This is a genomic window from Providencia sp. PROV200, assembly GCF_049901995.1.
Classification (GTDB): Bacteria; Pseudomonadota; Gammaproteobacteria; order Enterobacterales; family Enterobacteriaceae; genus Providencia; species Providencia rettgeri_E.
Map to the genome: position 1 here is coordinate 3,567,160 of NZ_CP096307.1, position 692,928 is coordinate 4,260,087.

Sequence of the window (692,928 nt, forward strand, 5' to 3'; positions counted from 1 at the left end):
GCAGAAAACAGCAGTTACCTACAAAGTTTAGGTGCCAAGAGAGTGTTACCTCGCAGTGATTTCACTCATCCCGCGAAACCACTAGACAAACAGCTGTGGGCGGGTGCAATTGATACGGTAGGCGGTGAGCTACTCGCCAATCTTCTTGCACAAACACATTATAATGGTGCGGTTGCTGCTTGCGGCTTAGCTGGTGGCTTCGATTTACCGACCAGTGTCATGCCATTTATTTTACGTAATGTCCGGTTACAAGGTGTCGATTCGGTTTACTACCCTGCTGCAAACCGTCCTAAAGTATGGCAACGGCTCGCGGAACTTCTCCCATCGTCTTTCTATGAGCAAGTCAGCAATGAAATCACGTTAGAAGATTCTATCGAATATGCAAAAAAAATCTTAAAAAATGAAGTCACTGGGCGTACGCTAGTCAACCTGCGCGCTTAACAATGAATATGTTGCGGTACCTTGCCAAAAATAGGGATTACCGCACAATTCCTAAAATAATTTCGGGTAATTTCTCTGATAAGACCAGTATTTTGCTGCTATATGTCACGAAATAATTATAATGGCGAACCTTGTCAGTAGAAAATCCATTTATTTTTATGATAAAAGATGACAAACGCTTAGCATCGCGTTATGTTGTCGGGCTATTGATAATATCGTCGGAGTTAGCAGCATAATGACAGAAGATATTCACATTTTACTCTTGAATGGGCCAAACCTAAACCTGCTAGGTACACGGGAACCCGATAAATACGGCAACCAAACTCTTGCTGATATCGTATCCAACCTTGAGGCAGAGGCGAGTCAACTAGGCGTAAAATTGAGTCATTTTCAGTCAAACGCAGAATTTGAACTCATCGATAAAATTCATGCTGCACGTCATGATGCTGATTTTATTCTCATCAATCCGGCTGCATTCACACATACCAGTGTTGCACTACGTGATGCATTACTCGCGGTGAGTATCCCGTTTATCGAGATCCACCTGTCTAATGTGCACGCTAGGGAGCCATTTCGCCAACATTCTTATTTCTCCGATAAAGCTATCGGTGTAATTTGTGGTCTAGGTGCTGGTGGTTATAGTTTTGCTTTACAGGCAGCGGTTAACCACCTGCGCCTAATTAATTCAATCCAAATATAAGAGTACGGAATCATATCCATGGATATTCGTAAAATTAAAAAGCTGATCGAGCTGGTCGAAGAGTCTGGCATTTCTGAACTGGAAATTTCTGAAGGTGAAGAGTCAGTACGTATCAGCCGCGTTTCACCTGCTTCTCAGGTTATGGCTGCACCACAACAATATTACTCAGCACCGGTTGCACAACAACCAGCTCTGGCTAATGCGGTTGCACCATCTGAAGCAATGGTAGCGCCAGCTGCACCAGCTGCAGTTGCAGGTCACCAGGTTCGCTCACCAATGGTCGGTACTTTCTACCGCGCGCCAAGCCCAGAAGCTAAGCCGTTCGTTGAAGTTGGTCAAACGGTCAGCGTAGGTGATCCTCTTTGCATCGTTGAAGCGATGAAAATGATGAACCAAATCGAAGCAGATAAAGCAGGCGTTGTTAAAGCCATTCTGTTGCAAAACGGTGATGCAGTAGAATTTGACGAGCCATTAGTTGTCATCGAATAACGAGGCGTTTCCATGCTGGAAAAAATTGTTATTGCTAACCGTGGAGAAATCGCATTACGTATTTTGCGTGCCTGTAAAGAACTTGGCATCAAAACAGTAGCGGTTCACTCTACGGCAGATAGCGATCTAAAACACGTGTTACTGGCTGATGAAACAATTTGTATCGGCCCAGCAGCATCAGCAAAAAGTTACTTAAATATCCCTGCGATTATCTCCGCAGCGGAAATTTCAGGTGCACAAGCGATTCACCCAGGATATGGTTTCTTGGCTGAAAACGCAGATTTTGCAGAACAAGTTGAAAACTCTGGTTTTGTTTTTATCGGTCCAAAAGCTGAAACCATCCGCCTAATGGGTGATAAAGTTTCTGCGATTAACGCGATGAAAAAAGCCGGTGTACCTTGTGTTCCGGGTTCTGATGGCCCATTAGGGAACGACACTGAAAAAAATAAAGCCATCGCGAAACGTATCGGTTTCCCTGTCATCATCAAAGCATCTGGTGGTGGTGGTGGTCGTGGTATGCGTGTAGTGCGTAATGAAAAAGATTTAGAATCTTCTATCAACCTAACGCGCGCTGAAGCGAAATCCGCTTTTAATAATGATATGGTTTACATGGAAAAATTCCTTGAAAACCCACGTCATATTGAAATTCAAGTCATGGCTGATGGCCAAGGTCACGCAGTTTACTTAGCTGAGCGTGACTGTTCAATGCAGCGTCGCCACCAAAAAGTGGTTGAAGAAGCACCAGCGCCAGGCATTACGCCAGAAATTCGCCGTAATATCGGTGAACGCTGTGCTAATGCATGTATTGAAATCGGTTATCGCGGCGCAGGTACCTTCGAATTTTTATTCGAAAACGGTGAGTTCTACTTCATTGAAATGAATACCCGTATTCAAGTTGAACACCCAGTCACTGAGATGATCACGGGTGTCGACTTGATTAAAGAACAGCTGCGTGTTGCATCTGGGCTACCATTATCAGTGAAACAAGAAGATATCGTGGTACATGGTCATGCTGTTGAGTGCCGTATCAATGCTGAAGACCCGAATACTTTCATCCCAAGCCCTGGGAAAATTACCCGCTTCCACTCACCAGGTGGTTTTGGTGTGCGTTGGGAATCTCATATTTACGCAGGTTACACAGTACCTCCGTACTATGACTCAATGATTGGCAAATTAATTACTTATGGTGAAACTCGTGAAATCGCTATTTCTCGTATGAAAAATGCGTTAAACGAATTAATCGTTGATGGTATTAAAACCAATCTTGAATTGCACCAAATGATTATGAACGATGAAAATTTCCAAAAAGGTGGTACTAACATCCACTATTTAGAGAAAAAACTGGGTATTGCTGAATAAGTCAGCGATAACTTGTTTTACCCATCGTCAATAAATACCGCATAGCTGAGCTTTGCGGTATTTTTTTGAGTGAAAATCAACGAATATGCTGAATTGGGATCGTATTTTCGATAGGTGCGGCGCGCTGGAATAAATGTAGATTATCCATCACAGAGGCTGGAGGACGATGTAAGCGTAGCTCATTCGCCATATATTGCATATAGGGGTCAATATGGCTAAAAATGGCTTTATAGCCTTCACACAAATGATTGTGCCATTTATTTTCAACTTTTGTTGTCCTATGTTTAGGACATCCCCCATGACAAGCAAACTTAAATTCACACTGTTGGCACAAAGAGGATAGGTTGAGTTTTTGCTGACCAAAACGTTGTTGCTGTTTGCTAGAAACCAGTTTATTCAGAGGCTTAGTTAATAGGTTACCCAACTTAAATTCAGGGTAAACAAAGTGGTCACAACTATAAATATCCCCATTTTGCTCTGCCACCAGCCCGTATCCACAAGAAGGTTGCATCACGCAAAAACTTGGCATGTCCCCAGACCATGCAGCAAGTGAGTTATCAAATAGCTGGATAAACACATTGCCAACATCTTTTCTTACCCAAAGGTCAAAGACTTTATTGATAAAATTGCCGTATTGCTTTCCTGTAATTGACCATGATGTTAAGTGCTTTTCGCCCTGTTCTTGCGGATAGCTCAAATGTTGAAATTCATTATTTGTTATCTCATATTCAACCACAGGGATAAATTGTAAATAACGCGCTTGCAGTTCTTCAGTAATAAAACGGTAAATTTCTTCAGGATATTTTGCCGTTTCATTATTAATCACTGTCAAAATATTAAAATCTATTTGATATTCTTTAAGTAAATTAACTGCATTGATGACTTTATCAAAGACGGAGTTACCTGAGTTAGATTTGCGGTAAATATCATGAAGCCATTGAGGGCCATCAAGAGATATTCCGACTAAGAAATTATGTGTTTTTAGAAAATTAGCCCAGTCAGAGTTTAACAAGACGCCGTTTGTTTGGATGCTATTGTAGATTTGCTTCCCTTTCCCATAGCGTTGTTGATACTGGATAACTTTTTTGAAAAAATCTAAGCCAGCCATTAGCGGCTCGCCGCCTTGCCAAGTAAAATCAATCTCATGGCTAGGTGATAATTCAATATACTGACGAATATACTCTCTCAATGTATTGTCATCCATACACTTGAGTTTTTTATCACTGAACCCTGTTTGATGTTCTTTTTCTAAATAAAAGCAATAATCACACTTTAAATTGCACTGGTAACTTGTTGGCTTTGCCATAATGTGAAATGCTTTTTTCATAAAAACCTCTTTTGTGATGGCTTAAACTAACTACCATTCACTTTATATTCGTAATAATCACTCAAATAGCTCCCTTCCATATACAAAATAGCCTCATTATTTTTGTTATAGTCCACACGGCGGCGAGATAACACCGGTATTTTCTCATCAATATTCAATAATGCCATTTCTTGTGGGGAGGGAATAACAGCAGACAATTTCTCTGTATAACGGTTAGAGTTTAGCCCTTGAGTCTCTAAAAATAGATAAATAGAATCTTCTAAATCGTTTTCACTGACACTTTCAATGCAAGGTGGAAAGTAGAAGCAGTTATATTGAATGGGTAACTTCCCCTTCGTAATCACACGCTCTACACGAGTCAACATAGTGCCTTTTGGCAGTTTCATGATCTCACAAATTTCATCTCTAGGAACCATTTTTGTAATTGAAATGATTTTCCTTTTTACGCGTTCTGTTGACGCCCCTAATACTTGAGTATGAATGGTCGCATAGGCTTTTTTAGAATTACGAATAACTAACGTACCCACACCACGAGAACGTTTCACGTACCCTTCTTTCTCTAATTCTGATAACGCACGTCTTGCTGTAATACGGCTAATACCAAACATTTCCTGAAACTCAGCCTCGGTCGGAAATGTGTCATTTTTCCGATATTCACCTTTGTTGAGCTTCTCCACTAATATGTCATAAACTTGCGCATATAGCGGTTTTGAATGCGTGCTGTAATCTAATTGTTTTTTCATATAACCATAATCACCATTACCCGGTTGTACTTCCTTCACCGGGTAATGGCTCTTGTTTATTTTAATCTCATTTCCAGAGCCACCCGGTACATAAGCTCATTATGGTTTTCAACAGGGAAATTATCAATAATGAAAGTCATCAGCTGTTCTGGCGTCATTCCATGAGATAATTGATTGATAAAACGTGTTTTTATCTCATCTAATTGACGTGTTTCAATATATTGTAATAATGACATCGCCCCATATTTAACATCCAGAGAAAGCGAGTATTGGCCAAATTGCGTTTTTGCCGCTCCCGCCTGCTGATGCTCATTTTCTATTTGTTCAATAGTAACGGATTGATCTTTAGATAAGCCATAACGTGCATACAGTTCAGCAGGTGCATCACTTTCAATCATCATTAAACGCAGATTTTCTAGCATCCGTAATTCCGTTGCCATATCGACAACCGGTGATGTTTGTGATGGATCTTGTTTTACATTGTATAAACGATGACCAAATCTATCTGAATCCGTAGTCATCACACTAGTAGCCGGTATTTTTAAAACCGCGCAGCCTTGAGTAAAATCAAACCCGTCATGCAATTGAGTACCTTGCAACTCTTTAGGCGTGAAACGACGATTAATACGAGTTGGCATTAATGTGTAGTCATACAACCCTTGGGTTCCCTGTACCACTGGAGAGCGCATATAGACATACTCACCATCCGTAATGTTAATTTGGCAACCATGATAACCAAATAAGGCATACTCACGGATAGGCTCATCTGTGGCTAACCCGGCTAATAAGCTCTTACCCTGCATATTTTTAGGGATTGGCGCATTAAAGTAATCAAGTAATGTCGCTGGTATATCTATGGTTTGAGCCAACATTTGGCGTGACTCATTTGCAGCATTAATTTGAGGATGGCAAATAAAGAATGGTGTGTTGGCTATCTCATTATACAACGGCATAATGTTTTTCCCCCACCAATCGTGTTCACCGAGTAAGAAGCCATGGTCTGTATTCACAATCAACAGAGTGTCTTCCCACAAGTTATATTTATCAAATATATCTAAAACTTGACCAACATAGGCATCGACCATTGTCACTAGTGCTTGATAAAATCCACGGATGACTTTTTGCTGAGCTTCACTTTCTGTCACCATATAATATGGAGGCCAGCCGTCAAAATCCGTATTTGATAACCCATACAGTTTTAAATATTTCTCAGGAACATAAAACGGCTCATGAGGATCGAAACACTCTAGCTGCAAAAACCAATTGTCATCTTTCTGATTGGTCTCTATAAACTCAATCCCATGATTTATGGTTTTGACCAAAGGATGATCTTTCTCATCTTGCATATACTGCTGATTGATCAAGTGCTGTGTACGACTGGCAATTTTGCGTTGTTTATTTTCTTCGGGCTCACCAGATTCATAGTGAACAACGGGCTTATTGACTACGCCTTTCCAATTATCCCCCTCTTGCCCACGAATAAATTCGTAGGTTGAAAAACGAGAGTGATAAGTTGCCCCGCCATCACGCCAATAATGCTTGTGATCCGTCACTAAATGGGTATGAATGCCTTGTTTTTTTAGTATTTCAGGCATCGACTCGTCAAAAGGTTCAACAGGCCCCCAGCTACGATGAAGAAAGTTGTATCTCCCTGTATGTAATTCTCTTCTCGCTGGCATGCAAGGCATACTACCAACATAAAAGTTATCAAACTTCAGTGAGCGTTTACGCAAACGCTCAAAGTTAGGTGTAATTGTTGTTTTACAGCCATAAGCCGACAACATATGTTTATTCAATGAATCAAACATTAACATTACAGCTTTCATCATTAATTCCTTTTTACTGGTATTTTCTAATTCGTCCAACAAAATAAGTCAGTATAAATGCGATACTTGCTCCCACTAACCAACTAAAAATGTATTGAAGATATTTTCCATCCGCAATCAGCGGTAATGCCGATAACCCTGCTGCACCGACACCATTTGCCGTGACATCTAATAAGACGATCATCATCCCCCCAAATCCTGCACCTATTGAACCGGTAATAAATGCAAAGCCTGCTGGGATGTTTACACCGAAGATAGTTGGCTCCCCTACCGCTAAAATACTCGTTGGAATAGCCCCTTTCGCAACCCGTTTCATCACCGGATCTTTGGTTAGCAATAAAACAGCAATTGCAGCTCCCACCATGCCAGAGTTACTCATTATTTGGATCGCAAATAATTGTGAGCTTCCTGTTGCTTGGATTAACTCAAGATGGATAGGTATGAGTCCTTGGTGTAAACCAAGTGAAATTAAGAACGGGAACAAAGACGATAGAATGAAGCCAGCCGCTAAACCGCCATGCTCTAAAATGCCCGATAAAGAGCCTAAAATACCATTAGAAACAACCCCTGCCACAGGCATAATGCCGAATAACAAAAATGCAGCCATAATGATGATAGTTAAAGTTGGTGTTGCAATCACATCGATCATACTTGGAATATAGCGACGTAATCTCTTTTCTAGCCAGCAACTTACCCAAACCGCAAAAATAACCCCGATTAACCCGCCCTGTCCCGGCGTTAATCCTAAAATAGCAACTTGAGGTGCAATCGTTATTGCCCCTAAAATCCCCCCAAGGATTTCGGTTCCTTTAAACTCTTTAGCGGCAAAAATCCCCGTAAACACTGCCAATAAGCTGAATAAACCGTTAGCGATAACCCCCATAATGGTACTAATTTCTAACAACCCTTTTTGTTGCAAAATAACTTGGGCTGCCGACATATTTGCAGTCGCTTGAATTCCCTGAGTCAGCGCCTCTGCATGTGCAGAGTTAACAATAATATTGTTGATCCCCATTAATGTACCTGCGGCAATTAAACCGGGTAATAACGGGACAAAAATATTCGCAATACTTCTTAGCACCGCTTTAACGGGTGTCTTTTTCTTCGCCTTATTTCTGGCGATTTCTGCTTTAGCGAGGACATCACTTTCTGGTTGTTTATCCGTTAAGCCTGAGCCTTCAATTTCGTGATTTGCGAGTAACTGATTAATCGCGTCAGCAATATTGTTACATTTTCCAGGGCCTACAATCACTTGTAATGTTTCATCACTCACAACGCCCAGTACACCAGGTAGTGCTTTTAAACTCGCAATATCAGCCTTTTCTTCATCTTTTAATGTCATTCTCACGCGTGTCATACAGTTTGTGACATGAATAAAATTTTCAGAACCGCCTGATAATTCTATAATTTTTTTTGATATTTTATCGAGATCCATAGAGCCTCTCTTAGGGCATAATTAGGTAAAATACTTTGTTATATTGTTATAACATTTAGATTAATATATCATCAAAAATAGAAAACCCACACTTACATTATTGTTTTGTGATTTTCTTCTCACTTTTTATTTTGTCGAAATATGAGTAAAGGTTGAAAACGCCGATGACTATACAAAAAGAAAACTGGAAAACACTTGGAAATACACCGGATTATCGATTTTCTCTTGCTAACGAGAGAACATTCTTAGCGTGGATTCGAACAGCTTTGGCATTTTTAGCGGGAGCAATTGCTATTGAGCAATTGTTTCAGTCTATTGAATTTCCATGGATCAAATTGACCTTAACACTTCTACTCGCTTCATCCAGTGGGGTTATTGCAATCATGGCATTGTATCGTTGGAAGCAAAATGAAATTGCTATGCGCCAAGATAAACCGCTTCAGTACACATCGTTTTTGATCTTAATATCCTTACTTGTCACAGCTGCTACTGCTATCGCACTTCTACATCTTTTACTGTAAAAACACCATGCGAGATCCCGGATTACAGCCAGAGAGAACACAACAAGCTTGGAGCCGAACACTACTCGTTTTAGCTCTAAATATATTGCTGTTCCTTCGTTCAGGTTTACTTAATCACTCATTGCCAATGTTGATAGGGACTTTGGCGGGAGCGTTATTATTTTTAATGATTTGCTATAAAAGGCATACGAGCCCTAATTACCCCCAAAAAGGGTTAAAAATAAACAATTATTTCTTTCTGATTTTTACCTCTCTAATACTCTTTTTCATGTCTCTTATGCTAATTTTTAAGATTTTATCAACTTAATTATGAATTTTAACGCCAAGTTATCTTTGTATAGGTTGCTCATATTTTCGAGTTTCCCTGAATTTTTTACACTACACACTCGGATTATCGTACAATCCCTGATTATTTTTATAGGAATGAAGGGGAATAACGGGTGGATAAACGTTTTCTTCAATCAAATAAAGAAGCACGCTGGTCATTTTATTTGACTATCGCCTATCTCATTGGCTGGGTTATTAGTGCCTACCTCCCAGACAATACACGTGGAATTACAGGGCTACCATTGTGGTTTGAATGGTCTTGTCTCGTCTTACCCATCATTTTTATTTTGCTCTGCATTATGATGGTTAAACTGATTTTTAAAGACATCTCTCTGGAGGAGAATGATGCAGATTGAAGTTCTCCTGCCACTCGTCGGCTACCTAGCTCTCGTCTTTTTGCTATCCATTTATGCATATAAAAAACGAACAAAAGGCGAATTCTTAAATGAATACTTTTTAGGTAATCGTTCAATGGGTGGCTTTGTCCTTGCGATGACCATCACGGCGACTTATATCAGTGCGAGTTCATTTATTGGTGGGCCAGGTGCTGCCTATAAATATGGCCTAGGTTGGGTGCTATTGGCGATGATCCAGCTACCTGCGATTTGGCTTTCCCTTGGCGTGCTCGGTAAAAAATTTGCTATTTTGGCACGTCGCTATAATGCCGTTACACTTAACGATATGCTGTATGCGCGCTACCAAAGCCGGTTTTTAGTGTGGTTCGCCAGTGTAAGCCTGCTCATTGCCTTTTTTGGCGCCATGACGGTGCAATTTATTGGTGGGGCGCGCCTATTAGAAACCGCAGCAGGTATTCCATATACTTATGGGTTAATAATTTTTGGGGTATCCATCGCACTCTACACCGCAATTGGCGGGTTTAGAGCCAGTGTCCTAAATGATGCGCTGCAAGGGCTTGTAATGCTTTTAGGTACGGTGATCCTATTAGTCGCGATAATTTATCATGCAGGTGGTTTACCTGCCGCGATAGAAAAAATGCATAGCATAGACCCCAAATTGGTATCGCCTGAAGGTGCAGATGACATTTTAAGCGGGCCATTTTTAGCTTCGTTTTGGGTTTTGGTCTGTTTTGGGGTGATTGGTTTACCTCACACCGCGGTACGTTGTATCTCATATAAAGACAGTAAAGCGGTTCACCGCGGAATTATCTTAGGAACGATTGTCATGGCCATGCTGATGTTTGGCATGCACTTTGCGGGGGCACTCGGTCGCGCAATTTTACCTGACCTGACGATCCCAGACCAAGTGATCCCAACGTTGATGGTTCAAGTGCTACCACCTTTCGCAGCAGGGATTTTCCTAGCAGCACCAATGGCTGCGATCATGTCGACGATCAACGCACAACTACTGCAATCTTCGGCAACCATCGTAAAAGATATCTATCTGAATACCGTGCCAACACAAATCAAAAATGAAAAGCGTCTTGCGCGGATCTCTAGCCTTTCCACTTTGGTCTTAGGTGCATTGCTTTTAGTTGCAGCATGGAACCCGCCTCAGATGATTATCTGGCTCAATTTACTGGCTTTTGGGGGGTTAGAAGCTGTTTTCTTGTGGCCATTAGTCCTCGGGCTATATTGGGAAAAAGCCAATGGAACAGGCGCTATCAGTGGGATGGTCGTCGGAGGCGTCAGTTATGCCATACTGGCTAGCTTTAAAATTGAGATCATGGGCTTCCATGCCATCGTCCCCTCACTATTTTTTAGCCTTGTGGCTTTCTTAGTGGGTAACCTTTTCGGTAAAAATCCCGTACAATCGACGCCAATTGAGCAGGTAACCAAAACGCACTAACGCCTATTATAGGCAAGTGATTTTGCTTTACCTGATATAAACGAATAAATAGAGAAAAAATAATGCCTTGGATCCAAATTAAAATTAACTCCACTGCTCAACAGGCAGAAGCGCTTGGCGATGAACTGATAGAAACAGGGGCGGTATCCGTCACTTTTCAAGACAGCCACGACACGCCCGTTTTTGAGCCGCTCCCGGGGGAAACCCGCCTTTGGGGTGATACCGACGTCATTGGCCTATATGACGCAGAAACCGACATGAAACTTGTCGTTGCTCAACTGGAAAATAGCCCTCTATTGAGTGCAGGTTTTATCCATAAAATCGAACAATTAGAAGACAAAGATTGGGAAAGAGAATGGATGGATAATTTTCATCCAATGCGCTTTGGGGAACGTTTGTGGATCTGCCCAAGTTGGCGCGATGTGCCTGACCCGACCGCAGTCAATGTCATGTTAGATCCTGGCCTCGCTTTTGGTACTGGTACGCATCCAACGACGTCATTATGTCTTCAATGGTTAGATGGTCTTGATCTCGAAGGTAAAACCGTGATCGACTTTGGCTGTGGATCTGGAATTTTAGCGATCGCAGCCTTAAAATTAGGTGCCGCTCACGCGATTGGCATTGACATCGACCCTCAAGCTATCACTGCAAGCCGCGATAATGCGCAGCGTAACGGTGTTTCAGAGCGCTTATCCCTATACCTACCGCAAGAGCAGCCTAATGACTTACAAGCTGATGTCGTGGTTGCTAACATCCTTGCTGGCCCATTGCGTGAACTCGCTCCTATGATTAGCGTGCTACCTCGCCCGGGTGGGCTATTAGGACTTTCTGGCGTACTCGCCACTCAAGCAGAAGGAGTCGCTGATGCTTATCGTTCCACTTTTGAAATCGACCCTGTTGCTGAAAAAGAAGAGTGGTGCCGGATTACGGGTGTCAAGCATTTTTAGTGAGATTTTTATTAAAATTAGAGAATAATTTCTTTGAAAACAACGCCAGAATAGATTATCTTATAGCTCAAATATTGCTCAATAGCTGGTGATAATCTGTTCTGCACGAGATTTGAACAGCACAACAGTTATTTTAATAAATCGTTATAAGACTTACTTAACCATTTGTTAAATATAGCTAATTTCATAATTGCAAAGATGCAAGATAAAAAAATTAGTGATAAATAACCGTTTGCTCAAAGTTTGTCCTTTCATATCTCGTAAAAAATGCGTAATATACGCGCCCTTGCAGTCACAGTATGGCCCCCATTTAGTTATGCGAATCGGACAATATCAGCTGAGAAACTGTCTTATTGCTGCCCCCATGGCAGGCATTACAGATAAGCCCTTTAGGTCGCTCTGTTATGACATGGGTGCTGGGATGACAGTATCAGAGATGCTTTCTTCTAATCCTCAAGTTTGGAAGACCGACAAATCTAGACTCAGAATGGTTCATCGCGATGAACTTGGGGTTCGTTCTGTGCAAATAGCTGGCAATGATCCCGATGAAATGGCTGCCGCGGCTCAAATTAACGTTGAGAGTGGCGCTCAAATCATCGATATCAACATGGGCTGTCCAGCTAAAAAAGTGAATCGTAAGCTTGCAGGCTCTGCACTGCTACGCTACCCAGAAATCGTGAAATCGATTCTTGAAGGTGTCGTCAAAGCAGTGGATGTGCCTGTTACCCTTAAGATCCGCACAGGTTGGTCACCCGAAGAGCGAAACTGCATAGAGATTGCCAAATTGGCCGAAGATTGCGGCATTCAAGCTCTCACCATTCACGGCAGAACTAGAGCCTGTCTATTTAATGGGGAAGCTGAATACGACAACATTCGGGCAGTTAAGCAGACTGTTACCATTCCGGTTATTGCCAATGGCGACATTACTGACCCGCGAAAAGCCAGAGCTGTTTTAGACTACACAGGGGCGGATGCCTTGATGGTAGGCAGAGCGGCTCAGGGAAGACCCTGGATCTTCCGGGAAATCCAGCATTATCTGGACACAGGTGAAATATTACCACCAATGCCAATGGCAGAGGTTCAACGTATTATGCTAGCGCATGTACAGGAATTGCATGACTTTTATGGTCAAGGCAAAGGAGCCCGTATAGCGCGCAAACATGTTTCTTGGTACTTAAAAGAACATGCACCTGATGACCAGTTTCGGCGCTCATTCAACACCATTGAGGATGCCAGCGAACAGCTGGAGGTGTTGGAGGCATTTTTTGAAAATTTTTGCGTAAATAAAGATAAGAGCTGACAGAACTATGTTCGAACAACGCGTAAATTCTGACGTACTAACCGTTGCTACTGTAAATTCACAAGATCAAGTAACTCAAAAACCGTTACGTGACTCAGTTAAGCAAGCACTGAAGAACTATTTTGCTCAATTAAATAACCAAGATGTTAATGATTTATATGAGCTGGTATTGGCTGAAGTAGAACAGCCTTTGTTGGACATGGTTATGCAATATACCCGTGGAAACCAGACCCGTGCAGCCCTGATGATGGGTATCAACCGCGGTACTCTGCGTAAGAAACTGAAAAAATACGGCATGAACTAATCCTAGTCGGTTAATGCAGTGTTTTTGTGGGCCCTCACTGTGATGCAGTGAGGGCTTTTTGTTTGTAAAAATAATGGTGGGTTGCCAAGATAATGTGTTAAACCGTTTGTGGCGATAAATTAAACTGCTGGACCGCTTGCTGTAATTCTTGCGTTTGCTCCGCTAATGAACTGGCCGCTGTAGCTACTTGCTCAACTAAAGCTGCATTTTGCTGCGTAACACCGTCCATTTGTGTAATTGCGACCCCAACTTGGGCTATCCCTTTGCTCTGCTCTTCTGATGCTACCGTGATTTGTGCCATAATTGCAGTCACTTCATTAACTCCCTGTAAAATATGCTCCATCGTTTTCCCCATCTCATTCACCAGACCCGTTCCTTTTTGTACGCAAGTCCCTGAATCTGCGATAAGCCGTTCAATTTCCATCGCCGCTTCCGCACTGTGACTTGCTAACTTACGAACTTCCGCAGCAACCACCATAAAGCCGCGTCCATGCACACCCGCACGAGCGGCTTCGATGGAAGCATTGAGCGCCAAGATATTAGTTTGAAAACTAATATCGTTAATCATGTTGATGATATCAGCGATTTTCTGTGAGCTTTGGGAGATTTCAGTCATCGTAACGACAACAGAATCAACAATACGATTCCCTTTATTAGCCGCCACAAACGCTTCGCTGACAAGCTGATTGGCTTGAAGTGTATTTTCCATATTCAACTGAACTGCAGCTGTAATTTCTTCCATACTCGCCGCAGTCTCTTCTAAAGCAGCCGCCTGTTCTTCTGTTCGTGATGAAAGATCGCTATTACCATTTGAAATCTCATTCGCGCCTAAATAAATGTTTTCACTTCCTTGCCGGATTGAATTGACCGATTCACTTAAGTCTTTTCTCATCCCTTCAAGTATTGGAAACAATTTTCCTACACAACTATTTCCAAATGGCTGTACAGGATGGCTTAAATCGCCTTTGGCGATATCGACAAAATGCTGCCTTAATAAGCCTAGTGGTTTTTGCATCATCTCTGCCATATAGCGATCCGTAAAAATGAGCATGAAGATCCCTAATATTGCCGTGATGATCATGACCACTCGTGTAATATCCATCACATCATCAACATGATTTCGAGCTTGGCTAATCAACCCTTCTGCAGTTTGGTTGAATTTTTGAATGGATGCACCAAACGTTCGGCTCAATACGGGAGTGACATTATGAGCGTGAGATAAATATTTATTGATATCACTTTCCATACTCAGGGCTAATTGCGGTTTTACCCCATCATCAAGTAGTGCTTGCCAGCTATTAATGACCTGCTCTGCTATTTCAGGCGTCATTGGCCCAGGGGAAATCAATTTCATCTGCTCTAAATATTTTTCCATATTGGACATCGCCTCATTGACTGGGCCATAGTCCACCGTTTTCCCTTCACTTTGGCTTTCCATTACTCGGGTTAACCGAGTGACAAAACGAAAATATTGATCATTTCCCTGACTGATCACCGTCATTTGCTGCACTAATTGTCTATCGATGTCATTTCCATCTGCGATACGTGATAGTGACCAACCACTGTATACATTCGTTCCCCCTAAGATCAGACACAAAATACTTAATAATATGAAGACCACAGTGCGGATTGAGTAATTTCGAAGTTTCTGCATAGAATTTCTCTTTCGGTGGGATAATATGAGGATATTTAACTTTATCGGCACTATAGAGAAATATTTTAACCACTGTATTTGCTTGGTTTCCACTCCAAATAAGTAAAACCACTTACATTTCAAAAGGGTTACTATTTGATCCTGGAAATCAGAGAATAGTAAAAATTTGAAATTAATATGAGGAATTTGAAGTAGATCGCTAAATGCAAACATCCAACCTGAATAAGTGAACTAATGAAAAACATTTTTCCCGTTGGAAACAGTATGGTTAATGTACAAATATGGTCAAAGTACAAACATGGTTAAAGTGCAAATTTGGCTATTCGTTGGATAGGAAAAAAGGTACAGCGGATCCTCACTGTACCTTTACAGTTACTTTACAGCCTATGTTTTGAAAAATTAACGGTATATCGGTAACAAATTAAACTGCGCTAACAATTGGCAAATAATGCCGACGACGCCAAAGGCGATAACGGCATAAATTAACCCTTTTCCGCCCCACACTTTAAATCTAGAATCAGGAAAGCGCTCTCTTACTTTTAATGCCATAACGGCAGGGCAAATAATCGCCCAGATACATGCAGCCATACCTGCATAAGCAATCGCAATAAGAAAACCATTTGGGAATAACATGCAAAGAATAAGAGGAGGTAAAAAACATAATAATGCCGATTTCATTCTTCCTGATGGGTTATCTTTAAAATTTAGTGAAGCAAGAATGTAATCAAATAACCCAATTGCGACACCTAAGAACGAACAAAATACAGCACTAATAGAGAACCACAGTAAGAATGTTGCGATATTTTTACTATTCAATACTGCATATAGTGATTCAATAAATGCATCTAAATTACCGCCTTTATTGATAATGGTTAAAAACTCTGCCCGCGGTAAATTTCCCATTGTTCCCATGATCCAAAGAAAATAAAGAACCAATGCCAATACACAACCGATAACACAGCTCTTAACAACCTTTCTTTCATTCTCATGATAAAGCTTATACAAGCTACAAACATTTCCATGATAACCAAAAGAAGTAATTGCATAAGGGATAATAATAAAGACAAAAGGTAGCAATGCTGTTTGTCCACCTTCAACGGGTGAAGTTAATAACAAATCTGTTTTTACAATAAAAAACAAACCGGAGAAAGCCAAAATAAATAACACTATTTTAATAAATAAAAATAATGATGTTAAACGACTGGCTCCAACACCGCTCCACCAGATACTTGCACCTAGAATTAATGTAAAGATAATAAAAATCAATCTTAAGTTAATATTGTATCCATAAATAGCAGCAGCTTCTTTAATAACTGAACCTGCTGCTGATATATAGGCATATATTAATATATAAAGGACAAATATTAATGCTATATTGGCAATGTAGCATGCCCATTTTGGTAATAATTCTTTAGAGATAAAAAAGTAATTCGTTCCTGCTCCATATTTTGATATACATTCTAAAATATAGATCCCCGAATGAAACATAAAAAAGCAAACAACTAACAAGATAACTACAGAGTTAATAAACCAAGCTCCAGCCATAATAGTAGGCAAGCTAAACATTCCCGCCCCGATCATGGCACCGCCTAGCACAAAACCCCCTACCATTATGGAGGGTTCTTTCTTGGCTGCCGAATTATTCATGGTGTTTACCCTAAGAATAAGGATGGGGTTCCCGCATTGCACGGGAACCATAAGAGCGACCTATTATTTAATTGGTTTTAATCTCGCAGTAAAGTGTCTTAATACTGGCGGCTCATATTCGAAATCCAGTCCTTTTAAGGTTGCAAATTTATCTTTTAAGCCAATCAGAGCATCTGCAATGTAATCCATATGGTCATTAGTATAAACCCGTCTCGCAATAGTTAACCGCATGAACTCCATATCTGCATGTTTTTGTTTACCCGTTTCAGGATCACGCCCTAATAAGAATGAACCAATTTCAACTGCACGAACACCTGATTCTAGATAAAGTGCGTTAATCACCGCTTGGGCAGGGAATTGATCTCCTGGGATATGTGGAACAAGTTTCTTACAGTCAACAAATACCGCATGCCCGCCTGTAGGATACTGAATTGAAATACCACCTTCACGTAAACGGTCACCTAAATATTTAACTTGGCCGATACGATAATGCAGATATTCTTCTCCAGCCCCTTCTTCAAGCCCCTGTACCATTGCTGCCATATCACGCCCCGCAAGACCACCATAAGTCACGAAACCTTCCATTGGCACGCAACGCTGTCTTGCTAAGGTAAAGATTTTTTCGTCATTTTTAATACTGACTAACCCGCCAATATTTAATAATGGGTCTTTCTTCGCTGACATGGTTAAAGCATCAGCATATTTATACATATCAAGAATAATTTCTTTGATAGTAGAATTTTTATATTTAGGATCACGTTCTTTAATAAAATACGCATTTTCACAAAAACGAGCCGAGTCCATGACAACAAAGATATTATGTTGTTTAGCAATTTCATAAACTTCTTTTAGATTAGCCATAGATACTGGCTGGCCGCCCGCACTATTACAAGTCACTGTAGAAACGATAGCCACAACGTTTTCTGCACCATACTTTGCAATATTATCTTTTAATTTTTGGATATCAAAATTGCCTTTCCAATCATCATAAGTATCCGAGTCATAGGCTTTTTCGGTAACAATATTAATTGCCTTACAACCGTTTAATTCAACGTGTGCTGCGGTTGTATCAAAGTGGAAATTAGAAATAAATACCGGTTTTTTAGCACCGCCTTGTTCCTGTTTAACTTTCAACAATACAGGGAACAACATATTTTCAGCACCGCGACCTTGGTGAGCTGGAATGATATAATCATAGTCAAACATCTCTTTCACTTTATCTTTTAAATCATAATAGTTACGAGATCCTGCATATGCTTCATCACCAGTGATCATTGCTGCCCACTGGTGGTCACTCATCGCATTGGTGCCTGAGTCCGTTAATAAATCAATATAAACCGCACTACTTGGTAGTAAAAATGGGTTATATCCCGCTTCTTTTAGCGCTGCTTCGCGTTCTTCTCTTGATGGAATACGGATATTTTCTACCATTTTAATACGGAATGGTTCTACAATTCTTTTAGCCATGATAATACCTTTAATTTTTCATTAAATAATAAACATTAGAGATTTAACCTATAATTAAATAAGTTAAAAAAACTTTAAGGAAAGAAAAAAGAAAGGTTATTTATTTGGAAAGAAGAAGGCTAAGGAAATATCAATATTGAACCATTTCTTCATATAGAAGAAACACCTTAATATAAGTGATTCGTTTAACAAGAACATACTATGACTCCTATCAACGAGGAATTAGTACAACCGACTGCTATTATATATATAACAGTTGTATTACCAAAGTAATCACCATTGTCATAATATTGTACCTATATCACACTATTCTTGACATAGGCCAGAACAACTTGACTCAAATCACAGTATTAATCTCCATATTAAATTAAAAACTTAATATGATGAATTTTCGTTTAATCACGTAAATCGAGATACGCATAAATAACGTAATAAGATAATTAGACAGGTTAATTTCACTTAAATTAATTATAACTTAAGTGAGATGGGTAAAATATTTTTTATTTTACCCATTATTCAAACAATTAATAATTACTGAGCATCTTTACCATATTTAGGTGATCTAGGCCCATATAAGATACCATTAGGCTTACCTGCAGATAATAACCTGACACTTGTTATACCCGCAATTGCATAGCTTTTGTCTGTCATTGTATCTACGATTTGGTTAACAACCGCTGAGACTAATGCGCCAATAATACCATTTGAGGAAGAATTATTTTCAGCACTCGATGCCGTCGCGGAGCCGCTCCATAATAATGTCCCTGTTCTGGCATCAACCAATTTCGCATCCGCAGTGACACGAGTGTCACTAGAAATGACCTGATAACTTGTACCATATTCAGTAATATTCAAATAAAGGATTGCATCATTACCAAAAATTTCGCGCAACTTTGCAGGTGGAACAGCCTGAATATCGCCCGCATTTGTTATCCCATTTTGTTTAAATGTTTCTTCAACAACGGCAACAGGGAAGACATAGTAACCCGCCTCAGCTAAAGGAAGCATTGTCTGTGATAATAAGCCATGGCTGGCCTGTACTTCTGGTGAGCTATTTTGTGGTAACAACACCAGAATACTTTTGGGCTTACTTTGATTAAATGCCGTGTAATCAACTTTCGTTGGCTGAGCACACCCCGTTAATAACCATGTCATTATCAATCCACAGACTATAAGTAAATGTTTCATTTTACTTTTCCTTTATTCTTCATGAGAAAATCCATGTAAGCCGCAGACTCTGGATACAATGCTTTTTCTGCAGTAAATTCTTGCATTGCAAGATCAACCGCTCCAGTTGTTGAGTACAATAACCCTAAATGCGCATGCAGCCCTGGTGGCGTTGCCAAACCATTTGCTTTACTCATTTCCAAATTCTTTTTCAAAGCTTGAATTTGTTCTTGAGGGCTAGTTTCTGTTTGTTGGTAATATTGGTAAACCGTTGTTTGATAACCGTCCCAGTGATATAGCGGTTTTGGTTCATTAGCACAGCCATTTAATAAAATGGTACCTGCTAAAATAGCCAATAATTTAATTTTCATCTTATTCCCTTATTTAGCTGGCTGCCATGCACCACTTTCAATGCCAGAAACTAAGTTATTTACAGCTTCCCTAATTGCTAAATCTAATACTTTGCCATTTAACGTCGAGTCATAACTGGCTGTGCCACCAAAACCAATCACTTCTCTATTTGATAATTCATATTCACCAGCACCTTGTGAAGAAAATACCACTTCAGATGTTTGAACATTAACAACGTTTAAATTAACTTTGGCATAAGCGACTTGTGATTTACCGCGACCTAAAATGCCAAATAACTGGCGATCTCCAACTTCTTTTCGCCCAAATTCAGTCACATCACCAGTAATCACATAAGTTGCACCTTTTAACTGTTGTGACTGACCTTTAATTCCAGCTTCTTCTTTAAGTTCTTGCATATTTGCACGGTCTAATACATTAAAACGCCCCGTTTGCTGCAAATGTGTCATCAAAATAGTTTTAGATTGATTACCTAAGCGATCAACACCATCAGAGAAAATGCCATTCATATAACTAGAACGATTATCAAATTTCCCTATTGATATTGGGCTTTTAGGACCTGAATATTGAGTGTTATATGTTGCAACTTTTTCTACGGCTAAGGAGCGAGAAGATTCTTTAGCACAACCAGTTAATAATGCACTTGCAATAAAGATTGATGCAATGCTGATTTTAGATATATTCATTTAGCTATCTCAATTAAAAGAAAATTAGAATTAGAATTAATTTTTGCATTGTTATTTTGCATTAAATGAAAAACCGAATCTAGTCAATATTACTTATTTTTTATCTTATATTTAGTTTTACTTTCAATTACTATAGTATTCATAAAGTAACTAAGGTTTACTAAAGTGGTTTTCCCAAAAAAAATCAACCGTTTGATTAATATTGATAGATTTAGAGTGAATAATTTAATTAGTAATCTTTAGTGATGATATCTAATATGGCCACGTATAATTAGTAATATATAATATTAACTGTATTTCTTGGATTCTAATTATAATTTCCTAATTAGCGGTTATATTTCCATATAATAAGTTAAAGTTGTCTATTTTTTAACTGTTTTTCAATGTGACATTAGAAATAGGCCTTTCTCACCTTACATATGCAGATTTACTGCAAACTATATCCATTTCCTGCATTAATTTAACCTTTACTTAACATTAAGCATTGTACTTTACCTTAGAAACGTTGAGTGTAACTAAATCACCTTGGACTCAAGAAATAGGCTTGTAATTAAAAAAAACAAACCCTCACCATAAGAGAGTTAGCCATGACAATGCAAACAATCGCAGTGAAATCATTTGGTTCTACAAAAACAACATCAAAAGTTTTACTCATTTGTTGGATGAGTATTTTATTTGAAGGTTATGATGTCGGTGTTATGGGGGCCGTTTTACCTACACTTGCTGAATATAAACAGTGGAATTTATCCCCTCTAGAGCTAGGTGCTTTAAGTAGCTATGCGCTTGTTGGGATGTTCTTCGGCGCGTTTATCATCGGCACTTTGAGTGAATTGTATGGTCGGCGCCGCATGTTACTCACTTGTGTTACCTTATTTTCATTGACCATGTTAGGCGCAGCATTCGCACCAACGCCTTGGCTTTTTGGTTTAATGCGTTTTATTGGCGGTATTGGTTTAGGAGGTGTTATTCCTGTTGCAGCGGCACTCACAATTGAATATTCCCCAACAGAAAAACGCTCTTTTAACTATGGGATTATGTATTCAGGATATTCATTAGGTATATTAAGTGCCGCGCTCGTCGCAATGTGGTTATTAGAACACTTTGGTTGGCGTAGTGTGATTGCATTTGGAGCATTACCTCTATTACTTATTTGGCCAATGGCGCGTATTCTGCCTGAGTCATTAGAATATTTGACACACAAGGGCTTACACTCTGAAGCTCAAGCTCTCGCTAAAAAACTCGACATTGATTACCAATCATCTTCAGAATATGTGCAACATAAATCACAAAGTATTAAAGAGATTGTAGCAGTCGTATTTGCTTGGCGTCATTTGCGTGCCACCGCTTGCTTCTGGGTTGCATTATTCTGTGGGATGCTATTAGTTTATGGTCTAAATACTTGGCTGCCATCTATTATGCGAAAAGAAGGTTATAACCTTGGTTCTAGCTTAACATTTTTAATTGTGTTCAGTTTGGCTTCCGCATTAGGCGGATTATTTCTCGGAAAAATTGCAGATAAATATGGTGTACGTAATTCTGTCGCATTTTTCTTTTTACTGGGCGCAATCGGTGTGGGTTGCTTGATATTCAAGCAAAATATCTATATGAATTACGTTCTCGTAGCTTTTGCAGGTGTTGGAAGTATTTCTGCCGCGCTCATATTAACGGGTTATATTGCCAATTATTATCCATCAAATGCACGTGCTTCCGCAACAGGTTGGGCCCTCAGTTTTTCTCGAATCGGCGCAATGACAGGCCCTATGTTTGGTGCTTATATTGCTAGCCTAGGGATTGCCACTAGCTGGAATTTTATTGCTTTTGCTATCGTTGCCGTCATCGCAGCTACGGCTGTTATTTTGTTACCTAAACAACGCGCACTATAATGACAAAAAAGGATAGGGTTTTCCCCTATCCTTCTTGAATGAGAATGTGCTAAATCACCATTGCCTATCAATGCAAAGATTGATAAGAAACTTGCGCTCCCTTAGTCAGTTTACTTTCATTCGAATATGTACTTTCTATTTCAATTAAGGATTGGTCCGCCATATTGTATATTTTGTTATACAAAGGAAACTGAGGACGATAACGGATCTCTTTCGTGGCAAAATCCATCATTAAATATTGTTGCGAACCTCTAACAATATTAGAAACAATTAAACCTTGATTGCCGACTTCTAAGCTGTTCATGTGGTTATAACCGCTTTCTGCCATCACCTCAAAATTACCATTAGTATGAAATTGCATCAAAGAAAATAAGCGACGTGAGGGCTCTTGAGCAACTACAAAAATATCACCATTACGATTTTGTGCTGATTCATTGATCCTGACAGGCAGCCATTTACTGCTAATAACCTGTTTTGTTGGGATATCCATAATAACTTCTAGAGATCCCATTTGGTTGCCATAGCTATACCACATCACTATTTTATCTCGATATGTTGCATACGAAAAATTTGAATTTCCTTCAATTTCTTCAGGATATAATGACTTGGCTAAATCTCGAACATTGATAAAATGTTCCCATGTCATTCCTTTATCAGCACTGATAAAAATATTTTCATTATCCGCAACAACATAGAAAGGAGAGCTTTTAGATAAGTAGATTTTTCCCATAATCAACGTTGAAAATAGCTTGCCAGTTTTTTTACTCCAAGGTGTAAATTCACTCACTGAAAAATCAGTTAAGTTAATTTTTTGATAGCCATCACTGAACATCATTAAACATTGTTTTCTTTCACAAACCGCATTATAGAAACTTTGATCGCTATGAGTAATAAAATGCACGCCATTATTATCTGCAAATAAAATCTGGTTATCATATTCGCTTGAAGGCATATAAGTATTATAAGAAGAGTAATAATAATTAGAACGGCCACTTTTTTTAGCTACAACTAACATCCCATTTTCTGCTGGAAATGTTGTTGCAAAATCATAACTACCAATCGGGAAGCTATTTTCATTGTGGTTTTTCCACTGCCAATCAACTGTACCAGTACGAATAAAAATAATAAAAGTGAAAGCGAGACTTAGTGCAAACACCAAAGCCAAAAAGAGAAAACGTTTACTCAAAAATGGGTTCATGAGCGCACCTCCGTCACATAATCCGTTTGGCCATTTTTACGGCGTAGATGCTTCAAAATATATTGCGCTTGATAATACCCATTGCCACGCTGAGATAGTTTAAAATATATCGCCACGCACAAAGCAATAAGAAAGCTGATACCGAATAAAATCGTGACTGCGAAACTGGTAAATAGCACACCTGTATCCACAATATTAACCCAGTCCCAATAATCCCAATATCCGCCTTTCTCCAGGGTTTCGGAAATTGATAACCCTCCGGCCATAAAGACAAAGAACATTAAAAGTAAGCAAGTGAACCCCCACAGCCCGAAATAAAAGCCTCTTTCTTGAGGAGCCCCCTTACCAATCAAGCTATAGGCAAGCCCGTCTTGATGATTGTAAATACCAAAAATTACCTGCTCTTTTGAATGCGCTTGGATATTTTTATGAAAAACCTCAAGTTCGTCACCTTGAGCAATAAAGAGATTATGGTTGTTAAATAACGGCTCATTGGCTGAAACCAGAACATCCATATGGCTTTTATTAATCTGCAAGCCAATATGATTGAGCTTTTGTTCTGTATCCCCTCTTGCAACGGTTAAGCTAAGGGTTGAGGTAATATTAACCGTCCCACGAGTGACGAATAAAGACGTTTTATCACGGTAATTATCAACTGATTGACGTAATTTATTGGCTTTAGCTTTCGAGTTTTTAATTCCTGGAATGTTAATTATCTGCTCTTGCTCGCTTTTTTGGTATTGCCCATCAATAACCAAATCCAATGCCTTTAAAATTTGCTTTCGTTTTGGACTTAAAATATGTTTGGTTTCGGCCAATGCAAGGCCAAACAGAACGATCCCGCCGAAAGCTGCTAAACCTAGAATTGCCACTAGGATGATCATTAAAAAACTATCTTCTGCATTAATAAAGCAATAGTACACCGCAGGAATTAGCATCATTAACAACAATGAAACTAAATATTGTATTCCTAATTTTCGAGTAAAACTGACTGTTCTGTCGGGCTCTAAACGACCATGTTTTTCATGACAAACCCATTGCACCCAATAGCTTCCATCATTCATCTCTTCTGCACAAATTACCAAGGGGTCACCTTGCTGTATGCGCTCTAAAAAAATTTGGCTATTTGAAAAATCATCCTGATTAAAGAAAAATACTTTTTCGGAGGCGATCAATCTTACCATTCCCATTGGGCTGACATTTTGATAATCACATTGAGTAAGACTGACATGGAAATATTGAACTCGCATGAGTAAATGCCTATTTCACTAAGAAAATTTAACATTATGATAATAAATAAAGGTATATAGCCCTAGTAAAACTTACCTTATAATAAAATAATTCAGATAATGATTAACACCATTGAACAGTTATCTAATGATAGTTTAATCATTAGAAATAGGTGTCTCCTACTAGCAAAGACAGTAATTACTGATAAACTTGCACCTAATACAAAAGTTTGTGAGTGAAACGTGGCAATAAAACAATTTTACCACTCCTTCCTTTAACAATAATTTTGAATAACAGCGATGACATCACAACCTGCATATAAGCAAATTCAGTCTTACATTTTACGCAGTATTGATTTAGGAATTTTTAAGCCTGGAACTCAGATACCCACAGAACTTGAGCTGTGCGCTCAGTTTAATGTAAGCCGTATGACGGTGAATAAGGCCATTTCCGAGTTAAGCCAAAAAGGGATCTTGAATCGTATTGCAGGAAAAGGCACATTTGTTGCCACGCTAAAACATGAACTCCCTGTTACAAAAGCATTTGATATTTTTGATGAAATTTCAACAAGCGGTAATAAATATAGCGGTCACCAATTACAACTGAAAATTATTTCGGCATCAGCAGAAATCGCACTACAGCTAGGAATTAGTGAAGGAAGTGATGTGGGTTACTGTAAAGTTCTACATTTTGAAAATGATATTCCTTTAATGTTAGAAGAACGCTATGTTAATCATGCCATTGTGCCTGATTTTGTTAAGCAAAAATATGGTGACACTGAAACGCCGAGCGGTTATCTACAACGCCATTTTCCTGTCAGTGAAATGGAACATACAATAGAAGCAGCGCTAGCCACAAAATCCATAGCTCAGTCCTTATCAATTAAAGAAAACTCACCTTGTCTACAACTTAGCCGCCGTACTTGGACAGGCAGTATTCTAATTAGCTACGTTAATATGATCACTGCTGGCTCTCGTTACAAATTAAAATTACATTCGCGAATTGAGAGTTAATGCAAAAATAAAAAAATGGGGCAAAATTGCCCCAAAGCGACTGATAAAACAAAAAAATATCAAGCACAACTACATCACAACAAATTCGTTTTACATTCCCTGATAAATAGGGCCTTCGCCTCCTTGAGGGGCTGTCCAAGTGATATTCTGTAACGGATCTTTAATATCACAAGCCTTACAGTGCAGGCAGTTTTGCGCATTAATTTGCAGTTTTTCTTCGCTTTTGTCCCCTACAATTTCATACACTCCTGCAGGGCAATAACGCGTTTCGGGCGCAGCATATTTAATTAAATTAACTTGGATAGGGACATTAATATCCGCCAGTTTTAAATGGCAGGGTTGTTCCTCTTCATGATTCGTATTCGATAAAAATACGGAAGAAGGCTTATCAAAAATTAATTTACCATCAGGTTTTGGGTAATTTATTGGCGAAAAATTTCGTGCTTCTTTTATTCCTTCATGGTCTGCGTGTTTTAACTTTAAAGTCCACGGACTACGGCCTTTTAATAACAATTGTTCCGCACCAAATAACATCGATCCAATCACTAACCCTTTTTTCATATAGGGTTTAAAATTCCGTGTTTGATAAAGTTCTTGATATAGCCAGCTCTCTTCAAATAGCTGGCGAAATTGCTTTTTAAATTGTAAATAATCAATCATTCCATTCTGGTTAGCATTGAACCAGGCTTCTGCTGCTAATAACCCACTTTTCACAGCACAGTGTGTACCTTTAATTCGAGCCGCATTAAGAAAACCGGCATCATCACCGATTAATGCGCCACCGGGAAAGCTCAATTCAGGTAATGCGGCCAGCCCACCAGCAACCATCGTTCTAGCGCCATAGCTAATACGCTCCCCCCCTGATAAAAAAGTACTAAACTCAGGGTGGGTCTTTAAACGCTGAAACTCATCAAATGGTGATAAATAAGGGTTTTCATAATTTAATCCGACCACCAAACCCACTGCGACTAAGTTATCTCCATAGTGATAAGCAAAACCGCCACCGTAGGTGTGATTATCTAGGGGCCAACCAACAGAATGTACAACAAGTCCAGCTTGATGCTGCTCTTTTGGAATTTGCCAAATCTCTTTGATGCCCAAACCATAGGTTTGTTTACCGCTCTCTGCGGCTAAATTAAAATGGTTTATTAATTGTTTACCGAGCTGACCACGGCACCCTTCCGCAAAAAAGGTCATTTTTGCCAGTAAATTCATACCCGGTTGGTACATCGCTGTTGGGTTGCCTGATTTATCCAGCCCCATGTCTCCAGTGGTGATACCTATTACTTGGTTTTTATCATCAAACAGCACGTCAGTGGCAGCAAATCCGGCAAAAACATCAACACCTAATCTTTCAGCCTCAAGGGCAAGTGCGGCACTTATCTGTCCTAAGCTGCCAATGAGATTGCCATTATTTTTCAAACAGCTTGGCAATAAGGATAGGGGTAAATGGCTCGCTTTATTTTCTTTTAACCATAAAAAACGATCCTGGTTTACAGGGGTTAAAGAAGCTGACACCTTTTGTTGCCAATCTGGCAGCAATTCATCAAGCGCCCGAGGGTCTATTACCGCGCCAGATAAAATGTGAGCACCTATCTGCGCACCTTTATCAATTAAACAAACTGATATCTCTGTGCCTTTTTCTGCGGCTAGCTGTTTTAAGCGTATTGCTGCAGATAACCCAGCAGGCCCGCCACCGACAATCAGGACATCGAACTCCATCGATTCCCGCTCGGGGGCCTCGTTTATCTTATCAATATTGTCGATAGCCATTTGTCCACCTCTTACGCTAATGCTTTGTCAAATTCAGGTAAGATCTCAAATAGATCACCAACAATGCCATAATCTGCGACTTGGAAAATCGGTGCCTCAGGATCACTATTAATAGCAACGATCACTTTACTTTCCTTCATACCAGCAACATGTTGAATTGCTCCGGAAATCCCTACTGCGATATATAAATCTGGGGCGACAATTTTCCCTGTTTGCCCTACTTGGTAGTCATTTGGAACAAAACCGGCATCTACCGCAGCACGAGAAGCCCCCACCGCAGCACCAAGTTTGTCAGCTATCGTTTCCAATAACGCAAAATTGTCACCTGAACTCAAACCTCTTCCCCCTGAAATAACCACTTTTGCAGAACTCAATTCCGCGCGGCTTACTTGAGTTAGAGATTGGCTTTTTAACTGCGTAGGTTGAGGTAAATCCGCTACCGTTAATGTGTCAATTTCAGCAGGAGCTTGCGTTTCATATCCCCCCGAAAATGCCGAACTACGCACTGTAATGACCACCTGCTGGCCATTATTTTGTACTGTTGCTAACGCATTTCCTGCATAAATAGGCCTAATAAAGGTTTGAGGATCAATAATTTGGGTAATATCTGAAATTTGGGCAACCCCTAACGTTGCAGCTACTCGTGGAGCAATGTTTTTACCAAATGTCGTCGCTGGAAACAGTAAATGGGTATACTCTTTTGCGATACTTGCCACTGCATGGCCCATCGGCTCTGCAAGTTGGTTTTTAAGGTTATCTGATTGTATTTCTAGGACTTTACTCACGCCCTGTATACTTGCAGCTGACTGAGCGACCTGTTCAGTCTCACTTCCTGCAACTAATAAGTGCAAATGACCACCAGCTGTGAGAAGTTGCTTTGCAGCGTTAATACTATGATAAGTAGATGTTTTTATTGTTTGATTATCATGCTCGACAACCACTAATACCGATATTTGGCTCATAGATATTTTCCTCGATTAGATCACTTCTTTCGCTTGTAATGCACTAACTAGCTCTGTCGCGCTGCTTAACAATGTGCATTGCCCCGCTCGTTTTTTAGGTTCTGAGACACTCAGCGTTTTAATTTGCCCTAATGGCGTAAAATCCATCTCAGCAATATCGATAATATCTAACGTTTTTTTCTTAGCTTTCATGATATTAGGCAAAGTAGCATAACGAGGTTCATTGAGTCGCAAGTCCGTTGTGATAACCGCAGGTAATGGCATCTCTAACGTTTCTAAGCCACCATCAATTTCCCTAGTCACTTGCAGTAATTGGCCTTCAAGCTTCACTTGTGAGGCAAATGTTGCCTGCGGATAATCCAATAATGCACTCAGCATTTGGCCGATTTGATTACAGTCATCATCAATCGCTTGTTTGCCTAATAAAATAAGATCCGGCTGTTCCTTTTCCACGATTTGTTGAAGTAAACGGGCAATATCCAGTGGTTCTAAAGTTAACTCTTCCGGCTTTTGGACTAAAACCCCGCGATCTGCCCCAATCGCCATCGCACTGCGTAATGTATCTTGATAACCAATATCACCAACGGAAACCGCAATAACTTCTGTCGCTTTTCCCGCCTCTTTTAAACGCACAGCTTCTTCGACGGCGATTTCATCAAAGGGGTTGATGGCCATTTTGACATTTGCCAGCTCAACGCCTGAGCCATCGGATTTCACTCTTATTTTGACGTTATGGTCTATCACTCGCTTCACTGCGACTATAATTTTCATAGCAACTCCTATCCCAATTCTTCCGCGATTGGTGGGTATGGTAATGTTCTAAAATCGTTTTTTAGGTTGAGAGAAACCGTAACAGTGATATTCACACTGCTACTGGTTATCTCAATTTTTACTATTTTGAATGCTAATTTTTATGAAATGGTTATTTACTCGTAGGTAATATCAATCTGTCTGCCACTGACATAGGCCATTGTTTTATCGCAACATAATAAATAACACTGGTTGCTACTAAGCCCACAATCCATGAGATATCAACCCCACCCAGTTTTTCAACTAGAGGCCCGGTATAGAAGTCCGTGGAAATAAATGGCAATTGAATCAATACCCCAACGATATAAGTGATAATCCCAACTTTATTCCAACGTCCATAACGGCCATTTGGATTGGCGAGCTCAGGTACATCGTAACGCCCTTTAGTGACCCAATAGTAATCAACAAGATTGATTGCGCTCCAAGGGGTGAAAAATGCTAGCAAAAACAGTAAGAAAGCAGAGAATAACTTTAAGAATGAGTGCTGCCCCGCTAACCCTAAAGCTGTCGAGAAGCTCACCATCAGAATGATGAAAAATAACCTTTGTCCGCGAGAAATTTGGCTTTTCCCACGGAAGCCACACCAAATAGCCGCCATAGACATAAAGCTACCGTAAGCATTCAGTGCAGTTATGGTCACTTTCCCATAAAAAATACTGATGTACAGCAACGCCGCAATTAAACCTGTGCTACCTAAGCCTACGATATAAGAGACTTCATTACCTGCAAATTGATTGCCAGCAAGCGCTGCGGCAAAAACGCCTAAAATCATCGAGGCTTGCGTACCGATCACAGTACCTGAACCGACGGCCAAGAAGGCTTTAATGGTTGGGGTTTTAGTCGGCAAATAGCGAGAGTAGTCAGCAACATAAGGCCCAAATGCAATTTGCCAAGAAGCTGACAATGACATCGCTAATAGAAAGTTCGTCCAGCTAAAATGACGGTTTTCGAGTAGTATTGAAACATCATTCATATAAAACAGACGGAAAAATAAATAGAAGAATGTAATCACACCCACTACACTCGCCACTTTTCCGAGAATATGGATAATCCGGTATCCACAAATAGTGATGCCGATAATCACCGCACCAAAAATTAAGATACCAACCCAGTCAGTCACATGCAGTAATTGGCCAACTGCCTGACCCGCTAATACCGTACCACTGGCAGAAAACCCAACATACATCATACAAACCAGTAAGATAGGGATAACTGCACCGTATACGCCAAACTGTACACGGCTCGAAATCATTTGTGGTAACCCCAATTTAGGTCCTTGCACCGCATGCAAGGCCATCACTGCACCACCTAACAGCTGGCCAATAAATAAACCAATTAGTGACCAGAATACATCTCCCCCCAGTACCACAGCTAAGGCACCGGTGACAATTGCGGTTATTTGCAAATTAGAACCAAACCAAAGTGTGAATTGGCTTGATAAGGTGCCGTGGCGCTCAGACTCGGGTATGTAGTCGATGGAACGCGCTTCGATTAAAGGTACATTCTCCTGCCGAGCTTTTTGCCCTGTTGCGATGTCGTTTGAAACTGTCATGGTAACTCCTCTTTAAGCAAGGCTGGCTTAAAGAATGAACCAATTAATCGTAATGAAACCGTAATAACTACAGTTGTAAGGTCCAGTTATTAAGCATTACGCTGGGTGATGTTTTATCTATTATTCACCCTAAATAACTAATTGAAATACATTCTTAAACCTGATTGTTGTTGTGTTTTTAATTCCATGATCCTGTTGTCAGGTAGTGCTTCCTATGGTGCTCCATAAACCAGTAAACGCCTGTCCCGCTTACTCGCTTAATATGTAAAATAAGTTAGTGGGCGTCTAAAACAGCACGTGAAATAATAATTTTCTGTATTTCAGACGTTCCTTCAAAAATTCGTAAAATTCGTGCGTCACGCACATAACGCTCAAGGGGAAGGTCACGAATATAACCGTAGCCTCCGTGAAGCTGTAATGCGGCATCCGTAACAAACCCCGCGCACTCCGCAGCAAATAATTTCGCCGTAGCGGATTGCAAACTAAAACGTTCCCCTGAATCACGTAATTCGGCAGCTTGCCATGTCAACATACGAGCAGCTTCCAATTGCGTATGCATATCCGCAATACGCCATTGGGTTCCTTGGTAAGCCGCTAATGGTTTTTTACCAATTTGGCGTTCTTTTACCCAACCTAAAGCACTCTCCATCGCGGCTCGAGCGATACCGAGTGAAGTTGCTGCAACTTCGACGCGCCCCTTATCTAAAACCTCCATAGCGGTATGGAACCCTTTATTTTCCTCTCCCAGTAATGCAGATTCAGGTAGCCAACAATTCAGTGCTAATTCATAAATCGTGCTACCCCGTAACCCCATAGTTTTTTCAGGTTGAGAAAATGCCACACCTTCAGTCCCTTTAGGGATCACAAATGCGCTGATCCCGCGAGCCCCTGCTTCTACATCCGTTTTCGCATATAACACGATGAAATCAGCTTCTTTGGCGTTAGTAATATAGTGTTTATTACCCCGAATACGCCAGCCACCATTTTCACGTGTTGCCACGGTGCGCATATCTGCAGGGTTAGAGCCAGCTGCTGGCTCAGTTAAGCCAAATGCACCTAATAATTCCCCAGCTGCGGCCTTGGGTAACCAATGCTGTTTTTGCGCTTCTGTACCACCAATTAAAATTGAATCTGTCGCCAAAAAATGTGCTGTTAGCGCCGATGACGTCGAAGCACAAGCCGCTGCAACCGCTTCCACGACCTTACTCATCGCGACACTGCCAATACCAAAGCCACCATATTGTTCAGGTAAATTAATTCCCCAACACCCCATTTCCCCTAATGCTTGTAAACTTTCAGCGCAAAAGGTTTCGGTTTCATCGTATCTTTGTGCATTCGGCTGTAAAATGTCATGACAGACTTTTTCTATCGCATCCACAACCGCTTGTTCTGTTTCATTAATTTTAAAACTCATTGCATCGTCTCCGCATTTTTAATTGTTGTTTTCGCTGGCTTATAAACTGCATTTGCCTCACCTAATTTCGGGGCCCGACGAGTCGAGTGAGGTTTATTTCCATTAAAAAAAACTGGTTGCGAAACCAATGGTGTTCCTCCGTCATTCAGGTGTGTGAGCACTTGCCTCACTTGGGCATGCTCACTTTGTGTGGCTTGCTGTAAATTATGGATCGGTGAGGCAGGCACACCCGCGTTTAATAATATGTCGCATACCTCTTCAACGGTTTTTTGGCACGTCCAACTTTCGATTTCTTTTCGAAGCTCAGCTTGGTGCTGTGTTCGACCCGGGTCATTAAGGTAGCGTGGATCGTGGCATAACTGCGGTTTTTCCATACATTCGCAAAAACGTTGAAATAGCTTTTCACTGGCAATCGCGATCACCACTAAACCATCTTTTGCCTGATAAGTATCAAAAGGTGTAGAGACTGGATGGCGGTTACCCACTAAGCTCGGGGCCTTGTCATGAGCAAATAGGTTTGAAAGCCCTGTTAATTGCATGCTGAGTAAGACATCCACCATCGCCACATCAATATACTGTGCCGCTTCACCATGACGCTCTCGCGCAAATAACGCACTGCTTATCGCCCAAGATGCAAACATCCCAGCACACACATCCCCAATTGACTCACCACTGCGTGTCGGCCCTGTTTCTGGAAAACCCGTGACACTCATTAGTCCCGACATCGCTTGTGCCACGATGTCATAAGCGGGATAACTGGCTAATGGGCTATTTTGTCCAAAACCAGAAATACTGGCGTAGATTAACTGGGGGTTGTGCTGCTTTAAGCTATCGAAATCGATGCCAAGCCGTTGAGTCACACCAGGGCGAAAGTTTTCAACCACCACATCACTATCTTTGACTAGTTGGAACAAAATAGCCCGGTCTTCATCTGCTTTGAGATCCAATTCAATACTGCGTTTACCTCGGTTAATCAAACCGTAATAAACACTTTCGCCATCAATGAATGGTCCTAAATGGCGGCTGTCATCACCGTGGTTGGGCACTTCGATTTTGATCACTTCAGCACCGAGATCGGCCATCATACCGGTGCAATACGGGCCGGCTAACACACGGCTTAAATCGATCACTTTGATCCCCGCCAGTGGCCCTTGTCTTTTCTGAGTTAACGCAGCATTCATACTGAATTCCTTCTATTCCAGAAAGATGCCAGCTCAACGTCAGCTGGCACACGACATTACTTCACCATAGGCAAATTAAGCCCTTGCTCTTTCGCACAGTTAATGGCGATGTCATAACCTGCATCCGCATGGCGCATAACGCCTGTTGCTGGGTCATTATGTAAAACGCGAGCTAAACGTTTATCAGCTGCATCCGTACCATCACACACAATGACGACCCCTGAGTGCTGTGAGAAGCCCATTCCAACACCACCGCCGTGGTGTAAACTAACCCACGTTGCACCACCTGCGGTATTTAACAATGCGTTCAATAACGGCCAGTCTGATACCGCATCAGAGCCATCTTTCATAGATTCCGTTTCGCGGTGTGGGCTAGCAACAGAGCCTGAATCTAAGTGGTCACGGCCGATCACAATTGGGCCTTTTAACTCGCCACTTTTCACCATTTCGTTGAAAGCACGACCCAATCTTTCTCTGTCTTTTAAGCCTACCCAACAAATTCGTGCAGGAAGCCCTTGGAATGCGATACGCTCACGAGCCATATCGAGCCAATTATGTAAGTGTTTGTCATCGGGTAATAATTCTTTTACTTTTTGGTCTGTTTTATAGATATCTTCTGGGTCGCCAGATAACGCAACCCAACGGAATGGGCCAATACCTTCACAAAACAGTGGTCGGATATAAGCAGGAACAAAGCCAGGGAAATCAAAGGCATTACTAATGCCTTCATCTTTTGCCATTTGGCGAATATTGTTGCCGTAATCAAAGGCTGCTGAGCCGCGTTTTTGCATCGTTAACATGGCATCAACTTGGACTGCCATACTTTTTTTCGCGGCTGTCGTCACTTCAGCTGGCGCTGTTTGTTGTTTTTCACGCCATTGGGTGAGAGTCCAACCCTGTGGTAAGTAACCGTGTACTGGGTCATGGGCACTCGTTTGGTCAGTGACTGAATCTGGGGTGATATTGCGTTTTACCAGTTCACTGTATACATCCGCCGCATTACCCAATAACCCAACAGAAACTGGCTGGCCATTGGCTTTGGCTTCTTCAATGTATTGCAATGCTTCATCAAGAGACGTGGCTTTTTTGTCCACATAACGCGTTCTTAGGCGAAAATCAATACGGCTCTCATCACATTCCACCGCTATCATGCTAAAACCCGCCATCGTTGCAGCTAATGGCTGTGCGCCCCCCATTCCACCGAGACCCCCCGTTAAGATCCAACGTCCCGCTGCGTTGCCATTAAAGTGCTGCTTCGCCAGCGAAACAAAGGTTTCATAGGTGCCTTGTACGATCCCTTGAGAACCTATGTAGATCCAAGAACCAGCCGTCATTTGGCCATACATCATTAAGCCTTTACGATCTAGCTCATTGAAGTGGTCCCAATTCGCCCAGTGAGGAACAATATTTGAGTTTGCAATCAATACACGCGGCGCATCTGGATGGGTAGGGAACACACCGACAGGTTTACCTGACTGCACTAGCAAAGTTTGGTCATCTTCCAACGTTGTTAGTACCTCTAAAATTTTGTCATAGCATTCCCAATCACGTGCCGCACGGCCGATGCCGCCATAGACCACTAAGCTTTGAGGGTGCTCAGCAACATCTGGGTCTAAGTTATTTTGCAGCATGCGGTATACCGCTTCTGTCAGCCAGCTTTTACAGGTTTTCTCACTGCCACGCGGTGCGCGGATCACTCGAGTTGAGTCAGTACGATTTAACATGGTTGTATCCCCTATCATCCATTTCTAATTAACGTTAAATTAACAATTTTATTTATAATAATCTGCGAGATACCTAGTTAGTGGCTTTGCACATGTATTTTCAAACCTATTAATTGATTAAAAATCAAATAATTAATCTTATGTTAACTCACTCGAGACTATTTATTCATTGACGATGTTTATCTATGACTCAAATATATATACATTTACTTCACAAAGTATATACATTTAAATTTGAATTTTTGCAGGAAGAGTGAAGATTGGAATACCTAGGGAGTTATACAACAACAAGTAGATCTCTGTTTATAGAGAAAAAGTTGTATATACATTTAATTTTTTACATAGAAACAAGCAAATAGCGAAATTGCGAGTCGCCTCACAGAACGTAGCAACGATGTATAGCGAGAAGACCCATGCCGTACCGCTCAAAATGGTATACGCCAGAAACAAAAATGGGCTACCTGCATCAACAGATAACCCAAGTGGATTATAACCATGACGAAAATTTAATTTTCTAAATCATTCGCGTTGTGGCTAGGCGGCAAAATGAGGATAGCTCGGGGAGCATACACAAGTATGTGACCCGAGTAGCTGAATGAAGCCAACAACGCCACAGCACATAATATAACCATGACGAAAATTTAATTTTCTAAATCATTCGCGTTGTGGCTAGGCGGCAAAATGAGGATATCTCGGGCAGCATACACAAGTATGTGACCCGAGTAGCTGAATGAAGCCAACAACGCCACAGCACATAATATAACCATGACGAAAATGTAATTTTCTAAATCATTCGCGTTGTGGCTAGGCGGCAAAATGAGGATATCTCGGGGAGCATACACAAGTATGTGACCCGAGTAGCCGAATGAAGCCAACAACGCCACAGCACATAATATAACCATGACGAAAATTTAATTTTCTAAATCATTCGCGTTGTGGCTAGGCGGCAAAATGAGGATATCTCGGGCAGCATACACAAGTATGTGACCCGAGTAGCTGAATGAAGCCAACAACGCCACAGCACATAATATAACCATGACGAAAATTTAATTTTCTAAATCATTCGCGTTGTGGCTAGGCGGCAAAATGAGGATATCTCGGGCAGCATACACAAGTATGTGACCCGAGTAGCTGAATGAAGCCAACAACACCACAGCACATAATATAACCATGACGAAAATGTAATTTTCTAAATCATTCGCGTTGTGGCTAGGCGGCAAAATGAGGATATCTCGGGGAGCATACACAAGTATGTGACCCGAGTAGCCGAATGAAGCCAACAACGCCACAGCACGAAGGATGACGAAAATTTTAGCCGCCGAGATACGCGCTTCTTACTGCTTCATTGGCTAAAAGCGCCTTTCCACTATCTTCCAACACAATATGCCCATTTTCCAACACATAACCACGGTCTGCGAGTTTCAGCGCTTGGTTGGCGTTTTGTTCGACAAGAAAAATTGTCATGCCTTCCTCGCGTAGCTGTTGGATCGTATCGAAAATTTGCATAATGATAATGGGGGCAAGGCCTAGGGACGGCTCATCAAGCAACAGCAGCTCTGGCTGGCTCATTAAAGCACGGCCTATCGCTAGCATTTGTTGCTCTCCACCTGACATCGTTCCTGAACGTTGGCTTCGGCGTTCATAAAGCCTTGGAAACAGCTTATAAACCCGCTCAATACGTTCTTGGTACTGTTGGCGATTTGCAAAAAAGCCCCCCATTGCGAGGTTCTCTTCCACGGTCATACGAGAAAAGACACGCCGCCCTTCTGGCACTATTGCAATGTCTTCACGCATAATTTTCGAAGTGGGCAATTGAGTGATATCCACCCCTCGGTAGATGACTTGACCTTCCGATGCACGCGGGTCTCCACAAAGGGTACTGAGCAACGTTGTTTTCCCTGCACCATTTGCTCCGATTAAGGTCACAATCTCACCTTTTTGGATATTCAAGCTAATTTCATGTAACGCTTGTATTTTTCCATAATGGGTAGACACTTTTTTAAATTCAAGCATCAGTAAGCTTCCCCCAAATAGGCTTTTATCACATCAGGATGTTGACGAATTTCACTTGGCGTCCCATTGGCCAATGGCGTTCCTTGATTCACCACATAAATGCGATCTGAAATTCCCATGACTAATTTCATATCATGTTCAATTAATAAAATGGAAACATTATGATGAGCACGTAGTTCGGCAATTAAATCATCCAAATCATTGGTTTCTTTAGGGTTAAGCCCCGCAGCAGGTTCATCTAGCATTAAAATTTCAGGGCGAGTTACCATACAGCGAGCAATTTCTAACCGGCGCTGCTGCCCATAAGCTAAATTTCCAGCTTGTCGGTTTGCAAATGGTAGTAAATCTATGCGCTCTAACCATTTTACTGCATTATCAAGCGCTTCTGATTCTGCACGACGAAATGCAGGCGTTTTCAATAACCCAGAAAAAATGCCACTTTTTAAATGTTGATGCTGTGCAACAAGGAGATTTTCAATCACCGTCATTTCTTTGAATAACCGCACATGTTGGAACGTTCTTATCACTCCAAGACGAGCAATCGCCTGCCCAGTCAGCCCTTCAAGGTGCTTTTCACGATATAAAATAGTGCCGCTGGTCGGTTTATAAAAACCCGTTAAACAGTTAAAAATGGTGGTTTTCCCCGCCCCATTCGGGCCAATCAGTGAGACAATTTCCCCTTGGTTAATGGTTAACTCAACATTATTGACAGCAAGTAACCCACCAAAACGCATCGTTAAACCATTCACCTGGAGCAAAGGCGTTGTGTTATGGCTCATACGCCCTCCCCTTCAGGGACTTTTTTCACCTGCATTTGACGACGTTTCATTGGTAATAAGCCTTGGGGCCGCCAGATCATCATCAATACCATTAATGCCCCTAATAGCAGCATGCTGTATTGGTTAAGGTCACGCATCATTTCCCTTGATACGACTAAGATAATCGCAGCTAAAATAACGGAAGTTTGTGAGCCCATTCCTCCTAAAACGACGATGGCTAACACAAATGCCGATTCCACAAAAGTAAAAGACTCTGGGCTAATAAACCCTTGCCGTGCAGCAAATAATGTACCTGCAAACCCAGCAAAGGCTGCGCTGATAGTAAATGCCGTTAATTTTATTCGAGTTGGGCTTAGCCCTAATGAACGACAAGCAATTTCATCTTCACGTAGTGCTTCCCACGCACGGCCTAATGGCATACGCAGTAATCGATTTATCACAAACAAAGTTAAAACTACTAATAGCAAAGCGACAAAATACAGGAAAATAATTCGGTCGCCAGGACTGTAATCTAAGCCGAAAAAGTTATGGAAGGTATCCCAACCATCTTTTGCTGTACGGCTAAATTCCAAACCAAAAAAAGTCGGTTTTGGTAATTGGCTGATCCCATTTGGCCCGCCAGTGATTTCGGTATTATTCAGTAATAAAATACGAACAATTTCCCCAAACCCAAGTGTCACTATTGCGAGATAGTCCCCACGTAGCCTTAGAACAGGGAACCCCAATAAAAAGCCCGCTAATGCAGCGGTTAATCCTGCAATCGGTAAACTTTCCCAGAACCCAAAACCATAGTAATGATTTAATAAACCAAAGGTATAAGCCCCTATCGCATAGAAGCCTGCGTAGCCTAAAACCAGTAAGCCAGATAACCCAACCACCACGTTTAAGCCTAGCCCTAACATCACGTAAATTAGCGTTAAGGTCGCGATATCCACACTTCCACGAGAAACAATAAACGGCCAAATAATTGCAGCAATAATAATTATAACCGCAAGGATTTTTTGCTTCGTTGTCGAACCATCAAAATCAGGAATAGCCCACGCTTTCTTAGGAACGCCTTGCCACACTTTTCTTAAGGTTGGACGAACCAATTGGTACACAAAGATCACAACAATACCTGCAATGATCCAGTTCCAACGCACTGAGTCTCCAACGGTCACAACCAGCTTCGTGCCATCCAGCGCGAGCTGCAGCCCCATCATAAACAATGCCAATACAAAAAAAGTCACTGAAGCTACAATGGCATTAATCCAATTTTCTTTTCTCATACTTTTTCGACCTCCGGGCGTCCCAGAATGCCGGTTGGCATGATCAATAACACACCAATCAATAAACCAAATGACACTACATCTTTATATTCCGTGCTTAAATATGCAGAAGTCATTGCTTCCGCAACGCCTAAGATCAACCCACCTAGCATCGCACCGGGAATACTTCCAATCCCCCCTAATACCGCCGCGGTAAATGCTTTCATTCCTGCCATAAAACCAATGTATGGGTTAATCACGCCATAAAATTGCCCTAATAGCACCCCCGCGACAGCAGCCATGGCTGCACCAATCACAAAGGTCAATGAAATAACGCGGTCAGTATTAATGCCCAATAAGCTGGCCATTTTAAGATCTTCTGCGCATGCTCGACAGGCTCTTCCCATTTTTGAATAGCGAATAAATAGCGTCAAAGCTAACATCGCAAGCACGGTAACCACCCAGATGGTCAATTGCATCTTAGTCACCGTGGCTTCAAAACCATCGCTTTCACCCAGAACCCATTGCCCGGTGATCAAGCTGGGTAGGGCTAAATCACGCGAACCTTGTGACAGGCTGACATAGTTTTGTAGGAAAATAGACATCCCGATCGCAGAGATCAGTGCAATCAAACGTTTAGAATGGCGAACTGGACGATAAGCAACCCGTTCAATACTCCAACCATAGGTGCTAGAGACCACAATCGCGGCAATAAAGGCCGCTGCAACAAGGATCCAGCCGATATCGATCCCGAGCATCATCAAGCCTGCGATCACAATAAAAGAGACATAGCTGCCTATCATGTACACTTCGCCATGGGCAAAGTTAATCATCCCAATGATGCCATATACCATCGTATATCCGATGGCTATCAGTGCATAGGTACTGCCAAGGGTTAAACCATTCAGAAGCTGCTGAATAAAATAGAGAATTTGATCTGACATAAGACTATCCTTTCTAACTACCTGTCCTATATAGAGAGCAGAAGCCGGAAGCAATTAACTCACTTCCGGTTCTTATTCACTATGCTGGAACACTGCTGAGTACTATTTTACAGAGGTGGAAGTCCCATCTTTGTGCCACTCAAATACACCGAACTCAAACCCTTTCAGGTCACCGTTTGGCTGCCAGCTTAATGTCCCCATAACCGTTTCGACTGGATTTGCTTTCAGGTCTTTCACCAAATCTTCAGGCTCGATGCTGCCAGTACGCTCCATTGCCGTCGTTAAACCTTGGATCGCAGCATAAGTAGTCCAAACAAATGGTCCTGTTGGGTCTTCTTTTTTCGCTTTAATGGCATCTACGATAGGTTGGTTCGTTGCGACTTGGTCATAACGTTTTGGTAAAGTTACCAACATGCCCTCAGAGGCATCACCTGCAATATTCGATAATGAAGAGTTACCGACGCCTTCAGGCCCCATAAAGCGAATATTCAAGCCAGCTTGCTTCGCTTGGCGTAAAATTTGCCCCATTTCTGGGTAGTAACCGCCGAAATAAACAAAATCGACATTCTCTTTTTTCAGTTTAGCGACTAATGCAGAGAAATCTTTATCCCCTGCAGTTACCCCTTCAAACATCACCTCTTTGACGCCCGCTTTATTTAAGCTTTCGCGTACCGAACGTGCTAGGCCTTCGCCGTACTGTTGTTTATCATGAACAACAGCAATACGAGATGGCTTAATATCTTCCATAATATATTTCGCCGCAGTTGGACCTTGGTCTGAGTCTAAACCTGTTGTACGCAGAACCATTTGGTAGCCACGGGTGGTTAAATCTGCATTAGTGGCCGCTGGGGTGATCATAATGACACCTTCATCTTCATAAATATCGGATGCAGGCTGTGTTGAAGAGGAACATAAATGCCCAATGACATGGCGAATACCATCATTAATGACCTTGTTTGCGACCGCAACCGCTTGTTTTGGGTCGCAAGCATCATCATACTCAACAGCAACTAATGTATTTCCATTAATGCCACCTTTAGCATTAATATCCGCAATCGCTTGTCGTGCGCCTGTAAATTCCATATCACCATATTGCGCTACAGGTCCTGACATTGCGCCAACAACCGCTATTTTAATTTCCTTTGCCCATCCTGCAGAACTGAATGCCATCGCAATGCAGCCCGCTAATAATGCTTTATTCATATTCTTCATTTTATCGTCCCCGTCTTCATGGTTCTGAGTGTTTGTGTTTGATTTGTAGTAGATTATTATGGTTGACAGGTACAATGCCTGATATTTCAAAATACAGCGAATAAGGCTATATATTTCATAACATTAAACAAGATAATTATGCTAAATAGCAAATGGATATGGCAGGTTTTTACATTAGATGCAGAATAAAAAACTGATGTGTTAAAGTGGTTTTTTTGTAAATACTAGTGTTATATTCGGGTTAAATTTAAATTAATCCGAGTGAAATTCGGAAAATTCAGTATCACCAAATTTTTCTCTCTAAAATCAAAAAATCGGTTGTAGATCACTCTGGCAGGATGAGTGACTGCAACTCTTACAGGGAAACAGACAAAATATCATGAGACTCACGATTATCCCTTTGGTCAATCCTACTGAGCAACAATCTCTGGACTTACATAAAATCTGGCCTGACCAGAGCCAAGCATTACTAGCAAAACAGCTTGCAACTGGGCAACAGATCTATGCTGCCCGCTTTAATGACCGCCTTCTTGGCGCCGCAAAAATTACCGTAGAACATAATACAGCCACTATGCAGGATTTTTATATTCGAGAAATCACTCGTCGACGAGGTGTCGGTTCATATTTATTAGCAGAAATTTGCCAAGCAATCCCGAATATTACACTATGGAAATTCGACACTAACGGAGTTGCACCGCAAGAAAAAAACGTGATGCGGCTATTTTTGACTGCTCATGGCTTCAATGCCACCACACTGCCTGATATCTGGGAGAAACAGCATGAAACTAAATAGAATTCATCATGTTGCAATAATTGCATCCAATTTTGAAGTCAGTAAGGATTTTTATTGCCGTATTTTGGGATTAAATTTGCTTGAAGAACACTACCGTCCAGCAAATGATTCGTGGAAAGCGGACTTAGCCATTGGTGAGCATTACCAAATTGAGTTATTCAGTTTTGTTAATCCACCAGCGAGACTAAGTTACCCCGAAGCCACAGGGCTACGTCATTTAGCCTTCAGTGTCGATGATTTAGATAAATGGGTCGCTTATTTAACTGAACAAGATGTGGCTTGTGAAGCAATACGGGTTGACCCCTACACGCAAAAGCGTTTTACATTTTTCACAGACCCAGATGGCTTACCGCTAGAGTTATACAGTGATTAATTGAACAATTAAAAATTGTAAAAGTAGAAATGATTATCTGCATTTATCCACCTCTTAACAGGCAATAAATGCAGATAATTTTAGTGAACAACGAATTGGCAAGTAATAAATCACATTTCGCTGTCTTCGTCTTCTTCCATCGCCAAACGTAACTTCTTCATGGCGTTCTTTTCAAGCTGACGAACGCGTTCTGCTGAAACACCATATTTATCAGCAAGTTCTTGCAACGTGGTTTTGTTGTCATCGTCTAGCCAGCGAGCTCGGATGATATCCTGACTGCGCTCATCTAAAGAGTCTAACGCCTCTGCTAGGCGGTCAGTCGCATGACTTTCCCAATTATCATCTTCAATTGAGCCAGCAAAATCTGATGCTTTGTCTTGTAAGTATAAGACTGGGGCCACTGGGCCACCAAAATCACTGCTGTCATCGTCGTCTGACATATCAAATGCCATATCTTGTGCAGCCATACGTGATTCCATTTCACGTACATCTTTAGGACTTACACCTAACTCTTGGGCAACCATATCGACCTCGTCTTGGTTAAACCAACCAAGACGTTTTTTATTCTTTCTTAAATTAAAGAACAGTTTACGCTGCGATTTTGTTGTTGCAACTTTGACAATTCGCCAGTTACGTAAAACATATTCATGAATTTCAGCTTTGATCCAGTGAACCGCAAAGGAAACAAGGCGAACACCAACCTCAGGATTGAAACGACGCACAGCTTTCATCAGGCCAATATTACCTTCCTGAATTAAATCAGCTTGCGGCAAACCATACCCTGCATAACTACGAGCAACATGAATAACAAAGCGCAAGTGCGATAAGATCAGTTGCTTTGCAGCATCCAGATCACCATGGTAATGCAGCCGTTCAGCAAGTTCCTTTTCTTCCTCAGCGGTAAGCATCGGGTAAGCATTAGCAGCCCGAACATAGGCTTCAATACTTCCTTGTGGAACAAGAGCTAATGATTGCATGTCTTTGGTCATTCAGATCCTCAATAAAATAATAGGAAATAGATTAGTTTGTATTAATAACCACTTTGGTTAACGCATGAAGTAAACACTTTTAGTCTACCAGCTTAACCGCGTTAAATAAATTATATACAAATTTGTTAGCAGTAGGTCAATGTAAGACAAAACAATTCAGACTGAGTTCACTTTTAACACAAATAGTTAATAAATTCAAAAGATAACAAAACAATCAAATCATTACCTTTTGATAAAAATGACGGAAAAACAACTCATTACTCAGGTGTAAAGTGTCGTAAATGTTGAAGTGTTGCCAACCATGCCGCTACCCAGCCAACCATAGCGGATAACAATAAGACCAATAAAGACTCTTCCCATAACAGCCCTTCAATCAGAAATTGTGTACCGAATACACTGGCCACTTTTGCCACACCGTCAGCTAATTGCCAAACAAGTAAGAAGGTCATAATTAGGGAAATAATCGCCCCTGATGCACCTAATACAAGACCACCATTTAAAAATGGCCTCATGATAAACCCATCGGTAGCACCGATTAATTTCATCACATTAATCGTATCGCGGCGAGCAAAAATATTAAGCCGAACGCTATTACCTATTACAAGGAACAGGGACACAATCATTAAAATCCCAATAACAGAAGCGACTTTCCCAACCAAGCCCGTAAGTGCGGCTAACCGAGCAAACCAGCTATCATCCATGCGAACTTCTTCAATTCCATCGACTTGGCTGACTCTATCACGCAAAGTTGTTAATACATCAGAACCTTCAAAATCAATTTTAGGCGTAATGATTGCGACTGCTGGCAGTGGGTTTTCCTCTAGCATATCGAGTGCGGTACTGAAGCCGGACCAACTGCGAAACTCGCTCATGGCTTGGTCACGAGAAAGGTAATTCACATGATCAATGCCATCCAGAGCCTGCAATTGTGTTACCACATTTTGCCCACCTTGTTCATCAAGAGATTTATCTAAATAAACAGTAAGTTGTGGCGTTGGGTACCATTGCTCCGCGGCTTGCGACACATTTTTCCACACAATATAGCAAAGGCTTGGTAACGTAAGTGAAATCGCAATAACCATAATAGTTAAAAAGGTCGCTAAAGGCTGTCTAAGCATGTCAGCGAGTGCATTCAGCCATGAATAGCGCCACTGCTCTTTCCAGCCCCCTTTTAATGCTTTGCTTTTCGATTGCTTGGCGCGTACTGGCTTGCTTTTACGGACATTCTTAGCCATGTTGACCTCCAAGCATACGACCTTCACTTAGTGTAAGAACACGGTAGTTACGACGCTCAATCAGAGCAATATCATGGGTCGCCATTAAAACAGTCACCCCCACACGATTGAACTCTTCGAATAAACGCATTATCCCTTCAGACAATTCGCCATCAAGGTTACCTGTTGGTTCATCCGCTAATAACATCGTTGGCTTATTCACCACGGCTCGGGCAATACCGACACGCTGTTGCTCCCCTCCAGATAACTGAATTGGAAAGTTTTTAGCTTTGTCCAATAACCCGACTTTATCCAAGGCCGCAGAAACCCGCCTACGAATATCTTCCGTGCTAGCGCCAGAAATAATTAATGGCATCGCCACATTGTCATAGACGGTTCTATCAAATAACAAGTGATGATCCTGAAAAATCATCCCGATCTGCCGGCGCAGAAATGGGATCTCTCGATTTTTCAAGCGGCTGATATCATGACCATTGAATAAAATATGGCCCGCACTTGGGCGCTCAATACCACAAATCAGTTTAAGTAATGTACTTTTACCTGCGCCTGAGTGGCCTGTTAGAAATGCCATTTCTCCAGGTTGAAGATGGAAATCAACCCCTTGGAGTGCTTGGCGGCCACCGCGATAAGCTTTACTAACGTGTTCAAAGCGAATCATCGAAAATTATTCCTCTCGGGCAAATAGAGCCTCGATAAAGTCATCTGCTTTAAATGGACGTAAATCTTCAATACCCTCACCAATACCAATATAACGAATTGGAATACCAAATTGGTCGGCAATAGAGAAAATTACGCCACCTTTTGCTGTGCCATCGAGCTTAGTCAATGTGATACCCGTCAAACCGACTGCATCATCAAAAAGTTTGGCCTGACTTACCGCATTTTGTCCAGTACTTGCATCTAGCGTTAACATAATTTCATGGGGAGCATTTTCATCGAGTTTTTTCATCACTCGGACAATTTTTTTCAGCTCTTCCATCAGATGCGATTTATTTTGTAAGCGCCCAGCGGTGTCTGCAATTAAAACATCCACCCCTTTCGCCTGCGCTGATTGAATCGCATCAAAAATAACCGATGCAGGATCTGCGCCTGTATGTTGGGCTACCACAGGAATTTTATTGCGTTCACCCCATACTTGAAGTTGCTCAACAGCAGCTGCACGGAAAGTATCCCCCGCAGCTAACATGACGCTTTTTCCTTCTGATTGATATTGACGTGCTAATTTACCAATTGTTGTCGTTTTTCCGACCCCATTAACACCAACCATAAGAATAACATAGGGTTTTTTGTCTTCGATCACGAGTGGTTTATCCACTTTCGCTAAAATATCAGACATTTCCTCACGCAATTTGCCATATAACGCTTCTGCATCCTTGAGTTCTTTACGGCTCGCATGCGCCGTTAAGTTATCAATGATTTTTCGCGTGGTATCAACCCCGACATCCGCTATTAATAATTGTTCTTCGAGCTCTTCAAATAAGTCATCATCAATTTTTTTACCTGAAAACAGCCCAAAGAAACCCGAACCTAAATTCTGTCGAGTTTTTAATAGCCCTTTCTTTAGCCTAGCAAAGAAACCTTCTTTTTTAGGTTTTTCTTGCTCTGTTGGTGAATTATTTTTTTCTTCTTCTAAACGTAAGCGTTCAGCTTCTTCCTCTGCAATTCTCGCTTCTTCGGCGGCCTGTTCTTCGGCTAGACGCGCGGCTTCTGCCGCTTGACGTTCACGCTCCGCTTGCTCTTCGGCTAAACGTGCGGCTTCTGCCGCTTGACGCTCACGCTCCGCTTGCTCTTCGGCTAAACGCGCAGCTTCTGCCGCTTGGCGTTCACGTTCCGCTTGTTCTTCCGCTAAACGTGCGGCTTCTGCCGCTTGGCGCTCACGTTCTGCTTGTTCTTCTGCTAGACGCGCGGCTTCTGCCGCTTGGCGTTCACGTTCTGCTTGTTCTTCCGCTAGACGCGCGGCTTCTGCCGCTTGACGCTCACGTTCTGCTTGTTCTTCTGCCGCTTGGATTGCAGCTAACTCTGCTTGACGACGCTGTTCTTCGGCTTCTTCTGCAGCCTGGATCGCTGCTAACTCAACTTGACGCTGACGTTCCATTTCTGCTTCGGCAATACGTATTGCTTCAGTTTCTTGGCGTTCACGCTCTGCTTTTTCTTCCGCGAGTATTTTCTCTTGGGCTTCCTGATGCGCTTGTTCCGCTTGATCTTGAGCTGCTTGGAGCGCCGCTAATTTAGCTTTTCGCTCACGTTCTGCTTGCTCGGTTGCTGCATCAATCGCAGCTTGCTGCGCTTCATACTGACGCTCTGCTTCATCTTCAGCGGCTTTAATAGCAGCTTGCTCTGCTTGAGCTTGACGTTCCGCTTCGGCGGTTGCGGCATCAACCGCAGTTTCATGGGGTGATTTGTTTTCAACATCCTTGACTACATCATTATCATACTGTTGAGCTTCTTGTTGCTGAGTTTCTTCTTCATTTTTACGCCCAAACCCCAACCATGAGAAAAAACCTTTTTTCTTGTCTTTAGCCATTTGCCACTACACTCCTCGCGGTAAAAATATGGCACTCGATAATCAAATCGCAATAAAATTATATGCAGTCTACCATTTCATCGCTCAGCAACACATATCTGAAAGAAAAATCCTGCCAATTTAATCTGAATTTCCGTGTTAAAACGGTGAAAATGAAGTTCTATAATTGAAAAAGACCAATCAGAGATAACAACACTGCAACTTATCGCCTGACAGGTATACAATAGTAACAATCAAATTTAAGTACATAAACCCGTTAAGTAACAATAAACATTATGGCAAAAAAACCACAATCCCCCTCTTTAGGGCAAATTCGTATTATTGGTGGAAAATGGCGCGGAAGAAAGCTGCCAGTTCGTGATAGTGAGGGCTTACGTCCAACCACAGACAGAATTAAAGAAACGTTATTTAACTGGTTAATGCCAATTATTCGAGATGCGCGTTGCTTAGATTGCTTCGCAGGAAGTGGCTCACTGGGCTTTGAAGCTCTTTCTCGTTTTGCAGAAACGGTCACTTTTATTGAGCTTGATAAACAAAACACACAACTGTTAACTGAAAACAAAGCTCGCTTACAAGCTGATAACGCAACTATTATTCAGAACAATAGCCTCGCTGTTTTAAGCCAAGCTGGAACCCCTTTTGATGTGGTTTTCATTGACCCACCTTTTCGCAAGGGGCTGCTCAATGAAACCATTCAATTGTTAGAAAAAAACCAATGGTTAGCTGAAGAAAGCTGGATATACGTTGAGTCAGAAGCGGAGTCACCACTTACTGACATTCCGGCAAATTGGCAGCTTCATCGCGAAAAAATAGCGGGGCAAGTCGCATATCGCCTTTTTATTCGGACTTCACTTTAGGAACAAAAAACATGTTTATCAATATTGGGCGCCTACTCATGATTTGCGTTTGGGGCTTTATGGTCTTTAACCTTGTCCATCCATTCCCTAAACCATTGAAATACTTTATGGATATTGCAATGGTTTTTATGGTTTTCATGCACGCATTACAAACTATTTTCCTAAAAGCAACGCTACCAAAAGGCGAGAAAATATCGGGTTTAGCTCAACTGCGCATTTTCTTTTTTGGCGTATTCGAAATGCTAGCGATGCAGAAAAAAAATAAAACTGATTTAGAAGAAGCGAAGAAAAAACAATCAGGTGAATGAGTTATGCTAAGCTGGCTCAAAACGAATAAAGCGGGTACCTTGCATAATCAGCTTACCCTCATGGCCAAGCTCAACGCCTTGATACTGTTCTTCCGTTACAATGGTTTTAATAATTTCGCCGCTTGATAGCGTCTTAAAGTGAATCTCATAGCGAAAAGTTTCAGGAGAAACAACATCCCGCTCTCGAGAGCGCATATTTGGGTATGGATAGTCTTTTTTGCTATCAACTTTGACTAAGTAACTCACAGGCAAGGCGTTATCGTTGATTTCATTTTGCTTGCGTTGATCAAAAAAACGCTTAGTTGCTAGGACAGCAATGACTGCTAAAACAATGATCAATAATATAGGCTTATTCATAATGTATGCTTTTCACTTAAAAAGTCAGTCGCTATAGTTTATCTTATTTAACTAAGCTGGACACATTTCTATACTCTAAATAGCTTGAAATAAACGAGTATAAGTTGCCGGATCACTGTCGTGTCATTCATTGAACATATAAGGATGTGTATATGATTAGTTGGCCATTCCTCGCTGTACTCTTTTCCGGTTGGTTATATGTCGATGCCGCCTATCGAGGACCCGGGTGGCAACGGTGGTTATTTCGCCCGATCACACTGCTACTTTTATTACTTTGGGGCTGGAGTTCCGACGATCTTAACCTGCAGAATTACCTCATTCTTGCGGGGTTGCTAGTCTCGCTCGTCGCAGATCTGTCTCGTATGCTTTCAAGTGAGCACTTACTAGCTTCCGTTGCGTTGATGTTCTTGAGTTACTTGATTTATACCATTAGTTTCGGAATGCAACTCAATTTTGGGCTCTATCTACCTTGGTTGACCGCCCCTCTGATTGTCGCTGCCATTACTTTAGTGTTTATTTGGGGTAAACTTGAAAATCTTCAAGCCATTGTTTTTGCATCATTAATAATGTGTATGATTATGGCATGGGTTGCTGGCGACCAATATTTTGGTCTCGGTCGTGAATACAATTTTTCAATCATGATTGGTGCGTCACTCCTCTTTCTTTCTAACTGCGTATGGCTAATTGCTCGATTCCGTATCCCATTTAAAGCTTCAAAAGCCGTTGTTGCTGCGCTCTATTTCATCGGGCAATTCTTTATTGTCCGGGCCATTTATTTGTAACTCTTCGGTTAGTAAATACCATGCCAATTGATAAAAAGTGCTATTTGAGAATTTTATCAGTTGGCAGCTCCTCTTTTAGTTTGACTCTGGAGTAGACTCCAGAGTGTAGACTTATCTGCAATGAATAATGAAACGAATTATTGTTAGATAAGGGGCGCTTATGCACTCACACTCTCATAAAGAAAATCATGTACATACCAGTTCTTGCTGCTCAAGTAGCGCGACCTGTTCTTCTGTAATAACAGAAAATAGCAAAGAAGTGAGTAATGACTCACATACTCACGAACATGGCTATACAAAGCAACACTCAGATGACGATGAAGAATCTCACCAGCATCAAGGATGCCATTCACCCCATAAGCATGATACAGACGATACGCACCATAGCCATGCAGGCCATGGCCACCAACACGGTGATAGTTGTGGATTAAGCTCGAATATCATCAATGACGTTGAGCCAACCCAAGCCGCAGGGCAACGATTCAGTTGGGTTATTCGCGGTATGGATTGCCCTAGTTGTGCCAATAAAATTGAAACCGCAGTCGGCCAAATTAGTGAAGTTAAACAAGCTAAGGTGTTGTTCGCTACTGAAAAATTAGTGGTTGATGCCAATACGGATATTAGTGCAGCGGTTCGTTCCACGGTTGAAGCTGCTGGCTATGAATTGCTCGAAGTGACTGGTAACAGTGCGGCGGCTATTGCGCCACCACAAAGCTTACTCAGTGAAGCTAAGCCTGTCATTATATTAGCGATTTTGATGGCAATTAGCTGGGGTATTGAATCATTCAGCCCAAAAATTGGTAACATCGCCTTTATTTTGACAACCCTGTTTGGATTGTATCCGATCGCACGTAAATCACTCCGCTTAATGCGTACAGGTTCACCTTTTGCTATCGAAACTTTGATGACCGTTGCCGCTGTGGGCGCTATCTTCATTCAAGCAACAGAAGAAGCCGCGATGGTTATCTTACTGTTTATGTTAGGCGAAATGTTGGAGTCTTATTCTGCTGGTAGAGCCCGACGAGGAGTTAGTGCCTTAATGGCATTGGTTCCAGAAGATGCTGTTTTAATCAAAGATGGGCAAAAATCGACGATCCCTGTTGCGCAATTACGCCCAGGAGACATTATTGAGATTGCTCCGGGTGGGCGTTTACCGACCGATGCCGTATTACTCTCAGGTTTTGCTAGCTTTGATGAAAGTGCGCTAACAGGTGAATCCGTTCCTGTAGAACGCAATGCGGGCGAAAAAGTGGCAGCAGGCTGCTTATCTGTCGATAGATCTGTTCAAATGCAGGTGGTATCAGAGCAAGGCCAAAATGCCATCGACCGTATTTTACAGCTCATTGAAGAAGCTGAAGAACGTCGCGCACCAATAGAACGTTTTATTGATCGCTTTAGCCGTGTATACACACCAATCATCATGCTGATTTCCGCATTAGTGATTGTTATTCCACCCATTTTCTTTGATGCATCATGGGAAACATGGATTTACCGCGGTTTAACACTGTTACTAATCGGTTGCCCTTGTGCTCTAGTGATTTCGACACCTGCAGCCATCACCTCTGCACTCGCAACGGCGACACGACGCGGTGCATTAATTAAAGGCGGTGCAGCACTTGAGCAACTGGGTACAATCACAACAATTGCTTTAGATAAAACAGGCACACTAACGGAAGGTAAACCTCATGTCACTGACCTTGTTCCTGTAAAAGGCATGACAGAAAGTGAATTAGTTCAAATCACGGCGTCTGTTGAGGTTGGCTCTCACCACCCACTCGCTAAAGCAGTGGTGAATAAAGCAGAGTCGTTATCACTGAGCATTACTGAAGCTCAAGACCGTAAAGCGTTAGCAGGAAAAGGCGTCGAAGGCATACTGGGTAGTAAACGTATACTGGTGAGTGCACCAAACCGCCTTGATACTCCACTCAATAGTGAATGGAAAAATAAGGTCGATGTTCTAGAAGCAGAAGGGAAAACGGTTGTTGTCACACTCGAAGATGACAGTGTAATTGGTTTAACTGCGCTGCAAGATACACTACGTGGTGACGCGTCGGATGCGATGAGCATGCTTAAAGCGCTTAACGTTAATGCGGTAATGTTAACGGGTGATAACCCTCGTGCTGCGAGTGCTATTGCAGGGCAACTAGGCATGGAGTTCCGTGCTGGCTTATTACCTGAAGATAAAGTGACTGCAGTAATGGAACTTAATCGTAACCACAGCACCATGATGGTCGGTGATGGCATTAACGACGCTCCGGCAATGAAAGCCTCCAGTATCGGGGTAGCCATGGGAAGTGGTACGGACGTTGCGTTAGAAACCGCCGATGCCGCATTAACCCATAACCGTTTAACGGGGCTAGCTGAAATCATCGCGCTTTCTCGTGCAACGCGAAAAATCATTCGTGAAAATATCGCGATTGCCTTGGGGTTAAAAGCGGTCTTCCTCGTGACCAGTTTATTAGGCATTACCGGGCTTTGGGTTGCTGTACTTGCTGACTCAGGTGCAACAGCACTCGTCACAGCAAATGCAGTGCGTCTACTACGCGTTAAATTACCCCAAGTGAAAAAATAGCTTTAATTAACAGGGCTTCAATCAATCTAGTTTCAATCAACTGATTTAAACGCCACGCTAAGTGGCGTTTTTCATTTACAACCCTTCCAATAAACGTCTGTATTACAATATGTTAAATACAAATTCAATTAAATAATTAGGACTAACTTTTTCTCCACGAACCTCAATTTTCGCTAAAATACGTTTTATTAATAGACTATTTTGGTATAACGTTTAGTGGGTTCTGAGTATGGTAAAAAATCACAGTTCAACACCGCATGATGCTGCATTTAAAGGGTTTATGTCCAAAATTGATAATGCACGTGATTTTTTTGATATTCACTTACCCAACCATATTAAGCAATTATGTGATTTCAAAACATTAGCAATAACAAATTCATCTTTCATTGATAATCAGCTACGTACTCGTCTTTCGGATGTTCTCTACACTGTCGAGACACAGCAAGGTGAGGGGTATATTTATATGTTAGTTGAACATCAATCAACACCCGATAAACTAATGGGTTGGAGGATGATGCATTATGCGTTCCTTGCCATGAATCAGCACTTACAACAAGGTCATCGCGATTTACCACTGGTTGTCCCAGTTTTATTTTATCATGGGAAAATAACCCCCTACCCATATGCTCAGCCGTGGACACACTGTTTTCCGTGGCCTGAAATTGCGTCAAACTTATACAGTCAGCCATTTCCTCTCGTCGATATTACTGTTATTGATGATAATGAGCTCGTAAACCATCGCAAAGTTGCCGTTATGGAACTTGCTATGAAACATAGAGACCTAAGAGATAACATAGAAAAAATTACGCAATTACTAGCTGAAGCGATGAATCGAAACTATCATCATAGTGATGATATAATTACTATTTTCAATTACTTATTTATTACTATGGATTCACCACATTTTGAAACAGTGGTCAATCAACTTATACACCAACTAGAAAATAACCAAGAGGATATCATGAACATCGCACAACGATTAAAAAACCAAGGGTTACAAGAAGGCATTGATATCGGTGTAAATAGAGGCATTGATATCGGTGTAAATAGAGGCATTGATATCGGTGTAAATAGGGGCATTGATATCGGAGCAAACAATAAACAATATGAAATTGCTCTTAAAGGCTTACAACTTGGTACAAGTATTGAACTTATCTGTCAACTTACAGGGCTAAGCTATCAGGAAGTATTAAACCTACGTTAATCCCTACTTCTTGGCAAGAATTAACGTACAAAATGAAATTAGCTAATGACTACTAGCTCGACTTTTTACGCAACAAATAACGATACGGGGTATCATCAACCTCTACGGCTAATAAATCATGCTCCATAAAACGGCAAAAGCCCGGAATGTCGCGTGTGGTTGCTGGGTCATCCGCAATAATTAACAACGTTTCCCCATCTGCCATATTACGAACCGTTTTACGCACTAACATCACAGGCTCAGGGCAACGCAACCCAAGTGTGTCAAGGGTTTTAGTGGCATTATCAAAAGAATCAGACATTAAAAAACACTTCCAAAAGGGAACAATAAATTGATTATATAATAAAATAACATTCAATGAATGAACTGTTTTGCTTTTGTTGCGCAACAGGCGTATTATGCGCAGTTCCCAACTGTTGGGATGAATTTCATGGGTTCCCTCACCCCATTGTCACTAAAAAGGTACAATATGTTTAATTTTACTGCGCAGCAAAAAGCCACTGCGTTAATTTGGCTTTCGTTGTTTCATATTTTAATTATTACTTCTAGTAACTACCTAGTGCAATTGCCGATTAATATTTTCGGTTTCCATACCACTTGGGGCGCATTTACTTTTCCATTTATTTTCTTAGCAACTGACTTAACCGTCCGTATTTATGGCGCACCGCTTGCACGTAAGATTATCACTGCAGTTATGCTACCCGCACTATTAATATCCTATGTAATTTCAGCGCTATTTTTCCAAGGGGAATGGCAAGGCTTTACCGCATTATCTGAGTTTAACTTATTTGTCGCACGTATTGCCGCAGCAAGCTTTATGGCTTATGTGTTGGGTCAAATATTAGATGTCAGTGTTTTTAATCGATTACGTCAAAATGCACGTTGGTATGTGGCTCCTGCTTGTGCCATGTTCTTTGGTAATTTAATTGATACTATCGCATTCTTCTTTATCGCATTTTTCCGTAGTAGCGACCCATTTATGGCCGCAAACTGGGTAGAGATTGCATTAGTTGACTATGTCTTCAAGCTACTTATTTGTATGCTGTTTTTCTTACCAGCTTACGGTGTACTTTTGAATTTTATTTTGAAATATTTCTTTGCAAACTCAGATAAAAAACAGTTAGTCAATCAACACTAAAAACAAAAAAAGGAGATAGCTAAATGCTATCTCCAAATAAGTTTAACTGAGCTAAAACAAAAAATAACAACCCTACAATTTGATAAGTAATAGATCACAAAGCTTTTGCTAGAAGTGAAATCGGGTGCTCACACTTCTTACTCGTCGACATCTCAATCTGCCACTTACAAGTCTCGCAGTCTGTGATCACCATATCCGCGCCACTTTCTTCAATTTGGCGAAATAACCCTGCACCAATACCTTGAGAGACTTCATAGTTTTCTTTTTTGAAACCATAGGTTCCTGCGATACCACAACATTGTGAATCCAACACAATCAGTTCAACGCCGGGTACACGCTTAATTAACTCTAATGTGTAGGAAGTCCACCCCATTTTTTCCATATGGCATGGTGTGTGATAAGCCACTTTTAAAGGCGTATGTTTCAGTTTGAGTTCACGCCCTTCTTCAAGTAAACGATAAATATAACGCGTTGCGAGCTCGATGTTATCCCTCATTGCAGAAGTATCAACATCAAGTACATGCGTATATTCATCACGGATGGTAAACGTACAGGTTGATGAAGTTGCAACAACAGGTACATGTTTTTCAAGGATAGTTTCTTGCAATGACTCTAAATTAACATTGGCTTGGCGCTTAGCCTGTTTCATAAAGCCATTGGCTATTAATGCCACACCACAACATTTTTCACGTTTAAGTAGCTGAACACCAATATTCATGCCGTTAAAGACTTTAATTAAGTCTTTACCTAATTGAGGGTGGTTATAATTCACATAACAGCCATGGAAGAACGCAACTTGCTCTTCAAATTTAGCTTGTTCAGCGGCTTGTTTTGCATACCAACGGCGGAAAGTCCCAAACGAATATTTAGGTAATTCACGGCGGTGGTCTATTTTCAATGCTTTATCAAGGATTTGACGTACAGGTTTTAACCCTGTAATAGTATTGACAACTGGTGCAAATGGCGTCGATAACGACCCCATTAAATCCGTATGGCTGAGAATAGCATCACGAATTTTAGGTTTCTGTTGGCTGTAAGTATTACGCGCACGAGCAATAATATCGCCAATCTTCACATCTGATGGACAAGCGACTTCGCAACGCTTGCAGTTAGTACAATATTTCAACGCTTCGTCATACAGCATCGGATCTTTTAAGCGTAAACGCTCACCGTCTGGCCCTGCTTGCTTAGGGCCAGGATACAGAGGATTAACCTTTGCAACAGGGCAATAAGTGGTACACACCGTGCATTTAATACAGCTTTCAAAGCTTGCATCTTGAATACTCATTGTGCCACCTCCACCTGCTGGGCTTTACTCTTAATCCGTTCATTAATGATTTCATTAGCGGCATATAATGCGCTAATTATTGATACCCCCGCCCCACAACCTTGGGTGAGAGGGTCAAAACCGCCTAATACAGCGCCGGCGACATAAAGGTTTGAAATAGCGTTGCCCTCTTTTTGAGCGCGCAATTTTTCATCGGTTTTCACACCAAAAGCCATATACGGTTGGGAAGCAAAAAACTCTTTGTTAGTCCATTTTGCACGTTCTGAAATTTCACACAGGTCCAATTGCATCAATGGTTCATACACACGATCGAACTCTGCCACCAATCCATTATTGAAAAAACTCCCCGTTGCCAGAACAAAATGCTTAGCTTTTAAAGAGATATCACCATGATTACGAGTCTGGACAGATTCAATTCGGCCATCCACACAGTTTACCGCGGTGACTTTATCACCTGGCATCACTATGCCACCTTGACGCCGAAACTGACGCAATAACATTTCGTGTAAACGGATCCCCAATAAAGAAGGTGGAAGAGTCGGCAATAAAAATATAGGCTTACCTAAGCTCCTTTGTAACTCCTGTAAAGGTTCATCACTGTCGAGTCCGATACACGCTGGCATGAAAATCGCTTCTGCATCTGCGACCAACGGAGAGATTTCAGCCACCATTTGAGTCATGTTTTCTGGACGATCTAACCAACGAGCAACATTAATAGCTCTAAATTCGCTCGGGTTTTCTCTTAGTCTGTCTAATAAGGGTAAATGCACATAGTGAGCTGTTGCTTGTAGCCCTTCACGTTGTAGCTCATCAGCCACCATCTGGGGTTGAAAATCCAAGAAACCTTCGATACCAACCACCGCGATTTTGTTAGCATCCATTTTATGGTGTAAGCCGACAGTTGGAACCGATTTAGGACTAAGCCAAGTCATGCGTTTATGGCCTAGAGGGGTAATCCGATAGTGATTTTCCTCGCACGAACCTTTTAAATGAACACCTGCTTGCTGTAATATCGACTGAGCCACATGCGCTAACTCAGTAACCTGCGTTTTTCCAATTAAACTATAAGGGTGTGCTGGCGACTGTTCCTTTAACGCATCAAGCATTTCTAATGGTTTTTCAGCCACTTCCCCATTAGGCAAATGAGTTAATAAATCTAAGGAGCCTGATGAAAAATGCAATGCATTTTGCCCTGCGCTAACTATTGCACAAGATAGCCCAGCCTGGGTTAAGCGTACGCCGCTCATTAATCCAGCTAAACCGCCGCCCATGACTACTACATCATATTTCATTGTCCGCCTCCTTCTGTGCATCCTTACCAAGTGTCGCTTCATTCATGCCACATAACCCGTGATATACCCAGCTGGTAAATTCACTTTCACGCAATGCATCACCCCAAGCAATTGGACGTACACCTTTCCAACGTTCATTCAGGAAGTGACTTAATTGCTGCTCCGTTTCATGGGGCGTTGTGACATTAAAACGATTGAGTAAGCCAGCTGCGCGGCATGCACATAGCTCACCTTGGCAAGTTCCCATCCCCACACGAGTACGGCGCCTTAAATCAAGTAAATTATTGACTGTTAATGAATTAACGGCATAGCGCACTTCACCCGCAGTAACGGCTTCACACTCACAAACTAAACTTTTATCGAGCCTATCCGCACTGAGAATTGCAGAAGCCCTGTCGCCATGGCGGTAAACCGCTGAACCACGAATAGGGGCTGGAATGGAAACAACATTGCGTAAGGCTTCTTCTGCACTATGTTGCGAACCCGGTAGTTGCGCTTCTGCTGTTGTACATTTGGCACTGTGGCCTAATTTTTCACAAACTTTATCAGTAGCCCATTCCGCCATCAGGCGATATGTCATTAACTTACCACCAGTGATAGTGATAAACCCTTCTAAGCCATCGCGTTTAGCATGGTCTAACAACACAATACCGCGGCTGACATTACGCCCTGATGGATCATCATCACTGGCAACTAATGGCCGAACACCGGCATATGCACGTAGAATGCGCGTTGTCGCGAGTGCAGGAGACAGCATCGAACCTTCACGAATCAGAATATCCACCTCTTCAGGGGTGACATACATATTATCAATTTGGTCATATTCAATATGAGTCGACGTGGTGCCAATCAGGGAAATCGTATCGCCGGGAACTAAAATATCGGCATCAGCAGGCTTACGGCAGCGGTTTATCACCATGTTGTTCAAACGGTGACCTAAAATTAATAATGCCCCTTTCGCAGGGAACATTTTAATTTTTAGTTCGCCATATTCTGCAATTTTTTGTCCCCAGATCCCGCCTGCATTGACGACAATTTCTGCGTAAATATCATATTGTTTTTTAGCATGGTGATCATAAACCGTCACGCCACGTACCGTATCGCCATCACGAATCAAGCCAATAACTTCATGATAAGTTAATACTTTAGCGCCATGCTCTCTGGCATCTAACATATTTGCAGCAGTCAAACGGAATGGGTCAACCGTACCATCAGGAACACGAACCGCACCGATTAAATGTGGGTTAACGGAAGGTTCAAGGCGAATAGCCTCTTTAGGGTCAATCGCAGTCGCATCAATACCCGCCGCTTGGCAGGCCGTAATGAATTGCTGCTGATATTCTAAGCTGTCTTCAGGGAGAGTAATAAACAAACCGTCCGTTCGTTCAATACAATGATGTGCGATACGCTTTAAAATTTTGTTCTCTTCGATACATTCTCTGGCAGATTCACCATCGGTGACGGCATAACGCGCGCCACTATGCAATAATCCATGGTTACGACCTGTTGCGCCAGTCGCAATATCATGCCTTTCGAGTAAAACGGTTCTTAGACCTCGGCGAGCGCAGTCACGAGCGACTCCTGCACCTGTTGCGCCACCACCGATAATGATGACATCCGTTTCAGTCACAGATGAGCCATTCATGTCGCATTCCTCACATTAATAAACGTTTCTATAATAAATAAGTATAGGTTCTATTTTTATAATCTATTATTAAATATAGTCCAGAAACGCGATCAATGTTTGATAAGGAACAAAAACGAAAGCATTTAATGCGTATTCAGTGTTCAAAAGAACAAAATCGTGATGAGAATCACAAAATAATTAACATTTCCAGTTCCATTCTATTCACAAATGTCATTTACTATGCAACTTCATAAACAAAATCAATAATTGTGCGTTGGATTACAGATAAATTGTTTTTTAACGACTACAATTTAGAGCAATTAAGAAAACAAAGACTCTTAAATTACTCGATTACTTTCGTTTTTGTTACTTCACCAATAATAAACACTCAATATTTCTCTGAGATAGAGAAATGGAAGTGTAAATAAAAATTAGCATGCCATCGGAGGCGTATATGTTAAGCATTTTTAAACCAGCACCTCATATAGAGAGGCTGCCAGCGGATAAGATAGATCCTGTCTATCGTAAGCTTCGTTGGCAGATCTTCATGGGTATTTTCTTTGGTTACGCAGCGTATTATCTAGTCCGAAAGAACTTTGCGTTAGCGATGCCATATCTTGTTGAACAAGGTTTCTCTAAAGGTGACCTTGGTTTTGCATTATCAGGGATCTCAATTGCTTACGGATTTTCTAAATTTATCATGGGGTCGTTTTCCGACCGTGCAAATCCGCGCTATTTCTTACCCGCAGGTTTGATTCTCGCCTCCGCAGTGATGTTAATCATGGGCTTCGTACCATGGGCAACATCAAGCATCATGGTCATGTTCGTATTACTGTTCCTTTGTGGTTGGTTCCAAGGTATGGGTTGGCCTCCTTGTGGACGTACCATGGTTCACTGGTGGTCACAAAAAGAACGTGGCGGTATCGTTTCGGTTTGGAACTGTGCGCACAACGTCGGTGGTGGTATCCCGCCATTACTGTTCATGTTAGGTATGGCATGGTTTAACGACTGGAAAGCTGCGCTGTATATGCCTGCATTGGCTGCTATTCTTGTTGCAATCATTGCATTTGCGTTAATGCGCGACACCCCACAATCTTGTGGTCTTCCTCCAATTGAAGAGTACAAAAACGACTATCCAACTGACTATAAAGCATCAGATGAGCAAGAGTTAACTGCAAAAGAAATCTTCATGAAGTATGTTTTCCCTAACAAACTATTATGGATGATTGCGATTGCGAACGTGTTCGTTTACTTACTGCGTTATGGTGTTTTGGACTGGTCTCCAACTTACCTGCGTGAAGTTAAACACTTCGCAATGGACAAATCTTCATGGGCTTACTTCTTATATGAATACGCAGGTATCCCAGGTACGTTACTGTGTGGTTGGATGTCGGATAAAGTCTTCCGTGGTAACCGTGGAGCCACTGGTGTGTTCTTCATGGTTCTGGTAACCATTGCAACTATCGTGTTCTGGATGAACCCAGCTGGTAACCCAAATGTTGATATGGCATGTATGTTGATCATCGGTTTCCTAATCTATGGTCCTGTTATGTTGATTGGTTTGCACGCCCTTGAACTTGCACCGAAAAAAGCAGCAGGTACAGCCGCAGGATTCACAGGCTTGTTCGGCTACCTCGGTGGTTCTGTAGCAGCAAGTGCTATCGTTGGTTATACCGTAGACTACTTCGGTTGGGACGGTGGCTTCGCTGTCATGATCGGTGGTTCAGCATTAGCGGTTGTTCTACTGTTTATCGTCATGTTGAGCGAAAGCAAACATAAACGTGAATTAGCAAACTCACAATAAACATTCATCAAATGTTCATTGTTAATCGCTAGACTCGTGGGCTATATCAAAAATGATGTAGCCCATTTTTTTACCCAAATAAAGTGCCAAGGAGATATAATCATGAGCTTTCCATTAAAAACATTGGTGGCTAGTATGGTTTTAGTGATGTCAGTGTCTGCTGTAGCTCAAGCTTCAAGTAAAGTTGTCATTGCACATCGTGGTGCAAGTGGTTACTTACCGGAACATACCCTACCTGCAAAAGCTATGGCTTACGCACAAGGTGCTGATTTTCTTGAGCAAGATTTAGTTATGACGAAAGATAACGAGCTTGTGGTCTTACATGACCATTATCTCGATCGCGTGACTGATGTTGCTGAACGTTTCCCTGACCGCGCTCGTAAAGATGGCCGTTACTATGCGATTGACTTTACCCTTGATGAGATCAAATCACTCAATTTTACAGAAGGATTTGATATTGTTGATGGTAAAAAAGTGCAAAGCTATCCGAACCGCTTCCCGATGGGGAAATCAGATTTCCGCGTTCATACTTTCCAAGAAGAGATTGAATTTGTTCAAGGATTAAACAAATCAACGGGTAAAAATATTGGCATCTACCCAGAAATTAAAGCCCCTTGGTTCCACTTACAAGAAGGCAAAGATATCACCAAGAAAACACTCGAAGTCCTTAAAGAGTATGGCTACACCACCAAGGATTCCAACGTTTATCTACAGTCATTTGACCCTAATGACCTAAAACGTATCAAAAATACCTTGATGCCAGAAATGGGAATGGATCTTAAATTAATTCAATTGATTGCTTACACCGATTGGAATGAGACTCAAGAGCAAAAACCTGACGGAACTTGGGTTAATTACAATTATGATTGGATGATGAAACCCGGTGCCATGAAAGAAATTGCGACCTATGCAGATGGTATTGGTCCTGATTATCATATGCTAATTAATGAAGAATCTACACCTACCAATATCAAAGTGAATGGTATGGTCAAAGAAGCCCATGACAACAAAATGGCGGTTCATCCGTTCACTATCCGTGTTGATAAGCTGCCAAAATACGCCAAAGATGGGCAACAGCTTTATGACATCATTTATAACCAAGCCGATGTCGATGGCGCCTTCACCGACTTCCCTGACTTAGGGGTTAAGTTCTTAGAACAACAGAAACAAAAATAGTTTCTGCACCAAATAAGAATGCAGCCATTTGGCTGCATTTTCTTCAAGTTGGACGCCTTAGTTAAGCGATAGTGACAGGGAATGCGATCACATCACTGATTTTGTCTGCATTTAAAGCAATCATAATCAGCCTATCCACCCCAACAGCGACCCCCGAACAATCGGGTAGACCATGTTCTAAAGCCGCAAGTAAATGCTCATCAATAGGTGCTGTCGGTAGCCCCATTGCCGCACGCTTACGGTTGTCTTGTTCAAATCGCTGACGTTGCTCACTGGCATCCGTTAGCTCGTGAAAGCCATTCGCCAGCTCCATCCCTTTGAAATACACCTCAAAACGCTCGGCGACTCGGTGATCTTCGGTACTGATTACAGCAAGAGAAGCTTGAGTCGCAGGGAAATGATACACGACTGCAGGCTTTTCTTTACCAATATGAGGCTCAACGCCCATGGTAAATAGCAACTGAAGTAAAGTGTCTTTATCTTCTTCGTTATCAGCGATATTGCTTAAATCTAAGCGCGCTGCAACTTCACGTAATTCACTTTTCTCAGCAGATAATGGGTCAATATCCAAATAGCGTAAAAACGCTTGCTGGTATGAAAGTAGCTCTGCGCTCTCACATTCTAAAACTTGTTGCAGTAAGTCATCCACTTCATTAATCAAACGATACATATCAAAATGCGGGCGATACCACTCTAACATGGTAAATTCAGGATTATGATGCCGCCCTGCTTCTTCATTTCTAAAGCTACGACCTAGCTGATAGATAGGACCACTACCTGCAGCTAATAAACGTTTCATGTGGTATTCAGGGCTAGTCATTAAATATAAATTAATGCCTTGTGCCGCACCTGGCCCCACAAAACGCGTTTCAAATGGAACAAGATGAATGTCAGTGACTGTTGCCTGACTCATTGCGGGGGTTTCGACTTCAAGTACACAGCGATCAGTAAAAAAACGTCTGATTTCCGCAACTATTTTTGCGCGCTGTAACAGGTTAGCGATGGGGGCGGTTGGCTGCCAATTCGCTATATCACTCATTAAGATGACTCCAAAATAAACTTAGTCGTGCAGTGTACCCACCTCACTTGCAACACACAATGCATTTACACTGATAAAGCGCATTTATCTGAGCGTCAGCGCTTGTGACTGTCGACATAATGAGTAAGTAGGGATAGCCTGATTATCCCTTGCTTTATACGATTAGGCAAAGCCTTTGCTTTTAGCTTTACATAGACTGATGGGGAGACGTAAATAAAACCGCCTAAAACATGATTATTTCTTATGTTATGTGACATAACTGTTACTAAAAAAACGAAACGATTCGCTTTCTCAATCTATTTTAAAATTTTCGCTTAGAAAATAAATTTATTCTAAAAATAAATAGTGAGACTCCTCGCAAATTAGCATTCAATATGAATTAAACTCTTCAGCTATAATAATAGTATTATTCACTTATTATTGATAAAACCCGACTAATCCACTTGGTTTTATACACTAAAACTCCCTGTGAATTTAATGATAATCATTTGAAATTCCTTTTTATTCGATGTTAACCACCTACAAAATCGAGTAATATAAAAACAATTTACAAAAAGAAGATCTACCTCACACTTTATTGCTAAATTTGGCCAAAACCCCCCTCTATATCAAATTTATCTTGAGTACTATTCGCTATAATTCACAGCATGATAAGTCATTATTAGCTATTATATTATTTACTATTAAAAAACAGATATTTCGTAGTTTAGCTTTAAGTTGAACTGAAAATGACATAGCTAATTATCAAAAGTATTTAAAAGAATTTATCAATTTTACACTTGAACAATGGAGAAGCGCAGTGCAAACCTTCAATACCGATTTAGCGATTATCGGGGCCGGGGGCGCAGGCTTACGTGCAGCAATTGCTGCCGCTGAAGCAAATCCCAATATCAAGATTGCTCTGGTCTCAAAAGTATACCCAATGCGTAGTCACACTGTGGCCGCAGAGGGGGGATCAGCAGCAGTTACTCAGGCTCATGACTCCTATGACTATCATTTTAATGATACTGTTGCTGGTGGAGACTGGCTGTGTGAGCAAGATGTCGTCGATTATTTCGTCGAACATTGCCCAACAGAAATGACCCAGCTAGAGCTATGGGGCTGCCCGTGGAGCCGTAAACCAGATGGTTCAGTTAACGTTCGCCGCTTTGGTGGGATGAAAATTGAGCGGACTTGGTTTGCAGCCGATAAAACAGGCTTCCACATGCTCCACACACTCTTCCAAACCTCATTAAAATATCCACAAATTCAACGCTTTGACGAACACTTCGTCCTCGATATCATTGTTGATGAAGGCCAAGTCCGTGGTCTTGTCGCGTTAAATATGATGGAAGGAACAAAAGTCCAGATCCGTGCTAATGCCATCGTGATGGCAACTGGCGGTGCTGGACGCGTTTATCGCTACAACACCAATGGCGGTATTGTGACTGGTGATGGTATGGGGATGGCATTCCGCCATGGTGTTCCTTTGCGTGACATGGAATTCGTTCAATATCACCCAACTGGTCTTCCAGGTTCTGGTATCTTAATGACTGAAGGTTGTCGTGGTGAAGGTGGGATCCTTGTCAATAAAGATGGCTATCGCTATCTGCAAGACTACGGAATGGGCCCTGAAACGCCACTGGGCAAACCTGAAAACAAATATATGGAACTGGGTCCGCGTGACAAAGTTTCCCAAGCGTTCTGGCACGAATGGCGTGCAGGCCGCACTATCAGTACCCACCGCGGTGATGTTGTTTACTTAGATCTTCGCCACCTTGGCGCAGAAAAACTGCATGAGCGTTTACCATTTATTTGTGAGTTGGCGAAAGCCTATGTGGGGGTTGACCCAGTAACAGACCCGATTCCTGTTCGCCCAACCGCTCACTACACCATGGGTGGTATCGAAACGGATCAACGCACAGAAACACGTATCAAAGGCCTATTTGCTGTCGGTGAATGTTCTTCTGTTGGCTTGCACGGTGCAAACCGTTTAGGTTCTAACTCATTAGCTGAATTAGTGGTATTTGGCCGCCTAGCAGGTGAAGAAGCCGCTCGCCATGCTGCTGAAGCAACACCAGCTAATGCAAATGCTATCGAAGCTCGTACCCGTGATATCGAAGCTGACCTGAGTAAGCTCATGAACCAAAAAGGGAAAGAGAGCTGGTCGAAAATCCGTGACGAGATGGGTATTTCAATGGAAGAAGGCTGCGGTATCTACCGTACTCCTGAATTAATGCAAAAAACCGTTGATAAAATTGCTGAACTGAAAGAACGCTTTAAACACGTCGAAATTACCGACCATAGCAGCGTCTTTAACACTGACCTACTGTACACCATTGAGTTAGGCTTTGGCCTTGATGTGGCGGAATGTATGGCTCACTCTGCAATCAACCGTAAAGAATCACGTGGTGCACACCAACGTCTCGATGAAGGCTGTACTGAGCGTGATGATGTTAATTTCCTTAAACATACTTTGGCATTCTATAACCCAGAGGGCTCCCCTCGTTTAGAATACAGTGACGTAAAAATCACGAAATCTCAGCCAGCTAAACGTGTTTACGGTGCCGAAGCTGAAGCTCAAGATAAGGCGAAGAAGGAGCAAGCTAATGGATGATATGAAACACCTAAAAATGGAGATCATGCGTTACAATCCAGAAACGGATAGTGAGCCCCATTTGGTGACGTATGATGTCCCTTACGACGAGCAAACTTCTTTGTTAGATGCGTTAGGCTATATCAAAGATAACCTCGCTCCAGACCTGTCTTACCGCTGGTCCTGTCGTATGGCGATTTGTGGTTCTTGTGGCATGATGGTGGATAAAGTGCCTAAACTGGCTTGTAAAACATTCCTGCGCGAATACCCGCAAGGCATGAAAGTTGAGCCATTAGGTAACTTCCCAATCGAGCGCGACCTTGTTGTTGATATGACTCACTTTATTGAGCGTTTAGAGGCGATCAAACCGTACATTATTGGTAATGACCGTAAACCTTCTGAAGGCCCAAATAAGCAAACGCCTGCCCAGATGGCGAAATACCATCAATTCTCAGGCTGTATCAACTGTGGTCTCTGCTATGCTGCTTGCCCTCAGTTTGGTTTAAATCCTGAGTTTGTTGGCCCAGCTGCTATTACCTTAGCTGAGCGTTACAACTTAGATAACCGTGACCACGGAGCAAAAGAACGCATGCCATTATTAAATGGTGACGATGGTGTCTGGAGCTGTACATTTGTAGGCTACTGCTCTGAAGTCTGTCCTAAGCATGTTGACCCGGCAGCTGCTATCCAGCAAGCAAAAGCAGCCAGCGCGCAAGACTTTATTATCGCCATGCTGAAGCCACGATAAGGAGAATTGAAGTCATGACAACAAAACGTAAACCCTATGTAAGGGAAATGAAGGGCGATTGGTGGCAGAAGTTGGGTTTTTACCGCTTTTACATCATGCGTGAAAGTACCTCCGTTCTGCAGCTATGGTTTAGCCTTTTAGTGTTATTCGGTGTATTTGCATTAAAAGGTGGTCCTGAATCTTGGGCAAGCTTTGTTGGGTTTTTAAGTAATCCAATCATTATTATCATCAATATTATTACATTAGCTGCAACGCTGCTTCATACCACAACGTGGTTTAATCTAGCACCAAAAGCCGTCAGTATTATTGTTGGCGATAAAAAAATGTCGCAAGAGCCTATCGTAAAAGGTTTTTGGGCATTAACGATACTCGTTACCGCAGCCATCTTAGCTATCGCGCTGCTATTTTAATCAACGGAGGATCTGATGAATCTAACGCCTAAACGTTCCGATGAACCAGTTTTCTGGGGATTATTTGGCGCAGGTGGTATGTGGAGCGCTATCGTTGGCCCTGCAGTTATCATTTTGTTAGGAATTTTAATTCCTCTCGGTGTCGCACCAGAAATGCTAAGCTATGAGCGCATTATGGCATTTTGCCAAAGCTTTATTGGCCGTATTTTTTTACTGTTAATGATAATTTTACCAGTTTGGTGTGCTATGCACCGTATCCACCACACGCTGCACGACTTTAAAATCCATGTCCCTGCCTCTAAATGGGTTTTCTATGGTGGCTCAGCAATCATTAGCGTAATTGCAATTATCGGCGTATTCACACTGTAAATAATTCAATCGCACATTATTTTAATACAAGGTATGGCAGCAATGGCCATACCTTTTCTTTTTTAAAGCTTAAAAACTACTGCTTAAAGCCTCGAATAAGTGATTCTAAACCGAATAAGAAAGCTACCGTTCCATCATCACTATCCATGATGTGTATCGCCTGCTTTAATAACAATGGCATTGAGCTATCTTGTTCTACATCCCGCTCACTGATTGCGGCAATATGTTCTTGCTGTTCTAGCACCGAACCTAACGTAAAATGCCCCACCGCGCTAATTGCATATAAACCGTTTTGTAATGAAAAACCGTTATCGACCATAAACTGTAATTGTTTTTCCACAGTAGCATATTGCTCTGAACTAGGGCGAGTCCCCAAATGTACCTTTGCCCCATCACGATAGCAAAGTAAGGCACGGCGAAAACTTAATGCGTTATGACGCAAAAATTCCTGCCACGTTTCCCCTTCGGCAGGTAATGGGTGGTCATGGTGCCGTTTTAGCATTTCAACCGATAATGCATCCAACAACGTGCGCTTATTCTTCACATGCCAATACAGTGTAGGCTGCTCAACGCCCAGTTTTTGAGCCAATTTTCGAGTTGTCAGCCCTTCCATCCCCACTTCATTCAGCAAGTCTAATGCAGCACTAATAATGGTTTCTCTATCTAACCTTGCCATCATGTTCCCCTATTTTTATTGACACTCTATCACTGATAGGGATATATTCCAACTCTATCACCGATAGAGAAATCAATTATGAATAAGTTTGCGATCACTGCTTTAACGATCACCGCCCTCGATGCCATGGGGATCGGCATGATCATGCCTGTTTTGCCAGCCTTACTTCGTGAGTATGTAACAATAGAAAATCTGGCAAACCACTACGGCATCTTACTAGCCCTGTATGCCGTCATGCAGGTGTTTTTTGCGCCAATACTGGGAAAATGGTCCGATAAATTCGGTCGCAGAGCTATCTTACTGCTTTCCCTTGCGGGAGCCGCTCTCGACTATACTTTACTGGCTTTATCTAGCTCACTTTGGATACTGTATTTAGGCCGTTTAGTTTCGGGGATCACTGGTGCAACAGGCGCTGTTGCCGCTTCTATTATTGCTGACAACACAGCCCCAAAAGAGCGTACAAAATGGTTTGGACGACTAGGTGCAGCATTTGGTGTTGGCCTAATCGCTGGCCCTGCGATTGGCGGCTTTGCAGGGCAATTCTCTCCACATTTACCTTTTGTTATTGCAGCCGTCTTGAACGCGTGCTCTTTTGTCGTGATCTTGCTTATTTTTAAAGATCAAAACAGACGTGCTATACAGAATGATCAAAATGAAACTGTAGAGCAGCCGGTTTCCTTCATACGGCTGATAAAACCTGTCATTTTGCTCCTTTTTGTCTTTTTTATGGCGCAGCTAATTGGCCAGATCCCTGCAACAACCTGGGTGTTATTTACCGAAAATCGCTTTCAATGGGACAGTATGCAAGTTGGGTTATCTCTGGCGGGTTTAGGCGTCATGCATGCCCTATTTCAAGCCTTTATTGCCGGGGCGATAGCCAAAAAATTCAATGAGAAAGTGACAATTATTGTCGGTTTTATCGCAGATGGCACCGCATTCATTATTTTGTCATTACTCACAGAGGGCTGGATGATTTTCCCTACATTAATTTTACTCGCCGGTGGCAGTATTGCGTTACCCGCACTACAAGGGCTAATGTCCGCTCAAGTCAATCAAGCTAACCAAGGTAAATTACAAGGGATTTTAGTCAGTTTAACCAATGCCACTGGGGTTATTGGTCCATTATTATTTAGTTTTATTTTTGGTCAAACACTCGCAACATGGGATGGCTGGGTATGGCTGATTGGTGCGATGATGTATGTTTTATTGATCGCATTTATTTTATCTTTTCATAGAAGTAGCAGCCAGATAGTTGAAACAGCAAAACTACCAAAGAGCTAAGTTTTAGCATGCCAACATTAAGTGCAATGATGGCCTTATCAGATTTGCTTTTGGAACATGACGTTAAGAGATATTTCAATGACAATACAACCTAAAAAGCCGAGAACGAAACCTGTAGAAGAAAGGCTAGACGACCTGATGAATCCATCATCTAAGCTTAAATCTTTGTGTAAAAATAGCGTCAAACTCTATGTCGAAAGGCAAAATATTTATATAGTTAATAAGGTAACAAGCTGATTTTTCGTTACTATAACCCTATCGTGTATTGTTATTTAATCCCCCTTGCGGGGGGACTAAATCATAGCTAACACTAAACAGGATTTGGTTTTGGCAACCAAGTAGATATAAAGTAAGAAAGCCCACAACCCGCAATAAATAGCCCAACATAGCCTAAGTTAAAGTGACTTAAATAACTAACAATCAGAGGGGTGATCCCACCGATAAATGCAGCCGCACTGTTATAACCCACTCCTAATATTGTTGCCTGCCCATTAGATTTATCCATCAGTACGGCCGATAAATTACACAATATCATCGCTGAATATGCGGACATAACGACTTGAGCGAAAAAGACGAGAAGTAAATTATCTAGCTGCAATGAAAAATAGAGTGGTACTGAAAACAATACCATTCCAATGACGCCCATATTAAAAACAGATTTAGCCGAACTATATTTATCGGTTAGCCAACCACATATCAGCATAAAAACTAACAATAGGCCGGACGAAAATATTTCATAAAAACTCTTTATCTCGTCTATCTTTAATTGTTGAATAATTAGTGAAGTTGACAAATTTTGAGAATAAAAAGTGACAGTCCCAGGGATGGTAAATAAAAACACCCAAAAAACATGGTACCAGCTGAACATTATTTTTTTGTTCAAATCACTTTTATAATCTGGTAATTTAGCTCTAAACCAAAAGCTAATTAAAATATTAATTAAACCAATTAATAATGGGATCCTCCACCCAATTGACTGCATAGCATCTTCAGATAACGTATTCTTTAGAATGAAAACGATAACTAATGATGCAATGACCCCACATAAAGAGCTACCAACAATAATTGACGAAACTCTAGACAGAATATTTCCATCTAAATCCTTAAATAAATACGTAATTAGAGAAGGAAACTCACCTGCAAAACTAAAAGAAAGGGCCAATTGTAAAATTAATATTGCTAATGGCGTATAGTCTCCTAATAATTCAATGGGTAACAGTGCCATCATTAATGTTGCCGTACCGGTTATCATACTTGTTAATACTAGAGCTGATTTTTCCCCTACCGTATCAGCATATCAGCCTATAACATACCCACCTAGTGGGCGGATTAAAAAACGTAATGCAAAAATCCCCCATACCATTTCCGTTGCTTGTGTATAACCTAAATTAGTTAATTCCGTACTTAAATAAGTGGATATAGCCGCAAACACAGCAATATCATAATACTTTAAAGCATTACCTGCGACGGCGCCAAACATGAATCTCCATTTCATTATTTATCCCTTTTCTATTAATCAATTTCCTTGTAGAAAAATATTCTCATATTTAAGGATAACTCACCAAAGATTCCAAACACGCAAGAGTAATGCCATTTTCTTTTAAAGCCTGAAATAAACCACTAGGTGAAGTATAAGAGCAACCTAGTTTTTCTTTAATGCGTAGAATACGTTTATTTTCTGTCGCTTCCGAACAACCTTGAATATAACTAATTTCCTTTACTCGGCAATGTGATAATAATAAACGAATAGTTATCATTTCTTTACGGGTAAAACGAATGTTACCAAAACGCATATAATGATGAACATCTAAAATATCTCGGTTATTATCTTCAATTTGTTGAGATAAGCTTATGTCCGCTCTAAGTGGTAAAATAATATTTTCATTATCTTTCCAGACATGCTGGGAGTAATCAGAAATAACAGCTCTTAATTTATAGAGCTCTAATAACTCATTAGATGAGAATTTCTTTCTTGAATTTATTGATGTAATTTCATATACACCGCCATATTGAGTACAAAAATCCACTTTCATTTCTTTCTTATCTGTTTTAGATAATGTTTTTTGAAATTCGGCAGAGTAATTATTCCAATATTGAATACCAGGGATTAATCTTTCCTTTACTTTTTTATCTAGATCATCATCCCAAAACATTAAAACCCACCCATAGTGGTTTGAAATAACTTTTACATCATTATTTATCACATCCACTCTACTATAAGTAACATCTATATCATTCCAATCGAAATACTTTAAAAACTTATTACCAAAACCAGAACAAGAAAGTTCTAGGTGTTTATTTTCTATATTCATATGTCACCCTTACATTTAAATAGTTAATAACCTTTGTTTTTTACTCAATAACAATGAAACAAATAGAGTTAACGAACTCAACGAAACAAAAACACCAACCAAGGAAACATCAATGAGGACTAAATAATTGATAATTAAAGGCGTTACCCCTCCTATAATCGTCGATGCAAGATTGTATCCCATACTTAAGGTTGTAACTTGTCCATTGGCGGGTTTTGCCACAGCATAATTCCAATTACATAAAACCATTGCTGAAATAATAATAATTGACGATTGAGAGATAAGTACTAATGATAAAACCTTAGTCGACATTAGGTAATAAATAGGAATTGATAGTATGGCAGCAAGCTTTACCCCTAAGTTAAAAACCCGTTCAGCGTAACTGTATTTATCGGTTAACCAGCCAACTATTGCCATTAAAATCAATAATAAAGTTGATGATATCATTGAATATATACTTTTAAATTCTTCGAGTTCTAACTCTTTAAGTAAAAACGAAGATGAAAAATTTAAGGTATAAAAAATAACCGACCCAGGAATAACAACCAGTAAAATATTAAATACCTTAAGCCAATCTATTTTTTGGCGCCCATCATACTCAATGGGTTGGTCTGGTAAGCGATAGCGAAACCAAAAACAGATCAGTATATTACCTAGACCTAATAGTAGTGGTATCCGCCACCCCACCCTTTGCATGGTTTCAGGGTCTAATATATTTTCGAGAATGAACACGACCCCTAGTGAGCCAATAACACCAACAACCGCACTTCCGGTTAACAACGCCGAAATTCTACCTCGTTCTTGGGGTTTAGAGTCTTTATATAAATAGGTAGACAGTGATGGGCTTTCACCCGCATAACTAAAAGATAACAACATTTGAAGAAATAAGATGGCTAAAGGCGTATATACCCCTAAGAGTTCAATAGGCAGAAATGCCATACATAATGTTGCACTACCGGTAAGAATACTGACCAAAATCATGGCCGGATTTTTACCGACTTTATCTGCATAACGGCCAATCACATACCCACCTAGTGGCCGTATAAGAAAGCGTAAAGCAAAAATACCCCACACCAGCTCCGTTGCTTGCTGATAACCTAAGCGAGTTAATTCTGCACTTAAATATGATGAAATCGCAGCAAAAATTGCAAAATCATAAAACTCAAGAGAATTCCCAACCACAGCGCCAAAACGTAATTTCCATTTCATAAAATGATCCCATATCCCTATAGAAAACCAATAGTTAAATTAATTAATAGGCATTAATTTTTCTAAGCTTGCTAATGTAATCCCATGATCTTTCATTACCGAAAAACATTCCTTTTGAGATGCCATTTCACAGTTTAATTTTTTTTTGATATTGTTAACCCTTATATATTCGTCCTCCTCCGAACAGCCTTGAATACGGCTAATTTCATTTATATTTCGGTGGGAAAGCAACAAACGGATGGTTAATACTTCTTTATTTGAAAATGACAACTGCCCAAAACGTATATAATTAGAGGTTTCATTACCCCTGAAAATAATAGGTGCGGTTTCGTCTAATTCAATTTTTTGGCGTAACGGTAATGCAACCGTTTTATTTTCAGACCATTTTTCATATGCATATTCAGAAACTATTGAACGCCATCGATATAATGAAAATAAATGATCATATGGGACTTTATGGTTCGCATTGAGTGAAAATATCTCAAATAAATTATTGTATCTATTGCAAAAATCAATTTTTTTATTTCCTTTATCTAATTTGGTTAAAATTTTCTGGTATGCATCTGAATAATTACTCCAATATTGAACACCCGCAAATAACCGTTCTTTTAATGATAAATCCATATCATGATGCCAATAAATTAATTGCCATTCATAGTCGCTTGACAATGCATATATCTTTTTTTCATCAATATCAATAATATTATAATTAACATCAATATCATTCCAATTAAAATAATTACATAGGTCTAATTTCACACTAGCACTTATTTTTTCCATCCTATTATTTTCTATATCCATAAAAATCACCTTTTAGTTATTTAAATAAAAATAAATATAATAAAAACGTTGAATCTATATCTTTAACACATAAAAATAAATATTCAAAGGCCAAAATTTAAAGGTATTCAAAATTAAGAATTATTTTTTTATCTTTATATCTCAATTGAATTACAGTTCATTAAAATAATTTAAATTATATTTATATATTAACTATTGGAGATCATATGAAACAAGATTGGCACTCGGCTGATATTATTGCAGCAATAAAGAAAAAAGGTTCTTCTCTTTCACAAATATCACGTTCAGCAGGGTTAAACTCATCAACATTAAATAACGCCCTATCAAGACGCTGGCCAAAAGGAGAGCGCATTATTGCCGAGTTTTTGGGTGTTGCACCATCTGAAATTTGGCCATCGCGTTATAACGAAAAATAACATAAGAATTGTTTTCTCTATGTCCCCCAAAATATCAAAAAAAGCGGGTAACTTTCTCTGTCACCCGCTTATTATTCATTTTTAATTAAAAAATGCTTAATTTGAAAGCTAACTTGATACTTTTAAACCAATTAGCCCTGTAATAATCAAGGCAAGGCTTAATAAGCGAAACATATTCGCTGATTCCCCAAGGAAAATAATCCCAACAATTGCCGTACCCACAGCACCAATACCGGTCCAAATCGCATAAGCCGTGCCGACAGGCAAATCACGCATGGCATAAGCCAATAGCCCCATACTCGCAATAATAGCGATAATAGTGATGATACTTGGTGTTAAACGGGTAAAACCGTGGGTATATTTTAAGCCAACAGCCCATACCACTTCTAATAAACCTGCAAATAAAAGGATAATCCAGGCCATTGCTGGTTACTCCCGTTAAATACTTGGGGCCGTCCCCATAATTAAATGACGTTTTTCAGGTCGTCCTGAATACGTGTGATGTGAGAACACATTATAAACATTCACAGACCCAGACTCAAACAACCAAAAATAACAAATAAGTGCAAATTAACAATAATATTTAACATTTTTATACTGTATTTTATAATTAAGCATCATAACCATCGCACTCAAAATTATACGCAGGTAAAGTAGGTCTCTTATCTGGCAAGTTCATCGAGAAAATAGCATGAGTCTCAGAGACATCTTACTCGCCCTTTGTGTCGTGGTTATTTGGGGTGTTAACTTCGTTATAATTAAACTCGGCGTGACCGCACTTCCGCCATTATTATTAGGCGCATTACGCTTCATGTTTGTAGCCTTTCCCGCTATTTTTATTTTTAGACGCCCTAAAATTCCATTCAAATTATTGCTTCTCTATGGGCTAACGATTAGCTTTGGTCAATTCGCCTTCTTATTTTGTGCTATTCGAGTTGGTATGCCTGCGGGTATAACCTCTGTCATATTGCAATCCCAAGCTTTCTTTACCCTATTACTTGGCGCAATGATTTTAAAGGAATCATTACAGCCAACCCACTTTATTGGTATGTTTATCGCGATTGCAGGGCTGACGGTGTTAGCCAATGGCGCCACTTCCGGTGGGCTAGATGATATCCCATTGCTCGGGTTAGCATTTACTTTAATTGCAGGATTATCATGGGCTTGTGGTAATATCACCAATAGAATTATTATGAAACAGGAAGGCTCAGAGAAATGCAGTGCCCTATCTTTAGTCAGTTGGAGTGCACTTATCCCAATCATCCCATTTTTAATTAGTTCATGGATATTAGAAGGTGAAGAAGCAATTATAGAAGGGCTATTCAGTTTTAACTGGTCAGTCTTTGGTGTCATTATCTATTTAGCTTACTTATCAACATTTGTCGGCTATGGGATCTGGGGAGTCTTACTTGGCCGCTATGAAGCGTGGCGAGTTGCTCCTTTTTCATTGTTAGTTCCCGTCTTTGGTTTAAGCAGTAGTGCATTATTTCTTGATGAGCACATTAATGGCGTACAAGTTACTGGCCTTGTTTTAATCATGTTTGGCCTAATTACTACACTTTTTGGTAAAAAAATAATTCAAAAATTAAGACATTCCTAGTTAACCCATTAATAATCGAAGGTTTTTTAACTTTCGATTATTTACCCTACCTTTATTTATCCCATCATAGAGAAAAATACATCAATAGTCATTAATTTCAAAATCAACAATAAATCAAGATAAAAAACCAATTCAATAGATAACTGCTAGTTCAAAACCAAATAAAATCCAATAAATAATCCTAAATTAGTGATACTGCCTACAATTATGAAATTTATCTCAAATCTCAATTGGGTGTATCGGTTTAGCTACTTTTTCTTTGACTTAAGTCTGGTTATATCTTTCTCAGTTTTACTTAAACAAATAACAAAAAGTAATCAACTGAACAGATGGGGATGGCTATGGGTAAACAATTAATATGGATTGTGCTCGCATTACTTGGTGCTTTTTCACTGGGTTACATCGCCTTAAATCGAGGTGAACAGATTAATGCCCTGTGGATCGTTGTTGCCGCCGTGTGTATTTATCTGATTGCATACCGATATTACGGGCTTTTTATTGCTAAAAAAGTGCTCCAAGTTGATGCAACTCGTATGACACCAGCAATTCGTCATAACGATGGCTTAGATTACGTACCAACAGATAAAAAAGTATTATTTGGCCACCACTTTGCTGCTATCGCAGGAGCTGGCCCACTTGTCGGCCCTGTACTTGCGGCGCAAATGGGATATTTACCCGGTATGCTTTGGCTACTTGCCGGGGTTGTCCTAGCGGGTGCCGTACAAGACTTTATGGTGCTGTTTGTTTCAACACGTCGAGACGGCCGCTCACTGGGTGAATTAGTTAAAGAAGAAATGGGCAATACCGCAGGGGTGTTGGCTTTAATCGCTTGTTTTATGATTATGGTGATCATCTTAGCCGTACTGGCCATGATTGTCGTAAAAGCGCTTACTCACAGTCCATGGGGGACTTATACCGTTGCGTTCACGATCCCACTGGCCATTTTTATGGGTATTTATACCCGTTATATACGCCCTGGACGCATTGGTGAAGTTTCTATTATTGGATTAGTTTTTCTCGTATTTGCCATTATCTCTGGAGGTTGGGTTGCTGAAAGCGAAACTTGGGCACCTTATTTTGACTATACCGGTGTTCAACTTACTTGGATGTTAGTGGGATACGGCTTTGTTGCTGCCGTTTTACCCGTTTGGTTGCTACTTGCTCCCCGTGACTACCTATCAACCTTCTTAAAAATCGGGACTATTATTGGTTTGGCAATTGGTATTTTAATTCTCAATCCAAATCTACAAATGCCATCTCTGACGAAATATATCGATGGTACAGGCCCTGTTTGGGCAGGGGATTTGTTCCCATTCCTATTTATCACCATTGCTTGTGGTGCGGTATCCGGTTTCCACGCACTGATTTCATCAGGCACCACACCAAAAATGTTGGCGAATGAAAACCAAGCTTGTTTTATTGGCTATGGTGGCATGTTAATGGAATCTTTCGTGGCAATTATGGCGTTGGTTGCCGCTTGTGTGATTGACCCGGGTGTTTATTTTGCGATGAACAGCCCGATGGCGATGCTAGCGCCTGCGGGTACACAAGATGTCGTCGCTTCTGCTGCCCAAGTCGTCAGTAGCTGGGGCTTCCAGATCACCCCTGAACAGCTCAACAGCATTGCTAATGATGTGGGTGAAACCAGTATTATTTCACGTGCCGGCGGTGCTCCAACACTGGCTGTTGGGATGGCGTATATTCTCCACGGTGCCCTTGGCGGCCTAATGAATGTTGCCTTCTGGTACCACTTCGCCATTTTATTTGAAGCATTATTTATTTTAACCGCAGTGGATGCAGGAACTCGAGCAGCACGCTTTATGCTGCAAGATTTACTGGGTGTGGTTTCTCCCTCCTTGAAACGCACCGATTCGTTACCCGCAAACTTGATAGCAACAGCCCTGTGTGTGCTGGCTTGGGGCTACTTCCTTCATCAAGGCGTTGTCGATCCACTTGGCGGTATTAACACCTTATGGCCGCTGTTTGGTATCGCGAACCAAATGTTGGCGGGTATGGCATTAATGCTGTGTGCTGTGGTACTGTTCAAAATGAAGCGCCAAAGATACGCTTGGGTCGCTTTAGTCCCAACTGCATGGTTGTTAATCTGTACCATGACTGCTGGCTGGGAGAAAACCTTCAGTGAAGATGCCCGTGTTGGTTTCTTAGCTGTCGCAAATAAATTCCAAGCAATGATTGATAGCGGTAATATTCCAGTTCAATATACGGAATCTCAATTAACTCAGTTAATTTTCAATAACCGCTTAGATGCAGGATTAACTATTTTCTTTATGATTGTTGTGGTATTACTGGCTCTATTCTCCATCCGCACTGCGTTGAAGGCATTAAAATCTGACCAACCCACTGCGAATGAAGTACCATACGAACCCATGCCAGCTAATTATGAAGAAATCGTGGCAAATACACGCCATCATTGATTTTCGCGGAAAAGCTTGTCACTGTTTAGGGCATATACTCTTTCTCCAAAATAATTCACGTTGGAGCAAGGCGGCAAAGAAGATAATCCCTAGGAGCATACTCCAGTATGTGACTAGGGTTAGCGAATGAAGCCAACGCAGCAACAGCGTGAAGTATAAAGGAGAAACGAGGAGCATACATAACAGTATGTTACTTGGGTAGCCGAGAGCAGCCAACACCGCTACAACACAAAGTATGACGAGGATTTATGTTTGGAGAACTGGGAAAAGCAGCCCGCTATTTAGGTCAAGCGGCAAAAATGATGGTTGGCGTTCCCGATTACGACAACTACGTCGCTCATATGCAAAAAACGCATCCTGACCAAACTCCCATGACCTATGAAGAGTTTTTTAAAGAGCGGCAAGATGCACGCTATGGTGGCAAAGGTGGTTTTAAGTGCTGTTAGCCACTTAAAATAGACAAAAAAAGCCGTGGCACTCGACCACGGCTTTTTATTTCTAACGATTCAGTATAGGATCAACCGTTATTTTACACGTGCAACATACTCACCAGAACGAGTATCAACACGGATCACTTCACCGATCTGAACAAACAGAGGAACCTTAACCACTGCGCCAGTGCTCAGTGTTGCAGGTTTACCACCTGTACCTGCGGTATCACCTTTCAGGCCAGGGTCAGTGTCGGTAATTTCTAATTCAACAAAGTTAGGTGGGGTAACCGCGATAGGACGACCGTCCCACAGGGTTAAAATACATTCTGCTTGGTCGACTAACCATTTCGCATTATCGCCAACGGTTTTTTCGTCCGCAGCTAATTGTTCGAAAGTTTCGTTGTTCATGAAATGCCAGAACTCACCATCGTTATACAGGTAAGTTAAGTTCATATCCATGACATCAGCAGCTTCAACAGAGTCAGTAGACTTAAATGTTTTTTCCAACAGTTTGTTAGAAATCAGTTTACGGATACGCACACGTGCGAAAGCTTGACCTTTACCCGGTTTGACGAATTCACTTTCTAAAACGACACAAGGCTCGCCATCTAACATGATTTTAAGACCTGAGCGGAATTCATTGGTACTATAAGTAGCCATGGTGATCCTCTAATTTATAAACTAAAAATGGCATAGCCAAAAAATGGTCGATATTGTAACTCAAAATACCTCATCCAGAGAAGTCTGGATACAACAACTTGCTGAAGCAATCACTAATCCAGATGAATTGCTGCAAATACTTAACCTAGAAAACCACCTTTCATCGAAAGAAGGCAGTGAGGCACGCAAATTATTTCCCTTACGCGTTCCAATGCCCTTTATTTCCCGCATGAAAAAAGGCGATCCACTAGACCCTCTGTTATTGCAAGTATTAACCGCAAAAGCAGAGTTTGATATACATCCAGGTTTTTCTACTGACCCACTAGAAGAGCAGGATAATGAAATTCCAAGTTTACTGCATAAATACCACAACCGCGCATTACTGCTGGTAAAAGGTGGCTGTGCAGTCAACTGTCGCTACTGTTTTCGCCGGCATTTTCCTTATGAAGACAACAAAGGAAATAAAAATAACTGGTTGATGGCTGTGGATTATATAAAAAACCACACCGAACTCAATGAAATCATCTTCTCGGGTGGCGATCCGTTGATGGCAAAAGACCATGAACTCGATTGGCTCATCAGCCAATTAGAAGCAATCCCTCATATAAAACGCCTTAGAATTCATACTCGTTTGCCTGTAGTGATACCAGAACGTATCACTGAAACGCTCTGCAAACGCCTTGCTAGCTCAAGGTTACAAGTCATTATGGTGACACATGTTAACCACGCTAACGAAATCGACGAGTCATTCACCAATGCTATGCAAAAACTAAAGTTATCAGGTGTGACATTATTAAACCAAAGCGTATTACTGCGCCAAGTTAATGACAACGTGACAGCCCTGATAAATTTAAGTAATGCTCTATTTGATGCAGGTATTTTACCTTATTACTTACATGTATTAGATAAAGTCCAAGGCGCTGCACACTTTTTAGTGAGTGATGCTGAAGCTAGACAATTAATACAGCAATTATTAAGTAAGGTCTCAGGGTACCTAGTGCCTAAGCTCGCTCGGGAAATTGGGGGAGAGCCGAGTAAAACACTGCTTGACCTGAACTTAAGGCAGAACTAGAAAGCAAAACGCCCAAATAACCATTTGGGCGCTATGAATTCATTTTAGGGGCACTTATAAACTTGGCCAACCATTTTGCTATCTAATGGAATGAAGCTAGATAACACGGTTTCACTTGGGCTTGATGCACCAAAAATCACGTTACCGCCCATTGCCGCGGCTTTATTACGTAAATCATTAGCTGCACTGCGCATTGAGCTAGATTCATTGTTCACACCGCTCAACCAGTTGCTTTGAGTCCCTGCAACCTGACCGAGAAGTTGGCAATCACTTCCAGGTTGATTCTCAACAAAACGAACTTGTGAGCCTGCCGCAGTTAAATTAGTTGTCGTTGAACAACCAGCTAAAAGCAATAATGCAGCAGCACCAAGCAAGACTTTAATTCGCATGTTTTCCCTCATTTTTCATTGTGTTTTTGCAGCTGGCTTGAAAATCGCTTTAGTTCCAATAGCCTATTGATTGAAATACCTAGGAGGTGATTAACATGCAGCACCATCATTGCCGCACACCACCAGCCGAATAGAGTCTATCACAAATTAACCAAAAACCTGCTCTATTCTTTGCGAATTCAAACCATTTACCTTACGTTAAATATAACCCGCGAAGCAACGTTGACGCAAAAATAAATCGCATAACGCATAAATTGTACATTGTTTCGAGATATTGCTTTCATCAATAATTAATAGTTATTTATTAATTAAAAATCAATAAAAAACCGGCACCGTTAGGAACACTAACGATACCGGTCTTATGGTGGGTAGTCCTAACTGAGCTAGTAACTACTTGAGTTTGATGTCGCCAAAGGCTTACATCATACCGCCCATTCCACCCATGCCGCCCATACCAGCTGCGCCTAAATCAGGTGCGTCTGATTTTGGCAGTTCAGTGATCATCGCTTCAGTGGTGATCATCAGACCCGCGATAGACGCTGCAAATTGCAGAGCAGAACGCGTGACTTTAGTTGGGTCTAAGATACCCATGTCGATCATATCGCCATAAGTATCAGTTGCAGCGTTGTAACCTTCGTTACCTTTAGATGCTTTCACGTTGTTAACAACAACTGAAGCTTCTTCACCTGCGTTGGTGACGATTTGGCGCATAGGCGATTCCATCGCACGCAGAGCAACACGAATACCTACTGTTTGCTCTTCGTTATCACCTTTCATGCCTTCCAGTTTCGCTGCAACACGAACCAGTGCAGTACCACCACCAGCAACAACGCCTTCTTCAACGGCTGCACGAGTTGCATGCAGAGCATCATCAACACGAGCACGTTTTTCTTTCATTTCAACTTCAGTTGCTGCGCCCACTTTGATTACCGCAACACCGCCAGCTAATTTAGCAACACGCTCTTGCAGTTTTTCACGGTCGTAGTCTGAAGAAGATTCTTCGATTTGTTGACGAATTTGTGCAACACGGCCTGCAATCGCAGATTCTTCACCCACACCATCAATGATAGTGGTTGTGTCTTTGTTGATAACAATACGTTTTGCTTGACCTAAATCTTCTAATGTCGCTTTTTCTAACTCCATACCGATCTCTTCAGAGATAACAGTACCGTTGGTCAGAATTGCGATATCTTGCAGCATTGCTTTACGACGGTCACCGAAGCCCGGCGCTTTAACCGCTGCAACTTTAACAATACCGCGCATGGTGTTAACAACCAGAGTTGCCAGCGCTTCACCTTCAACATCTTCAGCGATGATTAACAGTGGTTTGCTTGCTTTAGCAACGCCTTCTAATACCGGCAGTAACTCACGGATGTTAGATACTTTTTTGTCAACTAACAGGATGAATGGGTTTTCTAACTCAACAGCACCTGTTTCTGGTTTGTTGATGAAGTAAGGAGACAGGTAACCGCGGTCAAATTGCATACCTTCAACCACATCCAGCTCATCTTCCAGACCAGTACCTTCTTCAACCGTGATAACGCCTTCTTTACCGACTTTATCCATAGCTTCTGCAATTAATTTACCCACGGTTTCGTCGGAGTTTGCAGAAATAGTACCAACCTGTGCGATTGATTTAGTGTCTGAACAAGGAACAGACAGGGCTTTCAGCTCTTCAACTGCAGCAACAACTGCTTTGTCGATACCGCGTTTCAGGTCCATTGGGTTCATACCCGCAGCAACCGCTTTTAAGCCTTCAGTAATGATAGCTTGAGCCAATACAGTTGCAGTTGTTGTACCGTCACCCGCAGCGTCGTTAGCTTTAGAAGCAACTTCTTTCACCATTTGAGCGCCCATGTTTTCGAATTTGTCTTCTAATTCGATTTCACGTGCAACTGAAACACCATCTTTGGTGATAACTGGTGAACCAAAAGATTTATCTAAAACTACGTTACGGCCTTTAGGACCTAAAGTCACTTTTACTGCGTCTGCCAGAACATTCACACCACGAAGCATTTTCGTACGTGCATCACTACCAAATTTAACGTCTTTAGCTGCCATTATCTCTTTCCTTCAAATTCTTTTCGTTCGTTGAGAAGTTTTAAGTGAAAATTACGCTTCAACAATTGCCAGAATGTCACTTTCGGACATGATCAGGACTTCTTCATTGTCGATTTTTTCAGCTTTCACGCCATAACCATCGTTAAAGATTACGATATCGCCAACTTTCACATCCAGTGCTTTGATTTCACCATTTTCGAGGATGCGGCCGTTGCCAACAGCAAGAACTTCACCACGAGTTGATTTGCTTGCAGCAGTACCCGTTAGAACGATCCCGCCTGCAGATTTTGATTCAACTTCTTTACGTTTAACGATAACACGGTCATGCAATGGACGAATTTTCATTAATAGTTCTCCTATAAATAAAGTCCATACTAGGTAAAAGGACGATACCAGCATGTCTTAAATAAACTAGTACCATGTTTGAGCAGATTGGGGCGAAGAAGAGGGACTTCAAGGGGGGAGATAAAAAATTTTTCATTTTTATCTCCCCATAAATAGGGTGGTTTTATGATTTAGGGCGATCGTCTTTATCCGATGAATCTGTTTTATCTGAATTATCGATTGTAAAAGAAGGATCATCTTGCTTACGTTGGAATTCCCCCTCAAAAGTATCGCCACGTTGAAAGCCGCTATTTCCTGTTTGGTTAAAACCTGAACCCGGCTGGTAAAAACGAATATGAGGAATTAAACGCATTACAATAAGCTTTTGAATTGGTGGAAGTAACAATAGTAAGCCAATAAAATCCGTAAAGAACCCAGGCACAATCAACAAGAAACCAGCTAAAACCAGTGCGACGCTCTTGATCATTTCGGCTGCGGGGCTTTCACCTGACGCTAACTTTTGTTGGATTTGCAGTACATTTTTCATGCCTTGATTTTTAACGAGTGACACACCTAAGCACGATGTTAAAACAACTAAAATCAAAGTCATTAAAACACCCACTTCGGATGCAACCCGCACAAAAATGACGGATTCAATGTAAACGAGAATACATATCAGAATGAGTGGTAACCAGCGCACAAGTTCTCCTTTATTTCAATAAGCTATCGATTATTTTACGCCCCTAGGGAAACCTTTGTGAACTGCATCTAAGAGACAACTATCAATATTCGCTTTTTTCTTTAGTATAGCCATAATAATTGGGGCAGATATAACGCTTTTCAACTCACAGATTTTTTTCATTAATGATACTTATCTGTGATGAATATCACACAACGTAAAATCTGTTGCATAAATCAAACTATATAGTGATCTAGGTTCAAGGCAACACATGATTAAAAGCATATCATCTACCCATAAATCAGTAGATCATAATGCTGATAACGTAGTATACGGTGTTAATTGCTTGTAAAGTTTTATTTTACAACATTAATCGCTTGTGAATTTTGTTTTACGAAGTATCAATTTTTTAAAGCGCATAAAACGGACAGTAACTGTAATCTAATTAAGAAGGTTCTCATGTCAAACAATACTCGTATCGAAGAAGACCTGTTAGGTAAAAAAGAAGTTCCAGCCGATGCCTATTATGGTGTTCATACTCTGCGTGCGATTGAAAACTTTTATATCAGCGACCGCACTATTAACGATGTCCCAGAATTTATTCGTGGCATGGTTATGGTTAAAAAAGCGGCGGCTTTAGCCAACAAAGAACTGAAAACTATTCCTCGTAATATCGCAGACACCATCATCAAAGCCTGTGACGTTGTGTTAAATGAAGGCAAATGCATGGATCAGTTCCCTGTTGACGTATTTCAAGGTGGTGCGGGCACATCACTGAATATGAATACCAACGAGGTTCTTGCAAACATCGGTCTTGAACTGATGGGTCATAAAAAAGGTGAATATGAATTCTTAAACCCTAATGACCACCTGAACAAAAGCCAATCCACTAACGATGCTTACCCTACGGGGTTCCGTATCGCAGTGTACAATTCTGTATTGAAGTTAATTGAATCTGTTGAATATCTGAAAAAAGGCTTTGAAGCTAAAGCTGAAGAATACAAAGACATTCTGAAAATGGGCCGTACCCAGTTACAGGATGCCGTTCCAATGACTGTCGGCCAAGAATTCCATGCCTTCGCGACTCTCTTAAAAGAAGAAGAGAAAAACTTAAAACGCAGCATTGAATTACTGCTCGAAGTAAACTTAGGCGCAACTGCTATCGGTACTGGCCTGAATACGGCACCTGGCTACTCAGAGCTTGCAGTTAAAAAATTAGCCGAAGTGACTGGTTTACCATGCATTCCTGCAGAAGACTTAATCGAAGCGACCTCTGACTGTGGTGCTTACATCACTGTTCATGCAGGCTTAAAACGTCTGGCGATGAAACTGTCTAAAATTTGTAACGACTTACGTCTGTTATCTTCCGGTCCTCGTGCAGGTCTGAAAGAAATTAACTTACCTGAGTTACAAGCAGGTTCTTCTATCATGCCAGCAAAAGTTAACCCTGTTATTCCAGAAGTGGTTAACCAAGCTTGTTTTAAAGTTATCGGCAACGATATCTGTGTAACGATGGCTGCTGAAGCAGGCCAATTACAGTTAAACGTAATGGAACCTGCAATTGGCCAAGCGATGTTCGAGTCTATCTCTCTGATGAGCAACGCCTGTCGTAATCTGCAAGAAAAATGCATTAGCGGCATTACAGTAAACAAAGAAATCTGTGAAGCGTTTGTATTTAACTCCATCGGTATCGTTACTTACTTGAACCCATTCATTGGCCACCATAATGGTGACATCGTGGGTAAAATCTGTGCTGAAACCGGTAAGAGCGTGCGCGAAGTTGTTCTTGAACGCGGCTTACTGACTGAAGCTGAACTGGATGATATTTTCTCTGTTGAGAACTTAAAACACCCAGCTTATAAAGCAAAACGCTTTGATGACTAAAATTTTATGTTTATCATAAATAATACTTAAAAATAAAGGCACGCCTCTCAATAGAAAGCGTGCCTTTTTTGATTGATACACACACAAATAATTAACATAACAGTTTCATAATTTTAATTTTCATTTTGTCGAGGAGTAAACACTATGTTAGCCGTAGAATTTATTATTGTTCTGCTGGCCATCTTTTTGGGGGCCCGTTTAGGTGGGATTGGTATCGGCTTTGCCGGTGGCCTTGGTGTACTGGTACTCGCTGCTATTGGCGTAAAACCAGGAACCATTCCATTTGACGTTATCTCAATCATCATGGCTGTTATTGCCGCAATCTCTGCAATGCAAATTGCAGGGGGTCTGGACTACTTAGTTGCTCAAACTGAGAAATTACTGCGTCGTAATCCTAAATACATTACCATTCTTGCACCTATTGTTACCTACTTCCTGACACTTTTCGCAGGGACAGGAAATATCTCTTTAGCAACGCTACCTGTTATTGCAGAAGTTGCAAAAGAGCAAGGCGTAAAACCGTGTCGTCCATTATCCACTGCGGTTGTTGCAGCACAAATAGGTATCACAGCATCACCAATTTCAGCGGCAGTGGTTTATATGGCGTCAGTCATGGAAAACCCAGCAATGGTGGGGGCAGGTAATACCGTCAGCTATATCACACTTCTGAGTGTACTATTGCCTGCGACATTCCTTGCAATTATTTTGATGTCATTCATTATCTCTTGGACATTCAACTCTAAGCTCTCTGATGACCCTATCTACCAAAAACGTTTAGCAGAAGGTTTAGTTGAACTGCGTGGTAGCCAAGCAAAAGAAATTAAAGCAGGTGCTAAATCCTCTGTATTGTTATTCTTACTCGGCGTTATCGGCGTTGTTTGCTATGCCATCATCAATAGCCCAAGCTTAGGGATTGTTGAAACACCATTAATGAACACCACAAATGCAATTTTGATTATCATGCTGACTGTGGCTACACTTATTACAATTCTTTGCCGTGTTAATACTGATGCAATCTTGAACTCAAGTACCTTTAAAGCAGGTATGAGTGCGTGTATTTGTATTTTAGGTGTTGCTTGGTTAGGCGATACTTTCGTACAACACAACATTGACTGGATCAAAGAGACTGCAGGGGATTTAATCCACGAACACTCTTGGATGTTAGCGGTTATTTTCTTCTTCTGCTCAGCTTTACTATACTCGCAAGCCGCTACAGCAAAAGCATTGATGCCAATGGCATTAGCGTTGAATGTTAGCCCATTAACGGCTATCGCATCATTCTCTGCGGTTTCTGGCTTATTTATTCTGCCGACCTACCCAACACTGGTTGCAGCGGTACAAATGGATGACACTGGTACCACACGTATTGGTAAATTTGTCTTTAACCACCCATTCTTTATTCCAGGTACTATTGCCGTCGCATTAGCTGTTTCATTCGGCTTCTTGTTTGGCGGTATGATCATCTAGTTTATATGTGTACCAAGTCATCTTATATCAACCCGTGCAAATCGCACGGGTTTTCTATATTTGCAGAAAATATATTACTTTGGTTTCCATACATAAAGTCACGTAAGTAATTATAAATTGATAATAACCATTTAGGTAAAAATAAAATAGTAATAAGATATATATATTTAACTATAAATAATTAAGACAATGTCAAAAATATTTTATCTAATAATATATGTATATTAATACTTCACATATAAGTGTAACAAATAATGACTATAAGTATGTAACGATAGGCTAACTTAATCATTTTACAATAAACATAAATCAAAATATAGCTTCAATAAAGGCAGTAAAAGAACAAGTGAGCAATACAAAAAACCAAAATAAAAAAACAGATAGACAATTAATCCAAAGCAACATTTCTATTACACAAGTTTAGGGTAGTGAAAATAGAAATCATCTATCAAAAATTTAAAATCAATCCGTCATAAATATTGGTAATAATCAACTCATCCTTGTTTAATAATAGCTGGAAGTCTGATTATATTCATTTAATCATTCAAACTGATACCAATAAACAATAAGATTTTTTGGTAGAAATATACTTTATTTTAACAAGATTTATATATTTGGAGGAGGCATGCTCAATACTCAACGAAATGAAAATACAAATGTAACCGTTTATATTGGAACCTTTTTAAAACACCGCAGAAAAGTGGTTGGCTTGACTGGCGCACAATTAGCCTCTCGGTTAAAAATCAGCCAACAACAAGTTTCTCGTTATGAAAGAGGTAAAAACGCCATTACGATCCAAGGTCTTTTGGATATCTTACAAGCTCTCGAATTACGAAAACATGACATCGATGACTTTATGGAGAAAGTCTTTCAGTTTTATTATATCGATGCTGCGTTGGAAGCTAAATTGATCAATTAGGGCCTGATATAAACCCACAAGTTCGTTCCAGGGGGGTTCTTCCCCCTCCTGTTCCCTTTAAACTACCTACTTTTAAATACCCACTCAATTTCCTATTTGATTTAATCCCCCCTCGAAAACAATGTCTCGTGATAACACCGCAAATCGCTATAATTCGCAATTGAACATTGTTATGATGGAGAAAAATCAGACATATTGTGATGGAGTTAACAATGCCTATCCAACGCGAAACTATTTTGAGCCATGCGTTAAATCAATTGGAAATCCAAGGCTTATCCGCATCTACAGAAAATTTACTTAGTGAAATTGAATCTGATTTCTCGGCTATTCGACAGTTCTGGCCAGACGATGAAGCACTTGTTTATGATTGCTTGCGTTTTCATAGCCAGCAAATTGAAGTATGGCAGCGCCAAACCTTGCTAGATGAATCTCTAAGCCCACATCAAAAGTTAATGGCTCGCTACCAACAATTATCTGAAAAAGTCAGCCAAGGGCGTTTTCCTGGCTGTTTATTCATTTCTGCCTGTAATTATTACCCAGATGCAGAGCATCCTATCCACCAATTAAGTCGCTTGCAAAAAGATAATTCATTTCACTTCACTAAAAACCTATTAGATGAGCTAGATATTGAAGACTCTACATTGGTTGCTAACCAAATGGAATTAGTGCTTGAGGGTTGTTTAAACCGCTTATTAGTACAGAGGGATATTCGAGATGTGGAGATCGCACAGCACCTTTCTGAGGATATTCTCACAATCGCGCTGTGCCGTAAAAAAGGGGCGTTAAGTTAAAAAAGCAATTAACGCATACTAAACACACACCTTTTGCTGAAAAAGAAAACACTCAGTAAAAAAAAGTGGTTTTTTATAAAAAATGCATTGACGCAAACGGCTGAATACGGTTTAATGCGCCCCGTTGCCCGGATAGCTCAGTCGGTAGAGCAGGGGATTGAAAATCCCCGTGTCCTTGGTTCGATTCCGAGTCCGGGCACCACCTTATTATCAACAGACGTCAACCGACGTCTGTTTTTGTTTGTAAAGCCCGCTAAAATCAACACTCTCCCAAAGTTTCAACTCAACTGAATTCTACTCGATTCTACCCACATCAACCCCATTGTGCGGGTACAATTGCGGGTATACACTGGTTCGATAGAATTTTGTACCCACTTTATCTCTCAGGAAGCTCACTATGGCACTGACTGACGCTAAAATTCGGGCGGCTAAACCCGATGTGAAATCCTATAAATTAACCGATGGTGCAGGTCTACACTTATTGGTTCACACTAATGGTTCTAAGTACTGGCGATTACGCTACCGCCACTTAGGTAAAGAGAAAACCTTAGCATTGGGTTTATACCCTGATGTCTCTTTATCAGAGGCGCGTTTAAAACGTGATGAAGCAAGAAAATTGATTGCTGACGGTATTGACCCGTGCGAACAAAAACGTGTGGCTAAAGCAGCTTCTGATGCTAATCTTTCTTTTGAAACCATCGCAAGACAATGGCATGCCAGCAATAAAAAATGGTCTGAATCACACAGTGAAAAGGTTTTAAAGAGTTTGGAGTCGCATGTCTTTCCTTATATTGGATTACGCGATATCACTACCCTCAAAACCCCTGACCTGCTTATTCCTATCCGTGCAGCAGAAAGTAAAGAGATTTATGAGATAGCTGCGCGTTTACAGCAACGTATCGCTGCTGTTATGCGTTATGCGGTGCAATCCGGTATTATTGGCTATAACCCTGCTATTGATACCGCAGGGGCTGTAACGACTGTACAACGCCAACATCGTCCAGCTCTTAACCTTGACCGTCTACCGGAACTCATTACCCGTATCGATGCTTATAAAGGGCAACCCGTCACTCGCCTAGCTGTGATGTTAAATTTATTAGTGTTTATTAGGTCAAGCGAACTTCGCTATGCGCGTTGGTCTGAAATTGACTTCGATAAAGCCTTATGGACGATTCCTGCTCAGCGAAAGCCTATACCCGGCGTTAAATTCTCATACAGAGGCGCTAAAATGCGCACTCCGCATTTAGTTCCCCTTAGCCACCAAGCCATCACTATACTGAAAGAGATTTGGACATGGACGGGTGAACATGAATTGATCCTAACGGGCGCTCATAATCCCTTTAAACCCATGAGTGAAAATACCGTCAATAAAGCCTTACGCGTCATGGGCTATGATACGAAGACTGAAATTTGTGGACACGGTTTTAGAACGATGGCGTGTAGTTCATTAGTTGAATCAGGTTTATGGTCGAAGGATGCAGTAGAAAGGCAAATGAGCCACCAAGAACGTAACTCAGTGAGGGCTGCTTATATTCATAAGGCAGAACATATTGATCAACGCCGATTAATGGTGCAATGGTGGGCGGATTATTTGGATGCTAATCGTGAACATACGATTTCGCCATTCGACTTTGCAAAGTTGAATAATCCAATGAATCACTAAAACTTTAGCCATGTCATATAGGAGATCCATTTTCAATACGAGGAGTCGAATACTACGGTAGTATGCCGACTATATCGATTCATTGAGAAATGGTGGCAATATTGTTCATGGGAATTTTCATCGTCAAAACGCATGATAACTAACCACGATTTATCGTAATACATCTCATTCAATAAAAAAGCTTTATCACTGAAAGCCTCTGTCCTCACGGACAGGGGCTTTTTTGCTTTTAAATCAACCTAAAAGGAAATTATCATGGAAAATTACATTCGTTGCCCGGCCTGCGATTCAACTCGCATTCGTGAACGTCATATCGGGAAAAAGACCGGAGCTGTTGCTGGTGGCGTATCAGGCGCACTAGCTGGAGCGTCTATCGGCTCTGCTGTTCCTGTTGTAGGGACGATTGCTGGTGCTGCGGTAGGCGCTCTATTTGGACGTTTAGTCGCTGGAGCTACTGCTGGGGCTGTGAGTGGTTCAGCTTTAGATGGCGTGGTATTTGATCGTTATGAATGTATCGAGTGTGAATACACATTTGATTGATAGCCATAAGTTAACGGAAACCCCTGATGGGGTTTCATCTCTTAGGAGTCTGTGAGTCTGAACTGACCCTAGTTTATTGGAACAGGGGCTTTTTTCGTTTTAACCCACACAAAAATAAATCATGGTAAAAAACATAACATGTTATCGGGATTGTAAGACAACTCATTATCCTGCTCTAAAACGTCATTAATCATTTTTAAAGCGAGTTGCCTGTTTTTCAGCTGATGGGGATTTTATATCAACATCAGCTTCTAAAGGGAAATAGCTCCCTTTATCAAAATATCGCCATTAATTAAATCACAATACATCAATAATAGGACACGAATATGCATATAACAGCGACGGCTTCCCCATGCCTAAAATCGGGGATGATTTCTGTTTTTATTACGAATTTAGGTAAATATAACGAAGGTGAACTGGTTGGTGAGTGGCTTGAGCTTCCTGCAACCTCAAAAGAGATCGAACACTGTTTAATGCGGATTGGCATTGATGGTATTCACTATGAAGAGTATTTTTTGACCGACTATGAATCCTCCATTGATGGCCTTTCTTCTTACATTTCAGAATATAGCCTTTTAGATGAGTTGAACGAGTTAGCCTCGCGATTAGCCATGTTATCGCCTGATGATATTAACCTTTATCAGGCGGCAATTGAAATCGGTTCTTCAGCGAGTTCAATCCATGATTTAATTCATTTAGCGGATAACTTGGATTCTTTCCAGCAATTAGCGGGGGTCTATAATGAATATGATTTAGGTTATTACTGGATAGAAGAAAGTGGTTGTTATGATTTAGCCCAACTGGGGCATTTATCCCATTACTTTGACTATGAACGCTATGGACGTGATGTTTGTCTTGAACAAGGGGGGATTTTTCACAGTGGAGGATATGTTTATCATACGGGGGGATAGATAGGACAACAACATGAGCGTCAAACCGCTTTCATCCCTAAAGGCGGGAAGTAAAGAATGCTGTGGTACCCCAATGATATCCATAAGCTAGAACGTTAATCAAACTAAACTCTATTTTAAGCCATCTTTACGGATGTCCGTAAAGAAGGCTATTATGGTATTATTTTTTAGGGGCTGTCCTAGATAAGGTTTAAATTTTACCTTTAACTATCTGTTTTAGCATAGTTAATTGTTGTTTTGCACTAGGTGTGTTAAATCGCCATTCACACTCTTTTAAATACAGCTCAAAATGAGCCTTCGGAATACCGTTAAATTTACGCATGTGACGCTTCGCTTGGTTCCAAAAATTCTCTATGCCATTGATGTGATTTTGCCGGTCTTTTTTGTCGACAAACTGGGTGCTGTGATTGATCCTGTAATGCTTAAAATCGCTCACATCCAGTACGTCATAACTGGCAAAATTATCTGTGTAGACGATGCTGTCAGGGTAAATTTTTGACTCAATTATTGGCAGTAATGTCCGCGATTTAGCATCGGGTATGACCTTGGTATAAACCTTGCCACCACGCTTGAGAAGCCCGAAAACAGGCACTTTGCCAGCAGCACCTCTACCACGAAGGCCTTTACGACGACCACCAAAATAACTTTCGTCCAATTCAATTTCACCATCAAACCAAGAGTGCTTATCAACGTGCTCTGCTATCAGCACTCTGAGCCGATGAAAATAGTAAGCGGCAGTGTTCCTGTGGACACCAACCAGCTCTGCGGCAATACGGGCTGTAGAGCCTGCAATAAACAGCTCAAGTAACCGTTCCTGTTTGTACTGACTGAGTCTGCTTTTTCTCATAGAACTATCCTAGATGATCTTAGTTATCTAGGACAGCCCCATTTTTTATTTAATTCAACCTATTAACTAGGCGCTAATTTTACTATGGTGACAATTACACTATTAGAAACAGAATAACAACACATAGTATTTATATCTAAATACAAATGAAATTATTTACCTGTAATTGAACTCTGTGATGCAATCAAAGCAACGCCACAGGGAGTTTTCATTCCCGCTAGAGCAAGATTTTTTCCATTGTATTTGATTGTGGTAGAGCCCTCTACAATCGCGTAGACGCCTTTACATTTTGGGCAAGACACTTGATCGCCAGCAACCGAGCGCTAGCTTTTAAAACAAAAAGCTCTTTGAGCTTTAGTGATAATTTAACTTAATGTTTTATTCTCATTAATATTCTTTGTTTTATCTTCAAAGTGTTGTTTAAAAATTAAAACCTCACTCATTTTTACCTTACCGTGCCTATTTCTTTTAGGTAAAGGCAATCCTTCTAATTCACATGTAGTTCTATATAGCATAGCTAAATATTCCGCCTTAATGCCAATATATAGGGCAAAGGAATCTATATCAATATTCATATGTTAACCTAAATAAAATAAATCTATTTATAGCCATTAGGGTTTTGCGATTGCCAACGCCAACTATCATTCACCATATCTTGCACGGAGTACTGAGCTTGCCAGCCTAAATCAGTAAAGGCTTTATTAGGGCTAGACCAGCACTCAGCAATATCACCGGGGCGGCGAGCAACTATTTTGTATTGGATCTGTTTGCTTGATGCCTTTTCGAAAGCAGCGATCATTTCTAATACACTAGTGCCTTTACCGGTGCCTAAATTATAAATATGGAGCCCTGCTTTTTGACTAACACCATTCAAGGCAGCAATGTGTCCACTCGCTAAATCCATAACATGGATATAATCACGAACACCAGTACCATCTGGTGTTGGATAGTCAGCGCCAAATACCATCACTTCTTTATGACGACCAACAGCAACTTGAGCAATATAAGGGGTCAAATTATTTGGAATACCTTGAGGGTCTTCCCCCATTAAACCTGAAGTATGAGCTCCGACAGGGTTAAAATAACGTAATAAAGTCAGTGACCATTCATCATGCGCAATATGTAAATCGCTAAGAATGCGTTCAACCATATATTTGCTAGTACCATATGGGTTGGTTGTACCACCTACTTTCGATTCTTCAGTTAACGGTACTTCTTCAGGATCACCATACACCGTCGCGGAAGAACTAAAAATGAGGCTTTTTACACCCGCTTTTTGCATTGATGTGATTAAAACCAAAGTACCATTAACATTATTGTCATAGTACTCAATCGGTTTTTGAACTGACTCACCCACGGCTTTTAGCCCTGCAAAGTGAATCACCGATGCAATTTTATGTTCAGCAAAAATGGTATCTAAAATTTTGCTATCACGTACATCACCGACGTAGAAAATAGGTTTAGTGCCAGTAATGGTTTCAATGCGATTTAGTACTTCAGGATTAGCATTGCAGAGATTATCTAAAATAATTGGCTGCATGCCTTGTTCGATCATCTGTACACAGGTATGGCTACCAATGTAGCCAAGACCACCAGTGACTAATACTTTTGCGTTTTTCATTGTACTTTCCTAGTACTCATAAACATAATTATAATCGTCTGACTTGGCATCGATACCATTTAAGATCACACCCGTAATTTCGATATCGTTTTGCTTAAAGCGTTTGAGCGATAGCTCAATATCTTTCACCGTGTTCACACCATAATAGGCGATAAGCAATGAGGTCCCAACGTACTTACCAATAATGGCTGAGTCAGTGATTGCCAGTATTGGTGCAGTATCGATCACGACGATGTCGTATTGACCTTTTACCGTATCAAGTAAACGTTTAAAGCGCTCGCTCATCAGCAATTCAGAAGAGTGCGTGACATTCTTACCGCGACAAATTACGTCGAGGTTTTCAATCACACTGTTATGAATATTTGGCTGGCTAGTATCTGATTGCGAGAGATAATCGGATAGACCTAATTTATTGCTTAATCCAAAGGCTTTATGGATACGGCCTTTACGTAAGTCAGTATCGATTAACAATACTTTTTTGCCTGCATTTGCTAGCACCACCGCCATATTGGAGGTAACAAAGCTTTTACCTACACCCGGTGAAGCACTGGTCACCATAACCAGATTATTACCTTGGTTCATGACCGAGAAGTAAACACTAGTACGCAAAGAACGAATGGCTTCAACCGCCGTATCGGCAGGGTTTTCTAATGCGAGTGGGTGCTTGTTACCTTCTGCAATCAATTTCTTCTCATGGGTAGAGAAAGGAATAGTGGCATAGACGTTGATACCCAGTGCATCAATATCCTCAGTGCCTTTAATTTTATTATTAAAGAACTCACGAGCAATCACATATGCACAACCCACTATAAAGCCCAGTATTGCAGCTAATACTAAGATTAATGCTTTCTTAGGTGCTACGGCATTCGGTTGAGATTCGGCGGAGTCAATAATACGAACATCAGCAGTGATCCCTGAGTTTAATACACTCAGTTCCTGCTGTTTTGCCACTAATTGATTGTAGATAGCTTGCTCAGACTCTACATCACGGGTTAAACGAACAATTTGTTGTTGAGTATTCGGCAGTTTTTGAATCGCTTTACTGATTTTCTCTTTCTCACGTAACAGCTGCTGGCGCTTATCAAGCAGTGATTGGTAAGCTGGGTGGTTGCGTGTATATAATTGCTGAATTTCAACTTCTTTAAAGGTGAGTTCATTTAACTTTTCTTCGACTTGCAAAGCACTATCAAGGGCGGATTTGGCTTCTAATGATAAGTCGATAGATTCATTCTTTTTACGGAAGGTGTTTAGCTGGTTTTCATAGTTATCCAGCTTGGTTTTAATCTTAGGCAGATATTCATCTAAGAATAATAAGGTGTTATTTGTGACTTCTTTTTTACGCTCGGTATTTTGGTCGACGTAATTTTGAATAATGCTGTTTAAGATTTGCACGTTTTCGGTTTTATCGGCACCTTTAATGGCCATATTGATAATACCGGTTCCTTTACCCACTTCTGCAATAGTTAAAGTGTTACGTAGGTTTTCAATGGTTGAATAACGCGCATTTTTAACTAAGGTAAATTCTTGTCCGACTTCAGCATTGATTGAGGATACCAGCAAGCTGATTTCATCTTGTTTTAGGAGTTCGCCCACTTTGCCTTCAACGGTTTGGTTATCAATATGAAGAGTATAACGGTTTTCGCCTAAATAGGTCAAAATAGCGGGCTCACCAATAAGATGTTCAGGTAAAGAATAGAGGGAAATGGCGACGGAAGCTTTGTCTCCCCAAAGCCTATCGAAAAAACCAGCGGGTGCTACTTGGGTATCTAAATTAAGGTCTGCAACCGTTTTACCGAGCACCATCCGAGACTTAATGACCTCGATTTCGGAATCCACTTGACTATTACTATTAGCAAATGGCATCACATCGCTCATTTGATCTAACAATGAGACTTGGCTCATTTTATCGTATTGCAGTGTCGCATTGGCTTGATAGATTGGTGTCGCTAGAAAACTATAAGCGGCACCAATAACAATAAAAAAGAGGGTAAAAAAGCCGATTTTAAGGTAGCTGGATTTGAGTATCTTAAAGAGCGCCAGCAGATCGATTTCGTCCGAGGCAGCGGAGCTGGTTTTTGTCGTGTTCATAATCAATTAACGTTAAGCCTTCAAATAGTAAAATTAAATTTTCCCTTGCCACTGTATAACGGCTTTTTCCATCAGTTGATAAACATGCTCGAACATTTCATCACTGCGTTTATGCGGATCTGGGATCTCGGTTTTATTTAGCCACTGGCCGAACAGCATGACTTTGCCACGCGTCTCGGGGAATTGTTGATGGATTCTATCAATATGGTCGTTTTCCATCACTAGGATTAAGTCTGCTTCTTTACATAATTCACTGGTTAAACGACGTGATTGATGACCATCTAAAGAGAGATTGTGGTTTTGTGCAATACGGATGGCGCTATCATAAGCGGGGCGATCCTCTTTGGCGATAATGCCTGCGGAGTGCACTTTTTTATCGGGGAAATGAGTTTGTAATAGGCGCTCCCCCGTGGGGGAGCGGCAAATATTCCCCATACAGACAACGAGAATATTATTAAACATATGGATTACCAGTCATGAATACGTTTAGTCCCTTCGGTTAACTGATTATATGACGCGATGGTTGGTAGCAATTGGGTGATTAGGCGGTTCCAACGTACAACTGGAGCGGCAGTGACATAAACTAAGTCATAAGGTTGCAGTTTAAATTCCGTTCCCATCACCATGGCAGTGGCATCGGATAAATCTAACTGATAGACCGCCGCCATTTTTTTCGGCAGTAGGGCATCCAGCTCTTTATCACCTGAGGTTTGGTTTTTAATTGGACGGATGACAAATACGCCAGTTGCATTAGCGGTATTTTGATCTGTACCGCCTGCTTTACTCAGTGCCTCAGTAATACTCATGCCAGCACGGTCAATGGTTAGGGTGTTTGGCTGACCCACTTCGCCCATCACAAACACTTTTTGCCCGTCATTACGTGGTACATATAGTACATCACCCGGTAGCATCAGATGGTTTTGGGTTAGGTCGCCATACTGAACTAATGCTTGCAGTGAGATTTTTATCTCTTTGCCATTTCGGGTGAGTACGACATTGTCCCAATCGGCTTTTTCAGTCAGGCCGCCTGCATTATTAAAAGCCTCTAAAACTGTTAGCGGCACGTTAGTAATCGGTAATGTACCGGGTTTAGCCACTTCACCTGAAACATACATTTTCTGTGAGCGGAAGGCGGCAATACTGACATCCACTTGTGGTGATTCGATATAAGTCGATAGACGGTTACTCACTAGATTACGGATTTCAGTGACCGTTTTGCCTATGACTTTCACTTTACCGATATACGGATAGTAGATAGTACCATCGGAATGCACCCAGTTACCGGAGTCCGCGGCGCTACGGTAAGAGCCGGCAGGAATGGTTAACTCAGGGTGATCCCATACCGTAATGGTTAATACATCACCCACACCAACACGGTACTCATAGGTTGCCAGTTGCTTCTCTAGGGTTGGGTTGGGTTTTGCAATAACTTGTGGGGTATACATCTCATCTAATAGTTTTGGCGAGATCGGGTAGATATCGACAAATTTAGAAATATCACGATCGCCAGTGTCGACGACATTTTTGCCTGATGTGGACATATAGACACCAGGGGTAACGGTACAGCCGGTGAGCAAAATGCTGGCTGCGAGTAGTGTCAGTGGGAGACGCTTACTAAGCACAAGACCATCCTATGATAAAAAATGTTTAGATAAGGTATAAGTGATGGGTTGTTATCATCATCCCACTTATACGTGTTTAATATAATTTTTTAAATAGTTTATAGCGAAGGTAAATTTTTGGCAAAAGCAGAACGATAAATTTAGCCTATCGGTTAATCATTGCCAAACAGATCACGTGTATACACTTTCTCTGCGACATCTTCGAGTTCAGGCACCATCCGGTTGGCTAAAATAATATCGCTATCGGCTTTGAATGCTTCAAGATCATGATACACTTTGGAGCGGAAAAATTCGTCCTCTTTAAGCACTGGCTCATACACAATCACTTCAATGCCTTTGGCTTTGATGCGTTTCATCACACCTTGTACCGCCGAGGCGCGGAAGTTGTCCGAACCCGCTTTCATCACTAAACGATATACCCCGACTTTACGTGGCGCTTTGGCAATAATCGCATCTGAGATAAAGTCTTTACGGGTACGGTTAGATTCCACAATCGCATTAATGAGGTTATTCGGTACATCGTCATAGTTAGCCAGTAGCTGCTTGGTGTCTTTCGGCAAGCAATAACCGCCGTAACCAAATGAAGGGTTGTTATAATGGCTGCCAATACGTGGGTCTAAAGACACCCCTTCGATGATTTGACGTGCGTTCAAGCCACGACTCTCTGCATAGGTATCTAATTCATTGAAATAGGCCACACGCATCGCTAAGTAAGTATTGGCGAATAATTTAATCGCTTCCGCTTCAGTGCCATCGGTAAACAGCACAGGGACATCTTTTTTGATAGCGCCTTCGAGCAGCAAATCCGCAAAGATTTCCGCTCGCTCAGAGCGTTCACCCACCACAATGCGTGATGGGTACAAGTTATCCCACAGCGCGCGGCCTTCACGTAAAAATTCAGGGGAGAAAATCACATTGGTGTAGCCAAACTCTTCACGCAGGCGCTCAGTAAAGCCAACAGGGATGGTGGATTTAACAATAATGGTGGCTGTAGGGTTGATTTTCTGCACATCATGAATGACCGATTCAACTGACTTGGTATTGAAATAGTTGCTTTTCGGGTCATAGTCAGTCGGTGTGGCTACAATCACATACTGTGCGCCCGTATAGGCTTCAACAATATCTTGGGTTGCACGGAAATTGAGTGTTTTTTCACGTAAAAACTGTTCAATTTCGGTATCGATAATCGGCGATTGCTTATTGTTCAGCATCGCCACTTTTTCAGGCACGATGTCGACGGCCACCACTTCATGGTTTTGTGACAGTAACATGGCGTTAGACAGACCCACATAGCCTGTACCGGCAATTGCTATTTTCAAAACTGACCTCTCAAATCCATCTTAGGACATTACAGGGAAATTGATGATATTTTACAGGCGGTAGTAGGATTGATACCAATCGACAAATGCCTGTACGCCCTGCTCAATAGAAACTTGTGGGCGATAACCGGTGACCTTAAATAGGTCTTCAGTGTCCGCCCAAGTGGTATACACATCCCCAGCCTGCATCGGTAAAAAGTTTTTAATCGCTTTTTTCCCTAATGATTTTTCAAGTGCAGCAATAAAGTCCGTCAATTTGACGGGCTGCCCATTCCCAATATTATATAAACGGTATGGCGCACTGCTTTGTGCAGGTGAAAGCGAACAGTTTTCTGGGTCTGCCTGTGGGATTATATCGGAAATACGGATGATCCCTTCCACGATATCATCAATAAAAGTGAAATCACGGCTGAGATTGCCGTTATTATAAACATCGATTGGCTCACCGGCTAAAATAGCTTTGGTAAATTTGAATAGTGCCATATCTGGACGGCCCCACGGGCCATACACCGTGAAGAAGCGCAAACCGGTCGTCGGGAGCTGATACAAATGTGAATAGGAATGCGCCATCAATTCATTGGCTTTCTTCGTTGCCGCATACAATGAAACGGGATGGTCAGTAGGCATATCCGTACTAAATGGCGTTTGGTCAGTGATCCCATAGACTGAGCTGGAAGACGCATAAACTAAGTGCTTGATTTTCGCTTGTCGGCAGCCTTCTAAGATAGCAAGATGGCCATTAAGATTACTGTCTGCATAAGCAAACGGGTTTTGCAGTGAGTAACGAACACCAGCCTGAGCAGCAAGGTGGATCACTCTATCAAACCCTTCTTGAGTACACAGGTCTACCACTTTTTCACGCTCAGTAATATCGAGAGGAATAAAGCGAAAATGCGGGTATTGCGCAAGGAGATGTAAACGAGATTGTTTAAGCCCCTGATCATAATAGTTATTTACATTATCGATTCCAACTACGATATGCCCTTGATTTAATAACTCTTTTGCTACAGCATAGCCAATGAAACCAGCAGTGCCAGTTATTAAAAATTTCATTTATATATCCTTTTATTTAGAAACTTTAAGAACCTATCTCAATAGGGTTTTGTTACAGGCAATGATACCACAGGCAAAATGCAGCATCGCCTCATAATTCTCGACCTTCTTCTCCCAACGAGTCAGGACACGACGGTAGCGATTCATCCAACTGTGTGTTCTCTCTACAACCCAGCGGTGGGCCTTAAAATCCGTGTTTTTGATGGCTTCTGATTCATCCTTCTGTGACTGGATATGAGGTTCATAGCGACGACTTTTCAGATACGATCCCAACCATTCCGCTTCATACCCTTTGTCCATGCACAACCGGAGCCTCTTGCCCGGTCTGCCCGTCTGGAGGGCATCGAGCGTATCCGCAACCAGCTTTATGTCGTGCGTATTTGCTCCCGCTACCACCACAGAGAGGGGCAATCCGTTCGCATCGGTCATCAGACTGCGCTTTACGCCCCGTTTCCCCCGGTCTGTTGGGTTCCTGCCTGTTTTTTTGAGCCTGCCAGCGGTGATTTGGTCATACAACCATCCATCGACAGCCACGACCAGTCAATAGCGTCCAACTGTTCGCAAGCAAGCAACCCGTTTTGCCAGAAGCGTTCAAATACGCCAGCATCCCGCCACTCCTGAAATCGGCGATGAGCAGAGCTTGACGAGCATATACCGGTGGCATTTAGCGCATTCCACTGGCAACCCGTCCTGAGTACGAAGAAAATGGCGTTCATTGCAGCGCGATTATCAACCCGCTTGCGGTGCGTACCCAGCGGGTGTTGAGTTCTATGCTCCGGGATGAGAGGAGCCATTTTCTCCCAGAGTTCATCACTGATTTGCCACTTGTTGCCCACCATGCTTTGCCGTCATAAATTATCATTATGTATTATCTGACAATTCCTTTTGGGATAGATTCTAAGTAATAATTATCTTAAATACTTATATGCAAATTTTTTTAAAAATGGTGGGCTTAATCGTAAGGATACAATTAAAAGCAGAAAGATGAAATTTAATGGACTAAAAAGACCTAGTTTTTTCATTGCATATAAACGAGCGTTAAAGTCATTTTTGGCTTTTTTAAAACCTCTTCGATTATAAAAATTTTTATCAACTCTAAATCGTAATAATGGCTCATCTAAGTTTCCGAAAATGTACTTTTTCTCTAATAAGTCAACCCATAAATAATAATCTTGGGTATTCATTAATGCTGGATTATAATGAATATGATTAATATTAATATTTGATAAGTTAAACATAACCGTGGGGTGATTAAAAGGACAACGCTTAATTATATAGCGACTTAAAATAGCATGACTACATGGAATTTTTTTCAACTGAGTATAACCATCCTCGTGAAATTCGATAACTTGAGTTCCACAAATAGCTACATCAGGATGGTTATGAAAATACTCAATTTGCTTTTGAAAACGCTCTGGTTCACATATATCATCTGCATCCATTCTTGCTATGAATGAATATATATTTGAAGTTGATAAACGGCTTATAGCCCTATTTAATTGCCAAGCAAGACCTTTATTTTCATTAATAAATTCAATATATATATTTTGATAATTATTTTGATAATTATTGAGCTTATTGGATAGCTGAATAGGAACCTGGCCATCCACTTGTAGGTAAATATCAAAACTTTTAAATGTTTGGTTTAGAACGCTATTTATCGCGGCATCAAAAAAAATTGGATCGTCATTCTTATAAACTGACATTATAACAGCTATTTTTATCATATTATTTAACTTAACGATATTTTAATAAATACATAAATACTATTAACAAAATTATTGCAGCATGCTAGGTATTAATAGATAGATTTTTTCCCATTTTAAAATCGAAGCTTATGGGAACGAATTTTTCTAAGCAGTTACCTGGAAAATTAGTCATTTCACCAAAGTAAATTTTGTCATCTAGTATATATAAATCCACACGAATAAAATCCAAGTCACTAGAAAGAGATTCAGCTATTAACAAACCCTTTTCAAATAGTTTAGGTTTAGGGATATCCTCACCTTGAGGAAATTGATATTTTACATCTAATAGATTGAAATCTCGGTCATATATATTTCGTTTATGTTGCCTAAATCGAGATAAATCAACTTGTACAAAATTTACCTTGCCATTTAAACAAAAAAATTTATAATCAGGAGGAATATCTGAATTGAATTCTATAAGCTTTTCTATAATAAGAGTTCGAGGTAAATCTTTATATACCCATTCCCTTCCTCTTTTATAATAATCAGTATTTTTCCATTTTATTGAATCATTATAAACTGATTCAAAAGAATCGTTGCTCTTATTTACTATTCTGACCATTTTAGAACCATGGTTTCCTTTAATTACAAATTTTTCTGGTAATGAGTTCCAAATATCTATTGTTAATTCTTCACCTTTCCATAATATGGGAATTAAATCACATAATTGGCATTTGTTTTTAATGTAACTTCTAACTTTTATTCTATCAGCAACTAACTTTCTTAATTTAATATCTTTTGGGCTAGGTTTTATTTTTAATAGTAATATTTTTTCAGTTAATGTTTTAGGGTTGATTAAATTAGGTATCTTTCGTTGCTTTACTATGAATGCTAATATAGAGATTAGCCTATCTATGAACATTATTATAATTCCTCGGTTATATGAAAGAGTGGCTTTTTTAAAATTTTTTCAAAAAAAATTTTAAATTTAAGAACAAATAAAGGTTTTGATTATGAAATCATAGCGTAAGAGACTGATAGTATAAATAATGTCAAAAACAAAATTATCCATAAGAAATAGTTTAATGTCAATACGTTATATTAAATTTTTAAATAAAATAGTACTTACTATGTGATAAACCATCATATTACCAAAAAGCTAATCCTTAAATTACTTTTGTAAATCTAGTAAGAGCGCCATCCTGTAAAATCTAAAATATAGTTAAACAATTAAAGGAGTGCAAATAAAAAATAAAAAATACTGACAACAATAAACATTATAAATTAATGGAAGAGCATTTTATCTCATTCAGAGCCTATCTCAATAGGGATTAATTACCGCATAAAAATATATTATCACTGTAACCAAAACCTTATACGTAACTCTTCACCCGCGATGCCTTGACAGCAAAGTTATGTGACGAGGTTAACTTGATCCCATATTCGACTTGAGTGGTCTTTCTGAGCTGGCAATCTGAAGGTATGAATAAGAAAACACTACCTCCACCACCAGATTTCGATTCGCCTGAAGAGGCGAAAGATATCATCCATTTTCTATGGAATAAGCTGGCCGAACTTGAAGACCGACTAAACCAAAATAGCCGTAACTCTTCTGTGCCGTCATCCCAACAGTCTTTGCATAATAAAGCTAAGAATACTTCGCCGAATCGGAAAAAATCTGGAAAAAAGCCAGGAGCTCAGCCAGGTCATAAAGGCCACCGCCGACTGCTTCACTCTATTGAAGACAGTGCCTCGGTTGAGCAATACTTACCAAAGAAAACATGCCATTGCGGTGGCTGTGTTATTCCAAATAGAAAACCTTATAAACGACACCAAATTTTTGATTTGCCAGATATCTCTTACACACTTGTTGAGCATCAGGTCTTCAAAGGTGAGTGCTCATGGTGTGGTGATAAGCATCAAGCAGAGCTTCCGGAGCATGTCTCTGATGTTCAGATGGGCCCAAATCTACATAGTTTTATCGCAATCCAAGCGACGCAGCACCATCAAAGCATCGGTAAAATACTATCTATGCTGAAAGATGTGTTTCAGCTTAACTTCTCTACAGGTGCGATATCAGCCGCACAAGGACGAGTAACGGAGTACTTAGCAGATACTCATACGCAAATCCATGAAACAGTCAAAGCCTCTCAACTGATTATGGCCGATGAAACCTCGCATCAACGTAATAATGAGAAACGCTGGATGTGGGCAGCCCTGAGTAATGACGTTGCCTTTTTCCAAATCAACAGCGGTCGAAACCAACATGCGGCTAAGCGATTGCTTGGAGAAGCTGTTTCACACCTTTTAGTGACCGACCAATACTCAGCCTACAAATACATTGATGAATCAAAACGGCAACTATGTTGGGCGCACATCTTACGAAACGTCATCGCTATCGAGGAGAGTGTTTGTCCTGAAAATCAAAAAATCGGGGAAAAACTCGCGTTGATCGCCCACAGTGTGTTCAGGTGCCATCACCGATATATCGAAGAGAAGCTCACCAAAACCCAATACTATCGCCGGCTCAGGCGGTTAAGAAAAAGCTGGCTTCATTGGCTCAAACTGGGCAGTTATCAATGTTCGAAACGTTATCGAGGTCGGTGCCGAAATCTCATGTCTGATGATGCTATGGTGTGGCGCTTTATGGATGATCCAGACTGCCCGTTAACGAACAATGCCGCAGAGCGTGTCCTGCGTAATTATATATTGATGAGAAAGTGCTGCTACGTGACTCGCTCATATAGAGGCGATCTGTTCCGTGAACGTATGTTCTCACTTATAGAGACTGCCAAGCTTCAGCAGATCTCAGCCTATAAATGGTTACGTGAAATCGTCGAACACCATATGCTCAAAGTGAATTATCAGGTGCCAGCATTCCTAGCGTAAACCACCGTCAATAGCTCGCGGGTGAATAGTTACCGATATTTTCATCAAAATTTTGAATAGTAATTTATAGCTAGATAATTTCAATGGAAATTTCATCATAAATTTATAACATAATGATATTGCGGATATTGCGGCTTTATTTATGTCGTGCGTATTTGCTCCAGCGACAACCAGCGCAAGAGGAAGCCCGTTCCCGTCAGTCATCAGACTGCGCTTTACGCCCCGTTTCCCCCGGTCTGTTGGGTTCCTGCCTGTTTTTTTGAGCCTGCCAGCGGTGATTTGGTCATACAACCATCCATCGACAGCCACGACCAGTCAATAGCGTCCAACTGTTCGCAAGCAAGCAACCCGTTTTGCCAGAAGCGTTCAAATACGCCAGCATCCCGCCACTCCTGAAATCGGCGATGAGCAGAGCTTGACGAGCATATACCGGTGGCATTTAGCGCATTCCACTGGCAACCCGTCCTGAGTACGAAGAAAATGGCGTTCATTGCAGCGCGATTATCAACCCGCTTGCGGTGCGTACCCAGCGGGTGTTGAGTTCTATGCTCCGGGATGAGAGGAGCCATTTTCTCCCAGAGTTCATCACTGATTTGCCACTTGTTGCCCACCATGCTTTGCCGTCATAAATTATCATTATGTATTATCTGACAATTCCTTTTGGGATAGATTCTAAATTTATAACTAAACGAAGCATAGTAATATCTATTTTAATACTCTGAGTTTGACATAGTATATTCTATAACTAGAACATGCAGGCCATTATAGTCTTTTTTGATTTTTTGGCTCATTTTTCATACCGAGCCGTCATTGCTCAGTATTTGGAGGCATTTTTTATTTTTGGCGAAACCATTATAATAGCTCCATCTGCCAGCTATTTTTTATACCGGAAAGGTTAATACACACTAATCTTTTTCATAAAAAATATTAAATTTTTACTTCATTTAGAATTAGGGTCGCATTATGCTATAGTTGTTTTAATTTCGTTGAAAGTAGTTACCTCAATAGTATAGAATATAAATTAACTAATTATTTTTTTTATAGATAAATTAGCAATTGACTGCCAATTATAACTTTCATTTACTAAATTTTTTGCATTAGTTGACATTTCTATTAATTCGTTCTCAGGCATATTTTTTATTTTGTTTAAAGTATAATAAATGTCGTTGATATTTTTTATAACAAAGCCACAGTTATATTTTTTTACAATTTTCGCCATATTAGTTCCTTCAGTTAGTAAGCAAATGTTTCCATACGCTAGTGCTTCTAATACTGATACTGGTAGGCCTTCGTAACGAGAGGTCATAATAAATATATTATTACTTTCTAAAACTTCTTCTTTTTTAAGTCCAAATATAGGTGGCCTAATTATAATGTTTTTATTGGGTTTTAGATTTGTTAATTCAATAGTTTGTTTTTTATCAGCACCGTAGATATTAAATAAAATATTACTTTGTGTTTTTTTATAAAAAATGTTAAGACTGTTTATTAATAGATCCAATCCTTTGTGGTAAATATCACACCTACCTAAATAGAAAGGTTTTATTTTTTTAAAGTTTTTTTGCTTTATGGGAGTATTCACACCCACTCCATTAGGTAAAATATATGTTTTTATTTTATTAGAAATAAAAATAGAATCATTTTTTTCTTCTTCATTTAAGTATTGTATGAAGTTAACATGTTGAAATGATATTTTTTTAAATATAGAAAGGTAAATTGACTTCTTTATTTTTTTATGAAGTATAGTTCTTTTCATTAAAGAACAATGAGGGACAAGTATTATTTTGAATCCCATCAGTTTCAGTGATGTAATTAAAATAGGTGATTTTATTTTAAAAATACCATGCACATAGATAAAATCTGGAGAGTAAGACTTTATCTGAAAGAGTAATTTAAAAAAAGAAATTGTTTTAAATTCAGCTTTTTGCTTTAACTTATCATCAGAGGAAAAAGCAAGGTGGAGACTTTCTATATGTGGTATTTTATTCTGATATTTAGATAAATTAGATACAACATTAGTAATACCATCACCGGCATTATATGTTTTATGGTATAAGTGTAATAGTTTCATTTAATAAAAGTAATAGTCATTTTTAATATAAAAGGATATGTTCGTTATAATGTATACGATTAGCAGTAGAGCAGTATATAAATTCAATTTTGATATTCTAAATAATTCATATATCAATATGGGAGAAATAGCTAAGAAGACAAGTAAAGCTCGCCCAGATAAGACTGCAATTGAAGGTGTAGATAAACAAAAAACAAGAATGATAATAGATAATTTGACTATAGGTATTCTATAACTAACATTTACTTTTATTCCATAAAGTAATAATGCCAAAAAGACGAATGTAAATAGAATTGAAGACCATGATTTATTTCCAAGATAGGAGTCTGAGCCAATATAATATTTAAATCGGGTAAATTAAATTATACTTTCTATATTTAATACTACTAAATTTATTAGCATAATCGATGATATTAATAATAAGAATCCTTTTGCTTTATTAATAATTAAATAGTGATAGTTTAATTTCCTTGAGAAAATAAAAAGTAGTGCAAGAATAGCTATGCCATAATGAAATAGAGTCGAAGTATAATAAGGAGATGTCGTAAATTTATCCTCTCTGACTTTAGAACTGAAAGTTATAGGTTTTTCAGAGACACCAATAGACGGTGAAATTACATATATATTTTCATCACCTAGCATTTTTTGTAAGAAAGCTGCTGATGTTGGATTTGCAAAATATTCGTTATTATAGTGAAAATACTTCTCACCTAAAAAAGCAATTATCTTCATAAAATATAAGCCATTAATTATTAATTAGTTCTCTATAAGGAACATGGAATTTAGAGTCATCGTTCTGAATATAAAAAGATTGATAGTATAACAAAATAATAATAGTAGTGAATATAGGACTAGAAATTGAGGCAACAGAAAGGCCAATAAGAAAAAAAGGAAGTACCACATATATAAGAATATGTTTGTAATTAATTATGAGAATGAACTGAATCAGATAATATAATATAAACCCAATTAATCCTAACTGCAATAGCAATTGCAATATAACAATATGCGGGTCATATCCATTTAACTTAACACTAAAAAGGCCTGTTCCAAATAATGTTGTAAAAATATCACGAGATATCAACATTTCAAATCCACGTTTAATAAAATTGATTTTAGTAGAACCACTACCATCCATTTCTATCATGTGAATAATGAATGATGATGATAATATCATGCAAAATATTCCGATAGGTAATAAATATATTTTAATCTTTTTAGATAAACGGAAATAGATAAATAAGATAGTTGTAATAGATATAGCTGCTAATGATAAAGAAGATAATACGAGCATATACAGTACTATCATATAAATTAGAGTATATTTATAGCAAACTTTACGCAAAAATAAGCAATAAAAAAAAATCAAGGATGCATAAATACCAGAAAAGTTTGAATCCATATCAATTAATCCGAATTTATAAGCATATCTTCCTATATCGTTTTTTTCTATTGTATTAATAAAGAAACGATAATAACAATCCAAAAGCAAAATAAAAATACTAGTAATAATCGTACAGTGTGATAATTTTTCTAGTAGCCTTTTTGGTGGAGGAGAGAATATCAATATTGATATAAAAAGATAAATCCACCAGTAAGTGCCAGAAAATGCATTTAATTGAGGGTTAAGTAGTATATTATTAGAAAATAAATAAAAAATAAAAATAAAAATAAAAAATAATAATGTTATTTTTTTTTGGTTAAGGCTTAAATTAAAAGGAAAATAAAAAATAATTGCTATGGTCAAACCAACCAATGATAATATAGAGCCAATATTATCATATCCAAAAATATTTAAATAGAACAATGGAGGTATGCATAAAAAATAATAACTTAAATTCTTTGACATATTATATCTTTATTTATTAAGATGATGTTTTATTGAAATGAAAAAGCAATTTATATCTCTAATAAACTTAACCGTGTTTTTTGTACCTCTAATATTCAATAGGATCTTGATTAGAATGAATTTTACACTATGTAAGTTAAGTTGATATGGTATTTTACTTTTCTTCATCACACATATATACTCGCTTATGGCTTCATTATAAAACACATCATTAACATCGTATTTTCTAGATATTAACGTAGAATAATAATAAGCTTTAAGATAGCTAGTGTTCATATTTATTTTTTTTTGTTCGAAAAAATTATCTAATATAGAAAATACATATATGATATCATATATCTTGCGTATTGTTCCTGAATTCATTATGCTTTCGGAGTTTTGAATGTAATTATAATATGCCTTATCGATAATTCCAATTTTCTTAGAATAAAAAGATAACCTTGGTGTAGTTACTAAATCTTCTCCTAAAGATATATGTTCTGGGTGTAATATATCATTATCTTTATATAAAGATGTTCGTATTAGCCTATTAACACAATTAGAGATAACTTTGTTCTTACTCCAAAAATCCAAGTATTCTAAGTTTGTTATTATTTCTTTTGTCGGTAAATTTTCAATAGATTTTTTTTCTTTTTCAATACCATTCCATAACATATTTAAATTAGTAATAACCATATCAAGGTCATTTTTTTTTGCGTAACAATAAGTATCTAGGCAATAATCAGTATCAATCCAATCATCACTGTCAACATGAAGAATATAATCTCCCTTAGCTTCTTCTATCCCACTATTTCTAGCGGATGATAATCCACCATTCTCTTTATTTATTATAACTATTCTATCATCAGAGTATTGGTTAATGATAGATAAGCTATCATCAGTAGAACCATCGTTTACAATAATTACTTCAATATCTTTTAGTGTTTGAGCAAGGATACTATCAATGCACTTTTTTAAGTATTTACTAGTGTTATATACTGGGACAATGACGCTTACTAATGGCATATTTATTCCTGATAGATAAGTTACTATTGAAAATATTGAATAAATGAAAAACCCATTACATTTTTAATAAGTTTTTTTATTTTTTTTGTTAGAGCTATAAATGCTAAATTCTAGATATTTAAAGGTTTATTTTTCATTTTATTAGCACTTATTAAATCTTGATTGAGCTATGATTAATTTTTTTAAAATTGCTCATTAATGAATTATAAATTAAGATTAGTTTTGTTCTTTTTATTTCAAGGTGGACTAGGTAAATTTTTAGTAGTATCTTGCATAAAAAATTCATTTTAAGGTTATTTAACTTGAATAATATTTTGAATGTTTTAGATGTTTCTTTACTTTTAATTAAATAATTTGTTTCCGGATGTAAATTTATTGATACTTTAACCTGATGAATCCCCTAATGATTTTGATAAAAATCATTAAGTTAAGGTAGATACACATCTTGTCATATGTTCAAATGGTTTCGCGAAAAATCAATAATCGGACAACAAGATGTGCGAACTCGATATTTTACACGACTCTCTTTACCAATTCTGCCCCGAATTACACTTAAAACGACTCAACAGCTTAACGTTGGCTTGCCACGCATTACTTGACTGTAAAACTCTCACTCTTACCGAACTTGGCCGTAACCTGCCAACCAAAGCGAGAACAAAACATAACATCAAACGAATCGACCGATTGTTAGGTAATCGTCACCTCCACAAAGAGCGACTCGCTGTATACCGTTGGCATGCTAGCTTTATCTGTTCGGGCAATACGATGCCCATTGTACTTGTTGACTGGTCTGATATTCGTGAGCAAAAACGACTTATGGTATTGCGAGCTTCAGTCGCACTACACGGTCGTTCTGTTACTCTTTATGAGAAAGCGTTCCCGCTTTCAGAGCAATGTTCAAAGAAAGCTCATGACCAATTTCTAGCCGACCTTGCGAGCATTCTACCGAGTAACACCACACCGCTCATTGTCAGTGATGCTGGCTTTAAAGTGCCATGGTATAAATCCGTTGAGAAGCTGGGTTGGTACTGGTTAAGTCGAGTAAGAGGAAAAGTACAATATGCAGACTTAATAGAATTTTTAAATTTTGCGTAAAAAATTAATTAACATATTATTCCTTAAGTAAGTTTTTATATTTTATACATTTTAAAGTTCTGTATAAACTAGTAATGAATGCATTCAATACAATAGCCCAACAAAGAGTACTTATAGTTACATATCCAAATTGGCTCATGAGTAAAATAAATGAGATATAAAAAAATGCAGCAATATAGATACTATTATTAAAATCTTTCTTTCTATCTATAAGAACTAATGCACAGTTTCCTAAAAAATATGAAAGTATATTTAACAAAGGTATAAAATACAATATTAATAAATAGGTATAAGATTTTGCCATATCATCGCCTGCGAATAAGATGATAAAATCCTCTCCAAACAAAAGCAATATGGGATATATTAGTAAATAAATAACTATTAAGTACTTAATAGTTGAAAATGTTACACCAAAGTTTTTTGTTCTTGCAATATAAGGATAGAGTACTTGATTTAGTAAATTTATAGGAATTAGTGCTAAATTAATTAGTTTTTCAGCTAGATCATAATAGGCAACCTGAGCAAATCCGATATAATTACCAATTAAATAGGTGTTTAATTTTAAAATTATAACGCCAATAGAACGAGATAATAAAAATGAATATGACTCTTTAATATCTTTCTTTATCCTTTTCAAAGATACTGGTATAAATTTCAATTTCAATTTAATGTTCACGAACCATAATGATAACATTCCATTAATCAAAGAAGAAAAAACCAATGCTAGAGGGAATGAATAAAATCCAATAAAAGTATAAGAGCCTATAAATATTATTAACAACATACATAATCTTGAAAAAAGATTAATTAATGCTGCATATTTTATTTTTTCCAAACCAAGATATAACCATTGTGAAAATAAAGCCTCACCCAATACAATAAAAAATAAAACATTAGAAAGATAATAGTTTTCATTTAACTTGCTATTAAAATAAATAAAAGTTTGAAATATTAAAAAAGATATTAAAACTAATAATAGTTTTATATAAGTTATACTACTATATATAATAGATAGTTTCTTCTTGCTATGAGCATTTTCTGATGCAATTCTAGTTCCATAAATGTTGAAACCAAAATCAACAATTATAGACATAAGCATAATTATACTTTGAATGAAAATGACTAATCCATAAGATTCTATACTGAATTTTCTAATTATGTATGGGTAATATATAAATGGAATTAATAACGTTCCTATTTGTATAATACTTAAATAGGAAAAGTTACTGATTAATTTTTTTTTAATTGTCATCGTTAATATAAAAAAGATATAGGAATTGAAATTTCATCTGGATAAGGGTCAATAATATGCTTAGTACTGAGAGATCCCCTCATAATTTCCCCAAAACGTAACCGTGTTTGAATAGATTTTGAGCAAGTAGGGTTGCAGCCACGAGTAACTCTTCCCTTGTTATTGTGTAGCCAGAATGCCGCAAAACTTCCATGCCTAAGCGAACTGTTAGTACCTAATAGTATCACTAAGAACCTATCCTAAAAGGGATTATCAGAATGTCGTAACAGGTAATTTCTGAAGGTGAAAATATGACAGGTAGCAGATGGCGTATCAGTTATGAACTCTGGGAAAAACTAGCACCGCTTATCCCTGAACACAAAACCAATCATCCGCTCGGCACTCACCGCAAACGAGTTGATAACCGTGCTACCATGGATACCATATTATTTGTACTCAAGACTGGCTGCCAGTGTAACGCGCTCAACGCCACTGGGATATGCTCAACGAGTTCTGCACACCGGAGCGGCGTGATGCAGGCTGGCTGAAAACCTATCTACAGAACCGTCGTTACGAGCCATATATTCAGTCCCGTAAAGAAGAGTCTGATGCCAGTAAAAACACGGACTTCAACGCCCACCGCTGGGTCGTCGAAAAAACGCACTGTTGGATGAATCGCTTTCGCCGAATACTGGCCCGATAGGATAAAAAGATCGAAAATTACGAGGCGATGTTGCATTTTGCCTGTGATCTCATCGTCTGGAATAAAGTCCTATTGAGATAGAGTCTAAGCTTCCTACAGAAGTTAATTTATCAACATTAATAAAGGTGTCATTGATGTTATTAGTAATTCAGCGAAAACGAATAACTGCTGAACCAATAAAGCCTGCCCCACCAGTAACTAATATTTTCATTTTGGAATAATGAATCGAATTTTAATCATAGAAAACAGACACTGAAGTAGTTATCACATAATTTTTGTACGCTACCGCCCCGGGCTTACAGCTACCAGTTCACTGATTATTCTTAATTAACTCTAATAATTTTGGGGTATTATATCTAAATAAACTTGAGAAAGATAGTTTTTAAGCAAATTATCTATAAATCAGACTAGAGCGTGTTGATCTTTTCGGTATAAAAAGCAGACAGCAAATGGGGCTGTTATAATGGTTTCGCCAAAAATCAAAAAAACACCCCCAAATGCCGAGACTTATGTTAACAGATGATAGCTGGAAGTTACTATCAAAGATCATGCACCTAACCGGACGTATTTATAACAAACCAGAACATAGAATGACCCTTGAAGGTATTTTATTCCGAATAAGAACAGGCATTCCATGGCGCGATTTACCTCGTCAATTTGGTGAATGGAATACGGTATTTAGACGTTTTAACCTTTGGTCAAAGAAAGGCGTGATGATGGAAATTTTCCAATTTCTATCTCGCTTCAATGATCCTCAGTGGCTATTTATTAATGCCAGTATCGTGAAAACGCATCAAGATGGAGCCAACGTTAAAGATGCTTCAAAGCAGGCTATAGGCAAAAGTCGAGGCGGCAACTCAACTAAAATACATTTAGCGGTAGATAGCAGTGGTCTTCCGGTTCATTTTGAGTTGTCAGGTGGGCAAGCCCATGATGTGAGTTATGCAGAAACATTGGTTACCTCTTCATCGGAAGCCGAAGTTGTTATTGCAGATAAAGGCTATGACTGTGAAGCCTTACGACAGTTGATAAAAAACCGTCGGGGTCAGCATGTCATCCCAAGAAAAGGGAATAGTAAACAAGGGAATAAAGATATTGATTGGTGCTTATATCGATATCGTCATTTAGTTGAAAATGCCTTCCTAAAAATAAAGAAATACCGAGCAGTGGCGACTCAGTATGACAAATTAGCCCGAAATTATGAAAGTGTTGTTGCTTTAGCATTTTCAATCATGTGGCTCCCAATGTGAGTCGATTGAAATATGCACTACAAAGATAAATACGCTCTAGAGATAATGTTTTTTTTTCATTTGTTACTTAATAAGTTATTATCTAAGAGGTGTTTTTTAATATTTTCGCTACAACCAAAAGCAGTGTAGCTTTCTTTATTAATAAATTCGTATGATTTAAAGTCGATAAAGTTATTTTTTTTGGGGATCATCCAATCATTACCATAATGCCGAATAAAGATTTCTGGGCAATTATCAGGAATCGAAAGTTTTGAAAAATCATCTTTCTTTAATCCAAATATTGGATATTTAACTTGAAAGTAGGAAGTATAGATACTTTTCTCGATAAGAGTGAATTCTTTTTGTGCTCTTTCTTTTCTGAAGTTTGGACACCGATGAATATAATATTCATCATCACTGTCTAAATAGAATATATCAATTTTAGCACCATTTAAATCAAACGTTAATTCAACTAATTCTTTATCTACAACTGAAACTGCAATTAGCGCAGCCCCTTTATTTTCTATTTCTTCTATAAAATCAGATGTAAACACATTTGTGTTAGTGGTCGCAAAATCAAAGTCATCTGCATAAGTAATATTCTTTTCTCTATAAATACTTAACAATGTCCCAAAGAATGGGATCACTGGAACGCTTAGTGAATTTATTAGGTTAAAAACATTCTCTGCGTGGCTAGCCTGATTTATAATTTTCTTTTTAGGTCTAAATATATTTACAAATTTTAATAGACTAGCTGCTAATTTACTTTTATTTGGTAGGTTTATTAATGTTTGTTTTATTTTTTTCATGTTCATTTGGGTCAAGTATCCAATATGTTGATTTGTATTTTTATGAATGAATTTTGGTCACGTATCCAAAGGGTTGATGGCATTTCAAACGTAATACTCTCGCTCAATGAAAGTCCCAATGATCTTGTCATGCATGCCGGATGATTTTGAATACCCTAACGTCTTGCGATTAAGTCGTTTCAATCGGTTACGCAACGTCAGATTTTCACGCTCAATTCGCTGTGTGTATAGCTTTCCTAAAATATGTTTTTCGCTAGGGAGTGTCTCTTTGTTCGCCCTGTAACCATCCGTACACCAAAAAGCGATACGGAACCCAGACAGCAGTTTTAACAATTTCCCCAGTGTTTTCTTGCTTCGGGAACCAAATACATGAGCGATAATCCGCTTTAAGCGAGGCTCCCATGCATACCACAACCAACGCTGACGTTTTTTGTTACCGATAAATGACCACATCTCATCGACCTCACAAATGAGCTGAATTTGTAGGTTATCTAGGGGCAGTGTTGTTACATTCCGTGGCGAGAGTTTTTTAAAGTGCGGACGACGGCATTGATACTGATATGTAATGCCCTAGCGGTGTCACGAATACCCGCATTATTCATGGCAAGCTCAACCACTTGCTCTTTGATGCCGGGCTGACAAGCGTTGTAGGTATAATCGAGTTGAAAAGTGCGGCAACAGGCCTGACAGCGATAACGGGGATGACCTCCATTGCCGGTGCCATGTTTTTTAACAGGGGCGGTTAATCCACAGAATCGGCATTTTACTGAAATGGTAGCCATACTAAGCCTCAACAGAAAAGCTCAGTTTACCCCATTATCAACTCATTGAATACTCGACCATCAGCTGTTAATATATGAGTTATATTATTAATATCTATTTCATTAAAATATGAAAGTTTTTTATATGAATAAATATTTTCAGACTTTATTTTAATGCCCCCTACTTTCAAGGGTTTTCATCTTTTTAGGTATTCCATCAGATTTTTTAATCTCTTCCTCACTAAGCCAAACATATATTGACTTTGGAGGAAGAGATTGCCTAAGCAAACTTTCACAGGTTATATGTAATGTTTTTAATCTCTTATGGTATGAAGTTAAACTTATAACATAAGAAGACTGTGAGCTAGTTGTTGCATTTTTTAATTGGCAGCTATGATGTATTTGAGATATAATTGATTGTATCTCAAAATAGATTTTTTTATTCATTAATTTTTCATCGTGAAATGGCCAAAATAATTTCATTAACTTGAGATAGATAAGTTTCTATTTTTTTTAAATCATCTTTACTAATATTAGATAATTGTTTTTTTATATCTGTTGTTGAAATATTTTCTGTTCTTGGTAAATAAATTACATCGCAGAGAGGTTTTAAATAATCAAATTTACCCTTCCAGTCATCTCCGATAGCAAAAATGTTTGCATTATATTTTAAAATATCACTTTCTTTTTGTTCCCAATTATTTTCAGGAAAAACCAAATCAACATATTTGCAACTTAAAACTATTTCAGCTCTTTCTTCATAGGAAAAAAAAGACTTTTTGCCTTTAATGTTATTAAAAGAATCAGATGAAATGCCAACTATTAATCTATCACCTAACTCTTTCAATCTTTTTAGAAGTCTTATGTGACCAACATGAAATAGATCGAAAGTACCATATGTAATGATTGTTTTCATAAAAAAGTCCATAGTTACCGTACTGGGTTGTCGGACCCCAGAGCGCGATTGAGTTCTGTATATATGCTGATTGATTAAAATAATCAACATGTAATTCAGTTACAAGTACAACATATATATTTTTTTATCACTTTTATATTACAAATATCAGCTGTGACCCTAAGAACCTATCCTAAAAGGGATTATCAGAATGTCGTAACAGGTAATTTCTGAAGGTGAAAATATGACAGGTAGCAGATGGCGTATCAGTTATGAACTCTGGGAAAAACTAGCACCGCTTATCCCTGAACACAAAACCAATCATCCGCTCGGCACTCACCGCAAACGAGTTGATAACCGTGCTACCATGGATACCATATTATTTGTACTCAAGACTGGCTGCCAGTGTAACGCGCTCAACGCCACTGGGATATGCTCAACGAGTTCTGCACACCGGAGCGGCGTGATGCAGGCTGGCTGAAAACCTATCTACAGAACCGTCGTTACGAGCCATATATTCAGTCCCGTAAAGAAGAGTCTGATGCCAGTAAAAACACGGACTTCAACGCCCACCGCTGGGTCGTCGAAAAAACGCACTGTTGGATGAATCGCTTTCGCCGAATACTGGCCCGATAGGATAAAAAGATCGAAAATTACGAGGCGATGTTGCATTTTGCCTGTGATCTCATCGTCTGGAATAAAGTCCTATTGAGATAGAGTCTAAGCTTCCTACAGAAGTTAATTTATCAACATTAATAAAGGTGTCATTGATGTTATTAGTAATTCAGCGAAAACGAATAACTGCTGAACCAATAAAGCCTGCCCCACCAGTAACTAATATTTTCATTTTGGAATAATGAATCGAATTTTAATCATAGAAAACAGACACTGAAGTAGTTATCACATAATTTTTGTACGCTACCGCCCCGGGCTTACAGCTACCAGTTCACTGATTATTCTTAATTAACTCTAATAATTTTGGGGTATTATATCTAAATAAACTTGAGAAAGATAGTTTTTAAGCAAATTATCTATAAATCAGACTAGAGCGTGTTGATCTTTTCGGTATAAAAAGCAGACAGCAAATGGGGCTGTTATAATGGTTTCGCCAAAAATCAAAAAAACACCCCCAAATGCCGAGACTTATGTTAACAGATGATAGCTGGAAGTTACTATCAAAGATCATGCACCTAACCGGACGTATTTATAACAAACCAGAACATAGAATGACCCTTGAAGGTATTTTATTCCGAATAAGAACAGGCATTCCATGGCGCGATTTACCTCGTCAATTTGGTGAATGGAATACGGTATTTAGACGTTTTAACCTTTGGTCAAAGAAAGGCGTGATGATGGAAATTTTCCAATTTCTATCTCGCTTCAATGATCCTCAGTGGCTATTTATTAATGCCAGTATCGTGAAAACGCATCAAGATGGAGCCAACGTTAAAGATGCTTCAAAGCAGGCTATAGGCAAAAGTCGAGGCGGCAACTCAACTAAAATACATTTAGCGGTAGATAGCAGTGGTCTTCCGGTTCATTTTGAGTTGTCAGGTGGGCAAGCCCATGATGTGAGTTATGCAGAAACATTGGTTACCTCTTCATCGGAAGCCGAAGTTGTTATTGCAGATAAAGGCTATGACTGTGAAGCCTTACGACAGTTGATAAAAAACCGTCGGGGTCAGCATGTCATCCCAAGAAAAGGGAATAGTAAACAAGGGAATAAAGATATTGATTGGTGCTTATATCGATATCGTCATTTAGTTGAAAATGCCTTCCTAAAAATAAAGAAATACCGAGCAGTGGCGACTCAGTATGACAAATTAGCCCGAAATTATGAAAGTGTTGTTGCTTTAGCATTTTCAATCATGTGGCTCCCAATGTGGGTCGATTGAAATATGCACTACAAAGATAAATACGCTCTAAAAACCTACCCCAGAAGGGATTTAAGGACAGACTCAATACCTTAATGGGTAAAAACTCCATTCGTCGCTTTGCGAGTGAGTGTGGTGAGGCTCCCATCCAGAATGAGACAGACCTTCTGAGAATGTGGATAAGTTTCTCGTATCGCTAGCAGTCAAGACCAGTCCATAGGTGACGCACAACTTGAAGCGCAGCGTTTATTATTACAATTGAGTGATGTTGCATGAGTGAGCCACTACTCACTCCTTTTCCGTGCAATGCCTGCGGCAAGTGTTGCCGCAGGGTGAGCGCTAGCACTGAAACTGCATTCCTTGATCGCGGGGATGGAGTTTGCCACCATTTCGTTGAAGGGACCCATCTGTGCGCAATCTATACAACCCGTCCGCTGGTTTGCCGGGTTGAAGAGTATTACCGAGCGAAACTAGCTGATGTTCTTTCGTGGGATGAGTTTGTTCGTCTTAATATTGCTATCTGTGAGAAACTATGAACGAGCTTCTTCAGCATAGTACGAACTGGTACCTAGCATGGTAGAACTGGTATTCTGCGTATTTTCATGAATGGAGATCACCCAATAACGCTGTTTTTCAAGCAAGTTGTCGTCTTTTTTACAATTTGGCAACGTTAATGGTTACGCTGCACACTTTTCAGGGTTCAAGTACACTTCATCGATATAACTCCAGTCTCTTGTCTGCCGACTCCATCTGCCTGGATGGTTCAATTGAGCGCGACGATAGGCTTGCATACGCTGTCGGAGAATTTCATTATCCTTGCCGCAGTATCTCTGTTGAGGTGTCACATACTTTATGCCACTGTGTTTCTGAGGGCTCCCCCCCTTTAAGGTCAGGTTTTACAATACGCTAGATATAGTTCACTTAATTTTGGTGGCAGTACCGTGGTCACATTTAGCGAAAGCGTGATTGATTAACCTAACACCATGAGCATTAAAAGGTCATAATGGAAACGATTTTTCTGTTTTAGGCTGATGTTCCTCTGTTACATTCTGGGCAGGAATACACCAAATCCCCTCATGGCACTTCGGGCAACATTTTTGATTGTTTGTAAAATACTCACGACACTGCACGCAAAACCAATTCGTGACCTTTAAAATAGGGGACACTGATCGAACCTGTGTGCTCAGTCGTGCCTTGTCTTCTAAGCTCTTGATCTTACTGATGACCCGCGGACAGTGCTCTGCGCTCTGAGGATCAGAATGGGTAAACCATGACTCCGTTGGCGTCTTATGCAGTGTGACGGGCTCACCGCAGTGAGCACAGTAATAGTTTTCTCGTGAATAACTCGGTTCTTGGGTGGCTCCCGCGAAACGATTGTTCTGCGTTAAGGCTAGCGACATTTTGACTTCGTGTAATTTAAGCATGGGTGTGCTCCTTCTGTAAAATTTAAACTAAACGTTCTGAGTACCCAACATTCATGATCCACACTCGGCAACCCACCTTGAAACTTAGAAGACCACTGAGCTGTGCCTGCATGCGTATCGAGCCAGGTTCGTATGTTTAGGGCGTCGCTTTGCCTAGAGCGCATTCAATCGCACCAGGTGTGGTTAAAATTGAGTTGGTGGGTAATGGGTGGGTATGCTATGAAAAATGCTCGGCGACTCGCGCTAGTGCCTTAGGATCCAAGGGCGGAATTGCCCTCTCTCGATTCATCAATGCGCGCTTGTAGCCACTGTTCTACTTCACTTTTCAACCATCTTGAGCTGCGTCCCAGTTTAATCGGTTTGGGAAACTCACCGTCTTGAATGAGTTTATAAAACCATTTATCCGTAAGCCCGGTAAACTGAGTGATAAATTTCATATCAACGAACTGGTCATTCAGCAGGCTGGTGGTTGGGGGTGTTTGAATCGTCATTGTCTTGTCTCCTGAGTATGAAAAGGAGAAGGCGACTGAGGTGGGGAATGCGTGATGTCAGTCGTCCTTCAGACAATAACGGACTGCTGTATTTTTTTATTGCGCCTCATCGATAACATTCGGTTCAGTGAGGTCCGTCAACCGCAGCAATGGAGTGCGTACCAACGATTCAATACCCTGATTATTCAGCGCGTAATGAAAATAGCTGTGGTTTTCGGTGACCTGAGAAGCAGGTATGCTGTAAATCCCCTCTCTGCACTTCGGGCAGCACTTTCTGACTGGTCGCTGCTGGCTGGTGTAAAACCGTCGACACCAGACGCAATACCATTCCGTGATGGGCTTTATGGGATGAAGCTCGGAGAACTGTTCAGCTTGTTGAGATTGTCGCGTCAGATAACTGATAGCCGCGTTTACCTCAGGACAATCGAGGTATTTCTTATCAACGGGGTGTGCAAAGAAAAAATGCCGTTTACGGCGGTCCAGATACACCGGTAAGTGACAGTGTGGACAGTAAAAGGGAATGGGTAGTGCCGGTTGCCAGCGCTCCTGCTCTTTAAAGGCATTTGTCAGGCGGCCATCAGGTAATTCAGCGATACCGAGCTCCAGTTCATTCAGATTGTAAATGTTCATTGTTTTTCTCCGGTGTGTTGTGTGTTTGAGCAGGACAGTAATAATGGGTCTGAAACCCGTTATGGCGAAGCGGAATATGACGGTATCGGGTATTACCATACGTCGGAGGATGGACGGGTTAATCTGCGTCAGGAAGTCGATCCCAGTAACAACAGTCCAATTGTCATTGCCTATGTTGTCGGCACCGACCACGCTACGGTCTACAGCAACTGCAAAGTGACGGCTGAAGAGGAGTAATGGGTGTGAATAACGCGCTCAGCGCCATTCTGAGCGTTTTATTAAGGCAAGGGTTAAACTTGCACGGTGTCGCCACAATAAACGGCTATAAGGGCCATAGAGATCGTCATACAGCCCCTGACTAGCAGAGTGTTCAAAGGTAAGCGTGATTTAGCGACGACGAGTCCGGGGACGTCCCGTCGATTTCTCACTGATATCAGGCTGGCGGGAGATATGGTAAATCGGGTCAAAGGGTTTCTGCTCGGCTTTGGCTAAATAGTTCACCACGTAACGCATTGCCTTACGACCAGCATAATCATCAAAGTGTACCGGACGGCGTATAGCGTATCGATAATCGCGGCCTGTAATTTATTTTCATGTCAGGCTGTTCGTCTACTTGTTGGGGTAATGACCCGCATATTCCTTGGTCAAGTATTTCCCGTGAGTCCTATGCTCTGTTCACATCAGCATCAAAGTCTTTTAATATTCCCGCACTGACTGGCGCCTATGGCATTATTAATGATAGCAGATCTCGTTATGCTTTTCATGGTTGCTGTACAAAAAACTATCAATCGGCACCTTCCTTAGCACCCTAAAGATCGTCTTCTTTTGACGTTCATATAATATTTCACTAGTGAGTTGTAAAAAATCGCTGTAACTGACTAAATTAATAATACTTAGCCTCTAGAAGCGGTGATACGTTCATTCAGCCAGTGTTCGACTTCACTCTTTAACCAACGTGAGCTACGTCCTAACTTTATTGGTTTGGGGAATTCACCGTCTTGAATGAGTTTATAAAACCACTTATCCGTTAATCCTGTCAGATGAGTGATAAATTTCATGTCGATAAATTGGTCATTCAGTAAGGGGTAATCAGTTGTATTGGTCATCGTTTGTTTCTCCTAAGAGTGAAAAGGAGAAGGATCCGAAAGGGTTAATGAAATGCGGTGTGAATCCTTCAAACGATAACGCGGAGCTGTAAATTATTTTCTTCAGCGACTGTATCCAATAAGCCGCTCACCTTGATGGTATGGTTTCGTGTGATGCTTACAGAGATATTGTGCACGTTCTATTATCTGGGCATAGTGTTTTTTGTATTCTAATTCATTCGCATTTTGGTTAAGGTACATCACGCCATTCTTACAAAAATGAACACTTTGTTTTACCGCTGATAATTCTGCCTGTAACGCACTCGCCCAAGCTTGTTGTATCATTGCTGATAAACACCCATGGTCACGATTAAAATCGCCCCAGCAATGATAGATGTCCTTGTTTAGGAATATCATCAGGTGGTAGTGAATCTTATGGTTACGCTCTCCAATTTCTTTTACCCAAACATAATGTAAGTCTAATGTGAGCTTTCGGTGCCAAGTGGTACTTTTTCGTTTTATATCGGCGGCTATTTTCGCTTTAAGAGAATCAATGAAACGTGTAATGACTTTACGGTCATCTCTCATGGCTTTTATCGTTCTTGGAAAGCGTAAATCAAAACGAAATACAGATAATCGGGTATAGTTTCTTTGAGCCTTTATAAAGGTATTATGAATAATATCGAAGTATTTAAGATTATAGCTATCGATAGGGTAATGCATGATATTTTCCTGAGTTGAGTGAATGTCATAACAACTCAGTAGGATGTATTTTTTTATTTTAACTATAATCGTAATATAGCGAGTCTAGAGATAGCTCTTTGTCATAAATGATTATTTTATCATTTATTTCAATGCTAAATAGAGTGATGTCATTAAATTTTTTTAGTATGATTAGAAGTAGATTAATCGATATTGTTAATATGGTTTATCACACTTTTCATCTAAATTTATTTTCATTCTAATAAACAAATTGAAATTATAAGTTTTTTCATATTTTACTTTGGTGTTGATAGACTATGAGTAATATACTCTATCGTTATATGGATACATATTGCATCTTTACGTCTAATGGATAGTTTTAATTTATTAAATAAATACATTAAATAAATACATTAAATAAATACATTAAATAAATACATTAAATAAATATACTACTATACCAACAGGGATTAATTTCTAAAATATTAAGTTAGTATGTGTTGGCTTAGGTTAATGATGAAATTATAGCTCTGATTTTAATTTTTATCATTAGCATAATGTAAACTTAGTTACCTATAATTATATCATGACACCAAATATTTTATGCATCAAGAGTTGATAGACTTTTTAATGAATAAATTGACCTCTTATTTTTCGGTTAGACCTATCATTATCTTTATCTTGATTTTACTGCTTGTCATTCTTTTCGCTTTAATGACAGTGTTAATAGAAGACTATGATATTAGATTGTTATCATTATGACCTTCATTGAGTCGTAATACAGCGAATAATCAGTAGAGAGTTAGCATTATTTATCTATAGGACAATAGGATAAGAATGCTTTCTTCTTTCTGTTAAATATAAATAATGTTTTCTCACTTCTTTATAATCATATTAATAACCTAAATATTTTATCTTTCTTGAGGTGTATCATTTGCAGTGGAAAACTTAACTGATGTAATGATATACAAACTCCAAGGCTATAATCACATTTAAAAACTAAAAAATCTAACTATTCCCTGAGTCTTTTATGAGATAGTGTTAGGGTTGAAATGTTAACGCTGGTCTGAGTGAGTTTGATGATAAAAAAGACAGTGATAATGATAAATAATGTCGCTCGAAATCTGTCTAGTCATACTGAAATGCCCATAAACTTTGAACAACTCCCAAAAAACACCCCACTTTACCACCATAATATAACCACTTAAAATATATAAAATTATTACTTTATACCCCTTATTTTTAGGGTTTGTAGGTATCGACTTTGAGGCTATTTTGTGCTATTTTTGTACTAACCCATCATTACTCACAGTAATGTTTTAGTTATACAAATGTTAGAGGGAATAACGCATGAATACGGTATTTAAAGAGTTAAGTTTTCTTGGATTAAGAGAACAAGATAAAATAACACCACCTCATATTGTTTCTGAACACATATTACGCGATCAGTATACCTTTGCTGATTTTTATAAAAGAGAGAATGATGAGCAATATGTTATTGATGACTTATATTTAGAAGCACGTATTCAAGAGGCTAATAATAAAGCTGACAGAAAAAATTCAATACCATGGCGTGAAGACCGTTCTAGATTTGATGAAGTTTATATTTATTTTAACTACCAAAATAATACAACAACCACTTTACCCCATAGAGATAGTGTCACGAAAAAGCCAAAAGGTGAGTTATTAAGTCGAATGAAATTGTGGTTAAAGGAGAAACAAGATGCGTATAAAAAACTGGTAAATAATTATAATCACTGCATTAATAATCATAAAAATATCAAATTATTACCTATTTCATTTTATATAGAAAAAGATTATTCAGATACTCAATTAATATCTGAACATATAAAAGAGCTTGTTAATGCATTTAGCGCGATGCTTAATACACTTAAAGGACGCGAAGTATATTCGTGTTTTGTCAGTTACTCTCGCGTTATTCTATTGGATGCCAACAATAGACCTTATCTGCATATCATTTTTTATTATCAGAGGAATGATAAGGATATATCCGATTGTTTTATTAGAGATATGACGAGAGAATGGTGTAAAGCGTGTAAACAGAATGTTCATGTTAATTATATGGCATTTAATTCTCTTTTAGCTGAAATGGCCAATGATGATGAGCAAGAAGAATGGGAACAAGGTCTCTGTCGAAATCAAGATAATTCAGTATATCATTTTAGTGTTAGTGCCAGTCATGTGCTTTTTCCTTTCTTGAGAACGGTGGAGCCTATTCAACTCGTCCCAATAAAAAGTCATCCAAAAAGTACTCAAATGCAGCTAGAACAAATTCCAAAAGCGTTATTATCCCGTCATTATGAAGAGCTTTCTTATTATCATGAAGAAGACTTTTCTTTATTTGTTAAAAAAGTTAAACAAAAAAATAACTATCACTTATACTATTTAGAACAAGTTGCTAAGCAATATACAAAAATCCCAATGATTAATAATATAACAAGTGGTCTATTTAGTTATAAAAATAAAAAGAAAGAAAATAATGCAACACGTTGAACACTAGTTATCATAATGTAATTTTTTTCAAACCTATATTACTTCCTTGAAAGACAAAGGTATTGAGCCTTTTCATTTATCATAGGAAGTCATTATGAAAACAAATCCCTCCACCACCGCTTCACCTTTTGAGGCGGTGCTTTCTCCACTCCCCACGGCAATTAAACATCAATTACAACATAAACTAAGCGAGCTTATTCATTATTCGCCCACTATCGGTTTAATGGGAAAAACAGGTGTCGGAAAATCCAGTCTATGCAATGCGCTGTTTCAGTCTACCTTATGCCCTATTAGTGCTGTCAGTGGTTGTACCCGTTCAGAGCAACGATCAACCTGTGTTTTACGCTCAAACAGCGAACTAAAAGAAGGAAGTTGAGATCTGCATTGTTTCACCTTCTGTATCTTATTCTTTAGGTAAAGTGGGGGTAGAAAAAAAAGAGATGGATATCTTTGTACCTGCAAACAGAACTTCATTTGCTAGTCAAAGTCATCGGTTTTATAGCATCAGAGAGTTTACTATACGTAATGGTGATACCATTATAAAAGCATCATCAGACTAACCCATTAATTAACTTACATTTATTTTTATATCTGTATTATTTTAGTGAATCAATCATCAGAATGCGTCACTAAAAATGATACTCAATATACCTATCATTTCGAGAAAGCTCTGCACCACAAGGTGTAGGGCTTTTTTGTTTATTACTGTCTATCAATATCGACTGAATTGGAGTTCTATTATGTTTACTTTACAAGAGCAAGAATCAACGGTTATCAAAACCAACCTCGTCAATTCCCGTGGTCGTAGTACCTTCTGGCGTTTTTACTTTGGTACTGTGCCAGACTGGCAACGTATTGAAGGCGATATCTTTAACATGATGGCGAAGCTTTGTAATTGCTATCAAGGCGCTTTCTGGGAGTTCAGTATGCTGTCTAATGGCGGCGTATTTATCTGGCCTGATATGCTCGAAACCTCCCTGCAAATGTTTAACCCGCATAACGGAAATGAAGCTGAGTTAAGCCCTGAAGCAGCCGGTATTGCTGTCTGTTTACTGGTGTATAGCATCTGGTCATTTAAAACCGAAAGCCCTGTGCTGGTGGAATATTTTTACCTGTTGCGTGATTACGCTATACAGCATCCGGAGCAAGCTCAAATCTTTCGCCTTATAGACTGATTTATCAGTCACGGTTTTATCTTTCCCCCACCAGCAATCTTCATTTAATCCATTTATCGAATTATTTATCAGTTTAATTACTAAGGAGAACCCCTATGTCTCGTTTAGCTTCCCGTTTTGGCAATGCTTGCTCTATTCGTCGTGACCGCCCGCTAACCATTGAAGAATTATTCCGCACAGTACCTAGCGTATTTTCAGAAGAAAAACACGAATCCAGAAGTGAACGTTATACTTACATCCCTACGATTACCTTATTGGATAGTCTTCAAAAAGAAGGCTTCTATCCGTTCTTTGCTTGCCAAACTCGTGTACGAGATGACAGCCGTCGTGATCATACTAAGCATCTGTTACGCCTCAGACGTCATGACCAAATTACGGGCAGCCTAGTGCCTGAAATCATCTTACTCAATAGCCATGATGGCTCATCGAGTTATCAGATGTTACCGGGGATGTTCCGATTCGTTTGTCAGAATGGCTTAATTTGCGGACAAACCTTTGGTGAGGTGCGTGTACCGCACAAGGGCGATGTGGTGGAAAAAGTGATTGAAGGGGCTTATGAAGTGTTAGGGCTATTTGAACGCATGGATGAGCAACGTGATGCCATGCAGTCCCTATTATTACCGCCACCAGCCCAACACATCTTTGCTCAATCTGCTCTCACATATCGTTATGATGAAGCGCATCAACCTGTGACCGAAGCGCAAGTATTACAGCCACGCCGTGTAGAAGATAAGAAGGATGATCTTTGGACGGTGTACCAACGTTTGCAAGAAAATTTAATTAAAGGGGGATTATCAGGCAGAAATGCGAAAGGTAAACGCGCTCGCACGCGTTCAGTGAATGGGATTGATGGTGATGTGAAGCTTAACCGAGCCTTGTGGGTGATGGCTGAAAATATGCTTCAACTAGCCTCGTAATGATGGAGATATTAACGATGGAGAGTATCAATACTTATACGAATACCTTAACACTGCTTCCTAATGAACAACGTACTATCAAACGTGCGTTGACCATACTGGATAAGTATCTGCGTGAACCGGGTATTGCTTTTACATCAACGCAAAATGTGAGGGATTGGTTACGGCTAAAAATGTCAGCATTAGAGCGTGAAGCGTTTATTGTGCTCTACTTGAATCAACAAAATCAGTTGATAAGCAGTGAAACCCTGTTTGCTGGCTCGATTAGCAGCACACAGGTTTATCCTCGTGAAGTCGTCAAACGAGCACTTCATTTTAATGCTGCTGCCGTTATCTTTGCACACAACCATCCGTCAGGCGATATCACGCCAAGCCAAGCGGATAAATCTATCACGCAACAATTAATAAAAGCATTGCAGCTAATTGAAGTTCGAGTACTTGACCATCTGATCATCGGTGGTCAGCAAATCTTCTCTTTCGCTGAGCATGGCTTAGTATGAGGTGAACCATGAATATCATCCGTAAATCCGCAGCAATGAAGATCCATCAGCAACATTTAGGCTCTCGCCTTGCTCGTTATTGTGCAGGAAAGTATAAATGGGTTGGTAATAGCGAGCATTATATTGGTAAGGAGGTGCCAGATTGTCGTGGCGTGTTAGCTGTTTATGTTGAACGTCGCCAAGACAGAGATGGCCCTTATGCGTGTGTCATGTGTGTGACATTGAATTGAATAAGTACTGATCACTTTGAGTTTATCCTATATTGGATGGATAAATTAAGCCTACTTCCACTTTGATTAGTATCCAATGGCACATATTAAACCGTTGGATCTTAACTGAATTAGACATTGAGGAATTAAACAAAAATGACACAATAAGACATCATTAAACATGTCAAATTGGCAATACCATGATTCATACTAGAAACAATTAACATGAACATGATCCCCATTAAATGTATACTTAAAAAGGATTCGAATACGTTATAATTACACCTGTCATCTGTGCAAAAAACAATCTATTTGCTGCGCTCTATCGCCCCAACCGTGCTCAACAAAACCCACCAAACGGACCGAGGGTACAAAAGAGGGTATAAATAAAATCAAATTCAATTAATATTTTTAAATACAACTAGTTATAATGAAAAATCGATTCCGAGTCCGGCACCACTTATTTAAAGAACCCGCCCAAAAGGCGGGTTTTTGCTTTTTATCGCTGAACAAAACCCTGTTTCATAAATATCCAGTACTACCACCAATATTAAACTGCCAGTTGCTCCCCTATCCTATTGGTTTAGCGTAATCGCCATGAGTATTTGCCAATAAAACCAATTTAGAACAGAATAGTTATTAGCATTGCCTATACTTATAGACTGATAATTCCTCATCATAATTAAGACATTCACCATGAACAGTGCGCCATCTTTTCAAGATATCATTTATAGCATTATGGGAAATATCCCTAGTGGCAGGGTCGTCACATATGGCGTACTCGCTAAAATGGCGGGTTACCCTGCTCATGTTCGTCAGGTATGCCGCGCAATTAGAAATATTCCACCTGGCAGTACCCTGCCCTGTCACCGTGTTATTAATAGTCAGGGAAAATTGTCCGTCACGGGAGAATGCTATCTACGCCATAAACAAGCCCTTATACATGAAGGTATTGTTTTTAATGCAAATGATAAGATAAAGTTAAAAGACTATTTATGGGAAGGGGGAGATTAATCCTTTCAAATATATTCATAGAATAAAAATATAAAATTATTTTTTATCTTTTAAATACCGAATTTTTTCATTATAAATATAATAAATATTATATAATCACTAAGTTAATTAGTGATTAATATGTATCATTTATAGTTTACACTACTGATGATGTATCTGAGTGAGATTAACTAATAAAATTTTAACTTGTATTGTTTTAGTTATGAACTATATTTAATTCTAAATCCATCTATGTATCATGTTGATTATTTATTTTTGAAATCGACTTTATTACGGCAAGAAATGTAGCTCCTTGGTCCGCTCCAGATAGAGAGGAGTTAATATTTCTCGCGGATCGAAGATTTAAAGTTGTTGAAATTGATGAGGCGACATTTAATTATAAAACCTTAGCCTTAGTCGTCAGGTTACAAGAAATCCCTGAAAGTTCAGTACCTAAAAAAACCCCTTACAGGGACTTAATATCAGGTGAAACATATTATTCACCCATCCCAATCAATGAGCTAGAACTAAAGAAAATAATTGATTTATCAAATGAAAAACAGAATCCATTAATTAATAAAATCATAAGCTATGTAAAAAATAGATAATATAGTGACGCCTCAGATTGGCTCCGCCACGCTATCGAGCATAAGAATAATTTGAGGCGTTTTTTAAATTATTAAAGATTAATAGGCGTATTCTCTTCTATATACGTTTTTAAAATATCTGCATCTATAGAGCCTGTATTCATGAATCGATCCGTAATAATTGGATAACCATCTCCCCCATTTACATTATAACTTGGCAAGCTAAAGCGATAGGTTTTGTTTAGTTCAATAGGATTACCTGCAATCTTAATGTTTTTTAATTTCCCATCAGAAAGGTCAAAAGTAATATTAGCGAATTGTGGATATGCTCCTGCACCAGGAGTCATATTGGCAATCGTTGTTAAATAAGGTATTAATTCTTTTCCTGTCATTTCAGCAAAACCGACTGAGTTACCAAAAGGCTGAACGGTTAATATATCACGGTATGTAATATCCCCTTGCTCTATTGGTGCACGAATACTTCCGCTGCTTATCAAGCCAAAATTAGCATCTGTTTTCCACATTTGTGCAAGTATAATTAGTTTGCCGAGATTTGTTTGTTGATGGCGAACAACGCGACGGTCACCTTGTAGTAAATTCTCAGTTTTTCCAATAATCACACCCAGTTTTTCTTCCCCTTGTTGCTGATATGGAGTCAATTCTGTAATCACACTCGGGTCCGCTTTAATTTCTTCCGTGTAATAAACATATTGCTTATTGCCGTCCGAGTCTTTTACGGTATATTTTAGATTAACAGGAAGCATCTGATAGCTTAACAGTGTGATTTTATTCTCAGTAATTTGAAAGTTTGCACGGCCAACAAACTTACCCCACTCACCTGCTTGCATAATCCAGACTCCATTTTGATAATCTGGGCGGCAATCTTCACCCACTTTATATTCAAGATCAATGGAGTTTTCCTTTACCATACAAAGTGTTGAATGTGAATGTGCACTGATAATGCCATCGATATCTCCTGGGCTTAGTGCGCGAGCTAGCTCAACATCGCCATAAGCACTCGTCCCTGATTTACCATCCTCATAGTACCCAAGATGGGATAATACCACGACCATATCTGCAATATTGTCTTTTCTTATCTGGGTTGATAGCGTTTTAACTTCAGTAATCGGGTCAGTAAAGCGCACATTCTGTAAGATTTTTTTACTACCCAGTTTTGGGGTATCTGGTGTCGTTACACCGATAAAAGCAATTTTTACATTCCCTTTTTTTAATACTACGTAAGGGGAAAATAAACGTTGATCCGTGGTTTTATCATAAATATTGGCGGATAAAAAAGGAAAATTTGCCCATTGTTCTTGTTGCTTTAATAACTCAACAGGATGGTCAAACTCATGGTTGCCAATTGCCATCGCATCATAACCAACGAGGTTCATACCGATAAAGTCAGGTTTAGCATTGAGTAAGTCAGATTCTGGAGTACCTGTATTAATATCCCCACCTGACAACAAAAAAGTCTCCCCGCCTTGTTTAGAAACTTCTTCACGGATACTATCCACCAGTGTTTTTTGCGCTGCAAGACCATATTCACCGTGCTTACTTTGCCAAAAGTGCCCATGATGGTCATTGGTGTGCAATAGTGTAACATATGAACTTTTCTGAGGTGCTGAGCAACTAATCAACAACAGAGTCAGCAGTGCAAAACCAAGGCGAGCTGCATATTGTTTTGTAGAACGAATAAGTTTATTCATTATCAAACATCCTTATAGAATTACTTCAATATGTCGTTGCTATCAATAAAAACATAAAACTTATTGCTTTGGTAAGATTGGAAATTGTTATCAGTAACAAAAACCAGGGTTTTATGTCCATCAATAACTGGGCCAAAAGTAATACCTTCAATATTATCTGGGGTCTTGGTATAATCAGAAAAGTCGATGAGTAGTTTCTTCGTTATTGGCTGAAATTGGCTTTTTTCTTTAATATCGCTCAGTGTTTCCATACCTTTAATATTTGTGCTTTTAGAAATATCTCCTAAATAGACTCGAATATTAAAATCCCAATCATCATAACCTTTGCTGGCATTACGACCCGCTCTCTCAATAAATAACAATTGATGTTCATTAACGGCTAAAATATCAGAAACGCCATTATCATTAACTGCAAACTCAGACACGTCAGGAATAGGATCAATATTATAAATATACTCGCCCACTAAAGTTAATTCATTGGTTTGTGAGTTTGCATCATATTTCAATAGCCTAGCAGGGCTAGAATTTAATGGCGTTGAAATAGGCCCATCTTGTTTTAATGCCGTTTCAACAGAAATAAATACATTTTTTTTATCTGGCGTGAGAGATACTCCCTCAAAACTAGTTCCTGAACGAACACCAACTTTCGAGGTTTTATCAGCAATACCTAACACATTATAGTATGGGGGGATAACATCATTATAATCAGCAATAAATGAGCCATCAAAGTCTGTGATACGTAATGCGCTTCCTAATTCAGATGTCCAAAACAAGCCCTTTCCATTTGGCGTTGGTGCAATTCCTTCCGCATCAACTTGCCCATTTGACCAAATTTTACCGTCTTTATCGAGAAGGTTTTTCATGCCCATAATATTGACGCTATGAATCCCTTGCTTATCAATATTCATTGTTAAGGTATAAAAGCGAGAAACACCTTCTTGTTTAGTATTTCGTGCATCAGAGATACCATAATAAATGGATTTTTCAGCATCAAAATACAACCCTGAAACACCTCCAAATAATACATCTTGATATGATGTACTCGTCGGAAGTGAATATTCCCCTATAAAGTCAAGTTTTTCGAGTGCGGTTGAAAATTGACTATAAAATAAAGTCGATGCAGTAAATAGGCTAGCAACTAGTTTCCATGATTTATTTTTTTTCTTCATAATTACCCCTGATTAATATTATTTGTAATCGTTAATAAATTCTTCAACTTTACTTTTGGTTAATATGGAGTTTCGAGCCCCCAAATAACCAATAGAAATAGCGGCTGATGCACAAGCAAAAGCCAATGCTTCTTTCAATGTTATTTCTGCAAGTAAGGCGTGGATAAAAGACGCATTAAAGGTATCTCCAGCCCCAGTGGTATCAATCACGTCAACACAAAAGCCATCATGTTTCTCATCGCTATCTTTTGTAACAGCGATAGCGCCTTGCGCACCACAAGTGACAACAATCACATCAAGTTGATATTGCACAACCAAATGTCGTAATGCATTAACAGTGAGTTCAAGCCCTGTACAGGTAAGAAATCCTTCTAAATTGAAAATAACGATATTGCTAGCGGTTAAAATCGTTTCAAGCTTATCTTGGGTGTCCGCGATATGAGGCTCAATATCCACTGCAATTTTAGTGTCATGTATTTGGCAGATTTCAGACATGTATTTGAATTTTTCAATATTCCCCGGCATGGTATACAGCACCTTACTTTCTTTAATTGCCTGAGTGTAATTCGCCTGATTGATTTTAGTTTCTTCACCGGGGGAAAATACCAATGCCTTTTCTCCACTATGATCAAGGAAGATAATGGCCAAATTCGGAGAAAGACGAGGAATAATTTCAACAAAACACGTATCGACACGGAAGCGTTTAAAGTCATTTAAAATCATTTGCCCATAATTGTCATCCCCCACCGATGAAAGGGATAAAGTCTTAGAGCCCAATTGCCCAAGAACACAAGCGCTATTAGCGACTGTCCCTCCGACGCATTCATTAATTTTTTCACCGACGACTTTACTGTCATATCTTGGCAAACTAGGCACTCTAAACATGAGATCAATATTGGCATCGCCCACCGCAACAACATCATATTTTTTCATTATTATTCCCTTTCTTTAGTTATTGCTAAAAGCTCTAACGCCACCTTGAGCGACCCAATGCTCAGCGAGCTTTAGAGATAAAACTTGTAAAAAATTGAGGCTATAAAAGCTAAATTCCGTTGAAGTACTGCAAGGAAAAGTTATTACCATAAAACCATTCATGTCATTTTCTTTTAGTGGATAAGCAGATAGCAATATGACGCTAGCCCCTTGTGCAACTAATGTTTTTGCAGTATTCAAGAAAATAGACTCATGTTTTTTATCACTAAGTAACAGAATAAAACGACGTAAATGGTTGTCATGTAGAAGGCGTAAACTATGGTGATATTCTTCTATAAGGAATGAATGGGCTAATAATTGTGGCCCGCAAGCGAGTAAATTGCACCCCATTTCGGCAATAAAAGAGGTTATTCCTGTTGATAGGAATACATGAGCAGCTTCGAATGGGTAGTTTCTGTCTATCTGATATTCAATAGTTTTTTTCTGAATAATCGGGGCGGCCAGATTCTCAACGATTAATCGGAGCTCAGCTAAAGCATCATTAATATCTGATGACTTCAGATAAATAGATAATTGAATTAATAGCAATAAACTTGCAGTTGTGCTTTGAGTGGGAATCCCTTGCTTTTCTGCACCGGTATACAACACAAAATTAGCTTGTTCACGTATCCTGTCATTTTTATGATTTGTCACTACAACAACAAATGCACTTGAGTCTGAGGCAATGGCTAAAGCATCGATAACCGGTGAGGGACGACCACTGGCTGTAATAATAAAAACGACACTATCCTTCAGGAGCAGGCGTGCCCCATTGACAAACTCATAAGACTGAATCGCTTTGCAATCTATACCTAATTGCTTTTCATAATATATAGCTATGAATTGAGCAATCGCATAGGAGTCACCAGAACCAACAAACAACATCTGTGTGATTGTTTGTTGTTTGATACCAATTGCTAACTCACGAACAAGATGAGGTTCTTCCAATAAGTACGCCAGAACCCTAGGCGTACTTGTTATCTCTTGCCATGTTTTATCTAATGGCATGATGGCTTTCATTGCGCTTCACCCTGCAAAGCTTGCCATGCGAGCTCTGATAACCCTTGTGCAATTTTAGGGATATCAAAATCATGGCTGTTTACTTTGCTAAAGAACTGGTACTGGTCTTGTGGAAGACTATCAAACCCTTGTAGTGCCCCTGCCATGGCCCCTACCATCGTGGCAATACTGTCGGTGTCATTTCCTACGTTTGTTGCAGCAACAATGCCATCCCAAACCTGACCTTTAGTGAATGCAAATAACCCAATAGCCGTTGGAATAGATTCATGTGCCGCTACGGAATTTCCAACATATCCTTCAAGCTGTCTTAAGCAAATCTCTAAGTCTGTATTTTCACGGGCGATTCTAAGGGCTAATTGAATACGCATTTCAATATTTGGCCCAGCAACAACACGCCCTATTTTTTTAGCTAAAACTTCACCATACCGTGCACCGTATAAACACGCTTCAACCACAGACTCTACTGTTGCACTCACCATCATTGCCTGGCTCACACCAGCCGCAATAGCACAGGCACTCGCTATCGCGATGTTGGTGTCATGAGACGGAATGCAAGTCAATGCTGCGAGTTCACAGGCTTTGTCTAGCTGCCCTGGATAAATAAGCCCTGCAGGCGCAATGCGCATACCAGCTCCATTTGTCGTACCAATATTTGGCGCTTGGCGTTCAGAAGTCCCTATGCGGCCTATTGTGTTAGTTGCTTGCCCTGATTTTAACGCATTAACAATCAGTTCAGTGGTCGGCCCCTTATAGTTTGCATAAGGTTGCATATCCGCCCAGCGTAATAAACAATTCACCCAATCTTGGTTAGTAAATCTATTATAACCCGCAGAGATGAGACCTTCTGATAAAACATACATTTGACTTGAGTCATCGGTAATTAAACCTGCGACCCCGTTTAATGACCCGGCGAATGTATCTTTAGGCGGTGTAATAAAATGGTCTAGAAAGCCTCGATGAGCAGCGATAATTTCATCAATACTGTATAACTCCGTGGGTGCACCAAGCGCATCTCCCATGCCTGCTGCAGCGAGTGAGCCGTATATTTTGTTATAAATAACTTTCTGAGTAAGTTGCATTTTTTATCCTTAATTATTTATTGCGACCAAAACTATCGCGATTGATTTTCATGTTGTAGGTATAGCGGCTCGCGGGATAAACCATTTCAACGTATTCCATTGGTTTTAGTGCTTCAGATAATGTAATTCGAGTACAAGCGAGTACGACCCCTTCATGATCCAACTCTAAAAAACTTCGCTCTGAAGAAGAGGCTAAACGAGCACTAATTGACTCATAGGCTTCCAATGGAAATAAATTATATTTTTCTTTCAATACCTTATATAAAGAACCATACTCAAGAAGCGTTTCTTTTTCGATAGGCATATTATGCGGTAACGGTATATATGAGGTATGGATCCCCATTGGGGTTGTTTCTGAAAAACGAATACGTTTAATACGAAAAATAGTGCGTTCATGTAGCGATAATTGCAAATTTTGCCTAATTATATTGCTAAGAGGAACGAACCCAATTTCCAAAATTTCTTGTGATGGAGTCCCACCTCGAGACGAAATATCATCGGTAAAACTGTGCAATGAGCGCCTAGATAACCGGCTTTTCTCTGGTAAAACAAATGTACCTCGACCATGTTGACTAAACAGATAACCATCTTGCTTCAGTAACTCAATGGTTTTTCTAATCGTGGTACGGCTAGTTTGATAAACTTCAGCAAGCTCCCGCTCTGTTGGAATGACATCCTCCTCCTGCCATTCTTGCTGATCAATTTTATTTTTAATATCCAGATAAATTTCCTGATATTTCAAAATATAGTTTTTTGACATTATTTATATCTCTAAGATTGGTAACTACCAATATTGTTAACTAAAAAAGAAAAAGAACAATTATTATTGCTATTTTTTGCGATCAAAATCAAAATTTAATATTTTTATCAATAAAAACAAATGGTTATTTTTTATTTTCATTTATTAGTGACATCGTTCACAATTTAAACAATGGTTTGTTTTGGTATATACCAATATTATTAATCTCTAAATCAAACAGAGAGAAAAAATATAAATAATGTTAATTGAGAATAAGGAATGAAATATGTTTAATCAAAAAAATAAAGCCGAATGTTCACGAAGAAAACCCTATTACTTATCATTAAGCACCCTAGTTTTTACGACTATTTTCATCTCATCCTCGTATGCAGGTGGTGGTTACCTTGATTACCGTAATGAATATTTAACTAAGCAACGCGTTTCCAATGATCGCGTTAAAATGGGGTACTTTTTTGATAGTGGACTAGATGTACACCTTGAATTAATGTGGAAACAAAAAAACAATGATAAAAGAGGGGAACTTCCCGCTAACCGTGATAGTTGGGGTCATTTTGAAAATAATGGTCATGGTATTATCTTAAATTATCCACTTCGATTTGAACCTTTAAAGAATTGGACATTTACCCCCACTTTTTCCGTCTATAGTTCAAGTTATTGGACAACCTATGAGCCCGGTCTTGAAGTCGCTTATAAAATTAATGCCGACCATCGCATTCGTTCAAGATTCCGTGTGGATTTAGATCATCCAAGTTCCAGTAATTCTGCGGATAAACAAAAAACTTATAGAACCGATTTTTGGTATGACTGGCGCCCTAAAGATTTACCAATTGGGATCACCTACAACTTTGTTTGGTATGACACTGAAAATGTACGTTGGGATAATAAAAAACGCGACTATGCCCAAGATATTAAAGTCCAATATACCATCGAGAATTGGACACCTTATATTGCAATCGGTGATGTAAAAGGATATAGCAAATACAGTGATAACCGCCAGTTAAGATTAAGAACAGGAATATCATATAGTTTTTGATTATCAAAAATACAAGGACGTAATTATTCCAAAGCAAATAAAAGCGCAGCTTGGTAGTAAGGAATTAAAAGCTAACTATCATGCCGCTCTATAAAGGTTAAATAAGATGAAACTATCTATTTATGAAAAAGTTGGCTTTGGTGCAGGTGACATGGCAATTGCCATTGTCATGATCTCCATGCAACTATTATTAGCGTATTTTTATACTGATATTTATGGCTTGTCTGCGGCCGACACTGGTGTTTTATTTATTATTGTTCGCTTTGTTGATGCTTTAGTTGACCCAATGATTGGCATATTTACTGATCGAATAAATACGCGTTGGGGACGGTATCGCCCTTACCTACTCTTTTTGGCTGTCCCATTCGGCTTTGCTATTTACTTAATGTTTGTCACCCCTGATATCGCCTATACAGGTAAACTAATTTGGGCGTATGCAAGCTATATCTTACTTACCATTATCTATACATTTATTGCCATTCCTTATGTTTCTCTCATTAGTGTTATTAGTGACGAACCATTAGATAGACTGAGTGCAAATGGCTATCGTTTTGTCATGACCAAAATAGCTGCCTTTATTGTCACTATCATCGTGCCCTTAATGGCGGTGTATTTTGGCCAAGGACAATTAGCTAAAGGCTACCAGAGCTCAATGGCCATTATGGGGATATTAGGTACGGTACTTATTTTATTCTGTTTTTTTTCCACCAAAGAAAGGGTCTCTGTAAATATAGAAAAAACACCAATAAAACAGCAGGTAAAATTATTATTTAAAAACGACCAGTGGATTATTTTAGGTATTGTTCTGACATTAATTATGTGTGGTGGGACGATCCGCGCATCTGTATCAGCCTATTATGCTAAATACTATTTATCCGGTGGCGATAGCTTAATTCCTGCATTCTTAACCACAGGAGTGATTGCTTCGGTGTTAGCTATGATTGTGAGTACATGGATGACTAAATTTTATGATAAAATAAAGTTGTTTCGTTATTCCCAAATCGCGACCTTTCTATTTAGCACATTAATGTACTTTATGGTGGGACAGGGCGATATTGCTCTCGCCTTTATATTCTATTTTGCCGTTTCATTCTTATGTGATTTACAACTACCTATTTTTTGGTCATCGATTGCTGAGTCTGTCGATTATGGTGAAGTAAAAACAGGAACTCGAGTTTCTGGGCTGGCTTTTGGTGGCATCTTATTTTTCCAAAAATTTGGAATGGGGGTCGCAGGTGGTGCCTTAGGTTTTGCCCTAGCTTATATAGGCTACCAACCCGATGTTGAACAAACAGTGTCATCCCTTATCGGCATATCACTCATGATGACATTAATACCGGCAATATTTCATTTGTTAGTCGGGTTATTAATGTTCAAATTTATTATTAATAACCAATATTACCAAAAAATAAAAAACGAGTTACTCAAAATAGCCTAGTTATTTATCACATAAAATGAGAAAGAAATGAACATAGATCAACAGAGTTATTTACCTAAAGTCATTTTACATGAGCATTTGGAAGGATCGGTTACCCCTAAAATTGCCAAGCAATTAGCCATGAATAATGCCATTAATTTACCATCATCGTTATTTTATCCAGTAGGGGAGTATGATGATATACAATTTCCTGATGGGCGCTATTTTTATGATGAAAGCCAGTTTAATGAATTTATTACCATCTATGATCGTGTTGCTTCACTCATTCAAACCGCAGATGACTACTATCTGATCACCGAAGATTATCTCACTCGAAATGCGCAGCAAGGGCTAATTTATTGCGAATTATTGATCTCCCCCTATCATATGAGCGCCAGTGAAGTTAACGGGAAAGTATCCTGGGACAGCACGCGCTATATGGATAGGCTATTAGCCATTACACGAGCCATTGAGGATGTGAATCAGTTGTATCCTTTAATTGTCAGGTTACATGCCGTGGGAGTCAGGCATTTAGGTCCTGATATTGTCTATCAAACGCTCCAGTTTGTTCAGCAAAATCCCCATGATGTAATAACTGGTTTTAATATTGCAGGTAATGAGTTGAGCTACCAATTTGCTGATTTTTCCATGAGCCACCAATTAGCAAAACAACTGGGGCTGGGCCGGTCATACCATGCAGGTGAAATTGGTTCAGACCAGCAAATACAAAATGCAGTTAAAGCTGGTGCTGTACGTATTGGCCATGGTATTCGCGCCATTGATAATGAGGCTTTAATAAAGCAATTAATTGAGAACAAGATCCTCTTAGAAATCTCGATGACAAGTAACCGTATATTAGTCCCTGAGTTAAATGGCGATATTCATCAACACCCTATTCGCAAACTGTATGATAAGGGAGTGCGTATTGCGATTAATACTGATGATGCAGGGATTTTTGGTACAGATATCAACAAAGAATACCAAATCGCCCAACAGACTTTTCAATTTACACGCATCGAATTATTAGACATCACTCTTTGTTCCCTTGAAGCCGCTTTTTTAGAGGATGAGTATAAAGAACTCGCACTGCAACAGGTTTACAAAACTTTTACCGAGGACGATATTAAACAACTACAGAAGTATGTTGACAGACCATCAATTAGTTCCGCATTAGTCTCTCGGTTAAATAACCATTTACACTATTTAAAAAATTATTTATTACCGTGACATTATGATTATTGGTGTTTGGTAAAATAAACTGCTTCACTCACGGCAGTTTATTTTTATAATCTTTATTTAATCTAGATTCTCTGCTCATAACAACAAAATCACACTTTATACCCTCACTGGTTGCCCCTAACCTAATGAACTAAAATAGGGCAACCAATGATTTTCTAATTACACATCAAAAGGCTAACTTCCCGGTGTGAAATAAATTGGGGAACCAGGACCTACAGGAATACCCAATACAAATACCCACACAATAAAGAACAGCGACCAGCCAATGAAGAAAATGATGGAATATGGCAACATCATTGAAACCAATGTCCCTATTCCTGCATCTTTTTTATATTTAACCACTATCGCCATAATCAACCCAAAATAGCTCATCATTGGCGTGATAATATTGGTTACCGAATCCCCAATACGATAAGCGGCTTGGATAGTTTCAGGCGCATAACCTGCCAACATCAACATGGGGACGAAAATAGGCGCGGTGACAGCCCACTGAGCCGATGCAGAGCCAATCATTAAGTTGATAAAAGCACAAATAAGAATAAAGCCAATAAACAGCACCCCACCGTGAAGGTCGATACTATTTAAGAAATTGGCACCTTTAACCGCAATAACTTGCCCGATATTTGTCCAACCAAAGAAAGCAACAAATTGTGCGGCAAAGAAAATGATAACCAGATATAAGCCAAGAGTGCTCATTGCCCCTGCCATTGCGTCAACAATGTCTTTATCAGAACGCATGGTTTTAGCGATATAGCCGTACACAATACCCGGGACAGCAAAGAACACAAAAATGAATACCACTATGCCTTTTAGGAAAGGCGAGTTGCTGACTAACCCAGTATCTTGGTTACGTAATATTCCGTTTTCGGGTACCACCATTAACGCCAAAATCGCGGCTAATCCCCAAAACGTCACTGATGCCCAAAATAACGCTTTTTTCTCTAGCGGAGTGACATTTGCTGAGGCATAGAGGCTATTTTCATCTTCGTCAACTGCACCGCCAGTGTATGGACCAAGCTGTGGCTCAACTATTTTTTCTGTGATCAAGTAACCTAAAATAGTAATCAAAAACGTACTCGCAAACATAAAGTACCAGTTCGCTTCCGCTCCCACAATATAAGTCGGGTCAATGATTTGCGCAGCCTGCTGGGTGATACCTGACAGTAACGGGTCAACCGTACCTAATAATAAGTTTGCTGAATAACCGCCTGAAACCCCTGCAAATGCAGCGGCAAGGCCAGCTAAAGGATGACGTCCTAATGAGTGGAAAATGATAGCGGCTAACGGAATAAGTACCACATAGCCCAGTTCTGCCGCGGTGTTTGACATAATACCTGCAAACACGATCGCCATCGTCGTTAATTTACGTGGGGCTTTGGTTACAACCAAACGCATGGCCGCAGAAAGCAAACCGGCTCGTTCTGCAATTCCAACCCCTAATAACGCAACTAATACCGTCCCTAATGGCGCGAAGCCGGTGAAGTTAGTAACGACATTAGCAATAATTTTTCGGATCCCTTCAGCATCCAATAAACTGACAATGTGAATAATACCGTCTTCTGCACGCCCTTTCGCCCCTTCTGGGCGAGGATCTGGCACGCTGACACCAAAATACTGACCAATTGCTGAAGAAACTAATAAAATTGCAATTAAAATAATAAATAAGATGACGGGATGTGGTAGTGCATTACCTAGCCACTCAACCGTTCGCAAAAAACGGCTTCCCTCTTGTTTCTTTTGTTCCATATTTTCTCCTTATAAACAAGCAAAACGGACATTACACAATGTTTTTCCTTTTTGCTATTTACAAACAGATAATTTCAATCCAACAAAAATCATACAAATTAGACATAAAATTCAACATAATTAGAAATTATTTACCCCAACTAGTTATTAATATCACTTATTTATATAAAGGCGAAAATTAAGACCAAAATAAACAAGATAAATTAATTTCCATAAGTGTGGTCAATATAACAATTTTCATATTATTCTTCGCTTTTTTACCTCATTTATCACTAATTAAACATCATTTTTCAGCCGTTTTATTTTATAAAAATAACCAACCCTTCATTTATAAACCCTCGGTAAAACCTTACTGATAACTCGGAATAATAACCATAATAAAGAATAATCTGCCAACTTCCTTTATATTGATATGGAGGGCTATAATAGTAAAAAATCAACTTTTGGAGCCACTATCATGTCAGTTATCGACCTTTGGGCTGAGCGCCATATTCAAGCCGCACTGAATAAAGGGGAATTATCGAGTTTAGATGGGGAAGGCAAGCCACTGCAGCTCGAAGACGATAGCTTAATTCCACCTGAACTTAGGGCTGGATATCGGATATTAAAAAACTCAGGCTATTTGCCTGTAGAATTACAACAAAGAAAAGATGCATTAACGTTAAGTCAAATGCTACAAAGCTTATCTATAGACGACCCAAATTACACATCCATAAGCAAACAGTTAGCGTTACTCGAATTAAAGCTCAAACAAGCCAATGTCAATACCGATTTTTTACATGGCAACTATGCAGTTTCAATTTCTGAACAAATAACAAGAAAATCAGATACAAAATAATGCTAAGTAAGCCGATCTCTCAGTAAATGAAGATATTACCCTTTTATTAAGAAAACTCTGTAATAGTCAAATTAAGAATATCCCTCCTGCATTTATAGAAGCATCCAAGTATTATCAATCCCGATTTTATAAGTATAAATAGATAAGGGATGAAGATGGAACAGAAACAATATTCTAATAAATGGCAAAAACGGTTCGATTTCTTTGATAAGCATGGTGCTCCAGATACGCCTGAATTCAAAGCAGCGTTAAAAGCGGCCTCTTTCGGTGAGCGTATTCTCATTAATATGAACATTTTTGCCTTCTTCTTCGGCATTATTTATTTCTTGATTTTAGGGCTATGGAAGAAAGGGTTAGTGATGCTTGGCATCACTCTTGGGGTTGCTATCGTTTTGAATATTATTGATTTTATGATTGGTGGAACGATTCCTAACGCCGTCTTTACTGGGGTATCTGTCGGTATGTCAGCGCTGTGGGCCATGGTTGCCAACTATGCTTACTATATTAAAGAAACCAAAGGATTGGATAACTGGAACCCATTTGAAGGGATCCGTATGCTGTAGATAGCAAATATTGTAAAGATTGGTGGCTAGCAAAGCTGCTAATTTTTACAAGGTACTAAGTTAACGCCCTGAATTCGATATTCATTTGGTGTTCTGCCATAAAATCGACGAAAAGCTTGGCTAAATGCCGAATGAGACTCATAACCGACAGATAATGCAATTTGTTCTATTGAAGTATTTGTTAGTAATAAGCTTCCTGCGATTTCCATGCGTTTTTGTAATAGAAATTGCATCGCTGTTAATTGTGTTTCTGCTTTTATTCGCCGCTGCAATGTACTCACCGACATACAAAAAGCAATCGCCATATCTTCACAACTAATAGGATGATGCAAACGCAACTCCACCCATTGAGAAACTTCATCAATCCACTTATTTTCAGGTTTTAATTGAGCCAATAATAGACGAGCAACGGTAAAATTATGTTCGGGGGCTTGTGGAAAACTTTGTAACCAACTCAAAAGACCGACTGCGGCTGGAGTCAGAGTGAATTGTGTCATCTTTTCATTTAATGCCCACTGCGCTGTATTTGGCATTTCTAATACATAATTTTGATTTCCTAGCTGGCCACTAAATGCATGATTGACACTCGGAGGGATCACGACGCCCTTCCCTGCATTTAACAAGAAATGTTGCCGATACATATTGATTTCCATCTGCCCAGATAACGACAACACGACTTGCCACTGCCCATCATGTTGATGAGAAATGACTTCGTCTGAATATTGGCGAAAATGTAGTTCAGGTAATCGCAAAGGGTCACACTCCTACTGATACAGAGAATAGCAGTATAACCTTTTTACTAATAAATAGCAGTGATGGCACCGACGACACTAGGCGGCAAGCAAGCGAGACCCTAAATATGGCCCCACTGAACCAAGTAAGTATAACCAAAAAGCCATATCAAATTAATGTATTAACACGAAGTATAACGAGTATTATGCTAATAAAGCACCGTTTGGCAAAGGCAGGTTAAATTCAGCAAGAACGATCGCCCCCGTTTCGTCAGGCGCCCCCGTGATCAATACTTCAGATTTAATGCCTGCTATACGCTTTACTTCAAAATTACACACGCACAGCACTCGCTTACCAATCAAATCTTCAGGCGTATAATTGACGGTGATCTGTGCACTTGAACGCTTAATACCCAATTCGCCGAGATCAACCTCCATAATATAAGCGGATTTTTTAGCTTTAATATTCACTTCTGCACTAATAATCGTACCGACGCGCATTTCAACCCGAGTAAAATCGTCCCATTCAATTATGTTCATTCATTTTTCCTAATTAGATTATTTATAGAACGTAAATTAACATAGGATAGATCCTTTCTTTTATCGCCAAACCATCACTTTGTATCGTGAAACAGTCATACTATCGCATGATAAAAACGGATGATAAAAAAATAGCCCTCACGAAAATACATGGAGGGCCAAACAATGAACGAAAGAAAGAATGCAACAATGAATCAATTACATCGTTGAGAATGTATTCATAATAATCCCACCACTAATGATGAGCCCCATCGCGAATACCGCTGGAAAATCGGGTTTTTGTTTATATAAAACCATAGAAACGAGTGTCACACCGACAATACCAAACCCACACCATAATGAATAAGCCACACCAACTGGGATATAGCCCATTGCACGAGTTAAAGCGAAATAACACAAACAATACGCAATAATGACTAATACAGATGGCCCCAATTTACTAAAGCTATTGGTCTTTTTAATCATTGAGGTGCCCGTTATTTCAGAGCCAATAGAAAGTGCTAACCATAGAAATCCAGTAAACATAATATTCCCCTTAGCTTTAAATTAATGCGCTGTCTTATTTTTTGCAGATAATAATGAAGACTCAGTGTCATCTTGAGATGCTTCGGTTTCTTCTGGATCATCTGAGCCCATTTTGGAAAATAGATTCATGATCACAATACCACTTGCGATCACCGCCATGCCAATCATGGCTGCAGTATCGGGATGTTGTCCATAAAATAGCATACCAAGGGTTGAAACCATTAGGATCCCCGTACCTGACCATGTTGCATACGCTAAGCCAACAGGAATATATTTTACTGCGCGGGAAAGTGAGTAATAGCAAATAACATACAGTACAACAATTAATGCTAATAATAATGATTTGGTCATACCTTCACTGTTATCAAACATTTTTAAGGTCGATGTTGCTGAGGTTTCAGAAATAATAACCGCCAGCATCCAAAGCCATGCTTTTGCTTTAGGGGACATAGATAATACTCCTACGATAAATAGAAAGATTAGAATTAATTTTTAATTTAATTAAATAGCCTTATTTTTTCAGAGACTTTAAATAATCGATTGCTGAATCCGTTAATTTATTTTCATTCGCAAAACACCCCCTAGGGTTATTCATCACTTCTTTTAAAGTAATATAGCGATTTGGATGTTTATTATTTAGTTCAGGTTTTAAATCTTCAGTAACTTCATTAATGAAGAAGTTTTTTTCTATTTCGTTTAATGAACCGAAACGAATTCCTAAATTAATAGCCTTACTGATATTTTCTTTAATCAGACGATTATAATTTTCGTTTTTATTTAAACCTAAAACCTGACTTAACTCACTTTCAGGGCAACAATGGTATTTCAAGGCAAATATTGGCATGTTTTGTGATAATGCATGCAAGACCAATTCACTTTCTTCACTGACAAATAAACCATTGGCAATTTCACCCACTACTTTTGCATCAATGAATGGTAAAAATAGACTGCCATAGTGACTTAACGTGTTTATTGAGACGACATTTTTATCTACAACACTTCCCAATTCAGCCCATTTTTCAACATCAGAAGACTGAAGCATGGATGCGGTGGCATAAAAGGAAAAAGAAATAGAATCTAGCTGTGCCAGCCTTCGGTAAATCGCTTGCTGATACCCCTCAACTGGCGATAAAACCACCAAAACCTGTCGCTTTAACTGACGTAAAACTTGCTGCACAATTTGTTCAATCAGCTTTTCGTTCATTTTGCCACCATCCCTTAACCCGCGATGAATACGCTATCGTTATTACGTAATCCTGCTGCGTTTGCCTCATCGGTATCGATATGAAACTCAAGGGAAAACCGTTCATCAACCCTCACGATAACTTCATCGAAAACTAAGCTGCGTTCACCTTCAGTACGGATATTCACCTTTTGCCCATTCACCACATTTAAGGCTCTTGAGTCCATCACACTCATATGAATATGACGCTGAGCACAAATGACTTGTGACTCAAGATTGACATGTCCTGCAGGGCCAATCAGTAACGCATTACCCGAGTTCGTCATATCCCCTGACTCTCTCACTGGCGCTTTAATCCCAAGGGCAAAACAATCGGCTTTAGACACTTCCAGTTGTGTTTTTGGGCGAACAGGCCCTAGCACTCTGACTTTGCTAATTGACCCTTTTGGTCCCACTACCATCACGCACTCTTTCGCCGCAAATTGCCCCGGCTGTTTTAAATCTTTAAATGGCGTCAGCTGATAGCCTTGACCAAACAAGGCTTCAACGTCCTGCTGTGAAAGGTGAACATGACGGTTAGATATGCCAACAGGGATAGCGATGTTAGAAACGCCATTTTGTGCCTGTGTATAGGCTGAAAGCCGAGCCAGTATTTTCCCCATCAATTGCTCATTCATCATGATTTTTTCCCTTTACGTGGGTCATTTTTGATGTCTTTCACATTGATATCGGTTTTAACTTCAGCTACTGGTGCTTCAGTTTTGGCTTCAACAACCGCTTTTTCCACTAGTTTTTCTGCTTTTGCTTCAACACTTTTCTCTAATTCGCCTTTTTTACTTTTTACAGTAAGCAATTTGCTGATCACACTTTCTTCAGGTCGTGCAATCACTAATGAGCCGACTAATAGTTGGCTACTGGCGATCACTTCAATGCCGTGGTCAACTGCGGTGCGAACGGCACTGATTTCGCCTTGAAAACAAACGGATACCAGTCCAGAACCGATTTTTCGATAACCTACAATTTCTACACTGGCCGCTTTGCATGCCGCATCCGCAGCCTGTATGGCGGATGTCAGTCCCCGAGTTTCAATTACACCTAAACTTTTCATCTGTCTCTCCTACTTAATGACGAACCAGTCGAATATCGAAATCAAATTGTTTGAAGAATGCTTCAAGTTGGTCTAATTCTTCTGCGCTATAGGTTGGGTCTTGTTTAACGGGATAAATCATATCCAGTTTGTCGTATTTGCCGCGGCCCAACTGGTGATAAGGTAAAATATCAATGCGTTTTACATTGCCGCGTTTGGATAATTCCATCGCATAGTGAATCGCCCCTGTAATGGCATCAAACGAGTCGTTATAGCCACGAACTAAGGGCATTCTGACCACGATGTTAGCGCCGAGGTCGACCAATCTTTCGAGGTTACGGCGGACATTTTCATTGCCAATACCGAATAGGTTTTTATGCTGCGCCGTATCAATATGTTTAATGTCATAGAGGAATAGGTCGACAACTTCGGCTAACTTTTCATAGTTTTCTAACGATGTCGTACCTTGGGTTTCTATTGCGGTGTTGATCATCATTTTTTTACACTCACGCAGTAGCGCAACGGCAAAATCGGTTTGTAGGCTCATTTCGCCGCCACCGATTGTCACGCCACCACCGGAAGAAATATAAAAATCATAATCTTGCATGATGATTTCCATCATTTCGGCGACCGTGACATCTTTCCCCATGATGTCTAATGCACCACCAATACATACCTCTTCGCATTTACGGCAGCCAATGCAGTCAATGCTACGATTGACTCGATGAATTTGTTCACCTTGCTCATTAATAGTTTTGTAGTGGATCCCTGTAGGGCAGACATCAACACATTTTCCGCAGTTGACGCATTTGTCGTGGGAAAACATCACTTGGAACTGACTGCTTAACCCTTCTGGATTGGCGCACCATGGACAACGAATATTGCACCCTTTTAAGAAAATCAGCGTTCTGATACCGTCGCCATCATAAATCGAGTATTTTTGGATATTAAATATCCGACCTTTCATCTCTGCCGCGCTCATCATTGCACCTCTAAAACTATGTTTATAAATCAAAATTTATTATTGTTGTTATGAAATAGCTGGTATGAAATGGCAGGTATAGATTCATACCTGCCTACATGGGTTTAGAACTTCTCAATTACAGTACGGCTAATAATTTCATCTTGAACCTCTTTACAGAGTTCAACGAAGTAAGCACTGTATCCTGCGACACGAACGATTAAATCACGATATTTTTCAGGCTCTTGCTGCGCTTTTTTCAGCATTTCGTTATCCACATAGCTGAACTGCATTTGCCCGTTCCCTAAGATAGACGCAGTTCTCAGCAAGGTGATTAAGCCGTGGCGGCCTTCTGGCGTGTCCAATAAGCCTTTTAAGAACTTAAAGTTATGCACCATACCAATGTTCATCGTTTCAACATTCATTTTGCTGATTGATTTAATAATGGCAGTTGGGCCTTGTTTATCCGCACCTTGTGTTGGGCTGATACCATCGGATAGCGGCATCCACGCCAAGCGACCATTGGCACTCGCGGCGGTTAACTCACCAATCGGTGTGTTGTTGGAGATAGATAAGGTTCCGTGGCTCAGTGTTGAATACAGCATGTCGTACTTACGGCACTCACGCTCTGTCCACTCCGTAATATCCAGTGCATATTGGTCAACATAGTCATCATCGTTACCAAACTTAGGCGCATTTAAGCAGTCACGACGCAGTTCGTCGTAGCCTTCAAAGTTGGCTAGCAGGCCATCACGAATTTGCTCAAGGGTGTAGCGGCCATCTTCATAAACTAATTTGCGGATCGCGACAATGGAGTCAACATAGGTTGCCAGACCAGAGAAAATCAGCCCTGGGCCGTGGTTGATCATCGCCCCACCCGCTGCAACGTCTTTCCCTTTTTCCATACAGCCTTCCACTAGCAAGGACATTAATGGTTTGGGTGCCACATCGCGGTGGACACGTTGACTGATGACGGTACCGATAGCCGATAAGCGAACAATATGAGCAATCTGCGCTTTCACTGCATTATCAAAGTCTTCGAATGTTTTCAGGTCTCGTAAATCACCGGTATCTAAACCTTGATAGCTATCGAATAACACCATGCGACCACGGTTTAATACGAATTCAATCGCAATTGGCCATTGGGTGTAACCCGTTGAAGTCCACTGATAAATACGGCCTGATTTTTGTGGCTCAACACAGCCCATCAAGCAGTAATCACGCGCATCTTCAAAGTCGAAGCCCTTACGCAGCATCATTTTGATGTGGGAATCGTCGAAGTGACAGGCAGGGAAGCCCATACCGGCTTTCACAACATCAACGATTTTTTCCATGTATTTCTGTGGTGATTGGTTATGAATACGGCATGCCAGCGATGGCTGATACACTTTAACGAAACGAACCGCATCCATAATCAAGTAGGTCAGGTCGTTACAAGCGTCACCGCCTGAACGTTTTTGTCCACCCACCGTTAAGTTGATAAATGGCTGATAACCGGCAAAATATTTCGCACCCAGCTCACTCGACATCCACATTAACTCAGCACATTTAATGATAAACGCCTGCATCATTTCCAATGCTTGGTCTTGGGTTAAACGGCCTGTTTTGATGTCGTTTTCATACATTGGGAAGCAGTACTGGTCAAGACGTCCCAAAGAAAGACCGGTTTGGTTTTCTTCAATTTCAAACAGTGACTCAACCGTCCAAATGCTCTGTAATGCTTCTTGTAACGTCGTCGGTGGGTTCGCTGGCACGTTTTCGTTGACTTGTGCGATAGTCAGCAATTCTTCGCGGCGTTTTTGGTCTGATTCCAACACCGCTAGTTCGCGAGCGTGGGCAGCAATACGGTGTGAATACGCCACCACCCCTTCACAGGTTTCAATTGATGCTTTATAGAAATAAATGCGGTCAATGTCATCAGGGTTTTCCATGCTTAATTCAGCCAGTTTCGCCTGAGCATCTGCTTTAATGCCATTCATTCCTTTGGTGAATAACAGCACGTCATAACCCGGACAAGTATCGCCACCACCGTTGATTTGGTGATAAGACAAATCACTGACAAACGTTTCACCGCTGAATTCCCATACCCCCGCTTCGCGGTATTGAGCCTCACAAATTTCATCCAGTGAGCGCCCTTCCCAGAATGGCGCGATTTCCTCACGGATCACTTTTTTGTCTTCTTCAGAGATAACAAACGGGTCTTGTGGACGCGTGCTCATGGTATCGAGTTCTTCGACCACCCAGCGCCATGCGATATCCGGTGAGAAAGCCCCCGCACGAGCTTTACCACATGGATGACCTACAATCAGTTCTTCTGGCTGAATTAAGATTGGCGCGGTTTCACAAGCGCGGCGGAAAGCTTTCGCACGCAATAGAATTGGCGGTAAACCTGGGTTATTTTTAACGACGTCAGTGAAGGCGAGTGCGCGATAAATAGAGACACTTGGACGCGCTTCTAAGTAACGGTTACGCAAGCGTTGTAAGCGAGGCGTTAAGCCTTCCATCACGTTGAATTCAGTTTCCGCTTGTGCCGTTGGAGCAACATAGCTGCCATTTGGCGCGGCGTATTGCGGCTGAGCGCTGTTCTTTCCACAATATAAGCGAACTTTCAATCCATTATTGATAGCACTGATATTTTCATGAGCAGATAACATCATGGCAGATAATTCGTTAATGCAGACACGCGGGTCATTCAGATAAATGCCATCTTTCAATGCATCGAACATGGGGTAGCCATCGACTAGCTTGGTTGAACGAACTTCAGACAGTTCAGCCAGTTTCAACCATAAACTTTCTACAATCTCATAAGCTTGTGCTTGGGTTAAGCGGCCTTGTTCAATATCGCGTTGGTAGAATGGATAAACGGCTTTATCGAATCCCATTGGGTTAACTGCATAACTGCCATTTTCTAAATGCAAAATAAGTTGCAGTAAATAGAAGGCTTGGCAAGCTTCTTTGAAGGTTTGCGCGGGTTTTGCTGGCACATTGCGTAAAATGGCTGCACTTTCTTGCAATTCTGCACGGCGATATTGATTAGATTCTGCTGCCGCCATGCTCTCTGCTTTAGACGCTAAAGCTTGTGCAAAATGCATGGCCGCATCACATGCGTAAATTGCTGAGCGGCAGTTATTCGCTTCATCAATGCTATTACGGCTAACTGCACTGCCAATGTTTCTGACTTTGTTTTCTAATTGGGCTTTGATAGCCAAGAAACCAATATTTAAAACTGCTAAGTAATCAGGCGCATCAACTGTGCTATCGCCTGCTAAAAAGGTATAAATACTGTGGCTGTTGATTTCATTTTCAGTATGGAAAATGGCTCCGCGTGGGGTTGATGATTGGCTACCAATAATCAACTCATCTTGGCCAATAAATGTAGGAAAGTGGCGGATAAACTCATAAAAACGTTGTGCAGGTTTAATTGCCTGCGGTGCGCCAGATAGTTGGTTGCCAAGCGCTTCTAAAATATTGGCACGTTCAGTAATAATTGAGCTATTGCGGGCACTTAAGCGTTCAGCCAGCATTTTTACGCGTGGGGTCAAAGCATATTTATTCATGTTAGCCTATCCTGATGTTCTTTCTAGTTTGTTGTTCATCACATAAAAGCGTTAACTGTTAAAAAGACTGTCTATACAGCACTTCCAGTTGCACCTTGCTCACATCCCGTGGATTGGTCGGAGTGCAACTATCGCGCAGTGCTTGCCCAACCATGTCCCCTAAACGGGCGTTAAAATCGAATTCATTGGTACCAGTTGCTTGAATGCCTTTTGGCATATTCATTTCATCTTTCAATACGTTGATTGCCATAATTAAACTTTCAACGCCTTCACGAATCGTTGATGCGGGTAAATTTAAATTTTTCGCGAGATGGGCGTAACGTTTCGCGGCTTCGTTATCACAACGTCCTTCTAAATCTGCATTGAAAGCCACAACTTGCGCCATCAATAACGCATTTGCACGGCCATGTGGAATGTGGAATACACCGCCTAATGCATGGGCTAAGCTGTGCGTTATCCCAAGTGATGCGTTAGTAAAGGCCATTCCCGCAATGCATGAAGCGTTGTGCATTTTTTCGCGTGCCACTAAGTTGCTACCGTCCCGATAGCAGTCAATTAAATGACCAAATACTAATTGCACCGCTTTTTCAGCTAAGGCATCAGAAAAGTCAGATGCAGTACGAGAAACATAGGCCTCTAGCGCGTGGCACAGCACGTCCATACCTGTGTCAGCCGTAATAGAAGCGGGTACTGACTTCACCAGTGCGGGATCTAAAATGGCGACATCTGGCAACATAAATTCGTCAACCAAAACCAACTTTTCAGACTGGGATTTGATCACTGAAAACGAAGTGACTTCCGAGCCCGTCCCACTGGTAGTTGGGATCGCGATAAACTGCGGTTTAACTCGATTGACGTCTTTTTTCGTGTGCCAGAGGGAGTAAATAACAGCTTTCGCAGCATCAATAACCGACCCACCACCGAGTGCAATCACCACATCTGGATATTGCCTATCCATGATTTTCATACCTTTAACGATGGCTGAAATATCGGGATCTGGCTCAACATCGTCGTAAATCGAAAATGCGATGCCACTTTGGGTTAGCCTGCGAGTGACTTCATCAGCTAAGCCAAATTTCACCATCGCTTTGTCAGTGACGATAAAGGCATGGTGAGCACTCATTTGTGAGATAAAATCCAATGCGTTAGCACCGAATTGGACTTTAGGTTTAATCAAAAACTGGTTCATGCTGTTTTTACTCCTTGGTATAAACCTTCTCAACAATGGCAACCACTGACATGGCTTTGTAATTGTCTTTATTCAAAGCGAAGTAAGCTTCAGCTAACACAATGTCGTTAATACCTGCGCCAACACTGTCGACTGCCACATACGTTTTGTTTTTCAACGGTTCAAGGTCATCCCCTAGCTTGGTAACCATTAATAAGTTACTGCCACTAAGTTCTTGGCATTTCTGCGTTGCAACAACATGTCCAACTACCTTTGCGAGGATCATGGTTTATACCGCCTTATTTCAATAAGTTACTTACTTAGGCGTCCAAGAACGGCCTTGATGATTTGCTCAACATTCTCTTCAGTGATATCTCCTTGAGAAACCACCGCCTCAGCAATCGCAGCCGTTGTTACCGCACTGCCAAATCGGTCATCACCTGCAGGGTTAGCGGTCACTGGTGACGCGGTTGCCGCAACAGGATTACGGAAACGGCTATCATCAAAAATGCTGACTTGCGGTTGATTGACCGTAGCCGGTGCCGCTGGCTGAGCCACTGCACAAGGCTGGGCGGGTTGCCTTAAATCATCAATAGAACGTACGCCATAGCCCACTTTACGAATATTCAGTAAATTCATTGGGCCAACGTTATCAGAGCTAGAACCGCCACCAACCGCGCCACAGCCCAGTGTTAACGCAGGTGTGATATTGGTCGTTGCCCCAATCCCACCGAGTGCAGCCGGTGTATTAATCAAAATGCGATTAACGGGTTTTTCCAGAGAGAATTGACGAATAACATCTTCGTTTTGTGTGTGGATCACCAAGGTATGGCCGAGGCCTTCGTTGGTCAGCAAATCAACCACGCGATGGCACGCGGATTGCCAATCTTCCTCGATATACATCCCTAAAATTGGGCATAATTTTTCGCGGGAGTATGGGTTTTTCGGTGATACGGTGTCTTGCAACGCAATCAACACACGTGTGTTAGCTGGAACAGTGAAACCTGCACGTTGGCTGAGTGTGATAGCATCTTTACCCACTACTTCTGGGTTGATGGTGCCGTTCGCTCTAAGCAACATTGAGGCCATGCGTTTCGCTTCGTCTTCATTCATGAAATAAGCGCCTTGAGCGAGTAATTCACGATGAACTTCGTTATAAATACAGCGTTCCACAATGATGGATTGCTCAGAAGCACAGATCACGCCGTTATCAAACGTTTTACTGGTGATAATGTCACTCACCGCCTGCTTGATATTGGCGCTACGTTCAATAAATGCAGGGCCATTGCCTGGACCGCCACTAATGGTTGGTGTACCGGATGCGTAAGCTGCACGCACCATGCCTTCACCGCCCGTCGCCAAGATTAAAGAGACGTCTTTGCTGTGCATCAGTTCTTTCGTTGCTTCTAAAGTCAGCATTGTGACAGCATCGACAATTCCAGCTGGAGCACCCGCTTCTAATGCGGCTTTTTTGACAATTTCTAATGTTCGGAAACTGCAGGCTTTGGCATTTGGATGAGGGGAGAAGACAATGGCATTACCCGCCTTCAAGGCAATCAACGTTTTGTAGATGATGGTAGATGTTGGGTTAGTAGAAGGAACTAACGCCGTGATCACACCAAGAGGAACCCCCACATCCATGACTTTGTTGATTTTGTCATCATTAATGATGCCAACGGTTTTGAGATCTTTAATGTGTTCATAAACACGCATTGAAGCAAAAGTGTTTTTCAGGACTTTATCTTGCCACTTACCAAACCCAGTTTCTTCATTGGCCATTTTTGCCAGCTCTTCGGCATGAAGTGCGGACTCAATTGCGATGTGTTTAACAATATTATCGATTTTTTCCTGCGAAAATGTCGCAAACTCTTTCTGCGCTTGTTTCGCGTTTCTAACTAGCTCTCTTGCCAGTTGTCTGGATTGCAGATCTTTGTCTAATGCAACCATGTCTTCCCCCGTATCGGAGCCAAAATTAATTCATTCACTTTTCGTGTTATTGGCTTATTAGCCAATGACTTAGGCTTTATGTTGTTGTGCAATTTTGCCAATATCGTTGTGTGGTCTTGCAATCACACGTGAAGTCACCACTGTTCCGATACGTTTTGCAGCCTCAACACCTGACTCAACTGCAGCGTTAACGGCACCGACATCGCCTTTAACCATCGCTGTTACCAGCCCTGAACCGACATTCTCATAACCGATTAGCTCGACATTGGCGGCTTTACACATGGCATCAGCAGCTTCAATACACGCGACTAAACCTTTGGTTTCAATCAGACCAAGTGCTTCTTTCATAAGTAATTTCCTGTTTTATTCCGTGACTTTATACTGGGCGACGATTTTCTGAATATCGCTATGGGGACGCGCGATAACCAGTGATGTCACAACGGTGCCAATACGAGAGGCAGATTCAACACCTGAATCCACTGCAGCTTTCACCGCACCCACATCGCCTTTGACCATGGCGGTAACTAAACCTGACCCAACATTTTCATAACCAATCAGCACAACATTTGCGGCTTTACACATCGAGTCTGCAGCTTCAATACAAGCCACTAACCCTTGAGTTTCAATAAGACCTAATGCGTCACCCATATTTTTTCCTCCGGAAAAAGTTATGCCTTATGCTTAATAACGATTTTGTTGATATCGTTGTGTGGACGCGCAATGACCAGTGAAGTGACAACTTCACCAACACGCTGCGCTGATTCAACACCCGAATCGACAGCTGCTTTGACTGCGCCGACATCGCCTTTAACCATTGCGGTAACGAGACCTGAACCGACATTTTCGTAGCCAATTAGCTCAACATTTGCCGCTTTGCACATGGCATCAGCTGCTTCGATACAAGCCACCAGACCTTTTGTTTCAATAAGACCTAATGCATCACCCATTGTTGTTTCCTCCGAGAAGCCTTCTTTATTTTTCTTTACCTTCCATATTCCAAGCTAATGTGTCCGAGTACATGTCCCTTGCAATATCTGGGTAAACATTTACGCCAATGGTGTCTGCGCGGTGATCTATTGAACGCAACCTTTGGCTTCAGACTCACTATAGAACCGAAAAATAAAAACGAAATATAAATCCACATACGGTAGATAATTAGTATTTTAATCTAAAATTTAGTGTGATTTATTGAATTATTTATATGTAAACTCTGAAAAAGCCAAAAATTCACGTATCTATATGGTCAGAAAAAATGGGCCAAACATGGATTTAGCATTAGCTAATTAGATTGTTAATAAAATATTATTAGGCTGATAAATGGGTGTGATTTGTGGGATGATAACTGTGGGTTCGCTCACTCAGTTATAAGCTTTACCTACTAGCCGACACCGCAAGCTAAGTGCTGCACAAGAGAGAAACTCCCCCTTCATGATGACAAGTCTCTGCGAGGTTGTGGCCGCTATCATTTGTGAATAGAACAAAAAGGAAATAAACAGAAAAGAGGTATCGTCAATTAACGATGAAGCGCACTACTTCACCGCTAAACTGATTCAATAAGAACTGAATTAATCAAATTTACTGCCAGGCTTTAACGTACAGATATAAAGTGGGGAATTAATTGAACTGAGTAGTAAAGCTTTGTCATTGAGCTTTTGCGCATTAAGAAATAGCCCATCATGGCTATCTGACATTTCTCTCATAAAATAATCAAATATCACATTTGGCGATTCATCAATAGAAGAAGCGCTCGCCTCCCACTGACTAATACTATAATGACGCTCCGTCGGTGATATCCGTTTTGTCGTATAGTTGAATTTCACATAGCGCTGTAAATACAACCAGCCCGCTTTAGAATCGGTATAGCCCTCCACCACAATTGAGCCCTTTCCATTCGCGCCAAAATTGAAGTGAATATTGCCGTTAACGTTTTCGTCTTTCATATTTTCAAAGCGCATGATGCCTTTAGTAGAGCACACCATTAAGCCATCTTGTTTATTGGAAAATAAGACTGACTGGGTATAAATCGCCACAACAATAAATAACAAAAAACTCAGTAAGCATAATACTTTTCCTGATATCTTCATGATGGTTTCCAAGAATAGTAAAAGTAGTTATCGCAATAGCTAAATGGGTTATCTTCATTGACTGCACAATGTGCAAGAAATACTCGACCTAGTCCGTTAGTCTGTAATTTGTCCCCATAGAAAAAAACAAACCGTTCTTTCTCAACACACTCTAGATTTAAGTTATTCCTAACCTTATCAAAATTTTGTACATAGTTTAGTGCGACAGTGTTATTGATCATTTTTTCATTCGACAATACATCACAATGAGTATGCTCAAGCACGGTCATATTAATCGGCACTGATGGTTGATTTGATAAATAAGCCATGACAGCTAATAAAATGGAACACAATAGAAAAGCACCACTGGCAAGATACCAACAGATTTCTTTTTTTTCTGGTGTCAGTGTTGAATCTATTTTTTGAGGGTCTGTAGGATCAGAGATAGGTTGGGAAGTTGGAGATAAAACAACCGCTGTTTCTTCTATTTCACTTAAGCTAGTTATTAATTCAGTTGGCTGAGTTTTAATATCATCAATTAGTTCAAGGGAAACATCAGAATTAAACTCTAATCGCCCCCGAGCAACTGTCACAATAATATTTTCAATACCATATGGGCGAAATGCTTTTCGTAATATACTGAGATATTGGTTTAAATTACTGTTTGATGACACTAATCCATTATCATCCCATACTGCTTTTAATACCTCATCTCGGGAAACAACCCCCCTATGTTGAATAAAATAAAACAATAATGCATTCGCCGTTATCGACAGTTGGGTATCCACCTCATCTTCTTTTAAAGATAAAGTGCCATCAACCGCATCATATAGAATGAAAGCATTGATTTTATATTTCACTGTCGCCTCATGTGCTTATTTTTGGAATAAAATTGCACTACCGTTATCACTGCTATTTTTACTTACATAATATTTTTATTTATAGAATTTTTTCAAATGAAATAGTCGTTAACCGACTAACAATCGCATCACGTTCTTGCTGTGACAATGTTTCGCCCTCCGTCAATGATGAAAGCCATAGCCCATCCGCGGCATAGCGTACTAACGCGCCTAAATAACTGTTATCAAACTCATCCCCCTTCGCCAGATGGTTGCTTACCCAATCTCGCCAACACTGACGCAATACGGGTTCCGTTGGCATCGCTAAAGAGAGTAAAGCAAGTTGAAAACTTTCATCAGACTCTTTCAGCTCACCAATGTAGTGCAAATAAGCACGAGAAAACCGGCCATAGGGATTTGAGTCATTACCCATAATGGTATGGATCCGCTCATCCATAATTTCGAGTAATTGGAGAAAAAGCGCATGAATAAGCTCCTGTTTGGAGGGGAAATGGTGCATCAGCCCTCCTTTGCTAACACCCGCCTCCCTTGCCACTGCATTAAGAGAGAGCGAAGAGATCCCTTCTCTGCCAGCAATAATGCGAGCCGCTTTCAGGAGCTCCACTTGAAGCTTGATAGGGTCTTTTTTTCTGTGTTGCGCGGATTTATTCATGCAACGAATGATACCGACCAGTCGGTATGTTTCATTTTGACTAAAATCAAGTAACCCTGATTTGTTCATGGGTAAATCTAAATAGTGGAAGAGGACTCACAATATCGAATAGTGATACGTTATAACTCTATAATTAATTTAAAAATATCAAATATTTTTGAGGGCATTTAATTTGACTTAGTTTTGCACATATTCGTATTATGATGTTTAATAATGACAACAAAATAAAATTCTGACGACGTAAAAACGGTTTGCAATGTTCCTAATTAACTATCCGTAAAAGAGGTTTTATCATGTCAAATCAATACAATATTGGCGTTATTGTTGGTAGCTTACGTGCTGATTCTTATAATTTAGTTGTTGCTAAAGCCATAACTAAATTATTCCCTGCGAATTTCACGTTTAAGTTTATCGATATTGGTGAGTTACCTCTCTACAACCAAGATGCAGACCAAAATGTACCTTCTGTTGTGGCTAATTTCAAATCTCAAATCAAAGCCTGTGATGGCATTATTTTCGCCACCCCAGAATATAACCGTTCAATGCCTGGCGTATTGAAAAATGCGATTGACCAAGGCTCTCGCCCATGGGGAGATAACTCATGGGATGGTATTCCTGCTGGAGTACTAGGGGTATCTATTGGCAATATTAGTACAGCTATTGCACAACAACATTTGCGTAATAGCTTGGCATTTTTGAATATGCCAACAATGAACCAACCAGAGTGCTATTTGAAGTGGTATGAAGGAATGGTTGATGAACAAGGTAATATTTCCCCAAAAAGCAAAGATTTCTTACAGCCGTGGGCCGATACCTTTGCCAAATTTGTTGCCCATAATGCAGCGAGTAAATAAGTCGCTGAGCTTATTTAGCCAAATTATTCGATGATGTACTTAATCTGGCAGCTACCAATTTTGATAGCGGTAACTGTCAGGTTAAATTGCACTCTTCTTACTTAACCATATCACTGTTAATACTATAGCTTGATGTATTTGCCATTACATGACGCCTTGATATTGAAGTGTATTTCATCTGAATATACTGATGCGGTATTAATTCACTACTTTTTATTGAATCAGGAAAGATATCAGAAACCTCAATCAGAGAAACGCCCGAGAGTTTAACCTCGTAATATTTCTCAAGCTGTCCATGCTGACTGGTACGATAAAAAACAAATACAGCCTCTAATACTTCATTACTATCTAGCGAGGTGGAAAGTAAAGGTGATGATTTATCAATTAATTTAGTAAACACAACGGGTTGATAAGCTGCATTTTGAGCTCTAAATGAACCACTGTTTAAACTAATAACTTGAATTTCATCTTCGTGACCAATCTGGTGACGATTACCAATTGAATCAATGGTGGAACATCCTGCAGAAATTAAACCTTGGTTCTTGCCAGTTAAGGTTAAATAAATCGGCTCAGCCATAAAAAGTCCTTTGTTAATCACATAGAGATATGTTTTTGACATACGTCGTTGGAGACATCCATGAAATTTTATCACAGGTTTGATAACCATCACTTTTAAGCATGAATCCAACACCAAAAGAAATAGGTATTCCAGTGATTAAGGCTATATAGATCAAGTAACTTAAATATCGACCTATAATAATATGATGCTTTGGATGCCTTTCGAATATAAATACATAAACCACACAAGACATAGCATAAAATATAAGCGGAAAACCAATTGAATACATAGCTATACCGCTAGAAAAAACAATTTTATCTTCCATAAAAAAAAGTGAATGAAGTGACTCATAAACAGGGATCATTATTGCAGAAACTATAATAAGTAAAAAAACTCCGCCCATGATTTTCAAAGATTTTCTCATCATAAATATCATCTTCTAGGTAACATATGAAGAACTTTATTAATATCCGCTGTTGGCTTATATTCCCTTTCCCACGTTGTTTTTAACAGCTCTATGACTTTCGCACTAATTTGATATTTACTATCTAAATATTCCAACCCAAAGGCAACACCAATGCCAACAAAAAAAACAATTCCAGCAACAGCAATAATGCTCCCGCCAAAAACTCCAGCAGCTATTAATGCAGTACCTACTCCCCAAGATGCTGCTGCCACTAGAGCCGTTTTCGCCATATCCACCGTGATATTGCCAAGAAAATCAGCAAAGGTATATTCGTCCTTAAAAAACCACTCTAACCCCCGATAAATGGCAGAAAACACTAGGCAGAAACGAATTCCTCTCGCAATACCCGCTTCTAATCCTTGTTGTCCTATTCCCATATGTAACATCACAGGATGGGCTGCGCCATATCGAGTCCCTGTGACTATTCGTCTTAAGCCAGCGTAGCCGGATATGTGTATCATTCGGTTGCCATTAGCAGCAATATGTTCAGTCGCTGTTATACCTAATTGTCTGAATTCACGGATCAAAACATAGATATCAGGAGTATCACGAAGCGTTCCTGCATAAGGAGAAATAGGGTCTGTCACATTGAAAATATGTCTAAAGGGGTTATTTCTTCGCTCATCTTCTTTTCGTCTTGCGTTGATATCACCTGCATTGACGATCTCTCTGGGCTTAATATCGTCAATAATTCCAGCTGCCTCATGAAGGCTAATCAATGCATCATATTGAATATTTGCATTTAAAGCTTCAGTCACACCAATCGCATCAAAGTACTCATGCCGAGGCTTTAACTGGTTAACCCCCACATTACCTTTAAGGTAATCTCCTAGATATCCGCTCAATGTCGGATCATATTTTTTAACCACAACCACCATCCTTAATATTATTCACCTTAAAATTTAACTTAAGGCTAATTTAATTATAATTATTAATCAACCCAAGCTACAGATAAAAGTTGAGTTACAGAATCTAACCTGTAAAAATCTAAGCTACCGTCCATTCGAAGCATACCGTAGACAGGTAGCACCATGCTCAACGCACCACCATAAAAAAAGGCACTTCAATGAGTGCCCTTTGCAAAGAATTAATCAAGCCATTAACGCCCGGCTTTTAGCTTTTGGAAATACTCTTCGTACAAAATGTTGGTATTCCCGACATCACTTTGCCATTCGCCTTTTTGCAGAACTTCTTCGCTTGGGTAAAGTGATGGATCATTAGCAATTTCAGCAGGTAATAATTTTTTAGCTTCTAAATTTGGTGTTGGGTAACCAATAGATTCAGCCACTTGAGCCGCAATTTCTGGACGTAATAAGAAATTAATCAGCTTATGAGCCCCTTCCACATTTTTGGCATTCGCTGGGATGGCTAGGCTGTCCATCCAGAAAATTCCGCCTTCTTTAGGCCACACCACTTCAATCGGTAAGCCAGCTTGCCTTGCCACAAATGCAGAGCCATTCCATAACATACCCACATCCACCTCACCTTCAATAAATGGTGTTGCTGGGTTGTCTGAGTTAAAGGCTAAAATATTTGGACGCAGTTTTTGCAGTTCTTTATACGCCTCTTCAATCTGTTTCGGGTCAGTCGTATTGCCTGAATAACCTAATTTTGTCAGCGCCACTTGGAATACTTCCCGTGCGTCATCCATCATCAGCAGGCTATTTTTATATTCCGGTTTCCAAAAATCCGCCCATGAGGTGACAGACTGCGGATCAACTGCTTCACCATTAATGCCTATCCCCGTCGCACCCCAAATATAAGGCACAGAATAGTCATTGTTTGGGTCGAATTCTTTATGGGTCAGGTTCGGATCAAGGTTTTTAAAATTGCTCAATTGACTTTGATCGATTTTTTGCAGCATGCCTTCCTTACTCATTTTGGCAATAAAATAAGTGGATGGCACCACCAAATCATAAGCCCCTTCTTTATAGGTCTTTAATTTGGTGTACATGCTTTCGTTTGATTCGTAGGTGGAGTAAATCACCTTGATGCCCGTTTCTTTGGTAAATTGCTCTAATAAACCCGGGGGAACATATTCTGTCCAGTTATAGAAATACAGTACGTCTTTATTATCGTCAGCGGCAGTTGCCGCGCCAATACTTGCAGCCATTACACCAGCCGCCAGTAGATAGGACCATTTTTTCATGACTGAGCTTCCCTCAACAACGTGTTTTTTATCCCTTAATTCATCAAGCAACTCGAATTATTTGGGAAATGTATCGTATAGGCTCAATTGGAGCCCACCCTCTCGCCTAATGGCTGTGAAAAAAGATGCTGATAGATAAAACTTTCAGCATCATCGTATTAATCTATTGTTTGGCTTTTTTGGCGTATTTATCGCGCATCACCCACTGGCTTAAACACACTAGTAAAAGGGACATAATCAACAACACCGTGGCCAATGCATTGACTTCAGGAGAAACGCCCACCTTCACCATGGAGTAAATTTTCAATGGTAAAATTTCATAGCTTGGCCCCGTGACAAATGAGGAAACCACCACATCATCCATCGACAAGGTAAAACTGAGTAACCACCCTGCAATAACCGCAGGTAATGCCAAAGGCAGAATGATTTTGCGCAAAATGGTAAATTCCCCCGCCCCAAGGTCACGCGCTGCTTCTAACATCTTCACATCAAAATCTTTCAACCTTGCATAGACAGTCACGACGACAAACGGCAAGCAAAAGGTAATGTGCGAAAATAATAACGACCAAAAACCGAGTGAAACCCCAAGGAGCATAAAGAGAACCAATAATGAAATCGCCATAACGATATCAGGAGACATCATCACCACAAATAACATGCCACCGACGAAAGGTTTTCCCCTAAAACGATAGCGAAATAAGGCAACGGCTGTGAGTGTACCAATGGCTGTCGCGAAAGTTGCTGACAAAACCGCCATAGTTAATGAGTGCCCCGCTGCTTCTAATAAGCTATCGTTATTACTCAGTAATTCATACCATTTAGTTGAAAACCCTTGCCACTGAATACCAAAACGTGACTCATTAAAGGAATTAACAATCAAAATAATGATTGGAATATAAAGATAAGCGTAGATAATGGCCATAAAGCCACCACGGAGAGTACGTCCGATCATTCTTCATATGCCTTTTTATTCAGAAGCTTAGCTGCTCGGTAATAGACATACAGCAATAATCCCATCATCACTGTAAGGAAAATACTGGTTGCTGCCCCGAATGGCCAATCACGAATATTTAAGAACTGGCTCTTAATTACGTTGCCGATCAGTAGATTTTTTGCACCCCCCATTAAATCCGCCACATAGAACAGTCCCATTGCGGGTAATAACACCAGCAAGCAGCCTGCAATAATTCCTGGCATCGTTAACGGAATGATGATTTTCACAAACCGCTGAAATTTATTCGCACCGAGATCTTTTGCCGCCTCTATATATGACTTATCCAATTTTTCAATACTTGAATACAGCGGCATCACCATAAACGGCAGTAATATATAAATAAGCCCCAATATCACTGCCTCAGGGGTATACATAATTTTCAATGGTTTATCGATAACACCAACCCAGAGCAAAAAGTCATTTAAATACCCTTTGGTACTGAGAAAAACTTTTAACCCATAAATGCGAATCAATGAATTGGTCCAAAATGGCACAATTAACAGAAACAGCATCAAAGGTTGCACTCGTTTAGGTAGCCTTGCCAATATAAAGGCAAATGGATAACCGATAACTAAACAGAAAAAAGTTGCGATCACCGCCATATTGAGTGAATGCAGCATGACCTCTGCGTACATCGGGTCAGACAAGCGAATGTAATTATCCCATGTAAAAACCAAGTCAACTAAGTTGGTGTCGCTACGCGTCAAAAAGCTAGTGCCGATAATCATAATATTAGGCAAAAAGACGAACAGCAGCAGCCAGCCGACTACCCCGGTGATAATCACATTCTGCAAAATTTTATGTTTACGAATGATCATCCAGAACTACCTCCCAACTTTCAACCCAAGTCACTGCAACTTTTTGGTTAAGGGAGTGGTCGACATCAGGGTCATCTTCATTGAAAAATTCACTTACCATGACAATTTTGCCATCTTCCATTTCAACCACTGAGTCTAACGTCATGCCTTTATAGTTACGCTCACGAACGTAGCCAATCAACCCAGGATAGTTATCTGCATCATTGACTTCTTCAACACGCAAGTCTTCAGGACGCAATAACACACTAACCTGTTGCCCTTCATTGACAGAAAGCTCAGTGAAAATATCGCATTCATGGCCTTCAACATTGGCACGAATACGTTTATCATCAATGCGATACAATACTTTTGCATCAAAAATATTAATTTCACCAATAAATTGAGCAACAAATAGGTTTTTCGGTTCTTCATAGATTTCACGAGGTGTGCCGTCTTGCTCAATTCGCCCTTCACGCATCACAATGATCCGGTCAGACATTGCTAAGGCTTCTTCTTGATCGTGGGTCACAAAAATAAACGTGATCCCCAGTTTTCGTTGAAGGGCTTTTAGCTCATTTTGCATTTGTTTGCGCAGTTTATAATCGAGCGCAGACAATGACTCATCCAGTAGTAGGACTTTCGGGCGATTCACTACCGCACGGGCTATCGCCACACGCTGTTGTTGGCCACCAGACAGTTGGTTGGGCCTACGCTCAGCAAAATCGTCTAGTTGCACCATACGCAAGGCTTGGTCCACACGTTTTTGAATTTCAGCCGCAGGCGTTTTTTGCATGCGTAAGCCAAAAGCAACGTTATCGAAAACCGTCATATGAGGAAATAAGGCGTAGCTCTGGAACACCGTATTCACAAAACGCTGTTCTGCAGGAATATCTGTAATATCTTGACCATCAAGAATAATTTGACCGCCATCAGCGTCTTCTAACCCAGCAATAAGACGTAAAACTGTGGTTTTACCGCAACCAGAAGGCCCAAGAATGGTCAAAAACTCACCGTTCTGAATGGTTAAGTCAAACTCAGAAATAATTTGTTTGTCATCAAAACCTTTACTTAAAGATTTTAATTCAATGAGTGGTGTCAGAGAGGTTGTCTCAGTCATTTATTATACACTCTATCCCTAGGAATAATGCAGATAGAACCGCCACCGTTAAAGACTGTATAAGCTTGTCGGAGGTTTACTCTGTCGACTTGTGACATAAGCAAATAGTTTCCCCAGCAAAGCCCAAAACCAGTAGCGCCATTTAAACTTCATAAGGCATGCATGATAAACACTGTTTTTGTAAATTGAAAGCCATTTTCACAACTTCGTTTGCCTTTCATTATGAATTCTCAATAAATAAAACAGATTTTTGAGAAAAATAAGCAACATAGCGATATATAGAATCAATTCATCTATATCTATAGATTTACATGATACATTAGAGCGCGAAACTTAAGTCAAACTCACTAAAATTCATAGCGTTAAAACAATTCATAATAAAAATAATAATTATGGAATTAATAGTTTTTATTATTTTTAATAAATTTTAATTCCTACATTCAGTGATATAGGATTTGCTATTATATGCACAAGAAAAATACGATAAGAACTGTATAACAAAATTAGCAAGGCATGGTAATAATTATATCCAATAGATATATATCTTGATTACACATGGAAAAAGCCAATAACTGGTAACATCTATAACAAATAATTAAAGTCGCAGTTAATAATATTATTATGTGATTTAAATCTAATTTTCATTGATCCTTATTTTTTATCTCAATAACTTTAACCAACATCATATTATCACCCGCATCTCTTTGAATATAATAATCAAATTGGTATAATTTCAATCTAAATTGTAACTTTTAGTGACTTGTTTTGTGATTTTTGTTTCATTATTACACCTACAAATTTTACTTTGTATCTTTCGCGTTAAACCAATTAAAGAATAAACATAAGCCTGCGGGTGACTATTTTTGGAAATTCCACTGAAATTAATATGTGAGTGAGCAAAATGGCTAATAAAGAGTTTTTTTATCAAGAACCTTATCCATTATCTGAGGATAAAACCGAGTATTTCCAAGTCTCTGACAAATATGTTTCTGTAGAGCAATTTGCGGGAAAGCAAATTTTAAAAGTTGAACCTGAAGCATTAACCCTCCTTGCCGAACACGCAATTTATGAATCTCAGTTTTTTTTAAGGGCCGCGCACCAGAAACAAGTTGCTGCTATCTTACATGACCCAGAAGCCAGCGAAAACGACAGATATGTTGCATTGCAGTTACTTCGCAATGCTGAAATTTCGGCAAAAGGTATCTTACCAAACTGCCAAGATACGGGCACTGTCGCGGTTGTTGGGAAAAAAGGCCAACAAGTTTGGACAGACTGCGACGACGAAGAGTACCTCTCTCGAGGGATTTATAACGTCTTCCAACACGAAAATCTGCGTTTTTCTCAAAATGCTCCGCTAGATATGTTTAATGAGGTCAATACTGGTACAAACCTACCTGCCCAGTTTGATATTTTTGCCACCACCGGTGATGAATATCACTTCCTGTTTGTCAATAAAGGCGGCGGTTCTGCCAATAAATCAGCGCTTTATCAAGAAACTAAAGCAACACTGACCCCGGCTAAGTTGAAAAACTTCTTAATTGAAAAAATGAGAAATTTAGGTACAACAGCTTGCCCGCCTTATCATATTGCTTTTGTTATCGGTGGCACTTCTGCGGAAACTACCCTGAAAACCGCCAAACTTGCCTCTGCAAAATATTACGATAATCTACCAACCACAGGTAATGAGTATGGTCGTGCTTTCCGTGATATTGAGCTAGAAAATGAGTTATTAGAAGCTTCACGTCATCTTGGCTTTGGTGCACAATTTGGTGGTAAATATTTTGCTCACGATGTTCGTGTTGTCCGTTTACCTCGTCATGGCGCCTCTTGTCCTATCGGCTTAGCTATTTCTTGTTCTGCAGACCGAAACATTAAAGCGAAAATTACCAAAAGCGGTTTATGGCTCGAAAAAATGGAGCACAACCCTGCCCAATACATTCCTGAGTCGATGCGTAATCAAGCTGAAGGAAAAGTGGTACATATCGACCTCAATCGCCCAATGAAAGACATTTTAGCTGAACTGAGTAAACACCCTGTATCGACACGTGTATCTCTCAGTGGGCCGCTTATCATTGCTCGGGATATTGCGCATACTAAACTGAAAGAGCGTTTAGATAGCGGCGAAGAATTGCCTCAATACTTTAAAGACCATATGGTGTATTACGCAGGTCCAGCGAAAAAACCTGAAGACATGGTTTCCGGTTCTTTGGGCCCAACCACAGGTAACCGGATGGACCCTTATGTTGACCTATTCCAGTCTCACGGTGGCAGCATGTTAATGTTGGCGAAAGGTAACCGAACTCAATTGGTGACAGATGCCTGCAAAAAACATGGTGGGTTCTATTTAGGCAGTATTGGTGGGTCCGCAGCAATACTCGCACAGGAGTATGTGAAAAGTCTAAATTGCCTTGAATATCCAGAACTTGGAATGGAAGCGATTTGGAAAATGGAAGTTGAAGGGTTACCTGCATTCATTTTGGTTGATGACAAAGGGAATAACTTCTTTGAGCAAGTGCAAAATGAAACTTGCGGAAAATGTGTTAAATAGAGTTAGCCAATCAAGCGCAAAGGAGTGCGCTAACATTCGTTAGCCAGTATGGCGATGTAGCATAATAGCCAAGCAGTTATATAATCATACTGTTACAGAGTAAAAGAGCAGGCCGGATGCCCACTCTTTTACTATTATTCACATCGATATATTACCTAAATCAATAATAGTTAATTCGAACAATGGTTGAGGCGTTAAACCCACCCGTTTTGACCGCTCCCACTTTTTTAATTGTTGCACTGTAATCGCGAGTTACTGAAGTACTGCCTTGCGGTAAGCTACCAAAAAATTGGAAGTAATTGAATCTCATATTATTACTTTTGTCATCCATAATTGTTAAGTTGGTACCATTTTTTAAATCAATCGCATATTCACCATTTAGTGGATCGGTCGTTTCAAAATTAATATTCATAGAGAAATTATCAAGACACCCTCTTTTCACTGCTTGAATTTGAAAATCCTTTTTAAACTCTTTCCCTTGATTCAAGTCTGTAATCATTAGCTGGCCAAAATCAATTTGCTGTGACTCAGGAAAAACTTTAATATCCGCACCGCATTTTAAGAAACGGATCCCCCGTAATCCCGATATCGAATAGCGTAAGTTTTTCGCCCCAGGCGACGTATTGATCCCCCCGCTTCCATCAAATTGGAAAACCGTAAATTGGTTATCACCGTCATAGTTTCCTGATGGTGGAACTATGCCCGTCACCTTAATATATAAGGTAAATGTGACTGTCACTGTGACGTTTTGATTACCGCTAATAGGTGCGGTTCCCAAGCTGACTCTTTGTTGGTCACGTTCCAATTGTTGACCTTGATAGTTGGCACCAAGTAGCAACCCGGTTCCTAATTTTTGCGATGTCGGGTTAAAATACATATGAACAACGTCAATCATATTCCCAAGTACGTTATCGCAAAAAACGGTGACTGTTAGTGGGTCAGATTGCCAAACAATCGTTCCCGCAGGCGTATCCGATGGAATCGCTAATTGCCCAACAGGTACAGCAGGTTTAATGACCACCCCAGTTCCGGCTTCAACACAATCTAAAGCAAATGTTTTTGGGCTAATAAAGACAAATAAAAATAAAATATAAAAACCATATTTTCGAATAAGCCTGTGTATCATGATTTATACACCTTATAGGTAAGTAATATTCAAGGTAATTTGCGTTTTAATATTACCCACTGTTAATTCATTTCTGGGTCGATAACTCTCTAGCATGGAATAAATCGTAATTTGCTGGTTATCATCAAAATAGATTGGATAACTACGGTATTCACCATTAGGAACAATATTGCCATCTTTATCCATTAAGCGAATGCCATAGCCATTTAGAATAGTTTTGCCACCAAATAAATTACGGTCTGTACTTGCAGTTGGCTCTGAAATAAACATGATCCGGACAACAGGCTCCCTATCATCACGATCGTGTTTTGGGAAAATGCAGTCATCAAATTTTAATTTGATTTCATGTTTAGGGCTTCTATCCCCAATCTCATTAAAATAATTCAGAGATATTGGGCCTAATTCAATATTTTGATCTATCGAGTAAAATGAAATTTTACAAGGCAATGCCACGACATTCCCTGTAAAATTAAGATCACCTCTCATCATGCTACTATCTGCATAACTTTGGCCTCCACATAGAGATAGCATGAAAAGACATATTGAAAAGTAGCAATTTCTCATATCTAAAATCCTATTGGCTCTCTTTTGACAGCTGGCAGGTCGATGCGGCGCATTGGTAAGTCAACATTTTCATTCCACCGTAATCATCCATATAGCCGGTATATAACTGATTAAAACTGCTTGTCGGCACAGAGACACTTTCCTTAGAAAACGGAGCAATCATCACGCTGTCAAAACCAGGGAAATTTTTCTGGTTGTTATTACTAAGATAGCCCAGTGTCACGTAATATTTAGTTGGATTTTCAATTAATAATTGTCCACCCGTGTGCGTATATTTCAGCTCTTTAGCCCATACCTTATCGCTGTTATTTTCGATTTGAGGTGGTCGATAAAACATTTTTAAGCGGCTTTGAATTGCAATCTGCACGACATTTTCTTTATCTGTCACCGGTGGAATTTCACGAACATTTAAATAGAACAGAGATTCCCTATCCTGTGGAAGGGCATCAACGCCCTCTGTTTTAATGATTTTTATTTGGTTTTTAGCATTAGGCTCAACACGTTGCATTGGCGGTAAAACCGTAAAAGGTTCAGAAACCTTATTTCCTTTTTCATCTTCTATCCAAGATTGAGCTAAATAAGGCATTGTTTTGCTTTGGTTATTAATAACCAAACTTATTGACTTATCTTTGCCAGGAAAAATAATCCGTGTGCGGTCAATATTAATCGCAGCAGACGCAACTTGCATGCCCACAAAAACTAATGAAAATCCTAAAGCTACTACATACTTTTTACTCATACATCATTCCTTTATTGGCAAGGGATCAGGACTTTACCCTGACTTTTTTCGGCAATATTAGGTAAATTCAAACTACATTGGTTTGCGCCTGCAGCCCATTTCACTATGTAGCTTTCTTCTGGATCTACACCCGTTAAATATGCAACTCCACTATCTGCAATAATTCCGACTTCTCTTCCTGTGCTTGATTCAATCACACTGGTGCCAAGCGGTGGATAATTTCCATTATTCAGACGGATAATTGCTAAAATACGTTTTCCTTGGTTTGCTTTTATCCTCTGATAGCCAATTGCCCCTTCAGTCAGGGTTTTACCAATAATGTTGTCATTGACATCTACATCATCAGGTAATGTATTCATATCAATATAAACATCTGAATTAGAAAAACTGTTTAAGCTTGTCGCTACACCAATTCCGAATCGGTTTGTAACTGACTCACCATTGTCAATGGAAATCCCTGCAACATTGTCACTATCAATCATCACACGAGGTTCATTGTTAGTCCCATTGCGGTGCATAGCTGCACCATATTTTGTTGCTGTCATGGAGCCATACCAACTACCACCAACAGCACGATATGAGTTCACATTTTCAGTCGCATTAACATTTAATACGCCATAAGGTGATGAATACTGATAACTACCACTGATATTTGGTTCTGCGCGTCCTAATTTGTGCTGGTCACCACCAACACGCATACTCCAGTAGTTATTATTCTCGTTTGCACTGTAATAACCCACTGATTGACCAAAGCTATGATCATTGTCTGCATATTGAGCGTCATAACTAACCGAAGCGCCATTTTCGAGTGGCACAGAGAAAGACAGATATATTTGATTATCATCCGTCTCTTCATATTTAATTTTATTGAGTGATAATGTTCCGGAAATATTTTTAATTTGCCCAATGCTAAATAACTTACTAAAACTCATTCCAAAGTTTGTTGTTGATTCACTATTCCAAAATTGGCGATGAGAAGCATTAAAATAAATCGTTAAATCAAGTGGGCTAATGTATTGATTAAAAGACGCGGTATAGACGTTTTTATCACGCCTAAAATCAAGCACACCATTAGCTGCATCAATGTATTGAGGCATCGTTAAGAATTCTTTTTCAGAAAACTTATAGCCTGCGAATGTTATCTGTGAATTAGTAGATTCAAAACGTTTAGAATAATTTAAACGATAGCTATTACCTGAATAAGACCCAAAATTATCTAAATTTGCATGGGTACGAGTAATATCAACAGAGATAGCACCAAACATATTCATATTTTGCCCTATCCCCAAGTTCATCGCTTGATAATTGTTATTATCTACTGTTGCAATTAACCCACCGAAGATAGATGTATCACCAAATAAACCATAGGAAATTTCTCCTACAATAAACTTAGGATCAACTTTCTGTGAGCGACCAAATGGGTCAGATTGCCCCATGGTAAATTTATAAAGGAACTGGCCCTGACGCGTTAAAAACGGCAACGATGCCGCTGTCACTTGGTAAGTGGTCTTTGAACCATCTTCTTCTTCGATCGTTACATCTAAAGTGCCTTGTACCGCTTCAGTAATATCTTGGATATTAAATGGCCCTGGAGCAACTTTAACCTGCTTAATCACACGGCCATTCTGTGAAATAATCACCGTCGCATTCGTTTTCGCAATACCGGTAACCTGGGGCGCATAACCACGTAACGAAGGTGGCAGCATCCGGTTATCACTAAAAATAGACGCTCCGATAAAGCGAAAGCTATCAAATAAATCAGTCTTTAAATAAGACTCACCGAGTAAAACCTTTGCCCCCATTTGAGGTAAAGCGCGAAAGGCATATAACTGAGTCCAATCAAACCGCTCATTCGTTTTGCCTTGAGAGCGATTATATTGATATTGATAGTCAGCGCGAAAACGCCAAGCTCCTAAGTTAACGCCAGCGGAACCATTACTACTACCACTGAATGTTTCACTATTATTTTTAGGCGCTGAGTAATTGACAAATAAGTTATAGTCAAGAAATGCCCCCGTAATCCCATTTTCCCATTGGGAAGGTGGTACCCAGTAAGGATCATCATATTCAAGCCAAGCTTGAGGAATCGAAAATAAGATATTCTGATTCGCTTTATCAAAGCGATAGTTAATATCTAAATTTTTAGATAGTTCAACACACTGGCCATTATTATTTTGCAGAAGTTCTTCCTTTACCTTCTTTTTTAATGCAAAAACATTTACCATCTCTGGTGTAATACAGAGTGTTGAAGTATCTTTACTCTCTTCAATAAATTTAATTAAATACTGTCCAGATAACTTTCTACCATTTAATGTAATATCTGTTAAATATTCACCAACAGGAATAAAGTCAGGGTTAGAAAACTGACTCAAATCAATATTATCTCTGTCCTTAGCATCAATAATATTCATATTAAATTCTACTGCATTCGCTATTCCAGAAACGGAAAACGCCAAAGCAATTGAAAATAATATTTTATTTATTTTAAACTGAGGCAATAGAGACATGATTTTCCCTGTAAAAAAACAAAAAATAAGAAATGAAAATAACAGGCATATATTTGCCTGTTATTTTAAATAAAAAATTACAGGTAGTTTAAAGCGTAAGTTGCTTGAGAAATAATACTACCAGTTTCAACTTTGCTACCATTTGCTTCAACACGCGCACTGAATGCTAATTTATTTGGACCATCAGCTAATGGCAACTCAACGCTAGTGTCACCAACTTTCATTGTTGCGCCATCTGCGTTGATTAAACGAACACCAACACCTTTAGAAGTACCTGTATTTGCCAGTAATTCTTTAGCTGTCGTATCTGGAGTACCAGTGAAAGTAACTTTTACTTTGCTGACTGCAGGGAAGATAACTTTATCGTCAGCATCTGTCACTGCTCCTAAATCACAGTTTTCTAACTGGATATTATATTGAACACTTTGGCTATATTTGTTACCCGTTTCCAATACTTTATTTGCAACTTGGCCCAGATCAACGTTAATTGTACCATCCCCAGGGATTGAGCAAGGAGCATTAATGACTTTACCAGTAAAGTTAATGATACCACTTCCTTGATCTACAGGTGCTGCGTGTGCAATACCGAATGAAGAAGCGATAATTGTAGCTAATGCAATTTTAGTTAATTTCATTTATATTTTCCTATAAAAAAGACGACAGATATACCAACCACTTAATAATCAGTAGATTATTAAGTTGATATTTATTTGCTGAGAATGTAATAACAAATAGGATAAAAGTTAGACTTTTACTATAAAAGTAAAAAAAACCATAATTTTATTTATTTAAATAATTGATTAATAAAATAATAATATTTTATTAATCAAAGGTCATATTTAGACTATTTTTGACTTTTTTACGTCAACTATTTTCTTTATTTTCTTTACTGATAAAAACATCATCAATAAAAAAACAAATCATTTCAGTTTCTAATGCGTTAGCAAGTACATGCAGATTCTCAATATTAATATTGCACTCACCTCTTTCATAGCGAGAAATTTGTTGCTGACTCACACCAACAAGATTCGCTAATTCAATACCCGAAAGCCCTAAGTGCTTTCTTCTTTTTCTAATCTCTCTACCTACTATCCGATTTACATTTATCATTAACAATAGCCCAAAATAAACTGAAATATTAAATGGCTAAATTATATTACAGATCAAAACCTTTAACATAACAAATTGCACTGATTATACACTGCTTATATATCCAAATCAAAATAGCAAAAACCAATTAAAACACGAAATTTGAGTTAATTATAGTTTTCAATATATAAAAGTAAAACTGTTTATAACGATCGATAATTTAAATTAAAGTCATTGAAACCTATCAAAATTTCATTATTTAAGGTTTAATTCACTTATAAGATAAAAAGTATATTATTCATATTAGTTGTTATTTTTAAAATAATAAAAATTGAAACATAACATACTGATTTTAAAGATTAATACATAATTACCACTGACAATGGTAACAACTAAAAATATGACATAACTTCTATTGATAATAAAAAATAGATATTTTTCATTGATACTATTTATTATTCATTGATTACTAAGCATTTTTATATCATTGTTATTTATATATTAATTTATTTCTTACATTTTTAATGTTTATTTCAAAAAAACAACTGAGAATGGTTTTTTTGTTTTTATCATTTTTCATGATTAAATTAATAGTATTTTTAGTTTACTCAAATTAAGAGTTTAGAATATAAAAAATTGAAATCTTCTCTCAATGAATACTATTTACTTATATAACATAGTAAATTATTCATAATTAGAGTAAAAAGATATTGATAATCATCAATAACACGTATTTAGCGTAAAAACAAATAAACCAACAAATAGATAACCCTTAAATAACAATGAGTTATACCAGTTTCAAATTGTAACAAACTACAACCTTATATTGCAGTTTTATAGAATAAAGATGAAACATAACAAAAATAAAACATAATAATTGTAGCCTAATACATTAAAAAATGAGTAATACAAGTATTTCACTTCGCATTTTCACCAATAAATAGTCAAAATAACAAAAAAGATACCTATCATTATTACATTTTGCGCGTATAGCTTAAGTTAATTTCTTTCCTTTAATAACAAGAGTAAAGACCGTTTATGTGCCTAATTCATTAAATAAGGATATTTTTCTGAGTGAAAATTGGCCAGACACTCTTAAATAAAACAGACAACACAAGCATGTTACACCAAATAAGATATATATTCAGTATAATGCAATAGTAAATATTTCTTATTTCGTCAGTTTATACATAAAAATTCTTTTATCCATGTTTGCTAAGAAGTCTATTCAATAACTTATCGTTATTGAATGAGAAAATAACTCATTATTTTTTGTTCGAACTACATGGTTTCATCTTCTTAACCTAAGGACTAAGGAGATATAAAAAATGCAAAGGCAACCTCGACTTCGCGTTGCAACCGTTCAGTTTCAGCATCGCCCTAATGATAAGACCTATAATCTAAGCCGTATTCATGACTTTATTACCCAAGCCGCGCAACAAAACGTGAAAATACTAGTGCTGCCTGAGATGTGTATTACGGGTTATTGGCATGTACCAAAATTACCTGATGATGCTGTTCATGCATTAAGTGAAACTTTACATGATAGTCCATCATTAGCATTGATCCGCCAGCGTGCAATTGAATTAGATATGATTATTGGTGTTGGGTTGATTGAAAAAGGGTTAGATGGCAAATGTTATAACACTTGGGTCGCTTGTATGCCTGATGGGCAGTACCATGCTCATCGTAAATTACACGCCTTTGAACACCCCTCTATCCATAGTGGAGACAATTACACTGTTTTCGATACCCCGTGGGGGGTAAAAGCTGGCATTTTAATTTGCTGGGATAACAACTTAATTGAAAACCCACGCATAAACGCGTTACTTGGCGCTGATATCATTCTAGCTCCCCATCAAACGGGGGGTACCCATTCGAGCAGCCCATATGGCATGAAACCACTTGATTTGCACCTTTGGGAAAATAGGCTACAAGATCCACAAGCTTTGCTTGATGCTTGCCAAGGGGAGCACGGACGTGGATGGCTAATGCGCTGGTTACCCTCAAGAGCTCACGATAACGGTGTCTTCTACCTGTTTAGTAATGGAGTTGGCTTAGATGATGATGAAATTCGCACAGGTAATGCAATGGTGATAGATCCCTATGGTCGAATTATCAAAGAGAGTCTATTGGTTGTGGATGATATGGTGATTGCAGATCTTGACCTTAGTTTGCTTCCTACCTCTAATGGACGACGTTGGCTTACAGGTAGAAGGCCTGAATTGTACCGCATTATGGCTGAAACGATGGGCTATGAAACCGATATTCGTAGTGTTCGTTTTGCGGAGCAGAATTCCCCTAATCATAAGGAACAGCCATAATAGCTAAAGTTAATGACATGTCATATCATTTATAATACAAATACTATAGTGTCTTATATTATTAATAAGCTGGCTAACTACCGTGGATACTCGACTACTTCGTGCATTTGTCATTCTCGCAGAAACAAAAAATTACCGCGAAGCTTCATTACGTTTATATATTAGTCAGCCAGCTTTAACCAAACAAATTCAATTACTTGAAAAAAAATTAGATATAACATTATTTGAACGCGGGCGTCATGGCGCTATATTGACTCCTCATGGGAAAATGTTATTTCCCTATGCACAGGAGATACTCGCTCAAACCACTGAGTTTTTACGCCAAACCGCAATACTTCGGGAACAGCCCCCCATAAAGTTAACGGTTGGGTTTGGTATATCAACATTTCAAGAAGCGTCCTTTTTTGTTGCACGACTACGCGAAAAATTACCTAATATCCCAATTCAATTGGATGATATGCCTTCTCATGAAATGGAGAAACAACTGCAAGCCCATGAATTACATATTGCTTTTACTCGCCAGTTTGCGTTTAAACCAATAGATAACTTAGTGAGCAAAACATTAAAATCTGAAGTACTTGCCTTAGCGGTAGCACAAAAATTGGAGCCCCAATTATCAGTAAAAGAATATCTAACCCATTTTCCTTTATTATTGTTACGCGCAGAACGTGGTTCAAAGCTTAATCAACAAATTCAGCGCTATCTAAAACATGAAAACTTATCAATATCCCCATCCCAAGAAGCAAATGATATTCAAACGTTAATTGCACTCGTAGCTGCCGATGTTGGTGTAAGCCTGTTACCCTATAGTGCAAAAAACATTAGCTCAAAAGACACTCGTTTTATTCCTATTCAGCATTCTGAGCATGCTCAATGGCGGATTGATGTGGTATGGCAGGCTTCATTACCTAAATTATGGCAAAACACCATCAATGAATTAATTGATGAAATTTATGAAACATTCTCAAAAGAAAGTGATTCAGAATAACTCCGTAATTCCTATATATTAAATATTTGAACTCTGATATTTATTGTCATTATCATCGCAAGATAGGCACATATTGATATGTCTGGTAACCAGTCAATAACCCCCCTAAAAATCATTGCTTCTGGAGTCGCACTTCCTGAGCATAAAATTTACTCATCCATGCTGGATGAAAAATTAAATAAACCAAAAGGGTTTGTCGAAAAGCATTCAGGCATCAAATACCGCTTTCATGCAAGTTCTCACGATTCACAAGCAGTTTTAGCCGCACAAGCAATCCAAAATGCATTGCATACGAACCATATCAAACCCAGCAGTATTGATATGTTGATTAATGCTTCTGCTATCCCAGTGCAAGCGCTTCCGTGTTCAGCTGCACATATCCTTGAGCAATCGAATTTAAATCAAGGAATTGCCTGCTTTGATATCAACTCCAGTTGTATCAGCTTCATCACTGCACTTCAGGTCGCTGCAGGGTTATTAGCCACTAGTGCTTACCAACGTATTGCGATTGTTTCTGCAGATATCGCCTCACGCGGTATTGACTGGCAAGATAAAGAATCGTCACTGATTTTTGGTGATGGTGCAGCTTGTGTTGTTGTGGAAAAAGGAGATGGAAATAGCGGAATTATTTCTTACACCCATACCACCTATACTGCAGGGATCGATTTTTGTGAAATTCGTGCAGGTGGTACAAGATGCAACCCGCGCTCAGGTATGACTGACGATGATTTTCTTTTTCATATGCAAGGGAAAAAACTGTTTCGCCTCGCGTCTTCGTTGATTGAAGATTTTATGCAGCAGGTTTTCGATGAGTCTGGTTTACAACTGCACCAAATTGATACTGTGGTTCCACACCAAGCTAGTCATTTATCATTAGAGCACATGCGCCAACGCGTAGGCGTGACGACTGACCAACTCATTGATATTTATCGTCACCGCGGGAACCAAGTCGCCGCCTCGATCCCTTCAGCACTACACGAAGCGATTATCACAGGCCGTTTCTATGAAAAACAAAGTGCGATGCTGATTGGCACTGCCGCTGGTCTTGCGTTATGTGCCATGGTACTTGTTCCATGAAAATCTTAGTTACAGGCGCCACTAGTGGCCTAGGGCGTAATGCGAGCGAGTACTTACTTCAAAGAGGCATTGATGTCGTCGCTTGTGGCCGAAACCATCAAGCAGGGGAACAGTTAAGCCAATTAGGTGCAACATTTATTGCTAGTGAATTATCTGAACTTACTATTCAAGAAGCAAAAATACTCATGGCGGGCTGTGATGCAATTTGGCATTGCGCTGCCCTTTCCTCGCCTTGGGGAAAACGCCAAGATTTTGAGAAAACAAACGTTCATGCAACTCAAATATTGGCTACCGCTGCGGGGGAAGCCAAAGTTTCACGCTTTATCCATATTTCCACCCCTGCCATCTATTTTAATTTCACCCACCAGCAAAATATTCCTGAGTCTACGGTTAATAAACATTTCGCTAACCAATACGCTAGAACAAAATATTTAGCCGAGACTATGATAGAACAGTCTGTTAGGCAGTTTCCGACAACGCGTTACACTATTTTGCGCCCTCGCGGCTTATTTGGCCCTCATGATCGCGTTTTGCTACCTCGTTTACTCGCTCAAATAAAATCACGAAAAGGAAAGTTGGTCTTGCCTAATGGGGGAAATAACCATTTTGACCTCACCTATGTGGGAAATGTGGTTCACAGCATGCAGTTGGCGACGTTCAAAGAAACACTCCCCAATGGCGCCATTTATAATATTACGAACCAACAGCCACAAGCTCTTAAACAAACATTAAATCAGCTATTTAGTGAACTTAACTTAGATTGTGAAATTCGTTCAGCCCCTTACCCTTTACTGTATGCTATTGCCAGTCTATTAGAGACCATTGGCTATTTAACGGGAAAAGAACCATTACTGACACGCTATAGCCTTGGCGCTGCCTATTTCACCATGACATTGGATAACCAAAAAGCCCAACAAGAGCTGGGGTACTATCCTTTATATAGCATGCAACAAGGCGTTCATTTAACTGCAAAATGGCTGAAACAACAGGAGAACCCATGCTGACTATTCATCAATATGAGGTGGGCTATTGTACGCATCCCGGTTGTGTCGCCCTAAAAGGTGCCAGTTTTAAATCCTGCAAGTTTCCTGCAAGAGCATGGTTAATTGAAGATGAAAATCAGCGTTGGTTATTCGATACTGGCTATGCCACCCATTTTTATGACCATACGCGCCATGGCATTATGCGGCTATATCGAACTGTTACCCCAGTGTATTTCGACAGCAAAGATGCCCTTGTCAATCAATTGGCCAATGATGGCCTAAAACCGAATGATATTAATGGCGTGATTTTGTCCCATTTTCATGGCGACCATATCGCAGGGCTACGTGACTTCCCCACCATACCCATTATTTGTTCAGGGGATGGCTGGGCTAAAACTCGCCCTTTAACTGGGTTTGCTGCATTGAAAAATGCCTTTGTCAGCGGTCTCTTACCTGACGACTTCGAACAACGTACTGTATTTTATGAAGGTTTTCCCAAGGTCGCGTTACCCAATGAATTGCAAGTTTTAGGCGAAGGCTATGCCGTCAATCCGCAGAAAACGTTACTCATTGTTCCGCTCCCAGGGCATGCTGCAGGGCATATTGGTTTGTGTGTACTTACTAACTCGGGTTGGATATTGCTCGCGGGCGATGCGGCATGGTCCCCCACTAATTATCGTGAATTACGCGGCCCGATGGCAATTGCCAATATCATCATGGATGATAAGCAAGCTTATTATGAAACACTAAATAAATTGCATGAGATTGATAAAAACAATGTGGTTATTCAACTGTGCCATGAAGGGGATTTATTGTGATCCTCTCGATGCTCTGGCATTACTGGCGCGCACGTCGTTTAAAATTTAAAACTCGGGATGAACTAGAAGCCCATCAACAACGACATTTGGCACAATTCAAGCGCAATGTATTAACTAAAAGCCCCTATTTTCAGCCTTATATTCATCAAGAGTTACATGATTTCCCCATTATGAATAAGCAAATCATGATGGATAATTTTGATGAAATGAATACCGCCGGGCTTTCTAGTCAAAAACTTCTAGAATGTGCGCAAAAAAGTGAGCAATCTCGGGATTTTGCCCCTAAAGTGGGGCGCTACAGTGTCGGGTTATCCTCTGGAACTTCAGGCCGTCGAGGTCTGTTCGTTGTTAGCCCAGAAGAACAAAATGTCTGGTCTGGCAGTATGTTAGCTAAAATGCTACCTAAAGGCCTGTTTAGTGGTGAACGCGTTGCACTGTTTTTACGTGCTAATAATAACCTGTATGAAAGTGTTAATAACCGATGGATTTCACTGCGTTTTTATGACCTTTTTGCCGATTTTGAGCTACAACTCACAGCGCTTGAACAATATCAACCTTCCATTATCGTTGCGCCAGCCCAAGTACTCTGCGCGATTGCGGATGCCATCAACCAACAGAAAATCCAATTAAATACGCAAAAAGTGATTTCTGTCGCTGAGGTATTAGAACCCCATGACAAACAAAAATTACAGGCGTGCTTCCCCAATGTCGGGGAAGTCTACCAAGCAACGGAAGGTTTTTTAGGCTGCACTTGCTCTCATGGTACGCTGCATTTAAATGAAGCATTTGTCCATATTGAGCCTAATTGGCTTGATAATGACCATTTTTCCCCCATTATTACGGATTTTACCCGTAAAACTCAGCCTATTGTTCGTTATCAACTGGATGATGTGTTAGTGGTGAAAAAAAGTGCTTGCCCCTGTGGCTCCCCTGAAATGGCGATTGAACGCATTGAGGGCCGCTGTGATGATTTACTGCAACTTCCAGGCTATAACGGCAAAATTGTGACGATTTTCGCTGATCCCTGTGCACGGATTATTGTGAATCACTTACCTGTTACTGCCGATTTCCGCTTAACACAGCAAGGAAACTCATTATATTTACAGGCTGAATGTTCTCCCACGGAGCTCTCCCATTGCCAACAACAGCTGGCAAGCTATTTTTCAAGCCAACACGTTGATATTTCTCAATTAGATTGGCAACTATCATCAGCTGCTATTATGCAAACACTCTCTATTAAAAAGCGACGCATAACCCGTAAGGAAGCAAATGAGTAGCAAAGAATTATTTACTCGCTTTATTTATTGCCTGCTCGGCTGGGGAGCGGTTGGTATTGTTTATCAATATACTGGCCAAGTCACTGGGCAGGCTCATATTTTGTCTCCCAGTGAGATTGATAATGCCGTACCATTTTCACCCGATGCCATCTGGCTTTATCTCTCATTTTTCCTATTTATCCCACTTGGGTATTTTCTCAGCCCTCTAAGAAAAGCTCGCTCACTCATGTACGCCATGCAGCTCTGTGCGCTGGTTTCTGGGGCGGTCTATTTAGGGTATCCTACGACCATGCTGTACCACGATTACGACTTATCAACCTTATCTGGACGAGCTTTGTCTGCGTTGATAAATATCGATAGCCCACAAAATTTATTACCTTCTCTGCATGTCTCATTGACTCTTGTGGTACTGAATGCATTATGGTCAACACAACAAAAATTTCGCACACTGTTTTATAGCCTTTGGGCAATTGCGATTTGTGCCTCTGTATTGGTGTTAAAACGTCATTTATTTATTGATGTGGTCACTGGCGCACTCACCGCTTGTGGGGCATTAGTGATTGTTCACACTGCGAAGTTTGTCTTAAAGAGAAACTCTAATGAATGAATTAACCTTTCCGATTATTTTCATGTTAGCGGTCGTGGTCGCAGAAGGTTTAGTGATCGCCAAAACACAAAGAGGCACCGTTAGCTGGCAAGAGTTGGTATTCAACCTCAACTCGGGCCATATTATGTTATGGCTATTTAGAGGGTTAGAGCTCTTTTGCTATGGTTTTGTAGTCACCCACTATTCATTCAATGTGGTCGAAAACTGGCCGACCGTGTTAGTGTGGATTTTTACCATTTTCGCATGGGATTTTGGCTTTTACTGGCTTCACCGCTTACATCACACTTACCGTATTTTATGGGCCGTCCATGTGGTTCATCACCAAGGAGAGCATTATAACCTCTCCTTAGGCGTCCGTAATTCATGGTATTCATCACTGACATCGATTCCATTTTTCATGCTATTGGCACTGATGGGGATCCCATTAGAGATATTCCTCACCGTTTCAATATTGCACTATACCATTCAATTCTTTAACCACAGTGCGCTGATCCCACGTTTGGGTTGGTTGGAGAAATTCATGGTAACGCCACAGCATCACCGAGTTCACCATGTGAAAGAAGGGCATTACTCCAACCGTAATTTCGGGGGCAGCTTTATTTTTTGGGATAAACTGTTTGGCACATTTTCCAAATTACCTGAAACTGAGCACCATTTTGGTATCAAAGGGGCACCCGCCTCTGAAAATCCGTTTATTGATAGTAACTTACCTTTTTGGCGTATCATTAAACGTCGCAGTCAACCCAAGGTGAAACCCGCGCCCTTATTTCGTGTAAACCAAGTCGCATTAGTAATGGGAACACTTCTCTTATTTAGCTTAGTTATTGGTTATGTCTATCTTTATGGCTATGGTTACCAAGGTACTACACTGCAACAAGCCATTTTGTTCGTTCTATTAGCTCTGGGAACCGTAGCTTTATCGGGTATTTCAGATGGCCGTAAAATTGGCCTGATGAGCTGGTTTTTCATCGCTTGCTTGCTATTAATTTGCATTTTATTTATTTGGCAATGGACAACCCCATTTTGGGTTATTTTTACCAGTGCTCTGTGGTTACATAGTTTATTAATGTTAATCGGTATAGGCCGAAAACCCATACAGGTGAGTGATGTCCTCTGAGCCGCTAAGGCCGTTAGGCTACCAACATCGCCATGATCAAGCGTTCCAAAAAGCGTTGAACATGGCGGCCAAACACTATTTACAACAGAGGGCTGATCACCGGTTTGCTGATACACGCTTTTATTTAAAGAGCCTAACTTTAATCTTTTGTTGCTTAGGCAGCTACGCCATTGCGTTATGCGTTAACACGTCTTGGGCATTTTTTATTTTTTACCCTCTATTTATTTGCTTCGCATTGTTATTGGCGATTAACTTAGTTCACGATGCTTCCCATAATGCGATTTTCAAACAGGCCAAAGCCAACTATTGGCTCAATTTTTGGGTCACTATTCCATTGGGGTTAGACCCTGAATGTTGGCGAGTCAGGCATATTATTTTTCACCATGCGCACACCAATATTCGTCATTATGATTTAGATATTGAAGAAAATTTTGTCTTACGGCAAACGCCTTATCAGCGCTGGTACCCGTTTATGCGAGCTCAGCATCTGTATTGGCCATTAATTGCCGCAATGACTTTCCCCGCATTGATTTGGTTCTTTGATTGGATGGACAGATTTCATTTGACGCGCGTCGCCCCTCATATGCGCCATCAAGGCCACCGGGGTATTGGGTCATTTTTATTGGCTAAGTTACTGCATTTAATTGTTGCAATAGCCATACCTGCGTTTGTTATCACAGATATTGGTTTAGCGACCTTGATATTCACCTACTTATTTAGCCAAATGTTTGCTTCTCTCATATTTGTTGTATTGATACTTGGCACCCATTGGGCGAAAGCAACTTTTTATACGCCTCCCAAAGAAGGTAATATGCCACATGGTTTTTATACTCATACTTTTTCAACCACTTATGACTGGCAAACCACACCTCGTTGGCTAACCTATTGGTTGGGAGGGTTAAACTTGCATCTTACCCATCATCTATTTCCCAATTGGAATCACCGCCATTACCCTGCCCTTGCTAAGATCATTGAGCAAACCGCCAAACAGTTTTCGATGGATTATCATTGTATTAGCGCGAAAGAATTGTTTATTTACCAACAGCAGTTTTTAAAAGAAATGGGAACGGGCAAGCAAGCAGATAAGCACTGAACCCTATAACTCAGTGCTTTCATTACACTATGAATTACCTATCAATAATAATATTTTGATTTACGACGCTTTTTTCACTATTTCCTACCATCTGAGCAAATTTCTCTAATGGGTCACTCCGAAAAGCATACAAACGTTTAAGCGCAAATGGGTTATCCCCCAATTTGACTTTTCCTTGAATAGTTGTCAGCGCCAAGTGCAAACCGGCTTCCCTTCCTGCCTCCATCGCGGAGGCGTTATAACCACCAAACGGATAGGCTAAATAGCGCTGTTTAGGTTCAAAGCGACTCAAAATTTTCATCGACCGCTTAAAATCCAACATGATCGTGTGTTCTTTCCGGCTAAACAAAATGGGCGAATTATGGTTATCTAAACGATGTAAAAAGTGAGTATGAGATTGGATGTTAAAAACGTCTCGACTATCTTTGATTTCTTGCTTACTCATAAATTGCAGGGTATCCGCCGACCATTTTTGTGGCTGCGTTTTGATGCGTGAAGAAATAATAAATAGCGTCGCCTGCTGGCGGTTATGCCTTAAAATCGGTAATGCATAGCGATAAACTGATTTTAAACCGTCGTCAAATGTCAGCACAACCGCCTTACCGGGTAGATTGGCGGATTTATTCAGATAATCTTCCACGTCAGCAAGCGAAAGGGTCTGGTAGCCCTCTTGTTTTAAATAATTCATTTGTTCGCGAAATGCTTCTACGGATGTCGTCGTTGACGTGTCACGAAAATGCTTATTTTCACTGTCTTTGAGAATATGGTGATAGGTTAAAATTGGAATGCCTTTATCCAATGTAACATCATCTAAGCGCACATAACCGAGCCTATCCCCTATACGAATAGTTAGCCATGCCGTTTTTTCACCAGCCTTATCCGTTTTAATCATCCGTGCTAACACAGGGTAACGCAGGTTTTCCCATAAAGAGGCAATTTGCTTACCATTACTCTGAGTTGAACTGTATATCGCTGTTTTTTGGTGTGTGACTAAATAATCATAAATGGGGTTTTGTAAATCATTTAGCCTATCCACTTCAGGTACATAACGGGGTTTTTGGTTAGAAAACGATACTGTTTTTACAAAAGCATAATCATTGCCAAACTGCATTGCACAATAATCTCCCGAAGGAGAATAGGCATAAAAACCGTGTTCTGCGTTAAGTTCTGCGACAGCGCGCATTTCTCCAGCAATCATGGCAAAAATAATTTCAGGCTGTTTCGTTTGCACTAGCTTTGGTGGTATGTCAGTTAACCGCCAATCGTCTGTGTTGTTGACGATTTCAGAAGCCAAAGATTGAGGTAAAGAGCTCGTCAATAAAATACAGAGCAAAAAAAGTAATCGTTTAGACATTTTTCATCCACTATAGCGCTGAGTTTTGCGTAATTATTCTAAACCGACTCTGGATTGAACCCCATACCCTGATAAAAATTTTTATTATTCCCTGCCCCCCATTATTTTCGCCCATTAAGCTGTTATACCAATTTTAAAAAAATGACCTAACCTATCACACAGTATAAAGAGATCTAGCTCATATTTATCAGTAAAAATCAGCATACAGGCACAATCTGTAAATCATTTGACAGTTTAATCCATTTCCCGCTGCTAGATTGGCATTCAACCACCTTACAACACCTGGGAACAACAATGAAAATAAAAGAAATTAGTACTTTTATCATGCACGTACCTGTCACTAATGACCTAATTGGTGACTCAACTCACAGCATTACCCATTGGGGGATGCCGGGTGTCATGATCAAAACAGAATGTGGATTAGTCGGTTATGGCCATACAGGGACACATGCCGACATCACCACTGACCGTTTAATCGCCACTATTATGGAAGATGTTTTCGGCCCAATGTTACTCGGCGAAGACCCAACAGAAGTGCGCTATTTACATCGAAAACTCACTCGCAGCTCAACCAATATCTGGGTAGGTCGTGGTGGTTTGATGCAAATGGCGATTTCTGCCATCGATATCGCCCTTTGGGACCTTAAAGCTAAAGCCGCAGAGCAGCCGCTATGGCAACTATTTGGCGGTTCAAAACACAATAAAGTTAACGCCTATAACACTGACTGCGGTTGGTTAGTGCGTAGCCAAGAAGAGTTAGTCGATGATTGTAAAAAAATGATCTTCGAAGAAGGTTTTAAAGCAATAAAAATGAAGATTGGCAAACCCGACCCACGCGAAGATCTCTTGCGTATTGAAGCAGTTCGCAACGCAATTGGCGACGATATCGATCTAATGGTCGATGCAAACGGTAAATGGGATATCAGTATTGCCAAGCAATATGGGCACCGTTTAAATGATTTTAATATTAAGTGGTTTGAAGAACCATTATGGCATGATGATGTCGCAAGCCATAAACAGCTTGCCACTTATATGGACACACCTATCGCATTAGGTGAATTACTTTATCACAATGATTCATTCAAGGAATTTGTCTTGGCGGGTGCCGTTGATTATTTACAACCTGATGCAACACGCTGTGGCGGTTTAACAGCGGTGTGGGAAATTGCTGACTTAGGTATGGCATTTAATTTACCCGTAACGCCACATCATGGCGATATGATGCAGGCACAATTACATCTGGTAATGGCACATCCCGCTTGTTCTTTACTGGAATTTATTCCATGGACACTGGATTGCTTTGTTGACCCAGTCGAAGTCATTGATGGTGTTTATACTACACCAACTGCGCCTGGGGCAGGTACAACGTTAAAACCTGAAGCATTAGCTAAATTTAACGTGAAATAATGATCATTCCCTTTTTCAATATTTCATTTCTAACAACATGAAAAAGGGAAATTAATAACAAGAATTATTCATTTTAAATTACTTATTTACACTCTAAATAATTCATGGTGCAGTCAACAACACCGCAACTTGAAATATGACGAGTACATTAGCTCTATACTCTACTCTGCTGGTTATTCAGCGGCGGGCTAAACACATAATAAAAATGAATAGATAACATTACTATCTTACAAAAAACTGGGGTGAACCATGTCCACCAATACGGATCATTTATCATCGGCTACCAGCAAAGCAATACGAAAAATAATACCTATGGTGGTATTAATGTTCATATTGGCTTATTTAGACCGTTCAAATATTGGTTTTGCAAAACAAGAGTTTCAATTAACAACTGGGTTAAGTGACGCTGCATACGCATTTGGCGCAGGGATCTTTTTTATCGGCTACGCACTGTTTGAAGTGCCAAGTAATATTCTGTTGTACCGCATTGGCGCTCGGGTATGGTTATCACGCATTATGGTCACGTGGGGGTTAGTCTCTGCCGCCATGATGTTTGCTCATGATGAAACCACCTTTATTGTGCTGCGTTTTTTACTTGGTGTCAGTGAAGCTGGCTTCTTTCCAGGGGTTATTCTGTATTTAACCTTCTGGTTCCCACAAAATATCCGAGCACGGGTGACAGGCTACTTCTTATTTGGGGCACCACTGGCATTTATCATTGGCGGCCCATTATCTGGCTCATTATTGTCGTTAGAAGGAACTTCATTTGCCTTCGGTTTATACGGCTGGCAGTTAATGTTTGTCGTAGAAGGCTTATTAGCGTCTATTGTCGGTATTTGGGTGTTCTTTTACCTTGATGACCGCCCTGAAAAAGCCAAATGGCTGACAGCTGAGGAAAAAAGTGCACTTTCCGCTAAATTAGCCTTGGAAGAAGATGCCAAAGCAGGCCATAGCCCGAAAGGCGCCTTGAGAGCATTATTAGATATGCGCGTTCTCTACCTGTGTCTGATTTGGTTTACCGTTCAAGTATGTGGCTATGGGATTTATTTCTTCTTACCAACCCAAATCGGTACGTTGTTGGCCAGTAAAGTCGGCATACTTGTAGGCTTTGTTACCGCCATACCACCACTGTGTGCGGCCATTGCAGTTTACTATGTACCACGTATTTCGGAGCGATTAAAAGAACGTCGTAAAGTTGCTGCCATTACCTTTATGTTAGGTGCTGCAGGAATTGCGGTTTCTGGTTTATTCGATAGCATTCCCGTCATTGCGATTATTGCCCTGTGTGTGGCAGCAGCTGGCCACTTAGCCATGCAACCGCTGTATTGGAGCTTCCCATCGGCATACTTAGGCGGCACCGCAGCTGCATCGGGTATTGCATTGATTAACTCAGTGGGTAACTTAGGTGGTTTTGTGGCACCAAACTTACGAGTTTGGGCAGAAACGACCTTTGATTCTGCTCGTGCAGGGCTCTATTTTATCGCTTTAGTCGCCTTTATCGGTGGTCTGCTGATTCTGACATTAAAAAGATTAGGTATTGAAAAACGATTTGAAGATTAATTAGCTATCTTTTAAGTCCCTCCCGAGCCACAACTCATGGCTCGGGTTTTCTATTTACTGTATTGTTATTTGTGAAGTTCACTCGAACATTGCGGTGGTTCATGATTGAACATAACCCTACCAAATGTCATGATAACGCGAGCGAATCATGCAGGGAGCATTCAGATGAACATTGCGGTACAAAACAGCCAATTAGTTCTAACGCATGAAAATATTCATGAAATATTAAAAACAAATAGTTGGTTTAGTAACTTACCTGATTATTTAATTTCTATCTTAATGACATGCGCCACATTGCGTTTTTATCCAGATGGTGAAATGGTTCACTACCAAGGTGACCCTGCCCGTGGTCTATATGCAGTGCTCCAAGGTTCAGTAAAAGTAAGTTCAATTTCCTCAGATGGCCGTGAATGTGTATTTCGCTATCTTTCACCTGGCAATTGGTTTGGCGAAATTGCCATGCTAGATAAATCAGCACGCACCCATGATGCCAAAGCGATTAGCCCAACTATTTTACTGACGATATCACCGAAAGACTTAACCATGATCTTGGAAAAACACCCCGTTTTTTACCAATTTCTGAATATTTTGCTCTGTAAAGTGATCCGTAATGCCTTTACCATTATCAATGACAGTGCCTTATTGTCCGTTTCAGCCCGACTCGCCAAACGCTTATTGAGCTTAGCAGAAGGCTATGGCGAACCTCATGAAAAAGGAATTCAACTAAGCTTATATCTCACACAAGATGACTTAGCGACCATCATTAATACCACACGGCAAACCATCAATAAGCGTTTAGTCGCATGGGAAAAACTAGGCTGGATTGATGCAAAATACGGGAAAATTATTTTAGTTAACCTCCCCGCGCTGAAGCAAATATCGGAAGATGATGAGGAATAACTAGCTGTTATCATCCATGGTTGGGCTATCTGCGAAGAAATAGCGATCCATGGTGAATTCGAAGTCATCACTGGTCGCATTGAATAACATTTTTTTGGTATTTTCCAAATGTTGCCACATAGCTTGCCGTGCCCCTTTCGGGTCTCGACGCGCTAGTGCCTGCAAAATTTGGTCATGCTCATCACACCAGCTCTCAATCGAACGGTTATCAATGTGCTCGTGAAGCTTGAGCCAGTAAGGATTACGTAAGCGTTGGCTCCACATTTGCTCAACGATCACCACCATCGCACTGTTATGGGTCGACGCGGCAATTTGCATGTGAAAGGCGAGATCCCATGTTGAATCACGAAAACGATCCTCTTTGCGAGCATGCTTTTGAATATCAACCAGTTTTAGAATATCTTCTTTGGTGGCTTGGGTTGCTGCGAACTCAGCGATGTGACTTTCAATCAGTTGCCTTGCTTGTAATAGCTCAAATGGCCCACAACGGCTAAATTCTAATCCTGTTTCTGTATTGACTGAGTTATTGGACCGGTTACTAATAACATGTATACCAGATCCCTTGCGCACATCCACATAACCTTCGACTTCTAGCATAATGATGGCTTCACGGATCACCGTACGGCTCACCTTCATTTCGTCAGCAAGTAACCGTTCCGCAGGCAATTTGGTGCCAACTGGGTATTCGTCATTTTCGATACGTTCTTTGACCAGAGCCGCAACTTGTTGGTATAGGCGCGGTTCACTCTCTTGTGAGCTCATTATTTTCTCCTTTCACATAACCACCCGACTCGCTGACCATCAATGCCTACAGTATAACGAAATTTTTCGACGATGGGTGAAATAGAACTTCACGAATAAATAAATCACAATAAATTGGTATAACATCTTTTAAAGTTATAAACCAGATCGTATAATGAATGAAATTTAGACAACAAAAGATCATTCATACTTTTTATGGCTGATCACGCTTAATCCGATTTCCAATTCAGGGAACGCAATATGATAAAAGATATAATTAAAATACATCCCAATGACAATGTCGCCATTACTTTAGTTAACCGACAAGCAGGGGAAACCATTAGTGTTGCAGAGCAATCAGTGACATTAAAACAAGATGTTGACCGAGGGCATAAAATTGCCCTAGCTCCGATTCAAACTGGCAAAAATATTGTTAAATATGGCGCTCCCATCGGCCATGCAACGACGACCATAACGGCAGGCGAGCATGTTCATACTCATAATACCGCCACCAATTTAAGTGCTTTAAACGAATATGAATACCGCCCTGAACACAACACAATTGCCGTTACACGACCAAATCCAGACGTGCAAATCTATCGCCGAGCAAACGGTGATGTGGCTATCCGTAATGAAATTTGGGTGATCCCAACAGTCGGCTGTGTTAATGCGCTGGCGAGAAAAATGATCGAACGCTTTAATAAACAACACAATGGTGCTTCTGATATTGATGGTGTATATCTTTATAACCATACTTTAGGCTGTTCCCAGCTCGGTGATGACCATTTAACAACCCGTACTATTTTACAAGATATGGTTAAGCACCCTAACGCAGGTGGCGTACTCGTCATCGGTTTAGGCTGTGAAAACAATCAAGTCGCCGCTTTTAAAGAAACACTAGGTGACTATGATGATGAACGCGTCAAATTTATGGTTTGCCAACAATTAGATGATGAAATTGAAGCCGGTGTAGAGCACCTTAATGCACTTTATCAATTCGTCCAACAGAACAAACGCGAGGCGGGTAAGCTGAGCGAAGTGAAATTTGGCCTTGAATGTGGTGGCTCTGATGGGCTTTCAGGGATCACAGCTAACCCATTGCTAGGCTGTTTTTCTGATTTTTTAGTCAGCCATAACGGAACCACGGTGTTAACCGAAGTCCCTGAAATGTTTGGCGCTGAACAAATTCTAATGAACCACTGCCATGATGAACAGACGTTTGAAAAAACGGTCAATATGATCAATGACTTTAAACAGTATTTTATTGCTCATGACCAGCCAATTTATGAAAACCCATCTCCAGGCAATAAAGCTGGAGGAATTTCGACACTTGAAGAAAAATCCCTCGGCTGCACACAAAAGGCGGGTACTAGCCAAGTCATGGATGTTTTAAAATACGGGGAGCGCCTGACAACCCCAGGATTCAACTTGTTAAGCGCGCCGGGTAATGACGCCATTGCCACCAGTGCCTTAGGCGCAGCTGGCTGCCATATGGTATTATTTACAACGGGTCGCGGCACACCATACGGTGGTTTTGTTCCCACCATGAAAATTGCGACCAATAATGAATTAGCCGCCAAAAAACCCCATTGGATTGATTTTAATGCAGGTGCCTTATTAACAGGAAAATCCATGGATCAATTATTAGATGACTTCATTCAGCTTGTTGTCAAAACCGTTAATGGTGAACACACTAAAAATGAAATCAATGATTTCCGTGAATTAGCGATTTTTAAAATGGGCGTCACACTTTAAAAACAAACTATTCCCTATTGCTTAGCTAATTATTAAGCAATAGGGATACAACTAACTATTTATATTTATTGTGGATATTTTATAAACAAAGAAATCCGTTATTGATCATAGGATCAATAATTACTCTCGTTTGCCAATTCTATTTAATTAATTTTTTAACCGCTTTATTTTTGCCCGTAATACGCATTTTTACCATGCTTACGTAAATAGTGTTTATCTAATAATACTTGTTGCATTGAACCTATTTGTGAACTTAATTGACGGGTAAATAAATTCATATAGGCAATTTCTTCTAAGACGACCGCATTATGTACCGCATTATCAGGGTTGCTTCCCCACGCGAATGGACCATGGCTATTCACTAATACAGCAGGAATGTCTTTCGCTGAAATCCCTTTTTCTTTAAAAGTTTCAATGATCACATGACCTGTTTCTCTTTCATAATCCCCTTCAATTTCATTTGCTGTCATTTTACGGGTACAAGGGATTTCACCGTAGAAATAATCGGCATGGGTTGTCCCCAAGGCGCTCAGTGGTTGCCCTGCTTGAGCCCAAATAGTGGCGTGGCGAGAGTGAGTATGGACAATACCGCCAATTTCAGGGAATGCTTGGTACAGCGCCAAGTGCGTGTCGGTATCTGAAGAAGGTCGATATTTCCCTTCTACCACTTTTCCGCTTTCCAACGAGACCACCACCATGTCCTCTGCTTTCATGGTTTCATAGTCAACGCCAGAAGGTTTTATCACCATTAACCCAGCTTCGCGGTCAATACCACTCACATTCCCCCAAGTAAAGGTCACTAGGTTATGTTTGGGTAAGGCAAGGTTTGCTTCAAAGACTTGTTGTTTCAATTGTTCTAACATAACAACTCCCTAGCTTTTTAAAATATGCTTTAATATCAACAACAAAAATTTATTATGGTGATGTTTTTTGTGTGTTGATAACCTGTATCTACCTATTAAGGTAAACAGATTTAGGCCATTTAAAAAGCACCTCACTTTACAAATTCGCAACAAAACAGACCAACTCGGGCGCATTCGGGCGCGCGCAGTCATAAAAACACATAAATAGAATGTGGTTAACTGACCGAGTTAGCCCAATGATTTTTGTTTAATACCATAAAAGTAAAAAGATCCCGCAAATATAGTGATACAAGTCTAATTATCATGTAACTAATTAGAATTAAATTCACAAAATACCGATCGCAATCACTTTAATCGGCTTTGTTTTTTTCAAAAAGAGATAACTTGAATCCAATCACGACAAAAAAAAAGCAATACGGGCAGAATAAATATCGTGGAAAGAATAGGAGTTAAATATGTTACAAGCCGAACGCCATAAATTAATTTGTTCTCATGTTTCGCAGAATGGCTCGGCGCTAGTGCGTGATTTAGCTCAATTATGTCTCGTTTCTCAAGAAACTATCCGTCGTGATTTAACGGCTCTTGAACGTGAAAATAGGATCATCCGTAGCTTTGGGGGCGCGGTTGCCATCGACCAAGAAGAAATGCCGATGGTGAATGTGATGCCTTCTTCGGTCAAGCTCAGCCAAATGGTGGATGGCGCAGAGTCTTTTCGTAAAAGAACTGAAGAGCACCCTGATGCCAAGATGAAGATTTCGAAGGCTGCACTAAAATTAATTCAGCCTGGTGACTGTATTATGTTAGATAACAGCAGTACTTGCTGGTTTCTCGCACGGCAAATACCTGATATCGACATTACGGTAGTGACAAACTCGGTTAAAATTATTCAAGCGCTGGCCTGCCGTGACCGAGTACGTGTCATTGGTATAGGTGGGGAGTATTCAGAACGTCATGATGATTTTCATGGCCCAATTGCAGAAAGTATTATTCGTAGCTTTCAGATAAAAACCTTATTTCTTTCATGCCAAGGGTTTAATATCGAAAATGGTATTCGTGATGGCAGTGAAATAAACTCAAAATTAAAAAATATTATGTTACAGGTTTCTGAAAATAAAGTTTTGCTCGCGGATAATAGTAAATTAGGAAAGTATGCATTTAGTCAGGTTTGTACATTTGATGATATTGACGTATTAATCACAAATAAACTCAATGATAATAATTTTCAAAAACAATTCTCTAATCTTAAAATTATCGAGTGCGACAAATAATTTATAAAAATAAAAATTATATAGCTGTAATGTAAGTAAAAATAATAAGTTCCATTTTATTTTCTGTATTAAATAAGTGCAGGGATATTATTTACCCATAATTCCTTGGCACTTAATTATAGGCATACCTAAATATGAGAAATTCATTATTTCTAAATAATGGAATTTCTTGATTTAGTATCCATCTACACTAAGGAATACAACTATGAACATGAAGAAGCTAGTTTTACCTTGTTTAATGAGCGTTGCACTATTTTCAAATGTCGCGATGGCTGAATCACAAAAAGCACAAAAGCCCTTTACTATGGGTGTCGTCGTTAAAGTCGGTGGTATTCCTTGGTTTAATGTTATGGAACAAGGTATTACTGAAGAAGGTAAAAAACTCGGGGTAAATGCCTTCCAAGTTGGCCCAACAACGGCTGATCCAGCAGAACAAGTTCGTGCTATCGAAGATTTAATCGCGAAGAAAGTGGATGTCATTGGCGTTGTTCCTAACGACGCTAAAGTGCTTGAGCCTGTATTAAAACGCGCCCAAGACGCTGGAATTAAAGTTATTACCCACGAATCACCAAATCAAAAAAATGCCGATTGGGACTTTGAATTACTTGATACCCAAAGCATGGGGGCTAACCATATGAGAGACATGGCGGCCTGTATGGGTGAAGAAGGCAAATACGCCATGTTTGTGGGAAGCCTGACAGTACCATTAGTGAACGAATGGGCCGACGCGGCAATTGCTTACCAAAAAGCGAACTACCCAAAAATGCAAATGGTCGATGACCGCTTTGGTGTTGCCGAATCCGTTGATGACTCAATGCGTACAGCTAATGACTTGTTATCTAAGCACAAAGACTTAAAAGGCATCATGTCATTTGGTTCACAAGGCCCTATCGGTGCAGGCCGAGCCATTGATAAACGCCGTAAAAATGACGAAACCTGTGTATTCGGGACATTCACACCTGGCCAAGGCATCAAATTACTGGAAAAAGGCGCAATTGATGGCGGCTATATCTCTAATCCAAAAGTCGCAGGACAAGTATTTGTACAGGTTGCAACTGCCATGATGAATGGCGAAGAAATCAAAGATGGCGTGTCTATTGGTGATATGGGTGAAATCAAAGTCAGTGGCAACACGATTTTGAGTGACAACCCCGTTAATTTGAATATTGAAAATACGAAAAAATTGGTCGAAGTCGGTCTGTAATTTTACCTTGTCAAAATAATGTTCAAAACAAAAATACAATATTTATCAATATATTAAATTTTATGTTCTTTGAGTTCGAGTCGCCTGCACTAACGCAGCGGCTCGAACGCATCACGAACAAGCCAACACCAATTTATTTGCAGTAGGAATTGTACTTATGACAAGCACCTCAAAAGCTGACAAATCCGATCCACTCATTACCTTGCGCGACCTTTCCAAAAGCTTCGGTGGTCACCGTGCATTACGCAATATCGATTTGACGCTCAACAAAGGTGAAGTGCACTGTTTAGCGGGCACCAATGGGTGTGGGAAAAGCACATTAATTAAAACCATCAGTGGTGTCTATGCCCCTGATGACGGTAGTAAAATTGAAATTGATGGGAAAAGTTATCACCGGTTGACGCCAGATAAAGCGCGTGAGCTAGGCGTGCAAGTTATCTACCAAGATTTGTCACTATTTCCAAACTTAACCGTTGCCGAAAATATCGCCTTTGAGCTGAACCTCAAAGGCTATTTTGGCTGGTTTCGCAAAAAACAACTGCGCGAAAAAGCCTTAGAAATCCTCAATGAACTGGCTTTCACCATTGACCCCGACACCCCTGTGCAATTTTTACCCATTGCTCAACGCCAACAGGTTGCTATCTGCCGAGCCCTAGTTGCCGATGCACGTCTGGTGATTATGGATGAACCAACGGCTTCATTGACCCGTACCGAAGTCAACCAACTACTCTCAACGGTTAATTACCTAAAAGATAAGGGTATTACTGTTGTTTTCGTAAGTCACCGACTAGAAGAAGTGAAAGAGATTTCTGACCGCATCACCGTGATCCGCGATGGTCAAAAAATTGGCACATGGCCTGCTGAAGGCTTAACTACCCGCAAAATTACAGAGTTAATGACTGGCTTAGATATTGTCCATGAACGTAAGCCCCCCAATAACGCGGAAGACCGACGCACGGTACTAGAGCTAAAAAACCTCAGTCGAGCTGGGCAATATCGCGATATCAACTTAAGTTTAAAACGCGGGGAAGTATTAGGCTTATGTGGTTTGCTAGGCTCAGGCCGCACCGAATTAGCGCTATCATTGTTTGGCATTACCCATCCCGATAGCGGCGAATTACTCATCGAAGGCAAACCGGTTAAGTTAAAAAACAACACCGACGCCATTAAGCGTGGCATTGGTTATGTCTCTGAAGACCGCCTGACTTTAGGTGCCATTTTACAGCAATCAATCGCAGACAATATGGTGATTTCGATTCTGGATCGCCTCAAAACGCCTTTGCATTTAATCGATGAAAAACAGTGCCAAGAAATCGTACAAGAGTGGATAGCCGACTTAGATATTAAAGTCACCGATCCCAATAATGCCCTCTCAACACTTTCAGGCGGTAACCAACAAAAAGTGGTACTTGCTAAATGGATTTTAACACGTCCTAAAGTACTGATTTTAGACTCACCGACCGTTGGTGTTGATATCGGCGCAAAAGACAGTATTTACAAACTGATTCACCGTTTGTCAGGTGTCGGTATCTCTATTCTATTAATTACCGATGAAGCCTCCGAAGCTTATTACAATTGCGACCGAATTTTACATATGAAACAAGGCTCTATCGTCAAAGAAATTGAGACAGATTCCATCAATGAACAACAATTGGAGGAAATCATCAATGGCTAATTGGCAAAAATTACGACCACAATCTGTCGAAGGCTGGCTGATTTGGGTCATTCTTATCATGGTGGTGTTCTTCACATTGATGAGCCCGCAATTTCTCACTATTCAAAATTTACTCGACCTCAGTGAAAGCTACGCCGTTACCGGTATTTTCGCCTTAGGCTTATTTGTGGTTCTCGTCACTGGGGGGATTGATATTTCGTTTGCCGCCGTGGCTTCCGTAGTGCAATACGTGATTGCCACTTGGTTATTGCAAGGTTTTATTGCAAGCCCTGCCGTCAGTATCACATTGGCGATTATCATTGGTATCGCTTTTGGCTTAATCAATGCCATTTTGATTTATTCGCTGAATGTTGTGTCAATTATCATCACCATCAGTATGCAATCACTGCTGTTCGGCATGCTGATGTGGCTAACCAACGGGCACAGTATTTATGACTTGCCTGATTGGTGGGTAGATCCTGTCACTATCCTGCCTTTTGAAGTAGATGGTGAATATTACCAAGTTGGCTTGCCGTTAATTGTGATGCTTGGCATTGCCTTCTTAACGTGGATTTTAATGAATAAAACCCACATCGGCCGTCAGTTATATGCCGTCGGTGGCAGCCAAGAATCTGCGTCTCGTATTGGTATCCGTGTTTCCGTGATTTACCTATTTGCTTATGGTTACCTTGGTGCGATGGCAGCGATTGGCGGCATGTTGCAAACCTACCGAATGAGTGAAGTGGTACCGAGTGCCCTTGTGGGTGGAGAGCTGGATGTGCTTGCCGCGGCTGTATTGGGTGGCGCCAGTTTATCCGGTGGGCGAGGCTCAGTGATAGGGACACTCATGGGGGTTTTCCTGATTGGTATCTTGAAAAACGGCCTTAACCTGATTGGTGTTTCAAACTACTTCGTCAATATCGTCATCGGGCTGGTTATTCTCATTGCGATTTGTATTACCCACTACAAAAAACGTAAAGAGACGGATGTCGGTTTTGTTTAACAGGAATATCACCATGAAAAAAAATACTTTTTTTAACATTGATGGCTCTGTTATCGGACTGCTTTCAATCTTTGTTTTGGCTATCGCTGCGTTTAGTATTGCCATGCCAGGGCACTTTTTTACTCAAAATACCTTTTTGAGTATCACTTTTCAGTTACCTGAATTGGGCTTACTCACCTTTGCCATGTTTGTTCCTATGTTAAGTGGTGGGTTGAACCTTGCCATTATTAGCACTGCTAACTTAACGGGGCTCTTTATGGCTTGGGTATTTATCAATTACCTCCCAGTGGATGCCAGTACTGGCACACAGCTAATGTGGTTGGTCTTCGCATTAATCGGCGCAACCGTGATTGCAGTCATTATCGGTAGCTTAACAGGGCTGATGATTTCCCATATCGGAGCCCACCCGATCCTAGTAACCCTCGGTACAATGACGATTATCAGCGGCATTGGTGTTTACCTCACCAAAGGTGCGGCATTAAGTGGGATGCCCCCCATTGTTCGTGCCATTGGTTCCGATACTGTGCTTGGGGTACCAATTGCGATGATTATCTTCATTGTTACCGCAATTCTCTTAGCGCTGTTTCTAGGCTGTACGCGCTTAGGTAAAAATATCTATATGAGTGGCAGTAATATCAATGCAACGTGGTTCAGCGGTATTCGTACCGACCGAGTCATGATTGCGATATACACCATTTCTAGCCTGTTATGTGTATTAGCTGGGCTCATCATGATGGCTCGCTTTAACTCTGCACGTATGGGCTACGGGGATTCCTATTTACTGCTCACCATTCTTGCCATCGTATTAGGTGGAACTAACCCATTTGGGGGAGTTGGTAAGGTTAGCCGAGTGTTCTGTGCCTTATTGGTTTTACAGGTCATTGCGACAGGTTTAAGCCTGCTTGGTGTAAGCCTGCACTTTAACCTCGCAGTTTGGGGGATCACGCTCATCTTGGCATTAGCATTCAAATTCTTCAAAGAAAAATGGAGTGCTAAACGTGCGATGAACCGCAACCAACGCCTTAATAAAGCATCGACACAAAGTTAATTTTTCAAGGGGAAAACCATGCGCAAGCATCCAATTGGTATTTATGAAAAAGCATTACCAAAAAACAGCAGTTGGTTAGAAAAATTAGTCATCGCAAAATCTGCGGGTTATGATTTTGTGGAAATGTCAGTGGATGAAACTGACGAACGCCTAGCTCGGTTAGACTGGAGCCCCGCTGAACGTCTGGAAGTGGTTAGAGCCATTCAAGAAACAGGTATTCGTATTCCAAGTATGTGTTTATCGGGCCATCGCCGTTTTCCTTTTGGTAGCCATGATGAGGCCACTCGCATGATGGCCTATTCCTTAATGGAAAAAGCCATTAAGCTCGCTCAAGACTTAGGCATTCGCACTATTCAGCTCGCGGGTTATGACGTTTACTATGAAGAGCAAGATGCCGAAACGATTGCCAATTTCGAAAAAGGCATGCAGTGGGTCAGTGAAATTGCGGCTGCTTCTCAAGTCATGTGTGCGGTGGAAATCATGGATACGCCATTTATGAACTCCATAAGTAAATGGCAAACGCTTTCCGATAAAATTCGCTCGCCTTGGTTCAAGGTGTATCCTGATGTCGGCAACTTAACGGCATGGGGTAATGATGTCGAAAAAGAATTCACCCAAGGAATTGAACACGTTGCAGCCATTCACTTAAAAGATACATATGCAGTGACTGAAACCTGCAAAGGCCAATTTCGTGATGTGCCTTTCGGCGAAGGCTGCGTAGATTTTGTTAATTTATTCAAATTATTAAAACGTTTAAATTACCGCGGTTCCTTTCTGATTGAAATGTGGACAGAAAAAGCCGATGAACCACTGATTGAAATTATCAAAGCCCGTCATTGGATGGAAGACAAAATGCAACAAGCTGGCTGGTATAACGCCTAAAGGAGCCGATAATGAATGCATTTTTTATGGGTGTTGACCTGGGTGGTACCGTCATTAAAGCGGGGATCTACACCGCTGAAGGCCAAGAAATTACGGTTGCTGAGCACTCTTTTCCCACTGAAAGCCCACAGGCGGGTTTTAGTGAACGCAATATGGAAATGTTATGGGAAGCGGCTTGCAGCGTGATCCGCAAAGCCATTCAAAATAGCCAGCTCAGTGCCGCCCAAATTTCCGGTGTCAGTTTTTCATCCCACGGTAAAGGGCTTTATTTGCTCAACAGCCAAGGAAAACCAGTTAGAAATGGGATCGTATCATCTGATTCACGTGCTCAATCCATTGTTGATAAATGGCACCAAGACGGTACTGCGGATAAAGCTTATCCATTGAGTTTGCAGCAATTATGGGCTTCTCATCCCGTTGCACTACTGCATTGGCTAAAACAACACGAGCCTGATAACTATCGCGATACTCAGCATGTTTTGATGGTTCATGACTATATTCGCTATCGCTTAACCGACCACATTGCCTGCGAAGAAACCAATATTTCGGGTAGCCAATTATTTAACCAAATCCAGTCGAGTTATGACCCTAAATTATGCCAACTGTTTGGTATTGATGAAGCAAATGACAAACTCGCACCTGTAATTAACTCAGCCCAATTAGCGGGTACCGTAACCCACAAAGCTGCCGCAGAATCTGGACTGGTAGAAGGAACCCCTGTATTTGGTGGTTTCTTTGATGTCGTGGGAGCCGCGTTGGCGTCAGGGGTGAGCCAAAAAGATAAACTCAGTGCAGTAGCAGGCACTTGGACCATTTCAACTCGTGTCTTTGATGAGATTGTGCCTTCAGATTACCCATACGTATGGAGTAAATACTGCATTCCAGGTACCTATTTTGTCCACGAAGGCAGCCCGACTTCCGCCAGTAACCTCGCGTGGTTCACTCGTCACTTCTTCAATCAACGTTTGCAAGATTATGATGTACTGAATCACTGTGTGGCTGAAGGGGCAACGCGGCCAAACGATATTCTATTTTTCCCTTGGCTGTACGGTTCTAATTACCACAGTAATTTGCACGGTGGTCTACTCGGTTTAAGCTCACACCATACGGATGCTGATATTGTTTATGCTATCTATCAAGGGATTGTATTTTCACATTTATTGCACCAAGACCGTATTGTTGGCCTTGATAATACAACCGAATCTATTCGTTTCACGGGTGGCCCAACACAGTCACCGTTGTGGATGCAAATGTTCTGTGATGCCAGTAACTTGCCGTTAGATGTCGTCAACGTGCAGCAATCAGGTTGCCAAGCGGCGGCACTTTGTGCTGCCGTCGGAACAGGTTATTATTCAGGTTTTGATGTCGCCATTGCGGCAAGTACCCCCAAAATCACTACTTACCAACCCAATGCGATTGGCCATCAACAGCTGCGTGACAAATTCGCTCGTTTTAAAGCAGTTGCCGATGCATTAAGCCAATAACCTATTGAATAATAAAGGCAGAACTTATAACCCAGTTCTGCCTTTGTTTTTCTAGACTAATAATTTATCGTTATTGATTGCAGTAAGAAATGAATTAGCGCCCTTTCTTTTAGCCCGTTAAAGCCAAAAACGCCCCTCTAAGCAAAACTATCAAAAATGATACTTTGACAAAATCACATACGCTATGAAAACCCTATCTGAACTTTTTATTGCACCCATTACATCAAAAGTTGTGATGGTGATCGGTAATTAAACATTTATCGCCGTTTGGTTAGTGATATAGCTCTGATTTTGATCTTTTGTCACTAGAAAGCGTAATGGAACCGGTTCCATAATGCATTATTCGCAATGACAAATGGGCTAAATCCCCTTTAATCAGACAGAGGAAAGTCATGAGCAAAGACATTATCGTTGTTACTGCCGCCTACGGTGCACAAACCGTAAAACAACTAGGGGGTCAACAAGCCCTATTCGATATTATTCAAAACAGCCATGCGGATGGTGCTGAAATCCGCCAAGAACTGTTGTTACCCAGCGATAATTTTTCGGATATAGCCAAAGGACTGCAATCAAGACAGCTCACTGCGGTTTATTCCGTGCCAGACACGCTATTCCAACAACAGCCCCCTATCGCAATCACTAAACTACAAGGCTATTTTGAAGATGCCAAACAACTTAATGCTCGCTTTTTAAAACTATCACTCGGTGAATTACCAGAAAATTATGATTTATCGGAAGTCATTAATCTTCTCAATCAATACAACACGCAGTTAGTGATCGAGAATGACCAAACCGAGGTAGGCGGTCACATTGCACCTCTTGAACGTTTTTTTGCTGATGTTAAAACCCAAAATCTGCCAATAAAAATGGCATTTGATATGGCGAATTGGCATTGGCAGCAAGAAGACCCGCTAAAAGCCGCCCATATTTTCGCTCCCCAAGTCGCTTATATTCACGTTAAAGCCTGCCAATTGCGTGGCAATAAACGCGTTGCTGTAGCACTTGATGACAGCGACGGCACATGGAAAGAAGTGCTAAACGCGCTACCGAATAACGTCCCTCGTGGTATCGAATTTCCACTCGAAAGCCATGATTTACGTGCAGTTACTGAATACTACGTTTCTCTGTTAAAGGAGATTTAACATCATGAAAAATCAATTAGATGTTGTCACGCTTGGTGAAGCCATGATGATGTTTGTGGCAACACAAACAGGGGAATTACATGACGTCGAAAGTTTCGTTCGCCGCGCAGCCGGAGCTGAGCTGAATGTTGCTATCGGTCTGTCTCGCTTAGGGTTAAAAAGTGGCTGGATAAGCCGACTTGGCGATGACTCCTTCGGGCGTTTCATTCAAGCCACTTTGGATAAAGAACAACTGGATAGTCAATGCGTTACAGTGGACTCTCGTTACCCAACGGGCTTCCAACTTAAATCTAAAGCTGAAAATGGAACCGATCCCACTGTGGAGTATTTCCGTAAAGGGTCAGCAGCTAGCCATTTAGATCTCACTGACTTTAATGAAGCGTATTTTCTGTCTGCCCGTCATTTACATTTAAGTGGCGTGGCAGCCGCACTTTCGCCCACCAGCTATCAACTTTCACTGTATGCAGCAAAATGGATGCGAAATGCAGGGAAAACACTGTCATTTGATCCTAATTTGCGTCCATCCCTATGGAAAAGTGAACAGGAAATGGTCGAACAACTCAACCAACTCGCGTTCCAAGCTAATTGGGTCTTACCCGGTTTAAAAGAAGGCAAAATACTGACGGGCTTCGACCAACCCGAGTCTATTGCTGATTTTTATCTCGCTCAAGGTGTCGAAGTGGTTGTGATTAAAACCGGGGAACACGGAGCATATTATAAAACGGCAAATAACCAACAGGGCATAGCACCCGCCGTTCATGTTAAACACGTCATTGATACCGTCGGAGCTGGTGATGGTTTCGCCGTTGGCGTTATTAGCGCCTTACTTGAAGGTTTGACGTTACCACAAGCTGTTGCAAGAGGTAATTTTGTTGGAGCAAGAGCTATTCAAGTTATTGGCGACAGTGAAGGTTTACCAACCCAAGCGCAATTGCAGCATGAAATGGCATTACTGTCCGCGACCACCACTAAAGCTGTATGTTAAAAGGAAATCGATTATGACAATGAATACTCCAGCAGCGTCACGTTGGTGGCGCATCATGCCAATCGTGTTTATCACCTATAGCCTTGCCTACTTAGACAGAGCAAACTACAGTTTTGCCGCGGCTGCAGGGATCAACGCTGACTTAGGCATTACCAAAGGGATGTCATCCCTGCTCGGCTCATTATTTTTCCTTGGTTATTTCTTTTTCCAAATACCGGGGGCTATTTATGCAGAGAAGCGCAGTGTCCGTAAACTCATTTTTGCTTGTATCTTCCTATGGGGCTTATTCGCTAGTTTAACTGGCATGGTGAGCAATATCCCTATGTTAGTAATTATTCGTTTTAGCCTAGGGGTCGTCGAAGCCGCGGTCATGCCTGCGATGCTAATCTATATCAGTAACTGGTTTACGCAATCAGAGCGCTCTCGCGCCAATACTTTTCTAATTCTAGGCAACCCCGTTACGGTACTGTGGATGTCCGTGCTATCCGGTTATCTCATTCAAGCCTTCGGGTGGCGTGAAATGTTTATCATTGAAGGGGTTCCTGCGATTTTGTGGGCTTTTTTCTGGTGGAGAACAGCACGAGACAAGCCTAGCCAAGTCAATTGGTTAAGCCAATCAGAAAAAGAGACATTGGATAAGATCCTGAGTGACGAACAAAAATATATCAAGCCCGTTCGTAATTACCGTGAAGCCTTTAAGTCTCGCAATGTGATTTTACTCTGCGCTCAATATTTCTGCTGGAGCATTGGGGTGTATGGCTTTGTGCTGTGGCTGCCATCTATTATTCGTGGTGCCTCCAACCTTGGGATGGTAGAAACAGGCTGGCTTTCCGCAGTCCCTTACCTTACTGCGACTCTGGCCATGATCTTAGTTTCATGGGCATCTGACCGAATGCATAACCGCAAATTATTTGTCTGGCCAATGCTTTTACTCGGCGCGATATGTTTCCTCGGTTCCTACTTACTCGGTAGCAGCAATTTTTGGTTCTCTTATACCTTATTAGTGATTGCGGGTGCAGCTATGTACGCCCCGTATGGGCCCTTCTTCGCTATTATTCCTGAAATGTTGCCAAAGAACGTTGCCGGTGGTGCAATGGCATTAATCAATAGTATGGGCGCATTAGGTTCATTCTTCGGTTCATGGTTTGTAGGGTATTTAAATGGAGCAACAGGTAGCCCAAGTGCCTCATATATGTTTATGGGACTCGCATTGTTAGCTTCGGTTTTCTTTACCCTGATTGTTAAACCAAACCAAGAGCAAAAACGTGATGCCATCATCACAGAACATGCTTAAAAGGGATATCATGAAAAAGAATATTATTTTATATAAATCCATTCCCGCGGATCAACTTACGCGGCTACAGCAACACTTTAATGTCACTGAATTTGATAGCATTACCCCTGAAAATCTCGCCAGCTTTAAACAAGCCTTGACGAGAGCTGATGGCATTATTGGGGCTAGTTACCCTATCACTGCAGATGACATTGCCAATGCACCAAATTTGAAAGTCGCGTCAACCATTTCCGTTGGTGTCGACCAATTTGATATTGACGCAATGAATGCCAGAAAGATTGCATTGATGCATACCCCCAATGTATTAACCGAAACCACCGCGGATACCATTTTTACATTGGTACTGTGCAGTGCACGCCGCATTATCGAAATGGCTGAGATGGTCAAAAACGGCCAATGGACTCAAAGTATTGGTGAAAATGCATACGGCAGCAATGTGCACGGTAAAACGATTGGTATACTTGGAATGGGGCGTATTGGCTATGCTGTCGCTAAACGTGCTCACTTAGGCTTCGGAATGCCAGTTCTCTATTACAATAACCATACCCATCCCGATGCAGAAACCCAGCTTAGTGCACGTCGTTGTGACCTCGATACATTGCTCACGGAATCGGATTTTGTCTGTGTCGTGCTACCATTATCCGCTTCAACCGAAAAATTAATCGGTAAAAATGAGCTGGAAAAAATGAAACCCAGTGCGTTTTTGATCAACGGTTCAAGGGGTCGAATTATTGATGAGGCCGCGTTAGTCGACGCATTAGAAAATGGCACAATTCGCGGAGCGGGTTTAGATGTGTTTGAGGTGGAGCCGCTTCCAAGTAATTCTAAGCTACTCACGTTACCAAATGTGGTGGCCTTGCCTCATATTGGCTCAGCCACCCATGAAACCCGTTATGCTATGGTCGAGTGTGCTGTTGACAACCTAATAGCGGCTTTAAAGGGTGACCTGAGCCAAAATTGTGTTAACCCTGAAATAGCCAAATAGATAAGTACCGAGAACGCCCTAATTTATTAGGGCTTTTTAAACATTAATGCTCATGGGCGTGTCCCTCACGAGCAACATGGCTTCGTTCACACTCCGTCAGAAACTGGATAGAATTCAGTTTACTGGTTGATGGTGCTAAATAATATAACCCCACTGTTTTTTGAGTTGGTGAGTAAATCTCTAACATGCCATTGACATCAGAATAAAAATCACCTTTATTGATCACGACATTAAAATCTTTGATTTTTTCAACACGTCGTTGCTCTGTGCTTTTCACTAGTGGATAACTCATATACTCATAGCCAACAAAATCAACAACATTTATTTGATCATTATTGAAAAAGATTTGAACTTTACTGGCACCGGTAGGGAAAAAAAACTTACCATTACGCTCTATTGTGATGTGATTATAGCTTTGGTCAACTTGGCAGGTATATTCTTTGATCTGACTTCTGGTGCTACATCCCGCTAAAACAAGGCTAGCTAGCAATAATATCCCTATCTTTTTCATATGTTCCCTATACTCTCAAAATGGTTATAATTTAGTCTACACACCAGTATACATGTAATAACCCTTAAGCTAAATTGGTAAATGGTAACCAAATTTTAAGAGCCGCTAAAGACTACAATGTCGTTGATTTGCGGATCAGTAATTCCCCATTAAATAAATATTGCATTGGGGGTTTATCTGGGTTTTCCAGTTTTTCTAACAAGCACTCCACCGCCTTATGCCCCATTTCCGCTGTCGGTTGAGACACCGAGGTTACCCCTTGCCCTGCTAATGCCGCCCATTCGAGGTTATCAAAACTGAGAAAACCAATATCCGTTCCCCACCGCAGCCCTTGTTTATTCATGACATACGCCAACTGCAAGGTCAATACGCCATTGGCCGCGACAATCACTTTGCGCATACCCCGATGAGCCGTACAAAAATCAGCAACAATGGCTTCTAATTTCGCAGGATCAGGCAAGGCCACTTCATGAAATTCGCTTTGAATATGTTGATGGCTCTGTGATAACGCTTGGAATGTCTGTAAGCGCTCTTGCCGTGCGCTGTTATACACAATGGGCTCAGTAACAAAACAAATCGCTTCGAACCCTTGTTCCAATAGGTGATGAAACGCCATTTGCGCAGAAGCGGGGTTATCTAGACCAACCATATCGCTGGGGAAATTGTCGATTTTTCTATCTAATAAGACAAAAGGCAGCGTGGTTTCTTTCAGCACATCAATGAATTGTTCGTTAACACCTGCTGAATTGATAATAAGCCCATCAACGCGGTAACCTTTTAATAGCTGAATAAATTGGCATTCACGCTCAATGCTATTATCAGCATTGCATACGACGGTCATAAAACCTTGCTTAATGGACTCCGCTTCCACCCCTTTTAAGACTTCAACAGAAAATGGGTTACCGATATCGGCAATAATCAAGCCAATCAGGCCTGTCCGCCCATGTTTCAAGCTCCGTGCCATTTGGTTTGGGCGATAGTTTAATTCACGAATGGCGCTTTCAATACGTTGGCGCAAATTATCTGAAAGTAAATGGAATTCACCATTCAAATATCGCGAGATACTGGTTTTCCCAGCTTGGGCTTTGGCAGCAACATCTTTGATCGTGGCAACTTTTTGCGTTTTCGGGGCCATAGCGTCAGTTTTATCCATTCTATAAAAACATCACCAGCCTGTTATCTTACTCGAATAAGCGTCATTTTACTTGTGATATTGCGTTAACTTGCTGTTTTAGCCATTGAATAAAAATATCTGCCTTCGGGTTACGTTTATCATTAAGCATCGCAAAATAGTGGCGTTGTTCGCACTTCAGCGAAATATCGCCAAATGGCATTACCAGTTCTTGGCGCTTTAAACGTTTTTCAACCAATTGTTTACGCCCCATGGCTACACCTGCATGGTTCATGGCGGCAACAATCGCTAAATCAGAACGATCAAAACATAAGTTTCGGCGATGAGGAAACAACGTTAATTGGTAATACTCACTCCATGCCTTCCATTCATCATAGTCAGAGTTACTGCTCCATGCTTGCCTATCATGCAATAAAGTACAATTTTTCAATTGGTGCATATTATTAAGTAAATCATGCTGTTCTGCATATTGTGGGCTACAAACCGGGACAATTGATTCTGACATTAAATCTTCACAATATAAGTTTGGCCGAGTGATATCATCATAATAAATGGCAACATCAATACCATAACCACGAAAGTTAACGTCATCGTTCCCTGTTAATAGATTCAATTGAATCGAGGGGTATTGATGAGCAAAATCCGCAATTTTAGGAATTAACCAGCACTGGGCGATGGATGGTCGCGAATATACCGTAAGTTCACCCGAGATTTCTTGGTTCTTGATATCAATGATTTCTTGGTTAATATCATCCAAATTTTTGCGTAAAGCCCAGTAAATCCGCTCACCATCAACCGTCAATTCAATGCGCCGATGAAAACGTTCAAATAATTTAAACCCCAATTCCCCTTCTAACGTGTTAATTCGGTGGCTAACCGCACTAGGCGTTAACGCCAGTTCCTGAGCCGCTAATGCAAAAGAGCAGTGCCGTGCCGCCGCTTCAAAAGTATGTAGACGCGATAGCTGATAACTTGATAACCGTTTATTCCACTGAATAAATCCAGATTGCTCAAATTGATTGAAATGTGCTGACACAACGCCTCCGATAAAAACAATGATCCCCAATAATCTCTACAATACCCATTTTAAGATGAATTAGGGTGACTCAAATGCACTAATCTCCATTTTATATGACTAATATCACACCCTTGGGTTAATTTAGCTCATCTAAACCATATGTTTCATCGTTTGTCACCTTTGAATATTTATTATCCAATAGAAGAACAACAACAAGATGATCAGGGGTAGGATATGGACTCTACAATGTGGATGATTGGTACTTTAGTTATCAGTATTTTACTAATCATCGTTTCAATAATTAAATTTAAGTTTCATCCCTTTTTAGCACTTTTACTCGCCAGCTTCTTTGTCGGTATCTCCATGCAAATGAACCCATTAGAGATGGTCAGCGCCATCGAAAATGGCATTGGCGGTACGCTTGGTTTTTTAGCCGCCATTATTGGGTTGGGTACCATACTCGGCAAAATGATGGAAATTTCAGGTGCCGCTGAACGCATCGGGGTCACTTTACAAAAAAGCCGCTGGTTGACGCCTGACGTTACCATGGTGCTAATTGGGTTAATCTGCGGTATTACGCTGTTTGTTGAGGTTGGTGTGGTGTTACTGATCCCACTCGCATTTTCCATTGCCAAAAGAACCAATACCTCGTTATTAAAACTCGCTATCCCATTATGTACCGCTCTGATGGCCGTCCATTGTATCGTACCGCCACACCCTGCAGCCCTATTTGTCACAAATGAATTGGGGGCTGACATTGGTACGGTGATTGTCGCAGGGTTAGCGGTAGGCTTAGTCGCCTCGTTAGTTGGTGGGCCACTGTTCCTCAAATTCTTAGGTGACCGCTTACCATTTAAAACTGTGCCAGAGGCCTTCTCTGACCTTGAAGTACGTGAAGAAAAAGACTTACCTTCTTTAGGTGCCACACTGTTCACGGTGTTACTGCCAATTGCTCTCATGTTAATCAAGACAGCCGCTGACTTGAACATGAGCAAAGATAACCAGTTATTTACCTTATTACAGTTTATTGGTAACCCAATAACCGCTATGTTTATTGCTGCTTTTGTCGCTTATTACATGTTAGGTATTCGACGTAATATGGGTATGAGCGTATTACTCAGCAAAACCGAAGAGAGTTTTAGCTCAATTGCTAATATCTTATTGATTATCGGGGCAGGTGGGGCATTTAACGGCATCTTAAAAGGCAGTGGACTGAGCGATTCCTTAGCGATGGTGTTATCGGGCATTGATATGCACCCCATCTTGCTGGCCTGGCTAGTCGCCATTATTCTTCATGCCGCCGTCGGTTCTGCCACCGTTGCGATGATGGGCGCAACCGCGATTGTGGCGCCATTAATGCCAATGTACCCACACATTAGCCCAGAAATCATGACATTAGCCATTGGCTCCGGCGCGATTGGCTGCACTATCGTCACTGATTCGTTGTTCTGGTTAGTTAAACAGTACTGTAATGCCACTTTAGCCGAAACTTTCCGTTTTTATAGTGTCGCCACGTTGATTGCGTCTTTCGTCGCGCTGGCAGGGACTTTTGCACTTTCATTTGTGATTTAAAAGAGAGTAATTATGACTCAGATAAATGTTGATAAGTTAATTGCTGACTACCCTTTAGTTCAGGACTTAATCGATTTAAAGCAAATTGCGTGGTTCAACCCAAATGTCACGACAACACAAGCGGGTTTGCCTTATGTCGGGCTAACCATTGAAGATGTGCAAGACGCAGAGGCGCGATTACACCGCTTTGCGCCTTATTTGATGAAAGCCTTTCCTGAAACCCAAGCCACACAAGGGATCATAGAATCCGAAGTGGTCACGATCCCACAGATGCAAGCCGCTCTTGCAGCTCGCTACCAAACGCCAATTACCGGGAAAATATTACTTAAAAAAGATAGCCACCTGCCCATTTCAGGGTCAATCAAAGCTCGGGGCGGCATCTATGAAGTCCTCACCCATGCGGAAAAACTCGCTTTAGCTGCCGGTATTTTATCGACAGACGATAATTACGAAATTTTATTTTCCGAACAGTTTCGCCAATTCTTTAGCCAATATCGTATTGCCGTGGGTTCAACCGGCAACCTGGGCATGTCTATCGGCATTATGAGCGCTAAACTCGGTTTTAGCGTCAGTGTGCATATGTCCGCAGATGCCAGACAGTGGAAAAAAGACAAATTGCGTTCACATGGTGTAAATGTGGTGGAATATGAGCAAGATTACAGCATTGCCGTCGAGCAAGGCCGTAAAGAAGCCGAAAAAGACCCAAACTGCTTTTTTATTGATGATGAAAACTCTACCACCTTATTTTTAGGTTATGCCGTGGCAGGCTTGCGTTTGAAAAAGCAATTTGCAGACCAAGGTGTTACCGTGGATAACGACCACCCGCTGTTTGTCTATTTACCCTGCGGTGTCGGTGGTGGCCCCGGTGGTGTCGCTTTCGGGTTAAAACTCGCCTTTGGGGATGCCGTCCACTGCTTATTCGCCGAACCAACCCACTCACCTTGTATGCTGTTAGGCGTACATACTGGCCTGCATGATGGTGTCTCTGTTCAAGAAATTGGTATCGATAATATCACCGCCGCAGACGGCCTTGCGGTTGGCCGTGCATCAGGCTTTGTAGGACGCGCAATGGAGCGGTTAATTGATGGTTATTACACCATCGAAGATAGCGAAATGTATAACCTGTTAGGCTTACTGAACCAGACCGAGTCTATTAAATTAGAACCGTCGGCCTTGGCGGGTATGACTGGCTGCGTACATGTCACGCAAAACACCGATTATTTGCAATCAAAATCACTCACACCAACCAAACTAGCTAACGCAACACATCTGGTATGGGCAACGGGTGGTGGTATGGTTCCTGCAGATGAAATGCAAAAATATTTATCACAAGCCAATCTAAACTAATAATTAACATGTTCAAAGCCCTCTTACATTCAATGATATGAGGGCTTTGATAAAAACTCGGGATCCCAAGCTTGGTCAGTTCGAGTGAATACCCAATGCGAATTGTAGATCGGCAAGCGTTATCATCAACATCATAGAGTCAAGTGGTGAAGGGACGAAACCAATGTGCTCATAGAACCGTTTAGCATTGTCCGTTAATGCGTGAACCACAACCCCTCGAATGCCCACCAGCCCAGAAGCCTGAATAACACGATGACAGGCATCTTTAACTAACCCCCTACCAACTCCAAGACCTTTCGCCCTTGTATCTACTGCTAGCCTGCCGAGTAAGATGACGGGAATGTCAGAAGGCATGTTGCGGCGAAATCGCCCAACGGCTTGATTGGTGTTCACAACCCCGGTGGACAAAGCATAGTAACCCATTACTTGGTTATCCGAAGTGGTCACAAAAGTGCGCGAGGCCCCTGAGTTTTGATTACTCATTGCCCGGGTTTTTAGCCAGAGATCTAATGCCTCTTCACCAGAGGAAAACCCTTCCAGTAAATGGCCTGTTTTTAGTGGTTCTGGCGCTGTTAGCTTCAATGTCATTCCTCCCAAGGGGATTTAGACATCATCGTTTTCCTCAATGCCTCATTACTACTCGGCGCGGCATCAAGCTGGCTGATAAATTCTTGGTAAACCTCGGCGCTGACATTAATCACCCGCAGATCGGCCAGCGTTTCTTCAGCTGCACGCCGCGCCGCTTCCAGAACAAATTCGGTACGGTTTTTCCCCACAGCATTAGCAGCACGGTCGATCAGGATTTTGTCTTCCGGTTTTATTCTCAGGTTAAGAGATGAGCGAGTCACGGCAACATCATTTTGAGTCGACATATCGACCTCCCAATTGATTGCTTACTCAGCTAAGCATACAGAAGTGTAATGTCGTTGTCATTACGCTGTAACTACAAGATTGTCGTACCATGTATTTATGACGTAAATATCACATTGATTTAACAGTGAAATTAATAAAAAAATCAAAACGCTGACATGAGTGAAATCCCCCAATAGCTGGGCAACCAATTATTAGGGGTCACTTAATGAGAAGAGGGCTTTTTACCATCAACCGCACATTATTCGCTTTATAATGATTGCCCCGGTAGTGGCACTAAATCACTTTCAATATAGCGTCTTACTAACGTCGCAAGCGCGACTAATGAGTCAAGATGCGTTCTTTCCCAGCCGTGGGAACTGTCTAGCGCGAAACAGGCTAAAGCCGCACGAATATCCCACCCGGCATCAATCGCGGCGGCACTATCCGAACGATAATGTTTAAACGTATCGCGGACGTGAGGAATGTCATACTGCTGACATAGCTGCAATAAATGCCGTGTAATGGCTAAATCAAACGGCCCGGTTCTGTCACGAAAAGCTAAAGTGAGTGCGTCATCCCGTGTAGTTTGGTCTGGGGCAGAAACAGAGTTATCAATCGCTAATAATTCTTGAACTTGCGGACCAAAACCGTGTGTTCCACCAATACCGACCTCTTCTGAAATCGTGAACATCATTTGGCAAGGCACAGCAGGCACAACGCCATCATCCACCAATGATTTTAATGCCGCTAACATCACCGCGCAGCCAGCTTTGTCATCTAAATGACGAGAAACAATAAAACCGTTATCAATAAATTCGGGTTGTGCATCAACCGCAACAATATCCCCGACATTTAAGCCATGGGATTGCAAGTCAGCGAAGTTATAACAGGGGGCATCAAGGCGAATTTCTAAGTTATCCCAATCGGCTATTTGCGTATCCACTTCAGTATTAAAGCGATGCCCTGAGGCTTTTAACGGCAAAATCGTCCCACGATATTGGTGATTGTCACTAAATACCGTCACCCTTGCACCTTCTGCAAAACGCGCTGCCCATGTGCCTGTATTACGCAGTGCCAAACGCCCATTCGGTTTGAGTTGTGTCACCATCGCCCCTAACGTATCAAGGTGAGCGGCTAACGCACGTTTAGGCTCTTCAGTGCCAAGCGTGATATATAACACCCCACGGCGTGTATATTTCGGTGTGAACCCCAACTCAGTCAACCATTGATGTGTCTGCGCAACGGCTTGTTCAGTCATCCCTACCGGGCTAGGTGTACATAACAATGTTTTTAATACAGAGGTCAGATATACTTTATCTATCATTATATTACCTATCTTCACTTAAAAAACGTTCTTGCAATGTGGCTTGCAGCGCTAACATGGCTTGTTCTGCATAAGCCATATGTGCTTCCATCACCGATTGGACTTTTGCGGCATCTTTACGGCGTAATGCTTCGATTAATTGATATTGGTATTCAATGCCTTGGCGTCTATCGACAGGCTCAGGTTTTAAATAAATATCCTTACAAACCGCTAAATCTTTGAGTAAACGCTGTAAAAAATGGCAAATAAACACTAATAAAACGTTGTCGGAATAGCTGGCAACCACGGCATGAAAATCCAGTTCTGCCATCCGCTGCTGCCAACGTTCGTTTTCATCTGCGGGTTCATGGTCATAAATGGCGATGGTATCGTACAGTTTTTGAATACCGTCATTATCGATGTTGTCAATCGCACTAACGGCAACTACCGGTTCGAGTAATTTACGTAACGTATAAATATCTTTGATTGATATATCCCGCGTAAACAAATAGTTGGATAACAAACTCATTGCTCGGGATTCAGTCATCGAATCAATAAATGCGCCGCCACCCGGCCCAGTTTTTGTTTTAATTAATCCTTGAACTTCTAATGATTTCAGTGCTTCTCGCACCGTACTTTTGCTGGCGTTATAATGTTCAATCAGTTCTTTTTCTTGTGGCAAACGGTCACCGGGTATGAGGTTATCGGCCATGATAGTTTCTTTTATTGCATTGACGATTTCATCAGTCCGCTTAATACGTACTGGCTCTATTGTCGTCGGCTTATTGGTGCTCATATTAGGTTCTCAACTGGTTTAAATTATTTTCTAAACGACTGAATCAACACGAATACGTGGGGCACTCGCCAATAAATTTCGCGTATATTCATGCTCCGGCGCGGCAAATAAGCTGCGGGTATCTCGACATTCTAACAAATCTCCTAAATAGAGTACGGCAACCCTATCTGCTATCGATTCCACTACCGCTAAATCGTGGCTAATAAATAAATAGGATAACGAAAACTGTTGTTTAAGTTGTTCTAATAACAATAAAACTTGCGCTTGCACCGAAACATCCAACGCACTAACCGGCTCATCAAGGACTAATATCCGCGCATCTGCGGCTAAGGCTCTCGCAATCGCTAGCCGCTGCGCCTGTCCTCCCGAAAACTCATGGGGGTAACAAGCTAAAGCATCCATTGGCATATTGACGGCCTCAAGTAATTCCGCCAGCCGAGTTGCTCTTTGCGATGAATTCATGTGTTTTAAATATTTCAAGGGAACCGTTAATGTCTCACCTATCGTTTTACGGGGGTTCAAAGATGCGACAGGGTCTTGAAAAACATACTGAATAGCTTGACCAAACGCACGAGCACCTTGTTGCAGCCATTCGGTACGAGTTTGCCCTAATACGGTAATTTCGCCTGAGGTTTCACGTTCCAACCCAACTAAAATGCGCGCGAGAGTACTTTTTCCTGAGCCACTCTCTCCAACAATCGCTAGAGTTTCACCTTCATAAAGCGACAGTGAAATATTTTTCAGTGCATGAACTTGGCGTCCACGGGGGTGAAATAGGCTTTTCGGCTGCCCGAAGATTTTCACCAACTGATTAACCTCAATCACTTTTTTCATTAAGCCTCCTGCGTCGATGTCAAATCATTACCATTGGGCTGATAACCATAAAGTTGTTGGACTTGCTTTAAAAATTCGCGCCCTTCTCCTAACTTAGGTACACTGGCGATCAGACGTTGTGTATAAGGGTGTTGCGGATGCCGTAATACCGTTTGCGTATCCCCTGTTTCGACTATCTCACCTTGCTGCATCACCGCAACACGGTCGCAAATTTGGTTAATGACCGCAAAATCATGGGTAATAAATAAGAGCGCAACACCACGTTCACGACGTAGTCGGTCCAGCAATTCTAGAATTCGCGCCTGTACGGTGACATCTAATGCGGTGGTCGGCTCGTCAGCAATAATCAATACGGGGTCATTGGCCAATGCCATTGCGATCCCTACCCGCTGGCGCTGCCCGCCCGAGAGCTCATGGGGATAGGCATCAAAACGTTCTTGCGCATCAGGGATCCCCACACTATCCAATAGTTCGATAGCTTTATTTTTCGCCTCATAGAGTGACAAAGACTGGTGAGCGGTGATGGCTTCACGCAATTGCACACCAATGGTAAATTGCGGATGGAGTGTCGTCAGTGGGTCTTGGAAGATATATGACACCTTCGCACCGCGACGGCGTTGCATAACGGATAGCGGCAATGACAGCATTTCTTCGTGTTCCACATAGATCCCTCCCGCGGTAATCAATGCAGGAGGCGATGCGAGCAGCCCCATCACAGACAAAGCAGTAACACTTTTACCTGAGCCGCTCTCCCCAATTAACCCTAAACACTCCCCCGCCCCAACGGTAAAACTGATCCCTTTTACAGTCGGACGTAATTGATTTCCTTGGCGAAAAGCGACAGATAAATTTTTGACTTCTAATACCGCTTGTTTATCCCCTGTTTTCGCAGGAATATTAACTCTATCAGTCTGTGTCATCGGTTGTGAGCGCTGTAAAGCCCCTGATTTTAAGCGGGGATCAAGAATGTCACGCACGCCATCCCCTAATAGGTTAAAGCTAATCACAATAAGAAAGATCATAATACCGGGTACCAATGCCACATGAGGTGCAACAAACATCTGTGCGCGCCCTTGCCCTAGCATTGAACCTAAATCTGCATTCGGTGGCTGAGTACCTAGCCCTAAAAATGACAAGCCCGCTGTCTCTAAGATCATCCAACCGATGGTTGTTGACATGGTCACCACAATGATTGGCAAGACATTCGGTAACACTTCCGTTAATAGCACTTGTAGGTGGTTTTTACCTGACAGCCTTGCTGCTTGAATAAAGTCCCTATCACGCAAACCCACCGTTAACCCACGAATATTTCTCGCAAAAAAGGGAATATTCACTAATGCGATAGCATATAACGCATTGAGTAACCCTGGCCCAAGGACGGCGACAATCGCTAATGCCAATAGTATGTATGGAAATGCCATTAGCATATCAATACAACGCATCAATACTGTATCAGTACGATGGCCTACATAGCCGGCCACCAAGCCAATCAAGGTACCGAATATGGCTGCAATGAGCGTTGCTGAAATACCGACCAATAGGGAGACTCGGGTTCCCCACAACAATCGAGACAAAATATCTCGCCCTAAATGGTCTGTCCCTAATAAATGATCAGGTGAAAAAGCGGGAAGTAGCCGATTCACTAAATCGGTTTTATCTGGATCCGCAAGGGGGAGCCAAGGCGCTAAAAATGCCAAGAGCATAATGATAACTAAAATAAATAGCCCCAACGTTGCTAGACGGTTCGCCAGTAATAACGAGCCGATCGATTGGCGATGACGATGCTGAATAACAGGGGTCACAGACTGGCTCATGATTTCAACCTCGGGTCTAACATGGCTTGCACAACATCCGCAAGCAAATTGATAAAGACATAGGACGCTGCTGCAATCAATACGCCCCCTTGGACTAAAAACAAGTCACGGGTTGCCACAGCCTTGACTAACATGGCACCTAGCCCCGGCCACTGAAAAACGGTTTCAATGTACACCGCGCCACCAAAAACAAAGCCCGCTTGGATACCAATCACTGGGATGACTGAAACCAGCGCCATACGAAATGCATGACGGAAAATCACTTTGCGTTCGCTCAGGCCTTTAGCTCTGGCGGTACGAATGAAATCAAGCCTTAATACTTCTAACATTGCGGTACGAGTCAAACGTGCTATCACCCCTGTCGCGACCAATGAAAGCGTTACCGCGGGTAAAACAAGGTGATGCAATAAATCGCTCAGGCCACCGCCTTGCCAAATATCGTACATTCCAGATGCTGGAAACCATTGTAATTGAACAGAAAAAAGCATAATCATCAGTAAGCCTATCCAAAAAGATGGCATTGATATACCCAATAAAACGGCGAGTGTAATAAACCGGTCACTCCAACTGAATTGACGAATGGCGGAAAGGACTCCGGCCAGTAACCCTAGAATTGAGCTGAGTAACAACGCGCTTCCGCCTAAAATTAGCGTGGCAGAAAATCGCTCTAAAACCTCATCAACAACCGGTCGGTTAAGGACAAATGAGCGGCCAAAGTCACCCGAAATTAAATTATGCATCCAAATAAAATATTGCTGATATAACGGCTTATCGAGCCCAAGCTCAACTTTTACTCTAGCTACATTTTCAGGAGTCGCCCAAGGGCCAAGCAATGCTTGAGCTGGGTCTCCAGGGATCATTGCCATGATAAAAAAGACAATTAACGTCAAACCAATCAGTATGGGTATGGTCGCTAAAATGCGTTTCAAACAGTATAACCACATAGTTTTTCCCCATAAAATCAAATAATTAATTGAATAACCAATTCACATTAATCAATCTTTACGAACGTCTTTAAGTAATAAGTTAAAATTAGGCTGCAATTTGAAATGCTTAACATGCTCATTCGCGACCGCATTTTGCTTCCAATTCGCGACAAACAGCCAAGGTGCATCTTGGTGAACAATTTTTTGGACTTGTTGATATAACTGGGCTCGCTCCTCGAGATTATTGGAAACTCGGGCTTTATCTAATAACCTATCCAGCTGCTTGTTACTGTAATAACCAGAATTAAACCCGCCTTTGTCTGGCCAAGAAGCACTATGCAAGGTTAAAAAAGGCAAGGTATCAGGGTCATTCGTCATCCATGCCATTTCAGCCATATGAGCTTGTTTGAGGCCTGCATTGACCTTAGATAGGTAGGTATTCCATTCAAAGGTTTGAATTTCGACAGATAAGCCAACCGCTTTCAGGTCAGCTTGAATGGCGGTCGCCATGGGGATCGGGTCTAGCATTCCAGAGCCGCCTTCCGTGACATAAAAAATAATTTTTTGCCCTTGAGCCCCCGCTTCTGCTATCAATTGGCGGGCTTTTTCAGGATCATAAGGATAGGCTTTTGTTTCTTCATCAAATGCCCAATCGAAAGCCGATGGAATTGGCCCTTGCGCTACCCCTGCCGAGTCCTGAAGAATGTATTTCACAATATTGTCTTTATTTACCGCATAGTTAACGGCTTGCCTCACACGTACATCATCAAACGGAGGCTGAGACGCATTGAGCATGGTATACCAAACATGGGGCCCTACCGCTTCATAAACCTCAAAGCGGTCGTCATTAACAAATAGCGGGACATTATCTGCGGGGACCTCAACCATGGCATCAATCCCCCCTGATAACATTTCTGCGACCCGAGTATTAGCGTCAGTAATCGGCCGAAAAACCACATGCTCTAAACTGGGTTTTCCATCCCAATAGTTTTCATTCGCGGATACGACCACCCTTTGGTTTGCGGTCCACTCATCAAATTTAAAAGGCCCTGTTCCGCTGGGATGGCGGCTAAAGTCTTTGTCGTACTGTTTTACTGCTGTCGGTGAAACAATCAGCCCTGCCGGTGTCGCTAAGTTCGATAAAAACGGGGCAAATGGCTCTTTTAAGGTAAAAACCACCGTTTTATCATCTGGAGTTTCTATCTTGTCTATTGCAGAAAAGAAAAATGATAATGGGAATGGCCCTGTATGGTAGTACGGGTGCTGTTTATCCAACATTCGTTCAAACGTGAATTTGACGGCATCCGCATTGAATGAGCTACCATCGTGAAATTTCACATCTTCGCGCAAATGAAAAGTGTATGTAAGGCCATCATCACTAATAGTCCATGACTGGGCTAAAGCAGGTTCAAGCGTTAATGTACCATCCGCATTGCGAACTAACCCTTCGTATAAGTTAACTAAAATGCGGGAATCATTCGCCGCGGTTGCAACTTGTGGGTCTAATGACTGCGGCTCAGCAACTTGCCCTAATAACAAGACATTAGGATGATTCACCGCCAATGTCGGTAGCGAAATAAAGCCTAAAAGCCAAAGAGTGGCTATCCATCTACATAAACGCATTTTCATTCGCGCCTCCCCGAGTGCTGACATTGCTATATGATTGTGAAGTGTGATTTGTGTCAATTTTGTTAATAATTTTATCTTTTTCTTTATTTATGATGATAAATTATATTTCAAGCAAGAATTTATAATGATAAATTTGATCAAGGTCTAATTTATGAGGTGTAAAATGACATTTTCAATTGTAGCGCGCTGCCCATTGACAGGAAAAATAGGTGCAGCGACGGCAACAGGTGGGCCTGCGGTTGGTGCATTGGTCTTACATGGCAAAAGCCAAACGGGGGCAATCGCCACCCAAGCAATGACGAACCCAATTGCAGGCCTAACGGGTATCGAATATTTGCAACAAGGCCATAATGCGAACAAAAGCTTAGACTATCTAGTGACACAAGATATTGGCTGTAAACAACGGCAATTGATTATTCTTGATAACCACGGTGGTACAGCCGACTGGACGGGCCAAGATTGTTTACCTTGGTGCGGAAGTTTATCGGAACCCAACTTAGCCATTGCTGGAAATATGTTAGTAGGTGAACAGGTTCTAAGCGCTATTTATCAAAGCTATTATAAAAATGTTGACCAAGATCTGGCTGATCGATTACTCATTGCCATGCAAGCCGGTGCAGATGAAGGGGGTGACTATCGGGGGATCCGTTCTGCTGCATTAAAAGTATGGAATAACCGACAATATGCTGACATCGATATTCGCTGTGACTGGTCTGAAACACCGTTATCCGCACTTATCACCATTCTTCAACAAGTCCGATCCGAGGATTATGCTAATTTTTTCGCACAAATTCCCACAGGAAATGAACATATCACTAATAATTGAACCTATCATGGTGCATATCGACTAATAAAGTAAAATAACTGAATGATATGTACCTAAAATAAAAAGAGTCATCTGTTAAATGACTATTAACCGCATGAATCGCTCTGTATTTTTTATTATTAATAACAAATTTCGATTTTATTTAATTTTTAATTCATTATTTAATCTTAATTATCTATTCTTGTTATATTTTCTCTTAATGTTTAGTACTGAAAGTCATCAAGAAATAAATGGTTATTTTTACAACATTAAAGATAATGGAAATTACCTATTTCCTTGAGTCTGTCTAATTCTATCTCATAGATGATGACATTAATTAACCTTAGTAAATGCTAGGTTATTTTCCTCTGCTTATGTATTACGCAACAAAAATAAAATAAACAACATTATCAATGTGTTAAAAACAATCCTCACTATTAATATCATGGATAATATTTAGACAGGCCAACTAAGCAATATTAAACGAGCTTGAATTCGTTAGGATTTACCAAATGGATAATTAATAATCAAACGAGCAAAAATAACTCAATATGGTCATTAAAATTCCATTTATATATTATATTTTTCATTTTATCACTTAAGGGATATTCAGAGTTTTTATCTATGGCGAAATATTAATCTCCTTCTTTGTTCCCCTCATCAATTATTAACCTTAAGTCAAATTATCATATTTACACCTGTACACTTTTAATGACATTAACATTAAAAAAATATTAATTCTTACATCTCTAAAATAAAGTAATCACCGACAAAGCCTTTACAGCACTGAGCACATCAATTTACGTCACATTTCATTTCAATGACCTTTATTAACAAATGCTACCGGCACTTAACAATTACAAAATATATGATAAGATCATTATCTCAATTTGAAATTATTTACTATATAAAAAACAAGATTGTTATTGAGGTTATAGATGAAAATCTCGAGAAGAAAGCTATTATTAGGGGTTGGTGCTGCTGGAGTTCTAGCAGGGGGTGCTGCAGTTGTTCCTATGATCAATCGTGAAGGTCGTTTTGAATCGACTAAGTCACGTGTACCTGCCGTTGCTGGTACTGAAGGCAAATTACCTGAGTCTGCAGATGCAGTCATCATCGGTGCTGGCCTTCAAGGGATCATGACCGCAATTAACCTTGCAGAAAAAGGTCTTAATGTTGTTATCTGTGAAAAAGGTGTTGTCGGCGGTGAGCAATCAGGCCGTGCATACAGCCAAATCATCAGTTACAAGACCTCCCCAGCGATTTTCCCTTTACACCACTACGGGAAAATTCAATGGCTTGGCATGAACGAAAAAATCGGTGCTGACACCAGCTACCGTGTTCAAGGCCGCGTTGAAGTGCCTTCAAGCGAAGAAGATTTAGAAGTTTCAAGAGCGTGGATAAAAGCGGCATCTGAAAACCCAGGTTTCGATACCCCATTACGTACCCGCATGATTGAAGGTACTGAACTGGCTAATCGTCTGGTTGATGCACAAACTCCATGGAAAATCGGTGGATTTGAAGAAGACTCAGGTAGCCTTGATCCTGAAGTTGTCACACCAACCATGGCAAACTACGCAAAATCAATCGGTATCCGTATCTACACCAACTGCGCAGTACGTGGTATTGAAACTGCAGGCGGCAAAATTTCTGATGTTGTTACAGAAAAAGGTGCAATCAAAACGTCTCGTGTTGTTCTGACGGGGGGGATTTGGTCGCGTCTGTTCATGGGTAACTTAGGCATTGACGTTCCAACACTGAACGTTTACCTGTCACAACAACGTATTACTGGCGTACCAGGCGCACCAAAAGGTAACGTACACTTACCTAACGGTATCCACTTCCGTGAACAAGCTGATGGTACCTACGCGGTTGCTCCACGTATCTTTACCAGCTCTATCGTTAAAGACAGCTTCCTGTTAGGACCTAGATTCCTACACGTATTAGGCGGTGGAGAATTACCATTAGAGTTCTCTATTGGTAAAGACTTATTCAACTCCTTCATGATGGCAACGTCTTGGAACTTAGACGAGAAGACACCATTCGAAGAGTTCCGTACAGCGACGAATACACCAAACAACGAACACTTAGATGGCGTTCTGGAAAGACTGAGAAAAGAATTCCCAGTATTTAAAGAGTCCAAAGTGGTTGAACGCTGGGGTGGTACCGTTGCACCAACGGATGATGAAATTCCAATTATTTCAACCGTCGAGCAGTATCCAGGCTTGGTCATCAACACCGCTACAGGCTGGGGTATGACAGAAAGCCCTGCATCTGGTCGATTAACGGCAGAATTGTTAATGGGTGAAACACCATTTATCGACCCTACGCCGTATAAACTTTCTCGTTTTAACTAAAAAACAGGGAAAATAACGATTTTTACTGTGGATCTATTAGTGAATAGTTTAAAGTTAAATGAAAGTTTAATTTTTGATAATATTAATAGATCCTATTTTACTTTGATAATGTTAAGGAGTTTACATGCGCTATAAAACTTTATTGCTTTCTCTGCCTTTGATTTTAGGTGTAGCAAGTGCAAATGCAGCCGATGATGTTAAACGCGTTCCAGTGAAAGGATTCCCTATCTCTGAATCAGTAGAAATCGGTGCAGGCAACAGCCTTATTTTCCTGAGCGGAAAAGTTCCTTCTAAAATCTCTGCAGACGCTAAAGAAGGCGTTTTAGAGTCTTATGGTAATACCGAAGCACAAACGATCAACGTGTTAAAACAAATCCAAGCTAACCTTGAAGGTATGGGTTTGACCATGAACGACGTTGTTAAAATGCAAGTATTCTTAGTTGGTGGTGAAGAAACTCAAGGCACGATGGACTTTGCTGGCTTTATGGCTGGTTACAACAAGTTCTATGAGTCTGAGAAAGTGACTAATCTGCCAGCTCGTTCTACCTTCCAAGTCGCTAAACTGGCTAACCCAGCTTGGAGAGTAGAAATCGAAGTGACAGCGGTACGCCCAGCTGCAAAAAAATAAGTTATTCGCTAACGAATAGCTAACGATAATGGGGCATAGCAATGTGCCTCGTTATATTAACCCCATTTCTTTATTGCCATATCTTTCAACATCCTCTCACAGATTGTTACGCTCGTTTCCTGTATGCTATTACCTAAGTTCTCCAACAATTAAACATGCGATGCTGCGATTACCAACGTAAACGTTAGTAATGACATAAGACAAGGTAATGTATGATTAAAGAATCTCTCAAGATCCATGGAAAAAAACAGTTTGAAATCAAACAAAAGGTATTATTTCCACGTAAGTCTAAAGAGATCCGCTACCAAGTAGAGACTTTTTTCTTTTTACCTTCATCATTACAGATTAATCCTGACCTCTATACTGCATCAAACCTCCAGCGTAGCCTAAAAAACTATATTCGGCTACGCCCACCTACAGTGAAATTAGCATCACTTACAGATGAAAACGGGGCATTGGATGAGCTAAAACAGTGGCTACAGCAATATAACCCACAAAACTTACCTTCATTGGACGAATACGAAAATAGGCTAAAGCGCTATGCCTTAACGTTCAAAAGAACGATCCGCTTGAACATTAAAATGGTAAGCCAAACTCCCCAACGGCAGACTCCTGAATATTTGACTGAGTTTATGGCAAATATCGCCAAATGCCTCTGTGCTTATCGGGAGTTAGCAACACCATCAGCCAACATTGAAAAAGCTATCCATTCCAATGCTTTTTCTTATTGTGACGAATTTATGACGTATTACACTATGAATTATTTGCGTGATTTATTAGCAGATAAACAAATACCGTTACGCGAAGAAATACGTCATTTTTGGTACCAAGAGATGCGTTATTTGAAAAAGCAGTATCCTGATTGTTTTCCCAGTGATGAAACGGATGCTGAATTAGTCACATACCGCCGCAATTTATTGAAAAAGTATATCAATCGTTATCTCTATTTAGAAATTCGCCATAAACGAGGACTTCCCCTGCTATTGCACTCTATTTATGGTATTGCCGCTGCAATTTCAATGATTTTCGCTACTGTTATCGCCTTTTTCTGGCAAGGAAAATATGGCGCTTTAAGTGCCAACTTATTTTTGGCGATGATCATCGGTTATATCTTCAAAGATAGGCTAAAAGAAGTTGGCCGGGAGCAACTGTATCGGTTATTCCAAAAGTGGATCCCTGACCGCCAATTGCGTATTTATCGCGAAGGGGTGAAAGCACCTGTGGGTACTTGTAAAGAGTCTTTTCGCTTTATTAGCGAAAATATGCTTTCCCCAGATATCCGTGAAATGCGGCAAAAATCTCATTGGGTCAATTTAATTAATGTCCAGCGAATGGAAGACATTCTGTATTATCGTAAAGATGTATTACTCCATAATCGCCATTCCGTGTTTGAAAAAAACCAATCATCAATCGCTGATATTACGCGCTTTAATATTTCTGACTTCCTAAAATATATTGATATTAGCTACGAAGAATTAACGGTCAATGATGATGAGCCTGCGATCATTGGTGAGAAGGTTTACCATATTTACCTTTGCCGTCGCGTCACGATAAATAAAAAAACCTACAATGAGCTGGCGCGTTTAGTGGTGAATGCCGATGGGATAAAGCGTTTAGAAGTACTGCAACCGCTAGATTTACTGACAACCGATGAAGACATTGAGATTTCACCGCAGTGAAGATTACCCCTTTTTATAAAAAATATTCTAACATTTAATTTTCTAAATCATTCGAACTGTAGCAAGGCGGCAAGAGAAGCTAATCCCTAGGAGCATACAAAAGTATGTGACTAGGGTTAGCGAGCGTAGCCAACACCGCTACAGCTCGAAGGACGACGAAAATTTAGTAGTAGAGAGCAATATACTGATCATCTACCCTCTTAATATCAACCGGGGTATCAAAAATATCCTCAATAATTTCAGATTTCATGATCTCCTCTGGCTTACCGTGGTAAGACAAACGACCGTTTCTCAGTGCAACAATATAGTCAGAATAAACTGACGCAAAGTTAATATCATGGATAACTAAAATAATCGTTTTGCCCAGCTCGTCTGCTGCTTTACGCAGCAGTTTCATCATAATCACGGCATGTTTCATATCGAGATTATTCAATGGCTCATCGAGTAAAACATATTCTGTATCTTGGCATAAAACCATTGCCACATAAGCCCGTTGGCGCTGGCCGCCCGATAATTCATCTAAATAACGGTGACGTAAATCTGACAAATTTAGAAAAGAGAGTGACTCATCAATTTTCTTTTTGTCATCAATGGTTAAACGGCCTTTGGTATACGGGTAGCGCCCAAAACCAACTAACTCTTCAACGGTTAGCCGACTCGCAAATTGGTTCTCTTGGCGCAGAACAGATAAACATTTGGCGAGTTTATCACTAGGTGTTGTTGATACATCAAGTTCATTCACTTTGACATAACCACCGTCATCAGGCTGTAACAAACGCCCAATAATCGACAACAGTGTTGATTTACCTGCACCATTAGGCCCGATGATTGAGGTAATACCGCTATTTTTAATTGTTGTTGTGACGTTATCTAAGACTTTAGTATCCTGATAACTTTTCGATATCTGACTAATTTCAATCATACTAAAACCTTCTTAACACCATATAAATAAAGAATATTCCACCGACAAACTCGATAACAACCGATAATGTCCCCGCCATATTTAGGCCATACTCAAGGATCAATTGGCCACCAATCAGCGCAATGACACCAAGTAGAAAGGAAACGGGAAGCAAATAGCGGTGTTGGCTACTGCCAGCCACTAAGTAAGCTAAGTTCGCAACCATCAAGCCTAAGAATGTTAAAGGGCCAACCAGTGCCGTAGAAACCGCCACCAATATTGAAATAAGCAACAAGATAACCGTGACTTGCTGGCGATAATTAATCCCTAAGTTCACTGCATTGGCTTGCCCTAACGCGATAACATCGAAGCAATAGCGCATACGCCACAATAAAACGCCCACAACCGCAGTGATAAGCAGCGTGAATAGAATGAGCTCAGGCGTTCCTTTGGTAAAGGTAGCAAACATCCGGCTTTGTAAAATAGAAAACTCATTGGGGTCCATTAAGCGCTGTAGTAATGTCGCTACACTGCGAAATAATGTGCCAAGAATAATACCCACCATCAATACTAGGTTGATATTCATTTTAACTGACACAAATAACCAGCGATAAAGTAGTACAGAGAACAGCACGAGTAGTGTGGACTCTAATAAAAACTTACCAATATTCAATAACCAAGAGGATGGAAAGCTATCGGTATAGAAGACAAAAATGGTTTGTAATAATATAAATAATGCTTCTAATCCCATGATAGATGGGGTCAATATCTTATTATTAGCAATCGTTTGAAAGAGAACTGTTGAAACCCCTGAGGCGAAAGCCACCACAATCATGGTGAGAACAATATAGCCTCGGTGCGGCAAAATATAAGCAAGGTTATTGCCCAAATTGACCGTCATATAAAGAACAATGGATAACAATGATAATGCCAGTAGTATCCCTATTCTTTGCAACGGCGTTACCCCTTTTTTCGGTAACGCTATTGATGAATTAACTTTTTGCATAACGTTGTTGCTTCAACAATAAATATAAGAAAATCACCGCGCCAACAACACCTAAAATCACACTTGCAGGGATTTCAAATGGATAGCGAATTAAGCGCCCAATAATGTCACAGAGTAAAACTAAGCCACCACCAGCAAGACAAATCCATGGAATGGTTTTACGTATGTTATCGCCCATCACTAAGCTCACCAAATTTGGAATAATTAAGCCTAGGAAAGGTAAAGCCCCAACCACCACGACCACCACGCCACTGATTAAGGCGATGATTGATAAACCGATAGTCATTACTTTGCGATAATTTAGGCCAACATTAATTGAAAACTCACGTCCCATACCGGCAACCGTAAAGCTATCTGCAATCCAGCAAGCAATTAATGTTAATATTCCAACTAACCACAACAGTTCATATCGACCTTGAATGATGCTAGAAAAGTCACCACTCATCCATGCACCAAGAGATTGCAACAAGTCGAAATAATAAGCGGTAAAGATGGTCAATGCGCTAATCACTGCACCTAACATAATCCCAACCAAAGGGACGATCAGTGCCGATTTTAAAATTACGCGACGCAATAGCATCATAAACAGCATGGTGCCAAGAAGTGCAAAACCACTGGCAACCACCATTTTGGTCATAATGCTTGCCGCAGGGAATAATATCATTACCACAAGTAAGCCTAAGCTAGCTGACTGGGTTGTTCCTGCAAGAGAAGGCTCCACAAAACGGTTTTGCGTTAATAATTGCATGATTAGGCCTGCAACGCTCATCGCGCTACCAGCTAAAATCAAGGAGACGGTTCGGGGAATTCGGCTAATAAAAAAGATGTCTTGCATCTCTGGGTCGGTGAAAAGCGAAACGGGTGACACGTCACCCGCTCCAATAAACAAGCTTAATACCGCTAAAACCAATAACGCGATAATTCCACAAAAAAGATAAAGCGTTTTCATCGGTTATTTTGCTTGGCTCTTCTCTAATGCTGTATTGATATCGTCCATTAACTGGGAATAAGTTTGGATCCCACCCGCAATATATACGGCAGTTGGGTCAAGGTAAGTAATTTGGCCTTTTTCCCATGCTGCTGTTTTTCTCACTAATGCGTTATCTAATACTTCCGCAGCAGGCTGTGCATCCGTTTTGCCAATTGCGCTGTCACGGTCGATAACAAATAACCAGTCTGGGTTTAATTTCACCAGTAATTCTGCATTAACGATATTACCGTGGCGACCAGTGTTTTCTTCAAACACATAAGCAGGTTCAAAACCTAATACATCAAAGATAAAACCGAAACGTGAGCCTGGGCCATATGCGGAGATTTTACCGCCGCTGACTAAGATCACCATTGCTTTGCCCGCAGTAGGCGCTTTAGCTTTGATACCTTCAATTTTTGCATTGAAGTCAGTAATGAGTTTTTTGGCTTGCTCTTCTTTACCAAACAATGCGCCAAGCTCATTAGTACGCTCAGTTAAACTACCAATGAAGTTTTTGTTATCTATGTCTAATGAAATAGTTGGAGCAACACCACTGAGTTTGTCATAGGCATCACGAGCACGGCTACCGCCTAAAATCAGGTCAGGTTTAGCATTACTTAATGTTTCATAAGCAGGTTCAAATAATGTCCCGCCATTGACGTATTCAGAGCCGCTATATTTTGTTAAGAATTCAGGGAAGTGAACATTGGTTTGAGGAACACCGGCAACTGGGGCTCCGAGTGCATCCATGATGTCTAGTGTTTCCATGTTCATCACAATGACTTTTTGAGGGTGACGAGGAATTTCAGTTTTGCCTTGGGCATGTTCTATTGTGATAGTTTGTTTTTCTGCGACTTGAGCTGTTTCTGTAGAGTCTTTCGCGTTATCACAACCCGCTAATACTAATGCTGATAACAAAGCAATACCCGAAACTAATGATTTTGCAAACATCTAATTTCCTCCGTCCATCGATAAAAGTACTGATGATAAAATTTGGTGATCCACAATGTAGCGTATATTACACGCAAATAAGCGCAAATGATATTAGTTTGCATTTGCATTCGCTGAAAAGTTGTTACAACGCACAAAAACATCAATTTAATTCGTTGAATCTATGAATTTTAAAGTGTTAAAAGGCAAGAGCGAGATACAAAACGAGGAGAACTCTATAAAAGAAAGGGTTGGCAGTTTGTTACGGCACTTAATTCAAAAATAAATAGGTTGAGTTTCCTACTGTACGCGCTTGCTTAGCGACTTTTATTACAGTTAGGCGACATAAAATCGTCATCTCAACCTATTTATCATTAACAACCATTTAAAGACTTATTATTGCGTATCATCCAGTCGCCCATTTTCACTGAGCTGAGAGCTGATATCTTCAAGGAACCAATCAATTGGTGTTCCCATCAAAAATGCAAGTTTAAACAAGTGAAATAAATCAATCTTGATTTTGCCTCTTTCATAGCGTGAGATCTGTTGTTGGCTAACACCGAGTAATTGAGCTAACTGAAAACCGGTATATCCCAGTTCTCTACGCTTTTCTAAGATCCTCTGACCTACCATATAATGGATTTTTTCACTGCCATTTTCTGAATACATATTTTCACCATCTATTAAGGCACAGTTAAAATAAGGGCTGCGGCACCTTCAAATTGGCCAGCTTGAACTCGGCCACTGGTACCTAATACGGCTTTCAACGTTACCGAATTTGTTCCACCTGCAGGTACGTGAATTCTATAACCATTTTCCCCTGGTGTATTATTCCCGCCTAAATACAAATTCGCGTATAAACTGTTATCAGGCCGTAAATTTACACGCCCATTTGTTACGTTAACACCAGTGGCAATCACTAAAACATCCATCGCTAAGTTACATGTCACACTAATGTTTACTTGTTTTGATTGGCCTGCGAGGTCTGCTTCGCTAATTGGGCCAAAGTTGATATCTGGGATGGTATTGTTGATCTTACAAGCTCCAATCGGTGGAGGCGCAATGCCACATAATGAGCCGGGAATTAACCCACCGTTATTTGTAACCCCTGTGCGATCTTGGTAAAACAGCCCCACACATTCCTGATTATTCTGTAGCCTAACCCCGGTATGAACAGCCCACTGTGTTGCTGGAGCTGTCGCCTTTGCCAAAACACCGGGTATATTCTGAATGTCACGCATGTATTGATACTTAGAAATTTCGGCCAACTCGACGGTTGCCGACCCTGGTGTTCCAGCAGCTGTGTGCTTATGGCTTATGGTGAGATAACATCTCGACCACCCAAAGCAAGGATTACGCGTAGTTGGCAATTCAGGGTCCCAACGGGCAATCACATACTTATAATCTGCATCTCCGTTATTTGGGTTACTACCGGGTCTTGATTCCGTGATATAAGAAAAAATAGAGGCGGATGCAGTAGATGAAAACATGACTGCACCAATTAATAGCGATAAAAATACTTTCATATTAGTCACAGCCTTATTATTCATAATCTAATTTAAATGTTGCTACAGCACTGTAAGGCCCTACTTTTATTGTTTTATTCGCAATAGCATCAGGTTCACCTTTTAAATACGCATAAAACCGTAATTGGTTAGCACCATCTTGTAACGTTAACTTCGAGCCTTTCTGGTCAATAGCCAGTGGTGTTTTATCTGAGTTTTGTAACCCCACTGCGAAACCAGATGCAACACTATTTGTTGATAATGCAATAAAACCAGGAAGTGCAAGATTAGGTGTTCCTGAAAACGTCACTTCCACAAATTTGCCTATCGTTGTGTCACAGTCGGCCAGTTTAATCGCAAACTCTTTAGGCGGAGTTTCACCATAGGTGTAAAAGTTTTTTTCTGGTGTATCAAAAAATTCCATCAGGATGTTTTCATCACCAGGCAAAATAGTGCAGGGTTCCTCTACTAAATTACCGATAATTCTTAAATTATCAGGTACAGCAAAAGCCGTACTGAAGTTGATAACTAATGCTCCGGCTACTGCACATTGAATTAATTTGTTCATTATTGGTACTCCGCTAGCAATGTCCCTGTTGCGGTAAAGCCTCCTTCAGGCAACGTAACTCCCAATCTCTTAACTGGAACAACTTCTAAAACAGGCGGTTGCCCATATGTAATCTTTAATGGTTTATTGATTTCAAAACCTAAACCATTTTGGGTAATACGCATGCCAAGATCTCGAACATTGGTTTCCAAAGCTGACGCATCAAAATCGGTTGCGGTGCCTTTGATTGTCAGCATCAAGTCCCAACCTTTTAAATTGTCTTCACACTTCAATGCGTAATTAATAGGTTTCGTGAATCTGACCCCATCTATTTTATGTAAACCAATATCTTTGTATTCAATGACGTTGACTTTATCTTCAAAAACAGTACAAGGCGGTGGAATTAACAAGGTTCCTGTAAATTCCACATCGTTTGCCATCACAGCGCTAGTAGGTATTACTAACAAACTCATTATCAGCGGAAATCTTTTGATTATTCTTTGCATTATTTTTCCCTCACTGATAATCAAGTTTGATAGTGACGCCCGCATGAAAAACCCCACCCTTTGTTAGTGTTGTGGATAGGTCACGAACAGGTATCGCTTCAAATTGAGGTGCATTTGGATATACAAACTTAATTTCTTGATTTAATCGAAGCTTGCTTCCGTTATAACGAAATGCTATTCCTAACCCCGGAAGATCTGTCTCAATTGCACCGCTATCAAAAGATGCAGGAATACCAATCAACGTCATCTTCATTTGCGATGTTGGTCTTTTTTCACAGTCAATGTTGTAATTTATAGGTCTCGAGTAAGCGTTACCGTCAATTCGCGTACTCATGATTTCATCAAAATTGACTTTGATTATATTTCCACCATTAATTTTGCAAGGCGGTGGAGCTAACACAACACCTTTAATCGGTACGGTTATCATACCGGGCGTGATTGTCGCCCGTGTATTTCCCGATGGGCTGATACGTGATTCGGGTAACCCTGCATAGGAAGCCGATGTAAAAAGTAGTCCAGCGAGACATGATGCCAGCAGGTACCGCTGCTTATTTAAATCATTCATAATCCACCTTAAAGTCCATTACGGCGCTGAAACTTCCTTCCGTTAATTTTTCGGGAGTTCTCACTGGCGTGACGAAATACTGAAGAGTCCCCTGCGGTGCATCAAGGAATTGTGGACGACCTCGGCTTCCTAATCTGATGTCTTCCCGTTGTGCATCAGTCACTTCTAACGCTAAGCCGGAGACACCTTTTACACTTAACATTTCTGGAAAATGTTTATCTGATACAGCAACAAAGGAAACCGTTATCACGGGCTGCATTGCATCCCAAATCGCTCTGCCCGTTCTAGTGTCTTTCATTCGGCTTTCCGTGCGAATGCAATGTCTAAATTCTAATTCGAATGAAACTGGCTCAGCTCTGTCACCAGGTTTACGGAGTGAATAAGAAGGGATCTCCCCTAGAGACACTTCTTGGCGCATTGAATTAGTCACATCCATCGTACAAGGTGCTTCGGTCATCATGCCATTGACTGTCAATGTCCCGTGTAAACCATCAATATCCCAACTGCTTATTCCAAAGGTAAACGTAGGAACTAAACCGAATAAGAGAGTGCTGAACAGGAGAGTCCTTTTCATACGTTATTCCCCGTTATCTGTCTGTCGAAGATTCAACTTTGCAAGTTGTACCAGCACAACCAAACGTCAACTTAGGCCTTCCACCATAATCGTTGATATAAGTCAGAACTGGTTTTGCCCCCATGGCACTTGCACTACCTTTAAGCATTCCATTACTTTTTGGTGAGATCATGACCGGTTCAAATTGTTTGACAGTGTCTCCACCCACTTTTGCGCTTGCATCTACAATCGTGACGAAATAAGCCGTTGGATTCGTAATTTCATAGGCATCACCTTTGCGTGTGAGTGTAATTTTCTCTTGCCATGGGTTTTCTAAGTCCGTACGAGTGGCATATAACGCTTTTGGTCTATAAAACAATTTAATACGCGTCTGTAACGCAATTTGTAATACGTTAGCTTCTTTACTACGCGGTGGAATTTCACGTAAGTTAAAGTAATAAACACTTTCTCTATCCTGTGGCAATGTAGCGATATCAGGAAGAGATTGAATTTTAACTTGGCTACCTTCACCGGGCTCTACACGTTGAACTGGCGGTAAAACCGTGAGTGGGCTTTCAATTTTGTTACCATTAATATCTTCAATCCAGCCCTGTGCAAGATAGGGTAACTCTGTGTTTTCATTCTTAATATTTAAGCTAATGGTCTTTTCAGCCCCATTATAAATGACCCGTGTTCTATCAAGTGCAATTGCAGCTAAAGCCTGTCCACATAGCACCGCGGATAACGTAATTGTCGTAGTAAAAAATGCAATTTTCTTAATATTCATATGTACCAACTATTTATAAAATCAAGCAACTTGGGTTACTCGGTATAATCTGCGCTGTAAGCAATATCCGGTGGTTTCAATAACCAACGCTGACTTGGTGCTACGCCCTGTTTAATCGGTGCAGGTTTGTAAACTGGTGCAGGCTGCCCAACAGGCACGGCTTTTGCTGGCATATATCCAGGTTCAACACTTGGGCTGCTTGTACACGGTAATAACAGTGAGTTAAATTCCGCTGTTGTAATATTTTCAGGGACTTGAATTTTGCATTGCGCACTTCCATCCCAATAGACATCTAAAACTTCATTTGGATTAACACCCGAGATATAAACGGAGCCATTATCTGTCACGATACCGAGCTCTCTATTTTTCTCATTTCTCACGGTAGCCCCAAATGGCGGATAACTTCCGTCTGCCAATGCCAATCTCACCATCGTTTTAACACCCGATAACACCTCAAACTCACGGTAAGCCACGGCTCCTTCAGTCAGTGTTATAGGCTGCGATGTTCGAATCGCTTCCACGTCGTCAGGTAATTGAGTCACATCAATATGCGTACTGGTACGATAGTAATCACTGATGTCAGCGACCACTGCTTTACCAAAAATATTGGTTTCTGTGTTTGGTCCAAAACCTTGAATAGGAACATTTTTCACACCTTCAGTACCTACCATCACTCGACTTCCACCTGGCGTATTAATGCGGTGTAGTGCGGCACCATGCCCCGTGACAGTTGCGCCACCCTGTAAAGAAAATGCCGCTGAAGAGGTATCCCCATTGATATAGCTGGTACTTGCCGTTACTGTTGCTAAATCCGCGTAACGCGTATAGAAACCATCAATAGTTCCGCGACCACGACTACTCACCCCAGTACCAACACGATAATTTGTTTTATCATCAATGGAGTCGAAATAGCTGACAGTGTGAGAATTACCATCCCTAGTAACCATATTGTTATAGCTAATTGACGCTCTATCAGCCCAAGGCAAAGAGAGGTTCATATATAGCCCATCGTCATTATTTCTATTATCAAATTTGTTACGAAATGCCGTTAAACTTAAATTGATGTTTTTAAAACGGCCAATATCAAAATATTTAGCAATAGAAAGGTTATAGCGTTTTGCCGCAGGCTTATTCCAATAAGTTTCGTGGTTATAGTTCAGATACGCAGTCAGATCCGCACTAGTGAAATACTTATTAAATGTGATCGTATACAGCTCTTTACTATTATCGAATTCCACCCCTCTGTAACGACGGTCTAGATATTGGTTCATACTCATAAAGTCACGTTCAGAGAATCGGTATCCTGCGAAGGTAACTTGGCTATCATATTCTTCAAAACGTTTTGAATAACTTAAGCGATAAGACGCACCCGTATAGATTTTGTTTTCTGTTTTCAGTTTTGCTCGTGACTCAGTGATATCGAATGAAATTGCACCGAAAGCGAGTAAATCTCGACCAACACCGAGTGATAATGCGTTATAGTCGCCTGCCGCAACGCCACCGCCGAATAATGACCAACCGTTAGAGACCCCCCAGCTAAACTCCCCCGTAACAAATCCTTGCCCTTCTGTTTCGTGTTCCATATTATTCGGTCGGCCACCTGCAATCTTAAACAGTACTGAGCCAGGACGAGTTAAATATGGTATGGAGGCAGTATTCATTTGGAATTCTTGTACAGAACCATCTTGCTCTTCGATGCGTACATCTAATTTACCGCTAACAGCATCACTTAAATCTTGAATACGAAAAGGCCCAGGAGCAACTTGCGTTTCATAAATAACGCGCCCTTGCTGAGTCACAACCACTTTAGCATTAGTTCTTGCAACACCAGTGACTTCAGGCGCATAGCCACGTAAGTTAGGTGGTAACATTCTCTCATCAGAGATAAGACTTACCCCCATATAACGGAATGAATCAAATAATCCTGAGCGTAGGAATTGCTCCCCCATCGTTAGCTTTGCATTTAGTTCTTTAACTGCTCGATAAGCATAATATTGGCTCCAATCCCATTTACGATCTGTGGATTGGCCATTAGTTCGATTATAACTTGCTTGCCAGTCAGCTCTAAAGCGCCAAGCTCCGAGGTTAAAACCTGTTGTACCATTACCAGTTACCGACTGGCTATTGGCTGAATCAGCAGGCCTTATCAGGTTAGCATTCAAGTTATAGTCAAAAATGAGAGCGGGTACCCCTTCATCCCAGCGAGATGGTGGATCCCAGTTATCAGAGGTAAATTCGATATACGCCTGAGGTACAGTAATGGTAACTGTTTCTTTGGCTAAAGAACCATTTATTGTCATTCCTGGAATGGTTTCTGGAATTAAACATTGGCCATTTTTAGCAAACTCAACCTTTTGCTTCCATTCGTCGCGCAAAGCGATATGGTCAACAATATCTGGCGTTAAACAAGGTTCAGTCATACTCGGATCATTGGGATCCGCGATATACTCAATATCAAAAATGTCAGCTAAATCGCGACTATTTAAATTAATTTTAAATGGGTATTTCCCAGGCATAACATAGCCCGCACGAGAGAACTCATTTAAAGAAATATTTTTTTTATCCTGAAGATCTAAAACGTCCGTATTAAACTCAATACTATCATTATTTGCATTAGCTAAATTTATATGAGCAATGGCTATAAACACCATGGTAGCAACAGGCGTTAAAAAATAACTTACTGAGTTATTAAATACTTTATTTTTACTTTTTAATCGCAGAGCCATAATAGTCCCTTAGTAATAACTCAGTAATAATCCATTTTAAAACGGATAGTTGTCTGATAATTCCCTGGTTTTAAGCGCTTATTATTAGGCACTACCTGCACCTTATAGTGCAGAGTTGTCTCTCCCGCGCTAATAGGTAAATCTGGCATTGCCTTACCAGGTATTGCAACATTTCCAGCCAAATCAGAAATTTTTACTGATAATCCATTCGCATGCCCAAACACATCGAAGTTACGGCCATCAGTTGGACCATCGAATGTAATATTGAAAGTTTGCCAATTAGGAGCTCCAGGAGTTACCGGTGTTAAAACACAATTGATAAGGCGTATAGAGAAATCACTTGTTGGACTTTCTCTGTCGTGAATTATCTGGCTAACCGGTACAGTCGTTATGCTAACTGATTGATCTCGGTTATCAGCATCAATTGCACAAGGGCTCTCAATGATTGAACCGCCCATAGTAACAGTTCCTTTGAACTGACTTTGTGCCCGAGAATTTTGATTTTGCGCACTCACTATCGGGGCAAATATCATTCCTGAAAGCACCATGACAATAATGCCAAAGTGATTCATAGCGACTCCATTTCAACTTAATAACCAATTTCAATGCATTCAAATTAGTGCCCATACATCCTTGTACGGGCGATACCAATTACTGGTAGCTCAGAGCAAATGTTGCGATTGCATCAAATTCACCAGGTACAGCTGGTTTATTTACTGCATCATCATCACCTTGCAAATATGCTTGGAAACGCAGTGTATTTGCACCTGTGAACAGAGCTTGTGATGGAGATTTCGCGCCTAAAGCAATTTTAGTGCCGTTGAAATCAGTGATCACAATACCTGCGTTTTTCGCGGTACCTGCGATAGCTAAACCATCAGTTACAGAAGCACTTGGTGTACCAGTAAATGTAGTTTGAACTGTTTTCAGAGTCGAAATGTCGCACTGCTCTAATTGAATATTGAAGTCACGAGCAATACTTTTACCGCCGCCGTTTAATGCGGATGTTGCGATAGCACCCATTGGTACTTCAAATGCTTGAGAACCTGGTGGAATTGAACAAGGAGCATCAATGATTGAACCTTTAAAAGTGACTTGGCCGCCACCTTGGTTTGCAGAAGCAGAACCAGCAACTACCGCTAAACCTAAACCTAATACTAAAGCAAGTTTATTTAATTTCATTTTATACATTTCCATTAGATAAAAAGACAACACAAATTAAAATAACGATTTATTATTAATCTGATTATTTTAATTTTTTCTTAAAATATATTCGATCAGCAAATATTAAGGATTGATACTAATAACTATTTCTATTTATCACACTTAGCTAATTAAATAAGTGAAATAATTAAACAGTGCATCAATGCGCTGCCATTATTATACCTCATTTTAGTTATGTCAAATCCGTGAGTTAACTACCCCTTTCTATTATAAGTTAGTGATATATATATATAATCCATTACACGCACCATCTTAAATACACCATTACAGGATAAGTTAGTGATACTCATCTAATTAAATTAAGGTTTTTTTAATAAAAAACCATAAAATAAACCCAATCATTACTAATAAAGTTTTTTATACTCACAAAACGGGTTCTTATTAGTGAAAAAAAATGAAGAAAGAGGAAATGCAATCAGAAAATTAATCCAAAGATATTAAATCGAGATTTACCCGACAAATAATTAATCAGAAACATCCCAAAAAAAACAAATAAATATTTTCATAATATTTCATAATTCACTAATTGTTACATATTAGACAAAACAAAAAACAAAAATAAATCAATAATTATCAAACAGATAAACAAATTAAACCATAAAACAAATATAAATAACACCTAGAAATCATTCATATAAAAAAACATTTATTTAAATTAAAGTGGAAATAGAAACAATTAAGAAAAAATCAAACCAAAAATAATCATTAGATAATTTTTTATATTTCAAATCATTTCAGATAGTAATAAAAGGTAACCAGAGATAACTTTATAAATATACACCCCCATATTAAGGCCAAAATCGGAACCAAATACCTTCAATTAAAACTAATCAATCCATCTTTAATGTGATTAATTAAATTGAAATACGTTAAATAGCGAAATAGATAAATCCCAAAGTGGAGTAAAGCGAAAGACCAAATGACTTTCAATAAACACATCACCGCCAAAATAATAATACCTAGAATATATAAACTAATGTTTAATTGAAGCGTCATCGAAAATCATCATAGTTCATCATTATATTTAACATTATCTATACTCAAGGTGATGGTGATAAAAAGTAAATCAGCCTTTAAAACAAAACCCCATCTTATATAAGATGGGGTAGCAAAATAACCATGTTTGTTGTTTATACAAGAACCAGTTGTATTAAAAAAATATACTGGTCAATATTCCTATATACCCAAAACTTAATGGCGATTTCTCACCAATTGATACCGACGAGTCAGGTATTCGATAGGTGCACTCCAAATGTGCACTAAACGGCAGAATGGGAAGAGTAAAAATATCGTCATACCCAACACAATATGCAGTTTAAAAACAATCCCAACCCCTTCAAGGTAATTGGATGCCCCCCAATGGAATGTCACAATAGACTGTGCCCACCCCACTAATTTTAACATTTCGCTACCATCCATATGTTGTGCTGAGAAAGGAATGGTAAGTAACCCTAAGCAAACTTGCACCACCAACAAAGTTAAGATCATGATGTCACCGAAGGATGACGTTGCTCTCACGCGAGGATTTGTTAGGCGGCGCTTCAATAGCATCGCACCACCAATTAGCATCATCACACCAGCAGCGCCCCCACCAATCATCGCCATTAACTGCTTAATATGCATTGGCAGAAAAGATTCATACATCCAATGAGGCGTTAGCATGCCTAAAAAGTGCCCGACAAAAATCCCAATAATCCCCAAATGGAATAAGTTTGATGCCAAACGCATGTTCTTTTTATCCAACATTTGGCTGGAACCCGCTCGCCACGTGTATTGCCCGTAATCGTAACGTAACCAACTACCGACAATAAATACCGTCCCTGCGATATAGGGGTAAATATCGAAGAAAAATTGATTGATAAAATTCATTTTTGAACTCCTACATGGCTGCCCACACTGAGATCCAAATACTGTGGTACCACCGCATTGGCGAAGCGATGTTGATGTGCCGCCACTTCGCTACCACATGTTTTTTCATCGGCAAAAAATTTCACTTGCTCCTCTTCCCAAACCGCATCTAGCGCCTCTGGGGTATCATCCCGTACTTCGGTTGCCACTTGTTTGCTTAATTGCTCCGTCGCAATATCGCTATGAGAAAGCTCAAGTAAAAAATTAAATAAAACAGAAAAACGGCTTTCTCGCTGTTTCAGTCTTTCCCCTAACAACGCTAAAATTGGCGCAATATCCTGTAACCCCTCGAGAGTTTCATTGCTCGGCAATACCGTTAAATATTCCAAATAAATGGGCAAATGGTCGGGTAATTCACGGCAATCAATTTGCAAACCGTGTTGCTGATATTGCGCCATTAAATCCACCATCGCCTGCCCTCGGTCTCGGGACTCACCGTGTACATGCTCAAATAGCAATAAAGATGTTGCGCGACCTCTATCAAACAACTCACAATATTGCGCCTGCATATCAAGTAAGTCTTCGTTGAGATACTCGCGCACAAACACCATCAATTGAACAGCCCGTGTGACTGGCAGCTCATCAGCCTGTTCTAGCGCTTCAATGAGCTCATCGCGATGTAACCAAAGCGCTTCCGAAGGGTATTCCAATAACCGAGAAATCACTTTTAGTGTCATCATAGTGCTTTCTCCTGATTACTTTTTGGTGTGATATCAATGGCATCAATGCGCCTGCTATTAAATAAATTCGCTTTGCTATCGCTGCCATGGCAACCATCACCAAAACTAAAGCCACAAGCTTTCGCTTCAGGGAATGCTTCACGCGCCAATTCTCGATGACTCGATGGAATGACAAAACGGTCTTCATAGTTAGCAATGGCTAAATAGCGGTACATTTCTTGAGCCTGAGCTTGTGTTAAGCCAACTTGCTCTAATGCACTGGTATCACATTGGTTTTCCACAGTTTCTGCTCGTTTGAAATGGCGCATCGCTAACATACGTTTTAACGCCAATAACACTGGTTCGGTATCCCCTGCGGTTAACAAATTCGCAAGGTATTGCACTGGAATACGTAAACTTTCCACATCTGGCAATACACCGTTATTAGCTAAGAGCCCTGAATCCGCTACTGACTGAATTGGTGACAAAGGAGGTACATACCACACCATGGGTAACGTGCGATATTCAGGGTGCAATGGCAGGGCTAAGCGCCATTCCATCGCCATTTTGTACACTGGAGATTTCTGTGCCGCATCGATCACACTCAATGGGATCCCTTGTTTTTGCGCTTCTTCAATCACTTTTGGATCATGAGGATCAAGGAAAACATCAAGTTGGCTCTGGTAAAGGTCGGTTTCCTTTTCGACACTGGCCGCCGACTCAATTTTGTCCGCGTCATACAGCAATACCCCTAAATAGCGGATACGACCAACACAGGTTTCAGAACAAACCGTTGGCATGCCTGACTCAATACGTGGGTAACAGAAAATGCATTTTTCTGATTTACCACTTTTCCAATTGAAATAGATTTTTTTATACGGGCAACCAGTTAAGCACATACGCCAGCCGCGGCATTTGTCTTGGTCAATCAATACAATACCATCTTCTGAACGCTTATAAATTGCCCCACTTGGGCAGGTCGCGACGCAAGCTGGGTTTAAACAATGTTCACACAGGCGTGGCAAATACATCATGAATGTATTCTCAAACTGCCCATACATCTCTTTTTGAATATGTTCAAAGTTTTTATCTTGGGCTCGTTTGGCGAATTCACCGCCTAAATCATCTTCCCAGTTTGGTCCCATTTTCACGTTGCTCATCCGTTCACCCGTAATTAATGAACGAGGACGTGCTGTCGGTACGTGCTTACCTTCTTTGGCATTTTTTAAATGGCCGTAGTCATAATTAAATGGCTCATAATAATCATCCAAAGCAGGTACATCTGGATTAGCGAAGATTTTTGATAAAACGCCCACTTTGTTCCCCATACGTGGAACCAATTTACCCTTAATGGTGCGGATCCAGCCCCCTTTCCATTTCTCTTGGTCTTCCCAATTATGGGGGTAACCAATACCCGGTTTGGTTTCGACGTTATTAAACCATGCGTATTCCACCCCTTCGCGGCTAGTCCACACATTTTTACAGGTCACTGAGCAAGTGTGACAACCAATACATTTATCAAGGTTTAGCACCATGCCGACTTGAGAACGAATTTTCATTATGCTTTCTCCTTTCCGCTCAAGGTCTGCTGGTAGGCATCACCTTCACCATCCAGCCAGTCAACCTGTTTCATTTTGCGAACAACCACAAATTCATCACGATTAGAACCTACTGTTCCGTAATAATTGAAACTATAGGCAAGGTGCGCATAACCACCGATCATATGCGTAGGTTTCGGGCAAACACGCGTGACCGAATTATGAATTCCGCCACGTTGAGCCGTAATTTCAGAGCCGGGTAAGTTGATCAGCCGTTCTTGGGCGTGGTACATCATGATCATGCCATCAGGAATACGTTGGCTAACGATCGCTTTAGCGGTTAATGCACCATTACTGTTAAAAGCTTCAACCCAATCGTTATCTTCAACACCCAGTTCGCGGGCATCTTCTTCGCTAAGCCAAACCACTGGGCCACCGCGGCCTAACGTCAACATTAATAAGTTGTCACTGTAAGTGGAGTGGATCCCCCACTTTTGGTGCGGCGTTAAAAAGTTCAGTGCTTTTTCTGGGAACCCATTGGATTTTTTCCCCATAAGTGGCTGAGCCGCTCGAGTGTCAATCGGTGGGCGATATACCACAAGGCTTTCCCCAAAGGCGCGCATCCATTCATGGTCTTGATATAACTGCTGACGACCACTGAGTGTCCGCCATGGGATCATTTCATGCACGTTGGTGTAACAGGCGTTGTAGGAAACATGTTCATCTTCCAGCCCTGACCATGTCGGGCTCGATATAATTTTACGCGGCTGCGCAACAATATCGCGAAAACGGATTTTTTCGTCTTCTTTATAACGAGCAAGATGAGTATGGTCGCGGCCCGTTACTTTGCTTAACGCATCCCATGCTTTTACTGCCACTTGCCCATTGGTTTCAGGCGCGAGTGTTAAAATGACTTCCGCTGCATCAATCGCTGTTTCAATTTTTGGCCGCCCAGCATTGGCTCCCTCTGGCTGGGTTTTATTGAGTTTTTTCAAGAAATCAATTTCATCTTGCGTATTCCAATTGATCCCTTTTCCCCCATTACCCAATTTATCCATCAGTGGGCCAAGAGAGGTAAAACGTGCATAAGTATTTGGATAGTCACGCTCAACACTGATAATGTGCGGTGCAGTTTTTCCGGGGATTAGATCGCACTGGCCTTTTTTCCAATCTCTCACATCAAAAGGCTGTGCCATCTCGGCTGCACTATCATGTTGGATCGGCAACGTCACCACATCCGTTTCTTTGCCTAAGTGCCCAACGCTGACCTCAGAAAATGCTTTGGCAATCCCCTTATAAATTTCCCAATCGCTTTTAGATCCCCAAGCAGGGTCGACCGCAGCTGATAATGGATGAATAAATGGATGCATATCCGAGGTATTCATATCGTCTTTTTCATACCAAGTAGCGGTCGGTAAAATAACGTCTGAGAATAAGCAGGTGCTCGACATTCTGAAGTCGAGAGTCACCACTAAGTCAACTTTCCCTTCTGCCGCTTTGTCTTGCCATTCCACTTCTTCAGGTTTGACGCCGCCTTGTTGACCTAAGTCTTTGCCTTGAATACCATTTTCAGTTCCTAATAAGTATTTCAGTAAGTATTCATGGCCTTTCCCTGCGGAACCCAATAAATTTGAACGCCAAATAAACAGATTTCGTGGGAAATTTTGAGGGTCATCAGGTTGCTCTGAAGCAAAGCGAATATTGCCTTCTTTCAACTGTTTAACCGTATAATCAGTGGGTGACATCCCTTCACTTTGTGCCTTCTTCGCAATATTTAATGGGTTGACATTTAATTGTGGTGCTGACGGCAGCCACCCCATGCGTTCGGCACGTACATTCATATCAACCAAACTACCGCTAAAGGCGTGTTTATCGGCTAGAGGCGATAGCAACTCTTCTGTTGAGACAGTTTCGTAACGCCATTGGCTTGAATGGTTATAGAAAAAAGAGGTGCTATTCATATGACGAGGTGGACGCTGCCAGTCCAAACCGAATGCTAATGGCAACCACCCCGTTTGTGGACGTAATTTTTCTTGCCCAACATAATGAGACCAGCCACCGCCGCTTTGCCCAACGCAACCACAGAAAATCAACATATTGATAATCGCACGGTAGGTCATATCCATGTGATACCAGTGGTTAATCCCTGCGCCAACAATCACCATAGAACGGCCATGGGTTTTCTCTGCGGTATCGGCAAACTCACGCGCTATGCGAATAATATTTTGGCGGCTAACCCCAGTGACTTTTTCCGCCCACGCAGGTGAATACGCTTTCATATCATCGTAATCAACTGCACAGTTTTCATCGCCAAAACCACGGTCAATGCCGTAGTTCGCTAGCATTAAATCATAAACACTAGTAACCAATGATTCACTACCATCAGCTAACTGAATACGTTTAGCGGGCAGTTTATGTAATAAAACATCTTTAAGTTCAACATGCTGGAAGTGCTCACTTTCTAAGCCACCAAAGTAAGGAAAACCAACATCGACAAATTCATCATGACTATCTGCCAAGCTGAGTTTCATTTTTATGTCATGAGCATCTTGCCCAGCGCGCGGCTCTAAATTCCATTTTTGACCGCCATCCCAACGGAACCCCATTGAACCTTGTGGAGCACATAATTCGCCTGTCTCTTCATCAATCGCGATGGTTTTCCATTCGGCATTTTTCTCTTCGCCTAATGAATTGTGTAAATCGGATGCGCGTAGCATACGGCCAGCAACATAAGAGCCATCTTCACGCTTATCTAGCATGACAAGCATCGGCATATCAGTGTAAGTCCGCACATATTCACGGAAATATTCCGCTTCACGTTTTACATGGAATTCATTGAGGATCACATGCCCCATCGCCATTGCCATGGCGCTATCCGTTCCTTGTTTCGGGTTCAACCAATGGTCACATAATTTGGCAATTTCCGCGTAATCCGGCGTCACCGCGACTGTTTTAGTCCCTTTATAGCGGACTTCTGCAAAGAAGTGAGCATCTGGCGTACGGGTTTGCGGAACGTTAGAACCCCAAGCAATAATATAAGATGAATTGTACCAATCCGCTGATTCCGGTACGTCAGTTTGTTCGCCCCACGTCATGGGTGACGCAGGTGGCAAGTCACAATACCAGTCATAAAAACTTAAGCATGAGCCACCAATTAACGATAAATAGCGAGCGCCCGAGGCATAGGAAACCATTGACATCGCGGGAATTGGAGAAAAACCAACAATACGGTCAGGACCAAATTCTTTAATTGTCGCAACGTTTGCCGCTGCAATCAGTTCATTCACTTCTTGCCAACTTGAACGAACAAAACCACCACGACCACGAGCTTGTTTATAGCTTTTTGCCTTTTGCGGGTCATTGATAATAGAAAGCCACGCTGCAACAGGGTCTTGTTGCTCCGCTTTTGCTTCACGCCACAATTTAAGTAAGCGCTTACGCATCATTGGGTATTTAACACGGTTTGCGCTGTATAAATACCAAGAGTAGCTCGCCCCTCGAGGGCATCCTCTCGGCTCATGGTCAGGTAAATCAGGACGAGTTCGTGGGTAATCCGTCTGTTGCGTTTCCCAAGTGACTAACCCATTTTTGACATAAATTTTCCAGCTACAAGAGCCAGTACAATTAACACCATGGGTGGAACGCACGACTTTGTCATGCTGCCAGCGGCTACGATAACCATCTTCCCAATCACGGTTTACATTTAACTCTTGCCCGTGATCACCTGAAAAGGTTTCGCCCAACTGCTTAAAATACCGAAATCTGTCTAAAAACTTGCTCATCGGATTGCCTCCAAAGAGACGGCGACCGGCGCCGTACATTGCTAAAATTGATTTTTATGACTTGTTATTATTTGTGTTTACGGCCGTATACCAGCCATGTGATAAACACACAGGAAATATAAAATATAAAAAATACTTTCATTGCATCTGCCGGTGAACCCGTCAGTGTTAATGATGTACCGAACGCTTTTGGAATAAAGAAGCCACCTATTGCCCCAATAGCAGAGATAAACCCTAGAGCCGCTGCACTTTCTGTTACCGCCTCTTTTTGAGCCTCTTGTTCTGAAGCCCCTCTTAAAATGGCTTTATCCATGGTTAATTTACGAAAAACGACTGCGATCATTTGGAAGGTTGAGCCACTGCCTAACCCTGCCGTTAAAAACAGCACCATAAATACGCCATAAAACGCCCCAAAAGAGCCTCCTTGACCGTTTTCTGGTAACGTAAAAAACAGCAAGCCGGAGAAAACAGCCATGACCACAAAGTTCAGTAATGTGACTTTCACACCGCCAAAACGGTCAGACAGCATGCCGCCAACTGGGCGCGCTAACGCCCCGAGGAAAGGACCAAAAAAAGCAAATTTCAAAATAATGACGTCTGGGAACTGCGTTTTCGATAACATCGCAAAACCGGCAGAAAAACCGATAAATGAGCCGAATGTCGCCAGATATAACAGGCTTAATACCCATAGATGGCCCCGTTTCAAAACAGGTAATTGTGCTTTAAGAGATGCCTTATTTGCCGCTAAGTCATTCATGCCAAACCAAGCCATCACCGTAAAAAGCAGTAGAAATGGCACCCAAATCCAAGCGGCGTTTTCTAGCCACAACGTTGAACCATCAGGCTGAGCCGCTCCAGTCCCACCAACGAAAGTAAATACACCAACACCAACGATAAAAGGGGCCACTAATTGCATGACACTGACCCCTAAATTTCCTAGCCCACCATTCAGGCCAAGTGCACCGCCTTGGCGAGCTTTAGGGAAAAAGAAGCTGATATTGGCCATGCTGGATGCAAAGTTAGCGCCGGCAAAACCACAAAGTAGGGAAATAATGACAAAGACTTGATAAGGTGTGGCGGGGTTTTGAATCGCATAACCTAGCCAAATGCATGGGATCACCAAAAATAGCGTACTAATCGCAGTCCAACGGCGCCCACCAAAAATAGGAATAACGAATGAATAAGGGACTCTTAATAAAGCACCTGAAACGGAAGGTAATGCAGTTAATAAAAATAATTGGTCTGTCGTAAAATTAAAACCCACTTTATTTAAATTAACCGCAACTGCACTAAATAACATCCATACGCAAAATGCGAGCAATAAGCATGGAATAGAAATCCATAAATTACGATTGGCAATACGCTGCCCTGTTTTTTGCCAAAATTGAATATCTTCAGGCCGCCAATCCTGTATAACACCGTTATTTGGCTGTACAGCTACGCTATTAACATTATCTCGTTGAGACATAAATCACCCCGATAAATACAATTTCTGCTTGCAGTGTGTGGCGAATAGACCACCGTGAAGCTGATCTAAATCAAGAGAGATTTAAATGAAATATGCGTGATTTTTTTCGTTAACCACTAGAGGAGTATTAGGAGTACAAAACAATAACAAATTGAATTAAAACAAAAAAACTCATTACTGCGTAATTTTATGTGTTGGAATTTAAAGCGAATAATTCAATGGGATATTAAGGAGTAATACCGAAGTGGCATATTCAATTTTATATAATAGAGAAACAATATCTACGTTATCAAAAAATAATGAATAAACGTAAAGAGTAGAAAGGAACACTTATGTCTATTGCTTATCACCGATTTTCAATCATTAACCAAGTTATTGGTCTAATGCTATTGATTGCCGTACTCGGTATTATTGGCATGACAATTTCAAATAGTATGATTATTAGTGTGCAAGGAAATGCACATGCAATTAATAAGTCAGGCTCATTGCGGATGCAAAGCTATCATTTACTTTCATTAGTGCCGCTCAACCAATATTCTGACGTATATGTTCGTGAGCTTGAAAAAAATTTATTAAGCAATGAACTGACACAAGTTGTCGAAATAGAAGATTTAAATCCGCAATTTGCAGAGCTTTATCAATATTGGGTTACAGAATTAAAACCAGTACTTAACCATGCAGTTTCTCCTAATGATGCACGTCTTGCAGTCGTTACCTTTGTTAATAAACTCGATGCATTAGTTCGTAATATTGATGAAAAAACAGAACAAAAAATAACCTATGTAGCCATCACCCAAATGGTATTTATTAGCCTCGTTTCATTGCTACTTATTTTTGCTATCTGCCATTTTAGAAAGAAAATTTATACACCTTGGCTTAAGTTACTTCATATGGTGAATGCAATTAGCCATCAAGATTTTAGTCGGCGCTTCCCTGTCGGCAAAAAACTAGATGAGCTAAATTCACTCGGTCAAACGTTAAATCAAATGTCGGATGAGCTCGCACAGAGTTACCATCAATTAGAATCCCGAGTTATCGAAAAAACGGCTGATCTACAAAATAAAAATAATGTATTACTCTATTTATACCAATCTAATCGCACCTTACATGCCATTGGGCCACTATCTGTCAGGCTAGAAAAAGTATTATCTGAACTGAAAAGCTTAATGCCATTACAACATATCAGATTGAGGCTATATGAAGAAAATAATGATGCCTGCTTTCAAGATATTCATTGTCCTGAAAACAAGGAACACTGCCTCAAATCCCCCAAAATAGCTGAGCACCTTAAAGTAATATCATGGGAGATTTCCGATAACTTACAGCGTTATGGCATGATTTTGGCTGAAATAGATATAAACCAGCCATTATCTGAAGAGCAAAATAATTTAGTGCTCATGCTAGTCAAACAAATTGCTGGAATGCTAGCAATGGAGCACCAATTAGAACAACAGCAGCAGTTACTGATTATGGATGAACGCTCGGCGATTGCGAGAGAATTGCATGATTCAATCGCACAATCATTATCTTGCCTCAAAATGCAAATTAGTTATCTGCAAATGCAACCTAAAACATTGCCAACTAAGCACCAAGCACTATTAAACGAAATGCGCAATGAAATAAATTCCGCCTATAGCCAATTACGTGAACTTTTAACAACCTTCAGACTAAAGTTAACTGAATCAGGCCTATTCCCTGCCTTAGAAAGCACAATCCAAGAATTCAGCCAACGTCTTGGTTTTCAAATTGAATTAGATTACCGAATTCCAGCCAAAAGCCTCTCTCCACATCAATCTATTCATATTATTCAGATAATCCGAGAAGCGTTAAGTAATATTCTCAAGCATGCTAATGCAAACTGGTCACAAATCTCATTAATCGAAAGTAACGGGCTAATCACCATGACGATAGAAGACAATGGGGAAGGGATCCAACCTCAGCCAACAAAAAATAACCATTATGGATTGATTATTATGAGAGAAAGAGCCCTAAGCCTAAATGGAAAATATCAAATTTCCCCAAGAGTTCAGGGTGGCACTACGGTTAATGTCGTATTTCCACTAACTGTGGCCTAATTAAATTGGAGTAACTCATTAATGAAAAATGACAATAAACTGACTGGGCAATCTACCATTTTACTGATTGATGACCACCCTATGCTACGTAACGGTGTTAAACAATTAATTAGTTTAGAACCCACATTGAAGGTCATTGGTGAAGCAGACGATGGAATAACGGGTATTAAAATCGCGGAAGAGCAAGACCCCGATTTAATCCTATTAGATCTCAATATGCCAGGTATGAATGGCTTTGAAGTACTTGATAATTTACGTAGCCGCGAACTTTCAGGCCGAATTATCTTATTTACCGTATCCAATTACGGTGAAGACTTAATTCATGCGTTAAAACGAGGTGCTGATGGCTATTTACTCAAAGATATGGAACCCGAAAAACTCATTGTTGCATTAAAAGAAGCAGCAAGTGGTAAAATGGTCGTTAGCCCAACGCTTGCCTCCATTTTAGCTGAATCCTTAAGAGATAACCGAACCTCTACAGAGCATAATTTATCGGCATTAACCCCAAGAGAAACCCATATCTTAGATTTAATCTCTCAGGGGCTATCAAATAAGATGATTGCGAATAAATTACAAATTACAGAGAGCACAGTCAAAGTCCACGTCAAACACTTACTAAAGAAGCTCAATTTAAAATCGCGCGTTGAGGCCGCTATTTGGGTTTTACAACAAAAGTAATGACACAGCACCTCAACTTAATGCATCGAGCCATGGCTGTTGTTTTGGGTAACGTCGACGGTAGCCATGCATAGCAACAGATAATTGAATCAGATCCGTAAACCTTGTCGGGTCCAAATTGGTTTGCTTTTTAATTTGCTGTAACCGATAGCTTAATGTATTTCTGTGAATGCCTAATTGCTGTGCGGTGCTGCCTATTTCGCCATTTTGCGATAGGAATAACTCAAGGGTTTCAATCAAAATATCCCCCGAATCATGCAACAATATTTTATGGCAAATATCCAAGAAAAAATTAAATAGATAGCTATTTTCCAACTCATTAAAGAGGCACAAAGATGCCATTTCTTTAAATAGAAAAACCTGTTTATCAGGAACCGTTAGCCGGTCAACTTCAATGACTGAACGTGCAAAATGAACAGCATCCCTCACATGTTCCTGCGTATCTGCCTGGACACCAACACCAATATAATATTGGCTAAGCTGGCTATCTAGAATGAAATGAAGACTCGGAATAAATGATTCATTTTGATAGTGCATTGACGGAAATAGCATCAAAATTTCGCGACTATTAAGTAATAACACATCACTTTTTTCTATCGCTGATAATTCAGTAATGATTGTATCGAGTATTTCAGGACGGTATTGAACCGCTTCAATATTTATAATCACAGGGATCGTCGGTAACGTGAATATAAAACCGGAATTATGTAGTTTGAGTAATGCGCTGCGTCCCTGTGCTTGTGTTGTACTTTCTATATATTGGACAAATAACATGTCACGCAAACGATGCTGCCAGTTAATACTACGCCGCTCAATTTCTTGCTGAATTAGCAGCTCAGCCGTCAGTATGGCAAGTTCGGCATAACGCTGGATCACGACGGGATCGCCACTCACACCAATCACTAATTCCACTTTATCCGCCACAACAATCGGATGGTTTATCCCCGGAGCCACATTCGAATAAGCTCGCGCTTCATTTTCATTGTAAATCGTGATCCGTTTGCCGCAGCGGATCACCTCCACTGCGGCTTCATGGATTTCACCAATACGTTTTTTTTCTCCTGAAGCGATAATCACGCCCTGACTATTAATCACATTAACGTTGTGATGGATAATTCCCATAGCACGCGTGACAATATCATTGGCTAATTTATCAGTCAGTAGCATCTTACCGCCTCACTTTAGGGTTTTATTTGCTTATTCGGATTTGCGAGTATGGTACGCAGCAAATTTTCAGCGGTATCTGCTAAATAACGCTCACCATTGGTCATCGCTTGCTCAAGGGAAACCGGCCCGGGGCAAAGTGACCACATTGCAGTAATGCCATGTTGGTATAGGATACGGCTATCTTCACTATATCCCCCACAAAGAGCAATAACAGGTACATCATAATGACTGGCCATTCGAGCGACTCCCACAGGGGCCTTACCATTCGCACTTTGGCTATCAAGCCGCCCTTCTCCTACAATGACTAAATCCGCTTGTTGAATATAGGATTTTGCACCAAGGAGCCCCAGAACGAGATCAATGCCCTTTTCGAGTTTTGCCGAAACAAACCAACGAAGCCCCGCACCTAATCCACCCGCAGCACCACTGCCCGCCTCAAGTGAAACATCTTTTCCCGTTATTGTTGACATTAATTTTGCATAATGAGCCATCCCGATTTCAAGCTGGTCGAGTGTGTCTTGGTCTGCTCCCTTTTGGGGGCCATAAACATAAGTCGCCCCATTTTTACCTAATAAAGGGTTTTCAACATCGCAAGAGACACTAAATTCAACCTCTGCGGCGCGTGAGTCAAATTTATCAAAATCAATCTTTGCAATGTTAATGAGGTCTTTACCGCAAATTGGCGCCTCAATAAGCTGCGAGTTTTTATCATAGAACTGAGCACCTAATGCTTGAGCAAATCCCGCACCACCATCATTAGTTGCACTTCCTCCTATCCCAATAATAATACGAGAGCAGCCCATATCTAATGCATGTTTGACCATTTCACCCAAACCATAAGTTGAAGCATTTTCAACGCGACGATGCTCACGTTGAACTAATTCCAGCCCACAGCATTGCGCCATTTCAATAAAGGCAGTTTTTTCCTCCAGCACTAATAACCCTGCATCAACCTTACTACCATAAGGCCCAGTACAGCTAAAAATGTAAGGTGTTACACCAGAAAGCGCGGGGCTATGTTCCAGTGACTCCAACAAACCTTCTCCACCATCAGATATGGGTAATAACGTCATATCTAACTCAGAGGATACACGCTTGAAACCCTCAGCAACGGCTTGACATGCTAACCTTGCAGAACAACTTCCTTTAAAGGAATCAAGTGCGATAACAATTTTCATGCAGACTTTCCTATTGTAAATGGCGATGTTGAATTACTTGCTTTCCACTGAAGCCGATACTTGTAATGATTCGGGTTCGCTCATACCGTTAGTATTCACTCGTGAAGCAATAATCGTTCCAATAACTAACAAACCGACACCAAACCATAATCCAGAAGTGGCTGTTCCTGTATAATCTTCAAAAAATCCTAGAATAAACGGGCCTAGGAAGCCACCAAATAAACCTAAACAGTTCAATAATGCCAAACTTCCTGCCAACATACTGCCACTCATATACGTCGGTGGAAGAGAGAAAATAATCGATTGAACCACAAAAAACATAAATGCCGTTAAACAAAAGCCAATTAAGCCAACTACTGGACCGCCCACGGCACCAATCACTAACCCAACCGCCATCACGGCATAACCTGAAATTAAAATACGCGATGAACGCTGTGGTGTATTGGCTTTTCTCGCTACGAAAATGCCACCAATTGCGGCTGAGATCCAAGGGATCGCTGTTAATAGCCCGATCTGAATAGGTGTCAATTTGCCATACTCACCGATAATAGTAGGCAAAAAGTAACTTAAACCATAGACCGAGAACTGGTGGGTGAAATAGATAGCAACAATCATCATGAAGGCTTTATTTTTAAATGCTGCCTTAAGTGAGAATTTACTATTACTCACACTAATACTATTTTTGTCTTGGTCGTGTTTATATTTAATATAATTCCGATCATCTTCATCTAACCATTTCGCATCTTCAGGTTTATTTGGTAACACAAACCACACAACAAATGCTAGGATAACTGCTGGCAAGCCTTCAATGACAAACATCCATTGCCAACCATGGAAGCCCCATAAGCCATCCATACTCAGTAATAGGCCGCTCAGCGGTGCCCCAATAATATTCGCGAGACAGACCCCTAGTAAAAATAACCCTGTTGCTTTAGCCCGCTCTTCTTGGCTAAACCAATATGTCATATACAAAATGACCCCAGGATATAGGCCCGCTTCAGCCGCTCCCAGTAATAACCGCAAGATATAAAAAGAAATCGGCCCTGTCACAAATGCCATTGCTGCAGATAATAGCCCCCACGTGATCATGATCCGCGTGATCCAAAAACGCGCCCCCACTTTTTCCATTATTAAATTACTTGGGATCTCAAGAATCGAGTAGGTTAGGAAAAAAAGCCCTGCACCAATACCAAATGCAGTTGCAGATAATCCTAAATCAATCGACATCGCATTTTTTGCCATGCCAATATTGGTTCGGTCAATAAAGCTAATAATGTACGCTAAAATCAACAACGGCATCAGGTTACGGTATATCTTTGCGTTGGTTTTTTTCCCCTGAGCCACATAATCTAACTTTGCATTTGTAGAAAACATAGATAAGATCCTCATGTTGTAGTGAAACAGGTACGGCTCTTGGCAATAAGTGACATACCTGTTGTTTTACTTCAGCAACAGCCCGACGCCCCACGTCGGGCTTTCTGCTTGCAGCTTTTCTTATTCTCTTTCGAACAACATTGATATCCCTTGACCACCACCGATACACATCGTGACTAACCCGGTAGCAACCTGACGACGCTCCATTTCATACATTAACTTCACTGGCAAAATAGCCCCACTGGCACCTACTGGATGACCCAAAGCAATCGCACCGCCATTCACATTCACCTTCGTGCTATCAAGAGACAAATCATTCATAACTGCGATAGCTTGTGCTGCAAATGCTTCATTTAGCTCAATTAAGTCAATGTCTTTTACATCCATTTTGAGCTTTTCCATTAATCGACGGGTTGCTGGCGCGGGTCCAAAGCCCATAATCGCAGCTTCACATCCCGCGACAGCCCAATCAACGACCTTCATTCTTGGCTTCAGGCCACGTTTTTCCGCTTCTTCACGGCGCATCATCACTAATGCCGCAGCACCATCATTGATCCCTGAAGAGTTCGCGGCAGTGATCACACCATCCGCCTTAAATGCAGGGCGTAACTTGGCTAATTTTTCACGTGGTGTGTCCCGCGGATGTTCATCAGTATCAAAAATACGTGTTCCTTTACGGCCTTCCGGTATTTCTACTGGCAATATCTGGTCAGCAAAATAACCCGCTTGAATCGCTTTTAACGCTTTTTGCTGGCTGTCCCATGCAAAATCGTCCATCTCTTCGCGGGTGATATTGAACTGTTCTGCAACATTTTCTGCCGTCATTCCGTTGTGATAAGGCCCTTCTGGCCAAGTTAGGATGGACGTTAATCCATCTTCGAGCACATCATTCCCCATGCGGTAGCCATAACGCGCTTTGCGTAAGTAATACGGCAGCATCGTCATATTTTCTGTACCACAGGCCACCACAACATCGGATTGACCAGTCTGTAGCAGCATCATGCCATCAGCTAAAGCTTGTAATCCTGAGCCGCATTGACGGTTCACCGAATATGCCGTCGTTTCTTTTGGAAGCCCTGCCCGCAGTTGGCAAATACGTGCAATAAACCCACTTTCGGCGATTTGCCCAACATTACCCACGATGACTTCATCAACATCTTCGGGGGCAATTCCTGCTCTTTTCACAGCTTCACGGATCACCACAGCCCCGAGGTCATGTTGATGTGTATTTGCAAAACTTCCTCCCATCGTACCAATGGCTGTTCTCACACCACTCACAATGACAATATCATTCGCTTGTTTCATTATTTCCCCCTATAGCACCATTCCGCCGCCAACATTGATCACTTCACCATTGATATAACGCGCTTTATCAGAGGCTAAAAAGGCAACACATTGGCCTACATCGCGCGGATCCCCGGCAAAACCCGCTGGGATCTTACTGATCATGATGTCCCACACTTTTTCAGGTACACCGCGGGTCATATCGGTATCAATAAACCCTGGGCAAATCGCATTTACGGTGACACCTTTACGGGCTAATTCACGGCAAGCCGTTTTGGTCAGACCAATAACCCCTGCTTTGGACGCGGCATAGTTGGCTTGCCCAACATTCCCAAGCCAACTGGCCGAGGAAATATTGACAATTCGGCCATGTCCTTGCTCACGCATTAATTTTGCGGCTTCTTGCATGCAGTTAAATGTCCCTTTTAAATTGATATCAATGACTTTATCCCAATCATCTTCCGTTAATTTATGCAGCATGCCATCGCGGTTGATCCCTGCATTGTTCACCAGTACATCAATCGCCCCAAAATGTGCTAACGCTTTAGAAAATAAGCTATTAACCTCTTCACGCTTGGCAATATCGCAAGGAATAAAAATGGCTTGATGGCCTTGCTCTTGTAGCTGTTTTGCACTGTCTTCACCTGACGATATGGCTAAGTCAGAAATAACGACTTTTGCCCCTTCTTCCGCAAGCACCTGAGCAATAGCAAAACCAATACCTCTTGCAGAGCCTGTCACAATGGCGACTTTATCTTGTACTAACATGGATAAATTCCTCTTTAATATTGAAACTACAAATACGAAACCAGACCAAAGGGGGCTTCTTCAAATAATGAAGAAGACATCACCTTCAAATCAGGGGAAATTTCGGGGACAAAGTCCATATGGGCAAGAATGTCACGTTCTAGGTCAACACCGGGGGCAATTTCAACCAATACTGGGGTTTTCCCCCCTAAAGTGAACACTGCACGTTCCGTGACAAAATGCATGGTTTGGTTGATATTTCGCGCGACATCCGCATTCCATGAAATTTGTCGTACTTGGTTAACTAACTTTCTAATATCCCCTTCCCGCACAATCTTTAACTGTCCATTTTCACAACGAATATCTAACCCTTTTGCGGTAAACGTTGAGCAAAACACCACGTGTCGCGCATTTTGGGTAATATCAATAAACCCACCCGCACCCGGGCAAATATTGCCTAACAAAGTCGCATTGACATGGCCACTGGCATCCATTTCCCCTGCCCCCATATACGTGATATCAACGCCTGCACCGTTGTAGTACAACATTTGGTCTTGGTGACTAATCATCGCTGATAGGTTACGGCCTATGCCAAAATCAATACCGCCAGCTTGGACGCCGCCCCAAATCCCTGACTCCACGGTGATATCAACGCGCTTAGTTGCATTTTCTTCCTGAATAATGGAGCCGATAACATCGTTTGGAATACCCGTTCCTAAGTTAATCACACAGTTTTCATATAGATAACGGCATGCAATTCGCCCAATCAATTTGCGAATATCCAAAGGTAATGGCGTAGTTTGTTGGACAGGGGTGCGAATATCACCGCATAGAGTTGGGTCAAAGAACCAGCTAGAGGATTGGCGATGATCTTCTTCAGGGTTATCGCACACGACAATGTGGTCAATAAAGCTTGCAGGAACAGTGACACGCTTGGGATGTAGAGTCCCTTCTTCAACGCAATACTTCACTTGTGCAATCACTTTGCCGCCAAAGCGTTTAGCCGCCAGTACCGCATGTAAGACTTCTAACGTCATCGCTTCTTCATCGGTGGTGAGGTTACCTTTACTATCAGCGTGAGTTCCTCTGATCACCACGACATCTAAAGGAATTTCTGGGTACCATAACCATTCTTCCCCTTTGAAATTCACTTTTTCAACCAAAGGAGGAAGTGCCAACGTTTTCGCGTTCATCCTACCGCCTTCAAGATCAGGATCGATGAATGTCCCTAACCCCACTTTGGATAAACGCCCCGGTAAACCCGCAGCCATTGCACCATACAAGTGCACCATTTGCCCTTGTGGGAGGCAATACGCTTCGACTTGGTTATCATTAATCATTTGCATCCATCGAGGCGCTAGCCCCCAATGAGAACCAATGATCCGTTTTACCATCCCTTCGTGGGCAAAGTGTTGATTCCCTCGAATACGGTTACATTGCCCTGCCGCATGAACGAGAGTGAGTTGATTTGGCGCGCCCTCGGATAAAAAGCGTTGTTCAATTGCTGATAAAATAGATTCAGCAGCGCTGGTTAATGTCATTCCCACAGTACAAATCGTATCGCCATTATTAATTAATTTAGCGGCATCTTGTTTAGAAATAAATTTATTATTCATGATAAAACCTACCTGAAGGCTAATATTTCATAGCCCCTTTTGATTAATTAAAAACTAATTTAGACTTTAGTTATTTAAAGAGTAATATCGTAATTTCAAATCTTTCTTACTTATTTTACCATTCCATGTTCTAGGAAAATTACGTGTAAATATAATTCTTACTGGAACTTTATACGTTGGCACCCTATCTTTTAACCATTCAATAATTTCTTTACTGGTTAAACATACTTGATTCTCAGGGATAATAAATGCAATGGGTTCTTCGCCATAAATGGTGCTTTCAATTGGGATGACAGCAACCTCATTAACACCTGGGTAATTAGAAATTAAATCTTCGATTTCAATAGAATATATTTTTTCCCCACCACGGTTAATCATATCTTTAATTCGGTCTTGGATATAAAGAAAACCATCATCATCCCTATAACCAATATCCCCTGTGAAAAACCAACCATCGTTAAATGATGTCTTATTTGCAGGGCTATCAGGCCAATAACGTTGGATAACAACATCCCCTTTTACCCAAATATTACCTGTCGTGTTAGCGGGTTTATCTTCACCTTTATCATCACGTATGGCCACTTCTAACCCGGGAATCGGTGTGCCTGAGCTCGCTTTCTTATCACTATAGCGGATATCATCTCGAAATACCGTGGCTGGTGATGATGTCTCCGTCAAACCATAAACAGAATGAATGGATGTTTTGGCAAATATATAAGAAAGCTCTTTAATGGTACCTTCATTTAAATGACCAGCTCCACAAGCAATTTTTTTTAATGAATTAAATCGTTCCAAATTAATACTTTTATTTTCTTTTATTTTTTGAATTAATAATATAAATACCGTTGGCGAACCATGTAAGAATGTTATTTTTTCTTTCGCAATTGTTGAAATAATATCTTTCGCATTAAATTTCTTCTGAAGATAGATTGTACCACCTATATGAATAAATAATGCCAAAATAGCGGAGAGCCCCGTAATATGATAAATCGGTACAGCCAAAATTGTTTTATCGTGCTCAGTTAACTTTAACGTTTCCTGATAGGCATATACGGCAGATAATATATTCTTGTGCGTGATCACCGCACCTTTCGGCGCTCCCGTTGTGCCCGAAGTGAATATCACCACTGCTGGGTCTTCTTCATTAACTTGGTTAATAAAATTAATTTCATCAGTAAGGGTTATATTATTCCACTGAGAAAGGCTAACTCCTTTTTCACTGAGTTGTGCCAACCATGGTTGATATGTATCATCCCAAAAAACAGCATCCGCATTAATACAAGATAAATGCTCTTTACCTTCAAACTCTTTCATTTTGGTACTCAAGGGAATTACCTGAATACCCAGACCTACCGCAGCATAAAATAATTGGCAAAATTCAATCGTATTTCCCCAGCCAAGTACAATCCGGTCACCTTTTTTCAACTGCACGGTGGTTGTTAGCCACAACATTGTTTGGTTTACTTTCACAAGTAATTGGTGATAACTCCAACTTTGCTCTTCAAATACAATGGCAACAGCGTCTGGCTGCACTTTTGCTCTCTGTAATAAGCTTTGGTAGATGTTTGAATTTGGCACAAGCATGGACACACTCCGATACTGCTGAATATGACTGATATGCTATCAATGTATAAAATACACTCCGATAAATTAGTGCCAATCTTCACAAATTATTCACACCCTTTTTTTATTTGAATTAGTGATCTGCACAACCCATTTGTTAACGTTTTTTTATTTTGGCCTCATTTCACACCCTATTTTTTATGGCAAATAAACATATTTACCTTTTGTTATTACCAAACCATCCAAAAGACACAGAAATTCCTATGAAAAACTCGTTTTCCATTGTGCGTATAAACAATAACTCAGAGACACAGAGAGCTCGGGGCTAATATTTAGCAAACTCGTTTATTCTCTATCTGCTCTTGCACTCTGTGCTATTTAGCCCTCTCACCACATCCAATAAGGTAAAAAGAGTGGTGAATTCACTGGAGATTGCTACAGTGAGAGACAGTCATAATGAAAGAACTGATGAAAAAGCAATCGCCACCTTTAAAAATGGTTAAGGAGTTAACTCATGGCAAACACCCCTTATGTTCCACCTAAAGTCTGGCAATGGGAGCAAGGGAATGGCGGAAAATTCGCCAATATTAATCGCCCAATTTCTGGTGCAACTCACGAAAAACCTTTACCTATAGGTAAGTACCCACTACAGCTATATTCATTAGGAACTCCCAACGGACAAAAAGTCACTATCATGTTAGAGGAGCTGTTAGCCCTTGGCATTAAAGAGGCTGAATACGACGCTTGGCTCATTAATATTGGTGAAGGTGACCAATTCAGTTCCGGCTTTGTTGAAGTCAACCCTAACTCAAAAATCCCTGCATTAGTTGATAGAAGTGGCAAAGAACCTATCCGAGTATTTGAATCGGGTTCGATTCTGACCTATTTAGCTGAAAAATTTTCCGCTTTTTTACCCGCAACTCAACCAGAACGTGCTGAAACCTTATCTTGGCTATTTTGGCAAATGGGTTCAGCACCTTTTGCTGGTGGCGGTTTTGGCCATTTTTATGCCTATGCGCCTGAAAAGTTTGAATACCCGATTAACCGCTTTGCAATGGAAACCAAGCGTCAATTAGATGTGTTAGATAAACGTTTAGCAGAACATAAATATGTTGCAGGAGACCACTACAGCATCGCTGATATCGCCATATGGCCGTGGTACGGTGCATTAGTGAAAGGTTGGCTTTATGATGCCGCTGAGTTTTTATCTGTCCATGAATATAAACATGTCATTCGTTGGGCTGATGAAGTCTATGCACGCCCAGCCGTACAGCGCGGCCGCCGTGTTAATCGCCTACAAGGTGACCCCACACAGCAAGTACGCGAACGCCACAATGCGAGTGATATAAGTTAGTTAATAGATTTTTATATGTATCATTAGTGATAAAAGCACAAGTAAGTTAGCAAACACTTACATTGTGCTTTTTTTTGCATTTATTCCCTATATCTAAATACTGATACAATATTGGCTTTTGGTGGTTAGATAGCAATTATTTCTCATTTCCCTCCATCTTCTCATTATTAATAGTAGAGTTATATCATTTAATTAAACACTTAAAACAAACAATAAAATAACAATTAACCAACATTGATTTTGATATAAATCACAGATAAGCGATTATTATTTTCACAACAGAAAATAAATTATAATTTAGGGTTTTAATATCATCGAAAAATAACATTAATTTGCTAATTAGCACGTTATCTGTCACAGAATATAGCCTTTATTGAAAGCAACTCAACAATCAATGCATCATTAATGAATTGTTTTTAAATGGATTTTATTACCCGACAACTATTGATATGCTTGACCCACCACAAATAGTAATAAAAACACCAATCTATTTATAGAAGTATTATTTTATAAATGATGATTAATCCTTTCATTATTCATCAATATTATTTTCTTTAATAAATAATATGACATAAATAAAAAATTCATAAAAATATATTTTTTATTTTTATAGGTACGCCAGTTAATTTTATTTAAATGAGGTTCACCTAATATGACAAATAATGAGAATAAACCTACCTTACTTGACTCAGAATATGAACATGTCCCTGTCCCTATTGAACATCGCAAAAGCTTTGCATCCGTGTCTGCTGTTTGGTATAGCTTCCCTTTAGTCTTAACCAGCGCTGTTATTGGTGGCGTTGTCACCGCAATGCTCGGTTTTAAAATGGGGGTCACCGCCATCTTAGTTGGGAATTTACTGCTGTGCCTAGTAATTGGCTCACTCAGTTATTTAGCCGGAAAAACGGGTGAAAACTTCGCTATCTCTGCTAAAAAAACATTTGGGCGCCGTGGATATATTGCGGTTTCAGGCTTACTTGCAACTGTCGTGATAGGCTGGTTTGCTCTCATGGTCGGCCTAACTGGTGACACGATGTTTCGGTCATTTGGACAAAATTTATTGCTCATGACCGTTTTAGGGGGAGTATTGTATGTAGGTGCCACCTTTATTGGTATTAAAGCCTTAGCAATTTTAGGTTATATTGCAGCCCCTATGTACGTAATTCTTGGTGTTATTTCCGTTGTTATTGCGATGCAAAGCGGTTCATCCGATATTATCAATTATCAACCGGTTGTTGGGGCTGGAGCCCTCTCATTCGGTGTCGCGGTTACCATGATTTTCTCGACATTTACCGACTCAGGTACTATGACCGCCGATTTCACTCGCTGGGCAAAAAATGGTAAACAGGGTTTCTTAGCCGCCTTCACCGCATTTCCTATCTCCAAATTTTTTGCTGAAGTTATTGGCGCAATTATTGTTGCAACAGGCGTTGTATTACACCCGGAAGTCACAGGCGGCGATTTTATTACCATTCTCGCCAATGCTAGCCCATTGCTCTCCATATTAGCCATCATCTTTGTTTTTGTTAACTTAGGTGTCGGCTGTACGCATTGTTTATACAACGGTGCAGTAGGTTGGTCTCATATTACTAAAGGTAAAATGAGAACCTTAACGATCATATTGGGTATTATCGGTATTCTTGTCGCAGTTACTGGTATTTGGAATGCATTCCAAACTTGGTTAAATTTACTTGGGTTAATCGTCCCCCCAATCGCCGCGATTATCATTATGGACCAATTAGTGTTAAAACGAAAAAATGATGAATCAAAAAACTGGCAACCTTTAGCCTTTATCTCTTGGATATTGGCCTCAGGAATTGCCCTCATTGTCAATTCGTATGCGCCTGAACTCTCCGTCGTTGTTGCAGGCTTAGTTTCATCATCTATTATCTATCTTATTGGCCATAAACTGACTAAATAGTTAATTCCAATTGGGGGATATTTACTCTCCCCCAATATCCTTCCTGATAAATCGCCTAAATATATCAATACGTTTTCTCTTCTTTTTTCGCAACATGCCCCTTAAATAATTTATATTTTTCTTAATTCTATAATATGCATTTAGTCCGCAACAATTAAAAAGTTAAAAAATTAAAATTTTTGATTAACTTTACGATATTTATTTTAATAATTAACAAGTCATCATTTATAAATACCCGCCAATTAAATTGAAATAAAAAATGTTTTAAAATAAACTGAAATACGACAATAACTAATAAAATCAATTCGATATAAATTAATTTCGGTTTTTATATTTTAATATTTTTTACATTGATAGGTAAATCTTATTTCAGCAATCGCTTAAACCGATGGCCATCATTGATAAAAATCAAGAACCTCTCAGGCTTATTTATCCATCATAGTCCGGCTGTAGAATTATATTAATTAAAAAATATTTAAATATATTTGACCGCAATCTTTCAAGGATAGTGTAATGAAAAAACTTACTCGCATTACGGTCGCTGTCATATTTTTGCTTTTACTCGGTTATTTTGGGTTATCTGGATATGTGTGGTATCACGATAATCAACGAAGAGAAAATAATGACATTCAGACATCTAAAATTGCAGAAAATAATCAAGTCCTAAAATTCTTTGCTGAAAAAGGATGCGATTACTGTCACACGCCGTCAACTGATTTACCTGCCTACGCATCATTCCCCATTGCTAAACAACTGATGGAGTACGATATTCAGCTAGGTTATAAATCATTCAACCTCGAGGCCGCTCGCGCTGCACTCATCGCAGGAGAACCTGTACCGCAAAGTGAATTAAATAAAATTGAGTGGGTTATGCAGAACCACACCATGCCACCAACGCGTTATGTTGCACTGCATTGGGCCAGTAGCGTCAGTGATGAAGAACGTGATAACCTATTGAATTGGATAGCTAAACAGCGGGAAGAGCACTATGCCAGCCAAGATACCGCTGCTGAGCACCGCAACGAACCAATTCAACCAATTCCAAAATCACTGGATGTCGATGATGCAAAAGTCGCATTAGGTTTCCGTTTGTATCATGATGCGCGCCTGTCAGGGGATAGCACGATCTCTTGTGCACACTGCCACGCACTCAATGCAGGTGGTGTTGATGGCCGTAAAACGTCAATTGGGGTTGGTGGCGCCGTGGGTCCAATCAATGCGCCAACGGTGTTTAACTCTGTATTTAATGTCGAACAGTTCTGGGATGGTAGAGCGCCTGACTTACAAGCTCAAGCCGGTGGCCCACCATTAAACCCTATCGAAATGGCATCAAAATCATGGGATGAAATCATTGAAAAACTGGATAAAGACCCCGTCTTAAAACAAGATTTCAATGCCGTTTACCCAGAAGGGTTTACGGGTGACACCATCACTGATGCGATTGCCGAGTTCGAAAAAACCTTAATCACCCCGGACTCTCCGTTTGATAATTGGTTGAGAGGTGACAAAACGGCATTAACCGCGCAACAGCTCCATGGCTACCAGTTATTTAAAGAAAACAAATGCGCAACCTGCCATGGGGGCGTGATCTTAGGTGGTCGTTCCTTCGAACCTCTGGGCTTGAAAAAAGACTATGAGTTCGGTGAAATCACTGCTCAAGATATTGGTCGTATGAATGTCACCTCTGATGAGCGTGATAAATTACGCCAAAAAGTGCCAACGTTACGTAATGTTGAGCTAACCGCACCATACTTCCACCGTGGAGATGTGGCTACCTTAGATGAAGCAGTGAAACTGATGCTGCGTTATCAAGTCGGTAAAGAACTGCCACAAAAAGATGTCGACGACATTGTTGCCTTTCTTGAAAGCTTAACGGGTGTGTATACACCGTATATGCAACAAAGTGGGTCACAACAGTAAATATCAATATCTGATTGATATGAAAAACCAATAGCACCGCGCAAATAATAGCGGTGCTATTTTTATTTATAACGTATCTTTGTAAAACACCACTTTCTCTAATACAGGCAATGTTAACTGTTGTTGATATCCATCCAATGTTTCTTTTGCCAATATTGCTAATGCACGGTAAAAATCGCTGTTAGCCGAATCTATCAATACTTCAAGAAAATGTGCCGACCAAGGTAATAGATGCCAAGCGAGTAACTCTTCTAAATCCGCTCTACGATTTTGCTCAGCGAGCCAAGCCGCTAACATCAAGATCAGCCCAAAGTGGTCTTCTGGCTCTTTTTGTGTCGTTACGGGTTCAACACCTTTGGCTCGCATCCATTGGCGCAGCTCAACGGTTGAATCACCAAAAACAATCTTTTCTTTGTCTAGCCAGACTGACCCCCAAGGAGGCGCGGGTAAAGCATAAGGCCCGATAAACAAGCGCTGCCATGCTTCACTGAGTGGTTCGTTTTCCTGAGTGCTGGATTGCAAAAGTTGGCTAATTTTCGCTAAGGAAGGTAAAGCAAATGGCCATTCTTCATGCCAAGTTGGCTCTTGTAAAATCGCAATAATCTCTGCATTGTTTTCATTTTCTGGTGAGAAATAAAATAAAGATCCCAGAACCCGGCCTGTCACTGCCACGTGCTCAAGAAAGTGCGCTTCTTGCATATTGATTGTCTCTGAAGTTATCAGCGCAGGGAGACCAGCTCCTGCGCTGAAAGGTTTACCAATTAAGCCACAGCCATGCCGACTGTCATATGTAAACCATAGAATAGCCCACGACCAATAAATTCACCAACCAGTACCAATACGGTGCCTAGCAGTAAACTCAAAACTGAAGGCTGATTTTGTCGTACAATAGGCAAAATCCATAGCAGTAACCCAAGACTGGTCACCACGATGCGTATCACTTGTAAAACACCGAAGTCAGGGACTAAATCTACGGCTTTTTGTACAGAAGTGGCAATTAGCGCGATTTCTCCGCTTTGCAGTAAAACTGACGCGATAGTCACGATATAAGCGATAACACTAATAAGGGCTAATTTACCACTATTAAACGGAAACTTAGCCACTCGTAATAGTAGTGCGCCTAAAATTGGCCCAACAACAAACAGGGTCATAAAGAAGCCGATGGTGGTATGTGGCGTATTCCATGTTGGCACCGTGCTTATCATATAAACTCGAGTCATTGCCCACACAAATAACAGCCCCATCAGCATGGTGATGATTAACCACACTTTGTCCAACCCTGTTGGCATTTTTTTCATTGCAGATAACAGCCACCATAGGCCACCCAAGGCAAAGAAAATGGAGCCAAACAGCACTTCGTTACTTAATGATGACGCAAACACACGGTTCATCGAGTTAAATGCACGCATCGGTGAACCCATATGCATCATGGATGCGAGAAAGCCTAAGCCCATCAACACCCATAACGCCAACATTGCATTCACAATGCGCTGTTTTTGTGATTTATCATCTGTCGATAACCAGGCAAGCCCAGTCACAATCACGCCACCTGCAATACTTTGGCCTAATACTGTAAATAAAATGAGCGGCCATTCGTGTAATCCATTGCCCATGTTATACCTCCCGAGGATTGGCTAAATGGCCTGTCGTATCATTGACAGGACGACTATTGGCATTGGGTTTAATGACAATATTAGGCTTGGTATAGTGCGCTTCAGGTAATGGCGCAATCTCTGCCAAATTGCCATGTTTTTCACGTAACTCTTCAATAGGGCCAAAGTCTAATGCACGCAATGGACAAGACTCGGCACAAATTGGTTTTTTGCCAACCGCAACACGTTCATAGCAACCATCGCACTTGGTCATATGCCCTTTTTCGCTATCAAATTGCGGCGCACCGTATGGGCAAGCCATATGGCAATAGCGGCAACCAATACAGACGCTTTCATCCACAACGACAAAGCCATCCTCACGTTTGTGCATCGCGCCACTTGGGCACACTTTGACACAAGCAGGGTCTTCACAGTGGTTACATGAAATCGACAAATAATAACTAAATACGTTTTGATGCCACACGCCGTTATCTTCTTGCCAATCTCCCCCTGCATATTCATAAATGCGTCTAAAATTCACCGCAGGAGATAAATTTTTGTAATCCTTACACGCTAATTCACACGTTTTACATCCTGTGCAGCGCGCAGAATCAATATAAAAACCATATTGTGTTGTCATGATTTATCTCCCTATACCCTTGCCACTTCAACTAAATTACTGTGTTGTGGATTACCTTTCGCTAACGGTGACGGGCGCTGAGTCGTCAGGACGTTTAGGCTTCCACCATGGTCCACCTTGTTTTCATCAGGCGCGTACCAAGCCCCTTCCCCCATGGCCACAACCCCAGGAATGATGCGTGGGGTCACTTTGGCAGCGATCTGCACTTCCCCTCTATCGTTGTAAATACGCACTATGTCGCCATCTTTAATATTGCGACGTTTTGCATCAATAGGGTTGATCCACATCTCTTGTAAACAAGCAGCCTTAAGCACATCAATGTTGCCGTAGGTGGAGTGAACGCGCGATTTATAGTGGAAGCCACTCAATTGCAGTGGATATTTTTCGGTGAGCTGATCATCATGGCTTTCAAAGCCTGGAGAATACATTGGAAGTGCTGATATCAAATCGCCCTCTGCGAGGGTCCATGTTTTCGCGATATCCGCTAATTGTGATGAATAGATCTCAATCTTGCCTGACGGGGTATTTAATGGGTTCGCAATTGGGTCTTCGCGGAAAGCTTTGTGTGCCACGACATGCCCTTGTGGGTTCATTTTTTTGTAAATCCCTTGCTGCTGGAATGTCTCAAAATCAGGTAGCTCAGGTAACTTTTGTCGTGAGATTTCATACAAATGGCGTAACCACTCTTCTTGGGTTCGCCCTTCGGTAAATTTCTCTTCAACCCCCATACGGCGTGCGATTTGTGTACACATTTCATACACCGTTTTGCTCTCAAAACGTGGTTCAATGGCTTGGCTAGCGAAAATCACATACCCCATATTACTGGCGGCACCATCCAAGCAAAAATCCATTTGCTCAGAAGCAGTGCAATCAGGCAGAACTAAATCTGCATATTTCGCAGAGGCGGTCATATGGTTATCAATCACCACTATCATTTCGCATTTTTTATCATCCTGAAGAATGTCATGCGTTTTATTAATATCAGAGTGTTGATTGATTAAACTGTTACTGGCGTAGTTCCAAATAAACTTAATCGGCACATCCAGTTTATCTTTGCCTCTAACCCCATCGTGAGTTGCGGTCATTTCTGGGCCGCGTTCAATAGCATCCGTCCATAAGAATACGGAAATACTCGCTTTAACTGGGTTCTCTAACGTTGGCATCCGCTCAAATGGAATGTCATAGTTCCCTTCACGAGCCCCCGTATTTCCCCCATTGATACCCACATTACCCGTTAAAATCGGTAACATCGCAATCGCACGCGCAGTTTGCTCGCCGTTCGAATGGCGTTGTGGCCCCCAACCTTGGCTAATATAAGCTGGTTTTGCGGAACCGATTTCACGCGCTAATTTAATAATTTTATCCGCAGGGATACCGGTGATTTGCGCAGCCCATTGTGGCGTTTTTTCGACACCATCATCCCCTTGGCCTAAAATATACGCCTTGTAGTGGCTGTTTTTCGGGGCCTCAGCGGGAAGCGTTTTTTCATCATAGCCCACGCAGTATTTATCTAAGAAAGGTTGGTCAACCATATTTTCTGTGATCAGCACATGGGCGAGCCCCGCGACTAATGCGGCATCTGTTCCTGGGCGGATCGGGATCCACTCATCTTCACGTCCCGCTGCGGTGTCAGTATAACGTGGGTCGATCACGATCATTCGTGCATTGGAGCGCTCACGGGCTTGTTCCAATTGGTAAGTAATGCCACCACCGCTCATACGCGTTTCTGCGGGGTTATTCCCAAATAGCACCACTAATTTTGAGTTTTCGATATCGGAAACGCTATTCCCCGCCCCGCTACCATAGGTATAAGGCATCGCACAGCTAATTTGTGCTGTACTATAGGTACCATAATGATTTAAATAGCCGCCCATGCAGTTCATCAAGCGGGCGATTGGGGAATTCGCTGGCGGCCATGAACGTGCGACTGTGCCACCTAATGTGCCTGTTCCATAGTTCAAGTACACCGCTTCATTACCATAATCGGCAATAATCCGTTTTAGATTGTCGCTAATTAAATCGTAGGCTTCTTCCCAACTAATTTGTTTGAATTTACCTTCACCACGCGCCCCAACGCGCAGCATCGGGTATTTCAAGCGGTCAGGGTTATAGACTCGGCGACGCATTGAACGCCCACGTAAACAGGCTTTAACTTGGTGCTTATTGCCGTAAACATCATCACCGGTATTGTCGGTTTCGACATATTTTATTTCACCATCAACAATATGCATACGCAGTGGGCAGCGACTCCCACAGTTAACGGTACATGCGCTCCAAACTATTTTTTCTTCCGGCGTGGCCGTTTTGGATGTAGTTTCACTGGTATCAGCAATACTGTTAAAAGGTAAACTTAGCGCTCCACTTGCAAGTGCGAGTCCCCCGACGGTACTGGTTTGCATTAGCTTCCTGCGGCTGATCCCCGATTGGAGTATTCCCTCAGATAATGCTTTACTCATAATCTGCCTCACTTAACATTGCTTCAGCGTTTTAAAATGGCTTTTTGAAATTTATTTTTATCTTTAATTCATTTATCTACTTTCAATGACCATTTTATCGTTAGGGCTCAGTAGGGCATTGTGCGCGATCAACAATCCAACACAAAAAGTATGGTTTTTATCTATTAGCAATCATTAAATAACATTGAAAATAAAACCATTCCAGTTTTTATCATTAAAAATTAATTTAATTAAAATAAATATAGTGAGATTATTTCTTAAGTTGAGTTGATTTAACTATTTTAAAGCCTTTTTATTTAATAAATATTTTTTAATTAATAAATTGCGCCATTCGTTTCTATTGTGCAAATGAACAAATAAATTAACAATTGACCGTACAATAAACACAGCTATCTTCACATTATTTTAATAGTACTTCCCTACTATTAAGATTACCTCTAACCAATAGCCAATCATATATATCACATCGTATCTAAATTAATTAGATACATTCCTTCTAACCAATCGATATTATTAATAGGACTGTAAAAATGAAAATAAACGTATTATTAGATTTGAAGAATAATTTAGGAGAAGGCCCTGTTTGGGATATTCAACAGCAACGCTTATATTGGATTGTAGTGGCATAGTTATTATTGGCCTATTCATAAAAAATGATAAATTAACATGATAAACTCAATTAGAAATCATCATACATACTACCAACCGATGAGTACTATTTCCTTGATAAATAAATAATTAAGCGGACCACATTCATCACGAGATCAAAAACCACGCAAGTCAGAGTCATAAAAATGGTAAAACCTCGCAAGTAGCTCCCTATCAAAACAGTTTTGAAGTTAGCGTATGCGGAGTCCCATATTAAAAACGAACCGATGGGAAATTTTACGAAAACGTAAAAATACCAGAAAACTAAAGAAATGATGGTAGGTATGAGGAAATACAACAATACACGATAAGCTAAGTTTATGTGTGTTTTAAGGTAGTAGTAATATACAAGGGCCAATACGACTGCATAAAACAACAAACCTAAACTTAATGCATCATAAAAAGCAATTGAAATTGACTCGTTGTTTCCCCCTTTTTTATATAACGTAAAGAACAGTTGATGGACTGTTTCAAGATAATAAAACAAAACACCTAAACAAATTGAAATATAAGAAATAACTGCTGAATGATGTTTATTGGAACGGCCTGCGTGGTGGCATAGTGATGAAGACATTCGGAACGACACCTTCCTGTGATTGAATATTGAGTAAATGTTTTTTTAACCCCCATGGAGCAAAAAACTCATCTGGAATATTATTAAATACTCCACCACTTTCACGCAAAAATCGAGCGACATTTGAGGCACAATAAATTCAATCAAAACTATATCTTCACCATCATCTAAATGAAACTTAAGATAACTATCCCAATCAAATTCTGGATATTCAAAGAAATCCCCTGACCCTCTAAAGCTTTCTACTGAACCTCGGCACTCTTTTTCCTCACACCCTTCATATGTACCCGCAGGATCATACAAAAATGCATCTTCACCTTCACCAAGGATAAGTCCTGCATGACCAATAAATACATTATTGATCATGATAAAAATTCTCACATAATCACCTTGTCCATTGGCAATTGCGGTTTGAAGTTTAGGATCATTGTCCCTAATAATAGGAACTGGCCGCCGAGTAGTAAAAAGATCATTCCTCACTCAAATAACTCATTGTTAGCTATGCTAGAGAGTAATAACGGGGAGGCTTTATCGTCAGCTTTGACAAAAACAAAATTCCCATAGAATCATAAGTTGAACATCCAGTTGGAATAAGGCCTTACTTGTTTCCTATGAAAGTGAGATAAATGATGTCAGCCATAATTCCTTTAATTTCCATTGAATATTATCAATGCTTCTCATAAGCTTAACCTAAGCTAAATTTCAGAAGGAACTAGCATGGCATATAAATATGACCCAGTATCGAAAACTTTCATTGATGCAGATGCAAAATTCAGTTTTGAAGAAGCACCTAATTATGACGAACTTTACTATCAAGCTAATCTAATAAAAATTAAAAGTATTCTTAACAATGAAAAAGACGATGATAATGTTGCCGCAGTAGCTACAATTGAAGAAGCAGATTATATTTTAAAGAATATGTCCACCCCCACGCCTTTCAAAGACCCGAAAGAGGCTTTATTTGGTATTGGTAATTTTATTTCTAATTACTCATCGAATATCTATGAAGCCCATCGTGTTGCTAGAATTATCAATGAATTTAGAAATATTAATATCCAAGCAACTGAATATGTTGGCCCAAACGGTAATGTTTATATTCGTCTATCTGAGCATGCTGGAGTTAGAGCTTACTTAAATGGGACTCGGTATTTAATCAACAATCCTCGCATTCTATACATGGGCGTTGGAACCCAAGGTATGAATAACATATCCGTTGGTGCAACTCGATTCGCAATCGTTTTTTCAGCAGCTTACAGAGTAGTAGAATTAATATTCAAAAGTGAATATACGCTAGTAGATTTTTTTGTAAACATCACCATGGATATGGCAAAATTAGCTATTAGCACTCAGATAAGTACTACCATTGTAGGAAGTTTAACAACCGCAGGATTAATTACAGGAGGAAGTGTTATTGTCATATCCGTGGGGATATTTTTACTAGGAGCAGCAATCGCTTATGCTCTGTATAAATTAGATGATGAATTCCAAATTAGTACGAGTATTATTAAAGCCTTAAAAACTCACAGGCCAAGAAAACCTGAAACACCTTACCATCCAGATCAGTTTTTTTCTCAGTGGGGGAGATTCAGTCGTGGTTAAAATAAACTCATTTAAATTATACTTAATTGCAGCATTTCTTTTATTTTTGGCTTTATTTTGTTTCTATGACTCGATAATTTTTTATAAAAATTATTTCATGATGAAAGATAGAATTTTATTTTCATTTCAAACTGGTCTACTTTGTTTTGCAGCACCTTTTATTATTTATTTTTCATACCTATCTTTTATATGTGGATATACAAAAAAACCACAAAAAATGAATAATAAATTAGCCAGTTTTTTTGCCGGAATCGGGGTAGTGGGTATCATATTTAGTTCTTTCTTTTCGGCCTATGTCAGCATTGATTTAGCATCGAAGGGCTACTACACGTGCTACAAATCATCTATTTTTGCACCAAATGAATATGTTATATCAAAAGAGATGTGTAAATAATATGCATCTCTTTTGATGCTAAAATTACTTAACCATCTCACTATTAATGCTGTAACTTGATGTGTTCGCCATTAAGTGGCTTCTTGATATAGATTCGTATTTCATTTGAACCCGTTGATATGGCATGGATTCATTATCTTTTATTGAATCAGGAAATATGTCAGAAATCTCAATCAAGGAAACGCCAGTGAGTTTAATTTCGTAGTATTTTTCAAGTTGCCCCGCTTGACTGGTGCGGTAAAACATAAATTTTGCTTCTAGCACTTCGTTACTATCCAAAGCCACCGAAAGTAAAGGAGATGATTTATCAATCGGCTTAGTAAATACGACGGGTTTATATGAAGCATTCTGCTCGCGAAAAGAACCACTATTTAAGCCGATTATCTGAATTTCGTCTTCATGGCCGACCTGATAACGATTACCTATTGAATCCTGAGATGAGCACCCTGCCGAAATTAAACCTTGGCTTTTACCTTTAACACTAAATACGTCGGATATACCATACCCTCTCCTGTAATCGTTGGCCTTTAACTATTAATAATTGTTCATATTACCTGAATTTAGGTTAAGTGGACAGAACCATTCGAGTGAATATAAAGAAACAGGCCATCACTACCAGTCAGTGTATAAGCTTTCTCGTTTTATTTAGCTGCACGAATTTTCGTATCGGTTAATGCCATATTCTTTATCCATCCACCTTTGAGCAAGCATATACTCTAAATAATTCGGATTACATGTAGGCGGCGAGTGAAGATAGCCGAGGAGCATAGATAACTATGTGACTCGGATAGCTGAACGAAGCCAACACCCATGTAATTCGAAGTATGACGAGTATACATTCATTATCGAAGCGACGTATATACTCAGATGTATACTCACTCGGAGGTTGATGTAGGTTGAGTTAAGTTGACATGCATTGACTGAAAACGCGGGAAAAGCCTTGCAAACACTGGATTTCAGATACAAAAAAAGACGTCCGTTGACGTCTCTTGATGTTCTTATGGTGCGAAGGCCGGACTCGCACATAATACTTAACCTCATGATCTAAATTAAAATATAAAATTATAAATTTATTTATACCAACATATGTACCAACAGATGAAATTCTTACTTTTTCTGATGGTTATCTAATACAAGTAATCGTGATGCTGATGAAACAATATAATTTTATAAGTTATCTTCATGCAGCATCAAGATCTGGTATTGTCGCTCCTCGGTTAGTCTCACTGGGCCAATCACCACCTCCTAAGGAGGTGGTTTAAGGTTGACAATCATAACCACCCGCATAGCGGGTGGTTTGCTCTAGCCCTATAAGGGTTTATTACCGACTGCGCCTAAATGACGCTGCTTTCTCTTCGTTCAAGCTAAGTGTCTTTGCTGCTTTGGCCTACCCCTTCAAGGGGTCTATATGCTCTTTTGTACTTAGTCTATCTGAGATTAAATCTGACTTTTCTTGCTCTCTGATATACTTCTGAATTTTATGTTTAAGACGCTAACGCGACTAAAACTGGCTAAAGCCATAATAAAAGACCACTCCCTTCGGAAGTGGTTTAAGCTTGACGATGAAAGAATGAAGACAATGAACATGTATCCACATTTATCGATTTTGTTTCTCTCGCTTCATTTCTTCTAATGTCTCTTTTTGAATACGTCCATATTTTTGAATATCCTCATAAGCTTTCATGTTAGTTTGTAACCCGCCTTGCATTCTATTTTTCTCTTTCCAACGAGGGCGATTTTTACCTGAAAATTCTTTCTTCTGACTCCAATAACCGATGGGGTACTGAGCCACAATCGTTCCTCCAACACCAATATCGACGGTAGAGTATTGACCATTATTAATGGTTCCTTTTTGGATGTAAGCGTTAGGGCTACATGTGCCAGTATCTCGCTGCTGCCAAAAACCGTCAGTTCTTGCCACAATATAAAAATCACCGAACGCGCAACCCGAAGCGGATTTACGGTTCAGCACGGCAACATAATGTTTGGTTGAGCCCACTATTTTACAGGTGCTGTTTTGACTGCCACAGACTTGCCATAAAGTTTTACCACCGTCACCTTTGTATTCCCAAATCGTATCTTTAGGCGGCTTGCTGGCGGCAAAGGCTTGTGAAGCGATAAGACATAATGATGCAGATGTAATAAGAGCTAAATATTTTTTCATTTAAAATTCCTTTCAAAATTATTAGATGCGTCAATATTGACGCAAGATAAGCACAGCTTAATGGGTGCTCAGTTTTCTCTGGTGTGGCGTATTAAGTGGTCAGTTCATGAATGACTGAATGTTTCTTTACCGTGAAATTGCAGTCTCTCCTTAATCTCACTGGAGATAGGCTTTTGATTTTGAATCGGTGTTACCCATTCAAAATTGCAATCGCGGCATATCCAGCCCGAGCCCCATGCAATGATGTCTTGTTCAGAAGAACAATGAGGGCAATGTGTGGGATGCGATGCTGGTGGGGCTAATAACGTCATGGTCGGCTCCTTTCTTTGCATGATGGAAGAGAGGTAAGTAATTGTGATATCAATCGAAAATGCGGTAATGCTGCGATAAAACTGTTTTGTTGTGACAGTTGCATCACTGCGTGTTTTGGTGTGAAGGGGGTATTTAGAGGCTGAACTTGCTGGATATCATCCAACAATAAAACATGCACTTGCTGGTGATATTCCGCTAGTAAATACCACTGGCCTTCACGGTAAATCAGTTGATAAGGTTGTAGCGGATTAAAACGACGCTCAGGTGTGAGTAGGCTAATGGAGTGTCTGCCTGTAATGGCATACACCAATTGATAGAAATGGTCTGCATGTAAAGCCGAAATCTTATGGGCGTGGTGCCAAATCAAACAAGGTGCATGAGGCTGCTGAGTTAACAGTAACCCGAGTAAGCGGCTGTCTAGCCCCGGAAACAATCGCGTCATTCCAATCTGTTTCACAAAGGTCAGAATATCTTTGTCTCGATAAGCTTTTAGCGTATTGATGGGCAAGCGATAACAACCTTGCCGACCTTCTACGCCTAGATAGGCCAAGCGTTCACGAAAATCCCGCTGTAACGTGCGTTCAGAAACATTGAACTCTTGGGCTAAACATGAGAGCACAAGGCTTTCTCCTGCCATTAAGCGGGCAATCAACGCAGAGAGTCGCACAGCCATGCGCTCATATTTTCGGTTGGTCTGAAACATAACGTATTGCTCTCAATAACAGACTTTAGGAAATTAAGAAATGAGGGAGTTTAACTTAGGGGATTGACAGGTTATGTCTGTTGGGAAAAATTCTCATTGGGCTTTTTAGTGAAAAATCACTATAAGTAATTCATTGATAAATAGCGTTATGCTTTTTATTTGAACAATAAGAAAGTAAGGCGTAACGACACAAACTGTCAGGGCGGGAAAATTAGTTGGGTTGGCGAGGGGCAAGTTGGTTAAATAAGGTATCCGCCATCACCCACAAGGCTTTATTGAGTTTGATATCGCCATCAATTCCATTAACTGAACGAGTGCGAGTACGTTTTCCTTTTGCAGTGCGGCCTGATAATCCCCCTTTAATCAAGTTCTCTTGTAAACGTTGGTACACCGTCCAAAGGTCTTCTTTTTTATCTTCAAAGCGTCGAGGCTGTAGAATTTGCTCTCGCGTGACGGGCTGGAACTCTTCACCAAAGCGGTAGGTCAAAGCCGCTTCAGCAAAGGCTTGCTGGGCTGGTGGGGGTAACAATAACGACTGCATACTTTCGCGTTTTTCAGCCACTTGCTCAAACGTATTGAGTACTTCATACGCCCCTTCAATCACTTTACCCAACACATCCCCTTTATGGGGTACACGCACTTCTCCTAATACATCACCGCACACCAAACCGTTAGAGCACACAGCTCTAAAAAGCCCCGGTAACATCTGATAGCTGCTTGAGCCATCATGGCTATTAAGCAGAATAATTTCAGGAACTTGTATACCCGTGATTTGGTCATGTCGCCGAAGTCGTAACATGTGCTTTGTATGCTCTCGACGACTGATATCCCGTACACGAGTCTGGCAAGCAAAAAACGGATAAAAGCCTTCTTTTTGCAGGCTATCTAACAAGGTGATGGTAGGAATGTAAGTATAACGTTCACTGCGAGAATCGTGTTTTTCTTCAGAAAATACACTCGGTACAGTACGGAATAACTCTTCTATGGTCAGTGGACGCTCACGACGAATACTGTTAGCAGAACCAAAACGAGACGCTAATAAACTCATGATAGACTCCTGATTAATCAATTAAGTGGAAAATGACAGCAGATTCAGAATGTTGTAACGCGTAGTCACGCAACTGATAAAAGCGGTCGCACATCACTTCGCTTTCTGTTTGGAATGACCAAATGCTATACAGGATCAGACACACTACAATCCCTGCCGCTTCTGGGCTCACGATGGCTTCATTGCCGTTATGTGGGTTGAATAGCGTAAGCTCCTCTTGATTTAAATCGGGATAAATAAAGGCGCTACCATTGGATAAAGTGCAATATTCCCAATACCCGCCGTAGTAGTCCTCACAAAACTGGCCCATGGTAGTAAAAATCACCACTTCAAAGGTGGTCCAGCCTTTCACGCTTCCGAAGTGATTGAGCCAAAAATCAAGGCGTTGCTCATCGGGGACGAGTGTCATTGCAATAGTGGATTCAGTTGTGTTATTCATTAGTTGATACTCCAAGAAAAAGAGATAAAAAAGCGCCAATCCCGTTAAGGACTGGCGCTGAGAGTGATAAGTAATGAGTTAAGTTAAGAAGCTAAAAGAACAGGCTCCACAAGGATTTAGCGACGGATACGATACTGTTTTTAACGCTGCTAACCGTACTTCTTATCAATGGCGGCAAAGGAATGATATCGATTAAGGCATCCACAATATCACTGACACATTGACTAAAATCGTTACGTGCGGCGTTTTCCACCGATTGGGTCCGGTAAGAGCTGTTCAGTTGCCTAGCTACCCCGCTACTGGCTTGCACCGGTAACGCCTGTATGAGCTGCTTTGCTAATTCAGTCAGTTGATAGTTTTCGATTGCAGATACAACCATCACAGGGTGGTACGGCTTAAAAGCTGTTACTACGGCTTGTTGTTTCAATTCCAAGTTAGCAGTTTGCTCTGAGGATGGCTGGTGGTTATGTTCATCCCACTGGCGGCAGGGCTCTATTTTATCGGCTTGGTTCAAGACAAATAGAAATCGCTTAGGTTGGTAGCCACATTGCTCGGTAAGAAAGCGATAGCATTGCTCATCGGAAGACCATGCTCGGTCATCGGCCTTGAGTACCCAAATGATTAAATCCAGTTCTGGTAACAAATTACGGTAGAGGCGGTGGTACTCTTTATCCCGTTCGATACTTTCCCCCACGCCGGGTAAATCTACAAAAGTGAGAGTATGGTTGTTCATCGCCATGCTGAAGCGTTGGGCTTGGCGTGTGCAGCCTGAAACATCACTCACAGGTGATAATGACGATTGGAATAGTGCGTTGATAAGACTGGATTTTCCCGCTCCCGTTTTACCCATCAAACCGATGGTGGGGGAGTAATTGATGAGCTGACTGAGTTGGTTAAAAAATGATGTTTTAAATGAAAAGGGAAAGGCTGCGAGAGCCTTCTCCAGTTCAATATGTTGATTCATACAAACTCCTTGAAAATAAAATTATCATTATTCAAGGTGATAATATATATTTGAAATTATTTTAAATTTTTCTTTTGAACTAACAGTATGAGTTCTTCAATAGAATCCCGTGGTAGATCAATTTGATCAATCATCGCCTCGATAATTTCGTTAATATTTTTATTATGATTTTTGGCTATTTTTTTTAATTTTACCATTGATGATTTGGAAATATACGTATTCAGTACAGCCTTATCTTTAACACCATCACGATATTTTTTTTGGCTCCAAGCTTTTCTTGTTTGAGATAGAAAAAGCTTGACCGCTTCTACACTTGAAATAATAGCCCAATAATCAAAACAGGAAATAATCAATTTCCATTTTTCATTTTGAATAAGAACATTAACATCATCATCAACAGCAATATTTGCGCGGATCATCCTCTCGGCTATCCATTTTAATGCTTCATTCTTTCTGGGTAAAAATAAAAAAGGATCGGGGTATTCTTTAGAAACAGACGAAGCTTTATCTTTCATGTAAAAGACTGTCTCATTAAAATCTTTAGGGTTTATAAACAAAACTAAAAAGTCCAAAAAACAAACAATATAATGAAAAGGGATATTCCTGCTCATGATAGGGTTCAAGTTCAAGGGAGAGTAATTATACACGCCAGTCATAATTGATGGGTAATCATTTTCTATAAGGTGTTTATTATACGACTTCATGAGAAAGTTTAAGATAACAAATGATATTCTTTCATCCGTTAAAAAAGATAATTGTTCTATTGGGATAATCTTTTTCTCTATCGTTCTGAGATAATAATCAACATTTTTAAATCTATTCCCGACATGCTGATTTAACTCACTAAGTAATGTACACACATTCTTATTCTTTGCTTCGGATATCATTTTATAAAGTTCATTAGGCGACAGTGTTTTTTCTGAAAACATATAGAACAGAACAGCATAATATTGTCTGCACTCCAAATAATTATCATTGACATTTATATTTATCATTTATTCTCCACGTAGTATTTTTTGCATATGTTTACATAGTATTTTACGTAGTGTTTAAGGTGTCATTGTACTACATGAAAAACCCTATTTATGTGCTAAAACTCACGATAACTGCACTAATTATTATTAGAGTAAAGGCTAATCTTTAGATAAGTTAATATCAGAGTTGACTCTCCTCAAAAAGAAGCTGCTCATTGTGGTTCAAAAACGCGCTGTCACGGGCATTGATGATAAGATAAAGAAAGGCTTTATCGTGTTGGTATAGTATTATTTTAATAAAGATAACCAGCATCATAACCACACCTAAAAGATTAAACATTACCCTGTCACTGACTCACCTATCCATATATTCATCATCTTGGTTAAATGATGAATGCCTATTTTTAACAACATCCCTTCTAGATATGAAATAAAACCAACCACAGGTATTAATCATGTCTAGTTACACCTACAATAAGCATTACATTCAAAAGATAAACCACACTATCCATAAAGCACTTTTAATTCACAATCGTGTTACGGCTATTCGGGTTGACTTGCGTTTCCCATCTAAAAATATATTTCACTTTAACGATTCGAGGGTCATCACTCGATTCTTTGAATCGTTAAAAGCCAAAATAAATGCTGACCTAAAACGTAAGAATAAAATATGGGAGCGTAACCACATATGCCCGTTATCTTATGTCTGGGTCAGAGAGTTCGGTGAGATAAACAACAAAAAACACTATCATATCCTTTTGCTGTTAAATAAAGATGTTTATTGGGGGTTGGGTGATTTTGTTAAAACTGAAGGGACGCTCTATGCATTAATACAGCAAGCATGGTGTAGTGCTATTGGTGTAAACTATCCTGATGAGCGTTATTTAATTCATATTCCAGATAATGCCATAACGTGGCTAGATAATAATAAACCCAATAATGAAAGCACTATATTCGAATTAAACCAGCGCTGTCGTTACTTAGCCAAAGAACATACAAAATATTATGGTGATAGTGAGCGTTCTTTTGGGTGCAGCCGTTAATCTACCAATAAAAAACATGAGGGGGATATCTTTTGCAAGAGAGATATCCCTAAACACTTATCGATATCCCTTCTGCCTTTTAACTTTAAAGACAGGAGTTCAATAATGACTACTCAAGCTATTTCCTTACTAGATGACCAATTCGTTGATATGAAATTTATAACCCACCTAACCGGTTTGACGGATAAATGGTTTTATAAATTGATACAAGATGGAGAGTTTCCTAAACCCATCAAACTGGGACGTAGCTCTCGCTGGCTAAAGAGCGAAGTTGAAAATTGGTTACAAGCACGTATTGCTGAATCCAGAGTCTAACCATCACATCACTCCCCTATTCTGCGTTAGTAACACCAACATTTAAGTCACACTTAAAACTCAACAATGAGAAAGTATCATGCTCTTCATAAGACATTGCTACGCCATTATTAGTTCTAGCTAGATAGCTTTACCAAGCTCAGTGTTTATCAGGGAATGTGTCACCCCTTCATCAAGAATAGCTACCATCCGTTGGTGGCTGATATAAGCTTTCCTGATAACGGCAGCACACCAGCTATCGTACCTTGTATGTCTATACCGCTTAATACACGGTAAAATGCTCCCTGAACCATTATCGGTACAATCTGATATGGATGTGAGCCTAGAGGTCTATAACCACCAACTGCGTTACCATCCGATGCTGGAGGACATTTTACTCAGTGAATGCATGCGACTTGGACAACGTTCGTTTACCAACAAACTGATTAGCCTGTTTAACCAGTTCAATAACCCTGAGTTACGTCCCAAACTAATGTGGCTATGCTGGTATGATTTGATGCTGGGTTTTCCGTCAGATGACTAGCTGAGAACATCTGGTGGAATGGGCCATTGGTAGGCAGGTGGAAAACTGGGGGCTGACGAGGATCGTGGATGATTATGTGTTATTTGGATAACCCCAATAATGTCTAAAATACTAATGCACCAAAAACATAAGTATCATTAATAATATAATACACTAAATAGCGATCCATACTTCATCATCAGGAAATCACAACTATTACAGCTATCATTTCATACTCAATAGTGCTTCCTAGTGGTTAGCTTAATATTCAGGTAACATTAACTAAAACTTTTTCATGGCAAATAAAAATATGGCTAAAGAATACACAAAAAAGAAAAATGAAAAGTCATTTGAGGAAATACTCTGGGATGCAGCTAACAAGCTGCGTGGTAGCGTTGAATCATCTGAATACAAACACATTGTTTTGAGCCTAATTTTTCTTAAATTCATCAGTGATACCTTCGAGAAACAGCGCCAGAAGCTAATTGTTGCTGGGCTAGAAAAACACATTGATATGGTTGCAGCCTATACCAAAGACAATGTGTTTTACCTACCAGAGGAGAGCCGTTGGAGTTTTATTCAGAAGAATGCGAAACAAGAAGATATTGCCCTTAAGGTTGATACCGCGCTGAGTACTATCGAAAAAACCAACAAAGCACTGCAAGGCGCATTGCCAGATAACTACTTTTCTCGTCTTAGTTTAGATGTTAGCAAGTTGTCTGCTTTGATCGATGTGATTAACAACATCAATACATTAGCCAATCCACACGAAGATGTAGTAGGCCGTGTATATGAATATTTCCTAGCTAATTTTGCTATCGCAGAAGGTAAGGGTAAGGGTGAATTCTACACGCCAAAGAGTATTGTGAATCTAATCGCAGAACTGATTGAACCATATAAAGGTAAAATTTATGACCCTTGCTGTGGTTCTGGTGGTATGTTTGTTCAATCAATGAAGTTCATTGAAAACCACAAAGGAAATAAAAAAGATGTCTCTGTGTATGGTCAGGAATACACAAGCGCAACATATAAACTGGCTAAGATGAATCTAGCTATTCGTGGTATCTCTGCCAACCTAGGTGCCGCCGCAAAAGATACCTTTGCCAATGATCAGCACGAAACCCTTAAAGCTGATTTTATTATGGCAAACCCTCCGTTTAACCAGAAAGATTGGCGAGCTTCTGACGAACTCGTTGATGATTATCGTTGGGATGGTTATGAAACTCCACAAACAGGCAACGCTAACTATGCTTGGATTTTGCATATGACTTCTAAGTTGTCAGAGAATGGAGTTGCAGGCTTCATTCTGGCTAATGGTGCATTATCAGGCGATGGCACAGAAAAAAATATTCGCCAGAAGCTTATCGAGAATGACTTAGTCGAAGCTATCATTATTCTGCCGATGAAGATGTTCTATACCACCGATATCAGCGTGACCCTTTGGGTTATTAATAAAAATAAAAGAGAGCGAACTGTTCCACACGAAGACCTTACTCGTCATTACCGTAACCGTGAAGATAAAGTGTTATTTATGGATTTACGGAAACACGGTGAACCATTCGAGAAAAAGTACATCCAGTTTTCTCCAGAAAAAATCTCAGAAATAGCTGAAACATTTCACACCTGGCAAGAAGTGCGAGCCGAAACCGAATACAAAAATATTGCTGAGTATTGTTACTCTGCGACTAAAGAAGAAATCGCAGCAAAAGATTATTCATTAGTTCCAAGTAAGTATATTGAATTTAAGAATCACGATGAAGATCTCGATTTTGATCAAAAAATGAGTCAAATACGAGATGACTTCACAATGCTTTTAAAGCAAGAAGAGAAATCTAAATCTGAACTTTTGTCTGTATTTGAAGAGCTGGGTTATGAGATCACACTATAAGCGTATTGGTGATTACGTCACCCTAGTTAAGCTAAAAAACACTGATGGGGCTATCTCTTCACTAAAAGGCATAAATATAAACAAACACTTTATGCCATCGGTTGCTAATGTAAATGGAACTGATCTTAGTACATACCGAGTGGTAAAGAAAAATCAATTTGCATTTAACCCAATGCACGTTGGTCGAGATGAGGTGCTACCCATTTCGATACTTGAAGATGATGAACCAATCATTGTATCGCCAGCATACGTAGTTTTTGAGGTAAAGGATGAAGAAGAACTTTTACCTGCATATCTGATGATGTGGTGCAGACGCTCAGAGTTTGACCGAAACGCTTGGTTTATGACTGACAATAGTGTTCGTGGTGGTTTTAGTTGGGCTGACTTTTGCAATATGAAACTACCAATCCCATCTATCGAGAATCAGCGTGAAATCGTGCGTGAATACAATGTGGTGAATGACCGTATTGCACTTAACGAAAAGCTAATGAATATGCTGGAGAAAAGCACATTTGCTTTGTTCGAAGAATATTTTCCAATACACGGACACGAAATTGAAACTGAGCATACGACTTTAGAACATTTAATTAGTTTTAATCCTAAGCACACCATTAAGAAAAATGCTGCAACAACTTACGTTGAGATGGCGAATGTAGCGGAAAACTGTATGACAATTGATAATCCTGTTGTCAGACCTTTTACAGCTGGCTCGAAGTTCAAAAACAATGATACGTTGCTTGCTCGTATCACCCCTTGTTTAGAAAACGGTAAAACAGCATTTGTAAATATTCTAAACGAGGATGAAATTGCTTATGGCTCGACCGAATTTATCGTTATGAGAAGTAAAGGAGTAGTCAGCCCATTTTGGATATATTGCTTAGCAAAAAATGAGAATTTTCGATCATATGCCATTAGTAGTATGGTTGGTTCGTCGGGAAGGCAAAGAGTTCACAGTGATTACCTGAAAGAGTACAGAGTTGATACTAGCGCATTAGAAGCTATGTCTGATTTCCATCGGTTAGCAACTCCAATATTCATATCAATTGCCAATAAGCACTATGAAAACAATAAATTAAAAGAGTTAAGAGAACTACTACTACAAAAGGTAGCGTAAAGAATGAAATTCACAGAAGAAAGGCTAGAACAAGCCATTATTGAACTGTTAGGGAAAGAAGGCTATCCACATACTCGTGGTGAGGCAATTGAGCGAGCACCTGAAGATGTGCTGATTAAGTCCGATCTTCGTGAATTTCTAGCCAAACGTTATCATGCCGAAGGCATTACAGCTTATGAGATAGAGCAAACTATCCATAAACTTGAGTACCTTCCCGCGTCGGATCTTTACGATACCAACAAAGCCATAATGAAGTTTGTCTCTGATGGTTTTTTGCTTAAGCGTGAAGACGCAAGCCAGAAAGATTTATACATTCAGTTCATTGATTACGTAGAACTCGATAAAAACTACTTTCGCATTGTTAACCAAATGGAGATACAAGGCTATGAGCTGCGTATCCCTGACGGCATCTTGTACATCAATGGTTTACCATTGGTGGTGTTTGAGTTTAAGAGCGCTGTTCGGGAGGAAGCGACCATTTATGATGCGTATAAACAGCTTACCACTCGTTATGACCGAGACATTCCTGAGCTATTTAAATACAACGCATTGTGCGTGATTAGTGATGGTGTGAATAATAAAATGGGGTCTTACTTTGCCCCATACGAGTTCTATTATTCTTGGCGTAAAATTACGGGTGAAGAGAAGCTGGATAAAAACGGTATTGACTCCCTCTTTACGATGATCTGCGGATTGTTTAATAAGAAGAGACTAACCGATGTAATTCGCCACTTTATCTACTTTCCTGATACCTCAAGCAAACAAGAAAAGATTGTTTGTCGTTATCCCCAGTACTACGCAGCAACAAAGCTTTTTGCCAATATCAAACAGCATCTGAAATGCTTTGATGAGCACGGTAAGTTGATAAGTGGTGACGGTAAAGGTGGTACGTACTTTGGTGCTACAGGTTGTGGTAAGAGCTACACAATGCTGTTCTTATCTCGTCTATTGATGAAAGATGCCGAGTTGGGTAGCCCAACAATCATTCTTATCACTGACCGTACCGATCTGGATGATCAGCTATCTGGTCAATTTACCAATGCGAAAGGTTATGTGGGTGATCAGAACATCATTAGTGTAGAAAGCCGTGCTGAACTCCGTGAACACATGAAAGGGCGTAAAAGTGGCGGTGTATTCCTGACTACCATTCATAAATTTACCGAAAATCTGGAGCTTCTAACAGATCGAACTAACGTTATCTGTATCTCGGATGAAGCACACCGCAGCCAAACCAACCTAGAGCAAAAAATTACCGTTACAGAAAACGGAGTGAGGAAGACTTACGGTTTTGCTAAGCATCTGCACGAATCCTTACCAAACGCTACTTATGTCGGCTTCACAGGTACACCGATTGACGCGACGCTGGATGTGTTTGGTCCGGTCGTTGATCGCTACACAATGACTGAATCGGTTTTCGATGAAATTACAGTCCGAATTATTTATGAAGGCCGAGCAGCTAAAGTGCTACTTGATGGTCGTCAACTCGATGAAGTAGAAAAATACTATAAAGAATGTGAAGACGCTGGAACAAACGAATACCAAATAGATAAAAGTAAAACGGCTATGGCGAGTATGTCTACCATACTAGGCGATCCAGATCGCATCAAAGCCATAGCGAAAGACTTTGTTGAGCATTATGAGAATCGTGTTGAAGAAGGCACGACTCAAAAAGGCAAAGCAATGTTTGTTTGTAGCAATCGTGAAATCGCTTATCAGTTCTACAAAGAACTGATTGCGCTTCGTCCTGAGTGGGATGCAGTGAAAGTCTGTGAGGATGGTGCGACTTTATCGGAAAGTGATAAGAAAAAAGTTAAGCCGATGGAACGAGTCAAGATGATTATGACTCGTGACAAAGATGATGATAAATCTTTGTGGAATAAGCTCGGTAGTAAAGAGTATCGTAAAGAGCTGGATCGTCAGTTCAAAAATGACAAATCAAACTTCAAAATCGCGATTGTCGTGGATATGTGGCTGACAGGCTTTGATGTACCGTTCCTCGATACCATCTACATTGATAAGCCATTGCAAAAACACAATCTGATCCAAACCATTTCGAGAGTAAACCGTAAATTCGAAGGTAAAGAAAATGGTCTGGTAGTCGATTACATCGGCATTAAAAAACAGATGAACCTTGCTCTTTCCCAATACACAGCAGGGCAAGATCAGAGCTTAGAAGATATCAAACAATCGGTCATTATTGTTAAGGATCACCTGAGCCTGTTAGATGGATTATTCCATAAATTCGACTCTAAACCGTACTTCAATGGCACACCTCTAAAACAGTTACATTGTTTAAATGCCTCTGCTGACTTTGCACTAAGAACCAAGAAGTTTGAAAAGACGTTTATGGATCTGACTAAGCGCCTCAAATCTGCTTATGACATTTGTGTGGGAAGCAGTGAGCTGACCAAAGCCCATAAAGACAAGATTCATTATTATCTCGCCGTTCGAACCATAGTATTTAAAATCACCACTGGCGGTGCGCCAGATGTAGAGCAAATGAACCGCAGAGTAAGGGATTTGGTTAAAGATGCTCTTATCAGTGATGGAGTCGAAGAGATCTTTAGGCTGGGTGAGAAAGACGGTGGCGAGATTGATATATTCGATGATGATTATCTTGCCAAGCTGGAGATGGTGAAGCAGCCCAATACGAAACTTCAACTGCTTCAGCAAATGCTTGCTAAGGCGATTGGCGAGTTTAAAAAGACCAACAAAGTGAAAGGTATCGACTTCACCAAGAAAATGAATATGTTAGTTGAAAAGTACAATGAGCGTGACGAAAAAGATGTCCTTCGCTCGGAAGTAATCAATGATTTTTCTGATGAAATTATCAACCTTTACAATGAACTACGTGCTGAAATGGCCTCGTTTGGTGAAATGGGGATAGATTTTGAAGAAAAAGCGTTTTACGACATACTCATTTCACTAGCTCATAAGTACGACTTTACCTACCCAGAAGAGAAGCTGCTTGGTCTGTCCAAAGAAGTGAAGAAAGTCATTGATGATAAAGCCAAGTACACCGATTGGAACAAACGAGACGACATCAAAGCTGAACTGCATTTCGACTTGATTATCTTGCTTGATGAATGGGGATACCCACCAATCGACCGTGATGAAGTGTATAAAGAGATTTTCGAGCAGGCAGAAAATTTCAAACGTAACCGAGCATAAGAGATTGTCAATAATTATGACTTAAAATTATATGCAAGCGAAGGATGTATAATGAATATTCTATTTCGGCTTTTGCTAACATTTAATGCGACATCACTCTTAGTGATAATTTTTATTGTACAAAAAGGATACACGTTATCGTATTTTTTTGACACAACAATCAGTCAGTTAAGCTGGATTACTGTGATACCAAATATGACGTCATATTTTCTTTATGTTCTTATCCCAATATTTTTTACTGGTATCAGTCTATTACTAAGCAAAAGACTTGGAAAAGATGAGTTCAAAAAAGGTAATATAATAAGTATTGAGTATGCTAATAATAGTTTTTTACCCAGCTATCTAGGCTATTTTTTTGTTGCACTCAGCGTTGGAAGTTGGGAATCTTTGTGGTTTGTATACAGCATTTTATTTATTTTTACTTTTTTGTCTCAGGCCCTCTATTTTAACCCTCTATTCCTGGTGTTTGGTTATACGTTTTACAATGTAACAACTATAAACGGAACAGTAATATTTTTAATTAGTCGCCAAAAATATAAAACACCTTGTGATATCGAAATATCAACTGCCTTTAGGATTAATAACTATACATTTATTGAACGGAGCTAGTAATGGATCATGTATTAATTAAGGTAAAAGGGCTTCGTAAGAAGCCATATCGTAAGTTAATTTCAGATTATAAGCTTTTTGAAACCGTTGATATCAATGTTAATTATTGCGTTACATATAGCCCTGATCATAATTTAGATGAGGATACATGGTTTAAAGTTGAACAATTCAGTCAGCAGCCGTATAACCTCGGTATATTTAATCAACCATTTGATTCTAAAGACTATGATGACGCAACTAAAGAGCAATTTTCAAAAATATCATATCTAGTTTCAGTTCAAGATCAGGGGTTTTATTTTCAAAAAATCACACCAGCACTTTTCATTCGGAAAAAAATAATCGCATTTGGTGAGTCCGCTAAAATTGAAAAAAGTGAAAACCGATTAGTAATTAACACAATTCCTGATGCAGTTTATATAAAAGCATCTGACACTTTAGCTTTCCGTAATTTAGCTACTATCTCTAGTATTTTTCCTGGAATTGACATGCTTTATAAAGAAGCAACGAATGAAGAAGTTGAGGATTTTTTATCTGAGCCTTTTATTGAACTCAGTAATGAATACGAAGCAGAAAAAGTATCAAAGCCTAACCGAAAACGAATAGCACTAGCAATGGCTACACTTGCCACCATGTCTTCTGAAGACAAAGTCAATATGTTGACTTATATTGGTGGATACTGTGACCAGCGATTAAATTTCGATCAGGAAAATAATAAATTCCTAATTTCAACAGACGAAGAGTTGAAACATCTTCTTTACGGGATTGAACAACGCTTTTATACAACTCCCTTTGGGCATGAAAAAAGGTTAGCTAACTCTGTACAGGCTTTATAATAGCTAACCCTGATTAATTACTATTTTCAAGCTTTCTGGAAAGAAATTTAGTCATGATTTCTTGAAGTAATAGCTTACAGTCTATTATAGCCATCTTTAAATCCAGACGTAAAGATGGCTGTAGTTATCACTTAAAATTTACACTAACCACATTATCCAGACCCCTCTCCAACTCATCCATGTAATCCGCATACCGCTACATCATTTCTCTGTGCCCATCTACATACTGAACATGGTTATACATGTCACGGTTCGCGTTCTTATCGATATGTGTGAGCAGAGTTTCAACCCATGCTAAGTTAAAACCTTTCTCATGCAAAATAGTCCCCATCTCGTGGAGAAAATCATGTCCTGTTAACTCTCCCTCATACTCAAGCAATTAAATAACCTGATTTACACTTTCTTTACTGTCCAGCTTTTGATGAGCATTTAGCAAGGTATGTAAAACTGTATCTGCATGCCTCACACTATCTCGTTGCTTTATTTCGCAAAACTAAACGGCGGAATCTCCTTCTCCCTATTCGCATCCAGATAATCTGCCCACCACTGTACCATCAGTCGCCTTTCCTCAATATGTTCTGCCTTATGAATATAAGCAGCTCTTACTGAGTTACGTTCTTGATGACTCATTTGCCTTTCTACTGCATCCTTCGACCATAGCCCTGACTCAATCAACGAACTACAGGCCATTGTTCTAAACCCATGACCACAGACTTCCGTCTTCGTATCATAGCCCATCACACGTAATGCATTGTTTACCGTGTTTTCACTCATAGGTTTTCTAGGGTTATGATCGCCAATAAAAATCAGCTCATGGTTGCCGCTGAATTGATAGATCTGTTTTAAGACCTCAATGGCTTGTCTACTTAAAGGAACTAAATGGGTAGTGCGCATTTTTGATCCACGATGTGAGTGTTTCACCCCTTCTATCGCTTCGCGTTCAGCAGGGATCGTCCACATCGCATTGTCAAAATCGATTTCATCCCAACGGGCGAAACGCAGTTCACTTGAACGAATGAAGACTAACAAGGTAAGTTTGACTGCAAGTTTAGTTAAAGGTCTTCCCTTATAACCATCAATGCGTTGTAAAAACTCAGGTAAGCGTTTAAGTTCTAATGCCGCTCTATGGACTCGTTTACCCGTAGCAACTGCACCAGCCATATCTTGTGCAGGGTTATAGTCGATTAAACCGCTTTGCACAGCATAACGCATAATGGCTGTCACACGTTGTTGTAAACGTGCAGCCACCTCAAGACGTCCAGACATCTCTACGGCTTTAATCGGTTCGAGTAGATCTCGAGTTTTTAGTTCAACAATATTACGTTTACCAATAGCAGCAAAAATATTGTCCTCAAGGCTTTTTAGCACTCGATGGCTATGCCCTTCTGACCACTTCTTATTAGTTGCATGCCAATCACGAGCTACCTTCTCAAAGGTATTAAATTCCTTTTGTTGCTCTTCTTTCACTTCTTTGCGTTTTTCGCTTGGATCAAAACCATTAGCAATTAACTTTCTGGCAGCATCTCTTTTCTCCCTGGCTTCTGCGAGTGAGATTTCAGGATAGATACCCAGAGCTAACATTTTTTGCTTACCGCCAAAGCGATACTGTAAACGCCAATATTTTGAGCCGTTGGTATGTACCATCAAGTGCATACCATCACCATCAGTCAATTTATACGATTTATCCAAAGGCTTGGCAGCCCTGACTTTAGCATCAGTAAGAGCCATGATTTATCTCCTTCTGTTGGTACAAACTATTATCGAATCGAGAGATACCAACACATATACCAACAGTAGGTACTTGATGTGGGTTGACCTTAGTATACTTGGGAAGACTGAAAAGTGGGGAAAAGCCTTGTAAAACTGGGATTTCAGATACAAAAAAAGACGTCGGTTGACGTCTCTTGATGTTCTTATGGTGCCGAAGGCCGGACTCGAACCGGCACACCCGAAGGCGGTTGATTTTGAATCAACTGCGTCTACCAATTCCGCCACTCCGGCACGAAGTGATGTGTTTCTTGGAAAACGCTGCCATTATACTTGCCTTGTGTCTACTGGCAACACTTATTCGTGAAGTTACAGTTTGTTCGATTAAAAAAAAAGCATATTCCCTAGATTTAATAAAATCATTGGGAAAGCTTCTTTTGTTTATATCTCGATTAATGAGTATGTTAACTTCTCCCAAATTATTTTTCTTATCGCGAGGCTCTGTGACTGGCGGCAGGTCATTATTTTTGTTAGTTTATCTGCAATCTAATGTCAATATTTAAGGTTTAATCATGGGTTTTGTTGGGTGGATAGCAACAGGTATCTTTATTGGCATCTTAATTGGTGTCGTAATGAAGATTTTCGCTAAGAAAAAATAATATTGGCTGAAAGGCTATTTGCAAACAATCATATCGGCTGGCTTCCAACATGAAGAAATCATTTCTAAAAGTTCTGTCTGTATCTGCATTATCTTTAGTGTTAATGGCATGTTCAAGTAAGACAGAAAAAGCACCAAAATTTCTGCAAAGTAATGATGTTGAATCCTCAGACTGGCAGGTTTTTGAGGGAGATAGAAGGACTTACGAGCGTGTCGCTAAGATTGTCGACTTATATACTAATCGCATTTTTAATGAAAGCAATGCACGGGGCATGGCTATCATTGTTATTGATAATAATCAGGCGTTATCGCGCTATTATGGTGAAACCGCACCGGGTAATGGTAAAAAACCGGGCCCTAATTCATTAATTCGTATTGCATCAATTACCAAATTAATGACAAGCGAAATATTAATTAAGCTCGAGCAAGATAAGAAACTGTTAATTACTGATCCGTTGCAACAATATGCCTACCACGGTGTTACTATTCCTGATAATGCCAGTGGGCAACCTATTCGCTTATACCATTTAGCAAGCCATACCAGTGGGTTACCTCGCGAACAACCCGGTGGGAAATGGGGGCGCCCTGTTTTTATTTGGCCAACTCAAGATAACCGCTGGACATGGCTAAAAACAGGCAAGTTAGATGCAACACCGGGGACAGAAGCGTCCTACTCCAACCTTGCATATGATTTACTCGCTGATGCGATGGTTAAAGCATCTGGGCACTCCTATCCGCAGTTATTTAGCCATTATGTGACGTCTCCGGCTAAGATGACAAATACCACTTACACGCCAAATAATGCTCAATGTGCCCGTTTAATGGAAGGAACGAAACCCAGCCCTTGCCATAACACACTCGCAGCAGCAGGCAGTGGTGGTGTGTATTCTACCCCTGCAGATATGCAAAAATGGATGCAACAATTTTTATCGACAGACAGTAACTTAAGAAAAGTCACAGCAGCCCGTGAACAAGGTATCTATTTCCCACGTGAAAAGCTTTTAGAAATTAAAGGGATGGATGTTGCAGGCCATGCTGATGGACTCGGCCTTGGGTGGGTGTATATGAAACCTAAAAATGGCACTCCGGGAATTTATCAGAAAACCGGTGGTGGTGGCGGGTTTAATACCTATATGGCAATGATCCCACAGCAAAATATTGGGGTATTTGTAGTAATGACCCGCAAAGATAACAGTAAATTCAGTAAATTAACGATTGGCGTTAACGAACTAGTAGCCTCATTGTCTACTAACCACGCTTATGGGAAACATTGAAGGAGTACCGCCGAAGCATTACAAACAATGGCGAGTTACACCCCGACCTTAAAACGTGGATTTACCCGTATTATCACGTTAATTGCGACAACAGCCTGAGATATTCAGGCTGTTTTTAATAATTTCACTATTCATTTTTAGAATCAATTATCTAATCTTCTCGGTAATCTTTTAGCTACTTTATCCACAACTGCAAAGCTAAAATGAGAACTAAAAATTACGCGACATCACCCAGTAGCCATCCCACTCTGGCCCATAAAACAAGTCAATCCGAATTGACGAGTATCCTCAATAACATTAAAAACCACAAAGTTAAATATTCCCAACACATCGAAGAGAAACCAATTAGCCCTCTATTTCCTTGTAAGTATTTAGGCGATTTTGAAATGCAGGCTATTCGAGCTTATCGGCAAGAAGAGAGGCGAATTTATCGTGAAAAATGTCAGAAAGCGTTTAGATTCAAAGCCCATAGTAGTCTGTGTGGGGGAATGTTTTCCCTTGCTCAACAACTGGCTAATCGCAGTGGCGAAAATATTTTAGCGATTATTGATAACCCAGCAAATACATCTATCGTCAGGAAAAAGTTATTCCAACCACAAACTGGGTTATTAACCTATATCAGCGCTCTAGGTTACGCACTGTTTGGCTAATAATAAAAAACGGTAGACTGTTCAAGTTACTACCGTTTTTTATTTTTCATTGGCCTGCCATTATTTTCGTTTGACTAGTAAAACAATACTCACAATCAAAAACAGCAAACTCGGTAAAACAGCGGCAATGATAGGGGGGACCGAATAAACCAAACTCCAGTTACCAAACCCTTGGTTAAGAACGTAAAACAAGAACCCACCCACAATACCTGAAATAACCCGCACTCCCATCGGTACGGTTCGCAGTGGCCCAAAAATAAATGAGACGGCCATTAGCATCATGACGGCAGCGGATAATGGCGCTAATATTTTTTTCCACATACTGAGTTCATAAACCGCAGCGACTTGACCACTCTCTTTTAAATACGAGACATATTGATACAAGCCCCGAATGGATAACGAGTCAGCATTCAGTGAAACTATACCCAGTTTTTCTGGGGTCAGATTGGTTTTCCAATCTACAGTGAGTCGCTGTGAACCTGTGATTTTTTTCTCACTACTTAAAATTGACTCATCCACTTGAGATAAAACCCAAAGTTGATTTGTTGCGTCATACTCACCGTTTGCGGCAAACATGACTGACTTCAACTTACGTTGATCATCAAAGCGGTAAACCGAAACATCTTGAATCGAGGTCGCATTATTAATCCGCTGAATATGGATAAAATCATTAGCATCTTTTGCCCACATCCCCTCATCGGTCACCACTAATGAGTTACCCACAATTTTTTCTGCGCGGTAGTTTCTTGCCCACTGCTCACCCGCCGGCGCAATCCACTCACCGATAAACATAGCGACAATGACCAATGGAACTGCCGTTTTCATCACTGATAATGCAATTTGTAATCGGGTAAAGCCGGAAGCTTGCATGACCACTAGCTCACTACGTGAAGCCAGTGCACCTAGCCCCATGAGTGCGCCCAACAATGCCGCCATTGGGAAGAAAATATCAATATCTTTTGGGACAGTTAATAAGGTGAATACACCTGCGCTCAATGCCGTATAGTCGCCATCGCCTACTTTGCGAAGCTGCTCGACAAATTTAATGATCCCTGCCAGTGAAACGAGCAGAAATAGCGTCACTAAAATCGAATTTAAGATGGTTCGACCGATATACCTATCTAAAACACCAAACATCAGGCAACCCCTTTACTCAATTTAAGACGCATACGGCGCACTGGGACGGTATTCCACGCATTTAAAACGATCGCCAATATCAAATACCCCACATTCACCGCCCACATGGTATACCTTGGGTCGAGGTCGCCTTTATCGGCACTATTACGCAATGTGCTCTGTAATAGAAAGAAAATAAGGTACAGCAGCATTGCAGGAAGCATACTCAACACCCGCCCCTGACGTGGGTTAACCTCGCTTAACGGCACAACCATCAAAGCCATGACAACAACAGAGAAAACAATCGTTAAACGCCAATGGAACTCTGCGTTCACTTCAGGTGTATTTTCAGACCACAGCTGCAACATATTTTTTTGCTCGACTCGGTCACTACGCGTTTCTGCCGTTTGGTGATCAACAATGGCTTGGTAATTAACAAAGTCAGTTATGCGAAAATCGCGCAGTAGCGCTGTTCCTTCATAACGAGTTCCTTCATTTAGAACAACGACTTGACGGCCATCTGGGTCTTCTTTCATATAGCCGCTATCCGCAACCACAACAGAAGGCCGTTGTTCATTTGCAGCACGTAGTTGAGCAAGAAATACGTTTCTAAAGTTATTCCCTTTTACATCACCGATGTACAGCACATAGTTGCCATCTTTAGTGGTTTTAAATTGCCCTTCTACCATGGCCGCTAGCCCTGGGTTCGCTTTCGCATCCGCCAATACTTGCTCTTGATATTGAGACGACCATGGCAGCATCCACGTAATGTTAGCAACCGCGACCATCGCGGTAATCACGGCAAGGACCAATGCGGCTTTCACTAAAACACTTTTGCCTAAACCGCAGGCGTGCATTACCGTGATTTCACTTTCAGTATAAAGTTTACTGTAGGTCATCAAAAGCCCAAGGAATAGGCTTAAAGGTAAGATAAGCTGCGCCATTTCAGGCACACCTAACCCCAGCAAAGGAAGTACTAAGTTTGAGGGAATATTGCCCTGAACCGCTGCGCCAAGAATATCTATCGACTTCTGACTAAAAAAGATTAGCATCAATACAAAAAGTATGGCTAACTGACTTTTCAGGGTTTCCCGTACCAAATATCTAATAATGATCACGCTTATTACGCCTGTGAAAACTTGTCTTTTGGGAAGAAAATGGCTAAGTTCGTTCGATGTCTGCCATTTACTAACATATACTCTAGTTTATTGTATGGCTACAATGATATAAAAGCATTCTCTGTACTGATAGAAATATCAGAACATGCTTAATATTCGAGAAACCAGATATACCCGCCATACTTCATGGTGTATTGCGATTAACAGCATACAACGTGAGCTATTTCGCGTATAGATGGTTAGTTTAACATAAAGAGTTCATTCTCTATGAGGTAGATCATGCGAAACGCTAATTTTAGCGGGAGCATCGGCCTTTGTCTTTAAGATTCAGGAGAACGCATGGAGTTTAGTGTAAAAAGTGGTAGCCCGGAAAAACAACGCAGTGCGTGTATTGTTGTCGGAGTCTTTGAACCACGCCGTCTGTCCCCAATTGCTGAACAGCTGGACAAAATAAGTGACGGATATATCAGCGCCCTGCTGCGCCGCGGCGAACTTGAGGGTAAAGTGGGGCAATCCCTGCTACTCCATCATGTACCCAACGTTCTGTCTGAACGCATTCTACTTATCGGTTGTGGTAAAGAACGCGAATTAGATGAGCGCCAATTTAAACAAATTATTCAGAAAACAATCAGTACGTTAAATGAAACGGGCTCAATGGAAGCCGTCTGTTTCTTAACTGAATTACATGTCAAAGGCCGCAATAACTACTGGAAAGTTCGTCAAGCTGTCGAAACAGCGAAAGAATCGCTGTATGTGTTTGATCAACTGAAAAGTAATAAAACAGAACATCGCCGCCCATTGCGTAAACTGGTATTCAATGTACCAACACGCCGTGAATTAACCAGTGGTGAGCGGGCTATTTCTCACGGGTTAGCTATTGCATCCGGGGTGAAAGCAGCGAAAGACTTAAGTAACATGCCGCCAAACATCTGTAATGCAGGTTATTTAGCGTCCCAAGCACGTCAATTAGCCGATATTTCAGATAGCAAACTCACCACTCGAGTGATTGGTGAAGAGCAAATGAAAGAGTTAGGAATGAACGCCTATCTCGCGGTGGGTCAAGGTTCACAAAATGAATCGCTAATGTCCATCATGGAATATAAAGGCAGTTCAGACCCTGAAAGTAAGCCAATCGTTTTACTTGGTAAAGGTCTAACCTTTGACTCTGGCGGTATTTCAATCAAGCCATCCGAAGGCATGGATGAAATGAAGTACGATATGTGTGGTGCCGCAAGTGTGTATGGCGTCATGCGCTTTATCACTGAGTTGCAACTGCCAATCAACGTGATTGGGGTATTAGCTGGCTGTGAAAACATGCCAGGCGGCCGCGCTTATCGTCCGGGTGACATCCTAACGACGATGTCAGGGCAAACCGTTGAAGTCCTCAATACCGATGCCGAAGGCCGTTTAGTTCTGTGTGATGCTCTCACCTATATTGAGCGTTTTGAGCCTGAGCTGGTTATCGATATTGCGACCTTAACCGGGGCTTGCGTGATTGCATTAGGTAGCCACTATACTGGTTTGATGTCAAACCATAACCCACTGGCTCACGAACTGTTAAATGCATCTGAGCAAGCGGGCGACCGCGCATGGCGTCTACCATTAGCGGATGAATATTTTGACCAAATCACACCGAATTTTGCGGATTTAGCCAATACGGGTGGGCGTCCAGCAGGGGCTATCACTGCAGGTTGCTTCCTGTCTCGTTTTGCCACGAAATATAACTGGGCACACCTTGATATCGCAGGGACTGCTTGGCGTTCTGGCGCAGCGAAAGGGGCAACTGGTCGCCCTGTTTCCATGCTCGCACAGTTCTTATTGAACCGTGCTGGCCTTAATGGTGATGATTAATCCCATTTAGTGATTTAGCGGTATATCACTCGTAAAAATATCCCGATGAGCAATAGCGATTCGGGATATTATTTTTGGTTTTTTGATACGCCAAGAAAGCCATTTTGAGCCAGCTATAAAAAAGGTTATAATTCAGCATAGAAATAATCTGGCTTTCAGTCACCAAAAGAACATAACCAACAACCCTGCAAACTGAAGTATGACGGGTATAGACGGGCATATGAAAAAAGGTACATTTTACCAGCTACAGCAGCCCTCACCACAAGCGGAATATGAAGCCCATGAATGGCTTGCTTGTGAGCTTGCGGCTCAGCTATGGCGCAGTGGAAAGCGCGTTTTGATTGCTTGCGAAACACAGCAACAAGCTGAAAAGATTGATGAAGCCCTGTGGCAACGCGATCCGCACCAGTTTGTCCCGCACAATTTGGCGGGTGAAGGGCCACGTTATGGTGCACCGATCGAAATTTGCTGGCCAGCTAAACGGGGAAATACTCCTCGTGATATTCTGATTAATTTACAAAATCAATTCGCAGATTTTGCCACGGCTTTCCATGAAGTGGTAGACTTCGTACCTATTGATGAAACTTTAAAACAGTTGGCGCGTGAACGGTATAAAACTTACCGTAGCGTCGGCTTCAATTTGACTATGGCGGCGCCGCCAACTTACTGAATATAAAAAGATAATGGAAAAGAAACCAGATAGCCCAATGAATGAGCCTTCGCTCGATAAAACGTATAACCCCGCTGAAATTGAGCAGTCTCTGTATGCTCACTGGGAGAAAAGCGGTTATTTTAAACCTAATGGGGATACCACCCAAGACAGCTTCTGCGTCGTCATTCCCCCCCCGAATGTCACCGGCAGCCTGCATATGGGGCACGCCTTCCAGCAAACTATCATGGACACCATGATCCGCTACCAACGTATGCAAGGTAAAAATACCTTATGGCAAACGGGAACAGACCATGCGGGTATCGCAACTCAGATGGTTGTAGAGCGTAAAATCGCAGCAGAAGAAGGTAAAAACCGTCACGACTACGGCCGCGACGCGTTCATTGATAAAATCTGGGAATGGAAAGCAGAATCTGGCGGTACCATTTCACAACAAATGCGTCGTTTAGGCGACTCAGTTGATTGGGAACGCGAACGCTTCACCATGGATGAAGGCTTATCTAAAGCGGTTAAAGAAGCATTCGTTCGCCTTTACAAAGAAAATCTAATTTATCGTGGCAAACGCCTCGTTAACTGGGATCCAAAACTGCACACGGCAATTTCTGACTTAGAAGTTGAAAACCGTGAAGTTAAAGGGTCTATGTGGCACCTGCGTTATCCACTGGCTGACGGCGCAAAAACCGCTGAAGGCAAAGACTATTTAGTGGTCGCGACCACCCGTCCTGAAACCATGTTAGGGGACACCGGTGTTGCCGTTAACCCAGAAGATCCACGCTATAAAGATTTAATTGGCAAAGAAATTATTCTGCCAATTATCAATCGCCGTATTCCAATTGTGGGTGACGAACACGCCGACATGGAAAAAGGCACCGGTTGTGTGAAAATCACCCCTGCTCATGACTTTAATGACTACGAAGTCGGTAAACGCCATCAGTTAACCATGATTAACATGATGGACTTAGACGGTAACGTCCGTAATGAAGCAGAAATTTTTGATACTAACGGTAACCCATCGACTGCATATAGCAGTGAAATCCCAGAAGCTTACCGTGGTATGGAACGTTTTGCTGCACGTAAAGCTATCGTGGCAGAATTCGAACAACTCGGCCTGCTGGTTGAAGTTAAACCGCATGACTTAACTGTGCCTTACGGTGACCGTGGCGGCGTAGTTATTGAGCCAATGCTGACTGACCAATGGTATGTACGTACCGAACCATTAGCGCGTGATGCGATCAAAGCCGTAGAAGACGGCCGTATTCAGTTCGTTCCACGTCAATATGAAAACATGTATTTCTCTTGGATGCGTGATATTCAAGACTGGTGTATTTCTCGCCAACTATGGTGGGGTCATCGCATCCCTGCATGGTATGACGAAAAAGGTAACGTTTATGTGGGCCGCGATGAAGACGAAGTTCGTCGTGAAAACAACTTAAGTGCAGATGTTGCGCTGCGCCAAGATGATGACGTACTGGATACGTGGTTCTCTTCTGGCCTGTGGACATTCTCTACTTTAGGCTGGCCAGAAAATACCGATGCACTGAAAACTTTCCATCCAACGGATGTATTAGTCAGTGGCTTCGATATTATTTTCTTCTGGATCGCCCGTATGATCATGATGACCATGCATTTCATCAAAGATGAAAACGGCGAGCCACAAGTGCCATTTAAAACCGTCTACATGACAGGCCTGATCCGTGATGAAGAAGGCCAAAAAATGTCGAAATCCAAAGGGAACGTTATCGATCCACTGGATATGATTGACGGTATTTCTCTGGAAGACTTACTCGAAAAACGTACTGGCAACATGATGCAGCCACAACTGGCTGAGAAAATCGCTAAACGTACCCGTAAAGAGTATCCAGAAGGAATTGAAGCCCACGGTACTGACGCCCTGCGCTTTACTTTAGCAGCACTCGCATCAACAGGCCGTGATATCAACTGGGATATGAAACGTCTGTCAGGCTACCGTAACTTCTGTAATAAGTTATGGAACGCAAGCCGCTTTGTATTAATGAATACCGAAGGACAAGATTGCGGCCAAAACGGTGGCGAAATGAGCTTCTCATTGGCTGACCGCTGGATCATGGCGCAATTTAATCAGACCGTGAAAACTTACCGTGAAGCGTTAGATACTCACCGTTATGATATCGCAGCAGGTATTTTATATGATTTCACATGGAATGAATTCTGTGACTGGTACTTAGAGCTATCTAAGCCCGCGGTTCATAAAGGTAACGAAGCGCAAGTCCGTGCAGCACGTTTCACGCTGATTGAAGTGCTAGAAGGTTTACTGCGTCTCGCTCACCCAATCATTCCATTTATCACTGAAACCATCTGGCAGCGAGTGAAAGTGGTTAAAGGCATTGATGCCGATACCATTATGTTGCAAGCGTTCCCTGAGTTCGATATGGCTAAAGTGGATGAACTTGCGCTGAGCGACCTTGAGTGGATCAAAGAGGCCATTATTGCCGTTCGTAATATTCGTGCGGAAATGAATATTTCTCCGGGTAAACCACTGGATGTGATGCTGCGTGGTGCTTCTGCTGATGCGAAACGTCGTATCGAAGAAAACCAAAGCTTTATCAAGTCGATGGCGCGTTTAGAAAGCATCCGCGTGCTGGCTGAAGGCGAAGAAGCGCCGGTTTCTGTCACCAAACTGGTTGGCGGTGCTGAGCTGCTGATCCCAATGGCAGGCTTAGTGGATAAAGATGCGGAACTGGCTCGTTTAGATAAAGAGCTGGAAAAAGTGGTTAAAGAGATTGAAACCATTGAAAGCAAGCTCGCTAACGAAGGTTTTGTGAGCCGTGCGCCTGCTGCCGTTGTTGAAAAAGAGCGTGAACGCTTAACTGCCAATATTGAAGCAAAAGCGAAAATTGAAGCACAAAAAGTGACCATCGCCTCTTTATAATTATTCATTAGCTAATCATTTTTAAGCCCTTATCGATTCGTTGATAAGGGCTTTTTATTCGAGTATCATCAAACGACTGCGTTCGCAGTTCTCAGATTGAAGTTCCCTTCTGGTTCTCTCTACACTGAGTTGTACACAATAATAATCAAGAGTTTCACATGACAACACAAAACTACAAAATTCGTCTTATCGAACAAAAAGATAACGCAGGTATTGCCGCAGTGATCCGCGAAGTTTCCGCTGAGCATGGCTTAACCGCAGACAAAGGATTTGCCGTTGCAGACCCTATTTTAGATACCTTATTTGACGTTTATAGCAAACCGCGCAGTGCTTACTGGGTGGTGGAAATGGATGGTGAAATTGTTGGCGGTGGCGGTATTTCGCAAGTTGCAGGTGGTGATAGCCAAACCGCTGAGCTACAAAAAATGTACCTGTCTTCTGTACTCAGAGGCAAAGGCCTAGCTAAGCAAATCGTACTGATGTCCCTCGAGTTTGCTAAAGCTCATGGCTACACCCGCTGCTATTTAGAGACAACCAAAGAGCTCCAAGCGGCCATTAAGCTGTATGAAAAATTAGGTTTTGAATTTATTGATGAGCCATTAGGGAATACCGGCCATAGCGACTGCGAAATTCGGATGTTGAAAGCCTTATAGCCATATACTTATAAGGGTAGCCTTCCTCGCTATCCTTATAAATCGACCATATTAAAATTTTTCTGATAATAGATTTTTTATGATCCCACATTTATGACGCGGGTCTATTTCATCGCTATGGTCTTGCAAAATAATGAGTTCTCGCTCTAAAATTACTAATTTTTTTATGTTTTTTTGAACATTAATTAAATGAGTTTTAATTACTGCTTCAACTAATTGGCAATCATCACTATTATTATCAACTAAGTCTAATAATTTCTTTATTTCTCGATGTGACATATTAAGGCTACGACAATTTTTTATAAACCTTAGTCGTTTAATATGATTGTCACTATAGCTTCTATAATTATTATCATTTCTATTAGGTGGCGTCATTAGCCCCTCTTTTTCATAGAAACGGAGAGTTTCTCTTGGAATATTAAAAAGCTTTGATATTTCGCCTATTTTCATCATTTACTACCTAAAAAGCACAGATAATCTCAAGTTTTAAATAATGGTAAACCTTACCATCATTGCAAGGTCAAGAAATAGTTATCCCTTATTTATGTGACTTAGCCTAGAATCAGTCAACCGAGTGACTAATTCTATGACTATTTTAGTAAACTGCATTCATTAAATTATGCATAATACCTTACTATCTTTTCTCTCCTATATTTCGCTGGTGTTATTTTTAATTTTTTCTTAAATGCGCGGGTCAGTTCTTGTTGGCTATCAAAGCCATATCTAAAAGCAATATCAATAATTTTATCATCAGTTCCTTTCAAATCTTCAGATACTTTTAATAATCGACTGTTCAACAAATACTGCCCTAAACTAACACCAATCGTATCTTTAAAAACACGCTGAAAATACCACTTCGAATAACCCGCACGACTAGAGATTTCTTCGATTTGAAGTGGTTTATCAACATTCATTTTTATCCACAAAATAATATCTTGTATTACATACTCTCTAATAGTGTGATGACTCATCGCTTTCATCCTTAATAAAACGATTGGTTTTATTGATAAAATATTACATGGCCTCGAAGTTGCGTTTCACCGCTTGCTCCAATTATTTTATAACGACTGGCACCTAATTCTTTGGCCTTTTTCTTAGCTTGCATTTCGATTGAAGATAAACTCGCATCCCCAACCAAAGCAATTGAATCCAATATTTTTTTATTTTCCCCTTCAGAGAAAGGACTTTCAACTCCTGTGTTTTCAGCCAATGGAGAATCAACCTTATTGCTTGACGCTAAAGCTTGGTAGCTCATTAAACTTAAAACTAACAGCATAGTCATGTTTTTCATTGTTACCCCTTATTTAATTATGTATTTAACTTGATAATAATTATTAAAAACCTTAAAGCAGATACAAGGTCAATAGTTTATTTCAACTTTACACATTACAATTCAATTTAATAAAAAAAAGACATTCAACCATTAATTATCCAAATATTAATATTATCTAAATTTTAATCTTTCACCGTGTTCTTATTTCACTAAATATGTTGACCTTACAACTACTGTAACCTTTACCCTGCAAAAACATTTTTTATTAAAAATTTAAGCTAACAATTAAATCAATTAATTAGGTAAGGTTTATTATGAAAATGATAATTGGAATATACGCCACACTTATTGTGGCTATGAATATAAGTGGCCTAGCCATCGCACAAGACACAAATAGTGATAATCAACCAGAAACCGCTAGTTCCACAATGCTTCCAAAAGTACCGGTAGCAGAAGTTGTTCAACGTGAAATTATTCCATCTTCTGAATTTACGGGTTATTTAGCATCCCCCAAAATTGTTGATTTGCGCCCTCGCGTTGGTGGGCGCATTAATTCGGTGGAAATTCCAGAAGGCCAATTAGTTAAAAAAGGTGATTTGCTCTTTAAAATCGATCCTCACCCCTTTCAAATCGCGCTACTCGAGGCTGAAGGAAAGCTAAGCCAAGCAGAGGCTTTAGCTGCACAAGCGAATAGAAATTATCAACGTTTAAAGGGGTTGGTCAACAAAGGGGCGGTTTCCCGTAAGGATTATGACGATGCCCTTTCTCTGCTCACCGCAAATAATGCACAAGTGAGATCCAGCAAAGCCGCAGTGGAATTTGCAAAATTAAATTTATCTTATACCCAAATTAGTTCCCCGATTACAGGACGGGTTGATAGAGCATTTATTACTGAAGGCAACTTAGTCACAGGGGGTGATACAAATGAGGCTACCCCTTTAACCACTATTGTGTCTATTGACCCAATATATGCTTATTTTGATATTGATGAAGCCACTTTTCATAAGCTCACGAATTTACAATCATCAACGGTAAACAATCGTGATCCCGCTTTACCTCCCGTGGTCATACAGTTGCCAAATGAAAAAAGTACACCATATACTGGCCATCTTAATTTTATTGGTAACCAAGTTGAACGAACGACTGGCACTGTAAAAGTTAGAGCGGTTATTGCAAATAAAGATGGCAAGTTGGTACCCGGTGCTTTTATTCGTGCACAGCTTCCTATTGGAGAAAAAACACCTTCTATTTTAATTGATGACCAAGCCATTGGGTCTAATCAAGGACAAAACTATGTTCTCGTTCTTGATAAAAATAATAAAGCCGAATATCGCCCCGTAGAATTAGGCTCCATGGTTGATGGTCTCAGGGTCATTCATCACGGTTTATCTGCTGGTGAGAAAATTATTATTAAGGGCCTTGTTAGACCCGGTATGGAAGTCATGCCTGATTATAATAGCGGGCCAATCACGGCAAATGAAGTTGAGGAGAAACAATGATGAAGTTTCCCCACTTCTTTATACAGCGTCCTATTTTCGCTATGGTTTTATCAATATTTATATTGATAGCAGGGATATTAAGCTTTTATAAACTTCCACTCAGCGAATATCCATCGGTGACACCACCGACAGTTCAGGTTATTGCGAGTTACCCTGGAGCAACGCCAAAAGTGATTGCTGATACAGTCGCTTCTCCTATCGAACAAGCCGTAAATGGTGTCGAAGGTATGCTCTATATGAGTTCGCAAATGTCTACTGATGGCAAGATGGTTCTCACTATTTCCTTTAGACAAGATGTTGACCCTGATATTGCTCAAATCCAAGTACAAAATTTGGTATCGCGGGTGATCCCTCGTTTACCTCAAGAAGTGCAGCAAATAGGCGTGACTACCGAGAAGACTTCACCTGATGTACTCATGGTCGTTCATATGTACTCACCAAATAATGTCTACGACCCCCTATTTGTTTCTAACTATACATTGCTTAATGTACGTGATGAGATAGCAAGATTACCCGGTATAGCCAGCGCATTAGTATGGGGAGAGGGTGAATATGCAATGCGCGCATGGATTGACCCAACCAAAATAGCTTCATTGGGGCTCACTGCAAATGATGTCGTTACTGCGATTCAAGAACAAAATATTCAAGTTGCTACAGGCTCTATCGGGCAGCAACCAAACGTAATGTCCTCCTTTCAAGTCAGTATAAATGCACTTGGGAGGCTAACAACCGAGGAACAATTCGGCAATATTATTGTTCACTCAGGAAAAGATGGCCAAGCGACGTATTTAAAAGATGTCGCCAGACTAGAGTTAGGGGCCGATAATTATTCACTACGTAGCTTATTGAATGGACAAAATGCCGTTGGGTTGCAAATTGTCATGAGCCCAGGAGCGAATGCATTAGATGTTGCCGAATCCGTTAGAGAAACCATGGCGCGCTTGCAAACTCATTTCATCGATGGGATTGATTATAAAATCGCCTATGATCCGACTGTATTTGTTAGTGCATCTTTGAAGTCTGTTGCCATTACTCTACTTGAAGCTACTATACTCGTCGTTCTTGTTGTTGTTTTATTCTTACAAAGCTGGCGAGCCTCGATTATTCCCTTGGTTGCTGTACCTGTCTCGTTAATCGGTACATTCGCCTTTATGTACCTATTTGGTTTTTCTCTCAATACTCTATCTCTATTTGGTTTAGTTATCTCAATAGGGATCGTGGTAGATGACGCAATTGTCGTTGTTGAAAATGTTGAAAGGCATATCGCGAATGGCCTAGCCCCAAAAGAAGCCGCATTTAAAGCGATGGACGAGGTGACAGGCCCCATTCTCGCTATAACCTCGGTTCTAGCCGCTGTGTTTATCCCCACCGCCTTTTTATCTGGATTACAAGGTGAGTTTTATCGCCAGTTTTCATTAACCATCGTTATTTCAACGATTATTTCAGCTATCAACTCACTGACATTATCTCCCGCTCTGAGTGCGATTTTACTCAAACCACATGAGGGTAGCGCTAAATTAGACTGGCTGACACGTGCTATCAATGTAATATTTAGCCGTTTCTTCGCCAAGTTTAATATATTTTTCAATGCATTATCTAACAGGTATGTTCAAATCGTACGCCGTTGTATTCGCGGAAGCTTAATTATATTAGTGCTATATCTGGGCTTTGTTGGATTAACGGCGGTAGGCTTCAAAGCCGTACCGAATGGCTTTGTCCCCGCACAAGATAAATATTATTTGATTGGTGTTGCTCAACTCCCCCCAGGTTCTTCTCTCGATAGAACAGAAGCTGTTGTAAAAGAAATGTCACGCCTTGCCTTAATGGAACCTGGGGTTGAGAATGTAGTCGCTTTTCCGGGGCTCTCTGTAAATGGGCCGGTGAATTTACCTAACTCCGCCCTTATGTTTGCCATGCTCAAACCGTTTGATGAGCGCGATGATCCCTCTTTGTCTGCAGATGCAATAGCTGAACGATTAATGGGAAAATTCAGCCAAATACCTGACGGATTTGTTGGTATATTCCCCCCACCTCCCGTACCTGGGCTCGGCTCAATGGGCGGTTTTAAGGTACAAATTGAAGATAGAGCTGACCTAGGCTTTGAAGCATTAGCTCAAGTTCAAGAACAGGTGCTTATGAAGGCGATGCAATCACCAGAGCTAACAGGAATGATGGCAAGTTTTCAGACGAACTCCCCACAAATAGATGTCGATATTGATCGTGAAAAAGCCAAGTCTCAAGGTGTCCCATTGACTGATATTTTTGATGCTTTACAAATTAATTTGGGTTCTCTCTACGTCAATGATTTCAACCGTTTTGGCCGAACTTACCGTGTAATTGTCCAAGCGGATGCACCATTTAGAACGGATCCCAACGATATTGAACTGATCAAGGTTCGTAATAAACACGGCGAAATGATCCCCTTAAGTACTTTAGTCACGATAACTCGTACAAATGGCCCTGATCGCGTGATCCACTATAATGGTTATCCTTCCGTTGATATCACTGGAAACGCTGCACCGGGCTACACCTCTGGTCAAGCAACTGATGCAATGGAAAAAATCTTACGTGAAACATTACCTGAAGGGATGAGTTTTGAATGGACTGATTTAACCTATCAAGAACAATTGGCAGGTAACTCAGCACTTTATATTTTCCCATTGGCGGTATTATTTGCCTTCTTAATATTAGCTGCTCAATATAACAGTTGGTCGTTACCATTCTCAGTATTATTAATCGCACCAATGGCGCTACTTTCTGCAATTACAGGAGTTTGGTTACTCGGTGGAGATAATAATATTTTCACGCAGATCGCTTTCATTGTCTTAGTCGGCCTTGCCGCGAAAAATGCGATTTTGATTGTTGAATTTGCAATCGCGCAAGAGAAACAAGAGAAGAGCCCACTAACCGCTGTCTTAGAAGCTTCACACTTAAGGCTACGCCCTATATTAATGACCTCTTTCGCTTTCATCGCTGGCGTTATTCCTCTCGTATTAGCGACGGGAGCTGGCTCAGAAATGCGACAAGCGGTAGGAATTGCGGTTTTCTTTGGGATGCTAGGTGTCACCTTCTTCGGCTTATTACTCACCCCTGTCTTTTATATGGCAATACGGCGATTCACATCCAAAAAATCGCTCTAAAACAAATTTAATTCAATCTCGCCACTCACTAAACACGGATAGTTTAGTGAGTGTCTTAATCCACAAAAATAAAATGGCTTATAAAATAATGAGATAAAAAATATTATTTTCAATATCGATAATAATAAAAAAAACACTTGACCTTACCCTTAAGGTAAACCTTAGGCTTTGTCCAATAAAGAAATCCAAGAGGGTAAAATCCATGACAACAAATATACCTAACACCTCCGCCAACAGGCTGAGTTTGCCAGTAGAAGGCATGACTTGTGCATCCTGTGTCGGTCGTGTTGAAAAAGCATTAAAAGCTGTCGTAAATATTGATACTGCGGTCGTGAACTTAGCAACAGAACGTGCAGACATTACTTTTAAAGGTCATGTTGACCCTGATTCTGCAGTTCGAGCAATCGAGAGTTCAGGTTATAAAGTTCGTGAAGAAACAACCGAATTGGCGATTGAAGAGATGACTTGTGCGTCTTGTGTCGGCCGCGTTGAAAAAGCATTATCACAAATACCTGGAGTGCTTGAGGCAAATGTTAACTTAGCCACTGAGCGCGCCCGTATTCGCCATTTATCTGGAGCCGTGACTATCGAGGATCTAGAAGCGGCGATAGTTCAAGCAGGCTATAAGCCTCGCCGGTTGTCAGACACCACGACCGATGCAAATGAGCAAGCCAATGAGCGTCGTGAAAATGAAGAACGTTCACTGCGTCGCGCTTTATTCACTGCTGCAATTTTTACATTACCTGTATTTATAATCGAAATGGGTTCACATTTCATTCCAGGGATCCACCACTGGGTATCTGAAAACCTTGGACAGCAACTCAATTGGTATATCCAATTTGTATTAGCCACCATCGTTCTATTCGGCCCAGGTTTACGTTTCTTCCAAAAAGGTGTTCCTGCGCTATTACGTGCAGCTCCAGACATGAACTCACTTGTTGCTGTAGGTACTGCGGCAGCTTATGGGTATTCTGTCGTCGCAACGTTTATGCCGCAGGTCCTCCCGGCTGGCACGGCAAATGTGTACTTTGAAGCCGCGGTCGTTATCGTGACCTTAATTCTACTGGGTCGTACATTAGAAGCTCGCGCAAAAGGAAAAACATCTCAAGCAATTAAACGTCTTGTTGGGTTACAAGCTAAAACAGCCCGAGTGGAACGTGACGGAAAAATGCTTGAGATCCCACTGGATCAAGTCATCGCCAATGATATTGTTTTCGTGCGTCCCGGTGAGAAAATTCCTGTCGATGGCGAAGTCATTGAAGGGACTTCCTATGTCGATGAGAGCATGATCACGGGAGAACCAATCCCTGTATCCAAAGACATTGGTTCTGAAGTTGTTGGCGGCACAATAAATAAAACGGGTGCATTTAGTTTCCGAGTAACGAAAACAGGCTCGAATACCGTATTAGCGCAAATTATTCGTTTAGTTGAAGAAGCACAAGGGTCAAAATTACCTATCCAAGCGTTAGTGGATAAGGTCACTATGTGGTTTGTTCCTGCTGTTATGGCGGGGGCAGTGATCACATTCTTCATTTGGCTCATTTTTGGCCCAGATCCCGCGCTGACTTTTGCCCTGATTAACGCTGTCGCCGTACTAATCATCGCATGTCCATGTGCAATGGGCCTTGCAACACCGACATCCATCATGGTCGGAACTGGGCGTGCGGCTGAATTAGGCGTGCTATTTCGCAAAGGAGAAGCATTGCAAGCGCTACGTGATGTCACTGTTGTCGCGCTTGATAAAACAGGCACATTGACGAAAGGCCGTCCAGAACTGACTGACTTGATCCCAGCCGATGGCTTTGAATATGATGAAGTTTTATCCTTAGTTGCCGCGATTGAAACACGCTCTGAGCACCCTATTGCAGAAGCGATTGTGAACGCAGCCAATGAGAAAGGTTTGCCATTAGCGGCTATTGAAAAGTTTGAAGCCATCCCTGGATTTGGTATTTCAGCAAAAGTGGGGAGTCATGCGGTTTCTGTCGGTGCCGACCGCTTTATGAAACAACTTGGTTTGGATGTCAGTCACTTCCAGCAATCGGCGCAACGCCTAGGAGAACAAGGGAAAAGTCCCCTGTACGCAGCTATTGATGGACGTTTAGCGGCAATCATCGCTGTGGCGGATCCAATAAAAGAAACAACCCCAGAAGCAATTAACGCGCTACACGCTTTAGGCCTGAAAGTTGCGATGATTACTGGTGATAACGCAGCGACTGCCGCTGCTATCGCTAAACAACTTGGCATCGATGAAGTTGCGGCCGAAGTATTACCTGATGGCAAAGTTGCAGCACTAAAACAGTTCCGAATCAATGGCAATAAGGTCGCATTTGTGGGTGATGGTATTAATGATGCCCCTGCACTTGCCGAAGCTGATGTGGGGTTAGCAATTGGTACAGGAACCGATGTTGCTATCGAAGCGGCCGATGTTGTACTGATGTCTGGAGACCTGCGCGGTGTTGTTGACGCAATTGCATTAAGTCAGGCAACTATCCGTAACATAAAACAGAACCTATTTTGGGCATTTGCTTACAATGCACTGTTGATCCCTGTTGCTGCGGGTCTGCTCTACCCAATTAACGGTACTTTGCTTTCTCCTATTCTAGCAGCGGCGGCAATGGCACTTTCCAGCGTCTTCGTATTAGGTAACGCTTTACGCCTAAAACGCTTTCAAGCACCCATGAAAAATAGCCTCTCTCAATAAATAACTCGATAGCCAGGCTCTTCGGAGTCTGGCGTCAATTTCTAGAACTGTAAGGTGGCCACTATGACGTTCCCATCAAAGCCCAGTATTCTGATTTACACCACGCCAACTTGCCCTGACTGCAAATTACTCAAAGAATGGCTGGTTAAAGAACAATTTCCTTTTGAAGAAAGAGACCTGACTGATCCACAAATCATGGCTGAAGCCAAAGCGAGGACGGGTGTGCGTGTGGCTCCGATTACCCTCATTGGCGAACATATTTTTTACGGTACTTTCTCATCGCAAAAATTGAACATTATGGAAGTGCTTAAATTACCTGAAGGGAAAAGCTAGGTATTTTATTTCTAAAATATAAAACTGTTGAGGAGGTAACATTATGAATATTGGTCAAGCAGCTAAGCTTTCTGGTATCTCAGCAAAAATGATCCGCTATTATGAACAAACAGGTTTGATCCCCAAAGCCAACCGCACTAACTCTGGGTATCGCTTTTACAGCCAATCTGATGTCGATAGCCTGAATCTGATCCGCCGAGCCCGAGCGCTCAGCTTTTCAACCGAACAGATTTCAGTTTTACTGTGCTTATGGCGCAATAGAGAACGTGCCAGTGCCGATGTTAAAAATATGGCACTTACTCATTTATCTGAATTAAAAAGAAAAATTAATGAACTACAAGGTATCGCAAATACACTCGAAGTACTTGCAAAGCATTGCCATGGTAATAGTGAACCTCAATGCCCGATTATTGAAAATTTAGTTAATCCCGCTGAGCACCGTGAGCCCCAAGCCCGTCAAAAAGGGCAAATCGGTCATTTGTTCACATATTCAGTGAAAAATTAATTGACCTTCCAATAGGGTAAAGCTTTATATTTATCAAAACGTTAATGATAGGAGTTAAAAATGATTAATCTGACAATACCTAAAATGGCTTGTGGTGGCTGCGCTAAGTCAATCACAAAAATTATATTGGATATTGATGCTAATGCACTGGTAGAAACTGACACTTCAACCAAAAAAGTGCAAATTACCAGCAATATGGAGGAAAGTATTTTCCGTACCGCGCTCAGTGCGGCAGAATACCCAGCAGATCCGGCGTAATAAATCGTTTATTTAGGAAGCTTTACACATCTAGCTTCATTTATTTAAGCGTCTTATAAAATGCCTGCTTTTGTTCATTATTCAAAAGCAGGCAACTAAAAAGCTTACATTACCGTTTTAGCTTATCAAACTAGTGGACGCGATCTTCAGGGCCGATATCGTCACCGTCTTCATCGTCATACTCTGCATCTGGGTCTTCAAAATATGTGCCCCAACCATCATAGTTGATGCCCATTTTCTCAGCCAGTTTCATTAATTGCTCAACCTGTGCGTCAATCAGCTCTGCATTTAATGCACTTTCACTGATCACATCACAGCACATCAGGGTTTCACCCGTTTCAATTTCGAGTTCTTCCGCATCCGTGACTTCGTAGCCGAGTTTAAAAGCTTCAACCGCCGCTTTTTCTAACAGCGCAAAGTTGTCCGCAGAGAAATGATGCTCAATTGCATACAATGCATCAGGATCGCTGCCATCTTCCAGTAATTCCTCGATAATCAAGCGAGTTTCTTCGTACTGCGCATCGAGTTCAGCTTTATCTACCATATCCACACCCCTTTTGTTTCTTTGTCGCTCATCTTTCTTTGTGCCATTCTCCCATACGGTTGACAGTGAAACCATATATTTAAAGATAATTTCTTTTACATTGGGGGTTGATTTTGAATTTTTATGAATATAAATTGAATATTAATTCAAAACAAAAAGGCTGCCAATTATGAATCCCCTATATAATAAACCTTTTCTAAGGTTACTTGATTTTAGTTCTAGCGAAATTCATTCACTTTTAAAACTCTCTTCTTGGTTAAAATCAGAAAAAAAAGCGGGCACAGAACAGCCCCTACTTTCAGGTAAAAACTTTGCGCTTATTTTTGAAAAAGATTCAACACGGACACGCTGTGCATTTGAAGTTGGCGCATTTGACCAAGGGGCTAGAGTCACGTATTTAGGGCCTTCCGGCAGCCAAATCGGTCATAAAGAAACCATGAAAGATACCGCTCGAGTCTTGGGCAGGATGTATGACGGCATTCAATACCGTGGATTCGCCCAAAACACAGTAGAACTCTTAGCCGCGCACTCGGGAGTGCCTGTATGGAATGGACTAACTAACGAATTCCATCCCACACAGTTATTAGCCGACCTGCTGACCATCCAAGAACACCAACCAAATACGCCATTCTCAGACATTAAATTTGCCTATTTAGGTGATGCGCGTAACAACATGGGTAATTCGATGCTAGAAGCCGCTGCACTCACAGGTTTAGATTTACGCCTTGTTGCGCCAAAAAGTTGCTGGCCAGATGAAGACTTAGTGAAAACTTGCCAAGCACTGGCTCAAAAAACGGGGGCTAAAATCACACTCACGGAAGATGTCGCCGAAGGCGTTAAAGATGCCGATTTTCTCTATACCGACGTGTGGGTATCGATGGGCGAAGCCAAAGAAGTATGGGCACAGCGCATTAATTTATTGAAGCCATATCAAGTAAATATGGATGTAATTAAACTCACTGGCAACCCGAATGTGAAGTTCCTACATTGCTTACCTGCATTTCATAATGAAGACACCACGTTAGGTGCGCAATTAGCTAAAGAATTCAATATGTTTGGCGGCTTAGAAGTTACGGAAGAAGTCTTTGAATCCCCGTATAGCATTGTGTTTGACCAAGCAGAAAACCGCTTACACACTATCAAAGCGGTGATGGTAGCGACATTAGCGCCAGAACTTCCTATTAATATTTTTTAATATTTATCTCCCCTCAACTTAATCAAATGCGTTGAGGGGAACCTATCATTATGGACGTTCACCTTTTGCCAAACGCTCATTGATACAATCAATAACTGATGGTAAATCAGCCAAAGTATCAATCACATAATGAGCACCCGCAGCATACAATTTCTCTGCAGCTTGCTGTTTCAATAAATTCACCGCATCAATCGACATCCCTTGATATTCTTCCCATGTTTTACCGAATTCATTACCCGAAACCGATAACCCGATACTCCACATTCCTGCATTGCGCCCTTCTTCAATGCCGGGAACAGCATCATCCACTTTGATACAGGCGAATACGGAACCAACACCCAGTTCAATGACGTTCTGTAATGCCATCCAAGGTCCCGGGCGACCACCAGCAAGTAGGTCATCACTCGCGACCCAATAGTCGGATTGGTAGCCCAACGCCTTTGCTGCTGGCACTAATTTTTCCATCACGGCACGAGGGTAACCCGAACAAGAACCAATCTTAATATTTTGGCTGCGTAATGTATCGATTGTGTCGACAACGCCAGCGATTGGTGCTGCAAAATCGACAACCTTCGCAATTTGCAATGGCATAAAGGCCGCATAGATTTTATCAATGTCTTCACTGTTCATTGAGCGACCAAATTTTGCTGTCCACAACCTATCGACTTCTGGTAATTTTCCTAATGCTTCAATATGTTGCCATTTACCCAATCCCATAGGAATACGTGCTTGAGCCAATGTAATGTCCACATCAAACACAGATTTAAATGCTTCGATGAAAATCTGAGTAGGTGCAAAAGAGCCAAAATCTACAGTGGTTCCTGCCCAATCAAGAATAACGGCTTCAATACGGTTCATTTCTTTTCCTTATATTTCCCAGTAAATGGCTTTTTCTATTGCTAACAACAATGCATCGATGTCTTTTTCATAAACCTCACCAATGTTTCCAATACGAAAACAGTCGCTTTGCGAGACCTTACCCGGATAAATAACAAAGCCTTGTGATTTTAAATTTTGATAAAATTTCTTAAATTGGTAATCAGGTGAATTTGGTGAATAAAATGCAGTGATAATCGGCGAATGGAGGCTATCTTCTAACAATGTGGTAAAACCTAATTCACGCATACCAGACACCAACTTATGTTGATTTCGCTGATAACGTTGAAACCGAGCAGCAACCCCGCCTTCTTGCATGAGCTCCTTAAGTGCTTGAGCAAACGCTAATACAGTATGAGTTGGTGAAGTAAATCGCCATTTACCGTTGAAATCTTCCATACAACGCCACTGCGCGTACAAATCTAACGATAACGAACGGGATTGCCCTTTACAGTATTCAAGTGCCTCAGTACGAGCGATAACAAAAGCAAACCCCGGAACTCCTTGAATACATTTATTTGCTGAACTAATTAAAAAATCAATGTTAAGCTCAGCAATATCCATGGGGATCCCACCAAAACTACTCATTGCATCCACGATATAGCGTTTTTGATACTGCTTCGCTAATTTCGCAACTTTCTCTATTGGGTTTAAAATTCCTGTCGTCGTTTCACAATGCACCATCGCAATATGCGTGATCTGGTTATCTTGTTGTAATATCTGCTCAATCTGCTGTAGATCAGGCAGTGACACTTCACCACAATCATAAATACAATGGGAAATACCTAAACCTTCAGCCATTTGCGCCATTCGAGCCCCATAGGCACCATTACTGATAATAAAAATTTTCTCCTTAGCGCCAATCGCGCTACCTAAAACAGCTTCAACCGCATAACTCCCACTTCCCTGCAGTAACACCGACGAATACCCCTTTTTGTCGGTTGCCAATGTGACTAACTGTTGGCGGATGTTTTGGACAACGCCTAAATTATAATCATCATCCCATGTGCAGCTATCAAACAGCATAGCGTCCTTTACCGTTTTAGACGTTGTGAGCGGCCCCGGCGTTAATAGCAAATAATGGTTGTTTGTCATTCGATTCACCTTTGGTCTATACCAGATTACCATTATAATGGTCGCAGGCTGCCCAAAAGGTCAAAGGAAAAGTGCGCGTGAAACAAAAAATTCATATAACTATGTATAATATGGTGGAAACAATGATAGGAAATAACCATGAAATTATCAGCGGATGAGACCCCACAATACCTGCTTATCAAAGCCCAATTACAAGGAAGAATTCAAAATGGTGAGCTAAAATGTGGTGATAAACTCCCTTCAGAACGCGAACTTTGTGCTATTTTTAATACAACACGCATCACTATTCGTGAAAGTTTGGCACAGTTAGAGTCCAGTGGGGTAATTTACCGCTCTGAGCGCCGCGGTTGGTTTGTCACACCTGAGCGCCTTTGGTTAGACCCAACCCAAAATACTAATTTTCATAAACTTTGCCTCGAACAAGGTCGCCAACCGAAGACAGTTTTACTGGATGGAAAAGTTATTACCGTTCCTCTCGAAGCTATGGAGCCGTTAAAACTTCAATCATTTGAACAAATTTATTTACTCACCCGCCTACGTTTTGCTGATGACAGACCCGTTTGTTACTGTGAGAACCATTGTTTACCTGCTCGCGTTCCTGAACTGCTACGACACGACCTCAACGGCAGCCTAACGGAGGTATACGAAACCCATTTCAATTTAATTTATACCAGTATGCACTTGTCTTTCTATCCCACTGCAATGCCAGCTCAAGCCGCGCAAGCACTGGGGGTTACTGTTGGTCGTCCAGCCCTATTATTACAGCGTTTAAACTATGACCAACATGGGCGAATTTTAGATTATGATGTTGAGTATTGGCGCCATGATAGCTTGCGCATCGAAGTCGATACGTTGTAATTTTTTCTGCTTATAAAAAATAATTTTAGCTATTTAGCTGTATTTCATCTTTTTGTCATATAAACCCGTTAGCGTAAAAAGCATCTGGTATATACCAGAATGCATTTTACCTTAACAGGAGAACACGATGAAACGCACCTATTTAGCAGGCCTATTAATGGCAGCCTTTTGCTCTACCTCTGTTTTTGCCGCTGATGTTGTCACTGTTTACTCCGCTGATGGACTACACGATGGCAATAATAGTTGGTATAAAAATCAGTTCGAGGCATTCACCAAGCAAACAGGTATCAAAGTACAGTATGTTGAAAGTGGTTCAGGGGCGATCGTTGAAAGGCTCTCTAAAGAGCGCACCAATCCACAAGCGGATGTACTCATCACCGTTCCGCCATTTATCCAACGTGCAGCAAAAAACCAACTATTAGCTGAATTTACCCCCGAAACTGCGGCTAATATTCCTAATTCAAACCACTATTACACACCATTGGTCAATAACTACCTGACCTTTATCTATAATGCCAAACTGCTTAAATCCCCACCTGAAAACTGGAACGCCCTACTCGATCCTCGCTTTAAAAATAAACTGCAATATTCAACCCCAGGACAAGCTGGAGACGGTACTGCAGTGATGCTACAAGCTTTCCACAGTTTTAATAGCAAAGATGCAGGGTTTGATTACCTCGGTAAATTGCAAGCAAATAACGTTGGCCCATCGGCTTCCACCGGTAAGCTCACTGCACTGGTCAATAAAGGGGAACTTTATGTCGCGAATGGCGACTTACAAATGAATTTATCTCAAATGGCACGTAACCCTAATGTCCAAATTTTTTGGCCGAAAGATGCCAACGGGGAGCGTAGTGCGCTGGTTTTACCCTATGTTATCGGCCTAGTTAACAATGCTCCCGAAACAGAAAACGGTAAAAAACTGATTAATTTCCTTTTGGATAAACCATCACAAAGCCGTGTTAGTGAGCTTTCATGGGGTATGCCTGTTCGTTCCGATGTCACACCATCCGATAAACAGTATCACACTGCTCTTCAGAAGTTAGAAGGCGTGAAAACTTGGCAACCTAATTGGGATGAAGTTGAAGTTTCCCTATCCGATGATATTTCACGTTGGCAGAAAGTCACTGACGGTGAGTAACTTAAGATGTTGATGAAACGAAAAGTCACTACAGCAATACAGCAAACCGAACACTCTGGGATCACATTAGAGTCTTTACGTGTCTCTTATCATAATAATGTCGTGCTTAAGCCCCTAGACTTAACCATCGACCCCGGGGAAATATTGGTGTTGATTGGCCCATCAGGTTCAGGGAAAACCACGGTATTGCGTGCTATTGCAGGGTTCGCTCAACCAGATAGCGGGCGCATTTTATTGGGTGATACGGATATCACCCACCTTCCCCCGTATCAACGCGGACTTGGCATGGTCGTGCAAAACTACGCACTCTTTCCCCACATGAAAGTGGAAGAGAATGTCGCGTTTGGTTTGCGAGCACAAAAACAGCCCAAAGCACTGATTAATGAGCGAGTCGTTGAAGCCCTTAAAATTGTTGGAATGACGGATTACGCAACCCGCTATCCTCACCAACTCTCAGGGGGGCAGCAACAGCGGGTTGCGATTGCGAGAGCAATTGCCGTAAGGCCTCGAGTCCTGTTACTTGATGAACCACTTTCCGCGCTCGATGCACAGATCCGCCACAATATGGTCGAAGAAATCGCCCGTTTACACCGTGAACTGCCTGAATTGACTATTCTTTACGTCACCCATGACCAAACGGAAGCACTCGCACTTGGTGACAAAATTGGCATCATGAAAGAGGGCTACTTAGTCGCACATGGTGAGAAAAATGCCTTATATCACCGCCCACCCAACCGTTTTGCCGCTGAGTTTTTAGGCCGAGCCAATATTCTAGCCGCTACCGCGCTCGGTTTTTCAACAAGCCCTGGGAAAGTGAATGTCAGTTGTGGTGGAACATTGCTGGAAGCCCATACATTAGGTATGAGAGCGGGTACACACAAATGGGTGTGCATTCGCCCGCAACACCTCACTCTATTGCCAAATACCAATACCACTAATCAGCTACAAGCTACATTAACGTCTATTCGCTGGCAGGGAGATTTAACCCATTTAATTTGTGATGTTGCTGGAGAAACCGTGAGTGTTGCCGTTACCCATTTGGCCTCACCACCTGCAGTAGGCGATAAACTCACTTTATGGTTTTCACCTGCAGATACCGTTTTAATTGAGGAATAACATGTCACATATTAGCGTGCCAAAAGGTTCATCAATAACGATAAAGCCCATTTATTGGATATTGCCCCCATTGCTGGTGTTAGCTACGCTGTTTTTTTATCCCTTATTGTTGATAGCCCAACAAGCACTGCAAAATGAAACCGGAGGATGGGGGTTAGATGCATTTTGGCAACTGATTGAGTCAAAACGCTTTATTAATGGGTTATGGAATACTCTCTACATTGCCATTTTTGCCACCTTAGGCTGCCTTGTGATAGGCAGTGTTTTATCGCTGATCTTGGTGTTTATTCCTTTTCCGGGAAGCCGTTTTATCACTCAAGTAATTGATACTTTTATTGCCCTACCGACTTTTTTGATCACCCTCGCTTTCACCTTTATTTATGGTTCTGCTGGGCTACTCAATGGCACCTTGATGGCATTGTTTGATTTCGAACTGCCCCCCGTTGATTTCCTTTATTCCATTCATGGGGTGATCTTAGCAGAAATTACCGTTTTTACCCCTCTGGTCATGCGCCCTCTCATGGCAGCATTGCGCCAAATAGACAAGAGCCAGTTAGAAGCCGCCAGTATTTTAGGTGCGCACCCTGCGCGGGTGATCGCGAAAGTCATTTTTCCTGCAGCACTTCCCGCTCTATTAGCCGGTGGCAGCCTGTGCCTACTGCTAACCACCAATGAATTTGGCATCGTACTGTTTATCGGGGCGAAAGGCGTCAATACCTTGCCGATGATGGTCTACAGTAAAGCGATATTAGAGTCAGATTATGCGGTGGCATGCATGATTGCCTTAATTAACATCTTGCTTTCACTCGGGTTATTTTTCCTATACAGAATGGCGACCACTCGCCTTGGAGTAAGGAATTAATTATGTTGATATGGTCTAAAAAAGGGCGAGCAATCGCGACTATCATTGCCATCAGCTTATTTTGTTTATTATTTTTGCTGCCTTTAGTGATGATTTTAATGTCAAGTTTCAGCCGACAATGGAATGGTATTTTACCTTCAGGCTTCACTTTTGAACATTTTGTGAACGCGTTTAGTGGGCCTGCTTGGGATGCCATATTATCGAGCCTAGTGGTTGGTTTTAGTGCCAGTCTATTTGCACTGTTTTGTGGGCTTTGGGCTGCGTTAGCATTAAGAAGACACAGCGGGAAAATACAAAAGTGGCTGAGTATCGCATTCTATCTACCCAGTGCAATTCCTTCTGTTTCTATTGGGCTTGGGATCCTTGTGGCATTCAGCCAAGGCTATTTACAAATGAATGGTACCTTTTGGATTGTATTTAGTGCTCACTTTGTGTTGATTTCTGCTTTTACGTTTAGCAATGTTTCCACTGGCTTAGCGCGTATTTCTCCCGATATTGAAAATGTTGCTTTTAGCTTAGGCGCTTCCCCTTGGTATCGCCTCTGCCATGTGACCTTACCACTATTGATGCCATGGATGATTTCAGCATTAGCATTAAGCCTATCACTGTCCTTAGGGGAACTTGGTGCCACGATGATGTTATATCCCCCCGGTTGGGCCACTTTACCCGTATCTATTTTCAGTTTGACCGATAGAGGCAATATTGCAGATGGTTCGGCACTGACGATTGTGTTAGTTTCAGTAACATTATTCCTAATGTTTAAACTCGAAAAAATAGCAATAAAATTAGGGCAAAAATAAATACCAAGCCAGATAAAAACCCATCATGGGTTTTTATCTATTTTCTTATAACTCTAAATTTTATTAACGATAACACTCTCACATCAACACTATTATTTAATTTAAAACTAACAAACTATATTCTTAAAATTAAATTAGAAACCAATCATAAAAAAACACGCAGATTACTTAAGTAAAAAAACATAGCTATTAAAATATATAACTATTAAATAAAATATATTAGCTACGCATTTACCCCCAAACACTTAAATATGATAAACCGCCACGGTTTAAAAAAAGAGTTTTAACTCAAATTGAAATTCAAAAGCAAGATTAAATAGTTATTTAATCTCCATCTATTTAATAGAATTAATATATTTATTAGAATATAAAACTTCTCAAAATCAATAAAAGGATTTTTATTATGCATTTGCTAAAAAAAAGTGGTTTAGCACTCTTACTGTGTGTGTCTTTACCTGCTCTATCCGCCGTTCAAAATATGCCAATCAATATCAAAGGGACGTTCTCAAACGTGACCCAGCCTTGTAATGATGCCAAGCTTGAAAATACAACAAATTTTGGTGCTATCAATACATTAGAAAAAGTGGGTGATGAAACCGCATACCGTAACTCGGGTTATTTAAGTTTTTCATGCGAATTCCCTGCAGATGCGAAACTCACTTTCGTCGCCAACAATGCGCCAAATTCACCTGAAGCATTTAAAACCTCAAGTGATGCATTTGGTGTGAAATTAAAATATAACAGCACCGAAATTAAACCTGGTCAATCTGATGATATTAAAGTAGTTAAAGGCGGAAATACTATTTACTTCTATACCAGTGTTGCTCGTTTATCCGCAAATGGCCCTAATGACTTTGGTAATCACACTTTTGATATTACTGGTAACTTAGCGATTACTTACCAGTAACAGATAGAAAAAAGATATTCGTGGCTGAGCAAGATTATTCCTCAGCCACACAATAATGGTTTAATAATATAAAAATAGATAAAGCATGATTTATCATTTGAGAAATACTATGAATTATGTCACCCCTTTAAAAGCATTATTACCCTTCGTATTATTATTTGGCACGGTTTCTATTTCTCAAGCGGCAACACAAAATATGCCTATTCATATTAGTGGCTCATTTTCAGCAACAACCGCAATATGCCATATGTCGAGTAATACAGTATCGAGCTATCGTGTATTAGCTGTTGGGAGAAATAGAAATATAGGTCAAGAAATCGCACCACATAAAATTGAGCTCAATATTGATTGCAATACGAACGCCAAAGCACAATTATCCTTTAATGCTCCATCAACGCCTTATTCAAGCCATTTATTTCAAACTTCCAGTAATGCATTCGGCGTTAAATTAAGCTGGCAAGGGGAACCTATTTTCCCTAATGAAAGTGTCGCCATTGCCATGACACAGAATCAAAAAAGTTACTATCTCGATGCTGTATTAGTCAGAGTTGCCCCTAATGGACCCGGAGATTATGGCGAGCACTCGTTTAATATTGCTGGAAACTTAGCGGTAGATTACCCATAGATACTGGCTGGTTTCTACCAGCGCTCAATTTTCCGTCATCTTGTTGATTTTTTCCACTTTTATCTCATCGTCTAGTTTTTGTACAAAATAGAAACGTAAATGCAAAAATAAAAAAAATGTATTTTTCTTTATGCAAACGCTTGCGTCATGGAATGAGATGCGTATAATGCGCCACAATTTGCCGGGAGAAACCATGAACGCTGCTGCTCTATTTTTTACAGAGAACACCTCCACTGCACTGCCTTCTGGTGGTCTGGACAGCCTGTTTTTCCCCTTCTTATTTATAAAAAAGCCCCTCAATGAGGGGCTTTTTTTTGGCCTATAGACCTAATATGTCTTGCTGACACAGGAGAACAACAATGCCGAACCCTTTATACCACCGCGATATCATCTCAATTAATGATTTAGACCGTTCAGACCTTGAGTTAGTGCTTAACGTCGCTGCTTCATTAAAAAAACAGCCACAACCTGAGTTTCTAAAGCATAAAGTCGTCGCAAGTTGTTTCTTTGAAGCCTCTACACGCACACGTTTGTCATTCGAAACGGCGATTCATCGCTTAGGGGCGTCTGTTGTTGGTTTCTCTGATAGCACCAACACTTCACTCGGCAAGAAAGGCGAAACTCTGGCAGATACCATCTCTGTCATCAGCCAATACGTGGATGCAATTGTCATGCGCCACCCTCAAGAAGGCGCCGCTCGCCTCGCTAGCCAGTTTGCAGGCCAAATCCCTGTCATTAATGCAGGCGATGGTTCAAACCAACATCCCACACAAACGTTACTCGACTTGTTTACTATCCAAGAAACTCAAGGCCGTTTAGAAAACCTGCAAATTGCCATGGTCGGTGACCTAAAATATGGCCGAACCGTGCATTCCTTAACCCAAGCGCTGTCTAAATTTGACGGTAATCACTTCTACTTTATTGCCCCTGAAGCGCTTTCAATGCCAAACCATATTCTGCACATTTTAGAAGAAAAAGGCGCAACCTACAGCCTCCATAATAATATTGATGAAGTGATGCCAGAACTCGACATCCTGTATATGACCCGCGTACAAAAAGAGCGTCTCGATCCTTCTGAATACGCGAATGTTAAGGCGCAATTTATTTTAAGTGCCGCTGACCTGCATTGTGCAAAACCGAATTTAAAAGTCTTACACCCACTGCCTCGTGTTGATGAAATCGCGGTAGATGTAGATAACACACCGTATGCTTACTATTTCCAGCAAGCAGGAAATGGGATTTATGCAAGGCAAGCATTGTTATCTCTGGTTTTAAATAAAGAATTGGCTATCTGAGGAGGAAATTACCATGACACACGACCATAAATTACAAGTTGAAGCAATCAGCCACGGTACCGTTATTGACCACATTCCTGCTCAAATTGGTTTCAAATTACTAAAATTGTTTAAGCTAACAAAAACAGACGAACGCATCACGATTGGCTTAAATTTGCCATCAAGCAATCTAGGCAAAAAAGACATTATCAAAATCGAAAATACCTTTTTAACCCCAGAGCAAGCTAACCAATTAGCCATGTATGCCCCTGAAGCCACCGTTAACCGTATTGAAGATTACCAAGTGGTAGAAAAACTTGAACTCACACTGCCTCACTATATCGACAATGTGTTAATTTGCCCAAACAGCAACTGTATTAGCCATAATGAACCTGTATCAAGCAGTTTCCGCGTGAAAAAAATCGGCAAAGAAGTCGCACTGACGTGTAAATTCTGCGAAAAAGAGTTCGATAGAGACGCTGTGATCAATAACCAATAGGTTGTTTTTGCGTAGACTGCGGTGTTGTCTAGGAGCAATCCATGTTTATAATGGTGCCTAACACCCCATAAAGTTATACTCAACATCATACCAAACTACAGAAACCGCTGTGGCTTGCCATATGATGAGTATTTTCTCATTACGTGATGAAACGGAGTAGTTATGTCATACGAAATCAATACAGAAAACGCACCAGCAGCGATCGGTCCTTACGTTCAAGGCGTAGATTTGGGTAGTATGGTTATCACATCAGGGCAAATCCCTGTCGACCCTAAAACGGGTGAAGTGCCTGAAGATATCGCAGCACAAACTCGCCAATCACTGGCTAACGTAAAAGCAATTTTAGAAAAAGCTGGCTTAAGTGCGGCTAATATCGTGAAAACAACGGTATTTGTAAAAGATTTAAATGACTTTGCGACCGTGAATACGACCTATGAAGAGTTTTTCAAACAGCATAATGCCCCATTCCCAGCTCGTTCTTGCGTTGAAGTTGCTCGTCTGCCAAAAGACGTAAAAATTGAAATCGAAGCAATCGCTGTGCGTAAATAATAATGACGTAAAGCCAAGCACCCCATGAATTAAATGGGGTGTTTTTCATTTTATTCCTTTTATTCCTTTTATTCCTTTATACACAAGCTCACACATTCCTCGTTCTCCTCATGTTTCTTGATAACAAAAGCATGCCACACATTTATTTATTCGATTAAAATTAACATCGCTGACTAAAAGATTTATTTCCTCTGCGCTTTTGATATTCATACAAATTATTTTTTTCCTTGTTTTAAATCAAATAGTGGTGATCTAAAAAAAAGCAAAATACCACATATTGTGCTTTAATTACAGCCAACGACACAACATATAGTATTTATTCACATTTTATCCACAGATTAGTACCCGTGATAAACATGGCGAATAGCTGAAGTCGCATTGTGGATAACTTAACAAGGAGAATGCCCGTGGGAACGGTTGTTATAAAAAGAGATGGTTGTCAGGTCGGTTTTGACCTTCCACGAATTCAAGAAGCCGTTAAGCGTGCAGCGGCTGCTGTGAATGTTAAGGATGACGATTATTGTCTTCAGGTTGCATCTGTTGTTACAGAGCAACTTTGCAGCCGTGACCGAGTGGATATCGCTGAAATCCAAGACGCTGTAGAAAACCAATTGATGGCCGGACCTTATAAAGACTTAGCTCGTGCTTATATTGAGTATCGCCATGATAGAGACAGCGAACGCGAAAAACGCAGCCAATTGACGCATGACATTCGTGGGCTAATCGAACAAAGTAACGTCTCTTTACTCAATGAAAATGCCAATAAAGACAGTAAAGTGATCCCGACACAACGCGATTTACTCGCAGGTATCGTCGCTAAACATTATGCAAAACAACATATTTTGCCAAGAGATGTCGTTATTGCACACGAACGAGGCGAAATTCACTATCATGACCTCGACTATGCGCCTTTTTTCCCGATGTTTAACTGTATGTTAATTGACCTTGAAGGTATGTTAACTAATGGTTTTAAAATGGGAAATGCCGAAATAGAGCCACCAAAGTCTATTTCAACCGCAACAGCCGTTACCGCACAAATTATCGCCCAAGTTGCTAGCCACATCTATGGCGGTACAACCATTAACCGCATTGACGAAATTTTAGCGCCATATGTCGCAATCAGCTATGAAAAGCACCTAAAAGTCGCCAAAGAGTGGGGAGTTGCAGATGCGGAAGGTTATGCACACAACCGTACAGATAAAGAGTGTTATGATGCTTTTCAGTCCTTAGAGTATGAAGTCAATACACTCCACACTGCAAATGGCCAAACCCCCTTTGTGACTTTCGGTTTTGGCCTTGGCACTTCTAAAGAAGCGAGACTCATTCAGCAATCTATTCTGAAAAATCGCATTGCTGGCCTTGGCAAAAACCGTAAAACAGCGGTTTTCCCGAAACTCGTCTTTGCGATTAAAGATGGTTTAAACCATAAACTGGGGGATCCTAATTACGACATCAAACAACTCGCTTTAGAGTGCGCCAGTAAGCGCATGTACCCTGACATTCTTAACTATGATCGCGTCGTTGACGTGACGGGGTCATTTAAGACCCCTATGGGCTGCCGCAGCTTCCTTGGCGTCTATGAAGAAAATGGGCAACAAATCCATGATGGGCGCAACAATTTAGGGGTTATCAGCCTAAACCTGCCTCGCATTGCTATCGAAGCGCAAGGCAATGAAGATGCATTTTGGGCATTACTGGATGAACGCCTAGCAATTGCTAAGAAAGCATTAATGACCCGGATTGCCCGTTTAGAAACCGTAAAAGCACGTGTTGCGCCAATTTTGTATATGGAAGGCGCCTGCGGTGTTCGCTTAAAAGCTGACGATAACGTTGCAGAGATCTTTAAAAACGGACGTGCGTCTATTTCCTTAGGTTACATTGGGTTGCATGAAACCATCAATGCGCTTTTTGGCACACAAACTCATGTCTATGATGACAAAAAATTACGTGAAAAAGCGGTCAAAATTGTCAGCCGCTTACGCCAAGCCACTGATGAGTGGAAAGCCCAAACAGGCTACGGTTTCAGCTTATACAGCACACCAAGTGAAAACTTGTGTGACCGTTTTTGCCGTATCGATACCGCTGAATTTGGTGTAATACAAGGTGTTACCGACAAAGGTTACTACACCAACAGCTTCCATTTAGATGTTGAAAAACAAGTCAATCCTTACGATAAAATTGATTTTGAAGCCTCTTACCCAGCTATCGCGAATGGTGGTTTTATCTGTTACGGCGAATATCCTAACTTACAACATAATGTTAGAGCCTTAGAGGACGTGTGGGACTACAGTTATCAACATGTGCCTTATTATGGGACTAACACTCCAATTGACGAGTGCTATGAATGCGGTTTCTCCGGTGAGTTTTCTTGTACTAGCAAAGGCTTTACCTGCCCTGCTTGCGGTAATCATGACACAAATAGAGTTTCTGTTATCCGTCGAGTTTGTGGTTATTTAGGTAGCCCAGATGCCAGACCATTCAATGCGGGAAAACAGGAGGAGGTTAAGCGTCGTATCAAACACTTAGGTAACGGACAACTAGGTTAACACGATGAATTATCACCAATATTATCCTGTTGATGTGGTCAATGGCCCTGGAACTCGCTGTACGCTGTTTGTGGCAGGGTGTGTTCATCAATGCCGTGGTTGTTACAACCAAAGTACATGGAGAGTGGATTCTGGCATACCATTCACCCAAGAAATGGAAGACCAAATTATCCAAGATTTGCAGGACACGCGAATCCATCGGCAAGGGCTTTCCCTTTCAGGTGGAGACCCGCTGCACCCAGCCAATTTACCTGCGGTGCTCAAGTTGGTAAAACGCGTAAAAGCAGTTTGCCCAGATAAGGATATCTGGTTATGGACAGGATACACATTGGGTGACTTCACGCTTGAACAGCAAAAAGTGGTGAGCTTTGTCAATACCGTGATTGACGGCAAATTCGAGCAAGATTTACATGACCCGCGCTTAATTTGGCGCGGCAGCTCAAATCAGGTGATTCATAATTTGCGTTGAGCCTTATATTACCTATATAGTGAAATTAACTGGAATATATTGATGTCTTATGACCTTGAAAAAAGACTAGTAATTGGCGTTGCTTCGAGTGCAATGTTTGATCTCCATGAGGCAGATAGCATATTTAGAAATAAAGGTGAGGAAGAATATCGAAAATATCAAGCGGAAAACATAGATAAGCCTCTCGAAAAAGGAGTTTCATTTTCTTTTATTAAACGACTACTTTCTCTTAATGATTTAAGTGAGCATCCAGAGTCAGATCCTTTAATTGAAGTTGTCTTACTTTCACGAAATGATCCTGATACTGGCTTAAGAGTGATGAAATCCATCGAGTATCATAAATTACCAATTTCTAGAGCCATTTTTATGCAAGGAAAATCGCCGTATGAATATATTCCTGCATTGAATATTTCCTTATTCTTATCTGGCAACCCTAGTGATGTTAAGGAAGCTATACATTTAGGTTATCCAGCTGGTTATGTAATGCAATCAGCCATTATTGACGACGACGACGACGATCTTAGAATAGCATTCGACTTTGATGGGGTTTTAGCTGACGACGAATCTGAAACTGTGATGCATAATACTAAGGATTTAAAACAATTTCATAGGCATGAAACGCTAAATGTATTGCAACCACACAACCCTGGTCCACTTAAAGAGTTTTTAGTCAAAATATCTGCCATTCAACAAATTGAAGTGCAAAAAAAACAAATAGACCCTAGTTATAAAAATCGAATTAGAGTTTCAATCGTTACAGCAAGAAATGCACCTTCCCATGAAAGAGCAATTAACACCTTAAAGCGATGGGGAGTTATGACAAATGATGCATTCTTCTTGGGTGGAGTCGATAAAGGCTTGGTATTAGGCGTTCTGAAACCTCATATTTTCTTTGATGACCAATCAGGTCATTTGACCTCAACAAGCTCAGTAGTACCATCCGTACATATACCTTTTGGTATTAAAAACGAAGAATCTTTGAGCTAAGCTTAACGCACCCAATGCAACTTAGTGCCAAAACCTAGCTTATTATCCACCATTTTGACATTATCTAAGTGAAGCTGCCAAACCGGCAGTTTCGCTGTTAGTGCGACAGGAAAACGACGGCAATACTGGGCTCTCGCCAATTGCTCTTTCTCCCCCTCGAGTCTCTCAATGAACCCTTTAAACTGGATACCTTGTATCTGACTAACCGCTTTCGATTGTGTGGAAATAGTACCAGCAACTTGTGGGTTAGCCACCATTAACAGCCCATGTTTTGAACTAGGGTCGGTCATTAAAATCAGTGACATACTTTTCGCATCAAATGCATAGTAACAACTGGCAGGCCAGATATCATTGTGATGGTGAGTAAACAGGGAAAAAACGTGTTGGCGGGCAATATAGCGTTGGATGTGTTTTAACGTTTGTTCAGGCGTCATAGCGGTTTCCATATAAACCCGTTCAGAACAAGCTTTCGGGTTACCCCTAAGCTTGCTTAAACTGTTCTGAACGTAGGTATAAAATTCGCTATTACTATAGCCTAACTAATTAAAAAATGGTTCTAATTAGTTTTATCACTCTAATTAACTTGGGTTTTTACACCATATCACCCGAGCCTTTACTCTAAATAATTCGAGTTGTAGCTAGGCGGCAAGTGAACGAAGCGCTAGGAGCATACATAAGTATGTGACTAGTGCGAATGAACGCGGCCAACAACGCTACGGCTCGAAGTATGACGAGTAAATATGACGAATAAATTTATTTATAAATAGCTGCTGTACCACTCATGCTATTCTCACCGCCAGCTGAAATCACACGGAATGAAGTTGCACCAGCTTCATCAGCTTTTTTGGCTAATTGTGCGGTCAGGTCATTGACACTCACAGCACCCGTTACTGAGACATAACCAGCTGCAGGCTGACTAGTATGTTGAACTTCTTCAGCAGCCATTGAACCAAATGAAACAGCACCTAAAGCTAAAGCAGCAGCAAATAATGTTGATTTTTTCATCGTATATACCTTCTTATAAAATTGATTTTTAGCTGGGATTTTTACTGTCCCTCTGTGATATGGATCATATTATGCGCTTTATTTTGAAAAGAGAATTAGCTAATTTTGCTATAGTCATTCAAATATTTTGAATGATAACTTAGGTTGAGGTTACAAATTTGTGACAGTTTCATATCATTTTTTATTTATATTTTAATATGTTATAAATATCTTACTTAACGAATATATTCGTCGTTAACCTAATATTTTCTTCTTATAAATCAGCACAGAATGATAAAAACGACACTAGAAAAAAAACAATCAAAACAAAGTGATTGGTATCTTTACTTAGTAAGAGAGAGAAATAACGCCTTGTATTGTGGTATCACCACCGATGTACAACGTCGTTTTGAACAACATAAGGCAGGAACAGGGGCAAAAGCATTGAAAGGAAAAATGCCTCTAGAATTGGTATTTTCGTGCTTTATTGGTTCTCGTTCGGCAGCTTCAAAAATGGAATATCAAGTTAAGCAACTAAATAAAAAAATAAAAGAAAGGCTGGTCATTGACCAGCCTGATGACTTAGTTAGCTACTTAGCTAGCTATAAATTATTGAAGTGTGAAGAGTAAGTCACCAAACCTTGGTGTTCTCCAATCTCGCCATTTTCTAAGCCACAAACCAAAAAGTGAGCCTGTTGTTCAGGCCATTGGCAACTTATACCGTGGGTTGCAGCGGGTTCAAAACCGAAACGTGAATAGTAGCGTTCATCACCCAGTACAACGACCGCACCGTAACCAAACTCATTAAGGCTATCTAACCCTTCATAGACCAGTTTTTCTGCGATCCCTTGGCCTTGATGCGCTTTACTTACCGCTAATGGTGCAAGACCGACCCATTGTACGTCTTCCTCGTTAACGTCCACAGGCGTGAAGCCAACATAACCAATCACTTCACCATCATCGTTTGTTGCCACAACCCCGAGCGTTAGCAAACCATCTTCACGCAAATGTTGAACAAGGTTAGCTTCCGCTTCAGTTGGAAAGGTTTCTCTCAATAATTTATCAATACCCATTGCGTCGACAGGGATTTCAACTCGGATTAGCATGATGTTAACACAGGCGATTTATGCTCTGCGTCCTCACTTTCATGCACCGTTTTAATCACATCGGCTAATTGTAGCAAAGCAAAACGCAGTGGCGCTGGCATGTTTTCAAGCTCGAAAGCATCCATTAAATTCTTCACATAGAGGCCGAGTTCGGTGTCCCCTTCAATCACCAATCTACGTTGGAAAAAGAGCGTATCGGGGTCTTCTTTACGCGCGGCGATCAGTACCAGATCATTCGCGTTACCACTCACACTAACATCAGCCTCTGCATGCTGTTTTACAGACAGTTGGCCATCTTGCAAACTGATAAACCAGACTAACGCTAAGTCACGGACCTCAACCTTTAGCCATTTGTCTTCAAGAAAATCCAGCTCCCCTTCCTTCACTGACTCACGAAATTGCCAGCTTAGCAACTGTTCAAGAACCTGACGCTGCACTGCGAATGGGGTCACTTTCAAAGGCAGTTTTAAAAATGAAGGGCCTTTTGTGATGAGTTGAGAACGAATTTTACTTAACACAGTACTGACTCCCGTAGTAATTGTCTGCCCGTTTTCGTGTAACTACTTAACCGCAGTAGCAGCTCGAATTATTTAGGGTAACATATTGCATATTTAGATGATTGAATTTTCAACGCTAATAACTCCATTTATTGAAGTCATTAACCTAACATTTGACTCACGATGAGTTATATTGCCAAAAAATGATATTATTGGATTGATCCTATATCAACTTTTACACATCCAGCCAATATTTATTTTTCACATCCCTTTGATAAAAACTATCTCTAATTACCTATTTTCTCCAATAAACAATCAAAAGTCAGTCAAAAATAACGCATACCTTCCATTTACAAAACTTATTCTCTGTCATTTAATGAAGTCCCTTTATTACCCACCAGCCCTCTTTTTTCCTTAACGACCTTAATTAACGAATACTGATATCCATTAACAATTTCTCTGCTCTAAATCAAAATCTATAACAGTTCTGTTGACTAGAATGTCAGCTGTTAAATTTGATACAGGGATAGAACAATGGAATTACTCTGCCCCGCAGGGAATTTGCCCGCGTTAAAAGCGGCTGTCGATAACGGTGCTGATGCCGTTTACATTGGATTAAAAAATGATACCAATGCGCGCCATTTCGCAGGACTTAATTTTACGGAAAAAAAACTGCACGAAGCAGAGCGCTATATTCATAACCGTAAACGAAAATTACACATTGCGATTAATACGTTTGCGCATCCTACTGGTTACGAACGTTGGCAAAACTCCGTTGATCTTGCAGCAGATCTCGGTGCCGATGCGCTGATCTTAGCCGATATCGCAATGTTGGAATACGCGGCAAATAAATACCCACATATTGAAAGGCATGTTTCTGTTCAAGCCTCTGCCACCAACACAGAAGCCATTCGCTTTTATCAACGCAATTTCGATGTACATCGCGTCGTACTTCCTCGCGTGTTATCCATTCATCAAGTCAAACAACTGGCTAGAAATAGCCCTGTACCACTTGAGGTATTCGCCTTTGGTAGCCTGTGCATTATGGCAGAAGGACGTTGCTACCTTTCTTCTTATCTTACGGGTGAATCACCCAATACCGTAGGCGCATGCTCCCCAGCACGCTTTGTTCGCTGGCAACAAACGGAAGAAGGCATGGAGTCTCGCTTAAATAATGTGCTGATAGACCGCTACCAAAAAGATGAAAATGCAGGCTATCCAACGTTATGTAAAGGACGTTATCTTGTCGATGATCAGAAATATCATGTCCTGGAAGAGCCTACCAGCCTCAACACCATTGAATTATTACCTGAATTGATGGCAGCAAATATTGCCTCTGTCAAGATTGAAGGCCGCCAACGTAGCCCCGCTTATGTCACGGAAGTGACCCGTATTTGGCGGCAAGCCATCGACCGCTACAAATCCAACCCTAATCACTTTGTCACCGACCCGAAATGGCTAAAAGCATTAGGTGGGCTTTCTGAAGGAAGCCAAACCACGTTGGGCGCTTATCATCGTAAATGGCAGTAATTTAAAAGGTAAATATCATGCAGTACTCGTTAGGATCTGTTCTTTATTATTGGCCAAAACAGACGCTGGAAGATTTTTATCAACACGCCATGCAAAGTGACGCCGATATTATTTATCTCGGTGAGACGGTGTGCAGTAAGCGCCGGGAAATGAAGCCCAATGACTGGATAGAACTCGCCCAGCAACTCACTAAAAGTGGCAAACAAATTGTCCTGAGCACCCTTGCTCTCCTTCAAGCACCTTCAGAACTTAAAGAGATCAGCAAGTTAGTTGATAATGGTGAGTTTCTCGTTGAAGCCCATGATTTTGGTGTGATCAACATGTTAGCCGAAAGAAACCTGCCTTTTGTCGCAGGTCATGGTTTGAATTGCTATAACGCACAGACCTTAAATATTCTCTTACGCCAAGGTATGACCCGCTGGTGCATGCCTGTAGAGTTATCGCGTGACTGGCTCGTTAATTTGCTAAATCAGTGTGATGACATCGGCATTCGTGGCAAATTTGAAGTGGAGGTCATGAGCTATGGGCACTTACCACTTGCCTATTCTGCACGCTGTTTTACTGCACGCTCTGAAAATAAGCAAAAAGACGAGTGTGAAACCTGTTGTATTAATTACCCCCAAGGGCGCAAAGTACTCTCCCAAGAACAACAACAAGTGTTTACGTTAAATGGCATTCAAACGCTCAGTGGCGCTTGCTATAACCTCGGCAATGACCTGCATTCAATGCATGAGCTTGTGGATATTGTGCGTATTTCTCCTGAAGGTATTGAATCTCTTGAAGTTATCAAGCAGTTTAAAGCCAATGAAAGTGGGGATACCCCGCTAAATATAGCCAATCAAAACTGCAATGGTTACTGGCGACAAATTGCAGGGTTATCGCTAGTGCCTTGATATACAATAGGTAATGAGTTCGAACTATAGCTCATTACCTTAACCAAATAATTCGCTGTGCGAACCAATATCAACGAAAGTGATTAAATTACCTTTATCTGACAACCGATAAACCAGTAAGAAATCACCACCAATATGAAGCTCCCTAGCTCCTTGCCATTCATGACCTTCTAATTCGTGGTCAAGATATTCTTTTGGTATCATTTTTTGAGAAAACAGTATTTCCATAACGAGAACAGCCGTGTTCATATCCCTACGGCCCGCTCGGTTATATCGTTCCCATGACTTCTTAAACGTTGGTGTATAAGCAACCTGCCTTGGTTGCTTAGCTCGCTTATTACTTGGCTTCTGAGTCAACTTTGCTTAACTCCACCATCATTTCGTTAATTGAATCGTAGTGCTGCTCAATAGCTTTAGCTTCTTTCAACGCTAGTGTAGTTTTCAGTGAAGGTTGCTTACGTTTGATTTCAAAGGGAACTCTTTGCTCTTGAACTACTTGCTCTAAAAACAAACGAATAGCTGCGCTAATAGTCAAACCACAATCTTGTAATACACTTGTGGCTTCCGCTTTTAATTGTTCATCAATTCGACTACGAACATCTGTTGTTTTCATTTTCAATAGTGTTGACATATCATCCCCCCACACGCATCAAACGTAGCTACATTGTGACTACATTGTGTTGAGTTTAGCATTTGTCGATTAATTAGTCATTATTTCTTTAGGTCGCCTTTTCTAATAGACCATAAACACGATTAAATATTAATGCCGATGCCTGCGCCAACGGTTAAACATATGGCTAATATGGCGCAATTCGCCATCTCGAAGCATACCGATGAATACCCCAATAACTGTATAAATAACCCCTAGAATCAACATCATCACGATATCCATCAGGACATCGCTAAACGGTAGCCCCATTTGATTAAGGCCTGCCATGGCATTTGTGGCCCATGTTGATGGCAATGCTGAAGCAATCATACGTACCCAATCAGGCATCGCCTGCAGTGGCCAAATCGTGCCTGACATGTAAAACACTGGGGTCGTAATAAATGCCAAGGTTAAATAGATCATTTCGACACTGCGCAAACATTCCGTCACTAACTTACCAAGCCCTAGAACCGCTAATAGGAATGGGAACGTGAACATCCAAATAACATATAGTGGCGCTTCTTGCCGATAACCCAATACCCACGGCCAAAGGGCGAAAAATACGGTAGATAAAAATAACCAAATCGGAATTAAAGCGGATAATGCTCCTAAATAAACCGCTAATGGTGGTTTTCCTTTAGGCGTAGAACGAACCGCGATACTCACTCGCACGCAGGCAATTAGCAGGGAGTGCTGCAGTAACATCACCAATAGGCCAGGAAAAACAATCGCCGCAAAGCTAATCCCTGGGTTATACAATGGCTCAGTTTCACTGCGGATAGGGGTAATAATCACTTTAGCCTGTTCTGGGCTATAACCTGCTTTAGTGAGTAGCTGAGTATTATAAGCATTGAGCAGTGTTTGATAGGCTTTTGATAACTCTTGCTGAATTTGCCCACTCGCTAGCCGGTTGGTCCCATCACCATACACTGGCACTGTGATATTTTTACCGCTCAATAAATGTTGTTGGAAATCCGTTGGAATGATAATTATCGCAAATAGCTTTCTCGCAATCATATCCTGACGCGCTTGAGCAAGGTTGTCATAACTCTGCAACTGCACTTTTGGTGTTGCATCGAGATCACGGATTAGCTCGCGGCTTGCGGTGCTGTGATCCATATCAATCACTGCAACAGGTAAATCCCAAAGAACGGGCTTTGCATAAACTAAGCTCATGACGCACAGAGAAACCAACAATAACAGCCACATCGGTTTTTCCAGCATCCCCAGCAGCACTTTACGAAAGGTTGCAAAATAGATAGCCATCAGACAACCCCCCCTTGGTTTTCTAAACGTTTGATTAGTCGCTTACGGATTAAAAAGCCAATCACAAAGGGGTAAATCAATAAAAATAGACACACTTGAACAATGCGAGCAAAAGAAATTTCCCGCAAGAAAATATCAAACATAGCATTCAATGTATGTGTAAGTGGTTCAATGTTCGAAATGATTTTTGCAGGCAATATCATTGACAGCTCGGGTACCGCCATACCCGAAAAGGCCAAAGCGATACTCACCAGCATCCCTATCAAGCTATATGCCATGATGGCACTTGAGGTAAAACTAAACAGTAATAAGCCGATACTTTGTGCTGCTATCACATAGAAAAACCCTAATATAATCATATACAACGGGTTACCAACCACTTTAGCATCAAAGATGGTAACCAATGCCGCAATCTCTACAGCAAGTAATATACTGAAAAATAAGGTGTAAGGAGCTAGCTTCCCGAGTAGCGCCATGATAAACGGTTTAACACTTTGTAAGGTGGAACCCCGTGACATCGTATAAATTGTTGCAGTAACAACAAATAGCTGCAGCATATGAATAGTTGCGGCAAACTGTTGATAATAAATATAACTACCACTCGGGTTGAATAAGCTGTCATAAGAAAGTGTCACTTGAGCTAACGGTGGCAATGCCTTTCCCATTGACTTCGCCATTTCTTGTCGATACTTCGCATTCAGCTCTGCCACCAGCCCACTAAAATCTTGAATGGCATAACTACCCGATGCATAAAAGAGCGCATTATAGTACATACGAAGTTCAGGCTGACGGCCCCGTAAAACATCTTCTTCAAAGTTATGAGGAATGTACAATAATGCGTAATCTTTTGAACTACCTAGCCTTTTTAATGATGTGCTTAAATTATCATCTATCGTTTTTACGTCCGCATGCGGGCCTGCGTTGAGGTCGCGAATAATTTGCCGAGATACAGGGCTATGGTTGTCATCCACTACAGAAACAGGTAAATCCATTAATGTCCCCTCTGAAAAGTTAGCGCTAACTAACGTAAACAGCATTAATGGAAACAGCCAACTTAACCAATGAAAAACAGGGCTACGTATAGCCATTTGAGTTTCACGGCTAAAAGCATGCTCAAAACCGTGCCAAGCGAACTTAAATTTCATGGCAACACCTTTTACTTATCCCAGTGCCATAACACACTCATGCCAGGCCTTAGTCCTTCAATCGGCTCTACAGGATATAAGCGAATTTCAAATGTTTTTAAATCGAAGTCACCCGTTGCACGTGTTGCTCGTTTTGTCGCATAGTCACCTTTCGGTGCAATATAGCGAACCTCAGCTTCAATCAACTTGTTCCCCAAAGCAGGTACATCCAGCTGTACTTTGTCGCCTTTTTTCACATCAACTAAAATATCTTCACGTAAGTTATAGACAAAATAAGCTTGCGGTAGCCGGATTAATGAAACGAGTGGGCTTCCTGCATTAAATAACTCGCCAATTTCCGCGGGGATAGGTCCTACCTCACCATCAACAGGAGCTTTAACTTGCAAATCATCAACTTGTACTTGCAATTCAGCCAATTTTTGTTCTGCCTGATTAAGTGCAGCTTCATATTGATGGCGTAATTCAATACGATCACCATTCTGGCCTTCTTCTAATCGTGCTTTTGCCCCTTGTACTTGCGAAAATGCCACTTCTTTGGCCTTACGTGCGTTATCTAGCTCATTCGCCGATACATACCCTTTATTTTTTAAATTGCTCAAACGTGCATATTCACGAGATGCATTTTGATATTGGGAGTTAGATTGCGCTAAAGTAGCCTTAAGATCACGGATGGTTTCTTCGCGAGTACCATTAATAGAGAGTTCTAACTGTGCTTTTGTTTGGTCTCTTGCCGCTTTCGACGCTTCATATTGTGCTTGCAGCTCAGGACTTTCTAATGTTAATAAGAGTTGCCCTTGTTTTACATCATCACCACGCTCAATATGACGTTCAACCACCCGCCCTTTTGCTTTCGACGTGACGATCACTTCGGGTGCATCTACCTCCCCCTGTAACAATAAATATTGGTTGTGAGAATGAAAAAGTGCCGCTGCTGCTATTAAGATAAGCATCAGCAAAATCAGTGCTATTGTTCTTTTTTTCATTATTTATGTGAACCTTAAATAATAACGGGGGAAACTATCATCCCTTGAGTATGACAAGAAAATTAAATACAGCGTTAATAAATTCGTGCGCAAGATCACGAAAAGGTAGGACATTGATTAATATTGAAACGATTTTGGCCTTATGTCAAATAATGATGAACGTACTTTTCCCAAATGTCGATTACTTAACCAATGGCTTACGGTATAATAACCAGCCAAATAAAAACTAATAAAAGATAGTTAAAGTGAATAACTCTCCCCCAATGCAGCGCTAAAAAGTAATTCAGTAAGATAAAAAACGACAAAAGAAGATAGCTTGGGGAGCATACACAAGTATGTGACCCAAGGAGCTGAACGCAGTCAACACCCCACAATGTGAAACATGGCGAGCTATGCTCTAAATAGTTCGCATTATGGGTAGGCGACAAGAGAAGATAGCTTGGGGAGCATACACAAGTATGTGACCCAAGGAGCTGAACGCAGTCAACACCCCCAGAATGTGAAATATGACGAGCATGTACGAATTTGACTTAATATTACTCCTCCTCCAGCAAATGTGCGTCTACTTAGTGATCGCATGGGTCCTCAGTCGCACCCCGCTGGTTATCCCCTTACTTAAAGTTACTATCCGATTACCTCATAAGGTAATGTGCTACCTGATTTTCTCCGTATTTTGCATTATCGGGACTTATTTTGGTTTACATATCAATGATTCTATTGCAAATACTCGCGCTATTGGTGCCGTACTTGGCGGATTATTAGGCGGCCCTGCGGTAGGCTTTGCCGTCGGTTTTACTGGCGGATTACATCGTTACTCATTGGGTGGCATGAGCGCCTTTGCCTGTATGGTCTCAACGATTGTTGAAGGGTTAATTGGTGGATTAGTTCATCGTCACTTTATGAAACGTGGCGAAATTAATAAAATTTTTAACCCTGTGATCGCCAGCTGTGTCACTTTTATTGCTGAAATCATACAGATGCTAATTATTTTGTTGTTAGCAAAACCTTTCGATGAAGCCCTCGAACTCGTTAAAAATATCGCGGCACCAATGGTCATCGCGAATACGATTGGCGCAGCCATGTTTATTCGTATTTTACTCGACCGCCGTGCTATCGTTGAAAAATATACGACTGCATTCTCTGCTCAGGCACTAAAAATCGCCTTAACGACTGAAGGTATTCTGCGTAAAGGCTTCAATGCTGACAACAGTATGAAAGTCGCTAAGATTATTTATCAAGAGTTAGAAATTGGCGCCGTTGCCATTACTGATCGTGAAAAAATCCTCGCGTTTATTGGTATTGGTGCTGATCACCACCGACCCGGAACACCGATCTCATCCATTCAATCAAGACAAGCCATTGAAAACAATGAAGTTGTATATGCTGACGGCAATGAAACTCCATATAAATGTTCATTAAGCCCAACCTGCAAACTCGGCTCTGCATTAGTGATCCCATTACGTGGGGAAAATGAAAAAGTCATTGGTACAATAAAACTGTATGAAGCGAAAAATAGCTTGTTTAGTTCCATAAACCGGACCCTAGGTGAAGGGATCGCTAGCTTATTTTCCGCACAAATTTTAGCGGGCCAATATGAACGTAATAAACAATCATTATTGCAATCTGAAGTTAAGCTACTTCACGCCCAAGTCAATCCTCATTTTTTGTTCAATGTGCTCAACACGCTACAAGCAGTGATCCGCAAAGATAGCCAGCAAGCCGGCCAGCTTGTGCAGTATATCTCGACTTTTTTCCGTAATAACCTAAAAAGACCAGAACAAAATGCCACGCTCGGTGAAGAAATTGAACATATCAACGCCTATTTGCAGATAGAAAAAGCCCGTTTTCAAGAAAGCTTACAAATTCATATTGAGATCCCTGATGAAGTCAAACAGGTTGAACTTCCAGCATTTACTCTGCAGCCCCTTGTTGAAAATGCAATTAAACACGGCACCTCACAGTTATTAGAAACAGGATATATTACAATACGTAGTTATATCGGCAGTGAACATGTCTACATCGAAATAGAAGATAACGCGGGGCTATACAAGCCCACTAAAAAATCCGATGGCTTAGGAATGGGACTAGTCGATAAACGCTTACGTTTAAAATATGGTGAGCAATATGGTATCAGCGTAGAACATGAGCCAGAAAAATTCACTCGAATGAAAATTCGCCTGCCTTATTTGGCGACAACATAATAATGATTAAATTACCTCTATGAATGTATTGATTGTTGATGATGAACCTCTGGCACGTGAAAACGTGCGTTGCCTACTAGAAGAACACGATGATATTGAAATTATCGGTGAATGCGCCAATGCAATTGAAGCGATTGGGGTCATTCACAAAAAAAAGCCTGATGTGGTTTTTCTGGATATTCAAATGCCACGCTTAACAGGCCTTGAAATGGTGCGCATGTTAGATCCAGAAGACCGTCCCTATATTGTCTTTCTTACCGCTTTTAATGAATTTGCCATTCAGGCTTTTGAAGAGCATGCATTTGATTACTTATTGAAGCCTCTTGAAACAGAACGATTGGAAAAAACCTTGAACCGCCTACGTCAAGGTAAGCAAAAACAGAACCTTGAACTTCTAGTCAATAACGAACCACTAAAATTTATTCCATGCACGGGACATAGCCGAATTTACTTGATGAAGCTTGATGAAGTGCTATATGCCACTTCGCGGATGAGCGGTGTGTATGTAATGAGCACACAAGGGCAAGAAGGCTTTACTGAGCTCACCTTGCGCACATTAGAAATGCGCACACCATTAGTGCGCTGCCATCGCCAATATTTGGTCAATATGACTCAGTTAAATGAAATTCTGTTTGGCGACGGTGGACAAGCCGAGTTGGTACTCAGTTCCGGTGAACATATACCTGTCAGCCGCCGTTACCTCAAGCCACTAAAAGAGGCATTGGGTTTAGTTTGAGTGGTTAAATAATTAAAATCTCTGGCCCTCGCTGCTCTATAAGATGTAGCATTCTTAGAGCTGGGCCACTGGGTTTTTTTTCTTCTCTTTCCCACTTAGATACGCTTTCCTTAGACATGCCCAGCGCTAAAGCTAACATGGCTTGTGACATTCCATATTGAGCACGGAGTTGTTTGATTTGCGCACCGCTCATCATAGGTACTACCTTGATTTTATTATTTATTTTACGATTTCCAACCTTCTGTTCTAAATCAGTAACTAAACTTTTTGGTGCAGCATCAACCTGATGTAACTCTTTCGCTAGCTCAAGCATGTTTTCTAGTTTATTGCTCATCAGTAAGCTCCTCCAAAATATTATGTAAAACTAAATCAGCAATTTTATCATCCGTATAATTAAGAAAAAGTCGAGATAAATTCTTATACGCATCTAGTTCATCATCTTCAATTTCTTTTACTCCTTTAGCAGCTATATTGCATTTCTCCCAACCATCGGCAAAAAAGAGATGATGGCTAACTTTGAAGAATATAATAACCCTGACCCCACCACTTTTCCCTTTTCCATTAATGGCAATCCTTTTTTTAATTACACCACTTCCTAAGTCTGCTTCATAAACCCCCGCTAAGACTTCATTTGCAGCCTTAAGCAAGTGTTTATCCATTATCTTAATTTTTTTGGTGCTTCGCTTAAATGAGGAAATTTTATAGAACGCCACAACTACTCTCCATGTAGTACCTATTACTATAGTAGCAAGTGCCATTTTTGAAGACAATATATATTGCTCATTTTTAAAACAACAAAAAACCCGCATTTCCAAGAAATGCGGGTTTTCATTTTATTAGGGAATAACTTCCCTAAAACCTAGCAATTACGCGTTATGGCTGCTGCTACGACGACGAGGTGCTGCATTAGTGCCATCTTGGCGTGGTGCAGAGTTACCACGGTCACGGTTACCACCGCCACGACGTTCACTGCCGCCACGACGTTCACCACCACGGTCATTACGACGACCTGCACCGAAACCACCTTCGCTGCCGCCATCACGACGACCACCACCACGACGCTCACCCCCGCCGCGACGTTCGAACGGTTGTGCATCACCGATCAGCTGCATTTGAGTTGGTTTATTCAAAATGCGTGCGCGACTTAAATGCGTTAACACGTCAGTTGGCATGCCTTTTGGTAATTCAATTGTCGAATGTGTTCCGTACAATTTGATATTACCGATATAACGGCTGCTGATATCCGCTTCATTAGCAATCGCACCAACAATGTGACGAACTTCCACACCATCATCACGGCCAACTTCAATACGGTACATTTCCATATCACCCACATCACGACGCTCACGACGTCCGCCACGCTCACCACGTTCTGCACGGTCAAAACCATTGCCGTTGCTGTTGCGGCGATCACCACGGCGATCATCGCGATCATTAAATTCACGACGTGGACGACGTGGCGCATCTGGTGGCAGGATCAGAGCACGTTCACCTTGTGCCATTTTCAGTAATGCTGCGGCTAAAGTTTCCATATCCACATCTTCTGATGGAGACATTTTCGCTAACAGTGAACGATATTGGTCTAAATCACTGCTTTCTAATTGCTGTTGAATTTTCTCAGCAAATTTCGCCTGACGACGTTGGCTCAGCAGATCTGCATCTGGCAATTCAACTTCAGGGATAGTCAGTTTCATCGTGCGTTCAACGTTTCGCAGCAGACGACGTTCACGGTTCTCAACGAACAGTAACGCACGACCTGCACGGCCTGCGCGGCCTGTACGCCCAATACGGTGAACGTAAGACTCAGCATCCATTGGGATGTCATAGTTAACAACTAGACTAATACGCTCAACGTCCAGGCCACGCGCTGCAACGTCAGTTGCGATCAAAATATCTAAACGACCATCTTTTAAGCGCTCTAAAGTTTGCTCACGCAGTGCTTGGTTCATGTCACCATTCAGTGCCGCACTGTTGTAGCCATTGCGTTCTAACGTTTCAGCCACTTCTAATGTTGCATTTTTGGTACGCACGAAAATAATCGCGGCATCGAAGTCTTCAGCTTCTAAGAAACGCACTAATGCTTCGTTTTTGCGCATGCCATACACAGTCCAATAGCTCTGAGCAATGTCTGGACGAGTGGTAATGCTAGCCTGAATACGAATTTCTTTCGGGTCTTTCATAAAACGACGTGTAATACGACGAATTGGCTCAGGCATTGTTGCAGAGAACAGCGCAGTTTGGTGCTCAGCTGGAATTTGGCTCATGATGTTTTCAACATCTTCAATGAAGCCCATACGCAGCATTTCATCAGCTTCGTCTAAAACTAAGCCTTTTAATTTAGAAAGATCTAACGTGCCACGTTTTAAGTGATCAAGGAGGCGACCCGGTGTACCCACAACAATTTGTGGCCCTTGGCGCAGTGCACGTAATTGTACGTCATAACGTTGACCACCATACAGGGCAACAACGTTAACGCGGTTCATATGTTTAGAGAAATCGCTCATTGCTTCCGCTACCTGAACAGCCAACTCACGAGTTGGTGCCAGTACTAAAATTTGCGGAGCTTTTAAATCTGGGTCGATGTTATGCAGCAATGGCAAACTGAATGCAGCCGTTTTACCGCTACCCGTTTGTGCCATACCTAAAACATCATTGCCATCCATTAACAATGGAATACATTGTTGCTGGATTGGAGATGGTTTTTCGTATCCCAGGTCATTTAGTGCTGTCAAAATAGATGCTGATAAACCTAACTCAGCAAAAGAAATATCGGTCTCAGTAGTCATGTAAAGGTGCCTCATACTTAATGGCAGCCAGTTTACATAACCATGGGAAAATCATTTCGGTCATTTTCATTTAAAATGTGAACTGGCTCAAATTGTGTTTATTAAACGAACAAATAGGCCGTCACCCCTAAGGATGATGACTTAAAAAAATATTGTGAAATGTTCGTCAGCTATTGCTGGCCCGATTCTAAAAGGTCGTCTTGTTCTTGGCCTAACAGCGCCAATTCCAACAATGCATAGCGGTGTTCAACAAAGCTGTGAGCGTTGTTAGCCACCGTCAGTTTGAATAACGCAGCTGCGCTATTCTTATCCCCCAGACTTAGGTAATGCTTACCTAAATAGAAGTTAGTTTCACTGAGATGCTCAGCGAGCGAAGTGTTATCCGTAGATGTTTCTTTCAAACGCTCCATCAATGTCGTTTCACTGATATTGCCAAGATAGAATTCTACGATATTCCAGCCCCATTGCCCTTTCTCCGCTTGGTTGTAGCGGGCGGCAAGATTATCTTGCGCCATACGCGGGTCTATGTCTTTCTCTACGAGATAAAGCCACAGAGTACGAAAAGGATCATTTGGATCTATCTGATAATACGCCAGCAGATCATCCTGCGCTAGTTTGTACCGTTCACCGTAATATAATGCGATGCCACGGTTCATTCGCGCGAAATTGTAAGTTGGATCAAGCTCTAAAACAGAATCAAACGCTTCATAGGCAGCATCATAATTCCCTGCCTGCGTAAAATATATTCCTAAAAAATTAAAAACTTCAGGAATATCAGGACGAATGGCTAACGCAGTTGAAAAATCATTACGTGCCAGCGCCCTTAAACCTAGACTATCATACAACACACCGCGCTCATATAAAAGCTGTGCGTATTCATCATCGGTTAAAGACCGGCTCGCAAGGATTTGTTCCATACGAGCCAGTATCACTTCTTGTTGCAATGAAGGTTGAAGTGGAACGGCAAATACCTCGTTCTTTCGCCAATCTTTGCTACTACATCCAATAATAACAAAAAAGATAAGCGCCAAGAGTACACGCGGTAACGTGCAATAATCTCTCACCCGAAGACAGATACTGTTCAACATACTCCGCCCTTACATTACCACGCTTTACAAATTATGGTTTCAGCAAATTTAGGCTGATAGCGCCCTAACTTAATAGAGCGCTGTTAGGTCAGCTTACTCTGCTGAGTCCTGCGGTTGCGCTGCTGGCTCTTCAGTTGCTACCGCTTCTTTCATGCTAAGACGGATACGGCCTTGACGGTCGATTTCCAAGACTTTAACAGGAACTTCTTGACCCATTTGCAGGTAATCAGTCACTTTCTCAACACGTTTGTCCGCGATTTGAGAAATATGAACCAGACCTTCTTTGCCACCACCGATAGCAACAAATGCACCAAAGTCGACGATACGAGTGACTTTACCTGGGTAAATGCGGCCTACTTCAACTTCTGCAGTAATGTCTTCAATACGACGAATCGCTTCTTTCGCTTTTATGCCATCCGTTGCTGCAATCTTCACAGTACCGTCATCTTCGATTTCGATTGTTGTGCCTGTTTCTTCCGTTAACGCACGGATCACAGAACCACCTTTACCGATGACATCTTTAATTTTGTCTGGATTGATGCGGATAGTGTAAATACGTGGAGCAAATTCAGAGATTTCTTCACGTGGACCATTGATGGCTTGTTCCATCGTGCCAAGAATGTGCAAACGAGCACCTTTTGCTTGGTTTAATGCAACTTGCATGATCTCACTTGTGATACCTTCGATTTTGATATCCATTTGCAGTGCGCTGATACCTTCACGGCTACCCGCTACTTTAAAGTCCATATCACCTAAGTGGTCTTCATCACCTAAAATATCGGACAGAACAACGAAGTCGTTGCCTTCTTTTACCAAGCCCATTGCGATACCCGCAACCGCAGCTTTAATCGGTACACCTGCATCCATCAGTGCTAATGACGCACCACAAACCGACGCCATTGAAGATGAACCGTTAGATTCAGTAATCTCAGACACCACACGTACTGTGTATGGGAAATCTGCGTGGTCAGGCATAACCGCTAACACACCGCGTTTCGCTAAACGGCCATGGCCGATTTCACGACGTTTTGGTGAGCCAACCATGCCAGTTTCACCAACAGAGTATGGAGGGAAGTTATAGTGGAACAAGAAACGGTCAGTGTACTCGCCCATTAATTGGTCGATAACCTGTGCATCACGCTCTGTACCTAATGTTGCAGTCACTAACGCCTGAGTTTCACCACGAGTGAACAACGCAGAACCGTGAGTACGAGGCAGAACACCAGTACGTACATCCAGTGCACGGACCATATCTTTTTCGCGGCCATCAATACGTGGCTCACCACGAATAACACGGCTACGAACCACTTGTTTTTCTAAGTTAGCTAAAATATCAGCCACTTCAGAAACATCAACGTTTTCATCTTCAGCAACTAATACCGCAGTGACTTCTTCTTTGATTAAGTCAACTTGTGCGTAACGTTCTTGTTTCTCAGTAATGCGGTAGGCATCACCCATACGGCTTTCAGCTAATGCCGCGACACGGTCATTAAGAGCTTGATTAACTGGCTCTGGCTGCCAATCCCATTTCTCTTTACCGGCTTCTTTCACTAACTCATTGATATTCTGAATAACAATTTGCTGTTGATCGTGGCCAAATACCACCGCACCTAACATTTGTTCTTCACTTAACAAATCAGCTTCAGATTCAACCATTAATACTGCGTTATCAGTACCTGCAACCACTAAATCTAAACGGCTGTTTTTCAGTTCGTCTGCTGTTGGGTTCAGAACATATTGGTCATTGATAAAACCAACACGAGCCGCCCCAATAGGGCCATTGAATGGAACACCAGACAGCGCTAATACCGCAGATGCGCCGATCATCGCAACGATATCAGGGTTAACTTGTGGGTTAACAGAGACAACGGTCGCAATGATTTGAATTTCGTTGTAAAAACCTTCTGGGAACAGAGGACGTAGAGGACGGTCAATCAAACGTGCGATTAATGTTTCGCCTTCACCAGGACGACCTTCACGACGGAAGAAACTGCCTGGGATGCGGCCTGCTGCATATGTACGTTCTTGATAGTTAACCGTTAAAGGGAAGAAGTCTTGGCCTTCTTTCACTTTTTTCTGTGCAACCGCAGTAACAAATACTGCAGTGTCATCCATGTTAACCATAACAGCTGCAGATGCTTGGCGTGCAATCATACCTGTTTCAATCGAAACAGTATGTTGACCATATTGGAATTTACGAACAATAGGATTTAACACTATATTACCCTTTTTGTAAGGCCCCTTGAGATTCTCAGGGAGCATTGGCTTACTCTTCCTACTACAGCCTCGCGACTAATGAGAATACTGATATTCCTGTAATCAATTCTCTCATTAGCCGCGCGAATCGGATGTAGTGAAGAGGCATAAATAAAAACAACTTACTACGATTTACAGCTTAGCATTTAAGTTAAGTATAATTCGAGTATTACTTCAACTTTCAAAATAACTTTTAGAAGAAAAGGGGCCATTTGGCCCCTTTCCTCTGAAACTGACAAGATTAGCGACGCAGACCTAAACGCTCGATAAGAGCAGTGTAGCGCGCGATATCTTTACCTTTCAAGTAAGCTTGTAAGCGACGACGCTGAGCAACCATACGCAGCAGACCACGACGGCTGTGGTGATCTTTTTTGTGCTCTGCAAAGTGGCTTTGCAGGTGGTTGATTTGTGCAGTCAGCAGAGCGATTTGAACTTCGCTTGAACCAGTGTCATTTTCACCGCGGCCGAACTCAGCAACGATTTTAGCTTTCGCTTCATTACTTAGAGACATAATAAACTCCAAAATGATTAATGTAAGTGATGAGAGCCAATCTCTAATTTAGCATCTCAAGATTAAGCGCCGCTATTCTACGCTGCTTAAGGCAGCAAAGCAATAAGCGCCACTATGCGGACGGTTCATTTTCCACGACCAAACGCTTCGGTGCAAGTCGGCCATCTTCGCTGATAAGAGCAATACCGATAAATCGTTGCGCTTCACCGCAAGTGACACGTACCATACAACCCTCTTCAAGGGCTTGGACTGCGGCTCTCACAGGTTGACCCTGTTTGAAATAAGCCGCTGTTTCTTCTGTAATATTTACTGCTGGAAAATGAACAACTGCGGTATCCATTGGCAATAATAAAGCGTCAAGCAAAGACTCAAAAGAACCTTCACCCTCATCGACTTTTGCCCGTAAAGCGGCTAGTTGCTCCAATGTTACCATTCGCTCATAAGGATAGTTAGCCACTTGCACTCGACGCAGGTAAATGACATGCGCACCACAGCCTAACATCTCACCTAAATCATCGATAATTGTACGAATATAGGTGCCTTTAGAGCAGTGTATTTCCAGTTCTAATTCATTATTTTCTAAACGAATAAACTGTAATTCATACACTGTAATTGGACGAGCTTCACGTTCAACGGTAATACCTTTACGCGCATATTCATACAATGGACGACCTTGGTGTTTCAACGCTGAATACATTGAAGGAACTTGTAATGTATCACCACGGAAAAATTCTAAAGCATCATCCAGTTGCTGCTGTGTAAACTCTACGTTACGCTCACTGATAATTTCGCCATGTGAATCTGACGTATCAGTACGCTGCCCAAGACGAGCAATGACGCGATAACGTTTATCTGAATCGAGTAAAAACTGGGAAAATTTCGTCGCTTCGCCGAGACAAACAGGCAACATACCGGTTGCGAGAGGGTCAAGTGCCCCTGTGTGCCCAGCTTTGTTGGCATTAAAAAAGCGCCGCACTTTCTGCAGCGCATCATTTGAAGAAATATCCGTGGGTTTATCCAGCAGCACTACACCGTCAATATTACGGCCGCTACGACGACGCCCCATTATTTTTCCTCTTTACTATCTGTATCAGCACGACGCTCTTCGTCATGGCGAATGACATTCGATACCAAGTTAGACATACGCATACCATCGACTAATGAGTTATCATATTCGAACGTTAACTCAGGAATGATACGTAAGCGCATCGCTTTCCCAATTAATGAACGAATGAAACCCGCTGCTTCATTTAATGCTTTGATACCATCAGCAACCATCTCTTCTTCGCTTTTATCGTTCGCGATATTAAAGAAAGTCACAAAGACTTTACCGTATGCAAGATCGCGAGATAACTCAACACCTGAAACAGTCGCCATACCAATGCGCGGATCTTTAATCTCACGCTGTAAAATGATCGCAATTTCTTTTTGCATCTCTTGCGCAACGCGCTGAGCTCGGCTGAATTCTTTTGCCATCGTCATGTCTCCTGACAATAAAGGGGGCAATCGCCCCCTTATTAACACTATTTTGTAGTCACGATGCTTCGTGGGTTCTCACAAAATTAACCGTCGATAGAACGCTTAACTTCAATGACTTCGAAGACTTCGATCATATCGCCAACGCGAACGTCGTTGTAGTTCTTAACGCCGATACCACATTCCATACCGTTACGAACTTCACTGACGTCATCTTTGAAGCGACGCAGTGATTCTAACTCACCTTCGTAGATAACAACGTTATCACGTAATACGCGGATTGGGTTATTACGTTTGATGGTGCCTTCAGTAACCATACAACCAGCAACTGCACCGAATTTTGGTGATTTAAACACATCACGGACTTCTGCAAGACCAATGATTTGCTGTTTGTATTCAGGCGCTAACATACCGCTCATCGCTTGTTTGATTTCATCAATCAAGCTATAGATAACAGAGTAGTAGCGTAAGTCAACGCTTTCACTTTCAATGACACGACGTGCAGAAGCATCAGCACGGACGTTAAATCCTAAAATGATAGCATTCGATGCCGCTGCTAATGTTGCGTCAGTTTCAGTGATACCACCAACACCAGAACCGATGATTTTAATTTTAACTTCATCAGTCGACAGCTTCATTAGAGAGTCAGTAATCGCTTCACAAGTACCTTGAACGTCGGTTTTCAGAACGATGTTCAGCTCAGAAACTTTACCTTCTTCCATGTTAGCAAACATGTTTTCCAGTTTAGATTTCTGCTGACGAGCGAGTTTAACATCACGGAATTTGCCTTGACGATACAGGGCAACTTCACGGGCTTTTTTCTCGTCGCGTACAACGGTCGCTTCATCACCTGCCGAAGGCACGTTAGATAAGCCTAAAATCTCAACAGGCATTGAAGGCCCTGCAGACTGAACGTCTTTACCTAATTCATTACGCATAGCACGAATACGACCGTATTCGAAACCACACAGGACGATATCGCCTTTGTTCAGTGTACCTTCTTGAACTAAGATTGTCGCAACTGGGCCACGACCTTTATCCAGATAAGACTCAACGACCACGCCACTCGCCATACCGGTATAAACCGCTTTAAGTTCTAATACTTCAGCTTGCAGCAACAGCGCATCAAGTAAATCGTCAATACCTGTACCCACTTTCGCAGATACACCAATAAATTGAGTATCACCGCCCCATTCTTCAGAAATAACACCGTACTGAGACAGTTCATTTCTAACGCGGTCTGGGTCAGCTTCTGGCTTATCAATTTTATTCACTGCAACTACGATTGGAACACCCGCTGCTTTTGCGTGCTGGATAGCTTCGATAGTTTGTGGCATTACACCATCGTCCGCTGCAACAACCAGTACAACGATATCCGTTGCCTGGGCACCACGAGCACGCATGGAAGTAAACGCGGCGTGACCTGGGGTATCTAAGAAGGTAATCATACCTTTGTCAGTTTGGACGTGATACGCACCAATGTGCTGAGTAATACCGCCCGCTTCACCTGACGCCACTTTCGTTGAACGAATGTAGTCAAGTAAAGAAGTCTTACCGTGGTCAACGTGACCCATGATGGTGACAACTGGTGCGCGAGGCTCTTGCGCTGCAGAACCAGTATCACGGTCATTCATTACTGATTCTTCTAACTCGTTCTCACGACGCAGAATCACTTTATGGCCCATTTCTTCTGCGACTAGCTGTGCAGTTTCTTGGTCAATCACTTGGTTGATAGTCGCCATTGCGCCCATCTTCATCATCGTTTTGATGACTTGAGAACCTTTTACTGCCATTTTATTAGCAAGTTCACCAACCGTGATTGTTTCACCAATCACAACATCACGGTTAACCGCTGCAGCTGGCTTAGTAAAGCTTTGTTGCAAAGAACTGCCTTTACGTTGTTTACCTTTACTGCGACCTGAACGGCCCGCGGCGCGTTCTTCTTCGCGATCTGCCTTTTCAGAAAGTTTATTACCTTTCTTTTGGCGAGGTGCTTTTGCAGTACGATTACGTGAACGACGGCCTTCTTCTTTCTCATCACTTTCATCTTCAGCCGCGCGAGCGTGCGTCGACGTTGTGGTGTGATAATCACTGTCTTCGTCAGTTTTCGTTTCAGCAGTCCACTTTTCACCGTTTTCTTCTGCCATTTTGCGTGCTTCTTCAGCTACGCGACGCGCTTCTGCTTCAACTTTGCGCTGAGTTTCTTCTTCAGCTTTACGTTTTAGCTCCGCAGCTTCAGCTTCACGGCGTTGTTTGTCGGCATTACTTTCTACAGCTTTGCCTGGTTTTTGTTGATTTTCGCTTGGTTTCACTTTTTCTCTTTCCGCTGCTTCGCGCGTAGCTTTATCTGCTGCTTCACGTTTTGCTTTCTCTTGGGCTTCACGTTTTGCCTTTTCTTCCGCTTCACGTTTAGCTGTTTCTTCTGCTAATCGTTTAGCTTCTGCTTGACGTTGTGCCAGTTCTTCAGCTTCGCGCTGTGCCTGCTCTTCCGCCTCACGCTGCGCCTGCTCTTCCGCCTCACGCTGCGCCTGCTCTTCCGCTTTTGCTTCTTCAGCATCACGGTTCACATAAGTGCGTTTTTTGCGGACTTCGACATTTACCGATTTGCTTTTGCCACCGGTGACGGGGACACTCAGCGTACTACGAGTTTTGCGCTGTAGTGTCAATTTGCTTGGCTGACCCGTTGCACCGCCTTGTTCACGGTTTAAATGGCTCAGTAAAGCTTCTTTTTCTGACTGGCTAACAGAGTCATTCTCACCTTTTTTGATCCCTGCTTCAGCAAATTGCTGTACCAGGCGATCAACTGTGGTTTGAATTTCCGTTGCCAATGTTTTTACAGTTTCTGTCATGCCGTTCCTTCCTGCTACAGTGTTTACGCATCGTTACCGAACCAGCAAATATTACGTGCGGCCATGATGAGCGTACCTGCTTTCTCATCATCCAGACCTTCAATATCAATCAGGTCGTCGATGCCCTGCTCAGCAAGATCTTCCAGTGTACAGATTCCACGTGTAGCCAAATTATAGGCAAGAGTATGATCCATACCTTCAAGATTCAACAAATCTTCTGCTGGCTGATTATCACCGAGGCTCTCTTTTTGAGCCAATTCTATTGTGGTGAGGGCCGCTTTCGCTCTTTCACGTAGAACTTCAACAGTCTCTTCATCAAGACCATCAATTTCCAGAAGTTCATTAATAGGCACGTAAGCCAGTTCTTCTAACGTCGAGAAGCCTTCTTCAACAAGTGCAGTGGCAAACTCTTCATCAATATCAAGATGCTTGGTGAATGTATCAATAGAAGCATGTGCTTCTGCCTGATGTTTTGCATTGAGCTCTTCTGCGGTCATGACATTTAATTCCCATTTGTCATCACCACGGTGTTTTTTCAGTAACTGAGCTGCCAGACGCACGTTTTGACCGTTACGCCCAATGGCTTGTGCCAAGTTACTACTTTCTACGGCAACATCCATCGTACATTTGTCTTCATCGACGACAATAGATGCAACATCAGCCGGAGCCATAGCATTAATAACGAACTGAGCTGGGTTATCATCCCATAACACAATATCAATTCTTTCGCCGCCTAGTTCACTAGAAACGGCTTGAACACGTGCGCCACGCATACCAACACAAGCACCAACTGGGTCAATACGCTTGTCATTAGTTTTTACTGCGATTTTTGCACGAGAACCTGGATCACGGGCAGCGGCTTTGATTTCAATAATTTCTTCGCCAATTTCTGGCACTTCAATGCGGAATAATTCAATCAACATTTCAGGGCGAGAACGCGTAACAAAAAGTTGTGCGCCGCGTGCTTCAGGACGAACATCATACAGGACTCCGCGGATACGGTCACCTGGACGGAAGTTTTCACGTGGCAACATATCTTCACGCAGAATAACCGCTTCCGCATTATTGCCTAAATCTAACGTGATATTTTCACGGTTCACTTTTTTTACCTGAGCAGTGATAATTTCACCTTGTTGCTCACGGAATTGGTCAACAACCATCGCACGTTCTGCTTCGCGCACTTTTTGCACGATAACTTGCTTAGCTGTTTGAGTGGTAATACGGTCAAATACAACAGACTCGATTTGGTCTTCGACATACTCTCCAAGCTGCAGCGCAGGATCTTCGTATTGAGCCGCTTCCAACGTAATTTCACGTGTTGGCATTGTGACTTCTTCCACAATTAACCAACGACGAAACGTGTCGAAATCACCTGATTTACGGTCAATTTCCACACGGACATCAATTTCTTGCTCGTATTTCTTTTTAGTCGCCGTCGCTAATGCAGTTTCCAGAGCCTCGAAGATTTTTTCACGAGGGAGGGATTTTTCGTTAGAAACCGCTTCTACAACAGCCAGAATTTCTTTATTCATCCTAGTTGCCTCATTGAACTTTATTAAAAGTGGGGTACCAAGTTAGCTTTCTGGATGTTGCCGAGGGCGAACACCTCATCCTTACCATCTACAGTAACCGTAATCATTTCACCGTCTATGGCCTTAATAATACCTTGCCACCTACGGCGGTTCTGCATTGCTATACGCAAAGTCAATGCTACCTCTTCACCCATAAAACGCTCGTAATGCGCAATTGTGAATAATGGGCGCTCAAGCCCTGGTGACGAGATTTCCAGGTTATAAATGACAGAAATTGGATCTTCAACGTCCAATACTGCACTGACCTGATGGCTGACATCAGCACAATCATCAACAGTGATGCCTTCTTCACTATCGATGAAGACACGCAGTGTCGATGTGCGACCACGGATAAACTCTAAGCCAACAAATTCAAAGCCTAGCGCCTCCACCGGTGCTGAAATCATCTCTGTTAATTTCTGTTCTAATGTGGACAAGGCCACCCCCAGACATAAAAAAAGGGCTATAAAAGCCCAGTTAATTCGATTGTCAAATAACAAAAAACCCCGAAATTCGGGGCTTTATGCAACTGGACCCTGTAGTGCACGGGTTCACCATATTCTTATTATACCTGTAAAATCTAGAGAAATCGATGAGAAATTTTGAGAGCTATTAGATAACTACACTTGATTACTACACCGGATAACTACTATAGACCACGATACTGACAAGGTATGTTGAATAAGAAATGGTTGCGGGAGCCGGATTTGAACCGACGACCTTCGGGTTATGAGCCCGACGAGCTACCAAGCTGCTCCATCCCGCGTTCGAAAACGTGTCATATTCTACACAGATAACCTGTAAATCACAAGCCATCTTAAATAATGGTGCCGAGGACGGGACTTGAACCCGTACGCCCGTTTTGTAGGCACTACCACCTCAAGGTAGCGTGTATACCAATTTCACCACCTCGGCACTGAGGCGAGGTTATCAATACTTAATCAATAACCTCAAATTTTAACTTCTTACTCATCGCTGAGTTTACTACTTAATGATGGCATTAGTCGCCTTCATTCGGGATCTTTCACACTTAACGAGGAATGTCGCTCGTTGGTGTAGCTGGTGCCGCCGGAACGTCTGTTGGTTGCTCGACTTTAGTAGGTTCACTAATGTTTTCCCACTTACTACCACTACCAGTTCCGTACTTGTTGGCAGTCATGTTGCCAAGTATTAAACTGATGATGAAAAACACAGCAGCCAAGATCCCAGTCATACGGGTCATGAAGTTACCTGAACCCGATGAACCAAACAGTGTTGCAGAAGCGCCCGCACCGAATGATGCTCCCATGTCAGCACCTTTACCTTGCTGTAACATGATCAGAGCAATAAGCCCGATAGCCGCTAGCAAGAATATAATTAAAAGAGCTACATACATTTGAGTTACCTATTCAGTTGCGGTGCATAGCGTAATGCTATGACCTTTATCACTGCACACCTACTCATTTCGACCGTGAAGAAACACTCTTACGGGATTGAGCAGGTGCGAATACTAACCAAAGCTGAGCAGACAAGCAAGTCTATTTTAACTCCATTTGATTATTTGCAGAAAAAAACAACAAATCATCAAAATATTGCTCAGCTTCCCCAATAACAACTTAGCCAGCTGCTTTTACAGCATCAGCAATGCGGTTTGCCATTGCAGTCACATCAGCTTCGTTTTCACCTTCAACCATGACTCGGATTAACGGTTCTGTTCCTGATTTTCTTAGTAACACACGACCTTTTCCTGCCAATTGTTTTTCAACCTCTTCGTTTGCAGCAACGACCCCATCACTCTGTAATGGGTCGTGTTGACCTTTGAAACGAACATTGACTAACACTTGAGGCAATAATTTCATGCCACTACATAAGTCATGCAAACTCATATGGTTGCGTACCATCGCACTTAATACCTGCAAGCCCGCAACAATACCGTCGCCGGTAGTCGTTTTATCTAATAAAATCACGTGACCTGAGTTTTCAGCCCCCATGCGCCAGCCTTTTTCCTGTAATTTTTCGAGCACATAGCGGTCGCCCACTTTTGCACGCTCGAAAGGAATTCCTAGCTGTTTTAGAGCGATTTCTAACCCCATATTACTCATTAATGTTCCCACTACGCCGCCTTTAAGCTGGCCTTGACGTAGCGCTTCACGAGCAATAATAAAGAGAATTTGATCACCATCGACTTTTTCACCGAGGTGGTCGACCATAATAATGCGGTCACCGTCACCATCAAATGCTAAACCGACGTGGGCTTTTTCTTCTAATACTTTTTGTTGTAGTTGACGAACATCCGTTGCACCACATTCTTCATTGATGTTGATCCCGTTCGGATCGCAACCAATAGTGATGACTTCAGCCCCTAATTCACGGAACACATTTGGTGCGATGTGGTACGTCGCTCCGTTTGCACAGTCAATCACAATCTTTAAACTCGCCAAACTTTGTTCGTTCGGGAATGTGCCTTTGCAGAATTCAATGTAACGTCCGGCAGCATCTACAATACGGTTTGCACGACCTAACTCAGCCGACTCAACGCAGGTAATCGGTTTTTCCATTTCAGCTTCAATGGCTTCTTCTACTTCATCTGGCAGCTTAGTTCCATCAATTGAGAAGAATTTAATCCCATTATCATAATATGGGTTATGAGATGCAGAAATCACAATCCCTGCTTCTGCACGGAAAGTGCGTGTTAAATAAGCGACTGCAGGGGTTGGCATTGGGCCTGTGAAAGAGGCAGATAGACCTGCTGCTGCTAAGCCCGCTTCTAATGAAGATTCCAACATATAGCCAGAAATACGCGTATCTTTACCAATGATAATTTTACGTGAGCCATGACGTGCAAGGACTTTTCCTGCCGCCCAACCTAATTTTAAAACAAAATCAGGGGTAATTGGGCTATCACCCACTTTGCCACGAATACCATCAGTACCAAAATATTTACGGTCGCTCATACGCTTATTTTTCCTTTTCTGACAGAGTCATCTGTACCACTTGCATCGCTTGCACGGTTTCTTTGACATCATGAACTCGAATGATGTGCGCACCTTGCATCGCAGCAATCACTGCACAAGTTAGGCTGCCGGCGAGGCGCTCTTGCGGTGGAACATTTAATAATTGTCCAATCATAGATTTACGTGACATCCCTGCCAATAGCGGTAGTCCGAAATTATGAAATTGTTCTAAGTTTGCCAATAACTGGTAATTATGCGACAAGTTTTTGCCAAAGCCAAAGCCTGGATCAAGGATAATTTGCTGTCTATCTATGCCTGCAGTCACGCATCGGGTGATTTCAGTGTTAAGATAGTCTTTTACTTCACGCACCACATTTTCATAATTCGGTGCTTCTTGCATTGTCCTTGGCTGACCTTGCATATGCATAATACATACGGGTAAACCTGTTTTCGCAGCGACGTCTAGTGCATCCGGCTCATGAAGCGAGCGAATATCATTGATGATATGCATGCCTGCATTTGCGGCTTCCGCCATGACTAGTGCTTTAGATGTATCGACTGAAATCCACACATCAAAACGTTGCGCTATCGCTTCAACCACAGGGATAACCCTATCAAGTTCCTCATTCACAGAAACTTCGGCAGCGCCAGGGCGGGTTGATTCGCCACCAATATCAATGATAGCCGCACCGTGTTGGACCATTTTGGCCACATGTTCAAGCGCATCCTGATAACGATTATGAGTGCCACCATCTGAAAATGAATCAGGAGTAACATTCAAAATCCCCATCACCTTAGGCGTTGATAAGTCAAGGACACTGCCTCTCGCTTTGATCTGCATTGTTATTTTTCCTTAACGAAAAAAAACCCCAGCGAACTGGGGTCTTCGTATTTTATTTCACGACCGCTTATTGTGGCTTGCTGTCGTTATTGCCTGATGGGTTTGATTCATCAGCATTATTACTATTATCTGTCTTATTTGCTTCTTCAGTACTGTTTTTCGGCTCTTCAGATTGAGGTTTTTCAGCTGCGTTTGCTGCACCTTTACCAAATGTACCGGTCACATTACTGACTTTTTTGTCTTCATCCCAACCTGCAGGCTCACGAACTGGCCGACGATTCATTAAATCATCAATCATTGGCATATCGATAGTTTCATATTTTAACAATGCATCTTTCGTTGCATGTAGAATATCGATATTGTCTTCCAACGTTTTGTAAGCCAGTTGGTAACAGTAGTCTAAAATCTTCTTAATTTCTTCATCAACAATACGTGCTGTTTCATCAGAAATTCCAGAACCATTACCTGAAGAACGACCTAAGAACGCAGGGCCCTCTTCTTTCGAGTATTGCATTGGACCTAAACGGTCTGAGAAGCCCCATTGCGTTACCATGTTACGTGCAGTATTGGTTGCGAACTGAATATCGGAAGAAGCCCCCGTAGTGACTTTATCACGCCCATAAATCAGTTCTTCGGCAATACGACCTGCATAGGCTGTCGCAATCATACCTTCAAGTTTCAAGCGACTACGACTAACTTCATCACCTTCAGGTAAAAAGAATGCTACACCCAGTGCTTGGCCACGAGGAACAATGGTAACTTTGTGAACAGGGTCATGTTCAGGCATTAAATGACCGACAATCATATGGCCACCTTCATGGTAAGCCGTTGATTCTTTTTGTTCTTCGGTCATCATCAGAGAGCGACGCTCTGCACCCATCCAAATTTTGTCACGCGCTTTTTCGAATTCCACCATGGAAACAACACGCATATTTGCACGTGCAGCAAATAATGCAGCTTCGTTAACCAAGTTCGCCAATTCAGCACCTGAGAAGCCCGGTGTTGCGCGTGCAAGAATGAAAGTATCCACATTTGGGTCGATAGGAACACGACGCATATGCACTTTCAGAATTTGTTCACGACCGCGAACGTCTGGTAAGCCAACGACTACCTGACGGTCAAAACGACCTGGACGTAATAAAGCAGGGTCAAGTACGTCAGCACGGTTAGTTGCTGCGATTACAATGATCCCCTCATTACCTTCGAAACCGTCCATCTCAACCAGCATTTGGTTCAGTGTTTGCTCACGCTCATCGTGACCACCACCAAGACCTGCACCACGTTGACGACCTACTGCATCGATCTCATCAATAAAGATGATACAAGGCGCTGCTTTTTTCGCTTGTTCGAACATATCACGAACACGAGAAGCACCAACCCCCACAAACATTTCCACGAAGTCTGAACCGGAAATAGTAAAGAATGGGACTTTAGCTTCACCTGCGATAGCCTTCGCCAGTAAGGTTTTACCTGTACCAGGAGGCCCTACCATCAGGACGCCTTTGGGAATTTTACCACCAAGTTTTTGGAAACGAGCAGGTTCACGCAGAAACTCTACGATTTCGCCCACTTCTTCTTTGGCTTCATCACACCCAGCAACGTCCGCAAATGTAGTTTTGATCTGATCTTCTGTCAGCATGCGGGCTTTACTTTTGCCAAATGACATTGCCCCCTTGCCGCCACCGCCTTGCATCTGGCGCATGAAGAAAATCCAGACACCAATCAACAGAAGCATTGGGAACCAGGAAATAAAAATAGATGTCAGTAAGCTAGGTTCTTCTGGTGGTTCACCAACAACCGTCACATGCTTATTCAGCAAAGTATCTAACAGCTTCTCATCCTGCATAGGAAGATAAGTTGTATAGCGGCTATTATCAGCCTTTCTGACGTTAAGTTCACGACCGGTGATACGAACTTCACGTACCTGATCCTGGGCTAACTCATTGATAAACGTTGAATAATCAACTCTGCGACTATTCGAATCGCTTGGGCCAAAACTCTGGAACAAGGACATCAGAACAACTGCGATGACTAACCAGAGAATCAGGTTTTTCGCCATGTCACTCAAGGGATTAACCTCATATTACAACTGTGTTAACAAATAACGCTCAGGGTACTATAGTTTTAGCCCTGTCGCTACAATGTATACTTCACGCGATCGTGCCCGCGAAGATTCAGGTTTACGAACTTTTACTTTCGTAAACAGGGAGCGGATATCCCTAAGGTAATCGTCAAAGCCTTCTCCCTGAAACACTTTAACAATGAAACTTCCCCCAGGAGCCAATACAGAACGGCACATATCCAATGCTAATTCAACTAGATACATAGAGCGAGGAATATCAACCGCTGGTGTCCCACTCATATTTGGCGCCATGTCAGACATGACCACCTGTACTTTTTTGTCGCCAACGCGTTCTAACAAAGCGGCGAGAACGGCTTCATCGCGAAAATCCCCTTGCAGGAAATCAACACCAACGATTGGGTCCATCGGCAATAAGTCACAAGCAATAACCCGCCCATTATGACCTATTTGGCTAACAACGTATTGCGACCAACCACCAGGGGCTGCTCCTAAATCAACAACGGTCATACCTGGTTTAAAAATTTTATCACCTTGCTGGATTTCCTCCAGCTTAAACCATGCACGTGAGCGTAGCCCTTTTTTTTGTGCTTGCTGAACATATTTATCACTAAAATGCTCTTGCAACCAGCGACTTGAGCTTGCCGAACGTTTTTTATTGGCCATTGTGCTTTCCAACTATACTAAAAGAACTTCACCTAACTTGCTGCTTCTTTACCACCAAAAAGATATAATTGATGGTGATAGATATCAGATGGCGGTAGAATAAGCCATTTTCAATACTAACCAAGCAAAAAATCAATGAATCTTAATAAAAAACAAATTCAGCACCTAAAAAGTCTCGCTCACCACTTAAACCCTGTTGTTATGATCGGCAACAATGGTTTAACCGAAGGTGTTTTAGCTGAGATTGAACTCTCATTAGCGCATCATGAGCTTATCAAAGTCAAGATCGCAGGCGAAGACCGCGATACTAAAAATTTGATCGCTGATGCGATTGTTCGCGAAACTGGTGCAGTAAATGTACAAATCATCGGTAAAATTCTTGTTATCTACCGTCCTTCGGCAGACCGCAAAATCATTTTACCTAAATAATCCCCCATCATTTATATAAAAATGCCATTGAAAGCATGTTTTATATGGTGAAAAAGGCCGCCTGCGGCCTTTTTCTTTAAATCAGGGAAATAATATAACCAATTCAGGCAAATAGGAATCAGATATACTCAACTTTAAGAATTTCGAACTCGACATCGCCACCTGGGGTTTTAATCGAGACCGCATCATCAACTTCTTTGCCTACTAAGCCGCGTGCTATCGGTGAGTTCACTGAAATCAGATTGATCTTAATATCGGCTTCATCATCACCAACAATACGATACGTTAGCTCTTCGTCAGTATCAACATTCAATACTGTTACCGTTGAGCCAAAGATAACGCGACCGTTATTGACCATTTTAGTGACATCGATCACTTGAGCGTGAGAAAGTTTACCTTCAATTTCTTGAATACGGCCCTCACAGAAACCTTGTTGCTCACGTGCTGCATGATATTCTGCATTTTCTTTTAAGTCACCGTGCTCACGCGCTTCCGCAATAGATGCAATAATTTCTGGGCGACGGACAGATTTAAGGAATTCAAGCTCTTCTCTTAGCTTATCCGCACCAAGTACCGTCATCGGGATCTGTTTCATTAATAAATACCTCGGTTCAATCCTATCTAAAAACAAGTATCTTCCTGATTTTGTAACAACAGTACACCGAACACCTACGTAAAACGGGGGTGTTCTAGTAAAAAAACGCAATCAGACTCATGTACTCATTTATCTTATCATAATGTACGCTATTTTAACTGAGACTTAATAACGGGTCACCGTTTACTTTCTTAGGCATTACACTTTAGTATGTATTATATGTCCACCCTAATGCGTGAAATATATGTCATTATTAACTTTAACCAGAAAATGGATAATCTCTTTAGGAATAACCTTAGCCAGTGCGCAAGCTCTAGCTATTCCTATTGATGAGTACAAACAATATTTACCTGATGGCACTAACCTTGCTCTGGTCGCGCAAAAAGTGGGAAGTAGTACTCCATTAATTGATTATAATGCGCAGCAAATGGCATTACCTGCAAGTACGCAGAAGGTTGTGACCGCTCTTGCTGCCCTGTTACAACTGGGGCCAGACTACCGTTTTATCACCAATTTTGAAACTGATGCAAAACTTAGCAACAACACGCTAACGGGTGATTTAGTGATCCGCTTCAGTGGTGACCCGACATTAACCCGCCAACAAATTCGCAATATGGCTAATGCATTAAAGCAGCTTGGGATCCATAAAGTGGATGGCGATCTCGTTGTTGATATTTCAGCTTTTACTAGCCATGACAAAGCACCCGGTTGGGTTTGGAATGATATGACCCAATGCTTTAGTGCGCCACCTGCAGCGGCTATTATTGACCGAAACTGTTTTTCCGTTTCTCTTTACCCCGCTGAAAAAGCAGGAGATTATGCATTCATTAAGGCGGCTAGTTTTTATCCTGTCAATATGTTCAGCGAAGTTAAAACATTAGCTAAAGGCTCCCCAGAAGCACGCTATTGCGAGCTTGATGTCGTCCCTGGTGAACTGAACCGCTACACCCTAACAGGTTGTTTAACTCAACGCAGTGACCCTCTACCACTTGCTTTTGCTGTACAAAACGGAGCGAGTTACTCTGGAGCGATTGTCAAAAATGAGTTAACCACCGCTGGCATTGAGCTAACAGGCCATGTAAAAAAACGTACATTCCAAGCACCTCAATCACAGGTATTAGTCAAAACTGAATCTAAGCCACTTCATGACTTGCTAAAAGTGATGCTAAAAAAATCCGATAATATGATAGCGGATACCGTTTTTCGTACTATTGGTCGAGAATATTATGGTGTTCCAGGAACTTGGCGGTCAGGATCTGACGCGGTAAGGCAAGTACTGAAGCAAAAAGCGGGGATCGACCTTGGCAATACCGTGATGGTTGATGGATCTGGTTTGTCCCGTCATAATTTGATCACGCCAGCAACGATGATGGAAGTTTTGCAATTTATCGCAAAAAACGATCAACAGCTTGATTTTATCTCCATGCTTCCGCTTGCAGGCCATGATGGCACATTGCGTTATCGCGGTGGCTTTGATGAGGCAGGAGTCAATGGTAAAGTTTCCGCCAAAACCGGGGCATTACAAGGGGTCTATAACCTCGCAGGCTTTATTACCACGGCGAGTGGGCAGCGAGTTGCCTTCGTGCAGTTTATTTCTGCGTATGCGGTACCACAAAACCAGCAGCGTACTCGTCGAGTTCCATTAGTACGGTTCGAAAGTCGCTTGTATAAAGATCTGTATCAGAAAAACTGATCACATCGCTTTTAGACATTAAAAAGGCGCTTTCGCGCCTTTTTACATTTCTAAGATAAACTATTTTTGGTAAATGATTTCGACACCTTCGTCGTCATCTTCATCCCAATCGTCATCCCAGTCATCATCAATATCATCAGCACCAGAAAGTTGCTCTTTGTGGTAGTCATCCCACATAAATTCAACTTTTTCAGGCTGCTGTGCATCTTCAGTGGTTGCCATATCACGCGGTTGAGTATTCATAAACTCCATGATATCCCAACACAGTGCTTTCACACCCTCGTGGTTAACCGCTGAAATCATGTAAAATTTATCTTCCCAGCCCATCGCTTTGGCAATTTCTGCTGCGCGCTCCGCTGACGCCTCTTCACCTAAAATATCAATCTTATTGAAGACTAACCAACGTGGTTTTGCTGCCAGCTTTTCACTGTATTTCTCTAACTCACTAATGATGATCTTCGCATTTTCGACAGGATCAGACTCATCGATAGGACAAATATCAACTAAGTGAAGCAAAACACGGCAGCGCTCTAAGTGTTTCAGGAATTGGATCCCAAGACCTGCACCTTCAGCTGCACCTTCGATCAACCCTGGAATATCGGCAACCACAAAGCTTTGTTCGTTATCCATACGCACAACGCCCAAGCTTGGGACTAAAGTGGTAAAGGGATAATCGGCAACTTTTGGCTTAGCGGCTGATACTGAACGAATAAATGTTGATTTACCCGCATTTGGCATACCAAGCATGCCCACATCCGCTAACAGCATTAACTCTAACAGTATTTCGCGGGTTTCCCCTTTTGTCCCCATTGTACGTTGACGTGGAGCACGGTTTACTGAAGATTTAAAACGAGTATTTCCAAGACCATGGAAACCGCCCTTAGCGACCATGTGACGTTGTTCGTGACGCGTCATGTCACAGAGTATTTCGTTAGTCCCTAAGTCGCGTACACGCGTTCCTACAGGCACTTTCACTGTGATATCTTGACCACGCTTGCCCGTGCATTCACGGCTCTGGCCATTTTGACCGCGCTCTGCACGAAATGATTTTTCAAAACGGTAATCGATTAACGTGTTGAGGTTTTCGTCCGCTTGTAAGTAAACGTCCCCACCATCGCCACCGTCACCACCGTCCGGTCCCCCTTTCGGGATGTATTTCTCACGGCGGAAGCTGACACAACCATTGCCACCATCTCCTGCCACGACCAATATTTTGGCTTCATCTACAAATTTCATAATTCTCTCTCCGCTTCTGAGCCGCATAACGCTGGATGGCTGTTCTACTCAGAGATGGTGCATCTTTAATACGTGTGTAGTTCATTAAAGATCAAATATCTGAATATAAAAAGCCCCGCAAAAGGTTTTTGCAGGGCTTTAATTCTGAATTAAAGGTCAGAAAACTTATTCAGCTTCGATGCTGATAAATTTACGATTGTTTGGACCTTTAACTTCAAATTTAACTTTACCGTCCGCTAATGCGAACAGAGTGTGGTCACGGCCACAACCTACGTTGTTACCTGCGTGGAACTTAGTACCACGTTGACGAACGATGATGCTACCTGCTAATACAGCTTCACCACCAAAACGTTTAACACCTAAACGTTTTGCTTCTGAGTCACGACCGTTACGAGTCGAACCACCAGCCTTTTTGTGTGCCATTAATCTGCTCTCCTAAATCTTAAGCGATGACAGTGATCTTAACATCAGTGAACCACTGACGATGACCCTGTTGTTTACGGCTATGTTTACGACGACGGAACTTGACGATTTTAACTTTTTCGCCACGACCGTGTGCAACCACTTCCGCTTTCACTTTAACGCCTTCAACGACAGGAGCACCGATTTGGATCTCATCGCCATTAGCAACCATTAGAACTTGATCAAATTCAACAGTTTCACCTGTTGCGATGTCCAGCTTTTCTAGGCGGACAGTTTGACCTTCGCTAACTCGGTGTTGTTTACCACCACTTTGGAAAACCGCGTACATATTAACTCCGCTTTCCGCGTACCCGTTAAATATTTCAATTCCAGAGCACGCTATAAAATATTCACAATAGGGCGCGAATTCTACGCAAAAAAGCATCAGAACACAAGCCAATAATGCGGTTAGATGACAAAAAATACGACTTTTTTCTCAATAACCGTTTTTGAGCATTGATTTAGTGCCTATTCACTCAATTGTTACTTATTTAAACATTTTTTGCATCACACCTGATAATCTTATAATTAATAATGTTATGCTAGAAAGATAACTGTTCTATCGGTCTCCCATTTTTTTATTTCGGGAATGAACCAAAAACTAATAATATGAATAAATTACAATGAATTTAGAATCTATCATTGAACTGACAACTGAGGATATGTCAGCGGTAAACGAAGCCATCCTCAGTCAATTGAATTCGGATGTTGCACTCATTAATCAGCTTGGTTATTACATCGTCAGTGGTGGCGGTAAAAGGATCCGGCCGATGATCGCAGTGCTTGCAGGTCGATCTTTAGGCTACTCGGGTCATAAACATACTCAAGTTGCTGCATTGATCGAGTTCATTCATACCGCAACGCTGCTACATGATGACGTCGTTGATGAGTCCGATATGCGTCGTGGAAAACAAACTGCAAATGCGGTTTTTGGTAATGCAGCGAGTGTCCTCGTGGGTGATTTTATTTACACTCGATCATTCCAGATGATGACGGATCTCGATTCAATGCGGGTGCTAAAACTGATGTCTGAAGCGACGAATGTGATCGCTGAAGGGGAAGTTTTACAGTTGATGAACTGCAACGATCCCAATATTACTGAAGAAAACTACATGCAAGTGATCTACAGTAAAACTGCACGTCTTTTTGAAGCAGCCGCCCACGCATCTGCGATTTTAGCGAATGCAACACCGGCACAAGAAAAAGCGCTACAAGATTATGGTCGCTATATTGGTACCGCTTTTCAGTTAATTGACGATCTTCTCGATTATGATGCCGACAATACTCAATTGGGGAAAAATACGGGTGATGATTTAGATGAGGGTAAGCCTACACTTCCCCTACTTCACGCTATGCAAAATGGTAATGAAGAAGAGTCCGCGTTGATCCGCCAAGCGATTGAGCAAGGCAATGGGCGCCACCTGTTAGATACGGTTCTGGCAACCATGAAACGCTGTGGTTCCCTTGAATATACCTATGCAAGAGCCCAAGAAGAAGCACAAAAAGCGATTGATGCCTTGAATGTAATTGAAGATTCAATTTATAAAGATGCATTGATCGGCTTAGCTTATATTGCAATCCAACGCCATTCTTAGTCACTAGAAAAGACAAAGTAGATCAAGAAAAGGGGAAACGTTATTTTTCCCCTTTGTCTTCTTCATCGATTTGAGCAAGTAGTGACGATAAGCCATAACGCAGGATATATTTGACTATTTTATTGCGCTCGGACTCTGTCAGTTGATAATACGCTTCCGACCAAATTTGCAATGCATCTGTTCTTTGGCTTTGGTAAATTACCGAAGGCTCATGTAAGCTAAGCTGCCCTTGGATTTCTCCCGGTAAGCTTTCAAAATAATACTCAACGGCTTTACCCTGTACCCCTCTTTTACGGCGGTTTTTCCAACCTTCTCGTCTTGCCATTAGGTTAATTCCCTGAGGAGATGTCGGGAGTCCTTCTAACCCAGCTAATTCTTTGGCAGTGAACCACAATTTTTTCATTTTTCAATTCACACTTATATTATGAAACCTGCTTTTCAGCCTACTAAAATGTCATCTGTTAAACCGTTTTTTAAATTCAATATAATATTATTTTTATATATTAATTATTTACACCTTAAGTAATTGTAAATTATTTATTATTAATTAAATTTATTAGCGCTAATGCCCCTTCGCGCATAATAAATGTCAGGATAATGTCTCGTTCTTGGCTGGAAAGCTGGTTATAAGCCTCTTGCCAAATAAAGGCATTATCATTTCGTTTTGCTTGATAAGGTGGTGAGGTTTCGTTAGCAAACTGACTTTCAAAAATATCGATAGGTAAAGAACTTATATGGTATTCCAGCGCTTTACCTTGAATACCTCTTCTTTTACGGTTGACCCAGTTTTCACGCCTTGCCATAGCATTAATACCTTGGGTTGTCATGGGAAGCCCTTGTAACCCAACCAACTCTTTTGCCGTTAGCCATTCCTTGTACATGCTGACCCTCCTAGTCATGATGACAATTTGATTTTCAGTTGTTGAAAACTATCTCTATTTTCTCAAAACCCCATTAACCTATTCGTTTTGTTTATACATATAAATAATAATATACAAATTATATTTGTTATTAGAATTCTAATTTCTTTTAATAACAGACAATTAAATAATTTACTCTCTAATAATTTAACTAATTTTATTAATTAATCTAGATATATTATGAGTTCAAGTAAAAAGTAGCATTAAATATGTTATTCCTATCCCTAACTAGAAAGAGTTAGTTTTAATAACAAAGATTTATCCTAACTCACAGTTATTCATTCTGACTTTCCATTTAATTTCATAAAAACCACGACAGTTTCATAAAATGAATTTTTAAGAAAAAATCAGAAATTATTTTGGGAAATTTCTGTTATTTTATTTCCAATAACGAAACGGATGTACTGAATGTACCATAATTTTCTGTTACTCGTACCATTAACTCTACATGATTCTAAGTGAAAAAAGGACTAAAAAATGATTTTACGGAAATCGGACTGGCACCCTGCAGATATCATTGCTGCTTTACGTAAACGTGGAACAACACTTGCTGCAATTTCACGTGAGGCTGGACTAAGCTCTTCAACGTTAGCTAATGCACTATCACGCCCTTGGCCTAAAGGGGAATGGATCATTGCAAATTTCTTAGCCATTCACCCTGCTGAAATTTGGCCAAGTCGTTATTACGACCCAATTACGGGGGATTTATTAGAAAGAAAAGTCAGAGTTAAAGCACCAGTGGAAGATTAGAAACTGCATGGGATATAGCGATAAGGCCGTGAAAAATCAATCAATGTATTCACGGCTTTATCTTTTGATAACAACCAAATAAAAAAGGTTGAGTTCCGAACGAAACTCAACCCTTCACAATTTAGAAAAAGCGTTAATTGGCATTAGCCATTAATGAATTTTTCACCTAATTCGATATCTGCTTTTAATACATCTAGCATGTCTTTCAGCGCTTTTTCTTCAAATGCACTTAATTTACCAATTGGTAAATGTTTTTCGATACCGTTTCTGCCTAAAACGACTGGTTGTGCAAAGAAGCGAGCATATTCACCATCACCTTCAGTGTAAACACATTCAACCACATTGCTTTCACCTTGGAGACCACGAATTAACGATAAGCCTAAACGTGCAGCAGCTTGGCCCATCGATAAAGTTGCAGACCCACCACCCGCTTTCGCTTCAACGACTTCTGTACCTGCATTTTGAATGCGTTTAGTTAACGCTGCAACTTCTTCATCAGTGAAGCTAACACCTTCAATTTGAGATAACAGTGGCAGGATAGTCACACCAGAGTGGCCACCAATTACAGGCACTTCGATATCATTAACATTTTTGCCTTTTAGCTCAGCAACAAATGTATTAGAACGAATGATATCTAATGTCGTCACACCGAATAAACGGTTTTTATCGTATACGCCTGCTTTTTTCAGGACTTCCGCAGCGATAGCAACGGTGGTATTCACTGGGTTAGTGATAATACCGATCAATGCTTTAGGACAGGTTTCAGCAATTTGTTGGATCAGATTACGGACGATACCCGCATTGATGTTAAATAAGTCAGAACGATCCATGCCTGGTTTACGTGCGACACCCGCAGAAATAAGAACAATGTCAGCACCTTTCAATGCAGGTTTTGCATCTTCGCCGGCAAAGCCTGTCACTTTAACATCAGTTGGGATATGGCTTAAGTCAGCAGCAACACCTGGAGTGACTGGTGCGATGTCGTAGAGGGAGAGTTCTGAACCTGCTGGGAGCTGGTTTTTGAGAAGAAGGGCGAGAGCCTGACCGATACCACCTGCTGCACCTAGGACTGCAACTTTCATTCTGAAACTCCTTAATTTGTACTTTAAAAAGATATCACTTTATTTGTTATACACTTAACACATTACGTATAAAAAACAATTTGTTAACAGATAGAGAGAGAGTTTAACGCAAGAGAACTTGTTTATTAATTGCCAGTATTCTAAACAAATTCCTTATCTGTTAATGAGATAACGGGCACTTTTTTAACAAATAGTTTTTCTGGGTGTTGCATTTCGCACAATAAGTTGTTTTTAGTGTATATTATTCAATCAAAAATATTTTTATTAACAATAAATTTACAGTAGACATCTGGAAAATTCATTGTTCTATTATGCTAATTTTTCATTTTCGCAATTTACGATAACTTAATACTTTTAACTACCAATCCAAAATGAGACGACTTAACCTTAAGTTATTCGCTGGTTACAAAATCATCATAACGCAATTTTGTTGCATAAAAATGCACTTTTACGGATAATACAACTTAATTCAATGCAAAAGAATGGGTTAATTATGCGCACTCCGTCTAAACAAGAAGACTTGGTTAAGGCTTTTAAAGCCCTACTTAAAGAAGAAAAATTTAGCTCGCAAGCTGAGATCGTCACAGCTTTGCAAGAAGAAGGCTTCGAAAATATTAACCAATCAAAAATTTCCAGAATGCTTACCAAATTTGGTGCTGTTCGCACCCGTAATGCAAAAATGGAAATGGTATATTGCCTACCTACAGAGCCTGGTGTCCCTACCGCTACCAGTCCACTCAAAAACTTGGTTTTGGATATAGACTATAACCCTTCTGTTGTCGTGATCAGAACGAGTCCTGGTGCTGCACAGCTTATTGCACGTTTGTTAGATTCATTAGGTAAAGCAGAAGGAATTTTAGGTAGTATTGCTGGTGATGATACTATCTTCTCAACACCCGCCAACAATTTCACCACAAAAGAATTATATGAAGCGATTTTAGCGTTATTTGAACAAGAGCTTTAATCTATTGATATACATTAGCTTAAGAGGGAAATTGATTTCCCTCTTATTGTTTTTGTCTGTTTCTATTCTATTTTGAGACATCATTTTGCTATTTGATATTTTCCGTAACATCATACACTACGGTTTTCACTTCCTAATGCCAATTGCCTTTGGTTACCTATTTTGGCGAAAAAATTGGAAACTAGCGGCCCTGATAATGATTGCTACGATGGCTATCGATTTAGATCATCTGCTAGCTGACCCAATTTTCGACCCAGAGCGCTGTGGCATTGGTTTCCACCCACTCCATTCCTTTTGGGCTGCGGTTGTCTATGTCGTATTATTATTCATGCCATCATGGAAACTCAAAGCGATTGCGGTTGGCTGCTTGTTCCACCTTTTCACTGATTCACTAGATTGTTATATGGGAAGTTTAAAAAAAGAGATGAATAGCCCAATAACATTAAGTTTCATCACAGAACCACACTCATTAAGTACGCCAAACATAAAAAAACCCAGCAATCATAAGGATCACTGGGTAATCGAGTATATCGCTAATAAAGCTTAATCATCTTGTTCTGTTTCTGCCTTTGCTTTCAAAGCTGCGAGCAATTTGCCATGAATGCCGCTAAAGCCACCATTGCTCATCACCAAAATATGATCGCCCGGTTGTGCGGTTTCAATAATCATATTGGTGAATGCCTCAATATCTGCGCTCCAACGAGCTGGTTGAACACATTTTTCAGCGATGTCTGTCACCATCCAAGGAATATTGGCGGGTTGGAAAAGAAACACTTCATCTGCACGGCCAAGCGCAGGTGCAATATCATTTTTATTGATACCCATTTTCATCGTATTCGAGCGAGGTTCGAGTACCGCAAGAATACGTGAAGTTCCGCCAACTTTGCTGCGAAGTGCTTCTAACGTTGCCAAAATAGCAGTTGGGTGATGCGCGAAGTCATCGTAAACACTGACACCATTTTCAACACCACGTAGCTCAAGGCGACGGCGTGCATTGATAAAACTATTCAAAGCGAGGCAAGCTTCTTTTACTGGAACGCCCACATGGTGAGCCGCTGCAATCGCCATCAATGCATTTTGGATGTTGTGGTTACCCACTTGTGACCAAGTGACTTCTCCAACTTTTTCCTGCTGGTAGTACACAGCAAAGTGGCTGCCGTCGTGGCTGAGTTTCTCTGCTTGCCATCCGCCGTGCTCCCCACCCACCAGCTCTTGCTCACTCCAGCAACCCATTCCAATCACTTGTTTTAAATGATTGTCGTTGTCAGGTGTGAAAATTTTGCCGCTGGCTGGCACAATACGTACAAGATGATGGAACTGTTTTTGAATCGCTTCGAGGTTTTCAAAAATATCCGCATGGTCGAATTCAAGGTTGTTCAATACCAAGGTTTTCGGGCTGTAATGCACAAATTTAGAACGCTTATCAAAGAATGCACAGTCATACTCATCCGCTTCAATAACAAAAAACGGGCTTTCACCAATCTTAGCGGAGACATCAAAATTCCCTGGAACACCGCCAATTAGAAAGCCAGGCTTGTAACCACAGTCTTCTAAGATCCATGCAAGCATTCCTGCAGTAGTCGTTTTACCATGGGTCCCCGCCACAGCTAGTACCCAACGTTCAGGTAACACGTGGTCATGAAGCCACTGTGGGCCAGATGTATACGGTAAGCCTCTTTCTAGAACAGCTTCGACACAAGGGTTACCACGCGTCATTGCATTACCAATCACGACCATATCCGGTATTGGGTCAAGTTGAGCCGGATCATACCCCTGAATGAGTTCAATCCCTTGATTTTCAAGTAATGTGCTCATCGGTGGATACACATTGGCATCCGAACCCGTCACTTTATGTCCTAAAGAACGAGCCAATATTGCTAAGCTTCCCATAAAGGTGCCGCATATACCTAAAATATGTATGTGCATTCTTTTTCATCCAATTAGCATGAGGTTGGTCACTATTCTACCCATCAAAAACAGGTTTATAAATGCATTAACCTATTAATCTTTTTTTTATTTAGTTAAACTCTTCCCGCGCGAGGGTAAATGCCCCGCAAAACCTCTGTCAATTTTATTCAGGACCTTCGTCATGAAAACATTAGGCGAATTCATCGTCGAAAAGCAACAAGATTTTCCTCATGCAACAGGTGAGCTGACTTCTTTATTATCAGCTATCAAACTGGGCGCTAAAATTATCCATCGTGATATTAATAAAGCTGGACTTGTCGATATTCTTGGCACTAACGGTGTTTCGAATATTCAAGGTGAAGTTCAGATGAAGCTTGACCTGTATGCAAACGAAAAACTAAAAGCGGCTTTAAAAGCACGCGGAGAAGTCGCCGGTATCGCCTCTGAAGAAGAAGACGAAATTGTCATTTTCGAAGGAGACCGCGCAGAAAACGCAAAATATGTTGTTTTAATGGACCCACTTGATGGTTCTTCGAACATCGATGTAAACGTTTCCGTTGGAACAATTTTCTCCATTTACCATCGTATTACACCGATTGGCCAACCGGTTACAGAAGCGGATTTCCTGCAACCTGGTAACCGCCAAGTGGCTGCGGGCTACGTGGTTTACGGTTCATCAACGATGTTAGTTTACACCACGGGTGTTGGTGTACACGCGTTTACTTACGACCCATCATTGGGCGTGTTCTGCTTGTCTCATGAAAAAGTGATGTTCCCATCAGAAGGAAAAATGTACTCCATCAATGAAGGCAACTATATCAAGTTCCCGATGGGTGTTAAAAAGTACATTAAATATTGCCAAGAAGAAGATAAAGCAACAAATCGCCCGTATACCACACGTTATATCGGTTCTTTGGTTGCAGACTTCCATCGTAACTTGCTCAAAGGGGGAATTTATATTTACCCAAGTACGGCAAGCCATCCCAATGGAAAACTGCGCCTTCTGTACGAATGTAACCCAATTGCATTTTTAGCAGAGCAAGCCGGTGGTAAAGCCAGTGATGGAGCAAACCGCATTTTAGATATCATACCTAGCGAATTACACCAACGTGCGCCGTTCTTTGTCGGAACAGAGTCGATGGTAGAAAAAGCAGAATCATTTATGCGTGAATTCCCTGACACGGAATAATCTAATTCATTAATTATAAGGCGGGGCTTCCCGCCTTTTTTGTTCCTTTTTTTCACCAACTAGTGAGTTTTGCCCCCTTTTACGGCTATAATGTCCCTCACGCTATCTACTCTATTATTTAATTTGCCTAAAAACGGCAACACATTAAAATGAGTAAATTCATTATTCACACAAAGGATACATTTAAATGGGCCTGAACAATGTACCGGCAGGTAAAGATCTGCCAGAAGATATCTATGTTATCATCGAGATCCCAGCGAACGCAGATCCTATCAAATATGAAGTTGATAAAGACTCTGGTGCGCTGTTTGTAGACCGTTTCATGTCAACCGCGATGTTCTATCCATGCAACTATGGTTACATCAACAACACCCTGTCTTTAGATGGCGACCCAGTTGATGTATTAGTTCCAACTCCATACCCATTACAACCAGGCTCAGTCATCCGTTGCCGCCCTGTTGGCGTCCTAAAAATGACTGACGAGTCTGGTGAAGATGCAAAATTAGTGGCTGTTCCGCACACTAAATTAAGCAAAGAATACGATCACATCAAAGATGTGAACGACCTGCCAGAATTACTGCGTGCTCAAATTACTCATTTCTTTGAACATTACAAAGATTTAGAAAAAGGTAAATGGGTTAAAGTTGACGGTTGGGAAGATGCAGCATCTGCAAAAGCAGAGATCATCGAATCTTTCGAACGCGCTGCAAAAAAATAATCACCCTTTAAGGGCATAATGAAAGCACTGGTTAATATCAGTGCTTTTTTATGGGCTCTAATAGGTTGATTAGGCCATAAAGTAAAAACGCCAGCTATTATTGCTGGCGTTTTATATTTTACAACTCGATAGCGAGTCTTAAACCGTTATACTTCTTCATCACGTTTCAACCAGTCGCCACTCTTTATTTGGCGTAGACCATCAACGGAATGTTTATATAGATAAATCCAAGCGTTGCCATACGGCGTTGGGATGAGCTCCCTCACATAGTCTTGAGAATTTTTCTTTAACTCATCTAACTCTGTCAAAATGGACGGGTTGATTCGATACACTTCGCACTCTATCGCCCCATCCCCTTTGACAACTGCTGGATAATATCCAAGATCATACAGTTCATAGCCTTCTAGCTTATGTTCACCGAGTAGCTGAGCATAAGTCATCCAGTGATGATTTCCTTGCTTTTGTCTTAAGCTGCCATAAACAATTACACGCATAATCTAAAACTCAAATTGGTAAAGGAGATCCAATGCCTGATTAACACCAGACACAGCTTCTAAATACAGTTTTGGCATCAACCGATAACGTAAAGTTAACGTCGCCAATGAGTCAAAGATACCAACTCCATACTTCACTTGTAAATCATTAGTGATCTTACCGCTTACAACGACTTGAGAACCATCCCCCACACCTTGGGTATCGACGGCTAAATCAGAGACTCCAAATGTCTCACCAATTTTACCCACGAGTTGCCCACTTTGTGCTACACCTAAGCCTATTAACATAGATGTCATTTGTGAACCATTTGCGTCCCCACTGTCTAAGCCCTCTCCTCTTAATAAGTAAGACAGCGCTTCTTGCTGTGTTTTCGCCGGTTCAGAGAATATCTCTACTTTTGGTTTATCCGCAAGGCCTGTGACCTTCACCCCGGCAATCACGTTATCTGCGGTATTGTCTGGGTTACGAATCGCTTCTAAGTTTAAGAATGGTTGGTCTGCAGGGCCCGAGAACTGAATTTGGCCTTTACGGACAATCAAATCTTGCCCATAAGCACGGAAACGGCCAGCCGGAATATCTACTTGACCATTAATGTGCAAGCCATGGATATTCTGAACCACTTTCAATAAACCGGTTAGGCGTGCTTTTAAGCCAAATGCGTCTAATTGCACATCGTTGCCAATTTTAATATCCAAATTGGTCTGAATAGGAATGGATGGCGCTTTTTCCTCAATTGGCTGTAAATTGCTATCTAACATCACCACATCTGAAGACGCGCTTACCGCCGACTCAGGGAGTTCTTGAACAGTAATTCGAGCCCATGGAATATTGACGGTACCCTTTAACGTGAGTACCGAAGGTGATGCATCAAATACAATATCCGGTTGAACATCAATTTGGATCATCGGCGGTAAAGAAACGCGGAGGTTATTACCTCTCGCCATGACTTTTGCGCGCCATGCATCAATATTTCGCCAGTCCGCATCACCATCAATGTTCAGATAGCCCTCTGGCGTGTTTATCTGACCATTCATTACTGAGCTTGTGCCGTTGAAATTAATGCCTAAATGACCACTTTTGATATCAAACGGGATCATTGCCGATCTCACTTCTAAACTCGATAGCGCTAAATTACCATTTAATAATGGGTTATTTGCTGACCCACTTAAACGTAAATTCGCATTTAAGCTACCATTCGCCACCTCTTTCTGGCTTAGCAACGGCTTGATTAAATCTAATGTAACCGAATTAATTTCAACATTACCCGACAACAAACGACGTTTCTCAATATCAGACACTTGGATATTGCCGCGCATTTGCCCATTATTCGTTAGCCCAAACAGCCAGTTAAGGTCTGCCTTGCCATTTTTTAAGCCCGCACTTAACGTTAAGGTATCAAAAGCAATAGGTAAACGAGTACCATCCACAAACTGAACCGCTTTGACATCATTTCCTCGCAAGTCCAGCTTCACTTGTGGCATGCTGCCATCCGCTTTCCAAATGGCATTGGCTTTACCCGTAAATACGCCACTGACTCGAGTATCTTGTGGCATAAATGGTTTAAGCATTGCGAGATCAAAACGTTCTAGCACGATATCCGCGCTACCACTTTTACCCGCTTTAATCGGTTTTGGTACACACAAACGGGCATTCGGGTTAACCCAACAATGTCTGCCAATGGTCACTTCTTGTGTTTGGTTGGCATAATCGAGTGACATCGCTTGGTTTAAGCGCCATTCACCCACCACCGTATCAAATAAGGTGTTGGTTAAATTCCCTTTCCACACTTCAGTCTGCCGGTCAAAACTGCCTGCTAATGCTAATTGACCCGAAACTGGCTCACCCTTCATATTCAATTTTAACGTATGCTGTTTTTCACTGCCTTTCGCATCTAAAGTCAGGTTACTGACGACAAGGTCACCTTGTTTTAACTGACGCAAAACAACAGATAGGTTCCCTTTAATTTGTTCGCCTGTTGCCACATTTCCTTTGATAACAACATTTTCGATAGCGAGGTCATCCTGCCACTTCACGCCGCGTGCAGTGAGGTCAACAAGCGCTTCTGGCGTCTCTAAATTACCCCGTAATTTCATATCACCGGCAATCACGCCACCTAAGCCAGGCAGCAAACCATTCAGTGCAGGGGCATTAATTTTGGCATCAAGGTTCCATTTATCAGCAAGGGAGCCTTTTATATCGACATTATTTTTACCCAGTGCCAAATTAAAGTTTGGAATATCCCATTGGCCTGCTGCGTTACCTTTGGCTTTGCCGCGCGCTTTCAAGAGATTATTTTTGACATTACCATCCAAAATAATTTCAGGGATATCTAACTGCCAGCTACCACCGTATAAACTTCCACGAGTAGCAATCTTGCCATCCACTTTAGCAGGCCATTCAGGATACTGTTTAGCCGTATTAATACCCGAAAGAGTCAATACCGCATTCCAACTAATCGCCTTACTCCAGTCCGCTACACCTGTAATATCTGCATTACCCTGTAAAGCGGCTAAACGTAAGCGAGTTAAATTAATTTGCTCTTCATTACCTTTCGCATCTAATAGCAAGGTAGAGGGAGGGAGATCCTGCCCAGTGATCGCTGAACGTACAGACATATCATAAGCCGATGGCCGGCCATTTAGGCGCAGACGAGTCCCATCGAGTTGATATTGCGCCTCCCCCACTAACGGCCACGTTAACTTATCACTTTCTAATGTAAGCAAAATAGGTAGGTCTGCTTGTGACAAATCCGTTTCTGCATCTAATTTCGCATTAATTGGCCCGTGTAAGTTCAATGCCAATTTTAGCTCATCAACCAAACCGCCTTTTAAGGAGAGGTCTATTTTTTGCCCATCTAAATCCTCTAAACGGCTTTCCCCCACAATCGACAATGAGACTGGCCATTTATCTTGCAATGTTGCTGTGCCAGATAACGCAATATTCCCCTGCGGTGCATCGACTTTTAACTGTTTAACTAAAACTTGTTGCCCTTCATTCGAAAGGCTCAAGTGTAATTGGTTAATTTTAAGTTCAGTCGCTCCCGTTAATTGAAAATTCGAAGCATTAATGCCATCAACATTTAAATCAACAGGTAAAATAACTTCTGGTAATTCAGCGAGTAACGGTTTAGAAAATAGCGCTTTTAATTCGTCCGCTAATGATTTTTGTTCATTAACCGGCGTTGGCTCTGGCTGTTTCTCTTCAACGACGGCATCTGATTTGGTTTCAGGTAAATTAATTGCCAAATCCATGATATCGGTTGGAATGATAGTGATCGCTTTTCCTTCCCACGTGATCCCTGTGGTAAATTTGGCTAAATCGATGTCCATGCCATCCACATTGACGTGCGTTGAAACCAAAGCCAATTGATTTAAACGAATAGTCAAAGGTGCTTTGAGTTCAGTCAAAGGTTCAGATGGTGGTGTTTCTTCAGCAGGGGGAAATTGGGTAGTATCGACAGTAACAGTGACATTTTCCGTGCCTAAGTTGTCGACACAGAGTTCACGACTGGTTAAACAACCTAAACGTACCGCTAAATTTAATTTCCCTGCGTTAACATCAACCCCTGGCATTTGGTATTTAACGCCGCTTAGCGTTAAGTTACTAATATCCCCGTCAATTTTATCAATGGTTAATTCAGGAACAAAGCGTGTCGCTGTATTTAATGCAAAGTGAAGACCAGACTGGGTTCCAATCACCCAACTGAGTGCGGCAACAACCAGAACAAGAATTAATAAAATGGAAAGACTGGTCCATTTTAGCCACTTCAACCACCTCATAACTCAGTCCCCAAGCCGATATAAAACTGTATTTTGTTGTTATCTGGATCACCGATAGGTTTTGCTAAGTCTAATTTTATCGGCCCAACTGGTGAGACCCAGCGGATACCAATTCCCGCACCCGTTTTAAAATCATTATCTTTAAAATTATCAACGGCTTCACCACTATCAATAAAGGTTGCTCCCCACCAATTTCCTGTAAAGTTATATTGGTATTCCACAGAGCCTACCGCCAATTTTGATGCCCCTGTTAGTTTACCTTTACTATCTTCTGGCGAGATCTTTTGATAGCCATATCCACGCACGCTGCCGTCACCACCCGCAAAGAAACGCAAGTCCGGTGGAACTTTGTCGAAGTCATTGGTTTCAATCCAACCGATATTTCCACGAACAACAAAGCGATGACCTTCCCATGGCGTTCTGATCCATACATTTTTGGCTTGTAGTACAGCGAAGTCGATATCTGAACCCCATATTTTATTCGAATAATCAATAGAATAACGTTGGCTATCACCCCATGTTGGCATCACACCGCCGCGTTGGCGAATGCGGCTCACATAGGCCCCGGGATATAGCAACATGGTCGTATTCGTCACGTTGGCTTGGGTAAAGTTACTCAGCATCCAACGCATGTTTACACCATACTGCCAACCGGATGAATAATCCCAATTACGAGACACATTCAAGGTTGTTGTATTCGCTTGGGTATCATTTAAATCTGTCCGTTTAAAGCCCCCTTGAACCGCATAATATTGCTCAAGCGGGTTCGCTTTTAATGGAATTTTATAGCTCGCATCAATTAATTGTTCTGGTTGGGATAAACTAATATTTGACGTTAAACTCTGCCCACGGGAGTTGATCCACGGCTTATTCCATGTCGCTTTAACGCGAGGACCTACATCTGTTGCATACCCCCCACCAAGCTCAATAAAATTTTTGGCTCTAGGCGTCATCACCGCTTCCATCGGCAATTCATAGGAGTTTTCTTTTCGAGCACTCACGATGCGAGGCGTCACAATCGCAGAAGTGAACCAACCTGTTTCTGCTAACCGACGATTAAATTCAGCGAGTTGCTCTGATGTGTAGTATTCCCCTTTTTTGAAAGGCGCAAGGTTGTTCAGGTAATCTTCACGAATTTGTGAGCCTGAATAAGAAATGGCACCAAACCGATAGCGTTCACCACTGTTAAAATCAAAATCCCAATATGCCGCATGGTGATCAAGAGAAATACCCAATTGGCTTTTCTCCATCATCGCATCAAAATAACCTTTACGAACCGCTAAGCTGTTAAAGCGCCCTTTGAATTCTTCGTATTCGCCATCATTTTGAACAGTATCAAGCTTTGGCGTATATTGTTTGAGCATCTTTTCATAGGCTGGATCCGTTTTTGCTCCACCTTGTAACTCAACATTCACCCCTTTTAATAAAATAGGTTCCCCAGGAGTGACCTTGGCGGTTAAAACGGAACGAGCAGGCGGGGTTTTTTCTTCATAGCTAAACTCAACCGTGGGTTGGTAATAGCCTAAAGGCTTTAAACCTTCTTTAATTGCTTTCTCAACACGGGCTCGAAAACGGCCGTTTGGCACAACTTCATCTTGCGATATATTAGATAGCTGTACACGAACGTTTTGATTAAGTTGTCCTTCAAGGCCTTCAATATTAAGACGAAGATTAGCTGCGTGTGCCACTGGCACTGCCGCAGTTAGGCAGAGAAAACAAATTAGAGGGTATTTCGACACGCCTACTCCTAAGGTGATTGTTCGATTGACTAAATACTTCATATCAATTTATTTTGAGTAAAATTCGCCATAGACACAAGTTTTCATTCCCATTTTTAGATTATTTGTACGGTCAATATATATAGGAATCATTATGCCTTTTAATAAATTTCACTCTGCAAGTATTGCACAACCTCTGCCCGGCAGAGCAACTGCTATGACCTACTCACCATATCATGCACTTAACCATCATTCGATTGAGATTATTCCTAAGAATATGAAAGTTGCTTATTTTGCCATGGGCTGTTTTTGGGGAGTCGAACGACTATTTTGGCAGCAAGCTGGTGTTTATTCAACATCTGTAGGGTATTGTGGTGGTGTGACCCCTAACCCTACCTACGAAGAAGTTTGTTCAGAGCGAACTGGCCACGCAGAAGCGGTTCGTGTTGTTTTTGACCCGAAAATTATCAGTTACACCCAATTATTAGCTTTATTTTGGGAAAACCATGACCCCGCACAAGGTATGCGCCAAGGGAATGATATGGGGAGTCAATATCGTTCTGCCATTTATACTGTGTCTGATGAACAAGACCAACAAGCGATGGAGACACTGCAAGCTTACCAAGAGGCAATGAAAGCACAACATGACCCTCGTGCAATCACAACCGAAATAGCCCCATTAGACACTTTCTATTTCGCAGAAGATTACCACCAGCAGTATTTATACAAAAATCCAAATGGATATTGTGGATTAGGAGGAATTGGTGTTTGTTTACCACCTTCATTAAAAAGCTAAATCAATAGGTTAGTGCTGTAAATTCACTTTACAAATCGTTCAGGCTGTCTATCTATATTACTTAAGGCAGTTTGAATGATGATGAATATCTAGGCAGATAAATCACCTCAGTGCTATACTCATGCAACATATCAACAATTTGCGCATATTGCGCAACATATATTTGCATACTCAATATATTAAAATACACGAGACTATGCCTTCAGAGATCTTTGAATTTAATGGATTCTCCCTTTGATTGGCTGGATAACTTATGCTCAACAGTTTATTAATCGTTCTATTATTATGTGCAATCAGCGCATTCTTTTCTTTGTCAGAAATTTCTCTGGCAGCTTCCCGCCGTATTAAACTTAAGCTCATGGCCGATGAGGGCAACATTAACGCGGCTCGCGTGCTTAAATTACAAGAAATGCCGGGAATGTTCTTTACCGTCGTTCAAATTGGTTTAAATGCCGTTGCTATCCTTGCAGGTATTGTCGGGGAATCTGCGTTTTCTCCTGCTTTGTACGATATCTTTATTCAGTTTTTATCCCCAAGCTGGGCCCAACAAGTTTCATCCATCCTATCGTTCACCATTGTCACGAGCTTGTTTATTTTAGTGGCTGATTTAACGCCAAAACGTATCGGTATGGTAAAACCTGAAGCCATTGCTATTCGTATCGTGAATCCGATGCGCTTCTGCTTAGTGATACTGGGCCCATTCGTTTGGTTTTTTAATGGTCTCGCTAACCTAATTTTTAAATTATTCAAATTACCTACATCACGTAATGAAGACATCACTTCTGATGATATTTTTGCGGTTGTTGAAGCGGGTGCTGTCGCGGGTGTGTTACGTAAGCAAGAACATGAATTAATTGAGAATGTCTTTGAACTAGAATCACGTACTGTACCATCGGCTATGACCCCGCGTGAAAGTATCATCTATTTTGACAAAAACGAGTCAGAAGAAAGTATCAAACATAAAATATCAACCCAGCCACATTCTAAGTTCTTGGTCTGTGCGGGGGATATTGACCATGTTATCGGCTATGTTGATTCAAAAGAATTACTTAATCGTGTACTCAATGGGCAAAGTTTAAGCTTAAAAGAAGGTGCTCACATTAGAAATACGCTAATGATCCCTGACACCTTATCACTATCAGATACCTTGGAAGCCTTTAAAGCAAATGCGGTCGATTTTGCTGTTATTCTCAACGAATATGCATTGGTCATGGGTATCATTACCATCAATGATGTAATGATCACTTTAATGGGTGATTTAATTGGTCCAGGGCAAGAAGAGCAAATCGTGGTCCGTGATGAGAATTCTTGGTTAGTTGAAGGTGGAACGCCAATCGAAGATGTGATGCGCATTTTGGATATTGATGATTTCCCTGACTTTAGCAACTATGAAACCATCGCAGGGTTTATGATGTACCGGTTAAGAAGAATGCCGAAGCGGACAGATTATGTGAAATATGCGGGTTATAAATTTGAAGTCGTCGATATCGATAATTACAAAATTGACCAACTACTCGTAACTCGCCTTACTACGGTGCCATCACCTGTGGTTGTACAGCCCGGAAAAAATACTATTGAAACGGCTGACGCAAAACAACAAACAAAAGATACTGAACATTAGTGCTTGATAGCGAAGCCGTTTCTTTCAATGCGCCACCCATGTGGCGCGTTGTTAACCAAAACCTTCTTGATTAACCTAACCCAGTTCCGCCTGCAATAATGAAACTTGTTTATTGACCTCACTCATCACATTGTAATGGCGCTTATCACTGATTTTAGGTGGTAGAATTTTCCCATAATTAAACTCAAATGCCCCAAAATCCTTAATATAGAGCCTGCCACGGAATAGCGTTTTGACGTAAAGAGCAATCTTCGATGGGTTATAACGGTTAAAAATTTTCATTAGAACTTTGCCTCCCCTTTGTTCTTACGATATTCAATAACTCATACCGTACAATAATCATAGACCAGAAATTTTTACTTTGGTTCTAAAATTGCAGTTTTATTCAATTTGCTGACATAACATGACACTGTAAATTAACTGTTAAAACCCCATAAACTTTGCTTTTATTCTAAATTTTAAAAAAATGTTAAATTACCTCTTGAAACTCATCCGATGAGCTATGCTATAAATAGTCTTCATCAGACAAACCACTAGGCTCACATGGCAACATCATCAATCAAGGGGCTTTTATGATAAGAAATTATTTACTTTTAATATGTTTGCTTGGGGTATCAGCAGTAGCTTCTGCAGCAAATATTCAATTAAACCAATCTGTTCCTGCTATTTCCGTCACCGATAAAGGTGAGCTTGTGATGAATAATGAAGGGAAGTTGGAGTATCAACCGTGGAAAAGCCAACAACTCGTTGGGAAGGTGCGTACTATCCAGCACATTGCAGGCCGCTCTTCAGCAAAAGAGCTCAATGCCCCCTTAGTTGAAGCTATCAAGCAAGCCAAATTCCCTCATGATACCTATCAGACAACGACAATCATTAATACCGATGATGCAATTTTTGGTACTGGTGTCTTTGTTAAAAATAGCGTTGAAGATAGCAAAAAAGAGTTTCCTTACTCACAATTTATTGTTGATAGTGAGGGGACAGTAAAGAACGCATGGGGCTTGAAACCAGAAAGCTCGGCGATCATCGTATTGGATAATCAAGGAAAAGTGTTGTTTTTCAAAGATGGTGAATTAAATACCCAAGAAATTCAAAAAGTCATTAGCTTATTAGTCTCATCGCTAAACCAATAAGGGCAAACTTTTACTATGTCGTCGTGTGGGTCACTTCGCACACGACGTCTGTAATTAACCCTATCTCGCTTGAGCTAGAAATAGTGAGTTATGCTAAAATACCCTTACACTAAATATGCATAATTATGATTAATTTTTTCATAAACAAGCATGGCTAATGTGCTCATTATCACGTTTTTATTTCATTCCAATAGACTTTGGCACAAAATCCACCATTAGTACCGTGAGTAAAAATAACCTGCAAATGATGCAATTGTGCAACTCGTTTAACAATAGAGAGCCCTAAGCCACTCCCTGTCTTTTCTTGCCCCGGCGGACGATAAAAACGTTCACCTAGGCGCTGTAAAACCTCAGGTGTCACGCCATCACCATCATCTTGAATTTCAAGATGATCTGTATACAAAATAATCTCAACTCGCCCCGCTATTTTTCCATAACGTATTGCATTATTGAGTAAATTTCTCAGTAACGCGTTGAGTAGTAATGGTTGGCCTTGAAAATCAGGGGGGCAACTAACTAACGTGTTTATTATCGTTGTTTGCTGCTCTTGAGCTTCGGGCTCCACATCTTTTATCGCCGATTCAATTAATGCGGGCCAAGATACAACTGTAATATCATCGAGTTGCGTGGATGATTCTAGCCGAGACAACATGAGTAGTTGGTCAACAAGCCTAGTCGCCCTATCAATACCTTCCGATAAATTCGCCACTGCATGGTTACGAACCGCGTTATTATTCCCCGCAATTTGTACCACTTCCGCCTGCACCCTTAACGCTGCGAGTGGGCTACGTAATTCATGAGCAGCATCCGAGGTAAATTGTCGCTCGCGAGCAAACATGTCATTAATACGGCCAAACAACACATTCATAGAGTCAATAATAGGTCTGACTTCACTAGGAATACGCGTTACTTGTACTGGGGTTAATTCATCGGGTTTTCGGTGATACAACTGCTTTGCTACATCCTTCAATGGACGTAAAGCTCGTGTAAGCAGCCATAAAAATAGCAATAACATAATTGGCAAAGCAATTAACCAAGGCATAAATTGTGCCACCATAATATCGGTTGCCATTTCTTGCCGGTATTCCCACTCCTGCCCTACCGCGATAACATATTGACCATCTTGAGATTTTAGCCATACAAAGCGCCAAGGATCGTCACTTCCTTCGATCATTCCATCCGTAAAACCTTCTCGTTTAAATTGATAGACAATATCTCTACCATTATCACCGTCGTTTAAAACCATTTCACCAACAGGTGTAAAGATAGCAAATGCCAGTGCATCGTCATCCTGATGCCCGCGGTTCTTGCGTAATAATTTTTTGGTTTTAGTCAGTGAAGGCCGGCTCAATTCGAAGTCTGATGGCAAAACAGATAACCGTTTAGCAAACGCCATTTGCTGGGTATCAAACAGTTCATTGATCGTTTTATAGCTTTGATACCAGGCTAGCGAACTGGCGATCCCCCATGTCAGCAAAGCTAATAGGAGTAGCATTAACGTGAGTTTCAGCCTAAGACTAAATGTCTTCATCATGTATCATCACCTAACCGATAGCCTACACCGTGAATAGTTCGAATAAATTTATTACCTAATTTACGTCGTAAATGGTGGATGTGTACCTCAACCGAGTTACTAGAGACTTCCTCATCCCAGTTATATAATTTTTCTTCAATTAAAGGGCGAGAAAAAACTTTATTTGGGTTATGCATAAATAAAGACAGTAAAGCGAACTCTTTGCCTTTTAGCTGTACAGGCTCACCTTGCTGTGTCACCGTCATTGCAATTGGGTCCATTTCGACATCGCCATGCGTAAGTTTAGAAGACAGCTGCCCACTTCTGCGGCGGATCAACGCTTGCAAACGCGCCATGACTTCCATTAAAGCGAATGGTTTACACAGATAATCATCAGCCCCTTGCTGAAGCCCTTGAACACGTTGATCCAATGCATCTCGTGCCGTCAAAATCAAGACAGGCTCATCACGCCCTTCTTTGCGCCAATGTTTTAAAATATCCATGCCATCAATATTGGGTAACGAAAGGTCGAGTACAACAGCATCATAAGGTGCATCAAATACAGCCAGTTGTCCTTGTTTACCATCCATAAACCAATCAACCGTAAACCCTAGCTGCGTTAAACCCACTTTTAAACCGTCACCAATTAACCGGTCATCTTCAATTAAAAGAATTCGCATAATCTCCCCCACAACAGAATATTATTATATTTATCCCATCAGCCTTAAGATGACTAGCTATTATTAATAAAATTAAAAATATAATTCGTTAGTTAAGTTTCTTAAGATCCTGTTAAGATTTACTTGGTTTAATACCCTCCATACAAACAAATTCATGTCCATTTGGAGATACTGATGATGAAAAAATTACCTATAATCGCTTTAGTCGCTGCACTCGCAAGTGCACCTGTTTTCGCTGCAAATGGTGGATTTGACGGCCCAGGCGCGGTCACAAATACAACAACTCAAACCTCTAAAACGGGTGGTTTTATCGGCCCAAATAGTGGGGAAATGACGGTTGCAAAAGCGCTTGATATGTCAGATGACAGCTGGGTTATTTTACGTGGGAATATCGTCAAACAACTCGACCATAAACATTATGAATTCACCGATGGTACTGGCACTATTAATTTAGAAATCAGCGAAAAGCGTTGGAATGGTGTAAATGTGACGCCAAAAGATAAAGTTGAAATTCGCGGTAAAATTGATAAAGACTGGAACTCAAGAGAAGTCGAAGTTAAACAAATCCAAATTATTAAATAATTCACCACGTTTACAATGGGGCCTGCTTTAAAGCAGGCCCCATCTAAATCCTATTTTATACAGAAATTAACAGTGCTACATTAACAAAATCATTTTTGTTTTTTAAGGCTGCTTAATGACTGTAAAACGTCCTAACATACGAAATATTCAAGAGAAACTACTTTCAGATAATTGGTATATTTTAAAAAAATATACTTATGAGTTACAACGACAAGATGGTAGTTGGCAACAGCAAGAGCGCGAAGTCTATGACAGAGGAAATGGCGCTGTTATTTTGTTATATAACAAAATAAAGAATAGCATTATCTTAATTCGGCAATTTCGCATGCCAGTTTATGTGAATGGATATTCTGATTTCCTAATCGAAGCCGCCGCTGGCTTACTCGAAAACGCCTCACCAGAAGCTCGTATTATTGCTGAAACAGAAGAAGAAACAGGTTTTAAAGTCGATAAAATTCAGAAAGTTTTTGAAGCCTTTATGAGCCCTGGCTCAGTCACCGAGAAACTCCACTTTTACATCGCTGAGTACAGTGATAATAACCGTCAAAATGCAGGTGGCGGGCTGGAAGAAGAAGGGGAAGATATTGAAGTGTTAGAGTGGCCTTTCCCTAAAGCCATTGATGCGATAAAAACGGGAGAAATTGTTGATGGTAAAACCATCATGCTGATCCAATACCTCGCTCTAAACTCTATTCTAAAAAGCTAATCCTTTTTTCATAGCTCATAATGATAAAATAACATCATGGTGAGCTTTTCTACTTTTTACCCATCATTAAACGAATAATGAAAATAAAAATAAATCATAAAAAGATAATCAATTTTTATGATTTTGTTTTTTAATTAAAAATTAAAACCATAAAACTAAGATAAAACATATTTCGCTTTGACCTCTTCATTAAAAAACCTTAAATTTGAATAATATTAATTTTATTTATCATCACTTTAAGAGTCTTATTTTTGCATCCAATAAATATCAAATAATTGTTATATATTACAGTCAGTGATTAAGGAGCTAAATAAAATGATACGCTGCGTTCGTATGTGGACAGGAGAAGATGGAAATTCTCTATTTGAAGAAGGCACTCTTGAGCTCAATAATGTCACAGGTGGAGATAGCCAGACCTCCCCCATTGCAGCTAGTGAGCTGACCTTCCGTGAAACAGTTTCCGGTGGCTCTTTTGATTGGCATCAAGACCCAGTCCCTCGTTATGTCATTACCCTTTCAGGCACTTTAGAATTCGAAACTAAAGATGGCTCTAAATTTATCATCAATCCAGGTGATATTTTACTGGCACAAGATAATACCGGAACCGGCCATAAATGGCGGCTTATTGGTGATGAACCTTGGCGTCGTGCTTATGTTGTCTACCAAGAAGGCACCGACCTTAGCTTCACTCCAACACAAAAATAGAGGCCATCATGAATAAACCGATTGCTGAAAATGTCGATATAGCCCTCATTGGCGCAGGGATCATGAGTGCAACACTGGGTACATTTCTCAAAGAACTTGAGCCATCACTGACGATCGCCGTTTTTGAAAGGCTAAACGACTGTGCTCAAGAAAGTTCCCACCCGTGGAACAATGCGGGAACAGGGCATGCTGCAAACTGTGAAATGAACTACACACCACCAAACCCAGATGGTACGGTGGATATTAGTAAAGCGCTTGAAGTTAATACAGAATTCGACCTCTCTCGCCAGCTCTGGTCTTACCTAGTCACCAAAGGAAAAATTAAAGATCCACGTGACTTTATTCACCCATGCCCACACATGAGCTTTGTTTGGGGTGAAGACAATGTAAAATTCTTAAAACAGCGCTACCAGCAGATGTCTGCTCACCACTGTTACCACAACATGGAATACAGTGATGATCCAAAACAGATCAACGAATGGGCGCCACTGATCATGGAAGGCCGCGACCCTAAAGAAGCAATTGCAGTCACCCGTGTTAATACAGGCGCTGATGTCGATTACGGTGCGCTAACGCATTTATTAATCGCACAATTAAGCGAACAATCCGGTTTTTCTATTCACTATAAACATGAAGTCATTGATGTTAAAAAAACCGCCGATGGCAGATGGAATATTGAAGTTAAAAACCTTCTGACCCATGAAAAAACGATCACTTCCGCAAAGTTTGTGTTCGTGGGTGCAGGTGGTCGGGCGATCGAGTTACTACAAAAATCGGGGATCCCAGAAGGAAAAGGGTATGGTGGGTTTCCCGTCAGTGGGATCTGGTTGCGATGCGATAACGAAGAAATTGCCTCTCGCCACCACGCTAAAGTTTATGGTAAAGCAGACAAAGGCTCACCACCAATGTCTGTTCCACACTTAGACACACGCATTATTGGGGGGAAACGCTCTCTCTTATTCGGGCCTTATGCCGGTTTTTCGAGTAAATTCCTTAAGCACGGCTCGTATTTAGACCTGTTTGAATCGGTGAAATTGAATAACCTTGAACCAATGCTTGCAGTAGCGAAAGATAACTGGTCACTTGCAGAATACTTAGTAGGCCAAGTCCTGCAAACATCTGCTCACCAATTTGCCATGCTGCAACAATTCTACCCAGAAGCTCAGCATGAGGATTGGAAAGAGGTGGTTGCAGGGCAACGAGTACAAATTATTAAACCTGACCATGATAAAAAAGGGGTCTTAGAGTTTGGTACAGAATTGATTACCAGTGCGGATAAATCATTTACGGTATTAATGGGCGCATCTCCGGGGGCATCGACAGCGGCATTTATTGCATTAAATGTATTAAAAACTTGTTTTGATGAGCAACTCAAGGCCGATGGCTGGGAAGCACGCTTAAAAGAGATCATTCCAACCTATGGAATTGATTTAAAAACGGATGCAAAAGCCTGTTTAGATATTCGTACTGCGACTGCTAAAGTTCTAAAACTAGATAATTAGTAACTAATTAGGTTGGGAAATAACTTCCCAACCTTTATTAAGGTTTAGAATAGAATCACCCGAAAGCCTGGGTTCAAAAAAGACTCCTTCGGTGTGTAATCAAGCGTTTTCCCATTCCAATCAACCACTTTAGCACCTGCAGCAATCGCAATCGCATGTCCAGCCGCGGTGTCCCAAATATTCGTCGGCCCAAAACGTGGATAAAGCTGCGCTTTTCCTTCTGCGACTAAACAGAACTTGAGTGAAGACCCAATTTCGACTGTTGTGTGTTCACCCATTTGTTTTAAATAATCCATTAATTCATTATCTTGATGGGAACGGCTAATAACAATAACCGGTGGTTTAGCATCATTTACATGAATAAGTTGCTTATGACCACCTTCTTCCTTCCATGCTTGATTGCCTTCAGCGTAATACAGCAACCCTTTGGCCGGGGCATATACCACCCCCATTATTGGCACACCATTCTCGATAAGTGCGATGTTAACCGTAAAATCCCCATTACGATTAATAAATTCTTTCGTTCCATCCAATGGGTCAATCAACCAATAACGTTGCCAATTCTGCCTAATTGGCCATTCTGGCGGGTCTTCCTCGGACAATTGCGGGATATCAGGAGCAATACGAGCAAGACCCGCAGTGATCACATTGTGGGCGGCAATATCAGCCTCGGTAACAGGCGAATTATCACTTTTGTGTTCAACCTGTAAAGGTTCTTGCGCATTATACGTTTCCATAACCGCATAACCCGCTTCTTGAGCTAATTCGCAAATTTGCTGTAGCATATTATTCACCTCTCTGATAACCCTTTACAGCAAGAGTAGCAATTGTGTGAAATTAACGCCATAAAAAAAGCCCCAAAGTCCAAAGACAATGAAGCTTTTTAGCTGTGAATTAAACTAACAGAAATTATAAAATTTCAAGTAATTCAACTTCAAATACTAATGTGCTGAATGGCGGGATTGATGCACCTGCGCCACGCTCACCATAAGCTAATTGATGAGGAATATATAATTCCCATTTAGAACCAACAGGCATCAGGGTCAATGCTTCAATCCAACCCGGAATAACACCGCTTACAGGAAACTCTGCTGGCTGCCCACGCTGTACTGAACTATCAAACACAGAGCCATCAATTAAACGGCCTGTATAGTGAACACGAACGCGATCTGTACGTGAAGGAATAGCACCATCACCTTGGTTAACGACTGAAAATTGTAAGCCAGACTCAGTCGTTGAAACACCATCACGCTTTTGGTTTTCATCTAGGAATTTTTGGCCTTCTTCCGCTAATGCTGCCTGACGCTCAACACGAACGGCATCTGCACGCTCATGAATTTCACGCAGTGCTTTATGCAATGTTTCAACAGGCACTGATGGCATATTGCCTTCTAAAGCGTCAACGAGGCCGGCTAAAATTGCATTTGGCACTAAACCTTCTAGCCCTGACTCTAATAATTGCTGCCCAACCTGTAGACCTATGCCATAACTCGCTTGAGCTTCTACCGAATCGAAATTTTGGTTTGCCATGAAAACACCCATATGATTTTGAGAAAAACCAAGAATAGCAGCCCCATCCTTATGGGTAAACCCAAACAATGAATCTAAAGAATAAAACTGATTGATTCCCTACAAATTTATTCAGTGTTCTCTGAAAAATTCAGCCAAACGCTAAAAATGTCTAAAAAGGGTGCTAGTATGCGTATAAATACAGCCTAATTTACTCATTGCCTCATCAAGGAGGAGTGATGCTTAAACTTTCAAAATTTCATCGCTATGGCATTGCACTGCTCGCCCTAATTGTTGTGGTCGCTTTCTTTTGGCCTGCTAGCGATAAGTCCCCTAGCGATATTGTCCAAAACCAGCCTATTGTCATTCCTCCACCCACAGCTCCTGAGGTCATGCCTGAACCTACGGTTACACCACCAATACCTGAACCAGTACCGGCACCTGAAGGTAATCCCCCACTTTTACCTACTGAGCCTGAAATTATCCCAGAGCCTATTGAGCCTGAGCCCAATCAGCCTCCGGCGGTGACTTCACCAGAGAACACGCCAGAGCCCAAAGCTCCCCGTCCTTCCGCTAATGAATGGCAAAGCTACCAAGTACAAAAAGGGAAAACGCTTGCGCAACTGTTCCGCGATAATAACTTACAAGCCAATGACGCTTTTATTATGGCTCGCGTTGAAGGTGCCGAAAAACCACTGAGTAATTTGCGCCAAGGGCAAAAAATTCGTTTAAAGGCGAACAAAAAAGGTGAAATTCAATTGCTAGAAACAACGGCATCTGATGGGAAAACATATAGTTTCGCGCGGTTAAGTGATGGCAGTTACTACCGGACTCCGTAGTCATTTTAGGGTGGCTTGCGTCAGAGCTGCCCTAAAACTTTGTCTGAATCATCGCTATATGTATTGATTTTTACCTAGCAACGAATAACAAATATTGTCTTTCACTACAATGCTAGGTAACTGAAAATTATTATGTTAATAAAAAAATGGATTAACGCTTTTTTAGGTACTGTTTTATTATTACTTACCGCTATTATTGGCTATATTTCATGGGTTAAACTCAATTCAAATGCACTTTGGAACATGATAAATGAACAATGTATACCACCGCAGCAATCTGCACTATCTTGTCTAAAAGTCGATAGAGATCAACAGTATGTGCTGTTTAAAGATAAAAAAGGGCCATTACACAACTTAATTATCCCAATGGAAAAAATCACAGGGATAGAATCCGCACGATTACTTGAGCGAAATATACCAGACTATTTTGATATTGCTTGGCAAGAACGGAAAAGCGTGTCGTCACAAGCGAACATCTCAATTTCTGATAATTTACTCGCTGTTGCAGTGAATTCCCAATATGGCCGCTCCCAAGACCAACTGCATATCCATATTGCGTGTTTGAAACCTGAAGTTAGTCAACAACTTAATCAAGTTTCATCGGAGATAACAACCGGCTGGGCTAAGTTGTCAACTGAACTGATCGGCCATCACTATTTAGCCAAGAAACTCCAAAAATCCCCTGCCAAATTCGATAATGCATTTAATCAGCTCAATGAATACGTTGTAAAACATCATGATGAAATGGGCAATTATGGCCTAGCGATGGTGCAGCTGAAAGACGGTTCAAAGGTGCTGCTCGCAAACCGTTTTAGCATATGGGATTTGAATTTAGGTTCAGCGGGGGAATTACTCGACTACGAATGCTTGGCAAATCAATAAACTAAATACCAGAAAACAAAAAACACCGGACTTAGCCGGTGTTTTTATTTGCACCATGGATAACCCAATGATGCATATCATCATTATTGATTACTCAGCAACGATGATAACGTTCAGCTCTGCGAAAACATCGCTGTGTAACTGGAAGTGAACTTCATGGTCACCAGTAGTACGCAGAACGCCGTTTGGCAGGCGAACTTCGCTTTTCGCAACTTGAACGCCAGCCGCAGTAATTGCGTCAGCGATGTCACGAGTACCGATTGAACCGAACAGTTTACCTTCGTCACCAGCTTTAGAAGCTAAAGTCACAGAACCCAGAGCAGTAACAGCTGCTGCACGAGCCTGTGCTGCTGCTAGAACTTCAGCTAATTTAGCTTCCAGTTCAGCGCGGCGTGCTTCGAAGAATTCGATGTTTTTCTTAGTCGCAGGAACAGCTTTGCCCTGTGGAACTAAGAAGTTACGAGCATAGCCCGATTTAACGTTAACCTGATCACCCAGGCTACCTAGGTTAGCTACTTTATCAAGCAGAATAACTTGCATTACCTTATCCTCTATTAGTCGTTAATGGACTGTACCAATTACTGATGACGATCAGTATATGGTAACAGAGACAGGTAGCGAGCGCGCTTGATAGCACGAGCGAGCTGACGCTGATATTTTGCACGAGTACCAGTGATACGGCTTGGTACAATTTTACCACTTTCAGTGATGTAGTTTTTCAGCGTTGCGATATCTTTATAGTCGATCTCTTGAACGCCTTCCGCTGTGAAACGGCAGAACTTGCGACGACGGAAATAACGTGCCATATGGCTAGTCTCCAGAATCTATCAAATCAATCTGCTCGGCATGGAGGACTATCTTGCTGACCCCATTACGCCCTTGATGGGTACTAATGAAACCGCTTACTGTAATCCAACTGCCGACCGTTATACTGTGAGTATGGGCTTGTAAGGTTTGTCCGCTGGCAATAATGGGCATTCTGCACCATGCTTGCCTAGACAACCCCGCTTCCTGTTGTTGTGAACGATGTTCTAAAACAAACTGGCAGTGAGGAATGCCTGACGGACTCACTTTTCGAATCAATGCTTTACAGACTGTGCCTGTCAGCACCAAACGATTAGTGGTCACCTGCGCAATTACTCTTCAGAATCCCCAGCTTCTTCAGCTTCTTCTTCCTGATATTCATCAGACATGTCACGGCCACGACGTTCGTCTTTGGCTTTGACCATTGGAGAAGCTTCAGTTACTGCGTGTTTTAAGCGCATAACCATGCTGCGGATAACGGCATCGTTGAAGCGGAAGTTAGTTTCCAGCTCATCAATCGCTTCCTGTGGAGCTTCTACGTTCAGAAGAACATAGTGTGCTTTGTGCAGTTTGTTGATTGGGTAAGCCAGTTGACGACGGCCCCAGTCTTCCAGACGGTGGATCTGACCTTGTGCGTTAGTGATAACAGCACTGTAACGCTCGATCATGCCCGGAACCTGTTCGCTTTGGTCAGGATGGACCATAAAAACGATTTCGTAATGACGCATTAGTAGTTGCTCCTTACGGATTATTAGCCTCCTGTCTGGGTTAACCGCGGCCCGCGGAGGCAAGGAACTTGTTGAGTGCGGCTAAAAAATTGACGCGTAACTATACCCATCCCTGAGATAAAACTCAAGAGATGGATACCGTTTTACACTAAAATATTATTTTTCTGCGGAAACCGATAAGCGTTGACGCACGGCTTCAAATAAACAAACCCCTGTCGCCACTGACACATTCAATGATGACACCGAGCCTGCCATAGGAATACTGATTAACTCATCACAATGTTCACGCGTTAAACGACGCATACCTTCGCCTTCAGCCCCCATCACTAGCGCTATCGGGCCCGTTAGTTTGCTTTGATATACGTTATGGTCAGCTTCACCTGCCGTTCCCACAATCCATACATTATATTCTTGTAGTAAACGCAATGTCCTTGCCAGATTCGTCACGCGAATAAGAGGAACATTTTCTGCCGCACCACAAGCCACTTTTTTCGCGGTCGCATTGAGCTGGGCAGATTTATCTTTCGGGACAATCACAGCATGAACACCTGCTGCGTCAGCACTACGTAAGCACGCACCTAAGTTATGTGGATCTGTCACGCCGTCCAATACCAATAAAAATGGCGAGGGTGTGCTTTCCAGCAAATCAGGCAAGTCACCTTCTTGATATTGTTTTCCCGGTAATACTTTCGCAATAATACCTTGGTGAACTGCGCCTTCGGTTTGGCTATCCATCCATTGACGATTTGCCACTTGAACGACAATCCCTAGCGCTTCAATTTCGTGCACCAGCGGCATTAAGCGGCGATCTTCACGGCCTTTTATAATATAGACTTCTTTAATGCGTTGCGGTGAACGCTCAAGTAAGGCTTTCACTGCGTGAATGCCATAAATCATTTCGCTCATAAATTTCTTATTTATTAATATAAATAGTAAAGTGGCGAATTAACGCCACTTTGGTTAATAACTGTGGTTAATAACTACAGCAAAAACATTATCCCTCTTGTTTTTGGGATTTTTTTGCAACGCGTTTAGCTTTTAATTTTGCTGTAATTTTACGTGTTTTATCAGAGGGCTTTTTGCCTTTTCCTTTCGTCTCTGATTTGGCCTCGGCTTTTTTTCCTTTTTTCTCGGAACGACGAAATGCAGAATCAGGCTCGAAGTTTTTATCTTTGCTCACATCGGATTTTCGACGAGCAGAACGTGTCGCATTTTTTACTTCTTGCTTCATTTTGTCCCGAGCAGTTTTGCCTGGGTTTTTCGCTTTACGGGTGGTTGAAATTAATGCGAAATCAATGGTGCGCTCATCCATATGCACCGCTTCAACGCGAATTTCAACTTCATCACCAAGACGGTAAGTCGTACCTGATGATTCACCAATTAAACGCTGACCAACTGCATCATAACGGTAGTAGTCATTATCCAACGTTGAAATATGCACTAAACCATCAATAAATAAATCATTAAGGCGCACAAAGAAGCCAAAACCGGTCACACTGGTAATTAAACCTGTAAAGGTTTGGCCAACTTGGTCTTGCATAAAATCACATTTCAGCCAGTCAGCCACATCACGCGTCGCTTCATCAGCACGGCGTTCAGTCATTGAACAGTGCTCACCCAGCTGTAACATGCTGTCCATGTCTGAATGCCAACCACCGGTTTCTGTCCAGCGCTTATCTCCATGGCCATGCTCTTTAGCCAGCAAATATTTTATTCCACGGTGTAACGTCAGGTCAGGGTAACGACGAATTGGCGATGTAAAGTGAGCATACGATTTCAAGCCTAAACCAAAGTGACCGCGGTTTTCAGGATCATAAATCGCTTGCTTCATCGAACGTAAAATCATGGTTTGCAGTAATTCATGATCGGGGCGTTCAGCCACTTCATTCATGACTTGCGCATAATCTTTTGGTTCTGGCTTCATTCCGCCCGGCAGAGTCAGACCTAATTCACTGAATACTGAGCGTAAATTCATCACGCTTTCTTCTTTAGGGCGGTCATGCACACGGTACAACGCAGGCTCTTCGTTTTTCTCAACAAACCGAGCCGCTGCAATGTTAGCTAAAATCATGCATTCTTCAATCAATTTATGTGCATCATTTCGCTCTACAGGTTCGATACTTTCAATACGGCGTTCTGCGTTAAAAATGAATTTCGCTTCTTCGGATTCAAAAGAAATCGCACCACGTTCAATACGTGCAGCATCAAGTGCTTTATATAATTGATGCAAATGCTCAATATGTGGCACTAATGTTTTATAGTGCTCACGCAGTTCTTCGTCTCCTTCCAAGATTTTCCATACTTTTGTATAGGTTAACCTTGCATGCGAATTCATAACCGCTTCATAAAACTTATATGAAGAAAGCTTCCCGGAAGCCGACACCGTCATTTCACATACCATACATAGGCGGTCAACACCTGGGTTAAGTGAGCACAGGCCGTTCGATAGGACTTCCGGTAGCATAGGAACAACTTGAGATGGGAAATATACCGAGTTACCACGGCTACGGGCTTCTGTATCCAGTGCCGTTTGCTGGCGAACATAATAGCTTACATCTGCAATCGCAACCCATAAGCGCCATCCCCCACCTTTTTTCGGTGCGCAGTGAACGGCGTCATCAAAGTCGCGAGCATCTTCACCATCGATAGTTACCAATGGTAGATCGCGTAAATCCATACGCCCTTTTTTCGCAGACTCAGGGACATGCTCACTCAGGTCAGCGACTTGCTTTTCAACCTGTGGTGGCCATGAATGTGGGATTTCATGAGTACGTAAAGCGATTTCAACCGCCATACCCGTTCCCATGGTTTCGCCTAATACTTCAATGATATTCCCCACCGCTTGAGAACGACGCTGTGGACGAGTCACTAACTCTACAACTACAACATTCCCCATGCGAGCACCACAAATGCGGTCTTTTGGGATCAAAATATCAAAGCTTAAACGGCTATCATCCGGTACGACAAACCCCATACCCGATTCGATAAAATAGCGACCAACAATTTGGTTATTCCGTGGTTCTAATACACGAACAACCCGAACTTCTGTACGTCCTTTACGATCTTGCCCATAAGGTTGCGCAAGAATAACATCGCCATGCAGGGCGCGTTTCATTTCATCTTGAGATAAATAGTAATCTTCTTTTTTACCATCGACGCGCAGGAAGCCGTAGCCATCACGGTGGCCAATGACTTTCCCTTTTAATAAGTCTAAACGCTCCGGTAATGCATAACACTGACGGCGAGTAAAAACTAATTGCCCATCACGTTCCATCGCTCTTAGTCGACGGCGTAAGGCTTCTAATTCATCTTCTGTCGATAAATTTAATAACTGTGCGATTTCTTCGCGATTGGCAGGCGCTGTACGTTTAGAGATAAGATCAAGAATATATTCTCGACTTGGAATTGGGGACTCGTATTTTTCTGCTTCTCTTTCCTGAAAAGGATCTTGTGACATCGTTACCTCCGTTGTCATCAGAATTCATAACTACCGCAAATGCTAATCGAGCAGTAGTTGATAGAGCGGGCTGTTGTCTTTCACCATGTCCGCCAGCGTGTATTGATCAAGTTCTTGTAAAAACTGCTGTATTGCTTGGTGTAGCACACCTTTTAAACGACACGCAGGTGTAATGTGGCAAAACTCGCCACTACAATTAACAAGGGTTAGGGGCTCTAGTGATCTAACGACATCCCCTATACGGATAGATTCTGCTGGTTGGCCTAGTGTGATCCCGCCATTTTTGCCTCGAGTGGCTTTAATATAACCAAGATGACTGAGCTGATTAATAATCTTAACCATATGATTACGAGAGACACCATAAACTTCAGTGACTTCTGTGATACTGGTCATTTTCCCTTCTGGGAGAGATGCCAAATAGATCAACGCACGTAATCCATAGTCTGTAAAACTTGTTAGCTGCACAATCACCTCAAAATTTTTTGGCTAAGCCAATCGCTATCTCATCATATCTGTCTTAATAATCTCAAATTATAGACAAATTACTTTCTATCTTTTTGTCTTAGGCCAATATTTAGGAACAAGATAGTGAAATTTACTGAGACTAATTTCGCCTCAATTTGACATCACAAGATAGCATTTTATTAGCGTTTAGCTTATCTACTCTACAAAGAAAAAGCAGTTCTATCATGGAGTAACCAGATGACCTGTTACCGTTATAGGGTATTTATTGCTCAACCTTTCTGCTATACATTTACAACAAATAATATCAAAGAACAATCGAACACATAATAGCACATATTTTTTGGCGACTCGTGTTTCTTGAGCTTACTCCTCTTTATCTATACTGTTTAAAAAGGTTTATAAAGAAATAGCCACTGACTTATCACTTTTAACATCAAATCTTTTTATTTGATTCGCTATACAATAAAGAGCCAGTATCATAAAGAGGTGACTTAGGGTAATATGGAACAAATCATTGAAATATATAATGATATATCAGAAAACACTTTCTTAATGGCCTCTTTTCTAGTCATCATATTGCTATTAACGTGGTTTGTAGGAAAAGTCATTTTTTTACGGGTTGCGAGAAGGTTATTACCATTATTCACGAATTTAAGTGACGATGAGTTAATTGATGGTATTGCTCGAAAAATTGCATCGATCGTCGCGGTAACGCTTGTACTTTATATCAACCAGATGCTGCCTTCCCTTTCTGATGAAGTAAACATTACGTTTAAAACTATCTGTTGGGCACTGATTATTATTAATGTTGCCGCATTAGTAAACGATGGCTTAGATGTGTTTATTATCCGTCAGTCAAAAAAAATATTACATCGTAATAATTCGATAAAAGGCTATATCGAAATAGCGAAAATTATTGTTTGGATAATTTCCTTTATCTTAATTATTGCGCTGATGACCGAACAGTCCCCGATCATTATTATTTCCAGCTTCGGTGCTATCGCTGCGGTATTAATGTTTGTATTTCAGCACACGCTATTATCGTTTGTAGCCAATATATTAGTATCAAATGGAAAAGTGTTAAAACTGTATGATTGGATTGAGCTCCCAAGCAGTAATATCAGTGGTGAAGTCATCGATATCGCGCTACATACTATTACGGTTAGAAATTGGGATAACACCATTTCACGCATTCCAACTAAAGATTTTTTGACTGAAAAATATACCAACTGGCAGCCCATGTTTTCCTCAGGAGGCCGCCGCATCAAACGGAGCTTTTATATTGATCAATCGTCAATTTCCTTTGCGACAGAAGATCTCTTTAATGAATTAAAAAATACCCCTCCCTTACGTCAAAGCATAGAAAGCATGTTAGAAGAACGAAGTGAAATTGAGGATATAAATGAATGGATGATAAATAATGGTGTCACTAACCTACAGCTGTTTAGAAAATACATTCTGAATTGGATAAAGCTGCGTGGCGATGTCAGAACGGATATGTATTTGGTGATACGGACAATGCCACCGACACCAAATGGATTACCTGTTGAAATTTATTGTTTTACACGCTCAACCACTTGGGTTGATTATGAAGAGGTTCAATCCGAAATTTTTGAGTATGTTAATGCATCTGCCAACTACTTTAAGCTACGAATTTATCAACACCCAGCAGGAAGTGATCTCGCTAATTTAAAATACCATTAGCCGATAACAAAAAACACCGAACAAATCGGTGTTTTTTCATCTAATTAAAATACTTGCTAATACATACTATGAGCAGGCTACTAGCAGTACCTAATCAGCCATTAGGCTATACGTCAAACGGGTCACGTAGAACCATGGTTTCTGAACGATCTGGGCCCGTTGAAATAATATCAACTGGAATACCCGTTAGTTCTTCAACGCGTTTGATGTAATCCAGAGCGGCCTGTGGCAATAATTCTCTTTGTTTCACACCAAAAGTCGTTTCTTTCCAACCTGGCATTGATTCATAAACTGGCTCTAAACCATCCCACTCATCTGCAGCTAAAGGAGTTGTTTCAAGCACTTTGCCATCTGGACGACGGTAACCTACGCAAATTTTAACTTCTTCTAAACCGTCTAAAACATCCAGTTTAGTCATGCAGAAACCTGACAGTGAGTTAATTTGCACTGCTCGATTGATCGCAACGATATCTAACCAACCAGTACGACGTTTACGGCCTGTAGTTGCACCAAATTCTTGGCCTTTTTCACGCAGGAATTCACCCACTTCGTCAAACAGTTCAGTTGGGAATGGACCTGCACCAACACGTGTTGAGTAAGCTTTGATGATACCCAATACGTAGTTGACATAACGAGGACCTAAGCCAGAACCTGTCGCCACACCGCCAGCAGTCGTATTTGAAGAGGTTACATAAGGATACGTACCGTGGTCGATATCTAATAATGTCCCTTGTGCGCCTTCAAACATCACGAATTCATTCTTCTGACTTGCTTTATAGAGCAGATCAGAAACATCAATGACCATGCCAGTCAGGATATCAGCCACAGCCATGATATCATCTAACGTTTTTTGGTAATCTACAGCAGGTTCTTTATAGTAATGAACAAGTTGGAAGTTATGGTATTCAACGATTTCTTTTAATTTTTCTGCGAACGTTGCTTTATCGAATAAATCACCAACGCGTAAACCACGACGAGCAACTTTATCTTCATAAGCAGGACCAATACCACGACCTGTTGTTCCAATCGCTTTGGAACCACGTGCTTTTTCACGCGCATTATCTAGTGCGATATGATAAGGCAGGATCAGTGGGCATGCTTCAGAAAGACGTAAACGTTCCCGAACAGGAACACCGCGGTCTTCCAATTCTTTCATCTCTTTCATTAATGCGTCTGGCGCTAAAACGACGCCATTAGCAATAATACTGATGACATTTTCACGAAGAATACCGGATGGAATTAAGTGGAGAACGGTTTTTTCACCGTTTACAACAAGAGTATGGCCAGCATTATGGCCGCCCTGATAGCGAACTACGTATTTAGCACGCTCTGTCAGCAAGTCAACGATCTTGCCCTTCCCTTCGTCACCCCATTGGGTGCCCAGTACGACAACGTTCTTACCCATTTTGAAATACACTCGGTTGCTTAAAAATGAATTCTACCATCAAAAATGAACTGTTCCAGTGATATTTTGGCAATACAAAAATTTTTTTCTGGAAAGCAAGTAAAATGGTATTTTTTATTTCTGCCGTAAACTCAAAATGAATGCCATCAGTTGAGCAGCTCAAATTTTCCCTGAAAAATCCTACACTTAAAACGACAGGCGAAAAAAAGCCCACCGAAGCGGGCTTTTCTTTAATAGATTAACAGTTATTTTGCTAGGTTGCACGCAACTTAACTTGTTATTAATCTGTCGCGCGAAGCTTAGTTGGCGCCTTCATAAAGCGGAAGAAGTCAGTGTCTGGACTCATGACCATCACGTCGTCACCACTCTTAAAGCTCTGTTCATAAGCACGTAAGCTACGAATAAACGCATAGAACTCTGGGTCTTGGTTAAATGCATCAGCAAACAGTTTTGTTGCCATTGCATCACCTTCACCTCGGTAAGTCAGCGCGGTACGTTCAGCTTCAGCCAACGTTTCTGTTACTGTTTTATCTGCAACAGCGCGGATTTTCGTTGCTTCTTCTTGACCTTGTGAACGGTGCTGACGTGCAACTGCTTCACGCTCTGCACGCATACGCGCATAGATAGCCTCAGAAACTTCGTTTGGCAGTTCGATACGTTTAATACGCACGTCAACAACTTCAATACCTAACGCCGCCATACTGTTTGCATTCACAACCAGTGGCTTCAGGTTCGTTTCTTCTTCAACACGTTTTGCGGCATCTGCAATCGCTGCATCTGCTTCTTTGGTCGCGTCGTCGGTTGCAGTACCTTTGTTCAAGGCATCACGGACATCGATAGTCAAACGACCACGTGAGTCAGTAATGATATCTTTCACGCTTAAGCGACCAAACTCAGAACGTAAACGGTCACTAAATTTACGTTTTAATAGGGTTTCCGCTTGGAATGGGTTACCGCCCCCCGTCGCTACATAGTAGCGACTGAAATCAGTCACACGCCATTTCAGGTAGGAGTCCACCATTAAGTCTTTGTTCTCACTTGTCAGATAGCGGTCGGCTTGAATTTCAAGAGTCTGAATACGTGCATCCAACATTTTCACAGTTTCAATAAATGGAACTTTGAAATGCAGACCCGGCTCATAAATGATCGGCTTGTTTTCAGAATCACGCAGAACCTTACCAAAACGTAAGACAATGCCACGATCAGTTTGAGGAACAATAAAGATAGATGCGTATGCAACTGCCAAAATGGCCAGAACGATAACAATTAGCGATTTACGCATGATTATTGTCTCCCTACTCTAACTGCATCACCACGAACAGCACTGTTTGGCTGAGCGGATGTTGCGCCATTAGATGACGCGTTATTATTTGGCGTCGCCATTCTGGCTGATGGACTGACTTTCGGTGCTGACGTCGCGTTCGTATTAGCGCCACGCATGATTTGATCAAGCGGCAGCACTAACATGCTGTTGCTCTTATCATTTGCAATTACTTTACGTGTATTACCTAATACGCGTTCCATCGTTTCGATATACAGACGCTCACGGGTAATCTCAGGTGCAGCACGATATTCAGGCAACATTTTTGCAAAGCTTGCCACCTCACCCTCTGCTTTGAAGACCACACTAGCTTTATAAGCTTCAGCTTCTTCAATTAAGCGTTGTGCATTACCTTTTGCCAGAGGAAGAACTTCATTTCGATAAGCATGTGCTTCACGAATGGTTTTTTGTTCTTCTTCCCTTGCTGCAATTACATCATCAAACGCTGCTTTAACATCTTCAGGTGGACGAGCCGCTTGGAAGTTGACGTCAAGCAGGGTGATCCCCATCTTGTATGGCGCAATTGTTGCTTCGAGCTCTTTTTGTGTAACATCACGGATAAAAGCACGATTCGTAGTCAATACTTGCTCCATTGCAGATTGACCAATTACACCACGCACAGCACTATCTAGCGCCTGACGCAGGCTATTGTCTGGGTTTGTGACACTAAATAAATATTGTGCAGGATCTGTAACACGATACTGAACGTTCATTTCAACGCGGATCACGTTTTCATCTGACGTTAGCATCATGCCATTTGTCGCTTGCTCACGCACAGTTTCCACGTTGACAGGGATGACCCTATCAATGAAGGTTGGTTTCCAGTTCAAACCAGGCCCAACAACACCACTGTATTCACCAAAACGCAATACTACGCCACGGTCACTTTCTTTGATGGTGTAGAAGCCAGAACCTGCCCATACAACAACGATAGCAGCAAGAGCTAACATACCTAAACGGCCGCTGATTTGTGATGGTTGTTTATTATCACCATCACCACCGCCGCCTTTGTTTCCACCAAGCTTGCTGCCTAGTTTACGAAAGAGATCGTCGAGATCATAAGCCCCACGTTTTCGACCACCTTTGTTCCCGCCAGAGTTGCCGCCTTTATTGCCGCTTCCCCACGGATCGCGGTCTTGTCCGTCATTACCGGGCTGATTCCACGCCATGTTTTAGCTCCATTCTTTATGATTGATTTTCAGGGCTAAGAGCGATAGGGCTCTTAATATCAATTCCATTGCCTAACTATATTATTAATGGCCAAAGCATTATAAAAACCAAAGCAACTAAATAACGTAGTCAGGTAATTGCTGCTCTTGTTTGCACAGACGTCGCCAATCCACCATTGGCATACGCACCTCAAGGCCAATTGAGCCGTCCTCTTCCAGCCATTCACGTTCGATTGACTGAAGTTGATAGAAACGGCTACGTAAACGACCTTCATTCGGCGGTAAACGCAATTCAACATGTGCGATTTCACCTGAAAGACGTTCCGTCAATGCCTGCAGCAACAATGGGATACCATCGCCCGTTTGTGCTGAAACCCAGACACGAACCGGCTTGTTATCCTCATCTCTGTCAATACGCGGGACAAACCCCTCCAGCATATCGACTTTGTTCATCACTAAAAGTGTTGGTATTTCATCCGCTTCGATCTCTTCTAATACGCTTTCAACTGCATGAATATTCTCATCCAAGCGATTATCAGCTGCATCAATAACATGTAGCAATAACGTTGCTTCACGTGTTTCTTGCAGGGTTGCTTTAAAAGCAGCAACCAAATCATGAGGTAAATGACGAATAAAACCCACAGTATCTGCAAGCACTACAACACCCACATCTTCTACATCAATACGACGAAGCGTTGGGTCAAGTGTTGCAAATAACTGATCAGCAGCATAAACATCAGCGGCCGTCATGCGGTTAAACAAGCTTGACTTACCAGCATTGGTATAACCGACAAGCGAAATGGTCGGGATATCGGCCTTACTTCTCGCTTGACGTCCTTGTTCACGCTGTTTTTCCACCCGACTAAGACGAGATAAAATTTGTTTAATTTTATCCCTTAATAGCCGGCGGTCGGTTTCAAGTTGAGTTTCACCGGGACCTCGTAAGCCAATCCCGCCTTTTTGTCGCTCTAGGTGCGTCCATCCCCTCACTAAGCGAGTCGATAAATGCCTTAACTGAGCTAATTCAACTTGAAGCTTACCTTCGTGTGTACGTGCGCGTTGAGCAAAAATATCTAAAATTACCCCTGTACGGTCAACCACCTTACATTGGCAAATCCTTTCGAGATTACGTTCTTGAGCAGGGCTTAGAGTATGATTAAACAGCACCACATCTGCACCACTTTCCTCAACAGCTTGGGCAATTTCTTCTGCTTTACCTTCCCCAACAAAAAACTTTGGATGAGGAGCTTTACGACTGCCCGTGACTATTTGTACTGGTTTCACGCCAGCAGATGTCACAAGTGACTCAAATTCCGCTAGATTATCAACGTCTTTCTCTTGAGAAAAAAAGACATGGACCAATACAGCTAGTTCACCGCCTTCATACCTATCAAACAAGGTGTAACCTCTTAGGCTAAACAATTATTGCAAAGGAAAAACACAGGTACAGTCTCCCTACCCATGCTTTCCTTGTCTTTTAGCGTACAAACTTACTCAGTTACTTCGCCATCTTGCGCTGCTGGGTTACCTGACTGGTAATTACCATTACCTGTGCTACCAGTAGTGCCGCTATGATGAGAAACAGGGCGAGCAGGGACAACAGTCGAGATAGCGTGCTTATAAACCATCTGGCTAACTGTGTTTTTTAATAAAATAACAAATTGGTCAAAAGACTCAATTTGCCCCTGCAATTTGATGCCATTAACGAGATAAATAGAGACCGGAACCCTTTCACGACGTAATGCGTTCAGGAACGGATCTTGCAAAGATTGCCCCTTAGCCATTCTATGTTTTCCTTATTTTGTTGTTTTTAAAAGAGAATCTTTTAGATTCCAAAAAGTAACTACTCAAAAATTGCGCTTAACGTTCTAATTGTACACAAACATCAGTCCTATGCACGCATAACCTGCATAACGGTGCTAAGCGCTTGCTGTGGTTGTTCACTATCTAGCCAATGAACATTCTCCCAGCCTCTTAACCAGGTAATTTGACGTTTTGCCAATTGGCGAGTTGCACAAATTCCCCGATAAATCATATCATCATGGCTAATTTCACCATCCAAATATGACCACATTTGCCGATACCCCACACAACGAATTGAAGGGAGATCAACATGTAAATCATTTCGTTGATGCAATTTGCGAACTTCTTCTTCAAAGCCCGCCGCTATCATCAGATGAAAACGTTGTTCTATGCGCTCATGTAAAATTTTACGATCTTGTGGCGCAATAGCAAACTGAAACACATTATAAGGCAATTCTTCCCCGGCTGTTTGTATCATTTCAGTCAAAGTTTGTCCCGAAATGAGATATACCTCTAAAGCACGGGATAATCTTTGTGGATCGTTAGGGTGGATCCTTGCAGCTGCAACTGGGTCAACCTCAGTAAGACGGCGATGAATTTCCCCCCACCCTTGCTCTTTCGCAATGTGTTCAATTTCAGCACGCACAGTTGGATCCGCTGAAGGAAGTGGCGAAAGTCCTTCTAACAAAGCTTTAAAATACAACATTGTGCCGCCAACTAATAATGGAATTTTACCTTGCGAAGTAATTTCGGCCATGGCATTTAATGCGTCATGGCGGAAATCAGCAGCACTGTATGGTAGAGACGGATCGAGAATATCAATCAGACGATGGGGAGCTTGGCTGAGTTCTTCTGCTGTTGGTTTTGCTGTGCCGATATTCATCCCTCGGTAAATTAATGCCGAATCGACACTAATAATTTCCACAGGCAAATGCTTGCGAAGTTCTATCGCCAAAGCGGTTTTACCTGAGGCCGTTGGACCCATTAGGAATATTGCATCAGGTTTTTTTTGAGTTGCTAAATCACTCATTTGTTAGTGTAGCTACCACGGATTGTAAATTAATTAATTGTAATAATGTTGGTGGGGGATTTTTCACCCACTGCGGACACACCCGCTCAACATCTGCCAGCAACTGAATAGCCTGTGCTAAACTCCAACTTTCTTCTGTTTTAACCTGTGAAACAGCTTTAGCAAGCCATTGTGCTATCTCTTCGTCAGTTACACTTTCTTTTCCCGATAAAAAACCGAGTAATTCAGAAAAAAGCTGTGATAAATTTTGTGTTCTTAATGGTAACGATACCGTATGAATTGTGACTTTTCCATGTAATATCGTGGCTTCGATACCAAATATTGTCAATTGTTCCTTGTACCGCTGTAAAACCTCTATTTCATCATTTTTAAGTGACACTTTTAGAGGTATTAATAATGGTTGGGGCTTTAAGGCTCCACCACTCGGTGATAACTGTGACAATTTCAATAAATAATTAGCTTCCGTTAAGGATAACAGGATTAGCCCTAACGAAGACTCAATTAATGCAAAGTTTTTTGCGTAAATTGTCAATACTTTGCCAAAAAGGTAGTTATCCGCATTTTTTGCTACAGGTTGTGAGGATATTTGCGGTGAACTGATTGGGTTACGTTCAGGAAAAAGCGGTTTTTTATCTTCAGGAGCAACAGGAATAGACATTAAGCTCTGATACAGTTCACCGGCTTTTTTGTCATAAGTTGAACCAAACGCTTTTGCTGGTACATTTTCTGAAAAACCTGACGTTGATTTCGGCGAAGAGAAGGCGTGATTTACCGCATTGTCCATTAAGTGACTAGCTTGTTTATTCGATGTCTTAGACTCTTGAGCGGTATTTTCGATTCGCGTATGGTTTTCTGTCTTAAATTGCTTAGGAGCCACGCTAGGAGAAGAAAAATAGTTTTCCCCCGCAGAAGGCCGATTTTCCAGCTCTGCATTTACTGGTTCAATACCCGGAAGCTCATCAATAGATGCGGCTTCTAATAATACTGTTCGTACCGCTTGATAAATAAAATCATGTACCAGACGAGCTTGGTGAAAACGAACCTCATGTTTTGCTGGGTGTACGTTAACATCAACTTGTTTTGGGTCAATGGTCAGATACAAAACATAAGCAGGCTGCTGGTTTTCGTCTAAATGCCCTTCATAAGCTTGGCGAATAGCATGATTAATCAGGCGGTCACGCATCATACGGCCATTAACATAGCAATATTGTGTTTCACTACCCGACGTCATTGATGGAGAAACGACCCACCCTTTGATTGCAAGATCGCTATGTTCCCAAGACAACGCTAAAGCGCCTTGTATGAAGCCTGTTCCACAAATCGTGCCAAGCCGCCTTTCTTGCTGCGCCTCATCATGGGCGGCACGATATTGTTTTACCAATTTGCCATTGTGAGTCAGGTTGATAGCCACATCAGGGCGAGAAAGCGCAATTCGGCGAACAATTTCATCAATGTGCCCAAACTCGGTTTTTTCTGTGCGCATAAATTTACGGCGAGCTGGCGTATTATAGAATAAATCTAATACCTCAACTGTTGTGCCGTTGGGGTGGGCAGCAGGTTTAACCATCACATCCATATCCCGACCTTCGGCATAGGATTGCCATGCTTCTGTCTGGTCTGCGGGCTTTGATGTCAACGTTAAACGTGAAACAGAACTGATACTCGCGAGTGCTTCACCGCGAAACCCCATACTCATAATGGCTTCAAGGTCATCCAATGTGGCAATTTTACTGGTCGCATGGCGAGCTAAAGCCAGAATCAGTTCATCTTTACTGATTCCACAGCCATTATCACGAATACGGATCAGTTTTTCTCCGCCACGTTCAATATCGATATCAATACGCGTTGCCCCTGCATCAAGACTGTTTTCTACGAGCTCTTTAACCACTGACGCAGGCCTTTCAACCACCTCGCCCGCTGCAATTTGGTTGGCAAGTTGTGGGGAGAGAATATGTATTGCCATGTCTCCCCCTTATTGTGGCGCCGCTTGTATTGGATTTGCCAAGAAATATTGACGCAATCCTAAATGAATCGCTTCTGCAACTTTGTCTTGGAATTCATTAGATTTTAGCAACTGCTCTTCCGCGGTATTACTAATAAACCCTGTTTCCACTAAAATCGATGGGATATCAGGAGAACGCAATACACCTAGACTTGCATGTTCAGGGGTTCTTTTGTGAATATTACCGACTTTTCGCAGCTGTTCGATCACTTTAACTGCAACATCGTACCCCACACGCTGAGAATGACCGAATTGTAAATCTAAAACAGCTTGGCTTAAGTAAGGGTCCGCGCCACTCAGTGCATCACCCGCCCCACCTAATAATTCCGATTGTTTTTCACGTTGTTCTAGCCAACTACCCAGTTCACTATTTGCACGTCGATTAGACAAAACCCATACTGATGCTCCGCGTGCGCTGCTATTCGGGGCCGAGTCTGCGTGAATAGACACCAACATATTCGCCCCTTTCTTACGTGCCACATCAGAACGACCACTAACAGAAATAAAATAATCACCGTCACGTGTCATCGCGGGCTTAAACATTGGGTCGGCTTCAAGGCGTTGGTATAATTTACGTGCAACGCTAAAAGTCACATCCTTTTCTTTATAACCATTCTTACCTATCGCACCCGGGTCTTTACCACCGTGACCTGCATCGATGGCAATGACAACCTGCTTACTGCCTTTTGGCATACTCTTATATTTAGTCGGTGTAGGTGTCGCAACAGGTGCAGACTCACTCATCTTCAACGGTTTATCTTGAGTGCTATTTACTGCTGGTTTAACCGTATTATTGGTTCGATTAAAAGAGGTAGAACCGGATGAACTCCCAGTCGATATCGTTAATACCAACTGATATTCACCTGAAACTTGTTTAAGTACCGCTTTCGCTTTTGCTGCTCGGGATAACTCCAAAACTAAGCGTTTGTGTTGGTTATCAGAAGGTTGGCTCGCTCGTACTAATTTTACGAGGTCTCCCGCAGGAACTTTAAGGGGTAAACCAATGATCTCACCTCGCTGTTTGATATCAACAACAAGGCGCTCAGGTGAATGCAATGGAAAATAGGAGTAATCGGGCTTACCATCAATAAAGCTTAGCACCACTTCTGCTTGTGATGGGCTGTTATTAACTTGAATATTTGATAATGTTGCCGCGTGCGCTTTTGCAGCAAACAGCCACATGACTGATACCATAAACAAGACGAAAACAGTAAAAAAACCCTTTTTTGTTATTCTGTGCATTGATGCATTCAACATGAGCAATAGCTTCCTTAGAGTAGGGGTAATGCTTCTAACAACGACTCCCCATTGGCAGAAAAAGCAACAAAGTGAGCCTGACGCCCTTCGCCTTGATAGGTCAGATGGAGCTCAAGATCCGCTTCAGGTAAAAAACCTTTACCTTGTTGCGGCCATTCGACCAAACAGATCGAATTTCCAGAAAAATAGTCACGAATTCCCATAAATTCAAGTTCTTCAGGATCAGCTAACCGATAGAGATCAAAGTGAAAAACTTGGCGATCTGCTAATTCATAGGGTTCAACCAAGGTGTAAGTTGGGCTTTTTACGTGACCTTGATGGCCCAGTGCTTGCAAGAAGCCTCGGCTAAAGGTCGTTTTCCCTGCGCCGAGATCACCATATAAATGAATAACTGTACCTTGATGGCAAGCCTTAGCGATAGCATTACCTAACGCAACAGTTTGCGCTTCATTGGCAAGTTGTATTGTACGTTCTTTCATATTGTTCTTTTTTATGTCATTAATAGGCTGTGTCGCCTGTTTATCCTTTAAATGCATAGTTTATATTGCTGTTCAAAATGCATAAAGAGATATCAACAAACATCAATATTACCGCTTATCTTAACCTAAGATGGGGCTTTTTTCTTAATTAACATTATCTAAATGATGAGTTCAGAAATATCCTATAATTGCTCTCAATACTGAGGGCATTTTTTCATCCCTTTTGATGAACAACGCAGGTCATGATAGAGTGCCTGCCGTTTTACTCTTTATCAATATAGGATCCGATGGCAAGATACCTCGATCTCGATCTTCTCGCTCAGAATATTAAACAATGGGGCATTGAAGCAGGTTTCCAACAAGTCGGGATCTGCGATACTGACCTGTCTGCGGAAGAGCCCAAATTACAAGCGTGGCTAGATAAACAATTTCATGGCGAGATGGAATGGATGAGCCGCCATGGGATGATGCGAGCCAGACCCCACGAACTGCATCCAGGCACGTTACGTGTCATTAGCGTGCGCATGAATTACTTGCCAGCTAAAGCCGCATTTGCCAGTACACTAAATAACCCTGAATTAGGTTATATCAGCCGCTATGCACTAGGGCGAGACTATCACAAGCTGTTAAAAAAACGCCTAAAACAACTTTCAGGTCGTGTTGTAGACTATTGTCGTGAATTTAATGGAATGATACTGGCCGATGGTACCACCATCGATGATCTTAATTTTCGACCTTTTGTCGATTCTGCTCCAATCTTAGAGCGTCCTCTTGCGGTAAAAGCGGGCTTAGGATGGACAGGAAAACATTCATTAGTTTTAAATCGTGAAGCAGGATCTTGGTTCTTCCTTGGTGAATTATTGATTAATTTACCCGTTCCTGTCGATAAACCTATCGAAGAAGATTGTGGCCGCTGTGTTGCTTGTATGACAACCTGCCCAACCGGTGCGATTGTTGAACCTTACACCGTCGATGCAAGGCGCTGTATTTCTTATCTCACCATCGAGCTAGATAGTGCTATCCCTGAAGAATTTCGCCCGCTAATGGGAAATCGGATTTACGGTTGTGATGACTGCCAGCTCATTTGCCCATGGAACCGTTTTTCTCAACTTACGGATGAAGACGATTTTAGCCCAAGAAAGGCGTTGCATACACCAGAACTGCTTGACTTGTTCTCATGGGACGAAAAAACCTTTTTGAAAGTGACCGAAGGCTCGGCGATCCGCCGCATTGGCTATATTAAGTGGTTAAGAAATATCAGTGTCGCGCTAGGCAACGCACCTTATCAAGATAGCATTGTTATCGCATTACAAAACCGGCTTGGAATTAACGCTATGTTGGATGAACACTTCCAATGGTCTATACAACAACAGCTTAACCGACGCAATGCAAACCAAGTTACAATCCAAACTTCGCAACAAAAACGTCTTGTACGAGCTATTAACAAAGGTTTACCGAGAGACGCCTAGAAAAAAGCCTGCCATATATCTGAAATCAAGAATTGTCAAATCAATGTGAATAAAATAAAAAATGCTTAGCTGACAATAGGTAAAGAATTTGCAAGCTACGCTAGCCTCATTTTGACAAAATAACCCACAAAACAATAAAATCAATAAGTTACAATAATGCAACTTAAACGCTAGAATTAATTAGCACAACAGAAATTTATTAATTAGCCTGTGGATAACTCTGTGTAATAAGTTATTTCAAATCGCGATAAAAGCGCAGGTTGATTGAGTTAGCTGTGGATAACTTTCTAATGTCTCGTTGAAAAGAAAAACACTGATTTTACGTTAACTAGCAATACAAAAGTGACCAAAAAGCAAGGTTAAAATGAAAAAATACTCGAAGTAAATAAAAAAGCATATTTTTGTTTATTGTTTAAACTTCGTGTTTTCATCTTAGAGATGGAAGTAAAACACCCTATTGCTAAGGGGTGGCTATTCTATTGTGCCCCGAAAGTGAATGCAAGCACAAATCTGGATATGATCCAAAAAAGATCGCAAAAACCTTTTAGATCCTAGTGTTCAAGGAATAAAATAGTGAACAAGCGCAGTTCGTATGCACTACGTGATTTCACTTAATAAAAGTGAGATAAATGGATATTATGTGAGATTTAATTAAGAAAAAAGTTAAGAGATAAAGAAAATATTGGAGCGGGAAACGAGACTCGAACTCGCGACCCCGACCTTGGCAAGGTCGTGCTCTACCAACTGAGCTATTCCCGCATTTGGTGGGTACTGTTCTTTCACTAAAACACTAAGAAAGTTTGGAGCGGGAAACGAGACTCGAACTCGCGACCCCGACCTTGGCAAGGTCGTGCTCTACCAACTGAGCTATTCCCGCATCACGAAAATAGTGCTTTAGCTAAAACATCAAGAAAATTTGGAGCGGGAAACGAGACTCGAACTCGCGGCCCCGACCTTGGCAAGGTCGTGCTCTACCAACTGAGCTATTCCCGCATCACATTTCTGGATGTTTCACGTGCCGACTCAATCACAAAAACTTCATCGGTACGGGGAGCGCATTATACGAAAAATTCAGATACTAGCAAGCCCTTGCGCTCAAAATTTTTATTTTTTTATCCGTTTGCCGACAAAACAATCACAATGATGATTTTATCGACACCCGTTGTAATAAACTGATTTCAATACGTTAACATTGTTAACTTATTGAGAAAAAACCGCGAATGAAAGTCGCCAATGGCGACTTTCATAACGAATCATTTATTCTTTAATAAATGTTTCCCGGTAATAAGCTAATTCAGCCACTGATTCACGAATATCATCAAGAGCTTGGTGGGTGTTTTTCTTCGAAAAACCCGCTAAAATTTCAGGTTTCCAGCGACGAGCGAGCTCTTTTAGTGTGCTGACATCAAGATAGCGATAATGGAAATAGCTTTCTAATTCAGGCATATAGTTGAATAGAAAACGCCTATCTTGCCCAACACTGTTCCCACAAATGGGTGATGCCCCCTGTGGAACCCATTGCTCTAAAAATTCAATCGTGGCTAACTCAGCTTCACGCTCACTTACGGTACTTTTGCGTACACGTTCAACTAAACCGCTGTTAGTATGAGTGTTTACATTCCATTCATCCATTAAAGCGAGTTGTTCATCCGTTTGATGTACTGCAATGACAGGGCCTTCTGCTAAAATATTAAGATGACTATCTGTTACAATGGTCGCTATTTCAATAATACGATCACGAACAGGATCGAGCCCTGTCATTTCTAAATCGATCCAAATTAAATTATTCTCATTCTTTTGCATGATATACCCTAACCGCATTCTATGAAGTTAAGGTATGATAGCACTCTTCATGCCATCAGTGACAGGCGTGAGTAACCCTAAAATACCGCCCACAGTAAAGAGAGGACAGGTGGCTAAACAGAAACTTTCGAAAGGCCAACAGCGCCGAGTTCAAGAAAATCATCAAAAAAGACTCAAAAAGCAAAAAACCGTTGAGATTGATGATAGCCAATTAGGTGAAGCACAAGAAGGCTTAGTCATCAGCCGTTTTGGGCAACATGCTGATATTCAAGCAAGTGACGGGACTATCCAGCGCTGTAACTTACGCAGAACCATTTCTTCCCTCGTTACAGGGGATAACGTGGTGTGGCGGCCTGCCCTGAACACACAAAGCGATATCAAAGTAAATGGCATTGTTGAAGCTGTTCATGAACGCCACTCTGTTCTGACTCGTCCCGATTATTATGATGGCTTGAAACCGATTGCCGCTAATATTGACCAAATTGTCGTGGTTTCCGCTATTTTACCTGAGCTTTCGCTGAATATTATTGACCGTTATTTGGTTGCCTGTGAAACCACGGGGATTAAGCCTGTTATCGTTCTTAATAAAGTCGACTTACTCGACGACGAAAACCGCGAGTGGGTAAGCGATTTGATGACGATTTATAGTGATATTGGCTATCAAGTTCTCGAAGTTTCAAGCCATACCAATGAAGGCATGGAAGCGCTTACTAACGCGCTAGCAGGTAAAGTGTCCGTGTTTGTTGGGCAGTCTGGTGTGGGTAAATCCAGTTTATTAAACGCATTGCTTCCACACAATGAAGAAGCCATTTTAGTCAATGACGTTTCAGACAACTCAGGGCTGGGGCAACACACAACAACGACAGCCCGCTTATATCATTTCCCATTGGGAGGTGATGTGATTGACTCCCCTGGTGTGCGTGAGTTTGGTTTGTGGCATTTAACCACGGAACAAGTGACCAAAGGATTTGTCGAATTTAAAGATTACCTTGGTGGCTGTAAATTCCGTGACTGTAAACATTTGGATGATCCTGGTTGCCTGTTACGTGAAGCCGTAGAAGCAAATAAAATTGCGGAATCACGTTTTGAAAACTACCATCGCATTTTAGAAAGCATGGAGCAAATCAAGCCTCGTGGCAATTTTATGGCAAAAGAGAAATAATGTTAGTGAGTACTTACAAAATACCTAACTAACACTAAACTCGCTCTAAATAATTTAATCACGGTTAGTCAGTTACGCGACCGTTTGAAATATGACGAGTAAACTGTGTACAATAACCGCCCTTTTGCTAACATACCTTTAAAAATCAGAGGTTAACGTGCTAGATAAAATTAAAATTCGCTTGCAATATATGCTTCCAAAACAATGTCTTACTGAATTTGCTGGCTGGTTCGCAAGTCGCAATGCGGGTTTCATGACGCAATGGGCAATTAAACTGTTCGCAAAAGTCTATAAAGTGAACATGAATGAAGCACAAAAAAGCGAGCTTACGGCTTATGCCACTTTTAATGATTTCTTTGTCCGTCTGTTAAAAGAAGGCGCTCGCCCTATTGTCGAAAAAGAGCACCAACTTGCTCAGCCTGCTGACGGTGCCGTGAGCCAATTAGGTCCAATAAATGATGACCTTATCTTCCAAGCTAAAGGCCATCATTACACCGTTGAAGCGTTACTTGCGGGTCAATACCAATTAGCAGAACGTTTTCGTGGCGGTGACTTTATTACCACTTACCTCTCCCCAAGTGACTATCACCGTGTACACATGCCATGTGATGGCTTACTCAAAGAGATGATTTATGTACCAGGGGATTTATTCTCTGTAAATCCATTAACGGCACAAAATGTTCCCAACCTGTTTGCACGAAATGAACGTTTGATTTGTGTCTTTGACACCCCTGTCGGCCTAATGGTACAAATCCTTGTAGGTGCAACCATCGTTGGTAGTATCGAGACGGTTTGGAGCGGTTGCGTTAACGCCACGCGTGAAGGTGTCATCAAACGTTGGGTTTACCCTGAGCTGGATTCTGAAGGTGCTGTTTTCTTGAAAAAAGGTGAGGAAATGGGGCTATTTAAACTGGGCTCAACGGTGATTAATTTATTTGAGCCAAATAAAGTAACCTTTAATTCATCACTGATCCCCGGTTATGCAACTCGCATGGGTGAATTACTCGCTGAAACTGTTACAAATACAGTGGCAGAAGAGTCCGTTGACGCTTAATTAAATTATTATTCCTTGAAGGAGCTCCTCACTGTGCGTGTGATTATCAGTTTTTTTCTTAGCCTGTTAATCGTTTTTTCTTCCGTTGCAGCGCCGACTGCAGCGCAGGACGAAGCACAGATTAAGCAGGAGCTCAAACAACTCGAGTCAAGCACCAATCCTAAAGATGCAGAGATAGCGCAAGCATTACAGGGCGCGCTAAATTGGATGAGTGAGACACGTGATTCCGACGCTAAAGCCAAGTCTTACCAAGAAGCTATTGATAATTTCCCTAAAATCATCAAAGAAATAAGACAAAAAATCCTCAATGAAAGTGATGAGCCTACCCCTATACCCGTTGGTATCAGTCTAGGTGAGCTTGAGCAACGCATTATTCAACTTAGCAGCCAATTACTTGATCTAAGCCGCTTAACTCAGCAAGAACAAGATAAAGGCCGCGAAATCAGTGAATCACTCAGTATTCTCCCACAACAACTTTCTGAGGCGAGGCGTTTGCTCAACGAAGCCTCTTCGCGTTTTCAGTCTCTGAGTACACCATCAACACCATTAGCCGATGCCCAGTACACTTTGGCTCAAGCCGAAGTAAGCGCTCGCAAATCCGTAGTTAATGAGCTGGAAATGGCCCAGCTTTCTGCCAATAATCGTCAAGAAATTTCACGGCTTACGTTGGAATTATATAAAAAACGCTACCAACGTATGGAACTTGAATTACAAAACCTGCGGGATTTCCAAAATACCCAACGCCAACAAAAAGCAATCTTAGCGCTAGAACACACAGAGATGTTGGCTGCGCAAGGTGAGCTTACGCCATTTTTAACTGAGCAGCTTGATATTAATCGAAAAATGTCTCAGGAATTAACCGCTCAAGCACAACGTATGAGCGCGATTACTAATAGCCAAGCCGAAATTTCAACGAGTATCCGTGATGCACGCCAAGCACTCACAACTATTCGTGAACAAGCTCAATGGATCAGCAGCTCAAGTACATTAGGGGAAGCACTCCGAACACAGCTCTCTCGCTTGCCTGATATTCCCAAAAGCCAGCAACTTGATCGTGAAATGGCGGCTTTACGTGTTCAACGATTAAATTATGAAGATAGCCTCGATAGACTAAGTAAAATAGATACAACCGAGCAGGAAACCGAACATGGGCTCAATGCAGCTCAAGTGCAAGTTTATCAGTCATTGATTAAAACGCGTCGTGAGCTACTAACCTCTTTAATTTCAGGTCTCGATGCTGAAATGTTGGAGCTAACCAAGCTCAATGTCGCTACAGGGCAGTTGACCGATGCATTGAAAGAGGTCAAAGATGCCTCAAACCGTTATCTTTTCTGGGTCGCTGATGTTCCACCGATTAGCATCAGCTACCCCGTTATGTTAGTGACTGATATTACTCAATTACTTTCTTTGGATACCTTGTCTCAACTGGCTGGTGCTCTGCGTGTTATGCTAACGACACAAGATACCTTTTTGTATCTTTTAGGTTCGATAGCCTTAGTCATTTTCAGTATTAGCACACGTAAACACTATCAAGCATTTCTTGACCGCTCCAGTTTACGCATTGGTAAAGTGACACAAGACCGTTTCTACTTAACCATTCGCACTATTTTCTGGTCAATTATTGTTGCACTACCTCTCCCTATGATGTGGTCCGCCATCGGTTATGGCTTACAAAGTGCATGGCAGTTCCCAATGGCTGCTGCCATCGGCTATGGCGTTAGTGCCACGACACCGTTGTTGTGGCTATTTATGATCAGCGAAACATTCTCTCGCCCTACAGGGTTATTTATTTCTCACTTCGGTTGGGATAAAGACTCGGTTAAGCGTGCGATGCGCTATTACCGAATGGCTATTTTTGTCATCGTTCCATTAGTCATGGCAATTATTACCTTTGAACATTATAGCGATAGGGAATTTGCAGCTAGTATTGGCCGCTTATGCTTTATCTTTTTATGTGTCGCACTTAGCTTAATTACCAACAACTTACGCCGCTCACAGATCCCTCTCTATTTAGATAGACATGGGTCCGGTGAGAATATTGTTAATCAAGCATTGTGGTGGATGATATTACTCGCACCTATTGTTGCTGGGTTTTTCTCCATTTTAGGTTATTTTTCAACCTCACAAGCCTTACTAGCGCGCTTAGAAACCTCCGTTGCTATTTGGTTTGTCATCCTCATCATTTACCACACTATTCGCCGCTGGATGTCAATGCAGCGCCGTAAATTAGCCTTTGAGCGAGCAAAACAGCGCCGTGCTGAAATATTAGCGCAACGTGCTAAAGGTGAGGACGATAGCCAGCAAGCAAATGCCAGCAGTGAAGGGAATATTGATATCGAAGAACAGGTTATCGACTTAGATGCCATCAGCACCCAATCCGTTGGGTTAGTTCGTTCGATTTTAACTATGATTGCCTTGGTTTCATTGATTTGGCTGTGGTCTGAGCTACATACAGCATTCTCTTTCCTTGAAAATATACGCTTATGGGATGTGACATCAACCGTTAATGGCGTTGATACTGTTCAACCTATTACCATGGGCTCAATTTTTATTGCTATTTTGACTATTATCGTTACTGCCCAATTAGTGCGTAACTTGCCCGCTTTACTTGAGCTGGCCGTACTCCAACATTTGGATTTAACACCCGGTACCGGCTACGCCATCAGTACATTAACAAAATATACGATTACTATTATCGGAACCATTGTTGGCTTCTCTATGTTAGGGATTGAGTGGTCAAAACTGCAATGGCTTGTTGCTGCAATGGGGGTCGGGCTTGGTTTCGGTTTACAAGAAATTTTTGCTAATATTATCTCGGGGTTGATGATCTTATTTGAAAAACCGATCCGAATTGGAGATACCGTCACTATTCGTAACTTGACCGGCAGTATTACCAAGATCAACACTCGTGCCACTACACTGACGGACTGGGACAGAAAAGAAATTATTGTGCCAAATAAGGCATTTATTACTGAACAATTTATTAACTGGTCGCTGTCTGACACGATCACACGTATTGTGATGACCATTCCAGCACCTTCTGACGCCAATAGTGAACTGGTGACAGATACCATTTTACGTGCAGCCAAACGTTCTACCATGATCTTAGATAACCCTGCGCCAGAGGTTTATCTGGTTGATTTACAACAAGGTATTCAAATTTTCGAATTACGTGTCTATGCTGCTGAGATGGGCCACCGGTTACCTGCACGTCATGAAATCCATCAAAACATCTTAGTTTCCTTTGCTGAACAAGGGATTACCTTACCATTCCCACCATTCCAAGCAAGGGTGGATGTCCGTGATAATTCGCTACAAAGTGCGACAAACAATCTTTCGGCACGTAATCCAAGCCGTAAACCAGGGGAACTGTAAGCCGTATTATGCGATTAAAACTAGATGATAAAGATGAGTTGGTGACATTGAAGATCGCCCAACTTGAGCGTGTTGGGTCGATTTTATTCTTTTTAATTCCATTAATTATCTTATTAATTGTTGGGAAAGCTTTTGCATTTAATACACTGTACCTTTGGCAAGTGTATTGTGCGGTTTATATCGTTGGGTTTCGTGTACTTTGTGGCAAGCTATCATCACAACAGCTACAGCTAGCTATGCGTCGAGGCTGGGGGAATAACCGTTTCTATCGGCTTTCGTGGTGTTATCTTGTATTCTCTATAGCCATAATGGTGGGATACAAAATAGTCTCCCACACATCGGCTTAGTCATTAGCTGGCTTTGAAACCGTACGATTTAATGTAGTTTTCTGCTAATTTTTGTGCCTGCTGTAATTCTTCAGGATTTAACTGATCCGCTATCTTTTTTTGCAGGCGATGGCTTTCTGCGTTGCCACTGAACACTGCAGTTGCAAGCCATGCGTAGGCTTGTTGCAAGTTTTTCTTCACGCCACGTCCTTCAGAGTACATAACGCCTAAGCGGTCTTGAGACTTAGCATCTTTTTGCTTTGCGGCTTTTCTAAACCAAAACACCGCCTTTTCATCATCTAAATCAACGCCGCTACCAATCGAGTACATTTGACCTATTTGGAATTGAGCAAGTATGTTTCCGCCTTGCGCTGCTTTTCTAAACCAAAATGCCGCTTTTTCTAAATTTTGAGTGACACCTAAGCCTTGCGCATACATCATCGCCATATTGGTTTCAGCTCGCGTATCACCTTGTTCTGCTGCTTGCTCATACCATAGCATCGCTTTGTCATAATCACGACGCACACCAAAACCATTAACAAACATCGTGCCAAGACGGAATTGCGCATCTGAATTCCCTTGGTTCCCAGCCTTGATAAACCACTCAGCCGCTGCTTTAGAATCTTGAGAAACACCTAACCCTTTAAAATAACGTTCACCTAGCTGGAATTGGGCTTTAGGATCACCTTTTTGGGCTAACTGCGTAATTTGTTCAATCGAGGGTTCTTGTGCTGCTGTTGCCGATGCTGGCACAGGGGTAGGTTTAGCGGTTAAAACGGAACTATAACAAATCGAGCCCAACAACAATACTAACGCTATTCTTTTCATCCTAAGGAACCCTCAACAGTGCAATATGCAAACTGTGAAAACAGTGCTATCCATTAATATCGACCTAAACACTCATCCCCCTAGTTTAAATTTACTTTCTGTCAGAAAAAATAGGAAAAGTGGCCTAAATTTCACAAAAAGCACGTTTCGCTGTATTTTCTCTATGGGAACTTGTGTTTTTCATCTAATTACAATAATAAAAAACCAGATAAACATAATGCCTATCTGGTTTCTCTATTTCAAATAACAAAATAAATTATGCGTTGTTAAGGTATTTATTTCTCAGGTAGCGAGCGACTGCATCATCACTGTTCGAGCCAATAACTTCCATCTGCGGTAACGCATCTTTCAGCAACTGGTGCGCATTTTCCATGATGCAGCCTTTTCCAGCCATCGTCAGCATTTCTTTGTCATTCATACCATCACCAAAAGCAATACTATCACTCGGTGTATAACCATGTAGTGCGGCCACTTGCTTCAGTGCCTCACCTTTAGAAACACTACCAGCCATAACTTCTAAACAGCTACGCAGTGAAAACGTGACATTCACTTTATCTTGCCAACGTGCTTGAATACGCTGCTGTAAATCCACCAGCAAATCATGATCTTCACTGGTATAGTAAACTTTACAGACCTCAGAAGTGACAAAGTCATGGCGATCAAATAACTGATAGTTAAATACCGATTCTTTAAAAAATTCTTTTTGTTCAGGGCTTTCACGGTTGATAAACCAATCATCACCATGGTAGTAGTTAGTGATAAGTTCAGGGTTATCAAATTCCATCAAACACAACTCGTGAGCAATTTCAGGCGCAACATTGTGCTCAAAAATCAAGTCACCGCGAGTATTATGGATCCGTGCGCCGTTAGACGTGATCATATACGCATCGATGCCTAAACCATCGCGGATTTGAGCAACATCCACATGATGACGGCCTGTTGCAAACACAAAATGCACATCTTGCGAAGTCACTAGCTGTTTCAAGGTGTCTTTGGTATAAGACGTTAAGTCATGATTGGGAGATAACAGTGTCCCATCTAAATCGGAAGCAACTACAGGATATTTCATATTCAAACCCTAACTAATACTGCTCAAAAAAATCACAGATAGCATTGAGCGCCATCGCTCTTAATGCATCCACTTCAAATAGGATTTCATGGTGTGCCCCTTCTATAATGAGAGGTAATTTTTCTTCTCGTCCTATTTGCGCTTTTTGCCTGCTTTGACAAAAAGCTTGTAGCTCTTTATTGCTGACCACTTTTTCTTCACTGGCTTCTAACACCATCAGTGGTACATCAATCTCTCCCGCTCTCGCAATTAGCTCATCGCCAATCACAAAACTCTCACGTAACCAATGGTAAGTTGGCCCACCTAAGCGCAATTCGGGATAATCGGCGTAATAGCGTAAGTAACGCCGATAACGCTCCGGGCTGTGTGTTAATACGTTGATTAAATAAGGTAACGGCTGCCATTTCCCAGTAGAAGCCGCGTAGTCATTACGAACACTTTCGCGAGATTCGGCCCTATCAACAATAAAGCTCGCCATCCAACGAGGCATCGGTAGATTAATTCCAATCATCGGTGCACATAAGGTTGCAGCATCAAATGTGACGCTATCTCGCAATAAATACCCGGCTAAGATAGCACTCCCCATTGAGTGAGCTAACGCGTAACATTTTGGATAATGCCGATATTTAACTTCAAGCTCAATGAACTTTTCAAAATCATCAATGTAGTCAGTGAATTTTTCAACATGACCTTTTTGAGGATCCGCTAACATGCGCCCTGATCGGCCTTGGCCGCGATGATCAATAATAAAAACATCATAGCCTAAATGATAAAAATCATAAGCCACTTCCGGGTACTTTACATAGCTTTCACTGCGTCCTGGTGAAATAACAATCGCTTTGTGATGCTTAGGGTGAATAAATCGGACATAGTGAATGGGAATATCATCAACACCTATAAATTGAGATTCTTCACGGCGTTGCCAGAAATCTAAAAGTGGGCCATTTGTAAAAGCAGAAAATTGAGTTTCTCGATTCAGCCAACTCTCTTTTAGGTGTTCAGGCGTCATCCAACAGCTTCCTTATTTATTCATTCATAACCTTCAAGATGGTCTTGGATAAGTGCCATAAATGCCACTCCAAAACGTTCGAGTTTGCGCTCGCCAACACCATTAATTAATAATAATTCGGCTGGTGAAGTCGGAGTGTGCTCAGCCATTTCAATCAATGTTGCATCATTAAACACCACAAATGGCGGAATATTTTCTTCATCTGCAATGGATTTACGCAGTTTACGCAGTTTCGCAAAGAGCTTTTTATCATAATTGCCATGATAAATTTTGTTTTGTTGATTACGGCTTTTTACCACTAAAACACGCGGAACTGCGAGTTTCAGTGTCGCTTCACCCCGTAATATTGGCCTTGCAGCCTCAGTTAATTGAAGCGCTGAAAAATGCGTAATATTCTGTGTGATCATACCTAAATGGATCAGCTGACGGATCACACTGACCCAATGTTCATTACTTTGTTCTTTACCGATACCGTAAACAGGCAGTTTGTCATGACCTAAGTCGCGGATACGCTGATTATTCGCACCACGTAATACTTCTACAATATAGCCGATACCAAAGCGCTGACCAACACGATAAATACAAGATAGTGCTTTTTGCGCATCAACTAATCCATCGTACTGTTTTGGTGGATCTAAGCAAATATCACAGTTACCACAAGGTTGCTGGCGATTTTCACCAAAATAATTGAGTAGTACCAAACGACGGCAGGTTTGCGCTTCGGCAAAAGCGGCGATAGCATTCAGCTTATGTCGTTCAATATCTTGCTGCATACCCGCTGGCTTTTCTTCAAGACAACGACGTAACCATGCCATATCTGCTGGGTCATAGAATAAAATGGCTTCGGCTTCAACACCATCACGCCCTGCTCGCCCTGTTTCTTGATAATACGCTTCGATATTACGCGGAATATCGAAATGAGCGACAAACCGAACATTTGATTTGTTTATTCCCATCCCAAAAGCCACTGTTGCCACAACAACTTGTAGGTTATCTTTTAGAAATGCATCTTGTACCCATTCACGTTGTGCAGTATCTAACCCTGCATGGTATGCCGCAACACTTAAGCCGCGTTTTTGCAATCGCTCTGTCGTTTCTTCAACCTTACTGCGACTATTACAATAAACAATACCCGCTTTGCCTTTTTGGCCTTTAATAAAAAACCAAAGTTGATCTAAAGGCTTATATTTTTCGACTAAGGTATAACGAATATTTGGCCTATCAAAGCTACTCACATGGACGAGTGGCTCATGGAGTTCTAATAAACGAATAATGTCTGCACGTGTGGTTTCATCCGCAGTCGCGGTTAGCGCCATCACGGGTACATTGGGTAATGATTGCCGTAATTGACCTAGTGCGCGGTATTCAGGCCGAAAATCATGCCCCCATTGGGAAATACAGTGGGCTTCATCCACCGCTAGCAAGGTGATATTCCATCCTGCTAGTTGGCTTAGAAAATAGTCAGTTAACAACCTTTCAGGGGCAACATACAGTAGTTTTATTTCCCCCTGACTGCACCGCTCAATAATTTGACGTTGTTCTTGTGACGTTTGCGATGAATTTAAACACGCAGCATTAACCCCATGTAACCGCAATTGGTCAACTTGGTCTTTCATTAATGAAATTAAGGGAGAAACCACCAGTGTAACGCCCTCTTTCACTAAAGCAGGAACTTGATAACAAAGGGATTTCCCGCCCCCAGTTGGCATTAACACTAAGCAATCACGGTTATCCAGGATGGCCCCAATAACGGCATCTTGCCCTGGGCGAAATGACTGATAACCAAATGTACTATTGAGCACATTTTCAGCCAATGAAAGTGGGTTAATGACGCAAGCAGTGGACACAAACTTCCTCAATCGATAAAACAAGTCGCTGCCCAATTGAGCAGCGAATTTGTTGATTTATGACTTGGTATGCAACTCAGAACAAAATAGAGAACTGAGTTTTTCTTCCATTACAACATATCGTTTAGCATAACACCGATACCAAAACGTGTTTGGCGATAATTGTAGTCTATCATCGACTCACCATATCCGCTAAACAACTGGGTATAAAAACGCACATGTTTACTAATTGGATAGCTCCACCCCAGTTCTGCACCACCATAACCCGTATTCCAGTTATAACGCCCAGTTGTAGTAAATACGCTGTCTCCCAATGCATACCCTACTTTTAAACGATAGTAACCCATATATTTGGTAATATCGGAATTATCATCACGCCCTTCACTTTCATGAATGCGGTACCACGGTTTAAGGTCAACTTGCCAGTTACCATTTTGCGCCATCGCTCTCGCATATACTCGGTTCCAGCTGCGAGAAGTTGGTTCTGAACGCCCATTTGACTCATGGTTAAAGCCCGTTTCAAACTCACGTAACGTCCAACCGGCAAATTGGTAGTCGGTTAACCAGCCAACAAACACTTGAGGCTCATAGTTGGTTTCTCTAAATGGTGAAGACTCTTTTTTATTACTTAGCTGCCACCAAGAACGCTGAGTATAAGAAACAGCTAAAATTGAGTCATCACCCGCAATACCTGCCCATAAAGGAAAAGCTAAACTTAGTTGAAATTTAACTTCATCCTTTAACGCATCATCACCCCAATTGTAGCTAGAAATGGCTTCTTTATTTATCGAGGATGTATAGGTATAAATGATGTAATTCGATTCATACGGGTACAACACAAATGGGTTATCGTGGTGTTGTAGTAACCCTGAAATGATGCTACCACGAATTGGTAGGGTATTTTTTACATCGTCAACAGGCTGAATATCTGTATCTTCGGTCGCAAACAGTGAAGCAGACCAAAAGCTGAGCACTGCACTTAACAAAATCGGTAAAGCGCGCATTAGTCATTCCTATTTTCAACATCGTCCAAAAAAAGTTTGTCCTATTTTACACACAAAACTGAATAACTGTTGAAAGATTATTCATTCGTTTGTTAGAGACATCATTTAAACATAATGTTAACTTATGATTTACATATTTTTAAAGGATGAAAGCGATGAATGACCGTACTTATACTTTAGAAGAAGCCAGTGAGTTAATGAGCCATGCTTTTATTTATAAAATGCCATTTAACCAACTACTGGGTATTAAATTAATGAGTCTAAATGATGATTTTGTTCAGCTTAGCATTGAGAATCGTCAGCAATTAATTGGTAATTTCACTCAAAACATCCTACATGGCGGTGTGATCGCTTCGATTTTAGATGTTGCAGGAGGCATGGTGTGTATTAACCGTATTTTGCAGCGAATTACCCCCTTAACTCATACTGAGATCGTCGACAAAATGTCTCGTATGGGGACAATTGACCTACGAGTTGATTATTTGCGTCCTGGTCGAGGCCAACTATTTACCGCCAGTGCCAGCTTATTAAGAGACGGTAATAAAATAGCCGTTACCCGCTGTGAGCTTCATAATGAAAATAATCAACACATTGCAACAGCAACGGCTACTTATCTGGTTGGGTAAAAATAAAATATAAATAATTAGTCACCTACTAAACTAATAACTTGTAAAAAAACCTGAGCAATGTCACATTAGTGGTATCAAAAATCGAGCCGCTTAAATCGGCTCGGTCTCTCTGTATAAGTATCTTTTTAGTCTTTAATTCAATTTCAGAGCCAACAATGAGCCAGCAAAATACTACCAAAGGCGTGTTATGTGCCTTAGGCGCCTATTTTATTTGGGGTGTCGCACCTATTTATTTTAAAAGTATCCAAGAAGTGCCCGCAGAAGAAATTCTGACTCATCGTATTATTTGGTCATTTTTCTTTATGATTTTATTATTAACCGTTTCACGGCATTGGAGCTATGTCCGCCAAGTACTAAAGCAACCAAAGAAAATATTAGTTCTTGGTGTGACTGCAACGACGATTGCTTGTAACTGGTTAATTTATATTTGGTCAGTTAATAATGGTTATATGCTACAAGCCAGCCTAGGCTACTTTATCAACCCATTAGTTAACGTACTGTTTGGAATGTTATTTTTACAAGAACGTTTTCGCCGCATGCAGTGGGTTGCTGTTGGTCTTGCATTAACGGGTGTCTTGATCCAGCTATGGCAATTTGGCTCAGTCCCTGTGATAGGGCTAAGCTTGGCTGTAACATTTGCCACCTACGGCTTATTACGCAAAAAATTAGGGGTCGATGCACAAACAGGAATGACATTCGAAACACTTTGGCTTCTTCCTGTCGGTATAATCTTCTTATTATTTTTTGCAGATAGTCCAACGAGTGATATGACAATGAATGATTGGCATTTGAATGTGCTTTTGATTGCTGCTGGGATAATTACTACAGTGCCACTGTTACTATTTACAGAAGCGGCTAACCATTTAAGGCTTTCAACGCTAGGCTTTTTCCAATATATGGGGCCAAGTATTATGTTCTTGCTCGCTGTCTTTGTGTACGGTGAAGTTATGACTCCTGAATTGTTAGTCACTTTTGGGTTTATCTGGGTTGCATTAATTTTATTTACATTAGATGCTTTATATACCCAGCAAAAACTAAGAAGAAAATAACGGATAACAGTTTTCAAAAACTCAGATAGCCGGAAAATAGTGTTAATATTAAATGCCGACTCTCGTTTAATATTCTAAACGAGCTCGGCGTTTCATTATATGGAACTCGAATAGTTAATTTAATTAATGCAAATAGGCTATTTAATTAAGTCGCAAATTCTTTATCTAACTCATCCTAAATCAAAATTAATTTAAATCTTTTTGTTCTTATCTATAATATGCCAAAATTGTAACAAAATAAACTTTACCCTACAAAATCAGTATGTTATCCACAAAAAATTCATCTTGATTTTCTAAGTATAATCGCTATGATTTAACTTATCTTAAATCCACTTCAATTAATAAACACATCCATCAAACAACTCTTTGAAATAAAAGTAGTTGTTTATTTTTTTAAATTAATGATTGCTTAATAGGAACTTGGTAATTATATTGTACGCCGCTTGTATTCACCCCAGCGGATGGTGATGGTCCGATTCATCACTGACGTTTCATTAAAGTGCGCACGATGACATTTCATTTTTAAAATGTCCTGGTGCGAGGTTTTCTGAAATTGAATGCAGACGGTTCTAAAATTTAATTTTATACAATCATGTAGCGTTAAGACTCTAAATAGTTCGAAAACATAACTAGGTGGCGAGCGAAGCCAACAACGTTGTGATTCGAAGTATGACGAGTACGACTCTAAATAATTCGAAAACACAACTAGGCGGCAAGCAAGAGAGTCGCTAGGAGCATACAAAAGTATGTGACTAGTGCGAGCGAGCGAAGCCAACAACGTTGTGATTCGAAGTATGACGAGTACGGCTGCATTTTAGGTTCACTCGGCCTGAACATTCAGACAGAGTTGACGTTGTTAAGGGCTTTTGGGAAGGGCTTAAAAATGCAACAGAATACCGTTCAAATGAAACGCGTACTGACCGTGCCTGCGTTAGTTTTTTTCGGGCTGGCTTATATGGTGCCACTCGGAATTTTCACCACCTATGGACAAGTGACTGTATTAAGTGAAGGCCATCTGCCTATCGCTTATTTAATTACATTAGCTGCCGTCTTTTTCACTGCCATGAGCTATTGCCGCATGACAAGCGCACTTCCGCTTTCAGGATCTGCTTATTCATACGTGCAAAAAACCTTTGGCGGCACACTCGGTTTTTTAGTGGGTTGGGCACAACTGCTCGATTACCTCTTTTTACCTATTATTAATTACATTGCGATTGGGATCTTTGTTCACGAAGCATTCCCCAATATCCCAATGTATGTGATTATTTGCAGCACAATTACAATTGTTAGCATCATGAATATTTTGGGAATTAAATTAGTTTCCTCAATGAATATGCTAATCATTTTAATGCAATTTGTCTTTATCGCCGTGTTCCTATATTTGAGTTTTAAAACTTCATTTATATTGGATACTGATGCTTTATTAGCACCGATTACGGTCATGTCAGAACAAGTATCAGGGTTATTTGCAGGTGCTGCGGTACTCTGCTTAGCCTTCCTTGGATTTGATGCGATCTCCACCATGGCAGAAGAAACCAAAGATGCACGGAGTGCGTTACCCAAAGCGATTTTATACACCGTATTTATCGCGGGTACCCTGTTTGTCGTCATCTCCTATGGCGCGCATCTGGTTTACCCGATGTGGCAGGATTTTATTCCTAATACCGATATTGCGAGCCTTGCGGTAATGAAACAAGTGGGTGGCGCGATGATGGCATCTAGCTTTATCACCGCTTATGTTATTGGTGTATTTGCCTCCGCAATGACTTCACAAGCCAGTATTGTGCGTATTTTCTATGCGATGGGCCGAGAAGGTGTGTTGCCACGTTCGCTGTTTGCCTATCTGCATCCAAGACTCAACACACCGATTTACTCGATTATTTTTGTTGCACTAGCGTCATTACTTTCATTGGTACTTTCGCTCAGCATGGTCGCCTCAATGATCAGCTTCGGTGCCTTAATCGCGTTTACTTTTGTGAATTTATCGGTCATTAAGCATTTTTATATTGACCGTAAAGCACCGTTGGATAATACAAAAATTATCACTTGCCTGATTATGCCTTCTGTTGGTGTTATCCTAACATTATGGTTATGGACAAGCCTTGATAGCGAAGCCTTTAAAGTAGGTTTATGGTGGTTAGCTGCTGGGGCTATTTACCTAGCACTATTGACCCATGGTTTTACTCGTCGTCCACCTGCAATCTCTGACGATGAAACTGAAATGATTATAAACTAAGCATTTCAAGTCTTATAAATGATTACGGGGGAGCACTTGCCTTCCCCGTTGTTTTTTTAGCTCTGGTGCCACCAAAGCACCACTGATACAGACGGTTTACAATGAATAATCAATTAGCTGACGTTATTTACTTTAACGGTTATATATATACCGCAGATGATAAAAATCGCGTTGTCGATGCGGTTGCTGTTCGTGATGGTTATATTCTTGCCACAGGTACCTCTGATGAACTTCATCAATATGTTGGCCCTGAGACAGAGAGTATCGATCTCGAAGGAAAAATGATGATGCCTGGCATCATTGATGGTCATATGCATCCTTTTTGGGGCGGTATTCAACTCTTTGGTTGCCATTTAAATTATGAATCGTTAACTATCGACCAAATTTTAGCGCGCGTACAAGATCACCTCGATAAAGACCCTCGTACCGGGGAAAATGATTGGCTCAAAGTCACTGCATGGCTGCGCCAAGGTATGATCCCTGCAGGTGTTGATATGTACCGTGAAGATATGGACAAGCTCAATACAAAACGCCCTGTCGTCTTGTTTTCAAATGACTGCCATACACTGCTAGCAAATAGCCGTGCCCTCGAATTATTTGGTATCACCAAAGATACGCCTGAGCCACCCGATGGTAAAATTGGTAAATACGAGAATGGCGAGTTAAACGGTATCCTTGAAGATGCGCCTGCTATGCGTGCTGCCGATAGCATTCCTTCAATTCGTGAAGACCAAGCAATTGAAGTTGCTGAATTAGTACAGAAAGTCCTTAATCAGCAAGGTGTGACCATGGTGATGGATGCGCGCGTTTCAGAACAACAACTTGAAGCCTTTTCTCAATTACAACAACGTGGCGACCTGACAATCCGTTTCCAAGCAGCACGTGAAATTACCCCTGATGAAACACCAAATGTTGCCTCAGTAGCGGCAGCAGTGGATAAAGCTGTTGCATTTGCCAAAAAATGGCACCAAGCCGATTGGACGCCAACCCCGGGTATTGGCTTAAATAATATTAAAATGTTTGTTGATGGTGTTATGCAGTTTCCAACCATGACAGCGTCATTATTGCAGCCATACCGTATCAATCAGGGCACGGATGACGCTCCGAATTGGGTTGAAACGGATAACTACGGTGATTTGTATTTCACGGCTGAGATTCTTGATGAATTAATGGAAAAAATTGCCGCAGCGGGCTATGACCCTCACTTGCATACTGTCGGTGAAGGTGCCGTTTCCATCGTTTTAGATGCGATAGAAAAAATGCGTGCTGCACACCCCGAAAAAGATATTCGCCCAGGACTCGCTCACAATGAATTAGTCCATGCCGATGACTATGCACGTTTTGCGCGTTTGAAAACCATCGCTTGCTTATCTTTCCAGTGGGCCGCTCCAACTCCAGAGCTCGCCGCTTTTGAGAAAAAAATGCTCGGTGATGAGCGTTTTGAGCAACTTGAACCCATCGCTAAATTTGTCGACGCTGGCGCGGTTGTTGCATTTGGTAGTGACTGGCCAATCGATGATTTCGACGAGTGGTACGATTTAAAAGTGGCAGCAACACGCCGTGGTCGTGATATTAATGGCCAAAAAGCACCGAGGCTGGATAATGACCGAGACTTAACGGTAATTGAAGTTTTGCGATCCGCTACGATAGACTCAGCTTATGCACAACACCGTGAAGATGTACTTGGCTCATTAGAAGCTGGAAAATTTGCCGATATGATTGTATTAGATCGCAATGTATTTGAGATCCCAGCCGATGATATTGAGAATGTAAAAGTATTACGCACAATTATTGGCGGAAAAACTGTACATATCGCTTAATAATTTAATTATCTATATAATTAAATAAACACCCCAAAGATTAAATAACATCTTGGGGTGTTTTTAATTGGGCACTTAATTCCAAACCTGAATACGCACAATTAAATCGGGAAATTACGAGGGAATAGTTTCCCTCGCAAAGCAACATTACTCTTCGTAAGAAAACGTTGTTTGAACAACTGTATTTCCATGACTAATGATAATTAGACAAAGTCTGTCTCGCATTAGTACTGAAATACTAAACACGGTAATACACGCTGAAACAAACGCAATCACTGCGAACTTGCTCATTTCCCTTGACCTCTTAATGGTTAAGAGGCACAATCCCAACTGTCGGGTTAGGTTTGGGCCTCGTTGGTTAATAATAACTAACGGGGCTTTTCCATTTCTAATCCAAACATTTTATCCAACATAATAAGCTTGAACCAGAAAGGCTCAAGCACCCGCAAAAATAATAACAAACTTTTATATTCCACTCACGTTTAATTTCATAGAAATAAATGAAAATACAAATTTAATTACCTAATTATTTATTAGATTAAATATTATAAATAAATTTAAATCATTTAATTTTATATTTTATTTTTATATATTGAACTTCGGAAAAAGGCTAAAAATCGATAGTCTTAAAAATAGTCCTTGCAAAAGAAAAAAGTTATCGTTAGTATCCGCAGCGTTTTACATTCATCTACTAACTGCAAGGAGGTTTACCATGACAACAATTAATCAAACTCTTTGTGGGCACTCTCAGAAATAGCCACTCTCGTTAGTTAATCTATTTTCTTAATTTTGCCTGCTAATTCACCTTATTTTTCAATTAAAAATGAGTTAATAGCTTATGGGCAATACCCTATATACTGTGGATCAGCAAGTTAGCTATATCGCCACAGGATCTACATGGATTGAAAGTAAAGCAATCCAACAATTACAAACAACTGCAAGCTTACCTGGTATGGTATCTGTTGTCGGCATGCCGGATCTGCACCCAGGTCGTGGATACCCAATTGGCGCGGCATTTTTCTCTACCAAGCGCTTTTATCCTGCACTGGTTGGTAATGATATTGGTTGTGGAATGGCACTATTCCAAACTGATCTTAAAAAATCGAAAGTTAACCTCGATAAGCTCGAAAAACAACTTTCTGAAATGCCAGATCATGCGCCTTTGTCATGGCTTGAAGAGCATGTCCCAGACAACATGCTATCACATGATTTTATGCCATCATTAAGTTCTATTGGTGGTGGAAATCATTTTGCTGAATTTCAAGCCGTTGACGAAATATTAAATACAGAATTATTCAGTATGAGTGGTTTAGATAAACAGCAATTACTGTTATTAGTTCACAGTGGCTCTCGAGGTTTAGGCCAGTCCATCCTTTGTCAGCATGTAGAAAATCATAGTCATGATGGGCTTATAGACAATACTCAAGATGCAAAAAATTATCTGGAAGCACATCAGCGTGCTTTGCATTTTGCTCAGTTAAATCGCCAGATGATCGGCTTACGTATGCTTCAACAGGTTAAGTCAAAGGGTGAACTTGTTCTTGATATCAATCATAACCTAGTTGAAGCCTGCAAAATTAATGGTATTGATGGATGGATACACCGAAAAGGTGCCACCCCATCAGATCGCGGGCTTGTCGTTATCCCTGGCTCTCGAGGTGATTACAGTTATCTGGTTTCCCCACAACCAAGTGAAGTTTGTCTGAATTCTCTTGCTCACGGCGCTGGTCGGAAATGGATGCGAACTGAGTGTAAAGGGCGTTTGTCTCATAAATATACACCGATTCAATTATCAAGAACGGCGCTAGGTAGCCGTGTTATCTGTGCAAACAAACAATTGATTTACGAAGAAGCCCCACAATCTTATAAATCTATTGATACTGTAATTGAAAGCATGGTGAATATTGGCGTTATTCAAGTGGTTGCACGTCTTAAACCTGTCATCACGTACAAAACCAGTGGAGAGTGTTAATGATCTTATTACAATTCTCCTCAGCTCAAGGACCGGAAGAGTGCTGTATTGCTGTCGAAAAAGCCCTTGCCCACTTTCTACAAGAGGCTAAAGAATATCATGTCACTTATGATGTCTTAGAGTCTTTTCCGTCTAAAAAAGGGCTGAAATCTGCCTTAGTTTGTTTAGAGGGTGTAGAGGCTGAAACTTTAGCAAACAATTGGTGTGGTACGATCCAGTGGCAATGCCAAAGCCCTATTCGGCCACGGCATAAACGAAAAAACTGGTTCTTAAGTGTGACTCAATTTTCACCTGTTCAACCTATCGAGGAAAGTGAAATTGAATTTGAGTTTACCAAAGCACAAGGGGCGGGAGGTCAACATGTTAATAAAACCTCCTCTGCGGTTAGAGCGAAGCATGTCGCCACGGGGATCACTGTCAAAGTGCAATCTGAACGTAGCCAACACGCTAACAAAAAACTCGCGAAGCAATTAATACAATGGAAGTTGAATGAGAGCCAATCGCAGCAACTTAATGAACTGGATAAACAGCGCCACCATTCCCATTATCAAATTGAAAGAGGAAACGCAGTAATTACTTTTTTAGGAAATGAATTTAAGCGATTGATGTAAAATTAGTGCCACTTCTTATTAGGGTGGCACATAATTTAATACAATATTAGAGAATATTTAATTATTAGGATTATAAAACAAATCTATTTAAAACAATAAAAAATCGAACTATTCAATTTAGATGAATAACCCCCTATTTCAGCCACTGACAAATAGTCTTTTTGCGCTGGGAAATGATTTACATTTTGAATTAATGATGACATATCATCATTAGAATTAATTATCACAGTATCGCCTATATTTTTCTTACTTAACTCCTTCAATGCTTTTTCTAATTGGCGTTCATACTCTATAACGCTAACACCTTGTTGGGACTGTTTAGAACCATAACCAAATTTATCAGTATCACTCATTTATAAACTCCTTTTATATAATTGATTAACACAATAGAAAACATAGTCAATAATTGAATATTAAAACACTAAGACTCGAATAACTTTAATATCAAGAAAAACAAAAAATCAAATTAATATATTGAAACCGCTGTTATAAAATTTGTTGGATATTTAAATAATGAGAATACTTCTATCAGCCACCTCATTAAGAGGTGGTAATAGTCTGAACGAGTTAAAGTATTTTTTCTGTTAAAAACCAACCAGCAATGCTTTCTCGTTTTTGCTGAGTCGGTAGCACTTCATGTGGAAATTCTTCAGACATGAAAAAAATCATGCGGCCAGCCCGAGGTTCTAATTCAAACAGTTGATTGTTTTCTTTGTCGTAAACAACAAGTTCACCGCCATCTCCTGTTTGCCATGTTTCATTCATATATAAAACAGTAGTCACCTTACGACGCCCTTGTCCTCTTGGGTTATCAAGATGCTTTTTATAAAACCCACCATTAGGATAACGGCAGAAATGCGTTTCAAAATCACGTAGCCCTAGATAAAGCTGGCAGTTTAACTCTTGCCTTATCTGTTCCATTTTATCTAGATAATGGGTGATAGGCGCCCCCATTTCAGGCTCTAGCCAAATAGTTTGGTCAGCACGAACAGCTTTATTACCTTGTAATGAGTCTCCATGCCCAATGCGTGCATCTTGCAATGTGTTTGGTATGCATTGTTTTATCGTTTTAATATCTGACAAGGTCAGAAAATCGTTCCACACATACCAACCTTGTGAGGAAAGTGAATCAATAAGTTTATTCATTGACATGATGAGTCTTAGAAAAGTTAATTAGGTAATATTTTATACTTCATTGAGATAAAACTTTAAAATTAAAAACTTAAATCCTGAGGATTAATACGGCATATCAAAGTCAATCACTAAAAAGATAGTGATAGTTATCATCGAGTAAACTAGAAAAGAGATTCAAAATCACATAAATAACATACTCATTCCATAGTAAAAAAGCACTCCATCCATATTGAGTGCTTACTATAAAATCAAATTAAATGATTGATTGACTTAGCAGAATGCAGTTCTTCCAATACCACCACAAGAACAACGTGCCACTGGGTTAAGAAGGCTTACCTGTCCTAGGTTTTTATTTACTTCACTATTCCCCTCTTCCACCGACTGGAAAGCCGTAATTCGTTCTGAAATTAATTCGCTTTGAGTTACAGGTAGAACTAATGCATTACCATCTTGATTTTCAATCATTTTTTGAGAACGAATTGACCAGTGAAGTTCAACATCCTTGATAGTTTCTTTAATATCATGCATTTCTTCATTATATCTTTTAATATTTAAAGATAGAAAGTTTTTAAAAGGCTCTGATTTCACTTCTAATTCGCCTTGTTTTTCTATTTCAATATTTAGCTTATCAATATATTGATTTAATTCGTCTGATACTTTTAGTAAATTGGACTCCTGTAGTTTACTTATCCTACTTAACTCATTTAATACATGCTTATCTTTTGCTATGCTAGGGCTTTCTAGTCTATACAATGTAATATTGCTACGTAATGACCTTATTTCTTCTATTTCTGAATTAGTTTTATGTTCGTTCAACTCACTTAGGCCTTTAAACATATTTAATTGTTCATCAAATACTTTTACATTTTTATAAACTTTTTCTTCCAGCATTCTCATCGACTCATCTATCTGTTTTTGGCTATATTTATCAGTAATAACCGAACTGGAACCCCAAGCTCTTCCTTTATTTAATAGCTGTACCGAACGAGATTTCAAATCATTTATAGACGAAACAAATTTTTCAATTTCATCATCTATCTCTTTTTTATTTTTTATTGTCTCAATTTCTATGTTATCTAACTGTAAATCAATTTTTCGTTCATCTTCTAATAACTGAGATGCTCTATTTTTCAATGATTTTAGTTTAGCGTTATGATAATTTATTGAGATAGATACAATACCTGTTTTAATTTTATTAAACGATGTATTTAGATGAGTTATTTCATTGTTTATCTTTACTAAAGTAGATTTTTCATTATTTAACATAACCTCCTTTGTCTCATGAGGGATTTTTTTGATTACAAAAATACTTTCTAGTATCTTATGGTCACTACCAATATTTTTATTTTGTTTATTTATTTCCAACCCTATTTTACACTTAGGTAACTCACTAGTCTCAAAATATACAATTTCATTACCGATGCTTTCCTTGTTATATTTACTAGCAAGTTTTTTCATTGCTAGTAAATCACCTTCAAAAAATTCAATAACTTTATTTACCTCATCTATTTTAGCAGTCACTTCACTATTTATATTTGTTTTTTCAGATAAATATTCATAACCATATTCATCTTTAATTTTCATTACTAATGAAGACTTCAGTTTCTTAATTTTATTTAAACGGTTTTCAGCAGAAAAAATTAACGAGTCTATTTTTTTAAAATCATAATTATTTAAATTAAAATCAATTTTCATATTAATTCCTTTTATTTTCATATAATTAAAAATATAATTTGATATCTATATTGCGTTTTTATCTTATATTAAAGACAAAGGAATGACTAATTTATTATTTGTATAATAAAAACAAATTATAATTATTTTAAACCTATATTTCATTTAAATAAATAAAGTAGAAATATTATTCAGATTTCTACTTTATTTATACTTACCTATTACAGTTTCTCAAGCTTCGCATATGACGCCACCAGCCACTTAATCCCTTGGCCTTGAAAAGCAATTTGTAGACGGCAGTGCTCACCACTACCTTCTAAATTAATAATCGTGCCTTCGCCAAATTTTGGATGCACCACTCGTTGCCCTAATGAATAACCCGAGTCATTTTGGCTAATCGGGGTACCAAGGCGTTGATGACTAACTGGTCTTGAAACCTGCGCTCGCAAGCGAACTTCCTCAACACACTCAGTTGGTAACTCACCGATAAAACGAGAAGGCCTGTGATAAACTTCTTTGCCATATAAACGACGGCTTTCAGCGTAGGTGATCGTGAGTTTCTCCATTGCTCGGGTAATACCGACATAGGCAAGGCGACGTTCTTCTTCAAGACGACCGCTTTCATCCATCGACATTTGGCTTGGGAACATACCTTCTTCCATCCCCACAATGAATACAACGGGAAACTCTAGCCCTTTAGCTGAATGTAATGTCATTAATTGAACCGCATCTTGACTGACATCCGCTTGCCCATCTCCTGCTTCCAATGCTGCATGAGAAAGAAAAGCCTGCAGTGGCATTAAGTCTTGGTCTTCATCTTGATAACTAAAGTCACGAGTCGCGTTGACTAGCTCTTCCAAGTTTTCAATTCGTGCCTGTGCTTTTTCACCTTTTTCTTGCTCATACATCGCTCGCAAGCCAGAGTCATTAATCACTCTATCTGCTTGAACATGCAATGGCATATCTTGGGTTTCTTTAGCTAATGCATCGACTAATTCTAAGAAACGCTCAATTGCAGCGGCTGCCCGCCCACCGAGTACCTGCTCGCGAAGTAAGTACTCACAACTTTCCCATAATGTCAGTTGTTGATCCCGTGCAGTTTGGCGAACAGTATCTAATGTTCTCTCTCCAATCCCACGGGTTGGTGTATTGACCACACGTTCAAAAGAAGCATCGTCGTTACGGTTTGCTATCAGCCTTAAATAAGAAAGCGCATCTTTGATCTCTTGGCGTTCAAAGAAACGTTGCCCACCATAAATACGGTAGGGCATGTTAGTTTGGATTAATGCCTCTTCCAGTACACGTGATTGAGCATTACTGCGATATAACATAGCGCAGTCTTTTAACGCTCCACCATTTTCATGCCATTGTTTAATGCGCCCAACCACATAGCGCGCTTCATCTAGCTCATTGAAAGCACAATAAAGGGAAATTGGCTCACCATCTCCCCCTTCCGTCCATAAATTTTTTCCTAAGCGGTCACTATTATTCGCGATCAATGTATTCGCTGCTTTTAATATATTATTCGTTGAGCGATAGTTTTGCTCGAGACGGATAGTTTCTGCACCAGGAAAATCATTGAGAAAGCGCTGGATATTTTCGACTTGAGCGCCACGCCAACCATAGATTGACTGGTCATCATCACCAACAATCATGACTTTGCCCGTATCCCCCGCGAGTACACGGATCCATGCATATTGGATATTATTGGTATCTTGGAATTCATCGACAAGAATATTCGTAAAACGCTCACGGTAATGCTGCAATACATGAGGTTTATTTAGCCACAATTCATGGGCACGTAATAATAGCTCAGCAAAATCCACCAGTCCGGCCCTGTCACAGGCTTCTTGGTAAGCTTGGTATACTTTTAGCCATGTTGCTTCAACGGGATTACCGTAGGCTTCAATGTGTTGAGGGCGAAGACCTTCATCCTTTTTACCGTTGATGTACCACATACCCTGACGTGGTGGCCATTGTTTCTCATCTAGATTCATTGCTTTAAGTAAGCGGCGAATAAGGCGATATTGGTCATCGCTATCGAGAATTTGAAAGTCTTGGGGTAAATTGGCATCCATATAGTGTTGGCGTAATAGGCGATGCGCTAAGCCATGGAATGTCCCTATCCACATTCCGCCTTCACTGGTTCCAATCAATTGATTGATTCTATGGCGCATTTCTGCAGCTGCTTTATTCGTGAACGTCACTGCCATAATTGAAAATGGAGAAGCATTTTCTACAGACATCAGCCATGCGATTCGATGCACTAACACCCGAGTTTTACCACTCCCCGCCCCCGCAAGGACAAGTAAATTGGTACGCGGTGCGGCAACCGCTTCGCGCTGTTTGTCATTAAGACCTTCAAGCAGATAAGAGACGTCCATAGTTACCATCAAAGCAAAACAGTGGCTAACACCACTGTGAGGTTATTGACAATGGCAAACCCCACTGTCTTTTTATACAGTAAATGATTATACCAATGATAAGAGAGAATCCAACCGCGAAATTTCCACATGCGGTAATAAACGCCCCTCTTTCTCTTCCATCAGTGTTTTTTGATTTGTGTTGATCCAGCAGGCTTGCATGCCGCTGTTAATTGCACCTTCAACATCCGTCAGCAAGTTATCCCCAACATGAAGAATAAACTGTGGTTCCATCTCAAGCCGCTTCGCCGCTAAGCGATACATATCACAAAATGGTTTTGAGCGTCCGTCGGGCCCTGCTTTCAATACAAATTGAAAATATTGACCTAACCCACATGCTTCAGGCTCTGCATTTCCATTTGTGATCGCCACCAGCGGAACTTTCTCTGCAAGCTGACGCAGTGTTTCATGGGTGGATTGCGGAATATCAATTTTATTTCGCCAATAGGTGAAGTGCGCCATGATGTCATCCGCCCCTTTTTGCGCGGCTTCTTTCGAGTAACCATAATGGCAAAGCATCATTTTGGAAGAAAGCCAACGCCAGCGTGATATATCATGATAAATATCAGGCTCTTGTTCTTCAACAAGGCGCCGAAAAGCATAAAGATCTTCATTATTAAAATGATTAAAGCGCGGATCATATTCACGAACAAAACGTAAAACTTCTTCTTCCGTTTTATCAATAACGGGATGGTTATCGTAAAGCGTGTCATCCAAATCAAACGTGATCGCCAAAATGGGTGATAACGGACGGTAAAAATGCATTAAGGTTTCTCCCTCTTTGCTCTCGGATGAGCCACATCATAAACGTTTGCTAAGTGCTGAAAATCAAGGTGCGTATAGATTTGTGTCGTCGATAAATTTGCATGCCCAAGAAGTTCTTGCACTCCACGTAAATTCCCACTGGATTCAAGGATATGTGTCGCAAAAGAGTGGCGTAATTTATGGGGATTAATGTGGCTATTAACCCCTTGTTTTATTCCCCATTGCTCAAAACGCTTCTGTACGTTCCGATTCGAAATTCGTTTACCACTTTGGGTTGAAATGAAAACAGCGTCATCTTCTGGTTCATAGAGTTCTCGCATCTCAAGCCAACGCTGCAGCCAGCTCACTGCGGTTTTCCCCATTGGCACTCTGCGCTCTTTGCTCCCTTTTCCCATCACCCACACTTCACCCGTATTTAAATCAAGATGGCGAACGTCCAGCCCAACGAGCTCAGATAAACGTAACCCCGCACCGTACATTACTTCAAGCATTGTTCGGTCACGTACAACAAGGGGGTCGCCACTATCCATATTCAACAGTTGGGAAACTTCATCCACATCCATATTTTTAGGGAGACGCTTTTTGGATTTTGGAGCATGGATTGCTTTTGCCGGGTTTGCTGGTAGTTCCCCTTGATGTACCATCCAATCAAAAAAACTACGCAACGATGATAACCGCAACGCCATACTTGCTGCTTGCAAGCCAGATTTACGACTTTTCGCGGCAACATTACGCACAATAGTCGCATCTACTTTTTGCCATTCATGGATATTTAATGAAGCTAACATTTCCACGATAACACTGAGTTGACGGCGATAATTAGTGATAGTGACGGGGCTTAGCCGGCGTTCAACTCGCAAATAATGCAGAAAAGCTTCAATTTGGCTCATCAGCCCTTCTGGCTGATTTTTTACAGGCGTTCTATCCATTGGCATAATAACCTCGGTAGAATTTGAGCAACTTTTTCCAGCATGACCGTTCCCATATCATGTTGGTAATGTTCACGATCTCGGCTAGTAAAAATGACCATACCTGATTCACCGTGATGACCAAACAGTGAAATAGCGACTGAGCCCACATTTAATGCTTCGGGTAAAAGTAATTGAATTTCAGGGCCATTTAGCCGACCGAGGTAGTTAAGATTATCGCCAAACCGTTGAATTCTCACAGGTTCAAAGACGCGACGCGAAATAACAAGTTGATGCGCATCCATCGGTGCAGACAAATGCCAGCTATCGCTAAACAAGCGTACTTGGGCACCTGATAAACCTAATTTTTTTGCCCAACGATTTAGCGCTAACAGCATTTGTTGTAAACTTTCTGCTGACGACATTTCAATCACCAACACTAATAACTCTTCAAAAAGCTCCGCATTTTCATGGACTTGCTCAACCATAAAACGAATGTCTTGTTCGAGCTCTTTGATTTTCAACCGTTGACGGCTCATCACTAATTCAGGTAATGAAATAGCCTCCCGCACAACATGGGGGATTTTTAGCTGCTCCAACAGTTGAGCATTACGAAGAAAAAAATAGGGGTTTTCCGTTAAGTAGCGCACGACATCGAGCTCATCAATTTGATGAACCAATTCCTGTGCTTTTTTGGTTTTATCCATTTTTCCCTCTTCGGCTATTCAAAATTAGAGTTGAATGACTCCGTCATAAACATGCGTTGCAGGGCCTGTCATATAAAGTGGCGACCCAGGGCCGTCCCACGAAATATCTAATGAGCCCCCCGGCAAATCGACTTTAACCCGTTTCGCCAGTAGCCCTTGAGTAATTCCAACTGCAACAGCCGCACATGCTCCGCTACCACAAGCTTGAGTTTCCCCAGCCCCGCGTTCATAGACACGCAAGCGAATATGGTCAGCACTGATAATTTCCATAAAGCCAATATTGGCACGTTCAGGGAAGCGCTCATGACTTTCTAATGCGGGACCTAAAACTTCGACTTCTGCCGTATGAATACTTTCAACTTGAATGACACAATGCGGGTTCCCCATTGAGACAACCCCACACAACACTGTACGTTCTTGTGCTCGAATAATATAGGTCTTTTCTTCTTTGATAGCGCGAAATGGCACTCTCTGCGGTTCAAAATCAGGTTCGCCCATATTAACGCTGACATCATCATTTTCATTTATGGTTAATGTCATACGGCCGGACTGAGTACTGACCTTAATTTTCTGCTTATTCGTTAAGCCTTTTAGCCTAACAAAACGTGCAAAACAACGGGCTCCATTGCCACATTGTGCAACTTCACTGCCATCCGCATTAAAAATACGATAATGAAAATCAAGGTCAGGGTCATAAGGTGCTTCAACTAATAATAGTTGATCGAACCCAACGCCTGTATGCCTGTCTGCTAATCGACAAATCAATTCAGGCGAAAAATACACATTTTGTGTAACACCATCGACAACCATGAAGTCATTGCCTAAGCCATGCATTTTAGAAAATTGCATTTCACGCTCCATAGAGGCGACTTACTGATTATTTGTGGTTTGAGCAGGCTCTTTGGCAGTACTGTCTTGTGCAGTGGGTTGCACATCAGATGCCTTAGCCGGTGCTGCAGTTTCTTCCGGCGGAAAATACAACGGGCCTTTTAAGCCGCAACCAGAAAGGGTAAATAAAACAACTAGAGCACTAAGCCCAATTAAACTTTTTTTCATTCTTTTTCGCCCGTAATGCTTACTTTTGACATCTGATATTTTACACAATAACAGGAGTGGCCTTGCAAATCACGCCTGTTTATTCAGCATGCTGATATTATATACTTTAGGCTAAATTTAGTCTGAAATTTTTAGTAGGTATGCTTAGATTGACCCCAATGCCGATCCCCTCCTATAATTTCAATCAATAATAATAGTTTTCATTAAATCATTGTGAGCAAACAGGAAATTAATCGTGAATGACAGCGAATTTCATCAGTTAGCCGAAGCGCTACTGAACAGCATCGAAGAGCATTTAGATAATTATGAAGGTGATGCCGATATTGATTGTGAAATCAATGGTGGCGTGATGACCCTTAGCTTTGAAGATGGCAGTAAAATTATTATCAACAAACAAGAGGCATTCCACCAAATGTGGTTAGCAACGAAGCAAGGTGGATACCATTATGATTATCAACAAGGTCATTGGGTTTGTGACCGTTCAGGACATGAGTTTAAGGCTAAACTAGCCGAGGCAATTGCTTTCCAAAGCCAAGAGCCCTTTTCATTCTAAGCCTTATGAATTTAAACGGTGGGCAGCGTTATACTACTGCCTACCATCAATAATAGTGCGCTTGTGGGTGCTGCGGTTGGCTAGAATGCATTTCATACCCAATGTCATCATCTTCTGCCGTAAATGGCCATGTCCCGCCAGAAAAGGCAACAACTTGGTTTTTACCATCTTGATTAATGATTTGGTAAAATTGCGGTAAATTGAAGTTGATAAAGTTTGCACCGTAGGTAAACCGATCATGGGAAGAAGAATAGAATTTACTCACATCACGGACAAGATCTTCTTTCGATCCTTCACAGTGGGAATAGATTTCAACCCGATTCGCTTCATCTAAAACATAAATATTAAAACTGGTATTATCTGCCGTATTTTCAAAGAAAAACTGTACAATCCCTTCACTTGCATAGCCATCGACAACCGCAGGCAAATGGTTGTCACTCTTCGCCTGAAGTTTAACGGGCCAGCCATGCAACTTGTTATGGGAGATAGCCCCATAGAACTCAACCGCATTCTCAAGTTTTTGTACGGAAACATTCAGGCGCTCAAAGAATAAACCCCATGTCTGCCCCGCGATACGTAATGCCTTAAAACGCCCAGGGTCATTTCGGTTGCTCGATAAACGCAATTCAACACACTCAGAAATTAGCTGTTGTACACGGGTACGAATCAACCCACGTAAGTGCTCACTATAACAAAACACTTCGACCGCTTCAGGAGGTGACGCATCTTGATGCATTTTCCCTAAAATGGTTTTAAGTGCTTCTAACATGCACTGTTCTCCGCTGAAATGTAGCGTTCTTACCTCATTCCACGAATTACGATATAACAAATCAATGCTACCGATCAGACATTGTTGTGATTCGCCAAAACTGAAAATATCCAGTTTTCTAAAATCAACATGAACAACTTGCTCAGAATAGACCTGTGTTGGGTCTTTTTCTAAGTTAACAATGATTGCCAGATGGCGAATTTCACACGGGCTATAAAGCGCTTTTGGCGTTGGAGCGGGTAACCTAATAGGGAAATGGCTTGAAACATCGTGCATTAATTCAAGCAGTTTTCGTTCATCACACTGGGACTTCCCATTATGCATATAAACTTGGGTTGTCTCAGTCAGTAGACCATTAAAATACGCCCACGCCACTAATTTATTTAAATAGCGGTTATATTCAAGAGGTTGATGGCCAATAATGGCATCAATATTTGGCGCTTGGTTATACAGATACCAACCACTCCGGTTAGCGCGCCCCTCAGGCACATAAATAAAGGTGAGATGCGCTTCGCTTAAATCAGGTGAAATTTGGGGGTTAACTAATGTCACCTTACCAGGAAGAGCCTCGAAAGCCGCATATAATTTACGGGTTAATACCCCAATATCTTGTGGGCTTGCACTAACACTTAAATTATTTCTCCGCGCAAAGCGAATAAGGTTACGATAACTTTGCATCATCGTATCAAGTAACTCGTTATGCGCCTCACGGACACGCTCAATTTTCCATTGATTACGTGTATCGAGTATCGACAAACGTGCTTCCCCCCAACCCCATGATTCAACCAACTGAGACAACACATCACGGCGCCAGCCTGAACACGTGTTAGCGTCTTCTTCAGACAGTTTTTCACACACTTTTAGGTAGAAACAACGACGGATAAGGTCAAGACGAGTTAAATCATTAATTTCAGTCAGGTAACGTGTCACACGCTCTAACATTAAGCAGTATGAGTCCAAGCCATAACACACAATTTCGCCAGCATGTAAATGACGCTTAAACTCCATCGCTAATAATTTGCCGTTAGGGTAATCCCATGAATAGGATTCCAACAAAATACTCTTCAATACGGCCTTATAGGGGGAATCGACACTCTTGTACAACTGCCATAGGCTTGCACCGAAATACTCCGCGGCAGAAAGTTCGCTTAACCCGCCTAAATCAAGCCATTCATTAGGCGTTAATACCCCTTGCGCGTATAACCCCATAACATATTCATCGTAATGCTGTTCTTCCTCAACGGGTACCATCGTCCACAATAAACGCTTGCCCGCCATACGCACAGCCGTTCGATAAAATTCATCTAATAGTAGGATGTGTTGCGTTGAACCACAGTTCTCTCCACCGATATGCCCACTGGCATGATGGCGAAAACGATTTTCATCGATTAAAAAAACAGTGACATCAATGCCTAAAGACGCTGCCCACTGCTCAATCAGTGTACATTTTTTTTGTAAGAACCGTTTTTCTTCGTGATCCAACCAAGAGGGGTGACAAACCCACACATCAATATCTGAGCATTGGCTTTGTCCAACAGAAGAGGTACTCCCCATCGAATAAATACCTGTGATGGGTAATTCGCCATTCGTGGCAGTTTCAATAGGTAAAAAGCGTTCAAATTGTTCCAACCACTTCATTTGCTCTGCATCAGGTGAGAAAAAACAGACACCATGAGGCACATTACCTTCAATAAAACCAGGTATCATTGGGTGATGATAATGAAACAAGACAGGCAGCAAGCTATAAACCTTCGAGAAGGCTTCACTCATAGAAGCTGTTGCACGTTCCAACCGTAATTGGTTTATCGCATCCAGTCTTTGTTTTAAGGTTTCAATATAGAGATACAAAGGTTACGCCTGATTGAATGAAAGTAATACAAACCGGAGAATTTCCCAGCACCCAACAGATAGAGATAGATTTAAAATAATTTTCAAATGGATTGTCGGAAACGTGATCAATTTAACACCTTGCATCAAAAGGGTAAAGTAGATCACATAATTTTACGCGCTTATTTTTGATACAAAATGCTTTTCAACATATTGTATAAAAAGACTTTTTATTTTTTAATCTGTAAAATATCCCTTGTTTTTCAATGGAATAATTTCTTTTTACCCAGCAGTCTAGTAAAACAACAAAATAGAATGATATTAAGTACAATACGCACAGCGTCTGTGCTTACACGCTTCAACACGAATTAACAGAAAACACAGAATGTTCCACGCAAAAAATAGCACGATAAGCTAAAGAAAGGACTTAATAACTATTCTAGGTCATCTCATTTTTAATCACTTTCTTGCATCATGGTAGAAAAAGTAAATCGGCGATAAACGATCCGAAGAGGGTTTTTTCACCTAACTGGAAAAAATATCCTTAACATGTTAAAACTAATGCCAATTGTATGGTTAATCTGCGGCATTCTTCGCCAGAGAAAACAGTAAAATGACATCAACAAATATCGTGCGTATTGCTACGCGCAAAAGCCCTCTAGCCCTATGGCAAGCACACTTTGTCAAAGACAAATTAGAGCAACTTCACCCAGGTGTGCTGGTTGAACTCGTGCCTATGGTGACAAAAGGTGACATCATCCTTGATACACCTCTCGCGAAAGTTGGCGGAAAAGGGCTGTTCGTCAAAGAGCTAGAACTTGCTTTATTGGAAGGGCGCGCTGACATTGCCGTTCACTCTATGAAAGATGTCCCTGTTGAATTTCCTGAAGGCTTAGGGTTAGTCACGATTTGTGAACGCGAAGACCCTCGAGATGCCTTTGTCTCAAACCACTACGATAGTCTTGATGCATTACCAGAAGGCAGTATCGTTGGGACATCGAGTTTACGCCGTCAATGCCAATTAAGGGAACTTCGCCCTGACTTAGTCATTCGCGACTTGCGCGGCAATGTGGGAACACGCCTATCAAAATTAGATAACGGTGAATATGACGCTATTATTTTGGCCGTTGCAGGGTTAAAACGTTTGGGATTAGAAACGCGAATTAAAACCGCTCTTGCTCCTGAACAATGCTTACCTGCGGTTGGCCAAGGCGCTGTCGGCATCGAATGCCGTTTAAATGACAGTAAAACCCGCGAGTTACTTGCGAAGCTAAATAATGACGCAACCTCAACTTGTGTCCTTGCGGAACGTGCGATGAATATGCGCCTTGAAGGCGGTTGCCAAGTCCCTATTGGCAGTTATGCTATTTGGCAAGATGACAAAATATGGCTGCGTGCCTTGGTGGGAGCCCCAGACGGCAGTGTTATTATTCGTGGGGATCGGCTCGTTTCTCCAAGCGAAGCTAACCAAGCAGGGGTATCCTTGGCTGAAGAATTACTTGAGCGTGGTGCAAGGGAAATTTTGGCGGATGTCTATCAAGGAAACCCGCCTGCATGAAAGTGCTTGTCACTCGCCCTGAACCTGCAGGTTCAGAGCTGATCACGGCAATCACCGCCAAAGGGGGGGAAGCCTTCTCCTCCCCTTTAATTCGCATTGGACCCGGTGCTGAATTAAATACCCTTATACCTCAACTTGATAGCCTTACTGAAAATGATTTAGTCTTTCTTTTATCTAAAAATGCAGTCGAATATGCAAATTTAACACTTGAACAAATGGCGCGTAGCTGGTCAGATAAGTTATCTTACTATGGAATTGGCCGCTCTACAGGGCAGTATTTTCAACAAGTAACAGGAAAAAGCATAAGTTGGGCTGAACAAGGTGAAACCAGTGAAGTACTACTAACACACCCTGAACTTCAATTTCTCGAAGGGAAAAACGCTCTATTATTACGAGGAAATGGCGGACGAGAGCTTCTCGCATCAACATTAAGGGCCAGGGGCGCAAAAGTCAGCTATTGTGAATGTTATACAAGGCATCCCGTTTACTATGATAGAGCCCTGTTCAATCAGCAATGGTTTCAAACGGGTATTACAGATGTTGTGATCACGAGTGGTCAAATGTTAGCCTTGTTAGACGAATTAATCACTGAAGAATACCAAACTTGGTGGTTTTCCCGCCGCCTACTTGTCGTCAGTGAACGGATTGCAGACCAAGCCCGCAGAGGCGGATGGCAAAAGGTCTGTATAGCTAATAGCGCAGATAATAATGCTTTATTAGAAGCATTAATTTCAATCGATATGGGATGCTAATTTATGACGGAACACGATAAAACAACCGAGACGGTTACCCCAGAAGCTGGCGCAGAGCAACAGCGCCCAAAAACTAAACCTTCTTCGGAACAAAAACGTTCTGGTCTGGTAGGCGGTGTAATTGCTATCGCTATTATCATCGCGATTGGTGGCGGATTATACTATTTCACCCAACAAAGCACTGCCACTTTAGTAAATGAAAACAATGAATTAAAGCAAAGGCTGAGTGATTTAGTCGAACAACAAAACTCCGACAGGCAACGGTTAGACGCATTAGTTGCGGCCAATGCTGAAATAAAAAGCCATTCTCGTGAATATGAAGAGAACCTCAACCGCCGCATGCAAGAGTTGCAAGCACACGTCACAGCATTATCCAGCGCTGATGTGAAAAGTTGGCTATTAGCCCAAGCTGACTTTATGGTCAAAATGGCAGGAAGAAAGCTGTGGAATGACCGTGACCCAGTGACCGCAGCCGTTCTGTTAAAAAGTGCAGACTCAAGTCTGGCAGAAATGAATGACCCGAGCCTACTCGACATTCGTAAATCGATTAACAGTGATATGGCTAAATTAGCCGCAATCAACCAAGTTGACTATGACGGTATTATCTTACGTTTAAACCAGCTAAGTAATGAAGTCGATAATTTACGGTTAGCGGATTTAAACAGTGGCGACGCGAAAACTGAAGATAACGCTGACGTTAGCGATGATATCTCTGATTGGAAACAAAACTTGACTCGTAGCTGGAAAAGTTTCGCCAATGACTTTGTTACAGTTCGAGCTCGTGATGGCTCAGAAGCCCCGCTCCTAGCCCCAAATCAAGATATTTACCTACGTGAAAACATTCGTTCTCAATTATTAATCGCAGCACAAGCGGTACCCCGTTATCAAGAAGCCACTTACAAGCAGTCATTAGAACAAGCTTCGACATGGGTAAGAGCCTATTTTGATACTGAAGCGCCTGAAACTAAAGCTTTCTTATCAACTATTGATGACTTAATCAATCAGCCGATTGACATTGATATGCCTGACACCTTAGAAAGCCAAGAGAAGCTAGAAAAAGTCATGCAAACACGGGTTCGTAGCTTACTCTCTCAGTCGTCAGACAACACAAAAGTTAGCGATGGTGCTGTTGATGCCGCAGCAGATGCGCCTAAAGCGTCAACAGAGGCTGCGCCCGATGCTGCTGTTCCTGCCACGGATACGCAAAAAGCAGAGTCAGCTGACAATTCGCACCCTTTTGAATCAGCAGAGCCTGCTGGCAATAGGGGGTAATTATGATAAAAGTCCTGATCCTATTTATAGTACTTATTGCCGGGGTGATCTTAGGCCCATTATTAGCAGGTCACCAAGGTTATGTTTTTATTCGTACTGACAATTATGACATTACGACCAGTGTAACCAGCCTCGTTTTAGGCTTTATCTTGCTCCAATTTGTGCTGTTGTTCCTCGGTTGGTGTTATCGCCGCTTTATTAGTACAACATCGCGTACTCGAGGTTGGGTAAGTGGCCGTAAATACCACAAAGCACATACTCAAACACAAAAAGCGCTATTGAAATTAGCAGAAGGTGATTTCGAACAGGTTGAAAAGTTAATGAGCAAACATGCTGATTTCTCTCAACAACCCGTGATTAACTACCTAATGGCAGCTGAAGCCGCTCAACAACGTGGTGATGAATATCGCACTCACCAGTACTTAGATAGAGCCGCAGAAGCTGCGGGAAGTGATCAACTTCCTGTTGATATCAGCCGTGTCCGTATTCAATTAGCGGAAGGGGAAGTCCACGCTGCTCGTAATGGCATCGATAAACTTCTCGACAAAGCTCCAAGGCACCCTGAAGTCTTACGTCTTGCGGAACAAGCTTACTTACGTTCAGGTGCTTACCAGTCGCTGATTGAATTACTCCCGGTCATGGCCAAAGTGCAATTACACAATGAAGATGAGCTCGATGCATTGAAATTAAAGGCTTACAAAGGGCTGATGAACCAATATATGGCTGAAGGGGGTAGTGATGGACTAAAAGCTTGGTGGAAAGCACAGCCTCGCCGAGTTCGTCATGAAACCGCATTGCAAGCTTTCTTAGCAGAACATTTAATTGAATGTGGTGATATTGCAAGTGCAGAAAAAATAATTATTGATGGCTTAAAACAGCAATATGATGAACGCTTGCTTCTGTTAGTGCCAAAACTTAACAGTGAACGCCCTGAAGTTATCGAAAAAACCCTTTTACATCTGCAAAAACAAAACGGTGCCACCCCGTTACTCAACAGTACATTAGGCGTTTTGTCGCTACAACACGCGCAATGGGACAAAGCAGAAACCTACTTTAAAGCTGCTTTGGCTCAACGTTTTGATGTGCAGGATGCATCATGGTTAGCCGATGCGTTTGACAAACAACATAAACCTAGCGATGCGGCAAAAATTCGCCAAGATGCATTAAACCATTCATTAAAACAAGAACGAAACTAATACGCTTGTTTGGCCTTTTCTAAAAACTCCACTCATTTTAGTGGAGTTTTTTTATTCATAAGCTTAACTGAAATTACATTTACCATCCCAAATAAAAACACAAAAAACAATTTAAATGCATTGCTTTAATCGCATTAAATCATCATAAAAGGAGAATATGAGGTTTATGATTGGCAACATCACAGATCAATAACGCAATGTTTAATCAATAATTTTTATTTAAGGATAAGCAAAACACATTCCGCTATGTTATAAAATAAACACATAGTGTATAAAGCTTTATATACATCTTTGCTTTGAATGAATTAGGGATATCGATATGAATGTAATTAAAACTATTTGGTGCTGGATTATTGCAACCCCAAACCGTTTACAAATATTCTTTGACCTTCTGCTGTTAGTATTATCACCTTTTGTTTTTATTATGATTATTGGTTTTAATACCGAAGATCTTAGTAAAGACATTTTCATTATTACATTCATTATCCTCTGCTATACCTATATTACTCGTTGGTTTAGTAAATGGTTTAGTAAAGGTAGAAGCTAATACCTCTCTTATTCTTAGCCTCTTAGTGATTTTCTAGGGGGCCAAGTGTTTTGTATAGACAAAAAAACACCTGCACAAGGCAGGTGTAAAATACAATCAGGTCTACAGACGGATGGTGCCTCACTCAACGTTTCGCCCGTTCGTTGATGGTAAGAGGATGAGCTCTTGATCATCTAAGTTGGACAATAGGCACCGATAATCGGCTTTGCGTCATCTCTGGGTTTATGAAGCTTCGCTGTCATAAGAAGTGAGATGAGCATCTACATATAGAATAATGCACAATGCATGCCAACTTTTTTCAAATGATATTTTTTAAGCTCACTCTTTTAACTTCTCTCTCATCCCTCCGGTTTTACACATAATTTTTCTTCTTGGAAGTCAGCCTCTCTAACATTAAAGAATGCACGCTCTTGTTGCCCATATCTTGCTGTACTATTTTGTCGCAGTTTAGAGACACCATAAATGAGTTATTTATATTTACTTATAAATCAAAAGGTAATATGTCGCCTTTTGGCGACATCAATATAATAGATTGTATCTATTCTACGACACTAGCGAGATGACCTACTAAATTACAAATAAAAACAAGTAATTAACCATTCCCAGTCACTAATTGAAAAAAAACCTGAATATGCTCTGGATAATTCTAATTATGGCTAAAACGGCAAATGAAGATATCCCGAAGAACATACATAAGTATGTAACCTGGGTAGCTGAACGCAGCCAACAAAACATGGCTTGAAGAATGAAGAGAATATAAAAGTATAAATATAAAAAGCAAAAAACCCGTCGATTAAGACGGGTTTCTTTAAATTGGTCGGCGAGAGAGGATTCGAACCTCCGACCCACTGGTCCCAAACCAGTTGCGCTACCAAGCTGCGCTACTCGCCGAATTTTTTAGTACTCATTACATTTCTTCGTGGTGCGAAAGGGGGGACTTGAACCCCCACGTCCATAGGACACTAACACCTGAAGCTAGCGCGTCTACCAATTCCGCCACCCTCGCAATATCACAAAAAAATGGGGTGGCTAATGGGACTCGAACCCACGACAACTGGAATCACAATCCAGGGCTCTACCAACTGAGCTATAGCCACCATAACTTCACTTTTTTCAAAGCGTTGCTATATTACTACATACAACGTCATTTTGCCAACCGTAGCGAAGCGCTAAAACTGGTGCGCCCGACAGGATTCGAACCTGAGACCTCTGCCTCCGGAGGGCAGCGCTCTATCCAGCTGAGCTACGGGCGCTTAACGCCGTTGCGGGAGAGGATAGTACGGATTTATCCTCCTGCTGTCTAGTCCTTTTTGAAATAAAAATATCGATTGCTTGCCTTTTATCCATTTCGTCGAGAAAGAGAGCATATTTACTCTCTTTTTCACTGTACCGTTAATAAAAATCAGGCAAAAAACGGCGATTACACTTTTGCCTTACGGTTATTGAACAGACGAATGATAAAATAAAGCAGGGAAACGCCCCCTAAAAAGATAGCGCCCACGATTAAAGATAAGCGAGTATCAGGGTTAATCGCCATTCCAACCAAAACACAGGCTAAAAAGAGCAAGGTTGCATAGTTAACCCATGGAAAAAGAATCGATTTGAAAGGGTGTCCAATGAGTTTTTCTCTGTTTTGTTGGCGAAAACGGATTTGGCTGGTCAATAGCACTAACCAAGGCACCATTCCGGGTAACACACTCGCACTATAGACATACACAAAGACTTTCTCTGGATTCGGTATGATGTAATTCAGGCTTGACCCAGCCACTAAACAAAGGATAGTAAAGCCCACACAACGCGCCGGTACGCCATTTTTTGTTAATTTCAATAATGAGCGAGGTAACTGTTTATTTTGCGCTAAGGCATACAACATTCGCCCACCGCTATACATCCCACTATTACATCCAGATAACGCTGCGGTTAATACCACAAAATTAATTACTGCAGCGGCTGACACAATTCCCACTTTTGCAAAGGTGAGAACAAATGGGCTACCTTGTGAACCCACTTCAGTCCACGGAAACAGCGTTACAACAATAAAGATAGCGCCCACATAAAAAATTAATATGCGCCATAAAATATTATTGATCGCCTTTCTTAACGTGACTTGCGGATTTTTCGCCTCACCCGCAGTGATCCCAACTAGCTCAACCCCTTGATAAGAGGCCACAACGATACACAAAGCAAATAAGAAGCCTTTCCAGCCCCCGGCAAAGAAACCACCATGTTCGGTAAGGTTCGCAAGCCCAATCGGCTCAAAGTTATTACCTAGACCAAAAAAAATCAGCCCTAAGCCAATTAAAATCATCACCACAATCGTGGTCACTTTGATCATGGCAAACCAGAACTCAAGCTCTCCATACAGCCGTACAGCGGCTAAGTTAGCTAATGCCACTAATACCACTGCGATAATGGCAAAAATCCATTGAGGCACATCAGGGAACCAATATTCCGCATATACACCAATGGCTGTAATCTCAGAAATACCGACGGCCACCCACATAAACCAGTAGCCCCACGCGGTGAGACATCCCCAAAATGGACTCAAATATTTATAACCAAACGAAGCAAAAGAACCCGTTACAGGTTCAAGAAATAGCATTTCCCCCATTGAGCGCATAATGAAGAAAACAAAAATTCCTGCGATGATATAAGCCAGTAAAACAGAAGGGCCCGCCCATTTTAGCGTACTGGCTGATCCCATAAATAACCCAACGCCAATAGTTCCACCGAGCGCAATAAGCTCGATATGGCGTGCTTCTAACCCACGTTGAAGCCCCTGTTGTGGATTTCCCATACATACCCCTGTCAAAATTAGAAATTAAAACTGCAGTTTTAATTGAAGCTCAGTTAATAATAATCACTGCAATTATTCGGAAAGAATCAATTAGTCGATTAAAAAAATGCCATAGCCGCAAGATTGAGCACAAACTGATGCGAACATACTTATTTTTGAGGGATTATAGAAATATTTGAAGGAAGAGACCAGCAATTCGGAACCGTAAGAACGGTAAGTCGGCCTGTTAAGCCCACTTACCGTGAGTGAAACCTAGTGAAAATAACAATAAAAATCAAATCACTAAAAAATTTATAGCTTACCACCGTAATAGTAACCTAAAAATTTCAACAATTTAAACTGACGAGTAATACGGGAAGGTTGAGATAATAAGCGATATAACCATTCCAGCCCTAAGTTTTGCCAAACTTTCGGTGCGCGCTTAACATGCCCTGTAAACACATCATAGGTCCCTCCAACGCCCATATATAAGGCATCTGGGTACACACTTCTGCAATCCCGCATAAAAATTTCTTGTTTCGGGGAGCCCATTGCAACTGTCACAATTTTGGCCCCACTTGCCCGAATACGTTCGAACAAGGCATTTCGATCTTCAGCCGTAAAATAGCCGTTTTGCGAACCTACAATGTTCACATTCCACTGGGAACGTAGCTTGCTTTCTGTTTGTTCTAGGATCTCTGGTTTGCCGCCAACTAAGAAAACAGGCGTCCCTTCTTTACCCGCCCTTTCCATTAACCCTTCCCATAAGTCAGCACCAGCCACACGGGAAACTTCTGCTTGTGGGTATTTACGACGAATAGCACGGACAATACTAATTCCGTCAGCGTATAAATATTCGGCTTGGCCTAATAACGTATTTAAAGCGGTATCTTGTTCAGCGATCATCACTTTTTCTGCATTAATCGCAACAAGTGTTCCCGTTTTCGTTTCCCCACCCGCAAAAAGGTAGTCTAAGAAATGGGCCATATTTTTGAAGCCCCAAATATTATGACCACGAATACGATATTGTGGAACAGATGACTGTGTAACGGATGAAGACTGAGTTGATGACGATTCCATGATACTCCTTTAGCGGCTTTCACGCTGTTGGCTTCTAAAAAAAGAAGCTGTTTTTATGCGAATAAGCCCCGCACTTTCAAATAACCAATACAGTAATTTTGCTAACACCAGACACAGTCCGAATATTAAGCAGAAGAAAACCACCCGTGAGACGAAAGAATCTACGCCTTCACGCGCTAAAACAATAATGTTGAAAATTGCGCCAAAACAAAATGCCTGCATAATGGCAGCTTTATAGCGATTCGGTTCTTTCAGGCTCATGCCATAGATCCAATCAAACCATTTGATGATAAGCCCCACAACGATGGCGCCGAGTGGTATAAAAATCACTCCGCCCATCACTACCAATGAACCAATTAGTGTTGGCGAAATTGCCAGTCCTGAATGGTTGTTGAGTACTTCCCACGTAAAATAATTGGCAGAGTTCAATACCGTATCTGGACGTTCAGGCCAAACCCAAGAAGGAATGAAAACATAAAAGTCACGAATAATTGGCGCTAGGCCTTGAAAATCCATCTCATCGTAATGACTCAGCAGCAATGCTAAGTTTTCCCACGGGGAGAATGTGTCCCGCGTTAAGTACAAGAAAGTGTAATACGCTTCGGCACCGCTAACATCTAGCCCATAGCGTTTTAAGGCTAACCAGAACATCCCTACAATACTGGCGACCCCAGCCGCGGCTAACATCCACAGCGTAATCCAACCTCTGACAATCCCAATAAATAAGAACAGCGCGAAGGCAATAATGATGTTCGCTCTTGTTCCCCCGACGATAACATAGGTTAAGAAACCAAATGCGACGGTACTAACAAGGAAGAAAATCCAGCGTTTCTGTGTTGGCCGCAAGAAATAAACAATCAACATTGCAGGAATGAAGAAATAGAAAAAGCGTTTTAATGCCACGCCAGAAACTTGGCTGGAGAAAATTTGGCTATAGGATTTTAACTTAAACAGCAAAAAACCGTTCTGCATGAAAAAGATACCTACTGTCACAACAGCAATCAGTATCAATAACAGACAGGTTAGATTCGTTTCCACTTTGTTCATGCTAAACAACGCACGTCGTGGTGCATCCGGTTGCCTAGACAGCCGTGTTTTATAGGCGACATAATAAATCGCATAAAAACTGGTTGCCGCTAGCTGCGCATAGAGTAAGTAATCCGCCTTCACAACCGCAACATCAAATTGAAACACTAACGCACAGGTTAATGGGAAACCAAAGTAAAACGTCAATAAATACAGCATTGAAAAGAAAATATTGAAGTTAAACCGAGCACGTAAAAATTCTTTGTATAGCAAAGTACCAATAAAAATAATTGATATCAGGTAGACCAGTGCTAAGCCGCCTAATTCCGTCAGCGTCATGCTCGCTCCTCCAGGGCTCTGAGAACGGTTTTCCAGCCCTCAGTAAAGTTAGGAGCAAAAAATTCAATATGGTGTTTATCTAATAAACTCATTTGGCGCTGAGCTTCGTCCACCAGCGGTATCGTCAGGTTGTCACCATAGAAAAACACAGGGACATTTTGAGCGGTTAAATCCTGCCAGAACGTATTTTGACGGCTGATGACAAACGGAATACCAAATTGGATCAGCAAACAAACCGTCCCCACCCCTTGCTGGCGATTAAAAATAAAATAACCAAGATCACAGGATTTGAGCAGATTAAGGTACTCGCTAAACTCCATGCGCTCTTTCAGAATTTCCACTTGCCCTGAAGTAAATTCACTATTTGCAGCCTGTTCGACTTGTTCAATATAGCCTTGGTTATTTGCAGGATAGCCCATTGGGACAATCACCTTAACCTCATCACCGAATTGCTGTTTAATCGCACTCAGCGCCTCTACATGACGATTAGAACGGTCACCTGAGTTACCCAGCAGAATCGTCAGTTGAGAGCCTTCACGTGCTTTGGGCTCGCTTATTGTCAATGCGGGGTCCATTCGTGTTGGAAAATACAACACGGAGGCAGGCACTTTAGGGTTCGACTGGTGGAAATAGCACAAATCCCCGCGTGTCGCACACACGTGCCCCACTTTTTTCTGCGCTAGGCGACGTAAAATATAGAATAACTTAAATTTCAGTGAGCTAGACTCTTCATAGAGATCTGCTCCCCATATATGCCACCAAAACTGATGGGATTTGATTTGGCCAAATAACAGCGCTAACCAAATAGGCGCATTGAATTGCCCATGAAAGAAAAAACGAGTACGCCGATCTGCCTTGGCGCGTTGTATGACGCTATTAGCAATAGCCTGTTTATTCGCAAAAACATCTATTTTTAGCTGAGGATAAGCGTCAGCAAGCTGCACATCGTCGCTTACGACCATAAAATGCGGTGTTGATGATGGCGCCATCTCTCGGTAGATTACGTCATTAAAAAACGTCAGTACCGTCTGATTGTGGTGTGGGAGGTTCGATCCCAGTACATGTATTAAGGTTGTCATGCTCGCCTACGGTAAATCAAAAATACGCAACAACATAAAGTGAAATAGACAATATAAGTGGCCATATAAGCCTGAGTTGCACCTACTGCGCCATGTTCAGGGATTAGCCAATGGGCAAAGCCCGTTAATAATATAAACTGACTAACTTCAGTGAGGACATAAAAACGCAATGCGGCTTTGGCAATAACCAAGTAACCAAATACGTAAGCCCCCACTTTCAATACATCACCGACCAGTTGCCATGCAAACAGGTCTCTCATCCCTGTAAATTCTGTTGAGAACAGCAACCAAATCGCAAAATCACGTAATAACCAAACCGTAAAACTGACAACCGCTACGGCTGGTAAAACGAATTTCAATGCTTTAACAATCTCTGCTGTGATTTCATTTTTATGCTGCAAACGCGATAACGTCGGCAACAAATACACTGAAAATGTCGCGGTAATAAACTGCAAATAGGCATCTGAAATGGTGGTCACACCGGTCCATAGCCCCACTTCATCCCAACTATAGGTTTGGGCGAGCAGGTTTCGCATCATGATATAAGCGACTGGCAACGTAACTGCGGTTAGCATCGCCATGACGGTGAACTTGCCTAAATTAGTCGCAATTGCTTTGTCCCATGCGGGTTTCAATGATGACAACGCAAATTGCTTACGTTTAATTATCATCCCTGCCGCAGGCAGTACCACGAGTGCTGGCACTAATGCCAATCCTGCGAGTGCGCCTTCATACCCGCCAACTAGATAGCATAAATAATAAGCAACCACGCCAATTATGCTACCCCAAATAATGGCCAATGCATTACCTGAAGCGTCTCGATACCCTTTTAAGATAGCTAAGAAATAGTTGGCGTAACCGATCCCCATTTGGATCAAAGCAACCATTTGAATAACTGAGCTATATTTCACGCTATCAAATAGCGCCTCACTAATGACCGGGCTACACAGTAAAAAGATAATTGCTAATAAGGTCGAAAACCCAAGGATAATCGTCGATGAGGTCCCCAACACTGCACGCAATTTCAGTGGGTCTTGGTGGTGCTCTGCGACATATTTGGTGACACCATTAAAAATCCCTGCGCCCGATAATACTCCGAGTACCGTAATCAATTGGCGGAAATTACCCGCCAGCCCCACACCGCTGGGGCCAAATGAGACTGCAAATAACTTAACGATTAACAGGCCTACCCCGATTTTAATCAGGGTAGACCCAGCAGTCCAAACCGATGCTTTAGCTAATGACATTAGGCAAAGAACGCTTTAATTCGCTCAATGACAACTTGTTGTTCGTCATCTGTCATGTTGTAGAACATCGGTAAACGCACTAAGCGGTCACTTTCTGATGTCGTATACTTATCTTCGCCATGGAAGCGACCAAACTCGATACCCGCAGGGCTTGTGTGTAATGCAACATAGTGGAATACCGTCAAAATGCCATGGGATTTCATATAGTCATTGAATTCAGTACGCTCGTCGATATCTTTAAGTTTGATATAAAACATATGAGCATTGTGTTTCAAGCCATCTGGCACCGTCGCTAAGACTAAACGTCCCGCATCAACCAATGGCTGCAACGCTTCATCATAACGTTTCCATAATAGTAAACGGCGATCATTAATTTTGTCGGCTTCTTCTAACTGCGCCCATAAATAAGCGGCTTGTAAATCAGACAATAAGTAGCTTGAGCCGATGTCACGCCATGTGTATTTATCCACTTGGCCGCGGAAAAATTGGCTACGATTCGTCCCTTTTTCACGGATCACTTCGGCACGGCTAATCAAGTCTTTATCATTGATAAGCGTTGCTCCACCTTCACCGCCTGAAGAGTAGTTTTTCGTTTCATGGAAGCTATAACAACCGATGTGGCCGATAGTGCCCAGTGCTTTGCCTTTATAGGTCGACATCACACCTTGTGCCGCGTCTTCAATCACAAATAAATTGTGTTTTTTCGCGATATCCATAATGGTGTCCATCTCACAAGCAACACCTGCATAGTGGACAGGAACGATAGCGCGCGTACGTTCAGTGATTGCGGCTTCAATTTTAGTTTCATCAATATTCATGGTATCAGGGCGGATATCAACGAATACGATTTTTGCGCCACGTAACACGAATGCGTTAGAGGTTGATACAAAAGTAAAACTTGGCATGATGATCTCATCACCCGGCTTGGTATCAATCAGGATCGCCGCCATTTCTAATGAAGCCGTACAAGATGGCGTTAACTGCACTTTCGGGCAATTAAACCGTTTTTCCATCCATTCTTCACAACGTTTCGTGAAGCCACCGTCACCACACAGTTTGCCACTTTCCATGGCTTGTCTCATATACTCTAATTCAGTACCTACAACGGGTGGTTTATTAAATGGAATCATGTTGTCCCCTGTATAACCAATAGGCGGTACTGGCAATTGCTGCACCGCTACGTGAATAAAGATTTAATGCCGCAACATTACTGATTTGCGTGGCCACATTTAACTGTCTTTTTTGGTGTTCCACACACCAATTAAATGCTGCTGACATCAACTTACGCCCCACACCTTGCCCTTTCGCTTCTGGCATTTTCGCGAGTAGGCCAACCCGTGCAGTTTCTGCATCAAGGTGCCGCAAACTCACAAAGCCCAATATCGCACCAGACACATCTTTAACCAGTAAACAAGTGTGGTCAAACGTACCCAGAACTGATTTTTCTATCCACAACGCATAAAACTGCCCGCTATCACCATCACGGTACCAAGGTGCTCTAAAGCGGCTTTTGCTAAAGACAGACTCAGCGGCTTGTCGCAGCGCAGGGATATCACCCACTTGTGCAGCAACAACGTGATCTTCCGCTGTTAAACCCGCTTTTAAATAAGCATTTTCTGTGCCAATAGTCAGCGCGAAATCGATTTCACCTTCAACAAATGAAAACCCCATACCGGCTAAATCGTCAATCAACTGCGTTTCAGACGCAGCGACTTTTGCTTGCACGATATCGTATTCATTTATTTGATAAGCAAGGAGGGTTTCGAGATTATCCCCCGTAAAATTCAACTTTGCCGTTGAACGATGAAAAAATTCGCTCTCCCATGGCAAGCTCTCAATACTGGCGCGGACGGACACGTAATAAATCCTCTAAGTATTGCCCATAACCTGTTTTTTTCAGCTGTTGTGCTGAAAAAGCGACTTGTTCATCTGTCAGCCAGCCGTTACGCCACGCAATTTCTTCCAAACAAGCAACTTTGAAACCTTGACGTTTTTCAACCGTTTGCACAAAGGTACCCGCCTCAATGAGGCTATCGTGAGTGCCTGTATCTAACCAAGCAAAACCACGACCGAGCAATTCAACGTTTAATTCGCCACGTTCTAAGTACATTTGGTTAATCGACGTAATCTCTAACTCGCCACGTTCAGAAGGTTTAACTTGTTTAGCAAATTCAACCACTTGTGAATCATAGAAATACAGCCCTGTCACTGCCCAATTCGATTTAGGTTTAACCGGTTTTTCTTCAATCGACAGTGCTTTAAAATTATCGTCAAATTCCACGACCCCAAAACGCTCAGGATCCATCACTTGGTAACCAAAAACGGTTGCGCCATTGACTCGTTCAGCAACAGATTTCAATTTTGGGCTAAATGAATGACCGAAAAAGATATTGTCGCCCAAGACTAAACAGCAAGAATCACCATTGATGAACTCTTCACCAATGATAAACGCCTGCGCAAGGCCATCTGGTGATGGCTGCTCTGCGTAGCTCAGCTCAATCCCGAACTCGTGGCCATCCCCTAATAAACGCTTAAACATCGGCAAATCGTCAGGGGTAGAGATAATTAAAATCTCACGAACTCCCGCTAGCATCAGAACAGAAAGCGGGTAGTAAATCATCGGCTTATCGTAGATTGGTAATAACTGTTTAGAAATACCACGAGTAATAGGGTGCAAACGCGTCCCCGACCCTCCAGCTAATATAATACCTTTCATACTGTCACCTAATTTCCTAGACCTAAACGTTCGCCCGCATAGGAACCGTCCTGTACGCGGCGCCACCACGTTTCATTGTTCAAATACCACAGCACTGTTTTGCGGATACCTGATTCGAAGGTTTCTTGTGGCGTCCACCCCAATTCGCGCTCAATCTTCGCGGCATCAATGGCATAACGCATATCATGCCCCGGCCGGTCTTTCACATATGTGATTAAATCACGGTAGTGCGCCACACCTTGTGGCTTCTGCGGGTGCAGCTCTTCAAGCAGATCACAAATCGTTTCTACAACGTCAATATTACGGCGCTCATTATGGCCACCAATATTATAGGTGGTGCCAGGTTGCGCGGTTGTCGCAACTAAATGCAGTGCGCGTGCATGGTCTTCAACAAACAGCCAGTCACGAATTTGCTCACCTTTCCCATAAACAGGCAGAGGTTTACCGGCTAAGGCGTTCAAAATAATTAAAGGGATCAATTTCTCAGGAAAATGATACGGCCCATAGTTATTTGAACAATTAGTGATCATCGTTGGCAGGCCATAGGTTCTTTGCCATGCACGAACTAAATGGTCACTCGATGCCTTCGAGGCTGAATAAGGGCTACTTGGTGCATAAGGCGTGGTTTCTGTGAAGAAACCATCTGGCCCCTCTAGGTCACCATACACTTCATCTGTTGAGATATGGTGAAAACGGAAAGCCGCTTTTTTCTCATCATTCAGTGCAGACCAGTAATGACGTGCCGCTTCTAACAGTGTGTAAGTGCCCACAATATTAGTTTCGATAAATGCCGCAGGGCCATCAATTGAACGGTCAACATGGCTTTCTGCCGCTAAATGCATCACGACATCGGGTTGATATTGTTCAAAAACAGCATCTAATGCAGCTCTATCACAAATATTCACCTGCTCAAAAGCATAGCGCTGGTCACTCGCAACCATTGTGAGGGACTCTAAATTACCTGCATAAGTCAGGCAATCCACCACAACCGCACTGTCATCCGTGTTCTCAATAATATGACGAACAACTGCGGAGCCGATAAAACCAGCGCCTCCAGTGATTAAAATGCGTTTCAACGCCATACTCCTTTTGTATCCACAACCCATTTTTGTGGGATTGTAGAACCTTGGATACCTTTGAACACATTGTGGTCAACTAACATTAAGATCACATCCGCTTCATTAACGGCTTGTTCAATCGAAACCAGCTCAGAAATACCTTTTAAAGAGGTCGGTAATTCATGGATGTGTGGTTCAACCGCATACGTTTTACCTGGGTTCCAGTTCGCCACCATTTTGGTGATGTGCATTGCTGGGCTTTCACGTAAATCATCAATATTCGGTTTAAATGACAGGCCGAAACAGGCAATTGTCACTTCACTGGCTTTTTTACCTGTTTCCACTAAGCAATCAGCGACCGCCGCTTTTACTTGGTCAACAACCCAAATAGGTTTGCCATCATTGACTAAACGCGCGGTATGAATGAGGCGTGATTGTTTCGGGTTTTGTGCAACGATAAACCATGGGTCAACCGCGATGCAGTGCCCACCAACACCCGGACCGGGTTGCAAGATGTTAACGCGTGGGTGGCGGTTCGCAAGGCTGATCAGTTCCCACACATTGATATCTTGTTCCGCACAAATTAATGATAATTCATTCGCAAAAGCAATATTCACATCACGGAAGCTATTTTCCGTTAGCTTACACATTTCTGCGGTTCTTGAGTTAGTAATTACACACTCACCTTCAAGGAAAATATTGTATAGCTCACTTGCGCGCAGAGAAGATTTTGGCGTCATACCACCAACAACACGGTCATTTTTAATTAATTCGACCATCACTTGGCCCGGTAACACACGCTCAGGGCAGTATGCCACATCGATATCTGCATCTTCCCCTGCTTGGTGGGGGAAAGTTAAATCAGGGCGAGCAGCTGCCATCCACTCTGCCATTTGCTCTGTTGTGCCTACTGGCGACGTCGACTCAAGGATGACTAAATCCCCTTTCTTCAACACCGGAGCAACAGACTCAGCTGCAGCACGTACATACGCGAGGTCAGGTTCGTGCTCACCTTTAAATGGGGTAGGCACAGCAATCAGATAAGCATCTGCAGGTTGCGGCTTAGTAAAGGCTTTCAGATGGCCTTCTTCAACCGCCTTTTTGACCACGATATCCAGTTCTGGCTCTACAATGTGGATTTTACCTTGGTTAATAGTCTCAACGGCATGTTGGTTAACATCGACACCAACCACTTGTTTTTGACGTGATGCAAAGGCGGCTGCTGTTGGTAAACCAATATAACCAAGGCCAATAACAGAAATAGTTTCAAAACTCATAATTTCACCTGATTACTTTTCAATGCTGCAAGAATACGCTGACATGCATGACCATCCCCATAAGGGTTATGTGCGCGGCTCATTTCGTGATACTCCGCGTCATCTGTCAGTAACCGATTAACTTCTTTCACAATTTTTTGTGTATCTGTTCCCACAAGACGAACTGTTCCTGCATCAACCGCTTCTGGTCGTTCTGTCGTATCTCTCATCACCAAAACAGGCTTACCGAGAGAAGGCGCTTCCTCTTGAATACCGCCAGAGTCTGTTAAAATCAAATAAGCATGGTTCATTAAATAAACAAACGGCAGGTAGTCTTGGGGACTAATTAAAATAATATTATCAATATCATGCAGTATACGTTTAACAGGCTCACTCACATTTGGATTTAAGTGAACAGGGTAAACAACTTGCACATCTGGATGTGCTTGTGCAATTTCTGCTAGCGCATGACAAATACGTTCAAAACCGCCACCAAAACTTTCACGGCGATGACCTGTGACTAAAATCATTTTTTTATTGGGGTCGATAAACGGATAATTTGCAGCCAGTTTTTCCATCATATGCTGGTCGCTCATAACTTTATCACGTACCCACAATAGCGCATCAATGACACTATTCCCGGTGACAAAAATATGGCTATCAGGAATAGACTCTTTTAACAGATTTTGGCGTGAATTTTCGGTTGGGGCGAAATGATACATCGCTAAATGCCCAGCAATCTTACGGTTTGCTTCCTCAGGCCATGGGGAATACAGGTCTCCTGTACGTAACCCAGCTTCCACGTGCCCTACAGGTATACGATGGTAAAATGCCGCAAGGCTAGTTGCCATCGTCGTTGCTGTGTCGCCATGAACAAGAACAACATCCGGTTGAAAATCAGCAAAAACGCTTTTCAACCCTTCAAGAATACGACATGTGATATCCGTTAAATCTTGCCCTGGCTTCATAATATTGAGATCGTAATCTGGAATGATCTCAAACAGTTTCAGTACTTGATCTAGCATTTCACGATGCTGTGCTGTAACACAAACTTTAGCTTCAAAATCTGCATCTTCAGCTAATGCATGAACCAGTGGTGCCATTTTAATGGCTTCAGGTCGTGTGCCGAATACAGTCAATACTTTCACAGTGACTCTCTTATATTTATCTTTCGCAGTGAGCTGCTTTGTATAATCTTAATAACTTTATATGCCACTGGTAAATTCACCAGTGGCTTATCCCAAAATCAAGATGGGCGGCGGCGAGCAAGTACCACACCGGCACCTACTAACATTCCTATGGCTCCCCATAGAACCATCATAAAGGCTCGACGAGGACTATCGCGTTTAACGGGCTCTTCAGGCGTTCGTAAATAGCGATATGCTTGAAAATTATCTTGGAGGGTAGGCCCGACGCTCAATGTTGATAACATGGCAATATTTTGATCGTAATCACTGTCGTGATCGGGCCCAGTTGCTTTCAATGTTTCAATCTGTGCTTGTAATAAAGGGGCACCTAACATAAACATTTTAGAATCTGGAATTTCATCCACAGGCGTTGCACTTTGATTACGTACAATACCTTGTTTTTCAGCAACTTTTAGTGCTTGTTCTAAAGCATTCAAACGTCGTTCATAAGCAGCTTTTGCCACCATATCTTCACGTTTAACCAATGCCTTCATGGATTGCATTTTCGTTGCCCATGTACCTTTAATTTCATCATTGAGATTAGCTGTGGCACGTTGGTTAGCGAACTGAATATATTGACGTAGTAACTGGTTCGCATCTGCGGAAGTTTCCGCTACTAACTTAATGCTATCTGTTAAATTTTTGACTTCATCTGCTGGCGTAAACTCAATATCATTGATGAGCTCATCCAATAATGCGGCATCTGCTTTAGGGTCATTCTCTAAACGCTGCTTATAGTAATCCGTATTTAGCCAAAACTGACGACGCGTATCATAAGAGCCGAGCTGCTTTGTGAATTCTTGATAAGCTTCTTTTGCGATTGTTGGTAATTGCCCTTCTTGCCCCGTAGTATTAATACGGGAATCGAGGTTGCGCAGAAATTGTTGCTGAGAATAATAACTTCCCAGATTATTGACGGTTGGTAAATCCGTAATTGCTGTCGCACTCCACTTTGGCTGCATAAAATAGGACGCTCCCAAAGCAATTGCTGCAAAAATAACAGCAAATGCAACGATCCAAATTTTACCTTGCCACAGTGAGCGACATAAACCACGGATATCCAATTCCGGCTCTATTGGCGATTGATACTGACTCGGTTGTGTTTCTGAGTTATTCACTGCACAGAACCTCTATTTTCGTTTTGTCGTTACCGTACTGCTCCTCTGCGTGCTCTACGTCTTACTCGTTTAATAAAACGGGCGACTTTCCAAGCTCGTTTGATGCAGTAACCATACATCATAAATACAAGCAAAAATAATGCCAACATTACCCATTCAGGTACAAATGTTAAGTGTTCACCAATAATACCAACACACGCTAAAGCGGCCGCTGATAAGGTAATCAGTACAAATGCTCCTTTTGGAGTAAAGCCAGAACGCATAATTAAATGGTGAATGTGCTGGCGATCTGGTGAGAATGGGCTCATGCCTTTGCGAATACGACGATACATAATGGCAACCATGTCCATTAGTGGGATCGCAATAATCCACAAAGCGGTAACTGGGTTAATTGGATGTACTTCCTCTTGGGTCGAAGCGACAAGGATCCAAATAATAGTGAACCCAATCAATGTACTTCCCGCATCCCCCATGAAGACTTTAAAACGACGACCTAGCACACCTAAATTCAGAAGAATATAAGGAAGAATAGCGGCAATAAAGGCAAAACACCAAAATGCTAACGCGTAGTTACCGTTTTGATATAACAAAAAGCCGAGAGCGCCAAAGGAAACAGACGATAAACCACCAAGCAGTCCATCAATACCATCAACCATGTTAAAAGCGTTAATTGCTGCCCATACAGCAAATAAGGTCACGATATAACCGAATGGACCCAGTACGAGTTCCCATGGACCAAAGGCATGACCAAGTGATTCGAGTTTCAACCCTGCCGCTGTCATCATCACAACAGCCACGATCGCTTGGATACCTGCCCTTAATTTCACACTAATGTCAAACCTATCATCTAATGCGCCGATAAAGACGAGTAATCCCGCACAAGCGATGTATAGCCACTTATGAGGAATGTATTCTCCTGTAATATAAAATGCGAAACAGATCCCAAAAAAAACAGAAATTCCCCCAACAAGAGGAACTAATCCTACGTGTTTCTTTCTGAAATTAGGTTTATCAACTAACCCGATTTTTATTGCAACAACTCGAGCCAAAAAAATAAAAACTAATGAAAACAAGAAAACGTAGAAGAGATTGGTTACAAAGTGTATGGTGTCCACTGTTCGACTCTCTTAATCTTTATATTTAACTTTCAAAACTAATTTTTTAGCGAATGCCAGTAAATAAGCATACGCCAATGCATTATCATCTTAGTACTCAAATCCGCTATAAGACGAATCTTCATTCATGAAGAAATCCCTGTCATTATTAGTTCATACACTTTATTAGTGTTTTTGATTTAATAATAGAGTATCCGTAATTTTATACTGAATAAGCGCAATATGCATGCCATAAAAGCAATACTCCAAAATTGAGTTAACCGATTGATGCTTAAATAGGCATTTAATGATTAGATAATAAAGTGATGCAAATAAATTTAGCACTAATCACAAAATAAACATAAAAATAACATTCATCTTTTAGTTCAATACGTTACCGTATATGCGTTGGTGTTTTTATCATTTATGATTAGTGTTTTAATAAAAACATCGCCTATTTATTCAATGTTATTTATAAACAAAGCAATAAAACAGCATCTTAATCCATTGAAATTCAGCCAGCAAAATATTGAGCTTTACTTAATATGATATGTTTTAATTTTTATGTGCGACCGCCGCGTATAAAAACAAAAAAATAGGTGCCATAACAGACACCTATTTTATAAAATACGAAAAGTTTTAACGGTAACGGTTAGGCTCTTTTCATAAAGTCAAAGAACTCTTCGTTAGTTTTTGTCATCGCTAATTTACTGATGAGGAACTCCATGGCATCGATTTCGCCCATTGGGTGAATAATCTTACGCAGGATCCACATTTTTTGTAATTCATCTTGCGATGTCAGTAACTCTTCTTTACGCGTACCTGAACGGTTGTAGTCTATCGCAGGGAAAACACGTTTTTCTGCAATTTTACGAGATAGGTGCAGTTCCATGTTACCTGTACCTTTAAACTCTTCGTAAATAACTTCATCCATCTTAGAGCCTGTATCAACCAGTGCGGTTGCAATGATTGTCAGGCTTCCACCCTCTTCAACATTACGGGCAGCACCAAAGAAACGTTTTGGACGATGTAATGCATTCGCATCCACACCACCGGTTAATACTTTACCGGATGAAGGTACAACGGTGTTATATGCACGGGCTAGACGCGTAATAGAGTCGAGTAAAATGATAACGTCTTTTTTATGTTCAACTAGACGTTTCGCTTTCTCAATCACCATTTCAGCGACTTGAACGTGACGTGCTGCAGGCTCATCGAAAGTTGAAGCAATGACTTCACCTTTAACTAAACGCTGCATTTCTGTCACTTCCTCAGGACGTTCATCGATCAATAGAACCATCAGAACGCAATCAGGATAATTGTGAGCAATATTTGCTGCAATATTTTGCAGTAACATTGTTTTACCGGCTTTCGGTGGAGCAACAATCAGGCCACGTTGACCACGACCGATTGGAGCCGCAAGATCCAGCACACGTGCAGTTAAATCTTCAGTTGAACCATTACCACGTTCCATGCGCAGACGATTGTTAGCATGTAAAGGAGTTAAGTTTTCAAAAAGGATTTTACTACGTGCGTTTTCAGGTTTATCGAAGTTAACTTCGTTGACTTTCAGGAGGGCAAAATAACGTTCACCTTCTTTAGGGGGACGGATTTTTCCTGAAATTGTGTCACCTGTGCGTAGGTTAAATCGGCGGATTTGGCTAGGAGAAACGTAGATATCATCAGGGCCTGCGAGGTAAGAACTGTCTGCTGAACGGAGGAAACCAAATCCATCCTGCAATATTTCCAGTACGCCATCGCCGAAAATATCTTCGCCACTTTTCGCATGCTGCTTCAAAATAGAGAAAATAATATCCTGCTTTCTCATACGGGCTAAGTTCTCTAGCCCCATGTTTTCGCCTAACGTAATCAATTCTGATACTGGCGTATTTTTTAATTCGGTAAGATTCATAATGGTGGGTTCTTTAACTCGGGGTAATTCTCGAACTATGAACGTAAATTGACGGCAGCTTATTAATAAGTGCCAGTTTAACTTTATACTGCCCTGCTGATCGCTAATTTTCATTAGAAGCAAACAGCAATGCAAAAAAATCTTGTGCTAGCCATTACTAAGATTGCTCTAACATTTGGCTACAACTCATCTTGATGATGTGTGGCATATTATTAGAAACACACACAATATTAGCAATAGTTTTTTGTACATTTAGGACAACATACATCCCAATATCGCAAATTTAAGGTCAAATTAGCATTAAAAAACACATAATTGCTCAATGCCAACCTTCTCCCACTTCATTTTTATATCCAAAAGATATAAACACATTGAATTTCATGATGTTCGTTTATGCACTATCTTTAATTCATATGAAGAGTACATTGAAACAGAAGATATTGAATACTGCTATAACTCAACGTCTAAACTTTCAATTTCATATTTAAAATCATTATGTCATCAGTTTTTGAACAAAAAATATCACAATACTGAACTAACAAGCTAGATATATAAGATAAGAGCAATGGAATACAAGGTAATTCATATGGGTGCTATACGAGGAATAAAGATAACTTATCATGCTTAAGTGAAGACGTCTAGCGGCTCTCTAGATAAAATAGATATACCGCTAAACGTTTTAGCTTACATATAACGATAACTTACAGATTTTCGTCTAAAAATTCTTTCAGTTGCGTTTTTGATAATGCACCGACTTTCGTTGCCGCGACTTCACCATTTTTGAATAAAAGCAAGGTCGGGATGCCACGAATTCCATATTTTGGAGCGGTGGCTGGGTTTTCATCAATATTCAGTTTTGCGATAGTCAGTTTGCCTGTATATTCTTCAGCGACTTCATCAAGAATAGGCGCGATCATTTTACAAGGACCACACCATGCTGCCCAAAAATCGACGAGAACAGGTGAACTTGCGTTCAAAACTTCAGTTGCAAAACTTGCATCAGTTATCTTTATAATTTTATCGCTCATGTTGTACTCCAAGGGGTCATCTTTTGTAGACTTAGTGTAACATTATTGGCAGCAGTATGCTTTATTTCAAAAGATACACTTTCGTAAACCAACCGTTAACTGATATTCTAACATACTATGAGTAAAGCACACTTGACAGAAAAGAAGTTTTCCGACTTCGCATTGCACCCTAAAGTCATTGAAGCTCTAAATAAAAAAGGCTTCAATTTTTGCACGCCTATTCAGGCGTCCACCTTGCCTTTTACTGTCGAAGGCAAAGACGTGGCGGGTCAAGCGCAAACCGGTACAGGTAAAACGTTAGCTTTTTTAACGTCTACATTCCATTATTTATTAACTCACCCCGCAATTGAGGGTAAAAAAGCGAATCAGCCTCGTGCACTCATTATGGCACCGACACGCGAGCTCGCTGTACAAATCTATTCAGATGCTAAAGAGCTCGCTGAGTACACTGGCCTGAAAATGGGCTTAGCATACGGTGGTGACGGATATGATGAGCAACTGAAGGTTTTACAAAATGGTGTTGATATCCTTATTGGTACAACTGGCCGTTTAATCGACTACGCAAAACAAGGCCATGTCGATTTAAGTGCAATCCAAGTTGTGGTACTCGATGAAGCCGACCGTATGTATGACCTTGGTTTCATTAAAGATATCCGCTGGATTTTCCGTCGTATGCCAGGTGCGGCAGATAGGCTTAATTTGCTATTTTCTGCAACTTTATCTTATCGCGTAAGGGAATTAGCTTTCGAACAAATGAATAACCCTGAATATGTTGAGGTCGAACCTTTGCAAAAAACAGGTCACCGTATCAAAGAAGAGTTATTTTACCCTTCTAATGAAGAAAAAATGCGCTTGCTCCAAACGCTTCTTGAAGAAGAATGGCCAGAGCGTTGTATTATTTTCGCCAATACAAAACACCGTTGTGATGATATTTGGGCCCATTTAGCTGCCGATGGTCATCGTGTCGGTTTATTAACTGGCGATGTCGCACAGAAAAAACGGCTACGTATATTAGAGCAATTCACACAAGGCCATTTAGATATTTTAGTGGCAACTGATGTTGCAGCACGTGGTTTACATATTCCATCCGTCACTCATGTCTTTAACTACGATTTACCTGATGACTGTGAAGATTATGTTCACCGTATTGGCCGTACTGGTCGTGCCGGTGAAAGTGGAAACTCAATTAGCTTAGCCTGTGAAGAATATTCACTTAACTTGCCTGCTATTGAAGAATATATCCAACACTCAATCCCTGTTAGTAAATATAACAGTGATGCATTATTGAGCGATTTACCTGCACCAAAACGCCGTCATCGCCCACGTCCTGGAGGCCCGCGCCGTAATTCAAATTCGCAGCGTCGCCACAATGGCCCACGTAACAACCATAAACGTCCAGGCTGAGTAAAAACGATATGCTGAAATCTTCTTCTCTTTATGCCGCCATCGATTTAGGATCAAACAGTTTTCATATGCTCGTTGTACGTGAAACTGCTGGCAGCATTCAGGTCATCTCTAGGGTTAAACGCAAAGTTCGTCTTGCTGCAGGGTTAGATAACAACAACCTGCTTTCTGAGCAAGCAATGGCGCGAGGCTGGCAATGTTTACGCCTGTTTTCGGAACATTTACAAGATATTCCGAACACACAAATTCGTGTTGTCGCAACAGCGACTTTGCGTATAGCTAAAAATGCCGATATTTTCATCGAGAAAGCCAGCCAAATTTTAGGAAACCCTGTTAAAGTCATTCAAGGGGAAGAAGAAGCTCGCTTAATTTATCAAGGTGTCGCACATACAACTGGCGGGCCAGATCAACGCTTAGTGGTTGATATTGGTGGGGGAAGTACTGAGCTAGTTACGGGTACAGGCGCAAAAGCAGAGCAACTCTACAGCCTTGAAATGGGGTGTGTAACTTGGCTTGAGCGCTACTTTGGCGATAGAAGTTTAACAGAAGAAAACTTCGCTGCGGCTCAAACCGCTGCTCATCGTGTCATCGCCCCTATTGCTGATGCTCTCAAAACACATGGGTGGAAGATATGTGTTGGTGCATCCGGTACTGTACAAGCGATTCAGGAAATCATGATTGCCCAAGGCATGGATGAACTGATCACGCTTTCTAAATTACAACAGCTTAAGCGCAAAGCCATTCAATGCCAAAAACTTGAAGAGCTTGAAATTGACGGTTTAACCTTCGAACGCGCTCTTGTCTTTCCAAGCGGCTTATCTATTCTGATTGCTATCTTTGAAGCATTAGACATTGATAACATGACACTGGCAGGCGGTGCACTTCGTGAAGGTCTTGTCTATGGTATGCTACAGCTTCCTATTGAGCAGGATATTCGCGCTCGTACCGTCCGCAATATTCAACGACGCTTCCAAGTCGATATCGAACAAGCTAGCCGAGTTCGTCAACTTGCAGAATATTTTTATTTACAAGTCGCGAAAGATTGGGGCTTAGATGCACGCTGTCGTGATTTACTATCGAGTGCATGCGCCTTACATGAAATCGGCTTGAGTGTGGATTTCCGTAAAGGTCCCGAGCACGCGAGTTACCTCATAACACACCTTGATTTACCTGGTTTCACACCAGCTCAAAAACGGTTACTTGCCGCATTATTGATAAACCAACAAGGCCCTGTCGATTTAACGCCGTTGAGCCAACAAAATGCGCTCTCCATGCAGCATGCATATGATCTATGCCGTTTACTTCGCCTTGCCATTATTTTTGCGAGTCGGAGACGGGATGATACTTTGCCTGCATTAAGACTTAATGTGAATGCGCAAAGATTAACCATCACGCTGCCTTATCGTTGGTTATCTGATCACCCTTTACGAGCAGAAAATTTACAGCAAGAAGTTCAATGGCAGGGCTATGTAAATTGGGTTTTAGAACTGGAAGAACGTAATAGTTCAAATTGATAATATTTTCCACACTAGATCTACTCTAGTGTGGAAATTCAATTAGTTGTGGTTACTCACTTTTTTTATTTAACCCTAAACGTGCTTTAATATCCGCTAACGCTGATTGCCCTTTCTGCATACGCTCCTGCGCACTAACCACTTTACGCTGCTGCTCCCATTGCAAATCATCTTGTGGCAATTCAAGAAGAAAACGGCTTAATTCAGGACGGATTAATTCACCATATTGACGACGTTCACGACAATGAGAAAAAAATAGCTCTCTTTGTGCCCGCGTAATTCCTACATAGGCTAAACGGCGTTCTTCATCAATATTATTTTCATCAATACTACTTTGGTGTGGCAGCAGTCCCTCTTCCATGCCAACCAGGAAAACATAAGGAAATTCAAGGCCTTTAGAGGCATGTAACGTCATAAGCTGAACTTGGTCTGATTCTTCATCATCTTCACCACGCTCCATCATATCGCGCAGCGTAAAACGTGTGACAACTTGGCTCAATGTCATTGGGTCATTGAGATCATCACCTTCCACCATTTCACTCATCCATGTGAACAATTGGTTGACGTTTTTCATTCGCATTTCAGCCGCTTTAGTACTGGTTGACGTTTCATATAACCAGCTTTCATAATCCATTTCGCGCAGTAAATCACGCACCGCAATTAAAGGTTCACGTTCCGACGTTCGCACAATACTATCCATCCAGTGAGTGAAACGCTGTAATGCTTCCAGCCCTTTGCCTTTTAAGCTTTGTTCAAGCCCTAGATCAAAACTGGCTTGATACAAGCTTTTGCCCCGCTGGTTTGCCCATTCCCCCAATTTTTGGATAGTTTTGGGGCCAATCTCTCGACGTGGAGTATTGACGATACGTAAAAAAGCACTGTCATCTTCAGGGTTCGTCAATACTCGCAAATAAGCTAATAAGTCTTTGATTTCAGGGCGAGAGAAAAACGAAGTCCCCCCCGAAATGCGATACGGAATGCGGTTTTGCATCAACATTTTTTCAAAAATACGCGATTGATGATTACCACGATACAAAATGGCGTAATCTTTATATTCCGTCTTATTAATAAAGTGATGAGCAATAAGCTCCCCAATCACCCTTTCAGCTTCGTGATCTTCATTATTTGCAGTAAGGACCCTCAGTGGCGCACCATATCCCAATTCTGAAAACAGTTTCTTTTCAAATACATGAGGGTTATTGGCAATTAAAATATTCGCAGCTTTTAAAATTCGTTCGGATGAACGGTAATTTTGCTCAAGCTTAATGACATTTAACTTAGGGAAGTCTTGATTCAATAAAACTAAATTTTGCGGCCTTGCGCCGCGCCATGAATAGATTGACTGGTCGTCATCCCCCACAACCGTAAACCTTGCCCGCTGCCCCACAAGCAATTTAACCAACTGATATTGACTCGTATTGGTATCTTGGTACTCGTCCACCAGCAAGTAACGAATTTTTTGCTGCCAGCGTTCGCGCACTTCTTCATTTTGATATAACAACAGGGTAGGTTTGCTGATTAAGTCATCAAAATCCAGCACATTGCAGCTTTTCAGATGAAGTTCATAGCGGCGATAACACTCGGCAAAGTGATGCTCTTTCTCACTCCGTGCTTGGCCTATGACTTGTTGTGGGGAGATGAGATCATTTTTCCAATTTGAGATCGCCGAGATCAATTGTTTGAGTAAGTCTTTATCTTCTTCCAATAAATCAAAGGTAAGTTCTTTCAGCAACGCCATCTGGTCTTGGTCGTCAAATAGCGAGAAATTGGCTTTAATACCCAGCGCTTTATATTCACGCTTAATAATTTCTAACCCTAATGTATGGAAAGTAGAAATAATTAAACCGCGAGCTTCTTTTTTCCCCAATGTCTGCGCCACGCGCTCTTTCATTTCCCGCGCCGCTTTATTGGTAAAAGTCACCGCGGCAATTTGCCGAGGCTGATAGCCACATTGGCGAATTAAATGCGCAATTTTATTGGTAATAACACGTGTTTTGCCTGACCCCGCCCCCGCCAATACAAGGCACGGGCCATCGACAAATTCAACTGCCTGCTGTTGGCTTGGGTTTAATCGCATGGCTTCTCTACATCACTCAGTTATTCAAAATAGAATTCGCTACAGATTGTAGCAGAAACCGAACCAACTCTTGAGCAACGATCTTTTATAAAAGCAAAAAACCACATCATTCCTAGAAACAATGTGGTTTATATCAAAATGTATTTTTCTAAACTATTGCAAGAGAAAACATGGTGATTATCCAAAGCATTTCGCGTTCTAGGTAGGAAGCAAATAAGATTATCCCAAGGAGCATACTGAAGTATGTGACTTGTGTAATCTTAAGAAGCTGCCCCCCCTAGAGCGTGAAAGGGGAAGGATAATGAGTTAGCCGACTGCAATCTTCTTCATATCCGTCATATATCCCCGTAAAGTCTTACCGACTTTCTCAATCGGATGATTACGGATAGCTTCATTGATATCACGTAACTGTGCGTTATCAGTGCCATTATCTGCAACTGGCTTCGCTAAATCCCCTGCTTGTAATTTCGTCATGAAATCTTTCAGCATTGGTACAACTGCAAATGAGAACAGATAGTTACCATATTCTGCAGTATCAGAGATAACCACGTTCATTTCATATAAACGTTTACGAGCAATAGTGTTCGCAATCAGTGGTAATTCATGCAGTGACTCATAGTAAGCCGATTCTTCTAAGATACCTGCTTCTAACATCGTATCGAACGCTAACTCAACGCCTGCTTTAACCATTGCAACTAACAGAACACCGTGGTCGAAGTACTCTTGTTCCGCAATTTTCCCATTATATTCAGGGTAATTTTCGAATGCCGTTTTGCCGGTCTCTTCACGCCATGTCAGCAAGTTTTTATCATCATTTGCCCAGTCTGCCATCATGGTTGCAGAAAATTCGCCTGAAATGATGTCATCCATATGTTTGTGGAACAATGGCGCCATGATGGTTTTCAGTTGCTCGGATAACGCATAAGCACGCACTTTCGCAGGGTTAGATAAGCGATCCATCATCAGCGTGATACCGCCTTGTTTCAGCGCTTCAGTGATAGTTTCCCAACCAAACTGAATTAATTTACCTGCGTAGCCTGGCTCAACACCGTCTGCGACCATTTTGTCGTAGCTCAGTAATGCACCCGCTTGCAACATACCACACAGAATCGTTTGCTCACCCATCAGGTCAGATTTAACTTCTGCAACAAATGAGGATTCCAGAACACCTGCACGATGGCCGCCGGTTGCTGCTGCCCATGCTTTAGCAATCGCCATACCCTCACCTTTCGGGTCATTTTCTGGGTGTACTGCAATTAACGTTGGAACACCAAAACCACGCTTGTATTCTTCACGAACTTCAGTACCTGGGCATTTTGGCGCTACCATCACAACAGTGATATCTTTACGAATTTCTTCGCCAACTTCAACAATGTTGAAGCCATGTGAATAACCCAGTGCTGCACCTTGTTTCATCATAGGCTGAACAGCGCGAACAACAGCTGAATGCTGTTTGTCCGGCGTTAAATTAATAACCAAATCAGCGGTAGGGATCAGCTCTTCATAAGTCCCAACTTTGAAACCATTTTCTGTCGCTTTGCGCCATGAAGCACGTTTCTCTGCAATTGCTTCATCACGTAATGCATAAGCAATATCTAAACCTGAGTCACGCATATTCAGGCCTTGGTTCAAACCTTGTGCTCCACAACCGACGATGACGATTTTTTTACCTTTCAGAAAACCTGCTTCATCTGCAAACTCTTCGCGCTGCATAAAACGGCACTTGCCTAACTGAGCTAACTGCTCACGCAAATTCAATGTGTTAAAATAATTCGCCATTGTCATACTCCATTGTTCTGTTGTGTTCGTTATGTCAGGCAGTCTGCCTGTCGCTCATTTTTGAGCGTTTATGGATTTACTATATGCGATGTTTCGCATTGCTTAAATTGATATATTAACAATACAATGTTGCAATATCTGCAACATCATTAATGATTTCATTAGAGGGCAAAATGGATATTCGCGATCTCAAGCTTTTTTTACATTTAGCACAAAGTTGCCACTTCGGGCGAACATCTAAAGCGATGCATGTCAGCCCTTCCACATTGTCTCGACAAATACAACGCCTCGAAGAACAGCTTGGTCACCCACTGTTTGTGCGTGATAACCGCTCCGTCAAGCTGACCCAAGCAGGAGAACACCTTAAGCAGTTTGCCCAACAAACATTATTGCAATATCAACAGCTGCAACATGCTCTCAATCAACAAAGTCCATCCCTCAGCGGAGAACTGCATCTTTTTTGCTCAGTTACGGCTGCTTATAGTCATTTACCCGAAGTATTAGATAAATTCCGTGCGCTACACCCATTAGTTGAAATTAAACTCACGACAGGGGACGCAGCTGATGCTGTTGAAAAAGTGGAAACGCATGAGGCTGACCTTGGTATTGCAGGCAAACCCGAGCGCTTACCTGATAACGTCCGTTTTGCAAAAATCGGCGAAATCCCTCTCGTTTTGATTGCTCCATCACTACCCTGTGCTGTACGAAGCATGGTGACAGAAGCGGAACCTGACTGGTCTACCGTCCCCTTCATCCTGCCTGAACACGGCCCATCTCGTAAACGTATCGAACTTTGGTTCCGTCGCCATAACATCAATAACCCTGTTATTTACGCGACGGTATCAGGCCATGAAGCTATTGTGTCAATGGTCGCTTTGGGATGTGGTATTGCCTTGATCCCCAGTGTAGTCGTTGATAACAGCCCAGAGCCCGTGCGTAGCCGTATTTCACAGCTCGATAATATCTCAATGGTTGAACCCTTTGAACTCGGCGTTTGCCTATTAAGCAAACGCCTGAGTGAACCATTAATTAAAGCGTTTTGGGAATTGCTCCCAGACAACTCAATCTAAGCTTCTTTGGTTATCTTGTGGCGCTAAGAAAAAACGGAAAGACGGGTTTCCTGTTTCATCATGATATTCATAACCTAGCGCATCAAGATGCCTATCAAAACGCACTTCCGGCCCAGCTAATTCAAATGCCGCCAGCACTCGCCCATAGTCTGTACCATGGCTGCGATAATGAAATAATGTAATATTCCAATGAGTCCCAAGAGTCTCTAAGAATCGCAGTAATGCCCCCGGAGACTCAGGAAATTCAAAGCTATACAGTCTTTCATCTAATGGCTTTGATGGACGACCACCAATCATATAACGCACATGAAGCTTGGCCATTTCATCATCAGATAAATCATCGACTTCATAGCCGTTACTTCTGAGTTCTTGGATAATCTCTGAGCGTTCTCCATCGCGACCACTTAAACGCACCCCAACAAAAATACATGCGCGATCAGGGTCTGCATCCGTATAACGGTAGTTAAATTCAGTAATCGCTCGATGGCCTAATAACTGGCAAAAACGTAAAAAGCTCCCTTTTTGCTCAGGGATAGTCACTGCCAGTAGCGCTTCTCGTTGTTCACCAATTTCACAACGTTCAGAAACATAACGCAGCCCGTGAAAATTCATATTCGCACCGGACAAAATATGCGCTAAACGCTCACCTTTGATGTTGTGCTGCTGTACATATTTTTTCAATCCAGCCAATGCCAACGCACCTGAAGGCTCTGCTATAGCACGAACATCTTCAAAAATATCTTTCAGTGCTGCACAAATAGAATCGCTATCAACCGTGATAACATCATCAACATATTGCTGGCACAACCTGAAGGTTTCATCACCAATGCGTTTTACCGCGACACCTTCGGCAAATAGCCCGACACGAGGTAGATCCACTGGATGCCCTGCTTCTAACGCTGCTTTCAGACAGGCTGCATCTTCGGATTCAACGCCAATGATTTTTATTTCAGGCATTAATTGCTTGATAATCACAGCGACGCCCGCGATTAACCCACCGCCACCCACAGGGATGAAAATACGGTCTAAGTGAGCATCTTGCTGTAATAATTCAAGTGCGATAGTGGCTTGGCCAGCTATGACAGCAGGATGGTCAAAAGGGGGAACAAAGGTATATCCTTCTTCCGCTGCCATCGCGATTGCTTTAGCTTTCGCTTCATCAAAGTTCGCACCGTGTAGAATAGCTTCACCGCCAAAACTGCGCACTGCATCCACTTTGATGTCTGCAGTTGCAATAGGCATAACAATTTTTGCCTTCACACCTACACGGCTCGCTGACAACGCGACACCTTGAGCATGATTGCCCGCAGAAGCGGTTACAACCCCCTTCGATTTTTGTTCATCCGTTAAGCCAGCAATCATCGCATATGCGCCACGAAGCTTAAAGCTATGAACAGGTTGCCTATCTTCGCGCTTGACTAAAATGGTGTTACCCAAGCGTGAAGATATTTTATCCATCTGCTGAAGAGGGGTTACTTGTGCAGCCTCATAAACCGGCGCACTCAGCGCCGCTTTTAAGTAATCTGCTCCGGTTGGGGCAACCGGTAATGGTTTTGCTGCCGCCACAATTAGCCCCCTAGTTTCGACTTGTCACGAACCGCACCTTTGTCTGCACTCGTTGCCAAAGAAGCATAAGCACGCAGAGCAAAAGAAACCTCACGCTGACGATTACGCGGTGTGTAAGCTTTATCGCCTCGAGCTAACTCAGTTTCACGACGTTGATTCAATTCGCTTTCACTAACATCCAGCACTATCGTTCTCTTTGGAATATCAATATCAATAATATCGCCATCTTGAACTAATGCTAATAAGCCACCACTCGCTGCTTCTGGGGAAATATGACCAATCGAAAGACCTGAACTACCACCAGAGAAGCGACCATCTGTGATCAATGCACAGCTTTTGCCTAATCCCATTGATTTCAGGTATGAGGTTGGGTATAGCATCTCTTGCATGCCCGGCCCACCCTTAGGCCCCTCATAACGAATAACCACGACATCGCCTTCAACAACTTTTCCACCGAGGATCGACTCGACGGCATCATCTTGGCTTTCAAACACTTTGGCTGGGCCACGGAATGTTAAGCTGCCTTCATCAACCCCTGCTGTTTTAACAATACAGCCATCTTCTGCAATATTTCCAGACAGGACGGCAAGGCCACCATCCAAACTATACGCATGCTCAATACTACGGATACACCCATTTTCACGATCAGTATCCAATGACGGCCAACGGCAATTCTGTGAAAAGGCTTTTGTCGTGCGGATCCCTGCAGGACCTGCGGAAAACATCGATTTGACAGACTCGTCCTTTGTTAACATCACATCATATTGCGCTAATGTTTCTTGGAAGCTGAGCCCTAAAATATTAGTCACATTTTCTTGTAACAAACCTGCACGGCTCAGCTCACCTAAAATACCGATAACACCACCAGCACGGTGAACATCTTCCATATGGTATTTTTGAGTACTCGGTGCAACCTTACACAGATGCGGGACTTTACGTGATAAGCGGTCGATATCATCCATGGTGAAATCGATCTCTGCTTCCTGAGCGGCTGCAAGTAAGTGCAAAACGGTGTTAGTTGAACCCCCCATAGCAATATCCAACGTCATCGCATTTTCAAATGCGGATTTATTAGCAATATTGCGTGGTAACGCACTTTCATCATCTTGTTCGTAATAGCGTTTGGTTAATTCAACAATGCGCTTACCTGCATTAATAAATAACGTTTCGCGATCTGCATGAGTTGCTAATAATGAACCATTTCCTGGTTGGGATAACCCCAGCGCCTCAGTTAAACAGTTCATTGAGTTTGCAGTAAACATACCAGAGCATGAACCGCAAGTAGGACAAGCGGAGCGCTCAATTTGCTCGCTATCTGCATCGCTCACATTTGGGTTTGCCCCTTGGATCATCGCATCAACCAAATCGAGCTTGATAATTTGGTCTGAAAGCTTGGTTTTACCCGCTTCCATCGGGCCACCCGAAACGAAGATCACCGGAATATTCAAACGTAATGACGCCATCAACATACCCGGCGTGATTTTATCGCAGTTTGAAATACACACCATGGCATCCGCACAGTGGGCGTTCACCATATATTCTACGGAGTCTGCAATTAATTCACGGGAAGGTAAGGAATACAACATTCCGCCATGTCCCATGGCAATCCCATCGTCAACAGCAATCGTATTGAACTCTTTCGCAACTCCACCTGCATTTTCAATTTGCTCTGCAACTAATTTGCCTAAATCACGGAGATGTACGTGACCTGGAACAAACTGTGTGAATGAGTTAACAACCGCAATAATGGGCTTTCCAAAATCAGCATCGGTCATGCCTGTTGCACGCCATAATGCACGAGCCCCAGCCATATTACGACCATGAGTTGTTGTTGCTGAACGGTACTTAGGCATATCTTTAACTCCCGTGTTTAAAACAGGCGGGGAACGTCCGCCTGTAACATCTATTTCAATTTAATTATTAAGGGTTTACTGGATCTAACCAGCCCCATTTATCTTCTGTCGTACCATCAAATAAGCCAAAGAACGCCTGCTGAATTTGCTTGGTTACTGGGCCACAACGACCAATGCCGACTTGGATACCATCAACACTACGAACCGGAGTGATCTCTGCAGCAGTACCTGTCATAAAGACTTCATCAGCAAGATAGAGAGATTCGCGTGATAGCGTTTGCTCACGAACTTCGATACCCAAATCTTTTGCTAAAGTTAAAATTGCATCACGCGTAATACCTGGTAATGCAGATGATGTGAACGGAGGTGTATACAGGATGCCATCTTTCACCTCAAAAATATTTTCCCCTGCACCTTCTGAAAGATACCCATGAACATCGAGTGCAATACCTTCTTGGTAACCATGACGACGTGCTTCACTACCAACCAGCAATGAAGACAGGTAGTTACCACCCGCTTTTGCCCCCGTAGGGATAGTATTTGGTGCAACACGATTCCAAGAAGACACCATCGCATCAATGCCTTGGTCTAACGCTTCTTCACCTAAATAAGCACCCCATGGGAACGCAGCTAAAATCACATCAGTGTTATAACCGTCTGGTGGATTAACACCCATACCAACATCACCAATAAATACCAATGGGCGAATATATGCACTGACTAAGTTATTTTTACGCAGAGTTGCACGACATGCTTCCATTAACTCTTCCACGCTGTAGCTGACAGGCATACGGTAAATTTTCGCTGAATCATGCAAACGTTGCATATGCTCACGGTGGCGGAAGACCACGGGACCTTTGTGTGAGTCATAACAACGGACGCCTTCAAACACTGATGTACCATAGTGCAGAGCATGAGACATAACATGAACCTTTGCATCAGCCCATGGCGTCATTTCACCGTTAAACCAAATAAAGTCAGCTTTCTTAGTCATTTGTATATTCCTTACATTGCACTTTGTGTGCGTAATAGTCGTGATTCTTGTTGTCGTACTTCAACTTCTGTAATGTCTGAAAGCTTAGTTAACTGTGCACAAAGCTGGGTTAATGGCCTTTGACTACTTACAGTAAGTTCAATATTAACATTGTCGCCGTCTGTCGATTGTCCCATATTCATGGCATTAATACGAAATCCACGATGGCGAGTGACCCTTAATATACGCTCTAAAACCTCAGGACGGAAACGGGCCAATATCGAGATTTGATGTTGCATCATAATGGTTTCTCCATCATTTTTTCATTACTAGCCCCGGGCGGAACCAACGGCCAGACATTTTCTAGTTCATTAATTGATACCTGTAATAAATAGGCACCTTCGCTATTAAGTAATTCATCTAATGCCGCATTAACTTCCGACTTATCTGTGATCCGTTGGCCTTTAATACCAAACGCGCTGGCTAATGCCACAAAATCTGGGTTATCCGTCAAAATCGTTTCACTATAACGCTGCTCAAAAAACAGTTCCTGCCACTGGCGAACCATGCCTAAGCGCTGGTTATCGATTAAAAGAATTTTTACAGGAAGTTGCTTACGTTTGATGGTTCCTAGCTCTTGGACATTCATCATGAATGAACCATCTCCTGATACACAGACAACCGTATCTTCAGGCCTAGCAACCTGTGCACCAATTGCAGCAGGGATACCAAATCCCATGGTTCCAAGCCCACTTGAGGTTAAGAAATTTTCAGGGCCGTCAACGGTGATATGTTGTGCCGACCACATTTGGTGTTGCCCTACATCGGTAGTAACAACCGTATTCGGCTTCATTTTATCCGACAGTTGTTTAAGTAACAGTGGTGCATAAATAGGCTCGCCAGGATGGTCATAACGCCAACCGAATTCTTTTTTAAGCTGTTGAACTTCCTGCTGCCAAGGTGCAATTGATTTTTTAAGCATTAATTCAGGCAGTAATACTTTTGCATCACCATGCAACGCAACATGAGTTTGACGCAATTTATCCAGTTCTACGTGATCAATATCGATATGAATCACTTTGGCGTTCGGTGCAAACGTATTTAACTTACCTGTTACCCTATCATCGAAACGAGCACCAACAGCGATGAGTAAGTCACAATGTTGTACAGAGATATTGGCTGCCTTAGTACCATGCATGCCTAACATACCTAAATAGTTTTCATCTAAAGGGCTTACAGCACCAAGCCCCTTTAATGTTGCAACTGAAGGAATACCTGTAAACTCAATAAATTCACGTAATTCTTTAACGGCACCAGACATTCCAACACCGCCACCAACGTATAGCATAGGCTTTTCTGATTGTTCTAATAACATTCTTGCCTGTTGTATTTCCGATAAAGGCGAGGTGACTTCCTGCTCTACTGGCATTAAAAACGGAGACAACTCAGCTTGTTGTAGCTGAATATCTTTCGGAATATCAATCAGTACAGGACCAGGACGCCCACTATTTGCGATTGCGAAAGCCTCAGCAAGAATACGAGGTAAATCCTCGATATCTTCAACCAAAAAACTGTGCTTAGTACAAGCTAAGGACAACCCTAAAACATCGATTTCTTGGAAGGCATCAGTGCCAATAAACTCAGAAGCGACTTGCCCAGTAATCGCAACAACAGGTACGGAGTCTAATAATGCATCAGCTAATCCCGTGATAACATTTGTTGCGCCAGGGCCAGATGTTGCGATACATACCCCTGTTTTTCCTGTTGATCGTGCATAGCCAATCGCAGCAATTACAGCACCTTGCTCATGTCGGCACAACAAATGCTCAACGCCACCATCATACAATGCATCATAAACTGGCATTATTGCGCCACCAGGATAACCAAATACGGTATCAACCCCCTGTGCTCGCAATGCTTGAACTAACCATTGTGCTCCGTTCATGCTTTATCTCCTGTCCGTCACTTTATCTATTTGTATTTGTTATGTTTTATTTTTTGTGTTTGCATTAATCAACATTCATATCAAAAAAAACCCCGCGCCTTTCGGTGCGGGGTTCTCGTAAGATCTGGCTGTTATTTTAGCCTTCGTCGTCCAAGTGCAGCCCCGCACGGTGGGATAATAATCACCACCACGCTAATAATAATTAGGCTAACTGCTTGGATAAATGCGTTCATGTATTTTACTTTTTCAATATTCTTAATTATCTATTATTTAGAGTTATCATTTTAAAATTGCTTTGACAACTTTTATTTAGTTTATTTATTCACAAAACATTAAATCACTTCAAAATCAAATATATATAATAAAATTAGAATTATAAACTACCTAAATGCCAATTACTCAGTAATATTCAATAGAATACACAGCATAATCAGCTACATCATCCATGCCAATCATCTAACATAATTAAAATTAACATAGAGAAATTAATCATTTTTTCTTATTAATTTTCAAGATCAGTATAGTTTTAATTCTTTATAGCATCTTAACAACCCTAGTTATAATAAGGCCTAGAAGCTGTTCTCAGTAAATTGAAACGGCCCTGTAACTAAGTAATTAAATTGTCGAGCAGCTTCGCAAACATATTATTCACCCAAGATAAATAAACTTACTTCCAGCAGAATATTGCTCTGTAAATGATATTGGAGAGCTTATGACATTAGCGATTGTTTACACTAGAGCCTCAATTGGGTTAGAAGCACCTCTTGTTACTGTTGAAGCACATATTAGTAATGGGCTTCCAGGTTTGACACTTGTTGGGCTACCAGAAACCGCGGTAAAAGAAGCAAGAGATAGAGTTCGAAGTGCGCTACTCAATAGTGGATTTGAATATCCTGCTAAAAAAATGACGGTTAATTTAGCGCCAGCGGATTTACCAAAAGAAAGTGGTCGGTATGACCTCGCAATCGCGATTGCCATACTCGCATCATCAGGCCAACTCCCCCACGAACCATTAAGGCAGTATGAATTTTTAGGCGAACTTGCTTTGTCTGGTGATGTTCGCTATGCAAATAGCGCTATTCCTGCAGCCCAATCAGCATTAAAACAACAACGTTCTTTGATACTATCCATGGAGAATCAACACCAATTAGGTTTACTCCCAGATAACAGCGTTTATTTCGCGACATCCTTATTAGAACTTTGCCATTTTTTACATAACAAACATACATTACTTTGTAATCAACAAATTCATCAACCGCCTATCTCAACCAAACAAGAGAATGATATTAACGACATCATCGGCCAAGAGCATGGGAAACGGGCATTAGAAATCTGTGCTGCAGGTGGGCATAATTTACTCTTGTTAGGTCCTCCAGGAACAGGAAAAACGATGTTAGCAAGCAGGCTAATGACTTTACTTCCCCCGTTAACCCCTCAGGAAGCATTAGAAGTGGCTTCATTGCATAGCTTGAGTGAAAACATAAAGGAAGATATGAACTGGCCAATAAGGCCTTTTAGAGCGCCTCATCATAGTGCATCAATTGCGGCTTTAATTGGCGGAGGATCACTTCCCAAACCTGGCGAAATTTCACTTGCGCATCATGGTGTTTTATTTTTAGATGAATTACCAGAATTTAGCCGCTCAGTACTTGATTCTCTACGAGAACCATTAGAATCTAGAAAAATTAGCATTTCTCGAGCAAAAGCAAAAGTTTGCTATCCTGCAAGCTTTCAGCTAATCGCTGCACTAAATCCTAGTCCAACAGGGCATTACCAAGGAGAAATGAGTCGTTCAGCACCTTCTCATATCCTACGTTACCTTTCACGTATATCAGGGCCTTTTATTGATCGATTTGATCTCTCAATAGAAATCCCATTGCTGCCTCTCGGCTCATTGAGTAACCAAGCAAATCAAGGTGAAACAAGTGAACATGTTAGGCAAAGAGTCATCGAAGCTAGAAATAGACAACTAAGGCGAGCTGGAAAAATTAATAGTTTACTGACGCCAAGAGAAACCACACAATTTTGCCTACTCACAACAAAAGATGCGCTATTCTTAGAACATGCATTAAATAAGTTAGGCCTTTCTATCCGAGCCTGGCACAGGATTTTAAGGGTTGCTAGAACAATAGCTGATCTTAACGCCGCAGAAACGATTGAACGTTCCGATTTATTAGAAGCTCTGGGGTATCGAGCAATGGATAAGTTATTGCTTCATTTGCAAAAACAAGTAAGCTGAGAAGGGTGGATAGATAAGTAGTTATTATCTCGTAAAAATAAAGGGACCGGAGTCCCTCTTATCATACGATGACGATATTAATCATCTGTATCAGTGTAGTCTTCCGATGGATCTATCTGCGGTTTACCGCCAGATAAGGTATGGAAGCGTTTAGGGCGATTAATACGGCTAGAATATTTTACCCAAACTTTTTCTTCTGGGGTGGTTGGTTCACGTTCACCACGGCATACAGCGACGAAAAGTTTTTCTTCTTCTGTCTGAGGTGCTCGTTTACCTGTATCAAGCTCATTAAAAGCTTGGCCGAGACGTTCTAGCAACTGAGCTTCTTTAATGGTGAAATCACCATGACGAGAAAAGCCACGTGGGTAATGTTTATTATCAAAAAAACGATTAGTCGTGATGAAGCTATCTGCCATCTGACACACTCCTAACTTATTACAGTCAAACTCTATATGGCGCGGAGTATTAGACAGCATTGACAATCTGTAAAACAAAACATTTAAATCATCACGACAAAAATAATTGGAGATGCATGTGGACAGCGAGTTATTGAGAACTTTTTTAGAGGTTAGTAAAACTAGGCACTTTGGTAGAGCCGCAGAATCACTCTATTTAACGCAATCAGCGGTTAGCTTTCGTATTAGGCAGTTAGAAACACAATTAGGTACAAGCCTATTTACGAGGCATAGAAATAATATCCGGTTAACTGCTGCCGGTGAAAGGCTTGTTCCCTACGCTGAATCGCTAATGAATACCTGGTTGCAAGCTAAAAAAGAGATATCTCATGCCTCACAACATACAGAACTTTCTATTGGAGCAACCGCTTCACTTTGGGAAGGCTATCTAACTGACTGGGCAGAAGAACTTTATAATCAACATGATGAACTACGACTCGAAGCAAGAGTTTCAACGCGCCAGTCCCTTGTTAAGCAACTACATTCTAGAGAATTAGATTTATTAATTGCAACTGAGCCACCCAAAATGGATGAATTTGAAAGCACAATTATTGGTACTATTGACTTACAACTTATGGCTTCCCAAAAAAATATTGCACTCACAAAATATAATTTTATAAAGCTTGAATGGGGGGCTGACTTTCAGCCAAAAAATGAACCAGCACTAACTCAAGATGATACACCCGTAATGATCACTACCTCGGCCCATATTACCCGTCAATTACTTCCTGTATCGCTTTCAGCGGCATTTTTGCCTGCGCATTGGGCATATCAATACCCAGGCTTAAAAACGCTCTCAGAAACCTCAATAAACAAACCTTTGTATGCAGTCTGGCTCCAAAAAAATGATCAGCAAGCTCTTATCAATCAATTGATTAAGACACCCATAAAAAATGCACCGTTGAGTGAATAATCATAGCCACCCTCATAATGGGTGGTTTAATACTTATAAAAGTCTTATAACGTCTTACAGATAATTAAAAAATATTTTTTAAAATTATTTTCTATTTGGATGTTAGCAAAAGGGCGAAACGGTATTTATAGAGCCACTTGGTATACACTGAGTTTTTTAATTTCCATAAATCCCCTTCCTTACTTAGCTCACAATTATTAACCTAAACATCCATATCGCAATGAGAAACCAAACCAACTTAACACTTTGATTTTAAACCAAAAGTTAATCAATTTACATTTAAAATACTAACTCACCTTAATATTGTTTTATAAATAAGTTAGATATCACGATTAAATAATTTTAATTAATAGTTTCTTTTATGTACCAATAAGGATATCAATCACGAATAACTCATCTTCATTATAATAATACAATGATATATTAATTTTTTAGCAAAGTGATTTTTTGAAATTAGTAGAAGCTAATATAGTATGAGGAAAAAAGTAAATTAAAGATTAACTGAGAGGGATAAGAAAATAACGCTATATTTAGAATATGTGGATAAAGAAAAACCCGATTAAGCTAATCGGGTTATCAATAGATACTTCTTTTATTATTACTTAATTGGTAACTGGCAGGGGCGGAGAGGCTCGAACTCCCAACACCCGGTTTTGGAGACCGGTGCTCTACCAATTGAACTACGCCCCTAAATTAAGTGGCGGAACGGACGGGACTCGAACCCGCGACCCCCTGCGTGACAGGCAGGTATTCTAACCAACTGAACTACCGCTCCACTTATTCTTTTGCCTTTCGGCAGCTTACTGCTATTGAGCAATAAACTTTTAATTAATGTCTGGCAGTTCCCTACTCTCACATGGGGAGACCCCACACTACCATCGGCGCTACGGCGTTTCACTACTGAGTTCGGCATGGGGTCAGGTGGGACCACCGCGCTATTGCCGCCAGACAAATTCTGTTTGTTTCCGTTTAGCTTTTTATTCACTAAACCAAAACATCAATCTCAAACAAGCTGTGTGTCCTTCACCTTTCGGCTTCTCACTCACTATCAAAAACAACTCAATCTCTCTAAAACACCTTCGGTGTTGTCAGGTTAAGCCTCACGGTTCATTAGTATTGGTTAGCTCAACATATCGCTATGCTTACACACCCAACCTATCAACGTCTTAGTCTTAAACGTTCCTTTAGGACCCTTAAAGGGTCAGGGAAGACTCATCTCAAGGCAAGTTTCCCGCTTAGATGCTTTCAGCGGTTATCTCTTCCGCACTTAGCTACCGGGCAATGCCATTGGCATGACAACCCGAACACCAGTGGTGCGTCCACTCCGGTCCTCTCGTACTAGGAGCAGCCCCTTTCAATCTTCCAACGCCCACGGCAGATAGGGACCGAACTGTCTCACGACGTTCTAAACCCAGCTCGCGTACCACTTTAAACGGCGAACAGCCGTACCCTTGGGACCTACTTCAGCCCCAGGATGTGATGAGCCGACATCGAGGTGCCAAACACCGCCGTCGATATGAACTCTTGGGCGGTATCAGCCTGTTATCCCCGGAGTACCTTTTATCCGTTGAGCGATGGCCCTTCCATTCAGAACCACCGGATCACTAAGACCTACTTTCGTACCTGCTCGAGCCGTCACTCTCGCAGTCAAGCTGGCTTATGCCTTTGCACTAACCGCATGATGTCCGACCATGCTTAGCCAACCTTCGTGCTCCTCCGTTACTCTTTGGGAGGAGACCGCCCCAGTCAAACTACCCACCAGACACTGTCCGCACCCCGGATTACGGGGCTACGTTAGAACATCAAACATTAAAGGGTGGTATTTCAAGGTTGGCTCCACGCAGACTGGCGTCCACGCTTCGAAGCCTCCCACCTATCCTACACATCAAGGCTCAATGTTCAGTGTCAAGCTATAGTAAAGGTTCACGGGGTCTTTCCGTCTTGCCGCGGGTACACTGCATCTTCACAGCGAGTTCAATTTCACTGAGTCTCGGGTGGAGACAGCCTGGCCATCATTACGCCATTCGTGCAGGTCGGAACTTACCCGACAAGGAATTTCGCTACCTTAGGACCGTTATAGTTACGGCCGCCGTTTACTGGGGCTTCGATCAAGAGCTTCTCCTTACGGATAACCCCATCAATTAACCTTCCAGCACCGGGCAGGCGTCACACCGTATACGTCCACTTTCGTGTTTGCACAGTGCTGTGTTTTTAATAAACAGTTGCAGCCAGCTGGTATCTGCGACTGGCTTCAGCTCCATCCGCAAGGGACTTCACCTAGCGCCAGCGTGCCTTCTCCCGAAGTTACGGCACCATTTTGCCTAGTTCCTTCACCCGAGTTCTCTCAAGCGCCTGAGTATTCTCTACCTGACCACCTGTGTCGGTTTGGGGTACGATTAATGATAATCTAGAGCTTAGAGGCTTTTCCTGGAAGCGGGGCATGAGCTACTTCATCACCGTAGTGACTCGTCATCGAACCTCAGCATGTAGTGAACCGGATTTGCCTAATTCACCTGCCTACATTCTTAAACCGGGACAACCGTCGCCCGGATAGCCTAGCCTTCTCCGTCCCCCCATCGCAATTATCACCAGTACGGGAATATTAACCCGTTTCCCATCGACTACGCATTTCTGCCTCGCCTTAGGGGTCGACTCACCCTGCCCCGATTAACGTTGGACAGGAACCCTTGGTCTTCCGGCGTGCGGGTTTTTCACCCGCATTATCGTTACTTATGTCAGCATTCGCACTTCTGATACCTCCAGCATACCTCACAGTACACCTTCACAGGCTTACAGAACGCTCCCCTACCCAACAATATTTACATATCGCTGCCGCAGCTTCGGTGCATAGTTTAGCCCCGTTACATCTTCCGCGCAGGCCGACTCGACCAGTGAGCTATTACGCTTTCTTTAAATGATGGCTGCTTCTAAGCCAACATCCTGGCTGTCTGAGCCTTCCCACTTCGTTTCCCACTTAACTATGACTTTGGGACCTTAGCTGGCGGTCTGGGTTGTTTCCCTCTTCACGACGAACGTTAGCACCCGCCGTGTGTCTCCCGTGATAACATTCTTCGGTATTCGTAGTTTGCATCGAGTTGGTAAGTCGGGATGACCCCCTAGTCGAAACAGTGCTCTACCCCCGAAGATGAGTTCACGAGGCGCTACCTAAATAGCTTTCGGGGAGAACCAGCTATCTCCCGGTTTGATTGGCCTTTCACCCCCAGCCACAAGTCATCCGCTAATTTTTCAACATTAGTCGGTTCGGTCCTCCAGTTAGTGTTACCCAACCTTCAACCTGCCCATGGCTAGATCACCGGGTTTCGGGTCTATACCCTGCAACTCATTCGCCCAGTTAAGACTCGGTTTCCCTACGGCTCCCCTATACGGTTAACCTTGCTACAGAATATAAGTCGCTGACCCATTATACAAAAGGTACGCAGTCACCCCACCCCAAAGCACATTCACTGCTTGTTTTGTGTGTTGGGCGTCGCAAAAAGCGCTCCGCCAACGCGTGTTGAATGTCACTTCAAAGTTGTCCTCAACACCAGAAAATGCTTTGGTGGTGGGGCTCCCACTGCTTGTACGTACACGGTTTCAGGTTCTATTTCACTCCCCTCGCCGGGGTTCTTTTCGCCTTTCCCTCACGGTACTGGTTCACTATCGGTCAATCAGGAGTATTTAGCCTTGGAGGATGGTCCCCCCATATTCAGACAGGATAACACGTGTCCCGCCCTACTCGTCGAGTTCACAACACTAACACCTTCGGATACGGGGCTATCACCCTTTACTGCCGGACTTTCCAGACCGTTCTCCTGATGCTAATGCTGATTAAGACTCTGGGCTGCTCCCCGTTCGCTCGCCGCTACTAGGGGAATCTCGGTTGATTTCTTTTCCTCGGGGTACTGAGATGTTTCAGTTCCCCCGGTTCGCTTCGTTTGACTATGTATTCATCAAACGATAGTGCAACGAGTTGCACTGGGTTTCCCCATTCGGAAATCGTCGGTTGTAACGGTTCATATCACCTTACCGACGCTTATCGCAGATTAGCACGTCCTTCATCGCCTCTGATTGCCTAGGCATCCACCGTGTACGCTTAGTCGCTTAACCTCACAACCCGAAATTGTTTCAACGTTCACTTTACTGTCATGGCTGTGCGTGCATTCCTTCTTTGTTGGGCAGTGCTCGCAATGCTCACATACTTATGTATGCTGCGCTTGCTGTGCGCTGGCCGCCGCGAAGGACTGACTGCTCGCTCATGCCACTCGCTAAAGTGACCGAAAATTTCAGGTCTGAAATTTTGAGAGACTCTCACATTGTTTAAGCGATAAACAATGTGCGTTGTTTTCAATTTTCAGCTTGTTCCAGATTGTTAAAGAGCATAATTGTTAAACCAACTATTAAAATAATTGGCTTAATCATTATTGGGGACATCGTCTTTCACTCGATATCGGCGCAATTGGCGTCCCCTAGGGGATTCGAACCCCTGTTACCGCCGTGAAAGGGCGGTGTCCTAGGCCTCTAGACGAAGGGGACACGAAAATTCAATTGCAAAACACCGTTTTGCTATTTTCGTGTAAGTCTTATCCTCTCGAATAAGTTTCCCACGTAAAGCCATTGCTCTACTTTCTATCAGACAATTTGTGTGAGCACTTCACAAAAACACTTCAATGGTAAGGAGGTGATCCAACCGCAGGTTCCCCTACGGTTACCTTGTTACGACTTCACCCCAGTCATGAATCACAAAGTGGTAAGCGCCCTCCCGAAGGTTAAGCTACCTACTTCTTTTGCAACCCACTCCCATGGTGTGACGGGCGGTGTGTACAAGGCCCGGGAACGTATTCACCGTAGCATTCTGATCTACGATTACTAGCGATTCCGACTTCATGGAGTCGAGTTGCAGACTCCAATCCGGACTACGACGTACTTTATGAGTTCCGCTTGCTCTCGCGAGGTCGCTTCTCTTTGTATACGCCATTGTAGCACGTGTGTAGCCCTACTCGTAAGGGCCATGATGACTTGACGTCATCCCCACCTTCCTCCGGTTTATCACCGGCAGTCTCCTTTGAGTTCCCGACCGAATCGCTGGCAACAAAGGATAAGGGTTGCGCTCGTTGCGGGACTTAACCCAACATTTCACAACACGAGCTGACGACAGCCATGCAGCACCTGTCTCAGAGTTCCCGAAGGCACCAAAGCATCTCTGCTAAGTTCTCTGGATGTCAAGAGTAGGTAAGGTTCTTCGCGTTGCATCGAATTAAACCACATGCTCCACCGCTTGTGCGGGCCCCCGTCAATTCATTTGAGTTTTAACCTTGCGGCCGTACTCCCCAGGCGGTCGATTTAACGCGTTAGCTCCGAAAGCCACTCCTCAAGGGAACAACCTTCAAATCGACATCGTTTACAGCGTGGACTACCAGGGTATCTAATCCTGTTTGCTCCCCACGCTTTCGCACCTGAGCGTCAGTCTTTGTCCAGGGGGCCGCCTTCGCCACCGGTATTCCTCCACATCTCTACGCATTTCACCGCTACACATGGAATTCTACCCCCCTCTACAAGACTCTAGCTGACCAGTCTTAGATGCCATTCCCAGGTTAAGCCCGGGGATTTCACATCTAACTTAATCAACCGCCTGCGTGCGCTTTACGCCCAGTAATTCCGATTAACGCTTGCACCCTCCGTATTACCGCGGCTGCTGGCACGGAGTTAGCCGGTGCTTCTTCTGTCGGTAACGTCAATCGTTGTTGATATTAGCAACAACGCCTTCCTCCCGACTGAAAGTACTTTACAACCCTAGGGCCTTCTTCATACACGCGGCATGGCTGCATCAGGCTTGCGCCCATTGTGCAATATTCCCCACTGCTGCCTCCCGTAGGAGTCTGGGCCGTGTCTCAGTCCCAGTGTGGCTGATCATCCTCTCAGACCAGCTAGGGATCGTCGCCTAGGTGAGCCATTACCCCACCTACTAGCTAATCCCATATGGGTTCATCCGATAGCGCAAGGACCGAAGTTCCCCTGCTTTGCTCCTAAGAGATTATGCGGTATTAGCCACCGTTTCCAGTGGTTATCCCCCTCTATCGGGCAGATCCCCATACATTACTCACCCGTCCGCCGCTCGTCAGCGGGAAGCAAGCTTCCCCTGTTACCGCTCGACTTGCATGTGTTAGGCCTGCCGCCAGCGTTCAATCTGAGCCATGATCAAACTCTTCAATTAAAAGTGTTTGATGCTCAAAGAATTTTTACTGTCGTTTGATTTCCGAAGAAACCAAATTACCTATTAGTTCATATATATGAATTAACGTGTTAGTCACTCTTCAAGACTTAAAATCAAATATTTTTTTGATAGTGTCCTGTGAGTGCCCACACAGATTGTCTGATAAATTGTTAAAGAGCGTTGCGACTAAATCTTTCGATTTTCGACTTCGAGGTCGTTGTCGCGAGGTGTCGTATATTACGTTTTTTATTTAGAAAGTCAAGTGTTTATTTTCAAACTTTTTCTTTCTCACCTCTGTTATCACTGGGTTTTGAAGTTTTCTTCTAACCTGTTTGTCGTGACAACGGATGCGCATTATAGGGAGCCTTCAGAATTACACAACCTTTTTTTTTAAAAAAAACTCCGTTTGCGGATAAAATAGCCATCTTGTGCTTTTTCACCGCAGAACGATTATAAAAAGAACGACTTCATGCCTATAATTCTAGCTTTAGCAACCTACTTGGCTCATAAATTCATAATGAACTAACGAGTTATTTAACGGCTATCCTTTATTTCTTTTTACGGTTATCACTATGAATACACTTTTACGTCCTTATTTAGGTATTTACCCTTCGATTAATGCACGCGTTTTCATTGACCCATCTTCAGTTGTAATTGGGGATGTTCGCGTAGCTGATGATGTCAGTATTTGGCCTCTCAGTGTTTTGCGTGGAGATGTTAACTATATTTCTATTGGCGCGCGCACTAATATTCAAGATGGCTCAGTTCTACATGTCACACATAAGTCGGCAAGTAATCCAGAGGGAAACCCGTTAATTATTGGAGAAGATGTCACCATTGGTCATAAAGTTATGTTACATGGTTGCACTATAGGAAATAGAGTGCTGGTTGGAATGGGATCAATTGTCATTGATGGGGCTATAGTGGAAGATGACGTTATTATTGGAGCTAACAGTTTAGTAACTCAGGGCAAAAGGCTCGAATCTGGTTACTTATATACAGGGAGCCCAGCAAAAGCCATCCGAAAATTGACTGATGCTGAGTTAGGTCATTTACGTTATTCAGCGAATAACTATGTTGAATGGAAAAATAACTATTTAGCTTCTGATAATATGTAAAGCCCATCTTCACTATCGAGGCCTTGTTCAATCAAGGCTTCAAAATCTTCTTCTATATCCCATCGATATTGCTGAAATAATCTCAGAGGTGTTTCTTCGTTGCCATAACGTTGAAATAACAGCGACTGAGGAATTGCACATTCAGCAAGCATTCCGCTAATCAATACAGGAAAACGTACTTGTTTAGATAGCTCATCCCACGCTTCTCTATCAGGAAATTGAATTTGCTGATTCATCCTTTCAATTCCTTATATAAGGTAGATAGAACAGGTGCGATTTCGGGAAGAATGCCATGCCATAGTTTAAAAGAAAACGCGGCTTGCCCTACTAGCATACCTAGGCCATCGGCTATTTTAGTCACTTTATATTGAGTAGCAAACTCAAGGAAGGGCGTTAATGATGATTGATAAAACATGTCATAGCATGCAACTTGATCGCTAAACACATTTGGATTGATTGCAGGAACCTCTCCACTTACACCAGATGAAGTCGCATTGATGATCAGATCAAAATCAGCAGATACGATCTGTGAGATCTCTTTCCCGCTCATTTTACCTAGTGCTGAAAATTCATTAACTAATAATTCAACCTTAGAAAAGGTTCTATTCGTCAAAGTGATATCACAACCATATTCTAAAAGTGGCAATAATGCTCCACGTGTTGCACCACCAGCACCAATCATTAATATTCGGCTATTTGGATGAATAAACTTTAAACGTTGCAAATCTAACAAAAGCCCCATTCCGTCGGTGTTGTCCCCCAGCAATCGATTATCATCAAGCTTCTTGACCGTATTAACTGCACCGCAAATTTGAGCTCTTGTCGTTAATTCAGAAACAACCTGAAAAGCACGCTCTTTAAATGGCAATGTAATGTTTGCGCCCTTTCCACCTTGCGAAAAAAAACCTATTAGGCTTTGTTCAAATCCCTCTACAGGCGCTAGAATTTTTTCATATTCAAGGGCAATCCCTGTTTGCTCTGCAAACATTTTATGTATAACAGGTGATTTACTGTGTTGAATTGGATTACCAAAAACCGCAAACATTTCCATAATATATTATCCTTTACGATATAACTGCCCGGTTTTGGCATCTCTTATTTCAGATGGATTTTGACGGCCACCAACTATTCCATCAAGGACAGGAATACTTCCATCAAACTGCTCCATAACTTCTTCCGTTGTTCTACATGGCTCTAATCCACTTAAATTAGCACTTGTAGATACCAGAGGCTTGCCATAATGACGACACAAATTTTTTACTAATTCATGGTCTGTAACTCGCACTGCGATGGTATCAAACTGACCAGTCAACCATTTTGGCGTCGTTACTTTTGCGGGGATCACCCATGTTACTGGCCCCGGCCATGTTGCAAACATCGCTTGTTTTTGATCTTCCGTTAACTGCTCATCATCTATATAGTTTTTTAATTGTTCGTAACTATCAGCGATAAGGATTAACCCTTTTTCCCAAGGGCGTTGCTTCAATTCTAATAACTTACGTACTGCCGTTTCGCTATCAGGGTCACAGCCTAGTCCAAATACTGCTTCTGTTGGGTAGGCTATAACCTCCTCGTGCTGTAATGAACTTATGATACTTTCAATTGCAGGTGTAGATATATTTGACATAGTTTTAACTCATTATTCTTCTTGTTGCTTACCGCAGCGTTTGCTGGCACAAAATAATCTTACTCCCTGTCCCCCTCTTTTTTCCATAAGTAATGGATACTCACAATACTCACATTTACCAGTAATAGGCTTATTATTTAATATAAACTGACAGTTAGGATAATTATCGCAAGCATAAAAAGTCTTGCCGAAACGTGATTTTCTCTGTAATAAATTCCCTTTTTGGCATTGCGGGCACGAAATTTTCGTTTCATCCGGTTTATCAATTAACTCAATGTGTTCACATACAGGATAATTACTACAACCAATAAACATGCCAAATCGCCCCTGTTTCAACACTAAGTCATAACTACATTTCGGACAATGTTGGCCTTCTAATACTTTTACAATATGACTTTCTACTGTAGGTCTTAGCGGCCTCATATAATGGCATTGTGGATAACTTGAACAGCCTAAAAACGGCCCATGTGAACTATTGCGAATAACAAGCAAAGAATCGCATTCTGGACAATATTCATTTTTTTCTGTATCGAAGGGCAGTTGTTTAGACATGTTTTTCTCTACTGTTGCTTTTAACTAAGTCACTCTGGTATATCCACCAGCCCCCGAGCTAACTATCCCATTGATTTCCATCTCAGTTAATATGGTAATAATTTGAGTAACTGGAATTTGGGTTTGCTCTGCAATAACATCGACGGGTGTCGCTTGGTACCCCACCATACCTAAAATTTTATTTTCTACCACATTAAACTCAAGGGGTGTCTCTTCTATAGGTAATTCTGTTTGTATCCAATTTAACCCATCACCGATATGCTGCAAAACATCTTCGGGTTCAGCTAATAAATAAGCTCCTTGCTGTAATAGCCAATGGTTACCATGAAATGCTGGATTACCCAATGGAGCAGGTAATGTAAACAAATCACGGTTTTGCTCTAGTGCGTATCTAGCAGTTATCAGTGAGCCACTTTTCATACCTGCTTCAATTACAATAACTGCTTTACTTAACCCGCTAATAATACGGTTTCTTTTGGGAAATTGCTTAGGTAATGGTGGTGCATCTGGCCAATATTCTGAAATCAAAGCGCCACAACTTTTAATCTTTTCAGCTAATTCAGCATGTTGTCGCGGATAAATATTCGCTAATCCGCTACCTAAAACCGCAATTGTCTCACCACGGTTATCGAGAGCTGCTTTATGGCTTATACCGTCAATACCTAACGCAAGTCCACTTGTGATGGTGATACTATGGTGCACGAAACTCTTTACAAATAAGTTAGTCCATATTCTGCCGTATTCACTTGCTCTCCGGCTTCCAACTATAGCAATTTGTGGTGTTAGTAATAATTCACTTTTGCCCATAACAAAAAATAAAAGAGGGGGGCGATAGATCTGCTTTAATAAAAAAGGGTACTGAGGGTCGCAGAAAGTAATCATTTGATGATGCTCATTTGAAAGCCATCTCTGAACTTTCTCAAGCCGGTACATAGATACATTCATAAATTGCAATTGTTGTACTTCATTCAAGCCATGATGGTGTAAGGCCTGATAGCTAATTTTATTTAACTGTTTTAACTCATTAATTATTCTTACTGCATGCAAAGGTAATAGCCTTTTAACCTGCGACATTCTTAACCAAATCTCTTGGGTATTCATTATTGTCATCCTGACTTATTAACAGATAGGTTCTTCAGTGAACAAATCGTAACCAATACTGTTAATATGAAGGAGAAATGTCTAGAATAGTCATTAATTCCCTTTCACATTTTGGAAACCGCTCGAAAAATTTATGTCAGTCTTAAACGTATTACATTATCCAGACGAACGCTTACGCACAATTGCTAAGCCAGTAGACAAAGTTGATGCTTCTATACAGAGTATCGTTGATGATATGTTCGATACCATGTATGAAGAAGAAGGTATCGGTCTTGCAGCAACACAAGTCGATATCCATCAAAGAATCATCGTCATTGATGTGTCCGAAACGCGTGATGAGCGTTTGGTTCTTATTAACCCTGAATTACTGGATAAATCTGGGGAAACGAGTATCGAAGAAGGTTGTTTGTCTATTCCAGAACAACATGGTTTCGTCCCTCGCGCGGAGCAAGTAAAAGTTCGCGCACTAAACTATGATGGTGAGTCTTTTGAACTGGAGGCTGATGGTTTATTAGCTATCTGTATTCAACATGAGATGGACCACCTTGTTGGTAAGCTATTTGTCGACTACTTATCACCTTTAAAACGTCAGCGCATCCGCCAGAAAGTTGAAAAATTAGACAGACTAAGAGCAAAAGAAGCCAAAAATAGCTAATTCGCTACATATAAATAGGGAAATTAACGTGTCAGAGCCATTGAAAATTATTTTTGCGGGTACACCAGATTTTGCGGCCAAACACTTAGCTGCTCTCTTAAATACCAGACACAAAATCGTTGGCGTCCTCACTCGCCATGACAAACCAGCAGGAAGAGGCAAAAAGTTAACACCAAGTCCTGTCAAGGTTCTCGCTGAAGAGCATCAACTACCTATTTTTCAACCAGTCTCACTTAAGGATAGCGAAAACCAGCAGTGGATAAAGAACCAAAATGCTGACCTAATGATTGTTGTTGCCTATGGTTTAATTTTACCACAAGCCGTTCTTGATATCCCTCGCTTAGGTTGCTTGAATGTTCACGGCTCTTTATTACCTCGCTGGAGAGGAGCTGCGCCGATTCAACGTTCTATTTGGGCTGGTGATACTGAAACGGGTGTGACTATTATGCAAATGGACGCAGGTTTAGATACTGGTGACATGCTTTACAAAGCAATTTGCCCAATTACCCCTAGTGATACTAGCGCCTCGTTATATGATAAATTAGCAATAACAGGCCCTAAAGCATTAATCCATACTGTTGAGATGTTATCTTCAGGCCAATGCATTGCTGAAAAGCAAGACGGAACATTGGCAAATTATGCTGAAAAATTATCGAAAGAAGAAGCTCGCATTAATTGGCAAGATGATGCTGTACATATTGAACGTTGCATTCGTGCTTTCAATCCTTGGCCAATGAGCTATTTCATGGTTGAAGAACAACTCATTAAAGTTTGGCAAGCTGAAGTACTCACAGAAACCCATGATAAGCAACCAGGAACAATTATTAGCGCTGATAAAAAAGGTATATCCATTGCCACAGGAAATGGCATACTAAATATTACTCAGCTACAACCGCCTGGCAAAAAAGCAATGAGTGCACAAGATATCCTAAACTCTCGTCGCGAATGGTTTATCCCAGAGCAAATTCTAGCATAACGAACTTGTAAACAGCCTGATGCCTTCGGGCTGTTTTATTTCAGTCACTAATGAATCCATCTTCTCTATATGAAAAATACATATAATTTGCGTAGTATCGCGGCAACAGCAATTAACCAAGTCCTTGATAATGGGCAATCATTAAGTACTGTACTACCTGACTTACAGCGTAATATCAATGATAAAGATAAAGCATTATTACAAGAAATTTGCTTTGGTGTTTTACGTTATTTACCTAAGCTTGAATGGTTTATTAGCCAGCTAATGGAAAAACCATTAACGGGTAAACAAAGAACTCTACATTACTTAATTATGGTTGGTATCTACCAGCTCCTTTACACTCGCATTCCTCCTCATGCCGCATTAGCAGAAACAGTCGATGGAGCGGTTGCACTGAAAAAGCCCCAATTAAAAGGGCTTATTAATGGTGTGTTACGTTCATTTCAGCGCCAGCAAGCACAGCTAGAAGAGAGAATAGCTAACAACACTAGCCAATATTTACATCCGAGCTGGTTATTAAAACGCCTACAAACAGCCTATCCAGATGATTGGCAATCTATTATTGAGGCAAATAACCAACGACCACCTATGTGGTTAAGAGTAAATTCTCAACATCACACTGCTGCACAGTATCTCAACTTATTAGAACAGTCTGAGATAACCGCACATTTGCCCCCCTCACATCCAAATGCTATTCGGTTAGATGAACCCACTGCAGTATCGCGTCTCCCGGGCTTTGTAGATGGCTGGTCTACAGTACAAGATGTCTCAGCTCAAGGTTGTGCTGAATTGCTAGAACCTCAAAATGGGGAAAATATTTTAGATTTATGTGCTGCCCCCGGTGGGAAAACTACCCATATTTTGGAACTAGCTCCTAAAGCAAATGTTATTGCTGTAGATATCGATGAACATCGCCTTAAAAGAGTAAAAGAAAATCTGATTCGCCTTAAGCAACACGCTATTGTTATACAAGGAGATGGCACACAACCTGAGAAATGGGCTAAAGATCAGCAATTTGACCGTATTTTACTTGATGCTCCTTGTTCTGCTACAGGCGTTATTAGGCGTCATCCTGACATCAAATGGCTGCGTCGTGACTCAGACATCAATGAATTATCGCAACTACAAGCGCAAATTCTCGAAGCTATCTGGCCGTATTTAAAGCCGGGCGGCACGCTAGTCTATGCTACGTGCTCAATTATGCCCGAAGAAAATGGAAAGCAAATACAAAACTTCCTATCTAAACATAATGATGCCAGCCTAAATGATGGAACCGATGCTGGTTTACAAGTATTACCGAGCACTAATGGTGGTGACGGTTTCTTTTATGCGCGCTTAATCAAAACTGTGTAGTTTATTGTAGACAGTTCTCTGATATAGGAATATGTAATGAAGATCATTATTCTAGGTGCTGGGCAAGTTGGCGGCACGCTTGCTGAAAATTTAGTTGATGAGAACAATGACATTACCGTCGTTGATACCGATCCTGATCGCTTACGTCAATTGCAGGATCAGTTCGACCTACGAGTAGTCAATGGTCATGGATCTCACCCTAGAGTACTTCGAGATGCAGGCGCAGAAGATGCGGATATGTTGGTAGCAGTCACCAATTCAGATGAAACAAACATGATTGCTTGCCAAATTGCGTATAGCCTATTTAATACCCCAAATAAGATAGCGCGTATCAGGGCGACTGAATATATCCGTGAAGCCGACAAACTGTTTCTGCCAGAACAAATTCCGATTGACTATTTAATATCACCAGAACAATTAGTTATCGACTATATCTATAAATTAATTCAATACCCTGGCGCGCTTCAGGTTGTAAACTTTGCAGAAGGTAAAGTCAGCATAGTTGCTGTAAAAGCTTATTACGGCGGCTCACTCGTTGGTAATGCACTATCGAGCTTGCGCGAACACATGCCACATATTGATACTCGTGTTGTTGCTATTTTCCGACAAGATAGGCCTATTCGCCCACAAGGCTCAACAATCATTGAAGCGGGCGATGAGGTTTTTTTTGTTGCTTCAACACAACATATCCGAGCCGTAATGAGCGAGCTGCAAAGACTAGAAAAGCCATACAAACGTTTGATGATAGTGGGCGGTGGTAATGTTGGAGCCGGCCTAGCAAGGCGACTAGAAAAAGATTACAGCGTGAAACTTATTGAGCGCAACCAGAAGCGCGCAACAGAACTTGCAGAGTTACTGCATGATACCATTGTATTTTATGGCGATGCATCCGACCAAGAGCTACTTACGGAAGAACACATCGAGCAAATGGATGTATTTATTGCCCTAACAAATGATGATGAAGCTAATATTATGTCTGCTATGTTAGCAAAAAAAATGGGCGCTAAAAAAGCTATGGTGCTTATACAACGCTCCGCATACGTTGAGCTCGTTCAAGGTGGGGTGATTGATATTGCAATTTCGCCTCAACAGGCCACTATTTCTGCTCTATTAAGCCATGTTAGAAAAGCAGATATAGTCAATGTTTCATCTTTAAGAAGAGGTGTTGCAGAAGCTATTGAGGCAATTGCACACGGTGATGAAAATACGTCAAAAGTTGTCGGCAAAAAAATATCTGAGATTAAACTTCCACCAGGAACTATTATTGGCGCGATTGTTCGTGAAGAAGAAGTCATTATAGCTAGTGATTACCATATAATTGAACAAGGTGACCATGTCATTATGTTTATTACAGATAAAAAATATGTGCCCGAAGTAGAAAAATTATTCCAACCAAGTCCATTCTTCTTATAAAAATAAACATAGTAAATATTTGTAGCTTAATAATTTTAGCGACTATAATTTGTTAACCTAATACATGTTTTGTTTCAATTGAATTATTTATTAAGGGGTCGTCTAATGAGCTTTTTAAAAGATTTCCGCGAATTTGCTATGAAGGGCAATGTAGTGGATATGGCAGTTGGTATTATTATTGGTGCTGCATTTGGTAAAATTGTATCTTCATTAGTTGCTGATATCATCATGCCTCCGTTAGGTTTACTGATCGGAGGTGTTGATTTCAAATCATTCAGCGTGGTATTAAAAGAAGCACAAGGGGATTTACCTGCAGTAGTACTAAATTATGGCATGTTTATACAAACCGTTTTTGACTTCGTTATTGTCGCGTTCGCTATCTTTATGGCAATTAAGGTTATGAATAAAGTTCGCCGTGAAAAAGAAGCAGCACCAGCAGAGCCAGCTCCACCATCTAAAGAAGAAGTTCTGTTATCAGAAATACGTGATCTTTTAAAAGAACAAAATAAAAATTAACTAAAAGGCCAGTGGTAATAAGTAAATAAACTTATTACCACTGGCCTCCCAGTTAACTGATTTCTTATTTTTCCCTTTTCTTGTATAACTGCCTTTTCCTTTTTTATTTTTTTCAACTCTTTGACGAAATAGTGGGTCATGGAGTAATGCTTCAATCGCATTATCTTTAATCTCACCACGTTTATGTTGATATTTGCTCATAACATACCTTCATATAGTTAACAAATTATAGAATTAATAAACTTTAGACGCCCCTTTTTCTAATATTTCCATAATAGAGCAATAGGTTGTCGCATGTTCTTCACCACAGCATGCTGAACTTAACATCTTCAGTGAATCACGCATAATAATAAGCTCTTGTATCTTTTTTTCAACTTCGAGTAATCTGAGATCGACAATCTGTTTAGATTCTTGACAGGTATGATGTTCTGGATCCACTCGAATTGAAAGCAATTCAGTGATGGCTTCTAAAGTAAAGCCTAGCTGCTTTGCATAACGAATAAAACGTAATCGCTGGAGGTCTTGCTCAGTAAATAACCGATATCCTCCTTCAGTTCTCTCTTTATGCCCCATCAAACCTTGTTTCTCATAAAAGCGGATCGTATCAGGCGTCACATCTGCGAGCCTAGCAATTTCACCTATCTTATACATGCTCATCGTACTCACCTGTAAATAAGGATTAATCACGAAAAATTCAAGGGAAAATTTATTTGGAAAGATAAGAATAGCAGGTACAAAAAAACCGGGCAAATATACCCGGTTTTCTTGAAAGCGACGGCAGATTACTCTGCTGCTGCTTCTTGAGACTCAACAGCACGGTCAACAAGCTCGATGTAAGCCATCGGAGCGTTGTCACCTGTACGGTAGCCACACTTAAGAATACGAGTGTAACCACCTGCACGAGCTGCGAAACGAGGTCCCAGTTCATTAAATAATTTTGCAACGATCTCGTTATCACGAGTACGTGCGAATGCCAGACGACGATTAGCTACGCTGTCGGTCTTGGCAAGAGTAATCAGCGGCTCAACGACGCGACGCAGTTCTTTCGCTTTAGGCAGAGTCGTCTTGATGATCTCATGACGAACTAAAGAACCTGCCATGTTACGGAACATAGCTTGGCGGTGGCTGCTGTTGCGGTTCAATTGACGACCACTCTTACGATGGCGCATGACCTTATCCTTCTCAGTAAAACCTTAACCTGTGATCTTAATCATCAGCAATACTTGCTGGTGGCCAATTTTCTAGACGCATGCCCAGAGAAAGACCACGAGATGCCAAGACGTCCTTAATTTCAGTAAGAGATTTCTTACCAAGATTCGGAGTTTTGAGCAACTCAACTTCTGTACGCTGTACCAGATCACCGATGTAGTGGATAGCTTCTGCTTTGAGGCAGTTAGCAGAGCGGACAGTCAATTCCAGATCGTCAACTGGGCGCAATAAGATAGGATCGAATTCTGGTTTTTCTTCTTTAACTTCAGGCTGACGAACATCACGTAAGTCAACAAAAGCTTCAAGTTGTTCAGCCAGAATGGTTGCCGCACGGCGAATCGCCTCTTCAGGATCGATTGTACCGTTAGTTTCCATTTCAATAACTAACTTATCCAAGTCTGTACGTTGCTCAACACGAGCTGCTTCAACATTGTAGGCAATACGCTCTACTGGGCTGTAGCAAGCATCGACTAACAAACGACCGATTGGGCGCTCATCTTCTTCCGAATGAACTCGGGCAGAAGCCGGCACATAACCACGACCACGCTGTACTTTAATTCGCATATTAATAGATGCGCTTTCGTCAGTCAGGTGGCAGATGATGTGCTGTGGCTTGACGATTTCGACATCACCATCATGGATGATGTCGGCTGCAGTCACAGGGCCAATGCCAGATTTATTCAAGGTTAAAATAACTTCATCTTTCCCCTGAACTTTTACCGCCAGCCCTTTCAGGTTGAGGAGAATCTCCAGGATATCTTCCTGTACACCTTCTTTGGTGCTGTACTCATGCAGTACACCATCAATCTCAACCTCTGTCACCGCACAACCCGGCATAGACGAAAGCAGAATACGGCGCAGTGCGTTACCAAGAGTATGGCCAAAGCCACGCTCTAAAGGCTCAAGGGTCACCTTAGCGTGCGTCGAACTCACTTGCTCGATATCTACCAGGCGCGGTTTTAGAAACTCTGTCACAGAACCCTGCATTGTGTCCTCTCTTTGGTGCTAAGCTTTACTTGGAGTAAAGCTCGACGATCAGGTGTTCGTTAATGTCCGCAGACAAGTCAGTACGTTCAGGAATACGTTTGAACACACCTTCCATTTTAGCAGCATCAACTTCCAGCCAAGTTGGCTTCTCACGCTGTTCAGCCAGCTCTAAAGCAGCCTTAATACGAGACTGTTTTTTAGCTTTCTCACGAACGCTGATAACGTCATTCGGGGAAACCTGATAAGAAGCGATATTAACTACACGGCCATTTACCATGATAGCTTTATGGCTAACCATTTGACGTGCTTCTGCGCGAGTTGCGCCAAAGCCCATACGGTAAACGACGTTATCAAGACGACCTTCCAGCAAAGTCAGCAGGTTTTCACCTGTGTTGCCTTTCAGACGTGTTGCTTCTTTGTAATAGTTACGGAATTGACGTTCCAGAACACCGTAGATACGACGAACTTTTTGTTTTTCACGTAACTGGACGCCATAGTCAGACAGACGCGGTTTACGCGCACCGTGCTGGCCTGGAGCCTGTTCTAATTTACACTTGGTGTCAATCGCGCGAACACCAGACTTCAGAAAGAGGTCTGTTCCTTCGCGACGGCTCAGCTTGAGCTTAGGACCCAAATATCTAGCCATTTTCTTTCTCCAACAGTCCTAAAAAAAACGAAACGTATTAAACGCGACGTTTTTTCGGTGGGCGACAACCGTTATGAGGGATAGGAGTCACATCAGTAATATTAGTGATGCGGAAACCAGCGGCGTTCAGAGCACGAATTGTTGATTCGCGACCCGGACCCGGTCCCTTAACCATAACTTCCAGGTTTTTGATTCCGTATTCTTTCACAGCTTCTGCGCAACGCTCTGCTGCAACCTGAGCTGCGAACGGAGTAGATTTGCGAGAACCACGGAAACCGGAACCACCGGCAGTTGCCCAACCTAATGCGTTACCTTGACGGTCAGTAATAGTAACGATTGTGTTGTTGAAAGAAGCATGGATATGAGCCACACCGTCTGAGACTTGTTTTCTTACACGCTTACGTGCACGAATTGGTGCTTTTGCCATTATTCAATACCCCGACTTATTTCTTGATCGGCTTACGCGGACCCTTACGGGTACGAGCGTTAGTCTTAGTACGCTGTCCGCGCACAGGAAGACCACGACGATGACGTAAACCACGGTAACATCCAAGGTCCATCAGACGCTTGATGCTCAGGGTAATTTCACGACGTAAGTCACCTTCTACAACGTATTTAGCAACTTCGTCACGCAGCTTGTCGATTTGTTCTTCAGACAGCTCACTGATCTTAACATTTTCAGCAATACCAGTTGCTTCACAGATAGCCTGTGAACGGGTTTTGCCGATACCGAAAATCGATGTTAAAGCGATTACGGTATGTTTATGATCAGGAATGTTAATGCCTGCTATACGGGCCACTATGCACTCCTAAGTTAAAATATACATTACTGTGCTGAAAAGCCCGTTTTCAGGATACTCAAACAATAATGTATCTTAGATAAAAAAGATTGGCTGGCTAATTTAGCCAGCTCAACCCAACTTTGCAAGAAAAAAATGCTTTTTCTTAACCTTGACGTTGTTTATGTCTTGGTTCAACACTACAAATTACACGAACGCTACCATTGCGACGAATAATTTTGCAGTTACGGCATAATTTCTTGACGGAAGCACGAACTTTCATTTTTACTCTCCGTAACTTCTAAGCAAACCATAATCACACTAAGTGATTACTTACCTTTCAGGTTTGCTTTCTTCAATGCAGACTCATATTGACTTGACATCATTAGAGTTTGCACTTGAGCCATAAAGTCCATGATAACGACAACCACGATTAAGAGGGAAGTACCACCAAAATAGAAAGGTACTTTCATTGCGTCACGCATGAACTCCGGGATTAGGCAGATGAAGGTAATATATAATGCGCCAACTAATGTTAAGCGAGTCATTACCTTATCAATGTACTTGGCCGTTTGCTCTCCCGGACGAATTCCTGGTACAAATGCACCGGACTTCTTCAGGTTATCTGCCGTTTCTCTTGGGTTGAAAACCAACGCCGTATAGAAGAAACAGAAGAAGATGATCGCAGATGCATAAAGTAGCACATATAACGGTTGACCAGGCTGCAAATACATAGAAATAGTCGTCAGCCAGTCCCAGCCAGTTCCATCACCAAACCAAGATGCTATTGTACCCGGGAATAGTATGATACTGGAAGCAAAAATTGCAGGAATTACACCCGCCATATTCACTTTTAACGGTAAATGTGTACTTTGTGCTGCATAAACACGGCGACCTTGCTGACGTTTAGCGTAGTTAACGACAATTCGACGTTGACCACGTTCCATAAACACAACAAAGAAAGTAACCGCGAATACTAACACCGCAACCAACAGCAACAGGAGGAAGTGCAGATCGCCCTGCCGAGCTTGCTCGATGGTATGGCCAATGGCCGGCGGTAATCCCGCAACAATACCAGCGAAGATAATGATAGAAATACCGTTACCGATACCTCTTTCAGTTATCTGTTCACCCAACCACATCAGGAACATTGTTCCTGTGACTAAGCTAACAACTGCCGTAAAGTAGAACGGGAGGCCTGGATCAATAACTAGCCCTTGCATCCCTGGCATATTCGGTAGACCCATAGCAATACCAATAGATTGGAATATTGCTAATACCAGAGTACCCCAGCGAGTATATTGGCTTATCTTCCGACGACCTGCTTCTCCTTCCTTCTTAATCTCTGCTAATCGTGGATTAACCACTGATAATAATTGGATAATGATCGATGCTGAAATATACGGCATGATACCCAAAGCAAAGATAGAAGCACGGCTAAGAGCACCACCAGAGAACATGTTAAACATTTCAATGATGGTGCCTTGTTGCTGTTCGAGCAATTTGGCAAGCACAGTGGCATCAATACCAGGGATTGGAATAAAAGAACCAATTCGGAAAACAATTAGCGCACCAATTACAAACAAAAGTCTGCGTTTAAGTTCGCCAGCTCCACCCTTGGCACTTTGAAAATCTAATCCTGGTTGTTTAGCCATCTGTCACTTATTCCTCAATTTTACCGCCGGCAGCTTCGATTGCAGCGCGAGCACCTTTAGTAACACGAAGGCCACGTACAGTAACTGCACGGTTCACTTCGCCAGACAGAATAACTTTAGCGTATTCAATCTGGATGCCAACAACGTTCGCGGCTTTCAGTGCGTTCAGATCAATAACATCGCCTTCAACAGCAGCAAAATCAGACAGACGAATCTCTGCAGTGATCATTGCTTTACGTGAAGTGAAGCCGAATTTCGGCAGACGACGGTATAAAGGCATCTGGCCACCTTCGAAACCACGACGTACGCCACCGCCAGAACGAGATTTCTGACCTTTGTGACCACGGCCGCCGGTTTTACCCAGACCAGAACCGATACCACGACCTACGCGTTTAGGCGCGTGCTTGGCACCTTCAGCCGGAGACAGAGTATTTAAACGCATCTCTTACTCCTCAACTTTAACCATGTAGGAAACCAAGTTGACCATACCACGTACAGCAGGAGTATCCTCGCGCTCTACTGTATGACCAATGCGACGCAGACCTAAACCGACCAGTGTTGCCTTATGCTTAGGCAGACGACCGATTGAACTGCGAACTTGTGTAATTTTAATAGTCTTAGCCATAGCCGATTACCCCAGAATTTCTTCGACGGATTTTCCACGCTTAGCTGCGACCATTTCTGGAGACTTCATGCTGTCTAAAGCATCCAGTGTTGCACGAACCACGTTGATTGGGTTTGTGGAACCGTAGGTTTTAGCCAGTACGTTGCGAACTCCAGCTACTTCTAAAACAGCACGCATTGCACCGCCGGCAATGATACCGGTACCTTCGTGAGCAGGTTGCATAAACACACGAGAACCAGTGTGTGTACCTTTCACAGGGTGGAACAATGTGCCGTTGTTTAGAGCAACGGTTTTCATACTGCGACGGGCTTTTTCCATCGCTTTCTGGATTGCTGCCGGAACTTCGCGCGCTTTGCCGTAGCCAAAACCAACGCGACCGTTACCATCACCAACTACTGTCAGTGCGGTAAAGCTGAAAATACGGCCACCTTTAACGGTTTTTGCTACGCGGTTTACCGCGATCAGCTTTTCCTGCAGTTCGCCAGCTTGTTTTTCGATGTGAGCCATCTTACACCTCTACCTTAGAACTGAAGGCCAGCTTCACGGGCAGCATCTGCCAGTGCCTGGACTCTACCATGATATTGGAAACCAGAACGGTCAAAAGCAACAACAGTGATGCCTTTTTCCAGTGCGCGTTCAGCAATTAATTTACCAACTATTGCTGCTGCGTCTTTGTTCCCAGTGAATTTCACTTGTTCATTGATAGCTTTTTCTGTAGTAGAAGCTGCAACCAATGTTTCAGAACCGTTTGGTGCGATAACCTGCGCATAAATATGGCGTGGAGTACGATGTACCACCAGGCGAGTCGCACCCAACTCTTGGATCTTACGGCGTGCGCGGGTCGCACGACGGATACGAGCTGCTTTCTTATCCATAGTGTTACCTTACTTCTTCTTAGCCTCTTTGGTACGCACGATTTCATCGGCGTAACGAACACCTTTACCTTTATAAGGTTCAGGACGACGGTAAGCACGCAGTTCTGCTGCAACTTGACCAATCACTTGCTTATCCGCACCTTTCAGTACGATTTCAGTTTGTGTTGGACATTCAGCAGTAATGCCTGCTGGCAGTGCGTGTTCAACCGGATGCGAGAAACCTAAAGACAAGCTTACAGCGTTGCCTTTGATTGCTGCACGGTAACCAACACCGACCAGTTGAAGCTTTTTAGTGAAGCCTTCGGTAACACCAACAACCATTGCATTACACAATGAACGAGTAGTTCCCGCTTGTGCCCATGCATCTTCAAAACCTTCACGAGGTTCGAAAGTCAGTTGGTTGTCTTCGTTTTTAACTTCAACTGCATTATGGATAGTACGAGTAAGCTCGCCGTTTTTACCCTTAATCGAAATAACCTGACCGTTGAGTTTTACCTCTACGCCGGCAGGAATGACGACGGGTGCTTTTGCCACACGAGACATTCTTTCCTCCCGAATTAAGCTACGTAGCAGAGAATCTCGCCACCAAGACCAGCTTGGCGAGCTGCACGATCAGTCATGACACCTTTAGAGGTAGAAACAACAGCGATACCTAAACCAGCCATAACTTGTGGCAGCTCATCTTTTTTCTTATAGATGCGCAGACTTGGGCGGCTTACACGCTGAATGCTTTCTACAACAGCCTTACCTTGGAAATAACGTAAAGTTAGTTCCAGTTCTGGCTTGATGTCGCCTTCAATTTTAAAATCTTCAATATAACCTTCTTCCTTCAGCACTTTGGCAATTGCCACTTTCAGCTTGGAGGAAGGCATGGTGACCGCAACTTTGTTCGCGGCCTGACCGTTACGGATACGGGTCAGCATATCCGCGATGGGATCTTGCATGCTCATCTGTCTTTACTCCCGTGATTCAAATGGAATTACCAACTTGCCTTTTTAAGGCCCGGGATTTCACCGCGCATAGCGGCTTCACGGACTTTAATACGGCTCAGACCAAACTTCCGCAGGAAACCGTGCGGACGCCCTGTTTGACGGCAGCGATTACGCTGACGAGAAGGACTTGAATCACGTGGCAGTGTTTGCAGCTTGAGAACAGCGTCCCAGCGATCTTCATCAGATGCTTTAACATCAGAGATGATAGCTTTCAGTTCTACGCGTTTTGCGAAGAACTTCTCAGCTAATTTAGCACGTTTTACATCACGCGCTTTCATAGATTTCTTAGCCATGAGTACCCTGCCTTACTTGCGGAACGGGAAGTTGAACGCTGCTAACAGTGCGCGACCTTCGTCATCTGATTTCGCAGTAGTGGTGATAGTAATATCTAAACCACGTACGCGATCCACTTTATCGTAATCGATTTCAGGGAAGATGATTTGTTCACGAACACCCATGCTGTAGTTACCGCGACCATCGAAAGACTTAGCGGGCAAGCCACGGAAGTCACGAATACGTGGTACAGCAATAGAAATCAGACGCTCAAGGAACTCCCACATGCGTTCGCCACGCAGGGTTACTTTACAGCCGATTGGATAGCCCTGACGGATTTTGAAGCCTGCAACAGATTTGCGTGCTTTGGTGATCAAAGGTTTTTGACCTGAGATCGCTGTTAAATCAGCTGCTGCGTTATCCAGCAGTTTTTTATCAGCAATCGCTTCACCAACACCCATATTCAGGGTGATCTTCTCGACCCGAGGGACTTGCATGACAGAAGTATAATTAAACTCGGTCATGAGTTTATTAACTACTTCGTCTTTATAGTAATCATGCAGTTTCGCCATCGTATACTCCAAAAATTACTTGATAGTTTCACTGTTAGACTTGAAGAAACGGACTTTTTTGCCGTCTTCGAATCTAAAGCCTACACGGTCAGCCTTACCAGTTGCCGCGTTAAAGATTGCAACGTTAGAAACTTGAATAGCCGCTTCTTTTTCAACGATGCCACCTGGTTGGTTCAGAGCCGGTACAGGCTTCTGATGTTTTTTAACCAGATTGATACCTTCAACGATAACTTTACTAGAAGAAATAACCTGCTTTACTTTACCGCGCTTACCTTTGTCTTTCCCAGTTAGCACGATAACTTCGTCATCACGACGGATTTTCGCTGCCATAGTTCGCTCCTTAGAGTACTTCAGGTGCCAGAGAGATAATTTTCATAAACTTCTCATTACGAAGTTCACGAGTTACCGGCCCAAAAATACGCGTACCGATTACTTGCTCGCTGTTGTTATTTAATAACACACAAGCATTACCATCGAAGCGAATGACAGAACCGTCAGGGCGACGTACACCCTTCTTGGTGCGCACCACTACCGCTTTCAGGACATCACCCTTTTTAACTTTACCGCGTGGAATTGCTTCTTTAACAGTAATTTTAATGATGTCGCCTACATGTGCATAGCGACGGTGCGAGCCACCTAGAACCTTGATACACATTACGCGACGTGCACCGGAGTTGTCGGCCACGTTCAGCATAGTCTGTTCTTGGATCATTTTAGTGCTCCGCTAAATGTCAACTACTACTGAGCCACCTCATTATGAAGAGGCCGTTCAAATATACCCATACTACGAGGGCGCGGCATTATAACACCACATCATCGTGTTGGACAGAAAAAAATAAACGGCTCAGTCAAAAAAGAGCCGTTTATTCATCAGGAAAAGTTATTCTATTACAGAACAGCTTTTTCTACAACGCGAACTAGAGCCCAAGACTTAGTCTTAGACAGTGGACGAGTTTGGCGGATTTCTACCACGTCACCGATACCACATTCATTGTTCTCGTCGTGTACGTGCAATTTAGTCGTACGACGGATGAATTTACCATACAGAGGGTGTTTCACCATACGTTCGATAGCAACAACAATAGATTTCTCCATTTTATCGCTAACTACACGACCTTGCAGAGTACGGATTTTATCGCTCATTACGCACCTGCCTTCTCAGTCAGTAAAGTCTTCACACGTGCGATATCGCGACGCACTTGTTTCAACAGATGAGACTGTTGCAGCTGACCACTTGCAGCCTGCATACGTAAATTAAATTGTTCACGCAGCAAGTTCAAAAGTTCAGCATTCAGCTCTTCAACGCTTTTTTCGCGCAGCTCTTGTGCTTTCATTACATCACCGTCTTAGTTACAAAGGTGGTTTTGATAGGCAGTTTCGCTGCTGCCAGAGAGAATGCCTCACGAGCCAGCTCTTCAGGCACACCGTCCATTTCGTACAGAACTTTACCAGGCTGAATTAAGGCAACCCAATATTCTACGTTACCTTTACCTTTACCCATACGAACTTCGAGTGGTTTCTCAGTGATTGGTTTGTCTGGGAACACACGGATCCAGATTTTACCTTGACGCTTAATAGCACGGGTCATAGCACGACGTGCCGCTTCGATCTGACGTGCAGTCAGACGACCACGGCCAACAGCTTTAAGACCGAAAGTGCCGAAGCTAACATCCGTACCTTGCGCTAGACCACGGTTGCGGCCTTTGTGCACCTTACGGAATTTTGTACGCTTTGGTTGTAACATCAGCGACTCTCCTTACTTGCGGCCTTTACGCTGCTGCTTTTTAGGTTGAGCAGCTGGTTTCTCAGCTTGTTCAACAGCAGCCATACCACCCAGAATCTCACCTTTGAAGATCCATACCTTAACGCCGAGAACACCGTAAGTGGTGTGCGCTTCTGAAGTGTTGTAATCGATATCAGCACGTAATGTGTGCAGTGGCACACGGCCTTCACGATACCACTCGGTACGAGCGATTTCAGCACCGCCTAAACGGCCACTGACTTCAACTTTAATACCTTTAGCGCCCAGACGCATTGCGTTCTGTACTGCACGCTTCATAGCACGACGGAACATAACACGACGTTCCAGCTGTGAAGAAATGCTGTCAGCAACTAATTTAGCGTCTAGTTCTGGTTTACGAACTTCGGCGATATTGATTTGCGCAGGAACACCAGCGATATCCGCTACTGTTTTACGCAGTTTTTCAACGTCTTCACCTTTCTTACCGATAACGATACCTGGGCGAGCAGTGTGAATAGTCACACGGATGCTTTTCGCAGGACGTTCGATAACGATGCGAGAGATTGACGCTTTTGCCAGTTCTTTATTCAAGTACTGGCGTACTTTAAAATCGCTGTCTAGGTTGTCAGCGAATTCATTGGTGTTCGCATACCAGGTAGAGTTCCAAGGTTTGACAATACCCAGGCGAATACCATTAGGATGTACTTTCTGACCCATTGCTAGTCTCCAGAGTCTCAGCGATCGGACACAACCACAGTAATGTGGCTGGTGCGCTTAAGAATACGATCTGCACGGCCTTTCGCACGCGGCATGATGCGTTTCATGGTTGGACCTTCGTCTACGAAAATTTTCGCAACTTTCAGGTCATCAATGTCAGCGCCATCGTTTTGCTCTGCGTTAGCAATAGCAGACTCAAGTACTTTCTTCACTAAACCAGCAGCTTTCTTGTTGGTGTAGGTCAGAATTTCCAGAGCTTGCGACACTTTCTTACCGCGAATCAGGTCGGCAACTAAGCGAACCTTCTGGGCAGAAGAACGAGCGTGGCGATGCATAGCTAAAGTTTCCATCTCTTCCTCCTATCCTTAACGTTTCTTAGCTTTCTTATCTGCCGCGTGGCCGCGATAAGTGCGAGTCGGTGCGAATTCACCCAGTTTGTGACCAACCATTTCGTCGGTTACGAAAACTGGAACATGCTGACGACCATTATGGACAGCGATGGTCAATCCGATCATATTAGGAAAGATCGTTGAACGACGGGACCAAGTCTTAAGAGGCTTCTTGTCTCCGCTTTCCACCGCTTTCTCTACCTTCTTCAGCAAGTGCAGGTCAATAAAAGGACCTTTCTTGAGAGAACGTGGCATGGTTTATCCTCTAATTATTTTTTAGAACGATGACGTACGATGAATTGATCAGTACGCTTGTTGCTACGAGTTTTCTTACCTTTGGTTTGAACGCCCCATGGTGTTACTGGGTGTTTACCAAAGTTACGGCCTTCACCACCACCATGTGGATGGTCTACTGGGTTCATCGCAGTACCGCGAACGGTAGGACGAACACCACGCCAGCGGCTAGCACCAGCTTTACCGAGAACACGTAACATATGTTCAGCGTTACCAACTTCACCAAGAGTTGCACGGCAATCAGCTAAAACTTTACGCATTTCACCAGAACGCAGACGTAATGTGACATAAGCACCATCACGAGCAACGATTTGAGCGTACGTACCTGCTGAACGCGCTAACTGTCCACCTTTACCTGGTTTCAGTTCGATGTTATGAACTGTAGAACCAACAGGGATGTTGCGCATCGGCAGTGCGTTACCAGCTTTGATTGCTGAATCGACACCAGATTGAATCTGATCGCCAGCTTTCAGGCCTTTTGGTGCAAGAATATAACGACGTTCACCGTCTTTATATAGAACCAGTGCAATGTTCGCAGAACGATTTGGATCATACTCCAAACGCTCAACAACTGCAGGAACACCGTCTTTGTTGCGTTTGAAGTCAACTAAACGATAATGCTGCTTATGGCCACCACCGATATGACGGGTAGTGATACGGCCATTGTTGTTACGACCACCGGATTTGCTGTTTTTTTCTAACAGCGGAGCATAAGGTTTACCCTTATGCAGCTCAGGGTTAACCACTTTAACTACGTGGCGACGGCCCGGAGACGTAGGTTTACATTTAACAACTGCCATTGTTCTTTACTCCTCCGACTTACTCAGCACCGCTAATGAAGTCCAAATTTTGGCCTTCCTTCAGCGTGACGTAAGCTTTTTTCCAGTCGCTACGACGACCGAAACGCTGACCGTGGCGTTTAGTTTTGCCTTTAACCAGCAAAGTGTTAACACCTTCAACTTCAACTTCAAACAGTTTCTGTACAGCAGCTTTGATTTCTGCTTTAGTCGCGTCTTTCGCAACTTTGAGAACGATGGTATTGCTTTTTTCCATCGCTGTAGAAGCTTTTTCAGATACATGCGGCGCGCGCAGTACTTTTAGCAGACGTTCTTCACGGATCATGCCAGCATCTCCTCAACTTGCTTCACAGCATCAGCAGTCATAACCACTTTGTCGAAGGCGATCAGGCTAACTGGGTCAATACCTGCTGCATCACGAACGTCAACCTTATACAGGTTACGTGCTGCTAAAAACAGATTTTCATCTAATTCAGCAGTGATGATCAGAACATCTTCCAGAGCCATATCTTTCAGTTTCTGTGCCAGCAACTTAGTTTTAGGTGCTTCAACAGAGAACTTCTCGACAACGATCAGACGATCTTGACGTACCAACTCAGAGAGAATGCTTTTTAAAGCACCACGGTACATCTTCTTATTAACTTTTTGACTGTGGTCCTGCGGTTTAGCTGCGAAGCTAACACCACCAGAGCGCCAAATTGGGCTCTTTACTGAACCAGAACGTGCACGGCCAGTACCTTTTTGACGCCATGGTTTTTTACCAGAACCAGAAACTTCAGCACGAGTTTTCTGAGCACGAGTACCTTGACGAGCACCAGCTGCATACGCAACAACTACTTGGTGAACAAGCGCTTCATTGAAATCACGCCCGAAGGTAGTTTCGGAAACAGTCAGCGCGCTTTGCGCGTCTTTCATTACCAATTCCATTCCTATCTCCTCGACGTTAAGCCTTGACAGCCGGTTTTACGATCAGGTTGCTACCAGTTGCTCCTGGAACAGCACCTTTGACCAGCAGTAGGTTGCGCTCAGCGTCAACACGTACTACATCTAAGCTTTGAACGGTTACACGCTCATTACCCAGTTGGCCTGCCATTTTCTTGCCTTTAAACACTTTGCCCGGAGTCTGGTTTTGACCGATAGAACCCGGAACACGGTGAGACAAGGAGTTACCGTGAGTAGCATCTTGTGTACGGAAATTCCAGCGCTTAACTGTGCCAGCAAAACCTTTACCTTTAGATGTACCAGTAACGTCGACTTTTTTAACGTCAGCGAAAATTTCAACGCTAATGCTTTGACCTACTGTGTATTCTGCACTATCTTCAATGCGGAATTCACGCAGGATACGGCCAGCTTCGACGCCAGCTTTAGCGAAATGACCTGCTTCAGGCTTAGTTACACGATTAGCTTTTTTGCTACCAGTAGTAACCTGAATTGCATTATAACCGTCAGTTTCTGCAGTTTTAACCTGAGTAACACGGTTATTTTCAATTTCGATAACAGTTACAGGTATAGAAACGCCATCTTCAGTGAAGATACGAGTCATACCGACTTTCTTACCGACTAAACCTTTCATTGTTTCAACCTCTCAATCGTTCGACGACCTGATTAACCCAGGCTGATCTGCACGTCAACGCCGGCAGCCAGGTCCAGACGCATCAGAGCATCAACGGTCTTTTCGGTTGGCTCAACGATGTCAACCAGACGCTTGTGAGTGCGAATTTCGTACTGATCACGCGCATCTTTGTTAACGTGCGGAGAAATCAGAACGGTAAAACGCTCTTTACGTGTCGGCAGCGGGATAGGACCACGAACTTGCGCACCAGTGCGCTTAGCAGTCTCTACGATTTCCGCAGTTGATTGATCGATTAAACGATGATCAAAAGCTTTCAGGCGGATACGGATTCTTTGGTTCTGCATGAGACCAGAGCTCCAACTATTTATAAACGTAAAATGATTACTCCTCGTACCCATTTCGATTGATGGGAGAGTGTAATCGTTCTTGATGTAACTTCCAAATCGGAAGTATTGTCTAAATGAGCAACAAATCGTTGACTCAATACTGATATTTCAGTCCTAAAATATAGGGCTTACTCATCAGTAAGCCCGCGCATTATACGTAAATTAGAGGGAAACACAAGTAATAGAGGAAAATATGTGCGTTTTTTTTGAAGAGAATTATTGAAAAGCCCCCTCAATCTTGAAAAAAGAGATAACTGGGGGCTTTTTATACAAATTTACTTAGTCAATCCCCATAGGATACTATGTTATTCTTCTTTAACCTGCGCTTGCAGGTAATTTTGAAGTCCCAAACGGCTAATTAACCCCAATTGAGTTTCTATCCAATCAATATGGTTTTCTTCATCAGCTAAAATTTCAATCATCAGATCTCGACTGACATAATCATGAACCGAGTCCGCATATTTAATAGCTTCTTTTAGATTCTTTGCTCCATCGATTTCAAGCTGCAAATCTGATTTCAACATTTCTTCAACATCTTCACCGATATTTAACTTGCCAAGGTCTTGTAAGTTAGGAATACCGTCGAGAAACAGAATTCGCTCTATATATTTATCTGCGTGTTTCATTTCATCGATTGATTCGTGATATTCCATCTCATTGAGACGAGTAAGTCCCCAATTTTTAAACATACGTGCATGCAGAAAATATTGGTTGATTGCAACTAGCTCATTGCCCAGTAGTTTATTTAGGTGGGCTATCATTTTTTTATCACCTTTCATTTCTACCTCCATCGCTTCCAGTCTTTTAAGTGTAGTACTGAAATTGATGTTAGTATAATTTTCACACAATTCATTTAAACAAAAATGTCGTTAAACAAAAGATGAGAAGTTTCGAGGGAGTTCGAGGGAATAAATTTGAATGGTATTAAAGGCTATGCAACCTCAGTGGCACACGCATCCTCAAAAATCATTTGTTCTTCATATAAAATTGCCTTTGTCTGCCTAATACACTTCCCACATTCTAAGCCTATAGGCAAAATCTGCCGTAGGCCCTTCAACGAGGTCACTTGATATTTTCTTGCGGCATTTCTGATTTGTTTATCAGTAATGGCTTCACAAAGACAGATGTACATGATACTTACCTGTATAAATCACATACAGATAGTTTAAATGAAAATGATTTGTATTTCAATTATCATTGTTGATGGTTTACAAAGATCATTTGCCAGTGATCGATTAATTATACAACCAGCTGAAATTAAAAGAGCAAATAACTTTTAATATGAATAATACGGCTAATATATAGCAACGTAATACGGTAATTTTATGTAGTCAAATTTTGCTTATAACAACAAAAGGGCACCTAAAATAAGGTGCCCTTTTTTAAAACTAGATGAAGCTATATATTATGCAATGATTTTTGCAACAACACCCGCACCTACAGTACGGCCACCTTCACGGATTGCGAAACGTAAACCGTCGTCCATCGCGATTGGGTGGATCAGGGTAACGATCATGTTGATGTTATCACCTGGCATTACCATCTCTACGCCTTCTGGCAGTTCGATAGTACCTGTTACGTCAGTTGTACGGAAGTAGAACTGTGGACGGTAACCTTTGAAGAATGGAGTATGACGACCACCTTCATCTTTGCTCAGAATATAAACTTCTGATTCGAATTTAGTGTGTGGCTTGATTGAACCTGGTTTTGCCAGTACTTGACCACGTTGAATTTCTTCACGTTTAGTACCACGCAGCAGAACACCAACGTTCTCACCCGCACGACCTTCGTCCAGCAGTTTACGGAACATTTCAACGCCAGTACAAGTTGTTTTAACCGTGTCTTGAATACCAACGATTTCAACTTCTTCACCAACTTTGATGATACCACGCTCAACACGGCCTGTTACTACTGTACCACGACCTGAGATTGAGAATACGTCTTCGATTGGCAGCAGGAATGGCTTGTCAATTGCACGCTCTGGCTCTGGGATGTAGCTGTCCAGGTGCTCTGCTAATTCAACAATTTTCGCTTCCCACTCTGGGTTGCCTTCCAGCGCTTTCAGTGCTGAACCGCGAACAACTGGAGTGTCATCGCCTGGGAAATCGTACTGAGACAGAAGTTCACGAACTTCCATTTCAACTAATTCTAACAGCTCTTCGTCGTCTACCATGTCACATTTGTTCAGGAAAACGATGATGTAAGGAACACCTACTTGGCGACCTAACAGGATGTGCTCACGCGTTTGTGGCATTGGGCCATCAGTCGCAGCAACAACCAGAATTGCACCGTCCATCTGAGCAGCACCAGTGATCATGTTTTTAACATAGTCGGCGTGTCCTGGGCAGTCTACGTGTGCGTAGTGGCGAGTTGGAGTATCATATTCTACGTGTGAAGTAGAGATGGTGATACCACGCGCTTTTTCTTCAGGTGCGTTATCGATTTGATCGAACGCACGAGCAGCACCGCCGTAAGTTTTTGCCAGAACAGTAGTGATAGCTGCTGTCAGAGTAGTTTTACCGTGGTCAACGTGGCCGATAGTACCAACGTTAACGTGCGGTTTTGAACGTTCAAATTTTTCTTTAGACATTAGATTGTCCCTCTAAGACACGGAATCGGTGGTTAAACCACATCAACCAAGCAAGAATTTATTTTCGCTTGTTTTTTTCAGGAGACAAATCAGGAAGATAATTGAGAACATAAAGGAAGTGGTGCTGATAGGCAGATTCGAACTGCCGACCTCACCCTTACCAAGGGTGTGCTCTACCAACTGAGCCATATCAGCACATCTTGGAGCGGGCAGCGGGAATCGAACCCGCATCATCAGCTTGGAAGGCTGAGGTAATAGCCATTATACGATGCCCGCAATGAACTCGGCTACCTGAGTTATCAGCTGTTAAACTGTTCCTCAAAATTTTCACTAAAGAAAATTTCTTGGAGATGGTGGTGGGAGAAGGATTCGAACCTTCGAAGTCTGTGACGGCAGATTTACAGTCTGCTCCCTTTGGCCGCTTGGGTATCCCACCTATCCAAATTTTTAATGGTGCCGGCACCAAGAGTCGAACTCGGGACCTACTGATTACAAGTCAGTTGCTCTACCAACTGAGCTATGCCGGCATCAAGTGCTGCGCATTCTAGGTAGAGTCGGCGCAGGTTGCAACAAAAAAATTAACTTTTTTGTCTGTTCGCTCACATTTTGTTCGCTTTTTGCATTTTTGTTGATTTTTTAACTACTTTAAGATTAAAACATCAACAGCAGCTATTAACTATAGTCCATTACTATTTAGTCAGTAAAGGGAGAATGAGATCTAAAATTTTCAAAATTAATATTTTTTATTCAATATCACAGTTTTACCCTTCCATTTTTTAGGTGTTTTTTTCATCACTCAGTATCATTTTTTCTGCCTACATCAAAAAAAACTCATAAAAAATAGAAAAAAACCTACGCCTCCCCACTTTCACTCGCTATGATGCTAGCAAATTTTATGGATACGGGTGTTTAGGCAACCTGTCCAACCTGCATAAAATAGGCAGATGTTGGTTTATGAAAAAGAAAGAAAATTTTATTACTACGCCATACTTAGAGTTTGATAGAGAACACTGGGCAACTTTACGTGATTCAGTTCCACTTACATTAACATCGAGCGAACTCCTAGAGCTAAAAGGGATTAACGAAGAACTCTCTATGGAAGATGTTATAGAGATTTATCTACCTTTATCGCGTTTATTGAATTTTTATATTAGTTCAAACTTACGTCGTCAGGCAGTTCTAGAACAATTTCTTGGTACTAACGGCGCTAAAGTGCCTTATATTATTGGTATCGCGGGTAGTGTGGCCGTTGGTAAAAGCACAACAGCACGTTTGCTACAAGCGCTACTTACTCGTTGGCCAGAACACCGTAAAGTTGATTTGATTACAACGGATGGTTTCTTACATCCTAATCAAGTATTAAAAGATAGGAATATTATGAAGAAAAAAGGGTTTCCGCAGTCTTATGATATGCGAAAACTCGTTAACTTCGTGTCGCAAATAAAATCAGGAGCACGTAACGTTACAGCTCCTGTTTATTCACATTTGACGTATGATATCGTTCCTGACCAAGAACAAATCATTGATCAGCCTGATATTTTAATACTCGAAGGACTGAATGTCTTACAAAGTGATATGGATTACCCGCAAGATCCTCATCATGTCTTTGTATCTGACTTTGTTGATTTTTCTATTTATGTTGATGCTGCCCCTGAATTATTAAAACAATGGTATATCGGCCGGTTTCTTAAATTTAGGCAGGGAGCATTCTCAGATCCTGATTCTTATTTCCATAATTATTCTAAGTTAAGGGAAGAAGAAGCAATTAATATTGCAGGCTCTATCTGGGATGAAATTAACGGATTAAATCTTGAAGAAAATATATTACCAACCAAGGAAAGGGCGAGTTTAATTATGACCAAAGGTGAAAATCATTCTATTCAGAGTGTTAGAATAAGAAAATAATTATTTATATTGGCCGGTTTGTCTCCGGCCAATAATATATCAATCATTTGGCCTTAAGGATATTTCTCCGCCAATATAGGGTACTATTTCCCCATTATTCTTTTGTAGTAATAAAGCACCTTGCTCATTAACCCCACGCTCAATGCCTGTTATTATATCATTACCTATCAATAACTTAACTGGCCTATTGAGAAAATTATCTAATTTAAACCAACGTTCTAAAAATGGTTTTAGTCCTTCTCGTTCAAATATAGCCAAGGACTCTCTTAATGACTTAATAATATTTGCAGATAATTCATTACGCTCTATATTTTCAACTTCATCTCTTAGTGATGACCATTCTTGTGTTATTGATTTTGAGCTTTCAATATTGTTATTATTCATACCAATATTAATACCTATACCAATAATAATATGGGCTGCATCTCCTGTTTTACCAGTTAATTCAACTAAAATTCCTGCAAGTTTTTTATCATTCATATACAGGTCATTCGGCCATTTTACTTTCACTTTTTCTTGGCTAATTTTATTTAAAGTCTCAGCAATCACGATACCCACAACAAGACTTAGTCCCACAGCTGCAGCTGGGCCTTGATCTAATTTCCAATACATAGAAAGGTAGAGATTACAGCCAAATGGTGAGATCCACTGGCGCCCTCTTCTGCCACGCCCAGCACTTTGATATTCGGCTAAGCAAGTATCCCCTGACTTCAGGCTATTAATACGCTCTAACATGTATTGATTCGTTGAATCAATAACTGGCTCAACAATAATATTCACGCCATCAACTTGTTTTTTAATAGCTTCTTTGCTTAATAAATTGATTGGATAGGGAAACTTATAGCCTTTGCCAGCGATTGTTTCTATGTTTAATCCCCAGGAACGCAATGTTTTGATATGTTTATTAATTGCAGATCTTGTCATTCCTAATTGTTCACCGAGTTGCTCCCCCGAATGGACCTGAGCATCAGCTAAGATATCAATTAGCTGTAAAGGAATATTAGTTTCTTTCATCGAATATAATCCATTGCATTAACTTCTCCCATTTTACCTATAAACCTGACTTCTGGCTCTAAAATGATATCAAAGCGCTTTGCTACTGTTTGACTTACATATTTCGCCAAGTTAGCAATATCTTGCCCTGTTGCATGCTGTTTATTAATTAGCACCAACGCCTGTTGCGTGTGAACTGCAGCGCCACCAATTTGATGACCTTTTAAACCGCACTGGTCAATTAGCCAACCTGCGGCTAATTTAATACTGCCATCAGCTTGTTCATATTGGGGGCAATTAGGATAAGCTACTTTTATGGCCTGTGCCTTTTCTGCCGAAATCACGGGGTTCTTAAAGAAACTCCCCGCATTGCCCGTTATTGTAGGGTCAGGTAATTTACTTCTACGTGTTTGGCATACCGAGTTGAATACTTGTTCTGGCGTTACTGTATTGGGGTCAAGTTGAGCAAGGTCACCATACATAAGCTTAGGTGTCCATTCTTTAGCAAGTTTTAACCCAACACTGATAATGACATGGCCATATTGGTATTCATGCTTAAAAATACTATCACGATAGCCAAACTGGCACTCAGCTGCAGTTAGCCGAGCTACTTTACCCGTTTCTAGAGAGAGTAGATCGACATACTCACATATATCTTTCAACTCTATACCATAAGCTCCAATATTTTGAATGGGAGCAGAGCCAACACAACCCGGGATCAATGCTAAATTTTCTGCACCAAAAATACCTTTACCCAATAACGTCTCAAGCAATTGATGCCAATTTTCACCTGCTTGGGCATGAACATACCAATAGCTGTTATCTTCTGTTATTTTTATACCCTTCAGCTGATTGATAATTACCACACCTTCAAAGTCTGCAACAAATAGAACGTTGCTTCCTCCCCCTAATAATAATACGGGAAGTTGCTGATTTTTAGCCTCGGCCCATTGTTGGAGTAAAGATTCTTGGCTATCCACAAAAACAACTGATAATGCTTTTGCTTGAATGCCAAAGCTATTAAATGATTTAAGTTCAGACGTTAGGTTCATTACAGCCTTCAGTACAAATAAAACTAGGATAGGATAAGTCTATCAGGCTGGATTACGAGTGAATAGCAAGATTAGGAAAATAAGATAATTAGCAAAAATTACGCTATTCGTGAAATGCAAAAAAGCCACCCAATTAGGTGGCTTCTTTATATTTAAAACCTAGCAGTTCCCTACTCTCACATGGGGAGACCCCACACTACCATCGGCGCTACGGCGTTTCACTACTGAGTTCGGCATGGGGTCAGGTGGGACCACCGCGCTATTGCCGCTAGGTAAATTCTTTTTAAATGCCGATTATATGGTGCTGATACCCAGATTCGAACTGGGGACCTCACCCTTACCAAGGGTGTGCTCTACCAACTGAGCCATATCAGCAATATGGTGCGGTCAGTCAGTACTGACACAACCTTAAAATTTAATGTCTGGCAGTTCCCTACTCTCACATGGGGAGACCCCACACTACCATCGGCGCTACGGCGTTTCACTGCTGAGTTCGGCATGGGGTCAGGTGGGACCACCGCGCTATTGCCGCCAGACAAATTCTGTTTGTTCCCGTTTAATGTCACTTTTATACACTAAACCAGAACGTCAATCTCAAACAAGCTGTGTGTCCTTCACCTTTCGGCTTCTCACTCTCTATCGAAAACAACTCTGTCTCTCTAAAACACCTTCGGTGTTGTCAGGTTAAGCCTCACGGTTCATTAGTATTGGTTAGCTCAACATATCGCTATGCTTACACACCCAACCTATCAACGTCTTAGTCTTAAACGTTCCTTTAGGACCCTTAAAGGGTCAGGGAAGACTCATCTCAAGGCAAGTTTCCCGCTTAGATGCTTTCAGCGGTTATCTCTTCCGCACTTAGCTACCGGGCAATGCCATTGGCATGACAACCCGAACACCAGTGGTGCGTCCACTCCGGTCCTCTCGTACTAGGAGCAGCCCCTTTCAATCTTCCAACGCCCACGGCAGATAGGGACCGAACTGTCTCACGACGTTCTAAACCCAGCTCGCGTACCACTTTAAACGGCGAACAGCCGTACCCTTGGGACCTACTTCAGCCCCAGGATGTGATGAGCCGACATCGAGGTGCCAAACACCGCCGTCGATATGAACTCTTGGGCGGTATCAGCCTGTTATCCCCGGAGTACCTTTTATCCGTTGAGCGATGGCCCTTCCATTCAGAACCACCGGATCACTAAGACCTACTTTCGTACCTGCTCGAGCCGTCACTCTCGCAGTCAAGCTGGCTTATGCCTTTGCACTAACCGCATGATGTCCGACCATGCTTAGCCAACCTTCGTGCTCCTCCGTTACTCTTTGGGAGGAGACCGCCCCAGTCAAACTACCCACCAGACACTGTCCGCACCCCGGATAACGGGGCAACGTTAGAACATCAAACATTAAAGGGTGGTATTTCAAGGTTGGCTCCACGCAGACTGGCGTCCACGCTTCGAAGCCTCCCACCTATCCTACACATCAAGGCTCAATGTTCAGTGTCAAGCTATAGTAAAGGTTCACGGGGTCTTTCCGTCTTGCCGCGGGTACACTGCATCTTCACAGCGAGTTCAATTTCACTGAGTCTCGGGTGGAGACAGCCTGGCCATCATTACGCCATTCGTGCAGGTCGGAACTTACCCGACAAGGAATTTCGCTACCTTAGGACCGTTATAGTTACGGCCGCCGTTTACTGGGGCTTCGATCAAGAGCTTCTCCTTACGGATAACCCCATCAATTAACCTTCCAGCACCGGGCAGGCGTCACACCGTATACGTCCACTTTCGTGTTTGCACAGTGCTGTGTTTTTAATAAACAGTTGCAGCCAGCTGGTATCTGCGACTGGCTTCAGCTCCATCCGCAAGGGACTTCACCTAGCGCCAGCGTGCCTTCTCCCGAAGTTACGGCACCATTTTGCCTAGTTCCTTCACCCGAGTTCTCTCAAGCGCCTGAGTATTCTCTACCTGACCACCTGTGTCGGTTTGGGGTACGATTAATGATAATCTAGAGCTTAGAGGCTTTTCCTGGAAGCGGGGCATGAGCTACTTCATCACCGTAGTGACTCGTCATCGAACCTCAGCATGTAGTGAACCGGATTTGCCTAATTCACCTGCCTACATTCTTAAACCGGGACAACCGTCGCCCGGATAGCCTAGCCTTCTCCGTCCCCCCATCGCAATTATCACCAGTACGGGAATATTAACCCGTTTCCCATCGACTACGCATTTCTGCCTCGCCTTAGGGGTCGACTCACCCTGCCCCGATTAACGTTGGACAGGAACCCTTGGTCTTCCGGCGTGCGGGTTTTTCACCCGCATTATCGTTACTTATGTCAGCATTCGCACTTCTGATACCTCCAGCATACCTCACAGTACACCTTCACAGGCTTACAGAACGCTCCCCTACCCAACAATATTTACATATCGCTGCCGCAGCTTCGGTGCATAGTTTAGCCCCGTTACATCTTCCGCGCAGGCCGACTCGACCAGTGAGCTATTACGCTTTCTTTAAATGATGGCTGCTTCTAAGCCAACATCCTGGCTGTCTGAGCCTTCCCACTTCGTTTCCCACTTAACTATGACTTTGGGACCTTAGCTGGCGGTCTGGGTTGTTTCCCTCTTCACGACGAACGTTAGCACCCGCCGTGTGTCTCCCGTGATAACATTCTTCGGTATTCGTAGTTTGCATCGAGTTGGTAAGTCGGGATGACCCCCTAGTCGAAACAGTGCTCTACCCCCGAAGATGAGTTCACGAGGCGCTACCTAAATAGCTTTCGGGGAGAACCAGCTATCTCCCGGTTTGATTGGCCTTTCACCCCCAGCCACAAGTCATCCGCTAATTTTTCAACATTAGTCGGTTCGGTCCTCCAGTTAGTGTTACCCAACCTTCAACCTGCCCATGGCTAGATCACCGGGTTTCGGGTCTATACCCTGCAACTCATTCGCCCAGTTAAGACTCGGTTTCCCTACGGCTCCCCTATACGGTTAACCTTGCTACAGAATATAAGTCGCTGACCCATTATACAAAAGGTACGCAGTCACCCTGATAAATCAAGGCTCCCACTGCTTGTACGTACACGGTTTCAGGTTCTATTTCACTCCCCTCGCCGGGGTTCTTTTCGCCTTTCCCTCACGGTACTGGTTCACTATCGGTCAATCAGGAGTATTTAGCCTTGGAGGATGGTCCCCCCATATTCAGACAGGATAACACGTGTCCCGCCCTACTCGTCGAGTTCACAACACTAACACCTTCGGATACGGGGCTATCACCCTTTACTGCCGGCCTTTCCAGACCGTTCTCCTGATGCTAATGCTGATTAAGACTCTGGGCTGCTCCCCGTTCGCTCGCCGCTACTAGGGGAATCTCGGTTGATTTCTTTTCCTCGGGGTACTGAGATGTTTCAGTTCCCCCGGTTCGCTTCGTTTGACTATGTATTCATCAAACGATAGTGCAACGAATTGCACTGGGTTTCCCCATTCGGAAATCGTCGGTTGTAACGGTTCATATCACCTTACCGACGCTTATCGCAGATTAGCACGTCCTTCATCGCCTCTGATTGCCTAGGCATCCACCGTGTACGCTTAGTCGCTTAACCTCACAACCCGAAGGCGTCTTCTTACAACGAGTGACTGTGCTTCATGATTTCGGCGTTAGTCCGTGCGCGCAATGCTCACGTACTTAAAGTACGCTGCGCTTGCTGTGCGCGGGCTGCCTTGAACTCATTTCGCTCGTCGACTCGATAGTTCAAAGTACACTATTCAAGTTGAGATTTTTGAGAGACTCTCACATTGTTTAAGCGATAAACAATGTGCGTTGTTTTCAATTTTCAGCTTGTTCCAGATTGTTAAAGAGCATAATTGTTAAACCAACTATTAAAATAATTGGCTTAATCATTATTGGGGACATCGTCTTTCACTCGATATCGGCGCAATTGGCGTCCCCTAGGGGATTCGAACCCCTGTTACCGCCGTGAAAGGGCGGTGTCCTAGGCCTCTAGACGAAGGGGACACAAGATATTGCACTTACTGCGCGGTATCTCATGTAAGCCCTATTCTTTCGAATAAGTCTCCCACGTATAGCCTATTGCTCTACTTTCTATCAGACAATCTGTGTGAGCACTTCACAAAAACACTTCAATGGTAAGGAGGTGATCCAACCGCAGGTTCCCCTACGGTTACCTTGTTACGACTTCACCCCAGTCATGAATCACAAAGTGGTAAGCGCCCTCCCGAAGGTTAAGCTACCTACTTCTTTTGCAACCCACTCCCATGGTGTGACGGGCGGTGTGTACAAGGCCCGGGAACGTATTCACCGTAGCATTCTGATCTACGATTACTAGCGATTCCGACTTCATGGAGTCGAGTTGCAGACTCCAATCCGGACTACGACGTACTTTATGAGTTCCGCTTGCTCTCGCGAGGTCGCTTCTCTTTGTATACGCCATTGTAGCACGTGTGTAGCCCTACTCGTAAGGGCCATGATGACTTGACGTCATCCCCACCTTCCTCCGGTTTATCACCGGCAGTCTCCTTTGAGTTCCCGACCGAATCGCTGGCAACAAAGGATAAGGGTTGCGCTCGTTGCGGGACTTAACCCAACATTTCACAACACGAGCTGACGACAGCCATGCAGCACCTGTCTCAGAGTTCCCGAAGGCACTAAAGCATCTCTGCTAAATTCTCTGGATGTCAAGAGTAGGTAAGGTTCTTCGCGTTGCATCGAATTAAACCACATGCTCCACCGCTTGTGCGGGCCCCCGTCAATTCATTTGAGTTTTAACCTTGCGGCCGTACTCCCCAGGCGGTCGATTTAACGCGTTAGCTCCGAAAGCCACTCCTCAAGGGAACAACCTTCAAATCGACATCGTTTACAGCGTGGACTACCAGGGTATCTAATCCTGTTTGCTCCCCACGCTTTCGCACCTGAGCGTCAGTCTTTGTCCAGGGGGCCGCCTTCGCCACCGGTATTCCTCCACATCTCTACGCATTTCACCGCTACACATGGAATTCTACCCCCCTCTACAAGACTCTAGCTGACCAGTCTTAGATGCCATTCCCAGGTTAAGCCCGGGGATTTCACATCTAACTTAATCAACCGCCTGCGTGCGCTTTACGCCCAGTAATTCCGATTAACGCTTGCACCCTCCGTATTACCGCGGCTGCTGGCACGGAGTTAGCCGGTGCTTCTTCTGTCGGTAACGTCAATCGTTGTTGATATTAGCAACAACGCCTTCCTCCCGACTGAAAGTACTTTACAACCCTAGGGCCTTCTTCATACACGCGGCATGGCTGCATCAGGCTTGCGCCCATTGTGCAATATTCCCCACTGCTGCCTCCCGTAGGAGTCTGGGCCGTGTCTCAGTCCCAGTGTGGCTGATCATCCTCTCAGACCAGCTAGGGATCGTCGCCTAGGTGAGCCATTACCCCACCTACTAGCTAATCCCATATGGGTTCATCCGATAGCGCAAGGACCGAAGTTCCCCTGCTTTGCTCCTAAGAGATTATGCGGTATTAGCCACCGTTTCCAGTGGTTATCCCCCTCTATCGGGCAGATCCCCATACATTACTCACCCGTCCGCCGCTCGTCAGCGAGAAGCAAGCTTCCCCTGTTACCGCTCGACTTGCATGTGTTAGGCCTGCCGCCAGCGTTCAATCTGAGCCATGATCAAACTCTTCAATTAAAAGTGTTTGATGCTCAAAGAATGTCTTACTGACCGTAACGTTCTTTTGTTCGGCTAACTTTGTCGGCTTCGCATCGCTTCCCCTCGCCGTACCTAAGTACTGCCTCGGGTTATCTCTGCTTGCCTTCGCGTTATCCTTCCAAAATAAGCGTTACTACCTTATTTCATATATATGAATTAACGTGTTAGTCACTCTTCAAGACTTAAAATCAAATATTTTTTTGATAGTGTCCTGTGAGTGCCCACACAGATTGTCTGATAAATTGTTAAAGAGCGTTGCGACTAAATCTTTCGACTTCGAGGTCGTTGTCGCGAGGAGGCGTATATTACGTTTTCCTCCGTGAGAGTCAAGCAATTTTTTGCTTTTTCTTTTCAGAATCTCTCGCTGCCGTTTCAGTGTTCATCGCGCTTTGCGTTGTCTTGTTCCCGGTCAGTGGATGCGCATTATAGGGAGTCAGAAAAATCTGGCAACCCCTTTTTTCATATTTTTTTCCGTTCGCTCAGCTTTCCATCAAATTTGACTTAGATAGCTAGTTTTTCCAGCGTTTTGAACCCTTCTGCTTTGAGAACAGGCTGTAATCCTTTTGCGTTGTCATCCATTAATAAGCAATATGCGAAGTTTTCTTCCTCTGAACTGGCGATTTCTTCTTGATTATTAATGAGCCAAACGGTTCTTCTGGCAATTGCAGAACCTGAATCAATAAATCGAGTTCCATTTGGTAGCACTTTTTCGAGCTCTTCTATTAATAAAGGAAAATGTGTGCAACCCAAAATAACGGTATCAGGCGGCTCTGGCATTCTAATCCATGGCCTAACAGTTTGAGCGACTTCATCTAATGGTAAGGTTTCCCCATGTAGTTTCCTTTCTGCGAGCTGAACGAGTTCTGCAGAACCCAGTGAAATCACTTTACAGTCTGTAGCAAACCGTTCGATCAGCTCTTTGGTGTATTCACGGTTTACAGTGCCTTTCGTCGCCAATAAACCCACCACGCCATTACGCGTTAACTTGGTTGCGGGTTTAATGGCTGGAACAACCCCAACAACTGGGAACGTAAAATGCGCTCTTAAATTAGGGAGGCTGACCGTACTTGCGGTATTACACGCAATAATCGCAATGGTTAAAGGATGGTTTTCAGCTATTGCATTTACGATTTGATAGACCCTATCAATAATAAACTCTTCACTTTTTTCACCATAGGGAAAAGCTTCATTATCGAATGCATAGATATAGTGTGCATTCGGGATCAATTTTTTGACTTCACGGTAAACAGATAACCCGCCCACTCCAGAGTCAAACACTAGAATGGTCGGGCGAACAGATAGTGTGTTATCAGAAGTTGTAGCTTCCTGTAAGGAAATATTCTCTCCCAGCGGTGCGATAACCATACGCGGTCTCATAGTCTTTATCGAACATATTAGCTATTTTACCACGAATTGTGAGATGTGAAGTGATTGGATACGCAGCTGTGAGATCCCAAAGGCTAACACCTCCTTGTTTTACACGTCTAGAAGGAAATTGGCTATAGTCATTATCATAGCGAGAGCCTATATATTGGTAGGTTAGCCCCATATCTACTTTATCAATAGCCCAATCTAGCTGGTATTTAACTTGCTGCTTAGCCCGTCGCTCAAGAACCTTATCCGTCTTTTTGTTACGAGGGTCAACATATTGATAGGTAACTTGGTGATGAAGGATACCTGTTTCGAACTCACCAACCCATTCAACACCTTTAATTTCAGCTTCGCCAATGTTCTCATAAGTGCTAGTCGGATAACCTGATTTATATGCAATCAGGTTATCAATATCATTATGGTATGCATTGACCTGCCAAAAGAGTGGCCCCGTTGTTCCTTCAACACCAATCTCCCACTGTTTGCTTTCTTCGGGTTTCAAGCTCGGATTACCTAGCGTTGTTCCGTATACCGATGAAGAATATGCATATAATTGGGTTAGATTGGGGGCTTTATAAGCAGTTGCATATGAACCAACCAGTTTATAGCCATCGTAAAATTCCCAACTTAGTCCAGACTGCCACGTTGTATGCCAGTCAAATTCTGAGTGGTGGTCAGAACGTATAGCCGCTTCTGCGGTTACAGAATCTATAATCGCATATTGCCCTGTGAGGTATATCCCTGTGTTATTTAACGTTTGTTTTTCATTGATCATCGCGTAGCTGCTAGGCTCAATACTTTGGCGTTGATAATCAATCCCCGCACTAATATTACCTTTATCTAATAGGTAACTATTACCCCATTGAATATTATACTGCTTGGACTCATCAAGATTTGTAGATTCACTATATTGCCCTTTTCTAGGATCAAAATTGTAATCTTTTGAATAACCATAGCTTCCCATCAATGATGATGAATATTTTCCTTGATGATATTTCAAACCTGTTTCATAAGTTCGGCTATAGAGTTTACGCGTATCAACACTAACTCCCGCATATTCTGATACGTCATAACTCGTACGATTGTCATAACCATACGCTCTTGCATACGCTATGATTTCCGAAGAAAATTGATGCTCAACACCTAACCACAACGACTTACTTAAAAAACCATCTTTATCATATTGCCTTGGGCTAACTTCTTTTGGCGCCAAATCAAACCCTTTTGTATGGGTATAAGCTCCGGCAGCTGTTACGGTTGTATTCTCTCCGATTTTTTGCTGAGTCGAACCGTTATAGTTTTGGTGGCTGTGTGAGCCAATACCTGCATTTAAGGTTGTGCCATCGTTATCACGGCGAGTAATAATATTCACTACACCACCAACGGCATCAGAACCATAAACCGCTGAGCGTGCCCCGCGAATATATTCAATACGTTGTACCAATGAGATAGGAATTTGACTCATATCGGAAGAGCCGGAAATACCCGCTTGATTCAATCGGATACCATCAATTAACACCAAAACGTGACGTGACTCTGTACCACGTATAAATAAGGAGCTTTGTTGACCCATTCCGCCACTTTGTGAAATATCCACCCCCGGCAAGCGCCTTAATACATCTATTACGGTATTGGATTGCCAATGGTCGATATCTTCACGAGTGACCACCGTCACTGGCGCTAATATAGAAGAAATCGGTTGTTCAAAACGATTGGCCGACACAACGACTTGGTCAGCTTGGTTATTTGCACTTGCCAAAAAAGAAGTAGCGCACAGCACTGCCAACGCAGCGGCCGATAACGGCAGCGACTTTTTATTATTCATTATGGTTACACTCGGAAAATCAATTTAATTAACATTCCGCGAGGTTGAATATAGATTCGCGCAGATATTCAACTAAGCGATTGGAAGTGTGGTAGGTATCGGACTTATAAAGTAACAAGTTGGGTTTCTATATATGAAATAAAAACGATATATAAAATGAAAATTCGACCTGTTATATCCCCTAAATAATTCAAGTGACATGTAGCTGAGCGATGCCAACACCCATGTAGCTTGAAGAATGACGGGGATACCTTAATTACCGTTGCGCGTCAGTCTTGGACTTACACCAAATTCCCTAAACCACAGCCTATTATCGTAAGTTGAATAGTAGTGAGTGTCTACGGATGGATAATGAAAACTGGACATCTTCGCCGCTTTCCCTACAATTTCGCTCCTGATACGAATTTATTACTGTTTTATGGAGCCAAACATGCCAAACACCTTGCATACTGAAGACTACGAACAACAGCTCGTAGAAAAAACGGATCGTTTAAAGGCGATGATGGCTCCTTTTAACGCCCCAGAACCTGAAATATTTTCATCTCCCACATCCCATTATCGGATGCGTGCTGAATTTCGCATTTGGCATGAAGGTGATGACCTGTTTCATATTATGTTCAATAAAGAAACAAAAGAGCGTATTCGTATTGATCAGTTCCCTGTCGCAAGTCAGCTTATTAATGACATGATGGCGACGTTATTGCCGTTAATTAAGCAAAATGAATTACTGCGCCATAAATTATTTCAAATTGACTATTTATCGACACTAAGTAATAAACTGATTGTTTCGATGCTTTACCATAAAAAACTGGGTGAAGAGTGGATGGCCGAAGCAAAAGCGTTAAAGGCTATTTTGGTTGAACAAGGCTTTGACGTGCAGTTGATTGGCCGAGCGTCAAAAACAAAAATCATGTTAGATAATGATTATATTGATGAAGTATTACCTGTGATGGGTAAAAAAATGGTTTATCGCCAAGTCGAAAATAGTTTTACGCAGCCCAATGCGCAGGTCAATATCAAAATGTTGGAGTGGGCAATTAAGGCAACGCAGAACTCGACGGGTGATTTATTAGAGCTTTACTGCGGCAATGGAAACTTCTCTTTAGCATTAGCGCAAAACTTCGAACGGGTATTAGCCACTGAAATTGCAAAACCTTCTGTAGCAGCAGCTCAATATAATATCGAAGCTAATAATATTGAAAATGTACAAATTATTCGCATGTCCGCAGAGGATTTTACCCAAGCCATGCAAGGTGCTCGTGAATTTAAGCGTTTGGAAGGTATTTCTTTAGCCGATTACCAATGCAATACCATTTTCGTTGACCCACCTCGCAGTGGCTTAGATACCGAAACGGTGAAGCTAGTTCAGGGGTATGATCATATCCTATATATTTCATGTAACCCAGAAACACTATGTGACAACTTAGTTGAGCTGACTAAAACCCATAAAATAGAGAAGTTAGCGTTATTCGACCAATTTCCTTATACCCATCATATGGAAAGTGGCGTATTGCTAAGCCGCTATTAATTAGCTAAAACTCGTTTACTGAACTGAAAACAAAGATGCCGCACTTCATTCATTGCGGCATCTTATAGAAGAAAAACCATATAACCTTAGTTTTCGACTTCTTGCTCGAGTGCTAATTCCGCTTTTTCTTTCTTACGTGCTTTCCAGCTTGAATACATCCACAATGCAATAATGACAATAAAGGTTGCAGGGATAAAGTTAGAACCTATTTCAGGGTTTTGAACACGCAAAATCGCGGCATAGCCAAATAACCCAATAAAAAAACTACCTGCAACAAATTTTGGCAGCCCTATCGGCATGGCTTGATGCAAATAGCGTTGGTGTAAACAATATACCGCCAATATCAAGGTTAAAATTGGGAAAAATGAAAAGTCGACCAACGAGTTAAACAACGTTGAAAACGTCCCATGGGTTGCAAGGCCAATCACAAAGGCTAGCAATAGTGTGCTTCTTTCATAACTTTTTTGATCCGTCATTGATTCTCCTTATTATTTAGTGAGATCTGGGGCAATTTGATTTTGTTTTTCCTGTTCCCGGCGGTACCAGTAGTAGGCACCTTTCGCTATCATTCTTAACTGTAATACCAGCCGTTCTTCGAGATTTCTGCGTTTTTCTTCATCGATATCAAGCGCTTCAGCACCTGCGCTAAAGACAATCGTAACCATCGCCTCTGCTTGCATTTCAGTAAAATGGCGAGGCATACGGCTTTCCAGTTCAAGGTAATCGGCCAATTCCGCAATAAAATGTTGAATTTCCCGAGCGACCGCTGCACGAAACTCAGCAGATGTTCCCGAACGCTCCCGCAATAATAACCTAAAGGCGTTAGGGTTATTACCAATAAACTCCATAAAAGTTGAGACTGATGTACGGATCACACTCCCGCCTTTTGCAATACGCTGCCTTGCTTGGCGCATTAGCTGGCGTAACATCAAGCCACTTTCGTCGACCATCGTCAGCCCGAGTTCATCAACGTCCTTGAAATGACGGTAAAATGAAGTCGGTGCAATCCCAGCTTCACGCGCAACTTCCCGTAAACTGAGGCTAGTAAAACTCCGTTCAGCGCTTAATTGGCTAAATGCGGCTTCGACGAGTGAACGCCGAGTTTTTTCTTTTTGTTTTGCTCTAACGCCAATTGTGTTGCTCACGGTGATCCTAATTTCTTATCATAAAAGGTAAATGTAATAAGCATTACTCTTCGCCTAGCATACCTGAAATTTATGCATCTAGTTCAGAGAAAAATCGACTCTAGCGACAAATTACGCATTTTCAGAATTTCGCTTACCTAGGCCGTGTTTCCCTTCACCGCTTTCTTATATATAGAAGCAATCAATTTTCCCCTCTACCCTACCCGAACCGCAAAAAATAGATTTACCAAAAATGCACTCGATTTTCTGACTTTCTTTTATAAAATAATTCCTCTCAGCATTTTGAATTGAGAGAAGGCGGCAAAATAAGCGAGTCCCTAGAGGCATACATAAGTATGTGACTAAGGTGAATAAGTGTAGCCAACGCTATATCAATTTGAAAGACGACGAGGAAATTAGGTGAAATAACCAACTAATGATAACATCTTGTTGTCATTTTGTTTTAGAGCAGGTCTTACCTCATGCAACTTACCCATTTTGATGCAATAGTCATTGGTTCCGGTCCTGGTGGTGAAGGCGCCGCCATGGGGCTGGTGAAACAAGGAAAAAACGTTGCTGTTATAGAACGTTATAATAATGTCGGCGGAGGCTGTACCCACTGGGGAACGATCCCCTCAAAAGCCCTCCGTCATGCAGTTAGCCGTATTATCGAATTCAACCAAAACCCTCTTTATAGTGATAACTCCCGTAGCTTGAGCTCCTCTTTTTCTGAAATTCTTCGACATGCTGAAACGGTAATTAGTCAACAAACACGCATGCGCCAAGGGTTTTACGAACGTAATGGTTGCCAAATGTTTTCTGGGGAAGCCACCTTTATCGATGAGCAACATATCAGTGTTCGTTACGCGGATGGTAGCTGTGACGTCTTAAGCGCAGATAAAATCGTGATTGCCACAGGCTCTCGCCCTTACTGCCCTTCCGACGTTGATTTCAACCATTCTCGAATCTACAACAGTGACACTATCCTCAACCTGACTCACGAGCCGCGCCATGTGATTATTTACGGTGCCGGTGTGATCGGTTGTGAATACGCCTCTATTTTCCGTGGATTAGGAGTTAAAGTTGATTTAATCAATACCCGCGATCATCTTTTGGCCTTTCTTGACCAAGAAATGTCAGATGCCTTGTCGTATCATTTTTGGAATAGTGGCGTTGTTATTCGTCATAATGAAGAATATGAAAAAATCGAAGGGGTCGAAGACGGTGTCATCGTCCACCTGAAGTCGGGTAAAAAAGTCAAAGCTGACTGTTTACTGTATGCGAACGGAAGAACTGGCAACACTGATAGCTTAGGTCTCGCTAATGTAGGAATAGAGTCTGACGGCCGCGGTTTAATTAAAGTCAATAAAGCATATCGCACCACAAATGAACATATTTATGCTGTTGGTGATGTTATCGGTTATCCAAGTTTGGCCTCTGCGGCCTACGACCAAGGCCGAATTGCAGCCCGGGCCATTGGTGGTAGTTTAGGTGATGCGCATTTAGTAGAAGATATACCAACAGGGATTTACACCATCCCTGAAATTAGCTCAGTGGGCAAAACCGAACAAGAATTGACGGCTATGAAAGTGCCTTATGAAGTCGGCCGCGCGCAGTTTAAACATTTAGCACGTGCACAAATTGCAGGTATGAATGTCGGTAGTTTGAAAATATTATTCCACAGAGAAACGTTACAAATATTAGGCATTCACTGTTTCGGTGAGAGAGCAGCTGAAATTATCCATATCGGCCAAGCTATCATGGAACAAAAAGGTGAAGGTAATACCATAGAATATTTCGTGAATACGACGTTCAATTACCCGACGATGGCGGAAGCTTTCCGTGTTGCGGCTTTAAATGGTTTGAATCGACTATTTTAATTCTTTTGTGATTTATGGTTGCCAATAACCTGGCAACCATCATCAACTAAAAAGTAATATTGGTGCTTTAATCTCTAAACTTTATTTTTATAATAGTTATCCATTGAGTTATAGATGGTCTCCGCTAATTGTTCATAGCGCCCACGTAGCGGTGAACCCGGGCGATAAACCAATACAATTGTACGTTTCGGCTCAGGCTCAATACAATTCAAATAACATACCCCATCACGACAAGCTTCATTTGGTACCGATAAATCAGGTAAAAGTGTAATTCCACTCCCTGCAGCCACCATATTTCTTAACGTTTCTAAGCTCGTTGCTCTGAAGTGTGTATCTTCTTTAGCGCCGGCTTGGAAGCAGAAACCCATCGCTTGGTCACGTAAACAGTGGCCATCTTCTAACATTAATAACTTTTCACCTGAAAGTTCGCTCATTTCAATCGTATCGCGATCATGCCATGGGTGACTTTCATAAATAGCCAGTTTCATAGGTTCTTCAAATAACGGTACGACAATAAAAGGTTCCGTTTCTTTAACTTCCGCCAAAATAGCGCAATCTAATTTACCGCTGTCTAACTGGGCTAATAATTGCTGAGTTTGCGCTTCATGCAAATAGATTTCTAATTTCGGGTGAGCTTGGTGCAATTGCGGAATAATATGAGGTAATAGGTATGGTGCAACGGTTGGAATTAAACCGATATGTAATGGGCCCGACATACTTTCCCCTTGGAGAGCAGCCATTTCTTGTAATACTTTAATTTCACGCAAAATAGTACGAGCTTGTTCAACCAATAATAAACCTTGTTGAGTAAAAAGAACTTTGCGACTGGTTCTTTCTAGTAGCATGACACCAAGTTCTTCTTCTAATTTACGAATTTGGCCACTAAGAGTAGGTTGGCTAACATGACAGGAATCCGCAGCACGTCTAAAGTGTTTATGTTCGGCGAGCGCGACGAGGTACTCTAAATCTCGAATATTCATATTTCTTTTCCTTTCGTGAATTCTCTGTCAAACCAAAGATAGATAATACCAATCACTATATCGATATTGTTTTGTTTTATCTATTAATAAATTGAAAAATGGCGAAAAACCTTCATTTTTTGAACAACGATCGCAATAAAACGAAATGAAATGTAACATTTAGAAATAAATTACATCTCCCGAATTGTCATTTAAAATTGATAGTAGTTAATTAATGATTAAATTTATTTATCATAAATACCTCCGCATAACATGCTAAACAAAGACGCCAACCACGTTTTTTAAATATAAACATCTGAAAATCGCCTCTTGGCATGGCTAAGCAAAGTCTTACTACCTATCCCAAATATGAAAACAACGCATATCGATATTAATAGATTAAGTGTATGACAAAAAGCATAGGTTTATCTAATCAACCCGGAAACTATGAATTCAAATAAGTAGGTAATTTGAGTAATACTGGGCTCATCAAAGTAGAGTATCAGTAATTGTTTCACCATCACTTCCATTAGGGCTTTTCGGAGTCCTTTTTATTATTACTCACAAAGAGAGTTATTGAAATTCAGTCATAATAGCTATTTTGGCTGATGAATACCCCCATTAAATATATCCTCATATACTCATCATTATATTCGCATCTAATAGAAGAAACATTTTGTTATATTTTCTTTCATTCTCTATTAAAGTTTGTAAGTTTTCATATAAAAGTAAATATAAATGATTGCCTCCTTTTCCCACCCCCTATTCTAAGTATTATTACAGCTTGATAACAACAAGAAAAAACATAGAGAATGCAACCGTCATAAATCATATAACAACTTAATAGATGGAATAAAAAACCACAATAAAGATAAAATTAAGATTATTTCACTAGCAAAGTGCAATCCTATAAATTTAAATCATAATGGAAGGCATTATGTTTTATTTATATTTTTAAACATTTCCTTTTTTAATTTTACACCTAAATCGCGTTTTTCAATTTATAATCTTTTCATCGAAAACATCAGGGAATACAGATTCACTATTATAATTTTCATTTAAGACCACACATATCTAATTTAAACATACAGCAAGTTGATTAATCAAAAATCAACAACGGGATACTATTATGAAAAATTCATTATCAAATATTCAAAAATTCGGTGTTCGCTCGCTTACTGCATTATTATTCGTTACCGCTGGCGCATCGATTAATGCCTATGCGAACAATGACCAACAAAATGGCGTTATTAATTTTTCTGGTGCGGTGGTATTCCCGCCTTGTTTTAATGATATCACTGACAAACACGTCACTTTAAACTGCTTAAATAACCAGTCTGATATGGTTGCCAACAAAATGAATTTAAATGACGTCAAAAACACACAAGGGTGGAAAGTGATTAATGATGGAAGAGGAGAGTATTCATATAACTGGGTGAATGAAGAAAAACAACTCGGAATGCTAACCATTAAATATATTTAAAAACAAACGCGTTATGGGGATCGGGGTAGTCATGCTACCCCCCATTTTATCTTCTACGGGCAATCACGGCCCTAATCGAGTTTTTGCTTCCACAATGGCTTTTGCCACTTGCTTCTGAGAAACCCCACCTTTTGCTAATCGTTTATCTAAACAAGACTGCAGCGATAAAATTTCATAAACATCCAATTGAATAGTATCACTGAATTTTTGCAATTCACTGAGTGCCATTTCCTCTAAAGCTTTACCTTGCCCAATTGCGGCGACAACGACTTCACCCACAATATGATGCGCTTCACGGAATGGGACACCTTTAGCAACGAGGTAATCAGCGAGTTCGGTTGCATTCGCATAACCTTGTTTTGCTGCATCTTCACAACGACTACGACGAATTTGAAGACCATCAAGAACCAGCGCAGCCATGTGCATGCAATCTAACCAAGTATCGAGTGCATCAAATAACCCTTCTTTGTCTTCTTGCATATCTTTGTTGTAAGCAAGAGGAAGTCCTTTTAGCGTCATCATCATACCTGTCAGTGCACCTTGGACACGCCCACATTTTCCGCGGATCAATTCCAATGCATCAGGGTTTTTCTTTTGTGGCATTAATGATGAACCGGATGTTACTTTGTCTGATAATTCGACAAAACCCGCTTCGCCACTATTAAAGAAAATTAAATCTTCCGCAAAACGAGATAAATGAACCATACCGATACTTGCGTTTGATAATAATTCAAGAACATGGTCTCTGTCTGAAACTGTATCCAAGCTATTGCGCGTTGCCGAAGCGAAACCTAACCAAGATGCGAGCTGTTCACGGTCAATATCGTAAGCTGTACCTGCCAGCGCGCCACACCCTAATGGGCTGACATCCAACCGTTTTAATGTATCTTGTAAACGACTTTCATCTCGCGCTAACATTTCGCTGTAGGCTAAACACCAGTGTGCAAACGTCACCGGCTGTGCGCGCTGCAAATGGGTATAACCTGGCATCACCGCGTCTTGGTTAGTTTCTGCGGTAATGACCAACGCTTTTTGTAATTCTGTCACCGCTTCAAGTAATAATGTGACTTGGTCTTTACACCACAATTTTAAATCTGTCGCCACTTGGTCGTTACGGCTGCGGCCAGTATGCAGTTTTTTGCCTAAATCACCCACTTTATCAATCAGTTTGCCTTCCACCCAACTGTGAATATCTTCCGCATCACTTTGCAGGATCATTTCAGGGTTATCTTGTACTTCTTTCAGTAAGATATTGAGCGCTTGTTCTAAAGTTTGTTGTTCGCTATCAGACAATACACCCACTGTGACCAGTGATTTTGACCATGCGACTGAGCCGATAATATCTTGCTGCGCTAAGCGATAATCGAAACGTAATGAATCATTAAACTGTTTGAACCGTTGATCCGCTTGTTGACTAAAACGCCCACCCCAAAGTGCCATAACTAATCCCTACCTGATTGATAAAATAAGTTTTTAACCCCGGCAGCGGCCTTGGCTGCCGGGAGACTACTATTTGATTTATTTCGCTTTGTTTTGTTCTTTCAGCGCACGGATACGTGAAGAAAGTGAATAAAGACGAATAAACCCACCAGCATGACTGTGGTCATAAACTTCATCTTCACCAAACGTCGCAAATTCTTCTGAATACAGGCTCTTATCTGCTTTTTTCTGGATTGCAGTTACTTGCCCTTTATATAATTTCAGAACAACTTCACCAGTCACATCTTGCGCTAATGATTCAGCAGCAGCTTGCAGTGATTGACGTAATGGGGCAAACCAACGGCCATCATAAACCACATATGACATTTCTAAGCCGAGTTGCTCACGCCATTTGTAGCTGTCACGGTCAAGCACCAGTTGTTCAATACCACGCAGTGCCGCCATCATGATGGTGCCTCCCGGGGTTTCATAGCAACCACGAGATTTCATCCCCACTAAACGGTTTTCAACGATATCGATACGGCCTACTCCGTGTTTTGCACCTAAGGTGTTTAATGTTTCTAAACAACCGAGTGGAGACAATGCTTGGCCATTTACCGAAACAACTTCGCCATGTTTGACACCAACAGTCACTAATTCAGCTTCATCTGGTGCATCTTGCGGGTCGACAGTCCATACCCAGCAATCTTGATTCGCCGCATTCCATGTGCTTTCTAAAACGCCACCTTCAGTAGAAATGTGCCATGCGTTTTCATCACGGCTATAGATTTTTTCAAGACTAGCTGTTGTTGGAATATTACGCTCTTTCAGATAATCGAGCAGCGCTTCACGGGAACGTAAATCCCACTCACGCCACGGTGCCACCACTTGTAACTGTGGAGCTAGAGCCGTATAAGTGCTTTCGAAACGGACTTGGTCATTCCCTTTACCCGTTGCACCATGAGCAACAGCATCCGCGCCCACTTTCAGTGCAATTTCTACTTGTGCTTTCGCGATGATAGGGCGAGCCATTGACGTACCTAATAAATAGCTACCTTCATATAATGCCCCCGTTTTTAATACAGGGTAGATATACTCTTTGATGAACTCTTCACGTAAATCAACTACATAGCATTCAGATGCACCTGATTGCAGAGCTTTTTTCTCTACGCCCACTAAGTCTTCACGATCTTGCCCTACATCCGCAACGAAGGCTACGACTTCGCAATCATCATAGTTTTCTTTTAGCCATGGAATAATTGCTGATGTATCCAGACCGCCTGAATATGCTAATACAATCTTTTTAATGCCCTTTTTCATAACGTACCTATCCGCTCAATTAATATGGTTATTCCATGGCTCATTTATGATGCCAAGATCCGAGTTCCAATTGCTGTTCCATTGAACAGCTCGGGAAGTTGTTCTGCATGACGCCAGCTTGCAATATCAACAGAACGTTGCAAAGCCGCCGCCGCGTCTAATGCCGCATTGACCTTCACAATCATTCCATCAGTAATAATTCCCTGCTCAATGAGCATTTGCGCTTTTTGCGTCGTCATTTCGTCAATTTTTTGGCCTTTACCATCTAAAATACCACTTACATCAGACAGTAAAACGAGATCTGCGTTTAATGCTTGGGCGATAGCGGTTGCGGCTTGATCCGCATTTACGTTCATCAGCTCACCGCCAGAGGTGATACCAATAGAGCTAATAATGGGTAAATAACCCGCCCCCAACAATAATTTCAATAACTTCGCATCGCCAGGTTTGGCATCACCAACATGGCCTAATTCTTCATTTAATTGTGTCACTGTGGCACTTTGACCATCACCGAGAGAAAGCCCTACAGCCGGAAGTTGATACTTTGTTGCCCATGCCAATAATGTTTTATTCGCCGTACCTGCTAATGCCCCTGTAATGATATCGATTTGGTCTGCAGGTGTGACTCGTAACCCCTGCTTTTTAACGACAGGTAATTGCAGTTTTTGCATCAATTCATCAACTAAACAGCCACCGCCATGCACAATCACCAACTCACGTTGATGGGCTTGGCGATAGGTTTGGATTGCTGTAAACAATTTTTCCAGCGCTTCAACGCTATCAAGTAACACACCGCCCAGTTTAATGACTAAGGGTTGCATGGGTTGTCCTTATTAAAGTAATGACTGAGTTTCATTAAAACCAAAACGAATATTCATGCACTGAACGGCTTGTGCTGCCGCACCTTTGAGTAGGTTATCTTCTGTACCGACTAAAATCAGGTGTTCACCATTCAATACATAGCCAATATCACAAAACGGTGTCCCTACTACCGATTTCAATGCAGGAACACCTTTTTCATATAGCCGCACTAACGGTTTATTTTGATAGGCATCGTTAAACGTTTGTGTGATTTTTTCTGCTGTCACACCCGTTTTTACTTTGCATGTAATCGTGGCAAGAATGCCCCGAGAGAAATTGCCTAAATGGGGAGTAAAAATAACCTCTCGACCTAAATGAGTCGCAATTTCTGGCTGATGGCGATGAGTAAAGATGCCATAAGGCTGCAAACTCACTTCACAAAAGCTGTTAGTCATCGAGGCTTTACGGCCTGCACCGGAAACACCGCTGGTGGCATTAATCACTGGCCACATCGCTTCATCCAGTAAATCTGCTTCAATCAGTGGTTTAAGGGCTAATTGGGAAACCGTTGGGTAACACCCTGGAACCGCAATCAGCTGCGCTTGACGAATTTTATCGGCCTGCCATTCCGCTAAACCGTAAACTGCTTGCATTAGCCATTCAGTATTTGTATGTTCAAAGCCATAGTATTGCGTATAGAAGGCGGGATCTTGAACACGATACGCACCCGATAAATCGAACACAATACACCCTGCCTTGAGAAACTGAGGCGCAATGTCGTGGCTCACTTCATGTGCTGTGGCGAGAAAGACAACATCAATTCCTTTTGCCGCTTCTGCCACATCTGTTAATGGCAGGACAGGAAGGTCAATGATACCTTTATACTGAGGATGTAAATCAGAAAAACGTTTATTTGCATCGGCACTTTGCTTCGATACCATCAGCCCTTGAAGATTAACTTCAGGATGGCGTTGCAAATAAGCGGCCAATTCTGCTCCAGTATAGCCACTGGCCCCGATAATGAGTGTGTTCAACATATGCTTTCTACCTTGTACTCGTGACCCAAACAGTTTAATGTGTATTTTTATTCAAATAAAGTGCATGAATATTGATACTATTATGGATAAAGGCTGTCAACAGTGAATATTAAATTACCTGCATTTATTGAGATTTATCGTCAATTAATTGCCATTCCGTCGATTAGTGCGACTGATTCTCATTTGGACCAGAGCAATAAAGCCCTTGTTGAACTTCTCGGTGGGTGGCTAGAAACGTTAGGTTTTTCGGTCAACATTCAACCTGTGCCGGAAACACGTGATAAATATAATTTGCTTGCTTCCATTGGCGAAGGAAATGGTGGGCTGATGCTATGCGGTCATACTGACACCGTCCCCTTTGATGATGGACGTTGGAGCAAAAACCCGTTTGAACTGACAGAGCATGACGGTAAGTTATATGGGCTCGGAACCGCAGACATGAAAGGCTTTTTTGCTTTTATTGTTGATGCGTTACGCGATATGGATTTAACGCAGCTCAAACGCCCACTGCATATATTAGCCACAGCAGATGAAGAAACATCGATGGCTGGTGCGCGTTATTTTGCAGCCAGTACAACATTAAGACCAGATTTTGCCATTATTGGCGAACCAACATCGTTGCAACCGATCCGCGCACACAAAGGGCATTTATCAAATGCTATCCGCATTACCGGGCAATCAGGTCATTCCAGTGATCCTGAGCGGGGTGTCAATGCGATTGAATTAATGCATGAATCAATTTCTCATTTAATGACACTGAGAAATACATTGAAAGAACGATTTAACAACCCTGCATTTGTCATTCCCTACCCGACGATGAACTTTGGTCATATTCATGGTGGTGATGCCGCTAACCGAATTTGTGGTTGTTGTGAATTACATATGGATATTCGCCCGCTGCCGGGGCTAACTTTGCAAGACTTAGATGAACTACTTAATGAAGCTCTTGAGCCGGTTAGTGCCCGTTGGCCGGGGCGCTTGACGGTTGAATCCATGCATCCGCCGATCCCTGGCTATGAATGCCCAACAGACCACAAGATGGTTGCAGTCATTGAGCAATTGTTAGGGCAAAAAGCGGATACTGTGAATTACTGTACTGAAGCACCGTTTATCCAAGAGCTCTGCCCAACGTTGGTTCTTGGCCCTGGTTCTATTGAGCAAGCACATCAACCGGATGAATTCATTGATATGCGCTTTATTGAGCCTACTCGCCAATTAATTAGCCAAATGATTGAGCACTTCTGTTTTACTGAGTAACTCGATCTTTTTCCTATTAAAAACGCGGCACTAAATTAGAGCCGCGTTTTTTGTCATGAATTATTTTCCTGTTCCCTTTGAAAAAATCTCAGCGTCATAATTTCATTTAAGTATTGACTATTGATGCCGTTCTGGTAATTTTATTTTAGACGTCTAAACGTATAGACGCACAAATGGATATGATAACGTACAAAAATAGTTAGTCTGCAAATTGCGAGGTTACAGGGTATGAGTTTTTTTCACGCGAATCAGCGCGAAGCGCTAAATCAAAATTTAGCTGAGTTAGACGGCCAAATTAATGTTTCATTTGAATTTTTCCCACCTCGCAGTGAAGAGATGGAGCAGACACTGTGGAAATCCATCGATCGACTCAAAAACCTGAAACCTAAATTTGTCTCTGTGACTTATGGTGCGAATTCCGGCGAACGCGACAGAACACACAGCATCATCAAAGATATTAAAGATAAAACCGGTTTGATTGCAGCTCCTCACCTAACTTGTATTGATGCAAGCCCTGATGAACTAAAGGCGATTGCTCGTGACTACTGGAATAATGGTATTCGCTATATTGTGGCACTGCGGGGTGATTTACCTGACAACAGCCGTAAACCGGATATGTATGCGGTTGATTTAGTTGAGCTATTAAAAGGCGAAGCGGATTTTGATATTTCTGTCGCAGCCTACCCTGAAGTTCACCCCGAAGCCAAAAGTGCGCAAGCTGATTTAATTAGTTTAAAAAAGAAGATTGATGCGGGCGCTAACCGTGCAATTACTCAATTTTTCTTTGATGTTGAAAGCTATTTACGTTTTCGTGACCGTTGTGTTGCGACTGGTATTGATGTGGAAATTGTACCGGGGATCTTACCAGTTTCTAACTTTCGTCAACTTGAGCGCTTCGCCAAACTCACTAATGTGCGCATTCCGGCATGGATGAGTAAAATGTATGAAGGGCTAGATAACGACCCTGAAAGCCGCAACCTTGTCGGGGCCTCTATTGCCATGGACATGGTTAAAATTCTTAGCCGTGAAGGCGTAAAAGATTTCCACTTTTATACATTGAACCGTTCTGAGCTCACCTATGCTATCTGCCATACTTTAGGCGTTAGGCCTTAATTTAACAGGATGGGGCATACTTTTGTCCCATCTCCCGGCTATTTTTTCTATATTTATAAATATCCGCCATTTTTCCAGACATAGAAAATATCCATTAACTGAAATTGACTATTCTCTTTTTTACAAAAGAAACCTTGTCTATATGGAAAATATCTCGATGTAATATAAAAATTAATGATACTCCTGAATTTTATTTCCACAATATAACTCATGTTATTATCTTTTATATTTTAAAATCGACACTTATGTAGCAAACACATTTAATAGCTAATGATATAAATTATTTTTGAACACAAGAGAAATAAAAATTAAATTTTAAGCATAATATTTAACATTAATGAAATATTATATTCCCATAAGTATTTATTTATTACCCAATAATTTACACCCAACAATCATCAAATTAAAACTCCTAAAAAACCAAATTAACAGAAATAAAAACCACATATATGTAATAGTTTAGTTAAATACTGCTATTTTTGACATCTAACTGAAAACAAAAGCCACTGTCGATAATATTATCTACAACCAAAATGATGACAAACCACCATTCACTCCGTTATTACTTTCTAATTTTGACAATTTTAATTGAATTATCTTTTTTATTTAATCCCTTTTGAATTTATAAAAAAGTCAGCGTATATTTAATATTGAGCTCAAGATTAATAGTATTTAATTACCACATGGTCATTGAGGAATTAAAACATGAGTAATAATGCATTAAATTCAAAATATAATGGAATAGATGATGTCTACGCATCATTAGAATTATCCAAATCATTACCGAAAACCAAATTTCCATTGAAAGAACAAGCACCACGTAACGTATTTAGTGCAGTACGCGATGAATTAATGTTAGATGGGAATTCACGCCAAAACTTAGCAACATTCTGCCAGACATGGGTTGATGATGAAATTCGCGATTTGATGGACTTATCTATCGATAAAAATATGATAGATAAAGACGAATACCCACAAACCGCTGAAATTGAAAACCGCTGCGTACACATGTTAGCGGATTTATGGAATTCACCCGATGCAGAAAATACCCTTGGTTGTTCAACCATCGGCTCCTCAGAGGCTGCAATGCTTGGTGGGCTCGCGTTAAAATGGCAATGGCGCAAAAAACAAGCTGCTAAAGGGAAACCGACTGATAAACCCAACTTAATTTGTGGCCCTGTTCAAATCTGTTGGCACAAATTTGCCCGTTACTTCGATGTTGAGCTCAGAGAGATCCCACTGGAAGGCGACCGCCTGATTATGACCCCGGAAGAAGTGCTCAAACGTGTCGATGAAAACACCATTGGTGTCGTGCCAACGTTAGGAGTGACATTTACCTGCCAATATGAACCTGTCAAAGCCGTACACGATGCGCTCGATAAACTGCAAAAAGAGACTGGTCTGGATATTCCAATCCATGTGGATGGTGCGAGTGGCGGGTTCTTAGCCCCATTTTGTGCTCCTGACTTAGAATGGGATTTCCGTTTACCACGGGTAAAATCCATTAATGCGTCAGGCCATAAATTTGGTTTAGCCCCATTAGGCGCTGGCTGGGTAGTTTGGCGTGAAGCCAAAGATCTTCCAGAAGAATTGATTTTTAATGTGAATTATTTAGGCGGTAACATGCCAACATTCGCACTGAATTTCTCTCGCCCTGGCGGTCAAATCATTGCTCAATATTATAATTTCTTGAGACTAGGCCGCGAAGGCTATGCAAAAATCCACAACGCTTGCTATGCAACTGCACAATACCTCAGCCGTGAAATTGAAAAATTAGGGCCATTTGAAATGATTTTTGATGGTAATAGCCAAACGGGTATCCCTGCACTAGCTTGGAAACTTAAAGAAGGCACAACCACCAGCAAATATTCCCTCTATGATATCGCAGACAAACTGCGTAGCCGTGGCTGGCAAGTTCCCGCCTATTCAATGCCAGCAAACCGTGAAGATCTTGTTATTCAACGTATTCTAGTACGTCATGGCGTCAGTTTAGATTTAGCCGCATTACTCATTGATGACTTCAAACGTACCTTAGAGTATTTCGATAAGCACCCCGTCAATAACCCGCTAACGGAAGAAGAAGGCGGCGGCTTTAATCACAGTTAATTCTTTTATTCATGATTGTGTTGTTAACGAGCCAAAGAGCCTTAGGTTCTTTGGCTCCTACTGAGATCCGCCCAGCAAAGGCAGATTGTTTATCGATTTGAGGAGAACTCGTATGGCAACAACGACAGCTCCAGCCGCAAAACAGCTCACATTACTTGGCTTTTTCGCCATTACTGCATCGATGGTGATGGCCGTTTATGAATATCCAACATTTGCGACATCTGGCTTTAGTTTAGTATTTTTCCTGCTATTGGGAGGATTATTGTGGTTTATTCCTGTCGCCTTATGTGCCGCAGAGATGGCGACCGTGGAAGGTTGGGAGGAAGGTGGTGTATTTGCGTGGGTTTCCAATACATTAGGCGAACGCTGGGGATTTGCCGCCATTTCATTTGGTTATTTACAAATAGCAATTGGCTTTATTCCTATGCTGTATTTCGTCTTAGGGGCGCTTTCTTATATTTTAAATTGGCCAGAACTTAATACAGACCCAATCACTAAAACGATAGGTGCACTTGTTATTCTCTGGGTATTGGCTTTCACCCAGTTTGGTGGAACCAAATACACGGCAACCATTGCGAAAGTCGGTTTCTTTGCGGGTATCTTACTTCCAGCGCTGATTTTAGTCTTTTTGGCAATCAGTTATTTAGTCAGCGGCTCTCCATTGGCCATTGAAATTAGTACCGAAACCTTTATTCCTGATTTCACCAAAATTGGCACGCTCGTGGTATTTGTCGCCTTTATTTTGAGCTATATGGGCGTTGAAGCCTCAGCAACTCACGTTAATGAGATGAAAAACCCCGGCCGAGATTACCCCGCTGCGATGTTTTTACTCATGATAGCGGCAATCTGTTTAAGTTCAATTGGTGGGTTATCGGTAGCCGCCGTGATCCCAAACAGTGAAATCAATTTATCTGCTGGCGTGGTACAGACATTCAATGTGCTTGTTACACACTTTAATTCCTCCCTTGAATGGGCCGTAAGAATTATTGCTGCATTATTATTACTTGGTGTGCTGGCTGAGATTGCTTCTTGGATTGTGGGGCCATCCCGCGGTATGTATGTCGCGGCACAGAAAGGCATTTTGCCGCAAAGCTTTGCCAAGATGAATAAAAATGGCGTTCCGGTCACACTGGTGATTTCCCAGTTGCTGATCACAACAGTCGCGATTATCGTCCTCACCAATACTGGGGGCGGTGGTAATATGTCATTCCTTATTGCGCTAGCCTTAACGGTAGTTATCTATTTATGTAGCTATTTCATGCTATTTTTAGGTTATATGCAGTTAGTTTGCAAACAACCCGAGAAAAAGCGTGTTTTCAATATACCGGGGGGTAAAGGCATTAAAGTGCTCATTGCGTTAGTTGGCCTGATTGTTTCTATTTTAGCCTTTGTGATTTCATTCTTCCCACCAAGTTCTTTACCGAATGGTGCGAGTAATACCACCTATGTGACGTTACTTGCGGTTAGCTTTGTGATTATTTTCTTACTGCCCTTTGTTATTTATGCTTTCCATAACAAACAAGGCAAGAAAACTAATGTCTCTATGGTGCATATCAAAACGCATAATGCGCCAACTAACCATTTCTTTATTCACCCTCGAGCACGTTCTGCATATCACTTGATCCATCATGATAAGCCAGATGATAGCTCATCCAACTCGCATTGATCTGCAAAATGATAAGGGCTGCCAAATGGCAGCCCTTAAATTATGTAATGACTTTCAAATGAAGAAAACTAACCCGTATTACGCATTCCTGCAGCCACACCAGCTATCGTCACCATCAGTGCTTGCTCAACACGTGGGTCTGAATGCTCTTGTTGGCGAGAACGGTGTAAAAGCTCTGCTTGTAAGACGTTTAATGGATCCGTATAAACATTACGTAATGCAATAGATTCCGCTATCCAAGGTAAATCTGCCATGAGCGCTTCGTCTTTCGAAACCGCCAATACGCTTTTAATATCTTCAGACAACTGATCACGTAATTTTTGCCCCAATGGCCATAGCCGTTCTTCGACTAAACGGTGATCGTAATATTCCGCTAGCCATAAGTCCGCTTTTGCATAAACCATTTCTAACATCGCAATCCGTGTATTGAAGAATGGCCACTGCTGCCACATTTCATCAAGAACCGCTTGTTTACCTTCTTGCTCAATCACATGTTTGAGCGCTGCACCAGCCCCTAACCACGCAGGTAACATTAAGCGGTTTTGTGTCCATGCAAAAATCCACGGAATAGCACGCAAGGTTTCCACTCCCCCCGTTGGACGCCGTTTTGCAGGGCGTGACCCAAGCGGTAACTTGCCAAGCTCTAATTCTGGCGTCGCGGCACGGAAATAAGGCACAAAATCTGGTTGCTCACGCACATAATCACGGTACATCGCGCAAGAAACATCAGATAGCGAATCCATCACGGACTTCCACTCATCTTTTGGCTCTGGTGGCGGTAAAAGGTTCGCTTCTAATATAGCACTAGCGTATAACGCAAGGCTGCTGATGGTCACTTGTGGTAAACCAAACTTGAAGCGGATCATTTCCCCTTGCTCAGTCACACGCAAGCCACCTTTTAAGCTGCCAGGTGGTTGAGAAAGTAATGCAGAATGCGCAGGTGCACCACCGCGGCCAATTGTGCCGCCTCGTCCGTGGAATAGCGTCAATGTCACGCCTTCTTTTTCGCACAACTTAATCAATGCATCTTGTGCGCGATACTGCGCCCATGAAGCTGCCATTACCCCTGCATCTTTTGCTGAATCTGAGTAACCAATCATCACCATTTGACGATCATCGATAAGCTCGCGATACCATTCAATGCTTAACAGCTTTGTCATCACACTTTCAGCATTATTTAAATCTTCCAGTGTTTCGAATAGTGGCGCGACTGGTAAGCGGACCGACGCCCCATTCTCTTTTAGCAATAGTTTAACGGCCAACACATCTGACGGGACTTTCGCCATTGAAATCACATACGCCGCGACAGAATCATTTTTGGCTTTTGCTATCACTCGGCACGTTTCAAATACTTCCTGAGTTTCCGCACTTGGTTGCCAATCTTGTGGGATCAGTGGGCGTAGAGATTGCAACTCAGCCAGTAAGAACTGTTGTTTTTCTTCTTCTGACCACTGAGCGTAATCACCCAACCCTAAATACTGGGTTAGCTCTGCAATGGCTTCTGTATGACGCGTACTTTCTTGGCGCACATCAATGCGTACCAGCTGTAAACCAAAGCTACGGATGCGACGTAAAGTATCCAAGAGCTGACCATTGGCAATAATTTTCATATTGCAGGCAATCAGTGACTGATAACATGCGTATAACGGGTCCCACAATTGCGCGTTATCTGTTAATAAATCGGCGGGAGGCAGCACTTGCTCACCTTTAACACGGTGCTCTAAATACTCTAGCGTCGAAAATAGTTGGCTCCGTAAATTTTTCGCAATTTGGCGATAAGGTTCATCAACATCATCTCCTCCTGCTAGCGCACGCAGTTCTGGCGTTGCTTCTGTCATCGACAACTCAGAAACTAACACCTGAATATCTTTTAAGAATAAGTCTGCCGCTTTCCAGCGACTTAGTAATAGAACTTGGCGAGTCACATCCGCAGTCACGTTTGGGTTACCGTCACGGTCACCCCCCATCCATGATGTAAAGCGAATCGGATTGGCTTCAACGGGTAATACTGCGCCAATAGAATCTTCCAACTGCTCATTAAATTCACGTAAGAAAGCAGGAACCCCTTCCCATAATGAGTTTTCAACAACGGCAAAACCCCATTTCGCCTCATCTATTGGTGTTGGGCGAATTTTACGAATTTCATCGGTGTGCCATGATTGCGCCACCAATTGGCGTAAACGACGCATGATATTATTGCGTTCGTAATCCGCGATATCATCATGGTCAAGTTGTGATAAACAGTTGTTTACCTCAACCAACTTATGGATCAATGTACGACGGGCAATTTCCGTTGGGTGAGCCGTTAAAACCAGCTCAATTGAAAGCTGTTCAACCGCTTTTTGGATATCGCCATCAGAGAAATTTTTGCCTTTTAGTCGGCTAAACAGATTTTTTAGTGCCACAGGGTTACTTGCCGCTTCACCATGAGGCGAAATGCTGTGGTATTGCTCCGCGACGTTTGTCAGGTTTAAGAATTGGTTAAATGCCCTTGCAACGGGTAGCAATTCATCATTAGAGAGATTTTGCAATGTCATCAGCAACTTTTGGCGCTGAACTTCATTACCTGCACGAGAAGATTTTGAAAGCTTACGAATGGACTCAACTTTGTCGAGTATGTCCTCACCTAAAGCTTCCTTGATGGTATCGCCGAGTAGCTTACCCAGCATACTGACATTACTGCGCATTGCGGAATATTGCTGATTCATGAGACTCCTGACCTTGTGCTTCTGGCAGAATGCATTCCCGCACGGTTCACGGTTAACAGACTGCTACCTGTTTCCTGTAACTAAATTTCAGTCGGCTGCGTTAGAGTTGTTGTTTTGTGATGCAAACCGCTAAATTTACCCTTCAGTGTATATTCATATCAGAAAAAAATGACTTTGGGGGATTTTTCTGAAATTTAATTACAGTCTTATTTTTATTAATTTTTCTTATTTAAGTATTGTTTCAGCGCAATATATCGTCGATTCAGCACTTTTAAGACATGAATAATGTTTAAGAATTAAATCATCAGAATAAAAAACAGAAAATGAAAGGATAAATTAAAAATTTTCATGATGCATTGATGCCCCCAATACCATAGGGAACACCAATGCGATTGAAAAATGATTATAAAAGTTGGGAGAGTCGGTTAAGATCAGACTGAATAGCACCCGCAGTCACATCACGCCCAGCGCCAGGGCCACGGATCACTAATGGGTTGTCTCGATACCACCGACTTTCGATAGCAAACACATTGTCGCCGGGTAATAATGAGGCCAGAGGATGTTCCGGTTTCACGGCTTCCACGCCCACTTTTGCTTTACCTTTTACCGCATCAAACCGCGCCACATAACGTAACACTAGCCCGAGTTCTTGCGCAGCTTCTAAGCGCTGCTGCATTTGTTCATTAATAACAGCACTGTTTTCGAAAAACTCATCCAAGGAGCCCGTTTGTGCTTGCTTTGGTACTAAAGATTCAACTCGCACATCATCCGGCTCAATATCATAACCCGCTTCACGGGCTAAAATAATTAATTTCCGCATGACATCTTGCCCCGATAGGTCAATACGTGGGTCTGGTTCAGTTAACCCTTGCTGCCAAGCTTGCTCTACTAGCTCACTAAATGGAATGGAGCCGTCAAACTGTAAAAATAGCCATGATAAGGTTCCCGAAAAAATACCACTGATACTCAGGATAGAATCACCGCTTTCTTTTAAGTCCCTAACCGTATAGTTAATCGGTAACCCAGCCCCTACTGTCGCGTTATATAACCAATGGCGGCCTGTTTTTGAAAATGCATCGCGAATTTGACGATACTGTGCCGTTTGCGCTGCACCTGCGATTTTATTTGCGCTGATCACATGAAAACCATAACTCGCAAAATCAACATAGTTATCGGCCAGTGTTTCACTTGCGGTGACATCTAACACCACGAGATCATCATAAGGGTGGGAACGCATCCATAAAAATAGGTTATCATCCTCATGTTCTACCGCTTCATCATCAAAGAAAGCCAGTGCACGACTTGGGTCAATCCCTTGGTAATTCAGTAAGCTACGGCGGCTGTCTACTACGCCTGCTAAAACAAAATCAAAGTCACTACGTGCCGAAATCTTGTGTTGTTCCGCGTCAAAAAGCTCTAGCCAACGCGCGCCAATATTGCCTTTACCAAATAGCACTAAACCAATGCGTTTTTCTGCACGGAATAAGCTCTGATGCATACCTTTAATGAGGTGTTCCGTTTGGTTAGAGCGCAATACCGCCACTAAACTGATAGCGTCTTCTGAGTGCCAAATAAATTCAACCGGTTGCCCTTTCAGTTCCTCATAAAAACGGTGGCTATGTAACGGTTTTTTACACACACCCGCACCGACTAATGCCACCAGAGAAAAACCTTCTCGTAGTGATAATGCCCCCGGCAAACCGGCTTCTTCAAGAGCATTTAAGGCACTTTCGACAATTTCGGAGGTATAACATAATTGCAGTAAAGAACGATCATGATGAATACCGCGAGCCAAAGGACGTAATTGAGCACGTTTAAGTAATAAGTCCACATCTTTGCAAATTTGTTTAAAGTCACGCCCTGTAGCGATGCGCAATTCGATTAAGCACACATCATCATGGCTAGTGACAATTTTTGCTCCTGCACCTGACGCAAGTACCCGCTCAATTTTTGTTGAACCTTGTTCAGGCTGATAGCTGCACCTTAATTGCAAATCAATATTGCTCACGGAAACAGGCTGTAAAGTGCGTGTGTGTAAAACAGGTGCCGCCAAACGTGCTAATTCACTGGCCTCATCTAGGCGCAATAAGGGTAACAAACAGGCATCTTTCACCTTGCGAGGGTCCGCGCTATATACCCCAGCAACATCACTCCAAATCGTGACTTTTTCAACACCAGCCAACGCGCCAACTTGTGTTGCAGAATAGTCACTCCCATTACGCCCAAGCAGTACTGTTTCACCTTGCTGATTACGCGAAATAAAGCCTGTCACGACAATACGTCTGTTCGGTAACTGAGTTAACTGCTGTTGCAATAAATAGCGTGATTGGATTTCATCAACCTGTGGTTGGGCCGCGCGTTCAGCGCGTAAAAATAAGCGTGCATCTAACCAAGCGCTCATCATACCTGCCTGTGCAAGCACTTCAGCCATGAGACGCGCAGACCAAATTTCACCATGGCCGACCAATTCTGCATAAGTCGCATCATTTGTGGGTTGATCCAGCAATGCGCTTAAACGCTCTAAATCGTGAATAAATAATTGGCTTAATTCTATGGCTTTCTGTTCGGGCAAAAGAGATTCAATTAAATCAAGTTGATAACAGCGTAATGACTGTTGAGCTTGATGAGCTGAAATACGGTCACTTTGGCTTAATTTCAACCAATTAATCAACTGATTGGTTGTACTACCCGCGGCAGAAACCACCATTAAATCACCGGGTTGGCTATAGTTTGCCATAATTGTTGCAACGCGTTGATAGAACTTTGCATCGGCTAAACTGCTGCCCCCAAACTTATGTAACTGGCGGTGGCAAGGAGCCACCTCAACCGCTGTTAGTACACTCATCAAAAAACTCCGCTAACGTTGTGCCGCAACCTTAAATGCGTGGTCTAAGTCTGTGATTAAATCCTGAGAGTCTTCAATTCCCACTGAAATTCTTAGCAAGCTATCTGTGATCCCCGCTTGCGCACGGGCTTCTACTGACATACCTGCATGCGTCATTGTCGCGGTATGGGAAATCAATGTTTCCACACCACCTAATGACTCCGCTAATGTAAACAAGCTGAGAGAGCGAAGAAAATGGCGAAGTTGTGACTCATCACCTGCAAATTCAAAACTCAGCATCGCTCCAAAGCCTTTTTGTTGTTTTACTGCTATTTCGTGCCCGGGGTGATCTTCTAACGCAGGATAATACAATTTTTTCACTAAAGGCTGTGATTTAAGATATTTTACGATCTCTTGTGCATTTTGCTGTTGCTGTAATACACGTGGAGATAACGTTCTGATACCTCTCAAGAGTAGATAGCTATCAAAAGCGCCCCCAGTAACACCAATATTATTCGCCCACCAAGCAAGCTCTATTACCCACTTTTCTTCTTTCGCAATCACCACTCCTGCAACGATATCAGAATGGCCATTCAGGTATTTAGTGCATGAATGCACCACAAAATCTGCGCCGAGTGAAAGAGGCTGCTGCAAAATTGGGCTTAAAAAAGTATTATCGACAACGACTAATGCCCCTACATCATGGGCTAACTGGGCAATATGCTGTATATCAAAAATTCTTAATAGTGGGTTACTTGGTGTTTCGATTAACACTAATTTGGGTTTTTTCGCTAATGCTGCCTGCAATGCAGATTCATCACTTTGGTCGACAAATTGCACCTGATAAGCCCCACGCTGGCTTTGGCTATTAAATAACCGGTAGCTTCCACCGTAACAGTCATGTGGCGCAACGAGTAAATCCCCCGGTTGCAGAAAAACGGTACATAACAGATGAAGCGCAGACATCCCACTGTTAGTTAGTACCGAACCACTCCCCCCCTCAAGTTGTGCCAATGTTTTTTGCACAATATCACGCCCTGGGTTTCCACGACGTGAATAATCATGAGCTCTCGGTTCATTAAAGTCAGTAAAATTATAGGTACTGGATAAATAAATGGGAGGCACTACGCAACCAAATTGTTGATCTTCATTTAATCCATTATGAATTGCGATAGTTGACGGCTTGTAAGTCATAAACGCTTCTCCTGAACAGTGATAGGCTAAATCATACCCATCGGATGTTTGGACGTCAATATATCTAGACGTCTAAACCTCTTTACGTTTATATCAACTAATGGAATAATCAACCTTAATTATGATGTGTAAATTGATAGTCAATCACACAAATCAGCTTAACTTACTCATTTCACAAAAAATATTGTGATAAACTAAGTTAAGTGTCGTCACGTTTGTATGCAGTTCTTCATCCTTGAAAGCTTAGATTAAGTTTCTATTAAAAAGAATGTGCATATTATTTTTAATTATTACTGAAAATATCCAAGGTATCCCATGGCTGAATGGAATGGTGAGTATGTCAGTCCGTATGCTGAACATGGCAAAAAGAGTGAGCAAGTTAAAAAAATCACAGTATCTATCCCATTAAAAGTACTGAAAATTTTAACTGATGAGCGGACTCGTCGTCAGATTAACAACTTACGCCATGCCACTAACAGTGAACTCCTGTGTGAAGCTTTTTTACATGCATTCACAGGCCAACCACTGCCAAATGATGAAGATTTGCGTAAAGAGCGTAATGACGAGATCCCTGAAGCAGCAAAAGAAATTATGCGTGAATTAGGTATCGACCCGGAAACGTGGGAATATTAATTTCCATTTGCTACGCCTGTATTTCCTAATTTTAACTACGTCGCAAGTCTTGCGGCGTAGTTCCCCCCCCCCTACTTTTCCCAAATACCGATAAATTAGTTTAGATTCAACTAGAACTAAATAGGTTCTTACTCATTTGCCAAACCTGATTCATTAACATTAAACACGGTTAAAATTAACAGGATAACACTTTAGCTTTTTGTGCTTTTTTATGTTTTAGTTCTATTTGATTAACTAATTTAATATTTTAGTAGCTATTTGTTTTGTTTATCAATAACAGAGTAATTTAACTTAAATCAATTGAAAATTATGCCATATAATAGATAAGGATATTTAACTAACTATTAAATGGTAAATAAGCAATGAAAAAAGTAATTTTAGCTTCTCTTTTAAGCCTTACGTTTAGTGGTCTGGCTATGGCATCTGGTAATGGTTTTTATGTTTCTGGAAAATTAGGTACATCTATTCTTAAATTATCAGACCAGAAATGGGAAGAATCAGATGTAGGTTTTTATGAAAGCTATAACAACGGCAGCAAAACCAAGGCAGTATTCGGTGGTGGTATTGCATTAGGTTATGACTTATATGATATGACATCTCTTCCGTTGCGCGCTGAATTAGACATTACACTAAGAGGTAAAGCTTCATCTAAACATAATCTTTTCTATGAAAACAATAGTTTCTTTACCGCTTCAGATGACATTAAAAACGATATCACATTAAATACCTTCATGGTTAATGCTTATTATGACTTCAAAAATGAAACCAATTTTACCCCTTACGTATCCGTTGGATTAGGTTTAGCAAGTATTAAGCATAAATCTAGTTATTCATACGAAGAAAAAAGCCATCAGGGTATGTACTATGGTTATGATTCATTATCTAAATCGAAAACCAACAGTAACTTTGCTTGGAGCTTAGGTTTAGGTTCACAATATGCAATTAATGATAACCTTTCATTAGATTTAAGCTATCGTTTCTTAGATGCTGGCAAATCTGACGTAAGCTATAAAGATGATGGCGAAACGCTCAAGTCTAAAGTGAAAGTACGTAGTAATGACATCATGTTTGGTGTGCTTTACCGTTTCTAACGGCTTATTTTAGGCATTAAAAAAGGGAAACTCAGTTTCCCTTTTTTTCGCATTTCACAAGTTCGATTATTTTTTAGAACCTGGGATGCTGAAACGTTGGTTGAAGCGATCAACACGACCACCAGTCGCAACATCACGCTGTTTACCAGTATAGAACGGGTGGCAGTTACCACAAACGTCCAGGTTCAGCGAGTGACCAGCAGTTGAATTAATTTTCATTACATTACCGCAAGAACAAGTTGCAGTAACTTCTTCGTATTTAGGGTGAATACCTTTTTTCATGGGAGAACCTCTATTAAGGCCGTGTCGCCATTCCAGCCCTAACGCCGGACACCACACGTCGTGTTGATTGAATTTAATATATTGGTAAAAATAGATACCAAAGGCGGCGGATCATACAGAAATTCTGTTTATCACGCAATGAAAACCGAGTAAATTTTGTGGTACTCTAGTCAACAATCGCTCGCATTATCGCATAAAAAACAGACGGAAAACCAGATATGATCGTCGTTCAGGTGGCTTTACCTGTCCCTTTAAACCGCACATTTGATTATCGCCTTCCTGATAACATGCCACTCCCTGTTGTCGGCAGCCGTGTTATGGTGCCATTTGGCAAGCGCCAAGCCCTTGGTATTGTGGTAAAGCACAGCGATAAAAGCGAGTTTGCTGAAGATAAATTAAAAGCCATCGAGTTGGTTCTCGACCACCAAACACTCTTCCCTGATGATATTTGGCAACTCTTACTGTGGTCTTCTCAGTACTATCATTACCCAATAGGCGAAGTACTCTTCCACGCATTACCCACGCTGTTGCGCCAAGGTAAACCCGCTGAATTTACCCCTATTTGGCAATGGCAAGTAACGGATGAAGGCTTAGCGGTTGACCTTAATGAGCTAAAACGTTCTCCAAAACAGCAGCAAGCTCTTGCACTTCTGTGTCGTCGACCCGTTTATCGCCATCAAGTCAGTGAGCTTGAAATCAGTGAAAGCGCTTTGCAAGCACTGAAAAAGAAAGCTTATATTGATTTGCACCCCGTTCCACCGACTAGCGAAAAGTGGCAACCAAGCTTCACAGTTTGTGGTGAAAGGCTGCGTCTTAATAGTGAGCAAGCGACAGCTGTCGGTGCTATACGTGCTGAAGATGACCAATTTTCACCATGGCTGCTCGCTGGGATCACAGGGTCCGGTAAGACGGAAGTGTACCTAAGTGTATTGGAAAATGTCCTTGCCCAAGGTAAACAAGCTTTAGTTTTGGTACCTGAAATTGGCTTGACCCCACAAACCATTAGCCGTTTTCGTGAGCGCTTCAATGCCCCCGTTGATGTGTTGCACTCAGGGCTGAACGATAGCGAGCGTTTAGCTGTTTGGTTACGCGCTAAGCAAGGGCAAAATGCCATTATTATTGGGACTCGCTCGGCACTGTTCACCCCTTTCGCCCACCTTGGCATTATTATTATTGATGAAGAGCATGACAGCTCATATAAACAGCAAGATGGCTGGCGTTATCATGCCCGTGATTTAGCGGTTTTCCGTGCTAAAAAGAACAATATACCGATTGTCATGGGTACTGCGACGCCATCATTAGAAACCTTATTCAATGTTCAACAACATAAATATCGGCAATTAAATCTCACTATTCGGGCAGGTAATGCACGCCCCGCGACTCAACACCTTATTGACTTAAAAGGCCAGCCACTAAAATTTGGCCTTTCACACTTATTAATTCAACACATTAAAGAGCACCTTGCACAAAACAATCAGGTGATTTTATTTTTAAATCGCCGTGGTTATTCCCCTGCATTGATTTGCCATGAATGTGGTTGGATTGCAGAGTGCCAGCGTTGTGACCACTATTACACCCTGCACCAAAATTTTCATCAATTACGCTGCCACCATTGCGATAGCCAGCGCCCTGTTCCTCGCCAATGCCCACAATGTGGTTCGACGCATTTAGTGCCTGTTGGTATGGGAACTGAGCAACTTGAGGAAGGGATTTGTGAACTGTTCCCTGATACCCCCGTTACCCGTATTGACCGTGATACCACCAGTCGCAAAGGGGAACTAGAGCAGCATTTGAACCAAGTGCACGAAGGAGGGGCTCGCATTCTCATTGGTACGCAGATGCTCGCCAAGGGCCACCACTTTCCTGATGTTACCTTAGTCGCCTTATTAGATGTCGATGGGGCTTTATTTTCGAGTGATTTTCGTGCAGCCGAACGGTTTGCTCAATTATACGTGCAAGTTTCTGGCCGAGCGGGACGAGCCGGTAAGCAAGGCGAAGTGTTCTTACAAACCCACCATCCCGAGCATCCTCTGTTACTCACACTGCTTGAAGAGGGTTATCACGCATTTACCCAAGAAGCGATGGAAGAGCGTAGGGTCGCAATGTTACCGCCTTACACCAGCCATATATTGATACGCTCGGAAGATCACAATAACCAAGATTCACGTCAATTTCTGCAAAATGTACGGCAATATATTGCTGAACATCCCCAAAGTGACGCGAAAATGTGGATCCTAGGCCCTTCGCCGTCGATTCAAGCCAAACGCGGTGGCCGATTCCGCTGGCAATTGCTATTGCAACACCCTTCCCGCCTTTATCTACAGCAGTTTATGACGAAGCGACTACCAGAAATTCTTCAACAGCCAGAAAGTCGTAAAGTAAAATGGAATATTGATGTTGACCCGACAGATTGTTAACTCATTACTCATGCTAAATGATTCATTTTATCTAACCATTTAACGTTATAAACCCTGCCAATATTTTCTTCGCAGTATGTTGATAACTTTGAATTATTTACCCTATAATGCTAAACAGCTAATTTGAGCGTTTTTTATACACATTGAGTTTCGTTTATCTTTTTGCCCTTAGCATTATTTTCAAAATTTGCGAAGCAGCTCTAAAAAATGATGCAAGTCACACTTTTTATGCAAACTAGGTAACAGATATTCTTGAGAAACCAATTAGAATAACCACTAATAATGACGTACTTGCGCCATTCAAAAAAAGCAAACGATTAAATCAATCTAAGGAAGGCGTTGTGGAAAGTAAAAAACACAATAACACGGCAACAATGAAAGATGTTGCTAGTGCCGCGGGGGTTTCGACAGCGACAGTATCTAGAACACTCATGAACCCGGAAAAAGTTTCTTTGCAAACACGCCAAAAAGTCGAACAAGCGGTGATGGATGTGGGCTATTATCCTCATAACCTTGCTAGAAGCTATAAGCGCAATGAATCAAAAACGATTCTAGTACTCGTTCCTAATATCCGTGACCCTTTCTTTAGTGATGTCGTGTGCGGAATTGAAGAAATCGCTGCTCAAGAAGGTTATTTTGTTTTGATTGGGGACTGCAAACACCAAGAAAAACAAGAAAATGCCTTTATTAATCTCATTATTACCAAACAAATTGATGGCATGGTCTTATTGGGCTCAAATATTCCCTTCGATATCTCAACCGAAGAGCAGAAAAACCTCCCTCCGATTGTGATGGCAAATGAATTCGCCCCTGAACTCAAACTGCCTACTGTGCATATTGATAACCTCACAGCCGCATTTAATGCGACACATTATCTGCAAAAACAAGGCCATAAACTGATTGCCTGTATTGCAGGCCCCAACCATATGCCTTTAAGCCAGTACCGTTTAGAAGGTTATAAAAAAGCCATGTTACGCACAGGCGAAAAATTGCGTGAAAATTATATTATTCGTGGTGATTTTACCCATGAAGGTGGTGCAGAAGCGGTAAAAACATTAATGTCACTGCCTGAACCACCAACCGCAATCTTTTGCCATAGTGACATCATGGCGATTGGCGCGATGTGGCAAGCGAAAAAAATGGGCTTAACGCTCCCAGATGACCTTTCTTTTGTTGGTTTCGATAACTTAGAGCAAGCAAAGTACACCTTGCCGGCCCTAACAACCATCAACCAGCCTCGTGCTGAAATTGGTCATCATGCGATGCAATTACTACTCGAGCAGATCCATGGACACAATGTTAACCCAGGCTCACGCCTCCTAGATTCTGATTTAATCATCAGAGAGAGCACAAAAGCGCCTAAAAGCTAGTCAAAGTTGCTCAGGTTAAGTAACATGTTAAGCCAAATGACGACGAACAATTGATAACTAGTGAATTAATAGCGTGGCACAAAAAGATTATGTAGCTCGAGGGCGCTCATCCGCCCGTAAAAAAAGCAAAGGTAAATCCAAGAAAGCACAAGGACTGCCAATGACAACATTGGTTGTCGCTGTCGCGATTGTCGTGCTATTTGTTGGCGGTCTGTTTTACATCACCCAAAATAAAAAGGACACGCCGCAACCCCAAGTTGTCACACCAACAACACCGGGAAACACGCTTCCACCAAAACCTGAAGAGCGTTGGCGCTATATTAAAGAGCTCGAACGTCGTGGTATGGATTCGCCAAATATTCAACAACCAAGCACAGGCAATAATATTGTGCGCCCATCCGATTTAACACCTGAGCAGCGCCAGCTATTAGAACAAATCGATTCTGATAGACGCCAGCCTGTCACTAACTTGCAAGAAATCCCTGCAAACGGTAAACCAGTGCCGCGCTCCCAAGTGCTTATCAATGAGCCCGCTCAACCTATCGAGCCAGTACAACGTAAACCGGTGGTCAATACACCTACGAAGCCTGAGGCTCAATCACCTGCCCCCGCGGCTCAACCACAAACTGCACCCAGTACTAAACCGGCCAACAATTTGCAAAATATGATTGTTCAATGCGGTTCATTCCGTACAGCTGAACAAGCTGGGTCTGTACAAGCCACTTTGGCATTTTCAGGTATTGAAAGCCGTGTAAGTGCTGGTGGCGGTTGGCACCGTATTATTTTAGGCCCTTATTCCAAGCCCACGGCCGAAAAAATGCGTGACCGCGCAGCAGGTGCAGGTGTTTCTGGTTGTATTCTTCGAGCTTCTGGGGGTTGAAAAACCCCAGCGCCCCCCCCATGTACTGTTTTAATGTACTCATGAGCGGTACTTTGTGTCTTCAACCTAGTTCAAGTGATAGTTAATTAAACAACTATCACTTGAATTTAATCTTTTGAAAATCACATTCAACCGCATTCTTTTTTTGTAATAAAACCAGGGGCTAACTCATGACAACAATCGTAAGTGTTCGCCGTAATGGCCAGGTCGTAATTGGTGGTGATGGACAGGCGACGATGGGTAATACCGTCATGAAAGGCAATGTCCGCAAAGTTCGCCGTTTATACAACGACAAAGTCATTGCCGGATTTGCCGGTGGCACCGCAGACGCATTCACATTATTTGAACTGTTCGAACGCAAACTCGAACTTCATCAGGGTCATTTAACCAAAGCAGCCGTTGAACTTGCTAAAGATTGGCGTACCGACCGCATGCTTCGTAAATTAGAAGCCTTGTTAGCTGTCGCTGATGAACACACGTCACTGATCATTACGGGTAATGGCGATGTGGTTCAACCGGAAAACGACTTGATTGCCATTGGCTCCGGTGGCCCATATGCGCAATCAGCCGCACGTGCTTTGTTAGAAAATACAGACTTAAGCGCTAAAGAAATCGCTGAAAAAGCCCTCGCAATTGCAGGTGATATCTGTATTTACACCAACCATAACGTCAACTTTGAAGAAATTTCTTCAAAATCATAAGGATTGCTAGTATGTCCGAAATGACTCCACGCGAAATTGTCAGCGAACTCGACAATCATATTATTGGCCAAAATAAAGCCAAACGCTCTGTTGCGATTGCTCTGCGTAACCGCTGGCGCCGTATGCAGTTAAACGAAATATTACGTCACGAAGTTACCCCAAAAAATATTTTGATGATTGGCCCAACAGGGGTAGGTAAAACTGAAATTGCTCGCCGCCTTGCAAAATTAGCCAATGCGCCATTTATCAAAGTTGAAGCGACCAAATTTACTGAAGTCGGCTATGTTGGTAAAGAAGTTGACTCCATCATTCGCGATTTAACTGATTCAGCCGTTAAAATGGTGCGTTTACAGTCTATCGAGAAAAACCGCTACCGTGCTGAAGAAATGGCTGAAGAGCGTATTTTAGATGTGCTTATCCCACCAGCAAAAAATAACTGGGGGCAGTCTGAGCCAACAGATGAGCATTCTCCAGCTCGTCAAGCATTCCGTAAAAAATTACGTGAAGGCCAATTAGACGATAAAGAAATTGAAATCGAAGTCGCTGCCTCCCCTATGGGCGTTGAAATCATGGCGCCTCCAGGCATGGAAGAGATGACTAATCAGTTACAATCCATGTTCCAAAACTTAGCAGGCCAAAAGCAAAAACCTCGTAAGATGAAAATCAAAGAGGCATTCAAACTGCTCGTTGAAGAAGAAGCGGCTAAATTAGTCAACCCTGAAGAACTGAAAGAACAAGCGATTGAAGCCGTTGAACAAAATGGTATTGTTTTCATCGATGAGTTCGACAAAATTTGTAAGCGTGGTGGACAAAGCTCAGGCCCAGATGTGTCCCGTGAAGGGGTTCAACGCGATTTACTGCCATTAATCGAAGGCTGCACGATTTCCACCAAACACGGGATGGTCAAAACTGACCACATTCTGTTTATTGCTTCAGGTGCGTTCCAAGTTTCGAGCCCATCAGACTTGATCCCTGAGCTCCAAGGCCGTCTACCAATTCGCGTTGAGCTACAAGCACTAACAACGGAAGATTTTGTGCGAATTCTGACTGAACCAAACGCTTCATTAACTGAACAGTATAAAGCGTTGATGGCGACAGAAGGCGTGAATATCGAATTCACGACTGACGGCATTCGTAAGATTGCGGAATCAGCATGGCAAGTCAATGAGTCAACCGAAAATATTGGTGCTCGTCGCTTACACACGGTGCTTGAACGCTTAATGGAAGATATTTCTTTTGATGCCAGTGACCGTAACGGACAAACCATCCAAATCGATGCAGACTATGTCAAACAGCACTTAGATGAGCTGGTGGCAGATGAAGACTTGAGTAGATTTATTTTATAATCTTATTAATTATCTGGTTTTCATGTATCCTTAATATACATCGACTAAAGTGCAGCTTTTATCGCTGCACTTTTTTCTATTAAATATTCCGCCCATTACATTGAAAATATTCAGGTATCTCTCTATATGATGGGTCATTAAACTATCAAGAACACGTCTCTAAAGAGTTTGAATTATAGGTAACTGCATGCAGTCGACATCCACAACAATAAGTCGTAAACAAGCTTGGATTGAAAGTCTCCGCCCTAAAACCCTACCATTAGGGGTGATTGCGATTGTGACAGGCTCTGCACTCGCTTATTTAACGAATAATTTTAAATGGCCCGTCGCTTTATTAGCACTTATCACCGCGGGTTTATTACAGATTTTATCTAACCTTGCGAATGACTATGGTGATGCGGTCAAAGGCTCTGATACAGCTGAACGTATTGGTCCATTACGTGGCATGCAAAAAGGCGTTATCACGCAAGCGGATATGAAAAAAGCGCTGAAGCTCAATATTACGGCTGCCTGTCTTTCCGGCTTACTGTTAATTATTGTCGCCTGTGAAAAACCCGAGGATGCCATTGGTTTTGTCGCATTAGGGCTCATCGCTATTGTTGCGGCCATTACCTATACCGTCGGCAAGAAACCGTATGGCTACCTAGGGTTAGGGGATATCTCTGTCTTAATATTCTTTGGCTGGCTAAGTGTTATTGGGACTTATTATTTACAAGCAAATAGTTTTAATATCATCACTGTCCTACCTGCAACGGCGTGTGGGTTGCTCTCTGTCGCGGTATTGAATATCAATAATATGCGCGATATCGAAAACGATATTAAAGCAGGTAAAAATACCCTAGCAGTGCGCTTAGGCCCCCAAGGGGCTCGCGTTTATCACGCCATTATTATTATTGCGGCTATTTTATGTTTGGCCTTTTTTAATCTAATTTATTTACACGGCTGGAGCGGTTGGCTATTTTTACTTGCCGTACCAATGCTGATGAACCATTTACGTCGTGTTCTGAGTGACCCAACGCCAGAAGGTATGCGTCCTTTACTGGAAAATATGGTAAAAGCAGCACTCGTGACCAACGTTTTATTCTCTATTGGCGTTGTAATGAGCAAATAATAATCACTATTTGTCGTTTTTTTGACTTTTTCCGCCTATTTTTAGGCGGGTAACTTTGCCAAGTACCGTTCAAAAGGGATATACTGGTTACCTCTTGCAGCAAAAAAGACCTAACTCCTATGAAATATGATACTTCCGAACTCTGCGATATTTACCAAGAAAGCGTTAACGTGGTAGAACCCCTTTTCTCCAACTTTGGTGGACGTACTTCATTTGGCGGTCAAATCATTACAGTTAAGTGTTTTGAAGATAACGGCCTAGTGTATGATTTGCTGGAAGAGGATGGCACAGGGCGTATCCTACTCGTTGATGGCGGCGGCTCTGTCCGTAAGGCACTCATTGACGCTGAAATTGCAAGGCTAGCCGTTGATAACCACTGGGAAGGTATTGTGGTTTATGGTGCAGTCCGTCAGGTAGATGCGCTGATGGAACTTGATCTCGGTATTCAGGCTATCGCTGCGATGCCTGCAGGTTGCCCTGATGAAGGTATCGGTGAAAGTGATATCCGCGTTAATTTCGGCGGCGTCACTTTCTTCTCAGGCGATTACCTTTATGCCGATAACACTGGCATTGTCCTTTCTGAAGAGCCATTAATCCCGTCTGAGAACGACGATTTTATCGAAGATGACAATATCGACGCATAATCCGTTAAAAATTCTACAAATAAGGGCTGCAAATTATTGCAGCCCTTATTTTTATACTCTAGAACATGAGGTGTGATGAAAGTTTCTCTAAATAATTCGTGTTGTAGGTAGGCGGCAAAGTCGATAAGACCCTAGGAGCATACATAAGTATGTGACTAGGGCGAAGAGACGAAGCCAACCCCCCTACAATGTGAGGCATAACAAACATTTCTCTAAATAATTCGTGTTGTAGGTAGGCGGCAAAGTCGATAAGACCCTAGGAGCATACATAAGTATGTGACTAGGGCGAAGAGACGAAGCCAACACCCTACAATGTGAGGCATAACAAACATTTCTCTAAATAATTCGTGTTGTAGGTAGGCGGCAAAGTCGATAAAACCCTGGGAGCATACATAAGTATGTGACTAGGGCGAAGAGACGAAGCCAACACCCTACAATGTGAGGCATAACAAACATTTCTCTAAATAATTCGTGTTGTAGGTAGGCGGCAAAGTCGATAAGACCCTAGGAGCATACATAAGTATGTGACTAGGGCGAAGAGACGAAGCCAACACCCTACAATGTGAGGCATAACAAACATTTCTCTAAATAATTCGTGTTGTAGGTAGGCGGCAAAGTCGATAAGACCCTAAGAGCATACATAAGTATGTGACTAGGGCGAAGAGACGAAGCCAACACCCTACAATGTGAGGCATAACAAACATTTCTCTAAATAATTCGTGTTGTAGGTAGGCGGCAAAGTCGATAAGACCCTAGGAGCATACATAAGTATGTGACTAGGGCGAAGAGACGAAGCCAACACCCCTACAACGCGAAGTATGACGAGAAATTACACTTCTTCCATCTTACCGAGCAAAGTCCGCAGACGCTCTTGCCAAGCTTGCTGCTCTTGTTTTAATTGTTCATTTTCACGCACTAATGAATCCGTACCTGATTTTGCGGTTTCAAGTTCTTGGCTTAACGCACCGTTTTTATCTTTTAGTTCATCGATTTCCATTTGTAACAGTGTGATTGTATCAATCGCTTGTTGTACTTTGGATTCGAGTTTCTCAAATACTTCAAATGACATAATTCTGGTCTCCCTTATCAGCTTTTACACGATTGTAAGTAGCATGATCCTCTGTGTCCAGTTCCTTCCTTCTGAATCGTAATAACCTTCATTAAAAAACACTGATCAGATCACACCGCAAAGGTCGAATCCGTCACTATTTTTGATTGTTTTATTTCGTTTTGGTGATGTAACACACACTTTTCAATTTCGATATTTCTCGTTTATGTTCTTTAACGATAAATTTACAGTTAATGATTTTCGATTAGAAAATCTTAACTTAAAAAAACATTACAATATTTTTCATTTTCGTAGGATAGAAACGTATGAGCCAAATGACGACTACATCACTCACAGGTCAGTGCATCTCAGAGTTTTTAGGGACTGCGCTACTGGTCTTTTTTGGTCTAGGTTGTGTTGCTGCCGTTAGAATCGCGGGTGCACAACTAGGCTTATGGGAAATTAGTATTATCTGGGGCTTCGGCGTTGCTTTAGCCGTTTACCTCACCGCTGGCACCTCGGGTGCCCACCTAAACCCAGCCGTCACTCTCGCATTATGGCTGTTTGCGTGTTTTGATAGACGCAAAGTCGTGCCTTATATCATTGCCCAGATGCTAGGTGGCTTCTTTGCAGCCGCATTAGTCTACTCAATGTATTCCCCAGTATTTTTCGATTACGAGCAAGTCCACCATATTATTAGGGGCTCGCAAGAAAGCTTATTTACTGCAGGTGTTTTCTCAACCTACCCCGCCCCACAAATTAGCGTTCCACATGCATTTTTTATTGAAGTCATTATTGCAGCCATTCTTGTTTGCTTAATACTTGCGTTAACTGATGATGGCAACGGTGTCCCTCGTGGCCCACTCGCGCCACTGTTAATCGGTATTTTGATTGCCGTCATCGGTGGGTCATTTGGCGCACTCACAGGGTTCGCACTCAACCCTGCTCGTGACTTTGGCCCAAAAGTTGTGGCTTATCTCGCAGGTTGGGGGGATATTGCCCTGACTGGTGACCGCGATATTCCGTATTTCCTTGTCCCATTGACAGCACCTATTGTTGGTGGTCTGCTAGGCGCATTCGCCTATCGCAAACTGATTGGTCGCCACTTACCTTGCATGGTATGTGAAGAAGAGACCAAAACAGAAAAATTATCCGTTAAAAACACCAAATCCTCGGAACAGGCTTAAATTATGACAACTGAAACCACTATTGCGAAAAAGTATATTGTTGCACTCGACCAAGGCACAACCAGCTCACGCGCTGTTGTACTCGACCATGATGCAAATATTGTCAGTATTTCACAACGTGAATTCACCCAAGTTTATCCTAAACCAGGTTGGGTGGAACACGACCCAATGGAAATTTGGGCATCGCAAAGCTCAACACTTGTAGAAGTACTCGCTAAAGCGGATATTCGTACCGATGAAGTCGCTGGCATTGGGATCACTAACCAACGTGAAACCACCATCGTATGGGAAAAAGCCACAGGTAAGCCTGTTTATAATGCGATTGTATGGCAATGTCGTCGTACTGCTGATTTTTGTACGCATCTAAAACAAAATGACCGCGATTTAGAAGAGTATATTCGCCAAAATACGGGGCTGGTTGTTGACCCCTATTTCTCCGGTACCAAAGTAAAATGGATTTTAGATAATGTTGAAGGCGCACGTGAACGTGCGGAGAAAGGCGAATTACTGTTTGGGACGGTGGATACTTGGCTCGTTTGGAAAATGACACAAGGGCGTGTTCATGTCACCGACTACACCAATGCCTCTCGAACTATGTTATTCAATATCCGTAACCTTGAGTGGGATGACAAAATTCTCAAAGCGCTCAATATTCCACGTGCAATGCTCCCTGAAGTACGCCCCTCTTCCGAAGTCTACGGGCAAACCAATATTGGGGGGAAAGGTGGGACTCGTATCCCAATTTCAGGGATGGCGGGAGACCAACAAGCCGCGCTATACGGCCAACTGTGTGTAAAACCGGGTATGGCTAAAAATACCTATGGAACAGGTTGCTTCTTACTACTAAATACAGGGGAAACCGCTGTACGCTCAAACCACGGGTTGTTAACGACCATCGCTTGTGGGCCGAGAGGCGAAGTCAATTATGCCCTTGAAGGTGCTGTATTCGTGGGCGGAGCATCTATTCAATGGCTGCGTGATGAACTGAAATTGATTGATGAATCGACAGACTCAGAGTACTTTGCCACTAAAGTGAAAGACAGTAATGGGGTGTATGTTGTTCCCGCCTTTACAGGCTTAGGCGCACCCTATTGGGACCCGTATGCGCGTGGCGCTATTTTTGGCCTAACGCGTGGTGCAAACCGCAACCACATCATTCGTGCAACCTTAGAGTCTATTGCTTATCAAACCCGTGATGTACTTGATGCAATGCAAGCCGACTCAGGTGAACGCTTAAAAGCACTGCGAGTTGATGGGGGCGCTGTCGCCAATAACTTTTTAATGCAATTCCAGTCAGATATTTTAGGTACCCCTGTTGAGCGTCCTGAAGTGCGAGAAAGCACCGCGTTGGGCGCCGCTTACCTTGCAGGTTTAGCCGTTGGTTTCTGGAGTAATCTTGATGAGTTACAGAGCAAGGCGACCATTGAGCGTGTATTCAAACCAGGTATTGAAACGACAGAACGTAATTTCAAATACGAGGGATGGAAAAAAGCCGTAGCACGCGCCCAAGAGTGGGAAGACCGAGGCTAGTCTATTTTTAACCGCCTTTATTTTTAATCCCCCAAGGCCATATAAATTATATGGCCTTTTTTATTTTATCCCTACAAGTATGACTTTCTTCTAATAACTAATTAGTTAATCAATGAAAATGCAGTTATTAAAATAATAATAAATTAGACCGTTTTTTTGAGTTTATTTAGAATAACATTCCAATGAAATTCGAAATTAACCCTCAAAAAATGGATTTTGGTAATGGATAACCTTAAAATATTTGCTGATGAAATACAGCAAGGTAACTTACAACTAGGATGGTATAAAAAAGGGAGAGTGGCAATTATTCGGCAAGATACCACCTTGATAAATGCATTAAAGGATAACCCTGAACAATCAGCTGACGGCGAAAAAGCATTTAAGTTATTCAGTTGGTTAAGTGATAAGCCCCGTTTAGCGGGTGAAAATAAAAAAACCTATATATTAAGTGCGCTCGGCACTAAAGATTTCTCCGGCTTTAGTTTCCATACGAAGCAAAATTTGTTTGTTGAAAGTTTTAATTCACCCCACGAATGGATTGATGGAGAAACCAGAGCACAGGCTCAGCTCGCTGATTTATTACTACCAAGTGGGCAATGGCATCGCCATTATAGTATCGTCGTCTTACCCGAAAATGCCAATGACAAACAAGTCGAGCTCATTCGCCATTGGTTAGAACTCACAGGCGGGAGTTTATTGATAGTCAAAGATAAACACAAAAAACCATCAGCTTCTACTCAACAACTCATTGATGAACTTCGCCCAGTAGAACGCATTGAACTAACCAATAACACCTTAGACAATCATAACTTCCAGCAAGCCATCACCCTACCACCCCATTCAATAAACTCATTGAAGCTAACCGATGAATTACGGAATAACAGCCAATATTTCTCAATATCTATAGAAAATACCAAGTATAACAAGACGTTGTCTTTACATAACATCCCAATTACAGAAACGTCGTCTTGGCAACAGATTGCCCATTCCATCGAAACTGATGTTAATAAAATGATGGCAGTAAATCAGCTTCCTGCAGTTAAAATCCGCTATGAAAAGAATACCTTAAAACTTGTCGGTGAAAATATCATTTTTCGCCAATTCCAATTGAAACAAACAAAACAGGCAATTTCTCGATATAATACGCAAGAAAGCGTTCCTCAAGTTCTACCCATTTTAGTCGCCGAAAACCCAGATGAGCTTCCTGATCAGTTAGTTGTGGGTGCCATAACAGGAAAACTGCCAAACAATTCTTATATTAAGGGTTACAAAATTCTTGAGCAGCCTAAATTTGGCCGACTAACACTAAATAACGCCACCAATGAGTGGCAATATATTGCCGATAACGCAAAATTTGAAACCCACTCAGATCAATTTGATTTTATCGGCATGCTACCTAATGGGCAGCAATCACAGCCACTTTCCATTCAGTTACAAACTGAAAATGCACCGCAACTCCGCATTCCAGGAAAGCGTACCTTTTCTGTTCCAGACCCCATTTACCATGAACCTCAACGACGTTACAACCCCACACCAAGCGATATGAAAGTTCATAATATTCAACTTGCACAGACTCACCTGCAGAATATGACAGATAAACATATGAGCTTAACGGCTAATCGCTGGGCACTATTGAATGTGGAGATCACCAGCGAAACGGCGGCGAAATCGCCTAATATTGAAGCCATCGTCAGTAACAAAGAAAGAAAAATAATAGGTCGAGTGAGACTCACTGGCCCAAATCATTTGCCAAAAACATTAACCGCGTTTCCCCAACAGATGAATGTCTCAGCGCAAAATTGGCATCAGCAACGCTTTACAGCACCAATAAAAGGTGAGTGGATACAACCGGATATCAACATCGTAATCACGGTTAATGGCAAACCCATTGTCACCGAAGAAACCAACCAATATGGTTTGTTCTCCCCAAATGTTACCCTTGATAACCACTTAATTGTTCATGTTGATAGCCACAGTTTATACCAACAAGGGCATGGTATTTATTCATACTCCCCGCTCAGCTGGGGCAAAGAAGCGGCAACAATCTTACCAATCGGGCAACTCACACTGTATAGCGCACCTGCCACAGTGAGTCGCCCTAGCTTAACGCCATATTTTAGCTCTTCCAATAGTAAAGCTATCCCTCTTATTCATCCTCATTATGATAACCCTGAAGAAATTGGTTACCACCCCAGCGCACAAATTTATTGGGCTTACAATAATAGTAAGAAATACCAAACGACTAACAATGCTAATTCTGACTATCAATATACCGCAGTTGAAATTTTGCCTTCGAGTGTTGGCACTGCGCTATTAGGACTAGCATCACCTAACCACGGTGGCGGAGTTCATGAACCTAACGTGATGTTTCATGAAGTTTTTGGTCACGGCCTTGGCTTGCCTCATACCGATATGAAAGATCGCAATAATCAACCAACATACCCTTACAGTTATTATAGTCACGGTAAAAACCCAGCCTATAACCAATCTAGGCAATATTATGTCACTTATCACGATCTCCACAGTCACTTACAACAAGCCATGCCAACCATGCTTTCCAGCTTTGTTCCCTTTCGAAGTGGTGCTTATGATGCCTTTTTGCCTCACGCGGATGCCTATAACCAAAAAATTCACCAATTTTTAAGTGGAAGAGTACGCTGGCAAAATAATAAAACGAAGGGGGAAGATACCGAAGATGGCGGGTTTGCTGGTGACGGTTTTTATCAGCGCTGGGATCAAACCAACAAACAATGGGTTACACTAACCCAACAGAATTACGCTGAGTATTATAAACTAACGCAAATTGAACAATTTCCTCATCAGCGCGATGTCCCGATTTATTGGATACAGCACCAATTTACTAAAATGGCGGATAATTCCCTTCATCCTTATAGCACTATCACCGTTGATCGCACCATAGGAAACCTCCCCGCTGACTACCATAATCTAAAAACGGGCGGTGGCCGCCCATATGATATTTATGGTGACTATGCATTAACTGTCACTTATGCGACTCCAAATGGGTTATTAACCGAGGTATTACAAATTCCACACGCAGTGAGCTTCAATATTGCAGATAAAGGCGAATTGGTTCAGTTCACTGTACATGAATTAAACGACAAAAAAGAGATGGGTTCGTTGCTCTCTCACTATAGCAACCCAGATTCATTAGCGAATCGTCTATTTGCAGAGCATGATGGCCAAACAGTACCTAACCTATTGTTACTCGATAATTATTGGCAGGGTGCCCCTATTTACTGGGCAGCAACAGAAGAAGGCTTAATTGATTTTTCGACAGGTAAAGTCAACACCGACAAAATCACCTCAAGCAGTGCGCTCTACGCGAAATGGGTTGAAAATGGCCGCCTACATCAACAATATTTTTCATTATCTGACCCATTTGGTCAAAAACAGCAAGTTGATACTTCTTTGAATTTTATTGCGCTCAATCACCTTGATACTCACGCATTACAAAACTCACCGATACCGAATCTGCTTTGCTACACCGCTGATCAGCGTTTAATCGCAGACGTAAATTTCGAACAAACCGTTGATATTACTCACTTAAACTTACCAGATGGCCAGTACTCTTTTTGGGTCACGCTAAGGACAAGTGATGCACAGAAACACGTTCAAGAAAATGAGCCAGTTGAAGAGTGGTATTTTTCCGTACAGCAAAATCAGTTAACCATAAAAGGCACAATAGACAGTACCCCTGAACTACAACTGGATGGAATACTCATTCATATCGACCAACACTTGCAGGACAATGCGGCTCCAACATTAGTTTGGCTCCAACAAAACAACCAAAACCCTGTAGGACAATTAGCAGAGAATACAGAATTTCTCGATCACAACCGACCGGTAATATTTAATTCAGGAGTCATTTTGCCAGAGTTAATATCATCAATCCCCGAAGAGGAACCGGTTTCCTTGTATTCATCGGTGCTATCAATTCCGCAACTGAAACCAGCGGATATACTACTCAGCGCGTAATCTAAAGGTCAGTCTGTCTTTTTACAGCCTGACCTTCTTCCCATTAGACAGTCCGTTCTGAATGCGCCATTCGTTTAGCGAGTGGTAACCAGCACAGTAAAATGAGTACCGACATTAAAAACATCAACAACCCAAGGCTAAACTGTCCGTTCTGTGGTAACAACGCAGAAACCCATGTTGCAACGCCTGATCCGACATTTTGCAAGCCACCAACGAGTGCGCCCGCTGCGCCTGCTAAATAAGGGAAAGGCTCCATTGCCCCTGTCGTTGCTAAAGGAAATAACATGCCTGCACCAAAGAAAAACACCGCTGCGGGTACTAATAATGTCCAGGTATTCATAACGCCAAACCAACCTGGCACCCACATCATAAAACCAGCCAATAAACAAACAAGCACTGAATGCCACATCAAATTATAAAACGTTTTTCCCTCTCGTCCCGCATACCAAGCACCAAAAAAAGCGGCAGGAATAGGCAAGATAAATAAAATACTCACGGTGATGCTATTTAGCCCCAATACGCCGCCCATCAATACACCACTACTGGCCTCAAAGACCGCTATCCCAGCTAACGCTCCCACTAACATAGCAAGGTAAGAGAGAAATGAGCCACTCGATAATAATTCCCGATATGATGCGATCATTTTATGTTTTTCAGGTGAAACAGGACGTGTTTCTGGTAACCAACGATACATACTTAATAATACAGAAGCACCTAAGACAAAAAGGAAAATATAACAAGCATGCCACCCCCAGAAATGGGCCAATATTCCGCCAAACATTGGAGCCAATAATGGGCTTACTAATATACCCATATTTAATAAGCTATTTGCATAACGCAACGCGGTACCTTTATATAGGTCACGAGGCATGGTTCTTGCCATCACACCTGCTACACCGGTTCCTAGCCCTTGCAACCCACTAGCCATAGTAAGTACATTTAGCGTTGGCGCCAAAATTGCTATAGTCGTTGAAAATAAGAAAATAGTTAAACCGGTTAAAATAACAGGTCGACGACCTATTCGGTCAGATAGCGGCCCATAAACTAACTGCGAAAAACCATAAGAAAATAAATAAGCCGCCATCACTTGTTGAACAGCACCAGAGGGCTCATTAAAATAAGCGGCAATTTCAGCAATGACAGGGACATAGATCGTTTGTGTCATTTGGCCGACCGCAGCCAATGCAATTAACATTAACAGCAAATTAAAATGTTCCAGCTTTCTCATTTTTCTCTCAAATACATCCAATAATTCAAATACACCCTATTTCAGACACAAAATAACGCTGCATTATTTCATTGTAATAATGCAAAATTATTTAGAGGCTTAATTATCAATATAAAAATACCGCTTTACGCGTTTATGCCATTTTAAATAGACTTTGTGTCATTTTAAATAAATAGCAAATAATGCGCTTTGCTTGAGTGTGACTAAGATAACAAAAGCCACCAACTTTTCGTAGTAGTGCGACATTTTATATTTTTCACCAATGGCAGTAATATTCGCCAGCATTGTCAATATAACTGTACATTGAACTTTAAAACAGACCAATATTAAGAATAAAACACTGGAACACATTATCGATAAGCATAAATAATGAACTGTTTTAGTATTAAATCCTAGTGCACTAGACTTTGGCTCATTTATATCAAAAATGAGTTATTTTTAAGATAGTCGATTTTCAAATATGAAGAGGTGGGATTTATGGCAAATTGGGTAACAGGAACAGTGATTGATACCAAATTTTGGACTGATTCATTATTCAGCCTTGTCATCAAGGCCCCGATTAAACCTTTTATCGCAGGGCAATATGCCAAACTTGGGCTAGAGATCGAGGGAGTACGTGTTCAGCGAGCATACTCTTATGTCAACGCCCCCAGTGATGACCGACTTGAATTTTATTTTGTCATCGTCCCCGGAGGTAAACTTAGCCCAAAACTCGCGCAATTAAAACCGAATGATACATTGCAGATCACGGATGAAGCCACGGGTTTCTTCGTGCTAGACGAAATACCCGAATGTAAAAATTTATGGATGTTATCTACAGGTACCGCAATTGGGCCTTTTTTGTCCATCTTACAGGAGGGTAAAGACCTTGAGCGCTTCGAAAAAATTGTTTTACTTCACGCTGTTCGTTATGAGAAAGATTTAAGTTATTTACCCTTAATGAAAAAGTTGGAACAACAATACCAGGGGAAACTGAAGATTGTCACCGTAGTAAGTCGGGAACAATGTGCGGGTTCATTATATGGCCGGGTTCCAGCTTTAATTGAGGGTCATGAACTCGAAAATACTGTTGGCCTAACGCTTTCGCCTGACACCTGTCACGTCATGTTGTGTGGCAACCCTGAAATGGTCAGAGACACTCGTGATACACTGAAAAATAGCCATGGGATGGTTAAACATTTACGCCGCAAGCCCGGCCATATCTCTAGTGAACAATATTGGTAATGTCATACACTACCCTGAGGCATCTTCAGGGTAGCATTTATGCTATATGGTATTAACGCTATAAATAATCTACCGTTTCTGTTTCTTCACCATAGTGATTAACACCCTCCATTCCCACAAAAGCCCCGCAATCGAGTACCATTATCATAGTAATTAATAATGGTAAGAAACGCCCGATCCCCCATTGCCATACAGGTTCAAACTGGCTGACATCAATTGAAAAAAGCGCAAATGCCAATAAAATTAATGCAAACCATCCCCCCGATTTTCCACGGTCGTGCAAACGCTTCACAAAGATAGCCGCCAAAGGGTAAAGTAGTAAAATAAATAACGAGATAGTAAGTGTTTCAGAGAATAGCAGTGTATTTTGTAACAGGGCGACTATGGTCATTAAAATAAAAATGACCGCAATACCTACCCAAAATGGCCGGCGACCGATACGGCCTTTAAAGGAAAAAGCCCATTGTTGTAATGTCATTACCTATAATCCTGATACAATGTGGAAAACTAAAAATGAGTGGCTCAAAAATGACCCAAACTTTATTTCGCTCTGTATACGCCATCATAACCATTTTTGTGCTTAGTGCGCCACAACTGGCTTTTGCTCAGAAAGTCCCCACTTTGCCAGATACCGATTTCAAAGTCGCTTATTTAGCCCCTGACGCTCCCTCTTTTGCACTGACTATTCCTGAGCTGCGCAATCAATTCAATCATGCCTATAAAGATTTATATCTCCATGAATATAAAGTTATTACGAGTCAGGATATCTCCGCGCCCTATATTCGCGCAGCTTCTCGTATTAACCAACAGATATACTCCTCAGCAGTGCTAGAGCGTGGTAGTGAAAAAATTAAAAGTTTACAGATCACATTGCTACCGTCTGATAACCCACAAGAAAACCAAAAAAACCGGCAATTAATGGAAAGTTATACCATGGCAATGGTCCGTATATTTTCCCCTGACGTTTCGCTGGATAAAGCCCCTGAGCTTACGGAAGCCTTAAATAAATTTATTGCCAATAATAGTACAACTCACGCGGAAGAAACTCGATTAGGTGCGTTGAGATATATTTTAGTAAAAAGTGACAATAATGTGCTTACTTTTGCTGTTGAACCGATTAAGCTAGAACAACAAACACCCTAAACTGACTGTGATCACGCTCTAAGAACAAGCATGATAAAAAGCAAAGCTATTATTATCCATTGTTCTTATAATGCAGAAGGTGAATGGCGACAACATTGTCACGTTGCGCGTATAATATCAACGTGTGATGAATAACTTATTGATTAATCATTCAAACTCTCTGGTTGGAGGAAACAACATGCGACATCCATTGGTAATGGGTAACTGGAAACTAAATGGCAGCACACAGATGGTCAATGACCTCATCGCTGGCTTGCGTAATGAACTCAGCAGCGTTGATGGCTGTGGTGTGGCTATTGCACCACCAGCACTTTATTTGACCCAAGCTAAACATGCGTTAGCAGGCAGCCGTATTGCATTAGGTGCACAAAACGTTGACGTTAACCTATCAGGTGCATTTACAGGTGAAACCTCTGCTGAAATGTTAAAAGATGTTGGCGCCAAATACATCATTATCGGCCACTCAGAGCGTCGTACCTATCACAACGAAAGTGATGAATTTGTCGCTAAGAAATTTGCAGTATTAAAAGAACAAGGCCTGATCCCAGTACTGTGTATTGGTGAAACTGAAGCTGAAAATGAAGCTGGTAAAACCGAAGAAGTCTGTGCTCGCCAAATTGATGCCGTATTAAATTCTTTAGGTGCAGAAGCTTTCGAAGGTGCCGTTATCGCCTATGAGCCAATCTGGGCTATCGGTACAGGTAAATCAGCAACACCTGCACAAGCACAAGCAATCCATAAATTTATTCGTACTCATATTGCGAAAAAAGATGCAGCCATTGCTGAACAAGTGATCATCCAATATGGTGGCTCTGTTAATGCTAGCAATGCAGCTGAGCTATTCACTCAACCAGATATCGATGGTGCTTTAGTGGGTGGAGCTTCTCTGAAAGCTGACGCTTTTGCTGTGATTGTTAAAGCGGCTGCTGAAGCAAAAAAAGCAAAATAAGGTTACTTTAATACCTTGAGATTAACCGCCAATATTGGCGGTTTTTTTGTTTTTATTACCTTTATTATTTATGAAAATTTTATATCAATAACCTTATTCCCATCAAAAATTAACAGGAAACAATTACCACCAAACAATATAATTAGAATCTAATTTTAAAAAAAAACAAATAAAAATTAATTAAGTTCAAAATAAATTAATAAACGAATGATTAAGAATACAGAAAAAAACTATTAATAAAAATATTCACCCATTTGAAATAAAATAAAAACACCATATATAACAATGCATTAATCTTATTTTTAACTTCATCTTATCTATACCATTCATCCTCTATTAAATAATAACGGTAGACAACCTATAAAAGTTAATTCACATTTAATCTCGCTAATCGCTCAGCTAGATAATTAACATTAATAACTTTTACCTTGAAGGATAAATATGAAATATATAGTTGGTTTAATCTATAGCATCATAATTATATTCCCTACAATTTGTTTTTCTGAATTAAACGATGACTCTTGGCGAGTGAATACTAATATTTATTTGGAAATAGAAGAATACCAAGGTCAACGTGATTCATTTAAAAATAGAGTCTACGATAAAATCAGCACGGTTGGGCAATTAAAGCTATACAACCCTAAATCTGACTGGCGCTTTACCCTAGATCATCGTGAATCCTTAAGGAATCATGGCCGCAATTTCTCAACTTCACGAGATTCTTACATTCGTAACCGCACGCAAATTGATGCTATCAAGCAAATTATCAACACCCCAAAATCAGACTTAGAGCTTGGTTTTCGTTACAGAAAAGAGTCAAACGATGTGGAGCCTAACAGCAAAGCACGTTCTTCGAATCGTTTATATGGTTTAACCCCAGCCGGTGAATACCGCTTCAACGATAATTGGTCTTTTAACTTTTGGCTCTCTTATTTTTATTACAGTAATTATTTCAATGACAGCAGCCATGAAGCAGAAACTGAATATGGCGTGACTTATAAATATTCAGATGCATTAAAAGCAAAACTCACTGTTTATATTGATAATCAATGGGATAAACATTTCAGCACCCGCTTTTTACAATCACAAGTTCGCGCTTACTTACCCATTACCATTAAACCCAACTGGAAAATTACACCGTATGTACGCTATTTCTTACAAGAAAATACCTATGACAAAAATAATTATTTAACTCAGGAAATTAAAAATGGCTTCCGCATTGGCTCCCGCGTGGAATACAAAGCTACGCCATCTCTCACTTTATGGAGTGAACTCGCCTATGAGCCTTCAACATGGAAATCGCCTAAAAAGAATGGGATCACGTCAGGGTATGATAATAAGCAAACCCTATATCTCGGTAAAATCGGCGTAAAATATCAGTGGTAATTTTTAGTTTGCAACTAACTTAGTTCACAGGGAAATACCTGAAAATACAATACTCAAAATAGTTCGTGCTGTAGCTAGGCGGCAAGAGCAGCTAATCCCTAGGAGCATACACCAGCATGTGACTAGGGTTAGCGAGCGTCGCCAACAACGCTACAGTACAAAATATGGCAAGGGGGTAATACTCAAAATAGTTCGTGCTGTAGCTAGGCGGCAAGAGCAGCTAATCCCTAGGAGCATACACCAGTATGTGACTAGGGTTAGCGAGCGTCGCCAACAACGCTACAGTACAAAATATGGCAAGGGGGTAATACTCAAAATAGTTCGTGCTGTAGCTAGGCGGCAAGAGCAGCTAATCCCTAGGAGCATACACCAGTATGTGACTAGGGTTAGCGAGCGTCGCCAACAACGCTACAGTACAAAATATGGCAAGGGGATAATACTCAAAATAGTTCGTGCTGTAGCTAGGCGGCAAGAGCAGCTAATCCCTAGGAGCATACACCAGTATGTGACTAGGGTTAGCGAGCGTCGCCAACAACGCTACAGTACAAAATATGGCAAGGGGATAATACTCAAAATAGTTCGTGCTGTAGCTAGGCGGCAAGAGCAGCTAATCCCTAGGAGCATACACCAGTATGTGACTAGGGTTAGCGAGCGTCGCCAACAACGCTACAGTACGAAATATGAAGAGTATTAGCGTCGAATGATTTCGTCGAACACCCCCCCATTCGCAAAATGCGTTGCCTGCGCTGATTGCCAACCACCGAAACTATCGTCTACCGTCAGCAATTTAAGCTTAGGAAATTGTTGTTGGTATTTATTGGCGACCTCTTGGTTTCGTGGACGATAATAGTTTCTCGCTGCAATTTCCTGACCCTCTACAGAATAAAGGTGCTCTAAGTAAGCTTCGGCAACAGCCCTGCGGTCGCGTTTATCGACAGTTTTATCAACAACAGCGACAGTTGGCTCAGCAAGAATCGAAATACTTGGCGTTACTATTTCAAACTGCCCGCTTTCCCCTAACTCATTGATAGCTAATAACGCTTCATTTTCCCAAGCAATTAATACATCACCTATGCCGCGTTCAACAAAACTATTGGTCGCACCACGAGCCCCTGAATCGAGTACTTCCACATTTTGATAAAGTTGTTTAACAAATTGCTTTGCTTTTTCAGGGTCTTGCTGGTTTTTATCTAACGCATATCCCCATGCCGCTAAATAATTCCAACGTGCTCCGCCTGAGGTCTTAGGATTCGGTGTCACCACAGAGATGTCTTTGCGGACTAAGTCATCCCAGTCTTTAATATTTTTCGGGTTATCTTTACGAACGAGAAAAACGATAGTCGATGTATAAGGCGCTGAGTTGTCAGGAAGTTTTTCTATCCAGTTGTTATCTATACGGCCACTTTGTGCAATGGCATCAACATCATAGGCTAAAGCTAACGTCACAACATCGGCTTCTAACCCATTCACGACTGATATAGCTTGCTTACCAGACCCCCCATGAGACTGACGAACAGTGACTGTATCCCCCGTTTTCTTTTTCCAATAATCACTAAATTCCTGATTATATTGCTGATAAAACTCACGAGTCGGGTCAAAAGACACATTCAGTAATTGAATGTTTTTCGCCCATGTTCCTGTCGCTAATAGCAATAATAATGCTGTGGTGAATTGTGATTTTGTTACCTGCCATGAACGTGCCATCTGCCTTTCCTCATTAAATTTATGATAAGGAGAGGCTGACAGATAGCACCAGTTACGGGAAATAATTAAAAAGAAAAACTTATGCTTATGGGGAATATATGAACAGGCAAGGGGGAGATTTAAGTTGTGACTAGGCGGCAAACGAGGATAGCTCGGGGATCATATATAAGTATGTCACTAGGGTTAGTGAGCTTAGCCAACCCCCTGCAGCTTGAAATATGACAAATATCCATCTCAAGTTGTAGGTAGGCGGCAAGCAAAGCTAATCCCTAGGGGCATACATAAGTATGTGACTAGGGTTAGTGTGCGTAGCCAACCCTCCTACAGCTTGAAATATGACGAAGATTTTAGTACAGCTTCTTCGCCGTATCAAACCAATCCTTCTTAAAGACACGCTTCATATTCATAACCGCATCAATAATATCATGATGAACTAACTTCTCGTTTTGAATACCAACGCAGCGCCCACCGTAACCTTCCAGTAGAAGTTGGATGGAATAAGCCCCCATGCGTGATGCCAAAATGCGGTCATAAGCAACCGGAGAACCACCGCGTTGGATGTGACCCAGAACTGTTGCACGTGTTTCGTGATGGGTTTCCTGCTCAATATATTTCGCTAATTCACCAACGTCACAAACGTGCTCGGTAATAGCGACAATCGCATGACGTTTACCTTTTTCAATACCACGTTTGATTTCAGATAACAGTTCTTCACGGTCAAAAGCCATTTCTTGTTCAGGTAACACTAAGAACTCACAACCCCCAGCGATCGCAGCAGATAGCGTTAAATCGCCGCAATAACGGCCCATCACTTCAACAATAGAAATACGTTTATGAGAAGTCGAGGTATCACGGAGGCGGTCAATTGCCTCAACAACGGTTTCGAGCGCGGTGAAATAGCCGATAGTGTAGTCCGTACCAGCAACGTCATTATCAATCGTTCCCGGTAAACCAATACATGGGAACCCAGCTTCCGTCAGCGATTTAGCCCCCAAATAAGAACCATCACCGCCGATAACCACTAATGCATCAATATGATTTTTCTTCAGATTATCGAATGCAACTGCACGCACTTTTTCATCACGGAATTGCGGAAAACGAGCTGAGCCTAAGAAGGTACCACCACGGTTAATCATATCCGACACACTATATCGGTCTAATTGCTTCATGCGGTTTTCATATAGGCCAAGGTACCCATCAAAAATACCCATGACTTCTAAACCTTCACCTAGCGCTGCACGAACCACGCCACGGATTGCTGCATTCATGCCTGGCGCGTCACCACCACTCGTTAAAACCCCAATTCTTTTAATCTGCTTGACCATGATGACCTCTGATTAATGAATATAAAATTGCAAATCGATAAAACCGTTACGCAGCTAATCTTCTAAACGCTAATTATGCTGATTTACCAATGCTGAATTGATTCACCTAACAGCATAATACGGCAAAGAGTGAATTATGCATCTGCTTTCCATCAAGCTTTTATGTTTTATTGTGATCCAGTTTACATAATTCTAGCCGATCACCCCAATAGGTAAATCTTTCAATACAAAAAAACCCTAGAGTACCAACTAAAGCGGATCACCCTAGTTAAATCTTAGTTTGGAATAAAAATTAAGTACTGATGATAACACTTAAATTCCTTCGATGCTGTACCTATAAAACAAAAGGAAATCTCCATTTGGTGCTCTTTTGATTAACGAACAAAAAAACTGATTAACAAAGTAACGCCGAAATAGTGTCTCAATCCAATAATCCTTAGCCGCAACAGGGTGAACAAAATGGCGCAATAAATACGCGAGTTCATTGACGGTTGGTACCCCAGCGCATGCAAACACCCGTTAATAAATAGCAAGTTACCGATAACAGCATGCCCATTCCCTTCGTTAAAAGAGAAATTTTATGCACTTTTTCTATCTTTTTTATTGCTAACGTTTTATCAATCGAAAAGTTGCAAAATTACAAAAAAATCGAATGTCATTTAATTAAACAAGATAGAGAGCCGCTTATAGGGGCACAACGGGGTAAGTTCTGATTTGTAATATAAGAAAAGTAATATTGAGATAAACAGCAGGAAATAAGTAATTGGTGTAGCAATATATCATCACATTACTACACCAGAACGACATCTAACTAACATCAATAATTAAATATTATTTTTTGTCAGCGGCAATACGATCACGGATGTTTTGTGCGCGCTCGCTTGATGGTGGGTGAGAATCAAACATACTTGTTTCACTGCTACCCATTTTCGCTAATTTTTCAAAACCAGTAACTAAACCTTCAGTTTTAACACCGCGTTTTTTCAGTAAATCATAAGAGAAGTTATCTGCTTCGCTTTCTTGGTGTTGAGAGAACTGTGAGTTGATCAGTTTTTCACCCAGAGCAGCAACTTGTGATGCACTCAGTTGCTCGACAACGCCACCCGCCGATGATGCAGCGGTACGTGCAGCAACCGTTGCATAAGCAACTTGCATTGCTTTACGTGTATGGCCTAATGCAACGTGGCCCATTTCATGACCTAATACACCTTCAACTTCATTATCATTCATCACATCCATCAAACCGCTGTATACACGTACACAACCATTTGCCATCGCCCATGCGTTTACATCGCTAGTCATATAAACTTTATAGTTTACTGGGGTGCCATCAACTTCGTTACCCAGTGCTTTTGCGATTTTATCTAAACGTTTGGCATATTTGCTGGACGCTGGTGCGATTTTGTTTTGCGCATCCATTTCTTTACATGATTCATCACTGAATTTCTTAACGTCTGCATCACTGAGTGTAGCTGCTTGGAATAATTGCATACCTGAGTTAGTCAACATCCCTTGATCTAAATTTTTACAACCCGTTAAAATGACAGCAGAAACAGCAACTGCCACAAGCGCTTTCATCTTCATAGAACATTTTCCTTTAGTATATAGGTCTTATTTTTAATGACGTTAAAGACTATGAATTCTGCGGAAAATAACAATAGGAATAAAGCCATAATTATCCTATATATGAATTTGATAATGTTTTTATTAAAATTGCAAAATAGACAGAATATTATTCCAATAAAAAGCACAATACCAATGACGTATAAATATTCCTTAAAAACAGGGAAACTTAACTACTTAATAAATAACTCAATAATGCAAAAATCATTTTCTGTATTTTGTTCCACAATAAATTGTAAAGCTTCACTATTTTCTTTGATAATTAGAGTCTCAAAGGGCTGTAAATAAAAGGGATCGGCATTAATTGTTACACCCAAATTAGGCGTAATATTAAAAATTAGTATCTCACTTGCGCCACTCACCCAAGAATTAATGAACGCGGTATTCACCCATTGTAGGCGAGCTTGATATTTTTCTGGGTTATAGATGACATTAAAATCACGAATTGCACCTTGAACGAGTTCCGCATAAACGTCGCTTTCCCCATTAAAAGCAAAAAATTCTTTTTGCTTTAAGGTCACCGCTGGTTTCTTATCTACATGCAAAATAAGTCCCTCGCCTTCCAATACGCCAATAATACGTTGTCGATTTTGGAAAAACGAAAATGCTCCCGCGGTTTTAACATCGGCAATCGACACTCGCCAATCAAAATCATCTAAACCTTCACCATGACTGCGTGCCAATTCAAGTGTCGACCCTTGGCCATTTTTCCAAGGCATATTGCGATAATCTTGCGTCGTTAATATCTGAGTCATAAAGAGAGCCCTACTTTGGTGGATACATTGTTTTTATAATGAGCTTAGCTAATGACTAACCTAATCATAGATAAGCTATTTTTTAGATACTCTTAAACTGTAGCTTTAATCCGAGAGAATTAACGATTTTTATAATCGTCATAAATGTTGGATTTCCCTGTCCTGATAGCGCCTTATATAAACCTTCACGACTCATTCCAACTTCTTTAGCTAATTGGCTCATATTTCTTGCCTTTGCAATATCACCAAGTGCAGCGAGAACTAGACTAGGGTCACCTTCCTCTAAAATTTCGTTTAGATACATCTGTATTTCTTCTTCACTGTTTAAATACTCAGCGATATCAAATTCTTTTAATTTAGTATTCATAGTTCCCCCTCAACTTCACCAAAAAGGAGTTTAGCTTTATGGATATCCTTCTGTTGCGTTGCCTTTGTCCCACCACAAAGTAAAATTACAATAACATTGTTTTTCTGCTTTAGGTAAACACGATACCCTTGTCCTTCATGTACCCTCAGTTCCGAAAAGCCATCACCAATGGGTTGAACATCACCATAATTTCCATTTTTTAACCGCCTAATTCTCACTAGAATTTTAGTTTTAGCTCGAATATCTCTAAGGTTTTTGATCCAACTATCAAAACATTCCGTTGTTAGAACCGTGATCATAAGACTGCTCCTTGTCTTTATGTTTTTATCTTAGCAACCTTCGTTTAGTTGTCAACTATAGTTAACAACCATGAATAAAGGACTAGTTTAGAAACAAAAAAAAGCCCCTAAAAGGGGCTATAAAAGACAGGGATGGTGTCTATGGCAAGGAAAAACTTCACTTACTGCTACTTCACTACTTACTATGAAACTCAAAATATGAAACTAACTAACTTGCATTACGACAGGTACTAATAACTAAATTTACTGAAACTGCATCGCTTGAAATTCCGCCATTTTGTGTTGGTGAATGCGTTCAAGTTCAGTTTTCTGTTCTGGCGTTAACAACTGGTACAATTCATGGTGAATTCGAGCCATTTCAACACGTTGTTCCAGTTCTTTTTGCATTCGATTTTCAAGTTCTTCACGAACCGCTTTGTCATCAAAGCTATCCGCTATAATTAATTTGTGCAGCGCTTCACGTTCTTTAACTAAAGCAGTGTTATCAACACGATAATGGCGCTGTGTTGCCATTAAATCACGTAATTGCTGGCGCTGTTTTTCATTTAACGTGATACCATTAAACATAAAGGTACTGGCACGTTCTTCACTGCTAAATAACTCATGATGTTGGAAGGGCACAACCGCATTACCTGACGGCGTAGTTGGCTCAGACTGCATCTGTAACATCAAAGGTGTTGAACTTTCATTTGCAGCACTTTGTGGTTCTTCTGCAAAAGCAACCGCTGGCCCGAACACAAACGTAGAAGCTAAAACTAACATTGCGGTTTTATGTACTGTATTATGTACTTTGCTATGTGTTGTTCTCAGCATTTGACACCTTGTCTCCGAACTGTGCTCGTGATTCAATGTGAACAAATATACACCTGTGGCTGCAAACTAGCGTCAGAGCATGTAAAAGAACGTAAAGTCATGGAATCGTACAGATTGTTATCGTATTTTGGCAGTTGGAGGACTTAAAAAATGCATAAAATCCTATTAGTTGATGACGACCGTGAACTCACGTCGCTATTAAAAGAACTGCTGGAAATGGAAGGTTTCAATGTTGTCATCGCCTATGATGGTGAACAGGCATTACAGCAAATTGACTCATCCATTGACCTGTTACTACTTGATGTCATGATGCCGAAAAAAAATGGTATTGAGACATTAAAAGAACTGCGCCAAATCCATCAGACCCCTGTTATCATGTTAACGGCTCGCGGTAGTGAGTTAGATAAAGTTCTGGGCCTAGAATTAGGTGCAGACGACTATCTCCCTAAACCGTTCAATGACCGTGAGCTGGTAGCCCGTATTCGTGCTTTATTGCGCCGTTCTAACTGGAGCGAGCAAACTCAAGGCGACAATAGCAATACCCCTGTTTTACAAGTTGATAAACTGCAACTTAACCCAGGTCGCCAAGAAGCCAGCTTTGATGATGAAATTTTGGACTTAACAGGTACCGAATTTACGTTGTTATATCTGCTCGCACAGCACCTAGGCCAAGTGGTTTCTCGTGAACACCTTAGCCAAGAAGTACTTGGGAAGCGTTTAACACCGTTTGACCGTGCTATTGATATGCATATTTCAAACTTACGCCGCAAACTGCCAGAGCGCACTGATGGCCAACCATGGTTTAAAACCCTACGTGGCCGCGGATACTTAATGGTTTCTGCCACATGATCAACAGCTTAACCGCAAGGATCTTTGCGATCTTCTGGTTTACCCTCGCGCTAGTATTAATGCTAGTGCTGATGGTGCCCAAGCTCGACTCTCGGCAAATCACCGTCCTTATGGAGAGTGAACAACGCCAAGGGGAGATGCTTGAACAACATATTGAAGCCGAACTCGCACAAGCTCCGCTCAATGACCTTCTTTGGTGGCGGCGAATTTCTAACGCCATCAAAAAATGGGCACCTCCCGGCCAACGGTTGATTATCGTCACCAGTGAAGGCCGTGTGATTGGTGCGATGCCAAGTGAAATGCAGGTGATACGTAACTTTATTGGGCAATCCGATAACGCCGATCACCCGAAAAAGAAAAAATATGGACGAGCCGAAATCCTCGGGCCATTCTCCATTCGCGATGGGGAAGACCACTACCAGCTGTATTTAGTTCGCCCAGCAAGCAGCCCACAATCTGACTTTATTAACTTATTGTTTGATAGGCCTTTCTTATTACTGATCGCAACAATGCTGATCAGCGCTCCATTATTATTATGGTTATCTTGGAGCCTTGCCCGCCCTGCTCGTAAGTTAAAAATGGCGGCCGACGATGTGGCGAAAGGAAACTTACGGCCACACCCAGAGCTAGAAGCTGGCCCACAAGAGTTCTTATCTGCGGGGAATAGCTTTAACCAGATGATCAGTGCCCTTGATGGTATGGTTAGCGCTCAGCAACGCTTAATCTCTGATATTTCCCATGAATTACGGACTCCATTGACACGTTTGCAACTGGCAACAGCCTTATTGCGCCGTCGCCATGGAGAAAGTAAAGAGCTCGAACGCATCGAAACCGAGACCCATCGCCTAGATAGCATGATTAACGATTTGCTGGTGCTATCTCGCAGCCAGCACAAAAACGAGATCTTGCGTGAAAATATCAAAGCCGATGAACTTTGGGGCGATATCTTAGATGACGCTAGCTTTGAAGCCGAACAAATGAACAAAACGCTCGAGGTCACTTCTCACCCTGGACCTTGGCCGTTATATTGCAACCCTTCCGCTGTCGGTAGTGCATTTGAAAATATTGTGCGTAACGCATTACGTTATTCACACACCCATATTGCTGTTGATTTCAAAGAAGAAAATAACGGCATTTTAATCACTGTCGATGATGATGGCCCGGGTGTTAGCCCTGCTGACCGCGAGCACATTTTCCGCCCATTCTACCGAACCGATGAAGCTAGAGACCGAGAAACCGGTGGAACTGGTTTAGGCCTTGCAATTGTTGAAACCGCAATAACGCAACATAAAGGTTGGGTAAAAGCGGATGACAGCCCATTAGGTGGTTTAAGGTTACAAATCTGGTTACCTGAGCATGGACGTTAACCACACCTAAATCTAGCCAGCCAAAGGCCTTCTTTTAAAAGAGAAGGCCTTTAATATTTATCCACAAAATAAATCTAACGCCTAGAATGTTCTGATACTCCCCCTAAAAGCCATAACCCCTAAACAAAACACCAATATATAACTCCATTTATGGCTTTTTTTTCGTTCAAAATAAAAACAACCAATAAGATAAAAAAGAATTATTAATACATAACACCAAAAATATATATATTACTTTATATCTTAATATGTTACTAAGTCCTATACCTTACATATTTATCTGATATTCTGTTTTACCTAGTTAAAGTGTGATGATTTCTAGTTTCATAGAAGGCACAGAAGCCCAACCTAATAGCTATTTTGATATTTATAATAATAGGCTGCTAATAATCATATTTTAATTCTATTTATAGGTTTTTATTTATAGGTTTATTTACCTGTTCAATATTAGGCGAACTCAACTTCAAATGGATTTATCAATGAAAAATTTCAAGCTCACTAAGCTAGCCATGCTCGCTGTCCTTGGTGCGATAAGTGCACAAAGCATTGCAGGGGGATTAGTTTTACCAGATAACAACTTACGCAGTGACCTTGCTTGGCTTTCTGAGCGCAACGTTATCCAAATTAGCTTATCCACTTGGCCGCTGTCCCAAGAAGAGATCACCCGCTCCTTAAATAATGCAAATATTACGAGTAGCGAACAAGAAGCCATTATTCAGCGCATCAAAAAGAACCTCGACCGCAAGAAAAACAGCGTTCAACTCGAAACTCACTTTGCATCTAGCCATAACTCCATGCCACAAGGCTTTGCCCAAAGTGAATATAGTGACATTCGCTATACCGTTTCAGGCAATTACAGCACTGACGATATAGACTTAAACCTGACGGCTAATGGCGAACGGGCTTTACGCGTTGAAAATGGCTCTGACTACAACCTCAACGGCTCATACGGTGGTGTAAAAATTTGGAACCAATGGGTGACTTTTGGTGAGATCCCACAATGGTGGGGTCCTGGCCACGATGGTAGCTTAATTCGTACCGACGCCGCCCGTCCTATGACCGGTTTTCTCATTCAACGTGCTGACCAAAGCCCTTTTGAAACCCCATGGCTTTCTTGGATTGGTTCATGGCAATATCAGTTAACGGCTGCACAATTCAAACAGTATGACCCCAAAAATACCAAGCTGATTGGCCTACGCATGACTATGAACCCAACTGATTTCTTCGAACTCGGTGGTTCACGCGTGGTCATGTGGGGAGGCGATGGCCGCCCGAACAACTGGGATTCTTTCTGGGATGCGATGGGTGGAAGGGATAACACCGGTGATAAAAATAAAGACCCAGGTAACCAGTTGGCGGGGTTAGACTTTAAACTAAAACTTTATCCATTAATTGACATACCCGTCAGTTTCTACGGCCAAATGGTGGGTGAAGATGAAGCTAACCTCTTCCCATCGAAAAACGCCTTCATGGGCGGTATCGAAGGCTACCACACCTTATGGGGCCAACCACTCAATTGGTATATTGAAGGCGCGAATACCCATACTGAGTGGGACAAAGACGGCGTAATGTATCGCCACTTTATCTATACTGAGGGTTATTACCAACAAGGTGCACCGTTAGGCCACGCGATGGGCGGCGACGGGCGCATGCTCACCACTAAAGTGGAATACACTCTCGATGATGACAACCGCGTCAGCTCTCGTTTGATGTACGCGAAAGTGAATAAATCCAACTTTGATGGCAACAAGTTATTCCCTAAATCAGAAACCATCAAAGGTGTTGATTTCGGTTGGTGGCATAACTTTGACAATGACGTCAGCACTGACGCGAAGGTTTGGGTATCTAAAACTGATTACGAAACACGCAATGATTTAGGCGCTGCCGTTACGGTAAACGTGCCGTTTAAGTGGTAATTGGCACACATTGAGTATATTTAATCAAAATGGGTTATGTCCTTAGCATAATCCATTTTTTTATCCCCTCTGCATTATTATTTTAGTTAAAAATATATTATTTATATAATTCCAATCAATACTCAAATTAATTAATATAATCAATCGAATGTTTTATTAATATATCTTTACGCCAAATCAGGGTAAAAATAGATACATAGGCATCTTACTTTCATAAAATCCATACTAAAGATAATGATATACAAGGGATAACTTAACTAAAATATTTAATCACGTACAAAGCGTAAGAATAGGATTATAACCTGATAATTTAAAATAACTTATTTTACTGCCACTCCTATTAAGACTATTCTCTAAGACTATTGCCGTGATAGTCAGTAACTAGCTTTAATGGTATTATTAAGCGCTTTTGCTTGACCCGATTCGTCACGAGGCATACTCTTTGGGCGGCAAAAAACAATAAGCCATGCTTATCAATTGAACAGATTAGCAAAAAATGCAATGTTTTCAATTAATAAGTATGCATTTACAATTTCAATGGTGCTCTGGGACCCGACAACCCAGTGCGGTAGCTATGGGTGTTTATTAATAATTAACACCTTTAAAGTTAACTATAAACCACTTTTATTTTATTACTTAATAACAAGGTTCTCAGTGAAAATATTCGTGACTGGTGGCGCAGGCTTTATTGGTTCTGCTGTTATTCGCCATATTATTAATAATACTAACGACAATGTTGTTAATATTGATAAATTAACTTATGCGGGAAATTTAGAATCTTTATCGCCGGTTTCTGAAAGCTCTAACTATATATTTGTTCAAGCTGATATTTGTGATCCCGAAGCTATGAAACAACTATTTGAGCAACACCAACCCGATGCGGTGATGCACTTAGCCGCTGAGTCTCATGTTGACCGCTCGATTGATGGCCCAAGTGAATTTATTCAAACGAATATTATCGGTACCTACACACTATTAGAAGCGGCTCGTCACTATTGGAATCAATTGCCTACTGATAAAAAATCAGCCTTCCGCTTCCACCATATTTCAACAGATGAAGTTTACGGTGACCTAGAATCAACGACTGACCTATTCACTGAAACAACCTCTTATGCACCAAGCAGCCCATATTCTGCATCTAAAGCATCAAGCGACCATTTAGTCCGCGCATGGCAACGTACTTATGGGTTACCAACCATTGTGACCAACTGTTCTAACAACTACGGTCCTTACCACTACCCTGAAAAGCTGATCCCACTTATTATTTTGAATGCTTTAGAAGGTAAGCCATTACCTGTTTATGGTAATGGGCAGCAAATTAGAGACTGGTTATACGTTGAAGACCACGCTAGAGCACTTTATACGGTTGTAACCGAGGGCAAAATTGGTGAAACCTATAATATCGGTGGCCATAATGAAAAAGCCAATATTGATGTGGTTAAAACAATCTGTAGCATCCTCGATGAGTTAGTACCAAATAAACCAAATGGTATTAATCACTATGAAGAGTTAATTACTTACGTGACCGACAGACCTGGCCATGACCTTCGTTACGCCATTGATGCTACAAAAATTAAAAATGAGCTTAACTGGGTACCAGAGGAAACATTTGAAACTGGGTTACGTAAAACAGTGGAATGGTATTTAGCAAATGGTGAGTGGGTTGCTCATATTAAAAATGGTAGTTATCAATCATGGGTTCAACAACATTATGGGGATAGTAAGAAATGAAAATCTTGCTTCTCGGTAAGAATGGCCAAGTAGGGTGGGAGCTACAACGAGCTTTATTACCACTAGGTGAATTAATTGCCTTAGATAGGCACTCGAAGGACTATTGCGGAGATTTATCTAAGCTTGATGATCTAGCAAAAACTATAGAGTTGTTAAAACCAAATGTTATTGTTAATGCTGCGGCTTATACCGCTGTAGATAAAGCTGAAAGTGAGCCCGAATTATCTCAACTAATCAATAGTGAAGCTGTAAAAGTTTTAGCTGAGTCCGCTCAGAAAATTGATGCGCTGTTAGTTCATTATTCAACTGACTATGTCTTTTCTGGAGAAGGTGAACATTTTTGGCAAGAAGGCGATGAAACTGCAGCATTAAATATATACGGTAAAACAAAGCTAGATGGTGAAAAATACATTCAGCAGTATTGTTCCAATCATCTAATCTTTAGAACCAGTTGGGTTTACTCTACTTATGGTAATAATTTTGCAAAAACAATTCTTAATTTAGCCAAAACAAGAGAAAAATTATCAGTTATCAATGACCAATATGGCGCACCTACAGGTGCTGAGTTGATCGCTGATTGCACGGCGATTGCTATAGTCCAAACGTTACTGGATAAAAACAAATGCGGTGTGTACCACTTAGTCTCTTCTGGTTCAACCAACTGGTATCAATATACTAAATTAGTCACACAAGAAGCAAAAATAAATGGGATAGAATTAGCATTGAGGGGATTAAATGCTATACCTGCAAGCGATTACCCCCTACCGGCCAAACGCCCATACAATTCAAAGATGAATAACAAAAAATTTAAAAAAACATTCAATACTGAATTACCAAGTTGGGAATTAGGTATTAAACGCTTAATTAAAGAATTATCAATTAAATAAGAATTTGTAGAATATAAAAATGGAAAAGACATATAAAGGTATTATCTTAGCAGGTGGTTCAGGAACCCGTTTATATCCAGTAACTATGGCAGTGAGCAAACAATTGCTACCTGTTTATGATAAACCAATGATTTATTACCCATTAAGTACACTGATGCTAGCCGGTATCCGAGATATTCTAATTATCAGTACCCCGCTAGATACCCCTCGCTTTCAACAATTATTAGGTGATGGTAGCCAGTGGGGGTTGAATTTAGAATATAAAATACAAGAAAACCCTGATGGGTTAGCACAAGCATTTATTATCGGTGAAGAGTTTATTGGTGATGATAATTGTGCCCTTATTCTTGGTGATAATATTTTCTACGGACACGATCTACAAAATCAACTTGAAAAAGCAACTAAGAAAGAGTCTGGGGCGACTGTTTTTGCTTACCATGTAAATGACCCTGAACGTTATGGCGTTGTTGAATTTGATAAAACTGGTACCGCTATCTCTTTAGAAGAAAAACCTAAAAAACCTAAAAGTAATTATGCGGTTACTGGCCTATATTTTTATGATAACACCGTTATTCAGCTTGCAAAAAACCTGCAACCATCAGAACGCGGTGAATTAGAAATCACCGATATTAATCGCCTTTATCTTGAACAAGGCAATTTATCAGTAGCAATGATGGGCCGCGGTTATGCATGGTTAGATACAGGAACGCACCAAAGCCTAATTGATGCAGGTAATTTTATTCAAACATTAGAAGAACGCCAAGGTTTAAAAGTTGCTAGCCCTGAAGAGATTGCTTACAGAAAAGGGTTTATCACAGCTGATGACGTTAAAAAGCTGGCAAAATCTTTATCCAAAAATTCCTATGGCCAATACTTACTAAAAATGGTTAAAAACAAATGAAAATTATTGATACCGATATACCTGATGTAAAAATTATAGAACCTCAAATATTTGGTGATGAAAGAGGTTTCTTCATGGAAACTTGGAATCAAAAAAAATTTGAAGAATTAGTTACGGGAAAGCCCACTAACTTTGTTCAAGATAACCATTCTAAGTCTAAAAAAGGTATTCTACGAGGTTTACACTATCAAACTGAAAATACACAAGGAAAGCTAGTCCGTGTAATTTCAGGTGAAGTCTTCGATGTTGCTGTTGATATACGAAAAAACTCCCCAACATTTGGACAATGGATTGGGGTCTATCTTTCAGGAGAAAATAAGCGTCAGCTTTGGATTCCAGAAGGGTTTGCTCATGGCTTTTATGTTACAAGTGAAGAAGCTGAATTTGTTTATAAGTGTACAGATTTTTATAATCCTAAAGCTGAAGTTTCTATAAGATGGAATGATGAAAGACTAAATATTACTTGGCCTTTACATAACACTCCTATTTTGTCTAACAAAGATCATCTTGGTGTTAATTTTTCATTAAAACTGAGTTTACTCAAGTGAGCCTAATTAAAAATTCATTTTGGAATATCAGTGGATATGTTATACCATTTATTATTTCAATACCATCACTAGGTTACTTAGCTAGAACATTAGGTATTGAGCTATTTGGCCTTTACACATTATGTTTAGCAATAGTTGGCTACGCTGGTATTTTTGATGCTGGTATAAGTCGAGCAGTGGTAAGAGAAATAGCTATATATAGAAATAATTATGAAGAAAAAAATAGAATAATAAGTAACTCTTTATTCTTGTTATCTTTATTAAGTATTATAGGTGCAGGTGCCCTAGTGTTTTTTTCTACTAGTATTGTTACAATATTAAACGTTAATGGGCTTTATACATCTCAGGTAAAAAGTGCAATACACTTAATATCCATAGCACTGCCTATCTTTTTATTAACGCAAGTGATGATGGCCATTTTAGAAGGGCAGGAAAAATTTAAATTATTTAATTTTATTAGAACCATAAGTAGCTCTTGCATCTCATTTTTCCCTGCAATATTTGTTTATTTATCAAGCTCAAACAGCTTGATTTTTGCTATAATTGGCTTATTAATAGCGAGAATTATGGCATTGATTTTATCATTTTACTTTTGTTTCCATAAGGAACATGTAAAATTTAGACTACCATGTATTAAAATAATAATACGATTAATAAAGTTTGGGGGATGGATTACCATTACTAATATAATCAGTCCTATAATGACTTATTTTGACCGTTTTATTTTATCTCATAATATGGGGGCTCAAAATGTTGCATTTTATACGGCTCCTTCAGAAGGAATATCAAGAATTTCAATTATACCATCAGCCTTATCGAGAGCTATTTTCCCGAAACTTAGTAATGCTAAAAATAAAAAAGAAAGACTTGAATACGAAAAAACTGGGTTACTTTTAATGTTTATTATTTCAAGTCCTATTTTTATTCTTGGTTTTTTATTTTCAAAAGACATACTTGAAGCATGGATGGGCACAGAATTTTCGGGGACTCCCTCCGATGTTTTTAAGATTTTACTTGTAGGATTTCTTTTTAATGCACTAGCACAAATACCATACTCTAGCTTACAAGCTTCGGGTTATTCTAATATAACTGCATATATCCATATCAGCGAACTAATACCATACCTAGTAACTCTTTTTTATTTAGTCAGTTACTTTGGAGTTCTAGGTGCAGCAACCGCATGGTCAATTAGAATGTTTATTGACATGTCAATACTAATAATTATTAATATTAAGATTAAAAGATTTGATGATAATGGTTAAAGTAAAAAAGGAATCTATTTTTTTATTTATTCTTGCAACACTTTTGATATTAGCTGCAACTCTTAGACCTCCGGGTATAGATCGTGACTCTTTAACTTATATAGATATGATAAATCGGCCTATAGCTGAACTTTGGTTCCAGGAGCCAACATTTATACTACTAGTATCAATTAATAAATATATATTTAATAACTCTTATATTATTTTCTTTTTTTCCTATGCTTTGTTAGGCGTTAGCTTAAAAATTATAGCTATATCCAAAATTGATAAATATAAGTGGTTTGGAGTATTCACATATTTATTTTTATACTTTACTCTTCACGATCTAACTCAAATACGTGCTGGTGTAGCCTCTGGCTTTTTTCTTTTATCCATTTACTATATTGATAAATCAAAATCTAAGGCATTTGTTTTTTCTCTTTTATCTGTAATATTTCATTACAGCGCTATTCTAGGTTTTATTATTTATTGTTTTTCGACAAAAAAAATAAATAAATTATTTTATGTTATCCTTGTTATAGTATCTTTACTTATATCAATTTTACTTTCTCAAGATATAATTGTTACTATAGCCTCTTATTTACCAGATTTTTTATCTCACAAAGTCAATACCTATGTTTACTTATTGAATAACTCAGGTCAATGGTCAGAAATAAATCAATTTAATTTATATTATCTTTCTCTAATATACATATTTTTAGTACAGCTTTATTTTACTAAAAATGTAAAAAGTAATGAAAAATTTAATAACAGTAAAGGATATAGTGATATCGTAATATTAAAAACGATGATGCTCATGATTGTATCATATTATATTCTTGTACCTATTCCTGTTCTAGCCGGTAGGGTTTCTGAATTTTATGGAATTGTTCTAATCTGTTTTATTCCTCAGTTTTTATCAAATTTCAGAAAAAATAAATATATTATATTACCCATACTTTTTTTAGTTGTAATTATCTCATATAGAGGATTAAGATTAAACTATGAAATTTTATTTGAGGAATTATTAAAACGAATATGAATAACAGATCAGTAAATATATTATTAGCTACTTATAATGGTGAGAAATACTTGCATGAGCAGATTAATTCATTATTAGATCAATCGTATAGTAATTTCACTGTATTGATTTCAGATGATGGTTCGAGCGATGGAACTATCAATGTCTTGTCTAAAATAAAAGATCCACGATTCAAAATAATAAATACTCAACGGATTGGTGGCGTTATTAAAAATTTTGAATTTCTGTTATCTAAATCAGATGCAGACTATGTCATGCTATGTGATCAAGATGATGTTTGGCATCCTAACAAAATACATCACTCCCTGAATGAAATTACAAAAAATGAGGAAGATAAAGATACTCCATGTTTAGGTTTTTCCGATTTAGAATTAGTTAATGAAAATTTAGAGTTAATCTCAGACAGCTTTTATGCAAAAACAGGGCTAAATCCATATAGAAACTTTAATATAGATAATTTATCTTGGATGGGATCTATATATGGATGCACTATAATTATGAATAGAGCCTCTGTTAATAATGCTCTACCTTTCCCTGAAAACTTAATCATGCATGACCATTGGTTAGGATTTAGAACATTAAGTATCGGAAATATTTTTTATATAAATAAAGCTTTGTTAAAGTATAGACAGCATGAAAACAATGTAGCAGGTGGTATGGGATATAAAAAAAACATAATACAAAAAATCTTATCCCCTAAAAAATATCGAGATATAAGAGATAGAGCAATAATTATCTCTAGATTACATAACATTAAAAGCTTAAAAGATAAATTGGTTTTTTCAAAAGTAATTTTAAGGTCATTTAAATATTGTGAAACAAAGAAATACCCTCTACTATTTTTATTAACATTTTTAATATATGGGTAAATAATGAAGACTGTAATAACATTTGGGACATTTGATGTTTTTCATATAGGACATGTAAATATATTAGAACGCTCTAAAAAATATGGTGATAAGTTAATTGTTGGCGTATCTTCTGATGACTTGAATTTTTCAAAGAAATCCCGTTATCCTATCTATTCCCAAGATCATAGGATGAAAATACTTTCATCTTTAAAATTTGTTGATGAAGTATTTTTAGAAGAGTCTTTAGAGTTAAAGCTTGAATATATTAAGAAGTACGATGCTAGTCTTCTTATTATGGGAGATGACTGGAAAGGTCGGTTTGACTGGGTTAAACCTGAATGTGATGTTTTATACTTACCGAGAACTCCATCTATTTCGACGACTGAATTAATTGAAATTGTAAAAAAAATATAGGTACTATTTTGATAAGTGTAATTATTACCATTTATAACAGAAAAGATAAATTAGAGAGAGCTATTAAAAGTTACTTGAATCAAGATTATCCGGACAAAGAATTAATCTTAATTGATGATGGTTCAACAGATGGTTCCTCTGATATAGCAAAATCATATGAAAGCTATGAAAATATCGTTTACTTTTTTCAAGAAAATAAAGGTTGTGCTGCTGCAAAAAATATGGGAGTCAAATTAGCATCCCAGAAATATATTACTTTCTTAGATAGTGACGATTATTATAGTCATAATAAAGTATTAACTATTGCAGCTAAAGAACTTATCAAAGGATATGAGTTTTTATCTTTTAATAAAGTACTTATGAAATATATTTCAAGGGATGAAATACAATCTACAAATTTTAATGATAATATTAATTTATTTGAGCATATGATACATTCTCCCCTTAATTATGCTGGAAAACCTCCCTATTTTTTTGATAGAAAACTTTTTATAGATGCAGGATGTCTTGATGAAGAGTCTAAATGGGGAGATACCATTAATTTTTGGCGAAAATTTCTTAGCCCGAGTAGAAAAACATTAATACTTGATGAGGAAGGTTACTCCTATGATCAAACTGATACTAAAAGTATGGGAAAACTTAGAGATATGACAACATATGCATATGCTTTTGATTCTATTAAAAGAGCTTATGAAAATAATAATAAAATTATCATTGAATATAAAAGTGAAATGGTTTGGGGACTTGTTTTATTAGTTTATGCTATCAAATCAAGAAATTTAAGTAAAATTAAGTTTTCTCTTAGTCTACTAACGTTTGGTCGATTTTATCTAATCCCAAAGTCTTTTTACTATCTATTAAAAACAAAGATCATCAAATGAAAATTATTTTTATTATTCTTTTTGATTTCATTTTTTCACTTATATTTTTTTTATCTAAATTAGATAAAAACTTGGTCATATTTAATTCAACAAAAAATACTAACTTTAATTTCAACTCAAAATTTCTCTTTGAATCAATGCTGTCGCACAAAGATTTTAAAAATAAAAAAATTTATTTTGTAACAAATGATAGACCTAAGAGAGATGAACTAAATAAAATATATCCAAATCATTTTATCTCGTCTAACTCTTTGAGTGGTCGAATTTTATGTCTAAAAGCAAAAATATGGATTACATCAACAATAGAAACTCCTGTTTGGGGAATAGCAAAAAATCCATATAGAATAGTTTATCATTTAGGTCATGGTATACCTTTGAAGAATATTGGTTTAGCTGAAGAAAATTTATCTATGCTACGATGGGTTAATAGAAAATTACGGCTTAGGTTATTTACTCATGTTACAGCTTATTCAAATTTATTTGATGATTTTTTTAAAAAAGTTTTTGATAGTAACAATATTAAGTTATTACATTTTGGTCAACCACGAAATGATAGTCTACTTTCAGGTAAACGGCTCGACTCTATTATCAAATTGCAACCTAAGTCAATAGCCAAATATGTTTTATATTCTCCAACATGGAGACCTTATGCTGACACTAAACTTTTTCCATTTGAAGAGTTTTCTATTCAAGATTTTCATCAATTTTTGGAAGATAATAATATTATATTTTTTATTAGAGACCATCCTTTTTATGAATCTCAAATCCCTATAGGATTATTCAACTCTTCTTATGTTGTTGATGCTCGTTTTAATATAATCACTGACATAACATCATTTTTAGATGATTTTGATATTTTAATTACCGATTACTCTAGTATTTATCTGGATTTTTTAATCTTAAAGAAAAAGGTTATCTATTTACCATATGATTTTGAAAAACATAAAAAAGAAGTTGGTTTTTCTAATCCTTATAATACTTTAATTTACGGGCCTATAATTAAAAGTTATAGTGAACTATTGTATGAGTTGAGTGATACAAAAACATCTAACGATGATGAGTTAATTTCTTTTTTATCTAAGTTAAATTTGAAGCCTAAACTTAACTGCCATGAGCACCTCAATTATATTAGTGGTTTATTAAAATAAATAATTCATAAAAATGCATTATTACATAACAAATAGATATATAATTATTTTTATGCAAAAAAGCTTAATATCCTTTCTATTTGAAAGTCATACAACCAATATTAATGAATTAATAACAGCATTAGATTAGCCTACGAATTAAAGCTATATTTAGGCTAAATCATATATTTTTTAGGATATTGATAGTGAAAAAAGTAGCGATTATAATGAGTGTCTACAAATTTGATACTCCTTACGAAGTCGAAAGGTCAATCAATAGTTTATTGATTCAAACACATCCTGTTGACATTTTTATTTACTGTGATGGCATATTGCCTCAAAATTTAAATGAGATACTGGATGTTTTTTCTAAAGAAGAAAATATTAATTTAATAAAAAACGAAGAGAATAAAGGTTTATCTTACGCTTTAAATAGTTTAATAGATATTGTTAGTGCATTAGAGTACGACTATATTGCTCGCATGGATAGTGATGATATCTCTCTTCCAAATAGAATAGAAAAACAAGTTAATTTTATGGAGAATAATAAAGAAACTGATGTATTAGGTGGTGCTTGCAAAGAATTTGGAGCAACATTTTCACTTGAATACAAATCACTACCATTGATACATGATAAACTTAAAAATTTCAGTATATCACGTTGCCCATTTATTCACCCAACTGTAATATTTCGCTCTTCTATTTTTATTGAAGGATTTAGATACCCAACAAATACATTACTTACTGAAGATATGGGATTATGGTTTATATTACTTGAAAAAGGAAAGAAATTTGCTAACTTACCTGATATCTTACTTGAATATAAGCTTAATGAAGACACCATAAATCGAAGGTGTGGATTATCTAAATCACTTAGTGAGGTATATATTCGATTTAATCATATGAAAAAAGTAAAAGCAGTAAACATTAAAAATGTAAACATTTTACTCGGCAGATTTGTTTTCCATTTACTTCCTATTCCAATTATTAAATTACTATATAAATACGCTCGTTGACTATTGACAAATTCAAGAATCAATCACGTCTGGAACTAAATAGTATTAAATTAATGTTTCATAAAAAATCATATATACAATCAACTGCTAATTAACTAAGTTACATTCATGTGTCATCTTAAATAATAAATAACCTGTATGATAAAAAGTCATACACTAAATTTTCTAATCTTAATTAATAAAATTGTTTTACCACTTTTTTATTAATATCAACTTTAAAAATCATATTAAGTAAATGGCTAAATGAAGCTATACCATAATCTAAATCTTACTGAAACTTTGTCGCTATAGGGCTATAGGATAGTACTGTGCTCAAAAAATATCACTTCCTTACACTACTAACAATAAGTATTTTACTTACAGGCTGCACCGTCACCCCCGGCGCCTATATATCAACCTCAGGCAAAAATGTGGTTGATACGGGTGACCGTGACATTACTAAATTGGTTGATATCTATCCAATCTCACCAAAATTATTGGATGATATGTACACCGCTCCAACTATTGCTAAACCCAATGCGCAGTTAGAAAAGCAACTGACTCACTATGAATACCGCGTGGGTGCTGGTGATGTATTAACCATTACAGTTTGGGATCATCCTGAATTGACTATCCCTGCGGGTTCTTACCGTAGTGCACAAGACTCCGGTAACTGGGTTCACTCTGACGGCACCATCTACTATCCATATATTGGTAAAGTCAAAGTCATCGGTAAAACCGTTACTGAAATCCGTACCCTGATCAGTAACCGCTTAGCCACTTATATTGAATCCCCACAAGTGGATGTGAGTATTGCCGCCTTCCGCTCACAAAAAATGTATGTGTCGGGTGAAGTGGCAAAACCGGGTACATTGCCTATCACTAACGTTCCACTGACTATCTTAGAAGCCTTTAATAATGCCGGTGGCTTAACCGAAAAAGCCGATTGGGATAATGTGGTTCTTACACGCAATGGCAAAGAAATCAAAGTGTCATTACAAGCTTTAGTCCAATATGGTGACTTAACCCAGAACTACCTGATGATGCCGGGTGACGTACTGTATGTACCTCGTAATGATGGACAGAAAGTTTTTGTGATGGGTGAAGTCGGCCAACCAACGACCTTAACTATTGACCGTGCGGGTATGAGCATTACTGAAGCCCTAAGCAAAGCGAGCGGGATAGACCAAAATACAGCCAATGCAACAGGGGTATTTGTTATTCGCCCAGTTAAAAACCAGCCCGCGGAAGACAAAGAACTTGAAGCCCTGTTACCGAAAAAAATGGCTGCGGTCTATCAGTTAGACTTATCGGATGCCACCTCACTCGTGATGGGTACTGAATTTAAACTACAGCCTTATGACTTAGTGTATGTTACCGCAGCCCCTGTGGTACGTTGGAACCGTCTAATCACTCAGTTATTACCAACTATCGCTTCATATAATCAATTAACCGAAGGTACCAAGCGTATTCACGACTGGTAATCGATATGTTTAATAATATTCTCGTTGTTTGTATGGGAAATATCTGCCGCTCTCCTACGGGGGAGCGTTTATTACAGTACTATTTTCCCGAAAAAACGGTTCATTCAGCGGGCATTATCGCCAAAAATGACATGCCAGCTTATGACAGTGCCATTCGGATTGCCGAGCAACATAACCTTTCCCTTGAAAACCATCAATCACGTCGCTTAACCAGCGAATTATGTAATAAAGCAGACTTAATCCTAGTGATGGAAAACGAACATATTGCTAAAATCCACCAACAGTTTCCTGAAACTCGCGGCAAAGTGATGTTATTTGGGCAATGGATCAATAAAACCGAAATCCCTGACCCCCATAAACGTAGTGATGAAATGTTTGAACATGTTTACCAGTTGATGGAAAAAGCCTCGATGACTTGGCAAGGCAAAATTTAATTTTATTTATTGGATGACTTAACATTTAACCTATTATGAACACAACAAAAAATAGCTCCCCTGCCTCAGATGAAATCGATCTGCTCGCTCTGTTTAAAGTTTTGAAATCCAATACCATTAAAATTGGGTTTTTTACCGTATTTTTTGCTGCTGTTTCAGTGGCATATAGCCTATTGGCAACCCCTATTTACCAAGCCAATGCGACCTTACAGTATGACAAATTAGGTCAGGTTTCATTACTTGACCAAATGAGTGATGTCATGCCATTTGGTAACAGCAATAACCAAGTCGACTCTGAAATTGAAGTCATCAAGTCCCGCATGGTGTTAGGCAAAACCGTTGCAGACCTGAACCTAGACACTCAAGCAGCCCCTGAAGGCTTTGTCAGTAAATTACTGGGTGAAATCGCTCCCGTTCATATTGCCCTATTTCAATTACCTGAAAACTTAATTGGCCAGCCATTGATCCTGACGTATTTAGGGGATAACAATTATTCCCTCAATGTAGATGGCCAAGTTTTGCAAGGCAAAGTGGGTGAATTGCTCAAACAAGGTGAAATTAACTTATTAATTTCCAGTTTTGCGGCTGAAACTGGCGAAGAGTTTTCGTTAATCAAAAATGCCCGTTATTCCACCATTGAAGACTTACGCAATACCCTAACCATCGCGGAAGTTGGCAAAGGTACCGGTATTATCAGCTTAGCCATTAAAGGTGCGGATCAAGCTGAGAATGTTAAAATTCTTAACAGTGTTATCCAAAACTATGTTGACCAAAATACCGAACGTAAAAAAGAAGTCACAAACAATACGCTCGTATTCTTAGATGGCTACTTACCGACTATTAAAAAGAAATTAGATAACTACGAAAACCAGCTCAATGCCTTTCGCAAAAAGAATGAATCCATTGACCTCTCTTTAGAAGCTAAAGCCGCTCTCGACAGTGCATTACAAGTCGAAGAAAAACTTAATGAACTGACCTTTAAAGAGGTCGAGATTCAGCAGCTATATACTCGTAACCACCCGGCTTATCAGTCCCTATTAGATAAACGCCAACAACTGTTACGTGAGAAAGAAAAAATCAGCAAAAACATTCAAAAATTACCAAATACCCAACAAGAAATCGTCCGTTTAACCCGTGATGTTGAAGCTGAACAAGCGATTTACGCTCAATTAGTGGCTAAGCAGCAGGAACTTAGCGTATTGAATTCTGGTATTACGGCGGATGTGCGTATTATTGACTCCGCTGAGTCACAACCAAAACCTGTAGCCCCCAAAAAGTCATTGATTGTTGTTCTTGCCACTATCCTTGGCTTTATTATCGGCTGTGCGTATGTGATTGCCCGTGAGTTCTTTAATAATAAGATTAAGAGCACGGAAGACATTGATGCATTGGGTGTCAATGTGTATGCCACTATCCCTTTCTCTGCTCATGAGAAAAAACTCATTGAAGCCGGGAATAAGAGCCCATTAGCGATAGAAAACCCAGCAGATACTGCGGTTGAGGCCATTCGCTCACTGCGTACCAGTGTGTACTTCTCAGTGATGAACCAAGGTAACAACCTCGTTATGGTGACTAGTGCGTCACCTGGAGTCGGGAAAAGTTTTGTGACCTCCAATATGGCGGTAGTACTGGCTAACGCAGGTAAGAAAGTGTTATTAATCGATACCGACCTACGTAAAGGCCGTTTGCACAAAGCCTTTGGGTTAAGCAATAAAGCGGGCTTATCTGACTACTTATCACAGCAAAGCTTAGAATCACCGACCATTCATGCGAACGTGATTGAAAATCTTGATGTGATTTGCCGTGGTAAAAACGTCACTCACTCTTCTGAGTTATTAATGGGTGAGCGCTTTAAGCAGTTATTAGATAAAGTCAAAAACCAATACGATATTGTAGTGATCGATACCGCGCCAATCTTAGCGATTACTGACTCCGCGATTATTGGTAAATATGTCGGTACTTCATTGTTAATTGCTTTCTATGGTGTGAATACCGTAAAAGATGTTGATTTATCGCTAAAACGCTTTAAGCAAAATGATATCGACATTACGGGTGTGATCCTAAATGGTATCGATGCAAGGTCTGACGACTATAACTACCATTACGAATATTAAAACTCAGGAATATTGCGATGCATAATCAACAAGTTCTCGTCACAGGCGGCCTTGGCTACATTGGTAGCCACACCTGTGTGCAGATGATCCAGCAAGGGATGCAACCGGTTATTTTAGATAACTTGCATAATGCCAACCTTGAAGTGCTTAACCGTATTGAAGCTATCACAGGTGTTAAGCCAGTTTTTTACCAAGGTGATGTGCGTGATGGCCAAATTTTAGAATCTATTTTTGCTAATCATCAAATTCATTCCGTCATTCACTTTGCTGGGTTAAAAGCTGTTGGTGAGTCAGTACAGAAACCGATTGAATACTATGATGTTAATGTCAATGGCACATTGGTATTAGTAGAAAGCATGAAAAAAGCGGGTGTTAAGAGCCTGATTTTTAGTTCATCAGCGACCGTATATGGTGACCCTGAAGAGGTACCATTAACAGAAAACTCCAAAGTCGGTGGGACTACCAACCCATACGGAACCAGTAAGTATATGGTTGAACGTATCCTTTCAGATTTATATATTGCGGAAGATGACTGGTCACTGACCTTACTGCGTTACTTTAACCCTGTTGGTGCACACCCATCGGGCACTATGGGTGAAGACCCGCAAGGGATTCCAAATAACTTGGCACCGTTTGTTTCCCAAGTCGCTGTAGGCCGCCGCCCACAAGTCATGGTATTTGGCAATGATTACCCAACACCGGATGGTACTGGTGTGCGTGACTATATTCACGTAATGGATTTAGCAGATGGCCATATTGCCGCCCTGAATAAAGTTAGCCAGCAAGCGGGCTTACATGTCTACAATCTTGGAACAGGAACTGGCACAAGTGTGCTAGAAATTATTACTGCGTTTGAAAAAGCGTCAGGTAAACCAATTAAATATGAGATTGTAGCAAGGCGCCCCGGTGATATTGCGGAATGTTGGTCTAGCCCAGAGAAAGCATTGAAAGATTTAAACTGGAAAGCGCAGTATTCTATCCAAGATATGGTCAATGATAGCTGGCGTTGGCAGTCCATGAACCCTAATGGTTATAACAGCTAACCTCAACGAGTTATTTCACAAACGAGCCTGTATGGCTCGTTTTTTGTTTGCAGGGGGCAAATAAATTTTATGACACATATAAAAGTTCCACATGAAACCAAAGCCATTTGCGCGTAAACTCTTCCCATCATTTATTATCACAAATATCAGCTTAACGTTATGCCACACATTGTTTTATTCGAACCAGAAATACCGCCAAATACTGGCAATATCATTCGCCTTTGTGCCAATACTGGCTTTGATTTACATCTTATTCACCCTCTTGGGTTTACATGGGATGATAAACGCTTACGTCGCGCAGGGTTGGACTATAGCGAATTTGCCGATATCAAACACCATCATGATTATTTTGCTTTTTTAAAAAGTGAAGGGCTAAACCCTGATAATAACCAATCTGAAAGTGGAGCTCGCGTGTTTGCCTTAACCACCAAAGGTAAGCCAAGTCATAGTAATGTTAGCTATCAAGAAAATGATTATTTGATGTTTGGCCCTGAAACCCGAGGGCTACCGCCTTATGTGCTAGATAACATGCCAATAGAGCAAAAAATTCGTATTCCGATGTTGGCAGATAGCCGCAGTATGAATTTATCCAACTCTGTGGCAGTGGTGGTGTTTGAAGCATGGAGGCAGTTGGGGTATGCAGGGGCGTTATTGAAAGATTAATACCATATTCGAGCTGTATCGTATGGGCTCAGATTCTTTGGGTCCTATTACAGCTCGTTTTATGAAAATAGGCTTTTATTTTCTCATTAAATAAGAAGGAGGAGATTAGGTGAAAATTAGTCTTAAAAAGCAAATTAAAAATACGACTACTGAAACTGTAAATAGTGATAGTAAACTGACAGAAACCGCCTACTTATTATATTCTCCAGCCAATGCTGAACACCTAAAAAATCTATTGCTCAGTTTAAAGCAGGTAACATATTCAAAAGAAAGACCTTTGGAGAATAAGCATCATGAGTTTCAAAAACTATTAACTCTCTCAAATCCCATCCCCATCTTCAAAACCCCAAATAGTGCCATTAAAGTTTTGATCCATTTCTAAGGACGGTTTATCGCTGGTTGGTTTACCGACAATGCGTGCTGGAACCCCTGCTACTGTGGTATGCGGTGGAACGGGGTGAAGTACAACAGAGCCTGCGCCAATTTTTGCGCCGCGGCCAATTTCAATATTGCCTAGAATTTTTGCCCCTGCGCCAATCATCACCCCTTCTCTTACTTTAGGATGGCGGTCGCCACAGGTTTTCCCGGTACCGCCTAGTGTGACGGATTGTAAAATTGAGACGTCATTTTCGACAATTGCGGTTTCCCCAATCACAATACCAGTTGCGTGGTCAAGCATGATGCCACAACCAATACGGGCCGCTGGGTGGATGTCGACACCAAATGAAACGGAAATTTGATTTTGTAGGTAAACCGCCAGCGCTTGGCGGCCTTCTTTCCACAACCAATTACCAATGCGATAGGCTTGCAAGGCGTGGAAACCTTTTAAGTACAATAGTGGCGTGGAATATTTATCAACGGCAGGGTCACGTAAGCGAACGGCTGCTAAGTCCATTGCCGCAGAGAAAATCATACTTTCGTCATTGCGATAAGCGGCTTCCACAATTTCGCGCACTTCAAGAGCAGGCATAATCGGTGAGCTCAGTTTATTCGCTAGCATATAGCTGAGCGCACTGCCTAAATTGTCGTGCTTTAATAATGTCGCGTTAAAAAAACTGGCGAGGAGTGGTTCGCAGTCCGCAAGAGACTTCGCTTCATCTTTAATGAAACCCCAAATTCTATCCAGTTCTTCACGCGACATAATCACTCACCTATCTATTTTTATTAATCATGCAGCTTTGGCATATCGGCAATTTCATCTTTCGTCGCACGCCCTAATAGGGCTTGCGCTGCCTCTAACACATTTTTATGGCGATAGAGGATTTGATAAATTTGCTCAGTAATTGGCATTTCAACACCAGCCCGCTCAGCCAGTGCGCGGACTTCTTTGGTATTTCGATAGCCTTCAACCACTTGGCCAATCTCTTTTTCTGCATCTTCAACGCTAACGCCATCGCCTAGCATCATGCCAAAACGGCGGTTACGGGATTGGTTATCGGTACACGTTAACACAAGGTCACCTAAACCCGCCATCCCCATAAAAGTTGCAGGGTCTGCTCCTAAAGCTGCACCTAAACGGCTCATTTCCGCTAAACCACGGGTAATCAATGCGGTACGTGCGTTTGCACCAAACCCCATACCATCGGAGATCCCTGCGCCAATTGCGATGACATTTTTTACTGCTCCGCCCAGTTGCACCCCTACCATATCGGGGTTCTTATAGACACGGAAACTTTTGCCGCAATGGAATAATTTTTGTAAATCATCACCAAATTGGCTATCGCTTGCCGCCACGGAAATTGCTGTCGGTAAACCCGCAGCTAACTCTTTCGCAAATGTCGGACCAGACAACACAGCCAGCGGAATTTCATTGCCTAATACCTCACGTGCCACTTCTTGCAACAAACGACCTGTATCCCGTTCTAAGCCTTTAGTCGCCCAAATAATGCGGGAGTCTGCGCGTAAGTAAGGTTGGATCTGTTTTAGTACATCACCAAAAACATGGCTAGGTACGACAATCAAGATATTGGGGCTCGCCTCAACGGCGCGTTTTAAGTCCGTTTCGAGAGATAAACTATCAGGGAAAGAAACGCCAGGCAAAAACGCCTGATTGCTGCGATCTTGTTCTAATTGATGAATGTGTTTTGGGTCATGGCCCCATAGCACAACCTGATGTGCATTACGTGCAAGCGTAATGGCTAAAGCGGTGCCGTACGAGCCGGCACCGATCACTGTCATTGAAGCAGTATTCATTAAGCGTCCTGTTGAGCTTCTGAGTTCTGCGCTTGTTCACCTTGTTGCTGCTGTAAATAGTTCATGAACAGTGCATCAAAGTTAACTGGCGCTAAGTTCAATTGTGGGAATGTACCACGGCCCACTAAGCTTGTGATCGCTTCACGTGCATATGGGAACAGGATGTTCGGGCAGTATGCACCTAAGCAATGTGCCATTTGAGTACCTTCAATGCCTTCGATAGAGAAAACACCCGCCTGCTGCACTTCACACAAGAAAGCCGTTTCTTCACCTAAAGTTGCCGTAGTAGTGACACGTAAAACAACCTCATAAACACCTTCAGACAGCTGAGTTGAAGAAGTGTCTAAATCCAATTTGATTTCTGGCTGCCACTCGTGTTGAAAGATGTGTGGTGCGTTAGGTGCTTCAAATGAAACGTCTTTTGCATAAATGCGTTGAATTTGAAAGACCATTTCTGAGTTGTTTTGTTCTGACATAGTTTATGTACCTTTAACTTCCATATGAATTTTCCCTGTTATTCTTTGAGCTACAGGGGTGTTCGCTGCGTTGCGCTACCCAAGTCACATACTGATGTATGCTCCTTGGATATCTTCACTTGCCGCCTACCTGTAGCCCAAATAATTTAAGGGAAACCCTGTTATTCTGAGCTACTGGGGTGTTCGCTGCGTTGCGCTCCCCAAATTACTTGTTGCATATATAACTTGGGAAGCAACTCGATACCAGATAATTACTTCTTACCACGAGCTAAAGGAAGGTTTTCACCTGCCCAGCCAGAGATCCCTTCCTTCAGGACAAAGACTTTTTCAAAACCGTGTTGTGCCAGCTGTTCCGCCGGTTTACCTGATTCCATACCACTTGCAGAAACGATAATTACTGGTTTCTGTTTGTGTTTTTCTAATTCACCTAAATTATTCTCTTTAATTTCAGACGGTGTTAAGTTTATAGAATCAATAATGTGCCCTTTACGGAAATCGTCACGAGAACGTAAATCGACAACAACCGCCTCTTCCTTATTAATCAGTGTAATCGCTTGTGAACGAGCAATCACTTTCGTTTTAGAGAAAAGGCCTTTAAAGGTCATAACAACGACAGCGACTAATAGCGCTATCCAAACCAGACTCAATAACATGTTCCGGCTTACAAATTGCATGATTTCTTGGATCATGGGGGGCAATCACTCCCGTTAGTTAAAAACGAATATCAAAGGGTTCTGAGTATACCTTTGTGTTGAGCTAATTACAGCCAATTCCCGCAAACTCGCTTGTTTTTTTTGCGGTAAGGCCCGCAAAATTAACACAGTTCACTGAAAAATAACTTTTCTGTTTCGAAGCTGTACGCAAATATTTTAACATAAACGTGCGAAACAGGTCTAAGCTGTGCTTCAAATAGGCAATGAATAAGAAAAAAGTATTGAAAACTGGCTATACAAAATAAATCAGTGATAATAAAACTGTGTTATTTGACTTAATATAGTTCTAATTCAGGGCAAAAATCCGAATTTATAAATGTTTTCAATACTATTTGTTAGACAGTGCTGGAAACCATCACTTGCAGATGAAATAATCAGTTATTGCATTTAATTGAGGTGATTTATCACGATGGGCAATACACATCATCGAATGAAAATTTCATTTATTCGTCAGGCTATTAGCGCTATATTTGGGTTAGGGCTGCTTGTTCTCGCCCCAACACAAGCTGTGTTTGCCAACCAGATCACCGCAAATAAAGGCCAGTTACATGATTTACTCAAAAGTATCGCTGAGAAAGAGAAAAGTGTAAAAGAACAACAAGCCAAGCGCTCAGCACTGCTTGAGCAACTTAAACAACAAGAGCAAAGCATTTCCGCCGCAGGGCGCAGCCTGCATGAAACTCAAAATCAGCTAAAACAATTAGATAAAGAAATTATTTCCTTAAGTAGCAATATCAAGCAGCTACAAACCAAAAAACAACAACAAGAGAAATTATTAGCTGACCAACTAGACGCGGCTTTCCGGTTAGGTAAACACCAAGGGTTAACCCTAATGTTCAAAGGTGAAGAAGGCCAACGCGAAGAGCGTATTTTGGCCTATTACAGCTATTTAAATCAAGCACGTGAAAAAAACATTGTCGCTCTAGAGGAAACTACTCAAGAGCTGCAAGAACAAAAACAACTGGAACAAAAAAAACAAGCCGAACAAAAAACAACGCTGGCTCGCCAACAACAAGAAAAGCGTAAGTTGGATAACGCACGCGCTTCACGGCAAAAAACCTTGAATGCCCTTGAGAGTACATTAAAAGAAGACCAAAAAAATCTTGCAGTTCTAAAACAAAACGAAGCGAGATTACGCGATAAGATTGCCCGCGCTGAACGTGAAGCCAAAGCCCGAGCAGAGCGAGAAGCCAAAGAAGCGGCACGTATTCGCGTACAAGTGGCTGAAAAAGAACGGCAAGCCAAACAGAAAGGCTCAACCTATAAACCATCTGAAAGTGAACGCTCACTGATGTCACGTACAGGTGGTCTAGGACGCCCGGCAGGGCAAGCTATTTGGCCTGTTCGTGGCGCATTACTCCACAACTATGGTGATGTCATTTCCAGCGAACTGCGTTGGAAAGGCATGGTTATCGCCGCTAACGAAGGCACACAAGTCAAAGCCATCGCTGATGGACGCGTGCTATTGGCCGACTGGTTACAAGGCTATGGGCTCGTCGTTGTCGTCGAACATGGTAAGGGGGATATGAGCCTTTATGGCTATAACCAGAGCGCCTTAGTGAATGTCGGCCAAGAGGTTAGAGCGGGTCAACCTATCGCCTTAGTAGGTAGCAGTGGCGGCCAAGAACGCCCAGCACTCTATTTTGAAATTCGCAGACAAGGTAAAACCGTAAACCCTCGTCCATGGTTAGGGCGATAAATTTTAAATTCAATTAATTAGGATAACGTTATGCTGAAGCACTTACCCGTTCGACCACTCATTGTTTTGTCATTATTAATGATGTGTCTACCGGTGAGTGCGGCAAAATTGGCGATTGTAATTGATGATTTTGGTTATCGCGTTAAAGAAGATAACCAAATTTTAGCGTTATCCCCTGCGGTAACTATTGCAATTTTACCGAGCTCTCCCCATGGCCGTGAAGTCGCAGAAAAAGCCCATCAACAAGGGCGTGATATTCTTATCCACATGCCCATGAAACCATTGAGCAAGCAACCGTTAGAGAAAGACACATTGGCTCCATCAATGAGTGCAGAGGAAATTGACCGCATTATTAAAAATGCAATAAGCCGAGTTCCTCATGCAAAAGGCATGAATAACCACATGGGAAGTGAGATGACCTCTAACTTAGCAGGAATGCGTAATGTGATGCAGAGCCTGTCAAAGTCAAACTTATTTTTCCTTGATAGTGTGACTATTGGCAATACCCAAGCAGGTAATGCCGCCAAAGAATACGGTGTTCCCACGTTACGTCGCCATATTTTTATTGATAACCACCAATCGGAAGAAGAAACCCGCACTCAGTTGAATAAGGCTGTGACTTATGCACGCAAGCACGGTAATGCGGTTGCAATCGGTCATCCGCACCCATCTACCGTTCGTGCATTACAAAAATACCTTGCCCAACTCCCTGCTGATGTCGAGTTAGTGGGTGTTAGTGCTCTACTGAGCCCTGAACCTACAACGAAACAGCCAACATCATTAAGAATGTTATCTGAAGAAGCGAAAAAAACACCGATACAACCTCAAAACAAGCAAGCAGTACAAGATGAAATAAAAACACCACCAACCAAAGATGCTACTGTTGGGCAACCCGAAGCGGCTAGCCAACCAGAAAATGTGATTATTCCGCAAGAGCTCGGTCTCTGTGAGTTTACATTACCCTCTCCGAAGCTACAGGGGATTGATTTTATTATGTTTGTTGTCGAGGGGATTTATAACGATAAGGCTTTACAACCTTTGTTAGTGCAGGGCGATAAAGCCCAAAAACGTCCGCTTTTCAAACAACAGCAGTAAACCATTCTGCTCCCCTTCTTAGCGCAAAAGCCAAGAAGGGGAATGGATATGATAAAAATTTAATCCCAGTTTAAAATCACTTTACCCGCTTGGCCTGACCGCATGATATCAAAGCCTTTTTGGAACTCATCAATGGGGAATTGATGGGTAATTATCGGTGATAAATCCAAACCAGATTGAATGAGTGTCGCCATTTTATACCATGTTTCAAACATCTCACGGCCGTAAATTCCCTTAATAAACAGCCCCTTGAATATTACTTGGCTCCAATCTGTTGCCATCGAAGCAGGGGGGATTCCTAATAGGGCAATTCTGCCTCCGTGGTTCATGGTGTCTAACATGGTCTGGAAAGCGGCCGGTGCACCAGAAACTTCTAATGCCACGTCAAAACCTTCTTTCATTCCCAGTTCGTTCATCACATCTTTTAAATTTTCACGACTGACATTCACGGCACGGGAAACACCCATTTTTTTCGCCAATTCAAGCCGATAATCATTCACATCAGTGATAACAACATGGCGTGCACCTACATGTCGGCATACCGCAGCCGCCATGATGCCTATAGGGCCAGCCCCTGAAACCAGCACATCCTCCCCCACTAAATCAAAGGAAAGTGCCGTATGAACTGCGTTACCAAATGGGTCAAAAATCGCCGCTATTTCATCAGGAATGTTATCGGGAATTTTAAAAGCATTAAATGCGGGGATCACCAAATATTCAGCAAAACACCCTTCTCGGTTAACCCCTACTCCAATCGTATTGCGGCAAAGATGGGCACGGCCGCCGCGACAATTTCGACAATGGCCACAAGTAATATGCCCTTCCCCTGACACTCGGTCACCAATTTTAAAGCCTTTGACTTCCTGCCCAATCGCAACAATTTCCCCTATATATTCATGACCGACAACCATTGGGACAGGAATGGTTTTCTGCGACCATTCATCCCAGTTATAGATATGTACATCCGTACCACAAATCGCAGTTTTACGAATTTTAATCATCACATCATTGTGCCCAAGTTCCGGTTTCGGAACTTCTGTCATCCATATACCAGGTTCAGCTTTCAGTTTGGACAGTGCTTTCATAGAAGACCTTTTATTTGATTATATTTAGCTTTTTTCCAATGCGGGTGAATGCTTCAACAGCGTGTAGAATATCCTCCTCACTATGAGCTGCGGACATCTGAGTACGAATACGTGCCTGGCCTTGCGGCACAACAGGGTAGAAAAAGCCCGTGACATAGATACCTTCATCAAGTAGCTCTTTTGCAAAAATTTGGGCTAGTTTGGCATCACCTAACATGACAGGGATGATGGCATGGTCAGCACCTGCGAGGGTGAAACCTGCCGCTGTCATTTTTTCTCTAAATAACACAGCATTACGCCATAATTTTTCACGTAATGAATGGCCTTCTTTCATCATATCAATCACTTTGATAGATGCGGCAACAATCGCAGGCGCGAGTGAGTTCGAAAACAAATAAGGACGAGAACGCTGACGCAGCCATTCAACCACCTCTTTTTTCGCCGCCGTATAACCACCGGATGCACCGCCCAAGGCTTTACCCAATGTCCCCGTGATAATATCGATACGGCCCATCACATCGCAGTACTCATGGCTACCTCGACCATTTTCCCCAACAAAACCAACAGCATGTGAATCATCCACCATCACCAACGCTTGGTATTCGTCCGCGAGGTCACAAATGGATTTCAAATCCGCGATCACACCATCCATCGAGAACACACCATCTGTTGCGATTAAAATATGGCGAGCCCCTGCGGCTTTAGCTTCTTCTAAGCGCGCTTTTAATTCCACCATATTATTATTGCTGTAACGGTAGCGTTTTGCCTTGCTTAAGCGAACCCCATCAATAATTGATGCATGATTTAATGCATCTGAAATAATGGCATCTTCCGCGCCTAACAAGGTTTCAAACAGACCGCCATTTGCATCAAAACAGGACGAATAGAGAATGGCATCTTCCATGCCCAGAAAATCCGCCAGTTTGCGCTCTAAAACTTTGTGGTTATCTTGCGTTCCACAAATAAAGCGTACCGATGCCATACCAAAACCATGGCTATCCATTCCTTGTTTAGCGGCTTCGATGAGTGCAGGATGGTTAGCAAGACCAAGGTAATTATTTGCACAGAAGTTAATAACCCGCTGGCCACCTACAATTTCAATGTCAGCATCTTGTGAAGTCGTAATAATGCGTTCATTTTTAAATAACCCATCGGCTTCAATTTGTAGCAATTGTTCTTGAATCTGCTGATAAAATCTTTCTGACATGATTTTTTCCTGTATAGAGACTATTAATAGAGTTTAATAATAGTCTCTATGTGTGGCGATATTCACAGCATAAATAAGTCAAGTTTGTAGCCAAGATCACGATATTTCCCTTGTTCTCATTTAAGTGTCAGCTCAATTCTCTTCTATCAATGCTACCGTCTGCGCCAAGAGATGTTATTATAGTCACCAATAACGATCCTATTTTCTTAACCCATTTGAGGTATACCCAATGATCATAGTCACTGGTGGAGCTGGTTTTATTGGCAGCAATATTATTAAAGCCCTAAATGCAATCGGCCGCACAGATATCCTAGTGGTTGATAACCTGAAAGATGGCACTAAATTTGCCAACCTTGTTGACCTTGATATTGCGGATTACGCAGATAAAGAAGATTTCATTGTGAGTATTATCGCGGGTGATGATTTCGGTGAAGTTGACGCGGTATTCCACGAAGGAGCTTGTTCATCAACCACAGAGTGGGATGGCAAGTATATGATGGACAATAACTACCAGTTTTCTAAAGAGTTATTACATTACTGCTTAGAGCGCGAAATTCCCTTCTTATACGCATCTTCTGCAGCAACTTATGGCGGTCGTAGCGATAACTTTATTGAAGAACGCCAGTTCGAAAAACCATTAAATGTCTATGGTTATTCAAAATTCCAATTTGACCAATATGTACGTGAGATCCTGCCAGAAGCCAATTCACAAGTTTGTGGTTTCCGCTATTTCAATGTTTATGGGCCAAATGAAGACCATAAAGGCAGCATGGCGAGTGTCGCTTACCACTTAAATAAACAAATTAATGAAGGGCAAAACCCAAAACTGTTCGAAGGTAGCGATACTTTCCGCCGTGACTTTATTTATGTGGGCGATGTGGCTGCGGTCAATTTATGGTTCTGGGAAAACAATGTTTCAGGTATTTTTAACTGCGGTACAGGACGTGCGGAATCTTTCCAAGCTGTTGCTGATGCAGTCACTGAATTCCACAAAGACAAAAATGTGGCTATCGAATACATTGAATTCCCTGAGAAATTAAAAGGTCGCTACCAAAGCTTCACACAAGCTGACCTGACTAAATTACGTGCTGCTGGCTACACTGCGCCATTTAAAACAGTTGCTGAAGGTGTCACCGAATATATGCACCTGCTCAATAAAGACGCGTAACATTTATTTCTGAAAAATCATTTATGAAAATATTGGTGATCGGCCCTTCATGGGTAGGAGATATGATGATGTCACAAAGCCTTTATCGCACGATCAAGGCTTTACATCCCCATGCACAGATTGATGTGATGGCGCCACAATGGTGCCGTCCTTTACTCGCCAAAATGCCTGAAGTTAGCGAAGCTATTCCTATGCCTCTCGGGCATGGCGCACTGGAAATAGGTGAACGTCGTCGATTAGGTAAAAGTTTGCAGGTAAATGGCTATAACCAAGCTATTGTGTTACCAAATTCATTAAAATCTGCACTTGTGCCCTTCTTTGCAAAGATCCCCAAAAGAACGGGGTGGCGTGGCGAAATGCGCTATGGCCTACTCAATGATATTCGTCCATTGAATAAAAAAGCGTTTCCTTTAATGGTGCAACGATACGTTGCGCTTGCTTATGATAAGCAAGCTATTCAATCAGCTTCCGATATTCCGACACCCATTTTACCGCCTAAACTAGTTACGGTGCCGCAAGAAGTCACTGAAACCCTGCAAACCTTTGGGGTTGATGGTTCTCGCCCTATTATTGGTTTTTGCCCAGGGGCAGAGTTCGGCCCCGCCAAGCGCTGGCCTCACTACCACTACGCTTCTCTTGCTCAAACACTGATTAGCCAAAAAGGCTATCAGGTTCTGCTATTTGGTTCACAAAAAGACCACGAAGCCGGTGAAGCTATTCGTTTAGAGCTGACCGATGATGCTAAATTGCATTGCCATAATTTTTCAGGGAAAACATCGTTAGAACAAGCCGTTAATCTAATCGATGCCTGCCATGCCGTTGTCAGTAATGATTCGGGTTTGATGCATGTCGCAGCAGCACTCGGTAAACCGCTTGTCGCTTTATATGGCCCAAGTAGCCCTGATTTCACCCCACCATTATCAGATAAAGCAGAAGTGATCCGCTTAATTACCGGATATCACAAAGTGCGTAAAGGGGATGGTGAAAGTGGTTATCACCAAAGTTTGATTGATATCCAACCCCAATTAGTTATCGATGCATTAGCTCGGTTAAATATAGGTATTGAATGATGAGAGTATTATTAGTCAAAACATCTTCAATGGGGGATGTTTTACACTCATTACCTGCACTGACCGATGCACAACAAGCTATACCCGATATTCAATTCGATTGGGTCGTTGAGGAAGGCTTCGCGCAAATCCCAACATGGCACAGTGCCGTTAACCAAGTGATCCCTGTGGCCATTCGCCGCTGGCGAAAAAATTGGTTTTCTGCCCCGATCAGAGCCGAACGTGCAGAGTTTCGCAAGAAATTACAAGCAACACATTATGACGCGATTATTGATGCGCAAGGGTTATTAAAGAGCGCTTTTCTTGTCACCCGCTTAGCTCATGGCGATAAACATGGCTATGATCGCCATAGCATCCGCGAACCATTAGCCAGCTTCTTTTATGACCACCGTTACGCAATCAGCAAGCAACAACATGCCGTTGAACGTATTCGCCAATTATTTGCCAAAAGCCTTGGTTATACCTGCCCAACGCAGCAAGGGGATTACGCCATTGCTCGCCATTTTTTGCAGTCACAAGAAGAACCTCAAAACCCTTATGTCATTTTTCTGCATTCAACCACCCGCGATGATAAACACTGGCCTGAAGAAAATTGGCGAGAGCTCATTGGACTGATGGCTGAAAGTGGCATCAAAATCAAACTACCGTGGGGAGCACCTCATGAGCAACAACGTGCAGAACGATTAGCAAAAGGCTTTGATTTTGTTGAGGTTTTACCTAAACTTACCTTAGCGGAAGTCGCACAACAAATTGCTAATGCTAAAGCCGTCGTTTCTGTCGATACTGGACTTAGCCATTTAACCGCGGCACTTGATAAACCTAATTTTACCCTGTTTGGCCCCACTGACCCCGGCTTGATTGGGGGATATGGGCAAGGGCAGCATGAAATTAAGTCCGCAATAAATACGATGGAAAGTATCAGTGCTGATGATGTTTATCAACAGTTGACCTGCAAAATTCTATAATGTAAGGAAGCGGCTAATAGCCGGTCCCTTACATTTTACTTCTGCTCTGGCGCAATAAACCCAAAGCACATAGTTTCAGGTTCTGCATCTGGTTCAGAACGATAAATCACATCTTCTTTTTCTATCGTAAACTGTGGCCAGAACTTACGAACCTTAGCGAAGTTTTCATGGGCGCAATCATCATATTTCTTGCCCAGCAATAACGCCCCATGTTGGCGAATTTCAGCTTCTGTAATATCACGGTTGTACACATTTGGCGGCATATGTTTTTCCATTGACCATGGCTGGATCACATGTGGCCTGTCCTTACCATAAATAATAAACCATTGATATTGGTTATCTTCTCCGCCAACATATTTTACTGGCGTACCATAACGCTGATACCAACGTTGCTCACCGTCTGCTATCAAGGTTTTTACACCAATAAATTTTTGCCCTGCTCCACGGATATTCGCAGCCTGAACCGTGATATAACCAACCACCACTAAAACACCAAAAATGGCAAAACCAACCAATGACTTCTTAAACGGTTTTCTTGGCATCACGGTTATTGAGCCAACAAATAAAGGCGCACTAATAGCCATAAATGGCTGCAACCATTCAGTTATTCGACCACCATCGTGGAAAGAGAACCAGCCATAGATCACCACCAGTGGAAAAAGAAGAATAAAGTTAGCCAAGCGATTAGGTAATGCTTTCGGCCATCCTAACTTTCCACCACTGCAATAAACAATAATCGCAGCAATGACTAACGGATAAAACACGCTAAGTGCTGCTTGTGTGGTATGAAGATTAAACCCAGGGTCGATTTGTGAGTCCACCCATTTGAAAGCCGAAAAGTCCGTTGCCATCAACCAAAAGAAATTTGGTAATACCAAAGCAAACCACAAAGCGATCGCAAGGTAAAAAACAGGTTGACGATAGCTTTGGCGAACCTGTTTCACAAATAGGGTTAATAAGAAAACAGACCCAACTAATGCTAACGTTGAATATTTCCCCATCGTTGCAAGAGCTGAAAATAAAGCAAACGGCAACCACCATGCAGGATTATCATCAACAGCACGTAAAAAGAAATAAATAACCCAAGGCCATAATGTCACTAAAATATAATTATCATTATAAGGAATGATATCGAAATTAATAACACCTGATAAATTCAACATTAGCATTGCAAACCAAGCGAGGTCGCGGCGCCCAGTTAAACGAAAAGCCAACTTCCACACACCAAGTAAACCGAATGCGATACCCGCAAAGTGGCTAAAGTACCAATAAAAACTATAGGAGATATCAAGATAAATTGCCGGCCACATCATAACGCCAACAAACCATGGGTTTTTAGGTGATCCCCACTCCCCGTTCATCCCCCAATTTACCGCTTCTACTGTGTCATAAGGTACGGTTGGGTCGAAATAAAAACTCGCTAAGATCCAAGCTATGGCATAGCTTATGACCCATACATAAACATATTTATTTGAAATTGATTGATTAATGGCTGGCATATAGTCTTAAAAAGATAAGCAAAAGTTCCAACATTCCATTTGGATACTACCCTAATAGTAATAAACCAAATCGAATGACTCTATAATAAACGAGGCAGTGTACTATAGTTTAAATGCAATACTAGGATGCGCCAGAAAATATTCACAATCTATTGTTGTAATGTTCAAGTTAATATTCAAAAAAAGACATTACTTGGCATTATTGCTCTCGCGGAGGCAAATAGGGTTGCAATAGTTTTAATAATCTTTGAAGAGCACCTTGGTTCTCATGAAGAACCTCGGCGGCGTGACGACCATAATATAAACGGTAATCCTCATCAGAAAGTAAACTCGTTACGGCTTGGACCATCGATTCACTATCTGTCACCGTAATCAATCCATCTGCTTGAGTCAGTTTTCCACAAATATCTTTGAAATTAAATGTGTGCGGCCCCATTAATACAGGTAAAGCGTGGGCTGCCGCTTCGAGCGGGTTATGTCCTCCAGTTTCTACCAAGCTTCCCCCAACAAAGGCAATATCCGCAATTCCATATAACAACATCAATTCACCCATGGTATCACCGATCACCACTTGGATATCTGCGGAAGGAATCGCATTCGCACTGCGACGAATAAAGGTTAAGCCGGCTTTTTGGGTCAGTTCTTCTGCTTTAGCAAAGCGTTCTGGATGGCGAGGAACTAAAATTAAAAGCAAATCAGGAAAACGGGATAACAACTTTTGATGAGTTTCTAATACAATGGCTTCTTCACCCTCGTGAGTGCTGGTCGCTATCCAGACAGGACGATGTGCTGCCCATTGGCGACGCAACGTTATCGCCCTTACGGCTAATTCAGGCGTCACTGAGATGTCAAACTTCAAGCTCCCCGTGACACTCAATTGCATCCGCCGTAACCCTAATTGAACGAAGCGTTCACCATCTTCTTGATGTTGTGCTGCGACCATCGTGACATTACGTAGCATACGTTTCACAAAACTACCGAGCTTTTGATACCCAGCAGCAGAGCGCTCAGAAAGCCTTGCATTCGCAATAACCAATGGAATTTTACGTTTATGCAATTGATTAATCATGTTTGGCCATAACTCAGTTTCCATAATGATCACAAGTTTTGGGTCGACTTGTTTCAGGAAACGGCGCATTGAACCAGGGAGGTCATAAGGTAAATAGACGTGGTCGACATCATCACCAAATGCAGAAAGAACACGCTCTGAGCCAGTTGGCGTCATTGTTGTTACTGTAATTGGCAAAGACGGATAGTGATGGCGAAGTGCACGGACTAATGGAACCGCTGCGAGGGTTTCCCCAACAGAAACTGAATGTAATAAAATGCCTTGAGGTTTTACTTTTCCTGCACAAAAGCCATAACGTTCGCCCCAACGTTTACGATACGCAGGCGCTTTACGGCTGCGCAGCAATAGGCGAACCCATATAAATGGTTGGATAAGATAAAGAAGTACCTGATATAAACGCAGCAATAACATTCGATCTGATTCACTTACCAAAATTGGCGCTATCTTACCATAAAGCTCAGATAAAAGTGTGCAGAATATGCACCTAAAAATAGCAGTAAAATCTTATCTACTGTTGCAACCATGCTAGATAGCCGATAATGTTAGCGCTTATTCATGCTATTTTTTCGAATAGATAATGCAAATAACGAGATACTATCGCCATGAAACATAAGGCTATTTACCCTGGTACGTTTGACCCTGTGACATCAGGACATGTTGATATTGTTACCCGAGCAGCAGCAATGTTTGACCATGTTTTGCTGGCTATTGCGAATAGCCAACGAAAAAACCCGATGTTTTCCCTTGATGAGCGCGTTGCCCTTGCTAAAGAAGTCACTTCTCACCTGGATAATGTTGAAGTTGTTGGGTTTTCTGAATTGATGGCTAATTTTGCACAAAAAAATGGCGCTAATATTCTTATTCGTGGCGTTCGTTCTGTGGCTGATTTCGAATATGAGTGGCAATTAGCAAATATGAACCGCCATTTTGTTCCTGACTTGGAAACTGTATTTTTATTGCCATCGCAAAGTTTGTCCTTTGTTTCTTCTTCTTTAATCAAAGATGTTGCCCTTCACGATGGTGATATTTCGTCTTTTCTGCCGCCTATAGTTGCTGAGGCAATGCTAAAGAAACTCAATAAAAAATAGCAAAGGCTCGCTATTTTTGGCACTGCGGACAAAAGAAAGTGCTACGTTGCCCCTGTTTAATGCTTTCTATAGGCGTACCACACATTGAGCAGGGTTCACCTTTTTTTCCATAGACAAACAACTCTTGGGCAAAATACCCTGGCTTGCCATCCGACTGTAAGAAATCTTTTAGTGTCGTGCCGCCTTGCTCAATGGAGCGTTGTAACACCTTTTTGATCTGTTGCACGAGTTCTGTAATTTCAGCCAATGTTAATGTATTAGTGATTTTTTCAGGTGATATTTTCGTCGCAAATAATGCTTCATTGGCATAAATATTACCGACGCCAACAACCACTTTGTTGTCCATTAACCACGGCTTAACGGCCACTTTTTTCTTTTGCGCTAATTCATAAAGATATTGGGGATTAAAGGCATCTGATAATGGCTCAGGGCCTAAGTGTGCAAGTACCGAACTGTTTTCTAAATCATCACACCAGAGCCATGCGCCAAAACGACGAGGGTCTGTATAGCGTAGTACTTTACCATCTCGCATGACTAAATCTACATGGTCATGTTTTTCCTCAGGCAATTCTTCGGTCAAAATACGCACACTACCAGACATGCCCAGATGAACAATAACCCAACCTGTTTGCAATTCAATCAGCAAATACTTAGCGCGACGTTGCACACTCAGAACTATTTCATCTGATAAGCTTTTAATTTGTTCACTAATAGGCCAACGTAATCGACTGTTGCGTACAATGGCGTAAGAGATTGTATTTCCGACTAAATGTGGCTCTATCCCACGGCGACTGGTTTCAACTTCTGGTAGTTCTGGCATATATCTCTACTTACAATACTAATTCATGATAAACTATTTTTTAAGCCGTTAAAAAATACGGCAACCACTCATAATACTGATACATAGAGACTCTTTTATCAACTGGATATAGATATGTTTTCTGAACGCTCAAATATATTATCTAAAAAAATAAAGTATGATTATAGTCAACCAGAACAAGATAGTATGAATATTATCTATGGGGTAACACAAAATTTTCTACTCGGTGCATTTGTATCAATGCAATCTGTCATAAAATTCAACCCGAATATACAATTGCATTTTCATTTTTTTGTTGAGAAAATTTCCGATAACTATCTAAAAAAATTAGAAAAAACGGCTAAAACATATAATATTGCTATTGATGTTTATATTATTAATAACACAAAACTAACATTCTTACCTATTTCAGAGCGTTGGCCTTATGCTACATTCTATAGAGTTATAGGCTTTGATATTCTGGCAGCTGATTATAAAACAGCGCTATATTTAGATGCCGATGTGATTTGCAAAGGCAACTTGTCTGAAATTGCCTCGCTAAACTTACATGAGTACTACTTCGCTATTGTTTCTGATTTACCTACGTTGCAAGAAAGAGCTAAAAAATTAGATATTCTTAGAAAATCTAAATATTTTAACTCCGGTGTTATGCTTGCCAATTTAGATAGCTGGAAAAAAAATAATCTCATGGATAATTTTGTATCTGAAATTAGTAAAAATAAAGATAATTCTTTATTTCCAGATCAAGATATCCTTAACATGATATCTGATGGCCATAACCTTTATTTGGATAAAAATTATAATTTTCTTTACGGAATGGATGACGAACCTAAAATTAAAAACAGTGAATATTATAAAAAAAAACTTACCGATGATGTAAAGTTAATTCACTATGTTGGGGTGTCTAAACCATGGCATGAATGGGTTAATTATCAGTCTGCAAAGTTTTTTAGAAATGTATATAACGATTCAATATGGTCATCATTGCCTTTAGAAAAAGCACTTACCGCAAAACAGTGGAAAAAAAAGTCGTCTCATGAGCGTTGGCAGTCTAAGTATTTTTCAAGCTTAATTAGTCACTTAAATTACATTATTGTAAAATTAAAGAAAAAACTAAAATAATGATTATTAGCTATTTGCCTAATATCCTCTATTTACAGATATCCAAAGATATCTGTAAATAGAGTTGAAATTAACCTTTTAACTTATTTTTTAAATATACCAAATAAAATTTAATCGCTGTTCCATAACGTTTTTTGTGCCAAGCTTCACGGCAGTAAACTCTATTATCACTATTTTTCATTCTAGTTGAATAGCTTCTTAGTTCTGTATCTTTCCAGGGTGTTAAATGCTTATAAAATATAAACAAATTCTGAGATAACCCTTCATGTTCCTTAAACCATGGTTTCCTACCGCCTGTAAAATGCAGGATTTTAGGTATAGATGATTTTGAATAAAAGTATTTTTCTTTTTCATCTAAATCCATCCATGTGTATAAATAATTCCATGAATGATCTAGTTTTACAATATGGTTCTCTAAGACTTTATTTAGTGCATCTTGGTCATAATAAATTAATGAGTCACCTTTCTCACTAATTAGCTGATTGATTTTATTTTCAACGTCAAAATCTAGCCAGTTATTGACGTTGATATATAAGAATCCAGCATTAAAATAATAGTTACTTTTTAACCCCAACCTTTTAGTGTTTTTATTATCAATATCATTTGGTGTATCTGATGAAACAGCACAAATATGGTTAGTAATATCTACATGATTAATCTCACTCAGATCAGAAAAGCATAGTGTATCAATGTCCAAGTAAATAAAATTATTAACTTTACCATGTAGCATACGTGGCACAATTAGTCTCATATATGTAGACATATTAAGATGTTTTATACTAAAATTTTGATCATACTTTCGCATAACATCGTTATCGATATGATAAAAAATAATATTTGCCTTAATCTCCCTTAGCATATTAAGATTTTTTTGGCTCACATTGAAAAGAAATAAATGAAAGTATACATCATTATTAAGGTTATTAAGTGAAACAGATACAAGAGAGACAGCTAAATACTCAACGTAATTATCATCCGCACAGTAAGCAATATCAATTCGCCTCATTATTACAATCCTTTTCTTTCAGTTCTTTCTTTAATTATCAATGCATTACGTCTTGCTTTTTTAAGCAATTTATTATGTGACCGAAAAATAGACTTTAAATCAGTATTAAAATATTTTATCAAGAATCGATATATATCCCTAGATGTTAACCCTATATTCATAGAAGAAAAATATAGCCCAATTAGATCTTTATCTCTCCAACGCTTTGGTACTTGGCTTCTTATTTGAGCTCGATGTAAATCAATAATATACATTTTAATGTCTGTACTGATTTGATCAGTATTTTCATCCAATAAAAAGTGACATAAATAACAATCACGGTGATTCAATCCTGATGCATGCATTGCTGAAACAATTGATGCTAGTTTCAAAATAAGATTGAACTTTTCTTGAAATGTTGGGGGGTTAACTAACCATTTTTTGCAATAGTCTTCTAGACTAATCGTTGGATTCAAGTCTTTAGTAATTAAAAAAGATTCTCTAGTTAGCGGATTTATACCTCGTACACCAACAGCATAAGCATTCATTGTATCTATATTATTTTTCTCTAAGTGCTTTATTGCATCCCACTCTTGACGCGCATCTAATACAGGAAACCGAAAACTCAGAATATTTTTTAATATTTCAGAAATAGTAATACCATAGTGTTGTTTAATAAAGAAAGACTCATTTCCTACATAAAATTGTAGTGTCCTTCTATTTTTTACTTGGCGATAGACCTCCCCAGTAATCCTATTCACTTCATAGAAAGGATTCTTGCCTTCCCAGAGTTGGTCAAAGGGTGACTTACACTTTATCATTTACATATTCCTCAATAAAATCAACAACACGAGAGGGTAAACTATACAAATCATAGCTATTGGCAAATTTAATCGCATTATCTTTCATTTTTTCTAAATTCGAAGAATCAGTAAGAATTTCATTTAACTTTAGATTGAAATCAGATTGAGAAAAGGGTGAAGAAAGCACACTACCGCAGTGAGCTTTCATAATATAAGGAGCATATCCACACACATCACTCGCGATAAGAGGAACTCCAGCAACGATCGCTTCAATCAGAACAATTCCGGCAGCTTCTTGTCTTGCTGGATGTAATAATAAATCTGCAGCAGCAAGAAATACATTTATATCATCTCTAGGGCCTAAAAAGTGAACTTGTTCCTGAATATTAAGCTTTCCAGCTAACTCCTGAAATTTTTCTATTTTGTCTTGCCCAATGATGTAATAGACAATATTTTTTCTGACATTTTCAGGTAAGCTAGCAATAGCGATTAGGCTTCTATCCACCCCTTTGCGGAAATAATCTGAGCCAATTTGTACAATTATTTTTTGTTCCTGTGCTAATTGATGTTCTTTTTTGAATGTTTCTTTCAGTACTTTCGATTGTTCACTCCATTTACGATCCAATGAAATCCCTGGAGGTAATAGTTTAAAACGTTCTTCTTGAGTTTTATATATTTTTTTAAAATCAATCACTTGATTTTCTGTTAACATTAATAGCTTAGTACTACTTTTTGGTGAGAATACCGACGCCTCAAATTTAATATAATGTCTATACCTTGGTAATAATTTGGTTAATGCTCCTCGTTTTTTGCTTGCAAAACAGACATCTGCCGCATAATAAATATCAAGGTTGGGCATTTTATTAAAACCCAATACACAATCTACATTCCGAGATAATAAATCCTTTTGTACCCATTCTGAATACTTTTTATTCCGAGTATGATTAGTTAAACCTTTCTTAGGTACCCGCACAAGATCAATGCCTAAAGGTATAGGTCCTTCCCAAAACATTGTGTACACAATAACGCTATAGTTTCGTCTTAGACATTCCTCTACAACATGCAAGAAATCCCGCTGTAATCCACCATAAGGAAAGAACTTATAGAGACAGAATGCAATTTTCATAAACTACCTTACTTTTTTCTTGGGATTCATCCAGTATTTTATCTTCGACACATAAAAATCAATTTTTGCATATTTCAGTTTTCTTATATTAAAATCGGCAGAAAAATTATATTTTTCTGCTATAAATATAATTTTTCTAGCCATACTATAGAACTCAGCATTATAGGCATAGTAACCGTTAGATTTTCTAATGTATTTTCTAATCAGCATCATTACTTTAACTAAGTAAATAATAAATAGCTTTATTTCTTCAGGGTTAGCATGTGTATCAATGAAGTGTAATGCCTTGTTTAAGGCGAAATAAAGGTCATCAATGTCACTTATCTTCACATTTTGTGTAATAGATTTACTCGTTTGAATATAGTGATATAATACACACGGTATATGTTTGATACTTTTCGCATTAATAAAAATGTAAGGAAGTAAAATAACATCTTCATAACGACGAGAAACTTCAAATCTTTTATCTTTGAACAGTTTTCTTTGATAAACTCGACTAACGAGATGCCAGTATGATGCAGTAAAAACACCTTCAAGTTTAGAGCCGTCTTGGCTAGACTCCATTACTTTGTTTTGATAGGTAAAATTGAAACTAATAATATCATACTCAAAGCTAGATAAAATAGGTAGCAATACTTCAAAATAATTTGAAGTTACCATATCATCACTATCAATAAAACCAATATAGTGACCTGTTGCATGTTCAAGTCCTGTGTTTCTCGCAGCGGATACACCTAAATTTTTTTGATGAGTAATAACTTTGACTTGCCTAATTTTTCCACTCTTTGCTACCACTTCATTGATATAAGCCAATGTACAATCAGTAGAGCCATCATTCACAATGATAAACTCTACATTACTAGGCGTCTGTTTTAATAACTTATCTAATAACATCATTATGCTATTTTCACGGTTATAAACAGGAATAATTATACTAAAAATATAATCTTTATTATCATGAACCATATTATTTATTGCCTATATTCTGTTTATATGAGCAAAGGCTAATAATGATAAAACAAGTCCCCCACATAACAATCATATTTCGCCCATAGAAAACCATATCACTCGTTCCATATGCTACAGTGGCTAATGCAAACATAAATTCATAGATATTTTTATTTCTATAAGCACGATATAAAAGTAAGCCAATTAGCAATAAATAAGTAACCGCTCCGAAAATACCTCTTATAGAATAAGCATCAATAAGATCATTATGCAGGTTCACATTGGCAAACATCAGAGATGACTGTAAGATAGGTTTATTTTGAGCTAACTCTTGCATCCCTTGTAATCTTGATTCTAAAGACTGTCCCAATAAGTGATTGTTTCCTGTTTTTATACCAATTTCACTCATTGAAAATCTAGCCCCAAGGGAAGAATTACTATCATTGTGGGAATATTTCGTCAAATCATTTAGTGCATCATTTACACGTACAGTAAGTATATTTTTACTAAAAATAGCAATAGAGATTAGGGAAAGTAAAAAAAATAATAGTATTATTTTCTTATTATTAACTTTCTTAAACTCAAATGAGAAAAAGATAAATAACAAAACAGGCATGACTAATATTGCAGCTCTAGTCCCCGTCAACAAGACACAATAAAACAAGCTGAAAAAAATAAGTAGCCTAATGAAAATATTTAATTTGGGTAATGCTAGGGCCGCTATAGATAAAAATGTCAGTATGTACGCAGTACCTGTTGCAGGCATATTTATACTTAATCTTCCTGATATCAGTAAGTTATTAGGGTAAGTAAATACGGCTAAACCACATAGTACTAATACTACTAAATATATCAAAACCGGGACTTTTTTAATTTTAAGGCTAAATGAGTTCAATGCTAAAACAATGATAGAAATTGCTAGTGTAATTTTACCTGCATCTTTATATGACCGGTATGTTGATAAAAATTCACTTGAATTTCCTTGTTGTGTATATGCCCATATCAGCATCACTCCACCAAACATAAAAAATGCAAGTGCAAGAAAATTGATTTCAATTTTTTTTCGATTTTTTAAAAGGCTATATAAGCTACATATCGCAATAATATAAAGTATTTTCTCAACAAACTTAGGGTTAAAAACATACATAGGGATACAAAAAAGTAGCAGTACGAACAATATGTCTGCAACTTTAATATGCTGTAGTCTATTTCCAATCATTAAAATACTCATATAGAAATACTCATCGGCAACATTTTCTCTGTGGCTTTAATTACATCAGAAGCTGGAATAATGGATAAATACTTTTTATCGCGATCTAGCTCTTCTCTCGGTGGCATAGCTTCATAATCACCCGCCCAAAATTGAACTACATTATCGCTCCAAGGCCGCCAAAAAATATGATTTGTCGCACCGAAAAGGCATACTATTGGCGTTTTAACTGCAGCAGCAATGTGCATTGGTGCAGAATCAACACCAATAAATAAAGCGGCATGAGCAATCAATGCACCTAGCTCAGGAAATGAAGTTTTCCCTGCAAGTTCAGTAACAGGCTTTGTTTGGCAGCCATTTGCAATCTCATTGATACATTCCAAATCTTCTTTACTCGGCCCCGAAGTTAAAACCACTTGATAACCACGAGACTGCAATGCATCTATTACCGCTGAGAATTTTTCATTATCCCAACATTTAAAGATTTGACGGGCAGTCGGCTGGATCACAACATAACTACTGTGTACTCCAAGTTCGAACAAGCTCTTATTGATAGTGTCCCAATCTTGCTCTCTATATGCCATTTTAGTTTCATAGCATAATGTTTTTAAGTTCAATGGTTTTAGAATCGATAGATTGTTAGTGACGACATTATCGCCTTCTACATCAACTAGATGGGTAAAACTATTATGCCAATATTTGGAGTCTCTATGGGCAATCCGCTCGCTTATCTTCATTTTAGCCGGAATGCATCTTACCAAAGCTGCCACCATCCATTGGTCTGCTAGATTAACAACTAAATCATATTTATTTTGACGCAGCTTTAGCAGTAACTTAATAAAATTACAGGCTTTACTCAGCCCACTATTTTTTTTCCCTGACATACCGTACAACGTGTTAATTTCAGCATTTTCAGAGAGAATGGGGATTGTATCCTGATAAAGCAAAACATCAATTTCAGCATCAGGATATTGGTGTTTCAATGAGCTGATAACTGGTGTTGTCAGCAACATGTCCCCATGAAACCTCATCTTGATCACAAGAATTTTTTTAAACTGTTTTTTCACCAGGCACTCTTAATCAAGTCTATATGTAAAAGACAATAGTCATTCGACAACAAATATCATTATTAATTCAATGAATACTTACTATGTTACTACTTTCATAATAATGGTCATAGCGTCGAATGCACATATCAGTGACAACCCAAATTTTGAGTAAAAAAAAACCCAGCCGAAGCTGAGTTTTTAACGCAGAAAGCAAAATTATTTGATTTTTGCTTCTTTGTAGATCACATGCTTACGAACAACTGGATCGAATTTTTTCAGTTCCAGTTTTTCTGGCATTGTGCGCTTGTTCTTCGTAGTGGTATAGAAATGACCTGTACCTTCAGAAGAGACTAGCTTGATTTTCTCGCGAATACCTTTAGCCATTTTTTAGCTCCTTAGTACTTCTCACCACGGGTACGCAGTTCAGCAAGAACAGCATCAATACCCTTTTTATCGATAACACGCATACCTTTAGCAGATACACGCAGTGTTACGAAACGTTTCTCAGACTCAACCCAGAAACGGTGAGAGTGCAGGTTTGGCAAAAAACGACGTTTGGTCGCGTTTAATGCGTGTGAACGGTTGTTACCGCTCATTGGACGCTTGCCAGTAACTTGGCAGACTCGTGACATGTCTATTCTCCAAAAATCTAATCAGCTCGAGCTTTTTTGTTCTGGGTATGGCCGCCTCGTCAGGCTTAGGAGCCCATCTCAGCAAACTTTCATTGACTGAAAAAACCGTTGATACCTAAATAAAGATTTACTTTACTAAAACGTAAAAATTTACTGAGATAGGCCCTTCTCGCCAAACCCAAGATCCTTAAAGGTGGCGTAGTATACGCTTTACATCGTTTTCACTCAAGCCCAACGCAAAGAAAGTTGTCATTTTTTAGACAAAAAAATAATTTTATAACCATCCTCGCTCTGCAAATGATACACATTGCTTATGCCCGACAACAAAATGGTCAAGTAGTTTAATCCCCATAATAGCGCAAGCACGTTGGATTCGTTCTGTCACCTGCCTATCTGCTGTGCTGGGTTCTGGGTTACCAGATGGATGATTATGGGCAAGTATAATCCCGTTTGCATTCATTTTTATGGCAAAGCGAATGATTTCTCTGGGGTGAACTTCAACTTTGTTCAAAGTACCCTTAAACAATTCCTCATGACAAATAATCTGATTTTTATTATTTAAAAATATCACGATAAAGACTTCGCGCTCTTGCCCTGCGAATAAATCCAGCAACTTTGCTTTCAATTGCTCAGGCCCAGTCATCACATCTTCATGTAAAAACTGTTCAGAGAAAAAACGGCGAGCCAACTCACTGACAGCCTGCAATTGGGTAAATTTACAGCTCCCCATTCCTTTACATTGTTTTAGTTTTTCGTAGTCTGCTTGTAAAAGCAAATAGACTGAACCAAACTCCTGTATTAAACGCTTCGCAAGCTGCAAAACAGGTTCACCTTGGCTACCTGTACGCAAAAAAATAGCGAGTAGCTCAGCATCAGATAACGCAGCCGCGCCGTATGCAAGTAGCTTTTCTCTTGGTGGTAAGTCTAGATGTTCACTCATCATATTCTGTGTCCCTAAATCCCTTTCACCTTTTTTATCTAGCCTAAAAAACATTCGCAACCCCTCACATATGGGTTTGCGTAGCGTTTCGCAAAAATAGTACTGTGACGAAAAATCGAGCGCGCCACCTCTAGCTTCTCTGTGGTAATATGCCTCCCATGTTGACCGTATTGGATAAAAATAATGAATCAACTATCACTATTAGGTAAGCAGATAGTTATTGGTATCAGTGGGGGCATTGCCGCTTATAAGATCCCTGAACTCACCCGCCGTTTGCGCGATAAAGGGGCAATTGTGCGTATTGTCATGACTGAAGGTGCAAAAGCCTTTATTACGCCTTTAACCTTACAAGCCGTTTCAGGGCACCCTGTTTCCGATGACCTACTCGACCCAGCCGCAGAGGCTGCAATGGGCCATATTGAACTCGCGAAATGGGCGGATATCATTATTCTTGCGCCAGCGACCGCGGATTTAATTGCTCGCCTCAGTGCAGGAATGGCAAATGATTTACTCACAACGGTTTGCCTTACATCCGCGGCACCGGTTGCACTTGTGCCAGCAATGAACCAACAAATGTACAAAGCAAAAGCAACACAAGAAAACTTAATCAAATTGCAACAACGCCAATGTATGATTTGGGGGCCAGACGCAGGTAGCCAAGCTTGTGGTGATATTGGTCCTGGTCGCATGATTGACCCACTAGAAATTGTTCGTCTAACCAGTGAGTTTTTTACCCCTAAACTCGACTTACAAGGCATCAAATTAATGATCACTGCAGGCCCAACACGGGAAGCACTCGACCCTGTTCGTTTTATCAGTAACCATAGTTCAGGAAAGATGGGGTTTGCCATTGCTAAGGCTGCTAGCCAACGTGGAGCCGAAGTCACTTTAATTGCGGGACCTGTAAATATTGAAACACCTGAAGGGGTTAACCGGGTTGATGTCATTAGTGGATTAGAAATGTATGAGCAAGTCCATAAAACGATTTCAACGCAAAATATTTTTATTGGTTGCGCTGCAGTTGCAGATTATCGAGCAAAAAACATTGCTGAAAATAAAATAAAAAAACAAGGTGATGAAGTTTCGATTACACTTATCAAAAACCCAGACATCGTCGCAAGTGTTGGAAATCTAAGGCACAATAGGCCATATGTTGTTGGATTTGCAGCTGAAACCCAAAATGTGGAAGAATATGCACGCCAAAAACGACAACAAAAACAACTCGACCTTATTTGTGCCAATGATGTATCACTAGCAGATAACGGATTTAATAGCGATAACAATGCATTACACCTTTTTGATGCCAACGGTGATACCCGTTTGCCTCACTGTAATAAAAATGAATTAAGCCACTATTTACTTGACGAGATACTTCAACGTTATGAAAAAAATTGACCTAAAAATCCTTGATAGCCGCATCGGTAATGAATTTCCTCTACCAGCCTATGCCACCACCGGTTCTGCTGGTTTAGATTTACGTGCATGCATTGATGCACCAATTGATTTGGCGCCAGGTCAAACAGAGCTTATTCCAACAGGTTTAGCTATTCACATTGCTGATGAAAGTCTTGCTGCTGTCATCTTACCTCGTTCCGGTTTAGGTCATAAACATGGTGTTGTACTTGGCAATCTAGTTGGTCTCATTGATTCGGATTACCAAGGCCAACTCATGGTGTCAGTCTGGAACCGCAGTGACAAAGCTTTTACCGTTGAGCCTGGTGAGCGTATGGCGCAAATGGTGTTTGTCCCAGTTGTTCAAGCTGAATTTAATATTGTTGATGATTTTGACGCAACAGAGCGTGGGGCTGGTGGTTTCGGTCACTCTGGCCGTCAATAAATAGAATATCCTGATAACGAATATGCTAGATAGAACCTGAATTAGGTTCTATCTTTATGAATAAAAATAATCAGCCGCATATTTTCTTTCAGGAAGCTTGCTCAACATTACTTACATTTTAAATATTTTTTAAATCCATTTTGCTTCGTAAGCCTCTTTACTAAGAGCAAAATTTTGGATAGTTTGTTTTGCTGTTTTAGCAGGGGTCTTATTAGGCATGGCAGAAAAAGTGACAACACAAAAACGTAACAGGCGTGATGAGATTTTACAGGCTCTTGCGCTAATGTTAGAAAGTAGTGATGGTAGCCAACGTATCACAACAGCAAAACTTGCTGCTACGGTTGGTGTATCAGAGGCCGCGCTGTATCGTCATTTTCCAAGCAAAATGAAAATGTTCGATAGCCTCATTGGGTTTATTGAAGACTCATTGGTTTCGCGCATTAATCTAATTTTAAGTGATGAAAAAGATACGATAATTAGAATTAAACTAATACTTGCCCTAATACTGGGTTTTTCCGAGAAAAACCCAGGGCTAACGCGAATCATGACTGGCCATGCTCTGATGTTTGAGCAAGATAGGCTGCAAGATCGTATTAATCAATTATTTGAACGTATAGAATCACAATTACGCCAAGTGCTAAAAGAGAAAAAAATACGTGATGGCCATGGGTTTATTCATGATGAGTCACTGCTTGCTTCTCAATTATTAGCCTTTTGTGAAGGGATGCTCTCTCGTTTTGTGCGTTCTGAGTTTCGTTATCGGCCAACCGTCGAGTTTGAATCGCGCTGGCCTTTAATTCTAGCTCAGTTACAATAACCGATTATTTATACTACTCACCCCGCCCATCATTGGGCGAGGGCTTTTTTTACTCAATTCCGTATTGTTCGCGATAAGCCTTCATAGCCGCTAAATGTTCCTGCATACCGTCCTTTTCAGCAAGATAGGTGATTAAATCGCTCATGGTAATAATTGAGTAAACTTTACAGCCATAATCACGCTCAACCTCTTGCACTGCTGAAATTTCACCCTTACCTTTTTCTTGACGGTCGAGGCATAGCAGGACACCATTCAATGTAGCTTGTTGTTGTTTAATAATTTCCATTGATTCACGAATTGCCGTCCCAGCAGTAATCACATCATCCACAACCACAACACGCCCTTGCAAAGGACTCCCAACTAACACACCACCTTCACCATGGTCTTTAGCTTCTTTGCGATTGAAGCAATATGGCATATCGATGTCATGATGTTCAGAAAGAGCTACTGCTGTCGTCGTTGCAATTGGGATCCCTTTATACGCAGGGCCGAAAATGACATCACACTCGATTGCGCTGTCTTGTAATGCTTGTGCATAAAAACGACCGACAAGTGCCAGATCACGCCCTGTATTAAATAGCCCTGCATTAAAAAAGTAAGGGCTTTTACGACCTGATTTCAGCGTAAACTCACCAAATTTAAGTACCTGTTTTTTCATGGCAAGTTCGATAAAATCGCGCTGATAGGCTTTCATTGGTCATTCTCCTCGTTGATGATTATTTATCTATATTCAAGGCTGGCTAATTGATTGATGAACCAGCAGGCATAAAAAAGGCGACTTTTCAGCCGCCTAATTAATGATTAACTTACTTCAGCGCTTCTCGCTGAGCTTCAAAAATGGTATTTAAACCGGTTTTAGCTAACGCTAATAGAGCCAATAGCTCTTCATGACTAAACGGTTCGCCTTCTGCTGTGCCCTGCACTTCAATCATTCGGCCATCATCCATCATGACAACATTCATATCCGTTTCAGCTGCAGAATCTTCAACATATTCAAGATCACATAGAGCGTCTTGATTAACAATTCCAACAGAAACGGCAGCGACCATTGATTTTAGTGGGCTTTTTGCAATTTTACCTTGCTCAACCATGCTATTCAGTGCATCAACTAATGCCACGCATGCACCAGAAATTGCTGCTGTACGCGTGCCGCCATCCGCTTGGATCACATCACAGTCTAAAGTAATGGTGTACTCACCTAATTTTTTAAGATCAACCGCAGCACGCAAAGAACGTGCAATTAACCGTTGGATTTCCATCGTGCGACCCGTCTGTTTGCCTCGCGCAGCTTCACGCTGATTACGTGAATTTGTTGCGCGCGGTAACATGCCGTATTCCGCGGTAACCCAACCTTGCCCCTGCCCTTTTAAAAAGCGGGGAACACCTTCTTCAACAGTTGCATTACATAACACCTTCGTGTCGCCAAACTCAATAAGAACAGAGCCTTCTGCATGCTTAGTATAATTGCGCGTGATGGTAATCGGGCGCATTTGGTCTGCTTGTCTATCTGCTGGGCGCATGGTGTTATCTCCATTATCAACTCAAATTGGGACGCATTATACGTTGTTCAAACGATAATGCCTATCCTGTCATCCTGCATAGCGTTATAATCCCCTAAATCTTTACGATAATGGGAACGAATTATGATCCGTAGTATGACCGCTTTTGCCCGTCGGGACATCAAGGGTGAATGGGGGAATGCGGCCTGGGAGCTGCGTTCCGTGAACCAACGTTATTTAGAAACGTATATTCGCTTACCTGAGCAATTTAGAAGCCTTGAGCCCGTGATCCGTGAGCGCCTGCGTTCTCGCCTGACACGTGGAAAGGTGGAGTGTAATTTACGCTTTGAGTTAGACGGTGCAAACCGTAGTGAATTAATCCTAAATGAACAATTAGCACGCCAGTTAATCAGTGCAGCGAATTGGGTTAAAAATTACAGCCATGAAGGTGAAATCAACCCATTAGAAATTTTGCGTTGGCCCGGAGTAATGTCAGCTGGCGAACAAGATTTAGATGTCATCAGCGAACAATTAATGGCAGGGTTAGATGAAACAATTGATGCTTTCATTCAAAGCCGTGAAGCTGAAGGGGCATCATTACATGCGCTCATTGAACAGCGTCTTGATGGCGTCTTAGTTGAAGTCGCAAAAGTACGTCAACACATGCCAGAAATTTTACAATGGCAACGTGAACGCTTACAAAATAAGTTAGAAGAAGCTGACATTCAAGTGGATAACAGTCGCTTGGAACAGGAACTTATTCTATTAGCACAACGTATTGATGTTGCAGAAGAATTAGATCGCTTAGAAGCACACGTTAAAGAAACACGTAACATCTTGAAGAAAAAAGAGGCAACTGGCCGCCGTCTTGACTTTATGATGCAAGAATTTAACCGTGAAGCAAATACGTTAGCGTCAAAATCAATTAATAGCGAAGTCACAACTTCAGCCGTTGAGCTCAAAGTATTAATCGAGCAAATGAGAGAACAGATTCAAAACATCGAATAGCATTTCTTAGCATTTCAGACCAACTCACCAAGCCAGCCGATACCCTGTATTAGCTGGCTTTTTTACATTCAGAGCATTGCAGAGTAAATCATAATAGCGCATGATTAACGGGTACACCTAGGTGTACACCTAGGGGATACGAAAATGATTTAGGTGTACCCGACCATTTTTATATTGGAAATTGCACAATGCCAAAGCTCACAGACAAACAAATAAGAGCGTGGATAAAGTCAGGTGAACGATTCGAAGGCAAATCGGACGGTAACGGACTGTATTTATGCTATCGAGAAAACTATCAGTACCCCGTATGGAGATTCCGGTATAAGTTCGCTGGTAAACGCAGGGCTGTACTGATTGGTTCATATATTGATCTTTCCCTCGCTAAAGCCAGAGAGCTAACCAAGGAGCTATCTGCCCGTGTATCGCTAGGTTATGACGTTGCCAGTGAGAAGCAGGAAAGGAAAGCCGAGGTGTTAGCAAAAATCGAAGCCGAGAAGAACGCAATCAAAGTCGCTGACCTAGCGGCAGAATATTTTGAGCGTCAAATACTGCCACGCTGGAAGCACCCAGACATACTACGCAGACGCATAGACAAAGACATTAACCCCCGCATTGGTCACATGAAAATAGAGGAAGTAAAGCCACGTCATATTGATGAAATGCTCAAGAGCATCGTTGATAGAGGCGCACCGACAATGGCTACTGACGTTCTACGCTGGCTTAGGCGAATGTTTGACTATGCCATTAAGCGGCAGATGATTGAGATTAATCCTTGTTCAGCCTTTGAAGTTGCTGATGCTGGCGGCAAAGAAATCTCGCGCGATAGATGGCTAACCAGAGAAGAATTAATCATATTCTTTAAGGCTTTAAGAACCGCGGGCATTAGCCGACAGAATGAAATCAGCTTTAAGATACTGTTAGCCTTATGCTTGCGAAAAATGGAGTTATGCGCGGCACGTTGGCAAGAGTTCGACTTTCAAAACGCTGTTTGGCATTTTCCAGCCGAACGCAGCAAAAACGGGGACGCCGTAGATATTCCGCTTTGTCCTACAGTCATTGATTGGTTCATGGAATTAAAACCTATGGCTTGCGGTAGTCAGTACGTTTTACCCGCCAGAAAAATGCAAAGCCGCATGATCCCCCACATTCAAGAGTCAACGCTACCCGTCGCACTGGCGAAAGTAAGGCAGGTTTTACCGCCTAAAATGCCCAACTTCACTATTCACGACTTTAGACGCACAGCACGTACACACCTTGCCGCGCTGGGTGTTGATCCCTTTGTTGCTGAACGCTGCTTGAATCACCGGATAAAGGGCGTTGAGGGTATTTATAACCGCCATGATTACTTTGATGAACGACGGGCAGCCTTAACGCAGTGGTGCGACCTGTTGGTATCGCTGGAGAAAGGCGAAGATTACAACGTGATCCCTATGGGTACACGAAAAGCAAAATAACCGGATAAGCCGTATCTAGCCCGACGGGGCGAAAAGCGGGGAAGCCTTACCCGCCTGTTACGGTATTCTTTAAGGCGCGTTAAAGGTGACGTGATGACAACAAAAAAAATAAACAAATCTACAGAAGAATGGGCAAATATTTGGCAAAAAAATGGAATTCCTCAGTTAGAGTTTTGCTCAATTGAAAGGTCTGCCGAACTACTAAATTGCTTGGTTGATGATATTTACCACTGGATTAACATGGGGATGATACATCCCGCTGTCTTTTTTGATAATCATGTGGCAGTAAAGATAACAGCATACGTCAAAGGTGAAGAAATTACTGGTGAGGAAATTTTATATAAGGCGAAAAAAGCCGTAAAAAGACCGTCGATAATCGATTTTCATTGGCCAGCAAAAGCTATTTGCTATGGCACAGATAGGGTAAATCAAAACATTGAATACTTCGAAAATGAAAACTGCAAGTATGAAAATGGGCACAATATTTTAACTATAAACGGAACAATATATGGTCTATGGCTACCCAGTTTTTTTGATCGCTGGAGTGGTGAAACATTTCAGATTATAGACTATCAAAATTCTATTTTTCTGCCCGATGATTCAGAAGATGAGTCTGTCGTATTAGTCGCTAGTTTAAAGGATAATATAGAGGTCAATTCAAATAACCTACTGATAATAAATAAAGATATAGATAGAATTTACAAGGCGGGACAGGCTGGAGCGATTTTAAGCGAAGCAGCGCGTTTGGAGGTTCCTGAGCAGAAAAATGAACACAAAGCAACCGCGCGAAGCAAAGAGCGCGATTTGGATATGGAGAGAGGAATATATAAGTTTTTATTTAATTGTGATTATGATGAGGCATCAAACAATTATAGATTTAAGAATGGGAAAATAAATAAAACCCAGTTAATTCAGTGCATGAAAGATAAATCTCAATATCTATTTAACTCCGAAAATATGCCATTGAATGACAATGATAGAATAATGCCAATTATTAATAACGTTTTGAAAAACCTAGAGTTATTATGATTTAAAAAAACGGATGATATTGAAATCCGCCGTTTTTTAAAATACCCCTGTTTTTTTATCCAGTCTATTGCGTTCTAATGTGTATGACATTCACAAGGAGTCATACACATGGAAAAGAAATCACCGAAGCGCAAGCCACGCGCAAAAATCAGTACACCTTACCCTATGGACGGTTACGCCCGTCTACGTCATACAGCCGACTTTCTAGGCATTTCTGATGCTACCCGTTATCGCTGGGAGCGTGACGGCAAATTACCTAAGTCATTTGAGATTGAGAAAGGCTTTTTTGTCTATGATGCGAAAGAGATCCGCGCATGGGCTGAAGCTAAGAAAGCAACGCGCAAGGGGGCAAAGTAATGATGAAAAAAAACCGCCTTTGGGCAGACGGTTCAAATATTTCTAAAACTGGAAATTGCCAGCCCATTATAACCAAGCGCACACCAAAAAAACATAACTTTGGTATTTATTATATTTACACAGGAATTAACGGAGCTACTGAAAACGACATTTTAAAATATTGCCGTTTATCGTCGGGGAGAAATTATTTTTCAGAGCTAGAACGCAAGCTAAACATCACCTTAGAGCGTATCGACGAACCGAACCCAGACGGCATTGGCTCGCATTATCGTTACCGCATTCGCAACCGAACAGACGCACAGAAGATTATTGATTTAATCAATGCTCGTGCGGCTCATGGCAACTATCAAGGGCTGTCACAAGAGCAAATTAATTCAATTTTGAGCTTATACCCGACCGAATAACGGAGTAATAAATAATGAAATCAAAAAATAACAGCTTAACTGCTGGCGGATTCGCTCACCCTGAAATCAGTCAAGAGCCTATTTTAATTCAACACAAAACTGAGCCTAGAATAGATAGCCGCCTGTTTGCTAAACGCATCGGAATTAAACATAAGAACCTTTTTGAATTAATTAAAAAGAATACAAAAAATTTACGTCAATTTGGCACGCTTCCGTTTCAAACGGAGACGTGCTCACACTCAACGGGCGCGAGTATTAATAAATACGCCCTACTCAATGAGAACCAATTTGATTTTATGTGTCGCATTGTTCGCGGTCGTAACCATGAGCAGATGACACAATTTAAGCTGGACGTAACCAAAGCATTCAGCAAGAAACGCGCCGCTGAACCTATCCGCCGCGAATATTTGCCACATTACCATGAGTCACGCGACGCACTCAGAGACTTAGGCGCAGAGAAATATCATTACATCAACCTAGCCCGTACAGAGAACCGATTAACAGGCTTACTCACTGGCGAACGAGCCAGCGCAGACGAGCAACAATTAGGTTTATTAGTCTGTATGCAGAAAATCGAACAGGCAGCATTTCAAGATGCGATTGATTCGGGTTTATCGGCTACTCAGGCGTTGCGAGAGGTTAGCAAGCGCATTGAGCAGTTCGCTAGTTTAATGAGTCCTACGGTGCGGATAGGTGGCTAATATGATGAATATCGCAACTAATGCCTACCAAATGAATGATTCTCTACTGGCAGGTGATGAGTCACTTACTAAAAACTTAGTAAACCAATCAGCGAAACTCTACGCCAATCAATCAATCCTAACCACCGTTGGAGGATGGGATAACAGCGACAACCTAAAACATGGAGAATTTACACCATTTGATAAAGGTGAATTTTCTCACCTTTGTAAAAACTTTGATGACAATCACTTTACTTTCCTACTCACTTTTGGCTATAGTAAAAACGCACTAACAAAATCTAGTGTCAGGATTTGCACCCTGAATCAGTTAACGGCGACACATGACGCGCCTAGCGTCTTTTTTTGTGTCTATGCCTACGCACACCTGTTAAATGCGGTATTATATCGCCCAAATTCAATGGTGATGCTGGCAGGGCAACCGCAAGGTTGGCTGGGATCCGTTAACTCCAGTAGTGCAAACCCTGTCAGTGTCACCACCCCTATAGAGATTTGCACCTCTAGTGGTGACTCCTTAACAAAGTTAACGGAGATCATCGTTATGATGGCAACCCCTACCCAAACTCAATTCAAATTTCTGTTTCTGGCGGTAAAACGCACAGATAAAACCGATACGCCCCACAGAATCGAAGCCACAGCACCGAATGAACATGATGCAAGACTGATGCTTGTACGTGATTATATCCTGTCATTCGCTGGTCGCTTACCTGCTCAGGAGGTGACAGCATGAGCGCAGATATGAACATTCATAAAGCGGCTGTAAAGGCGCATCAATTAGAGATGATCACCCTGATGCTTCCTAACTACCCCCGTAACCTTACACAGTCTGACATCGTAGCTATATCGTCGCTCATGGCGAAGTTATCAGGCGATGTTGCGGCATTCCTGATTGAAGAATCAGCACGGGAGGCGACCAAATGAGACAGATCACTATCAATGCCACCAGCCTACGCCGCAAGGAGAAGAAAGCACTTAAACCAATGGTAATTGCCATTGAGCAAGCCTCACAGCTACGCATTCAGGATATGGGAGATTATCGCTCATGAGAACGTTTCAAATCGCAGGGTATGGCACAACACCGAAAGGGTTAACGCTAGGTATTAGCAAACGTGTGATATCAGCCACCCAGAAAGAGGCTCAATCTCAAGTGATGAGAGAAGCACAGCGAGACGGGCTAACCGATATCAGAATTAACTACGTGCGCGAGGTGAAGTAATGACACCAGAGCAGAAGCGAGAAATTGAAATTCTACTTGAAGCACCTGAGAACCAGACAGCCACATTACTGACTTTGTTGGCTACTTGGTGCGAGGCTGAAAGAGATAATGAAACCAGAAACATGATAAGCATAGCTATGACGATCGCTTGCCAGATTAAAAAATCACTGGAAAAAGTCACGGAGGGCAAATAATGAACATTTCAAACATTAACGCATTCGAGCACAGCGAATACGGTGTAATTCTCATTACTGGCGCAGCTAACCAAGAGGCTATCAGCTACAGCGAGGCACTAGACGCATTAAATGACGGTAGTTTTGACGGTGATTTGCTACTGGGCTTTGAGTTGGTTTTAGCGATATCCAAAGGAGAGCGAGACGCCTTTTTTAATCCAACTAATCAACAGCGTGTTGTCTTGTGGCGTTGGATTGTTGCCGCCTCGTTTGTCATGGAGCAAGCCGACAATAACGGATCACATCAAGCCGATAACGGTAAAGGCGGAAAGGTTACCGCAGCAGTGTACCGCAATAAACACGCAGCCCTAACCATTTACGCAGCAAGCGAACGACTGCTATTAGCTAATCATGTTGAGGGCGCAGCATATGAAGCCTTTTGCTCGAATGATGGCGCAATCATGGCTATTCGGATGTATATGGATTTTATCAATCTTGAGCCACGTCAAGGTTGCAGACTATCAGACCGAGGGCGTGAGGGGTTAGCTATTCTTCATGATGACCTAATCAGAGCTATAGAAAATGGCGAGTTCGGCAACACCGCAACAATTCATTAAAAGGAGTTAATGACATGAAACCAATTGATATTATTCGCGAAGTGAAGCTAAAAGCTAACGGACAATGGCAAAACATACTATCTAATCTAGGGGTAGAAGTACCCCTAAACACTCACACGGCTTGCCCCGCTTGTGGTGGTAAAGACCGTTTTAGATTCGATGATAAAGACGGCAATGGAACGTTCATATGCAGCCAGTGCGGCGCAGGTGATGGACTGGACTTAATCCAGCGTATTTTTGGCGGCAGCGTGACCGAGGCAGCGCAGGAGGTGGCAAGCATTATCGGAATTGATACCCGTTCAGATAATCCACCGACCTACAGCAGCGACGAAGTAAAAGCGCAACAGGAAGCACAGAGAGCGCAGCAAGAGGAAACCAAAGCCAAAGAGAAGGCGGAGAAGCACAAACGTTTTACAGAGCGATACAGCAGCACTATTGCCCACATTAAACGGGGAGAGTCTGACTATATCAAAGCAAAAGGCTTTCAAGGTGTAGAAATGGACTTGTTACCCGATGGATCTTTGATTATTCCACTACTGGACGGCAACGGCACAATCACAGCAGCGCAGACCATTAAACCCAATGGCGAAAAGCGGTTATTGCTCGATAGCTCGAAGAATGGCAGTTATTACCCTATTAATGAGCCTACAAACGTTCACACGGTGATTATTGCCGAGGGGGTAGCTACCGCAATGACGTGCCATTTAATCCAACCAGAAGCGCACACAGTCGCAGCAATCGACGCAGGTAATCTAATTCACGTGGCTAAGGTAATGCGGACGAAGTACCCAGAAAGCAAGATCATTATAGCTGGAGACAATGACAGTAAAAACGAGGTCAACACGGGCAAGGTGAAAGCAGAAGCAGCAGCGCGAGAGGTTGGCGGATGTGTCTCAATCCCACCTTGTCAGGGAGATTGGAACGACTACCAGAAATACAGAGATAGAAATGCTACAGCTTCCACTTTCATCGAAGGAATATATCAGCCACAAGGAGATGAGGCAATGAGTGAAATCACATTGACCGAAACGGTAAAGAAAAGTGTTACCGAAACAGCAAAACCGCGCGACCCCATGAAAATACGCATCGAATCCCGTGATGATGGCGTATTTCTTGTAACACCCAAAGCCGATAAGGAAACAGGGGAAATTATCAATCATGAGCAATGGCTATCCAATCCAATCAAACGCATTGCAAAAGGTATTGATGACGTAGGAGGTGAGCACCTGATCATTGAATGGGGTAGTAACAAGGCTCAAGCAATACCGACGGGCGACATAGGAGAACGCGAGGGATGGCGCAGGCTGAAAAACGCGGGGTTATTCGTTACAACCAAGTCGGGGCTAAGACAGTCATTTTCAGATTGGCTATTGAGACGGAGTTTTAAAGAAGATTGGAGCATAACTAACAAATCGGGCTGGCACAAAGGCGCGTACATCATGCCAGACGGTTCAATCATTGGCACACCTGAACAACCGATTTTTTTCAATGGGCAAAGCGCAGCCGCTACCGCCTACCAGACAAGCGGAACGCTGGAAAGCTGGCGTGATGGAGTGGCTCGATTGGCTAACGGTAACATTTTTATGATGTTTACAATTGGCGCAGCCTTAGCCGCACCGATGACAAGCATTACAGGGGCTGACAGTTTTGGCATTCACATTTACGCCCAATCGACAGCAGGGAAAAGCACAACCGCAGACATGGCTGTAAGTTTATACGGGGATCCAGATTTGCAGCGTTTGACGTGGTATGGCACAGAGTACGGCATGACTAACGAAGCCGTAGCACACAATGACGGGGTTTTATATTTGGATGAAGTCGGACAAGGGGCAGACCCTAAACACGTCTATAAATCGGCTTACACGCTGTTTAATGGCAAAGGAAAGATACAAGGGGCAAAAGATGGAGGTAATAGGCAGGTTCAGAATTGGAAAACTGTCGCTATTAGTACAGGGGAAAAGGATATTGAGACGTTCCTACTAATGGCGGGGATTAAAGTCAATGCAGGGCAGTTAGTACGATTGCTCAATATTCCAATGGAAAGAGCCACCGAGTTACACGGATGCGAAAACGGGAAAGCCCACGCAGATTTAATCAAAATGAATTGCCGTGATAGTTACGGGGCGGCAGGGCGTTACTGGATTGAATACTTATCAAATCACAAAGACGAAGCTAAAGAAGCCTACAGAGCCGCACAGCAACGCTGGAGCAAGTTAATACCTAACAGCTATGGGGAGCAGGTACACCGAGCTAGTGACAGATTCGCCACTATTGAAGCCGCTTTGATTATGGGCAGCGTGATCACTGGATGGAATGAACAGGATTGCAGGGATGTAGTGCAAGCAATATTTAACGTATGGGTAGCCGAGTTCGGCACAGGTAACAAAGAGATTGAGCAAATCAAAGAGCAAGCCGAGGCTTTTTTAAATGCTTATGGAATGAGCCGATTCGCGCCATTGCCCTACGATGTAAGGGATCTACCTATTAGAGACCTTGCAGGATATAGGAAGAAAGGCAGTAACGAAGATGATCCGATAATCTTTTATACATTCCCAGCAGCCTTTGAAAAAGAAATCGCCTCAGGTTTTAACCCCAAGCATTTTGCAGAGGCGTTAAAAATGGCTGGCATGTTAACACCGCCTACCAGTGGTAGAGGTTATCAACGAAAAAGCCCACGCATAGACGGACGGCAATTTAATGTTTACGTTTTACACTTTTCCCCAGAGAGCGCAGAAGATGATAACAATTTAGTAGCAAATGGCGAAGATGAAAAAAACTCATGATCTTTTTTTCATGTGTGTGATTTTATCGTTTTAATGTTGGTTCAGTTGGTTCAGTAGATAAGTTTTATTGATTTATAAGGAAAAAATGCCATTTTTTGAACCAACACTGAACCAACAAAGAGCTGTTTTGAACCAACAAAGAGCTATTTTGAACCAACAAGCAGATCTAAAGAATTTTTTCACTGGATGGCATTCAATAAAAGATGTTGGTTCACGGGGCGTAAAATGTTGGTTCAAATCGTGGTGATGTTGGTTCAGTGTTTTAAAATAATCACTTTAAAAACAAGCATCTTTACAAATTGAACCAACTGAACCAACTGAACCAACACCTGATCGCGTATTTAATAAAAAATTTTTTTTGAGGAAAAAGAGAGAATGACCCGAGCGATTTTAACATTAAGAAAAAGTAACAATCTCGTAACAAATCCACCAGCGACGAACACACCAAAAAGCATACAGGCTAAAACGCCACAGGAAGCCCCACAGCAACCGAAGAAGAAAAATAAGGCAGACATTCACGCGAAGAAGAAACAACACCGTATCGACCGTATAGCGAAGCATTGGACGCTATTCAGCGAGCCAGAAGCCAAGCCGCTAATGATTGGTATCAAGGAAGCTATGATTGCTGAGGTTAAAGATAAAGGGCTGGATATCCCAGAGAGCCATATTAAACAAGGCTTGCACAGTTACGTTAACCGCAAGGCGTATTTGAAAGCTCTTACCTTGGGTGGCAATCGGTTTGATATGTACGGGCAACCTAGCGGAGAAGTTACACCAGAGCAGCAAGCGGCAGCAGAACGACAGTTAAAGGATTGGCAGCAGCCGAAGCAGTGACGACAACTATAAAAGGGCAGAAATATGCCTTTAACTTTGGTACTTTCGTGAACAGTACGCGCGAGGGGGAAACATGCAGAAAACAACCAAGAAAAAAACCAATCGTTATTTTAACGGAGTGCCAACAACGCGCCTAATCGTGACGTGTGAGCAGTCCGTTATTGATGATGTGGATAGCCATATCAAGCGCAGTAAATATCTACGAGGCAATCGTGCGGAGTTTGTGAGGCAGGCAATCATTGAGAAACTACATCGTGATTCATGATGATTTAGTTACACGTTAGGAATGATGATTTTCGGACACGTTATGGAGCCTTTCAACTAGCTGAAATCATGGCAAAGCGTAAAATTGCGCTGTAGTCTGTAGTGATTATTGCCATAGCCGGAAAGGGTAACAGTTGAAATGCTACCCTTGAACCAAACAACAAAGCAGGTAAGTATTAGCCAAAACGGCTAAGCTAGGCTTTCAATTCTTGGTTGCCATTTTGATGGTTTCCGCTATGGTTGCCAGCAGAACGGCATATTTTATGCTAGTGGAATGACGGGCTTTGATTATTCCAATTCAGCACAATCAAGGTATAGCGATAATCACACCACCTTTGAGGTATAGCCATGTTACAACGTGAAGCAATAGAAGCCGTTATGATGGAGTTAGCCCACCAGCAAGGGCGATCACTCAATGGAAGCGATAGGCTGGCAATTAGAACAGGTGTAGCCCAGACAATACAGGCTAAAGAGCGACACAGGCGGAGAATGACAGCACCAGCCTACCAATGGAAAAAGCCAGCACCAAGGCGAACGCCTACCAAGTGAGAGATTCCTTACTGGCTGGCAATGTTCTGATCACTGGCATGAGATAAAAGCAACCAAAGGACAAATTTGTCCTATGGGATCCAGCCCCACAGTGCAAATAATCATTCTGAACAAATATCAATGCGTTACCGCCTATTGCCCTTGTCACTAACACGGTGACAGTAAGCATTTACAGCAAGGTTAAACGGGGGTGTTACGGGTAGGATTAAGCCGATAACGGTGAAAAGTTTTTACCGCTGACACTGAAACGATGACCAATGCGCGTTAATCTGATTTTGTGACAGAATTAAACTTTATCAATTGGTTACATTTACATACGGGATAATCCCGCATGTACCCATAAGCCGATTAGAAGCAGGAAAACCTAAAGAGGACATTTCACCCCTTTAAACTAACCCGACATCATTAGACTAGCTCACAACTAACCCTCTTAAAGATGGTAGCCTATCAGATGAAATATATTTTCGGTTGCTATTGTTCCGTTTGAAACGGAGGCAGTGAAAGGCGGTGAGATTTATTACTGGCTGGCAAATCCACCAGCGAACACAATTTAATCAATCTAATTTAACACCTCGTTTCAAGGTGTACCCAAGGGTGTACCCCTAGAAAATATTGAATAACAAGAACCCAGTAAATACGCGCCTTTAAGCCTCCTACTCAATGAATAGATTCAATTGAATAATCACTCTGTAACGGTTTTAATCTATAAAGAAGCCAACCGATGAAGTAACCTTATTTATCGTTTGGCTTTTCTCTTTGAAAAGATCCTCAAACTAACTCGAAATAGGTACCAATTTTCATGAATTTTGGGCTTATATTCCATAATAACCCTTCGAAGATATTAAAAATTTTTTACCCAAGCCGTATTTGGGGAAAATAGACAACTACCACGATATTAATTATTTTTTCCAAAAATAAGATCTCGCTCATAAATCAATCGAATGTTTTGAGTTCAATCACAGATAACAAAACAGATCTTTGACACTACAGTAACTGCTTATTAACATACATCTTGTATACAAGTTGAATTCAATATAAATACAATAAGGTTGATTACCTCGACAAACCAATAAAAAGGTAACTCTATGTCACATAATGATTCTGTTGTAACACCAGCAACAAAAGACTCACCAGGGCGTTTACGTTGGGGATTAGCAGCAATATTTTTTATTATCGGTCTGATTGCATATATGGACCGCGCCAATATTTCCATTGTTGCCGAACATATGATGACCGATTTAGGAATGAGCAAAGTTCAATTTGGCTTTTTGGGTGCGTTATTTTCACTTGGCTATGCACTTGCCCAAATTCCAAGCGGAATACTTGCAGAACGGTTTGGTAGCAGGCTTATCGCAACCATTAGCCTTTACGTTTGGTCCGCATTCACAATATTAACGGTCGTTGCCCCTACCTATATTTGGCTATGCATCGTACGCTTCCTATTTGGTGTTGGAGAAGCGCCGCTCTATCCTGCGAATGCCGTCTTTAATACATGGTGGTTTCGCCAAAATGAAAAGGCACGGGCGGCTAGTTTCTTACTTGCCGGTTCCTATTTTGGGCCTGTGATTGCCCCTACCCTTACCGTATTTATTATGATTTCATTCGGGTGGCATGCTGTTTTCTATATCTTCGGTGTGATTGGTATTCTTATCGGTATGGTTTGGTATTTCTTTGCCAGAAATAAACCTGAGCAACACCCTAAAATTTCTCAAAATGAAATAGCGTTTATCCAAGGAGGCCGGACAATTAGTGAGCAAGGCGGTTCTGATGTTAAAGCCCCTTGGCGCAAATTTATGAAAGAACGTCCTTTCTGGGCGGTTGGCTTCCAATATTTTTTTGTTGCCTATATGACCACCTTATTTATGATTTGGCTCCCCACCTACTTACAAGAGGCTCGTGGTTTCTCATTAACCGGAATGGGCATTGCTGCCAGCTTTCCTTGGTTAGCAATTTGTATCGCAGTACTCACTGCAGGTTCAATTTCTGATTGGTTACTCAACAAAGGATACTCACAGTTAGTCGCGAGGGGATATATCGCCATTACCGGTTTTATTCTATTTATCGTGGGTATTTGCGGTGCGGCTCAAACTGAAAATGCCATTGCAAGTGTTGCATGGCTCACCCTCGCACTCGGTTCTCTAGGATTGCCAGTTGTGACCTCTTGGGCAATCGCTGCAGATAAGGGCCGCCAATATGCAGGCTCTGTCAGTGGGTGGATGAATTTATGGGGTAATCTCGGTGGTGTTATTTCCCCCATTCTATGCGGCTGGCTTGCACAGCATTTTGGTTGGAACGTCGCTTTACTTTTCAATGTGATACCTATCAGTTTAGCGATTATTTGCTGGTTCTTCATTCAGCCAGATAAACCTTTAGCAGCGGCTGTTAATCCTGACTAATTTTCACCCAAAACACATTATATTCAATAAAGAAAGGTGTCCCTATGTTTACATTAAATCCTCGTGTTGCCTGTTTTAGCCCTGAAATTATCGAAAGTTGCCGTGATGTTTGTCCGTCAACTATCGGACATATGACTGACTTCGGTTTTCTCAAAACATTACGCCCACAAATTGAACAATGCCAATTTATTGGTAATGCTGTGACAGTACGTATTCCACATATGGACTCATCTGCTGTACATAAGGTGTTCGACATCGTGCAAGAAGGCGATGTTGTCTGTATCGATATGTCAGGGGATTATGATCGCGCTTGTTGGGGCGAGATGGTTTCTTATATGGCACGGGCAAAGAAAATTGCAGGCGCGGTTATTGATGGTTGTGTCACCGATATCAAAGCATTACGTGAGATTGGCGTTCCTATTTATGCACGTAAAGTGAGTCCGTTAACAACGCGAATTTTAGGTATTGAAGGCGCAATTAATGTGCCGATTAGTATAGACGGCGTAACGATCCATCCTGGTAATTTAATTATTGCAGATGGCGATGGCATTTTAGTCGCTGATGAAGTGGCTCTGCAAGAGTATCGCCAACGAGCCCTTAATGCTCAACATGCTGAAATTGATGTTAAAAAGCGCATTGATGCTGGTGAAACATTAGCGGCAATTTCAGGTGCTGCGAAATTTTTTGAATAAGGAGGCTCTATGAAGATTGCAATTGCTCAGCTAGCCAGTAGCTCAGATAAAGCTCTAAATTTAAAAAAAGCATGCGAAGCTATACAAAAAGCCGCTCAAGGTGGTGCCGACCTCGTCCTATTGCCGGAAATGTTTATGGCTTTTGTTCCCGCAGATAGTGGTATTAGCTATGCCGATGTTGCAGAGCCTGTCGATGGCCCTTTTGTCTCTCAGTTGGCAAAAGCCGCTCAACAATACGGTATTTATGTGGCCTGTGGCATTTATGAAAGTGCCCCGAATGAGCCGAAAAGAGCTTTCAACACGACAATTATGTTGAACCGCCAAGGTGGGCTTATCTATCACTACCAAAAAACACACCTGTACGATGCCTTTTCATATCAAGAATCCCTTAATATCATTCAAAGTAATAATGAATTAAAACCTGTGGAAACTGAATTTGGCAAAATTGGCGTTTTAGTCTGTTATGAACTGCGTTTCCCAGAAGTTGCTCGAAAACTAACCTTAGCTGGCGCTGACCTTATACTCGTTCCCACAGCATGGGTAAGCGGGCCACTAAAAGAAGAGCATTACCAAACATTAGTTAAAGCACGCGCTTTGGAGAACACGATCCCTGTCTGCGCATGTGACCAAACAGGTAATATTTTTATTGGTCGCAGCCTTGTTTGTGATGCACTTGGCGTAACTATCGCATCTGCTGGCTACGATGAGACACTCTTTTTTGCTGAAATATCGACACAACATACCGCAGAGACACGAGAAAAATTACCTTGTATGCAAAACCGACGCCCTGAGTTGTATTAGTCTAGAAACTGGCAAGGATGCCGGTTTATTCAACAAGTTAAGTCCAATTACCCACCAAAATTTAACAGCATCCTAAATAATATAAAACTAGTGTATTACTTGTATACCAATCTATTCCTTTCTATACTCACTAAAATTTCTATTGTTAACACAAGATCCTGATGAAAGATAAACCACTAAGCCAACAAGCCTATACTGCTATTAAACATAAAATTCTCAGTAAGCAATTTGGAGAAGAAAGTTATACCTCTGAAAATAGCTTAGTTGAGGAACTAGGTATGAGTCGTACTCCAATTCGCGAAGCCTTATATCAATTACAAAATGAAGGCTTAGTCAAAATTATCCCTCGTAAAGGTGTTTTTATTCAGAAACTATCGTTAAAAGAGACCAGAGATAATTATGATTTACGCTTAGCAATTGAGGCCCATGCAATTAAATTAGTTCGTGAATATTTAACTGATGAACATTTTTCTATCTTAAAGGCTATTATTGAACGGCAAGATGAATTATTGAAGGGAAATGACTATCAAGGTTGGATAAAAGAAGATGAACGATTCCACCGTTTTTTCTTGGAATTACTGGATAACTCAGTTTTCTTAGATTTAGCGGATAATATTCGCCAGCGAGTCTATTTTCAGCCTGACCCTATTTATCGCAATGAATATTATTATGAGTCTACACGCCAACATCAGCAATTAGTTGAACAACTCAAAGCAAAAGAATTTACTCTTGCGGAAGAAACACTGACTGAACATATTTTGCGCGGAAAACGTAATTATGTTTAGCGTTAAAGCCACAAAAAAGAGAAAACCAAATTAATGGTTTTCCCTTAAGTTGAAAGTTATTTCTAACGAATCATCTTAGCTAGATTTGGCTTCTTTCAGTACCGCGTTCTTATCGTGGTGATAATGGAACGTAAATTGGAAAATTATTGCTAATACTACGGTATAAGAAGCAAAAACTAACCAAATCATTTGCCAATCTTTAATACCATCCACCGTATAGTAGTCGACAACTAACCCACTTAGTATCGCACCGAAATAGGCACCAACACCGTTAACCATCGTCATAAATAAGCCCTGAGCACTCGCGCGCATACGCGTATCCACTTCTCTTTCAATAAAGATGGAACCTGAAATATTAAAGAAATCAAATGCGCAGCCATAAACAATCATCGACATGATCAAGAACATCAGCCCGATGGCAGACGGGTCACCAAATGCAAAGAAGCCAAATCGGAGTGTCCATGCGAACATACTTAATAACATGACAGTTTTAATACCATAGCGTTTCAAGAAAAATGGAATTGCTAAGATAAAACACACTTCTGCCATTTGAGAAATCGATAATAATATCGATGGATATTGAACCACCAAACTATCTTGATATAGCGGGTTCAGACCAAAGTCATGCAAGAATGGGTTACCGAACGTATTGGTAATTTGTAAAACCGCGCCAAGTAACATAGCGAATAAGAAAAATACCGCCATAATGGGCTTTTTGAATAACACTAAAGCGTCTAAACCGAGCTTACTGATCCAACTACTTGAAATCGCTTTTTTATTCACATCAATTTTTGGCAAAGTTAATGAATAAAGCGCTAAAAGTAATGAGCTACCACCAGCAATATAAAGTTGCATACTACTTAGCTCAAATTTCAGTAAGCTAATACTCCACATTGCAACAATAAAGCCAACCGTACCAAATACCCGAATAGGTGGGAAGTTACTCACGGAGTCGAGCTGATATTGGCTTAATGATGAGTAGCTGATGCTATTTGAAAGCGCAATCGTTGGCATAAAGGCCATTGCATTAATTAACATCACCCAGAACATAACGGTTGAACTCGTGACTGTTGCGGCATAAAACAATGCAGCAGCCCCAATTAAATGACAAATCATATATAAACGATTTGCTGGAATATATTTATCTGCAATGATTCCGATAAGCCCGGGCATTAGAATGGCAGCAATACCCTTTGAGCTATACACCATACCGACTTCTGCACCTGAAAAACTCAATGTTTTCATCATGTAGGAACCGAGTGTGACTAACCAACTTCCCCAAACAAAATATTGCAGGAAAAGCATGATTTTCAAGCGGGATTTAATGTTCATACAAAGCTCCGTTTGGAGTTATATTTATTTGTTTTTATTTTCAACTCAGCAATGGCAACACCCATGAGGATGACAGCAACACCAACAAACTGAATTAATTCAAGGGGTAACTGCAATACTGTCACGGATAATAAAATAGTGACGGGCAGCTGCATTGAGCTAACAATGGTCGCTAAGCTGGTACCGATTAGCGGGGTTCCTTTAGCAAACATCCACATGCCAAAGAAAGAACCAAAGAAAGCCAGAGGTAATCCATATGAGAAAAATAGAGATTGAAACGTTGATGCACTCAGTAAGAATGTTGGCGGAACGACAATTGATGTCAAAATTGCGCCTCCTGTAACCATGATTGCAGAACGCATCATAGGATCTGTTTTAACCGCTAATGCACCGCTGACATAAACACGAATAGCATTTGATAATGCTGCACATAATCCTAATAGCACACCAAGCCAGTGAAATACGATCCCAGAACTATTTAACAAACCTGTCGCTAATACTGTTCCGATTAATATCACCACAACAGATACCATGGTCATCACGGGGGGCATTTGGCGACTAATAAATGCGTTAATTGCAACCCCCATCCATGTAAATTGCAAAAATAAGACAACACCAAGTGCCGGAGACAAATACTGCAATGATGCATAATACAAAAGCCCGGTTAACCCTGTTGTCGTCCCAGTGAGTAACATTAATAGGCCTTGCCTGCGTGTTGGCCATACTAGACGCGCTTTTTTAACCAATGCCCCCGTAACAACAAAGAACCACAGTAAAATCGCACCTAATACTGTCTGGCTACCGATGACATCATTCAAAGAATATCCTGCACGATAAGCCAACACCACAAGCGTTGAAAGAATGCCATAACTACAAGCGCCTAAAGAAACTAAAATCAGACCTTTAAGTTTCATCTCAATATTCACCTTACTTTAGCGTTATGGACATCTTTATATTATTTTGAGAAAAAGAATCTATAAAACTAGAAGCGAGCAATCACGCCAGTCACGAGTTTCAAGAAAGTCGCTTTAACTTTTTCTGCTGTTTCAATAACTTCGTCATGGCTAAGTGGCTGCTCTAAAATACCGCAAGCCATATTGGTTAAACAGGAAATACCGACGGTTTTAATTTGTGAATGGTGAGCAACTAGCGCTTCTGGCACAGTAGACATACCAACAGCATCTGCGCCTAAGGTTCTGATCATACGAATTTCAGCAGGAGTTTCATACGTTGGACCAGTCCACCATGCATAAACACCTTCACGAACAGAAATACCTTGTTCAGCCGCTACATCTTTGATTGTTTGGCGTAATTCTTTGTTATACACCTCACTAACATCTAAGAAACGAACACCTAATTCAGGGTTGTTTGGCCCCATCAATGGATTATTTGCCGTTAAATTAATATGATCGGTAATAATCATCAGGTCACCTGGGTTAAAATCAGTATTTACTGCACCGCAGGCGTTGGTGATAATCAATTTTTCGACACCCAATGCTTTCATCAAACGCACAGGGAAAGTGACTTGGTCAAGGGAAAAGCCTTCGTAGTAGTGAAAACGGCCTTTCATGGCAACCACATTTTTACCTGCGATAGTGCCGATCACCAATTCATTGGCATGTCCTACAGCTTCAGATTTAGCAAAATGAGGAATTTCACTATAAGGAATATGGACGGCATTTTCTAATGTATCTGCGAACGGGCCTAGTCCTGAGCCTAAAATAATCCCCACTGTTGGTTTAATATCTGTGCGAGACTGAATAAAACTCAAGCTTTCTAGAATATCTTTTGTGTGATGCATGGCTGTCTCCAAATTGACATCGACTAAAAATTGTTAAAATCGATCATAAAGCAATTTAAAAACAGAACAGCGATCTTAATCTCATTTTAAGAAAAAGATTTTAGCTATGATGTGTCACAAGAAGCAGAATCTTATGCGTATATTTGCTAGTCTTTAGCGCAAGAATCGGAATGAAAAGGAGTGGGGCGCTTGTTACATACACTATTAAATGAATTTCGCACCTCAAAAAATTCAAAAACACAAAAACTAAAAACTCTTTACCGGTTAATTTTAAACCACAGCCCCATTAGGGCAGAAATGCTAACATCACTTGCTAACATGAAACCTGCAACTTGCGCTCGGTTACTTGATGAATTGGGAAAAAACCACTTAATTTCGACCTCTGAACTCGGGGAGTCAACTGGTGGCCGTAAACCTATCCTCTACAATATTAATGCTGCAGATGGTTACCTGATCGGCATTGAAATGAGTGACATATATTCAACGATTGTTTTACAAAACCTAAAGTTAGATATTTTAGGGATAGTAAAAGTGAAATATGAGCACCAAGAAACCGCAGAAAATATGGTGGACCATCTGCTTAATAAATTAGATGTTTTATTAACTGAACATGGACTTAACGTAAAAAGCTTGCTGGGTATAGGTATCGCTATCGACCATATTTTAGAGCGCGATAAACTGCCATATCATCAATATCACTCACGTATAAAAGAACTTCACGACTATATTTCCAGTAAAGTACCTTGCTTTGTATTACTCGGGAGCGGGATTAGTTTTGCCGCTTTTGCTGAGTATCGTTTACGTTATACTTCTGATAGCCAGCGGTTTTTATTCACAACCTGTGATACTGATATTCGCAGTTGCACCATCATCAACAATCAATACGCTCCGGCTCCCATTAGTACTGCTCAAGCCTTTGGTCATACAACAATTGATATTAATGGCCAACGCTGCGAATGTGGGTCATTTGGCTGTTTAAAGCAATATAGTTCACTGTCTGCAATTAAATCACGCGTGATCCAGCAACTTAGGTTGGGAAAAAGTTCAATAATCAATGAATTAGTTAATGATGAGTCTGAAATTAGTTACCATACTATTTTCCACGCACTGACATTGAACGATGACTTATGTCTCGAAGCACTTGGCGAAGCGGCCTATTATTATGGTATCGCTATCGCTAATGCCATTTTAACGACCCAAGCAGATGTAGTGGTATGTGGTGGAACTCTAACCCCTAAAAATCATTTTTTCGAGATGACCAAAAAGTCTATTGAGGAGAAACTCTCTATTTTTCCTCATATTAAGACACGTATTTATCCCGCCAATGATTCATACGAAATTGTTGCTCAAGGAGCGGGGGGAATGGTCATGGAGAAATACCTCGCTGATTAAGCCGTTCTTCCATTAAAACGGATAGAGTGTAGAATAAATCAACGAATCTATACTCTATCACTAGCAATGAGGGGATCATGTTAGAATTTGAACACATCAGCAACACGACGAAATCACTGGTACTACAGCAACTTGCATCTCAATCCTCTCTGGTTCATTGCATGACAAACGACGTTGTTCAGACCTTCACTGCCAATGTCCTGTTAGCACTCGGCTGCTCACCTGCCATGGTTATTGAGCCTGAAGAAGCGGAGCAGTTTGCCGCTATCGCTCACGGCTTGCTAGTTAATGTCGGCACATTAACCGCAGAGCGACGATATGCGATGAAATGTGCAGTTAACAGTGCGGAGCAGGCGAAAAAACCTTGGGTACTTGACCCAGTTGCCGTAGGTGCACTCAGCTTTCGCACCCATTTTTGCCATGAATTGCTGGCTCTCAAGCCTGCCGCTATTCGCGGTAATGCCTCTGAAATTATGGCATTGGCAGGAAGCAGTGCAGGCGGTAGAGGCGTTGATTCCCTTAACACCACTGATGACGCCCTTCCCGCAGCACAATTATTAGCGAGACAAGCTAAGACTATTGTCGCGATAAGTGGTGAAGTGGATTACATCACCGATGGAACACGCACCTTTGCGGTGTCTGGTGGCCATATTTTAATGACTCGAGTGGTCGGTACGGGGTGTGCTCTTTCTGCGGTGGTTGCTGCATGTTGCACCCTACCGGGTGATAGGCTGCAAAATGTTGCCGCGGCTTGCGCTATCATGAAACAAGCCGGAGAAGCCGCAACCCAGCGTTGCCATGGGACGGGTAGTTTTATCCCTGAGTTTTTAGATGCGCTTTATCAATCGCTTTGTTGTGATCAATAGCTTTTGCTATTTCGATAACTTTGTTGTAATGAAAACTTGGTTTCATTTATTAGAGCCGAGTTTTCTTCCCTCTTACTTTTCTTGACCAATGACGAAAGTTATCTCTGAAACGAATAAATCGATAAACAAAATTTTTGCTATTAGGTTCGATATTGTAAAAACGCTGTAATGCAATTAAATCATTTGCTTTGCAAATAGCAAAATTACCATAGTCTGATAAATCAATAACCTTAAGCCCTTCATTGGTTATAACAAAGTTCCCTGCGTGGATATCATTAGAAGATAAACCATATCTATGTAATTGGTTTATAATGGTTTTCATCTCTGTATAGTAAGGCTTGATATCATCAATTTCAGATAAAACAGTTCCTTCTACATACTCAGCAATAATCCATGTTTCTACTGACTCGCGACCGACCATTTTTTCTGCAACAAAGTAAATATCATTCGTTACAGTGCATCCCTTATTTTGTGCGGTCACCAGACGTTTCAATAAACGTGAATAAAAAGGGCCTGAGATAATACGCATTAACCGTTTTTCAAAACGCTTATCACGTTCTTTCTCACATTTAATAATAAAATTTTGCCCATTGACTTGAATACGGGCAACGCTTCTATCGATATTTCCGCTACTTAAATTCTTACCCGCGATCTTCCCATCAATATAATCATTAACAACTTGCCAAAAATCTATCTCACCTTCTTTTTGAAAGGTGATAAAACCGTCTTTCTGTTTTTTTATTATTTTCTGCATAACAAAATAGCCAATTTTTAATCAATTGGCGGATGCTAACAAATGGAAAACGACATTTCTTAGCGATTATTGCAAAACAGCTCTAAAAGTAGGTAACTTGTGCGCTATGGCACAAAATAGGTGGGGTTATTAGGTTTTAATATACAGAGATAGGTTAGCACGATGCCAACCTACCCCATAAACGCGTTTTAATCGTTACCAAATAAATCGCGGGTATAGACTTTATCGGCGACATCTTCGATCTCAGGTACCATTCTATTTGCTAAGATGATATCGCATTGAGCTTTAAATTCCGCTAAGTCATTGACGACTTTAGAACGGAAAAATTCTGTTTCTTTCATTACGGGTTCATAAACGACAACTTCGATGCCCTTGGCTTTAATACGTTTCATGATGCCTTGCACTGCTGAAGCGCGGAAGTTGTCTGACCCTGCTTTCATCACTAGGCGATAAACACCGACTTTGCGTGGCGCTTTAGCAATAATTGCATCGGAGATAAAGTCTTTGCGGGTACGGTTCGATTCCACAATAGCGTTAATCAAGTTATTCGGCACGTCATCGTAGTTGGCTAACAACTGTTTGGTATCTTTCGGTAAACAATAGCCACCATAACCGAATGAGGGGTTGTTATAATGGTTGCCAATACGTGGGTCTAAAGAGACCCCTTCAATAATTTGGCGGGCATTTAAACCACGGCTTTCTGCATAGGTATCAAGCTCATTAAAGTACGCCACACGCATCGCTAAATAAGTGTTGGCAAACAGTTTAATGGCTTCGGCTTCGGTGCCATCAGTAAATAACACAGGAACGTCTTTTTTAATCGCACCTTCTAGCAATAAGTCCGCAAAAATTTTCGCACGCTCTGAACGCTCGCCCACTACAATACGAGAAGGATGTAAGTTATCCCACAAGGCACGGCCTTCACGTAAAAACTCAGGAGAAAAAATCACGTTGGTATAGCCAAACTCTTCACGTAACCGTGAAGTAAAGCCCACAGGGATCGTGGATTTCACGATAATCGTCGCTTCTGGATTGATTTTATTCACATCATGAATAACAGACTCAACCGATTGAGTATTAAAGTAATTGGTTTTTGGGTCATAGTCGGTTGGTGTCGCCACAATCACATATTGAGCCCCTGTATAGGCCTCAGTTTTATCTTCTGTGGCACGGAAATTGAGGGTCTTTTCCGTTAAAAACTGCTCAATTTCTGCATCAACAATGGGTGATTGATGGTTATTTAACATCGCCACTTTTTCAGGGATGATGTCCACCGCAACCACTTCGTGGTGTTGTGACAGTAACATGGCGTTAGATAAGCCGACGTAGCCGGTTCCTGCAATTGCTATTTTCAAACTTGCCTCTCAAATCCTGCTAAAGATGTTACAGCTTATTGATATTATTGATGATAGTAAGAACGGTACCAATCAACAAATGCCTGAACACCCTGTTCGATAGAAACTTGTGGGCGATAACCTGTCACACTAAACAAGTCTTCCGTATCCGCCCAAGTGGTGTACACATCACCCGCTTGCATAGGCAAAAAGTTTTTAATCGCTTCTTTACCCAGCGCCTTTTCCAGTGCAGAAATAAATTCAATCAACTTAACGGGCTGCCCATTACCGATATTATAGATGCGATATGGCGCGCTACTTTCTGCAGGTGATTCCGAATGATTATTCGGGTTCGCTTGTGGAATTATATCTGAAATACGGATCACACCTTCGACAATATCATCAACAAAAGTGAAATCACGACTGAGATTGCCGTTATTATAGACATCAATAGGCTCGCCCGCCAAAATAGCTTTGGTGAATTTAAATAGAGCCATATCTGGGCGCCCCCAAGGGCCATACACCGTAAAGAAGCGCAGCCCTGTGGTTGGTAGCTGATATAAGTGTGAATAGGAGTGCGCCATTAACTCATTGGCTTTTTTTGTTGCCGCATAGAGGGAAATCGGGTGATCGGTTGCCATGTCAGTGGTAAATGGTGTTTTATCAGTTACGCCGTACACCGAACTTGAAGAGGCGTAGACCAAATGTTTTACTTTTGCTTGGCGACAGCCTTCTAGAATAGCGAGGTGGCCGGTCAAATTACTATCTGCATAAGCAAATGGGTTTTCCAACGAGTAACGGACACCCGCTTGTGCCGCTAGGTGAATAACTCGGTCAAATTGCTCTTGGGTACATAATACCCGAACAGTTTCACGATCAGTAAGGTCAAGATGAATAAAACGAAATAAAGGAAACTGCTCCAGTAAATGTAAACGGGATTGCTTAAGCCCCTGATCATAATACGCATTTAAGTTATCAATCCCGACAACTTCATGGCCATTCTCTAATAAACGTTGGCAAAGCTTAAAACCAATAAAACCTGCACTTCCCGTGACCAAATATTTCATATTCATTGTCTTCTAGCATTAAACTATTCTAAAGCTCGAAATGAGCACCTAATTTCACAGAAAAATTAACTAAAATTAAGACAAAAAAAATAACGAATGGTTTTGTTATTAAGGCAAGAAAGCGTAAAAAATAATAATTTTTAAGAAAATATTAATATTTAAGGTCGGGGAATAGCAAAAAAGAGGGGATCAGCCGTAAATATCATAAATATCTACGGCTGATAATAACATCCTATTGAACATCGCCTTTATTCGCATTGGCTGCGTCTAAAGTGCCATAAACATAGTTACGGTAGCTATCAAGTAGCTTTTGGTCCTCACAATCATTTAGCTTGCCATCACATAAGTGACGCATTTTGATGTTGGCCTCATAAAACGGGGAAATTTTTAAATTTGCCCTTTCTAACAAAATTCCGCCTAAGAAGGAAATATCCGTTAACTGCCCTGTTTTTATCGTAGTCCCTGATTTCAAATTATCCCGCAAAGTAAATTGTGTTAGGTAAGCGGGTGATGAAAATGAAGAATTATACTGATTTAAGCTAATACCTGGTTGATGGTCTCCAAAATATAAAAACATCAACGGGCGCTCACGTTTTTCAATAAATTCGGCGAAATCACGTATTGATGCATCTGAAGTTACGATTTTGTCCATATAATGGCTAAATTCGCCTGCTGCATCTGGGTTTTTAATTTTATCTTTTATGCCATAGTCATCACTGTGATTCTCTTTGTAAGGGCCATGTTCATACATTGTAAGAGAGAAAATAAATACGGGTTTATCTGTTTCTTTAGCTAAGATTTCTTTTACGTATTTCAGCATGTCATCTGTGCTGATCGTCCATAAATTATCCTGCAGTTTTCCTGGGTAACCAAGTTCTTGTGGTTGAATAATTCTATCAACCCCAAGCGTTTCATAAGCATGACCGGAGTGGTAAGCACCTTTATTAAAGGGAGTAAGTACCACAGTATAATAACCATTAGCCTTCATTTCTTTGAATAAGCTATTTTTAAGATGGTCAACGATAAAGTAAAATACGCCACTTTTTTGTGCACCGAAATCATCGCTATTTAAACCGGTTAGCGCTGAGAATTCAGATAACCAAGTCCCACCACCAAAAGTTTGCACCCGCATCTGACTATGCGCACTAACGCCACTATCTCGCTGGAACATAAATAAATCAGGAAGCTTGGTTCCTTCCGGTAAATTATAAATATGTGGGTCAACGGTAGATTCTTGCAATAATAAAACGATATCTGGTTTTTCTGATCCCACATTATTGTCTAAGGAAACTGCCGCTGCTTTCTCCACAAAGTAATCGGCTGAACCTGCAAATTCAGGGGATTGGTAACTCGCATTCTGTGCTGACATAATAATATTGGTCACGGTCCCACGGCCTTTTGGCAACGTCTGAGACCACCTGTCATAATAATGTGAGCTTGTTAAGTTAATACCGAAGTAACCTGCAACAATAAGAACAGCACCAATAACGCGAGTCATTTTTGATTTACTTGGCTTGAGCAACCGCCAGCTAATCACCCCATTGATGACTAATAATATAAGCAGCCCAACCAAGGCGACACCCGCTAACCAATAATGGCCTAAGGTTCCCATATTGGAAGTGTCCGTCATGATATTGATATCACTAAAGAAGAGCTGTTCTTTGTAATAATGAACTTTTAACTGATTCAAGAATTTAATGATGATAAATAATGTACTGGTAATCACCACAGAAAATAACCAGCGGGCTGTTAACACCATTAAAATACCGAATAAAACGGCATATACACTGACCGATATGAGCACAGGATAAATTACGCTACCTTTTTCAAAAACCAAGAAAAGGGAGCCAATAAAGATCAATGCCAGATAAAAGCCTGCAAATAACTTTTTCTTCATCAGTTTTACCACAAATTTAATATTGGAGGTTGCTATGAGGCACTACTATAACGGATCCAAACACTCAATTTATTCAACGAAAATGCCTTTGTCTCGTAAATAGTGACCATCGCCTTTACGACGAGTAAAACCGCTTTTATCAAAAAACTCAAGAATTTGAATAGCAAGCTTACGGCCAATGCCTAATTCGTTACGGAAATCAGCTGCAAAAATGGCCTCATTTTCCAAGCAATAGCGATGAATCAATGAAGCAAAATAGTTAATTTGCTCATGGCTATAATAGCGGTCACGAACTATCGCTGTAATTAATCCCATTTGCGCAGCCTTTTTTAGAACGCGGCGCATCGTATCTTCTTCATAACCACTTTCTAATGCTAAATCACGGACCCACCACGCCTCGTTACGCGAAAATAAAGGATGTATTTGCTGCCAAATTAACTGCTGTTGCGCATCAAATACCAGCCCATGTTGGGGCATATGTAACCAACCTCGAGTTTGCTTAATAACATTTTCATCAATGAGGTCATTAATGAATTTAAATGTTAACGCCTCACTCATGGAAGGTAGAGCCATACGTTTTAAACGAGCTTTACCCACACCGATTTGGTCACTGTGTATCTCATTAAATTTCTCAAGGGTTTGAACAATGCGATCTTTTGCTATTTGAGCTTTAAATACGGATAAAACATGGTTTCCAACACGTTCTACATCTGATTGTGATAGCAAATTATCTAACGCGTCATGGGTGAGTTGCCGTGCCCAACTGTAATCACGTAAATTAAGTTCACCTTGAGGAAGTTGTAACTTAAAGTGAGCCAGCTCATCTTGTTCTCGGCAAAGCTTAGATAACCAATCCAAAAACTCTGGGAGCCTTTTGCCTCGGCGTGGAGAAACCAAACGTATCACGCGAGCACCGCCTAACGTTTGGCGAGCGCTAATATCACGGATGATTAATCGGTCATTCTCTACTAGCCATAATGGGGTATCTAAAATTAACTCAGCAAGCACGGGGGTTTCACCTTGCTCCACTAATAATGACACTCGCCCAGTGATATGGCTCGCACCATGATAAAGATGCACAGGCTGCCAGTGCTTAATTAAGGCATCGCATTCCAATTCGACAATAACCCGTGTTGCAATGAATGCAGGTTGCTCCGCAAGTAACCAATCACCTCGGGTAATATTTTCTTTATCAATATCGCCCGCCAAGTTTAAGGCCACGCGATCACCCACAACAGCGAATTCAGATGTTTGGTTTTGCCGATGAATGCCTCTGACACGAACTTGCTTATCTGCGCCAGTCACCCAAAGTGACTCGCCGACGTGAATTTTTCCTGCTAATGCGGTGCCAGTCACCACTATCCCTGCGCCTTTTACCAAAAAAACGCGGTCAATGGCTAAACGAAAACGACGTTGGGTATTAGGATGTGAACCACTTTGCTGATGAAGTTGTTGCAGATATAACCGCAGCGCATTAATGCCACGGCCATCTTCAGTAGACGTAATAAATAATTTTGCGTCAGGCCAACCTTGCTGAGACAGCTCGGAGGTGACTTGCTCTGTAACTTGTTCAATTCGTGAGTGATCGACTCGGTCAGCCTTCGTCAATACGACACTGACATTTTCACAGCCTGCTAGTCTTAAAATCGAAAGGTGTTCAAGGGTCTGCGCCATTACCCCATCATCACAAGCGACAACCAAAAGAGCATGGTTTATGCCGCCAATCCCTGCCAACATATTGGCTAAAAACTTTTCGTGTCCAGGAACGTCGATAAAACCAATAGAACTCCCATCTGGCTGTGGCCAGTAGGCATACCCTAGGTCAATGGTCATGCCGCGCTTTTTTTCCTCGGGAAGGTGCGCGGTATTAACGCCAGTAATAGCTTGAATTAAAGAAGTTTTACCATGGTCAACATGGCCAGCTGTCGCAAAAATCATGAAAGTAAAGCCTGTAATAATGCATGTTCATCATCAAGACAGCGCAGGTCAAGCCACAATTTACCTTCTTTCATACGCCCAATCACAGGTTGAGGTAACTGACGCCACTGTGTAGCGAGTTGCTCTAATGTGCCACCTTTTCCATTTAGCGGTGTAAAGGTTACCGCAAAACTAGGAAGCCGGTCGATGGGAAGTGAACCGCTCCCTATTTGTGAGAGACAAGGCTCCACTTCAACAATAAATTTGTCCCCGTAAAAGGCTTGTAGAGCAACAACTATGCTTTCTGCGCTATCACGGATCGTCTCAGGGTCTCGGGTCAACCAACGCAATGTGGGTAAATCTGTTGTGAGTTTCTCAGGAGTTAGATACAGTTTTAGTGTTGCTTCTAGCGCAGCTAAAACCATTTTATCAACCCGCAAAGCTCGTTTTAATGGATGCTTCTGAATTGCATCAATCCATTTTTTCTTCCCTAAAATGATCCCTGCTTGTGGACCACCGAGAAGCTTATCTCCAGAAATTGAAACTAAATCAATGCCTTGAGAAAGGTAGCTTTGTGGCATCGGTTCTGCGGGTAGCCCATAAGCTGTCATATCAATCATCGAGCCGCTACCTAAATCAATTGCTGTCGGTAATTGGTACTTTCTACCTAACTCTGCGAGCTCTTCACCTTCAACTTCAGCCGTAAATCCTTCAATGCTGTAATTACTGGTATGCACTTTCATTAATAATGCAGTTTGATCATTAATCGCATTCTCATAATCACGTAAGTGAGTCCGATTCGTGGTTCCCACTTCAACTAATTGGCAGCCAGCCTGCGCCATCACATCAGGCACTCGGAAAGCGCCACCAATCTCAACCAATTCACCCCGAGAAACAATTACTTGCCGACCATTTGCAACTGTTGCTAATAATAATAAAACGGCTGCTGCATTATTATTAACAATGCACGCATCTTCTGCGCCAGTGAGTTCACACAGCAAATCAGCAATCGCACGGTCACGATGCCCACGCATCGCGCCATCTAGAGAATACTCTAATGTGACAGGCGAACTCATCACCTGGCTAACCGCATTCACTGCGGTGGTCGACATTACCGCGCGGCCTAAATTGGTATGTAGCACTGTACCAGTCAAATTAAATACGTTTTTTAGCGCACTTTGCCCTAAAGCTTGATGGCGTTGAACTAACTCTTTGACCCAATCGTCCTGCCAAGCAGGTAATTTCCCTGCCTGTGCAATACAGGCTCGAGCTTGCTCCTGCATCTCACGTAAACATGCCGTGACCCAGTGAGCCCCTGATTGTTCAACCAATATCTGAACTTCATCGAGCTGCAATAATTTATCAATAGCAGGAAGTTGACGATATAAAGCCAAGTCTGATTCAGCCATAGTCACAATTCTCTTTTACCGCTTATTTTTCACCAGGGAACAAGAACGGGTTAATACTACTACGCGCAAAGCCTTCTTCTTCCATGCGAGCATCTAAAATAATTGATGCTAAATCATCAGCAACAGCTTCAACTTTGGCTTCTTTTTCTTGATAAAGAATCTTCAGATAGCTACCACAATCACCACAGCTTTCCGCTTTAACTGCTGCATTTTCATCATCTAATGACCAATAATTTAATTTACCGGTTTGCTCACAGTTACTGCATTTTACGCGCACCATATGCCATTCGGTTTCACATAAATTACAGTGTAAATAGCGTAAACCTTGAGAGGTGCCAATTTGCACAATACTCGACACTGGCATGCTATTACAAACAGGGCAGAAATGACGATGGTCACCATGTTCCGCACGCGCTTTACCTGGGATATTTGCGGCCATTTGCGCCCAGTACACCGATAGTGCAGCCCAAATAAACATCGATTTATCCGCAGGCACTTTTTCAAACTCTTCATTCAGCAAAGCCGTTGCCATACCTTCAAGTTCTGTTTCAGAGGCTTTATTCAGGTTTTCTAATGCAGGTCGCACAGACTCAGGCACGACTGGCATTAATTCAGCAATAATTGCCGTTAATAATTTGTGCCAATGTGTTGTCCGTGGAAATGTTTTTGCATCCAATGGCGAATTATTAGTATTTGTTGTGCGTTCAAGGATAGAGACCATATCCACTTCTAATGGATTATCATGCTGTGCATTATGTTGGGCAGTTGCCACTTCAGCAGCAAAATTCAGATAATCTGCAAAAGGATGTTCTCCCGCACCAAGTTCTTTTAGTCGCTCAGCACGGCGCTGATATAAGCTTTTTAAGTTAGGAAACAGAACTGGTGGAATAAAACCAATTCCCTTTTCTTTCAATCTTTCTTGTCCTAACTCTTCTTTAGGAACGATACGAATCCCCATTGCGTTCTCTCTTTTCTATTTTTTTATAACGACAATTCCCGAGAAAAGGCTATTTATTTTCTCGAAAGCGTTTTTGCTCATCATATTTATATCCGCGAAAGCGGTTCTCTAACATTCAGGATAAAACAAAAGTCACCTTGAGGCTACTCTAGCACCAGAATTATCCCTCGCATAAACCCGTAGTAGATCAAGGTAAATGTAAATCAGGATGATGATTGTTTTATTTGATATAAATAATTTGTTATCACTAGGATAAAAATAGTGAAGTTGAGGTTTGAAGTGGTTATGACTGCAAGGCGCTCAATATCATAGTCGCTCTATTGTTAGTTAAGAGCGACCTATTCAAATTAAATTTGTCTTTAATTACGTACTAAAACGACAGGGTAAGAATTGAATAAATAACCATCAAAATTAGGGTCGTCAACGTCCGATAGCTCAAGTAACCTTTGCTTTACATTCTCCAAATGCTGCCACATAGCTTCTTTTGCCGCTGCAGGATCTTTTTTGATCATGGCCGCTAAAATGACTTCGTGATCCGTCATCCATGCTTTTCGATAGTCTTTATCTGTGATGCGCGCGTGTAACTTTTGCCACATCGGGTTGTTTTCACGCCACTCCCATGATTGTTTCAGTAACTCGACTAACATACTATTATGCGTTGCTTGCGCTATCGCAAGGTGAAACTCACGATCTCCTATTTCATCTTCACCTGTTTTTAGTTCATCTCGTTCTCTTTTAAGCGCTTTACGCATATTCGCAATATCTACAGGGGTAACTTGTGTTGCTGCGAATTCTGCAATATTGCTTTCGAGTAATTGACGAGCTTGAAGTAATTCAAATGGCCCTGCGGCATTAAGAGCAAGGCCGTCAGGTTTATCCTGCTCACCAATTCCCTTGTCCTGAGGCAGTGCAATAACATAAACCCCAGACCCCTTACGAACTTCAATAAGATTTTCAATTTCTAACATAATCAAAGCTTCGCGTACGACTGCACGTGAAACATCTAGCATTTCAGCAATTTCCCGCTCCGGTGGAAGCCTGTCACCAATCGCATAGCTCATATTAGAGATCATTTGGCGTAAAGCATGGCCGACTTCCTGATAGGGGCGTTTATATTCAGTAAACTGTGTCATTACATTGGCCATTCAATTAAAACTTAACTTTTATTATATTTAGTTTAACAGATATTGGTCGACCAAAAATAGTTTTGTACTACACAAGTGCAATAAAAAACAAATAAAAAGGCGCAGAACAATAAATTCCGCGCCTTTTCAAATAACTAGCACTAATTACGATGTTGCTAATGAGTTATCTTGATTATGCCCATTTTCTTCCGGTTCTTTTTTTTCTTTAATAAGGATCCACAATACTGCAGCACCAATTAAATCAAAAACAGCTAAAGCCACAAAGAATGGACCAAAACCGATGATACCAACAAATGCACCGATGAATAAATTAAAGATTAACTGACCAGTCCAAGCACACGCACCTGCCATACCAACAGCTGTTGCAACTTCGTTCTTTTTGAATAAATCCGCACCGAGAGTGGCTGCAACTGTTGATAATAGCTGGTGAGAAAATCCACCAATACTAATAAGTAAAACAGCAACATATGGATTCTCAACAATACTCACTAAGCCAATGGTCGTCATCAAAATGGCACCAATGGTAAAAGTAATACGGCGCGAGTTAATTAATGATACTCCACGGTCATTTAAAAACTTGGCAACAAAACCACTTGCCAAGCAACCTAAATCTGCCATTAGGAATGGCAGCCAAACAAACATTGCGATTTCTTTGAGGCTAAAATTTAGTGTTTCTACAAAGAAAATAGGTACCCAGAAGTTAATCGTTCCCCAAGCCGGGTCAGCAAGAAAACGAGAAATCCCAATTCCCCAGAAATTACGTTGTTTCAAAATATTTGTAATAGACGTTTTTTCTTTCTTAGATACCTGAAGATATTTTTCTTGTCCATTTTCGATATAAGCACGCTCTTCATCGGATAATCTTTTCGCATCTTTAGGGTCTTTGTAAAAGAAAAACCAAATAAATGCAGCGATAATGGCCAATATACCCGAAATGATGAAAGCAAATTCCCAGCTATGAAATAGGATAGCCCAAGCAATTAATGGTGGCGCTAACATGGCACCAAAGGATGTTCCCATATTGAAAACACCAGTTGCGATGCCTCGCTCTTTCGCTGGAAACCAAGTTGATGCAGTTTTCACACCGGCAGGAATTGCGGAGGCTTCACTGAACCCCATGATCCCTCTCATAAAGGCTAAACCTTGCCATGAGCCTGTTAATGCATGCCCCATAGTGGCTAAACCCCAGATTAATGCACAAATAAAGAATCCTAATTTCAAGCCAATGGTGTCAATAAAAAAACCCATTATTGGTTGACCAATTGTATAGGCTAACTGGAATGCACTCACAATCCATGAATACTGTTCCTTTGTGATCCCTGTAGTTTCCATGATGGTTGGAGCAGCAACACCGAGTGCGGTTCTATCTAAGTAGTTAATTATGGTAATGAAGCAAACCAGAAGAATCATGTACCATCGATAATGTTTTAACTTTTTCATAATCAGCCTTTTACGTTTTATATTTTTCTTGTAATCCTGAATGAATAAATGGTTAGCCCCGTTAAAACCAAATTGGTCAACCAGTGGTAAAAATAGTTTTAAATTGATAACTCTTCTATTTTATTGTTCGGATTCTGCATAAAACAAAGGCTTTATTTTGTGAGCTGCCTCTTACTTTGTTATTGGTCACCCAAATTTAATGGGTATTTGTGATCTGGTTAACCAAATTGGTTGACCTCTATAGATCTTAAAACAACATCGTGGCACAATTTTTATAAAATAAGTGAACTGACTATCGGTTCCAAAATACGGCGCGACAAACTTGCAAAAAAGCTTATTAGCCGATTAAGAAGCATCTGTGAAATATAAACGAGGTTAAGTATGAAACAAACTTGGCGTTGGTACGGGCCGGCTGATCCGGTTTCTCTATCGGATATTCGTCAGGCAGGCGCAACAGGAATTGTAACGGCACTTCATCATATACCTAACGGTGAAGTATGGAGTGTTGACGAAATACAAAAACGCAAAGACTTAATTGAGGCCAACCAATTAGAGTGGGCGGTAGTGGAAAGTATTCCTATTCATGAAGATATCAAAACACATACTGGTGACTGCGATAAATGGATAGCAAACTACCAACAATCAATGCGTAACCTCGCAGCTTGTGGTATCCGTACAGTTTGTTATAACTTTATGCCAATACTTGATTGGACACGCACTGACTTAGAATATGAGCTTCCAGATGGCTCAAAGGCATTACGTTTTGATCAAATCGCTTTTGCTGTATTTGAGATTTACTTATTACAGCGAGAAAATGCGGAGCAAGATTACACCGCTGAAGAACAAGTTCAGGCAAAACAACGTTTTGAATCCATGAGCGATGAAGAGAAACAAAAGCTCATTAGTAATATCATCGCGGGCTTACCTGGTGCAGAAGAAGGGTATACCCTTGAGCAGTTCCGCCAACACCTAAAACGCTACGCAAATATCGATAAAAATAAATTACGTGAACACTTTGCTTATTTCTTAAAGAAAATAATTCCAGTTGCAGAAGAAATTGGTATGAAAATGGCGGTTCATCCCGATGATCCTCCTCGCCCAATTTTAGGTTTGCCACGTATCGTCTCAACAATTGAGGATATGCAATGGATGGCAGACACCGTTGATAGTGATGCAAACGGCTACACAATGTGTACAGGCTCCTATGGTGTAAGAGCTGATAACGATTTAGTGAATATGATCCGTACCTTTGGTTCACGCATTTATTTTCTGCATTTGCGTTCAACATTACGAGAAGATAACCCAAATACATTCCATGAAGCGGCGCATTTGGCGGGCGATGTTGATATGTATAATGTGGTTTGCGCTATTGCTGAAGAAGAGCATCGCCGACTACAAAGTGGCTCAGGTGAATTGATCCCTATGCGTCCAGACCACGGACACCAAATGCTTGATGACTTAAAGAAAAAAACAAACCCAGGTTACTCCGCGATAGGCCGCCTCAAGGGGCTCGCAGAACTGAGAGGGCTAGAATTAGGGATCCATCGCGCATTCTATCAAAAAAAATAATCATTCACCGTTGTACCTGACAGGCGGTCACATGATATTGGCCGCCAATCAACAGGGAATCATCATGGAAAAAAATATCGTTACTGCGGCAATTAATGCTAATCGCCCAAACTGGACAACAGACCGCCTAACCACCCGTATCGTGCATCTAGGTTGTGGCGCTTTTCATCGTGCTCACCAAGCGCTCTATACTCACCACGTGTTAGAAAAAACAGACAGTGATTGGGGCTATTGTGAAGTCAATCTCATGTCTAAACATGATGCGGCTTTGATAGAAAATCTTAAGCAACAATCCATGCTTTATACCGTGGCAGAAAAAGGTGAAACGCATACCGAATTAAAAATTATTGGCTCAATGAAAGAAGCGCTGCACCCGCTCATTGATGGTGTTGATGCCATTCTTGAAAAAATGGCTTCGCCTTCTGTCAGCATTGTTTCTCTTACTGTCACTGAAAAAGGTTATTGTGCCGACCCCGCAACAGGGAAATTAGATACAAATAACCCACTCATTCAACAAGATTTATCAACGCCAAACAATCCCGCCTCAGCGATTGGCTATATCACTGCGGCTCTAAAACGAAGATCTGAACGCAAACTACCGCCATTTACCGTACTTTCTTGTGATAATGTTCGCGAGAACGGCCATGTCGCTCGAGAAGCGGTTTTAGGATTAGCGAAATTACAAGATGCTGAATTAGCCCAATGGATAGAAGAAAACGTCACATTCCCTTGCACTATGGTTGATCGCATTGTTCCCGCAGCAACAGAAGAAACCTTGGCTGAAATAGCAGAACTTTTAGGTGTTAAGGACGATTGTGCTATTGCTTGTGAACCTTTCCGCCAATGGGTCATTGAAGACAACTTTGTCAATGGTCGGCCAGAATGGGATTGTGCCGGTGCACAATTCGTTGAAGATGTTGTTCCATTCGAACTGATGAAACTAAGAATGTTAAATGGTAGCCACTCTTTCTTAGCCTATCTTGGCTACTTAGGTGGATACGCACATATCTCTGATACCATGACTAACCCCGATTATTGTCGTGCCGCTCATGCATTAATGTTAAATGAGCAAGCACCAACCTTGGTTATGCCAGAAGAAACTGACTTACCTGCCTACGCCAATAATTTAATTGAGCGCTTTACGAATCCATCATTGAAGCACCAAACATGGCAAATCGCGATGGACGGTAGCCAAAAACTCCCACAGCGTTTATTAGACCCAGTCGCATGGCATATCGAAAACCAATCTGATTATCGTCATTTAGCGTTGGGGATCGCCGGCTGGATGCGTTATGTCGCAGGTGTAGATGAACAAGGCCAAAAAATTGATGTCCGTGACCCGCTTGCTGATACATACGCCACCATTTATGCGAAACATGGGCTAACTGTTTCAGTTGTTGATGATTTACTCGCCATTGATGCCATTTTTGGTACTGAGTTACCTCAAAATCCACACTTTGTCGCTGCAATTAAATCAGCTTATCAACAGTTGCTTGATATCGGCGCGCGCCAAGCCGTTGCTAAGCTTTAAATTGGATACTGATATGAAAACATTTCTTTGTGAAGATTTTTTACTCAATAACGAAATGGCTCGCCGTCTTTATCATGACTATGCTGCAACAATGCCAGTCTATGATTATCACTGCCATTTGAACCCTCGTGAAATAGCAGAAAACCGCCAATTTGATAATCTTGGGCAAATCTGGTTAGAAGGTGACCATTATAAATGGCGTGGAATGCGGTCTGCTGGGATCCCTGAATCTCTTATTACAGGCCGTGAAACGAGTGACTACGAAAAATATCAAGCTTGGGCAAAAGCGGTTCCTATGACGCTAGGTAACCCTTTGTACCATTGGACTCATCTAGAATTACGTCGCCCTTTTGGTATTACGGGTAAGCTCTTTTCCCCTGAGACCTCTGAAGCCATTTGGCACGAAGCAAACGAAAAATTGGCTCACCCCGAATTTTCAGCTCGTGGGATTATGCAGCAAATGAACGTACACATGGTCGGTACAACCGATGACCCAACAGATCCATTAGAATATCATCAAAAAATTGCACAAGATGATACTTTCAATATCGAAGTCCGTCCAAGTTGGCGTCCAGATAGAGCATTTAAAATTGAGCTTGATGGTTTCGTCGATTACATGACGAAATTAGGGCAATCAGCGGATATTGAAATTAATCGTTTTAGTGATTTATTGTCAGCTTTAGGATCACGCCTAAACCACTTTGATAAGCATGGCTGTGTGGCCTCTGACCATGGAATTGAAGTGCTACGCTACGCCCCGATCCCCGATGAAAGTGTGCTCGATACTATTTTACAAAATAGACTTCGTGGGCAACCTCTGGATGAGCAATCTATTGCTCAATTCTCTACTGCAGTCATTGTCTGGCTAGGTAAGCAATATGCTAAGCGAAACTGGGCTATGCAATTGCATATTGGTGCATTACGCAATAATAACACCCGGATGTTCAAACTGTTAGGTGCTGATAGCGGTTTCGATTCTATTGGTGATAGCCCTATAGCTTACCCACTTTCCCGTTTGTTAGATGAAATGGATAAGAGCAATGAGCTACCAAGAACCATTTTATATTGCTTAAACCCTCGTGATAATGAGGTACTAGCAACTATGATTGGCAATTTCCAGGGTGGTAGCATAGCAGGGAAAGTTCAGTTTGGTTCTGGTTGGTGGTTTAATGACCAAAAAGACGGCATGGTGCGTCAACTTGAGCAACTTTCACAATTAGGCTTATTAAGCCAATTTGTTGGAATGTTAACCGATTCTCGTAGCTTCCTATCCTATACGCGTCATGAATATTTCCGTCGCATACTATGTAATATGATTGGAACTTGGGCGGTTAATGGTGAAGTACCAAGTGATGAAAAAATGCTAGGAAATATGGTTCAAGATATCTGTTTTAATAATGCACTGAATTTTTTCACTTCAAAATAATGACTGTCATTTTATGAGATAGGCGGTATTTTCCCGCCTATCACTCATTGTTCAAAAACTAGTTAGAATCTATTGGCACTCCTTTATTTTCTTTCGAAAATTGGTGGCCAAAGAAAAATATCAAACATAGTGGGATTAATGTGGCAAATAAAGCATATTCCTTAACATAATCAGCCAATAACACCATCATGAAAGCCCCGCCAGCAAAACCCAATAGCGTCAGAAAGTAACAATAACTCTTATATAATGCACTTTTTCTTTCTTGACCTTTAAATGCAATAGACTCTGCCAATGAGCTAAAACCCAGTTGTACATTCAAAGTCACCGCAATATTGCCATATAGCATGCCATTAATCTTATGAAACGCATTACCTTGCATTCCCGCAATAAAAGAAAGAGCCCAAACAGCATGAAACCCATTAGAGTGAACATTAAAGAAAAAAATATAAACAATGAGTAATAATAAAAGGACGATTTCCAGTGATAATAATGTAAATGTCCATGTTTTTTCATCGGTATTATAGCGGTAGCGGATCCATGCCAACAGCATTGCCCCCGCACCAAAGGAAATAATGGAAACAATATAAGGCATCACTGCGGTTAGGCCATGCTTAGCAAACTCATAACCTAACATAATAATATTGCCTGACTGAAAAGTAGCGAATGATTTAGTCGTAAAGAAGGCATATCCATCGAGCATTCCTGACGCAATAGCTAATAAAAATGCGATCGCAGGTAACTGCATAAAAGGAACTTTTGGAGAGGAAATCATAGTTTACTTACCTGTCTTGATGATTCTTTTTCTGACTGACTTAGTCGACTGATATATACCGTAAAAATAGGAAAAACCGTCATTGCCGCCCACTAAATGGCATCCCCATACGTTTTAACATCAACATTAAGACCCCGTTCGAAAATGTAGAAAATTAAGCTAATAAAATAAACCGTTGAAAAGAGTAAAATCATATAAGATAAAAAAATCACATGTAAAATAGATGCAGAACTAAAATTGAATATCAAAGTAAATTGACCGCTTGAGAAAGGGGTCATGATTGAATGTTTCAATAGCAATACTCGCGATTAAAACCAACGAAGCAACACACCTTAAAAATGGAGTGTTTTAATCCGGGTTTCTTGGCTACCAAACTGTCGAAAAGTCAGCATATAAATAATCTAGTTATGGAAGTCATTAACTATAGCTCCTATTCACAGTAAGATCCCGTTGCTATATTTCTAATAGCAACGGGATGATATGAACATTACTGCGTCAGTGGGGGGAACCAAATAGCTTGCTGACCACTCACCAACCGTTCTTGGTTAATCCAAGTAAAAGGAGCGGGTACCTGAGCTTGTAAACGTACATCTTCAGCACCTCGTTGTGCTGTCAATGTTGGAGTCAGCACAACAGGCTCTGGCCCATAAATCGCGGCTGACGTAGAATCACGTTCGTTTCGTCCACCACAAACCACCCATAACTGATTTAACGTAGCGATCGCATAAGGGGCAAAATCGGCACGCCCTGTTGGCGGCTCTTCAACCGAAAAAAGATGGCTATCAATCTCCACTTTTAAATCACTCGGCATACCCGCTGGCGCAGCAAGAATATCAGCGCGTAACGTACTATATAAACCACCTAACTCAGGTACGTCTAATTCATGTGCGGCTGCCAGCGCAATACGGCCAATTGGCGTTGCTGTCACACTCACAGAGCTACCCGCTGTTGCCCAGCCACTATCCCGCTCATTAAGATGTGTCACACGATAGCGCGCTAATATATCTCCTAACGGCCCTGCAAGTACTACCGTATGGAACAATCTATCCTTTTCAATTTCAGGGTAGCTTCCAACAATATACCCTTTCCCTTTTTGAGCGGCTTTACACAATGTTTGCTCGAAAACCCCACCCTGTTGTTCAGCATAAGACAAAACAATGTTGGGATCGTTGGTATAAGGTAGTGCGGAAAGCTCAGGAAGTACTAGGAGCTCATTTTCCCCCACTTGAATTGAGTCTAGTTTAGAAACCGATTTTTCCCACTGCGCTGCAATAAGTGTCGTTTGTGTTATTGTTGACGTAGCATTGATATCTGTTGGGCTGCGGTGAAAAGCGAGCGTTGGGAAATATAATTCAGGGCGACGCTTCGCCAGTAATGCATCGCGTTGTGTATCCGCTTCATCTAAATCAATTGTCGCACTGTATATACCATTTAGCCCGGGTTCTAGCTCTAACGGGCTAAGCACTGGAGATTGTGCCACTTTATGCCCTGATGGCGCCCATACGCTCGAACCACCATTATAATAAAGCTGTCCTTTGGTAATTGGATTGGTTTCAATTCCACTACGTGTTGCACAAATTACCCACACTCCATTGAAAGCACTCATATGCTGCACATGTGCAACGGTTGAATGATCGCCAAGCATTTCAGCAGGAGTCGCGTTCGGCATCATACGGTCAGAGACTGAATGCCAACCAATGATTTGTGCACCTTCCAATGCAGCTAACCGAACATATTGCCAGTAAGTATCATCATAACAAATCAATAAGGCGATACGGCCAATCGGTGTTTCAAAGGTTTTCACACCGGTATTACCCGGAGCAAACACTTTTTGGTCTTGGGAATTCAGGCCTATTTTACGATATTTACCAATAATGCCTTCTGGCCCCATCAAAACAGCGGAATTATAAGCTAGCCCTGTTTCGCTATCTCGTTCCGCGATACCGACACTCATATACATCCCTGTACGAGCCAATATAGGCAATACTGCCGCTGTCGTTTTTCCTGGGATGGTATCTAAATAAGGTGCTAATTCCGTAAAGTCTGAAAATAAATAACCACTCACTGCCGTTTCTGGAAATACAGCGTAATTTACCCCTTGAGCGGCCACTTTTTCTGTCGCTTCGACTAAACGTTGAATATTTCCATTTAGATCTCCCCATGCAGGAATAAAATCAACGGCTGCTACTTTACTGCTTTTTTTTATTTCAGCAATACTCATACAATAATCCTTATTCAAAGAATTTATTAGTAAATAAATAATTTTTTGCTATTAATAAAAATAAATATTAAATAGGAATGATATTTCTATAACTCCAAATAATTTAGGTAATAATAGCTTGAGTGTAGCGGCTATATTTAAATACATCGAGAACCTAAATATAGCTGCTAATATTAATTTTCCATTTTAGAAAGTCATATTAAGAGCGAATTTAATGTTATTAATTAAATAACATTATTTTTTCTCATTTCCATAATTTGTTCATCGCTATAACCAAGCTCTTTTAACACTTCGTTATTATGTTCCCCTAACAATGGAGCACTTTTAATTTCAGGCATAAAGGCTGAAAACTTCATTGGGCAGCCTACCGTTAAATATGTCCCTCGTTTTGGTTGTTGAACCTCGACAATCGAGCCGCTACGACGCAAAGAAGGGTCTTCCATAATTTCTTTCATACTTAATACTGCAGAACACGGCACATCAAACTGATCAAAATAATCGGTTAGTGCATGTTTATCTTTGTCTTTAGCGATTTCTTCAATTGCATCCCATACATCTTGGATATGGCTTGCGCGTGCCTGTGTAGTGGCAAAAGCAGGATCAGTTTTCCATTCTGGACGCCCAATGGCATCACAGGTATTTTCCCAATTATGGTCTTGATTAATAAAGTAAATGTACGCATTTGGGTCAGTATCACTGCCTTTGCACTTAAGCATCGTTCCAGGTTGACCTCCCCCACTCGCATTTCCCCCACGGGGAACCGCATCACCAAACGTGCCATTTGGGTATTGAGGGTATTCCTCTAAGAAACCGAGTTTTTCTAAACGTTGTTGATCACGCAATTTCACACGACATAAATTAAGCACCGCATCTTGCATTGACATGGTCACACGTTGGCCTTTACCTGTTTTTTCTCGGTGTAACAGCGCCGTCAGTATGCCAATCAATAAATGCATACCCGTATTACTATCACCTAATGCTGCAGCACTTACCGTTGGCGGGCCATCAGGAAAACCCGTTGTCGATGCTGAACCACCAGCAGATTGAGCAACATTTTCATAGGCTTTCACATTCGCATACGGCGAGTTCTCATTAAACCCTTTAATCGAACCAAAAATTAACCGTGGATTAAGTTCTTGAATGTACTCCCACGTAAACCCCATATGGTCGATAGCCCCCGGATGAAAATTTTCAATTAATACATCAGATTGACGTATTAGCTTCTCCATTACGGCTTTGCCCTCTGGGGTTTTAGTATTGAGCTCTAAAGAACGTTTATTACTATTTAACATCGTAAAATATAATGCATCGACATCAGGGATATCACGTAATTGATTACGCGTCACATCCCCAACCCCTGGTCGCTCTATTTTGATCACATCAGCGCCGAACCACGCAAGCATTTGTGTACAAGATGGGCCTGACTGGACTCCCGTAAAATCAAGAACGCGTATCCCATCAAGTGGTTTTGAAGAAGTCATAATTCACCTTTTTACAAAACTGCCATGACGCAGTCTCTCACGCCATGGCAACTCATTTTGACCCATTTACTTTTTCTATGAAACGAGCCGAGAGATGTAAATCCACGCTGGAGCCGCAATGATAAAACCAAGTACACTCACCGCCAGCGACGCTGTTCCTGTACGGGTATACAGATTAAAGCGGCTTGCTATAATGATCCCAGAGAAAGCAGGTGGTAACGCTCCGGCTAATACCATCATTTGCAGTTGCTCTGTTCCCATATTAAACATCATACCTGCGAGCAACATTAATCCTGGCATTAACACTAGCTTTAATAGCGTGTTATAGACAATCTCACCATCGAACTCGAATTTATTTGCGGCTAATGTCAGACCGGCAGCAAATACCGCAACACCTGAGTTTGCTTTCGCAATTAAATCAAATGTCGGATCCCAAACGGTAGGAATTTTCACACCAACCAATACCAGTGCAGTCGCGAGTACCGGAGCCCATACGACAGGTTCTTTAAAGGCTGAGATTAATGCATCCATACCGCCGCCGCCCTTTTTCCCTTCTGCATCAGATGGGTTCAGTAAGAACAAGCCAATCGGAATTGTAATGGCATTAACGATGATGGATATAATGGCAACAACTAACCCCGTTGAAACGGTTTCACCATAAATAGGGTCTAAAACCGCAAACCCTAAGAAACCAATTGTCGGAGAACCTGCAATTAATGCACATACCGCTGCTTCGCCACGACTATGTTTAAAAATATATTTACAGCTAAAGAAAGAGAAAAAGAAACAAACAAGTAAGACTACAAATGAAATAATCGTCAATTTAGCGTCTGCAAATATCATTTCTCGATTAGCGCGTGCGATAGAAACAAATAATGCAGCAGGTAATGCGTAATTTAATACCAACTTATTGAATGCTTTCGCTTGGTCACTGGTAAATACATTTCGTTTACCACTCACATAACCTAATACCATAATAATAATGATAGGTAATAGGTCGCTCATAAAAATCTTATACATAAAATCAGCCATAAGACCCACCTATTTTTGGCAATAAGATCCCGTACGCTACTCATTAAAATGAGTCGCGTAGGGTGATCTTGGTTAGTTAACGTTATACTGCGTTAATTTTTTACGACAGACTTCGGATTTAAATTACCAATATGGCCACTTTCCGTTCCAACTGCAGGGTCAATAACAACGTTTATCAAGGTTGGATGACCCGATGTTAAACCGGCCTTCAAAGCCTCCTGTACTTCTGCAGGGGTTGTTGCTTGATAGCCAATGCCACCAAAAGCCTCAATCATTTTGTCATAACGAGCACCGCCCATTAAAACAGTCGGAGAAGGGTCTTGGTCACCATGGAGATTTACACCATCACCACGATAAATTCCGCCATTATTGAAAATCAAAATAGTGACAGGCAATTTGTAGCGACAAATCGTTTCAATTTCCATACCACTAAAACCGAACGCGCTATCGCCTTCAATCGCCACAACTGGCTTACCACTGGTTACAGCGGCACCGATTGCATAACCCATTCCAACGCCCATTACGCCCCACGTTCCACAATCTAAGCGCTTACGTGGTTGGTACATATCAATAATATTTCTTCCATTATCCAGCGTGTTAGCGCCTTCATTAACGACATAAACGTCTTGGTGATCGACCAGCACATCGCGGATTGCACGTAACGCATTGAAATAGTTCATCGGGGAAGTGTCAGTGTTCAACTTAACTGCCATTTTCTCGACATTGATTTTCTTGTGTTCATCAATGCTGGTAATCCATTCCGTTGGGGACTTAACAGGGATTGATTTAAGTCCTGCCAATAATGATTCAATACTTGAATAAATATCGCCAACAACGGGAGCCGCTATTGGACGGTTACTATCGATTTCAGAAGGTTCAATATCTAACTGAATGAATTGCGTTTCTGGTGACCAGTGCTTACCTTTACCATGATCAAGCAACCAATTAAGACGTGCGCCCATTAATACCACAACATCTGCACTGGATAAGGCATATGAACGAGCTGATGCGGCTGATAGAGGATGTATATCAGGTAACAAACCTTTAGCCATAGACATCGGTAAATAAGGGATACTGGTTGTTTCAATAAATTGGCGAATATTATCATCCGCTTGGGCATAAGCAGCGCCTTTGCCCAAAATAATTAATGGCCGCTTAGCCGATGCGAGCAACTTAAGGGCTTTATTTACTGAATCGGGTGATGGAATTTGTCTTGGTGCAGGGTCTTCAACGGTAAAAATGGTTTTATCCGCAGCGTCTTTATCCATCACGGCAGATAAAACTTCCGTTGTTAAGTCAAGATAAACCCCACCCGGACGGCCTGATACCGAAGCACGGATTGCTCGAGCGAGTGCGATACCAAGATCTTCGGGTTTATTCACACGGTAAGATGCTTTTACGAAAGGTTTTGCCGTGTTCATTTGGTCTAATTCTTCGTAATCACCTTGCTGCAAATCAATTATCGCTCTGTCGCTCGAACCACTGATTTGGATCATTGGAAAACCATTGGTGGTTGCATTAGCAAGAGCAACCATACCATTCAAGAAACCCGGTGCCGATACCGTTAAACAGATACCCGGTTTTTGGGTAATAAACCCACTGATTGCAGCCGCGTTTCCCGCAGATTGCTCATGACGAAATCCAATATAGCGAATACCTTCAGCTTGCGCATGCCTTGCCATGTCCGTTACTGGAATTCCAACAACACCGTAGATTGTATCAATGCCATTTTTTTTGAGAGCATCGACAATAATATGCATACCATCAGTCAGGTTTTGGGTTTGATCAGCAGACATGTCTACCTCATAATTAACTGATTAAAAGATTAAAGGGAGTGATAAGTCACCCCCAATTTTTAAATTAGATCGCTTTGTTCGCACGCATAGTCGCAATTTCATCTGCGCTATAACCTAGTTCAGTTAGAACTTGCTCGGTGTGCTCACCCAACAATGGTGCGCTTTTGATATCCGGTGTAAATGAAGAGAATTTCATCGGGCAACCTACCGTCAAGTAAGTTCCACGTTTTGGCTGCTCAACTTCAACAATACTTCCGCTCTTACGCAGAGATTGGTCTCGTGCGATTTCACGCATACTGAGTACAGGGGCACAAGGGACACCGTATTTACTCAAGTACTCGACCGCTTCATGTTTATCTTTATCTGCTAAGAATTTTTCAATTTCAGCAAAAATATCAAAGATATGGGGCTGACGAGCCTTTGGTGTATTGTAAGCGGGATCCGTCGCCCATTCAGGCTTACCAATCGCTACACAGGTTTGCTCCCAGTCCTGTTCTTGGATAGTAAAATAAATATAAGCATTTGGGTCTGTTTCCCAGCCTTTACATTTTAAGATCCAACCTGGCTGGCCACCACCGCCAGCATTACCGCCACGAGGAACGGCATCACCAAATGTGCCATTTGGGTATTGTGGATATTCTTCAAGATAGCCAATTTTCTCTAAACGTTGCTGGTCACGAAGTTTGACACGGCACAAGTTGAGTACAGCATCTTGCATCGACATAGTCACTCGCTGGCCTTTGCCAGTTTTCTCACGATGTAATAGCGCTGCAAGTAAGCCAATCAGCAAGTGCATACCCGTATTGCTGTCACCTAGCGCAGCGGCACTCACTAATGGTGGGCCATCCCAAAACCCTGTGGTTGATGCGGCACCACCTGCGGCTTGGGCAACGTTTTCATAAGCTTTAACATCTGCATAAGGCGAGTCTTCATCAAAACCTTTGATGGAACCAAAAATCAAACGAGGATTTAATTCTTGAATGTGTTCCCACGTAAAACCCATATGGTCAATCGCACCAGGGTGGAAGTTCTCAACGAGGACATCGGCCTGCTTAATCAGCCGCTCCATAACCTCTTTACCTTCAGGAGTCTTTGTATTCAATTCCACTGAACGCTTATTACTATTGAGCATCGTGAAATACAGCGCATCCACATCAGGGATATCCCTTAATTGGTTACGCGTGACATCTCCAACTCCGGGGCGTTCAATCTTAATAACATCTGCGCCGAACCACGCTAACATTTGAGTACAAGATGGTCCTGATTGTACACCGGTGAAATCCAGTACTTTAATACCTTGTAAAGGAAGATCCATGTGGTACCTCTTTATTTAGCTATCGTAAATGGAATGAATTAGTGTTCTATTATTTAGCTGTGTTAAAAAGATATTTAAATATATGACTGTTTTTATATTTATTAATAATTATATTACTATTTTTATTAAATAATATCACTAATGTCCAGCAATTAATTCCTTTAATATATGTACATCATAACGCTCTTAAAAGGAATAAATATTAGAATATTAGTTTACTTTTAAATCAAAATAAAAAACAAAGTCTCGAACCAATCAATAATGACCATTTAAGATAGACATTTATTGATCTAATATCAATATCCAATAGATATTTACAAAAAAATAACAACCGCCAAAACAACCAATTATCAATCAGTTAAAGTTTTAATGTCTTTTTTTTTACATAAAATAAAAATGAATGAATATTTATTTGTTTATTATTGGTTTAAAAAAATAACTTATATGCAAAATTAGAGCGTCTTTATTTGATGTGCTTTTTTTATTAATCTTATTTTGATTGGATATAATCATAATAAAATCGTAAATAGGTCATCAAATAAATATATCTCATTTTCTTTCTTTCAAATAAATTGAAGATTTATATTTTTTAGATATAAAAAACCCACAAATAACATTAGTCATTTGTGGGTTTGATAACAACAATAATAAAACTTAGTTTTTCTCTTGTTGCTGTTTTTGCTGTTTTTCTTTTTCCAAAAGCTGGCGGTACCACAATGGATGGTGTTTTCTAGCCCAACCACGAGTCACCCAACCTTCAACCATCGCACGCACTGAACCTTTCACCCAAATCGCGGCATAAGCGTGAACCACAATCATGATAATCAGCGCAATTGCAGAGAGCGAGTGAATAAGAATAGCTGCACGATAAACAGGGATTGGGAAATAATCTGCGAAATAAGGACGCCACATGATCACTCCCGTGATCACCAGCGCCAATAAGCAGATAGTGACCACCCAATACACCCCTTTTTGGCCTAGGTTATATTGGCCGACATCGCCCGCTTCTTCGTTTTTCAGTACTTTGCCGATATTTTTTGCCCACTTAATATCTTCTTTATTAATGAAGTTATGGTGGAAATAACGGAAGAACATAAATACGAACAGCAAGAACATCGCCGTCCCCACGAATGGATGCAAAATTCGCGACAGTTGTGGTGTACCCAAAATGTTCATAAACCAGTTTAGGGATGGGAAAAAGAACCCGAGCCCACTGATTGCGGTGAACAAGAAGCAAATCACAACCGCCCAGTGATTGATCCTTTCAATCGGCTTATGGCGGATAATTTTGTCGTTATCATCTGGCATCATTTCTGATCCTCCCCTTCTTTTGATTTCGAAGTGTCAGATGACATTGCATTATGCAAATCTTCTAAAGCCTCTTCTTCATCTTTTTTGGAGACGCGGTTCGGACCAATACCCACATAGTGGAAGATGGCCGCCGCAAATGTTGCAGCAAAACCAACCGCTGCTAACGGCTTCCAGATACCTTTCCAGAAAGTCACTGTAGGGCTGATTGTCGGGTTCTCCGGCAATCCGTGATACAGCTGAGGTTTATCTGCATGGTGCAGGACGTACATCACGTGCGTACCTCCAACACCTTCAGGGTCATATAAACCTGCATTCGCATAACCACGTGTTTTCAGCTCTTCTACACGCTCGCCAGCCATGTTGATCATGTCCTCTTTGCTACCAAAATGGATAGCGCCTGTTGGACAGGTTTTCACACACGCAGGCTCTTGGCCGACTTCAACACGGTCAACACACAGCGTACATTTGTATGCGCGGTTATCTTCTGGGTTAATACGCGGTACATCAAACGGGCAACCCGCAATACAATAACCACAACCAATACAGTGTTCCGATTGGAAGTCAACGATACCGTTTTTGTACTGCACTATCGCGCCTTCCGAAGGACACGCCTTCAGGCAGCCTGGGTCAGCACAGTGCATACAGCCATCTTTACGGATCAGCCATTCGAATTTATCGTTCTCTTCCACTTCAGAGAAGCGCATTACCGTCCATGACTTAGCGGTTAAATCTGTTGGGTTATCATATACCCCAACGTTAGTACCAATTTTGTCACGGATATCGTTCCATTCGGAACAGGCAACCTGACAAGCTTTACAGCCGATACAGGTCGTCACATCGATAAGCTTTGCAACTTCTTCCTTATAGTCCCGCACCTGAGGTGCGGGAGTCAGGGAATTGGTGGCAGAGCGACGAATAATGTCCTGAGATTGCATTGACATAATTTATCTCCTTACACCTTTTCCACATTGACAAGGAATGATTTAAATTCCGGTGTCTGAGTATTCGCATCACCCACAAACGGCGTTAATGTGTTAGCAATAAAGCCTTTCACAGCCAAACCTTCAAAGCCCCAGTGAATAGGAATACCGATAGTATCGATATCTTTCCCAGCCACTTTCAGCGTATGAATACGTTTGGTCACCACCGCTTTCGCTTTGATGTAACCACGTTTGGAGCTGACTTTCACCGTATCGCCTTGCTTGATCCCTTTCTCATTCGCTAAACGTTCACCAATTTCAATGAACTGCTGTGGCTGAATGATGGCATTTAACAAGGCGTGTTTTGTCCAATAGTGGAAATGTTCAGTCAAGCGATAAGTGGTTCCCACATAAGGGAATTCTGTCGCTTTACCCATCTGCGCCCAGTCATCTTTAAACACACGAGCCGCCGGGTTTGACACAACTTTCGGGTGCAGTGGATTGGTATCCAATGGCGTTTCTATCGGTTCGTAATGCTCTGGGAATGGGCCTTCGGCCATTTTATCCAGTGCAAATAGGCGTCCCATTCCTTCTGGCTGCATGATAAACGGACCAACACCACTACCTGGTGCAGCATTGCTATAGTCAGGAATATCCATGCCTATCCACTTGCTGCCATTCCACTCAAGGATTTGACGTTTTGGATCCCACGGTTTACCCATTGGGTCTGCCGATGCGCGGTTATAAATCACACGGCGGTTAAGAGGCCACGCCCATGCCCAACCTAATGTATTCCCCAGACCCGTTGGGTCAGAGTTATCACGGTTAGCCATTTGGTTGCCTTTTGGTGTCCAGCTACCTGTAAATATCCAGCAGCCACTCGCGGTGGTACCGTCATCACGTAACTGTGCAAACGAGCTCAGCAACTCACCTTTTTTCGCAATAACGTTGCCATCAGCATCTTTCAAGTCAACCAAGGCATAGCCATTGTTTTCTTGAGCAACTTCTTCTGGCGTTGGGTGATCACGGTCGAAGTAATTCCAAGTCATACTTAGAACTTGTTCAGGTACCGCACCACCTTCAGACGCATACAGTTGGCGTAAACGGTGGAAAATACCGGATAGAATTTCACCATCACTAATCGCTTCACCAGGTGCATCTGCGCCTTTCCAGTGCCACTGTAGCCAACGCGCTGAGTTAACAATCGAACCATTTTCTTCAGCAAAACAACAAGATGGCAGGCGGAATACCGTCGTTTGGATTTCTTCCGGCTTCACATCATTCATTTCGCCGTGGTTTTGCCAGAAATTCGACGTTTCGGTGTTCAGCGGGTCAACGGTGATTAAATACTTCAGCTTAGAAAGTGATTTAATCACTTTGTTTTTATTCGGGAATGAGGCCACTGGGTTAAAGCCTTGGCAAATATAGCCATTTACTTCGCCCTTATCCATCATCTCGAAATAACGCAGCACATCGTAGCCTTGATCCCATTTCGGTAATAAATCAAAGCCCCAGTTGTTTTCTTTCTGCGCTTTATCGCCATAGAACGTCTTCATCAAACTAACAAAGAATTTCGGGTAATTACCCCAATAGTTCACTTGGCCTTCAACCGTCGCTTTTGGCGTGTTTGCAGCTAAGTAACTTTCTAATGTCGTTTGTTTTTCTGATGGTAAGGTTAAATACCCCGGCAAGCTTTGAGATAGCAAACCTAAGTCAGTCAAACCTTGGATATTGGAGTGTCCGCGCAGTGCGTTAACACCACCGCCTAACATCCCCATATTACCCAACAGTAATTGGATCATCGCCATGGTACGGATATTTTGCGCACCCACGGTATGTTGAGTCCAACCTAATGCGTATAAGAACGAGGCTGTTTTATCTTTAGCACTGGTTTCTGCAAGGTACTCACAGACTTGCAAGAAGTCTTTGATTGGCGTCCCACAGATGTTATTCACCACTTCAGGTGTATAACGGCTGACGTGCTCTTTTAATAGGTTTAACACACAACGTGGGTGTTTCAGAGTCGGATCGCGCAGCGCAAGGCCGTTTTCATCCATCTCATAGTTCCACGTGGTTTTGTCGTATTGACGTTTTTCTTCGTCATAACCTGTAAACAGGCCATCATCAAACCCATAATCTTCACGAATAACTAAACTGGCGTTGGTATACGCTTCCACGTATTCACGCTGAATTTTCTCATTATCCAGTAAATATTTGATAACACCCGATAAAAATGCGATATCAGTCCCTGAACGGATAGGCGTGTAAAAATCCGCCACTGCCGCAGTACGGGTAAAGCGTGGGTCAATAACAATGAGTTTGGCTTTATTATGGATTTTAGCTTCCATCGCCCAGCGGAAACCGACTGGATGCGCTTCTGCCGCATTACCACCCATAACGACAACTAGGTTTGCATTTTTAATGTCAACCCAGTGGTTGGTCATCGCACCGCGACCAAATGTTGGAGCAAGACTTGCTACCGTTGGTCCGTGTCAGACACGCGCTTGGTTATCAACGGCAAGCATGCCGAGAGCGCGGGTGAATTTTTGCGTTACAAATCCGCTTTCGTTACTACCAGCCGATGCGCACAGCATACCGGTGGTTAGCCAACGGTTAACCGTCACACCCTCTTTATTTTTCTCAATAAAGTTCGCATCGCGGTCTTCTTTCATTAGCTTAGCGATACGATCAAATGCGTCGTTCCAAGTGATACGTTTCCACTCATTAGTACCCGGCTCACGCACTTCAGGGTATTTCAAGCGGCTTTCACTGTGGATAAAATCGATAAGTCCAGCACCTTTCGGACAAAGTGCACCACGGTTTACCGGATGATCCGGGTCCCCTTCAATATGGAAAATGCTCTCTTTAGCATTTTTCGCGCCATCACCGAGGCTGTACATCAACAGCCCACAGCCGACAGAACAGTAGGTACAGGTATTTCTGGTTTCCTTCGCACGCAGTAATTTATACTGGCGCGTTGACGCTAACGCGGTGGCGGGTGCAAAACCCAAGGCCGCTGCCGTCGTACCTGCCATACCGCCAGCGCAGATCTTAAAGAACTGCCTTCTGCTGACTTGCATGGGGATCTCCTCATTTACATTGCTCATGTTTACCTAACGTCAATCGCGATAATCAGGTAAACTCTTCTTATTCAACGTTATCCTTACGTATCCAGGTTCATTGCCTGGCAAATGGTGTAAATTCTTTTTACCCATAATTAATATTATGTATCATTAATGCTAGGAATTCATCTAATGTATGAAACAAATACTACAAATGACTCCAAATTAACCAAAATGATTGGCTTAAACCAAACAACCGTGCAACAAAAAGGCAACCTTGATTTGCCTGTTAATGACTATGTTGCCGAAGAATATCCTGTTGCTTTAGTCTTCAATGGCATATCCCATGTGGTAATGATGGCAACGCCGAAAGATCTTGAGGACTTCGCGGTTGGGTTCGCTCTTTCTGAAGGGATAATACAGTCAGGTGATGAAATTCGTGGAATTGATATCGTTGAAGGCTGCAACCGCGGAATTGAAGTACAAGTAGAATTATCTAGCCGCCGGTTTATGGAGTTAAAAGAACGTCGCCGTAATTTAGCGGGGCGTACTGGCTGTGGTATTTGTGGAACAGAACAACTTGACGAAATCTTCAAACCTATCGCCCCTCTGCCTTTCACCCAAACCTTTTCTTTGTCCTACCTCGATAATGCATTACATGAATTGAAAAAAGTGCAAGAAATTGGTGCACTGACGGGCTGTACCCACGCTGCTGCATGGATCTCTCCAGAAGGTGTGTTAGTGGGAGGTTGCGAGGATGTCGGTCGCCATGTGGCTCTTGATAAACTTTTGGGAATGAAACATCGCAACCAATGGCAGCAAGGTGCGGTACTGGTTTCTAGCCGTGCCAGTTATGAAATGGTGCAAAAAGCCGCCAGCTGCGGCGCAGAAATTCTGTTTGCCGTTTCTGCGGCTACCGCCCTCGCTATTGAGGTAGCAGAGAAAGCCAACTTAACGTTAGTTGGATTCTGTCGTCAGGGGAAAGCCACGGTGTTTACGCATAGCTTTCGTATCAGGAACTAATTTTTAAAAATTAAATCTAATAATTGCAATATCATATAAATTATATCAGATTGAAAAATAATAAATATTTGTCATTTTAACTTGTTATTTTTGTCGTATTTTCTCCATTGAGAAATGTTGTATTTTTGATTATAATATAATCAAAGCGCATAGGAGGTATAATGACAATACAAGACAGAATACAAAAAAAAGTAAAGCGTTCTAGACGTTCTGTTTTCCTACGCTCTGACTTTTCAAAAATAGCTGATTATGATCAAGTAGGCCGTATACTCAAAAAACTTACAGACAATGGTTTATTAATGAGAATTGGTTATGGTGTCTATGTAAGAGCCAGAGTGAATCGCATCACTGGTAAATTAATGCCAGATAACCCAAGTGGTGCTGATGGCGTTATTATCGAAGTAATGAAAAAACTCAATGTTGATTATACTTTTGATAAGCTATCTATGATGAATTTGTCTGGTGAGAGTACACAAATTCCTTCTAACATTAAAATTATCCCTAAAAATCCTAAATTTACTCGTAAAATTAAGGTAGGGAAACAAAGTATCAATGAAACTCGATAGCTCTTTATTTATTGATGTTGCCGATGCCATAGGGCTCGGCAACCCTGCAATAGTTGAAAAAGATTATTATGTTGTTCAATTACTTAAACTACTATCTAACTTTCAGTTTACATATCACCAAGCCATCTTTTCAGGAGGAACAGCTCTCGCCAAATCGGATATCAAAACTTATCGAATGTCTGAAGACATTGATATAAAACTAATTCCAAACCAAAGATATCTTGAATTAGCATCTCGAAATGCAAGAAAAACAGCCAGAAAAGAAATAAAAAAAATTATTGAAGAAATAATTAACCAAAATCCTATTTTTTCTTTAGATAATGCGCCTTCTGTTAAAGATGAATACCGCTATTTTTCCTTTGATATCCGTTATCCTCAAGATCACAGGCAAGTACCATGTTTACGCCCTTTTATAAATTAGAATTTATAGAGACAGACCTTCTTAGTGAACCCATATCTAGGAATATTCAATCTATTTATTCAAATGTTACAGAATCTGATATCGAAATTTATAACATGATTTGCTCGGCAATTATTGACACTCAAGCTGAAAAGTTACTATCAATGCTACGAAGAACAGCGAGTGTTGCAAGAAATGGCCAACGTGAAGATGATGAGACACTTATTCGACATGTTTATGATACTTTTCATATACAGCTATCCCAACCATCTAATATTGAATTCTTAAGTCAATTACTGAAAAAAGCACTTGATGGAGATATTACAAGATACGGAAATCAACACACACAACTGGTTGACTCGCCTATTACAGAACTTCGCTATGGGCTAAAATTATTAGTAGAAACCCCCAAATTCATAGAGCGTTATAATAACTATGTAAGTCCTATGGTTTATGCAGAAGTTCCTATTCAATGGGATGAAGCAATTATTGCTTTTACTAACTTAGCTAATCAAGTATTGGATTATATAGAACAAAAACTTAATAAATAAACTAAAAGTTAGCCAATCTTTATTACCCATTGGCTAACCACTGTACCTTTTATCTTACTAGCTAATAGTCATCACTTCCCAATGCAAAAACTGGAGAAAATTCGGCCTAATAAATCATCAGAAGTAAATTCACCCGTGATTTCGCTAAGTTCCTGCTGAGCTAAACGTAATTCCTCCGCCAGTAACTCACCGGAGCGAGCATTCACTAACTGGTCATAGCCCTGTTCAAGGTGAACGGCTGCTGCATTCAGTGCTTGTAAATGACGACTACGAGCAAGGAAACCACCTTCTGTATTACTGTTAAAGCCAATGGCTTCTTTTAGGTGATCGCGCAACAAATCAATGCCTTTTTCTTCGCGCGCAGACAAACGAATTAACGGATAACGGGTATTATCAATAAACTCAACCGGTTCGCCTGTCATATCTGCTTTGTTACGAATGACGGTGACCGGAAGTTCATCAGGTAAACGCGCCATAAATTCAGGCCAAATCTCTTGTGGCTCTGTTGCATCGGTTGTAGTGCTATCGACCATAAACAGCACGTGGTCCGCTTGTTCAATCTCTTGCCAAGCACGCTCAATACCAATTCGTTCCACTTCATCACTGGCTTCACGTAGCCCTGCGGTATCAATGATATGCAGTGGCATGCCATCAATGTGAATATGTTCACGCAACACATCACGCGTCGTACCCGCAATATCCGTGACAATCGCAGCTTCGCGACCCGCCAATGCATTTAACAAGCTCGATTTACCTGCATTTGGGCGCCCAGCAATCACCACTTTCATCCCTTCACGCAATAAACTGCCTTGGCGTGCTTGGGAGCGAACTTGCTCTAAATCTGCCACGACTTCATTGAGTTTTGCTTCAATTTTACCGTCAGACAGGAAGTCAATTTCTTCATCAGGGAAATCAATCGCAGCTTCTACATAGATGCGCAAGTGAGTGAGTGCTTCCACCAATTGGTGAATATGGGAAGAAAATGCGCCCTGTAAGGAGTTCATTGCGGAACGAGCCGCTTGCTCTGAACTTGCATCAATCAAGTCAGCAATCGCCTCTGCTTGGGCTAAATCCAGCTTATCATTTAAAAATGCACGCTCAGAGAACTCCCCTGGATTCGCAATGCGAATACCCGAGATCGTTAATATTCTTCTTAGCAATAAATCAAGAATGACTGGGCCGCCATGTCCTTGTAATTCAAGCACATCTTCACCCGTAAATGAATTTGGTCCAGGAAAGTAAAGCGCAATACCTTGGTCAAGGACAGCACCGTCCACATCACGAAATGGCAAATAATCTGCATAGCGTGGTTTAGGAAGTTTTCCTAGCACGATTTCAGCAACTTGTGCCGCTTTCGGGCCAGATACACGTAAAATACCAACACCGCCACGACCGGGAGGTGTTGCCTGTGCGACGATAGTATCGTTGATTTGCATGATGTTTCTCTGTCATTCCTATAAAAAATTAAGGCGGTCATTAAATGGCCGCCTTAATATTATATCGATAGCTGAGCGGAAGGCTCACCTAAAATTCAATTTATTTCTTTTCTTTTTTATCGCGACTGTGTAAACCACGTTTTTCCAGACCACGATAAATCACTTGCTGCTGGATGATAGTCACTAAGTTACTCACGATATAGTACAGTACCAGACCTGATGGGAACCACAGGAAGAAGATAGTGAACACGACTGGCATGTACGTCATAATCTTCTGCTGCATTGGGTCAGTGACTGCAGTTGGTGACATTTTCTGGATCACAAACATCGTTACACCCATCAATACCGGTAGGATGTAGTACGGGTCTTGTGCAGACAAGTCTTGGATCCAACCGAAGAATGGCGCGTGACGCAGTTCAACAGAACCCATCAACATGTAGTAAAGTGCAAGGAAGATAGGCATTTGGATAAGCAGCGGTAAACAACCACCCAGTGGGTTTACTTTTTCCGCTTTATACATCGCCATCATTTCTTGGCTCATGCGCTGTTTATCATCACCAATACGCTCACGCATTGCAGCCAGTTTAGGTTGCAGTAAACGCATTTTCGCCATCGAGGTGTACTGTGCTTTAGTCAGCGGGTACATAATACCACGAACGATAAAGGTGATAACGATGATGGCAATACCCCAGTTACCCACAAAACCGTGAATGAATTTCAACAGTTTAAACAGTGGCTGAGAGATAAACCATAACCAACCATAATCTACAGTTAAGTCTAAATGAGGTGCAACTGCGGCCATTTCTGACTGAATTTCAGGACCAACCCATAACGTTGATGAATAAGTACCCGCACCGTTAGCTGCGATAGTCATTGGTTCACTCTTATAACCAATGATGGCAGATTTTTTATCAAGGTCGATAGTATAGAAAGTGCTCTTCTCAGAACTTGCAGGGATCCATGCCGTTGCAAAGTATTGTTGCAACATGGCCACCCAGCCACCTTTGGTGGTTAAGTCGAGGTTTTTATCTTCGATGTCACCAAAACTATATTTTTTATAGTTGTTTTCATCAGAAGAATACGCCGCACCACGATAGGTATGCAGAGCAAAGTTGCTACTGCCTGTATCACGCTCTTTCGGTAACTCAATTGTTTGTTTTAACTGACCAAAGAAAGCGAGGCTCAGTGGTTGAGCGGTTGGGTTTTGAATACTGTATTCAACTTCAACAGTATATTGGCCACGTTTAACAATGTACGTTTTCTGATACACAACACCGTTGTTATCTGTAAATGTCATTGGTACGCGCAAAGCGTCCTGGCCTTCCCCTAATGTGAAAGTGTCGGAATCTACGCTATACAGTGGACGTTCGCCATTATTATTTGCTGGGTTGTCTGGACCATGAAGACCAATCAAACCACTCTGTGCCTGGTAGACAAAGCCTGGATTAGTTTCCAGTAAACGGAAAGGACTTTCCGAATGAAGGGTCGCAGGATAGGCTAACAGGTCAGCCTCATCGATATCACCACCACGAGTATTGATGCGAATATCCAGTACATCAGTCTTGACTGTGATGAGCTTACCTTGCTCACTGCCAGTAACGGCTTGAGCATCACTGCTTGGCATATCCGCTTGTTGCGAAGCTTGAACAGTTTTCACGTCCTGAGCAACTTTATCGCTCTCCCAGGCCTGCCAAACTAAGAACGACACGAACAACAAAGCGATGAGTAGAAGATTGCGTTGCGAATCCATCGTTATAATTCTCTATTATCATCAGTTTTTCTAGGTGGGACAGGATCATCTCCACCAGCGTGTAAAGGGTGGCATTTTAATACGCGTTTTGCCGTTAACCAACTCCCTTTTAACATACCAAACCTGCGCAATGCCTCAATTCCGTAATTTGAACAAGTGGGATTGAAGCGACAACGAGGTCCTAACAACGGGCTAATAGCCAGTTGGTAGCCTCTGATCAGCATGATCAGGATTTTTGAGCCAAGCGACGATGACGACGCCATAACTTATCCAATGTTTCCGTGATCTGTTGATTGTCAAGATTGGCGACCCCTTTCCTTACCAATAACACAAAATCCATTGGAGGCAAGTCGTGTTGATGCAAACGAAAGTATTCACGCGCTAATCGTTTAATACGATTTCGCTCATGAGCTCGTTTAACATTTTTTTTAGCGATGGTAAGACCGATGCGGGGATGCCCCAGCTCGTTTAGGCGACCAAGGATTGTTATCTCTGGGGAACTCGCCCTCTGCGGCTGCTTAAAGACATTATCGAAATGCCTGGGAGTTAACAAACGTAACTCCCGGGTAAAAGCGAGCGTAACCACTTGAATAGAGGGCTAGCTTTATTACTTAGATGAAACGGTCAGACTAGAGCGGCCTTTCGCACGACGGCGAGCCAGAACTTGACGACCATTTTTAGTAGCCATACGAGCGCGGAAACCGTGTGAACGGTTGCGCTTCAGTACAGACGGTTGAAAAGTGCGTTTCATAACGATTTCTACCTAACTTTAAAATTTATTACTGATTCAGTAAACGCGTTGGCAACCAGTGAAAACTGATTTACACCTGTGCCTCTATCGCAACAATATAGAAAGAGGCAGGATTGTAATAAAACATAGGGGGTCACGTCAATGAAATGACGCAATCAAACCACTTTTATTTATAGCCTGGCTGACCGGTTTGCCGACATATGTTGTGACAGCCGACGAATGATTACATTCGTATACTGGCCGAAAACCTGCTTTTGCCCCCGCCCCGCCTAACATTAATGTTAAAATAGAGCGATACGACCCAACAAGTTTACCTCAGTTTCGTGTAAAAATCACATCAGTACTGTACACAGGGAGGAAGATTATACGGACTCCGACCTAAAGCGCAAGGATCTTCAAGAGATCTAAAAATATTTTTTGATCATACAGAATATTTCCTGTAAATCGTCTAAAGTTATCCCCAGCATGTGGAAAAATGGCTGTAAATTAAGGTAGCCCAGTCTATTTCTTCTTTATAAGAGGTTCCTTATCACATTTACCTGTGGATAAAAAGCATAAAAACTGTGTAAAAGAATGGAGATCTC

General features: G+C 41.2%; 640 protein-coding genes, 20 tRNA genes, 7 rRNA genes and 13 pseudogenes (1 of these 680 only partly in view). 270 read left to right on the top strand and 410 right to left on the bottom strand.

The genetic code is table 11. The features are described from left to right. The 4 genes from M1E86_RS16365 to accC form a co-directional block, all read left to right on the top strand. Positions 1 to 441: the end of an oxidoreductase gene (locus M1E86_RS16365; protein WP_125890446.1), read on the top strand. The gene continues 540 nt to the left of window position 1, outside the view; only the last 441 of its 981 coding nucleotides appear in the window; the start codon falls outside the window, past its left edge; the stop codon is at positions 439 to 441. A 235-nt stretch (positions 442 to 676) separates the two neighbouring features. Then, complete coding sequence (aroQ, locus tag M1E86_RS16370) at positions 677 to 1,141, top strand: type II 3-dehydroquinate dehydratase (RefSeq protein ID WP_125890447.1); 465 nt, start codon at positions 677 to 679, stop codon at positions 1,139 to 1,141. Between the two features lie 18 nt (positions 1,142 to 1,159). Further along, entirely contained in the window at positions 1,160 to 1,630 is a 471-nt protein-coding gene (gene accB, locus M1E86_RS16375) for an acetyl-CoA carboxylase biotin carboxyl carrier protein (protein ID WP_125890448.1), read from the top strand. A gap of 12 nt (positions 1,631 to 1,642) precedes the next feature. After that, on the top strand, positions 1,643 to 2,989 hold the full coding sequence (gene accC, locus M1E86_RS16380) for an acetyl-CoA carboxylase biotin carboxylase subunit (protein WP_125890449.1): 1,347 nt from the start codon (positions 1,643 to 1,645) through the stop codon (positions 2,987 to 2,989). 76 nt (positions 2,990 to 3,065) lie between these two features. On the opposite strand, the gene M1E86_RS16385 is transcribed toward accC, so the two are convergent. Genes M1E86_RS16385 through M1E86_RS16400 form a run of 4 tightly spaced genes read right to left on the bottom strand, consistent with a single transcriptional unit; the run spans position 3,066 to position 8,320 of the window. Further along, the gene (locus tag M1E86_RS16385) at positions 3,066 to 4,316 is read right to left on the bottom strand and encodes an anaerobic sulfatase maturase (protein WP_125890450.1); all 1,251 of its coding nucleotides are present in this window, start codon (positions 4,314 to 4,316) and stop codon (positions 3,066 to 3,068) included. 26 nt (positions 4,317 to 4,342) lie between these two features. Continuing rightward, positions 4,343 to 5,098 carry a GntR family transcriptional regulator gene (locus M1E86_RS16390; protein ID WP_213913108.1) on the bottom strand — a complete coding sequence of 252 codons (756 nt, stop codon included), beginning with the start codon at positions 5,096 to 5,098 and terminating at the stop codon, positions 4,343 to 4,345. Between the two features lie 17 nt (positions 5,099 to 5,115). After that, positions 5,116 to 6,885 (bottom strand): sulfatase, encoded by a 1,770-nt coding sequence (locus M1E86_RS16395; protein WP_285316089.1) that lies wholly within the window; start codon positions 6,883 to 6,885, stop codon positions 5,116 to 5,118. A gap of 13 nt (positions 6,886 to 6,898) precedes the next feature. Then, on the bottom strand, positions 6,899 to 8,320 hold the full coding sequence (locus M1E86_RS16400) for a PTS transporter subunit EIIC (RefSeq protein WP_125890452.1): 1,422 nt from the start codon (positions 8,318 to 8,320) through the stop codon (positions 6,899 to 6,901). A gap of 164 nt (positions 8,321 to 8,484) precedes the next feature. Here M1E86_RS16400 and M1E86_RS16405 point away from each other — a divergent pair, with 164 nt between their 5' ends. The 7 genes from M1E86_RS16405 to fis all read left to right on the top strand — a co-directional run bounded on the left by M1E86_RS16405 (position 8,485) and on the right by fis (position 13,525). Further along, positions 8,485 to 8,841, top strand: coding sequence for a YidH family protein (locus tag M1E86_RS16405; RefSeq protein ID WP_125890453.1), 357 nt, complete (start codon positions 8,485 to 8,487; stop codon positions 8,839 to 8,841). Positions 8,842 to 8,848: 7 nt separating this feature from the next. Next, entirely contained in the window at positions 8,849 to 9,148 is a 300-nt protein-coding gene (locus M1E86_RS16410; RefSeq protein ID WP_125890454.1) for a DUF202 domain-containing protein, read from the top strand. A 133-nt stretch (positions 9,149 to 9,281) separates the two neighbouring features. After that, positions 9,282 to 9,524 (top strand): YhdT family protein, encoded by a 243-nt coding sequence (locus M1E86_RS16415; protein ID WP_125890455.1) that lies wholly within the window; start codon positions 9,282 to 9,284, stop codon positions 9,522 to 9,524. Continuing rightward, a complete protein-coding gene (panF, locus tag M1E86_RS16420; protein ID WP_213913130.1) occupies positions 9,514 to 10,974 on the top strand; it encodes a sodium/pantothenate symporter in 1,461 nt (486 codons plus the stop codon). Before M1E86_RS16415 ends, panF begins: the two co-directional genes overlap by 11 nt. A gap of 62 nt (positions 10,975 to 11,036) precedes the next feature. After that, on the top strand, positions 11,037 to 11,921 hold the full coding sequence (gene prmA / locus M1E86_RS16425; RefSeq protein ID WP_213913110.1) for a 50S ribosomal protein L11 methyltransferase: 885 nt from the start codon (positions 11,037 to 11,039) through the stop codon (positions 11,919 to 11,921). A gap of 316 nt (positions 11,922 to 12,237) precedes the next feature. Next, positions 12,238 to 13,221, top strand: a complete 984-nt coding sequence (gene dusB / locus M1E86_RS16430; RefSeq protein ID WP_125890457.1) for a tRNA dihydrouridine synthase DusB — start codon at positions 12,238 to 12,240, stop codon at positions 13,219 to 13,221. Between the two features lie 7 nt (positions 13,222 to 13,228). Beyond that, positions 13,229 to 13,525, top strand: a complete 297-nt coding sequence (gene fis / locus M1E86_RS16435) for a DNA-binding transcriptional regulator Fis (protein WP_004258438.1) — start codon at positions 13,229 to 13,231, stop codon at positions 13,523 to 13,525. Positions 13,526 to 13,622: 97 nt separating this feature from the next. On the opposite strand, the gene M1E86_RS16440 is transcribed toward fis, so the two are convergent. The 7 genes from M1E86_RS16440 to M1E86_RS16470 form a co-directional block, all read right to left on the bottom strand. Then, the gene (locus M1E86_RS16440) at positions 13,623 to 15,179 is read right to left on the bottom strand and encodes a methyl-accepting chemotaxis protein (RefSeq protein ID WP_213914284.1); all 1,557 of its coding nucleotides are present in this window, start codon (positions 15,177 to 15,179) and stop codon (positions 13,623 to 13,625) included. A gap of 399 nt (positions 15,180 to 15,578) precedes the next feature. Beyond that, entirely contained in the window at positions 15,579 to 16,826 is a 1,248-nt protein-coding gene (locus M1E86_RS16445; protein ID WP_125890459.1) for an aromatic amino acid transporter, read from the bottom strand. Between the two features lie 63 nt (positions 16,827 to 16,889). Continuing rightward, positions 16,890 to 18,293: a tryptophanase gene (locus M1E86_RS16450; protein WP_125890460.1), complete on the bottom strand. Its 1,404-nt coding sequence runs from the start codon at positions 18,291 to 18,293 to the stop codon at positions 16,890 to 16,892. Between the two features lie 96 nt (positions 18,294 to 18,389). Next, entirely contained in the window at positions 18,390 to 18,491 is a 102-nt protein-coding gene (gene tnaC, locus M1E86_RS16455; protein ID WP_125890461.1) for a tryptophanase leader peptide, read from the bottom strand. A 333-nt stretch (positions 18,492 to 18,824) separates the two neighbouring features. After that, positions 18,825 to 19,481, bottom strand: a complete 657-nt coding sequence (locus tag M1E86_RS16460; protein ID WP_213914283.1) for a DUF799 domain-containing protein — start codon at positions 19,479 to 19,481, stop codon at positions 18,825 to 18,827. After that, a complete protein-coding gene (locus M1E86_RS16465; protein ID WP_213914282.1) occupies positions 19,478 to 19,831 on the bottom strand; it encodes a DUF4810 domain-containing protein in 354 nt (117 codons plus the stop codon). Before M1E86_RS16465 ends, M1E86_RS16460 begins: the two co-directional genes overlap by 4 nt. A gap of 9 nt (positions 19,832 to 19,840) precedes the next feature. Then, entirely contained in the window at positions 19,841 to 20,515 is a 675-nt protein-coding gene (locus M1E86_RS16470) for a CsgG/HfaB family protein (protein ID WP_102137964.1), read from the bottom strand. A 587-nt stretch (positions 20,516 to 21,102) separates the two neighbouring features. Between M1E86_RS16470 and M1E86_RS16475 the strand changes: the two genes are divergently transcribed. Then, positions 21,103 to 22,398: an MFS transporter gene (locus M1E86_RS16475; protein WP_125890464.1), complete on the top strand. Its 1,296-nt coding sequence runs from the start codon at positions 21,103 to 21,105 to the stop codon at positions 22,396 to 22,398. A 67-nt stretch (positions 22,399 to 22,465) separates the two neighbouring features. On the opposite strand, the gene M1E86_RS16480 is transcribed toward M1E86_RS16475, so the two are convergent. Both M1E86_RS16480 and M1E86_RS16485 read right to left on the bottom strand, forming a co-directional pair. Further along, positions 22,466 to 23,596 (bottom strand): hypothetical protein, encoded by a 1,131-nt coding sequence (locus M1E86_RS16480; RefSeq protein WP_213914281.1) that lies wholly within the window; start codon positions 23,594 to 23,596, stop codon positions 22,466 to 22,468. Further along, positions 23,593 to 24,846 carry a hypothetical protein gene (locus M1E86_RS16485; RefSeq protein WP_319863556.1) on the bottom strand — a complete coding sequence of 418 codons (1,254 nt, stop codon included), beginning with the start codon at positions 24,844 to 24,846 and terminating at the stop codon, positions 23,593 to 23,595. Before M1E86_RS16485 ends, M1E86_RS16480 begins: the two co-directional genes overlap by 4 nt. Before the next feature lie 279 nt (positions 24,847 to 25,125). On the opposite strand from M1E86_RS16485, the gene M1E86_RS16490 reads away from it, so the two are divergent. After that, positions 25,126 to 25,839, top strand: a complete 714-nt coding sequence (locus M1E86_RS16490) for a UTRA domain-containing protein (protein ID WP_125890466.1) — start codon at positions 25,126 to 25,128, stop codon at positions 25,837 to 25,839. 90 nt (positions 25,840 to 25,929) lie between these two features. On the opposite strand, the gene M1E86_RS16495 is transcribed toward M1E86_RS16490, so the two are convergent. From M1E86_RS16495 to M1E86_RS16550, 12 genes are all read right to left on the bottom strand, one after another. Further along, on the bottom strand, positions 25,930 to 27,612 hold the full coding sequence (locus tag M1E86_RS16495; RefSeq protein WP_213914280.1) for an electron transfer flavoprotein-ubiquinone oxidoreductase: 1,683 nt from the start codon (positions 27,610 to 27,612) through the stop codon (positions 25,930 to 25,932). An 11-nt stretch (positions 27,613 to 27,623) separates the two neighbouring features. After that, positions 27,624 to 28,574, bottom strand: coding sequence for an electron transfer flavoprotein subunit alpha/FixB family protein (locus tag M1E86_RS16500; protein WP_213914279.1), 951 nt, complete (start codon positions 28,572 to 28,574; stop codon positions 27,624 to 27,626). 15 nt (positions 28,575 to 28,589) lie between these two features. Then, a complete protein-coding gene (locus M1E86_RS16505) occupies positions 28,590 to 29,345 on the bottom strand; it encodes an electron transfer flavoprotein subunit beta/FixA family protein (RefSeq protein WP_213914278.1) in 756 nt (251 codons plus the stop codon). 151 nt (positions 29,346 to 29,496) lie between these two features. Beyond that, on the bottom strand, positions 29,497 to 30,936 hold the full coding sequence (locus M1E86_RS16510) for a purine-cytosine permease family protein (RefSeq protein ID WP_426099158.1): 1,440 nt from the start codon (positions 30,934 to 30,936) through the stop codon (positions 29,497 to 29,499). A 274-nt stretch (positions 30,937 to 31,210) separates the two neighbouring features. After that, complete coding sequence (locus M1E86_RS16515) at positions 31,211 to 32,350, bottom strand: acyl-CoA dehydrogenase family protein (RefSeq protein WP_125890471.1); 1,140 nt, start codon at positions 32,348 to 32,350, stop codon at positions 31,211 to 31,213. Further along, positions 32,347 to 33,531 carry a CaiB/BaiF CoA transferase family protein gene (locus M1E86_RS16520; RefSeq protein ID WP_213914277.1) on the bottom strand — a complete coding sequence of 395 codons (1,185 nt, stop codon included), beginning with the start codon at positions 33,529 to 33,531 and terminating at the stop codon, positions 32,347 to 32,349. The genes M1E86_RS16515 and M1E86_RS16520 overlap by 4 nt, the downstream gene beginning before the upstream one ends. Positions 33,532 to 33,587: 56 nt before the next feature. Further along, on the bottom strand, positions 33,588 to 35,255 hold the full coding sequence (gene hutU, locus M1E86_RS16525) for a urocanate hydratase (protein ID WP_125890473.1): 1,668 nt from the start codon (positions 35,253 to 35,255) through the stop codon (positions 33,588 to 33,590). 1,311 nt (positions 35,256 to 36,566) lie between these two features. Beyond that, entirely contained in the window at positions 36,567 to 37,268 is a 702-nt protein-coding gene (gene livF / locus M1E86_RS16530; RefSeq protein ID WP_102137976.1) for a high-affinity branched-chain amino acid ABC transporter ATP-binding protein LivF, read from the bottom strand. Next, positions 37,268 to 38,047 (bottom strand): high-affinity branched-chain amino acid ABC transporter ATP-binding protein LivG, encoded by a 780-nt coding sequence (gene livG, locus M1E86_RS16535; RefSeq protein ID WP_213914276.1) that lies wholly within the window; start codon positions 38,045 to 38,047, stop codon positions 37,268 to 37,270. Before livG ends, livF begins: the two co-directional genes overlap by 1 nt. Further along, positions 38,044 to 39,315, bottom strand: a complete 1,272-nt coding sequence (locus tag M1E86_RS16540; RefSeq protein WP_102137978.1) for a high-affinity branched-chain amino acid ABC transporter permease LivM — start codon at positions 39,313 to 39,315, stop codon at positions 38,044 to 38,046. Before M1E86_RS16540 ends, livG begins: the two co-directional genes overlap by 4 nt. Continuing rightward, complete coding sequence (gene livH, locus M1E86_RS16545) at positions 39,312 to 40,238, bottom strand: high-affinity branched-chain amino acid ABC transporter permease LivH (protein WP_125890475.1); 927 nt, start codon at positions 40,236 to 40,238, stop codon at positions 39,312 to 39,314. Before livH ends, M1E86_RS16540 begins: the two co-directional genes overlap by 4 nt. A 102-nt stretch (positions 40,239 to 40,340) precedes the next feature. Next, positions 40,341 to 41,450, bottom strand: a complete 1,110-nt coding sequence (locus tag M1E86_RS16550; protein ID WP_125890476.1) for a branched-chain amino acid ABC transporter substrate-binding protein — start codon at positions 41,448 to 41,450, stop codon at positions 40,341 to 40,343. 379 nt (positions 41,451 to 41,829) lie between these two features. Here M1E86_RS16550 and panM point away from each other — a divergent pair, with 379 nt between their 5' ends. After that, positions 41,830 to 42,243 carry an aspartate 1-decarboxylase autocleavage activator PanM gene (panM, locus tag M1E86_RS16555; protein ID WP_125890477.1) on the top strand — a complete coding sequence of 138 codons (414 nt, stop codon included), beginning with the start codon at positions 41,830 to 41,832 and terminating at the stop codon, positions 42,241 to 42,243. Then, entirely contained in the window at positions 42,230 to 42,616 is a 387-nt protein-coding gene (locus M1E86_RS16560; protein ID WP_426099159.1) for a VOC family protein, read from the top strand. Before panM ends, M1E86_RS16560 begins: the two co-directional genes overlap by 14 nt. 110 nt (positions 42,617 to 42,726) lie before the next feature. On the opposite strand, the gene rpoH is transcribed toward M1E86_RS16560, so the two are convergent. The 4 genes from rpoH to ftsY form a co-directional block, all read right to left on the bottom strand. Then, positions 42,727 to 43,605: an RNA polymerase sigma factor RpoH gene (gene rpoH, locus M1E86_RS16565; protein ID WP_125890479.1), complete on the bottom strand. Its 879-nt coding sequence runs from the start codon at positions 43,603 to 43,605 to the stop codon at positions 42,727 to 42,729. 257 nt (positions 43,606 to 43,862) lie between these two features. After that, a complete protein-coding gene (gene ftsX, locus M1E86_RS16570; protein ID WP_125890480.1) occupies positions 43,863 to 44,840 on the bottom strand; it encodes a permease-like cell division protein FtsX in 978 nt (325 codons plus the stop codon). After that, complete coding sequence (ftsE, locus tag M1E86_RS16575; RefSeq protein WP_004258545.1) at positions 44,833 to 45,498, bottom strand: cell division ATP-binding protein FtsE; 666 nt, start codon at positions 45,496 to 45,498, stop codon at positions 44,833 to 44,835. Before ftsE ends, ftsX begins: the two co-directional genes overlap by 8 nt. A 6-nt stretch (positions 45,499 to 45,504) precedes the next feature. Continuing rightward, the gene (gene ftsY, locus M1E86_RS16580; RefSeq protein ID WP_213914275.1) at positions 45,505 to 47,364 is read right to left on the bottom strand and encodes a signal recognition particle-docking protein FtsY; all 1,860 of its coding nucleotides are present in this window, start codon (positions 47,362 to 47,364) and stop codon (positions 45,505 to 45,507) included. Between the two features lie 275 nt (positions 47,365 to 47,639). Here ftsY and rsmD point away from each other — a divergent pair, with 275 nt between their 5' ends. Together rsmD and M1E86_RS16590 are read left to right on the top strand one after the other, a co-directional pair. Next, on the top strand, positions 47,640 to 48,221 hold the full coding sequence (rsmD, locus tag M1E86_RS16585) for a 16S rRNA (guanine(966)-N(2))-methyltransferase (protein ID WP_213914274.1): 582 nt from the start codon (positions 47,640 to 47,642) through the stop codon (positions 48,219 to 48,221). Positions 48,222 to 48,232: 11 nt separating this feature from the next. After that, positions 48,233 to 48,529: a DUF1145 family protein gene (locus tag M1E86_RS16590; protein WP_213914273.1), complete on the top strand. Its 297-nt coding sequence runs from the start codon at positions 48,233 to 48,235 to the stop codon at positions 48,527 to 48,529. A gap of 6 nt (positions 48,530 to 48,535) precedes the next feature. Here the strand turns inward: M1E86_RS16590 and M1E86_RS16595 are convergent, their stop codons facing one another. Then, positions 48,536 to 48,886 carry a DUF2500 domain-containing protein gene (locus tag M1E86_RS16595; RefSeq protein ID WP_125890484.1) on the bottom strand — a complete coding sequence of 117 codons (351 nt, stop codon included), beginning with the start codon at positions 48,884 to 48,886 and terminating at the stop codon, positions 48,536 to 48,538. A 152-nt stretch (positions 48,887 to 49,038) separates the two neighbouring features. Here M1E86_RS16595 and M1E86_RS16600 point away from each other — a divergent pair, with 152 nt between their 5' ends. The 3 genes from M1E86_RS16600 to M1E86_RS16610 all read left to right on the top strand — a co-directional run bounded on the left by M1E86_RS16600 (position 49,039) and on the right by M1E86_RS16610 (position 53,444). Then, on the top strand, positions 49,039 to 49,668 hold the full coding sequence (locus M1E86_RS16600) for a lysoplasmalogenase (protein WP_213914272.1): 630 nt from the start codon (positions 49,039 to 49,041) through the stop codon (positions 49,666 to 49,668). A gap of 160 nt (positions 49,669 to 49,828) precedes the next feature. Beyond that, the gene (locus M1E86_RS16605) at positions 49,829 to 52,240 is read left to right on the top strand and encodes a zinc/cadmium/mercury/lead-transporting ATPase (protein WP_213914271.1); all 2,412 of its coding nucleotides are present in this window, start codon (positions 49,829 to 49,831) and stop codon (positions 52,238 to 52,240) included. A gap of 229 nt (positions 52,241 to 52,469) precedes the next feature. Beyond that, positions 52,470 to 53,444: an Rpn family recombination-promoting nuclease/putative transposase gene (locus tag M1E86_RS16610; protein WP_213914270.1), complete on the top strand. Its 975-nt coding sequence runs from the start codon at positions 52,470 to 52,472 to the stop codon at positions 53,442 to 53,444. A 52-nt stretch (positions 53,445 to 53,496) separates the two neighbouring features. Here M1E86_RS16610 and tusA read toward each other — a convergent pair whose 3' ends face one another. Next, entirely contained in the window at positions 53,497 to 53,745 is a 249-nt protein-coding gene (gene tusA / locus M1E86_RS16615; RefSeq protein ID WP_125890488.1) for a sulfurtransferase TusA, read from the bottom strand. A gap of 168 nt (positions 53,746 to 53,913) precedes the next feature. Between tusA and M1E86_RS16620 the strand changes: the two genes are divergently transcribed. After that, positions 53,914 to 54,582, top strand: coding sequence for a 7-cyano-7-deazaguanine/7-aminomethyl-7-deazaguanine transporter (locus tag M1E86_RS16620; RefSeq protein ID WP_125890489.1), 669 nt, complete (start codon positions 53,914 to 53,916; stop codon positions 54,580 to 54,582). Between the two features lie 94 nt (positions 54,583 to 54,676). Here the strand turns inward: M1E86_RS16620 and glpC are convergent, their stop codons facing one another. From glpC to glpA, 3 genes are read right to left on the bottom strand one after another with little or no spacing between them, the layout of a single operon-like run. Continuing rightward, the gene (gene glpC, locus M1E86_RS16625) at positions 54,677 to 55,870 is read right to left on the bottom strand and encodes an anaerobic glycerol-3-phosphate dehydrogenase subunit GlpC (RefSeq protein ID WP_004258601.1); all 1,194 of its coding nucleotides are present in this window, start codon (positions 55,868 to 55,870) and stop codon (positions 54,677 to 54,679) included. Next, entirely contained in the window at positions 55,867 to 57,162 is a 1,296-nt protein-coding gene (gene glpB / locus M1E86_RS16630) for a glycerol-3-phosphate dehydrogenase subunit GlpB (RefSeq protein ID WP_213914269.1), read from the bottom strand. The genes glpC and glpB overlap by 4 nt, the downstream gene beginning before the upstream one ends. Next, positions 57,152 to 58,807 carry an anaerobic glycerol-3-phosphate dehydrogenase subunit A gene (glpA, locus tag M1E86_RS16635; RefSeq protein WP_125890492.1) on the bottom strand — a complete coding sequence of 552 codons (1,656 nt, stop codon included), beginning with the start codon at positions 58,805 to 58,807 and terminating at the stop codon, positions 57,152 to 57,154. The genes glpB and glpA overlap by 11 nt, the downstream gene beginning before the upstream one ends. Before the next feature lie 436 nt (positions 58,808 to 59,243). On the opposite strand from glpA, the gene glpT reads away from it, so the two are divergent. Next, a complete protein-coding gene (gene glpT / locus M1E86_RS16640) occupies positions 59,244 to 60,593 on the top strand; it encodes a glycerol-3-phosphate transporter (protein WP_036958039.1) in 1,350 nt (449 codons plus the stop codon). A gap of 102 nt (positions 60,594 to 60,695) precedes the next feature. Further along, a complete protein-coding gene (glpQ, locus tag M1E86_RS16645; RefSeq protein ID WP_125890493.1) occupies positions 60,696 to 61,769 on the top strand; it encodes a glycerophosphodiester phosphodiesterase in 1,074 nt (357 codons plus the stop codon). Between the two features lie 61 nt (positions 61,770 to 61,830). Here the strand turns inward: glpQ and epmA are convergent, their stop codons facing one another. Next, positions 61,831 to 62,808, bottom strand: coding sequence for an elongation factor P--(R)-beta-lysine ligase (epmA, locus tag M1E86_RS16650; protein WP_213914268.1), 978 nt, complete (start codon positions 62,806 to 62,808; stop codon positions 61,831 to 61,833). A gap of 799 nt (positions 62,809 to 63,607) precedes the next feature. Here epmA and frdA point away from each other — a divergent pair. The 4 genes from frdA to frdD are packed head-to-tail and all read left to right on the top strand — an operon-like array spanning position 63,608 to position 66,910. Further along, on the top strand, positions 63,608 to 65,404 hold the full coding sequence (gene frdA / locus M1E86_RS16655; protein ID WP_426099160.1) for a fumarate reductase (quinol) flavoprotein subunit: 1,797 nt from the start codon (positions 63,608 to 63,610) through the stop codon (positions 65,402 to 65,404). Continuing rightward, positions 65,397 to 66,131 (top strand): succinate dehydrogenase/fumarate reductase iron-sulfur subunit, encoded by a 735-nt coding sequence (locus M1E86_RS16660; RefSeq protein WP_125890495.1) that lies wholly within the window; start codon positions 65,397 to 65,399, stop codon positions 66,129 to 66,131. The genes frdA and M1E86_RS16660 overlap by 8 nt, the downstream gene beginning before the upstream one ends. A gap of 14 nt (positions 66,132 to 66,145) precedes the next feature. Next, positions 66,146 to 66,541: a fumarate reductase subunit FrdC gene (gene frdC, locus M1E86_RS16665; protein ID WP_125890496.1), complete on the top strand. Its 396-nt coding sequence runs from the start codon at positions 66,146 to 66,148 to the stop codon at positions 66,539 to 66,541. A 15-nt stretch (positions 66,542 to 66,556) separates the two neighbouring features. Then, a complete protein-coding gene (gene frdD / locus M1E86_RS16670) occupies positions 66,557 to 66,910 on the top strand; it encodes a fumarate reductase subunit FrdD (protein ID WP_125890497.1) in 354 nt (117 codons plus the stop codon). 76 nt (positions 66,911 to 66,986) lie between these two features. Here frdD and tetR read toward each other — a convergent pair whose 3' ends face one another. After that, positions 66,987 to 67,586 carry a tetracycline resistance transcriptional repressor TetR gene (gene tetR / locus M1E86_RS16675; protein WP_213914266.1) on the bottom strand — a complete coding sequence of 200 codons (600 nt, stop codon included), beginning with the start codon at positions 67,584 to 67,586 and terminating at the stop codon, positions 66,987 to 66,989. Between the two features lie 78 nt (positions 67,587 to 67,664). On the opposite strand from tetR, the gene tet reads away from it, so the two are divergent. Beyond that, the gene (gene tet, locus M1E86_RS16680; RefSeq protein ID WP_213914265.1) at positions 67,665 to 68,867 is read left to right on the top strand and encodes a Tet(A)/Tet(B)/Tet(C) family tetracycline efflux MFS transporter; all 1,203 of its coding nucleotides are present in this window, start codon (positions 67,665 to 67,667) and stop codon (positions 68,865 to 68,867) included. 310 nt (positions 68,868 to 69,177) lie between these two features. Here the strand turns inward: tet and M1E86_RS16685 are convergent. From M1E86_RS16685 to M1E86_RS16700, 4 genes and pseudogenes are all read right to left on the bottom strand, one after another. Beyond that, positions 69,178 to 70,362 (bottom strand): annotated as a pseudogene (locus M1E86_RS16685) (MFS transporter). A gap of 52 nt (positions 70,363 to 70,414) precedes the next feature. Next, complete coding sequence (locus tag M1E86_RS16690; RefSeq protein ID WP_213914263.1) at positions 70,415 to 71,179, bottom strand: helix-turn-helix transcriptional regulator; 765 nt, start codon at positions 71,177 to 71,179, stop codon at positions 70,415 to 70,417. Between the two features lie 15 nt (positions 71,180 to 71,194). Continuing rightward, a complete protein-coding gene (locus M1E86_RS16695; RefSeq protein ID WP_426099161.1) occupies positions 71,195 to 72,388 on the bottom strand; it encodes an MFS transporter in 1,194 nt (397 codons plus the stop codon). A gap of 39 nt (positions 72,389 to 72,427) precedes the next feature. Continuing rightward, positions 72,428 to 73,189, bottom strand: coding sequence for a hypothetical protein (locus M1E86_RS16700; RefSeq protein WP_213914261.1), 762 nt, complete (start codon positions 73,187 to 73,189; stop codon positions 72,428 to 72,430). A gap of 206 nt (positions 73,190 to 73,395) precedes the next feature. On the opposite strand from M1E86_RS16700, the gene M1E86_RS16705 reads away from it, so the two are divergent. Beyond that, positions 73,396 to 73,605, top strand: a complete 210-nt coding sequence (locus M1E86_RS16705) for a helix-turn-helix domain-containing protein (protein WP_004908101.1) — start codon at positions 73,396 to 73,398, stop codon at positions 73,603 to 73,605. A gap of 108 nt (positions 73,606 to 73,713) precedes the next feature. On the opposite strand, the gene sugE is transcribed toward M1E86_RS16705, so the two are convergent. Then, positions 73,714 to 74,028 (bottom strand): quaternary ammonium compound efflux SMR transporter SugE, encoded by a 315-nt coding sequence (gene sugE / locus M1E86_RS16710; RefSeq protein WP_125890504.1) that lies wholly within the window; start codon positions 74,026 to 74,028, stop codon positions 73,714 to 73,716. A gap of 268 nt (positions 74,029 to 74,296) precedes the next feature. Here sugE and M1E86_RS16715 point away from each other — a divergent pair, with 268 nt between their 5' ends. The 3 genes from M1E86_RS16715 (at position 74,297) to M1E86_RS16725 (ending at position 78,086) form a co-directional block, all read left to right on the top strand. After that, the gene (locus tag M1E86_RS16715) at positions 74,297 to 75,205 is read left to right on the top strand and encodes an EamA family transporter (RefSeq protein WP_213914260.1); all 909 of its coding nucleotides are present in this window, start codon (positions 74,297 to 74,299) and stop codon (positions 75,203 to 75,205) included. 341 nt (positions 75,206 to 75,546) lie between these two features. Beyond that, on the top strand, positions 75,547 to 77,640 hold the full coding sequence (gene cstA, locus M1E86_RS16720) for a pyruvate/proton symporter CstA (protein ID WP_102138006.1): 2,094 nt from the start codon (positions 75,547 to 75,549) through the stop codon (positions 77,638 to 77,640). 248 nt (positions 77,641 to 77,888) lie between these two features. Next, positions 77,889 to 78,086, top strand: coding sequence for a YbdD/YjiX family protein (locus M1E86_RS16725; protein WP_004258665.1), 198 nt, complete (start codon positions 77,889 to 77,891; stop codon positions 78,084 to 78,086). A gap of 78 nt (positions 78,087 to 78,164) precedes the next feature. Here M1E86_RS16725 and efp read toward each other — a convergent pair whose 3' ends face one another. Next, the gene (efp, locus tag M1E86_RS16730; RefSeq protein WP_125890506.1) at positions 78,165 to 78,731 is read right to left on the bottom strand and encodes an elongation factor P; all 567 of its coding nucleotides are present in this window, start codon (positions 78,729 to 78,731) and stop codon (positions 78,165 to 78,167) included. A 43-nt stretch (positions 78,732 to 78,774) separates the two neighbouring features. Between efp and epmB the strand changes: the two genes are divergently transcribed. Next, entirely contained in the window at positions 78,775 to 79,803 is a 1,029-nt protein-coding gene (epmB, locus tag M1E86_RS16735) for an EF-P beta-lysylation protein EpmB (RefSeq protein ID WP_125890507.1), read from the top strand. A 44-nt stretch (positions 79,804 to 79,847) separates the two neighbouring features. Here epmB and M1E86_RS16740 read toward each other — a convergent pair whose 3' ends face one another. The 4 genes from M1E86_RS16740 to M1E86_RS16755 all read right to left on the bottom strand — a co-directional run bounded on the left by M1E86_RS16740 (position 79,848) and on the right by M1E86_RS16755 (position 83,277). Further along, positions 79,848 to 80,192, bottom strand: a complete 345-nt coding sequence (locus M1E86_RS16740; RefSeq protein WP_004908089.1) for a DUF4156 domain-containing protein — start codon at positions 80,190 to 80,192, stop codon at positions 79,848 to 79,850. Between the two features lie 417 nt (positions 80,193 to 80,609). Further along, the gene (gene groL, locus M1E86_RS16745; RefSeq protein WP_125890508.1) at positions 80,610 to 82,253 is read right to left on the bottom strand and encodes a chaperonin GroEL; all 1,644 of its coding nucleotides are present in this window, start codon (positions 82,251 to 82,253) and stop codon (positions 80,610 to 80,612) included. A 51-nt stretch (positions 82,254 to 82,304) separates the two neighbouring features. Beyond that, positions 82,305 to 82,598: a co-chaperone GroES gene (locus tag M1E86_RS16750; protein WP_004908085.1), complete on the bottom strand. Its 294-nt coding sequence runs from the start codon at positions 82,596 to 82,598 to the stop codon at positions 82,305 to 82,307. Between the two features lie 163 nt (positions 82,599 to 82,761). Further along, complete coding sequence (locus M1E86_RS16755; protein WP_125890509.1) at positions 82,762 to 83,277, bottom strand: FxsA family protein; 516 nt, start codon at positions 83,275 to 83,277, stop codon at positions 82,762 to 82,764. A gap of 438 nt (positions 83,278 to 83,715) precedes the next feature. Between M1E86_RS16755 and aspA the strand changes: the two genes are divergently transcribed. From aspA to M1E86_RS16795, 8 genes are all read left to right on the top strand, one after another. Further along, positions 83,716 to 85,140 (top strand): aspartate ammonia-lyase, encoded by a 1,425-nt coding sequence (gene aspA / locus M1E86_RS16760; protein ID WP_213914258.1) that lies wholly within the window; start codon positions 83,716 to 83,718, stop codon positions 85,138 to 85,140. 144 nt (positions 85,141 to 85,284) lie between these two features. Then, entirely contained in the window at positions 85,285 to 86,607 is a 1,323-nt protein-coding gene (locus M1E86_RS16765; RefSeq protein WP_125890511.1) for an anaerobic C4-dicarboxylate transporter, read from the top strand. A 625-nt stretch (positions 86,608 to 87,232) separates the two neighbouring features. After that, the gene (locus M1E86_RS16770) at positions 87,233 to 87,526 is read left to right on the top strand and encodes a helix-turn-helix domain-containing protein (protein WP_102138014.1); all 294 of its coding nucleotides are present in this window, start codon (positions 87,233 to 87,235) and stop codon (positions 87,524 to 87,526) included. A 218-nt stretch (positions 87,527 to 87,744) separates the two neighbouring features. Further along, on the top strand, positions 87,745 to 88,317 hold the full coding sequence (dicD, locus tag M1E86_RS16775; protein ID WP_413776252.1) for a division control transcriptional repressor DicD: 573 nt from the start codon (positions 87,745 to 87,747) through the stop codon (positions 88,315 to 88,317). A gap of 126 nt (positions 88,318 to 88,443) precedes the next feature. Next, positions 88,444 to 88,519: transfer RNA gene (locus M1E86_RS16780), tRNA-Phe, on the top strand. Between the two features lie 195 nt (positions 88,520 to 88,714). Further along, positions 88,715 to 89,980 (top strand): tyrosine-type recombinase/integrase, encoded by a 1,266-nt coding sequence (locus M1E86_RS16785; protein WP_426099162.1) that lies wholly within the window; start codon positions 88,715 to 88,717, stop codon positions 89,978 to 89,980. 255 nt (positions 89,981 to 90,235) lie between these two features. Continuing rightward, positions 90,236 to 90,520, top strand: coding sequence for a hypothetical protein (locus tag M1E86_RS16790; RefSeq protein WP_008913927.1), 285 nt, complete (start codon positions 90,236 to 90,238; stop codon positions 90,518 to 90,520). Positions 90,521 to 90,846: 326 nt separating this feature from the next. Next, positions 90,847 to 91,431 (top strand): antirestriction protein ArdA, encoded by a 585-nt coding sequence (locus M1E86_RS16795; RefSeq protein ID WP_426099163.1) that lies wholly within the window; start codon positions 90,847 to 90,849, stop codon positions 91,429 to 91,431. 190 nt (positions 91,432 to 91,621) lie between these two features. On the opposite strand, the gene M1E86_RS16800 is transcribed toward M1E86_RS16795, so the two are convergent. From M1E86_RS16800 to M1E86_RS16855, 12 genes and pseudogenes are all read right to left on the bottom strand, one after another. Beyond that, positions 91,622 to 92,278: an IS1595-like element ISEc75 family transposase gene (locus M1E86_RS16800; protein WP_039021677.1), complete on the bottom strand. Its 657-nt coding sequence runs from the start codon at positions 92,276 to 92,278 to the stop codon at positions 91,622 to 91,624. A gap of 152 nt (positions 92,279 to 92,430) precedes the next feature. Further along, positions 92,431 to 92,583 (bottom strand): annotated as a pseudogene (locus tag M1E86_RS16805) (PAAR domain-containing protein); the annotation flags it as partial. A 60-nt stretch (positions 92,584 to 92,643) separates the two neighbouring features. Beyond that, positions 92,644 to 92,853 (bottom strand): hypothetical protein, encoded by a 210-nt coding sequence (locus tag M1E86_RS16810; protein WP_250000021.1) that lies wholly within the window; start codon positions 92,851 to 92,853, stop codon positions 92,644 to 92,646. Positions 92,854 to 92,876: 23 nt separating this feature from the next. After that, positions 92,877 to 93,899, bottom strand: a complete 1,023-nt coding sequence (gene galE / locus M1E86_RS16815) for a UDP-glucose 4-epimerase GalE (RefSeq protein WP_250000020.1) — start codon at positions 93,897 to 93,899, stop codon at positions 92,877 to 92,879. Positions 93,900 to 93,908: 9 nt separating this feature from the next. Continuing rightward, positions 93,909 to 95,987: a polysaccharide biosynthesis tyrosine autokinase gene (locus M1E86_RS16820; protein WP_426099164.1), complete on the bottom strand. Its 2,079-nt coding sequence runs from the start codon at positions 95,985 to 95,987 to the stop codon at positions 93,909 to 93,911. Between the two features lie 33 nt (positions 95,988 to 96,020). Then, positions 96,021 to 96,449 carry a protein-tyrosine-phosphatase gene (locus M1E86_RS16825; RefSeq protein ID WP_014657219.1) on the bottom strand — a complete coding sequence of 143 codons (429 nt, stop codon included), beginning with the start codon at positions 96,447 to 96,449 and terminating at the stop codon, positions 96,021 to 96,023. A 5-nt stretch (positions 96,450 to 96,454) separates the two neighbouring features. Continuing rightward, positions 96,455 to 97,609, bottom strand: coding sequence for a polysaccharide export protein (locus tag M1E86_RS16830; protein WP_426099165.1), 1,155 nt, complete (start codon positions 97,607 to 97,609; stop codon positions 96,455 to 96,457). A 152-nt stretch (positions 97,610 to 97,761) separates the two neighbouring features. Then, complete coding sequence (locus M1E86_RS16835) at positions 97,762 to 98,928, bottom strand: nucleotide sugar dehydrogenase (RefSeq protein WP_071547795.1); 1,167 nt, start codon at positions 98,926 to 98,928, stop codon at positions 97,762 to 97,764. A gap of 51 nt (positions 98,929 to 98,979) precedes the next feature. Beyond that, entirely contained in the window at positions 98,980 to 99,981 is a 1,002-nt protein-coding gene (locus M1E86_RS16840; protein ID WP_071547794.1) for an NAD-dependent epimerase, read from the bottom strand. Between the two features lie 33 nt (positions 99,982 to 100,014). Beyond that, a protein-coding gene (locus M1E86_RS16845; protein ID WP_426099166.1) for an IS5 family transposase occupies positions 100,015 to 100,820 on the bottom strand; the annotation gives its coding sequence in 2 pieces (ribosomal slippage) (positions 100,015 to 100,467 and positions 100,470 to 100,820; 804 coding nt in all). A 69-nt stretch (positions 100,821 to 100,889) separates the two neighbouring features. Then, positions 100,890 to 101,708 carry a glycosyltransferase gene (locus tag M1E86_RS16850; RefSeq protein ID WP_426099167.1) on the bottom strand — a complete coding sequence of 273 codons (819 nt, stop codon included), beginning with the start codon at positions 101,706 to 101,708 and terminating at the stop codon, positions 100,890 to 100,892. 64 nt (positions 101,709 to 101,772) lie between these two features. Beyond that, positions 101,773 to 102,591, bottom strand: coding sequence for an ATP-grasp fold amidoligase family protein (locus M1E86_RS16855; RefSeq protein WP_071547791.1), 819 nt, complete (start codon positions 102,589 to 102,591; stop codon positions 101,773 to 101,775). Positions 102,592 to 103,151: 560 nt separating this feature from the next. On the opposite strand from M1E86_RS16855, the gene tnpC reads away from it, so the two are divergent. Then, positions 103,152 to 104,558 (top strand): IS66 family transposase, encoded by a 1,407-nt coding sequence (gene tnpC, locus M1E86_RS16860; RefSeq protein WP_426099168.1) that lies wholly within the window; start codon positions 103,152 to 103,154, stop codon positions 104,556 to 104,558. 129 nt (positions 104,559 to 104,687) lie between these two features. Here tnpC and M1E86_RS16865 read toward each other — a convergent pair. Then, positions 104,688 to 105,172: pseudogene (locus M1E86_RS16865) on the bottom strand (IS5 family transposase); the annotation flags it as partial. Positions 105,173 to 105,579: 407 nt separating this feature from the next. Then, the gene (locus M1E86_RS16870) at positions 105,580 to 106,629 is read right to left on the bottom strand and encodes a glycosyltransferase family 4 protein (RefSeq protein ID WP_211838789.1); all 1,050 of its coding nucleotides are present in this window, start codon (positions 106,627 to 106,629) and stop codon (positions 105,580 to 105,582) included. Between the two features lie 49 nt (positions 106,630 to 106,678). Between M1E86_RS16870 and M1E86_RS16875 the strand changes: the two genes are divergently transcribed. Beyond that, positions 106,679 to 106,864: a hypothetical protein gene (locus tag M1E86_RS16875; RefSeq protein ID WP_181468811.1), complete on the top strand. Its 186-nt coding sequence runs from the start codon at positions 106,679 to 106,681 to the stop codon at positions 106,862 to 106,864. Positions 106,865 to 106,986: 122 nt separating this feature from the next. On the opposite strand, the gene M1E86_RS16880 is transcribed toward M1E86_RS16875, so the two are convergent. The 3 genes from M1E86_RS16880 to M1E86_RS16890 are packed head-to-tail and all read right to left on the bottom strand — an operon-like array spanning position 106,987 to position 109,483. Beyond that, entirely contained in the window at positions 106,987 to 107,361 is a 375-nt protein-coding gene (locus tag M1E86_RS16880) for a hypothetical protein (protein ID WP_181468810.1), read from the bottom strand. Positions 107,362 to 107,374: 13 nt separating this feature from the next. Next, the gene (locus tag M1E86_RS16885; RefSeq protein ID WP_426099169.1) at positions 107,375 to 108,478 is read right to left on the bottom strand and encodes a hypothetical protein; all 1,104 of its coding nucleotides are present in this window, start codon (positions 108,476 to 108,478) and stop codon (positions 107,375 to 107,377) included. 9 nt (positions 108,479 to 108,487) lie between these two features. Next, positions 108,488 to 109,483, bottom strand: coding sequence for a glycosyltransferase family 2 protein (locus M1E86_RS16890; protein WP_181468808.1), 996 nt, complete (start codon positions 109,481 to 109,483; stop codon positions 108,488 to 108,490). A gap of 495 nt (positions 109,484 to 109,978) precedes the next feature. On the opposite strand from M1E86_RS16890, the pseudogene M1E86_RS16895 reads away from it, so the two are divergent. After that, a pseudogene (locus M1E86_RS16895) lies at positions 109,979 to 110,554 on the top strand (IS4-like element ISVsa5 family transposase); the annotation flags it as partial. A gap of 40 nt (positions 110,555 to 110,594) precedes the next feature. Here M1E86_RS16895 and M1E86_RS16900 read toward each other — a convergent pair. Both M1E86_RS16900 and M1E86_RS16905 read right to left on the bottom strand, forming a co-directional pair. Then, positions 110,595 to 111,830, bottom strand: a complete 1,236-nt coding sequence (locus tag M1E86_RS16900; protein WP_426099170.1) for an oligosaccharide flippase family protein — start codon at positions 111,828 to 111,830, stop codon at positions 110,595 to 110,597. 79 nt (positions 111,831 to 111,909) lie between these two features. Further along, a pseudogene (locus M1E86_RS16905) lies at positions 111,910 to 112,038 on the bottom strand (IS4 family transposase); the annotation flags it as partial. Between the two features lie 82 nt (positions 112,039 to 112,120). Here M1E86_RS16905 and M1E86_RS16910 point away from each other — a divergent pair. Beyond that, positions 112,121 to 112,593 (top strand): annotated as a pseudogene (locus M1E86_RS16910) (transposase). On the opposite strand, the pseudogene M1E86_RS16915 reads toward M1E86_RS16910, so the two are convergent. Next, a pseudogene (locus tag M1E86_RS16915) lies at positions 112,589 to 112,723 on the bottom strand (dTDP-glucose 4,6-dehydratase); the annotation flags it as partial. The pseudogenes M1E86_RS16910 and M1E86_RS16915 sit on opposite strands and share 5 nt — an antisense overlap. Positions 112,724 to 113,009: 286 nt before the next feature. On the opposite strand from M1E86_RS16915, the gene M1E86_RS16920 reads away from it, so the two are divergent. Then, complete coding sequence (locus M1E86_RS16920; RefSeq protein ID WP_426099171.1) at positions 113,010 to 113,762, top strand: IS5 family transposase; 753 nt, start codon at positions 113,010 to 113,012, stop codon at positions 113,760 to 113,762. 56 nt (positions 113,763 to 113,818) lie between these two features. Here the strand turns inward: M1E86_RS16920 and M1E86_RS16925 are convergent, their stop codons facing one another. From M1E86_RS16925 to tagD, 4 genes are all read right to left on the bottom strand, one after another. Further along, a complete protein-coding gene (locus M1E86_RS16925) occupies positions 113,819 to 114,556 on the bottom strand; it encodes a hypothetical protein (protein WP_426099172.1) in 738 nt (245 codons plus the stop codon). Positions 114,557 to 114,634: 78 nt separating this feature from the next. Next, positions 114,635 to 115,332 (bottom strand): IS1 family transposase gene (locus M1E86_RS16930; RefSeq protein WP_249999991.1). Its coding sequence is split into 2 segments (ribosomal slippage): positions 114,635 to 115,083 and positions 115,083 to 115,332, totalling 699 coding nucleotides; the frame shifts between segments, so codons are not numbered across the junction. A gap of 150 nt (positions 115,333 to 115,482) precedes the next feature. Continuing rightward, positions 115,483 to 115,758, bottom strand: a complete 276-nt coding sequence (locus tag M1E86_RS16935; RefSeq protein WP_249999988.1) for a hypothetical protein — start codon at positions 115,756 to 115,758, stop codon at positions 115,483 to 115,485. Positions 115,759 to 115,765: 7 nt separating this feature from the next. Beyond that, positions 115,766 to 116,227 carry a glycerol-3-phosphate cytidylyltransferase gene (gene tagD / locus M1E86_RS16940; RefSeq protein ID WP_426099173.1) on the bottom strand — a complete coding sequence of 154 codons (462 nt, stop codon included), beginning with the start codon at positions 116,225 to 116,227 and terminating at the stop codon, positions 115,766 to 115,768. 223 nt (positions 116,228 to 116,450) lie between these two features. On the opposite strand from tagD, the pseudogene M1E86_RS16945 reads away from it, so the two are divergent. Beyond that, positions 116,451 to 116,923, top strand: a pseudogene (locus tag M1E86_RS16945) (transposase). On the opposite strand, the pseudogene M1E86_RS16950 reads toward M1E86_RS16945, so the two are convergent. Further along, positions 116,919 to 117,053: pseudogene (locus tag M1E86_RS16950) on the bottom strand (dTDP-glucose 4,6-dehydratase); the annotation flags it as partial. The pseudogenes M1E86_RS16945 and M1E86_RS16950 sit on opposite strands and share 5 nt — an antisense overlap. 286 nt (positions 117,054 to 117,339) lie before the next feature. Here M1E86_RS16950 and M1E86_RS16955 point away from each other — a divergent pair. After that, positions 117,340 to 118,101, top strand: coding sequence for an IS5 family transposase (locus tag M1E86_RS16955; protein ID WP_426099174.1), 762 nt, complete (start codon positions 117,340 to 117,342; stop codon positions 118,099 to 118,101). 251 nt (positions 118,102 to 118,352) lie between these two features. Further along, a complete protein-coding gene (locus M1E86_RS16960; protein ID WP_152964466.1) occupies positions 118,353 to 118,616 on the top strand; it encodes a YkgJ family cysteine cluster protein in 264 nt (87 codons plus the stop codon). 462 nt (positions 118,617 to 119,078) lie between these two features. Here the strand turns inward: M1E86_RS16960 and M1E86_RS16965 are convergent, their stop codons facing one another. The 3 genes from M1E86_RS16965 to M1E86_RS16975 all read right to left on the bottom strand — a co-directional run bounded on the left by M1E86_RS16965 (position 119,079) and on the right by M1E86_RS16975 (position 120,625). Beyond that, positions 119,079 to 119,504: a putative zinc ribbon protein gene (locus M1E86_RS16965; RefSeq protein WP_152914965.1), complete on the bottom strand. Its 426-nt coding sequence runs from the start codon at positions 119,502 to 119,504 to the stop codon at positions 119,079 to 119,081. Positions 119,505 to 119,755: 251 nt separating this feature from the next. Beyond that, complete coding sequence (locus M1E86_RS16970; RefSeq protein ID WP_181042516.1) at positions 119,756 to 119,995, bottom strand: helix-turn-helix transcriptional regulator; 240 nt, start codon at positions 119,993 to 119,995, stop codon at positions 119,756 to 119,758. Positions 119,996 to 120,091: 96 nt separating this feature from the next. Further along, positions 120,092 to 120,625, bottom strand: coding sequence for a hypothetical protein (locus M1E86_RS16975; protein ID WP_072749370.1), 534 nt, complete (start codon positions 120,623 to 120,625; stop codon positions 120,092 to 120,094). Positions 120,626 to 120,646: 21 nt separating this feature from the next. Here M1E86_RS16975 and M1E86_RS16980 point away from each other — a divergent pair, with 21 nt between their 5' ends. Next, on the top strand, positions 120,647 to 120,862 hold the full coding sequence (locus M1E86_RS16980) for a hypothetical protein (RefSeq protein ID WP_080025647.1): 216 nt from the start codon (positions 120,647 to 120,649) through the stop codon (positions 120,860 to 120,862). Between the two features lie 150 nt (positions 120,863 to 121,012). Here M1E86_RS16980 and M1E86_RS16985 read toward each other — a convergent pair whose 3' ends face one another. Further along, positions 121,013 to 121,138: a hypothetical protein gene (locus M1E86_RS16985; protein ID WP_426099175.1), complete on the bottom strand. Its 126-nt coding sequence runs from the start codon at positions 121,136 to 121,138 to the stop codon at positions 121,013 to 121,015. Between the two features lie 104 nt (positions 121,139 to 121,242). Between M1E86_RS16985 and M1E86_RS16990 the strand changes: the two are divergent. Continuing rightward, positions 121,243 to 121,386 (top strand): annotated as a pseudogene (locus M1E86_RS16990) (transcriptional regulator); the annotation flags it as partial. 132 nt (positions 121,387 to 121,518) lie between these two features. Here the strand turns inward: M1E86_RS16990 and M1E86_RS16995 are convergent. Together M1E86_RS16995 and M1E86_RS17000 are read right to left on the bottom strand one after the other, a co-directional pair. Further along, positions 121,519 to 121,731, bottom strand: coding sequence for a helix-turn-helix transcriptional regulator (locus tag M1E86_RS16995; RefSeq protein WP_143970429.1), 213 nt, complete (start codon positions 121,729 to 121,731; stop codon positions 121,519 to 121,521). A 102-nt stretch (positions 121,732 to 121,833) separates the two neighbouring features. After that, on the bottom strand, positions 121,834 to 122,433 hold the full coding sequence (locus tag M1E86_RS17000; RefSeq protein WP_156262352.1) for an inovirus Gp2 family protein: 600 nt from the start codon (positions 122,431 to 122,433) through the stop codon (positions 121,834 to 121,836). A 1,329-nt stretch (positions 122,434 to 123,762) separates the two neighbouring features. Here M1E86_RS17000 and M1E86_RS17005 point away from each other — a divergent pair. The 7 genes from M1E86_RS17005 (at position 123,763) to M1E86_RS17035 (ending at position 128,741) form a co-directional block, all read left to right on the top strand. Continuing rightward, on the top strand, positions 123,763 to 124,926 hold the full coding sequence (locus M1E86_RS17005; protein WP_426099176.1) for a hypothetical protein: 1,164 nt from the start codon (positions 123,763 to 123,765) through the stop codon (positions 124,924 to 124,926). 94 nt (positions 124,927 to 125,020) lie between these two features. Further along, complete coding sequence (locus M1E86_RS17010; RefSeq protein WP_375097482.1) at positions 125,021 to 125,302, top strand: GTPase; 282 nt, start codon at positions 125,021 to 125,023, stop codon at positions 125,300 to 125,302. A gap of 364 nt (positions 125,303 to 125,666) precedes the next feature. Next, the gene (locus M1E86_RS17015) at positions 125,667 to 126,101 is read left to right on the top strand and encodes an antirestriction protein (RefSeq protein WP_426099177.1); all 435 of its coding nucleotides are present in this window, start codon (positions 125,667 to 125,669) and stop codon (positions 126,099 to 126,101) included. A 95-nt stretch (positions 126,102 to 126,196) separates the two neighbouring features. Beyond that, entirely contained in the window at positions 126,197 to 127,018 is an 822-nt protein-coding gene (locus M1E86_RS17020) for a DUF932 domain-containing protein (RefSeq protein ID WP_426099178.1), read from the top strand. A gap of 17 nt (positions 127,019 to 127,035) precedes the next feature. Further along, the gene (locus M1E86_RS17025) at positions 127,036 to 127,518 is read left to right on the top strand and encodes a JAB domain-containing protein (protein WP_014656726.1); all 483 of its coding nucleotides are present in this window, start codon (positions 127,036 to 127,038) and stop codon (positions 127,516 to 127,518) included. Between the two features lie 8 nt (positions 127,519 to 127,526). Next, positions 127,527 to 127,748, top strand: coding sequence for a DUF987 family protein (locus tag M1E86_RS17030; RefSeq protein ID WP_036941096.1), 222 nt, complete (start codon positions 127,527 to 127,529; stop codon positions 127,746 to 127,748). Positions 127,749 to 128,423: 675 nt separating this feature from the next. Then, entirely contained in the window at positions 128,424 to 128,741 is a 318-nt protein-coding gene (locus M1E86_RS17035) for an MGMT family protein (RefSeq protein WP_125890514.1), read from the top strand. A 658-nt stretch (positions 128,742 to 129,399) separates the two neighbouring features. Here the strand turns inward: M1E86_RS17035 and ushA are convergent. Genes ushA through M1E86_RS17065 form a run of 6 tightly spaced genes read right to left on the bottom strand, consistent with a single transcriptional unit; the run spans position 129,400 to position 136,016 of the window. Further along, on the bottom strand, positions 129,400 to 131,004 hold the full coding sequence (gene ushA, locus M1E86_RS17040; RefSeq protein ID WP_426099481.1) for a bifunctional UDP-sugar hydrolase/5'-nucleotidase UshA: 1,605 nt from the start codon (positions 131,002 to 131,004) through the stop codon (positions 129,400 to 129,402). 32 nt (positions 131,005 to 131,036) lie between these two features. After that, positions 131,037 to 132,185, bottom strand: a complete 1,149-nt coding sequence (locus M1E86_RS17045) for an esterase-like activity of phytase family protein (RefSeq protein WP_125890516.1) — start codon at positions 132,183 to 132,185, stop codon at positions 131,037 to 131,039. 18 nt (positions 132,186 to 132,203) lie between these two features. Further along, on the bottom strand, positions 132,204 to 133,118 hold the full coding sequence (locus tag M1E86_RS17050) for a carbohydrate kinase family protein (protein ID WP_213913605.1): 915 nt from the start codon (positions 133,116 to 133,118) through the stop codon (positions 132,204 to 132,206). Between the two features lie 15 nt (positions 133,119 to 133,133). Continuing rightward, positions 133,134 to 134,177, bottom strand: coding sequence for an SIS domain-containing protein (locus tag M1E86_RS17055; RefSeq protein ID WP_213913607.1), 1,044 nt, complete (start codon positions 134,175 to 134,177; stop codon positions 133,134 to 133,136). Next, on the bottom strand, positions 134,174 to 135,256 hold the full coding sequence (locus tag M1E86_RS17060; RefSeq protein WP_213913608.1) for an ADP-ribosylglycohydrolase family protein: 1,083 nt from the start codon (positions 135,254 to 135,256) through the stop codon (positions 134,174 to 134,176). Before M1E86_RS17060 ends, M1E86_RS17055 begins: the two co-directional genes overlap by 4 nt. 13 nt (positions 135,257 to 135,269) lie before the next feature. Continuing rightward, positions 135,270 to 136,016: a GntR family transcriptional regulator gene (locus M1E86_RS17065; RefSeq protein WP_125890520.1), complete on the bottom strand. Its 747-nt coding sequence runs from the start codon at positions 136,014 to 136,016 to the stop codon at positions 135,270 to 135,272. 265 nt (positions 136,017 to 136,281) lie between these two features. On the opposite strand from M1E86_RS17065, the gene M1E86_RS17070 reads away from it, so the two are divergent. The 3 genes from M1E86_RS17070 (at position 136,282) to add (ending at position 139,693) form a co-directional block, all read left to right on the top strand. Then, a complete protein-coding gene (locus M1E86_RS17070) occupies positions 136,282 to 137,049 on the top strand; it encodes an oligogalacturonate-specific porin KdgM family protein (protein ID WP_213913609.1) in 768 nt (255 codons plus the stop codon). Positions 137,050 to 137,155: 106 nt separating this feature from the next. Then, a complete protein-coding gene (locus M1E86_RS17075; protein WP_213913611.1) occupies positions 137,156 to 138,487 on the top strand; it encodes an MFS transporter in 1,332 nt (443 codons plus the stop codon). Positions 138,488 to 138,514: 27 nt separating this feature from the next. After that, on the top strand, positions 138,515 to 139,693 hold the full coding sequence (gene add, locus M1E86_RS17080) for an adenosine deaminase (RefSeq protein ID WP_125890523.1): 1,179 nt from the start codon (positions 138,515 to 138,517) through the stop codon (positions 139,691 to 139,693). Positions 139,694 to 139,879: 186 nt separating this feature from the next. Here the strand turns inward: add and M1E86_RS17085 are convergent, their stop codons facing one another. Beyond that, positions 139,880 to 141,451: an AbgT family transporter gene (locus M1E86_RS17085; protein ID WP_102138017.1), complete on the bottom strand. Its 1,572-nt coding sequence runs from the start codon at positions 141,449 to 141,451 to the stop codon at positions 139,880 to 139,882. Positions 141,452 to 141,908: 457 nt separating this feature from the next. Here M1E86_RS17085 and M1E86_RS17090 point away from each other — a divergent pair, with 457 nt between their 5' ends. Together M1E86_RS17090 and M1E86_RS17095 are read left to right on the top strand one after the other, a co-directional pair. Further along, on the top strand, positions 141,909 to 142,289 hold the full coding sequence (locus tag M1E86_RS17090) for a DUF1992 domain-containing protein (RefSeq protein WP_125890524.1): 381 nt from the start codon (positions 141,909 to 141,911) through the stop codon (positions 142,287 to 142,289). A gap of 155 nt (positions 142,290 to 142,444) precedes the next feature. Then, positions 142,445 to 142,852, top strand: a complete 408-nt coding sequence (locus M1E86_RS17095) for a DUF2628 domain-containing protein (protein ID WP_125890525.1) — start codon at positions 142,445 to 142,447, stop codon at positions 142,850 to 142,852. 38 nt (positions 142,853 to 142,890) lie between these two features. On the opposite strand, the gene M1E86_RS17100 is transcribed toward M1E86_RS17095, so the two are convergent. The 18 genes from M1E86_RS17100 to M1E86_RS17185 form a co-directional block, all read right to left on the bottom strand. After that, positions 142,891 to 143,604: a helix-turn-helix domain-containing protein gene (locus tag M1E86_RS17100; protein ID WP_125890526.1), complete on the bottom strand. Its 714-nt coding sequence runs from the start codon at positions 143,602 to 143,604 to the stop codon at positions 142,891 to 142,893. A 183-nt stretch (positions 143,605 to 143,787) separates the two neighbouring features. Beyond that, positions 143,788 to 144,123, bottom strand: coding sequence for a tRNA-binding protein (locus M1E86_RS17105; RefSeq protein WP_213913613.1), 336 nt, complete (start codon positions 144,121 to 144,123; stop codon positions 143,788 to 143,790). 198 nt (positions 144,124 to 144,321) lie between these two features. Continuing rightward, positions 144,322 to 144,648: a DMT family transporter gene (locus tag M1E86_RS17110; RefSeq protein WP_042845455.1), complete on the bottom strand. Its 327-nt coding sequence runs from the start codon at positions 144,646 to 144,648 to the stop codon at positions 144,322 to 144,324. Between the two features lie 21 nt (positions 144,649 to 144,669). After that, positions 144,670 to 145,098, bottom strand: coding sequence for a DMT family transporter (locus tag M1E86_RS17115; protein ID WP_213913615.1), 429 nt, complete (start codon positions 145,096 to 145,098; stop codon positions 144,670 to 144,672). Positions 145,099 to 145,159: 61 nt separating this feature from the next. Further along, a complete protein-coding gene (locus M1E86_RS17120) occupies positions 145,160 to 145,852 on the bottom strand; it encodes a hypothetical protein (RefSeq protein WP_213913617.1) in 693 nt (230 codons plus the stop codon). A 14-nt stretch (positions 145,853 to 145,866) separates the two neighbouring features. Beyond that, entirely contained in the window at positions 145,867 to 146,511 is a 645-nt protein-coding gene (locus M1E86_RS17125) for a phosphate propanoyltransferase (protein WP_426099179.1), read from the bottom strand. Then, positions 146,508 to 146,939, bottom strand: a complete 432-nt coding sequence (locus tag M1E86_RS17130) for a BMC domain-containing protein (RefSeq protein WP_125890531.1) — start codon at positions 146,937 to 146,939, stop codon at positions 146,508 to 146,510. The genes M1E86_RS17125 and M1E86_RS17130 overlap by 4 nt, the downstream gene beginning before the upstream one ends. Positions 146,940 to 146,952: 13 nt before the next feature. Further along, the gene (gene cutD / locus M1E86_RS17135; RefSeq protein WP_213913620.1) at positions 146,953 to 147,903 is read right to left on the bottom strand and encodes a choline TMA-lyase-activating enzyme; all 951 of its coding nucleotides are present in this window, start codon (positions 147,901 to 147,903) and stop codon (positions 146,953 to 146,955) included. 101 nt (positions 147,904 to 148,004) lie between these two features. Then, positions 148,005 to 151,436 carry a choline trimethylamine-lyase gene (gene cutC, locus M1E86_RS17140; protein WP_213913622.1) on the bottom strand — a complete coding sequence of 1,144 codons (3,432 nt, stop codon included), beginning with the start codon at positions 151,434 to 151,436 and terminating at the stop codon, positions 148,005 to 148,007. Positions 151,437 to 151,494: 58 nt separating this feature from the next. Continuing rightward, positions 151,495 to 152,625, bottom strand: coding sequence for a 1-propanol dehydrogenase PduQ (locus tag M1E86_RS17145; protein ID WP_213913624.1), 1,131 nt, complete (start codon positions 152,623 to 152,625; stop codon positions 151,495 to 151,497). Positions 152,626 to 152,632: 7 nt separating this feature from the next. Continuing rightward, positions 152,633 to 152,890, bottom strand: a complete 258-nt coding sequence (locus tag M1E86_RS17150) for a EutN/CcmL family microcompartment protein (protein ID WP_004259057.1) — start codon at positions 152,888 to 152,890, stop codon at positions 152,633 to 152,635. A gap of 26 nt (positions 152,891 to 152,916) precedes the next feature. Next, the gene (locus tag M1E86_RS17155) at positions 152,917 to 154,551 is read right to left on the bottom strand and encodes an acetaldehyde dehydrogenase (acetylating) (protein WP_213913625.1); all 1,635 of its coding nucleotides are present in this window, start codon (positions 154,549 to 154,551) and stop codon (positions 152,917 to 152,919) included. 69 nt (positions 154,552 to 154,620) lie between these two features. Beyond that, positions 154,621 to 154,899 carry a BMC domain-containing protein gene (locus M1E86_RS17160; RefSeq protein WP_004259063.1) on the bottom strand — a complete coding sequence of 93 codons (279 nt, stop codon included), beginning with the start codon at positions 154,897 to 154,899 and terminating at the stop codon, positions 154,621 to 154,623. A gap of 15 nt (positions 154,900 to 154,914) precedes the next feature. Next, positions 154,915 to 155,199 carry a BMC domain-containing protein gene (locus M1E86_RS17165; protein WP_004259066.1) on the bottom strand — a complete coding sequence of 95 codons (285 nt, stop codon included), beginning with the start codon at positions 155,197 to 155,199 and terminating at the stop codon, positions 154,915 to 154,917. 20 nt (positions 155,200 to 155,219) lie between these two features. After that, positions 155,220 to 155,498, bottom strand: a complete 279-nt coding sequence (locus M1E86_RS17170; RefSeq protein WP_004249182.1) for a BMC domain-containing protein — start codon at positions 155,496 to 155,498, stop codon at positions 155,220 to 155,222. 618 nt (positions 155,499 to 156,116) lie between these two features. Continuing rightward, positions 156,117 to 156,635, bottom strand: coding sequence for a FidL-like protein (locus M1E86_RS17175; RefSeq protein WP_125890536.1), 519 nt, complete (start codon positions 156,633 to 156,635; stop codon positions 156,117 to 156,119). Next, positions 156,632 to 157,474, bottom strand: coding sequence for a transcriptional regulator (locus tag M1E86_RS17180; RefSeq protein ID WP_125890537.1), 843 nt, complete (start codon positions 157,472 to 157,474; stop codon positions 156,632 to 156,634). The genes M1E86_RS17175 and M1E86_RS17180 overlap by 4 nt, the downstream gene beginning before the upstream one ends. A 79-nt stretch (positions 157,475 to 157,553) precedes the next feature. Next, complete coding sequence (locus M1E86_RS17185; RefSeq protein WP_125890722.1) at positions 157,554 to 158,126, bottom strand: TetR/AcrR family transcriptional regulator; 573 nt, start codon at positions 158,124 to 158,126, stop codon at positions 157,554 to 157,556. A 293-nt stretch (positions 158,127 to 158,419) separates the two neighbouring features. On the opposite strand from M1E86_RS17185, the gene M1E86_RS17190 reads away from it, so the two are divergent. Beyond that, positions 158,420 to 158,980: an NADPH-dependent FMN reductase gene (locus M1E86_RS17190; RefSeq protein WP_213913627.1), complete on the top strand. Its 561-nt coding sequence runs from the start codon at positions 158,420 to 158,422 to the stop codon at positions 158,978 to 158,980. A 97-nt stretch (positions 158,981 to 159,077) separates the two neighbouring features. Here the strand turns inward: M1E86_RS17190 and M1E86_RS17195 are convergent, their stop codons facing one another. From M1E86_RS17195 to potA, 7 genes are all read right to left on the bottom strand, one after another. Next, on the bottom strand, positions 159,078 to 159,557 hold the full coding sequence (locus tag M1E86_RS17195) for an Hcp family type VI secretion system effector (protein ID WP_125890539.1): 480 nt from the start codon (positions 159,555 to 159,557) through the stop codon (positions 159,078 to 159,080). A gap of 13 nt (positions 159,558 to 159,570) precedes the next feature. Then, positions 159,571 to 159,966 carry a DUF1240 domain-containing protein gene (locus tag M1E86_RS17200; protein ID WP_213913629.1) on the bottom strand — a complete coding sequence of 132 codons (396 nt, stop codon included), beginning with the start codon at positions 159,964 to 159,966 and terminating at the stop codon, positions 159,571 to 159,573. A 5-nt stretch (positions 159,967 to 159,971) separates the two neighbouring features. Beyond that, on the bottom strand, positions 159,972 to 160,883 hold the full coding sequence (locus M1E86_RS17205; RefSeq protein WP_213913631.1) for a hypothetical protein: 912 nt from the start codon (positions 160,881 to 160,883) through the stop codon (positions 159,972 to 159,974). 221 nt (positions 160,884 to 161,104) lie between these two features. Continuing rightward, entirely contained in the window at positions 161,105 to 162,154 is a 1,050-nt protein-coding gene (gene potD, locus M1E86_RS17210) for a spermidine/putrescine ABC transporter substrate-binding protein PotD (RefSeq protein ID WP_125890542.1), read from the bottom strand. Between the two features lie 163 nt (positions 162,155 to 162,317). Continuing rightward, entirely contained in the window at positions 162,318 to 163,106 is a 789-nt protein-coding gene (potC, locus tag M1E86_RS17215; protein ID WP_125890543.1) for a spermidine/putrescine ABC transporter permease PotC, read from the bottom strand. Beyond that, complete coding sequence (gene potB, locus M1E86_RS17220; RefSeq protein WP_125890544.1) at positions 163,103 to 163,966, bottom strand: spermidine/putrescine ABC transporter permease PotB; 864 nt, start codon at positions 163,964 to 163,966, stop codon at positions 163,103 to 163,105. The genes potC and potB overlap by 4 nt, the downstream gene beginning before the upstream one ends. Next, positions 163,953 to 165,062 (bottom strand): spermidine/putrescine ABC transporter ATP-binding protein PotA, encoded by a 1,110-nt coding sequence (gene potA, locus M1E86_RS17225; RefSeq protein WP_125890545.1) that lies wholly within the window; start codon positions 165,060 to 165,062, stop codon positions 163,953 to 163,955. Before potA ends, potB begins: the two co-directional genes overlap by 14 nt. Before the next feature lie 901 nt (positions 165,063 to 165,963). On the opposite strand from potA, the gene M1E86_RS17230 reads away from it, so the two are divergent. Then, positions 165,964 to 167,610: a fumarate hydratase gene (locus tag M1E86_RS17230; protein ID WP_102138038.1), complete on the top strand. Its 1,647-nt coding sequence runs from the start codon at positions 165,964 to 165,966 to the stop codon at positions 167,608 to 167,610. Between the two features lie 160 nt (positions 167,611 to 167,770). Here M1E86_RS17230 and M1E86_RS17235 read toward each other — a convergent pair whose 3' ends face one another. From M1E86_RS17235 to M1E86_RS17260, 6 genes are all read right to left on the bottom strand, one after another. After that, positions 167,771 to 168,736: a fimbrial protein gene (locus tag M1E86_RS17235; protein ID WP_213913632.1), complete on the bottom strand. Its 966-nt coding sequence runs from the start codon at positions 168,734 to 168,736 to the stop codon at positions 167,771 to 167,773. A gap of 12 nt (positions 168,737 to 168,748) precedes the next feature. Beyond that, positions 168,749 to 169,225 (bottom strand): fimbrial protein, encoded by a 477-nt coding sequence (locus M1E86_RS17240; protein WP_248467109.1) that lies wholly within the window; start codon positions 169,223 to 169,225, stop codon positions 168,749 to 168,751. Positions 169,226 to 169,310: 85 nt separating this feature from the next. Next, the gene (locus M1E86_RS17245) at positions 169,311 to 170,039 is read right to left on the bottom strand and encodes a fimbrial biogenesis chaperone (RefSeq protein ID WP_125890548.1); all 729 of its coding nucleotides are present in this window, start codon (positions 170,037 to 170,039) and stop codon (positions 169,311 to 169,313) included. A gap of 11 nt (positions 170,040 to 170,050) precedes the next feature. Next, positions 170,051 to 172,546, bottom strand: a complete 2,496-nt coding sequence (locus M1E86_RS17250) for a fimbria/pilus outer membrane usher protein (protein ID WP_213913634.1) — start codon at positions 172,544 to 172,546, stop codon at positions 170,051 to 170,053. Between the two features lie 77 nt (positions 172,547 to 172,623). Continuing rightward, entirely contained in the window at positions 172,624 to 173,181 is a 558-nt protein-coding gene (locus M1E86_RS17255; RefSeq protein ID WP_125890550.1) for a fimbrial protein, read from the bottom strand. A gap of 229 nt (positions 173,182 to 173,410) precedes the next feature. Further along, positions 173,411 to 173,656, bottom strand: coding sequence for a helix-turn-helix domain-containing protein (locus M1E86_RS17260; protein WP_125890551.1), 246 nt, complete (start codon positions 173,654 to 173,656; stop codon positions 173,411 to 173,413). Between the two features lie 1,307 nt (positions 173,657 to 174,963). Here M1E86_RS17260 and M1E86_RS17265 point away from each other — a divergent pair. The 9 genes from M1E86_RS17265 (at position 174,964) to M1E86_RS17305 (ending at position 183,919) form a co-directional block, all read left to right on the top strand. Further along, positions 174,964 to 175,959, top strand: a complete 996-nt coding sequence (locus M1E86_RS17265) for a nitrilase family protein (RefSeq protein WP_426099180.1) — start codon at positions 174,964 to 174,966, stop codon at positions 175,957 to 175,959. A gap of 82 nt (positions 175,960 to 176,041) precedes the next feature. Then, complete coding sequence (locus tag M1E86_RS17270; protein ID WP_213913636.1) at positions 176,042 to 176,947, top strand: LysR family transcriptional regulator; 906 nt, start codon at positions 176,042 to 176,044, stop codon at positions 176,945 to 176,947. 78 nt (positions 176,948 to 177,025) lie between these two features. Next, on the top strand, positions 177,026 to 178,024 hold the full coding sequence (locus tag M1E86_RS17275; RefSeq protein WP_213913637.1) for a 3-oxoacyl-[acyl-carrier-protein] synthase III C-terminal domain-containing protein: 999 nt from the start codon (positions 177,026 to 177,028) through the stop codon (positions 178,022 to 178,024). Continuing rightward, entirely contained in the window at positions 178,021 to 179,028 is a 1,008-nt protein-coding gene (locus M1E86_RS17280) for an NAD-dependent epimerase/dehydratase family protein (RefSeq protein WP_213913638.1), read from the top strand. Before M1E86_RS17275 ends, M1E86_RS17280 begins: the two co-directional genes overlap by 4 nt. Next, complete coding sequence (locus M1E86_RS17285) at positions 179,022 to 179,825, top strand: MBL fold metallo-hydrolase (RefSeq protein ID WP_125890556.1); 804 nt, start codon at positions 179,022 to 179,024, stop codon at positions 179,823 to 179,825. Before M1E86_RS17280 ends, M1E86_RS17285 begins: the two co-directional genes overlap by 7 nt. Further along, entirely contained in the window at positions 179,819 to 181,102 is a 1,284-nt protein-coding gene (locus M1E86_RS17290) for a F390 synthetase-related protein (RefSeq protein WP_213913726.1), read from the top strand. Before M1E86_RS17285 ends, M1E86_RS17290 begins: the two co-directional genes overlap by 7 nt. Further along, entirely contained in the window at positions 181,095 to 181,709 is a 615-nt protein-coding gene (locus M1E86_RS17295; protein ID WP_213913639.1) for a phosphatase PAP2 family protein, read from the top strand. The genes M1E86_RS17290 and M1E86_RS17295 overlap by 8 nt, the downstream gene beginning before the upstream one ends. Then, on the top strand, positions 181,702 to 182,826 hold the full coding sequence (locus tag M1E86_RS17300; RefSeq protein WP_213913641.1) for a sterol desaturase family protein: 1,125 nt from the start codon (positions 181,702 to 181,704) through the stop codon (positions 182,824 to 182,826). The genes M1E86_RS17295 and M1E86_RS17300 overlap by 8 nt, the downstream gene beginning before the upstream one ends. After that, the gene (locus M1E86_RS17305) at positions 182,816 to 183,919 is read left to right on the top strand and encodes a fatty acid desaturase family protein (RefSeq protein ID WP_213913643.1); all 1,104 of its coding nucleotides are present in this window, start codon (positions 182,816 to 182,818) and stop codon (positions 183,917 to 183,919) included. Before M1E86_RS17300 ends, M1E86_RS17305 begins: the two co-directional genes overlap by 11 nt. 34 nt (positions 183,920 to 183,953) lie before the next feature. On the opposite strand, the gene M1E86_RS17310 is transcribed toward M1E86_RS17305, so the two are convergent. Then, on the bottom strand, positions 183,954 to 185,273 hold the full coding sequence (locus M1E86_RS17310) for a polysaccharide deacetylase family protein (protein WP_248467113.1): 1,320 nt from the start codon (positions 185,271 to 185,273) through the stop codon (positions 183,954 to 183,956). Positions 185,274 to 185,567: 294 nt separating this feature from the next. Here M1E86_RS17310 and M1E86_RS17315 point away from each other — a divergent pair, with 294 nt between their 5' ends. From M1E86_RS17315 to M1E86_RS17325, 3 genes are all read left to right on the top strand, one after another. Beyond that, positions 185,568 to 186,680 (top strand): mandelate racemase/muconate lactonizing enzyme family protein, encoded by a 1,113-nt coding sequence (locus tag M1E86_RS17315; protein WP_213913646.1) that lies wholly within the window; start codon positions 185,568 to 185,570, stop codon positions 186,678 to 186,680. A gap of 249 nt (positions 186,681 to 186,929) precedes the next feature. After that, a complete protein-coding gene (locus M1E86_RS17320; RefSeq protein ID WP_213913648.1) occupies positions 186,930 to 188,240 on the top strand; it encodes an MFS transporter in 1,311 nt (436 codons plus the stop codon). Positions 188,241 to 188,405: 165 nt separating this feature from the next. Next, the gene (locus M1E86_RS17325) at positions 188,406 to 189,140 is read left to right on the top strand and encodes a Crp/Fnr family transcriptional regulator (RefSeq protein ID WP_254879851.1); all 735 of its coding nucleotides are present in this window, start codon (positions 188,406 to 188,408) and stop codon (positions 189,138 to 189,140) included. On the opposite strand, the gene exuR is transcribed toward M1E86_RS17325, so the two are convergent. Next, positions 189,141 to 189,902 carry a transcriptional regulator ExuR gene (exuR, locus tag M1E86_RS17330; RefSeq protein WP_004259169.1) on the bottom strand — a complete coding sequence of 254 codons (762 nt, stop codon included), beginning with the start codon at positions 189,900 to 189,902 and terminating at the stop codon, positions 189,141 to 189,143. It abuts the gene before it with no gap. Positions 189,903 to 190,142: 240 nt separating this feature from the next. On the opposite strand from exuR, the gene M1E86_RS17335 reads away from it, so the two are divergent. Beyond that, positions 190,143 to 191,636, top strand: coding sequence for a UxaA family hydrolase (locus M1E86_RS17335; protein ID WP_213913650.1), 1,494 nt, complete (start codon positions 190,143 to 190,145; stop codon positions 191,634 to 191,636). Positions 191,637 to 191,800: 164 nt separating this feature from the next. Here M1E86_RS17335 and araD read toward each other — a convergent pair whose 3' ends face one another. Continuing rightward, entirely contained in the window at positions 191,801 to 192,499 is a 699-nt protein-coding gene (gene araD, locus M1E86_RS17340; RefSeq protein ID WP_213913651.1) for an L-ribulose-5-phosphate 4-epimerase, read from the bottom strand. Between the two features lie 455 nt (positions 192,500 to 192,954). Between araD and M1E86_RS17345 the strand changes: the two genes are divergently transcribed. The 11 genes from M1E86_RS17345 to M1E86_RS17395 all read left to right on the top strand — a co-directional run bounded on the left by M1E86_RS17345 (position 192,955) and on the right by M1E86_RS17395 (position 205,448). Then, complete coding sequence (locus tag M1E86_RS17345) at positions 192,955 to 193,767, top strand: DeoR/GlpR family DNA-binding transcription regulator (RefSeq protein ID WP_125890566.1); 813 nt, start codon at positions 192,955 to 192,957, stop codon at positions 193,765 to 193,767. A 211-nt stretch (positions 193,768 to 193,978) separates the two neighbouring features. After that, positions 193,979 to 194,971, top strand: coding sequence for a substrate-binding domain-containing protein (locus tag M1E86_RS17350; protein ID WP_036958239.1), 993 nt, complete (start codon positions 193,979 to 193,981; stop codon positions 194,969 to 194,971). A 157-nt stretch (positions 194,972 to 195,128) separates the two neighbouring features. Beyond that, a complete protein-coding gene (locus M1E86_RS17355; protein WP_125890567.1) occupies positions 195,129 to 196,646 on the top strand; it encodes a sugar ABC transporter ATP-binding protein in 1,518 nt (505 codons plus the stop codon). After that, positions 196,639 to 197,628: an ABC transporter permease gene (locus tag M1E86_RS17360; protein WP_125890568.1), complete on the top strand. Its 990-nt coding sequence runs from the start codon at positions 196,639 to 196,641 to the stop codon at positions 197,626 to 197,628. The genes M1E86_RS17355 and M1E86_RS17360 overlap by 8 nt, the downstream gene beginning before the upstream one ends. 13 nt (positions 197,629 to 197,641) lie before the next feature. Next, positions 197,642 to 198,676 carry an ABC transporter permease gene (locus M1E86_RS17365; protein WP_125890569.1) on the top strand — a complete coding sequence of 345 codons (1,035 nt, stop codon included), beginning with the start codon at positions 197,642 to 197,644 and terminating at the stop codon, positions 198,674 to 198,676. 18 nt (positions 198,677 to 198,694) lie between these two features. Next, complete coding sequence (locus M1E86_RS17370) at positions 198,695 to 199,558, top strand: L-ribulose-5-phosphate 3-epimerase (protein WP_125890570.1); 864 nt, start codon at positions 198,695 to 198,697, stop codon at positions 199,556 to 199,558. A gap of 11 nt (positions 199,559 to 199,569) precedes the next feature. Further along, on the top strand, positions 199,570 to 201,042 hold the full coding sequence (locus M1E86_RS17375; protein ID WP_213913653.1) for an FGGY-family carbohydrate kinase: 1,473 nt from the start codon (positions 199,570 to 199,572) through the stop codon (positions 201,040 to 201,042). Positions 201,043 to 201,434: 392 nt separating this feature from the next. After that, positions 201,435 to 202,184 carry a sugar phosphate isomerase/epimerase family protein gene (locus tag M1E86_RS17380; protein ID WP_213913654.1) on the top strand — a complete coding sequence of 250 codons (750 nt, stop codon included), beginning with the start codon at positions 201,435 to 201,437 and terminating at the stop codon, positions 202,182 to 202,184. Positions 202,185 to 202,188: 4 nt separating this feature from the next. Then, positions 202,189 to 203,169 (top strand): PfkB family carbohydrate kinase, encoded by a 981-nt coding sequence (locus M1E86_RS17385; protein ID WP_213913656.1) that lies wholly within the window; start codon positions 202,189 to 202,191, stop codon positions 203,167 to 203,169. 13 nt (positions 203,170 to 203,182) lie between these two features. Continuing rightward, positions 203,183 to 204,463: an MFS transporter gene (locus M1E86_RS17390; RefSeq protein WP_426099181.1), complete on the top strand. Its 1,281-nt coding sequence runs from the start codon at positions 203,183 to 203,185 to the stop codon at positions 204,461 to 204,463. Positions 204,464 to 204,473: 10 nt separating this feature from the next. Continuing rightward, entirely contained in the window at positions 204,474 to 205,448 is a 975-nt protein-coding gene (locus tag M1E86_RS17395; protein ID WP_125890575.1) for an NAD(P)-dependent oxidoreductase, read from the top strand. A gap of 43 nt (positions 205,449 to 205,491) precedes the next feature. Here M1E86_RS17395 and M1E86_RS17400 read toward each other — a convergent pair whose 3' ends face one another. The 3 genes from M1E86_RS17400 to dsdC form a co-directional block, all read right to left on the bottom strand. Next, positions 205,492 to 205,959, bottom strand: a complete 468-nt coding sequence (locus tag M1E86_RS17400; protein WP_125890576.1) for a hypothetical protein — start codon at positions 205,957 to 205,959, stop codon at positions 205,492 to 205,494. A gap of 112 nt (positions 205,960 to 206,071) precedes the next feature. Continuing rightward, positions 206,072 to 207,112 carry a LacI family DNA-binding transcriptional regulator gene (locus M1E86_RS17405; RefSeq protein WP_125890577.1) on the bottom strand — a complete coding sequence of 347 codons (1,041 nt, stop codon included), beginning with the start codon at positions 207,110 to 207,112 and terminating at the stop codon, positions 206,072 to 206,074. A 43-nt stretch (positions 207,113 to 207,155) separates the two neighbouring features. Further along, on the bottom strand, positions 207,156 to 208,127 hold the full coding sequence (gene dsdC, locus M1E86_RS17410; protein WP_102138076.1) for a DNA-binding transcriptional regulator DsdC: 972 nt from the start codon (positions 208,125 to 208,127) through the stop codon (positions 207,156 to 207,158). A gap of 216 nt (positions 208,128 to 208,343) precedes the next feature. On the opposite strand from dsdC, the gene dsdX reads away from it, so the two are divergent. Together dsdX and M1E86_RS17420 are read left to right on the top strand one after the other, a co-directional pair. Next, a complete protein-coding gene (dsdX, locus tag M1E86_RS17415) occupies positions 208,344 to 209,681 on the top strand; it encodes a D-serine transporter DsdX (RefSeq protein WP_213913659.1) in 1,338 nt (445 codons plus the stop codon). A gap of 12 nt (positions 209,682 to 209,693) precedes the next feature. Next, a complete protein-coding gene (locus tag M1E86_RS17420; protein ID WP_213913660.1) occupies positions 209,694 to 211,028 on the top strand; it encodes a D-serine ammonia-lyase in 1,335 nt (444 codons plus the stop codon). 75 nt (positions 211,029 to 211,103) lie between these two features. Here the strand turns inward: M1E86_RS17420 and M1E86_RS17425 are convergent, their stop codons facing one another. The 8 genes from M1E86_RS17425 to M1E86_RS17460 all read right to left on the bottom strand — a co-directional run bounded on the left by M1E86_RS17425 (position 211,104) and on the right by M1E86_RS17460 (position 219,182). Then, entirely contained in the window at positions 211,104 to 211,616 is a 513-nt protein-coding gene (locus M1E86_RS17425; RefSeq protein ID WP_213913661.1) for a GNAT family N-acetyltransferase, read from the bottom strand. Further along, positions 211,613 to 211,900 (bottom strand): DUF1778 domain-containing protein, encoded by a 288-nt coding sequence (locus tag M1E86_RS17430; RefSeq protein WP_102138080.1) that lies wholly within the window; start codon positions 211,898 to 211,900, stop codon positions 211,613 to 211,615. The genes M1E86_RS17425 and M1E86_RS17430 overlap by 4 nt, the downstream gene beginning before the upstream one ends. Positions 211,901 to 212,148: 248 nt before the next feature. Continuing rightward, positions 212,149 to 213,204, bottom strand: a complete 1,056-nt coding sequence (locus M1E86_RS17435) for an osmoprotectant NAGGN system M42 family peptidase (RefSeq protein ID WP_213913662.1) — start codon at positions 213,202 to 213,204, stop codon at positions 212,149 to 212,151. 4 nt (positions 213,205 to 213,208) lie between these two features. Beyond that, entirely contained in the window at positions 213,209 to 213,979 is a 771-nt protein-coding gene (locus M1E86_RS17440) for a FadR/GntR family transcriptional regulator (RefSeq protein ID WP_125890582.1), read from the bottom strand. 30 nt (positions 213,980 to 214,009) lie between these two features. Continuing rightward, complete coding sequence (locus tag M1E86_RS17445; RefSeq protein ID WP_213913663.1) at positions 214,010 to 214,813, bottom strand: ABC transporter ATP-binding protein; 804 nt, start codon at positions 214,811 to 214,813, stop codon at positions 214,010 to 214,012. Beyond that, the gene (locus M1E86_RS17450; RefSeq protein WP_213913664.1) at positions 214,813 to 216,627 is read right to left on the bottom strand and encodes a dipeptide/oligopeptide/nickel ABC transporter permease/ATP-binding protein; all 1,815 of its coding nucleotides are present in this window, start codon (positions 216,625 to 216,627) and stop codon (positions 214,813 to 214,815) included. Before M1E86_RS17450 ends, M1E86_RS17445 begins: the two co-directional genes overlap by 1 nt. Next, positions 216,624 to 217,571, bottom strand: coding sequence for an ABC transporter permease (locus M1E86_RS17455; RefSeq protein ID WP_125890585.1), 948 nt, complete (start codon positions 217,569 to 217,571; stop codon positions 216,624 to 216,626). Before M1E86_RS17455 ends, M1E86_RS17450 begins: the two co-directional genes overlap by 4 nt. A 51-nt stretch (positions 217,572 to 217,622) precedes the next feature. Then, positions 217,623 to 219,182 carry an ABC transporter substrate-binding protein gene (locus M1E86_RS17460; RefSeq protein WP_213913666.1) on the bottom strand — a complete coding sequence of 520 codons (1,560 nt, stop codon included), beginning with the start codon at positions 219,180 to 219,182 and terminating at the stop codon, positions 217,623 to 217,625. 163 nt (positions 219,183 to 219,345) lie between these two features. Between M1E86_RS17460 and M1E86_RS17465 the strand changes: the two genes are divergently transcribed. The 4 genes from M1E86_RS17465 to M1E86_RS17480 all read left to right on the top strand — a co-directional run bounded on the left by M1E86_RS17465 (position 219,346) and on the right by M1E86_RS17480 (position 224,651). Beyond that, entirely contained in the window at positions 219,346 to 220,008 is a 663-nt protein-coding gene (locus tag M1E86_RS17465) for a DUF1028 domain-containing protein (protein WP_213913668.1), read from the top strand. 917 nt (positions 220,009 to 220,925) lie between these two features. Continuing rightward, a complete protein-coding gene (locus M1E86_RS17470; RefSeq protein ID WP_125890588.1) occupies positions 220,926 to 222,344 on the top strand; it encodes an NAD(P)/FAD-dependent oxidoreductase in 1,419 nt (472 codons plus the stop codon). Between the two features lie 124 nt (positions 222,345 to 222,468). Continuing rightward, positions 222,469 to 222,972, top strand: a complete 504-nt coding sequence (locus M1E86_RS17475; RefSeq protein WP_102138089.1) for a RidA family protein — start codon at positions 222,469 to 222,471, stop codon at positions 222,970 to 222,972. Positions 222,973 to 223,184: 212 nt separating this feature from the next. Further along, a complete protein-coding gene (locus M1E86_RS17480; RefSeq protein WP_125890589.1) occupies positions 223,185 to 224,651 on the top strand; it encodes a hypothetical protein in 1,467 nt (488 codons plus the stop codon). A 163-nt stretch (positions 224,652 to 224,814) separates the two neighbouring features. Here the strand turns inward: M1E86_RS17480 and M1E86_RS17485 are convergent, their stop codons facing one another. The 19 genes from M1E86_RS17485 to M1E86_RS17575 all read right to left on the bottom strand — a co-directional run bounded on the left by M1E86_RS17485 (position 224,815) and on the right by M1E86_RS17575 (position 246,226). Beyond that, positions 224,815 to 225,573, bottom strand: a complete 759-nt coding sequence (locus M1E86_RS17485) for an ABC transporter ATP-binding protein (protein WP_102138091.1) — start codon at positions 225,571 to 225,573, stop codon at positions 224,815 to 224,817. A 1-nt stretch (position 225,574) separates the two neighbouring features. Next, positions 225,575 to 226,558 (bottom strand): iron chelate uptake ABC transporter family permease subunit, encoded by a 984-nt coding sequence (locus M1E86_RS17490; RefSeq protein WP_213913669.1) that lies wholly within the window; start codon positions 226,556 to 226,558, stop codon positions 225,575 to 225,577. Then, the gene (locus M1E86_RS17495) at positions 226,545 to 227,507 is read right to left on the bottom strand and encodes an ABC transporter permease (protein ID WP_125890591.1); all 963 of its coding nucleotides are present in this window, start codon (positions 227,505 to 227,507) and stop codon (positions 226,545 to 226,547) included. Before M1E86_RS17495 ends, M1E86_RS17490 begins: the two co-directional genes overlap by 14 nt. Before the next feature lie 3 nt (positions 227,508 to 227,510). Then, a complete protein-coding gene (locus M1E86_RS17500) occupies positions 227,511 to 228,479 on the bottom strand; it encodes a siderophore ABC transporter substrate-binding protein (protein WP_125890592.1) in 969 nt (322 codons plus the stop codon). Positions 228,480 to 228,854: 375 nt separating this feature from the next. Continuing rightward, positions 228,855 to 229,127, bottom strand: coding sequence for a helix-turn-helix domain-containing protein (locus tag M1E86_RS17505; RefSeq protein ID WP_004259284.1), 273 nt, complete (start codon positions 229,125 to 229,127; stop codon positions 228,855 to 228,857). Positions 229,128 to 229,141: 14 nt separating this feature from the next. Beyond that, complete coding sequence (locus M1E86_RS17510; RefSeq protein WP_125890593.1) at positions 229,142 to 229,984, bottom strand: fimbrial protein; 843 nt, start codon at positions 229,982 to 229,984, stop codon at positions 229,142 to 229,144. 16 nt (positions 229,985 to 230,000) lie between these two features. Continuing rightward, positions 230,001 to 230,531: a fimbrial protein gene (locus M1E86_RS17515; protein ID WP_125890594.1), complete on the bottom strand. Its 531-nt coding sequence runs from the start codon at positions 230,529 to 230,531 to the stop codon at positions 230,001 to 230,003. Then, complete coding sequence (locus M1E86_RS17520; RefSeq protein WP_282561386.1) at positions 230,531 to 230,950, bottom strand: fimbrial protein; 420 nt, start codon at positions 230,948 to 230,950, stop codon at positions 230,531 to 230,533. The genes M1E86_RS17515 and M1E86_RS17520 overlap by 1 nt, the downstream gene beginning before the upstream one ends. A 76-nt stretch (positions 230,951 to 231,026) precedes the next feature. Continuing rightward, complete coding sequence (locus M1E86_RS17525; RefSeq protein WP_125890595.1) at positions 231,027 to 231,581, bottom strand: fimbrial protein; 555 nt, start codon at positions 231,579 to 231,581, stop codon at positions 231,027 to 231,029. Then, positions 231,574 to 232,155, bottom strand: a complete 582-nt coding sequence (locus tag M1E86_RS17530; protein WP_125890596.1) for a fimbrial protein — start codon at positions 232,153 to 232,155, stop codon at positions 231,574 to 231,576. Before M1E86_RS17530 ends, M1E86_RS17525 begins: the two co-directional genes overlap by 8 nt. A gap of 13 nt (positions 232,156 to 232,168) precedes the next feature. Beyond that, positions 232,169 to 232,921: a fimbria/pilus periplasmic chaperone gene (locus tag M1E86_RS17535; RefSeq protein WP_125890597.1), complete on the bottom strand. Its 753-nt coding sequence runs from the start codon at positions 232,919 to 232,921 to the stop codon at positions 232,169 to 232,171. A 35-nt stretch (positions 232,922 to 232,956) separates the two neighbouring features. Next, positions 232,957 to 235,647 (bottom strand): outer membrane usher protein, encoded by a 2,691-nt coding sequence (locus tag M1E86_RS17540; RefSeq protein WP_125890598.1) that lies wholly within the window; start codon positions 235,645 to 235,647, stop codon positions 232,957 to 232,959. Between the two features lie 20 nt (positions 235,648 to 235,667). Beyond that, positions 235,668 to 236,219: a fimbrial protein gene (locus tag M1E86_RS17545; RefSeq protein WP_125890599.1), complete on the bottom strand. Its 552-nt coding sequence runs from the start codon at positions 236,217 to 236,219 to the stop codon at positions 235,668 to 235,670. Between the two features lie 79 nt (positions 236,220 to 236,298). Then, entirely contained in the window at positions 236,299 to 236,829 is a 531-nt protein-coding gene (locus M1E86_RS17550; protein ID WP_148099013.1) for a fimbrial protein, read from the bottom strand. 1,233 nt (positions 236,830 to 238,062) lie between these two features. Then, the gene (gene narI / locus M1E86_RS17555) at positions 238,063 to 238,740 is read right to left on the bottom strand and encodes a respiratory nitrate reductase subunit gamma (RefSeq protein WP_004907792.1); all 678 of its coding nucleotides are present in this window, start codon (positions 238,738 to 238,740) and stop codon (positions 238,063 to 238,065) included. Next, positions 238,737 to 239,459 carry a nitrate reductase molybdenum cofactor assembly chaperone gene (narJ, locus tag M1E86_RS17560; protein WP_213913674.1) on the bottom strand — a complete coding sequence of 241 codons (723 nt, stop codon included), beginning with the start codon at positions 239,457 to 239,459 and terminating at the stop codon, positions 238,737 to 238,739. Before narJ ends, narI begins: the two co-directional genes overlap by 4 nt. Beyond that, entirely contained in the window at positions 239,456 to 240,997 is a 1,542-nt protein-coding gene (narH, locus tag M1E86_RS17565) for a nitrate reductase subunit beta (RefSeq protein ID WP_125890602.1), read from the bottom strand. The genes narJ and narH overlap by 4 nt, the downstream gene beginning before the upstream one ends. After that, positions 240,997 to 244,758, bottom strand: coding sequence for a nitrate reductase subunit alpha (locus M1E86_RS17570; protein ID WP_213913677.1), 3,762 nt, complete (start codon positions 244,756 to 244,758; stop codon positions 240,997 to 240,999). Before M1E86_RS17570 ends, narH begins: the two co-directional genes overlap by 1 nt. Before the next feature lie 67 nt (positions 244,759 to 244,825). After that, the gene (locus tag M1E86_RS17575; protein ID WP_213913679.1) at positions 244,826 to 246,226 is read right to left on the bottom strand and encodes a NarK family nitrate/nitrite MFS transporter; all 1,401 of its coding nucleotides are present in this window, start codon (positions 246,224 to 246,226) and stop codon (positions 244,826 to 244,828) included. 332 nt (positions 246,227 to 246,558) lie between these two features. On the opposite strand from M1E86_RS17575, the gene narX reads away from it, so the two are divergent. Further along, positions 246,559 to 248,301: a nitrate/nitrite two-component system sensor histidine kinase NarX gene (gene narX / locus M1E86_RS17580; protein WP_213913681.1), complete on the top strand. Its 1,743-nt coding sequence runs from the start codon at positions 246,559 to 246,561 to the stop codon at positions 248,299 to 248,301. A 21-nt stretch (positions 248,302 to 248,322) separates the two neighbouring features. Continuing rightward, complete coding sequence (gene narL / locus M1E86_RS17585) at positions 248,323 to 248,979, top strand: two-component system response regulator NarL (protein ID WP_125890606.1); 657 nt, start codon at positions 248,323 to 248,325, stop codon at positions 248,977 to 248,979. 12 nt (positions 248,980 to 248,991) lie between these two features. On the opposite strand, the gene M1E86_RS17590 is transcribed toward narL, so the two are convergent. The 7 genes from M1E86_RS17590 to M1E86_RS17620 all read right to left on the bottom strand — a co-directional run bounded on the left by M1E86_RS17590 (position 248,992) and on the right by M1E86_RS17620 (position 257,929). Next, positions 248,992 to 250,146, bottom strand: a complete 1,155-nt coding sequence (locus M1E86_RS17590; protein WP_426099182.1) for a CdaR family transcriptional regulator — start codon at positions 250,144 to 250,146, stop codon at positions 248,992 to 248,994. 14 nt (positions 250,147 to 250,160) lie between these two features. After that, the gene (locus M1E86_RS17595; RefSeq protein WP_213913684.1) at positions 250,161 to 251,324 is read right to left on the bottom strand and encodes a glycerate kinase; all 1,164 of its coding nucleotides are present in this window, start codon (positions 251,322 to 251,324) and stop codon (positions 250,161 to 250,163) included. Between the two features lie 33 nt (positions 251,325 to 251,357). Beyond that, entirely contained in the window at positions 251,358 to 252,698 is a 1,341-nt protein-coding gene (locus M1E86_RS17600; RefSeq protein ID WP_125890609.1) for an MFS transporter, read from the bottom strand. Between the two features lie 120 nt (positions 252,699 to 252,818). Further along, positions 252,819 to 254,003, bottom strand: a complete 1,185-nt coding sequence (locus M1E86_RS17605; RefSeq protein WP_125890610.1) for a thiolase family protein — start codon at positions 254,001 to 254,003, stop codon at positions 252,819 to 252,821. Positions 254,004 to 254,012: 9 nt separating this feature from the next. Continuing rightward, positions 254,013 to 254,750, bottom strand: a complete 738-nt coding sequence (fabG, locus tag M1E86_RS17610) for a 3-oxoacyl-ACP reductase FabG (RefSeq protein ID WP_213913686.1) — start codon at positions 254,748 to 254,750, stop codon at positions 254,013 to 254,015. Positions 254,751 to 254,776: 26 nt separating this feature from the next. After that, the gene (locus M1E86_RS17615) at positions 254,777 to 256,345 is read right to left on the bottom strand and encodes an acyl CoA:acetate/3-ketoacid CoA transferase (protein WP_213913688.1); all 1,569 of its coding nucleotides are present in this window, start codon (positions 256,343 to 256,345) and stop codon (positions 254,777 to 254,779) included. Between the two features lie 66 nt (positions 256,346 to 256,411). Next, on the bottom strand, positions 256,412 to 257,929 hold the full coding sequence (locus tag M1E86_RS17620) for a class I adenylate-forming enzyme family protein (RefSeq protein WP_213913690.1): 1,518 nt from the start codon (positions 257,927 to 257,929) through the stop codon (positions 256,412 to 256,414). Between the two features lie 493 nt (positions 257,930 to 258,422). Between M1E86_RS17620 and yghU the strand changes: the two genes are divergently transcribed. The 3 genes from yghU (at position 258,423) to M1E86_RS17635 (ending at position 263,103) form a co-directional block, all read left to right on the top strand. After that, a complete protein-coding gene (gene yghU / locus M1E86_RS17625) occupies positions 258,423 to 259,262 on the top strand; it encodes a glutathione-dependent disulfide-bond oxidoreductase (protein ID WP_426099183.1) in 840 nt (279 codons plus the stop codon). Positions 259,263 to 259,914: 652 nt separating this feature from the next. Further along, positions 259,915 to 261,183, top strand: a complete 1,269-nt coding sequence (locus M1E86_RS17630) for a cytosine permease (RefSeq protein WP_213913694.1) — start codon at positions 259,915 to 259,917, stop codon at positions 261,181 to 261,183. A 513-nt stretch (positions 261,184 to 261,696) separates the two neighbouring features. After that, complete coding sequence (locus M1E86_RS17635) at positions 261,697 to 263,103, top strand: cytochrome-c peroxidase (RefSeq protein ID WP_125890616.1); 1,407 nt, start codon at positions 261,697 to 261,699, stop codon at positions 263,101 to 263,103. A 66-nt stretch (positions 263,104 to 263,169) separates the two neighbouring features. Here M1E86_RS17635 and dmsD read toward each other — a convergent pair whose 3' ends face one another. From dmsD to M1E86_RS17655, 4 genes are all read right to left on the bottom strand, one after another. Next, positions 263,170 to 263,802, bottom strand: coding sequence for a Tat proofreading chaperone DmsD (dmsD, locus tag M1E86_RS17640; protein WP_213913696.1), 633 nt, complete (start codon positions 263,800 to 263,802; stop codon positions 263,170 to 263,172). Positions 263,803 to 263,864: 62 nt separating this feature from the next. Then, entirely contained in the window at positions 263,865 to 264,716 is an 852-nt protein-coding gene (locus M1E86_RS17645; RefSeq protein WP_213913698.1) for a DmsC/YnfH family molybdoenzyme membrane anchor subunit, read from the bottom strand. Position 264,717: 1 nt separating this feature from the next. After that, the gene (locus tag M1E86_RS17650) at positions 264,718 to 265,335 is read right to left on the bottom strand and encodes a DMSO/selenate family reductase complex B subunit (protein ID WP_102138125.1); all 618 of its coding nucleotides are present in this window, start codon (positions 265,333 to 265,335) and stop codon (positions 264,718 to 264,720) included. Positions 265,336 to 265,346: 11 nt separating this feature from the next. Next, a complete protein-coding gene (locus M1E86_RS17655) occupies positions 265,347 to 267,791 on the bottom strand; it encodes a DMSO/selenate family reductase complex A subunit (protein ID WP_213913700.1) in 2,445 nt (814 codons plus the stop codon). Positions 267,792 to 268,321: 530 nt separating this feature from the next. Between M1E86_RS17655 and M1E86_RS17660 the strand changes: the two are divergent. Further along, a pseudogene (locus M1E86_RS17660) lies at positions 268,322 to 268,408 on the top strand (hypothetical protein); the annotation flags it as partial. A gap of 650 nt (positions 268,409 to 269,058) precedes the next feature. Here M1E86_RS17660 and M1E86_RS17665 read toward each other — a convergent pair. Then, the gene (locus tag M1E86_RS17665) at positions 269,059 to 269,379 is read right to left on the bottom strand and encodes a hypothetical protein (protein ID WP_185746830.1); all 321 of its coding nucleotides are present in this window, start codon (positions 269,377 to 269,379) and stop codon (positions 269,059 to 269,061) included. 351 nt (positions 269,380 to 269,730) lie between these two features. Between M1E86_RS17665 and M1E86_RS17670 the strand changes: the two genes are divergently transcribed. Continuing rightward, complete coding sequence (locus tag M1E86_RS17670) at positions 269,731 to 270,612, top strand: hypothetical protein (protein ID WP_213913704.1); 882 nt, start codon at positions 269,731 to 269,733, stop codon at positions 270,610 to 270,612. A 100-nt stretch (positions 270,613 to 270,712) separates the two neighbouring features. Continuing rightward, positions 270,713 to 271,006 carry a DUF1240 domain-containing protein gene (locus M1E86_RS17675; RefSeq protein ID WP_272680235.1) on the top strand — a complete coding sequence of 98 codons (294 nt, stop codon included), beginning with the start codon at positions 270,713 to 270,715 and terminating at the stop codon, positions 271,004 to 271,006. A gap of 24 nt (positions 271,007 to 271,030) precedes the next feature. Here M1E86_RS17675 and M1E86_RS17680 read toward each other — a convergent pair whose 3' ends face one another. The 8 genes and pseudogenes from M1E86_RS17680 to M1E86_RS17715 form a co-directional block, all read right to left on the bottom strand. Next, on the bottom strand, positions 271,031 to 271,504 hold the full coding sequence (locus M1E86_RS17680; protein WP_125890622.1) for an Hcp family type VI secretion system effector: 474 nt from the start codon (positions 271,502 to 271,504) through the stop codon (positions 271,031 to 271,033). Between the two features lie 889 nt (positions 271,505 to 272,393). Continuing rightward, positions 272,394 to 272,483: pseudogene (locus M1E86_RS17685) on the bottom strand (IS200/IS605 family transposase); the annotation flags it as partial. Positions 272,484 to 272,603: 120 nt separating this feature from the next. Next, complete coding sequence (locus tag M1E86_RS17690; RefSeq protein ID WP_426099184.1) at positions 272,604 to 273,170, bottom strand: hypothetical protein; 567 nt, start codon at positions 273,168 to 273,170, stop codon at positions 272,604 to 272,606. A gap of 307 nt (positions 273,171 to 273,477) precedes the next feature. Further along, positions 273,478 to 274,185: a helix-turn-helix transcriptional regulator gene (locus tag M1E86_RS17695; protein ID WP_426099185.1), complete on the bottom strand. Its 708-nt coding sequence runs from the start codon at positions 274,183 to 274,185 to the stop codon at positions 273,478 to 273,480. 211 nt (positions 274,186 to 274,396) lie between these two features. After that, positions 274,397 to 275,233 (bottom strand): DUF932 domain-containing protein, encoded by an 837-nt coding sequence (locus tag M1E86_RS17700; protein ID WP_426099186.1) that lies wholly within the window; start codon positions 275,231 to 275,233, stop codon positions 274,397 to 274,399. A 13-nt stretch (positions 275,234 to 275,246) separates the two neighbouring features. Further along, positions 275,247 to 275,672 carry an antirestriction protein gene (locus tag M1E86_RS17705; protein ID WP_115350758.1) on the bottom strand — a complete coding sequence of 142 codons (426 nt, stop codon included), beginning with the start codon at positions 275,670 to 275,672 and terminating at the stop codon, positions 275,247 to 275,249. 91 nt (positions 275,673 to 275,763) lie between these two features. Continuing rightward, the gene (locus M1E86_RS17710) at positions 275,764 to 276,636 is read right to left on the bottom strand and encodes a GTPase family protein (RefSeq protein WP_426099187.1); all 873 of its coding nucleotides are present in this window, start codon (positions 276,634 to 276,636) and stop codon (positions 275,764 to 275,766) included. 56 nt (positions 276,637 to 276,692) lie between these two features. Next, a complete protein-coding gene (locus tag M1E86_RS17715) occupies positions 276,693 to 277,631 on the bottom strand; it encodes a hypothetical protein (protein WP_369744284.1) in 939 nt (312 codons plus the stop codon). Positions 277,632 to 278,065: 434 nt separating this feature from the next. On the opposite strand from M1E86_RS17715, the gene M1E86_RS17720 reads away from it, so the two are divergent. The 8 genes from M1E86_RS17720 (at position 278,066) to M1E86_RS17755 (ending at position 287,085) form a co-directional block, all read left to right on the top strand. Continuing rightward, positions 278,066 to 278,653 carry an inovirus Gp2 family protein gene (locus M1E86_RS17720; RefSeq protein WP_161772711.1) on the top strand — a complete coding sequence of 196 codons (588 nt, stop codon included), beginning with the start codon at positions 278,066 to 278,068 and terminating at the stop codon, positions 278,651 to 278,653. A gap of 105 nt (positions 278,654 to 278,758) precedes the next feature. Then, positions 278,759 to 278,968, top strand: a complete 210-nt coding sequence (locus M1E86_RS17725) for a helix-turn-helix transcriptional regulator (RefSeq protein ID WP_161772712.1) — start codon at positions 278,759 to 278,761, stop codon at positions 278,966 to 278,968. Positions 278,969 to 279,245: 277 nt separating this feature from the next. Beyond that, a complete protein-coding gene (locus tag M1E86_RS17730) occupies positions 279,246 to 279,491 on the top strand; it encodes a hypothetical protein (RefSeq protein WP_426099188.1) in 246 nt (81 codons plus the stop codon). 289 nt (positions 279,492 to 279,780) lie between these two features. Then, complete coding sequence (locus M1E86_RS17735) at positions 279,781 to 281,358, top strand: N-6 DNA methylase (protein WP_426099485.1); 1,578 nt, start codon at positions 279,781 to 279,783, stop codon at positions 281,356 to 281,358. Next, on the top strand, positions 281,342 to 282,472 hold the full coding sequence (locus M1E86_RS17740) for a restriction endonuclease subunit S (protein ID WP_202611897.1): 1,131 nt from the start codon (positions 281,342 to 281,344) through the stop codon (positions 282,470 to 282,472). The genes M1E86_RS17735 and M1E86_RS17740 overlap by 17 nt, the downstream gene beginning before the upstream one ends. A gap of 3 nt (positions 282,473 to 282,475) precedes the next feature. After that, positions 282,476 to 285,643: a type I restriction endonuclease subunit R gene (locus tag M1E86_RS17745; RefSeq protein WP_426099189.1), complete on the top strand. Its 3,168-nt coding sequence runs from the start codon at positions 282,476 to 282,478 to the stop codon at positions 285,641 to 285,643. A gap of 51 nt (positions 285,644 to 285,694) precedes the next feature. After that, a complete protein-coding gene (locus tag M1E86_RS17750; protein ID WP_426099190.1) occupies positions 285,695 to 286,252 on the top strand; it encodes a hypothetical protein in 558 nt (185 codons plus the stop codon). Positions 286,253 to 286,254: 2 nt separating this feature from the next. Continuing rightward, complete coding sequence (locus M1E86_RS17755; protein WP_161772714.1) at positions 286,255 to 287,085, top strand: ATP F0F1 synthase synthase; 831 nt, start codon at positions 286,255 to 286,257, stop codon at positions 287,083 to 287,085. A gap of 196 nt (positions 287,086 to 287,281) precedes the next feature. Here M1E86_RS17755 and M1E86_RS17760 read toward each other — a convergent pair. The 3 genes and pseudogenes from M1E86_RS17760 to M1E86_RS17770 form a co-directional block, all read right to left on the bottom strand. Continuing rightward, positions 287,282 to 287,503, bottom strand: a pseudogene (locus M1E86_RS17760) (integrase); the annotation flags it as partial. A 62-nt stretch (positions 287,504 to 287,565) separates the two neighbouring features. Beyond that, on the bottom strand, positions 287,566 to 288,813 hold the full coding sequence (locus M1E86_RS17765) for a tyrosine-type recombinase/integrase (protein WP_426099191.1): 1,248 nt from the start codon (positions 288,811 to 288,813) through the stop codon (positions 287,566 to 287,568). A 188-nt stretch (positions 288,814 to 289,001) separates the two neighbouring features. Continuing rightward, positions 289,002 to 289,086, bottom strand: a tRNA-Leu gene (locus M1E86_RS17770). Positions 289,087 to 289,500: 414 nt separating this feature from the next. Between M1E86_RS17770 and ampH the strand changes: the two genes are divergently transcribed. Together ampH and M1E86_RS17780 are read left to right on the top strand one after the other, a co-directional pair. Then, positions 289,501 to 290,724 (top strand): D-alanyl-D-alanine-carboxypeptidase/endopeptidase AmpH, encoded by a 1,224-nt coding sequence (gene ampH / locus M1E86_RS17775; RefSeq protein WP_213913345.1) that lies wholly within the window; start codon positions 289,501 to 289,503, stop codon positions 290,722 to 290,724. Positions 290,725 to 290,927: 203 nt separating this feature from the next. After that, positions 290,928 to 291,374 (top strand): hypothetical protein, encoded by a 447-nt coding sequence (locus M1E86_RS17780; protein ID WP_213913346.1) that lies wholly within the window; start codon positions 290,928 to 290,930, stop codon positions 291,372 to 291,374. 60 nt (positions 291,375 to 291,434) lie between these two features. On the opposite strand, the gene lptG is transcribed toward M1E86_RS17780, so the two are convergent. Then, complete coding sequence (gene lptG / locus M1E86_RS17785; protein WP_125890626.1) at positions 291,435 to 292,511, bottom strand: LPS export ABC transporter permease LptG; 1,077 nt, start codon at positions 292,509 to 292,511, stop codon at positions 291,435 to 291,437. Further along, complete coding sequence (lptF, locus tag M1E86_RS17790; RefSeq protein WP_125890627.1) at positions 292,511 to 293,608, bottom strand: LPS export ABC transporter permease LptF; 1,098 nt, start codon at positions 293,606 to 293,608, stop codon at positions 292,511 to 292,513. The genes lptG and lptF overlap by 1 nt, the downstream gene beginning before the upstream one ends. A gap of 339 nt (positions 293,609 to 293,947) precedes the next feature. On the opposite strand from lptF, the gene pepA reads away from it, so the two are divergent. From pepA to M1E86_RS17810, 4 genes are all read left to right on the top strand, one after another. Further along, positions 293,948 to 295,459: a leucyl aminopeptidase gene (pepA, locus tag M1E86_RS17795; protein WP_102138169.1), complete on the top strand. Its 1,512-nt coding sequence runs from the start codon at positions 293,948 to 293,950 to the stop codon at positions 295,457 to 295,459. A 220-nt stretch (positions 295,460 to 295,679) separates the two neighbouring features. Then, positions 295,680 to 296,129 (top strand): DNA polymerase III subunit chi, encoded by a 450-nt coding sequence (locus tag M1E86_RS17800; RefSeq protein WP_125890628.1) that lies wholly within the window; start codon positions 295,680 to 295,682, stop codon positions 296,127 to 296,129. A gap of 37 nt (positions 296,130 to 296,166) precedes the next feature. Further along, positions 296,167 to 299,037, top strand: coding sequence for a valine--tRNA ligase (locus M1E86_RS17805; RefSeq protein WP_213913416.1), 2,871 nt, complete (start codon positions 296,167 to 296,169; stop codon positions 299,035 to 299,037). 158 nt (positions 299,038 to 299,195) lie between these two features. Further along, positions 299,196 to 299,690 (top strand): GNAT family N-acetyltransferase, encoded by a 495-nt coding sequence (locus tag M1E86_RS17810; RefSeq protein WP_125890630.1) that lies wholly within the window; start codon positions 299,196 to 299,198, stop codon positions 299,688 to 299,690. Positions 299,691 to 299,741: 51 nt separating this feature from the next. Here M1E86_RS17810 and M1E86_RS17815 read toward each other — a convergent pair whose 3' ends face one another. The 3 genes from M1E86_RS17815 to M1E86_RS17825 form a co-directional block, all read right to left on the bottom strand. Beyond that, entirely contained in the window at positions 299,742 to 300,143 is a 402-nt protein-coding gene (locus M1E86_RS17815) for a MerR family transcriptional regulator (protein WP_426099192.1), read from the bottom strand. Between the two features lie 164 nt (positions 300,144 to 300,307). Beyond that, complete coding sequence (locus tag M1E86_RS17820) at positions 300,308 to 300,661, bottom strand: helix-turn-helix domain-containing protein (RefSeq protein ID WP_213913347.1); 354 nt, start codon at positions 300,659 to 300,661, stop codon at positions 300,308 to 300,310. 29 nt (positions 300,662 to 300,690) lie between these two features. Then, positions 300,691 to 300,981, bottom strand: a complete 291-nt coding sequence (locus M1E86_RS17825) for a DUF1471 domain-containing protein (protein WP_213913348.1) — start codon at positions 300,979 to 300,981, stop codon at positions 300,691 to 300,693. 296 nt (positions 300,982 to 301,277) lie between these two features. On the opposite strand from M1E86_RS17825, the gene M1E86_RS17830 reads away from it, so the two are divergent. The 6 genes from M1E86_RS17830 to M1E86_RS17855 all read left to right on the top strand — a co-directional run bounded on the left by M1E86_RS17830 (position 301,278) and on the right by M1E86_RS17855 (position 309,399). Continuing rightward, positions 301,278 to 302,462 (top strand): efflux RND transporter periplasmic adaptor subunit, encoded by a 1,185-nt coding sequence (locus M1E86_RS17830; protein ID WP_213913349.1) that lies wholly within the window; start codon positions 301,278 to 301,280, stop codon positions 302,460 to 302,462. After that, the gene (locus tag M1E86_RS17835; protein ID WP_213913418.1) at positions 302,462 to 305,602 is read left to right on the top strand and encodes an efflux RND transporter permease subunit; all 3,141 of its coding nucleotides are present in this window, start codon (positions 302,462 to 302,464) and stop codon (positions 305,600 to 305,602) included. Before M1E86_RS17830 ends, M1E86_RS17835 begins: the two co-directional genes overlap by 1 nt. 202 nt (positions 305,603 to 305,804) lie before the next feature. Further along, positions 305,805 to 308,303, top strand: coding sequence for a heavy metal translocating P-type ATPase (locus tag M1E86_RS17840; RefSeq protein WP_213913350.1), 2,499 nt, complete (start codon positions 305,805 to 305,807; stop codon positions 308,301 to 308,303). A 63-nt stretch (positions 308,304 to 308,366) separates the two neighbouring features. Beyond that, positions 308,367 to 308,636, top strand: a complete 270-nt coding sequence (locus tag M1E86_RS17845) for a glutaredoxin family protein (protein WP_213913351.1) — start codon at positions 308,367 to 308,369, stop codon at positions 308,634 to 308,636. Between the two features lie 43 nt (positions 308,637 to 308,679). Beyond that, positions 308,680 to 309,141: a Cu(I)-responsive transcriptional regulator gene (gene cueR / locus M1E86_RS17850; RefSeq protein WP_213913352.1), complete on the top strand. Its 462-nt coding sequence runs from the start codon at positions 308,680 to 308,682 to the stop codon at positions 309,139 to 309,141. 60 nt (positions 309,142 to 309,201) lie between these two features. Next, positions 309,202 to 309,399, top strand: a complete 198-nt coding sequence (locus M1E86_RS17855; protein WP_213913353.1) for a heavy-metal-associated domain-containing protein — start codon at positions 309,202 to 309,204, stop codon at positions 309,397 to 309,399. Between the two features lie 130 nt (positions 309,400 to 309,529). On the opposite strand, the gene rraB is transcribed toward M1E86_RS17855, so the two are convergent. Then, entirely contained in the window at positions 309,530 to 309,943 is a 414-nt protein-coding gene (gene rraB, locus M1E86_RS17860) for a ribonuclease E inhibitor RraB (protein WP_125890640.1), read from the bottom strand. 169 nt (positions 309,944 to 310,112) lie between these two features. Between rraB and argF the strand changes: the two genes are divergently transcribed. Further along, the gene (gene argF, locus M1E86_RS17865) at positions 310,113 to 311,138 is read left to right on the top strand and encodes an ornithine carbamoyltransferase (RefSeq protein WP_213913354.1); all 1,026 of its coding nucleotides are present in this window, start codon (positions 310,113 to 310,115) and stop codon (positions 311,136 to 311,138) included. A 48-nt stretch (positions 311,139 to 311,186) separates the two neighbouring features. On the opposite strand, the gene phnX is transcribed toward argF, so the two are convergent. After that, complete coding sequence (gene phnX, locus M1E86_RS17870) at positions 311,187 to 311,996, bottom strand: phosphonoacetaldehyde hydrolase (RefSeq protein WP_213913355.1); 810 nt, start codon at positions 311,994 to 311,996, stop codon at positions 311,187 to 311,189. Positions 311,997 to 312,005: 9 nt separating this feature from the next. Then, positions 312,006 to 313,109, bottom strand: a complete 1,104-nt coding sequence (gene phnW, locus M1E86_RS17875) for a 2-aminoethylphosphonate--pyruvate transaminase (protein WP_213913356.1) — start codon at positions 313,107 to 313,109, stop codon at positions 312,006 to 312,008. Positions 313,110 to 313,247: 138 nt separating this feature from the next. On the opposite strand from phnW, the gene phnR reads away from it, so the two are divergent. The 14 genes from phnR (at position 313,248) to M1E86_RS17945 (ending at position 325,742) form a co-directional block, all read left to right on the top strand. Continuing rightward, positions 313,248 to 313,967, top strand: coding sequence for a phosphonate utilization transcriptional regulator PhnR (phnR, locus tag M1E86_RS17880; protein ID WP_125890644.1), 720 nt, complete (start codon positions 313,248 to 313,250; stop codon positions 313,965 to 313,967). 127 nt (positions 313,968 to 314,094) lie between these two features. After that, positions 314,095 to 315,108 (top strand): 2-aminoethylphosphonate ABC transporter substrate-binding protein, encoded by a 1,014-nt coding sequence (gene phnS / locus M1E86_RS17885; protein ID WP_213913357.1) that lies wholly within the window; start codon positions 314,095 to 314,097, stop codon positions 315,106 to 315,108. Between the two features lie 6 nt (positions 315,109 to 315,114). Further along, positions 315,115 to 316,224 (top strand): 2-aminoethylphosphonate ABC transport system ATP-binding subunit PhnT, encoded by a 1,110-nt coding sequence (gene phnT, locus M1E86_RS17890; protein WP_213913358.1) that lies wholly within the window; start codon positions 315,115 to 315,117, stop codon positions 316,222 to 316,224. Between the two features lies 1 nt (position 316,225). Then, on the top strand, positions 316,226 to 317,086 hold the full coding sequence (phnU, locus tag M1E86_RS17895) for a 2-aminoethylphosphonate ABC transporter permease subunit (protein WP_213913359.1): 861 nt from the start codon (positions 316,226 to 316,228) through the stop codon (positions 317,084 to 317,086). A 2-nt stretch (positions 317,087 to 317,088) separates the two neighbouring features. Next, positions 317,089 to 317,886 carry a 2-aminoethylphosphonate ABC transport system, membrane component PhnV gene (phnV, locus tag M1E86_RS17900; protein WP_213913360.1) on the top strand — a complete coding sequence of 266 codons (798 nt, stop codon included), beginning with the start codon at positions 317,089 to 317,091 and terminating at the stop codon, positions 317,884 to 317,886. Between the two features lie 403 nt (positions 317,887 to 318,289). After that, positions 318,290 to 318,793: a fimbrial protein gene (locus M1E86_RS17905; RefSeq protein WP_206276274.1), complete on the top strand. Its 504-nt coding sequence runs from the start codon at positions 318,290 to 318,292 to the stop codon at positions 318,791 to 318,793. Positions 318,794 to 318,902: 109 nt separating this feature from the next. After that, positions 318,903 to 319,418 (top strand): hypothetical protein, encoded by a 516-nt coding sequence (locus M1E86_RS17910; protein WP_213913361.1) that lies wholly within the window; start codon positions 318,903 to 318,905, stop codon positions 319,416 to 319,418. Between the two features lie 193 nt (positions 319,419 to 319,611). Then, positions 319,612 to 319,743 (top strand): hypothetical protein, encoded by a 132-nt coding sequence (locus M1E86_RS17915; protein WP_272664528.1) that lies wholly within the window; start codon positions 319,612 to 319,614, stop codon positions 319,741 to 319,743. Positions 319,744 to 319,777: 34 nt separating this feature from the next. Beyond that, on the top strand, positions 319,778 to 320,713 hold the full coding sequence (gene pyrB / locus M1E86_RS17920) for an aspartate carbamoyltransferase (protein WP_125890652.1): 936 nt from the start codon (positions 319,778 to 319,780) through the stop codon (positions 320,711 to 320,713). A gap of 13 nt (positions 320,714 to 320,726) precedes the next feature. Beyond that, on the top strand, positions 320,727 to 321,191 hold the full coding sequence (gene pyrI, locus M1E86_RS17925) for an aspartate carbamoyltransferase regulatory subunit (protein ID WP_102138191.1): 465 nt from the start codon (positions 320,727 to 320,729) through the stop codon (positions 321,189 to 321,191). Positions 321,192 to 321,353: 162 nt separating this feature from the next. Further along, positions 321,354 to 321,740: a RidA family protein gene (ridA, locus tag M1E86_RS17930; protein WP_213913362.1), complete on the top strand. Its 387-nt coding sequence runs from the start codon at positions 321,354 to 321,356 to the stop codon at positions 321,738 to 321,740. 407 nt (positions 321,741 to 322,147) lie between these two features. Further along, entirely contained in the window at positions 322,148 to 324,286 is a 2,139-nt protein-coding gene (nrdD, locus tag M1E86_RS17935) for an anaerobic ribonucleoside-triphosphate reductase (RefSeq protein WP_213913363.1), read from the top strand. 4 nt (positions 324,287 to 324,290) lie between these two features. Further along, on the top strand, positions 324,291 to 324,755 hold the full coding sequence (gene nrdG / locus M1E86_RS17940) for an anaerobic ribonucleoside-triphosphate reductase-activating protein (RefSeq protein ID WP_213913364.1): 465 nt from the start codon (positions 324,291 to 324,293) through the stop codon (positions 324,753 to 324,755). A 42-nt stretch (positions 324,756 to 324,797) separates the two neighbouring features. Next, positions 324,798 to 325,742, top strand: a complete 945-nt coding sequence (locus tag M1E86_RS17945) for a 5'-nucleotidase (RefSeq protein ID WP_213913365.1) — start codon at positions 324,798 to 324,800, stop codon at positions 325,740 to 325,742. A gap of 2 nt (positions 325,743 to 325,744) precedes the next feature. Here the strand turns inward: M1E86_RS17945 and M1E86_RS17950 are convergent, their stop codons facing one another. Further along, a complete protein-coding gene (locus M1E86_RS17950; protein ID WP_319863504.1) occupies positions 325,745 to 326,176 on the bottom strand; it encodes a YhbP family protein in 432 nt (143 codons plus the stop codon). Between the two features lie 319 nt (positions 326,177 to 326,495). Then, a complete protein-coding gene (gene bhsA, locus M1E86_RS17955; protein ID WP_125890656.1) occupies positions 326,496 to 326,747 on the bottom strand; it encodes a multiple stress resistance protein BhsA in 252 nt (83 codons plus the stop codon). Between the two features lie 270 nt (positions 326,748 to 327,017). Here bhsA and M1E86_RS17960 point away from each other — a divergent pair, with 270 nt between their 5' ends. Continuing rightward, a complete protein-coding gene (locus M1E86_RS17960) occupies positions 327,018 to 327,356 on the top strand; it encodes a GIY-YIG nuclease family protein (protein ID WP_213913367.1) in 339 nt (112 codons plus the stop codon). Here the strand turns inward: M1E86_RS17960 and M1E86_RS17965 are convergent. Then, positions 327,329 to 327,832, bottom strand: coding sequence for a GNAT family N-acetyltransferase (locus tag M1E86_RS17965; protein WP_125890658.1), 504 nt, complete (start codon positions 327,830 to 327,832; stop codon positions 327,329 to 327,331). The genes M1E86_RS17960 and M1E86_RS17965 overlap by 28 nt on opposite strands. Then, positions 327,826 to 328,350 carry a ubiquinone anaerobic biosynthesis accessory factor UbiT gene (ubiT, locus tag M1E86_RS17970; protein WP_125890659.1) on the bottom strand — a complete coding sequence of 175 codons (525 nt, stop codon included), beginning with the start codon at positions 328,348 to 328,350 and terminating at the stop codon, positions 327,826 to 327,828. The genes M1E86_RS17965 and ubiT overlap by 7 nt, the downstream gene beginning before the upstream one ends. A 513-nt stretch (positions 328,351 to 328,863) precedes the next feature. On the opposite strand from ubiT, the gene ubiU reads away from it, so the two are divergent. Together ubiU and M1E86_RS17980 are read left to right on the top strand one after the other, a co-directional pair. Beyond that, the gene (ubiU, locus tag M1E86_RS17975; RefSeq protein ID WP_125890660.1) at positions 328,864 to 329,859 is read left to right on the top strand and encodes a ubiquinone anaerobic biosynthesis protein UbiU; all 996 of its coding nucleotides are present in this window, start codon (positions 328,864 to 328,866) and stop codon (positions 329,857 to 329,859) included. A gap of 17 nt (positions 329,860 to 329,876) precedes the next feature. Beyond that, entirely contained in the window at positions 329,877 to 330,752 is an 876-nt protein-coding gene (locus M1E86_RS17980; RefSeq protein WP_125890661.1) for a U32 family peptidase, read from the top strand. Positions 330,753 to 330,791: 39 nt separating this feature from the next. On the opposite strand, the gene M1E86_RS17985 is transcribed toward M1E86_RS17980, so the two are convergent. The 5 genes from M1E86_RS17985 to M1E86_RS18005 form a co-directional block, all read right to left on the bottom strand. Beyond that, positions 330,792 to 331,109 carry a type II toxin-antitoxin system YafQ family toxin gene (locus tag M1E86_RS17985; RefSeq protein WP_125890662.1) on the bottom strand — a complete coding sequence of 106 codons (318 nt, stop codon included), beginning with the start codon at positions 331,107 to 331,109 and terminating at the stop codon, positions 330,792 to 330,794. Next, positions 331,090 to 331,383: a type II toxin-antitoxin system RelB/DinJ family antitoxin gene (locus M1E86_RS17990; RefSeq protein ID WP_125890663.1), complete on the bottom strand. Its 294-nt coding sequence runs from the start codon at positions 331,381 to 331,383 to the stop codon at positions 331,090 to 331,092. Before M1E86_RS17990 ends, M1E86_RS17985 begins: the two co-directional genes overlap by 20 nt. 129 nt (positions 331,384 to 331,512) lie before the next feature. Next, positions 331,513 to 332,667 (bottom strand): ABC transporter permease, encoded by a 1,155-nt coding sequence (locus tag M1E86_RS17995; RefSeq protein ID WP_125890664.1) that lies wholly within the window; start codon positions 332,665 to 332,667, stop codon positions 331,513 to 331,515. After that, positions 332,667 to 333,812 (bottom strand): ABC transporter permease, encoded by a 1,146-nt coding sequence (locus M1E86_RS18000; protein ID WP_125890665.1) that lies wholly within the window; start codon positions 333,810 to 333,812, stop codon positions 332,667 to 332,669. The genes M1E86_RS17995 and M1E86_RS18000 overlap by 1 nt, the downstream gene beginning before the upstream one ends. Positions 333,813 to 333,823: 11 nt before the next feature. Then, positions 333,824 to 334,795, bottom strand: coding sequence for an HlyD family secretion protein (locus tag M1E86_RS18005; RefSeq protein WP_213913369.1), 972 nt, complete (start codon positions 334,793 to 334,795; stop codon positions 333,824 to 333,826). Between the two features lie 515 nt (positions 334,796 to 335,310). Between M1E86_RS18005 and M1E86_RS18010 the strand changes: the two genes are divergently transcribed. Both M1E86_RS18010 and btsR read left to right on the top strand, forming a co-directional pair. After that, positions 335,311 to 336,996 carry a sensor histidine kinase gene (locus M1E86_RS18010; protein ID WP_125890726.1) on the top strand — a complete coding sequence of 562 codons (1,686 nt, stop codon included), beginning with the start codon at positions 335,311 to 335,313 and terminating at the stop codon, positions 336,994 to 336,996. A 19-nt stretch (positions 336,997 to 337,015) separates the two neighbouring features. After that, positions 337,016 to 337,732 carry a two-component system response regulator BtsR gene (gene btsR / locus M1E86_RS18015; RefSeq protein ID WP_213913370.1) on the top strand — a complete coding sequence of 239 codons (717 nt, stop codon included), beginning with the start codon at positions 337,016 to 337,018 and terminating at the stop codon, positions 337,730 to 337,732. Positions 337,733 to 337,736: 4 nt separating this feature from the next. Here btsR and M1E86_RS18020 read toward each other — a convergent pair whose 3' ends face one another. The 18 genes from M1E86_RS18020 to rlmE form a co-directional block, all read right to left on the bottom strand. After that, a complete protein-coding gene (locus M1E86_RS18020) occupies positions 337,737 to 338,066 on the bottom strand; it encodes a helix-turn-helix domain-containing protein (RefSeq protein WP_004905885.1) in 330 nt (109 codons plus the stop codon). Next, positions 338,056 to 338,490: a type II toxin-antitoxin system RelE/ParE family toxin gene (locus M1E86_RS18025; protein WP_096864327.1), complete on the bottom strand. Its 435-nt coding sequence runs from the start codon at positions 338,488 to 338,490 to the stop codon at positions 338,056 to 338,058. The genes M1E86_RS18020 and M1E86_RS18025 overlap by 11 nt, the downstream gene beginning before the upstream one ends. Before the next feature lie 108 nt (positions 338,491 to 338,598). Continuing rightward, positions 338,599 to 340,518: a DEAD/DEAH family ATP-dependent RNA helicase gene (locus M1E86_RS18030; protein WP_213913371.1), complete on the bottom strand. Its 1,920-nt coding sequence runs from the start codon at positions 340,516 to 340,518 to the stop codon at positions 338,599 to 338,601. Positions 340,519 to 340,688: 170 nt separating this feature from the next. Then, on the bottom strand, positions 340,689 to 341,606 hold the full coding sequence (gene nlpI / locus M1E86_RS18035; protein ID WP_254879849.1) for a lipoprotein NlpI: 918 nt from the start codon (positions 341,604 to 341,606) through the stop codon (positions 340,689 to 340,691). Between the two features lie 93 nt (positions 341,607 to 341,699). Next, positions 341,700 to 343,823, bottom strand: a complete 2,124-nt coding sequence (gene pnp / locus M1E86_RS18040; RefSeq protein WP_125890669.1) for a polyribonucleotide nucleotidyltransferase — start codon at positions 343,821 to 343,823, stop codon at positions 341,700 to 341,702. Between the two features lie 280 nt (positions 343,824 to 344,103). Beyond that, entirely contained in the window at positions 344,104 to 344,373 is a 270-nt protein-coding gene (gene rpsO / locus M1E86_RS18045) for a 30S ribosomal protein S15 (protein WP_004905890.1), read from the bottom strand. A 112-nt stretch (positions 344,374 to 344,485) separates the two neighbouring features. Beyond that, complete coding sequence (truB, locus tag M1E86_RS18050) at positions 344,486 to 345,439, bottom strand: tRNA pseudouridine(55) synthase TruB (RefSeq protein ID WP_125890670.1); 954 nt, start codon at positions 345,437 to 345,439, stop codon at positions 344,486 to 344,488. After that, on the bottom strand, positions 345,439 to 345,849 hold the full coding sequence (gene rbfA, locus M1E86_RS18055; protein ID WP_125890671.1) for a 30S ribosome-binding factor RbfA: 411 nt from the start codon (positions 345,847 to 345,849) through the stop codon (positions 345,439 to 345,441). Before rbfA ends, truB begins: the two co-directional genes overlap by 1 nt. 86 nt (positions 345,850 to 345,935) lie before the next feature. Next, positions 345,936 to 348,698, bottom strand: coding sequence for a translation initiation factor IF-2 (gene infB, locus M1E86_RS18060; protein ID WP_426099193.1), 2,763 nt, complete (start codon positions 348,696 to 348,698; stop codon positions 345,936 to 345,938). Between the two features lie 23 nt (positions 348,699 to 348,721). Continuing rightward, complete coding sequence (gene nusA / locus M1E86_RS18065) at positions 348,722 to 350,230, bottom strand: transcription termination factor NusA (protein ID WP_125890673.1); 1,509 nt, start codon at positions 350,228 to 350,230, stop codon at positions 348,722 to 348,724. Positions 350,231 to 350,253: 23 nt separating this feature from the next. Next, positions 350,254 to 350,706, bottom strand: coding sequence for a ribosome maturation factor RimP (rimP, locus tag M1E86_RS18070; protein ID WP_125890674.1), 453 nt, complete (start codon positions 350,704 to 350,706; stop codon positions 350,254 to 350,256). Positions 350,707 to 350,958: 252 nt separating this feature from the next. Beyond that, positions 350,959 to 351,035 (bottom strand) — tRNA-Met (locus tag M1E86_RS18075). Positions 351,036 to 351,094: 59 nt separating this feature from the next. Next, positions 351,095 to 351,184: transfer RNA gene (locus M1E86_RS18080), tRNA-Leu, on the bottom strand. Positions 351,185 to 351,299: 115 nt separating this feature from the next. Then, on the bottom strand, positions 351,300 to 351,644 hold the full coding sequence (gene secG, locus M1E86_RS18085) for a preprotein translocase subunit SecG (protein WP_125890675.1): 345 nt from the start codon (positions 351,642 to 351,644) through the stop codon (positions 351,300 to 351,302). Between the two features lie 220 nt (positions 351,645 to 351,864). Continuing rightward, a complete protein-coding gene (gene glmM, locus M1E86_RS18090) occupies positions 351,865 to 353,202 on the bottom strand; it encodes a phosphoglucosamine mutase (protein ID WP_125890676.1) in 1,338 nt (445 codons plus the stop codon). A gap of 4 nt (positions 353,203 to 353,206) precedes the next feature. Further along, a complete protein-coding gene (gene folP, locus M1E86_RS18095) occupies positions 353,207 to 354,043 on the bottom strand; it encodes a dihydropteroate synthase (RefSeq protein WP_125890677.1) in 837 nt (278 codons plus the stop codon). Positions 354,044 to 354,110: 67 nt separating this feature from the next. Beyond that, positions 354,111 to 356,102 (bottom strand): ATP-dependent zinc metalloprotease FtsH, encoded by a 1,992-nt coding sequence (ftsH, locus tag M1E86_RS18100; RefSeq protein WP_213913372.1) that lies wholly within the window; start codon positions 356,100 to 356,102, stop codon positions 354,111 to 354,113. A 57-nt stretch (positions 356,103 to 356,159) separates the two neighbouring features. Then, positions 356,160 to 356,789: a 23S rRNA (uridine(2552)-2'-O)-methyltransferase RlmE gene (gene rlmE / locus M1E86_RS18105; RefSeq protein WP_102138213.1), complete on the bottom strand. Its 630-nt coding sequence runs from the start codon at positions 356,787 to 356,789 to the stop codon at positions 356,160 to 356,162. Positions 356,790 to 356,924: 135 nt separating this feature from the next. On the opposite strand from rlmE, the gene yhbY reads away from it, so the two are divergent. Further along, positions 356,925 to 357,218 (top strand): ribosome assembly RNA-binding protein YhbY, encoded by a 294-nt coding sequence (yhbY, locus tag M1E86_RS18110; protein WP_004905914.1) that lies wholly within the window; start codon positions 356,925 to 356,927, stop codon positions 357,216 to 357,218. Positions 357,219 to 357,336: 118 nt separating this feature from the next. Here yhbY and greA read toward each other — a convergent pair whose 3' ends face one another. Next, on the bottom strand, positions 357,337 to 357,813 hold the full coding sequence (gene greA / locus M1E86_RS18115; protein WP_125890678.1) for a transcription elongation factor GreA: 477 nt from the start codon (positions 357,811 to 357,813) through the stop codon (positions 357,337 to 357,339). Positions 357,814 to 358,057: 244 nt separating this feature from the next. Here greA and dacB point away from each other — a divergent pair, with 244 nt between their 5' ends. Then, positions 358,058 to 359,506 (top strand): serine-type D-Ala-D-Ala carboxypeptidase, encoded by a 1,449-nt coding sequence (dacB, locus tag M1E86_RS18120; RefSeq protein WP_213913373.1) that lies wholly within the window; start codon positions 358,058 to 358,060, stop codon positions 359,504 to 359,506. A gap of 60 nt (positions 359,507 to 359,566) precedes the next feature. Here dacB and cgtA read toward each other — a convergent pair whose 3' ends face one another. The 3 genes from cgtA to rplU form a co-directional block, all read right to left on the bottom strand. Next, a complete protein-coding gene (gene cgtA, locus M1E86_RS18125) occupies positions 359,567 to 360,742 on the bottom strand; it encodes an Obg family GTPase CgtA (RefSeq protein ID WP_125890680.1) in 1,176 nt (391 codons plus the stop codon). A gap of 165 nt (positions 360,743 to 360,907) precedes the next feature. Then, entirely contained in the window at positions 360,908 to 361,165 is a 258-nt protein-coding gene (rpmA, locus tag M1E86_RS18130) for a 50S ribosomal protein L27 (protein WP_004905922.1), read from the bottom strand. A 19-nt stretch (positions 361,166 to 361,184) separates the two neighbouring features. Next, complete coding sequence (rplU, locus tag M1E86_RS18135) at positions 361,185 to 361,493, bottom strand: 50S ribosomal protein L21 (protein WP_004905925.1); 309 nt, start codon at positions 361,491 to 361,493, stop codon at positions 361,185 to 361,187. 334 nt (positions 361,494 to 361,827) lie between these two features. On the opposite strand from rplU, the gene ispB reads away from it, so the two are divergent. Further along, the gene (gene ispB, locus M1E86_RS18140; RefSeq protein ID WP_125890681.1) at positions 361,828 to 362,799 is read left to right on the top strand and encodes an octaprenyl diphosphate synthase; all 972 of its coding nucleotides are present in this window, start codon (positions 361,828 to 361,830) and stop codon (positions 362,797 to 362,799) included. Between the two features lie 40 nt (positions 362,800 to 362,839). Here ispB and M1E86_RS18145 read toward each other — a convergent pair whose 3' ends face one another. After that, the gene (locus tag M1E86_RS18145) at positions 362,840 to 363,202 is read right to left on the bottom strand and encodes a DNA-binding protein (protein WP_125890682.1); all 363 of its coding nucleotides are present in this window, start codon (positions 363,200 to 363,202) and stop codon (positions 362,840 to 362,842) included. A gap of 130 nt (positions 363,203 to 363,332) precedes the next feature. Next, the gene (locus tag M1E86_RS18150; protein ID WP_125890683.1) at positions 363,333 to 363,680 is read right to left on the bottom strand and encodes a DNA-binding protein; all 348 of its coding nucleotides are present in this window, start codon (positions 363,678 to 363,680) and stop codon (positions 363,333 to 363,335) included. Between the two features lie 516 nt (positions 363,681 to 364,196). On the opposite strand from M1E86_RS18150, the gene M1E86_RS18155 reads away from it, so the two are divergent. Beyond that, positions 364,197 to 364,469, top strand: a complete 273-nt coding sequence (locus M1E86_RS18155) for a helix-turn-helix domain-containing protein (RefSeq protein WP_115168092.1) — start codon at positions 364,197 to 364,199, stop codon at positions 364,467 to 364,469. Between the two features lie 143 nt (positions 364,470 to 364,612). On the opposite strand, the gene mdh is transcribed toward M1E86_RS18155, so the two are convergent. Beyond that, complete coding sequence (mdh, locus tag M1E86_RS18160; RefSeq protein ID WP_125890684.1) at positions 364,613 to 365,551, bottom strand: malate dehydrogenase; 939 nt, start codon at positions 365,549 to 365,551, stop codon at positions 364,613 to 364,615. A gap of 493 nt (positions 365,552 to 366,044) precedes the next feature. On the opposite strand from mdh, the gene argR reads away from it, so the two are divergent. Next, complete coding sequence (gene argR / locus M1E86_RS18165; RefSeq protein WP_004907450.1) at positions 366,045 to 366,515, top strand: transcriptional regulator ArgR; 471 nt, start codon at positions 366,045 to 366,047, stop codon at positions 366,513 to 366,515. Between the two features lie 85 nt (positions 366,516 to 366,600). Further along, positions 366,601 to 367,062 (top strand): DUF6122 family protein, encoded by a 462-nt coding sequence (locus M1E86_RS18170; protein WP_248467178.1) that lies wholly within the window; start codon positions 366,601 to 366,603, stop codon positions 367,060 to 367,062. Here the strand turns inward: M1E86_RS18170 and mpl are convergent. Continuing rightward, positions 367,059 to 368,441 (bottom strand): UDP-N-acetylmuramate:L-alanyl-gamma-D-glutamyl-meso-diaminopimelate ligase, encoded by a 1,383-nt coding sequence (mpl, locus tag M1E86_RS18175; protein WP_125890685.1) that lies wholly within the window; start codon positions 368,439 to 368,441, stop codon positions 367,059 to 367,061. The two genes, M1E86_RS18170 and mpl, sit on opposite strands and share 4 nt — an antisense overlap. 163 nt (positions 368,442 to 368,604) lie before the next feature. Between mpl and fbp the strand changes: the two genes are divergently transcribed. Both fbp and ppa read left to right on the top strand, forming a co-directional pair. Then, positions 368,605 to 369,612, top strand: a complete 1,008-nt coding sequence (gene fbp / locus M1E86_RS18180) for a class 1 fructose-bisphosphatase (protein ID WP_004905947.1) — start codon at positions 368,605 to 368,607, stop codon at positions 369,610 to 369,612. Positions 369,613 to 369,799: 187 nt separating this feature from the next. After that, positions 369,800 to 370,330, top strand: coding sequence for an inorganic diphosphatase (ppa, locus tag M1E86_RS18185; protein ID WP_102138224.1), 531 nt, complete (start codon positions 369,800 to 369,802; stop codon positions 370,328 to 370,330). Between the two features lie 146 nt (positions 370,331 to 370,476). On the opposite strand, the gene M1E86_RS18190 is transcribed toward ppa, so the two are convergent. The 3 genes from M1E86_RS18190 to tamA are packed head-to-tail and all read right to left on the bottom strand — an operon-like array spanning position 370,477 to position 376,343. Continuing rightward, positions 370,477 to 370,824 (bottom strand): gamma-glutamylcyclotransferase family protein, encoded by a 348-nt coding sequence (locus tag M1E86_RS18190; protein WP_004907442.1) that lies wholly within the window; start codon positions 370,822 to 370,824, stop codon positions 370,477 to 370,479. Between the two features lie 3 nt (positions 370,825 to 370,827). Further along, positions 370,828 to 374,604, bottom strand: coding sequence for an autotransporter assembly complex protein TamB (gene tamB, locus M1E86_RS18195; protein ID WP_213913374.1), 3,777 nt, complete (start codon positions 374,602 to 374,604; stop codon positions 370,828 to 370,830). Next, positions 374,601 to 376,343, bottom strand: coding sequence for an autotransporter assembly complex protein TamA (gene tamA / locus M1E86_RS18200; protein WP_213913375.1), 1,743 nt, complete (start codon positions 376,341 to 376,343; stop codon positions 374,601 to 374,603). Before tamA ends, tamB begins: the two co-directional genes overlap by 4 nt. A 133-nt stretch (positions 376,344 to 376,476) precedes the next feature. Between tamA and msrA the strand changes: the two genes are divergently transcribed. Both msrA and M1E86_RS18210 read left to right on the top strand, forming a co-directional pair. Then, a complete protein-coding gene (msrA, locus tag M1E86_RS18205; RefSeq protein ID WP_213913376.1) occupies positions 376,477 to 377,118 on the top strand; it encodes a peptide-methionine (S)-S-oxide reductase MsrA in 642 nt (213 codons plus the stop codon). Between the two features lie 253 nt (positions 377,119 to 377,371). Next, entirely contained in the window at positions 377,372 to 378,739 is a 1,368-nt protein-coding gene (locus M1E86_RS18210) for a hemolysin family protein (RefSeq protein ID WP_125890689.1), read from the top strand. 75 nt (positions 378,740 to 378,814) lie between these two features. On the opposite strand, the gene M1E86_RS18215 is transcribed toward M1E86_RS18210, so the two are convergent. Beyond that, positions 378,815 to 379,021 (bottom strand): DUF1107 domain-containing protein, encoded by a 207-nt coding sequence (locus M1E86_RS18215; RefSeq protein WP_004905964.1) that lies wholly within the window; start codon positions 379,019 to 379,021, stop codon positions 378,815 to 378,817. A 290-nt stretch (positions 379,022 to 379,311) separates the two neighbouring features. On the opposite strand from M1E86_RS18215, the gene M1E86_RS18220 reads away from it, so the two are divergent. After that, positions 379,312 to 379,872, top strand: a complete 561-nt coding sequence (locus M1E86_RS18220; protein WP_125890690.1) for a YtfJ family protein — start codon at positions 379,312 to 379,314, stop codon at positions 379,870 to 379,872. Positions 379,873 to 380,041: 169 nt separating this feature from the next. Here M1E86_RS18220 and qseC read toward each other — a convergent pair whose 3' ends face one another. Next, a complete protein-coding gene (qseC, locus tag M1E86_RS18225; protein ID WP_213913420.1) occupies positions 380,042 to 381,403 on the bottom strand; it encodes a quorum sensing histidine kinase QseC in 1,362 nt (453 codons plus the stop codon). Further along, positions 381,403 to 382,065, bottom strand: a complete 663-nt coding sequence (gene qseB / locus M1E86_RS18230) for a quorum sensing response regulator transcription factor QseB (RefSeq protein WP_213913377.1) — start codon at positions 382,063 to 382,065, stop codon at positions 381,403 to 381,405. The genes qseC and qseB overlap by 1 nt, the downstream gene beginning before the upstream one ends. A 177-nt stretch (positions 382,066 to 382,242) precedes the next feature. On the opposite strand from qseB, the gene M1E86_RS18235 reads away from it, so the two are divergent. The 4 genes from M1E86_RS18235 (at position 382,243) to mqo (ending at position 385,560) form a co-directional block, all read left to right on the top strand. Continuing rightward, entirely contained in the window at positions 382,243 to 382,647 is a 405-nt protein-coding gene (locus M1E86_RS18235) for a YgiW/YdeI family stress tolerance OB fold protein (RefSeq protein ID WP_213913421.1), read from the top strand. A gap of 115 nt (positions 382,648 to 382,762) precedes the next feature. Next, entirely contained in the window at positions 382,763 to 383,353 is a 591-nt protein-coding gene (gene nudK / locus M1E86_RS18240; protein ID WP_125890692.1) for a GDP-mannose pyrophosphatase NudK, read from the top strand. Positions 383,354 to 383,668: 315 nt separating this feature from the next. After that, positions 383,669 to 384,058: a cupin domain-containing protein gene (locus tag M1E86_RS18245; RefSeq protein ID WP_213913378.1), complete on the top strand. Its 390-nt coding sequence runs from the start codon at positions 383,669 to 383,671 to the stop codon at positions 384,056 to 384,058. Between the two features lie 8 nt (positions 384,059 to 384,066). Further along, positions 384,067 to 385,560 carry a malate dehydrogenase (quinone) gene (gene mqo, locus M1E86_RS18250; protein WP_125890694.1) on the top strand — a complete coding sequence of 498 codons (1,494 nt, stop codon included), beginning with the start codon at positions 384,067 to 384,069 and terminating at the stop codon, positions 385,558 to 385,560. Positions 385,561 to 385,604: 44 nt separating this feature from the next. On the opposite strand, the gene cysQ is transcribed toward mqo, so the two are convergent. Beyond that, a complete protein-coding gene (gene cysQ / locus M1E86_RS18255) occupies positions 385,605 to 386,345 on the bottom strand; it encodes a 3'(2'),5'-bisphosphate nucleotidase CysQ (RefSeq protein ID WP_213913379.1) in 741 nt (246 codons plus the stop codon). 124 nt (positions 386,346 to 386,469) lie between these two features. Next, complete coding sequence (locus M1E86_RS18260; protein ID WP_125890696.1) at positions 386,470 to 387,090, bottom strand: peptidylprolyl isomerase; 621 nt, start codon at positions 387,088 to 387,090, stop codon at positions 386,470 to 386,472. Between the two features lie 218 nt (positions 387,091 to 387,308). Here M1E86_RS18260 and M1E86_RS18265 point away from each other — a divergent pair, with 218 nt between their 5' ends. Both M1E86_RS18265 and M1E86_RS18270 read left to right on the top strand, forming a co-directional pair. After that, positions 387,309 to 387,908, top strand: coding sequence for a LysM-like peptidoglycan-binding domain-containing protein (locus M1E86_RS18265; RefSeq protein WP_125890697.1), 600 nt, complete (start codon positions 387,309 to 387,311; stop codon positions 387,906 to 387,908). Positions 387,909 to 388,040: 132 nt separating this feature from the next. Then, positions 388,041 to 388,790, top strand: a complete 750-nt coding sequence (locus M1E86_RS18270) for a CDP-diacylglycerol diphosphatase (RefSeq protein ID WP_213913380.1) — start codon at positions 388,041 to 388,043, stop codon at positions 388,788 to 388,790. Positions 388,791 to 388,880: 90 nt separating this feature from the next. Here M1E86_RS18270 and rplI read toward each other — a convergent pair whose 3' ends face one another. The 7 genes from rplI to nsrR form a co-directional block, all read right to left on the bottom strand. Then, entirely contained in the window at positions 388,881 to 389,330 is a 450-nt protein-coding gene (gene rplI / locus M1E86_RS18275) for a 50S ribosomal protein L9 (protein WP_125890699.1), read from the bottom strand. Positions 389,331 to 389,368: 38 nt separating this feature from the next. Next, entirely contained in the window at positions 389,369 to 389,596 is a 228-nt protein-coding gene (gene rpsR, locus M1E86_RS18280; protein WP_000135199.1) for a 30S ribosomal protein S18, read from the bottom strand. Positions 389,597 to 389,600: 4 nt separating this feature from the next. Further along, complete coding sequence (priB, locus tag M1E86_RS18285; RefSeq protein ID WP_125890700.1) at positions 389,601 to 389,918, bottom strand: primosomal replication protein N; 318 nt, start codon at positions 389,916 to 389,918, stop codon at positions 389,601 to 389,603. 8 nt (positions 389,919 to 389,926) lie between these two features. Then, the gene (gene rpsF, locus M1E86_RS18290; RefSeq protein ID WP_125890732.1) at positions 389,927 to 390,322 is read right to left on the bottom strand and encodes a 30S ribosomal protein S6; all 396 of its coding nucleotides are present in this window, start codon (positions 390,320 to 390,322) and stop codon (positions 389,927 to 389,929) included. A 156-nt stretch (positions 390,323 to 390,478) separates the two neighbouring features. Further along, positions 390,479 to 391,228: a 23S rRNA (guanosine(2251)-2'-O)-methyltransferase RlmB gene (gene rlmB, locus M1E86_RS18295; protein WP_426099194.1), complete on the bottom strand. Its 750-nt coding sequence runs from the start codon at positions 391,226 to 391,228 to the stop codon at positions 390,479 to 390,481. Positions 391,229 to 391,316: 88 nt separating this feature from the next. Beyond that, entirely contained in the window at positions 391,317 to 393,779 is a 2,463-nt protein-coding gene (rnr, locus tag M1E86_RS18300) for a ribonuclease R (RefSeq protein WP_213913381.1), read from the bottom strand. Positions 393,780 to 393,821: 42 nt separating this feature from the next. Then, positions 393,822 to 394,244 (bottom strand): nitric oxide-sensing transcriptional repressor NsrR, encoded by a 423-nt coding sequence (gene nsrR / locus M1E86_RS18305; RefSeq protein ID WP_125890703.1) that lies wholly within the window; start codon positions 394,242 to 394,244, stop codon positions 393,822 to 393,824. Between the two features lie 501 nt (positions 394,245 to 394,745). On the opposite strand from nsrR, the gene M1E86_RS18310 reads away from it, so the two are divergent. Continuing rightward, positions 394,746 to 395,948, top strand: coding sequence for a mechanosensitive ion channel family protein (locus tag M1E86_RS18310; RefSeq protein WP_213913382.1), 1,203 nt, complete (start codon positions 394,746 to 394,748; stop codon positions 395,946 to 395,948). 106 nt (positions 395,949 to 396,054) lie between these two features. On the opposite strand, the gene M1E86_RS18315 is transcribed toward M1E86_RS18310, so the two are convergent. The 9 genes from M1E86_RS18315 to tsaE form a co-directional block, all read right to left on the bottom strand. Continuing rightward, the gene (locus M1E86_RS18315; protein WP_125890705.1) at positions 396,055 to 397,353 is read right to left on the bottom strand and encodes an adenylosuccinate synthase; all 1,299 of its coding nucleotides are present in this window, start codon (positions 397,351 to 397,353) and stop codon (positions 396,055 to 396,057) included. A gap of 280 nt (positions 397,354 to 397,633) precedes the next feature. Then, entirely contained in the window at positions 397,634 to 398,635 is a 1,002-nt protein-coding gene (gene hflC, locus M1E86_RS18320; RefSeq protein WP_109912137.1) for a protease modulator HflC, read from the bottom strand. A gap of 2 nt (positions 398,636 to 398,637) precedes the next feature. Then, positions 398,638 to 399,843 carry an FtsH protease activity modulator HflK gene (hflK, locus tag M1E86_RS18325; protein WP_125890706.1) on the bottom strand — a complete coding sequence of 402 codons (1,206 nt, stop codon included), beginning with the start codon at positions 399,841 to 399,843 and terminating at the stop codon, positions 398,638 to 398,640. Between the two features lie 117 nt (positions 399,844 to 399,960). Further along, positions 399,961 to 401,241, bottom strand: coding sequence for a ribosome rescue GTPase HflX (hflX, locus tag M1E86_RS18330; protein ID WP_213913383.1), 1,281 nt, complete (start codon positions 401,239 to 401,241; stop codon positions 399,961 to 399,963). A gap of 92 nt (positions 401,242 to 401,333) precedes the next feature. After that, positions 401,334 to 401,627 (bottom strand): RNA chaperone Hfq, encoded by a 294-nt coding sequence (gene hfq, locus M1E86_RS18335; RefSeq protein ID WP_102138247.1) that lies wholly within the window; start codon positions 401,625 to 401,627, stop codon positions 401,334 to 401,336. Positions 401,628 to 401,734: 107 nt separating this feature from the next. Continuing rightward, the gene (miaA, locus tag M1E86_RS18340; protein WP_125890708.1) at positions 401,735 to 402,676 is read right to left on the bottom strand and encodes a tRNA (adenosine(37)-N6)-dimethylallyltransferase MiaA; all 942 of its coding nucleotides are present in this window, start codon (positions 402,674 to 402,676) and stop codon (positions 401,735 to 401,737) included. Further along, positions 402,669 to 404,639 carry a DNA mismatch repair endonuclease MutL gene (gene mutL, locus M1E86_RS18345; RefSeq protein WP_125890709.1) on the bottom strand — a complete coding sequence of 657 codons (1,971 nt, stop codon included), beginning with the start codon at positions 404,637 to 404,639 and terminating at the stop codon, positions 402,669 to 402,671. The genes miaA and mutL overlap by 8 nt, the downstream gene beginning before the upstream one ends. 9 nt (positions 404,640 to 404,648) lie before the next feature. Beyond that, positions 404,649 to 405,935 carry an N-acetylmuramoyl-L-alanine amidase AmiB gene (gene amiB, locus M1E86_RS18350; protein WP_125890710.1) on the bottom strand — a complete coding sequence of 429 codons (1,287 nt, stop codon included), beginning with the start codon at positions 405,933 to 405,935 and terminating at the stop codon, positions 404,649 to 404,651. 14 nt (positions 405,936 to 405,949) lie between these two features. Beyond that, positions 405,950 to 406,414: a tRNA (adenosine(37)-N6)-threonylcarbamoyltransferase complex ATPase subunit type 1 TsaE gene (gene tsaE, locus M1E86_RS18355; RefSeq protein ID WP_125890711.1), complete on the bottom strand. Its 465-nt coding sequence runs from the start codon at positions 406,412 to 406,414 to the stop codon at positions 405,950 to 405,952. Between the two features lie 287 nt (positions 406,415 to 406,701). On the opposite strand from tsaE, the gene queG reads away from it, so the two are divergent. Beyond that, positions 406,702 to 407,883, top strand: coding sequence for a tRNA epoxyqueuosine(34) reductase QueG (gene queG, locus M1E86_RS18360; RefSeq protein WP_213913384.1), 1,182 nt, complete (start codon positions 406,702 to 406,704; stop codon positions 407,881 to 407,883). Positions 407,884 to 408,566: 683 nt separating this feature from the next. Here the strand turns inward: queG and M1E86_RS18365 are convergent. The 4 genes from M1E86_RS18365 to orn all read right to left on the bottom strand — a co-directional run bounded on the left by M1E86_RS18365 (position 408,567) and on the right by orn (position 409,686). Next, positions 408,567 to 408,642 (bottom strand) — tRNA-Gly (locus M1E86_RS18365). A gap of 42 nt (positions 408,643 to 408,684) precedes the next feature. After that, positions 408,685 to 408,760 (bottom strand) — tRNA-Gly (locus tag M1E86_RS18370). Positions 408,761 to 408,800: 40 nt separating this feature from the next. After that, a tRNA-Gly gene (locus tag M1E86_RS18375) sits at positions 408,801 to 408,876 on the bottom strand. A gap of 264 nt (positions 408,877 to 409,140) precedes the next feature. Then, positions 409,141 to 409,686, bottom strand: coding sequence for an oligoribonuclease (gene orn / locus M1E86_RS18380; protein ID WP_213913385.1), 546 nt, complete (start codon positions 409,684 to 409,686; stop codon positions 409,141 to 409,143). 109 nt (positions 409,687 to 409,795) lie between these two features. On the opposite strand from orn, the gene rsgA reads away from it, so the two are divergent. From rsgA to M1E86_RS18400, 4 genes are all read left to right on the top strand, one after another. Then, on the top strand, positions 409,796 to 410,848 hold the full coding sequence (rsgA, locus tag M1E86_RS18385) for a small ribosomal subunit biogenesis GTPase RsgA (protein WP_125894380.1): 1,053 nt from the start codon (positions 409,796 to 409,798) through the stop codon (positions 410,846 to 410,848). A gap of 157 nt (positions 410,849 to 411,005) precedes the next feature. After that, entirely contained in the window at positions 411,006 to 411,902 is an 897-nt protein-coding gene (gene asd, locus M1E86_RS18390; protein WP_213913386.1) for an archaetidylserine decarboxylase, read from the top strand. A gap of 33 nt (positions 411,903 to 411,935) precedes the next feature. Then, entirely contained in the window at positions 411,936 to 415,277 is a 3,342-nt protein-coding gene (mscM, locus tag M1E86_RS18395; protein ID WP_213913387.1) for a miniconductance mechanosensitive channel MscM, read from the top strand. An 8-nt stretch (positions 415,278 to 415,285) separates the two neighbouring features. Beyond that, a complete protein-coding gene (locus M1E86_RS18400) occupies positions 415,286 to 415,624 on the top strand; it encodes a hypothetical protein (RefSeq protein ID WP_213913388.1) in 339 nt (112 codons plus the stop codon). Positions 415,625 to 415,627: 3 nt separating this feature from the next. Here the strand turns inward: M1E86_RS18400 and M1E86_RS18405 are convergent, their stop codons facing one another. The 5 genes from M1E86_RS18405 to pldA form a co-directional block, all read right to left on the bottom strand. Further along, positions 415,628 to 416,431: a tetratricopeptide repeat protein gene (locus M1E86_RS18405; RefSeq protein WP_125894279.1), complete on the bottom strand. Its 804-nt coding sequence runs from the start codon at positions 416,429 to 416,431 to the stop codon at positions 415,628 to 415,630. Positions 416,432 to 416,687: 256 nt separating this feature from the next. Then, positions 416,688 to 417,500, bottom strand: coding sequence for a sugar/pyridoxal phosphate phosphatase YigL (gene yigL, locus M1E86_RS18410; RefSeq protein ID WP_125894281.1), 813 nt, complete (start codon positions 417,498 to 417,500; stop codon positions 416,688 to 416,690). A 13-nt stretch (positions 417,501 to 417,513) separates the two neighbouring features. After that, entirely contained in the window at positions 417,514 to 418,509 is a 996-nt protein-coding gene (pldB, locus tag M1E86_RS18415; protein WP_213913389.1) for a lysophospholipase L2, read from the bottom strand. A gap of 20 nt (positions 418,510 to 418,529) precedes the next feature. Continuing rightward, a complete protein-coding gene (recQ, locus tag M1E86_RS18420; RefSeq protein WP_213913390.1) occupies positions 418,530 to 420,356 on the bottom strand; it encodes an ATP-dependent DNA helicase RecQ in 1,827 nt (608 codons plus the stop codon). Positions 420,357 to 420,466: 110 nt separating this feature from the next. Next, the gene (gene pldA, locus M1E86_RS18425; protein WP_125894287.1) at positions 420,467 to 421,360 is read right to left on the bottom strand and encodes a phospholipase A; all 894 of its coding nucleotides are present in this window, start codon (positions 421,358 to 421,360) and stop codon (positions 420,467 to 420,469) included. 155 nt (positions 421,361 to 421,515) lie between these two features. On the opposite strand from pldA, the gene M1E86_RS18430 reads away from it, so the two are divergent. From M1E86_RS18430 to prfH, 6 genes are all read left to right on the top strand, one after another. Beyond that, positions 421,516 to 421,986: a thioesterase family protein gene (locus M1E86_RS18430; RefSeq protein ID WP_125894289.1), complete on the top strand. Its 471-nt coding sequence runs from the start codon at positions 421,516 to 421,518 to the stop codon at positions 421,984 to 421,986. A 158-nt stretch (positions 421,987 to 422,144) separates the two neighbouring features. Beyond that, positions 422,145 to 423,038 carry an EamA family transporter RarD gene (rarD, locus tag M1E86_RS18435; protein ID WP_213913391.1) on the top strand — a complete coding sequence of 298 codons (894 nt, stop codon included), beginning with the start codon at positions 422,145 to 422,147 and terminating at the stop codon, positions 423,036 to 423,038. An 883-nt stretch (positions 423,039 to 423,921) separates the two neighbouring features. Beyond that, a complete protein-coding gene (locus tag M1E86_RS18440; RefSeq protein WP_125894382.1) occupies positions 423,922 to 425,274 on the top strand; it encodes an APC family permease in 1,353 nt (450 codons plus the stop codon). 101 nt (positions 425,275 to 425,375) lie between these two features. Further along, a complete protein-coding gene (locus tag M1E86_RS18445) occupies positions 425,376 to 427,094 on the top strand; it encodes an amidohydrolase (RefSeq protein ID WP_213913392.1) in 1,719 nt (572 codons plus the stop codon). An 838-nt stretch (positions 427,095 to 427,932) separates the two neighbouring features. Continuing rightward, positions 427,933 to 429,066: an RNA ligase RtcB family protein gene (locus M1E86_RS18450; protein ID WP_426099195.1), complete on the top strand. Its 1,134-nt coding sequence runs from the start codon at positions 427,933 to 427,935 to the stop codon at positions 429,064 to 429,066. Beyond that, positions 429,066 to 429,677 (top strand): peptide chain release factor H, encoded by a 612-nt coding sequence (prfH, locus tag M1E86_RS18455; protein ID WP_125894299.1) that lies wholly within the window; start codon positions 429,066 to 429,068, stop codon positions 429,675 to 429,677. Before M1E86_RS18450 ends, prfH begins: the two co-directional genes overlap by 1 nt. A gap of 83 nt (positions 429,678 to 429,760) precedes the next feature. On the opposite strand, the gene M1E86_RS18460 is transcribed toward prfH, so the two are convergent. The 9 genes from M1E86_RS18460 to lptM form a co-directional block, all read right to left on the bottom strand. Continuing rightward, positions 429,761 to 430,030 (bottom strand): hypothetical protein, encoded by a 270-nt coding sequence (locus M1E86_RS18460; protein ID WP_213913394.1) that lies wholly within the window; start codon positions 430,028 to 430,030, stop codon positions 429,761 to 429,763. Positions 430,031 to 430,244: 214 nt separating this feature from the next. Next, the gene (locus M1E86_RS18465; protein WP_213913395.1) at positions 430,245 to 430,829 is read right to left on the bottom strand and encodes a 2OG-Fe(II) oxygenase; all 585 of its coding nucleotides are present in this window, start codon (positions 430,827 to 430,829) and stop codon (positions 430,245 to 430,247) included. A gap of 252 nt (positions 430,830 to 431,081) precedes the next feature. Further along, positions 431,082 to 432,506, bottom strand: a complete 1,425-nt coding sequence (locus tag M1E86_RS18470) for a hypothetical protein (protein ID WP_426099196.1) — start codon at positions 432,504 to 432,506, stop codon at positions 431,082 to 431,084. Between the two features lie 200 nt (positions 432,507 to 432,706). Beyond that, positions 432,707 to 434,869 (bottom strand): DNA helicase II, encoded by a 2,163-nt coding sequence (gene uvrD, locus M1E86_RS18475; protein WP_213913397.1) that lies wholly within the window; start codon positions 434,867 to 434,869, stop codon positions 432,707 to 432,709. An 87-nt stretch (positions 434,870 to 434,956) separates the two neighbouring features. Further along, positions 434,957 to 435,673, bottom strand: a complete 717-nt coding sequence (yigB, locus tag M1E86_RS18480; RefSeq protein ID WP_213913398.1) for a 5-amino-6-(5-phospho-D-ribitylamino)uracil phosphatase YigB — start codon at positions 435,671 to 435,673, stop codon at positions 434,957 to 434,959. Further along, positions 435,673 to 436,602, bottom strand: coding sequence for a tyrosine recombinase XerC (xerC, locus tag M1E86_RS18485; RefSeq protein WP_125894311.1), 930 nt, complete (start codon positions 436,600 to 436,602; stop codon positions 435,673 to 435,675). Before xerC ends, yigB begins: the two co-directional genes overlap by 1 nt. Then, on the bottom strand, positions 436,584 to 437,288 hold the full coding sequence (locus M1E86_RS18490) for a DUF484 family protein (RefSeq protein WP_426099197.1): 705 nt from the start codon (positions 437,286 to 437,288) through the stop codon (positions 436,584 to 436,586). Before M1E86_RS18490 ends, xerC begins: the two co-directional genes overlap by 19 nt. Positions 437,289 to 437,312: 24 nt before the next feature. After that, positions 437,313 to 438,137 (bottom strand): diaminopimelate epimerase, encoded by an 825-nt coding sequence (dapF, locus tag M1E86_RS18495; RefSeq protein WP_125894315.1) that lies wholly within the window; start codon positions 438,135 to 438,137, stop codon positions 437,313 to 437,315. A 21-nt stretch (positions 438,138 to 438,158) separates the two neighbouring features. Next, positions 438,159 to 438,344 (bottom strand): LPS translocon maturation chaperone LptM, encoded by a 186-nt coding sequence (gene lptM / locus M1E86_RS18500; protein WP_004906065.1) that lies wholly within the window; start codon positions 438,342 to 438,344, stop codon positions 438,159 to 438,161. A 235-nt stretch (positions 438,345 to 438,579) separates the two neighbouring features. Here lptM and cyaY point away from each other — a divergent pair, with 235 nt between their 5' ends. After that, positions 438,580 to 438,897, top strand: coding sequence for an iron donor protein CyaY (gene cyaY, locus M1E86_RS18505; protein ID WP_125894317.1), 318 nt, complete (start codon positions 438,580 to 438,582; stop codon positions 438,895 to 438,897). 46 nt (positions 438,898 to 438,943) lie between these two features. On the opposite strand, the gene M1E86_RS18510 is transcribed toward cyaY, so the two are convergent. Continuing rightward, positions 438,944 to 441,514, bottom strand: coding sequence for a class I adenylate cyclase (locus M1E86_RS18510; RefSeq protein ID WP_125894319.1), 2,571 nt, complete (start codon positions 441,512 to 441,514; stop codon positions 438,944 to 438,946). A gap of 592 nt (positions 441,515 to 442,106) precedes the next feature. Between M1E86_RS18510 and hemC the strand changes: the two genes are divergently transcribed. From hemC to hemY, 4 genes are read left to right on the top strand one after another with little or no spacing between them, the layout of a single operon-like run. Continuing rightward, positions 442,107 to 443,051: a hydroxymethylbilane synthase gene (gene hemC, locus M1E86_RS18515; protein ID WP_125894321.1), complete on the top strand. Its 945-nt coding sequence runs from the start codon at positions 442,107 to 442,109 to the stop codon at positions 443,049 to 443,051. Further along, positions 443,048 to 443,803: a uroporphyrinogen-III synthase gene (locus M1E86_RS18520; protein ID WP_125894323.1), complete on the top strand. Its 756-nt coding sequence runs from the start codon at positions 443,048 to 443,050 to the stop codon at positions 443,801 to 443,803. Before hemC ends, M1E86_RS18520 begins: the two co-directional genes overlap by 4 nt. 3 nt (positions 443,804 to 443,806) lie before the next feature. Further along, complete coding sequence (hemX, locus tag M1E86_RS18525; protein WP_213913400.1) at positions 443,807 to 445,075, top strand: uroporphyrinogen-III C-methyltransferase; 1,269 nt, start codon at positions 443,807 to 443,809, stop codon at positions 445,073 to 445,075. Between the two features lie 2 nt (positions 445,076 to 445,077). Further along, the gene (hemY, locus tag M1E86_RS18530; RefSeq protein WP_125894327.1) at positions 445,078 to 446,271 is read left to right on the top strand and encodes a protoheme IX biogenesis protein HemY; all 1,194 of its coding nucleotides are present in this window, start codon (positions 445,078 to 445,080) and stop codon (positions 446,269 to 446,271) included. A gap of 1,361 nt (positions 446,272 to 447,632) precedes the next feature. Here the strand turns inward: hemY and M1E86_RS18535 are convergent. The 19 genes from M1E86_RS18535 to trxA all read right to left on the bottom strand — a co-directional run bounded on the left by M1E86_RS18535 (position 447,633) and on the right by trxA (position 465,734). After that, a tRNA-Pro gene (locus tag M1E86_RS18535) sits at positions 447,633 to 447,709 on the bottom strand. 29 nt (positions 447,710 to 447,738) lie between these two features. Continuing rightward, positions 447,739 to 447,824, bottom strand: a tRNA-Leu gene (locus M1E86_RS18540). Between the two features lie 15 nt (positions 447,825 to 447,839). Continuing rightward, positions 447,840 to 447,915 (bottom strand) — tRNA-His (locus M1E86_RS18545). A 79-nt stretch (positions 447,916 to 447,994) separates the two neighbouring features. Next, positions 447,995 to 448,071, bottom strand: a tRNA-Arg gene (locus M1E86_RS18550). Between the two features lie 167 nt (positions 448,072 to 448,238). Next, complete coding sequence (thrP, locus tag M1E86_RS18555) at positions 448,239 to 449,615, bottom strand: bifunctional threonine/serine APC transporter ThrP (protein WP_213913401.1); 1,377 nt, start codon at positions 449,613 to 449,615, stop codon at positions 448,239 to 448,241. 291 nt (positions 449,616 to 449,906) lie between these two features. Then, positions 449,907 to 450,674 carry a lipopolysaccharide N-acetylmannosaminouronosyltransferase gene (gene wecG, locus M1E86_RS18560; RefSeq protein WP_213913402.1) on the bottom strand — a complete coding sequence of 256 codons (768 nt, stop codon included), beginning with the start codon at positions 450,672 to 450,674 and terminating at the stop codon, positions 449,907 to 449,909. Between the two features lie 9 nt (positions 450,675 to 450,683). Then, positions 450,684 to 452,039 carry an ECA oligosaccharide polymerase gene (gene wzyE / locus M1E86_RS18565; RefSeq protein WP_125894335.1) on the bottom strand — a complete coding sequence of 452 codons (1,356 nt, stop codon included), beginning with the start codon at positions 452,037 to 452,039 and terminating at the stop codon, positions 450,684 to 450,686. Beyond that, positions 452,036 to 453,118, bottom strand: coding sequence for a TDP-N-acetylfucosamine:lipid II N-acetylfucosaminyltransferase (locus M1E86_RS18570; protein WP_213913403.1), 1,083 nt, complete (start codon positions 453,116 to 453,118; stop codon positions 452,036 to 452,038). Before M1E86_RS18570 ends, wzyE begins: the two co-directional genes overlap by 4 nt. Then, positions 453,115 to 454,365, bottom strand: coding sequence for a lipid III flippase WzxE (gene wzxE / locus M1E86_RS18575; protein WP_125894339.1), 1,251 nt, complete (start codon positions 454,363 to 454,365; stop codon positions 453,115 to 453,117). The genes M1E86_RS18570 and wzxE overlap by 4 nt, the downstream gene beginning before the upstream one ends. Beyond that, positions 454,365 to 455,495, bottom strand: coding sequence for a dTDP-4-amino-4,6-dideoxygalactose transaminase (gene rffA / locus M1E86_RS18580; RefSeq protein WP_213913404.1), 1,131 nt, complete (start codon positions 455,493 to 455,495; stop codon positions 454,365 to 454,367). The genes wzxE and rffA overlap by 1 nt, the downstream gene beginning before the upstream one ends. Beyond that, positions 455,482 to 456,222 (bottom strand): dTDP-4-amino-4,6-dideoxy-D-galactose acyltransferase, encoded by a 741-nt coding sequence (gene rffC / locus M1E86_RS18585; RefSeq protein WP_213913405.1) that lies wholly within the window; start codon positions 456,220 to 456,222, stop codon positions 455,482 to 455,484. The genes rffA and rffC overlap by 14 nt, the downstream gene beginning before the upstream one ends. Continuing rightward, positions 456,200 to 457,081 (bottom strand): glucose-1-phosphate thymidylyltransferase RfbA, encoded by an 882-nt coding sequence (gene rfbA, locus M1E86_RS18590; protein ID WP_125894345.1) that lies wholly within the window; start codon positions 457,079 to 457,081, stop codon positions 456,200 to 456,202. The genes rffC and rfbA (M1E86_RS18590) overlap by 23 nt, the downstream gene beginning before the upstream one ends. 8 nt (positions 457,082 to 457,089) lie before the next feature. Continuing rightward, positions 457,090 to 458,163, bottom strand: coding sequence for a dTDP-glucose 4,6-dehydratase (gene rffG / locus M1E86_RS18595; RefSeq protein ID WP_213913406.1), 1,074 nt, complete (start codon positions 458,161 to 458,163; stop codon positions 457,090 to 457,092). Continuing rightward, positions 458,154 to 459,416, bottom strand: coding sequence for a UDP-N-acetyl-D-mannosamine dehydrogenase (gene wecC, locus M1E86_RS18600; RefSeq protein ID WP_213913407.1), 1,263 nt, complete (start codon positions 459,414 to 459,416; stop codon positions 458,154 to 458,156). Before wecC ends, rffG begins: the two co-directional genes overlap by 10 nt. Beyond that, positions 459,413 to 460,543, bottom strand: a complete 1,131-nt coding sequence (wecB, locus tag M1E86_RS18605; protein WP_125894351.1) for a non-hydrolyzing UDP-N-acetylglucosamine 2-epimerase — start codon at positions 460,541 to 460,543, stop codon at positions 459,413 to 459,415. The genes wecC and wecB overlap by 4 nt, the downstream gene beginning before the upstream one ends. Before the next feature lie 98 nt (positions 460,544 to 460,641). Next, positions 460,642 to 461,700 (bottom strand): ECA polysaccharide chain length modulation protein, encoded by a 1,059-nt coding sequence (gene wzzE / locus M1E86_RS18610; protein ID WP_213913408.1) that lies wholly within the window; start codon positions 461,698 to 461,700, stop codon positions 460,642 to 460,644. Between the two features lie 29 nt (positions 461,701 to 461,729). After that, positions 461,730 to 462,815: a UDP-N-acetylglucosamine--undecaprenyl-phosphate N-acetylglucosaminephosphotransferase gene (gene wecA / locus M1E86_RS18615; RefSeq protein WP_102139866.1), complete on the bottom strand. Its 1,086-nt coding sequence runs from the start codon at positions 462,813 to 462,815 to the stop codon at positions 461,730 to 461,732. A gap of 631 nt (positions 462,816 to 463,446) precedes the next feature. Continuing rightward, positions 463,447 to 464,706 (bottom strand): transcription termination factor Rho, encoded by a 1,260-nt coding sequence (gene rho / locus M1E86_RS18620; RefSeq protein WP_004915469.1) that lies wholly within the window; start codon positions 464,704 to 464,706, stop codon positions 463,447 to 463,449. Positions 464,707 to 465,407: 701 nt separating this feature from the next. Next, on the bottom strand, positions 465,408 to 465,734 hold the full coding sequence (trxA, locus tag M1E86_RS18625; RefSeq protein ID WP_125894355.1) for a thioredoxin TrxA: 327 nt from the start codon (positions 465,732 to 465,734) through the stop codon (positions 465,408 to 465,410). A gap of 117 nt (positions 465,735 to 465,851) precedes the next feature. Between trxA and rhlB the strand changes: the two genes are divergently transcribed. Both rhlB and gppA read left to right on the top strand, forming a co-directional pair. Next, positions 465,852 to 467,138, top strand: coding sequence for an ATP-dependent RNA helicase RhlB (gene rhlB, locus M1E86_RS18630; RefSeq protein ID WP_125894357.1), 1,287 nt, complete (start codon positions 465,852 to 465,854; stop codon positions 467,136 to 467,138). Between the two features lie 11 nt (positions 467,139 to 467,149). Then, positions 467,150 to 468,652, top strand: a complete 1,503-nt coding sequence (gene gppA, locus M1E86_RS18635) for a guanosine-5'-triphosphate,3'-diphosphate diphosphatase (RefSeq protein WP_125894359.1) — start codon at positions 467,150 to 467,152, stop codon at positions 468,650 to 468,652. A gap of 52 nt (positions 468,653 to 468,704) precedes the next feature. On the opposite strand, the gene rep is transcribed toward gppA, so the two are convergent. Both rep and ilvC read right to left on the bottom strand, forming a co-directional pair. Then, positions 468,705 to 470,729: a DNA helicase Rep gene (gene rep, locus M1E86_RS18640; RefSeq protein ID WP_213913409.1), complete on the bottom strand. Its 2,025-nt coding sequence runs from the start codon at positions 470,727 to 470,729 to the stop codon at positions 468,705 to 468,707. 306 nt (positions 470,730 to 471,035) lie between these two features. After that, positions 471,036 to 472,508: a ketol-acid reductoisomerase gene (gene ilvC, locus M1E86_RS18645; RefSeq protein ID WP_213913410.1), complete on the bottom strand. Its 1,473-nt coding sequence runs from the start codon at positions 472,506 to 472,508 to the stop codon at positions 471,036 to 471,038. A gap of 173 nt (positions 472,509 to 472,681) precedes the next feature. Here ilvC and ilvY point away from each other — a divergent pair, with 173 nt between their 5' ends. Further along, complete coding sequence (gene ilvY / locus M1E86_RS18650; protein ID WP_004906122.1) at positions 472,682 to 473,578, top strand: HTH-type transcriptional activator IlvY; 897 nt, start codon at positions 472,682 to 472,684, stop codon at positions 473,576 to 473,578. On the opposite strand, the gene ilvA is transcribed toward ilvY, so the two are convergent. The 6 genes from ilvA to ilvL all read right to left on the bottom strand — a co-directional run bounded on the left by ilvA (position 473,570) and on the right by ilvL (position 480,148). Then, positions 473,570 to 475,144, bottom strand: coding sequence for a threonine ammonia-lyase, biosynthetic (gene ilvA, locus M1E86_RS18655; RefSeq protein ID WP_213913411.1), 1,575 nt, complete (start codon positions 475,142 to 475,144; stop codon positions 473,570 to 473,572). The two genes, ilvY and ilvA, sit on opposite strands and share 9 nt — an antisense overlap. Before the next feature lie 2 nt (positions 475,145 to 475,146). Then, a complete protein-coding gene (gene ilvD, locus M1E86_RS18660; protein ID WP_213913412.1) occupies positions 475,147 to 476,997 on the bottom strand; it encodes a dihydroxy-acid dehydratase in 1,851 nt (616 codons plus the stop codon). Between the two features lie 67 nt (positions 476,998 to 477,064). Next, the gene (locus M1E86_RS18665) at positions 477,065 to 477,991 is read right to left on the bottom strand and encodes a branched-chain amino acid transaminase (RefSeq protein ID WP_004907252.1); all 927 of its coding nucleotides are present in this window, start codon (positions 477,989 to 477,991) and stop codon (positions 477,065 to 477,067) included. Positions 477,992 to 478,002: 11 nt separating this feature from the next. Beyond that, positions 478,003 to 478,272 (bottom strand): acetolactate synthase 2 small subunit, encoded by a 270-nt coding sequence (gene ilvM, locus M1E86_RS18670; RefSeq protein ID WP_102139856.1) that lies wholly within the window; start codon positions 478,270 to 478,272, stop codon positions 478,003 to 478,005. Further along, the gene (gene ilvG / locus M1E86_RS18675; RefSeq protein WP_213913413.1) at positions 478,269 to 479,915 is read right to left on the bottom strand and encodes an acetolactate synthase 2 catalytic subunit; all 1,647 of its coding nucleotides are present in this window, start codon (positions 479,913 to 479,915) and stop codon (positions 478,269 to 478,271) included. Before ilvG ends, ilvM begins: the two co-directional genes overlap by 4 nt. Before the next feature lie 131 nt (positions 479,916 to 480,046). Then, positions 480,047 to 480,148 (bottom strand): ilv operon leader peptide, encoded by a 102-nt coding sequence (ilvL, locus tag M1E86_RS18680; RefSeq protein ID WP_071524553.1) that lies wholly within the window; start codon positions 480,146 to 480,148, stop codon positions 480,047 to 480,049. Positions 480,149 to 480,627: 479 nt separating this feature from the next. Between ilvL and M1E86_RS18685 the strand changes: the two genes are divergently transcribed. After that, positions 480,628 to 482,154, top strand: a complete 1,527-nt coding sequence (locus M1E86_RS18685; RefSeq protein WP_213913414.1) for a YifB family Mg chelatase-like AAA ATPase — start codon at positions 480,628 to 480,630, stop codon at positions 482,152 to 482,154. Positions 482,155 to 482,231: 77 nt separating this feature from the next. Here the strand turns inward: M1E86_RS18685 and M1E86_RS18690 are convergent, their stop codons facing one another. Continuing rightward, complete coding sequence (locus M1E86_RS18690) at positions 482,232 to 482,570, bottom strand: DUF413 domain-containing protein (protein ID WP_213913415.1); 339 nt, start codon at positions 482,568 to 482,570, stop codon at positions 482,232 to 482,234. Between the two features lie 112 nt (positions 482,571 to 482,682). On the opposite strand from M1E86_RS18690, the gene hdfR reads away from it, so the two are divergent. After that, complete coding sequence (hdfR, locus tag M1E86_RS18695) at positions 482,683 to 483,522, top strand: HTH-type transcriptional regulator HdfR (protein ID WP_125894378.1); 840 nt, start codon at positions 482,683 to 482,685, stop codon at positions 483,520 to 483,522. Positions 483,523 to 484,136: 614 nt separating this feature from the next. Here hdfR and M1E86_RS18700 read toward each other — a convergent pair. The 6 genes from M1E86_RS18700 to M1E86_RS18725 all read right to left on the bottom strand — a co-directional run bounded on the left by M1E86_RS18700 (position 484,137) and on the right by M1E86_RS18725 (position 489,733). Then, positions 484,137 to 484,212 (bottom strand) — tRNA-Trp (locus M1E86_RS18700). An 8-nt stretch (positions 484,213 to 484,220) separates the two neighbouring features. After that, positions 484,221 to 484,297, bottom strand: a tRNA-Asp gene (locus M1E86_RS18705). A gap of 58 nt (positions 484,298 to 484,355) precedes the next feature. Then, positions 484,356 to 484,471 (bottom strand): 5S ribosomal RNA (rrf, locus tag M1E86_RS18710). A 140-nt stretch (positions 484,472 to 484,611) separates the two neighbouring features. Next, a 23S ribosomal RNA gene (locus tag M1E86_RS18715) occupies positions 484,612 to 487,629 on the bottom strand. Between the two features lie 350 nt (positions 487,630 to 487,979). Further along, a tRNA-Glu gene (locus M1E86_RS18720) sits at positions 487,980 to 488,055 on the bottom strand. Between the two features lie 138 nt (positions 488,056 to 488,193). Next, positions 488,194 to 489,733: ribosomal RNA gene (locus M1E86_RS18725) — 16S ribosomal RNA — on the bottom strand. Together the 16S, 23S and 5S rRNA genes with 3 tRNA genes alongside form the textbook arrangement of a ribosomal RNA operon. Before the next feature lie 572 nt (positions 489,734 to 490,305). Here M1E86_RS18725 and M1E86_RS18730 point away from each other — a divergent pair. Further along, positions 490,306 to 490,851, top strand: coding sequence for a gamma carbonic anhydrase family protein (locus tag M1E86_RS18730; protein WP_125895185.1), 546 nt, complete (start codon positions 490,306 to 490,308; stop codon positions 490,849 to 490,851). Here the strand turns inward: M1E86_RS18730 and M1E86_RS18735 are convergent. From M1E86_RS18735 to dprA, 5 genes are read right to left on the bottom strand one after another with little or no spacing between them, the layout of a single operon-like run. Further along, positions 490,827 to 491,087 carry a DUF1488 domain-containing protein gene (locus M1E86_RS18735; RefSeq protein ID WP_213914595.1) on the bottom strand — a complete coding sequence of 87 codons (261 nt, stop codon included), beginning with the start codon at positions 491,085 to 491,087 and terminating at the stop codon, positions 490,827 to 490,829. The two genes, M1E86_RS18730 and M1E86_RS18735, sit on opposite strands and share 25 nt — an antisense overlap. Next, positions 491,084 to 491,902 carry a shikimate dehydrogenase gene (gene aroE, locus M1E86_RS18740; RefSeq protein ID WP_213914594.1) on the bottom strand — a complete coding sequence of 273 codons (819 nt, stop codon included), beginning with the start codon at positions 491,900 to 491,902 and terminating at the stop codon, positions 491,084 to 491,086. The genes M1E86_RS18735 and aroE overlap by 4 nt, the downstream gene beginning before the upstream one ends. Positions 491,903 to 491,908: 6 nt before the next feature. Then, entirely contained in the window at positions 491,909 to 492,478 is a 570-nt protein-coding gene (gene tsaC / locus M1E86_RS18745; protein WP_102140611.1) for an L-threonylcarbamoyladenylate synthase type 1 TsaC, read from the bottom strand. A gap of 12 nt (positions 492,479 to 492,490) precedes the next feature. Further along, positions 492,491 to 493,030: a DNA topoisomerase family protein gene (locus M1E86_RS18750; protein WP_125895191.1), complete on the bottom strand. Its 540-nt coding sequence runs from the start codon at positions 493,028 to 493,030 to the stop codon at positions 492,491 to 492,493. A 24-nt stretch (positions 493,031 to 493,054) separates the two neighbouring features. After that, complete coding sequence (gene dprA, locus M1E86_RS18755; protein ID WP_125895193.1) at positions 493,055 to 494,131, bottom strand: DNA-processing protein DprA; 1,077 nt, start codon at positions 494,129 to 494,131, stop codon at positions 493,055 to 493,057. A gap of 133 nt (positions 494,132 to 494,264) precedes the next feature. Here dprA and def point away from each other — a divergent pair, with 133 nt between their 5' ends. From def to mscL, 5 genes are all read left to right on the top strand, one after another. Continuing rightward, a complete protein-coding gene (gene def, locus M1E86_RS18760; RefSeq protein WP_213914593.1) occupies positions 494,265 to 494,786 on the top strand; it encodes a peptide deformylase in 522 nt (173 codons plus the stop codon). A gap of 28 nt (positions 494,787 to 494,814) precedes the next feature. Further along, positions 494,815 to 495,762 carry a methionyl-tRNA formyltransferase gene (gene fmt / locus M1E86_RS18765; protein ID WP_213914592.1) on the top strand — a complete coding sequence of 316 codons (948 nt, stop codon included), beginning with the start codon at positions 494,815 to 494,817 and terminating at the stop codon, positions 495,760 to 495,762. Positions 495,763 to 495,831: 69 nt separating this feature from the next. After that, the gene (rsmB, locus tag M1E86_RS18770; RefSeq protein WP_213914591.1) at positions 495,832 to 497,115 is read left to right on the top strand and encodes a 16S rRNA (cytosine(967)-C(5))-methyltransferase RsmB; all 1,284 of its coding nucleotides are present in this window, start codon (positions 495,832 to 495,834) and stop codon (positions 497,113 to 497,115) included. Positions 497,116 to 497,151: 36 nt separating this feature from the next. Beyond that, entirely contained in the window at positions 497,152 to 498,528 is a 1,377-nt protein-coding gene (gene trkA / locus M1E86_RS18775; protein ID WP_125895200.1) for a Trk system potassium transporter TrkA, read from the top strand. A gap of 105 nt (positions 498,529 to 498,633) precedes the next feature. After that, positions 498,634 to 499,044 carry a large-conductance mechanosensitive channel protein MscL gene (gene mscL, locus M1E86_RS18780; protein ID WP_125895202.1) on the top strand — a complete coding sequence of 137 codons (411 nt, stop codon included), beginning with the start codon at positions 498,634 to 498,636 and terminating at the stop codon, positions 499,042 to 499,044. Here mscL and M1E86_RS18785 read toward each other — a convergent pair whose 3' ends face one another. The 37 genes from M1E86_RS18785 to M1E86_RS18965 form a co-directional block, all read right to left on the bottom strand. Next, entirely contained in the window at positions 499,045 to 499,245 is a 201-nt protein-coding gene (locus M1E86_RS18785) for an alternative ribosome-rescue factor A (RefSeq protein WP_185746965.1), read from the bottom strand. A gap of 33 nt (positions 499,246 to 499,278) precedes the next feature. Continuing rightward, positions 499,279 to 499,695 (bottom strand): Zn(2+)-responsive transcriptional regulator, encoded by a 417-nt coding sequence (zntR, locus tag M1E86_RS18790; RefSeq protein WP_125895210.1) that lies wholly within the window; start codon positions 499,693 to 499,695, stop codon positions 499,279 to 499,281. A gap of 131 nt (positions 499,696 to 499,826) precedes the next feature. Beyond that, the gene (gene rplQ / locus M1E86_RS18795) at positions 499,827 to 500,213 is read right to left on the bottom strand and encodes a 50S ribosomal protein L17 (protein WP_004907152.1); all 387 of its coding nucleotides are present in this window, start codon (positions 500,211 to 500,213) and stop codon (positions 499,827 to 499,829) included. 37 nt (positions 500,214 to 500,250) lie between these two features. Beyond that, the gene (locus M1E86_RS18800) at positions 500,251 to 501,240 is read right to left on the bottom strand and encodes a DNA-directed RNA polymerase subunit alpha (protein ID WP_004265491.1); all 990 of its coding nucleotides are present in this window, start codon (positions 501,238 to 501,240) and stop codon (positions 500,251 to 500,253) included. 25 nt (positions 501,241 to 501,265) lie between these two features. After that, positions 501,266 to 501,886 carry a 30S ribosomal protein S4 gene (rpsD, locus tag M1E86_RS18805; protein ID WP_004265487.1) on the bottom strand — a complete coding sequence of 207 codons (621 nt, stop codon included), beginning with the start codon at positions 501,884 to 501,886 and terminating at the stop codon, positions 501,266 to 501,268. 37 nt (positions 501,887 to 501,923) lie between these two features. Continuing rightward, entirely contained in the window at positions 501,924 to 502,313 is a 390-nt protein-coding gene (rpsK, locus tag M1E86_RS18810; RefSeq protein ID WP_002919257.1) for a 30S ribosomal protein S11, read from the bottom strand. A 16-nt stretch (positions 502,314 to 502,329) separates the two neighbouring features. Next, the gene (gene rpsM, locus M1E86_RS18815; RefSeq protein ID WP_004907144.1) at positions 502,330 to 502,686 is read right to left on the bottom strand and encodes a 30S ribosomal protein S13; all 357 of its coding nucleotides are present in this window, start codon (positions 502,684 to 502,686) and stop codon (positions 502,330 to 502,332) included. A 145-nt stretch (positions 502,687 to 502,831) separates the two neighbouring features. Then, complete coding sequence (rpmJ, locus tag M1E86_RS18820; protein ID WP_004265484.1) at positions 502,832 to 502,948, bottom strand: 50S ribosomal protein L36; 117 nt, start codon at positions 502,946 to 502,948, stop codon at positions 502,832 to 502,834. A gap of 46 nt (positions 502,949 to 502,994) precedes the next feature. Beyond that, positions 502,995 to 504,320, bottom strand: a complete 1,326-nt coding sequence (gene secY, locus M1E86_RS18825) for a preprotein translocase subunit SecY (protein ID WP_004265481.1) — start codon at positions 504,318 to 504,320, stop codon at positions 502,995 to 502,997. A 7-nt stretch (positions 504,321 to 504,327) separates the two neighbouring features. After that, positions 504,328 to 504,762: a 50S ribosomal protein L15 gene (rplO, locus tag M1E86_RS18830; protein ID WP_004265478.1), complete on the bottom strand. Its 435-nt coding sequence runs from the start codon at positions 504,760 to 504,762 to the stop codon at positions 504,328 to 504,330. Positions 504,763 to 504,765: 3 nt separating this feature from the next. Beyond that, positions 504,766 to 504,945 carry a 50S ribosomal protein L30 gene (rpmD, locus tag M1E86_RS18835; RefSeq protein WP_004265475.1) on the bottom strand — a complete coding sequence of 60 codons (180 nt, stop codon included), beginning with the start codon at positions 504,943 to 504,945 and terminating at the stop codon, positions 504,766 to 504,768. Positions 504,946 to 504,951: 6 nt separating this feature from the next. After that, the gene (gene rpsE, locus M1E86_RS18840; protein ID WP_004265471.1) at positions 504,952 to 505,452 is read right to left on the bottom strand and encodes a 30S ribosomal protein S5; all 501 of its coding nucleotides are present in this window, start codon (positions 505,450 to 505,452) and stop codon (positions 504,952 to 504,954) included. A 14-nt stretch (positions 505,453 to 505,466) separates the two neighbouring features. Further along, positions 505,467 to 505,820 carry a 50S ribosomal protein L18 gene (gene rplR / locus M1E86_RS18845; RefSeq protein WP_125895204.1) on the bottom strand — a complete coding sequence of 118 codons (354 nt, stop codon included), beginning with the start codon at positions 505,818 to 505,820 and terminating at the stop codon, positions 505,467 to 505,469. A gap of 9 nt (positions 505,821 to 505,829) precedes the next feature. Then, complete coding sequence (rplF, locus tag M1E86_RS18850; RefSeq protein ID WP_125895206.1) at positions 505,830 to 506,363, bottom strand: 50S ribosomal protein L6; 534 nt, start codon at positions 506,361 to 506,363, stop codon at positions 505,830 to 505,832. A gap of 14 nt (positions 506,364 to 506,377) precedes the next feature. Then, positions 506,378 to 506,770 carry a 30S ribosomal protein S8 gene (gene rpsH / locus M1E86_RS18855; protein ID WP_004907134.1) on the bottom strand — a complete coding sequence of 131 codons (393 nt, stop codon included), beginning with the start codon at positions 506,768 to 506,770 and terminating at the stop codon, positions 506,378 to 506,380. A gap of 29 nt (positions 506,771 to 506,799) precedes the next feature. After that, complete coding sequence (gene rpsN / locus M1E86_RS18860; protein WP_004265458.1) at positions 506,800 to 507,105, bottom strand: 30S ribosomal protein S14; 306 nt, start codon at positions 507,103 to 507,105, stop codon at positions 506,800 to 506,802. Positions 507,106 to 507,117: 12 nt separating this feature from the next. Continuing rightward, positions 507,118 to 507,657, bottom strand: a complete 540-nt coding sequence (gene rplE / locus M1E86_RS18865; protein ID WP_006816328.1) for a 50S ribosomal protein L5 — start codon at positions 507,655 to 507,657, stop codon at positions 507,118 to 507,120. A 15-nt stretch (positions 507,658 to 507,672) separates the two neighbouring features. Continuing rightward, on the bottom strand, positions 507,673 to 507,987 hold the full coding sequence (gene rplX, locus M1E86_RS18870; protein WP_004265452.1) for a 50S ribosomal protein L24: 315 nt from the start codon (positions 507,985 to 507,987) through the stop codon (positions 507,673 to 507,675). A 10-nt stretch (positions 507,988 to 507,997) separates the two neighbouring features. Continuing rightward, positions 507,998 to 508,369: a 50S ribosomal protein L14 gene (rplN, locus tag M1E86_RS18875; RefSeq protein WP_004265449.1), complete on the bottom strand. Its 372-nt coding sequence runs from the start codon at positions 508,367 to 508,369 to the stop codon at positions 507,998 to 508,000. A gap of 176 nt (positions 508,370 to 508,545) precedes the next feature. Next, positions 508,546 to 508,800: a 30S ribosomal protein S17 gene (gene rpsQ / locus M1E86_RS18880; protein WP_004265446.1), complete on the bottom strand. Its 255-nt coding sequence runs from the start codon at positions 508,798 to 508,800 to the stop codon at positions 508,546 to 508,548. Then, positions 508,800 to 508,991: a 50S ribosomal protein L29 gene (gene rpmC / locus M1E86_RS18885; RefSeq protein WP_004265442.1), complete on the bottom strand. Its 192-nt coding sequence runs from the start codon at positions 508,989 to 508,991 to the stop codon at positions 508,800 to 508,802. Before rpmC ends, rpsQ begins: the two co-directional genes overlap by 1 nt. Further along, a complete protein-coding gene (rplP, locus tag M1E86_RS18890) occupies positions 508,991 to 509,401 on the bottom strand; it encodes a 50S ribosomal protein L16 (RefSeq protein ID WP_004265436.1) in 411 nt (136 codons plus the stop codon). Before rplP ends, rpmC begins: the two co-directional genes overlap by 1 nt. Positions 509,402 to 509,413: 12 nt before the next feature. Then, a complete protein-coding gene (gene rpsC / locus M1E86_RS18895; protein WP_004907131.1) occupies positions 509,414 to 510,115 on the bottom strand; it encodes a 30S ribosomal protein S3 in 702 nt (233 codons plus the stop codon). A gap of 17 nt (positions 510,116 to 510,132) precedes the next feature. Further along, entirely contained in the window at positions 510,133 to 510,465 is a 333-nt protein-coding gene (gene rplV / locus M1E86_RS18900; RefSeq protein WP_004265430.1) for a 50S ribosomal protein L22, read from the bottom strand. Positions 510,466 to 510,480: 15 nt separating this feature from the next. After that, entirely contained in the window at positions 510,481 to 510,759 is a 279-nt protein-coding gene (rpsS, locus tag M1E86_RS18905) for a 30S ribosomal protein S19 (RefSeq protein WP_004265426.1), read from the bottom strand. 14 nt (positions 510,760 to 510,773) lie between these two features. Next, positions 510,774 to 511,598 carry a 50S ribosomal protein L2 gene (gene rplB, locus M1E86_RS18910; protein ID WP_004265422.1) on the bottom strand — a complete coding sequence of 275 codons (825 nt, stop codon included), beginning with the start codon at positions 511,596 to 511,598 and terminating at the stop codon, positions 510,774 to 510,776. A gap of 19 nt (positions 511,599 to 511,617) precedes the next feature. Next, positions 511,618 to 511,920, bottom strand: coding sequence for a 50S ribosomal protein L23 (gene rplW, locus M1E86_RS18915; protein WP_004265420.1), 303 nt, complete (start codon positions 511,918 to 511,920; stop codon positions 511,618 to 511,620). Then, on the bottom strand, positions 511,917 to 512,522 hold the full coding sequence (gene rplD, locus M1E86_RS18920) for a 50S ribosomal protein L4 (protein ID WP_004265418.1): 606 nt from the start codon (positions 512,520 to 512,522) through the stop codon (positions 511,917 to 511,919). Before rplD ends, rplW begins: the two co-directional genes overlap by 4 nt. Positions 512,523 to 512,538: 16 nt before the next feature. After that, positions 512,539 to 513,168, bottom strand: a complete 630-nt coding sequence (rplC, locus tag M1E86_RS18925) for a 50S ribosomal protein L3 (protein WP_004265414.1) — start codon at positions 513,166 to 513,168, stop codon at positions 512,539 to 512,541. Between the two features lie 32 nt (positions 513,169 to 513,200). Next, complete coding sequence (gene rpsJ / locus M1E86_RS18930; protein ID WP_001181005.1) at positions 513,201 to 513,512, bottom strand: 30S ribosomal protein S10; 312 nt, start codon at positions 513,510 to 513,512, stop codon at positions 513,201 to 513,203. 347 nt (positions 513,513 to 513,859) lie between these two features. Further along, positions 513,860 to 514,333, bottom strand: a complete 474-nt coding sequence (gene bfr, locus M1E86_RS18935; RefSeq protein ID WP_102140604.1) for a bacterioferritin — start codon at positions 514,331 to 514,333, stop codon at positions 513,860 to 513,862. A gap of 152 nt (positions 514,334 to 514,485) precedes the next feature. Further along, a complete protein-coding gene (gene bfd / locus M1E86_RS18940) occupies positions 514,486 to 514,686 on the bottom strand; it encodes a bacterioferritin-associated ferredoxin (RefSeq protein ID WP_112307800.1) in 201 nt (66 codons plus the stop codon). Between the two features lie 273 nt (positions 514,687 to 514,959). Then, positions 514,960 to 516,144, bottom strand: a complete 1,185-nt coding sequence (tuf, locus tag M1E86_RS18945) for an elongation factor Tu (protein ID WP_217748398.1) — start codon at positions 516,142 to 516,144, stop codon at positions 514,960 to 514,962. 119 nt (positions 516,145 to 516,263) lie between these two features. After that, positions 516,264 to 516,339: transfer RNA gene (locus tag M1E86_RS18950), tRNA-Thr, on the bottom strand. A 6-nt stretch (positions 516,340 to 516,345) separates the two neighbouring features. Next, a tRNA-Gly gene (locus M1E86_RS18955) sits at positions 516,346 to 516,420 on the bottom strand. 75 nt (positions 516,421 to 516,495) lie between these two features. Continuing rightward, a tRNA-Tyr gene (locus tag M1E86_RS18960) sits at positions 516,496 to 516,580 on the bottom strand. Between the two features lie 15 nt (positions 516,581 to 516,595). Beyond that, positions 516,596 to 516,671 (bottom strand) — tRNA-Thr (locus M1E86_RS18965). A 427-nt stretch (positions 516,672 to 517,098) separates the two neighbouring features. On the opposite strand from M1E86_RS18965, the gene coaA reads away from it, so the two are divergent. Beyond that, positions 517,099 to 518,049, top strand: coding sequence for a type I pantothenate kinase (gene coaA, locus M1E86_RS18970; RefSeq protein ID WP_125895258.1), 951 nt, complete (start codon positions 517,099 to 517,101; stop codon positions 518,047 to 518,049). Positions 518,050 to 518,088: 39 nt separating this feature from the next. Here coaA and birA read toward each other — a convergent pair whose 3' ends face one another. The 10 genes from birA to btuB form a co-directional block, all read right to left on the bottom strand. Continuing rightward, positions 518,089 to 519,063: a bifunctional biotin--[acetyl-CoA-carboxylase] ligase/biotin operon repressor BirA gene (gene birA / locus M1E86_RS18975; protein WP_213914663.1), complete on the bottom strand. Its 975-nt coding sequence runs from the start codon at positions 519,061 to 519,063 to the stop codon at positions 518,089 to 518,091. After that, complete coding sequence (murB, locus tag M1E86_RS18980; RefSeq protein WP_213914664.1) at positions 519,060 to 520,094, bottom strand: UDP-N-acetylmuramate dehydrogenase; 1,035 nt, start codon at positions 520,092 to 520,094, stop codon at positions 519,060 to 519,062. Before murB ends, birA begins: the two co-directional genes overlap by 4 nt. A gap of 157 nt (positions 520,095 to 520,251) precedes the next feature. Next, positions 520,252 to 520,367: ribosomal RNA gene (gene rrf, locus M1E86_RS18985) — 5S ribosomal RNA — on the bottom strand. A 26-nt stretch (positions 520,368 to 520,393) separates the two neighbouring features. Further along, positions 520,394 to 520,469: transfer RNA gene (locus M1E86_RS18990), tRNA-Thr, on the bottom strand. A gap of 45 nt (positions 520,470 to 520,514) precedes the next feature. Further along, positions 520,515 to 520,630: ribosomal RNA gene (gene rrf, locus M1E86_RS18995) — 5S ribosomal RNA — on the bottom strand. A gap of 144 nt (positions 520,631 to 520,774) precedes the next feature. Then, positions 520,775 to 523,683: ribosomal RNA gene (locus M1E86_RS19000) — 23S ribosomal RNA — on the bottom strand. Positions 523,684 to 524,020: 337 nt separating this feature from the next. Next, positions 524,021 to 524,096 (bottom strand) — tRNA-Glu (locus M1E86_RS19005). A gap of 132 nt (positions 524,097 to 524,228) precedes the next feature. Continuing rightward, positions 524,229 to 525,768 (bottom strand): 16S ribosomal RNA (locus M1E86_RS19010). A gap of 522 nt (positions 525,769 to 526,290) precedes the next feature. Continuing rightward, complete coding sequence (gene murI, locus M1E86_RS19015) at positions 526,291 to 527,154, bottom strand: glutamate racemase (RefSeq protein WP_213914532.1); 864 nt, start codon at positions 527,152 to 527,154, stop codon at positions 526,291 to 526,293. Further along, positions 527,099 to 528,985 (bottom strand): TonB-dependent vitamin B12 receptor BtuB, encoded by a 1,887-nt coding sequence (gene btuB / locus M1E86_RS19020; protein ID WP_213914533.1) that lies wholly within the window; start codon positions 528,983 to 528,985, stop codon positions 527,099 to 527,101. The genes murI and btuB overlap by 56 nt, the downstream gene beginning before the upstream one ends. Before the next feature lie 430 nt (positions 528,986 to 529,415). Between btuB and trmA the strand changes: the two genes are divergently transcribed. Beyond that, positions 529,416 to 530,513, top strand: coding sequence for a tRNA (uridine(54)-C5)-methyltransferase TrmA (gene trmA, locus M1E86_RS19025; protein ID WP_125893444.1), 1,098 nt, complete (start codon positions 529,416 to 529,418; stop codon positions 530,511 to 530,513). Positions 530,514 to 530,599: 86 nt separating this feature from the next. Here trmA and M1E86_RS19030 read toward each other — a convergent pair whose 3' ends face one another. Both M1E86_RS19030 and fabR read right to left on the bottom strand, forming a co-directional pair. After that, positions 530,600 to 530,989, bottom strand: a complete 390-nt coding sequence (locus tag M1E86_RS19030) for a YijD family membrane protein (protein WP_213914534.1) — start codon at positions 530,987 to 530,989, stop codon at positions 530,600 to 530,602. Positions 530,990 to 531,001: 12 nt separating this feature from the next. Further along, positions 531,002 to 531,658, bottom strand: coding sequence for an HTH-type transcriptional repressor FabR (gene fabR, locus M1E86_RS19035; protein WP_125893446.1), 657 nt, complete (start codon positions 531,656 to 531,658; stop codon positions 531,002 to 531,004). Positions 531,659 to 532,119: 461 nt separating this feature from the next. Between fabR and sthA the strand changes: the two genes are divergently transcribed. Next, positions 532,120 to 533,517: a Si-specific NAD(P)(+) transhydrogenase gene (sthA, locus tag M1E86_RS19040; protein WP_125893448.1), complete on the top strand. Its 1,398-nt coding sequence runs from the start codon at positions 532,120 to 532,122 to the stop codon at positions 533,515 to 533,517. Positions 533,518 to 533,591: 74 nt separating this feature from the next. On the opposite strand, the gene oxyR is transcribed toward sthA, so the two are convergent. After that, entirely contained in the window at positions 533,592 to 534,497 is a 906-nt protein-coding gene (gene oxyR / locus M1E86_RS19045; protein ID WP_125893450.1) for a DNA-binding transcriptional regulator OxyR, read from the bottom strand. Between the two features lie 1,108 nt (positions 534,498 to 535,605). On the opposite strand from oxyR, the gene M1E86_RS19050 reads away from it, so the two are divergent. Further along, on the top strand, positions 535,606 to 535,959 hold the full coding sequence (locus tag M1E86_RS19050) for a hypothetical protein (protein ID WP_125893452.1): 354 nt from the start codon (positions 535,606 to 535,608) through the stop codon (positions 535,957 to 535,959). A 63-nt stretch (positions 535,960 to 536,022) separates the two neighbouring features. On the opposite strand, the gene argH is transcribed toward M1E86_RS19050, so the two are convergent. The 4 genes from argH to argC form a co-directional block, all read right to left on the bottom strand. Then, the gene (gene argH / locus M1E86_RS19055; protein ID WP_213914535.1) at positions 536,023 to 537,399 is read right to left on the bottom strand and encodes an argininosuccinate lyase; all 1,377 of its coding nucleotides are present in this window, start codon (positions 537,397 to 537,399) and stop codon (positions 536,023 to 536,025) included. 78 nt (positions 537,400 to 537,477) lie between these two features. Continuing rightward, a complete protein-coding gene (locus tag M1E86_RS19060) occupies positions 537,478 to 538,698 on the bottom strand; it encodes an argininosuccinate synthase (RefSeq protein ID WP_125893456.1) in 1,221 nt (406 codons plus the stop codon). 44 nt (positions 538,699 to 538,742) lie between these two features. Then, complete coding sequence (argB, locus tag M1E86_RS19065) at positions 538,743 to 539,519, bottom strand: acetylglutamate kinase (protein ID WP_125893458.1); 777 nt, start codon at positions 539,517 to 539,519, stop codon at positions 538,743 to 538,745. A 12-nt stretch (positions 539,520 to 539,531) separates the two neighbouring features. After that, positions 539,532 to 540,536 carry an N-acetyl-gamma-glutamyl-phosphate reductase gene (gene argC, locus M1E86_RS19070; protein ID WP_213914536.1) on the bottom strand — a complete coding sequence of 335 codons (1,005 nt, stop codon included), beginning with the start codon at positions 540,534 to 540,536 and terminating at the stop codon, positions 539,532 to 539,534. A gap of 102 nt (positions 540,537 to 540,638) precedes the next feature. Between argC and argE the strand changes: the two genes are divergently transcribed. The 4 genes from argE (at position 540,639) to gadC (ending at position 546,678) form a co-directional block, all read left to right on the top strand. After that, positions 540,639 to 541,793: an acetylornithine deacetylase gene (gene argE, locus M1E86_RS19075; RefSeq protein WP_213914537.1), complete on the top strand. Its 1,155-nt coding sequence runs from the start codon at positions 540,639 to 540,641 to the stop codon at positions 541,791 to 541,793. Between the two features lie 228 nt (positions 541,794 to 542,021). Then, on the top strand, positions 542,022 to 542,906 hold the full coding sequence (gene metF / locus M1E86_RS19080) for a methylenetetrahydrofolate reductase (protein ID WP_213914538.1): 885 nt from the start codon (positions 542,022 to 542,024) through the stop codon (positions 542,904 to 542,906). Between the two features lie 705 nt (positions 542,907 to 543,611). Then, positions 543,612 to 545,012: a glutamate decarboxylase gene (locus M1E86_RS19085; RefSeq protein WP_125893466.1), complete on the top strand. Its 1,401-nt coding sequence runs from the start codon at positions 543,612 to 543,614 to the stop codon at positions 545,010 to 545,012. Between the two features lie 112 nt (positions 545,013 to 545,124). Beyond that, entirely contained in the window at positions 545,125 to 546,678 is a 1,554-nt protein-coding gene (gene gadC, locus M1E86_RS19090) for a glutamate:gamma-aminobutyrate antiporter (protein ID WP_426099198.1), read from the top strand. A 68-nt stretch (positions 546,679 to 546,746) separates the two neighbouring features. On the opposite strand, the gene ppc is transcribed toward gadC, so the two are convergent. The 3 genes from ppc to metB all read right to left on the bottom strand — a co-directional run bounded on the left by ppc (position 546,747) and on the right by metB (position 553,404). After that, positions 546,747 to 549,386: a phosphoenolpyruvate carboxylase gene (gene ppc / locus M1E86_RS19095; protein ID WP_213914540.1), complete on the bottom strand. Its 2,640-nt coding sequence runs from the start codon at positions 549,384 to 549,386 to the stop codon at positions 546,747 to 546,749. Between the two features lie 403 nt (positions 549,387 to 549,789). Further along, on the bottom strand, positions 549,790 to 552,231 hold the full coding sequence (locus M1E86_RS19100; RefSeq protein WP_426099199.1) for a bifunctional aspartate kinase/homoserine dehydrogenase II: 2,442 nt from the start codon (positions 552,229 to 552,231) through the stop codon (positions 549,790 to 549,792). Between the two features lie 12 nt (positions 552,232 to 552,243). Then, a complete protein-coding gene (gene metB / locus M1E86_RS19105; protein WP_125893474.1) occupies positions 552,244 to 553,404 on the bottom strand; it encodes a cystathionine gamma-synthase in 1,161 nt (386 codons plus the stop codon). A 315-nt stretch (positions 553,405 to 553,719) separates the two neighbouring features. Here metB and metJ point away from each other — a divergent pair, with 315 nt between their 5' ends. Beyond that, positions 553,720 to 554,037 (top strand): met regulon transcriptional regulator MetJ, encoded by a 318-nt coding sequence (metJ, locus tag M1E86_RS19110; RefSeq protein ID WP_004265315.1) that lies wholly within the window; start codon positions 553,720 to 553,722, stop codon positions 554,035 to 554,037. Between the two features lie 362 nt (positions 554,038 to 554,399). Continuing rightward, entirely contained in the window at positions 554,400 to 555,128 is a 729-nt protein-coding gene (locus M1E86_RS19115) for an outer membrane protein (protein WP_213914542.1), read from the top strand. Between the two features lie 66 nt (positions 555,129 to 555,194). On the opposite strand, the gene rpmE is transcribed toward M1E86_RS19115, so the two are convergent. Then, a complete protein-coding gene (rpmE, locus tag M1E86_RS19120) occupies positions 555,195 to 555,410 on the bottom strand; it encodes a 50S ribosomal protein L31 (RefSeq protein ID WP_004265313.1) in 216 nt (71 codons plus the stop codon). A 218-nt stretch (positions 555,411 to 555,628) separates the two neighbouring features. Between rpmE and priA the strand changes: the two genes are divergently transcribed. The 7 genes from priA to rraA all read left to right on the top strand — a co-directional run bounded on the left by priA (position 555,629) and on the right by rraA (position 563,879). Beyond that, on the top strand, positions 555,629 to 557,827 hold the full coding sequence (priA, locus tag M1E86_RS19125; protein ID WP_213914543.1) for a primosomal protein N': 2,199 nt from the start codon (positions 555,629 to 555,631) through the stop codon (positions 557,825 to 557,827). A gap of 341 nt (positions 557,828 to 558,168) precedes the next feature. Then, positions 558,169 to 559,197, top strand: a complete 1,029-nt coding sequence (cytR, locus tag M1E86_RS19130; protein ID WP_213914544.1) for a DNA-binding transcriptional regulator CytR — start codon at positions 558,169 to 558,171, stop codon at positions 559,195 to 559,197. A gap of 73 nt (positions 559,198 to 559,270) precedes the next feature. Further along, positions 559,271 to 560,077: a cell division protein FtsN gene (gene ftsN, locus M1E86_RS19135; RefSeq protein ID WP_213914545.1), complete on the top strand. Its 807-nt coding sequence runs from the start codon at positions 559,271 to 559,273 to the stop codon at positions 560,075 to 560,077. A gap of 170 nt (positions 560,078 to 560,247) precedes the next feature. Continuing rightward, positions 560,248 to 560,778 (top strand): ATP-dependent protease subunit HslV, encoded by a 531-nt coding sequence (gene hslV, locus M1E86_RS19140; protein ID WP_004265304.1) that lies wholly within the window; start codon positions 560,248 to 560,250, stop codon positions 560,776 to 560,778. 11 nt (positions 560,779 to 560,789) lie between these two features. Further along, positions 560,790 to 562,124: an HslU--HslV peptidase ATPase subunit gene (gene hslU, locus M1E86_RS19145; RefSeq protein ID WP_125893484.1), complete on the top strand. Its 1,335-nt coding sequence runs from the start codon at positions 560,790 to 560,792 to the stop codon at positions 562,122 to 562,124. 187 nt (positions 562,125 to 562,311) lie between these two features. Beyond that, positions 562,312 to 563,235: a 1,4-dihydroxy-2-naphthoate polyprenyltransferase gene (locus M1E86_RS19150; protein ID WP_125893486.1), complete on the top strand. Its 924-nt coding sequence runs from the start codon at positions 562,312 to 562,314 to the stop codon at positions 563,233 to 563,235. Positions 563,236 to 563,354: 119 nt separating this feature from the next. Next, positions 563,355 to 563,879 (top strand): ribonuclease E activity regulator RraA, encoded by a 525-nt coding sequence (gene rraA, locus M1E86_RS19155; RefSeq protein ID WP_213914546.1) that lies wholly within the window; start codon positions 563,355 to 563,357, stop codon positions 563,877 to 563,879. An 829-nt stretch (positions 563,880 to 564,708) separates the two neighbouring features. Here rraA and zapB read toward each other — a convergent pair. Next, positions 564,709 to 564,948: a cell division protein ZapB gene (zapB, locus tag M1E86_RS19160; protein ID WP_004265299.1), complete on the bottom strand. Its 240-nt coding sequence runs from the start codon at positions 564,946 to 564,948 to the stop codon at positions 564,709 to 564,711. 305 nt (positions 564,949 to 565,253) lie between these two features. On the opposite strand from zapB, the gene M1E86_RS19165 reads away from it, so the two are divergent. From M1E86_RS19165 to M1E86_RS19175, 3 genes are all read left to right on the top strand, one after another. Next, entirely contained in the window at positions 565,254 to 566,114 is an 861-nt protein-coding gene (locus tag M1E86_RS19165) for an MIP/aquaporin family protein (protein ID WP_213914629.1), read from the top strand. Between the two features lie 3 nt (positions 566,115 to 566,117). Further along, complete coding sequence (gene glpK, locus M1E86_RS19170; protein WP_140172857.1) at positions 566,118 to 567,644, top strand: glycerol kinase GlpK; 1,527 nt, start codon at positions 566,118 to 566,120, stop codon at positions 567,642 to 567,644. Positions 567,645 to 567,866: 222 nt separating this feature from the next. Then, the gene (locus tag M1E86_RS19175; RefSeq protein WP_213914630.1) at positions 567,867 to 571,640 is read left to right on the top strand and encodes a hypothetical protein; all 3,774 of its coding nucleotides are present in this window, start codon (positions 567,867 to 567,869) and stop codon (positions 571,638 to 571,640) included. 43 nt (positions 571,641 to 571,683) lie between these two features. Here the strand turns inward: M1E86_RS19175 and emrD are convergent, their stop codons facing one another. Further along, entirely contained in the window at positions 571,684 to 572,868 is a 1,185-nt protein-coding gene (gene emrD, locus M1E86_RS19180) for a multidrug efflux MFS transporter EmrD (RefSeq protein WP_125893496.1), read from the bottom strand. Positions 572,869 to 573,345: 477 nt separating this feature from the next. On the opposite strand from emrD, the gene fpr reads away from it, so the two are divergent. After that, positions 573,346 to 574,092, top strand: a complete 747-nt coding sequence (fpr, locus tag M1E86_RS19185) for a ferredoxin--NADP(+) reductase (RefSeq protein ID WP_125893498.1) — start codon at positions 573,346 to 573,348, stop codon at positions 574,090 to 574,092. Between the two features lie 58 nt (positions 574,093 to 574,150). Here fpr and M1E86_RS19190 read toward each other — a convergent pair whose 3' ends face one another. Next, positions 574,151 to 574,570, bottom strand: a complete 420-nt coding sequence (locus M1E86_RS19190) for a DUF805 domain-containing protein (protein WP_125893500.1) — start codon at positions 574,568 to 574,570, stop codon at positions 574,151 to 574,153. 35 nt (positions 574,571 to 574,605) lie between these two features. Between M1E86_RS19190 and M1E86_RS19195 the strand changes: the two genes are divergently transcribed. The 3 genes from M1E86_RS19195 (at position 574,606) to M1E86_RS19205 (ending at position 577,570) form a co-directional block, all read left to right on the top strand. Continuing rightward, positions 574,606 to 575,235 carry a DUF1454 family protein gene (locus M1E86_RS19195; RefSeq protein WP_185746934.1) on the top strand — a complete coding sequence of 210 codons (630 nt, stop codon included), beginning with the start codon at positions 574,606 to 574,608 and terminating at the stop codon, positions 575,233 to 575,235. A 178-nt stretch (positions 575,236 to 575,413) separates the two neighbouring features. Continuing rightward, the gene (tpiA, locus tag M1E86_RS19200) at positions 575,414 to 576,184 is read left to right on the top strand and encodes a triose-phosphate isomerase (RefSeq protein ID WP_125893502.1); all 771 of its coding nucleotides are present in this window, start codon (positions 575,414 to 575,416) and stop codon (positions 576,182 to 576,184) included. Between the two features lie 441 nt (positions 576,185 to 576,625). Then, positions 576,626 to 577,570 (top strand): OmpG family monomeric porin, encoded by a 945-nt coding sequence (locus M1E86_RS19205; protein ID WP_125893504.1) that lies wholly within the window; start codon positions 576,626 to 576,628, stop codon positions 577,568 to 577,570. 690 nt (positions 577,571 to 578,260) lie between these two features. Here the strand turns inward: M1E86_RS19205 and M1E86_RS19210 are convergent. The 7 genes from M1E86_RS19210 to M1E86_RS19240 form a co-directional block, all read right to left on the bottom strand. Further along, entirely contained in the window at positions 578,261 to 579,274 is a 1,014-nt protein-coding gene (locus M1E86_RS19210; protein WP_426099200.1) for a sulfate ABC transporter substrate-binding protein, read from the bottom strand. 347 nt (positions 579,275 to 579,621) lie between these two features. Beyond that, positions 579,622 to 580,599 (bottom strand): 6-phosphofructokinase, encoded by a 978-nt coding sequence (gene pfkA / locus M1E86_RS19215; RefSeq protein ID WP_125893508.1) that lies wholly within the window; start codon positions 580,597 to 580,599, stop codon positions 579,622 to 579,624. 831 nt (positions 580,600 to 581,430) lie between these two features. Continuing rightward, complete coding sequence (locus tag M1E86_RS19220) at positions 581,431 to 582,183, bottom strand: M48 family metallopeptidase (protein ID WP_125893510.1); 753 nt, start codon at positions 582,181 to 582,183, stop codon at positions 581,431 to 581,433. A 212-nt stretch (positions 582,184 to 582,395) separates the two neighbouring features. Then, a complete protein-coding gene (locus M1E86_RS19225; RefSeq protein WP_125893512.1) occupies positions 582,396 to 582,977 on the bottom strand; it encodes a HutD/Ves family protein in 582 nt (193 codons plus the stop codon). A gap of 82 nt (positions 582,978 to 583,059) precedes the next feature. Further along, complete coding sequence (locus M1E86_RS19230; RefSeq protein WP_004265229.1) at positions 583,060 to 583,344, bottom strand: addiction module antidote protein; 285 nt, start codon at positions 583,342 to 583,344, stop codon at positions 583,060 to 583,062. Continuing rightward, positions 583,341 to 583,643, bottom strand: a complete 303-nt coding sequence (locus M1E86_RS19235; RefSeq protein WP_125893514.1) for a type II toxin-antitoxin system RelE/ParE family toxin — start codon at positions 583,641 to 583,643, stop codon at positions 583,341 to 583,343. The genes M1E86_RS19230 and M1E86_RS19235 overlap by 4 nt, the downstream gene beginning before the upstream one ends. Before the next feature lie 243 nt (positions 583,644 to 583,886). Next, the gene (locus M1E86_RS19240) at positions 583,887 to 584,456 is read right to left on the bottom strand and encodes a Spy/CpxP family protein refolding chaperone (RefSeq protein ID WP_213913730.1); all 570 of its coding nucleotides are present in this window, start codon (positions 584,454 to 584,456) and stop codon (positions 583,887 to 583,889) included. A gap of 150 nt (positions 584,457 to 584,606) precedes the next feature. On the opposite strand from M1E86_RS19240, the gene cpxR reads away from it, so the two are divergent. The 19 genes from cpxR (at position 584,607) to trmL (ending at position 604,944) form a co-directional block, all read left to right on the top strand. Beyond that, the gene (cpxR, locus tag M1E86_RS19245) at positions 584,607 to 585,305 is read left to right on the top strand and encodes an envelope stress response regulator transcription factor CpxR (RefSeq protein ID WP_004265224.1); all 699 of its coding nucleotides are present in this window, start codon (positions 584,607 to 584,609) and stop codon (positions 585,303 to 585,305) included. Then, positions 585,302 to 586,672: an envelope stress sensor histidine kinase CpxA gene (gene cpxA, locus M1E86_RS19250; protein ID WP_125893565.1), complete on the top strand. Its 1,371-nt coding sequence runs from the start codon at positions 585,302 to 585,304 to the stop codon at positions 586,670 to 586,672. Before cpxR ends, cpxA begins: the two co-directional genes overlap by 4 nt. 479 nt (positions 586,673 to 587,151) lie before the next feature. Next, positions 587,152 to 588,588 carry a capsule assembly Wzi family protein gene (locus M1E86_RS19255; protein WP_213913732.1) on the top strand — a complete coding sequence of 479 codons (1,437 nt, stop codon included), beginning with the start codon at positions 587,152 to 587,154 and terminating at the stop codon, positions 588,586 to 588,588. A 654-nt stretch (positions 588,589 to 589,242) separates the two neighbouring features. Then, the gene (gene rfbB, locus M1E86_RS19260) at positions 589,243 to 590,319 is read left to right on the top strand and encodes a dTDP-glucose 4,6-dehydratase (protein WP_213913734.1); all 1,077 of its coding nucleotides are present in this window, start codon (positions 589,243 to 589,245) and stop codon (positions 590,317 to 590,319) included. Beyond that, positions 590,316 to 591,206, top strand: coding sequence for a dTDP-4-dehydrorhamnose reductase (rfbD, locus tag M1E86_RS19265; RefSeq protein ID WP_213913736.1), 891 nt, complete (start codon positions 590,316 to 590,318; stop codon positions 591,204 to 591,206). Before rfbB ends, rfbD begins: the two co-directional genes overlap by 4 nt. Before the next feature lie 19 nt (positions 591,207 to 591,225). Further along, on the top strand, positions 591,226 to 592,107 hold the full coding sequence (gene rfbA, locus M1E86_RS19270; RefSeq protein WP_213913738.1) for a glucose-1-phosphate thymidylyltransferase RfbA: 882 nt from the start codon (positions 591,226 to 591,228) through the stop codon (positions 592,105 to 592,107). Further along, entirely contained in the window at positions 592,104 to 592,655 is a 552-nt protein-coding gene (rfbC, locus tag M1E86_RS19275) for a dTDP-4-dehydrorhamnose 3,5-epimerase (protein ID WP_213913739.1), read from the top strand. Before rfbA (M1E86_RS19270) ends, rfbC begins: the two co-directional genes overlap by 4 nt. Next, complete coding sequence (locus tag M1E86_RS19280; RefSeq protein WP_213913741.1) at positions 592,652 to 593,917, top strand: oligosaccharide flippase family protein; 1,266 nt, start codon at positions 592,652 to 592,654, stop codon at positions 593,915 to 593,917. The genes rfbC and M1E86_RS19280 overlap by 4 nt, the downstream gene beginning before the upstream one ends. Further along, positions 593,910 to 594,938: an EpsG family protein gene (locus M1E86_RS19285; RefSeq protein WP_213913743.1), complete on the top strand. Its 1,029-nt coding sequence runs from the start codon at positions 593,910 to 593,912 to the stop codon at positions 594,936 to 594,938. Before M1E86_RS19280 ends, M1E86_RS19285 begins: the two co-directional genes overlap by 8 nt. Continuing rightward, positions 594,935 to 595,807 carry a glycosyltransferase gene (locus M1E86_RS19290; RefSeq protein ID WP_213913745.1) on the top strand — a complete coding sequence of 291 codons (873 nt, stop codon included), beginning with the start codon at positions 594,935 to 594,937 and terminating at the stop codon, positions 595,805 to 595,807. The genes M1E86_RS19285 and M1E86_RS19290 overlap by 4 nt, the downstream gene beginning before the upstream one ends. 3 nt (positions 595,808 to 595,810) lie before the next feature. Then, positions 595,811 to 596,203: an adenylyltransferase/cytidyltransferase family protein gene (locus tag M1E86_RS19295; protein WP_213913747.1), complete on the top strand. Its 393-nt coding sequence runs from the start codon at positions 595,811 to 595,813 to the stop codon at positions 596,201 to 596,203. Between the two features lie 8 nt (positions 596,204 to 596,211). Then, on the top strand, positions 596,212 to 597,084 hold the full coding sequence (locus M1E86_RS19300) for a glycosyltransferase (protein WP_213913749.1): 873 nt from the start codon (positions 596,212 to 596,214) through the stop codon (positions 597,082 to 597,084). Continuing rightward, positions 597,081 to 598,232: a CDP-glycerol glycerophosphotransferase family protein gene (locus M1E86_RS19305; RefSeq protein WP_426099201.1), complete on the top strand. Its 1,152-nt coding sequence runs from the start codon at positions 597,081 to 597,083 to the stop codon at positions 598,230 to 598,232. Before M1E86_RS19300 ends, M1E86_RS19305 begins: the two co-directional genes overlap by 4 nt. A 185-nt stretch (positions 598,233 to 598,417) precedes the next feature. Continuing rightward, entirely contained in the window at positions 598,418 to 599,227 is an 810-nt protein-coding gene (locus M1E86_RS19310; protein WP_426099202.1) for a glycosyltransferase, read from the top strand. 308 nt (positions 599,228 to 599,535) lie between these two features. Continuing rightward, a complete protein-coding gene (locus M1E86_RS19315; protein WP_213913753.1) occupies positions 599,536 to 600,690 on the top strand; it encodes a polysaccharide export protein in 1,155 nt (384 codons plus the stop codon). Between the two features lie 5 nt (positions 600,691 to 600,695). Further along, the gene (locus M1E86_RS19320; protein ID WP_213913755.1) at positions 600,696 to 601,124 is read left to right on the top strand and encodes a protein tyrosine phosphatase; all 429 of its coding nucleotides are present in this window, start codon (positions 600,696 to 600,698) and stop codon (positions 601,122 to 601,124) included. A gap of 35 nt (positions 601,125 to 601,159) precedes the next feature. Further along, positions 601,160 to 603,238, top strand: coding sequence for a polysaccharide biosynthesis tyrosine autokinase (locus M1E86_RS19325; protein ID WP_213913757.1), 2,079 nt, complete (start codon positions 601,160 to 601,162; stop codon positions 603,236 to 603,238). Positions 603,239 to 603,255: 17 nt separating this feature from the next. Next, positions 603,256 to 604,281, top strand: coding sequence for a UDP-glucose 4-epimerase GalE (gene galE, locus M1E86_RS19330; RefSeq protein WP_213913759.1), 1,026 nt, complete (start codon positions 603,256 to 603,258; stop codon positions 604,279 to 604,281). A gap of 159 nt (positions 604,282 to 604,440) precedes the next feature. Further along, positions 604,441 to 604,944, top strand: coding sequence for a tRNA (uridine(34)/cytosine(34)/5-carboxymethylaminomethyluridine(34)-2'-O)-methyltransferase TrmL (gene trmL, locus M1E86_RS19335; protein WP_125895018.1), 504 nt, complete (start codon positions 604,441 to 604,443; stop codon positions 604,942 to 604,944). A gap of 319 nt (positions 604,945 to 605,263) precedes the next feature. Here trmL and cysE read toward each other — a convergent pair whose 3' ends face one another. The 4 genes from cysE to M1E86_RS19355 form a co-directional block, all read right to left on the bottom strand. Further along, positions 605,264 to 606,085 (bottom strand): serine O-acetyltransferase, encoded by an 822-nt coding sequence (cysE, locus tag M1E86_RS19340; protein ID WP_096863622.1) that lies wholly within the window; start codon positions 606,083 to 606,085, stop codon positions 605,264 to 605,266. Between the two features lie 23 nt (positions 606,086 to 606,108). Continuing rightward, entirely contained in the window at positions 606,109 to 607,137 is a 1,029-nt protein-coding gene (gene gpsA, locus M1E86_RS19345; RefSeq protein WP_004265161.1) for an NAD(P)H-dependent glycerol-3-phosphate dehydrogenase, read from the bottom strand. Then, the gene (secB, locus tag M1E86_RS19350) at positions 607,137 to 607,613 is read right to left on the bottom strand and encodes a protein-export chaperone SecB (protein ID WP_004906947.1); all 477 of its coding nucleotides are present in this window, start codon (positions 607,611 to 607,613) and stop codon (positions 607,137 to 607,139) included. Before secB ends, gpsA begins: the two co-directional genes overlap by 1 nt. Before the next feature lie 251 nt (positions 607,614 to 607,864). Next, entirely contained in the window at positions 607,865 to 608,302 is a 438-nt protein-coding gene (locus M1E86_RS19355; RefSeq protein ID WP_004265159.1) for a rhodanese-like domain-containing protein, read from the bottom strand. A gap of 433 nt (positions 608,303 to 608,735) precedes the next feature. Here M1E86_RS19355 and envC point away from each other — a divergent pair, with 433 nt between their 5' ends. After that, on the top strand, positions 608,736 to 610,025 hold the full coding sequence (envC, locus tag M1E86_RS19360; protein WP_213913761.1) for a murein hydrolase activator EnvC: 1,290 nt from the start codon (positions 608,736 to 608,738) through the stop codon (positions 610,023 to 610,025). A gap of 30 nt (positions 610,026 to 610,055) precedes the next feature. Next, complete coding sequence (locus M1E86_RS19365; RefSeq protein ID WP_213913762.1) at positions 610,056 to 611,120, top strand: divergent polysaccharide deacetylase family protein; 1,065 nt, start codon at positions 610,056 to 610,058, stop codon at positions 611,118 to 611,120. Positions 611,121 to 611,179: 59 nt separating this feature from the next. On the opposite strand, the gene tdh is transcribed toward M1E86_RS19365, so the two are convergent. After that, positions 611,180 to 612,205: an L-threonine 3-dehydrogenase gene (gene tdh / locus M1E86_RS19370; RefSeq protein ID WP_426099203.1), complete on the bottom strand. Its 1,026-nt coding sequence runs from the start codon at positions 612,203 to 612,205 to the stop codon at positions 611,180 to 611,182. 10 nt (positions 612,206 to 612,215) lie between these two features. After that, positions 612,216 to 613,412 (bottom strand): glycine C-acetyltransferase, encoded by a 1,197-nt coding sequence (locus tag M1E86_RS19375; protein WP_213913766.1) that lies wholly within the window; start codon positions 613,410 to 613,412, stop codon positions 612,216 to 612,218. 229 nt (positions 613,413 to 613,641) lie between these two features. Between M1E86_RS19375 and rfaD the strand changes: the two genes are divergently transcribed. From rfaD to rfaC, 3 genes are read left to right on the top strand one after another with little or no spacing between them, the layout of a single operon-like run. Continuing rightward, positions 613,642 to 614,580, top strand: a complete 939-nt coding sequence (rfaD, locus tag M1E86_RS19380; RefSeq protein WP_213913767.1) for an ADP-glyceromanno-heptose 6-epimerase — start codon at positions 613,642 to 613,644, stop codon at positions 614,578 to 614,580. A 23-nt stretch (positions 614,581 to 614,603) separates the two neighbouring features. Next, a complete protein-coding gene (gene rfaF / locus M1E86_RS19385) occupies positions 614,604 to 615,650 on the top strand; it encodes an ADP-heptose--LPS heptosyltransferase RfaF (protein ID WP_213913768.1) in 1,047 nt (348 codons plus the stop codon). Further along, positions 615,650 to 616,615 carry a lipopolysaccharide heptosyltransferase RfaC gene (gene rfaC / locus M1E86_RS19390; RefSeq protein WP_213913850.1) on the top strand — a complete coding sequence of 322 codons (966 nt, stop codon included), beginning with the start codon at positions 615,650 to 615,652 and terminating at the stop codon, positions 616,613 to 616,615. The genes rfaF and rfaC overlap by 1 nt, the downstream gene beginning before the upstream one ends. A 35-nt stretch (positions 616,616 to 616,650) precedes the next feature. Here the strand turns inward: rfaC and M1E86_RS19395 are convergent, their stop codons facing one another. Together M1E86_RS19395 and waaA are read right to left on the bottom strand one after the other, a co-directional pair. Then, positions 616,651 to 618,114, bottom strand: coding sequence for a glycosyltransferase family 39 protein (locus M1E86_RS19395; protein ID WP_213913769.1), 1,464 nt, complete (start codon positions 618,112 to 618,114; stop codon positions 616,651 to 616,653). Between the two features lie 199 nt (positions 618,115 to 618,313). Then, positions 618,314 to 619,594, bottom strand: coding sequence for a lipid IV(A) 3-deoxy-D-manno-octulosonic acid transferase (gene waaA / locus M1E86_RS19400; protein ID WP_125895038.1), 1,281 nt, complete (start codon positions 619,592 to 619,594; stop codon positions 618,314 to 618,316). Positions 619,595 to 619,785: 191 nt separating this feature from the next. On the opposite strand from waaA, the gene coaD reads away from it, so the two are divergent. Continuing rightward, the gene (coaD, locus tag M1E86_RS19405; protein WP_125895040.1) at positions 619,786 to 620,271 is read left to right on the top strand and encodes a pantetheine-phosphate adenylyltransferase; all 486 of its coding nucleotides are present in this window, start codon (positions 619,786 to 619,788) and stop codon (positions 620,269 to 620,271) included. Between the two features lie 10 nt (positions 620,272 to 620,281). Here the strand turns inward: coaD and mutM are convergent, their stop codons facing one another. Beyond that, positions 620,282 to 621,091, bottom strand: coding sequence for a bifunctional DNA-formamidopyrimidine glycosylase/DNA-(apurinic or apyrimidinic site) lyase (gene mutM / locus M1E86_RS19410; RefSeq protein WP_319863686.1), 810 nt, complete (start codon positions 621,089 to 621,091; stop codon positions 620,282 to 620,284). A 114-nt stretch (positions 621,092 to 621,205) separates the two neighbouring features. On the opposite strand from mutM, the gene M1E86_RS19415 reads away from it, so the two are divergent. Then, positions 621,206 to 622,213, top strand: a complete 1,008-nt coding sequence (locus tag M1E86_RS19415; protein ID WP_426099204.1) for a glycosyltransferase family 8 protein — start codon at positions 621,206 to 621,208, stop codon at positions 622,211 to 622,213. Positions 622,214 to 622,283: 70 nt separating this feature from the next. Here M1E86_RS19415 and M1E86_RS19420 read toward each other — a convergent pair whose 3' ends face one another. From M1E86_RS19420 to radC, 9 genes are all read right to left on the bottom strand, one after another. Continuing rightward, positions 622,284 to 623,219, bottom strand: coding sequence for a glycosyltransferase family 8 protein (locus tag M1E86_RS19420; RefSeq protein WP_213913777.1), 936 nt, complete (start codon positions 623,217 to 623,219; stop codon positions 622,284 to 622,286). A 2-nt stretch (positions 623,220 to 623,221) separates the two neighbouring features. After that, positions 623,222 to 624,019 carry a lipopolysaccharide core heptose(I) kinase RfaP gene (gene rfaP / locus M1E86_RS19425; RefSeq protein WP_213913778.1) on the bottom strand — a complete coding sequence of 266 codons (798 nt, stop codon included), beginning with the start codon at positions 624,017 to 624,019 and terminating at the stop codon, positions 623,222 to 623,224. After that, entirely contained in the window at positions 624,006 to 625,127 is a 1,122-nt protein-coding gene (locus M1E86_RS19430; RefSeq protein WP_213913779.1) for a glycosyltransferase family 4 protein, read from the bottom strand. The genes rfaP and M1E86_RS19430 overlap by 14 nt, the downstream gene beginning before the upstream one ends. 3 nt (positions 625,128 to 625,130) lie before the next feature. Beyond that, on the bottom strand, positions 625,131 to 626,093 hold the full coding sequence (locus M1E86_RS19435) for a glycosyltransferase family 2 protein (RefSeq protein WP_213913780.1): 963 nt from the start codon (positions 626,091 to 626,093) through the stop codon (positions 625,131 to 625,133). Position 626,094: 1 nt separating this feature from the next. Further along, the gene (locus M1E86_RS19440) at positions 626,095 to 627,306 is read right to left on the bottom strand and encodes an O-antigen ligase family protein (protein WP_213913781.1); all 1,212 of its coding nucleotides are present in this window, start codon (positions 627,304 to 627,306) and stop codon (positions 626,095 to 626,097) included. After that, positions 627,303 to 628,352, bottom strand: a complete 1,050-nt coding sequence (gene rfaQ / locus M1E86_RS19445) for a lipopolysaccharide core heptosyltransferase RfaQ (protein WP_213913782.1) — start codon at positions 628,350 to 628,352, stop codon at positions 627,303 to 627,305. Before rfaQ ends, M1E86_RS19440 begins: the two co-directional genes overlap by 4 nt. 198 nt (positions 628,353 to 628,550) lie before the next feature. Then, on the bottom strand, positions 628,551 to 628,718 hold the full coding sequence (gene rpmG, locus M1E86_RS19450) for a 50S ribosomal protein L33 (RefSeq protein WP_004265124.1): 168 nt from the start codon (positions 628,716 to 628,718) through the stop codon (positions 628,551 to 628,553). Positions 628,719 to 628,729: 11 nt separating this feature from the next. Beyond that, on the bottom strand, positions 628,730 to 628,966 hold the full coding sequence (gene rpmB, locus M1E86_RS19455) for a 50S ribosomal protein L28 (protein ID WP_004265123.1): 237 nt from the start codon (positions 628,964 to 628,966) through the stop codon (positions 628,730 to 628,732). Between the two features lie 274 nt (positions 628,967 to 629,240). Then, complete coding sequence (gene radC, locus M1E86_RS19460; protein WP_319863694.1) at positions 629,241 to 629,906, bottom strand: RadC family protein; 666 nt, start codon at positions 629,904 to 629,906, stop codon at positions 629,241 to 629,243. 183 nt (positions 629,907 to 630,089) lie between these two features. On the opposite strand from radC, the gene coaBC reads away from it, so the two are divergent. The 3 genes from coaBC to slmA all read left to right on the top strand — a co-directional run bounded on the left by coaBC (position 630,090) and on the right by slmA (position 632,560). Continuing rightward, entirely contained in the window at positions 630,090 to 631,301 is a 1,212-nt protein-coding gene (gene coaBC, locus M1E86_RS19465; protein ID WP_426099205.1) for a bifunctional phosphopantothenoylcysteine decarboxylase/phosphopantothenate--cysteine ligase CoaBC, read from the top strand. After that, a complete protein-coding gene (dut, locus tag M1E86_RS19470) occupies positions 631,288 to 631,743 on the top strand; it encodes a dUTP diphosphatase (protein WP_125895055.1) in 456 nt (151 codons plus the stop codon). The genes coaBC and dut overlap by 14 nt, the downstream gene beginning before the upstream one ends. 217 nt (positions 631,744 to 631,960) lie before the next feature. Beyond that, a complete protein-coding gene (gene slmA / locus M1E86_RS19475; protein ID WP_426099206.1) occupies positions 631,961 to 632,560 on the top strand; it encodes a nucleoid occlusion factor SlmA in 600 nt (199 codons plus the stop codon). Positions 632,561 to 632,609: 49 nt separating this feature from the next. Here slmA and pyrE read toward each other — a convergent pair whose 3' ends face one another. Both pyrE and rph read right to left on the bottom strand, forming a co-directional pair. Then, the gene (gene pyrE, locus M1E86_RS19480) at positions 632,610 to 633,254 is read right to left on the bottom strand and encodes an orotate phosphoribosyltransferase (protein WP_125895057.1); all 645 of its coding nucleotides are present in this window, start codon (positions 633,252 to 633,254) and stop codon (positions 632,610 to 632,612) included. A 112-nt stretch (positions 633,255 to 633,366) separates the two neighbouring features. Next, positions 633,367 to 634,080, bottom strand: coding sequence for a ribonuclease PH (gene rph / locus M1E86_RS19485; RefSeq protein WP_125895059.1), 714 nt, complete (start codon positions 634,078 to 634,080; stop codon positions 633,367 to 633,369). Between the two features lie 123 nt (positions 634,081 to 634,203). Between rph and M1E86_RS19490 the strand changes: the two genes are divergently transcribed. The 20 genes from M1E86_RS19490 to M1E86_RS19585 all read left to right on the top strand — a co-directional run bounded on the left by M1E86_RS19490 (position 634,204) and on the right by M1E86_RS19585 (position 650,119). After that, on the top strand, positions 634,204 to 635,067 hold the full coding sequence (locus M1E86_RS19490; RefSeq protein ID WP_125895061.1) for a YicC/YloC family endoribonuclease: 864 nt from the start codon (positions 634,204 to 634,206) through the stop codon (positions 635,065 to 635,067). A gap of 188 nt (positions 635,068 to 635,255) precedes the next feature. Continuing rightward, positions 635,256 to 636,521 carry a tyrosine-type recombinase/integrase gene (locus tag M1E86_RS19495; RefSeq protein WP_340606882.1) on the top strand — a complete coding sequence of 422 codons (1,266 nt, stop codon included), beginning with the start codon at positions 635,256 to 635,258 and terminating at the stop codon, positions 636,519 to 636,521. Between the two features lie 93 nt (positions 636,522 to 636,614). After that, positions 636,615 to 637,550: a hypothetical protein gene (locus tag M1E86_RS19500; RefSeq protein ID WP_340606883.1), complete on the top strand. Its 936-nt coding sequence runs from the start codon at positions 636,615 to 636,617 to the stop codon at positions 637,548 to 637,550. Between the two features lie 108 nt (positions 637,551 to 637,658). Continuing rightward, positions 637,659 to 637,907 (top strand): helix-turn-helix transcriptional regulator, encoded by a 249-nt coding sequence (locus M1E86_RS19505; RefSeq protein WP_340606884.1) that lies wholly within the window; start codon positions 637,659 to 637,661, stop codon positions 637,905 to 637,907. Further along, on the top strand, positions 637,907 to 638,311 hold the full coding sequence (locus M1E86_RS19510; protein ID WP_340606885.1) for a hypothetical protein: 405 nt from the start codon (positions 637,907 to 637,909) through the stop codon (positions 638,309 to 638,311). Before M1E86_RS19505 ends, M1E86_RS19510 begins: the two co-directional genes overlap by 1 nt. 14 nt (positions 638,312 to 638,325) lie before the next feature. Beyond that, entirely contained in the window at positions 638,326 to 639,012 is a 687-nt protein-coding gene (locus M1E86_RS19515) for a Rha family transcriptional regulator (protein ID WP_426099207.1), read from the top strand. 1 nt (position 639,013) lies between these two features. Further along, entirely contained in the window at positions 639,014 to 639,739 is a 726-nt protein-coding gene (locus M1E86_RS19520) for a host cell division inhibitor Icd-like protein (RefSeq protein ID WP_426099208.1), read from the top strand. After that, a complete protein-coding gene (locus tag M1E86_RS19525) occupies positions 639,736 to 639,930 on the top strand; it encodes a hypothetical protein (protein ID WP_426099209.1) in 195 nt (64 codons plus the stop codon). Before M1E86_RS19520 ends, M1E86_RS19525 begins: the two co-directional genes overlap by 4 nt. Beyond that, complete coding sequence (locus M1E86_RS19530; RefSeq protein WP_340606889.1) at positions 639,927 to 640,055, top strand: hypothetical protein; 129 nt, start codon at positions 639,927 to 639,929, stop codon at positions 640,053 to 640,055. The genes M1E86_RS19525 and M1E86_RS19530 overlap by 4 nt, the downstream gene beginning before the upstream one ends. Next, the gene (locus M1E86_RS19535; protein ID WP_340606890.1) at positions 640,052 to 640,225 is read left to right on the top strand and encodes a hypothetical protein; all 174 of its coding nucleotides are present in this window, start codon (positions 640,052 to 640,054) and stop codon (positions 640,223 to 640,225) included. The genes M1E86_RS19530 and M1E86_RS19535 overlap by 4 nt, the downstream gene beginning before the upstream one ends. Next, positions 640,225 to 640,419: a hypothetical protein gene (locus tag M1E86_RS19540; RefSeq protein ID WP_426099210.1), complete on the top strand. Its 195-nt coding sequence runs from the start codon at positions 640,225 to 640,227 to the stop codon at positions 640,417 to 640,419. The genes M1E86_RS19535 and M1E86_RS19540 overlap by 1 nt, the downstream gene beginning before the upstream one ends. Next, entirely contained in the window at positions 640,419 to 641,015 is a 597-nt protein-coding gene (locus M1E86_RS19545; RefSeq protein WP_426099211.1) for a hypothetical protein, read from the top strand. The genes M1E86_RS19540 and M1E86_RS19545 overlap by 1 nt, the downstream gene beginning before the upstream one ends. Before the next feature lie 14 nt (positions 641,016 to 641,029). Then, a complete protein-coding gene (locus M1E86_RS19550; protein ID WP_426099212.1) occupies positions 641,030 to 643,798 on the top strand; it encodes a DUF927 domain-containing protein in 2,769 nt (922 codons plus the stop codon). A 375-nt stretch (positions 643,799 to 644,173) separates the two neighbouring features. Beyond that, positions 644,174 to 644,632: a ProQ/FINO family protein gene (locus M1E86_RS19555; RefSeq protein ID WP_426099213.1), complete on the top strand. Its 459-nt coding sequence runs from the start codon at positions 644,174 to 644,176 to the stop codon at positions 644,630 to 644,632. A gap of 73 nt (positions 644,633 to 644,705) precedes the next feature. Next, positions 644,706 to 644,897, top strand: a complete 192-nt coding sequence (locus M1E86_RS19560) for a toxin-antitoxin system protein (RefSeq protein ID WP_426099214.1) — start codon at positions 644,706 to 644,708, stop codon at positions 644,895 to 644,897. Positions 644,898 to 645,244: 347 nt separating this feature from the next. Continuing rightward, positions 645,245 to 645,445: a hypothetical protein gene (locus M1E86_RS19565; protein WP_426099215.1), complete on the top strand. Its 201-nt coding sequence runs from the start codon at positions 645,245 to 645,247 to the stop codon at positions 645,443 to 645,445. Between the two features lie 1,085 nt (positions 645,446 to 646,530). Further along, positions 646,531 to 647,841, top strand: a complete 1,311-nt coding sequence (locus M1E86_RS19570; RefSeq protein WP_213913787.1) for an MFS transporter — start codon at positions 646,531 to 646,533, stop codon at positions 647,839 to 647,841. Between the two features lie 44 nt (positions 647,842 to 647,885). Next, on the top strand, positions 647,886 to 648,533 hold the full coding sequence (locus tag M1E86_RS19575; RefSeq protein WP_213913789.1) for an RraA family protein: 648 nt from the start codon (positions 647,886 to 647,888) through the stop codon (positions 648,531 to 648,533). 9 nt (positions 648,534 to 648,542) lie between these two features. Then, positions 648,543 to 649,334, top strand: a complete 792-nt coding sequence (locus M1E86_RS19580) for a carbon-nitrogen hydrolase family protein (RefSeq protein ID WP_213913791.1) — start codon at positions 648,543 to 648,545, stop codon at positions 649,332 to 649,334. A gap of 161 nt (positions 649,335 to 649,495) precedes the next feature. After that, positions 649,496 to 650,119, top strand: a complete 624-nt coding sequence (locus M1E86_RS19585; protein WP_213913793.1) for a GntR family transcriptional regulator — start codon at positions 649,496 to 649,498, stop codon at positions 650,117 to 650,119. A gap of 75 nt (positions 650,120 to 650,194) precedes the next feature. Here M1E86_RS19585 and M1E86_RS19590 read toward each other — a convergent pair whose 3' ends face one another. The 3 genes from M1E86_RS19590 to M1E86_RS19600 form a co-directional block, all read right to left on the bottom strand. Beyond that, positions 650,195 to 651,451: a nucleoside permease gene (locus M1E86_RS19590; RefSeq protein ID WP_125895063.1), complete on the bottom strand. Its 1,257-nt coding sequence runs from the start codon at positions 651,449 to 651,451 to the stop codon at positions 650,195 to 650,197. After that, positions 651,448 to 652,365 (bottom strand): DMT family transporter, encoded by a 918-nt coding sequence (locus M1E86_RS19595; RefSeq protein WP_125895065.1) that lies wholly within the window; start codon positions 652,363 to 652,365, stop codon positions 651,448 to 651,450. Before M1E86_RS19595 ends, M1E86_RS19590 begins: the two co-directional genes overlap by 4 nt. 68 nt (positions 652,366 to 652,433) lie before the next feature. Further along, entirely contained in the window at positions 652,434 to 653,252 is an 819-nt protein-coding gene (locus M1E86_RS19600) for a purine-nucleoside phosphorylase (RefSeq protein ID WP_213913795.1), read from the bottom strand. Positions 653,253 to 653,549: 297 nt separating this feature from the next. On the opposite strand from M1E86_RS19600, the gene M1E86_RS19605 reads away from it, so the two are divergent. Together M1E86_RS19605 and thiM are read left to right on the top strand one after the other, a co-directional pair. Continuing rightward, positions 653,550 to 654,644 carry an ROK family protein gene (locus tag M1E86_RS19605; protein ID WP_319863691.1) on the top strand — a complete coding sequence of 365 codons (1,095 nt, stop codon included), beginning with the start codon at positions 653,550 to 653,552 and terminating at the stop codon, positions 654,642 to 654,644. Positions 654,645 to 654,721: 77 nt separating this feature from the next. Further along, a complete protein-coding gene (thiM, locus tag M1E86_RS19610; RefSeq protein ID WP_213913799.1) occupies positions 654,722 to 655,510 on the top strand; it encodes a hydroxyethylthiazole kinase in 789 nt (262 codons plus the stop codon). 49 nt (positions 655,511 to 655,559) lie between these two features. Here thiM and M1E86_RS19615 read toward each other — a convergent pair whose 3' ends face one another. The 9 genes from M1E86_RS19615 to M1E86_RS19655 form a co-directional block, all read right to left on the bottom strand. Next, positions 655,560 to 656,264 (bottom strand): lipopolysaccharide core heptose(II) kinase RfaY, encoded by a 705-nt coding sequence (locus M1E86_RS19615; RefSeq protein ID WP_426099216.1) that lies wholly within the window; start codon positions 656,262 to 656,264, stop codon positions 655,560 to 655,562. Positions 656,265 to 656,452: 188 nt separating this feature from the next. Further along, a complete protein-coding gene (locus tag M1E86_RS19620) occupies positions 656,453 to 657,619 on the bottom strand; it encodes a nucleotide sugar dehydrogenase (RefSeq protein WP_213913802.1) in 1,167 nt (388 codons plus the stop codon). 44 nt (positions 657,620 to 657,663) lie between these two features. Next, positions 657,664 to 658,665 (bottom strand): NAD-dependent epimerase, encoded by a 1,002-nt coding sequence (locus M1E86_RS19625; RefSeq protein ID WP_213913804.1) that lies wholly within the window; start codon positions 658,663 to 658,665, stop codon positions 657,664 to 657,666. A 232-nt stretch (positions 658,666 to 658,897) separates the two neighbouring features. Continuing rightward, the gene (locus M1E86_RS19630; RefSeq protein WP_125893740.1) at positions 658,898 to 660,562 is read right to left on the bottom strand and encodes an LTA synthase family protein; all 1,665 of its coding nucleotides are present in this window, start codon (positions 660,560 to 660,562) and stop codon (positions 658,898 to 658,900) included. 69 nt (positions 660,563 to 660,631) lie between these two features. Continuing rightward, positions 660,632 to 662,500 carry a selenocysteine-specific translation elongation factor gene (gene selB, locus M1E86_RS19635; protein WP_213913805.1) on the bottom strand — a complete coding sequence of 623 codons (1,869 nt, stop codon included), beginning with the start codon at positions 662,498 to 662,500 and terminating at the stop codon, positions 660,632 to 660,634. After that, positions 662,497 to 663,888, bottom strand: a complete 1,392-nt coding sequence (gene selA, locus M1E86_RS19640) for an L-seryl-tRNA(Sec) selenium transferase (RefSeq protein WP_125893744.1) — start codon at positions 663,886 to 663,888, stop codon at positions 662,497 to 662,499. Before selA ends, selB begins: the two co-directional genes overlap by 4 nt. A gap of 22 nt (positions 663,889 to 663,910) precedes the next feature. Continuing rightward, the gene (fdhE, locus tag M1E86_RS19645; RefSeq protein ID WP_140172669.1) at positions 663,911 to 664,846 is read right to left on the bottom strand and encodes a formate dehydrogenase accessory protein FdhE; all 936 of its coding nucleotides are present in this window, start codon (positions 664,844 to 664,846) and stop codon (positions 663,911 to 663,913) included. A gap of 359 nt (positions 664,847 to 665,205) precedes the next feature. Next, a complete protein-coding gene (locus M1E86_RS19650) occupies positions 665,206 to 665,979 on the bottom strand; it encodes an FCD domain-containing protein (RefSeq protein ID WP_413776255.1) in 774 nt (257 codons plus the stop codon). A 156-nt stretch (positions 665,980 to 666,135) separates the two neighbouring features. Continuing rightward, complete coding sequence (locus M1E86_RS19655) at positions 666,136 to 667,431, bottom strand: MFS transporter (RefSeq protein WP_125893750.1); 1,296 nt, start codon at positions 667,429 to 667,431, stop codon at positions 666,136 to 666,138. Between the two features lie 381 nt (positions 667,432 to 667,812). Between M1E86_RS19655 and uxuA the strand changes: the two genes are divergently transcribed. From uxuA to uxaC, 3 genes are all read left to right on the top strand, one after another. Then, on the top strand, positions 667,813 to 669,000 hold the full coding sequence (gene uxuA / locus M1E86_RS19660; protein ID WP_213913806.1) for a mannonate dehydratase: 1,188 nt from the start codon (positions 667,813 to 667,815) through the stop codon (positions 668,998 to 669,000). Positions 669,001 to 669,064: 64 nt separating this feature from the next. Continuing rightward, positions 669,065 to 670,531 carry a fructuronate reductase gene (locus tag M1E86_RS19665; RefSeq protein WP_213913807.1) on the top strand — a complete coding sequence of 489 codons (1,467 nt, stop codon included), beginning with the start codon at positions 669,065 to 669,067 and terminating at the stop codon, positions 670,529 to 670,531. 13 nt (positions 670,532 to 670,544) lie between these two features. Then, complete coding sequence (gene uxaC / locus M1E86_RS19670; protein ID WP_213913808.1) at positions 670,545 to 671,957, top strand: glucuronate isomerase; 1,413 nt, start codon at positions 670,545 to 670,547, stop codon at positions 671,955 to 671,957. 58 nt (positions 671,958 to 672,015) lie between these two features. Here the strand turns inward: uxaC and M1E86_RS19675 are convergent, their stop codons facing one another. The 9 genes from M1E86_RS19675 to fdnG form a co-directional block, all read right to left on the bottom strand. After that, positions 672,016 to 672,729, bottom strand: coding sequence for a YoaK family protein (locus tag M1E86_RS19675; RefSeq protein WP_125893757.1), 714 nt, complete (start codon positions 672,727 to 672,729; stop codon positions 672,016 to 672,018). 487 nt (positions 672,730 to 673,216) lie between these two features. Further along, on the bottom strand, positions 673,217 to 674,950 hold the full coding sequence (locus tag M1E86_RS19680; protein WP_125893759.1) for a nitrilase-related carbon-nitrogen hydrolase: 1,734 nt from the start codon (positions 674,948 to 674,950) through the stop codon (positions 673,217 to 673,219). Positions 674,951 to 675,174: 224 nt separating this feature from the next. Continuing rightward, positions 675,175 to 676,431 (bottom strand): formyl-CoA transferase, encoded by a 1,257-nt coding sequence (frc, locus tag M1E86_RS19685; protein ID WP_213913810.1) that lies wholly within the window; start codon positions 676,429 to 676,431, stop codon positions 675,175 to 675,177. 75 nt (positions 676,432 to 676,506) lie between these two features. Next, complete coding sequence (yfdV, locus tag M1E86_RS19690; RefSeq protein ID WP_004906833.1) at positions 676,507 to 677,451, bottom strand: transporter YfdV; 945 nt, start codon at positions 677,449 to 677,451, stop codon at positions 676,507 to 676,509. A gap of 104 nt (positions 677,452 to 677,555) precedes the next feature. Next, the gene (oxc, locus tag M1E86_RS19695) at positions 677,556 to 679,259 is read right to left on the bottom strand and encodes an oxalyl-CoA decarboxylase (RefSeq protein ID WP_125893764.1); all 1,704 of its coding nucleotides are present in this window, start codon (positions 679,257 to 679,259) and stop codon (positions 677,556 to 677,558) included. A gap of 64 nt (positions 679,260 to 679,323) precedes the next feature. Beyond that, positions 679,324 to 680,574 carry a formyl-CoA transferase gene (gene frc, locus M1E86_RS19700; RefSeq protein ID WP_125893766.1) on the bottom strand — a complete coding sequence of 417 codons (1,251 nt, stop codon included), beginning with the start codon at positions 680,572 to 680,574 and terminating at the stop codon, positions 679,324 to 679,326. A 654-nt stretch (positions 680,575 to 681,228) separates the two neighbouring features. Continuing rightward, complete coding sequence (gene fdoI, locus M1E86_RS19705; protein ID WP_004906828.1) at positions 681,229 to 681,885, bottom strand: formate dehydrogenase cytochrome b556 subunit; 657 nt, start codon at positions 681,883 to 681,885, stop codon at positions 681,229 to 681,231. Beyond that, positions 681,882 to 682,826 carry a formate dehydrogenase subunit beta gene (gene fdxH / locus M1E86_RS19710; RefSeq protein ID WP_004906826.1) on the bottom strand — a complete coding sequence of 315 codons (945 nt, stop codon included), beginning with the start codon at positions 682,824 to 682,826 and terminating at the stop codon, positions 681,882 to 681,884. Before fdxH ends, fdoI begins: the two co-directional genes overlap by 4 nt. Positions 682,827 to 682,837: 11 nt before the next feature. Next, entirely contained in the window at positions 682,838 to 685,885 is a 3,048-nt protein-coding gene (fdnG, locus tag M1E86_RS19715) for a formate dehydrogenase-N subunit alpha (protein ID WP_125893768.1), read from the bottom strand. Between the two features lie 174 nt (positions 685,886 to 686,059). Here fdnG and fdhD point away from each other — a divergent pair, with 174 nt between their 5' ends. The 4 genes from fdhD to M1E86_RS19735 all read left to right on the top strand — a co-directional run bounded on the left by fdhD (position 686,060) and on the right by M1E86_RS19735 (position 688,407). After that, a complete protein-coding gene (gene fdhD / locus M1E86_RS19720; protein ID WP_213913812.1) occupies positions 686,060 to 686,890 on the top strand; it encodes a formate dehydrogenase accessory sulfurtransferase FdhD in 831 nt (276 codons plus the stop codon). A gap of 161 nt (positions 686,891 to 687,051) precedes the next feature. After that, the gene (locus tag M1E86_RS19725; protein ID WP_125893772.1) at positions 687,052 to 687,456 is read left to right on the top strand and encodes a DUF6088 family protein; all 405 of its coding nucleotides are present in this window, start codon (positions 687,052 to 687,054) and stop codon (positions 687,454 to 687,456) included. Beyond that, positions 687,443 to 687,877: a nucleotidyl transferase AbiEii/AbiGii toxin family protein gene (locus tag M1E86_RS19730; protein ID WP_213913814.1), complete on the top strand. Its 435-nt coding sequence runs from the start codon at positions 687,443 to 687,445 to the stop codon at positions 687,875 to 687,877. Before M1E86_RS19725 ends, M1E86_RS19730 begins: the two co-directional genes overlap by 14 nt. Then, complete coding sequence (locus M1E86_RS19735) at positions 687,853 to 688,407, top strand: nucleotidyl transferase AbiEii/AbiGii toxin family protein (protein WP_213913816.1); 555 nt, start codon at positions 687,853 to 687,855, stop codon at positions 688,405 to 688,407. The genes M1E86_RS19730 and M1E86_RS19735 overlap by 25 nt, the downstream gene beginning before the upstream one ends. A 71-nt stretch (positions 688,408 to 688,478) precedes the next feature. Here the strand turns inward: M1E86_RS19735 and mnmE are convergent, their stop codons facing one another. The 5 genes from mnmE to rpmH form a co-directional block, all read right to left on the bottom strand. Beyond that, positions 688,479 to 689,843 (bottom strand): tRNA uridine-5-carboxymethylaminomethyl(34) synthesis GTPase MnmE, encoded by a 1,365-nt coding sequence (gene mnmE / locus M1E86_RS19740; protein WP_213913818.1) that lies wholly within the window; start codon positions 689,841 to 689,843, stop codon positions 688,479 to 688,481. 100 nt (positions 689,844 to 689,943) lie between these two features. Beyond that, entirely contained in the window at positions 689,944 to 691,593 is a 1,650-nt protein-coding gene (yidC, locus tag M1E86_RS19745; protein WP_213913820.1) for a membrane protein insertase YidC, read from the bottom strand. Between the two features lie 2 nt (positions 691,594 to 691,595). After that, on the bottom strand, positions 691,596 to 691,856 hold the full coding sequence (gene yidD, locus M1E86_RS19750; RefSeq protein WP_102140049.1) for a membrane protein insertion efficiency factor YidD: 261 nt from the start codon (positions 691,854 to 691,856) through the stop codon (positions 691,596 to 691,598). Next, positions 691,820 to 692,179 (bottom strand): ribonuclease P protein component, encoded by a 360-nt coding sequence (rnpA, locus tag M1E86_RS19755; protein ID WP_125893780.1) that lies wholly within the window; start codon positions 692,177 to 692,179, stop codon positions 691,820 to 691,822. Before rnpA ends, yidD begins: the two co-directional genes overlap by 37 nt. A gap of 21 nt (positions 692,180 to 692,200) precedes the next feature. Then, complete coding sequence (gene rpmH / locus M1E86_RS19760; protein ID WP_042846776.1) at positions 692,201 to 692,344, bottom strand: 50S ribosomal protein L34; 144 nt, start codon at positions 692,342 to 692,344, stop codon at positions 692,201 to 692,203. Positions 692,345 to 692,928: the final 584 nt, after the last annotated feature.

Bases quoted from the DNA above. Each gene is read 5' to 3' on its own strand.
- M1E86_RS19530 (WP_340606889.1), top strand. From the start codon at position 639,927: ATGAGACAGATCACTATCAATGCCACCAGCCTACGCCGCAAGGAGAAG.
- M1E86_RS17370 (WP_125890570.1), top strand. From the start codon at position 198,695: ATGCGCAAGCATCCAATTGGTATTTATGAAAAAGCATTACCAAAAAAC.
- M1E86_RS19305 (WP_426099201.1), top strand. From the start codon at position 597,081: ATGAAAATTATTTTTATTATTCTTTTTGATTTCATTTTTTCACTTATA.
- ftsE (WP_004258545.1), bottom strand. From the start codon at position 45,498: ATGATTCGCTTTGAACACGTTAGTAAAGCTTATCGCGGTGGCCGCCAA.
- M1E86_RS17320 (WP_213913648.1), top strand. From the start codon at position 186,930: ATGTCCACCAATACGGATCATTTATCATCGGCTACCAGCAAAGCAATA.
- potA (WP_125890545.1), bottom strand. From the start codon at position 165,062: ATGACTGAGACAACCTCTCTGACACCACTCATTGAATTAAAATCTTTA.
- M1E86_RS17990 (WP_125890663.1), bottom strand. From the start codon at position 331,383: ATGTCAACACTATTGAAAATGAAAACAACAGATGTTCGTAGTCGAATT.
- metF (WP_213914538.1), top strand. From the start codon at position 542,022: ATGAGTTTTTTTCACGCGAATCAGCGCGAAGCGCTAAATCAAAATTTA.
- wzyE (WP_125894335.1), bottom strand. From the start codon at position 452,039: ATGACGCTGACGGAATTAGGCGGCTTAGCACTGGTCTACCTGATATCA.
- M1E86_RS17765 (WP_426099191.1), bottom strand. From the start codon at position 288,813: ATGGCTCTTACTGATGCTAAAGTCAGGGCTGCCAAGCCTTTGGATAAA.
- sthA (WP_125893448.1), top strand. From the start codon at position 532,120: ATGCAACTTACCCATTTTGATGCAATAGTCATTGGTTCCGGTCCTGGT.
- bfr (WP_102140604.1), bottom strand. From the start codon at position 514,333: ATGAAAGGTGATAAAAAAATGATAGCCCACCTAAATAAACTACTGGGC.
- M1E86_RS17045 (WP_125890516.1), bottom strand. From the start codon at position 132,185: ATGAAGAAAAAAAATAAATCATGGAAACTAGTTGCTAGCCTATTTACT.
- argB (WP_125893458.1), bottom strand. From the start codon at position 539,519: ATGCAACCCTTAGTCATTAAACTGGGCGGTGTGTTACTTGATAGCGTT.
- M1E86_RS17360 (WP_125890568.1), top strand. From the start codon at position 196,639: ATGGCTAATTGGCAAAAATTACGACCACAATCTGTCGAAGGCTGGCTG.
- M1E86_RS17965 (WP_125890658.1), bottom strand. From the start codon at position 327,832: ATGCTAATCCGAGTTGAAATCCCTGTCGACGCAATGGGTATTGATAAA.
- folP (WP_125890677.1), bottom strand. From the start codon at position 354,043: ATGCAGATCAAAGCGAGAGGCAGTGTCCTTGACTTATCAACGCCTAAG.
- slmA (WP_426099206.1), top strand. From the start codon at position 631,961: ATGGCAGAAAAAGTGACAACACAAAAACGTAACAGGCGTGATGAGATT.
- M1E86_RS16995 (WP_143970429.1), bottom strand. From the start codon at position 121,731: ATGACCAATACAACTGATTACCCCTTACTGAATGACCAATTTATCGAC.
- M1E86_RS19150 (WP_125893486.1), top strand. From the start codon at position 562,312: ATGCAGTCGACATCCACAACAATAAGTCGTAAACAAGCTTGGATTGAA.
- M1E86_RS17845 (WP_213913351.1), top strand. From the start codon at position 308,367: ATGACGTTCCCATCAAAGCCCAGTATTCTGATTTACACCACGCCAACT.
- rlmE (WP_102138213.1), bottom strand. From the start codon at position 356,789: ATGGCCAATAAAAAACGTTCGGCAAGCTCAAGTCGCTGGTTGCAAGAG.
- M1E86_RS17620 (WP_213913690.1), bottom strand. From the start codon at position 257,929: ATGCTTGTGCCAAATTCAAACATCTACCAAAGCTTATTACAGAGAGCA.
- M1E86_RS19555 (WP_426099213.1), top strand. From the start codon at position 644,174: ATGACCCGAGCGATTTTAACATTAAGAAAAAGTAACAATCTCGTAACA.
- M1E86_RS19665 (WP_213913807.1), top strand. From the start codon at position 669,065: ATGGAAAAAAATATCGTTACTGCGGCAATTAATGCTAATCGCCCAAAC.
- M1E86_RS17155 (WP_213913625.1), bottom strand. From the start codon at position 154,551: ATGGTTGCATTAGACAAAGATCTGCAATCCAGACAACTGGCAAGAGAG.
- M1E86_RS17425 (WP_213913661.1), bottom strand. From the start codon at position 211,616: ATGACATTGAAGCTAACAGCGCCAGAACCACTAAAAACAGGCCATTTA.
- accC (WP_125890449.1), top strand. From the start codon at position 1,643: ATGCTGGAAAAAATTGTTATTGCTAACCGTGGAGAAATCGCATTACGT.
- M1E86_RS18030 (WP_213913371.1), bottom strand. From the start codon at position 340,518: ATGACTACTGAGACCGATATTTCTTTTGCTGAGTTAGGTTTATCAGCA.
- narJ (WP_213913674.1), bottom strand. From the start codon at position 239,459: ATGATGACACTAAAAGTGATTTCTCGGTTATTGGAATACCCTTCGGAA.
- M1E86_RS16855 (WP_071547791.1), bottom strand. From the start codon at position 102,591: ATGTTCATAGATAGGCTAATCTCTATATTAGCATTCATAGTAAAGCAA.
- M1E86_RS16475 (WP_125890464.1), top strand. From the start codon at position 21,103: ATGACAATGCAAACAATCGCAGTGAAATCATTTGGTTCTACAAAAACA.
- secG (WP_125890675.1), bottom strand. From the start codon at position 351,644: ATGTATGTAGCTCTTTTAATTATATTCTTGCTAGCGGCTATCGGGCTT.
- rpsR (WP_000135199.1), bottom strand. From the start codon at position 389,596: ATGGCACGTTATTTCCGTCGTCGCAAGTTCTGCCGTTTCACAGCGGAA.
- M1E86_RS17455 (WP_125890585.1), bottom strand. From the start codon at position 217,571: ATGTGGTTATACTGTTTGAAACGCATTTTAGCGACCATACCCATACTG.
- M1E86_RS18210 (WP_125890689.1), top strand. From the start codon at position 377,372: ATGCTCAACAGTTTATTAATCGTTCTATTATTATGTGCAATCAGCGCA.
- M1E86_RS16470 (WP_102137964.1), bottom strand. From the start codon at position 20,515: ATGAATATATCTAAAATCAGCATTGCATCAATCTTTATTGCAAGTGCA.
- oxc (WP_125893764.1), bottom strand. From the start codon at position 679,259: ATGTCTGCTGATCAAACCCAAAACCTGACTGATGGTATGCATATTATT.
- M1E86_RS17530 (WP_125890596.1), bottom strand. From the start codon at position 232,155: ATGAAAAGGACTCTCCTGTTCAGCACTCTCTTATTCGGTTTAGTTCCT.
- M1E86_RS16765 (WP_125890511.1), top strand. From the start codon at position 85,285: ATGTTAGCCGTAGAATTTATTATTGTTCTGCTGGCCATCTTTTTGGGG.
- gadC (WP_426099198.1), top strand. From the start codon at position 545,125: ATGGCAACAACGACAGCTCCAGCCGCAAAACAGCTCACATTACTTGGC.
- M1E86_RS17365 (WP_125890569.1), top strand. From the start codon at position 197,642: ATGAAAAAAAATACTTTTTTTAACATTGATGGCTCTGTTATCGGACTG.
- M1E86_RS17595 (WP_213913684.1), bottom strand. From the start codon at position 251,324: ATGAAAATTGTTATCGCACTTGATTCCTTTAAAGGAAGTTGTTCTGCA.
- waaA (WP_125895038.1), bottom strand. From the start codon at position 619,594: ATGTTATTGCTGCGTTTATATCAGGTACTTCTTTATCTTATCCAACCA.
- M1E86_RS17075 (WP_213913611.1), top strand. From the start codon at position 137,156: ATGAAACTATCTATTTATGAAAAAGTTGGCTTTGGTGCAGGTGACATG.
- cysE (WP_096863622.1), bottom strand. From the start codon at position 606,085: ATGTCGCGTGAAGAACTGGATAGAATTTGGGGTTTCATTAAAGATGAA.
- M1E86_RS18440 (WP_125894382.1), top strand. From the start codon at position 423,922: ATGCAACAGAATACCGTTCAAATGAAACGCGTACTGACCGTGCCTGCG.
- M1E86_RS17170 (WP_004249182.1), bottom strand. From the start codon at position 155,498: ATGGGTGATGCATTAGGTCTTATTGAAACAAAAGGTCTGGTGGCTTGT.
- M1E86_RS17185 (WP_125890722.1), bottom strand. From the start codon at position 158,126: ATGAATAAATCCGCGCAACACAGAAAAAAAGACCCTATCAAGCTTCAA.
- aroE (WP_213914594.1), bottom strand. From the start codon at position 491,902: ATGGAAATGTTTGCGGTTTTTGGTAATCCAATTCAACACAGTAAATCA.
- M1E86_RS18785 (WP_185746965.1), bottom strand. From the start codon at position 499,245: ATGAGCAAATATCAACATAAACGTGGTGAGATTAAAGATAATGCGATT.
- M1E86_RS19595 (WP_125895065.1), bottom strand. From the start codon at position 652,365: ATGAAACTTAAAGGTCTGATTTTAGTTTCTTTAGGCGCTTGTAGTTAT.
- M1E86_RS17700 (WP_426099186.1), bottom strand. From the start codon at position 275,233: ATGAGTTTATTAGCGTCTCGTTTTGGTTCTGCTAACAGTATTCGTCGT.
- argF (WP_213913354.1), top strand. From the start codon at position 310,113: ATGAATCCCCTATATAATAAACCTTTTCTAAGGTTACTTGATTTTAGT.
- amiB (WP_125890710.1), bottom strand. From the start codon at position 405,935: ATGTTGAATGCATCAATGCACAGAATAACAAAAAAGGGTTTTTTTACT.
- M1E86_RS17450 (WP_213913664.1), bottom strand. From the start codon at position 216,627: ATGAGCCAGTCTGTGACCCCTGTTATTCAGCATCGTCATCGCCAATCG.
- M1E86_RS17590 (WP_426099182.1), bottom strand. From the start codon at position 250,146: ATGCTACTGACTGATAAATTAGCCAATGATATTGTCACGCGTGCTATG.
- M1E86_RS16800 (WP_039021677.1), bottom strand. From the start codon at position 92,278: ATGAGAAAAAGCAGACTCAGTCAGTACAAACAGGAACGGTTACTTGAG.
- M1E86_RS19515 (WP_426099207.1), top strand. From the start codon at position 638,326: ATGAAATCAAAAAATAACAGCTTAACTGCTGGCGGATTCGCTCACCCT.
- M1E86_RS16695 (WP_426099161.1), bottom strand. From the start codon at position 72,388: ATGAAATGGAAATTACGTTTTGGCGCTGTGGTTGGGAATTCTCTTGAG.
- M1E86_RS19285 (WP_213913743.1), top strand. From the start codon at position 593,910: ATGGTTAAAGTAAAAAAGGAATCTATTTTTTTATTTATTCTTGCAACA.
- uvrD (WP_213913397.1), bottom strand. From the start codon at position 434,869: ATGGACGTCTCTTATCTGCTTGAAGGTCTTAATGACAAACAGCGCGAA.
- cpxA (WP_125893565.1), top strand. From the start codon at position 585,302: ATGATCAACAGCTTAACCGCAAGGATCTTTGCGATCTTCTGGTTTACC.
- M1E86_RS17305 (WP_213913643.1), top strand. From the start codon at position 182,816: ATGTCCTCTGAGCCGCTAAGGCCGTTAGGCTACCAACATCGCCATGAT.
- M1E86_RS18215 (WP_004905964.1), bottom strand. From the start codon at position 379,021: ATGAAAATTTTTAACCGTTATAACCCATCGAAGATTGCTCTTTACGTC.
- M1E86_RS17325 (WP_254879851.1), top strand. From the start codon at position 188,406: ATGAACATTGCGGTACAAAACAGCCAATTAGTTCTAACGCATGAAAAT.
- rplD (WP_004265418.1), bottom strand. From the start codon at position 512,522: ATGGAATTGGTAATGAAAGACGCGCAAAGCGCGCTGACTGTTTCCGAA.
- M1E86_RS19510 (WP_340606885.1), top strand. From the start codon at position 637,907: ATGATGAAAAAAAACCGCCTTTGGGCAGACGGTTCAAATATTTCTAAA.
- M1E86_RS16505 (WP_213914278.1), bottom strand. From the start codon at position 29,345: ATGAAAATTATAGTCGCAGTGAAGCGAGTGATAGACCATAACGTCAAA.
- rffG (WP_213913406.1), bottom strand. From the start codon at position 458,163: ATGGCGTTGAAACGCATTTTAATCACTGGAGGCGCTGGTTTTATCGGC.
- galE (WP_213913759.1), top strand. From the start codon at position 603,256: ATGCATAATCAACAAGTTCTCGTCACAGGCGGCCTTGGCTACATTGGT.
- M1E86_RS19655 (WP_125893750.1), bottom strand. From the start codon at position 667,431: ATGAAAAAGTTAAAACATTATCGATGGTACATGATTCTTCTGGTTTGC.
- argR (WP_004907450.1), top strand. From the start codon at position 366,045: ATGCGCACTCCGTCTAAACAAGAAGACTTGGTTAAGGCTTTTAAAGCC.
- M1E86_RS17960 (WP_213913367.1), top strand. From the start codon at position 327,018: ATGATAAAAACGACACTAGAAAAAAAACAATCAAAACAAAGTGATTGG.
- M1E86_RS19060 (WP_125893456.1), bottom strand. From the start codon at position 538,698: ATGAAAAAGGGCATTAAAAAGATTGTATTAGCATATTCAGGCGGTCTG.
- M1E86_RS17445 (WP_213913663.1), bottom strand. From the start codon at position 214,813: ATGAAAAAAGTGATTGAGGTTAATCAGTTGGTGAAAATCTTCGGGCAG.
- glpB (WP_213914269.1), bottom strand. From the start codon at position 57,162: ATGAAATATGATGTAGTAGTCATGGGCGGCGGTTTAGCTGGATTAATG.
- M1E86_RS18025 (WP_096864327.1), bottom strand. From the start codon at position 338,490: ATGGCACTTGCTACTATAGTAATAGGTACTACATGGAGAGTAGTTGTG.
- M1E86_RS17650 (WP_102138125.1), bottom strand. From the start codon at position 265,335: ATGACAACACAATATGGTTTTTATATTGATTCTGCGCGCTGCACAGGA.
- aroQ (WP_125890447.1), top strand. From the start codon at position 677: ATGACAGAAGATATTCACATTTTACTCTTGAATGGGCCAAACCTAAAC.
- M1E86_RS16385 (WP_125890450.1), bottom strand. From the start codon at position 4,316: ATGAAAAAAGCATTTCACATTATGGCAAAGCCAACAAGTTACCAGTGC.
- glpT (WP_036958039.1), top strand. From the start codon at position 59,244: ATGTTAAGCATTTTTAAACCAGCACCTCATATAGAGAGGCTGCCAGCG.
- M1E86_RS17980 (WP_125890661.1), top strand. From the start codon at position 329,877: ATGCAGTACTCGTTAGGATCTGTTCTTTATTATTGGCCAAAACAGACG.
- M1E86_RS18800 (WP_004265491.1), bottom strand. From the start codon at position 501,240: ATGCAGGGTTCTGTGACAGAGTTTCTAAAACCGCGCCTGGTAGATATC.
- M1E86_RS16500 (WP_213914279.1), bottom strand. From the start codon at position 28,574: ATGAGCCAAATATCGGTATTAGTGGTTGTCGAGCATGATAATCAAACA.
- zntR (WP_125895210.1), bottom strand. From the start codon at position 499,695: ATGTATAAGATAGGTGAAATTGCTAGGCTCGCAGATGTGACGCCTGAT.
- cutC (WP_213913622.1), bottom strand. From the start codon at position 151,436: ATGAATAAATATGCTTTGACCCCACGCGTAAAAATGCTGGCTGAACGC.
- M1E86_RS17175 (WP_125890536.1), bottom strand. From the start codon at position 156,635: ATGAAGATATCAGGAAAAGTATTATGCTTACTGAGTTTTTTGTTATTT.
- M1E86_RS18310 (WP_213913382.1), top strand. From the start codon at position 394,746: ATGGAACAAATCATTGAAATATATAATGATATATCAGAAAACACTTTC.
- M1E86_RS17615 (WP_213913688.1), bottom strand. From the start codon at position 256,345: ATGAATAATAAATTTATTTCTAAACAAGATGCCGCTAAATTAATTAAT.
- orn (WP_213913385.1), bottom strand. From the start codon at position 409,686: ATGCAAAAGAATGAGAATAATTTAATTTGGATCGATTTAGAAATGACA.
- M1E86_RS16900 (WP_426099170.1), bottom strand. From the start codon at position 111,830: ATGACAATTAAAAAAAAATTAATCAGTAACTTTTCCTATTTAAGTATT.
- M1E86_RS18730 (WP_125895185.1), top strand. From the start codon at position 490,306: ATGAATACACTTTTACGTCCTTATTTAGGTATTTACCCTTCGATTAAT.
- tnaC (WP_125890461.1), bottom strand. From the start codon at position 18,491: ATGTTCTTGTTAAACGAATCACTTATATTAAGGTGTTTCTTCTATATG.
- M1E86_RS17520 (WP_282561386.1), bottom strand. From the start codon at position 230,950: ATGGCAAACGATGTGGAATTTACAGGAACCTTGTTAATTCCACCGCCT.
- hflK (WP_125890706.1), bottom strand. From the start codon at position 399,843: ATGGCGTGGAATCAGCCCGGTAATGACGGACAAGACCGCGATCCGTGG.
- potB (WP_125890544.1), bottom strand. From the start codon at position 163,966: ATGATCATTCGTAAACATAAAATTTTGCAGAATGTGATTATCACCGGG.
- tet (WP_213914265.1), top strand. From the start codon at position 67,665: ATGAATAAGTTTGCGATCACTGCTTTAACGATCACCGCCCTCGATGCC.
- M1E86_RS19580 (WP_213913791.1), top strand. From the start codon at position 648,543: ATGAAGATTGCAATTGCTCAGCTAGCCAGTAGCTCAGATAAAGCTCTA.
- M1E86_RS19725 (WP_125893772.1), top strand. From the start codon at position 687,052: ATGACAATACAAGACAGAATACAAAAAAAAGTAAAGCGTTCTAGACGT.
- metB (WP_125893474.1), bottom strand. From the start codon at position 553,404: ATGACTTACAAGCCGTCAACTATCGCAATTCATAATGGATTAAATGAA.
- M1E86_RS19365 (WP_213913762.1), top strand. From the start codon at position 610,056: ATGCTGAAGCACTTACCCGTTCGACCACTCATTGTTTTGTCATTATTA.
- yidD (WP_102140049.1), bottom strand. From the start codon at position 691,856: ATGGCGTCGTCATCGTCGCTTGGCTCAAAAATCCTGATCATGCTGATC.
- M1E86_RS16700 (WP_213914261.1), bottom strand. From the start codon at position 73,189: ATGGATATAGAAAATAATAGGATGGAAAAAATAAGTGCTAGTGTGAAA.
- nlpI (WP_254879849.1), bottom strand. From the start codon at position 341,606: ATGTTGAACAGTATCTGTCTTCGGGTGAGAGATTATTGCACGTTACCG.
- yidC (WP_213913820.1), bottom strand. From the start codon at position 691,593: ATGGATTCGCAACGCAATCTTCTACTCATCGCTTTGTTGTTCGTGTCG.
- M1E86_RS17545 (WP_125890599.1), bottom strand. From the start codon at position 236,219: ATGAATCACTTTGGCATTATTGTCATGGTGCTTTCAGGAATGATATTT.
- M1E86_RS17280 (WP_213913638.1), top strand. From the start codon at position 178,021: ATGAAAATCTTAGTTACAGGCGCCACTAGTGGCCTAGGGCGTAATGCG.
- rfbC (WP_213913739.1), top strand. From the start codon at position 592,104: ATGAAAATTATTGATACCGATATACCTGATGTAAAAATTATAGAACCT.
- phnU (WP_213913359.1), top strand. From the start codon at position 316,226: ATGTCACATATTAGCGTGCCAAAAGGTTCATCAATAACGATAAAGCCC.
- M1E86_RS18470 (WP_426099196.1), bottom strand. From the start codon at position 432,506: ATGAAAATTGATTTTAATTTAAATAATTATGATTTTAAAAAAATAGAC.
- dusB (WP_125890457.1), top strand. From the start codon at position 12,238: ATGCGAATCGGACAATATCAGCTGAGAAACTGTCTTATTGCTGCCCCC.
- M1E86_RS18270 (WP_213913380.1), top strand. From the start codon at position 388,041: ATGTTAATAAAAAAATGGATTAACGCTTTTTTAGGTACTGTTTTATTA.
- ilvG (WP_213913413.1), bottom strand. From the start codon at position 479,915: ATGAACGGAGCACAATGGTTAGTTCAAGCATTGCGAGCACAGGGGGTT.
- M1E86_RS19600 (WP_213913795.1), bottom strand. From the start codon at position 653,252: ATGCATCACACAAAAGATATTCTAGAAAGCTTGAGTTTTATTCAGTCT.
- M1E86_RS16970 (WP_181042516.1), bottom strand. From the start codon at position 119,995: ATGACGATTCAAACACCCCCAACCACCAGCCTGCTGAATGACCAGTTC.
- M1E86_RS17645 (WP_213913698.1), bottom strand. From the start codon at position 264,716: ATGGGCAATGGATTACACGAATGGCCGCTCATTTTATTTACAGTATTA.
- wecG (WP_213913402.1), bottom strand. From the start codon at position 450,674: ATGGAATCGTCATCAACTCAGTCTTCATCCGTTACACAGTCATCTGTT.
- M1E86_RS18665 (WP_004907252.1), bottom strand. From the start codon at position 477,991: ATGACTAAGAAAGCTGACTTTATTTGGTTTAACGGTGAAATGACGCCA.
- M1E86_RS19325 (WP_213913757.1), top strand. From the start codon at position 601,160: ATGAACACAACAAAAAATAGCTCCCCTGCCTCAGATGAAATCGATCTG.
- glpA (WP_125890492.1), bottom strand. From the start codon at position 58,807: ATGAATGGCTCATCTGTGACTGAAACGGATGTCATCATTATCGGTGGT.
- greA (WP_125890678.1), bottom strand. From the start codon at position 357,813: ATGAAACAGATCCCGATGACGGTACTTGGTGCGGATAAGCTAAGAGAA.
- M1E86_RS17285 (WP_125890556.1), top strand. From the start codon at position 179,022: ATGCTGACTATTCATCAATATGAGGTGGGCTATTGTACGCATCCCGGT.
- M1E86_RS17855 (WP_213913353.1), top strand. From the start codon at position 309,202: ATGATTAATCTGACAATACCTAAAATGGCTTGTGGTGGCTGCGCTAAG.
- M1E86_RS17035 (WP_125890514.1), top strand. From the start codon at position 128,424: ATGAACAGTGCGCCATCTTTTCAAGATATCATTTATAGCATTATGGGA.
- M1E86_RS17665 (WP_185746830.1), bottom strand. From the start codon at position 269,379: ATGATCAATAATGTATTTATTGGTCATGCAGGACTTATCCTTGGTGAA.
- M1E86_RS17005 (WP_426099176.1), top strand. From the start codon at position 123,763: ATGAATACGGTATTTAAAGAGTTAAGTTTTCTTGGATTAAGAGAACAA.
- ilvD (WP_213913412.1), bottom strand. From the start codon at position 476,997: ATGCCTAAGTACCGTTCAGCAACAACAACTCATGGTCGTAATATGGCT.
- mutL (WP_125890709.1), bottom strand. From the start codon at position 404,639: ATGGCAATACATATTCTCTCCCCACAACTTGCCAACCAAATTGCAGCG.
- M1E86_RS16935 (WP_249999988.1), bottom strand. From the start codon at position 115,758: ATGAATAAAAAAATCTATTTTGAGATACAATCAATTATATCTCAAATA.
- phnS (WP_213913357.1), top strand. From the start codon at position 314,095: ATGAAACGCACCTATTTAGCAGGCCTATTAATGGCAGCCTTTTGCTCT.
- efp (WP_125890506.1), bottom strand. From the start codon at position 78,731: ATGGCTACTTATAGTACCAATGAATTCCGCTCAGGTCTTAAAATCATG.
- M1E86_RS16875 (WP_181468811.1), top strand. From the start codon at position 106,679: ATGTATACGATTAGCAGTAGAGCAGTATATAAATTCAATTTTGATATT.
- prmA (WP_213913110.1), top strand. From the start codon at position 11,037: ATGCCTTGGATCCAAATTAAAATTAACTCCACTGCTCAACAGGCAGAA.
- M1E86_RS17915 (WP_272664528.1), top strand. From the start codon at position 319,612: ATGAACGCTGCTGCTCTATTTTTTACAGAGAACACCTCCACTGCACTG.
- glpC (WP_004258601.1), bottom strand. From the start codon at position 55,870: ATGAGTATTCAAGATGCAAGCTTTGAAAGCTGTATTAAATGCACGGTG.
- M1E86_RS19205 (WP_125893504.1), top strand. From the start codon at position 576,626: ATGAAATATATAGTTGGTTTAATCTATAGCATCATAATTATATTCCCT.
- rfaD (WP_213913767.1), top strand. From the start codon at position 613,642: ATGATCATAGTCACTGGTGGAGCTGGTTTTATTGGCAGCAATATTATT.
- M1E86_RS19500 (WP_340606883.1), top strand. From the start codon at position 636,615: ATGACAACAAAAAAAATAAACAAATCTACAGAAGAATGGGCAAATATT.
- M1E86_RS17275 (WP_213913637.1), top strand. From the start codon at position 177,026: ATGTCTGGTAACCAGTCAATAACCCCCCTAAAAATCATTGCTTCTGGA.
- M1E86_RS17065 (WP_125890520.1), bottom strand. From the start codon at position 136,016: ATGTCAAAAAACTATATTTTGAAATATCAGGAAATTTATCTGGATATT.
- M1E86_RS19550 (WP_426099212.1), top strand. From the start codon at position 641,030: ATGAAACCAATTGATATTATTCGCGAAGTGAAGCTAAAAGCTAACGGA.
- rep (WP_213913409.1), bottom strand. From the start codon at position 470,729: ATGCGATTAAACCCAAGCCAACAGCAGGCAGTTGAATTTGTCGATGGC.
- miaA (WP_125890708.1), bottom strand. From the start codon at position 402,676: ATGAGTGATTTAGCAACTCAAAAAAAACCTGATGCAATATTCCTAATG.
- M1E86_RS19545 (WP_426099211.1), top strand. From the start codon at position 640,419: ATGAACATTTCAAACATTAACGCATTCGAGCACAGCGAATACGGTGTA.
- M1E86_RS18750 (WP_125895191.1), bottom strand. From the start codon at position 493,030: ATGTCTAAACAACTGCCCTTCGATACAGAAAAAAATGAATATTGTCCA.
- M1E86_RS16705 (WP_004908101.1), top strand. From the start codon at position 73,396: ATGAAACAAGATTGGCACTCGGCTGATATTATTGCAGCAATAAAGAAA.
- M1E86_RS19165 (WP_213914629.1), top strand. From the start codon at position 565,254: ATGAGCCAAATGACGACTACATCACTCACAGGTCAGTGCATCTCAGAG.
- fdoI (WP_004906828.1), bottom strand. From the start codon at position 681,885: ATGATGCCAGATGATAACGACAAAATTATCCGCCATAAGCCGATTGAA.
- M1E86_RS18430 (WP_125894289.1), top strand. From the start codon at position 421,516: ATGAATGACCGTACTTATACTTTAGAAGAAGCCAGTGAGTTAATGAGC.
- M1E86_RS17205 (WP_213913631.1), bottom strand. From the start codon at position 160,883: ATGGTGGTTGTGGTTAAAAAATATGATCCGACATTGAGCGGATATCTA.
- rpsF (WP_125890732.1), bottom strand. From the start codon at position 390,322: ATGCGTCATTACGAAATCGTTTTTATGGTCCATCCTGACCAAAGCGAA.
- btsR (WP_213913370.1), top strand. From the start codon at position 337,016: ATGAATGTATTGATTGTTGATGATGAACCTCTGGCACGTGAAAACGTG.
- M1E86_RS17575 (WP_213913679.1), bottom strand. From the start codon at position 246,226: ATGTCTCAACGAGATAATGTTAATAGCGTAGCTGTACAGCCAAATAAC.
- M1E86_RS16460 (WP_213914283.1), bottom strand. From the start codon at position 19,481: ATGAAACATTTACTTATAGTCTGTGGATTGATAATGACATGGTTATTA.
- M1E86_RS17090 (WP_125890524.1), top strand. From the start codon at position 141,909: ATGTCAGTTATCGACCTTTGGGCTGAGCGCCATATTCAAGCCGCACTG.
- M1E86_RS17470 (WP_125890588.1), top strand. From the start codon at position 220,926: ATGAAAATCTCGAGAAGAAAGCTATTATTAGGGGTTGGTGCTGCTGGA.
- M1E86_RS19235 (WP_125893514.1), bottom strand. From the start codon at position 583,643: ATGATCACGGTTCTAACAACGGAATGTTTTGATAGTTGGATCAAAAAC.
- M1E86_RS17085 (WP_102138017.1), bottom strand. From the start codon at position 141,451: ATGGAACAAAAGAAACAAGAGGGAAGCCGTTTTTTGCGAACGGTTGAG.
- M1E86_RS17195 (WP_125890539.1), bottom strand. From the start codon at position 159,557: ATGGCTGAGCCGATTTATTTAACCTTAACTGGCAAGAACCAAGGTTTA.
- dsdX (WP_213913659.1), top strand. From the start codon at position 208,344: ATGGACTCTACAATGTGGATGATTGGTACTTTAGTTATCAGTATTTTA.
- rpmE (WP_004265313.1), bottom strand. From the start codon at position 555,410: ATGAAAAAAGGTATTCACCCTAAATACGAAGAAGTTACTGCAACTTGT.
- frdC (WP_125890496.1), top strand. From the start codon at position 66,146: ATGACAACAAAACGTAAACCCTATGTAAGGGAAATGAAGGGCGATTGG.
- hslV (WP_004265304.1), top strand. From the start codon at position 560,248: ATGACAACAATCGTAAGTGTTCGCCGTAATGGCCAGGTCGTAATTGGT.
- M1E86_RS17460 (WP_213913666.1), bottom strand. From the start codon at position 219,182: ATGAAAATGCGTTTATGTAGATGGATAGCCACTCTTTGGCTTTTAGGC.
- rpmH (WP_042846776.1), bottom strand. From the start codon at position 692,344: ATGAAACGCACTTTTCAACCGTCTGTACTGAAGCGCAACCGTTCACAC.
- fdxH (WP_004906826.1), bottom strand. From the start codon at position 682,826: ATGTCAATGCAATCTCAGGACATTATTCGTCGCTCTGCCACCAATTCC.
- rplW (WP_004265420.1), bottom strand. From the start codon at position 511,920: ATGATCCGTGAAGAACGTCTGCTAAAAGTACTGCGCGCGCCGCATGTA.
- M1E86_RS16405 (WP_125890453.1), top strand. From the start codon at position 8,485: ATGACTATACAAAAAGAAAACTGGAAAACACTTGGAAATACACCGGAT.
- envC (WP_213913761.1), top strand. From the start codon at position 608,736: ATGGGCAATACACATCATCGAATGAAAATTTCATTTATTCGTCAGGCT.
- M1E86_RS17830 (WP_213913349.1), top strand. From the start codon at position 301,278: ATGAAAATGATAATTGGAATATACGCCACACTTATTGTGGCTATGAAT.
- M1E86_RS17670 (WP_213913704.1), top strand. From the start codon at position 269,731: ATGGCATATAAATATGACCCAGTATCGAAAACTTTCATTGATGCAGAT.
- rraA (WP_213914546.1), top strand. From the start codon at position 563,355: ATGAAATATGATACTTCCGAACTCTGCGATATTTACCAAGAAAGCGTT.
- M1E86_RS16450 (WP_125890460.1), bottom strand. From the start codon at position 18,293: ATGGCTAAAAGAATTGTAGAACCATTCCGTATTAAAATGGTAGAAAAT.
- M1E86_RS16465 (WP_213914282.1), bottom strand. From the start codon at position 19,831: ATGAAAATTAAATTATTGGCTATTTTAGCAGGTACCATTTTATTAAAT.
- rpsS (WP_004265426.1), bottom strand. From the start codon at position 510,759: ATGCCACGTTCTCTCAAGAAAGGTCCTTTTATTGACCTGCACTTGCTG.
- potC (WP_125890543.1), bottom strand. From the start codon at position 163,106: ATGATCGGACGTACTCTCCGTGGTGGCTTTATGGCCATTATCTACGCT.
- M1E86_RS17200 (WP_213913629.1), bottom strand. From the start codon at position 159,966: ATGATGAGAAAATCTTTGAAAATCATGGGCGGAGTTTTTTTACTTATT.
- rplR (WP_125895204.1), bottom strand. From the start codon at position 505,820: ATGGATAAGAAAGCAGCTCGTATCCGTCGTGCGACCCGCGCACGCCGT.
- M1E86_RS16485 (WP_319863556.1), bottom strand. From the start codon at position 24,846: ATGCGAGTTCAATATTTCCATGTCAGTCTTACTCAATGTGATTATCAA.
- narX (WP_213913681.1), top strand. From the start codon at position 246,559: ATGTCTATTGCTTATCACCGATTTTCAATCATTAACCAAGTTATTGGT.
- rpmG (WP_004265124.1), bottom strand. From the start codon at position 628,718: ATGGCTAAAGGTATTCGCGAGAAAATCAAGCTAGTCTCTTCTGAAGGT.
- M1E86_RS17835 (WP_213913418.1), top strand. From the start codon at position 302,462: ATGAAGTTTCCCCACTTCTTTATACAGCGTCCTATTTTCGCTATGGTT.
- M1E86_RS17350 (WP_036958239.1), top strand. From the start codon at position 193,979: ATGAAGAAGCTAGTTTTACCTTGTTTAATGAGCGTTGCACTATTTTCA.
- livG (WP_213914276.1), bottom strand. From the start codon at position 38,047: ATGAGCCATAACACAACGCCTTTGCTCCAGGTGAATGGTTTAACGATG.
- M1E86_RS17655 (WP_213913700.1), bottom strand. From the start codon at position 267,791: ATGAGTAAAGCATTATCTGAGGGAATACTCCAATCGGGGATCAGCCGC.
- pepA (WP_102138169.1), top strand. From the start codon at position 293,948: ATGGAGTTTAGTGTAAAAAGTGGTAGCCCGGAAAAACAACGCAGTGCG.
- accB (WP_125890448.1), top strand. From the start codon at position 1,160: ATGGATATTCGTAAAATTAAAAAGCTGATCGAGCTGGTCGAAGAGTCT.
- hdfR (WP_125894378.1), top strand. From the start codon at position 482,683: ATGCATGTGGACAGCGAGTTATTGAGAACTTTTTTAGAGGTTAGTAAA.
- M1E86_RS19115 (WP_213914542.1), top strand. From the start codon at position 554,400: ATGAAAAAAGTAATTTTAGCTTCTCTTTTAAGCCTTACGTTTAGTGGT.
- hemC (WP_125894321.1), top strand. From the start codon at position 442,107: ATGACATCAACAAATATCGTGCGTATTGCTACGCGCAAAAGCCCTCTA.
- M1E86_RS16445 (WP_125890459.1), bottom strand. From the start codon at position 16,826: ATGAATAATTCGGCAGCCAAGAAAGAACCCTCCATAATGGTAGGGGGT.
- ftsH (WP_213913372.1), bottom strand. From the start codon at position 356,102: ATGGCGAAAAACCTGATTCTCTGGTTAGTCATCGCAGTTGTTCTGATG.
- murB (WP_213914664.1), bottom strand. From the start codon at position 520,094: ATGAACCTAACGTCTGAACTTAAATCATTTAATAGCTTTGGCATTCAA.
- M1E86_RS17150 (WP_004259057.1), bottom strand. From the start codon at position 152,890: ATGATCCTCGCAAAGGTAGTTGGACATGTTGTTGCAACGCAGAAATGC.
- aspA (WP_213914258.1), top strand. From the start codon at position 83,716: ATGTCAAACAATACTCGTATCGAAGAAGACCTGTTAGGTAAAAAAGAA.
- selA (WP_125893744.1), bottom strand. From the start codon at position 663,888: ATGGCTGAATCAGACTTGGCTTTATATCGTCAACTTCCTGCTATTGAT.
- M1E86_RS17265 (WP_426099180.1), top strand. From the start codon at position 174,964: ATGCAAAGGCAACCTCGACTTCGCGTTGCAACCGTTCAGTTTCAGCAT.
- M1E86_RS18520 (WP_125894323.1), top strand. From the start codon at position 443,048: ATGAAAGTGCTTGTCACTCGCCCTGAACCTGCAGGTTCAGAGCTGATC.
- fpr (WP_125893498.1), top strand. From the start codon at position 573,346: ATGGCAAATTGGGTAACAGGAACAGTGATTGATACCAAATTTTGGACT.
- groL (WP_125890508.1), bottom strand. From the start codon at position 82,253: ATGGCAGCTAAAGACGTTAAATTTGGTAGTGATGCACGTACGAAAATG.
- secB (WP_004906947.1), bottom strand. From the start codon at position 607,613: ATGTCAGAACAAAACAACTCAGAAATGGTCTTTCAAATTCAACGCATT.
- M1E86_RS17250 (WP_213913634.1), bottom strand. From the start codon at position 172,546: ATGTCTCTATTGCCTCAGTTTAAAATAAATAAAATATTATTTTCAATT.
- M1E86_RS19650 (WP_413776255.1), bottom strand. From the start codon at position 665,979: ATGACACAGTTTACTGAATATAAACGCCCCTATCAGGAAGTCGGCCAT.
- narI (WP_004907792.1), bottom strand. From the start codon at position 238,740: ATGAATTTTATCAATCAATTTTTCTTCGATATTTACCCCTATATCGCA.
- M1E86_RS17755 (WP_161772714.1), top strand. From the start codon at position 286,255: ATGGATCATGTATTAATTAAGGTAAAAGGGCTTCGTAAGAAGCCATAT.
- mqo (WP_125890694.1), top strand. From the start codon at position 384,067: ATGAATAAACCGATTGCTGAAAATGTCGATATAGCCCTCATTGGCGCA.
- M1E86_RS19240 (WP_213913730.1), bottom strand. From the start codon at position 584,456: ATGCTGAGAACAACACATAGCAAAGTACATAATACAGTACATAAAACC.
- M1E86_RS17485 (WP_102138091.1), bottom strand. From the start codon at position 225,573: ATGATTGAAATTAGTCAGATATCGAAAAGTTATCAGGATACTAAAGTC.
- cgtA (WP_125890680.1), bottom strand. From the start codon at position 360,742: ATGAAATTTGTAGATGAAGCCAAAATATTGGTCGTGGCAGGAGATGGT.
- M1E86_RS19495 (WP_340606882.1), top strand. From the start codon at position 635,256: ATGCCAAAGCTCACAGACAAACAAATAAGAGCGTGGATAAAGTCAGGT.
- M1E86_RS19255 (WP_213913732.1), top strand. From the start codon at position 587,152: ATGAAAAATTTCAAGCTCACTAAGCTAGCCATGCTCGCTGTCCTTGGT.
- rplC (WP_004265414.1), bottom strand. From the start codon at position 513,168: ATGAAAGGTTTAGTCGGTAAGAAAGTCGGTATGACTCGTATCTTCACT.
- dut (WP_125895055.1), top strand. From the start codon at position 631,288: ATGAAAAAAATTGACCTAAAAATCCTTGATAGCCGCATCGGTAATGAA.
- M1E86_RS19440 (WP_213913781.1), bottom strand. From the start codon at position 627,306: ATGAGTATTTTAATGATTGGAAATAGACTACAGCATATTAAAGTTGCA.
- M1E86_RS17345 (WP_125890566.1), top strand. From the start codon at position 192,955: ATGTTACAAGCCGAACGCCATAAATTAATTTGTTCTCATGTTTCGCAG.
- M1E86_RS17390 (WP_426099181.1), top strand. From the start codon at position 203,183: ATGACAATGAATACTCCAGCAGCGTCACGTTGGTGGCGCATCATGCCA.
- livH (WP_125890475.1), bottom strand. From the start codon at position 40,238: ATGTCAGATCAAATTCTCTATTTTATTCAGCAGCTTCTGAATGGTTTA.
- M1E86_RS16440 (WP_213914284.1), bottom strand. From the start codon at position 15,179: ATGCAGAAACTTCGAAATTACTCAATCCGCACTGTGGTCTTCATATTA.
- M1E86_RS17840 (WP_213913350.1), top strand. From the start codon at position 305,805: ATGACAACAAATATACCTAACACCTCCGCCAACAGGCTGAGTTTGCCA.
- M1E86_RS17375 (WP_213913653.1), top strand. From the start codon at position 199,570: ATGAATGCATTTTTTATGGGTGTTGACCTGGGTGGTACCGTCATTAAA.
- M1E86_RS17435 (WP_213913662.1), bottom strand. From the start codon at position 213,204: ATGATAGATAAAGTATATCTGACCTCTGTATTAAAAACATTGTTATGT.
- M1E86_RS19375 (WP_213913766.1), bottom strand. From the start codon at position 613,412: ATGTCAGAAAGATTTTATCAGCAGATTCAAGAACAATTGCTACAAATT.
- M1E86_RS17515 (WP_125890594.1), bottom strand. From the start codon at position 230,531: ATGAACAAATTAATTCAATGTGCAGTAGCCGGAGCATTAGTTATCAAC.
- M1E86_RS16395 (WP_285316089.1), bottom strand. From the start codon at position 6,885: ATGAAAGCTGTAATGTTAATGTTTGATTCATTGAATAAACATATGTTG.
- glpQ (WP_125890493.1), top strand. From the start codon at position 60,696: ATGAGCTTTCCATTAAAAACATTGGTGGCTAGTATGGTTTTAGTGATG.
- ubiU (WP_125890660.1), top strand. From the start codon at position 328,864: ATGGAATTACTCTGCCCCGCAGGGAATTTGCCCGCGTTAAAAGCGGCT.
- M1E86_RS16600 (WP_213914272.1), top strand. From the start codon at position 49,039: ATGATTAGTTGGCCATTCCTCGCTGTACTCTTTTCCGGTTGGTTATAT.
- add (WP_125890523.1), top strand. From the start codon at position 138,515: ATGAACATAGATCAACAGAGTTATTTACCTAAAGTCATTTTACATGAG.
- M1E86_RS19295 (WP_213913747.1), top strand. From the start codon at position 595,811: ATGAAGACTGTAATAACATTTGGGACATTTGATGTTTTTCATATAGGA.
- M1E86_RS19615 (WP_426099216.1), bottom strand. From the start codon at position 656,264: ATGCAGAAAATAATAAAAAAACAGAAAGACGGTTTTATCACCTTTCAA.
- M1E86_RS17145 (WP_213913624.1), bottom strand. From the start codon at position 152,625: ATGAACCAGTTTTTGATTAAACCTAAAGTCCAATTCGGTGCTAACGCA.
- M1E86_RS19430 (WP_213913779.1), bottom strand. From the start codon at position 625,127: ATGAAAATTGCATTCTGTCTCTATAAGTTCTTTCCTTATGGTGGATTA.
- rplE (WP_006816328.1), bottom strand. From the start codon at position 507,657: ATGGCGAAACTGCATGATTACTATAAAGACGAAGTAGTTAATAAACTC.
- rpmD (WP_004265475.1), bottom strand. From the start codon at position 504,945: ATGGCTAAGACTATTAAAATTACACAAGTTCGCAGTTCAATCGGTCGT.
- qseB (WP_213913377.1), bottom strand. From the start codon at position 382,065: ATGCGAATTCTTTTAATTGAAGATGACCGGTTAATTGGTGACGGTTTA.
- M1E86_RS17540 (WP_125890598.1), bottom strand. From the start codon at position 235,647: ATGGCTCTGCGATTAAAAAGTAAAAATAAAGTATTTAATAACTCAGTA.
- M1E86_RS16840 (WP_071547794.1), bottom strand. From the start codon at position 99,981: ATGAAATTTTTAATAACTGGCACTGCTGGTTTCATTGGCTATGCTGTA.
- M1E86_RS17505 (WP_004259284.1), bottom strand. From the start codon at position 229,127: ATGTATTCAGAAAATGGCAGTGAAAAAATCCATTATATGGTAGGTCAG.
- coaBC (WP_426099205.1), top strand. From the start codon at position 630,090: ATGAATCAACTATCACTATTAGGTAAGCAGATAGTTATTGGTATCAGT.
- cysQ (WP_213913379.1), bottom strand. From the start codon at position 386,345: ATGCTACAGCAAATTTGCGAATTAGCTCAAGAAGCGGGTTATGCGGTT.
- M1E86_RS16870 (WP_211838789.1), bottom strand. From the start codon at position 106,629: ATGAAACTATTACACTTATACCATAAAACATATAATGCCGGTGATGGT.
- rplF (WP_125895206.1), bottom strand. From the start codon at position 506,363: ATGTCTCGTGTGGCAAAAGCACCCGTCGTCATTCCTGCCGGCGTAGAG.
- M1E86_RS17495 (WP_125890591.1), bottom strand. From the start codon at position 227,507: ATGAAAACGCTTTATCTTTTTTGTGGAATTATCGCGTTATTGGTTTTA.
- M1E86_RS18445 (WP_213913392.1), top strand. From the start codon at position 425,376: ATGAATAATCAATTAGCTGACGTTATTTACTTTAACGGTTATATATAT.
- thiM (WP_213913799.1), top strand. From the start codon at position 654,722: ATGTTAGAATTTGAACACATCAGCAACACGACGAAATCACTGGTACTA.
- M1E86_RS16400 (WP_125890452.1), bottom strand. From the start codon at position 8,320: ATGGATCTCGATAAAATATCAAAAAAAATTATAGAATTATCAGGCGGT.
- frdD (WP_125890497.1), top strand. From the start codon at position 66,557: ATGAATCTAACGCCTAAACGTTCCGATGAACCAGTTTTCTGGGGATTA.
- M1E86_RS19565 (WP_426099215.1), top strand. From the start codon at position 645,245: ATGTTACAACGTGAAGCAATAGAAGCCGTTATGATGGAGTTAGCCCAC.
- M1E86_RS17570 (WP_213913677.1), bottom strand. From the start codon at position 244,758: ATGAGCAAGTTTTTAGACAGATTTCGGTATTTTAAGCAGTTGGGCGAA.
- argH (WP_213914535.1), bottom strand. From the start codon at position 537,399: ATGGCACTTTGGGGTGGGCGTTTTAGTCAACAAGCGGATCAACGGTTC.
- M1E86_RS17130 (WP_125890531.1), bottom strand. From the start codon at position 146,939: ATGAAAAGTTTAGGTGTAATTGAAACTCGGGGACTGACATCCGCCATA.
- M1E86_RS17385 (WP_213913656.1), top strand. From the start codon at position 202,189: ATGAAAAATCAATTAGATGTTGTCACGCTTGGTGAAGCCATGATGATG.
- M1E86_RS18235 (WP_213913421.1), top strand. From the start codon at position 382,243: ATGAAAAAATTACCTATAATCGCTTTAGTCGCTGCACTCGCAAGTGCA.
- rpsK (WP_002919257.1), bottom strand. From the start codon at position 502,313: ATGGCAAAAGCACCAATTCGTGCACGTAAGCGTGTAAGAAAACAAGTC.
- M1E86_RS16850 (WP_426099167.1), bottom strand. From the start codon at position 101,708: ATGATAAAAATAGCTGTTATAATGTCAGTTTATAAGAATGACGATCCA.
- rpsO (WP_004905890.1), bottom strand. From the start codon at position 344,373: ATGTCTCTAAGTAATGAAGCGAAAGCTAAAATCGTTGCTGAGTTCGGC.
- M1E86_RS19575 (WP_213913789.1), top strand. From the start codon at position 647,886: ATGTTTACATTAAATCCTCGTGTTGCCTGTTTTAGCCCTGAAATTATC.
- M1E86_RS16510 (WP_426099158.1), bottom strand. From the start codon at position 30,936: ATGACAGTTTCAAACGACATCGCAACAGGGCAAAAAGCTCGGCAGGAG.
- tuf (WP_217748398.1), bottom strand. From the start codon at position 516,144: ATGTCTAAAGAAAAATTTGAACGTTCAAAACCGCACGTTAACGTTGGT.
- M1E86_RS17230 (WP_102138038.1), top strand. From the start codon at position 165,964: ATGGCTAATAAAGAGTTTTTTTATCAAGAACCTTATCCATTATCTGAG.
- M1E86_RS19100 (WP_426099199.1), bottom strand. From the start codon at position 552,231: ATGAGTGTACTAACAGCGGTTGAGGTGGCTCCTTGCCACCGCCAGTTA.
- M1E86_RS19220 (WP_125893510.1), bottom strand. From the start codon at position 582,183: ATGAAGATGAAAGCGCTTGTGGCAGTTGCTGTTTCTGCTGTCATTTTA.
- rsmB (WP_213914591.1), top strand. From the start codon at position 495,832: ATGAAAAATACATATAATTTGCGTAGTATCGCGGCAACAGCAATTAAC.
- M1E86_RS17750 (WP_426099190.1), top strand. From the start codon at position 285,695: ATGAATATTCTATTTCGGCTTTTGCTAACATTTAATGCGACATCACTC.
- M1E86_RS18685 (WP_213913414.1), top strand. From the start codon at position 480,628: ATGACATTAGCGATTGTTTACACTAGAGCCTCAATTGGGTTAGAAGCA.
- mdh (WP_125890684.1), bottom strand. From the start codon at position 365,551: ATGAAAGTTGCAGTCCTAGGTGCAGCAGGTGGTATCGGTCAGGCTCTC.
- rpmJ (WP_004265484.1), bottom strand. From the start codon at position 502,948: ATGAAAGTTCGTGCTTCCGTCAAGAAATTATGCCGTAACTGCAAAATT.
- M1E86_RS16785 (WP_426099162.1), top strand. From the start codon at position 88,715: ATGGCACTGACTGACGCTAAAATTCGGGCGGCTAAACCCGATGTGAAA.
- frc (WP_213913810.1), bottom strand. From the start codon at position 676,431: ATGACTTCTTCAAAACCACTTGATGGGATACGCGTTCTTGATTTTACG.
- ilvC (WP_213913410.1), bottom strand. From the start codon at position 472,508: ATGGCGAATTATTTTAACACATTGAATTTGCGTGAGCAGTTAGCTCAG.
- M1E86_RS19535 (WP_340606890.1), top strand. From the start codon at position 640,052: ATGAGAACGTTTCAAATCGCAGGGTATGGCACAACACCGAAAGGGTTA.
- M1E86_RS16520 (WP_213914277.1), bottom strand. From the start codon at position 33,531: ATGAATGCTGCGTTAACTCAGAAAAGACAAGGGCCACTGGCGGGGATC.
- M1E86_RS17805 (WP_213913416.1), top strand. From the start codon at position 296,167: ATGAATGAGCCTTCGCTCGATAAAACGTATAACCCCGCTGAAATTGAG.
- M1E86_RS18020 (WP_004905885.1), bottom strand. From the start codon at position 338,066: ATGAGCAATAAACTAGAAAACATGCTTGAGCTAGCGAAAGAGTTACAT.
- rpmB (WP_004265123.1), bottom strand. From the start codon at position 628,966: ATGTCACGAGTCTGCCAAGTTACTGGCAAGCGTCCAATGAGCGGTAAC.
- M1E86_RS17060 (WP_213913608.1), bottom strand. From the start codon at position 135,256: ATGCAACTTACTCAGAAAGTTATTTATAACAAAATATACGGCTCACTC.
- M1E86_RS19520 (WP_426099208.1), top strand. From the start codon at position 639,014: ATGATGAATATCGCAACTAATGCCTACCAAATGAATGATTCTCTACTG.
- M1E86_RS16770 (WP_102138014.1), top strand. From the start codon at position 87,233: ATGCTCAATACTCAACGAAATGAAAATACAAATGTAACCGTTTATATT.
- M1E86_RS16490 (WP_125890466.1), top strand. From the start codon at position 25,126: ATGACATCACAACCTGCATATAAGCAAATTCAGTCTTACATTTTACGC.
- M1E86_RS17420 (WP_213913660.1), top strand. From the start codon at position 209,694: ATGACTCAGATAAATGTTGATAAGTTAATTGCTGACTACCCTTTAGTT.
- M1E86_RS19625 (WP_213913804.1), bottom strand. From the start codon at position 658,665: ATGAAATATTTGGTCACGGGAAGTGCAGGTTTTATTGGTTTTAAGCTT.
- M1E86_RS19570 (WP_213913787.1), top strand. From the start codon at position 646,531: ATGTCACATAATGATTCTGTTGTAACACCAGCAACAAAAGACTCACCA.
- M1E86_RS19420 (WP_213913777.1), bottom strand. From the start codon at position 623,219: ATGAGGCGAATTGATATTGCTTACTGTGCGGATGATAATTACGTTGAG.
- truB (WP_125890670.1), bottom strand. From the start codon at position 345,439: ATGGGGCGTCGTCGTAGCGGCCGTAATATTGACGGTGTAGTGCTGCTG.
- M1E86_RS17735 (WP_426099485.1), top strand. From the start codon at position 279,781: ATGGCTAAAGAATACACAAAAAAGAAAAATGAAAAGTCATTTGAGGAA.
- M1E86_RS19590 (WP_125895063.1), bottom strand. From the start codon at position 651,451: ATGAACATTAAATCCCGCTTGAAAATCATGCTTTTCCTGCAATATTTT.
- wecC (WP_213913407.1), bottom strand. From the start codon at position 459,416: ATGAGTTTTGAAACTATTTCTGTTATTGGCCTTGGTTATATTGGTTTA.
- tsaE (WP_125890711.1), bottom strand. From the start codon at position 406,414: ATGAAAGAACGTACAATACAACTTGCCAATGAAGCGCAAACTGTTGCG.
- M1E86_RS16560 (WP_426099159.1), top strand. From the start codon at position 42,230: ATGAAACTAAATAGAATTCATCATGTTGCAATAATTGCATCCAATTTT.
- galE (WP_250000020.1), bottom strand. From the start codon at position 93,899: ATGAAAAACGCAAAAGTATTAGTCACTGGTGGTCTTGGCTACATTGGT.
- def (WP_213914593.1), top strand. From the start codon at position 494,265: ATGTCAGTCTTAAACGTATTACATTATCCAGACGAACGCTTACGCACA.
- murI (WP_213914532.1), bottom strand. From the start codon at position 527,154: ATGGTTATCGCACCGCTGGGAGAGAATATTTCCTTACAGGAAGCTACA.
- glmM (WP_125890676.1), bottom strand. From the start codon at position 353,202: ATGAGCGACCGTAAATATTTTGGTACTGATGGTATTCGTGGCAAAGTG.
- wzxE (WP_125894339.1), bottom strand. From the start codon at position 454,365: ATGTCATTAGCTAAAGCATCGGTTTGGACTGCTGGGTCTACCCTGATT.
- M1E86_RS17260 (WP_125890551.1), bottom strand. From the start codon at position 173,656: ATGATAAATGTAAATCGGATAGTAGGTAGAGAGATTAGAAAAAGAAGA.
- M1E86_RS16550 (WP_125890476.1), bottom strand. From the start codon at position 41,450: ATGAAGAATATGAATAAAGCATTATTAGCGGGCTGCATTGCGATGGCA.
- M1E86_RS19735 (WP_213913816.1), top strand. From the start codon at position 687,853: ATGTTTACGCCCTTTTATAAATTAGAATTTATAGAGACAGACCTTCTT.
- dprA (WP_125895193.1), bottom strand. From the start codon at position 494,131: ATGAATACCCAAGAGATTTGGTTAAGAATGTCGCAGGTTAAAAGGCTA.
- yfdV (WP_004906833.1), bottom strand. From the start codon at position 677,451: ATGTATAAGATTTTTATGAGCGACCTATTACCTATCATTATTATTATG.
- rpsE (WP_004265471.1), bottom strand. From the start codon at position 505,452: ATGGCTCACATCGAAAAACAAGCTGGCGAACTGCAGGAAAAGCTGATC.
- M1E86_RS19290 (WP_213913745.1), top strand. From the start codon at position 594,935: ATGAATAACAGATCAGTAAATATATTATTAGCTACTTATAATGGTGAG.
- M1E86_RS18460 (WP_213913394.1), bottom strand. From the start codon at position 430,030: ATGAGTGATACTGATAAATTTGGTTATGGTTCTAAACAGTCCCAACAA.
- pldA (WP_125894287.1), bottom strand. From the start codon at position 421,360: ATGCGCGCTTTACCGATTTTGTTAAGTGCAGTGCTCAGCTTTTGGTCT.
- trmL (WP_125895018.1), top strand. From the start codon at position 604,441: ATGCCACACATTGTTTTATTCGAACCAGAAATACCGCCAAATACTGGC.
- M1E86_RS16540 (WP_102137978.1), bottom strand. From the start codon at position 39,315: ATGAGAAAAGAAAATTGGATTAATGCCATTGTAGCTTCAGTGACTTTT.
- cstA (WP_102138006.1), top strand. From the start codon at position 75,547: ATGGGTAAACAATTAATATGGATTGTGCTCGCATTACTTGGTGCTTTT.
- M1E86_RS17120 (WP_213913617.1), bottom strand. From the start codon at position 145,852: ATGAACGAAAAGCTGATTGAACAAATTGTGCAGCAAGTTTTACGTCAG.
- rhlB (WP_125894357.1), top strand. From the start codon at position 465,852: ATGAGTAAAGCACACTTGACAGAAAAGAAGTTTTCCGACTTCGCATTG.
- rraB (WP_125890640.1), bottom strand. From the start codon at position 309,943: ATGGTAGATAAAGCTGAACTCGATGCGCAGTACGAAGAAACTCGCTTG.
- M1E86_RS16725 (WP_004258665.1), top strand. From the start codon at position 77,889: ATGTTTGGAGAACTGGGAAAAGCAGCCCGCTATTTAGGTCAAGCGGCA.
- M1E86_RS19050 (WP_125893452.1), top strand. From the start codon at position 535,606: ATGAAAAATTCATTATCAAATATTCAAAAATTCGGTGTTCGCTCGCTT.
- M1E86_RS18315 (WP_125890705.1), bottom strand. From the start codon at position 397,353: ATGGGTAAGAACGTTGTCGTACTGGGCACCCAATGGGGTGACGAAGGG.
- rpsH (WP_004907134.1), bottom strand. From the start codon at position 506,770: ATGAGCATGCAAGATCCCATCGCGGATATGCTGACCCGTATCCGTAAC.
- M1E86_RS16620 (WP_125890489.1), top strand. From the start codon at position 53,914: ATGTTTAATTTTACTGCGCAGCAAAAAGCCACTGCGTTAATTTGGCTT.
- M1E86_RS19490 (WP_125895061.1), top strand. From the start codon at position 634,204: ATGATCCGTAGTATGACCGCTTTTGCCCGTCGGGACATCAAGGGTGAA.
- M1E86_RS18190 (WP_004907442.1), bottom strand. From the start codon at position 370,824: ATGCGTGTAATTGTTTATGGCAGCTTAAGACAAAAGCAAGGAAATCAT.
- M1E86_RS17500 (WP_125890592.1), bottom strand. From the start codon at position 228,479: ATGTTTGCAAAATCATTAGTTTCGGGTATTGCTTTGTTATCAGCATTA.
- hslU (WP_125893484.1), top strand. From the start codon at position 560,790: ATGTCCGAAATGACTCCACGCGAAATTGTCAGCGAACTCGACAATCAT.
- M1E86_RS18570 (WP_213913403.1), bottom strand. From the start codon at position 453,118: ATGACAACCTTAATACATGTACTGGGATCGAACCTCCCACACCACAAT.
- cpxR (WP_004265224.1), top strand. From the start codon at position 584,607: ATGCATAAAATCCTATTAGTTGATGACGACCGTGAACTCACGTCGCTA.
- M1E86_RS16590 (WP_213914273.1), top strand. From the start codon at position 48,233: ATGTTTATCAATATTGGGCGCCTACTCATGATTTGCGTTTGGGGCTTT.
- rffA (WP_213913404.1), bottom strand. From the start codon at position 455,495: ATGATTCCATTTAATAAACCACCCGTTGTAGGTACTGAATTAGAGTAT.
- M1E86_RS17730 (WP_426099188.1), top strand. From the start codon at position 279,246: ATGCTCCCTGAACCATTATCGGTACAATCTGATATGGATGTGAGCCTA.
- M1E86_RS16750 (WP_004908085.1), bottom strand. From the start codon at position 82,598: ATGAAAATTCGTCCATTGCATGACCGTGTTATCGTTAAACGTAAAGAA.
- yghU (WP_426099183.1), top strand. From the start codon at position 258,423: ATGGCAAACACCCCTTATGTTCCACCTAAAGTCTGGCAATGGGAGCAA.
- M1E86_RS19085 (WP_125893466.1), top strand. From the start codon at position 543,612: ATGAGTAATAATGCATTAAATTCAAAATATAATGGAATAGATGATGTC.
- M1E86_RS17115 (WP_213913615.1), bottom strand. From the start codon at position 145,098: ATGTCCCCTAAAGCAAAAGCATGGCTTTGGATGCTGGCGGTTATTATT.
- M1E86_RS17245 (WP_125890548.1), bottom strand. From the start codon at position 170,039: ATGAGTAAAAAGTATGTAGTAGCTTTAGGATTTTCATTAGTTTTTGTG.
- M1E86_RS17235 (WP_213913632.1), bottom strand. From the start codon at position 168,736: ATGATACACAGGCTTATTCGAAAATATGGTTTTTATATTTTATTTTTA.
- frc (WP_125893766.1), bottom strand. From the start codon at position 680,574: ATGGATCTTCCTTTACAAGGTATTAAAGTACTGGATTTCACCGGTGTA.
- rplV (WP_004265430.1), bottom strand. From the start codon at position 510,465: ATGGAAACTTTAGCTATGCATCGCCACGCTCGTTCTTCTGCCCAGAAG.
- M1E86_RS19320 (WP_213913755.1), top strand. From the start codon at position 600,696: ATGTTTAATAATATTCTCGTTGTTTGTATGGGAAATATCTGCCGCTCT.
- rarD (WP_213913391.1), top strand. From the start codon at position 422,145: ATGAGCCAGCAAAATACTACCAAAGGCGTGTTATGTGCCTTAGGCGCC.
- M1E86_RS17905 (WP_206276274.1), top strand. From the start codon at position 318,290: ATGCATTTGCTAAAAAAAAGTGGTTTAGCACTCTTACTGTGTGTGTCT.
- rplB (WP_004265422.1), bottom strand. From the start codon at position 511,598: ATGGCAGTTGTTAAATGTAAACCTACGTCTCCGGGCCGTCGCCACGTA.
- M1E86_RS16820 (WP_426099164.1), bottom strand. From the start codon at position 95,987: ATGAACACGACAAAAACCAGCTCCGCTGCCTCGGACGAAATCGATCTG.
- nusA (WP_125890673.1), bottom strand. From the start codon at position 350,230: ATGAATAAAGAAATTCTGGCTGTTGTAGAAGCGGTTTCTAACGAAAAA.
- M1E86_RS17725 (WP_161772712.1), top strand. From the start codon at position 278,759: ATGACTACTCAAGCTATTTCCTTACTAGATGACCAATTCGTTGATATG.
- livF (WP_102137976.1), bottom strand. From the start codon at position 37,268: ATGCTTGAATTTAAAAAAGTGTCTACCCATTATGGAAAAATACAAGCG.
- M1E86_RS16740 (WP_004908089.1), bottom strand. From the start codon at position 80,192: ATGCGAATTAAAGTCTTGCTTGGTGCTGCTGCATTATTGCTTTTAGCT.
- radC (WP_319863694.1), bottom strand. From the start codon at position 629,906: ATGAGTGAACATCTAGACTTACCACCAAGAGAAAAGCTACTTGCATAC.
- M1E86_RS17705 (WP_115350758.1), bottom strand. From the start codon at position 275,672: ATGAATAACACAACTGAATCCACTATTGCAATGACACTCGTCCCCGAT.
- panF (WP_213913130.1), top strand. From the start codon at position 9,514: ATGCAGATTGAAGTTCTCCTGCCACTCGTCGGCTACCTAGCTCTCGTC.
- M1E86_RS16605 (WP_213914271.1), top strand. From the start codon at position 49,829: ATGCACTCACACTCTCATAAAGAAAATCATGTACATACCAGTTCTTGC.
- argC (WP_213914536.1), bottom strand. From the start codon at position 540,536: ATGTTGAACACACTCATTATCGGGGCCAGTGGCTATACTGGAGCAGAA.
- glpK (WP_140172857.1), top strand. From the start codon at position 566,118: ATGACAACTGAAACCACTATTGCGAAAAAGTATATTGTTGCACTCGAC.
- M1E86_RS17510 (WP_125890593.1), bottom strand. From the start codon at position 229,984: ATGAAAGTATTTTTATCGCTATTAATTGGTGCAGTCATGTTTTCATCT.
- M1E86_RS18220 (WP_125890690.1), top strand. From the start codon at position 379,312: ATGATAAGAAATTATTTACTTTTAATATGTTTGCTTGGGGTATCAGCA.
- uxuA (WP_213913806.1), top strand. From the start codon at position 667,813: ATGAAACAAACTTGGCGTTGGTACGGGCCGGCTGATCCGGTTTCTCTA.
- M1E86_RS18735 (WP_213914595.1), bottom strand. From the start codon at position 491,087: ATGAATCAGCAAATTCAATTTCCTGATAGAGAAGCGTGGGATGAGCTA.
- btuB (WP_213914533.1), bottom strand. From the start codon at position 528,985: ATGAATAATAAAAAGTCGCTGCCGTTATCGGCCGCTGCGTTGGCAGTG.
- exuR (WP_004259169.1), bottom strand. From the start codon at position 189,902: ATGAGCTCACAAGAGAGTGAACCGCGCCTATACCAACAAGTTGCGGCT.
- M1E86_RS17110 (WP_042845455.1), bottom strand. From the start codon at position 144,648: ATGTTTACTGGATTTCTATGGTTAGCACTTTCTATTGGCTCTGAAATA.
- sugE (WP_125890504.1), bottom strand. From the start codon at position 74,028: ATGGCCTGGATTATCCTTTTATTTGCAGGTTTATTAGAAGTGGTATGG.
- rpsN (WP_004265458.1), bottom strand. From the start codon at position 507,105: ATGGCTAAGAAATCTATGAAAGCGCGTGATGTAAAACGTGCTAAATTA.
- pfkA (WP_125893508.1), bottom strand. From the start codon at position 580,599: ATGGTCAAGCAGATTAAAAGAATTGGGGTTTTAACGAGTGGTGGTGAC.
- M1E86_RS17050 (WP_213913605.1), bottom strand. From the start codon at position 133,118: ATGAAAAAATATGATGTTGTTGCGGTGGGCGATGCCAATATTGATCTC.
- M1E86_RS17240 (WP_248467109.1), bottom strand. From the start codon at position 169,225: ATGATGAGAGGTGATCTTAATTTTACAGGGAATGTCGTGGCATTGCCT.
- rpsD (WP_004265487.1), bottom strand. From the start codon at position 501,886: ATGGCTAGATATTTGGGTCCTAAGCTCAAGCTGAGCCGTCGCGAAGGA.
- M1E86_RS17465 (WP_213913668.1), top strand. From the start codon at position 219,346: ATGACATTTTCAATTGTAGCGCGCTGCCCATTGACAGGAAAAATAGGT.
- M1E86_RS17815 (WP_426099192.1), bottom strand. From the start codon at position 300,143: ATGATGAAAATAGGCGAAATATCAAAGCTTTTTAATATTCCAAGAGAA.
- nudK (WP_125890692.1), top strand. From the start codon at position 382,763: ATGACTGTAAAACGTCCTAACATACGAAATATTCAAGAGAAACTACTT.
- ppc (WP_213914540.1), bottom strand. From the start codon at position 549,386: ATGAATCAGCAATATTCCGCAATGCGCAGTAATGTCAGTATGCTGGGT.
- M1E86_RS17335 (WP_213913650.1), top strand. From the start codon at position 190,143: ATGATAAAAGATATAATTAAAATACATCCCAATGACAATGTCGCCATT.
- M1E86_RS18405 (WP_125894279.1), bottom strand. From the start codon at position 416,431: ATGAAAAGAATAGCGTTAGTATTGTTGTTGGGCTCGATTTGTTATAGT.
- phnV (WP_213913360.1), top strand. From the start codon at position 317,089: ATGTTGATATGGTCTAAAAAAGGGCGAGCAATCGCGACTATCATTGCC.
- M1E86_RS19030 (WP_213914534.1), bottom strand. From the start codon at position 530,989: ATGACGGATCAAAAAAGTTATGAAAGAAGCACACTATTGCTAGCCTTT.
- M1E86_RS17800 (WP_125890628.1), top strand. From the start codon at position 295,680: ATGAAAAAAGGTACATTTTACCAGCTACAGCAGCCCTCACCACAAGCG.
- fbp (WP_004905947.1), top strand. From the start codon at position 368,605: ATGAAAACATTAGGCGAATTCATCGTCGAAAAGCAACAAGATTTTCCT.
- tpiA (WP_125893502.1), top strand. From the start codon at position 575,414: ATGCGACATCCATTGGTAATGGGTAACTGGAAACTAAATGGCAGCACA.
- M1E86_RS18155 (WP_115168092.1), top strand. From the start codon at position 364,197: ATGATTTTACGGAAATCGGACTGGCACCCTGCAGATATCATTGCTGCT.
- M1E86_RS18150 (WP_125890683.1), bottom strand. From the start codon at position 363,680: ATGTACAAGGAATGGCTAACGGCAAAAGAGTTGGTTGGGTTACAAGGG.
- M1E86_RS19605 (WP_319863691.1), top strand. From the start codon at position 653,550: ATGCTAACATCACTTGCTAACATGAAACCTGCAACTTGCGCTCGGTTA.
- M1E86_RS19730 (WP_213913814.1), top strand. From the start codon at position 687,443: ATGAAACTCGATAGCTCTTTATTTATTGATGTTGCCGATGCCATAGGG.
- M1E86_RS19210 (WP_426099200.1), bottom strand. From the start codon at position 579,274: ATGGCACGTTCATGGCAGGTAACAAAATCACAATTCACCACAGCATTA.
- M1E86_RS16610 (WP_213914270.1), top strand. From the start codon at position 52,470: ATGGTAAAAAATCACAGTTCAACACCGCATGATGCTGCATTTAAAGGG.
- tdh (WP_426099203.1), bottom strand. From the start codon at position 612,205: ATGAAAGCACTGTCCAAACTGAAAGCTGAACCTGGTATATGGATGACA.
- M1E86_RS18005 (WP_213913369.1), bottom strand. From the start codon at position 334,795: ATGAAAAAAAGAACAATAGCACTGATTTTGCTGATGCTTATCTTAATA.
- M1E86_RS17715 (WP_369744284.1), bottom strand. From the start codon at position 277,631: ATGATAAATATAAATGTCAATGATAATTATTTGGAGTGCAGACAATAT.
- ftsY (WP_213914275.1), bottom strand. From the start codon at position 47,364: ATGGCTAAAGACAAGAAAAAAGGTTTTTTCTCATGGTTGGGGTTTGGG.
- M1E86_RS17355 (WP_125890567.1), top strand. From the start codon at position 195,129: ATGACAAGCACCTCAAAAGCTGACAAATCCGATCCACTCATTACCTTG.
- M1E86_RS18690 (WP_213913415.1), bottom strand. From the start codon at position 482,570: ATGGCAGATAGCTTCATCACGACTAATCGTTTTTTTGATAATAAACAT.
- M1E86_RS18000 (WP_125890665.1), bottom strand. From the start codon at position 333,812: ATGAAATTTAAGTTCGCTTGGCACGGTTTTGAGCATGCTTTTAGCCGT.
- panM (WP_125890477.1), top strand. From the start codon at position 41,830: ATGAGACTCACGATTATCCCTTTGGTCAATCCTACTGAGCAACAATCT.
- hflC (WP_109912137.1), bottom strand. From the start codon at position 398,635: ATGCGTAAATCGCTAATTGTTATCGTTCTGGCCATTTTGGCAGTTGCA.
- M1E86_RS17675 (WP_272680235.1), top strand. From the start codon at position 270,713: ATGAAAGATAGAATTTTATTTTCATTTCAAACTGGTCTACTTTGTTTT.
- rsmD (WP_213914274.1), top strand. From the start codon at position 47,640: ATGGCAAAAAAACCACAATCCCCCTCTTTAGGGCAAATTCGTATTATT.
- tusA (WP_125890488.1), bottom strand. From the start codon at position 53,745: ATGTCTGATTCTTTTGATAATGCCACTAAAACCCTTGACACACTTGGG.
- M1E86_RS16410 (WP_125890454.1), top strand. From the start codon at position 8,849: ATGCGAGATCCCGGATTACAGCCAGAGAGAACACAACAAGCTTGGAGC.
- dacB (WP_213913373.1), top strand. From the start codon at position 358,058: ATGTCATTATTAACTTTAACCAGAAAATGGATAATCTCTTTAGGAATA.
- M1E86_RS17030 (WP_036941096.1), top strand. From the start codon at position 127,527: ATGAATATCATCCGTAAATCCGCAGCAATGAAGATCCATCAGCAACAT.
- ppa (WP_102138224.1), top strand. From the start codon at position 369,800: ATGGGCCTGAACAATGTACCGGCAGGTAAAGATCTGCCAGAAGATATC.
- M1E86_RS18245 (WP_213913378.1), top strand. From the start codon at position 383,669: ATGATACGCTGCGTTCGTATGTGGACAGGAGAAGATGGAAATTCTCTA.
- potD (WP_125890542.1), bottom strand. From the start codon at position 162,154: ATGAAAAAATGGTCCTATCTACTGGCGGCTGGTGTAATGGCTGCAAGT.
- tsaC (WP_102140611.1), bottom strand. From the start codon at position 492,478: ATGTCAAATATATCTACACCTGCAATTGAAAGTATCATAAGTTCATTA.
- ilvL (WP_071524553.1), bottom strand. From the start codon at position 480,148: ATGAACGCATTTATCCAAGCAGTTAGCCTAATTATTATTAGCGTGGTG.
- narL (WP_125890606.1), top strand. From the start codon at position 248,323: ATGAAAAATGACAATAAACTGACTGGGCAATCTACCATTTTACTGATT.
- rfbD (WP_213913736.1), top strand. From the start codon at position 590,316: ATGAAAATCTTGCTTCTCGGTAAGAATGGCCAAGTAGGGTGGGAGCTA.
- M1E86_RS17020 (WP_426099178.1), top strand. From the start codon at position 126,197: ATGTCTCGTTTAGCTTCCCGTTTTGGCAATGCTTGCTCTATTCGTCGT.
- gpsA (WP_004265161.1), bottom strand. From the start codon at position 607,137: ATGAATACTGCTTCAATGACAGTGATCGGTGCCGGCTCGTACGGCACC.
- rplX (WP_004265452.1), bottom strand. From the start codon at position 507,987: ATGGCAGCGAAAATCCGTCGTGATGACGAAGTTATCGTGCTAACTGGG.
- M1E86_RS16795 (WP_426099163.1), top strand. From the start codon at position 90,847: ATGCATATAACAGCGACGGCTTCCCCATGCCTAAAATCGGGGATGATT.
- phnX (WP_213913355.1), bottom strand. From the start codon at position 311,996: ATGAACCGTATTGAAGCCGTTATTCTTGATTGGGCAGGAACCACTGTA.
- M1E86_RS17820 (WP_213913347.1), bottom strand. From the start codon at position 300,661: ATGAGTCATCACACTATTAGAGAGTATGTAATACAAGATATTATTTTG.
- M1E86_RS17695 (WP_426099185.1), bottom strand. From the start codon at position 274,185: ATGTTTCAGACCAACCGAAAATATGAGCGCATGGCTGTGCGACTCTCT.
- epmA (WP_213914268.1), bottom strand. From the start codon at position 62,808: ATGAGTGATATAGCGAATTGGCAGCCAACCGCCCCCATCGCTAACCTG.
- M1E86_RS17525 (WP_125890595.1), bottom strand. From the start codon at position 231,581: ATGAATGATTTAAATAAGCAGCGGTACCTGCTGGCATCATGTCTCGCT.
- M1E86_RS16975 (WP_072749370.1), bottom strand. From the start codon at position 120,625: ATGAACATTTACAATCTGAATGAACTGGAGCTCGGTATCGCTGAATTA.
- rpoH (WP_125890479.1), bottom strand. From the start codon at position 43,605: ATGACCAAAGACATGCAATCATTAGCTCTTGTTCCACAAGGAAGTATT.
- rpmC (WP_004265442.1), bottom strand. From the start codon at position 508,991: ATGAAAGCACAAGAGCTGCGCGAAAAAAGCGTTGAAGAGCTGAATGCT.
- M1E86_RS17125 (WP_426099179.1), bottom strand. From the start codon at position 146,511: ATGATGAATGAGCAATTGATGGGGAAAATACTGGCTCGGCTTTCAGCC.
- M1E86_RS17740 (WP_202611897.1), top strand. From the start codon at position 281,342: ATGAGATCACACTATAAGCGTATTGGTGATTACGTCACCCTAGTTAAG.
- M1E86_RS19355 (WP_004265159.1), bottom strand. From the start codon at position 608,302: ATGATCCAAGAAATCATGCAATTTGTAAGCCGGAACATGTTATTGAGT.
- rho (WP_004915469.1), bottom strand. From the start codon at position 464,706: ATGAATCTTACCGAATTAAAAAATACGCCAGTATCAGAATTGATTACG.
- M1E86_RS16715 (WP_213914260.1), top strand. From the start codon at position 74,297: ATGAGTCTCAGAGACATCTTACTCGCCCTTTGTGTCGTGGTTATTTGG.
- selB (WP_213913805.1), bottom strand. From the start codon at position 662,500: ATGATTTTTGCGACAGCTGGCCATGTTGACCATGGTAAAACTTCTTTA.
- M1E86_RS17405 (WP_125890577.1), bottom strand. From the start codon at position 207,112: ATGGATAAAACTGACGCTATGGCCCCGAAAACGCAAAAAGTTGCCACG.
- M1E86_RS17380 (WP_213913654.1), top strand. From the start codon at position 201,435: ATGAGCAAAGACATTATCGTTGTTACTGCCGCCTACGGTGCACAAACC.
- pyrB (WP_125890652.1), top strand. From the start codon at position 319,778: ATGCCGAACCCTTTATACCACCGCGATATCATCTCAATTAATGATTTA.
- M1E86_RS18490 (WP_426099197.1), bottom strand. From the start codon at position 437,288: ATGGATAAAACCAAAAAAGCACAGGAATTGGTTCATCAAATTGATGAG.
- cueR (WP_213913352.1), top strand. From the start codon at position 308,680: ATGAATATTGGTCAAGCAGCTAAGCTTTCTGGTATCTCAGCAAAAATG.
- ftsX (WP_125890480.1), bottom strand. From the start codon at position 44,840: ATGGCTAAGAATGTCCGTAAAAGCAAGCCAGTACGCGCCAAGCAATCG.
- M1E86_RS17475 (WP_102138089.1), top strand. From the start codon at position 222,469: ATGCGCTATAAAACTTTATTGCTTTCTCTGCCTTTGATTTTAGGTGTA.
- thrP (WP_213913401.1), bottom strand. From the start codon at position 449,615: ATGGGAAATCCACAACAGGGGCTTCAACGTGGGTTAGAAGCACGCCAT.
- M1E86_RS16985 (WP_426099175.1), bottom strand. From the start codon at position 121,138: ATGCGTTACGTGGTGAACTATTTAGCCAAAGCCGAGCAGAAACCCTTT.
- M1E86_RS18010 (WP_125890726.1), top strand. From the start codon at position 335,311: ATGTACGAATTTGACTTAATATTACTCCTCCTCCAGCAAATGTGCGTC.
- trxA (WP_125894355.1), bottom strand. From the start codon at position 465,734: ATGAGCGATAAAATTATAAAGATAACTGATGCAAGTTTTGCAACTGAA.
- M1E86_RS17025 (WP_014656726.1), top strand. From the start codon at position 127,036: ATGGAGAGTATCAATACTTATACGAATACCTTAACACTGCTTCCTAAT.
- hfq (WP_102138247.1), bottom strand. From the start codon at position 401,627: ATGGCTAAGGGGCAATCTTTGCAAGATCCGTTCCTGAACGCATTACGT.
- M1E86_RS19415 (WP_426099204.1), top strand. From the start codon at position 621,206: ATGTTTTCTGAACGCTCAAATATATTATCTAAAAAAATAAAGTATGAT.
- M1E86_RS17950 (WP_319863504.1), bottom strand. From the start codon at position 326,176: ATGACGCCTGAACAAACGTTAAAACACATCCAACGCTATATTGCCCGC.
- M1E86_RS17300 (WP_213913641.1), top strand. From the start codon at position 181,702: ATGAATGAATTAACCTTTCCGATTATTTTCATGTTAGCGGTCGTGGTC.
- hemY (WP_125894327.1), top strand. From the start codon at position 445,078: ATGATAAAAGTCCTGATCCTATTTATAGTACTTATTGCCGGGGTGATC.
- M1E86_RS17810 (WP_125890630.1), top strand. From the start codon at position 299,196: ATGACAACACAAAACTACAAAATTCGTCTTATCGAACAAAAAGATAAC.
- lptG (WP_125890626.1), bottom strand. From the start codon at position 292,511: ATGTTTGGTGTTTTAGATAGGTATATCGGTCGAACCATCTTAAATTCG.
- oxyR (WP_125893450.1), bottom strand. From the start codon at position 534,497: ATGAATATTCGAGATTTAGAGTACCTCGTCGCGCTCGCCGAACATAAA.
- ilvM (WP_102139856.1), bottom strand. From the start codon at position 478,272: ATGATGCAACATCAAATCTCGATATTGGCCCGTTTCCGTCCTGAGGTT.
- tetR (WP_213914266.1), bottom strand. From the start codon at position 67,586: ATGGCAAGGTTAGATAGAGAAACCATTATTAGTGCTGCATTAGACTTG.
- trmA (WP_125893444.1), top strand. From the start codon at position 529,416: ATGCCAAACACCTTGCATACTGAAGACTACGAACAACAGCTCGTAGAA.
- M1E86_RS18450 (WP_426099195.1), top strand. From the start codon at position 427,933: ATGGGCAATACCCTATATACTGTGGATCAGCAAGTTAGCTATATCGCC.
- M1E86_RS17190 (WP_213913627.1), top strand. From the start codon at position 158,420: ATGTCAAATCAATACAATATTGGCGTTATTGTTGGTAGCTTACGTGCT.
- rfbA (WP_125894345.1), bottom strand. From the start codon at position 457,081: ATGAAAGGTATTATATTAGCTGGAGGGTCGGGGACGCGTTTGCACCCT.
- fabG (WP_213913686.1), bottom strand. From the start codon at position 254,750: ATGTTAGTACAAGATAAAGTCGCCATTGTGACAGGCTCTGCAAGAGGT.
- mscL (WP_125895202.1), top strand. From the start codon at position 498,634: ATGAGCTTTTTAAAAGATTTCCGCGAATTTGCTATGAAGGGCAATGTA.
- M1E86_RS17070 (WP_213913609.1), top strand. From the start codon at position 136,282: ATGTTTAATCAAAAAAATAAAGCCGAATGTTCACGAAGAAAACCCTAT.
- hutU (WP_125890473.1), bottom strand. From the start codon at position 35,255: ATGTTAAATCGTACTGACTCAACTCGAGTGATCCGCGCACCGCGTGGC.
- M1E86_RS19585 (WP_213913793.1), top strand. From the start codon at position 649,496: ATGAAAGATAAACCACTAAGCCAACAAGCCTATACTGCTATTAAACAT.
- rpmA (WP_004905922.1), bottom strand. From the start codon at position 361,165: ATGGCACACAAAAAGGCTGGTGGTTCGACTCGTAACGGTCGTGACTCA.
- M1E86_RS18265 (WP_125890697.1), top strand. From the start codon at position 387,309: ATGCTTAAACTTTCAAAATTTCATCGCTATGGCATTGCACTGCTCGCC.
- M1E86_RS16960 (WP_152964466.1), top strand. From the start codon at position 118,353: ATGAGTGAGCCACTACTCACTCCTTTTCCGTGCAATGCCTGCGGCAAG.
- secY (WP_004265481.1), bottom strand. From the start codon at position 504,320: ATGGCTAAACAACCAGGATTAGATTTTCAAAGTGCCAAGGGTGGAGCT.
- M1E86_RS19560 (WP_426099214.1), top strand. From the start codon at position 644,706: ATGCAGAAAACAACCAAGAAAAAAACCAATCGTTATTTTAACGGAGTG.
- M1E86_RS19680 (WP_125893759.1), bottom strand. From the start codon at position 674,950: ATGAGTATTGCTGAAATAAAAAAAAGCAGTAAAGTAGCAGCCGTTGAT.
- M1E86_RS17630 (WP_213913694.1), top strand. From the start codon at position 259,915: ATGACAAATAATGAGAATAAACCTACCTTACTTGACTCAGAATATGAA.
- M1E86_RS17605 (WP_125890610.1), bottom strand. From the start codon at position 254,003: ATGAAACAAGCGAATGATATTGTCATTGTGAGTGGTGTGAGAACAGCC.
- M1E86_RS17535 (WP_125890597.1), bottom strand. From the start codon at position 232,921: ATGAATATTAAGAAAATTGCATTTTTTACTACGACAATTACGTTATCC.
- birA (WP_213914663.1), bottom strand. From the start codon at position 519,063: ATGAAAGAAACTAATATTCCTTTACAGCTAATTGATATCTTAGCTGAT.
- M1E86_RS17160 (WP_004259063.1), bottom strand. From the start codon at position 154,899: ATGAAAGAAGCACTTGGTCTGATTGAAACCAAAGGTTTAGTCGCGTGT.
- M1E86_RS19195 (WP_185746934.1), top strand. From the start codon at position 574,606: ATGAGTGGCTCAAAAATGACCCAAACTTTATTTCGCTCTGTATACGCC.
- tamB (WP_213913374.1), bottom strand. From the start codon at position 374,604: ATGAGGTGGTTGAAGTGGCTAAAATGGACCAGTCTTTCCATTTTATTA.
- M1E86_RS17015 (WP_426099177.1), top strand. From the start codon at position 125,667: ATGTTTACTTTACAAGAGCAAGAATCAACGGTTATCAAAACCAACCTC.
- trkA (WP_125895200.1), top strand. From the start codon at position 497,152: ATGAAGATCATTATTCTAGGTGCTGGGCAAGTTGGCGGCACGCTTGCT.
- rplI (WP_125890699.1), bottom strand. From the start codon at position 389,330: ATGCAAGTTATTCTGCTTGATAAAGTAGCTAACCTAGGTAGCCTGGGT.
- coaD (WP_125895040.1), top strand. From the start codon at position 619,786: ATGAAACATAAGGCTATTTACCCTGGTACGTTTGACCCTGTGACATCA.
- narH (WP_125890602.1), bottom strand. From the start codon at position 240,997: ATGAAAATTCGTTCTCAAGTCGGCATGGTGCTAAACCTTGATAAATGT.
- M1E86_RS17400 (WP_125890576.1), bottom strand. From the start codon at position 205,959: ATGAAAAAGATAGGGATATTATTGCTAGCTAGCCTTGTTTTAGCGGGA.
- M1E86_RS19230 (WP_004265229.1), bottom strand. From the start codon at position 583,344: ATGAATACTAAATTAAAAGAATTTGATATCGCTGAGTATTTAAACAGT.
- M1E86_RS16660 (WP_125890495.1), top strand. From the start codon at position 65,397: ATGGATGATATGAAACACCTAAAAATGGAGATCATGCGTTACAATCCA.
- coaA (WP_125895258.1), top strand. From the start codon at position 517,099: ATGAAAAAGAAAGAAAATTTTATTACTACGCCATACTTAGAGTTTGAT.
- fdhD (WP_213913812.1), top strand. From the start codon at position 686,060: ATGTATGAAACAAATACTACAAATGACTCCAAATTAACCAAAATGATT.
- araD (WP_213913651.1), bottom strand. From the start codon at position 192,499: ATGTTAGAACAATTGAAACAACAAGTCTTTGAAGCAAACCTTGCCTTA.
- M1E86_RS19175 (WP_213914630.1), top strand. From the start codon at position 567,867: ATGGATAACCTTAAAATATTTGCTGATGAAATACAGCAAGGTAACTTA.
- cutD (WP_213913620.1), bottom strand. From the start codon at position 147,903: ATGATGAGCGCGGCAGAGATGAAAGGTCGGATATTTAATATCCAAAAA.
- M1E86_RS19395 (WP_213913769.1), bottom strand. From the start codon at position 618,114: ATGCCAGCCATTAATCAATCAATTTCAAATAAATATGTTTATGTATGG.
- fdhE (WP_140172669.1), bottom strand. From the start codon at position 664,846: ATGGGGATTCGTATCGTTCCTAAAGAAGAGTTAGGACAAGAAAGATTG.
- pldB (WP_213913389.1), bottom strand. From the start codon at position 418,509: ATGACGCCTGAACACCTAAAAGAGAGTTGGCTGAATCGAGAAACTCAA.
- ampH (WP_213913345.1), top strand. From the start codon at position 289,501: ATGAAGAAATCATTTCTAAAAGTTCTGTCTGTATCTGCATTATCTTTA.
- M1E86_RS17440 (WP_125890582.1), bottom strand. From the start codon at position 213,979: ATGAGCACCAATAAGCCGACGACAATAGAGCCAGTACGTATTAAGCGG.
- rplO (WP_004265478.1), bottom strand. From the start codon at position 504,762: ATGCGTTTAAATACTCTGTCTCCGGCTGAAGGTGCCAAGCACGCGCCT.
- rfaP (WP_213913778.1), bottom strand. From the start codon at position 624,019: ATGATAAAGTGTAAGTCACCCTTTGACCAACTCTGGGAAGGCAAGAAT.
- M1E86_RS17490 (WP_213913669.1), bottom strand. From the start codon at position 226,558: ATGCAAAAAGTTAATTCATCAATAGCGTTACCGAAAAAAGGGGTAACG.
- M1E86_RS16480 (WP_213914281.1), bottom strand. From the start codon at position 23,596: ATGAACCCATTTTTGAGTAAACGTTTTCTCTTTTTGGCTTTGGTGTTT.
- rlmB (WP_426099194.1), bottom strand. From the start codon at position 391,228: ATGAGCGAAATGATTTATGGCATTCACGCAGTGAAAGCCTTACTTGAG.
- infB (WP_426099193.1), bottom strand. From the start codon at position 348,698: ATGACAGAAACTGTAAAAACATTGGCAACGGAAATTCAAACCACAGTT.
- zapB (WP_004265299.1), bottom strand. From the start codon at position 564,948: ATGTCATTTGAAGTATTTGAGAAACTCGAATCCAAAGTACAACAAGCG.
- bhsA (WP_125890656.1), bottom strand. From the start codon at position 326,747: ATGAAAAAATCAACATTATTTGCTGCTGCTTTAGCTTTAGGTGCTGTT.
- lptM (WP_004906065.1), bottom strand. From the start codon at position 438,344: ATGAAAAAAAGTTTAATTGGGCTTAGTGCTCTAGTTGTTTTATTTACC.
- ridA (WP_213913362.1), top strand. From the start codon at position 321,354: ATGTCATACGAAATCAATACAGAAAACGCACCAGCAGCGATCGGTCCT.
- M1E86_RS18465 (WP_213913395.1), bottom strand. From the start codon at position 430,829: ATGTCAATGAATAAACTTATTGATTCACTTTCCTCACAAGGTTGGTAT.
- M1E86_RS19435 (WP_213913780.1), bottom strand. From the start codon at position 626,093: ATGGTTCATGATAATAAAGATTATATTTTTAGTATAATTATTCCTGTT.
- M1E86_RS16595 (WP_125890484.1), bottom strand. From the start codon at position 48,886: ATGAATAAGCCTATATTATTGATCATTGTTTTAGCAGTCATTGCTGTC.
- rfaF (WP_213913768.1), top strand. From the start codon at position 614,604: ATGAAAATATTGGTGATCGGCCCTTCATGGGTAGGAGATATGATGATG.
- metJ (WP_004265315.1), top strand. From the start codon at position 553,720: ATGGCTGAATGGAATGGTGAGTATGTCAGTCCGTATGCTGAACATGGC.
- M1E86_RS17825 (WP_213913348.1), bottom strand. From the start codon at position 300,981: ATGAAAAACATGACTATGCTGTTAGTTTTAAGTTTAATGAGCTACCAA.
- rpsC (WP_004907131.1), bottom strand. From the start codon at position 510,115: ATGGGTCAGAAAGTACATCCTAATGGTATTCGCCTGGGTATTGTCAAA.
- rpsQ (WP_004265446.1), bottom strand. From the start codon at position 508,800: ATGAGCGATAAAATCCGTACTCTGCAAGGTCGTGTAGTTAGCGATAAA.
- M1E86_RS17315 (WP_213913646.1), top strand. From the start codon at position 185,568: ATGAAAATAAAAGAAATTAGTACTTTTATCATGCACGTACCTGTCACT.
- M1E86_RS17635 (WP_125890616.1), top strand. From the start codon at position 261,697: ATGAAAAAACTTACTCGCATTACGGTCGCTGTCATATTTTTGCTTTTA.
- M1E86_RS17105 (WP_213913613.1), bottom strand. From the start codon at position 144,123: ATGAACATAATTGAATGGGACGATTTTACTCGGGTTGAAATGCGCGTC.
- M1E86_RS17255 (WP_125890550.1), bottom strand. From the start codon at position 173,181: ATGAAATTAACTAAAATTGCATTAGCTACAATTATCGCTTCTTCATTC.
- rph (WP_125895059.1), bottom strand. From the start codon at position 634,080: ATGCGCCCAGCAGATAGACAAGCAGACCAAATGCGCCCGATTACCATC.
- qseC (WP_213913420.1), bottom strand. From the start codon at position 381,403: ATGAAGACATTTAGTCTTAGGCTGAAACTCACGTTAATGCTACTCCTA.
- M1E86_RS18260 (WP_125890696.1), bottom strand. From the start codon at position 387,090: ATGGCAAACCAAAATTTCGATTCGGTAGAAGCTCAAGCGAGTTATGGC.
- priA (WP_213914543.1), top strand. From the start codon at position 555,629: ATGATCGTCGTTCAGGTGGCTTTACCTGTCCCTTTAAACCGCACATTT.
- M1E86_RS17395 (WP_125890575.1), top strand. From the start codon at position 204,474: ATGAAAAAGAATATTATTTTATATAAATCCATTCCCGCGGATCAACTT.
- yigL (WP_125894281.1), bottom strand. From the start codon at position 417,500: ATGAAATATCCTGTAGTTGCTTCCGATTTAGATGGGACACTGTTATCT.
- dapF (WP_125894315.1), bottom strand. From the start codon at position 438,137: ATGCAATTTTCTAAAATGCATGGCTTAGGCAATGACTTCATGGTTGTC.
- M1E86_RS16925 (WP_426099172.1), bottom strand. From the start codon at position 114,556: ATGAACATGAAAAAAATAAAACAAACATTAATAAACCTACCAAATAAA.
- phnT (WP_213913358.1), top strand. From the start codon at position 315,115: ATGTTGATGAAACGAAAAGTCACTACAGCAATACAGCAAACCGAACAC.
- M1E86_RS16690 (WP_213914263.1), bottom strand. From the start codon at position 71,179: ATGAATATAGAAAATAAACACCTAGAACTTTCTTGTTCTGGTTTTGGT.
- mpl (WP_125890685.1), bottom strand. From the start codon at position 368,441: ATGCACATACATATTTTAGGTATATGCGGCACCTTTATGGGAAGCTTA.
- M1E86_RS16515 (WP_125890471.1), bottom strand. From the start codon at position 32,350: ATGAGTTTTAAAATTAATGAAACAGAACAAGCGGTTGTGGATGCGATA.
- M1E86_RS17690 (WP_426099184.1), bottom strand. From the start codon at position 273,170: ATGAAAAAATATTTAGCTCTTATTACATCTGCATCATTATGTCTTATC.
- M1E86_RS16810 (WP_250000021.1), bottom strand. From the start codon at position 92,853: ATGAATATTGATATAGATTCCTTTGCCCTATATATTGGCATTAAGGCG.
- M1E86_RS17000 (WP_156262352.1), bottom strand. From the start codon at position 122,433: ATGCATTACCCTATCGATAGCTATAATCTTAAATACTTCGATATTATT.
- M1E86_RS16965 (WP_152914965.1), bottom strand. From the start codon at position 119,504: ATGCTTAAATTACACGAAGTCAAAATGTCGCTAGCCTTAACGCAGAAC.
- ispB (WP_125890681.1), top strand. From the start codon at position 361,828: ATGAATTTAGAATCTATCATTGAACTGACAACTGAGGATATGTCAGCG.
- rfbA (WP_213913738.1), top strand. From the start codon at position 591,226: ATGGAAAAGACATATAAAGGTATTATCTTAGCAGGTGGTTCAGGAACC.
- msrA (WP_213913376.1), top strand. From the start codon at position 376,477: ATGCCTTTTAATAAATTTCACTCTGCAAGTATTGCACAACCTCTGCCC.
- yigB (WP_213913398.1), bottom strand. From the start codon at position 435,673: ATGCATTTTTACCGTCCGTTATCACCCATTTTGGCGATCACGTTTGAT.
- M1E86_RS17095 (WP_125890525.1), top strand. From the start codon at position 142,445: ATGGAACAGAAACAATATTCTAATAAATGGCAAAAACGGTTCGATTTC.
- emrD (WP_125893496.1), bottom strand. From the start codon at position 572,868: ATGAGAAAGCTGGAACATTTTAATTTGCTGTTAATGTTAATTGCATTG.
- M1E86_RS17010 (WP_375097482.1), top strand. From the start codon at position 125,021: ATGAAAACAAATCCCTCCACCACCGCTTCACCTTTTGAGGCGGTGCTT.
- M1E86_RS17600 (WP_125890609.1), bottom strand. From the start codon at position 252,698: ATGTTTTCTACAAATGCAAAGTTAGATTATGTGGCTCAGGGGAAAAAA.
- M1E86_RS17550 (WP_148099013.1), bottom strand. From the start codon at position 236,829: ATGAAATTAAATAAACTTGCTTTAGTATTAGGTTTAGGTTTAGCGGTA.
- M1E86_RS17720 (WP_161772711.1), top strand. From the start codon at position 278,066: ATGTCTAGTTACACCTACAATAAGCATTACATTCAAAAGATAAACCAC.
- xerC (WP_125894311.1), bottom strand. From the start codon at position 436,602: ATGGATAGAACGCCTGTAAAAAATCAGCCAGAAGGGCTGATGAGCCAA.
- hemX (WP_213913400.1), top strand. From the start codon at position 443,807: ATGACGGAACACGATAAAACAACCGAGACGGTTACCCCAGAAGCTGGC.
- queG (WP_213913384.1), top strand. From the start codon at position 406,702: ATGGCAAGATACCTCGATCTCGATCTTCTCGCTCAGAATATTAAACAA.
- dmsD (WP_213913696.1), bottom strand. From the start codon at position 263,802: ATGCAAGAAGCGCACTTTCTTGAGCACGTGGCAGTGACAGGCCGGGTT.
- M1E86_RS19525 (WP_426099209.1), top strand. From the start codon at position 639,736: ATGAGCGCAGATATGAACATTCATAAAGCGGCTGTAAAGGCGCATCAA.
- nrdG (WP_213913364.1), top strand. From the start codon at position 324,291: ATGAATTATCACCAATATTATCCTGTTGATGTGGTCAATGGCCCTGGA.
- prfH (WP_125894299.1), top strand. From the start codon at position 429,066: ATGATCTTATTACAATTCTCCTCAGCTCAAGGACCGGAAGAGTGCTGT.
- M1E86_RS16790 (WP_008913927.1), top strand. From the start codon at position 90,236: ATGGAAAATTACATTCGTTGCCCGGCCTGCGATTCAACTCGCATTCGT.
- M1E86_RS19675 (WP_125893757.1), bottom strand. From the start codon at position 672,729: ATGATTTCCTCTCCAAAAGTTCCTTTTATGCAGTTACCTGCGATCGCA.
- M1E86_RS17430 (WP_102138080.1), bottom strand. From the start codon at position 211,900: ATGTCGACTCAAAATGATGTTGCCGTGACTCGCTCATCTCTTAACCTG.
- M1E86_RS19505 (WP_340606884.1), top strand. From the start codon at position 637,659: ATGGAAAAGAAATCACCGAAGCGCAAGCCACGCGCAAAAATCAGTACA.
- M1E86_RS18400 (WP_213913388.1), top strand. From the start codon at position 415,286: ATGCGATTAAAACTAGATGATAAAGATGAGTTGGTGACATTGAAGATC.
- M1E86_RS17910 (WP_213913361.1), top strand. From the start codon at position 318,903: ATGAATTATGTCACCCCTTTAAAAGCATTATTACCCTTCGTATTATTA.
- M1E86_RS16825 (WP_014657219.1), bottom strand. From the start codon at position 96,449: ATGTTTAATAATATTCTCGTTGTCTGTATGGGGAATATTTGCCGCTCC.
- M1E86_RS17310 (WP_248467113.1), bottom strand. From the start codon at position 185,273: ATGTCTAAACGATTACTTTTTTTGCTCTGTATTTTATTGACGAGCTCT.
- mutM (WP_319863686.1), bottom strand. From the start codon at position 621,091: ATGCCAGAACTACCAGAAGTTGAAACCAGTCGCCGTGGGATAGAGCCA.
- M1E86_RS17480 (WP_125890589.1), top strand. From the start codon at position 223,185: ATGATTAAAGAATCTCTCAAGATCCATGGAAAAAAACAGTTTGAAATC.
- uxaC (WP_213913808.1), top strand. From the start codon at position 670,545: ATGAAAACATTTCTTTGTGAAGATTTTTTACTCAATAACGAAATGGCT.
- M1E86_RS17710 (WP_426099187.1), bottom strand. From the start codon at position 276,636: ATGAATCAACATATTGAACTGGAGAAGGCTCTCGCAGCCTTTCCCTTT.
- rplU (WP_004905925.1), bottom strand. From the start codon at position 361,493: ATGTACGCGGTTTTCCAAAGTGGTGGTAAACAACACCGAGTTAGCGAA.
- rplQ (WP_004907152.1), bottom strand. From the start codon at position 500,213: ATGCGCCATCGTAAGAGTGGTCGTCAATTGAACCGCAACAGCAGCCAC.
- tnpC (WP_426099168.1), top strand. From the start codon at position 103,152: ATGAATAAGAAAACACTACCTCCACCACCAGATTTCGATTCGCCTGAA.
- bfd (WP_112307800.1), bottom strand. From the start codon at position 514,686: ATGTACATCTGTCTTTGTGAAGCCATTACTGATAAACAAATCAGAAAT.
- fis (WP_004258438.1), top strand. From the start codon at position 13,229: ATGTTCGAACAACGCGTAAATTCTGACGTACTAACCGTTGCTACTGTA.
- phnR (WP_125890644.1), top strand. From the start codon at position 313,248: ATGAAATTATCAGCGGATGAGACCCCACAATACCTGCTTATCAAAGCC.
- M1E86_RS17780 (WP_213913346.1), top strand. From the start codon at position 290,928: ATGAGAACTAAAAATTACGCGACATCACCCAGTAGCCATCCCACTCTG.
- gppA (WP_125894359.1), top strand. From the start codon at position 467,150: ATGCTGAAATCTTCTTCTCTTTATGCCGCCATCGATTTAGGATCAAAC.
- M1E86_RS19225 (WP_125893512.1), bottom strand. From the start codon at position 582,977: ATGACTCAGATATTAACGACGCAAGATTATCGCAATATGCCTTGGAAA.
- M1E86_RS16495 (WP_213914280.1), bottom strand. From the start codon at position 27,612: ATGGCTATCGACAATATTGATAAGATAAACGAGGCCCCCGAGCGGGAA.
- epmB (WP_125890507.1), top strand. From the start codon at position 78,775: ATGGTCGATATTGTAACTCAAAATACCTCATCCAGAGAAGTCTGGATA.
- M1E86_RS17295 (WP_213913639.1), top strand. From the start codon at position 181,095: ATGAGTAGCAAAGAATTATTTACTCGCTTTATTTATTGCCTGCTCGGC.
- pyrI (WP_102138191.1), top strand. From the start codon at position 320,727: ATGACACACGACCATAAATTACAAGTTGAAGCAATCAGCCACGGTACC.
- M1E86_RS17945 (WP_213913365.1), top strand. From the start codon at position 324,798: ATGTCTTATGACCTTGAAAAAAGACTAGTAATTGGCGTTGCTTCGAGT.
- M1E86_RS16890 (WP_181468808.1), bottom strand. From the start codon at position 109,483: ATGCCATTAGTAAGCGTCATTGTCCCAGTATATAACACTAGTAAATAC.
- M1E86_RS16955 (WP_426099174.1), top strand. From the start codon at position 117,340: ATGCCGAGACTTATGTTAACAGATGATAGCTGGAAGTTACTATCAAAG.
- yhbY (WP_004905914.1), top strand. From the start codon at position 356,925: ATGAATCTTAATAAAAAACAAATTCAGCACCTAAAAAGTCTCGCTCAC.
- M1E86_RS16885 (WP_426099169.1), bottom strand. From the start codon at position 108,478: ATGTCAAAGAATTTAAGTTATTATTTTTTATGCATACCTCCATTGTTC.
- rplN (WP_004265449.1), bottom strand. From the start codon at position 508,369: ATGATCCAAGAACAGACTATGCTGAACGTGGCCGACAACTCCGGTGCA.
- M1E86_RS17995 (WP_125890664.1), bottom strand. From the start codon at position 332,667: ATGGCTATCTATTTTGCAACCTTTCGTAAAGTGCTGCTGGGGATGCTG.
- M1E86_RS17165 (WP_004259066.1), bottom strand. From the start codon at position 155,199: ATGGGTGACGCATTAGGTCTTATTGAAACTCAAGGGTTAGTGGCTTGT.
- M1E86_RS17745 (WP_426099189.1), top strand. From the start codon at position 282,476: ATGAAATTCACAGAAGAAAGGCTAGAACAAGCCATTATTGAACTGTTA.
- ilvY (WP_004906122.1), top strand. From the start codon at position 472,682: ATGGATATTCGCGATCTCAAGCTTTTTTTACATTTAGCACAAAGTTGC.
- pyrE (WP_125895057.1), bottom strand. From the start codon at position 633,254: ATGAAAGCCTATCAGCGCGATTTTATCGAACTTGCCATGAAAAAACAG.
- M1E86_RS18145 (WP_125890682.1), bottom strand. From the start codon at position 363,202: ATGAAAAAATTGTGGTTCACTGCCAAAGAATTAGCTGGGTTAGAAGGA.
- M1E86_RS17055 (WP_213913607.1), bottom strand. From the start codon at position 134,177: ATGAAAGCCATCATGCCATTAGATAAAACATGGCAAGAGATAACAAGT.
- M1E86_RS16880 (WP_181468810.1), bottom strand. From the start codon at position 107,361: ATGAAGATAATTGCTTTTTTAGGTGAGAAGTATTTTCACTATAATAAC.
- rnr (WP_213913381.1), bottom strand. From the start codon at position 393,779: ATGTCACAAGATCCTTTTCAGGAAAGAGAAGCAGAAAAATACGAGTCC.
- rbfA (WP_125890671.1), bottom strand. From the start codon at position 345,849: ATGGCAAAAGAATTCAGCCGAGCTCAGCGCGTTGCGCAAGAGATGCAA.
- rfaC (WP_213913850.1), top strand. From the start codon at position 615,650: ATGAGAGTATTATTAGTCAAAACATCTTCAATGGGGGATGTTTTACAC.
- rpsJ (WP_001181005.1), bottom strand. From the start codon at position 513,512: ATGCAGAACCAAAGAATCCGTATCCGCCTGAAAGCTTTTGATCATCGT.
- mnmE (WP_213913818.1), bottom strand. From the start codon at position 689,843: ATGCAAATCAACGATACTATCGTCGCACAGGCAACACCTCCCGGTCGT.
- tagD (WP_426099173.1), bottom strand. From the start codon at position 116,227: ATGAAAACAATCATTACATATGGTACTTTCGATCTATTTCATGTTGGT.
- M1E86_RS19630 (WP_125893740.1), bottom strand. From the start codon at position 660,562: ATGAAGAAAAAGTTATTTGCAGGCTTTTATCTGGCATTGATCTTTATT.
- phnW (WP_213913356.1), bottom strand. From the start codon at position 313,109: ATGACAAACAACCATTATTTGCTATTAACGCCGGGGCCGCTCACAACG.
- M1E86_RS19190 (WP_125893500.1), bottom strand. From the start codon at position 574,570: ATGACATTACAACAATGGGCTTTTTCCTTTAAAGGCCGTATCGGTCGC.
- M1E86_RS19540 (WP_426099210.1), top strand. From the start codon at position 640,225: ATGACACCAGAGCAGAAGCGAGAAATTGAAATTCTACTTGAAGCACCT.
- M1E86_RS16920 (WP_426099171.1), top strand. From the start codon at position 113,010: ATGCCGAGACTTATGTTAACAGATGATAGCTGGAAGTTACTATCAAAG.
- rplP (WP_004265436.1), bottom strand. From the start codon at position 509,401: ATGTTACAACCAAAGCGTACAAAATTCCGTAAGGTGCACAAAGGCCGC.